The organism is Virgibacillus sp. 6R (assembly GCF_001895305.1).
Taxonomy (GTDB): domain Bacteria; phylum Bacillota; class Bacilli; order Bacillales; family Amphibacillaceae; genus Virgibacillus; species Virgibacillus pantothenticus.
This window is the reverse complement of sequence record NZ_CP017762.1, coordinates 57,672-980,417: the sequence shown is the minus strand read 5'-3', so window position 1 is coordinate 980,417 and position 922,746 is coordinate 57,672. Positions and strand designations below refer to the sequence as shown.

The 922,746-nt window shown below is 37.3% G+C and carries 818 protein-coding genes, 11 tRNA genes, 3 rRNA genes, 1 other RNA gene, 27 pseudogenes, 5 riboswitches and 8 other annotated features (1 of these 873 cut by a window edge); of the genes and pseudogenes, 618 read left to right on the top strand and 242 right to left on the bottom strand.

Annotated features, from left to right (window positions below; genetic code table 11):
• Window positions 1-17 precede the first annotated feature (17 nt).
• The gene (locus BKP57_RS04520) at window positions 18-914 is read left to right on the top strand and encodes an NAD(P)-dependent oxidoreductase (RefSeq protein ID WP_072741057.1); all 897 of its coding nucleotides are present in this window, start codon (window positions 18-20) and stop codon (window positions 912-914) included.
• Window positions 911-2,371: a CoA-acylating methylmalonate-semialdehyde dehydrogenase gene (locus BKP57_RS04515; protein WP_072741056.1), complete on the top strand. Its 1,461-nt coding sequence runs from the start codon at window positions 911-913 to the stop codon at window positions 2,369-2,371. Before BKP57_RS04520 ends, BKP57_RS04515 begins: the two co-directional genes overlap by 4 nt.
• 98 nt (window positions 2,372-2,469) lie before the next feature.
• On the opposite strand, the gene BKP57_RS04510 is transcribed toward BKP57_RS04515, so the two are convergent.
• The 4 genes from BKP57_RS04510 to BKP57_RS04495 all read right to left on the bottom strand — a co-directional run bounded on the left by BKP57_RS04510 (window position 2,470) and on the right by BKP57_RS04495 (window position 5,389).
• Window positions 2,470-3,522: an enoyl-CoA hydratase/isomerase family protein gene (locus BKP57_RS04510; RefSeq protein WP_072741055.1), complete on the bottom strand. Its 1,053-nt coding sequence runs from the start codon at window positions 3,520-3,522 to the stop codon at window positions 2,470-2,472.
• 21 nt (window positions 3,523-3,543) lie between these two features.
• Window positions 3,544-4,329 carry an enoyl-CoA hydratase-related protein gene (locus tag BKP57_RS04505; protein WP_072741054.1) on the bottom strand — a complete coding sequence of 262 codons (786 nt, stop codon included), beginning with the start codon at window positions 4,327-4,329 and terminating at the stop codon, window positions 3,544-3,546.
• 360 nt (window positions 4,330-4,689) lie between these two features.
• On the bottom strand, window positions 4,690-4,896 hold the full coding sequence (locus BKP57_RS04500; RefSeq protein ID WP_050350152.1) for a YkvS family protein: 207 nt from the start codon (window positions 4,894-4,896) through the stop codon (window positions 4,690-4,692).
• Between the two features lie 40 nt (window positions 4,897-4,936).
• Entirely contained in the window at window positions 4,937-5,389 is a 453-nt protein-coding gene (locus tag BKP57_RS04495; protein WP_050350153.1) for a MerR family transcriptional regulator, read from the bottom strand.
• A 1,067-nt stretch (window positions 5,390-6,456) separates the two neighbouring features.
• Here BKP57_RS04495 and BKP57_RS04490 point away from each other — a divergent pair.
• The 6 genes from BKP57_RS04490 to BKP57_RS04465 all read left to right on the top strand — a co-directional run bounded on the left by BKP57_RS04490 (window position 6,457) and on the right by BKP57_RS04465 (window position 14,076).
• Window positions 6,457-7,359 (top strand): hydroxymethylglutaryl-CoA lyase, encoded by a 903-nt coding sequence (locus tag BKP57_RS04490; RefSeq protein ID WP_050350154.1) that lies wholly within the window; start codon window positions 6,457-6,459, stop codon window positions 7,357-7,359.
• A gap of 667 nt (window positions 7,360-8,026) precedes the next feature.
• Complete coding sequence (locus tag BKP57_RS04485) at window positions 8,027-8,416, top strand: RidA family protein (RefSeq protein WP_072741053.1); 390 nt, start codon at window positions 8,027-8,029, stop codon at window positions 8,414-8,416.
• A gap of 374 nt (window positions 8,417-8,790) precedes the next feature.
• A complete protein-coding gene (locus BKP57_RS04480; RefSeq protein WP_050350156.1) occupies window positions 8,791-10,446 on the top strand; it encodes a PTS transporter subunit IIBC in 1,656 nt (551 codons plus the stop codon).
• Complete coding sequence (locus BKP57_RS04475; protein WP_050350157.1) at window positions 10,443-11,231, top strand: endonuclease/exonuclease/phosphatase family protein; 789 nt, start codon at window positions 10,443-10,445, stop codon at window positions 11,229-11,231. Before BKP57_RS04480 ends, BKP57_RS04475 begins: the two co-directional genes overlap by 4 nt.
• Before the next feature lie 308 nt (window positions 11,232-11,539).
• Window positions 11,540-13,207 (top strand): glycoside hydrolase family 13 protein, encoded by a 1,668-nt coding sequence (locus BKP57_RS04470; RefSeq protein WP_050350158.1) that lies wholly within the window; start codon window positions 11,540-11,542, stop codon window positions 13,205-13,207.
• Between the two features lie 272 nt (window positions 13,208-13,479).
• Window positions 13,480-14,076 carry a helix-turn-helix domain-containing protein gene (locus BKP57_RS04465; protein WP_050350441.1) on the top strand — a complete coding sequence of 199 codons (597 nt, stop codon included), beginning with the start codon at window positions 13,480-13,482 and terminating at the stop codon, window positions 14,074-14,076.
• A 156-nt stretch (window positions 14,077-14,232) separates the two neighbouring features.
• Here the strand turns inward: BKP57_RS04465 and BKP57_RS04460 are convergent, their stop codons facing one another.
• Window positions 14,233-14,781, bottom strand: a complete 549-nt coding sequence (locus BKP57_RS04460) for a helix-turn-helix domain-containing protein (RefSeq protein WP_050350159.1) — start codon at window positions 14,779-14,781, stop codon at window positions 14,233-14,235.
• Between the two features lie 634 nt (window positions 14,782-15,415).
• Between BKP57_RS04460 and pruA the strand changes: the two genes are divergently transcribed.
• From pruA to carB, 20 genes and pseudogenes are all read left to right on the top strand, one after another.
• Entirely contained in the window at window positions 15,416-16,963 is a 1,548-nt protein-coding gene (gene pruA / locus BKP57_RS04455; protein ID WP_050350160.1) for an L-glutamate gamma-semialdehyde dehydrogenase, read from the top strand.
• A gap of 762 nt (window positions 16,964-17,725) precedes the next feature.
• Complete coding sequence (locus BKP57_RS04450; RefSeq protein WP_050350161.1) at window positions 17,726-18,643, top strand: proline dehydrogenase family protein; 918 nt, start codon at window positions 17,726-17,728, stop codon at window positions 18,641-18,643.
• A gap of 578 nt (window positions 18,644-19,221) precedes the next feature.
• Window positions 19,222-20,202, top strand: coding sequence for an ornithine cyclodeaminase family protein (locus BKP57_RS04445; RefSeq protein ID WP_072741052.1), 981 nt, complete (start codon window positions 19,222-19,224; stop codon window positions 20,200-20,202).
• 196 nt (window positions 20,203-20,398) lie between these two features.
• Window positions 20,399-20,767, top strand: a complete 369-nt coding sequence (locus BKP57_RS04440; protein ID WP_072741051.1) for a VOC family protein — start codon at window positions 20,399-20,401, stop codon at window positions 20,765-20,767.
• A 247-nt stretch (window positions 20,768-21,014) separates the two neighbouring features.
• Window positions 21,015-21,116: riboswitch (purine riboswitch) on the top strand.
• 218 nt (window positions 21,117-21,334) lie between these two features.
• Window positions 21,335-21,916, top strand: a complete 582-nt coding sequence (locus BKP57_RS04435; protein WP_050350164.1) for a xanthine phosphoribosyltransferase — start codon at window positions 21,335-21,337, stop codon at window positions 21,914-21,916.
• Window position 21,917: 1 nt separating this feature from the next.
• Window positions 21,918-23,210, top strand: coding sequence for a nucleobase:cation symporter-2 family protein (locus BKP57_RS04430; protein ID WP_050350165.1), 1,293 nt, complete (start codon window positions 21,918-21,920; stop codon window positions 23,208-23,210).
• A 425-nt stretch (window positions 23,211-23,635) separates the two neighbouring features.
• Window positions 23,636-24,206 (top strand): annotated as a pseudogene (locus tag BKP57_RS21600) (MFS transporter); the annotation flags it as partial.
• A gap of 177 nt (window positions 24,207-24,383) precedes the next feature.
• Complete coding sequence (locus tag BKP57_RS04415) at window positions 24,384-24,983, top strand: MFS transporter (protein WP_083547186.1); 600 nt, start codon at window positions 24,384-24,386, stop codon at window positions 24,981-24,983.
• A gap of 147 nt (window positions 24,984-25,130) precedes the next feature.
• Entirely contained in the window at window positions 25,131-25,535 is a 405-nt protein-coding gene (locus BKP57_RS04410) for a hypothetical protein (RefSeq protein WP_050350166.1), read from the top strand.
• Between the two features lie 306 nt (window positions 25,536-25,841).
• Window positions 25,842-26,348 (top strand): DNA-deoxyinosine glycosylase, encoded by a 507-nt coding sequence (locus BKP57_RS04405; protein WP_050350167.1) that lies wholly within the window; start codon window positions 25,842-25,844, stop codon window positions 26,346-26,348.
• A 1,488-nt stretch (window positions 26,349-27,836) separates the two neighbouring features.
• Window positions 27,837-28,149 (top strand) — a binding site (T-box leader).
• A 132-nt stretch (window positions 28,150-28,281) separates the two neighbouring features.
• Complete coding sequence (locus tag BKP57_RS04400) at window positions 28,282-29,124, top strand: SAM hydrolase/SAM-dependent halogenase family protein (RefSeq protein WP_072741048.1); 843 nt, start codon at window positions 28,282-28,284, stop codon at window positions 29,122-29,124.
• A gap of 286 nt (window positions 29,125-29,410) precedes the next feature.
• Window positions 29,411-30,529, top strand: coding sequence for a sensor histidine kinase (locus BKP57_RS04395; protein WP_072741047.1), 1,119 nt, complete (start codon window positions 29,411-29,413; stop codon window positions 30,527-30,529).
• Entirely contained in the window at window positions 30,507-31,148 is a 642-nt protein-coding gene (locus tag BKP57_RS04390) for a response regulator transcription factor (RefSeq protein ID WP_050350171.1), read from the top strand. The genes BKP57_RS04395 and BKP57_RS04390 overlap by 23 nt, the downstream gene beginning before the upstream one ends.
• A gap of 206 nt (window positions 31,149-31,354) precedes the next feature.
• Complete coding sequence (locus BKP57_RS04385) at window positions 31,355-32,287, top strand: ABC transporter ATP-binding protein (RefSeq protein WP_050350172.1); 933 nt, start codon at window positions 31,355-31,357, stop codon at window positions 32,285-32,287.
• Between the two features lie 10 nt (window positions 32,288-32,297).
• Window positions 32,298-33,554, top strand: coding sequence for an ABC transporter permease (locus BKP57_RS04380; RefSeq protein ID WP_050350173.1), 1,257 nt, complete (start codon window positions 32,298-32,300; stop codon window positions 33,552-33,554).
• Window positions 33,551-34,663: an ABC transporter permease gene (locus tag BKP57_RS04375; RefSeq protein WP_072741046.1), complete on the top strand. Its 1,113-nt coding sequence runs from the start codon at window positions 33,551-33,553 to the stop codon at window positions 34,661-34,663. Before BKP57_RS04380 ends, BKP57_RS04375 begins: the two co-directional genes overlap by 4 nt.
• 462 nt (window positions 34,664-35,125) lie before the next feature.
• The gene (locus BKP57_RS04370) at window positions 35,126-37,324 is read left to right on the top strand and encodes a YhgE/Pip domain-containing protein (RefSeq protein ID WP_072741045.1); all 2,199 of its coding nucleotides are present in this window, start codon (window positions 35,126-35,128) and stop codon (window positions 37,322-37,324) included.
• A 169-nt stretch (window positions 37,325-37,493) separates the two neighbouring features.
• On the top strand, window positions 37,494-38,456 hold the full coding sequence (locus tag BKP57_RS04365) for an alpha/beta hydrolase (RefSeq protein ID WP_072741044.1): 963 nt from the start codon (window positions 37,494-37,496) through the stop codon (window positions 38,454-38,456).
• 447 nt (window positions 38,457-38,903) lie between these two features.
• The gene (locus tag BKP57_RS04360; protein ID WP_050350177.1) at window positions 38,904-39,995 is read left to right on the top strand and encodes a carbamoyl phosphate synthase small subunit; all 1,092 of its coding nucleotides are present in this window, start codon (window positions 38,904-38,906) and stop codon (window positions 39,993-39,995) included.
• Window positions 39,974-43,213, top strand: coding sequence for a carbamoyl-phosphate synthase (glutamine-hydrolyzing) large subunit (carB, locus tag BKP57_RS04355; RefSeq protein WP_050350178.1), 3,240 nt, complete (start codon window positions 39,974-39,976; stop codon window positions 43,211-43,213). The genes BKP57_RS04360 and carB overlap by 22 nt, the downstream gene beginning before the upstream one ends.
• A gap of 382 nt (window positions 43,214-43,595) precedes the next feature.
• Here carB and BKP57_RS04350 read toward each other — a convergent pair whose 3' ends face one another.
• The 11 genes from BKP57_RS04350 to dat all read right to left on the bottom strand — a co-directional run bounded on the left by BKP57_RS04350 (window position 43,596) and on the right by dat (window position 56,594).
• Window positions 43,596-45,596: a S9 family peptidase gene (locus BKP57_RS04350; RefSeq protein WP_072741043.1), complete on the bottom strand. Its 2,001-nt coding sequence runs from the start codon at window positions 45,594-45,596 to the stop codon at window positions 43,596-43,598.
• Window positions 45,597-45,725: 129 nt separating this feature from the next.
• The gene (locus BKP57_RS04345) at window positions 45,726-46,229 is read right to left on the bottom strand and encodes a DNA topology modulation protein (RefSeq protein ID WP_050350180.1); all 504 of its coding nucleotides are present in this window, start codon (window positions 46,227-46,229) and stop codon (window positions 45,726-45,728) included.
• A gap of 146 nt (window positions 46,230-46,375) precedes the next feature.
• Window positions 46,376-46,528 carry a hypothetical protein gene (locus tag BKP57_RS21895; RefSeq protein WP_156875271.1) on the bottom strand — a complete coding sequence of 51 codons (153 nt, stop codon included), beginning with the start codon at window positions 46,526-46,528 and terminating at the stop codon, window positions 46,376-46,378.
• Window positions 46,529-46,641: 113 nt separating this feature from the next.
• Window positions 46,642-48,327: an acetate--CoA ligase gene (gene acsA, locus BKP57_RS04340; RefSeq protein ID WP_373314158.1), complete on the bottom strand. Its 1,686-nt coding sequence runs from the start codon at window positions 48,325-48,327 to the stop codon at window positions 46,642-46,644.
• A 151-nt stretch (window positions 48,328-48,478) separates the two neighbouring features.
• Window positions 48,479-50,011: a solute symporter family protein gene (locus tag BKP57_RS04335; RefSeq protein ID WP_072742369.1), complete on the bottom strand. Its 1,533-nt coding sequence runs from the start codon at window positions 50,009-50,011 to the stop codon at window positions 48,479-48,481.
• 2 nt (window positions 50,012-50,013) lie between these two features.
• Entirely contained in the window at window positions 50,014-50,367 is a 354-nt protein-coding gene (locus BKP57_RS04330; RefSeq protein WP_050350182.1) for a DUF485 domain-containing protein, read from the bottom strand.
• A gap of 141 nt (window positions 50,368-50,508) precedes the next feature.
• The gene (locus tag BKP57_RS04325; protein ID WP_050350183.1) at window positions 50,509-51,282 is read right to left on the bottom strand and encodes a LytR/AlgR family response regulator transcription factor; all 774 of its coding nucleotides are present in this window, start codon (window positions 51,280-51,282) and stop codon (window positions 50,509-50,511) included.
• 263 nt (window positions 51,283-51,545) lie between these two features.
• Window positions 51,546-53,318 carry a LytS/YhcK type 5TM receptor domain-containing protein gene (locus tag BKP57_RS04320; protein ID WP_072741042.1) on the bottom strand — a complete coding sequence of 591 codons (1,773 nt, stop codon included), beginning with the start codon at window positions 53,316-53,318 and terminating at the stop codon, window positions 51,546-51,548.
• Window positions 53,315-54,859, bottom strand: a complete 1,545-nt coding sequence (locus BKP57_RS04315; RefSeq protein ID WP_072741041.1) for a solute symporter family protein — start codon at window positions 54,857-54,859, stop codon at window positions 53,315-53,317. Before BKP57_RS04315 ends, BKP57_RS04320 begins: the two co-directional genes overlap by 4 nt.
• Window positions 54,856-55,164: a DUF485 domain-containing protein gene (locus BKP57_RS04310; protein ID WP_050350186.1), complete on the bottom strand. Its 309-nt coding sequence runs from the start codon at window positions 55,162-55,164 to the stop codon at window positions 54,856-54,858. The genes BKP57_RS04315 and BKP57_RS04310 overlap by 4 nt, the downstream gene beginning before the upstream one ends.
• A 560-nt stretch (window positions 55,165-55,724) precedes the next feature.
• Window positions 55,725-56,594, bottom strand: a complete 870-nt coding sequence (gene dat / locus BKP57_RS04305) for a D-amino-acid transaminase (RefSeq protein WP_050350187.1) — start codon at window positions 56,592-56,594, stop codon at window positions 55,725-55,727.
• 546 nt (window positions 56,595-57,140) lie between these two features.
• On the opposite strand from dat, the gene BKP57_RS04300 reads away from it, so the two are divergent.
• The 8 genes from BKP57_RS04300 (at window position 57,141) to BKP57_RS04265 (ending at window position 69,525) form a co-directional block, all read left to right on the top strand.
• Window positions 57,141-57,214, top strand: a tRNA-Gly gene (locus BKP57_RS04300).
• 484 nt (window positions 57,215-57,698) lie between these two features.
• Window positions 57,699-59,402, top strand: coding sequence for an ABC-ATPase domain-containing protein (locus tag BKP57_RS04295; protein WP_072741040.1), 1,704 nt, complete (start codon window positions 57,699-57,701; stop codon window positions 59,400-59,402).
• Window positions 59,403-59,414: 12 nt separating this feature from the next.
• Complete coding sequence (queG, locus tag BKP57_RS04290; RefSeq protein ID WP_072741039.1) at window positions 59,415-60,569, top strand: tRNA epoxyqueuosine(34) reductase QueG; 1,155 nt, start codon at window positions 59,415-59,417, stop codon at window positions 60,567-60,569.
• A gap of 49 nt (window positions 60,570-60,618) precedes the next feature.
• The gene (locus BKP57_RS04285; RefSeq protein ID WP_050350190.1) at window positions 60,619-61,467 is read left to right on the top strand and encodes an amidase domain-containing protein; all 849 of its coding nucleotides are present in this window, start codon (window positions 60,619-60,621) and stop codon (window positions 61,465-61,467) included.
• A 329-nt stretch (window positions 61,468-61,796) separates the two neighbouring features.
• Complete coding sequence (gene trmL / locus BKP57_RS04280) at window positions 61,797-62,270, top strand: tRNA (uridine(34)/cytosine(34)/5-carboxymethylaminomethyluridine(34)-2'-O)-methyltransferase TrmL (RefSeq protein ID WP_072741038.1); 474 nt, start codon at window positions 61,797-61,799, stop codon at window positions 62,268-62,270.
• Window positions 62,271-63,529: 1,259 nt separating this feature from the next.
• Window positions 63,530-66,385 (top strand): 2-oxoglutarate dehydrogenase E1 component, encoded by a 2,856-nt coding sequence (locus BKP57_RS04275; protein ID WP_050350192.1) that lies wholly within the window; start codon window positions 63,530-63,532, stop codon window positions 66,383-66,385.
• Window positions 66,378-67,643: a 2-oxoglutarate dehydrogenase complex dihydrolipoyllysine-residue succinyltransferase gene (odhB, locus tag BKP57_RS04270; RefSeq protein ID WP_050350193.1), complete on the top strand. Its 1,266-nt coding sequence runs from the start codon at window positions 66,378-66,380 to the stop codon at window positions 67,641-67,643. Before BKP57_RS04275 ends, odhB begins: the two co-directional genes overlap by 8 nt.
• A gap of 694 nt (window positions 67,644-68,337) precedes the next feature.
• Entirely contained in the window at window positions 68,338-69,525 is a 1,188-nt protein-coding gene (locus BKP57_RS04265) for a NupC/NupG family nucleoside CNT transporter (protein ID WP_050350195.1), read from the top strand.
• Window positions 69,526-70,023: 498 nt separating this feature from the next.
• On the opposite strand, the gene BKP57_RS04260 is transcribed toward BKP57_RS04265, so the two are convergent.
• Window positions 70,024-71,391, bottom strand: a complete 1,368-nt coding sequence (locus tag BKP57_RS04260) for an MATE family efflux transporter (RefSeq protein ID WP_072741037.1) — start codon at window positions 71,389-71,391, stop codon at window positions 70,024-70,026.
• Between the two features lie 547 nt (window positions 71,392-71,938).
• On the opposite strand from BKP57_RS04260, the gene BKP57_RS04255 reads away from it, so the two are divergent.
• Window positions 71,939-73,009 (top strand): undecaprenyldiphospho-muramoylpentapeptide beta-N-acetylglucosaminyltransferase, encoded by a 1,071-nt coding sequence (locus BKP57_RS04255; RefSeq protein WP_072741036.1) that lies wholly within the window; start codon window positions 71,939-71,941, stop codon window positions 73,007-73,009.
• A gap of 67 nt (window positions 73,010-73,076) precedes the next feature.
• Here BKP57_RS04255 and BKP57_RS04250 read toward each other — a convergent pair whose 3' ends face one another.
• From BKP57_RS04250 to BKP57_RS04230, 5 genes are all read right to left on the bottom strand, one after another.
• On the bottom strand, window positions 73,077-76,241 hold the full coding sequence (locus tag BKP57_RS04250; protein WP_072741035.1) for an MMPL family transporter: 3,165 nt from the start codon (window positions 76,239-76,241) through the stop codon (window positions 73,077-73,079).
• A 179-nt stretch (window positions 76,242-76,420) separates the two neighbouring features.
• Window positions 76,421-76,852 (bottom strand): MarR family winged helix-turn-helix transcriptional regulator, encoded by a 432-nt coding sequence (locus tag BKP57_RS04245; protein ID WP_072741034.1) that lies wholly within the window; start codon window positions 76,850-76,852, stop codon window positions 76,421-76,423.
• Window positions 76,853-77,304: 452 nt separating this feature from the next.
• On the bottom strand, window positions 77,305-78,456 hold the full coding sequence (locus BKP57_RS04240; RefSeq protein ID WP_072741033.1) for a Ger(x)C family spore germination protein: 1,152 nt from the start codon (window positions 78,454-78,456) through the stop codon (window positions 77,305-77,307).
• A 6-nt stretch (window positions 78,457-78,462) separates the two neighbouring features.
• Window positions 78,463-79,569 (bottom strand): GerAB/ArcD/ProY family transporter, encoded by a 1,107-nt coding sequence (locus tag BKP57_RS04235; RefSeq protein ID WP_050350201.1) that lies wholly within the window; start codon window positions 79,567-79,569, stop codon window positions 78,463-78,465.
• Between the two features lie 8 nt (window positions 79,570-79,577).
• Window positions 79,578-81,110 carry a spore germination protein gene (locus BKP57_RS04230; protein ID WP_232231317.1) on the bottom strand — a complete coding sequence of 511 codons (1,533 nt, stop codon included), beginning with the start codon at window positions 81,108-81,110 and terminating at the stop codon, window positions 79,578-79,580.
• 1,267 nt (window positions 81,111-82,377) lie between these two features.
• Here BKP57_RS04230 and BKP57_RS04225 point away from each other — a divergent pair.
• From BKP57_RS04225 to BKP57_RS04205, 5 genes are all read left to right on the top strand, one after another.
• Window positions 82,378-84,126: an ABC transporter ATP-binding protein gene (locus BKP57_RS04225; protein ID WP_050350203.1), complete on the top strand. Its 1,749-nt coding sequence runs from the start codon at window positions 82,378-82,380 to the stop codon at window positions 84,124-84,126.
• On the top strand, window positions 84,126-86,147 hold the full coding sequence (locus BKP57_RS04220) for an ABC transporter ATP-binding protein (RefSeq protein ID WP_050350204.1): 2,022 nt from the start codon (window positions 84,126-84,128) through the stop codon (window positions 86,145-86,147). Before BKP57_RS04225 ends, BKP57_RS04220 begins: the two co-directional genes overlap by 1 nt.
• A gap of 40 nt (window positions 86,148-86,187) precedes the next feature.
• On the top strand, window positions 86,188-87,018 hold the full coding sequence (locus tag BKP57_RS04215) for a trypsin-like peptidase domain-containing protein (RefSeq protein WP_072741031.1): 831 nt from the start codon (window positions 86,188-86,190) through the stop codon (window positions 87,016-87,018).
• A 531-nt stretch (window positions 87,019-87,549) separates the two neighbouring features.
• Window positions 87,550-88,278: an RNA polymerase sigma-I factor gene (sigI, locus tag BKP57_RS04210; protein ID WP_050350206.1), complete on the top strand. Its 729-nt coding sequence runs from the start codon at window positions 87,550-87,552 to the stop codon at window positions 88,276-88,278.
• Window positions 88,275-89,087 carry an anti-sigma factor domain-containing protein gene (locus BKP57_RS04205; RefSeq protein ID WP_072741030.1) on the top strand — a complete coding sequence of 271 codons (813 nt, stop codon included), beginning with the start codon at window positions 88,275-88,277 and terminating at the stop codon, window positions 89,085-89,087. Before sigI ends, BKP57_RS04205 begins: the two co-directional genes overlap by 4 nt.
• Window positions 89,088-89,135: 48 nt before the next feature.
• Here the strand turns inward: BKP57_RS04205 and BKP57_RS04200 are convergent, their stop codons facing one another.
• Window positions 89,136-89,372: a YhdB family protein gene (locus tag BKP57_RS04200; protein ID WP_050350208.1), complete on the bottom strand. Its 237-nt coding sequence runs from the start codon at window positions 89,370-89,372 to the stop codon at window positions 89,136-89,138.
• 164 nt (window positions 89,373-89,536) lie between these two features.
• Between BKP57_RS04200 and BKP57_RS04195 the strand changes: the two genes are divergently transcribed.
• From BKP57_RS04195 to map, 5 genes are all read left to right on the top strand, one after another.
• Complete coding sequence (locus BKP57_RS04195) at window positions 89,537-90,151, top strand: YhcN/YlaJ family sporulation lipoprotein (protein ID WP_050350209.1); 615 nt, start codon at window positions 89,537-89,539, stop codon at window positions 90,149-90,151.
• A 392-nt stretch (window positions 90,152-90,543) separates the two neighbouring features.
• Window positions 90,544-91,917: a dipeptidase gene (locus BKP57_RS04190; protein WP_072741029.1), complete on the top strand. Its 1,374-nt coding sequence runs from the start codon at window positions 90,544-90,546 to the stop codon at window positions 91,915-91,917.
• Between the two features lie 330 nt (window positions 91,918-92,247).
• The gene (locus BKP57_RS04185; RefSeq protein WP_072741028.1) at window positions 92,248-92,997 is read left to right on the top strand and encodes an SDR family NAD(P)-dependent oxidoreductase; all 750 of its coding nucleotides are present in this window, start codon (window positions 92,248-92,250) and stop codon (window positions 92,995-92,997) included.
• Between the two features lie 193 nt (window positions 92,998-93,190).
• Window positions 93,191-93,295 (top strand): YjcZ family sporulation protein, encoded by a 105-nt coding sequence (locus tag BKP57_RS04180; RefSeq protein WP_072741027.1) that lies wholly within the window; start codon window positions 93,191-93,193, stop codon window positions 93,293-93,295.
• Window positions 93,296-93,944: 649 nt separating this feature from the next.
• A complete protein-coding gene (map, locus tag BKP57_RS04170; RefSeq protein WP_050350213.1) occupies window positions 93,945-94,706 on the top strand; it encodes a type I methionyl aminopeptidase in 762 nt (253 codons plus the stop codon).
• A gap of 235 nt (window positions 94,707-94,941) precedes the next feature.
• Here the strand turns inward: map and nhaC (BKP57_RS04165) are convergent, their stop codons facing one another.
• Window positions 94,942-96,327: a Na+/H+ antiporter NhaC gene (gene nhaC, locus BKP57_RS04165; RefSeq protein ID WP_050350214.1), complete on the bottom strand. Its 1,386-nt coding sequence runs from the start codon at window positions 96,325-96,327 to the stop codon at window positions 94,942-94,944.
• Window positions 96,328-97,003: 676 nt separating this feature from the next.
• Between nhaC (BKP57_RS04165) and BKP57_RS04160 the strand changes: the two genes are divergently transcribed.
• Both BKP57_RS04160 and BKP57_RS04155 read left to right on the top strand, forming a co-directional pair.
• The gene (locus tag BKP57_RS04160) at window positions 97,004-97,687 is read left to right on the top strand and encodes an AzlC family ABC transporter permease (RefSeq protein WP_050350443.1); all 684 of its coding nucleotides are present in this window, start codon (window positions 97,004-97,006) and stop codon (window positions 97,685-97,687) included.
• On the top strand, window positions 97,684-97,974 hold the full coding sequence (locus tag BKP57_RS04155) for an AzlD domain-containing protein (RefSeq protein ID WP_050350215.1): 291 nt from the start codon (window positions 97,684-97,686) through the stop codon (window positions 97,972-97,974). Before BKP57_RS04160 ends, BKP57_RS04155 begins: the two co-directional genes overlap by 4 nt.
• 361 nt (window positions 97,975-98,335) lie before the next feature.
• Here BKP57_RS04155 and BKP57_RS04150 read toward each other — a convergent pair whose 3' ends face one another.
• Window positions 98,336-99,214 carry a cation diffusion facilitator family transporter gene (locus tag BKP57_RS04150; protein WP_050350216.1) on the bottom strand — a complete coding sequence of 293 codons (879 nt, stop codon included), beginning with the start codon at window positions 99,212-99,214 and terminating at the stop codon, window positions 98,336-98,338.
• Window positions 99,215-99,573: 359 nt separating this feature from the next.
• On the opposite strand from BKP57_RS04150, the gene BKP57_RS04145 reads away from it, so the two are divergent.
• The gene (locus BKP57_RS04145; RefSeq protein WP_050350217.1) at window positions 99,574-99,807 is read left to right on the top strand and encodes an IDEAL domain-containing protein; all 234 of its coding nucleotides are present in this window, start codon (window positions 99,574-99,576) and stop codon (window positions 99,805-99,807) included.
• A 175-nt stretch (window positions 99,808-99,982) separates the two neighbouring features.
• A complete protein-coding gene (locus BKP57_RS04140) occupies window positions 99,983-101,281 on the top strand; it encodes an MFS transporter (RefSeq protein WP_072741024.1) in 1,299 nt (432 codons plus the stop codon).
• 30 nt (window positions 101,282-101,311) lie between these two features.
• On the opposite strand, the gene BKP57_RS04135 is transcribed toward BKP57_RS04140, so the two are convergent.
• Window positions 101,312-102,223 (bottom strand): zinc dependent phospholipase C family protein, encoded by a 912-nt coding sequence (locus BKP57_RS04135; RefSeq protein WP_072741023.1) that lies wholly within the window; start codon window positions 102,221-102,223, stop codon window positions 101,312-101,314.
• Window positions 102,224-103,043: 820 nt separating this feature from the next.
• On the opposite strand from BKP57_RS04135, the gene fumC reads away from it, so the two are divergent.
• Both fumC and BKP57_RS04125 read left to right on the top strand, forming a co-directional pair.
• Complete coding sequence (fumC, locus tag BKP57_RS04130; protein ID WP_072741022.1) at window positions 103,044-104,429, top strand: class II fumarate hydratase; 1,386 nt, start codon at window positions 103,044-103,046, stop codon at window positions 104,427-104,429.
• Window positions 104,430-104,858: 429 nt separating this feature from the next.
• Entirely contained in the window at window positions 104,859-105,056 is a 198-nt protein-coding gene (locus BKP57_RS04125) for an alpha/beta-type small acid-soluble spore protein (protein WP_050350220.1), read from the top strand.
• A 92-nt stretch (window positions 105,057-105,148) separates the two neighbouring features.
• On the opposite strand, the gene BKP57_RS04120 is transcribed toward BKP57_RS04125, so the two are convergent.
• Together BKP57_RS04120 and BKP57_RS04115 are read right to left on the bottom strand one after the other, a co-directional pair.
• On the bottom strand, window positions 105,149-106,246 hold the full coding sequence (locus BKP57_RS04120; RefSeq protein WP_050350221.1) for an ABC transporter ATP-binding protein: 1,098 nt from the start codon (window positions 106,244-106,246) through the stop codon (window positions 105,149-105,151).
• A gap of 95 nt (window positions 106,247-106,341) precedes the next feature.
• A complete protein-coding gene (locus BKP57_RS04115) occupies window positions 106,342-107,238 on the bottom strand; it encodes a PucR family transcriptional regulator (RefSeq protein ID WP_050350222.1) in 897 nt (298 codons plus the stop codon).
• Window positions 107,239-107,397: 159 nt separating this feature from the next.
• Between BKP57_RS04115 and BKP57_RS04110 the strand changes: the two genes are divergently transcribed.
• A complete protein-coding gene (locus BKP57_RS04110) occupies window positions 107,398-107,751 on the top strand; it encodes a YlbF/YmcA family competence regulator (RefSeq protein WP_050350223.1) in 354 nt (117 codons plus the stop codon).
• Window positions 107,752-107,888: 137 nt separating this feature from the next.
• Entirely contained in the window at window positions 107,889-108,662 is a 774-nt protein-coding gene (locus BKP57_RS04105) for an enoyl-CoA hydratase-related protein (protein ID WP_050350224.1), read from the top strand.
• A gap of 100 nt (window positions 108,663-108,762) precedes the next feature.
• On the opposite strand, the gene BKP57_RS04100 is transcribed toward BKP57_RS04105, so the two are convergent.
• Entirely contained in the window at window positions 108,763-108,948 is a 186-nt protein-coding gene (locus BKP57_RS04100; RefSeq protein ID WP_050350225.1) for a YhzD family protein, read from the bottom strand.
• Between the two features lie 224 nt (window positions 108,949-109,172).
• Here BKP57_RS04100 and BKP57_RS23380 point away from each other — a divergent pair.
• From BKP57_RS23380 to BKP57_RS04080, 3 genes and pseudogenes are all read left to right on the top strand, one after another.
• Window positions 109,173-109,497 (top strand): annotated as a pseudogene (locus BKP57_RS23380) (IS110 family transposase); the annotation flags it as partial.
• A 238-nt stretch (window positions 109,498-109,735) separates the two neighbouring features.
• The gene (locus BKP57_RS04085; protein ID WP_072741019.1) at window positions 109,736-109,981 is read left to right on the top strand and encodes a hypothetical protein; all 246 of its coding nucleotides are present in this window, start codon (window positions 109,736-109,738) and stop codon (window positions 109,979-109,981) included.
• Between the two features lie 405 nt (window positions 109,982-110,386).
• The gene (locus BKP57_RS04080; protein ID WP_050350228.1) at window positions 110,387-110,929 is read left to right on the top strand and encodes a winged helix-turn-helix domain-containing protein; all 543 of its coding nucleotides are present in this window, start codon (window positions 110,387-110,389) and stop codon (window positions 110,927-110,929) included.
• A gap of 45 nt (window positions 110,930-110,974) precedes the next feature.
• On the opposite strand, the gene BKP57_RS04075 is transcribed toward BKP57_RS04080, so the two are convergent.
• From BKP57_RS04075 to BKP57_RS23065, 5 genes and pseudogenes are all read right to left on the bottom strand, one after another.
• Window positions 110,975-112,225, bottom strand: a complete 1,251-nt coding sequence (locus BKP57_RS04075; protein WP_072741018.1) for an MFS transporter — start codon at window positions 112,223-112,225, stop codon at window positions 110,975-110,977.
• A gap of 435 nt (window positions 112,226-112,660) precedes the next feature.
• Window positions 112,661-112,978: a UPF0236 family transposase-like protein gene (locus tag BKP57_RS23080; protein ID WP_250637875.1), complete on the bottom strand. Its 318-nt coding sequence runs from the start codon at window positions 112,976-112,978 to the stop codon at window positions 112,661-112,663.
• A complete protein-coding gene (locus tag BKP57_RS23075) occupies window positions 112,954-113,130 on the bottom strand; it encodes a UPF0236 family transposase-like protein (protein ID WP_250637874.1) in 177 nt (58 codons plus the stop codon). The genes BKP57_RS23080 and BKP57_RS23075 overlap by 25 nt, the downstream gene beginning before the upstream one ends.
• A pseudogene (locus BKP57_RS23070) lies at window positions 113,127-113,695 on the bottom strand (UPF0236 family transposase-like protein). Before BKP57_RS23070 ends, BKP57_RS23075 begins: the two are co-directional and overlap by 4 nt.
• Window positions 113,676-113,879, bottom strand: a complete 204-nt coding sequence (locus BKP57_RS23065) for a UPF0236 family transposase-like protein (protein WP_250637880.1) — start codon at window positions 113,877-113,879, stop codon at window positions 113,676-113,678. The pseudogene BKP57_RS23070 and the gene BKP57_RS23065 overlap by 20 nt, the downstream one beginning before the upstream one ends.
• Before the next feature lie 313 nt (window positions 113,880-114,192).
• Between BKP57_RS23065 and BKP57_RS04065 the strand changes: the two are divergent.
• The 8 genes and pseudogenes from BKP57_RS04065 to BKP57_RS04025 form a co-directional block, all read left to right on the top strand.
• Window positions 114,193-114,399, top strand: a pseudogene (locus BKP57_RS04065) (IS5/IS1182 family transposase); the annotation flags it as partial.
• Between the two features lie 196 nt (window positions 114,400-114,595).
• On the top strand, window positions 114,596-115,492 hold the full coding sequence (locus BKP57_RS04060) for an ABC transporter ATP-binding protein (RefSeq protein WP_072741017.1): 897 nt from the start codon (window positions 114,596-114,598) through the stop codon (window positions 115,490-115,492).
• Complete coding sequence (locus tag BKP57_RS04055; RefSeq protein ID WP_072741016.1) at window positions 115,485-116,735, top strand: ABC transporter permease; 1,251 nt, start codon at window positions 115,485-115,487, stop codon at window positions 116,733-116,735. The genes BKP57_RS04060 and BKP57_RS04055 overlap by 8 nt, the downstream gene beginning before the upstream one ends.
• Before the next feature lie 544 nt (window positions 116,736-117,279).
• On the top strand, window positions 117,280-118,503 hold the full coding sequence (locus BKP57_RS04050; protein WP_072741015.1) for a metallophosphoesterase family protein: 1,224 nt from the start codon (window positions 117,280-117,282) through the stop codon (window positions 118,501-118,503).
• A 9-nt stretch (window positions 118,504-118,512) separates the two neighbouring features.
• Window positions 118,513-121,467, top strand: a complete 2,955-nt coding sequence (locus BKP57_RS04045) for an ATP-binding protein (protein ID WP_072741014.1) — start codon at window positions 118,513-118,515, stop codon at window positions 121,465-121,467.
• A 57-nt stretch (window positions 121,468-121,524) separates the two neighbouring features.
• Window positions 121,525-122,070, top strand: coding sequence for a GbsR/MarR family transcriptional regulator (locus BKP57_RS04040; RefSeq protein ID WP_082240857.1), 546 nt, complete (start codon window positions 121,525-121,527; stop codon window positions 122,068-122,070).
• Window positions 122,071-122,354: 284 nt separating this feature from the next.
• Complete coding sequence (yhaM, locus tag BKP57_RS04030; RefSeq protein WP_072742368.1) at window positions 122,355-123,299, top strand: 3'-5' exoribonuclease YhaM; 945 nt, start codon at window positions 122,355-122,357, stop codon at window positions 123,297-123,299.
• Between the two features lie 176 nt (window positions 123,300-123,475).
• The gene (locus BKP57_RS04025) at window positions 123,476-123,676 is read left to right on the top strand and encodes a sporulation YhaL family protein (protein WP_198035019.1); all 201 of its coding nucleotides are present in this window, start codon (window positions 123,476-123,478) and stop codon (window positions 123,674-123,676) included.
• A 48-nt stretch (window positions 123,677-123,724) separates the two neighbouring features.
• On the opposite strand, the gene BKP57_RS04020 is transcribed toward BKP57_RS04025, so the two are convergent.
• The 3 genes from BKP57_RS04020 to BKP57_RS04010 all read right to left on the bottom strand — a co-directional run bounded on the left by BKP57_RS04020 (window position 123,725) and on the right by BKP57_RS04010 (window position 125,713).
• Entirely contained in the window at window positions 123,725-124,621 is an 897-nt protein-coding gene (locus tag BKP57_RS04020) for a peptidylprolyl isomerase (RefSeq protein WP_050350239.1), read from the bottom strand.
• 135 nt (window positions 124,622-124,756) lie between these two features.
• A complete protein-coding gene (locus tag BKP57_RS04015) occupies window positions 124,757-124,942 on the bottom strand; it encodes a hypothetical protein (RefSeq protein WP_050350240.1) in 186 nt (61 codons plus the stop codon).
• 204 nt (window positions 124,943-125,146) lie between these two features.
• On the bottom strand, window positions 125,147-125,713 hold the full coding sequence (locus tag BKP57_RS04010) for a DUF3267 domain-containing protein (RefSeq protein WP_050350241.1): 567 nt from the start codon (window positions 125,711-125,713) through the stop codon (window positions 125,147-125,149).
• A 540-nt stretch (window positions 125,714-126,253) separates the two neighbouring features.
• Here BKP57_RS04010 and BKP57_RS04005 point away from each other — a divergent pair.
• On the top strand, window positions 126,254-126,589 hold the full coding sequence (locus BKP57_RS04005) for a DUF1878 family protein (RefSeq protein ID WP_050350242.1): 336 nt from the start codon (window positions 126,254-126,256) through the stop codon (window positions 126,587-126,589).
• Window positions 126,590-126,696: 107 nt separating this feature from the next.
• Here BKP57_RS04005 and BKP57_RS04000 read toward each other — a convergent pair whose 3' ends face one another.
• Window positions 126,697-127,188 (bottom strand): GbsR/MarR family transcriptional regulator, encoded by a 492-nt coding sequence (locus BKP57_RS04000; protein WP_050350243.1) that lies wholly within the window; start codon window positions 127,186-127,188, stop codon window positions 126,697-126,699.
• A gap of 356 nt (window positions 127,189-127,544) precedes the next feature.
• On the opposite strand from BKP57_RS04000, the gene BKP57_RS03995 reads away from it, so the two are divergent.
• The 4 genes from BKP57_RS03995 to BKP57_RS03980 all read left to right on the top strand — a co-directional run bounded on the left by BKP57_RS03995 (window position 127,545) and on the right by BKP57_RS03980 (window position 131,603).
• Entirely contained in the window at window positions 127,545-128,744 is a 1,200-nt protein-coding gene (locus BKP57_RS03995) for a quaternary amine ABC transporter ATP-binding protein (RefSeq protein ID WP_050350244.1), read from the top strand.
• Window positions 128,734-129,591, top strand: a complete 858-nt coding sequence (locus BKP57_RS03990; protein ID WP_050350245.1) for an ABC transporter permease — start codon at window positions 128,734-128,736, stop codon at window positions 129,589-129,591. The genes BKP57_RS03995 and BKP57_RS03990 overlap by 11 nt, the downstream gene beginning before the upstream one ends.
• 66 nt (window positions 129,592-129,657) lie before the next feature.
• Complete coding sequence (locus BKP57_RS03985; protein ID WP_072741012.1) at window positions 129,658-130,557, top strand: glycine betaine ABC transporter substrate-binding protein; 900 nt, start codon at window positions 129,658-129,660, stop codon at window positions 130,555-130,557.
• A gap of 170 nt (window positions 130,558-130,727) precedes the next feature.
• Window positions 130,728-131,603, top strand: a complete 876-nt coding sequence (locus BKP57_RS03980) for a glycine betaine ABC transporter substrate-binding protein (RefSeq protein ID WP_050350446.1) — start codon at window positions 130,728-130,730, stop codon at window positions 131,601-131,603.
• Between the two features lie 251 nt (window positions 131,604-131,854).
• Here BKP57_RS03980 and BKP57_RS03975 read toward each other — a convergent pair whose 3' ends face one another.
• From BKP57_RS03975 to rbsK, 7 genes are all read right to left on the bottom strand, one after another.
• The gene (locus BKP57_RS03975; RefSeq protein ID WP_050350247.1) at window positions 131,855-132,214 is read right to left on the bottom strand and encodes a YtxH domain-containing protein; all 360 of its coding nucleotides are present in this window, start codon (window positions 132,212-132,214) and stop codon (window positions 131,855-131,857) included.
• A gap of 217 nt (window positions 132,215-132,431) precedes the next feature.
• Complete coding sequence (locus BKP57_RS03970) at window positions 132,432-132,953, bottom strand: tryptophan transporter (RefSeq protein WP_050350248.1); 522 nt, start codon at window positions 132,951-132,953, stop codon at window positions 132,432-132,434.
• A gap of 397 nt (window positions 132,954-133,350) precedes the next feature.
• Complete coding sequence (locus BKP57_RS03965; RefSeq protein WP_050350249.1) at window positions 133,351-133,779, bottom strand: HIT family protein; 429 nt, start codon at window positions 133,777-133,779, stop codon at window positions 133,351-133,353.
• Window positions 133,780-134,663: 884 nt separating this feature from the next.
• Entirely contained in the window at window positions 134,664-135,677 is a 1,014-nt protein-coding gene (locus BKP57_RS03960) for a LacI family DNA-binding transcriptional regulator (protein WP_050350250.1), read from the bottom strand.
• Between the two features lie 144 nt (window positions 135,678-135,821).
• On the bottom strand, window positions 135,822-137,243 hold the full coding sequence (gene dcuC, locus BKP57_RS03955) for a C4-dicarboxylate transporter DcuC (protein ID WP_050350251.1): 1,422 nt from the start codon (window positions 137,241-137,243) through the stop codon (window positions 135,822-135,824).
• Window positions 137,244-137,266: 23 nt separating this feature from the next.
• Window positions 137,267-138,193 (bottom strand): ribonucleoside hydrolase RihC, encoded by a 927-nt coding sequence (gene rihC, locus BKP57_RS03950; protein ID WP_072741011.1) that lies wholly within the window; start codon window positions 138,191-138,193, stop codon window positions 137,267-137,269.
• A complete protein-coding gene (rbsK, locus tag BKP57_RS03945) occupies window positions 138,186-139,121 on the bottom strand; it encodes a ribokinase (RefSeq protein ID WP_050350253.1) in 936 nt (311 codons plus the stop codon). Before rbsK ends, rihC begins: the two co-directional genes overlap by 8 nt.
• A 1,060-nt stretch (window positions 139,122-140,181) precedes the next feature.
• Between rbsK and BKP57_RS03940 the strand changes: the two genes are divergently transcribed.
• Together BKP57_RS03940 and BKP57_RS03935 are read left to right on the top strand one after the other, a co-directional pair.
• Window positions 140,182-140,928 carry an ABC transporter ATP-binding protein gene (locus BKP57_RS03940; protein WP_072741010.1) on the top strand — a complete coding sequence of 249 codons (747 nt, stop codon included), beginning with the start codon at window positions 140,182-140,184 and terminating at the stop codon, window positions 140,926-140,928.
• Window positions 140,921-142,132, top strand: a complete 1,212-nt coding sequence (locus BKP57_RS03935) for an ABC transporter permease (protein WP_050350255.1) — start codon at window positions 140,921-140,923, stop codon at window positions 142,130-142,132. Before BKP57_RS03940 ends, BKP57_RS03935 begins: the two co-directional genes overlap by 8 nt.
• 66 nt (window positions 142,133-142,198) lie before the next feature.
• Here the strand turns inward: BKP57_RS03935 and BKP57_RS03930 are convergent, their stop codons facing one another.
• Together BKP57_RS03930 and BKP57_RS03925 are read right to left on the bottom strand one after the other, a co-directional pair.
• Complete coding sequence (locus tag BKP57_RS03930) at window positions 142,199-143,368, bottom strand: M20 metallopeptidase family protein (RefSeq protein ID WP_050350256.1); 1,170 nt, start codon at window positions 143,366-143,368, stop codon at window positions 142,199-142,201.
• Between the two features lie 210 nt (window positions 143,369-143,578).
• Complete coding sequence (locus BKP57_RS03925; protein WP_050350257.1) at window positions 143,579-144,013, bottom strand: ferritin-like domain-containing protein; 435 nt, start codon at window positions 144,011-144,013, stop codon at window positions 143,579-143,581.
• A gap of 125 nt (window positions 144,014-144,138) precedes the next feature.
• Here BKP57_RS03925 and BKP57_RS03920 point away from each other — a divergent pair, with 125 nt between their 5' ends.
• From BKP57_RS03920 to BKP57_RS03890, 7 genes are all read left to right on the top strand, one after another.
• Window positions 144,139-144,789 (top strand): phosphatase PAP2 family protein, encoded by a 651-nt coding sequence (locus tag BKP57_RS03920; RefSeq protein ID WP_050350258.1) that lies wholly within the window; start codon window positions 144,139-144,141, stop codon window positions 144,787-144,789.
• Between the two features lie 167 nt (window positions 144,790-144,956).
• On the top strand, window positions 144,957-146,186 hold the full coding sequence (locus tag BKP57_RS03915; RefSeq protein ID WP_050350259.1) for an MFS transporter: 1,230 nt from the start codon (window positions 144,957-144,959) through the stop codon (window positions 146,184-146,186).
• 11 nt (window positions 146,187-146,197) lie between these two features.
• The gene (gene liaF, locus BKP57_RS03910) at window positions 146,198-146,947 is read left to right on the top strand and encodes a cell wall-active antibiotics response protein LiaF (RefSeq protein WP_050350260.1); all 750 of its coding nucleotides are present in this window, start codon (window positions 146,198-146,200) and stop codon (window positions 146,945-146,947) included.
• 14 nt (window positions 146,948-146,961) lie between these two features.
• Window positions 146,962-147,993: a sensor histidine kinase gene (locus tag BKP57_RS03905; protein WP_050350261.1), complete on the top strand. Its 1,032-nt coding sequence runs from the start codon at window positions 146,962-146,964 to the stop codon at window positions 147,991-147,993.
• A 14-nt stretch (window positions 147,994-148,007) separates the two neighbouring features.
• Window positions 148,008-148,643, top strand: a complete 636-nt coding sequence (locus BKP57_RS03900) for a response regulator transcription factor (RefSeq protein WP_050350262.1) — start codon at window positions 148,008-148,010, stop codon at window positions 148,641-148,643.
• Between the two features lie 354 nt (window positions 148,644-148,997).
• Window positions 148,998-149,432 carry a disulfide oxidoreductase gene (locus BKP57_RS03895; RefSeq protein ID WP_050350263.1) on the top strand — a complete coding sequence of 145 codons (435 nt, stop codon included), beginning with the start codon at window positions 148,998-149,000 and terminating at the stop codon, window positions 149,430-149,432.
• Window positions 149,433-149,545: 113 nt separating this feature from the next.
• Window positions 149,546-150,025: a thioredoxin family protein gene (locus tag BKP57_RS03890; protein WP_050350264.1), complete on the top strand. Its 480-nt coding sequence runs from the start codon at window positions 149,546-149,548 to the stop codon at window positions 150,023-150,025.
• Between the two features lie 495 nt (window positions 150,026-150,520).
• Here the strand turns inward: BKP57_RS03890 and BKP57_RS03885 are convergent, their stop codons facing one another.
• Window positions 150,521-151,021 carry an antibiotic biosynthesis monooxygenase family protein gene (locus tag BKP57_RS03885; RefSeq protein WP_050350265.1) on the bottom strand — a complete coding sequence of 167 codons (501 nt, stop codon included), beginning with the start codon at window positions 151,019-151,021 and terminating at the stop codon, window positions 150,521-150,523.
• Window positions 151,022-151,511: 490 nt separating this feature from the next.
• Here BKP57_RS03885 and BKP57_RS03880 point away from each other — a divergent pair, with 490 nt between their 5' ends.
• From BKP57_RS03880 to hemY, 4 genes are all read left to right on the top strand, one after another.
• Entirely contained in the window at window positions 151,512-153,683 is a 2,172-nt protein-coding gene (locus BKP57_RS03880) for a transglycosylase domain-containing protein (RefSeq protein WP_072741009.1), read from the top strand.
• Between the two features lie 107 nt (window positions 153,684-153,790).
• On the top strand, window positions 153,791-154,831 hold the full coding sequence (gene hemE, locus BKP57_RS03875; protein WP_050350267.1) for a uroporphyrinogen decarboxylase: 1,041 nt from the start codon (window positions 153,791-153,793) through the stop codon (window positions 154,829-154,831).
• A gap of 37 nt (window positions 154,832-154,868) precedes the next feature.
• Complete coding sequence (gene hemH / locus BKP57_RS03870) at window positions 154,869-155,810, top strand: ferrochelatase (protein WP_050350268.1); 942 nt, start codon at window positions 154,869-154,871, stop codon at window positions 155,808-155,810.
• Window positions 155,803-157,212, top strand: coding sequence for a protoporphyrinogen oxidase (gene hemY / locus BKP57_RS03865; RefSeq protein WP_072741008.1), 1,410 nt, complete (start codon window positions 155,803-155,805; stop codon window positions 157,210-157,212). The genes hemH and hemY overlap by 8 nt, the downstream gene beginning before the upstream one ends.
• Before the next feature lie 573 nt (window positions 157,213-157,785).
• Here hemY and pepF (BKP57_RS03860) read toward each other — a convergent pair.
• Both pepF (BKP57_RS03860) and yhfH read right to left on the bottom strand, forming a co-directional pair.
• The gene (pepF, locus tag BKP57_RS03860) at window positions 157,786-159,606 is read right to left on the bottom strand and encodes an oligoendopeptidase F (protein ID WP_050350270.1); all 1,821 of its coding nucleotides are present in this window, start codon (window positions 159,604-159,606) and stop codon (window positions 157,786-157,788) included.
• A gap of 846 nt (window positions 159,607-160,452) precedes the next feature.
• On the bottom strand, window positions 160,453-160,581 hold the full coding sequence (yhfH, locus tag BKP57_RS03855) for a protein YhfH (protein ID WP_072741007.1): 129 nt from the start codon (window positions 160,579-160,581) through the stop codon (window positions 160,453-160,455).
• A gap of 768 nt (window positions 160,582-161,349) precedes the next feature.
• On the opposite strand from yhfH, the gene BKP57_RS03850 reads away from it, so the two are divergent.
• The 3 genes from BKP57_RS03850 (at window position 161,350) to BKP57_RS03840 (ending at window position 165,448) form a co-directional block, all read left to right on the top strand.
• Entirely contained in the window at window positions 161,350-162,345 is a 996-nt protein-coding gene (locus tag BKP57_RS03850) for a lipoate--protein ligase (RefSeq protein WP_050350271.1), read from the top strand.
• Window positions 162,346-162,634: 289 nt separating this feature from the next.
• The gene (locus tag BKP57_RS03845; protein ID WP_050350272.1) at window positions 162,635-164,170 is read left to right on the top strand and encodes a fatty acid--CoA ligase family protein; all 1,536 of its coding nucleotides are present in this window, start codon (window positions 162,635-162,637) and stop codon (window positions 164,168-164,170) included.
• Between the two features lie 747 nt (window positions 164,171-164,917).
• The gene (locus tag BKP57_RS03840; protein WP_050350273.1) at window positions 164,918-165,448 is read left to right on the top strand and encodes a competence protein ComK; all 531 of its coding nucleotides are present in this window, start codon (window positions 164,918-164,920) and stop codon (window positions 165,446-165,448) included.
• On the opposite strand, the gene BKP57_RS03835 is transcribed toward BKP57_RS03840, so the two are convergent.
• Complete coding sequence (locus tag BKP57_RS03835; RefSeq protein ID WP_050350274.1) at window positions 165,384-165,779, bottom strand: YhjD family protein; 396 nt, start codon at window positions 165,777-165,779, stop codon at window positions 165,384-165,386. The two genes, BKP57_RS03840 and BKP57_RS03835, sit on opposite strands and share 65 nt — an antisense overlap.
• Before the next feature lie 419 nt (window positions 165,780-166,198).
• Between BKP57_RS03835 and BKP57_RS03830 the strand changes: the two genes are divergently transcribed.
• The 4 genes from BKP57_RS03830 (at window position 166,199) to addA (ending at window position 174,945) form a co-directional block, all read left to right on the top strand.
• On the top strand, window positions 166,199-166,855 hold the full coding sequence (locus BKP57_RS03830; RefSeq protein ID WP_050350275.1) for a TVP38/TMEM64 family protein: 657 nt from the start codon (window positions 166,199-166,201) through the stop codon (window positions 166,853-166,855).
• A 55-nt stretch (window positions 166,856-166,910) separates the two neighbouring features.
• Window positions 166,911-167,462 (top strand): signal peptidase I, encoded by a 552-nt coding sequence (gene lepB / locus BKP57_RS03825; RefSeq protein ID WP_050350276.1) that lies wholly within the window; start codon window positions 166,911-166,913, stop codon window positions 167,460-167,462.
• 287 nt (window positions 167,463-167,749) lie between these two features.
• Entirely contained in the window at window positions 167,750-171,247 is a 3,498-nt protein-coding gene (gene addB / locus BKP57_RS03820; protein ID WP_072741006.1) for a helicase-exonuclease AddAB subunit AddB, read from the top strand.
• Complete coding sequence (gene addA / locus BKP57_RS03815) at window positions 171,241-174,945, top strand: helicase-exonuclease AddAB subunit AddA (RefSeq protein WP_072741005.1); 3,705 nt, start codon at window positions 171,241-171,243, stop codon at window positions 174,943-174,945. The genes addB and addA overlap by 7 nt, the downstream gene beginning before the upstream one ends.
• 620 nt (window positions 174,946-175,565) lie before the next feature.
• Here addA and BKP57_RS03810 read toward each other — a convergent pair.
• From BKP57_RS03810 to BKP57_RS03785, 6 genes are all read right to left on the bottom strand, one after another.
• On the bottom strand, window positions 175,566-175,784 hold the full coding sequence (locus tag BKP57_RS03810) for a spore germination protein (protein WP_050350279.1): 219 nt from the start codon (window positions 175,782-175,784) through the stop codon (window positions 175,566-175,568).
• Between the two features lie 92 nt (window positions 175,785-175,876).
• Complete coding sequence (locus BKP57_RS03805) at window positions 175,877-176,257, bottom strand: spore germination protein GerPE (protein WP_050350280.1); 381 nt, start codon at window positions 176,255-176,257, stop codon at window positions 175,877-175,879.
• 15 nt (window positions 176,258-176,272) lie between these two features.
• Window positions 176,273-176,443 carry a spore gernimation protein GerPD gene (locus BKP57_RS03800; RefSeq protein ID WP_309245767.1) on the bottom strand — a complete coding sequence of 57 codons (171 nt, stop codon included), beginning with the start codon at window positions 176,441-176,443 and terminating at the stop codon, window positions 176,273-176,275.
• A 20-nt stretch (window positions 176,444-176,463) separates the two neighbouring features.
• Entirely contained in the window at window positions 176,464-177,033 is a 570-nt protein-coding gene (gerPC, locus tag BKP57_RS03795; RefSeq protein ID WP_050350282.1) for a spore germination protein GerPC, read from the bottom strand.
• Between the two features lie 73 nt (window positions 177,034-177,106).
• Complete coding sequence (locus tag BKP57_RS03790) at window positions 177,107-177,307, bottom strand: spore germination protein GerPB (protein WP_050350283.1); 201 nt, start codon at window positions 177,305-177,307, stop codon at window positions 177,107-177,109.
• Window positions 177,308-177,329: 22 nt separating this feature from the next.
• Complete coding sequence (locus BKP57_RS03785; protein WP_050350284.1) at window positions 177,330-177,542, bottom strand: spore germination protein; 213 nt, start codon at window positions 177,540-177,542, stop codon at window positions 177,330-177,332.
• A 675-nt stretch (window positions 177,543-178,217) separates the two neighbouring features.
• On the opposite strand from BKP57_RS03785, the gene BKP57_RS03780 reads away from it, so the two are divergent.
• Window positions 178,218-179,402 (top strand): DUF418 domain-containing protein, encoded by a 1,185-nt coding sequence (locus BKP57_RS03780; protein ID WP_072741004.1) that lies wholly within the window; start codon window positions 178,218-178,220, stop codon window positions 179,400-179,402.
• Between the two features lie 35 nt (window positions 179,403-179,437).
• Here BKP57_RS03780 and BKP57_RS03775 read toward each other — a convergent pair whose 3' ends face one another.
• Entirely contained in the window at window positions 179,438-180,634 is a 1,197-nt protein-coding gene (locus tag BKP57_RS03775; protein ID WP_050350286.1) for an ornithine--oxo-acid transaminase, read from the bottom strand.
• 798 nt (window positions 180,635-181,432) lie between these two features.
• Between BKP57_RS03775 and BKP57_RS03770 the strand changes: the two genes are divergently transcribed.
• Both BKP57_RS03770 and BKP57_RS03765 read left to right on the top strand, forming a co-directional pair.
• Complete coding sequence (locus BKP57_RS03770; RefSeq protein WP_050350287.1) at window positions 181,433-181,795, top strand: YisL family protein; 363 nt, start codon at window positions 181,433-181,435, stop codon at window positions 181,793-181,795.
• A gap of 948 nt (window positions 181,796-182,743) precedes the next feature.
• Window positions 182,744-184,225, top strand: a complete 1,482-nt coding sequence (locus BKP57_RS03765; protein WP_050350288.1) for an alpha-amylase family glycosyl hydrolase — start codon at window positions 182,744-182,746, stop codon at window positions 184,223-184,225.
• Window positions 184,226-184,366: 141 nt separating this feature from the next.
• On the opposite strand, the gene BKP57_RS03760 is transcribed toward BKP57_RS03765, so the two are convergent.
• Complete coding sequence (locus BKP57_RS03760) at window positions 184,367-185,248, bottom strand: DegV family protein (protein ID WP_050350289.1); 882 nt, start codon at window positions 185,246-185,248, stop codon at window positions 184,367-184,369.
• 426 nt (window positions 185,249-185,674) lie between these two features.
• Between BKP57_RS03760 and BKP57_RS03755 the strand changes: the two genes are divergently transcribed.
• Window positions 185,675-186,517 carry a YitT family protein gene (locus BKP57_RS03755; RefSeq protein ID WP_050350290.1) on the top strand — a complete coding sequence of 281 codons (843 nt, stop codon included), beginning with the start codon at window positions 185,675-185,677 and terminating at the stop codon, window positions 186,515-186,517.
• Between the two features lie 21 nt (window positions 186,518-186,538).
• Window positions 186,539-186,967, top strand: a complete 429-nt coding sequence (locus tag BKP57_RS03750; protein WP_050350291.1) for a hypothetical protein — start codon at window positions 186,539-186,541, stop codon at window positions 186,965-186,967.
• A gap of 481 nt (window positions 186,968-187,448) precedes the next feature.
• On the opposite strand, the gene BKP57_RS03745 is transcribed toward BKP57_RS03750, so the two are convergent.
• Window positions 187,449-187,712, bottom strand: a complete 264-nt coding sequence (locus BKP57_RS03745) for a NifU N-terminal domain-containing protein (RefSeq protein WP_050350292.1) — start codon at window positions 187,710-187,712, stop codon at window positions 187,449-187,451.
• A gap of 89 nt (window positions 187,713-187,801) precedes the next feature.
• On the opposite strand from BKP57_RS03745, the gene BKP57_RS21890 reads away from it, so the two are divergent.
• Window positions 187,802-187,972 carry a hypothetical protein gene (locus tag BKP57_RS21890; protein ID WP_156875270.1) on the top strand — a complete coding sequence of 57 codons (171 nt, stop codon included), beginning with the start codon at window positions 187,802-187,804 and terminating at the stop codon, window positions 187,970-187,972.
• A 30-nt stretch (window positions 187,973-188,002) separates the two neighbouring features.
• Here the strand turns inward: BKP57_RS21890 and BKP57_RS03740 are convergent, their stop codons facing one another.
• The 3 genes from BKP57_RS03740 to BKP57_RS03735 form a co-directional block, all read right to left on the bottom strand.
• The gene (locus BKP57_RS03740) at window positions 188,003-188,215 is read right to left on the bottom strand and encodes a DUF3813 family protein (RefSeq protein WP_050350293.1); all 213 of its coding nucleotides are present in this window, start codon (window positions 188,213-188,215) and stop codon (window positions 188,003-188,005) included.
• Between the two features lies 1 nt (window position 188,216).
• The gene (locus tag BKP57_RS22425) at window positions 188,217-188,366 is read right to left on the bottom strand and encodes a hypothetical protein (protein WP_169770785.1); all 150 of its coding nucleotides are present in this window, start codon (window positions 188,364-188,366) and stop codon (window positions 188,217-188,219) included.
• Between the two features lie 199 nt (window positions 188,367-188,565).
• Window positions 188,566-189,399 (bottom strand): Cof-type HAD-IIB family hydrolase, encoded by an 834-nt coding sequence (locus tag BKP57_RS03735; RefSeq protein WP_050350294.1) that lies wholly within the window; start codon window positions 189,397-189,399, stop codon window positions 188,566-188,568.
• 305 nt (window positions 189,400-189,704) lie between these two features.
• Here BKP57_RS03735 and BKP57_RS03730 point away from each other — a divergent pair, with 305 nt between their 5' ends.
• Both BKP57_RS03730 and BKP57_RS03725 read left to right on the top strand, forming a co-directional pair.
• Window positions 189,705-190,466 (top strand): prolyl oligopeptidase family serine peptidase, encoded by a 762-nt coding sequence (locus tag BKP57_RS03730; protein WP_050350295.1) that lies wholly within the window; start codon window positions 189,705-189,707, stop codon window positions 190,464-190,466.
• 308 nt (window positions 190,467-190,774) lie between these two features.
• The gene (locus BKP57_RS03725) at window positions 190,775-191,086 is read left to right on the top strand and encodes a metal-sulfur cluster assembly factor (protein ID WP_050350296.1); all 312 of its coding nucleotides are present in this window, start codon (window positions 190,775-190,777) and stop codon (window positions 191,084-191,086) included.
• 344 nt (window positions 191,087-191,430) lie between these two features.
• On the opposite strand, the gene BKP57_RS03720 is transcribed toward BKP57_RS03725, so the two are convergent.
• On the bottom strand, window positions 191,431-192,258 hold the full coding sequence (locus BKP57_RS03720; protein WP_373314159.1) for an undecaprenyl-diphosphate phosphatase: 828 nt from the start codon (window positions 192,256-192,258) through the stop codon (window positions 191,431-191,433).
• A 276-nt stretch (window positions 192,259-192,534) separates the two neighbouring features.
• On the opposite strand from BKP57_RS03720, the gene BKP57_RS03715 reads away from it, so the two are divergent.
• Window positions 192,535-192,873 carry a hypothetical protein gene (locus BKP57_RS03715; protein WP_050350298.1) on the top strand — a complete coding sequence of 113 codons (339 nt, stop codon included), beginning with the start codon at window positions 192,535-192,537 and terminating at the stop codon, window positions 192,871-192,873.
• Window positions 192,874-193,278: 405 nt separating this feature from the next.
• Here BKP57_RS03715 and BKP57_RS03710 read toward each other — a convergent pair whose 3' ends face one another.
• The gene (locus tag BKP57_RS03710) at window positions 193,279-193,452 is read right to left on the bottom strand and encodes a YjzD family protein (RefSeq protein ID WP_072741003.1); all 174 of its coding nucleotides are present in this window, start codon (window positions 193,450-193,452) and stop codon (window positions 193,279-193,281) included.
• Window positions 193,453-193,817: 365 nt separating this feature from the next.
• Here BKP57_RS03710 and BKP57_RS03705 point away from each other — a divergent pair, with 365 nt between their 5' ends.
• The 6 genes from BKP57_RS03705 (at window position 193,818) to BKP57_RS03680 (ending at window position 199,429) form a co-directional block, all read left to right on the top strand.
• Window positions 193,818-194,462 carry a hypothetical protein gene (locus BKP57_RS03705; RefSeq protein ID WP_050350299.1) on the top strand — a complete coding sequence of 215 codons (645 nt, stop codon included), beginning with the start codon at window positions 193,818-193,820 and terminating at the stop codon, window positions 194,460-194,462.
• A 172-nt stretch (window positions 194,463-194,634) separates the two neighbouring features.
• Window positions 194,635-195,591: a BMP family ABC transporter substrate-binding protein gene (locus BKP57_RS03700; RefSeq protein ID WP_232231316.1), complete on the top strand. Its 957-nt coding sequence runs from the start codon at window positions 194,635-194,637 to the stop codon at window positions 195,589-195,591.
• Between the two features lie 104 nt (window positions 195,592-195,695).
• Window positions 195,696-196,637, top strand: coding sequence for a beta-ketoacyl-ACP synthase III (locus BKP57_RS03695; RefSeq protein WP_050350300.1), 942 nt, complete (start codon window positions 195,696-195,698; stop codon window positions 196,635-196,637).
• Between the two features lie 26 nt (window positions 196,638-196,663).
• On the top strand, window positions 196,664-197,905 hold the full coding sequence (gene fabF, locus BKP57_RS03690; protein WP_050350301.1) for a beta-ketoacyl-ACP synthase II: 1,242 nt from the start codon (window positions 196,664-196,666) through the stop codon (window positions 197,903-197,905).
• A 375-nt stretch (window positions 197,906-198,280) separates the two neighbouring features.
• Window positions 198,281-198,484 carry a YuzI family membrane protein gene (locus BKP57_RS03685; RefSeq protein WP_050350302.1) on the top strand — a complete coding sequence of 68 codons (204 nt, stop codon included), beginning with the start codon at window positions 198,281-198,283 and terminating at the stop codon, window positions 198,482-198,484.
• Between the two features lie 189 nt (window positions 198,485-198,673).
• Window positions 198,674-199,429, top strand: a complete 756-nt coding sequence (locus BKP57_RS03680) for a YjbA family protein (RefSeq protein ID WP_050350303.1) — start codon at window positions 198,674-198,676, stop codon at window positions 199,427-199,429.
• A gap of 511 nt (window positions 199,430-199,940) precedes the next feature.
• Here BKP57_RS03680 and trpS read toward each other — a convergent pair.
• The 3 genes from trpS to selD all read right to left on the bottom strand — a co-directional run bounded on the left by trpS (window position 199,941) and on the right by selD (window position 203,451).
• A complete protein-coding gene (gene trpS / locus BKP57_RS03675) occupies window positions 199,941-200,939 on the bottom strand; it encodes a tryptophan--tRNA ligase (RefSeq protein WP_050350304.1) in 999 nt (332 codons plus the stop codon).
• A gap of 55 nt (window positions 200,940-200,994) precedes the next feature.
• Window positions 200,995-201,172, bottom strand: a binding site (T-box leader).
• A 159-nt stretch (window positions 201,173-201,331) separates the two neighbouring features.
• Complete coding sequence (gene mnmH, locus BKP57_RS03670; protein ID WP_072742364.1) at window positions 201,332-202,381, bottom strand: tRNA 2-selenouridine(34) synthase MnmH; 1,050 nt, start codon at window positions 202,379-202,381, stop codon at window positions 201,332-201,334.
• Between the two features lie 20 nt (window positions 202,382-202,401).
• Complete coding sequence (gene selD / locus BKP57_RS03665) at window positions 202,402-203,451, bottom strand: selenide, water dikinase SelD (RefSeq protein WP_050350305.1); 1,050 nt, start codon at window positions 203,449-203,451, stop codon at window positions 202,402-202,404.
• A gap of 291 nt (window positions 203,452-203,742) precedes the next feature.
• Between selD and BKP57_RS03660 the strand changes: the two genes are divergently transcribed.
• Window positions 203,743-204,945 carry a putative glycoside hydrolase gene (locus tag BKP57_RS03660; protein WP_050350306.1) on the top strand — a complete coding sequence of 401 codons (1,203 nt, stop codon included), beginning with the start codon at window positions 203,743-203,745 and terminating at the stop codon, window positions 204,943-204,945.
• A 166-nt stretch (window positions 204,946-205,111) separates the two neighbouring features.
• Window positions 205,112-205,711 (top strand): annotated as a pseudogene (locus BKP57_RS03655) (GNAT family N-acetyltransferase); the annotation flags it as partial.
• A gap of 422 nt (window positions 205,712-206,133) precedes the next feature.
• Here the strand turns inward: BKP57_RS03655 and BKP57_RS03650 are convergent.
• Window positions 206,134-206,508, bottom strand: a complete 375-nt coding sequence (locus BKP57_RS03650; protein ID WP_082240858.1) for an ammonium transporter — start codon at window positions 206,506-206,508, stop codon at window positions 206,134-206,136.
• Between the two features lie 16 nt (window positions 206,509-206,524).
• A complete protein-coding gene (locus BKP57_RS03645) occupies window positions 206,525-206,857 on the bottom strand; it encodes a P-II family nitrogen regulator (RefSeq protein ID WP_050350309.1) in 333 nt (110 codons plus the stop codon).
• Window positions 206,858-207,245: 388 nt separating this feature from the next.
• Between BKP57_RS03645 and spxA the strand changes: the two genes are divergently transcribed.
• From spxA to pepF (BKP57_RS03625), 4 genes are all read left to right on the top strand, one after another.
• Window positions 207,246-207,641 carry a transcriptional regulator SpxA gene (gene spxA, locus BKP57_RS03640; RefSeq protein ID WP_050350310.1) on the top strand — a complete coding sequence of 132 codons (396 nt, stop codon included), beginning with the start codon at window positions 207,246-207,248 and terminating at the stop codon, window positions 207,639-207,641.
• A 530-nt stretch (window positions 207,642-208,171) separates the two neighbouring features.
• A complete protein-coding gene (gene mecA / locus BKP57_RS03635) occupies window positions 208,172-208,858 on the top strand; it encodes an adaptor protein MecA (RefSeq protein ID WP_050350311.1) in 687 nt (228 codons plus the stop codon).
• 522 nt (window positions 208,859-209,380) lie between these two features.
• The gene (locus tag BKP57_RS03630) at window positions 209,381-210,574 is read left to right on the top strand and encodes a competence protein CoiA (protein WP_050350312.1); all 1,194 of its coding nucleotides are present in this window, start codon (window positions 209,381-209,383) and stop codon (window positions 210,572-210,574) included.
• A 122-nt stretch (window positions 210,575-210,696) separates the two neighbouring features.
• Window positions 210,697-212,505: an oligoendopeptidase F gene (gene pepF / locus BKP57_RS03625; RefSeq protein ID WP_050350313.1), complete on the top strand. Its 1,809-nt coding sequence runs from the start codon at window positions 210,697-210,699 to the stop codon at window positions 212,503-212,505.
• A gap of 270 nt (window positions 212,506-212,775) precedes the next feature.
• Here the strand turns inward: pepF (BKP57_RS03625) and BKP57_RS03620 are convergent, their stop codons facing one another.
• The 4 genes from BKP57_RS03620 to BKP57_RS03605 form a co-directional block, all read right to left on the bottom strand.
• Window positions 212,776-212,955, bottom strand: coding sequence for a hypothetical protein (locus tag BKP57_RS03620; protein WP_050350314.1), 180 nt, complete (start codon window positions 212,953-212,955; stop codon window positions 212,776-212,778).
• Window positions 212,956-214,167: 1,212 nt separating this feature from the next.
• Window positions 214,168-215,058: a ClpXP adapter SpxH family protein gene (locus BKP57_RS03615; protein WP_050350315.1), complete on the bottom strand. Its 891-nt coding sequence runs from the start codon at window positions 215,056-215,058 to the stop codon at window positions 214,168-214,170.
• Between the two features lie 17 nt (window positions 215,059-215,075).
• Window positions 215,076-215,459, bottom strand: coding sequence for a globin domain-containing protein (locus BKP57_RS03610; RefSeq protein WP_050350316.1), 384 nt, complete (start codon window positions 215,457-215,459; stop codon window positions 215,076-215,078).
• Between the two features lie 120 nt (window positions 215,460-215,579).
• A complete protein-coding gene (locus tag BKP57_RS03605) occupies window positions 215,580-216,146 on the bottom strand; it encodes a CYTH domain-containing protein (RefSeq protein ID WP_050350317.1) in 567 nt (188 codons plus the stop codon).
• A 165-nt stretch (window positions 216,147-216,311) separates the two neighbouring features.
• Here BKP57_RS03605 and BKP57_RS03600 point away from each other — a divergent pair, with 165 nt between their 5' ends.
• The 3 genes from BKP57_RS03600 to BKP57_RS03590 all read left to right on the top strand — a co-directional run bounded on the left by BKP57_RS03600 (window position 216,312) and on the right by BKP57_RS03590 (window position 218,996).
• Window positions 216,312-216,920, top strand: coding sequence for a GTP diphosphokinase (locus tag BKP57_RS03600; protein WP_050350318.1), 609 nt, complete (start codon window positions 216,312-216,314; stop codon window positions 216,918-216,920).
• A 369-nt stretch (window positions 216,921-217,289) separates the two neighbouring features.
• The gene (locus tag BKP57_RS03595; protein ID WP_050350319.1) at window positions 217,290-218,093 is read left to right on the top strand and encodes an NAD kinase; all 804 of its coding nucleotides are present in this window, start codon (window positions 217,290-217,292) and stop codon (window positions 218,091-218,093) included.
• A 21-nt stretch (window positions 218,094-218,114) separates the two neighbouring features.
• Window positions 218,115-218,996 carry an RluA family pseudouridine synthase gene (locus BKP57_RS03590; RefSeq protein WP_050350320.1) on the top strand — a complete coding sequence of 294 codons (882 nt, stop codon included), beginning with the start codon at window positions 218,115-218,117 and terminating at the stop codon, window positions 218,994-218,996.
• On the opposite strand, the gene prpE is transcribed toward BKP57_RS03590, so the two are convergent.
• Complete coding sequence (prpE, locus tag BKP57_RS03585) at window positions 218,974-219,720, bottom strand: bis(5'-nucleosyl)-tetraphosphatase PrpE (RefSeq protein WP_050350321.1); 747 nt, start codon at window positions 219,718-219,720, stop codon at window positions 218,974-218,976. The two genes, BKP57_RS03590 and prpE, sit on opposite strands and share 23 nt — an antisense overlap.
• 174 nt (window positions 219,721-219,894) lie before the next feature.
• On the opposite strand from prpE, the gene mgtE reads away from it, so the two are divergent.
• Together mgtE and BKP57_RS03575 are read left to right on the top strand one after the other, a co-directional pair.
• Window positions 219,895-221,280: a magnesium transporter gene (mgtE, locus tag BKP57_RS03580; protein WP_050350322.1), complete on the top strand. Its 1,386-nt coding sequence runs from the start codon at window positions 219,895-219,897 to the stop codon at window positions 221,278-221,280.
• Window positions 221,281-222,348: 1,068 nt separating this feature from the next.
• The gene (locus tag BKP57_RS03575; protein WP_050350323.1) at window positions 222,349-222,810 is read left to right on the top strand and encodes a CotO family spore coat protein; all 462 of its coding nucleotides are present in this window, start codon (window positions 222,349-222,351) and stop codon (window positions 222,808-222,810) included.
• A 112-nt stretch (window positions 222,811-222,922) separates the two neighbouring features.
• On the opposite strand, the gene BKP57_RS03570 is transcribed toward BKP57_RS03575, so the two are convergent.
• Window positions 222,923-223,381, bottom strand: coding sequence for a CotY/CotZ family spore coat protein (locus BKP57_RS03570; protein ID WP_050350324.1), 459 nt, complete (start codon window positions 223,379-223,381; stop codon window positions 222,923-222,925).
• 227 nt (window positions 223,382-223,608) lie between these two features.
• Between BKP57_RS03570 and BKP57_RS03565 the strand changes: the two genes are divergently transcribed.
• The 3 genes from BKP57_RS03565 to BKP57_RS03555 all read left to right on the top strand — a co-directional run bounded on the left by BKP57_RS03565 (window position 223,609) and on the right by BKP57_RS03555 (window position 224,501).
• Window positions 223,609-223,857 carry a hypothetical protein gene (locus tag BKP57_RS03565; RefSeq protein ID WP_072741000.1) on the top strand — a complete coding sequence of 83 codons (249 nt, stop codon included), beginning with the start codon at window positions 223,609-223,611 and terminating at the stop codon, window positions 223,855-223,857.
• A gap of 104 nt (window positions 223,858-223,961) precedes the next feature.
• Window positions 223,962-224,165, top strand: a complete 204-nt coding sequence (locus BKP57_RS03560; protein WP_050350326.1) for a hypothetical protein — start codon at window positions 223,962-223,964, stop codon at window positions 224,163-224,165.
• Between the two features lie 75 nt (window positions 224,166-224,240).
• Window positions 224,241-224,501: a hypothetical protein gene (locus tag BKP57_RS03555; RefSeq protein ID WP_072740999.1), complete on the top strand. Its 261-nt coding sequence runs from the start codon at window positions 224,241-224,243 to the stop codon at window positions 224,499-224,501.
• Window positions 224,502-224,549: 48 nt separating this feature from the next.
• Here BKP57_RS03555 and BKP57_RS03550 read toward each other — a convergent pair whose 3' ends face one another.
• The 6 genes from BKP57_RS03550 to BKP57_RS03525 all read right to left on the bottom strand — a co-directional run bounded on the left by BKP57_RS03550 (window position 224,550) and on the right by BKP57_RS03525 (window position 231,143).
• Entirely contained in the window at window positions 224,550-225,260 is a 711-nt protein-coding gene (locus BKP57_RS03550) for a DUF421 domain-containing protein (RefSeq protein WP_072740998.1), read from the bottom strand.
• A 230-nt stretch (window positions 225,261-225,490) separates the two neighbouring features.
• A complete protein-coding gene (locus tag BKP57_RS03545) occupies window positions 225,491-225,925 on the bottom strand; it encodes a GNAT family N-acetyltransferase (RefSeq protein WP_050350328.1) in 435 nt (144 codons plus the stop codon).
• Window positions 225,925-226,443 (bottom strand): YjcG family protein, encoded by a 519-nt coding sequence (locus tag BKP57_RS03540; protein WP_050350329.1) that lies wholly within the window; start codon window positions 226,441-226,443, stop codon window positions 225,925-225,927. Before BKP57_RS03540 ends, BKP57_RS03545 begins: the two co-directional genes overlap by 1 nt.
• 131 nt (window positions 226,444-226,574) lie before the next feature.
• Entirely contained in the window at window positions 226,575-227,300 is a 726-nt protein-coding gene (locus BKP57_RS03535) for an alpha/beta hydrolase (protein ID WP_072742363.1), read from the bottom strand.
• A 311-nt stretch (window positions 227,301-227,611) separates the two neighbouring features.
• Window positions 227,612-229,423, bottom strand: coding sequence for an ABC transporter ATP-binding protein (locus BKP57_RS03530; protein WP_050350330.1), 1,812 nt, complete (start codon window positions 229,421-229,423; stop codon window positions 227,612-227,614).
• Window positions 229,413-231,143 carry an ABC transporter ATP-binding protein gene (locus BKP57_RS03525; RefSeq protein ID WP_072740997.1) on the bottom strand — a complete coding sequence of 577 codons (1,731 nt, stop codon included), beginning with the start codon at window positions 231,141-231,143 and terminating at the stop codon, window positions 229,413-229,415. The genes BKP57_RS03530 and BKP57_RS03525 overlap by 11 nt, the downstream gene beginning before the upstream one ends.
• A 585-nt stretch (window positions 231,144-231,728) precedes the next feature.
• Here BKP57_RS03525 and BKP57_RS03520 point away from each other — a divergent pair.
• The 4 genes from BKP57_RS03520 to BKP57_RS03505 all read left to right on the top strand — a co-directional run bounded on the left by BKP57_RS03520 (window position 231,729) and on the right by BKP57_RS03505 (window position 236,578).
• Window positions 231,729-232,787 (top strand): AEC family transporter, encoded by a 1,059-nt coding sequence (locus BKP57_RS03520; protein ID WP_072740996.1) that lies wholly within the window; start codon window positions 231,729-231,731, stop codon window positions 232,785-232,787.
• A gap of 24 nt (window positions 232,788-232,811) precedes the next feature.
• On the top strand, window positions 232,812-233,822 hold the full coding sequence (locus tag BKP57_RS03515; protein ID WP_050350334.1) for a 2-hydroxyacid dehydrogenase: 1,011 nt from the start codon (window positions 232,812-232,814) through the stop codon (window positions 233,820-233,822).
• A 579-nt stretch (window positions 233,823-234,401) separates the two neighbouring features.
• On the top strand, window positions 234,402-235,460 hold the full coding sequence (locus tag BKP57_RS03510) for an AEC family transporter (protein ID WP_050350335.1): 1,059 nt from the start codon (window positions 234,402-234,404) through the stop codon (window positions 235,458-235,460).
• 92 nt (window positions 235,461-235,552) lie between these two features.
• A complete protein-coding gene (locus BKP57_RS03505; RefSeq protein ID WP_050350336.1) occupies window positions 235,553-236,578 on the top strand; it encodes a 2-hydroxyacid dehydrogenase in 1,026 nt (341 codons plus the stop codon).
• Window positions 236,579-236,688: 110 nt separating this feature from the next.
• Here BKP57_RS03505 and BKP57_RS03500 read toward each other — a convergent pair whose 3' ends face one another.
• The gene (locus tag BKP57_RS03500) at window positions 236,689-237,411 is read right to left on the bottom strand and encodes a response regulator (protein WP_072740995.1); all 723 of its coding nucleotides are present in this window, start codon (window positions 237,409-237,411) and stop codon (window positions 236,689-236,691) included.
• Complete coding sequence (locus BKP57_RS03495; RefSeq protein ID WP_050350337.1) at window positions 237,404-238,987, bottom strand: ATP-binding protein; 1,584 nt, start codon at window positions 238,985-238,987, stop codon at window positions 237,404-237,406. Before BKP57_RS03495 ends, BKP57_RS03500 begins: the two co-directional genes overlap by 8 nt.
• A 507-nt stretch (window positions 238,988-239,494) precedes the next feature.
• On the opposite strand from BKP57_RS03495, the pseudogene BKP57_RS03490 reads away from it, so the two are divergent.
• The 5 genes and pseudogenes from BKP57_RS03490 to BKP57_RS03470 form a co-directional block, all read left to right on the top strand.
• Window positions 239,495-239,677 (top strand): annotated as a pseudogene (locus BKP57_RS03490) (response regulator); the annotation flags it as partial.
• A gap of 282 nt (window positions 239,678-239,959) precedes the next feature.
• Entirely contained in the window at window positions 239,960-240,520 is a 561-nt protein-coding gene (locus BKP57_RS03485; protein ID WP_306423698.1) for a nucleotidyltransferase domain-containing protein, read from the top strand.
• A gap of 167 nt (window positions 240,521-240,687) precedes the next feature.
• Entirely contained in the window at window positions 240,688-241,155 is a 468-nt protein-coding gene (locus BKP57_RS03480) for a GNAT family N-acetyltransferase (protein WP_072740992.1), read from the top strand.
• 355 nt (window positions 241,156-241,510) lie between these two features.
• Window positions 241,511-241,583: transfer RNA gene (locus tag BKP57_RS03475), tRNA-Val, on the top strand.
• 869 nt (window positions 241,584-242,452) lie between these two features.
• Window positions 242,453-242,722, top strand: coding sequence for a hypothetical protein (locus BKP57_RS03470; RefSeq protein ID WP_072740991.1), 270 nt, complete (start codon window positions 242,453-242,455; stop codon window positions 242,720-242,722).
• A gap of 737 nt (window positions 242,723-243,459) precedes the next feature.
• Here BKP57_RS03470 and BKP57_RS03465 read toward each other — a convergent pair.
• The gene (locus tag BKP57_RS03465; protein WP_050350341.1) at window positions 243,460-243,843 is read right to left on the bottom strand and encodes a YhjD family protein; all 384 of its coding nucleotides are present in this window, start codon (window positions 243,841-243,843) and stop codon (window positions 243,460-243,462) included.
• A gap of 622 nt (window positions 243,844-244,465) precedes the next feature.
• Between BKP57_RS03465 and BKP57_RS03460 the strand changes: the two genes are divergently transcribed.
• The gene (locus BKP57_RS03460; protein WP_050350342.1) at window positions 244,466-244,981 is read left to right on the top strand and encodes a DUF3231 family protein; all 516 of its coding nucleotides are present in this window, start codon (window positions 244,466-244,468) and stop codon (window positions 244,979-244,981) included.
• Between the two features lie 387 nt (window positions 244,982-245,368).
• On the opposite strand, the gene BKP57_RS03455 is transcribed toward BKP57_RS03460, so the two are convergent.
• Window positions 245,369-246,331 (bottom strand): L-lactate dehydrogenase, encoded by a 963-nt coding sequence (locus BKP57_RS03455; protein WP_050350343.1) that lies wholly within the window; start codon window positions 246,329-246,331, stop codon window positions 245,369-245,371.
• A gap of 281 nt (window positions 246,332-246,612) precedes the next feature.
• Between BKP57_RS03455 and BKP57_RS03450 the strand changes: the two genes are divergently transcribed.
• Window positions 246,613-247,224 carry a sterol desaturase family protein gene (locus BKP57_RS03450; RefSeq protein ID WP_072740990.1) on the top strand — a complete coding sequence of 204 codons (612 nt, stop codon included), beginning with the start codon at window positions 246,613-246,615 and terminating at the stop codon, window positions 247,222-247,224.
• 659 nt (window positions 247,225-247,883) lie between these two features.
• Here the strand turns inward: BKP57_RS03450 and BKP57_RS03445 are convergent.
• The gene (locus BKP57_RS03445) at window positions 247,884-250,934 is read right to left on the bottom strand and encodes a hybrid sensor histidine kinase/response regulator (protein ID WP_050350345.1); all 3,051 of its coding nucleotides are present in this window, start codon (window positions 250,932-250,934) and stop codon (window positions 247,884-247,886) included.
• 1,058 nt (window positions 250,935-251,992) lie between these two features.
• On the opposite strand from BKP57_RS03445, the gene BKP57_RS03440 reads away from it, so the two are divergent.
• The 4 genes from BKP57_RS03440 to BKP57_RS03425 all read left to right on the top strand — a co-directional run bounded on the left by BKP57_RS03440 (window position 251,993) and on the right by BKP57_RS03425 (window position 257,128).
• Window positions 251,993-253,123 carry a response regulator gene (locus BKP57_RS03440; protein WP_050350346.1) on the top strand — a complete coding sequence of 377 codons (1,131 nt, stop codon included), beginning with the start codon at window positions 251,993-251,995 and terminating at the stop codon, window positions 253,121-253,123.
• 844 nt (window positions 253,124-253,967) lie between these two features.
• Window positions 253,968-254,558, top strand: coding sequence for a class D sortase (locus BKP57_RS03435; RefSeq protein WP_232231395.1), 591 nt, complete (start codon window positions 253,968-253,970; stop codon window positions 254,556-254,558).
• A 73-nt stretch (window positions 254,559-254,631) separates the two neighbouring features.
• Window positions 254,632-255,306, top strand: coding sequence for a response regulator transcription factor (locus BKP57_RS03430; protein ID WP_050350347.1), 675 nt, complete (start codon window positions 254,632-254,634; stop codon window positions 255,304-255,306).
• 907 nt (window positions 255,307-256,213) lie between these two features.
• On the top strand, window positions 256,214-257,128 hold the full coding sequence (locus BKP57_RS03425; RefSeq protein WP_072740989.1) for a DUF2628 domain-containing protein: 915 nt from the start codon (window positions 256,214-256,216) through the stop codon (window positions 257,126-257,128).
• 51 nt (window positions 257,129-257,179) lie between these two features.
• Here BKP57_RS03425 and BKP57_RS03420 read toward each other — a convergent pair whose 3' ends face one another.
• The 6 genes from BKP57_RS03420 to BKP57_RS03395 all read right to left on the bottom strand — a co-directional run bounded on the left by BKP57_RS03420 (window position 257,180) and on the right by BKP57_RS03395 (window position 263,404).
• Window positions 257,180-258,067, bottom strand: a complete 888-nt coding sequence (locus tag BKP57_RS03420; protein WP_050350349.1) for a DMT family transporter — start codon at window positions 258,065-258,067, stop codon at window positions 257,180-257,182.
• A gap of 561 nt (window positions 258,068-258,628) precedes the next feature.
• Window positions 258,629-259,741, bottom strand: coding sequence for a M24 family metallopeptidase (locus BKP57_RS03415; protein ID WP_050350350.1), 1,113 nt, complete (start codon window positions 259,739-259,741; stop codon window positions 258,629-258,631).
• A gap of 59 nt (window positions 259,742-259,800) precedes the next feature.
• A complete protein-coding gene (locus tag BKP57_RS03410; RefSeq protein ID WP_072740988.1) occupies window positions 259,801-261,018 on the bottom strand; it encodes an NAD(P)/FAD-dependent oxidoreductase in 1,218 nt (405 codons plus the stop codon).
• Window positions 261,011-261,346 (bottom strand): (2Fe-2S)-binding protein, encoded by a 336-nt coding sequence (locus BKP57_RS03405; RefSeq protein ID WP_050350352.1) that lies wholly within the window; start codon window positions 261,344-261,346, stop codon window positions 261,011-261,013. The genes BKP57_RS03410 and BKP57_RS03405 overlap by 8 nt, the downstream gene beginning before the upstream one ends.
• Complete coding sequence (locus BKP57_RS03400; protein WP_072740987.1) at window positions 261,343-261,612, bottom strand: (2Fe-2S)-binding protein; 270 nt, start codon at window positions 261,610-261,612, stop codon at window positions 261,343-261,345. Before BKP57_RS03400 ends, BKP57_RS03405 begins: the two co-directional genes overlap by 4 nt.
• 67 nt (window positions 261,613-261,679) lie before the next feature.
• Window positions 261,680-263,404 (bottom strand): sigma-54 interaction domain-containing protein, encoded by a 1,725-nt coding sequence (locus tag BKP57_RS03395; protein ID WP_232231313.1) that lies wholly within the window; start codon window positions 263,402-263,404, stop codon window positions 261,680-261,682.
• Window positions 263,405-263,976: 572 nt separating this feature from the next.
• On the opposite strand from BKP57_RS03395, the gene BKP57_RS03390 reads away from it, so the two are divergent.
• From BKP57_RS03390 to BKP57_RS03365, 6 genes are all read left to right on the top strand, one after another.
• Window positions 263,977-265,176 carry an NAD(P)/FAD-dependent oxidoreductase gene (locus BKP57_RS03390; protein WP_072740986.1) on the top strand — a complete coding sequence of 400 codons (1,200 nt, stop codon included), beginning with the start codon at window positions 263,977-263,979 and terminating at the stop codon, window positions 265,174-265,176.
• Window positions 265,163-266,188 carry a proline racemase family protein gene (locus BKP57_RS03385; RefSeq protein WP_072740985.1) on the top strand — a complete coding sequence of 342 codons (1,026 nt, stop codon included), beginning with the start codon at window positions 265,163-265,165 and terminating at the stop codon, window positions 266,186-266,188. Before BKP57_RS03390 ends, BKP57_RS03385 begins: the two co-directional genes overlap by 14 nt.
• A gap of 12 nt (window positions 266,189-266,200) precedes the next feature.
• A complete protein-coding gene (locus BKP57_RS03380) occupies window positions 266,201-267,106 on the top strand; it encodes a proline racemase family protein (RefSeq protein WP_072740984.1) in 906 nt (301 codons plus the stop codon).
• 45 nt (window positions 267,107-267,151) lie between these two features.
• Window positions 267,152-268,585, top strand: coding sequence for a Na+/H+ antiporter NhaC (nhaC, locus tag BKP57_RS03375; protein ID WP_072740983.1), 1,434 nt, complete (start codon window positions 267,152-267,154; stop codon window positions 268,583-268,585).
• Between the two features lie 106 nt (window positions 268,586-268,691).
• A complete protein-coding gene (dapA, locus tag BKP57_RS03370) occupies window positions 268,692-269,588 on the top strand; it encodes a 4-hydroxy-tetrahydrodipicolinate synthase (RefSeq protein WP_050350358.1) in 897 nt (298 codons plus the stop codon).
• Between the two features lie 27 nt (window positions 269,589-269,615).
• Window positions 269,616-271,100, top strand: coding sequence for an aldehyde dehydrogenase family protein (locus tag BKP57_RS03365; RefSeq protein ID WP_072740982.1), 1,485 nt, complete (start codon window positions 269,616-269,618; stop codon window positions 271,098-271,100).
• Between the two features lie 180 nt (window positions 271,101-271,280).
• On the opposite strand, the gene BKP57_RS03360 is transcribed toward BKP57_RS03365, so the two are convergent.
• Window positions 271,281-272,492 carry an MFS transporter gene (locus tag BKP57_RS03360; protein WP_072740981.1) on the bottom strand — a complete coding sequence of 404 codons (1,212 nt, stop codon included), beginning with the start codon at window positions 272,490-272,492 and terminating at the stop codon, window positions 271,281-271,283.
• A gap of 161 nt (window positions 272,493-272,653) precedes the next feature.
• Window positions 272,654-273,138: pseudogene (locus BKP57_RS03355) on the bottom strand (DMT family transporter); the annotation flags it as partial.
• A gap of 157 nt (window positions 273,139-273,295) precedes the next feature.
• Here BKP57_RS03355 and BKP57_RS03350 point away from each other — a divergent pair.
• The 12 genes from BKP57_RS03350 to BKP57_RS21885 all read left to right on the top strand — a co-directional run bounded on the left by BKP57_RS03350 (window position 273,296) and on the right by BKP57_RS21885 (window position 288,258).
• A complete protein-coding gene (locus BKP57_RS03350) occupies window positions 273,296-273,649 on the top strand; it encodes a SpoIIAA family protein (RefSeq protein ID WP_072740980.1) in 354 nt (117 codons plus the stop codon).
• A 420-nt stretch (window positions 273,650-274,069) separates the two neighbouring features.
• The gene (locus BKP57_RS03345) at window positions 274,070-274,984 is read left to right on the top strand and encodes a peptidase U32 family protein (protein ID WP_050350361.1); all 915 of its coding nucleotides are present in this window, start codon (window positions 274,070-274,072) and stop codon (window positions 274,982-274,984) included.
• A 163-nt stretch (window positions 274,985-275,147) separates the two neighbouring features.
• On the top strand, window positions 275,148-276,380 hold the full coding sequence (locus tag BKP57_RS03340) for a peptidase U32 family protein (protein ID WP_050350362.1): 1,233 nt from the start codon (window positions 275,148-275,150) through the stop codon (window positions 276,378-276,380).
• A gap of 132 nt (window positions 276,381-276,512) precedes the next feature.
• Window positions 276,513-278,075 carry a BCCT family transporter gene (locus BKP57_RS03335; RefSeq protein WP_072740979.1) on the top strand — a complete coding sequence of 521 codons (1,563 nt, stop codon included), beginning with the start codon at window positions 276,513-276,515 and terminating at the stop codon, window positions 278,073-278,075.
• A 409-nt stretch (window positions 278,076-278,484) separates the two neighbouring features.
• Window positions 278,485-278,919 carry a universal stress protein gene (locus BKP57_RS03330; protein ID WP_050350364.1) on the top strand — a complete coding sequence of 145 codons (435 nt, stop codon included), beginning with the start codon at window positions 278,485-278,487 and terminating at the stop codon, window positions 278,917-278,919.
• A 417-nt stretch (window positions 278,920-279,336) separates the two neighbouring features.
• Complete coding sequence (locus tag BKP57_RS03325; protein ID WP_050350365.1) at window positions 279,337-280,155, top strand: sulfite exporter TauE/SafE family protein; 819 nt, start codon at window positions 279,337-279,339, stop codon at window positions 280,153-280,155.
• A 14-nt stretch (window positions 280,156-280,169) separates the two neighbouring features.
• Complete coding sequence (locus BKP57_RS03320; protein WP_050350366.1) at window positions 280,170-281,561, top strand: bifunctional metallophosphatase/5'-nucleotidase; 1,392 nt, start codon at window positions 280,170-280,172, stop codon at window positions 281,559-281,561.
• Between the two features lie 206 nt (window positions 281,562-281,767).
• Complete coding sequence (gene yunB, locus BKP57_RS03315; protein WP_050350367.1) at window positions 281,768-282,541, top strand: sporulation protein YunB; 774 nt, start codon at window positions 281,768-281,770, stop codon at window positions 282,539-282,541.
• A 47-nt stretch (window positions 282,542-282,588) separates the two neighbouring features.
• A riboswitch (Lysine riboswitch) is annotated at window positions 282,589-282,767 on the top strand.
• Window positions 282,768-282,922: 155 nt separating this feature from the next.
• The gene (locus BKP57_RS03310) at window positions 282,923-284,482 is read left to right on the top strand and encodes a Na+/H+ antiporter NhaC family protein (RefSeq protein WP_050350368.1); all 1,560 of its coding nucleotides are present in this window, start codon (window positions 282,923-282,925) and stop codon (window positions 284,480-284,482) included.
• A gap of 1,035 nt (window positions 284,483-285,517) precedes the next feature.
• Entirely contained in the window at window positions 285,518-285,985 is a 468-nt protein-coding gene (locus tag BKP57_RS03305) for a hypothetical protein (protein WP_050350369.1), read from the top strand.
• Window positions 285,986-286,619: 634 nt separating this feature from the next.
• The gene (locus BKP57_RS03300; RefSeq protein ID WP_072740978.1) at window positions 286,620-288,152 is read left to right on the top strand and encodes a sodium-dependent transporter; all 1,533 of its coding nucleotides are present in this window, start codon (window positions 286,620-286,622) and stop codon (window positions 288,150-288,152) included.
• A gap of 1 nt (window position 288,153) precedes the next feature.
• The gene (locus tag BKP57_RS21885) at window positions 288,154-288,258 is read left to right on the top strand and encodes a methionine/alanine import family NSS transporter small subunit (RefSeq protein ID WP_072740977.1); all 105 of its coding nucleotides are present in this window, start codon (window positions 288,154-288,156) and stop codon (window positions 288,256-288,258) included.
• Between the two features lie 56 nt (window positions 288,259-288,314).
• On the opposite strand, the gene BKP57_RS03290 is transcribed toward BKP57_RS21885, so the two are convergent.
• Window positions 288,315-289,274 (bottom strand): M23 family metallopeptidase, encoded by a 960-nt coding sequence (locus BKP57_RS03290; RefSeq protein ID WP_050350455.1) that lies wholly within the window; start codon window positions 289,272-289,274, stop codon window positions 288,315-288,317.
• A gap of 241 nt (window positions 289,275-289,515) precedes the next feature.
• Window positions 289,516-290,055: a YhcN/YlaJ family sporulation lipoprotein gene (locus tag BKP57_RS03285; protein ID WP_050350371.1), complete on the bottom strand. Its 540-nt coding sequence runs from the start codon at window positions 290,053-290,055 to the stop codon at window positions 289,516-289,518.
• A gap of 152 nt (window positions 290,056-290,207) precedes the next feature.
• On the opposite strand from BKP57_RS03285, the gene BKP57_RS03280 reads away from it, so the two are divergent.
• Window positions 290,208-290,492 (top strand): YutD family protein, encoded by a 285-nt coding sequence (locus tag BKP57_RS03280; protein ID WP_050350372.1) that lies wholly within the window; start codon window positions 290,208-290,210, stop codon window positions 290,490-290,492.
• Between the two features lie 12 nt (window positions 290,493-290,504).
• Here BKP57_RS03280 and BKP57_RS03275 read toward each other — a convergent pair whose 3' ends face one another.
• Together BKP57_RS03275 and BKP57_RS03270 are read right to left on the bottom strand one after the other, a co-directional pair.
• A complete protein-coding gene (locus BKP57_RS03275) occupies window positions 290,505-290,759 on the bottom strand; it encodes a hypothetical protein (RefSeq protein ID WP_050350373.1) in 255 nt (84 codons plus the stop codon).
• Window positions 290,760-290,864: 105 nt separating this feature from the next.
• Window positions 290,865-291,134 (bottom strand): SAV0927 family protein, encoded by a 270-nt coding sequence (locus tag BKP57_RS03270; RefSeq protein WP_050350374.1) that lies wholly within the window; start codon window positions 291,132-291,134, stop codon window positions 290,865-290,867.
• Window positions 291,135-291,243: 109 nt separating this feature from the next.
• On the opposite strand from BKP57_RS03270, the gene BKP57_RS03265 reads away from it, so the two are divergent.
• Window positions 291,244-291,690, top strand: coding sequence for a DUF86 domain-containing protein (locus tag BKP57_RS03265; protein ID WP_050350375.1), 447 nt, complete (start codon window positions 291,244-291,246; stop codon window positions 291,688-291,690).
• A gap of 347 nt (window positions 291,691-292,037) precedes the next feature.
• Window positions 292,038-292,814: a TIGR01457 family HAD-type hydrolase gene (locus BKP57_RS03260; RefSeq protein WP_050350376.1), complete on the top strand. Its 777-nt coding sequence runs from the start codon at window positions 292,038-292,040 to the stop codon at window positions 292,812-292,814.
• Window positions 292,815-292,869: 55 nt separating this feature from the next.
• On the opposite strand, the gene BKP57_RS03255 is transcribed toward BKP57_RS03260, so the two are convergent.
• Complete coding sequence (locus BKP57_RS03255) at window positions 292,870-293,382, bottom strand: phosphatidylglycerophosphatase A family protein (RefSeq protein ID WP_050350377.1); 513 nt, start codon at window positions 293,380-293,382, stop codon at window positions 292,870-292,872.
• A 123-nt stretch (window positions 293,383-293,505) separates the two neighbouring features.
• Between BKP57_RS03255 and BKP57_RS03250 the strand changes: the two genes are divergently transcribed.
• Together BKP57_RS03250 and BKP57_RS03245 are read left to right on the top strand one after the other, a co-directional pair.
• Window positions 293,506-294,480 (top strand): protein kinase family protein, encoded by a 975-nt coding sequence (locus BKP57_RS03250; RefSeq protein ID WP_050350378.1) that lies wholly within the window; start codon window positions 293,506-293,508, stop codon window positions 294,478-294,480.
• A 178-nt stretch (window positions 294,481-294,658) separates the two neighbouring features.
• On the top strand, window positions 294,659-295,621 hold the full coding sequence (locus tag BKP57_RS03245) for a 2-hydroxyacid dehydrogenase (RefSeq protein WP_050350379.1): 963 nt from the start codon (window positions 294,659-294,661) through the stop codon (window positions 295,619-295,621).
• 537 nt (window positions 295,622-296,158) lie between these two features.
• Here the strand turns inward: BKP57_RS03245 and BKP57_RS03240 are convergent.
• On the bottom strand, window positions 296,159-296,383 hold the full coding sequence (locus BKP57_RS03240) for a NifU family protein (protein ID WP_050350380.1): 225 nt from the start codon (window positions 296,381-296,383) through the stop codon (window positions 296,159-296,161).
• A 146-nt stretch (window positions 296,384-296,529) separates the two neighbouring features.
• Here BKP57_RS03240 and BKP57_RS03235 point away from each other — a divergent pair, with 146 nt between their 5' ends.
• The 3 genes from BKP57_RS03235 (at window position 296,530) to BKP57_RS03225 (ending at window position 298,354) form a co-directional block, all read left to right on the top strand.
• Complete coding sequence (locus BKP57_RS03235; RefSeq protein WP_050350381.1) at window positions 296,530-296,862, top strand: YuzD family protein; 333 nt, start codon at window positions 296,530-296,532, stop codon at window positions 296,860-296,862.
• 9 nt (window positions 296,863-296,871) lie between these two features.
• A complete protein-coding gene (gene dapF, locus BKP57_RS03230; protein ID WP_050350382.1) occupies window positions 296,872-297,738 on the top strand; it encodes a diaminopimelate epimerase in 867 nt (288 codons plus the stop codon).
• A gap of 259 nt (window positions 297,739-297,997) precedes the next feature.
• Complete coding sequence (locus tag BKP57_RS03225) at window positions 297,998-298,354, top strand: HesB/IscA family protein (protein WP_050350456.1); 357 nt, start codon at window positions 297,998-298,000, stop codon at window positions 298,352-298,354.
• 324 nt (window positions 298,355-298,678) lie between these two features.
• Here the strand turns inward: BKP57_RS03225 and BKP57_RS03220 are convergent, their stop codons facing one another.
• Complete coding sequence (locus BKP57_RS03220) at window positions 298,679-299,692, bottom strand: NAD(P)/FAD-dependent oxidoreductase (protein ID WP_210967621.1); 1,014 nt, start codon at window positions 299,690-299,692, stop codon at window positions 298,679-298,681.
• A gap of 462 nt (window positions 299,693-300,154) precedes the next feature.
• Here BKP57_RS03220 and BKP57_RS03215 point away from each other — a divergent pair, with 462 nt between their 5' ends.
• Window positions 300,155-301,384 carry an NAD(P)/FAD-dependent oxidoreductase gene (locus BKP57_RS03215; RefSeq protein ID WP_050350457.1) on the top strand — a complete coding sequence of 410 codons (1,230 nt, stop codon included), beginning with the start codon at window positions 300,155-300,157 and terminating at the stop codon, window positions 301,382-301,384.
• 318 nt (window positions 301,385-301,702) lie between these two features.
• Here the strand turns inward: BKP57_RS03215 and BKP57_RS21880 are convergent, their stop codons facing one another.
• Window positions 301,703-301,876 carry a DUF6366 family protein gene (locus tag BKP57_RS21880; protein WP_156875269.1) on the bottom strand — a complete coding sequence of 58 codons (174 nt, stop codon included), beginning with the start codon at window positions 301,874-301,876 and terminating at the stop codon, window positions 301,703-301,705.
• Window positions 301,877-302,211: 335 nt separating this feature from the next.
• Here BKP57_RS21880 and BKP57_RS03210 point away from each other — a divergent pair, with 335 nt between their 5' ends.
• Together BKP57_RS03210 and BKP57_RS23205 are read left to right on the top strand one after the other, a co-directional pair.
• Complete coding sequence (locus BKP57_RS03210; protein WP_050350384.1) at window positions 302,212-302,523, top strand: YuiB family protein; 312 nt, start codon at window positions 302,212-302,214, stop codon at window positions 302,521-302,523.
• Between the two features lie 178 nt (window positions 302,524-302,701).
• Window positions 302,702-303,436, top strand: a complete 735-nt coding sequence (locus tag BKP57_RS23205) for a 3D domain-containing protein (RefSeq protein WP_269466272.1) — start codon at window positions 302,702-302,704, stop codon at window positions 303,434-303,436.
• 526 nt (window positions 303,437-303,962) lie between these two features.
• Here BKP57_RS23205 and BKP57_RS03200 read toward each other — a convergent pair.
• The 3 genes from BKP57_RS03200 to deoD form a co-directional block, all read right to left on the bottom strand.
• A complete protein-coding gene (locus BKP57_RS03200) occupies window positions 303,963-304,439 on the bottom strand; it encodes a divergent PAP2 family protein (RefSeq protein WP_050350385.1) in 477 nt (158 codons plus the stop codon).
• Window positions 304,440-304,803: 364 nt separating this feature from the next.
• A complete protein-coding gene (locus BKP57_RS03195) occupies window positions 304,804-305,403 on the bottom strand; it encodes a biotin transporter BioY (protein ID WP_050350386.1) in 600 nt (199 codons plus the stop codon).
• Window positions 305,404-305,681: 278 nt separating this feature from the next.
• A complete protein-coding gene (gene deoD, locus BKP57_RS03190; protein WP_050350387.1) occupies window positions 305,682-306,389 on the bottom strand; it encodes a purine-nucleoside phosphorylase in 708 nt (235 codons plus the stop codon).
• Window positions 306,390-306,844: 455 nt separating this feature from the next.
• Between deoD and BKP57_RS03185 the strand changes: the two genes are divergently transcribed.
• A complete protein-coding gene (locus BKP57_RS03185) occupies window positions 306,845-307,108 on the top strand; it encodes a phosphocarrier protein HPr (RefSeq protein WP_050350388.1) in 264 nt (87 codons plus the stop codon).
• Between the two features lie 154 nt (window positions 307,109-307,262).
• On the opposite strand, the gene BKP57_RS03180 is transcribed toward BKP57_RS03185, so the two are convergent.
• Window positions 307,263-307,640, bottom strand: a complete 378-nt coding sequence (locus BKP57_RS03180; protein WP_050350389.1) for a kinase-associated lipoprotein KapB — start codon at window positions 307,638-307,640, stop codon at window positions 307,263-307,265.
• Window positions 307,641-307,954: 314 nt separating this feature from the next.
• Here BKP57_RS03180 and BKP57_RS03175 point away from each other — a divergent pair, with 314 nt between their 5' ends.
• Together BKP57_RS03175 and BKP57_RS03170 are read left to right on the top strand one after the other, a co-directional pair.
• Entirely contained in the window at window positions 307,955-308,137 is a 183-nt protein-coding gene (locus tag BKP57_RS03175) for a hypothetical protein (RefSeq protein WP_050350390.1), read from the top strand.
• A gap of 476 nt (window positions 308,138-308,613) precedes the next feature.
• Complete coding sequence (locus tag BKP57_RS03170; protein WP_050350391.1) at window positions 308,614-309,186, top strand: superoxide dismutase family protein; 573 nt, start codon at window positions 308,614-308,616, stop codon at window positions 309,184-309,186.
• Window positions 309,187-309,294: 108 nt separating this feature from the next.
• Here BKP57_RS03170 and BKP57_RS03165 read toward each other — a convergent pair whose 3' ends face one another.
• On the bottom strand, window positions 309,295-310,467 hold the full coding sequence (locus tag BKP57_RS03165; protein ID WP_050350392.1) for a MalY/PatB family protein: 1,173 nt from the start codon (window positions 310,465-310,467) through the stop codon (window positions 309,295-309,297).
• A gap of 1,067 nt (window positions 310,468-311,534) precedes the next feature.
• A complete protein-coding gene (locus BKP57_RS03155; protein WP_050350394.1) occupies window positions 311,535-312,881 on the bottom strand; it encodes a glucose-6-phosphate isomerase in 1,347 nt (448 codons plus the stop codon).
• 147 nt (window positions 312,882-313,028) lie between these two features.
• Between BKP57_RS03155 and BKP57_RS03150 the strand changes: the two genes are divergently transcribed.
• Window positions 313,029-313,268, top strand: a complete 240-nt coding sequence (locus BKP57_RS03150; RefSeq protein WP_050350395.1) for a DUF378 domain-containing protein — start codon at window positions 313,029-313,031, stop codon at window positions 313,266-313,268.
• Between the two features lie 40 nt (window positions 313,269-313,308).
• On the opposite strand, the gene yugI is transcribed toward BKP57_RS03150, so the two are convergent.
• Window positions 313,309-313,674 (bottom strand): S1 domain-containing post-transcriptional regulator GSP13, encoded by a 366-nt coding sequence (gene yugI / locus BKP57_RS03145; protein WP_050350396.1) that lies wholly within the window; start codon window positions 313,672-313,674, stop codon window positions 313,309-313,311.
• A gap of 186 nt (window positions 313,675-313,860) precedes the next feature.
• Between yugI and BKP57_RS03140 the strand changes: the two genes are divergently transcribed.
• A complete protein-coding gene (locus BKP57_RS03140) occupies window positions 313,861-314,283 on the top strand; it encodes a YugN-like family protein (RefSeq protein WP_050350397.1) in 423 nt (140 codons plus the stop codon).
• On the opposite strand, the gene BKP57_RS03135 is transcribed toward BKP57_RS03140, so the two are convergent.
• Together BKP57_RS03135 and BKP57_RS03130 are read right to left on the bottom strand one after the other, a co-directional pair.
• Entirely contained in the window at window positions 314,254-315,258 is a 1,005-nt protein-coding gene (locus tag BKP57_RS03135; protein ID WP_050350398.1) for a potassium channel family protein, read from the bottom strand. The genes BKP57_RS03140 and BKP57_RS03135 overlap by 30 nt on opposite strands.
• An 825-nt stretch (window positions 315,259-316,083) precedes the next feature.
• The gene (locus tag BKP57_RS03130; RefSeq protein WP_072740976.1) at window positions 316,084-316,641 is read right to left on the bottom strand and encodes a thioredoxin family protein; all 558 of its coding nucleotides are present in this window, start codon (window positions 316,639-316,641) and stop codon (window positions 316,084-316,086) included.
• 194 nt (window positions 316,642-316,835) lie between these two features.
• Here BKP57_RS03130 and BKP57_RS03125 point away from each other — a divergent pair, with 194 nt between their 5' ends.
• The 7 genes and pseudogenes from BKP57_RS03125 (at window position 316,836) to BKP57_RS03105 (ending at window position 327,293) form a co-directional block, all read left to right on the top strand.
• Window positions 316,836-317,894 carry a M20/M25/M40 family metallo-hydrolase gene (locus BKP57_RS03125; RefSeq protein WP_072740975.1) on the top strand — a complete coding sequence of 353 codons (1,059 nt, stop codon included), beginning with the start codon at window positions 316,836-316,838 and terminating at the stop codon, window positions 317,892-317,894.
• Window positions 317,895-318,461: 567 nt separating this feature from the next.
• Window positions 318,462-322,796, top strand: coding sequence for a S8 family peptidase (locus tag BKP57_RS03120; RefSeq protein WP_072740974.1), 4,335 nt, complete (start codon window positions 318,462-318,464; stop codon window positions 322,794-322,796).
• 988 nt (window positions 322,797-323,784) lie between these two features.
• Window positions 323,785-323,924, top strand: a riboswitch (FMN riboswitch).
• A complete protein-coding gene (locus BKP57_RS22420; RefSeq protein WP_198035018.1) occupies window positions 323,909-324,109 on the top strand; it encodes a hypothetical protein in 201 nt (66 codons plus the stop codon). Its footprint overlaps the riboswitch before it by 16 nt.
• On the top strand, window positions 324,093-324,689 hold the full coding sequence (locus BKP57_RS03115) for an ECF transporter S component (protein ID WP_236691361.1): 597 nt from the start codon (window positions 324,093-324,095) through the stop codon (window positions 324,687-324,689). The genes BKP57_RS22420 and BKP57_RS03115 overlap by 17 nt, the downstream gene beginning before the upstream one ends.
• 630 nt (window positions 324,690-325,319) lie before the next feature.
• Window positions 325,320-325,406 (top strand): annotated as a pseudogene (locus BKP57_RS23375) (transcriptional regulator); the annotation flags it as partial.
• An 18-nt stretch (window positions 325,407-325,424) separates the two neighbouring features.
• On the top strand, window positions 325,425-325,841 hold the full coding sequence (locus BKP57_RS03110) for a hypothetical protein (protein ID WP_050350402.1): 417 nt from the start codon (window positions 325,425-325,427) through the stop codon (window positions 325,839-325,841).
• A gap of 483 nt (window positions 325,842-326,324) precedes the next feature.
• Complete coding sequence (locus BKP57_RS03105; RefSeq protein WP_050350403.1) at window positions 326,325-327,293, top strand: P1 family peptidase; 969 nt, start codon at window positions 326,325-326,327, stop codon at window positions 327,291-327,293.
• Between the two features lie 324 nt (window positions 327,294-327,617).
• Here BKP57_RS03105 and BKP57_RS03100 read toward each other — a convergent pair whose 3' ends face one another.
• The 3 genes from BKP57_RS03100 to BKP57_RS03090 are packed head-to-tail and all read right to left on the bottom strand — an operon-like array spanning window position 327,618 to window position 329,337.
• Entirely contained in the window at window positions 327,618-327,971 is a 354-nt protein-coding gene (locus BKP57_RS03100; protein WP_050350404.1) for a TraR/DksA C4-type zinc finger protein, read from the bottom strand.
• A 29-nt stretch (window positions 327,972-328,000) separates the two neighbouring features.
• Window positions 328,001-328,387, bottom strand: coding sequence for a hotdog fold thioesterase (locus tag BKP57_RS03095; protein WP_050350405.1), 387 nt, complete (start codon window positions 328,385-328,387; stop codon window positions 328,001-328,003).
• Window positions 328,388-328,398: 11 nt separating this feature from the next.
• Window positions 328,399-329,337, bottom strand: coding sequence for a 1,4-dihydroxy-2-naphthoate polyprenyltransferase (locus BKP57_RS03090; RefSeq protein WP_050350406.1), 939 nt, complete (start codon window positions 329,335-329,337; stop codon window positions 328,399-328,401).
• Window positions 329,338-329,554: 217 nt separating this feature from the next.
• Between BKP57_RS03090 and BKP57_RS03085 the strand changes: the two genes are divergently transcribed.
• From BKP57_RS03085 to BKP57_RS03065, 5 genes are all read left to right on the top strand, one after another.
• Window positions 329,555-330,946: an isochorismate synthase gene (locus tag BKP57_RS03085; protein ID WP_050350407.1), complete on the top strand. Its 1,392-nt coding sequence runs from the start codon at window positions 329,555-329,557 to the stop codon at window positions 330,944-330,946.
• On the top strand, window positions 330,943-332,688 hold the full coding sequence (gene menD / locus BKP57_RS03080) for a 2-succinyl-5-enolpyruvyl-6-hydroxy-3-cyclohexene-1-carboxylic-acid synthase (protein ID WP_072740973.1): 1,746 nt from the start codon (window positions 330,943-330,945) through the stop codon (window positions 332,686-332,688). Before BKP57_RS03085 ends, menD begins: the two co-directional genes overlap by 4 nt.
• A gap of 2 nt (window positions 332,689-332,690) precedes the next feature.
• The gene (gene menH / locus BKP57_RS03075) at window positions 332,691-333,491 is read left to right on the top strand and encodes a 2-succinyl-6-hydroxy-2,4-cyclohexadiene-1-carboxylate synthase (protein ID WP_072740972.1); all 801 of its coding nucleotides are present in this window, start codon (window positions 332,691-332,693) and stop codon (window positions 333,489-333,491) included.
• Window positions 333,492-333,537: 46 nt separating this feature from the next.
• Window positions 333,538-334,356, top strand: a complete 819-nt coding sequence (menB, locus tag BKP57_RS03070; protein WP_050350410.1) for a 1,4-dihydroxy-2-naphthoyl-CoA synthase — start codon at window positions 333,538-333,540, stop codon at window positions 334,354-334,356.
• A 136-nt stretch (window positions 334,357-334,492) separates the two neighbouring features.
• Window positions 334,493-335,941: an o-succinylbenzoate--CoA ligase gene (locus BKP57_RS03065; RefSeq protein ID WP_050350411.1), complete on the top strand. Its 1,449-nt coding sequence runs from the start codon at window positions 334,493-334,495 to the stop codon at window positions 335,939-335,941.
• A gap of 618 nt (window positions 335,942-336,559) precedes the next feature.
• On the opposite strand, the gene BKP57_RS23060 is transcribed toward BKP57_RS03065, so the two are convergent.
• On the bottom strand, window positions 336,560-336,946 hold the full coding sequence (locus tag BKP57_RS23060; RefSeq protein WP_250637879.1) for a beta-propeller domain-containing protein: 387 nt from the start codon (window positions 336,944-336,946) through the stop codon (window positions 336,560-336,562).
• A 32-nt stretch (window positions 336,947-336,978) separates the two neighbouring features.
• Window positions 336,979-337,320, bottom strand: a complete 342-nt coding sequence (locus BKP57_RS23055; protein ID WP_050350413.1) for a hypothetical protein — start codon at window positions 337,318-337,320, stop codon at window positions 336,979-336,981.
• A gap of 226 nt (window positions 337,321-337,546) precedes the next feature.
• On the opposite strand from BKP57_RS23055, the gene BKP57_RS03050 reads away from it, so the two are divergent.
• The 7 genes from BKP57_RS03050 to ytkD all read left to right on the top strand — a co-directional run bounded on the left by BKP57_RS03050 (window position 337,547) and on the right by ytkD (window position 343,480).
• Window positions 337,547-337,987: an OsmC family protein gene (locus tag BKP57_RS03050; RefSeq protein WP_072740971.1), complete on the top strand. Its 441-nt coding sequence runs from the start codon at window positions 337,547-337,549 to the stop codon at window positions 337,985-337,987.
• A gap of 413 nt (window positions 337,988-338,400) precedes the next feature.
• Entirely contained in the window at window positions 338,401-338,595 is a 195-nt protein-coding gene (locus BKP57_RS03045; RefSeq protein ID WP_050350415.1) for a helix-turn-helix transcriptional regulator, read from the top strand.
• Window positions 338,596-339,063, top strand: a complete 468-nt coding sequence (locus BKP57_RS03040; RefSeq protein WP_050350416.1) for a hypothetical protein — start codon at window positions 338,596-338,598, stop codon at window positions 339,061-339,063.
• Between the two features lie 1,000 nt (window positions 339,064-340,063).
• Window positions 340,064-341,431 (top strand): MATE family efflux transporter, encoded by a 1,368-nt coding sequence (locus tag BKP57_RS03035; protein ID WP_128743287.1) that lies wholly within the window; start codon window positions 340,064-340,066, stop codon window positions 341,429-341,431.
• Between the two features lie 182 nt (window positions 341,432-341,613).
• Complete coding sequence (locus tag BKP57_RS03030) at window positions 341,614-341,931, top strand: hydrolase (protein WP_072740970.1); 318 nt, start codon at window positions 341,614-341,616, stop codon at window positions 341,929-341,931.
• Between the two features lie 517 nt (window positions 341,932-342,448).
• Complete coding sequence (locus BKP57_RS03020; protein ID WP_083547183.1) at window positions 342,449-342,982, top strand: hypothetical protein; 534 nt, start codon at window positions 342,449-342,451, stop codon at window positions 342,980-342,982.
• A 30-nt stretch (window positions 342,983-343,012) separates the two neighbouring features.
• The gene (gene ytkD, locus BKP57_RS03015; RefSeq protein WP_050350419.1) at window positions 343,013-343,480 is read left to right on the top strand and encodes an RNA deprotection pyrophosphohydrolase; all 468 of its coding nucleotides are present in this window, start codon (window positions 343,013-343,015) and stop codon (window positions 343,478-343,480) included.
• 187 nt (window positions 343,481-343,667) lie between these two features.
• Here the strand turns inward: ytkD and BKP57_RS03010 are convergent, their stop codons facing one another.
• From BKP57_RS03010 to pckA, 4 genes are all read right to left on the bottom strand, one after another.
• The gene (locus tag BKP57_RS03010; protein ID WP_050350420.1) at window positions 343,668-344,468 is read right to left on the bottom strand and encodes an ABC transporter permease; all 801 of its coding nucleotides are present in this window, start codon (window positions 344,466-344,468) and stop codon (window positions 343,668-343,670) included.
• Between the two features lie 5 nt (window positions 344,469-344,473).
• Window positions 344,474-345,265, bottom strand: coding sequence for an ABC transporter ATP-binding protein (locus BKP57_RS03005; protein WP_050350421.1), 792 nt, complete (start codon window positions 345,263-345,265; stop codon window positions 344,474-344,476).
• Between the two features lie 12 nt (window positions 345,266-345,277).
• Window positions 345,278-346,267: an ABC transporter substrate-binding protein gene (locus tag BKP57_RS03000; protein WP_050350422.1), complete on the bottom strand. Its 990-nt coding sequence runs from the start codon at window positions 346,265-346,267 to the stop codon at window positions 345,278-345,280.
• Between the two features lie 282 nt (window positions 346,268-346,549).
• Window positions 346,550-348,136 carry a phosphoenolpyruvate carboxykinase (ATP) gene (pckA, locus tag BKP57_RS02995; protein ID WP_050350423.1) on the bottom strand — a complete coding sequence of 529 codons (1,587 nt, stop codon included), beginning with the start codon at window positions 348,134-348,136 and terminating at the stop codon, window positions 346,550-346,552.
• A gap of 237 nt (window positions 348,137-348,373) precedes the next feature.
• Window positions 348,374-348,488: riboswitch (SAM riboswitch) on the top strand.
• Between the two features lie 263 nt (window positions 348,489-348,751).
• Here pckA and metK point away from each other — a divergent pair.
• Both metK and asnB read left to right on the top strand, forming a co-directional pair.
• Window positions 348,752-349,957 carry a methionine adenosyltransferase gene (gene metK, locus BKP57_RS02990; RefSeq protein WP_050350424.1) on the top strand — a complete coding sequence of 402 codons (1,206 nt, stop codon included), beginning with the start codon at window positions 348,752-348,754 and terminating at the stop codon, window positions 349,955-349,957.
• 454 nt (window positions 349,958-350,411) lie between these two features.
• Window positions 350,412-352,310 carry an asparagine synthase (glutamine-hydrolyzing) gene (asnB, locus tag BKP57_RS02985; RefSeq protein ID WP_072740968.1) on the top strand — a complete coding sequence of 633 codons (1,899 nt, stop codon included), beginning with the start codon at window positions 350,412-350,414 and terminating at the stop codon, window positions 352,308-352,310.
• Window positions 352,311-352,463: 153 nt separating this feature from the next.
• On the opposite strand, the gene BKP57_RS02980 is transcribed toward asnB, so the two are convergent.
• Window positions 352,464-353,318, bottom strand: coding sequence for a C39 family peptidase (locus BKP57_RS02980; RefSeq protein WP_050350426.1), 855 nt, complete (start codon window positions 353,316-353,318; stop codon window positions 352,464-352,466).
• Window positions 353,319-353,428: 110 nt separating this feature from the next.
• On the bottom strand, window positions 353,429-353,947 hold the full coding sequence (locus BKP57_RS02975; protein ID WP_050350427.1) for a gamma carbonic anhydrase: 519 nt from the start codon (window positions 353,945-353,947) through the stop codon (window positions 353,429-353,431).
• An 81-nt stretch (window positions 353,948-354,028) separates the two neighbouring features.
• Between BKP57_RS02975 and BKP57_RS02970 the strand changes: the two genes are divergently transcribed.
• On the top strand, window positions 354,029-355,099 hold the full coding sequence (locus BKP57_RS02970) for a tetraprenyl-beta-curcumene synthase family protein (RefSeq protein ID WP_072740967.1): 1,071 nt from the start codon (window positions 354,029-354,031) through the stop codon (window positions 355,097-355,099).
• A 141-nt stretch (window positions 355,100-355,240) separates the two neighbouring features.
• Here the strand turns inward: BKP57_RS02970 and adhE are convergent, their stop codons facing one another.
• Both adhE and BKP57_RS02960 read right to left on the bottom strand, forming a co-directional pair.
• A complete protein-coding gene (adhE, locus tag BKP57_RS02965; protein WP_050350429.1) occupies window positions 355,241-357,838 on the bottom strand; it encodes a bifunctional acetaldehyde-CoA/alcohol dehydrogenase in 2,598 nt (865 codons plus the stop codon).
• 1,133 nt (window positions 357,839-358,971) lie between these two features.
• Entirely contained in the window at window positions 358,972-359,547 is a 576-nt protein-coding gene (locus tag BKP57_RS02960) for a tRNA 5-(aminomethyl)-2-thiouridylate-methyltransferase MnmM (RefSeq protein WP_050350430.1), read from the bottom strand.
• Window positions 359,548-359,654: 107 nt separating this feature from the next.
• Window positions 359,655-359,872: a binding site (T-box leader), on the top strand.
• 199 nt (window positions 359,873-360,071) lie between these two features.
• On the opposite strand from BKP57_RS02960, the gene leuS reads away from it, so the two are divergent.
• Window positions 360,072-362,486 carry a leucine--tRNA ligase gene (leuS, locus tag BKP57_RS02955; protein ID WP_072740966.1) on the top strand — a complete coding sequence of 805 codons (2,415 nt, stop codon included), beginning with the start codon at window positions 360,072-360,074 and terminating at the stop codon, window positions 362,484-362,486.
• A 672-nt stretch (window positions 362,487-363,158) separates the two neighbouring features.
• Here the strand turns inward: leuS and BKP57_RS02950 are convergent.
• Window positions 363,159-363,911 carry a hypothetical protein gene (locus BKP57_RS02950; protein ID WP_232231311.1) on the bottom strand — a complete coding sequence of 251 codons (753 nt, stop codon included), beginning with the start codon at window positions 363,909-363,911 and terminating at the stop codon, window positions 363,159-363,161.
• Window positions 363,912-364,413: 502 nt separating this feature from the next.
• Between BKP57_RS02950 and BKP57_RS02945 the strand changes: the two genes are divergently transcribed.
• The 4 genes from BKP57_RS02945 to rrf all read left to right on the top strand — a co-directional run bounded on the left by BKP57_RS02945 (window position 364,414) and on the right by rrf (window position 370,353).
• Window positions 364,414-364,725 carry a rhodanese-like domain-containing protein gene (locus BKP57_RS02945; protein WP_050350433.1) on the top strand — a complete coding sequence of 104 codons (312 nt, stop codon included), beginning with the start codon at window positions 364,414-364,416 and terminating at the stop codon, window positions 364,723-364,725.
• A gap of 453 nt (window positions 364,726-365,178) precedes the next feature.
• A 16S ribosomal RNA gene (locus tag BKP57_RS02940) occupies window positions 365,179-366,743 on the top strand.
• A 417-nt stretch (window positions 366,744-367,160) separates the two neighbouring features.
• Window positions 367,161-370,078, top strand: a 23S ribosomal RNA gene (locus tag BKP57_RS02935).
• A 159-nt stretch (window positions 370,079-370,237) separates the two neighbouring features.
• Window positions 370,238-370,353 (top strand): 5S ribosomal RNA (gene rrf / locus BKP57_RS02930).
• The 16S, 23S and 5S rRNA genes sit together here, the layout of an rRNA operon.
• A 910-nt stretch (window positions 370,354-371,263) precedes the next feature.
• Here the strand turns inward: rrf and BKP57_RS02925 are convergent.
• From BKP57_RS02925 to BKP57_RS02915, 3 genes are all read right to left on the bottom strand, one after another.
• Window positions 371,264-372,457 carry a dicarboxylate/amino acid:cation symporter gene (locus BKP57_RS02925; RefSeq protein ID WP_050353421.1) on the bottom strand — a complete coding sequence of 398 codons (1,194 nt, stop codon included), beginning with the start codon at window positions 372,455-372,457 and terminating at the stop codon, window positions 371,264-371,266.
• Between the two features lie 232 nt (window positions 372,458-372,689).
• A complete protein-coding gene (locus tag BKP57_RS02920) occupies window positions 372,690-372,893 on the bottom strand; it encodes a hypothetical protein (RefSeq protein ID WP_077298987.1) in 204 nt (67 codons plus the stop codon).
• Between the two features lie 77 nt (window positions 372,894-372,970).
• Window positions 372,971-374,236: a BaiN/RdsA family NAD(P)/FAD-dependent oxidoreductase gene (locus tag BKP57_RS02915; RefSeq protein ID WP_072740964.1), complete on the bottom strand. Its 1,266-nt coding sequence runs from the start codon at window positions 374,234-374,236 to the stop codon at window positions 372,971-372,973.
• 228 nt (window positions 374,237-374,464) lie between these two features.
• Between BKP57_RS02915 and BKP57_RS02910 the strand changes: the two genes are divergently transcribed.
• The 5 genes from BKP57_RS02910 (at window position 374,465) to BKP57_RS02890 (ending at window position 379,347) form a co-directional block, all read left to right on the top strand.
• The gene (locus tag BKP57_RS02910) at window positions 374,465-376,078 is read left to right on the top strand and encodes a putative polysaccharide biosynthesis protein (protein ID WP_050353418.1); all 1,614 of its coding nucleotides are present in this window, start codon (window positions 374,465-374,467) and stop codon (window positions 376,076-376,078) included.
• 11 nt (window positions 376,079-376,089) lie between these two features.
• On the top strand, window positions 376,090-376,800 hold the full coding sequence (locus tag BKP57_RS02905; RefSeq protein WP_072740963.1) for a pseudouridine synthase: 711 nt from the start codon (window positions 376,090-376,092) through the stop codon (window positions 376,798-376,800).
• Window positions 376,801-376,846: 46 nt separating this feature from the next.
• Window positions 376,847-377,431 (top strand): RNA 2',3'-cyclic phosphodiesterase, encoded by a 585-nt coding sequence (gene thpR, locus BKP57_RS02900; RefSeq protein ID WP_072740962.1) that lies wholly within the window; start codon window positions 376,847-376,849, stop codon window positions 377,429-377,431.
• Window positions 377,406-378,341, top strand: coding sequence for an NERD domain-containing protein (locus tag BKP57_RS02895; RefSeq protein WP_156875267.1), 936 nt, complete (start codon window positions 377,406-377,408; stop codon window positions 378,339-378,341). The genes thpR and BKP57_RS02895 overlap by 26 nt, the downstream gene beginning before the upstream one ends.
• Window positions 378,342-378,516: 175 nt before the next feature.
• Complete coding sequence (locus tag BKP57_RS02890) at window positions 378,517-379,347, top strand: phosphotransferase family protein (protein ID WP_050353415.1); 831 nt, start codon at window positions 378,517-378,519, stop codon at window positions 379,345-379,347.
• Here the strand turns inward: BKP57_RS02890 and BKP57_RS02885 are convergent.
• Window positions 379,322-379,609, bottom strand: coding sequence for a YtzH-like family protein (locus tag BKP57_RS02885; protein WP_050353414.1), 288 nt, complete (start codon window positions 379,607-379,609; stop codon window positions 379,322-379,324). The two genes, BKP57_RS02890 and BKP57_RS02885, sit on opposite strands and share 26 nt — an antisense overlap.
• 77 nt (window positions 379,610-379,686) lie before the next feature.
• Between BKP57_RS02885 and trmB the strand changes: the two genes are divergently transcribed.
• Together trmB and BKP57_RS02875 are read left to right on the top strand one after the other, a co-directional pair.
• Window positions 379,687-380,340, top strand: coding sequence for a tRNA (guanosine(46)-N7)-methyltransferase TrmB (trmB, locus tag BKP57_RS02880; RefSeq protein WP_072740961.1), 654 nt, complete (start codon window positions 379,687-379,689; stop codon window positions 380,338-380,340).
• A 404-nt stretch (window positions 380,341-380,744) separates the two neighbouring features.
• Window positions 380,745-381,608, top strand: coding sequence for a YtnP family quorum-quenching lactonase (locus BKP57_RS02875; protein WP_050353412.1), 864 nt, complete (start codon window positions 380,745-380,747; stop codon window positions 381,606-381,608).
• A 193-nt stretch (window positions 381,609-381,801) separates the two neighbouring features.
• Here BKP57_RS02875 and BKP57_RS02870 read toward each other — a convergent pair whose 3' ends face one another.
• Window positions 381,802-382,116, bottom strand: coding sequence for a PepSY domain-containing protein (locus BKP57_RS02870; RefSeq protein WP_072740960.1), 315 nt, complete (start codon window positions 382,114-382,116; stop codon window positions 381,802-381,804).
• Between the two features lie 352 nt (window positions 382,117-382,468).
• On the opposite strand from BKP57_RS02870, the gene BKP57_RS02865 reads away from it, so the two are divergent.
• Together BKP57_RS02865 and BKP57_RS02860 are read left to right on the top strand one after the other, a co-directional pair.
• Window positions 382,469-383,536 (top strand): M42 family metallopeptidase, encoded by a 1,068-nt coding sequence (locus BKP57_RS02865; RefSeq protein WP_050353410.1) that lies wholly within the window; start codon window positions 382,469-382,471, stop codon window positions 383,534-383,536.
• A gap of 13 nt (window positions 383,537-383,549) precedes the next feature.
• The gene (locus BKP57_RS02860; RefSeq protein ID WP_050353409.1) at window positions 383,550-384,080 is read left to right on the top strand and encodes a DUF84 family protein; all 531 of its coding nucleotides are present in this window, start codon (window positions 383,550-383,552) and stop codon (window positions 384,078-384,080) included.
• A 268-nt stretch (window positions 384,081-384,348) separates the two neighbouring features.
• Here the strand turns inward: BKP57_RS02860 and BKP57_RS02855 are convergent, their stop codons facing one another.
• Window positions 384,349-384,789 carry a YtoQ family protein gene (locus BKP57_RS02855; protein WP_050353408.1) on the bottom strand — a complete coding sequence of 147 codons (441 nt, stop codon included), beginning with the start codon at window positions 384,787-384,789 and terminating at the stop codon, window positions 384,349-384,351.
• Between the two features lie 687 nt (window positions 384,790-385,476).
• On the opposite strand from BKP57_RS02855, the gene BKP57_RS02850 reads away from it, so the two are divergent.
• The 8 genes from BKP57_RS02850 to BKP57_RS02815 all read left to right on the top strand — a co-directional run bounded on the left by BKP57_RS02850 (window position 385,477) and on the right by BKP57_RS02815 (window position 395,236).
• The gene (locus BKP57_RS02850; protein WP_072740959.1) at window positions 385,477-385,794 is read left to right on the top strand and encodes a thioredoxin family protein; all 318 of its coding nucleotides are present in this window, start codon (window positions 385,477-385,479) and stop codon (window positions 385,792-385,794) included.
• Between the two features lie 30 nt (window positions 385,795-385,824).
• Window positions 385,825-386,634 carry a DUF1444 domain-containing protein gene (locus BKP57_RS02845; protein WP_072740958.1) on the top strand — a complete coding sequence of 270 codons (810 nt, stop codon included), beginning with the start codon at window positions 385,825-385,827 and terminating at the stop codon, window positions 386,632-386,634.
• 17 nt (window positions 386,635-386,651) lie between these two features.
• Window positions 386,652-387,254: a YtpR family tRNA-binding protein gene (gene ytpR / locus BKP57_RS02840; protein WP_050353405.1), complete on the top strand. Its 603-nt coding sequence runs from the start codon at window positions 386,652-386,654 to the stop codon at window positions 387,252-387,254.
• Window positions 387,255-388,345: 1,091 nt separating this feature from the next.
• Window positions 388,346-390,961 carry a DNA translocase FtsK gene (locus BKP57_RS02835; RefSeq protein WP_072740957.1) on the top strand — a complete coding sequence of 872 codons (2,616 nt, stop codon included), beginning with the start codon at window positions 388,346-388,348 and terminating at the stop codon, window positions 390,959-390,961.
• A 319-nt stretch (window positions 390,962-391,280) separates the two neighbouring features.
• Entirely contained in the window at window positions 391,281-392,393 is a 1,113-nt protein-coding gene (locus BKP57_RS02830; protein WP_050353403.1) for a nicotinate phosphoribosyltransferase, read from the top strand.
• Between the two features lie 207 nt (window positions 392,394-392,600).
• A complete protein-coding gene (gene murC / locus BKP57_RS02825; protein WP_050353402.1) occupies window positions 392,601-393,902 on the top strand; it encodes a UDP-N-acetylmuramate--L-alanine ligase in 1,302 nt (433 codons plus the stop codon).
• 481 nt (window positions 393,903-394,383) lie between these two features.
• On the top strand, window positions 394,384-394,785 hold the full coding sequence (locus BKP57_RS02820; RefSeq protein ID WP_072740956.1) for a DUF948 domain-containing protein: 402 nt from the start codon (window positions 394,384-394,386) through the stop codon (window positions 394,783-394,785).
• 28 nt (window positions 394,786-394,813) lie between these two features.
• Window positions 394,814-395,236: a YtxH domain-containing protein gene (locus BKP57_RS02815; RefSeq protein WP_072740955.1), complete on the top strand. Its 423-nt coding sequence runs from the start codon at window positions 394,814-394,816 to the stop codon at window positions 395,234-395,236.
• A 641-nt stretch (window positions 395,237-395,877) separates the two neighbouring features.
• Here BKP57_RS02815 and pilM read toward each other — a convergent pair.
• The gene (pilM, locus tag BKP57_RS02810; protein ID WP_072740954.1) at window positions 395,878-398,010 is read right to left on the bottom strand and encodes a pilus assembly protein PilM; all 2,133 of its coding nucleotides are present in this window, start codon (window positions 398,008-398,010) and stop codon (window positions 395,878-395,880) included.
• 206 nt (window positions 398,011-398,216) lie between these two features.
• Between pilM and BKP57_RS02805 the strand changes: the two genes are divergently transcribed.
• The 4 genes from BKP57_RS02805 (at window position 398,217) to motS (ending at window position 402,237) form a co-directional block, all read left to right on the top strand.
• Window positions 398,217-399,287, top strand: coding sequence for a bifunctional 3-deoxy-7-phosphoheptulonate synthase/chorismate mutase (locus BKP57_RS02805; protein WP_072740953.1), 1,071 nt, complete (start codon window positions 398,217-398,219; stop codon window positions 399,285-399,287).
• 319 nt (window positions 399,288-399,606) lie between these two features.
• Window positions 399,607-400,557 (top strand): catabolite control protein A, encoded by a 951-nt coding sequence (gene ccpA, locus BKP57_RS02800; RefSeq protein ID WP_232231392.1) that lies wholly within the window; start codon window positions 399,607-399,609, stop codon window positions 400,555-400,557.
• Window positions 400,558-400,616: 59 nt separating this feature from the next.
• The gene (gene motP, locus BKP57_RS02795) at window positions 400,617-401,444 is read left to right on the top strand and encodes a flagellar motor protein MotP (protein ID WP_050353397.1); all 828 of its coding nucleotides are present in this window, start codon (window positions 400,617-400,619) and stop codon (window positions 401,442-401,444) included.
• Entirely contained in the window at window positions 401,434-402,237 is an 804-nt protein-coding gene (gene motS, locus BKP57_RS02790; protein ID WP_050353396.1) for a flagellar motor protein MotS, read from the top strand. The genes motP and motS overlap by 11 nt, the downstream gene beginning before the upstream one ends.
• A 77-nt stretch (window positions 402,238-402,314) precedes the next feature.
• On the opposite strand, the gene BKP57_RS02785 is transcribed toward motS, so the two are convergent.
• From BKP57_RS02785 to BKP57_RS02770, 4 genes are all read right to left on the bottom strand, one after another.
• Entirely contained in the window at window positions 402,315-403,484 is a 1,170-nt protein-coding gene (locus BKP57_RS02785) for an acetoin utilization protein AcuC (RefSeq protein ID WP_050353395.1), read from the bottom strand.
• A complete protein-coding gene (locus tag BKP57_RS02780) occupies window positions 403,481-404,134 on the bottom strand; it encodes an acetoin utilization AcuB family protein (RefSeq protein ID WP_050353394.1) in 654 nt (217 codons plus the stop codon). Before BKP57_RS02780 ends, BKP57_RS02785 begins: the two co-directional genes overlap by 4 nt.
• Window positions 404,134-404,787, bottom strand: coding sequence for a GNAT family N-acetyltransferase (locus BKP57_RS02775; RefSeq protein WP_050353393.1), 654 nt, complete (start codon window positions 404,785-404,787; stop codon window positions 404,134-404,136). The genes BKP57_RS02780 and BKP57_RS02775 overlap by 1 nt, the downstream gene beginning before the upstream one ends.
• A gap of 321 nt (window positions 404,788-405,108) precedes the next feature.
• Window positions 405,109-408,180, bottom strand: coding sequence for a transglycosylase domain-containing protein (locus BKP57_RS02770; RefSeq protein WP_072740951.1), 3,072 nt, complete (start codon window positions 408,178-408,180; stop codon window positions 405,109-405,111).
• Window positions 408,181-408,298: 118 nt separating this feature from the next.
• Window positions 408,299-408,534, top strand: a binding site (T-box leader).
• A 453-nt stretch (window positions 408,535-408,987) separates the two neighbouring features.
• On the opposite strand from BKP57_RS02770, the gene ltrA (BKP57_RS02765) reads away from it, so the two are divergent.
• The 3 genes and pseudogenes from ltrA (BKP57_RS02765) to BKP57_RS23370 all read left to right on the top strand — a co-directional run.
• The gene (gene ltrA, locus BKP57_RS02765; protein WP_072740950.1) at window positions 408,988-410,376 is read left to right on the top strand and encodes a group II intron reverse transcriptase/maturase; all 1,389 of its coding nucleotides are present in this window, start codon (window positions 408,988-408,990) and stop codon (window positions 410,374-410,376) included.
• 328 nt (window positions 410,377-410,704) lie between these two features.
• Window positions 410,705-410,875, top strand: a pseudogene (locus BKP57_RS21595) (S4 domain-containing protein); the annotation flags it as partial.
• 261 nt (window positions 410,876-411,136) lie between these two features.
• Window positions 411,137-411,334: pseudogene (locus BKP57_RS23370) on the top strand (YxeA family protein); the annotation flags it as partial.
• Window positions 411,335-411,438: 104 nt separating this feature from the next.
• Here the strand turns inward: BKP57_RS23370 and BKP57_RS02750 are convergent.
• On the bottom strand, window positions 411,439-411,870 hold the full coding sequence (locus tag BKP57_RS02750; protein WP_050353391.1) for a DUF4064 domain-containing protein: 432 nt from the start codon (window positions 411,868-411,870) through the stop codon (window positions 411,439-411,441).
• 446 nt (window positions 411,871-412,316) lie between these two features.
• Here BKP57_RS02750 and BKP57_RS22670 point away from each other — a divergent pair, with 446 nt between their 5' ends.
• Window positions 412,317-412,508, top strand: a complete 192-nt coding sequence (locus BKP57_RS22670) for a DNA/RNA non-specific endonuclease (RefSeq protein ID WP_050353390.1) — start codon at window positions 412,317-412,319, stop codon at window positions 412,506-412,508.
• Window positions 412,509-412,899: 391 nt separating this feature from the next.
• Here the strand turns inward: BKP57_RS22670 and rpsD are convergent, their stop codons facing one another.
• Complete coding sequence (rpsD, locus tag BKP57_RS02740; RefSeq protein WP_050353389.1) at window positions 412,900-413,502, bottom strand: 30S ribosomal protein S4; 603 nt, start codon at window positions 413,500-413,502, stop codon at window positions 412,900-412,902.
• 623 nt (window positions 413,503-414,125) lie between these two features.
• Between rpsD and BKP57_RS02735 the strand changes: the two genes are divergently transcribed.
• Window positions 414,126-415,895: a sensor domain-containing diguanylate cyclase gene (locus BKP57_RS02735; RefSeq protein ID WP_050353388.1), complete on the top strand. Its 1,770-nt coding sequence runs from the start codon at window positions 414,126-414,128 to the stop codon at window positions 415,893-415,895.
• A gap of 661 nt (window positions 415,896-416,556) precedes the next feature.
• On the opposite strand, the gene BKP57_RS02730 is transcribed toward BKP57_RS02735, so the two are convergent.
• Entirely contained in the window at window positions 416,557-417,051 is a 495-nt protein-coding gene (locus BKP57_RS02730) for a GAF domain-containing protein (protein WP_050353387.1), read from the bottom strand.
• 113 nt (window positions 417,052-417,164) lie between these two features.
• Here BKP57_RS02730 and refZ point away from each other — a divergent pair, with 113 nt between their 5' ends.
• The 5 genes from refZ (at window position 417,165) to BKP57_RS02705 (ending at window position 422,882) form a co-directional block, all read left to right on the top strand.
• Window positions 417,165-417,785, top strand: coding sequence for a forespore capture DNA-binding protein RefZ (gene refZ, locus BKP57_RS02725; RefSeq protein ID WP_050353386.1), 621 nt, complete (start codon window positions 417,165-417,167; stop codon window positions 417,783-417,785).
• Window positions 417,786-418,328: 543 nt separating this feature from the next.
• Window positions 418,329-420,023 carry a septation ring formation regulator EzrA gene (gene ezrA / locus BKP57_RS02720; protein WP_050353385.1) on the top strand — a complete coding sequence of 565 codons (1,695 nt, stop codon included), beginning with the start codon at window positions 418,329-418,331 and terminating at the stop codon, window positions 420,021-420,023.
• A 156-nt stretch (window positions 420,024-420,179) separates the two neighbouring features.
• Window positions 420,180-421,319: a cysteine desulfurase family protein gene (locus BKP57_RS02715; RefSeq protein ID WP_050353384.1), complete on the top strand. Its 1,140-nt coding sequence runs from the start codon at window positions 420,180-420,182 to the stop codon at window positions 421,317-421,319.
• Window positions 421,320-421,324: 5 nt separating this feature from the next.
• The gene (thiI, locus tag BKP57_RS02710; protein WP_050353383.1) at window positions 421,325-422,521 is read left to right on the top strand and encodes a tRNA uracil 4-sulfurtransferase ThiI; all 1,197 of its coding nucleotides are present in this window, start codon (window positions 421,325-421,327) and stop codon (window positions 422,519-422,521) included.
• Between the two features lie 157 nt (window positions 422,522-422,678).
• The gene (locus BKP57_RS02705) at window positions 422,679-422,882 is read left to right on the top strand and encodes an alpha/beta-type small acid-soluble spore protein (RefSeq protein ID WP_050353382.1); all 204 of its coding nucleotides are present in this window, start codon (window positions 422,679-422,681) and stop codon (window positions 422,880-422,882) included.
• A 74-nt stretch (window positions 422,883-422,956) separates the two neighbouring features.
• Here the strand turns inward: BKP57_RS02705 and BKP57_RS02700 are convergent, their stop codons facing one another.
• A complete protein-coding gene (locus BKP57_RS02700; protein WP_050353381.1) occupies window positions 422,957-423,757 on the bottom strand; it encodes an NAD kinase in 801 nt (266 codons plus the stop codon).
• 285 nt (window positions 423,758-424,042) lie between these two features.
• On the opposite strand from BKP57_RS02700, the gene BKP57_RS02695 reads away from it, so the two are divergent.
• From BKP57_RS02695 to BKP57_RS02675, 5 genes are all read left to right on the top strand, one after another.
• Complete coding sequence (locus BKP57_RS02695; protein WP_216872404.1) at window positions 424,043-424,516, top strand: DUF2953 domain-containing protein; 474 nt, start codon at window positions 424,043-424,045, stop codon at window positions 424,514-424,516.
• Window positions 424,517-424,972: a GerW family sporulation protein gene (ytfJ, locus tag BKP57_RS02690; protein ID WP_050353379.1), complete on the top strand. Its 456-nt coding sequence runs from the start codon at window positions 424,517-424,519 to the stop codon at window positions 424,970-424,972.
• A 599-nt stretch (window positions 424,973-425,571) separates the two neighbouring features.
• Window positions 425,572-426,072 carry a thiol peroxidase gene (gene tpx / locus BKP57_RS02685; RefSeq protein ID WP_050353378.1) on the top strand — a complete coding sequence of 167 codons (501 nt, stop codon included), beginning with the start codon at window positions 425,572-425,574 and terminating at the stop codon, window positions 426,070-426,072.
• Window positions 426,073-426,196: 124 nt separating this feature from the next.
• A complete protein-coding gene (locus BKP57_RS02680) occupies window positions 426,197-427,186 on the top strand; it encodes a class I SAM-dependent methyltransferase (protein ID WP_050353377.1) in 990 nt (329 codons plus the stop codon).
• Window positions 427,187-427,192: 6 nt separating this feature from the next.
• Window positions 427,193-428,383, top strand: coding sequence for an acetate kinase (locus BKP57_RS02675; RefSeq protein WP_050353376.1), 1,191 nt, complete (start codon window positions 427,193-427,195; stop codon window positions 428,381-428,383).
• A 404-nt stretch (window positions 428,384-428,787) separates the two neighbouring features.
• On the opposite strand, the gene BKP57_RS02670 is transcribed toward BKP57_RS02675, so the two are convergent.
• Entirely contained in the window at window positions 428,788-429,222 is a 435-nt protein-coding gene (locus BKP57_RS02670; protein ID WP_050353375.1) for a universal stress protein, read from the bottom strand.
• 132 nt (window positions 429,223-429,354) lie between these two features.
• Here BKP57_RS02670 and BKP57_RS22415 point away from each other — a divergent pair, with 132 nt between their 5' ends.
• The gene (locus BKP57_RS22415; RefSeq protein WP_169770812.1) at window positions 429,355-429,519 is read left to right on the top strand and encodes a hypothetical protein; all 165 of its coding nucleotides are present in this window, start codon (window positions 429,355-429,357) and stop codon (window positions 429,517-429,519) included.
• A gap of 176 nt (window positions 429,520-429,695) precedes the next feature.
• Complete coding sequence (ald, locus tag BKP57_RS02665) at window positions 429,696-430,814, top strand: alanine dehydrogenase (RefSeq protein WP_050353374.1); 1,119 nt, start codon at window positions 429,696-429,698, stop codon at window positions 430,812-430,814.
• 89 nt (window positions 430,815-430,903) lie between these two features.
• Here the strand turns inward: ald and BKP57_RS02660 are convergent, their stop codons facing one another.
• Window positions 430,904-432,001, bottom strand: a complete 1,098-nt coding sequence (locus tag BKP57_RS02660; protein WP_072740947.1) for a M24 family metallopeptidase — start codon at window positions 431,999-432,001, stop codon at window positions 430,904-430,906.
• A gap of 181 nt (window positions 432,002-432,182) precedes the next feature.
• On the opposite strand from BKP57_RS02660, the gene BKP57_RS02655 reads away from it, so the two are divergent.
• The 4 genes from BKP57_RS02655 to BKP57_RS02640 all read left to right on the top strand — a co-directional run bounded on the left by BKP57_RS02655 (window position 432,183) and on the right by BKP57_RS02640 (window position 435,683).
• Complete coding sequence (locus BKP57_RS02655; RefSeq protein WP_050353372.1) at window positions 432,183-432,863, top strand: metal-dependent hydrolase; 681 nt, start codon at window positions 432,183-432,185, stop codon at window positions 432,861-432,863.
• A 239-nt stretch (window positions 432,864-433,102) separates the two neighbouring features.
• Complete coding sequence (locus BKP57_RS02650) at window positions 433,103-433,867, top strand: prepilin peptidase (RefSeq protein WP_050353371.1); 765 nt, start codon at window positions 433,103-433,105, stop codon at window positions 433,865-433,867.
• Window positions 433,868-434,072: 205 nt separating this feature from the next.
• Window positions 434,073-434,303, top strand: a complete 231-nt coding sequence (locus BKP57_RS02645; protein WP_050353370.1) for a hypothetical protein — start codon at window positions 434,073-434,075, stop codon at window positions 434,301-434,303.
• Between the two features lie 72 nt (window positions 434,304-434,375).
• Window positions 434,376-435,683, top strand: coding sequence for a DRTGG domain-containing protein (locus tag BKP57_RS02640; protein WP_050353369.1), 1,308 nt, complete (start codon window positions 434,376-434,378; stop codon window positions 435,681-435,683).
• A 329-nt stretch (window positions 435,684-436,012) separates the two neighbouring features.
• Here BKP57_RS02640 and BKP57_RS02635 read toward each other — a convergent pair whose 3' ends face one another.
• Window positions 436,013-436,306, bottom strand: coding sequence for a YtpI family protein (locus BKP57_RS02635; protein ID WP_050353368.1), 294 nt, complete (start codon window positions 436,304-436,306; stop codon window positions 436,013-436,015).
• A 157-nt stretch (window positions 436,307-436,463) separates the two neighbouring features.
• On the opposite strand from BKP57_RS02635, the gene BKP57_RS02630 reads away from it, so the two are divergent.
• Window positions 436,464-437,408, top strand: a complete 945-nt coding sequence (locus tag BKP57_RS02630; RefSeq protein ID WP_050353367.1) for a DHH family phosphoesterase — start codon at window positions 436,464-436,466, stop codon at window positions 437,406-437,408.
• Window positions 437,409-438,155: 747 nt separating this feature from the next.
• On the opposite strand, the gene BKP57_RS02625 is transcribed toward BKP57_RS02630, so the two are convergent.
• Window positions 438,156-438,356 carry a YtzJ family protein gene (locus tag BKP57_RS02625; protein WP_050353366.1) on the bottom strand — a complete coding sequence of 67 codons (201 nt, stop codon included), beginning with the start codon at window positions 438,354-438,356 and terminating at the stop codon, window positions 438,156-438,158.
• 663 nt (window positions 438,357-439,019) lie between these two features.
• On the opposite strand from BKP57_RS02625, the gene BKP57_RS02620 reads away from it, so the two are divergent.
• Window positions 439,020-439,208: a hypothetical protein gene (locus BKP57_RS02620; protein WP_050353365.1), complete on the top strand. Its 189-nt coding sequence runs from the start codon at window positions 439,020-439,022 to the stop codon at window positions 439,206-439,208.
• 428 nt (window positions 439,209-439,636) lie between these two features.
• On the opposite strand, the gene ytrI is transcribed toward BKP57_RS02620, so the two are convergent.
• Window positions 439,637-440,140 carry a sporulation membrane protein YtrI gene (gene ytrI / locus BKP57_RS02615; RefSeq protein ID WP_050353364.1) on the bottom strand — a complete coding sequence of 168 codons (504 nt, stop codon included), beginning with the start codon at window positions 440,138-440,140 and terminating at the stop codon, window positions 439,637-439,639.
• Window positions 440,140-440,472, bottom strand: coding sequence for a sporulation membrane protein YtrH (locus tag BKP57_RS02610; protein ID WP_050353363.1), 333 nt, complete (start codon window positions 440,470-440,472; stop codon window positions 440,140-440,142). The genes ytrI and BKP57_RS02610 overlap by 1 nt, the downstream gene beginning before the upstream one ends.
• 615 nt (window positions 440,473-441,087) lie before the next feature.
• Here BKP57_RS02610 and dnaE point away from each other — a divergent pair.
• From dnaE to BKP57_RS02570, 8 genes are all read left to right on the top strand, one after another.
• A complete protein-coding gene (dnaE, locus tag BKP57_RS02605; protein ID WP_072740946.1) occupies window positions 441,088-444,441 on the top strand; it encodes a DNA polymerase III subunit alpha in 3,354 nt (1,117 codons plus the stop codon).
• Between the two features lie 376 nt (window positions 444,442-444,817).
• Window positions 444,818-446,056, top strand: coding sequence for an NADP-dependent malic enzyme (locus BKP57_RS02600; RefSeq protein WP_050353570.1), 1,239 nt, complete (start codon window positions 444,818-444,820; stop codon window positions 446,054-446,056).
• A gap of 20 nt (window positions 446,057-446,076) precedes the next feature.
• Window positions 446,077-446,700, top strand: coding sequence for a FadR/GntR family transcriptional regulator (locus BKP57_RS02595; protein ID WP_232231310.1), 624 nt, complete (start codon window positions 446,077-446,079; stop codon window positions 446,698-446,700).
• Between the two features lie 224 nt (window positions 446,701-446,924).
• Complete coding sequence (accD, locus tag BKP57_RS02590) at window positions 446,925-447,785, top strand: acetyl-CoA carboxylase, carboxyltransferase subunit beta (RefSeq protein WP_050353360.1); 861 nt, start codon at window positions 446,925-446,927, stop codon at window positions 447,783-447,785.
• Complete coding sequence (accA, locus tag BKP57_RS02585) at window positions 447,782-448,738, top strand: acetyl-CoA carboxylase carboxyl transferase subunit alpha (protein WP_072740945.1); 957 nt, start codon at window positions 447,782-447,784, stop codon at window positions 448,736-448,738. The genes accD and accA overlap by 4 nt, the downstream gene beginning before the upstream one ends.
• A gap of 375 nt (window positions 448,739-449,113) precedes the next feature.
• Window positions 449,114-450,073: a 6-phosphofructokinase gene (gene pfkA / locus BKP57_RS02580; protein ID WP_050353358.1), complete on the top strand. Its 960-nt coding sequence runs from the start codon at window positions 449,114-449,116 to the stop codon at window positions 450,071-450,073.
• A gap of 40 nt (window positions 450,074-450,113) precedes the next feature.
• Window positions 450,114-451,874: a pyruvate kinase gene (pyk, locus tag BKP57_RS02575; protein ID WP_050353357.1), complete on the top strand. Its 1,761-nt coding sequence runs from the start codon at window positions 450,114-450,116 to the stop codon at window positions 451,872-451,874.
• 535 nt (window positions 451,875-452,409) lie between these two features.
• Window positions 452,410-452,799: an FxsA family protein gene (locus BKP57_RS02570; RefSeq protein WP_050353356.1), complete on the top strand. Its 390-nt coding sequence runs from the start codon at window positions 452,410-452,412 to the stop codon at window positions 452,797-452,799.
• Window positions 452,800-452,801: 2 nt separating this feature from the next.
• On the opposite strand, the gene ytvI is transcribed toward BKP57_RS02570, so the two are convergent.
• Together ytvI and BKP57_RS21865 are read right to left on the bottom strand one after the other, a co-directional pair.
• Entirely contained in the window at window positions 452,802-453,908 is a 1,107-nt protein-coding gene (gene ytvI, locus BKP57_RS02565; RefSeq protein WP_050353355.1) for a sporulation integral membrane protein YtvI, read from the bottom strand.
• 127 nt (window positions 453,909-454,035) lie between these two features.
• Complete coding sequence (locus BKP57_RS21865; protein ID WP_128743520.1) at window positions 454,036-454,392, bottom strand: hypothetical protein; 357 nt, start codon at window positions 454,390-454,392, stop codon at window positions 454,036-454,038.
• A 571-nt stretch (window positions 454,393-454,963) separates the two neighbouring features.
• On the opposite strand from BKP57_RS21865, the gene citZ reads away from it, so the two are divergent.
• From citZ to BKP57_RS02440, 26 genes are all read left to right on the top strand, one after another.
• Window positions 454,964-456,082, top strand: coding sequence for a citrate synthase (gene citZ / locus BKP57_RS02560; RefSeq protein WP_050353354.1), 1,119 nt, complete (start codon window positions 454,964-454,966; stop codon window positions 456,080-456,082).
• Window positions 456,083-456,230: 148 nt separating this feature from the next.
• Complete coding sequence (gene icd / locus BKP57_RS02555; RefSeq protein WP_050353353.1) at window positions 456,231-457,502, top strand: NADP-dependent isocitrate dehydrogenase; 1,272 nt, start codon at window positions 456,231-456,233, stop codon at window positions 457,500-457,502.
• Between the two features lie 141 nt (window positions 457,503-457,643).
• Window positions 457,644-458,582, top strand: coding sequence for a malate dehydrogenase (mdh, locus tag BKP57_RS02550; protein WP_050353352.1), 939 nt, complete (start codon window positions 457,644-457,646; stop codon window positions 458,580-458,582).
• Between the two features lie 199 nt (window positions 458,583-458,781).
• Window positions 458,782-459,258 carry a MaoC/PaaZ C-terminal domain-containing protein gene (locus BKP57_RS02545; protein WP_050353351.1) on the top strand — a complete coding sequence of 159 codons (477 nt, stop codon included), beginning with the start codon at window positions 458,782-458,784 and terminating at the stop codon, window positions 459,256-459,258.
• A 291-nt stretch (window positions 459,259-459,549) separates the two neighbouring features.
• Window positions 459,550-460,242, top strand: a complete 693-nt coding sequence (locus tag BKP57_RS02540) for a response regulator transcription factor (RefSeq protein ID WP_050353350.1) — start codon at window positions 459,550-459,552, stop codon at window positions 460,240-460,242.
• Window positions 460,242-461,624, top strand: a complete 1,383-nt coding sequence (gene pnpS / locus BKP57_RS02535) for a two-component system histidine kinase PnpS (RefSeq protein WP_050353349.1) — start codon at window positions 460,242-460,244, stop codon at window positions 461,622-461,624. The genes BKP57_RS02540 and pnpS overlap by 1 nt, the downstream gene beginning before the upstream one ends.
• 628 nt (window positions 461,625-462,252) lie before the next feature.
• The gene (gene polA, locus BKP57_RS02530; RefSeq protein ID WP_072740943.1) at window positions 462,253-464,892 is read left to right on the top strand and encodes a DNA polymerase I; all 2,640 of its coding nucleotides are present in this window, start codon (window positions 462,253-462,255) and stop codon (window positions 464,890-464,892) included.
• A gap of 12 nt (window positions 464,893-464,904) precedes the next feature.
• Entirely contained in the window at window positions 464,905-465,738 is an 834-nt protein-coding gene (mutM, locus tag BKP57_RS02525; RefSeq protein WP_050353347.1) for a DNA-formamidopyrimidine glycosylase, read from the top strand.
• A gap of 5 nt (window positions 465,739-465,743) precedes the next feature.
• Entirely contained in the window at window positions 465,744-466,349 is a 606-nt protein-coding gene (gene coaE / locus BKP57_RS02520) for a dephospho-CoA kinase (RefSeq protein ID WP_050353346.1), read from the top strand.
• Between the two features lie 589 nt (window positions 466,350-466,938).
• Window positions 466,939-467,211, top strand: a complete 273-nt coding sequence (locus BKP57_RS02515; protein ID WP_050353345.1) for a hypothetical protein — start codon at window positions 466,939-466,941, stop codon at window positions 467,209-467,211.
• Window positions 467,212-467,718: 507 nt separating this feature from the next.
• Window positions 467,719-468,750, top strand: coding sequence for a glyceraldehyde-3-phosphate dehydrogenase (locus tag BKP57_RS02510; protein WP_072740942.1), 1,032 nt, complete (start codon window positions 467,719-467,721; stop codon window positions 468,748-468,750).
• 647 nt (window positions 468,751-469,397) lie between these two features.
• Window positions 469,398-469,775: an adenosylmethionine decarboxylase gene (gene speD, locus BKP57_RS02505; protein WP_050353343.1), complete on the top strand. Its 378-nt coding sequence runs from the start codon at window positions 469,398-469,400 to the stop codon at window positions 469,773-469,775.
• Window positions 469,776-469,995: 220 nt separating this feature from the next.
• On the top strand, window positions 469,996-470,388 hold the full coding sequence (locus tag BKP57_RS02500; RefSeq protein WP_050353342.1) for a hypothetical protein: 393 nt from the start codon (window positions 469,996-469,998) through the stop codon (window positions 470,386-470,388).
• A 28-nt stretch (window positions 470,389-470,416) separates the two neighbouring features.
• Window positions 470,417-470,899, top strand: coding sequence for a transcriptional regulator NrdR (gene nrdR / locus BKP57_RS02495; protein ID WP_050353341.1), 483 nt, complete (start codon window positions 470,417-470,419; stop codon window positions 470,897-470,899).
• 7 nt (window positions 470,900-470,906) lie between these two features.
• On the top strand, window positions 470,907-472,247 hold the full coding sequence (locus BKP57_RS02490) for a replication initiation and membrane attachment family protein (protein WP_050353569.1): 1,341 nt from the start codon (window positions 470,907-470,909) through the stop codon (window positions 472,245-472,247).
• 22 nt (window positions 472,248-472,269) lie between these two features.
• Window positions 472,270-473,196 (top strand): primosomal protein DnaI, encoded by a 927-nt coding sequence (gene dnaI, locus BKP57_RS02485; protein ID WP_072740941.1) that lies wholly within the window; start codon window positions 472,270-472,272, stop codon window positions 473,194-473,196.
• Between the two features lie 624 nt (window positions 473,197-473,820).
• Window positions 473,821-474,678, top strand: coding sequence for a sporulation protein YtxC (gene ytxC, locus BKP57_RS02480; RefSeq protein WP_050353339.1), 858 nt, complete (start codon window positions 473,821-473,823; stop codon window positions 474,676-474,678).
• A gap of 14 nt (window positions 474,679-474,692) precedes the next feature.
• Window positions 474,693-474,869, top strand: coding sequence for a hypothetical protein (locus BKP57_RS21860; protein WP_156875265.1), 177 nt, complete (start codon window positions 474,693-474,695; stop codon window positions 474,867-474,869).
• Between the two features lie 133 nt (window positions 474,870-475,002).
• Window positions 475,003-476,952 (top strand): threonine--tRNA ligase, encoded by a 1,950-nt coding sequence (gene thrS, locus BKP57_RS02475; protein WP_072740940.1) that lies wholly within the window; start codon window positions 475,003-475,005, stop codon window positions 476,950-476,952.
• 409 nt (window positions 476,953-477,361) lie between these two features.
• Complete coding sequence (locus BKP57_RS23255) at window positions 477,362-477,523, top strand: hypothetical protein (protein ID WP_254217545.1); 162 nt, start codon at window positions 477,362-477,364, stop codon at window positions 477,521-477,523.
• A gap of 10 nt (window positions 477,524-477,533) precedes the next feature.
• The gene (locus BKP57_RS23250; RefSeq protein WP_249664958.1) at window positions 477,534-477,956 is read left to right on the top strand and encodes a phosphotransferase family protein; all 423 of its coding nucleotides are present in this window, start codon (window positions 477,534-477,536) and stop codon (window positions 477,954-477,956) included.
• Window positions 477,957-478,550: 594 nt separating this feature from the next.
• Window positions 478,551-478,675: a sequence feature (ribosomal protein L20 leader region), on the top strand.
• A gap of 159 nt (window positions 478,676-478,834) precedes the next feature.
• Window positions 478,835-479,338, top strand: coding sequence for a translation initiation factor IF-3 (infC, locus tag BKP57_RS02460; protein WP_050353568.1), 504 nt, complete (start codon window positions 478,835-478,837; stop codon window positions 479,336-479,338).
• A gap of 56 nt (window positions 479,339-479,394) precedes the next feature.
• Window positions 479,395-479,592 (top strand): 50S ribosomal protein L35, encoded by a 198-nt coding sequence (gene rpmI, locus BKP57_RS02455; protein WP_050353336.1) that lies wholly within the window; start codon window positions 479,395-479,397, stop codon window positions 479,590-479,592.
• A gap of 63 nt (window positions 479,593-479,655) precedes the next feature.
• On the top strand, window positions 479,656-480,012 hold the full coding sequence (gene rplT / locus BKP57_RS02450; protein WP_050353335.1) for a 50S ribosomal protein L20: 357 nt from the start codon (window positions 479,656-479,658) through the stop codon (window positions 480,010-480,012).
• 598 nt (window positions 480,013-480,610) lie between these two features.
• Window positions 480,611-480,892, top strand: a complete 282-nt coding sequence (locus BKP57_RS02445) for a DUF1294 domain-containing protein (protein ID WP_050353334.1) — start codon at window positions 480,611-480,613, stop codon at window positions 480,890-480,892.
• Between the two features lie 194 nt (window positions 480,893-481,086).
• Window positions 481,087-481,671 carry a TVP38/TMEM64 family protein gene (locus BKP57_RS02440; RefSeq protein WP_072740938.1) on the top strand — a complete coding sequence of 195 codons (585 nt, stop codon included), beginning with the start codon at window positions 481,087-481,089 and terminating at the stop codon, window positions 481,669-481,671.
• Between the two features lie 364 nt (window positions 481,672-482,035).
• Here BKP57_RS02440 and BKP57_RS02435 read toward each other — a convergent pair whose 3' ends face one another.
• A complete protein-coding gene (locus BKP57_RS02435) occupies window positions 482,036-482,428 on the bottom strand; it encodes a hypothetical protein (RefSeq protein WP_050353332.1) in 393 nt (130 codons plus the stop codon).
• A 356-nt stretch (window positions 482,429-482,784) separates the two neighbouring features.
• Here BKP57_RS02435 and dut point away from each other — a divergent pair, with 356 nt between their 5' ends.
• Window positions 482,785-483,219 carry a dUTP diphosphatase gene (dut, locus tag BKP57_RS02430; protein WP_072740937.1) on the top strand — a complete coding sequence of 145 codons (435 nt, stop codon included), beginning with the start codon at window positions 482,785-482,787 and terminating at the stop codon, window positions 483,217-483,219.
• A gap of 971 nt (window positions 483,220-484,190) precedes the next feature.
• Entirely contained in the window at window positions 484,191-485,276 is a 1,086-nt protein-coding gene (locus BKP57_RS02425) for a M42 family metallopeptidase (RefSeq protein WP_072740936.1), read from the top strand.
• 432 nt (window positions 485,277-485,708) lie between these two features.
• Here BKP57_RS02425 and BKP57_RS02420 read toward each other — a convergent pair whose 3' ends face one another.
• The 6 genes from BKP57_RS02420 to sspI all read right to left on the bottom strand — a co-directional run bounded on the left by BKP57_RS02420 (window position 485,709) and on the right by sspI (window position 491,767).
• Complete coding sequence (locus BKP57_RS02420) at window positions 485,709-486,323, bottom strand: lytic transglycosylase domain-containing protein (RefSeq protein ID WP_050353329.1); 615 nt, start codon at window positions 486,321-486,323, stop codon at window positions 485,709-485,711.
• Window positions 486,324-486,391: 68 nt separating this feature from the next.
• Window positions 486,392-487,063: an ABC transporter ATP-binding protein gene (locus BKP57_RS02415; protein WP_050353328.1), complete on the bottom strand. Its 672-nt coding sequence runs from the start codon at window positions 487,061-487,063 to the stop codon at window positions 486,392-486,394.
• Window positions 487,056-488,186, bottom strand: a complete 1,131-nt coding sequence (locus BKP57_RS02410) for an ABC transporter permease (protein WP_072740935.1) — start codon at window positions 488,184-488,186, stop codon at window positions 487,056-487,058. Before BKP57_RS02410 ends, BKP57_RS02415 begins: the two co-directional genes overlap by 8 nt.
• On the bottom strand, window positions 488,183-489,406 hold the full coding sequence (locus BKP57_RS02405; protein ID WP_072740934.1) for an ABC transporter permease: 1,224 nt from the start codon (window positions 489,404-489,406) through the stop codon (window positions 488,183-488,185). Before BKP57_RS02405 ends, BKP57_RS02410 begins: the two co-directional genes overlap by 4 nt.
• A 39-nt stretch (window positions 489,407-489,445) precedes the next feature.
• Window positions 489,446-491,023 carry a flagellar basal body-associated FliL family protein gene (locus BKP57_RS02400; RefSeq protein WP_083547181.1) on the bottom strand — a complete coding sequence of 526 codons (1,578 nt, stop codon included), beginning with the start codon at window positions 491,021-491,023 and terminating at the stop codon, window positions 489,446-489,448.
• 522 nt (window positions 491,024-491,545) lie between these two features.
• Window positions 491,546-491,767: a small acid-soluble spore protein SspI gene (sspI, locus tag BKP57_RS02395; protein ID WP_050353324.1), complete on the bottom strand. Its 222-nt coding sequence runs from the start codon at window positions 491,765-491,767 to the stop codon at window positions 491,546-491,548.
• 308 nt (window positions 491,768-492,075) lie between these two features.
• Between sspI and BKP57_RS02390 the strand changes: the two genes are divergently transcribed.
• The 3 genes from BKP57_RS02390 to pheT all read left to right on the top strand — a co-directional run bounded on the left by BKP57_RS02390 (window position 492,076) and on the right by pheT (window position 496,644).
• The gene (locus BKP57_RS02390) at window positions 492,076-492,822 is read left to right on the top strand and encodes a TrmH family RNA methyltransferase (protein ID WP_249664571.1); all 747 of its coding nucleotides are present in this window, start codon (window positions 492,076-492,078) and stop codon (window positions 492,820-492,822) included.
• Window positions 492,823-493,168: 346 nt separating this feature from the next.
• Window positions 493,169-494,203, top strand: coding sequence for a phenylalanine--tRNA ligase subunit alpha (pheS, locus tag BKP57_RS02385; RefSeq protein WP_050353323.1), 1,035 nt, complete (start codon window positions 493,169-493,171; stop codon window positions 494,201-494,203).
• Window positions 494,204-494,217: 14 nt separating this feature from the next.
• On the top strand, window positions 494,218-496,644 hold the full coding sequence (pheT, locus tag BKP57_RS02380) for a phenylalanine--tRNA ligase subunit beta (RefSeq protein ID WP_072740933.1): 2,427 nt from the start codon (window positions 494,218-494,220) through the stop codon (window positions 496,642-496,644).
• A 384-nt stretch (window positions 496,645-497,028) separates the two neighbouring features.
• Here the strand turns inward: pheT and rnhC are convergent, their stop codons facing one another.
• Window positions 497,029-497,967: a ribonuclease HIII gene (rnhC, locus tag BKP57_RS02375; protein WP_072740932.1), complete on the bottom strand. Its 939-nt coding sequence runs from the start codon at window positions 497,965-497,967 to the stop codon at window positions 497,029-497,031.
• 271 nt (window positions 497,968-498,238) lie between these two features.
• Here rnhC and zapA point away from each other — a divergent pair, with 271 nt between their 5' ends.
• From zapA to uvrC, 12 genes are all read left to right on the top strand, one after another.
• A complete protein-coding gene (gene zapA / locus BKP57_RS02370) occupies window positions 498,239-498,499 on the top strand; it encodes a cell division protein ZapA (protein WP_050353321.1) in 261 nt (86 codons plus the stop codon).
• 22 nt (window positions 498,500-498,521) lie between these two features.
• The gene (locus BKP57_RS02365) at window positions 498,522-499,067 is read left to right on the top strand and encodes a CvpA family protein (RefSeq protein WP_072740931.1); all 546 of its coding nucleotides are present in this window, start codon (window positions 498,522-498,524) and stop codon (window positions 499,065-499,067) included.
• Between the two features lie 222 nt (window positions 499,068-499,289).
• Window positions 499,290-501,008: a DNA polymerase/3'-5' exonuclease PolX gene (gene polX / locus BKP57_RS02360; RefSeq protein WP_050353319.1), complete on the top strand. Its 1,719-nt coding sequence runs from the start codon at window positions 499,290-499,292 to the stop codon at window positions 501,006-501,008.
• A gap of 265 nt (window positions 501,009-501,273) precedes the next feature.
• Window positions 501,274-503,616 (top strand): endonuclease MutS2, encoded by a 2,343-nt coding sequence (locus tag BKP57_RS02355; RefSeq protein WP_050353318.1) that lies wholly within the window; start codon window positions 501,274-501,276, stop codon window positions 503,614-503,616.
• A 22-nt stretch (window positions 503,617-503,638) separates the two neighbouring features.
• A complete protein-coding gene (locus tag BKP57_RS02350; RefSeq protein WP_050353317.1) occupies window positions 503,639-504,055 on the top strand; it encodes a DUF350 domain-containing protein in 417 nt (138 codons plus the stop codon).
• 276 nt (window positions 504,056-504,331) lie between these two features.
• On the top strand, window positions 504,332-506,017 hold the full coding sequence (locus BKP57_RS02345) for a long-chain-fatty-acid--CoA ligase (RefSeq protein ID WP_050353316.1): 1,686 nt from the start codon (window positions 504,332-504,334) through the stop codon (window positions 506,015-506,017).
• 117 nt (window positions 506,018-506,134) lie between these two features.
• Window positions 506,135-506,719 carry a fatty acid metabolism transcriptional regulator FadR gene (locus BKP57_RS02340; protein ID WP_050353315.1) on the top strand — a complete coding sequence of 195 codons (585 nt, stop codon included), beginning with the start codon at window positions 506,135-506,137 and terminating at the stop codon, window positions 506,717-506,719.
• A 28-nt stretch (window positions 506,720-506,747) separates the two neighbouring features.
• A complete protein-coding gene (locus BKP57_RS02335) occupies window positions 506,748-507,524 on the top strand; it encodes an enoyl-CoA hydratase (RefSeq protein ID WP_050353314.1) in 777 nt (258 codons plus the stop codon).
• A gap of 18 nt (window positions 507,525-507,542) precedes the next feature.
• A complete protein-coding gene (locus BKP57_RS02330; RefSeq protein ID WP_050353313.1) occupies window positions 507,543-508,316 on the top strand; it encodes an electron transfer flavoprotein subunit beta/FixA family protein in 774 nt (257 codons plus the stop codon).
• Between the two features lie 26 nt (window positions 508,317-508,342).
• Window positions 508,343-509,314, top strand: coding sequence for an electron transfer flavoprotein subunit alpha/FixB family protein (locus BKP57_RS02325; protein WP_072740930.1), 972 nt, complete (start codon window positions 508,343-508,345; stop codon window positions 509,312-509,314).
• A 445-nt stretch (window positions 509,315-509,759) separates the two neighbouring features.
• The gene (gene trxA, locus BKP57_RS02320; protein WP_050353311.1) at window positions 509,760-510,074 is read left to right on the top strand and encodes a thioredoxin; all 315 of its coding nucleotides are present in this window, start codon (window positions 509,760-509,762) and stop codon (window positions 510,072-510,074) included.
• Window positions 510,075-510,192: 118 nt separating this feature from the next.
• Window positions 510,193-511,983 (top strand): excinuclease ABC subunit UvrC, encoded by a 1,791-nt coding sequence (uvrC, locus tag BKP57_RS02315; RefSeq protein WP_050353310.1) that lies wholly within the window; start codon window positions 510,193-510,195, stop codon window positions 511,981-511,983.
• Between the two features lie 158 nt (window positions 511,984-512,141).
• Here uvrC and BKP57_RS02310 read toward each other — a convergent pair whose 3' ends face one another.
• Window positions 512,142-512,585: a YslB family protein gene (locus BKP57_RS02310; protein ID WP_232231305.1), complete on the bottom strand. Its 444-nt coding sequence runs from the start codon at window positions 512,583-512,585 to the stop codon at window positions 512,142-512,144.
• A gap of 919 nt (window positions 512,586-513,504) precedes the next feature.
• Between BKP57_RS02310 and BKP57_RS02305 the strand changes: the two genes are divergently transcribed.
• The 4 genes from BKP57_RS02305 (at window position 513,505) to BKP57_RS02290 (ending at window position 517,573) form a co-directional block, all read left to right on the top strand.
• Window positions 513,505-514,119 (top strand): succinate dehydrogenase cytochrome b558 subunit, encoded by a 615-nt coding sequence (locus tag BKP57_RS02305; RefSeq protein WP_232231304.1) that lies wholly within the window; start codon window positions 513,505-513,507, stop codon window positions 514,117-514,119.
• A gap of 30 nt (window positions 514,120-514,149) precedes the next feature.
• Window positions 514,150-515,913: a succinate dehydrogenase flavoprotein subunit gene (sdhA, locus tag BKP57_RS02300; protein WP_072740929.1), complete on the top strand. Its 1,764-nt coding sequence runs from the start codon at window positions 514,150-514,152 to the stop codon at window positions 515,911-515,913.
• A 2-nt stretch (window positions 515,914-515,915) separates the two neighbouring features.
• The gene (gene sdhB / locus BKP57_RS02295) at window positions 515,916-516,680 is read left to right on the top strand and encodes a succinate dehydrogenase iron-sulfur subunit (protein ID WP_050353308.1); all 765 of its coding nucleotides are present in this window, start codon (window positions 515,916-515,918) and stop codon (window positions 516,678-516,680) included.
• Window positions 516,681-517,132: 452 nt separating this feature from the next.
• Entirely contained in the window at window positions 517,133-517,573 is a 441-nt protein-coding gene (locus BKP57_RS02290) for an acyl-CoA thioesterase (RefSeq protein WP_072740928.1), read from the top strand.
• A 454-nt stretch (window positions 517,574-518,027) separates the two neighbouring features.
• On the opposite strand, the gene BKP57_RS02285 is transcribed toward BKP57_RS02290, so the two are convergent.
• Together BKP57_RS02285 and BKP57_RS02280 are read right to left on the bottom strand one after the other, a co-directional pair.
• Complete coding sequence (locus BKP57_RS02285) at window positions 518,028-518,252, bottom strand: helix-turn-helix domain-containing protein (RefSeq protein WP_010651078.1); 225 nt, start codon at window positions 518,250-518,252, stop codon at window positions 518,028-518,030.
• Window positions 518,253-518,430: 178 nt separating this feature from the next.
• A pseudogene (locus BKP57_RS02280) lies at window positions 518,431-518,784 on the bottom strand (IS5/IS1182 family transposase); the annotation flags it as partial.
• A gap of 274 nt (window positions 518,785-519,058) precedes the next feature.
• Between BKP57_RS02280 and BKP57_RS23365 the strand changes: the two are divergent.
• Both BKP57_RS23365 and tnpA (BKP57_RS23360) read left to right on the top strand, forming a co-directional pair.
• Window positions 519,059-519,181 carry a transposase gene (locus BKP57_RS23365; protein ID WP_373688312.1) on the top strand — a complete coding sequence of 41 codons (123 nt, stop codon included), beginning with the start codon at window positions 519,059-519,061 and terminating at the stop codon, window positions 519,179-519,181.
• A 19-nt stretch (window positions 519,182-519,200) separates the two neighbouring features.
• Window positions 519,201-519,437, top strand: a complete 237-nt coding sequence (gene tnpA / locus BKP57_RS23360) for an IS200/IS605 family transposase (RefSeq protein WP_373314183.1) — start codon at window positions 519,201-519,203, stop codon at window positions 519,435-519,437.
• A gap of 36 nt (window positions 519,438-519,473) precedes the next feature.
• On the opposite strand, the gene BKP57_RS02270 is transcribed toward tnpA (BKP57_RS23360), so the two are convergent.
• Complete coding sequence (locus BKP57_RS02270; RefSeq protein ID WP_050353305.1) at window positions 519,474-519,689, bottom strand: hypothetical protein; 216 nt, start codon at window positions 519,687-519,689, stop codon at window positions 519,474-519,476.
• A 110-nt stretch (window positions 519,690-519,799) separates the two neighbouring features.
• On the opposite strand from BKP57_RS02270, the pseudogene BKP57_RS21855 reads away from it, so the two are divergent.
• The 3 genes and pseudogenes from BKP57_RS21855 to BKP57_RS02255 all read left to right on the top strand — a co-directional run.
• A pseudogene (locus BKP57_RS21855) lies at window positions 519,800-520,000 on the top strand (UvrD-helicase domain-containing protein); the annotation flags it as partial.
• Window positions 520,001-520,361: 361 nt separating this feature from the next.
• A complete protein-coding gene (locus BKP57_RS02260) occupies window positions 520,362-520,541 on the top strand; it encodes a hypothetical protein (RefSeq protein WP_156875264.1) in 180 nt (59 codons plus the stop codon).
• A gap of 180 nt (window positions 520,542-520,721) precedes the next feature.
• Entirely contained in the window at window positions 520,722-520,919 is a 198-nt protein-coding gene (locus BKP57_RS02255; RefSeq protein WP_050353303.1) for a hypothetical protein, read from the top strand.
• 468 nt (window positions 520,920-521,387) lie between these two features.
• Here the strand turns inward: BKP57_RS02255 and BKP57_RS02250 are convergent.
• Window positions 521,388-521,931, bottom strand: a pseudogene (locus BKP57_RS02250) (transposase); the annotation flags it as partial.
• A gap of 209 nt (window positions 521,932-522,140) precedes the next feature.
• On the opposite strand from BKP57_RS02250, the gene BKP57_RS02245 reads away from it, so the two are divergent.
• Window positions 522,141-524,279, top strand: a complete 2,139-nt coding sequence (locus BKP57_RS02245; protein WP_072740927.1) for a type IA DNA topoisomerase — start codon at window positions 522,141-522,143, stop codon at window positions 524,277-524,279.
• A gap of 123 nt (window positions 524,280-524,402) precedes the next feature.
• Here BKP57_RS02245 and BKP57_RS02240 read toward each other — a convergent pair whose 3' ends face one another.
• Together BKP57_RS02240 and BKP57_RS02235 are read right to left on the bottom strand one after the other, a co-directional pair.
• On the bottom strand, window positions 524,403-524,717 hold the full coding sequence (locus BKP57_RS02240; protein ID WP_072740926.1) for a hypothetical protein: 315 nt from the start codon (window positions 524,715-524,717) through the stop codon (window positions 524,403-524,405).
• A 14-nt stretch (window positions 524,718-524,731) separates the two neighbouring features.
• Window positions 524,732-525,991 (bottom strand): Tle-like phospholipase domain-containing protein, encoded by a 1,260-nt coding sequence (locus tag BKP57_RS02235; protein WP_072740925.1) that lies wholly within the window; start codon window positions 525,989-525,991, stop codon window positions 524,732-524,734.
• 33 nt (window positions 525,992-526,024) lie between these two features.
• Between BKP57_RS02235 and BKP57_RS02230 the strand changes: the two genes are divergently transcribed.
• The 12 genes and pseudogenes from BKP57_RS02230 to BKP57_RS23350 form a co-directional block, all read left to right on the top strand.
• A complete protein-coding gene (locus BKP57_RS02230; RefSeq protein ID WP_083547179.1) occupies window positions 526,025-526,360 on the top strand; it encodes a DUF1433 domain-containing protein in 336 nt (111 codons plus the stop codon).
• A 297-nt stretch (window positions 526,361-526,657) separates the two neighbouring features.
• On the top strand, window positions 526,658-526,939 hold the full coding sequence (locus BKP57_RS02225; protein WP_050353298.1) for a DUF1433 domain-containing protein: 282 nt from the start codon (window positions 526,658-526,660) through the stop codon (window positions 526,937-526,939).
• A 231-nt stretch (window positions 526,940-527,170) separates the two neighbouring features.
• Window positions 527,171-527,704, top strand: a complete 534-nt coding sequence (locus tag BKP57_RS02220; RefSeq protein ID WP_072740923.1) for a hypothetical protein — start codon at window positions 527,171-527,173, stop codon at window positions 527,702-527,704.
• Window positions 527,705-528,125: 421 nt separating this feature from the next.
• Window positions 528,126-528,221 (top strand): annotated as a pseudogene (locus tag BKP57_RS23355) (hypothetical protein); the annotation flags it as partial.
• Window positions 528,222-528,255: 34 nt separating this feature from the next.
• On the top strand, window positions 528,256-528,990 hold the full coding sequence (locus BKP57_RS02210; protein ID WP_072740921.1) for an LXG domain-containing protein: 735 nt from the start codon (window positions 528,256-528,258) through the stop codon (window positions 528,988-528,990).
• Between the two features lie 50 nt (window positions 528,991-529,040).
• The gene (locus BKP57_RS02205; protein ID WP_050353294.1) at window positions 529,041-529,793 is read left to right on the top strand and encodes an HNH endonuclease; all 753 of its coding nucleotides are present in this window, start codon (window positions 529,041-529,043) and stop codon (window positions 529,791-529,793) included.
• Between the two features lie 31 nt (window positions 529,794-529,824).
• The gene (locus BKP57_RS02200) at window positions 529,825-530,355 is read left to right on the top strand and encodes an SMI1/KNR4 family protein (protein ID WP_072740920.1); all 531 of its coding nucleotides are present in this window, start codon (window positions 529,825-529,827) and stop codon (window positions 530,353-530,355) included.
• A 364-nt stretch (window positions 530,356-530,719) separates the two neighbouring features.
• On the top strand, window positions 530,720-530,974 hold the full coding sequence (locus BKP57_RS02195; protein ID WP_050353292.1) for a hypothetical protein: 255 nt from the start codon (window positions 530,720-530,722) through the stop codon (window positions 530,972-530,974).
• Window positions 530,946-531,719 (top strand): hypothetical protein, encoded by a 774-nt coding sequence (locus tag BKP57_RS22660; protein ID WP_232231299.1) that lies wholly within the window; start codon window positions 530,946-530,948, stop codon window positions 531,717-531,719. Before BKP57_RS02195 ends, BKP57_RS22660 begins: the two co-directional genes overlap by 29 nt.
• Before the next feature lie 212 nt (window positions 531,720-531,931).
• Window positions 531,932-532,390: a YrhA family protein gene (locus BKP57_RS02185; protein ID WP_050353291.1), complete on the top strand. Its 459-nt coding sequence runs from the start codon at window positions 531,932-531,934 to the stop codon at window positions 532,388-532,390.
• 101 nt (window positions 532,391-532,491) lie between these two features.
• Window positions 532,492-532,746 (top strand): hypothetical protein, encoded by a 255-nt coding sequence (locus tag BKP57_RS02180; RefSeq protein ID WP_082241016.1) that lies wholly within the window; start codon window positions 532,492-532,494, stop codon window positions 532,744-532,746.
• A gap of 187 nt (window positions 532,747-532,933) precedes the next feature.
• Window positions 532,934-533,437, top strand: a pseudogene (locus BKP57_RS23350) (recombinase family protein); the annotation flags it as partial.
• 436 nt (window positions 533,438-533,873) lie between these two features.
• Here the strand turns inward: BKP57_RS23350 and BKP57_RS02170 are convergent.
• Window positions 533,874-534,698 carry a DUF3427 domain-containing protein gene (locus BKP57_RS02170; protein ID WP_082240986.1) on the bottom strand — a complete coding sequence of 275 codons (825 nt, stop codon included), beginning with the start codon at window positions 534,696-534,698 and terminating at the stop codon, window positions 533,874-533,876.
• A gap of 129 nt (window positions 534,699-534,827) precedes the next feature.
• Window positions 534,828-536,099, bottom strand: coding sequence for a DNA cytosine methyltransferase (locus BKP57_RS02165; RefSeq protein ID WP_050353289.1), 1,272 nt, complete (start codon window positions 536,097-536,099; stop codon window positions 534,828-534,830).
• Between the two features lie 185 nt (window positions 536,100-536,284).
• Here BKP57_RS02165 and BKP57_RS02160 point away from each other — a divergent pair, with 185 nt between their 5' ends.
• The 3 genes and pseudogenes from BKP57_RS02160 (at window position 536,285) to BKP57_RS02150 (ending at window position 538,638) form a co-directional block, all read left to right on the top strand.
• Entirely contained in the window at window positions 536,285-537,163 is an 879-nt protein-coding gene (locus BKP57_RS02160) for an NgoPII family restriction endonuclease (protein WP_050353288.1), read from the top strand.
• A gap of 108 nt (window positions 537,164-537,271) precedes the next feature.
• Window positions 537,272-537,445, top strand: a complete 174-nt coding sequence (locus tag BKP57_RS22410; protein ID WP_169770811.1) for a hypothetical protein — start codon at window positions 537,272-537,274, stop codon at window positions 537,443-537,445.
• 174 nt (window positions 537,446-537,619) lie between these two features.
• Window positions 537,620-538,638, top strand: a pseudogene (locus tag BKP57_RS02150) (IS3 family transposase).
• A 635-nt stretch (window positions 538,639-539,273) separates the two neighbouring features.
• On the opposite strand, the gene BKP57_RS02145 reads toward BKP57_RS02150, so the two are convergent.
• Genes BKP57_RS02145 through BKP57_RS02135 form a run of 3 tightly spaced genes read right to left on the bottom strand, consistent with a single transcriptional unit; the run spans window position 539,274 to window position 541,553 of the window.
• Window positions 539,274-539,774 (bottom strand): DUF7878 domain-containing protein, encoded by a 501-nt coding sequence (locus BKP57_RS02145; RefSeq protein WP_050353286.1) that lies wholly within the window; start codon window positions 539,772-539,774, stop codon window positions 539,274-539,276.
• A complete protein-coding gene (locus BKP57_RS02140; RefSeq protein ID WP_050353285.1) occupies window positions 539,750-540,670 on the bottom strand; it encodes an SAR2788 family putative toxin in 921 nt (306 codons plus the stop codon). The genes BKP57_RS02145 and BKP57_RS02140 overlap by 25 nt, the downstream gene beginning before the upstream one ends.
• Window positions 540,651-541,553: a S8 family serine peptidase gene (locus BKP57_RS02135; RefSeq protein WP_050353284.1), complete on the bottom strand. Its 903-nt coding sequence runs from the start codon at window positions 541,551-541,553 to the stop codon at window positions 540,651-540,653. Before BKP57_RS02135 ends, BKP57_RS02140 begins: the two co-directional genes overlap by 20 nt.
• Window positions 541,554-542,502: 949 nt before the next feature.
• On the opposite strand from BKP57_RS02135, the gene BKP57_RS23245 reads away from it, so the two are divergent.
• The 13 genes and pseudogenes from BKP57_RS23245 to istA (BKP57_RS02080) form a co-directional block, all read left to right on the top strand.
• Window positions 542,503-542,880, top strand: a complete 378-nt coding sequence (locus tag BKP57_RS23245) for an MFS transporter (RefSeq protein ID WP_311997654.1) — start codon at window positions 542,503-542,505, stop codon at window positions 542,878-542,880.
• Entirely contained in the window at window positions 542,865-543,743 is an 879-nt protein-coding gene (locus BKP57_RS02130; RefSeq protein ID WP_311997656.1) for an MFS transporter, read from the top strand. Before BKP57_RS23245 ends, BKP57_RS02130 begins: the two co-directional genes overlap by 16 nt.
• 516 nt (window positions 543,744-544,259) lie before the next feature.
• Window positions 544,260-544,406, top strand: coding sequence for a hypothetical protein (locus BKP57_RS21850; protein ID WP_156875263.1), 147 nt, complete (start codon window positions 544,260-544,262; stop codon window positions 544,404-544,406).
• A 37-nt stretch (window positions 544,407-544,443) separates the two neighbouring features.
• A pseudogene (locus BKP57_RS21845) lies at window positions 544,444-544,710 on the top strand (CPCC family cysteine-rich protein).
• A gap of 110 nt (window positions 544,711-544,820) precedes the next feature.
• Complete coding sequence (locus BKP57_RS02115) at window positions 544,821-545,117, top strand: DNA topoisomerase (RefSeq protein WP_169770810.1); 297 nt, start codon at window positions 544,821-544,823, stop codon at window positions 545,115-545,117.
• A 401-nt stretch (window positions 545,118-545,518) separates the two neighbouring features.
• Entirely contained in the window at window positions 545,519-545,761 is a 243-nt protein-coding gene (locus BKP57_RS02110) for a hypothetical protein (RefSeq protein ID WP_050353281.1), read from the top strand.
• 37 nt (window positions 545,762-545,798) lie between these two features.
• Window positions 545,799-546,434 (top strand): annotated as a pseudogene (locus BKP57_RS02105) (IS30 family transposase); the annotation flags it as partial.
• A 508-nt stretch (window positions 546,435-546,942) separates the two neighbouring features.
• Window positions 546,943-547,137, top strand: a complete 195-nt coding sequence (locus tag BKP57_RS02100) for a plantaricin C family lantibiotic (protein WP_257786697.1) — start codon at window positions 546,943-546,945, stop codon at window positions 547,135-547,137.
• Between the two features lie 24 nt (window positions 547,138-547,161).
• Complete coding sequence (locus BKP57_RS21840; RefSeq protein WP_156875262.1) at window positions 547,162-547,338, top strand: class II lanthipeptide, LchA2/BrtA2 family; 177 nt, start codon at window positions 547,162-547,164, stop codon at window positions 547,336-547,338.
• Window positions 547,339-547,434: 96 nt separating this feature from the next.
• On the top strand, window positions 547,435-550,059 hold the full coding sequence (gene lanM, locus BKP57_RS02095) for a type 2 lanthipeptide synthetase LanM (RefSeq protein ID WP_050353279.1): 2,625 nt from the start codon (window positions 547,435-547,437) through the stop codon (window positions 550,057-550,059).
• A gap of 13 nt (window positions 550,060-550,072) precedes the next feature.
• Window positions 550,073-552,196, top strand: a complete 2,124-nt coding sequence (locus BKP57_RS02090) for a peptidase domain-containing ABC transporter (RefSeq protein ID WP_072740917.1) — start codon at window positions 550,073-550,075, stop codon at window positions 552,194-552,196.
• A gap of 8 nt (window positions 552,197-552,204) precedes the next feature.
• Window positions 552,205-554,802, top strand: coding sequence for a lanthionine synthetase LanC family protein (locus BKP57_RS02085; RefSeq protein ID WP_169770809.1), 2,598 nt, complete (start codon window positions 552,205-552,207; stop codon window positions 554,800-554,802).
• Between the two features lie 387 nt (window positions 554,803-555,189).
• Window positions 555,190-555,876, top strand: a pseudogene (istA, locus tag BKP57_RS02080) (IS21 family transposase); the annotation flags it as partial.
• Between the two features lie 970 nt (window positions 555,877-556,846).
• Here istA (BKP57_RS02080) and istB read toward each other — a convergent pair.
• The 9 genes and pseudogenes from istB to BKP57_RS02035 form a co-directional block, all read right to left on the bottom strand.
• A complete protein-coding gene (istB, locus tag BKP57_RS02070; protein WP_050353276.1) occupies window positions 556,847-557,602 on the bottom strand; it encodes an IS21-like element helper ATPase IstB in 756 nt (251 codons plus the stop codon).
• Window positions 557,599-559,146: an IS21 family transposase gene (gene istA / locus BKP57_RS02065; RefSeq protein ID WP_050353275.1), complete on the bottom strand. Its 1,548-nt coding sequence runs from the start codon at window positions 559,144-559,146 to the stop codon at window positions 557,599-557,601. The genes istB and istA (BKP57_RS02065) overlap by 4 nt, the downstream gene beginning before the upstream one ends.
• Window positions 559,147-559,405: 259 nt before the next feature.
• Window positions 559,406-560,377 carry an IS30 family transposase gene (locus tag BKP57_RS02060; RefSeq protein WP_050353274.1) on the bottom strand — a complete coding sequence of 324 codons (972 nt, stop codon included), beginning with the start codon at window positions 560,375-560,377 and terminating at the stop codon, window positions 559,406-559,408.
• An 87-nt stretch (window positions 560,378-560,464) separates the two neighbouring features.
• Window positions 560,465-560,662: a helix-turn-helix transcriptional regulator gene (locus BKP57_RS02055; RefSeq protein WP_050353273.1), complete on the bottom strand. Its 198-nt coding sequence runs from the start codon at window positions 560,660-560,662 to the stop codon at window positions 560,465-560,467.
• Between the two features lie 14 nt (window positions 560,663-560,676).
• Window positions 560,677-561,663 carry an ABC transporter permease gene (locus tag BKP57_RS02050; RefSeq protein ID WP_050353272.1) on the bottom strand — a complete coding sequence of 329 codons (987 nt, stop codon included), beginning with the start codon at window positions 561,661-561,663 and terminating at the stop codon, window positions 560,677-560,679.
• Between the two features lie 95 nt (window positions 561,664-561,758).
• Window positions 561,759-562,655, bottom strand: a complete 897-nt coding sequence (locus BKP57_RS02045) for an ABC transporter ATP-binding protein (protein ID WP_072740915.1) — start codon at window positions 562,653-562,655, stop codon at window positions 561,759-561,761.
• 10 nt (window positions 562,656-562,665) lie between these two features.
• Entirely contained in the window at window positions 562,666-562,929 is a 264-nt protein-coding gene (locus tag BKP57_RS02040) for a hypothetical protein (RefSeq protein ID WP_050353270.1), read from the bottom strand.
• 90 nt (window positions 562,930-563,019) lie between these two features.
• A complete protein-coding gene (locus BKP57_RS21835) occupies window positions 563,020-563,175 on the bottom strand; it encodes a VraH family protein (protein ID WP_139325398.1) in 156 nt (51 codons plus the stop codon).
• A 59-nt stretch (window positions 563,176-563,234) separates the two neighbouring features.
• Window positions 563,235-564,208 (bottom strand): annotated as a pseudogene (locus BKP57_RS02035) (IS30 family transposase).
• Between the two features lie 626 nt (window positions 564,209-564,834).
• Between BKP57_RS02035 and BKP57_RS23345 the strand changes: the two are divergent.
• From BKP57_RS23345 to BKP57_RS22640, 3 genes and pseudogenes are all read left to right on the top strand, one after another.
• Window positions 564,835-564,924: pseudogene (locus BKP57_RS23345) on the top strand (hypothetical protein); the annotation flags it as partial.
• Window positions 564,925-564,930: 6 nt separating this feature from the next.
• A complete protein-coding gene (locus BKP57_RS22645) occupies window positions 564,931-565,296 on the top strand; it encodes a hypothetical protein (RefSeq protein ID WP_232231450.1) in 366 nt (121 codons plus the stop codon).
• Window positions 565,297-565,558: 262 nt separating this feature from the next.
• The gene (locus BKP57_RS22640; RefSeq protein WP_232231298.1) at window positions 565,559-565,720 is read left to right on the top strand and encodes a DUF6262 family protein; all 162 of its coding nucleotides are present in this window, start codon (window positions 565,559-565,561) and stop codon (window positions 565,718-565,720) included.
• Window positions 565,721-565,981: 261 nt separating this feature from the next.
• Here BKP57_RS22640 and BKP57_RS02020 read toward each other — a convergent pair whose 3' ends face one another.
• Complete coding sequence (locus BKP57_RS02020; protein ID WP_050353268.1) at window positions 565,982-566,716, bottom strand: NADPH-dependent F420 reductase; 735 nt, start codon at window positions 566,714-566,716, stop codon at window positions 565,982-565,984.
• Window positions 566,717-567,100: 384 nt separating this feature from the next.
• Between BKP57_RS02020 and BKP57_RS02015 the strand changes: the two genes are divergently transcribed.
• Entirely contained in the window at window positions 567,101-568,330 is a 1,230-nt protein-coding gene (locus tag BKP57_RS02015) for an IS110 family RNA-guided transposase (RefSeq protein WP_072740914.1), read from the top strand.
• Between the two features lie 150 nt (window positions 568,331-568,480).
• Here the strand turns inward: BKP57_RS02015 and BKP57_RS02010 are convergent.
• Window positions 568,481-568,551: transfer RNA gene (locus BKP57_RS02010), tRNA-Gly, on the bottom strand.
• A 179-nt stretch (window positions 568,552-568,730) separates the two neighbouring features.
• On the opposite strand from BKP57_RS02010, the gene BKP57_RS02005 reads away from it, so the two are divergent.
• From BKP57_RS02005 to BKP57_RS01995, 3 genes and pseudogenes are all read left to right on the top strand, one after another.
• Complete coding sequence (locus tag BKP57_RS02005) at window positions 568,731-569,090, top strand: winged helix-turn-helix transcriptional regulator (RefSeq protein WP_050353266.1); 360 nt, start codon at window positions 568,731-568,733, stop codon at window positions 569,088-569,090.
• Window positions 569,091-569,375: 285 nt separating this feature from the next.
• Window positions 569,376-569,729 carry a hypothetical protein gene (locus BKP57_RS02000; RefSeq protein WP_050353265.1) on the top strand — a complete coding sequence of 118 codons (354 nt, stop codon included), beginning with the start codon at window positions 569,376-569,378 and terminating at the stop codon, window positions 569,727-569,729.
• 664 nt (window positions 569,730-570,393) lie between these two features.
• A pseudogene (locus BKP57_RS01995) lies at window positions 570,394-570,698 on the top strand (hypothetical protein).
• Between the two features lie 584 nt (window positions 570,699-571,282).
• Here BKP57_RS01995 and BKP57_RS01990 read toward each other — a convergent pair.
• On the bottom strand, window positions 571,283-571,831 hold the full coding sequence (locus tag BKP57_RS01990) for a ribonuclease FAU-1 family protein (protein ID WP_050353264.1): 549 nt from the start codon (window positions 571,829-571,831) through the stop codon (window positions 571,283-571,285).
• Window positions 571,832-572,164: 333 nt separating this feature from the next.
• Window positions 572,165-572,452 carry a hypothetical protein gene (locus BKP57_RS01985; protein ID WP_050353263.1) on the bottom strand — a complete coding sequence of 96 codons (288 nt, stop codon included), beginning with the start codon at window positions 572,450-572,452 and terminating at the stop codon, window positions 572,165-572,167.
• A gap of 400 nt (window positions 572,453-572,852) precedes the next feature.
• On the opposite strand from BKP57_RS01985, the gene BKP57_RS01980 reads away from it, so the two are divergent.
• From BKP57_RS01980 to BKP57_RS01970, 3 genes are read left to right on the top strand one after another with little or no spacing between them, the layout of a single operon-like run.
• Window positions 572,853-573,245, top strand: a complete 393-nt coding sequence (locus tag BKP57_RS01980) for a GntR family transcriptional regulator (protein ID WP_050353262.1) — start codon at window positions 572,853-572,855, stop codon at window positions 573,243-573,245.
• Window positions 573,232-574,077 (top strand): ABC transporter ATP-binding protein, encoded by an 846-nt coding sequence (locus BKP57_RS01975; RefSeq protein WP_050353261.1) that lies wholly within the window; start codon window positions 573,232-573,234, stop codon window positions 574,075-574,077. Before BKP57_RS01980 ends, BKP57_RS01975 begins: the two co-directional genes overlap by 14 nt.
• Window position 574,078: 1 nt before the next feature.
• Complete coding sequence (locus BKP57_RS01970) at window positions 574,079-574,726, top strand: ABC-2 transporter permease (protein ID WP_050353260.1); 648 nt, start codon at window positions 574,079-574,081, stop codon at window positions 574,724-574,726.
• Between the two features lie 641 nt (window positions 574,727-575,367).
• On the opposite strand, the gene BKP57_RS21830 is transcribed toward BKP57_RS01970, so the two are convergent.
• Window positions 575,368-575,724, bottom strand: a complete 357-nt coding sequence (locus BKP57_RS21830; protein WP_128743509.1) for a hypothetical protein — start codon at window positions 575,722-575,724, stop codon at window positions 575,368-575,370.
• Window positions 575,725-576,090: 366 nt separating this feature from the next.
• Window positions 576,091-577,365: an MDR family MFS transporter gene (locus BKP57_RS01955; RefSeq protein WP_128743507.1), complete on the bottom strand. Its 1,275-nt coding sequence runs from the start codon at window positions 577,363-577,365 to the stop codon at window positions 576,091-576,093.
• 158 nt (window positions 577,366-577,523) lie between these two features.
• Between BKP57_RS01955 and BKP57_RS01950 the strand changes: the two genes are divergently transcribed.
• From BKP57_RS01950 to BKP57_RS01915, 7 genes are all read left to right on the top strand, one after another.
• Complete coding sequence (locus tag BKP57_RS01950) at window positions 577,524-578,720, top strand: ATP-grasp domain-containing protein (RefSeq protein ID WP_050353256.1); 1,197 nt, start codon at window positions 577,524-577,526, stop codon at window positions 578,718-578,720.
• Window positions 578,721-578,723: 3 nt separating this feature from the next.
• Window positions 578,724-579,986: an ATP-grasp domain-containing protein gene (locus BKP57_RS01945; protein ID WP_050353255.1), complete on the top strand. Its 1,263-nt coding sequence runs from the start codon at window positions 578,724-578,726 to the stop codon at window positions 579,984-579,986.
• Window positions 579,987-579,990: 4 nt separating this feature from the next.
• Window positions 579,991-581,043, top strand: a complete 1,053-nt coding sequence (locus BKP57_RS01940) for an LLM class flavin-dependent oxidoreductase (protein WP_050353254.1) — start codon at window positions 579,991-579,993, stop codon at window positions 581,041-581,043.
• Window positions 581,044-581,061: 18 nt separating this feature from the next.
• Window positions 581,062-581,694 carry a class I SAM-dependent DNA methyltransferase gene (locus BKP57_RS01935; protein ID WP_050353253.1) on the top strand — a complete coding sequence of 211 codons (633 nt, stop codon included), beginning with the start codon at window positions 581,062-581,064 and terminating at the stop codon, window positions 581,692-581,694.
• Window positions 581,695-582,809: 1,115 nt separating this feature from the next.
• The gene (locus tag BKP57_RS23340) at window positions 582,810-583,109 is read left to right on the top strand and encodes an IS3 family transposase (RefSeq protein ID WP_072740913.1); all 300 of its coding nucleotides are present in this window, start codon (window positions 582,810-582,812) and stop codon (window positions 583,107-583,109) included.
• Window positions 583,103-583,579, top strand: a complete 477-nt coding sequence (locus BKP57_RS01920) for a thermonuclease family protein (protein WP_050353252.1) — start codon at window positions 583,103-583,105, stop codon at window positions 583,577-583,579. Before BKP57_RS23340 ends, BKP57_RS01920 begins: the two co-directional genes overlap by 7 nt.
• A 543-nt stretch (window positions 583,580-584,122) precedes the next feature.
• Window positions 584,123-584,950, top strand: coding sequence for a sugar phosphate isomerase/epimerase family protein (locus tag BKP57_RS01915; protein WP_050353251.1), 828 nt, complete (start codon window positions 584,123-584,125; stop codon window positions 584,948-584,950).
• A gap of 1,073 nt (window positions 584,951-586,023) precedes the next feature.
• Here BKP57_RS01915 and BKP57_RS01910 read toward each other — a convergent pair.
• Window positions 586,024-587,307, bottom strand: coding sequence for an L-lactate MFS transporter (locus tag BKP57_RS01910; RefSeq protein WP_072740912.1), 1,284 nt, complete (start codon window positions 587,305-587,307; stop codon window positions 586,024-586,026).
• A gap of 438 nt (window positions 587,308-587,745) precedes the next feature.
• Here BKP57_RS01910 and BKP57_RS01905 point away from each other — a divergent pair, with 438 nt between their 5' ends.
• The 19 genes from BKP57_RS01905 to BKP57_RS22405 all read left to right on the top strand — a co-directional run bounded on the left by BKP57_RS01905 (window position 587,746) and on the right by BKP57_RS22405 (window position 604,570).
• Window positions 587,746-588,129, top strand: a complete 384-nt coding sequence (locus BKP57_RS01905) for a MarR family transcriptional regulator (protein WP_232231296.1) — start codon at window positions 587,746-587,748, stop codon at window positions 588,127-588,129.
• Between the two features lie 286 nt (window positions 588,130-588,415).
• Entirely contained in the window at window positions 588,416-589,000 is a 585-nt protein-coding gene (locus BKP57_RS01900; RefSeq protein ID WP_050353248.1) for a hypothetical protein, read from the top strand.
• Window positions 588,997-589,272: a hypothetical protein gene (locus BKP57_RS01895; protein ID WP_050353247.1), complete on the top strand. Its 276-nt coding sequence runs from the start codon at window positions 588,997-588,999 to the stop codon at window positions 589,270-589,272. Before BKP57_RS01900 ends, BKP57_RS01895 begins: the two co-directional genes overlap by 4 nt.
• Window positions 589,273-590,246: 974 nt before the next feature.
• Entirely contained in the window at window positions 590,247-591,266 is a 1,020-nt protein-coding gene (locus BKP57_RS01890) for a ThiF family adenylyltransferase (protein ID WP_050353246.1), read from the top strand.
• Between the two features lie 30 nt (window positions 591,267-591,296).
• Entirely contained in the window at window positions 591,297-592,553 is a 1,257-nt protein-coding gene (locus tag BKP57_RS01885) for a molybdopterin molybdotransferase MoeA (protein WP_050353245.1), read from the top strand.
• The gene (mobB, locus tag BKP57_RS01880) at window positions 592,550-593,059 is read left to right on the top strand and encodes a molybdopterin-guanine dinucleotide biosynthesis protein B (protein WP_050353244.1); all 510 of its coding nucleotides are present in this window, start codon (window positions 592,550-592,552) and stop codon (window positions 593,057-593,059) included. The genes BKP57_RS01885 and mobB overlap by 4 nt, the downstream gene beginning before the upstream one ends.
• Window positions 593,059-593,496, top strand: coding sequence for a molybdenum cofactor biosynthesis protein MoaE (locus tag BKP57_RS01875; RefSeq protein ID WP_269466274.1), 438 nt, complete (start codon window positions 593,059-593,061; stop codon window positions 593,494-593,496). The genes mobB and BKP57_RS01875 overlap by 1 nt, the downstream gene beginning before the upstream one ends.
• Before the next feature lie 169 nt (window positions 593,497-593,665).
• The gene (locus tag BKP57_RS01870; protein WP_050353242.1) at window positions 593,666-594,109 is read left to right on the top strand and encodes a Dps family protein; all 444 of its coding nucleotides are present in this window, start codon (window positions 593,666-593,668) and stop codon (window positions 594,107-594,109) included.
• Window positions 594,110-594,523: 414 nt separating this feature from the next.
• A complete protein-coding gene (locus tag BKP57_RS01865) occupies window positions 594,524-594,841 on the top strand; it encodes a magnetosome magnetite crystal formation protein family (protein ID WP_050353241.1) in 318 nt (105 codons plus the stop codon).
• A gap of 644 nt (window positions 594,842-595,485) precedes the next feature.
• Window positions 595,486-595,722: a glutaredoxin family protein gene (locus tag BKP57_RS01860; protein WP_072740910.1), complete on the top strand. Its 237-nt coding sequence runs from the start codon at window positions 595,486-595,488 to the stop codon at window positions 595,720-595,722.
• Window positions 595,723-596,837: 1,115 nt separating this feature from the next.
• On the top strand, window positions 596,838-597,242 hold the full coding sequence (locus BKP57_RS01850; protein WP_175609436.1) for a MarR family winged helix-turn-helix transcriptional regulator: 405 nt from the start codon (window positions 596,838-596,840) through the stop codon (window positions 597,240-597,242).
• Window positions 597,243-597,263: 21 nt separating this feature from the next.
• Window positions 597,264-598,091, top strand: a complete 828-nt coding sequence (racE, locus tag BKP57_RS01845) for a glutamate racemase (protein ID WP_050353237.1) — start codon at window positions 597,264-597,266, stop codon at window positions 598,089-598,091.
• A gap of 88 nt (window positions 598,092-598,179) precedes the next feature.
• Window positions 598,180-599,241 (top strand): GerMN domain-containing protein, encoded by a 1,062-nt coding sequence (locus BKP57_RS01840; RefSeq protein WP_050353236.1) that lies wholly within the window; start codon window positions 598,180-598,182, stop codon window positions 599,239-599,241.
• 266 nt (window positions 599,242-599,507) lie between these two features.
• A complete protein-coding gene (gene rph, locus BKP57_RS01835) occupies window positions 599,508-600,275 on the top strand; it encodes a ribonuclease PH (RefSeq protein ID WP_050353235.1) in 768 nt (255 codons plus the stop codon).
• 1 nt (window position 600,276) lies between these two features.
• A complete protein-coding gene (locus BKP57_RS01830) occupies window positions 600,277-600,888 on the top strand; it encodes an XTP/dITP diphosphatase (protein WP_050353234.1) in 612 nt (203 codons plus the stop codon).
• Window positions 600,889-600,899: 11 nt separating this feature from the next.
• Window positions 600,900-601,412, top strand: a complete 513-nt coding sequence (locus BKP57_RS01825; RefSeq protein ID WP_050353233.1) for a metallophosphoesterase family protein — start codon at window positions 600,900-600,902, stop codon at window positions 601,410-601,412.
• Between the two features lie 1,088 nt (window positions 601,413-602,500).
• Window positions 602,501-604,045, top strand: a complete 1,545-nt coding sequence (locus tag BKP57_RS01820) for a DUF2334 domain-containing protein (RefSeq protein ID WP_169770808.1) — start codon at window positions 602,501-602,503, stop codon at window positions 604,043-604,045.
• 38 nt (window positions 604,046-604,083) lie between these two features.
• Window positions 604,084-604,392: an IS200/IS605 family transposase gene (tnpA, locus tag BKP57_RS01815; RefSeq protein ID WP_050353231.1), complete on the top strand. Its 309-nt coding sequence runs from the start codon at window positions 604,084-604,086 to the stop codon at window positions 604,390-604,392.
• A complete protein-coding gene (locus BKP57_RS22405) occupies window positions 604,355-604,570 on the top strand; it encodes a hypothetical protein (protein ID WP_198035063.1) in 216 nt (71 codons plus the stop codon). Before tnpA (BKP57_RS01815) ends, BKP57_RS22405 begins: the two co-directional genes overlap by 38 nt.
• Before the next feature lie 8 nt (window positions 604,571-604,578).
• Here BKP57_RS22405 and BKP57_RS01810 read toward each other — a convergent pair.
• Window positions 604,579-604,882 (bottom strand): annotated as a pseudogene (locus tag BKP57_RS01810) (AAA family ATPase); the annotation flags it as partial.
• Between the two features lie 526 nt (window positions 604,883-605,408).
• Here BKP57_RS01810 and BKP57_RS01805 point away from each other — a divergent pair.
• Both BKP57_RS01805 and BKP57_RS01800 read left to right on the top strand, forming a co-directional pair.
• A pseudogene (locus BKP57_RS01805) lies at window positions 605,409-605,602 on the top strand (DUF6366 family protein).
• Window positions 605,603-605,817: 215 nt separating this feature from the next.
• The gene (locus BKP57_RS01800) at window positions 605,818-606,126 is read left to right on the top strand and encodes a hypothetical protein (RefSeq protein ID WP_050353230.1); all 309 of its coding nucleotides are present in this window, start codon (window positions 605,818-605,820) and stop codon (window positions 606,124-606,126) included.
• Between the two features lie 268 nt (window positions 606,127-606,394).
• On the opposite strand, the gene BKP57_RS01795 is transcribed toward BKP57_RS01800, so the two are convergent.
• The 5 genes from BKP57_RS01795 to BKP57_RS23095 form a co-directional block, all read right to left on the bottom strand.
• Window positions 606,395-606,468 (bottom strand) — tRNA-Arg (locus BKP57_RS01795).
• A 10-nt stretch (window positions 606,469-606,478) separates the two neighbouring features.
• Window positions 606,479-606,552 (bottom strand) — tRNA-Gly (locus BKP57_RS01790).
• A 310-nt stretch (window positions 606,553-606,862) separates the two neighbouring features.
• Window positions 606,863-607,714 (bottom strand): methyl-accepting chemotaxis protein, encoded by an 852-nt coding sequence (locus BKP57_RS01785; RefSeq protein ID WP_050353229.1) that lies wholly within the window; start codon window positions 607,712-607,714, stop codon window positions 606,863-606,865.
• Between the two features lie 13 nt (window positions 607,715-607,727).
• Entirely contained in the window at window positions 607,728-609,107 is a 1,380-nt protein-coding gene (locus BKP57_RS01780) for an amidase (protein ID WP_072740909.1), read from the bottom strand.
• A complete protein-coding gene (locus tag BKP57_RS23095; RefSeq protein ID WP_257786696.1) occupies window positions 609,095-609,226 on the bottom strand; it encodes a hypothetical protein in 132 nt (43 codons plus the stop codon). The genes BKP57_RS01780 and BKP57_RS23095 overlap by 13 nt, the downstream gene beginning before the upstream one ends.
• A gap of 1,228 nt (window positions 609,227-610,454) precedes the next feature.
• Here BKP57_RS23095 and BKP57_RS01775 point away from each other — a divergent pair.
• From BKP57_RS01775 to BKP57_RS01760, 4 genes are all read left to right on the top strand, one after another.
• A complete protein-coding gene (locus tag BKP57_RS01775) occupies window positions 610,455-611,342 on the top strand; it encodes a helix-turn-helix domain-containing protein (protein WP_050353228.1) in 888 nt (295 codons plus the stop codon).
• 47 nt (window positions 611,343-611,389) lie between these two features.
• Window positions 611,390-612,328, top strand: a complete 939-nt coding sequence (locus BKP57_RS01770) for an FAD:protein FMN transferase (protein WP_050353227.1) — start codon at window positions 611,390-611,392, stop codon at window positions 612,326-612,328.
• Between the two features lie 66 nt (window positions 612,329-612,394).
• Window positions 612,395-613,003, top strand: coding sequence for an NADPH-dependent FMN reductase (locus tag BKP57_RS01765; protein ID WP_050353226.1), 609 nt, complete (start codon window positions 612,395-612,397; stop codon window positions 613,001-613,003).
• A 16-nt stretch (window positions 613,004-613,019) separates the two neighbouring features.
• Window positions 613,020-614,261 carry an NAD(P)H-dependent oxidoreductase gene (locus BKP57_RS01760; RefSeq protein WP_050353225.1) on the top strand — a complete coding sequence of 414 codons (1,242 nt, stop codon included), beginning with the start codon at window positions 613,020-613,022 and terminating at the stop codon, window positions 614,259-614,261.
• A gap of 520 nt (window positions 614,262-614,781) precedes the next feature.
• On the opposite strand, the gene BKP57_RS01755 is transcribed toward BKP57_RS01760, so the two are convergent.
• Window positions 614,782-615,399, bottom strand: a complete 618-nt coding sequence (locus tag BKP57_RS01755; protein WP_050353561.1) for an HD domain-containing protein — start codon at window positions 615,397-615,399, stop codon at window positions 614,782-614,784.
• A gap of 286 nt (window positions 615,400-615,685) precedes the next feature.
• Here BKP57_RS01755 and BKP57_RS01750 point away from each other — a divergent pair, with 286 nt between their 5' ends.
• From BKP57_RS01750 to yihA, 5 genes are all read left to right on the top strand, one after another.
• Window positions 615,686-616,663: a tetratricopeptide repeat protein gene (locus BKP57_RS01750; RefSeq protein ID WP_232231295.1), complete on the top strand. Its 978-nt coding sequence runs from the start codon at window positions 615,686-615,688 to the stop codon at window positions 616,661-616,663.
• Between the two features lie 126 nt (window positions 616,664-616,789).
• Window positions 616,790-618,076: a trigger factor gene (gene tig, locus BKP57_RS01745; protein WP_050353223.1), complete on the top strand. Its 1,287-nt coding sequence runs from the start codon at window positions 616,790-616,792 to the stop codon at window positions 618,074-618,076.
• Window positions 618,077-619,015: 939 nt separating this feature from the next.
• On the top strand, window positions 619,016-620,293 hold the full coding sequence (gene clpX / locus BKP57_RS01740) for an ATP-dependent protease ATP-binding subunit ClpX (protein WP_050353222.1): 1,278 nt from the start codon (window positions 619,016-619,018) through the stop codon (window positions 620,291-620,293).
• A 1,023-nt stretch (window positions 620,294-621,316) separates the two neighbouring features.
• Window positions 621,317-623,653 (top strand): endopeptidase La, encoded by a 2,337-nt coding sequence (gene lon / locus BKP57_RS01735; protein ID WP_050353221.1) that lies wholly within the window; start codon window positions 621,317-621,319, stop codon window positions 623,651-623,653.
• The gene (gene yihA, locus BKP57_RS01730; protein ID WP_050353220.1) at window positions 623,634-624,221 is read left to right on the top strand and encodes a ribosome biogenesis GTP-binding protein YihA/YsxC; all 588 of its coding nucleotides are present in this window, start codon (window positions 623,634-623,636) and stop codon (window positions 624,219-624,221) included. The genes lon and yihA overlap by 20 nt, the downstream gene beginning before the upstream one ends.
• 220 nt (window positions 624,222-624,441) lie before the next feature.
• Here the strand turns inward: yihA and BKP57_RS01725 are convergent, their stop codons facing one another.
• On the bottom strand, window positions 624,442-624,933 hold the full coding sequence (locus BKP57_RS01725; RefSeq protein WP_050353219.1) for a LiaI-LiaF-like domain-containing protein: 492 nt from the start codon (window positions 624,931-624,933) through the stop codon (window positions 624,442-624,444).
• 356 nt (window positions 624,934-625,289) lie between these two features.
• Here BKP57_RS01725 and hemA point away from each other — a divergent pair, with 356 nt between their 5' ends.
• The 9 genes from hemA (at window position 625,290) to BKP57_RS01680 (ending at window position 634,788) form a co-directional block, all read left to right on the top strand.
• The gene (gene hemA, locus BKP57_RS01720) at window positions 625,290-626,660 is read left to right on the top strand and encodes a glutamyl-tRNA reductase (RefSeq protein ID WP_050353218.1); all 1,371 of its coding nucleotides are present in this window, start codon (window positions 625,290-625,292) and stop codon (window positions 626,658-626,660) included.
• A gap of 16 nt (window positions 626,661-626,676) precedes the next feature.
• On the top strand, window positions 626,677-627,495 hold the full coding sequence (locus BKP57_RS01715; protein WP_050353217.1) for a cytochrome C assembly family protein: 819 nt from the start codon (window positions 626,677-626,679) through the stop codon (window positions 627,493-627,495).
• 18 nt (window positions 627,496-627,513) lie between these two features.
• Window positions 627,514-628,443, top strand: a complete 930-nt coding sequence (hemC, locus tag BKP57_RS01710; RefSeq protein ID WP_050353216.1) for a hydroxymethylbilane synthase — start codon at window positions 627,514-627,516, stop codon at window positions 628,441-628,443.
• The gene (locus tag BKP57_RS01705; RefSeq protein ID WP_050353215.1) at window positions 628,443-629,222 is read left to right on the top strand and encodes a uroporphyrinogen-III synthase; all 780 of its coding nucleotides are present in this window, start codon (window positions 628,443-628,445) and stop codon (window positions 629,220-629,222) included. The genes hemC and BKP57_RS01705 overlap by 1 nt, the downstream gene beginning before the upstream one ends.
• Complete coding sequence (gene hemB / locus BKP57_RS01700) at window positions 629,219-630,205, top strand: porphobilinogen synthase (protein ID WP_050353214.1); 987 nt, start codon at window positions 629,219-629,221, stop codon at window positions 630,203-630,205. Before BKP57_RS01705 ends, hemB begins: the two co-directional genes overlap by 4 nt.
• Window positions 630,206-630,220: 15 nt before the next feature.
• Window positions 630,221-631,507, top strand: coding sequence for a glutamate-1-semialdehyde 2,1-aminomutase (hemL, locus tag BKP57_RS01695; RefSeq protein WP_050353213.1), 1,287 nt, complete (start codon window positions 630,221-630,223; stop codon window positions 631,505-631,507).
• A gap of 90 nt (window positions 631,508-631,597) precedes the next feature.
• Window positions 631,598-631,780, top strand: a complete 183-nt coding sequence (locus tag BKP57_RS01690; protein WP_128743505.1) for a hypothetical protein — start codon at window positions 631,598-631,600, stop codon at window positions 631,778-631,780.
• A 464-nt stretch (window positions 631,781-632,244) separates the two neighbouring features.
• Window positions 632,245-633,501 carry a LysM peptidoglycan-binding domain-containing protein gene (locus BKP57_RS01685; RefSeq protein WP_050353211.1) on the top strand — a complete coding sequence of 419 codons (1,257 nt, stop codon included), beginning with the start codon at window positions 632,245-632,247 and terminating at the stop codon, window positions 633,499-633,501.
• A gap of 270 nt (window positions 633,502-633,771) precedes the next feature.
• Complete coding sequence (locus BKP57_RS01680) at window positions 633,772-634,788, top strand: protein kinase family protein (RefSeq protein ID WP_050353210.1); 1,017 nt, start codon at window positions 633,772-633,774, stop codon at window positions 634,786-634,788.
• Here the strand turns inward: BKP57_RS01680 and BKP57_RS01675 are convergent.
• Window positions 634,785-634,973, bottom strand: coding sequence for a hypothetical protein (locus BKP57_RS01675; protein ID WP_050353209.1), 189 nt, complete (start codon window positions 634,971-634,973; stop codon window positions 634,785-634,787). The two genes, BKP57_RS01680 and BKP57_RS01675, sit on opposite strands and share 4 nt — an antisense overlap.
• 219 nt (window positions 634,974-635,192) lie before the next feature.
• Window positions 635,193-635,499: a binding site (T-box leader), on the top strand.
• A 71-nt stretch (window positions 635,500-635,570) separates the two neighbouring features.
• On the opposite strand from BKP57_RS01675, the gene BKP57_RS01670 reads away from it, so the two are divergent.
• Entirely contained in the window at window positions 635,571-638,219 is a 2,649-nt protein-coding gene (locus BKP57_RS01670) for a valine--tRNA ligase (protein WP_050353208.1), read from the top strand.
• A 281-nt stretch (window positions 638,220-638,500) separates the two neighbouring features.
• Here BKP57_RS01670 and BKP57_RS01665 read toward each other — a convergent pair whose 3' ends face one another.
• Window positions 638,501-639,370 (bottom strand): ATP-grasp domain-containing protein, encoded by an 870-nt coding sequence (locus BKP57_RS01665; RefSeq protein WP_050353207.1) that lies wholly within the window; start codon window positions 639,368-639,370, stop codon window positions 638,501-638,503.
• Complete coding sequence (locus tag BKP57_RS01660) at window positions 639,363-640,271, bottom strand: ATP-grasp domain-containing protein (protein WP_050353206.1); 909 nt, start codon at window positions 640,269-640,271, stop codon at window positions 639,363-639,365. Before BKP57_RS01660 ends, BKP57_RS01665 begins: the two co-directional genes overlap by 8 nt.
• Before the next feature lie 219 nt (window positions 640,272-640,490).
• Between BKP57_RS01660 and BKP57_RS01655 the strand changes: the two genes are divergently transcribed.
• The 3 genes from BKP57_RS01655 (at window position 640,491) to radC (ending at window position 644,787) form a co-directional block, all read left to right on the top strand.
• Window positions 640,491-641,759, top strand: coding sequence for a bifunctional folylpolyglutamate synthase/dihydrofolate synthase (locus BKP57_RS01655; protein WP_072742350.1), 1,269 nt, complete (start codon window positions 640,491-640,493; stop codon window positions 641,757-641,759).
• 614 nt (window positions 641,760-642,373) lie between these two features.
• Window positions 642,374-643,261 carry an SPOR domain-containing protein gene (locus BKP57_RS01650; protein WP_050353204.1) on the top strand — a complete coding sequence of 296 codons (888 nt, stop codon included), beginning with the start codon at window positions 642,374-642,376 and terminating at the stop codon, window positions 643,259-643,261.
• 836 nt (window positions 643,262-644,097) lie between these two features.
• Entirely contained in the window at window positions 644,098-644,787 is a 690-nt protein-coding gene (gene radC, locus BKP57_RS01645) for a RadC family protein (RefSeq protein WP_050353203.1), read from the top strand.
• Window positions 644,788-645,066: 279 nt separating this feature from the next.
• Here radC and BKP57_RS01640 read toward each other — a convergent pair whose 3' ends face one another.
• The gene (locus BKP57_RS01640; protein ID WP_072740907.1) at window positions 645,067-645,282 is read right to left on the bottom strand and encodes a hypothetical protein; all 216 of its coding nucleotides are present in this window, start codon (window positions 645,280-645,282) and stop codon (window positions 645,067-645,069) included.
• 241 nt (window positions 645,283-645,523) lie between these two features.
• On the opposite strand from BKP57_RS01640, the gene BKP57_RS01635 reads away from it, so the two are divergent.
• From BKP57_RS01635 to yajC, 24 genes and pseudogenes are all read left to right on the top strand, one after another.
• The gene (locus BKP57_RS01635) at window positions 645,524-646,564 is read left to right on the top strand and encodes a rod shape-determining protein (protein WP_050353201.1); all 1,041 of its coding nucleotides are present in this window, start codon (window positions 645,524-645,526) and stop codon (window positions 646,562-646,564) included.
• A 12-nt stretch (window positions 646,565-646,576) separates the two neighbouring features.
• A complete protein-coding gene (gene mreC / locus BKP57_RS01630) occupies window positions 646,577-647,461 on the top strand; it encodes a rod shape-determining protein MreC (RefSeq protein WP_050353200.1) in 885 nt (294 codons plus the stop codon).
• Window positions 647,461-648,000 (top strand): rod shape-determining protein MreD, encoded by a 540-nt coding sequence (mreD, locus tag BKP57_RS01625; protein WP_050353199.1) that lies wholly within the window; start codon window positions 647,461-647,463, stop codon window positions 647,998-648,000. Before mreC ends, mreD begins: the two co-directional genes overlap by 1 nt.
• A 185-nt stretch (window positions 648,001-648,185) precedes the next feature.
• Complete coding sequence (gene minC / locus BKP57_RS01620; RefSeq protein ID WP_199689931.1) at window positions 648,186-648,875, top strand: septum site-determining protein MinC; 690 nt, start codon at window positions 648,186-648,188, stop codon at window positions 648,873-648,875.
• Window positions 648,868-649,668 (top strand): septum site-determining protein MinD, encoded by an 801-nt coding sequence (gene minD, locus BKP57_RS01615; RefSeq protein WP_050353198.1) that lies wholly within the window; start codon window positions 648,868-648,870, stop codon window positions 649,666-649,668. The genes minC and minD overlap by 8 nt, the downstream gene beginning before the upstream one ends.
• 548 nt (window positions 649,669-650,216) lie before the next feature.
• The gene (locus BKP57_RS01610; protein WP_050353197.1) at window positions 650,217-650,990 is read left to right on the top strand and encodes a M23 family metallopeptidase; all 774 of its coding nucleotides are present in this window, start codon (window positions 650,217-650,219) and stop codon (window positions 650,988-650,990) included.
• Window positions 650,980-651,837: a M50 family metallopeptidase gene (locus tag BKP57_RS01605; RefSeq protein WP_050353196.1), complete on the top strand. Its 858-nt coding sequence runs from the start codon at window positions 650,980-650,982 to the stop codon at window positions 651,835-651,837. Before BKP57_RS01610 ends, BKP57_RS01605 begins: the two co-directional genes overlap by 11 nt.
• A 285-nt stretch (window positions 651,838-652,122) precedes the next feature.
• Window positions 652,123-652,196: a sequence feature (ribosomal protein L21 leader region), on the top strand.
• A gap of 14 nt (window positions 652,197-652,210) precedes the next feature.
• On the top strand, window positions 652,211-652,519 hold the full coding sequence (gene rplU, locus BKP57_RS01600) for a 50S ribosomal protein L21 (protein WP_050353195.1): 309 nt from the start codon (window positions 652,211-652,213) through the stop codon (window positions 652,517-652,519).
• An 11-nt stretch (window positions 652,520-652,530) separates the two neighbouring features.
• Window positions 652,531-652,860 carry a ribosomal-processing cysteine protease Prp gene (locus BKP57_RS01595; protein ID WP_050353194.1) on the top strand — a complete coding sequence of 110 codons (330 nt, stop codon included), beginning with the start codon at window positions 652,531-652,533 and terminating at the stop codon, window positions 652,858-652,860.
• 13 nt (window positions 652,861-652,873) lie between these two features.
• Window positions 652,874-653,164 (top strand): 50S ribosomal protein L27, encoded by a 291-nt coding sequence (gene rpmA / locus BKP57_RS01590; RefSeq protein WP_050353193.1) that lies wholly within the window; start codon window positions 652,874-652,876, stop codon window positions 653,162-653,164.
• Between the two features lie 294 nt (window positions 653,165-653,458).
• Complete coding sequence (locus tag BKP57_RS01585; protein ID WP_050353192.1) at window positions 653,459-653,989, top strand: Spo0B domain-containing protein; 531 nt, start codon at window positions 653,459-653,461, stop codon at window positions 653,987-653,989.
• A gap of 14 nt (window positions 653,990-654,003) precedes the next feature.
• Window positions 654,004-655,293 (top strand): GTPase ObgE, encoded by a 1,290-nt coding sequence (obgE, locus tag BKP57_RS01580; RefSeq protein WP_050353191.1) that lies wholly within the window; start codon window positions 654,004-654,006, stop codon window positions 655,291-655,293.
• A gap of 772 nt (window positions 655,294-656,065) precedes the next feature.
• Window positions 656,066-656,923, top strand: coding sequence for a prephenate dehydratase (gene pheA, locus BKP57_RS01575; RefSeq protein ID WP_072740905.1), 858 nt, complete (start codon window positions 656,066-656,068; stop codon window positions 656,921-656,923).
• Between the two features lie 291 nt (window positions 656,924-657,214).
• Window positions 657,215-657,359: pseudogene (gene safA / locus BKP57_RS22630) on the top strand (SafA/ExsA family spore coat assembly protein); the annotation flags it as partial.
• A 1,290-nt stretch (window positions 657,360-658,649) separates the two neighbouring features.
• A complete protein-coding gene (gene ltrA / locus BKP57_RS01565) occupies window positions 658,650-660,038 on the top strand; it encodes a group II intron reverse transcriptase/maturase (protein WP_072740903.1) in 1,389 nt (462 codons plus the stop codon).
• Window positions 660,039-660,472: 434 nt separating this feature from the next.
• Window positions 660,473-661,216 carry an NAD(+) synthase gene (gene nadE, locus BKP57_RS01560; RefSeq protein WP_050353559.1) on the top strand — a complete coding sequence of 248 codons (744 nt, stop codon included), beginning with the start codon at window positions 660,473-660,475 and terminating at the stop codon, window positions 661,214-661,216.
• Between the two features lie 70 nt (window positions 661,217-661,286).
• Window positions 661,287-661,844 (top strand): YhcN/YlaJ family sporulation lipoprotein, encoded by a 558-nt coding sequence (locus BKP57_RS01555; protein WP_050353188.1) that lies wholly within the window; start codon window positions 661,287-661,289, stop codon window positions 661,842-661,844.
• A 535-nt stretch (window positions 661,845-662,379) separates the two neighbouring features.
• Complete coding sequence (locus BKP57_RS01550) at window positions 662,380-663,111, top strand: YebC/PmpR family DNA-binding transcriptional regulator (protein WP_050353187.1); 732 nt, start codon at window positions 662,380-662,382, stop codon at window positions 663,109-663,111.
• Window positions 663,112-663,214: 103 nt separating this feature from the next.
• Complete coding sequence (ruvA, locus tag BKP57_RS01545) at window positions 663,215-663,814, top strand: Holliday junction branch migration protein RuvA (protein ID WP_050353186.1); 600 nt, start codon at window positions 663,215-663,217, stop codon at window positions 663,812-663,814.
• Window positions 663,815-663,840: 26 nt separating this feature from the next.
• Complete coding sequence (gene ruvB, locus BKP57_RS01540) at window positions 663,841-664,854, top strand: Holliday junction branch migration DNA helicase RuvB (protein ID WP_050353185.1); 1,014 nt, start codon at window positions 663,841-663,843, stop codon at window positions 664,852-664,854.
• Complete coding sequence (locus BKP57_RS01535; protein WP_050353184.1) at window positions 664,838-665,038, top strand: DUF2905 domain-containing protein; 201 nt, start codon at window positions 664,838-664,840, stop codon at window positions 665,036-665,038. The genes ruvB and BKP57_RS01535 overlap by 17 nt, the downstream gene beginning before the upstream one ends.
• Window positions 665,039-665,056: 18 nt before the next feature.
• Window positions 665,057-666,088: a tRNA preQ1(34) S-adenosylmethionine ribosyltransferase-isomerase QueA gene (gene queA, locus BKP57_RS01530; protein WP_050353183.1), complete on the top strand. Its 1,032-nt coding sequence runs from the start codon at window positions 665,057-665,059 to the stop codon at window positions 666,086-666,088.
• A gap of 204 nt (window positions 666,089-666,292) precedes the next feature.
• On the top strand, window positions 666,293-667,432 hold the full coding sequence (tgt, locus tag BKP57_RS01525; protein WP_050353182.1) for a tRNA guanosine(34) transglycosylase Tgt: 1,140 nt from the start codon (window positions 666,293-666,295) through the stop codon (window positions 667,430-667,432).
• Between the two features lie 24 nt (window positions 667,433-667,456).
• Window positions 667,457-667,717: a preprotein translocase subunit YajC gene (gene yajC / locus BKP57_RS01520; RefSeq protein ID WP_050353181.1), complete on the top strand. Its 261-nt coding sequence runs from the start codon at window positions 667,457-667,459 to the stop codon at window positions 667,715-667,717.
• Between the two features lie 542 nt (window positions 667,718-668,259).
• On the opposite strand, the gene BKP57_RS01515 is transcribed toward yajC, so the two are convergent.
• A complete protein-coding gene (locus tag BKP57_RS01515; RefSeq protein ID WP_072740902.1) occupies window positions 668,260-668,646 on the bottom strand; it encodes a TIGR04086 family membrane protein in 387 nt (128 codons plus the stop codon).
• 143 nt (window positions 668,647-668,789) lie between these two features.
• Here BKP57_RS01515 and BKP57_RS01510 point away from each other — a divergent pair, with 143 nt between their 5' ends.
• Window positions 668,790-670,082, top strand: a complete 1,293-nt coding sequence (locus BKP57_RS01510; protein WP_072740901.1) for an ArsB/NhaD family transporter — start codon at window positions 668,790-668,792, stop codon at window positions 670,080-670,082.
• A 524-nt stretch (window positions 670,083-670,606) separates the two neighbouring features.
• Here BKP57_RS01510 and spoVB read toward each other — a convergent pair.
• Window positions 670,607-672,157, bottom strand: a complete 1,551-nt coding sequence (spoVB, locus tag BKP57_RS01505; RefSeq protein WP_050353178.1) for a stage V sporulation protein B — start codon at window positions 672,155-672,157, stop codon at window positions 670,607-670,609.
• Between the two features lie 118 nt (window positions 672,158-672,275).
• On the opposite strand from spoVB, the gene BKP57_RS01500 reads away from it, so the two are divergent.
• The 7 genes from BKP57_RS01500 (at window position 672,276) to dtd (ending at window position 681,844) form a co-directional block, all read left to right on the top strand.
• The gene (locus BKP57_RS01500; RefSeq protein ID WP_050353177.1) at window positions 672,276-672,566 is read left to right on the top strand and encodes a post-transcriptional regulator; all 291 of its coding nucleotides are present in this window, start codon (window positions 672,276-672,278) and stop codon (window positions 672,564-672,566) included.
• Between the two features lie 60 nt (window positions 672,567-672,626).
• Window positions 672,627-674,897 (top strand): protein translocase subunit SecDF, encoded by a 2,271-nt coding sequence (gene secDF / locus BKP57_RS01495; protein ID WP_072740900.1) that lies wholly within the window; start codon window positions 672,627-672,629, stop codon window positions 674,895-674,897.
• Between the two features lie 242 nt (window positions 674,898-675,139).
• Complete coding sequence (locus tag BKP57_RS01490; RefSeq protein ID WP_050353175.1) at window positions 675,140-675,466, top strand: LapA family protein; 327 nt, start codon at window positions 675,140-675,142, stop codon at window positions 675,464-675,466.
• A 115-nt stretch (window positions 675,467-675,581) separates the two neighbouring features.
• Complete coding sequence (gene recJ, locus BKP57_RS01485; RefSeq protein WP_072740899.1) at window positions 675,582-677,903, top strand: single-stranded-DNA-specific exonuclease RecJ; 2,322 nt, start codon at window positions 675,582-675,584, stop codon at window positions 677,901-677,903.
• Complete coding sequence (locus tag BKP57_RS01480; RefSeq protein ID WP_050353173.1) at window positions 677,893-678,405, top strand: adenine phosphoribosyltransferase; 513 nt, start codon at window positions 677,893-677,895, stop codon at window positions 678,403-678,405. Before recJ ends, BKP57_RS01480 begins: the two co-directional genes overlap by 11 nt.
• Before the next feature lie 739 nt (window positions 678,406-679,144).
• Entirely contained in the window at window positions 679,145-681,346 is a 2,202-nt protein-coding gene (locus tag BKP57_RS01475) for a RelA/SpoT family protein (RefSeq protein ID WP_050353172.1), read from the top strand.
• A gap of 51 nt (window positions 681,347-681,397) precedes the next feature.
• Entirely contained in the window at window positions 681,398-681,844 is a 447-nt protein-coding gene (dtd, locus tag BKP57_RS01470; RefSeq protein ID WP_050353171.1) for a D-aminoacyl-tRNA deacylase, read from the top strand.
• 30 nt (window positions 681,845-681,874) lie between these two features.
• On the opposite strand, the gene BKP57_RS01465 is transcribed toward dtd, so the two are convergent.
• Window positions 681,875-682,903: an N-acetylmuramoyl-L-alanine amidase family protein gene (locus BKP57_RS01465; RefSeq protein WP_198035016.1), complete on the bottom strand. Its 1,029-nt coding sequence runs from the start codon at window positions 682,901-682,903 to the stop codon at window positions 681,875-681,877.
• A gap of 177 nt (window positions 682,904-683,080) precedes the next feature.
• Here BKP57_RS01465 and BKP57_RS22400 point away from each other — a divergent pair, with 177 nt between their 5' ends.
• The 4 genes from BKP57_RS22400 to ssrS all read left to right on the top strand — a co-directional run bounded on the left by BKP57_RS22400 (window position 683,081) and on the right by ssrS (window position 688,333).
• Window positions 683,081-683,257, top strand: a complete 177-nt coding sequence (locus BKP57_RS22400; RefSeq protein WP_169770806.1) for a hypothetical protein — start codon at window positions 683,081-683,083, stop codon at window positions 683,255-683,257.
• Window positions 683,258-683,483: 226 nt separating this feature from the next.
• Window positions 683,484-683,703: a binding site (T-box leader), on the top strand.
• Window positions 683,704-684,259: 556 nt separating this feature from the next.
• A complete protein-coding gene (hisS, locus tag BKP57_RS01460; protein ID WP_072740898.1) occupies window positions 684,260-685,549 on the top strand; it encodes a histidine--tRNA ligase in 1,290 nt (429 codons plus the stop codon).
• Entirely contained in the window at window positions 685,542-687,335 is a 1,794-nt protein-coding gene (aspS, locus tag BKP57_RS01455; RefSeq protein ID WP_050353168.1) for an aspartate--tRNA ligase, read from the top strand. The genes hisS and aspS overlap by 8 nt, the downstream gene beginning before the upstream one ends.
• A gap of 813 nt (window positions 687,336-688,148) precedes the next feature.
• Window positions 688,149-688,333, top strand: a non-coding RNA gene (ssrS, locus tag BKP57_RS01450) — 6S RNA.
• Between the two features lie 71 nt (window positions 688,334-688,404).
• Here ssrS and BKP57_RS01445 read toward each other — a convergent pair.
• Complete coding sequence (locus tag BKP57_RS01445; RefSeq protein ID WP_050353167.1) at window positions 688,405-689,073, bottom strand: RsfA family transcriptional regulator; 669 nt, start codon at window positions 689,071-689,073, stop codon at window positions 688,405-688,407.
• A gap of 323 nt (window positions 689,074-689,396) precedes the next feature.
• Window positions 689,397-690,674, bottom strand: a complete 1,278-nt coding sequence (locus BKP57_RS01440) for a replication-associated recombination protein A (protein WP_050353166.1) — start codon at window positions 690,672-690,674, stop codon at window positions 689,397-689,399.
• Between the two features lie 155 nt (window positions 690,675-690,829).
• Between BKP57_RS01440 and cymR the strand changes: the two genes are divergently transcribed.
• From cymR to BKP57_RS01350, 18 genes are all read left to right on the top strand, one after another.
• Complete coding sequence (cymR, locus tag BKP57_RS01435) at window positions 690,830-691,249, top strand: cysteine metabolism transcriptional regulator CymR (protein ID WP_050353165.1); 420 nt, start codon at window positions 690,830-690,832, stop codon at window positions 691,247-691,249.
• 22 nt (window positions 691,250-691,271) lie between these two features.
• Window positions 691,272-692,417, top strand: coding sequence for a cysteine desulfurase family protein (locus BKP57_RS01430; RefSeq protein ID WP_050353164.1), 1,146 nt, complete (start codon window positions 691,272-691,274; stop codon window positions 692,415-692,417).
• Between the two features lie 342 nt (window positions 692,418-692,759).
• The gene (mnmA, locus tag BKP57_RS01425; protein WP_373314083.1) at window positions 692,760-693,866 is read left to right on the top strand and encodes a tRNA 2-thiouridine(34) synthase MnmA; all 1,107 of its coding nucleotides are present in this window, start codon (window positions 692,760-692,762) and stop codon (window positions 693,864-693,866) included.
• Window positions 693,867-693,880: 14 nt separating this feature from the next.
• Window positions 693,881-694,549: a tetratricopeptide repeat protein gene (locus BKP57_RS01420; RefSeq protein WP_072740897.1), complete on the top strand. Its 669-nt coding sequence runs from the start codon at window positions 693,881-693,883 to the stop codon at window positions 694,547-694,549.
• A 21-nt stretch (window positions 694,550-694,570) separates the two neighbouring features.
• Window positions 694,571-696,898, top strand: a complete 2,328-nt coding sequence (gene recD2 / locus BKP57_RS01415) for an SF1B family DNA helicase RecD2 (protein ID WP_072740896.1) — start codon at window positions 694,571-694,573, stop codon at window positions 696,896-696,898.
• Between the two features lie 79 nt (window positions 696,899-696,977).
• On the top strand, window positions 696,978-697,172 hold the full coding sequence (locus BKP57_RS01410; protein WP_170875266.1) for a hypothetical protein: 195 nt from the start codon (window positions 696,978-696,980) through the stop codon (window positions 697,170-697,172).
• 38 nt (window positions 697,173-697,210) lie between these two features.
• The gene (locus tag BKP57_RS01405) at window positions 697,211-698,317 is read left to right on the top strand and encodes an AI-2E family transporter (protein ID WP_050353160.1); all 1,107 of its coding nucleotides are present in this window, start codon (window positions 697,211-697,213) and stop codon (window positions 698,315-698,317) included.
• 433 nt (window positions 698,318-698,750) lie between these two features.
• Window positions 698,751-701,393 (top strand): alanine--tRNA ligase, encoded by a 2,643-nt coding sequence (gene alaS / locus BKP57_RS01400; RefSeq protein ID WP_050353159.1) that lies wholly within the window; start codon window positions 698,751-698,753, stop codon window positions 701,391-701,393.
• A 119-nt stretch (window positions 701,394-701,512) separates the two neighbouring features.
• Window positions 701,513-701,782, top strand: a complete 270-nt coding sequence (locus tag BKP57_RS01395; RefSeq protein ID WP_050353158.1) for an IreB family regulatory phosphoprotein — start codon at window positions 701,513-701,515, stop codon at window positions 701,780-701,782.
• Window positions 701,779-702,192, top strand: coding sequence for a Holliday junction resolvase RuvX (gene ruvX / locus BKP57_RS01390; protein WP_050353157.1), 414 nt, complete (start codon window positions 701,779-701,781; stop codon window positions 702,190-702,192). The genes BKP57_RS01395 and ruvX overlap by 4 nt, the downstream gene beginning before the upstream one ends.
• A gap of 12 nt (window positions 702,193-702,204) precedes the next feature.
• Window positions 702,205-702,486 carry a DUF1292 domain-containing protein gene (locus BKP57_RS01385; protein WP_050353156.1) on the top strand — a complete coding sequence of 94 codons (282 nt, stop codon included), beginning with the start codon at window positions 702,205-702,207 and terminating at the stop codon, window positions 702,484-702,486.
• Window positions 702,487-702,609: 123 nt separating this feature from the next.
• A complete protein-coding gene (gene mltG / locus BKP57_RS01380; protein ID WP_050353155.1) occupies window positions 702,610-703,728 on the top strand; it encodes an endolytic transglycosylase MltG in 1,119 nt (372 codons plus the stop codon).
• Window positions 703,729-703,817: 89 nt separating this feature from the next.
• Window positions 703,818-704,441, top strand: a complete 624-nt coding sequence (locus tag BKP57_RS01375) for an O-methyltransferase (RefSeq protein WP_232231292.1) — start codon at window positions 703,818-703,820, stop codon at window positions 704,439-704,441.
• Window positions 704,442-704,458: 17 nt separating this feature from the next.
• A complete protein-coding gene (gene udk, locus BKP57_RS01370; protein WP_050353154.1) occupies window positions 704,459-705,088 on the top strand; it encodes a uridine kinase in 630 nt (209 codons plus the stop codon).
• Between the two features lie 276 nt (window positions 705,089-705,364).
• Window positions 705,365-705,841, top strand: a complete 477-nt coding sequence (greA, locus tag BKP57_RS01365; protein WP_050353153.1) for a transcription elongation factor GreA — start codon at window positions 705,365-705,367, stop codon at window positions 705,839-705,841.
• A gap of 446 nt (window positions 705,842-706,287) precedes the next feature.
• The gene (locus BKP57_RS01360) at window positions 706,288-706,980 is read left to right on the top strand and encodes a YrrS family protein (RefSeq protein ID WP_050353152.1); all 693 of its coding nucleotides are present in this window, start codon (window positions 706,288-706,290) and stop codon (window positions 706,978-706,980) included.
• Between the two features lie 31 nt (window positions 706,981-707,011).
• The gene (gene mtnN, locus BKP57_RS01355; protein WP_050353151.1) at window positions 707,012-707,701 is read left to right on the top strand and encodes a 5'-methylthioadenosine/S-adenosylhomocysteine nucleosidase; all 690 of its coding nucleotides are present in this window, start codon (window positions 707,012-707,014) and stop codon (window positions 707,699-707,701) included.
• Between the two features lie 143 nt (window positions 707,702-707,844).
• Window positions 707,845-708,075 carry a YrhC family protein gene (locus BKP57_RS01350; RefSeq protein WP_050353150.1) on the top strand — a complete coding sequence of 77 codons (231 nt, stop codon included), beginning with the start codon at window positions 707,845-707,847 and terminating at the stop codon, window positions 708,073-708,075.
• A gap of 386 nt (window positions 708,076-708,461) precedes the next feature.
• Here BKP57_RS01350 and BKP57_RS01345 read toward each other — a convergent pair whose 3' ends face one another.
• Window positions 708,462-708,869, bottom strand: a complete 408-nt coding sequence (locus tag BKP57_RS01345; RefSeq protein WP_050353149.1) for a hypothetical protein — start codon at window positions 708,867-708,869, stop codon at window positions 708,462-708,464.
• A gap of 474 nt (window positions 708,870-709,343) precedes the next feature.
• On the opposite strand from BKP57_RS01345, the gene BKP57_RS01340 reads away from it, so the two are divergent.
• Both BKP57_RS01340 and BKP57_RS22625 read left to right on the top strand, forming a co-directional pair.
• Window positions 709,344-709,571, top strand: coding sequence for a phage holin (locus BKP57_RS01340; protein WP_050353148.1), 228 nt, complete (start codon window positions 709,344-709,346; stop codon window positions 709,569-709,571).
• 1 nt (window position 709,572) lies between these two features.
• A pseudogene (locus BKP57_RS22625) lies at window positions 709,573-710,103 on the top strand (peptidoglycan recognition protein family protein); the annotation flags it as partial.
• Window positions 710,104-711,092: 989 nt separating this feature from the next.
• Here BKP57_RS22625 and BKP57_RS01330 read toward each other — a convergent pair.
• Window positions 711,093-711,356: a hypothetical protein gene (locus BKP57_RS01330; protein ID WP_050353147.1), complete on the bottom strand. Its 264-nt coding sequence runs from the start codon at window positions 711,354-711,356 to the stop codon at window positions 711,093-711,095.
• A 171-nt stretch (window positions 711,357-711,527) separates the two neighbouring features.
• Here BKP57_RS01330 and BKP57_RS22395 point away from each other — a divergent pair, with 171 nt between their 5' ends.
• The 4 genes and pseudogenes from BKP57_RS22395 to BKP57_RS01310 all read left to right on the top strand — a co-directional run bounded on the left by BKP57_RS22395 (window position 711,528) and on the right by BKP57_RS01310 (window position 715,451).
• On the top strand, window positions 711,528-711,680 hold the full coding sequence (locus BKP57_RS22395) for a hypothetical protein (RefSeq protein WP_169770805.1): 153 nt from the start codon (window positions 711,528-711,530) through the stop codon (window positions 711,678-711,680).
• Window positions 711,681-711,995: 315 nt separating this feature from the next.
• Window positions 711,996-712,361: pseudogene (locus tag BKP57_RS01325) on the top strand (sigma-70 family RNA polymerase sigma factor); the annotation flags it as partial.
• 661 nt (window positions 712,362-713,022) lie between these two features.
• The gene (locus tag BKP57_RS21560) at window positions 713,023-715,095 is read left to right on the top strand and encodes a T7SS effector LXG polymorphic toxin (protein ID WP_050353146.1); all 2,073 of its coding nucleotides are present in this window, start codon (window positions 713,023-713,025) and stop codon (window positions 715,093-715,095) included.
• A gap of 20 nt (window positions 715,096-715,115) precedes the next feature.
• Window positions 715,116-715,451, top strand: coding sequence for a hypothetical protein (locus BKP57_RS01310; protein ID WP_050353145.1), 336 nt, complete (start codon window positions 715,116-715,118; stop codon window positions 715,449-715,451).
• An 829-nt stretch (window positions 715,452-716,280) separates the two neighbouring features.
• Here the strand turns inward: BKP57_RS01310 and sigK are convergent.
• A complete protein-coding gene (gene sigK, locus BKP57_RS01305; RefSeq protein WP_072740894.1) occupies window positions 716,281-716,985 on the bottom strand; it encodes an RNA polymerase sporulation sigma factor SigK in 705 nt (234 codons plus the stop codon).
• Window positions 716,986-717,685: 700 nt separating this feature from the next.
• Here sigK and murQ point away from each other — a divergent pair.
• The 3 genes from murQ (at window position 717,686) to BKP57_RS01290 (ending at window position 721,119) form a co-directional block, all read left to right on the top strand.
• Window positions 717,686-718,591: an N-acetylmuramic acid 6-phosphate etherase gene (murQ, locus tag BKP57_RS01300; RefSeq protein ID WP_050353144.1), complete on the top strand. Its 906-nt coding sequence runs from the start codon at window positions 717,686-717,688 to the stop codon at window positions 718,589-718,591.
• On the top strand, window positions 718,588-719,967 hold the full coding sequence (locus BKP57_RS01295) for a PTS transporter subunit EIIC (RefSeq protein ID WP_072740893.1): 1,380 nt from the start codon (window positions 718,588-718,590) through the stop codon (window positions 719,965-719,967). Before murQ ends, BKP57_RS01295 begins: the two co-directional genes overlap by 4 nt.
• Before the next feature lie 81 nt (window positions 719,968-720,048).
• The gene (locus BKP57_RS01290) at window positions 720,049-721,119 is read left to right on the top strand and encodes a DUF871 domain-containing protein (RefSeq protein ID WP_072740892.1); all 1,071 of its coding nucleotides are present in this window, start codon (window positions 720,049-720,051) and stop codon (window positions 721,117-721,119) included.
• A 115-nt stretch (window positions 721,120-721,234) separates the two neighbouring features.
• On the opposite strand, the gene mnhG is transcribed toward BKP57_RS01290, so the two are convergent.
• From mnhG to BKP57_RS01255, 7 genes are all read right to left on the bottom strand, one after another.
• The gene (gene mnhG, locus BKP57_RS01285) at window positions 721,235-721,612 is read right to left on the bottom strand and encodes a monovalent cation/H(+) antiporter subunit G (protein WP_050353141.1); all 378 of its coding nucleotides are present in this window, start codon (window positions 721,610-721,612) and stop codon (window positions 721,235-721,237) included.
• Complete coding sequence (locus BKP57_RS01280; RefSeq protein ID WP_050353140.1) at window positions 721,593-721,904, bottom strand: Na(+)/H(+) antiporter subunit F1; 312 nt, start codon at window positions 721,902-721,904, stop codon at window positions 721,593-721,595. The genes mnhG and BKP57_RS01280 overlap by 20 nt, the downstream gene beginning before the upstream one ends.
• Window positions 721,901-722,377 (bottom strand): Na+/H+ antiporter subunit E, encoded by a 477-nt coding sequence (locus tag BKP57_RS01275; RefSeq protein ID WP_050353139.1) that lies wholly within the window; start codon window positions 722,375-722,377, stop codon window positions 721,901-721,903. Before BKP57_RS01275 ends, BKP57_RS01280 begins: the two co-directional genes overlap by 4 nt.
• 6 nt (window positions 722,378-722,383) lie before the next feature.
• Window positions 722,384-723,865, bottom strand: coding sequence for a Na+/H+ antiporter subunit D (locus BKP57_RS01270; RefSeq protein WP_050353138.1), 1,482 nt, complete (start codon window positions 723,863-723,865; stop codon window positions 722,384-722,386).
• Window positions 723,858-724,196, bottom strand: a complete 339-nt coding sequence (locus BKP57_RS01265) for a Na(+)/H(+) antiporter subunit C (protein WP_050353137.1) — start codon at window positions 724,194-724,196, stop codon at window positions 723,858-723,860. Before BKP57_RS01265 ends, BKP57_RS01270 begins: the two co-directional genes overlap by 8 nt.
• A gap of 2 nt (window positions 724,197-724,198) precedes the next feature.
• Window positions 724,199-726,514 (bottom strand): Na+/H+ antiporter subunit A, encoded by a 2,316-nt coding sequence (locus BKP57_RS01260; RefSeq protein ID WP_050353136.1) that lies wholly within the window; start codon window positions 726,512-726,514, stop codon window positions 724,199-724,201.
• Window positions 726,515-726,939: 425 nt separating this feature from the next.
• Entirely contained in the window at window positions 726,940-727,086 is a 147-nt protein-coding gene (locus BKP57_RS01255; protein ID WP_050353135.1) for a sporulation histidine kinase inhibitor Sda, read from the bottom strand.
• A gap of 832 nt (window positions 727,087-727,918) precedes the next feature.
• Here BKP57_RS01255 and BKP57_RS01250 point away from each other — a divergent pair.
• The 11 genes from BKP57_RS01250 to BKP57_RS01200 all read left to right on the top strand — a co-directional run bounded on the left by BKP57_RS01250 (window position 727,919) and on the right by BKP57_RS01200 (window position 736,724).
• Entirely contained in the window at window positions 727,919-728,437 is a 519-nt protein-coding gene (locus BKP57_RS01250; RefSeq protein WP_050353134.1) for a YqeG family HAD IIIA-type phosphatase, read from the top strand.
• A gap of 3 nt (window positions 728,438-728,440) precedes the next feature.
• Complete coding sequence (gene yqeH, locus BKP57_RS01245; protein WP_050353133.1) at window positions 728,441-729,547, top strand: ribosome biogenesis GTPase YqeH; 1,107 nt, start codon at window positions 728,441-728,443, stop codon at window positions 729,545-729,547.
• A 12-nt stretch (window positions 729,548-729,559) separates the two neighbouring features.
• Window positions 729,560-730,399 carry a shikimate dehydrogenase gene (aroE, locus tag BKP57_RS01240; protein ID WP_050353132.1) on the top strand — a complete coding sequence of 280 codons (840 nt, stop codon included), beginning with the start codon at window positions 729,560-729,562 and terminating at the stop codon, window positions 730,397-730,399.
• A 1-nt stretch (window position 730,400) separates the two neighbouring features.
• Window positions 730,401-730,691, top strand: coding sequence for a ribosome assembly RNA-binding protein YhbY (gene yhbY, locus BKP57_RS01235; RefSeq protein WP_050353131.1), 291 nt, complete (start codon window positions 730,401-730,403; stop codon window positions 730,689-730,691).
• Between the two features lie 11 nt (window positions 730,692-730,702).
• The gene (locus BKP57_RS01230; protein ID WP_050353130.1) at window positions 730,703-731,269 is read left to right on the top strand and encodes a nicotinate-nucleotide adenylyltransferase; all 567 of its coding nucleotides are present in this window, start codon (window positions 730,703-730,705) and stop codon (window positions 731,267-731,269) included.
• Window positions 731,259-731,837, top strand: coding sequence for a bis(5'-nucleosyl)-tetraphosphatase (symmetrical) YqeK (yqeK, locus tag BKP57_RS01225; protein ID WP_050353129.1), 579 nt, complete (start codon window positions 731,259-731,261; stop codon window positions 731,835-731,837). The genes BKP57_RS01230 and yqeK overlap by 11 nt, the downstream gene beginning before the upstream one ends.
• On the top strand, window positions 731,837-732,193 hold the full coding sequence (gene rsfS / locus BKP57_RS01220) for a ribosome silencing factor (RefSeq protein ID WP_050353128.1): 357 nt from the start codon (window positions 731,837-731,839) through the stop codon (window positions 732,191-732,193). The genes yqeK and rsfS overlap by 1 nt, the downstream gene beginning before the upstream one ends.
• Before the next feature lie 2 nt (window positions 732,194-732,195).
• The gene (locus tag BKP57_RS01215) at window positions 732,196-732,945 is read left to right on the top strand and encodes a class I SAM-dependent DNA methyltransferase (RefSeq protein WP_050353127.1); all 750 of its coding nucleotides are present in this window, start codon (window positions 732,196-732,198) and stop codon (window positions 732,943-732,945) included.
• A gap of 133 nt (window positions 732,946-733,078) precedes the next feature.
• Entirely contained in the window at window positions 733,079-733,684 is a 606-nt protein-coding gene (locus BKP57_RS01210; protein WP_072740891.1) for a helix-hairpin-helix domain-containing protein, read from the top strand.
• Between the two features lie 191 nt (window positions 733,685-733,875).
• Complete coding sequence (locus tag BKP57_RS01205; protein ID WP_050353126.1) at window positions 733,876-734,448, top strand: ComE operon protein 2; 573 nt, start codon at window positions 733,876-733,878, stop codon at window positions 734,446-734,448.
• 5 nt (window positions 734,449-734,453) lie between these two features.
• Window positions 734,454-736,724, top strand: coding sequence for a DNA internalization-related competence protein ComEC/Rec2 (locus BKP57_RS01200; protein WP_050353125.1), 2,271 nt, complete (start codon window positions 734,454-734,456; stop codon window positions 736,722-736,724).
• 756 nt (window positions 736,725-737,480) lie between these two features.
• Here the strand turns inward: BKP57_RS01200 and BKP57_RS01195 are convergent.
• The gene (locus BKP57_RS01195) at window positions 737,481-737,615 is read right to left on the bottom strand and encodes a YqzM family protein (protein WP_072740890.1); all 135 of its coding nucleotides are present in this window, start codon (window positions 737,613-737,615) and stop codon (window positions 737,481-737,483) included.
• Window positions 737,616-737,963: 348 nt separating this feature from the next.
• Between BKP57_RS01195 and holA the strand changes: the two genes are divergently transcribed.
• A complete protein-coding gene (holA, locus tag BKP57_RS01190) occupies window positions 737,964-739,019 on the top strand; it encodes a DNA polymerase III subunit delta (protein ID WP_050353124.1) in 1,056 nt (351 codons plus the stop codon).
• A 139-nt stretch (window positions 739,020-739,158) separates the two neighbouring features.
• Here the strand turns inward: holA and rpsT are convergent, their stop codons facing one another.
• On the bottom strand, window positions 739,159-739,425 hold the full coding sequence (rpsT, locus tag BKP57_RS01185) for a 30S ribosomal protein S20 (protein ID WP_050353123.1): 267 nt from the start codon (window positions 739,423-739,425) through the stop codon (window positions 739,159-739,161).
• A 361-nt stretch (window positions 739,426-739,786) separates the two neighbouring features.
• Between rpsT and gpr the strand changes: the two genes are divergently transcribed.
• The 39 genes from gpr (at window position 739,787) to BKP57_RS00990 (ending at window position 784,694) form a co-directional block, all read left to right on the top strand.
• Complete coding sequence (gene gpr, locus BKP57_RS01180) at window positions 739,787-740,893, top strand: GPR endopeptidase (protein ID WP_050353122.1); 1,107 nt, start codon at window positions 739,787-739,789, stop codon at window positions 740,891-740,893.
• 742 nt (window positions 740,894-741,635) lie between these two features.
• The gene (spoIIP, locus tag BKP57_RS01175) at window positions 741,636-742,796 is read left to right on the top strand and encodes a stage II sporulation protein P (protein WP_050353121.1); all 1,161 of its coding nucleotides are present in this window, start codon (window positions 741,636-741,638) and stop codon (window positions 742,794-742,796) included.
• Between the two features lie 11 nt (window positions 742,797-742,807).
• Window positions 742,808-743,113 carry a hypothetical protein gene (locus BKP57_RS01170; protein ID WP_050353120.1) on the top strand — a complete coding sequence of 102 codons (306 nt, stop codon included), beginning with the start codon at window positions 742,808-742,810 and terminating at the stop codon, window positions 743,111-743,113.
• A gap of 396 nt (window positions 743,114-743,509) precedes the next feature.
• The gene (gene lepA / locus BKP57_RS01165) at window positions 743,510-745,318 is read left to right on the top strand and encodes a translation elongation factor 4 (RefSeq protein ID WP_050353119.1); all 1,809 of its coding nucleotides are present in this window, start codon (window positions 743,510-743,512) and stop codon (window positions 745,316-745,318) included.
• Window positions 745,319-745,812: 494 nt separating this feature from the next.
• Window positions 745,813-746,967, top strand: a complete 1,155-nt coding sequence (hemW, locus tag BKP57_RS01160) for a radical SAM family heme chaperone HemW (protein WP_050353118.1) — start codon at window positions 745,813-745,815, stop codon at window positions 746,965-746,967.
• A gap of 258 nt (window positions 746,968-747,225) precedes the next feature.
• A complete protein-coding gene (gene hrcA / locus BKP57_RS01155) occupies window positions 747,226-748,257 on the top strand; it encodes a heat-inducible transcriptional repressor HrcA (protein ID WP_050353117.1) in 1,032 nt (343 codons plus the stop codon).
• Window positions 748,258-748,369: 112 nt separating this feature from the next.
• Window positions 748,370-748,972, top strand: coding sequence for a nucleotide exchange factor GrpE (gene grpE, locus BKP57_RS01150; protein ID WP_050353116.1), 603 nt, complete (start codon window positions 748,370-748,372; stop codon window positions 748,970-748,972).
• A gap of 30 nt (window positions 748,973-749,002) precedes the next feature.
• Window positions 749,003-750,841: a molecular chaperone DnaK gene (gene dnaK / locus BKP57_RS01145; RefSeq protein WP_050353115.1), complete on the top strand. Its 1,839-nt coding sequence runs from the start codon at window positions 749,003-749,005 to the stop codon at window positions 750,839-750,841.
• Window positions 750,842-751,038: 197 nt separating this feature from the next.
• Entirely contained in the window at window positions 751,039-752,166 is a 1,128-nt protein-coding gene (dnaJ, locus tag BKP57_RS01140) for a molecular chaperone DnaJ (RefSeq protein ID WP_050353114.1), read from the top strand.
• A 639-nt stretch (window positions 752,167-752,805) separates the two neighbouring features.
• A complete protein-coding gene (gene prmA, locus BKP57_RS01135; protein ID WP_050353113.1) occupies window positions 752,806-753,750 on the top strand; it encodes a 50S ribosomal protein L11 methyltransferase in 945 nt (314 codons plus the stop codon).
• 19 nt (window positions 753,751-753,769) lie between these two features.
• Window positions 753,770-754,540: a 16S rRNA (uracil(1498)-N(3))-methyltransferase gene (locus tag BKP57_RS01130; RefSeq protein WP_050353112.1), complete on the top strand. Its 771-nt coding sequence runs from the start codon at window positions 753,770-753,772 to the stop codon at window positions 754,538-754,540.
• The gene (gene mtaB, locus BKP57_RS01125; protein ID WP_050353111.1) at window positions 754,528-755,880 is read left to right on the top strand and encodes a tRNA (N(6)-L-threonylcarbamoyladenosine(37)-C(2))-methylthiotransferase MtaB; all 1,353 of its coding nucleotides are present in this window, start codon (window positions 754,528-754,530) and stop codon (window positions 755,878-755,880) included. The genes BKP57_RS01130 and mtaB overlap by 13 nt, the downstream gene beginning before the upstream one ends.
• 199 nt (window positions 755,881-756,079) lie before the next feature.
• Window positions 756,080-756,751, top strand: coding sequence for a deoxyribose-phosphate aldolase (gene deoC, locus BKP57_RS01120; RefSeq protein WP_373314089.1), 672 nt, complete (start codon window positions 756,080-756,082; stop codon window positions 756,749-756,751).
• Between the two features lie 136 nt (window positions 756,752-756,887).
• A complete protein-coding gene (gene rpsU / locus BKP57_RS01115; protein WP_019377991.1) occupies window positions 756,888-757,064 on the top strand; it encodes a 30S ribosomal protein S21 in 177 nt (58 codons plus the stop codon).
• Between the two features lie 14 nt (window positions 757,065-757,078).
• Window positions 757,079-757,528 carry a GatB/YqeY domain-containing protein gene (locus tag BKP57_RS01110; protein ID WP_050353110.1) on the top strand — a complete coding sequence of 150 codons (450 nt, stop codon included), beginning with the start codon at window positions 757,079-757,081 and terminating at the stop codon, window positions 757,526-757,528.
• A 546-nt stretch (window positions 757,529-758,074) separates the two neighbouring features.
• On the top strand, window positions 758,075-759,388 hold the full coding sequence (locus BKP57_RS01105; protein ID WP_050353554.1) for an NfeD family protein: 1,314 nt from the start codon (window positions 758,075-758,077) through the stop codon (window positions 759,386-759,388).
• Window positions 759,389-759,462: 74 nt separating this feature from the next.
• Window positions 759,463-760,455: a flotillin-like protein FloA gene (gene floA / locus BKP57_RS01100; RefSeq protein ID WP_072740889.1), complete on the top strand. Its 993-nt coding sequence runs from the start codon at window positions 759,463-759,465 to the stop codon at window positions 760,453-760,455.
• 31 nt (window positions 760,456-760,486) lie between these two features.
• Window positions 760,487-761,008, top strand: coding sequence for a hypothetical protein (locus BKP57_RS01095; protein ID WP_050353108.1), 522 nt, complete (start codon window positions 760,487-760,489; stop codon window positions 761,006-761,008).
• Between the two features lie 724 nt (window positions 761,009-761,732).
• Window positions 761,733-762,041: a sporulation protein YqfC gene (gene yqfC, locus BKP57_RS01090; protein WP_050353107.1), complete on the top strand. Its 309-nt coding sequence runs from the start codon at window positions 761,733-761,735 to the stop codon at window positions 762,039-762,041.
• Window positions 762,025-763,233, top strand: coding sequence for a sporulation protein YqfD (gene yqfD, locus BKP57_RS01085; protein ID WP_050353106.1), 1,209 nt, complete (start codon window positions 762,025-762,027; stop codon window positions 763,231-763,233). The genes yqfC and yqfD overlap by 17 nt, the downstream gene beginning before the upstream one ends.
• Window positions 763,234-763,235: 2 nt before the next feature.
• Entirely contained in the window at window positions 763,236-764,210 is a 975-nt protein-coding gene (locus BKP57_RS01080) for a PhoH family protein (protein WP_050353105.1), read from the top strand.
• Between the two features lie 654 nt (window positions 764,211-764,864).
• Window positions 764,865-767,012 carry an HD family phosphohydrolase gene (locus tag BKP57_RS01075; RefSeq protein ID WP_072740888.1) on the top strand — a complete coding sequence of 716 codons (2,148 nt, stop codon included), beginning with the start codon at window positions 764,865-764,867 and terminating at the stop codon, window positions 767,010-767,012.
• The gene (gene ybeY / locus BKP57_RS01070; protein ID WP_050353103.1) at window positions 767,013-767,483 is read left to right on the top strand and encodes an rRNA maturation RNase YbeY; all 471 of its coding nucleotides are present in this window, start codon (window positions 767,013-767,015) and stop codon (window positions 767,481-767,483) included.
• Window positions 767,473-767,835, top strand: a complete 363-nt coding sequence (locus tag BKP57_RS01065) for a diacylglycerol kinase family protein (protein ID WP_232231287.1) — start codon at window positions 767,473-767,475, stop codon at window positions 767,833-767,835. Before ybeY ends, BKP57_RS01065 begins: the two co-directional genes overlap by 11 nt.
• Before the next feature lie 433 nt (window positions 767,836-768,268).
• A complete protein-coding gene (gene era, locus BKP57_RS01060) occupies window positions 768,269-769,171 on the top strand; it encodes a GTPase Era (protein ID WP_050353101.1) in 903 nt (300 codons plus the stop codon).
• Window positions 769,172-769,373: 202 nt separating this feature from the next.
• Window positions 769,374-769,520 (top strand): YqzL family protein, encoded by a 147-nt coding sequence (locus BKP57_RS01055; protein ID WP_072740886.1) that lies wholly within the window; start codon window positions 769,374-769,376, stop codon window positions 769,518-769,520.
• Window positions 769,521-769,560: 40 nt separating this feature from the next.
• Complete coding sequence (gene recO, locus BKP57_RS01050; protein WP_050353100.1) at window positions 769,561-770,304, top strand: DNA repair protein RecO; 744 nt, start codon at window positions 769,561-769,563, stop codon at window positions 770,302-770,304.
• 284 nt (window positions 770,305-770,588) lie between these two features.
• On the top strand, window positions 770,589-771,467 hold the full coding sequence (gene glyQ / locus BKP57_RS01045; protein ID WP_050353099.1) for a glycine--tRNA ligase subunit alpha: 879 nt from the start codon (window positions 770,589-770,591) through the stop codon (window positions 771,465-771,467).
• Window position 771,468: 1 nt separating this feature from the next.
• The gene (gene glyS / locus BKP57_RS01040) at window positions 771,469-773,550 is read left to right on the top strand and encodes a glycine--tRNA ligase subunit beta (RefSeq protein ID WP_050353098.1); all 2,082 of its coding nucleotides are present in this window, start codon (window positions 771,469-771,471) and stop codon (window positions 773,548-773,550) included.
• A 363-nt stretch (window positions 773,551-773,913) separates the two neighbouring features.
• Entirely contained in the window at window positions 773,914-774,543 is a 630-nt protein-coding gene (locus tag BKP57_RS01035) for a transcriptional regulator CcpN (protein ID WP_050353097.1), read from the top strand.
• A gap of 24 nt (window positions 774,544-774,567) precedes the next feature.
• Window positions 774,568-775,368: a pyruvate, water dikinase regulatory protein gene (locus BKP57_RS01030; RefSeq protein ID WP_050353096.1), complete on the top strand. Its 801-nt coding sequence runs from the start codon at window positions 774,568-774,570 to the stop codon at window positions 775,366-775,368.
• Window positions 775,369-776,028: 660 nt separating this feature from the next.
• The gene (dnaG, locus tag BKP57_RS01025) at window positions 776,029-777,846 is read left to right on the top strand and encodes a DNA primase (protein ID WP_050353095.1); all 1,818 of its coding nucleotides are present in this window, start codon (window positions 776,029-776,031) and stop codon (window positions 777,844-777,846) included.
• A 30-nt stretch (window positions 777,847-777,876) separates the two neighbouring features.
• A complete protein-coding gene (gene rpoD / locus BKP57_RS01020; RefSeq protein ID WP_050353094.1) occupies window positions 777,877-779,001 on the top strand; it encodes an RNA polymerase sigma factor RpoD in 1,125 nt (374 codons plus the stop codon).
• Window positions 779,002-779,251: 250 nt separating this feature from the next.
• Window positions 779,252-779,590: a hypothetical protein gene (locus tag BKP57_RS01015; RefSeq protein WP_128743503.1), complete on the top strand. Its 339-nt coding sequence runs from the start codon at window positions 779,252-779,254 to the stop codon at window positions 779,588-779,590.
• Between the two features lie 178 nt (window positions 779,591-779,768).
• A complete protein-coding gene (gene cccA, locus BKP57_RS01010) occupies window positions 779,769-780,146 on the top strand; it encodes a cytochrome c550 (protein WP_050353092.1) in 378 nt (125 codons plus the stop codon).
• Window positions 780,147-780,631: 485 nt separating this feature from the next.
• A complete protein-coding gene (locus tag BKP57_RS01005) occupies window positions 780,632-781,336 on the top strand; it encodes a tRNA (adenine(22)-N(1))-methyltransferase (protein WP_072740885.1) in 705 nt (234 codons plus the stop codon).
• Window positions 781,326-782,441 (top strand): Nif3-like dinuclear metal center hexameric protein, encoded by a 1,116-nt coding sequence (locus tag BKP57_RS01000; RefSeq protein ID WP_050353090.1) that lies wholly within the window; start codon window positions 781,326-781,328, stop codon window positions 782,439-782,441. The genes BKP57_RS01005 and BKP57_RS01000 overlap by 11 nt, the downstream gene beginning before the upstream one ends.
• A 23-nt stretch (window positions 782,442-782,464) precedes the next feature.
• Window positions 782,465-783,775, top strand: a complete 1,311-nt coding sequence (locus BKP57_RS00995; RefSeq protein WP_050353089.1) for a DEAD/DEAH box helicase — start codon at window positions 782,465-782,467, stop codon at window positions 783,773-783,775.
• Window positions 783,776-783,800: 25 nt separating this feature from the next.
• Complete coding sequence (locus tag BKP57_RS00990; protein ID WP_050353088.1) at window positions 783,801-784,694, top strand: deoxyribonuclease IV; 894 nt, start codon at window positions 783,801-783,803, stop codon at window positions 784,692-784,694.
• Window positions 784,695-785,043: 349 nt separating this feature from the next.
• Here the strand turns inward: BKP57_RS00990 and BKP57_RS00985 are convergent, their stop codons facing one another.
• Entirely contained in the window at window positions 785,044-785,328 is a 285-nt protein-coding gene (locus BKP57_RS00985) for a DUF2624 domain-containing protein (RefSeq protein ID WP_050353087.1), read from the bottom strand.
• Window positions 785,329-785,503: 175 nt separating this feature from the next.
• Here BKP57_RS00985 and BKP57_RS00980 point away from each other — a divergent pair, with 175 nt between their 5' ends.
• The gene (locus BKP57_RS00980; RefSeq protein ID WP_050353086.1) at window positions 785,504-785,875 is read left to right on the top strand and encodes a hypothetical protein; all 372 of its coding nucleotides are present in this window, start codon (window positions 785,504-785,506) and stop codon (window positions 785,873-785,875) included.
• Between the two features lie 146 nt (window positions 785,876-786,021).
• Here BKP57_RS00980 and BKP57_RS00975 read toward each other — a convergent pair whose 3' ends face one another.
• A complete protein-coding gene (locus tag BKP57_RS00975; protein ID WP_050353085.1) occupies window positions 786,022-786,351 on the bottom strand; it encodes a hypothetical protein in 330 nt (109 codons plus the stop codon).
• 80 nt (window positions 786,352-786,431) lie between these two features.
• Between BKP57_RS00975 and BKP57_RS00970 the strand changes: the two genes are divergently transcribed.
• The 8 genes from BKP57_RS00970 (at window position 786,432) to BKP57_RS00935 (ending at window position 790,730) form a co-directional block, all read left to right on the top strand.
• Window positions 786,432-787,061, top strand: coding sequence for an NfeD family protein (locus BKP57_RS00970; RefSeq protein WP_050353084.1), 630 nt, complete (start codon window positions 786,432-786,434; stop codon window positions 787,059-787,061).
• A gap of 1,220 nt (window positions 787,062-788,281) precedes the next feature.
• Entirely contained in the window at window positions 788,282-789,907 is a 1,626-nt protein-coding gene (locus BKP57_RS00965) for a Na/Pi cotransporter family protein (protein WP_050353083.1), read from the top strand.
• A 269-nt stretch (window positions 789,908-790,176) separates the two neighbouring features.
• Window positions 790,177-790,251, top strand: a tRNA-Asn gene (locus BKP57_RS00960).
• A 4-nt stretch (window positions 790,252-790,255) separates the two neighbouring features.
• A tRNA-Met gene (locus BKP57_RS00955) sits at window positions 790,256-790,329 on the top strand.
• Window positions 790,330-790,348: 19 nt separating this feature from the next.
• A tRNA-His gene (locus BKP57_RS00950) sits at window positions 790,349-790,424 on the top strand.
• A gap of 14 nt (window positions 790,425-790,438) precedes the next feature.
• Window positions 790,439-790,515, top strand: a tRNA-Ile gene (locus BKP57_RS00945).
• Window positions 790,516-790,525: 10 nt separating this feature from the next.
• Window positions 790,526-790,618, top strand: a tRNA-Ser gene (locus tag BKP57_RS00940).
• 36 nt (window positions 790,619-790,654) lie between these two features.
• Window positions 790,655-790,730: transfer RNA gene (locus BKP57_RS00935), tRNA-Phe, on the top strand.
• A gap of 264 nt (window positions 790,731-790,994) precedes the next feature.
• On the opposite strand, the gene BKP57_RS21825 is transcribed toward BKP57_RS00935, so the two are convergent.
• A complete protein-coding gene (locus tag BKP57_RS21825; RefSeq protein ID WP_128743501.1) occupies window positions 790,995-791,312 on the bottom strand; it encodes a hypothetical protein in 318 nt (105 codons plus the stop codon).
• A 56-nt stretch (window positions 791,313-791,368) separates the two neighbouring features.
• Here BKP57_RS21825 and BKP57_RS00930 point away from each other — a divergent pair, with 56 nt between their 5' ends.
• The 4 genes from BKP57_RS00930 (at window position 791,369) to phoU (ending at window position 797,035) form a co-directional block, all read left to right on the top strand.
• On the top strand, window positions 791,369-791,980 hold the full coding sequence (locus BKP57_RS00930) for a superoxide dismutase (protein ID WP_050353082.1): 612 nt from the start codon (window positions 791,369-791,371) through the stop codon (window positions 791,978-791,980).
• A gap of 261 nt (window positions 791,981-792,241) precedes the next feature.
• Entirely contained in the window at window positions 792,242-793,513 is a 1,272-nt protein-coding gene (locus tag BKP57_RS00925; protein WP_050353081.1) for an MFS transporter, read from the top strand.
• Between the two features lie 130 nt (window positions 793,514-793,643).
• Window positions 793,644-795,716, top strand: coding sequence for a peptidoglycan D,D-transpeptidase FtsI family protein (locus tag BKP57_RS00920; protein WP_050353080.1), 2,073 nt, complete (start codon window positions 793,644-793,646; stop codon window positions 795,714-795,716).
• Window positions 795,717-796,378: 662 nt separating this feature from the next.
• Window positions 796,379-797,035 (top strand): phosphate signaling complex protein PhoU, encoded by a 657-nt coding sequence (gene phoU / locus BKP57_RS00915; protein WP_050353079.1) that lies wholly within the window; start codon window positions 796,379-796,381, stop codon window positions 797,033-797,035.
• A 98-nt stretch (window positions 797,036-797,133) separates the two neighbouring features.
• Here phoU and BKP57_RS00910 read toward each other — a convergent pair whose 3' ends face one another.
• The gene (locus BKP57_RS00910; RefSeq protein ID WP_072740884.1) at window positions 797,134-797,739 is read right to left on the bottom strand and encodes an endolytic transglycosylase MltG; all 606 of its coding nucleotides are present in this window, start codon (window positions 797,737-797,739) and stop codon (window positions 797,134-797,136) included.
• Window positions 797,740-797,756: 17 nt separating this feature from the next.
• On the bottom strand, window positions 797,757-797,975 hold the full coding sequence (locus BKP57_RS00905; RefSeq protein ID WP_050353077.1) for a hypothetical protein: 219 nt from the start codon (window positions 797,973-797,975) through the stop codon (window positions 797,757-797,759).
• Between the two features lie 330 nt (window positions 797,976-798,305).
• Here BKP57_RS00905 and rpmG point away from each other — a divergent pair, with 330 nt between their 5' ends.
• The 4 genes from rpmG to BKP57_RS00885 all read left to right on the top strand — a co-directional run bounded on the left by rpmG (window position 798,306) and on the right by BKP57_RS00885 (window position 801,391).
• Window positions 798,306-798,455: a 50S ribosomal protein L33 gene (gene rpmG, locus BKP57_RS00900; protein WP_050353076.1), complete on the top strand. Its 150-nt coding sequence runs from the start codon at window positions 798,306-798,308 to the stop codon at window positions 798,453-798,455.
• A 150-nt stretch (window positions 798,456-798,605) separates the two neighbouring features.
• Window positions 798,606-799,172, top strand: a complete 567-nt coding sequence (locus tag BKP57_RS00895; RefSeq protein WP_050353075.1) for a 5-formyltetrahydrofolate cyclo-ligase — start codon at window positions 798,606-798,608, stop codon at window positions 799,170-799,172.
• A 79-nt stretch (window positions 799,173-799,251) separates the two neighbouring features.
• Window positions 799,252-799,440 carry a hypothetical protein gene (locus BKP57_RS00890; protein WP_050353074.1) on the top strand — a complete coding sequence of 63 codons (189 nt, stop codon included), beginning with the start codon at window positions 799,252-799,254 and terminating at the stop codon, window positions 799,438-799,440.
• A gap of 391 nt (window positions 799,441-799,831) precedes the next feature.
• Complete coding sequence (locus BKP57_RS00885) at window positions 799,832-801,391, top strand: rhomboid family intramembrane serine protease (protein ID WP_050353073.1); 1,560 nt, start codon at window positions 799,832-799,834, stop codon at window positions 801,389-801,391.
• A gap of 303 nt (window positions 801,392-801,694) precedes the next feature.
• On the opposite strand, the gene BKP57_RS00880 is transcribed toward BKP57_RS00885, so the two are convergent.
• Complete coding sequence (locus tag BKP57_RS00880) at window positions 801,695-802,555, bottom strand: hypothetical protein (protein WP_050353553.1); 861 nt, start codon at window positions 802,553-802,555, stop codon at window positions 801,695-801,697.
• 143 nt (window positions 802,556-802,698) lie between these two features.
• Here BKP57_RS00880 and BKP57_RS00875 point away from each other — a divergent pair, with 143 nt between their 5' ends.
• The 4 genes from BKP57_RS00875 to BKP57_RS00860 all read left to right on the top strand — a co-directional run bounded on the left by BKP57_RS00875 (window position 802,699) and on the right by BKP57_RS00860 (window position 808,497).
• Complete coding sequence (locus BKP57_RS00875) at window positions 802,699-804,156, top strand: spore germination protein (protein ID WP_050353072.1); 1,458 nt, start codon at window positions 802,699-802,701, stop codon at window positions 804,154-804,156.
• Between the two features lie 569 nt (window positions 804,157-804,725).
• Window positions 804,726-804,938 (top strand): YqgQ family protein, encoded by a 213-nt coding sequence (locus tag BKP57_RS00870; RefSeq protein WP_050353071.1) that lies wholly within the window; start codon window positions 804,726-804,728, stop codon window positions 804,936-804,938.
• 2 nt (window positions 804,939-804,940) lie between these two features.
• A complete protein-coding gene (locus BKP57_RS00865) occupies window positions 804,941-805,924 on the top strand; it encodes an ROK family glucokinase (protein ID WP_269466271.1) in 984 nt (327 codons plus the stop codon).
• Between the two features lie 668 nt (window positions 805,925-806,592).
• Window positions 806,593-808,497, top strand: coding sequence for an LTA synthase family protein (locus BKP57_RS00860; RefSeq protein WP_050353070.1), 1,905 nt, complete (start codon window positions 806,593-806,595; stop codon window positions 808,495-808,497).
• 42 nt (window positions 808,498-808,539) lie between these two features.
• Here the strand turns inward: BKP57_RS00860 and BKP57_RS00855 are convergent, their stop codons facing one another.
• Window positions 808,540-808,710, bottom strand: coding sequence for a DUF2759 family protein (locus BKP57_RS00855; protein ID WP_072740883.1), 171 nt, complete (start codon window positions 808,708-808,710; stop codon window positions 808,540-808,542).
• Between the two features lie 266 nt (window positions 808,711-808,976).
• On the opposite strand from BKP57_RS00855, the gene BKP57_RS00850 reads away from it, so the two are divergent.
• Window positions 808,977-809,600, top strand: a complete 624-nt coding sequence (locus BKP57_RS00850; protein WP_072740882.1) for an MBL fold metallo-hydrolase — start codon at window positions 808,977-808,979, stop codon at window positions 809,598-809,600.
• 120 nt (window positions 809,601-809,720) lie between these two features.
• On the opposite strand, the gene BKP57_RS00845 is transcribed toward BKP57_RS00850, so the two are convergent.
• The 8 genes from BKP57_RS00845 to comGA form a co-directional block, all read right to left on the bottom strand.
• On the bottom strand, window positions 809,721-809,963 hold the full coding sequence (locus tag BKP57_RS00845) for a DUF2626 domain-containing protein (RefSeq protein WP_050353068.1): 243 nt from the start codon (window positions 809,961-809,963) through the stop codon (window positions 809,721-809,723).
• Window positions 809,964-810,484: 521 nt separating this feature from the next.
• Window positions 810,485-810,874 carry a competence type IV pilus minor pilin ComGG gene (comGG, locus tag BKP57_RS00840; RefSeq protein ID WP_050353067.1) on the bottom strand — a complete coding sequence of 130 codons (390 nt, stop codon included), beginning with the start codon at window positions 810,872-810,874 and terminating at the stop codon, window positions 810,485-810,487.
• Window positions 810,846-811,295, bottom strand: coding sequence for a competence type IV pilus minor pilin ComGF (locus tag BKP57_RS00835; protein WP_050353066.1), 450 nt, complete (start codon window positions 811,293-811,295; stop codon window positions 810,846-810,848). The genes comGG and BKP57_RS00835 overlap by 29 nt, the downstream gene beginning before the upstream one ends.
• A complete protein-coding gene (locus BKP57_RS00830; protein ID WP_072740881.1) occupies window positions 811,246-811,581 on the bottom strand; it encodes a hypothetical protein in 336 nt (111 codons plus the stop codon). Before BKP57_RS00830 ends, BKP57_RS00835 begins: the two co-directional genes overlap by 50 nt.
• Window positions 811,568-812,026, bottom strand: a complete 459-nt coding sequence (gene comGD, locus BKP57_RS00825; RefSeq protein WP_050353064.1) for a competence type IV pilus minor pilin ComGD — start codon at window positions 812,024-812,026, stop codon at window positions 811,568-811,570. The genes BKP57_RS00830 and comGD overlap by 14 nt, the downstream gene beginning before the upstream one ends.
• The gene (gene comGC / locus BKP57_RS00820) at window positions 811,995-812,294 is read right to left on the bottom strand and encodes a competence type IV pilus major pilin ComGC (protein ID WP_072740880.1); all 300 of its coding nucleotides are present in this window, start codon (window positions 812,292-812,294) and stop codon (window positions 811,995-811,997) included. The genes comGD and comGC overlap by 32 nt, the downstream gene beginning before the upstream one ends.
• 59 nt (window positions 812,295-812,353) lie before the next feature.
• Entirely contained in the window at window positions 812,354-813,406 is a 1,053-nt protein-coding gene (gene comGB / locus BKP57_RS00815) for a competence type IV pilus assembly protein ComGB (protein WP_050353062.1), read from the bottom strand.
• Window positions 813,363-814,391 carry a competence type IV pilus ATPase ComGA gene (gene comGA, locus BKP57_RS00810; RefSeq protein WP_232231286.1) on the bottom strand — a complete coding sequence of 343 codons (1,029 nt, stop codon included), beginning with the start codon at window positions 814,389-814,391 and terminating at the stop codon, window positions 813,363-813,365. Before comGA ends, comGB begins: the two co-directional genes overlap by 44 nt.
• Window positions 814,392-814,651: 260 nt before the next feature.
• Between comGA and BKP57_RS00805 the strand changes: the two genes are divergently transcribed.
• Window positions 814,652-814,843 (top strand): YqzE family protein, encoded by a 192-nt coding sequence (locus BKP57_RS00805; protein WP_050353060.1) that lies wholly within the window; start codon window positions 814,652-814,654, stop codon window positions 814,841-814,843.
• Between the two features lie 56 nt (window positions 814,844-814,899).
• Here the strand turns inward: BKP57_RS00805 and BKP57_RS00800 are convergent, their stop codons facing one another.
• Together BKP57_RS00800 and BKP57_RS00795 are read right to left on the bottom strand one after the other, a co-directional pair.
• Complete coding sequence (locus BKP57_RS00800; protein ID WP_050353059.1) at window positions 814,900-815,679, bottom strand: YqhG family protein; 780 nt, start codon at window positions 815,677-815,679, stop codon at window positions 814,900-814,902.
• The gene (locus tag BKP57_RS00795; RefSeq protein ID WP_072740879.1) at window positions 815,666-817,327 is read right to left on the bottom strand and encodes a DEAD/DEAH box helicase; all 1,662 of its coding nucleotides are present in this window, start codon (window positions 817,325-817,327) and stop codon (window positions 815,666-815,668) included. Before BKP57_RS00795 ends, BKP57_RS00800 begins: the two co-directional genes overlap by 14 nt.
• Window positions 817,328-817,469: 142 nt before the next feature.
• A riboswitch (glycine riboswitch) is annotated at window positions 817,470-817,582 on the top strand.
• 284 nt (window positions 817,583-817,866) lie between these two features.
• Between BKP57_RS00795 and gcvT the strand changes: the two genes are divergently transcribed.
• The 3 genes from gcvT to gcvPB are packed head-to-tail and all read left to right on the top strand — an operon-like array spanning window position 817,867 to window position 821,794.
• Window positions 817,867-818,982 (top strand): glycine cleavage system aminomethyltransferase GcvT, encoded by a 1,116-nt coding sequence (gcvT, locus tag BKP57_RS00790; protein WP_050353057.1) that lies wholly within the window; start codon window positions 817,867-817,869, stop codon window positions 818,980-818,982.
• A gap of 12 nt (window positions 818,983-818,994) precedes the next feature.
• Complete coding sequence (gene gcvPA / locus BKP57_RS00785) at window positions 818,995-820,344, top strand: aminomethyl-transferring glycine dehydrogenase subunit GcvPA (RefSeq protein ID WP_050353056.1); 1,350 nt, start codon at window positions 818,995-818,997, stop codon at window positions 820,342-820,344.
• Entirely contained in the window at window positions 820,337-821,794 is a 1,458-nt protein-coding gene (gcvPB, locus tag BKP57_RS00780) for an aminomethyl-transferring glycine dehydrogenase subunit GcvPB (RefSeq protein WP_050353055.1), read from the top strand. The genes gcvPA and gcvPB overlap by 8 nt, the downstream gene beginning before the upstream one ends.
• Before the next feature lie 135 nt (window positions 821,795-821,929).
• Here gcvPB and BKP57_RS00775 read toward each other — a convergent pair whose 3' ends face one another.
• Window positions 821,930-822,301 carry a rhodanese-like domain-containing protein gene (locus BKP57_RS00775; protein WP_050353054.1) on the bottom strand — a complete coding sequence of 124 codons (372 nt, stop codon included), beginning with the start codon at window positions 822,299-822,301 and terminating at the stop codon, window positions 821,930-821,932.
• Window positions 822,302-822,962: 661 nt separating this feature from the next.
• On the opposite strand from BKP57_RS00775, the gene mntR reads away from it, so the two are divergent.
• Window positions 822,963-823,394 carry a transcriptional regulator MntR gene (gene mntR / locus BKP57_RS00770; RefSeq protein WP_050353053.1) on the top strand — a complete coding sequence of 144 codons (432 nt, stop codon included), beginning with the start codon at window positions 822,963-822,965 and terminating at the stop codon, window positions 823,392-823,394.
• A gap of 626 nt (window positions 823,395-824,020) precedes the next feature.
• On the top strand, window positions 824,021-824,914 hold the full coding sequence (locus BKP57_RS00765) for a patatin-like phospholipase family protein (RefSeq protein ID WP_050353052.1): 894 nt from the start codon (window positions 824,021-824,023) through the stop codon (window positions 824,912-824,914).
• 199 nt (window positions 824,915-825,113) lie between these two features.
• Here the strand turns inward: BKP57_RS00765 and BKP57_RS00760 are convergent, their stop codons facing one another.
• The gene (locus tag BKP57_RS00760) at window positions 825,114-825,491 is read right to left on the bottom strand and encodes an SA1362 family protein (RefSeq protein ID WP_050353051.1); all 378 of its coding nucleotides are present in this window, start codon (window positions 825,489-825,491) and stop codon (window positions 825,114-825,116) included.
• A gap of 428 nt (window positions 825,492-825,919) precedes the next feature.
• On the opposite strand from BKP57_RS00760, the gene BKP57_RS00755 reads away from it, so the two are divergent.
• From BKP57_RS00755 to spo0A, 25 genes are all read left to right on the top strand, one after another.
• A complete protein-coding gene (locus tag BKP57_RS00755; RefSeq protein WP_072740878.1) occupies window positions 825,920-826,447 on the top strand; it encodes a YqhR family membrane protein in 528 nt (175 codons plus the stop codon).
• 106 nt (window positions 826,448-826,553) lie between these two features.
• Window positions 826,554-827,615, top strand: a complete 1,062-nt coding sequence (locus BKP57_RS00750; protein WP_050353050.1) for a M24 family metallopeptidase — start codon at window positions 826,554-826,556, stop codon at window positions 827,613-827,615.
• Between the two features lie 12 nt (window positions 827,616-827,627).
• A complete protein-coding gene (gene efp / locus BKP57_RS00745) occupies window positions 827,628-828,185 on the top strand; it encodes an elongation factor P (protein WP_050353049.1) in 558 nt (185 codons plus the stop codon).
• A gap of 1,091 nt (window positions 828,186-829,276) precedes the next feature.
• Entirely contained in the window at window positions 829,277-830,203 is a 927-nt protein-coding gene (spoIIIAA, locus tag BKP57_RS00740) for a stage III sporulation protein AA (RefSeq protein ID WP_050353048.1), read from the top strand.
• Entirely contained in the window at window positions 830,200-830,712 is a 513-nt protein-coding gene (spoIIIAB, locus tag BKP57_RS00735; RefSeq protein WP_050353047.1) for a stage III sporulation protein SpoIIIAB, read from the top strand. The genes spoIIIAA and spoIIIAB overlap by 4 nt, the downstream gene beginning before the upstream one ends.
• Before the next feature lie 19 nt (window positions 830,713-830,731).
• Entirely contained in the window at window positions 830,732-830,938 is a 207-nt protein-coding gene (spoIIIAC, locus tag BKP57_RS00730) for a stage III sporulation protein AC (RefSeq protein WP_021291150.1), read from the top strand.
• 6 nt (window positions 830,939-830,944) lie between these two features.
• Window positions 830,945-831,337, top strand: a complete 393-nt coding sequence (spoIIIAD, locus tag BKP57_RS00725; RefSeq protein ID WP_050353046.1) for a stage III sporulation protein AD — start codon at window positions 830,945-830,947, stop codon at window positions 831,335-831,337.
• Between the two features lie 51 nt (window positions 831,338-831,388).
• Window positions 831,389-832,579: a stage III sporulation protein AE gene (gene spoIIIAE / locus BKP57_RS00720; RefSeq protein WP_050353045.1), complete on the top strand. Its 1,191-nt coding sequence runs from the start codon at window positions 831,389-831,391 to the stop codon at window positions 832,577-832,579.
• A 20-nt stretch (window positions 832,580-832,599) separates the two neighbouring features.
• Window positions 832,600-833,214 carry a stage III sporulation protein AF gene (gene spoIIIAF, locus BKP57_RS00715; protein WP_232231447.1) on the top strand — a complete coding sequence of 205 codons (615 nt, stop codon included), beginning with the start codon at window positions 832,600-832,602 and terminating at the stop codon, window positions 833,212-833,214.
• Window positions 833,211-833,840, top strand: coding sequence for a stage III sporulation protein AG (spoIIIAG, locus tag BKP57_RS00710; protein WP_050353043.1), 630 nt, complete (start codon window positions 833,211-833,213; stop codon window positions 833,838-833,840). Before spoIIIAF ends, spoIIIAG begins: the two co-directional genes overlap by 4 nt.
• A gap of 13 nt (window positions 833,841-833,853) precedes the next feature.
• Window positions 833,854-834,429, top strand: a complete 576-nt coding sequence (locus BKP57_RS00705) for a SpoIIIAH-like family protein (protein ID WP_050353042.1) — start codon at window positions 833,854-833,856, stop codon at window positions 834,427-834,429.
• A 350-nt stretch (window positions 834,430-834,779) separates the two neighbouring features.
• Window positions 834,780-835,259, top strand: a complete 480-nt coding sequence (accB, locus tag BKP57_RS00700; RefSeq protein WP_050353041.1) for an acetyl-CoA carboxylase biotin carboxyl carrier protein — start codon at window positions 834,780-834,782, stop codon at window positions 835,257-835,259.
• Between the two features lie 13 nt (window positions 835,260-835,272).
• Complete coding sequence (accC, locus tag BKP57_RS00695) at window positions 835,273-836,625, top strand: acetyl-CoA carboxylase biotin carboxylase subunit (protein WP_050353040.1); 1,353 nt, start codon at window positions 835,273-835,275, stop codon at window positions 836,623-836,625.
• A 30-nt stretch (window positions 836,626-836,655) separates the two neighbouring features.
• Window positions 836,656-837,048 (top strand): Asp23/Gls24 family envelope stress response protein, encoded by a 393-nt coding sequence (locus tag BKP57_RS00690; protein WP_050353039.1) that lies wholly within the window; start codon window positions 836,656-836,658, stop codon window positions 837,046-837,048.
• A 287-nt stretch (window positions 837,049-837,335) separates the two neighbouring features.
• The gene (gene nusB / locus BKP57_RS00685) at window positions 837,336-837,716 is read left to right on the top strand and encodes a transcription antitermination factor NusB (RefSeq protein ID WP_050353038.1); all 381 of its coding nucleotides are present in this window, start codon (window positions 837,336-837,338) and stop codon (window positions 837,714-837,716) included.
• A gap of 530 nt (window positions 837,717-838,246) precedes the next feature.
• Window positions 838,247-839,107, top strand: coding sequence for a bifunctional methylenetetrahydrofolate dehydrogenase/methenyltetrahydrofolate cyclohydrolase FolD (gene folD, locus BKP57_RS00680; RefSeq protein ID WP_050353037.1), 861 nt, complete (start codon window positions 838,247-838,249; stop codon window positions 839,105-839,107).
• Window positions 839,097-840,449 carry an exodeoxyribonuclease VII large subunit gene (gene xseA / locus BKP57_RS00675; RefSeq protein ID WP_050353036.1) on the top strand — a complete coding sequence of 451 codons (1,353 nt, stop codon included), beginning with the start codon at window positions 839,097-839,099 and terminating at the stop codon, window positions 840,447-840,449. The genes folD and xseA overlap by 11 nt, the downstream gene beginning before the upstream one ends.
• On the top strand, window positions 840,442-840,672 hold the full coding sequence (locus tag BKP57_RS00670; protein ID WP_050353035.1) for an exodeoxyribonuclease VII small subunit: 231 nt from the start codon (window positions 840,442-840,444) through the stop codon (window positions 840,670-840,672). Before xseA ends, BKP57_RS00670 begins: the two co-directional genes overlap by 8 nt.
• Before the next feature lie 2 nt (window positions 840,673-840,674).
• Complete coding sequence (locus BKP57_RS00665; protein WP_156875261.1) at window positions 840,675-841,559, top strand: polyprenyl synthetase family protein; 885 nt, start codon at window positions 840,675-840,677, stop codon at window positions 841,557-841,559.
• Between the two features lie 695 nt (window positions 841,560-842,254).
• Window positions 842,255-842,833, top strand: coding sequence for a hypothetical protein (locus BKP57_RS00660; protein WP_050353034.1), 579 nt, complete (start codon window positions 842,255-842,257; stop codon window positions 842,831-842,833).
• Between the two features lie 18 nt (window positions 842,834-842,851).
• Window positions 842,852-843,682 carry a TlyA family RNA methyltransferase gene (locus BKP57_RS00655; RefSeq protein WP_050353033.1) on the top strand — a complete coding sequence of 277 codons (831 nt, stop codon included), beginning with the start codon at window positions 842,852-842,854 and terminating at the stop codon, window positions 843,680-843,682.
• Between the two features lie 30 nt (window positions 843,683-843,712).
• Window positions 843,713-844,162: a transcriptional regulator AhrC/ArgR gene (ahrC, locus tag BKP57_RS00650; RefSeq protein WP_050353032.1), complete on the top strand. Its 450-nt coding sequence runs from the start codon at window positions 843,713-843,715 to the stop codon at window positions 844,160-844,162.
• Between the two features lie 24 nt (window positions 844,163-844,186).
• A complete protein-coding gene (gene recN / locus BKP57_RS00645; RefSeq protein ID WP_050353031.1) occupies window positions 844,187-845,911 on the top strand; it encodes a DNA repair protein RecN in 1,725 nt (574 codons plus the stop codon).
• A gap of 539 nt (window positions 845,912-846,450) precedes the next feature.
• A complete protein-coding gene (gene spoIVB / locus BKP57_RS00640) occupies window positions 846,451-847,665 on the top strand; it encodes a SpoIVB peptidase (RefSeq protein WP_050353030.1) in 1,215 nt (404 codons plus the stop codon).
• Between the two features lie 330 nt (window positions 847,666-847,995).
• On the top strand, window positions 847,996-848,772 hold the full coding sequence (spo0A, locus tag BKP57_RS00635; protein WP_050353029.1) for a sporulation transcription factor Spo0A: 777 nt from the start codon (window positions 847,996-847,998) through the stop codon (window positions 848,770-848,772).
• A 111-nt stretch (window positions 848,773-848,883) separates the two neighbouring features.
• On the opposite strand, the gene BKP57_RS00630 is transcribed toward spo0A, so the two are convergent.
• Window positions 848,884-850,233: an aspartate kinase gene (locus BKP57_RS00630; protein WP_072740876.1), complete on the bottom strand. Its 1,350-nt coding sequence runs from the start codon at window positions 850,231-850,233 to the stop codon at window positions 848,884-848,886.
• Between the two features lie 480 nt (window positions 850,234-850,713).
• Window positions 850,714-850,965 (bottom strand): DUF2627 domain-containing protein, encoded by a 252-nt coding sequence (locus tag BKP57_RS00625; RefSeq protein WP_050353027.1) that lies wholly within the window; start codon window positions 850,963-850,965, stop codon window positions 850,714-850,716.
• Window positions 850,966-851,564: 599 nt separating this feature from the next.
• Between BKP57_RS00625 and BKP57_RS00620 the strand changes: the two genes are divergently transcribed.
• The 10 genes from BKP57_RS00620 to BKP57_RS00575 all read left to right on the top strand — a co-directional run bounded on the left by BKP57_RS00620 (window position 851,565) and on the right by BKP57_RS00575 (window position 863,760).
• On the top strand, window positions 851,565-853,628 hold the full coding sequence (locus tag BKP57_RS00620; protein WP_050353026.1) for a sigma 54-interacting transcriptional regulator: 2,064 nt from the start codon (window positions 851,565-851,567) through the stop codon (window positions 853,626-853,628).
• 118 nt (window positions 853,629-853,746) lie between these two features.
• Window positions 853,747-854,661, top strand: a complete 915-nt coding sequence (gene yqiS / locus BKP57_RS00615) for a phosphate butyryltransferase (RefSeq protein ID WP_050353025.1) — start codon at window positions 853,747-853,749, stop codon at window positions 854,659-854,661.
• A gap of 12 nt (window positions 854,662-854,673) precedes the next feature.
• A complete protein-coding gene (locus BKP57_RS00610; RefSeq protein ID WP_050353024.1) occupies window positions 854,674-855,768 on the top strand; it encodes a Leu/Phe/Val dehydrogenase in 1,095 nt (364 codons plus the stop codon).
• Between the two features lie 70 nt (window positions 855,769-855,838).
• A complete protein-coding gene (gene buk / locus BKP57_RS00605) occupies window positions 855,839-856,945 on the top strand; it encodes a butyrate kinase (RefSeq protein ID WP_050353023.1) in 1,107 nt (368 codons plus the stop codon).
• Window positions 856,946-856,960: 15 nt separating this feature from the next.
• Window positions 856,961-858,382 carry a dihydrolipoyl dehydrogenase gene (lpdA, locus tag BKP57_RS00600; RefSeq protein WP_072740875.1) on the top strand — a complete coding sequence of 474 codons (1,422 nt, stop codon included), beginning with the start codon at window positions 856,961-856,963 and terminating at the stop codon, window positions 858,380-858,382.
• A 182-nt stretch (window positions 858,383-858,564) separates the two neighbouring features.
• Window positions 858,565-859,557 (top strand): thiamine pyrophosphate-dependent dehydrogenase E1 component subunit alpha, encoded by a 993-nt coding sequence (locus tag BKP57_RS00595; protein ID WP_050353021.1) that lies wholly within the window; start codon window positions 858,565-858,567, stop codon window positions 859,555-859,557.
• Between the two features lie 14 nt (window positions 859,558-859,571).
• A complete protein-coding gene (locus tag BKP57_RS00590; RefSeq protein ID WP_050353020.1) occupies window positions 859,572-860,555 on the top strand; it encodes an alpha-ketoacid dehydrogenase subunit beta in 984 nt (327 codons plus the stop codon).
• A gap of 22 nt (window positions 860,556-860,577) precedes the next feature.
• The gene (locus BKP57_RS00585; protein WP_050353019.1) at window positions 860,578-861,840 is read left to right on the top strand and encodes a dihydrolipoamide acetyltransferase family protein; all 1,263 of its coding nucleotides are present in this window, start codon (window positions 860,578-860,580) and stop codon (window positions 861,838-861,840) included.
• 328 nt (window positions 861,841-862,168) lie between these two features.
• On the top strand, window positions 862,169-862,600 hold the full coding sequence (locus BKP57_RS00580) for a BrxA/BrxB family bacilliredoxin (RefSeq protein ID WP_050353018.1): 432 nt from the start codon (window positions 862,169-862,171) through the stop codon (window positions 862,598-862,600).
• Between the two features lie 182 nt (window positions 862,601-862,782).
• Window positions 862,783-863,760, top strand: a complete 978-nt coding sequence (locus BKP57_RS00575; RefSeq protein ID WP_050353017.1) for an aromatic acid exporter family protein — start codon at window positions 862,783-862,785, stop codon at window positions 863,758-863,760.
• Between the two features lie 105 nt (window positions 863,761-863,865).
• Here BKP57_RS00575 and prli42 read toward each other — a convergent pair whose 3' ends face one another.
• Window positions 863,866-863,973 carry a stressosome-associated protein Prli42 gene (gene prli42, locus BKP57_RS21820; RefSeq protein WP_199690104.1) on the bottom strand — a complete coding sequence of 36 codons (108 nt, stop codon included), beginning with the start codon at window positions 863,971-863,973 and terminating at the stop codon, window positions 863,866-863,868.
• A gap of 364 nt (window positions 863,974-864,337) precedes the next feature.
• On the opposite strand from prli42, the gene mce reads away from it, so the two are divergent.
• The 5 genes from mce (at window position 864,338) to BKP57_RS00550 (ending at window position 869,357) form a co-directional block, all read left to right on the top strand.
• Window positions 864,338-864,781 carry a methylmalonyl-CoA epimerase gene (mce, locus tag BKP57_RS00570; protein WP_232231284.1) on the top strand — a complete coding sequence of 148 codons (444 nt, stop codon included), beginning with the start codon at window positions 864,338-864,340 and terminating at the stop codon, window positions 864,779-864,781.
• Window positions 864,768-866,315, top strand: coding sequence for an acyl-CoA carboxylase subunit beta (locus BKP57_RS00565; protein ID WP_050353015.1), 1,548 nt, complete (start codon window positions 864,768-864,770; stop codon window positions 866,313-866,315). Before mce ends, BKP57_RS00565 begins: the two co-directional genes overlap by 14 nt.
• A gap of 26 nt (window positions 866,316-866,341) precedes the next feature.
• Window positions 866,342-867,463 carry a tripeptidase T gene (locus BKP57_RS00560; protein WP_050353014.1) on the top strand — a complete coding sequence of 374 codons (1,122 nt, stop codon included), beginning with the start codon at window positions 866,342-866,344 and terminating at the stop codon, window positions 867,461-867,463.
• A 71-nt stretch (window positions 867,464-867,534) separates the two neighbouring features.
• Window positions 867,535-868,788 (top strand): DNA polymerase IV, encoded by a 1,254-nt coding sequence (locus BKP57_RS00555; RefSeq protein WP_050353013.1) that lies wholly within the window; start codon window positions 867,535-867,537, stop codon window positions 868,786-868,788.
• 263 nt (window positions 868,789-869,051) lie between these two features.
• The gene (locus tag BKP57_RS00550; RefSeq protein ID WP_050353012.1) at window positions 869,052-869,357 is read left to right on the top strand and encodes a hypothetical protein; all 306 of its coding nucleotides are present in this window, start codon (window positions 869,052-869,054) and stop codon (window positions 869,355-869,357) included.
• Window positions 869,358-870,054: 697 nt separating this feature from the next.
• On the opposite strand, the gene BKP57_RS00545 is transcribed toward BKP57_RS00550, so the two are convergent.
• The 3 genes from BKP57_RS00545 to BKP57_RS00535 all read right to left on the bottom strand — a co-directional run bounded on the left by BKP57_RS00545 (window position 870,055) and on the right by BKP57_RS00535 (window position 873,579).
• Complete coding sequence (locus BKP57_RS00545) at window positions 870,055-871,425, bottom strand: aldehyde dehydrogenase (protein WP_050353011.1); 1,371 nt, start codon at window positions 871,423-871,425, stop codon at window positions 870,055-870,057.
• 13 nt (window positions 871,426-871,438) lie between these two features.
• A complete protein-coding gene (gene rnz, locus BKP57_RS00540; RefSeq protein ID WP_050353010.1) occupies window positions 871,439-872,356 on the bottom strand; it encodes a ribonuclease Z in 918 nt (305 codons plus the stop codon).
• 485 nt (window positions 872,357-872,841) lie between these two features.
• Window positions 872,842-873,579 carry a glycerophosphodiester phosphodiesterase gene (locus BKP57_RS00535; protein ID WP_050353009.1) on the bottom strand — a complete coding sequence of 246 codons (738 nt, stop codon included), beginning with the start codon at window positions 873,577-873,579 and terminating at the stop codon, window positions 872,842-872,844.
• Between the two features lie 387 nt (window positions 873,580-873,966).
• Between BKP57_RS00535 and BKP57_RS00530 the strand changes: the two genes are divergently transcribed.
• Genes BKP57_RS00530 through BKP57_RS00520 form a run of 3 tightly spaced genes read left to right on the top strand, consistent with a single transcriptional unit; the run spans window position 873,967 to window position 876,116 of the window.
• Window positions 873,967-874,986, top strand: a complete 1,020-nt coding sequence (locus BKP57_RS00530) for an MBL fold metallo-hydrolase (RefSeq protein ID WP_232231283.1) — start codon at window positions 873,967-873,969, stop codon at window positions 874,984-874,986.
• Window positions 874,961-875,758 (top strand): SDR family NAD(P)-dependent oxidoreductase, encoded by a 798-nt coding sequence (locus tag BKP57_RS00525; RefSeq protein ID WP_072740874.1) that lies wholly within the window; start codon window positions 874,961-874,963, stop codon window positions 875,756-875,758. Before BKP57_RS00530 ends, BKP57_RS00525 begins: the two co-directional genes overlap by 26 nt.
• A 22-nt stretch (window positions 875,759-875,780) precedes the next feature.
• The gene (locus BKP57_RS00520) at window positions 875,781-876,116 is read left to right on the top strand and encodes an iron-sulfur cluster biosynthesis family protein (protein ID WP_050353006.1); all 336 of its coding nucleotides are present in this window, start codon (window positions 875,781-875,783) and stop codon (window positions 876,114-876,116) included.
• Between the two features lie 538 nt (window positions 876,117-876,654).
• On the opposite strand, the gene BKP57_RS00515 is transcribed toward BKP57_RS00520, so the two are convergent.
• On the bottom strand, window positions 876,655-877,572 hold the full coding sequence (locus BKP57_RS00515; protein WP_072740873.1) for an aldo/keto reductase: 918 nt from the start codon (window positions 877,570-877,572) through the stop codon (window positions 876,655-876,657).
• A 283-nt stretch (window positions 877,573-877,855) separates the two neighbouring features.
• Here BKP57_RS00515 and BKP57_RS00510 point away from each other — a divergent pair, with 283 nt between their 5' ends.
• The 20 genes from BKP57_RS00510 (at window position 877,856) to BKP57_RS00415 (ending at window position 896,225) form a co-directional block, all read left to right on the top strand.
• The gene (locus BKP57_RS00510; protein ID WP_050353004.1) at window positions 877,856-878,401 is read left to right on the top strand and encodes an NUDIX hydrolase; all 546 of its coding nucleotides are present in this window, start codon (window positions 877,856-877,858) and stop codon (window positions 878,399-878,401) included.
• 1 nt (window position 878,402) lies between these two features.
• Window positions 878,403-879,566, top strand: a complete 1,164-nt coding sequence (locus tag BKP57_RS00505) for an endonuclease Q family protein (RefSeq protein WP_072740872.1) — start codon at window positions 878,403-878,405, stop codon at window positions 879,564-879,566.
• Between the two features lie 408 nt (window positions 879,567-879,974).
• Window positions 879,975-880,610: a stage II sporulation protein M gene (spoIIM, locus tag BKP57_RS00500; protein ID WP_050353002.1), complete on the top strand. Its 636-nt coding sequence runs from the start codon at window positions 879,975-879,977 to the stop codon at window positions 880,608-880,610.
• Between the two features lie 112 nt (window positions 880,611-880,722).
• Window positions 880,723-881,181 (top strand): ferric iron uptake transcriptional regulator, encoded by a 459-nt coding sequence (fur, locus tag BKP57_RS00495; protein WP_050353001.1) that lies wholly within the window; start codon window positions 880,723-880,725, stop codon window positions 881,179-881,181.
• A 358-nt stretch (window positions 881,182-881,539) separates the two neighbouring features.
• Window positions 881,540-881,746 carry a DUF4227 family protein gene (locus BKP57_RS00490; RefSeq protein ID WP_050353000.1) on the top strand — a complete coding sequence of 69 codons (207 nt, stop codon included), beginning with the start codon at window positions 881,540-881,542 and terminating at the stop codon, window positions 881,744-881,746.
• A gap of 4 nt (window positions 881,747-881,750) precedes the next feature.
• Complete coding sequence (gene xerD / locus BKP57_RS00485) at window positions 881,751-882,644, top strand: site-specific tyrosine recombinase XerD (RefSeq protein WP_050352999.1); 894 nt, start codon at window positions 881,751-881,753, stop codon at window positions 882,642-882,644.
• Window positions 882,645-882,744: 100 nt separating this feature from the next.
• Window positions 882,745-883,920: a phosphopentomutase gene (deoB, locus tag BKP57_RS00480; protein WP_072740870.1), complete on the top strand. Its 1,176-nt coding sequence runs from the start codon at window positions 882,745-882,747 to the stop codon at window positions 883,918-883,920.
• Between the two features lie 19 nt (window positions 883,921-883,939).
• The gene (locus BKP57_RS00475; protein ID WP_072740869.1) at window positions 883,940-884,764 is read left to right on the top strand and encodes a purine-nucleoside phosphorylase; all 825 of its coding nucleotides are present in this window, start codon (window positions 883,940-883,942) and stop codon (window positions 884,762-884,764) included.
• Window positions 884,765-884,775: 11 nt separating this feature from the next.
• Complete coding sequence (locus BKP57_RS00470) at window positions 884,776-886,080, top strand: pyrimidine-nucleoside phosphorylase (protein ID WP_072740868.1); 1,305 nt, start codon at window positions 884,776-884,778, stop codon at window positions 886,078-886,080.
• Window positions 886,081-887,032: 952 nt separating this feature from the next.
• Complete coding sequence (locus BKP57_RS00465; RefSeq protein WP_050352996.1) at window positions 887,033-888,208, top strand: D-alanyl-D-alanine carboxypeptidase family protein; 1,176 nt, start codon at window positions 887,033-887,035, stop codon at window positions 888,206-888,208.
• A gap of 114 nt (window positions 888,209-888,322) precedes the next feature.
• On the top strand, window positions 888,323-888,676 hold the full coding sequence (spoIIAA, locus tag BKP57_RS00460) for an anti-sigma F factor antagonist (protein WP_050353548.1): 354 nt from the start codon (window positions 888,323-888,325) through the stop codon (window positions 888,674-888,676).
• The gene (gene spoIIAB / locus BKP57_RS00455; RefSeq protein WP_050352995.1) at window positions 888,673-889,116 is read left to right on the top strand and encodes an anti-sigma F factor; all 444 of its coding nucleotides are present in this window, start codon (window positions 888,673-888,675) and stop codon (window positions 889,114-889,116) included. Before spoIIAA ends, spoIIAB begins: the two co-directional genes overlap by 4 nt.
• A 12-nt stretch (window positions 889,117-889,128) precedes the next feature.
• Entirely contained in the window at window positions 889,129-889,884 is a 756-nt protein-coding gene (gene sigF, locus BKP57_RS00450; RefSeq protein WP_050352994.1) for an RNA polymerase sporulation sigma factor SigF, read from the top strand.
• 188 nt (window positions 889,885-890,072) lie between these two features.
• A complete protein-coding gene (locus BKP57_RS00445; RefSeq protein ID WP_050352993.1) occupies window positions 890,073-890,702 on the top strand; it encodes a stage V sporulation protein AA in 630 nt (209 codons plus the stop codon).
• Window positions 890,656-891,102 carry a stage V sporulation protein AB gene (locus BKP57_RS00440; protein ID WP_269466270.1) on the top strand — a complete coding sequence of 149 codons (447 nt, stop codon included), beginning with the start codon at window positions 890,656-890,658 and terminating at the stop codon, window positions 891,100-891,102. The genes BKP57_RS00445 and BKP57_RS00440 overlap by 47 nt, the downstream gene beginning before the upstream one ends.
• 82 nt (window positions 891,103-891,184) lie before the next feature.
• Entirely contained in the window at window positions 891,185-892,660 is a 1,476-nt protein-coding gene (locus tag BKP57_RS00435) for a spore germination protein (protein WP_050352991.1), read from the top strand.
• A 137-nt stretch (window positions 892,661-892,797) separates the two neighbouring features.
• Entirely contained in the window at window positions 892,798-894,105 is a 1,308-nt protein-coding gene (gene lysA, locus BKP57_RS00430) for a diaminopimelate decarboxylase (protein ID WP_072740867.1), read from the top strand.
• A gap of 388 nt (window positions 894,106-894,493) precedes the next feature.
• Window positions 894,494-894,931: a peptidylprolyl isomerase gene (locus BKP57_RS00425; protein WP_050352989.1), complete on the top strand. Its 438-nt coding sequence runs from the start codon at window positions 894,494-894,496 to the stop codon at window positions 894,929-894,931.
• A 125-nt stretch (window positions 894,932-895,056) separates the two neighbouring features.
• Window positions 895,057-895,644: a M50 family metallopeptidase gene (locus tag BKP57_RS00420; protein ID WP_139325355.1), complete on the top strand. Its 588-nt coding sequence runs from the start codon at window positions 895,057-895,059 to the stop codon at window positions 895,642-895,644.
• Between the two features lie 203 nt (window positions 895,645-895,847).
• Window positions 895,848-896,225, top strand: a complete 378-nt coding sequence (locus tag BKP57_RS00415; RefSeq protein WP_050352987.1) for a GNAT family N-acetyltransferase — start codon at window positions 895,848-895,850, stop codon at window positions 896,223-896,225.
• Between the two features lie 68 nt (window positions 896,226-896,293).
• Here BKP57_RS00415 and BKP57_RS00410 read toward each other — a convergent pair whose 3' ends face one another.
• Window positions 896,294-896,383, bottom strand: a complete 90-nt coding sequence (locus BKP57_RS00410; RefSeq protein WP_021291215.1) for a YjcZ family sporulation protein — start codon at window positions 896,381-896,383, stop codon at window positions 896,294-896,296.
• Between the two features lie 145 nt (window positions 896,384-896,528).
• Here BKP57_RS00410 and BKP57_RS00405 point away from each other — a divergent pair, with 145 nt between their 5' ends.
• From BKP57_RS00405 to BKP57_RS00340, 14 genes are all read left to right on the top strand, one after another.
• Entirely contained in the window at window positions 896,529-897,263 is a 735-nt protein-coding gene (locus BKP57_RS00405) for a segregation/condensation protein A (protein ID WP_050352986.1), read from the top strand.
• Between the two features lie 2 nt (window positions 897,264-897,265).
• A complete protein-coding gene (gene scpB, locus BKP57_RS00400; protein ID WP_050352985.1) occupies window positions 897,266-897,856 on the top strand; it encodes an SMC-Scp complex subunit ScpB in 591 nt (196 codons plus the stop codon).
• A gap of 391 nt (window positions 897,857-898,247) precedes the next feature.
• Window positions 898,248-899,114, top strand: a complete 867-nt coding sequence (locus tag BKP57_RS00395; protein WP_072740866.1) for a superoxide dismutase — start codon at window positions 898,248-898,250, stop codon at window positions 899,112-899,114.
• A 253-nt stretch (window positions 899,115-899,367) separates the two neighbouring features.
• The gene (locus BKP57_RS00390) at window positions 899,368-900,477 is read left to right on the top strand and encodes a D-alanyl-D-alanine carboxypeptidase family protein (protein ID WP_072740865.1); all 1,110 of its coding nucleotides are present in this window, start codon (window positions 899,368-899,370) and stop codon (window positions 900,475-900,477) included.
• A complete protein-coding gene (locus tag BKP57_RS00385) occupies window positions 900,471-901,058 on the top strand; it encodes a nucleoside recognition domain-containing protein (protein ID WP_050352982.1) in 588 nt (195 codons plus the stop codon). Before BKP57_RS00390 ends, BKP57_RS00385 begins: the two co-directional genes overlap by 7 nt.
• Before the next feature lie 15 nt (window positions 901,059-901,073).
• Entirely contained in the window at window positions 901,074-901,589 is a 516-nt protein-coding gene (locus BKP57_RS00380) for a spore maturation protein (RefSeq protein ID WP_373688057.1), read from the top strand.
• A gap of 547 nt (window positions 901,590-902,136) precedes the next feature.
• On the top strand, window positions 902,137-902,874 hold the full coding sequence (locus BKP57_RS00375; RefSeq protein WP_050353547.1) for a pseudouridine synthase: 738 nt from the start codon (window positions 902,137-902,139) through the stop codon (window positions 902,872-902,874).
• A 60-nt stretch (window positions 902,875-902,934) separates the two neighbouring features.
• Complete coding sequence (resA, locus tag BKP57_RS00370) at window positions 902,935-903,507, top strand: thiol-disulfide oxidoreductase ResA (protein ID WP_050353546.1); 573 nt, start codon at window positions 902,935-902,937, stop codon at window positions 903,505-903,507.
• A gap of 30 nt (window positions 903,508-903,537) precedes the next feature.
• Complete coding sequence (gene resB, locus BKP57_RS00365; RefSeq protein WP_072740864.1) at window positions 903,538-905,181, top strand: cytochrome c biogenesis protein ResB; 1,644 nt, start codon at window positions 903,538-903,540, stop codon at window positions 905,179-905,181.
• A gap of 231 nt (window positions 905,182-905,412) precedes the next feature.
• Window positions 905,413-906,603, top strand: coding sequence for a c-type cytochrome biogenesis protein CcsB (gene ccsB / locus BKP57_RS00360; RefSeq protein ID WP_050352979.1), 1,191 nt, complete (start codon window positions 905,413-905,415; stop codon window positions 906,601-906,603).
• Between the two features lie 391 nt (window positions 906,604-906,994).
• On the top strand, window positions 906,995-907,711 hold the full coding sequence (locus BKP57_RS00355; protein WP_050352978.1) for a response regulator transcription factor: 717 nt from the start codon (window positions 906,995-906,997) through the stop codon (window positions 907,709-907,711).
• Complete coding sequence (locus BKP57_RS00350) at window positions 907,711-909,492, top strand: ATP-binding protein (RefSeq protein ID WP_050352977.1); 1,782 nt, start codon at window positions 907,711-907,713, stop codon at window positions 909,490-909,492. Before BKP57_RS00355 ends, BKP57_RS00350 begins: the two co-directional genes overlap by 1 nt.
• A gap of 504 nt (window positions 909,493-909,996) precedes the next feature.
• Window positions 909,997-910,431, top strand: a complete 435-nt coding sequence (locus BKP57_RS00345; protein ID WP_050352976.1) for a DUF4430 domain-containing protein — start codon at window positions 909,997-909,999, stop codon at window positions 910,429-910,431.
• A gap of 8 nt (window positions 910,432-910,439) precedes the next feature.
• On the top strand, window positions 910,440-910,955 hold the full coding sequence (locus BKP57_RS00340) for an ECF transporter S component (RefSeq protein WP_050352975.1): 516 nt from the start codon (window positions 910,440-910,442) through the stop codon (window positions 910,953-910,955).
• 198 nt (window positions 910,956-911,153) lie between these two features.
• Here the strand turns inward: BKP57_RS00340 and BKP57_RS00335 are convergent, their stop codons facing one another.
• Window positions 911,154-911,399 (bottom strand): ferredoxin, encoded by a 246-nt coding sequence (locus BKP57_RS00335; protein WP_050352974.1) that lies wholly within the window; start codon window positions 911,397-911,399, stop codon window positions 911,154-911,156.
• 311 nt (window positions 911,400-911,710) lie between these two features.
• On the opposite strand from BKP57_RS00335, the gene BKP57_RS00330 reads away from it, so the two are divergent.
• The 10 genes from BKP57_RS00330 to sleB form a co-directional block, all read left to right on the top strand.
• Window positions 911,711-912,775, top strand: a complete 1,065-nt coding sequence (locus tag BKP57_RS00330; RefSeq protein ID WP_050352973.1) for a YpbB family protein — start codon at window positions 911,711-911,713, stop codon at window positions 912,773-912,775.
• Between the two features lies 1 nt (window position 912,776).
• A complete protein-coding gene (locus BKP57_RS00325; protein WP_050352972.1) occupies window positions 912,777-914,336 on the top strand; it encodes a RecQ family ATP-dependent DNA helicase in 1,560 nt (519 codons plus the stop codon).
• Entirely contained in the window at window positions 914,314-914,898 is a 585-nt protein-coding gene (locus BKP57_RS00320) for a CPBP family intramembrane glutamic endopeptidase (RefSeq protein ID WP_050352971.1), read from the top strand. The genes BKP57_RS00325 and BKP57_RS00320 overlap by 23 nt, the downstream gene beginning before the upstream one ends.
• A complete protein-coding gene (locus BKP57_RS00315) occupies window positions 914,895-915,197 on the top strand; it encodes a hypothetical protein (RefSeq protein WP_050352970.1) in 303 nt (100 codons plus the stop codon). The genes BKP57_RS00320 and BKP57_RS00315 overlap by 4 nt, the downstream gene beginning before the upstream one ends.
• Window positions 915,198-916,151: 954 nt before the next feature.
• Window positions 916,152-916,733 (top strand): genetic competence negative regulator, encoded by a 582-nt coding sequence (locus BKP57_RS00310; RefSeq protein ID WP_050352969.1) that lies wholly within the window; start codon window positions 916,152-916,154, stop codon window positions 916,731-916,733.
• Window positions 916,734-917,173: 440 nt separating this feature from the next.
• On the top strand, window positions 917,174-918,454 hold the full coding sequence (locus tag BKP57_RS00305) for a Glu/Leu/Phe/Val family dehydrogenase (protein ID WP_050352968.1): 1,281 nt from the start codon (window positions 917,174-917,176) through the stop codon (window positions 918,452-918,454).
• A gap of 312 nt (window positions 918,455-918,766) precedes the next feature.
• The gene (locus BKP57_RS00300) at window positions 918,767-919,732 is read left to right on the top strand and encodes a YpdA family putative bacillithiol disulfide reductase (RefSeq protein ID WP_050352967.1); all 966 of its coding nucleotides are present in this window, start codon (window positions 918,767-918,769) and stop codon (window positions 919,730-919,732) included.
• Window positions 919,733-919,879: 147 nt separating this feature from the next.
• A complete protein-coding gene (locus BKP57_RS00295; protein ID WP_050352966.1) occupies window positions 919,880-920,857 on the top strand; it encodes an asparaginase in 978 nt (325 codons plus the stop codon).
• A gap of 217 nt (window positions 920,858-921,074) precedes the next feature.
• Complete coding sequence (prsW, locus tag BKP57_RS00290; protein ID WP_050352965.1) at window positions 921,075-921,776, top strand: glutamic-type intramembrane protease PrsW; 702 nt, start codon at window positions 921,075-921,077, stop codon at window positions 921,774-921,776.
• A 767-nt stretch (window positions 921,777-922,543) separates the two neighbouring features.
• Window positions 922,544-922,746: the beginning of a spore cortex-lytic enzyme gene (sleB, locus tag BKP57_RS00285; RefSeq protein WP_050352964.1), read on the top strand. It continues 619 nt past the right edge of the window; only the first 203 of its 822 coding nucleotides appear in the window; it begins with the start codon at window positions 922,544-922,546; its stop codon lies off the right edge, out of view.

Sequence of the window (922,746 nt, the reverse complement as noted above, 5' to 3'; positions counted from 1 at the left end):
TAAAAAGGGGGAAGAGCATGGAGCGAATTGGTTTTATCGGTTTAGGAAAAATGGGCTTGCCAATGGCAACTGGATTAGTGAAAGAAGGTTATTCGGTTACTGGATATGATATTAATGAAAAGGCTACGCTTACGTTTAAGGAGCGAGGTGGAGGAATTGCAACGAGTATCCATCAAGTGCTGGCTGCATGTGATGTTATTTTGACGAGCCTCCCATCAGTGAAAGCGGCTGAAGAAGTATTTTTGGGTGAAAGGGGGTTAGTTGAGCAAGGTGACAGCAGTAAAATATTGGTTGACACAAGCACTGTTTCCCCTGAGCTAAATCAAATGCTTGATAAATCGTGCACAGAAAAAGGCATTCCTTTTCTCGCTGCACCAGTAAGTGGTGGTGTAATTGGCGCCGAACAGCAAACGTTGACCGTTATGGTCGGAGGAAAAAGAGCTGTATATGAGCGAGTCTTACCAATTTTTGAAGTAATCGGCGGGAATATTTTTCATGTGAATGAACAGATTGATAGTGGTACAACTGTGAAATTGATTAACAATTTGCTAATCGGGTTTTATACAGCGGGAGTAAGTGAAGCACTGCATATTGCCAATAAAAAAAATATTGATTTAAATGATTTGTATTCGATGCTCAGTGTTAGCTATGGGCAAAGCCGTATATACGAACGAAACTATCAAACGTTTATTGCTAACAATGACTATGAACCAGGATTTTCTTTGAAGTTATTGCGTAAAGATTTAGAGTTTGCCATGCAAGTTGCTGAAGAGAATCAACTCGACTTACCAATTAGCAAAACATTATTATCTTTGTATCAACAAGTGGAAAAAGAAGGCTATGGAGATCAGGATATGGCTGTTCTTTATCAACGGGTATTGGAACAGTCGAATAAAAGGGAGGCTGCGAAATGATTTCTCAAGAAGTAAAAGTAATGAAAAATTATATTGGCAATAAATGGGTTACATCAACTGGAACGGAAAGGCAAGATATTCCTAATCCAGCAACGGGAGAAATTATTGCTCAAGTTGTACTATCTACGGAAGAGGATGTAGATCAGGCAGTAGTGGCTGCCAAAGCAGCTTACGAAGAATGGGCTAATGTACCTGTTCCTAACCGTTCACGCTTATTATTTAATTATTTGCAACTGTTAAAAGAGCATAAAGAGGCATTAGCAAAAATAATTACGATGGAAAACGGAAAATCATTGCGAGACGCAAGGGGAGAAGTGCAACGGGGCATTGAGGTCGTAGAATTGGCAACTTCAACACCAAATTTAATGATGGGTGACGCGCTACCGCAGATTGCCAGTGGTATTGATGGATCTATTTGGCGTTATCCGCTAGGTGTAGTCGCAGGGATTACACCGTTCAACTTTCCAATGATGGTCCCTCTTTGGATGTATCCACTAGCCATTGCGTGTGGAAATACATTTGTGTTAAAAACGTCAGAAAGAACACCGGTGCTAGCAGAACAGTTAGTAGAGTTATTTTATGAAGCTGGCTTCCCTGATGGTGTTCTGAATCTGGTGCATGGTGGAAAAGAGGTCGTCAATCGTGTATTGGAACACCCGGATATTGAGGCTATTTCCTTTGTGGGTTCAGAACCAGTTGCAAAGCATGTGTATCAGACTGGTACTGCCCATGGAAAGCGCGTGCAAGCATTGGCAGGTGCGAAAAATCATGCCATTGTCATGCCGGATTGTAATTTGGAAAAGACAGTGCAGGGTGTTATTGGTGCAGCATTCGGAAGCAGTGGTGAGCGCTGCATGGCTTGTTCTGTCGTAGCGGTTGTAGATGAAATTGCCGACGATTTTTTGGAATTATTAATAGAAGAAACGAAGAAATTAAAGGCTGGTGACGGCTTAGATGAAACGACATTTGTCGGTCCATTAATTCGTCAGTCTCATAAAGATAAAGTGGTGCGTTATATTGAAAAAGGGGTAGAGGAAGGTGCTGCACTCTTAGTAGATGGAAGAATCATCAAGGAAGAGACACCAGGTGGCTACTACGTTGGTGCGACTATTTTTGATCATGTTACACCAGATATGACCATTTGGCAGGATGAAATTTTTGCCCCGGTATTAAGTGTTGTTCGAGTGAACGATTTACAAGAGGGCATTGAGCTTACAAATCAATCGAAATTTGCAAATGGAGCTGTGATTTATACAGCAAGCGGGAAGTCAGCACAAACATTTCGAGAGCAGATTGATGCTGGGATGGTTGGTGTAAATGTAAACGTACCTGCACCAATGGCTTTTTTTGCATTTGCTGGAAATAAAGCCTCATTTTATGGGGATTTAGGAACGAATGGAAAAGATGGTGTGCAATTTTATACGAGAAAGAAAGTGGTAACGGAGCGCTGGTTTTAACATGATCATGTAATTAAAATAAGCTTGCTTTTCGTGGGTGTTAGTCACGAAAAGCAGGCTTTAGCACTGTTTCTCTCTACGCCATTGCGCAACTTCTGTCATCCCTCTTCAACTTGAAAAAAAGATTCAACCAGGGAATGAGTTATATCGGATAACTGCTTATATTGATAAACAGGCTGCCTATCTTTATCGATAACGACAGATCTAACTCCTTCATAAAAGTCGTTTGTTTTTAAGAAGTTCTGGGCAATGATAAGGTCGGTTTCCAGACAAGCGGCGAGCGATTTGTTTTCTCCGCGTATGAGTTGTTCCAACGTAACTTTCAAGGAAATAGGCGATTTGGATAGTATCGTATCTTTTGTCTCGACAGCAAATGGGTCAGAATCCGAGTTAAGAGAATCAATGATTTCCTCGATGGTTTGAAATGCAAAATGCCGATCGATCTGTTCCTGATTGTTAGATAACAAGCTTTTGCCTTCTGGGGTGCTTTCAACATTCTGGATTAATTGGGTTAATTTTGACTCTACATCCGTTTCCTGTAACCAATTGATAGCATGGATTGCCTCTATCAAATGTTGTAATTGTGTTTCTGTTACATAGTAGTCACCAGCATTGGCGAATAATATGTCCTCAGCTGTTATGATATTGGATGTCAGAGCTAAATATCGTCCTGCGTAACCAGGAGCTTGATTAAGGAAATAAGCTGCACCAACATCTGGGAAGAAGCTAATGTTCATCTCAGGCATCGCCCATTTCGTTTTTTCTGTTATAATGCGGTGGCTTGCTCCATATGAAAGCCCGACACCTCCCCCCATTACAACGCCATCAAGTAACGCGATGATAGGCTTAGGAAAATTAGCTACAAGCTTATCCGTAGCATATTCAATTCGGAAAAATTCCATCGCTTTTTCAAAAGCTTCATGGTTTTCTTTTGCGTGATATAATGTTTTTATATCTCCACCTGCACAAAATCCTTTTTGACCTTCTCCCTTTAGGATGACAATACGCACATCAGGATCTTTTTCCCATGCTAATAATGCATCGTGAATTGGTAGAAGCATATCTATCGTTAAAGAATTAATCGCTTTTGGTCGATTTAATGTAATGGTTGCAATTCCTTGCTCTGGTTTGGAAAGTAAAACCTCGCTCATCGTTACGTTACCTCCTATGTATTATTGGTGGCGAAAATCAGGCTTACGTTTATCAACAAAAGCTTGAACCCCTTCTTTGGCGTCATCTGTTAAGAATAACTCCCCAAAGATTTCATTTTCTCTTTGTAAGCCATCTGCAAAAGATCTCCGTGCGCCTTGAACGACGCTTTCAACAGCTCTCGTAACACTTTGCATACTATTCCCCTCAACAAAGGAATGAGCAATTGTTTTGGCAGTAGTCATTAGTTCGTCCGCGGCAACCGTTACTTGAACAATGCCTAATTCCTGTGCCTGATGACTGTCAATATGTTTCCCGGTAAGGATTAATTCTAATGCCGTTGCTACGCCAGTAATACGTGAAAGTCGTTGTGTTCCGCCGAATGATGGGACAAGGCCGAGTTTTACTTCAGGCAAACCAACTGTTGCTTTATCAGAGGCAATTCGGTAGTGGCAGCCCATGGCTACTTCTAGCCCTCCGCCAAGTGCTGGTCCATTTATTGCTGCAATAACAGGTTTTTTCATAGCTTCTAACTCATTGCATAAGTCCTGCCCTGCCTTAGACATATCAATTCCTTTTTGATAGTCTCCCATGGCAGGTACAAATTCTTTAATATTCGCACCAGCTGCAAAAAATTTTCCAGCACCAGTTAAAATAATAGCATGTACATCGGATTGATTTTCAATTTGTTGGAGTGTTGCACGCATTTCCGTAATCATAGCTGAAGATAGCGCGTTTGCCGGCGGTGAATCTAATGTCAAAATAGCAATGTGTTCTTCATAGGTTACTGTTAGATGATTTAATTCCATATCAAGCTCCTCCTTATTCTAATGCAAAGATTGCTTTTGTATAAACAAAGCAAATCCTATGCCAAAGCTTACGTAGCGCATTAAGTTTGCATGCTAAAAAAATGGGAGAGGCGCTCAGAAGCTTTGAATTCGTTGATTTGTTTTTTTTCTCTTCACTTTACAATGAGAACCAAATTTAAAACTAGCATTCTAGTTCATAAAAAATCATGTATAACTGTCTATACAATTATACATGATATAAAAGTGATTCCACAAATTACTATTCATCTTTCATTTATTGATTGCATTGATATGTGTCCAAATGGGAAACAGTGCAATCATTTTCAGCAAATCAATGACCGACAGTTCAAATTAGGCGGCCTAGCCGATAACGCGGTAATTTTTATGAGCTACGACGGTCGTAGAAAAGCTGTGGTTTAATTGAGTTAAATTATGTGCTTCTGAAATATCAACAATAATACTTCGCTTACAACTTGAAGGCAGCACCTTTCCTTGTAATACAACGTCTTCCTTTTTAAATTCGATTATATCTCCTGGCTTGGCAGTTTTTGTATCGGGTTTAAACATAATATACCTCCTCTTTGTCAAAAAAACCTCTGCATGAAATTTAATGAATTTGCTTGCTATGAAGCAGCTCCAATTGTTTTTTTAATTTGTTTAATTCTCTTGTTTGTTCTCTATATTTGTGTTCCAATGCATGGAATGATTCAGATAATTGATTGATATTGGATACGGTTAAGCCGATTGTTTGCATCATACAACGAATTGTTTCTTTATCATCTACTTGATGAACTGCGGGGTCGGCCTTATTTTCAAGATTTTGTTTGTCTAAGACCGCGTATTCTGTTACTAATAAATTTTCAATCTCGGTACAACTATACCGTTCTTTTTTACATTGTTTAATGTATTTTAAAACATCAATTGCTTCAGGAAGATAAAAATTTCCTTCTTCCTCTTGAACTTTGGGTACATACATTGCAAACTGTTTTACCCATGTTGTCAGAATGGATGGTGGAACACCTACAATATGTGATAATCCTTGAAGGCTTAGTAATTCCACTAATGTCACCACTTTCTTAGGTAAGGTTATATGAAGTTGATCAAAAAGCACACTAAAAATACGTCCCGAATTTCTATGTTGACTTTGTTTCACCGCCTGTTTTGAAAAGAGAAGCGTCTTCTTTAGCGTATGAATGAGTTTCGAGGAAGCAATAGACTAACTGCCCCTATCATCTTTTGCTAACCCCCTAGGTTCTGGGAGGGCATAGCAATCAACGCACCCTATTCAAGCTCGTTACCCAAAAATTTTACCGCCCAGGACGTGTTCGTGTCAGCACCTGAACAGGACAGGGAAACTACGCATTACAAGTGGAAAAAGTGTTTTCTCTTTATTCAAGAACGCCTGAGACCTTAGCCTACCTCGGTCCTTTTTACTCGCTTTTTGACTACTTATTATAAGATATACTTTACCTGCAAAATAAATTACATAATATATGATATTGCATGGACATGGTAGCATTATGTAAAAATTGTGGAATAAATAAGTAATTTGTCTGAGATTAAATGAGGCAGATTGCATACAGTGGTGTAAAGAGTGGTGGCAGAAGCGTTTAAACAAAGATGTATATAGGAAAAAGTTAATAACTGGTTGACGATACCTGAATTTTTGTAATATACTTTATTCAACAATGTTGAATAAAAGGAAACCTAATCGAATATTTATATAATTAAACACAGCGCAGCTATGCAATTTATTAATCCGCTATGTAACTGGTAGGAAGCTCCACCCTTCCATGCTACAAGTTGAAAACCAAGGGTAAATCTAGAAATCAGTTGCTCGTCAATTGTCCGATCCTGTTCTGAGGTCGCTAGGTCGTATCTTTGTGATATGAACAAGTAACGAGGGGGTTTTCTTATATTTGGAGTAACAAATCGAGGTTAATATCCTGCTTTATATTGAAAACGCATTCTTTTAGAGGTGCCCTTCTTCGGTGGGATACGAGGTATAACCTGCTGTGAGCATATTCCGAACGCCATATAGAGGTTCAACTTTAAAGTGTCAGCTAGTTGTACGAAAAAAGCGTTGGCATAAGGAAGGTCATCTACTGTTAAGAGAGGGGGAGGAAAATGAATTATCCTGATTTTATTCATCTTAAGGAAGTAGGTCCAAGAGATGGTTTGCAAAATGAGAAGGTGTTTATTGACACAGAAGATAAAGTAAAATGGATTAATATGTTATCCGACTCAGGAATTGGAGAGATTGAATATTCTTCATTTGTACATCCGAAATGGATTCCTCAATTAAAAGATGCTCGAGAAGTAGGCAGAAAAATAAAGCGGAATAAGAACGTGTTTTATTCTGCACTTGTTCCAAATCTAAAGGGTTTAGAGCATGCTTTAGAAGCGGGAATTGATGGAGCATCTGTATTCATGTCTGTCAGTGAAACACATAACAAAAAAAATATTAATAAAACTGTTGCAGAAACGTATCCCGTATTACGCGAAGTGATCAGAGAAGCAAAGACGGCAGGTAAGAATGTGACTGGTTATGTGTCAACCGTTTTTGATTGTCCCTATGAAGGGAAGGTGGAGCCGGAGCAAGTACTTCGTGTATGTGATCAGCTGATTGCTGATGGAGTAGATGCAATTTCATTGGGAGATACGATTGGAACAGCAGTACCTTCACAGGTCGAAAGACTTTTGGAACGGATGCTGTCGCATTTTAATCCGGAACAATTAATTCTTCATTTCCATGATACGCGAGGAATGGCAATAGCAAATATTTTGACGTCCCTGCAGTATGGCATTACGCACTTTGATAGTTCAGTTGGCGGCTTGGGAGGTTGTCCATATGCAAAAGGAGCGGCAGGGAACGTAGCAACAAATGATGTCCTCTATCTGTTGCATGGTTTGGGAATTAAAACCGGTATTAAAGAAGAGAAAATGCAACAAGCTGCTTTATATATACAAGATAAACTTGGCAAACAGCTACCGAGTAAAACGGTAGCCTCTCAGGCAAGTAATTATTAGAAAGACTTTTGTTTTTTGCTTCTATAAAGCTCTCTTTGAAATAATATTTCAATATTACGTTTAAAAAGAAAAAGTGTTATGTCAAGTAGAAAATAAATTAAATATGAAGTTATCAAGGTACAACTTGTTTAAAAAAGGCATTAAGAAACTAGACCAGTAATTAAATGTAAAATATTGAAATTGATGAAAGGATATGAAAGCTATTTAAGCTTCAGTTATCTACGCTACTACCATCCAAGTTCGAATCATCAAGGTGCACAGCCTACGTGTATGAAGGTCGAAACGCACATTGGGAAACAGTCTTTATAATGTGGTCAAACCCACAAGGAGGAAAAAAATTGTCCTAAATGATCCTAAGACCATAATTTAGGAACATCTTAGAAGCGTCCAAGAAATGGACATATCCAGTAATAGCATGCGCAGGTAATAAGTAGCTTGGAACGCAAGGCGTCGACTCCTGTGGGAAAAGCATGAGCCCCCGGACCCCGCAACGAGCGCTTTTTGCGAGTGAGGAGGCTCAAGAAGACCTGAGGAAAGCGTCACTGTAGTGTAAAGGGACGAGTTCAACGCACGTATAAAATTCTCAAGCAGTAAAACAAATTAAAATGTAACAAACAATGGGCGAAATAATAACGTCTAAATATAATATACGAGGAAGGATAATAGTATGAAAACCGCTAGAAATCCAAAAAGTGTTCATTCTCCCGTGGCGCCTTATGTGCATCAAATCGAAGTTTCAAACCCGATGAGGTGGTTAACCATTTCTGGACAATTAGGTATGGATGTAGATGGAAATGTCCCGGAGAATCCTTTAGAACAATTGAAATTGACATTTCAAAATATAAAAAATAATTTATTGAAAGCTAATATGGAAATAAAAGATATTACGAAATTGGTATTTTACTTAGTCGGAGAAATAGATGCCACAGAACGAAAAAAAGTGATAAGTGATTTTTTAGAGGACCATCTGCCTTGCACTACGATGGTGTATGTAGTTGCTTTAGCAGCACCTCAATTTAAAGTTGAAATTGATGCCTGGGCATGTAAAGAAGCGTAAAATTTGCTAGTTTATAACTGGATGGCACGAATGAAAAATACATTTCCTTCGTTTCTTCGTTGTAGTTTTCATTACTACAATTTACGAAAACGGCGGATTTTTTATTCTCTCTCCAAGCAGTCTACTAATTTCTATTTAAAAATAATTAAATTAGGTATTGACCTAATTTATTTTCTCCTATATGATGGTACTGCGTCCGGTGCAATCGTTTGCGCAAATAATGCAGATAGTTTTATAAACAGTAAAGTTTGAGCTTATTATTAAGCTGTTTATTAAGAATTTACAAATAATTTAAGTGTATGTAAGTCAATGTGACTCTGGAAAACGATTGCACAAAATGGCTGTTTTTATTACCATGGAGAGGGGAAGGCAACATGGAGAAGATGTTCTCATTTGATTTCTGGCAGAAATTAGGAAAGGCGCTGCTCGTTGTAGTTGCAGTTATGCCAGCTGCTGGAATTATGATTTCACTAGGAAAAGTTCTTGCGATGACTGGAGATATTTCGTTTATTCTAACTGCTGGTAAAGTGATGGAAGACATAGGTTGGGCGATTATAAATAATTTACATATATTATTTGCAGTTGCTATTGGAGGAGCATGGGCGAAAGAAAAAGCAGGAGGGGCTTTTGCAGCATTACTCGCATTTATTTTAATGAACCGAATTACTGGTGTCGTTTTTGGTGTAACAAATGATATGTTTACGGAAACGGAAGCTACGGTCAAGTCTCTGTTTGGCAGTGAGCTCGTTGTAGATAATTACTTTACAACCATTCTAGGGGCTCCAGCGCTAAATATGGGAGTATTCATCGGGATTATTTCGGGATTTGTCGGGGCGATCATTTATAACAAATATTACAATTATAGTAAATTACCACAAGCTTTATCTTTTTTTAATGGCAAGCGATTTGTTCCTTTTGTAGTAATCCTGTGGTCTGTTATCATCGCTTTTGTTATGTCAATTGTTTGGCCATTTATCCAAGGATTAATTAATGATTTTGGGATTTGGCTTGCAAGCTCGAAAGATTCAGCGCCGTTCTTAGCGCCATTTACGATGGGGATGCTCGAACGTCTCTTACTACCATTCGGTTTACATCATATGTTAACTGTTCCAATCAATTATACCGAACTAGGTGGGACGTATACGGTTTTGACAGGGGCTACAGCAGGTGAGACCGTAGCTGGTCAAGATCCATTATGGTTAGCTTGGGTATCTGATTTGGTTAATTTAAAAGCTGCTGGAGATATGGAAGCATATAATAGTTTGTTACAAGACGTGACCCCAGCTAGATTTAAGATGGGGCAAATGATTTTATCGACAGCTGTGTTAATGGGTGCAGCATTAGCGATGTATCGTAATGTGGATAAAGACAAGCTTGCAAAATATAAATCCATGTTCTTTTCTGCGGGTATTGCTGTATTTATTACCGGTGTAACAGAACCGCTTGAATTTATGTTTATGTTTGCAGCTCCACTACTCTATTTTGTCTATGCTGTTGTAGCAGGATTAAGTTTTGCTGTTGCTGATCTGATCCATTTGCGTTTGCATTCTTTTGGTTTAGTCGAATTTTTTACACGGTTACCAATGGCTATAAATGCAGGACTTCTTGGGGATGTCATCAATTTTGTACTCACATGTCTTGTGTTTTTCGTATTTAGTTATTTCTTATTTTATTTTTTCATCAAGAAATTAAACTTATCGACGCCTGGACGAGCTGGAAATTATTCGGATGATGATACTGCAACAACGAGCGCAAATGGTAAAAAAGGAGCGGCTCAACAAGGGGATGAAGAAGTAATTACGATTGTTCATATGTTAGGTGGTAAAGAAAATATTGAAGAGGTAGATGCATGCATGACTCGCTTACGTGTGTCATTGAAAGATGTAAAACAAGTTGCTCCAGAAGCTGATTGGAAGAAAACAGGCGCACTGGGACTTGTCGTAAAAGGAACGGGCATTCAAGCTATATATGGACCTAAAGCGGATGTCTTGAAATCGAAAGTGCAGGATTATTTGGAGGATGAATCGTGAAGATATTAACGTTAAATTGCCATTCTTGGCAGGAAGAAGCGCAATTAGAAAAACTGGCTATTTTAGCACAAACGATTCATAAACAATTCTACGATGTAATTGCATTGCAGGAAGTAAGTCAGTCCATTGCAGCTAGGCGTATAAGCGGAGAGTTAAAAGAAGATAACTTTATTCTTTTGTTACAGCAGGAATTACAAGCGTTAGGATCCACTTATGAATTTGTCTGGGACTATGCACATATCGCCTATGACCAGTATGAAGAAGGAATTGCTTTATTAACGAAGCACAAGGTGATCAGCAAGCAGTCATTTTTTGTAAGCGAGAGTGAAGATCTGTCCTATTGGAAAACTCGGAAAGCAGTTGGCATGACCATTGATATAGACGGAAAAGTGCTTGATTTTTATTCCTGTCATATGGGGTGGTGGAATGATGAGTCCGAGCCTTTTCGGAGGCAAATGGATCAATTGGTACACTGTGTCTCTAATGGCCGCCCCCATTTCTTAGCTGGTGATTTTAATAATGAAGCTGCAGCAGAAAATGAAGGATATGACTATATTCAACAGCTAGGTTATTACGATACGTATCAATTGGCAAAAGAAAAGGATGCTGGTATCACTGTACAGGGGGATATTGCAGGCTGGACAAATAGCAATCCGGAAAAGCGCATTGATTATATTTTTTCTTCTGAGAAGGTAAACGTTATTCGTTCCCAAGTCGTTTTTAATGGATCAAATTTGCCAATTATTTCTGATCATTTTGGGATTGAGGCAACTATTGTGTTGTAAGGGAGGAAAGATAAACTGTAAAGTATTGAAGTGACAATAAACGGATCTAATTTATCCCGCATATAAGGTGCTATAAGACACCCACTTCAAGAGCTGAATAAACCTGTACTGCCACAAGTCTAAATGGAAAATAACAGCACCTAAATGCCCTATTTCGTAAGCGGCCTTTAGGTTTTATACCATTACGGTACTAGCAATCAGTGAGGGATGAGTGAAAACCTCCATTGGTTTAAGATTCAACTTTATAGATTTTTAATATTTTAATAACTAACAATATAAAAAGCAAATCGAAGAAGGAGTAGACAGCGATGAAAAAAATTTGGTGGAAAGAGGCAACCGCTTATCAAGTTTATCCACGTAGCTTTATGGATTCCAATGGCGATGGAATTGGCGATATTCAAGGTGTCATTAATAAGCTGGACTATATAAAGGATTTGGGCATTGATGTTATTTGGCTGAGCCCCGTTTACCAATCGCCAAATGATGATAATGGCTACGATATTAGTGATTATCAAGCAATAATGGCTGAATTTGGTACGATGGAAGACTTTGATCAATTATTGGCAGAAGTTCATCAACGTGGGATGAAGCTAATTATGGATTTGGTTATTAACCATACATCTGACGAACACCCTTGGTTTATTGAATCCAGATCATCAAGGGATAACCCATATCGGGATTATTATATTTGGCATAAAGGCAAAAATGGTCAGGAACCAAATAATTGGGCTTCTATATTTGGCGGGTCTGCATGGGAATATGACGCAAAAACAGAAGCCTATTATTTACATGTTTTCTCAAGAAAACAGCCTGATTTAAATTGGGAAAACCCAGAAGTACGCCAAAGCTTATATGATATGGTTAACTGGTGGCTCGATAAAGGAATTGATGGCTTCCGTGTTGATGCTATTTCTCATATTAAAAAGAAATCAGGTTTTCCGGATGTACCAAATCCAGAGAACAAAAAATATGCACCTTCATTCGCAGGTCACATGAACCAAGAAGGGATTCATACCTTTTTAGAAGAATTAAAACAAGAAACATTTGCGAACTATGATATTATGACTGTCGGCGAAGCAAATGGTGTTACAATCGAAGACGCGCATTTATGGGTTGGTGAAGAACAAGGGAAATTCAATATGGTGTTCCAATTTGAACATCTCGATCTTTGGGGCAAAAGCATTTCCGGTGGTTTAGACATTCACGCTTTGAAACAGATATTAACAAAATGGCAAAAAGGTTTAGAACAGAAGGGTTGGAATGCTTTATTCTTAGAAAACCATGACCAGCCTCGCTCTGTATCTACTTGGGGAGATGACAAAGCGTATTGGCAGGAATCTGCAAAATGTCTAGCTACACTTTACTTCTTGATGCAAGGGACACCATTTATTTACCAGGGTCAAGAAATCGGTATGACCAATGTGCAATTTGATTCTATTGAAGATTATAATGATGTTTCCATCAAAAATCTATACGCTGAAGAGCTGGAAAATGGCAAAAGTCACGAAGAGATTATGAAAATTATTTGGAAAAACGGTCGCGATAATTCAAGAACACCAATGCAGTGGAGTAACCATGAAAATGCTGGCTTTACTACAGGAACACCATGGCTTAAGGTGAATCCAAACTATAAGCAAATTAATGTCGAAGATCAACTAGCTGACCCAAATTCGATCTATCATTATTATCGTAAATTGGTTCAGTTAAGAAAGGAAAATGACATATTTGTTTATGGACGTTATGACCTTATTTTAGAAGACCACAATCAAATATATGCTTATACAAGAACGCAAGCTAATCAACAAGTATTAATCATTACAAATCTATTTGCTGAAGAAACGGAGTTTGTTTTACCTGAGACTGTTAAATCAAGAAATGGCAAACTGCTGCTTGGCAATTATGCTAGGGAAACAGCTGATTCAATCAATCATATTCAGTTAAAACCATATGAAGCTAGAGTGTATGAATTAGTATAATGTAGCAAACAAAGAGGTTAGGATGTCACAGAAACGGACAACCTAACTTCTTTGTTTATCTAGAACTTTTATCAGATAGGGCATGATAAAGCAGGCAAAAATTTAAAGTAAGATTTGACGTCCATTTTCTTCTATTCTATGATTAAATATATTTAAAAGTATAGCAAACGATAACGAAAACTTTCGATAACTGCTCTATTGAAAGCTTGCATCTGTACTAAAATTTAATAAATATAGCAATGATTGCTTTTGCAAACTCGTACAACCTCAAAATGATAGGGACTAAAAAGTGGAAGGAGAGAATTATCATAAATCTGAATAATATTGGTGCAAAAATAAAACAAATGCGTTTACGGGCAAAGAAAACACAGCAACAGGTTGCAGATGAATGTGGCATATCAAAAAGTTTGCTATCTAAAATAGAAAATGGGCAAACAGCATCAGCGATTGCTACATTATCTAAAATAAGTGAAGCATTAAAGGTTCCGTTATCGTGGCTACTAGATGATCACGAAGATCGTGATCTCGTACTACTTCCTCGCAACAAACGACAATTTAAGGTGGGAGACGATAACATGGGATATTCCTATGAATTGCTGGCTAATCGCTCCCAGTTTACAGGAGTTGAGCCGACCATTGTTCATGTTACACCAAGAGATATGAATGTGAGAGAAGAGTCTTATACCCATTCCCAAGATGAATTTATCTATGTTTTGGAAGGCGCTATCCATTTGCGTTATGAAGGTAAAAAACACTATATGGAACAAGGCGATAGTGCCTATTTTAAAGGGGATAAACCCCATTTGTTTATTCCAGTCAATAATGAGCCAGCACGAGTGCTGACCATTTTCATTGATAATAATCTGTAACAAATCAGTGAAGCAAAAGCTCAGCTGCATCATTTCTTACCCCGACGTTCTAGTGGGTAGCATTGTGGATTATTTTGGAGCCATGAAAAAGGGGAAGAAAATGCATGTAACGTTAGCTTTTGTAAGTATTCAAGCTTTTGTTTCACTGAAATATATTTAGTCGGTTGAAGATATACATAAAAATTTGATTGGCTTATCCGTTTTATTATACCAATAATGTGGTTTGGAAGAATCGAGAAATACGCAGTCATATGGTTGTAAAACATCTACGTAATCATCTACCTCAATCGTCAGGGTACCTTCTAATACGTACAAAAATTCCTGACCTTTATGTGAAAAATTATTTCCGCGATTTGCCCCTGGATCAAGAATAATTAAATTTGGAATAAACGCCGGATCTTTCATCCCACCAGATAAATCTTTATAAATAAAGCGATTCTCTGTTAAATTTGTCGTATCTACAATATTTCTAGTAATAGCAGAACGAGTTTTTTCGTTTGTTTCACTAAAAAAATAACTAGGATTTACTCCTAACGATTCGGAGATTTTTTTAAGTGACTCTAAAGTAGCAGATGTTTTTCCATGCTCTAATTGTGATAAAAAGCTAATCGATAATCCAGTTTGCTGAGAGATAATTTTTAACGTTATTTTTTTTCGTTTGCGTAGTTCATTTATTTTTTTTCCGATATGTGTGGTTTGTGTCATGGATTAGCCTCCTTTAATCTATTTAGATTTCTTTAGCACTGTGATTTTATAGACTTTGTAATAAAGTGAATCTACAATCAGTGGAGGTTTTCATTCATCCCCCACTGATTGTTAGTACCTTAATGGTATAAAACCTAAAGTCCGCTTACGAAATAGGGTATTTAGGTGTTGCTATTTCCCACTTAGACTTGTGGCAGTACAGGTTTATTCAACTCTTGAAGTGGGTGTCTTATAGCACCTTATATGCGGGATAAATAAAATTTCACTTTTGGCTAACGTTTTGAGTAGAAAACCGATCCTGATTATCATTCAGAATGAGTTGACGAAAAAGCTGAAACTATCATATAATTTAGTTAACCATAATTTAAGTAATACTTAAATAGTTTTAGGGTAAAATTTTTGAAAATTACTATCGTTTCCACTATATTGTACGGGAGAAAGTATCGAACTTTTGAACCTACCGTTCATCGAACATAGTGAATCATTTTGTCCAAAGGCGGATAAGAGGTGGAAGCGATCTTCATCGTTTTCAAATTTTAGTATCCAAGGTTATGGTTTTTAGCAGGAATTTTTTAAAATAATTGAAAACGCTTCCTGTGTTTAGGGAGAATGATTTTTGAGGAGGTTTTTTTGGATGGTAGTACCTTATAAGCATGAGCCGTTTACAGATTTTACAGTCGAAGAAAACAGACAGCAGATGCTAGCAGCCTTAGAAAAAGTAGAGAAAGACCTTGGCAAGGAGTACCCATTAATTATTGGTGGCGAACGCATTACGACAGAGGAAAAAATTATTTCTGTAAATCCTGCGAAAAAAGATGAAGTAGTTGGCTATGTTTCCAAAGCCAATCAAGAATTGGCTGAAAAAGCAATGCAAGTAGCAGATGAAACATTTACAACATGGCGTAAATCCGATCCGAAGTTCCGAGCTGATTTGCTATTTCGTGCAGCAGCTATTATTCGTCGCAGAAAACATGAATTTACTGCGCATTTAATAAAAGAAGGCGGTAAACCGTGGAAAGAAGCTGATGCAGATACTGCTGAAGCGATTGACTTTTTGGAATATTACGGCAGACAAATGCTTGAACTAAAAGATGGTGTAAAAGTCAATAGCCGTCCAATTGAACATAACCAATTTCATTATATACCATTAGGCGTAGGTGTTGTTATCTCACCGTGGAATTTCCTATTTGCTATCATGGCGGGAACTACTGTTGCTGCTATGGTTACTGGAAATACGGTATTATTAAAACCAGCTAGTGCGACACCAGTTATTGCATATAAATTTATGGAAGTATTAGAAGAAGCTGGTCTTCCAGCGGGTGTGATTAACTATATTCCCGGGTCTGGGAAAGAGGTCGGGGATTACTTAGTCGATCATCCCCGTACTCGTTTTGTAAGCTTTACAGGCTCACGTGAAGTAGGGACACGTATTTTTGAACGTGCAGCCGTTGTACACGAAGGGCAGAAGTGGCTAAAGCGAACGATTATCGAAATGGGTGGAAAAGATACCATTGTTGTGGACAGCGAGGCCGATTTAGAGCTAGCAGCTCAATCTATTGTTCAGTCTGCCTTTGGCTTCTCAGGTCAAAAATGTTCTGCTTGTTCTCGTGCTGTTATCCATGAGAATGTATATGACGAAGTGAAAGCACGTGTTGCAGAGTTAGCGGCGAAAACAACCGTAGGCGATCCGCATGATAATTCCTATTACATGGGACCAGTTATTGATCAAGCAGCATATGATAAGATAATGAGCTATATCGATATTGGCAAGCAAGAAGGAGAACTGCTAGCTGGCGGAGAAGGCGATGATAGCAAAGGCTGGTTCATCAAGCCAACCGTATTTGCAGATGTAGATCCAAAAGCTCGAATTATGCAGGAAGAAATATTCGGGCCAGTTGTTGGGCTAACAAAGGCGAAGAACTTTACAGAAGCGATAGAGATTGCGAATAATACCGAGTATGGATTGACAGGAGCGGTGATTACAAACAATCGCGCCCATTTAGAGCAGGCTAGAGAAGACTTCCATGTTGGAAACCTATACTTTAACCGTGGTTGTACGGCAGCGATTGTAGGCTATCAACCATTTGGCGGATTTAATATGTCTGGAACGGACTCAAAAGCAGGAGGACCAGATTACTTGATTCACCACATGCAAGGGAAAACAACTTCGGAAATGTTTTAAACTGGGTAAAGCAGCGGGGGGAAAGTAAATAAGGGACTTTCCAAAATAGAATAATAATATCTCCCTCTGATTGCACCAATAGTCGCAACCAGAGGGAGATAGCTTTTACCCCATTATATAACTGGAAGGAAGGCCTGGTCTTTCATTCTAGAGGGCGAGAGTTGATTATCCAAGTGCAAGTCAAATCCCATTTCTATGCAAAGGTCTTTAAGGTCACGCCTATTACAGTGTGAACAAACCGTGGAGTCTAAGTCCTTTAGATGGAAAATTTATTCTTATATTAAAAAGCTGGCACTATCCTGCTATAACGCTAAAATTTTATCTAAACGTATGAGTTCAAAAAGGCAAATAGGTCAGAGGTCTGTTAATGTCCTCAGATATCCTTTAAAAAGAGAAATAACTTTATCTGCGTGATCCGACGACTCCGAAGTTTCCCTGTCCTGTTTAGAAACCGAAACTAGAAACGTCCTGGCGCCCTAAGTTCAAGACGCAAAGTTTTTCAAGTAGCGCGCTTGTACAGGATATACTGACCTCTATGTTGCCTACAAGATGTGAAGGTTTTAGGAGAAGATCAGATATGTATGCAAATACATGGCTACAAGTATAAGCTTCTTCGAAAACCATTCTCACGTAGGAAAAGGGTGACCCTCTCTTTCCAGGAACGGAGAAGCAGGCTAACTGGCAACAGCGATGTGTCATTTTTAGCTTACTTTTTGAACAACCTCTATAAAAAGTTTGGGGATAGTTGGGAGGTAAGATTATATGGAGCAAATAATGCGGAATTTCTTTTTATTTCTATCAAATAATAAAACGCTTACAAAAGCGGCGAAAAAATACGGCTTTCGTTTTGGTGCTTCCCGGTTTGTAGCTGGTGTGGATATTCACGAAGCAGCGAATAAAATTAAAGCTTTAAATGATAAAGGGTTTGTTGTAACTGTTGATCACTTAGGCGAGTTTATTGATAGTGAATTTGAAGCGAAACAGTCTGCGGAAGAATGCATCACGGCTATCAAAGTAATTGCTAAAGAACAATTACAAGCGGAACTATCTTTAAAACTGACGTCACTTGGGCTAGATATATCGCATGAACTTGTCATGGAGAACATGCGCAAAATATTACAAGCAGGAAGAGAGCAAGGGGTTACAGTAACGATTGATATGGAAGACTATGCGCGGTTAGAGCAAACATTAAAGATTTTTACAACCTTAAAGCAGGAATTTGATAATCTAGGAACGGTATTGCAAGCTTACTTGTATCGTGTAGAAGAAGATTTACAAGCGTTAAACGAATATAATCCGTATTTACGGTTAGTGAAGGGTGCGTATAAAGAATCGGAAACCGTTGCTTTTCCAGACAAAGCCGATGTAGATCAAAACTATAAAAAAATAATTAAGCAAAATTTGTTAAATGGAAATTATACTGCAATAGCCACACATGATGATAATATTATTGCATACACGAAAGAACTCGAACAAACTTATGATATACCAAGTGAACAGTTTGAGTTTCAAATGCTGTATGGAATTCGTCTCGAGCTGCAGGAGCGATTGTTGCAGGAAGGCTATAAAGTTCGAATATATTTACCTTATGGAGATGACTGGTTTGGCTATAATATGCGTCGTTTAGCAGAACGCCCAGCTAATGTAGCATTTGTGTTGAAGGGGATCTTTAAAAAATAGCCCGGATAGGTTGAAAAGAGGTGCTCCAGAAGCTTGATAATAGCACAAAACACCGCTGCGATAAAAGTAAGAATGTTACAAAAAACAGCTTGTTCGCTTCCTTTTTTATGTGTATAGGAAACGATAAAATTAGGTGCTTGTGGATAAGGGAATAACTGAATAGCCACGTCCGGCTTCAGCGCCCAGCAACGATGCGACTTTAGAAATGCCCTACGATAAGTCCTCATCAGTTCGTCACTAAGAGGAAGGCCGACTAAAAACGGGCTTGCCGCTCAGGCGTCGGCATACCCCTGTTTTTAGTGGCATGATTCCTTTATCCCGTAAAAAGGCGTTGTAGACTCCCACTTCAAGAATGGAAGCGGTAAGCTAAACAAGTCGAAGTGGGAGGTAACAGCACCTAAATCCCCGATTCGTTCAAGGGCCTTTAGGTCATACCCTGGTGGTACTAACAATCAGCAGGGATGAAGAAAACCCCGCTGATTGAAGGTTCACTTTATTTTTCGGTGATTCGTTCCATTCGCTACGTTGCTAAACGGGCGCCCCGCGCTTTTGTTAATCGAGAATGAAAGGATTGTTTTATGTTAATTTTATCGGAAAAAGAAATTCAGACCCATTATTTTATGCAGGATGCTATTAGAGATTTAAAGCAGGGATTGCAAGCAAAAAATAATGGAATGATTGAGAATCCGTCTCGGATAGTTATTGAGATACCGAAATATAATGCTTCTGGCTTGTACATGCCGAGTGCGGATTTATCATTAGAGATTGCTTCTGTAAAAGTAGTAAGTATTTTTCCAGAGAATCCAAAACAGCAAAAACCGACTACACAAGGTGTATTACTGCTTACAGATGCTACAAACGGAGAACATATTTGTTTGATGACTGCGTCTTTCTTAACGAGGTTACGGACCGGAGCTTTAAGTGGAATTGCTACGGAAAAGATGGCGCGCCTTGATGCTAAAACTCTAGGGGTTATCGGTACTGGTTCCATGGCCTTTGAACAAGTATTAGGTGTGTTAGCTGTTCGAGATATAAAAGATATTATTTTATTTAATCGTACATTCGAAAGAGCAGTGTACTTTAAAGAAAAATTGCAAGCCTGGGGAGTAACGATCCCAATTCAGGTTGTGCAAGATGTTCAAGATGTCATGCAATCAGCTGATATTGTCGCCTGTAGTACAAGATCAAATACTCCTGTGTTTAATGGGAAGGACGTTCAGCCGGGCACACATATAAATGGGGTCGGGTCCTTTCTTCCTACGATGAGAGAGGTGGATGTAGAGACGATCACAAAAGCTGATCAAATCGTGGTGGATGACTTGGCGAGTGCGAAAGAAGAAGCGGGAGAATTAATCTATGCAGCGGAACAGAGTGATTGGAGCTTTTCAAATGTTGCTGCGCAATTAAATGAGTTGATCGAATACCCAAATTTGATTCGTCCGTCTGATGAGGCGATTACCTTTTTTAAGTCGGTCGGGACCGCCTATTTTGATTTAGCTGTAGCTAGAGGTATTTACGCAAAAGCTATCTCACTTGGCTTCGGCCAAAAGATGCATTGAGTTGCTTGTTAGCTGCTTGAATGATGGTCAAAAACCAGTTAAATGCCTACCATGAGTTTAGCAGATTTCTTTGGAGCGATTTTGAATGGCTACGATTTAAAAGGAAAAAGATAAGAATTCATAATAGGAATGGATAGTAAAAGATTATTAGAAAACGATGTCATTTTACCTTACACTAAAGGTAGGAGGGGATAAAATGGCATTTTATTATGAAAAACTGGACCATGTGCAGCTGGCTGCACCAAAAGATCAAGAACAAACGGCGAAAGATTTGTATGTTACCTTTTTAGGTTTTCAAGAAATCGCTAAACCCCAAGCTTTACAAAAAAATGGCGGTATATGGGTGCAATCGGGAGATGTTCATTTGCATATTGGGGTAGAAGAAGACTTTACACCTGCTAAAAAGGCTCATCCTGCTATTTACGTAAGGAATTTGGTCGAATTGAAAAAACATGTAAGAGATCACGGTGTTCCTATTGTGGAAGACGAACGATTGCCTGGTTTTCAACGTTTCTATATCTTTGATCCATTTGGGAACCGGTTAGAGTTTTTGGAGAAACGATAACCCATTTTTTCTCCCTGCTGGTTAGTTTATGAGCTGGATCAACCCCCATGTCGCCAAGTTTAAGCGCGTAGTCTAACTGCCCTCGAAAAAAGTTCTTTAGGAGATCTTACACCTTTGGACAAGTAACGATTATTAATGGGTGCATGAAAATCCCACTAAAAACGGTGTTTTTTATCAGAATAATAATAATGTTAGTTTAATTTGAGGGGGGGGTTGTTTCTTCATTGGTAAATGCTATACTAGTTACATTCCAATAAAATATGGTTTTCATATAATAGCAAGAATAGGGCTTGCGAGTTTCTACCGGTTTACCGTAAATAAACCGACTATGAAAATAACTGATCTGAATTGTATTTATTCCTAATACGGTTCTTTTGCCTTTTACTCGAAAATCAGTTTCCGTTCATAGTTTGGCTTGCGGAACAGGGGTTTTCGAGTTTTTTGTTGTACTTAAAAAGACGGTCTAAAGTTAGTGTGTGCAACGAAATAATTATTTTTCAGTAGCGTTGTCTTGTGAAACATGGAAACTGTTGTATCAATAATGACTCAGAAAGGAAGCATAACATCATGGAGCGTTTAAAACAGAAAATTTTAGCAGAAGGAAAGGTATTATCCGATTCGGTTTTGAAGGTAGATGCTTTTTTAAATCATCAAATTGATCCCGCATTAATGGCGGATATTGGTAAAGAATTTGCCGATCGGTTTGCTGATGTCGGAATAACGAAAATTTTGACCTTGGAATCTTCAGGAATCGCACCAGCAGTAATGGCAGGCTTAATACTAAAAACACCAGTTATATTTGCGAGAAAACGCAAATCATTAACGTTAACAGACCACCTTTATTCAGCAAAAGTCCATTCATTTACGAAACAAGAAACAAATGAAATTTCTATTTCGCAATCATTTATTCATCAAGACGATACGGTTTTAATTATTGACGACTTTTTAGCTAATGGACAAGCGGTATTCGGTTTAATTGATATCTTAAAGCAAGTTGGTGCAAATATTGCTGGAATTGGGATTGTTATTGAAAAAAGCTTCCAAGACGGAGGCAAAATGATTCGCAATGCTGGCTATCGTGTAGAGTCACTTGCAAGGATCGCGCATTTATCTGAGGGAAATGTCACCTTTATAGAGGAGGAAAACTAGCATGAAAAACGCGGCCTTAGGGTTACAACATCTTTTGGCGATGTATGCAGGAGCGATTTTGGTGCCGCTCATTGTCGGTGACGAACTTGGATTGACATCAGAACAGCTGACTTATCTCGTAGCTATTGATATTTTAATGTGTGGCGTAGCTACCATTTTACAAGTATTGCAGAACCGTTTTTTCGGAATTGGACTGCCAGTCGTTTTAGGCTGTACATTTACGGCAGTTGGTCCGATGATAGCAATTGGCAGTCGTTATGGTGTGACTGCTATTTATGGAGCCATTCTTGTATCGGGACTTTTTGTTATAGCTGTAAGTGGTATTTTTGGCAAATTGGTGAAGTTCTTTCCTCCTGTCGTTACAGGCTCGGTTGTAACGATTATCGGGATTACGCTTATTCCTGTAGCGATTAACAATATGGGAGGCGGTCAAGGAGCAAGTGATTTCGGTTCTTTAGCTAATATTAGTCTCTCATTTGGAACGTTATTATTTATTATTATTTTATATCGATTTGCAAAAGGGTTTATGAAATCTATTGCTATTTTAATAGGCTTAATCGTTGGAACAGCAGCTGCTGGGATGATAGGTTTGGTGGACTTCCAAGCCGTTCAAGAAGCCTCTTACTTACATTTACCGCAGCCATTTTATTTTGGAGCGCCAACATTTGAATGGTCTGCCATCCTAACCATGATTTTAGTGGCGATTGTATCATTGGTTGAATCAACAGGCGTATATTTTGCTTTAGGAGATATTACAGAACGAAACATAAAAAGCGACGATTTAGCAAATGGCTATCGAGCGGAAGGGTTAGCTATTTTATTAGGCGGTATTTTCAATGCATTTCCTTACACAGCTTTTTCACAAAATGTTGGCTTAATCCAAATGACCGGTGTTAAAAAGAAAAGCATTATTTTGATTACTGGGGGTATGCTTGTGACACTCGGCTTTATCCCTAAAATTGCTGCTTTAACTACGATTATTCCAACGCCTGTATTAGGTGGTGCGATGATTGCAATGTTTGGTATGGTTATCTCGCAAGGAATCAAGATGCTCGGCCCAGTGATTATGAAATCGTCTGAAAATGCCATGATTGTGGCATGCTCAGTAGGGATGGGCTTAGGTGTAACTGTGGTTCCTGAACTGTTTGCTAATTTTCCTGAAAGTATCCAAATTTTAACGAGTAACGGTATCGTAGCAGGAAGTGTAACCGCGATTGTTTTAAATATTTTATTTCATATGCTTCCATATCGAAAAGAAAATAAGCATATCGTTCTTCACGAACAAAAGGCATAAATCTAACGTATAATGCAAGGTTGTTAGAAGAGTTTGGCTAAACGGCTTGTCGTAAGCAATTGGTTATTAGAGTTTGCAAAAAAATGTAAATACTTCTTTAAGCAAGGGGATAAATGAAATGGTCTTATCCGCTTGCTTTTTAGCGTTTTGAAAATCAATAGCATTGATTAAGTATCCATTTCTTGGCTATCCTGATCTGTGCACACTCCTTATGGTTTAAGTTGTACAACATTTTCCTGTATCTGATCGCTTTCTTCTAGCCAACTTAGCGCTGTGCACTTATTTATATTCCAATTGACTTATGATAGAATAAAAGATACTTTTCTAGATGATTCGTATTCATTTGTTTTAGAAGTGAAAGGGGGAATAGAGTGGTACGTCAATCCGTAAATAATGTTGAAAATATAAATAAGCTACCAATTGTGATGGTGCTGATCACGGGTGCTTTTTTAGCCATATTAAATCAGACACTCCTTACAACTGCTATACCTCCTATTATGCAAGATTTGAATTTAACGGAGAGTACAGCACAATGGGTAACAACGATTTTTATGCTCGTAAATGGGATTATGATTCCCATTACTGCTTTTTTAATTGAGACATTCACGACGAGACAATTATTTATTACAGCAATGGGAACATTTTCAGTTGGGACATTGATTTGTGCCATATCGCCAAGCTTTTTTCTGCTAATGGCGGGAAGAGTCATTCAAGCTGCCGGCGCTGGAGTCATGATGCCGCTTATGATGACGATCCTTTTTGTTTATTTTTCCAATCGAAAAAAGAGGTACTGCTATGGGGATGGTTGGGCTCGTGATCGGATTTGCTCCAGCTTTAGGACCATCAATCTCGGGCTGGTTATTAGAGCACTTCGAGTGGAGGTCTATTTTTTATATCGTGCTACCATTAGCTATCATAAATGTCATTGTTGCTTATTTTGTTATGAAAAATATAACGAAACAAACCTATCCAAAAGTCGATAGCTTATCGATTTTATTTAAAGATAGGAAAGTATAAAATTTGTTGCTTTGGGATAAGGGAATAACTGAATAGCCACGTCCGGCTTCAGCGCCCAGCAACTAGGCGACTTTAGAAATGCGCCCTACGATAAGTCATCATCGGTTCGTTACCTCATCGTGATTCCTTTATCTCCGTCGATTCGTTCCATTCGCTATGTTGCTAAACGGGCGCCCTGCGCCTTTGTTCTCTACCCTTGGTTTTGGAGGGATTCTCTATGGATTTAGTAGTGCTGGAAATTTTGGATGGACTGATCGAAGGGTTCTCCTTTCATTAGTTGTCGGTGTTATTGCATTGACAATATTTATTACGCGACAGTTTACACTCAGACAACCTATTTTGGAATTTCGAGTGTTTAAGAATAAACTATTTACGATCACGATGGTTATTGGGATCATCGGTTTTATTGGCTTAATCTCTGCAGAAACGATTTTGCCCATTTACATGCAAAATATGGCAGGCTTCACTCCGCTTGAGTCAGGCTTGATGCTTTTACCAGGAGCTTTATTGATGGGTATCATGTCGCCGATTAACGGACGGATATTTGACAGGTTTGGAGCAAGGTACTTAGTGATTACAGGTTTGTTCTTATTAACTGTCACGTCATTGCTGTATACAAATTTATCTTCAGATACGTCGTTTATTTATTTAACTATCGTTTTTGCGATCCGAATGTTTGGTATTTCCATGGTTATGATGCCATCTACAACAGCAGGGTTGAATCAACTATCCTATCGTTTGATCCCTCTGCTCTAATCTACGTAATTTTCATATAATATTGTGTAGAGCTATGCTAGTGAAGCATATTAAATGATATTCGTGTATGATGTGAATAGAAGGTTAAAATAACAGTATTTAGGGAACTTGCTAAATATGAAACCTGTGTTAAAGAGGTGATGTACCATGAAGTTGCTTTCAGCCATGCCAGTCTTCATTTATTCTATCTTTATAGCTAGTACATTGTTGCTTTCGTTGATTCATAACTTTCGCGATCGGTGGATACCCTTTGTTTATATGTCGATTATCTTGACGATTGCCTCACCGCTTGCTGCTTTTCTTTTTATTATAAGAAAACCGAGTGATATGAATGGGCTCATGTATATTTTGACTCAATTGTGGGATGGGAATGTATTTGCTTTTATTATTGTAGTTATCCATCTGTATTTAATTTTTTCTTTAGGTTTATTTCTAAAAGATAGTTTAGGAGAAAGATTTACATCGTATGTTTATGTATTATCCGAGAAATTAAAGCTCATTATTGAAACCAAAAAAATATCCAATAAAGGTAAAAAAGAGAAACAAGAATGATACAAGCAAGATTAATGATGACAAAGTGAAGTTTAAATCCAATGGGAGCTGTGGAACACAATTATTAGAACTATTCTTAAAGATAATTTTATCCCGTATATAAGGCGCTGTAAGACTCCCACTTCCGTAGTTGGATAATCTGTACGCTACATGCAACAAGTCTAAGTAGGAGATAACAGCTCTTAAATGCCCTATTTCGTAAGTGGCCTTTAGGTCATACCATTACGGTGCTAACAAGCCGTGGGGGATGAATGAAAACACCCCACTGATGGAAGATTCACTTTCTAGTTAATGGGAGGTATTTAGATGGATAAGCTAACATCTTTTCAACCTGTATTACCAAAAACACCCCGAGTGCTTATCCTCGGTTCAATGCCCGGAAAGAAATCGCTGGAAAAACAAGAATACTACGGAAATCCCAGGAATCAGTTTTGGGATATTCTGTTTACCTTATTTCAAGAACCGGTGGTAACGAATTATATGCAAAAGCTTCATTTTTGTAAAAAACATGGCTTAGCACTTTGGGATACAGTGGGAAGCTGTTACCGGAAAGGAAGTTTAGATGCGAATATTAAAGATGAAATCCCTAATGATATCCCTGCACTAATCGAGGTGTATCCCTCGATTAAGCTAATAGCTTGTAACGGAGGGAAATCGTATCAACTGTTAAATAAATATTTTAGGTCTGAGCTTTTAGCGTCTGTAGATATTGTGAAGCTTCCTTCTACGAGCCCGATTCCAGGAAGGTACACGAAGACTTTTACAGAAAAAGTAGAGGAATGGAAAGTGATCTTGGACTATATCGACAAATAGTGTAGTTCGAATGGAGTAAAACTTCTATTAATGGGCGTTTTTTACCCTCTTACTATTGAAAAATAGAACAAAGGTTAAGTACCTAAGTTTTCTGGGAAAAGAAAAACGCTTTTGGCGTGCGATGCGTCGCTGACATAGCTTTTCTTGTCTGAACAAATGTGCAAGCGCCCGTTTAGCAACGTAGCGAATGGAACGAATCGACGGAGATAAAGGAATCATGCCACTAAAACAGGGGTATGCCGACGTCTGGGCGGCAAGCCCGTTTTTAGTCGGCCTTCCTCTTAGTGACGAGCCGTGGTGACTTATCGTGGGGCGCATTTCTAAAGTCGCATCGTTGCTGGGCTCATGCGCCGGACGTGGCTAGTCGGTTATTTCGTTATCCCCAAGCACTTCTTTTTATGTTTTCTTATCTTATTAAAAAGAAACTTTTTCTACGTGTCACGCCTCCGGAGAACGACATCATATAACTCAACGAACAGGAATTTAGGTGGCGTTGTGCCGCTTAGGCTTCCTTTTATCTAATTGTGGCGGTTTTATGTCACCTTAAATTCGAGGAAAAAACGTCGCTAATTTTGTCGATTATAAGAAGGAAAATAGGGTATACTATATGTAGTAGGTCTAACTAATTACTTTAAAAATGATACGAATAACTACAGCAAACCATTAATATGATAAGATTGGTTGTTTTCAGGCGCTAAAGTTCTTTTTCACACTATAGGAAAGTATAAGATTTTTTTGGTTTATAGTATAAGAAAAACAAAGGCTTCCGCCATAAGACTTGGCGACAAGCCAAGTTTTTCTAAAAAGAAAGAGGGGCGGGTAGCTGTTTCTCTTTATTTCAGAGGACGGGGGCGGCAAAGGAGTCGCAAGCGGCAACTTGCGACTCCGACGACGGTTATCCGCAAGGAGCGGCGACTTCGTTACAGGATATCATAACTATATAACATTGGCGCTATTCATCCTTTATGAACTCCATCGGCAGAGTGGCTTTACTTGCTTTCTCGGCTATTTACAATTAACAATACAAGCGTAGCGAACGAAAACATCAGTTCAAGCGTCTTGTCAATTGGTATCAATTTGTTTCAGCCCCTTTCTCTAAGGGATTACCAGTCGCCAAGCATGAAGAAGCAGTATTAGCTTCCTTAGCCCCTCTGCATAACCTGTCCTCTCCATTATACTATAATACGTACTATAATTGTGGAAATAATTAGGAAATGGTATAATATTCTCATTTTTCAATCAATTAAGCAATATTCCCTAGTCTTCGCTTGTTTTCTGTAGGCTATAAACCTGAGTTATATGCTTCTAAAGCAATGTTATTCATTTAACCTCAAATTAAGGTTGATTTTACTAGGAAAATAGGCTATAAATAGTAGTAATCATGTATTGTCAAACTAAATTTGAGCAGTGGATTTTTATATTCGTATAATCGACAGAATGAGGTGAATCGCACCTTGCTTTTGTCTGGAAGTTACATGTAAGATAAATAAAAAAGCGATGACAGAGGAAAAGTAAGATTTGTTTATTTTATCCAGAGAGCTTCGAATGCTGAGAAGAAGTTAAAAGACAAATCAGAACAATGGCCTCTATGAGCTTCGTGCTGAATGTATCCCTAATGATTAGTAGGCTTCGACGGGGTGGTGCCCGTTATCATAACCAAAGTATGAATTGTTCATTGCAAACGGTGATGTTACCACTTCTAAGTGGCTACCTTTGTAAATCAAGAGTACTTATAGAGGCTGTATATGTGAATATATAGTAAAATAAGGTGGTACCACGTAAATAAAACCACGTCCTTATCCATTTAAGATAGGGGCGTGGTTTTTGTGTAGATCACTTTAATATAGCTGTTAATCAAACATGAAAATGAAGGAATAGTACTATATAAATTTGCAAAGAAATACTACTATATCAAACTATTGGAGGAATGAAAATGTTAAAACATGTCGTATTGCAAACAGATTTTGGTTTAAGTGATGGTGCGGTTAGCGCCATGTATGGTGTTGCTAAATCAGTAGACCCATCTGTTCAAATTTTTGACTTAACACATGATATTTCTCCGTATAATATTTGGGAAGCTTCTTACCGTTTATACCAAACGATTTCGTATTGGCCGGAGGAAACAGTATTTGTATCTGTCGTCGATCCTGGTGTTGGAACAGAACGATTAAGCGTTGTTGTTAAGACGAATGCAAACCAATATATTGTGACACCAGATAATGGAACGCTTACGCACGTAAAAGCTCATATGGGCATAAAAGAAGCTCGTATCATCGATGAAAAAATAAATCGTCTGCCACGTTCTGGTGAGTCTCATACCTTTCACGGACGAGATGTGTATGCATATACAGCTGCAAGAATAGCTGCCAGGGTGATTCCCTATGAAGAAGTAGGTCCCCAACTGGAAGTTGCTCAGCTCGTTTGTTTAGCTAAGGAGCAGGCTAGCAATAATAATGGAAAAGTACGTGGATGTATCGATATATTAGATGTGCGGTTTGGTAATCTGTGGACAAATATAGACCGGAGCTTATTGATAGAGGCAGGATGTCAATATGGGGATGAGTTACATGTTAAGATTTCCCACCATGAGAAAGATGTGTACAAAAATAAGATGTTGTTCGCGCGATCATTTGCTGAAACTCATTTAGGAGAATCATTATTGTATGTTAATTCCTTAGATAAAGTAGCTGTTGCCCTAAATCAAGGTTCATTTGCCAAAGCCTACCATATAGGAACAGGAACAAGCTGGAAAATAACCATTCAGAAAGTGAAATGACCGAATTGCTATTCTCCAAAAGAGCATTATTTGCTAAGATAATAATAATGATCATAACATAGGGCGAATTGTTAAAAGGACTTCGTTTTTGTTTCAAATGCCGAGGGGGAAAAGCAGGGTTGTTGCCTTTCTAACGGTCGAAGAGTTACTGCTTTCATTAAACCTCATTGCTGTTAAAAACTGTAGATGATACAGGTGGATAATAAAGCAGAGGGGGGAATGCGAGCTGCTGTTAGCCCCCACTTTGCATTTGAAAACCGCATGATGAAGAAAGGTCGGGGAAGCAGTGGCATTATTTTTCGGAAGAATTAGCTTATTTAGTTGTCTATGGATCATTGTTATTTTATTTGACAGTAGCTTTATTCCATTTAGTATAAGTTTATTTGCAGTTTCTTTTGCTTTATTCTGTCTATTATCGCTTGAAAAGCATAGTATTTATATATATGTTGCGTTATCTCTTTTATCTGTAGTACACATAACCGCTGTCGGTACAGATGATTTTTTTATTCTGTTATATCTGTACTTTCTTATCGTTGATGCAGCTTTCAGGCTAAGTGAACGTCAGCTAAGTGGCTATCTGTGTTTTAATCTGATTATAACGGTATTTTACTCCGTTCTTGTCGGAAGCTATGTGATAGAAGTTATGATTTTAGACATTTTCTTTGTTATTCTTGTCCTATCGAGCAATCGCTTAACTGCAGAGCGAACAGAACTTCGGCATATGTATGAACAGCTTCTTGGCGAGTTCAGAAAAAATAAGCGAATGCATGCTTCGGCTGAGCGAGCGGCACGATTAGAAGAAAGAACTAAAATAGCTCGAGATATTCATGATTCTGTTGGTCATCGTTTGACAGCTCTAATGATGAAAATGGAGATACTATCTATTCAAAAAAAGGAACAGGATTATGAGGAATTAAAACCAATGGCAAAAGAGGCGTTAGAAGAGACAAGAGAAGCTGTGAGAGCATTACAGAATGAAGAAATAGAGGGAATAGCATCTGTCGTTCAGCTAATTCGAAGATTAGAAGCAGAAAGTCAATTAATGGTGCAATTTACCCTCAAACAAGGTGTACTATCGATTTCGCTCAAGAATAAGCAAAGTATTACTTTATACCGAGTTATACAGGAAGCTTTAACAAATGCCATGCGGCATTCGCCCTATCGAGAAGTTCAAGTAGTTTTGGGACAATCAGCAATTGGCGATGTTACCTTTGAGATAAGAAATCGAATTCATAAAGCACGGCATTTGCATGACGGTTTTGGTTTGACAAATATGAAGCAAAGAATGAAAGAAATAGACGGTAGTTTACATATATATCAAACGGAACAGGATTTTGTTGTTACAGGAGCAATTCCTTGTGGCGTAAAGGAGAAAGAATATCATGTGGCGGATACTAATCGTTGAGGATCAAGTCATAGTTCGACAAGGCTTAAAAATCATTTTGGAGCAAGACGAGCGAATTAATGTTCCACATGAAGCGGAAAATGGAAAAGAAGCAATTGAAATTCTTGAACAGCATCTTGTGGATTTAGTAATGATGGATGTACGGATGCCAATAATGAATGGAATTGAAGCAACTAGAATCATTAAACAGAAGTGGCCATCCGTTAAAATCTTAGTGCTAACAACATTTAATGATGATGAATATGCTTTATCTGCTTTAAAGGAAGGTGCAGATGGTTTTTTACTTAAAACTACAGAATCAAAGAAATTAATAGAAGCAGTCCACAGTTGTATGCGTGGTGGGATGACTATTCATGATGAAGTAGCTGCCAAAGTTATGCCGCGATTATTAAAGGGAATGGAACAAAAGAAAATTGATTTATCCATTTCTTTATCAGATCGAGAGTTATTAATTACGAGATTAGTAGGAGAAGGTAAAACAAACAAGGAAATTGCCCAAACTTTGCATTTATCAATTGGAACAGTTAAAAATCATTTAACGCAAATCTTACAAAAGACAAATTTACGAGATCGAACACAGCTTGCCATTTTCGCAGTAAAGCATGATTTAACATATTGAAGTCTTAGAAGATTAGCTGCAAAGCTGCAAGAGCATCCATAGGGTTTCTTTACATTGTATGCTTGGACTAAAAACAATTTTTATAAAAAATACCTACACCTCCCTTTAGAAAGTGACCTGCGTCACTTTATTTTTTTTGCTTTAATGACTGTAGGTACTGCAAAGTTTGAAAAATAATCGGTAAACTAAATACAGGAGGAGAGGCTATGCTTGAATTAGTAAACATTTCAAAAAGGTTTAAACAAAAATATGCTGTTAAGAGTATGAATATGTTAATTGAACGCGGCGAGATTGTTGGACTGCTTGGCCCAAATGGCGCCGGTAAGTCAACAGCCATTTCTATTATGTCATCATTAGTGGAACCAACAGAAGGGGAGGTTTATTTTAAAGGTCAGAGTATTTTGAAGAAACCAGAGCCCCTTCGAAAGATAGCTGGTATCGTCCCACAGGAAATAGCTCTATACACAGATTTAACGGCGGAAGAGAATTTGCAATTTTTTGGAAGAATTTATCAGTTGAAAGGAGCAAAATTAAAAGAGCGCATCGATGATGTATTGCAAACGATCGGTTTAACGGATAGAAGAAAAGAAGTCGTGAAGAAATTTTCCGGTGGAATGAAAAGACGCTTAAATATAGGTGTAGCTTTATTGCATGAGCCGGAGTTAATCGTAATGGATGAGCCGACTGTTGGGATTGATGCACAATCAAGGAATTATATTCTTGAAACAGTAAAGCGATTAAATGCAGAAAAGAACGTTACGATACTTTATACGAGTCATTACATGGAGGAAGTCGAGTTTTTATGTGATCGTATATATATTATGGATAAAGGAAACCTCATTGCTGCTGGGACGAAAGAAGAAATTAGCCGAATTTTATCTGGTGAAAAAACGATTGTCATTGAGGCTAACCGCCTAACTGACCAATTTATCCATGAACTTAAGGTACACCCACTGATAAATAGTATGAACGCAAGTGATAAGCAAATAACGATCATGGTAGCAAAAGAGGTTAATATGTTTACAGATTTAATTAAATTAGCTGAGGAATGCTCCTTAGAACTTTGCTCTGTTCATATAAAAACGCCAACACTGGAAGATGTATTTCTTCATCTTACTGGTAGAGCTTTGCGAGATTAGGGGGGGTTCCATGATTAGACAGATTATTAAAAAGCAATTCCTTGTGTTATGGAGAAATCCTGTACAACTGTTATTGCTTATTGCTTTACCTATCATCCTCATCTTCATTTTAGGATGTGCATTAAGCAGTTTCATGAATGGTGATACTCCTGAAATTCAAGCAAAAATCGCTATTATAGAGCACCGTTCTGAAACAGAGCAATTGGACCAATTCCTACTTGATATGAATGGTAGAACAGATTTTCATAAAGAAAATATGGTGAATATGGAGAAAGCATTACCCATACAGACACTGAAATCTATTTTTAATACGGAAGCATTGTCGGAGATGATGGAGGTTGAAGAGGTTTCTGTAAGTAAAAAAGAAGAAATCTTGAATGATAATTCGTATACTGCAGTAATTGAAGTACCTGAAGACTTTACGTACAAATATCTTTCGCATACGTTGTTAAATGGTGACGAAATGGCTGAATTGCTTGTAATGGGAAATGAACAGCAGCAAATTGGCGCAGGAGTTATTCATAGTATAATAGAGAATTTTCAGCAGCAGCTTACCCTAGGGACTTTTCTTGAGCAAAAAGGGTTAGATCAGCAGATAATGAGTTTATCAGATTCTTTGCTGAAAAGTAAGCGTACAAGCCTTCAGCAAAACAAAATTATTACTGCTAAAGATTATTATACCGTCGGGATGGCGGTTATGAATGCCCTATTTATTGCTTCCACCATTGGAACGATAGCTTTTAGAGAAAAGAAAATGTTCGTGTTTAATCGCATTATTTTAGCTAATATGTCAAAATGGGTGTATTTTAGCGGCATCTTATGTTCAGCAGTGATCTTTACCTTCTTCCAATCATGTATTATTTACGGATTTGCTTGGCTTATATTTGATGTAACTTGGGAGAATATGTTTGCTTTTCTTATCATAACAATCGCATTTTCAGTTGCTGTAGGAGGAATCGCTGTATTATTAACCGCAATTAGCTATCAAATGCACTCCGAAACGATTACCAATTTCTTCTCAGGAGCTATTGTTGCCCTTATGGCTTTAGTAGGCGGAAGTTTTTTTCCTATCGGAGACAGTTCTGAATTGATCCACGTGATTGGTAATTTCACTCCAAACGGTTCTGGAATGTCCGCATACTTATCAATACTAAGAGGAAACTCGGTGCAAGAAATAAGCTCTCATATATTATTTCTCTGTCTTTTTGGTGTCGCAATGATTATCATCGCCGCTTTAACATTTCCTAAAAAGGGGGAGATGGTATGATTGCTATTTTGATTGCAAAGGCGAAACATCTATTACGTAATCCTTGGACATTTCTCAGCTTTATTGGAATGTCGATTGGCTTTGCTTTCATTACGGGATCTGCTGGGCAAGAGAATATGATCCGTGTTCCTGTAGCAGTTATGGATGATGAAGTTAACCAATCTTCTATAAAGACAGCATTAGAACAAGAAGAAGCAATTCTGTTTAAGGAAATGGAAAAAAAGGATATGTTTCAATTAATTGAAGATGGAAAAGTAGAAGTTGGTGTTTTATTAAGGAAGGATTCTTACGAGTTAGTTGTAGGTGTAGAATCTACTACGGTTACGATGGTGGATAATGCTGTACACCAAGCATATATCCAGTATTTACAGCAAAAGAAAATAGTAGATCATGCAAGCGAGTCTCGGCAAGAGAAAGATGCATTTGTAAAGGAAATGAATCATGCTTTAGATGAACCAGTGTTTTCTATCCGTGTAAGTAATTTCACCAGCGATAAAGGATTCATCTATGATCCGAAGTATCAATTTTTGTTCGGTTTTAGTTTGTTCTTTGTTATTTATACGATCGGCTATAATGTACTACCTATTTTAATTGAAAAGCAGGATGGGATTTGGGATCGGCTTATTTTATCACCTGTAAAAAAATGGGATATGTATGCTGGTAATATGATTTATAGCTTTTTCGTTGGCTATTTACAGGTAGCAATTATTTTTTCGTTTTTCTATTTTATTATTGGGATTGATTTTAACGGCATGTTTATGGAGGCTTTATTGCTGTTAATTCCTTATGTTTTTACGATCGTTGCATTAGCTATTTTGTTAACCGCTGTGGTGAAAAATGCACAGCAATTTAATGCCGTCATCACGATTTTTGCAGTATGTATGGCGATGATTGGTGGGGCATATTGGCCAATTGAAATTGTGGAATCGAAAATTTTGATTGGCCTATCGAAAATAAATCCGTTAACCTATGGGATGGAAATATTACATGGAGCTGTGAATTATGGTTATTCATTTGAACAGCTTTTCTATCCGATTAGCATACTGTTATTAATGGGAGTTGTCATGATTAGTATCGGTATTCATTTAATGGAAAAACGGCATATTTGAGAAATTAAATATTTGAGTAACATATTCATGTCCCAATGTCCTCTTTGCAGAGTTAATATGTCCGCAAAGAGGACTTTTTATGTACGATGTGATTTCGTTATCAGTAAGGGAAAGAATGGTCCAATCTTTGATTTTTTGTAAGATAAGAAAATATCACTAGCGTTGCATTAAAAAATAAATGTAAAGTCAAGCAATACGATTTATTTATCTGGTATTGTTATTGGAAATTTCAGATAAATAACCTGTCTCATTTTAGAAAAAAAGACAATAGGCTTTAAGGGTAGCCCTTCATCCATTATCAGAATACTAGATGACGTATTAGTGAGACAATTCAAAATTGGATTACTTTTACTTATAGCTGGTATTGTTCGTTTAACGTTGTTATAATCATCCATTATACTAGATTTTTATCACTAAAAAATGAATGACCATTCATTTTAGGTTAGAAGGTTGCGTGAATTTATGAAAAACAGCTGGCGAATTTTTTTCACAGATATAAAAAAGGTAAGTAAGAACTGGGTAGCTGCCATCATCATTGGTGGTCTGATACTATTACCCTCTTTCTATGCTTGGTTTAACATTAAAGCTTCTTGGGATCCATATGGGCAAACCGACCAAATTCCTGTCGGCGTGGTAAATGAAGACCAGGGCGCAACAGTGAGAGGGCAGGATATTAACGTAGGAAAAGATCTTGTAAAAACGTTAAAAGAAAATAAGAAGATGGATTGGCGGTTCACTGATCGTAAAACAGCGATGGAAGAAGTAGAATACGGCAATTATTTTGCTGTGATTGTGATTCCGAAAAATTTTTCCAAGCGTCTCGGGACCGTCATTGAAGATAATCCGGAAAAAGCGAATGTAGAATATTATGTGAATGAAAAAATTAATGCAATTGCCCCGAAAATTACGGAAAAAGGTGCTTCAGTCATTGTGGAACAAATTAGCAGTCATTTTATTTCTACTGTTAATGGAGTAATCTTTGATATGTTTAATAACTTAGGGATTGAACTAGAAAAGGATCTCCCTGATATAAAACGATTTGAAAATTATGTGTTTGAGATGGAAGAAAAACTGCCAGAAATTAATGACCTGCTTAATCAATCATTATCAGATGCAAATCAGGCGCAAGACATCGTTAACAAGGCACAAAATTTAATACCTGATGCGAAAGAAGCGACCGATAATGGGTTAACTACGATTGATAATACGACAGCCTTGTTAAAGAAAGCGGAAGGTCGTTTAAACGAAATGGCGCCAAAAATAGAACAGGATTTACGGAAAGTGCAGGATATTGCGAATAAAGCAAACAACTTTATCCAAGATATTCAGCAAGTAGATATTGATTTTAGTGAAGGAAAAGAACTAGCTAATCAAATTAATCACCAGCTTGACGATGGAGCTAACAGAGTTGGATCTGTAATCGAATTGTTAGAGCAATTAAAGCAGCAAAACGAACAATCCGATAACAACCAAAATGAAGAGCAAGGCAATAACCCAAGTATTGATAATCAACAGCTCGATCAGGTGATTGAAAGATTAACTACGTTACAAGAAGGATTAACAAATGTTAAAGAGACAAACAAAGAAGTTATCCAGTTTATAGATACGAAACATGGAGACGTGGAGCAAACGATTGGTGAATTACAGCAATTAGCTGAAAATACATCAACGAATATTGATGCCTTTGTAAAAGAGTATAAAGAGTCGATTGAACCAACTGTTATGGCGGAAATTAGCCGAGCTAAAAACACACTTTCAAAGGCTCGAGGCATATTGGTAGATATTCAAGGGATGATTCCAGAGGTAGAGCGTATCCTGGGAAGTACAGAAAGTAACTTAGGTGAAGGTGAAGATATACTTAAACGTGCTCTGGGAGAATTTCCTTATGTGAATAGTAAAGTCAAGGAGCTTGCAGATCGAATTCGCAGTATCCAAGGAGAGACGGATATTAACGAGATCATTAAACTTCTACAAAATGATCCAGAAGCAGAGAAAGGTTTTTTTGCTGAGCCAGTACAGTTGAATCAGAATAAGCTATTTCCAATGGAGAATTATGGTACTGGAATGACCCCGTTCTATACAGTGTTAGCTATATGGGTTGGCGGATTGCTGCTCATTTCTTTATTAGCAACCGACGTGCATGAGCTAGTTAATTATACAGAAAGACAAATGTATTTCGGACGCTTATTTACGTTTATGGGAATTGGCTTTTTACAAACAATCATTGTAACGGCAGGAGATTTGCTCTTATTAGGTGTCGATGCTGCTGAGCCATATTGGTTTTTACTGTTTGGTATTTTTATCAGTATGATTTTTATGCTCATCATTTATACGGTTGTTTCTGTGTTTGGCGACGTGGGAAAAGCAATGGTGATTGTATTTCTTGTTTTGCAAATTGCTGGTTCAGGTGGAACGTATCCTGTTGTTCTATTGCCAGAGTTTTTCCAAGCGATTAATCCATTTCTTCCGTTTACGTATGCCATTGATCTGTTACGGGAAGCGATAGGAGGTATTGTTTGGCAACGTGCTAGTAAAGATATTTTTTATCTTTGTTCGTTCGGGGCTGCGGCCATCGTACTTGGGGCATTTTTAAAACCAGTTATTAACCGGCATACCAATAAACTAAAAGAAAAATCTAAAGAATCCGGGTTATTTCACTAATAATGATACCCAGAGGGCCCCATTTGAAGTAAGAAATATTTTAAATGGGGCTACATTTTATGCTTACATCTTGGTAGTAATGTCTTGTAAACATATACCAGCAACTTGTTAGTTTCATATAAGACTTTTTCCCTATATAATGGATAAATAGAATGAAAAGGCGGGAAAAATGTTGAAGAAAAAGATAATTTTACGTATAGGTACTGGTATTATTGTGCTACTTGTAATCATTGACATAATAGGAAGTTTTTATTTTTATCATTTAGCCATTTCCCGAAATGAGAAGGATTTTTTGCAAGAGAATGAGGATCTTGAAGTTTCTGCAGAGGCACTGAGTGAAATGCTAGATGGAAATTGGCGAGGTTGGGTTCGTAAACAGAATTTTGAAACCTGGAAAATGACTTCGTTTGACGATCTTAATTTACAAGGTTATTATCTACCAGCGAAACAAGAGACGAATAAAACAGTTATTTTTGCTCATGGCTATTTAGGCCGTGGCTTGGATATGGGGATGTTTGGCCAATATTATTATGAACAGTTAGGCTATAATATGTTTACGGCAGATTTAAGAGGCCATGGAGAAAGCGAAGGAGACTATATTGGATTTGGCTGGCATGATCGGATAGATTATGTCGATTGGATTAATCAAGTCATTGAAAAGCAAGGAAAGGATGCGGAAATTGTTTTACACGGTGTATCAATGGGAGCTGCAACTGTATTAATGGCTAGTGGTGAGAAGCTCCCTGATAATGTCAAAGCAATTGTAGCAGATAGTCCTTATACAAGTGTTTATGACATGTTCGATTATCAAATGGGGCGAATGTTCCATTTGCCTGCATTTCCACTTTTACCAAGCACAAGCCTCGTATCTAAAATGCGCGCTGGATATGGCTTGCGGGAAGCTTCTGCGGTGAAGCAAGTCAAAAAAGCAGAAGTACCCATTTTATATATTCATGGAAATGCCGATACATTTGTTCCAACTCGAATGAGCGAGGAATTATATGATCAGACAAATAGCCCTAAAGAGTTAATTACGTTTGATGGAGCGGGACATGGCGAGGCATTTGTGACCCATAAAGAAAACTATATAGAAAATTTAAATAGATTTTTAGAGACATATCTTCCGCAGTAGACCTCACTACAACTACTTATCCCCCAATTGCTCGGTATCATCTGCCCATTGGGGGTGTTGTTATTACGAAATCCTTTTGTCCCGTATATAAGGTGCTGTAAGACTCTCACTTCAAGGAGTTGGATAATAAATCTGTACAGTAACAAGTCTAAGTGGATGATAACAGCACCTATATGCCCTGTTTCGTAAGAGACCTTTAGGTCAAACCCTTGGGCTACTAACCAATCAGAGGGCGATGAAAGAACCCCCACTGATTGAAATTCACTTTATACATTTTGCATACATTTTTTCGTTCATTAAAACACGTGTACTAGTAGATTTTTTACTATTAATTGAATCATGAATGTATAAATATTAAATAAAATTTATAAATATACTTGAAACTAGGAAGAAGTATCTCTATAATATGGAATAATTAGAATTCCATCATAGAGGTGAATGAAGAAAATGACAAAGGGACAGCTCGTTTTAGAGACAGGGGAAATATTTACCGGAGATTGGATTGGGTATATGGAGGAAGGTGTTGGAGAGCTTGTTTTTAATACAAGTATGACTGGTTATCAAGAAATGCTAACTGACCCTTCGTACGCTGGGCAAATCGTGATCTTAACTTACCCTGTCGTTGGGAATTATGGAATGAATGTGAATGATTCCGAAAGTTACCGTTTACAAGTTGCTGGTGTTATTTTGAACGACGTCTGTGACGAACCGAGTCATTATCAATTGCAGTCTACTTTTACGGAAGCATTAAAAAAGCATGCTATTCCTGGCTTGAAAAATGTGGATACGAGGGCACTCGTTGCTTTGATCAGGAAATATGGAACGGTAAAAGGGAGATTGGTGTTAGAGAAAGCTTTTCCGGATTACAAATATGAATTTACGTTGCCAAGTGTAAAGGAGTTAGTTCAGGAAGTAGCAGTAAAGTCTCCAATCCAAATGGGCGAGGGGAATTGTCATATCGTCATTCTTGATTTTGGTTATAAAAAATCGATTGTAACAGCACTGCTTGAGCTAGGTTGTCGGGTAACGGTAGTTCCTTATCACTATACCGTAAAAGCAATCAAGGCGTTACAGCCAGATGGTATCATGATAAGTAATGGTCCGGGCAACCCTAGTGAGCTTCAGATCTATTTTCCGCATATAAAAGCAGTGACGGAAGCTTATCCAACATTAGGGATTTGCTTAGGACATCAGCTTGTTGCTTTGGCACACGGTGCAGAAACCGAAAAATTGCCGTTTGGACACCGAGGGTCAAACCATCCGGTAAAAGACTTGCAAACAGGTAAAATAAGCATAACTGCGCAAAACCATGGCTATGTGGTAAAAAAAGAAAGTCTAAGCAGTACCATTTTTCAGGTAATTTTTGAACATGTCCATGACCAATCTGTTGAAGGAATGAAGCACAAACACTTACCTATTACTACTGTTCAATTTCATCCAGAGGCTCATCCTGGACCAAGTGATACGGCATATATTTTAACCGATTTTGTACAGCAAGTCATACAGTTAAAGGAAGAATGGTTATGCGAAAAAGCTTAAATAAAGTACTGGTGATAGGTTCTGGGCCAATCGTCATTGGGCAAGCTGCTGAATTTGATTATGCAGGAACACAAGCATGTTTAGCGCTTAAGGAAGAGGGAATCGAAGTTATTTTAGTAAACAATAATCCAGCAACCATCATGACGGATAAAGCGATTGCTGATCGCGTTTATTTGGAAGCTATAACGGTAAATAATTTGGAAAAGATTATTGCTAAGGAAAGACCGGACGGGTTAATCGGTACACTTGGGGGACAGACCGGATTAAATATAACAATTGCACTACACGATAAAGGTATTCTTGCCCGGTATCACGTAAAAGTACTTGGAACGGAAGTAGAATCCATTCAAAAAGGAGAAAGCAGAGAAGCATTCCGACAGTTAATGCTCGATATGAATGAACCAGTTTCCCAATCAAAAGTAGTCGAAGATATTCAAACAGGGATTTCATTTGCAAAGGAAATAGGTTTTCCTGTTATTCTACGTCCGGCGTATACATTGGGGGGAGAAGGTGGAGGTTTTGCATACAATGAAACAGAACTTATAAAGCGATTAGAGAATGCTTTAAAGCTTAGTCCTATCCGCCAAGTACTTGTAGAAAAAAGTATCAAAGGTTGGAAGGAAATTGAATATGAAGTCATACGAGATGCAAACGATACATGCGTAATTGTTTGTAATATGGAGAATATGGATCCAGTGGGGGTACATACAGGCGATTCCATCGTAACAGCTCCTTCACAAACTTTAACAGATACACAGTATCAGATGTTACGCGTAGCTTCGTTAAAAGTTATTCGTGCATTGAAGGTAGTCGGAGGATGTAATATTCAGTTTGCTTTAGATCCAACATCAAATAACTATTGTATTATTGAGGTGAACCCAAGAGTAAGCAGATCCTCGGCACTCGCATCCAAAGCGACAGGTTATCCTATAGCACGTGTGGCAACGAAATGTGCCCTAGGCTATCGTTTGGATGAAATTGTAAATCCGATTACAGACACCACCTCGGTTGCGTTTGAACCTGCACTGGACTACGTTGTCGTAAAGCTGCCACGTTTTCCGTTTGATAAGTTTACTGAAGCTGATCGTACATTAGGGACGCAAATGAAAGCAACTGGGGAAGTGATGGCAATTGACCGCACATTTGAGGGCGCACTAAATAAAGCTGTCCGTTCATTAGAGATGAATGTAGATGGCTTACATTTACCTAAATTCACCAACATATCGGATGTAGCTTTACGTGAATGGATTGAAGAGCCTAATGATGTGCGGTTATTTGCACTTGCTGAAGCAATAAACCGTGACTGGTCTCTAGAAGAACTACATCTCATCACACAAATCGATCCTTGGTTTTTAGCTAAAATGGAGCGAATTTTAGCTTTAGAAAAACAATTGGCAGCCTATACCATCTCTAATATCCCGAAAACTTTATTACTACAAGCAAAACGGTTTAATCTGGGGGATAAGCAGATTGCTAGGATAATAGGTGCAAAGCCAAATGAATTAAGGGACAAATATAAACAGCTGCAAATAAAACCTGCATATAAATTAGTGGACACCTGCGCTGGAGAATTTGCTGCTGCAACCCCATATTATTATTCAACGTGGCATGGTCAAGACGAAGTGAGAGTAAATCAAGGAAAGCGAAAAGTATTAATTCTTGGCTCTGGACCGATACGGATTGGTCAAGGAGTCGAATTTGACTATTGCTCTGTACATGCTGCCTTAGCGGTGAAACAACTTGGATACGAAGCAATTGTCGTAAATAATAACCCAGAAACCGTTAGCACCGATTACTCTGTTGCTGATAAGTTATATTTTGAACCATTAGCGCTAGAAGATATTCTACAAATTATTGCGAAAGAAAAGGCAGCAGGAGTGCTTATTCAGTTTGGCGGCCAAACAGCAGTAAATCTGGTAACAGAACTCGAACAAGAGGGTATTCACGTTTATGGAACAACACCAAAACATATTGCTCAAATGGAGGAGCGGGAGCAGTTTTATCAGTTATTGGATGAAGGTTCCATTCCACATATGAAGGGATATATGGTTCAACATAGCGGGCAATTAGATGAAGCCTCGGAGCAACTTGGTTTTCCGGTGTTAATTCGACCTTCTTATGTGATCGGAGGACAGTCCATGTTTATTGCCTATGATCAGGAAGAGCTTGAAAATTACGTCATGCGTATTCAAGCGGATACGAATGACTATTGCTGGCCGTTGTTAATTGATTCATATCTTCCAGGTAAAGAATGTGAAGTCGATGTAATTAGTGACGGGGAAAGGGTCCTTATCCCAGGTATTTTGGAACATATTGAAAAGGCTGGTGTGCATTCAGGAGATAGCTTGGCGATCTTTCCACCTATAACGCTATCGGATACAGAAAAACAGCAGATCGTCTCGATTGCTACAAAAATTGCTCAATCTGTACCGATTGTCGGTGTGATGAATATTCAATTCATCTTATATCACGAAGAAGTGTATGTATTGGAAGTGAATCCGCGAGCTTCACGTACCGTTCCGATCATGAGTAAAATGACAGATCTACCTATGGTGAAGTGGGCTGTTCAAGTGCAGCTTGGATATGCTTTAGAGGAAATTACAACAGAAATGAATCTATGTCAAGAACCTCCATTTTTCACCGTAAAAGCGCCAGTTTTTTCTGCAGGAAAGTTAAAAGGCGTTGATCATGTATTGGGTCCAGAAATGAAGTCTACGGGAGAAGTCATTGCTATTTCTTATCAGCAGGAGGAAGTTTTAACTAAAATTGCTGCTTTCCTTTTTGACCAAACAAAGGCGTATAAAAATCTCACTATGCTCGTATCTATTGCCGATCGTATGAAGACAAGCAGTCTTAAAACGATTCAATCAGCCAGTGAAGCGGGTATTTCCTTACTGGCAACAAAAGGAACAGCTCGTTTTTTAAACGCAAACGGTATTTCCGTTAAGCATGTGATCCATAACCGAGATGAACTTACAGATACTTTGGAACCATATCCGCCTGACATGATTCTGAATTTGCCAGAACAAGGTAGAAACGTGAACAGTTTTGGCTTTCATCTTCGTGAGTGGGCGGTTCGTTATCAAGTTCCTTGCTTTACAAGCTTGGAGACTTTTGAAGCAATCGTGTTAAAAACAATATCGGCGTGTGACAGTTTGCCAATGCTGGCGCTACAAGACTATCATACAACTCTATTCAAGACAAACGTAACAAACTGATTATTTTTATCCCGTATAAAAGATGCTGTAAGACTCCCGCTTTTAGGAGTTGGATAATCTGTACTGCAACAAGTCTAAGTACGAGATAACAGCGCCTAAATGCCCTGTTTTTTAGGTCATACCCTTGGGCTACTAACAAGCCGTGGGGGATGAATGAAATCTCTTTGGCGATTGAAGATTCACTTTATTTAAACTAGTCGAGAGCTGGTGTTGCGATCAGCTCTCGATTTAGTTACGCATGTAACTAGCAGTATGATGTTTTCCTTCCATACTACGCGGTGAATCTAGGAAAATAGCTGGAAGTCCAACTGTAAAAGGGCATGAACCATAAGTGGAAGCGGGAAATAACTTCCACTGATAAGAGATGTGGACTGTATGCCTATTATAGATAAGTGTCAAACCATCTTATAATATGGTTTAAACGTTCGATTCGCATGTCAGGATTTCCGCTCCTGCTTAGTTCGTGGTTTGCGTGAGGGAAGCGCACGAATTCTACTTCCTTTTTCAAGTGTTTTAATGTAATAAACAACTGCTCGCCTTGCTCAATCGGACAACGATAGTCCAATTCACCATGTAAAATAAGCAATGGTGTTTCCACGTTTTTAGCATATTTTAATGGCGAGAACTCCCAAAGTTTTGCTGGATCATCTAATAGATTCACTCCATGCTCCCACTCGGTAAAGAAGAAGCCAATATCACTTACACCATAAAAGCTAAGCCAATTAGAGATAGAACGCTGTGTTACAGCGGCTTTAAATCGATTCGTATGACCAACAATCCAATTGGTCATAAACCCGCCATAGCTCCCACCTGTAACGCCTAGACGTTGTTCATCGATAAAGCTATACTGATGCATAGCATAGTCTACAGCTGCCATGATATCACGATAATCGCCACCACCATAATCACCTCTGCATGCATTGACAAATGCCTGCCCGTATCCGTGACTTCCCCGTGGGTTAGTATACAAAACGACATAACCTTTTGCTGCAAGGAGCTGCATTTCAAAGAAAAATGTCTGCCCATACATAGCATGAGGACCGCCATGAATTTCTAATATAGTTGGGTATTTTTTCCCTTCTGTAAAGCCATAAGGACGTAATAACCAACCTTGAACTTCCCAATTATCTTCAGTCTGGATAAGCAATTCTTCCGGTTCTTGAAGGTCTACATCCCTAAGAAATGTACGATTATTATCTGTCATTGGTTCTAGCGTGCCATCTTCCTGTAAGAGATAAAATTCACCTGGATTTGTCGGTCTGCTCATTCCCAGGATGAAGGAATTACTGTATTTGTCATAGGAAAATCCAAAAATATGATTGTTTTGTTTATAAATGACTTCGTTACCACCATCAATGGAAGCTGCGTGAAATTCTGTAGCCCCTTGATCTGTTGCAATAAAGAAAATCTTTGAACTATCTTCATTCCAAATTGGTCCTGATTCTGATTCGCCAAGCCGTGTATCACCGATCATGGCATCACCAAGCTCCACATCCCAGTCTTTGCTCAAGCAGGTTCGCTCTTTCGTTTTTATGTCAAATACGTAAAGTTCAGTAAGGGACGCACCTTTATAGGCAAACTCATGCCCAAAGCTAGCGATTTTACTGCCGTCTGGTGAAAAAACAGCTTTATCGTAAGTGCTTTTTCCATCTGTAAGCTTGCTCGTTGCTTTTGTCATTAAATGGAGACAATAGAGATCATTGGTTAATTCATAATCCGCATTATCGGTTAAATTAGCTGCGTATAGTAGCGTTGTACCATCAGGAGAAATATCCTGAAGGACATGGTCAGCATCTGCCTCTGTTAGTTGGTATAATGCTTCATCGTAGATTGTTAACATGATAATCTGGGCTCGTTTTTGATCATGAAAGCCTCTTGCATCAGATTTATATGTGATACGATTGACGATCAATGGTTGTTTTTGCTTCTGTTCTTTTTCTTTTTGCTCTTCCTCTTTGGTAGGCTCTTTTTGGTTATGTATATCATCGTCAGCTTCGAGGAAAGCAGTAAAGAATACATGTTTACCATCTTTAGACCAGATTGGATTTGTGGCTCCATGGCGAAACGTCGTCAATTGTTTTGCCTCACCGCCGTCTGTATGGATCAACCATAGTTGGGGACGTCCGCTTCTAGTAGATTGAAAGACAGCTCGCTTCCCATCAGGGGAAAATCGTAGATTGCTATTTTTAGATGCATGAAAGGTCCAAGGGGTAGCATGCTTATCTTTAAGTCTTTGGTACATTAGCTGTGATTCATACTCATTTTGATCATTAATGGTTGTCATTGTGTACGTAAAAGCCCGACCATCTGGTGTGAATTGTGGATCACTAACGACGTTAAGTTGCAACATATCATCTACTTGAAGTGCTCGTTTAAGACTCATAGGAAAACCCTCCTTGATAAATATGTAATCATAGTTTAAACTATTTCGACACGCGAATCAATTAGGAGGTGAGAGATAATTTAGATTTTTCAATCGCTTGCAATTGCAATGGTTCATGTATCACAAATATTAGCTAAGTTTTTGAAGAAATTTTTGTAACTGGGTTCTGTTTTTGAAAATAAGCTGTCGTTTGTCTGGGTAGTTCGCTAGGCGCTCGTAGATGTGTGGAGCTTTCCGTTTATTAAATTTGCGAACCCATTGAAAGAATTCCCGATCCAGTTTTTCCGGGCAGCCTTCAGTTAAGTCAGGACGTGTTCTGTTATGATATTGAATTCTCCGTTTGGTAATTCCATACAAGCAACGAATCGTGGAGAAATGTAAAAGGATGATAGTGTCAGCTTCTTTTAAACGTATATCCATCGTTGCGCCGTAATTGCCGTCAATAATCCAAGCGTCTTTTTCCATCAACTTTTTTGTTTCCTGAACAAGTTTTTCCCGTTTTATCGGAACCCAGCCAGGTTGCCAAAAAATGGTGTCCATATGATAAGCGGGTATACCTAAAAGGTCACTTAATTTTCTAGCTAATGTTGATTTTCCTGATCCGGGGTTGCCAATAATCATAATCTTTTTCACTATGCAGACCTCCTAGAGTTAAAGTGGGGGAGATGTTTTAAAAATAAACTATCGAAAGGCATAAAATTTTAGGGTTTATAATAGAAGAAAACTACAGCTATCGACAAAAAACTGGTTCTAACAAAAAAATGATGAAGGCAGACAACTTATGTAGGAGCACGAAGCGCTTCAAAAACAGCAGAAGACCAAGCAATACGTTGCAAGTAATCAGCTATTTGAATAACTAGTAAAAAGATTGCCATAAAGCTTGAGAAAATAAACGACAGTTCACATTGTTTCAAGTGAGCTGTCGTTTTCATTTTAAAAGATTTTAAGCAAGGAGAAGTGAGATAAAGTACAGTTACTAAGGTAGTAGCTATAACAAGCCTAAACTTATCCCATGTTCATGGTGTTTTTGAATAACTATCAATCATCATTTCTCCATTGTTGAGAGATCGCCTGCTGGCAAATTAAGCTCCCATGCTTTTAATACCCGACGCATAATCTTTCCACTTCTTGTTTTCGGTAAAAAGTCGCGAATCTCTATTTCTCTAGGAGCAGCATGAGCTGCAAGACCCTCTTTAACAAATTGGCGGAGTTCTTGTTCTAGATTTTCCGTTTTTTCAAAGCCATCTCGTAGTGCCACAAACGCTTTAACAATTTCTCCACGAACTGGATCTGGTTTACCAATCACAGCTGCTTCAGCTACCGCAGGATGTTCAATAAGCTTACTTTCTACCTCAAATGGCCCTACTCGTTCTCCTGACGTCATAATGACATCATCATCTCGTCCTTGGAACCAAATATAACCGTCTTCATCCATTGTAGCTAAATCTCCGGAAATATACCAGCCTTCTAGTGCAAAGTATTCTTTCCATTTTTCTTCGTTTTTCCAAATTCGTCGCATCATTGATGGCCAACCTGTTTTAATACATAAACGTCCCATTTGGCCTCTTGGAACCTCATTGCCATCCCCATCTAAAATAGCTGCTTCTATACCCGGAAATGGTTTTCCCATAGAACCAGGTTTTATGTTCATTGTCGGGTAGTTGGAAATCAAAATACCTCCTGTTTCTGTCATCCACCAATGATCATGAATATGGAGACCATAAACTTTTCTTCCCCAGTGAATCACTTCTGCATTAAGCGGTTCTCCAACACTTAAAATATGTCTCAATGAACTAAGGTCATATTTTTGAATGAGTTCATCGCCAACAGCCATCAGTCTACGAAAAGCTGTAGGAGCGCTATACCAAATGGTAACTCGGTATTTTTCAATAGTAGAATACCAGTCTTCAGGGGTAAATCTCCCACCACGGATAACACTGGATGCGCCATTAAGCCATGGTCCAAATATTCCATAAGATGTACCAGTTACCCACCCTGGATCAGCTGTACACCAATAAACATCATCCTCTTTTAAATCTAATACCCATTTGGCAGTTTGGTATTGTTGTATCATCGCGTTATGAACATGCAATACCCCTTTTGGTTTACCAGTGGATCCAGATGTATAATGAAGAATCATACCATCTTCACGATCCATCCATTCTATACCAAGTTTACGCGGTGATTTTTCCATTTCTGTTTCATAGTGGTAGAAGTTGGTATGCTCCGTATTCTCTGGAATATCGCCATCACCTATTAAGATGATATCTTTTAAATGCGGCAGTTTTTCATAAGGAACGCGTGATAATAGCTCCGATGTTGTTATTAATGTAGAAGCCTCACTATTCTCTAAACGATCGTGCACTGCTTGTTCCATGAATGCTTCAAACAAGGGCCCGGCAATTGCGCCAATCTTCAATATTCCAAATAAACTAATATAGGTTTCAGGCTGACGTGGTAAAAATAGAAACACGCGATCTCCTTTTTGAACACCTATTTTCTTTAGTACATTGCCAAACTTGTTTGATAAATATTTCAAATCCTGAAACGTATACTTTTCGTCGCGTGTCAAATCACTATAATATAAGGCAACTTTGTTTTTCCGCCATGATTCAGCGTGACGATCGATTGCCTCATATGCCATATTGACTTTTCCTGTTTGGTACCAAGAGAACGTTTTTTCTACTTCTTTCCAAGAAAAATTTGCACATGCTTCCTCATAGCTAGGCATGTTTGGTTTCTCATGTAAAGAAGCAACTGTTTTACTCATACGAATCCCTCCTATAAGATATCATTTGGTGAAATTATATCTTTATATAAAATGTATGCTGATAATAAAAAATATGACGCGTTGGCTAATAGAATAATATATTATTCTTCCATTAAGAATCTCTATATCCAGTATTTGCTTTCACTTTAACTTCAGCATATCGTGTAGCGTCATGTTCTTTTGATAATATCGTTCCAATATAACCTCCTAGAAAACCAAGTGGTACAGATATAAGCGCTGGATTATCCAGAGGGAAAAGAGGATTCCCCACAAATAACGCTTCCCCCTCATTTGGAGAAAATACACTTGGACTAATAGAAACAAGAATTAATGCAGAAGCTAACCCGCAGAGCATCGCTGTAATCGCACCTGTTGTATTAAACCTCTTCCAATATACGGTATATAAAATAACAGGCAGGTTAGCACTTGCGGCAATGCAAAAAGCAAGTGAAACAAGAAAAGCAACATTTAACGTTTGGGCAAACAGTGCTAATAGAATCGAGAAAACGGATACAGATAAGGCTGCATAACGAGCGGCGAGCATTTGCTGTTTATCGGTTGCCTCTCCTCTTTTTAAAATTTGACCGTATAAGTCATGAGCAAATGCGGATGCTCCTGAAAGAACAAGTCCAGCTACTACTGCGAGAATTGTTGCAAAAGCAACTGCAGAGATAAAGGCAAATAAAATGTCTCCACCGATTACTTCAGCTAATAATGGAGCTGCCATGTTGCCACCTGGATTTGCAGCCAATATGTTACGCTCGCCAACAAATGCTGCCGCACCAAAGCCTAAAAAGAGCGTTAATATATAAAAGACTCCAATTGTCCATGTTGCAGTAATGACTGAGCTCCTTGCTGTTTTGGCATCTTTTACGGTGAAAAAGCGCATCAAAATATGAGGCAGTCCAGAAGTTCCGAGAACAAGTGCAATCATTAAAGAAATAGTTCCCAGTGGATCGGTATACTTTAAGCCAGGCTTTAAGAAGTCTGCGCCATGACCTGTTGCGGATTTCACTTCTGTAAACATTGTGGAGATGTTAAAGTTGAATTTCAGTAGAACAAGAAATGAAATAATCACCATTCCAGCCATTAGTAGAACTGCTTTCGTAATTTGCACCCAGCTTGTTGCAATCATTCCACCAAATAACACATAAATGGTCATCATGACGCCTACAATTAACACAGCGATCCAATAATCGATTCCGAATAAAAGCTGGATGAGTGCTCCTGCGCCGACAAGCTGTGCAATCATGTAAAAAAGCACAATGGTAATAGTACTTAAAGCAGCGACACCACGAATTTTTTTTGCATCAAAGCGAGCATTAATCATATCTGCTAATGTATATTTTCCGAGATTACGTAGTGGTTCTGCAACAAGTAATAATACTACTAAATAGGCAATTAGAAACCCAATACTATAGAAAAAACCATCAAAACCATGTAACGCAATTGCCCCTGCAATCCCTAAAAAAGAAGCAGCCGATAAATAATCTCCAGCAATTGCTAATCCATTTTGCCAACCAGTTAAACCGCCCCCAGCAGTATAAAAGTCTCCTGTGGTTTGCGTTCGTTTAGCTGCGAAATAAGTAATCACTAGTGTTAATAATACAATGCTCAAAAATAAGATGACTACGGTGGCATCCATCTTCATATAGCATCTCTTCCTTTGTCGTCTATTTGTTCACGAATGATTTGCTCAGCTTGCTCATCAAATGAAGCAGCCTTTTTCACATAAATTGTAGATAGCACCCATGTCATAATGAACTGAGAAAAAGCAAAAATCCATACCCAGGAAATATCGCCAAACGCTGGAGTATTTAAGAAAGTTGTATAAGAGGTTAAGATTGGCAATATAAAGTAAAATACTAAAAAGAAAATCGTTAATGGCAAAATAAATTTTTTTCGTTCGTACATAAGTCTTTGAAATGAAGAACTGTTTTCTACCTTGACATAATCCACTCCCTGCCTAAACGTACGCTGCTTATCATAGTGACTCTCCAATGTTATCCTCCTCCTTTTTTTATGACTACTACAGTCACGCAAACTATGTAAGCGCTTAATAATAGTATAAAGGTGAGGCAACAAACAGATAATATTTTTGGTTCAACGGTAGAAATCAATGTGCGAATGGTTTTTATCGTTTCATGAATGGTTACTTGAAAAAATAGTAAGTAAAGCCTTTCTTGCAGACCTGCTTACAGGGATCATTGTTTGCTGTTTATTTTTGAGTGTTATATTACTTGTGCCATTAAACCATGGTGTAATCTCGTCAATATAGTTAAGATTAACTAAATAGCTACGGTGGGTACGGAAAAACGCAAATCCAGTCAGCATATCTTCTAGTTCTTGAAGTGTCATACGACAATGAATGGTTTTATCGGTCGTATGAATTTCCAGCATTCGTTTAAATGGCACGGCATAATAAATAGAATCAGGATCGACAACTACCATACGTTCTCCGTCATCAAGCAAAAGCTTTTGTGAAGAAGGGTTAGGCTGAACTTCCTTCGGCTTATCCCAGTCGACTTTTTGGTCTTCGATTTGAGCTAATCGTTTTCGTACACGTTTCATGGCTGTTTTAAACCGTTTCACATCATAAGGTTTTAATAAATAATCCACCGCTTCAATTTCAAATGCATCTAAAGCGTAATCATCATATGCTGTTGTGAAAACAATTAATGGTATATAGCCTTCCGACGCGTAAAAAATTTTCTTGGCAGCTTCCACTCCTGACAACCCCGGCATGTGGACATCAAGAAAAATAACATCTGGTTCATATGTAAAAAAATGTTCAACAAGTTGCTCCCCAGTTTCTGCTGCTGGGCAGATGTGTACATTTTCTTCATGTTTAAGAAGATAAAGTAACTCCTTCCGTGCCATATGTTCATCCTCGGCAATTAATATTTGAATACTCATTATATAACCACCCTGAATAATATTTTTTCGCTGCTTTATTTAGTTTGCTTTATTTAAAAGCTTAAAAGAATATGGTCGATTTTTAACTCTTGCAAATGATGTACACAAAGCAGCAAACTATTAACAATCTAGCTTGATGTGTCGAAGAGCTTCTAAAATTGAAATTAAAACTGCTGCTAAGCCGATTTTCAATCCGTTTTAAAAATTAGGAAAAATGATCGTTTTAAAATGATCCGGATTACCAACTAAGCATTTATTTGATTTTAAACTGTTGCATTGTTAATTAGCTCTCCTGTGGTTATTTTAGGAATTCGAAATAATACTTCACTTCCACCATTCGTTAAATTTCGAAAATGCAACTTTGCCGACTCTCCAAGCAAGTGGACAAGCCGCTGGTTTACATTACGCAATCCCGTTTTTTCATAAGTTTCGTTTTGTTTTGCTGACGTTTGATGTTGAATAGCTTTTAACATTTCCTCCGAAAAGCCCATACCATTATCTTGTACATAGATAAGGATTGTTGCACTTTCTACTTGAATGCAAACGTTGATTCTACCGTTGTGGGTCACATTTTTTAGTCCGTGTCGTACCGCATTTTCAACAAGTGGTTGAATGGTAGATGGTGGAATAAATACTTCAGGTAAAATGGTTGGTCGTAAAAAAACAATTTCCATTTGACATGCAAAACGGGCTTGCACAATATCGATATAGGCTTTTACATGTTCACATTCTTTTTCTAATTTAACTAACGATTTAGAAACAAGCCGCAAATTAAATCGCATATAGTTTGCCAGTTGGACCGTAATATATTTCGCTCTTTCAGGATCTTCTCGAATTAAAGAACTAATTAAGTGTAGTGTATTAAACAAAAAGTGCGGATTGATCTGGGCTTGTAAGTTTCGTAATTCTGCATCGCGTATATGTGATTTTAGCTTCTCAGCGGCAATGGTATCCATTTGCTTGGATATCAATTGTCCTAAGCCTTTCGCCAGCATGATTTCTACTGGACGAATATGCTGCGATTTACGGAAATAAAATTGGATTAACCATGTTGGTTCATCCGCAGCTACTATTGGAATAATAATAGCAGCCTCTAAAGGGCAGTCTTGTATTCTACATTGAATCTCGGAAGGAGTATAAGCAATTTTCATTTCTTTTGTTTCCATTGCTTCCCGAGAAATAGCAGTACTAATTTGATCTCCTGAACGATGGTGATCATCGGCGATACCTACATGAGCAAGCACTTCTGTTCCACTTGTAACTGAAACTGCAGCAAGCTTTAATCTCTCGTATAATAGCTGAGCGATGCCTATAGCCATTTGCTGTGGATAATCATTTCTTAAAAACGGGAGTGCCTCCTCTGCAATTGCAAGTGCTTGTTTAGCTGCAAGTGCTGCTTCATTTTCTTGCTCCCGAAGAACTATGCCAATCATTGCTGTGAAAACGGCGATAGCGATACTATTTGACAATACTAATGGAAGACCGATTCGATCAACAATGGTCACTGTTTCACCTAATTGTGAATGAATAATTAACAATAATTGCATATGCAATACAGGTGGGAAAACGCCAATAAACAAAGCCTTCATTGGAGAGATGACGCGTTCATTGGAAAAAAATTGCGCTGTTAATCCAGCTAATAGCCCAGTAAGTGGATTTACAATTCCATTGGCAAGCCAACCGATACCCCCTAATAGCATGACATGTGCTCCAGCAATGATGCCTGCTCCAAATCCAACCGAAGGACCTCCTAAAAGCCCAGCTATCACAATAGCGATTAGGCTCGAACTTACAATAAGCTGATCATCCTCTGCTTGCCAAACAAAGCTGCGAATAATCGTATCCCCATCAATGGTAATTCCTGTTATTGTACTGGCAATGCCAAACAGACCAAAAATAAAACTATGAACAATAGACATTCGTACACTATATTCCCGATAAAGCAATGTACGAAAACCAGGTGTACGAGTCATAACAAAAGCGATTACTAATAGTAAACCTTGTCGTTCAAATAAAATAATAGTCAATTCCTTCAAGATCTTTCTCTCCTTGTAGTAACACCTGTTTGCGCTCTTAGGAAAAATGCTTGCTTTTCCTTCGTCCACTTTTCTCTCCCACGTGTTACATAGCTACCGATAATCGCCCCTAAAAAACCAATAGGAATAACGATAATTCCAGGGTTATATAGCGTGAATATAGGCTTATATGGTATCCAACCTCCATCCGTATTCATAATATGTGGACCAAGAGCAACGAAGATTATAGATGCGGTGAGTCCACTTATCATGCCAATTAGAACTCCTGTTTTGTTGAAGCGCTTCCAATGAATTGTTAAAAGTAGTATAGGGAAGTTGCTGGAGGCAGCGACAATAAATGTTAAAGAGACTAAAAAAGTCACATTTATATTTTCAAGTTGTAATGCAAATAGTGTCGATATAAGACCAATTCCTAATGCAGTCCATCGTGCTGCTTGAAGTTGTTCTTTTTCAGTTGATTTTCCCTTTCTTATTAAATGATGGTACACGTCGTGAGAAAATGCAGAAGTTGCAGAAATGACCAGACCTGAAATAACTGCAACGATCGTTGTAAAAGCAATTGCAGAAATGAATGCTAATAGAAAGTCGCCGCCAACCGCTTGTGCCAAAAGAGGTGCCGCTAAATTACCGGTAGAATCTGTAGTAATTAATAGTTCGAAGCCTAAAATCGCGATGGTTCCAAGACCAAGGACGAGGGTCATGAAGTAAAATATACCAATTATCCAAGTAGCACTAGTAATGGAACGACGCACCTCAAGAATGTTTTTCACAGTGAAAAGGCGAATTAAAATATGTGGCAATCCAGCTGTACCTAGTATTAATGCCAACTGCATGGATAACATCTCCAATGGTTGTTGAAACAAATGTCCAGCCAAAAAAAATGCTTCTCCTAATGGCGTCCCTTTTTTTACAGCTACTAATAAATCTTCTATTTTCCAATTAAAATGAGAAAACACAATTAATGATAGTAGGAAGGTTCCGGACATTAATACGACTGTTTTTACGATTTGTACCCAGGAGGTTGCTAGCATTCCTCCAAAGACAACATATATTGTCATCAAACTACCAATCACAACTACGGAGATCGAATAATCGGTATTTAATAATAGACGAATGAGGAGACCTGACGCGACAAGTTGAGGAATCATGTATAGAATGGATATGATAAAAGCGCTGATTGCCATCATTAAGCGCATTTGTCTCCCAGGAAAACGAGCGCAAATTACATCTCCAAGTGAGTATTTTCCAAGATGGTGTACGGGCTCAGCAATTAAATAGAGTACAACAAGATAGGAAACGAGAAAGCCAATTGAATATAAAAAGCCGTCATATCCGTGTAAAGCAATTGCCCCTACAATTCCCAAAAAAGACGCTGCACTTATAAAATCTCCTGCAATTGCCATTCCGTTTTGCAATCCAGTTAAACTGCCAGCTGCTGTATAAAAGCGATTCGCTGTCTTACTTCGTTTTGCTGCCCAATAGGTAATAATTAACGTACATACAATAATACAGATAAAAAACAGGAAATAAGTTAAATTCACGATACTGCCTCTTGTTTTAGCTTGTTCTTATAACGGTCAAACTGCTTTGCTTTTCTACAATACAGCCACCCCAATACCCATGTCATGGGTATTTGTAAAAAGGCGTATAGCCATCCCCAGGTAAATTCGAATAAAATACTTGTGCTGTTCATGAAATCTGGAAATAATGCGAGTGATAAAGGGAGCATAAAATAAAATGCCAAAAGAAAAACTAGCATTTGTAGAAGAAATCGTTTCTTTCTTTTAATCAGTATCTCATATTGGGTATAAAGCAAAAGAACACCAACTTTCTCTCGATTTCCCATGATGATTTTATCAGTATTTTCTTTCTATTATGAATATAGTAACTGAGAGGGGAAATGTTGTAAAGTCTAAACATCCATGCTTTTCTTAACGAAAAAGAGTCTGGGGCATAAGCAAAGCAAATAGTATATAGCAAAAGCCGAACAATCAGTTAATAATTGTTCGGCTTGTTTATATTAAAAAAAATCCTATTATCGCTATGTCAAAATCCGTCGCTTTCCGTGAGGCACTGCCTCAGCTTCCTTGGAAAGCAAAAATCGCCTTCCTACGGGATTTTCAGCTCGCGCTGTTCCGCAGGAGGCTACATATTTTGGTTACGCTAAAAACGTGCGTATACACAAATGACGATTTATTGTTTGATTTTTAATCAGCTGTTACTAGTTATGGTCCGCCTCATTCATTATATATTCTAAGTCTTATTTTAAACTTTTTTATAAAAATTATTATTCCTTGAACTATTCCCATGCTTTTTTTTAAAGGTAAAATCCAAACAACCTAGAAATGGTGGATGATGCAAATCGCCCGCTTTGGAAGTATACTTTGCTTTATTATTCCCAAGGGATTATAAAGTAATTTTATTCTCTGTTATCAATGCGTCTTGTTCATAGGCTTCCTGTAGTTTCCGAGTAATTACTCCAGGTTTTCCATCATGTATTTGCTCGTTGTCTACTTGAATAACTGGCATGATTTCTGACGTGCTACTAGATAAGAATACTTCATCCGCTTGGAAGAGCTCCTCTTTATAAAAAGCCTGCTCATGAAATGGGATGGAAAGATCATTTGCAAATTTTTCTACACGTATACGCACACAGCCGTGCAAGATGCGATTGGTAGCAGGGTGCGTGTAAATTGCCCCGTCTTTAACGATGTAGATATTAGACGAGCTGCATTCGGTGACAAGTTCATCCCGATGCAAAATAGCTTCATAACAGTTTTGTTCCTTTGCCTCTTGTTTTGCCAACACGTTAGGAAGCAAATTTAAGCTTTTGATATAACAGTTTTCCCAACGGACATCCGGTCTCGTAATCGTACAGACACCATGTTTTAATTTTTCACTATGGCGAGGTAAATCTTGGACGTAAGCATACAAATTTGCTGGGGTATCGATTGGGAATACATGATCACGAGGTGCAGATCCTCTTGTCGCTTGTAAATATACTTTTCCGTCTGAGGTCATTTTATTTTTTTCTAACAACTTCAGTAATAGGCGAGTCAGTTCTTCTTTCGTTACATTTAAATCAATTTTAATGGCTTCTGCCGAACGAAATAAACGATCCATATGTTCTTTTAAAAGGTAGTAGTTACCTTTGTAAATTCGAATGACTTCATAAATACCATCACCAAATTGCAACCCCCGTTCTTCAAACGGATAATGTAAGCTATCTTGGTGGGTAAAATTTTGCTGTGCTAAAACAATTGGGTATACAGCCATACTTCCTCTCCTCCCTAAATCTTATGACTATTCTATAACTTCTTTAGTGGAATGTAAATATGTATTTGTCACGGAACTTACTTTTCTAAGGAGATTCGCCGAAGTTCATAGATAGGTTGCTCGAAGTTCACAACTTTTTCGCCGAAGTTCACAATTTAAGCTGGCATAAAACGATAAAATAGTATTAACTTGCAGGTTTTTGGTAATATGTAGCGAATTGCATGAAATATAATGAATAAATTTTATGTATCGTTCTAAACTCATGAAATTTTTCTTACTGACTACCTATAGGTGCAAGAGTTTCAACTATATGATGAAGAGAATATGGAGACACATAATAATGATAGCTTTAGATAAGGGGAATGTAGCTAAAAAGGGAGGCTATTCGAATACTAAACCATGATAACATCTATTTTTTTTGATGGATGAAAACGGCAATATTAATTTTTTGTAAACTTTTTGTCGAGAAATATTAAATTTCCTCTTGATTTGTTTTAAAGATATTGCTATAATAATTTCTGCAGTCAAAAAAATACATTTTTTGATGCGGGTGTAGTTTAATGGTAAAACCTCAGCCTTCCAAGCTGATGACGAGGGTTCGATTCCCTTCACCCGCTCCATACATATGTCTTAACGCAGTATTTCGTAATAGTAAAGGTACGAAGTATTGCGTTTTTTACATTATATAAAAAATGTAAAAAATAGGGGGTCTTCTATCGTCCTTATTATCACGTCTATAAGGTGCTGTAACAGAAGTGGGTAATCTGTACTGCAACACGTCTAAGTGGGAGAGACCAGCATCTCAATGCCCTATTTTGTAAGAGGCTTTTACCATCCCCTTGGGCTACTAATAATCCGTGGGGGATGAATGAAAACCCACTATTTGAGATCCCCTTTACCCCGCATGTAACTGGGCAGTAAGGTCTGTCCTTCCATCCTAGACTAACCTCCTCGAGGTCGTAAATGCCCAATTCTTCATCTAACCATGGAATTCAAGTTTAAACTTGGTGGACGTTTGTTTTACTTCGCTGGCGGGAACATGTAAAATCTGAATCAAAAAGAAAACAAAGTTATTTGTATAAACAAAGTAATTGAGGTGTATGTATGCATAACTTATTACAAATTTTAAAACAAATTAATGGAACGGGATATAAGGGATACAAGCGTATTCAAGGTCGTTACCAAGCAGATAATTATGATTTAGCAATTGATTACGTACAAGGAGATCCATTTGCGTCCCCTTCTAAAATACGTGTGATTATCCCTGTGAATAAACGAGCTATTCAACCAGCTTGGCTTGAAACCTATTCAAGGAAAATTGCTACTGAGGATGCATTTGCGCGTGTAATAGGGAAAGAAGTCGCTACACAACCTACGTTTATAAAAGGATCGGGTAAAAGTGGGTTAATTTTATTTGATCGTCCTGGGCAGGAAAAGCTAGAACGAACTGCTGTGCAGATCAGTTCTACATCAATCACGGTTTGTCTTTCGATTGGTTTACCTGCAAATGGAAGAAAAATTAATAGCAAAGAAGCGGAAAAACTATTTACTCAAGCACTTCCAGCCATTATCGATCAATCTGTATTCGCGATTACAGATGAAACAATTGAACAAGCAATAAAACTGGCCGATCAGCAAGATGCTATTCGGGAGACAATGAAGCAAGAGGGCTGGGTTGCGTTTTTAGCCAATGGATCTATCTTACCAAGGGAAAGCGGAATTAGTAACCGTCCATTAAAACAGGCAGTTCCTTTTCAAAGCCCTGCTGAAAATGAAGTTGCTATTGATATTCCGCATGCTGAAGAGCCGATCAAAGGGATGGCGATTAAACAAGGAATTACACTGATTGTAGGTGGTGGATATCACGGAAAAAGTACCTTGTTGCAAGCGGTTGAGCGTGGTGTTTACGCGCATGTACATGGGGATGGTAGAGAGTTTGTGTTAACAGATCCTGCTGCGGTGAAAATACGTGCAGAAGATGGTCGTAAAGTGACAGGCGTAGATATTTCTCCGTTTATTAATAATTTGCCGCATGGACAGGACATGACATTTTTCTCAACTGATAATGCCAGTGGCAGTACTTCCCAAGCCGCAAACGTAATTGAAGCGTTAGAAGCTGGAGCGTCTACGTTATTAATGGATGAGGACACAAGTGCAACTAACTTTATGATCCGAGACCATCGCATGCAACTACTTGTCCACCCCGACAAGGAACCGATCACACCATTTATTGATAAAATTAAACAATTACGAGATGAATTAACAGTATCGACGATTATTGTTATGGGTGGGTCTGGAGATTATTTTGCGCATGCAGATACAGTGATTCGTTTAGAAAATTATCTTCCTGATAATGCTACGAATGAAGCAAAAGCAATTATGAAAAAATACCCTCTAGAAAGAAAAGAAAAGGCGGAAGAGCCGTTTCATATAAACGATGCTCGTTATTTTCAACAACAGACGCTACAGACTAAAAAAGGAAACCGCTCAAAAGTTCAAGCAAAAGGGCTCTCTCATATTATAATGGGAAACACAGATATTGACTTTTCCGAAGTGGAACAGCTAGTTGATCCTTCACAAACACGTATGATTGCAGAAATTTTACAGCACTTAGATTATCAAAACAAAATGAATCAATTAGCGTTGCCAAAACTGCTTGACAAAGTAGAAGAGCAAATGAATAAGCGAGGCTTAGCTTCTTTTACTGCATATCCAGATCAACACCCAGGTGATTTAGCAAGACCGAGAAGGTTCGAGCTTGCAGCAGTGATTAACCGCATGCGAACTGCTGTTGTTAAACGGCGTTAGGGAGGGAACGATATGCATACAGATCCATTAAAGCAGGAAATTATCGCATATAGTAAACAAATTGGAATTGATAAAATTGGTTTCGCCTCTGCAGATGTATTTACTGAATTAAAAGAGCGGCTTCGCAGGCAACAAGAATTAGATTACCAATCGGGGTTTGAAAAAGGCTCTATTGAAGAAAGAACGGAACCTACCCGATTATTGCCCGAGGCGAAATCAATTATTTCTATTGCTTTAGCATACCCCACTCGAATGAAAGGTGCTCCAAGAAGTACGAAAGAAGAACGACGTGGCTTATTTGCCAGAGCTTCTTGGGGTGTGGACTATCATGTTGTCATGCGTGAAAGATTGGAGAAACTTGCTGCTTTTATTCAAGAAAGAGTGCCAGATGGTAAGAATAAGGTTATGGTTGATACAGGGGAATTATCAGATCGCGCAGTTGCAGAACGAGCAGGGATCGGTTTTAGTGGGAAGAATACCTCCATTATTACACCGGAGTTTGGTTCTTTCGTATATTTAGGTGAGCTAATTACGAATGTCCCCTTTACGCCGGATGAGCCTGTTGATGATAGCTGTGGGAGTTGTACGAAATGTATTGATGCTTGTCCTACAGGAGCGATTGTGCAAGGGGGGCAGCTTAATGCTAAGCGCTGTATCGCCTTTTTAACGCAAACAAAAGACTTTCTACCAGATGAATTTAGGTCGAAAATTGGTAATCGTGTATACGGCTGTGATACATGTCAGATGGTTTGTCCGAAAAATTTAAAAGTAGATTTTCATATTCATCCTGAATTTGAGCCAGAGCATGAGGTGGCTAAGCCAAAGTTAATTCCCATGTTAAAGCTATCAAATCGTGAATTTAAACAGACATTCGGCCATATCTCAGGATCATGGCGTGGAAAAAAGCCGATTCAACGGAATTCACTAATTGCTTTAGGACATTATAAAGATACAACTGCTGTAGCAGATATTATTGAAGTGATGAAAAGTGATCCTCGACCTGTTATTCGCGGAACCGCAGCTTGGTCATTAGGCAAAATCGGAACAAAAGAGGCCTTCCAAGCTATCAAGGAAGCGATGTTAGAAGAGGAAGATGAGCAGGTACTGGTTGAAATGGAAAAAGGACTTGCTTTTGAGCCGTTGAAAGACACCGATAAAAAAAGATGATGTTTGCCAAGCTTTCTCCCCATATACTTTCATATGGAGGGGATTTTTTATGGAACAATTAAAAGCGTATTGGCAAGATTTTTTTTCGTGGGATAGAAAAGGTGACGATTGGTGGACGAGAAAGCAAGCGTTATTTGCAAAGCGCGATGCCGAAATTGTCAAAATCAAAGGAAATGGGCATGTATACAGTACGATGCGGTATGATCAGCAGGAATACTATCAATACCACTTGCATGTACAGTTCTTAGTAAAACAAGAAGAGCAGTTATATTTGGAAGAGTCCGTGACACCTTATCTTTTTCGTCTGGACCATCTAGGCGAAATAAAAGATCATCAACACCAAGTCAAAAAGCAGGAAGCTGAAGGTGAAGAGCAGCTGTTCAATGAAAAAGACAAATTTGTAAATAAAAGAAGTCCATATGATCGGCAAGCTGCTGTGCAATATGCGGAACGTTGGTGGAATGATTATAATCCAGATTATCGCCGTTTCCCGGTAGATTGTACGAATTATGTTTCGCAATGTTTGTATGCAGGTGGGGCACCGATGTATGGAGCGCCTGTAAGAGATCGTGGTTGGTGGTATCAGGATAACAATTGGAGCTTTAGTTGGGCTGTTGCACACTCTTTGCGCTGGTATTTAGCGGGGTCTACAAAAGGTTTAAGAGGAGAGGAAAAGGAGACAGCAGAACAGCTCATCCCCGGAGATGTTATCTGTTATGATTTTTCCGGAGACGGCAGATGGGATCATAATACGATCGTCGTTGCTAAGGATGCCAATGGAATGCCACTCGTAAATGCACATACAGATAATAGTCGAAATCGTTACTGGTCTTACGAAGATTCCACAGCTTGGACACCAGACATTCAATATAAATTTTTCCGTATTTATACAGAGTAACGTTTGGAAGTATTGGAGAGTTTTTACTTCTCGCTCTGCATTTAAGGGGCAATATTCTCCTTAAAGAGATAAGCCTTTCACTTCGAATAGCTAACTTCACCTATGGAAAAAGTAGTGCTATACTAATACTATATAAAGTGTATCTTTCAGTAGGAGTTTTCTTCTGTTTCCTACCGAATGTCAGCACACCGTAGTATGACCAAAAGTTTCTCGGGTATTTGGGCGCTGTTATCTCTTATTTAGACCCTTTGGAACAACTTAGGCTTCCAAAAGGTGGGAGATTATGGCAACTTACGTGCGGGATAAAGAAGTAAGGAGATTAGAACACAGTGAGTTTACATGTCGTATTATATCAACCAGAAATACCAGCAAATACTGGAAATATTGCCAGAACATGTTTAGCAACCAATACCACACTTCATTTAATTCACCCGCTTGGGTTTTCAACAGAAGATAAAATGCTGCGCAGAGCAGGATTGGATTATTGGCATAATGTAGATATCCGCGAGTATCCATCCATTCAAGACTTGTATGAGACGTATCCAGAAGGAAGTTACTATTACATTGAAAATTTCGGAACGAAGCACTATACCGATTTTGATTTCAGTGATGTGAATGAGCCATTATTTTTTGTCTTCGGCAGGGAAACAAATGGGATACCGAAGCATTTATTAGCAGGGAAAGAAGACCGCTGTTTACGCATTCATATGGGCGAACAAGTAAGATCATTAAATTTATCCAATACAGCAGCTATTATTATTTATGAGGTGTTGAGGCAACAAGGCTTTCTAGGATTATCATGATTACTTAGAGATGACGAAAGAGATTGGAATATAAGCAAATATTATATAGCAAAAGCCGAACAATCCATTTATAATTGTTCGGCTTATTTGTATTATAGGAAAGCATTTACGTATATACATGTTTGAAGATAGACAAATGCCCTGCATTATTTACAAGAATCACATTGTCAGAAAAAGAACAATGTCTTATTAGTTTATCTCGAATATAAGGTGTTGTAAGACTCCAGCCTTAGGAGTTGGATATTTCTGTACTACAACAAGACTAAGTAGGAGATAACAGCACCTATTTCGTAAGCGGCCTTTAGGTCATACCCTTGGGCTACTAACAAGCAGTGGAGGATGAATACCCCCACTATTTGAAGATTCACTTTATAAGTTCATGAAAAGACGTTGTAACGGAATGTTACAACGCCTTTGTGTTAATCCTTTTAAAGCTAGTGGCAAAAAACCATTGACAAGAAGTTTCAAGTACTTTGCTGTTTTTTCGGCATACCTGGCTTTGATTCGTATCCCGAAGTGAAACAAGAAGTTATAAATACAATAGCTACCCCTAAGATTAATGCTAATTTCATCTCGTCCTCCTCCTTTAGTTACAGACCAATATACTTTCTAGCGACTCTATTATAACGAATGATAACTGAAAAAGAAACAGCATGTGTGGTAAATGAATCAATTCTCATCTTACTATAGTACATGTTAGAAGATTAAAGTTTCACCTATATGCTGCTGTCCATATACTATTCCTTCTGTTTAAGTGGTTTGTAAATCATATACATGCAGCAACAACTGGACAGAAATCATTACAAAAGATAACCAAATTATCCCGTATATAAGGTGCTGTATGTCTCCCACTTCAGGAGTTGGATAATCTGTACAAAACAAAATCTAAGTGGGGGATAACAGCACCTAACTCCCCGATTCGTTCACCTAACAATCAATGGGCGATGAATGAAAACCCCACTGATTGAAGATTCATTTTATCTTTAGTTGATTCGTTCCATTCGCTACGTTGCTAAACGGGCGCTTGCGCCTTTGTTCACTATGTAAAATAAAGAAAAATTACCATAGATTTGAAATCTGCCTTTGTTTGATGAATCATTTGAAAATTTAAATTATATACAAGGTTGGAACAGCCTGTTGTATCCACTAATAAAATAGGGTATATTAGTTGAAGTAATTGGTAGTCAGTTCTATAATGAACATTGAATAATGTATACCGTTTCATACGGATAACGTAACTTCTAATGGGGGTATAAAAGGTGGCACAAAATGAAGAATCCAATGAGCGATTCTGGTCAGAATTTCATGGTCCAAACATGGGGTATGTAGAAGAGCAATATGATTTATACAAAGCGGATCCAGAGGCAGTAGATCCATCCATTAAAAAGATGTTCGATGAGCATGGAGCCCCTCAATGGTTATCCCAAGCAAATGTTTCAGTTGGAGCAGAGGCTCAAGCAACATCTATAGATGATGTAAAAAAACTCACCTCAGCAATGAAACTTGTTGAGGCTATTCGACGTTTTGGACATTTGGAAGCTGATATATATCCAATCAGACGTAATGAACGAACGTCAAATTTAGTGCAAGCTGAAAGCTATGGACTGACAGAGGAAGACTTGGCAAGCATTCCGGCTTCTTGGTTATGGGATAAAGCTCCTAATCATGTAGAAAATGGATTAGATGTAGTGAAAGAGTTAAAAAAGTATTATTCTGGTACGATTACGTTTGAATTTGATCATCTGAACAATGAAGAAGAACGCAATTGGTTATTGGATTTAATTGAATCCGGTAAGGCAAGATTGAATCTTTCGAATGTCGAAAAAATGGAGTTGCTAGATCGTCTTGCTCAAGTAGAAGGTTTTGAAGGATTTTTACAAAAGACCTTCGTTGGTCAAAAACGATTTTCAATTGAAGGTTTAGAAGCAATGGTTCCAATGCTAGATCAAATTGTAAAAAATGCAAGCGCGGACAAAGTAGAAAATATTATGATGGGAATGGCTCATCGTGGACGGCTTGCTGTCTTAGCACATATTCTTGGAAAGCCATATGATAAGATATTCTCAGAATTTCACCATTCGCCAAATAAAGAATTGATTCCTTCTGAAGGATCAACAGGCATTAATTATGGCTGGACAGGTGATGTGAAATATCACTTCGGAGCAACGAAAGAGCCTGATGGAGAAGAGGGAACGACACGTATTCGTTTAGCTCACAACCCATCACATTTAGAATTTGTAAACCCGGTTGTAGAAGGATTTGCTCGTGCGGCGCAAGATTACCGTTACGAAAGAGGCTATCCAAAGCAGGATATGAATAAAGCTATTCCCGTTTTGATCCATGGGGATGCTGCATTTATTGGTGAAGGGGTAGTCGCAGAAACATTGAATCTAAGTGGTCTTCCAGGCTATACAACTGGTGGTTCTTTGCACATTATTGCAAATAATTTGCTAGGATACACGACAGAGCAAGAAGAGGGTCGTTCCACACGATACGCAAGTGATCTGGCTAAAGGTTTTGAAATTCCAATTATTCATGTGAATGCTGATGATCCTATTGCGTGTATTTCAGCAATTCAAATTGCATACGAGTATCGCCAGAAATTCCATAAAGATTTTCTGATTGATTTAGTTGGGTATCGCCGCTATGGTCATAACGAAATGGATGAACCACGTATGACCCAGCCTGGCCTATACAAATTAATTGACAATCACCCTTCTGTGTCTCAAGTATTTGCAAAAGACTTGGAGGAAAAAGGAATTATAAATGATGGTCAACTGAAAGAAATGAAGCAAAAAACAGAGTCCAAATTACGTGATATTTATAATAATATGAAAGAAAATGAAACCGGTGATTGTGAACCGAAACCAATGCCAAAGGCTCTGAAAAATGGGTTGGAGCAGTTCGAAACAGCAATAGACTTGGAAACTTTAAAATCATTAAATAAAGGTTTATTAAAACGCCCGGAAGGATTTAATAGTAATAGAAAGCTAGAACGTATTTTAAAGCGACGTGAAAATGCATTTCAAGATGGGGAAAAAGCGGATTGGGGAACTGGTGAGGCATTAGCGTATGCTTCGATTCTACGAGATGGCATTCCAATTCGATTAACGGGGCAAGATTCAGAAAGAGGAACGTTTGCTCATCGTCATCTCGTGTTACACGATGTAGAAACGGATGAAAAGTTTTGCCCCATGCATATTTTAGATGAGGCAAAAGCTTCTTTTGATATCCGAAACAGCCCGTTGTCTGAAGCAGGTGTGTTAGGCTATGAGTATGGGTATAGCGTAGAAGCCACGAATACACTTGTTATTTGGGAAGCGCAATTTGGTGATTTTGCTAACGCTGCTCAAGTCGTGTTTGACCAATTTATTTCTTCTTCTCGAGCTAAGTGGGGAGAAAAGTCCAATATGGTAATGTTACTTCCTCATGGTTATGAGGGGCAAGGTCCTGAGCATTCCAGTGCCCGCTTGGAACGTTTTTTACAAATGGCAGCAGAAAATAACTGGATTGTGGCATATGTTACTTCTTCTGCACAATTTTTCCATTTGCTACGTCGTCAGGCTGCACTTCGAAATCGCGAAGAGGCTAGACCATTAATCATTATGACTCCAAAAAGCAGTTTAATTCGTAATCAACGTATTGCATCACCTGCAGAAGAATTTACGACTGGTAAATTTCTTGCTTTACGAGATCAGCCAAATCTAAAAGTAAGCAAGAAAAACGCTAAACGCTTACTTATCGGTAGCGGTAAAATCATGGTAGATATTGAAGAAGAAATGGCACAATCGGGAGAAAAGTATGATTGGCTTCGTGCACTGAGATTAGAGCAAATTTATCCGTTTCCAAAAGAACAATTGGCTAAAGAAATAAAACAGCTGCCAAATTTGGAGGAAATTGTTTGGGTACAAGAAGAACCCAAAAATATGGGTTCATGGGATTTTGTTGACGATTATTTAAGAGATCTACTAAAGGAAGGACAAACCTTGCGTTATATTGGACGTCCAGATCGTTCGTCACCAGCAGTAGGTGAACCAAATGTGCATAAAACAGAGCAGAAGCAAATTATTCAGGAAGCAATAGCCCCATCACAAGGAGGAGATTCTAATGAATGAAATTAAAGTACCAGAACTAGCTGAATCTATTACTGAAGGAACCATTGCTGAATGGTTGGTTAAAAAAGGGGATAAGGTTGAAAAAGGCGATCCAATTGTTGAATTAGAAACAGATAAAGTGAATGTAGAAGTGAACTCAGAATATTCTGGTGTGATTACAGAAATTATTCAAGAGGAAGGCGATGACGTAGAAGTTGGCGATGTCATTGCAAAAATTGACGAAAACGCAGAAGCTGGAAGTGCTGATGCTGAATCAGCTCCAGCTGAGACAAAAGAAGAAAAGCAAGCAGAACAGCCGAAAGAGCCTTCTAAACAAGAGACTAAGGAAGAAACGAAAGAAGAGTCAGGTGAAGAGACAACAACAAGTGGTGACGTAATCGCCTCTCCAGCTGCCAGAAAGCGTGCTAGAGAGCTAAATATTGATTTACGTAAGGTAAGCCCACGTGATCCACTTGGCCGTATTCGCCCTGAGGATGTAGAAGCGGCTTCAAAAGATGCAGCGAAACCGACAAAACCAAAAGAGGAGAAGAAGCCTGCTGAAAAAACAGAATTTGATAAGCCGGTTGAACGGATTAAAATGTCTCGCCGTCGTCAAACGATTGCTAAGCGTCTAGTTGAAGTACAACAAGAAGCAGCAATGCTTACGACATTTAACGAAGTGGACTTAACAAATGTAATGAAGCTACGCAGCGAACGTAAAGAAAAATTCATTGAAAAACACGGTGTGAAGTTAGGCTTCATGTCCTTCTTTACAAAAGCAGTTGTTGGAGCATTAAAAGATTTTCCACTGCTTAATGCAGAAATCCAAGGCAATGAAATAGTAATGAAGAAATTCTATGACATTGGGATTGCAGTTTCTACAGAAGAAGGCTTAGTAGTACCTGTAGTGCGAGATGCAGATCGTCTTGATTTCGCTGGGGTGGAAAAAGAGATTGGTAATCTAAGTAAGAAAGCTCGAGACAAGAAACTTACAATGAGTGATTTACAAGGTGGCTCCTTTACAATTACGAACGGTGGAACATTTGGTTCCATGCTTTCCACTCCGATCTTAAATGCGCCTCAAGTTGGTATTTTAGGCATGCATAATATTCAAAAACGTGCCGTCGTAATGCCAGATGACAGCATTGAAGTACGCCCTATGATGTATTTGGCGTTATCTTATGACCATCGCATAGTAGATGGAAAGGAAGCAGTACAATTTCTTGTGCGTGTAAAACAATTACTGGAAGATCCTTACGACCTCCTTTTAGAAGGATAAAAAAATAAACGATTTACAACCCCCTGTTTTTTAGAAACAGGGGTTTTTTGGTTGTATAGGAACTGATATGGGTATTAAGTGGAAAGTCGCCGAAGTTCACAATTGCCAGCGCATTTAAAATGTATTTACTTTGAAGAGTTGTGAGTAATAAATTAAAATATACAGCTGCCGTTAAATAATTGATTAGTCAAAGAAAAATGAGGGAATCATATCTCCAAAGTGCTTATCAAAAATTTTCCTGACATTGAGGAGCCCTCCACTTTAAGCGTTGAAGACGATTCAAATAGGAAATAACGGCTAGCTAAATTCCTAATTTGCATGGGGAAGGCAGGATGGTAACCTGAGGAGACGTTACACGCAGAAAAAAGCGTTCTTCTTTTTTCAAGGTCAAGAAAAGCTACATCAGCAACGCGTAGCAACGGAAAAATGTTTTTTCAGTTTCAAGGGTGCTTGCAATTTAAGCCTTTAATCTTTTCAAGCAGGAAAACTCCTACAAAATGAAGTTCCATTTTAATGAGGTTAATATCCATTATATGTTTGTTAACTATGTAATTTATTTGCAGAATTTTTAGTTAAATCTATGAATATTTTGAATTTGACAGAAAAAACAATCACTTGCATGACGTCAGACATCTTGCTAAAATAAACGTAGAAGAAATTATGAAAACAGTTACAAAATAGGGAGGAAACCATCTTGGGTATACTGTTAGGTTTGGTTGCCATTGTCATTGTACTTGGACTAGCATTTTTAATGTCGAATGATAAGAAAAACATTAATTACAAAGCAATCGGCATTATGTTAGTTTTTCAGATTTTAATTACTTTGTTTATGTTTAAAACAGAGATAGGACAAGCAGTAATTAAAGGTATTTCAGCTGGTTTCAATAAATTAATCGAATTCGGTACGAAAGGGATTAATTTTGTTGTTGGTGGATTTGTGTTAGAAGATAGCGGAGTCTTTTTCTTTAACGTTCTATTATTAATTGTATTTTTTGCTACCCTACTTTCTGTTCTGACATATTTGAAAATTTTGCCACCTATTATTAAATATTTGGGCGCGTTAATTTCAAAAGTAACGGGTCTTCCCCGCGTGGAATCTTTTAACGCAGTAAACAGTATCTTTTTCGGTCAATCGGAAGCTTTGATTGCCATTCGCTCTCAGTTTCATCATTTGAACGCAAATCGGCTTTACATTGTAAGTGCTTCCGCAATGGGTTCTGTTTCTGCTTCTATTGTTGGTGCTTATTTGCAAATGCTTCCACCAGAATATGTACTTGTTGCACTTCCTTTAAATATGTTCAGTGCTTTAATGGTAGCGTCTGTGATTGCGCCTGTTAACGTACCGAAGGAAGAAGATATTGTCGATATTAAAGATGTAAGTAAAGATAAAAGTCTTTTTGAGGCAATGGGTAACGGTGCACTAGAAGGTGGTAAAATTGCACTTATTGTTGCTGCTATGCTGATTGCATTTATTGCTTCACTAGAGTTGGTTAATTGGTTGATTCAATTTGTTTTTGCAGGAATAACCTTACAAGATATATTAGGCTATGTTTTGGCCCCAATCGGTTTATTAATGGGAATTTCACCAGGCGAAGTTATCCAAGCTGGTTCTATCATGGGTACGAAAATTGTTACAAATGAATTTGTTGCAATGCTAGAATTCCAACAAATCATGGGCGGAATGTCTGAAAAAACAGTCGGTATTGTTACTGTATTCCTAACAAGCTTTGCTAACTTCTCTTCTATTGGTATTATTGCTGGTACTGTAAAGGGAATTGATGAGGAAAAAGCTGTCAGCGTATCTGGTTTTGGAATGAAACTTCTAATTGGAGCAACGTTAGCTTCTATCCTATCTGCTTCTGTAGTAGGAATGTTCCTATAATATGGGAAGTCGCCGAGGATCACAGTGAAACCGCCAGTTCACTCTTATTAATCTTGAAATAATAAAAAACTGTCCTAAGCTTAGTCATAGGACAGTTTTTTTATTGTATAGGAACCTATAAAATTAGGTGCTTGTAGTATAAAGAAATAACCAAATAGCCACGTCCGGCGCATGAGCCCAGCAACGATGCGACTTTAGAAATGCGCCCTACGATAAGGCCTCATCCGTTCGTCGCAAAGAGGAAGGCCGACTAAAAACGGGCTTGCCGCTCAGGCGTCGGCATACCCCTGTTTTTAGTGGCATGATTCCTAAAATCTTTAGTTGATTCGTTCCATTCGCTACGTTGCTAAACGGGCGCCCCGCGCCTTTGTTCATGCTCACATGATTTTTTACGGAGCTGGATGAAGTTCTCCAATAGAGGTGATAGATAGGATCTGCTTGTAAGGTTCGCTATGATTTCGCTGTGAATCTACTAAAAACAGTCTGGTATGATGGCAATTATCTAGTCTTGGTTAATTGTGAATGTTTATATTTACGTTGTAAGTAAAGCAGACGAGCTAATAATGCAATTGCACCGCAGGATAAACCGGTAATAATTCCGACCCAATATCCAAACGGCTCCAATGCGGTGAAATTAGCTAACAGCCAACCAACCGGCAGACCGATCACCCAATAAGAGATTAAGGCCATCATTAACGTAACATGTACATCTTTGTAACCTCGGAGAGCTCCTTGGATGGGTGCACCGAACGCATCAGCTAGCTGAAAGAAACAGGCGTAGATAAGAAACTGTTTCGTCAAATCAATTACTTTCGGATTGGAATTATAAAGCAACGCGACCCAATCTCTAGTAAAATAAATAACCAAACCCGCAAACAATGCAATAAAAATGCCTCCGCTAATTCCAATATATCCGTACGCACGCGCGTGATCATAGCGTTTTGCGCCAACTTCAAAGCCGATGGCGATCGTTAATGCCATACCGACGCTAAGCGGGATCATATATAAAAGAGAAGCAAAGTTCATTGCTGCTTGGTGTGCAGCAATCGTATACGTGCTATATACACTCATTAATAGTGTAACAGCGGAAAAAATACTCGTTTCAAAAAACATAGCTGCACCAATCGGAATGCCGATTTTCAATTGCTCCCACCATTCTTGAAAAGAAGGTCTGATCCAATAAGAAAGAACCGAGAAGTTCCGAAATGGGTGTAGTCGATAAATGACTATAAGAGCAATAAGGCACACGAGCCAGTAAGTTATCGAGGTCGCAATTCCTGCACCAATCCCACCATAAGCAGGCAAGCCAAATTTACCAAAAATAAACATATAGTTAAAAGTAACATTTAATGGTAAAGACAGCAAAATAATAAACATGGATATGCGTGTTTGACCAAGTGCATCGATGAAACTCCGTAATGTATTAAAAATAAATAACGGAACGATACCTGTACTAAGTCCTACTAAATAAAATTTTGCTGTATGCTCAACGTCACTTTCCAGATCCATCATATGCAAGACAGGGTTAAGAAGTAAGGCTCCAAACACAAAGACTAGAACGGCTAGTGCAATCGAAAGGTACAAAGCCTGTTTCACTTTTTTAGTAATTTGTTCTTCAGACTTTGCTCCCATTAATTGAGCGATAATCGGAGTAATAGCTAATAAAATGCCATTTATCCCTGTGAAAATAGGAACCCATAAGCTTGAGCCGATTGCCACTCCAGCTAGATCTGCAGCGCCGGCACGCCCCGACATCATCGTATCGAAAATATTCATTAAATACATACTCACTTGTGTAACTAGAATAGGAATTAAAATAACCGCAAATAGCTTTAATTTTTCGCTTAAACTTGTTGTCATATACATACGAATTCTCTTCCTTTTTCATGTAATTTTTATTAGGATAGAGGAGGGCGTTTAAAAAGTTTGCTGAAAATGACACATGGAAGGGTATGTTAGTTTTTATTTTTTTCACTAGTTGTCATTCTGCACTTTTATCCCTATATAAGGTGCTGTAAGACTTCCGCTTCAAGATTTGTAGTCGGTATAAAAAAAGCCTAAGCGGGAGAAAATGGCACCTCACTTCCCAATTCTCTCGGGAAGTTAAGATGTCGATAGAAAGTGTTTTTCTTTGTTCTAGAAAAAAACACTTCGGAAGCGATACCTCACATGCAGAAAAAATGCTTTCTTATTTAAACGACAAGGAAATCTACGTTAGCGATGCATCGCACGCAGAAAAAATGTTTTCTCTTTTTCCAGGGACATAAGTCTTTAGCCTTTGTTCTACTTTAATCAGTAGAAGATGGAGAAAACCCCTGCTGCAAGTAGTTTTCACTTTACTCTCTTTTTTGTGCACATATAAGAGTCATTATAACGCTTTATGAGACAGTTGGAAAGGAAGGACGTTAGCTTTATGACAGAAAAACGTATTTTATTTACAGGCGGTGGTACCGCTGGGCATGTGATTGTTAATTTAGCATTAATTCCATACTATCAGGAACAGGGTTGGGAAATCGATTATATCGGTTCGAAAACAGGAATCGAACGTAAACTGATTGAAAAATTGCAGGGTGTAACCTACTATCCCATTTCTACTGGGAAATTACGTCGCTATGCTTCTGTAGAAAATATAAAGGACCCTTTTAAAGTGTTAAAAGGCACACTGCAAGCAGTGAATATTATTAGAAAGCGCAAACCAAAGCTTATTTTTTCAAAAGGAGGCTTTGTGTCTGTACCTGTTCTGTTAGCATCGAAATTGACAGCTGTGCCCGCCGTGATTCACGAATCCGATTATACACCAGGTTTAGCCAATAAAATTGCGATGCCTTTTGCTAAAAAAGTGCTAGCAACTTTTCCGGAGACGATGAAATATCTTCCGAAAAAAAAATCCGAATATGTTGGCGCTGTGATTCGAGATGAGCTTTTTCAAGGGAATAAGGAGCGTGGTCTTGCCATATCCGGCTTAGATAAGCAAAAGCCTGTTCTGCTTATTATGGGAGGGAGTGGGGGATCACAAAAAATTAACGAAACAGTTCGCCAAAGTTTGCCAGAATTACTTTCTAACTTTCAAATCATTCATATTTGTGGAGAAGGGAAAGTAGATAGCACTGTGAATCAACAAGGATATGTCCAATTTGAATATGTCCATGATGAGTTGAAAGATATATTTGCTGCTAGTGACTTTATTCTCTCGCGGGCAGGGGCGAATGCAATATTTGAATTTTTGGCTTTACGAAAACCGATGTTACTTATCCCATTATCACGCCAAGCGAGTCGTGGTGATCAAATTGTTAATGCTAGATCTTTTGCCCAAAAGCGCTATGCTCGTGTGCTGGAGGAAGAAGCTTTAACAGTGAACACATTGGTACAAGAGCTTGAACAATTGCGAGAACAAGCTCCGATTATGGTCGATACGATGAGAGAATATCGTACGGAGGAAGCTCGAGAACGAGTTATAGCTATTTTGGAAGATGTTTCTAAATAAATGATTACATGAAGAAAGCGACTGCTATTAAATGTGAGGCAGTCGCTTTTTTCACGTAGATATACGATTATTTTTGTTGGTTCATGCGCTTTTTAAATGGCCACCAATTGTGCTTACCAAACAAACGGACCATGACTGGAATAAGCAGTGGAAGCACAATAAATGCATATAAGAATAAACCTGTTAAAACAACTGTAGCAACTTGTAATAATGAAAGGACACCAGAAGGAAGCATCGCTCCAAATGTTCCGCCAAGGATAATGGCTGCTGATATAACGACCGTCCCCATATTTTTCATCGAATGAATCAAAGCTTCTTTAATTTGGATTTCTTTATATTCATTAAAACGATCCATTAAGAAAATACTATAGTCAATTCCAAGAGCCATTAACATAACAAAGGAAAAGAAAGGAATTGCCCATGTTAAACCATCATACTCAAATATTTGAGTGAAAATGAGCTCTGCAAATCCCATAGAAGTAAAATAGGTTAGTATGAGTGAGCCGATTAAATAGATTGGCATAATGGCAGAGCGGAGTAAAAAGATCAGCATGATAAATAATCCACTTAACATAATGGCAACCGTACGGGAATAATCCTCATTGGAAACATTTTGCAAATCATTATTCAAACTACTAACTCCACCAATATGGGCCTGACTATCTGCAAAAATGGTATTATTGCTAGCCCGATCGGCAGCTTCTTTGATTTGATCTACCATATGAATGGCTTCTGTAGAATACGGATTTTGATCAATTAACACATCAAATTTAACAATCGATTTATCTTCGGAAAGATATAGCTCAGTTCCTTCCATAAAGTCCTCGTTGTCCAAAGCTTGCTCTGGAATAATAACGACTGGATTACTATCTTTTGTATTAATTTCACCTAAATAGCCTTTGACTTCTGTTAATCCATTATCGATTTCCTGTAAGCCATCAGAAGCATCGGTAAGACCACCGGTTAATTCGTCTAATTGTCCTTGCATATCATGAAAGGCAGTTTTTAATTCTTCCTGTCCGCCGTAAAGTTGAGATAATCCTTCTTGAAGTGATGGAATATTGTTATTCACCTGCGCTTGCCCGTCAGCAGCTTGATTCAATCCTGCTTGTAATTGCTCGATAGCCTTAATCAGCTCACCAATACAGCTGGCTAATTGCTCTTGACCAGAAATCGATTCCTGCAAGCCACTATTTAATTGATCTAACGGTGCAATTACTTGTTGTTCTAACTGTGTCTGTGCATCAGATAACTGACTCAGCTGCTTTTTCATTTCCTGAACGCCAGCAATAACACCGTTAATGCTTTGAATGGAACCTTCGTGAGCTTTGATGTAACGCTCATCCTTTTGTAACTGTGGGTTCGATTGAATCGCTAACTGATGCATTGTTGTTATAGCTTGCTTTGAACCCTCTAATGTCTCAACCATAGTATCCAACTGTGCAGCATCGATTTCTCCTGTACCAAACCCTTTTAACCCTTTGGCAATACCTTCGTAGCCTTCGAGTAATTGTTTATTGGCAGATACAGTTTGATCCAGATTATCTTTTATCGTTTGCAGGTTGCTTTTAATTTCTCCCGCACCCTTTGAACCAGACTCGATGCCCTGTTGAATTTCAGTTAATGCTGTACGAAGTCCGCCAACACCGCTTTTCGCCTCTTCTGTCCCTAGTAGCAATTGATCGACACCAGATTGCGCCTCGTCAAGTTGTGGCGTAGCATCTTTTAATTGGGAAGCGGCATCACGCAGCCCTTTTTCAATTTCTTCGATACCATCTGTGCTTTGACCAATGCCACTGGCTAGTTGATTTGTCTGTTCATCTACAAGGAAATCAGGAATGACATCACCAGCAGGTCTTGTAGCGCTTCGTACTTGATTCACCCCTCCTTGCTCAGCTAATTCTTTAGTGATTGTAGCGATGGCTTGAAAGTCTGCTACTGAATCAATTTTTTCATCTTCTAACTGATAAACCACCGTCATCGGCATCGTTTGACTAGGATTAAAGCTATCTGCAATCCAATTGAAACCAATTTTAGAACCGTAATCATCGCCGATCTCATCAAGCGAATCATAGGATTTATCGCCGTTATAGCTGATTAACAGAGGTACGGTTATGATGGCTACAATCAGCAAGGAAACAAATGGTCTTGACCAGGAAAACATTCCTGCAGTTTTCCACAATTTACTTTCTTTATGTTCCACATTTTTATCAAAAGGCCAAAATAACTTTTTCCCTAGAACAACTAAAAAGAACGGAACTAAAGTGGCCAAAGCTATCAAAACAACTGCAACGCCAATAGCTACTGCTACAGCAGATTGATAGAGTGAAAAGGTCGATAACCCAATTGTCGAAAATCCAATTAAGACAGCTAAACCAGCGAATAGAATTGTTTTTCCGCCAGACTTATATGTTTTTACAACTGCTTCTTTGATCGATTCATGATGTTGAATTTCTTCTTTGAATCTACTAATTAATAAAATACAATAATCGGTTCCGATACCGAACATAACTGCGACCATAAAAATTTGCGTGAATGTAGATATTGGAAAATCTAAACTATCCGCTAAGATGGCTACGATACCTTGTGCTGCTAGATAGCTAATTCCAATTGTTAATAATGGAATGAAAGGTGCGACTAATGATTTAAATACAATAAACAAGATAACTAAAATTAATCCAACGGTAATAATTTCCGTTTTCTTTAATCCCTCTTCGGAATTCGTAATAATATCTTGTTCAATATATTGCTCGCCTGTTAAATGATGATCAACTGGGACATCTTCGACAGCTTGTAAAATTTTCGTTCGGGAGTCTAAAATTTCTTGGTTTTCTAAGGAAACCTGAAAAGGTACAAGGATCGTCGTACCATCTTCTGAGACGGTTTGTTTTTCAATGGTTGGATCTTCTGTAAAATCAAGAATGTCAGATACTCCCAATTTATCCTGTTTGTTTTTTAAAGTAGTAATCCCATCTGCAATAATATCTCGATCTTCCTCTGTCAGTCCATCTTCTTCATGAAAAACAAGTACAGCGCTTGTCATATTCTCAGAGGATGGCGACATAGCGTCCAGCAATTCCTGCGCTTCTTGGGACGGTGACCCTTCAGGAACTGTTATTTGCCCTTTTTCCCGGACAAGGTCTTGTAAATTAGGTGCTAATAAGAAAAGTGCTGTCGCGGCAACAATCCATAATACGGCTATGCACCAACGAAAGCGAATAATCTGCCTCACATATACCACTCCTTTTGGGTAGATATTGATGCATTGTTAACGAACTAAACATGAAAAACATAAGTAAAATATGGTTCAGGATAACAAGTGTTCTATAAAAAGTTGAACTATCATTCTTGAATATTGCTGTATGGATGCATACTGGTAAAATAAATTGTAAGTCACTTAGGTTGTTTTTTTCATTTTGTTTCCATTAGTAAAGCCAGCTTCTCCAGTGATTGAATAAATGTCTCGATTTCTTCTAATTGGAAATGAGATAAGTAGTACTTAAGCTGCTTTTGTACTTCTGCCTCTGTATAGTCCACTAATTGTTTACCTTGTTCTGTTACATATAAATATACGATGCGGCGATCTTTCTCATCGCGAGATCTTGCTATAAGCTCTTTAGAATACAATCGCTGGATTTGAGCAGACACAGCACTTTTTCCAATCCCGAATGTTGCAGCTATTTCCGTACTTGTACATGGTTCATGCTGCAAGATAAAGTCTAGTGTTAAAAATTGGTCGCTCGTAATCTCGGAATGGATTCGTTCTTTCAAAAGGGAATTAAAGCTTCGATTAATGCTATTCGACGCATCTAGATACCGATCAATCATTAGTTTGAGATCCATGCTCCCACCTCGTGTATAAAATAGTTCGAATGATAAACTATTCATCAATCGAACTATTTTAGCATATCAGTTTCTAATATTAGCTTCAAAGAAAAATGTTTAGGAAGAAGTAATGCTTTTTAGCTTGCACTATAGGAAAATATAAGATTTTTTTGGTTTATAGTATAAGAAAAACAAAGGCTTCCGCCATAAGACTTGGCGACAAGCCAAGTTTTTCTAAAAGAATAAGAAAGTATAAACTTAGGTGCTTATGGATAATGAAATAACCGAATAGTCACGTCCAGCTCCATCGCCCAGCATCTAGGCGACTTTAGAAATGCGCCCTACGATAAGTCATCATCGGTTCGTCACCTCACCGTGATTCCTTTATCTTTAGTTGATTCGTTCCATTCGCTACGTTGCTAAACGGGCGCTTGCGCCTTTGTTCTGTGAAGATGAATTTCGGAATATACTTAACGGACTGCACCGTAATCAACGATATTAACATGAATGTTATAGTCAACTTCAATATCTGGATAAAGTTTATGCCATTCCCCTTTCTTTAATTTTCCATCTGGTGTGTGAATTCGATAGATCTGACCATAACCAAAAGGGTCTGCACCCATTTCCTGTGTTTTTTGAAGCAATCGTTCATACTCCTTTTTTATCTGGTTAGCAATTTCCTTTTCTAAAGCTTTAATCACATCATCATTTTCCAGCGCCAATTCATTGGACAATTCTAAAATATTCATTTGTATTTTAATATCGGTTTTAAATTTAAGCGTTTCTCGTCTAGTCAACCGGGTTTCAGATTTTCCCTTAATTATTTTTCCATTCACGTACAGATGATCTTTTTCATTTCCAGACAATTCTTCTTGCAAATAATCTTGTAAAGATTGCTCTATGGGAATGCCAATATTAAACGGAGTAGACTTAATATTTTTTAAAATAAGGTTAATATATAATGCTTCTTTCAATGATAATGTCCCTGTATAAATATCGTCTTGTAATAATGCGATTTTGCTCAGACTAGGAACGTCACCATCAGCCACACTTATCAATGGTAATACGGGATCTCTTCCAGATTCGAAATACGCATGTGTAAAATCATTAAACTCGACTTTAGGGATACTGTCATTTTCAACTTTTTGTTTAATAAGCCCATTTATAAATAAGCCCACATTAATGCTTGTTGCATTTTGTCCATTCGTCAGAACTTCTTTCGCAGTTTTGTCTGTAACGGCGAGCATAACACGATCAGAGGTTCTAGCATCGCGAGCTAAAGTGTTTAGATACTGCATCACTCCTGTTTTTGCGGTTTCTATTCCGTAAAGCTCTAGGCGAATTTGTCCAGAAGTTAAAGTGAAACTTGTTTTTTCGTTGGCATTTTGTCCAGCTTCTTTGATTGTCTTACCTGTACCGGAGGCAATTTTAGAAATATCTTTCGTTTGTGTATCAAATTGAAAGATGACAAGGGTCGTGTCAATCAATTGCTCGCCTTTTTGTTGTATGAGATCGACGCCTCTTGCATTAATAATCGCTAATTGTTCAATCGGTTTTGTTTCTACACAAGCAGCCAAAACCAGAGAAGACGATAAGAGTAAGAGAAGTACGCGTTTATACATGAGCATTCACCTCTTGTTCCTGTTTGAAAAACCTTTTTTAATAGCAATAATAAGTAATATCAGAAATGGATAAACGTATACAATCCAAAATCCATATTTAGCTATAAGGTTAATAATTGCTTGAATGATATAGTGCTCTTTCGTAAAGATACTGGCGATGATAACAACAATAGCTAGCGTATATAACGTTTTCTTTTGCGGAATATGATAAAGACGCTTTAATCCATAGGTGATTGCCCAGCTAAATAAAATCATATTTGGTAAGGAAACCATCATCCATTCCGCAATAACAATATAATCAAAGCGTTCAATGAATGAAAAGGATTGAATTTTATACAATCCTAATACCGACCATTCTCGGGCATCTATCCCTTCTGGAGTAAAATACCCCAAGACTACAACGGTAGCAATTAATACGGCCATAGAGGAGCAAAAGATGCCAAGATATAGTGGGAACGTTGCTTTTTGCTTGTTTTGTATGAAAGGGTAAAGTATAAATAACAGTTCTATACCAGAAAATGTATAAGACGTCTCTCTTGCCCCTTGAAGTAATTCCGTAATGGATGCTTGAAACATTGGTTGAAAGTGTATCCAATCTATCTCCAAAATTGGTTGAATTAACAGGAATATAAGCCAGTGGGACATAATGAAAAACAGAAAGCACACACCGATAACGACTCGGATACCTCCTAGTACACTATAGACCACGAGGCTAATTAATAGGGCAGCCATAATAACATTGTTTAAGTCTGGAAAAATAAAGATGGTTACAACTTCAATATAGGTAATTAAAATTGTAAACAAATTCAGTACAAAATAAGCAATATAGATGGTTCCTAGTAATTTGCCAATTATATTTCCAAATAAATCAACTTGAATACCAAAGATATCGGCATTTGGATATTGCCTTAAAATCAAAAGCATCACTAATAGAAGCAGACAAAGATAGACAAATGCTATAATTACAGAAATCCATGCATCTCTCTTTGCTGCTTCAAAAATAAGGCGTGGCACCCCCATAATTCCGACACCAATTTGAATGGTTACCACGAAAAAGAACAAATAAAAAGAACGTATTTGCAGATTTGCCTTTATTGGTACATTTACCTTCATACTTACCCCTACTCATCAATATCTTTTTTCTGCTTTGCTTTATTCTTATTAAAACGATATATATCCTTTAAACGGAAAGATGTAAATCGCTTGCTTTGCATATGGTAAGGAAGGCGGTATAAAGTTTTATTTAAATCTTCCCAATTAAACGGGTAAATGGGAGACAAATAGGGCCGCCCCAAAGAAGTTAGTTTCAATAGGTGAATAACTAAAAAGCAAGCACCAAACATAATCCCAATAATTCCTAATAATCCTGCTAAAAGGATCATAGGGAAACGAAGCACTCGTATCGTAGTGCCCATTAAATAGCTTGGAGCAGTAAAGGAGGCAAGAGCACTTAATGTAATGAAAATAATCAAAATGTTACTTGTTAATCCTGCTTGGACTGCTGCAGTACCAACCACAACACCTCCAACGATACCCATCGTTTGTCCCACTTTAGTTGGTAACCGGGCACCAGCCTCCCGTAAAAGTTCAATTAGTAATTCCAATAATATTGCTTCAAATATAGGTGGGAATGGGACGTTAGCTCTGGATTGCCCAAGTGATATAAGTAACGGAGTCGGAATTAACTCATAATGATAAGTGACGATAGCTACATAAAAAGGTGTTAATAAAACCGATATAATCATCGCTACAAAACGAAGAATCCGGAAGAAAGAGCCGATATTCCACCGCATATATAAATCTTCTGTCGATTCAAAAAAGCTAAATAAGCTAACCGGCGCGATAATACCAGTTGGACTATTATCGACTAGAACGCCTATTCTTCCCTTGGAGATAGAATAAGTAAAACGATCGGGAAGCTCTGTTTCATAAAACTGCGGGAAAATACTTGGCGAGTGATCTTCAATTAATTGTATTAACACAGAGCTATCTTCTATTTCATCCACATCTAATTCTTTTAAGCGTTGCCGCATTGTACGAATGTCATCCTGATTAGCGATAGTTTTTAAATAGGTTAACCGTACTTCTTTTGGCGCTCTTTTGCCGATAGTGATTTTTTCTAGGACAAGATCACTCGATAAAATACTATTTCTAATTAAATTCATATTCGTTGTGAGCGACTCCGTGAAAGCTATTTGTGGACCAAGCACGACAGATTCAGTCTCTGCTGTGGATAAATCTCTTTTCTCTTCCTTTAGCATGGGAAAAGCAATTGCTTCTGCGTTGTTCTCAATATAAATCACTACATTTCCTGTCAACATTCGCTTTAATATGTCATCTAAGCGGTTTTCTGCTTTGCCAGAACTTAAGGGAGTATGGTAAAGGAGAAAGTCAGACGTTAATATTTGTTTACTATCGAGAGCTGGCTTCAAAAGAGAGGCTTCCAGTTTATTGGTATCAATTAAATAAGGAATATAGAATACAGCAAACCGCTGATTTTGCTGATGATATATGGAATAACTAAAGTCTGTATCATTATGGATATGTTTCTTTAGGCGATCCTGTAACGTTTCAAGCTTTGCAGGGAAAATAGGAGCTTGTCGTTTTCTCTTATTCATTCTTCTCATAGCAACCTCCCGAAACACGATTGTCATTCATCATATAAAAACAAGCTAGCTTTTACTTCACAAGTTCATAAAAATAAGAAGGAATCTTGCTTTGTTTTAAGGTCCGCAGGATTCCTAGACGAAGAAATATAAGTGGGAGAGACCGACATTTAAGTGCCCGATCAAAGGCCTTTAGGTCATCCTAAAACCAGCGGGGGACGACAGAAAATCCACTGATTAAAGTTTCACTTTATAAGATAATAAAGTATAAAATGAGGTGCTTGTGGATAACGAAATAACCGAATAGCCACATCCGGCGCATGAGCCCAGCAACGATGCGACTTTAGAAATGCGCCCTACGATAAGGCCTCATCGGTTCGTCGCTAAGAGGAAGGCCGACTAAAAACGGGCTTGCCGCTCAGGCGTCGGCATACCCCTGTTTTAGTGGCATGATTCCTAAATCTTTAGTTGATTCGTTCCATTCGCTACGTTGCTAAACGGGCGCTTGCACCTTTATTCTTAATTAGTATCTGTAATCCATGCATTTTTTATCCATGCAAAAGAGGCATTCTTCCATCCGCGTGTAATTCAACAAAGCTGACTATTTAAAAAGGAGCAGTGACATAAGCTCTACTAAAAAACCGAATATCTTTTAGAAAAAAACAAATGTGAAAAAATATATTGACTTTAAATTTTTATCCATTTATAATTAGTTAAAACTGGAAGGGAGGTCACAATAATGCAAAAGCTATCAATCAAACAACAAAACAACATATTTATTTATTTGTGGCCTCAAGCGGAAGCTTTTTAAAATGAATTTGTAAATTTATTTATCATGAAAGGTCACGTATATCTGTGACCTTTTAATGTGTAAAAGTGTATTCGTATGCTTTTTGAAAAATGCGCATTCGTCAGAGATGAATGCGCATTTTTTGTGTGAAATGATATAAAGTGAATTTTCAATCAGTTTGGCTTTCATCGCCCACTGATTGTTAGAGGAACGGATCAAGCATTTAGGTGCTGTTATCTCCCGCTTAAACTATGTTGCAGTACAGATTATCCAACTCCTGAAGTGGGAATCTTACAGCTCCTTATATGTGGGATAAATTTCCGGCTCCAAGAAAAATTCACTTGTTCTAAATGGCAAATGAAGCTAGAAGGTCATCTAGTTGTTGCAACTGATAATTCCTATAGTGAAAAAAATTGGAATTATCCATTCATTTAAAAAGTTTATGGAAAAATTTCGTTTGAGGTAAGACAATGCTATAAAAAGCAGTGCCACGACAGCAATATTAAGAAGGAAAAGAGGTATTCTATGTTTCGAGTTTTTAATAAATTGAATTGGTTTTTTACGTATTATTGGAAACGCTATGTTTTAGCTATTGTATCGCTAATTGTCGCAAGCGCTATTGGGCTGATCCCACCTAAAATAGCAGGCTATACGATTGATCATATCCAATTCGAAACATTAACAGCGCAATTGTTGACTGCGATTATTGTTGGTTATGCGCTATTAATTATTATCCATTATTCGATTTCGTTTCTATGGGATTACACGTTGTTTAGTGGGGCCGTCATATTAGAAAAGTGGATGCGCAGTAAGCTGATGCAGCACTTTCTGGAGATGACCCCAACATTTTTTAGTAAATATCGCACGGGAGATTTGATGGCCCGCAGTACAAATGATTTAAAGGCAATTAGCTTAACAGCTGGCTTTGGTGTGCTAACGCTTGTAGATTCAAGTATTTTTATGTTGATGATTATTGCCATGATGGGTTTTACTATTAGCTGGCAATTAACATTCGCTGCACTTATTCCATTGCCGATAATGGCAATTGTTATGAATAAATATGGGGCAGCTATTCATGAGCGATTTTCAAAAGCACAAGCAGCATTTGGAGAGATGAATAATGAAGTGCTAGAGTCGATAAAAGGTGTTCGCGTTATTCGAGCATTTGTTCAAGAAAAGCAAGATGCAAAGCGATTTCTACAGCGAACAACAGATGTATATGATAAAAATATTGCTGTCGCAAAAATTGATGCATTATTTGAGCCAACGATGAAAATTTTAGTTGGATTATCCTATACGATTGGACTCGGATATGGTGCATTTCTCGTTTTTGAAAATGTCCTGACGCTAGGTGATTTAGTTACGTTTAATGTCTATTTAGGAATGCTGATCTGGCCTATGTTTGCAGTAGGAGAGTTAATTAATGTATTACAACGTGGAAATGCGTCGTTGGATCGTGTAAACCATATATTAAATTATGAAGCCGATGTAACAGATCGAAATGTCTCTGCACATGTGAAAGCGATAGAGTCTGTCACATTTAACAATGTATCATTCTCCTACCCAAACACAGATAAAAACCAATTACATCAGGTATCTTTTCAATTAAAACAGGGAGAAACGCTTGGAGTGGTAGGGAAAACAGGAGCAGGGAAAACCACATTATTTAAACTGCTGTTACGGCAATATCCTGGAGTCAAAGGAGAAATGAACATATCTGGAGTGAATATAAATAATCTTTCTTTAGACAGAATCCGTTCCTGGATTGGTTATGTTCCACAGGATCAAATGATGTTCTCCAAAACCATTCGAGAAAATATTCAGTTTGGCAAGGAGGATGCAACCGATGAAGAAATTTTTCGTGTTATGGAGCTAGCCCATTTCCTGGACGATATGAAACAACTCCCATATGGGTTAGATACACAAGTTGGAGAAAGCGGGGTTACTTTATCGGGCGGACAGAAACAAAGGGTTGCCTTAGCAAGAGCGTTTATTAAAAATCCAGAGCTTCTTATTTTAGATGATTCTTTATCAGCAGTAGACGGGAAAACGGAAGCGAAAATTCTAGAACATTTGCGTAAAGAGAGGCAAGCTAAAACGACCATTATTGCTGCCCATCGCTTATCTGCCGTAACACATGCAGATCATATTATTGTACTTTCCGATGGTGAAATTGCCGAACGAGGAACTCATGACCAATTAATGCAGCAACAAGGCTGGTATTACAACCAATATGTACAACAGCAACTTCAGGATATGGAGGTGACGCCATAATGTCTACAGAAAAACGACTGGTTGCATACGCCTTTCCATTTAAAAAGCAAATTTTGATTGGTTTATTATGCTTAATCATCGCCGTAGCACTTGAGCTTGCAGGTCCGCTTATTGCCAAAAAGGTGATTGATGAACATGTTTTAGGCATAGAGGGGACTTGGGATCATGTTACAGAACGGGATGACCGTTATACCGTGACGTATCAAAATAAATATTATAAGCGCTCTGATCGGATCGGGGGCAATGACGATGTTATCGGTGAAACAATCACGATTTTAGCAGTAGGTTCAAGCTATTATATGATAAATGACAAAGTACCACTTAAAGGGGAAAGAGAGATTCAAGACGGGTTGCTTACTGTAAAAACTGTTCAAGAACAATGGCAATTTACCGCTGATAAACTGTCAATATCAGAAATTTATCCGTTCTTTAAACCGGAGCAAATGCCTATTCTTTATTTGCTAGGGTTATATGTAGGATTACTAATTATTGCTGGTTTCTTTCAGTTTTATCAGACATTTTTGTTGCAAAAAGCGTCCAATCAAATTGTCAAAAAAATGCGTAATGATTTATTTGCTCATACACAGCGTATTCCGATTAATTATTTCGTAGATCAGCCTGCTGGTAAAATTGTTGCTAGAATTACCAATGATACAGAAGCAATTCGTGATTTATACGAACGAGTGCTATCCATTATTGTTACGAGTGTTATTTATATGGCTGGTATATTTATTGCCTTATTCATATTGGATGCACAGCTTGCATTATGGTGTTTGTTATTAATTCCGCTCATTTGGGGTTGGATGAAATTGTATAAGCACTTTGGTACAAAGTACAATCAAGTTATTCGCTCAACAATAAGTGAGATTAACGGTAATATTAACGAAGCAATACAAGGAATGCCTATTATCCAAGCATTTCAAAGAGAAAAAAAGACGAAACAAGACTTTGAAACGTTGAACCATCGCCATTTTATTTATCAACGAAAGCTAGTAAAATTAAGTGCTTTAACGTCTTATAACTTGGTAACTGTATTTCGAAATATCGCGTTTGTTGGCTTCATCTGGTATTTCGGTTCAGCCTCATTGGAACCGACAAGTGCTATATCGATTGGATTGCTATACGCATTTACCGACTATTTAACCCGGTTATTTGAACCTGTAACAGATATTGTTAACCAACTACCTTTAATTGAGCAAGCACGTGTGGCAGGAAGCCGTGTATTTACCTTATTGGACCACAAAGGGGAAGATGTAGTCGACGAAAAAATAGCACGTTATCGAGGACATATTCAATTTGATCGTGTATCGTTTGCTTATAATGAGGGAGATGATGTGCTGCGAAATTTATCCTTTGAAATAAAACCAGGAGAAACGGCGGCATTTGTAGGTCATACAGGTTCCGGAAAAAGTTCCATTATGAATGTGTTATTCCGTTTTTACGATCCGCAACAAGGAACAATAACAATTGATGGCTATTCCACCAGGGAGTGGTCTCGGCAGCAAACTCGGAGTCATATGGGGATTGTGCTACAAGATCCATTTTTATTTTCAGGAACCATTTTATCCAATGTAACGATGAACGATCCTAACATTTCTATTGACAAAGCAAAACAAGCGTTAAAAGCTGTCGGAGCTGATTCGTTCATTGAGAAATTACCAAATCAGTATAATGAAGAGGTTGGTGAAGGCGGAACAACTTTCTCTTTAGGCGAGCGTCAGTTGATTTCTTTTGCACGAGCGCTTGCTTTTGACCCAGCTATTCTGATTTTAGATGAAGCGACTGCAAATATTGACACAGAGACAGAAACGATTATTCAAAAAGCATTAGAGGTTCTAAAAATAGGTCGGACAACATTAGTTATTGCACACAGATTGTCAACAATTCAGCAAGCGGATACCATTTTTGTACTGGACCATGGTACGATAAAAGAGATGGGAAATCATAACACTCTCATGCAAGCAAAAGGAAGTTATTATCAAATGTATCAAATGCAACAAAGTAATAAGTCTGCTGTGTAGCATTCAATCATTCATTTATACGGGGTGGACGGGGTGGCTTATGGATAATGAAAAGCAACAAAAGCGGGACGTTATAGATGAAGATTTATACGAAGAAATAGACGAAGAAGAACTTTATGCACTCGTACAGGAGGAAAGGGAAAAAGCGCTGGCAAGGGCAAAGGAAGAGAAGGAGAATAAGCAGTCAAAACGTCCATTTCCTAAATGGATGTTTTGGCTGATTGCCTTTATTCTTTTATTCAATGTTGCTGCTCTTATTCCTCGAACGTTTTCTATTCCAGCCATTGATTTCTTATTTACGTCGGCTAAGTTATCGTTGCAGGATGATATACAAGCTTACAAACAAGCAGTGGTAACGATTGAAACAACGGACTCAAAAGGAACAGGTTTTTCCATTTCTTCCGATGGCGTGATTTTAACCAATCACCATGTTGTGGAAGGAGAAGAAAACGTTACTGTAGCTTTTTCAGACAATGGTTTATTTGAAGCGGAAGTGAAAGAAGTATATCCTTCCGTCGATTTAGCTGTTTTGCAAACAAATGCCAAAAATGTACCGTTTCTGGAATTAGCAGATGAGGCTGTTATTGAACGAGATCAACCGATTCGTTTTATTGGGAATCCATTAAATTTTAATGGCATTGCTAATGAAGGAACTATCATTGACTATACATTACTTACTTCTTGGGAGGAAGAAGTCGTCATGATAAAAGCTCCTGTATATCGAGGGAATAGCGGCAGCCCAGTATTGAATGAAGCCGGTAAAGTAATTGGGATTATTTTTGCAACTCTCGATCATAAAAAGCATGGGCGAGTAGGCTTATTTTATCCAATCGATTATTACTATAAGTATACAACAAGCAGTGGACGATGAAATAATTCTCGCCACTGCTTGTTGTTTCATTTGGCTGATTTTTTTATCGCATATAGGAGGTAAAATATAGACCGAACAGAAGAATAACCAAAAAAAGCAGTAAATATTAGAGTTAGTATTATAAAGGGTATTCTCAATATATTTTTCACAAATAGATAAGCTAATAGTCGTAGGTATATTTTACCCGAAGACATTACGTTGTTTTTATTACATAATAGAAATAAGGTAGTCATGTTTATTTAAACAAATTGTAACGATTTTGTGATAGCCAGTAGACAATCTATACGTTAATATATAGTGACTTGATTTTTAGTAAATTTTTGTGGAAACAGCAAAAATTGTCGTAAATTGTTTCCGCTTATTTGGATTGATGACAAGCGTTTGATAATTTATATATAAAGATGGTGAACACATCGTGAAAGTTATAAATGTTTTATATGATAATGAAGTACGAATAAATGAAGCTCATAATACACCCAAAAACAGATATCAAATAACGAAAATTATAATGACTAGGGGAGGTTCTTATTCATGTTAAGGCATTTGGAAAACGACCTGCCCCTTGAAGACTTGATTGCATTAGCTCAAGAAGGTGATCAATCAGTTCAGAATTATTTACTTAAAACATATCAGCCTTTTATTGCTAAGTGTGTGTCGGAAGTCTGTAAGCGATACATAGACACAACAAAAGACGATGAATTTAGCATTGGACTTTCGGCGTTTAATGAGGCCATTATTTCGTATAATCGAGAAAGGGGGAGTTCTTTTTTAGCTTTCGCTAAACTAGTTATCAAAAGAAAAGTGATTGATTATATTAGGTATACACAAAAAAGTCCTGCAGCAATATCATTGGATGAAACGTATGACATTGAATTGATGGAAAACCCAACAGAAATTATTGCTGCAAAGCAACAGTATCAGTTGGCGCAGGATTCATGGTACCGAAAGCAAGAGATTCTTGATTTTAAAGAGAAATTAAAAGAATATAAACTGAGTTTAGCTGAATTGACGGAAGTTGCGCCGAAACATCGAGATGCACGCGAAACAGCAATTCGCACGGCTATAACGTTGTATGAAGATGAGCAATTAAGGGGTTATGTTTTAGCTAAACGTAAGCTGCCAATTAAGCAACTTGTTAAAAAAGTGGAGATCAGTAAAAAGACGATAGAGAGAAACAGAAAATATATTTTAGCTATTTTTATTGTGCTTAAAGAGGATTATTTGTATCTAAAGGATTATTTAAAGGTGGTGAGGCAGTGAATAAAGGGATCATCATGGAACAGCGCCGCAAGTATATGGTTGTATTGACAAAAGACGGCGCTTTTTACAAGGCTATGCCAATAAAAGGCGTAGATATAGGCATGGAGGTTATTTTTGAACCGTTTTCAAAACGAAAAAAATCCATGTTACTACATCGAAAGAAGGATTACAGTAGTTTTTTAAGTTTTTTTGCTTTTATAAGTATGATTTTATTTTTTGTCCTTCCATTTTGCTTTATTACTGAGAATAATAAAGTCTATGCATATGTTGGCGTTCATTTGAACCCTAGTATTGAATTTGAATTGAACCAAGATTTAAATGTGCAATCTATCCGAACAACAACTCATGAAGCTGAACAGTTGACGAAACAATTGATGAATTATAAAGATCAACATTTGACAGATGTAATTCGACGAATTATGGAAAAAACAGAAGAAGCTGGATTTACAAATAAACAAAAACATATGATTGTTGGAATTAGCTCATTACAAGAGGAAGATGCAAATCTTATTGAGTCTATTAGGCAGGAGCTTTATCCTCAACCATCCGATTGGGAAATAACTACTGTTTATGTCCCAAATGAAATTAGAAATTTAGCAGAGGCACGAGAGATATCGATGGATGAGTTGATGGCAAAGACAATTATGGAAGAAGAGCCTGGGCTTTATAATTCCTCAAACATTGAAATGAACATGGATGACAAAGATAAGGCACTTATACAATCTTTTTATAATTCTGAAATCAATCATCCGTCAAGCGTTTCAGATGATAGAGGAAATAAGCAAAGTCATTCCACCTTTTTGGAATGAAAAAGTAGATCAACGAAAAAAGATGCTGTTTAAAAAACAGCATCTTTTTTATAGCTTCATGATGGTCGAAGGTTCGTACTTCATGGCATGATCTAAATAGTAAAGCAGATTATCATGCGATTCCATGATTTTTCGCTCATCTGGTGAATAATGAAAAGCATGCAAGAACAACTGTATTTTCTTGGATAGGATATCATCGTTTGTTCGAACCATGAGTACGAGCAAGTCATCCCAGCATCCCCAAAGCGTATAGTAAAGTGCTTTATCATAGTCAGGTATATCCATATTTCCCCTCCTTAAACATGTAAGGGTTACTTATAGCATTCCCGTATTATATATATATTGTCTGAAACAAAAATGGTGTATTTGCCATAAAAAGGTGCTATCGCTACGTATAATCCTATTTGTTTGCTTCATACTAAGGGCAAAACAAAGGAGGTATAACATACATGAAAATCAAATTATTTTCCTTCATTGCTGTTCTTGGGTTGGTATTAGCTGGATGCATGAATGCCGATGACAATAATAATGGAAATGAAAATGCTGACGATAATGTGGAACAAACGAGATATAATAATAACACTGGAGAAGGAATGACAGGCGACCGTGATTACGATATGACAAGACCTGCTGAACGGGACCAAGAAAATAACAATAATGCCAATCGTTATGAGGTTTCTAAAGAATCGGCCGAAAGAATTACGGAAGAAATTGACGAGATTGATACCGCATATGTATTAACAATGGATAACAATGCATATGTTGCTGCTGGATTAGATACGAATGATACCAATGTAGAAAACAAAAACACTGGAAACAATACAGCGAATAACACGAACAATGTTGATAAGGGAAATGAACTGACAGATGATGTGAAATCACGAGTAAAACAAATTGTACAATCTGTTGACGCAGATATTGACAACGTTTATGTCTCTACAAACCCTGACTTTCTAAACTTAACACAAAATTACGCAAATGATGTGGAAAATGGTGAACCTGTTGAAGGTTTTTTTGAACAGTTTGGAAATATGGTAGAACGAATTTTTCCACAAAATCGTTAATGTCAATACGAGTAAATCTCTGAAACATATACTGAGATTTACTCGTTTTTTAGTTAATCATTTTTTAGAAGTGAAGCTGTGACTTTATCCCGTATAAGGTGCTGTAAGACTCCCACTTCAGGAGTTGGATAATCTGTACTGCAACAAGTCTAAGTGGGAGATAACAGCACCTAAATACCCTGTTTCGTAAGAGGTCTTTAGTTCATCTAACAATCCGTGGATGATGAATGAAAACCTCCACTAATTGAAGATTCACTTTATCAGTAAGGAAAATTGCCCGGGAAATTTTTTAGACTAAATTCTGAGTTTACCGAATAGATATATTAGCTTTAGCAAAAGTAAAGACATATGCTAAAATATATACATACAAACATATCGTAGGAGGTTCCATTATGAGTGAACAAGTGTTGCGTTATTTACAAACAAATCGAGATAACTTACTTGAAAAGCTTGCTAACTTTTTGAAAATTCCGAGCGTAAGCACCGATAGTAATCATCAACAAGATATTGAAAAAGCAGCAAATTTTATTGTTACATATTTACATGAAATAGGCTTTGATTTAGCTGAGAAACAGCCAACGAATAATTATCCTCTTGTATATGCAGAATACAATGGTGCTGGTCCAGAAGCACCAACTGTTTTATTTTATGGTCATTATGATGTACAACCAGCAGACCCACTTGAACTTTGGAAAAGCGATCCATTTCAACCGGAAGTCAGAGATGGCAGATTGTATGCACGAGGTGCAAGTGATGATAAAGGCCAAGTATTTATGCATCTTGCCGTATTTGAAGCATTTTTAAAAACAGAAGGAAAATTGCCATTAAACGTGAAAGTGTGTATTGAAGGGGAAGAAGAGATTGGCAGTGAGAGTTTGTATGAAATATTGCATGCAAAAAAGGAACAATTCGCAGCAGATTTTGCTGTAATTTCTGATTCGGGGATGGTTGCTAAAAATCAGCCAACCATTTTGTATGGCTTAAAAGGCTTTACCGGTTTAGAAATAACAGTAACTGGTCCTGATCATGATTTACACTCTGGCATGTATGGCGGGGCAATTCGCAATCCAATTATGGCATTAAGCCATATTTTAGCTTCCATGAAGGATAAGGAAGAAGTCGTTACAGTAGAAGGGTTTTATGATGGTGTAGAACCTTTAACAGACGATGAACGAGCAATGATGGCTAATGCACCTAGTGAAGATTTTGCTAAAGCAGCTGGTGTAGATCAAACCGTTTCTGAGAAAGGCTATACTGCAGTTGAACATACGATGGGGCGGCCAACCTTTGAAGTAAATGGAATATTTGGTGGATACCAGGGAGAAGGTACAAAAACCATTATTCCTTCTACAGCTACGGCTAAGATTACTTGTCGGTTAGTGCCTGGACAAGATCCAGAAAACGTGCAGCAATTATTAGAGGATCACATCATGAAAACTGCACCAGCTGGTGTCAAGGTTCATGTAGAAAAAGAGAAATTAGCTGCTAAAGCATATAAAGTAGAGCCTGACCATCCATTAATAAAAAAGGCAGCAGAAGCTTATTCAAAAGCTTTCCAAGCCGAAACAGTATATGTACGGATGGGAGGATCTATCCCAGTAGTGGAATGGATTCAAGCGTTGTATGGTATGCCAATTGTCTTATTAGGCTTTGGAACCCCAGAGGATCGTTTGCATTCCCCTAATGAAAGCTTTCCATTAGACAGTTTCGATAAAGGTATGGAGACGATAGTCTATTATTGGCAAGCGGTTGGTAATCAGGAATAAAAATCTTCTACATTTTTTTGGCAAAATCAAAACAAAGTTAAAAAACCACTCGCAGTCTTGGATATTTAACAATGTGATCGATTATTTTTAGCTCACAGAAAATTAAAGCGCGCATTACTTACCACCGCACGTAACGGGTAGTAAAAGTCGATCCTATGAGGCTAAACGAAGAGGGTAAGCGGAGGCTAACTGCAAGTCGAATGCCCGGTTCTGTTTAGTGACCCTTTTAGGGGAAACCCTTGCGACACTAAACAATCAGTAGGGATGAAAGAGAATTCCTACTGATTGAAGTTTATTGAAGTTTCACTTTAAACATGGAGGGGAATAAATATGCGTTATGCAATTGTCACAGGTGCTTCAAAGGGGTTAGGAAAAGAAGTAGCTAAGCTGTTATTAAGCCATGGCATTCATGTGATCGGTATTTCAAGAAGTACTACACTTGATTTGAACGCAAATGCCGCTGCAAATGAAGTTACTTACCAAGGCATTGCTTATGATCTAGGAAACGTAGAGAAACTAGAGGAGCTCATGGAAACGATTGTTACGGATTTGATAAATGACGATGTAAGTGGACTCTATCTCGTAAATAATGCAGCAGTTATTGAACCAATTGACCAAGGAGTCAACATTTCCCCCGCTTCATTAGCTTACCATTTTCAAGTAAATGCAGTAGCACCGATGGCATTAACTAATTTATGCTTACAGTATGCCAATAAAAAAGGAATTCCTATGGTTGGTTTAACGGTTACATCTGGTGCCGCAGAAAAACCAATGTTTGGTTGGACAGCTTATTGCAGTTCAAAAGCAAGTATTAATATGTATATAAAAACGATTGCGAAAGAGCAAGACAGTGCAAATCATAAAATTATTGCCTTTAGTCCGGGCATTATGGATACCGAGATGCAAGAGAAAATCCGTTCAAGTGAAAAATCTGCGTTTCAGGCAGTGGATACGTTTAAAGCATATCAAGAGAATAACCAATTGCAACAAACGGAAGAAATTGCCCGCATTGCAGTGAGAATTATGCTGCAAGATGATGCAGAAAATGGAAAAATATATTATGCAAGAGATTATCTGTAAAAGAAATCATTGTTTGAAAAGTCACTGTAAGAAATATTTTCGAGTTTTAAAAATGACACCGGCTATAATAGCGAAGTGTATTTTTGAACAGGTTTTTCCATGCAGGAGAAATCGCCCATATCTTTTCGTTTCTCTCCCATTTTTGCTTCCTTCGCATATGATACATTAGTCAGCAAAAGAGGAGGGGAGCTGAATGAGTAAAGAAGGCTACAACTATGGTGGAGGTTTCGCCTTATTGGTTGTACTATTTATTTTATTGATTATTATTGGTACTGCTTATACAGGATATGGGTATTAGATAAAAATGCAGAGGCACTCTCTGCATTTTTTAATGTATTAGCTACGTCTATATGATTTCCACCAAAAAGAAACAAACCCTTCATGTTACTGGGATGAAAAGAATTATCCACAGAGATCATTGGAATATTCTAATATTTCGGGGAAATATGCTTGTAGTAGTTAGGGAGAATTAACGGATGCAATTGACATATAGGAAGAAAACACAAGGTGAGATTAGTTCCCATATACTTGATGGACTATATGTTTTTCTAATTCGTTTTAGAATTGCACTGTTTATGATAAACTTTTATATGGGTGAGAAACAAGGAACACAAGGAGTGGAGTATTTTCCACATATTTTTTCCCAACTTTTAATAACTAGTTAAAACATATAATTCTAAAGTACGATTTTATTCCGAATGTAAGGTACCGTAAGTTTCCATTTTAGGATTGTAGAAGATACAAAGATGTCTGAGAGGGGACAATTGCCCTAAATTCCTCAAAGGGGGTCTTTAGGTTCAACTCTTATGGTACTAATATTCGTTAGGGTAAGCAGGAACACTCTATGGAATGCAGTTCACTATATTGTTGTAATCGTACTTTCGATAGTTGTATTCATGCAAAATTGTTTTACTATCCAAAGACAGACAGGAAAGAGAGGCGTTTTTATGATAACCAGAAAAAGTAAACGGGAAATAGAAAAAATGCAGGCAGCTGCTGATGTTTTAGTAAAGTGTCACAAAGAAATTGCAAGAATGATTAAGCCTGGTATTACGACGATGGAGATCGATTCATTTACAGAAAAATTTTTAGAAAAGCACGGCGCAATCCCAGAGCAAAAAGGCTATAATGGCTATCCTTATGCAATTTGTGCTTCTATTAATGATGAAATCTGTCACGGATTTCCACGTCATGAAAAGCTAAAAGATGGTGATATTGTAACGATTGATATGGTCGTAAATTTAGATGGAGGGCTTGCAGACTCTGCGTGGACGTATGCAGTTGGGAATGTAGATGAAAAAGGGCTACGTTTAATGGAAGTAACAAAAACGTCCTTGTATAAAGGAATAGAGCAAGCACGTGCAGGAAATCGAATTGGTGATATTGGCCATGCCATTCAGCAATATGCTGAAGGAGAAGGGTTTTCAGTTGTGCGCGATTTTACTGGTCATGGTATCGGACCAACGCTTCATGAAGACCCGCACATCCCTCATTTTGGTTTGCCTAATAAAGGGTTGCGATTAAAAGAAGGCATGGTAATTACGATTGAACCAATGATTAATGAAGGTAGCTGGCATAGTCAAATGGACAGTAATAATTGGACTGCAAGAACCATTGATCAAGGGCGCTCCGCACAATATGAGCATACCATAGTAATCACAAAAGATAAGCCAATTATACTTACGGATCAAGATAAGGAAAAGGAATAGCAGATCTTTGTGAGCTTATTTTTTCCATAAAAAGGAGAGCTGGTCATGTAAATGAAGCCCTCCTTTTTATTCCGTATATAAGGAGCTGTAAGACTCATGGGAGATGACAGCACCTAAATGCCCTATTTCGTAAGCAATCTTGACGTCATACCATTATGATACTAAACAAGTCGTGGGGATGAATGAAAACCCCCACGGCTTGAAGATTCACTTTATCTATGCTTATTAGATCCTGTTAATTTGTCTTTTTACCTGCAGACTCATACGATTTTCCGCTGAAGATCATGGTAATAATTGGACTTAATAAGCAGAAAAAGGCGAATGGTAAGTAAGTAAGAACAGGAACACCAAGTACATCGGCAATGAATACTCCACAAACACTCCATGGCACCAGGGGATTAATAACCGTCCCGGCATCTTCTAATGTGCGCGATAACACTTTTTTCGGTAGTTTGGCTTTTGTATAGATGCTTTTAAATGTTTCTCCTGTTAACATGATCGAAAGATATTGTTCTCCAATTAAAATATTTACTCCAATCGCAGTTGCGGCTGTTGACACAACGATAGAACGAATTCGTGTTAATTTTTCCTGCAACGAAGAAAGCAATGCTGGAATAATCCCGGTTACAAACAGTAACCCACCAAAACCTAAAGCTAATATAACAAGGGAGATAGTAAATAACATGCTGTTAATTCCACCCTTTGTAAGCAGCTCGTTAACTGGTTCAAAATCTGTCGTAGCTGTATAACCGTTAAACCAAATGCTCCAAATGTCACCCCACGCAAGACCACTTGTAAAAGCGGCAAAACCTGTTGCCACAAGGCTGCTCAATGAAATGGAAATAAAAGCTGGAACCCGAAAATACGTACAAACAATTAATAACAGAAGCGGTACCCAAGAAGTCCAATGGATTAAATTGGTTGCGTCTAATGCCACTTGGTACGCTTTTCCGCTCCCAATTGCTGATGAAGAAGCTTCTGGTGATAGCCAGGCAAATAAAACAAATGAAATAAGAAACGCAGGGATGGTTGTTAAGCTTATATGTTTAATGTGATCAAACAGATCTACACCAACTACGGTAGAAGCAAGATTGGTTGTATCGGAAAGAGGCGACATTTTATCCCCAAAAAACGCTCCAGAAACGATTGCTCCTGCTGTAATCGCCATCGAGGCTTCAAGTGCATCCCCCATTCCAATAAAGGCAACACCAATTGTAGCTGTTGTTGTTAATGAACTTCCCATGGAAACACCAATTATTGCTGTAATAGAGAACACAACCGCATAAAACCAAGTAGTACCAATAAAAGAAAATCCAAGATCAATCAGTGCGGGGATGGTACCACTAATCATCCAACTGCTGATTAAAATTCCAATGAGAAAAAATAGAAATACGGCTCCCATACCTGTTCTAGCACCTTCAACTAATCCAGATTGTAAATCAGTAAAAGGAATCTTTTGAAACAGCCCATATGCCATTAATAGAAAAATAGCTAAAATAATGGGGATATGTGGGTTTGTTCCCAATTGTATGATAAAGTAGCTAATTAAACTGATAGTGATAATAAAAAAGGTAATTGCTCCTAGCAAAGTAGGTTGATGTTTCGGTTGGATTGGAAACATGTTCATCGTCCTTTCTGTCATTCGTTGAAGAGTTTTTTTCTGCTGAATGCAGGATAAGCTTATTCATAACCTGCTATTGATTAATTTAAATTCATAGTTGCTAAAAGCGTATAAACTTAGGAAGCACCACGGAGAACTTGGAGTTCCTTGCAACATAACCTCTTCCATACAAAAAAGCTTCATCCCTATGAAGGGACGAAGCTTTACTCCGCGTTACCACCCAACTTGCTGGCAAAACCAGCCGCTCATTCATTTCAACCTATTACAAGCGAATGTGTAATTCAATCATTTCTCTGCCAGAGTTTCCACTTACCACTCTGTCTCTTACGCTGCTTGAGAAAATGTCTACTATGCATTCAAGGTTGTTTTATAACGATATATTAGTCATACATGCTATGGTAATTTCTTGCCTCGGTCATTCTCGTGAAGGCTTATTGCTTGGCTTTTTAATGAAACGTGCACGTTTTCTTTTTTAAACCAGTTTTCAACAAGATGACTATTTTTAAAGATTATTATTGAATATAACTGTGAATGGCTATTTTGTCAATACAAAATGTACTGGGAATAAATCTTTTTTATTTTTAAAATATAAGGTATAATAACTAGAATTACCATTTGGGGAGGAAATGTATTGGAACCAAACAACGCGGATGTACAAGCAACTTCTCCAGTAGCTATGATGCAAAAAGGGTTTGCAAAAGGCTTCCCAATCATGGTCGGGTATATTCCGATAGCGATTACTTACGGTGTATTAGCGAAACAAGCAGGAATGTCGCTAACAGAATTAACGTTAATGAGTATGCTTGTATTTGCTGGGGCAAGCCAATTTATGGGAGCAAATATGATTGCTGTAGGCGCTGGTGCTATTGAAATTATCGTTGCTACTTTTGTACTTAATTTCCGACATTTTGTAATGAGCTTATCTTTTATGAATCGCTTACGAGGTTCAGCGTTAAAATGGAAACTACCGATGTCCATGGGACTAACGGATGAAACGTTCGCCGTGACTGCAATTCATCCGAAAGAAGCGAACATGAAGAATGGGATGTTTTTTTATGCTGGCATTATGGTAACTGCTTATTTTTCATGGGTAGCTGGCTCTTTTCTTGGAGGGGTAGTAGGAGAAATTATTCCAGAAAGATTAAGCCAAAGCATGGGAATCGCCCTCTATGCTATGTTTATTGGTCTTTTAGTTCCCTCTGTTAAGAAAAATAAAAAGATTGCTCTCATTGCTGTGTTAGCAATGCTCATTAATGCTTTATGTGTGCAGCTTGGAATGAGTACGGGGTGGGCAATTGTGTTAGGAACCATTATAGGCGGTTCGGCTGGAATATTTCTTCTGAAGGAGGAACAAGCATGATTTGGATCATTATTATTGGTATGGCGATAGTGACAATGATACCAAGAATAATACCTGCTTTTATAGTAGAGAAACTGCAGTTCCGTGATTGGGTCAATCGGTGGTTGAGTGCCATTCCATATGCTGCATTAGGGGCGCTGATTTTTCCGGGGATTATGTCCGTAAAAGCAGATCAACCGCATCTCGGCATGTTTGGTGGCATTGTTGCTATCGTGTTGGCATACTTGGGTGTTCATATTATTTTAGTCGTTATCGCAGCCATTGCAACAGTATATTTGCTGACGTAGTCAAAATCATGCTGGAAATAACTGATTGATTAACTTTAAAGACGAAAGATATATTCATTTAACTTCAAGAATATATGTATGAAGACACTGGTGAGACCTCACAAGTGCGTGAGGAGGTTCACCAGGCCGCAAGTGGAATTGAAGTATATTTAGCAAATTTAGCTATATGCACATCCGAAATTTTAGAGAGTTCGGATTTTAATTTGATAAAAAGGCTGTTATCTAGCCTCGCGTTGCTCTCATGAAAACAACAGTAAGGTCTGCCCGTCTATCGCTTTAAAAGTGATCCTGTTACATAGAATGCCTAAAGCCTCGCCTTCTTTGAATACTTATTTTTAGCTAGTGATGCGGATAAAGTCAGTTAATTATCTAAGGTTTGGTAAGGTTCAATATGGATTTGCGCATGTGTAATATGGTACTTCTTATATAGTTGTTTTTCAATTCTTTCTGTAATAGCATGGCTTTCTTCAACGTTAAGGCGAGGGTCAACCAAAATTGTAATGTCGATAAATGCCTGATTTCCGTGAACTCTACCCTTTATGTCATACAATTTTTTCACACCTGGAACCTTTTCTACACTGGATCGTATTTTCTCTATTTGTTTTTCATCAAAGCCATCTGTTAACGTATGTGTAGCATCTTTAAAAATCTCCCAGGCAGTTTTACAAATAATGAATCCGACGACTAATCCTGCAATTGGATCAAGCCAAAATAAGCCAAACTGAGCACCAACGATACCAATAAACGCTCCAATACTTACTAATGCGTCTGAACGGTTATCCTGAGCGGCCGCATGTAAAGCTGAACTGGCAACGGCTTTAGATAGACGTAAATTATAAACGTAGACGAGCAGCATAATGAAAGCAGCAGCTAGTGCTGTCCACGCTGTTAGCATATCTGGCTGGACAAAATTTTGATTCCACACGGATTTGAACGTATCAATAATTACTTGAATCCCGACTAGCATCATGATAAAAGCAGCGAATAAAGAAGCGATTGTTTCTGCTCGAAAGTGGCCATAGTGATGATCTTCATCTGGTGGTTTGCGCGATATTTTTAATCCAATTAAAACAGCAACTGAAGCTATAACATCCGTTGCATTGTTTAATCCGTCCGCACGTAAAGCGTCGGAATTTCCGATTGTCGCAACTATTATTTTACTGACGGCTAATATGATATATGCGAAGATGCTAATCCAGGCACCTTTCTCTCCTTTTTTTAAGTTATCCGAATGGTTCATATGTCGGACCTCCTGTTTAATCACTCAGCTGAGCAGCTTTATATGGGTTTTAGTTTCAGCATGAAGCATGCGATCGATACATACGTTAACAGAAATAAACGGCGACTATCCTTGAAATTCGCTGGCTCCCATACAATATACCACATATTATCAAGCTCTTAAGCTGTACCTTAAGATTCTACCAAAGTCATCTATGGTGGGTCTAGAGAAACATTGAGGGATGAAACTATATGTATTGAGTGAATAGAAGGAAGTTTCATAAGGGAAAAAGAGGAAATTTTAATTTTTCATCATTTACCTATTGAAATTTTTCTAAAAATTTAGGATAATAATGAAAAGGAACAAGGAGGAAGTGTTCCATGAAAAAGCAGAAGATTGTATTTCAATTTTATCGTTACAATGGAAAAAGGATAAAAGCGAAGCGGGAAATTACGTTTGAATTACGATTGTCTAGTCGTCTGCTTTTGGATGAAATATGCTTTAATTATAATAAAGCGCTTCTTGAGGAACAGATTAATCGTTCCATTGATGAAGGAAATAAGGATGATTTTTTAAAATGGAGCGAAGCGTATAAAACCTTCATTTGGGAATAGCGAGTCATTTATTGCTGCCTTGCCAGTTTGGTAGGGCGGCTTTTTTGGTCAGCAATCATGGTTCCGTTTACATATTATGCAAATTACTAAAAGTTATTTTTTGTTAAATTTTCGTAAAAAATATACGTTGTCTAAATTATTTTGTTATTCTAAATGAAAAGGAGGCTAAAACAAAATGAAGAAAAAAACCACGCTTAGCTGGGTGCTTTATGATTTTGGTAATTCTGCGTTTGCCACTACTGTTATGGCAGCGATTTTGCCTGTTTTTTATTATGATGTAGCCGCTGTCGGTGCAAACCAAGAGCTTGCAGCAAGTTTTTGGGGGTATTCACAATCCTTTGCGGTACTAATTGTTGCAATCCTTGCACCAATTTTAGGAGCGATCAGCGATTATTCAGCTGCTAAAAAGAAATTTTTGCGGTTTTTTGCTTACATGGGAATGATCGCTAGTATTTTACTTGCTTTCGTTGGAGAAGGGGATTACATATTTGCTTCTTTGCTATTAATCGTTGGGACGGTTGGATTTTCAGGTGGTAACGTATTCTATGATGCATTTTTACCAGAGATTGCAAAAGAAAAGGAAATAGATAAAGTCTCTGCTGCGGGATTTGCCTGGGGGTATATTGGCGGAGGGATATTATTAGCGATAAATATTTTAATGATTTTAAAGCATGATTGGTTTGGTATTCCTAACGCAACAGCAGCCAGTCAGATTGCTTTTGTAACCGTGGGCGTTTGGTGGTTTATCTTTTCACTTCCGCTTTTCCGTAATATTCAAGAAGAGAAAAAACATACAGAGAAACGAGATAGATCTTATGTCGCTATTGGTTTTTCCCGTGTTTCTTCTACATTTAAAGATTTAAAGCATTATAAGCAATTATTAATTTTTTTATTAGCTTTTTGGTTGTACAATGATGGTATTTCAACGATTATCAAAATGGCAACGATCTATGGTCGAGATATTGGTATTGATGGAAATAGCTTAATAATCGCCTTATTGATTACGCAGTTTGTTGGTATACCTTGTACTTTTTTCTTTGGTTGGCTAGCAAAGAAAATAACAGCCAAAAAAGCTTTAGTACTTTCTTTATATGTATATACTGGGATTGTTCTCCTCGGTTATTTCATGTCATCTGCCTTGCATTTTTATTTGTTAGCTATTTGTGTAGGGATAGTTCAAGGAGGAGCGCAGTCTTTGAGTCGCTCTATTTATGGACGAATGGTTCCAGAACATAAACACGCTGAATTTTTCGGGTTTTACGGCATCTCTTCTAAATTTGCCGCCATCTTCGGTCCATTTTTATTTGGATTAGTGGGGCAACTTACTGGTTCTAGTCGGAATGGAATCATTTCTTTATTAGTATTTTTTATCGGTGGTATTATTTTATTGAAATTTGTTAATGTTGAAAAAGGTATGGCAGATGCCAAAAAACAAACTCCTGCTTCCGTAGAAGTTGGAGTTACCTTAAAATAGCTATGGTCAGAGGAAAACCTCTGATCATGGCTATACAATTGGATCAGCATACTGATTACGTAAATTCAATGCAAGGCTTTTCCCGGTATCATAGGAAATATTACCAATTTGATCTGCTAACTTATGATATAATGCTTCATCTTGTTGCTTCCAATAGGCATTAACGGTGGACAAAATTTGGAATCCCTCTGTTTTTGCCTGTTGATAAAGTTCAAGAAAGCTATTGTTGCTTGGTTCTTTCGTAGCAGGATGATACCATGTGGTTTTTTGTTCGTTTAAATAATCTTTATTGTCTTGCACTGGTCGGTGAGAATAGGAGGAAATGAGTGAATGAAAAATGCGATTTTTCCAACCAATTGGATCTGACAATAACATTAAAGCTAATTTCATATCCCGGTAAGATTTTTGAATATGCGTTTGGGTTGCGTCTAGCTCTGGATAGTGTTTAACAATGGTTTGATAAAGCAATTGAACTATTTTTTTGTCCAGTTTTCTTCCAACATCTATTTCTTTATAAACAGGAGTTTTCCACGTTTTTAAGTTGTTAAATTTATGCAACATTAATGTATCGATGATAATCTCTAGTTTTTGATGCTTACTTCCTTCATAACCTGCCCGGAAATGAATATAAGGATGTGTGTTCCGATCCAAAATATGATGAGTAATGAAGCCAAATACATAAGCTTTTACTTGATTCTCCATCGTTTTAGCAGTACGAATTAAATCCAGTAAAAACGGACCACATTTTTGTTCATGTAATACAGTGCCAATTTCTTGCGCGTGCCCTTCCTTCATCCATGGCCAAAAACGGTGATAAAAGAATGGGTCTGGACCTTGGGCACCTAGCTTCATCATCGATTCATGACTTGAAAATTGGTGAGTTTGTGTTATAGCATCCGACATTTCTTCACAAAATATAATATGAGTCCATATATTAGGCATATTGAAATCCCCCCTTTTTTGTTCATTACTTTTAACTTACAATGCCTCGCTCTTATCCCCCATTATTTATCCCGCATATAAAGTGCCGTATGCCCTCCCGCAATCCATACTACAACAAGTCTAAGTGAGAGATAACAGCACCTAAATGTCCGATTCGTTCATCTAACAATCAGTGGGGATGAAAGAAAATCCCTACTAATTGAAGATTCACTTTATCCCACATGCAACAAGCAGTAAGCATTATAAATATAAGCCTTGCTTTCAATTTCTAACTATTTCAGTAGGAAACTTGATTGCATCTTTACATATTATAAAAGAATTTCTTACAAGAAGGGAATAAAAAACACGTACAATTTTGTGTCTATCCAGAACAAAAGCGAAAAGCATCCCGGTTAGTGTGCGTTAAATGCAACGATCTATAGTAAGAAGTCGAGACCACAGACAAGCGCTAGACGCCATAGCTAAATCTCATATAAAAATGGCATAACCAATATAAGCTCAAGAGACGGCAAACCATGTTTATTTTTTACAACTTATAGAAGTTTCTTTTTATCTCGTATATAAGGTGCTGTACGACTTCTACTTGAGGAGCTGGTTAATTTGTACTGCAACAAGTCTAAGCTGGAAATAACAGTACCTAAATGTCCTATCTCGTATAAGACCTTTAGGTCATCCCTTGGGCTACTAACAATCAATAGGGGATGAATGAAAACTCCCACTGATTGAAGATTCACTTTATGTGGATGAGCTTTCTGATTATTTTTGCTGTAATTTCTGATACAATAGATATCGAGTAATCGACATAGGGAGGATAAGTACAATGGATTATCGTGTAGAAAAAGATACGCTTGGGGAAATTCATGTACCAAAAGAGAAATATTGGGGAGCGCAAACACAAAGAAGTAAACAAAATTTTCCGATTGGTAAAGAGACAATGCCGTTAGAAATTATTAAAGCGTTTGCGATTTTGAAAAAAAGTGCTGCTCATGCTAATAAGGAACTAGGTTTAATGGAGGCGCAAAAAGCAGCAGCGATTGAGGTTGCAGCGAATCAAATTGTTAATGGTGAATTGACAGAACACTTTCCGTTAGTCGTTTGGCAGACAGGAAGTGGTACACAATCGAATATGAACGTAAATGAAGTTATTGCACATGTAGGAAATAAATGGTTAAAAGAACAGGGAAGTGATTTGACTTTACATCCGAATGATGATGTGAATAAGTCCCAGAGTTCGAACGATACGTATCCAACAGCGATGCATATTGCATTTGTTCTTAAGCTGGAGGATAAAGTATTACCAGCTTTACGTACATTAAAAGATACATTAAAGGTAAAAATGGACAAGTTCCAGGATATAGTAAAAATTGGTCGTACCCATTTACAAGATGCGACTCCACTCACTTTAGGGCAAGAAATTAGTGGCTGGCATCGCATGCTTGAAAAATCAGAAATGATGATTGAGCAAAGCACAGGCTATTTAAAAGAATTGGCAATTGGTGGAACTGCAGTAGGAACAGGGCTAAATGCCCATCCGGAATTCTCGGAACGTGTATGTAAAGAGATCAATCAAGCAACAGGTAAAAACTTTATCTCTGCACCAAATAAATTTCACGCTTTAACGAGTCATGATGAATCTGTTTATGCTCACGGTGCTTTGAAAGCGTTAGCTGGAGATTTAATGAAAATAGCAAATGATGTGCGCTGGCTTGCGAGTGGTCCAAGATGTGGTATCGGTGAAATAACGATACCAGCAAATGAGCCAGGAAGTTCTATTATGCCTGGAAAAGTAAATCCAACACAAAGTGAAGCAGTCACGATGGTTGCGACCCAAGTAATGGGAAATGATGCAGCTATTGGTTTTGCTGCAAGTCAGGGGAATTTTGAATTGAACGTATTCAAACCCGTAATCGCTTATAACTTCTTACAATCTTGTGAGCTCCTTGCTGACAGCATGCTATCTTTTGATGAGCGTTGCGCCCAAGGAATTGAACCAAATTTAGAAAATATTGACAAGAACCTAAAAGATTCTTTAATGCTTGTAACTGCATTAAATCCACATATCGGTTATGAGAATGCAGCTAAAATAGCTAAGACTGCTTTTGAAGATAATGCTACGTTGAAAGATACAGCAGTGAAATTAGGTTTGCTTACAGAAGAACAGTTTGATCAGTATGTTAACCCGAAAGAAATGACATATCCGAAATAAAGGAAATACAAATAAACAAGCCGCATTGCAGGAACAAAGTGCAATTGCGGTTTGTTTTTTTATCCTGTATATAAGTTGCTGTAAGACTCCTACTTCAGGAGTAGGATAATCTGTACTGCTCTAAGTGGGAGATGAATGAATACACCACTGATTGAATATCACTTTATCATGTGTTATGAGCGCAACTTTGTTATTTATCAACAACTGGAAGCAAGATCTGCTCTTCCATAATAAAAAGAGGACCATAGGAAAAAGTTCTGTTGAAGTGCCTTTAAGTCATCATTCTCTTGTATTTTTAGCGAACAGTCGTGGTGCAGAAAAATTCCTGATCAAACTTTTATTTTATAAAAAAACACTATTATTTACCACTTTAAACTGCTTATAAGTTTTGAAATTCTGCTTACACTATGGTTACAGGAGGTGATAAACATGGCTAGAAACAATTCAAATCAGCTAGTCGTTCCTGGCGTACAGCAAGCTCTTGATCAAATGAAATATGAAATTGCTCAAGAATTTGGTGTTAACTTAGGTCCAGAGACTACTTCTCGTGCAAATGGATCAGTTGGTGGAGAAATTACGAAGCGACTTGTACAAACAGCACAACAGCAATTAGGACCAAAAGCTTAATAATACTATGGTAAAAAGGGAAAAGCCTCTAGTAAGGAGCTTTTCCCTATTTTAAATAAAAGGCGTATTTTTTAAATCATAAAGCTACTTTATTAACGAATACGCAATTCTGTTTCTATATCAAAAAAGTGTGCTTTATTCATATCAAAAGCTAAATCAATCGTAGAGCCAATATGAATATCGGTTCGTGAGTCGATACGAGCAATGAAATCCTGCTCCCCTATTTTGGAATAAAGGAATGTTTCTGCTCCCATTAAATCAGCTACGTCTATCGTAGCGGTAATTTTTGTATTTGGAGAAGCTTCAATAAATACCGGTTCATCATGAATGTCTTCTGGGCGAATGCCTAACGTAACCTCTTTATTAATATAGCCTTGTTCACGCAGCGTTTTTAGTTTCCCTTCAGGTATCTCGATCTTTGCATCCCCAATTTGTAAATGAGTTTCTAATAATTTTCCTGTGAAAAAGTTCATAGAAGGTGAACCGATAAAGCCACCGACAAATACATTATCTGGGTTGTCATAGACTTCTTTTGGAGCACCGATTTGCTGAATAATTCCATCTTTCATAACAACAAGACGCGTTGCCATAGTCATTGCTTCTGTTTGGTCGTGTGTTACATAAATGGTTGTTGTTTGCAAACGACGATGCAATTTTTGAATTTCAGCACGCATTTGTACACGTAGTTTTGCATCAAGGTTAGACAAAGGCTCGTCCATTAAAAATACCTTCGCGTCTCGAACGATAGCTCTTCCTAACGCTACCCTCTGACGTTGTCCACCTGATAAGGCTTTAGGTTTACGATCTAAATAAGCTTCAAGTCCCAATATTTTGGCGGCGTTCTTCACACGTTTATCAATTTCATCTTTTTTAAATTTTCTTAGCTTTAGACCAAATGCCATATTGTCGTATACGTTCATATGGGGGTATAGTGCGTAATTTTGAAATACCATAGCAATATCACGGTCTTTGGGAGCTACATCATTCATTTTTTTATCATCAATATACAGTTCACCATTAGAGATTTCTTCTAATCCGGCGATCATACGAAGTGTCGTTGATTTACCACATCCAGATGGACCTACAAAGACGATGAATTCTTTATCTTTAATATGAAGATTAAAATCATCTACTGCAATATTTTTTTTATCATACGTTTTTTGAATATGTTCTAAGCGTAACTCAGCCATTTATTATTCCTCCAATTTGTAAGCGTTTGATTACTTAATTCAAGTATAATGAAAAGCGCCAAAATGGAAAATAGCAAACATGCACAAAGATGTGGTTAGTCTTTGTGCATGTTTGCCAGAAGTGCAAAGTAAACGGTAACTGCCTGGTGAAATTGACGAATATCAATCCCTGTATTTTCAATGAATTTATCTAAACGGTATTGCAAGCTATTTCGGTGCATATATAATTTTTTTGCTGTTACAGAAATATTTAAGTTACATTGTAGAAAAGTATGTATCGTTTGTAAAAACTCATTATCATTGGAAAATTCTTGTAACACTACTTGGGATAGGTGGTTTTGAAACGATTCATCCACTTGCTCCAACAAAATATAAGGTAAGGCTTCATAGTAGTTTAAAACGGCTTTATCGGAGTAGGTAAACGTTGTTTTGGCATATGTTAGGATACATTTATATTGATCACTAGCACATTGATAGCTGTTTAAATAAGGACCTACTAAAAAATGAATGTTAACAGACAAATCATTCATGATGACGTCAATAATTTGGTCATACGGAATACTCTCTTCCAGTATAGGTGGTTTTTCTTCAATAATAATCCCCTCATGCCTATTTTCCCATAGAATCGGGATCTGATAAGAAAATAACGCTTGAATCGATTCTTTAAATAATAAAGGATCAATTTGTTCCTTATTCATAGCAAAATAGACAAACCGGTATGGCGTTTGTGGTACAGCATGGATATTCTCAGTCGTTTGCTTCAGCAATTGTTGCCATCGTATTTCTTTTTCAGTTGGAATAGGAAAATCAGCTTGATACGGTGTGAGAAATGTTTCAAGCAGTTGCAAATCCTTATCCGTTAAATTTTGTAATGGTATCCCTATTTTTTCCCTGTTTTCTAATAAAAACCATTTATATTCCAATGAAGAAGGGGAGGAGTTCTCTGGTTCGATAATAAGTTCAGGAAAAATTTTTTTCAGTTGCTGGATCATGTTGAAAACCCCTTTTTATGAAGCAGTTTTCTTTATTATAGCAGGAAAAGCAAGTTTGAAAAATAGAATATCGTATCGTCTGTCTAATATAGAAACGGTATACATGATAGGTTTCGTTTGTTATAGTAAATGAGAAAGTGATTCGAAGGAGGAACGATTGTGCCGAATATTTATGATAGTGCGTATGATTTAGAAAAGGCAATTCGCGAAAGCGATGAATTTAAGAGTTTAAAACAAGTTTATGATGCGGTGATGAACGACCCATCTGCGAAACAGATGTTTGATAGCTTTCGAGAAACACAAATGACGTTACAAGAAAAGCAAATGCAAGGTCAGGAAATAACCGAAGAAGAAGTGGAAAAGGCGAGACAAGTCGTTGAGGTAGTTCAGCAGCATGAAGCAATTTCTAATTTAATGGAAGAAGAACAACGCCTTAACTTGGTGATTAATGATATCAGTCGAATTATTACGAAACCTTTAGAGGAACTTTATGGAACAGAAGGAAATGAATAGCATTGGATAAAAAAGCTGCGGTTAATTTCTGCAGCTTTTTTTCATCAAAGAAGGATTTTAACTGGAATGTGCCGAATAAAAGTATAGTAAAGAGCTACTTATGGATAACATAGGAGGAAAATAAAGGGGGAGAGGAAATGGGGTCACTGGTTATTAGTGAAAGCAAAGATGGAATTTCGTATATACATTTGAATCGTCCAGAACGCTACAATGCATTGAACTTGGAAATGCTGGAAGAATTAAATCGTACACTTGAAGAAGTAGAAAAGAATGAAGATAAGGTCGTCATTCTTTCAGGCGAAGGAAATGCATTCTGTTCCGGTGGGGATATTTCCATGATGGATCGACTAACAGTTTATGATGAATTTGCAGCAGTGATGGATACAATCGGAAAGATTACCTTAAAATTATATTTGATGCCCAAGATTGTTATTAGCGCTATTCAAGGATCAGCGGTAGGTCTTGGGTTAAGTTATGCGTTAACAGCTGATTTTGTTGTAGCACAGCAGGAAGCAAAGTTTGGTATGTTGTTTATTGGTATTGGCTTGGTACCGGATGGAGGCGGGCACTTTCTGATAAAAGAACGAATCGGCACCCAACAAGCGAAACAGTTTATTTGGAGTTTACAACAAATCGATGCTATCCGTGCTAAGAAAATGGGGCTAATTGATGAACTTACTTCAGACCGTGTCATCCCATATACGATTCAATTAGCCAATAAGCTAAACCAAGCACCAATCTTATCCATGTTGGAAACCAAAATGTTGTATCATACACGACAAAAAGAAAGTCTCATGGATTATTTGGAAGCGGAAAAAGAGGCACAATGGAAGTTACGAAATACGCTAGATCATAAAGAGGGAGTACATGCCTTTTTAGAAAAACGAAAGCCAGCATTTCAAGGGAAATAACGAAATAAAGAGCCGACTTTTCTAGATGAAAAGTCGGTTTTTAGCCTGTTAGAAGTATCATACTGATTTACCTTATGGAAAATGCAGGATAAATGGCCTCTTATCGATGGAACAGAATAAGTTTAGCATCGGGTGTTACACAGCGATGGGTGTAATCCAAATAGCCTGCTTGGTCTAATTTGGAAGTCCCCATTTCTTTTGCTTCGTCATCGTTTGCAGCCGTAAACGTTTCATCCAGCAATTTTTCTCCGGACGAATCAAATACCGTTAAAGTATAATCTCTCACTGAAATTCCTCCCTCTGTGGTTGGTTATGAAATATTGTGTGTTAAAAGAAGACCAACGTAGCTAAGTTCACAGGCACTCCCTAAGTTTGTATATCGAATATTTGGAACTGCCTCTTACTTATATGTTTATTCGACAAGCAACTACAAACTCCTTCTATTTGAGTATAAAACGTGGACAGCAATTATTGTTTCGCTTATTGGTTAATGGAAAAGCAACTCAAGTACTCGTAGTAAATCCAGCACATGTTAAAAAGTCAAAAGAGTTGGATGACAATTCCCCAACCAAAAATGATGTAAAAGATGCCAGAGTCATTTCACGCTTAATTCAAGACGGGCGCTATCTAAACCTCATCTACCAGATGGGGTCTATGCAGAGCTCCGCAAAAGCATGATATGTATGACCAATTAAGAAAAGACCTGCAGGCAGTACAAGGACGCGTCCATCAATGGATAGACAGGTGTTTTCCAGAATACATGACTGTTTTTGCGAACTGGGAAGGACAATCTTCTTTACAAGTTTTAAAAATGGGTTTATTTTCCGATGAAATCTGGAATGGCATAGCCATACAGATAAAGGGAGAAGCAGTTAATGAAAAAATTATATGTTACTAATCAGATGCCAAAGGGGGTTACTATTTTATTAGTAGATTTGGAAGAAAGCTATTTTAAAGAAGTAGAAGTGCAGGTAATTATTAAAAATTGATTTTCTACAAGACTAGATATGATGAAACAAACGCTCATTGAATTGAAGGAATACGGGCATAAGGTTATGACTGTAAAAACGTAAATGACATTTATGAAGGATTTGAAGATATTCCTGATGAATACTTACCTCAATGGGAGTCAGAAGGTAAATCTAAGTACAGATAACTACATTGGAGTTGCACACATGCTTAATCCAGTGATTACAAAACGGATAGAGAAAGAATCGATTGTGATAGTTTGTGGCCTCTGGAAAGAGCTTTGCGTGTATATTGTTGCGCGAAAGCTCCAAGAAAAATTTGATGGAAATGTTCTTTTATTTAAGGCTTAGATATTACATTGGAGAATTGAATGATGTGGCTTGATGACGACAACATCACTTTAGAAAGTATTTGTGTAAGAGAGGGTATAGAATTAGAAGTAATTGTGAAGTAAACCTCTTCTTATGGAAGAGTTTTTTTATTGGTCGAAGGATAAAATAAGTTTATAGTTATGTGTGATCACTAACGTAACAAATAGCGTGATTATGAAAAACCAAATTAATCAATTTTATTGGGAAATGTCAAACGTTGATATTTGAGTTATAATGGTACACAGAAAACATTAACTCTGATTGAATTTTCATTAATTTGTTGATAGTTTAGGGATACCCCTGAACCATTAAATAAAATTATGTCTAAAACAATAAAGGATTCTTTACCACATTTAATTAAAATATAGAAAGAGGGAATATTGGATGACTACTGATAAAGAAACGAAAATTGCAAAATCATTGTTCAATTATCAAAGAACTCGAATCTTACAAGTAATCAAAGATAAAGAGAAGACCGTAAAAGAAATAGCTACATTATTAAATGAAAAGCCTTCAAGACTTTATTATCATGTAAACCAGTTAGAAGAACTGGGGCTTATAAAAGTTGTCGATGAAAAGAAAGTGAATAATTTAACTCAAAAATATTATTTAGCTGAGGCGGCTGCAAGCATGTTAGGTGAGTATACCTTTTCACATGAAAACGCCAATCAAAACTCGGAATACATACTGTTTCAATTAAAAGCCTTTTCTGATGTGGCAATTTCTCGAATCGAATCTGATCTTTTAGATAAAACTGATGAAACAGTTTCTTCTGAAGCGAGCATAGTTAGTGTTCAATTAACGAGAGAGGAATGGAGCGAGGTAAATGAAAAAATTAGGGATATTGTATCAAGAAAGAAAAAACATTCTGAAAAAGATGAAATATACAATGTAAACTATATAATTATGAGTTATCTTGATCAGTAAAGTTACAACATCCCTCGTTCTATTCTAATGGCAGGACAAGTTACGTCAACTTTGCTTTGCCATTAGAGTGCCATCCTCTCCAAAGTCGGCGGGACTCGGTAAGTTTCTCAACTTTGGAATAATTATCCAGTATAGAGATACAAATAATATTCCTAAACTTCCAGACATAAACACAACAAAACTTCCTGTAAAAGTAGCAATAGAACCACCAATTAGTGAACCTAAAGGAGAAGCAATCATTGTTGCACCAGCAACGAAAGAAAAAACTCTTCCTAAAACCTCACTTGGTAAAATATTTTGCAACGAGGAGAGGAAAAGCACATTCGTCAAACCTATTGAAATGTAGCTTATTCCAAATAAAAGAATGGATAATATAGTTATATTTGTTACCCCGGAAAAAATCCAACTCAACCCTGAAATAAAAAATCCAATGATTGTTACTCTTCCTAATGGAATCTTATTAAAAACATTGGCTAAAAAGGAACCGGCTAAAAGACCACCCGACATAGCCCCTAAATACCAACCGTATATATGACTACCACCTCGATTTGCAGCATAATCAGGTAAAATTGCGGAGACCCCACCAATAACGAAATTCGCTATTATTGCTGCTAAAAGAAATTTTGGTATAAAAGATCTCCTTATGAACGAGTAGCCCTCTTTTAAATCTAATTTGTAGGAACTCCATTCTTCTTTCAAAGAAAATTTACTTTCGGCTTCCACATTAACATTTTTTGTTCCAGGGAATTTGAGATAGTAAAATAAAGTCATAGCTATAAGAAATGCTATAGTATCCAACATGTAAACAGCCACAGCACCCATTATTGCGATTATAACACCTGAAACTCCCATTAAAATTAAATCTAATAATTGATAGGTGGAGGTCATAAAGGAATTTGCCTTTGTTAAAGAGTCTTTATCAACAATCTTTGGTAAAATTGAAAAATGAGTAGGGTAAACAAATTGCTGTATTATAGATGCTAAAGGACAAATTGTTAATACAATCCACGCATATAGAACATCAAAATAATAAGCGAGTGGAATGACTGCTAATAAAACAGCCTGAAGCATTTGAGAATAAATTAAGATTGATCTGTGTTCTATTCGGTCAATTATAGGACCAATAAAAAATTGTAGGGCAATAGGTGCTGCAGTCAGAAATCCCGCCAAGCCCGTGAAAAAATTATTCTTTGTCAGTTCATAAACCAACCACATTGAGGCTACCGCATATAAACTATCCCCTATATTGGTGACAATCCTTCCCGATATCAATAAAATAAAATTTCGAGTTTTCATAACTTAGCACCAGCTCCATTTAAATATTTTTAACGTTAAAATTATTTAATAACAAATTGGAATTAAAGTCAATAAATGATTTTAAAAAATTATTTGCTAATTTGCTAATTATATTGGCATTTAATTTATTTTAATGTATAAATTATTTAAGTGGTAAAAAATTGTTAATGAATATGAGGTGAATAACGAATTGTTTACAGGTTCGGATACTTCCCTCCTCACGCGTTTTGCTGCACGTGGATCTTCAGTACTACCATCTGTTCCGCCACCCTGACACCTGCCAATACCTTTTCCTATTTACAGTTATAGGGATGGTTGTGTCAAGTACTTGTGGGAGATTTTTAAAGTCCCTTATTTTACATGGTTTTAGCTTCAAATTTTTGGCAGCGATTTCAGTTTTCCCTTTCTTCATCCTTTAAACCTTTTTTACTTTTTTTAAATTCCTCGCAACCCTTTTAAAGCAGCCGTAACTGGTTTTCCAAGAGCCCCTTTTAAATAATCCAAGTTGTTCCGGGTTGCTTCTGCAGCGCTATCCTTCAACTTCTCTACAAAGTGTTTAGGTGATTTCTCTTTCTTGCTTTTTTCTGTTATTTCCATTGTCTGTTTAAGCATACCCTGTAGTGTCTTAATCTCAAGATTATCTTTTAGGGCAACCATAATGTCGATAAATTTATCAAGTCCTTTTTCACACCAGCTGCGCCCATTTTTAAGGCGTCTGGCGAACACGCTCATCGTTCCTTCTGCACTTCCCATGGGGCGCGAAAGCCTGTGGTGTCTATACCTTTGTCTCTCAGCTTCTCACGGTAATCTCCAAGTGCTTCCGGATATTGAGAAAGCTGGGCTATTAACTCTTCCAACCGTTCTTCCCTCTTTTCATTTTCAAGCGTACCAACTGCACTATTCAACTCACCACCATAAAGCCTTCCCAGTCATAGTTTGCCAGTTTTTTTCGAATGGCTCGATACCTTGGATGTTTCCTAAATAACCGTTGTACATCACGGGCAACATGAAAGCGGTCAATGACAAAGGTGGCATTGCTTCGGAAATAGTCGCGGCAGGATGTGATCCATTTTGCCCCGTCCCCGTTAATAACGAGATGATGTTTGGTCGGATCATACTCGTATGTAGCCATTAAATATTGCTCAAACTCTTCCCAGAACGGCAGCTTTCCTTCATGAATAAAATGTCTTTTTTCTATCAGTTTTGCCCGCTTGCCATTCATCTCCCAGCCCTGATGTACACTGGCAATTTTAATTTCCCTGCCTTTTTTATTTTTCTCTTGACTTTTCGTATAAAGCCCGTCCACTTCCACGAACACGACATCCTGCTCAAGCGGGACACCGTATTCAACAACTGCTGGCGTATGCCTTCATGACTGATCACAGGGTAGCCTAAAAGCTTTTCCATTGCTCGACTGGCCTGACGGTAAGAAACACCTGTAACAGCCAATTCAATCGCCAAATCCTGCACCACCGGACTTCATCCCCTTGGTGCCGTCAAAAGCTAAATATTGATCCAATAAAAATACATAGTTTCCCGTTTCTCTATCTTGATAATAATTCCTTTTCAACTCGACCTGCCCGAAGACAGATTCAAATTTTAACGTTCTCTTATCCTTTAAATAAAACCTTTTCTTTTCCCTCGTTGTTGCAATGGTTTCATCTAATTCCTAAAGCGTTTGTGACATCACCTGGGAAAAACTTTCCTGTAATGCACGGTATGTAATTTGTTCTAACTCTTTCATTGTGATTGTAGATATGGTATCTTTCAATGGAGGACCTCTTTCTATAGTTGATGTTGTCGTAGACTTAACTATACAAAAGAAGGTCCTTTTTTTCATCTAAAACGACAGTAGAACTACCGCGCTTCGCTTGCTGGCCCCGTCATAGGTGTTGAAGTCGGAAGACTTCAACACCTATGACGGGGTGTATGTTCTCCCATAAACATTTTACTCTAACTTATACGATATGGAACCTACCCAAAAATATGAAGCAATTATTGCTGCCATAAATTTAGATAAAATTTACCATGCAGTAACTAAGAAGTCACGACTTGGCGCACCGGAAGAACTGAACTATGCAGCCATGATTATTTCCTTTGCGGTAAGATATGTGGAACGGATCCCGACAATAAAGGATCTTATTAAACGTCTCAATGAGGATATTGCCTTTAAATGGAGAAGTAGACAAATGTTTAAAACTCTTGCATTCCTCGTATATCTATGGTTGTAGCTCTATTGAAGCTTGCTTTTATGAAGCTAAAATGTTATCTCTTGTATAATTACAAACTTCTATTTGAGCACGAAGAAGAATAACCTGAAACTTTTGCCATTGTTTTTACGTATAGCTTATATCAAAGAGGGGGAAAAGTATGTTACAACTGACAGATGTTACGAAGCAATTTGGCGCACATAGTGCTGTCAAACAGCTATCTTTAGAAATCCCAGAAAAGGAAATGTTTGGTTTTCTGGGCGGGAATGGCGCTGGAAAGACGACGACGTTTCGGATGATTTTAGGATTATTAGATAAAACATCCGGTGATATTTCATGGCATGGTGAGCCGGTTAATTATGGAAAGAGTCACTTAATTGGTTATCTTCCTGAAGAAAGAGGGCTTTATCCGAAGTTAACAGTAAAGGATCAGCTTACCTATTTAGCAAGACTTAGAGGGATGGTAAAGAGTGAAGCTATCAGTGAGTTGAAAGCATGGCTTGATCGATTTCAAGTTCCGGAATATTTGAACAAGAAAGTAGAAGAATTATCCAAAGGCAATCAGCAAAAGATTCAATTTATTTCCGCGGTAATACATAAACCAAAACTATTAATCTTAGACGAACCATTTTCTGGGCTGGATCCTGTTAACGTGGAAATGTTGAAAGAAGCAGTCGTAGATTTAAAAGAAAAAGGAACATCGATCGTATTTTCTTCTCACCGAATGGAGCACGTCGAAGAGCTTTGTGAGCACTTATGCATATTACATAAAGGCAAGCAAGTTGTTCAAGGGTCTTTACGTGAGATAAAACGTTCATTCGGCAAGAAAAATTTAAGTGTTTATGCTGACTTTCCAGTTGATTTTCTTCGTGATTTTCCTGGTGTTACGAAATATAAAGCGGTGATGGAAGGCTGTCAGCTGCAAATTGAAAATGAGCTCGTTTCTCAGGAAATTTTTACAGCGCTGCAAGGAAAAGGCTTTGTACGGAAGTTTGACTTGGAAGAGCCGTCTCTTAATGATATTTTTATCGCGAAAGTAGGTGCTTCCTATGAATAAGTTTTGGATTATATTAGGTCATACGTACACGACAAGGATTAAATCAAAAACATTTATTATTACCACATTAATTACATTAATTCTGATATTTGCTTTAACCAATATTAAAACGATTATCGATGTTTTTTCTGATGGGGAAGCAGATCAAATTGCTGTTATTGACGAGACCAATGAATTATATAAACCTCTAACGGAAAACATGAAGCAAACAAGTGAAGAGATAGAGCTCACGCTTTATGACGGAACTGAAGAAGAAGCGAAACAAGCTGTAGAGGAAGAAGATTATACAGCACTTATTGTATTAACTATGAATGAAAATAAGCTGCCTCAAGCAACTTACTACGCCAATAGCATTTCTCAATCTAGTTTGCAAACGACATTGGAGCAACAGTTGCAACAATTAAAGGCCATGTACGCAACGGAGCAGGCAGGTGTTGATCCTGTTGCATTAGCGATGATTAATGAACCAGTGACGTTTGATACTGTCGCTTTGGATAAGTCAGCTAAAACCGAAGAAGAGCTCAACCAAGCTCGAGGAATTGTATATATCATGTTGTTTTTGTTATACATTACAGTCATTATGTATGGCAATATGATCGCCACAGATGTAGCGACGGAAAAATCATCGCGAGTGATGGAAATCCTTATTTCCAGTGCGCCGCCAGTGACGCATATGTTTGCTAAGATTTTCGGTGTAGCGCTAGTAGGATTAACGCAAATAGCACTGTTTTTAGGGTCTGGGTATGCCCTTATTTCTGCAAAGGATGAAGCAACACAAGAACTATTTGCTCAATTTGGGATTGGTTCTGCTTCCATGTCGATTTATATTTATGCCATTGTTTTCTTTATCTTAGGCTACCTGCTCTACGCAACCCTTGCAGCGATGTTAGGCTCATTGGTAAGTCGAATTGAAGATGCTCAGCAATTGACCATGCCGATGATATTTTTAATTATGATTGCATTTATTATTGCTATGAGTGGCCTTGCTACACCAGAGGCTGGATTTATTAAAGTAACGTCATTTATTCCATTCTTTACACCAATGATTATGTTCTTACGGGTTGGTATGCTGGATGTTCCTATTTGGGAGGTAGCATTATCCATCGGTCTGTTAATTGGTACTATCATTATTCTAGCTCTTCTTGGAGCAAAAGTGTATCGTGGCGGTGTCCTAATGTATGGACGTTCCAGCTCGCTAAAGGATTTCAAAAAAGCACTTGCGCTTTCGAAAAAGGAAAAATAAATAAATAGTAAAAGCTCTGTTTCTAGGCAGAGCTTTTTTCATTGTATAGGAAACTTGCTGGTGGATAACGAAATAACCGAATCGTCACGTCCGGCGCATGAGCCCAGCAACGATGCGACTTTAGAAATGCGCCCTACGATAAGTCATCATCGGTTCGTCGCTAAGGGGAAGGCCGACTAAAAACGGGCTTGCCGCTCAGGCGTGGCATACCCCTGTTTTTAGTGGCATGATTCCTAAATCTTTAGTTGATTCGTTCCATTCGCTACGTTGCTAAACGGGCGCCCCGCGCCTTTGTTCTTATCCCGCAGGTAAGTTGCTGCAAGATTCTACATAAAGAGTTGGGGATCATTTAAAATAGGGAGATCAAGTACCTAACTGTCCGATTCGTTTAACGAAACACTGATTAGGAACTGGGGGAAACTCCCTAATGAAAGATTTCACTTTAAAGTTAACATGTTTAATTAAGCTGTTTTGATAAAAGTAATGCGAACGTGCATTCTTAAAGTGAATTTGCTAAAATGAGAAGAGAATCGGAGGTGGGAATGTGACAAAGGAAATCACGTTTCTTCATGCTGCAGATCTGCATTTAGACAGTCCGTTTAAAGGATTAGCTTCTGCACCTGAGGATATATTTAAAGACATACGTAAGAGTACATTTACAGCTTTAGATAACTTAGTGAAGGCTGCGATTCAGCATCACGTAGATTTTGTCTTACTCGTAGGTGACCTGTTTGATAACGAACAGCAGAGCTTACAAGCGCAAATTCGTTTAAAGCGCGCTTTTGAAACGCTTCAGCAACATGGCATTACTGTGTTTTTATCTTATGGAAACCATGATCATTTAAATGGAAATGCACATTCTGTACCATATCCGGATAATGTTATTGAATTTAAAGAGGGAGCTGTCACTTCTTATACATATGTTAAACATGACGAACCGTTAGCTGTCATTTACGGTTTCAGTTATCAAGAACGAGCGGTGCAGAATAATAAAACGAGCGAGTACCAGATTACTGATTTGTCCGTCCCATTTCATATTGGGATGTTGCACGGAAGTGTACAAAGCAATACCGATCATGATACATATGCACCTTTTAAAATAAGCGATCTTACAGGCGTGGATATGGATTATTGGGCGCTTGGGCACATTCATCGGCAACAAGTGTTAAAACAAACGCCACCTATCATTTACCCAGGGAATACACAAGGACGCCATCGCAAGGAAACAGGAGAAAAAGGCTGTTATCATGTTCGCCTTACAAAGGAAAAGGCGGAACTAGAATTTTTCCCATTACATGCTATTCAAATCAGCCATTTTTCATTAGATCTTACTTCATGCCCATCCGTATTTGAAATGGAGAGGGAGATTTTAAACTCATTGGAACAGCATAAAGCTGCAACATCTCAATTAGTCGACTTAACTTTAGCAAGTAAGGGTGATCGTATCAAGGAATGGGATCGTTCCGGAGATGTAGAAGAAGTAATTGCACTAGTAAACGAAACACTCACGCAACCTAAAAACTGGGTGTACATCTTTCATCACCAGGTTCAAACCCAAATCGTAATCGACGAATCATTGTATCAAGGCCAGCATTTCATTGGAGAAATGCTTCGTGAAGCTGATAAGCTGACCGTTCAGCCGTTACTTACCGATCTCTATCAGCAAAAGCAAGCGCGAAAGTTTTTACAGCCGTTAACAATAGAGGAAGAGCACGAAATAACAGCAGCAGCTAAAGAGTTACTCGTTCACGAGCTGTTAAAGGAATGAGGGGAAAACGTGATTATTCAACGAGCCACCATTTTTGGTTTTGGGAAATGGGTGAATGAAACCTTTGATTTTTCCGAACAACAAGTAACTTATGTTTATGGGGAAAATGAATCAGGAAAATCCACGTTACACGCATTTCTCCTATTTATGTTATTTGGTTTTCCTCCTAAACAATGTGAGTTTTATCGTCCCAAGACAAGCGGGCAAATAGGAGGCAGATTGACCATTTCTCAAGGAGAAGAGACGTTCATGATTGAACGTTTGCACAACGTAAGAAATGGAGAAGCATTGATTTATACATCAGATGGGGAACAAAAAGGAGAAGCATGGCTTAAAGAACAATTAAAAGGAATGACATTAGCGACATATCAAGCGGTTTTCTCTTTTTCTGCCAAAGACCTGCTGAAAATTACAGAGATGCAAGCAGATGATTTAGGGGAGGTTATTCTTGGTGTTGGCTTAACAGGAGCGAAGAATCTCTATGCAGTAGAAAAACAATTGGAACAACAGCTCGGGGTGTTATTTAAACCATCTGGAAAAAAGCCGCTCATGAATCAACGGTTAACCAAGCTGCAAGATATCCAAGCTCAAGCAAATGATTGGAAACGCTTGGAAGCTACTTATCAAGAAAAGCAAGCGCAAGTCAAGGGGTTGGAGCAAGCAATAGAGCATCTTAAAAAGAACATTCAGGAACTACATGAACAACGGCTTTATGTAGATAAACAAAAACATGCTCTACCGATTATTCAAGCATACCATACAGTCGAAAAGCAGTTGGAGCAAATTCCTAAAGAGATTACCTTTCCAGAAGCAGGAGTCGAACGCTGGGAACGTCTCAAGGAAAAGCTGTTACCTTTAAAAAGTGAAATAGCAGTGTTACAAGCGAACCAAACCCGCTATCGAAGTGAAATCAAAGGATTAACGGAAGCATTATTACCCGTAGACCTTTACCATGAAGGAAAGCTCGTAATGGAGGAGAAGCCTCGATATGAACAACTCACAGAACAAGCAGAGGCTATCTCAAAATCGTTGCAAAAACAGGAGCAACAGTTTGTTCACAGCTGTAATGAATTACAACTACCAATAGACCGTAGCGAGATAGATCAATTGCAACTTTCCGTATTTACAGAAAAGAACTGGAAGAAAATAAAAGAGGATTTGGATCAATTAGATGTTAAACAATTGCAACTGCAACTGGATAAAAAGCAGCAAGCGAAGCAGCGAAGTAAATTAATGGAAGAGAAGCAGGCGATCCAAGAAAGAATAACTTCTGAGCAACAGTTGCACGATTGGAAACAACAGCTACAGCATTCGGCACAAATTTTTACCCCGTCATCCATTGAACAACAAAGTACCAACCAATCTAATTGGAAAAAGCAACAACAGCGGAAGCGAAAACAGACACGCTTGATTTTTTCAGTTCTGATAATAGCTGCTATGCTGTTGGCGGGTATTGGGATCGGGATGGACTATACAGCACTATTACTTTTAGCACCACTAGTGGCTATAGGTGCTGTATTTCAATGGAATTGGCAGGAGCAGTCGATAAAAGAAATGGACAGATTGTTTATGCAGCCAACGAATGGAAGCTATCTGTCGGACACAGAACGAAAGCGTGTGGAGCAGTTAGTGGAGCAGCAATTACAGTTGCGAACGCGGCTTGAAGCGATCGATGAACAATTAAAACGGATAGATGTTCAAGCGTTAAAATGGGAAGAACAACAGCTACAACTAACGGATCAAATGCGCCGCATGGATGAAAGAATACTTGCTGAGCAAGATGCCTATCCTTTTCTAACTCATCTTGCACCTACGTATTGGCCTGATGTATTCCATAGTTTGAAACAATTGCAATATATAAATGGGCGAATGAAGGAAGATGAGGAAACGTATGCAACATTGATGCAACAGCTAGCGATTATTCGTTCTAACATAAACACGTTTGCTCAACATGAAAAATGGGAATGGTCGGAACAGACAGTTCATTTACAGTTTAATTCCATTCAGAAGCTGTTGGAGAAACATGAAGCGGCCGCTAATCAATGTTCATACTATCAAACTCAATTAGCGGAGAGTGAGCTCGCCCTGCATCAAGTAAATCAACAAATGAAGCCTTTAACATTGGAAATGAATCAGTTACTTGAAACAGCTCATGTTGGAGACGAAGAAGCTTTTTACGAAAAAGAAAATCAAAAACAACTACAGCAATCATTATTAGAAAAGAAAGCAGCATTAGCTAGTCAGCTTGCTTCATTTTTTCCTAAATATATGTTGGATGCAATAATGGATAAAATTCCAAGATTACTAGACTTGGAACAGCAACAAGAAAAGATGAAGCAAACCACTACCCAGCTGGAAAAAGATTTGGAAAAGCATCAACAAATGTTAGCGACCGTCCATGCAGAAATAGTTGGAATGGAAAAAAGAGAAGATTACTCCACTTTAGTTCACCAAAAGGAAATGGAGCAGGAAGCGCTCCATCAACAGGCAAAACAATGGGCAACGCTTAAAACTGCAAAAGAGATGCTATTGCAGGCAAAGCGATCGTACCAGAACAAATATTTGCACAAGGTGATGGAACGAACAACATTATATTTTCGTGAATTAACAGCGGAAGCTTACCAATATGTTTACCCGCCAACTGCTGAGCAACCATTTACGGTAGAGACAAATGATGGTACACGATTTGATGTTAAAGAACTATCTCAAGGGACGATGGACCAATTGTACGTTGCTTTGCGTTTAGCGGTTAGTGTATGTATAAGTGAAGAACATGCCTTGCCATTTATGATGGATGATGCATTTGTTCATTTTGATTCCATTCGAACAAAACGCGTGACGTCATTGCTTGAAAGAATTGTGCAAAGGCAGCAAGTGATCGTATTCACTTGTAAACAAGATCTTGTTACATTGGCTGAAAAAAGAAGTTTTGTCCAAATGTTAAATTCTATTCGCATTCATTGACAATAAATGATAAACTATTTGCAGATTATGATTATAATGCATGTGGAGGGACATCCAGTGCCAGAGAAAAAAGAGTGTCAAGACTGGGAAAAATATGATGAAACAATTGAAAAATTTATTCAAGTCATTGCCAAAAATATGAACTTATATGGGCTAACATCTTCCGTTGGTAGGCTGTATGGTGTATTGTATTTTGCCGATAAACCAATGACTTTAGATGATATGCGTGATGCGCTTGAAATGAGTAAAACGAGTATGTCGACAGGTGTACGAACGCTGTCAGAAATGAAGATGGTTGAATCTACTTTTAAACGGGGCATTCGAAAAGATTTATATCGATCAGAGGAAGATTGGTATAAATCGTTCACCTCCCTCTTTGGCAATCGTTGGCGCCATCATACAGAAACCAATATTGAAGAAGCAGACGAAGCCATTGCTGAGCTCCAGAAACTACAGGAAGAAACAGATGATGAACAATTAAAAGCAAAGATTAACACAGATATTGAGCGGTTGGAGTATGCTAAAAATTACTACGAATGGTTGATGAAGTTTATTCAAGTGATTGAAAGTGGTAAGATTTTTGACTATATTCCAAAAAATTAACAACTACGAAGATGGACTGATGCTTTTTATAAGGGATCAGTCCCTTTTCGTTACGTTAAAGGAGACAAAAAAAAGCTTGGTCGAAATGGGAGATGTCGAAGTTATCCGTAGATTAGGCCTTAGTTTCAATGATAGGTTGACTACTGTTTTGAAATTAGGCTTTTCTATAATTTTGCGAGATATGAATGTACAGGCTACGAAGCTTTCTTCACTTCATTTTCCGAAGTGTTAGTAGGTGCATAGGCGCTGTTCAAGCGAAGGGAGATAGGAAGATGAAACAGGATATGAAAAAAGGGATTAGGCATGCTTCGATCGGGGAAGCTTATGAAGGCTTCTTATTAATACGTGAAGCAATCAAGGGTTTAACCAGTAATGGAAAACCATTTTTAACTTTAATGCTTCGCGATGCGACAGGAGAAATAGAGGCGAAGCTATGGGACGCCACTTCAGAGGATGAAACGCTCTTTGTGGCCGAACAAATTGTCCGCGTTGCTGGTGAAATCAATCAATTTCGCGGAAAGCCGCAGCTTAAAATTTTTTCGATTCGACCCTCACAACCAACAGATGATGTGAAAATAGATGATTTTGTGGAAAAAGCTCCTGTGAATAAAGAAAGCTTAATAGAAAAGTTGACAGAAGCTATTTTTGAAATGCAAAATCCAAACTTACAACGGATTGTACGTGCATTTATTAAAAAATATCAAGAGGAACTACTTTCCTATCCAGCTGCGACAAAGAATCACCATGAATATGCGTCAGGATTAGCACATCATATTGTAAGTATGCTAGCAATAGCCAAGGAAATTCACAAACTTTATCCGGAGATTAATAAAGATTTGTTGTATGCCGGGATTATTCTCCATGATATGGCTAAAATAAAAGAGTTATCCGGTGTTGTTTCTACTACCTACACGTTAAAAGGAAAACTGCTTGGACATATTCCTATGATGGTGGAGGAAATTGGAACAATGGCGAAAGAAATGAATATTGAAGGGGAAGAAATTACTGTACTGCAACATGTGGTGTTAAGCCATCATGGGAAAGCAGAATGGGGAAGCCCAAAGCCGCCGCTTGTTCGTGAAGCTGAAGTGTTACACTTAATCGACATGCTGGATGCTAAATTGAATATGCTAAATCGTTCGTTAGAAAAAGTAAAGCCTGGAGAGTTTACAGATAGACTATTTGCTATGGATAATCGTTCCTTCTACAAGCCATTATTTGAGGAATGATAGTAGAAGTTATACCATTTGTTCAATCGGTACGTACAGAATGTAAATGCTAGATTAAAGTACAACGTCAATCATTCCCTTCTCGTACGCAGTGGAAACTTCTTTTAAGTACGAAGGTTATTTTTCCCTCCTGTACGCATATACTTGTACAAGAGACAAATAAGGAGGCGAAAAAAATGATACTCGGTGTGCCTTGGTGGGTATTTGTCATGATTTTACTTATTTTTGTTAGTGGATATATGGCTTTTCGAGGAATGGTTGCTGAAAGGAAAATGGAACAGCATTTTATTGAGCAAGAAGGGGAAGTTTATATGGAACGGCTTAGAAAGGAAAGAGAATTGAAGGGAAGAGGCAATCATTCAAATGAAATAACGTAAAGAGGCTAGTGCCAATGGATGGCCTAGCCTCTGTTTTCATTGAGAGAATTATCCTTTTGCTTCTGTATCTTCAGCGTCCTTTTTCTCTTCATTTTGTTTAAACATATCTTTATACTTGTCGATCTTCACGTCAACATTTGCATCTTGGATCAGCTTATTGATTTTTTCTTGCATTTTAGCAGGATCCATTTTCTTTGTTAGTAGTTCACGACGTAAATCTTCTTTTACGTCTTCAAATTTTCCTAGTTTCTCTTCTTTCTCACGCTTATCATTTACTTTAATGATATGGAAACCATGTTGTGTTTTTACGGGATCGCTAATTTCATTTTTTTTCATACTGTAGGCAGCATCTTCAAACTCTGGAACCATTTGCCCAGCTGAGAAGTAACCGAGGTCGCCGCCTTTTTTAGCACTTCCGTCATCAGTAGAATATTCTTTTGCTAAGTCACTAAAGCCTTTGCCATCGTCCAACTTCTTCTTGACTTCCTTAGCTGTTTTTTCATCCTCCACTAAAATATGCTGTGCTTTTACTTCCGTATTTTTACGGTCGTACAATTGTTTAAGCTCTTCTTCTTTAATTTTTACATCTTCGGCAATAGCTTCTTCCTGCAATAAACTAATCTTTATGATGTTACGCAATTCATCTTCGCTTCCGAATTGCTGTTCAATAGCCATGTCATATTGGTCACCAAGCTGATCTTTCATCTTTTTAATTTCTTCATCAACCTGATCATCTGAAACATCGTACTTATCGCCTAGTACTTCCATGGTTACCAATTCTTGTAAAACTTTTTCGCCGTGGCGATCTTTTAGCGCTTCATAAAACTCTTCTTTCGTCACATTTCCTGCTTTAGTTTCAACGACAGCTTCGTCATCTCCTGAACTACATGCTCCCAGTGCAAGGACACTGACAGCTAATGTGACAGCAATTGCTGTTTTCTTCATACTTAAACACTCCTAATCTGCTTGTACAATAATTCTCCCCTAGCAATTAATATAACATAGAATGATGATAAAAATACAGTTCAATTGATAAATATCAGTAAAAAATTCTTTTACGAAAGTTGCATCGGGGAACTGTTACACCATTGTATTCATTACTCGTAGATAGGAGCTGACGAGAAGAATTGTAATCATTAAATTAATTACCCGAAACATTTTCCCTTGTTTAAGAGCTTCCATTTCCATTTTAATACAGAACTTATGCGTTAAAGAATTAAAAATAAGAAATATGATAAATCCATAGATTAGAAAAATGATATTCATCGTACCCCCCCTTTAATATTAAAAGAATACATCAATACGTATCTTTGAAAAGGAATGACGAAAGGTTCTTTCCATTTCCCTGCCATTTTAAAATATCATATTCTTTACTGTACCAAAAGTTTAATCATCTGAATAGGGGAGATTTGTTTTCCTCGTATGGAAAATCAATACCTGCACTAACCGCAAAAAAGGATCTGAATGGTCTCAGATCCTTGCTTGCTCATGACCTTGAATTAAAATATCTAGGCCATTACCGTCTTCACTACTTTCAATTACTGATTGTTTTGGCGCTTTCCATAAATAACTAATATACAGCAAGTCAATAAAAGCAATTCCAATATTTGCAGATGTAAGTAACAATATATAAACAGAATAATTGTTAAAGTAATAACTGGCAACAACTCCTGGAATGGTTAGTAAAATAGTTGGTGCCAGTGCAACAATGAAATAAGCTTTTTTGGTTAAGTGGTATTTCGTATAATAATAGAATACAGGGAAACATCCATTTTTTAATTTGAAAATGATTTTCATACGTCTATTCATTAAAATTAAAGGAAGTATATGCATAGACGAATGGATTGTTGGCAGCAATAGGAGTAAAAGTAGGAAAGGGATAATACCTGCTTCACTAACTTCTGCTGTTGATCCTTGGGCAATGGTTATCGAGACATATAATAAGATAAAGGAAAACAACGTAATCAAGCTTGACATAAGCAATAATCGATTACGACCAAAATCTTTTGCAAGGTTGATGGATTTCCAGCAATTCATTTGGATCCCCTCCAATTCCTGTTATAAGTTTATTTATCCTCCAAGAATCATAGTAAAAATAACTGGAAAAAGCAATAGGTTTCAAGTAGTTTTTTTACTTGTTAAAAAAAGTTTAAATTTTGTTTTTTGAAACACAGAAGGATGAGTGTAAGTGCCCATGTTTCTGTAAAATTATCATTTTTTAAAATTTAAATTTAAGAAGAAAATCTACATCAATAATAAATTTGTATATGAGGGTTCGCGATACCATGTGTTATCTCATCTGCTTATTGAGCTGTGAGTTTTTATCCTGTATAGAAGGTGAGGGCTCCTACTTGAGAAGTTGGATAATCTTTACTGCAACAAGTCTCAGTGAGAGATAACAGCGCCTAAATGCCTATTTCGTAAGCGGCGTTTAGGTCATACTTATTATGGTACTAACAAGCCGTGGGGGATGAATAAAAACCTCCACTGATTGAGGATTCACTTTATCATACGTAAGCCTACATACTTATGCTATAATGAAGTAATAAGCTGGAAAGGAGAGGCGAAGGAATACCTATGAAAAATGAGGCAGAAACAACTGCTTTTCACTTACATTTACTTTCCAAGATTATGAATATGGAAGCATATCCTTTCACAAAGTTAATAATAGAATGTGATATAACGGAACAAGAATATAATGAGTTGATTCGTTTGCTTGATTATCTGGATGAACAATTTAAAAGACAAACAGAGGAAGGGTTGTTAGATTTCTCTTCCTTATTAATTCATTTTGCCGGTATGCTTCATGAAAAATTAGAGCTTCATCAAACTATTTTTGCATTAAAAGAAGAAGGATATTATCCTTCTTTAATGAATGCTTTTTTAGCAATTATCGAACATATTAAGGATTAGCATATAAAAATAACCTGTTTTCAGATGGGTTTACATTCTTTTTAAGGGAATGAAATAAGTAAGCCCACTGCTCGTTTTATCACTATATTGTGATTTGTTTTCCTATGCTAATCCCTCTTCATGTCACGAAATAGGTCCTCCATTTTCTGATGGAATTCAATAATCTGCAGCAGTCGTTCTTCGGTTACTTGCATCCCCTGTATCCATACTGCTTTACTATCTTTCATTTCTTTTATTTGCTGTTCTATTTCTAAAAATGAGCTTTTTTGTTGGTGAGCAGCTTCGACCCATTTGTTCATATAAGACACCATAAACGCTTTGAATAACTGTGTATGCGCTTTATAAAGGCTTTTTCGCACCCCTTTCTTCCATACTCTTGTAACTAAGTTTTGATCTGCGAGTGTCCGTATACTCGTGCTCATCGCCGTTTTACTTTTTCCCAATGCCTCTGCCATATCATCTAACGTCATCGGTTTGTCAGCTAAATATAAATATGCAAACAGTCTTGATTCCAATGGTGTAAACCCAAACATTTCAATCGTCTTTGTAAATTCTACTAAAATTTTATTGGTTATATTCTCCGATTGAGGCTTATTCATAAAATCCTCCTAAAACCTTGATATATAAAGGTTACACTAAATCCCCATTTAATAAAACTTAGTCATTGAACAGTATTATGGAGGATATTGGAGCTATATAAAGAATAACGTACATATTTTTCATTCAGTTTTAACTGTACAAAAAATATGTACAAAACTAAAAGAATTTAAAGTTTGTGTTGTAAAAATAAAATCGTTATAGTTATAAAGTAAGTAAATGACATGTTCGGGGCTGACGAAAAACTATAAAACTTCCATTCTAGTTTTTCAAGGACTTCGTATGTGATAGCAATGATCATAAAGTAGTAGTTCGAATGCATGGTCATTGGCTCAAATTAAATAACGAGGTGAAAAGCGTGCCGGTAATAGAGGCGAAAAATGTATCCAAAATATTTGGAAAGAATCCGAAGCAAGCAATCAAGCTGTTGGATAAAGGGTTATCCAAGGAATCTATATTAAAGGAGACAGGTAATACAGTTGGTGTTAATCGAGTTTCTTTTGCGGTTGAGCAAGGAGAAGTGTTTGTGATTATGGGACTATCTGGAAGTGGTAAATCGACACTTGTTCGAATGCTGAATCGACTTATTGAACCAACAGAAGGTACGATTTTGATTGACGGTGAGGATTTAGTATCAATGGATAAACAAGCTCTGCGTAATGTGCGTAGACAAAAACTTAGTATGGTGTTTCAGAATTTTGGGTTATTTCCTCACCGAACCATTTTACAAAATGCGGAATATGGTTTGGAAATTCAAAAAGTAGATAAAGAGGAACGCCAAAAGAAGGCGAAAGAAGCACTGGAACTGGTTGGCTTAGGGGATTATTTGCATCAAAAACCGAACCAGTTATCAGGCGGTATGCAGCAACGTGTAGGGCTCGCTCGCGCATTAGCTAATGATCCCGAAGTATTGTTAATGGATGAAGCTTTCTCTGCGTTAGATCCGTTAATTCGTAAAGAGATGCAGGATGAATTGATGGATTTGCAAAATAAAATGCAAAAGACGATTATATTCATTACGCATGATTTAGACGAAGCGTTGCGAATTGGCGATCGAATTGCGCTCATGAAAGATGGATCGATTGTCCAAATTGGCACGCCAGAAGAAATTCTAGTAAATCCAGAAAATGATTACGTAGAGAAATTCGTTGAAGATGTTGATCGCTCGAAAGTGTTAACTGCGCAGCATATTATGAAACGACCAGAAACCGTTAATTTGGATCGTCATGGTCCGAGAGTTGCGCTGGAAAGAATGCGTGAAGAAGGATTGTCAAGCATCTTTGTCGTTGATAGCAAACGAAATCTCAAAGGTTATATAACAGCAGATATTGCATCAGATGCATTTAAGTCAGGAGTTACAGATTTAAAGGAAATATTGAAAAACGATATTCCAATTGTTGAAAAAGAAACGCCAATGCATGATATTTTTGATTTAATTTATAATTCACCTATTCCAGTTGCAGTAGTTGATAACGAAAAATTAGCAGGAGTAATTGTTAGAGGGGCAGTCATTGCCGCTTTATCCAGTGAGAATGAGGTGAATTTACATGTTGAATAAAGTATTGGATGTCGTACCTGATATACCATTAGCTGATTGGACTGATAGAGCTACTGATTGGATTACAGATACATTTTCCTTTCTATTTGACCCTGTGAAAGAGCAATTTGAGGAGTTTATGAATTTTACGTCTGAGACGTTAATGGTAATCCCTCCACTTATTATTATCCTCGCTGTAGCAATTATTGCGTTCTTTATCTCAGGAAAGAAATTTGCGCTGGCTGCATTTTCCATTGTTGGACTTTGGTTGATCTACAATCAAGGATTATGGGAGAAGCTAATGAATACATTTACGCTCGTATTGTTAGCTAGCATTTTGTCAGTCATTATCGGTGTTCCGATTGGAATTCTGATGTCAAAAAGTAAAATTGCAACAACCATTATTACACCAATTCTTGATTTTATGCAAACAATGCCTGCATTTGTCTACTTAATACCAGCAGTTGCATTCTTTGGTATTGGTATGGTACCTGGCGTGTTTGCGTCATTAATTTTTGCTACTCCGCCAACTGTAAGATTTACGAATTTAGGTATTCGTCAAGTATCTGCGGAGCTCGTAGAAGCATCAGAAGCATTTGGAAGTACAGGTGCTCAGAAGCTGTTTAAAGTAGAGCTTCCCATGGCAAAATCAACCATTATGGCAGGAATTAATCAAACAGTAATGCTCGCTTTATCTATGGTCGTTATTGCGTCGATGATCGGTGCTCCTGGACTGGGAAGAGATGTTCTTTCCGCGTTACAGCGTGCTGAAGCTGGAGCAGGATTTGTTGCTGGTATTGGTATTGTGATTTTAGCAATTATTATGGACCGTTTTACCCAAAGTATGAATAAACAAAAAGATATTTAACCTTATTGGTACCTTTTCTGAGGAAAAGTTTCCATATAATAATGAGTAAAAGGGGAGTTTTTTATTATGTTAAAGCGTAATTGGAAACGTCTTGGCTTAGTAGCTGGACTTTCATTAGCCTTATTTGCAGCGGGGTGTGGATCAGATGATAAAGCATCTGATTCTGGTGAAGGCTCTTCTGATGAAGGAGAAAGCAAAGAAATAGAACTAGTCTATGTAGAGTGGGATTCTGAAATAGCTTCTACACATGTAATTGGAAAGGTATTGGAAGACCAAGGCTTTGATGTTACGTTAACACCTTTGGATAATGCAGTTATGTGGGAAGCAGTAGCTAATGGAGAAGCGGATGGCATGGTAGCAGCATGGCTTCCAGGAACACACAAAAGCCAGTATGAACAATACGGAGATAAAGTAGTTGAATTAGGCGTAAATCTGGAAGGCGCAAAAATTGGCTTAGTTGTGCCAGAATATATGGACGTCGATAGTATTGAGGATCTAGATAAGCAAGCAGGTCAGAATATTACTGGTATTGAGCCAGGTGCAGGTGTCGTAGCTGCCTCAGAAAAAGCGGTTGAGGACTATGAAAACTTGAGTGATTGGACTGTACAGACCTCTTCAAGTGGTGCAATGGCAACTGAGTTAGGCTCTGCGATCGAAAATGAAGAGGAAATCGTAGTAACAGGATGGACTCCACATTGGAAATTTGCGAAATATGATTTGAAGTATTTAGAAGATCCAAAAGGCTCATATGGAGAGGCTGAAACCATTGAAACAATGGTACGTGAAGGATTAGAAGAAGATATGCCAAATGCATATAAGATTTTAGACCAGTTCAATTGGACAACAGAAGATATGGAAGCTGTTATGTTAGAAATTTCAGATGGAGCTGAGCCTACAGAGGCTGCTGCAAATTGGGTAAAAGAAAATCAGGATAAAGTTGAAGAATGGACGAAAGGCGTAGAGTAAAACTTTTCCATAGCTAGTTTTTGTCGTAGCGTAAAATTTATGTGTTTATAAAGCTGATACTCCTTTGTATCAGCTTTATATATAATCAAGAAAAAATATAGGGAGATGTTTTAGTGCATAAAACAAACTGGTGGAGCAGATTGTTGCTATTAAGTTTCATTATCGCCATCATGCTACTTGCAGCTTGTGGAACGAATGAAGCAAAAGAGGAAAGTAATACGGAAGGAAAATCAGATGAGACGAATTATGGGGAAGCAGTAGATTATACCATTACGGGGATTGAACCTGGTGCAGGAATTACAGTAACGACAGAAAAAGCAATTGAAGAGTATGATAACCTTTCAGGCTGGGAGCTGGAACAGTCTTCCACTGCTGCGATGGTAACGGAATTAGAAGAAGCTATTTCAAGTGAAAGTCCGATTGTAGTAACTGGTTGGAACCCGCATTGGATGTTCGCGAAATTTGCTAACCTGAAATATTTGGAAGATCCAAAAGGCATTTATGGAGATGTAGAAATTATTAAGTCATTGGCAAGAAAAGGACTGAAAGAAGATAAACCGAATGCTTACAAGCTCATTGATCAATTTGAATGGTCAGTGGAAGATATGGAAGGAATCATGTATGAAGCTTCTGAAAGTGGGAAAGAAGTTGCCGATGTAGCGAAACAGTGGGTGGAAGATAATCCAGATAAAACCAAACCATGGACGGAAGGCGTAGAGGATGTAGATGGTGTAGAAATTGAACTTGTGTCAACCCCTTGGGATTCAGAACGAGCTTCTGCCAATGTTGTCGCAGAAGTACTACGTCAAAAAGGCTTTCATGTGACTATTACCCCAGTAGATGTTGCGGTCATGTTTGAAGCAGTAGCCAATGGAGATGGTGATGCTACATTAGCTGCCTGGTTGCCGGCGACCCACAAAGACTTTTACGAAAAATTTAAGGATGACTTTGTCGATCTGGGAGCGAATTTAGAAGGCGCGAAGATTGGTTTAGTCGTACCAGATTATATGGATATTGATTCCATTGAAGACTTACCAGCAAAATAAAAACCTTAATATGTATGCGTTGAAGCTTGTAGAGAAACTTTCTAGGTTTTTTCTGCAAGCTTTTTTCCAGTGTACTCGCTGTAGCTATCGAACGGTAACACCATAATTTCCATAAGAATTTTTCATACCATTATAGTACGTTTATATGTAATAGAGTAATTTCTATATCCAATCAAAGAAGAAAATGATACAAAAAAAGCATATAAAAAGCTTTCCCTGTTGAGAAAGCTTCCCAGCAATGCACAGTTTAATTAATGTTTTTTTACTTTATCTTCAAGGTCTTTGAGACTGGATTCAATTTGCTCTAAATATTGATGAATATTTTCTTGATGTGGCTCCACAGTTGCCTTCCATTCGGTTACGGATTTCTTCATATCCTGCGTCAGTTCTTTCATTAGTGCTGCGCCTTCTTGGGACGTCTCTTTAATTTGATTTTTTAAACGTAAACCATCCTGCTTTAAATGTAACAGCATATCCTTCCATTCTAGACCTCTATCCTTCATCTGTTCGCGGAGGTTTCTTCCAGAAGATGGTGTGCTTAGTAAAGTGATGACTGCACTTACGGTACCTCCAATTGCAATTCCTAACCATAATGATTTTGTATTCGTCATCTATTTATCGCTCCTTTCCTTTTTACTGAGATGGTATTTACAGGTAATTTTATAGTTCATCTTAAGCTTATAGTGTTGCCAAGAAGCATCGTTCTTAAAGCCCTCTTGTAAAAAAATAGCCACTGTCTAATTAAATATTCCTCATTAGTAGCTGTAAGTAAACATATTTCGGTTTGAAAAACCCTCTGGACTATTTTGTATGCCAGAGGATTTTAATTTAGGTATTCATTAATTGCGGTGTTCTTTTTAAAATCCTTTGTACAACTGGATAAACAACAGCTATTATAATTGAATTTAATAACGCTGCTGGCAATACGGCTATGCTAAACATCGCTATAAATGAGCCGTCCATTATTCCGATTAAAAAGAGTGCAACGCTCAAAAATATAGCACCTGAAATCATAGTTCCGACTGCAGTTAATATAACTGCTTGGGTCAGAGGGCTTACCGCTTTAGAAATAACCAAAAATAAGCTTAGAAATATAATTGCAGTAATTGGTTTATCAATCAAATTGGCTATTTGCCCGCCTGGTGCTGTGGTTGTTAAAGCAGATATAGCTCCGGTAGCAATCGAAAGAATCATGACATATTTCAGTCTAGGAAATAGTAGAATTCCTAAAAACATCATAGAAAGCAACATGTCAGGCTTAACTCCAAAAATAACTGGTGGAACAACAGCGTGCAATACAGCGCCAATCCCTACTAGTAACGATAAGGTCACCAATACGCGAATATTCATTTGTAAACTCTCCTCTACTCAACTTTTCTCAGACTATTCATTCCTCAGCTGTACGCTAATTTGTCAGTTGCAGGAACTTATGTTCATTATAACAAATATTTAATAAAATAAAAAGCTATGGGTAGCACTTTACACTCGAATTTTAACGGTCCACTGAAAGAAGTCTCCCTCTTCACGTGTAAAGAGCGTAGCCCAAAGGTGAGGGGAATAAGTTGTGGGTAGTTTAATTAAAATTCTTTGCCTTTAAGTTTGGCGATAAGTGAAACTGCAGTAATCAGCGGAGGTCTTACAGCACCACTTATATTCAGAAAAATGTGGTATGTGTAAAAATATGGATTCGTTAAAAACCAGTGGGTAGTAACTCCACTGGTAAAAAATCAATCACTATTTATTTGTTTTAGTCTATATGTTTTGTTATTGTCCCAGCGATTTTTTGTAAATCATCAGTTGTATAATCATCTGCATGAACTTCCCAATTGGAGGAGAAGCCGTCGTTTTTTCCGTATCGTGGAAGAAGATGGATATGTAAGTGAAAAACGGATTGGTCCGCAGGCTTTTCATTGTTATTGAGTAAGTTCATTCCAATTGGCTGATAAGCTGCTTTAATTGCGTTGGCAATTTTCGGTACTCTGGCAAAAAGTGCAGCAGCGATGTCGGATGGGGTTTCATAAATGTTTTTTACATGTACTTTAGGGATGATTAACGTATGGCCTTTGGTAACTTGACTAATATCTAAAAAGGCGTATACATGCTCATCTTCATACACTTTGGCTGAAGGAATTTCCTGATTTACAATTTTACAAAAAATACAATCTTCATGACTCATTTTATCTCACCTTTCTTTTCCATATTATATCTATTGTATATAGGAAGCGATGAGGTTGTAAAGCAAACCTTCTAAGTAATTTTTTATTTCTCATGAACACAGTAAATGAGCATTTTAATAGGTAATGCTGTCCTTACATTGGTTGTAACTAATAGCATCTGAAAAAGCCAGCCCCGCTGAGGGACTGGCTCGTGTGAAGACGTAAAAGGAAACAGGCTTTGCTAAAGGATATTGTAAAGAGAATCAATGTCAGCAATTCTGCCTGATTGATGTTTGTTTACAATTTCCGTTTTAGTAACTGCTTCTAGAAGAAGCAAGCCTAATTAGTTAGTTGTGGCAGCTTTAATTGCCGTTTGCAAACACCTCATTTTTGTGTTCTTTTTGAAACACAGTTAAATATCGATCGCCAACACCTCATTTGTATGAAGGTTTTTTGTTCGAAACTTAGCTCATTTCAAGTTTGAAACACGAAAAAAATTTGTTTGCTTGATAACTTTTTTACTATCCTTTCGCCTTCATCCATTATTCTGTACAGTCAACAGAAAATTATTCACGAGAAACATTTATTTTGGGAGCTCTTCATATCTATGGTTAGCAACTAGATGTAACGATGATTTGTAGAGACCGCTACAGAATAACCTATGCTTTCCGTTGACCCCGAGCTCAGCCACCACGGAAGCAGTTTGCTTTTTTCCTACGAGGCGTGACCCCACTACACTTCTTTACAACAGGATAGGGGAGAGCGCGTCACAACATATCCTACGAAGAAAATGTGTGTTGTTCTTTTTCGAATCGCCGTGTTTTTCTTTCGCTAGTTAGCATCATTACCATATTTATTCACTTACCAACTATTTATTTTAGTGTTTGGTTTACATTTTTGATCTTCAAGCATGCATGTTTCTTACACTTTTTCTAATGATAAGCTCTGGTTGTAAGCAAATATCTTTTTGCACGTTAACTTTTTTTTGTGTTTTCTCATAGAGCTGTTTGAAGGCAGCTTCACTTAATTTTTTCACATCTTGTTTAATAGACGATAACTCAACTCCAAATAGGTAAGGGTAAATCGTATTATCATAACTGATTACCGAGTAATCGTTTGGTATTGTTTTGTTTTGTTCATAAATACTATGGATGAAACCAAGTGCCATCATATCATTTGTAATAAATACAGCTGTAATATCTTTTTTTAATAATTCTTTTCCAGCAACATAGCCACTTTCCTTTTTATAGTCGCCTGTTACAATATTATTTTGATTGATTGGAATGTTAAATTCTTTTAATGCACGTAAATATCCGTTCAAACGGAATTGACCATTAACGAAACTTGAACTAGCAATACAGCCAATTTTTCGATGTCCATTTTCCAATAAATGTTTTACAGCGATATAGGCACCGTATTCATTATCAAACCAAACTTTGTCACAAGAGAGTTCAGAAAACACACGGTCGAGCAAAATATATGGAACGGGGAGCAGCTGCAATTTTTTAATTAGCTCCGTCTTATTTTGCCATGATTCACTCCCAGGAATAAGAAAGATACCTTCTACAGAACGCGATAGCAATAAATCCAGTAATGCAATATCATTTTCAAATTGATCATTTGAATTAACAATGATTAATGTATAACCATGTGAGCGGCATTGCAATTCAATATGTTTTGCCAATGAAGAGAAAAAGATATTTTCAATGTCAGGTATGATTAAACCGAATGTTTTCGTTTGCTTTGTAACAAGACTTCTCGCTATTTGGTTTGCAGTGTAGTTAAGGTCCTTGGCAATTTGCTTAATTTCATCTCTTTTCTGTTGCGAAACACGGCATGGTCTATTGTTTAATACTAATGACACTGTGCTTGGAGAGACACCTGCTTTCTTGGCAATATCTTTAATGGTTACTTTCACTATTTACATCCCCTATAAATTAATCATTTATATTTCATTTTACTAAATAAAGTTGGGAATGTCTTATTATAGAAGTGAATCCAGATGTGCCACTTGCTTGTGTTTAGAGACAATATTCTTTTTATTGTATTTATTAACCCATTTTTATAAAAAGAGGATCATTGAAAGAACGAACATGAAAATGACACCAGAAATCATTGGTACAGAAGTGCGTTTTATAATATCTAATGGATCTACTTTTAACGTTCCCGCAATTATTAGTACAACAGCTGCTACAGGAGATACTGCTCGGAATAAATTACCTGCAAGTCCCATTGGGATGGAAATAGCTACTGGACTAATGCCAGCTGCTTCAGCTAATGGAACCATTAAAGGTATCATGGCAAAGAATAATGCGATACCGCTTCCACTTAGTAAGACAATTAGTGCAGTAAAAGCAACTAAAATTAGTGGTAAAACAAAATTAAAACCTTGTCCATGGAAGTTTTGCATGGCTGACTGTAATGCATCTATTAACCCGATGGATTTTAAGCCGGTAACAAATACAGAAGCAGCAACTATTAGTGCTACAATCGGAATTGCCTTTCCCATGCCATCAAAAAACTTCTCCGTATTTTTTAACACAGCTTTATTATCTTTTTGACGAATCAATTCACAAATAACTGCAAGAATTAATGAAAATAGAACGGCAATTTCCACACTAATAGAAACGGTTATATCCGTTGTCATATCTAAAACAAATGAAATAAGTAGGAGGACAATTGGGAAAATAGGTAACATAGCGTATACTGTTTTGAACAGTTTTCCTCCTGTTATTTCTTCTACGTTTTCTATTTCAATCGACTCCTGATTTCTAGCAGTTAAAGATTTTTTATCCATGCGTCTCTGCCAAAAATAATGGACCATTGCAATAAATATTAACGTTGGAATAGAAACAATGGCGTGATATTGAAAGACGTAATCTGTCACAGATAAATCGGTAAAAGCAGCATATTTTGCAAATTCTTCAGACACCGCTACGTTATCACTACCTAATGGGGTTGGGATAATTGTAGCTGATGTAGCAATTACTGCAGCAATACTTAATGGTGACATTCCAGCTCTTTTTAAAACTGGATATAAAGTAGCTAATAACAAAATGGCTAATGTAGAAGCGCTTGGAATAACAAGTGAAAGCAGATTTCCTAATAAAAATACAGTCGGCACTAGAAAATAGACAGATTTAATTTTTCCAATCGGTTTTGTCAAGACTTGTACAGTAACATCGTTGGCGCCGATGGAAGACATATATGCCGTGTATCCGCCAAGCATCAGGATAATGAGTCCTGCTTGAGTAAATGTCGCTTTGAACTGTTGAACAATAACTTGTAGCGGGTCAAGCAGTATAGAACCTGTTGGCTCAAAGTCAGTGAAAGCCACCTCATTACCCAAGCCAGCACTTATGAATATTAAAAGGATACCGATCGAAAATAACGCAACTTTAATATCCATTTTTTTTACTAACATATATACCACAATGATAACTGCCGCAATTGCCGAACTATACATGATTATATCGTGTGTCATCGTAATTTCTCCTGTCTATAAGTCTAGTTGCATTTTTGTAAACTTTCTAAAAACCAATGTTTGAATAATTTTTCGTCAATGTCCAGACATACGGTAACATTATTCGGTTTATTTAAATATCCTTTCAGATCGGTAACCGTACAACCTGCAGTTAAAGAACCAGTCAGTTCAATATCTACATAAGTTTCCTCTACCGTAAACATTTTAGGATTTAGCAAATAGGCAATGGCGCAACTGTCATACATTTTTAAGCCTTTTTTCATGCTACCACCACGATATTTTTGGAATAGGTGGTAAATCATATGACCGGTTTTATTCATCGTTTTTAATTTTTCACTGTCTTCTGGATAAACTAGCGCTTTCCATCCAACATCTAATCCAACCATGACGATAGGTATGCCGCTATGAAATACAATTTTTGCAGCTTCAGGATCAGCATGGATGTTGAATTCAGCCATCACTCCAGAATTTCCTCTTGTTGTAGATCCTCCCATTAGTACGATTTCTTTAATATTTACTTTTACTTCAGGATACAATCTTATAAGTAGAGCGATATTGGTTAATGGTCCGATTGGAACCAAAGTAATAGGCTCATTACTTTGAATGATAGTTTTATACATTGCATTAACTGCATGCTCTTCTAGTAAAAGATTTTCGTTTGGTTCCGGAAACGCGTACCCATCCATGCCTGTTTCTCCATGTACATTACTTGCATCAATGGGTTCTTTCATTAATGGTCGATCTGCACCGGCTGCAACAGGTACTTCTTTCTTGAAAAATTGTAATAGCCGTAGCGTATTATATGTTACTTTGTCAAGGCTTACATTACCTGCTACAGTGGTTATTAATTTGATATCCAACTCCTCACTATATAAGGCTGCTGCTAGAGCCACTGCATCATCAATACCTGGATCTGTATCAATAATAATAGGTCGTTTGTTATTATTCATCGTTTTTTTCCTCCTTAGTAAAGGTTAATTTTAATATTTGTTGTTTTGTAGGTATAGACTCCTGTGCCCCTCTTTTTGATACGGTTAAAGCTGCGGCTTTTGTTGCGTAATCCATACTTTCTTTCATTGACTTACCGTGAGATAGTGAGCAAGCGAGTGCACCAATATACGTATCTCCAGCAGCCGTTGTATCAACAGTTTTAATAGATAGCCCAGGTGTGAAATGGATGGTGGAGCCTTCGCCAACCACACTCCCTTTTGCTCCTAAAGTTATCAGCACTGTATGGGCGCCTTTTTGCTGAAAATATTCAATCGCTTTCTTGTATTCGCTTTCTTGAGACGGATAAATGCCGGATAAGAATTTACATTCCCACTGATTAATAATGAGTAAATCAATGTTTTGGTAGTCCGAATCAGGAATGTGCTTAGCTGGAGCTGGATTAATTATTGTAAAGAGGCCATTGTTTTTCGCAGCTCTTACTGAATATAATACAGTTTGATAATCGGTCTCAAATTGTGTTAAAAAAATATCCCCAGCATGTGCAAGCTGATGAAATACCTCGTCTATATCATCTGGTTTAATTAATTCATTGGCGCCTCCGTCGAAAATAATTCGATTATCGCCATTATTTCTGATGATCATAGCAACGCCGGTGGTTATATGAGGGATTTTTTTTACATATTCGCAATTTACGCCGTACTCTTTAAGCGTTTTTAATAGCTTTGTTCCATATAAATCGTCACCTACCCCTCCAACCATCCAAGTATTTGCACCACTTTTAGATGCCGCTACAGTCTGGTTTGCTCCTTTCCCACCAGGGGATAGAAAAAAGTTGCTTCCTTGTATAGTTTCACCATTATTCGGTATACGATCTGTTTGGATGGAAAGGTCCATATTCATACTGCCGAATGTAATTATTCTCTTCAACACATTACCTCCTGAAAAATTATAAAAAGGTTGATAAAACGTTTTATCAACTTAAATATACAACGCATACATAATTAACGTCAATACTTAATTCCAATATTTATTGATTTTTTTTTAAGATAAGAAACCACCATGGCTCGCCTAGAGCGCGAGCCACCATCTATCATGAAAAAATTTTTGCTTTATAATGTTTAGATTCTTAAAATACTGTCTAAAATAAATGAGTTAGATAAGTTTGTTTTTTTATACAAAAGTATAAAATGAGGTGTTTGGAGATAACGAAATAACCGAATAGTCACGTCCGGTCCATGAACCCAGCAACGATGCGACTTTAGAAAAGCGCCTACGATAAGGCATCATCGGTTCGTCACTAAGAGGAAGGCCGACTAAAAACGGGCTTGCCGCCCAGACGTCGGCATACCCCTGTTTTTAGTGGCATGATTCCTAAATCTTTAGTTGATTCGTTCTATTCACTACATTGCTAAACGGGCGCTTGCTCCTTTGTTCCAAAGAAGAAGCTGGCCCCTAAGGACCAGCTCTGTTAAAGGAGAGAGAGTTCATATCAGCAGCGTAAACAGTATGCCTCATACAGCGGGATTGCTTTATGAAGCTGTTTACCCCAATCGTTCGCTATTTCCATTTGGGAAGATGCGATTTAGATTGGATGACACACATCCAGAGAACAATTTTATTACAAATAAGGGACAGTTTCCAAACAAAAGTTGTCAGGAATAGTACCTAACTGATTGTAATTTTGTTTACTTGGACGAATAAAGAACTGCTATCTCCTTCAAGAGTTATTGTTACCAGCTTGGATAGAATTATACACGGAGATAAAAAATATCCATTCGCTGTTTAATTTACGATGAAAAGACAGCAGTTCTGTATCCGTTGGTTGTTAAGGTTAAACATGGGACTAAAAAAAGAATCCTTATAATATAGCAGGTGCAAGGTAACTAATGCATTATAGCTCCATTGTCGAAAAAAAGCGTACTGTTTGCTTTGTTTTTTACATTGGATAAATGCTAAAATAAAGACAATAGAAGAGGAGGAGCACGTTGTGGAACCATTACTGCATATTGAGAACCTTTATGGTGGATATACACATAAAAATGTGTTACAAGGAATATCTTTTACGGTTCATCCAGGTGAAATCGTCGGCTTAATCGGTCTAAATGGTGCTGGTAAGAGTACGACGATTAAGCATGTGATTGGTTTGATGCAACCTAAAAGAGGGGCTATCACTGTTAATGGCAAAACGTTTCAGGAAAATTCAGAGACGTACCGAAGTCAAATGGCATACATACCAGAGATGCCAATTTTATATGATGAATTGACGCTTTATGAACATCTTCATTTAACGGCTATGGCTTATGATATACCGCAAAATATTTTTGATAAAAGACTTGAGCCATTGTTAAATGAGTTTCGCATGGAAAAAAAGTTAAACTGGTTTCCGGTGCATTTTTCAAAAGGAATGCGCCAAAAAGTAATGATTATGTGTGCGTTCTTAATTGAACCGCCGCTATATATTGTGGACGAGCCTTTTGTCGGTTTGGATCCCCTCGGTATTCAATCATATTTGCAGCTGATGGACCAGATGAAGCAAAAAGGCTCTGGAGTGTTGATGTCCACCCATATTTTAGCAACAGCGGAGCGATATTGTGATCGGTTTGTTATTTTACATGATGGAACGATACGGGCAGATGGTAGCTTAGATCAATTGCGGGAAACCTTTGCAATGCCAGGCGCTACATTAGATGATTTATATGTACAATTAACAAAGGAAGAGAACCACCATGTTTAATGCCCATGTTTTTTTTAAGCAACGTTTTTCAGCGCATTTAAAAGAAACGGGTCGCTATTTACGCTATATTTTTAACGGACATATAGCTATTGCGATGTTGTTTTTTATTTCTGCCTTGGCGTTTTATTATCAAAAGTGGTTACAGGAAATTCCAAGTGATTTTCCTGCTGCTTGGATTATTGGTATTGTTTTTGGAGGCGTAGCGAGCTACAGCCCAGTTCGAACGTTATTAAAAGAGCCTGATCTTGTTTTTCTGATTCCGGCAGAGCATAAGATGAAAGCTTATTTTCGCAATGCGATTGTATATAGCTTTACGATTCAATTATATCTTGTATTACTAGCTGCTGCTGCATTTGGTCCGCTATATACAACTATTTTTGCAAATCGTGCTGGAAGTGTGTATTTATTAACCATCGCTTTATTACTCGTGTTTAAATTTGCCAATCTTATTGCTAATTGGTGGATGCTTCGAGTGAGGGAACGTGATTTAAGGCTTATCGATTTAGTAGTACGAACGGTATTAAATATCGCGGTATTCTATTTTTTTATTTCTGGAAACATGCTAATGGCTGGGATAGCAACTTTGCTATTTGGGGTTGTATTTTTATATGACTATCAAGTCTCCAGTAAACGTCCAGGGCTGTTATGGGATTTGTTGGTAGAAAAAGACCTAAGTCGTATGCAGGCATTTTATCGATTAGCAAATATGTTTGCAGATGTTCCGCATTTAAAAAGTAAAGTCAAGAAACGTCATTGGTTAGTACGTATCTTTAGCCGAGTCCCGTTTTCAAAAGCAAATACGTACGATTATTTAAACCGGATTACATTTATTCGCAGCGGTGACTATCTTGGCATGTATGTAAGATTAGTCATTATTGGTGGACTCATTATTTATGTCATTCCCCCCCTATGGCTGAAGATTATCTTTGCGTTACTGTTCCTATATTTAAGCAGTTTTCAAATGATGGCTTTGTATCAGCATCACCGTACTATTTTGTGGCTAGATCTGTACCCAGTAGCGCTTCAGGTTCGACAGCAATCGCTGTCAAAAATAGTATTGCAGCTAAGTGTATTGCAAGTAATTTTATTTACAGCTCTGTTTGTAGTAATGGGTATTTATTTAGGAGCGATAATTACGTTTTTAGGTGGTATTGGATTTGCTGTGTTGTTTGTCCATGGATATGTGAAACGGAAGCTTGCGTAAAAGCACATGAGGAGATGCATCCTTATGTGCTTTTACATGTAAGACTAAGGAAAAGTAAAAACATTATTACTTAGCTTGATAAGCAAAATAAGTCGTTATTAATGTTTTTGCAGCGATTGGCATGGCTTGTTCATGAAAATCAAATTTCGGATGGTGGTGTGGATATGGTTGTGCATCCTTTTGAGCGCCTGTAAAGAAGAATGCTCCCGGTTTTTTCAACAAATAGTATGCAAAATCTTCTCCAGCCATGGAAGGATTTACCTCTTCTGTCCTCGTAATTTCTTTCATATCTTCGGCAATTTGTAATAATAATTCCGTTTCCTCAGCATGATTAATTAAAGGCGGATACCCTTTGATATAATCAAACGAATAGGTGGCCTCGTTACTTATGCATACCCCTTTAATCACTGCTTCCATTTCAGCTATGATTTTATCCTGCAATAAAGGATTGACGTAGCGAACCGTTCCAACGAGTCTTGCTTTATCTGCAATCACATTAAATGCTTCCCCTGCTTCAAAAACACCTATTGTTACAACAGCTGTATCTAATGGGTCGATTCTTCGGCTGACGATTTGCTGCAACTGTGAAATAAGTTGCGAGCCGATCACGATTGCATCCTTTGTTTCATGCGGATACGCACCGTGACCGCCTTTTCCTTGAATTTCTATTTCGAAACGATCAGCGCCCGCCATAAAAGCACCTTTGGAAGTTTGTAATACTCCAAGTGGTGTTGTCGCCCATAAATGTGTGCCAAAGACGGCGTCGACATGGTCGATAGCACCTGAATCAACGATAGGTTTCGCTCCACCTGGTGCATATTCTTCTGCGTGTTGATGTAAAAAAACAACCGTTCCAGGAAAATCTTGCTCGTACGCTTTTAAAGCTTTCGCTAAAACTAGCAGGGTAGCTGTGTGTCCGTCGTGCCCGCATGCATGCATCACACCGTCTACCTTTGAACGGTAGGGGACGTCTTTTTCATCTTGTATTGGCAGAGCATCAAAATCAGCCCGCAAAGCAATCGTTTTTCCTGGTTTTGTGCCTTTTAATGTTGCAATGACGCCATTTCCTCCAACATTAGTTTCATACGGTAATCCTAGTTCTTCATAATAATTGGCAATATAAGCAGCCGTTTTTGTTTCCTGAAACGAGAGTTCAGGGTATTGATGAAGATGTCTGCGAATCTGTACCATTTCTTCATAAAGCTCATCGATGGATTGATGAATTTGCTCTAGCACAGCAAGAACCTCCTGATGTTTTAGTTGTTATTATAACATTAGCAGGTCATGAAAAGAATATATATTTTGAAATATAAGACAAAAAAATGCATGAAAAGTGTTCGCGATGAAGATAATCTTTAGGTGATGGCATGAAAAAAAGCTTGTAGAGAAAAATGGTCTCTACAAGCTAATCGTCTCAGTTAGTTAATAATGAGTAATTATTTCACTTTAAGCTAATCGGGGGTCAGCTAGAAGTCGTTCAATTTCTTCTTTATGATGGGTTTCATCAGCTATGAGGTCCTCCAGTTTCACTACAAGCTCGGTATAGCCTAAGTTTTCTGCCTGTTTTTTCCTTTCCTCATAGCGTTTGATTGTATCTGTTTCAGCTTGTAAGGTAGCTTGTAACAGATCCTTGACATCAGTAGGTTGCGGTACTTCAGCTGCTTTGGTTGTAGGTGTACCGCCTAATGAGCTGATTTTTTCCGATAAATATAAAGCATGTCCTAACTCATCATTTATTTCTGCTTCAAAAAAAGGCTTTAGTGCAGAACGGTATAATCCACTTACTACTGAGGCACTGTACGTATATTGAATAGCTGCGCCATATTCATGTGCTAAGTCTTCATTTAATCCGTCAATTAATGCTTGAAGTTCTTTGTCCATTTGTTATCCATCCTTTCGTAAACTCTTTTTGACTCCATTTATTTAATTCCCTGCTATGTTTTTTTAAAACCTAAATTCGGGTAAGATGAAAGAAAAAAGTTAAACTGATCGGAGGGGCTTACGCCATGAAAATTAGGACAAGTTATTTGTATGGACTCATCTTTATGGTGGGGATAGTTTTAACCTTACTTTGGATGTATAAATTAATGAATCAAACGGTTCCCTATGTCGATCAATGGACACGAGACTTAGTTAGCAGATTAGATAATACGGAAGTTTACACTATGTTTCGCTGGATAACAGAACTAGGATCATCCACATTTACGATCCCGTTTGTCATTGTGATGGCGATCGTTTTTTGGTGGTTGTACCGCAATATGTTACCTGCACTTATTTTTAGCCTAGGGACACTTTTTACGCACTATTTTAATGTGGCAATTAAACAGCTTGTAGAAAGGGAAAGACCTAGTATTTTAATTGCAGCAAACGCGGAAGGGCATAGCTTTCCTTCGGGTCATGCCATGATTTCAATGGTTTGTTACGGTTTAGTAGCATTTTTCCTTTCCAAGCGACTAAAAGGGGCGAAGAAGAAACAGCTTGTCCAAGTCTTTTTTGCGGGCTTGATTGTATTGATTGGCATGAGCCGTTACATCATCAATGTTCACTATTTAACTGACGTGCTGGCAGGGTTTTTTATTGGGTTCTTATGCTTGTTCGGCTTCATACGACTTTATCAGTGGTTAGCAGACAAGCAGGCTTCTCCGTCTAGGGGCTGAGAAAAAAGCAGTCCCTAGGTGGTTCTTCTCTTTTTCCAATACGGATAAGATTTATATATAGACGATGTTGATAATTTGATATTTAGCATGTGGTTTGTAGTATATGCTGAAAAATCAAATTAAACTGTTTAAACATGAGTATATATTTTGGAGAGGAGACATAGTAAATGGAAGCAATGTCAAAAACAAGGCAGGGGAACTCTATTTTGAAAAACAGGAACTTTTTGTTATTATTCATCGGTTCTGTTTTTTCTGCGCCAGGGTATTATATCTATTTAATCGCTGCGGAGTGGTTAATGTTAACATTAAGTGAAAATCGAGTTTATTTTGGAATGCTGTTTTTCGCAGCTTCTGTTCCAAGATTACTATTATTGGCGGTTGGTGGAGTTGTTGCTGACCGATTTAATAAACGGACCATTTTATTTCTATCCGATTTGTTGCGAGCTTTATTAATTGCTACGCTCTTATTATTTCTTTATTTAGATGTTGTAACTGCATGGCATTTAATAATATTGGCAACGTTGTTTGGAATTGCCGACGCATTTAGTTATCCGGTTACGAATTCGATGACACCGTTATTATTGAAAGAAGATCAGCTACAACGAGGAAATTCATTAATTCAAATGACAATGCAAATAAGCCCTATCTTAGGCCCTGCTTTAGGCGGAACATTAATAGCCGTATTAGGTTTTCAAGGCGTTTTTTCTGTAGCTTGTGTTATGCTATTGATAGGTTCTTTGACGGTGCTTTTTATTCAACTAAAGCAGGGGAACGAAGGAAAAAGAGATCATTCCCCGTGGACTGAGTTAAAGGAAGGCTTAGCGTATGTACGTCAAAGTGAATTTATCATGGCAATTATGTTTATTGCTTTTTTTATTAATTTTTTCTTCTCGGGTCCTTTTTCCATAGGGATGCCGATTATTGTAAAGGATGTTTTTGAGGGAAGTGCTATTAACTTGGCAACGATCCAAACAGCAATGGGGGTCGGTGCAATGGTTGGAGCCATTCTTTTAGCAGTGAAAAAAATAACGAACTACAAAAAGGTTATATTATTCAGTTTATTGGTGGTTGGCTGCCTCTACACGTTTACTGGAATATCATCGCATCTGTATATCAGTGCTATTTTAGTATTAATCATGGCTGCTTTATTGCAATTCGTTAACATTCCGATTTTTACTATTTTGCAAAAAACAGTCGATAAAAGCATGCTAGGGAGAATAATGGGGCTCTTAGTGACGGTATCTACAGGTTTAATTCCAGTTTCTTATGTTGTAACTTCTACGTTAATCGCGTTAGGTGTAGATATACGGTATATTATGATCGGAGGTGGAATTTTTATCGTTATTATAGCTATTATAAGTTTTAAATTTAAACGTCTTCGTACCCTTGGAATGTAGAGGTGATATATATGAAAGATTTAATTCGATTGTTTATCGCAGTTTCTATCATAGGAATTGGAGTTATACTTGTCCTATTTAATCTAGGAGTGATTGCTTTTGATGCATACGAGATATGGGTCTACCTATATCCTGTTTTCTTTGTGCTTGTTGGCGGGAAGTGGCTTATCCAATATATGCGTAAAAAGGGTGGAAGCTGGGTAGCAGGCTCGTTTCTCCTTTTGTTTGGCTTGCTGCTGTTGCTTGATAGATTTGAAGTATTGTCATTTGGCTTTTTTGACGTATGGAAGCTATGGCCGCTACTGATTATCTACATTGGCGTTCAATTTTTAAAACGAGATAATCGTTTTTCATATGTAAATTGGCAGAAAGAAGATCAAAAAGATACGGATCCTATTTTTTCTAAGTTTTCCATCGGGACTTATGAATATACGAGACCTAATTGGAGAGTGGAGCCGACGAAGCTAAGTTCGCTGTTTGGAGATTTCTATTTAGATCTCTCCAAAGCTTTTATTCCTGAACAGGAAATCCCATTTAGTATCCGCTCATTAGCAGGAGATGTGACCATCTTAATACCTGAGCATATCCCTTTTCGAATCCAAGCAATGGTACGAGCAGGAGAAATTGAGGTAGTAGGACAACGCGCAGAGGGGATCCATCGGGTGCTTTCGTATCAAAGTGAGGACTATGAATTTGCTGTGCGCAAAATTGATTTTACCGTTAAACTTGAAGCTGGATCGATTCGCATCGATCAAGTGTAGAGGAGGGAGCATGGATGAATCACCGTTTTGCTAGTATTCGCTATAGCTATATTCGCTCCCAATTATATGGGCTGTTTCTATCATTTATCGTGTTACTTGCAACGTTGTTAACAATATATGTTTTATTGGAACCGACCTGGTTAACCATTAAGGGAATTTTCTTATTTATGTTTCTTTATTTCTTAGTTGCACTTATCGTTTCTATTTATGCGGGTTTTAAATCTGGCGGTGATTTGAAATACCGGTTCGATTATTTATCTACACAGATTACTCAATTTGCAAATGGAAACTATCAATCACGGTTGCATTTTCAAGAAGGCGATGAGATTACGAGAGTAGCCAATGAGATGAATGCATTAGGAGAGGCGCTGCAAGATCAAGTAAAGTCCTTGCAGCGAATGGCTGATGAAAGAGCTGATATGGCCAAAAACTCTTATAAGACTGCCGTAATGGAAGAAAGACAGCGAATTGCAAGGGATTTACATGATGCTGTCAGTCAACAATTATTTGCACTTGCTATGTTTTCCGAAGCGGCAATCAAACAATTGGATGAAGCTCCCGAATTAGCAAAGAAACAAATGATGGAGGTAGCAAAAGCGGCATTACAATCGCAAACAGAAATGCGTGCGTTATTATTGCATTTACGCCCCGTCTATTTATCAGGTGAGCCATTAGATAAGGGAATTATTAAACTAGTAAATGAGTTACAACAAAAAAGCCACATCGATTTTCAATTATCACTACCTGATAACCTGAATATTACGGAGACAATTGAAGAACATGTATTTCGTATTGTGCAGGAGGCACTGGCAAATATTTTGCGTCATTCTAATGCGTCTAAAGTAGTCATCCAGATTTCTAATCGTTCGGATGAGCTATTGCTTCATATTAGCGATAATGGAAATGGTTTTAATGTGGACGAAGAAAGAAAAGCATCTTATGGATTAAAAACAATGAAGGAACGCAGTGAGGAATTAGGAGGGACATTTCGAATTCGTTCCAGTGAACGAGAGGGGACATATGTCGATATTCGTATACCTTGTTAGAGGAGAGGAAAAGTATGATTCGGGTAATCGTCGTTGATGATCATGAGATTGTAAGAAAAGGAATCGTCGCTTATTTGCACACAGATAAAGAAATTGAGGTAATCGGACAAGCGGCAAATGGGAAGGAAGGAGCTAGGATCAGTTTACAACATCGTCCAGATGTTGTTTTAATGGATTTAATTATGGAAGAGGGAAACGGAATAGAGGCAACAGCTCAAATTATGCAGCAGTATCCAGAGTGTAGAGTTATTATTTTAACGAGCTTTTATGATGACGAGCAAATATTCCCTGCACTAGAGGCCGGAGCATTTAGTTATTTATTAAAAACATCCTCAGCTACCGAAATTACCGAAGCAATTAAAAAAGCTTATCAGGGAGAAGCAGTGATTGAACCAAAAGTAGCTGGGAAATGGATGAGCAATTTTCGCACAGGCGAGAAAAAGCCACATGAATATTTAACTGACCGAGAATTTGAAGTTTTATTATGTATTGGAAATGGATTAACGAATCAGGAAATAAGTGAACGATTATATATTGGAATTAAAACAGTAAAAACTCATGTGAGTAATATATTGTCAAAGCTTGAAGTAAGTGATCGCACACAAGCAGCTGTTTATGTACATCGCAATCGGTTGTTTCATCTTAAATAAGTATAAATCATTATTTTTTGTATCGATTTATTTTCTGTTGAATGTAATTATATAGTAAGTAAAGGACATAAAATGGAATGTGAGAAAATTTCTTAACATTCCTTCTTTGCTATTCTTCGTCTCTATTTGTATAATACTATTGAAACAAAATATGGGAATCCCACTATAAGGTGCTGAAAGACTGCTGCTTCAAGAATTAGGAAAATCCATACTATACAAGCCTAATTGGGAGATAACAGCGCTATTTCCTTGTGGTGCCTAACAACACTAGTAGGTAATGAAGAACCCCCCTACTGGTGGAAGATTCACTTTATTGTCGCACAGAACGATCATTCTTGGAGAAAGGATATATCCATGGTGAAACTATCGAAAAAGGAAGAAAATCTACTGCTGCTTATTTGGGCACAAGCTTTTGTTGCTTTACTTGGAAGTTTATTTTTTTCTGAAATAATGGGGTATCCGCCCTGTGAGTTATGCTGGATACAACGAATATTGATGTATCCACTTGTCATCATTTATGGAGTAGCAGTGTTTAAAAGAGATGTATCTATGGCACTTCCAGGTTTAATTCTGAGTGGAATAGGAATGTTTGTGTCGACTTATCATTATCTTGTGCAAAAGCTTCCAGCGTTAAAGGAGGCGGGCCGGGCGTGCGGTGTCGTACCGTGCAATGTCGTCTATATTAATCTGTTAGACTTTATCACGATTCCCTTTTTAGCGGGAACAGCATTTATCATTATCTTTGTGTTGCATGTCAGCTTAATTCGTACATACAAAACAAGGAATTAAGTTAAATTTTTCTATTTTAGAGTGAAAACTAAATAAAATTGGCAGAATGATTTACTAGAGAAAATGAGTAATATATAATGTCGTAGAACCTCTTCTCAAAAGGAGCTGAAATCATGGGCAAAAAAATAACTATTTTTATAGGTGTCATTGTTATTTTATTTGCAGGCTTATATTTTGTTATCGATTATAAAAATAAGCAAGCAGTTGAAGATAATAACAATCCATATGGAGATAAAGAGTTGCACCAAGGTACGATTGACCAATTAGATGATCCAAACTATCAAAATCAAATTATGCCAGATGAGCTAAAAGAAAAAGTAGACAGTGGCGATCCGGTAACAGTTTATTTTTACGATCCATTATGTTCGCATTGTCAAGCAACCACTCCATATCTCGTTCCGTTAGCAGAAGATAATGAGATTGATATGAAAAAAATGAATTTACGAGAATTTAAAGACCAATGGGATGTCTATGCAATTGATTCTACACCGACTTTAGTCCACTTTGAAGATGGCAAAGAGGTATCTCGCATTGTCGGTGATCAGGGAGAGGAAAATTTTCAGACCTTTTTCGATCAATATGTAACCAAGTAAAATAGTGAAGAGCTTACTAGAAAACCAGCTTTATTTAGCTGGTTTTCTAGTAAGATAAGAAACGATAAAATGAGGTGCTTGTGGATAAAGAAATAACCGAATCGTCACGTCCGGCGCATGAGCCCAGCAACGAGGCGACTTTAGAAATGCGCCCTACGATAAGGCATCATCGGTTCGTCGCTAAGGGGAAGGCCGACTAAAAACGGGCTTGCCGCTCAGGCGTCGGCATACCCCTGTTTTTAGTGGCATGATTCCTTTATCCCGTAAAAAGGCGTTGTAGACTCCCACTTCAAGAATGGAAGATGTAGAGCTAAACAAGTCGAAGCGGGAGGTAACAGCACCTAAATCCCCGATTCGTTCAAGGGCCTTTAGGTCATACCCTGGTGGTACTAACAATCAGCGGGGATGAAGAAAACCCCGCTGATGGAAGGTTCACTTTATCTTTCGTTGATTCGTTCCATTCGCTACGTTGCTAAACGGGCGCCCCGCGGAGAATCAGTTGTCATCTTCAACAGTCATATGATAAGCGGTTAAAAATGGGCGGTCCGCATAGTAATCAGGTGGCTTAACAGACGTATTTTTATGTGCTTGTTTAAAATGATCCGACGTTTTCCAGTTTTCGAAATCCTGTACAGAGCGCCATTGTGTAAACACAACGTAGGTATTTCCTTTTTTCGGTTTTAACAGACGAAATGCTTGAAATCCTGGCATCTTTTCCATATCGTGCCTTCGGTTTTGAAACTGATGTTCAAAAACCGGTTGACCTTCCTCTGTTACAGGTATGTTATTCATAACGACATAACCTTCCGCTTGTATTTCTCCATTCTTGATTAAAATATCATAGTCTCTTCCAGATACAAAAATGCTTTTCGCTTGATCTTCATAATAAGCGAGTGAACTAGATTCAGCATGCATCAGCCAAATCCTTTTACCTGAATGTTTATCAATTAATTTTTGCAAAAAATCTGCGGTACCATTTGTCATGTGAGCAAGCATTGGATTGCCTCCTTTTCTATTTAAATAGTTTGGCGGGACGATAAGCCCAAAAATTGCGTATGCGGTTACATAGACTGTAGGAATGTCTGAACAATTTAGTGTGTTTTAATTCTGGATGCGGTTTCTGCTTTTTAAGTGTGAAAACGACTTTAGTGCTAAGATTTCTCGTGTTGCTTTACAGAGGAAGCAAGGGTGCTACTACTATACTAACTTAGTGAATGGGTTCCAAGTCAAATGATAGCTTCTTTATTTTATAAAGATATGTACATTTTCCATTAACTAATGTGATGAAGGTTACTTCTGATTTTGAGCTGTTCCCATCAAATTGACTCGTGTATTTTCCTTAAAGTTTTCAGTTATTTGCTTGTCCCAACACATATTATATAACAAGAAAAAATTGAAACAATTATTATTTAATATGAAATATAAATACTTTAAGATTGTAGCATTGTGTCGTATAATGTAGGAGTGATAGTGTAGAGGTGAACCAATGAGCAGAATAGAGAGAAGGAAGAAGAAGCGCTCACGCTTATTGAAAAAATGGAAAATTATTTTATATAGTAGTTTATTATTGATAGTATTAGGATTCGTCGGTTATGCTGCGATTATATTTGGTGGTCGACTGATTGTTGATGATGAGCAGTTCTTTTTGGATGCAACGACAACGATTGAAACGAAGGATGGTAAGGTAATTGGTAGACTGTATAATGAAAATCGGACGTTGACTACGTTAGATGAAATTCCTGAACATGTGCAAGATGCTTTTATTGCCATTGAAGACCGACGATTTTATGATCATGAAGGAGTCGACTTTCGCTCTGTTTTTCGTGCCGTCTACAAAGATATTTTGGCAATGCAGAAGGTGGAAGGCGCTAGCACCATTACGCAACAGCTCGTCAAAAATTTATTTTTGAACCATGAGAAAACATGGCTTCGTAAAACAAAAGAAGTTATGGCAGCAGTTTATCTAGAGCAGACGCTGTCTAAAGATCGTATTTTAGAACTGTATTTAAATGAAATTTATTTTGGTCATGGTGTTTATGGTATTGCTACAGCTGCTGATTATTACTTTTCTAAAGATGTGACGGAGCTATCTATCGAGGAAGGTGCGCTGTTAGCAGGTCTTGTTAAGGCACCGAATGGGTATTCACCGATAAACCATCCCGAAAAAGCGATAAACCGTCGGAACACGGTACTCTATGCGATGAATGATGTCGGTGCTATAAGCTCAAAACAGCGCAATAAAGCAGAAAAACAGGAGCTGGATATACAAGTAAATAAATGGAATCCTGAGCCATGGTGGTCCGATTATACTGATTTTGTCATGAAGGAAGCAGCCCAAGAGCACCATTTATCATTAGAGGAATTACAACAAGGTGGTTATCGTCTGGTTGTTAATGTGGATGCGGACGCTCAAAAAATCGCTCACGAGCAATTTCAAAATGATACGTATTTCCCTGGAAGTACAAAGGATGTGCAAGGTGCTTTCACGATGATGGATCATAAAACAGGAGAGATTGTGTCTGTCATTGGCGCGCGAGATTTTACGTTTGGCGAATTGAATCGGGCGACAATTTCCAGGCAACCAGGTTCAACCTTCAAACCACTAGCTGTTTACGGACCTGCGCTCATGATGAAAGAAAAATATCATCCTTACACATTAATACCTGATCAAAAACGAACCTACGATGGTTATACTGCTAAAAATTATGATGATCAATATGATGGTGTTGTTTCGATTTATGATGCGGTCATTTATTCCAAAAATGCGCCTGCTGTATGGCTGTTAAACGAAATTGGGATTGTAAACTCCAAGAAATATTTAAAAAAACTCCATCTCCCTATAAAAGATGAAGGATTAGCAATTGCTTTAGGTGGTTTATCTACAGGGGTAACGCCAGCCGCATTAATGGAAGGCTATACCAGTTTTGCACAGCAAGGGAATGTGGTAAAAGCTCATTCTATTCACCAGATTATGGACCAACAAGGACATAAATTGTTTCAAGCAAAATTAGAAACAGAAAAAGTATTCAGTCCTCAAGTAGCTTGGAATATGACAGAAATGCTACAACAGACCGTTAAGTCAGGAACAGCGACTGCAGGGAGCTTTGAAAAAGCATTAGCTGGGAAAACGGGTTCGACACAGCACCCGCAAGTGAAAGGAAAAGTGAAAGATGCTTGGTTTGCAGGGTATACACCAAAATATGCCTTGGCATTGTGGATGGGTTATGACCAAACAGATAAAAAACACTATTTATCAGGTGGAAGTGCGTACCCGACGAAACTGGCGAAGGCGATCTTAACTAAACTTGATCAACAAGAGCCGTTGGCGGATTCATTTGTTAAACCAGAGGAAGTGGCTGCTTTACCTAAACCGATTGTACTTCCAGAGATTAAACATGTACGAGCTAACTACGCTTTTGGAAGTCTGGCATTATTTCGAGGGAAAATAACATGGCAAGGGTCAGACGATGAGCGAGTCATATATCGAATTTACAGGGAAGAAGAAGGAATTGATAAACGGATTGGCGAGGTCGAAGGAAAAACGGAATTTACTGTGGAAGATGCATTGCTAAACGCAAAAGAGTACTATGTTGTTCCGTATGATCCGTTAACGAAAACAGAAGGTGCTCCGTCTGAAACGGTAACCCTTAGTTGGTAATCATAATTTAGACAAAATAATGACAATTTCCAGGCAATACTATACACATTTCTAAGTAATGGTTATAGTTAGATTGGAAATGAAGAACGTGAAAAAGGATGGATGGCATGTCAAACATATTTAATGATACAATTATTCGAGCTTATAAAGGGGAGGCTACGAATTATACACCTGCTTGGTTTATGCGCCAGGCTGGAAGATCGCAACCTGAGTACCGGGAGTTAAAGAAAAAATATTCGTTATTTGAAATTACCCATCAGCCGGAATTATGTGCGTATGTAACAAGACTACCAGTTGAAAATTATCATGTTGATGCAGCAATTTTGTACAAAGATATTATGTCTCCACTGCCTGCAATAGGAATTGATGTGGAAATCAAGTCAGGTATCGGGCCAGTGATTCATAATCCGATTAATTCCATTCATGATGTAGAAAAACTTGGTACCATTAATCCGCAAGCAGATGTGCCTTATGTACTCGATACTATTCGCTTGTTAACAGAAGAGCAGTTACAAGTACCTTTGATCGGTTTTAGTGGAGCCCCCTTTACGTTAGCAAGCTATATGATTGAAGGAGGCCCATCAAAAAATTACAGTAAAACGAAATCGTTTATGTATCAGCATCGAGACGCGTGGTTTTTATTAATGGATAAGTTAGCCGATATGACGATTACGTATGTTGATGCACAAATAGAAGCTGGTGCCCAAGCAATCCAGATTTTTGATTCCTGGGTTGGCAGCTTAAATGCTGCTGACTATCGTATTTTTATTAAACCCGTGATGACAAGAATATTCTCTGAACTTCAAAGGCATGGGGTTCCATTAATTATCTTCGGTGTGGGGGCTCGTCATCTATTAATGGAATTTAATGATTTACCAGTGGATGTTGTCGGGCTTGATTGGCGCACATCGATACAAGAAGCAAGAAAAATGGGTGTAACAAAGGTACTGCAAGGGAATTTGGACCCAGCCATTTTGTTAACAGAATGGGAAACGATAGAGAGACGAACGCAAGCAATCCTGGATGAAGGCTTAGCGGATGGGAACCATGTATTTAATTTAGGACATGGTGTAACGCCAGATATTCAGCCGGCTACGTTAAAACAGCTAACTGCTTTTATTCATGAATATACCAATCGAGAGATGTAAATAAAACGGAAACTTTTTATTTGAGAGGTGTGGAATCATGCAAAGAAAGAGAATGGGATTATTAGTTATGGCTTATGGAACGCCATATAAAGAAGAGGATATTGAGCGTTATTATACACATATTCGCCATGGTAGAAAGCCTGAGGAAGAGGCACTACAAGATTTAAAAGACCGTTATAAAGCAATTGGCGGTATTTCCCCACTAGCAAAAATTACGAATCAGCAAGTGGAAAAGCTGGAAGCGACCTTAAATGCCGTCCAGAATGAGTATGAATTTAAAGCATATACTGGGTTAAAACATATTGAACCATTTATTGAGGATGCAGTTCAGCAAATGGCGGAAGATGGCATGGAAGAAGCAGTATCGATTGTTTTGGCGCCACACTACTCTACATTTAGTGTACAATCCTATAATAAACGAGCTAATGAGGAAGCTAAAAAACACGGCATCATGATTACTTCTGTAGAAAGTTGGTACGATGAGCCTGGCTTTATTAAATATTGGGCTGATCAAATTGCTGATGTCTATAGAAAGATGACAGAAGAAGAACGAGAAAAAGCTGTACTTATTGTTTCCGCACATAGCTTGCCTGAAAAAATCTTGCAGAACGGTGATCCATATCCGCAGCAATTAGAAGAAACAGCAAAATTGATTTCAGAGGCAACTGGGATTACGAATTATGAAATAGGGTGGCAAAGTGAAGGAAATACACCTGATCCTTGGTTAGGACCAGATGTACAAGATCTCACGAGAGACCTTTATGAGCAAAAGGGGTACCAAGCGTTTGTTTATGCTCCAGTAGGATTTATTGCGGATCATTTAGAAGTATTGTATGACAATGATTATGAATGTAAAGTGGTTTGTGATGAAATAGGTGTTGCTTATTATCGTCCGGCAATGCCAAATACACATCCGCAATTTATTAACACATTAAGCGATGTCGTATTAAAACAAGTAAAGCGTGAAGCAAATGAATAATCCGAAGCAATTTGTCGTTATAGGTGGCGGAATAACCGGCTTATCTGCCACTTACTATTTACAAAAAGAGATCGCTGAAAAGCAGCTTCCTTACAAGGTAAAGCTTGTCGAGGCAAGCAGTCGATTAGGAGGCAAAATAAGGACATTGCAACGGGATGGCTTTACTATCGAACAAGGTGCTGACTCGATGTTAATTCGAAAAAACCCTGCTATGAAATTAGTAAACGAGTTAGGACTTGAGGATCAAATCGTTCGTAATGCTACAGGTAAATCCTATATTTTAAAAGGTAATAAATTCCATCGTATGCCACAGGACACATTTATGGGCATTCCAAAGAGCGCTCGTTCAGTGTTGTCTTCCACATTAATCTCTCCAAAAGGAAAAATGAGGGCGTTAGCAGATTTGTGGAAAGGAAAAAGAAAAGATGAGACGGACGAATCGTTAGCAGCTTTTTTTAGACGGCGCTTTGGTAATGAATTGCTTCATAATCAGATTGAAACGCTATTATCTGGAATTCATTCGGGAAACATTGAGGAAATGAGTTTAAAAGCATCCTATCCACAATTTCTCCAATTGGAAAAAGAGTATGGTAGTTTAATCAAAGGATTAAAGCAAACCATTCCTCAAGCGAAGCAGGAAACGACGAAGGAGCCTGCACCAGGTGCGTTCTTTTCATTTCAAAACGGATTAGGTACAATAGTTGATCGGTTAAGGGAAACGATTGGCGAAGAAAACATTACTTTAGAAACAGCAGTGGACCATATTGAGAAAAAAGAACATGGCTACCATTTATTGCTAAGTGATGGGGGCGTATACAGAGCAGACGCTGTGATTATGGCTACACCGCATTTCACAGTGCCAAAAATGTTCAGTCAATATGATATCTTAAAACCATTTTTAGATGTTCCTGCCACGTCTACAGCGAATATAGTGTTGGCATTTGATAAGGTGAAAATAAAGAAGGATATAGATGGAACAGGTTTTCTTGTCGGTAAAAACAGTAATTATCACATTACTGCTTGTACGTGGACGCATAAAAAATGGCCATTAACGACGCCGGATGGAAAAGTTTTGTTGCGTTGTTATGTTGGTAGACCTGGCGAAGAAGCAATTGTGGAAGAGTCAGATGATGCTTTGACAAACCTTGTATTAAAAGATTTACACAAAGCAATGAAATTAAAGGGAAATCCTATGTTTAGTGTTGTTACGCGTTGGCGAAATGGCAGACCACAGTATACAGTTGGGCATTTAGAAAGACTTGCTGAAATAAGAAAACAAGCTGCTACGCAAATTCCAGGTGTCTTTTTAACAGGTTGTTCCTACGATGGGCAAGGTATTCCCGACTGTATCGAACAAGGAGAAAGAACGGCTCAGGAAGCATTGCATTTTGTTTTACGTTAACAAAGTTAATTCTTACTTAATAGTTTGCCGATAGACGTAGTTTTTCTTAAAGAATAAGAAAGTATAAACTTAGGTGCTTATGGATAATGAAATAACCGAATAGTCACGTCCACACATGATCCCAGCAACGATACGAATTTAGAAATGCGCCCTACGATAAGGCCTCATCGGTTCGCGGCAAAGAGGAAGGCCGACTAAAACCGGGCTTGCCGCTCAGGCGTCGGCATACCCCTGTTTTTAGTGGCATGATTCCTTTATCTTTAGTTGATTCGTTCCATTCGCTACGTTGCTAAACGGGCGCCCTGCGCCTTTGTTCAACTATAAAACCCTAATAAAATTTTATACATTCCTATAGTGCAAAAAATGAAGAACCCTAAAGCTAGCTTTAGGGTTCTTCTCTCATCAAGGAAAGCTATACAAGTTCACTTTATCCCGTATATAAAGTGCTTGTAAGACTCTCACTTCAGGAGTTGGATAACCTGTAGAGCAACAAGTCTAAGTGGGAGATTAACAGCACCTAAATACCCCGATTCGTTCCTCTAACAATCAGTGGGGGATGAGTGAAGATTCACTTTATCGCTCCTGCTTCTCTTCTCGATAGCTTGTTTCCAACTGATCAACAAGTGAACCTACGAAGGCAACAGCTTGCTTAATCGCATCTGGTGTGGACATATCTACACCAGCTTTTTGGATCAAGTCGAGTGGTTTAAGCGTTCCTCCTGACTCTAACACTTCTATCCATCGTTTGGCTGCGGGAGCGCCTTCTTTTTGAATCGTCTGTGCTACAGCGGTTGAAACTGTTAACCCTGCGGAGTACGTATAAGGATAGAGACCCATGTAGTAATGCGGCTGGCGCATCCAAGTGAGCCCTGCTCCTTCATCAATCGTAACGGTATCTCCCCAGAAATTTGCTAAAGCTTCTATCTTTTGCTCGGAGAGAACTTTTGCAGTTAAAGGCGTTCCACTTTCTGCTAAAGTATAAACTCTTCGTTGAAATTCAGCTTCAAGTAAATGCGTAACAAAATTATGATAATACGTTCCTAATAATTGGGTGATAATCCAGCGTTTCATTCGCTCATCATCTGTCTTAGCTAATAGATGATGAGCAAGCAGAAGCTCATTTAATGTAGAAGGTGCTTCAATAAAGTATGTCGAAGGACGCGTATTAAATAAAGTCTGTGCTTTTCCCGCAAAGTAAAAATGCCCTGCATGGCCTAATTCATGTGCTAATACAAATGCTCCGCGCATCGTGTCTGTCCAAGTAATCAGAATATACGGGTGTACTCCATAAGGGCTCGAACAGAAAGCGCCTGTTGCTTTTCCGACATTATCAGCCAAGTCGATCCAACGATTTTCGATAGCTTGTTTCATCACTTGTTGATAGTCTTCACCCATTACACCAAGAGCTTCAATAATAGTAGCTGTTGCTTCTTCGTATGTTGTTACCGGATTAAAGCTTGGGTCAAGCGGCGCTTTTAGGTCACACATATATAGTTCATCCAGACCTAGCTGCTCTTGTTTTAAGCGCGCAAATCGTTGCATATGAGGTGCGAGTTCTGTTTGAATAACATCAAGCTGATTATGGTACATATCTGTTGTAACTTGCTGCGGATGTAATAGCATATCGGTTACATTGTCATAATGACGTTGCTGCGCCATGACGACTTGCTTGGTAACCTCTGTTGCATAAATAGCAGCGTATGTATGCTGATATTGCTGAAGAGTTTGTACAAAAGAGTGATATGCGTTTCTACGAGCAGTGTTGTCTGCTGTTAGCTCATAACGATCTTCATATAATGCAGCAGACATAGGAAGTTCATTGCCTTGTTCATCAGAAATTGACGCAAATACCATATCCGATGATTTGCTTCGCTGATAGATCATATATGGAGCGTTATGCACTTCTGAAAGAGCAGCGAGCAGTTCTTCTATTTGCGGAGATAAAGTATAAGGCTTCTTTTCTATCAAGTCGGCAAGCATTTTGCGGTAAGTTGCTAATGCAGGGTGTTGTTTGACAAATTCACCAATTGTTTCGGTAGGTATTTCAAGAATTTCCGATTGAATAAAAGAAAGCTGTGCCTGGATTTTTGCTAATGCTTGAGCAACTTTTGCACTGTCTTGCTGACGAGTTGGATCTGTTCCATCGGTACTGTTTCGTAAATTAGCATAAGTTGCTACACGGATAACCCTTTTTTGAAAAGTCTCGTATGCTTCCATGCATTGATGCAGTGTGGAAGCCTCTTTTCCTAATTCTCCTTTATAAGAACTGAATTGTTCCACATCTTGCTGAATCGCTTGTAATTCATTCTCCCAATCCGTATGTGTAGAAAATAAATCCGTAAGATCCCATATGAGTTTTTCCGGTACTTCAGAACGTTTTTGTCGTTTAACCATTCACGCTTCCCCTTTCTTAAATAAAAAGTAACTATTACCTAGACATAAAAATTACGTGTTACGAAATATTGTTTTTATATCATTATATTATAATGGCAGGAATAATGATAGATGTTTTAAGAAAATTTAGTAATCGCCAACCAGATGGTATTGAATTTTCTAATTTGTAACGATATTAGAAAGGATTTTACCCAGAACAAAGGCGCGGGGCGCCCGTTTAGCAACGTAGCGAATGGAACGAATCAACTAAAGATAAAGGAATCATGCCACTAAAAACAGGGGTATGCCGACGTCTGGGCGGCAAGCCCGTTTTTAGTCGGCCTTCCTCTTAGCGACGAACCGATGGGGCCTTATCGTAGGGCGCATTTCTAAAGTCGCATCGTTGCTGGGCGCTGAAGCCGGACGTGGCTATTCAGTTATTCCCTTATCCCAAAGCAACAAATTTTATACTTTGTATGAAAAAGAACTCTATTTAGCACTCTCTAACTCATATATTTTAGACAGTATTTTAAGAATCTAAACATTATAAAGCAAAAGTTTTTCATGATAGATGGTGGCTCGCGCTTTAGGCGAGCCATGGTGGTTTCTTATCTTATTAGAAAAACTTGGCTTGTCGCCAAGTCTTATGGTGGAAGCCTATGTTTTTCTCATACTATAAACCAAAAAAATCTTATACTTTCCTATAGTGTAAAAAAGGATTCACTGCATATTTGATTGGTAGTACCGCGATGGTATGAACGAAAGATCTCTGAGCTGAGCCAGACATTACTGTAGTTGGATCTTCCATCCACTCTCTTAAGCTTTAACTTGCAGGATGGAAGGGATGGTCTTACAGGATAAATTCTTCTATCTGGCTGGATGGTCGCAATCATCACATAAATTTCCATAGCAATCTGCTTTTTCAATCATATCATGACCACATTTACTACATTTTTTCTTAGGTAGGTTTCTGAAAAACTCAAGAACGTTCATCATTAGGAATTCCTCCTCTTAAGTAATTATGATTCATTGTAATATAACAGTATGTAAAAAGTCAATACTGTGTTACAACAAAAATGTTTATTTTTTATAATTACTGATAATCTGTGGTATGGATACCATCAAATAAAGCCTATAGTATAGGGGAAATGAGATGAGCGTTTAACTAATTGTGGCTGTATTATAACAATTTCTGTTTAAAACGTATGTCTGATGTTTTTGTGAAGATAATGTTCGTAAAGTTTATTAAAATGATGAATTCTATTATTTTGTAGCCTTTATCCATGTATACAGTTTGTTACTAAAAATATTCTATACGAGACTAAACGTGTTTAAATTTTTAGTATATTTTCGTTTTAAGAAACCTAGAGGGAATTCTTTTGCTTCCTTATGCGTTTTTTATTAAACTATAAGTGGATATACAAAAAAGTTGTTAAATGGATTTCAGCAATAGCGGCGTCTGTTTGGATCTGCGATATAAAGTGAATCTTTCATCCCCACGGCTTGTTAGTATCGTAATGGTATGACCTAAAGCCCTCTTACGAAATAGGGCGTTTAGGTGCTGTTATCTCCCACTTCGATTTGTTGCAGCATGTATTCTTCAATTCTTGTAGTGGGAGTCTTACAGCACCTTATATGCGAGATACATGTATTTCTATCTATCACCATCGAAATGACGTACGCGAATTTGTGCACTTTTGTCGGATTTCTGGATCAGAACTAGAAAAATTTTATTTTCCAAACGTTGGAAGGAGCATACTAGGTATGAAATTTATAGATAATAAAGGTATTTTAGATCCGTCTATGAACTTAGCGTTAGAACAATATATTGTAGAAAACTTTGGTGAAACAGACACATTTTTGCTGTTTTATGTGAACCAACCTTCCATTATCATTGGGCGAAATCAAAATACCATTGAAGAAATAAATACACAATATGTCAACGAGCATGATATTAAAGTGGTGCGTCGTTTATCTGGCGGTGGCGCTGTTTACCATGATGAAGGAAATTTAAACTTCAGCTTTATTACCAAAGATGATGGAAACAGCTTTCAAAATTTTGCTAAATTCACACAGCCGGTAGTAGAAGCTTTAAATAAATTGGGCGTACCAGCAGAATTGAAAGGGCGTAATGATTTAGTTGTAGAAGGTCGTAAAATTTCGGGGAATGCTATGTACGCAACCAAAGGAAAGATGTTCAGTCACGGAACGCTTATGCTTGATTCAGAAATTGAAAATGTTGTATCAGCTCTTAAAGTCAATAAGGAAAAAATAGCGTCAAAAGGAATTAAGTCTATTCGAAGCCGTGTAGCAAATATATCCGAATTTCTGGAACAAAAAATTTCTATGGATGAATTTAAACAAGTCATTTTACGTCATGTGTTTGATGTAGAGGATATCTCCGAAGTTCCTCGTTATGAATTAACAGAAGAAGATTGGGAAAATGTGAAGCAAATTTCTCGTGAACGCTATAATAACTGGGAATGGAATTATGGAAAGTCACCTTCGTTTAATATTCAAGCCTCCCATAAATTTGATGCAGGTCTTGTTGATGTCCGTTTGGATGTGAAAAAAGGAATGATTGAAAACTGTAAAATTTACGGTGATTTTTTTGGAGTCGGAGAAATTAGTGTCTTGGAAAATAAATTAATTGGTGTTCGTCATCAACAAGAAGCGATAGAAGAAGCATTAGCAGATGTTGATGTCCCTCGTTATTTAGGAAAGATAACCAAGGAAGACTTTATACATTTAATTTATTAATGTGAAAAAAACGGTAACTAAGTGAATACTTTTATATAATGAAATTTATTATCTAAACGTGGGTATGAGCTCCAAAACTATATTGGACTCATGCCCTTTCATTTTTCTACGGGCTGATAATGCATCTCTTTTTGACAGCGTTTCCGCTTGATTTGAAAACGCACCTCGTATATAATTGAATTGTTTAACGATTCGTATAGTTTTGACGGGGATATGTGAAAGAGAAAATTTCAAGCTCCGCTAAAATGAATGATTATTCATTCATTTTTAGTGAGTAAGGGGGAATAATATGAATATCAGCGAGCAATTGTCCATAACGGCACAGGAATATGCGGAAAAGCCAGCCTACATTTTTGAGCATAACATGACAAGTTATCAAGAACTTAATCAAGTGGTGACATTATTTGCCTCTGGTTTGGCGTCGCTCGGCTATAAAAAAGGTGACCATATTGCTTTGGTGGTTGGGAATAGTCCGTATTATATTATTGGTCTATATGGTGCTTTACGCCTAGGCTTAGTAGTTATCCCAATCAATCCATTATATACACCAACTGAAATGAACTATATATTACATAATGGCGATGTACAAGCTGTCATAACGTTAGACAGATTGTTAGAAAAATTTCAGGCTATGGATCGTGAGTTAGATATTTCGCATTATATTGTTTGTGATTCCGGGGCAGAGGAACAGACAGTATCGATTTCGCAGCAAAAAATGCACGCTTTTTCAGAAGTTCTTCAGTTGGGGAAGCCTCATTTTTTCGGTCCAGAATTACATAAACATGATCCGGCTATTGTTTTGTACACATCAGGTACAACAGGTGCACCAAAGGGAGCGGTGCTTTCCCACCATAATCTATATTCCAACGCAAAGGATGTAGCTGATTATCTAAGTATAAATGATGGGGATAAAGTAATTGCGGCTTTACCTATGTTTCATGTGTTTTGCTTAACAGTGTCGGTTAATGCACCATTAATGAATGGAGGAACCATTCTTATTCTACCGAAATTCTCACCATCTGCTGTATTTGCATTAAGTAAAACATATCAAGCAACCATTTTTGCTGGTGTACCAACCATGTATAATTATTTATTACAAGCAAAAAGCAGTGATCAAGAAAATCCATTTTTAACTATTCGCTTCTGTATTTCTGGAGGTGCTTCTATGCCTGTAGCTTTATTAAAAGGATTTGAGCAAGCCTTTGATGTGAAGATTTCTGAAGGGTATGGGTTATCCGAGGCTTCTCCAGTCACTTGCTTCAATCCATTAGACCGTCCACGTAAACCTGGATCTATTGGTCGTAGTATCCAAGGAGTTGAAAATAAGGTGGTGGATGAGTGGGGGGAAGAAGTGGCTACTGGTGAAGTAGGCGAATTAATTGTCCGCGGACCAAATGTCATGCTAGGTTACTACAAACTTCCAGAGGAAACAAAAGCAGTTTTAAAAGATGGTTGGTTATATACAGGGGATATGGCGCGCATGGATGAAGAAGGGTACTTTTATATTGTGGACCGCAAAAAAGATATGATACTAGTAGGGGGCTATAATGTTTACCCTCGTGAAGTGGAAGAAGTTCTTTATCGTCATCCTAATGTGGTAGAAGTAGCTGTGTTAGGTTCTCCTGATCCAGAAACTGGTGAGGCAGTACAATGTTTTGTCGTGACAGATAGTCCTAATTTAACGAAAGAGGACTTAACAGCATTTTGTCAAACCTATTTAGCTAAATATAAAGTTCCCGCAAATATAATATTTTTGGATGAATTACCAAAGAATACAACAGGGAAAATTTTAAGGAAAAATCTACGTGAACAAGTGCTTCAATAAAAAGAAGAGATTTGGTGTTTGCCGCAGACATCGAAGCTTTTATCCCGTGTATAAGGTGCTGTAAGACTCCCACTTCCGTATTTTGGATGATTTGTATTGCAACAAGTCTAAGCGGGGGCTAACAGCACCATAATGCCCTGTTTCGTAAGAGGTCTTTAGGTCATACCATTACGGTACTAACAAGCCGTGGGGAGAATGAAAACTCCCACTGGTGGAAGATTCACTTTATAGAGTGTAGAAGGGAGAGATTTATTATATGCTGCCTTCCCTTTTGGAGCTTAATCGATTAGCAAACTTGGTTTTTCCTTCTATGGTGAGCCTAGCTTTGTTTGATAACTTTTAAAATATAATTTTTGTTCGTTTTGAATAACGAATACATAAACGAAATAGAAAATTCGCTTTATTGTTGTATAGGAATCTATAAAATGAGGTGCTTGTGGATAGCGAAATAACCGACTAGTCACGTCCGGCGCATGAGCCCAGCAACTAGGCGACTTTAGAAATGCGCCCTACGATAAGGTCTCATCGTTTCGTCGCTAAGAGGAAGGCCGACTAAAAACGGGCTTGCCCCCCCCCAGACGTCGGCATACCCCTGTTTTAGTGGCATGAGTCCTTTATTTTTAGTTGATTCGTTCATTCGCTACGTTGCTAAACGGGCGACCCGCGCCTTTGTCCTTTCTTTTTCCACAGAAGTTTGGTAATTTAATATATAAGCCACTTTCTTTTCTACTAGGAAAGGATGAAAATATGTTTAACTTTTATACAGAACCCCCAGAAATCACCCCCTTTACTGCTGCATTGGTTGCCCAACGTGATTCTAATAATAAACCAATGACGATGGTGCTTGAAGAACAGGGAGAATATGCAGTTGGCTGTACACCAAGTAAGATGATTGACCATGCATGTAAATATTTTGGAAGTAGTCTTAAAGGAAGGCAAGATGGAACACGTGATATTTGTGGAATCACGCATAAAGCACCGATTACCGTCGATCCGCTGAGCGGTATGTATTTTTTCCCTACCATTTCTCCATCTAGTTCGCAGTGTACGTGGATTGCTCATTCCCATATTGACCAAGTTCAAAAAAAGGACGAATATGATACTGAAATTATCTTTCATAATGGAAAAAGCATTGTGTTAGAAATTTCATACGGATCCATGTTAAATCAAATTCAGCGAACAGCTCAATTCCGTTATTTATTAAATAACCGCCTCAAGTTTTTAAAGAAGCATATCGATCAACCAGAATTGATTTTTCCATCAACTCCTCAAAAATAAGTTTTACCTTCTTTCGGATGGCTGGATTAAAATAACTTCGTTTCTCCTCACGACCTTGACACAGAAACAAATAAGATGAAAATGAGTCGTTCTTATCAAGCTTCACAACCTGTATCTGTTTTTGTTGCATGGTTTTTCGCAAGCTTTTTCGTTCCTGAAGTGCGAGATGTTCCATTTTTTTTAAGACTTCTAAGTATGCCTCTTTTATTTTAAATGCTTTAAATCCCCCTGCTTGTAGAAAGTAAATATCTTGTTGGATGACAACAATAGTCATGGAAAGAAACAGAAAACGTGATGCTAACGCCAATTCATCTTCATTTAAGTAGCGCAAAAAGGCCCCTCCTTTTACGAGAACGTTTGTTCCTATAACGATAGTATATGCGATAGTCATAAAAAAATTCAATTCATAATGATTTAAAAAGAAAAGAAAGTGGCAATATGAATGATAGGACTATGCATATTTGTTCTTTTCCATTAAAATAGAAATAGTTTACATGTAATAGAGAAAGTTTAACTCACTGACAAAAGGGCAAATATATCGAAAAAGTGAACCAAAATTTCTGCTTGTTTGATCTCGCACTTCGTGGGGCGCAAAGCTTTATAACATCTAACTATTTACTATAGGGAAGAATGGCGATGAAAAGGTTTGGAAAGATTCACTTTGCTGGTAACTTCTATACGCTTTCCTTAAATGTGTTAAAACTTTATATTAAGGAAAAATGACATTCATATATCGAGGAGATTTACTACATGTTTTTATTAGACATCCAACTATCCGATTGGGAAATGATTTTTGATAGTGAAAACTTTGATGAGTACATAATGGAACTGTTGCAAAACTATGAGAGCTTAGGACCGCTTCCAGGTATTTTATTACCGTTTATTGAAGCATTTTTACCGTTTCTGCCTTTAGTTGTGTTTGTATTTGCTAATGCAGCTGCTTATGGGCTGCTGGAAGGGTTTATTTTATCTTGGGCAGGATCCGCACTTGGGGCGATACTCGTTTTTTTAATTATTCGCAAACTGGGTGATCGGAAGATTTTTATAGTGATCCGTAAAAATAAACAGGTGAGGAAAGTAACCGCGTGGCTGGAAAGGCATGGATTTGGGCCATTATTTTTATTAATGTGTTTTCCGTTTTCTCCATCATCTGTTATTAACGTCGTTTCTGGGTTGTCTAAAATCAGTACGCAACAATTCATATTAGCCGTGATCATGGGGAAATCCGTCATGATTTTCTCTATTGCCTATGTAGGTTCGAGCATTATGGAATTTGCAAAAAATCCAGTAAAAACCATTGTCATTGGTGGATGTATCGTCCTATTTTGGATGGTAGGAAAGTATATTGAAAAACGATTGCAGAAAAAAGCGCAGTTGCGTGAAGAATCAGACTCTCAGCAAGATTAAAATATCGCTTTCTAGGGTAAGCTATTAGTAGAAATTACTCTGGAGGAAGATAAGAATGAAAAATAAATATCGGAAAGTGGTCGCAGTTTTCTTGCTTGGGGCCATGATTATATTTGTCAGTCGATCGGCTTTGTTTGCTAGTTACGTCGTAGAAGGTGAATCCATGGAGCCCACTTTGGATGATGGTAATTTGCTGATGGTAAACAAATTTGTGTATGATTTAACCGAAGTCGATCGATTTGATGTTATCGTTTTTCGAGCCAATGAAAAAGAGGATTACGTAAAAAGGGTTATTGGGATCCCAGGAGATACCATTCAATATCAAAATGATAAATTATATATAAATGGGGACTATGTGGAAGAAGGTTTTTTGCAAGATTATGCTCAAGCTACGTTAAGTAACAAGCCGCAAACAGAAGACTTTACACTTAAAGAGATAACTGGCGAGGCTAAGGTTCCGGACGGAAAGCTATTTGTTATGGGAGATAATCGTGGCGAGAGTTTAGACAGCCGTTCATTTGGTTTTATTTCCCAAACGCAATTAGTAGGTAAAGTAGATGTAAAATATTGGCCTCTTTCACAGGCTAGTCTAAGTCTTGGCGGCTAAATCTTCGAAAACAAACTACACGTTTTTTTCAAAGATACATGATATACTAGTGCTATAAGAACAACGATTATATATTAGTACGGGCGGATGATTCCCAGTCTTAAAGAAAAAGAAAGGGTCCTCTGTCCGTTTTCTGTTTTACTATGTTTTAAGCAAGTTTGCCACATGGTTTGGAGCGGAAAATATTGGAATATAAAGTTCTATTGCGTCCACATAATCAGAGGGCATAGTAGCGGATATTTTCATTACACGCTCAGTGGATATATTTACGAAAGGGGAAGTGAGTAATGGGGCTTCGCTTTATAACAGGTCGTGCTGGTACAGGGAAAAGCGGCCGAATATTTGATGAAATAAAGGAGAAATTATTAAATCGCCCACAAGGTTCAGCCATTTTTTGTATCGTTCCAGATCAAATGACGTTTCAGCAGGAGTATAAGCTGTTTAAGGATCAAGCAATCCGCGGAAGTATACGTGCACAGGTGGTTAGCTTTTCTCGCTTGGCTTGGCGAGTCTTACAAGCAACAGGTGGTGGGAATAAGCAATTTATTAGTACTGTAGGGATGCAAATGATGCTGCGGAAGATCATGGAAGAAAAGCAAGGAGAGTGGCATGTTTTTCAACACGCTATGGAAAAACATGGATTTATTGACCAGCTGGAAACGATGATTACTGAATTTAAACGCTATGCAATTACGCCTGAATTATTGCATGCCAAAATAGAGCATATGAACAGCTACGTACATAAAGAGGCCGGGGAAGAGGGTCTGATTCATAAATTGGAAGACTTGCTGTATATTTATGAAAAGTTACTATTTTCATTGCAAGGAAAATATATGGACGGTGAAGATCAATTACAGTTGCTTGCAGAAAAGATCGCTCATTCTTCGTTACTTGAAGAAGCAGAAATCTATGTGGACGGTTTTTATCGTTTTACACCTACCGAATTAATGGTAGTAGAAGCGTTGATAAAAAAGTGTAAGCAAGTAACGATCGCGTTAACTGTGGATAAGCCAGAAGAAGAACCAGCATCAGAAGTGGATTTGTTTTACCAAACAAAGGAAACATACCATCTATTGAAGCAAATGGCTGCTTCGGTAGATGTAGCAATAGAAGAGACCATTGAACTAGATCCGAAATATGGACGCTTTCGGGAGCGTGCCTATTTTGCGCATTTGGAAAAATACTTTGATGAACGCCCGGCACCAGCTTACCATGGGCAAGTGCCTTTGCAAATTGCTGAGGCAGTCCATCCGCGGGCAGAGGTGGAGGGAGCAGCACAGCAAATTATTCATTTAGTAAGAGACAAAGGCTATCGTTATCAAGATATCGCCTTATTCATAAGGCAGCCAGACATGTATCATGATTTGATCGCAACGATTTTTCACGATTATGATATACCTGTATTTATTGACGAAAAACGGACGATGTTAAATCATCCTTTAATGGAATTTATCCGCTCTAGTTTGGATGTTGTGGAAGGCAATTGGCGTTATGACGCTGTTTTTCGGTTGTTAAAAACAGGCTTTATACCTAGTAGGGATAAGCAATATCCTTTAACTGCAGACGCCATAGATGAATTGGAAAATTATGTTTTGGAGTACGGTGTTCGTTCACGGACGAGTTGGTTTTCTGAAAAAGAGTGGGTTTTTCAGCGTTTCCGTGGGTTTGATCAAACGGCACAAACAGATATAGAGCGGGAAATGCAAATACGAATTAATCGTTATCGGGACCAAGTAACAGAAGCTTTCGAGTGGTTTGATAAAGAAATGAGAGAAGCTCAAACGGTAACAGATCGATGTACCTGCTTGTATCAGCTATTGGAAGAGCTGCAGGTCCCTGCAAGATTGGAGCAAATGCGAGCAGAATATGATGAGCAATTTGAGATTGAAAAGGGACGAGAACAGGAACAAGTGTGGGACGCGGTCATTCAATTATTGGATGAGATAGTGGAAATAGCAGGAGAAGAAGCCATGTCATTGACCGTATTTCGTAAAACACTGGAAGCAGGTCTAAACACATTGAAGTTTGCCCATGTTCCACCAAGTATAGATCATGTTATCGTAGGTTCCATTGACCGTTCAAGAATAAGCGATATTCGATGTGCTTTCTTACTAGGTGTAAATGAAGGCATGTGGCCAATGAAACCGCCAGCGGACGGATTGATAAATGAACAGGAACGGGATTTACTAGCTGGTCATGGTGTGCAGCTTGCCGAGACAAGTAAACGCCAGTTATTAGATGACTGGTTTTATATGTATGTGTCTTTTACAGTAGCAAGCGACCAGCTATGGATCAGCTATCCGTTAAGTGATGAGGAAGGAAACACGAAAATGCCGTCCCAGCTTATCAAACGGATGGAAAGTTTGTTTCCAAACTGTTGTGAACATTTATTGCTGCAAGAGCCAGATGAATTGCTAGAAGCGGACCGTTTTGTGACTACACCTAACAAAACAAGAGCTGCCTTAACAGCGCAGCTATCAAGGTATCGCAAGGGCTATCCGATAAAGCCAATCTGGTGGCATGTACTTAATTGGTATATCAAACATGAAGAAAAGTACGCTACGACATATCGTATTTTGCAAAGCTTATATTATCAAAATAAACCTAGTAACCTATCAAAAGAGACCGTAGAGCAGCTTTATCCAAAGCAAATAAAAGCAAGTGTTTCCAGATTAGAGACTTATTATCGCTGTTCCTATCAGCATTTTGCCAAGTACAGTCTAGGTTTGGAAGAAAGGCGCACATACAAACTGGATGCACCTGATATTGGTCAGTTGTTTCACGAAGCACTAAAAACTATTACGGAATGGGTTCAAAAAGGGGAAAAAGATTTTTCTCAACTGACGCAAGCGGATGCAAATTCGTATGCACATCAGGCAGTAACGAAGCTGTCTCCTATATTACAGCATCAAATCTTGCATAGTTCGAATCGGTATCAGTATATTCAACAGAAGTTAGAAGAAGTGATTGCAAGAGCGACTTATGTGCTAAGTGAACAAGCGAGAAAAAGTCACTTTTCTCCAGTAGGTCTAGAATTGGGATTTGGAAACAACCAAGATTTACCGCCATTAACCATTCCGTTAAGAAATGGCTTTGAATTAATGCTTCGCGGCCGGATCGACCGTGTTGATAAAGCAGTAAAAGATGATGATTTATTTTTACGAATTATTGATTATAAATCGAGTGCCAAAGAATTAAATCTGCTTGAAGTATACTATGGATTGGCTTTGCAAATGTTAGCTTATCTGGATGTAGTCATTACTTATTCGGAACAATGGCTAGGAGTGAAAGCAACACCAGCGGGAGTGCTGTACTTCCATGTACACAATCCGATGATAGCGGAAAAGGACAAGCTCGATGATGCGACGATTGAAAAAGAATTATTTAAAAAGTACAAGATGCAAGGTCTTTTGTTAGCAGATGAAGATATAGCTAAGCTAATGGATATAGCATTAGAATCTGGTACGAGCCAAATCATTCCAGCTGCCATCAAGAAAAATGGCGGATTTTACAGTTATTCGAGAATAGCAGATGAGCAGACGTTTAAGAGCTTGCAGCAGCATGTTCATCACTTGATGGTACAAGCAGGAATGGATATGACACATGGAGGAATACATTTAAATCCGTATTATTATAAACAGCAAGTTGCTTGTACGCATTGTCCATTTCAGTCGGTATGTCAATTTGATCCGACGATACCAACTAATAACTATCGAAAACTAACAGATATGAAACAGGATGAGATACTGAAACAGATTCGGCAGAAGGAGGAACCTACATGGTGAGCTGGACAAAAGAACAAGAAGAAGCAATTTATACAAAAGGATCTGATATTCTTGTCGCAGCTGCAGCGGGTTCAGGTAAAACAGCGGTTTTAGTAGAGCGGATTATTCAAAAACTATTAGACAAAGAGAATCCTGTAGATATTGATTCTTTACTTGTAGTGACTTTTACAAATGCAGCCGCACAGGAAATGCGTAATCGAGTTGGTGCAGCTTTAGAAAAAGCATTGGAGGAAAATCCTGCTTCGTTACATTTAAAAAAGCAGTTATCGTTATTACAACGGGCATCCATCTCGACACTACACGCATTTTGTTTAGATGTCGTCAAACAGTATGCTTATTTACTGGACGTGGATCCAGCATTTCGAATTGCTAATGATATAGAAGCAGAATTGATTAAACAAGAAGTTTTAGATGACTTATTTGAAGGATGGTATGGTGCAACGGGGACAGAACAGGAAGAATTTTTCCAAGTTGTTGATCGGTTTTCAAATGATCGAAGTGATGCTGACGTCGAGACGTTAATTTTACAATTATATGATTTTGCAGTGAAAAATCCATGGCCAGATCAGTGGCTGGATGGCTTAGCAGAAGCATATGATATACCGGAAAATATGGAAGAATCGGAATTAAGCTGGTTATCTATTTTAAAGCGTGAAGTAAGGGAACAATTACGTGCAATGGAGCAGGAAATACAGCAAGCTATGGACATAACGAGAGAAAGTGATGGTCCATATCATTATGCGGAAACCATTGAGCAGGATCTCACTCTCGTTCAAGAAGCAAGACGGTATCTTAATGACTGGCAGCAATTACACGCTTGGATGGAAGCAAGTACGTTTGCAAAACTATCTGGTAAAAAAGCAGAAGTCAATGAAGAAAAGAAAAAACAAGTAAAAAAATTACGAGATAACTATAAAAAGCGTTGGACAAATATGAAGCAGGGTTGGTTTACTAGGAACTTAGCCAGTCATTTAGACGATATGCGTGAGATGGCTCCTGTTATGAAGCAATTAGCTTTACTTGTAAAAGCATTTAAGTCTAAATTTCAGGAAGAGAAAAAAGAACGTGCCCTTGTTGACTTTTCAGATTTAGAGCATCTTTGCCTACAAGTGTTGATGGAAGACGGAACGTTCCATGCACCAATACCATCAAAAGTAGCAACGAACTTCCAACGTCAATTTACCGAAATATTGATTGATGAGTACCAAGATACAAACCTTGTCCAAGAAACTATACTATCATTAATTAGTGATCAAATCGGTGCAGGAAATAGGTTTATGGTGGGAGATGTAAAGCAAAGTATTTATCGTTTTCGACATGCAGAGCCTTCCTTGTTTATTAAAAAGTACAATCGCTTCGCACAGTCTGAACATCTTGCTAAGCGAATAGATTTGTCACGTAATTTTAGAAGTAGATCGCAGGTTTTAACGGGAACCAATTATCTGTTTAGACAAATCATTGATGAGTCACTTGGAGAAATAAACTATGATGAAAATGCAGAGCTTATATATGGAAATAAAATATATGATGCGTTTCCACTTGCAGATCCGAACCCAGAATTAATCATCATTGACCGAGAAACGGATGAAAAAACAGAAACAGCGCATGAGCGTTTCGTTGATTTAGAAAAAGCTGAACTAGAAGCGCGTATTTATGCTAGAAAAATAAAACAATGGATCGGTCAAGAAGATGGGAAACCACAAGTAGTAGATAAAAAAACACAACAACAACGCGATGTGCAATATCGCGATATTGTCATACTGTTGCGTTCGATGACCGATGCACCTGTGATTACGGATGAACTTAAAAAACAAGGAATTCCCGTATATGCAGAACTGTCAGCTGGTTATTTTGCAGCTATAGAAGTTAAAGTGATGATTAGCTTTTTGAAGGTAGTGGACAATCCAAGACAGGATATCCCCCTAGCAGCTGTTTTACGATCACCGATTGTCGGTTTAAGTGAAGAAGAATTGACAACCATTCGCCTAGCAAGGAAAAAACAAGTTTATTATGATGCATTAACTACTTATGCAAAAGAGAATACCGGTCCGTTATCCGATAAAATTGCCCTATTTTTAAACCAACTGCGACGCTATCGATCGGCTTCCAGACAAGGTGCTCTTTCCGAATTAATTTGGAAAATATATCGGGAAACGGCTTATTACGATTACGTTGGTGGTATGCCAGGAGGAAGACAGCGGCAAGCTAATCTTCGTGCGCTATATGATCGTGCCCGAACATATGAAATGACTTCATTTCGTGGCTTATTTCGCTTTCTTCGTTTTATTGAACGGATGGAAGAGCGAGGGGACGATTTAGGAGCCGCAAGAGCATTGAGTGAACAGGAAGATGTTGTCAGAATCATGACGATTCATAAAAGTAAGGGCTTGGAATTTCCTATCGTTCTGCTTGGTGGATTGGATAAGCAATTTAATTTAAGCGATTTAAACAAAAAATATTTATTGCATAAAGATTATGGTTTTGCCAGTAAGTATATTGACCCAGTTAAACGAATTTCCTACCCTACACTTTATTATCATGCATTAAAACAGGAAATGTTGCGAGATCAACTAGCGGAAGAAATGCGCGTATTATATGTCGCTTTAACACGAGCTAAGGAAAAGCTCGTCATGGTTGGAAACGTGGCATCTTTTGAAAAGAAACAAGAAAAATGGGAATCCATTCAAAACCATCCTGACTGGGTGTTGCCAACTTATAGTCGAATAGAAGCCAAGACATATCTAGACTGGGTAGCTCCTGCTTTGCTTCGTCACCATGCAAATGACGTGCTACGATTAGGAGAGATTGGTGAGCAAGTGGACCAAGAGATTCAACAGGATCCTTCGGGCTGGGATATACACATACTTCACGCTAGCGAGCTAGTTGAACAGGATGATCTGGAAGACCAAAAAGATGACCAGCTCTATCAGCATATTTCTGACTGGAGACCATTTACGCTCGCCAACGAACAGTTAGGAGAAGCGGTGCAACAACGATTGAATTATACCTATCCTTATATAGAAGCAGCTAAATCAAGAGCGAAACAAACGGTAACGGAATTAAAGCGACAGCAGGAGTTAAAAGATGAATATAGCAGTGACCAGCTGATCACTCCTTTTCAAAGACCGATTGTGAGACGCCCTGCTTTTATGCAAAAGGAAAAAAAGCTATCGGCTGCTGAAAAAGGTACAATCGTGCATAAGGCGATGCAGCATTTACCTTTAGACCGTATTTTAACCGCTGCGGAAATTGAGGAAGAACTGGAAAAAATGGTGGAGAAAGAAATTATCGGTAGAGAGGCAGTAGAGCAAATGGATCTTTCGGCGATCGAGCATTTCTATCAAACTCCGATTGCTCAAGCTATGATAATGGCACCGTATGTGCAGCGAGAAGTTCCATTTAGTTTAACGCTCCCAGCACCAGAAGTTTATCCTAACTGGCAAGATGACGAAGAACAAGTATTAATTCAAGGGGTAATTGATGCCATTTTCCCAAAAGAGGATGGATGGATTATCCTTGATTATAAAACGGATATGATACATGGAGAGTGGACAAAGGCGCAGGAGAAAAAGATGCTACAAAGATATCAAACACAAATGAAACTTTATCGGCACGCTGTGCAAACCATTTGGAAACAACCAGTATTAGAAACTTATCTGTATTTCTTTACGATACAGGAGCTTGTTCGGGTTCCATAGGTGCTCGCGCCTTGTATGTCTCAAGAATTGCATACCGTGTGCATATCATACTAAACAATTGTTGCTTGCGATATATGCATGAAATGTATAATAGATGACTCATTGTATGTCAACCGATGTTTGCCTCACTAAAAAATGAATGCGTGATTTCGGTATCGGTTTCCTATCAGTTGTGAATCAGTCTATACGTGCTGTAATCTCTTTGCTATCTATTTCTTCCTATTCGGTAATGGCTTTGCTTAGCAAATAATTGGTCACATCGACAAAGAGGGGGGAGCGGTTTATACGTAGATAATTTTCATAGCGATAAGGGATGAAACGCTGACACCGTTTGACTATAGCACGATAGGTGAAATGCCCTTCTATTTGATGGACGTAAAGGCGGAGTTTCGCTGCTTGCAGGAAGAGGGTAGCTCTATACAGTGATAACTTATCGTATACTTCTCAGTTGGTTGGTGCGATTCGAGAAATGATAATATGGCAAGGCATATATTCTTAGTTGTGCTGTTATGCCAAACAATTTTATTAAAAGATCCAACTTTGATAGGGATGGAATTTAAAATACGCTGATGTTTTACAAAAACGATAGGCCGTGGTATTACTTGTACACGGCCTTACTTTTAAGCATTTGCAGTTAAATTTTGATCGTTTATATCAGGATCAAATGGATTTGTTGAACTAACACCGTTATTGGTGCAGATGAAATCTCCTGTGTTCAATGAACCAGAACCAGCATTTGTTTTTGTAGACTCTTTTGGAGCTATATAAAAGGAATCCCCAAAATTTACGACTCCACCACCAACACTAACAATTTTAATTGGACCAACAATTGAGGGCATAGGAAACCACCTTTTACTAAGTTTCTGTTTCTATAGCGTATGAATTTTTGGGATATTAGTGCGCAACCATGCTGATAATCCATATTGTCCATTCACGAAGTGTCATTTGTTTCTTTCAATTTACGGAAATGCTTCACACGAGCTTCTGCATAGCCTCTAGTTAAGCTACCGATTTGTAATAATGACGAACTGCTAACACCGATTGTTGCGATGTTTGCTACACATATGTTTTGGTTATGATGCATCGTTGTTTTTCGGACCCCGATATTAGGGGTTGGCCAATTGGTATCACGCTGGAACAGTGGATAATCGAACGATTCTTCATCTTCTTGGGAAAAAGTAGGAACTTGTTTTTGGACAGCAAGCCCCTTAAATTTTAATGCAGCATGATTCGTATCTCCGATAGATAGAACACTACTATTTGAAACAGAGTTCGTAAACAGATTGTCGACGACAGCGGTTCGTTTATCCATAATTTCATCCCCTTTTTAAGTAAGTGCTAATGGAACAATATTTCCTATCGTAAATGCTTCAGGCGGTGTATCAAAAAAGGACGAAAGGAGAAATTCTTCATTATCCCCGATGAGAAGCACAGATGAAGAGGAGATGTTATCAACTTGGACGTTACCAATATTTAGTCCCCAATTATGAACTTCCATATACATATTTACTATCCTTTCTATCGTTGTGTATCCATATACTTTCGTAAAGACTGATCAATTTCATTTTTTATTTTATCTGCTATATATGCATGGAGCTCTTCCTTTGTTCGTAGGTTTTTTTGGTTATGGGCTTCTTTTTCATAAAAGGCAATTCGTCCTGGGAGTTGCTTGATCATATCTTGAATTAGAATGGAAGGGTATCCGTCATCTACACCTACGTTATATTCTGATGCTAATTGGCGGATCATGGCAGGCCCATTTTGGTGCAAATAATCGTTTAATTCTGCTTGAATGGTTTGTTTTAAAGGTGGTTGATAGTTAGGAGGCTTAACTTGCCCAATAGAGCAGTCTTCTTCTAAGTTAGCGAGATCCTGTGGAGACAATCCGATATGAAGTGTACCGTCTAATTGTTCAATTTTTAGTTGGTCAAAATGATATTCCACCTTTTCAATTCGATTTGACTTTGTGTTTTGCAGTTTTTCCTCCAGTTCATTCACCCGTGATAGTAACTGCTGGATTAATGCTTGCTGCTGTCTCATATATTCATGAATATCGTACATATATGCGGACCAATTTGAATGGTTCATCGAAATCCTCCTTTGCCATATATAGACGAATGCCTATGTTTACTATATGCAGGAAGGAAAAAAATGTGCTTTTTTAAGGAGCTAAAGGGACAAGAGGAACAGCTTCACCTGTCAACTCAGCTGTTTGTACAGGCTCTGTGTATCCACCAGTGTTATAAATATCAGACTGAGATTGTACGCTTCCTGTAGTGCCAATTTGTAAAACCGATGAATTTGTAATCGCCCCAACTTTAATCATATAAATACTTATGGTCTGATGAACCGTTATAGGCATCTTAACCCCTCCCGTACACTATTTAGTTATTTGACATATCCACCTGATCCGAATCGTTTATATAAGTTTTAGCATTACCCAAATTTACACGAATCCCGTCTCCGGTATTAAATGATCCCCCACCAGCGTATGTTTTAGCAGTACTGTTTGGAGACATAGAATACACATCGCCAATATTAAAAATACTGGAAGATGAAATATTAACGACTTTGACTGCCCCCACTTTTGCTGGCATTTTAATACCCCCTTTAATTAGCAACCTATGATACTGTGGATTCTTATATATGATACTAAGGTGCAAAATGGACAAAAACAGCATCTTGTGTCTAACTGTTTAATTGACAGGATGTTTGAATACAAAGGTATTGTCATATGAGGCTGGAAAAATTTTTTATCCCGTATATAAAGTGCTGTAAGCCTCCCGCTTTAAGAGTTGGATATCTGTATTGCAACGAATCTAAGTGGGAGATAACAGCGCACCTAAATACCCAATTTTGTAAGTGGCCTTTAGGTCAACCCTTGGGCTACTAACAAGCCGTGGGGAATGAATGAAACCCCCAACCGATTGAAGATACTTTATTCTACGTATTTTTTCAAAGCTCCCTCATCCGTCTTTAAAGTTAATCGATATGTGCTTCTCCTAATATGATGTGGTGATTTCGCTTTTTTTCATTTTCGAGTAGAAAACAATCCTTGTTTGCAGTTTCCTTTATATTATGTTTATGTGAAAGAAGGATTTTGTTGAAGGATTGAACAGGAAGGATTATTTTTTGGCGGATCAGTTGGTAATATATGCATAAAAAGCTTGTGAAAGGCTGTTGCTTCACTTATATTTAATACATAAGCAATATTGACATGGCTTTTACCTCTGTTCAATTATGCTAGTTTCTCTAAGGAAAGGAATGTGTTTATGAGTCAACAAGCTTCACCAGTGCAAGAAAAAGATAGGCTTCATTGGATAGATGCGGCAAGGGGATTTGCCATTTTTGGCATACTAATTGTTAATATACTTTCATTCAGTTCTCCGCACTTTCACTATGGTGGGGAGAACACAGTTTGGAATACAGCCGTTGATGAAACAACACTCGCTGTCATTGATATCGTTTTCCAAGCCAGTTTTTATAGTTTATTTTCCTTTTTATTCGGGTTTGGCTTACAATTAATGAATGATCGCCTGCAGTTGAGAAATATTGAGGTTGTTCCACTTCTTACTCGTAGATTGCTGTTTTTATTATTATTTGGTGTCATTCATGCATTTGGAATATGGTATGGAGATATTTTAATCACCTATGCATTAGTTGGTTTGCTTGCATTGTTGTACTTAAAAGTGAAAGATCGTACATTAATTTATTGGGCCATCGGCTTGTTAGGTGGGTTCGTAGGATTTTTCACATTTATATCGTATCTGTTAAGTGGGGTAACGGATATGCATGAACAGGAGCCATTAGTGCCTGTGCAGTCAATCATTGCAAACTATCAAAGTAAATCTCTCCTTGCTATTTGGTCACAAAATGCGCAAGATTGGATGTTCGGAAATGGCTTGGGCCTCTTTATCCTCCCGTTTATGCTATTACCGTTATTTTTAATTGGTATGTATGTTGGAAGGAAGCGTTGGCTTCATAAACCAGCAGAACATCAGCCGGTTTTAAAACAATTATGGTGGGTTTCACTTATTTTGTTTCTTTTATTTAAATTAGGTCCATATGGATTTGGAAATCCATTATGGTTTGAGCTTGCACAGGACGGCATTGGCGGATTGTTTTCAGCACTATTTTATATTTGTTCGATTACACTACTAGCGCAAACAGAAACAGGCGCAAAAATGATACGTCCATTTATCTTTGTAGGAAGAATGGCATTTACGAACTATATTATGCAGTCCATTATATGTGTTTTCTTGTTTTACGGCATCGGACTCGGTTGGTATGGGCATATTACTCCATTACAAGGAGTAGGAATAGCAATTATTATTTATGGTTTACAAATGGTGTATAGTAGCTGGTGGCTGCGAAAATTCCGCTATGGACCGTTAGAGTGGTTATGGAGAAGCCTTACTTATAAACAAAAGCAACGTATGCGGAAAGAGACCGCATAAAAAAAGCAGCTTGGCATGTATCCAAGCTGCTTTTTTTATGGCGTTAAAACTTCTTTAATATGTGAAATTGCCCAAGCTAGATCTTCTTTTTCAATAATTAATGGAGGAGCAAAACGAATGACGTTTTCGTGCGTCTCTTTACATAGGAGGCCTTTTTCCTTTAAAGCTTCACAATACGGACGAGCTGGTTCGGTAAGCTCAACACCGATAAACAATCCTTTCCCCCGTACTTCTTTAATCTTTGGATTCATAATTGTCTTTAACTCATTCATCATATACGTCCCTAATTCCAATGACCGTTCTGTTAAATTTTCCTCTTCTAGCACTTCTAATGCAGCGATGGACACAGCACATGCTAACGGATTGCCTCCAAAGGTGGAGCCATGGGAGCCGGGATTAAAAACACCAAGAATATCTTTGTTGGCTACTACACATGAGATCGGAAATACTCCACCACCTAGAGCTTTTCCGAGAATTTGCATGTCAGGTGTTACATTTTCCCAATTACAAGCAAACATCTTTCCTGTACGGGCAAGACCAGACTGGATTTCATCAGCAATATAAAGCACATTGTTTTCCTTGCAAATCTGATAAGCTTCTTGTAAAAAGCCATCCGGTGGAATCACAATACCTGCTTCTCCTTGAATTGGTTCAAATAGAAATCCAGCAGTATTTTCATTAATCGCAGCTTTTAGTGCATCGGTATCTCCGTAAGGGATAATTTTGATACCAGGCAACATTGGACCGAAGCCACGCTTATATTCGGCTTCCGAGGATAACGAGACAGCGGTCATTGTTCGACCATGAAAATTACCTTCACAAGCGATAATTTCCGCTTTATTTTCGGCTACTCCTTTGACATCATAAGCCCAGCGTCTCGCAGCTTTAATAGCTGTTTCCACCGCTTCTGCACCCGTATTCATCGGGAGAACCATTTCTTTATTGGTTAGCTTGCAAATTTTTTCAAACCAAGGACCAAGCTGATCATTATGAAAAGCTCTGGATGTTAATGTTAAACGGTCAGCCTGCTCTTTAAGCGCATTAATTATTTTGGGGTGGCGATGTCCCTGGTTTACTGCTGAGTATGCACTTAGCATGTCCATATAGCGGTTTCCTTCAGGATCTTCTACCCAAACCCCTTCCGCTTTTGAAATAACGACAGGGAGTGGATGATAATTTTTCGCACCGTATTCCTGTGTTTGGTCAATAATTTGTTGACTTGTTAGTCCCATACGATCCCTCCGAATTTTAAAAATAGTCTACAAACATAGTATACCAGTTTTTATAGCCACTGCCAGCTAGAAAAACGGTTTTGTTCTGATAAATGTGAAAACTAATGCAAGAAAGTTTGCTATGAAGAAAAGTTATATAGTATTTGATGGAGAACAGCCGAAGTTCAGAACCAATTCGCCGAAGTTTACAACGAGGTTGCTCGAAGTTTACAATTCATTCGCCGAAGTTCACAATTTTGTATTGTATTACCAATCGTCTTTCACGGAGGGGTATCAAACAAGCCTTTTATCGGGTTTTTAAAAAAATGACAACTTCGATAGTAAAAGATAGGCCAGGTATGCCAGTATCTTTATCTCCGAAAACGCTTTACCCCGTATGTAACTAAAAAGTATATAAAAAATCAAATAAAAGCAGCTATGATAGCAGATAAACTTAATAATTAGAATCAACATAAGCTTGCGAAACTACGCATTTAAGGCGTTAATAGTAACATGTACTTATAAGGATGAGCCAAGCGACCGTTAAACGGGTGGTTATAACTGTCTGCTTTTTTCATGTTACGAGACAAAAATAAGAGGAAAATGTAGGATCTATCCCGCAAGCTTGTTCATCTGATCAACGATGAGGAGAAGGAAAACCGCATTGATAAAGGACTTGACTTATACATTTTTAAACTACCAAATAGATGTAAACGAAGGTATATCTAATAAGAATAGTTAAAGTGTTAAAAATGAAATATTACTAGGATCATGATATGATAGCAATAGTTGAATTGGAAATAGGAGGTAGATTGTTTCATGAATACACATTTGCATATAACTGCATGGGCGTTAGGCTTTATTTTGTTTGCGATCGCTTATGTTATGTACAAGAAAGGAAATACGAAAGCAGGTAAAATCATACATATGATTTTGCGCTTGGATTATTTGCTTATCTTATATTCTGGTGGCGAATTAATTACTCCTTATTTTAATGGAGGGGATTTATTGCCAGAGGCAATTGTTAAAGGGGTTGCTGGTATTTGGATGATTGTAATTATGGAAATGCTACTTGTTCGTTTACCAAAACAGAAGCCATTAAAAGCATTATGGATTCAATTTATTATTGCTGTCATCCTCCTTCTCGTATTAGGATTTGTACGCTTACCTATGGGTGTCTAGCTGATTTATACATGTTTTAAAAGCGTTTAAAATTGCTAGAAAGGTTGTCCTTATAAAAGGGGGGACAACCTTTTTTGTTCTTGTATAGGAAACTATAAAATTAGGTGCTTATGGATAATGAAATAACCGAATAGTCACGTCCAGCGCATGAGCCCAGCAACGATGCGACTTTAGAAATGCGCCCTACGATAAGGCCTCATCGGTTCGTCGCAAAGAGGAAGGCCGACTAAAAACGGGCTTGCCGCTCAGGCGTCGGCATACCCCTGTTTTTAGTGGCATGATTCCTTTATCTTTATTTGATTCGTTCCATTCGCTACGATTGCTAAACGGGCGCCCCGCGCCTTTGTTCGTTTCATTTGATGAAAATTTGGGCTAGCAACCCATTATTCCATGTCTAAAAAAATGTAGTATCATGCAGTAATAATTTCGATGTGATAAGGTTATTGCAATGCTCTTTTAAGTCTATTTAACCCGCGTGTAACTGGCAGTGAGACCATTGTCTTTCCATCCTACGAGGTGAACCCGAGTAAGGATAAGTGGAGAGTCCAAATGCAGAGTCAAATATTCGATGCAAATCATATTTGGGATCAAGCCCCCAATACTTGACATTCCACTTTATTCCGTATATAAGATGCTGTAAGACTCCCGCTTCAGGAGTTAAATAATCTGTACTGCAACAAGCATAAGTGGGAGATAGCAGCACCTAAATATCCTATTTCGTAAGAGGCCTTTAGGTCATACCATTATGGTATTAACAATCCGTTGGGAATGAATGAAAACCCCCACTGATTGAAGATTTACTTTATTTTCTTTTTGAGCAGCAGGTAGACATTACAATGCATCCAGCAAGTGAAGGTTTTTTAACAATCTGTTTTTAAGGCTTGACTATTGATGAAAACACTTAATAATAGGACAAGAGGAAATATAGATGGATGGGGGAATGAACGCATGAAAAACATAATCGCACTAATGCTAGTTAGTTTTGGATTATTTGCTTGTGTACCAACATTTGCACAAGCGGAAGACAAAGGAATTCAAGAAGAAGTTTTTTACCGTATCCTTGTAGATCGCTATAGTAATGCAAATGCTCAGATCGATAAACAAATCGATTTGGATAATCCAATGACTTACCATGGTGGTGATTTGGAAGGGATTACAGAAAGGTTAGATACGTTTGAAGAAGTTGGGTATACTGCGATCGTACTCTCCCCAATTATGGAAAATGCACCAGATGGTTATCATGGTTATTGGATAGAAGATTTTTACAACGTGGAAGAGCAATATGGAGATATGGAAAGCTTGAAAAAACTTATTGATGAAGCCCATCAAAGAGATATAAAGGTAGTATTAGAGCTTGTTACAAACTATGTTGCCAAGAGCCATCCAATTGTTAAGGACAAATCAAAGCAATCTTGGATTGAAGCAAATGATGTAGACACAGCTTGGGGGAAAAATGTCATTAAGCTGAACCAAGAGAATGAAGAGGTACAGGATTACTTAGTCGATGTAGCAATGTATTGGATGGATGAAACCAATATTGATGGTTTTCAATTACATGCAGCAGACCAATCATCGCAAACATTTTTAAATCTCCTTACAAGTAAGATAAAAGAAAAGGATGAAAATTTTTATTTGCTAGCAGACGTATTAGACACAAATTCCGATGTAACGTCATTACAGGAGAATGATCATATCGATGCAGTTGATAATCATCAAGCACAACAAGCTATGAGTAGCGTTTTTTCTAAACCAGGAGTTTCACCGGAAAAAATTTATGAAGAAACAATGGATGTTAATGCATTAAGCATGTTATTTATGGATGATGAATCGGTGGAACGATTTACCCAAACCTTAGCGGAGAATGGCAGAAATCCACTGACAGCATGGTCGTTAGCTTTAACATATTTGTATTCTATGCCAGACGTTCCGGTTGTATATCAAGGTACGGAACTTCCCATGTATGGTAAAACGTTAGAAGAAGTACAGCGGATGGTAGAATTTAACAGTGGCGGAAAAGAAATAAAGGAATTCTTTAACCGGATATCTTCTTTACGCAATCAGTTTCCTGCTTTGCGTCGAGGAAGCTATGAATTAGTTGGTACGGATGGAGCAATGATCTTGTTTAAACGAACTTACAACGAGGAAACGATGTATATTGCCATTAATAATGATGTAAAAACACGCTCTGTTACGATTACAGACTTGGAAAAAGGGAAAGAACTGCGAGGGTATTTAGGTGACCATACGTTTCGAGCAAATGATAAAGGAGAATATCGAATTGGATTAGATCGTGAGACCGCTGAAGTATTTTCTGTAAAAGAAGATACAGGCTTTAACTGGTGGTTTATTGGTTTTATCGTTGGTGTATTTCTATTATTTATTATCGCAGTAGTGGTATTATCGAGAAAGCAAAAGGCAAATAATAGATAATAATATCATTTTCAATCTGCTAAAATGAGGGGCATAAACAAATAAGCTATAGCCAACATATGGGCTATAGCTTCATAAAATATAAAAATAAATAATTCGTAATACATTATGAAATATATGTTATAACTAATGAAAAAGTGCTTATTCTTCTTGAACAGGCTGTTGGAAATTAGTATTATTTAAAAAGAAAAGTGCAATAGTTCCTGGTCCTGAATGGGAGCCAATAGCCGATCCAACCATATCGATAATAACTTCTTTAACATGAAATTTTTCCTTAATCATCGAAGCAAGTTGTTCAGCTCTTTCAGCATCATCCCCGTGAGAGATCGCAATGGTTTGATTGGATAAGTCGTCTCCACGTTCTTCCATAATTTCCAACATGCGATGGAACAGTTTTTTTGAACCGCGGATTTTTTCCAATGGGATCAACTTCCCATCTTCTACATGAAGAATGGGCTTGATTTTAAGAAGGGAACCAACAAATGCTGCTGTCCTACTTACACGTCCGCCTCGATAAAGATATTCTAGATCATCTACGGTAAAAATATGCTCCATATTTAATGCACAAGCGCGACTAGAGTTAATAATTGTTTCTAAGTCTGCTCCTTGTTTTGCAAGTTTAGCTGCGTGGAGAACTACAAGTCCGCAACCTAAAGAAGCACATTTCGTATCGATTACATGAATAGGTGCTTCGGGATAAATTTCCTTCACTTCTTGCTCGATCATTTTTGCTGTTTGATATGTACCTGATAATTGTGAAGAAAAAGCAAGATAAACTAAAGGTTGATTAGCCTCAGCATAGGAAGTAAATATAGCTTTAAAGTGTCGAGGCGAAGCTTGCGACGTTTTTGGGGTTTTCCCATTCCGCATAGCGTGATAAACTGTTTTAGGATCAATTGACTTTCCGTCTTCATAATCTTTATCATCAAGATGGACGGTTAATGGTGCCATTTCTATATCAAATTCGTTATAATAGTCCATTGATAAATCACAAGCGGAATCTGCAAGTATTTTTATATTCATTGTTTCACCTACATTTCATTAAGTAATCTTTCTTTTAGTTTATAATTGTTCACGTAGATAGTCAAAAAAAAGGAATGTTTAATTTTGATAATATTCTTGCAAGTGTGATAAAAGTGGTATGCAGAATGCTTTTATAAGCTGATACTCAAAATAACTAATTGATAGAAATAAGCTTAAGAATTGAGATAAATGATTGGAGAGAAAATTATTGGCAAATATTTGATGTTTTGAACAAATGCAAATATAGTATTTATCTGGAGTGTAAGATAAACTGTTCATCTTATTAGAGAGAACGAACTTAAAAATTTGCTACTTGGTTACGTATAGGTTTTTGGTTTAGAAGTTGATATTCACAAGCGAGCTTCTGTTCTCACTACAATTTTTCTGCTAACCAAACTTAATCTATGACCAGAGAAGGAGGCAGTTATGTTCATATTTGAAGCAAAACGTATTGCAGTAGTTATCTTTGGGGCATTGCTGAATGCGATATCTTTAAACTTTTTCTTAATTGGAGCAAATGTCTATGCGAGTGGTTTTACAGGTGCTGCCCAATTAGTATCCAGTGTCTTTAATGATTTTATTGGCATAGGGGTTAGTACAGGCATCTTATTAGCTTTATTTAATATCCCTGTTGCTATATTAGGCTGGTTTAAGGTCGGAAAAGGGTTTACAGTGTATAGTGTTATTTCTGTATTATGCACAACGCTTTTTTTAGAATTTATTCCTATGATTGAAATATCGGAAGACATTATTTTAAATGCTGTTTTTGGTGGGGTTATCGGCGGAACTGGGATTGGTATCACCCTTAAGGTCGGTGCATCTACTGGTGGAATGGACATTGTTGCTATGGTCCTTTCAAGAATGAAGGACAAGCCAATAGGTACGTACTTTTTAATGTTAAACGCTGTTATTATAGCATTTGCTGGGATACTTTATGAACCAGAAAATGCATTATATACATTGCTAACATTATATGTAACTACACGTGTTATCGATGCTATTCATACACGTCATGAGAAGGTTACAGCTATGATTATTACCCGAAAAGCAGATGAGCTTCAAGCTGCTATCCACAAAAAAATGGTACGTGGAATTACAATTCTGCCTGCCAAAGGGGCTTATACGAAAACAGATAAGGACATGCTGTATTTAGTTATCACACGTTATGAATTATTTGATTTAGAACGGATTATTAACGAGGTAGACCCTCATGCATTTACAAATATTGTCCAAACGACAGGTATTTTTGGATTTTTCCGCAGAGATTAAAGAAAAGAAGGGGAAGGGACCATGTGGAAGAAAAGTTTTATTTTCATACTTACAGCAGGGCTATTAATTGGCTGTAGTGGGGAGGAAGCTAAGGAGGCTTCGACACGAGAAGAGGATTCATCAGTAAGAGAACAACAGACGAGTGCCGTTAGCTTTCGCAATGTAGATATGGAAGTAATAGATGGAATTGTGATTTTACAAGGAGAAGCAATGGCAACAGATACAAATGTTTATTATAGGCTGGATCATGGAGGAGAACCGCTAAATAAAGAGGCAAAATTATCTCTCAAGGAAAATGCAAGCAGGTGGAAGGCGTTCACTTTAGAAGTTGCTTTGCCAAAGCAAACACTGACTGCGGAGGAACCTCCTGTTCTCGCTCTATATGGAAAGACTGATAAAGATGAACCAATTAATACGAATTACTTTCCGGTGGATGTTGAGAACAAATAATCAATGTGCGGGTTTATTTTTGATCTGCTATAGGACATTTACTGGATAAAGGTGAAACTTTAACAGTCGGGCTTTTCTTTTTTGATTGTTAGTACCTAGGGATATAACCTAAGAGTGTCTAACAGTATTTGAATTGCAGTTGAAATGTTTAATCTCCTTCACATTCTACTGGGTATCTCCTTACAAGATTGAAGGGCAAGTTTTATTGCCAGTTGCACGCAAGAGATAAAATATTTTTATCCCCTATATAAGTTGCTGTAAGACTCAGGAGTTAGATGATTTGTACTGCAACAAGTCTAAGTGGGAGATAACAGCACCTAAATGCACGGTTTCGTTCAGAGGCTTTAGTCATCCCATTACGGTACTAACAATCAGTAGGGGATGAATGAAAACCCCACTGTTTGAGAATTCACTTTATATTATGGGAAAAGGCCAGCTATAATGATTTGCTGGCCTGCTTTTATACTCTGTGGATTAGTGCTTAAAACCCATGTTTTTCAATAACTTCTGTAACCCTTGGAATTAGATGATCCCACTCGGTATCAAATTGCTTGTTCACGGTAATAAAGTTTTGATAGCCGAAAACATTGTCTACACCTTCTACTTTCATCAGATCATTTAAAATTGCGTATTCGCTCGTATCACCAGGCATTACGGATATACTGTTCGTACCTTCGAAAATTATTTTATCCGTTGTAAATTTCATAGCATTCGGATTTGGGGTGGCTTCAGCTCGAATTCCCATACGTCATCCCTCCTACATCATCATACTTAATTTCAATATTAGCAGATATAAGTAGGATTAAAAAGTATTTTGTCGTTTCGTATACTTAATTGAAAAAAGATAAAATAGGTTATGGTGCTCTTTGTGAAGATAACGAAGCAATAGAGATAAAGGTTTCATCTTGTCAGGGCGGGGCAGAAGGGGTAATTTTCTTAAAAAGTAATTGGTTTAAATTTACAGAAAGCCCCTATCAACGGATAGGGGCTTTCTATTGTCTTTAAAAACCAGATACAGCATGATGGATGCAGAGGTTACTGTATTTGATTTTGTTGCCTTAATTGATTCTCCAATTGCTGTAATTGCTGCTTTTCTTCAGGAGTCGCGTCCTGATAAGCAGCTTGGATCGCATTTTGTGCTGCCTGCTTGTCTTGGGCATTAGAAGCACTATTTTGCTGATTCATAAAATTCATTACAGCGTTTCTTGCTTGTTGAAACAAATTGTTATTGTTATTATTGTTTTCCAACCTAGAACCCTCCTACTGTATGGTTAGCGGCATCTTCTTGCTTTCTTTGTGCCTCAGAGAATCTGCTTCGGTATGGGAAGCGTTCATCATGCTTTTTTACAGCATCTACACTTTGTTGGGTAAAACGCTTTGATTTGCTTGCTTTACTCACGATGTTTCCTCCTTCGTGCATAGGGATATGCACATTATCTCGAAAAATCATGATCCAAGACATAGCTTTGTCTAGCGTTCATAGATGGCCATCAAAAGGGTACAGCTACACTCGGGAAGTAAAAAGGTGAGCACATTCATTGCGCTCACCATTAGTATGGTCTTATTCGAAGTATGTTATAGATGGGAATAACTGGATATTAATGCGCGATTTCATCAAGCTTTAAATAGGTTTGAAGGAAATTCGCAATCCCATCTGCTTCATTGGAATCTGTAACATATTTACTCACTGCCTTTAGTTCATCAATAGCATTGTCCATCGCAACACCAACTCCAGCATAGTCGATCATCTCAAGATCATTGTCTTCATCTCCAAAAGCAATGATTCGCTCTTGTGGAATGTGAAAATAATGGGCAATTTTCTGTAAACCTACTGCTTTATTCATTCCCTTTCGGACAATTTCAATGATATTCCAAGGAGCACCCCATTTTCGGTGTTCAATGAGATCAGCATGGAAATCATCGAGATGTTGTCGTAAAGTAGAAATATGTTCATCATCTGGGTGGATCAGAATGGAAGTAGGGTCTTCCGTTAATTTATTTCTAAGGCTCCCTATTGTGAAAGGAGGGTCATTTGCCGTCATATGAAATATATCGATAATCGCTTGGTCATATTGATCTAAATACACTTCATCCATAACCTCAGCTAATATATTGCGAACATTAAGGTCATAACAGGCTCCAATAATTTTATGAGCTGTTCGGATCGGCATCGGGCTATGTAATGCGTCCCATTTTTTATCTCTTGGGTGGTGAATTAAAGCACCATTAAAGTTGACCATTGGAGTAGTCAAACCTAAATTTTCATAATATCCAATACTGGCGCGATGTGGTCTCCCAGTAGCAATTACAACAATATGTCCTTCTGCCATTGCTTTTAAAACAACTTGTTTCGTTTTGGGGCTGATTTCTTTTTTATCCGTTAACAGTGTCCCATCAAGATCTAAAGCTATTAAATGTCTGTTTGTTTGCATATTTTCAATCACCTCATCTGTTCATAGTTTATAGTTGATACGTCTGGATGTAAAGCAAAACTTGTTCTAACATCTTAATGGGTAATAACAAGCTTGGTTATAGGAATGGATTTTGTTATGTATTTTAGATGGGAAATTGCTTATCAAGCTGATTTATGAGCGTAGAAGTTTTACCAACGTAGGACATTTAAACCTTAAAATAAAAAATCGCTAGATGTAACTGCAGCATAGCTTAAAAAGTTGATAGCTATTCTATTGGATAGTAGAATGAAAAGCATACAATACGTACATAAGGGGACTGTAGCATGATAGGAGTTTATGAAGCAGAAATCAAGACCATTCCAAGCTTAATCGTAGTTGATACAAAAAAAGAAGGAATTGCTTTACCCGTAATTACCTATTTTCACGGTTTTACAAGTGCAAAGGAGCATAATTTACCGTTAGCCTACTTGCTTGCACAACAAGGGTATCGCGTTATTTTGCCCGATAGTAAATATCATGGTGCCAGAGAAAATGGGATTTCGGTTAATAAAAGGCAGTTGTCCTTTTGGGATATTGTAATGCAAAATGTTATTGAATTGCAATATGTAAAAGATTATGTGGATGAATCTGGGTTATTATTAGATGATCGTTTTGGTGTAGCTGGGACGAGTATGGGTGGAATAACTACCTCTGCTGCAATGACACAATATGACTGGATTAAAGCAGCAGCGATATTAATGGGTACACCTAAAATTACAACATTTGCTAAAGCTATTTTGGACGAATTTAAAAAAATTGGCGATCTCCCTCTCAAGCAAGAAGTAATATCAGATTTATTGGACCAACTAACTAACTATGATTTGTCAAAGCAACCAGAAAAACTAAACCAGCGTCCATTGCTTTTTTGGCATGGAGAAGAGGATGAAATTGTACCATTCCATCATGCTTATTCTTTTTATGAGCAAGTCGCTCCAAGCTATTCCAACCCAGATGATATTGTTTTTATAAGAGAAGCTAATCGCGGACATAAAGTAGGAAGGTATGCTACATTGGAGACAGTGAAGTGGTTTGCAAGTCATTTATAACGGATGGTAATCAATGTAGAGGAGATTTTTGTCCCAGCTACGTGTTAATAGAGAAACTAAAAATGTATTCATCACTGATTGCTTTTACTAGTCTGTTTGCCGCTAGCCAAACTTTTTGGCGTATATGCTGAATATAACATTTTAGCTAAAGAAGAGAGGAACTCGACGTAATAAAAATGTGAAGCGACAAGTAAAGTACAGCTAAGCAAACGCTGTAAGCATGTTTACTTGTAACAAGCCAAATTCTCTTTAATTCTAATCAAAAATATGTTTAAATAGTAGTAACTAAGTTGGAGGAGGAAAAGTGTATGGATGAAGCTCTAAAAGAAAACCTATGGGGCGCATTAGAGAATGTTATTGACCCTGAATTAGGCATTGATATCGTCAATTTAGGTTTAATATATGATGTAGAATTAGATGAAGAAGGTCTATGCAAAGTTACCATGACACTTACTGCTATGGGCTGTCCACTTGCTGGACATATCGAGCAGGATGTTAAGCATGTATTGTCAGATATTCCAGAGGTTAAAGAGACAGAAGTTAACATTGTTTGGAATCCCCCGTGGGGAAAGGAAAGAATGTCACGTTACGCAAAAATTGCGTTAGGCATTCCAGATTAAGTATACCGAAAAGATTACTGCTCGTTTCAATGAATAACCTTTTTTAGCTTTTGGCATAACGCAATCAGTAAACGTAAATGAAAAAGCAGCTGTCCTAACTAGACGGCTGCTTTTTCATTGTCTATGAAATAATACAACTGTGGATAACTTTTTAAAAAGTAGCTTGCACATCCACTATAGGCACTCAAGTTGTAGCAAACTTCGAGCTTTTTCCCTCCGATAAGTGACCACGGCTCTATTACCGATATTTTTCAACTCGTTAGAAGCTGACCAGTTTGCGCGTCACAAACCGATAAGTTTTCGCATTTTTTTGCTGTTTTTTATTTATCTGTTTTAAACATGCACTATAAAAAATAGATGATCGCCAGTATTCCGACTATAAAACAATAAAAACTAAAATACTTCAAATTTCCTTTCGCCATAATATTGGCAAACCATTTAAGTGCGAAGTAAGAAGCAATGATGGATGCTAAAAACGCAATGGCATAAGGAATTAATAGTGCGCTAAATTTATCATCATTTACGATATCACTAACTCCTAAAATAGTAACTCCAAGGCTAACTGGAATATAAAGTAAAAATGAAAAACGGAACGCTGTTTCTCGCTTCATACCGACAAGCATTGCAGCAACAATGGTTGCACCAGAACGGCTAATACCAGGAATTAAAGAAACAGCCTGGGCTGCACCGACAATAAGGGCATCTTTAATCGTTAAGTCACCATCGTTTTTCTTCCCGTGAAGATTACGAATCACCCATAGAGCTGCCCCAGTAATCAGCAGTGTATAACCAACGATGATAGGTTTACTTAGTTGTTCACTAATATAATCCTCTAATAAAAAACCTAAGACCCCAGTAGGGATTGTCGCTATAATCAAGAATAAAATAAACTGGAAGTCAGCTGTTGCTTCAGAGTCTCTATCTCTTTGGAAAATATAGCGTAGCCCATTTCTTGTCAGACGAATTAAATCTTTACGAAAAATGACTAAAACTGCAATTAGTGAGCCGAAATTTACTAGAATTTCAAATGACAATCCAGCCAATTCGACTTGAAGATTCAGTATATCTCGAAGCATAACTAAATGGCCACTTGATGAGATAGGAATTGGTTCCGTGAACCCTTGAAATAAACCAAGTAGTAAATATTTTAAAATGATGCTCAGATCAGCTATTGCATCCATGAAAAAATCCTCTCCCTACGTTTGTTCTATTGTCAGTTTAATGTCGAATGGAAAATACAGGTATTGAATTTCCTTTCAGTAAGCTTACAGTTTTGTAAGCATTGATTCATTACATTCCTAGTTGGATCTAGATTGGTATTTATTGAAACATTCGATATGTTTGCATAATGTTATTATTTATTAGCATTTGCAAGCAAAGATTCATCATGATACAAGTCACCAACCCATGGGCAAATGAATAGGCTGAGTGGTGAGGAGGCAGATAATATGAATCACAGTCATCAACATATATACGACGTTTGTAAAGATCATATGCATGCGTATGTGCTTATTGAGTTAGTAGATGGATCAAGTATTGACGGTATTATAACTGGTCTGGATCATGAATCAGTATACTTGGCAGTACCCTTAGAAGCACATGAACAACATCATTCGTATATGCAGCAAGGGGAAAATCCCCACCACAGACAATTCGGTTATGGATATCCAGGTTATGGCGGTCCTGGTTACGGCTATGGAGGATATGGATTTCCTCCGTACCGATTTAGACGGTTAATCTTACCACTTACAGCTTTAGCTGCACTAAGTATTTTACCATGGTATTGAATCGACCTCGCCAAAACGAAACCCTTGCCTAAAATCTTAAAAGGAGGCAAGGGCTTTACTTACATTGGTACATCATAAGTTGCCAAAAGCTATATGTAAGCTTTATTTCTATATAGCATTATGAACAGCTAAACAAATAGTTTATGTATGAAAAGTATGAATGCCATATGGAAAGCAAACAAAGTAAGGGTGTGGTAACTCAGCCACACCGATTGTAGATCCCTTATAAAAAATGGTTCGTTTATTTTCAAGCAAAAGGAAAGCTACGCCAGCGATACCACACGCGGAGAAAAAGTATTTTTCTTTTTCAAGAACGCCAGTTTTAAGCCTTTGGTCTTCTTCAATCAGTGGGAGATAAGAAAACCCCCATTGATTGAAGGTTCACTTTATGGAACTTTCGTCACTTTAGTTATCTTCTTTCAAAATACCGTCGCCTAATACAGAGATCGTAATAAAAAAGACGACCGCTAAACCTATCGTTGCTGTTAAATTGAAAGGTTCACTTCCCATACTTGACAGGACATAGGATACAGCAGCCCCTATTAAACATGCCCAGATAAGTGTAACAATGTATCGCATGATAACACCTCATTTTTTTACAATAACTTTGATTACAAGTATTCTTCTTCTAGTTTACCAAAACATGCATGAAAAAAAAAGCATAACTTGCATTTATCCCGTATATAAGGTGCTGGAAGACTCCCACTTCAAGAGTTGAATAATCTGTACTGCAACAAGTCTAAGTAGGAGATAACATACCTAAATGCCTATTCGTAAGAGGCCTTTAGGTCATACCCTCGCGGTACTAACAATCAGTGGGCGATAAATGAAAACCCCCACTGATTGAAAATTCAATTTATCGAAATGCGCTATCATAATTGTTAAAAATAGAGCCATGGAGTATATTGGTTAATTTACTGTTAATATAGGACGGCGGTTAGTTCTTGAAATTTTTTAATAAAGATTTAGTTTTAATAAACAAGGGAGTGATGGGTTTGGTTACTTTAGTTGCTAATTGTAATCATTGGATTGGCTTTCATATTGTTAATGGGTTACTGGAACAAGGGTTGGAAGTAGAAGGTTTGGTAAACGATAAGAAAGATGATGGATTAACTCTTTTTTTTGGTAGAAACAGCAATTTCTCTTTTTTTATAGATAAAAAAAATAATCCGTATGATCAAATTATTCGGGTGGGAACAATGAACATAAATGCTAACCTTTCATCAGGGCTTTTTATGACTCTCGCACATCCAAGCACGGTAAATCACCTTACAAGTTCAAATGAATTATATATTGAATTACCGCTTTTATTTGGTGAATGGATGCCAATGACAGAAAGCGGTATGTATTTTCAAGGAGAATTTATTTCCTTTTCATCCGATAATTTTAATCAACATGCAACTTATATTCAGGATTTTGTCGCACGTTTTATTAACTGGTTAAGTACAACGGATTTACATCATATCAACCGCACTGTAAAAAAAATAAACCTTGATAAATTGGTGGGAATTCAGGACAATAGACCTAAAGAAGATAAAGTGAAACAGGTCATTCAGCACTATCAAAATTATCGGTTACGTAATGATTAAAGTTACTATACACTGAAACCATAAAGCGCCTAAGCGATTGTTCTTATTTTGCTATTGCTTATTGGACGCGCTATGCACATTTTAACTAACCCGAAAAAATGGCTTTGATTTGCCGCATATGCTGAATCAATTACTTCGTTTATACAACGTTAATAGACAGGAGTGCTCCAAATTGCGAATTTTTCTTGCAGTTGTCAGCGTGTTGATGATGCTAAGTATATTAAGTAGTTGCAGTTCTTCCCCAGCTCAAAAACAATTACAGAATGTAGGCATGCTTTTAAGTGAAAACATCTCTGATCAAGTATGGAATGAAAAAGGTTACCAAGGTCTTGTTTCATTAGGAGAAAAGTTTGGTATTGATGTGTTCTATAAAGAAAAAATTGTAACGGAAAAAGAGATTATCGAAGCAGTAGAGGAATTTTCAAATAAAGGAGTAAACCTTATTTTTGGGCACAATTCGCATTATGGAAAATACTTTGCAGATATTGCTGAAAATTATACGCATATTCACTTTGTTTATTTTAATGGATCTTATGCAGCAGAAAATGTAACCAGTTTTACATTCGATACGCATGCGGCGGGTTATTTTGCAGGTATGTTATCTGGAAAAATGACTGCTACAAATAAAGTAGGGATTGTTGCGGCTTATGAATGGCAACCAGAAATTGAGGGCTTCTTTGAAGGGGTTAAAAACGCAAATCCAGAAGTAGAAGTGGAATTGGCTTTTTTAAATGATTGGAATGATACACAAACAGCAAACGACGTCTATCAGCAAATGAAACTTGGTGGTGCTGATGTTTTTTACCCGATAGGTGATGCCTTCAGTAAAGAAATAATTAAACAAGCAGAAAAAGATGATGTTTACGCAATTGGATATATGACAGACCAATCTGAATTAGCAGAGGATGTTGTTCTAACTTCGACTGTTCAACATGTAGACGAGCTTTACCATTATGTGGCTGAACAAATGAATGAAGGCAATTTAACTGGAGAATTGAAAACAGTCGATTTTCAGGATGGGGTTGTTTCTCTAGCGCCTTTCAATGATGAAGTACCTGTCTCTTATCAATATGAAATGAATCAGGCAATTGAACACTATACAGAGACTGGCTTATTCCCTCAATTGTAGTCTAACTGCAAAGCTTCAGCTTGCAAAAAATAAAGTGATACATTAAAATTAGTACCAAGTAATAATAATAGATAATAACTCATGAATGTTAAGGAGATGGAAAAATGGATGTTGGTGTTTTGGGTTTAGGACATTACGTGCCTGAAAAAGTCGTTACAAATCATGACTTAGAAAAGATCGTTGATACAAATGATGAATGGATTCGTACGAGAACAGGTATAGAAGAACGAAGAATAGCAGGAGAAGATATGGATACCTCAGATATGGCGTATTTAGCAGCAGAAAAAGCCATGAAAAATGCGAATCTGGCCCCTGAAAATATAGATCTTATTTTAGTCGCAACAGTAACCCCTGATACACCGTTTCCTTCTGTTGCCTGTATCATTCAGGACCGTTTAGGTGCGAAAAAAGCAGCAGCTATGGATATAAGCGCTGCATGTTCCGGATTTATGTATGGAATGGTAACGGCAAAGCAATTTATTGAAACAAACACATATAAACATGTCTTAGTCGTCGGGGTAGAAAAATTGTCAAAAATCACCGATTGGTCTGATCGCAGTACATGTGTGTTATTTGGTGATGGTGCGGGTGCTGCCGTCATAGGGCAGGTATCTGCTGGGAAAGGGATTCTTGCGTTTGAATTAGGAGCTAACGGAGCAGGGGGAAAAGAGTTAAGGCAAGAGAAAGATACTGGCTATTTATATATGAATGGACGTGAAGTGTTTAAATTTGCTGTTAGACAAATGCCAGAATCGTCTGTAAATGTTATTAAAGCTGCGGGATATGATGAAGATGATGTCGATTACTTAGTTCCACATCAAGCAAATATTCGTATTATGGAAGCTGCTCGTCAGCGTTTAGGAATTTCCGAAGAGAAGATGGCTAAAACCATTAAAAAGTATGGAAATAACTCTGCAGCCTCGATCCCAATAGCTTTGTCGGAATCTGTCTTAGATGGTAAAATAAAAGACGGTGACTTGATCGTTTTAGTTGGCTTTGGCGGGGGTTTAACGTGGGGAGCCTTGGCAATACGATGGGGAAGATAACTGTATGGAACTAGGAGGAAAACCATATGAAGCAAAGAAGAGTAGTAATTACAGGACTTGGTGCAGTTACACCAGTTGGAAATAACGTTAACGACATGTGGGAAAGTTTGATTTTTGGGAAATCAGGGATTGATTTTGTGACGAAAGTGGATAAAGAACAATTTCCTGCTAAAGTAGCTGCAGAAGTGAAAGATTTTGACCCAAGCCCATATATTGATAAAAAAGATGTTCGTAAAATGGATTTATTTACACAATATGCTGTTGTAGCATCGAAAATGGCGGTTGAAGATGCAGCACTACCTATTGATGATAGCAATCGAAATCGAGTGGGGGTTTGGATTGGTTGTGGTATCGGCGGAATGCAAACATGGGAAGATCAACATCGAAAGCTATTGGAAAAAGGTCCTAAACGGGTCAGCCCATTCTTTGTTCCAATGATGATTCCGGACATGGCTGCAGGTCAAGTATCTATTCAATTGGGAGCAAAAGGAATAAATTCTTGTACCGTGACTGCTTGCGCTTCTGGAGCAAGCTCTATTGGGGATGCATTTAAAGCTGTTCAACGTGGCGATGCCGATGCGATTATTACTGGCGGAACCGAAGCGCCTATATCGAACATGGCATTTGCCGGATTCTCCTCTGCCAGAGCACTTTCCGTAAATGAAAACCCTAAAAAAGCAAGCCGCCCATTTGACAAAAATCGCGATGGATTTGTGATGGGGGAAGGCTGTGGTATCTTAGTGCTGGAGGATTTAGAAACAGCATTGGCTCGCGGAGCTCATATTTATGCTGAAATTGTCGGTTACGGGGCTACCGGTGATGCTTATCACATTACTGCACCAGCTGAAAACGGGGAGGGTGCAGCACGTGCAATGGAAATGGCTTTAAATGATGCAGCCGTTGAGTCAACTGAAGTGGATTATATTAATGCACATGGAACTAGCACGGAGCTTAATGATAAATTTGAAACAGCCGCTATTAAGGCAGTGTTAGGTGACCACGCAAATGATGTTGCTATTTCTTCAACAAAATCAATGACAGGTCACTTATTGGGTGCTGCTGGAGGCGTAGAGTCTGTGATTTCTATAAAAGCGATTGTAGAAGATACAATTCCGCCAACTATTAATTATGAAGTTCCCGATCCTGACTGTGATTTAGATTATGTCCCAAATAAGGCAAGAAAGCAGAATGTAAATGTTGTACTAACTAATTCTCTTGGATTTGGTGGGCATAATGTTGCATTAGTTTTTAAAAAATATCAAGCTTAATAAAAAATGAAACTTCAATCACTGAGGGTCTTCTTTGGAATACTAAATTAAAGGCTAGATTGCAGAGGTGTTTATCCATACACTTTTTCTGCGCACAATAGGTCGCTACTGTTGGCTTCCTTGTCATTGAAAGAGAAGAATGCTTTTTTCGCGAGCCATGTTTTCTGTGGCACATCCTATTAAACCGAACGAATCGGGAATTTATATGCTGTTTTTTCTCGCTTAACCTTATTTTATGGCGCCCAACGCTTGAAGTAAGAGTCTACTTTATTTTTACATTTTTAAAAAAGTCGATCTATTTTGATCGGCTTTTTTTCATGTATGGAATAGGACAAGCATAGTCTATTAAAAAGGGACAAGGCAGGAGAGAAGAAAATGGGGTATGTGTTCTTATTTTTAATTGGCTTTGGCTTTTCTATTATGGGCGGAGTAACCATCATTGCATATATGAATTTCCTTCCAGCGGGTTTATCTTGGGGAGAATATATAAGCTTTATTACAAGCAGAGTGGAATGTTATTTTTTACCAATAGGGCTGTTGTTCATGCATATTGCTTTGAAACGTTATCCGAATCATTAATAGTAAATACAAACGTAATAGAATCCTTATTTCTGAAGTTCCTTATGTTATGATCCTTCAAATAAACTAGCCCTTTAACCTGTATGTTTAATCATAAAATCATAAATTAACATGTTACATATAGAATATTTTGTTCAATTGATGGTCATAATGTATGTTAAGTTCAGATTGAAAAGTGAGGGTTGTTTTATGCTATACATGCATGATGTTTGGGTAAATTGGTTTGAGGGAGAAGAAAATGGCTATAACGTCTGTTATTTTCACGAATGGCGTAAAGAGGATGGTATTGAACTACTAGATCAGGTACCGTTGTTATACATAACAGAGGAATTGTTTTTTTATATTGAAAATGATATGCAAGAGCTCCCAAAACCATTATTAGACGCGATTTATAAACGTGCTTATATGCGGAAAGGGCAGGAAAGAACTGTTCTCGAATATGCTAGTGTTATAACAGATGGGAATAATACCCTTGTATTTGATACGATTGGATATCGAATTCCGGTGCGGAAAAGTAGACTAATTCCTAGACAGGAACAACTTGTCTATGACATGATTAAAAACGCAAAAGTGCAGTCGTACAAATATGTCGCTAAAAATTATAAGAAAGAATATCACATGCTATCTATGCCACCGGAACTTATTTTCGGGTTAACTAGAAGAGAACGTCAGTTGAAACAATTACTTATGATAGGGTTAGATCAGTTGCGAACAACGAATCATTTAGAAGAATTACGTTATTGGTTAACTGAATGGGACCCGAAGCGTTACCCGTATATTCGGTTTATGGATGAAGATGCAGTTTGGACTGCATTATATGAAGGTGTAAAAGAAGGATGGAGTTATAGACATGAGGATTTATGCCGCAAGCTCATTAAAGGACAACCTTTCTTGGAGAAGATGTGGGAAATAGAAAATGGACAAGAACAAAATGCCTCACAGTAATGGGGTACACGAAAAAGCGGGTGAACTGTTTATATAGCTTCGCCCGCTTTTTTAATTACTACTCCGTGTAATGGCGCACTAAGAGGACCTTCCACTCTTACATGGTAAAACCCGACTGATAAGCAAGGGACCACCACAAGTCAAGTGTCCGATTCTGTTCAAAGACCTTTAGTTTGGGGTACTAACCATCAGTGAATATTTTTATCGCGTATTTAAAGTGCTGTAAGACTCCCACTTCAGGCAGTTGGGTAAATAGTATAACAACAAGTCTAAGGGGGAGATAACAGCACTTAAATGCCCTGTTTCGTATTGAGGCCTTTAGGTCATTTCCTTGGGCTTCTAACAAGCCGTGGGGGATGAGTGAAAACCCCGCTGATTGAAGAATCCCTTTATCTATCACACTGATTTAAAGTTCTTACTTTATGCCAATTACGAAGTCTATCGTGTACTTTTCGAAACGAATAAGTTCATACGCTTAAAAATAGCTGGATTGTTTAGCTACCGGAACTAGCTATTTTTTCTTTTTTACTCTTCCTAAGCCCATCGCTTTTTTTGCTTTCACAACAGTACGATTAGCAATGATGGAAGCTTTTTCGGCTCCTGCATCTAAAATGGTGTCCAATTGGTCAGATTCCAATAAGGAATAATATTTGTCTTGGATTGGTTTTAACACATCGATTATTGCATTAGCTGTCCCTTGTTTAAATTCGCCATAACCTTTTCCTGCATATTTTTCTTCCAGTGCTTCGATTGTTTCGCCGGAGCAAATGGAATGGATAGACAACAGATTAGATACCCCTGGCTTGTTTTCTTTATCGTATTTCACTATTCCTTCTGAATCAGTTACTGCACTCTTTATTTTCTTTTCAATCCGTTTCGGTTCATCGAGCATAGATATAAATCCTTTTTCATTTTCGTCCGATTTACTCATTTTCTTTATCGGATTTTGCAAGGACATAATTCGAGCGCCAACCTTTGGAATACTCACTTCAGGCACAGTAAAGATATCATTATATTTATTGTTGAATCGTTGTGCCAAATTTCTCGTTAATTCTAAATGTTGCTTTTGATCTTCTCCAACAGGAACAATATCTGCTTGATATAATAAAATATCAGCTGCCATCAGGACAGGATAGGTCAATAAGTTTGCAGGAATGGCAGTTTCTCTATCCGCAGACTTATCTTTAAATTGCGTCATTCGCTCTAATTCCCCCATATAGCTAATCGATTGCAACATCCATCCAAGTTGCGTATGGGCAGGTACTTCTGATTGAATAAATAAGATTGATTTTTTTGGATCAATCCCAGCTGCTAAATATAAGGCTGCAAGCGATCGAATGTTATTTCGAAGTTTTAATCGATCTTGCGGAACGGTAATAGCATGTTCGTCAACAATGCAAAAATAACATGTGTTGTCATCTTGAAGCTCCGTAAAGTGTTTTAGTGCCCCAAGGTAATTTCCCAATGTTAATGTACCACTAGGTTGAATTCCTGAAAAAATCGTTGCCATCTTGTTCACTCCTATGTTAGTTTTTTCCATACAAAAAAGTTCAATCATTCCCTATAATAGGGACGATTGAACCGCGGTGCCACCCTTAATTATTCTACATTTTATGTAGAATCACTTGAAAGTTCATTAGCTCGAAAGCCCAATTCCAATTTACCTTGATGCTTATTTCCACCAACCATAAGCTCTCTAAAAATCAGCGGGCAATTGTACTTTATCTTTGTCATCGCTAGTAATATTGAGTTTTTATTATTATATAAATCTTAGTTGGAAATTGCAAGTAGCACGGATTATATCTTGATCGTGCTTCGACATGTCGTTTAACTATATATATGGAATGAAGACATTGTCTCCTGTAAACTGGAAATAGCTTTCGTGAAAGTCAAAGCTAGATGTTATGCGATGCGATAACTTCTGTCGATCTGTTCTTTTAGTAAACGATAGGCCCTCGCCTCGGTAATATCCTTTGCTTTAATTATAATTTTTTTCTCATTTGGAATTTGTTTCGTTGTATAGTCGTATAAAGGGTCATAATAATATTCTAGCAATAGCCTAACAGCAATATCGTAACGTCCTAACTTTAAATCCTCTTCAATGGTTTTAGCGATCGGTGTGTGGATCCGCTTCTTTATACGTCTAAAAGCCTCAAGACATGCTTTTTCGTGCTTCCAAGGCTGGTATTCATTTATAATTTCCTTCGTTCGTTGTTCAATAGGAACTTCAATAATAAATTGCATGCCTTGTGCTTTCTTTGCTAATAGAAAGTCAGGTAACAGTACGCGTCCAATTCGTTTACTTTCACCTTCAACGAGTATAACAGGTGATTGCTTGAACAATTCAATTTGTTCTATAAGCAGTGCATCAAATGTTTTTTGGTTATGTGGTTGTAAGCCAATTTGACCAAATATGGAACCACGGTGGTTAGCCATTCCTTCCAGATCAATGACGGGGTAATTTTCCTGTGCTAACTTTTTAAGCATTTTTGTTTTCCCTGAGCCTGTATGGCCATTTAGCACCAATGCCTTGGCATTCCACTCTAGGTTTTCCATCGTTTGCACAACCCAATTCCGATAGCAGCGGTAGCCGCCTTTCAAGCGATGAACATGAATCCCCATTAAATCTAAAACAGTAGCCGATGTTTTACTGCGCATACCGCCACGCCAACAAAACACCACCTTTTTACCTTCTATCTTAGAAAAACGCTTTACAAAATCGGGGAGCTTGGCAGAAATAATTTGTAATCCTCGTTCCTTAGCAGTTTCCGGGCTCACTTGCTTATATAATGTACCAATCTCTGCTCTTTCTACATCGTTAAAAAATGGAATATTAATACTACCGGGAATAGTGGCGTTGTTATACTCGGAAGGAGATCGTACGTCAATAAGCGCTAGTTTCTCTGTTCGCATGATTGACCGTAATTCTTCGATAGTCATATCTTGAAACAATGTTTTGCCACCTCTTTCCATTACTCCTGTACGTAAATATGCGCCTTCGTATCTTCTGTAGCCTCGCCAATAATTGCAGCGGGTATACCAGCTGTTTGTAAATTAGCAAGCAACTGATCTGCCTCGTCGTCTCCTACAGCCATTAGCAGACCGCCAGAGGTAACAGCATCACATAAAATCCATTGATCTATTTGGTCCATGCTATTTGGAAAAGTCACCTTTCCTTGCACATGTTGAAAATTGTTCTTTGTTCCCCCAGGGACCGCGCCTAATGCTGCGAGCTCTTTAACTCTAGGCAATTTAGGAACTAGATGGTCATAAATATTTAGGCTGATCTCACTAGCAACTGCCATTTCGGTAGCATGTCCCAACAATCCAAAGCCAGTGACGTCTGTACATGCATGAACATGATAATGCTGCATGATATCAGCGGCTGTTTTATTTAAAGTAGCCATTACTTCAGTGACATGCTTGGTTTCGGCATCTGTAAGTAAATTTCGCTTAATCGATGTCGTTAAGACACCTACACCAATTGGTTTTGTCAGGATTAGTTTATCATTTGGCTGTACCTCGCTGTTTGTTCGTACTTTGTCAGGATGTACGATCCCGGTTACGGCGAGACCGAATTTGGGTTCCTTGTCATCAATGGAATGTCCGCCTACTAACGCAACACCTGCTTCTGCCAATTTATCACCAGCGCCACGTAGTATATCAGTTAAAATTTGCTTATCTAAGGTGGAGACTGGGAAAGCAACGATATTCAATGCCGTTATTGGTGTACCGCCCATAGCGTAAATATCACTAATGGCGTTAGCTGCGGCAATTTGTCCAAATGAATATGGATCATCTACGATGGGTGTGAAGAAATCTACTGTTTGCACGATGGCCGTATCTTCATTAATTTGATATACTCCTGCATCATCACTCGTATCTAAACCGACAAGGACGTTTCGGTTTGGAGTGGGCGAAGGGAGCTGTTTTATTATGTCTGCTAAATCAGCAGGGCCGATTTTACAGCCACAACCTCCTTTGGTAGTAAGTGTGGTAAGCTTCACATTATTCTTCGTCATAAAGAAGACTTCCTTTCTTAATATATCTATTCCATATTATAGAACAAACTTTTTAATTTTGCATATAGGGGGCGGTTATGTATATGAATACGCGACAAAATACTCATGTTTCAAACTGTAATTAGTTAGCGTTTAATAAAGAGGAAGCTTCCTTCTACCGTTCCCTATTTCTAATTAATCAGTAATATAGGAAATGGTAATCATTTTCAACATAAAATGATATTTTTCATTCAAAATTGACATACTTTCCTTTATACTAGAATCATATTATTAAAATGGAGATTGATATGTATGAAAAAAACTCGGAATCTACTAATCTCAGCGATTAGCATTGCATTACTAAGTGTTCCTGTAATTGTACATGGAGAAGAAACTACAACTGCTAGTTTACATCAAGAGCGTGAATTTAGTCTTAAGCCGTTAGACGATAAAATGAAACGGTTTGTACATAAGTCAGATTATCAGTTTGAATATCCAGATGCAGTACGTGGTATATATGTTACTGGAAATTCTGCAGGAGGAAGTAAATTCAACTCCCTTGTTGATCTTATTGAGAAAACCGAATTAAACACGATGGTTATTGATGTGAAAGAAGATAATGGCCATTTAACCTTTACACCTGAGGAAGGATCTCCATATGAAGATATGGCACAAGATTATATTAAGGAACCAGAGAAAATGATGGAGGTGCTTGAAGAAAAAGGGATCTACCCGATTGCTAGGATCGTTGTCTTTAAAGATTCTGTTCTTGCAAAGAAACGTCCTGAACTTTCATTCAAGAAAAACGGGCAAGTGTGGGTTAATGGTAAAGGTGAAGCGTTTGTTAATCCTTTCCAAAAAGAAGTGTGGGAATATAACATAGAAGTAGCCAAAATGGCGGCAAAAATGGGCTTTCAAGAAATACAATTCGACTATGTTCGTTTTCCAGAAGGTTTTGAAACAAGAGATAAGGAATTGGATTATAGCTTAGGAGATTATAAGGACAGTGATTTAGATGATGTTCAAAAACGCGTCCAAGCAGTCACTGATTTTGTGAAATACGCTCGAGAAGAATTATCCAATTATGATGTGGATGTCTCTGTAGACATTTTTGGCTACGCGGCTACAATTGAAGAGGCACCAGGAATTGGGCAAAATTTCTCCAAAATATCTGAGAACGTAGATATTATTTCATCGATGATTTATCCGAGTCATTGGACTTCCTATTTTGGTATTGAAAATCCAGACGCAGAGCCATACAAATTAGTGAAAGAATATGCGAAAGTAGAAAATAAAGTATTGGGAGCATTAGAAGAACCTCCATTATCAAGACCTTGGCTACAGGACTTTGAAGCACCATGGTTATATTCAGGTGCAACGAAACAATACGGAAAAGCTGAAGTAGAAGCACAAATTAAGGCATTGTATGAGAATGGAATAAACGAATTCCTGCTTTGGAATGCTGGTAATACGTATACAGAAAATGTTGATTATACAATTGGATTAAAAGAGTAATAAAGATGATGGAAAAGCTTGCTTTTTTCTTGAAAAAGTAAAGCTTTTCCATTTTCTATTTCTTTTTGCATGAAACCCCATCCATATGTGAAATCTAAAATAAGTGTAGTGGCAATTTAACAAATATTCTTTTTTTCGTTATACTTATAAGGACTACGAAAAACAAGGGAGTAGATCAATGAATTGGTACGTGAAGTTAAATAAGTATTTTCCAGTAGAAGAGATGAAGTCAAAGGAACATATGGAGAGACTATTGGAAGAAAAAGCTGACGTCTACTATAAGGATGAAAGTGATTTGCATGTATTGATGTATGCGGAATTTGATACGTTCATTTTTATTGATTATTTATGGGTGTCAGCTAAAGCAAGAGGGAAAGGAATTGGGCATTCTTTAATTAAGAAATTAAAAGAAAAAAGTAAACCGATTATCTTAGAGGTAGAGCCAGTGGATTATGAAGATACGGATACAGCAAAACGTTTGCATTTTTATAGGAGAGAAGGTTTTACACACGCACAATCCATTGGATACAGCAGACGTTCACTTGCTACCGATAAAGATACACAAATGGAAATACTATATTGGTCGCCAAATAATGAATCAGAGGATTTTATATATGAACAGATAAAGCAAATGTATGAGGATATCCATACGTATAAGGATAAAGAAGTTTATGGTCAGTCTTACCAGCATGTAGATGAAGTTTTAGCATATGATGAGAATCGAGAAATGAATAATATTTTTGATGATTTGCAAGTTGATAAGTAAATAGAATAGAAAATAGGCTGGAACAAAACTAAAACAGCTGATTAAAAAATGAACAATAAATCAGTCCTTGTGTAAACACAAGTTTTTAGCGTAGTCAAAATATGCGGGAATAGCTCGAGCTGAAGATCTCGCAGGAAATGTCCTTTGCTTTCCGAGGAAGCTGAGGAGACCTGCGGAAAGCGAAGTATTTTGACATAGCGGTGATAGAAATTTTTTTTAATGCAAATAAGCCGAACAATTATAAATGGATTGTTCGGTTTTTGCTATTTAGTATTTGCTTATGTCCCAGTCTCTTTTCTACAATTTACAAGCATTTGGTGGACGCATGGAACATTGGCGGGATGCGTGCAATGTAAATCTTCTATGAAAAATATTTAAGAGAAGGGAACCTTAGCCAACTTCTTCTGTTTTAGACAAATGATTCAGTTTAGCAGCCAGCCCGAGTTCAGAGCTATAGATGCCTCGTCACTGGAAACAAAAACCTCTTTAAGTGCATAAGCATTTGAACCGTGTTCGATAAAATCCAGCCTGGCTATTTCTTCTTCTTTTGAAACCCGCAATGAAGTTACTTGCTTGATGACCCATAGAAGAGTGCCTAAACAAGCCGTAGTCCAAAAGACAACTGCCATAACACCAACACTTTGAATGCCAAGTTGTATTAAACCATTTCCATTGAATAAACCGGAAGAAGTTGAAAAAAGACCGACTGCCAATGTCCCCCAAATACCGCATAGTCTGTGAACTGCAATTGCTCCAACCGGATCATCAATTCTTAGTTTTGCATCTAATAAATGGATTCCTTCAACTAGTTAATTATTGCACAAATTCTTTTCCTTTTTTCCCAGTTCGAATTCGAATTGCTTCTTCCACCTGGGATACAGATATTTTTCCGTCCCCAACGTTACCTGTATGATAATGGGTGAGAATGACTTCAATAATGTCATCGACTTGTTGTTCTGTTACTACTGTTTCAACTTTAATTTTAGGTAAAAGCTCCATGTGGAAATAATTTCCACGGAACGATCCTTCCTGCCCTTTTTGCTTTCCGGTCCCTGCAGCTTCGGTAATGGTCAAGCCACCAACTCCTGCCTGAGAAAGTGCTTTGCGTAAAAGCTGAAATTTTTCTGGTCGAATAATGGCTTTAATTTTTTCAAATCCAACTCTCCTCTCGCGTTAGGAAACCTAACATATAAATTTATTTAAAATATCATAATGGGTAATAAAATAAAATCAAGGATATTTTTTAAATTTATCCAAAAATTTAGCGCCAAATCTTCAATAAAATAGAGAAAATGTGTAATTTTTTCATATAGCAGGTTTAAATAAAAATAATTATGGGTAATTTACAAGTAATTGATAAAAAATAATTTCATGAATAAGTGCAAAACCTAAATTTTTCTCAAATATCCTCTACCTTTCGCTTGACATTTGTAGTATAATCTACATATAAGGTAATTTAAACTTATTTTAATTTGATAAAACATTCAAAGTTTATAAAGGAATAAACTATTTAGAATGAGGAGTGAAGTTTTTGATGGTTACACTTTATACCTCACCAAGTTGTACATCGTGTAGAAAAGCTAAAGCATGGTTGGAAGAACATAATATACCGTTTACGGAACGTAATATATTTTCCGAACCGTTAACATTGGATGAAATAAAGGAAATTTTGCGTATGACTGAAAATGGTACGGATGAAATTATTTCAACTCGGTCAAAAGTTTTTCAAAAATTAGATGTAAATATTGATCAATTACCGATGAAAGACCTCTTTAATTTAATTCAGCAAAACCCAGGCCTCTTGAGAAGACCAATTATTTTAGATGAAAAGCGTCTCCAAGTAGGTTATAACGAAGACGAAATCCGTCGTTTCCTTCCAAGAACAGTACGTACATTTCAATTACGTGAAGCGCAGAGAATGGTTAACTAACCTTGTGCATGAAAGGGTAGGTTTATTTAGGGAAAATGACTGTGGTAGCATATTAAAGCAAGTATAAGTGGACGGCAACTTTGAGGGATTAGTAAAAAACACAGACCTTACGTTTGGTTCTGTGTTTTTTTACATGGAAACATATATACTCATTTGCCTAAATGTGAATTATAAGCCTAATAGTAAGGAGGCGAACGTATTAAAATACCACAAGCAGGTAAAAAAAGTAGGCTATTTCTTATTGCCAAATTCGTAACAAAAAGAACGTGACAAATCTTTAAATATAGGTTAAAATATGATACTAATTAAATAGGCATATATGTTTCCAAATCGTCTCTTCTTATCATACAATATGATTAAGTGTATAGTTTTCTTTTTTAAAGGTTTCCTTGGTTGAAAAGAGGAGAGAATGTGAAACTTTTATGCTGAATACAATAAGGTTAAGAATAAACAAATAAGGGTATTGTGCTATAAGTTGTATGTGGTAAGACGTACCTTCCACCTACCTAAAAAAGAAGGGGGAGAAAAAAATGGAAATTGAAAGAATAAATGAAAATACAGTTAAGTTTTACATTTCATATATGGATATTGAAGATCGCGGTTTTGAGCGTGAAGAAATTTGGTACAATCGAGAACGAAGTGAACAGTTATTCTGGCAAATGATGGATGAAGTGAATTATAAAGAGGATTTCAATGTCGATGGACCTTTATGGATTCAAGTTCAAGCTCTAGAGAAGGGTCTGGAAATAATTGTAACAAAGGCACAAATTTCTAAAAATGGTGACAGTATCGAATTACAAACAGATGATGGAAATACGGTAGATTTTCCTGTGGACAAGAAAATTGAAAATATGTTGGAAGACAGGTTTGGCAAAGAAGATGATGAAGAAGTTAGTGAGCCAGATAGTGACGAAAATCTTTGGATTATTGTTAGCTTCAAAGACTTTGAAGATGTTATACAGTTAAGCCACTACTTTACTAATGACGATGTTGGAACAATAGAAACATTGTACCATTACAACGATATCTATTATTTATATATGGAATTCTCAGAAGAGGATTTAGAAGAAGAAGAACAAGAGAATATGATTAGCAAAGTTTTTGAGTTTGGTAACGATACAGATATTACCATTCATGTATTATCCGAATATGGAAAAATAATCTTTGATCGTAACACGTTTTCAGAAGTTAGATCACATTTCCCAGCAAATATATAGGCACTCAGGATGGGTGCCTATATATTTAATTCCTCCATATCCCTAGGGTACATTTAATATATTCCAATTCCTTTCAGTTTTGACTTCTCTCATATTTCAATGCTTTTCTATTTAGGATTTTCAACTTTTGTATACCTCAATAAATTATCTCTATTTGTCTTTTCATCAATATGATTTCGCTTTCAAACAGTAGAATAAGATAAGCTACCTTAGCACAGCGTCTACATGAGCTGAAAACTATAAAATACGGATTGTTCAGTTTGCTAGGATAAAGAAATGCGCTGTTGTGATCTAGCATGGTTTCTAACTCATATTTGCAATTTTAGACTTATCCTAGTTCAAAGTGAACCGTATACCTTGATGAAATGTCCGCTACATACAAACTATTGCTTCGATTGAGAAAAGAAAATATGAAGCTTATACTAAGTTTATCATTGCGTAAATATCGTATGGACGAGATTTAACCAACAGGAGGATCATGTTTTCAGCCTAATAAAATTGTCGGTATAAGGGAGGGTTTTCATGCTGCAAGCTATAGATCGGTATGGGAACAAAGTAACTTTGTTTACGAAATCATTTCAAGAAATAGTAGACATTAAGAAAAGCGAGCAAGATTTTCTTTGTCCTGTTTGTAAAGGGGCCGTATATATACGTGCTGGTAAAAAGGTCATTCCTCATTTTGCCCATCGTTCAATAAAAGAATGTCGCTCTTTTGAAGGGGGGGAAGGCGTATATCATGAACAAGGAAAGATGTTGCTTTTTAAGTGGCTGAGGGAACAGAATTTAGCGGTTCAATTAGAACCGTATGTAAAAGAAATTAAGCAACGACCAGATCTTCTTCTTAACATTGGAAAAAAGCGAATAGCTATCGAATATCAATGTGCAACTATTTCTCCAGAAGTTTTAAAAGCCCGAACAGAAGGATACCGTTCCATCGGTATTACACCGCTTTGGGTTTTGGGAGCAAAGCATTTGCAACGAAGCAGTACGAATAAACTGCGGGTAAATACATTTATTCAATTTTTTATTCATCAATTTTCCTTAGATATATCTCCTCGCATTTTCTTCCTTTGCCCATCCACAAAACAAATCATTATTGTTCAAGATTTATATATGGTAACGAAACAATCGGCACTCGGAATCCTAACAGCTCACACTCTCCCTCAAGTCTCGTTTTTAGAATTGTTTCAGGATACACTATTTACTAGAGAAAAATTATATACATTATGGGATAAAGAAAAGTTAGTCTTCCGAACAAAGCCACGAAATAGACTTTCCAATCAGGAGCTTCGATGGCATAGGTGGCTTTATAGTAAAAATTTATATCTCCATACACTTCCTTCAATCATTTATTTGCCGCTTCGATCGCAAATTATCATGCAAAGCCCACTTTGGAAATGGCAAAGTCGATGGGTGATTGAACAATTAGTATGGTGTAAAATTGGAGGAGCTATCAATATCGAATCACAGGCGCCAATCATACATCAAAATAGCAGATCAAATGAAGACTTTCCTTTAATTTCCGATACGTACAACCCATTACAAGAATATATGTCAATTCTTCACCAGCTTTGTATATTTAGGCAACAATCCATAACAACGTTTGTAAAACAATCGGCAATCTATTTTCCGACAACAATCGATGAGGCCGTTGCTGCAGATAAACGACTTCTCCGTAAATTGAAAAAGCAAAATAAAGGCATGTTTCGTAGATAATAAGCTATACTAAATAACAAATGATTTTAAAAATGAACAGGAAAAAGTAATAGGAAAGCGAATTTCTTTATAGAGGGTGCTGAAAGAGGTATCCTAGTAAAGAACAATAAGGAGGTATTTAAGTGGCAAAAGCAAGTAAAGAGTTACCTAAAAGAGAGGAAATCCCAGTTGAATTAACATGGAGATTAGAGGATATTTTTGAAACAGATGAAGCATGGGAAAAAGAATTGGCAGATTTGCAAAAAGCTATCCCTGAAATTGAGACTTTTCAAGGCAAACTAGGTGCTTCTGCGAAAAACTTATATGATGTGTTAAAGCTTCAGGATCAATTATCAGAGCGGTTGGGCAAGCTGTTTACATATTCGCATATGCGCTATGATCAGGATACAGCAAACTCTTTTTATCAGCGGCTAAATGCACAAGCTGAAAACGTACTTACAGTTGCGTCCAGTAAAATGAGTTATATCGTTCCAGAGATTTTGGAGATTGACGAATCAACATTAAAACAGTTTTTACAAGAAGAAAAAGGGTTGCAAAATTATAAAAAGACATTGGATGAAATTACCCGCCAAAGACCACATATTTTAAATAAGCGGGAAGAAGCGATCCTGGCGGAAGCTTCAGAGCCTTTAGGAGCTACCTCACAGACATTCGGTATGTTGAATAATGCCGATCTAACTTTTCCGTCCATTAAAGATGAAAATGGAGAAGAAGTGGATGTTACACATGGTAGATATATCCGATTTATGGAATCACAAGATCGTTCAGTACGTAAGGCAGCTTTTCAAGCGATGTATGAAACTTACGGTAAGTTTAAAAACACCTTTGCGTCTACATTAAGTGGAAATATTAAAAAGGACAATTTCATTGCCAAAGTCCGAAATTATGATTCTGCTAGACAAGCTGCTCTTGATGATAATAATATTCCGGAAAAAGTTTACGACAATTTAGTTGAAGCTGTCAATGAGCGCTTACCTTTGCTTCATCGATATATTAAATTGCGTAAAAAGGTATTAGGGTTAGATGAATTGCATATGTACGATATTTACACTCCACTTGTTCAAGATGCTAATATGCAGATAACCTATGAAAAAGCACAACAGTATGTACTAGAAGGACTTGCGCCTTTAGGTGAGGACTATTTGGAGATCGTGAAACAAGCATATGACAATCGGTGGATTGATGTGGAAGAAAACAGAGGCAAGCGCAGTGGGGCATATTCCTCTGGAGCATATGGAACTAATCCGTATATCCTGTTAAATTGGCAGGACAATGTAAATGATATGTTTACATTAGCACACGAATTAGGGCACTCTGTACACAGTTACTATACGAGAAATAACCAACCGTATCGCTATGGAAACTATTCCATATTTGTTGCTGAAGTTGCTTCTACATGTAATGAAGCATTGTTAAATGACTATTTATTGAATAATCTCAATGACGAAAAGCAAAAGCTATATTTGTTAAACCATTTTCTAGAAGGATTTAGAGGTACAGTATTCCGCCAAACTATGTTTGCTGAGTTTGAACATTTGATCCATGTAAAGCAGCAGCAAGGAGAAGCTTTGACTGCGGAAAAACTTACAGAAATTTATTATGACTTAAATAAAAAATACTACGGTGATGACGTCGTGTCTGATGAAGAAATTGGCCTCGAGTGGGCACGAATTCCTCACTTCTATTACAATTATTATGTGTATCAGTATGCAACTGGCTATTCGGCTGCAACTGCTTTAGCACAGCAAATTTTAACAGAAAATGAAGGTGCAGTTGAGCGCTACATTGATTTTCTAAAAGCTGGCAGCAGTGATTATCCAATTGAAGTATTGAAAAAAGCAGGCGTTGATATGAATAGCAAGCAAACCGTTTTAGATGCATTAGATGTGTTTGCTGAAAAGTTAGAGCAACTGGAAGAACTGCTTAACTAAATGGAAAGCAAGGTGCAATTTGGCGCCTTGCTTTTGTTCATGGAAGAGTAGGCAATGTAGAACAATGATCTGTGCTATTTTTTACAAACCGTTTTAGTATTTGATGTGCTGCAAAATGGGGGGAGGACAAAAATAAGAATATACAAAATCCTGAGTGCTTAACTGATCTCGGGATTTTAATTTTTGTTTTAATTGGATAATAATGGATAATTGCCGAAGTTCATAGTGAATTCGCCGGAGTTCACAATTACGACTGCAAGCTTAATATTTTTAACGCATACCTCGATATGTACGTCTATGAACAAAGGAATAGATAGTTAAATAGATAGCAATAAATAATAGGGGCAATGTAATATAAAGCGGAATAACTTGCATCAGACCTAAAATGTTTAAAATAAAAGCAACTCCAGTTAAAATTAAAAAAAGAATCGGTTGTATGAACTGTTTCATTTGATCACCTCCATATATAAATTATTAACAATCTGCTTTCAATATTCGTCTACGCTTAAGAAATTTACTTATAATATGATTTTTACTAGCGTATGTTAAGGGATGGAAATTTATCCCACACGTAACTGATAGTAAAACCTGTTATTTCATCCTAGGAGATAGTAGAGGATCTAACGGGAAAGTCAAACGTCCTATTCTGTTCAAAGTCTCTAGATCATACTCTTATGGTATTACCAACAATGGAGTATAGACACTGATGGTTCACTTTATCCCGAATATAAGCTGTCGTTAGCCCCACTGATAAAAGTTTTACTTTATTTGTGGTCTTTTTTAGTTCTAAAATGCCTGTTTTAGCTATCCAAAATAGTAAATTTGACAAGTAAGCGTTTTATTCGTGACATTTTTGTGAAACGATGCACAAAAAGCTTGCGTCTAATAAAATTACTTGGTATATTAAGAATGTAAGTTAGATACAAACAAAACCCCTTTGTTTGATCATGAAACTTTCTCCCATCCCCCTTTGTTATTACAAAGAGAAAAGAAGGATATGCGCTGCCCCGCATATCCTTCTTTCTTTGTGTTGTATAGGAACCTATAAAATGAGGTGCTTGTGGATAACGAAATAACCGACTAGTCACGTCCGGCTCCATCGCCCAACTAGGCGACTTTAGAAATGCGCCCTACGATAAGGCCTCATCGGTTCGTCGCTAAGGGGAAGGCCGACTAAAAACGGGCTTGCCGCTCAGGCGTCGGCATACCCCTGTTTTTAGTGATATGATTCCTTTATCTTTAGTTGATTCGTTCCATTCGCTACGTTGCTAAACGGGCGACCCGCGCCTTTGTTCTGTAAAAAAATAAAAAAAGCCCTAAAAAAAGGCTTTTGGATGATATGGATTTACAGAAAGTGAGTAAGCTAGCCGTATAAAATCATATTTCCATGAATCATTATTGCAAAATCTACATATTATTTTGGATGATTTCAAGTTTGTTTGTTTTTACCTCGATGTAACTGGCAGTAAGACTTGCCCTTCTATCATGGGAGAGAGGGAACGATCCAACTGCAAGTTAAATGCTCAATTCTGTTCAGAGACCACTAGTTCATACTCTAACAGTACTAATAATCACTAGTGGGTATGGAAGAAAACCCATGGATGAAAGAAAGATTTACCTTATTCACTCACTGTTATACGTATTGAGAATAGGGATTGTTCGTTATGATTGATACACCCAGAAGCTGCCATGTTTGATAGGGATACGTTTTACCTTTTGCTTTAATTGCAGTTTTTTCAATTCCCGCTCAGCTTTCGTTGATGTCCAGTCATAAACAACTGCTATTTCTTTGGTGCTTACGGTTTTGTGGTAAGAAAGAAAATCTTCCAACATTGGTTTCTCCGAAGGAATGGGCTGCTTTTTCAATATTTCTCTTAGTACGCGCACGTAAATATCATATGGATAAAGGCCTGAAATTTTAATTCCTTGCTCTTCTGTTAGTTGGTTAAAAAAAACAATCGTTGGAATGTAATCAACTTCCATTTCATTCGTGAGTTTAACATCAGATTGAAATGCTTTTTTTGCTGATGTGGAATATAGATCAGACGCGAATTCGTTAACGTCTAAATGAGCTTCTTCAGCACAAGCTAAAAGTGTGGCTTCTTTAGAAATATTTTGTTTATATAAGAACGCACTTTCACGGATTTTACGAAGAAACATCTTTCCTGCTTTTTTCCCTTGTAGTTCAGCTGCTTTGATGGCTAAAGAAGCAATCCATGGGCTGGTTACAGGGTTTTCCACCCACAAATCCCCATCACAACACATTCCTGTTCGTTTTGCTGTTTTTTCCCAAAAATCTCTAATGTTTCTGGGACGATCGAAATTATCTTGATTTAACGTGATTAAATGACCGCTTATGATCGGACGAATCGTAAAGAAACGACCATATTCTGTAGAAAGTTTCTTTAAAAACGGCTCAAGTGCCCAGCACTCCGGACAGAGTGGGTCAATAAAAACATAAATTTCAATGGGCTTCTGAACAAAATCAAAAAAGCTATATTTTTCCGATGTGTTTTGATACAAGGGATCTACTCCGGAATATTCCCAACTCACACCGATTCTCCTTTCTCCTATTCTGGCGTGTTCATCATGTGGTTTGCAGTTAAGGTTAGTTTTTCAAATATAGCTGAACGATAAGGTTCTTCGATTTCTGCTTCGATGAGTGCATGTGCCATACAATTAAGCCAAGCATCTTTATGTGCTGGAGTAATTTTAAAAGGTAAATGCCTCCTGCGCAACATTGGATGCCCTCGTTCTTCTGCATATAAGGGCGGTCCACCAAAAAATTGAGTGAGGAACAATTTTTGTTTATGGATTGTTTCTGTTAAATCTTCTGGAAATATAGGAATTAAATCAGGATGTTTGCCAACTCTTACATAGAACGCTTCAACCAGTCGCTCAACGGCAGGTATCCCACCAATTGCTTCAAAAATAGAGTTTGTTTGGTTCTTCATGTGCAGTCCCCTTACCAGTTTCTATATATTGTAGCAACGGAAGGCTTGCTGGGCAAATAATCTGATTATCCAAGCTCTAAATAAAGAGAGGTATTTGAGAACCTCTATTTTTAAAAAAGGCTACAAACTGGTAAAGAACCGTTCAATTTTATTAGGTGTGTTGCGTATAGGAATTCCAAACTTGTGTAGTAATTTATGGAAATAATCAATGCCCGATTCTTGTGATGTAGCCTCTAGTTCGAGCTCATAGTCTGCTTTTCCATTATACATACTATAATCTAAAACGAGAAGAATATCTTCTATCTGCAATTCCCTGCGTTCGGTAGTTAGACTGCCAAGGCATTGTAAAGAATGGATATCTATACCTAGCTGTTTTAGCTGTTTAGCAGTTGCTTTCTTTTCAACCATTTCCCCATGGATACAAGCTTCTGCCTCTGTTTCTGTTAACATATCATGTGTCTCAAGCAGACCATGCTTATGCGGCTGTTTTAAAGTTAGTTGATAACGTCCATTTTTTTGCCTAATTCGTAATGCGCTCCCTAAATCTTGCAAAGTGCGCTCCTTTGTTTCAAAATAATAATTGGTTTGAGTTATCGCTTCGATTGGAAATGGGATATCAGTTAATAATTTATTGTACTCACTGGGAGTTAATAAATTTTTAAATTCAATTTCTATTTCTTGGGTCATACTCGACCTCCTCTAGGATTTACTACAGTTGTGCTATCATTGATTATCGCTAATCTGTTGTAAATTTGCAAAGATTAGTTATCGCTACAATTTATGGTACAATAATAGGGGCTTATAACTATTTTTTTGCTTATAATTTGATTCAACCTATAGGCGGTGTTTAATGTGAACTGGCAGTCCATACTAGCGCCATATGCGCAAGTTGTTGAAGAATTAAAAATCAAATTAAAAGGAATTCGTAAACAGTTCGAATACGAATCTGAACATTCACCGATAGAATTTATAACTGGTCGTGTAAAACCAGTACCTAGTATTATCGAAAAAGCTGAGAATCGGAAAATCTTATTGGAAGATATAGAAACTGAAATCCAAGATATTGCAGGTGTAAGAGTTATGTGTCAATTTGTAGATGACATTTATACCGTTGTAGAAATGATTCGCGCTAGAAATGATTTAACTATTATTGAAGAAAAAGATTATGTGTCTGAGAAAAAAGAAAGTGGTTATCGATCCTACCATCTCATTATTGAGTATCCGGTAGAGACAATAACGGGCATGAAAAAATTGTTAGCAGAAATTCAAATTCGAACACTGGCCATGAATTTTTGGGCGACCAATGAGCATTCGTTAAATTATAAGTATAGGGGTAGTATACCAGCTAATATTAAAGTGCGGTTGCAAAATGCAGCAGAAGCTGCTTTTCAATTGGATGAAGAAATGTCAAAGATTAAACATGAAGTTCAAGAAGCTCAAAAAATGTTTCATCGAAAGTAGAGACCTCCCTAAGCTTTATAACAAAGGAATGACTTTTTTATTCATGAGTGGGCATTCGAATCTTGTTTCATGTTTCAATACGAATGCGTTATGTTACTTTGATCATTTATAAGATAGGAATGCTTGTCCTTACTGAACAAGCGTGCAATATATCCCATATATAAGGTGCTGTAAGATTCCCACTTGAGGAGTTGGATCATATCTGTACTGCAACAAGTCTAAGTGGGAGATAAACAGCACCTAAATGCCCTGTTTCGTAAGAGGCCTTTAGGTCATCCCTTGGGCTACTAACAATCAGTGGGGGGAATGAAAAGCCCCACTGATGGAAGGTTCACTTTATTACTTAAAAAATGAGAGGAGGAGGCAATGATGAAGTTCGCTATTGTATCAAAAGGAGACGAGCGCTCCGAACAAATAAAAGCGACAATAAAGCAGTATTTAACAGATTTTCAATTGGAGTATGATCAAAATGAGCCTGACTTAGTCATATCTGTTGGTGGAGATGGAACTTTTTTAGAAGCTTTTCATACCTATGTACAGCGTTTAAAGGAAACAGCATTTATCGGCATACATACTGGACACCTCGGTTTTTATGCTGACTGGGTTCCAGATGAAGTAGAGAAATTAATTATTGAAATTGCCAAAACCCCATTTCAAATTGTTGAATATCCGTTACTAGAAGTAATCATTCGGGGAAAATCAGGTGGTATAGAGGACCGCTTTTTAGCTTTAAACGAGGCTACAATAAAGACGTCCGATGGCTCTGTCGTTTTTGATGTTGAAATTAAAGGAGAGCATTTTGAAACATTTCGTGGTGATGGGTTATGTATTTCTACACCTTCAGGTAGTACCGCATATAATAAAGCATTAGGTGGAGGAATCATTCACCCTTCTATTGACGCCATTCAATTGACAGAAATGGCATCCATCAATAATCGGGTGTTTCGAACAATAGGCTCACCGCTCATTTTACCAAAGCATCATACATGCTTATTGAAGCCTGTAGTAGATCGTAGCTTTTTAATTGCAATTGATCATTTTACAACGAACTATGCAAATGTGAAATCGATCCAATGTCGTGTAGCTGAAGAGCGTATACGATTTGCTCGTTTTCGTCAATTTCCGTTTTGGAAACGTGTGCGTGAATCGTTTGTGGCAGATGACAATAACTAATGGCGGGAAAGTGACGAAAATATGGAATGGAAAATTGAACAACAGCACGAAGGAATGCTGCTTCGCGATTACCTCCGTCAGGTTCAAGGATTTTCAAGGAGGATTTTAAAAACGATTAAATTTGATGGCGGATTGATTTTAGTGAATGGTATAGAACAATCTGTTCGTTATGCTTTAGCAACAGGAGATAAAGTGAAAATTGAATTGCCGATAGAAAAGCGGGGCAACCTGATGGTTCCAGAGAATATCCCCCTATCCATTGTTTATGAGGATAACGACATTATTGTGATTGATAAACCTCCAGGAATAGCTGTTATTCCATCTTATCACTATCCAGAAGGTACCATAGCCAATGGATTACTAGCGCATTATGAGAAACATCATAGTACCTATACGGTTCATATCGTTACAAGGCTGGACAAAGATACTTCTGGATTGATGCTAGTTGCCAAGCACAGGTACAGTCATTCTATTTTATCCGCTTTACAACAGGCTGGTGAGGTAAATCGAAAATATCAGGCTATCGTTGAAGGTTCGTTGAGTAAGCCATCAGGAACCATTGATGCGCCAATTGGGAGAAAAGCTGATTCCATCATAGAGCGAGAAATTCGGTCTGATGGGAAACGAGCAATTACACATTATCATGTGGAACGAGATTTGGAATTATATTCCTTCATTAATGTTCAGTTAGAGACAGGTAGAACACATCAAATTCGCGTTCATTTTTCTGGAATTGGACATCCTCTGTGTGGGGACACATTATACGGAGGCTCCCTCAACATTATTCAACGTCAAGCATTACACTGTTATTCCTTGTCATTACCACATCCAATGACAAAACAGATATTGCATTTTTCGGCAAAGTTACCAATGGATATGGTTACGGCACTTCAAAAGTTGTAAATTTCTCTTGAACGAATGGCTGTTTAGAAGGGACAGCCACTATTTTTTCTTCAGGCAGACAAAATGCCGTTAATTGATTCCCAAAGACACAGCCAGTATCAATATTCACTGTTTTGTTTAAAAAGCGCGGCTCTAAAACAGGTGTATGTCCATAAATAATCCAATTATCTCCCTTATAAAACTTTGCCCAATCACGGCGGACCGGTCGACCATCAGCATGGAATTCACCAGTTATATCTCCATATAACACAAAAGTTTTTACGCGCTTATCATTTCTTCCAATGTAGCTTTCTTTTATGCCGGCGTGGGCAATGATTGCGTTTATGTTTGGTAGATGTAAGTACAGGGGAGCTTGTTCATATAATGTGATAAATTGGTGACGTATGGTAGATTGCATTTCTGCTGAGCAGTTATTATATTCAGCGACAGTCGTTTCCAAGCCGTGACGTAATTGCACCTTATTTCCTAAAAAATACCGATATAATTTATTACAGTGATTTCCAGGAACATAACGTGCTCTTTTATGGATAACAACCATATGATATACGAGCGATATCACCTTTAACGAATGTGGCCCTCTATCGGTGATATCGCCCACAAACACTGGTATACGTTGGTTTGGGTGAATAAAAATCCCCTGTTCTTTTTTGTACCCTAGTTTGTAGAATAATTGTTCTAATTCCTCTAAACATCCGTGAACATCGCCAATTACATCTATTTTCATCAAAACACTCCTTGATTTGTTGTCTGTTTTTGGATATGATATGTCCGTGATAAACATTCTATAAACGGCATAAGTTGTTCTATATTATAAACAAACCCCTGTTATTCATCCAAGTAAAAGGGTTTATTCGATTCCAAAACAGGTAATGAGAATAGGGTAGAAGGAAGTGATCGTATGGAAACCAATCATCGTTATGATAAAGATTATGAAGAGCAGTATGAGCAGCATTGGGAGAAACTACAGCAAACTTTGGAACTGGACAATATAGAAGGGTTTCGCAACGAATTCCTTGATATGCATCCTTATGATCAAGCCATGTTTTTCATCGAACAGGAAAAATCTGTCCGTTTGCAAATCTATACCTACTTATCTCCAGAAGAGGTTGCCGATATTATGGAGAGTATGGATGAAGAGGAACAGGTTCGTGATTTAATTAGCGAAATGGATCCACGATTTGCTTCCATGGTTTTGGCAGAGATGTCGGCGGATAATGCGGTTGATATACTGAATGAGATGGATAAAGACCATATTGCCAGCTTTTTGACCATTATGGATCCATCTGCAGCAGATGAAATAAAGCAATTATTGCATTATGAAGAAAAAACTGCTGGTAGTATTATGACCACCGAATATATTGCGACTTATAAAACGAACACAGCAAAGCAAACGATGCAACAATTAAAGGAACAAGCTCCTGATGCAGAAACGATTTATTATTTGTATGTGTTAGATGAAGATAAACGCTTAGTCGGTGTGCTATCGTTAAGAGATTTAATTGTAGCCCAAGAAGATACACGAATAGAAGCTATCATGATGGAGAAAGTAGTTGCTGTATCTGTAGGAAAAGACCAGGAAGAAATCGCGCAAATGATGCGAGACTATGATTTCTTGGCGTTACCAGTTGTGGATTTTCAAGATCATTTATTAGGAATTATCACTGTAGACGATATTATGGATGTTATGGAAGAAGAAGCAAGCGATGACTATTCCAAGCTTGCTGGGGTAACTGATGTAGAAAGGCCTAACGATAGTGCGTTAATTTCCGTGAAAAAACGTTTACCGTGGTTAGTCATTTTGTTATTTCTAGGTATGTTTACTGCCAGTTTAATTGGTCGGTTTGAAGAAACGTTAAATCAAGTAGCTGTGTTAGCTATTTTTATACCTCTAATCGCTGGAATGGCAGGGAACTCAGGCACCCAAGCATTAGCAGTTGCAGTTCGTGGCTTAGCAAGCGGCGATTATGGTAAGCAAGGGAAGATGAAGCTCGTATTACGGGAAGCGAGCACAGGGTTAATAAACGGTATTATTTGCGGTATTGTTATTATGCTCGTCATTTATGTTTGGAAGCATGATTTTTATTTAGGATTGCTAGTCGGGATTTCCATTGCTGCAACTTTATTTGTAGCTACACTTGCCGGTGCATTGGTTCCTATTTTTATGGATCGTATTAAAATTGACCCTGCGGTAGCATCAGGTCCTTTTATAACGACAATTAATGATATAATTTCTATTCTAATTTATTTTAGTTTGGCAACTTTTTTCATGAGGTTTTTAACCTAGAGAAAGAGGCTGGGACATAAGCAAATACTATATAGCAAAAGCCGAACAATCCATTTATAATTGTTCGGCTTATTTGCTCTATAGAAAAGTATAAGATTTTTTTGGTTTATAGTTAAGAAAAACAAAGGCTTCCGCCATAAGACTTGGCGACAAGCCAAGTTTTTCTAAAGAGATAAGAAAGTATAAATTTAGGCGCTTGGAGATAACGAAATAACCGCAGCCACGTCCGGCTCCATTGCCCAGCAACGATGCGACTTTAGAAATGAGCCCTACGATAAGGCCTCATCTGTTCGTCGCTAGGGGAAGGCCGACTAAAAACGGGCTTGCCGCTCAGGCGCCGGCATACCCCTGTTTTTAGTGGCATGATTCCTTTATCTTTAGTTGATTCGTTCCATTCGCTACGTTGCTAAACGGGCGCTTGCGCCTTTGTGCCAGAATAAGAAAGTATAAAATTAGGTGCTTGGAGATAACGAAATAACTGAATAGCCACGTCCGGCTCCATCGCCCAGCAACTAGGCGACTTCACGAAATCGCCCTACGATAAGTCATCATCGGTTCGTCGCTAAGGGGAAGGCCGACTAAAAACGGGCTTGCCGCCCGACGTCGTCATACCCCTGGTTGCAGGGGCATGATTCCTTTATCTCAGTTGATTCGTTCCATTCGCTACGTTACTAAACGGGCGCTTGCGCCTTTGTGCTAAGCATGGCGACTATCTAGGAGGAGAAAGTCCATTGTGGGGGATTTGTCTTGCTATTATTTCAAAAGAATGTCGGCATAAAAGGAGGCGGGATCTTGTACGCTTATGCAAACGCCAATCTCGTCCAAAGTCTAATATAAAGGCTCTATAACATTTGTTGGGATAAAGAAATTAATGCATCCAATTTCAACATTGGTTTTTAAGGGCAATTCTCCTTTTTGGTGATTCAAAGTTCAAATTGTGCCTCTATGGGAACGGCTAGAGTGGATTTATACTATTTGTTGTACTTTTAAATTTGTTGCATATATTGAGAACAACACATTTCCATGGGTAGTTTCATATAATGAAGTTAAGGAAAGGGGGAAGAAGGAATGGGGAAGAAGTATGCCAAAAAACCATTACTTTTCATCCATCAACCAAATGAAAGGGACCTGTATGCTCCTATGCAGCATATGTATGTGACGCCAAAGAAAGAACAACGTGTAAAATCAACTACTGACGGGGGGAAGAAGAAAGCGATGCGGCATCCATCGTTTAACAAAAATTTTACGAACCAAGAAGAGGACGTGGAGGAAGAAACAAAAGAAAGTGAGCAAGCTGGAGAAAAGCCAAAATTTAAAGACTTGTCCATTGAAGAAAAAGTGGATTATTTTATTAAATCTCCCAGCTATGCCCCAAAATTAAAGTGTGAAATTAAAACAGAGCAACGGACATATCGTGGTGTCATCACCGGAGCTGAAGGAAACGATGTATTTATTCGCGTAGGTAATCGTTCATCCAGTACAAAAGTAAGTTTAGATGATATTAAGCATATTAAGCTCCTGGGTTTTTAAATTGGATGTAGTGGGACTGGTTTAGTCCCACTTTTGCATGTGCTTTATTTTTTAAAGTTCATATTGTGTTGATGAACACCGAGACAATATTATCTCAGTGTTCATCTTGAAATTAGTTCAATGCATTAATTGCTGGTAGACAGGTTACATGGCAGAAGCAGTTTAAGTCTACTGTTATACAAATTCCTGTAGCGCGTAATGGTTTGGTATCTTGCTCTACTGGATCATCAGGGTTCGCTTTATCATCGCGAGGGTCTCTTAATAGTTCAAGAACCGCGCAACAATCATCTTTTACCTTTTTCACTCTAAAGAAGAAGCTTGCAACGATATCACCGATATCATTTGGATGAGCCCCGAAACCTTTAAATGGCTTACAATTTCCTTTACAGTACAAAATTACAGGAACGGTATCAAGTCCATTTCCTTGATCTCTTTCTCCTAGAAGATCATTAATTGATTGTTCACAGCTGGAGTCGCAGCAATTTTCAATGACATCATTTTGTGCATCAGCTATCTCCTTTAAAATATCACATACGCAATTTCCTGTATCAAATTCTTTTCCACAACCCATGAATTATTTCTCCTTTCAACTTGTAATTGACTCATTTGTCTTTACTAGAATATGTATGAATACAAGGATTGTGTGGGCACTACCATTAATTCTAAGAAGAGAATCAAGATGAATGAAGTGGATTTCTTTGCCTATCGTTTTCTAATAAATTACGGGCGAATGACTATACTGATTTCAAAATGGAACATAGACTAATAACGACCATAATAAGGAGGAGTGACATACAAATGTCAGAAAGAAAAAAGCAGGTTATTCATGTGAAGGATCTTGTTATTAAAGCAGATAATGTCTTTATTGAACCACAGCGAGCCCCACGTCCACCGCATAGGAGAGACCCATTCTTTTCAAGCCGTCCTATAGATAAGGATGAAAACGAAGAATATGAGCAAGATGAATCCTTTGAGAATGAAGATCTTAAAGAAGATGATGACGAACATAGAGAAGATGAGCGCAGATCGCCATTTTCCTGGTTTTAAATGAAGCTAGTGCTAGTGCTTCAAGAGCACTTGCTAAGTAATAGATACTCTTTGAACATTTCACCAAATATGCTAAAAGGGTATTTAACATTGGGGGAGAAAATATGAGTACATCTGAACCCAAATGGTTACAAAACATGGACATTATTGATAAGCACCTTCAGAAAAATGAAAAGTGGCTGCAATATCCAGATAAGAAAGCAGAACAGTGGGAAATGGAAATAGATGCCTGGAATGACGCTTTTTTAAAACAAATCGTCCAAATCGAAAACGTCCTGAAAAAAATCGGAAGCAAATTAGAAGAGTAAAAAAGAATAGACTTTTCTAAAAAAGGGTATATACTAATAGAAAGGCAGATTACAGTAAATAAAGGAGTGGTGGTAATGGGATATATATTGCCAATAAAGCAATACCAATATCAGCAATATCACCAAAGAATGAATACAAAGCAACAGGATACGATACCAGTTCATCGTCCATTTAAAAGCGTACTTGATAAACGCCATCAGCAATTATCAAAACAATATGAACGTTTCCATACAGCAGGATATGATCGGTACGTGTTAAGCCAACAGGACGTACTGGACGCGTCTAAGTTTTATGGCATGTACAGGAAAGGAGAACGATTTAGCAAAGAAATATGAGGAAGCGTTTTTTGTATCTCCAGTGAATACGGTGGAAAGTAATGCTGATTACTTCCCATCGTATTTGTAATGATTTCTATTTACAAAAGGGAGAATAAATAAATCTTCTCCTTTTTTATATTCTGCGTAAAAAACGTCAGTTACGCTTTTATATTGCTGCGATTCTAATTGCTCCATTAACCACTCTTCGGTTAAATTTTTTTCTTTTAAATTATCATAAATAATTTCACCATCATTAATTAGCGTGGTGGCTAAATTTACTTTCTCGGTAGAAACTTGAAGCTCTTGTTTGTTTGGTGTTTGGTATGGAGGTTTCCGAATAACAGAGACGGTTCCATTTGTTTCCATGAACGCAAATTCTACCTCTTTTAAAGAAAATATATCTTTTGCCCGCAATAAACTATGCAATTGGTTAATATCAAGATTATTCTTTTTCATCACATCTCTAATTAGTTTTCCGCGATAAATGACAAAATCAGGTCCACCCTCCAATATGCTACGTGTACGTTTGAATTTTTGAGTAATAATTTCTGTTAAATAAATCAGTCCTCCCCAAAGTACGATCACAAAGCCAATCTCTACAACACTCGCTTCTTTGTCAAATAACGCATTTCCAACTAATTCTCCAAGGATTAATGCAGATATGAAATCAAATGGAGTTAATTGGGTGATTTGCGTTTTCCCTAATACTTTTGTAAGTAAAAACAAAGCTGCAAATCCAAATATGGTATCAATAAGCATTTGCAAATAATAATTCAAATGAATGACCTCCCTGGAGCACGATCAGTTTTAGGTTTACCAGATAGCAGAAAATCATTCATAAAAACAGGAGCTGGTATAATTTCACCAACTCCTGTTGTATATCGAATCTAAGATGCTGCAAATACTGCATGAAAGAAATGGATCTCAAAAATATCACTCCATTAATCGGTCTTTTATTCAAAGAAAATCATAGTATGAAGTTTCAATGTAAAGCTTAAGTAGACTGATTATTTGGACGGGACAGTTAACAGTTTTATCATCGTAACATGCGGTATTCCTGCATCTAGAAACTCATCGGAAACCGTTTCATAGCCTAAATGATGGTAAAAACTTTCTGCATGCGTTTGCCCATTTAACTTAGACTTGTGATATCCATGCTCAAGCACAGCTTGTTCCATCGCCTGAATCAATTGTTTACCAATCGATTGACCACGGTATTCATTTAGTACACAAATTCTTTCTAGCTTGCCATAGTTATCTACAAAGCGCAGACGACTAGCTCCAATGGGAGTTTTACCATCGTAAGCAATAAAGTGGATCGCTTCATCATCATATTCATCCATTTCTTCCTCAGGAGAAACATTTTGTTCCTGAATAAAGACTATAGTACGGACATGATAGGCGTGTTCCAGTTCTTCCTTTGTAGTTACTCGTGTTATCATTATAGGTACTCTTTCCCGAATACAAAAGTTTCATAAACCGTCCAAGAACCATTTTCTAATTGATACATTAATTGGAAGCGGTCGATCGTGTCTTCAAAACGAATTTTTTTCATACTTAAGCTACTGTACACATCGGAGTATTCATCGTGTGGTAGCTTTTGAGCAATGGTAATATGTGGAACAAACGCATATTCCTGATTGTCAGGAAATTTACCAGTATGCATCTTTTCATATAAGTCAATAAGCTCTTGTCTTGGCTCTACTTTTAAATAAACGGTATTGGTAACCGGAGCAAATGTACTTACCTTGTTGATATTAATCGTAAACGGTTTTGTTTCATTGGCAATCCGCTTTAATTCTATAATTAAACTTTCAATAAGCTGATCGTCTGCTTCAAAAGCTCCTTTCAATGTAATATGCGGAGGAATTAAAGCATAGTGTGGATCGTACCTTTTTCGATAAGAGTTTGCTTCATCTTGGATTTCTTTCGTTGGAAAAATAACAATGCCGTATTTCATTTCATAAAACCTCCTCGTTAGAATCAATGATTATGCAATGTTCGAGACCCCAAAAAGCTAGTTAAACTTAACCTTTATTATAACAAAAATAACAATAAAATAAGAGAGTATTTTGCACTATCTGAAAAATATTACAGAAACATGGAAGTTAAGGCACGTTTCAAATCTTTTTGCCAGTATTTCCAAGTATGTTCGCCATTTTCTAATTCATAATAATCGTAGCTAGTGGCAGTATTTTTTAATAATTGGTGGAGTTTGCGATTTGGTGTAAGGAAATCCATCCTTTCACCATTTGTCATTTTTACATTTGTCTCTTCTATCCCGATTGTATGGTATATGGCGATTCGATCCATATCTCTAGCTGACTTTATCACTTCTAAAACAGTATTGTCCACATAAGGAGATTGCATAATAACTTTTCCAAATGTGTTTGGATACCGAATTGCTGTCAAAAGAGCAAGGGTTCCAGCTAAGGAGTCTCCCAATAAAGTTCTCGATTGTCCCATATAATACGTTGGAAATAATTCTTCTAGGAGTGGGACGATTTCATGGCATAAAAATTTCATATACGCTTCGTTTTGTATGCCGCTTGGATGATATTTGTCACGGCGATCAAACTTATCTTTATAGTGAATACCAACAAAGATGGTATTAGAAATTTCCTGACTATCATGGAGTCTGTCGCTTAAAGTAGCTATTCTGCCAAGCTGATAATAATCATTGCCATCTTGCATAATGCATAGATTATATTTATACAGTGGAGAAAAACCTTCTGGCTGATAAATCATTAAAGTCATATTTTCTTGTAAATACGTACTATTAATTTGTTTTTCAATCATGGAACCTTTTCTTCCCACAGGCTTTTGCACTCCTTTATTCATTTGCTGTGTTTTTCCCCCGTATATAAGGGTTCCCACTTCAGGAGTTGGATAATCTGTACTGCAACACAAGTCTAAGTGAGAGATAACTGCATCTAAATGTCCTATTTCGTAAGCGGTCTTTAGGTCATACCATTATGGTACTAACAATCCGTAGGGGATAAATGAAAACCCCCACTGATGGAAGATTCACTTGATAACATTATCAAGATGGAAAAAAATCCTATTGTCATTTCCTAAATCTTATTAGGGTTTAGGCTATTTTTCATGTCTAGTTACTATGAATGGAATTAATCTACCTTTTGCCCTTTATTTAACTGGTAATACTGTCCTTTTAAAGCGATCAATTGTTCATGACTGCCCTGTTCTATTATTTCCCCATGTTGTAGCATGATAATCCTATCCGCTTCTTGAATGGTATTGAGACGATGGGCAATAACAAAGCTTGTTCTTCCCCTCATCAGACGCTTTAAAGCATCCTGAATTTTTAACTCCGTTATGGTATCAATATTACTGGTCGCTTCATCTAGAATCAAGATTTTCGGTTTAGCTAATAAAGCGCGCGCGATGGTAAGCAATTGCCTTTGTCCCTGACTAATTCCGCTGCCATCTTGATCTAACATGGTGTCATACCCATTTGGAAGCTGATGTATAAATTCATGGGCGTTTGCATCCTTAGCTGCTTGGATAACTTCTTTATCAGTCGCTTCTAGACGACCGTACCTAATATTTTCACGAATCGTTGCTCGAAATAAAAAGGCGTCCTGTAAAACAAAGGCCATATGTTTCCTTAGACTCGACCGTTGAATTGATTTTAGTGGTATACCATCTAGATAAATTTCGCCTTTATCATAATTATAAAATCTGGAGATTAAGTTAATGATTGTTGTTTTTCCTGCACCAGTATGACCAACAAAAGCAATGGTTTCTCCTGGTTTTGCTTCAAAGCTTATATCATGTAGAATATTACTATCCTCATAGCCGAAAGAAATTTGGTCGAAAACTATGTGTCCGTTTGTATCATGGAGCTTTTGCGCAGTTTTCTCATCTGTTTCTTCCTGTTCCTCATCCATTACGCGAAATACGCGCTCTGCACCAGCAACTGCTGATAATAGAATATTAAACTGATTGGATAGTTCGTTTAAGGGACGTGTAAATTGCCTCGCATATTCCGTAAAAATAACTATAATCCCAACGGTTACTATATCGTAAATGGCTAGAATACCGCCTGCTAGTGCAATTAGACCGAAACTAAGGAAATTGAGCATATTCATCACTTTAGGGATAAATCCAGAAATGGTTAATGCCCAAAATCCTGCATGATTCAATTGTTGATTACGTGTTTCAAATTCATTCATGACACGCTTCTCTTGGGAAAAAGCTTTTACGATATGCTGTCCAGATACAATCTCTTCAACATACCCATTCACTTCCCCTAGATTCTTTTGTTGCAGCTTATATAATGGTCCTGTTCGTCTTGTTATCCAGCGAATGGCAAAAAACATAATTGGCACGATAACCATCGTTATAGCTGTAAGTATTGGACTTAGGTAAAGCATGACACCAATCGTACCGGTTAACGTAAGGACGCTGGAAAATATTTGGATTACTGATTGGTTTAGCGTGTTATTTACGTTATCAATATCGTTTGTAATTCTACTCATTAATTCCCCATGTTGCCGTTTATCAAAATAAGCAATTGGCAAGCGGTGAAATTGATGAAATAAATCTTCTCTTAAAGCATAAACCGTATTTTGTGCAATGCTAATCATCCAGTAGTTTTGCAGGAAAATGGATAAGGAGTGTAACAGATAAATGATTGCGAGCCAGATTAATAATGTGACTAGTCCTGTAGTTTGCTTAGCGACAATAAAATCATCCACCGCCATGCCAATCATAAACGGACCCACAAGACCTAAGGCAGAGCTAGCAATCACCATTAATATAACAAGCGTTAATTTTCCTTTTTCTTTTGCTAAGTAAGACCAAATGCGTTGAATTGTCCCCACTGTATCTTGCGCACGCTTTTTCTTGTGAGCCGCTACCGATGAAACGGGAATTTTTTCGTATTGAAAAGGCTGTTTTAATTGTTTACTTAGCATAAGAAACCTCCTTACCAAACTGGGATGCCACAATCCGCTGATAGAGCTTGGATGATTCAAGCAATGATTGGTGTGTTCCCAGTGCTAAAATTTTTCCATTATCCAATAGGAGAATTCGGTCAGCACGCATAGCCGTACTTACCTTCTGTGTAATGATTAATGTCGTACAATGATATGTGTCAATAGCCTCTAGTAAATGCGCTTCTGTCGTTAAATCCAGTGCACTAGTACTATCATCCAGCATAAGGATTTTCGGCTTTCGAATCAGGGCTCTGGCGATAGAAATCCGCTGTTTTTGGCCTCCGGAAAGATTAACCCCTTTTTGACCGACTTTCGTTTCATACTGCTGTTCTAATTGTAAGATCGTTTCATGGATTTGTGCATCCTTTGCGGCTTGGATCATTTCTTCGGAAGTAGCTGAAGGTTTCCCCCAGGTGATATTCTCTTTAATAGTACCTGTAAAAAGCAAGGGAGACTGAGGCACGTAGCCAATGCTATTTCGGAGCTGATCTAAAGGATATGTTGTAATATCTTTGTTATCAATCGTAATGGTGCCACTGCTTGCATCATATAAACGAGGGATTAATTGAAACAAAGATGTTTTCCCCGCACCAGTTGCTCCCATTACAGCGAGTTTTTCTCCGCTCTTTATGTTAAAACTAACACCATGTAACACAGATTTATCATGCTCTGGATACGTAAAATGAATTTGCTGGAAAGAAATTGCACCTTGATTAATGACTACAGAAGTGTCAGCTGTCTTTGTGCTTTGTAAATCTGTCTCTATCCGAAGAATGTCACTTACTCGCTTTGTTGAGGCCCGCATTCTTGAAAAAGCCATTATAATGAATGTGAACATCGAAATGGACATGGATACTCTGAGCGCATAATTGATGATGGCAACGACATCTCCTACGTTCGTAGAGCCGGCTGTAACTTGTGAATTACCAAACCAAATAATAAACAGTAGGCTAATATTCATCACAAAAAGTAAAACAGGCATGGAAGCTTCAACAAATCGAAATGTGGATTTCGTTTTATCTGCTAACGACTGGTTTGCTTCTTTAAATCGTTCTTGTTCGTAATTTCTACGTGAGAATGCTTTGATTAACCGCATGCCGCTTAGGTTTTCCTGCATCACTTGGTTTAATTTATCCACGCTTTTTTGCACCTGATGAAATAATTTACTGGCAACCTTTAATACCCAGAGAACAAAAACGACCAATAAGGGAACGGAAATAAGAAAGATAAGTGCCAATTTAGCGTTTACAACAAACGCCATTGTCACGCCGCCAATAACAATTAGCGGTGCTTTAGACATAATTCGCAGCATCATATAGATGGTGTTCTGCATTTGCCGTATGTCATTAGTAAATCGAGTCATTAAAGCCGAAGTAGGGTACTGATTCAAATGAGCAAATGAGAATGCCTGTATTTTCGCAAATAGCTTTTCACGAAGATCATAAGCAAATCTCCAGCTCACATGAGAAGCATAAAACGAGTTAACAATTCCAGCTATGAAAGCAATGAGAGCAAGTCCAATCATAATACTACCCCACACTAAGATTGTCGATAAATCTTGATTCACCACACCCTCATTAATCATTTTTCCAAGCAGAAATGGAAGCAAAAGTTCAACTGCGAGCTCAACTAGCATGAGCATAAAGGCTAAACTTGCAGGCAGCTTATAAGGTTTTAAAAATGCTAAAACGGTCTTCATGGTGACCTCCTCCCATGATGCTACACAATTTCTACCTATTATAAATGGATTTGATGTATTTATCCAATATCCTATTTGGTGAATGAATGGTTGTTTAATGTAAAAAAAATATCATCAATTATAGATGTAGTCCACTACTTTCATATCATCAAACACTTTGTCCTACATATAAGGTGCCGTAAGATTGCCATTTCAACAGTTAAGAGGAGTACTAAGAAGTATAAGTGCAAGTTAGCGGGTAGCATCTAAATGCTCGATTCGTTTCGGGTAGGTAGCTGCTGTTTTTAAGCGGTTTGCACGTTTGCACGTAGAAAAAGTATTCTTCTTTTTCAAGGTCAAGAAAAACTTTGGAAGCGGACATCGCACGGAGAAAAGCTTATCGTCTTTTTTCAAGAGCGCTTGAGATTTCTAGCTTTTAAACCTCTCGTTTCATGGAGAAAGACTTCTCCTGAATAAATTCACTCTTTATTTGTATAATATTTTGCTGTGAGGGAAAAATTTTTCTAAAGATATTGGAACTATGACAATTCCTTTAGCTTATGTAGCCATTAAAAATTAAATAAATAAAGAATTTGGAGAGAAAATATGACTATACTTCAAGAGATACAACAAACGTTTACAGATATGAACATCGTTAGTGCAATTTCTTCCACATTGTTCATCATTTTATTAGGTTTTTTCTGTCGCAAAAGAAATATATTTAATGATCAAGTTGGAAAAATGTTATCTAGAGTAGTTCTTACAGTTGCTTTACCTGCGCTAGCATTCAATGCATTTATGAAAGACATTGATGCAGAATCGCTAGCAGAAGGAATAGAGGTCCTAATATGGGGCGTAGCTATTTACATTATTTTAATTATTGTATCTAAGCCGATGTATTTAAAGTATAAAGAAGATCGGCAAGATACGTTACGTGTGCTAACGATATTTGGATCCACTACGTTTTTTGGAATTCCAATTGTCGGTGCTATTTATGGAGCAGAAGGTATATTGTATGCTTCTATTTTTAATATCGGATACCGTATATTCCTATACTCGTATGGATATATCAAAATGAGTGGGCTTAAAATGGAAGCTGGAAATTTGAAGGAAATGTTTTTAAACCCAATTGTAATTGCTACGTTTTTAGGGTTATTTATTTGGGCTTTTCAAGGCTATTTACCACAGGTTAGTGTGGTAGCAGAAGATGGAACGACGTCAGAGGTTGCGTTTTTACGGATTGATCAAACGGCACCATGGTTATTCCAGCCAATGACTTATTTAGCGCAACTTGCTTCCCCGCTAGCTTGGCTTGCCATAGGCGCAACTTTAGGCTCCGTTAAGCTTAAAACGGCGATAACAGATCGCACATCCTTATTTTACAGTTTTAATAAAGTTGTTATTGTTCCTATATTGAATATCGTTATTCTCGCTATATTGGCATTAACAAATATTTTAGTTATCGGTGATGTTTCCTTAGGAACGATTGTAATTATGATGGCTACACCAACAGCGACAGTAGCAGCGGCTTATGCAATCAGCTTCGATAGAGATGCTTTATTAGCTTCTAATGCATCCTTACTTTCAACTATAGCAGCAGTCATTTTCATTCCTATATGGATCGTTGTCATCAATTTAATAGCTGCTACAGCAATATTCGGATGAACAGACAGAAAGGAGAGATAAAAAGTGACTTTAAAAATAGCGTGCTACGGTGTTCGAGAAAATGAAATTCCATTTTTTCATAAGCTTAATATATATAACTTTCAACTACATTTACTAAAGCCGTTGCTGTCTCATGAAAATATAGAAACCGCTGACGGAGTGGATGCGATTTTATTAAGAGCCAATTGTGTTGCTGATAGGCAGAATATGAGTAAATTGTCTGAATATGGAGTTAAATACGTATTTACTCGTACAGTTGGCTACAATCATATTGACTTACAAGCGGCAAAAGATTACAACATGTACGTAGCAAGGGTTCCATCTTACTCGCCGAATGCTATCGCGGAATTAGCGTTAACTTTAGCTATGTCTTTATTACGACATACAGCCTATACAACATCGAAAACGGCGCAAAAGGATTTTACAGTCGATCCAGTAATGTTCAGTAAAGAAATAAGAAACTGTAAGGTAGGGATTATTGGTACAGGGAAAATCGGGCTAACGGAAGCAAAATTGTTCAAAGGCTTGGGTGCAACGGTGCTTGGATATGATATATATCAAAGTGAAGAGGCAAAACAAGTCGTTACCTTTAAGGAATTAGACGATTTGTTAAGCGAGAGTGATGTTGTCAGCTTGCATGTTCCTTATTTTCCAGGAGAAAATGAAAAAATGGTAAACGAATCATTTATCTCTAAGATGAAGGATGGATCTATACTGATTAATACTGCTAGGGGAGAACTGCAAGACAATGAAGCAATTTTGAAAGCATTGCAAACGAATAAATTAGCGGGATTTGCAACGGATGTTTTTGCAAATGAAAAAGAGATATTTTTCCAAAAGTTTTCTAACGATGAAAAGCTTGATCCAATTGTAAAGGCGTTAATTGAATTATATCCAAGAGTGCTTATTACGCCTCACATAGGATCCAATACCGATGAGGCATTAAAAAATATGCTTGAGACCAGCTTTAAAAATTTTTACGATACATTAACAAAAGGAAGTACACCAAATGCTGTATCATTACCAAACAAATAATATATAGAAAACGGGATGAACGGAACGACTGTATTCATCTCGTTATTTTACCTTTGCTTTAACCACTTCTTAAATCATGTTAATTTTCTCCCGTATATAAGTTGCTGTAAGACTCCCACTACAGGAGTTGGATAATCTGTCCAGCAACAAGACTAAGTAGGGGATAACAGCACCTAAATGCCCGATTTCGTAAGAGACCTTTAGGTCATACCATTACGGTACTAACAATCAGTGGGAGACGAATGAAAACCTTCACTTTATCGTCCTAGTTGATATAATGCTAAACAGAGGATTTTACTAGTTTAGTTCTTTTGCACAGACCTTATTGCATATACTTTTGAACCGCTTATAGGACGATTTATAGTTGATTTACCACGAAAAGTTTATGCATGGGAAGTTTCACTAATATGAAAGTTTGCTCAGTATTTCACTTACTTAAATTACATAAGTTAGTTTAGTTAGATTATATTCTTAAATTTACAGAATTGGACTATTATAAACGTGTAAGAAATAGCCGGCTTAATTTTCTGTAACACAACATGTGAAAAAATTCACAAAAGGAACTTGGAGGAAAAGAAAATGAAAATTCTAGAAGTCATGCAAACGACGTTTACTGATATGAATATTATTAGTGCTATTACATCAACGATGTTCATTATTTTATTAGGCTATTATTGCCGGAAAAAAGGTATCTTCAGCGACCAAGTAGGAAAAATGCTATCAAGAGTGGTTTTATCTGTAGCGTTACCGGCTCTTGCGTTAAAAGCTTTTATGAATGATATTGACCAAGAATCACTAGCAGAAGGAATGGGCATTTTAATTTGGGGAATTGCAATTTATATTATTTTAATTATTGTAACGAAGCCAATGTATGCCAAGTTTAAAGGAGATAAAGAAGATACATTACGTGTTCTAACTATTTTTGGTTCCACAACGTTCTTTGGTATTCCAATTGTTGGTGCTATATATGGGGCTGAAGGTGTACTATATGCTTCTATCTTTAATATTGGCTATCGCATTTTTCTTTACTCTTATGGTTATATCAAAATGAGTGGATTAAAAATGGAAGCTAAGAATCTGAAAGAAATGTTTTTAAATCCGATTGTTATTGCTACTTTTGTAGGTTTGTTTATCTGGGTATTCCAAGATTCGTTACCACAAATGACTGTTGTAGCAGCAGATGGAACGACTTCATCAGTAGCATTTTTAAGAATTGATCAAACTGCACCTTGGTTATTCAACCCAATGACATATTTAGCCGGCTTAGCATCGCCTTTAGCATGGTTAGCAATCGGATCTACTTTAGGATCGATTGATTTTAAAACAGCTATTACCGATCGTACATCTATCGTGTATAGTGCAAACAAGGTTATCTTAGTTCCCATTCTTAACATTGTCGTTTTAGCTATTCTTTCGCTTACTGGAATTTTAACTATGAGTGCGGTGTCTGTAGGAACGATAGTCATTATGATGGCTGCGCCGACTGCAACAGTAGCAGCTGCATATGCAATTAGCTTTGATAAAGACGCATTGCTTGCTTCTAATGCATCTTTATTGTCAACGATCAGCGCCGTGGTAATGATCCCAATATGGATTATTGTGATCAATATGATTACATCAACAAATCTTTTTGGTTAAGGAAATAAAAATAAAATAAAACTTAAAAAACAAGTTAAATATGATAATTGATGTCTGATGATTATTAATATTCAATAAAGGAGAGGGCAATAATGACAATTAAAGTTGCTTGTTATGGAGTAAGAGAAAATGAAGTGCCATTTTTTAACAAGTTAAATAAATACGATTTTGAATTAACATTGATTGAAGAATTATTAACACATGATAATATTGACACTGCCAAAGGAATGGATGCTGTCTTATTACGTGGGAATTGTGTGGCGGATCGAAAGAATATTCAAGAAATGCATAAATACGGCGTCAAATATTTATTTACGAGAACGGTTGGCTATAATCATATCGATTTACAAGCAGCAGCTGATTTTGATATGTATGTAGCACGTGTACCTTCTTACTCACCAAATGCTATTGCTGAGTTAGCATTAACGCTTGCCATGTCTTTACTACGGCACACTGCCTATACGACCGCTAAAACAGCGAACAAAGACTTTACAGTGGATGGGATGATGTTTAGCAAAGAAATCCGAAATTGTAAGGTGGGAATTATCGGTACAGGTAAAATCGGCTTAACGGAAGCAAAGCTTTTTAAAGGTCTTGGTGCAGAAGTACTTGGTTATGATGTGTATCAAAGCGAAGAAGCAAAACAAACCGTTACCTTTATGGAACTGGACGATCTATTAAGAGAAAGTGATATTGTGAGCTTGCATGTTCCTTATTTTCCAGGTAAAAATGATAAAATGGTTAACGAAGAATTCATTGCAAAAATGAAAGATGGAGCTATTTTCATTAATACAGCTAGAGGAGAGCTCCAAGATAATGAGGCAATACTTAAGGCGCTTCGCACGCGTAAATTAGAAGGTTTCGGGACGGATGTATTTGCTAATGAAAAAGACATCTTTTTCCAACAATTTAATGATGGGAAAAAACTGGATCCTACCGTACAAGCTTTAGTGGATTTATACCCGCGTGTGCTTATAACACCACATATTGGCTCAAATACAGATGAGGCTCTAACGAATATGATTGAGACAAGCTTTGAAAATCTATACGATACTATTACCAAAGGCATTACGTCAAATGTTGTAGAATTGCCTGATAAAAGCCAAGCTGTTTCGTAAATGATCCACAAAAATAAATTTAGCACCTTCCAAGGTATTTTCGGAAGGTGCTTGCTTTTTGTTCAATGTTATAACGGTATTAAGGGGTTTGTATGTTGTTAAGAAAGGGATTATTTATAATCCGTAACGAGATGCTCCTTGTCAGGCACTACATGATAAATCATTATCGGACGCCCGACAGTTAAATATTTTAGCTCTGAGGCCAAATAGCCAATCTCATCTAAATATTGCAAGTACTTCCTTGTTGAAATACGCGATAAATGAATACTTGTAGCAATATCCTCCGTAGAAAACGGATCAGTTTGGTTTTCCACAGCTTGTAACACTTTTTTTAAGGTCAATTTGGATAACCCTTTAGGGAGTGGGGTCAGAATTTCATTACTACTTGAAGATATAGGATTTCTTTCCTTGATTAGTAATTGGTCTAACGTTTCCTGGTCGGTTTTCTCCACACTTGTTGTTAATCTATGGTATTGCAAAAAGTTTTCGATTGCGACCTTAAATCGCTCATACGTAAAAGGTTTGATAAGAAAGTCAATGACCCCAGATTCCAACGCCTTTTTAATCGTTGCTATGTCATCTGCAGCTGTAATCATTATGACAGGAATAGAAAACTGCTTTTGTCGTAATTCTTGCAGAAAATCAATCCCTGTTTGCCCAGGTAAATAAACATCCAGCAAGATTAGATCAGGCGTTTCTTTCTCAAGCACCTCCCATAGTTCATTAATATTGCTGACAGTGGTAAGTGTATGGAAGCCTTCTGATCGCTCAATGTATTGTTGGTTAATCGTTGCCACCATTGGGTCGTCCTCAACAATTATTACTTTAATCATCTTCGTTCCTCCATTTGAAAGGGACTTCTATGCGGAAAGAGCTTCCTTTTCCAAGTTTCGATTGGACATCTATAAGCCCATCATAGTGTGTTACAATGGATTGAATGGCGTCCAATCCATAGCCTCTATTTTCCCCTTTGGTTGAATAACCACGTTCGAATATTTTTGGCAAAACATGCTCTTCAATGCCTGAGCCTGTATCTTGCACTTCAATCATAATGACTCCTTCATCCGCATCGTATTTGAGGAAGAGGGTAACGTGCTTTTTAGAGCTATTCTGCACAGCTTCTTTGGCGTTGTCGATGAGAATTCCCATGGAGAGCAATAAGTCATGTAGCATCTCACCTATTTTTATAGCTGGAAAATGAGAATCCTCATCAATGGTCAAGGTAACACCTTGTTCCTCCAGTTCACTTGTTTTTCCAAGTAAAAAACCTGCTATCGCTGAACTTTTAATTTTATCTGTAACAAAACCGATTTCTCGGTGGTAATTATGGTTGAGTACACGGACAAAGTGATGCACATCCGCATACTTTTCCAGTTCAATTAAGCCTAAAATGGTGTGGAGCTGATTCATAAATTTATGATTCTGTGCACGTAAGGAATCAATGTACTGCTCCGTCCCGCTAAGCTCACGGATAAGATGCTGTAGTTCGGATTGATCATATAATGTTGCTACTGCGCCATAGATATTTTTATCGATATAGACAAGTTGTACATTGACAATAAATTCGAAATGATTAATGACCATAACTCGATTAGCAATGGGTTTTTCGGTTTCGAATACGTTGTCAAAAATTAAAGAAAATATTTTTTCACTCAGATAGCCATCATGGATGGCATGGGAGGCGGCTTCCGTTTTATTCAATAAATTGTTGAAATTGACATTTTCTAATAGTACCTTTCGTTCAGGAGAAACGGCAATGATCGCTTCATTTACTGAATCGATTATAATTTCCTTTTCTTTCATATGGGCAACAATTTGTTTCGGTTCAAGACCTAGCAACACTTTTTTTAAATAACGGGCTAAATATAATGCACCGATGATTCCTACTAAAAGCCCGCACCCTAATCCAATATATAAATTTTTACGAGCATTCCATAACTCATCATTGATTGTTTGCTGCACATAACCTACACAAACAATCCCGATTTGCTCACCTTCTTCATTCCAAATTGGTGTAAAAAAGCGAGTGCCTTCTCCAAGAATGCCGATATGCCTGGAGTAATGTTCACTGCCGTTCAGTGATTTACTGGCATCTTTAACATTTGAAAAGGTCCCGCCAATAACACTCTCATCTGGATGTGATTTACGAATGAGGTTATTATCTAAAACGACGACAAAGCTGACACCAGTTGCATCCATTACTTCATTGGCATAGTCTTGAATGGTCGGGTCAGCTGGTGAGTCTTCTACTTTGTTAATCACACGGATATCTTTAGCAACCATTCTAGCCACATTTGCTATTTTATTTTTAACCGCTCGATGCTCCCGCTCTAATACATAGTTATCTAAAAGAATCGCTGAAGCAATTAAAGAAGCAAGCACAGATAATAAGACGAGTAAGGTTGTCATTTTCTTCAATGAAAGTCGAGACAGCCAGTTATCTTTAATGTCGTTCAGATCCCTTCTGTTTTTTCTGCTTTTCACCTCGAATATCAGGTGCCGAAAAATTCCCGTTTCACAGAGCGGGAGGGTGCTACCAAAGTGGAGACTGACACCTGAATTCCTGACGTATTTAGGAGCATTTAGGTATGTGCTAACCATCAGGATGAAAGACGCCCTCACTGATGGAAGGCTCACTTTATTGTAGCAGGATTCAATCTTTACTTCCACTGTAAGTGGTAGATGGGATACGGTAAGACACGGTATGCTTATCATATGGTACTTTTTATTTTGAAAACGAGTATTATAATGGGCGTGTAAAAAAATGGAAATCAAGCTACTAGGTATGACCTATTGCCGTATTACTAGAAAATAATATGATTTTGCCATTCGAGGGTGAAGACTCGATTTAAAATGGATGTAGGAGTTGTAAAACCAAACAAGGAAGCAGCATATTAAAGATTTGGAGGAAACGAAATGGTTCATGTGTTGTATATAGAAGATGAAAGGGAGATAGGTAGTTGGGTGAAAAAAGATTTAACGAGAAGGGGATACGACATAACATGGCTGAAATCTGCTGAAGAAGCTGATAGATACATTTCGCATGTAGATATTGTTATTTTAGATATAATGTTACCTGGTTTAGACGGGTTTTACATTTCACTATCATCCTTTGAAAAATCGATTACGCAATCATGGTTCAGTAGTAATAAAGGTGAACGTTGATGAGAAAGAAAAAGTTATTGGAAGCACAGCGATTGGACAATCTGTCGCTAAAATTATTAACGTTATTTCTTTAGGAATGAGATACAACGCAACTGAAGTGAGTTGGCAAACTTTTATAGCGCTCATCCCTCATATAATGAATTAGTTTTTGAGATTTTTCAAGAGATGGAATCAAATGAGAGCCAAATAATTGACAATGATGGAGGGGGGAAGCCTTTGAAACCATGTATGGAAATTTATCAATTAATGAAAGGCTTTAGTGAGAAATGGTTTATCGCTGGTGGATGGGCTATTGATTTGCATATTGGCAATGAAACAAGATTACATAGCGATATTGAAATAGCCATTTTCCGTAAAGATCAGTTAACATTAAAAACATACTTGCAAGGTTGGGCGTTTAAAAAGGTTGTCCATGGTGAGTTTCAAACATGGGAAAATGAATATTTGAAGCTGCCAATTCATGAGATTCATGTTCAATTGAATAACTGGGAATTGGAAGTTCTTCTTAATGAGATGTGTTGGGGTAAATGGTTATTCAGAAGGGATAGCCGGATTTTCCTACCAATAAATGAAGTTTACAATTATAGCAAAACAGGAATTCCCTATTTAAATCCATTTGTTGTATTGTTATTTAAACTAAAAAACACAAGACAAAAGGACCACCAAGATTTCATAAATGTAAAACCATTTCTCGCTTATGAAGAGAAGAAATGGTTAAAAGAAGCTATATTAGTTCATGCACCAACTCATCAGTGGTTAGGTTATTTAGATAATTGACAGAAGGAAGTATCATACATTTTGTTTTTTAATCTTCCAGTTTGGATTTGTAGCATTTTATAAAGATAATATTCCTGCAAGAAGTAATGTGAGCTAAGTCTTAGAAAGTATGTACTACTATGTGAAGGGGAACTATAAATGAACCATAAAGCATATTTTCTTACAGAGTGAAGACAATCACTAAGCAAGCTGCCAAAAAAATTGTGAAATGGAAATATGAACCGCCATACTCCATGTATAATATGACGAATGACCTTGAAAATATACAAGAATTAACCGATGGATCATACTTTGCAGTTTATCACAATTATGAATTAGTTGGCTATTTTTGTTATGGAGCAAATGCGCAAGTTCCTAGTGGAATGCATAAGGGATTATATTTAAACCAAAATTTACTTGATATTGGGCTTGGGTTAAGACCAGATCTAACTGGGAAAAGGAAAGGGTACCATTTTCTAAATACTGGTTTAACCTTTGGGGAATTAAACTATGGGTTATCTTCTTTTAGGTTAAGTGTCGCCACATTTAACCAAAGAGCAATAAACCTCTATAAAAAAGCTGGATTTAGCGATGTAGCAACATTTATGAATAAGAACGGTGATAAAGAAGTTGAGTTTATTGTAATGGTGAAATAAAAGATTCTCTGTCAGGTGACGGAGAAAATCAACAAACTGTATCCTAGTCACCCGTTTGTTAACATAGTAAGCTATAAGTATTGTGATTATTCAATGAGATTATAGGTTAATTATCATGAGAGGTAGTGTTCACAACTAGTAATTTGCATCATTCATTAAAGAAGGTCTTATAGACGAACTGTGATGTTATTTAAAATTTAAAATATGATTTAAATGGTGAAGCTATTTTAACATTTTGTTTGTGGAATAAATCGATTGTTTTTTACAAACAGAAAGAATAAAAGACTTGCAATAATACGAGTCCTTATGTATAATAATTAATGTCGCTCGCAGTAGTATTCTACTTTTATAATACGATTCCGTAGCTCAGCTGGGAGAGCGCCACCTTGACAGGGTGGAGGTCGTTGGTTCGAGCCCAATCGGAATCATACCTCAGAACGCTTGATACATAAGGTATCAGGCGTTCTTTAGTTTGCGTATATTTTGTTTCAATTATGTTGCGGTGACCAAATAGTGACCAATTACATAAATTTATCAAAGACACCACTAGCTTTCTTATCATCTTTTTTCTGTTACACATGAGAGTATAAATTCAAAGTTATTTGTATATGTTTATGACCTTAACCGTTTTTGAGTAACTTATCTCTTTACTTCTTCCACTCGCTTCTACTGTTTTTGTTCTCCTTCCATTCTTAACAACCGTAAAAGTTTGGCATCATAGCACCATATTAAGAGTTATTGAGGTACGACTTTACAAAATAGACAGCTACTATATAAATGGAGGTAATACTAAAAAGCCTACTCTTAGTTTGAGAGGGTGAAAAAAGAAGGAACTGATAAATGATAAAAGCTAGTTCACTATTTACATACAAATTTAGTCTTTACTGTTATTATCAAAATAACCTAATAATTTGCTCTTGGCCGCCAGAATCAGAGTAATAGTTGCTATATGTTTATCATGTTGCATAATCATGAATTTATGTAAGTCTACGTTGCAAGACACAAGTATACATTATTAAACCGCTCTTTCACTACTTGATGGTATGTGCGTAAATCATACGTGTACTATATTAGAAAGCCCCATCCTTAGCTGAATGGGGCTACGGAAGGGAATCTACAGTCGTTGTAGCTTCCCTAATAGTATGCCTGGAATAATTAAAAATATGTGCCGCAGAAAAAAATTGCTATCAAATACAAAGATTATCATATATTTTTTTTTACTATGAATCCTGTCCAATCATCTTTGTTCCCTAATCATACTATGAAGTAAGAGAAAGGAGGATTGCTATGTGTTATAATGCTTCAAATAAGAAGAAACGCTATTGTGATTGTTTTGATAGGTGTAAAAAGAAATGCCATTGTGATTGTTGCCATTGTAAAAAGAAAGATTGCTATGACTATAAAAAGAAAGATTGTTATGACTATAAAAAGAAAGATTGTTATGACTATAAAAAGAAAGATTGTTATGACTATGACAGTCACGATTGTTTTGAACCTTGTAAAAAGATGCCTGAAAAGAAATATTGTTGTTACTGTTGCTGTTGGCATTATTAAATTAGACTTATAAAAATGGGCAGCCCTCGTGTTAGTGGGGGCTTTTTATAAGTAACTTATATTGTAGTGTATGCTTTTACTAAGAGAATTGTGCTGAAAATCTTATCCTTAAAAGGGCGCATGGCTTTTTCTTTTTCCACAATAAAACCACCTCCAGTAACTATAACCGAAACGAGCTACGGGCAGGTGGATTTTGTGGTAAACAAAAAATGCAAGAGTATCATTAGATGAAAAAGGAGTTTGTTAACATGGAGTGCAAATTCTAAACGAGGAGTTTAGGAGTAGGTACTTTTGTTATAGCTGTGTTTCTAATTTTTTCATTTAATAGTGATCTCAACTTAACCGAAAGCGTTATAAGAACTCTAATAGCTGGTGCGTCTTTTTTAAAAGATAAGAAAGCATAAAATGAGGTGCTTCGAGGATAACGAAATAACCGAAGCCACGTCCGGCTCCATTGCCCAGCAACGATGCGACTTTAGAAATGCGCCCTCCGATAAGGCCTCATCGGTTCGTCTCTAAGAGGAAGGCCGCCTAAAAACACGGGCTTGCCGCCCGGACGTCGGCATACCCCTGTTTTAGTGGCATGACTCCTTTATCTTTAGTGGATTTGTTCCATTCGCTTTCGTTGCTAAACGGGCGCCCCGTACCTCTGTTCTAATTCTGCCAAAAAAAGTAAAAATGCATTTATATAATTTAACTTAAACGTTATTATTTAACATACATACTGAGGGTCAATAATAATATCTCATGCTAAACATCAGGTGGCACAAACTTCATATAACTCGCTCTCTTTTGCTCAAATCCAACAGCCTTAAACAAATATCTTTTACATACTCTTACGGTCATATCTTTTAATTGTTCTGGCGTGTAACTCCATACACCAGATTTGTTTTTGTGCTTCCACTTATATGTAGTTTTGCCGATCCGTTTAATATCCAAATGATACTTGGTGTATAGCTGTTCCTTAGTGGCAGATAGATCCATTTGAATAAGTCTGATAGCTTCGTCAGTAAAATCCAGATAAAAATCAGGGTCGTGCAGACCATCAAAATATTGCTGATCATGTCTAAACGCAGCTTTAGCGAGAGGCATGGCTATAAAGTCTGCAGCGAGTTGTTTAAGTGCTTGGTCCATCTCTTATCACCTTTTAAGAATGTTTGTTCTTATTATATGCGGACGAATTACGTTTTAACAACAGTCAATTTTTACCAAAAGAAAAAATTTTCCGTAAATAAAAAATATAAGTCAAATAAAATGATAAGATGCAAATCTTTTGACAATAAGGATTTAAATAGTGTTTATAATGCTACGAGTAGATTAAAGAAGTCAGTAACTCTTTTAAAGAAAATTATGCTATCCTCATGAAATTATCAAAATCGTAAGTAGCAGCTAGAGGAAACGAAACAGAGGAAATGCTATTCAGAATTATCCAATCAATTTCCGCGAAGTAGACGATCATTTAAACCAGATGAGGCGAACAGGGACAAAAAAATAACTCTAAGTCTGTTAATGGCGGTTAACAATGTTCTAACTGTTGAATTAAAGTATCTTTTTAATCACGAATTTTATTAAGTAAAAGGCAAAATAGACTGTATTCATAAACAGCATAAATACATAAGTATAGCTTAGACAACACCTTCCTTTTTAAATTCATAGTTGATATTTGAATAGAATAACAAAAACATTCTCAAACCTTGAATAGTTTTGCTAAACATATGCACACTAAGACTGATTAAACTATCTAAGGAGTGAAGTTATGGGAATTTTAAGTGGTAACCCTACAGAAGAACCGATGCATTATGGAGAAGTCTATTTAACATGGTCGCATCTTTTAGCAAATAACGGGATGATTGACCTTTATCAAGGCTTCTACAATCATGCGGGTGATGAAGATTTAAAGAAACTTATTAAAGAGGGAATCCAAGGTATTAAAAATGAAAATCAAGAAATTGAAAATTTATTAAAAGCAAACGGAATAGCTCTTCCTCCTACACCACCAGAACGACCAGAAGCTAATCTAGAAGAAATCCCAGTGGGTGCACGTTTTAATGATGTAGAAATTGCAGCTATTTTATCAACAGACGTAAGCAAAGGGCTTGTCATCTGCAGTACCATTATCGGACAATCCATTCGTGAAGATATAGGTATGATGTATGGGCAATTTCACATGAAAAAGGCCCAATTTGGAGTGAAAGTACTACATCTAAACAAGGAGAAAGGTTGGTTATTACCTCCTCCACTACATCTAAAGGCGCAAAACAAACATGAATAGGCCGGGTTTGAACACCCGGTTTTTTCTATAGAATAAGAAAGTATAAAATGAGGTGCTTGGAGATAACGAAATAAACGAATAGCCACGTCCGGCGCATGAGCCCAGCAACTAGGCGACTTTAGAAATGCGCCCTACGATAAGGCCTCATCGGTTCGTCGCTAAGGGGAAGGCCGACTAAAAACGGGCTTGCCGCTCAGGCGTCGGCATACCCCTGTTTTTAGTGGCATGATTCCTAAATCTTTAGTTGATTCGTTCCATTCACTATGTTGCTAAACGGGCGCCCCGCCCCTTTGTTCCACTATAGTAAAGTATAAGATTTTTTGGTTTATAGTATTGCTTTTTCTATAATAGGCGAGAGCGACCTTATTGTTGAGAAGTGGTGGACCATTAAGTAATGGCGGAATAACCTATTCGACGCATGTAATCCCGAAGAACATTGTTGGAATGGTCAAACATTTGTTGTTCTTTATCTGTGAGTCGTAGTTCCACAATCTGTTGAATGCCATTTCGACCAATTACTGCAGGTACACCCGTAGCAATATTTGCTTCTTTGTATTCACCGTCTAATATACAGGAAGTGGCAATAATACGCTGACTGTCGTTAAATATCTGGGCTGCAAAGAATGCTAATGCATTACCTATTCCATAGTATGTCGTTCCTTTTCGTTTCAGTATTTCAAAACCTACCCGTTTTACTTTTTCTACCAATTGGTCTAAATCAAGGCTGGCATACTTGTCCGGACTTTCATTTATGATTTGTATTAGTGGTTTACCTCCAACCGTACAATGCGACCATGCAGCAAATTGGGAATCGCCATGTTCCCCCATCGTATAAGCTTGAATACTTCTGACATCCACTTCCAATAACTGGGCTAAATATGTTTTTAAACGGGAAGAGTCAATCGATGTCCCTGTGCCAATGACTTGGTGACGGGGCAATCCCGATAATTTCCAGATATGATACGTAATGATATCGACTGGATTTGTAGCAATTAAAAAAACACCATTAAACCCAGCAGCCATTATTTTAGGGATCGTATCGTTCATAATTTTAACTCCTGTTTCTAGTGTATCCAGTCGTGTTTGGTTTTCCTTCGGTGGTGGTCCTGCACTAACGATGATAATATCCATATCCGTCGTATCTTGGACTGTACCAGAATATACATTTGTTCTAGATGGAAGAAAATCCATACAATGAATAAGATCAAGGGATTCTCCAAGCGCTTTTTCTTGTTTAATATCAATCAGCATTAGTTCATCACAAATTCCCTGATTGATAAGGGAATATGCCGTACTTGAACCGACAAAACCTGTTCCTAAAATAGCAACTTTACGCAATAATTTTTGCATCAGACCATCTCCTGCAAATATAGTTTGTTAGATTTTTTACTAAAAAAGCCTTTTCTAATTGCAAACGTTGACTTAGCCAATAAATGGAAATAATTATGATTGATTATATAGCTAATCTGTTTTTATCGCAAGCTCTTCATTTAGATTGAAGTTGTATTTTTTTCTAAAACTGATATCGACACGCTATATATAACATGTTAAAATATAAGAAAAATTTGAAAACTAACGCTAGAGGCAAAATAATTATTTTTTGATCCGAATCTAAAAAATGGGGGATGAGTATGAAGAAATATGGGAAGGAGTTTATCACGTTCCCGGATGTGATGGTAATGCTCATTATTTTCGCTGCGATGTTAGCTCTTACAGTACCAAACCTTTCTGATTGGAAAGTCTGGATTGCGATAGGCATCGGAATGATAATGTATGCAATTAGCGAATATATGATTCATCGTTTCTTATTTCATATTAAAAAACCAAATAATCCATTCTTACTCAAATTAATTAAGCGGTTACATTACGATCACCATGTGGATCCTGATAATGTAAAGTTGCTTTTCTTACCGCTATGGTTTAGTTTGCCAAATTTTATGATTTTAGCAGTTGTATGCTATGCCATTACCAGAAATTTGGAGCTGACTATTGCTTTTGTAACAGGAGTGATAGGGTATTTTCTGTATTATGAATGGAAGCATTTTGTTGCTCATAAACCAATCCAGCCAGCAACTAAATTGGGAAAACAAATAAAAAAATCGCATCTTTGGCATCATTACAAAAATGAAAATTATTGGTTTGGTGTGACGCATCGGGCAGTTGATAAAACTATGGGAACGTATCGCGACCATAAGGAAGTGGAAAAAAGTGATACAGCCAGAGACTTGGAAAAACGGGCGTAAACTACTACCTATGATTTAGCACATGCATCGGAGTTATCCGATCCCTGCTATCTATACTTAGTTGTGTATTGCGTTTTTAGACTAGTAAAGGGGCTAGGGCATAACTAAATGGTTACCTTAAAGGCGAATGACGCGCTAAAATAACTTTGAAAATATAAGTAGTCAAAAGCGGGGGACAACATTGCTAGGCTCCACAGTGCTTTAGTACGAGGAAGCAGCATCTCACGGAAAGTAAGTATATTACTAGAGCGGTTATTTGCACCATCCATCATTTCTAAAGTTCGGATTTTACTTTGATAAAGTGAAGCCTCAATCAGTGGAGGATGTCTTCCTCCAACTGATTGAAGCAGAACAAAGGCTAGAACCTTAGGCGCCCTTGAAAAAAGTAGCTTATTATAATGAGAGCATAGAAGTTACCGCTCCCTAAGTGGCTCGGATAGTCTCCGAGGTTGCTCACACCCATCGCCAAAACGCTCGGATAGCCATTGCGTGGAGGTTGCTCATATCCGTCGCAAGCCATTCTCACATACTACGCTGACGCTATAAAAAATAAAACATATCAAATAATAATAACGTCTTAAAGGGAGGCAATAGTTACACTTCGGTTGTTTAAACGTTTGGAGTCCTAATACTTTTAAACTGTAATTGTTTTAAATAGTTTAAGAACGTGGAATTGCCATAATAACGGTTGTTCCTTCATTTGGCTCGCTAATAATCATTAAACCTTTACCGAAGAGTTGTTTGAAGCGGCGATTCGTATTAGCTAAGCCAATTCCTTTACTTTTATTGGTTGATCCATCTAGTATCTCATGAATCTTGTTTTCCTTCATTCCGACACCGTTGTCGATAATGGATACTTCGAAATGTGTGTCGAGTTTTGTAATTCGAACCATGATTGCACCGCCAGTAATTCGCTTTAAAACACCATGCTTCACTGCATTTTCCACAATCGGTTGAATGGACAATGGGGGGATTTGAAAGTCAATATTTTCATCAAGCTCCCATTGAATCTGTAATCTGTCTCCAAATCGCTCTTGTTCAATAAATAGGTAAGCATGGGTTAATTCTAGTTCATCTTCAACGGGAATAAGCGTTTGAGTGTTATGAATGCCAAAACTTAAACGCAAATATTTGCCAAATTCATTAAGTAAAGTAACCATTCTAGATGTATCCATTGCACCTAATGATGCAATCGTGTTTAATGTGTTAAACAAAAAGTGCGGCTGAATCTGAGCCTGGAGCCATGCTGCTTCCGTTTTTAACTGTTCATTAATTGATTTTTTTAAATCGGTTAAAGCCCGAACCCTAGCTCGTAACTCTAGAGTGTGTGCAGGCTTTGCAACATAATCGTTTGCTCCTGCTAAAAATCCGGCGTAGATATCTTCAAATTGCTGCCGTGCTGTTAATAATAAAATAGGTAATTCTGATAAACTGTATTGCTGTCTAACTGTTTGGGTAAGTTCATAGCCAGACATATTTGGCATCATCACATCACAAATAACCAAGTCGCATTTGCCAGTTTGAATACACTGCAATGCTTGCTCTCCACTGAAGGCTGTTGCTACTTCGTAATCGGCAGATAGCACATTGTATAATACTTTAAGATTAACAGGGTCATCGTCAACGATAAGTATTTTTTGTCGGTGATGGTTAGTATGGCTGTCCGCAGCTAATGTACAATCATTATGGATGGTTGTTTCATCAGGGATAAAGGTTCTTACCTCTGTGTAAGTGTTCTTTTTAATAGCAGACTTATCAGCAAATGGAATCGTGAAAAAGAAAGTAGAACCTTTATTAATTTCAGAATGTACTCCAATGGTTCCGCCGTGCAATTCAATCAGTTTTTTACATATGCTTAACCCGATTCCAATCCCACCATTTGCTGATTTGAGTCGATTTTCTTGAACGTATGGCTGGAAAATTTTTTTAGTTGTTTCCTCACTCATGCCAATACCAGTATCTATTACTTGAATATATGCCATTTTCCCTTTTGGTTCAGCCTTAACGATAACTTCTCCTTCACTGGTAAACTTCACAGCGTTGTGAAGGATGTTAAATAAAATTTGCATTAATCGATTTTCATCAGCATAAATATTAGGAAAGGAAGGAGAGATGCGAACCTTCACCTGTATTTTTTTACCATCCATTAAAAAGGAGATCATGTCAATTAAGCCAGATACAACTGCATGCAAATTTATTTCTTTTTGATGTAGCTTGATACGCTCTTCTTTCAGTCTTGTTAAATCAATAAGATCGTTGAGCATAAACGACATTTGTTGTCCAACCCGTACAAGGAGGTTTAAATGGTATTTATTATTTGCGGATAACTTTTCCCCTTCATTATCGAGGATGGATTGGCCTATATTAATAATTCCATGCAATGGATTGCGTAATTCATGTGATGTATTCATTAAGAATACGTCTTTTTGCTTATTTGCCTGTTGTAATATTGCGGTTTGTTGTTTATTTAATTCCAACAAACGAATATATCTTTGCAATAAAACCAAGGCAATTAAAATCGTCATGGCTATGAAATCAAATGGATAATAAGGCATAGCAATAATTTTTTCATTTATTAACATCCCAGCCAGTATATTAATTGCATAACTGACAATAAACAGAAGGATAATAATGGAACCATATTCTTTTCTTTGCGTAAGCGGGATAATACTTTTAAACATAAGAATAACTGCTATGATTACGAATGCATTTGCAAAGCCTGATAAAACATAATAGTAAGAAAAGGGCGTGGTTATAATAGCAATACAAAATAGACCGTAAATAAAGACTAAATAAGAAAATATACGACTTCGAAGCACGAACAGAGATTTGACAAAGAATAGCATACAAATCAGAGTAGTTAGGAATAACAGGTATAAGATACGATAATACCATTCGATTTGAATTGGCAATTGTACAATAACATTATCGTCGATGAGATTTGCAAACCCTGCCGAAGCAACCATAATTCCAAAGTAGAGAAGTGTTTTTTTGTGTTGCCCTTTACCAAAGAAAATTAAACTAAATGCATAAAACATATGTAAAAAATATATAACACTTACAATAACTTGCAAGGTTGCAAAGAAAGATGCTTTTTGATGAATGGCAGCGGATGATCCAAACCAAATCGAATTGGTAATTCCACCGTTAAAAGGTAGTTCGTTATTCGATACATGGATCATTAATTCTGCTTCATCTTTAATCGGAGTAAATGAAACAGATAAGGCTCCGTACTTTTCTGTATTCTTGTTATTCTGTTCAGCCGACGGATTTACTTGAGAAATAAGCTTCCCGTCTACATAAATGGCAGCCGATGAAGCAATTTTTGATAAATGCAAAGAAAGCAGTTCTGGACGATTTTTAGGTAACCGGATTTTTAAACGATAGGTACCATAACCAGAAGCAGTTTCTTTTCGGTTATCATCTAACTCGTTTTTCCAATTTTGCGGTATACGGACTGTTTTGGAGTTTTGCTTGCTTTTAGTCATGGTAGATGGTTCTATAAACTTATATGGATCAAAGTGCCATTCTCCATCCAACTTGTAAATTTCGTTTTTTGACATGTTAAGACTACGAAAATCAATCACTCCTGCTTCCGCTGTCGGTTTTTCTGGAGGTTGATGATAGTTCATCCAGCCAATACGAAATAAAATTAACAGCAATGAAAATAAACTAATGAGCAAAAATATTTTGGTTTTTGTTATTGGCATCGAAATTATTCATTCCTTTATGGTGTAAATATAGCAATTATTGAGTTTGTTACCTCTATGAATATATTATTAAAGTATGTAGATTGCAAGATTGACTGTTAAAGAAATAGTAAAAAAGTCTATGACCATTGTCTTATTAAATTGTTCTATTCCCTTAAATAATTCTATAATGGCGGTTACAGTTCATATTGCTTTTAATCTGATCTCCCGCTTCATCGAGTTACTAATATTTAGGAGAGAGATGGCACGCAATTATCACATTTGTTTAGGCTATAGGATGTCAATCAAAATGGACGTAATAGATAATCGACCAAGGAATTCCTAGAATAGCCGGCATCGGTACTACTCATAATAAGTTTATGTATACGAGTTGCTAGGCTATTTTATTTTTTATCAAAGTAGAAGCAAGAGAAGTTCCATGGAATGGAGTTTCATTGGATACGTTAAATTTAAAAAATACGTGTTTAAGATAATGTGAATTTTCTCGTTCCTATGCTATGCTAAAAGTATAGGAAAAATATACTAGATCATAGACTTAAAACTAGGTTGTATATAGTCTATTTGTATAGATGTAATTTATCCCGGTTGTAAGGTTCCAAACATACCGACTTCAAGAGAAGTGCCCAATATAAGGTCTAGGTGTAAGAAGATAATGGCACCTAAATTTCTCATCCGCTTTTACCTACCATTCAGTAAGGATGAAGTTTCACTATATATTTAGATCTTTTTGAAATCGTCTAGTAACGTTTATGAGGTATGGAATAATCAAGCAGCAGTTGTATTACTAATTGCATTTGAAAGCTAACGAAAGCGAAATAATATTGGATTACAGCGGGGCTCTTGGGAAATATAAGCCTTCATTAGATCAAGTAGGTAAATGTACTTTGTTGTCACCTAACATGTTATTCATTATAAGACATCTTAACCTGTACTCAAGAAAAAGCTTCTCCAACATAATAAATTAATTGGTTAACAACGAGACAGGAAAAGTTACTGTATGCACTACTGGGTTATCAAGCTGTTATTTACGTATATTAGTTAGCGGGGAGGTCATTGAGTTGAAAGCGATTCTTGTAGATGATGAACAAATGGCATTAGATTTTTTAGAACACTTATTAAGGGAACATAATGATATAGAAATTGTTGATAAACTCACCAATCCTTTATCCGTAAAAGAAAACGTAAAGCAAACGAATCCAGATGTTGTGTTTTTAGATATTAATATGCCGCAAGTTAACGGACTGGAACTGGCAGAGCAGATCTTGGAAATGAATCCGAACATCCAGATTGTGTTTGTAACAGCATATGATGATTATGCATTAAGTGCATTTGAGATTAATGCTTTAGATTATTTATTAAAACCAATCCAGAAAGAACGTTTAAAGAAAACAATGAAACGCTTGGCACAAAACAGTTCACCTGTTACAGAGCATAGTTCCAGGAAGCAAGACCGGTTGTTACTAAGTGTTTGTGGCAGCTTTTCCATAAAAAAGGAAAATGGAGAAACGGAGCTAGTTTCTTGGCGGACTTCAAAAGTAAGGGAATTATTTCATTATTTACTCCATAATAAAGAGAGGCTTGTTAGGAAGTCGTTGCTAATTGAATTAATATGGTCAGGGCTAGATCCTGAAAAAGCGTATGCGCAACTATATACGGCTATTTATCATGTTCGGAAAGCATTAAAGCATTATCCAGATTACTTTAAATTAGAAAATATGACAGAGGGATACATTCTCTCTACTCAAAATGTTGACATTGATATGGAACTTTGGCAACAGAAATTGGAAGAAGCTCCTCCTATTACTCAACAAACAATAAAGCAATATTTAGAAGCGATGGAATATTATACAGCTCCCTATTTTGATGATTATGATTACTGGTGGGCAGAAAATGATAAGATAAGATTGGAAAGACTGTGGTATCGAACTGCGATGCAAATAGCCAAAGTATATTATTCTGTTTCCTCGTATGATAAAGCTAAAGAATGGTATAAACGAATTAACGAACGATACCCAGAGCAGGAAGAAGTTCACTTTTCATTAATGAAACTCTACTCTTTTATAAATGAAACAGAGAAAGTGGATGAACAATATTTATCTTTAAAAAACATACTACAGACGGAGTTAGCAACGACTCCTAACCCAGAAATAACAAGTTGGTATAAACAATGGAAAAAATATCATATGTAAAATAAGCCATGTAGCATTTTGTTACATGGCTTAGGGTTGTTCTTTTATTTCTGACAGTAAGCTGCAGTAAGACACCCACTTCGAAAATCCCGGATAGCTACTCTAAGTGGCGGACGTGGTACCTAATTTCCCAATTCGTTTAAGGGTCTTTAGGACAATGCTCCTTCTGTACTAACAATCAGCCGCAGATAGAAAACACCTTTTGGCGGAAGATACATTTTATAAGGAGTCCAGTTTAAGTTTGCTTTAAACTGTAAAGAATTTGTAAAGGAAAAAAAGGTATAATATATGATATATATGAAAAGGTACTATAGACATTTGCGTGCCCGTATAAGGATATCCAATATTACAAAGCCTTTATCCCGTATATAAGGTGCTGTAAGACTCCCGCTTGAGGAGTTGTATAAAACTGTACGGCAACAAGTCTAAGAGGGAGATAACAGTTTCTAATTGCCCTATTTCCTAAGAGGACTTTAGGTCATACCATTACGGTACTAACAAGCCGTGGGAGGTGCATTTCCCCGCTAATGGAAGTTTCACTTTATTATGTAGAAGCGTAGAAGTAAAATGAGCTTGCCGTCTGTGGTGAAGCTTATTTTTAAACGACGAAACATATTTGATTTTTTCCTAGAGAGGGAGACAATGATGGTTTCCTTAAACGTTAATATGCCTTACTAATAAGAAGCATGTAAAAGCTTGTGGATAATAACTCTAGAATGAAAGATCCTTCTCTAATCATTCATCTTGTGTGTTAAACCTGCAGAGGTGAGCGGTGGGAATGTGTTAGTACGTAGGCAAAAAAGGAGAAAAAATAGATATTACTGCTTGGAGGAAAAAGGTGACCATGATAATTACAAAACGGAAAATTGGGCTTGGATTGATGTTTATAGGGGTTATACTAGTATCCATCCCATTTTATTATGAATGGAAACAAGCCAAGCAAGTTGCAGCATTAGAAGAAGCGTTAGCGATGGTTGCAGAATCAGATGAAAATGCCGTCGATTTAGCAACAATAAAAGACTTACCTTTTTCTGAAGAAGAGTTAAAGGGGGTACTCGAATTGGAGATTCCATCTATTGACCTAAAGCAAAAAATTTTAACTAAAACAACAGAGGAAAATTTGAGTATCGCTTTAACGCAAATAAAAACGAATCAAACTCCAGGAGAAGGAAATTTTACGATTGCTGGACATAGAGGTTATCGTGGAGATCGTCATTTTCGGCAACTGCCTAATGTAGAAGTGGGAGATAAAGCGTACTTGCATACAGCCAAGCAAACCTTTATTTACAAAATCACAACTTCTGAAGTAATCGAGCCAACAACAGTTGAAGTTTTAGAAGATCGTGCAGGTAAAAATGAGCTTACTCTCATTACATGTACCCTCGATGGTAAAGATCGGATTGCACTAAAAGGAACGTTAGTAGGAAAAAAATAATTAGTAAAATCCTGTAGAGGGTCTATTTCTACGGGATTTTACCATGGAAAGTTCTCTAATGAGGGTGGAAAAAATGATAAAAGTGCTTATGATGAATACAAGTGAAATATTTACACAAGGGTTAAGGATCATATTAGAAGATGAAAGCGATTTGGAAGTTTTAGAAATAGATAATCACGAAGCTAATATTTTAGAGCAAATAAGTGATTTTGATCCGGGTATTTTGTTAGTTCACTTAATTAATGGGACCAATGATATATTAAAACGAAACATACACGAAATAAGGAGAAAGTATGAAAATATAAAAATTATCTATATATTTGCTTCGATTGATAAAAATATGATTAAAGAAGCATTGAGTCAAGGCGTCAAAGGCTTTTTATTAAGCCATAGCAGTGGTAAGGCACTTGTTCATTCGATTAGAAATGTGTGGCATCATCAATATGTTTTTGCTGATGAAATCGTTGTGGAAATGATCGATTTTCTAGGAGCAGAATGTATGAATAAAAAAGACAGACTGAAACATTATTTAACTTCACAGGGCTTGGATTTAAATGGAAGAGATATTGATATTCTATTTTTTATCTACAAAGGATACAGAAATATAGAAATAGCAAGCGAATTAAATTTGTCAGAAAAAACAGTGCGGGACTATGTAAGTAAAGTATATAAAAAGCTGCAAATCAATAATAGAAATAAAGTAAGGACATACTTGACTTCAATCATACATCAGAAAGAGGTAGAATAAAATACCTGCTTATTGTTCATGTGTGATTGGCTTGTAGAATTAGATCTTTTTTCTGCAAGCTTTTTTAGTTAGCATAAGAAAGCATAAATGATGTGCTTGGAGATAACGAAATAACCGAATAGCCACGTCCGTCTCCATCGCCCTAAGATAAGTCATCAACGGTTCGCAAAGAGGAGGGCCGACTAAAAACGGGCTTGCCGCTCAGGCGTAGCATACCCCTGTTTTTAGTGGCATGATTCCTTTATCTTTAGTTGATTCGTTCCATTCGCTACGTTGCTAAACGGGCTTTGTTCTTAGCATAAGAAAGCGCTTGGATTTCATTTAAAAATACATTTGGTATTATCGCTTTACCTGTTTTAAGTAATCTTGTTCTGTAGTCTTAGATGTACGTTATACTAAATATATCATTTTTACTATCTGGAAGAGATTGAAAAGCATGTGGAATAATTATGAACCGGATAAGCATTATCATATAGGTTATTACGAAAATAGCTAGGAGTTACAAACGTATAATTAAACCAATTTGGGATGTGATTATCGATGAAATAGAGGTAGACGAAATATATCATTTGTAAAAATACAAAAGCTAGGAACGAGTATACCAGGAGTTGAAATTATTATTTACTCTATTGATGGTGCTGATTTAGAGTCGAGAGGGTTTGAGAAAATTGCAGAATGGGTACGATGGCACCGATTTGTATAGTGGAGGAAAATAACTGATCGAGAAATTCACCGTCGAAAACTGCTGCTGTTAAAGTGTTTCAAACAAGAAGTGAATACATTTTACTTATGGTACTAATGTTGTATGATAAATATTCAAAAAAATCAATAATTTGTTATAACAGGAAAAAAGTCTCTTTCATAATTTCAGGAGCATAGTATACTCTCATGAAAGGGAGGGGGATTTATGAAATGTCTATATTGTGGGGCGAACAATGATGAACATGGTTCCTATTGTAAGCATTGTGGCAATGAGCAAGCCGCTACAGTAGTGGAAAGTGAAGAAAGATTTGCAGATGATGATAGTGATCTTTTACGATTTGTCGGTAAGCGCAAGAATTATTACGCAAGAAAATGGAGAAAAATGGAAAGTGCAAATGGTGTTTCCTTTAATGTCTGTAGTTTTTTGTTCGGTTTTTTGTGGCTAGGTTACCGAAAAATGTATAAAATGATTTTGTTGTTAGCGGTCGTTTTTTTGGTTATTGACCTCATTCTGTTTCTAATTGGATATGAGTATACGTTTAGTAATAATGCCACCTATATAGATACTGGAATAATGTTTGCCGTGATTATTTTGTATGGTTTTTATGGGAACAAATTTTATAAAAATTTCGTTGAAAAGCAAGTAGATAAAATTAAGCAGACCAATGGAGACACAGAAAAAATAAACGAGGAAATAGAAAGGAAGGGAGGCGTCCATTGGTTCGGACCTATTATCGGTTTACTTATTTTGCTTGGAGTGTATACAGTTCCATCCATGTTTATTCCTGTTCATGTCAATGACGTCGATCAGGTAAAATTAAGTACATTTACTGAATTTCCAGATGTCCTTATCGGTGATTTATTTGATGAGGTCTTCCAAAATGGAGAATGGAAAGAGGTAGATGAAGCAAGTATTTCAGAACATAGCATGGTAGATTTTGTTGCAACCTATAATGAAGGTGGGCAAAGACACGATGTTACAATCCGCTTTGGTGTTCATGAGGAGGAAGAAGAAGAACTAGGCGTCTTTATGATAACCATAAATGGAGAAGAATTAAACGATTTAGAAACTGTTGAATACTTGCAATTCATTTTTCGAAACTATAATCAGAGAGAATGAAATATTTACATAGGTTATTCCTGGGACAAATACAAAAACAAACACCAGCTGTCATGTAGACAAGTGCTGGTGTTTGTTTTTTTCTAGACGACTTAGCTGATTGTTTTTCAAAAACATATAAAGCGAGGCACCGAAGATGGTGAGATAGCCAATGATGCTTAATATATCTGGTATTTGTTCAAAGAGAACAATACTAATTAATGCGGAATATACAACGGTCGAGTAGAAAAAGATAGAAATTTCTTTAGCTGGTGCGTACTTATATGCAATGGTTATTCCAAATTGTCCAACTGTGGCAAAAATCCCTGCACCTAAAAGATAAGCCCATTGGTGCCATGTCATAGGTTCATAAAACGCAATCACAAATGGTAATAGAATCATCGTTGTGAAAAATGAAAAATAAAAGACAACAGTATAGAATTGTTCTTTTCTTCCTAAGACACGCAAAACTGTATAGGCGCCTGCTGCAAAGACAGCAGAGCAGAAACCGGCGATATAAGGAATAGTATCTGAGGAAAATGCAGGCTTTATAATGAATAATGTTCCTAAAAAGGCAATAATTATCGATACCACTTGGAACAAGCGCGTTTTTTCTTTTAAAAAGATGGCTGCAAAAATAATAGTAAGAAATGGACTCATTTTATTAAGCATGTCTGCATCTGACAGAACTAAATGATCAATCGCATAAAAGTTTAATAAAATCCCTACAGCTCCCAAGCTGGAACGAAGCAGTAAATATTTTTGATTTTCTTTTTTACCGAACAGGCTTGCTCCGTAATATTTCACAAAACCGAATGCAATGATCATGGAAATGGCGTTTCGAAATAGTGTTTTTTGTACAGTTGGAACATCACCAGATAGCTTGACAAAAGCAGCCATCATCGAAAATCCAAATGCGGATAGAAGTAATAGAATAATTCCTTTATTACGGTTGCTCACGGTTGTCATCTCCAAAATATATGATCTGTTTATTTTTGTGGTCTTCTATTTTATCATTCCAATTTAAATAACTCCAACAAAGACATATTCTTTCATAAACGTAACAGAATGTCTACTAAAACATACTACATGCTTTTAAGTTACAAAAAATTTTTCCATAAATGGGAGAAAATTATGCAAGTTTATTACCATCTAAAGTTGCATGCCCCTAATGATACCATTTTATAGGATGTCATTATACAATTGGCAGTTATATATTTAAAGCAACATAAAATTAGATGTAAACAACCATCCTTTGAAAAATGACTGGGGACGGTTTCTTTCAAAGGAAAGGTACATGGGAGCTAAAGTAGATACAAAAAAGCCGAAGTAGGTGATAACAGCGTCTAAATTCCCGCTTCAATTGGCATGTAAGATGCCAATCTCAGAAGGCTTGACACGGAGAAAAAGCGTTCTTTCTTTTTCAAGACGCCTAAGACTTTTGTTCTTCTTCCATCCGCGGGGGCGAAAGAAACACCTTTTGGATGGAAGTTTCCCTTTATCGTGTTTCTTACCTATATGTTATGGCGTTATGATATGCAACTCTTTGGGAAAAGAAGTTAACACTTCAGCTACCCCAGCTTCATTAATGTATACTTCATCTTCAATTCGAACTCCGCCATAGCCGGGAATGTAAATGCCCGGTTCAATAGTAAAAAAGAAGCCTGCTTCAGCCAGCTGCTCATTGTTTTTATGAATAGAAGGTTCTTCATGGACTTCGATGCCAAGTCCGTGCCCGACTCGGTTATTGAAATAATGACCATACCCATTCTCATGAATGACATTTCTTGCTGCAATATCAAATGTTTTTAAAGGAACGTTTTCCTTTATGGATTCGATGCCAGCGATATTGGCATTTAGCACGGTTTTATAGATCGCTTTTTGTTTTTCAGTCGCCTCACTGATAACAAAAGTTCGTGTAATATCTGAACAGTAACCGTGTTTCGTTACTACGCCAAAATCAATGAGTAGGAAATCGCCATTTTGTAATGTTCGATCTCCAGGCACACCATGCGGTAAGGCTGCTTTTTCTCCTGCAAGGACAATGGTAGAGAAGGAAGGTCCTACTGCACCAAATTGTTTCATCAAGTATTCCAATTCTGCGGCTAGCTCTATTTCTGTCATGCCGATTTTCACTCTTTTTATTCCTTCTGTTAGAACATTCTCAATAATTGTTACGGCTTCTCTTAAATACGTTATTTCTTCCCTTGATTTACGAGTCCTTTGTTGATTCATTGCGGGTTGAATATCTTTGTAATGAGCATTTGGAAATTTGGATTGCAACTGCCTATGTTGAAACATGCTAACTGCTTTCATTTCCAAACCAAACCAATGAACCTCATGATTTAATGCCTGCTTTAAAATCTCATACGGATTTTCTTCATCACTAATGGATACGATGTTAGAAATAGCTGCTTCACTCGCTGCTATATCCTTATCTAGAGCTGGTACAAATAGAGCGGTTGTATCGTTTAAATTATTTATTAGAAGTGCCATAAAACGTTCATGTGGATCTGAAAGAAAACCAGTATAATAAAACACATTGGCAGGTGAAGTTATCATAATTACGTCTAAATTCATTGCAGCTAAAGTTTGTTTTAGTGTAGATAACCGTGCTTCGTAATCGATCGTCATCGTTATTCCTCCATTTTTAAAACTCTCTGTTCAAACACGTCAAGCTCAAAACTCTTATATTATAGTTGCACCATTTGTGCTTGGTGAGTCTCCCATTGTTTGTGAATGATGTTCCTTCCTATATCGACTTTAGGATGAAACCGAATGGCAGCTTGCTTTCTTGTTTCATGCACCTTTTTTATAGAATCCTGTAGCTTTTCGACTAAGCCTTGTTTTCTAGAGGCGATTGCCATGGAATATCCTGCGACAACTCCTTGTGAAATCGCTATTTTTGCGCCTTCAATCCCTGTAATATTTCCGGCAACATATAGACCTTCAATGGGGGTTTCCATTTTCTCATTATGTATGGGGACATAGCCGCCAAGTTCATCCACATAATAGAAAGGGCAATTGGCAACACCAGCCAGTTCCGCTAGCGGGTACAGCCCCCCAGCGATACAAACAAAATCACAGGCTATTCTTTCTTCGCTTCCCAAAACCGGGTTACCGTTTGTATCAATGGTATTAATGATAACACCTTCTACTTGGTTTGTGCCATAGATCTCTGTCACCGCTTTTCGTAACTGAATCGGGATGCCCCACAGGCTTACGCCACTTTTGGGGTAAAACCGAATGCTAAGTTGCCTCATGAAATGATTGGTCATGAACTTACTGCCGATTCTTAAGAGCTTGGAAGGAGCTAGGTGGGATACATGTAATAAAGCCTCCATTACTTCTTTAGGACGGGAATGCTGGTGTGTTAATTGATTTAATGGAGGAAGTGCCATGGCAACGACATCGATTCCAGCTAACTGCAATTCCATTGCAATGGCAGCAGACAGCACATTCACTCCGATGACCATTCCTTTATCACCTGGTTTTACTCGATGTACATTCGTCATCACTTGTGCTGCACCTACAGACATAACCCCCGGTAATGTCCATCCGGGAAGAGGTACAGGTGATTCTGCTGCTCCCGTAGCAAGTAACAATTGTTTGCTTGTATAGACTATATTTTCGGTATAAATAGTCCATGATGAGTCTTGACGTTCAATGTCATAGACAACTGTTTGTAAAATAATTTTTACACCTGCATTCTCAGCTTGCTCATTTAGTTTGGCGGATTCTTCAAGCCCATTCCACCAGTTGCCATTAGGCTCTTGATATAACTGCCCCAATAGCCTTCCACCCGGCTTCATATATTCATCTATTACTAATACATGTAAACCTTCTTGCGCAGCTGTACTCGCTGCAGCTAATCCAGCTGGTCCGGCGCCAATCACAATAATATCATACATGGTTTGCACTCCAATCTCTAACAGGAGAGGCTAACTGCTTACCGCTTTGTACAACCATACCTTCTTTTATTGGTGTTAGACAGGCCCGCTTCCCCTGAATTCCATTAACGGTGACTCTGCATTCAAAGCAATGTCCGATATTACAATAAATACCACGTGGTTTCGCGGTTTCCTCATGGTTTCTAAGCGTACGAATACCGTTTGCTAATAAAGCAGCAGCAATGGGTTCGTTTTCGAATCCTCGGATTGCTTGATTATCAAATGTAAAGGTTACGGCTTTCTTACTACCTAATTTTCCGAGAATAGGATGGTTTTCTATTCGAGTCATGGTGTTTCGCCTCCTAATTTACCGAATGGAACCGGACGGACAGGAGCTTGATATTTTAATGTTATTTGGTGTTGATTTTTTTCTCGCTTATCTATTCCGAATGCTTCTATCATTGTACGGCAGGTTCTCCCACCACAAAAACCCATACCAGCTCGAGTGCGCAATTTCAATTCCCGAGCAGAGCAGTTGTACGTTGCTGCCGTTTGCTCTAATTCTGAAAGAGTAACTTCTTCGCATCTACATACAATTATTTCTTTTTCATCCATATTACTCAACACCCCTAGAATCTTTTTTTGTATAACTTATTAGCAAAAACTATGCCAAACTACAGGTTTATCCTTGAATCCCTAATTTCTTGAGGCGGTTATACAAAGTAGCTCTCGTGATGTGTAAGTTTTTGGCGCAAAGCAGTTTGTTTCCACCCGCTTTTTTTAGTTCTTGCAAAATAATCTTTCTTTCTACTTCTTCCAATCGAGTACTAAGCGCAAGATTATCATTTGCTGCAGATTCTGGTGGGAAATTGGACGGTGTATGACTTTGGTCGACGTCAAATGACAATTCTTCTAGATGAATCTCCCCATCTTCTGCAAACACGACCAATCGTTCAATTACATTTTGCAATTCGCGAATATTTCCTGGCCAGCTATGTTGTAGCAGTGCTTGCATCACTTCTTGAGAGATTCCGTGAATCGGCTGTTGGTACTTAATTGATATTTCATGAAGAAAATAATGGGTTAATTCAATAATATCTTCTGGTCGTTGTCTTAATGGAGGGATTTCGATACTAATAATATTTAATCGATAATAGAGATCCTCTCTAAATTTGCCTTCGGTTACTAACGCTTTTAGATCCTTGTTCGTTGCAGCGATAACGCGAAAATCAACATGTATTTCCTTTGTTCCTCCTACACGATAAAAGGCTTTTTCTTGTAAAAGTCGTAATGTTTTAACCTGCATTTCCAGTGGCATTTCGCCAACTTCATCTAAAAATAACGTGCCCCCCTGAGCTAACTCAGCTTTTCCTTTCTTTCCTTTTAAATCAGCTCCTGAAAACGCTCCTTTTTCATAACCGAAAATTTCACTTTCAAACAGTGAAGACGGAATTGCACCGCAATTAATAGCTACAAATGGTGCCTCCTCAGCTTCGCGTATATGGTGTACTGCTTTTGCAAATAATTCTTTTCCTACACCACTTTCCCCGTAAATAAGAATGCCTGTGTCCGTAGCAGCTGCTTTTTTTATTTTATGAATGGTACGATTTAAAACTGGACTGTTGCCGCGTATAGCTTGGAATGGATCTTCCTTGGCTGTTAATTTCGTTACTTCTTTTTCTAAATGGAAGAGTCTTTCTCTTGCTTGGTATAATTCTTTATTTAAGCGAATTTGACTTGTGATATCGGTTTCAGACACAACAGCGCCAATGATGGTATCGTTTAAACGAACTGGGTTAGAATTAATTAATACAACCTGATTTTCTCTTGCTTGATGTTGGTGGTGGTAGACAGATGTCCCTTTTTCTAACGTATTTAAGATTTCTAACCTTTCTCGACTAAAAAAATCAGTGATCGATTGCCCGATGATCTTCTCTTTATTAACGGAAAATAATTGCTCAGCACCCTTTGTCCAAGCAATGACCCGCTTGGATTGATTGATGACGGTGCATGATTCATCCACTGTGTCCAGAATGGTAGATATGTATGCTTGTAATTCGCGGAAGTTAGTTAATAATTGGGGAATAAATGCAGTTACGTGGATATACCCGATCATTTCATTGCTATTTCCTTTTAGCACAACCAAGCAAGAATATTCTTGTAGGTATTGTACAATGCTCTCCACTGTACTACCATTTTTTATCACTTTGCATGGAAGAAGATCGAAGTTCGTTTGATGCTTGGAAAATACTAGTTGATAATATGACATACCTTTGCGATAAAAAATCTTTTCATTTTGTTTCGATAAAGCATGTAGTGGAAGTTTCTTTTCCTCCACAATGAGATTATCGACAAGCATAAAATTGGTAGAAACAAATGTTTCCGTAGTCGGAAGTTTTGTAAGCACTATCAATTCCCCTCCAATGTGTTAAAAAATATTTACACTTCTAAATTATTTTTACATAATTATGCGAAATTTTCAATCTCTTTTGCTACTAATTTGTATTTGAAAATTTTATCCCGTATATAAGGTGCTATAAGACTGCCGCTTCAGGAGTTGGATAATCTGTACTGCAACAAAGTATAAGTGGGAGATAACAGCATCTAAATGCCTATTTCGTAAGCGGCCTTTAGGTCATACCATTACGGTACGAACAAGCCGGGGAGATGAAGGGAAACTTCCACTGATGGAAGCTTCCCTTTATTTACTAACTTCCCAAGATAGAAGAGTTCAAGTATGTGAAGGTCTCCCTTTTTGTGCGGGATAGCGAATTATTTTATTTATGCTGAATGAAAAGGCTTCGCAATGCTCTCGTGTCAATGGCGAGGTGATATAAGAAGCTGAAGTAAAATAACGACATCTAAGTGCCCAATTCGTTCAAGTAAACAATCACTACGCGCAACAGGACCTCTTCTGAGGGAGGTTTCAATTTTTGGCATGAATTTTGCTTTAATTTGTGGGAAGGAGGTGGGAGTGGAATGGAACGTACAACGCATTGTGATGTCATCGTTATTGGCGGGGGAATTATTGGTGCTGCAATCGCTTATTATAGTGCGAAGGCTGGGCTAGATATTACGGTGTTAGAAAAAGATGAATTAGCCAGTGGGACTTCTTCCAGATGTGACGGAAATATTTTAGCAATTGATAAAGATCCAGGTTTTGATAGTCAAATGTCGTTAAAAAGTCAGCAGTTAGTACATGAGCTAGCTCAGGAGTTAGAGGTTCCATTCGAATATCGTAATCCAGGAAGTATTCTCGTTTGTGAAAATGAGCAAGAGCTGGAAGCCGCCCAGCAGTGGGTGAATCAACAACGGAAAGCTGGGCTTGATTTTCATATGCTTGATCGAAATGATCTAAAGAATGAATCAGCTTACTTTGCTGATGATTTATCTGGTGGATTAGAGTGTAAAACAGATTCTACCGTGAATCCATATATGCTCACCTATTCTTTGTTCTATAGTGCAAAACAGCTTGGAGCAAAAGTCCACACGCATACGGAAGTAGTACAAATAATTCAAGATGAGAAAAGGCAATTTATTATTCAAACAACAGTGGGAAAATATACGGCGAATAAAGTGGTAAATGCTTGTGGTGTGTGGGCGCCAATTATTGGAGACATGCTGGGAGTAAACATTCCGATTCATCCTAAGAAGGGTCAATTAATCGTGGCTTCCAGGCAACAGCCTGTCGGTCTGCGAAAAGTAATGGAATTTGGTTATTTGATATCCAAGTTTGGCGGAAAGAGGCAAGTCGATAACTTAACGGAAAGATATGGAATAGCATTGGTATTTGAACCGACCGAAAGCCAAAATTTTTTGATTGGTAGCAGTCGCCAATTTGCTGGTTTTAATCACAAAGTGAATCATGAAATTAGCCAACATATAGCCAAGCGAGCGATTCGCTTTTATCCGAAAATGGCGGATATGTTGGTTGTTCGGACATATGCAGGGCTGCGACCGTGGACAGAAGACCACCTTCCTATTGTATCGTCTGTTGAAGAGGTTCCTGGTTTTTATATCGCTGCGGGTCATGAAGGTGACGGGATTAGCTTAGCAGCTATTACTGGAAAGGTAATGGCGGAGATGCTAGCGGGTGAGGAAACATCGATTCCGATGAAGGCATTAAGATATGAGCGCTTTAAGGAAAGAAAGGGTCGTGAATTAAGTGAAATACAATAAGCTATTTACAACCATTGATACCCATACTGGTGGGAACCCGACTAGAACCGTTTTAACGGGTTTGCCTAACTTAAATGGGAATACGATGTCTGAAAAAATGCTGGATATGAAAGAAAATCATGATTGGATTAGAAAATTTCTCATGAATGAGCCACGGGGTCATGACGTCATGTCAGGGGCGTTGATGGTAACTCCTTGTCATCCAGATGCTGATGTGGGAGTAATATTTATGGAAACAGGTGGATATTTACCAATGTGTGGACACGATACAATTGGTTTTTGTACCGCTTTAATTGAAGCTGGAATGGTAGAGGTATTGGAACCTTATACCTGTATTCATTTGGATACTCCTGCTGGGTTAGTGAAAACGAAGGTGAAAGTAACAGATGGTAAAGCGATAGAGGTCACCTTTACAAATGTGCCTTCCTTTTTATTCACAACCATTGAAATAGATGTAGAAGGAATTGGAAAAGTGCATTGTGATATCGCGTATGGTGGCAATTTTTATGGCATTATTGATGCGCGACAACTCGATATCAGTTTAACAACAGACAATGCCTCACAAATTATTGAGCATGCGATCACCATACGTAACAAGATAAATGCAAATGTACAAGTAGTGCATCCGCTTTATCCTTTTATTAAAGGATTAACACATATTGAATTTTTTACAGCTCCAGTAAACCCAAAAGCAGATTTAAAAAACACCGTAATTGTTCCGCCTGGTGGCATTGATCGCTCGCCATGTGGGACGGGGACTTCTGCGAAATTAGCTACCATGTTTCGGCAACAAGAAATTGGTGTGAAAGAACCCTTTACATATGAAAGTATTGTCGGTACCCTATTTCAAGCAAGGATACTAGAGGAAACGAAAGTAGATGAATATATAGCGGTGATCCCAGAAGTAACCGGTTCAGCGTGGGTAATGGGCATACACCGATTTTTTTACAAGGAACACGATCCATTGAACGAAGGTTTTTTGCTTATTCCGCCAATGGAAGCACATGACTGAGGGGGGAAGCGGTTGGATATAAATAAAATAATGAACACATATGATGTCCATGTAGCGGGTGAAGCATTTCGAATCATCATCCATTCCCCGTTCCATTTACACATGACAGACTGTATTTCTTTAGAAGCAATTTTAAAACGCTATTTTTTAACAGAGATAAGAATGTTATTGAATGAACCGAGAGGGCATCGGGGGATAACTGGATGTGTGATTACACCATCTCAACAAGCCGATTTTGGTATCGTGTTTTTACATCATTATTATGAAACATATTTTAGTTATAGTGGGTTATTCGCTGCATTAACAACACTTATAGAAACGGGCACATTGACAATATCTAAAAGTGGAAAATATGCCATTGAAACCACGCATGGCATCTACCATTTATACGTAAATAGGAAGGGAAATGAGATTGTAAGCATGCAAATGAATCTTCAAATGGGTGAAGTGGTAGAAAATACGGACGAATGGGAACTGGTACAGGTGGATCGATTAAGGAACTATTATATTTTTAAATTACCTTCGTCCATTCCAGCTATTTCATTGCAACATCTAGCTGCAATAACAAGCTGGGCAAAACCAGTACTACGTGACCTTAATGAAAGGAGGAGAGATATTGCTGGCATCATGCTAACAGAAGCGTTAGGGGAAGGAAGATTTTGCTCTGTTACATTTGAGGGGGATGGATTTATCTTACGTTCACCGGGCGTAGATAGCACCATTGCTTTACTGACATTAGCATGGGCAAAAGGAAAAAAAACATTGCAACTTATTCATGAGAATCTTGTTGGTAGCAGTTTGACTGCAACAATAACGGATGGGCTGTGTACTGTTCCATTGCGACCGGTTTTAACTGGTGAACATCAGTTTGTCTTGCAAGCAGGAGATCCATTAGAGGAAGGTTTTTTACTAAAGTAAATACAAGGATTTCTGAAACCGCTTCACAAAAAGGGGATGTGAAGGATGGAAATGAATAGACGTTTGCCTACATTGGCAGAAGTTTTGTTTGTACTTATTTCGTTTGTTTTCATTATGTTTTTATTTGTCGTACAGTTTTCGATTCCAATCCAGCTAGGGTTGTTAACAACGTGGTTTGTCATCATGCTTGTAGGTTGGAAAATTGGTTATTCGTATAAAGAGATGCAAGATGGTTTACTTAAAGGGGTGTATGACGGTTCTGAAGCAGTGCTTATTCTTATTTCAGTTGGTGCACTTATTGGAACGTGGATTGCAGGAGGAATTGTTCCGAGTATCATTTACTATGGCCTTACCATTATCCAGCCAAGTATTTTTTTAGTCGCAGCGTTCATCATTTGTGCGATCACATCGATTGCGACTGGTACTTCGTTTGGTTCAGCAGGTACAGCAGGGATTGCGATGATGGGCATTGGTACTAGTTTTGACTTACCTGTAGCATTAGTGGCAGGGGCGGTTATTTCAGGATGCTATGTAGGGGATAAAATTTCACCTTTATCCGATACGACTGTCATGTCAGCTTCTCTGTCGAAGGTGAATCTTGTTGAGCATATTAAATCCATGCTTACTGTAAGCGGTCCAGCATTTTTACTTACAGGCGCTCTATTTTTACTTACTGGTTACTTTTTTCTCGATAGTTCTGGGGATTTATCACAAGCGAATGCTACGATGACAGCACTAAATGAGCACTTTACCATTAGCTGGTATATGTTAATCCCGGCGATCCTTGTTATTGGATTACTGGCGATGAAAATGCCATCTATTCCAGTTATATTATTTGGTGCTTTACTTGGAACAATATGGGCTTATTTGTTTCAGAATATCGCTTTGTTAGAAGCCTTCAAGATTCTATACCAAGGTAGTGAAATCACTTCTGGTGTAGAATTTATCGATAATTTGTTAAATCGTGGTGGTATTGTATTTATGCTGGATGTCATCGTCTTGATCATCTTTGCACTTGGTGTTGGGGGCTTAATGGAAAAGGTTGGAATCTTGCAAGCGATTTGCTTAACGATGTTACGTTGGGCTAATAGTGCTGGAAAAACGACCATAACAACTTTACTAGCTGGATTTTTTGGGAACTTCTTCGGTGGTGCTGCGTATGTTTCGATCATTACTGCAAGTAAAATTACCGAAGAGAATTATGACCGTTTAAATATTGATCGTCGTGTGCTATCCAGGAATACAGAAGCAGGGGGCACGATGACGACACCAATGGTTCCGTGGTCAGATGGTGGAGTATTTATGGCAACAACACTTGGAGTGACAACGCTGGCTTATTTACCATTTCTATGGTTTAACTTTTTAGTCATCTTGATTACGATCATTTATGGATTTACCAATACATTTATTTGGTATACCAAAGCGCATGGGGAACCAAAAGCAAATCAGTTGGATCCAGAACAAGCTGGAAACTTATAATGCAAGTTAAAAAAAGGACTGAGAAAACAATGGTCTCAGAATGATTACCTACGTTCTTATGAAAGCGAACAAATAATGATAACAAAAAAATAGGGGAGGAAGGAACATGAAACAACTGGAAGGGGCATTTCCTGTTCTCGTGACACCAATGTTTGAAAATGAGGAGGTGAATGTTGATGGCTTAAGATCCAATATTGAACATTTTATTAACCAGGATGTAGCAGGATTAGTTGTCAATGGAAGTACGGGAGAATTTGTTAGCTTGGAGAAGCAGGAAAAATTGCAATTGATGGAAGCAGCAGTTGAGCAGGTAGGTGGAAGAGTGCCTTTAATTGTTGGAACAGCTGCAGAAACAACAAAAGATGCGATTATGTATACACAATATGCTGAAAAGATAGGAGCAGATGCGGCGTTACTAATTAATTCGTATTATGCCCATCCAAAAGATGCGGAAATTTATGAGCATTTTAAGGCAGTGGCGAATTCTGTGACCTTACCAATCATGATTTATAATAATCCGTTTACATCAGGTGTTGATATTGGAACAGAAACCATCTTACAGGTGGCCCGGGATGTCGAAAATATTACCCACATTAAAGAATCAAGCGGGGATATTCGAAAAGTACGCGATATTACAAGACAGGGTAAAGACGATATTCAAACGTTCTGCGGAGCCGATGATCTGGTGTTAGAGTCTCTATTAGTTGGAGCCACAGGGTGGATTTCTGTTGCGGGTAATATTGTTCCAAAATTAGCTACCAATTTATTTCATAGCGTCCAGCAAGGGGACTTGGATAAGGCATGGAATTATTATGATCAAATCCTTCCGTTATGTAATTTTTTGGAAGGTTCAGGGAAATATGTACAGATTGTCAAACGGACGATGGATTTGCAAGGGCTTGCGGGAGGACCATCAAGAAAACCAAGGTTACCGTTAAATCAGCAAGAAGAAGCGACATTAAAAGCGATTTTACTGCAGCTTGAGCAGTATGTAACAATATAAAAAACACAAAGGGAGGAGAATTATAGTATGGTTACATCGCAAATGGATTTAAAACCGAATGTAAAAGCTTTTTTGGAGCAAGCGGTTGGATTATATATTAATGGAGAATATCTACCTGCTAAAAGTGGGAGAACATTCCCAGTATATAACCCTGCTACGGAAGAAGTTTTAGTAGAAGTTAGTGAAGCTCAAGAAGAGGATATTGATCTAGCTGTGCACGCAGCGAGAAAGGCATTTGACGATGGAGAGTGGTCACAATTATCAGCTGCAGAGCGTTCGCATTTGATTTATAAATTCGCTGATTTACTGGAAGCACATAAAGAAGAATTAGCACAATTGGAAACACTTGATAACGGGAAGCCTTACCAGATTGCGCTAGAGGATGACATTGCTGGTACTGTAGAACATTTTCGTTATTACGCTGGGTGGGCGACGAAAGTATTAGGGCAGACAGTTCCCATTTCTCCGGATTATTTAAATTACACTGTCCATGAACCTGTTGGTGTGGTTGGGCAAATTATTCCTTGGAATTTCCCACTATCGATGGCTTCATGGAAACTTGGAGCGGCTTTGGCAACTGGATGTACCACTGTGTTGAAACCTGCAGAACAGACGCCGCTTTCTATACTGTATGCTGCTCAATTATTAGAGGAAGCTGGTTTTCCAAAGGGCGTTGTTAATATTGTTCCTGGGTACGGTGAAATTGCGGGTGAGGCAATTGTAACGCATTCTGGGATAGATAAGTTAGCTTTCACAGGGTCTACGGGTGTTGGAAAATCCATTATGCGTAAGGCGGCAGAACACGTTAGAGATTTGACACTGGAATTAGGTGGGAAATCACCAAATTTAATTTTAGCAGATGCAAATATTGAAAAAGCAATAGAAGGTGCGTTTGAAGGAATTATGTACAATCACGGACAAAATTGCAGTGCTACATCTCGTGTCTATGTACATCGCAAGCATTACAATCATGTTGTTGAAGCGTTAGTCGAGCGTGCAAACGCAACAAAACTCGGTAACGGAATGGAAGCTAATACGGATATGGGGCCACTTGTTTCAAAAGAACAATTTGAGCGTGTGCTTCATTATATTGAAATTGGCAAAAAAGAAGGAGCTAAATTAGTAGCTGGTGGTGAAAGCGCTGGGGATAAGGGATATTTTGTTAAGCCGACCGTATTTGCAGACGTAGAAGATGATATGCGGATCGCAAGAGAAGAGATATTCGGACCGGTTGTTGCTGTCTTTCCATTTGATACGACAGAGGAAGCAATTAGAAGAGCGAATGATAGTGATTATGGATTAGCTGCTGCGGTATGGACCGAAAATATCCGAACGGGGCACCAAGTAGCCAGAAGATTAAAAGCAGGAACGGTTTGGATTAATGATTGTAATCAGGAAAACCCAGCAGCGGCATTTGGCGGATATAAACAGTCAGGCATCGGCAGAGAGATGGGGAATTATGCATTAGACAATTATACTGAGGTCAAAAGTGTTTGGGTGAATTTACAATAATTGAGAAGCGGATAAACTTTATATTTAAGTTACGAAAACGATTGATGATTCATGCACCACACATTTTAATGCTGCAAACATGTGTGGTGTATTAGTCTAACCAATTTTTTTATACTTGAATCCTGCCATTCATTATTGGAGTAGGACATAGCAAATTTAAATTTGGATAGCTTTTCCTTTTTAGATATCGTTTTCTTGGTAATAGGATTTTTTATCTTGCTTCAACACTGCAATGGAATAAATAAAAGATGAAAATAACATGATCATAGCGAGAGTAGCAATCGTAAGTCGTAGTGAAATTATATCTGCTGTAACGCCAATTATTAAAATGAACAATACTTGGTTAGCACTTTGGATTAATTGGTAAATACTCGTTACTCTTCCCATGACTTCAACAGGGATATTATTTTGATAGAAAGTCATTATTCCTGCATTTAAGAATACCATAAAGAATCCTAAGATGATAAAACCAACCACCATGGATGCAAAGGACCAGGAGAATGCATAAATGACATAACCGACAGTCATCATAATCAGACCAAACACAATCATATATCTTAATGAGATTTTGTTTGCAAAGATTGATAATAAAATCGCACCAGCAACTGAACCAATTCCAGTTATACTAATTAACATACTGTATTCAAATTCAGAAAGGCCTATTACTTGCTGGGTAAAAACTACTTCTTGAGTATCCATGGCAAAGGTGAAAAGCATGATCATAATAAAACCAAGATAAATAAAGGATACATATTTATTGTTTGCTATAAATTTCTGAACGACAGTAAAGTCTTGGATAACTTGAGATATGGTCAATGCTGGGATCGCATCTTTATTAATGTTCTCTTTTTCTGGCAAAACGAATAGTAAAGACACTGCGATTAAGAAAAATACCGCGTTGATCCATAATGTTATCTCAACAGAAGTTAATAAAATAAGTGATCCTCCGATAGCTGGACCAATAATAAATGCACCAGAGCTTGCAAATGAGCGAAAAGAGTTGAACCGTTTTCTTTTTTCTTTCGGAACAAGGATAGTAACATAAGTCGTTGATGATGGATGAAAAAAAGCATTTGCAATACTTAGAACAACGAGAATAGCGTAAATTACAATCATGTTTGGTGCCAATGGGATAAAGCAGATAAACACAGCGCGAATGATGTAAGTTACGATCATCACTTTCCTCTTGCTCCGATAATCAATGAAGCTTCCTGTCCAAAACTTCGTAATTATATTTACTAATGGCGCAATAATCCAAAGTCCTGCAACAGCTGCTGCAGAGCCTGTCAACTGATATACAATAATATTAATGGCAACTAAGTAAATGAAATCCCCGATGCTTGAAATGCCAATGGAGAACAATAATAATATCGGATTTTTCCAACTATTCATTTTGTATTCACCCTAATTTTTAAAGTTTGAATGAAGCTTGCTTCGATAAATAAATAACAGGCTTATGTAAAAGAGAGCATTCTTTTATCTTGGTAAAGCACTTCGTTGTTTTTTTACGTCACTCGGTTTTTAGTTTGTTTGATCCCTATAAAGTGCTTGTAAGCAGGGACAGGTACAGAAAGCTCGGACAAGCTACCATTTATAAGCAAGAAAAAACAACCTATTAAAGCAAGGGCGACAGTGAGGATATCTTGCTTCGTTAGGGCGGTTTGTTTTCTAATCAGGAGGTAGATAATAATCATAACTGGTGCCAAATACTGCAGTAGTGTTGCCACAGCTGCACTTCCGTAATGAATGGAGGCCATATATGTATACTGGATAGCTAACATTCCGAATAAGGCAAAGATAAGTAAAGAAATGGCGACTTGTTTATTTTTCCATACCGATATTATTTGTGTTCGATCTTTTAAAAAAATTGTATGGTTAACAGAAGCATGCCTGCTAGTAGTTAACGTGTGGTTACAAGCCAATTGACTTCTAGCTCGTAATGTTGAAATAAGTATTGTGAAATGGTTCCACCGATACCCCAACATGTTGCGCCAATAATAACTAAAAATAATCCAGTAATCCTGCTTGAATTTTGCATGGTGATGATCCACCCTTGTTATTGTTTCCAATCTATTATAATCGGGTTTGTATCAAAACACTAGATGATAAGAAAAATCTATGTAAGGAAAAGAAGTTTGAAACAGAATGCTCCTGGGAAAAAACAAATAAATCGTAGTAAAAGGAGCTGAGAAAACATGATTAAAATAACCCCAGTACCATTTGACAATGCTCTTGAAATTGAAATACAAGGTAAAGTAGAAAAGGAGGATTTGCATCATTTCGAGGAATTCTTCATGATGAAAAGACAGGAGCATAGTAAAGTAAATATTCTTTTATCCATTGAAAATATGGAAGGAGTGACTTTAAAAGGCGCCCTAGAAGATTTAAAAATGACACAGCATTTAAAGGATATCCATAAAATGGCTGTTGTTAGTGACAAGAAATGGGTTGAAATGGGAGTGAAACTAGAAGGAATACTACCTGAAACGGAGCTCAAGCATTTTGCCCCTAAAGATAAATCTCAAGCACAACGCTGGTTAGGAACATGATCTTTATAGTAAGAACCAAAACAATTATTAAGATCCTATTTTGCCTAAGGCAGGATAGGACCTTTTCATATTTTAGTTGCAGTAGCTAAGGTGTCTATTGCTTGAGTAATTGACGGATTTTTTACATGTTTATGGATGAGCTCTTCCTGTTGTTTTTTTATGGTATGATATCAAATGGAAGATAGACACAAACAAATATAACTATCCCACATCTATGGATGTTACCGATCATTGCGATTGTTTCCTTGTCTTTATCAATGATTTGGGGTGAGCATAAACTCCTTTGTATTGAGACTAATGCAATTAGGCTAGGCTTGTAAGTACAAGATTGTGCGGATGTTAGCTGTTATCTCAAGGAGAAAACTCTCTCTTCTTGTACAAGTGTCGCTTTATATAAATATAAATTGAGGATGATTGTGAATGGTTGAACTTATAGCTACAGCAGAATCAATAAACCAAGCAAAATTACTGATAGATGCAGATGTTGATACACTTTATATTGGAGAAGCTACTTTTGGTCTTCGTTTACCTGCAAATTTCTCCCCGGAAGAAATAAAAGAAATATGTCACATCGCACATGCAAAACATAAAAAAGTCTGTGTCGCTATGAACGCCATTATTCATAATGACAGGGTAAAATTAATACCTGGATATTTCGATTTCTTGCAAGAAGCGGGAGCTGATTACGTTACCATTGGTGACCCTGGTATTATACATTTGTTAAACAAGCATGAAGTTTCAATACCATATGTATATGATCCACACACGATGGTTACAAGTGCAAAGCAGGTTAATTTTTGGGCGAAGCGAGGAGCTAAAGGAGCGGTATTAGCAAGGGAATTAACCTATGAAGAATTAATCTCTATTTCTGAGCATGCGGATGTACCTGTGGAAGTACTCGTGTACGGAGCAACTTGTATTCACCATTCAAAGCGCCCACTAGTAACCAATTATTTCAGCTATACAAATGAGAAAAGCAAAAATCAAGAGCATTTATTTATATCCGAACCGAAAAAGCCAGAAACACATTATTCGATTTATGAAGATATGAATGGGACGCATATTTTTGATACAAATGATATTAATTTATTACCGCATTTGAAAAAGTTAGTGGATGCAGGTATTTCAAAATGGAAATTAGATGGGATCTATACACAAGGACGAGCATTTGTAGAGGTTGCAAAGCAATTTGTTCAAGCGAAACAGGCACTTTTGGATAAAGGCTGGTCCGATGAGTTAAAAGAAAAATTAAATTTAAAAGTAAAAGAGCATCACCCTAGCGAACGAACTTTAGGTGAAGGATTCTTTTTGAAAAATCCTAATGATGTTCAATGACATGGGGATCAAAATGTCTAGTGAAATGGCGCATGGAATGAGTCGTTAATTTGTAAACGTAGAGAAAAGGCAACCTCATCGCTTTTTGGAACGGAACTTTACAGCATAATGGAATAAATATAAAACGTGATAGAAATGAAATGTAAAGAAAGGTTTGTGAGTCATGGGAAAATGGAAGAAGAAACCAGAAGTTTTAGCACCCGCTGGTACATTAGAAAAACTGAAAACAGCGATTCATTACGGTGCAGATGCTGTTTATATAGGAGGGAATGCATACGGATTACGAAGTCGAGCTGGCAATTTTACGTATGAGGAAATGCAAGAAGGTGTGACGTTTGCAAAAGAGCATGGAGCTCATGTTTACGTAGCTGCAAATATGGTTGCCCATGAAGGAGATTTGCAAGGTGCGGGCGATTTCTTTCGGACGATAAGAGATATTGGGGTGCGTGCAGTTATCGTCTCTGATCCTGCGTTAATTGAAATTTGCCTGATGGAAGCTCCAGGTCTTCCTATTCATTTGTCAACACAGTCCTCTGCTACGAATTACGAAACCTTAAACTTTTGGAAAGAAGAAGGACTGGAACGTGTTGTGTTGGCGAGAGAAGTAAGTATGGATGAAATTAAAGAAATAAGAAATCATACAGATGTAGAAATTGAGGCATTTATTCATGGTGCAATGTGTATCTCTTATTCTGGTCGTTGTACATTATCAAATCATATGTCGGCTCGAGATGCAAATCGCGGAGGTTGTTCGCAATCTTGCCGGTGGAAGTACGATTTGTTTGAAATGGGTCATAATGGCATGCGTCAGTCCTTTGCTGTCGATGAAACAGATGAACCTTTTTCGATGAGTGCTGTAGACATGTCCATGATCCATCATATTCCTGATTTTATAGAAAACGGTGTAGATAGTCTGAAAATAGAGGGTCGGATGAAGTCGATTCATTATGTTTCCACTGTGGCTAATGTTTACCGCGAAGCAGTTGATGCTTATTGTAAAGATCCTGCCAATTTTACGTTCCAACAGAGTTGGGAAGATGAATTGTGGAAAGTGGCGCAACGTGAACTGTCGACCGGTTTTTATTACGGAACTCCGAATGAACAACAGCAATTATTTGGAAAACGGAGGAAGATCCCGGTGTATAAATTTATCGGTCAAGTATTAGATTACAACGATGCTTCCCAAATAGCTACGATACAACAGCGTAACAGTTTTGCCATAGGGGATGAAGTAGAGTTTTACGGTCCTGGCTTTACACATGTGTATCAAAAAATTACGCAGATGTGGAACGAAGATGGCCAGCCTATTGAACGAGCAGCTCATCCGATGATGAAAGTACGCATACAAATGGATGCACCTGTAAAGCCATTTGATATGATGCGAAAGGCAAAATAGCCCTATTTATTGTATAGGGTACTATAAAATGAGGTGCTTGTGGATAACGAAATTACCCAGCTGACGTTTATAAACATCTTCCAAGTGGTATTACACAAAAGTGAATTTTAAAAATGCTTGGAGGTTGTTTATGTGGGTACAAAGAGAAAAGGTGGGCAACAGAAAAGGTTAATTGATTATCCGATTTTTGTACCATCCCTTTTAATTATCGTTGCCATTAGCATCCCTTTATCCATGTATGAAAATGAATCACTAGAAATACTGAATGCCATTTTTAATAAATTAATCGATGTGTTCAGCTGGGGATATCTTTGGTATGCAATTATATTAGTAGGAGCGGCAATTTACCTATCTTTTTCAAAGTACGGTAAAGTTGTTTTAGGTAACCCTGCTGAAAAGCCGCGATTCACATTATTTGAATATGCTTCCATCTTAATTGCCATGGGCTTGGGGTCAACGATTATGCGTACTGGAATGACCGAGTGGGCGAACGTAGCTGTGAATCCTCCATTTGGTGTGGATCCTCAATCTACAGAGGCCATTCTATGGGGGAATTCTTATAGCATGTTTTTGTGGAGCTTTCAAACATTTGCGATTTTTGTAATGGCCGCTCCAGCGATGGGATATATCCTGCACGTCCGTAGAAGTCCCGTGATGCGAATATCTGAGGCATGCCGTGTCATTTTTGGAGATCGGTTTACGGATGGATTTGGCGGAAAAATGTTGGATGTTATTTTTCTTATTAGTATTTTAGCAGGAGCTGCTGTGACTCTTGGGTTGGGTGCACCAATTGTTACTTATAATTTAGCAGAACTGTTAAACATAGAGATCAATTTCACCTTAACATTAATCGTTACGATTGTATGGGTAGCTTTATTTTCCATTAGCGCCTATTTAGGGATTGAAAGAGGGATCAAACGATTAAGCACATTAAATATGTACCTTGCAGGTGCATTTGCATTAATCATTATGCTAATAGGGCCAGGGGTTTTTATCCTCAATTACTTCACGGATAGTATGGGCTTTTTAATATCCAATTATGTAGATATGTCGTTTCATACAAATGCTTTAAGTATCGATGGTTCCTCTCATATGGAGAGACAGACGATATTTTGGTTTGCTTATAATGCAACATGGGCTATGCTGCACAGTGTTTTTGCAGCAAAAATATCTTACGGTCGCACAATAAAGGAAATGATATTAACGTATTTAATGGCACCAACCTTTATCTCCTGGGTTGCAACTGGTGTGCTTGGAGGATTAGGCGTGAACAGTTATCTGTCTGGAGATGTACCGGTATTGGATACAGTAGCGAATAACGATGCCATGCAAGCTATTCCAGATATATTATCTTCACTGCCATTTTCAACCGTCGTGATCATTCTGTTTATTGTGATCGCGATGATTTTTCTAACTACTACGCTTGATTCTACTACTTATACGATTGCTTCTTATACGAGTACGGAAAATATGAGCAAAGTAGAGCCGTCTAAATATTTACGGATTATTGTTGCTGCTGTTATTACTGTGCTCGCTTTAATTTTAATGCGAATAGGCGGTTTGCCACCTCTTGAGGTTGTATCCGGGATGATGGGTATACCGATTATTATCATCCAATTTTTTACGATATACGCTGTAATAAAGATGATCGATGAAGATAAAGCCTGGAAGACAAATGTTCGTGAAAAAAAATAAACATTCTCATATTTCTTCTAAGTCAAGCCCCTTTAGCAACGGCGCTAGAGGTGCTTGATTTGCTATCTTTATCATGCTGTAAGACCTTCCACTTGAGAAGTTGGATAAACCTGTACTGCAATAAGTCAAGCGAGGATACCACACCTAAATCCCTATTTCGGAAGAGGTCTTGGTCCGTACTATTACGGTACGAACATCAGTAGGGGATGAATGAAAAATACTACTGATTGAAGATTCACTTTATAGAACTTATGAGAGGTAAACAGGTTTAAGTATGAAATTACGCATTAGACATAAAAAGACTTAATAGCTTATCTATTGTATCCGCTTTATGGGCTTGTTAAAGTTATCCAGTAAATATGTTATGATAAACATGGGAACAAAATGCTCATGAGGGGGAGAAGTTATAATGGCTGAAAATATTCTAGTAGCTTATGATGGATCGGAATTAAGCAGAAAAGCAGTTGAAGAAGCGAAAAAGCAGGCTAAACTTGTAGAGGATGCTGTGGTACATGCTGTGACTGTTATTACACATGCTGGACCAACTGCCAATGCTGCACTTGCACGCAGTTTTATGGGGGATATGGCAGAGGAAATACGTCCATCGATGGAACGTATTCGTGAAGAATTTGAAGCAGAAGGAATTAACTGCAAGGCAGAGGTGCTGTTGGATTATTCTTTTCGTAATCCAAGTTCTCAGATTGTAGAGTATGTCAAGGAAAATCAAATTGACCTTATTATTCTTGGTAGTCGCGGCCTTGGTGGAGTAGGAAGACTTCTGTTAGGAAGTGTTAGCAGCCAAATTGTTCAACGTGCCGAATGTAAAGTGTTAGTAGTAAAATAAGACGAGGAAGAAATACAAGGAGAGCCCCCTGGTTTTTTTCACGAAATAAATAACTTCTCAATATGCTGAAGTCAAGCAATCCGCTGATGAACAATATAATGCTAGAACTTCAGACATTATTAACAAATACGTAAAGAATAAATTCGTGCACGGACAATTTGCTTAGACGGAGATTGGCAACGTTATACCTGCTGAATAAAGCTTTTTTGCGCTGTATGTAAGCTAGTAAATAGTTTAATTTAACATACAGCTCTTTTATTGTTCAAAAACAATTGCTTCAATCGATTTACAAGTAAAGCTGGAATCTGTAAACAAATCATTTATTACAGTATCATGTAAGGGTAGAGGAAAGTTCCTATTTCTAAAAATCAGTGCTAGGATAGAAAAAGAGGATAGCTTTCTGAGGAAGGGATAAAGATGGTATTTGTCATTTGTATCGTTATAGGGATAATAACTGCACTGGTAGGAGCTTTAATGGGGCTTGGGGGAGGAATTGTACTTATTCCCAGTTTGTTAGGTTTACATCAGTTTTCAGAGGCATTTGCATGGGCAACGCCACAGGCGGTTGTTGGTATTTCCCTTGTTGCGATGGTGTTCACAGCTTTATCATCATCTATTGCTTATGTGAAAACGAAACGGATTGATTATAAAGTAGGTTTATGGCTTATATCAGGTAGCATTCCTGGTAGTATTCTTGGGTCATGGCTCAACCAGTTTATGGATACAGAACCGTTTTTACTTTATTTTGGTCTGGTAATGATTGGTGTATCTGGGTTGTTTTTTGTAAAACGAAAAGTAACAGCAACTCGAGTTAAACCACAAAATAATCGCGTTCGTACCTTTGATATCGATGGAACAACATATCATTACCAATTTTCTCTCTGGATTGCAATCCTGCTATCTTTATCTGTAGGGGTGTTATCAGGTTTATTTGGTATTGGTGGTGGATCGATTATGGTTCCAGCTATGATTCTTATATTTGGTATACCCGCACATGTGGCAACAGCGACATCCATGTTTATGATTTTATTTATAAGTCTAATTGGAGCGGGGACACATATTGTATTGGGACATCTAGAGTGGATGTATGCGTTATTCTTTATCCCGGGAGCCTGGATCGGTGGAAAATTAGGTGCTATGATCAATCAACGTTTATCTGGAAAAGCACTTGAATGGATTTTAAGAATCGTATTAATTATAATTGGTATTCGAATGATTTTTCAAGGGCTAGCATAAGGAGTATTTTTTAAATGGAAGAACAAATCTATTTTTATTATACGAATGATTTACATAGTAATTTCGATAACTGGTCTCAAGTTTCTTACTTTTTAAAGCAGGCAAAACATCGCTGTCAAGCTGCAGGTGACTCTTGCTGGACAGTAGATATTGGCGATCATATGGATAGAGTACATCCAATAGCAGAGGCTTTTAAGGGGAAAGCAAATGTTGCTTTACTGAATGAAGCTGGTTACGATATAGCTACCATTGGTAACAACGAAGGCATTACTATTTCCCATGATGAACTTGTTGCATTATATGAGGAGGCAAGATTTACAATAGTTTGCGCTAATTTGCATTCAAAGGAAGGCGAAGCCCCCGATTGGTTACAGTCCTATACGTTAGTTACTTCTGAACACGGAGTTAAAATTGCCGTAGTTGGTCTTACGGCACCGTTTAATGCGTATTATGAGCTGCTTGGCTGGTATGCTTCTCCTCCTTATGAGCAGTTGGAGAAAATATTAGGTACTATCAAACGCCAAGCAGATGTAATTATATTACTGTCTCACTTAGGATATAGTGAAGATTGTGAAATAGCCCGTCGCTTTCCTGGTATTGATGTAATTATCGGTGGACATACCCATCATTTGTTACGAAATGGTGAGCTTGTGAACCATACACTTTTGTCCGCTGCTGGAAAACATTGTCATTATATCGGAGAAGTAATCTTAACATGGGATCATAACCAAGGCAGATTAAAACAAAAGCAAGCATATGCCACTAATATTACGCATCTGCCAAAGGATTTGGATACAGAGAAATTGCTTACAGCTTATCAAGAACGTGCTGAACGCATATTGGCTAAGCCGGTTGCACAATTATCCTCTCCTTTAGAAGTTAATTGGCGTAAAGTGACTCCTATTTTACAAGCTTTAACAGATGCACTCAAGCGACAAACAAATGCGGACTGTGCGATGTTAAATGCGGGGGTGTTGTTGGAAAGCTTGCCTGAAGGAACAGTTACGTACGGTGATATTCATCGTATTTGTCCACATCCAATTAATACTTGTGTCGTGGAATTAACAGGTAGTGAGTTGTTAGAAGCTATTCGTTCTTCGTTGACAGAGGAATTTATCGAATTTGAGTTAAAAGGCTTTGGATTTCGTGGGAAAATGATTGGTAGAATGGCTTTTTCCGGGTTAACACTGCAAATGGAGGAATTAAAAGACAGAGCTCTATTTGTGAAACAAGCATTTCAAAATGATGGAATTCCTTTACAACCAGATCGTATTTATACGTTAGCTACTGCTGATACATTTACCTTTGGCAGATTAATCCCTGAAATTGCTCGCTCTGAGGTTAAAAACTATTATTTACCGGAATTTCTACGAGACATATTGGCACAAACATTACAAAGCATGTAATGGCGATGAATGTAAATCCATTCATGATAAAGGATTATTAGCAATTGTAAATCCATGGAGAGAAATGGAATCACTATTTTATTTCGTAGCTTACGACGTAATGAAGCTCACAAAGAAAGTGAATATGTTGGTAGGATTAGTTAGGAGAGAATTTTTATTCTAATCCTCCCAGAGCAATCATAGACTTGCTTTGAGGGGGCTTTTTTATGAGAAAACGACCAGGACGTAGAATACGAACAGATTCTCCGATGAAAATAATCTTACTGATGACCTCAGTTGCTTTTGTCATTTTGACCTCCCTTAGTATTTTAATTGTTGACAAAGGAATCACCCCTCCTTTAATGGATATAGCCAATCAAAAAACGAGAGAGTTTGCGACACGTACCATTAATGAAGCAGTGAAGTCAACAGAAAATATTAGCTTTGACGACTTAATGGAAGTAAGCTCAGAAAACAATGTATCTATTGTGGGTTGGAAATCAGCAGCAGTGAATCGGGCGCTTCGTGCGGCTACAAAACGAGCCGAATATTTTCTATATGGAATGAATAAAGGTGAGACATTAGATACAGATGACCCGGAAATGCCACCACAGGATTATGGGGATACGGCGGATGAATTGGCAGACAAGGATCCTACTGTAGTTGAAATTCCCATTGGTCAGGCTACAGGAAGTACCATTTTAGCAAATCTTGGCCCAAAAATACCAGTCCATTTTGAAATTGTTGGCAGCATTCAATCAGATGTGGAATATATTATGAAAGATTTTGGAATCAATGCCGCACTGATTGAAATATATATACCGGTCACTGTAAATGCGCAAATCGTTGTCCCTTTTAGTACTGAATCTGCTGAAATTAGTACGAAAGTCTATGTAGATTCTCGCGTTATTATGGGAGATGTACCACAATTCTATGGAGGCGATGGTGAAAGCGCGCCAAATATTTCGATTCCCAAGGATGACTTGAATCAGAACAATTAATTTGCTATAATGATTTTTATAAATAGAATATTTCAACCTTATCAGATCGGTGAGGTAGAGGTGCAGTATATAAGAGTAGTCTGTTGGAGGATGACAACAATGAAAGCAGATGAAAGGATGTATTGCCGAAGCATAATAAGTGTCAAGCTTATTATCGCTGGTATGCTTTTGAATAGGAGGTATACTGTCATGCAGCAAGCAACATGCATGGAGAACTACTGATCGAAATGGAGGATAACGTATATTGCAAAGACAATGGTAGGTTATTTTCTATCGTTGTCTTTTTCTATGTGAACGGACGATACTTCCGTTCACTTATCCTATTTTCCATCAACAGTATGTTTCCTTGCTCGATTGCAATTTAAAGTGGAGGTAAACGGAATGGAAGGAACAATTTTTTCACTTATTCCAGCTGTTTTAATGCTGGTGCTCGTCCTCTTAACGAGAAATGTCTTACTATCTTTAGGAACAGGAATTATAGTGGGAGCTCTGCTCATCCACGATTTCTCAATTTTAGATTCGCTTAAAGAAATCTGGATGCAGTTTTATACCCTTTTCGTATCATCTGATGGCGCAATAAATACAGGGAATGTTCTATTGCTGACGTTTTTACTGTTATTAGGAGTAATGACTGCTTTTCTACAGGCTTCTGGAGGGAGTCAAGCATTTGGCGAGTGGATGATTAAAAAAGTAAAAACGCGCTCAGGTGCACAAGCAATGAGTGCAGTGTTAGGATTAATTATTTTTATTGATGATTATTTTAATAGCTTAGCTGTTGGCCAAATTGCTCGTCCATTAACAGACCGCCATAAAATTTCCCGAGCTAAACTGGCTTATATTATTGATTCAACGTCTGCTCCAGTAACGGTAATTTCACCTATTTCCAGCTGGGGAGCTTATATTATCGGCATTATGGGCGGGTTGTTTGCTGCAAATGGAATTACAACATTGGAGCCATTAGAAGCTTTCATCAAAATGATCCCCTACAATTTATATGCCATCGCAGCGGTCATATCTGTTTTTTTAGTTGCTTATTTAAAAGCAGATATTGGTCCAATGCGAAAGCATGAAATACGAGCCATGCAGACTGGGGAGCTAATTGATCCAAAACAGGATAAAGTACCTGGGGATTTAAGCGATACATTCACACCACATCAGGGAGGTAAGATATACCATTTACTGGTGCCAATTGGAGTCCTTATTGTTGCTACAGTATCTTCTATGGTGATTACAGGAGCGATGGCGACAGAAGAAAATGTTAATATACTTACCATTTTTGCGAATACAAATGTAAACTTATCCTTATTTGCCGGTGGGATTATAGCGGTATTAACCTCATACTTGTTTCACATGGGTCAACGAAAGCCGAGAAACTCCAGTTTGAAAATTGTTTTTGAAGGTGCAAAGACGATGATGCCAGCCATTTACATTTTGTTGTTAGCTTGGATGATTGGTTCTATTATTGGAGTATTGGAAACAGGAGAATATTTAGCAGGTATTGTAAGTGATTTGTCGCTAAATCCTGCTTTTCTGCCATTTTTGTTCTTTATTATTGCTGGTTTTATGGCGCTTGCAACGGGAACATCATGGGGAACGTTTGGAATTATGTTACCAATTGCAGCAGAAGTATCAACGATTACGGATATGGAAATGTTGATTCCGTCTATGGCAGCGGTATTAGCTGGATCTGTTTTCGGCGATCATTGTACCCCGATATCCGATACAACCATTTTATCAGCTACCGGAGCAGGAGCAAATCATATTGATCACGTCATGACTCAGCTTCCATACGCATTTATTTCTGCATTTGCTGCTTCCATTGGATACATTCTAGTTGGTTTTACAAATCAAGTGATTCTACCATTGGCTGTATCTCTGTCCATCATTATCGCATTTACTACCATTATTCATTTTATGAAAAACACAAGGACAGAAGAATAAGTAAGAAGTACCCAAAGGGACTGGGACATAAGCAAATGCTATATAGCAAAAGCCGAACAATCCATTTATAATTGTTCGGCTTATTTGCATTAAAAAATTTTTATCACCGTTATGTCAAAATACTTCGCTTTCGTCAGCTTCCTCGGAAAGCAAAAACCGCTTTCCTGTGGGATTTTCAGCTCGCGCTGTTCCCGCAGGAGTCTACATATTTTGACTACGCTAAAACTTGCGTATACACAATTGGCGATTTATTGTTCGTTTTTTTAATCAGATAAGAAACGATAAAATTAGATGCTTGGGGATAACGAAATCACCGAATCGCTACGTCCGGCGCATGAGCCCAGCAACGATGCGACTTTAGAAATGCGCCCTACGACAAGTCCTCATCGGTTCGTCGCTAAGAGGAAAGCCGACTAAAAACGGGTTTGCCGCCCAGACGTCGGCATACCCCTGTTTTAGTGGCATGATTCCTAAATCTTTAGTTGATTCGTTCCATTCGCTACGTTGCTAAACGGGCGCCCCGCGCCTTTGTTCCACTATAGGAACACGTATTACTCCGTTCAATCTTACTCCTTCGTTTATTTATTTTTAATTATATAAAATTTTACCCTTCATATATTTATTGTATCACAATAATTATCCTACTCAAAAATAACAATGTCACGAAAACATCCATAATTTTCAAAGCTAGTCACCGCAAATAAATAATGTCATTCCAATCAAATACTTTATCTGTAATTCCTAACTATTGGGCAGGAGTTAGTTTTTTTCTATCACCCATAGTTATCGGCAAACAGAAATAATCGTAGGTTCGTAAAATAGTGAAAGCATGTGGAGCATATTTCGGACTAAAGTCCGCGGTTACCATCATTTCTGGATGATACGATAAGTCTTTCGAGAATAGAACTTATAAAATTCACTTGACATTTCTCTGTTCTGTGTGGAATACTTTTCCTGTAAAGGATATATTATCCTAATAAAGAAAGCGGATTAAACAATTAATTCTAATTATTAAAAATATAGAGGATGGTTAACATGTTTACTAAAACCGAAAATTTTATTGGTATGACTGTTGCTATTATAATGTCCCTTGTGATAGTTACTTTTATTGCCTCTGTTTTTATTTTCATTACATATGGAGTTGTGTATTTATTATCATATTTACCTTTTGTTGATTTTCATTACTATTCTAGCTTCTGGTTAAATGTATGGTATTTCTTCGGCTTTTTAATCTTAAATATTTTTATGCTTTTTTTAAGTGAAATGGTAACTTTTATAGATAGGAAAGATAAAAAAATAAGGTCATTAGATGATTTAGGACCATCTAACTTGATTGAATGGATTAAATTTCTCATTGTTTTTGTTATTTACATGAATGTTTTTAGTCTTATATCTGAAAGGCTTGAAGCTACTATAATTGGATCAACATTAATCGCTGTTTTTACAGTTTTAATTTTTTGGTTCATAGGTAAAGCTATAGATAACTTCGTTGATAAAAAATGAATTTAACACACTAGTATGCTCCCTTTAAAGTAGCCAGGTTTAAAAATAAAACTTGCTACTTCGAAGGGAGTTAATTTTATGTCCAAAAAAGGTCATACTAGTGAATTTACACAAATGGTATTAGATGGATATGAAAATAAAGGATATAGCTTTAGATGTATTTATAAACGTATGCGTACATCACACGACTCTTATGAATTAGAAGGAAATCGTAAACAAATATGAAGGGAAGGTTTCATAAGAACCTCTTCTAATAAAGCCTATTCAAAGGAAATAAAGGCTGTAGATAGCATATGTGCTTATTATATCAGACTTTTCTTATATGCGTGTAAACAAATTTAAAAGTTTTGGCTAAAAATAATGAAAATAAAAGCACCGCTTTTGGTAAGCTCTATTCGATTATCATTATTCTCTACTTTGATTTTGACAGAGTGAAATGGTTAGAAAACGAGAATGCGGTTGTTTAGAAGGGATATATGACACGAAGTTACGCCATAGATAATGCAATGAAAATATTTTTTGACATATGCATCAAGTACCGTTATAATACAAACATAAATATCTGAAAAAACTAAACTTTTGGAACATTCCTCATTCCCGACTGATAGGATGAGGAAGAAAGGAGGAGGAAAATATGGCATTACGTTCTCAATGGGGAACAAGAGCAGGTTTTATTATGGCTGCGATTGGTTCAGCTGTTGGATTAGGCAATATTTGGCGTTTTCCAGCTGTAGCATATGAAAATGGTGGCGGAGCGTTCTTTATTCCTTATCTGTTTGCATTGCTAACAGCAGGTATTCCCATCCTGATTATGGAATTTACTATGGGGCATAAATACCGGGGGTCCGCGCCTCTAACGTATCGAAAAATGAACAAAAAAACTGAATTCATTGGCTGGTGGGCTGTTCTTGTAGCATTTGTTATTTCTACCTATTATTCTGTCATTATTGCCTGGGCAATAGCTTATGCATATTTTTCCATTGACTTGGCCTGGGGGGCTAATACGGAAACATTTTTGTTTAACGATTATTTAAAAATGGTTGATCCTGGTCAGGTGGGCAACTTGGTTCCTGGAGTTCTCATACCACTGATTTTAGTCTGGTTTGTCGTCTTATTTATTTTATTCCGAGGTGTGAGGAAGGGAATTGAAATTGCTAATCGCATTTTTATTCCAGCATTAGCTATTATATTTCTAATTATTGTTATTCGTGCTGTAACATTAGATGGAGCTATCCAAGGGTTACAAGCCTTTTTTGAGCCGGATTTTAGCAGTATCTTTTCTGGCGAAGTATGGGTGGCTGCCTACGGGCAAATATTTTTTAGTTTATCCATTGCATTTGGGATTATGATTACGTATTCTAGTTATTTATCAGAAAAATCAGATATCACAAACAACGCCTTTATTACTGGATTTGGGAATTCAAGTTTTGAATTACTTGCTGGTATAGGAGTCTTCTCTGTGCTTGGTTTTATGGCTACGCAATCAGGCGTAGCAGTAGATGAAGTTGTTTCTGATGGCGTAGGTTTGGCTTTTGTTGTATTTCCTGCGATTATTAATGAATTTCCAGGCTTAAATGGTCTATTTGGTTTCTTGTTCTTTGCATCCTTAGTTTTAGCAGGTTTAACCTCATTAATGTCGCTTACGGAAACGTATGTTGCGGGAATTTCCGATAAATTTAATATTTCTCGTAGGAAAGCGGTTATGTTTGGTGGAGGCTTAGCTGCAGTTATTTCGCTTATTTACGCAACGCAAGGTGGCTTATCTTTTCTGGATACAGTTGATTATTTTATTAACCAGTTTGGAGTTGCATTACTAGGTTTAGTCGAAGTTGCCTTGATTACTTGGGTGCTTCGTCAAGTTAAAAATTTAAAAAATCATGCAGATGAAATATCCGATATTAAGCTTGGCTGGTGGTTCCCAGTAAGCTTAAATGTGATTACACCACTAGTGTTAGGGTATATGATGTTTGATTTATTACGTTTGAATTTATTGAAATTATTTGACACACCGACTGGAAATTATGCTGGCTATTCAGACACGTTTATTTTATTTGCCGGCTGGTCAGTTGCTGGTGTAGCACTTATAGTAGGTATCGTTATGGCTGCTACAAAGTGGCGCTCTAAAGAGGCAGATAGCGGTTATTCCGATCAAAAGGAGGCTAAATAACATGACTGCAAGTGCTATTTTTGTAATGATTTTAGGCATGGTGATTATTTGGGGTGGACTCACAGCAAGTATTACTTATGCTGTGAGAAAGTCACGACAAAAATAAATTTTGCAACAGCACAAAGCCAGTTTGCTTTGTGCTGTTGCAATTTTAATTCACCACTAATCTTTTTGCTTGGCCATTCGTTCCCATTTTTTTAAATAAGGATATGGATCAAAAGACCATTCGCTATATCCATTATCTTTATACATTCCATAGTGGAGATGTGGGGGGAATTTTCCTGATGTGCCAGGGGGACCATAACCAGTCGAGCCCACTCCGCCGAGTACATCTCCTGGCTTCACTACTTTTCCTACTTCGATATCATCCTCGTATCCACTCATATGCCCATAATAATGATAAATATTGTATATATCTCGAATTCCGATTCGCCAGCCACCGTATAAATTCCACCCCATCATTTCAACAACCCCATAGGTTGTCGACTTAACAGGAGTGCCATAATCGGCAAAAATATCGGTCCCTTCATGAATTCGTAATCCACCAAAGCCTCTGCGATCTCCCCAAGTGCTTCGGTAGCTATAGTTATAGGAAGTAGATACAGGAAAATCTCGATCCACTAATTGAATGCCTTGGAATTTTTTGAAAACCTTAGCTGTATTCATGATCGTTTGAACCGTTAAATCCCGATTGTAATAATTCCATAATGCGATTTTAATATCATCCTTTGTTTGTCCATACGTAAGGATATAGTTTCCCATCGTATATAGGATATCTTCAGCATTACTTGGATCTGCTTTTTGATCCCCGTTGCCATCTTTTCCATAGCCATTAAAGAAATCAATTAACCGCTCATCCGTAATCATGGCTGCATTTCCAAGTCCAAACCAAGCTTCAGTAGGTATTTCAATGGAAATAACTTGCTCATCATTCGTATTCTGTTTCGCATTTCGTTCATAATTGTCGATGGCAGCATAGTAGTACCAAGGTATTTGCGTGATTGCTTCTGTTTTTTTAAACAAGGCCATTCTTTTTTCATATATAGAATCGTCACTAGCTTTTACAACTGTAGGAGCAATCACAAGAAAAAGTGTACATATAAAAACTGTTATTGTAATCATACGTTTGACATGCAATTTGTTTCACCCTTTATTTTCCATTTCTATACATTAACTTATTATTTGTTGTGTTTAACTTTTCCATATGTGCTTTTTAATATGCAAGGTAATGGATAAGTTCAAGCAATTATTTAGTGTATATAAGTTTTAAAGGAATGGAAAACAGATGGGGAAAGCGAATTCAAAATAATAATCTGTTAAAAACAAGGACAAACGAAAAATTACGCTTGTCCTTCCATACGAGTTATTTTGATTCTTCCATTTGTTGAATGATTTTTTCAATTGTATTATCGTAGTCGCCCTCTGTAGTCGTCGAATTATGCAAGCTTTGGATATCATCAATAAGGTTCGTGTTATCGGTGGCATAGATATCAAAATAGCTAGGCATAATGGATGCGGCAGTCTTTTCTGCTATTTGGGTTGCTTTTTCTTTATCGGTATCGTTTGATTTCTCATAAGCAATCAGCACTTCTTCATCCGTAACCAATGTAGCCACTTCTTCGAAAGCGTCTGCTCTTAACATCGTTCGCGTAATCATATCTGCCATTCTTGTACGATCCATTCGCATAGAGCGTTGATCTTCGGTGTCATTATTAATTTGTTCTTTTGAATAACGAACATAGCCTAGTCTGTTATCCAATTCCTCATCAGCGGGAGCTTGTAATTCGTTATTTGGATCAAGTTGATTTTGAATACGGTCTCTTTCATTTGTAGCGGTGTCATTATCCATGCAACCGGTAGCTAAAAAGATTGCAGCAAAACCAATTGGAACTATCTTCTTCATTGGAATAATTTCCCTCCATTCTATAACCGATTTCCTCATTCAAGGATCATCATTAGTTTGTTTACTCCATTAGAAAACATACTGTATTTTTCTGGAGCCTTTTGAGAAAAGGTGTTAAACTGAGAAGATAAAGTATCGTGGGGGGAACACGTATGATTGAACTTTTTGGAAAAATGTATGAACTGGTTGAAGATCATAAAGGTGGATTTCAGGAAAGTGTTGTAAAGGAAAGATATTCCGACATTCTAGCTAAGTATGATTATATTGTTGGTGATTGGGGATATGATCAATTACGGTTAAAGGGTTTTTATGATAATAAGCATGTGAAAGTTCCAGTCGATGCGAAAATTAATGCTCTAGAGGATTATTTATATGAATACTGTAATTTTGGTTGTGCTTATTTCGTATTAAGAAAATTGACTGCAAAAGAGCAGTAGCCAAGGTGCATTCTACTGCTCTTTTTCGTCATGGATAATATGAGAACCCTGTATCCTTCTAGGAACATCTTGATGTTGTTCACGGTCTGGATAAACAAAGGCGCTATCTCGGTGCTGCCCTTTTTCCCAAGGAGTGGATTTACCTTCAACTGGTTTAGCCTCATTCACAGGCGACCCAAAAGCTCCCTCCGGAAATTCTTCAGGTATTAATCGATCATGCGAATGCTTTACATTTGAAAAATCACTATAGTCTTTCTTCTTCTTCATGCTTCCTTTCACCTTCCTTATTGTAAAACAAGCGATACATTATTAATGTATCCCATATTTAAAGCTTTACGTTTAACAATTAAAGGGAAAAGCATGCTAAAAGGATTAAAGATTATTCTGTAGGAAGTGGCGAATTTCGTCAGCTTCCATATTCGCTTCCTTGAAAGTGTGTTCAATAACACCTTTATCCTGCAAATCTTCTTTTCCAATGGATAAGCAACGGTTTTTGCGTAGGTTTATAATCAGCTTTTTATTTGCATCCTCATGATCATCTAAAATGGCTAAATCATATCGTTGTAACTGCCCCATAAAACTGACATAACGTACGTCTTTTCTTACTGTTTCATCATTAATCACATCATATTTTTTGCCCATTATATCCCCCATTTTGAAAAGTGTTATTTTCCCAACTATATCATGTTTTGCTTCATAATCCTACAGAATATGATATGATAATGGTAATTCCTTGTTGGAGGGGTGACCGATGTATTTTGTTGATCGAAAAAAGCTAGAGGCGACATTGCATTATATGGATAAATTAATTCATATATTGGAATTGGACCGTCCTAACTCAATAAAAGAAAAACTATGTTTGGAACGAGCTGTACACGTATTCATCGAATCTACACTTGATGTTGGCAATATGATGATTGATGGATTTATTATGCGCGATCCAGGAAGCTATCATGATATCATTGACATTTTACTGGATGAAAAAGTACTCCCGCCTGAAAAGGAGAATGCGTATAAAGAACTGATCACATTGAGGCGAATGTTGATTTCAGATTATGCAAATGTGGATCATGATAAGATAATGCAAACCATACAAACATATCTCGATGATTATAAACAGTTTTCAACCTATATACGCAATTATCTCACTGAGGAACATCAGCAAGTTACACATGCGTTTACTAACGGCTCACAATAAAGCAAGTATTCAATCAGTAGGATTTTTCGTTGAGCCTCCTGAAATAGTAGATCAAAGGGTAAGAGCGCAGCATAACGTCCTTTTAAAACACTTTTTCTGCGTGTGAGGTGTCACTTTCCAAGTTTTTCTGCCTTTGAAAAAGAGGAAACATTTTTTCTCCGTGTCACAACTTGGTAAACGACAGCTTATAAGCCCAACGAATTGGGAATTTGAGTGCCGTCATCTCCTGTCTAAATTTTGGAAGCGGATAGTGTGGCACCTTACATTTGGAATAAACATAACTATACCGTGTAAACAGCTGATAGCAGCTGTTTATTTGGTGTTTAAAATAGGAGAGTGGAACAACGATGACAAAAGCATATCAAGGTTATTTAATCGATTTAGATGGGACGATGTATCAAGGGAATGAACCTATTCCTTATGCTTCTGATTTTATACAGACATTGCATCATAAACAAATTCCCTACGTATTTGTAACGAACAATTCTTCTAAAACACAGGAAGATGTGGCTGCTAAATTAAGGAAGCTAGACATACCAGCAGAACCTAGTCAAATCGTCACGACAAGTCTAGCTACGGCTTCTTATATTAAAGCAAATCACGGGCTTTCTCGTTGCTACGTTATTGGGGAGGAAGGCTTACATAAAGCCTTGCGGGAAGAAGGGCATACCATTACGGAAACAGAAGACTGCGATGTGGTTGTTATCGGAATTGACCGAAATATTACGTATGAAAAGCTGGCAAAAGCGAGCATTGCAGTTCGCAATGGAGCAACGTTCATTTCAACCAATGGAGATAAATCTATACCAAATGAACGTGGGCTATTGCCAGGCAACGGCTCCCTTACCGCTGTCATTTCGATATGCACCGGTGTTGATCCTGTTTTTATTGGAAAACCTGAAGCAGTTATCATGGAAGAAGCGCTTGAAGTATTGGGGTTAAGTAAGGAGAAGGCATTAATGGTCGGTGATAATTACGCAACCGACATCCAAGCTGGGATACAAGCGGGGATAGATACGTTAATGGTATTTACGGGTGTTACTCCATTTTCGGATTATAAGCAACTAGCCGTTGCGCCTACGCATTATGTGCACAACCTTAAAGAATGGATGGAGAAGCTATAGTACGTCGTAAAGACAGTAGAACAGGAAGAAAGTTTATTTTCTTCCTGTTTGCTATTTAGTCATCTAATAAAACATCCTCACCAGTTCCATGCGCCAAACGGCTGGAAGCTGCTGCTGCAATTGCTCCTACGATATCATCTAAAAAAGTATGACATTCACCTGTAGATTTATCATTTAACCTCTTTAATATACCGGGCTTTTGTTTATCAATGTACCCATAATTGGTGAATCCAATCGAGCCGTAAACATTAACAATAGATAAAGCAATCACCTCATCAACCCCGTATAAGCTTTCGTCTGTATCTATCGTTTTTTGTAAGGGCTGTTGCAATTGCTTATTCTCAGCAAGGACATCTAATTGAATTCCAGTTAAAATAGCATTTTGAACCTCACGTTTTTTAAGGACACGGTCCACGTTATGCCTACACACGTCAAGAGTTAAATTTTCATGGTATTTGGATTGTAAGTAGTATACAAGCTCTGCAATATCATCTAATGTCACGCCTCGCTCTGTTAACCATTGTCTAGCCTTAACTTCTAATTCACTTCGACTCGTATTTTCGTCCATTCTTCATCATCCTTTCATTTTTCTGTGAAAATTCCTTGCACTCGTATCATAAACTGTTATAAAAGCATATGACGTTCTTAAATAACGTATTGTTTTAAAGAATCCATATAAGGAGGTATACACTTGCACATTAGTGATTGGCTTTACGAACATTATAAGATTCATCCAGAAACAAAACGGTGGGTTGCGGGCAAGGAATGTTATCAGGCTGGCCAATATGTTTATTTTATCACTTCTATTGAAAACAATGAAATTATACATATGGAGCAAGCAGTAGTTGCCTACTATATAGCAGAAAATTCTTATAATCATATGGCGATTCCGATTCCAAATCATCAAGGGGAGTGGCTTACTCCTTATCAAGATAAGCATTGCATTGTCGTGCAAGGGACCGATGTTGGTCCTTCTCATCAAGCTACAAGTGGTTCTATGTTAGCACAGTTTCATCAAATGGGGAGTCAGTATAGCTATGAACCGAAAGCTATTTCCAGCTATGGTCAATGGAAGCAGCTTTGGATTGACAAAGTAAGCTGGATGGAACAAACCTTGGAAAAAGCAGCTCAAGAAAAAGCAACTCCTTATTATCGATTGGCCATGGATGTGTTACCTTATATTATCGGTCTTAGTGAAAATGCCATTCAGTATATTGGGGAGAGTGATCAGGAATTACGCTTTCAAGAATCGGATCAAGGTACCATCGCTTTTCGTAGATATATGGACCAATTGCAGCAGCCTGTTATGTGGCCAATGGAATTAGTATATGATCATCCGGCTAGAGATATTGCAGAATTTTTGCGACAAGCATTTCTTCAACAAAATCCACAAGCAGCAGTTACTCATTTCTTGCGGGAATATCAAACCATACGACCGGTCTCGGTTTTTTTCTGGCGTTTAGTGTATGCCAGATTATTGTTTCCTATTCATTTATATGACTGTTTAGAACGAAATCTATTAGCAGAGCAAAAGGGTGACGGGGTTGAGCAATTGGAGGAATTATTGCGGCTTCAAGCCAGGTATGAAGCTAATCTCAGTCGTTTTTTTGAATGGGCGGAACTGGACTGTGACCTTTTACAGATTCCTGTGTTACACTGGCTGTAGTAGATCATTTAGGCGCTGTAAAAAAACGTTCGTACCTTGAGGCACATCTTTTTTGCTTGGAAATTTTCAGATGAAAAAACATTGTTCATAGCTGAAGTTGTATGCAGAAATTTTTAACTTACTTAAGCTCGTTTTCTTTTGAATTCTCATGCATACTATCGCTAGAGGAGGAGTGGAAATGAAAAAACCTTTGGTATACGTGACAAGAAACATACCAACAGAATTATCGAAAGCCTATGAAGAAAAATTTACATTTTTCTGTTGGGAGGAAGAAGAAACTCCAGTTCCCAGAGAAGAATTACGTAAACATTTGCAAATAGCAGATGCATTGATTTGTATGGTGAGTGATTCCATTGATAAATTACTTATAAAAGATGCCGACCATTTAAAAATAATCGCTAATTTAGCTGTTGGGTACGATAACATCTGTATAGAAGCGGCAAAATCAAGAGGTATCATTGTAACGAATACACCTGATGTGTTAACAGAAACGACTGCTGATTTAGGGTTTGCTTTGCTATTGGCAACTGCGAGACGTCTCATAGAGGCTAATAATTTTATTAGACAGGGAGAATGGAAAGAGTGGTCTCCTTATTTGCTAGCAGGTGCTGATGTTCATCATAAAACCATTGGTATTGTAGGAATGGGGAGAATTGGCAAAGCGATGGCTAGACGTGCACAAGGCTTTGGAATGAATATCGTATACCATAATCGTTCGAGGGATGAAGCAGCAGAAAAAGAACTAGGAGTAACTTATGTAAGTTTTCATGATTTATTAAACCAAGCAGATTTTGTAGTTTCCGTCGTACCATTTACCCATGAAACGAAAGACATGTTTAATTCTCATGCATTTCAAATGATGAAAGAAACAGCTGTGTTTATCAATATTTCCCGAGGTGGGGTAGTAAATGAAGCGGATTTAATTCATGCGTTACAAAGCGGAGTTATTCAAGCAGCTGGGTTGGATGTGTTTAAAGAGGAACCGATACAGAAGAATCATCCACTACTACAGCTACCAAATGTTGTTGCTTTGCCGCATATTGGATCAGCAAGTGTGGAAACGAGAACGAATATGTGGAAATTATGTCTAGATAATGTTGCTGCTGTGCTTAACGGGGAATCTCCAAAAACACCCGTCTAATGGAAATCTAGGGAAACGAATGGTGAGCACTATTTGTTTAAAAAACAGAAAATGAAGTAATAACCAAGCATAAAAAAGAAGGCATTCCTTGAATTAACGCCTTCTTTATATCTTGTATAGTAAGGTGCCGTAAGACCCACATGGTCGCTAAGGGGAAGATAACGGCACCTAAATTCCCAATTCGCTCAGAGAGACAAGACGTCGATCTCTAGAGGCGTGACACGCAGAAAAAGCGTTTTTCTTTTTCAAGGACGTTTCGGTTTTAGTCTTTGTTCTAGAATAAGAAAGTATAAAATTAGGGGCTTGAATAGCCACGTCCGGCGCATGAGCCCAGCAACTAGGCGACTTTAGAAATGCGCCCTACGATAAGTCATCATCGGTTCGTTACCTCACCGTGATTCCTTTATCTTTAGTTGATTCGTTCCATTCGCTACGTTGCTAAACGGGCGCTTGCGCCTTTGTTCTAGAATAACCAGTGGTGACGAAAGCCCCCGACTGCTTGAAAATTTTCTTTATAATTGCTCTATCCGGAGATTTTTAAAATACTTGTTCGATCTCAGTTACACCTGGGACTTCAGCCATAAGTGCACGTTCAATTCCTGCTTTTAATGTAATGGTTGAGCTAGGGCAATTCCCGCAAGCACCCATGAGACGAAGAAGCACAATGCCATTTTCATCAACATCAATTAGTTCCACATCGCCACCATCACGCAGCAAGAATGGACGTAATTTATTTAACACTTCCTGTACTTGTTCACGCATTATCCATCTTCTCCTTTCTTCTTATCTATTATAAAACGAATACATTGAAAAATCTATTTAACGAAGCAGATAATCAATTTTATTTTAACTTTGATTCGACTTTTTGTAAAATAAAAGATATCAATGGATGGAATGGAGGGAAAAGCATGAGTGAGATTGTGATTACGGTTTACGGAGCAGAGCAGATATGTGCTAGTTGTGTTGGTGCTCCTGGCTCAAAAGACACGTTTGAGTGGTTACAAGCGGCTTTAGGACGTAAATATAATACAGAGTCGATAACGTATGAGTATATTGATATAGAACAGCCTCCATCAATGGAAAAACATCAAAACTTTGCCAAACGTATTATGGATGAAGATTTATTTTATCCGATCGTGTTTGTTAATGATGAGATGGTAGCTGAAGGGATTCCGCGGTTGAAAGACATTTACCAAGCATTGGACCAATATGATTTACCATTACAATCATCGCAGAAATGAGGACAGTTTATGCAAATACCTTTTATCAAAATGCACGGGTTAGGAAATAATTATATTTATCTAGATTTTTTCCAATATACAGTAGAAGAAGAAAAATTATCAGAATTGGCGAAAAGTGTTTCCAATGTCCATACAGGAATTGGCTCAGATGGACTGATTATCATACATCCGAGTGAAACCGCTGATGTTGGGATGCGAATCTTTAATAAGGATGGTTCAGAAGGACAAAGCTGTGGGAATGGATTACGTTGTACTGCGAAGTATGCATTTGAACAAGGAATAGTAGCTGAAAAGCGATTTCGAATTGAAACGAAAGCCAATATAGTTGAAGCAGAAGTACAAGTGACAAATGAAAAAGTAGACCAAGTTACCATTAATATGGGGAAACCGCATTTGGAGCGCGAACTTATTCCGATGCAAGGCAATCCGAAACAGCATGTTATTGGTGAACCATTTGAAATTCAAGGACAAACGTTGGAGTTAACAGCATTATCAATGGGGAATCCGCACGCAGTATTTTTAGTGGATCAGATAAATGGGGAGCAGGTGTCTCAACTAGGTCCACTGGTTGAAAAAGATGAACGCTTCCCGCAAGGAGCCAATGTAGAGTTTATTGAGATTGTTTCCCCAGTAGAAATCAATTTCAGTGTCTGGGAACGAGGCTCTGGAATAACACAAGCATGTGGTACTGGAGCATGTGCTGCGGTGGTTGCAGGGGTGTTAAACGGTCAGTTAAAACGTAATGAATCCGTTACCGTGCATTTGCCTGGAGGAGACTTGGATATTACATGGGACGCAGATGGAAATGTTTGGATGACTGGCGGAGCAGAGACCGTTGCTACAGGGGTTTTTTATTCCCCATGTAAGGTTCTGTAAGGCTTCTATTTCAAGAAGGTAAAAACAAATAAGTCTAAGTGGAGATAATAACACCTAGATGCCCAATTATTCAACCAATTCAGCAGGAGGTGAGGGAAACTCCTGCTGAATGAAGTTTCACTTGATGCACTTCAGCTATAGCATTATGATGACAAATAGCATATGTATACCAAAGAAAACGAAAGAACGGTAAAGTTGATCGGCTATGAATAGAGATGTATACTTAAAATAAGCACTTTGGAAAGGAGAGATTTGTGTGATGACGATTACGATTACAGACAATGCCAAACTGCAAATTGTTGAGATGATGAAAGAAGAATCAGACGGTGTTCATTTGCGTTTTGGAGTACAAGGTGGCGGATGTAGTGGGCTATCCTATGCATTAGGGTTTGAATACGACATTAATGAAGAATTAGATACAGTGCAAGAAATAAATGGCATCCCTGTAGTACTAAATAATCAAGATATTCCAATTATAGAAGGCACAACGATAGATTTTAAACAAAATATGATGGGTGGCGGTTTTAGTATTGATAATCCAAATGCCATCATATCTTGTGGTTGTGGATCTTCGTTTAGAACTAAAGATAAAGTCGGCACGCCTGGCGATTGTTAATACGAATAGTTGAAATCTGGTAGTTTCAGCTTTTTGTTTAGTAGGGAACGTTGTTTTACAGTAATAATTTTATCCCGTATATAAGGTGCTGTAAGACCTTCCACTTCAGGAGTTAGATAATCTGTACTGCAACAAGTCCAAGTAGGATAACAGCACTTAAATGCCCTATTTCGTAAGAGGCCTTTAGGTCATACCATTACTGCACGACAATCAGTGGGGATGGATGAAAACCCCCACTGATTGAAGATTCACTTTATTTCAGCTTCTTCAATAAAACAGCCAAGCTTACAAAGCTTGGCTGTAGCTGTAACTTGAAGGATTGTTTTAAAACATGCTCGTTGAATGTTTTGGTTGTATTCTAGCTTTCGGATCGATGTAATGTTTCGCATTATTAACAGCAGTCGGTCCTTCTCCAAATCCTGTAGCGATTAAATTAATTTTCCCATCATACGTGCAAATGTCTCCGGCTGCATAAATACCTGGTATGTTTGTTTCCATTTTAGAATTAACGACAATACTATTTCGCTCAATCTCAAGTCCCCAGTTTTTAATTGGTCCTAGTGAAGAAACAAAGCCATAATTACATAAAACTGCATCTACATCCAACTCTACCTTACGTTCGCCTTTTACTTCGTCTAAAATGACTTGTTCAATTCGATCCTTTGCAACAATACTGCTCGGGACAAACGGGGTAAGTATGTCAACATTAGAAGCATATAGCTTGTCAACACTGTGTTCATGAGCCCGAAACGTATCGCGTCTATGGGCTAGGGTTACTTTCTTAGCAATCGGCTCCAGCATTAGTGCCCAATCGACAGCAGAATCGCCACCGCCTAATAACAGTACATGCTGATCTTTGTACCGATTCATATCTTTGACATGATAATGCAAGTTAATATCTTCAAATTGCTCGCAATTGTCTACATTTAGTTTACGAGGTTGAAATGCACCATTGCCGGCAGTTATAATCATTGTTTTTGTATAATGAATATCATTTTTATCAGAAGTTAATTTTAATGTCCCATCCTCAAGTCTTTCAACTTGCTCAATTGCTTGCTCTAACACAATTTTAGGTTGAAACATATTAGCTTGTTCTTCCAAGTTGTCTATTAATTCTTGAGCTCTTATTTTTGGAAAACCAGCAATATCATATATATATTTTTCTGGATAAAGAGCAGTTAACTGCCCCCCAGTATGTGGTAAGCTTTCAATGATCTTTACACTTGCCTGACGCATTCCACCGTAAAAAGCGGTGAATAAGCCGACAGGGCCTGCACCAATAATGGTGACATCATATATATCATTTGTCACTATAATCCCTCCATTCAAAATAATCATGACGACATATTTTATACTATCATATCTTAAATAAAATAGAATATAAATGTACTCATGAGTCAGAGATCTGGTTATATTTATTTATTTATTGTGAAAAATCATATAATTAGGTATATTTAGGATGGGCTTGAAAAGCAAATCTAAACAGGCTACTATAACTAAGGAACTATTTTACGATTATGTGACAATGAAATGAATTTTTGGTTACACAATAACGTAGCAATTCATCTGCTGCAATAAGATATATGATAGACTATAGAAGTAGAAAAATTATCTGCAATTATAAGTTAACTAACATATTTATGTGTGAGAATAACATGAAATATATAATTATAATGAATTTTTTTGAAATGATCATCTTACCATAATTAACTATGAGCTATAGTGATGGTTTTTATAAGCATACTCAAGTGAAATGTGTCACAAATTTTTCTGAAAAGGGAATAAATGGAAGTGATGGATATGGAGAAAAAAAATATAGTTGTTTTAGGCGCTGGTTACGGTGGTATGATGACTGTAACAAAATTGCAACGATCTTTACGCACGGATGAAGCTAAGATAACCTTAGTAAATATCAATGAATATCATTACCAAACCACTTGGTTGCATCAAAATGCCGCAGGGACTATTCGTGATGAGCGGACAAAAATACGTATTAAAGACATTATTCATCCGCAAAAAGTTGATTTTATTCAAGATAAAGTACTGTCTATTCAACCAAAAGAGAAAAAAGTAATGTTGGAAAATACAGTGCTGGATTATGATGTGCTTGTTATTGGGTTAGGCTTTGAAGTAGCTACCTTTGATATCCCTGGTTTAGAAGAACATGCATTTACAATAAATAATATAAAGAATGCTCGTCAGCTTCGTGAACATATTGAACATAATTTTGCCGTGTTTCATAAGGAAGAAGAAAAAAATCCAGCTCGACTAACCTTTGTTATTGGAGGTGGCGGGTTTACAGGCATAGAATTTTTGGGCGAACTTGCAAATCGTGTTCCAGAGCTTTGTGAAAAATACAATGTGGATAAACAAAACGTGCGGATTATTAACATTGAAGGGTCTTCGACAATTTTACCTGGATTTGATGAGCAACTCGTAGAATACGCAATGAATTCTTTAGAAGCTCGTGGTGTAGAATTTATTACTGGTGCTATTTTAAAAGAGTGTACACCAACAAGTGTATTATTTGAAAAACATGGTATGCAAACGAAAATACCTACCTATACCACAGTGTGGGCGGCTGGAGTAAAAGCTAATTCGATTATAAAGGAATCAGGTTTTACTACCAATCAAGGTAAAATTGAAGTAAATAATGATATGCGTTCACCTGAATACGACAATGTATTTGTCATTGGGGATTGCGCTTTAATTATGGATTTTGAAAAGGGTAAGCCATATCCACCAACGGCACAAATTGCTATCCAAGAATCAGAAGCAGTGGCTTATAATATAAAAGCTTATATACGCAACCAGGAGATGGAAGGCTTCAAACCAAATATTCTTGGAACAGTCGCTTCATTGGGAGAACAAGATGCTATTGGAGTCATCTTTAAAAGTAAAAAGATTTTAGGATGGAAAGCTACAGTCATGAAAAAAATAATTGATAATCGTTACCTTCTTAAGCTTGGTGGTTTTCGATTATTGTTAAAAAAAGGGAAGTTTAATATTTTTCCACGTGTAAATCAGTAATCATAAATGTTTATTAACGGATATCGACTTATATAACAAACTGCAGCCATTATATTATTTAAAAAATTCCCTTATCTAGTTCTGGTCAATTGTAAGAATAATTCTTTATCGGCAACCAAAAATATGGAAAATGTAACCAGTAAAAGGTACCTGAGATCTTAGGAGACTCAGGTTTTTGTTATTTATAGGAACCTATAAAATGAGGTGCTTGGGGATAACGAAATAACCGAATAGTCCTTCATCGCCCAGCAACGATGCGACTTTAGAAATACGCCCTACGATAAGGCCTCATCGGTTCGTCGCTAAGAGGAAGGCCGACTAAAAACGGATTTGCCGTCTAGACGTCGGCCCAATCCCTTCAACTAAATCAATCATACTTCCGTTACTATCTCTATTAATTGTATCTTTCAAATTACCACCTGGGTTGCTTTTTCCTTCTTCTTGTCTTAATCTTTTCCTTTTTCTTTCGGGAGTTTCTTTATTTTCATTCATGCTCTCACCTCCATTTTAGCTATTATATGATTTTACGTTTTTATCCCGTATATTAAGGTGCTGTAAAACTCCGACTTCAGGAGTTAAATAATCTGTACTCACAACAAGTCTAAGTGGGAGATAACAGCATCTAAATCCCGATTCGTTAGTCTAAAAATCAGTGGGGATGAATGGAAACCCGCACTGACTAAAGATTCACTTTATTGGCTAAAAAATTATTAGTAAACTAAGCTCAAGGAAGTTAGCTTTGCTTTTTTAATAATTTCCTTTAAAATGATGGAGAAAGAGATGATATAAAAGATAACAAAGGGTTGATTGGAAGGGAGAAACAAGGCTTGATTCAATTAGTAGTATCTATCTTATTATATTTCGTTATTTTTTTTGGAATCGCGTTTATTTTGAATATGCTTCTACGCACGACTTGGTTGATGGCGTTTATCTATCCATTAGTAGTTATTATCATTGTCGATAATACATCAACATGGAATTATTTTACCAAAACGAGTGAAACGTTTTCTAAGTTAATGACGCGTTTGACAGAACTTACTGCTGTAGATATTTCTATCTTAGCTGCTGGGTTTGCGGGTACGATTGTATCAGGTATTGTCATTCGTTTATTAAGGAAGAGCGGATATCAAATGTTTTAAACAGTTGTTTCAAAAGAATAAACAACTTCAAACCTGTTACTTTATGGATAATAAGAATGCCTGTTAAACGTAATGAACAGTTCGAAAAAGCGAGTATAATGAATATCATAACCCTTTTATACTCTTTTTTTGCATAAGCAATTTAATAGAATGGTGTATAATTTTTGGGGGATTGGACATGATGACATCCAAAGAGGTGTTTTTCATGAAAACCAAAAATCTTATGCAAAAAATGTTTATGAGTTTATTATTTGTGGCTGCATGCAGCTTTGTTATTATGGCATTAAACGGTGTGTCTGAAGCTTCCGCTAAGCTTTGGCCGTATGCTTCTTATGGTGTACAAAAACTAAGCGAACAAGAGGATATGATAAAAGGAAAGCATGTTTCTACTAGACAAACAAATTTGGAAGAAAAAGGTTTCCATCAGGCAAAAGAGGAAAAGCGTCAGATATCCAGCAATCAAATTGACCATGTAAAAACGTTAGAAGAAGCGGTTAATTATGAACAATATCCAAGTGAAAAAGTTGTTGCAACGGGTTATACAGCTGGTATAGAGTCTACAGGGAAAAATCGCGATCATCCAGAATATGGAATCACTTATTCGGGTGTTCAAGTAAAGCGAGACTTGTATTCTACTATAGCTGCAGATTTATCTGTTTATCCAATAGGAACGATTCTATTTATTCCCGACTATGGTTTTGGAGTAGTGGCTGATAAAGGCAGTGCTATAACAGGTAATAAAATTGATTTATATTATGAGACAGTTGAAGATGTCTATAATCAATGGGGAAAAAAACGAGTGGATGTATACATGATCGAAAAAGGCAATGGAAAATTAACCGAAAAACAACTGCAACAGTTAAATGAGAATAAAGCATTACAAGTGTTTAGACAGAATATAACGGGTGACTAAACTAACCTGTAATGATGAAAAAGGTATCGCGATTAGCGATACCTTTTCCTTGTATAGGAACCTATAAAATGAGGTGCTTGGGGATAACGAAATAACCGACTAGTCACGTCCGGCTCCATCACCCAGCAACGATTCGACTTTAGAAATGCGCCCTACGATAAGTCCTCATCGGTTCGTCACAAAGAGGAAGGCCGACTCAAAACGGGCTTGCCGCTCAGGCGTCGGCATACCCCTGTTTTTAGTGGCATGATTCCTTTATCCCGTAAAAAGGCGTTGTAGACTCCCACTAGAAGATGCAAGCTGAACAAGTCTAAGTGGGAGGTAACAGCACCTAAATCCCCGATTCGTTCAAGGGCCTTTAGGTCATACCCTGGTGGTACTAACAATCAGCGGGGATGAAGAAAACCCCGCTGATTGGGTTCACTTTATCTTTAGTTGATTCGTTCCATTCCGCTACCTTGCTAAACGGGCGCTTGCGCCTTTGTTCTATGATAACTTTGCTTGGTGTGCTAAAATAATGGTCCTTTTAATAAAGAAAAACATAAAGCATAAACGCTACGAACACTCCTGTAAGACCTCCAACCAATACCTCAATGGGTTGGTGTCCCAGCAGTTCCTTAAGTTCCTGTCTTTTCTCATATTCTTCTTTATTTGGCCAATCTTTTGCTCCGCCTATAAACAGTTGGAAATCACGGATAAGTTGATTCAAAACGATTGCCTGTTCGCCTGCCTGCCTTCTTACACCAGTAGCGTCAAACATTATAATGACACTGAAAACACAAGAAATGGCGAACATGGTAGAGGATACACCTTGTACAATACCTACACCCGTAGTTAATGCTGCAACTGCTGCTGAATGACTACTAGGCATGCCACCAGTACTAAAAGCTAAGTCGGGTTTAAATTCTTTGGTAACAATAAGTGCAATAGGTATTTTAATTACCTGAGCCAAAAAAATTGCTGTTAATGCTGCCCATAATGGATAATTCAAAAATAGTTCCATGCTGCCAAACACCCTCTCTTCAAAAAAGTGTATCCCTTGTTGCTGGAAGATATGCACCTTATCTTACATAATGTTATCTTACCATAAGGGAGAATGACACGCATGAAATTTTTGCCTGTAAACTTTGATGGTGAAGTGTTTGTCTCGAAAATAGTAATGCTGATGAATTAGCCTGTGTTCATTAAGCATGAAAATCTTTAAAGTGCTTTGAATGCTAATTTAGGTACCCTAATAAAATGGATATACGTAATTTTTTTAGGTATACATGTAAGGCTCTCTCGTGCTTTTACCCATTTAGAGGGCACTTTCCCGTTTTGCTTAAGTCTCTGTGCAGGTAGCAAAATAATTTGAGGGAAGCCTATTGTTATCCACTTAATCTAGCACGACTTAAAATAGGAATTCTTTTTGCAACACGCTCCATAAATAATGCAGCTAAAACAGCGAAAGCAATATCTTTAATTAAAAATGGGATCATACCGCTCCAAGCCAAGGCATAACTAAGTGGCACGTCCAACCACATATTGGAAGCTGCATACATGTATGTTACCCCGATAAAATAATTGATAAATGTACCAATAAAGGCTGCTACACAATAGCGAATTAAAGAATAGTCTTTGCTACGATTATTTACTATCCAACCGACAAAGAAAGCAACAAAAATAAATGATATCACAAATCCGCCAGTCGGGCTGATAAATATCCGAGGTCCAGCTGATAGTCCAGCAAATACAGGGACACCAGCTACACCTATGAGCATATATGCCAACATTGAAAAACTGCCTAGTTTCCTTCCGAGCATTAACCCTGCAAGAATAGCAAAAAATGTTTGGAAGGATAATGGTACGTCAGCTCCACCAATTGGTATGGTTAACATCGGAAACCAAACGGTAATATTTGCTCCAATTGCCATTAATACAACAAAAACAGCTCCATATGTAAGATCCATTGTTTTGAGTTGTTTCATAAAGTTTCCCCCTTTTGTCTATAGAAATATATAATTAATAGTGCATGATAGAAATAATATTATCGGTTTCTGATTTATTTGTCAACCTGTTTCGTATTAAGTTAACAATCGAGAGGATAGAACTTTAAGGAGTGATGAATTGAAAAATAGGGTATTAAAAAGGATAAAAAAGAAAGAAATATCGCGTATCTCTATTAGGATACGCGATGGTAGGAAATATGATCGAAACATGTTTGTTGTCTAATAGATGTTTATGAAGACCTTTTAATTAGCGGGTGTTATTTAATAGCCGCTTCTAAAGCTACCTCCATCATTTCATGGAACGTTGTTTGTCTTTCTTGGGCTGTAGTTTCTTCCCCTGTTAAAATATGGTCGGAGACAGTTAATACTGATAACGCTTGACGATCAAATTTTGCAGCTAATGTGTAAAGGGCTGTTGTCTCCATTTCTACAGCTAGCACTTTATAAGCTGCTAATTTTTCGTTAACTTCTTTTGCGTTATCACGGTAGAAGGTATCACTTGTAAATACATTGCCCACTTTTAAGTTCAATCCTTTAGCAATACCTGCATCATAGGCGTTCTTTAGAAGCTCAAAATCGGCCAACGGTGCGTAGTCAATCCCTCCAAAAACCATTCGATTCATTTGCGAATCAGTTGTGGAACCTTGAGCAAGTATAACGTCTCTCACTTTTACATCCTTTTGAATTGCACCACAAGTACCCACACGAATTAATTTTTTCACGTCATAGCTTTGAATTAACTCATTCACATATATGGATATAGAGGGTATCCCCATGCCTGTTCCCTGGACAGAGATTTTTTCACCTTTATATGTCCCTGTATACCCTAACATGCCTCTTACTTCATTATACTGTTTTGGATTTTCCAGGAAAGTTTCAGCGATAAATTTTGCTCGAAGTGGATCTCCTGGCAATAAAATTTTATCAGCGATCTCTCCTTGTTTTGCACCAATATGTACACTCATAATGATTGCCTCCTTATAATATTGAATAGCCTTCAAGATAACGGTATCATAGGCGTTCGCTAAAAACAACTGCCAAGAAATAAGGAGTGTTGAATAATTTATTGTTGGAAAACGTATGTTAATGAAGAAGCAAATAATGTTCCTCGCTGTTTAAACAAAAAATACAACATTTTATTAAAAAAAACACTTTTTTGTTTCAAAAAATCATTTTTTTGTATATAATAGGTTTAGCTCAGTTTTTCACTTGGATGAAGTGTATACCTTATACTTATAAAGCTTGTTCCAGTAGGAGAAAACAAGGTTAAGGAAGCAGGGGGTATCATCTTTAATTACGTTGGGAAAAGTAAGCGGATTAAAGTTGGTATAAAAGATAGATAAATCCTATGCTTGCTGAGCCATTTTAATAATTTTTAACATTACATTACAAGATAATTTCTTTGGAAGGATGAAGGAAAATGACAGAAAAAACTTTTACAATTACCGCAGATACTGGAGTACACGCACGTCCAGCTACACTTTTGGTTAACAAAGCAGGACAGTTTGAGTCTGAAGTAGAAATTAGTTACAATGATAAAACGGTAAATTTAAAGTCCATCATGGGTGTTATGTCACTTGGTATCCCTAAAGGAGCAAAAATTAAAATTTCTGCTAATGGATCAGATGAAAATGAAGCACTTAAAGGTATCGAAGAGGTTATTAAAGAGCATCTTGGTGAATAATAGAAAAACTGTCAGCATAAAAGCTGACAGTTTTTTACTTTGAGATAGATGATGCAAAATCAAACTTTGATTCTATAGTAACGCAGTGTATACCTGTACCTGGTAAAAAGACATGAAGAATGGCATGCGTTTTACAGGTGTTTCTGATCACGCGTTAATAGTATGCTTTTTCCAGTCTGTTTAAACATGTAAGTGCAGCTTGATTATAAGCGGAATCCTCCTGCGATAGCTTTTGCTTATATTCTTCTACGGCTTGTTTTAATGAATCTGCATAATCAGGTACAGTCTCAGTGAAGCGATGCACTGCCGCTTTTTTTACGTTGGTTTTTTCGCCAAATGCTAGTGCCTTCCGTTCATGAAAGAAAACGCCTTCTGTCTGATGGGGGTTATGTAAGTCTCCTTGCATCGGATGTTTTTTTACAGCTAGCACTTCTACTACATAACGGTCTCCTTTATCTGCAATCACTTTTCCGATATAGGTGCCTGATCGATAATGTGCTTTTACCATTTCCCCGATATCTACGTCTGCCATTCTAACCAGCCTCCTTCTGTAATAAAAAAATATGCTCTTTTTCTCTATTTTGCCAAAAATAAAGTATAACTTCAATTCGTAGGTCTTCCTCTTTCTATTACTGGATATTACCATCAATCAATGTCTAAAGGACTCTGAATAGAATCGGTCATATACGGGCAGATTGATTGCAGCTTACTTTATTGAGTTTTGACTTCATAGGATGGAAAGCGAGATGGTTTTTCCAGTACGGAAGATTTGACGAACAATTTGCTTTATATCTTTAGGTAATGATGATAAGTTTGATATAATGATGTGGGAGGATGTGAGGGGAAATGATGCCTTTTCTTTATTTTCCAGAGGATAAATCGGAATATATCCCTGCCATTATTACATTAGTCGTGTTTTTTATAGCTGCAGGGATCACTATGTACATTATTTATAAAAAGTCAAAAAAAGACGAAAAAAAATTCAAGCAAGAATATCATCACGAACTAAATGAATCACGTGATAAATGAGCCCTCTTATAAAAAAAAGAGGGTTTTTTATATAGGAACCTATAAAATGAGGTACTTGTGGATAACGAAATAACCGAATAGCCACGTCCGGCGCATGAGACCAGCAACGATGCGACTTTACGAAATGCGCCCTACGATAAGGCCTCATCGATTCATCGCTAGAGGAAGGCCGACTAAAAACGGGCTTACCGCCCAGACGTCGGTATACCCCTGTTTTAGTGGCATGATTCCTTTATTCCGGTTGATCCGTTCCATTCGCTATGTCGCTAAACGGGTGCCCCGCGCCTTTGTCACGTTAAAGCAAAAGCATATGGAATGAGGTTGAAGGATGATTTGTTATTCGTATCTAAACTAGAAAAAAAGAAAATGACTTCCGACATACCATTTGAACATTAAATTAAAACAATTTTATAACATATGAGTAGCTCTTTAATCAACGGGAAAGCTAAGTAAAAAGAAAGGGTGGAATCGAAATCATGCGACTATTTCTATTCGTTCTACTTATCCTGTTGATGGTAGCTTGCCAACCGGAAGACGAAAAAACAAGAGAGGCGGAAATGTACAATTCATCCGGTGACATGGTTGGAACAGCAACCTTTAGTGAACAAGCCGATGGAGTGAAGGTAAAAGTAGAACTGGAAGGGCTGGAACCTGGGTTTCATGGCATCCATGTCCATGAGTACGCTAAATGCGAAGGACCAGACTTTACATCTGCTGGGAATCATTTTAATCCTACAGGCGCAGAACATGGCCTGATGCACCCTGAAGGTCCCCACTTAGGGGACTTGCCAAATATAGAAGCCGATGCGAGTGGAGTAGTTAATGCTGATCTAATGTTGCCACAAGTTACTTTATTGGATGGAAAGAATTCATTAACTTCTGGAGAAGGTACATCCATTATTGTTACGAAAAACGAAGATGACGGAATGAGTCAACCAGGAGGCGATTCTGGAGAAAGAATTATTTGTGGAACATTGACAAAAGAAAAAAGTAAAGGTGAAAAATCACCAACAGATCCAACGCAAAATAATGACGAATCAGAAAAGTAAGTTCAATGAAATTTTGCTCATGCAAAAAAGCAGGCTTGGCTAAAGTGGTTAAGCACGTTGCCTGCTTTTTCTCTGCTATATCTAGAACAAGGTGGGTGAAAAGCTGCTTCACCTTATGTTTTGTATAGCTTGAATGATCCTGTTAACTCCTTCTTCCAAGGTTACTCTCGGACAAGCGATATTCATTCGCATAAAACTCGAACCTTCTTCTCCATAATCTTTTCCAGTATTTAAACCCACCTTGGCTTCTTGGATCATAAATTTTCGAAGTGCATCAGGCTCCATTTTTAACGTGCTACAATCAATCCAAAGCAGATACGTTCCTTCTGAGTTTGTAACAGTAATATAAGGAACCTGTGTTTGAAACATTTTCTGGACATATTCTTTATGACTTTTTAGTACTTCACGGAGTTCATCAAGCCATTGGTCTCCATGTATATATGCAGCTTCTAAGGCAGTGTTTCCCATGGTGTTAAGTTCATGCACACCTTGTTTTGACAATTGATTATTTATTTTTTCCCTTAGCTCTTTATTGGCAGTAACAATATAAGAAGCTTGTAAGCCCGCTAAATTAAAGGTTTTTGATGGTGACATGCACGTTATCGCTTGATTGTTAATTTCTTCTGAAAGGGACGCGATTGGAATATGAATTTCACCAGGGAAAGTTAAATCACAATGTATTTCATCTGAAATGATAAGCACGTTATATGCTAAGCATAATCTGGCTAATTGTTCCAGTTCTTCTCTTTTCCATACGCGACCAACTGGATTATGTGGCGAACAAAGAATAAACGCCTTTACGCCTTGCTTTAACTTTTCTTCAAAATCGTTAAAATCAATCTGATAGTAGTTGTCTTCATAGCGCAAGGGATTTTTAACGATTTGCCTGCCGTGACTTTTAATTACATTATAAAAAGGTGTGTAGACAGGTGTTTGAATCAAGATTTTGTCATCAGGTTCTGTGAATGCTTGCACTGCCATATGTAAGCTCGTTACAACACCTGGGCTAAACGATAACCAGTTAGGGTTAATTTCCCATTGGTGTCTGCGGTTAATCCAGTTTACAATCGATGCTTTGACGGCATCGTCCACCATCGTATAGCCATAAATGCCGTGTTTAGCACGCTCAATGAGTGCTTCGTTTACTTTATCTGGAGCTTTAAAATCCATATCTGCTACCCACATCGGTAATACATCGTCCGTCTGAAACACGGGTTCTAACATATCCCATTTTACCGATCGGGTATTTTTTCTATCATGTTGTACTTCAAATATATTCATTTCCCAGCCTCCTTTTTGTTTTTCAGCTTTATTAGAATATTAATTTTGTTGGAGACATAGTTCGCAATCCGGTTTTTTGTTATGAACGGATCACCTACGTACCATCTGCTCGCACACATATCTATAGTATAACATGTTCATCAAATCCTGAAAGAGCAGAGTAATGAATATTTGAATTTATTTACCCCGTATATAAGATGCTGCAAGGGGTTGGATGATCTGTACTGCAACCATTCTAAGTGGGAGATAACAGCACCTAAATGCCCTATTTCGTAAGCGGTCTTTAGGTCATCCCATTTACAGTACTAACAATCAGTGGGGGATGAATGAAAACCTTCACTGAGATTTACTTCTATCCTGTATTTGGAAATATAGAGGGTTTGCAATAGTTTCAGCAATTTGACAAAGCAACCGATGGTGGGAACATAAACTTTATTTACCCCGTATGTGAGATCCGTCAGACTCCAGCTTTAAGATTTGGAGGCGATCCAAAGTAGAAGATAACGGAACCTAAAATCTGGTTTCATTTTTAGCAACAGTTAGAATGTTGGAGGCTAACACGTAGAAAAAGTACTTCTCTTGTTCATGTTCACATCCCAAATGTACGAAACAGATTATATGAAAAAGAAGCGTCGTGCTTATAACAAAAGAAAAAAGCAAAGCGATGTTAGCGCTTTGCCTACAGGGGGAATACGAGAAAGTCTTACATTCCTTAGTTTACCCAATAAAAAATATTTTAAACATAATACATACATTTTTATCATTTTTACGCTGGATGGCTAAGCTTTTCGGTGCTTCTTTAATAGGTGCTTTTCTCTTAAAGAATGTAGCACCCATAAGTTAATTGATTTGTAAAACAAATTCAATATGGAAAAAAGAAAAAGTGGGGATTGAAAACCCCCACTATGCCTGTCCATGTAAGTTGCTGTAACCCCCGCTTGAAGGAGTCCAAGTAGACAAAGAAAGTATGAGGGAGAACAGCCCCCAAATCCACGCTTCGTTCAAGCTAGTCAAGTCATACTCTTGCGGTAGAGATGAACGAACAACCCCCTGATTGAAGTTTCATTTTATAATCTGTTTTCCAGGTTTTTTCTTTCTTCTTCAAATCCAGGTTTACCTAAAAGAGCAAACATGTTCTTTTTATATGCTTCTACACCTGGTTGGTCAAACGGATTAACACCTAATAGATAGCCGCTGACCGCACAAGCCTTTTCAAAAAAGTAGACAAGATAGCCAAAAGTGTAAGCATCCAGCCTAGGGACTTCTACGACAAGATTCGGTACTCCGCCATCCGTGTGGGCAAGAAGCGTCCCTTGGAAAGCTTTGTCATTAATTTCATGAATCGTCTTTCCAGCTAAATAATTTAATCCATCGGCATTAACAGGATCACTTTCTACCGTTAATTGATGCTTAGGCTCTTGTACACGAAGCACGGTTTCGAAAATATTACGGCGCCCTTCTTGAATATACTGTCCTAATGAATGTAAATCAGTTGAAAAGTTAGCAGAAGATGGATAAAGACCTTTGTGATCTTTACCTTCACTTTCCCCAAACAACTGTTTCCACCATTCTGCGAAATACTGTAGGCTTGGCTCATAATTAATAAGTAACTCCGTAGTTTTTCCTTTATTGTAAAGAATGTTACGAACAGCAGCATACTGATAGCTAGCATTATTTTTTAAATTTGGATCGTTAAAATCGTTCATCGCATCACGAGCACCATGCATCATATCATCAATGGAAGCGCCACTTACAGCAATTGGAAGGAGCCCTACAGCTGTTAAAACAGAATAACGTCCACCGACACCATCAGGAATAACAAATGTTTCATATCCTGCTTGATCTGCAGATGCTTTTAAAGCGCCTTTTTCTTTATCCGTTGTAGCGAAGATGCGTTCTTTTGCAGCTTCGGTGCCATATTTTTCTTCTAATAGTTGCTTGAAAATACGGAAGGCAATTGCTGGCTCTGTTGTTGTACCACTTTTAGATATAACGTTAATGGAAAAATCTTTATCCTTTAAAACGTCCATTAAATCTTGCATGTAGGTGGAACTCATATGGTGTCCAACAAATATGATATGTGGTGCCTGACGCTCCTCTTTAGCTAAATAATGTACAAAAGAGTGGTTAAGCATTTCTAGTGCAGCCCTTGCTCCTAAATAAGATCCACCAATACCGATTACTAACAGCACGTCCGAATGGTTGCGAATTTTTTCTGCAGCTTCTTTTATTCGTTTGAATTCTTCTTTATCGTATGTTTCAGGTAAGTCAATCCAATCAAGAAAGTCGCTTCCAGCCCCAGTTCGATTATGTAGCGCATGATGAGCTGCTTCTACTGCATTCTCTAAATGATCTAGTTCCTGCTCATTCATAAATGGAAGAGCTTTTTTATACGTAAATGTTACGTGAGTCATTTGTAATCCTCCTTCGAAGAGATAAAATAAAGTTTGTTACAATATTCACTTTACCCAAGAGGCGGTGGGAAATCAAGAAAGAAACTGTATAATCTCCGTTCATTTTACAAAAACTATTCTAGATACTAAAGGAAGGAGGTTGTAAACATGAATGGTATACAACGTACAGCTTTAGCGATTACAATTATTGGTGCAGTGAATTGGGGCTTAATTGGTTTATTTCAGTTTGACTTAGTGGCTGCGATATTTGGTGGTGAACAAAGTGCAGCATTTGCCCGCGTTATCTATACATTAGTTGGGCTTAGTGGGCTTGTATTGATACCACTGTTATTTAAAACCGATGAAGCTTTTGCAGATCAGCGAGAACCAGAAAGAGCAAAACGATAAATAAATAAGGCAAACTCATGTAAGGGAGTTTGCCTTATAGTTATTTTCTATTGTAGCTGGATTGTTTCATCCACTCTTCTAATTTATCTTTCAGTGTATTAAATCCAGCTGGTTCTGTTTCTTCTTGCTTTTGCTTAACTTGCTTTGGTTTTGCCTTTGGGGCTTCTTGGGTGGCACGAATTGATAAAGAAACTTTATTTTTTTCTTCATCTACTTGTAAAACTTTTACTTTGACTTCGTCACCAACAGTTAAATGATCATGAATATCTTTAACATATCCATGGGTTACTTCAGAAATATGAACAAGACCTTGTGTTTCTTCATTTAGAGCTACAAAAGCACCATATGGTTGAATTCCAGTAACCTTTCCATCCAAAATTTGTCCAATCTCAAAATTGCTTGTCATGCTGAACAACTCCTATTTCTATTCGTTTCTTTTTACACAATAAAATATTTTAGCATAATAATGGGTATGTAGCAAAACATAAGAGTAGCACCCCGTTAATATTAGATCATCAAAGCATGAACGAATATGTCTTTAAGCAGATTTTTTAACATGCTCTATTATTTTAGGATGGAAGGAGAAAAGCAAATGGTACCTTTACAATCAAATTTAGAAAATAAAACCTATAACTTATATAAAATGGAGGAAGTGCTAAAGCCCATTGGTTTCGTGATAGGATCGAATTGGGAATATGATCATGGGTATTTTGATATTAAGCTGGATGATCGAAGTACGTATTTCTTTTTGCGAATTCCGTTTGAAGCCATTGCGGGGTCTTTAGACTCACCAGGTGTTACAGTCCGTATTCAGCAGCCGTTCTTACTGGGGCATCAATATGAGGAAGGAAATGATCAAGATAGCAGGAATGGGGCTATACAGGGGCTGGTTAATCAATTCCAAACCCCAACGGACCCAGATACGGAGATTCCTAAAACATATATAGACATAGGAAAAGAATGTATTAAGGAAGTGGAAGCAGCATTACTTACCCCACGGAATGAGTCCAATTAACTGATCCCCTTTTTTTAAGCGGAATGTAGGCGAAGGATTTATATGGTAGCGGTCAGCACGGATAACTCCTAACAGAATTTGTTGTTTATTCCGTAATCGAGCAACTGTATCTTGAAAGGATACACCCTCCAGATCTTTTTGTACTTCTTCGTGGTAAAATTGTTGGGTACCTAACAGATGAAAAACATCTTCAAATGGTTTGGACCTTGCTTGCCGAAATAGCTCTTGATAAAACAGCACACTGGTAAAATCATTGGAGCGAATAATCGTCGTAGCTCCAGCGCGATGTGCATTTTCAATTTGCGTAGACGTAACAATTTCTGCAATAATCGGAATGGTTGGGTGATTTCCACGAATAGCAACAGCCGTCAAAATAGTAATGTTGTCAGCGTCACGTTCATTTTTGGCAGTGTCTGTTGTTATTAATACGCGCTCTGCTAATTTAATATTTGCTTTTTTTAAAACGGCATCCTCTGTCGGATCACCTTGTATAAAGTGAACGGGATAATCAGAAAATGATACATGCCCTAGTGTCGTATCGATAAGTACCATTTGAATGTGTGAATTGGACTGAGCAATGGATTCAATTAATCGCCTGCTCCTTTCATTCCAACCAATGAGTACAAGGTGATGACTTCCTTTAAACGCTACTTTTCCTTCTTCGATGGCCTGTTCCTGACGAAAAGTGGAAGCTGCCAAAGAAGTAATGTAAAAAGCAATTAAACTGCAACCTGTTAAAATTAACAGTATAGTCACTAATTTCCCAATAGGGGTTAACGGCACGAAGTCTCCGTAACCAACTGTTGCCCCAGTGATGAAGGCCCACCATATACCGTCAAAAATGGAGGGGAATTGATCTGGTTCCGCAATATGAATAAGATATCCGAAAATGAACATAAATAAAAAAATGCTAATTAGCAGTTTGATTAATAAAGGAAGCTTAAAATAGATTTGTTTAATAAGACGAATGCTCACATTACTCACCTGACTCTACATGCTTTCTCGAAGGAAACCGTAAATGTCTTTCTTCATAATCATCACATCATAATGGAATAGCCTGCTATTATTTATCTCGTATATAGGTGTTGTAAGACTCCAACTTCAGTATTTGGATAATCTGTACTACAGCAACTCAAAGTGGGCGATAATAACACCCAAATGCCCTATTGCGTAAGACGACTTTACGTTACGTTCCTTGTGGTACTAAAATCAGTGGGAGTAAATAAAAACCCCTACTGATTAAAGATTTATTTCCATTTCGTGTTTGAATAACGAAAAAAGTTTATTCGCCATACGAGACATTACTTGTAATGAAAAATATGATTTCCTTATGATACATGGTATAGTATTCAAGATAGTAAACGAAATGCAGAAGAGGAACTGTGGAAAATGCAATTCGTTCTGGCAGTAAATACAGTCCCTCTGAAAAAACTTTTCGTTTCCATATAAGTAACAGTACGCAACAACTTTAGCGGATAATCTTTCTAAAACAGTATTGACAGGTTCCATCCTTTATAACCGTATAGGGATGGTATTTTGGGATAACAAATTTGGATAGGTGGCTTAATTTAAAGTAACTTATTAATTTTAATGTCTCCGCCTACAGTAGAAAACGATGTTTAACTTGCTCATAAACGAGTTTGGTTAAATTCAATTTTAATTTGAAGTAAACAGATATTCAATAAGTGTAGGTTTTCTTTTATCCTCCAATTATTCTATTGGGCTTTTACCTTCTAGGATTGGAGAACAGGTCTTCCAACCATTTTTATCCGGGCTATGAGTAGATCTTTTAATATACCTTTAAAGTGCTTTCTGCAATGCGTTTTTTAAGCTACTATAAACATCTTGCCAAAAATGGGTGTTATCACGAAAGGTTTTGTTCATAAATAGAATCATTTCCTTAAACTTTTCCTGATAATCGCTTGACTCTTTATTTGGCAGCGTGCCTTGCGCTTCATTTACAAACGCTTGAATGCTTTCTGCACGAGGCCCCCATTTGGTCCTTTCGTTTCCATGCTGGTCGATAAAAATAAGAATCGGTATTGATCGCGATTTTCCATTAGTTAAATATTGGTCCATCAGTGCTAAATTCTGATCACGATATAACATTCGAACGTTCATATCGGTTACTTCTGCCAATTTAAGTAAAATGGGGATATTAAGCATGGCATCACCACACCAGTCTTCTGTAAGTACGATGACCTGCAATTGCCTTTCTTTAACTTGCTCCCAAAAATGATGGTCATCTGGTAAATCGAAGTGATCATAAATGGTGAGCAAATTTTTCTTATGCTTTGTCATTTCCTCGATATAGGTATCTGGTTCTATGCCTTTTTCAAACCATTGTAGAAGATTCACTGCATATCGCTCCCTTTCAATATTTTTTAGTATAACTCCATGAATTTTGTATGGAGATATCTGCTAGCTTTTATTCCCATTAAGTGCTTTATTAAGTCTACCGATCCATGTATGAATCGTAAACAAAAGTGCTTATGGAATGATTTTTTGCTATGATAACAATAGAACCTTTTGGATGATTAGGAGGAATTTAGATGCAATTAGCAAATCAGGAATTTTTATTAGAGTTACTAAATACACCATCCCCATCTAGTTGTGAAATGGAAATACAAAAGAAGTGGATGAAGTATGTTAAAAAATTTGCGGATGAAATAAGAACCGATCACGCTGGCAATGTAATTGGCATTTTAAATCCGGAGGCACCATTTAAAGTGCTTTTAGCTGGACACTGTGATGAAATTGCACTTGTTATTAACCGCATTGATGAACATGGTTTTCTACATTTTGATAAAATGGGAGGCATTAATCCAAAAGCAGCTGTTGGAATGATGGTGACTGTATTAGGAGAAAGTACAAGAGTTACAGGTGTTATCGGCGTGAATGCCCAGCATCATGGCGGATTAAAAAATGATTTTGGCTTGGAAGATTTGTTTATCGATTGCGGTTTTCGAACGAGGGAAGAAGCCGAGAAACAAATACATATTGGAGATTTAGCAGTGTATAAAACAGAGCCAGAAATATTGTTAGATCGTTATATTGCTGGGCGCGGACTGGATAACCGGACAGGAGCGTTTATTGTAGCAGAGGTGTTAAGAAAATTAACAGAAACGAACTGTCAAGTAGGTGTTTATGCTGCTAGCACTGTAAATGAAGAAACAAATATGGGAGGAGCTTATTTTGCAGCTGCAGGTGTAGAGCCTGATATGGCAATTGCTTGTGATGTTACATTTGCAACGGACTATCCCGGCGTTAATACGAACAAGTATGGTGATGTTCGTCTAGAGAAAGGACCGGTATTAGCAAAAGGTGCACCAATCAATCGAAATATGAATCAACTATTAGAAAAAACAGCTAAATCATTAGCAATGGACATTCAATATGAGCTTACACCGCGTATGACTGGAACAGATGCTGATAAAATGCGTCTAACCGGAAAAGGAGTCCCTATATCACTTGTGTCACTGCCACTACGTTATATGCATTCTCCTGTAGAAACAGTAAGCATTAAAGATATAGCGGAGGAAATTGAACTATTGGTGACTATGATATCTTCCTTAACTGGAGAAGAAAGTTTAAGTCCACTTGAACTATAAACGGATTTTAATATGCATGATATGATACAACTTTCTGAATGAGAAAATAATTTATTGAAAGATAACACGACTTATAGGTATATGGAAGGTGATTTGGTAAAGATATAGGCTTATGATCTATTTCTGGAATGTGAAACCCAAGTATAAAGTCTCGTTTTTTCCTATCACAAGCAAAAAAATGCAATCTATATTTTTGATAAATAGGTCAATTTTATCGTTTTTTACAGATATTCCCCTTTTTATAGAACAACGATTAACAAGTAAAAGCTGTTTTTTCTTATTTTTTATAGGGAAGAACAGCGTTTTTATTTGCAAAAAAATATTAGATCAGCAATAAGCTACATGAATATATAAAAGAAAAAATGAGACTATTTTATCAATTTAGAATATTGCCATATAATTCGACTTGTATCGACACAATCTCCCTTTAATTCTCTACTATACTTAGTCTAACAACATAGACTGACAAGCTAGCTACAAATGCATAGAACCAAAAAAGGAAGGAGGGCGCGATAAGCTAGAGTTCTTTCATTGTAGCTTTGGTAAAAAAAGTGGGGAGGAATAGTTTTGAAAAGAAAAAGAAGGCGACAATCCAAACTGTTTAGCATTGCCGCAACATTCTTTATTGCATTTTCTTTACTAACACCCGGAATGGCAAATGCGCAAGGTTCACAGAAATTGCACGAGTCAGTAGGCGATTCCAGTAAAGTGATGGAAAATAAGCTGAGCAGCAAATTAACGAAGCTATTTAAAGATAGTGATCAAGTGACTTTCCTTGTGAAATTTGCTGACAAAGCAGATGTGAAAGAGGCCGCGAAACAAGCAAAGAAAAAGGCGAAAAAAGCTAGCTTAACTGCGCAAAAAGTAGAGCATGCACAACGCTCCGCAGTTATCTCGGAATTGAAGGCTACTGCTTTGGAGTCACAAGCGAATGTGAAAGATTATATACAAAAGCAAAAAGAAAAAGGGGAAGTAGAAACATTCCAAGCCTACCATATTGTGAATGGAATGTCGGTAACTGCTACCAAGAAGATAGCTGAAAAAATTGCCACTTACCCTGAAGTAGAGAAAATTTTGCCGAATGAAGAACGAAAGCTGTTTGAAGTAAAAGTTGATAAAAAGGCAAAAGAAATAAAAGCTGAAAATGCGGATGTAGAATGGAATGTCGAACGAGTCGGAGCGCCACCTGTTTGGGATATGGGCTTTGACGGATCAGGTATTGTTGTCGGGAGTATCGATAGTGGTGTTGAGTGGGATCATCCAGCTCTACAGGAAAAGTATCGTGGATATAATTCAGAAACTGGTCAAATAGATCATGCTGCTAGTTTCTTCGATGCCACAGCTGGAGAAGAAGAAGCCTATGATGATCACGGACATGGTACCCATGTTACAGGCACGATGGTCGGAGCTGAGCCAGATGGTTCCAATCAAGTAGGCGTAGCTCCTGGTGCAAAATGGATTGCTGCAAAAGGTTTAAATGCAGCAGGTAATGGATATGACAATTGGTTATTAGCTGCAGCTGAGTGGATGTTAGCACCAAATGGAGACGCTTCCATGGCTCCGGACATTGTAAATAACTCGTGGGGTGGAGGCTCTGGTCTGGATGAATGGTATCGGGATGTAGTTACTGCTTGGAGAGAAGCAGGAATTTTCCCAGCGTTCGCTGCAGGAAATACGACCTTATTTAATCCTGGTGGACCTGGTTCGGTAGCTGTACCAGCAAATTATCCTGAATCATTTGCTATTGGTGCTACAGACGTTAATGATGTGCTAGGAAGCTTCTCTTTACTTGGACCTTCACCTTATGACGAAATAAAACCAGAAGTAACAGCACCTGGTGTTAATATACGTTCAAGTGTACCAGGCGGAGGCTATGAAGGCGGTTGGAATGGCACTTCAATGGCAAGTCCAGCGCTTTCGGGTGTTTTAGCATTAATGAAACAAGCGGATTCCAGCTTAACGGTTGATGAAATGGAAGAGATCGCGATGTCAACCGCAAATCCATTAACGGATAGTGAATTCCCTAAATCCCCAAATAATGGGTATGGACATGGTTTAGTTAATGCCTATGACGCTGTTTCCTCATTAGCTTCTGGTTTAGGAACCATTCAAGGACAAGTAACGAAAGCTGGAGAAGATACGGAAGCACCAGTTTTTGAACATGAAGCGTTAACGGAAGCGTATATGGGGATGGATTTGAATTTAACGATTCAAGTGACAGATAATATTAGTGTAAATTCTGTAAATCTACAATATACGAATGCGGGTGGGGAAGAAAAAACAATTGAAGCAGAGCAGATTTCAGGAGACTATAAAAAGGGAACGTATCAAGCAACGATTCCTGGTGAACAACTTACTGGCGAAACACTGTCGTATACGTGGCATATGAATGATTTTGGGAATAATGAAGTGAGTAGTGAGACGTACGAGGTTGCTCTACTCCCGGGAATTACGGTTGGGTATGAAGAAGATTTTGAAGCAGTTTCTGCGGGCTGGACTGTATTTGGTGAGAACAACAGTTGGGAGCGTGGTATGCCAACTTCTGGTCCAGAAAGTGCAGCTTCCGGAGAAAATGTATATGCAACCAATTTAGCAGGTGAATATGAGAGTAATTCGAATACCACGCTTGTGATGCCGCCGATTGATCTTCCTGAAGAAGGGGGAGCCTATTTACAATTCAATCAATGGCATAATTTAGAAAAAAATTATGACTATGGTCACGTATTTATTTCTACAGATCAGGAGGAGTGGACACAGCTTAAAGAAATCTCGGATGTATCCGATGGTTGGGAGAATGCGGAGATCGATTTGTCTGATTACCTTGGTCAACGAGTTTATATTGGTTTTAACTTAGATACGGACGGTAGCGTAACACGAGAGGGCTGGTATATCGATGACGTAGCCTTAACCGATACACCTAATACAGATAGCGTGTCATTGAAAAAAGCGCAGCTTAACCCTAGTTTGTTAGGATTTAGTGGTTTGCAAAGGGTTGCTGCTAAGGATAAACAGGATAAAAAGTCAGCAAAGAAGGAAAAAGTAGACCCTGCAAAAATCAAGCCCGAAATGCCAAAGAAGAAACCAAAAGCCGAACAAAATCCTATCAATCCAACGTTATTGCCAATGCAAGCACAAGTAAGTGTATTAGAAAGTGGACGTACAGTAACTACAGATCCAGCTACAGGGAATTATTCTCTGTTGCATGGTGCTGGTGATTTCACTGTAAAAGCAGAAGCTTATGGATTTGAGTCTCAGGAGCAGTCTGTAACCATTGAAGCAGATGGGACAGCGGAAGCGGATTTTACGTTAGAAGAAATGGATCAATATACTGTAAGTGGCACGGTTAAGGATGAACAAACAGGCGAGCCTGTTTCAAATGCTACCATTCTAGTAGTAGAGGATGCAAATATTGATCCAGTAACAACGGATGAAGCTGGTAATTATTCACTAACGGCTTATCGTGGTACGTATACGCTAAAAGTGCTTGCTACTGGTTACCATGGTACCGAGAAAGAAATCGTTTTAAAGGATGGCGATATTACTGAAAACATTGAACTAGAACCATTTTACACCTTACCAGGTGGTGAAATCGCGTATGATGATGGAACTGCAGAAAATGCTCGAGCTTTCTATGATGCTGGAAATGGCTGGGGCGTAAAGATGGCATTACCAGAAGGAGAAGAGAATGGTATTGTAGATGCAGCAGTCTTTAAATTTTGGAACGATGAATTTCCAGTTCCAGGCGGTACCGCGTTCCAAGTAGAGGTTTGGGATGCAACTGGACCTGATGGCACACCGGGTAAGAAGTTAGCTGGTCCTGTCGACGCAGAAGCCGTTCGCGATGAAAATGATTGGACGGTTGTTGACTTAAAAGAGCATGGCATAGTTGTAGAAGAAGAATTCTACGTCGTCTATGTACAAACAGCACCAAATACAGGAGCACCTGGACTTGCTACGGATGAGAGCAGTCCAAATGCGGATAGGAGCTATCAATTAGTCGGTGGTGCATGGTCAAAATCACCAGCAGATGAAGGAAACTATATGATCCGGGCTCGTGTTAATTACGAAGTGGAGCAACCTGTTATTACCTCCCCAAAGGATGGAACGATTACAAATGAACAAGAGGTTACTGTTGAAGGAACTGCTTCACCAACGACGACCATTCAATTGATGAATAATGGTGAAGAACTGGACTCAGTTGAGATAGGCGATGATGGTTCGTTTGCCATCCCTGCAGCTTTAGCAGAAGGGGAAAATGAATTAACGGCTGTATCGTTGCTTGATGGAACACCGACAGGAGAGTCGGAGCCGGTAAATATTACACTGGATACGAAAAAGCCTGAGTTAACGATCGATTCACCAAAAAATAAGGACAAATTAAATCGAGAAACTGTAACTGTGGAAGGTACTGTTTCTGATGAGCATCTGGATGTCGTTAAAGTGAACGGGAAGAAAGCAAAAGTGGAGGATGGTAAGTATTCTAAGCGCATTTTACTAGACAATGGAGAGAATAAAATTAAGGTCGTAGCGCAAGATGAAGCAGGCAATAAAGCAAAAGAACAAATTACCTTGGATGTTGATTTCACTGCTCCAAAAATTGAGAATTTAACGCCGACAGAAGATGTTAATCTTAAAGCTGGAGAATCGGTGAAATTCGAATTTGACAGTGAACCAGGTTTAAAAGCAACCTATGTCATCCATATGCCACTAACAAATACTGTAACGAACGCTAAGGAGCTGCCAATGATGGAAACATCAGAAGGTCATTATGTCGGCTATTGGACAGCAACGAGCAGTGTGGTTGCAGAAGGTGCAGTTATCGAAGTGAAGGTAGAAGATAATTACGGCAATGAACAACGCAAACAGGCAGAAGGTAAATTGTGGATTAACGCAGAAAAGTAGTTGCTATTGCAAAACCTCGCATTCCAAATGGGATGCGAGGTTTGTTTTGACGGAGAGAAAAAAGATTTCTAATTCAATACTCTGGGAGCTAGGGATGATTGTAAAAATATACCTAAGCAGGAAACATAGAGCTTCCAGGCACGTTATAGTTTCTCTTAAAGAATAAGAAAGTATAAACTTAGGTGCTTATGGATAATGAAATAACCGAATAGTCACGTCCAGCGCATGAGCCCAGCAACTAGGCGACTTCACGAATCGCCCTACGATAAGGCATCATCGGTTCATCGCAAAGAGGAAGGCCGACTAAAAACGGGCTTGCCGCTCAGGCGTCGGCATACCCCTGTTTTTAGTGGCATGATTCCTTTATCCCGTAAAAAGGCGTTGTAGACTCCCACTTCAAGAATGGAAGATGTGAACTAAACAAGTCGAAGCGGGAGGTAACAGCACCTAAACCCCCGATTCGTTCAAGGGCCTTTAGGTCATACCCTGGTGGTACTAACAATCAGCGGAGATGAAGAAAACCCCGCTGATGGAAGGTTCACTTTATCTCAGTTGATTCGTTCCATTCGCTACGTTGCTAAACGGGCGCCCCGCGCCTTTGTTCCACTATAGGAAAGTATAAGATTTTTTTGGTTTATAGTATAAGAAAAACAAAGGCTTCCGCCATAAGACTTGGCGACAAGCCAAGTTTTTCTAATATAATCGTTTTAATTCACGTGAAACCATCGAGGTGTATATCTGAAGAGCCATCTCCGTAACTAACGATACATTGCAAACTCCATTACCGCCGCTATGGCTATAGTTCTTCAATTGAACGTTGCAGAGGAACCAGTCCGTGTTTGATTTTTAGGCAAAATACTTACATAGTGTTAAAAGAGTATGGGAAATTATCGTTCTTTGTTTCTCACTAGTAAATATACTATATAGTTTTATTTTCTTGCAAAATCAATAATTGTCATGTAAAATAACCGTAACAATAAAATATCGATTCCATCTTCGGGGCAGGGTGAAATTCCCGACCGACGGTAAAAAGCGTATGCTTTAAGTCCGTGACCCACAATAATTATTGTGGTTGATCTGGTGCAAGTCCAGAACCGACAGTTACAGTCTGGATGGGAGAAGATGTCGAGCCGAATCATAGGTACGCAGATGTGCCTTGCTTTTTCCTATGCTTGTTTACGTTTACCCTAAAGCCCCGATTAGTTGCTTTAGGGTTTTTTACTGTGAGGAAAGGAACAGGCTTTGATCCTTCATCACGAGATTGGAATCGATACATGATGAAGGGAGAAATAGAATATGCAACCAATGAATAAACAATCATCGAAACTGATGAAAGTCATTGTATTAGCTTTATTAGGAACGATCTCATTATTGTTGTTTTTCTTGAACTTTCCACTGCCGTTATTACCAGCTTTCTTGAAAATTGATTTCAGCGATGTTCCGGCTTTAATGGCTTCCTTAATCTTTTCACCGTTTGCTGGCGTACTTGTAGTGGCTATTAAAAACCTTTTGTATTTAGCCGTCTCTGGAGCATCTGATCCAATTGGCGTACTTGCTAACTTAATAGCTGGCATATTGTTTGTCGTACCAGTTTCCATGCTGTATCACAAATTTAAAGGTGTGAAAAGTATTGTTTCTGGCTTAGTTACTGGGACTATCATTATGGCAGTTGGAATGAGTGTATTAAATTATTTCGTTTTCTTACCGGCATATGCATGGTTCATGGGCTGGGAGGACATGTCCAGTACAGCGATTAAATGGGGAGTTGTATATGGTGGGATCTTACCATTTAATATCATAAAAGGAATTATTGTTGGTTTATTATTTGTTCCATTATTTTTAAAGCTACGTACATGGCTTGAAGAAAAGCAAACAAAATTTGCTTCGTCGTAATATATTTTTATAAATGAATAAATAGAGCAGTGCAGTCCATCATTTCTAATGGATCGCACTGCTTTTTCACGTTCTTTTGATGCGAAATGCCGCAAAACTCGTTTTAGTTAAGGTTGGGTTTTTGTAGAGGTATATGTTTTGTGTGCAAAGTATAAGTAATAAATCTACCCCAATATTTTGGACACAAAAAAGGTAAGTTTTTAGTAGTTCTTTGAATTAATTTTGCAAAATAACATGTCTTCAAGAAGATATCACTTCAATAACAATAACCTTATAAAAGTTTATCCCATATATAAGATGCTTTAAGACTTCCGCTTCAGGAGTTGGATAATTTGTACTACAACAAGTCTAACTGGGAGATGACAGCACCTAATCCTCTATTTCGTAAGAGGCCTTAGATTATACCATTACGGTACTAACAATCCGTGGGGCAGGAATGATTACCCCCACTGATTGAAGATTCATTTTATATAATAGCATTGCACAATGATTTTGTCATAAAATTCCTGCTTTCATCTAAAATTCATAATAGTTTTGGTAGTTCTAATACAGATGTTTTGCTAGTCTAGATACAGGAGGTAGCTAAATGAAAATAAGTAAACAAACCCAATATTAGAGAAAGCGTGATGGATTATCTCAAGAAGAATTAGCACAAAAAAAATTTATGTAAGCCGTAACTCTGTTTCTAACTGGAAAAGGGGGAAGAGTTATCCGGATATTGAAGTTTTATTGCGTATGAGTATACTCTTTGATGTTACTATTGATCATTTAGTGAAAGGAGATTTAAAAGAAATGAAACAAGAGATTAATTTAATACGTTTTAATCAATGGGTTATCGTTATGATTATTTCTTTCACCATATTAGCATTACTAATCATACCAAGCTTTCATTATTTCGGCATTTATGGATGGATCATTTTGATTCCTATTGGATTGATTAGTCTTTATGCTGGTTACAGGAGTGAAAGCCATAAAAAGCAAATAATGCAAACCAACAATTTAAAAACTTTCGAGGAAATACTTAATTATGTCGAAGGTAAAGAACAAGGACAGCATACTGATCGTGTTCCGGATAAATCAAAAATCGTTACATCTATATATGGAATAGTTTTCTTTTCATTCATTATAGTATCTGTTATTGTCTTTTTATAAATTGATAACTGTAATTAAGAGTTATTATTTGTGGAGTTGAACGAAGTAATTTTTAAAGTTTCTAGTATGTTTATTTTATATAGTAAAGGCTATATTCGCTTAAGAACATAAAGAGAGTAATTGCCTAAAAAATATAAAATTGTTGAGGTGAGACATAGAGACTCTGCGAGCACTATTTCTCAGCCATCATTCAGCTTTTTTAATACGTTTGTCGGTTTGCAAAAAAAGCTATCCATCCTTGGTTCTCATGTAAACTCGTGCAGTGACTTCTTTATGGATCATAACACAGCGCAAGTGATGAATGTACTCAGCTTTCTTGTATCGAAATATTACTAATTTTGCAGATTTAAAGTCCAAGTATTGTACATTTACTTCGTGAAAGGGTGCTATACAAGCATTACTATAAGGACTACCCTAATCATAAATGTGTTATAGTAGCAACAACTTTTATTTTGTAAAAATAATAGAAAATGAGGTGTTTTCATGACTTATGGCAATATAACGGATGTACCTGGGATTAAGGTGGGGAATGTTGAGGATACAGAAGCGATGACAGGCTGTTCAGTGATTGTCTCAGAAGATGGAGCTGTTTGTGGTGTTGATATACGGGGAGCTGCTCCGGGAACTCGTGAGACAGCCTTGTTAAATCCAGTGAATGCAGTAGAACAAGTTCATGCAATTACGCTTTCTGGAGGGAGTGCCTTTGGGTTAGCAGCTGCTGATGGAGTCATGCACTATTTAGAAGAACAGGGAATTGGTTTAGATGTTGGTGTTACCAAAGTACCAATTGTTCCAGCTGCGATATTATTTGATTTAGCTGTTGGAGATGGAAATGTCCGTCCCGATAAAAAAATGGGTTACCAAGCAGCCAAACAGGCTAAAAAGGGAGCTTTTACGTTTGGAAATGTTGGTGCTGGATGTGGTGCAACGGTTGGTAAATTAACAGGTATGGAACAGTGTATGAAAGGAGGCCTTGGCAGTGCTTCCGTTGAACTAGAGAATGGTGTAATCATTGGTGCATTAGTAGCTGTAAATGCAGTTGGGGATATCAGGCACCCTGAGAGTGGAGAAATACTTGCAGGTCCGATTGACCCGAATACGCAACAAATAGTAGACAGTATTACATACATGCAAAAGAATCAAAGTCAAATATCGCTTGGTATGAATACGACGCTTGGCGTTGTGGCAGCTAATGTTTCTCTTACTAAAGCAGAGGCGACAAAAATCTCACAAGTAGCGCATAACGCGCTGGCTAAGACAATCTATCCTGCGCATACCATGTTGGACGGGGATACGATTTTCACATTAGCGACAGGGAACAAACGCGCTTCCGTTGATCTTATCGGTGCCATGGCAGTGAAAGTAGTCGAAGAAGCAATTGTTCAAGCGGTTATTACAGCTAACTCGGTTGGAAATATACCTTCCTATAAAACGTTTAAGTCAAAAAAGTAATTGGTTTAGTTAATCATAAACTGAAAATGACTGAGGCCGGACAAAACTAAAACAGTTGATTAAAAAACGAACAATAAATAAGTCCTTGTGTAAACACAAGTTTTTAGCGAGTCAAAATATGTGGACCCCTCTAGGGAATAGCTCGAGCTGAAGATCCAGCAGGAAAGCGTTCTTTGCTTTCCGGGGAAGCTGAGGAGACCTACGGAAAGCGAAATATGTTGACGTAGCGATGATAGGAATTTTTTTATACAAACAAACCGAACAATTCATTTATAATTGTTCGGTTTGCTATTTAGTATTTGCTTATGTCCCAGTCCCTTCTCTCTATTCTTCCCCCACCAAGCAACGAGCTGTAGGTTGGGCTTCTAGTCGTTCAATCGGAATTGGCTTTTCAGATTTTTCACTTAATCCAAACGTCCCCAGTTCAATTTTCTGTAACGCATCATCAATTGCTTGTAATTGTTCTTCTAACATTTGCTTCATCCCAGCTTGTTTTTGTTGCTCAAACTGTTCTGTTCCCATGTCTGCAGGGTGGTTATCATAATCGGCTAATTCTTCTAAAGCCTCATTGGGAGCTACCGTATTATTTGCTTCAATAGCTTCTTCTGTTTCTTTTTTCATTTTCAATAGTTTTTCTTGAAACTCAAATAATTTATCTTGGCTAAGATATGTTTTCATTAGTGAATCCCTTTCCGAAGGTCCGAGGATTATTTTTTCTTGGTAATTATACCAATGGTGCATCGGGAAACACATAGGAGCTGACCTTGTTCATCGGTAATCTTTATTTCCCAAACCATCGTTGATTTGCCGATGTGTAAAGGAATTGCTGTTGCTGTTACAAGCCCGCTTTTAGCACTGCGGATATGATTGGCGTTAATTTCTATTCCAAAAACTGCTTCTGATTGGAGATCAACATGTAGACTGGCACCAATACTGGCTGCTGATTCAGCAAGCGCAACAGAGGCGCCGCCATGTAGATATCCGAATGGCTGGCGGGTTCGGTGATCGATCGGCATCGTAAGCTGGACTTTTTCTTTCGTCATCGTCAACGTCTCCATGCCAAGAGTTTCCATTAACGTGTTCGGATAGGCCATGAAGCTTCCCCCTAATTTATAAACGTACTGATAAATAATGAGATACCTAACAGAATCCCATAAATAGAATTGGTTTTACCGGTGGCTGCCATAGCAGGCATCATTTCAAGCGGTTGTGTTTTCCCTTTAAACTTTTGGATCACATCAACAGCTTTAATTGCACCGATAAAGGTTATGAATGACCACAATGGAAAAATACCTTTAATAATAAGCCATGCAGTGACGAAAAAGGCTGTTAAAAACATCAGCGCTAGAAAGCCAATAGCCCTCTTTCGACCTAATAAAATTGCAAGTGTTTTTCGACCATTTTCCTTATCATTGTCTAGGTCACGAATGTTGTTGGAAAGCAAGATGGCTCCGATAAATATCGCGATTGGAATGGAAGCGAGTATTACTTCCAACGTGATGGTTTTAGCTTGAATGAAATAACTGATTCCGATAATGACAGTCCCCATTAAGAATCCCGAGAACAATTCGCCTAATGGAGTATAAGCTATTGGGTAAGGACCTCCAGTATATAAATATCCGAAAAGCATACAGATTAAACCAATAGCCGCAATCCACCAACTTGATGTTGCACTAATAAAAGCACCGAGTAACATGGCAATTCCGAAAAAGCTTAGCGCTAGATGTAAGACTGTTTTTGGTTTAATTCCATCGCGGACGATTGTACCACCGATACCGACAGATTCTTCATTATCGAGTCCTTTGACAAAATCATAATACTCATTAAACATATTTGTGGCGGCTTGAATAAGCATTGAAGCAATAAGCATGGCCATGAAAAGGAATATATTCATATGGCCTTCATGAAATGCGAGCATGGAGCCGACAAATACTGGTACAAATGAAGCGGTTAAAGTATGAGGTCGTAGCAGTCGCCACCAAATTTGAAAACCATCTCTTTCGTTAAGTGCGTCTTTGATGGTAACTTTATTGGATGAATGCATCTATTCTCCCCTCCCTTTGTTTGTTACTATACATAGATCGTATAAGATATAGCTGCTGTTGCTATTTAATAAAACATGAGAACGATAATCATATTAATTCTATGGAATTTATGATAGAGTGTCAACGCTTGCGATTGATTTCCTTGAGAATAAGCGGAAAAGAGAATAAAATAAAGAAGAAAGTTTGTCATTGTTAGTTTAACGGAGGTTAATTGAAATGATAGGAGTACAGGATCAGCAAGTTGAAGAACTCTTGCGCGATGCCATTCATCAGATGCCATTAACGAAAGAGGCTCAACTTGTTAGTATTACGAAACAGGTAGAACCAAAAGATCCAGTTCTTTTCTTTGCAGCAGCTGCAAGATTAAATAAAGAGCGATGTTTTTGGACGAGCACAAAGGATTCTTTTTCCATCGTTGGTGTTGGGAATATATTTGAAATAAGTGCTAACCAAGACCGTTTTCAATATACAGAAACTACTTGGAAGAAACTACTAGGTGATGTACGGATCTATAACCCTTTTCAAGCACCTGGAACGGGATTAGTAAGTCTAGGTGGATTAGATTTTGACCCACAAAAGCCAAGAACAGAGCTGTGGGCTGATTTCCCTAGAGTTAAATTTACTGTACCAGAATATATGCTGACAAAGAATATGGATGATGTCTATTTTACGATTAACTTGAAGATACGTAGAGACGATCATCCTATTCAGTTAATGAAAGCAATAGAGGCTGCTGAAAGAATATTGTTTCAAGCTTCTAAAGAGCAACATGGTACACCGCGTTTAGTAAACTCCAAGGTTATTGCTCCAGAGCAATGGAAGCAAACTGTACAAAAAGCGAAGCAAGAGATTCAACAGAAGCAAATGGATAAAATCGTGCTTGCTAGAGAGTTGCGTCTTCAGTTTAATAAGCAAGTAAATATCAGTCATATTTTAGGTGATTTAATTAAAAAACAGTCGAACAGTTATGTTTTTGCCTTTGAGCAAAATAATAGTTGCTTTGTAGGCGCTACCCCGGAACGACTTGTAAAGGTAGATAAACAAGAACTGCTATCAACTTGCCTAGCAGGAACCGCACCACGAGGTAAAACAGAAGTAGAAGATCAACAAATTGCAGACAACCTATTACATGACCAGAAAAATAGGGAAGAGCATGATTTTGTCGTGCAAATGATTAAACAAGGATTAAACAAATATTGCACGGATGTGCACATACCGGATACACCAGTTGTATATCCATTGAAAAATCTGCAACATTTATATACGCCTGTTACAGGAAGACTAAAAGATGGCTATACGATTTTCAATGTTGTCAAAGAATTGCATCCTACTCCAGCTCTTGGTGGAGTACCGCGAGATTTGTCTATGACATTTATTCGGGATTATGAACGGTTAGACCGAGGGTGGTATGGTGCTCCCGTTGGTTGGCTAGATAGTAACGACCATGGGGAATTTGCAGTAGCCATTCGTTCGGCATTAATTCAAGAAGATGAAGCGTCTTTGTTTGCAGGCTGTGGAATTGTAAAAGATTCAAATCCAGAGGAAGAATTTGAAGAGACACGCATTAAATTCTCTCCAATGCTAACTGTTTTAGGGGGACAAGCATGAATCATACAGAAGTTTTGACGCGCTATGTGACGAATTTTGTCGATGAATTAGTTGCTAACGGATTAACGGATGCTGTTATTTCTCCTGGTTCCAGATCCACACCGCTAGCGCTAACGTTGGCTGAGCATAAAAAGATGAAGGAATGGGTTATTATTGATGAACGGTCAGCTGCTTTTTTTGCACTTGGACTGGCGAAGAAAACAAAGCGCCCCGTTGTTCTTGTTTGTACATCTGGAACAGCGACAGCAAATTACTTTCCAGCTATTGTCGAGGCTTATTATAGCAGGGTTCCGTTAATTGTGTTAACTGCTGACCGCCCACATGAATTACGCGACGTTGGTGCACCTCAAGCTATTGACCAAATAAAAATGTACGGAGATTATGTAAAGTGGTTCCATGAAATGGCACTTCCGGAAGCTGATCTGCACATGCTTCAATATGTACGAAATAAAGCTGCAAGTGCATGTTATATTGCTCGGGAAGGGAACCCTGGTGTGGTTCACTTGAACTTTCCTTTTCGTGAGCCATTAATGGTAGATTTTCAGTATGAAAACGTGTGGGGGATTCATGACCGTTCTCATCCGACTTCAACCTTACCTGCTTATGAAGGGAAGAAACATTTATCCGAACAGCAGGTGGAGGATGTATTGCTTAAATTAACGAATAAAGAAAAAGGTGTTATTGTTTGCGGACCACAAACTGACCCTGAATTACCAGAGGCAATTACGAAGTTAGCTGAAAAATGGCAAATTCCTATTTTGGCTGACCCATTATCACAGGTTCGAGCTGGAAGCCATGTTTCAGATGTAATTATCGAGGGGTATGACGCTTTATTGCGCAATCAAGCTATTCGTGAAAGGTTGAAGCCGGAATTCATTATTCGATTTGGCGCAATGCCAGTTTCCAAAGCATATTCATTTTATGTAAAACAGCATCAGCATGCACTGCAAATAGTTGTTGAAGACCATGAAGGATTTCGTGAACCGATGAGTAATCCAACAGCGTTTATCTTTGCTGATGCAGTTGCTTGCTGCGAAGTGTTGACTGCATCAGCAACTCCAAAGAGTTCAAAAACATGGTTGCAAATCTGGAAGCAGTATAATGAGATTGCGAAAAAGCACCTAAACTGTAAGCCAGATCAGGAGCTTAAAGAGGGTGAAGCAGTACGTACTTTACTCAAGACAACCCCGGAAAAGAGCTGTATTTTTGTTGGCAACAGTATGGCTGTACGTGATTTAGATTCGTTCTTTTGGACCACAAAAAAGCAAATCGAAGTATTTGCTAATCGTGGGGCGAACGGAATTGACGGTGTCGTATCAAGTGGTTTAGGGGCATGTGCAGCTGGAAATAGAGTAACACTTGTATTAGGAGACTTATCATTTTTCCATGATATGAATGGGTTACATGCTGCTATGCATTATCAATTACCACTTACTATTTTATTAATTAATAATAACGGTGGGGGCATTTTTTCCTTTTTATCACAGGCAAATGACAAACAGCATTTTGAAGCATTGTTTGGTACACCTCTAAATATTGATTTTAAACATGCGGTTCATATGTACGGTGGTCAGTATGTGCTTGCGAGAACGGAACTAGAGGTAAGGGAAGCACTTTTAGAAAGCTATCAACAAGCTGGGCTGGTAGTTGTTGAAGTAAAAACAAACCGGGAGACGAATGCTCTTTGGCATCGTGAAAAATGGCAGGCAATTGAGCAGGAAATAGTAGGAGAGAGGAATTAATCGTGTTTTTTTCGATTGGAGATGCTACGTACTGGTATGAAGTGCATGGCGAAGGAAAACCACTTGTTTTACTCCATGGATTTACGGGTAGTAGTGAAACGTGGCAGTCTTTTGTAAGCATATGGAAGCAGCATTGGCAAGTCATTACCGTGGATCTTCCTGGTCACGGAAAAACAACAGCAAACCATAAATCAATGGAAGCGTGCTGTAGCGATCTTGTTTCGTTATTAAAATATTTAAATCTGGAACCTGTTCATCTGCTAGGTTATTCCATGGGTGGTAGAACAGCGATTGCTTTTGCAATGAATTATCCAGAAGCGGTGAAGAGCCTGATATTAGAAAGTACTTCTCCAGGTCTTGAAGATCCGATAGAGCGCAAACAACGAAAACAAGCGGACAATAAGTTAGCAACAAACCTGGAACAAAGGGGAATGGACTGGTTTGTTCCTTATTGGGAAAACATTCCCCTATTTATAACGCAACAACAGTTACCAGTTTCTGTTCAAGATAGGATCCGTAAAGAACGTATGAGCCATTCCGCTTCAGGCTTAGCCGATTCTCTTCGTTTTATGGGGACAGGCGTGCAGGCGTCTTACTGGGACAAACTAACTCAGTTTGATAAACCGGTTTTCCTACTAACGGGGGGGTTAGATCAAAAGTACTGCGAAATCATGGGGAAAATGGAACGAATATTGCCGCATGCGCAACAAACGATCGTTTCTGAAGCAGGACATGCAATTCACGTGGAGAAACCGAATATTTTTGGTAAAATAGTAACTGGATGTTTAAAGGGGTTATTCTAAATGAAGTACCTTTTTACTTTACATAGACTTTAAAGGAGGAAGAAACATGGCAGTACAATGGGAAAAAGTAAGAGATTACGAAGAGATTTATTATGAAAAATATAATGGCATTGCCAAAGTGACCATCAATCGCCCTGAGAAGCGAAATGCATTTACACCATTAACGGTAAATGAAATGATTGATGCATTTGCAGACGCTAGAGACGATTCAGACATTGGTGTCATTATTTTAGCTGGCGAAGGAGACAAGGCGTTTTGTTCCGGTGGCGATCAATCTGTTCGTGGACATGGCGGTTATGTAGGCAGTGACCAAATCCCAAGGTTGAATGTATTGGACTTACAACGCTTAATTCGCACCATTCCTAAGCCTGTTGTTGCAATGGTATCTGGCTATGCTATCGGAGGCGGTCATGTACTTCATGTCGTATGTGACTTAACAATTGCAGCAGATAATGCTATCTTTGGTCAAACGGGTCCGAAAGTTGGTAGTTTTGATGCTGGCTATGGCGCTGGTTTACTTGCAAGAATGGTCGGTCATAAACGTGCACGAGAAATTTGGTACTTATGCCGTCAATACAATGCAGAAGAAGCTTATGAAATGGGATTGGTAAATACCGTTGTTCCGTTGGAGAAACTAGAAGAAGAAACGATTCAATGGTGTGAGGAAATGTTATCTAAATCTCCAACTGCATTGCGTTTCTTAAAAGCTTCCTTTAATGCAGATACAGACGGTTTAGCTGGTTTGCAGCAAATGGGTGGAGATGCAACATTACTTTACTACACGACAGACGAGGCAAAAGAAGGAAGAGATGCGTTTAAAGAAAAAAGAAAACCCGACTTTAAAAAGTTTCCTCGTTTCCCTTAAACAAAATAGTTCAAAAGGAAAGTTAAAATAGATGAACATGGAAGTTAAATCTTGATTTTAAACGATTCTAACAAGACGGTATCTTACTGTAAAAAACCTTTGCTTAAAGTCGGAGCATTGAAAAGAGGTGTTCAACATGCAAATGGTTATCCCGCATTGGTTAACGAAACAAGCGGACATATCTCCTGACCAAATAGCACTTCAGCTTTCAGATGGGAGCACACTTACATTCCAACAGTTAAAGGAACGAAGTCAGGACTATGCAAAAAAATTAGCTGGCTGGGGAGTAGCAAAGGGGACACATGTTGCGGTGCTCTCTTCAAACCAGCCAACGATGGTGATTGCTATTCATGCGCTAAGCTATTTGCAAGCAGTGGTTGTTTTGTTAAACAGCAGATTGACGGGGGATGAGCTGACATATCAATTGAAAGATGCAGAAGTGTCATTTTTAATCTATACAGAAACATTAGCTGAACTAGCTGGGAAGTTGCCCGTTTCTAAAGCATTGTCCTTAACAGCAGTTGAGTGCCTTCAGCCGCAAGCCATAGATATCGCTACAGAAATTAATTTAGATAAGCCGTTTACTATGATGTATACATCAGGAACAACAGGTTTTCCTAAAGGAGTTGTCCATACATATGGAAATCATTGGTGGAGTGCGATAGGAAGTGCGCTGAATTTAGGCCTTCAGAGCGAAGATAAATGGCTGGCAGCATTGCCATTATTCCACGTTAGCGGTTTATCGATTCTAATTCGCAGCGTCATTTATGGTATGCCTGTATACTTACTAGAGAAATTTGATAAAAAACGGGTACATCAAGCGATTATGACAAAAGGGATAACGATGGTGTCTGTTGTAACCTTGATGCTACAGCAGCTATTGGGTGAGTTGGGGGAAAAGACGTACCCCGCTTCACTAAGATGTATGTTGTTAGGCGGAGGACCTGCACCAAAGCCATTACTAGAACAGGCGAAGGAAAAGGGCGTCCCAGTTTTCCAGTCTTTTGGAATGACAGAAACCGCTTCGCAAATCGTGACATTAAATGCAAACGATGCACTAAAAAAAATTGGCTCTGCCGGAAAAGCTTTATTTCCAGCCCAAGTGAAAATTAATGCACCTGATGAGGATGGTGTAGGAGAAATCTATGTGAAAGGACCGATGGTTACAAGTGGGTACTATAGGAATCAAGCTGCAACAGAAAAGGCGCTAATTGCAGGCTGGTTAGCTACAGGTGATTTAGGCTATTTGGATAAGGAAGGGTATTTATATGTTATCGACAGGCGAAGCGATTTAATCATTTCAGGTGGTGAAAATGTATACCCTTCAGAAATAGAAAGCACGCTATTACGTTTTCCGGGAATTAAAGAGGCAGGCGTAACTGGAGTGGAAGATACGAAATGGGGCGAGGTTCCGATTGCATTTATTGTGACGGATGATGGAACCTATAATCAAGCAGAGCTTCAAGCTTTTTTAAAGCGGCATTTAGCTGCTTATAAATGTCCAAAGCAAATTTATGAAGTGGCTCGTTTGCCCCGGAACGCATCCAATAAACTCGTACGTAGAGAATTAAAGAAATTATTGTAAAGAAAGGCATTTTAGCTTGTAGAGGTACCTTCATGTATCCTACAAGCTTTTTTGTCGGATAGGTATCAGGCAGGCGAGTTCCATAGGGCTTTTCAAATCGTACATACCGTGGAAATAAAAAAAGCGGACCTATAAAACGAGTATAGTATTCCGCTTATAAGAGAAGCGCTTTTTCATCCATGCATGACCCTGCTTTAGCAATTAGCTGCTCACTAACCCTAAATTATTTATCATTTAACATCGATTTGCTTGCTTAGAAAGCAAAAATCTTTTCCTGCAAGATCGTCAGCTCGCGCTGTTCCCTTTGAAGTCTACATATTTTGACTACGCTAAAACTCGTGTATACGCAGTGGTCGATTTATTTCGAATATTAGCTGTTTGAAGACTGTTCCTTTAAAATTTGATGTGCAAGAAAAAAGTGGTGAGAGATAACAGCACCTAAATTTACCGATTCGTTTAGTGGCCTTTAGGTAACACCTTTGTAGTACTAACATTCAGTGGGGGTGAAAGAAATCCCCGCTAATGGCAGATCCACTTTATTGTTCGTTTTTTAAATTAACTGTTTTAGTTATGCCCAGCCTATTCCATTATTTTGAGACCGCTCCATGGTGGTATGTGTCAAAATTTATCTAAAGCCCGATAGTAGAGTTTACTTTTTGGTTCGGTCCCATTATAAACTTTTAAAATTAAATATTTATTATCGTCTGAGACTTCGGGAAGAAAAGATAGTTCTTTTTCGGTTTTGTCTTCGTAAATAAGGATATCCTCTTCTTGATTTGTTCCAATGTTGTGCCAATAAACGGCGTTATAATAGCCTTTTTTATTGGAGTGAACCGATCTTTGATCAGGATACCGGTTGTAAAAAAAGCCGTTCATATCTTTTCTCCAGGCAATATTGCTAAATTTGCACCATTTTAACCGTTCTGGATACTCTTCCATAGATATTAAATCTATTATTCTGAACTCCTGCCAGTCACTACCGTTAAAGGATAGAGTGTAGGCCAGTAGGGTTCCATCGTAATTAAAGGTTATATTTGTTATCGCTGTCGTTCCGTCCTTATCGATTGATTCAGATCAATAACTGTTTCCAGGTTTGTACGTTCGTGTATATCCATCGTTCGGTATAGAATAGGTTGATTTTGTAAACCATCATTGTTAAAAAAATAATAATAATCGCCTTTCCTTTGCGGGGGAGAATATTTTGGATAGTTCATAAGCTGTGTTAACTTCTTTTTTATCTCATTTCTTCTAGTCCCGTTGTTTTGGTAAGCAGTCCATTCCTTGGTTTCGTTTAAATTTTCATCTTCGAGCCAACGGTAAGGATCTGGAACGGAAACACCGTGATAGATTTCTTCCGTGTTACCTTTTCTGATGATCAATTAAAATTCCTCCTTTTCATATTTGAAATTTAGAAGCAACTTTTATGCCAATTTAAACGTTCCATATAGAGCGCTATACATACTTGTCAAACTTTAAGCTCACAAAAGGAGGGATTTCGATTTGTTTATGTTCACCATTTCACAAATTATCTATGGTAAATGTTAGCATACTATTATATAATTAAATTATCCTAGTAAAATATGATTAGAAAAGGGGCTTGCTAATATGGCTAAATCTATTTTTAAAGCCACTGCTCACCTGCAAGATGGCGTTCAAGTTAAAGTAAAATCGAGAAATTTTGAGATCACTGTAGATGAGCCTAAAAACTTAGGAGGTACAGATACGGGAATGAATCCTGTTGAATTAGTACTTGGTGCTCTTGGTGCGTGCCAGGCAATAGTCGCACGCGTATTTGCTAAGAAGTTTCAAATTAAATTCAGCGACTTCTGGGTTGAACTAGAAGGGGATTTAGATCCAGATGGTTTTATGCACAAAGCCGATGTACGAAAAGGCTATTCGGAAATCCGTTACAATATTCATATTAAAACGGATGCCCCACAAGAGAAAGTAGAAGAATTCGTTGCTTTTATTGAAGATACATGCCCAGTTGGCGATACGCTGGCAAACCCAGTCAATATAAAGTTAAATAATATCATCGTTGAATAATGAAGTTTTGTTAAAAACAAGGGCAGGAAGTTTATACTGTCTTTGTTTTTTTTGCACTATAGGAAAGTATAAAATTTCTATGGTTTATAGTATAAGAAAAACTACAGCTTCCGCCATAAAGATTTGGCGGTAAGCCAAGTTCTTCTAATACTAAAGATGATAAAATTATACGCTAGCTACTACATGCTGCATGTCTTAAAACCTCTAAAGATAAACGTACGTAATATCTTCACTTTATCCGCTAAATTTAACCTACATTCGCATATCTAACAAACAGCGGGCTTTAAAAGAAAAGCTTCATAATGTCTCTCTTTATTATTTTTCTGTTATTTCGTAAACAGTTGACTTATTTATATTTGATGTAATATATTTTTAACATAATGTTAGATATATTTTTCTTTTGGTGGTGTGACATGGCTAATAAAATAAAGCTAGCTCGAGTTGAAAAAGGATTAACACAAGCTCAACTTGCCAAAAGAGTCAATGCGACTCGACAAACGATTGGACTTATTGAAAAAGGGGAGTATAACCCAAGCTTAAATCTCTGTATTGCAATAGCAAAGGAACTAGAAAAGACGTTAGATGATCTATTTTGGGAGGAATCGTAAATGAAACACTCATTTCTACATGTTTTTTTACCAAAAGATGAATATAAGCGTATGAGGGTTGTTAGATTTTTAGCTGAAGCAGCAGTAATTTTGGCTATTATGCTAATTTTAACTGTATTAATAAGTAGCTGGTTTGCTTGGAGCTTAGATGGCATGCTTTTAGCATTTGCAGCTTTTTGTTTTATCTTAATATACACCTATTTACGTTATATTTTGTCGGGTATTGAATTTACAGACGTAATTAATAAAGAAAACTATTCTAAAACAAAAAGAAATTTACGAAAGAGAGCAATTAGATTCGGAGCGATTTTTTTTATTGTATTACTTTTGATCAGAGGTATTCCGAATAGTTGGATAGATTTTCTGGATATATTAGGTCCCTCTGTTCTTGCTTCTATATTTATGCTTATTTTTGACCGACTTTCATTAAAAAAATCATATGAGAAAAATAAAGAGTTACTAGAATAAATATGGTTGAAGGACATAACTAAATATTAACCCTAAAGGCAAATGAAGCACTAATTTAGCATTGGGAATATACGTAGACTCTGCTCAGGAGTAAAGGCACCAGTGAGCCCGGCAGTGTTTAACATGATTAGGATCGCCAGCCGTCTGCGAAAAGCGAAGTATATTTCCGAAGTGGTTATTTGCACCATCCATAATTTCTAGACAGTTCGGATTTTACTTTTTAAAAAAATACTTCTGTTTCCACCTCTTATATTGAAGTATAAAGTATTTTTTAATTGTATAGGAAACTATAAAATGAGGTACTTGTGGATGACGAAATAACCGAATAGCCACGTCCGGCGCATGAGCCCAGCAACTAGGCGACTTTAGAAATGCGCCCTACGATAAGTCATCATCGGTTCGTCACTAAGGGGAAGGCCGACTAAAAACGGGCTTGCCGCTCAGACGTCGGCATACCCCTGTTTTAGTGGCGATTCCTAAATCTTTAGTTGATTCCGTTCCATTCACTACGTTGCTAAACGGGCGACCCGCGCCTTTGTTCATCTATATGTAACTGGCAGTTAGACCTTCGCTTCAACCTTAGGGTGAACTTAAGTAGGAAAAGTGAGAAATGCAAGTCAAGTATTTCGTTCTGTTCAACCTATGTCCAGCTGAGGCTGAAGATTTCCCCTCTGGTTACAAATGTCCCTTTATCCCGTGTGAAAGTTGCTTAAGAAGGTGTTGGATAAATCTGTACTGCAACAAAGTCTAAGTGGGAGAAAACAGCACCTAAATGCCCGATTTCGTAAGCAGCCTTTCAGTCATACCATTACGGTACGCACAATCAGTGGAGGATGAATGAAAACCCCTATTGATTGAAAATTCACTTTGAAGAAGTGTTGATTAAAAAAGGATAGTATCCCTTTTTACCTATCCGCTTTATTTTCAAGTAAGTATATTTTGAGGCAATCTCTTAAAATGGACTTTTCAGGGAGACGAAATTAGAATAAAAGTATCTGTAATGAATTGGGGTGATGTTTTGAGCATCGTAGGAGAAAAATTAGGGACACAGTCCGTTAAAAAAAGCTTTTTTCAATATTTTCTTCCGACTATTTTAGGAATGATGCTTATGTCGGTGAATATCGTTATCGACGGTATCTTTGTTGGAAATGGCGTAGGCTCTCTTGCTTTAGCAAGTGTAAATATAGCTGTTCCTGTATTCTCGATTATTATTTCCATTTCCTTGTTAATCGGCGTTGGAGGAGGAACCTTATATTCCATTGCCATTGGAGCAGGGGATAAGGAGAAGGCAAAGAGGTTATACACGATCTCTTTTGTACTACTAACCGTAATAACCATCTTTATTGGAATTATTGGTCTTGTGTTTATCGAACCATTAGCCAAACTTTTTGGAGCAAATGCTGAAACATTACCATACGCTATAGACTATATGCGTGTCATGTTTATGTTTTCTTTAGTTCTGGCGTGGGAGGTATGTTTGAGTATTTTTGTACGTAATGACGGGGACCCACAATTAGCGATGGTTGGTTTAATTGTTTCTGCGATTGTTAATATTGTCCTTAATTATCTTATGATTTTTATTCTAGAATGGGAAGTTACTGGTGCCGCTATTGCTACCTCATTGGCTACATTGATTGGATTGCTTATCTATACGCTTCATTTTTTAAAAAAGGGATCTGGTTTAAAATTCACAAAAATAATTTGGAAAAAGGATGACTTGAAACAAATCAGTGCTATTGGACTCCCTAGCTTTTTATCAGAAGCAGGTATTGGTATATTTGTAATGGGATATAACATTGCTATTGCACATTATGCCGGAACAAATGGGTTAGCTGCATTTTCGGTTATTAATTATTTGCATACATTTATGTTACTCGCTTTTATTGGCATTGGCTCGTCGATTCAACCGATGATTAGTTATTATTACGGGGCAAAAAAATTCACCTCGATTAAAGAAACAGTGAAAATTGCTGAAATAACTGGATTTCTGCTTGGCGGTTTCTTTTTAGTGATTGGTTATTTAGGTGCTGAGTTACTCGTTTCGATTTTTGGGGTGGCTACAAGCGAGATTAAAGACCTTGCTGTAAGAGGAATAAAGCTATTTTTCCTAGGGTATTTATTTATGGGAGTCAATTTTATTTATATGACCTATTATCAGTCTATTGGTTACGTCCGTCCATCTGTTGGTATTACCGTATTTAGGGGCTTCATTTTATTGATTGCGATGCTGTTTATTTTGCCCCTATTTTTAGGAACTACTGGCGTTTGGCTTGCACTTCCGGTATCAGAAACGATTGTAGCACTCGTACTTTTAGTTATAGCTCGAAAAGGAGTTATGCGTAATCAATACGACGCTAGAGGCTTTTAGTATTTTAAAAATTAAGCATGTATTTTCTTGAATATGACGCACACTCGCTCTTAGTAGCGAGTTTTTTTAATGCTTTTTCTCAAATGTAAGCTGCCTTAAATTAACTACTGAATGAAGTTTCACTTTATCATACATGGTTTTCGTTAATAAAAGAAATACTAAATGATTAGGAGGTGTTTCTAATGGAAAAACAAAAATATTATGTCCAAATGGGATCTGGAGAAATATCTCGTGTAAAGTATCATAATAATGATGAATTTGTTATTTATGCTACCGAAGAGGATATCGTCCAATTACGGGAAGCCTTTGATGAGGCTAATGCTTCTGGTATACGTACTTTCTTTAGGGCGCATATCCCGATAGTTCCATACCATAACGATTCGTCGAATGATGAATACGATAGTAATATGGCTAAAGCCTATAAGCTTGTACATGATCTAGGAAATGAACAAACCAAAGCACATATAGCAGACATGGGGATTTTAGAAAATGATACTTGATGATGATAGGTTTTAAAGCTATACAACAGGAGAAGTTTTTTAGGAAAAATGCGCTTGCGCCTTTGTTCTAGACCTTTCTATAGGATTAAAATTTATTCTGAGGGGTTTTATTTTAGCCCCTGTAAATAAAGTGGATAACAAAACAAGCAAATCGTGAACAGGTAAAAAATGGAGCTGAATTTAAATTTGCAGCTTTCTATATTTTTTTACAATATATTTATCCCACATATAAGGAAGCTGTAAGACTCCTACTTCAGGAGTTAGATAAATCTGTACTATAAACAAGTTTAAGAAGGTAACAGCACCTAACTGCCATCTTTCGTAAGAAGCCTTTAGGTCTACGGTACTTACAAGCAGTAGGGGATGAATGAAACCCCCCACTGCTTGAAGATTCACTTTATATTCCGTTATCTCTGAATCAAAATTCTTTTATGTGAGGTAGGTTTATCTTTTGCCAGGAACAGGAATAGACTAATAAGGAAAAAGAGAGCATGTTCACATAAAAGGAGGCCTTCATGTGTTGAATAAACGATTCATATTGTATAGCTCTATCGTTCTTATATTTGTTATCATGATGTTATCCCCTGTTGCGTTTCAAATACAAACCCCGGCTGCGGCAGAAGAGGAACCTGTTGACTCTGCAAATGCTGTAGCGGATTCAGAAATTAAACCATTAACCCACAAAAATGTGGTCAGCTTATCAAAACAATTTATGGATACATTGGTGCAGCCCATTTATTCGAACTACCGAGTGAAGGCATTAGATTCCAAACAAGAATTATATGAAGCTTTTAGTTCTATTACGACACGTTCGGTTGCGAAACCTTATGTAGAGTATTATTATAAGGAAAAGAGTGATGGCTTGTTCCTTCGACCGACAAGTAAACCGGCATGGTTTATAAAAGATGAGCCATATGAGATGATAGAGCAGGGCGATAATCAAGTAAAGGTTACCCAAACAAATCAAACCGATTTTTATGGTACTTATACCATTGAGCTAGAGTTTACTTTTGAAAATCAGTGGAAAATAACGAATATTGATTATCGTTAATGAAGTATTGGAAAAGGCGTTGAAGACAAGATGTATACATTTAAAGATTATTACAAGAATGAAGTGAAATTATCCTTTGAAGATCAACCCTTTTCAGAGCATCCGTTGCATGTCTGGGTCATATGCGTTTATGAAGATAAATGGTTGTTGACCGAACATAAGGAACGGGGAATAGAGTTTCCTGGTGGAAAAGTGGAAAAAGGGGAAAGTGCAAAAGAAGCTGCTATTAGGGAAGTAAAAGAAGAGACTGGTGGAATCGTTGAGCAAATAAACTATATTGGTCAGTATTTCGTCTCTGGGAAATCAGAAAATGTAATTAAAAACGTTTATTTTGCAACCGTCTCCTCACTAGAACAACAAGCAACATATTATGAAACAAACGGTCCTGTTTTATTAGAGGTTCTCCCTACTGATGTAAAGCACCGAGAAGAGTTTAGTTTTATGATGAAAGATGGAGTACTGAAATATTGTTTATCACATGTAAAACGATTAAGATGAACGTCACTAGAGAATAGGTGCGAACAATAATTAAGTTATTTCTGTACACTTATGGAATACTTAAATTGTGCCGAAGCTAAGGATAAATGTGCAGGATTCAGGCTTAACGACTTTCATAAATTTGAACCTATGTCGTAGTGGAAATTCTGTCTATGACATAGGTTCTTTTAGAATATATTATAATCCGCTATTTAATTAACCAGCTCTCTATTTGTTCTACAAGCTTATACATAACAGCTGCAAAAACAGCTATTAGCACTAGGCTCATCATGACAAGAGAAAAGTCAAATACTTGAAAACCGTAAATAATTAAATAGCCTAATCCTTGTTTAGAAACGAGGAATTCTCCAACAATAACGCCAACCCATGACAGTCCAACATTTACCTTCAAAGTAGAAATCATTGTGGGCAGCGTTGCAGGGAAAACAGCGTGCTGAAACACTTGGCGTTTATTGGCACCGAAACTTTTCAATACTTTAGCATAATTGGGGTCAACTTCATTAAACGCTGCATACACGACCAATGTAGTGATGATGACAGAGATAATCGCTCCCATTGCGATAATGGACACGTAGCCAGGACCAAGTGCAACAATAATAATTGGGCCCAAGGCTACTTTAGGCATGGCATTTAAAATAACAAGATAAGGATCTAATATATTGGATAAACGTTTGGAAAACCACAATGAAACAGCAAGAAGTATACCTGCAATGGTTCCAATTAAAAACCCAGCTACCGTTTCTAATAAAGTGATTCGCATATGCGTGAGTAATGATCCATCTTGAAGTTTTTCAGCAATAACCTGATATATCGTTGTCGGGGAGCTAAATAACAATGGGTCAATCCAATATAGGCGACTTGCCACTTCCCAAATCAGGATAAAACTGATTAGGATTAAAACCTGCCAAATAATCACTCGTTTTTTCTCTTTTCGGACAGAGGTTAAATAGTGTTGGAATAATTGATCTTCGGCTTTCGTTTGTTTCATCTGGATTATATACCTCCTCCTAATGATGAGACTGTTTCCTTCGTGTCCAATTCTTCCCAAACTTTATCAAATAATAGCTGATATTTGGGGTGTCTTCTTGCTAAAAGTGGCTGCTCATTACGTAATTCGATAGGAACTTCAAATACTTTGGATATTGTGCCCGGATTACTATCCATCACAAAGATGCGATCACTCATTGCGATTGCTTCTCCAATATCATGGGTAACGAGTACCGTTGTTTTATGATACGTTTTTAGTAAGCCGGAAACCAATTCTTCTAGTTTTAATTTCGTTTGGTAATCTAAAGCCGAAAAAGGTTCATCAAACAATAATATTTTCGGATCGTTAATCAAAGTTCGAACCAGTGCAGCTCGTTGCCGCATACCACCTGATAAAGCATCTGGGTAAGCTGAAGCTACATGTTCTAGCCCCACCTCTTGCAGTAGGGTCAAACCTTTCTCTTTCATTTCTTTGGAATGCGTTTGGTTAATTTTTGGTCCTAAAAGGATGTTTTCTAAAATGCTTTTCCAAGGAAATAAATAGTCTTGCTGTAACATATAACCGATTTCCGAGGAAGGAGCATGGATTGCTTTTTGCTGTAATTTGACTTTCCCTTCTGTAGGAGGAATGATTCCTGCCATGATGGATAGAATTGTTGACTTTCCACAACCACTTGGTCCTAACAAAGCGATAAACTCCCCCTCGTGAATGGAAACTGAAATATCCTTTAACGCTTTTGTAACACGTTGCTTAGAAAAGTAGTAATGGGTAACTTTTTCTAACGTTAAAAATGACATCACGCACTCTCCTTAGTCCTGTAATACATCCTTTGCAAACGTTGGATTTACTAAGTCCTCGTATGCTACATCTTCCGGCAATTCTCCAGCTGCTTCCATAATGTTTTTCAAATTGTTCCACGCATCTTCTTTTAACACCGGGTCGGTTGCGAATGATCCTTGATTTTTATAGCGTTCAATGGAGGAAGTGAGCATAGCTACATCCGTATCTTCAAAATAAGGTTGAATGGTTTTAGCAATTTCCTCAGCAGAATGTTCTGAAACCCATTGTTGGGCCCGGTAAACTGCTTTTGTGAATTTTTCCAATTCTGCTTTGTGTTCATCCATATATGTTTGCTTTGCCATATAAACGGTATATGGAACAGTTCCAGATTCTTCTCCAAACGAAGCTACAATATGCCCTTTTCCTTCTTTTTCAAACATACTGGCAGTTGGTTCAAATAATTGGACGTATTCTGCATCGCTAGACACAAATGCACTAGGAATGTTAGCAAACTCAATATTTTGCTGTAAATCTAAATCTTCATGCGGATCAATTTCGTTTTGTTTAAGTACATATTCGCCAACCATTTGTGGCATGCCACCTTTACGTTGTCCTAAAAAGGTTGTACCTTTTAAATCATTCCAATCAAAATCAGGCTTTTCTTCTTTTGCAACTAAGAAGGTACCATCTGTTTGTGTGAGCTGAGCGAAGTTAATAGCAATATCTTTCGAGTCCTGAGCGTAAACATAAATGGATGTTTCCGCACCAACTAACGCGATATCGGCTCCATCTGATAAAAGCGAAGTCATTGTTTTATCTCCACCCCATGTAGTTTGCAATTCGACGTCTAATCCTTCATCTTCAAAAAAACCTTTTTCCAAAGCCACGTATTGCGGAGCATAAAAAATGGAGCGGGTCACTTCAGCTAATTGAATGGTTTTTTTTGAATTCGTATTATTACAACTTGTTAAAATCAATAGTATGCTACTGAAGAATAGGAAAAATAGAATTTTCTTCATCCTATTTGCCCCTTTCATTGATGATTTAGTTTGTCAAAACAGTTTATGATTGCATTTAAAAATGTGTGAATGCCTATATAATGGATGTTTTATAAAAATGAAAAACTAGGGGGTAGAGTAGGTGAGTGTTAAGAATGATTTTAGTAAGAGCTTGAGGGACGCTCTTGGGCATCTCTGTAAGCCCAAGCAAAAAAAATCGACCTCGCAATAATGAGGTCGACATGCAGCAGTAACTGCAAATTAATTTTATATAAAATTCCTTTTGGGATGAGGAAACAATGATTAACCCTTATAAATAGGGCCAGCATTAGCGATATCTTCACGAGCTTCTGTGAATTGCTTAAAATTCTCATGGAATTTCACCGCAAGCTGTTTTGCTGTTTGTTCATAAGCGGCCTTATCGAGCCACGTGTTTTCCGGAATTAATACTTCATCCGGCACTCCAGGTACATGCATCGGAATTTCTAATCCGAATATTTTATCCTTTGTTGTCTCTACGCCATGTAATTCGCCCTCTAATGCAGCATGAATCATAGCGCGAGTATACGAAAGCTTCATGCGCTTCCCAGTACCATAGGCTCCTCCCGTCCAACCGGTGTTTACAAGAAACACATTTGATTGATAAGCGTCAATCTTTTCCCCAAGCATGGCAGCGTATTTGGACGGTGCCAATGGAAGGAATGGAGAACCGAAACAAGCTGAGAATGTTGCTTGTGGTTCGGTTACACCTCGTTCTGTTCCTGCTAGCTTACTTGTATATCCGCTTAGAAAATGATACATGGCCTGTTCTTTCGTCAATTTACTGATAGGAGGCAATGTTCCTGAAGCATCAGCGGTTAGAAAAATAATGGTGCTTGGATGCCCAGCGATACTTGGTACGGCAATGTTATCTATGTTTTCTAACGGATATGCTGCGCGAGTGTTTTCTGTTAAAATAGTGTCATTATAGTCAGGAATTCTTGTTTGGTTATCTAACACGACATTTTCCAATACTGCACCAAATCTAATGGCATCGTAAATTTGCGGTTCTTTTTCTTGCGATAAGTTAATGCATTTAGCATAACAACCACCTTCAATATTAAACACGCCATTAGGTCCCCAGCCATGCTCGTCATCGCCAATTAAACGGCGGTACGGATCAGCTGATAATGTTGTTTTACCTGTTCCTGACAAGCCAAAGAACAAAGCAACATCGCCTTCTTTACCAACATTAGCGGAACAATGCATAGATAATACATTGCGTTGAGGGAGCAAATAATTCATCACGGAAAAAATAGATTTTTTAATTTCGCCGGCATACTCTGTTCCACCTATTAATACGATACGTTGTTTAAACGATACAAGAATAAATGCTTCTGAGTTTGTACCGTCTACTTTAGGATTGGCTTTGAATGTTGGTGCAGACAAAACGGTAAACTCTGGCTGATGCTCTTTTAACTCTTTTTCTTTAGGTGTGATAAACAACTGTCTGGCAAATAGATTATGCCACGCATATTCATTGATCACTTGAAGCGGAAGACGGTAATCATGATCTGCTCCAGCATATCCTCTAAATTGAAAGATCTCGGATTTGTTTTTTAAATATTGAACGACTTTTTGGTAAAGTTTATTGAAAGTCGCTTCATCAATGGAACGGTTCACTGTTCCCCAGTCAACATAGTTTTCGCTGATTTCGTCTTTTACAATAAACTTATCTTTTGGTGAGCGGCCTGTGTAAGCCCCTGTTTCAGCTTGAACTGCACCTGTAGCTGATAACTTACCTTCTTTTCTAGCCAAGATTTTTTCAACAAGCTGCGGTACCGATAAATTCGATAATAAATAAGGGTGAGAATATAATTCGGTTACATAAGACTTTTCTACCGTTTTCATTTTAAAAATACCTGCCTTTTAATTCAAATTTATTCACGTTCAACGATTAAGAACGATTGTGATATACTCAATATGTTTATTAGTATAACACATTCACCTAAATAGTCCATACTAAATATCGATGAAATTAAAAAAATATTTATCTTTTCATTATAGTGTGTGAAAAAAACATATAGAAATACGGGGAAATTAGTTGACATAAAGGGGTTCTTTCGGTAAGCTGAAATTCGAACGGTTCTCTTATTCAGAGTCGGTGGAGGGACAGACCCGAGGAAGCCCAGCAACCATCACATTTCATGTGAAAAGGTGCTAACCTGATGCAAGGTAAGTAGGTCACCTTGAACAATAAGAGCGAAAGGTCCGCTATTCCCTTTCCTCCATGATAAGCAGGAAGGGATTTTTTTGTGTTAAAATGGATAGAATGCTAGCGGTTGAGATGTTTTGAAATGGAATAAATACTGCTGTTCATAACCATAAATCCTATTTACATTCATAGGAGTGGTTGTTGTCGTTTTGGACAAGTAAAGTATGGACTTCATAACATTCCCTAAAATGAAAGGTGCATCTTGTTTATATAGAGTTCCGTAACCGACTTTAAAAGGAGGAAGTAGCAATATGGCTACGAATCGACGTTTATTTACTTCTGAAAGTGTAACAGAAGGTCATCCTGATAAAATATCGGACCAAATTTCCGATGCTATCCTTGATGAAATATTACAATCTGATCCCTATGCTCGAGTTGCCTGTGAGACAACTGTTACAACAGGACTAGTATTGGTAGCAGGGGAAATATCGACCACTACATATGTAGATATTCCTGCAATCGTTCGAAAAACCATTGAGGATATTGGTTATACACGAGCAAAGTTTGGATTCGACGCCAAAACCTGTGCGGTACTAACAGCGATTGACGAGCAGTCTCCGGATATAGCAGGGGGGGTAGATACTGCTTGGGAGGCAAGACAGGGGCAAATGAGCGAGGAAGAAATTGATGCTATTGGTGCTGGTGACCAAGGACTAATGTTTGGGTTTGCCTGTGACGAAACAGAAGAATTAATGCCATTGCCAATTTCTCTAGCGCACAAATTAGCCAAGCGTTTGGCAGATGTCCGTAAAGACCATACATTGGATTACTTAAGACCGGACGGAAAGACACAAGTAACTGTAGAATATGGAGAAGATGACCAGCCTATTCGAATTGATACAATCGTCATTTCGACACAACATCATCAAGATATAACGGTAGAACAAATTGAAAAAGATTTAATGGAGCATGTTATTATTCCTGTTGTTCCAGCACATTTATTAGATGAAGCAACGAAATATTTTATCAACCCAACTGGACGATTTGTGATTGGGGGTCCACAAGGCGATGCAGGCTTAACCGGAAGAAAAATTATTGTTGACACTTATGGTGGTTATGCACGTCATGGTGGTGGTGCATTTAGTGGTAAGGATGCGACGAAAGTGGATCGTTCTGCTGCTTATGCTGCTAGATATGTAGCAAAAAATATTGTTGCCGCCCAATTAGCAAAAACATGTGAAGTTCAACTTGCGTATGCGATTGGTGTAGCAGAACCAGTTTCGATTGCTATCGATACATTTGGAACCGGGGTTGTAAGCGAGGATGAATTGGTCCAAGCTGTACGAAAACTATTCGACCTTCGCCCGGCTGGCATTATTCGTATGCTTGATTTACAAAAGCCTATTTTTAGAAATACAGCTGCATATGGACATTTTGGTCGTACGGACGTTTTATTCCCATGGGAAAAGACAGATAAAGTGGAAGAATTGGTAGCACTAGTAAAAGAGCAGCAATAATGATGAGAGCGAGAGCATGATTTTTCTTTTGATGGAGATAGAGAAATCATGCTTTTTTTTCGGTGCCAAGATAGGGGGCTAATTTGGTTAAATGGGGGAAGTTTACATATAATAGGAATAATGTTGTTTACATAAGAATTTGGGAGTAACTAAATGATCGAAAAAAACAAAAGGCATCATTGAATTTTTTACCGTTTTTGATGAGAACAATTGAATATATGGTACGGTTATGGTATCTTTACTCACATCTGATGCAATATAGGTCTCCGCAAAAAATGGTGATCACAGACGGTCATATGTACATCAACAGACAAGAATTATATAATGTAGAACTTATTACCCTATAAAACACGCTTTATTTGGAAGTTTTTTACTAGCGAATAATGTGGTATGATAATATTGAAAAATAATCTTACGCCACGTTACTATTATTAATGAGAGAAGGTAGACAGCAATGTGTGGTTTTATCGGAATGATATTTGATAATCCAGTCGAACGAACAGAACAAGAAATTGAATTGTTTAAAAAGCAAAATAATTTGATCACTCATCGGGGGCCAGATGATGAGGGCTATTATTTTGATTCCTATATTTCATTCGGATTTCGCCGATTAAGTATTATTGATATTGAAAGTGGTTCACAGCCATTAAGCTATAACAATGAACAAATCTGGCTCGTTTTTAATGGAGAGATTTATAATTATATCGAATTACGTGAAAAACTGCTTGAAGAAGGCTACGAATTCCAGACAGACTCAGATACAGAGGTTATAGCTGCACTTTTTTCCAAACATAAGGAGAATGCCTTTCAATATTTAAGAGGTATGTTCTCGATTCTTATTTGGGATAAAGAGACAGAGCAATTATACGGTGCGCGCGATCCTTTTGGTATTAAGCCACTTTTTTATCATGAAAATTCCTTTGGGACGTCATTTGCATCAGAGAAAAAAAGTATTACCTTAATGATGGAACAAGAAGAAGTAGATCAAGCTGCTCTGCAGCATTATTTGAGTTTTCAATACGTGCCGGAACCAATGACAATGACTGCCGGCATTAAAAAAGTAGAGCCAGGCCATTATTTCATTAAGAAACCTGGACAACCTATTCAATTTACACGTTATTGGCATGCTACATTTCATCCTGTGCTTCGAGAAAAGCAAGATTGGATTCAAAAAATTCAAGATGTCATGTATGATTCTGTTAACGTGCATATGCGTAGTGACGTTCCAGTTGGGTCATTCCTATCTGGGGGTATCGATTCAACGTTAATCGTATCCATAGCTAAAGAATTTAATCCAGATATTAAGACATTTTCAGTTGGCTTTGAACGCGATGGTTATTCAGAAGTCGATGTAGCTAAGGAAACAGCAGATAAACTGAATGTGGAAAACATTTCCTACATGATTTCACCGGAAGAATATGTAGACAACTTACCAAAAATCATGTGGCATATGGATGATCCATTAGCTGATCCATCCTGCGTACCATTGTATTTTGTTTCCAGAGAAGCGAGAAAGCATGTAACAGTTGTGCTGTCTGGAGAAGGGTCTGATGAATTGTTTGGGGGCTACAATATTTATCGGGAGCCTGGCTCATTGAAAATATTCGATAAGCTTCCGTTACCTGTGAAGGAATTGCTGAAACGCGTTTCCGCTATATTACCTGAAGGAGTGAAAGGAAAAAGCTTCCTAGATCGTGGAACAACGCCGTTGCGTGAACGGTATATTGGAAATGCAAAAATGTTTGAAGAAAACGAAAAAAGAAAGCTATTAAAAACGTATAATGATCATTTATCTTACCAGCAAATAACAGGCAAATTATTTGACCAGGTAAAAGACTATCCGTACGTGAACCAAATGCAATATGTAGACATTCATACTTGGATGCGTGGAGATATTTTATTAAAAGCAGACCGTGTTACGATGGCTCATTCTCTTGAGTTACGAGTGCCGTTCTTGGATAAGGAAGTATTTCGTGTCGCAAATGAAATTCCAGTTGATTTGAAAATAGCTAACGGTAGTACGAAGAGTCTGTTGCGTGAGGCTTCACGTGGAATCATTCCAGATCATGTGCTAGACCGAAAAAAATTAGGTTTCCCAGTACCTATTCGTCATTGGCTTAAGAATGAGTTAAATGGCTGGGCAAAACAACTGATTCATGAAAGTGAGACAGACCATTTATTACACAAGAACTATATACTTGAACTGCTAGAAGCTCACTGCCAAGGAAAAGGGGACTATAGCAGAAAAATATGGACGGTGCTTATGTTCATGCTATGGCACCAAAACTTTGTTGAAAAAAAGTTTACTGCTGCTAACCTAAATGAAAACGAAGCGGAATTAATCCATTCTTAATATTAGGATAGGAAGCTGACAAGTTAAACTGCATGTTTGCTTTACCTTTCCAACTAATCTAAATAGGATAGTGAAGTAGTTCATTGTCTACGCCATGGAATAAGTTACGATTTCAAAGTCATTATGACTTTGTTAAAAACAGGCGATCACCTCTTAATCAATGGTGATCGCCTGTTTTCCCATTTGTTCCCAAGCAGCTTGAAACTCATCGATAGGTGCTTTCTCTGCAAAGTTTAATGGATCATTAAAATAAATGTAGTTTTCATCATAACCTGTAATCAATACGGAGTGTTGCTTCATCGTAATATCGATTTTTCCGTCCTTTGTATTCCAAGTGGTAAATTGACTTTCTGGAAGTTTATCGTAAGTTGTATTTATAATTACCCATACAGGTCGCTTATGATTTAATTCTGTAATGATTGTTTTAAAGTCATTTCCGGTTAAATCTTTTACACGATCACCTGCATAACGTTTAGCTAATGCAGCAATTGGCTTATGATAAACGCCCATACCCGGTGTGTCAAATGAATACATATCACCTACAAACCCACGATACGGATTACCGAAAAATATTTCACCGTCTTTTTTCGTATAAGGCGTAGGATCTTTTTTTACTTGCTGCGCTAGTTCTATTTTATCGATACGGATATCATTATGCCTTAAGAGCATTGATAAGCTAGTTACTTCACAGCCTCTCGGTAATTCTGGAAGCTGCTCTATCTTAGGAACATCCATTTTAACTTTTTTTTGAATGGTGTGTTTCGATAGTTTTCTCTCTTCTGGTGATAACTGATTGTCTTCGTGAACCGGGATTGTATATTGGATCAACTGTTTGAAAGCCGCTTTATGTTCCATAACAAAAAGAGTTAACACAGAAATAGCAGTGATAGAAAAAATAAAACCGTATATGATAAAGGATTTTTTTACCCAAGCTATTTTTTGCTTGGAACTAATATAGAATAATACAGTAGCCAGCATACAACAAACACTAAATAAAATAATGTTCATCTTTTCAATCTCCCTGTGAGTTAAAGTGAATCTTCAACAGTGCTATTTAATAAGGCTCCTTTATTTATATATCGGCTTTGTTTGTCAAAAGTTCAATTTTTTTGCCACTATTACTTATCCAGTTGTTGTTGTTTGTAGATAGTTCCTTTTTCAACATATGATTGACAAATGCGCTGCATTTCCACGAAGTCGTCCTCTGTCAGCTCTCTGACAACTTTTGCTGGACTGCCTAGCGCTAATGTATATGGAGGGATCTTTTTTCCAGGTGGTACAAGACTTCCAGCGCCGATAAAGGCATACTCGCCAATTTCAGAACCATCTAGCAAAATAGAACCCATCCCAATTAAGGCATGTTTACGTATATATGTAGAATGTAATGTTGCCTGATGTCCGACTGTGACATCGTTTTCGATAACTAACGGGATGCCAGGGCTTTGGTGCAGGACAGATAAGTCTTGGATACTAATCCGCTCTCCAATAATTACTGGGGCGACATCTCCACGAATGACTGTCTTAAACCATATGCTAGATTGTTTACCAATGGTAACATCACCGATAATGCTTGCGTCATCTGCGATAAATGCAGAATCATGAATCGTTGGATATATTCCTTTATAAGACTGTATCATTTGAATCCTCCTAAAAAATATGATGATAATAGTAATGGAAACAAACATTATAAGAATGCTTGAAAATGGAACGGAGGCAGCATGTTGAGTAATCTAGTACCAAGCACACCTATCCCTTTAATGATAACAGTTTATCGAAAGATCTTTCCAGCAGTAAGCAAGGAGCTTGCTGTTTGGAAACAGCGAGCCGATGAAATACCTGATGAAGAATTGCGCTTTCAGGCGCTTGCAAGCATGTCTGAAAAACGATTTCATTGTCAAGGCGGAGCAGTGTATGCTTTGTTATCAGGGGCTAGGTGGAGAGAGTGTATACGTTTTATTGTTGCTTATCAAACGATTAGCGATTATTTAGACAATTTATGTGATCGAAGTACAACCTTGGACCCGTCATCTTTTTCATTGTTGCATACATCTATGATAGATGCCCATTGTCCAAGGTCAGAGCCGAAAGATTATTATGCATTTTTTCACCACAAACAAGATAATGGCTACTTGCAACAACTTGTACAAACGTGTAACGATGTCGTTGCTAAATTAGATGATATTCCGACATATCAAGAGCAGGCTTTACAATTGACAAGATTGTATAGTGATTTACAAGTGCATAAACATGTTAAACAAGAAGAAAGGGTTCCGCGTTTAACAAATTGGTCAAAAGAGAAAAATTGCCATCCATTAGCGTGGTATGAATTCTCAGCTGCAACTGGATCAACTTTAGGGATTTTTTGTTTAATGGCGTACAGTTTGGCTGGGAGATTGCATCGAAAATTAGCAAATAAAATTGTGACAGCTTATTTTCCTTATATACAAGGGTTGCATATTCTACTGGATTATTATATAGATCAACAGGAGGATAAAGAGGAGGGCGACTTAAATTTCTGTTCGTACTATGAAAGTCAAACGGTCATGCATGAACGCTTCCAATATTTTTGTGAGCAGGCAAAGGTATATGCAGGTACCATACCTAATCCAAGCTTCCATAAGATGGTTGTTCAAGGGTTGGTTGGATTATATTTAGGGGATGGGAAAGTAAATCACATAAATGATTCAACGCCCTTCAAACAGCTGCTGTTTCAAACTGCTGGAAAGCCTGCTATGTTTTTTTATCGTAATACAAGAATATATTATTTTTTTAAACAGTTTATACATTAAAGAACCGCTGTTACAAATAAGTAACAACGGTTCAGTACAGTTTACTGTTCTTGGGTAGGGTAGAAACTGTAAATATGTGAATTATAAAGCGTTGGTTTTACAAGTTCAGGAAGAAAACTATCTTCAACTTTATCTTGGATGTTATATTCCTTTGTATGCGTCACGATAGATAGTGGCTAATTCGGTAATTAAAGGTAGCTTCGGATTGGCTGTAGTACATTGATCTTCAAATGCTAGTTCAGCAAGGGTATCAACTTTTGCTTCAAATTCCTGTTTATTTACGCCTGTATCCTTAATGCTCATTGGGATATTCAGTTCTTTAGCAAGCTTAATGATTGCTTGAACTAAGCTTTCTACTCCTTCTTCAACCGTTCTTGCTGGAAGTCCTAGAGCTTTTGCTATTTCTGCATAACGTTCATCAGCAACAAAATAAGCGTATTTAGGGAATGTAGCAAATTTTTCTGGTTTTTTCGCATTGTAACGAATGACATGTGGCAGTAAAATTGTATTTGCTCTACCGTGCGCAATACCAAATGCAGCCCCTAGTTTATGTGCTAATGAGTGATTAATTCCTAAGAACGCATTGGAGAATGCCATTCCCGCTATCGTTGATGCATTATGCATTTTTTCTCTAGCTAACTCATCATTTCCGTTGTGATATGCTTTCGGCAAATATTGAAACACTAATTGGATGGCCTTGATGGCAAGTGCATCTGTATAATCATTCGCCAAGTTGGATACATAAGCTTCAATGGCATGTGTTAATACGTCCATACCAGTATCAGCTGTTACTTGCTTTGGAACAGACATAACGAATTGCGGATCAACGATTGCAACATTTGGTGTCATTTCATAGTCAGCTAATGGATATTTAGTATTTGATTCTTTATCGGTAACAACTGTAAAAGATGTAACTTCTGAGCCCGTTCCTGACGTAGTCGGCACACATACTAATTGAGCAAGTCGTCCTAACTTCGGATATTTTACGATACGTTTTCGAATGTCCATGAATTTTTGTTTTAGGGCATTAAAATCTGCATCTGGATACTCATAGAATAACCACATTGCTTTAGCGGCGTCCATTGGTGATCCACCACCGATAGCGATAATAACGTCTGGCTTAAATTGTTGCATTAACGCCGTACCCTTACGGATAGTATCAATTGATGGGTCAGCTTCGACATCTGAAAATATTTCACAATGAACATAATCAGGACGTTTCCGCAAATAGTAAAGTGCTTTATCGACGTAACCAAGCTCAACCATCATAGGATCTGTGACAATAAATGCTTTTGATATGTCCGGCATTTTTTCTAAATATTGAATTGCATTTTTTTCGAAATAAATTTTAGGAGGTAGTTTAAACCATTGCATATTATTTCTCCTCCGCGCCATTTTTTTGATGTTCATTAAATTAATCGTTCCGACGTTTGTTGATACCGAGTTTCCTCCATACGTTCCACAGCCTAAAGTAAGAGAAGGCATATGATTATTGTAAATATCGCCGATAGCTCCTTGAGAAGAAGGGGAATTTACGATAAGTCTTCCTGCTTTCATGCGGAGCGAGAACGTTTCGATAACCTGTTGATCAGTGGAATGAATAACAGCTGAATGCCCAAGTCCGCCGAAGTGAAGCATTTCATCAGCACGCTTTAAACCTTCTTCTGTACTATTTACTTTGTAGCAAGCTAGTACAGGACTTAATTTTTCTCTGGATAATGGAAATTCTGGTCCAACCCCTTCAATTTCTGCTAGTAATATTTTTGTGTTTTTAGCTACATTTACTCCAGCCATTTTAGCAATTTCATATGCAGGTTTACCGACAATATCAGGGTTGACTGCACAGGTAGTTGGATTGATAACGAGTTTCTCTACTTTCTTTCTTTCTTCTTCTGTTAGGAAATGACAATTATTGGCAACTAGCTCGTGTTTCACCGTATCATAAATCTCTTGGTCAATGATAACCGCTTGTTCAGAAGCACAGATCATTCCATTATCAAATGTTTTGGATAAAATCAAATCATTAACAGCTCGTTTTATTTGCGCTGTTTTTTCGATATAACAAGGCACGTTTCCTGGACCGACTCCAAGAGCTGGTTTTCCAGAACTATAAGCAGATTTAACCATACCAGATCCACCAGTAGCTAAGATAAGCGATACACCGGAATGATTCATTAATCCCTTCGTAGCCTCTACAGAAGGAGATTCAATCCACTGTATACAATTTTTAGGTGCCCCTGCTTTGATTGCTGCATCCAATAATACTTTTGCTGCTTGACTGCTACATTTTTGAGCAGAAGGATGGAAAGCAAAAATAATCGGGTTTCTTGTTTTAATCGAAATGAGTGATTTAAACATCGTAGTAGATGTTGGGTTTGTAACTGGTGTTATTCCACAGATTATTCCAGCAGGTTCAGCAATTTCTACGATTCCTTCTTGTTCATCCTCATGAATTACACCAACAGTTTTATCATATTTAATATTGTGGTAAATATATTCCGTTGCAAAAATATTTTTGATTGCTTTATCTTCAAAGACCCCTCGTCCGGTTTCTTCAATTGCTAGTTTTGCTAGTGGCATATGTTGGTCGAGTCCAGCTAAGGCCATTTCTTTGACAATTGTATCAATCGTTTCCTGATCTAACTGTTTTAAACCTTCTAAAGCCTCTTCAGCTTGAGAAACTAACTGATCAATTCTGGTAGCAACTTGCTCTTCTTTTCCTCTTGTTTTATCAGTCATAATAGGACTCCTCCTTAGTTTGTGAAATACTGAGCAATCTTTTTACACCTTCATTATATAACGTGTTTTTATAAATTTCCACACCTTTTGTGAAATACTGAGCATACTTTTTAGTTTGTAATCGCTGTACTATAACAAGCAAACGTTTCCATTATTGGTTTAATAGGATTATGTATTTTTTGTGAACAGACGATGCTTTTACCTTACTTCTATGATTTAATAAGACTTTCGTGGATAGAATTATCGAGAATTGCTCAAGTCCTAAGTGATTACGAAACATACCTAAGAACTTCACTTTGGGGAGTTATGGGGGTTAGCAGCATAATAAATTCCCAATTCGTTTAAGGTCATCCATTTGGTCATAGACAATCTAGCGGGGATGAAAGAAAAGCCACACTGATTGGTGTTCATTTACAGTGTATACAATAATGCTGTTTGGAGTGCTATATGCTAAAAGATTTGAAAAAGACTATAACTTTGTTAGGTGAAATGCGCCCTTGCTCAATGATGGATGCTGCTTGAAGAAAACAAAGTAATTATGCAGCTAATATATAGGAAGAAAATAGTTAAGTCAGTATATTTTTTTATAAATGGAGCAGGAAATTTATCCCGCATATAAGCTGTTGTAAGACTCTTACTTAACAGGAGTTGAATAATCTGTACTGTAACAAGTCTAAGTGGGAGGTAACAAGTACCTATGCTCTATTTCTTAAACGCCTTTAAGTCATTCCATTATGGTGCTAACAATCCGTGGAGGAGGAATGAAAACCCTCACTAATTGAAGATTTACTTTATTGTTTTGAATGTTTACATACGCCCCCCCGTTTCACAAGCAGAGGCAGAGAACTTTTTAGAGTAGTGTGTAAAAAAATATGGGATGCTTGGAGTCGTGCTTAGTAGAAGTTGTTGTAACTGGCAATAAGATCTCCTCCACTTCCATGCTAAGAAGTGAAACCTAGGGAGGTAAGTGGAGGATCCAACTGCAGGTTAAATGAACGTTTCTGTTTATAGACCTTTAGGTTAGATAACCTTGTGGTACTAACTAATCTTTAAAGAAGGATAAAAGAAAACCCTGATTGTAGATACGCTTTATGTACTGCTTGTTTTGTTTTAATGATGTAGCAGCTATAAACTTAATATCTTCGTTTTCTTTTTTCAATTGCAATAATGAAGGGCGGATTATTTTTTTGATTAATAAATCGATATTGTAATACATGATAGGAACGTTGGCTTAACTGCATTACATGTTTTAATACAGCTTCCTTTTCTTCTTGTCCTCCTTGATGACCATAATAGACAACGATAACAATTAGGCCGTTTGTTTTTAAATAATGTAAAATCGTGTTGATGGCGGAAATGGTTGAAGCAGCGTTTGTTATGATGGATTTGTCGCTTTTAGGTAAATAGCCAAGATTAAATACAGCTCCACCAATTAACATTTCTTTCGTAGGTAAGTATTTTTCTAAGTTTTCATGGCTATCATGAATGACAGATACATTCGTTTTTTGATGATCTTCTATTAGCTGTTTGGTTGTTTGGATTGCTTGTGCTTGAATATCAAATGCCAGGACATGACCGTTTGCGCCAACAACGTTGCTTAAAAACAATGTGTCCTTTCCATTTCCGCAGGTAGCATCAATAACCGTTTCATCCTTTTCGATCGTTGATTCTAGTAAATAATGGGCATAGTGTAAAATTCCGTGCAACATGATTATCTCCTTTTATTGACTTATTCATTGTTATTTTATCAGATTGAGTCATACGTTGTCTTGACAAAGCGATACGAATTCATTACAATTCGATATAATAGGATAGGATAATGACAATGCCGAGGAATAGTAATAAATCCCTTCAGGTATAGAGAGGCAGTGATTGGTGGAAACTGTCCCTGAATATTTATGAACTCGCCTTGAGCCGTTGCAGAAGCGAATTTTTATGTAGTTTCTGACGTATGTCCACGTTACGGATTTTAAGCGAATGCAGATCATGCATTAAATTGGGTGGTACCGCGGGAAATAGCATCTCGTCCCTTCTATAACTAAGGAGGGATAGAGATGCTTTTTTTGATGACGTAATGATTTTGAGTTCTGTGCAGAATATAGCGGATAAATTTGAATGACAGGCACGAAGCCTTACTACGTCCCAAACATATTTCTGCTTGAATAATAATACTTGGCAATCGCTTGAACTAATGTCTGAATTGCCTAAGTTGAAGATAAAGGGAGGAAAATACATGAGTTTCCATCATCAGCAAATAGAAAAGAAATGGCAAACGTATTGGCTGAAGAATAAAACATTTAAAACGGATACGTTTTCCGAAAAAGAAAAAATATATGCACTAGATATGTTCCCGTATCCATCGGGATCAGGTTTGCATGTAGGTCATCCAGAAGGGTATACAGCTACTGATATTATTTCCAGAATGAAACGAATGCAAGGCTATGAAGTATTGCACCCAATGGGGTGGGATGCATTTGGTCTTCCAGCTGAACAGTATGCCATTGATACAGGCAATAGTCCAGCGGAATTTACGAAGAAGAATATAGCTGTTTTTAAGCGTCAAATCCAAGCACTAGGGTTTTCTTACGACTGGGACCGTGAAATCAACACAACAGATCCTGACTATTATAAGTGGACACAGTGGATTTTTATAAAATTGTATGAACGTGGTCTAGCATACATGGATGAAGTTCCAGTTAATTGGTGCCCTGCTTTAGGAACGGTATTAGCAAATGAAGAGGTTATCGATGGAAAAAGCGAACGAGGAGGCCATCCCGTGATCCGCAAGCCGATGAAGCAATGGATGTTGCGAATAACTGCATATGCGGATCGACTGTTAGAGGATTTGGAAGAATTGGATTGGCCTGAGAGCTTAAAAGATATGCAACGTAATTGGATTGGCAGATCTGAAGGTGCTGAGGTTCGGTTTGAAATTGCTTCCTTTAATGAGGAATTTACAGTGTTTACAACTAGACCCGATACATTGTTTGGAGCCACATACGCCGTTTTCGCTCCAGAACACCCTTTAGTGAAGAAAATTGTAACAGAGGAACAAAGAGAAGCTGTCGATAATTACATCCATGCAATTGAAACGAAGTCTGATTTAGAACGCACAGAATTATCAAAGGAAAAAACAGGCGTATTCACAGGTGCATATGCGATTAATCCTGTAAATGGTAACAAGATGCCAATCTGGATTGCTGATTATGTGTTAATGAGTTACGGTTCAGGAGCAATTATGGCGGTTCCGGCACATGATGAAAGGGACTATGAATTTGCTACAAAGTTTGAACTTCCGATTGTTGAAGTAGTTGCAGGCGGAGATATTTCAAAAGAAGCTTATACTGGTGATGGTGAACATATTAATTCTGAATTTTTGAATGGTCTAGGTAAAGATGCAGCCATTTCTAAAATAATTGACTGGTTGGAGGAGCATGAAAAAGGTACAAAAAAAATAACGTACCGCCTTCGTGACTGGTTGTTCGCTAGACAGCGCTATTGGGGAGAACCAATTCCGGTTATCCACTGGGAAGATGGTTCGATGACAACTGTGCCTGAAGAAGAATTGCCATTAGAATTACCAAAAATGGATAACATTAAGCCTTCGGGTACTGGAGAATCACCTTTAGCTAATTGTACAGAGTGGGTAAATGTCGTAGACCCTAAAACTGGTATGAAAGGAAGAAGAGAAACAAATACAATGCCACAATGGGCAGGAAGTTGCTGGTATTTCTTGCGCTATATTGATCCGAAAAATGGTGACCAGTTGGCTGATCCGGATGCTCTAAAGCGATGGTTACCAGTTGATTTATATATTGGCGGGGCTGAGCATGCTGTTCTTCATCTACTATATGCACGCTTCTGGCATAAGTTTTTATATGATATAGGTGCCGTACCAACCAAAGAACCGTTCATGAAGTTATTTAACCAAGGAATGATTCTTGGAGAAGGCAATGAAAAAATGAGTAAGTCAAAAGGGAATGTTGTAAATCCCGACGATGTACTAGAGTCTCATGGTGCAGATACATTGCGGCTTTATGAAATGTTTATGGGGCCTTTAGACGCCTCTGTTGCCTGGTCGGAAAATGGACTTGATGGCTCACGTCGTTTCCTTGATCGTGTGTGGCGACTTATTGTTGATGAAAATGGTCAACTTTCTCATAAAATTGTGGAAGAAAATGACGGTAGGCTAGAAAAAACGTATCATGAAACGGTGAAAAAAGTGACCGAGGATTTTGATAATCTACATTTTAATACAGCTATTTCACAAATGATGGTATTTGTTAATGAATGTTATAAAGCAGAGAATCTCTATAAAGAATATATTGTAGGGTTTATAAAGATGCTCTCACCAATTGCTCCTCATATTACTGAAGAAATATGGCAAATACTAGGTCATTCTAACACGATTGCTTATGAACCATGGCCAACTTATGATGAAAATAAATTGGTCGAAGATGAAGTGGAGATTGTTTTGCAGGTAATGGGGAAAGTTCGCGCGAAAATCCTTGTCTCGAAGGATACTTCAAAGGAAGAATTGGAAAAAGTGGCTTTGGAAAATGAAAAAGTAAAAGAGTTGATTGCTGGTAAAACGGTTCGTAAAGTTATTGTTGTACCAGAAAAACTAGTTAATATCGTTGCAAATTAAGCAGGATAACATTTTTTATTAACAAAGGCGCGGGGCGCCCGTTTAGCAACGTAGCGATTGGAACGAATCAACTAAAGATTTAGGAATCATGCCACTAAAACAGGGGTATGCCGACGTCTGGGCGGCAAGCCCGTTTTTAGTCGGCCTTCCCCTTAGTGACAAACCGATGATGCCTTATCGTAGGGCGCATTTCTAAAGTCACCTAGTTGCTGGGCTCATGCGCCGGACGTGGCTATTCGGTTCGTTATCCCCAAGTACCTCATTTTATACTTTTGTATGAAAAAAAGCTATTTACCATTATATAAGTTATTTATTTTAGGTAGTATTTCAAGAATCTAAACATTATAAAGCAAAATTTTTCATAATAGATGGTGGCTCGCGCTCTAGGCGAGCCATGGTGGTTTCTTATCTCATAAAAAAGAGTTTCTTGCAAAACTTTTTAAAATGAATAAACCGCATGAAGTTAGATTGCCAACTCTGATTTCATGCGGTTTTATTGTTTCTCGTATATAAGTTGCTGTAAGACTCCCACTTCAGGAGTTGGATAATCTGTACTGCGGCAAGTCTAAGTGGAAGATAACAGCACCAATGCCCGATTCATTTATCTAACAATCTGTGGCGGAGGAATGCCCCCCATTGATGGAAGATTCAACACTTTATTAAGTGCGTTTTTTAAATAGATGGAACCCAGTCTGTTTTTATAATAATCCAATTATCATTTTCAAAATACCATATTGTTTCAACTGTGCCAAGCTGGTCGGCATGGTAAGCACCGCTAATTTGTTGATAGCTTTTTAACCCATACCCTTTACTTGCGCTAATTTTAATTGGTTCAAAGAAAGCGATCGGATCAATCATAACGGATTTATTTTCAGAAATTAAATTCCCTTCCTTATTATAAATTCCAAGTCGAATATAATCTTCTGCCCGAGGTTGTACATCTACTTTAATCGGTTTACTTGTAGCGGTTAATTGTATGTTAACCTTAAAGTTTGGTTGAAAACTCCCGCTTAAATAAGTCTGTTCAGGCAATGGTATTCTTTGTAGAACGGTGTGAAGGATTGTGTTTAATTGGTAACTATAAAGTCCACCACTTCCACCGGTAGCGCTTTGGTAAAAAATATCCTTTATTCCATCGTGATTCAAATCTATAAATTGTAAACTCGGATCATAGCCGCCAGGGTATATTATTTGCCATTGATTTTGCTCGTTAGAAATTTCCGCCCATATTTCTCGATAATAAGTTGATCCAGAAGAAAACAGTGTTCCCAACAATTTGATTGTTTCTAGTTTGTTATCTCCAGTAACATCCGCATGATATGTTTGAATTAAAGTTGGTTTTGTCTCTTCAGCATATGTATTTGGCAAAGGAAAAACAAATAACAATATACTGAATAGAAAAAACGTATATATATACTTCATCATTCACTCTCCATTTTTATTTTGTTAACTTTAGAATGTGTTACAGGGTTGAAAGTTATCCGTTGAAAATTTATTATGTAAGTACGTGTTATAGAGTTGGATTACGAGTCCTATAAGTGTTTCTATTTATACTGTAGATAAGTTACTGTAAGTAGACTCCTACTTCTGAAGTTGGATATCTGTACTGCAACAAGTCTAAGCAGGAGATAACAGCACCTAAATGACCGTATTTCGTAAGAGGCCTTTAGGTCAACCATTATCGTACTAACAATCAGTAGGGGAAGGAATAAAAACCCCGCCGATTGAAGATTCACTTATATGAAAAATCAAACGTAGATATGATACCAGTTGTTTAATGCTGTAGCTTCTATTGCACACTGTAATTATGAGGTAATACGGAACAGTCAACAATGAGGTCCATCATTATAATACAAACGACTTTGCAAATAGAGTGTACACGCAACACAGTACTTTGTACTAAAAATGAAAAGCTAGAGGTGAGAAAATGGTTAGAGTAAAAGAATTGACACCAGAAGAAGTAGAGAAAAAATTAGCAAAAAATGATGGCATAATAGAGCTTATCGATGTACGTGAAGACGATGAAGTGGCACAAGGCAAGATTCCAGAGATAACACATATTCCTTTACAGCAAATCCCTGAGAAAACTGAGCAATTAGATAAAACTAAACAATATATTATGGTATGTCGGTCTGGAAGGAGAAGTGAAAAAGCTGCTGCTTATTTACAAGAACAAGGCTTCAATGTAACCAATATGGTTGGTGGGATGCTGGAATGGAAGGGAGAAGTAATCAGTTAAGAAAAATGCGGGGAAAGGGTTGACTTTTTTCCTGCATACCTTTAATATAGTTTTTGCTGTCGCAAGCAGGAAAGCACTGTTAGCTGTTTATAATTACATGTTTGACATCTAGTCCTACACATGTTATAATTAAAATCCTCATTAAGGATAGTAACACAAGCATATAGCCTAATGAGGGAGCTAACTCGGTTATTAGTTTAAATAGTTTTATAATTATCGAGTTGACTATTTAAGGATGCTTTATTTGCTCTTTGAAAACTGAACAAAACAACCAGTATGTCAAGAAAAGCAATCTCTGTTTTTCTTTTAAAAAATCGACCGAGAGCAATCTCGGAAGAAGCTAAGAATGATGAAGAACGGTGTTCATCATCACAAACTTTTATGGCAAATGAGTAACACGTTACTTATTTGCACAAGTGCAACTTCACTTTTGCAAACACCAAAAGTGAGTTTTCTATGGAGAGTTTGATCTTGGCTCAGGACGAACGCTGGCGGCGTGCCTAATACATGCAAGTCGAGCGCGGGAAGCAAGCAGATCTCCTTCGGGAGTGACGCTTGTGGAACGAGCGGCGGACGGGTGAGTAACACGTGGGCAACCTACCTGTAAGACTGGGATAACTCCGGGAAACCGGGGCTAATACCGGATGATACATATCGTCGCATGACGAGATGTTGAAAGGCGGCATATGCTGTCACTTACAGATGGGCCCGCGGCGCATTAGCTAGTTGGTGAGATAAAAGCTCACCAAGGCGACGATGCGTAGCCGACCTGAGAGGGTGATCGGCCACACTGGGACTGAGACACGGCCCAGACTCCTACGGGAGGCAGCAGTAGGGAATCTTCCGCAATGGACGAAAGTCTGACGGAGCAACGCCGCGTGAGTGATGAAGGTTTTCGGATCGTAAAACTCTGTTGTTAGGGAAGAACAAGTGCCATTCGAATAGGTTGGCACCTTGACGGTACCTAACCAGAAAGCCCCGGCTAACTACGTGCCAGCAGCCGCGGTAATACGTAGGGGGCAAGCGTTGTCCGGAATTATTGGGCGTAAAGCGCGCGCAGGCGGTCCTTTAAGTCTGATGTGAAAGCCCACGGCTTAACCGTGGAGGGCCATTGGAAACTGGGGGACTTGAGTACAGAAGAGGAGAGTGGAATTCCACGTGTAGCGGTGAAATGCGTAGAGATGTGGAGGAACACCAGTGGCGAAGGCGACTCTCTGGTCTGTAACTGACGCTGAGGTGCGAAAGCGTGGGTAGCGAACAGGATTAGATACCCTGGTAGTCCACGCCGTAAACGATGAGTGCTAGGTGTTAGGGGGTTTCCGCCCCTTAGTGCTGAAGTTAACGCATTAAGCACTCCGCCTGGGGAGTACGGCCGCAAGGCTGAAACTCAAAAGAATTGACGGGGACCCGCACAAGCGGTGGAGCATGTGGTTTAATTCGAAGCAACGCGAAGAACCTTACCAGGTCTTGACATCCTCTGACGCCCCTAGAGATAGGGAGTTCCCTTCGGGGACAGAGTGACAGGTGGTGCATGGTTGTCGTCAGCTCGTGTCGTGAGATGTTGGGTTAAGTCCCGCAACGAGCGCAACCCTTGATCTTAGTTGCCAGCATTTAGTTGGGCACTCTAAGGTGACTGCCGGTGACAAACCGGAGGAAGGTGGGGATGACGTCAAATCATCATGCCCCTTATGACCTGGGCTACACACGTGCTACAATGGATGGAACAAAGGGCAGCGAAGCCGCGAGGCCAAGCAAATCCCATAAAACCATTCTCAGTTCGGATTGCAGGCTGCAACTCGCCTGCATGAAGCCGGAATCGCTAGTAATCGCGGATCAGCATGCCGCGGTGAATACGTTCCCGGGTCTTGTACACACCGCCCGTCACACCACGAGAGTTGGTAACACCCGAAGTCGGTGAGGTAACCTTTTGGAGCCAGCCGCCGAAGGTGGGACCAATGATTGGGGTGAAGTCGTAACAAGGTAGCCGTATCGGAAGGTGCGGCTGGATCACCTCCTTTCTAAGGAATAGATAGGAAGCTTTGGCGTTGTTTGAACGTTGAAGCTAGACTATGCGGAAGACATACTTGGTTGTTTGGTTCAGTTTTGAGAGAGTAAATTATACCTCTCAAGGATAAAAGGATTTTCTGTTAAAATCCGTCACGTCCTGTGACGAACACAGAAGTCACGACATCCTGTAGAAACTTTGTACCTTGAAAACTAAATAAGAGTAACAACGACATCAAACTAAAAGCGGAAGCGAATGTGTAGCGATGTACAGACTGGACTGACTCGAAGGAGATAAAGGAACACGGTGAACGCAAGTGAATCGATGTTGACTTATCGTATGGAGAGGAAGGAAGTCATGCTATTGCTATGAGCTGAAGCTAGAAAACCAAAAGCTGAAAAGTAATATGCTTATTCATAAATAGAAAGTTAGTTAAGTGAATAAGGGCGCACGGTGGATGCCTTGGCACTAGGAGCCGAAGAAGGACGGGACTAACACCGATATGTCCCGGGGAGTCGTAAGTAGACGTCGATCCGGGAATTTCCGAATGGGGGAACCCACTGCTCGTAATGGAGTAGTACTTTTATCTGAATTCATAGGATAGAAGAGGCATACCCGGGGAACTGAAACATCTCAGTACCCGGAGGAAGAGAAAGCAAATGCGATTTCCCAAGTAGCGGCGAGCGAAACGGAAACAGCCCAAACCAGAAGGCTTGCCTTCTGGGGTTGTAGGACACTCCATAGGAGTTATCAAGAGATTCTTTAGATGAAGCGATCTGGAAAGATCCGCCAAAGAAGGTAACAGCCCTGTAATCGAAAAGGAATCTCCTCCGGAGTGTATCCTGAGTACGGCGGAACACGAGGAATTCCGTCGGAATCCGGGAGGACCATCTCCCAAGGCTAAATACTCCCTAGTGACCGATAGTGAACCAGTACCGTGAGGGAAAGGTGAAAAGCACCCCGGGAGGGGAGTGAAAGAGAACCTGAAACCGTGTGCCTACAAGTAGTCGAAGCCCGTTAATGGGTGACGGCGTACCTTTTGTAGAATGGACCGGCGAGTTACGATCGTATGCAAGGTTAAGTGGAAGACACGGAGCCGCAGCGAAAGCGAGTCTGAATAGGGCGATATAGTATGCGGTCGTAGACCCGAAACCGTGTGATCTACCCATGTCCAGGGTGAAGGTCAGGTAACACTGACTGGAGGCCCGAACCCACGTATGTTGAAAAATGCGGGGATGAGGTGTGGGTAGGGGTGAAATGCCAATCGAACACGGAGATAGCTGGTTCTCTCCGAAATAGCTTTAGGGCTAGCCTCAAGGAAAGAGTACTGGAGGTAGAGCACTGATTGAACTAGGGGCCCTCATCGGGTTACCGAATTCAGTCAAACTCCGAATGCCAGCTACTTATCCTTGGGAGTCAGACTATGGGTGATAAGGTTCATAGTCGAAAGGGAAACAGCCCAGACCGCCAGCTAAGGTCCCAAAGTATACGTTAAGTGGAAAAGGATGTGGAGTTGCCCAGACAACCAGGATGTTGGCTTAGAAGCAGCCACCATTTAAAGAGTGCGTAATAGCTCACTGGTCGAGTGACTCTGCGCCGAAAATGTACCGGGGCTAAACGTATCACCGAAGCTGCGGATTGTTCTACGAACAATGGTAGGAGAGCGTTCAAAGTGCAGTGAAGTCAGATCGTGAGGACTGGTGGAGCGCTTTGAAGTGAGAATGCCGGTATGAGTAGCGAAAAAAGAGTGAGAATCTCTTTCACCGAATGCCTAAGGTTTCCTGAGGAAGGCTCGTCCTCTCAGGGTTAGTCGGGACCTAAGCCGAGGCCGAAAGGCGTAGGCGATGGACAACAGGTAGATATTCCTGTACCACCTCATGAACGTTTGAACGATGGGGGGACGCAGTAGGATAAGGAATGCGCACGGATGGATGTGTGCGCCCAAGCAGTGAGAAAGTCGGATAGGCAAATCCGTCCGATAATTTCAAGCTGTGACGGGGAGGGAAATAGAGTACCGAAGTTCCGGATTTCACACTGCCAAGAAAAGCCTCTAGTAAGTTCATAGGTGCCCGTACCGCAAACCGACACAGGTAGGCGAGGAGAGAATCCTAAGGTGAGCGGGAGAACTCTCGTTAAGGAACTCGGCAAAATGACCCCGTAACTTCGGGAGAAGGGGTGCTCCTTTAAGGAGGAGCCGCAGTGAATAGGCCCAAGCGACTGTTTAGCAAAAACACAGGTCTCTGCGAAGCCGAAAGGCGAAGTATAGGGGCTGACACCTGCCCGGTGCTGGAAGGTTAAGGGGAAACGTTAGTGCTTCGGCACGAAGCGTAGAACCGAAGCCCCAGTAAACGGCGGCCGTAACTATAACGGTCCTAAGGTAGCGAAATTCCTTGTCGGGTAAGTTCCGACCCGCACGAAAGGTGCAACGACTTGGGCACTGTCTCAACGAGAGACCCGGTGAAATTATACTATGCGTGAAGATGCGCATTACCCGCGACAGGACGGAAAGACCCCGTGGAGCTTTACTGTAGCCTGATATTGAATGTTGGTACAGCTTGTACAGGATAGGTGGGAGCCATCGAAGCGTGAGCGCTAGCTTACGTGGAGGCAACCGTGGGATACCACCCTGGCTGTACGAACCTTCTAACCCAGGGCCGTGATCCGGTCCGGAGACAGTGTCAGGCGGGCAGTTTGACTGGGGCGGTCGCCTCCCAAAAGGTAACGGAGGCGCCCAAAGGTTCCCTCAGAATGGTTGGAAATCATTCGCAGAGTGTAAAGGCAGAAGGGAGCTTGACTGCGAGACCTACAAGTCGAGCAGGGACGAAAGTCGGGCTTAGTGATCCGGTGGTTCCGCATGGAAGGGCCATCGCTCAACGGATAAAAGCTACCCCGGGGATAACAGGCTTATCTCCCCCAAGAGTTCACATCGACGGGGAGGTTTGGCACCTCGATGTCGGCTCATCGCATCCTGGGGCTGTAGTCGGTCCCAAGGGTTGGGCTGTTCGCCCATTAAAGCGGTACGCGAGCTGGGTTCAGAACGTCGTGAGACAGTTCGGTCCCTATCCGTCGTGGGCGCAGGAGGTTTGAGAGGAGCTGTCCTTAGTACGAGAGGACCGGGATGGACACACCGCTGGTGTACCAGTTGTTCCGCCAGGAGCATAGCTGGGTAGCTACGTGTGGCAGGGATAAGTGCTGAAAGCATCTAAGCATGAAGCCCCCCTCAAGATGAGACTTCCCATCACTAAAAGTGAGTAAGATCCCTCAGAGATGATGAGGTTGATAGGTCCGAGGTGGAAGCGTGGTGACACGTGTAGCTGACGGATACTAATCGATCGAGGACTTAACTAACCATTTTGGAAGATGAATCGTTGGATGATCTCTTATTTAGTTTTCGAGGTATAAATCAGGAATCGATTTTTTTTAACAAAAATCTTGATTTTTTCTCAAAAACGCTTATAATAAGATTTGTGCCTATTTTTTAGCACAACATAACAAATAGCAACTTTGCCTGGTAGTAATGGCGGAGAGGTCACACCTGTTCCCATGCCGAACACAGAAGTTAAGCTCTCCAGCGCCGATGGTAGTTGGGGCTTTGCCCCTGCAAGAGTAGGACGCCGCCAGGCAATAAGGTAAAAACTGATACATCAAATAAGATGGTCAGTTTTTTTGTTTGTCCAGGAAATTATAAAATTCGGGCCTTAATATGGTGGTGTTCCTGATTAGAAAAAGGGTTCAGGACAATGATGCATCGAGCTTCATACGAAAGTAAAAGACAGAATATGCATATTGTAAAAAGCCAACCAAATGAATGTATAGCATTTAGGGTCTACTTTACATCTGATATCTTGTAACATGAAGATTAAAGAAAAGATGCATTGTCGTCATATCTTTTATGAACGATTAAAAATGGTAGACCACTACCAAAAATGTACGAATTTCGTAAAGACATCATCTTTAAGTTATATGCTGTCGGGTTCGTTTTAATTTTGTGACTTAAAAAGACAAATGGTTTGTCCAAAAAATGGTAATAGCAGGTTTGAAACCTGTATGGAAGCTATGAAAACTCGAATTTAGAAGCATTTCAGCGTGTGAAGGGACATTCCGGCGGTTGGAAAAGAACCTTTACATTCGTTTATGTAACCATTCAGCAATGGCTATATTGTGGGAGTAAATAACACTGTAAAAGTGTTAAAACGTAATTCATTTGGAACCTGAGTGAATGAAGAAGAAAATATTATGGTAACAGGAGGTTAAAAAAATCATCTAAGGTTAAAAAAGATGGCGGAGAGTTTCCACTATCACATACATATTTATTGTCTTAATTTGTTACTTATACCTATACCCGCCATATTAAAGTATAGCAATTTTGACGTTTAAGCAGAGAATGTAAGGCACTGGAAAATTCGCTCAACTCTAAATGGAGATAACAAGCAATTTAAAAAACTCTCACTAAAATTAAGACTCCTCCAACAAGTTGAAAACGTGTGTGGAGGAGTACTTGGATAAGTATAACTTTGTTAAAAATACCATTTATTAAGACTGAGCTACTTCAGCATCGCCGTTGAAAGATTTTCCCTTTCTGCTTAAGCTGTCAGTAATAGCTGTAATTGCTCCGTCACCAGTAACGTTACAAGCAGTTCCAAGGCTGTCTTGGGCTAAGTATAAGGCGATCATCAGTGATACCATGGTTGAGTCGAAGCCTAGCATACTCTCCAAAAGTCCAATTGCTGCCATGACTGCACCACCTGGAACTCCTGGTGCAGCAATCATTGTAACACCTAACATTAAAATAAATGGAAAGATAGTTCCAAGCGTAGCTGCATCGCCTTGTAAAAACAATACAGCTAATGCACAACTTACTAACGTGATGGTACTGCCTGATAAATGAATATTTGCCAGTAAAGGTACAGTGAAATCTGCAATATTTTCTCGAACCTTTAATCGTTTAGCGTGCTCTAAAGTAACAGGGATGGTAGCTGCTGAAGATTGCGTTCCTAAAGCAGTAAAATAGGCGGGTGCCATTGTTTTAAGCATAGATAATGGGTTTTGCTTGCTTAAACCTCCTGCAACTGTATATTGTACGAATAAGTAAAGTAAATGTAAGATGATTATCATAACAAATACTTTAGCAAAAACAGCTAAAATAGTACTTACTTGACCTGCAGAAGTCATATTGGCAAAGATACCAAAAATATGAAACGGAAGTAACGGAATAATTACCTTTTCAATTACTAAATGGATAATATCCCTAAAATCAAGGGATAGTTTGTAAAGTGAATCTCCCTTAATTGCTGCAATTCCTAATCCAAGTACAAAAGCAAGTAATAATGCGGTCATCACGCCCATAGGTGGGGGCATTTCAATTTGGATAAATCCGCTGCTCAATGATTTTGTTGGATCGGAAAAAGACTGAAGTGATTGCTGATTTAATAAGTTAGGATAAATCATTTTAGCAGATAAAAAGGCAATGATTCCAGCAATAATTGTCGAAGAATATGCGATGATTGCTGTCAGTCCTAATAGTTTTCCTGCTCCTTTTCCCATTGAACCGATACCAGGAATAATAAATCCGAGAATAATTAACGGTATTATAAATCCTAAAAAGTTACCAAACAGATCATTAAATGTTGCAAATAAACGTATAAACCAGTCATTTACAAATGAACCGAACGCAATACCTAGTCCTATAGCGATGATAATGCGTAGTAGTAATCCAAAACCTTTCAAATGTATCGTCCTCCTTTCATTATAATATTATCTATTGTACACAATATGTATAAATTCGTCTAACATGCAAATTCAGAAAAAAGTACAATTATATGAATTCCTTGTTATTGGATAATTATTTATTCACATGTTGGTCATTTGAACCAGTATTTACTCCTGCTTAAACAATTAGCGCCTTCGCTCCATACAAAATGATAATAAAAGCGCACCTTATAAGGTGCGCTTTGCCCATTTAACTCATCCCATAAGGGCCTAATTGTTGGGAACCGCCGCTATTTGAAGCGTTAGAGTTTGACATTTGCGATACAAAAGGAATCATTTTTTGCATGGTTTGACCAAAATTTTGATTGTTTTTCGTCATCGTATAAAATGTAGCAGCACCTACGCCTACAGAAGCAATAATTGGTATCCACATTCCACTTTTTTGCACCATCATCGATCCTTTCTTTGCCCTTAGAGTGATAAAAACAGACATTATTAGGTTAAGCAAAAGCATAAAAACGATACAAGGTATCAACTTCCAACCTCTGCTTCAATAGCAGCATTTAAACCAGCGATTCTGCCTGTAACAAGTGCAGATGTTATATTATAACCGCCTGTATAGCCATGTATATCCAATATTTCTCCACAAAAATATAAACGCTCCATTACCTTTGAACGCATAGTATTTGGAACAATTTCTTTAATAGAAACTCCACCACCAGTAACAAACGCTTTTTCCAATGGGAGGGAGTCATGAACATAAAATGTAAATTGTTTGCAATCGTGTATGAATTCCAATACCCATTGCTTGGAAAGATTTCCTACTTTTTTATCTTCATGTACACCATGTCGTTCCAGTAAAAATCCAATAAACCTTTCTGGAGCCCATCCTTTTAACAAGTTTTTAATCGATTTTTTAGGTGTTGTTTGAATCTGTTCAAAGAGTTGCTGAGCTAGGTCTTGTTCAGTGGCATTAGGAAATAGATCAAGCTCCATTGGAACAGCAGTTTGTCCTTTTTTTATTTCTTTAACAACAAATTGGGAGCAACGCAATACTGCTGGACCAGAAATGCCGAAATGCGTAAAAATCATATCCATTTGATGGGAAATAATGGTTTTCCCTTTTTGATTAAGCACAGATAAACAAACGTTACGTAACGAAATACCTTGTAGTAATTTATTTTGGATAAAAGGTTCCTTAGAAACTAAAGCAACTTCTGTAGGATATAGGTCGGTAACTGTATGTCCGGCTTTTTTTGCCCATGCATACCCATCTCCAGTAGAACCTGTTTGCGGTACCGCTTTACCTCCAACAGCAATGATAATGGTTTTAGATTGGATTTTATCTCCATTATAGAGGATAATAGTATGGTGTTTCTTGTCGTAGTGGACTGCTTTTACAGGCATCTCTAGCTTTACTGTGACATTTAGCTCTTCCATGCGCTTCAGTAACGCATTAACTACCGTTTTAGACTGATTAGTAACTGGAAACATTCTGCCATGATCTTCTTCTTTTAACGGGACATTTAAATGCGTGAAAAAATCAATAATGTCGTAATTGTTAAATATAGAAAAAGCACTGTATAAAAATTTTCCGTTTCCAGGAATATGCTTAATGACTTCTTCCTGAGGCAGACGGTTCGTTACATTACATCGGCCTCCACCTGAGATAGCCAGTTTTTTTCCTAGTTTCTTTCCTTTTTCCAGCAATAATGTGTTGGCACCCGACTCAGCTGCGGCAATAGCAGCCATTAATCCAGAAGGTCCTCCGCCAACAATGGTTACGTCATAGGACATTTTCTTCATTCCTTTCCGTAGTATCGTACCATGAACAAAGGAAAGAGACAATTTTATCTTGGTAAATGGTAATGTATGAAGAAGAAGAAACATTTTGTAAAACAATGTTGTCATTTAAGGAGAGGAAACAAAGAAAAATGTGATAAAATAGATCATATGCTAATTTTGAAAAACGAATTACATAATATAGTAGCTTTTTATTAAATGTTGATAAATGCAGGTGAAAAAATGTCGAATATAGTACGTGGAACGATATTGTTAACAGGAGCAACTTTTCTGTCTAAATTATTAGGAATGGTTTATGTCATTCCCTTTAATTCATTAGTTGGTGCAACTGGTGGGACGCTTTTTTCCTTAGCGTACACACCTTACAATATATTTATTAGTATCTCTACTGTTGGAGTGCCATTAGCTGTATCCAAGTTTGTTTCCAAATATAATGCTGTTGGGGATTATGAAACAGGAATGCGCATGTTCCGTACTGGAATGAGATTGATGGTTACAACCGGGATATTAGCTTTTTTTGTACTGTTTTTTAGCGCCGATTTGTTGGCGGCTGGAATGATTACGAGCGAAAATGCTGAAGCAATATCAAGAACAGATGTAGCTTTTGTTATTAAGATGGTAAGCTTTGCATTGATTTTAATTCCCGCTATGAGTATTGTTAGAGGCTTTTTTCAAGGATATCATTCGATGGGGCCTACAGCTTTATCACAAGTGATGGAACAAATTGTACGTATCTTTTTTATCTTAGCAGGATCATTTGTTATTGTTAATGTTTTAGGTGGGTCCATTATTGCCGCTGTTGGATTTTCGACTTTTGCAGCTTTCCTTGGAGCAGTCGCTTCCTGTGTTGTATTATGGGTTTATTGGCAAAAACGAAAACCGTATATGGACAGACAACGGAAGCAGCAAATATATATGTATGATATTCGCACACGTGATATGTTAAAAGAATTATTTCGCTATGCGGGACCGTTTGTTTTGGTCGGCTTAGCAACTCCTTTGTACCAATTGATTGATCAATTTACTTTTGAAAGGGCAATGGTAGCTAGTGGCAGGGAAGATTTATGGTCTTTTACATATTCGGTTGTGAATTTCTACGGTCATAAACTGGTTATTATACCTGTCACAATTGCAACGGGCTTATCTTTAGCCATATTGCCAGAAATGACAAAAGCATTTACGCAAAAAAATAATCAGCTGTTAAAGAAGCAAATTAATCAGGCACTGCAAATTGTAATGTTTCTAATTCTTCCTGCTGTTGCTGGACTTTCTCTGTTATCTACAGAAGCGTATGGCGCATTATTTGGTTTGGAGCAAATTAAAATTTCAGGTGAACTGCTTGCCTGGTATGCTCCTGTCGGTTTGTTCTTTGGGCTTTTTACAGTTACCTCATCTATTTTACAGGGCGTTAACCAACAACGGTTTGCGGTTATTAGTTTATCGGCAGGTGTGCTCGCAAAACTATTGTTAAACATACAGCTTATTTATATGTTCGGTGCAAAGGGTGCTATTTTAGGAACAGCATTAGCTGCAGGTATTGCTACTGTACTTAATTTATGGTGTATCCGGTCAGCAACCCACTTTTCCTATAAACCATTAGCTAAGCGAACGATATTAATATTGATTTTCATAGCAATAATGAGCGGAGCGATCGTTTTAGGTAAATATTTGCTAGGTATAGCAGTACCAGAAACGCGTTTGGGGATGATGCTCACATTAATTGTATGTGTCTGTTTAGGTGGATTTGTTTACTTATGGTTGGCTTATGCTTCAACATTGTTAGAAAGAGTGCTTGGAAATCGAATTCGGTTTTTAGATAAAATTTTCCGGCGATAGGAGAGTAAAAAATGCGGCTTGATAAATTTTTAGCCAATGCTGGAATTGGAAGTAGAAAAGAAGTAAAAGCATTGCTTAAAAAACGACATGTTACGGTGAACAATAAGGTAATAAAAGATAGCTCTGCTCACGTTGATCCCGATAACGATACGATAAAAGTAAACGAGGAGCTTGTTCAATATCAAAAATATATCTATATCATGTTACATAAACCACCTGGTGTAATTTCAGCAACCGAGGATAAAAAAGAAAAAACAGTCATTGATTTGTTGCCGGCGGAGTTACAAAATTTTCGTCCATTTCCTGTCGGGCGGCTTGATAAGGATACGGAAGGATTGCTGATATTAACAAATGATGGACAACTAGCGCATGAATTATTATCTCCGAAAAAACATGTGCCCAAAACATATTTTGCAAAGATTAAAGGTGAGGTAACAGAAGAAGATTGTAAAGTTTTCGCTAATGGAGTTACGCTGGATGATGGTTATATAACTAAGCCTGCAACATTAAGCATTTTGCAACAGGGAGAAACGTCAGCGGTAGAGATTACTATAACGGAAGGTAAATTTCATCAAGTTAAACGAATGTTTCGCGCCGTCGATAAACAAGTACTATATTTAAAACGAACTAGGATGGGGAAACTACTACTTGACGAGGCGCTTAAAATGAGTCAATACCGAGAATTAAACACAGAAGAATTAAAATTACTGTATGAAACTTAAAGCGAAACAGCCTTGAACGAATATAGGCTTTTACAGGAGGCTAACGATGTCACAACAGCCACATTATTTTATTGCTATTCCATTATCTAAAGAAGTGCAAGCTGCTTGCCGTGAGGAGCAAGCAGTTTTAAGGTCTAAGTTTCCTTACAAGCAGTGGGTACATGAGCTGGATTTTCATATTACTTTAAAGTTTTTAGGACCGGTGTCCGATAGTAAAGTATGGGAATTGGTGAAGAAGTTGCAGACAATTTCTTTCTCTCCCTTTTATGTACAAGTAGGCGGTATCGGTACTTTTGGCTCTACTGATAAACCTCGCGTTATCTATTCTGCTGTACAATCTACCGAGGCTTTAACAGATTTAGCGAATCAAGTGCAGTTTGTAGCGGTACAAACGGGGTTCTCATCGGAAGAACGGCCATACATTCCTCACATCACATTGGCAAAGAAATGGGCCGGCACTGGAAGCATGGAAAAAGAAATAGCCCAGACGAAATATATGAACCATTCAATCATCCGGTTATATGTTGATCGCTTTGTACTATATCAAATTTTTCCAAAGCAACAACCAAAATACAAAGTAAAAGCTTGTTTTAAAGCGTTGGGAGGTGAAAACACTGGCGCAACTGATTAAATTACAAGATTATATTTCCCGGTATGAGTGGAGCCCCTATCGATATCCCAGTCAATTTATTCGCTTGAAAAATGAAAACTGGCACCAGTTAAAAGATATGTGGGAAAAAGCAGCTAATAGCTCTGTGGATCATACTGAAATGATGCAAGAAGCAAAGGAACATCCGCGCTGGAAGTTGTGGAAACGCAAAACAAAAGCAGTTGATGTAGACCACGAAGAATATACTGCTGATCTTGATCTTCCTGAAACAGAGCAAGGGCTAAAGCAATATTACTTAGACAAATTATTACACTTACAAATGAAATGGGCTACTTCAACGGTAACCGATATTTCCTTTGTTGATAAGAAATGGACAGAAGATAATGAGATTAAATATTTTTTACAACGGTTTCCAGACACGTATTTATTTTTGTATTACCCTATTTTCACAATTAAAAAAGCTCCAGTAGAGTGCGAAATTATTTTGATCTCTCCAATAGGCATTGAAATCATCTGCCAATTAAGGGAGACTACTGGGGCAACGATAATAGCACAAGATGCACGGACGTGGATCGTTGAAAAGGAAAATAGCAGGGGGAAATTGTTAAATCCACACATTGCTTTAAAACGAACGGAGAACATTATAAAAGGAATACTTTCTCATTATCATTTAAATTTCCCAATTACGAAAACCATTCTAGCTAAATCCAATCCAGTTCAATTTTTAGCTGAGCCGTATCAGACGAAAATTATTGGGAAACAGCAATACGACAGCTGGTTCTCGCAAAAGCGAAATATGACTTCTCCATTAAAAAACCAGCAGTTAAAAGTAGCGGAAGCATTATTAAAACATGTACAAACAACTTCGGTAAAACGCCCGGAATGGGAAGAAGAACGAAACCCATTTGAATTTGTTGAAGAAGAATCTTAACGCTGGTCCGTTTCCTGATTAGTAACTTAACAACTAACAGAAAAAACGGATTTTCTTCAAAATTTTTCCTGAAATGTTAATTGAACAAATCACTAGCTATTCAGATTTGTATTTTTGGATAGATATAGATAAAATATATTATTGAACGCTAAAATTTGAAAGATGTGAGGAATTTATGGTGAACTGGCTGAAGCGAGTTCTAGGTAGTGAGTGGGAAGTAGCTCCAGCAGGTGGGCTTACGGGAGACGCTTACCTGGCAACGAAGGATAACCAGCGATTATTTTTAAAACGTAACTCATCCCCGTTTTTAGCTGTTTTATCGGCAGAAGGGGTTGTACCGAAGCTAATTTGGACGAAAAGAATGGAAAATGGTGACGTCATTACAGCCCAAGAATGGCTGGAGGGAAGAGAATTAAAACCAGTAGAAATGCAACATTTACGAGTTGCAGACTTATTACGAAAAATCCACCAGTCCTCTGAATTGTTGTACATGCTTATGCGCTTAGGAAAAAAACCCATTACTTCAGATGAAAGTTTCGATACAATCAAAAAACGTTTATTACAAATTGATTTAAATCATACACATGAGCAGATCAATCTCGCATTAACCAACTTAGAAAAATTGCTTCCTATTACGAGGAAGCAAAAATTAGTCGTGTGCCATGGTGATTTAAATCATAATAATTTACTATTAACCGAAGAAGGGAATTTATATCTTATCGATTGGGATAATGCGTTAATTGCTGATCCAGTTATCGATTATGGAATGATTTTAAATTCGTATATACCACAAGAAAATTGGCACGAGTGGTTAAGTCAGTACGGTATTGCAACAGACAGTCACCTGCTAGGTCGGATGCATTGGTATTTATTACTTGATTCCCTTCATTATTTATGTTGGCATAAAGAACGTGATGAAGGTGTTAAATTTGTAGATCGTTTGCACGAGCTGCAAGTATTAAATAATCAAATAGGGAATTTTAATTTAGATTTGTTTGATGAATAGCATCAATCCATGCCGCTAACTGCTTATTATTCGCCGTGATGTGTGCTTCTATATCTCGTGAAGATTCCCCGTTTTTTCCGTAGTGGTATATTTCAGGTAGTAATGTATGCAGTTGTTGATCAGTAATCGAGCTGTTTTGCATGAGTGACTTCACTAGCCTAGTAATTTGTTGATATTCAGAAACGCTTCCACAACAGTCGCTGTGATGCTCATCTAATAAATCCATAAGCAAGGTTAGTTGGTTATTTGTGTTTAGTTCCATCTTCAAATCACCTCTAATCATAGTATTGTTCATTTATTCATTTCTATACTCGTATACAGAAAGTGAGGCTTACATATATGCGTCAACGTCATAAGCCGTGGGCAGATGATTTTTTACAGGAACATCCGGACACGGTTATTTCCAATCCGGTCAGTTATCGTGGCAGATGGAAGGATGTGTTTGCAAATGATGCACCCATCCATCTTGAAATTGGAACAGGAAAAGGACAATTTATCGTCGAAATGGCGAAACAATACCCGAATATTAATTTTATTGGCATAGAGGTGGCGAAAAGTATTATCGTTACTGCTGCCCAAAAGGTACTAGTTTCGGAGCAGCTAAATATTCGTTTGTTGCATGTCGACGCTGAACGTTTAACTGAACTGTTTGCAAAAGATGAATTAACCAAAATTTATTTAAATTTTTCTGATCCTTGGCCAAAAAACCGACATGAGAAAAGGAGATTGACATACTATACTTTTTTAGATAAGTATAAAGAAGTTTTGCGTCCGAATGGCGAAATTATTTTAAAGACCGATAATATGGGGCTATTTGAATATTCATTAGCAAGTTTTTCGCAAAATGGAATGAGAATTGAAGAAGTGAATCTTGATCTGCATGAAGCTGATGACTCCACAAATCGTATGACAGAGTATGAAGAGAAGTTTACAGCAAAAGGTCAGCCGATCTATCGTTGCCGTATCACATGTAATCACAAAGGAAACAGTTAACAGCTTGGCGAGTTCGTTAAATGCTCGCTAAGCTATTTTTATGCAAGAATAAGAAAGTATAAACTTAGGTGCTTATGGATAACGAAATAACCGACTAGCCACGTCCGGCTCCATCGCCCAGCAACTAGGCGACTTCACGAAATCGCCCTACGATAAGTCATCATCGGTTCGTCGCCTCACCGTGATTCCTTTATCTCAGTTGATTCGTTCCATTCGCTACGTTGCTAAACGGGCGCTTGCGCCTTTGTTCATATGTTTTTTAATAAAAGTAATTCGTTGTCATGTCATCGCTTTAAACGAATAATAAAGCAGAATTTACGAAAGGTATGTCGTCCTGTTAGAATAGATAAAAGATGTTTATTTTGAAAGCGATTGCTTGATTGGTGATTTAGGGAGGGGACTGTATGGAGAAATTAAAGGTAGGGAGAGCAACTTTAACATGGCTGAAGGGAGGTGTAACGAATCTGGATGGAGGTGCGATGTTCGGAGTCGTGCCTAAAGTACTGTGGCAGCCAAAATACCCAACGAATGAATTAAATCAGATTACATTGAGGACAGATCCAATCTTATTGCAGCTAGATGGAAAAAATTATTTGATTGATAGCGGGATTGGTCAAAATAAGCTATCTGAAAAGCAATTACGTAATTTTGGTGTTTCGGAACAGTCACAAGTCATGAAAGACCTAGCAACGCTTGGGTTATCACCAAATAACATTGATGGTATGTTAATGACACATATGCATTTTGATCATGCATCCGGCTTAACCAATTTGGTTGGCGATATGTATGAATCTGTATTTAAACAAGCCGTTATTTATACATCTGAAAAGGAATGGGAGGAAATGAGGCAGCCTAACATTCGATCAAAAAATACTTATTGGAGGAGAAACTGGGAAGCGATTACGGAACAAGTTCAGACATTTACGAATGAAATCATGATCACAGATGGATTGAAAATGGTACATACTGGTGGTCATAGCAATGGGCACAGCATCATTGTTTTCGAACAAGATGATACATGCTGGATTCATATGGCGGATATTATGCCAACTTATGCACACCAAAATAAATTATGGGTATTAGCGTATGATGATTATCCGGTGACATCTGTTCATCAAAAAGAAAAATGGATGGATTATGGATATCGAAAACAGGCGTGGTACACATTTTATCATGATGCGTATTATCGGGCGATTAAGTTTGATGAATCAGGTGAGCGGGTTGACCAACTGGAAAGAAAACAGTCTCCAAATGAAGTTCATCGGTGATCGTTATCGAGACAGCCAATTGCCTATAACTCGATGGCTATCTTGATTTAAGGGGCAGATCTTGCATTAGTGTGGGATCTGAAACATCAAGTTGTTTGCTTGAAGCTAATAATAAACCAAATAAGCGAACAATAGCATTTGTAGGCTAGCTTTCGCTTATTTGGTAAAGATATCAAGAAAATGTTAAAATGGTCTATGTTGTTTGCACAGCATCAATAACAGCACCAGTTTCCACATCTACATAAAATTCATACTGCTTGTTCTCTCCGTCGAGATTACGGGTAACTCCACCACGGTAAGCGTCATACAAAAGGCCGTTTTTTTCCACTTCCTGAGGTTGCATGTAAATCCAAGAACCACTGATTGGGCCTTGTTTCTTAAACGTTTCTTTTGCTTGTTTTAACGCTTTTTCAGGTGTAACCTTTTGCATTTGGTCTATTTGCTGCTTTGCAAAATAGCCAACAGCAACTCCAAGTCCAGCTGCAATAATTGCTTTTTTTCCACTCATGAACTACTCACCTCTTGCTCTCAAATTAAATTCTTCGTTTTTTTCTTATATGCTAGTATATCGTATTTGGAATGAAATAGAAAATAAAAAACAGGATGGCTTTAAGAAAATAGAGTGGGTAAAAATAGAATGCCTGCATATAGCCTGCATATATGCCATTGTAAAATTCACCCTGAGATTTTTATTTTTCCCTTTGTACATCATTACTAAACAAGGGCTTTCGTTTTTGTTTGTAAATGCTCTTACTGTCATACCTTTGATCTATTTCATGTTGAAAGGAGGAATACTGGAAATCTATTCGCGGCTTCAAGTATACTAATTAATATACATATAATTGAAGGTGGGATACGGCATGAATGAAGAGACGAAGTCATTGTTTAAACAATTGACAGAGCTTCAAGGGGCACCAGGGAATGAACATTTGGTGCGTAGGTTTATGAAGCAAGAATTGTCCAAGTATGCAGATGAAACGATTCAAGATAATTTAGGCGGAATTTTTGGCGTGAAAAAAGGTTCCGGGCCGAAAGTTATGGTGGCGGGTCATATGGATGAAGTAGGATTTATGGTGACACAAATCACAGATAATGGCATGCTACGCTTCCAGCCTTTAGGCGGTTGGTGGAATCAAGTACTACTCGCCCAGCGGGTTCAGATCATGACAGACAATGGGCCAATTATTGGTGTAATTGGATCTATTCCACCTCATAATTTAACCGTTGAGCAACAAAAGAAACCAATGGAAATAAAACATATGCTTATCGATATCGGTGCGGATGATAAAGCAGATGCAGAGAAAATTGGCATTAAACCAGGACAGTCGATTGTTCCTTTAACCCCGTTTACTCCTATGGCAAATGATAAGAAAATTTTGGCAAAAGCCTGGGATAACCGCTATGGGTGTGGTTTAGCGATTGAGTTATTGAAAGAAGTACAACATGATACCTTGCCGAACGAGTTATATGCTGGGGCAACGGTGCAAGAAGAAGTTGGCTTGCGTGGTGCACAAGTGGCTGCGCATAAGATCCAACCAGACATATTTTTTGCTTTAGATGCTTCCCCTGCTAATGATATGTCAGGAAAAAGGGAAGAATTTGGTCAGTTAGGTAAGGGCGCGTTATTACGGATTTTTGACCGAACAATGATTACCCATCAAGGAATGAAAAACTTTGTTTTGGATACTGCCGAAAGCAATCATATTCCGTATCAGTATTTTATTTCTCAAGGCGGAACTGATGCAGGAAGAGTACATGTAGCTAATAATGGTATCCCTTCAGCAGTAATAGGCATATGCTCACGCTATATTCATACATCTTCGTCTATCATACATGTGGATGATTATGCTGCTGCTAAGGAATTACTCATTAAGCTTGTGAAAACAACGGATCATACAACATTGGATAATATCCACCGTTCTGTATAAGGGAAGAGTGTATATGAAAATCGTAATTGGCTCCATGAACAAAGCAAAAATTCAAGCTGTTAAAGAAGTTTTTCCAGAAGCAGTTATTGTAACAGAAGATGCCGATTCTGGTGTATCAGCACAACCTTTTTCCGATGAAGAGACGAGACAAGGAGCTATTAACCGTGCTCTTTCCTGTCTAGACACTCAAGATGCTACATTTGGAATCGGTCTTGAAGGCGGTGTTATGTTTATAGGTAACCAATTGTACCTTTGTAATTGGGGAGCATTAGCATTCTCTGACCAGCTGTATACTGCTAGCGGAGCCCGAATTGCGTTGCCACATGAAATAACAGAACAGCTTATTCAGGGTAGAGAGCTCGGAGATGTAATGGATGAATTTGCAAAACGGAAGCAAGTTCGACAGCAAGAGGGAGCTGTTGGCATATTTACATCGGAACGGATTTCCAGACGAAGCATGTTTCGTCATGTAATGGAATTATTACGCGGCCAATGGGAATTCACTAAGGAAAAAAAGGAATCTAAGTATCGAACAAGGCGTTAGCTTTGTAAAATGTATATGGAGAGTGCCAAATATTATTTTTAGGTGGAGTATGTACCTTGTGAAAAGCCTGTAGATTGTCTATACTACAGGCTTAAAGCTTTTTTTCATGTAATTAGCAGTAAACTTTTCCCTTACATCCTATGAGGTGAATCCAATGAGCATAAGTGTGAGCTCTAACTGCAAGTCAAATGTTCGTTTCTGTTTTAGAGGCTTAAGGTTCATAGCTATGATGCACTACAACCCCGAGTACCCACGGATTGAGCTTCTCTTATTCGAAAATGTAGTGGATGACATCTAACGCTTGTTCTACGGTTTCAACGGTTACATTGGCCTTCTCTGACAATTCTTTCAAAGGATGTATAAGAGACTTGGGGCGAATGATAATGGTTGGTTTATTTAACGTAATCGCCTGACTGGCATCCATTGCTGTATTCCATTGTTTATAGCTTTCACCAAAGAGGGCAATAACAATATCTGATTTTTTCATCAACACTTCTGTACGAAAATTATTAATGCGCGAAGCGGCCTCGTCTTTGTATATAGGCTCAGGCTGTTTACCTAAAATGGCTTCACCGATATTATCAGATCGTTCATGATTGGTTTGTGGAGCAACAAAGTGCAAAGGTAATTTTTTAGCTTCTGCTAAGCGTTTTACCTCTTCGCGCCAATCGTCGTGAATTTGACCAGCTAAATAGACAGTAAGTTCCATATTATCTCCTCCTTGCATGATTACATCTATCGTAAACGAAAACGACATGTTTGAGAAGTATTCCGCTACTGTTTTATAGTTAGTGGGAAGTTAACAAGTTAAATCGTTTCAATTTGTCTCCATTCATAGTAAGATAGGTGATGAAAAATAGCTGCCACTTGGGAAGGAAATTGTATAAAGCTATTAGTAAAACTGGCCTTAAACATTAGTATACCAGCACTAATTAGCACTGCCAGCAGCACAAAAATTTGAAGAAGAGGCGCTTACTGAAGCGCAACAAGAAGTGCCTTCAACAGTAATGATAGTCTACAGGAAAATCATTCGTTTGGAAACACACCATCACATATGGAAATCACACAAAAGGAAACCAATAATCTGGTTTTAGATAATAATGATTAGACTCTCTTGGGGTATATAATTCTAAATGAGGCAGCGGAAAAGTCAGTTAAATTATGGAACGGCAAAGCGGGATGATAGCTTGTTGCTAGAGTCCTTTTCTACAGATTATCATTTTGATTATTTACGAAAATTGAAAAGAGTGCAAATGAAGTTTAAGTTGGTTTCGTCGGAGCGAAAGTAACTCTTTGCTAACAAAAAAGATTTTGCAGGAAATGCGAAGAAATGATGAAGATAGCTAAATCAATCGCTTTTAATGAATTGAGAACAGTACTAAAGGAGTGGATAATAATGGAAGCATTAACGAAACAAGATTCATTTACAGACGTGATTAACAAGGAACGGGTCGTTCTTTACTTTACAGCAGGGTGGTGCCCAGATTGTACGGTAATTGAGCCTGTACTACCAGAAATTGAAGCAGCCTATCCAGCATATTCGTTTATTAAAGTAGACCGAGATCAATTCATTGATGTTTGTCAGGAATATGAAATATTTGGAATTCCTAGCTTTATTGCGTTTCAAAATGGGAAAGAGGTTGGACGATTTGTTAGTAAAAACCGTAAAACGAAGGAAGAGATCATGAATTTTATGAACCATCTTCCAAGCTAAAGGATCCTGCATAAGTAAGGAGAGAGCAGTATGCAAATGACAAGCTTAAAATTAAAAAAAATATTGGACGAGCGTTTCCAAAATCCGGACTGGTATACCATGTATAATCGGGATAAGGACACTTTTCGAATTGAGTGGAGATCGTCTAAGCAAGGGATCACCATTACTTTACCAAATGTCGTTGCTAAGTATAATCAAAAGGGAGAAGCGGTTATTGATGAGTTAGAGGAGCACGTAAAAGAAGCGTTGCGAATTATGAATGAAGACCAGCAATTGGAAGGAATGGAAAAACAAATTTTTCCTGTCATTCGTTCCACATCTTTTCCCACAAAAACAAATGCGAATAACCAGCTTATCTACAAAGAGCATACAGCAGAAACGCGCATTTTCTACGCCATTGACTTAGGAAAGTCATACCGTTTAATTGATCAGCCACTGATTGAAAAAGAAGGTTGGTCAGAAACGCGGATTGACGAAATTGCGTCTTTTAATTTGCGCTCACTGCCAGTGGATTATAAACATGACCGAGTAGCAGATAATGATTTTTATTTTCTAGCTTCCCAAGATGGGTACGATGCAAGTAGAATTTTAAATGAAGCATTCTTGGAAGAAATGAAGGCGAACAGTAAAGGGGAAATGGCAGTTGCTGTCCCACATCAAGATGTATTGATTGTAGCTGATGTCCAAAATAAAACGGGTTATGACATTTTAGCTCAAATGACGATGAAATTTTTTGCGGAAGGGAGAATTCCAATTACTTCCTTGCCAATGATTTACGAAGAGAAGCAGTTAGAACCAATATTTATTCTTGCTAAAAATAGACCCGAAACTGACAACTAAAGAAAAGGATGAGATAAATGGACGTGTTTTACAATGCTGATGGTATCGGAGATGTACTGATTATACCGCTGCAAGAAGGTGACCGCTACCAAATTCAGCACCAACAAATAGGTGATATTGTTCGAATTACAGATAATCAGAATAAAGTGATAGGATACAATATTTTTCAAGCTTCTACTCATTTTTCTTTTTTACAAACAGGAAAAATAACCTTAACAGAAGAAATGTTAGCTGAAATAAAGCAACTATTTGAAGCAAATCGAATAGACGATGAGCTAAATTTTGATTTAAGTCCTAAATTTGTGATTGGCTATGTTAAAGAAAAACGACAACATGAAAACGCAGATAAATTGAGTGTTTGTCAAGTAGATGTAGGTGATAAAGTATTACAAATCGTTTGTGGAGCCCCTAATGTAGCTACTGGCCAACATGTTGTTGTGGCAAAAGCTGGTGCAACAATGCCAAGTGGTTTAAAAATAAAACCAACTGAGCTAAGAGGGGTACCTTCTAACGGTATGATTTGTTCACAAAAGGAATTAGGTTTGCCAAATGCGCTAAAAGAAAAAGGAATATATGTTCTTGATGATTCCTATGAAATTGGATCAGCTTTTAACATATAGAATATAAGCAAAAAAACTAATTGTTGATAGTAAAGAAAACAGGTGATCTATTCTGATCGCCTGTTCTAAAATGGACGTCATTAAGCTTGTACAAAATAAATAGATTTAATTTTTATGATAGTACAAAAGACTTGCAAACGAATTAGCATAGCTTTTAAATTTGTATTCTTCAGTTAGATTTGCTTGGTCATATTTCCAGTTGCGACTTCTGATTCTCCACCTGCCCACTTTTTGATATTCGAAAATCAATGGAGAAGTTATAAATGCTTGCTTTAGAATTTGTTTTTACATTATCCATTTTTTAAAGAAAGTATAAAATTTGTTGCTTTGGGATAAGGGAATAACTGAATAGCCACGTCCGGCTTCAGCGCCCAGCAACTAGGCGACTTTAGAAATGCGCCCTACGATAAGGCATCATCGGTTCGCGGCAAAGAGGAAGGCCGACTAAAACCGGGCTTGCCGCTCAGGCGTCGGCATACCCCTGTTTTTAGTGGCATGATTCCTAAATCTTTAGTTGATTCGTTCCATTCGCTACGTTGCTAAACGGGCGCCCTGCGCCTTTGTTCTCTCGTATATAAGGTGCTGCAATACTTTCGCTTCAAGAGTTGGATAAATCTTGTACTGCCACAAGGCTAAGTGGGAGATAACTCACCTAAATGCCCTATTTCGTAAGAGGTCTTTGGTCATGCCATTACGTACTAACAATCAGTGGGGGATGAATGAAACCACACACTGATTGAAAATTACTTTATAAAGCGTAATCGTTGCGCAAAGGGTCTATCTTTAATATGGTTCCAGACTATTCACAAAATTCATTTATGCTGAACCTTAAAACGCTCCTTATCATGTTGGAGTAGTTTAGATTTTCAATTTCTTCCTCAACATTAAATCATTTCTTCAACTTCTCATTTGAAGCGTAGTTCGTTATACAGCTTCAATTGTTTCGATGTTTTTTTGACGCTAAGTTTGAGCAATAATAAGTGATGACGATGCTATATTATGGCTCCAAATTAGAAATGATTTTCAAAAATGATTTAAAAACTGCTACAATGAAGAAGAACAGTTTTAATACAAAGAAAGAGTGAGTAAATATGTGGGATAATTGGAAGAAAAAAATCAAGCGTCTTTTTACAAATGATGATGAAGACCACTACGATGAACATATACATATGCAGCAGCCAGAAAACCATCATCCTGAGGCTAAAATGATGTATCAATATCCTGCAAAAAAATCGTTTCGTTTTCCTGTTATTCCCGACTTGGGAGAGGAGACGGAACAGCGCAATAGGAATAATCTATTAAAAGACCATGAATTTGAAAATTCGAGCAAGCAAAGCCTGCAAAAAGTAGGGAAATGGGAGGAAAATTACACAAAACGAATGGATGATGATACATCTACATACGAAGTGCCTGCATTTAAGCGAAGAGGTGTTAAAACTTCTGAATATCGACGCCGGGATAACTCGGATGTATATAAGCATGAACAATCAGGAGCAAAAGTATACAAAAAAAGTCCTAAAAAACCATTTCAACCGACAGAAGTACCTTCGCCCATTTATGGATTTCATCCACGGAATGAAAATAAAAATAAATTTATTGAAGAAACTCCAGCAAATCAACGGAAGCGGCAAACTGAATTTGTAGGAGAAGCGAAAGAAAAAATAGAACTTCCCCAATCAAAACCAGAAAGCCATGCTAAAGAGATAGATGAAACTCCGGCTTATCAACGTAAACAAGATGCTGAAGTAGTAAGAAGTACAGAGGAATGGGGAGAAGTTCAATCACAAGAAGAAAGTTGCGTTAGAGAGAGCGAGGATACTCCTACGTACCAACGAAAGCAACATACAAAAACGGCAATAGGTATGATAGAAGAGATAAAACCTTATACAACACCTGAAAAGAGGGAAAACGATACTAATTCGGATGCAATCAATAAAGATGCTGTTCCGCCCCAATCTATATCTGTTCAAGAACAACAAAAGCAGCAGGAACAAGAAAAACAACTAGAAGAAGCAAAGCAACAAGCTGCGACAACTTTATCAAATGTGGAACAAATAGCCGAAGAACAAACGAATTCAACGAATGTAGAACCCAAACGTGAAAATCGTTTATCACATCGTCGACGACAGCAGCAAGCGGGTAAAACTACTGTTCCATTTAACGTAATGATGACGCCTAGAGATAAGAAGAACTTATGGGATCGAACAAACCAAAACCGCGCTCAAGAAGGCAAGGATAAGCAAAAGCATGTTCAAACGGTTGATGCAATAGAAAAAAAAGAATCAGAGCAAGAGCCTAAAAAGCCAATGCCGCTTCACTTATTAAATGACGTGGATAACGATGCCTCTAAAGATAAGGCATGGATGGATGAACAGCAGCAATTACTTGAGCAAACCTTAAAGTATTTTAATGTACAGGCAAAAGTAGTAAACGTTACTCAAGGTCCTGCTGTTACAAGATTTGAAGTGCAACCACAGCTTGGAGTTAAGGTGAGTAAGGTAAAAAATTTAAGTGATGATTTGAAACTAAATATGGCTGCAAGAGATATCCGGATTGAAGCCCCAATTCCTGGTAAGAATACAATTGGAATTGAAATACCGAATCCAAAGCCCCAAATGGTTGGCTTGCAAGGCGTTTTTGAAACAGAAGCATTCCAGAAAAGTGACTCGCCGTTAACAATTGCTTTAGGATTGAGTATAGAAGGAGATCCTCTAATCACGAATATACAGAAAATGCCGCATGGTTTAATTGCTGGCGCTACTGGATCAGGAAAGAGTGTGTGTATCAATACCATTTTAATCAGCCTACTATATAAAGCCCACCATGAAGAGGTGAAATTTTTACTTATCGATCCTAAAATGGTAGAACTAGCTCCATATAATGGTATTCCTCATCTTGTTTCTCCAGTTATTACCGATGTGAAGGCTGCTACTGCTGCATTAAAATGGGCTGTTGCTGAAATGGAGGAGCGTTATGAAAAATTCGTTCATGAAGGAGTTCGTGATGTAGAGCGATATAATGAAAAAATGACCAAACAGCAGCAACCTGATAACAAGCTGCCTTTTATTGTCATTGTTATTGATGAGCTAGCGGATTTAATGATGGTTTCTCCACAGGATGTAGAAGATGCAATTAGCAGAATTGCGCAAAAGGCTAGAGCTTGTGGCATACATCTTTTGTTAGCAACACAGCGTCCTTCTGTAGACGTTATTACTGGTTTAATTAAAGCTAATATACCTACACGGATTGCTTTTAGCGTGTCTTCCCAAGTCGACTCGCGAACAATTCTTGATACGAGTGGTGCAGAGAAGCTTTTAGGAAAAGGAGATATGCTATTCATTGAGAATGGCTCAGGAAAAAGCGTTCGTTTACAAGGTCCGTTTGTATCCGATGAAGAAATTGATCGTGTAGCAAGCTATGTAAGAGGAATTGCACCACCTAATTATTTGTTTGAACAAGAGCAGTTGCTGGAACAAATTCATACAGAAGAGGAAGAAGATGAACTACTACAAGATGCTATTTTATTCGTGCTCGAGCAGAATGGAGCAAGCACGTCTTTGTTGCAACGCCATTTTAAAATAGGGTACAATCGAGCTGCTAGATTAATTGATACACTGGAACAACGAGGAATTATCTCGGGACAAAACGGCAGTAAGCCAAGGGAAGTTTTAGTTACGTTAGCTCAAGTGGAGGATATGTTACTGTAATATAATGTAAAGAGTGCACTCCTCCCTCCTAGTTTGTAAATTTTTACAAGCAGGCATTCCTCCATAGGTTTTACCGAATAGAAGCAATGGTTTGTTTGTCCTTATGTTTACTATTGTAGACTATATTTTAAGCCGATAATAACTTATATATAATAGCGGTGCTGTCTGAAACTAGTAACTTAGTGAACATGATGATCTTTGAAAAATGATAGCTTTTAGGGAACGACTTGCTCCTGTACCGAATAGTAATTCTTGTTTCCAACACGATTTTTTTATATGATATGTTTAATGATCACATATAAGGGAGAAAACAAACACTATGAAGGAAATTGAACAAAAGCTGAATGGGAAAATTGAACGTTTAACAAATAAAACGTTCAAATTTGATGACCGGATTAAGGATGGCTGGTTTTCGGCGGTGTATTTTTTAAAAACAAAGGAGATAGCAGCAAAAAAATTGCCCAACAATCAAGTGACAATGCAGTTCTTTCAAAAGAATGATGCTGTCTTATGTGGGACAGATGAAGCGATTGCTTTATTACATAAATTTGCAGATAATCCAGAGACACTTGAAATCTATTCTTTGAAGGATGGAGATAAAGTCAGACCATACGAATCTGTCTTAACCGTATCAGGCGGTTATCATCAGTTTGGTTATTTAGAGGGGATTATTGATGGGATCTTATCTAGAAGAACATCTGTCGCAACGAATGTATATAATGTGGTAAAAGCGGCACGAACTTCAGGAAAACAAAAACCGGTCATTTTTATGGGAGATCGGGATGATCATTATACGCAGCAAGCCGGGGATGGATATGCGGCATTTATTGGCGGATCTACTGCTCAAGCCACACACGCGATGAATGAATGGTGGGGAAAAGAAGGAATGGGAACGATGCCTCATGCATTGATTCAAATGTTTCGTGGTGATATTGTTGCAGCTTGTAAAGCATATCATGAGCTATTTCCCGAGGACGATTTAGCTGCTCTAGTTGACTATAATAACGATGTGATTACGGATTCCCTTAAAGTTGCCCACGCTTTTGGAAGTGAATTAAAATCCGTTCGTTTAGATACATCACGTACATTAGTTGATAAATATTTTTTGCGTAACCATCATTTAATGGGGACGTTTGACCCAAGGGGAGTAAATCCAGAACTTATCTTTGCTTTAAGAAATGCGCTTGACGAAGAAGGGTTTTCTCACGTGAAAATCATGGTTAGTGGCGGTTTTACAGAAAAACGGATTGTAGAATTTGAAAAGCTTGGTGTACCAGTAGATATGTACGGTGTCGGCAGAAGTTTGCTTAAGCTAAATATTGGCTTTACAGGAGACAATGTTCTCTTAAATGGAACGCCAGAAGCAAAAGAAGGCAGGCGGTACCGACCAAATCCCCGATTAGAAAAAGTGCCGTACATCAAACAAAATTAAAAACATTTTTTACCAGAAAAATACGGTCGAAAAATCTCTGTAGCAAGAGTTATAGGAGAGATAAATCATACTCGATGAGAACTAACGGACTTTTTTAAAGAGCATGTTTTTATTTTCATCTAGAAATGGATTTGCTATAATAAAAAAAGCTGTGCAAAATAGATAAAAGATGATTGAATCCTTTTACAACAATTTGGAGGTTCATTTATGACAACTTACCATTTTATTGGTATAAAGGGAACAGGGATGAGTGCTCTCGCTCAGATCTTGCATGATTCAGGAGAAAATGTGCAAGGATCTGATGTAGAGAAAAGCTTTTTTACACAAGAAGCTTTAGAAGAAAAGAATATTCCGATTTACCCTTTTTCAGAAAGTAACATCAAAGAAAATCACACGGTTATCGCAGGAAACGCATTTTCTGATGACCATCTAGAAATAAAAGAAGCGAAGAGACTTGGAGTAACGTTCTATCGTTATCATGAATTCCTCGGGGAATGGTTAAAGCAATATACCAGCATTGCTGTAACCGGGGCGCATGGTAAAACATCGACGACTGGTCTATTAAGTCATGTATTGAGCAGTTCTTTTCCCATTTCCTATTTAATTGGTGATGGTACTGGTAAAGGACATGTAGATAGTAAATATTTTGTTTTTGAAGCTTGTGAGTATCGCCGCCATTTTTTACAATATGAACCCGATTATGCGATTATGACGAATATTGATTTTGACCACCCAGACTATTTTACAAGTATTGATGATGTATTCAACGCATTTCAGTCTATGGTGGAGCGGGTGAAAAAAGGAATTATAGCTTGTGGTGATGATGAACAATTGCAACGAATACAAGCAAAAGTTCCTGTTGTTTATTATGGATTTGCAGCCACTAATGATTTTCAAGCACAGAATATAACGGAAACGGATAACGGCACAACATTCGATGTTTTTGTCCGTAATACGTATTACGAATCTTTCTCTATACCAATGTATGGGAACCATAATGTATTAAATGCATTAGCAGTCATTGCTATTTGCCATTATGAAGGTATAAGTGCAGAATGTATGAAGCATCTTGCAAGTTTTGGCGGTGTTAAACGAAGATTTACAGAAAAACAAATGGAAAGTCAAATACTTATTGATGATTATGCACATCATCCAAAAGAAATAAATGCTACGATTGAGTCTGCTCGGAAGAAATATCCAAACAAATCCATTGTAGCCATTTTTCAACCACATACATTTACAAGAACCAAAACGTTTTTACAAGAGTTTGCTGATAGTTTATCGCAAGCAGATCATGTTTTCTTATGCGATATTTTTGGCTCAGCTAGGGAAGAAAGTGGTCAACTGACCATTCATGATTTACAAAAATTAATTGAGAATAGCTCCATATTGGAATTATCTCATACAGAAGCATTAAAAGAATTTCAAGATAGTGTGCTTATTTTTATGGGAGCTGGTGACATTCAGAAATTTCAGCAGGCGTATGAAAAAGTAGTAACAATGTCATAAACAAAAAGAAGAGTCTGAACCTAAACACAGGCTCTTTCATTTTATGGTTGACAGCTCAAATAGCTAATGATGCAAAGCCATCAATTATTTATTTCTTCGTCTAAGAGTAAGGTCATGTAGTGCATCGTTACACTTCGTTATTTTTCAGCATGAACAGAGAATAAATGGAATTGGAATTGGACAAGCTGATGAAAAACATAGTAAAAATAAAGGGATTTGGCTTTTGTTGTCGAATTACTTAAGTAAAGGCTTAATAGTATATATGTTTTATTTATAACATAGATGGGTAAGTTAACTTATATAAACAAGCAAGTAACCTGAAGGTCTATTGATTTCGATTTATCCTAAGTTGATTTATTCGTAAGAAGTGAGCTAAATACAATGCTTTGATCTATTTGGTAAAGACGTTTCTTTAACTTAATCTATTTATAGCTTTTGTTACAGCATGGTAAAGAAGTGAATAAAGGAGTGATGAATTAATATGGAAATTTTAGCATATATTGCTGCTGCTATTGCAGCCGTAGCGTTTGTTGTTTTAGTGGTATATCTGGTGATTACGCTAAAGGCTGCCAGGGAGACGTTACATAATGTAGCAGAAACGCTAACTAGCCTTGAACAGCAAATGCAAGGGGTCACAAGTGAGACAACACAGTTACTAGCGAAAACAAATAAGCTAGCAGATGATATGAATCAGAAGTCAAGTAAATTAAATAGTTTATTTAATGGATTTAAAGGTGTTGGAGATACCGTCACGGAATTTAATCAATCTTTAAGAGATTTAACGAACAGTGTAGCGAAAGCAGCGAATAAGGATCCTGAAAAAACAACGCAGGCGATTAAGTGGGGAACAACTTTGATGGAATTATGGAAGAAAAAAAAATAAATAATCACAGTAATAGGGAGGAACGAAAATGTCAGATAACCAATTCAGCAGTAAAGATTTTATTTTAGGGACATTTATAGGAGCAACCGTTGGTGCATTGACAGCACTTTTACTTGCGCCAAAAACAGGCAAAGAGCTTCGTGGAGATATTAATACAGGTGCTAATCAAGTTAAAAAGAAAGCATATGACTGGAAAGAAGTTGCACAGGAAAAAGGTGCCGACTGGAAGGATAAAGCATACACAACTGGTTCTGACTTGAAGAAAAAAGCGATGGATTCAACTTCTCTGATGACAAAGACAGCTGCGGAAAAAACAAAGGATTTAACGCAAAGTGTACAATCAAAACTTCAAGAGAAACGCAAAAAAGAAGACGAAGCATTAGAAGCAGCAGAGGAAGTTGCTGAAGCGATGGAAGATGTAGCTGAAGAATTGGATAACAATAATCAATAATGATATGATGGACAAAAAACCAGCACCTGTTTATTGCAGGTGCTGGTTTTTTGTCGTTGTATAGGATACTATAAAATGATGTGCTTGTAGATACCCAAATAACCGACTAGCCACGTCTGGCTGGCTGCATCACCCAGCAACGATGCGACTTTAGAAATGCGCCCTACGATAAGGCCTCATCGGTTCGCGGCAAAGAGGAGGGCCGACTAAAAACGGGCTTGCCGCTCAGGCGTCGGCATACCCCTGTTTTTAGTGGCATGATTCCTTTATCTTTAGTTGATTCGTTCCATTCGCTACGTTGCTAAACGGGCGCCCTGCGCCTTTGTTCTTTCGGGAATGATGGGACTACTATGTTTATCCCGCATTCTCCCGCATATAAGGTGCTGTAAGGCTTCTACTTCAGGAGTAGGATAATCTGTGTACTGCAACAAAGTCTAAGTGGAAGATAACAGCACCGAAATGCCCTATTTCGTAAGCGGCCTTTAGGTCATACTGTTACGGTACTAACAAGCCGTGAGGGATGAATGAAAACCCCCACTGGTGGAAGATTCACTTTATCGAAATATGGCCGCAAGCCTCTTCATAGGATTAGTATATTCCCACTAGTGCTGTGAGAATAGCCTTTCTAACTATATGCGTTGCTATTCCTGCCAAACAATCTCTAGTTCATCACCAGCTTGAATGGACTCGTGAAACTGGGCAGGTTGCTTATTTTTATATACATAAAATTTTCCACTTGCCGTGGATAGTTCTAAATCAACGTATTGAAATACATCTTGAAAAATAAAGGTGCTATTTTGGTTTGCTTCTATTTGCAGTTGATCTTCCAGATATAATAAACTCGTTTCCTCTAATAATTCTTGATTACGTTTCACCTTATATTTTGGCTGCTTTAATTCTATCGCTTTCCCGTTAAAAAACACCGTCATTGTCAGCCAAAAGTCCATTCCTTCTTGAAAGAATAAATCGTTTACGTTCGGCTGTTTTGCTTGCTTTATTTGTATATGATCCCCATGGTGAAGCACCTGCTTTGGTTCAGCCCTTTTTTGGTTCACATAAAATTGTGTTTCTCCCATGTTTAGTTGAATTTGTTTTCCATTAACAAATACAAGGAATGGCTCGGGTTTATCATATTTGGTACTGGAAATATGTTTCATTATATCTTCTAAATGCTTTGGTTGATGCCATTCAATCACATCTTTATCTTTTACGAGATAATTTTTATCTGCTGGCTGTTGATTGACGAAAAAAGCTGGATAAATGATATGACGTTGGTTCTCAAACCAAATGGTCATTGGAGTTATTTCACCAAATAGCTCATTAATCGTAATTGCTGCAGCCTCTCCATTTTTGCCCTTCTTAATTTGCAAATGGTCGCCATTTTTTATGCGTGCTTTTACAGAAGTTGGTTCCCCATTGAGCATGATTTGAGGCGGCTCTCCAAATTCTCCTGGCAATGTTACTTCTTTGCCATTTACAGTAATAATAGAAGCAGCTCCAGGCTTGCCATACCATTTTGAAATATCTATACCGGTTTGAATAAGGCAATCTCCAACTATCAATGTACGCATTTCAAATAATCTTAAAGTGTGTTCATTAATAGAGACGCTAATATAATGAACAGGATTACGCTTTGCAGCAATGGCAATTCCAATCGGTGTAACGAAGTCAGGACGTACCGGCAGCTTCTCCCTAAAAGAAAGCTGTTTAATGGCACTGACATCTCGTACAGCTACTCTATTTTCAGGAAGCTGTAGTTTATTAGCAATCGCTGTTGTTATCATTGGTGTTAAGCTTCCGCCTCCCACTAGCATCACAGCTCTTGGCGGTTTTGTATTTAATTTTAAAATTTCCTCAGCTACTTGGGAGGCTAGCAGATCAATAGCCGGGGCTATGTCTTTTGTTAACTGCTCATAAGCTATCGTGGTTTCAAAGCCAAGAATGTCTTCCAGCTTTACTTCTCCTTGTTCCACAATGGCTCTTTTAGCTTCTTCGGCATTTGGAAAGTCTAATAAGTATGTATCACTAATTGCTTCCGTAATTTCATCCCCAGCAATAGGAACCATTCCATATGCTACCACTGTTCCTTGATTAGTAATCGCGATATCACTTGTTCCTGCGCCTATATCCACTAAAGCAACATTGAGTCTCCGCATCGATTCTGGAATAAGTACCTCAATTGCTGCGATTGGCTCCAAAGTCAATGCTTCCATTTCAAGCCCAGCTCTGGATAATGCTGCTAATAACGATTCAATAACAACTTTAGGTAAAAATGTAGCAATAATTCGAGCGCTCACATCTTCCCCTTGCTGGTCAATCAGTGAGCCAATCTCCTGCTGATCGACATAATAATGGAGGACAGAATAACCAACACAGTAATAAGGTGTTACATTTTCCTCTCCCTCTTGTTGACTTACTTTTTCTAAAGCATTTTGCACCGCACTTAGCTCTAAATGTTGAACCATTTCAGGATTAGTAATGGATTTGTTTTGTAAGTGTAAAGAAGCAGATCCCTCCATTGTAATTAATGCTCGTCCAGCAGCGGCGACACAGACGCTTTTTAACGGACCATGTGATTGTTCGATTGTTGCTTTAACTTGTTTAATCGTCTCAGAAACGGCGATTACATCATGAATTTGACCATCACGCATGGAACGGTCTTGATGCTCCAGCATACAGTAGTCTACTACTTCAAATCCTTCCTGCTGTTGGTTTAAAATGATACCTGTAACAGAGCGCGTACCGATATCTAAAGCAAATACTCGTTCTTTCATAAAACATAATCCTTTCATATTAATAATAGGCAAATTTATATATTTGAGTAAGAATGCAAACGTATATGTTTTGCGCGACTAAATAGGATTAGCGTAATGAATACGGTTAATTATACATGAATTTAAAAAATTTATCGACAAAGGGTATATAATTAGCTATAATATTCACTAATTATTAAAAAACCTGAGCATAGGGGGAGTAGAAGATGAATGAATTAGACCAAGTTAGAGATAGGTTAGACAAAGTAAACCTAGAGATATTGGAATTAATTAATGAACGAGCTAAATTAGTTCAGCAAATTGGGGACATCAAAGCAAAGCAAAGTATGAAGCGATTTGACCCTGTGCGAGAAAGAGATATGTTAGATAAAATCACTTCCAGTAACGATGGTCCATTCGAAAATGCAACCATTGAGCATATTTTTAAGGAAATTTTTAAAGCTAGCTTAGAATTGCAGGAAGATGACCACCGTAAAGCATTGCTCGTGTCACGAAAGAAGAAACCTGAAAATACCGTTATTCATATTAATGGTGCAAGTATTGGGGATGGGAACGTTCATTTTGTTATGGGGCCTTGTGCTGTCGAAGGATATGAGCAGGTAGCAACAGTTGCCAAAGCGATTAAACAACACGGAGTGAAGCTATTGCGTGGGGGTGCATTCAAACCAAGAACTTCGCCTTACGATTTCCAAGGGTTAGGAGTTGAAGGGTTAGAAATTCTAAAAAAGGCTGCTGTAGAGCATGATTTAGCAGTGGTAAGCGAGATAGTAAACCCGGCACATATCGAAGAGGCGCTCGATTATCTGGATGTAATTCAAATTGGAGCTAGAAATATGCAAAACTTCGAATTGCTTAAGGCTGCTGGTGATGTGAATAAACCTGTTCTTTTAAAGCGTGGTTTATCCGCAACTATTTCTGAATTCATTAATGCTGCTGAGTATATTATGTCGCGTGGCAACGCTAATATCATTTTATGCGAACGGGGAATTCGAACATACGAAAAAGCAACCAGAAATACCCTTGATATTTCAGCTGTTCCTATCTTAAAACAAGAGACGCACTTACCTGTAATGGTTGATGTCACTCACTCCACAGGACGAAGAGATTTATTGCTGCCAACTGCAAAAGCAGCTATTGCCATTGGAGCAGACGGTGTGATGGCAGAAGTACATCCAGATCCTGCTGTTGCATTGTCAGATTCTGCACAGCAAATGGATATTCCTACGTTCCATCATTTCATGGAAGAAATGGAGGATATGGCAGAACGGATGAAATAAAAACGATAAAAGTTGAAACAAAAGTTGGTAAATATGAAAAGATTGTGTATAATAATAAGAGTATCAAGTTTACTCAAACAAAATGCAACTAGATAACTACAATCTTAGAGGCTTGACACTTGCCTTTCTTCTTAATAACCGATATTATAGGGTGAATAAAAGCGGTTGAAGGATAATTAGGAGCCTTCAACCTTTTTTGCTTTGAAAAATTTTTCATAGTAGAGTATGATAAAGAAAAAAGAGAACGATATTGTATAGGAGGAAAATAACATTGAGTAATATAACCATATATGATGTGGCAAGAGAAGCAAATGTTTCAATGGCTACGGTTTCTCGTGTCGTAAACGGAAACCCAAATGTGAAGCCAACAACAAGGAAGAAGGTACTGGCTACAATTGAGCGCTTAGGTTACCGTCCAAATGCTGTTGCAAGAGGTTTGGCAAGTAAGAAAACAACGACTGTCGGAGCGATTATTCCAGATATATCAAGCATTTTCTTTGCAGAACTTGCAAGAGGTATTGAAGATATCGCTACAATGTATAAGTATAATATGATTTTAAGTAACTCTGATCAAAATGAAGACAAAGAAGTTCAATTAATTAATACGATGTTGGAAAAGCAAGTAGATGGAATCATTTTTATGGGGGGAAATATTTCAGAGCAGCATGTACAGCAATTCAAGAGCTCTTCCGTGCCTGTGGTGCTAGCAGCAACATATGATGAAAACAATGAAATCCCTTCTGTGAACATTGATTATGAACAAGCAGCCTTTGAAGCTACTCAGTTTCTAATTGAACAAACTAAAGCAGTTCCTGCATTAGTTTCTGGGTTAGAAGAAACGCATATCAACCAGCTGAAATATAAAGGCTATGCCAGAGCTTTAAATGAGGCAGGACTTTCTGTAGATGAATCACTAATAGTAAAAGGAGATTACTCCTATAGTTCAGGAATTGAAGCTGTAAATCAATTATTAGAAGAAAATAAAAAACCAGAAGCTATTTTTGTCGCCTCAGATGAAATGGCCCTTGGTGTTATTCATGGAATTCAGGACAAAGGTTATCGTGTTCCAGACGATATAGAAGTGTTTGGATTTGATAATACACGATTAGCTACAATGGTTCGCCCAACTTTATCTACCATTGTGCAACCAATGTATGATATTGGTGCTGTCTCAATGCGCTTATTAACAAAGTACATGAACAAAGAAGAAGTTCAAGATCAAAAAGTCGTACTTCCTCATCGAATTGAAAAAAGAAACTCAACAAAGTAAGATGGGGTGCCGATATAGTGGATAGAGAGATTCAACTTCTATTCTGAGGAGAGAGAACGATGAGAAAACGAGATATATTAACTCCGTTCGGCATCACCATGGGTTTTATAATGATTATGTTGGCGATAGTTTCCAAAAATGGTACTTCTGAAGGGGCAGGTTTGTTTCTGGACATTTCCTCCATCTTTATTGTAATCGGAGGACTAATTGCTTCGATGTTGATAACGTTTAAGTTTGAACAGATCAAACTGACAAGAAAAGTATTGAGTGAAGCTTTTCATAAAAATGACCAACAGCTGCCGCAACTGATTGCATTATTTGTTCATTTATCTGAAAGAGCTAGGCGAGAGGGGCTTCTAGCTTTAGAAAATGAACTAGAGGAAGTAGAAGATCCATTTATAAAAAAAGGCATTTTGCTTGCAGTAGATGGAATTGAGCCTGAGGTTATCAAGGATATTCTAGAGGCTGAAATTATTGCTGTAGAGGATCGGCATTATCAGGGAAGGGCATTACTTGAAAAGGCAGGAGAGTATGCCCCTTCTTGGGGAATGATTGGTACACTTGTTGGTCTTGTGCTTATGCTCAATAGTCTTCAAGACCCAGCTGGACTTGGACCAAGTATGGCTGTAGCTTTACTAACAACACTATATGGAACAGTGCTTGCTAATTTAGTCTTTATTCCAATGGCTAGTAAATTAGAAAGTAAGACGGAAGAAGAAGTGTTTATGAAGCAAATCATTATCGAAGGTGTTATTGGTGTTCAATCTGGCCAGAATCCGAGAATATTGGAAGAGAAATTAAGTGCTTTCTTATCTAATGAAGAAAGAGCAAAACAACTTGAAGAGCAACCTGCAGATTTCATGGAGGAGAGCGTTCATGAAGCGTAGGCAAATCAGAAGGTCAAGTAATAAAGGAGCCCCGAAATGGATGGTTACCTATTCGGATATGGTCACGCTTATTTTAGTGTTTTTTGTACTGCTTTTTTCCATGTCGCAGATTGATTTGGTTAAGTTTGAAGCCATTTCAGAATCATTTCGTAATCGGATGATTTTTGATTTTTATCCTTCTGCTATTCCAATGGATAACCCGACAGAACAATCCAGTCATAAAGAAAATGCGGAGCAATCCAATGAATTTGATTCTCCAACACAGCTTCCTGATACGACAGATAAAGATGTACAAGGAGATGGTGATGCTTCATCTTTAGATCAACTGTTGCAGGAAGTGGAAACATACTTGGATGAGAATGATTTAAATAATGTAATAACTGCTACAAGGACAGATCAAGGTGTGGAACTTGTCTTACAAGATAGTATTTTATTTCCCACAGGTGAAGCAGTTATTTTGGAATCTGGAAAACCATTTTTAAATAAGGTCAGTTCGTTATTACATAATATTCCCAACCCGGTGCATGTAGAAGGTCATACAGATAGCAGGCCGATATCTAATTATAGATATCCCTCTAACTGGGAATTGTCAGGTGCAAGAGCTGGTAGTGTTATTCGTTATTTATTGAATGAAAATCACTTTGATAAATCTCGTTTTTCTTCAGTTGGTTATGCGGATACACAACCAATTGCGCCAAATACGTCACCTGCTAACTGGAGTAAAAATCGACGCGTAGAAATTGTGATTTTGGAAAATAAGTCAGCAAATAACCAAGCAGGAGAGGCTAAATAATAGTCTCTCTTGCTTGGTTATTTTTTCATTAGTGCAATTTACCTTTCATTTAAGTAGTTTCCCATATAGACGCCTTTTTAAGTCTGATTAGATGGTGTGACTGTATATTTTAATAGTTGCTGTAATGCAAGACTGTTTTTTTCAGATATTTCTTCTCTCCTAGGAATTACAGGCACAATCGAAGGATCATCTTCCCAATGAGTGGGAAGGCGAACAGGACTTTCCTTTTGGTACTTATCCAACCAAGCTGCTGGCAATTCTCCACTTAGTGGCTGTCCTTGATACATGACATTCCAAATTTGCGCCCAGGCTCGAGGAACAACTCGCCACATATCATAGCCACCTCCACCAAGTGCAACCCATTTACCATTGCAATATTCATGTGCCAATTTATGCGCCAATAAGGGAATCTGCTCGTAAATCTTCATAGTACTGCATAAATGTGTTAACGGATCATAGCAATGCGCATCGGCTCCGTTTTGAGTAACAATGATATCTGGTTTAAAAAACGCTGCAATTTTTGTTAGCGCAGTTGTATATGCATCCAAAAATGAGTCATCTTCTGTGAATGCGTCGATAGGAAGATTAAAGGTATACCCATGTCCTTCCTTAATGCCACGTTCATTGACGTTACCTGTACCAGGAAATAAATACCTGCCTGTTTCATGAATAGAAAATGTACACACATTTGGGTCGTCATAGAAAGCCCACTGTACGCCATCCCCATGATGCGCGTCTGTATCTACATAGAGAACTCGTAAGTTATACGCTTCTCTTATATAACGAATAGCAATGGCTCCATCATTGTATATACAGAAACCAGAAGCCTTCCGTTTAAAGCCATGATGCAGTCCTCCGCCAAGATTTAGTGCATGGGTAGCTCGCCCTGATAACACTTCATCGACAGCTGCTAAGGACCCGCCTACGAGGTACGATGAGGCCTCATGCATACCTGAGAATATTGGTGTATCTTCTGTGCCAAGTCCATATTCAACAGCAGTTTGTTCTGGTAACATATATTTACTTGCTTGCTTAACAGCTTCTACATATGCATGATCATGAAATAATTTAATTTCTGTTTCGGTAGCTTTTCTTGGAGGAATAATATTATTTTCGATGAGCGTGCCTGCTTGCTTCAGTAATTCAGTTGCCAATAGTACTCGTTTTTGGTTAAAAGGATGATCTTCATGAAAATGGTAATGCAACAAGTCTGTAGAAAACACATATTTAGCATTACATGGGCTCATTTTAGTGGCCCCGCTGTGTGATTAGGTGCAAGCAATTCGTAACCGGCTTCACGAAGATCTTCGATGACGGGGAGTGGGTTCATAGTTTGTATTCGAAAGACCAAAATTTTATATTCTGGATCATCTTTAGATGGATATACGAGTACGGAGACAATATTCGTTTTACGTTTGCCAAAGATAGCAGTTACTTCAGGTAAAATTCCAGGCCGGTGGGGTACTTTTATCTCAATATGAGACCCTTGCACATGTGTGCCCGTTAACTGAATCATGGTGTAAAGCATATCTTTTTCAGTTACAATTCCAACAAGACGATTTCCTTCCCTAACTACTGGTAAACAAGCAATTTCTTTATCATAAAAAATTTTTGCTATTTCTTCCACAAAATCTAATGGGTGAATGGTTATAACTGGATGGCTCATAATAGATTGAATTTCATGCTGTAAATTGTTTGAGCCCTCATCCGATTCAAAAATCGAAGGGCTTGCATCACGAACATCCCGATCTGATACGATGCCAATAACGTGATTTTCCTTATCAATAATTGGAATGTGGCGTATTTTATGTTGGTTTAATAAATCCAGCGCCTGCTGAATCGTTGCCGTCGGAGGTAATGTAATTACCTCCGTTTTCATAATTTCTTCGACAAGCATTATAATCCCTCCCGCATAGTTCGATATTTATGCCGTTGCAGAAAGCGCAACGCATCAAAACGTTTGATCGATTCTTCAGATACGTTTTTACCAATTCGTACCATCAGACAATTAGCCGGATGGGAGATGATTTCCGGATCATCTGTTGGGGCTGGGAGTAATCCGCCAGCAGCCATCATTTTTTCCATTACTTTTCGGTAATCCCAAATACTTAATTTTGTTCCATGTAAATCCCAATGCCAATAATATTCTGTAGAAATAATAATATAGTTTTCCATAAATTCATCCATCATGGATACTTCGAGTAGCCCTGAAGCAATCCGTTCACCACGAAAGGCGGGAATGACTTCAATCGCACCAAGTTCAATTAACTCTTCCATTTCAAATTCAGACCAACGCTCTAAAGGGTCTGGATGCAGATAAGTTACATATCCAATGATGGTATCACTCGTTCTTGCTACTATAATCCGTCCTTCAGGAAAAGTAGAAATATTCAAAATCGCTTCAAATTGTTTTGGTGCAGGTCGAAATGCAATTAAATCCTTATGGAACTTGTATTGCTGTAATTCTTCTGCTTCTAATGGTCCCTCAATGGTGATTGTTTCTGTGGATGTCTCTCTTGTTAGTGCATAGTGCTTTTTTTCATGTTTCATTGGCCCACCACCTAATTAAATAATACGCTTACATAGTATTATACAACATTACGATCTGAATTTTTAGTAAGATTCATGAACGATTTCTAAACATTACTTGGAGAATGATATTAAATTAACGTATTTCTATAAAATTACAATGGAGTTTGCAAGGAGGTAATATCGTCGGACCAGCTTTTAACCTAAACTATTCGTACAGCGTTCATAAAAAGGTGGAGGTTAGGTAAAAAAGATCCCGTACCTTGAGAAAGGGTACAGGATCTTTGATGTTTCGTTATTCCATCAGGATAAATGTAGATGTTACAAACGTTGCAGGAAAGCTTATTCTGCTTCCTCATCCTCATTTTTAGCATCAGTTTCAGTTTCAGGAGTTTCAGGAGTTTCAGGAGTTTCTGTTTCTTTGCCGCCTTCATCCTCTTTTTCTTTTACTTTATCTTTATCCTCTTTTTTATCTGCTCTTTCATCTTGCTGTTCTTGCTCCTTGTTTGAAGGTTCATTAGACGGCTGCTCTACTTTCCTAGCTTTATCCTTCATCGGTGTTTCAGGCTCTTTTTTTGGAGTACCACCAACGATTAATTGTGTTGAAGCTGCTGACTCCTCTCCGAAATAGTCAACTGCTTTCACATAATAACGGGCATTCCCACCGCTAATACCGAATGAAGTAGATGTTGTATGACCGATCTGAGTAAAACTATTGCCAGGTCCAGTAGCACGATAAATGCGATAGCCAACAACATCCTTACTAGAAGATCTACTCCACGTTAAATTCCCGCCGCTTTTTGCTAATGATCCAGGAGCATTTGGGGCTTTACCGTCATTTTCAACAGCACTACCGGAACTGCTTGCAACACCACTAATTCGCTCCCATTTTTCACGATCGGTCCGTGGGAATAAGATGCTTAGATCACTTAATTTATCGTATCCTTTTCGTCTTAAAAATTCAGCGTTAAATGCTAAGCCGTTTCCAGTAGTAAATTCGCTTGGCGTCTTTGGTCCAGCGGGAACAGTTCTTCCGTTTACCACTACCATGCTACCGCCAGAGACAAGACTGTCATCCACTTTTGAAGGAACATATTTACTATTATATAAGTCGCTTCTGACCAGACCAGCTTTTTGACAAAGTTCTGATGGCAGTAAGCCTGATATAGCGCAATAGCTTCGTGATACAATCCCTTTTGGTCGCTTGAAGTTCTTAGATGGAGCGAGTAATTCTGGATTAACATCTGTTGCACTGTTTATTAATTCAGCCCATAATTTAATATTACGCTGTCCATAGCTTAACCCCATTCCTGCATTATTTAAAGGATATGGAGTTTTATATCCTATCCATGTGCCAAAGGTTACATTCGGATTAGTAGCAACGAACCAAGAATCCTTATAGTCTTGAGAAGTACCGGTTTTACCAGCCCAATCGACACCACGATATTTTAATTGTGAATTGGCATAAACTCCAGTTCCATTTCTAAGAACATCACGCATCATATCAACCATTAAATAAGTAGTTTGTGGAGAAAAGACATCGACAGCCTTTGATTTATGTTCGTAGATAACTTCTCCATCTTTGGTAGTTATTTTTTCAATCATATAGGCATCCGTAAATTTTCCGTTATTACCAAACGTCGCAAAGGCGTTCACATTTTCTTCTACCGAAACACCTTTATCCATGGATCCAATCGATAGGGAAGGGTGCGCATGGTCTCCTTCTGTTAATGACGTAAAGCCCATTTTTTCCAGATACTTCGAAGCGGGGTCTTTGTTCAGTATTTTTGAATATATTTCAGCTACAGGCAAGTTATATGACTTTGCCAAAGCCTCTCGGACAGAAACAAGTCCGTAATGTCCTCCGCCGTAATTCCCTGGTTTTCCAAATGCCCAACCGGGTACCTTTTTAGGGTAGTCGGCAATTACGCTTCCTGGTTGAATAACTCCTTCTTGCATGGCAGGCGCGTATACGAGTAATGGCTTCATCGTACTACCATTGGAGCGTTTTGCTTTAAATGCGTGATTTACATTATTGTCTTCATATCCACGTCCACCAACAAAACTTAGAATTTTTCCGGAGCTATTTTCAATTAAAATACTGCCTGTTTGCACTTTTTCTGTTGTTTCTTTCATTTCTCCGGTATCCGGATCTTTTATGGTGAACGTACGATCTGGGCCATAGTAAGCAAACGCTTTGGTGGCTTTTTGCATCGCATCATACATTTTTTTATCAATAGTTGTATGGATTTCATATCCATTGTTCCGCAGATTACGTTTGGCGAGTTCCGCATACTCTGCTTGTAAATCAGCGTCGTTTTCTAAATCTTTTTCACTATACCCATCTTTTTTAGCCAACTGTTTCATTAAAATATTCTTTGCCCGATCTTCAATTTCAAAAGTTAAATATGGATATTTATCAATTGACGATGGGGAACCCTTCGTAAAGTCTTTCGTAATATCGTATGCTAACGCCTGTTTATATTCTTTTTCTGAAATATAGTTAGATTCGTACATACGCTTCAGAACAGATTTCATACGGTCGACCCCGTATTGCAGCAAGTCTTTATCTTTTAAAGTGCCGTCATTTTGAAAAGGTGTGTAAGCAGAAGGACTCTGTGGCAACCCAGCTAAGTATGCCGCTTGAGGAAGGTTTATTTCTTTTGCAGAAACACCAAATATGCCCTGTGCAGCAGTTTCTATCCCAGCAATATTATCCCCTGATGCATTTCTTCCATAAGGGACGACATTGAGATAAGCTTCTAAAATTTCATCCTTCTCAAAAAAGCGCTCTAGACGTAAAGCAAGTAATATTTCCTTAGCTTTTCGTTCAAAGGAAACTTCATCTGTTAAAATTTGGTTTTTAATAAGCTGTTGCGTTAGCGTACTCCCACCTGTTTTTGTATCTGTGTTTAATGCTTCTTGTAAAATAGCCCGAACAATAGCCTTCGGGACAATCCCTTTATGCTCTTGAAAATACTCATCTTCCGTTGCGATAACCGCATCAATTAACGTCGGTGAAATATTCTTTAACGTAGTTTCTTCTCGATATAAATCCGATTGCAATTCTCCCAAGTATATGTCATTAGCAAAATATAATTTCGATGTTTCTTCGTAATTATAGATATCCTGCTTCATCACTTCGTAAGAACGCACTGGCTCATCCTTGACAAGTGAAGCGAAATAGCCCGCACCTACACCGCCAACAAAAAAGATACCTACTAAACCAACAATAAGAAAAAATAGAATAATATTCCAAATTACATTGTAGGATATGCGTGAGGTACGCTGAATTTTTCCTGCCTTCCATAGTTCTTTCCATTTTTCAAGGAACGGTTGAGAAGATGTACCCTTGTCATTCAAAGATGATTTCCATTTATTTATTAAAGCTCGAAGTTTTTGTTTCAAGTCCATGGTCTACCCTCCTAAATCCTTTCTTATTATAGCATATTCCTAGAGAAGGAAATAACAAAATTTTTCCTGCTATTGCTTTTTAAATTCATATATGATATAGATATATACCAATACATAGCATATTGCAAAGAAGGAACGGAGTAGTTTTACAAATCCCTGTTAATAGAGAGCTGACGGTTAGTAAAAGTCAGTTATATTTGTAAAATGAATTACATTCTGGCGCAATTTCTTTATCGGATGATGAGTGATTGTCTTACTTTTGGTAAAGAAATGGTAACATTATCGTTAACAATACCGAGTTCAGCTTTAGCTGCAACAAGGGTGGTACCGCGTGTAAACTAACTCGTCCCTTTTTGTAGGGAGGAGTTTTTTGCGTGCGCCCTGCATGGGCGAAAACTTGGTGGTGAAAGTCCACTACAGGCTTGGCAGTAGGAACTGTTAGCGGAAGGCAAGGTGGCTATCGTGAGGTAGTGGCTGAAGGAAGCTGGACGCAAACTCCTGAACTGACGAACAGAAATTAGATAGAAGGCTGAATTAGGTCGGATAAATCTGCGCAACAAGATAAAGTCCAATACTGCCCGAAACCTATACAGTAAATCTAACAGTTACATGGGAGGAAAGTTTTCGCTCTTACCGGGGGAGGTCTTGTGAGGGTGCAGTGGGAGTTGAATGATAACGAATCAGCACAACCAAAGCGGGGACGTTTTGGTGAATCACAAGAAGTCAGCAGAGGTCATAGTAATGTTAACTGACGAAACATGAAGGACCGAACAATAGAAATTTTGAAAGCTCTAGGAGGTGTGGAAGGTGCGACAACTGCAGAAAACAGGAGAATCTGGCTATCGGCAGAGAGATAGTGTGGAACATGAAGGGTATGTCGAAGCGCATAGTACTTTTCATGGTGAACAGAACAATCAAAATGGTGTATCCAATCTGTTTGAAAGAATCCTATCAAGGAACAACTTAAATCAAGCTTACCTTCAAGTAGTCAGAAATAAGGGAGCAGCAGGGATCGACGGTATGACGTACGACCAGCTACTTCCATACTTGAAGGAACACAAGGAGGAACTATTAACCCAGTTACGTCAAGGAAAGTATAAACCGCAACCCGTTCTGCGGGTTGAAATTCCGAAACCAGATGGTGGAAAGAGGAAACTGGGGATTCCCACAGTCATCGATCGAATGCTTCAACAAGCTATCAACCAAGTGTTACAACCGATATTTGAACCAACGTTCTCCGATAATAGTTTTGGGTTTCGTCCACAACGTAGTGCGCATCATGCCATCATACGGGCGAAATCGTACTACGAACAAGGGTACAAATATGTAGTGGACTTGGATATGAAATCCTACTTCGATACGGTAAATCATGACAAACTCATGTACTTCGTGGAAAAACAGATATCTGATAAGCGAGTGCTTCACTTGATAAGACGATACTTATTAAGTGGAATTATGATTAACGGTATCTTCGAAAAATCAGAACAAGGAACGCCGCAAGGCGGAAACCTATCTCCGTTACTCAGTAATATCTATTTAAATGAACTAGACCAACTATTGGAAAAGCGTGGTCATCGATTCGTTCGTTACGCAGATGATTGTAATATCTATGTGAAAAGTAGAAGAGCAGGATATCGAGTAATGGATAACATTACTACCTTTCTTGAGAGAGATTTGAGTCTAACCGTTAACCGAGAAAAGAGTGCAGTTGGAAGCCCTTTGAAACGGAAGTTTCTTGGCTTCTGTCTATTAGCCACGAAGAATGGGGTTAAAATTCGTCCTCATAACAAAGCGAAAGTGACCGTTCAAGAGAAACTCAAGCGAATCACCAAACGCAATCGTGGGCGGAATCTTGAAGTGATTCTAAAAGAAATCCAGCAACTTATGACAGGGTGGATAAATTACTATGGCATAGGGGAAATGAAAGGATTCATGAAGAATCTAAATGGATGGTTGAAGCGACGAATTAGACAATATATTTGGAAACAGTGGAAAAATCCACGTACGAAAAGAAAGAATCTAATTCATTTAGGCATCGATAAACGTAAAGCTTATGAATGGTCGAATACAAGAAAAGGTTACTGGACTATATCAAGTAGCTATGTACTCCATCGTTCATTGACAGATAAAGAACTGGCGTCGAGAGGATATAAAGATATCGCTCTTCAATACCAGTTCGTACACTCAAACTATTGAACCGCCGTATACGGAACCGTACGTACGGTGGTGTGAGAGGGGCGAAAAGTTATTTAGCTTTTCCCTCTACTCGATTGTCTACGAACTGGAGTTCAGTTAAAGCTTACCGAATCTTTATCCCACTTTTGTTTGTTGAGAAAAAGGGGAAGGCGGTAATATTTTTCTGGGCTTCCACGTTGATTCACTTTGCAATTGTTTGTCAACGAATGGAAGTATCCATTTAATTGCTGGCATGACTGCATTAGGGAAGCCCTTTTCTGATTAAAAAGGAATAGATCAATTAGTCGAAAGCTAATGAAGCGGAGACAAAAGATAACGGCTTAGTTATTTATTAGTGCAAGCCAAAATCTCACCTTCAAAAAGACAAGCACGAGAAGATATTGCCAATGGAGCAATTTATATTAATGGAGAATGTTAACAGGGATACGTAATATAGACTGAGGAAACTTTTACAGTAATCTGTAGAGGGAAGAAAAAGTTCTTTTTAATCTCGTTTTAAAGGCTTATGAAAGTGCAGGTAGCTTCATGCTTCCTGTGCTTTTTATATTCTGCAACTAACTGATAATAAGCCTCCAACACAAGATGCAAGTAAGGAACATATGCGGAGAATCCCTTTGGTTCAGTAGCGAAGATAAAAACTTCCCTATGTGAAGTTTCATTTTATTGTAAAGGAACCTATAAAATGATGTGCTTGTGGAAAACGAAATAACCGACTAGTCATGTCCGGCGCACGCGCCCAGCAACTAAATTAGGTAAGGAGCTTGATACAGGAGATTATGAATATAGCTTAAATGGCTATGATAAATCTGGAGAAAAACATGAAGTAACTTTTACGGCTAGCAAGCAACTGAGGGAAACGGCTTATTTGAAAATTTTAACAAAGCGAATCTATGTTGACTCTTGGGAAGAAGTGCAGTTTGAGGAACTGCCAAGTAAGGTGCGAGAGAAATTTAAATAAGTTTATATGAAAAAATAGCGAGCGGTAACCATTCAATTGGTGTACCGCCCGTATTCTTGTTAAACCTAATGTGGTTTTTTAAGAATGATTAAGCTAATTATAAGTTATTCAATCATTTTTTTCGGTCTACGAACTAAAGCGACAATACCTGCAATTAAGTATGCGGCTCCACCGATAATTCCAAAGAAAAGACTGGCAATTGTACCAACGATGGCGGTAACAATTAATAGTATTCCTGCAGCTTTTGGTTTTTTGTCCCCTTTTAAGAAAAATAAGGCAAGAACACCTAACACTAGATTAATTAGAAATACAAAAAACAGGTAGTTTGTTCCTGTTTCAATTACAGTTTCAAACTCTTGTTCACTAAACTCTTCCACTCCAGGTTGCGAAGTCTGTTCCTGAAGCTGCACAAATTTTTTTGCCATCGTTTCTATCTTTGCATTATCAGTAAATGCAACTACCCCAACACTAATCGACATGAGTAAGAAAACAAGTAATCCAATTACAGTAAAAATCATTTCAACCGTACGTTTCACCTTCATACCTCCAAGAAAAAAAGTTTATGTTCAGCTATCCAAGAAAAAGCACAAGTAATTCGTTTTACAAAAATGTTTTTATCGTGAGTTTATGTATATGGATAGACGAATCATGTTAATAAAATATCATATTCTACCATGTAACGCCATTAAAATTGCGTTAATTTGTTGTTAATGTGTCTTTTTTTCAAAGCGGAGAGGGGAAATATAAATACGCCCTCTATTTTTTATAATTTGATTTGTCTCTTTTTGTTTGAAATAAAGTATTATTTTAAGCTAGGATAGCTCTTGTCTGCTTTAAATAAACTTCACTAATACTAGCGGTCGAAATCCGAAAAGTAATGCAATATCATGTATTTCATTATACGTTCATTTATAAAGAAAAAGCCTTGAAATGTTGATATATCAACATTTTTAAGGAATTGAATTAATTCCAAAACAAAAAAGTGATAAAGGTAAATTGTTGGTTAGCGGTCGATATAGATGATTATTTACCTGATGATGAAGGCGGTCATTTAATTGCGAGAATCTTCAAAGGTTCTGGAGATCTTGATAACCTTGTTCCGATGAATGGAAATTTAATTGGAAAAAGCTTGAGAATACGTGGGGGGTATGCCCTTAACTTGGTGATGAAGTAAAGGTGAAGATAACACCAAACTATAAAGATAATTCACAACGTCCAGCATTATGCCTAAAAGTAATTCTGGAAAAAATATTTAGAGGAATATCTCTCCAAACACTAGGTTTTTTTCACTCTAACACTTGGATATAAATGCTAATTTAAGTATGTACAAAAATGCTCGTTTAACCGTGATAAAAAAGAGAAGGCATAAAGACCTTCTCTTTTTCAATCATTTAATATAGAATAAACGCCTGTCCGTGCTTGCTTAAAATCCTCCCCCAAAACCTCCCCCAGATGAATGGGGGAGTATACATTATTTTACGAAGCATAAAAACAGAAAACCCCAGAACGCTTGATATGGCAAGCTTTCTAGGGTTTTTAAAACTGTTAAAAAATATACTCTAAAGTTAACGTGAGTAGAACTCAACGATTAACGATTCGTTAATTTCTGCAGGTAATTCTTCACGTTCTGCATAACGTGTAAAAGTACCTTCTAATTTTTCTTCGTCTAGAGATAAATAATCAGGAACGAAGTTGTTTACTTCAATAGCCTCTTTTACGATATCTAGATTTTTAGATTTTTCACGTAAACCGATAACTTGACCAGGTTTAACCATGTAAGATGGAATATCTACACGAGAACCATCAACTGTAATGTGACCATGGTTAACAAGCTGGCGAGCTTGTCTGCGAGTGCGGGCAAAACCTAAGCGGTAAACAAGATTATCAAGGCGAGAATCAAGCAATAGCATGAAGTTTTCACCGTGAACACCTTTCATTTTACCTGCTTTGTTAAACAATGTGCGGAATTGACGTTCATTTAAACCATACATGAAACGTAGTTTTTGCTTTTCTTGTTGTTGTAAACCATATTCAGACATTTTCTTACGTTGATTCGGTCCATGTTGACCTGGTGCGTAAGGGCGTTTATCTAATTCCTTACCTGTTCCTGTTAATGAAATGCCAAGACGACGTGATTTTTTCCATACTGGTCCAGTATAGCGAGCCATAAGACATTTCCTCCTTTTTCTTTTATTTGTATAAAATAAAAGAGCGTGTTCTATCCTCTTGCTCATGATGTTTTCATGTACCATCGCTCCAGCAGCTAAGAGTTACGCGATACACCTCCTTGTACGGAGGAACAACATGGTTACAAGCGCCAGATCACTAAGGCTACTTTATTATTTTACACAACGAACAGTATATAATTTTTCTGTTCATAAGTCAACCATTTATGAAAAAACAATTTTTAAAATCATAAGATAGGAAAAAAGTCCTATTTCGTTTATAATAGATGTATTAGACTAGTTAGTTTGATTAGCGTTTATTTCAGATGAAAGATATCATAAAAACTCTATTCAAGTCGAAGCGGCATAAAAAAGTTCGGGCAAGTCTAAATACCTGATTCGTTCGACTTATAAGATGTTAATCTTAGAGAGCTTGACACACAGAAAAATCTTTCAGCAAAAAAGCTTCGGTAGTGGTATACGCGCCATAAAAATGTTTTTTCTTTTTCAATAGAGCTTAAGATTTTAGCTTTTGTTCCCAGTTACTTAGAGGGGATAAAAGAAACCCGACATTCATTAAAAGTTAACTTTATGTTAATAAACAATTTTAAAAAGCTGGTGAAAAAATGAATTTACAATATGTAAGAGATCACCTACAACAAGCATACGATGAGCTACTTCGCAATATTTTAAAGCGAAATGCCTTGGACAACCTATCATTTATTGTAAAGCAAATTTATACATTAAATGATGTTTCAGCTGTTTGTCTCTATCGATGGGAAGGAGACTTTTACGAACGTTTTATTCTATATACTAATACAAATGCAACCAAACTTATTCCAGATAAGATAATCATAGAAGAGCTTGAAAATAAACAGCAGTACAATGAACAATGTACGAATAGGTATTGGATAACATTAAATACGGATTACCTGCTATTGCTAACAACAACTGAACCTGTTGGAGAAGCTAGTCTTTTTTTCATTCGTTCTGAGATTTTAAACATGTTAGATGTTGTGCATGGAAAACTGGATGAAAAAACACAGTATCCATTCTTATATTATTTAACAATGACACTGTTTACAAAGAAACGAAAAGCAGCTATTGTAAAAACAGTAATAAACACATTTATGCACTTTTATCCCAAGTGTAAAATTCAACTATTGCTGTCTCAAGATACAAATATAGATATTGATTTCCCAGTGGAGTCAATCGCTTACAACGATAATCAGTCAATGAATTCCAGTACCAAAGCATTTATATCAGGTGAAGTACAAATTGAGAAACAATCAGATGTTATTGCAAATCTTTTTGTACCATTAACAGGGAATCAAGGGGTTTATGGGGTGGTTCAATTATTGGGAGATAAAGATTGCACTTTGACAGAACGAGAAATTCCATTTGTTACGAATGTAGCTCAAACTGCGGGGAAGGCCATTGAAAATGCGAGTCTTATGGAACATAGTAAACACCATATTTCAGAATTAAAATTAATTAATGACGTTACCCATCATTTAAACTCTAATTTAGACCTCAAAGAAATTACCGAATATATAAGAGATAAAATTAAGGAGTTATGTCAAGCACAAGAAATTGGCTTTATTTTCAAAAATGGAGGCGAAGATGTTACAGTTTTACAAGCAAGTACTGATTATTTTCACCAACCAGATAGTTTGCAATTTGCAACGTTTTTATTAGAGCAGGAGAAGCATGCAACATTTCATGGGAATTACCATGCCTATACTGGATTACCTTACCGTTCTCTATTGGTCATACCTATGGAGCAAGGACTAGATGTTTACGGTGTAGTAGTTATTATGCATCCATCTACTTATTTCTTTTCCTTTGAGATGTTTAAATTTATGCAGTCTCTCATTCAGCATTGTTCGTTAGCATTCTTTAACGCCATTTTAAAAGAGGAATTACAAAAGGCAGTTATTACAGATGATTTAACCAGACTGTATTCAAGGAAGTATTTAGAGGAAAAAATTATTCAACAAAGAGAAATTACCGCTGAAGGCTCATTAATTCTATTTGATATTGATGATTTTAAAAAAGTAAATGATACGTATGGGCATCATGTAGGTGATGATGTGTTAAAGCAAGTGGCAGAAGTGATTCATCAATTTTCTGACCATAGCGCAATCCCTGCCAGATGGGGAGGGGAGGAATTAGCCATTTATACACCAAATAAGCAAATTGCTGAGGCGGTAGCATTGGCAGGTGAAGTTTGCAACAATGTGGAAAAGATGACAAATCCGACAGTGACCCTTTCATGTGGTGTATCTACTTGGCAAAATGACCTTAATGACTCCGTTAGTGAGTTGTTTATTCGAGCTGATCGAGCACTTTATAAAGCGAAGCAAATGGGAAAGAACAGTGTCGTACAAGGGTAGGAAGCATATGATAGAAGTGTTAATTATCCCCAATGTAAGGTGCTGTAAGACCCTTCGCAGGTTCCGAGTAGGTTCAAGGAGGCTAATTGGGGATAACGACACCTAAATTCCCAATAAGTCACCAAAATCTTGGGCGTGTCACGCAGAAAAAGTCCTCTCTTTTCAAGGACAAAGGACAAGAAACGCTACATAAGTGACGCTTCGCACGCATACGCAGAAGAAGTGTTTTCTTTTTTCAGGAACGTTGCGATCTTAGCTTTTTCTCTACTTTTCAATCAGTGGGTGGTGAAATAATTCACTTTATTAGTTACCAATGGATAAGTAAGCTCCCTATGTGGTAACGCGTGTCCACATAGGAGCTTCTTCATTGTATAGGAAACTATAAAATGAGGTGCTTGAGGATAACGAAATAACCAAATAGTCACGTCCGGTTCCACCGTCCAGCAACGATGCGACTTTAGAAATGCGCCCTACGATAAGGCCTCAGCGGTTCGTCGCTAAGAGGAAGGTCGACTAAAATGGGCTTGCCGCCGAGACGTCGGCATACCCCTGTTTTAGTGGCATGATTCCTAAATCTTTAGTTGATTCGTTCCATTCACTATGTTGCTAAACGGGCGCTTGCACCTTTGTTTTTTAATAGCTCAGTTAAACGGGTTAATCTTTAGGCATTAGTCAAATAGCGTTGTAACGTTTCGACAAATTGTTCCAAGTAGATTTGATCCGTTTCATCAAATCGATTGGTTAAAGGACTGTCGATATCAAGTACTCCAAATATTTTATTGCCTTTTTTAATTGGAACAACAATCTCGGAATTAGTGGCTCCGTCACATGCAATATGACCGGGGAATTGATGGACGTCTGCGACCCGCTGTGTAGCGTTTTCCTCTATCGCTTTCCCACACACACCTTTTCCATAACCAATACGAATACAAGCAGGTAGTCCTTGAAAAGGTCCAAGCACTAATTCATTCTCTTCTTCTTTCCAAATGTAAAACCCTACCCAATTTGTATTTTCTAGAAATTGATTTAATAGTGCAGAAGCATTGGATAAGATGGCGATTTCATCGTGTTCATCTTCACTTAAGGCTTGGAGCTGACGAATTAATAAATCATAGTCTTTTTGTTTATTTCCGGAATAGTGAACAGTTTGAAACATAAAACATTCCCCTTTTTACAGTTATTTTCGACAGATGTGTTATTTTTGTCGAGCGAAAAATGCAGGATAAATAATTGCTTTTGTCGTAAAGGTGATATAAGGAGTTGAATAAGATGAAAATTAATCCCTCAAAACAAAAGGTCATCGAGGCTGCTTCTGAACTCTTTTTTCAAAAAGGATTTCATGGTACATCGGTTCGTGATATTGCAGACAAAGCACAAGTCAATGTTTCCTTAATTAGCTATTATTTCAAAGGAAAACAAGGTTTGCTAGAATTTGCTGTCACAGACTACTATGAAAAGTATCTAGAAACAGTAGAAGCAATCATCGAACAGAACCAAGATTTACACATGTTGGATCAACTAAAGGAATTAATTTTCCTCATTATACAGTATAAACAAAACAAGCATCAATTCTCCTGTTTCATCCATAGAGAGTTATCATTAGATTCGGTGTTTGTTAGAGAAATCACTGTTACATATTTAGCGAAGGAAAATTATCTTTTAAGTAAAGCCTTTTATGCTGTATTAGATGAGCAACGATCATCGATTAATGACCGAACCTATTTATTTATGCAATTAAAAGGTATGCTTGTTACACCGTATATGATGCCAAATGAATGGAAAAATCAAATTATCGGCGAATATTCCCATCAAAGGTTCGTCCGCAACTATGTGAAAACGATTCATGATTGGCTGGATTGCTTAGTTGCAAAGCAAAAAGATCATGCCTAGTTTTAAAACAGTATTTTATTGATTGCTGTAATAAAGAGCAACTTCAAGAAGCTAGTTCAAAAAAGGTGCTACAAAGAGAAAAAAATGACTAAACGAAACAAATTTTATCATTTTTCATCTAATCGCCAATTTATTTGTATTTTTTTAGCAAAAGAAGCGTCGAACATGGTATTATAATATGTAGATTTATTATGATTCGAGTTTTAATTCATTAGCAAATGATATTCTCTTAAAGTGAAGTTCAAAAAGGAAAAATAAAAAGGACCAAGGTCGGTTAGATCGAGGGTTCTTGAAAAATGAGTTGTATCATTGTCTGGTTGTCCTTATCCTAGAATTTGCTTATGATGGACTGCTTCGGATTTTTCTTAATGAGTTACAGTATTGATGCTAGCAACTCTTATACGAATAAGTTCAAGAACTGCGAATGCGAGTATAGGTGATTTCAATACATAAGAGGTAAAGGAATAAACCATCGGTGAAATTAGATGTGCTTTATAGGACTTTTTGAACAAGTTTTTAGGAGATTTAGTTGGGAGGCATTTTATGGCATACATCATTGGCAGTATACTTATAGTCATTGCACTTATTATTACAGGACTTATTTTACGTAAAAGGGTATATGATGTAGTCGATCGCTATGAAGCTTGGAAAATGGATATTATGGATCGAAACATCAATGCTGAGCTCTCCCGTATAAAAATTCTTAACTTGTCTGGAGAAACGCAAGATAAGTTCGAGGCTTGGAAAGAGCGTTGGGAACATATTGTTACAAAGGAATTAACAGATATTGAGGAGCTTCTATTTGATGCAGAGGCGGCTGCAGATCGTTATCGTTTTTCAAGAGCTAAAAAGACATTAGCTGAAGTGGAAAAAATCCTGCAGACAGTGGAAGTGGAAATCGAACAAATTATTAAAGAAGTGGATGAACTGCTCCATTCTGAAGAGGAAAGTCGTAAGGAAATAGAACATGTCGAGCCGACTTTGAAAGACTTACGCAAAAAACTATCGCAAAACCGTTATCAATATGGGAAAGCCGAGAGTTATTTTGAGGCAAGGTTAGATGAGCTGTTTAATGAGCTTGCCTCTTACTATCAATTAGTAGAAGGTGGAAATTACCTAGAGGCAAAAGAGCTCGTAGATAAGCTCAAACTTTCGCTTGATAATTTGGAAAAACAGTTTGATGAATTCCCTCAGTTGTATCGGATGTGTAAGCAGGAGCTCCCTTCGCAATTAGATGACCTTCTTTCTGGAATAAAGGAAATGAAAAGTGAAGGATACAGAGTAGAGCATCTTGCGTTCGAAAAAGAAATTCGCAACTATCAGCAAAAGCTTTTACATATGGTGGACAAACTTGATAATGGCGATATGGCTAACGCAGAAATATTAATTGAGGAAATCGAAGTACGTTCGAAAGAGATGTACCAACTGTTAGAAAAAGAAGCGATTGCTAAAAATTATGTAGAAACAAAGATGCCAACGTATCAACATGTTATGGAAGAAGTTACAGCAACTTTTCATCACACGAAACAAGAAGTAGATCAGCTACAAAAGGCTTATTATTTTGAAGATAGCGATATGGAAAAATATTTATCGCTGGAGAAATCCATAGCGAAATTAAATTCCCAAATGGAAGCAGTTGTCTCGGAGATGGAAGAGGAGAAATCACCGCATACAAAGCTTCGTAATGAAATAGAAGCAGCCCTTAAAGAAATTGAAACATTAAAAGAAAGTCATGAAGCATTTAAAAAACGGATTCAAAATCTCCGCAAAGACGAGTTAGAAGCAAAAGAAAAGTTGACAGAAATGCGAAATCAGTTATATTCTATACAACGAAAGCTTAAGAAGAGCAACGTTCCTGGAGTCCCTACTTTTATTTGGAACCTTATAGAAACAGCTAATGACAAAAATGCACGTGTTGTAAAGGCGTTGGAAAATCAACCTTTGGAAATGGCTGAAGTACAACAGGCCTTAAATGATGCAAAGAATGCTGTTTCCCACTGTATGGAGCAAACGAATCTGATGTTAGAACAAGCTTATTTAACGGAGCAGGTTATCCAATATGCGAATCGATATCGTAGTCAATACCCATTACTAGCTGAGAAACTTTCCGAGTCTGAGCGGTTGTTTAGGAAGTACGAATATGAATTAGCACTTGAAAATGCAGCAAAAGCGGTGGAAGAGGTAGAACCAGGAGCATTAAAGCGAATTGAGGTACACCAATCTGAAGTGGAAGAATAATTTAAATAGATGTCGTTTGGAAAAAGGATATTCATTCGATGGTATCCTTTTTTGCACGTTTTAATAGCAGTTGATTTTATAAGCCGCTCTGCTGTGCTTTTTATAAGGCGTCAGATCATAGTGCATCATTCGTAAGAAAGGTATGGCGAATAAATAATGATTTACTTAGATAATAGTGCAACCACAAAACCTGAAGCGTCTGTCTTAAAGAGCTTCGAAAAAGTCTCGACGGATTTTTTTGCAAATCCGTCTTCTATACATCCTTTAGGGGGGGAATCTGAAAAGCTCCTTCATCAGGCAAAGGACCAGGCGGCAAAGTTGTTGGAAGTTGCTCGCTCGGAAATCGTTTTTACTTCTGGAGGAACAGAAGGAAATAATTTGGCGATTAAAGGAATTGCCCTCGAACATCAGCACAGAGGTAAGCATATTATTACAACGGCTGTGGAGCATGCGTCTGTATATGAAGCGTGTAAAAGCCTTGAGAAATTGGGCTTTAACATCACATATTTGCCTGTCAATCAGGATGGTATTATTAACGTAAACGATTTACAGGCTGCTATTCAAGACGATACGATTTTAATTAGCATAATGCATGTAAACAGCGAGCTTGGTTCGATACAACCAATAAAGGAAGTCGGGGCAATTACTAAAAAATATCCGAAATTATTTTTTCATGTAGATCATGTACAAGGGTTAGGAAAGGTTCCTTTGTCATTGAAAGATAGTGGAATAGATCTTTGTACGATGTCTGGGCATAAAATTCATGGCTTAAAGGGAACTGGTTTATTATATATAAGAAATCGGACGACATTATTTCCGCTTTTTCACGGGGGAGCGCAAGAGCAAGCAAAGCGTTCTGGTACTGAAAACTTGGCAGGTGCGGTTTCGTTTGTACGAGCATTACGTTTAATTTTGGAAAGGGAAAGAACGCATAAACATGAATTATTACAAATGCAGCAATATATTCGTAAAGAGTTAGAGAAACTTCCGGATGTTTTTGTAAATACCCCTTTACATGCAGCTCCACATATCATTAATTTTTCTGTTCCAGGTGTGAAGCCAGAGGTACTAATTCATTTGCTGGCAGAGAATGATATTTATATATCAACGAAATCGGCTTGTTCTTCCAAACAAACCGATGAGAGTAAGATTTTAGCAGCTTGTGGTCTTCCAAAAAAGAGAACGACTTCTGCGCTACGAGTAAGTCTTACTTATACAAATACAATGGAAGAATTGCAGCAGTTTATGGGTATATTAAGGAGAAACATACAACAATTAAAAAAAGTAATGGAGTAGAGGCTATGCAATACGATTATATATTAATACGTTACGGGGAGATGGCTTTAAAAGGTAAAAACATAAAAGCATTTATCCTTCGTTTACAGGAAAATATTCAAAACAAGTTACAAGATTATAAAAACGTGAAGGTGAAACGGACGCAAGGAAGAATGTTCATTCTATTAAATGGGCATGACCCAGAACCAATCATCGATAAATGTAAGCATATTTTTGGAATACAAAGTTTAAGCTTGGCGATTAAGGAAGAAAATGACCCTGACAAAGTGAAAGAGGCTGCATTATATGCGCTTAAGAAAAATGATGCTGCAAGTACATTTAAAGTTACAGTAAAACGTATTAACAAAGATTTCCCGATTCGTTCACAGGAATTTAATCATGTTGTAGGCAAGCATTTGCTAACGAATACAAATGGTATAACCGTTGATGTTCATCAGCCAGATGTAGAGATTAAGATCGAGATTCGTAACGAGGCAACGTATATAACTTCTAGTGTCGTTCAAGGAGCTGGAGGCTTGCCAGTTGGTACATCTGGTAAATCGTTATTGTTATTGTCTGGTGGTATTGATAGTCCTGTAGCTGGCTATCTGGCGATGAAGCGAGGCGTTCAATTGGAAGCTATTCACTTCCATTCTCCGCCATTTACGAGTGAACGAGCGAAACAAAAAGTGCTTGATTTAGCTAAACAATTGACACAATATGGGAAGTCTATTCAAGTTCATCTTGTTCCGTTTACGAAATTACAACAGGAAATTTTCCGCCAAATTCCAGATGGTTATGCGATGACAATTATGCGTCGGATAATGATGCGCATAAGTGAAAAAGTGTGTCAGGAACAAGGGATTTTATCTATAACTACGGGAGAAAATTTAGGACAAGTTGCTAGCCAAACAATGGAAAGCATGAACGTCATTAATGAAGTGACTAACTATCCCATTTTGCGGCCACTTGTTGCAATGGATAAGACCGAAATCATTGATATAGCAAAGAAAATTGGCACATATGAGACATCCATTCTCCCATATGAAGACTGCTGTACGGTTTTTGTACCAAAGTCACCGAAAACAAAACCGAAAAGGGAGAAAGCAAACCATTTTGAAGCAAAAGCAGATTTATCGGAATGGGTGGAAGAGGCATTGCAAAACATAGAGACAATTAAGATTACATCTCGGCAAGAAAATACGTACGAAAATTTGTTTTAGAAACGAAGATGTTAACAGATTGGTTTAAATAAAACGCTGTATGGAGCTTCTCTGTTAAAGCCAAACCTAAAAGTACTTTACAGTAACTACCAATTGAAAATATGAATGGATTCTCTCCTCGGTACACATTCTATAAGTACCAAGGAGGTGATTTATTATGGCAAATAACAATTCAAATCAGTTAGTAGTCCCTGGTGTTCAACAAGCTCTAGATCAAATGAAATACGAAATCGCTCAAGAATTTGGTGTTCAATTAGGACCAGATTCAACTTCTCGCTCTAACGGATCTGTTGGTGGAGAAATTACAAAACGTCTAGTACAAATGGCTGAGCAACAATTTGGTGGTCAACAAACTTTCTAAAAAAATATAGAAATGGTAAAGAAGGACTATCCCTTTTGTGGATAGTCCTTTCGTTTACTTGTTTAAACATACACTTATAGAAATGTTCGTTTTACTCGATCCCAAAATGAATTATTTTTCAGTTTCACTGTTTTTACTACTTTATCACTTAAAGTAACGGTAATATCATGTATGTTGCGAATGGAATAAGCTTCATTATCCAGACCGATAATTGGATAATCATTTCCATCTTGTCTTACGGATAAACGTAATTTTCTATCTTGGTTCAGAATAAAAGAAGAACCAAGTGTACGATAACGATTATTGTTAATAGACGCCAGTTCAGTTACTTGAAAACAAGGGATACGTGGATCGATGACAGCACCATTTGTAGATTTATTATAGCCCGTACTTCCGGTAGGTGTGGCCACAATTAAGCCATCCCCACGAAACGTCTCAAAATGTTGATCATCGATATATACATCGATCACAATCGATTTAATGATCGTTGATCGAACGCTGATCTCATTAAGACAATAAAAACTTGTTTCCCCATTTACATTCGCATGAATAATAGGAAAACGTCGCACTTCAAGTTCCTCATGCTGCATTGTGTCGAGCATTTCATCGAAGTTGTCCATATTAAAGTCGCAATATAAACTCGATTCTCCAGATCGATTTATTCCAATGTAAAGACAATCTTGGCGGTAGCCTGTTTTTCTGGCTGCTTGTAAAAAAGCACCGTCACCACCAATACTAACGATAATATTTGCATTTTTTGCATGCTCTACAATTTCGAAACCGTTCTCAATAGCTACATTACTTAGTGTCGATAATTTTTCTTCAATACCTTTGCTAGTTACATAATAAAAGAAGATGTTATTTCGTTCTGTCATGCTATCATCCCTCCCAAGATGTTTATCTCATCTCATTTTGTTACCACTAGAAATGCAACATAGTTTCATCTTATTCTACCATGTTTCGTTATAATGTTAAAAAAATTACTTGAAATACAACTAGGTTTTTGGATAAAAATAGTAACTTGCGGAAAAATAAGCAACGGGGTGGTAAACATGCCGGTCATTTTTATGATCTTATGTTTTATCTTGATACTGATCGTAGTTATTTTTATAAGTAAGTGGAAAATCAACATACAAATCGTATATCGCCCTTCCTATTTGATGTTAACCATACAAGTAAATTGGTTGTTTATTCGGATGGTTAACAAATCTATTCGGCTTGATCATATGCAAGAGGACGGTCAAAAGGACACTTTCCATACTTTTTTCAGCCAATTACAAGAACTATACAAAATGCTCCCAAGGATAAATGCTCTTGTTACGACTGCATTACAGCATATAGTTATTCGAAATTGGAAATGGTACACAGAAGGAGGCATAGGAGATGCGGCTCTTACTGGAATGACGGCTGGGGGGGTATGGGGGATAAAAGGAGTCATTACTAGTTGGATTATGAGAAAAAGCAAGGAAGATTGTCGGCCCGACTTACAAGTGAAACCTTTATTTCAACAAAGTCATTTTGAAATGTTTTTTTCTTGTATGGTTTCAACACGAATCACACAAGCTATACATACCGTTGTACAGCTATTGCGAATATTAGGTAGTGAAAAGAGAAAAGAGAAGGAGTGTAAATAAATGGACGATCATCCTATACAAGGTCTAATGACGACAGCAATGGAAAATTTAAAGGATATGGTAGAAGCAAATACGATAATTGGAAATCCTGTTCAAGCTCCAGAAGGAAGTATCATCATTCCTGTGTCAAAAGTTGGATTTGGTTTTGCTGCAGGTGGTAGTGAATTTCAATCAACAAGTAATGCTTCAACGGATAGTGAAGCGACACTCCCTTTTGGGGGTGGAAGTGGGGGAGGAGTATCCATTACACCGGTTGCTTTCTTAATTGTAAGTGAGCAAGGAATCAAGATGGTACATTTGGACCAACAAACACATATTTACGAAAAAATGCTTGATTTTGCGCCGCAAGTTGTAGATAAAGTCCAAGAGATTATCAAATCAGCTGATAAAAAGCAATCACCAAAGAAGGAAACAGAAAGAAAAGAAAAACAGGCTCCAACGCAATATGATGTATAAAAAGTAAAGGAGAAGACTGCGTGGGATGTATGCGCCCAAGCAGTGAGGAAGTCGGATAGGCAAATCCGTCCGACAAATTCAAGCTGTGACGGGTAGGAAAATAGAGTACCGAAGTTTCCGGATTTCACACTGCCAAGAAAAGCTTCTAGTAAGTTCATAGGTGTCCGTACCGTAAACTGACACAGCATATAAGGTGCTGTAAGACTCCCACTTCAGGAGTTGGATAATCTGTAACTGTAACAAGTCTAAGTGGGGGATACCAGCACTACCTAAATGCAATGCCCTATTTCGTAAGAGGCCTTTAGGTCATACCATTATGGTACTAACAATCCGTAGGGGATGAATGAAAAACCCCAATGACGAAAATTCATTTTATCGCTTTGTCTTAAAACTATTTCTACTGGTTTGTGGGAAATAAACCGACTTATTGCTGTACGCTTTTTATTCCTTTTACAGGAAACTTAGTTGAATGATATGAAACAAGAATGAAAGCGGTTGTTATTTTGTTCACAAATTATTCCCTGTAAATTAGTGGACATGAGCTTATAATCACTTCATAATGGTAGGGGAATACAATTATTTAGGAAGGAATGATTCTTATGGCAAACGTAACATTCCAACATGAACCAGTCACACTATTAGGTAATGAAGTAAAGGTCGGTGATCAAGCACCGGACTTTAACGTACTGACGAATGATTTGAAAGAAGTAACGTTGGACGATTACAAGGGAAAGGTTAAGCTAATTAGTGTTGTTCCTTCAATTGATACTGGGGTATGTGCTGACCAAACAAAACGTTTTAATGAAGAAGCTGCTGCAATAGGGAATGTTCAAGTATTAACCGTGAGTATGGATTTACCTTTTGCACAGAAGCGTTGGGTAACCCAACATAATATTGATCAACTTGATATATTATCTGACCACCGTGATGCGAGTTTTGGTCATCAATATGGTGTTCTTATAAAGGAATTACGCTTACTGGCGCGCGCTATATTCGTTGTTGATAGTAACGACAAAGTCAACTATGTAGAATATGTAAGTGAAGTAAGCAACCATCCAGATTATGATGCTGCTCTGGAAGCTGCTAAGAAGACAAATTAACGTCTCTCTCCACTGTGAGGGGGATTTTTACTGTCCAATCGGATGAAAGCAATTCATTGTATTCAGCTAACGCTTTTGATACAATAGATGGCGCTTTATAGCAACCGAATGGAGGGTGCGATTGATGAAAAAGTCAAACGTAGAAACGTTGTATGAATGGATGGATGAACTTACTGGAACGATTCAAGAACATATGAATGAAACTTATTTGGACAGCTTGATATATGCGATGGAGATCATGTTCCACCGTGAAGTTACCATAGAGTTTGAAGAGCAGTTATCTTCCAAGTTGGAAAAGTTGCTACAAACAACATCAATCGATGCATTTACAATTGAAGAGATAAGAAAGGCCAATCAGCTGGCAATATTAAAAGGAATGAAAGGCTCGACGCAACCACAGCATATGATGACTCCTGAGACAGTTGCTTTAATTATTGCTTATCTTAGCGGTAAGCTGATGGAAGATCAAAAAGAAATTCGTATATTTGATCCAGCAAGTGGTACCGGAAACTTACTTACAACGGTATATAGCCAACTATCTCAAGTTAAACAGGCATATGCAAGTGAAATTGACCCAACTTTAATTCAGCTAGCTGCTTGGAATGCGAATATGCAGAAGCAACAGATAGAATTTTTCCATCAAGATAGTTTGCAGCCTTTCTTACTAGATCCTGTTGATTTAATTGTCGCAGATTTACCAGTGGGATATTATCCCGATGATATCCGCTCTGGTAATTTTGAATTGAAAGCGAAGGAAGGTCATTCCTACGCGCATCATTTATTTATCGAGCAAAGTCTTAATTATACGATAGCAGGAGGGTACCTTCTATTTGTCATCCCAGCATTTTTATTTGAAAGCGATCAGGCAGAGCAATTAAAGCAATTTCTTCATAAACATGCACATATTGTAGGTATATTAAGCTTGCCTGATACAGCTTTTCAATCAGACAAGCATAGAAAGAGTATTTTTATACTACAAAAAAAAGGTCACCATACTACCACTCCTAAGCAACCATTATTGGTGAAAATGCCTTCATTTTCAAATACCAATGCAATGGGAGATATATTAGGTCAAATAAATAATTGGTTCCAGACGTACAAAAAGAGGAGTTGAACAGCAATGAGTAATGTATTGGCCATTAATGCCGGTAGTTCATCTTTGAAATTCCAACTAATACGAATGCCAGAAGAAGAAGTTCTTGCGAAAGGACTTGTAGAACGAATCGGACTTCATGAAGCTATTTTTGAAATGAAAGCTAATGGGGAACAAGAAAAGTTTGTTGGGGACATCCCTAATCACGAAGAAGCTGTAAAAAAATTGTTAGACGGTTTAAAAAAATCGGGTGTCATTCAGTCATTCGATGAAATTAATGCAGTTGGACACCGAGTTGTACATGGAGGAGAAAAATTTAGCGATTCTGTGTTAATTACTGAACAGGTAATTGAAGGGATTGAAGAGATTTCTGAATTAGCACCGTTACACAATCCAGCGCATTTAACTGGAATTCATGCATTTCGCCGTATTCTTCCAAATGTGCCTATGGTTGCTGTTTTTGATACAGCATTTCACCAAACAATGCCACCTTCATCCTATTTATATAGTTTACCTTATAACTATTATGAAGATTATGGTATTCGTAAATACGGTTTCCATGGAACCTCACATAAATATGTATCACAACGTGCAGCGGAACTGTTAGGTGTACCGCTTGAAAACCTACGATTGATTTCTTGCCACTTAGGAAATGGATCTAGTATAGCTGCCATTCAAGGTGGAAAATCCATTGATACATCAATGGGCTTTACGCCGCTTGCAGGTTTGACGATGGGAACTCGTTCCGGAGATATTGATCCAGCACTTATTCCGTATATCATGGAGAAAACCGGAAAATCAGCTTCCGAAGTCGTTCATGTGTTAAATAAAGAAAGTGGAATGTTAGCTTTATCTGGTTTTTCTAGTGATTTGAGAGATATTGAGCAAAAAGCGGATGAAGACCCACGTGCCAAGCTTGCATTAGATGTATTTGCAGAGCGCATCCACAAATATTTAGGCTCTTATGCAGCAAAAATGAGTGGAGTCGATGCAATTATCTTTACTGCTGGTGTCGGAGAAAATAGTGTATTAATTCGTGAAAAAGTATTGCGTGGCTTAGAGTTTATGGGTGTGTACTGGGATCCTGCTTTAAATGATACGCGAGGAAAAGAACAATTCGTAAATTATCCTCATTCACCGGTAAAAGTAATCATTATTCCAACAAACGAAGAAGTAATGATTGCAAGAGATACCGTGCGTTTAACGGAATCAAATTGAGATAAAAGGTTTTGCGTGGTTTAACCATGACAAAACCTTTTTGCTATATAGGAACCTATAAAATGATGTGCTTGTGGATAACGAAATAACCGACTAGTTACGTCCAGCGCATGAGCCCAGCAACTATGCGACTTTAGAAATGCGCCCTACGATAAGGCCTCATCGGTTCGTCGCTAAGAGGAAGGCCGACTAAAAACAGGCTTGCCGCCCAGACGTCGGCATAACCTCCAGTTATAGTGGCATGATTCCTTTAATCTCCGTTGATTCGTTCCATTCGCTACGTTGCTAAACGGGCGCTTGCGCCTTTGTCCTGTTAGGAGAAATGCTCCGAAAAAACTGAGACAAATAACCGATTCACAAGCACGAGCAGCGCTTCAACAGGTAGAAACGCTGCAATTTTGTATTTATCGTACAACAAGGACGTCACATTTAGCGTAGCGCGTAATATTTTCGGATACGCTACCAATTAAAAATCTTTCTACCGCATTCATACCAGTTGCTCCACAAATAATCAGATCTGCTTCAAATTGTTTGGCAATATCCTTTGCAATTTTTACTTTCGGAGAACCATATTCTACACATCGAACTAAATCTTCTAGACCAGCTGCTTTCGCGTTATCGACATAGCTGTCCAATAATTCTTTGGCATACTCATCCGCTCTTTCTGCTAAAGTGCGGTCGTATGCTTCTGCAGTAGCAAACGTGCGTGAATCAACAACATGCGCAAGAATAAGTCTTGCATCGTTTCGTTTAGCAATGTCAAGTGATTTTTTAAATGCTTTTTCCGATGCTTCTGATCCATCTACAGCGACAACAATATTTTTATATTTCATTTTCATCTCCCCTTCCTAATTCCACTATATACCCATTTTGCCGTAACAACAATCAAAATATGGTGTTTTTACTAAATTTATTTGCGTAATAGCACCATAAATAATGGCTACACTATAAGAGAGAGAGGTGAGATGAAATTGACTAAAAAGCAAAAGCGGAATCAGCGTTCAGAAGAATTGTTCATAGATGAAAAAGGAATAGCTACAGTAAAAAATCAGCTAAATGAAAGCTATCAAAGTGGGGTTATTGAACAATTGCATAATAACAAGGGGATCTATACGTTTAATAATCGAAAAAATTAATCCGCACTCGGTTATTCAAAACGTGAAGAATGCCTGTAATCATAGGCAAACTCGGATTTTTTTGAACAAATATCATTGGGGACTCCTACCTTGTGGGTCCCTTTCTGCTTCCTATTTTTTTCAATATTTGATACTGTTAGATTATAGATAAAAATGAACTAGGAGGTAATGGGAATATGAATATTGGAGTGCCAAAGGAAATAAAAAACAATGAGAATAGAGTAGCAATGGCTCCATCTGGTGTGCTTTCGTTAACAAAATCGGGACACCAAATATTTATTGAAACAAACGCAGGATTAGGATCAGGGTTTACCGATGAACAATATGAAGATGCTGGTGCTACGATTGTTTCAAGTGCCAAAGAAGCTTGGGGCCAAGATATGGTAATGAAAGTAAAAGAGCCTTTGCCAGAAGAATACGATTATTTTCATGAAGGGCAGATATTGTTTACATACTTGCATTTAGCTGCAGAGCCAGAATTGACAAAAGAACTTGTCGATAAACAAGTAACTGCTATAGCATATGAAACAGTGCAATTGGCAAATAATACATTGCCGCTTTTAACACCTATGAGTGAAGTAGCTGGGAAAATGGCCTCGCAAATCGGTGCGCAGTTTTTGGAGAAAACAAAAGGTGGAAAGGGTATTCTTTTAAGTGGGATCCCAGGCGTAAGGCGTTCTAAAATAACGATTATTGGTGGGGGAGTTGTAGGAACAAACGCAGCCAAAATTGCAGTTGGTTTGGGTGCGGATGTAACCCTTATTGATTTAAACCCTGAGCGCCTCCGACAGCTGGATGATATATTCGGATTTTCCATTAATACAATGATGTCAAATCCAATGAACATTAGTGTAGCATTAGCTGAGTCAGATCTTGTCATAGGTGCAGTGCTCATTCCTGGAGCTAAAGCGCCAAAATTAGTAACGGAAGAAATGGTGAAAAACATGTCTGATGGATCGGTTATCGTAGATGTAGCGATTGACCAAGGCGGGATTTTTGAAACGAGTGATCATGTAACGACACATGATAATCCAACGTATACGAAGCACGGGGTCTTACATTACTCGGTAGCTAATATGCCTGGTGCTGTTCCTAGAACGTCTACAATCGGATTAACTAATGTTACTGTGCCATACGCATTGCAATTAGCGAACCAAGGTGTTGTGGCAGCATGTCAAAATAACGAGCCGTTATTAAAAGGAGTAAATACTTGGAAAGGCTTTGTAACCCATAGTGCGGTTGCTGCCGCTCATGGCTTGGAATACGTAGATCCGCATACATTACTTGAAGCATAACTTTTTCTGGATGTCCAATACGGCGGGGTTGTCGCCCGCCGCTTTTTAAAAAAACGAGTTAAGATTACCTGAACAATAAAAGTTTATCCTTAATCTACAATTATTAACTCTTTTGAAAAATGTGTTAAAGTTTCTGCGCCGTTATCAGTCATGTAAATCATGTCTTCGATTCTAACACCACCTATATTGGGCACATAGACTCCTGGCTCGATAGTGAAACACATATTTGGCTGTAAAGGTAACGTGTTTTCACTGTGCATAGATGGATATTCATGCGTTTCTATTCCTAATCCATGGCCAATTCGATGGGTGAAATAGGCACCATATCCACTTGCGGTAATATAGTCACGCGCTGCTTGGTCTAATTTACCTACCGCTACCCCAACTTGTGCTGCTTCAATGGCCTTCTGTTCAGCAGCCAAAACTGTGTTATAAATGCGTTCTTGTTCTTCTGTTATAGATTTAAAAGCAACAGTTCTTGTTATATCTGAGCAATATCCTTCATAAACACCACCTAAGTCAAACAGTACCATATCCCCTTGAGCAACTTTCTTCATAGAAGGATTACCGTGTGGAGAGGCAGTTTTTGTTCCAGATAAAGCCATAGTAGCAAAGGACATTGCTTGAACACCTTGTTTTTTTAGTTCATATTCAATTTTAGCAACGATTTCTAATTCAGTTACCCCATCTTTTAGCGCTTCGACTCCCGTTTTTATACCAAAATCTGCAAGCTCTGCTGCTGTTTTAAGCCGTCTATATTCCTGCTCGTTTTTAATTACTCTTAAATTAGCCAATAATTCTTCTGCATGCATCATTTCTGTACGTGGTAAAAGCTGTTGCAGCATAACGTGGCGATCTAATGTTAAATGATTAAATTCTACTCCAATGGTAGTTGGAGAAGTTTCCTTCTCGGTTATTGATTTAGCTAACATTTTCCAAGGGTTTTCATGATCTAGGTATGCAATGATAGAATAATCCCAACCAGCGTTTTTAGCATCTTCTTGTTCCATTGCTGGAAGAACAAGAACAGGTTCTGAGTGCTTACTTAAAAATACTGCCACAAGACGTTCATGAGGGTCCGTATAGTAGTTGGTTATGTAATATACGTTTGCTGGTGAAGTGATAAAAATGCTATCCATGTTACTCTGTTCCATTTTATTTAAAAGCGTTTCTATTCTTTGATCCATGCTTTGACACTCCTTTAACTTTATATGTACTATTATAGCAAATATCAATCTTGCAATTAAAAGCAAAGGCATTGATTTTAGTGATTCCTCAGCAGATGTGTAAAAAATAAAGCAATCGGGTACAAACGTTATATATATGTTTGGTATAATGAATCAAAACCATTGAAAGGAGAAGGTTATCGTGAAAGTATCTTATCATGGACATTCTGTTGTACAAGTTCAAACTGATTCCCATCTAATTTTAATTGACCCGTTCATTTCAGGCAATGAAGCATGTGATTTAGATGCAGAAACAGTTACTCCAGATTTTATTTTATTAACACATGGTCATAATGACCACGTAGGAGATACGATTACCATTGCTAAGCGAACGAATGCAATGATCATTGCTCCTAATGAATTGGCTGAATTTCTGAGGACCAAAGGTTTAAACGTACATCCAATGCATATCGGTGGTAAGCAAACATTTGAGTTTGGAACGGTAAAGTTTACGCAAGCATTTCACGGTTCTGCATACACAGAAGATGATGGATCTGTTGTTTATACAGGTATGCCTGCAGGTATTTTATTAACGGTAGAAGGAAAAACCATTTACCATGCGGGCGATACAGGTCTGTTCTCTGATTTAAAATTAATAGGGGAAATGAATGACATTGAACTTGCATTTATACCTATTGGCGATAATTTTACAATGGGACCAGAAGATGCGTTAATCGCTGCAAAGTGGGTAAATGCTAAGAAGGTTGTACCGATCCACTACAATACATTTCCGGTGATTGAACAGGACGCTGAAGCATTTGCTAGTCAGGTAGAGCCAGGCAAAGGACTGGCTATGGCTATTGGAGAATCAGTAAGTCTTTAATTTTTTCATGTAATTCACAACCGTGGGTCATATCGATTGGCTCACGGTACTTGCATTAAATTCTTCGTAAATAAAAACCACTTTTTCCATCAAGTAAGAAAAAAAGAACAAGGAATTTTATAGTCGACATATTAGAAACAGCGAATTGACTTGAATTGCTACGGTTCTTTTGCACACTACCTCATTTATGGTATTCCTCAAACCAACCATAATATCAAAAAAAATAAGGAGACGGTATAGTGGAAATAGTTGCATTTTTATTTGTTGCTTTATGCGGTTTCGTGTTTGGTTCCTTCTTTGTTGTAGTAGGGATACGTTTACCGAAGCGGGAGTCATTTGTTACAGAACGATCTCGTTGTCCAAAATGTTGTAAACGATTAAACTGGTTTGAACTTATCCCGGTCTTATCTTTTTTATGTTTGAAGCGTAAATGCGGGCAATGCAACCACAAAATTTCTTCGATTTACCCTCTAATGGAACTACTAACTGCTATATTATTTGCAATGAGTTACCTCATCTTCGGTTGGAAACTAGAATTAATGGTAGCCTTATTATTTAGCTCTTTGCTTATCATTTGCTTGGTGACAGACCTCTTTTACATGATGATCCCCAATCGATTACTGTTATTTTTTCTCCCTTTATTTATAATACTTCGAACCGTAGAGCCACTTGAACCTTGGTGGGATCCATTCCAAGGAGCCTTAGTAGGTTTACTACTTCCATTATTAGTGATTATTTTGAGCCGAGGTGGAATGGGGATGGGCGATATGAAATTATTTGGGTTACTTGGCTTGGTGTTAGGAACAACAAAGCTACTGCTATGTTTTGTACTAGCATGTATCATTGGCGCGGTCATTGGAGTTTTATTGATAGCGTATCAGCGTGTAAGTCTTGGTAAGCCTATACCTTTTGCTCCATATATTGTAATAGGCGCTTGGATTGCCTATTTCAATGGCGATAATCTGATTGACTTGTATATAACACGCTTCATCACCTTTTATTAAAGCAGTTATGACCATTCAATATTTCCTTTCCAAAGGCAACCAAAGCGTTAATAGTAATCGTAATGCAGGCATTTGCATAATGAAAGTAGTCTATCAGTGTTTTCATCAGGTCGATCATTTCGATAGGATTAGTTCTAAGATGGTCCTAGCAGGTTCTTGATTACCTGTTTGTCTCATAAATTAATAGGGGAAGGAGGGAAATGATATGCGAGGGCAATATGCATTGCTTCGACTTTTACTAGCCGGTTTTATGTTATATGTAGCGTGGCCATTTATACCACAGGGTACTACCTTTTTAGCACAATTATTTTGGGGAGGTTGGCTAATCTTTTTTCTGCTTGTAATCGGTGCTAATAGCGCTTCGTTATTACAAATGATTCAGCTTCCAATTATGGAACAGAAAAAAGAAAGGCAACGAAAAACCTATAATCATTGAGTTTCTGCCATTTCAACTGTATAATAAGTGATAAATAATTTATTAGTACAGTTGAAAGATGGTGTGCGAGCCATGAAAAGTAAGCATGAACAAATTATCGAACATATTCATTCATTGGAAATCGGCCATAAAATTTCCGTTAGACAAATTGCTAAAGAATTGCATGTCAGTGACGGGACAGCTTATCGTGCGATTAAAGATGCAGAAAATAAAGGACTCGTCAGCACTATAGAACGTGTAGGTACGATTCGAATTGAACAAAAGAAAAAAGATAATTTTGAACGATTGACTTTTGCAGAATTAATCAATATTGTAGAAGGTCATGTGCTTGGTGGACGAGAAGGGCTGCATAAGACGTTAAATAAATTTGTTATTGGAGCAATGCAGCTAGAGGACATGATGCGTTATACAGAGGCTGATTCCTTATTAATTGTAGGCAATCGGACGAAAGCACATGAACTGGCTATTAAAGAAGGTGCTGCAGTCTTGATTACCGGAGGCTTTGATACAGAAGAGGACATAAAAAGGCTTGCAGACGAAAGGAAACTACCTATCATCTCTACTAGCTATGACACGTTTACAGTGGCAGCTATGATTAACAGGGCGATCTACGATCAGCTGATAAAAAAGGAAATTGTTTTGGTTGAAGATATTTATACGCCTTATGAAAAGTCCTATTATTTAAAAGATAGGGACAAGGTTGCTGATTGGTATGCATTAAATAAACAATCAAGACACACCAGGTTTCCAGTGGTTGATGATAGAAGGCGTGTTTTGGGAATGGCGACGTCAAAGGATGTAGTGGGGAAATCAGATGATACGATGATTACTAAGGTAATGAGCAAACAACCTAAAACGGTTCAAACGAATGTTTCTTTAGCTTCAGTCGCCCACTTAATGGTATGGGAAGGTATTGAAGTGATCCCTGTAGCTGATGAGCAAAATCAATTGCAAGGCATTATATCAAGACAGGATGTTTTAAAAGCTCTGCAACAAAATCAACGGCAGCCGCAAGTTGGCGAGACCATTGATGATATTGTATCACGAAATATATTAGAATCAGAACGGGAACAAGGGGTTTTTGAAACCAAAGTTGCCCCGCAAATGACGAATCAATTAGGGACATTATCCAGTGGTGTTTGTACTGCTTTGATGACAGAGGCAAGCAGAAGATTACTAATGCAATATAAAAAAGGTGACTTAGTAGCAGAAAATTTAACGGTTTATTTTATTAAGCCTGTGCAAATCGATAGTACACTACGTATTCAACCAAAGCTTTTGGAAATTGGCAGAGTATATGCCAAAATTGATATTGAGGTATATGAGGAGCATAAGCTTGCTAGCAAAGGCTTATTAATGGCTCAATTGATGAATCGCTAGAAAAAAGAATGCGGAACATAAAGAAGACGTACAATTTCAAAAGATGAACAACCGCTTGCTAAAGCCTCGGAAGTTTACACAGACTTAGGAATCGGTGAGACCTCGTACCATGTAGTTCAAGAGCACGAGAGTCTCGCCAACCGCCCGCAGAAAGCGGAGTATGAGTATATTTCCGGTGTGAGTTAGTTGCACCAACCATCATATATTAGTTGATTGGCGTTTATTCACTTATCTGCCAACCGCACATATTACATCTGTAGTAAACGCAAATCAGCCTTAGTTTTTAATACATCAATCAACTATCTACTACAGCTAAAGAGGACCGGCTGTTACGATATGTTTAATCGCTTCCATTCGTTTTTGTAGTGCTTTACTTCTTTTATTCCGCGATTAAGAAGTGGAATAGCAAAAACAAGAAATACAATTCCAACAAACAATGAAATACGAGTTTGGTAAAAAATGTATTGATTAATAGTGAATGCTACGAGGAAGCTACCTAAGCAAATTCGTGATTTAGCATGAAAATAAGCTTGTTTTAATCCATCATTCGTGTTTAGAATGGCTACTTTGTAATAGATCCAAAGTACGAATGACAGTACGGTAATGATTGCAAAAATAAGCATATGATCTCTCCCTAGTTAAATTCTGTTCAACAAGTCTTGTTACGACTTGGAATTTCATTCTTTTATCATCTCAATCAGTAGATTCTTTGTCCATTTTACCTTTTTTCTATTGATTTTGCTACAGATAGACAATAATAATTCTCGAGTAGGTGATCGTTTGGAGCACATATTAGAAGCAATTAAACAATATTCCACAGTGATTGTGCATCGACATGTACGTCCTGATCCTGACGCAATTGGTTCCCAAGTAGGGTTAAAAGAATTGATTAAACACTCTTTTCCTGATAAAGAAGTCTATGCTGTTGGGGAAGAAGAACCTTCTTTATCTTTTCTAGCAAAAATGGATATAATTTCAGATGAGCAGTATGAAGGAGCACTTGTTATTGTTTGTGATACTGCGAACACGAGCCGAATTTCCGACCAGCGCTTCGCTTTAGGAGACAAATTAATTAAGATTGATCACCATCCTAACGTAGACGAATATGGAGATATTCAATGGGTTAATACAGAAGCCAGTTCTACAAGTGAGATGATTTATGACCTCTATGCGGCTGCTGAAAACATGGGTTTTAGGCTTACAGATGAGGTTGCCCGTTTACTATACGCTGGTATTGTAGGTGATACAGGAAGGTTTTTATATCCAAGCACTACGGAAAAAACGTTTAAAATCGCTGCACAACTGATTAAGTATCATTTTGACCGTTCTGCTATTTATGACAATATGTACAGCATAAAGAGTAATTTAGCAAAGCTAAAAGGATATATTTATCAGAACTTCCAGAATGAAGCGGAGGGCATGGCCTATGTAAAATTGACAAAAGAACTTCTGCAGCAATTTGGCGTTCAACCTAATGATACAGGACAGCTTGTTAGTGTCTTGGGTGATGTGGAAGGAATTATCGCTTGGGTCATATTTATTGAAGAAGAGGAAAATATTCGTGTTCGTTTAAGATCAAAAGGACCAATCATTAATCAATTAGCAGCTAAATATAATGGTGGAGGGCATCCAATGGCTTCTGGAGCAACTGTAACAACATGGGAAGAAGCTGATCAAGTCATTGCTGATTTACAAACGGTATGTAAAGCTTACCGGAATAGCTGATGAAGTTTGCTAGCGAGGTTCAATCGACAAGGAACGAAAGAGTGAGTGTTGTAAATTGAACAAAGGCGCGGGGCGCCCGTTTAGCAACGTAGCGAATGGAACGAATCAACTAAAGATAAAGTGAACCTTCCATCAGCGGGTTTTCTTCATCCCCGCTGATTGTTAGTACCACCAGGGTATGACCTAAAGGCCCTTGAACGAATCGGGGATTTAGGTGCTGTTACCTCCCGCTTCGACTTGTTCAGCTCATATCTTACATTCTTGAAGTGGGAGTCTACAACGCCTTTTTACGGGATAAAGGAATCATGCCACTAAAAACAGGGGTATGCCGACGCCTGAGCGGCAAGCCCGTTTTTAGTCGGCCTTCCTCTTTGCGACGAACCGATGAGACCTTATCGTAGGGCGCATTTCTAAAGTCGCCTCGTTGCTGGGCTCATGCGCTGGACGTGGCTAGTCGGTTATTTCGTTATCTATAAGCACCTCATTTTATACTTTTGTATGAAAAAACAACTCTATTTAACTTATCTAACTCATTTATTTTAGACAGTATTTTAAGAATCTAAACATTATAAAGCAAAAGTTTTTTCATGATAGATGGTAGCTCGCGCTCAAGGCGAGCCATGGTGGTTTCTTATCTTACAAAGAAAGAGCCTTTAGCGTATAAAGTGAACATCACTTGACAAGCTAAAAGCCCCTTCTAGGATTGGAATTAATTGACTAGTAGATTATTTAGGAGAGGATGCTGGATTATGAGGTTCTCTTATTATTGTCCACCGGAATAAACCAGCAACCAGAAGTGGTCTCTTCATAAATGACTTGTAAATGCTCTTTTTCAATATCGCGCTTCATTAACCGGATTAATTCTTGAGATTCTGCATATGCGGAGTCTCCTTGTTTTAAGCGTGCAATTTTCTCATCTTTTTGCTTTCTGCGGCTGATTACCCACATGATTTATCCACTCCTTTCGGTAGGATTTAAATTAGCTAAATTTGTATAAGGTGCAATATACTCATACATCATACTGAAATAGTAACCATTCTTGCTATACGTTAATAGCAAGAATATTGAAATGCGTTGAAGTGAGCATTCTTTGTTATTTTTAGTATAAACGATATTCATGCTAATCATGAATAATTTTCGGATATTTCATAAAACGTTCATAAAATAAATTTCAATGGAAATCAAGAGAAATTTATTTCCATATAAGGTGCTGTAAGACTCCCGCTTCACAGGCGTGGCATAATCTGTACTGCAACAAGTCTAAGCGGGAGATAACAGCATCTAAATGCCCTATTTCGTAAGAGGTCTTTAGGTCTTCCCCCTGGGCTGCGAACAATCCGTGGGGATGGATGAAAACCCCACGGATTGAAGATACACTTTATTATCATTTATATTGGAAGCAGCTCATAATCACTTTATTCAAAAAGTAGATTTCTTGGCAATCTGAATGTCTATATCTACATGGCGCTTTACAAGGTGGAGTGGATATTGTGGTTCAAGTATACAACCTCTTGTAAGGACGTCTTACCTTATACAGGCAAAACATGATGAAATTCATTATCAAGCGGTTATTTCTATAAAGCCTATTTGAAGATTTGAAAGGAGAAGCTTATGAATCGAAATGTGTACTTAGCTGGAATTGTTTTTGCTATTGCGATGATGGTTATTTTCAGTTCTTCTTCAGTTTTGTTTTTTGATAAGGTGAATTGGATACTAGTCATTTTATTTGGAGCTGCTGCTTATGTAATATTCACAGTAAGTATTATCATTGTACTAAAGTTAAAGGGCAATAAAAGTTAGATCCAGTTGGTCGAAAGATACAATACATGGACGAAGAAAAGGTGGATTTTTAACAGGATAGACGTCCTGAATGTAATATGCCATCATATTCTTACTTCAAGAGCCCCCAAGGATGCAGAAGCCTAGGTGGGAGATAACGGCAACAGCCTCGCCCTTTGTTGGATTTGTAGGATGTTGGTCGCAAAAGACTTAACACGTAGAAAAAGTGTTTTTCTTTTTCAAGGACGATGCCTAAGGTTTTATCCCGCATCTAAGGTGCAGTAAGTCCCCCACTTCAGGAGTTGGATAATATGTACACAACAAGTCTAAGTGGGAGGTAACGGCATCTATATAGAGGCCTTTAGGCATACTATTACGATACTAACAATCAGTGGGGGGAGAAAGAAAACCCCACTGATTGGAGTTTCATTTTTGTATTGGATGGCAGGTTAGGTGGATCGTTTTGCTTCGGCTGTTATTTTTATATGGTTGGAGATAATGAGTTTTGTAATCGAAAAGGAGTAATCAAATTCCTCTACAGTGAAAGCTTTATTTTCCAGTGCAGCTGCGATTAAGCTATCACTTTCAGCAATGATGGCCAAGTCTTTGCCGATGATATGCTTTAATTCTTCTTGGACAAGCTCCTCTAATTTACCAGCTATTAATCGATCCATTCGCAATTCATCCTTGTTTTCTACTGTAAACGAAATAGATTCAACACTCACTTGTTTCGCTGATTTTTCATTTAGTTCGTCGTTATCCTCCAGAAGTGACTCATTTTGAGTTCGCAGTTGACTAATTTCATTTTGCATTTCGTGATTTCGGATGATTAGATCTTCATACATTTTGCCGTACATATAAAGTAAAGAACAATATGCCAGTATACCACCAACCATTACCCCAACGAAAAAACGTTGCCATGTCGCTTTTTTATGATATGGTGGAATATGCATTAGGCGATATCCTCCTGTGTTAGCCAGTTAAGCAGTAAGATAGCCGTTTTTACTCCACCCATTGCGGATAGGATGAATAGTGCTTGTTTAAATAAATCCATCGTAGAGCCATCATAGATACCTCTTTCGAAATTGGCAATCGCATCGAATGTCCCCCCGATAGCGGCTACGATCGCCCATATTCGCAATTGAACTGCAATTCGTCCAATTTCTGTTAAAGGTGCGTTTCCTGTAACAAAGGCGCCAATACTTCCGATAATTGATCCGCCAATAACTACCCCAAAAGCTATAAAATAACAATGGATAAATGTTTCGAAAAAACGTTCTTCCATATTAAATAATCTCCTTCCCTCTAACCCTCGGCAAGATGAATTCTCAGTTCGTGAACGCAGCAGTTGCTTCCAATAGATTCATCTGAAATAATCATATGTAATCCCTTTTTATACTCAGGAATAAATAGAGCCTAAATAAAGACCTTAAAATATGCTAAGGATGACGAAAATTATGTTTTCAATGTTTATTCCGTATATAAGGTGCAGTAAGTCTCCCACTTCAGGAGTCGGATAGTCTGTACTGTAACAAGTCTAAGCGGGAAATAATAGCACCTAAATGCCCTATTTCGTAAGAGGCGTTTAGATCTTACCACTTGGGCTACTGACAAGCCGTGGGAAATGATTGATAACCCCACTGGGCAGATTCACTTTATCCCTCAAAATTATATGTGGAACTGCATAGCGAATGCTTGTACTTTTTTCATCTGTGTTTCTAAGGGCAGACCTAAAAACAAACTAGGTCTAAAACTTAAATTAAACGTCACATGGCATTTTGAATCAACTAGTATATATTTATGAAACAGCAGAATAAGTTATGCTAACGACTGCATTTCCGTATGCACGTTCTACATAGATTGGTATAATATTGGATAGAGCATGTAAAGGCGGGATACAATGGCTTATACACACTTACAAATAAGGAGCAGCTATAGCCTGTTAAAGAGCACAATAACGATTGAAAAGTTAGTGAAGCGAGCAGCAGAACTAGAGTATTCTGCTTTAGCTCTAACAGATGAACAAGTATTGCATGGTGCAATATCATTTTATAAAGCATGTCAACAACATGGAATAAAACCAATTATTGGTATGACTGTTTTGGTTGGAGATAGTCAAACAGAAGCTTATGAAATAATTGTTTTGGCCAAATCAAATCAGGGGTTTCATGATCTTGTTAAACTAAGTACATGGATTCAGACGCAGGACCAGTCTTTTGTACCACTGGAACATTTCATGCCATTCACAGCAAATTGTATTGGTATACTTTCTTTACAGCATGGCGTTATACAAGAACAACTGCGGGCGAAATCATTTGCTGATGCAAATCAGCATGTATCAACGTATCGAGCTTGTTTTGGGGAAAATGATTTTTATTTAGGGGTAGAGTCGTATGGAAATGGTGGAGACGAACGAACTTTTTTTGCAGAGGTAAAACAATTTCAGAAAATGTATCATGACCCGGTAGTTGCTATTCATGATGTTCGTTACCTTAATAAAAAGGACGTGATTGCATATGACTGTTTACAAGCAATGAAACAACAACAGCTTTGGGATGGCAATCATATAGATGTAAAGTGGCGTAATCATCATTTATGTACGGAAGCGGAAATGAGGCAATTTTTCTCTGACTGGTCGGAGACAATCGATGAAACCACCAGAATTGCTGAGAAATGTAATCTCAGCTTCGATTTTGAAAAGCGGCACCTCCCTTCCTTTCCTTTGCCAGAACAGGAAGAGGCACATCCATATTTAACCGCAAAATGCATTAAACTTTTGCCGCAAAAATATACAGAAGTAACTGCTGAGATTCACCAGCGTTTAATGTATGAGCTTTCCATAATTGAGCAAATGAAATTTAGTGATTACTTTTTAATTGTTGCGGATTTTGTGGACTTTGCCAAGACAAACAATATTGTTGTTGGACCGGGAAGAGGATCGGCAGCAGGATCTTTAGTAGCTTATGTATTAGGAATTACAGACGTTGATCCAACTAAGTACGATTTATTATTTGAGCGATTCCTTAATCCGAACAGAAAGACAATGCCTGATATTGATATTGATTTCTCAGATGTTCGCCGAGATGAAGTGATGGAGTATGTGCAAAAAAAATACGGAGCAGACCACGTAGCACAAATTATTACGTTTGGAACATTTGCTGCCCGTTCTTTAATGAGAGAGCTTATCAAAACGATGGATATTAACAAACAAGATGCGTCATTTGTGTTACGCCATATTCCGGTACAATCAAAAAGAAATCTTGCGCAGATTGTTCATGAGTCTGAAGAGTTAAGAAATTATATTAAACGTTCAGTCTCTTTACGGCAGTTATTTGCGGTAGCTGCTGTATTGGAAGGGATTCCTAGACATATTTCGACACATGCGGCTGGTATTGTTATTTCAGAAGCTCCGTTAAAGGAGTATGCGCCGTTAACTTCCGGAACCGGAACAATGTATTTAACGCAATATACAATGAATGATGTAGAAGCGATAGGGCTATTAAAGATTGATTTGTTAGGCTTAAGGAACTTAACACTTTTGGAAAAGGTACTACAAAAAATTCGTTTTCAAACTGGACAACACATTTCTTTAAAGGATATTCCTCAACAAGATGCGTTAACCTTTTCATTATTACAGCAGGCTAGAACAAATGGTGTGTTTCAATTGGAGTCTCAAGGGATGAAGCAAGTGTTGCAAGAATTGAAGCCAAATGAATTTGAGGATATCGTTGCAGTTAATGCATTATATCGTCCAGGCCCGATGGATTTTATTCCTACTTATATTAGGAGAAAACATGGGCTAGAAAAAGTTACTTACCTGCATCCAGATCTTGCGCCTATTTTACAGAAAACGTACGGTGTGTTAATTTATCAAGAACAAATTATGCAAATCGCTCATCGAATTGCTGGTTTTTCGCTCGGAAAAGCAGATATTCTTCGAAGGGCTGTTAGTAAAAAGCAAGAAAGTAAAATCGAAGAGCAAAAGTCTGCTTTTCTAAAAGGTTGTATCCAGCAAGGATATAGTTCATCAATGGCTAATGAATTGTTTGCATGGATCGTTCGTTTTTCCAATTATGGCTTTAACCGAAGTCATGCTGTGGCGTACAGCATTATCTCTTATCAACTTGCCTATTTGAAAGCTCATTACCCACAAGCATTTTTTGCGGAGTTACTCAGTGCTTCTATGCAACAGCATCAAAAGCTGGCATTGTATTGGAAAGAAATGAAGGAACTGGACTTAACTTTACTGGGACCTTCTATCAATGCCAGCTTTGGAAAGTACGCAGTGGAAGGAAAGCATATCCGGATGGGCTTGCTGCAAATTAAAGGGATAGGAAATCAGGCTGTTACTGAAATTGTTCGCGCGCGTAAAGACCGCCCCTTTCGAAATTTGTTCGATTTTTGCTTGCGTGTATCGCTTAAAGTAATTAACCGTCCCATTATCGAATTACTAATTATGGCTGGGGCGTTTGATGATCTATATAATAATCGTGCTAGTTTATTAGCTTCCATTGACCAAGCAATGGAACAAGGTGAATTATTCGGTGAGTTTCAAGAACAGGGAAGCTTCTTTGCCAATGATCTTAAGTTGGAAGGGAAATATGCTAATATAGAGGATTTTCCGCAAATCAAGAAGCTTTCTCATGAAAAAGAATTACTCGGTATATATATATCGAGCCACCCTGTTACTGCTTACCGTAAATTATTACAGCGCGCAGGGTATATATCATTACAAAGAGCAAGAAAAGCGGGGAATGGCTATAAGCATCAAAGTGGCTGTGTCATTCAATTCATTAGAACTATTCGTACTAAGCGTGGTGATCCCATGGCTTTTATTACCATTAGCGATGAAACGGATGAGATGGAAGCAGTCGTCTTTCCAGAATTATATCGGCAAGTACATCGCTGGTGGAAAGAAGGGATGCTCGTATTAGTACAAGGGAAGCTAGAAAACAGAAATAATAGGCTACAAACATTATTGTCATCTGTAGAAATTTTAAATGAAACGAAACTAGGTGATACCTGCCCTGGTCGTTTATTTATTAAATTATCAAGTGAAGATATAGAAGCTGATTTAGCCAAGTTAAAGGAAATAGCTTTTCATTTCCCGGGGAATACCCCTGTCATTGTTTTTCAAGAAAGGTTACAACAAACATATCAATTAGCCAATGATTATGACCTTCATCCAAGTTCACGATGTTTACAACGTCTACGCGCCTATTTTGGGGCGGAGCAAGTTGTCTTGGATAAGTAAACGTCCCGTATATAAGGTGCTGTAAGACTCCCACTTCAGGAGTTAGATAACCATCTGTACTACAATAAGTCTAAGTGGGAGATAACAGCATCTAATACCTTATTCGTAAAGCCTTCAGGTCATACTATTACTATCAGTGGGAATGAATAAAACCCCCCACAGATTGAAGATTCACTTTATGGAGCACGAAGTAATGATGGGCGCTTGTTTCTGTTTTTCTTATAAGAATAAGAAATTATAAAAATAGGTTTAAACGGGAGAATAGCATCACTTTACAGAAAACATGCATCTGTTATAATAAAATAGTTACTGGTGGTCTGACCACTGTTGGATGGAAGAAAATTATTTTTTCTACGAAAGGGAGCGAATATTAAAAATGGCAAGCTTACGAGATAAAGCGCTACATGTTCATAAAGTAAATAAAGGAAAACTAACCACGCATTCCAAAATACCTGTAACCAACGCTGAAGAATTAAGTTTAGCATACTCTCCGGGCGTTGCAGAGCCATGTAAAGAAATTCACGATCGTGTAGAGACGGTTTACGATTATACCATGAAGGGAAATATGGTTGCGGTTGTCAGTGATGGTTCAGCAGTATTAGGTCTTGGTAATATCGGGGCAGAGGCTGCGCTTCCAGTAATGGAAGGAAAGTCTGTTTTATTTAAAAGCTTTGCCGGAGTAGACTCGTTCCCTATTTGTTTAGGCACCCAAGAAGTAGAAGAAATTGTACAAACTGTTAAATTAATGGAACCTACATTTGGTGGAGTGAATTTAGAGGATATTGCAGCACCGAAGTGTTTTATCATTGAAGAACGGTTAAAAAAAGAAACTAATATCCCCATTTTTCATGATGATCAACACGGGACAGCTATTGTTACTGTGGCTGGATTGATTAACGCGTTAAAATTAGTTGGAAAATCATTTTCGGATATTAAAGTAGTTGCTAATGGAGCTGGAGCAGCTGGAATAGCAATTATTAAACTGCTCTATTTCTTCGGCGTTCGTGACATGATTATGTGTGACTCACGAGGAGCTATTTATGAAGGTCGTCCGGCAGGAATGAATGAAGTAAAGGAACGTGTGGCGACGTTTACGAATCAAGCTAAAAAATCAGGCAGTCTCGAAGAAATGCTTGAGGGTGCAGATGTCTTTATTGGGGTATCTGTTGGAGGAGCATTAACGAAGGAAATGGTTGAAAAAATGAATGATGATCCAATTATTTTTGCGATGGCTAATCCGGAACCGGAAATTATGCCTGAAGTTGCAAAAGCAGCTGGTGCGAAAGTAATAGGAACTGGAAGGTCAGATTTTCCAAACCAAGTGAACAATGTTCTTGCTTTCCCAGGGATCTTTCGTGGTGCACTGGATGTTCGAGCTACACGAATTAATGAAAAAATGAAAGTCGCAGCTGCAAATGCAATTGCCTCTCTTATTTCGGAAAGCGAATTACATGAAGATTATGTCATTCCTGCTCCATTTGATCCGAGAGTAGCACCAATTGTAGCAAAAAGTGTGGCTACAGCTGCAATGGAATCCGGAGTAGCGAGAATAGAAGTGGATCCAGAAGAAATCGCTGAAAAGACAAGAAAACTCACTCAAATTGATGATAATTAATCTGTTAAAAGGAGTGTATCATGGCAGTGTCCATGTCACATAAACAGAAAGTGTATCAAGGGATTTTACAAAAGATTCGTCACTATATGGATACGCAACACTTGCAGCCAGGCGATAAGCTCCCGTCAGAAAGGGAGCTTGCGCATACGCTTGGAGCTGGGCGATCTTCTATCCGAGAGGCATTACGTGCTATGGAGTTTTTAGGATTAATTGAAACGAGACGCGGCGAAGGGACGTTTTTAAGTACATATCAATCGTTCCAAACGGTCGAGCTACTTGCTTCCTTCATCTTGCAAGAGAGTAAAACAAGGATAGATTTAGCAGAAACCATAAGGATATTAGAAAAAGAAGCTACAAAATTAGTTTTTTCTAAGTTTACGGAACAAGATATAAATTACTTGCAAGCAATACTGCGTAAACAAGATCAAACATTAGAGGAAACGCATGCTGTTTTTTTTCGGTATATCTTTGAGAAGTCTAACAACCGGTTATTAGCAAAAGTGTGGCGCTTAATGTATGAATTTTTGGCGACTGCTGAAGGAATTAGCTATCAGAGAAATTTTTATGAAGAGCTAATCCAGCTATACGCAACAAAACATTATGATGGAATTGAACTGTTGTTTGTAGAATTAGCAAAGAAGTGACTTATAGTATTGACGTTTTTTGACAGTATTTTTTCTTTGATTTATGTATAATGGCTAAAAGAACTTTTTATTTTGTTGCACAGACAATAGACGACTTGCGCATATACGTAGGAAATGATTTGACGTTCCTTTCAATACCTTTTTAATTGGGAACGTATTTCATTTCTGACCCGTATAAAAGCTGATACGTATTTGGGGTTGTTTTGAAAAAAGGAGGAATTGTCTTGCTTAAAGATCTTTTTGGCAAGCGAAAGAGGTATGCATCCATCCCGAGTGAACAAGCAAAAGCGGATGTACCAGAAGGTTTGATGCAAAAGTGTAGCGGATGTCATAAAATTTATTATCGTAAAGAAATGAATAAAAACTTACAAGTTTGTCCAAATTGTGATTACCATCATCCATTACAGGCTTGGCATCGCATTGATACATTATTTGATGAGGCAAGTTTTCAAGAATGGGACGAGCAGTTAACGACTGGCAACCCTCTGAATTTTCCGGGGTATGAGGAAAAGCTTAAGAAAGATCAAGCCAAAACAGGGCTTCGTGAAGCTGTAGTTACTGGAAAAGGTACAATAGAAGGGAAGGAAACAGCTTTTGCTGTTATGGATTCTACATTTCGCATGGGAAGCATGGGGTCTGTAATCGGTGAAAAAATAGCTCGTGCCATTGAGCGAGCAAAAGAAGAAGGGATCCCATTTATTATTTTTACTGCTTCGGGTGGAGCAAGAATGCAAGAGGGATTACTTAGTTTAATGCAAATGGCAAAAACGTCAATAGCTGTGAAACGTTTTAGTGATGCGGGCGGATTAATGATATCTGTAATGACACACCCAACTACAGGTGGAGTTTCTGCAAGCTTTGCTTCTATTGGAGATTATAACCTCGCAGAACCTGGTGCTCTGATTGGGTTTGCCGGAAGACGAATAGTGGAACAAACCATCAGGGAAAAATTACCAGATGATTTCCAGACAGCTGAATTTCAACTAAAGCATGGTCAATTGGATAAAGTGGTGCATCGTTCTGACATGAAAAATACGTTAGCGCTATTGTTGTCGTTTCATCAAAAAGGTGGGAAAGAATCATGAAGCAAGTATTGGATTTTGAAAAGCCTATTGTGGACTTAAAAGATAAAATTGCAGAATTAAAACGCTTTACAGCCGATAGCGATATCAATTTAACTGAAGAAATTACGACATTGGAAAAACGCCTTGCTGTGCTGGAAGATGATATTTATAGTAATTTGCGACCATGGGATCGAGTCCAATTAGCAAGACATCCTGAACGACCAACAACTTTAGATTATATTGAGCAATTATTTACGGATTTTATCGAATTTCACGGAGACCGTTCATTTGGGGATGATGCTGCTATTGTTACAGGTATCGCTTTTTATAAAGGAAAGCCAGTAACTATAATTGGGCACCAGCGTGGAAAGGATACGAAAGAAAACATTCGACGTAATTTTGGAATGCCACACCCGGAAGGCTATCGAAAAGCATTGCGCCATATGAAACAAGCAGAAAAATTTTCTCGACCAATTATTTGCTTCATTGATACAAAAGGAGCTTATCCAGGAAAAGCCGCAGAAGAAAGAGGGCAAAGTGAAGCTATTGCGAGGAATTTGATGGAAATGGCTAGATTGACTGTCCCAATTATCTGCATTGTCATTGGGGAAGGTGGCAGCGGTGGCGCATTAGCATTGGGAGTTGGCGATGAAATCCATATGTTAGAAAATAGTACGTACTCGGTTATTTCTCCGGAAGGGGCAGCTTCAATATTGTGGAAAGATGCAAGCTATGCGCAACGCGCTGCAGAGTCGATGAAAATAACTGCTTACGACTTGAAGAAACTTGGGTTGATTGATCAAATAGTTCCTGAGCCAAAAGGTGGGGCGCATCGTGACTTACATCAGCAAGCAAGTTACTTGGATCAAGTGATAGACAATTCTTTACGGTTATTAGAGCCATATTCTGTTGAGGAATTACTTGAAAAAAGATGGGAAAAATATAAGCAAATGGGTTCCTATCAATCCTCCTAAAGATGTATAAGACAGCTAATACAAAGTTCGGTTTATTCCGTGTCATATAGCTGTTTAAAAATATGTTTCAAAAAAGTAATAGAGCTTGGGAGAAGTGCTATCTATATCATCACAGTGCTATGGAGTAAATCTTTTTATAGGGAGAAATGATTATCATGAATAAGGGGGGGCTGGCAAAAGTATGTCACCCTCTATTCTTATTGGTAAAATGTGTAACGTGAGTCGATTTTGTTAAAAATTCTTCATATAAAGGGTTTACATTTTAAAATGTGCATTATTTTACATGCTTTCGATTGCTATTTTGATCATTTCCCATTATCTTTTAAGAGAGGACCTTTTTTAATTAAACTGTAAGACCAGAGGTGGAATGTAACAATGAAAAAAATAGGTGTATTAACAAGTGGTGGCGACGCACCAGGAATGAATGCTGCTATCCGAGCGGTAGTAAGAAAAGCCATTTACCATAACGTTGAAGTATATGGAATCAAATACGGCTACCAAGGTTTAATGGAAGGTAATATTGAACGAATGGAAATAGGCTCTGTCGGTGATATCATTCATCGTGGCGGTACAATTCTTTACTCTGCTAGAAGTGAAGAATTTAAAACGGATGCCGGTCAGGAAAAAGCAATTGAACAGCTGAATAAATTTGGCATTGAAGGTTTGATTGTGATCGGCGGAGATGGTAGCTTCCGCGGCGCACAAAAGCTAACGGAAAAAGGCTATCCTTGTATCGGTGTACCAGGAACGATTGATAATGATATTGCGGGAACAGATTTTACAATTGGATTTGATACGGCTTTAAATACAGTAATTGAAGCGATCGATAAAGTTCGTGATACAGCAACTTCTCATGAAAGAACGTATATTATTGAAGTTATGGGGAGAAATGCAGGCGATTTAGCATTGTGGGCTGGTCTAGCTGATGGTGCTGAAAGTATTCTTATTCCTGAGAAGAAAGAAGACTTTTCAACGGTTGTCAATAAACTAAAACGAGGTCGTAAGCGCGGCAAAAAGCATAGTATCATTGTTTTAGCTGAAGGGGTCGGCAGCGGGTTCGATTATGGAAAGCGCATTGAAGAATCCACTGATTTAGAAACACGGGTCACTGTTTTAGGACATATTCAAAGAGGTGGCTCACCAAGTGCTGCTGACCGAGTTCTTGCGAGCAGACTTGGCGCACAGGCTGTTGATTTGTTATTAGAAGGTAAAGCAGGTAGAATGGTTGGAATTGAAAAGAATGTGTTAGTTGATCATGATATAGCTAAAGTGCTTCATGAAAAGCATACGATCAATGATGATATGTATAAGCTTTCACAAGAATTATCCATTTAATAAAATGCAGCTGTTGCGGAATACCTAAGGAGGAAATAAAATGAGAAATACCAAAATCGTATGTACCATTGGCCCTGCTTCAGAGTCAATTGAAAAATTGGAGAAATTAATCGAGAGCGGCATGAACGTTGCTCGCCTTAATTTTTCACACGGAAATTATGAAGAGCATGCACAACGTATTCAAAACATCCGTTCTGCAGCAGAGAAAACAGGTAAAACGGTAGCCATTCTTTTAGATACAAAAGGCCCTGAAATTAGAACGCATGATTTTGTGGATGGACAAGCTGAGCTCGTTCAAGGTGAGGTTGTCTACGTATCTATGAAGGAAGTAGAGGGTACGTCTGAACGATTTTCTGTGACCTATTCCGGTCTAATCGACGATGTTCACGAAGGCTCTAAAATTTTGTTAGATGATGGTTTAATCGAATTGGAAGTTGTAGAAGTAAACAAAGCGAATCAAGAATTAAAGACGGTTGCCCTTAATAGCGGACTGATCAAAAATAAAAAAGGTGTTAACGTACCTAATGTATCAGTTAACTTACCAGGAATTACGGAAAAAGATGCCAATGATATTATCTTCGGGATCGAACATGATATTGATTTTATTGCTGCTTCATTTGTTAGACGTGCATCAGATGTACTAGAAATCAAAGAGCTGCTTGAACAGCATAATGCGACACATATTCAAATTATCCCTAAAATTGAAAACCAAGAAGGTGTCGATAATATCGACAGTATATTAGAAGTAAGTGATGGTCTTATGGTTGCACGTGGTGATCTTGGAGTCGAGATCCCTGCTGAGGATGTACCATTAGTACAGAAAAAAATGATTAAGCAATGTAATACCGTAGGAAAACCGGTTATTACAGCTACACAAATGTTAGATTCGATGCAGCGTAATCCACGCCCAACAAGAGCGGAAGCGTCAGACGTTGCAAATGCCATCTTTGATGGTACGGATGCAATCATGTTGTCAGGAGAAACAGCTGCTGGAAATTATCCAGTGGAAGCTGTGCAAACGATGAGCAATATCGCACTTAAAGCAGAGACTGCACTTGATCATCAGTCTATTTTAAAAGACCGTTCAAGAAATGTCGATATGACGATAACAGATGCAATCAGTCAATCTGTTACACACACAGCTATGAATTTATCCGTTAGTGCCATCATTACACCGACAGAAAGCGGACATACGGCTCGGATGATTTCCAAATATCGTCCACATTCTCCAATTCTTGCGGTTACATTTTCTGAAAGAGTTAACAGACGACTTTCTTTAGTATGGGGCGTTCACGCTGTCATGTGTAAACGAGCTAATTCAACGGATGAAATGTTAGATATAGCAGTCGAACGCGGCTTACGCTCAGGTATGGTGGAGCATGGAAATCGCGTAATCATTACAGCTGGTGTACCAGTTGGTCAAAGTGGTACAACGAACCTGTTAAAAGTTCATGTGATTGGAAATGTTATTGCTAAAGGTCAAGGCATTGGTAGAAAAAGTGCCTTTGGTAAAGCAGTTGTTGTTAAATCAGCTGAAGAAGCAGTCAACAGAGTTAACGAAGGTGATATTGTAGTAACGTACGGCTCTGATCGGGAAATGATGCCAGCAATTGAAAAAGCGGCTGGTATTGTTACGGAAGAAGGCGGATTAACTTCTCATGCTGCGGTGGTAGGACTTAGCCTAGGGATACCTGTTATTGTAGGTGTCAAAGATGTGTTTGATGCTGTAACAGATGGGGAAGTAATTACAATTGATGGTGCAAATGGTGACATTTATCAAGGACATACAAGAGTGCTTTAATAATGAACAAAGGTTGCGGGGCGCCCGTTTAGCAACGTAGCGAATGGAATGAATCAACTAAAGATAAAGGAATCATGCCACTAAAAACAGGGGTATGCCGACGCTTGAGCGGCAAGCCCGTTCTTAGTCGGCCTTCCTCTTTGCGACGAACCGATGAGGACTTATCGTAGGGCGCATTTCTGAAGTCGCATCGTTGCTGGGCTCATGCGCCGGACGTTGCTATTCGGTTATTTCGTTATCCCCAAGCACCTCATTTTATACTTTTGTATGAAAAAACAACTCTATTTAACTTATCTAACTCATTTATTTTAGACAGTATTTTAAGAATCTAAACATTATAAAGCAAAAGTTTTTTCATGATAGATGGTGGCACGCGCTCTAGGCAAGCCATGCTGGTTTCTTATCTTATAAAAAAGGGGGGGAGTGATCCCTCCTTTCTTCTTTTCGCTTTTTTAAGTATCTTTGGTCCGATTACTGTGCCATAAGAGATCGGTATGCACAACGTATGTTATAGTAGTCGAAAGGGGTGAATAGAATGAAATGGTTTTTACTCATTGCGTTTGTTTTATCAGCGTTAGAAATAGGTGTTTTTGTTTGGGTAGGCGGCTGGATTGGCCCATGGTGGGTTGTAGGCCTTGTCCTCCTTACTGGAGCAGTTGGTTTTTATTTAGCAAAGCAACAAGGCATTGAAACTTGGAACCGAGCGCAGCTTTCGATGCAGCGTGGCGAAGTTCCAACAAGTTATATTATTGATGGAATTTGTATTTTAATTGGTGCTGTTTTATTAGTGACTCCAGGCTTTATTTCTGATGCAGTTGGCTTTTTATTAGTCATTCCGACAACAAGAATATTGTTCAAACAAAGAATAGAAAGCTTGATCAAACATCTAATAAAAAAACGAACCATTATTTATCGAAGGTGGTAGAATTAGCCTTTAATAAATTTCCATATATCGTGAAACGTACCTGCTTGATAAAAAGCGTTAATTGAAATAAGTATAACAGGTGCAATGATGAATCCAATAATTCCCCAAAGCTGTAAGCCAATAAATAGTGTGATAAGTGCTATAAGTGGATGAATTCCCATGCTAGAAGACAATATTTTAGGCTCGATCAGTTGTCTGATGATGATAATGAGACCATATAGGATCGCTAATTGAATCGTTAAAGAATAATCACCTACAATAAATAAATAGATCATCCATGGGAAAAAGATAACACCTGACCCAATATATGGGATCAAATCAATAAGTGCAACGTATAGCGAGATGGTAAACGCATGATTAATTTGCAAGATTTTCAATCCAATATAGACTAAAAAAGCAGAAATAAGTACTAAAATAAACTGTGCCTTTATATAAGCAGCGATGGTTTTTTTAAACTGTTTCTGTATATTTTTTATTTTCGTTTGAAAAGACTGCGGAATCAATTCTTTTCCAAAAGCAGTAAGCTTTTTATAATCGATGGCTATTAAAAAAGTTGCCAATAGAATAAAAATCATGACTGTAAATGAGTTTGGTAGCGTTGTAAACACAGCAGGTATCCTTAATAAAAAGGTTTGCAATGATTCTGAAAGAGTAGTGCTAATTTTGAGTGTAAATTGTTGGATAGACTTACTTACGGCTTCTTGTTGGGAGGGGTTCAACGCTTGTAAGTAAGAAGTTATTTTCTCATACATTGGAATGATTTTCTGTTCCATGATATTTGTTACATAGTGGCTAAACGTTTGAATATAGTCTGGTAATTGTGCAGCCAAAAATAAGGTTCCTTGCATAAATTCAGAAAAGAGAATAAACAATATACTACTGATTGTTGCAAATAGAAATAGCATCGTGCCAATTACCGCCATCATCCTTGGGAATTTTAATTTTTCTTCCATAAAGCTGGCTATCGGATGGATCCCTGCTGCTAAGATACTAGCGATAACTAATGGATATAAATAAGCAAAGCTTGCTGTCAACAAAACATAACTTAAAATTATACATGCTACTATACTTGCAAAACGAAGAACTATAGATAAAATAGGCTTGTACATCTTTTAAAACCCCATTTTCATTTTCCTAATTACTTTATAAATATCCGTCCAGTTGTAAAGAAGACTTACAACCAACTTTTTCAATTGAACTATCAAACCATTTTACATAACATTTGCTTTCTAATTTTTAATTATCTGTAATTCTTGCTTCTTGTTTATCCCATATATAAGGTGCTGCTTCAGGAGTTGGAGAATCATGCTGCAATAAGTCTAAGTGGGAGATAACAGCACTAAATGCCCTGTTTCGTAAGAGGCCTTTAGACCATACCCTTGGGCTGCTAACAATCAGTGGGGGAATGAGAACCCCAGATGATTGAAAATTGGTTTTATTTAGTCTGTAAGGTGTTGTAAAACTACGAATTAAAGAGTCATCGCCAATACAGCCGAAATGAGAGACAACGGTTCCTGCCTTTCCGATTTCGTTGAGCCTGTTGGATGTTAATCGTTGGAGGTGTGATACGTAAAAAGCGTGTTCTTTTTTCAAAGCTGTGGAAATAGCGCCTTATATGCAAAAATATAAATCTCTCCTTTTTCAGCAGAACTTAAGATTCTATCAGTAGAGAATAGAAAAAATCCTATGGAAGAATAGCTTAAAATAGGAGTTTTACTTTAACCAAAAAGGTTAGCCAAAAATGCGCTCAAGTTTGCAGCTCCTCTATAAAATGATGATGACCTGTTTACGTGCCTCATATATTCCTATATTTATGCAAGTTACCAAAAAAATAGTATTAATTTAACATCAGTATGAAATTGACTCATAAATGATTTTTTGATAAAGGAAGTCCTTACGCAGTTTACAGCCTTATTTTAATAGGTAAATAATCCCGAGCTTGGATGTATAATGAAGCTGCTTTCTTCACCAAAGTTGAAGCAAAAGAAACTCTTTTTTGCAAAAACGCAGGTCTTCTAGTAAAATTTAATAGTAAAGTGAATCGGTTTCAATTCACTTTAGATTCATAATACTTTATAATTATCATTGGGGGATATTATTTAGTTGTTTGGGGTGTTGTCGAAAGATAGTATACTAAATAATTTAACAAAGGAGAGGGTTTGTTATGACAGCAACAACGAAAGGGCTTGAAGGAGTTGTAGCAACTCAATCGTCAATTAGCTCGATAATAGATGACCAGCTTACGTATGTAGGTTACAAGATTGATGATTTGGCTAGATATTCCAGTTTTGAAGAAGTGATTTTTTTACTATGGAACCAACGTCTTCCAAAGCAAGAGGAACTAGATACGCTTAAAGCAAAGCTTGCTACGAATATGGAAGTTCCTGAAGCAATTATTGAACATTTACGCTCTTATGATCTATCAACCGTCCATCCAATGGCAGCGCTACGCACAGCTATTTCTTTGTTAGGATTATATGATGAAGAAGCTGAAGTTATGGATGCAGAAGCAAACAAACGGAAAGCAATTCGTATACAGGCAAAAATAGCTTCTGTTGTAACGGCTTTCGCGAGAATTAGGAAAGGAAAAGACCCCATTCAGCCGAAGTCTAATTACAATTACGCTGAAAATTTGTTATTTATGCTTAATGGTAAAGAACCGAAAGACATTGAAGTTGAGGCTATGAATAAAGCACTTGTGCTTCATGCTGATCATGAGCTAAACGCGTCTACATTTACAGCCAGAGTTTGCGTAGCGACGTTATCGGATGTGTATTCCGGCATTACAGCTGCAATCGGAGCTTTAAAGGGTCCACTTCATGGTGGAGCGAACGAGGGCGTTATGAAAATGCTCACTGAAATTGGTGAAGAAGAAAATGCGATCCCTTACATTCAAGAAAAGTTAGATAATAAGGAAAAAATTATGGGAATGGGTCACCGTGTTTATCGAAACGGAGATCCGCGAGCGAAATTTTTAAAAGATATGTCGAAGCAATTAACAGAATTAATTGGCGAACCAAAATGGTATCAAATGTCAGTAAAAATTGAAGATTACATTAAAAAGCATAAGGGTCTACCAGCAAATGTTGATTTTTATTCTGCATCTGTCTATCATAGTCTTGGTATTGATCATGATTTGTTTACGCCAATTTTTGCAGTTAGCAGAACATCCGGATGGCTTGCTCATATTTTGGAACAATATGCGAATAATCGTTTAATCCGTCCACGTGCTGAATACAATGGACCTACATCACCTGAATATATTACGATTGATAAACGATAGATTTGTAAATGGCAACCATACACGATTATTATCCGTATTATCATCAAGAAGGAATATTTCCTGTGAAATGTCTGTATGCAAAAGATGTTCACAGGGACTTATTTTTGCTAAACTATATACAGAATGAATTTAGGAGGTAATCATTGTTATGACAAAGGGAGAAAAAATTGTTGTAGAAAATGGAAAAATGGATGTGCCAAATCGCCCAATTATACCGTTCATTGAAGGCGATGGAACAGGACCGGATATTTGGGCTGCTGCTCGAGAAGTAATCGAAGCTGCTGTAGAAAAAGCATACAATGGGGAGAAAGCAATTGATTGGCTAGAAGTATATGCTGGTCAAAAAGCTTACGACAAAACAGGAGAATGGCTGCCTCAAGATACATTAGATAAGATTAATGAATATAAAATTGCTATTAAAGGACCTTTAACGACGCCAATTGGCGGTGGTATTCGCTCATTAAACGTAGCTCTCCGCCAAGAATTGGATTTATTCACATGCTTGCGCCCAGTTCGCTATTTTGACGGTGTACCATCACCGGTTAAACGTCCTGAAGATGTTGATATGGTCATTTTCCGTGAAAATACAGAAGATATATATGCTGGAATTGAGTGGCAAAAGGGCTCTGACGAAGTGAAGAAAGTAATTAATTTCTTAAAAGAAGAGATGAATGTAACGAATATTCGTTTTCCAGAGACTTCTGGAATCGGTGTAAAGCCAGTTTCTGAAGAAGGTACCAAGCGCTTAGTGCGCGCAAGTATTCAATACGCGCTTAATGAAGGACGTAAAAGTGTTACTTTAGTACATAAAGGTAACATCATGAAATTTACAGAAGGTGCATTTAAAAATTGGGGTTACGAATTAGCAGAGCAGGAATTTGCAGATCAAGTATTTACTTGGGCAGAATACGACCGTATTGTTGAAAAAGAAGGTAAAGATGCTGCGAATAAAGCACAAGATAAAGCAGTTGCAGCTGGGAAAATTATTATTAAAGATGCCATTGCTGATATTTTCTTGCAGCAAATATTAACCCGACCAAATGAATTTGATGTGGTAGCAACGATGAACCTGAATGGAGACTATATTTCTGATGCTCTTGCTGCTCAAGTAGGCGGTATTGGAATAGCTCCTGGTGCAAACATTAACTATGATACGGGGCATGCTATTTTTGAAGCTACACATGGGACAGCACCTAAGTATGCAGGGATGGATAAAGTGAACCCTTCATCTGTTATTTTATCTGCTGTCTTAATGCTTGAGCACTTAGAGTGGAGAGAGGCTGCTGATTTAATTACCAAGGCAATGGATAAAACAATTGCTTCAAAAGTAGTAACTTACGACTTCGCTCGCTTAATGGATGGCGCTTCGGAAGTGAAATGTTCAGAGTTCGGAAAAGAATTAATTAAAAATATGGGCTAATTTTTTTGAACTAGTAGGTGCGGTTACCCCCGTACCTATTGCGTGAAATTTTCACAACATAGACATTGTTACAATCATTGAGGCTTTTTATTAAACTACTCGATTAACTTTATACCAATTAGAACAAAGGGGTTTTTTATAATGGCAATAAAGAGAAATAAAATATCTGTAATTGGTTCCGGTTTCACTGGTGCAACAACTGCGTTAATGCTTGCACAAAAAGAACTTGGCGACGTTGTGCTTGTTGACATTCCGAATATGGAGGACCCAACCAAAGGAAAAGCTTTAGATATGCTGGAAGCTAGCCCTGTCCAAGGTTTTGATGCTTCGATTATTGGAACATCTAATTACGAGGAGACAAAAGACTCTGACTTAGTTATTATTACTGCGGGAATTGCTCGTAAGCCAGGTATGAGCCGTGATGACTTAGTGAATACAAATGCTAAGATTATGAAGTCTGTAACACAAGAAATCATGAAATATTCTCCTGAGACGTATATTGTTGTATTAACAAATCCGGTTGATGCCATGACATATACTGTTTTTAAAGAATCTGGATTGCCAAAAGAACGAGTAATCGGACAGTCAGGTGTATTAGATACTGCACGCTTTTGTACATTTGTAGCTCAGGAATTAAATGTTTCGGTGAAGGATGTCTCCGGCTTCGTATTAGGGGGGCATGGTGATGATATGGTTCCTTTAATTCGTTACTCTTATGCTGGAGGTATCCCACTTGAAACATTAATATCAAAAGAGCGTTTAGACGCAATTGTGGAGCGTACAAGAAAAGGCGGAGGAGAGATTGTCGGATTACTAGGCAATGGAAGTGCTTATTATGCACCTGCAGCCTCACTAACTGTAATGGCAGAAGCGATATTAAAGGATCAACGACGAATCCTACCTGCGATTGCTTACCTAGAGGGGGAATATGGGTATTCTAATATTTATCTTGGAGTACCAACTGTATTAGGAGCTAATGGTATCGAAAAAGTAATTGAATTAGATCTAACCGAGGATGAAAAGGTGGCGCTTAACAAGTCTGCAGATTCTGTTAAAAAAGTCTTGGATGTTCTAGAATAATCCGATTTGCAAAAGCTTTTATTTACATTCATTATTGTAAATAAAAGCTTTTTCTTGTTTGTTGTACATGCTATAACATCAAGAACTATAGTTGACGATATTTCGTATGTCCTTCCTACATTCAATATTATTTGAATTGGCAAACAACTGAATGTTTGTTATAATAGAAAGCGCTTACATTGATGAGAGGGTGAAGGGATTGATTGGGAAAAGACAACCATTAGGCAGATCCTTAAAGGATATTCAAATAGGGGATACGTGTAATCGAAAGGCCAAAATGAATGATCGTGATTTATTACTATATTTAGGATTAACCAATGATGCGAACCCGTTGTATCTTCAACATGACTATGCTTCATTAACGCCTTATAAACGACCAATTGTACCATCTGTAATGCTATACGGCATGGTTTCTTCTTTAGTATCCATGGAACTTCCAGGACCAGGGAGTCATATTGTTCACCACGAAATGATATTCCCTAGGGCAGTATATCATAATACGGAAGTCGATATGATGCTAGAGGTTATTGCCATCGATGAAAGCAGTCAACGCCTTGCTATGAATGTAACCGCTAAGGATGAGGAAGGTGAAATTGTGTTGCATGGGAAGTTGTACGTAACACCAGCTCATAAACCAAACACATTAACAGCGCAATCGCTAGAAAACTTTTTTTAATGTAGTACGTTCATAGCGAGCTCAGAACGGAGACACGATATGAGCTTGTTTATTCTTAGTATCAAATTTTTGTTCTGCCTTCATCAAACAGCGTTGACTATTATATAAATAACAAGGCATGTTTCCCCCTTTTTCGCATAGAATAGGATATCCGTTCATTTACAGGCGCCTTGTAAAAACATTGATACTGTGTAAAAATAAATTTACAAATTCTTATCGTATTCACATTCTTAAGGTTTCAGTGTAAGATGGATGTGGAACCTATTAATGTATTAGAAACGGGGACTGGATATGAACGAGAAAATTTTAATTGTCGATGATGAAAAGTCAATTGTTACGTTATTAAACTTCAATATTGAAAAGGCAGGCTTTGTGACTGATGTTGCTTATGACGGTTATGAGGCAGTGCAAAAAGCACAGAGCAACAGTTATGATTTGATTGTTTTAGATCTGATGCTCCCTGAAATGGATGGCATGGATGTTTGTAGATATTTAAGAAATAACCAAATAAATACGCCAATTCTTATGTTAACTGCTAAAGACGAGGAATTCGATAAAGTACTTGGACTGGAATTAGGTGCAGACGATTATTTAACCAAACCATTTAGCCCAAAGGAAGTGGTAGCTAGAATTAAAGCCATTTTGCGAAGGGCAAAAAGAGTAGAAAAATCCAATTTTTCATATATTCAAGTTGGAGATTTAACCGTCTTCCCTGAAAGATACGAAGCAGAGATGGCAGGGAAAGTCATCACCTTTACAAGAAAAGAATTTGAGCTGCTATATTATTTAGCGAAAAATAAGGGAAAGGTTATTTCCCGAGATCAGCTGCTTAGTGGAGTTTGGGATTATGATTTTGTTGGTGATACACGTATCGTAGATGTCCATATATCTCATTTGCGTGATAAAATAGAACCAGATTCTAAAAAACCTGTTTATATTAAAACAGTGCGAGGTCTTGGTTACAAATTGGAGGACCCTAGTTAATGCGATTTTTGTTTGAAAAACCAATATTCGGTTACACAATAGGTATTTTCCTAGTTGTTTCAGTAACCGGTATTTTGTTAAGTGTTTTAATTGGAGATTATCTAGTAATAGCTTCTGTACTAGTTATTCAATTTATTATTTTATTCCTATTTTTGTTACATCTATATGAATCGGTCATTAAACCGGTTAAAAAAGCGACGAAGACAGTTGATGAGATTGTAAAGGGAAATTACCGAGCTAGATTTCATCATCCAAGTACAGACAGTATCGGCCAGCTAAGTACTAAAATAAATGCTCTAGCCCGTAATTTAAATGAATTAACAATTCAAGAGCAAATGCAAGCGGAACAATTATCAACGATTATTGAAAATACGCAGAGCGGACTTGTCTTAATCGATGCAAAAGGCTATATTCATTTCGTCAACCGTAAGTTCCTAACTATGTTTGGTCAAACGACCCAAGATTTCCAAGGTTATCTTTATTATGATGTTCTTCATAATGAAACTATTCACGAAACGGTACAGAAAACCTTTTTGTATGAACGAAATATTAAAGAAGAATTTACCCACTATAAAGGTCTGGATAAATACTATATTGAAATTGTTGGGGCTCCTATTTTTGATGACCGTAACTTATTAAAGGGAGCAGTTCTTGTCCTTTATGATATTACCGAGCTTAAAAAGCTGGAATTAATGCGGAAAGACTTTGTTGCTAATGTATCACATGAGCTGAAAACACCGATTACGTCGATTAAAGGATTTGCGGAAACATTGTTGGATAACCCAATGAAAGACTTGGATAAGAGCAAAGAGTTTTTAGAAATTATTTATAAAGAGAGTCACCGATTGCAATTATTAATCCAAGATTTATTAATTCTTTCGCGATTGGAAAAAGAAAACTTCCAACTCGTCCTTTCTACATTTTCCGTTAATGATGTTGTCAATGAAGTGTTGCCGATTATTGAGCAGAGGTTTGAAGATAAGCATTTGACATTCGATAAAGCTGTAGATGATCATATACAATTAACCGCTGATAAAGAAAAGGTAAAGCAAATTATCATCAACCTTGTCGATAACGCTGTAAATTACACACCTGAGAAAGGGAACATCTATTTGCGGATAACAGAGTGTAATGATTCTGTTTGTATCGAAGTGGAAGACACAGGAATTGGTATTGAAAAGGAAGCTCTCCCAAGAATATTTGAACGATTTTACAGAGTGGATAAAGCCAGAAGCAGGAATACCGGAGGAACAGGGCTTGGGTTAGCAATTGTAAAACATATTGTCGAAGTACATGATGGTACTATTGAAATTGAAAGTGAAGTAAATAAAGGTACGAAAATAACGGTAAGTTTACCGATCAATAATGATATGCAAAAATAAAGCGAAATATGAACGAAGCGAAGCAATAGGGATTGCCTTGCCCTTATAGCCCTCTCTAATAAGAAAGACATAAAAAAAAGTAACTAAGAGAGCAACTGAAAGCAGTGGATACAGATGCTGCTTTCAAAAGTTATAAGGTTGATCTTCCCATTTCTTATTTTCAGCAACTAACTGATCTGTTAGAACAATAATGGAGCCGGACGTGGCTATTCGGTTATTTCGTTATCCCCAAGCACCTCATTTTATACTTTCTTATCTTTTAAAAAAAGGCAACTTGATAAATGAACTGCCCCCCTGTCAAGTAGACAGTCGAAATAATAAAAATGATTGAAGCGGCTTTAGTTCTATATTCTATAGAGCTGAGGCCGTTTTTAATCTGTCTACCTGGGGGGAAGCATATCATTTACAGATTAATATTATGCCTTTTCATTTGGCTGTTTCCAAGGTTGGTTTCATTGATTGATGGGAGCAGCTTTTTTAGCATGTATTTTGTTGAACCGTGAAGCTTTACGTGAAAACCATTAGTACATTCTTCATTGAAGGAATCCACTATAAGAAGCAGGTGTTTCACTTTATAGTGATGGAATGATAAAATATGCTTAATGATGAATTTATCGGAGGCGAAACTATGAGCAATAAATTGGTTTTAATTGACGGGAACAGTATTATTTACCGCGCATTCTTCGCGTTACCGCTTTTAAATAATGATAAAGGTGTATACACAAATGCTGTGTACGGTTTTACGACTATGTTGTTAAGAATGATAGAGGAAGAAAAGCCTACGCACATGTTGGTTGCGTTTGATGCAGGAAAGACCACCTTCCGACATGAGACATATAAAGAGTATAAAGGTGGAAGGCAAAAAACCCCACCTGAGCTATCAGAGCAGTTCCCGCTACTCAAAGAAGTACTGGACGCATTTTCCATAACGCATTACGAATTAGATAATTATGAAGCAGATGATATTATTGGGACATTATCGAAGAAAGTAGAAAAAGATGACTGGGAAGTAACTATTATTTCTGGTGATAAAGACTTGCTTCAGTTAGTATCAGATCGTGTTACCGTGAATTTAACCAAAAAAGGGATTAGCGAAGTGGAAAAGTATACCCCCGATTTTGTTCTTGAAAAAATGGAGATTACTCAAGAGCAAATCATTGACCTAAAAGCGTTGATGGGTGATAACTCAGATAATATTCCTGGTGTACCAGGAGTTGGTGAAAAAACAGCAGTTAAATTATTAAAGCAATTTGATACATTGGAAAATGTGTATGAACATTTGGATGAGGTTAGCGGGAAAAAACTTAAGGAAAAGTTAGCAAACCATAAAGAGGAAGCGTTTATGAGTAAGAAACTTGTAACGATTAATCGCTCTTCACCTATTACGATTGAGCCAGACGATGTCAAATATAATGGATATGCTCACGATAAAGTGAGAGCCGTTTTTACAGAACTGGGGTTTCAGTCTTTATTAACTCGCATTCAAGGTACAAAAGAAAATAATACCGAATCAGGCTATCAACAAGCTCCTATTGATTTTTCAGTAATGGATGAGGTTAACGAAGAAATGTTTACAGGAGAAGAAGCATTGATCGTTGAACTGTTAGAGGAGAACTACCATCAAGCAGCCATTCAAGGATTTTCCATCGTTAATAACAAAGCTGCCTTCTTTTTACCTACTGACGTAGCATTACAATCAGATCTGTTTAAGGCATGGTTGGAGGATTCAAGCAAAAAGAAATATGTGTTTGATGCAAAGAAAACGTTAGTTTCCTTATTGCGAGCTGGAGTGCATATTAAAGGTATTGCGTTTGATATGCTATTGGCTTCCTATTTAATCAATCCATCGGAAAATAATCATGATATTCCTGCGATTAGCCATCGGTTTGGCAGAACAGATGTTTACATGGATGAAGAAGTATATGGCAAAGGAGCGAAGCTGAAGCTTCCTGAACAGTCTGTTTTTGCAGAGCATATAGTTAGAAAAGCTACCATGCTTTACGAACTGAGACCGCAAATGGAAAAGCAGCTTAAAGAAAATGAACAGTACGAATTATTCAAGGAATTAGAGATGCCATTAGCCCTTATTCTTGGAGAGATGGAGCATACAGGGGTGCTTGTGGATACAAAGCGTTTAGAGGAAATGCGGATAGATTTAAAAAATCGTTTAGCTGAACTAGAGGAAGAGGTACATGCGTTAGCTGGCGAACCGTTTAATTTAAATTCCCCAAAGCAATTAGGTCCGATTTTATTTGAAAAGCTAGGTCTGCCAGTTATTAAGAAAACGAAAACGGGATATTCTACTGCAGCGGATGTATTAGAGCAACTTCAGGATGAACATGAAATCATTCCAAAGCTCTTATTGTATCGCCAATTAGGTAAATTACAGTCCACTTATATTGAAGGCTTATTAAAAGTAGTCGATGAAAAAACAAATAAAATTCACACTCGTTTTAATCAAGCTTTAACGCAAACAGGTCGTTTAAGCTCCATTGAGCCAAATTTACAAAATATCCCTATTCGACTAGAAGAAGGAAGGAAGATTCGGCAAGCTTTTATCCCGGCGGAAGAAGGCTGGGTTATGTTTGCAGCCGATTATTCACAAATTGAGTTAAGGGTATTAGCACATATTGCGGGTGACGAAAAATTAATGGCTGCATTTAAACAGCAAGCAGATATTCATACCCAAACAGCGATGGATGTTTTCCATGTAGATAAAGGTGAGGTGACAGCAAATATGCGAAGACAAGCAAAAGCTGTTAACTTCGGTATTGTATATGGAATTAGTGATTATGGATTATCACAAAACTTAGGTATTACGCGAAAAGGAGCCAAGCAGTTTATTGATCGTTATTTCGAAAGCTATACAGGTGTAAAGACGTATATGGAAGAAATCGTTCAAGAAGCAAAGCATCAAGGCTATGTGAGTACTATAATGAATCGGAGAAGGTATTTGCCTGATATTACTAGTAGAAACTTTAATCAAAGAAGTTTTGCCGAACGAACTGCTATGAATACACCAATTCAGGGAAGCGCTGCGGATATTATTAAAAAAGCGATGATTGATCTACATGAGAAGCTAAAGAAAGAGCAACTTCAAGCAAGAATTTTATTACAAGTTCATGACGAATTAATTTTAGAAGCACCACAGTCAGAAATAGAAACATTAAAAGAGATAGTACCAGCTATTATGGAAAATACAGTAGAGTTGAATGTACCTTTAAAGGTTGATTATGCTTATGGAGATAGTTGGTTTGATGCTAAGTAAGGAGCTAAGGAGATGCCAGAGTTACCAGAAGTAGAAACAATTCGAAATACGTTAAAACGATTTGTAATCAATAAAACCATAGCACAAGTTGATGTTCAATGGCCGAGAATAGTGAAACAGCCAGATGACATCCAGCAATTTCAAACAGAAATTATAGGACAAACTATTTTAGATATTCATCGAAAAGGAAAATTCTTGCTATTTCAATTAAATGATTATGTCCTCGTTTCCCATCTTCGTATGGAAGGGAAGTACAGTGTCCATCGAAATGATGAACCAGTTAAAAAACATACACATATTACTTTTCAATTCACCAATGGAGAAGAATTGCGCTATAATGATGTGCGGAAATTTGGTACGATGCATTTGTTCCATAAGGGAGAAGAAATGAAGCAAAAACCGTTATGTTTATTAGGTCCTGATCCGTTTGATGCTGCTTTTACCTCTGATTATTTTATTGAAAAGCTGAAAAAAACAAAGCGCGTGATAAAATCAGCTTTATTAGACCAAACGATTGTCGCTGGTTTAGGGAATATTTATGTAGATGAAACACTTTATAAAGCAGGAATACATCCATTACGGCCTGCAAATAAATTAACCCAAAAAGAAATCAAAGAAATTCGTAAACAGGCGATTGCTACATTGGGAGAAGCAGTATCACAAGGTGGTACGACCATTCGTTCTTATGTGAACAGTCAAGGTGACATGGGGATGTTTCAGCAGAAATTATATGTATATGGTCAGGAGAATAAAGCTTGTAAAACATGTGGTAGTACGATTGCTAAATTAAAAGTTGGCGGGCGTGGTACACATATTTGTACCAGCTGTCAGCCATTAAAGAGGTGAAGAAGATGTGTAAAGTTTTAGGCTTAACTGGGAGTATTGCGACGGGGAAAAGTACCGTTTCTCTCATGTTTGATGACTTTCGTATTCCTGTGATTGATGCAGATAAAATTGCTAGGGAAGTAGTACATCCGGGGGAAAAGGCCTATGAAGAGATTATTCATCATTTTGGAGTACACATACTACGTGAAGATAAAACAATAAACCGAAAATTGCTTGGGGAAATTATTTTTGCTGATAACCAAAAGCGAGAGCGATTGAACCATATTGTTCATCCCGCCGTAAGACAGAAAATGGTTGAGCGAAGAGACACTTATTTACAAGCGGATGCCCAATGTGTGGTGCTTGATATTCCGCTTTTGTTTGAAAATAATTTAACCGAACTCGTTGATAAAACCATCGTTGTTTACGTAGATGAAAATACGCAATTACAACGTTTAATGAATCGAGATGGCTACTCGGAAGCAGAAGCAAAGCAACGGATTGCTGCACAAATGCCAATTACTGATAAAGTAAAAAGAGCAGATGGAGTCATTGATAATACTGGCTCCAAATTTCACACCTTCCAGCAATTAGAAGAATTGCTACAGTTATGGAATATACTTCCACGTTAAATTTAGTTTAAACATTCGCATCAATTATTGGTGCGAATGTTTTTTATAATGGTTTTGTAATGACAGGGACATAAAGTATATAGCAAAAGCTGAACAATCCATTTATCCCGCATTTAAGTTGCCATAGGACTCTCCCTTCAAAATATGATGTGCAAGAAAAAGGGAAGTGAGAGATAACGGTATTAAATTCCCGATTCGTTAAAGACCTTTAGATCATACCCTTGTGGTAGTAATAATTTAGGGCTATATGAAAGATCATCCACTAATTGAAGATTCGCTTTATTGTCTCATCAGCTATTTAGCTATGCCCTAGCCGCTCCGTAAAGCTTTCAACGTGGATCAAATAAAAATGCCTCCCTTCATGGTAAGATAAGGTTGGTTTCCCGACACCAAATTTCACCGTAGAAGGAGGCATGTCCCATGAAGAACAAGAATAGTTTAGCACATACAACATGGAATTGTAAGTATCAAATCGTTATTCATATAATATTAATAATTTCTATATTTTTACTATTCTTTTTTCGGAATTGATTTCAGGTAACATCAAACTATATAATGAAAGAAATAAGTTTAGTAAGGAGGGGTTTTAGTGAATGGTTTAGAAGTTTTCTTTATTGCGGGTATATTAACCATTGGTGCTTTTTATTTTATTTCTCGGACTTTACTAAACAAAAAATATAAAAAGATCACTTACTTAACCCCAGCAATAGCTGTATCTGTTGCATCTGCTATTTTCATGGTTTTATCTTTTATTTTAATTAAAGATGGTTGGGTGATCATGGGAAACTCTTTCTTTGTTATCGCTATTGTATCAGGTGCTTTTATAGGAACATTCCTTCCATCCATTCAAAATACAGATTAACGTAATATTAGGTAAGCAACTTCATTCACTTAGTTTGCTTTTCTTTTTTTAAAGAATAAGAAAGTATAAACTTAGGTGCTTATGGATAATGAAATAACCGAATAGTCACGTCCAGCGCATGAGCCCAGCAACTAGGCGACTTTAGAAATGCGCCCTACGATAAGGCCTCATCGGTTCGTCACAAAGAGGAAGGCCAACTAAAAACGGGCTTGCCGCCCGACGATGGTTGTTCTTATAACCAAAAGCATTTATCTAAAATGACAGACAGTAAGACTGTCATTTCCATGTTACTGGAAAGGGAGGTGGTTTAGTAGAGGCTCCAATCTTAAGTCAAATATCCAATTCTGTTTGCAATTATGAAAAGATTATTCCTCATCCCTGTTCATAATTATGCGAAAACTGAAACATAAATGGAAATAGCAATTAAGGATCACATATTTCATTAAATGTGTTATACTATTTAATAAATAAGCTAAATAAGTATAACTCATAGTGGGAGGAAGTCGTATGAGAAAAACAAGACTTGCAATTAATGGATTTGGGCGAATTGGGCGAATGGTTTTTCGACAAGCGATAAAGGGTGACAACTTAGATGTAGTGGCGATCAACGCCAGTTATCCGGCTGAAACGTTGGCACATCTAATTAAATATGATAGCGTACACGGGATTTTGAACGAAGAAGTGAAACCGCTTCATAATGGAATTGTGGTAGGAGAAAAGCATGTAAAGCTGGTAAATTCTCGTGTGCCTGAGCAATTACCATGGAGCGAATTAAAGATTGATGTTGTTATTGAAGCTACTGGAAAGTTTAAAACAAAAGATAGTGCTGGGGGGCATCTTCGGGCAGGTGCTAAAAAAGTTGTTATTACAGCTCCGGGTAAAGAAGTTGACCAAACAATAGTAATGGGAGTTAATGAAAGTGATTATGATCCTAACATACATGATGTTATATCAAACGCTTCGTGTACAACGAACTGCCTTGCACCTGTTGTGAAGATTATTGATGATCATTTTGGAATTGAAAATGGATTAATGACAACCGTACATGCATTTACGAATGATCAGAAAAACATTGATAATCCGCATAAAGATTTAAGACGAGCAAGAGGCTGTACTCAATCCATTATACCAACTTCTACAGGGGCGGCTAAAGCTCTAGGGGAAGTGCTTCCACACTTAAATGGAAAGCTACATGGTATGGCATTGCGTGTTCCAACACCTAACGTGTCCTTAGTTGACCTTGTGGTGGATGTGAAAAAAGCAGTTACGGCTGAACAAGTTAACGAAGTATTTAAGCAAGCTGCTAAAACTGATTATAGTGGCATTATTCAATATAGTGATGAGCCGCTTGTGTCCATCGACTATACTACCACGGATTATTCTGCAATTATTGATGGACTATCAACCATTGTTATCGAAGATCATAAATTGAAAGTGTTGGCATGGTATGATAATGAATGGGGTTACTCGAAGCGTGTGCTTGATTTAACGAATCATGTAGGGTATTACCTTGCTCAAGAACATATGCAAATGAGCTAATCCAAGGAATAAGGGGAAACCAATACCTACAGAGTTACCCCCTCTTTACGGAATAATATGTGTAAATATTTCTCGAGGGTAATTTTAACCAAAAATAGAAGGTACTCTATTATAAAATGTATGCTTACCCGGCAAATACATTTTGAAAGAGGCCTTCTTATGGAATTAATTATAATAAGATTATATGAATGAATAAAGGAATCAAGTGCTTTATCGATTTCCAAAAACGTAGCGTTTTCCACAACGGTCACTATAGGGCTCATTACAATTAGTTTATCCCGTATATAAGGTGCTGTAAGCCTCCCATTTCAGGAGTTGATAATCTTTTCTGCAACAAATCTAAGTGGGAGATAACAACACCTAAATATTTCGTAAGAGGCTTTAGATCATACATACCATTCCGGTACTAACAAGCCGTGGGGGATAAATGAAAACCCCCATACATAAATAGAGTGCTGGAAATATTGATATGCAACGATGTCGAGAAAAACTTGACACATACTACGAAATAAAAATGATTGCAAATGAAGGGCAAAACGTTTATACTTTTCGTTGTATCCGAATAAATGCCTATGATAGAAGGATATATAGGCTTTTCGGTTAAATGGAGAAATAGTAAATGGAGCACCATAAGGGTGAAGTTATTCATGGATACAATGGGAAGACATATAATTGTTGAACTTTGGAAGTGTCATAGAGATATATTAAATAGTATAAAGGATATGGAACATATTTTTGTAGAAGCTGCTTTGAAAGCAGGTGCAGAAGTTAGAGAAGTTACTTTTCATAAGTTTGCACCTATTGGAATAAGTGGTGTGATTATTATTTCAGAGTCACATCTTACCGTTCATAGTTTCCCAGAACATGGCTATGCAAGTGTAGATGTGTATACGTGTGGTCAGAGTGTAGACCCTCATATAGCTGTACGTTTTATTGAACGTGGTTTAAAAGCTATGCAAGTGGAGAAATTGGAAATCACAAGAGGAACTGGAGCATTATGCCTTGGGCCGCTGGAAAGTATATAAAATGAATGGGTTGATAGACAACAATTGCGTCTGTCAACCCATTGCTGTCTATTATAATAGAAGAAACAAGATGAAAAACCGTGTATCAGTATTGCTAGTGGATGCTTTTGGTTTATTATCTACTATTTACTGTTGCATGATATAGAGGTTTTCCAAAAAACATGTTAAAATGAAACTACTATACAATAGAATATATTTTGTACTGAGGGTGGCATTTGACATGGCTTTTCGGAACACTATTTCTAAATATTTTAGTAATCATGCTGAAACACATGATAATCATTGGGATACTAGTTTACAAACGCATTACTATAAAACAACGAAAGAAAAAGCAATGCAGGTCCTTGAAAATATGTTTGAACAATCTTCAAAATATGAAGTTCATTCCATTTCTAAAGAACATGGAGAGATAAGCGTTCAAATCAAAAAAGGAAAAAAAGCTTTTATTATTGTAACAGTTATTATGGTGCGGCCTTATCAAACAGCTGTAGACTTTTCTGTTACAACAGAATCCGCCCTGCCAATGGATTTTGGTTATAGTACTAAAGTAATTCAACAATTATATGGCGAAATAAATAAAGCTTTACCTTTCATCACAAAACAAGACAGGTAACGGTTGAAATGAGGAGTGGGGCAGAACGATGAGATGTTCAAATTGCCATAACAAAAGCACGAAGGTACTTGATTCGAGACCAATAGAAGAAGGGCAAGCGATTCGCAGAAGAAGAGAATGTGAGCGTTGCGGCTTTCGGTTTACAACATTTGAACGGATTGAAGATGTCCCTTTGATTGTTGTTAAAAAAGACGGTGCCAGGCAGGAATTTAGTCGGGACAAGCTAGTTCGAGGACTCATCAAAGCTTGTGAGAAACGGCCTGTACCGCTGGAGACGATCGAAGAAATTGCTTTAAATGTAGAAAAAGAAATAAGAAACGATGGTATTTCAGAAGTTCATAGTAAAGATGTAGGAGAACGGATCATGGATCGACTTTCTGAAATCGATGAAGTAGCGTATGTACGTTTCGCATCTGTCTATCGACAGTTTAAAGATATTAATGTTTTTTTGGATGAGTTAAAAGACATCATGAATAATAATAAGGATCAGGGCACGAATGGAAAGGGTTAGATGGAACATGAACAGGATAGGCAAGATTTTACCCATTGAGGGATACTGGGTAGAACTTCAAGGTACGTTGCCGATGGATTATGCGAAATCGTTAACTCATTTATATCAACCGTTAATAGGAATGGCTGCTATTATCCTTTATCAAACATTACTTCATGAACAAGAAATACAAGCTGAAAAACAAATTCCTCAAACACATCATACATTAATGAATTACTTAAATCTTCCTTTAGATGAAATCTATGCAGCCAGACTCAGATTAGAAGGCATTGGTCTGCTTAAAACGTACGAAATAAATTCGCAGGAAAATCGAGTGTATACGTATGTTTTGATGCCTGTTTTTTCTCCTGCTCAATTTTTTAAAGACCCTATGCTTTCCCAGCTTCTCTATCATCATATTGGTATAGAGAAGTACGACGTTTTAGAAAAACATTACTCGTCAAACAGTAGCGATACATACGGTAAGAATATAACCGCTTCTTTTCAAGACGTCTTTCAAACGGTTACGCCTGATTCCTTGCCGAAGATGAACCAAGAACAACCAAAGCAAGGTGTAAACATGGAGAGTGTGGATTTTACGCCAATTGAGCAAAGCTTAAAGCAACGGATGATTCCTGTAAAGAAGGTACTTACTACTTACAATTGTAAAATGATAACACAAATGATGTTTCTATATGAGTTGGAGACATATGAGATAGAAAAGGCAATATTATGGGCATTAACGGAGGAAAACAGACTGCATGTGGACGAATTTAAAGCAGCCTGCTATGATTTATTTCAATCAAAATATAAAGAAAATCACATACGTCTAGTAGAAAAGGCAACGACGACAGAGCCGCAGAAAAAAAATCAGCTAACCGCAAATACAAAAGAGGAGCAGCTGATTAATCATCTGGAAACTATCTCGCCTAAACAGCTGTTAGAAGATTTATCAAGTGGTCACCATGCCTCAGAGCAGGATTTGCGATTAGTAGGAGATATAATGACATCACAAGGGTTGCCAGCACCGGTGATGAATGTTTTAATACATTACGTGTTATTACAGACGAATATGAAATTGTCCAAAAATTATTTAGCGAAAATTGCCAGTCATTGGTCCAGGGCGAACTTGAAAACGGCGAAAGAAGCAATGGCATTTGCTAAAAAAGAAGTAACCAGCTATAAAACTGCGAAGAAACCAGTAGCTAGGAATAGACAGACGAAAGAGGTTGTGCCAGAATGGTTTAAACAGCAAAAGAAACAACAGAAACAGGAAGTTGCGGCGACGCAGGAAGACAAGGAAGACGAGTTGCAAGAGCAGAAGGAGATTGAAATGCTGCTAAAGCAATACTCTAACCATAACAAATAAAGCAATATCAAGGATGATGGATATGAAACCAGTACAATCGACGTTGCAAAAATGGATGAGAGAAAATGAAAACTTTCAGGAGCACTATGCAAAAATTCGCCGGGAAGTATTAAATGATTCTGAAATTAAAGCTTTTCTCGCCAAGCACCCAGCGTTAACCAAAAAAGAAATTGATAAAAACTTAATCAAATTGTATGAGTATATGACGCAGTCTAAGCAGTGTGCTAAGTGCACAAGTTTTGAAACTTGCCCGAATATGCTTCCAGGATATTCACCTGTTTTGCACGTCGAAGGAGGAGAAATCCATTTATCCTATGAAAAATGCTATCAGCGAATAAATTATGAAAAACAGCGAGAACAACAGAAGTTAGTTCAAAGCTTGTATATGCCTAAACAAATCCTAGAAGCAAAGATTGATTATATTGATTCCGATCCGAAACGCAGTCAGGCTGTCCGTGAAATTTTGAAATTCGTTGGGGATTGTGAACAGGAAATTCCCACTAAAGGATTGTATTTGTATGGACCATTTGGTGTAGGGAAAACTTATTTTTTAGGTGCACTTGCTAACAAGTTAAAAGAAATGTATATTTCTTCCGCTTTAATTTACATGCCTGAATTTGTGAGAGAAATGAAGGCATCGATGAAGGACGATTCGCTAAATAAAAAACTGGATTATTTTAAAAAGACCGATGTGTTGATGCTTGATGATATCGGAGCAGAAATGCTGTCTCCTTGGTTTCGAGATGAAATTTTAGGGTCTTTATTACAATATCGCATGATGGAAGGGTTGCCTGTGTTTTTTACGTCCAATTATAGTTTGCAAGAACTGGAAACCCATTTGGCTTCAACAAGAAATGGTGTTGAGGAAGTAAAAGCGGGACGGATTATTGAACGGATGAAACAGGTAAGCCAACCAGTTGCTATTTTTGCGGAGAACCGCCGGACGTAACTTTAGATTAAGTTCCACGCTATGTGGGAGAAAAAGCCACTCCGCTAAATGACTTCAGATTATGTGGCGCATTGCATTTAGTAATGGACGCTAATCCATTTTTAAGAAAACCTCTTATAGGGGATTCCTCTGCTGCACGACCTAGGCATGGATTCTGCTTAAAGCCAATGATCTCGACGAGCAATTTGTGATCATTGGCATTTTACTGTATATTGATCATTTTTATCCCGCCTTTAACCGGCAGTAAGCCCACTTCTATCCTCTACAAGGTAAAACCAAAGGATAACAGATAACAATAACTCCACGGATTAAAGAAAGATGTATTTTTCTTGTACTATAGGAAAGTCTACAGTTTTAAGGGTTTATAGTATAAGCAAAACTATGGCTATCCGCCATAAGAATTGGCGATAAGCCAAGTTTTTCTATAAAATAACTTGTCTGCTTTACTTTATATTAGAAGATATATAACAGCGCTAATTTTTTGTGAAACGCTTCTATTATGATGATAAGCTCTGATAAGGTGTATCTACTTTTACTGACCTTTACTAGTTTTAATGGTTTACTCATTATTTTCATTCTTTGTCCATATAATGTAACAGTTTGGTTGGATGAGGGTGATATGTATTGGTTGAATTATTTATCGAGTCAGACAAAGAGGTTATTCGTTTCTGTGAAAAGATGCGCCAGCATAATAAACAGATTAATCTGTATTGGAAAACACATAAGGATTGGGGGAATCATTTACAATTTGATGCACATATTCCTAATCAAGTACTTATTCCTGCCATTGCAAAATCTTTAACTAATGTATTTATTACACATCGATTAGGAAAATGGATTACTTCAGTAATGGAGGATTTTTACTTTTATACAGATATAGACGAAAAGGAAAAAATTATGGAATTAACAAATTGGGTCATGACTGGGAAAGATAAAGATAGTTTATTTGTAAGAAAAAATGAAGACCCACAACAGATTCTCGAATCACTCTTCATTGCTAATATAAAAGATACACCGACCATTCACTATGATTCATTAGTAAAATTTCGGTTGAAAGTGTTTCATGATTATGTCGTTCATTATGTCGGTCTTGCAATTGATGAGTATAAAAGAGAAGAAGAACACCAGGAATTTATTAATATGCTTAGAGGATACGTTTTGAATCGCAAATCTTCTGTATCTAATATTTATATTATACAAGGAGATACGTTTTCATTTTTTAATCAAAACGGTAAAGCTCTTTCGCATCTGGAATTACGTATGCTGATGCAAAAAGAACCCCTATATTTGGTTGGGTTAGATGAAAATGAATTTAATTTAGCTCCACTTATAGCGATGACTCCAGAACATATTTATATTTACGGGGACGATCCGTCTGAACCAAAAACGTTAACGGTTATTAATGTATTTCAGGAAAAAGTAACTTTTGAACCACTTCGTCAATTTCCATTTTCTCACTATATGCAGAAAGAACAGCATTAGGACTTGCTTTTTCAATGATCAAGCGCTATAATACGAATTATATTATTATTTTATTTGCGAACGGCATAGAAAAGGATATGAATCATTTGCGATGTATGCTAGAGAAGGGAATCATAGGCTGGAAGTTCCCGCTTACTAGTAATGATTTACCACCTTGGAGCCCTGCTGTGAAGAAGCAAGCAGTAGCGTAGATCTGCGTTAAAGATGTATGAAGCCGTATTGAATTACGGGAATTAGGGTGGAACCACGACGTGACCAACGCTCGTCCCTTTGCATGTATGCAGAGGGGCGGGCGTTTTTTAATTTGAACAAGGAGTGAATGCAATGGCTGAAGAACTAACGTTTATTTTTCCGGATGGAGCAGAAAAAAACTTCCCAGAAGGAACAAATGGAGAGGATATCGCGGCATCGATTTCGTCTGGCTTAAAAAAGCAGGCATTAGCCATTAAATTAGATGGAGTTCCGTATGATTTAAGACGTCCATTAGTTCATGGCGGTTCAATCGAGATTATTACGAGCAAAGACGACGAAGGTATTGACATTATGCGTCATTCTACAGCGCATTTAATGGCACAGGCGATTAGACGACTCTACAAGGATGTAAACTTTGGTGTAGGTCCAGTCATCGAAGAAGGTTTTTATTATGATATGGATATGGAGCATTCGATAACACCTGAAGACCTTCCGAAGATTGAAAAAGAAATGAAGCGAATTATTGATGAGGCTTTGGAAATTGAACGTATGGAAGTGTCTCGTGACGAGGCAAAACAAATGTTTAAAAGTGATCCTTTAAAGCTTGAACTTATCGATGCTATCCCTGAGAACGAGCAAGTAACGATTTATAAGCAAGGTGAATTTTTTGATTTGTGTCGCGGTGTTCATGTGCCTTCCACGAACAAAATTAAAGCCTTTAAGTTATTAAGTATTTCCGGTGCGTATTGGCGAGGTGATAGCAATAACAAACAATTGCAGCGCATTTATGGAACTGCTTTTCCAAAACAAAGCCAAGTCGACGATTATTTAAAATTATTGGAAGAACGTAAAGAACGAGATCATCGAAAACTAGGTAAGGAATTGGATATTTTTACCGTTTCCCAAAAGGTCGGACAAGGTTTACCATTATGGTTACCAAAAGGTGCTACGATCCGCAGAATCATTGAACGATATATTGTGGATTTAGAAGAGCGTCTTGGCTATGACCATGTCTATACGCCAGTATTGGGTAGTGTAGATTTATATAAAACGAGCGGTCATTGGGATCACTATCAAGAAGATATGTTTCCGGCGATGACCATGGATAATGAGGAGCTTGTATTGCGGCCAATGAATTGTCCACACCATATGATGGTATATAAAAACCAATTATACAGCTACCGGAATCTTCCAGTACGTATTGCTGAGCTTGGCACCATGCACCGTTATGAGATGTCTGGTGCATTAGCAGGGTTACAGCGTGTAAGAGCGATGACATTAAATGATGCGCATATCTTCGCCCGTCCGGATCAATTAAAAGATGAATTTATTCGTGTAGTTGAGCTAGTGCAAAAAGTATATGAAGATTTTGGTATCAACGATTATTACTTCCGACTTTCGTATCGTGACCCAGAAGATAAAGAAAAGTACGTGGATAATGATGCAATGTGGGAAAAAGCGCAAGCGATGTTAAAGGAAACAATGGAAGACATGCAAGTGGATTATGTAGAAGCAGAAGGGGAAGCAGCGTTTTATGGTCCGAAGCTAGATGTACAAGTGAAAACTGCTTTAGGAAAAGATGAAACATTATCAACGGTACAACTTGACTTTCACCTTCCAGAGCGCTTTGATTTAACGTATATTGGTGAAGATGGACAACATCATCGTCCGGTTGTTATTCACCGTGGAGTTGTTTCCACCATGGAACGCTTTGTTGCCTTTTTAATTGAAGAATATAAAGGGGCATTTCCTACTTGGCTTGCTCCTGTTCAAGTTAAAGTCATTCCAGTTTCTCCTAAGGCACATTTGGATTATGCAAAGCAGGTTGCTGACAAATTGAGACTAGACGGAGTACGGGTTGCGGTTGATGAACGGGATGAAAAGATTGGTTATAAAATCCGTGAGGCGCAAACGCAAAAAGTCCCATTTGCTCTCGTCCTTGGTGATCATGAAGTGAACGATCACGCAGTGAACATTCGTCGTTATGGAGAAAAAGAAACAGAAACAGTTTCTCTGGAGACATTTATTGCTATGATTAAACAAGAAATAGACAATAAAGTGTTGCATAAGACTTCGAAATAAAACGGACAATTGAAAAAAGAATAAAACAAATAAAACAAATAAAACAGCTTTGTTCATTAACAAGAAGCTGTTTTATTTTTATCCCGAATGTAAGGTGGCATAAGACCTCTACTTCAAGATTTGTGGATAAATGTAAAAAGTTTCAGTGGGAGATAACGGCATCTAAAACCCCCAAATCTGTTGGCGAGTAAAATGTCAAACGTAGAATTTCTCTTTTTCAAGGTGCCTGCGATTTGAGTCTTTATTTTACTTTTTAATTGTAGGAGATGGAAGAAAAAAATCCTAGAATGATTGAAGTTCTACGTGAATAGAAAACGATAGAATGTTTTGCAATAAACAATATTCCCCCAAAATAGCGAAATAGAAAAGAGGGGGTCGGTATGCGTGGATTTAGGAAAACCGATAGCAAGTGGAAATACAGCAGAAATATCTTGTGGACAATATGGTTGTAAAGCTATTTCGTGAAAACGTTCTTCCTAATGAAGCTGTCCATGAGGCAAGTAAGCAGACTTTTGTCTATTCAAGCGGTCTTCCTGTTCCAAAAGTATTTGATGTAACTAAAAGGCAGTAGGCAAGCAATTATGATGGAATATATAAAAGGGAAAACGTTAGGAGAAAGATTAATAGCAAAAGAACTTCCTTTAGATGAGGTTATTTCCTTAACTGTAGAGGAGCAACAGCGCTTGCATAATGTTACTATCCATTCAAGTGATTTGGAACAGATGAAGGAAAAACTTAAACAGCAAATTAATGCGGCTGATCAGTTGGAACAGTTGAAAAAAACAAAACTCCTTCAGTTGCTAGAGGAAATTGCTGATGGAGATAAACTATGCCATGGTGATTTTCATTTGTTTAATCTAATTGCAGCAAATAACCGAATGACTATTATTGATTGGGTGGATGCTACTGTCGGAGATATTCATGCTGATGTGAATCGTTCGTATTTGTTGTATTCTCAGTATTCGCAGGAAATAGTGGAAAAATATCCTTTTTTATTACTGTAAGGCAAGTGGCTTGTCACGCCGAGACATTTTTTAAATGGGCTCCAATTATTGTAGCAGCAAGATTGTCCGAAAATGTAGCTTCAGAAGATGAAGAAAGACTTTTGAATATTATATATGAAAATGAGAGGTGAATGGAAAAGCCTCGCCAAAGAATGGGTAGTTATCCTTGGGAAAGAAGCTTTCTAGCGCGAGTGCTGTGTAAAATCTTAGTAGAGTTTTTGGTAGTGTTAAAATCGCCAACAAGCAATGGATATAACACGAAGTCTCCTGGAGCAACCGGGCACATGTATATAATGGGTGGGATTCCCGCCAAGAAAGATCTACTCATTCACGATTAGTGAGTCTTGGAGGACAGCTGAAAATTACGCAGAAAGCCGCTTTTTTCCGAGGAAGTTGGCCCGCCGCGGAAAACGGTATGAGTATCCACTGTAAGTAAAAGCGACTATTCTTAAGCTTTTTTACTGAGGAGCTATATAAAAGAAAATTAAAAGTGAGAGTAGCTTTCATAAAGACGCGACAGACTGTTTATTCATTCTTTTTTTGACATTATCCGATATATATGCTATTCTTATGTAGTTGATAATTAAATGATCTAAAGACAAGTAGAAGCACCCGCTTCTCACCTGTTCGACGCCATCAGGCAGTTGGCTGGTTTTAACCGATTCATATAGACGATTGGAGAAGTGTGGGTGCTGTATTGCCCACGCTTTTTTTAGACGTGGGAAAGGAAGCAATTTGCTTCTCTTGAAGAAAATACTTTTCAAGCTTCTGCGTCTAAAGACTTAAGCTTAGCTTAAGTACCTCATTGTGATGAAATGTAGCTTGTCAAAAAAGATCACAGCGAAAATATTTGGAGGTGGATGATAATTAGCAAGGAAATGAATGTTAATGAGAAGATTCGTGCTCGAGAAGTACGTCTAATTGATGCCAATGGGGATCAGTTGGGAGTGAAATCACGTCAGGAAGCTCTAGAAATTGCCCAAAAGCGTAACCTTGATTTAGTGCTTGTTGCTCCAAATGCTAAACCGCCTGTATGTCGGATTATGGATTACGGAAAGTACCGGTTTGAGCAGCAGAAAAAAGAGAAAGAAGCACGAAAAAAACAAAAAGTCATTAACGTAAAAGAGGTTCGTTTTACCCCGGGAATTGGCGATCATGACTTTGAAACGAAGCTGAAAAATGCTCGTAAATTCTTAGAAAAAGGCGATAAAGTAAAAGCGGCCGTTCGTTTCCGCGGACGCGCTATTACGCATAAAGAATTAGGACGAGAAGTGCTTGATCGATTTGCTGAGGAAGTAAAAGACATTGCGACTGTAGAGACAAAGCCGAAAATGGAAGGTCGTAATATGTTTATGATGCTTGCTCCAGTAAATGAAAAATAAATTGCAGTTGTTGAGTGTAAGAGACTGTTAGATATGTTACAAGGAGGAAAAACACTATGCCAAAAATGAAAACCCATAAAGGTTCTCAGAAACGCTTTCAGAAAACAGGTACTGGAAAATTAAAACGTGGGCATGCCTATACAAGCCACATGTTTGCGAATAAATCTCAAAAACAAAAACGTAAACTTCGTAAAACAACTACAGTATCAGCTGGAGATTTTAGAAGAATTAAAACGATGCTTCCTTATAAATAAGCGAGCATTGGAATAATTAGAACGGTAAAATTTATTTTTGATTTGTATTAGGAGGGAATTATTATGCCACGTGTTAAAGGTGGAACAGTAACGCGTAAACGTCGTAAACGCGTCCTTAAATTAGCTAAAGGTTATTATGGTTCGAAGAGAACGTTATTTAAAACAGCAAAACAACAAGTAATGAAATCAGGTCAGTACGCTTATCGTGACCGTAAACAGAAAAAGCGTGATTTCCGTAAACTTTGGATTTCCCGTATTAATGCAGCTGCTCGCTTAAACGATATGTCTTACAACAAGCTAATGCACGGTTTGAAAGTTGCTGGCATTGATATTAATCGTAAAATGCTGTCTGATTTAGCAATTAATGATGAAAAAGCTTTTTCTCAATTAGTAACAAAAGCAAAAGAAGCATTGAAATAAAGTGAAATTTCAATCTGACGGGGTTTTCTTTCCATCTGATTGAAATAGAAGGGACCAAATATTTTGCCACTGCAAAGTAATTTGGTCCTTTTTTTACACTATAGGAAAGTATAAGATTTTTTTGGTTTATAGTATAAGAAAAACAAAGGCTTCCGCCATAAGACTTGGCGACAAGCCAAGTTTTTCTAAAAAGATAAGAAAATATAAAATTTGTTGCTTTGGGATGAGGGAATAACTGAATAGCCACGTCCGGCTTCAGCGCCCAGCAACGATGCGACTTAGAAATGCGCCCTACAATATGGCCTCATCGGTTCGTCGCTAAGAGGAAGGCCGACTAAAAACGGGCTTGCCGCTCAGGCGTCGGCATACCCCTGTTTTTAGTGGCATGATTCCTAAATCTTTAGTTGATTCGTTCCATTCGCTACGTTGCTAAACGGGCACTTACGCCTTTGTTCCCTTTTATGGAAGTCAATGTTTTGAAAGCATAAAGGATTAGACTTTATATTAGAGATATTTGGAGCTTTCATGAAATAGAATACATACACGAAAGGCAGTTTGGGTAGCAACCAAGTTAAAGCTTAGAGAGGAAAAAGGTAGGATGGATAATTGGAATGCAATTTTTTTATATTTGCTTGGCGTTAATAGCATTGCTTTTTTGTTCATGGGAGTCGATAAGCAAAAAGCAAAGCAGCAACACTATCGAATTCCAGAACGGACGTTATGGATGTTGGCAATTTTAGGTGGAGCGCTGGGAATCTGGTTCGGAATGAAAGTTTTCCGCCATAAAACCAAGCATAAGCGTTTCGTCATCGGGGTACCGATGTTATTTATTAGTCACTGTGTATTGATCGTGTATTTAATATGGGCATTAAGGGTTTGATTTTTATACAGAAACACAGTTGGTTTAGTGTATGAAAGTGTATTGTGTTTGTTCAACGAAATGATATATATTAGAAGTTTAATATAGTGGACGTATCCCGTTTTCTTGTCATAAAGGCTCGTCTCCTGTCATATACATGTACTAATGTACAGTACTTTTATATCTGTAATAGTTCAACAAGGAGGAGGCAGAGCATGGAATTTTTGGGGAATTATCTATTGGCTTTCATTGAAAAAGGAGGCTTATTCGCCCCAATATTATTTATCAGTTTTCATTTACTACGACCGCTGTTTTTCTTACCGGTAATTTTTATTTGTATGTCAGGTGGGATACTATTTGGGGCTATTGCAGGAACGCTATATTCGCTTATAGGCATCACGTTATCCAGCGTTATATTTTATTTTTTTGTATATAGAATGCCAAAGTCCATGCAACGTTTTCAAAAAATAAAGGAGAAAGTGATAGGTAAACAAACAGCTTTAACGACATCACAAATAGCACTGCTTCGTCTTATTCCGTTTATTCATTTTCACTTGCTGTCTTTATGTTTACTGGAAATATCGTCAAGCTGGAAAGATTATACGAAATCATCTCTTTTATCTAATATTCCTCTAGCATTTATTTATACTTTCATTGGCCAGTGGATTTCTAACTTAACGCCGTTATATGTTGGTCTATGCTTACTAATTCTGTTGCCGTGCATCTATATGCTACGCAGAAAAGAAATTTATATCAAATGGCAAGAATTTTTCCATATTCAAACAAGAGAGAGCACTTAACGCAATAAAGCACTAGATCTATGCGCTGGTTTGTGGTAGCACATATAGCCGAACTGAAAAAATTTGTACTTACGAATTATGGGTCGTATGCCCAATCTGCATGTATCCCCCATAAAAAGTGCCATAAAGCTCCCACTTCAGGATTTGTAGACGCGAAGAAGTCTAAGTGGGAGATAGCGCACATGAAATCCCGACCGGCATAGGTAAGATGCCACCAAAATGCGTGGCATGCAAAAAGTGTGCTTCTTTTTCAAGGACAAGAAAAACTTCACATTCGATGCCCCCACGTCGAAAAAGTACCTTTTTAAAGATTTTATTAGTAGGAATGGAAGGAAAATTATACCGAATGGCGTTTTCATTTTATTTATTCCATGGGACTTATCAGCAATTGATTAATCGGGTGTTTCCATTCAATTTTAGCGTGGGGATAACGAATTAATATTTCCTCTTCAAGGAAATATAAGTCGTCCCTTCGCAAACCGCTAAGCTCAAGAGGGTCCTTTGCTGTTACATGTATATTAACAACTTCAAAAGAATCCTCTGTTGTTCCCACATATTTTTCACCTTCAAACAAACATCCTTTATACACAAATTGGAGATTTTTTTTACTGTTGCTAGGTTCGTCTAAAAAATAATAAATTCCCTCTGCTTTAGCAATTTGCAATTTTCGTTGGGGATTACGATAATATTGAATCCAAGTATATATAAGCAATGCCAAAGCAAGCACAATCAGTATGCGAAATAAAATGACTATCATACTATCGTCTCCCTGATTATTATTCCATGATTCCCTTCTTATACGAAACGATATATCTAAAGGTTTCACTATTTTTTATTTTTCATGTTACAATCGTTGAAAGATGTGACGAGGAAGATTTATTATGGGTTGGAAGGCAGTAAAATCAATTAGATACGTATATGGAAACAAATAAAGGAGTAGATAGGCAAGATGTAGTCGTGGATAATATTTCGCTTTAGTTGTAGATTTAGGAAAGCTAGGGGGGCAATTTTTGCTATGTATGTAAAACTATTAATTCTTATTTAATCAGTATTTTTTTCAACCGAAATAAAAAGATTAATGCTATATAAATTTATTAAAAATGGGTGATATGAATGGAGTATAATTTAAAAATTAAGTTAATACATGAAGAAGCAAAATTACCATTTCGTGCAAATGATGGGGACGCTGGTCTGGATTTATTTTCTATCGAGGAGAAAATAATCAAGTCTGGAGAAGCTGAATTAGTTCGAACTGGAATACAGATTGAATTACCTAAAGGGACAGAGGCACAAGTTAGACCTAGAAGTGGTTTAGCTTTAAAACATTCGGTTACAGTTTTAAATAGCCCTGGAACTATTGATGAAGGATATAGAGGTGAAATAAAGGTAATTTTAATTAACCATGGGAAAGAGGATGTTACAATAGAAAAACATATGAGAATTGCTCAGATGATTATTGCTCCAGTATTACAAGTTAAACTCGAACAAACAGACAATTTGTCTAACACAGCTAGAGATAAAAATGGGTTTGGTTCATCTGGCAAATAAATAAAGACAGTCCATACATATTTGTTGAAAGTGACATAAGCATCAAAAAAACTGTTGTTATCTCAACTTTCGCAGATAATAAATACACGTAGCCCCATTAGGTAACTGGATATGTTAATTGGCAAAAAGCTTCATATAGGATAAGCACCCCGACATTTGAAAGAGTATAATTGTCTAAAATAAACTACCAAGCAGAAGAGTTGTTTCTTATTGTGATGGCAATAATGTTCTTAAGCGACTACCAGATAGAATAAAAAGTACGTACAAGGGGCTAAAGGTACTGAAACATCTTCCAATTGCGGGTATCACAAAGAAATTCCGATTTTCATGTGCTTTTATTTTTCAATTGGTATTTGAATGGATTTTTGAAAACAGGTAAACAATAATTATGATTTACATTTATACCGTATATAAGGTGCTGTAAGACTTCCGCTTTAGGAGTTGGATAATCTGTACCGCGACAAGTCTAGGTGGGAAATAACAGCACCTAAATACCCCTAGCCTTTAGCTCCATACCATTACGGTACATACAATCAGTAGGGGATGAATGAAAACCTCCACTGATGGAAGGTTCCCTTTTTAGCGATGAGAAATATCATAATATCCTGATACACAATAGACGTTATTTCGCGGCTTACAGGAAGAACGGCTGGTTTTCCAGATGGATTTATCTGGGGAAGAGGGTTCTTTTTTCTTCAAAATGTGGCAAATTGCAATTAACAACATCCGTATTAGGGGAAACATATGACAAGCATTAGGTGTTTCTGAAAGCAGATATCCAGCAAGCTTATTTGGAGAAGCTTCCAGTAAAATAATGTTCAGTTCGCTAAAATAAAAGAGATTAGGTGGTTGAATCAAATCAAAAGATTTGTTCTCTTCGTCAGGAGATAGACCAGGTATGTATTAACGATTTTGAAACTTCGCTAATAAGAGGTATAATAGAAATTAGTTTAATGAAGAGGTGACTACATATGGTAAAGTTGGACGAAACGTTAACGATGTTTAAGGACTTAACAGATGCAAAAGGTATACCAGGCAATGAAAAAGAAGCTCGTGATGTAATGAATAAGTATATTTCTCCGTATGCGGATGAAGTAATTTACGATAACCTAGGGAGCTTAATTGCCAAAAAAACAGGTGATGAAAATGGTCCGAAAATCATGGTTGCGGGTCATCTAGATGAAATTGGCTTCATGGTTACAAGAATTGACGACAAAGGGTTTGTTTATTTTCAAACAACAGGTGGGTGGTGGAGCCAGGTAATGCTCGCCCAACGTGTAACGATTATGGGGAGTAATGGAGATGTGACCGGTGTTATTGGATCAAAGCCGCCACATATCCTTTCGGCAGAAGCGCGGAAAAAGCCAGTTGAAATTAAAGATATGTTTATTGATATCGGTGCTTCTAGCAAAGATGAAGCTGAGTCATTCGGTGTGAAACCAGGAGATTCAGTAGTACCTTATTTTGAGTTTACACCGTTAAAAAATGAAAAACTATTATTAGCAAAAGCTTGGGACAATCGTATCGGTTGTGCGATCGCTATTGAAGTACTAAAGCAGCTAAAAGATGAGAATCATCCTAACATTGTTTACGGGGTAGGAACTGTTCAAGAAGAGGTCGGACTTCGTGGAGCTAAAACAGCTGCTAATACGATAAAACCTGATATTGGTTTTGGCGTTGATGTAGGGATAGCTGGTGACACTCCAGGAGTTTCGGATCATGAAGCAGATAGCAAGATAGGGAAAGGACCACAAATCGTGTTATATGATGCTTCTATGGTAGCACATAAAGGCGTTCGCGACCTTGTTGTAAAAACTGCAGAAGAAAACAATATTCCGTATCAATATACATCTATGGCGGGTGGCGGAACAGATTCTGGTTCAATCCATCTAACAGCAAACGGTGTACCATCTTTATCGATTACGATTGCGACACGATATATTCATACACATGCTGGTATTTTGCATCGTGATGATTTTGATCATGCAGTAAAATTAATCGTGGAAACAATTAAGAAGCTGGATCGTAATACAGTTAATGAATTAATTCTGGCTTAAAAGAACAAAGGCGCGGGGCGCCCGTTTAGCAACGTAGTGAATGGAACGAATCAACTAAAGATAAAGGAATCATGCCACTAAAAACAGGGGTATGCCGACGTCAGGCGGCAAGCCCGTTTTTAGTCGGCCTTCCTCTTTGCGACGAACCGATGAGGCCTTATCGGAGGGCGCATTTCTAAAGTCGCATCGTTGCTGAGCTCATGCGCTGGACGTGGCTATTCGGTTATTTCGTTATCCACAAGCACCTCATTTTATAGTTACCTATACAATGAAAAAGAAATGAAGACTTGTTATATATGTCTCCATTTCTTTTTTAATTATATTTGATTGCATTTCGCTTCATAATTAACGAAAAGGAAAAGAAGTGAATCTTTAATGAGTGGGGTTTGCTGTTCCGCACTATTTTCTGATGAACGAATATTATTTACTACATTAGGCTAAATAACCATTCATTACTTTTTGAACATAGTTTTGCGTTTCTTTAAAAGGTGGAATTCCCTGATATTTATCTACATTTCCTGGTCCAGCATTATAGGCAGCCAATGCCAATTCGGTATTTCCGTTATACCGTTGCATCATCTGCTTTAAATATTTGACACCACCCTGAATATTTTGCCAAGCGTCAAAAGGATTTGCCACACCTAAGCCTCTTGCAGTAGCTGGCATTAATTGCATTAAACCTTGCGCTCCAGCGCTGCTTTTCGCATGTGGGTTAAAATTGGATTCTGCCTGGATAACAGACCGAATGAGGCGCTCATCTATTTGATACTGGCTTGCTGCATCTCGAATAAGTGCATCAATATCTCCTGTGTTGCGTGGAGGAACTTTCGAATCATTAGTTACCGAACCGTTAAAGGGATATGTATTGTTTTTGTGCTGTAATGCTTTCGAAGCTTGCATCACGTTCACTTTGTTTAACTGCTCTTGTAACAATTGTTTAAAAGCGAGATCAATCATCGGAGAGTGACTAGAAAATCCACTTGAATTAGACGTAAGGATAGACATTGCCTCATATTGCATCATTTTTTGCAACTCTCTAATCTCCATATTGCGTTCTCCTTCCTACTTATCTCCTACTATTTTACTACATCCTTGTATTTTAGCCAATCAAGTTTTTAAAAACTTATAATCTTTTTGCCAGCATGCTGCAATAGATTTTTATAAAATGGGTCTTTACCAATACAAATAACACGTGTGCACAACTCGTTAATTTCATCCATATCGTGAGAAGTGTAGAGGATCATTTTTTCTTTTTCCTGTGCTAATTTTTTCAAGTAAGCTGCAATTTCTTTTTTGGATTTTAAATCAATCCCTACCGTTGGCTCATCTAACAGGATAAGGTCTGGATCGTGTATGAGGCTGATGGCTAAATTTAATTTTCGCTTCATCCCGCCTGACAATGTGTGCACTTTTTCATCCCACCGGTCTAAATTCATATCTAGACACAATTGTTTTAACTCTTTTTCAGACTTCTTTTTCCAAGCTAACTTTTCAAAGAAGATCATATTTTCTCGTACCGTAAAGTTGTCCCAAATCGCAATCTCCTGTGGTACAAACCCGATATGGCGCCGTACAAGCTTGCGATGCTGTTTATAGTACCAGTCATATAATTGAATGCCTCCTGTAGTCGGTGACTGTAAGGTAGCCAGCAATTGAAGCAAAGTAGATTTTCCTGCACCATTTTCTCCTACTAAGCCAATGATTTCTCCAGGGTGAACGGAAAAGGATAGGTTGCTGAAAATAGCTTGTTTATTGTACGTTTTGGAAATGCAATCCACGTTAAGCATAAGTTTCGTCCTTTCTAACATACCATATGAAAATAAATACCCCAACCATATAAAACCAAAAATTATGAAATGTACCATTAAGAAACGGGATAATCGGATGCACGTCATTTAAAAGTGGAAGTCTATTTGTAAGACCATCAATAGGAATAATTGCTCCACTTGTTAAAGCAAGCATTAATGTAAATATTAGCGATAAGCCATAGTATGTAACAATCTGTTTCATTTTTAAAGCAAATAAAAAAGCTAACCCATTGATCACGAATCGAAAAGAGATGATTGCTGCAATTCGTGAAGCATCGATTGTCGTTGCAAGGAAATGGTTGAAGATAACTAGCGTAACAGCGTCCATTAGCAATAAAATCAATGTATATAACGTGAGATTTAGTAAAGCGTAAGTTTTAAAGGGAAATCGAATAAAGGCAAAACGAGCTCGGACGGAAGAATGGTTTTCTTTTACAAGCCAGCCAAACAGAAAAAAGGTTGCTAAACATGAAAATAAGACCCATAATCCCCATGGGTTCCATAATTGTGATTGACTTTTAGCCCCATCCGCTTGCCCCTGATATTGAAAGTGAGCGGATAATAAGTCCTGCTCTGTTTCTATTTCTTTACTCGTAGTTATAATTTCCTTTGTCGTCCAATTTTGGTTGTTAGTTAGTTGCTCTTCCATTTGCAATATAGTGTAGGCTGTTTTTATCCGTCCTGTATCCTGTTGAACCATTGAGGCTACCATTTCTGAAACAGAGGTATACGCAAACGATAAATCGGACTGGTAGCTAGTGATCAGCCGATTCCGGCTTCCTCTATTAATTTGTTCCTCATATCCTTTTTTAATGACGAATACACTATCTAACTTATGCTTTTCCAACTGATTAAGAGCTTGTTCTTCATCTAATTGGTAAACTCGAATAAAAGGAGTCTCTTCTATTTTTTCTACCAGTTCAAAAGCGGTGTTGGTCTGATCTGCTACAACAATCCCCACAGGAACCTTGGTATCTGCCTGAAAATTTACAAGCAAATACTGAAGGAAAACTACAACGATGATGGGAAAGAGCAACCAAAAAATAAAGTGAAACGGCGCTTGTTTCCAATGTAAGAAGCGTGTATGAATAATAGCTTTCATCGGTGAATGCGCTCCTTTCCAATTGTAATGCCTAATAGGATAAAGCTGCCAGAGCCTGTCATCAATAATAAAGGCAGATAGTCAACATATAAACGTTCATTTAGCAATACTTCTTGTAGCCAGTACAATGCTTCTGATGAAAAGGCAAAGGGCAATATTTGTTGTAGCGATAAAGGAAGATAGATGGTTGGAATAATAGCACCACTTAATAAAAGAATGAGTAATGTAAAGCCGATTTGTATGATTAATCGTAATCGATGTGAAGCAATTATAGCTTCTACAATCGAGACACTCAGTAAAAAGCAAGTACTATACAAAACGGTAACAATTAGTATCCGCAATGTATCAATTAGCTGCACATCCCATTGCAGTAATTGAATAAGCGCAAACAATAATCCCAAGCCAATGATCGTAACTAGACTTAATGTTACAATTAGTTTCGCAAGTATTAACTGAATCACTTTAACCTCATAGAGAGCCATCCTTTGGTGCATACGTCGGCTCACATCTTGATATAAGAAATTGTATATCAGGAGCAGCCAGATCGTAAAAATGATAAACCAACCAGCCAGACTATAATACTTGATGGGGTTGGCAGTGGCTTGGTTGACGATTTGTTCCTCTTGCATCAGTTGCTTTCTTCCTAGTGTATAAAAGACAAATTCTTTGAACTGCTCAAATACAAGATCATTACGCGTCTCATTATCTAACGGGAGCTGTTTCGCATATTGATTTATGGTGAGTACATTTGCTTGTGAAGCTCTTATATGTCTCGTAACACTTTCAATTAATGTTTTCACCATTTGGCTTTGAATCGGTTGATTTGGATTTCCAATGATTGGTAAGGTAACAGGAATTCCTTGATACAGATTTGCTGTAAAGTTCTCTGGAAATACAATGTATGAACTTAGCTCATTACTACTAATTTTTTGTTTTGCCGCTGTTTCTTTCATATTATGTATGTGAATGTAACTACCCAGCTGGGACGCTTCATCCAACATGTCAACCAGCAATTTGGTTTCCTTTGATTCGTCCAAGTCTACTAGTCCGACTTGGATAGGACTCTGATCCTCTGGTATAACGAATGTGATGATCATAACCGCAAGTAAACCGACCATGATAACGGGAAATAGTAAAACAAGAGGAAGTGTCAACCACTTCCTCTTAAGCTGTAATAAATCATATTTTAAAAACAAAAACGTTGTTCTTATGAAATGCATGATGGGCACTTCCATTTCATCCAAGTATTTATCGCTAGATTAAAATTCCATGTTTCCAGTGGCTGATAGCATCTCTACCATCCAGCCTTGGAATTTAGGAGTTACTTCAGTTTCAAAGTATTCCATGAGTTCTTGCTCATTCATTGTTCCGATATTTTTTGTCTTATCATCATTTGGAATTTTTACCTTGTCAATCGTTTTTCCATCAACAGCAACGTTAAGTGAAAATAGATTTTGAGTTTCGTTTGGAGCCGTAAAAGCAAAGCTATGTTCTCCGCTCATTTGATCTTCTTTATAAGCAGACGTACCGCTCCATACAACTTGCATACTATCAGTATATGGATCTTGGAAACTGATCGTACGTTCAAAATCACGCTTGCCATCTTTTAATGTTTCGGTGCCATCATAGGTAAGCGCAAGATCGTCCATAGTGAGTTTAATAGAATCATCTGCTTTCTGATCCTTCCATGATAAATCTCCTGCTAGGTTCATTTTACCTTCACTAACAGAGTCTACAACGCCTAAGTCAAGGTTAAATTGTTGCTTCTCTTCTGTGAGCAGTTGTGTACCTTTAATTTTAATCGTCGCAAGCTGTTCTTTGTCTGGACCAAGCTTGACGCTAAAATCGCGCTGAGCAATTAAATCATCATGTACCCAAATCGTTGATGTTAAACCATCTGGAACTTGTAATTTATCTACATCCGTTTTTGTTTTCGCTAAAGATTCATCTAAGTCTTCCATTACTTGGTCAATTTCATTTTTTACTTCAGGTAGAGCCGATGTTCCCATTGATTGATCCTCGATATATTTGCGAAAAAGCTCTTTCATTTTATCATCTTTTTGTAATTTTTCGATGACCTTCTTTAAAATGTCTTTTACCTTTTCTTCGCTTAATTGCATGGTTATTTTTTCTGTTTTTAAAGACTCGTCATGGACTTTAATGCTTTCATTTTCTGTTTTAAACGCATCGTCAGGTAATTGTTCATAGATGAATTTACCATACTGTTCTTGGATATATTCGATATCCTCTTCGGAAAATGCACCTTCAAAGAAGGCACCAAAGTCAATTTTTTCTTCTCCAGTGAAAGTCATTGGATCTATTTGCTTCATCAAGTTACCGACATTCTCTCCTTTTATAGAGAGCAATTCATCAAGGAATGGCAAGCCAAGCATAAACTGTTCGGAAGTTAAGTGAAATGAAACGTTATCAACTTGAATTCCACCAATATCTGCTTTAAGCTCTCCAGACATTTTTTTATTTTTCATATCAGCAGCGTGTGTGATGGAAATAGTGGAATTATTAATCAGCTGTACTGGGTCCATTTCCCCCATACCCATATCACTACTAGGTAGATTGGATTCTGCTGACAAATCATATTTCGTTTCTGTCGGTTCTTCTTTTGATGTTTCGAACCAATCTAATTCCGCTTCATATCTTTTTTCAATTTGATCATTCATAAATTCCATCGTTTCTTTTTCTGCTAAAAAATATTTTTCCTTATCTGATAAATTTGCAAAAATAAATGCAGCAACACTTCCACCGATCAGCAATACTGCCCCAATAATAATGCCGACCAGCATTTTGGGTGACAATTTCCGTTTCTTTGTTTCTTCCATTATTTCTTTCCCCTCTCTATAAATAACTTCATTTTTGATTGTATTAGTGAATCATTAAAAGGATTACAATGAAGTTTCTGTTATGTTTATATCACTTCGTAAAAATATAGTCAAATTGTGCCAAATCTTGTCCAAACAAGATAAGCTGAAAAATGAAATCATTGGTTTGAATTTAAGATAAAAAAAGGGAACTAATACCTATTTAATTAACGATGGGTGTTATGAATTCGTTCTCGTTTTTGCGACTTTGGTCTCTTGTGTTTTTGAAAATAGGCAGTTAATACTATTTTTTGATAGCCGAGGGTTGTGAAAATCAATATATATCATGTTAAAAATTTCACAATAAGAATGGTATATTTGGATAGCGAAAAATCCGTAGCTTGAGCTCGAATTCTAATACGAACAGATATAGTGATGTATCGAAACAAAGCCAGAAAAATCGCGCATCAAAGGCGTAAGCCGTACACCGTTTGGAGACGCGATGATAGGGCATAATAAACCGCCGTTTAAACGGCGGAATGGTTATCGTGCTGTCGCTTGCTTTACACCTTGCTCTAGCGCTTCCAACATATGGTGCTTATCTTGTTCATCTGCATGTTCCCAGATTAATTCGAATAGCACTCCTAGACCAGGTAGCATTTTCTCTTCGCCACTTTGCACTGCATCTACAATAGTTGCTTCTAATTGGTCTTGGTTGTTGGAAGCAATATTGCTAAGTATTGCCTCACGTAAATTTAGATCCAAATCGTTTCCTCCTTTACAAGGTTTTTTACTTTTAACTCAGAGCTTCAAAAAGTTTACTAATCGGCAGCGTGCAACATGAATGAATCGGTTCAAAAACCTCCAGAAAAGACAGTTTACATTTCTAAGGCGAATACGAAATTATTAAATTTATAGGTCATACTAACATACTGCAGTCTTTCTCCTCGTAAAAAAGTGCTGCTACCGAAATCTTTTTGCTGCCCTCTCTTATTTACCTTGTGCTTACAAGTAGTTTGACCTGAAGAGGTGAAAATATGTATACTATGTAAGATGAATGAGGGTGATAAGCAATGACACATATAATTACTTCTATAAAAAACGAAAAAGTAAAGCACTGGAAAAAATTACATAAACGAAAAGAGAGAGTAAAGACACAAACATTTCTCATTGAAGGTTTTCATCTAGTGGAAGCGGCTTTTAAGAGTAATTGGACAATTAAGGAATTGATTATTCAAGAAGGTGTATCTTTACCTGAATGGGCTCGAGATATACCAACAGTTGTGGTGAAAAACAGTGTGTTTGCTGTAGTATCACAGACGGATACTCCCCAAGGAATTGCCGCTATTGTTACCATGAAGCAGCTAAATAGCTCAAGGCAAAGACCTGTATTATTAATTGACGCTATTCAGGATCCGGGGAATCTAGGCACGATTATTCGTACCGCAGATGCTGCAGGTTTTTCTGAAGTAATATTAGGAGAAGGAACGGTAGATGTATTTAATGATAAAGTCGTTCGTGCAACACAGGGGTCCTTGTTTCATATCCCTGTTCGTCATGCTGATTTGTTAGCTGAAATACCATTGTTAAAAGAAGCGGGCTTTGGAATCTGGGTAACTGCTTTAACAGATGCAGATAACTATACAGAAGTTAAACCCGTCACAAAAACAGCACTAATTGTTGGTAATGAAGGGAACGGAGTACGGTCAGACATTATGGATATAGCGGATAAACGGGTTACGATACCTATATACGGACAAGCTGAATCACTAAACGTAAGTGTGGCTGCTGGAATTTTAATGTACTATTTACGCTCATAATGTTGCAAACAATGACGTAATTCTCTATAATATATATAACTTTATAGCAAAAGCGTTGAAAGAGCGGATAACCTGCCTACCCATACGTTTACAGGGAGAAGTGCCAGAGACTGAAAGCATTTCATCGTAGCAGTGTTCATCCTTTCACTCTGGAGCAGATACTTGGACCTCACGAACGGTGAGTAAAGGTATTCCGGGATATTCCGTTATCAGAATGAAGTGGATACATTGAAGACAATGTATGAACTAGGGTGGTACCGCGACATATGCCTCGTCCCTTGCTGGGAGGAGGCTTTTTGTTATGCTTTCATGCTATAGAAAGAGCGAATGAAGGAGGAAATGGAAAATGAAAGAGCAGTTGCAATCAATAGAACAAGAAGCTTTAGAAAAGATTTCTCAAGCAACAGATACCAATGAACTGCAGGAGATCAAAGTGGCTTATCTAGGAAAAAAAGGTTCATTGACAAGTGTGCTACGAGGAATGGGAAAGCTATCTAAAGAGGAACGACCAATTATTGGTGAACTTGCTAATAAAGTGCGTGAGCAAATAACCAAGAGCTTAGAACAGCAGATGGAAAAACTAGAGGAAATAGCATTAGAGCAGCAATTAGAACAAGAAACGATTGATGTCACTCTTCCTGGTAGACCAGTAAGGCTTGGAGGGCCACATTTATTGACAAAGGTGATTGAAGAAATTGAAGATTTGTTCATTGGTATGGGATTTGAAGTACGGGAAGGACCAGAGGTTGAAACCGACTATTTCAATTTTGAAGCATTAAATCTGCCAAAAAATCATCCAGCGCGAGAGATGCAGGATACATTTTTCATTACAAAAGAGTTATTAATGCGTACACAAACATCTCCAGTGCAAGCAAGAACAATGCTCGAATACGGTGGTAACAAGCCAGTAAAGATGATTTCTCCTGGTAAAGTTTACCGTCGTGATACAGATGATGCCACGCATTCACATCAGTTTACGCAAATTGAAGGATTATATGTAGATAAAGATGTGAAAATGAGTGATTTGAAAGGCGTACTAGATGTTTTTACAAAGAAAATGTACGGAAGTGATCGAGAAATTCGTTTTCGTCCGAGTTTTTTCCCGTTCACAGAGCCATCTGTAGAAATCGATATTTCCTGTAAAGCGTGTGCAGGTAAAGGCTGTTCGATTTGTAAAAGGTCAGGCTGGATTGAAATATTAGGTGCTGGTATGGTACATCCAAATGTACTTTCAATGGCTGGGTACGATCCAGAAGTGTACAGTGGGTTTGCTTTCGGTATGGGACCAGAACGGATCGCTATGCTGAAATATGGAATTAAAGATATTCGCCAATTTTACACGAACGACATTCGTTTTTTAACGCAATATCATAACGCTTAGGGAGGAAGGTTTGCATGTTAGTATCATTAAATTGGTTAAAGAATTATGTAGATATAACAGATGTAAGTCCAGAAGAATTAGCAAATAAAATTACAAAATCAGGGATTGAAGTCGATGGCATTGAATATGTAGCCGAAAAAAGTGAAAATGTCGTTATTGGCTATGTTGTATCTTGTGAAAAGCATCCGAATGCTGACAAACTTCATTTATGCCAAGTAGATGTTGGAGATGAGACGTTACAAATTATATGTGGAGCTCCGAATGTCGCCCAAGGTCAAAAAGTAGCAGTTGCGAAGCCAGGCGCTGTTCTTCCTGGGAACTTCAAAATTAAACGGGTTAAATTACGCGGTGTCGAATCTAATGGTATGATCTGCTCCCTGCAAGAGCTAGGCATTGAAGAAAAATATGTACCAAAAGATGTAGCTGACGGTATCTATGTATTTCCAACTGATGTGACCGTTGGAGAGTCAGTAGAGCCTTTACTAAACTTGAATGATGCGGTTCTGGAATTTGACCTAACCCCAAATCGTGCGGATTGCTTGTCGATGTTAGGAGTAGCCTATGAAGTGGGAGCTATTTTAAATAGAGAGGTACGCTTGCCAAATCCAGAGCCAACGATGGCAACAGGTGCTGCCAATGACTATATCGCTGTTCAAGTAGAGGCACCTAATGCAAACCCGTATTATGGCGCTTTTGTTATACGGAACGTAACTATACAGCCATCTCCTTTATGGATGCGAAATTATTTAATAGCAGCTGGCATTCGCCCGATTAATAATGTTGTTGATATAACGAACTATGTGTTGCTGGAATATGGGCAGCCACTGCATGCTTTTGATTACGATAAATTACAATCGGATAAAATCGTTGTTCGTCATGCGAAAGAGAAAGAAACCATTATTACATTAGATGAGCAGGAACGAGTTTTATCTAAAGACCATTTAGTTATTACCAATGGAAAGGAACCAATTGCTTTAGCAGGTGTAATGGGTGGTCTATCTACGGAAGTAACGGATACGACGAAGAATATTTTGCTGGAAGCAGCTTATTTTGATCCAGCTATAGTCATGAATGCCGTAAAGGCGACGGGTCTTCGAAGCGAGTCCAGTACACGGTTTACAAAAGGGGTCGATCCAAACCGGGTAAAAGAAGCGGGGCTTCGTGCATGCGAATTACTGGAAAAATACGCAAATGCAACGGTTGCAAAAGGGGTTGTTGCGTTTGATGAACTAAATCGTGGGCAAAAACAAGTAGAAATAAATATAGATGAAATCAACAAACGACTTGGTACATCATTAGTGACCTCAGATGTAGAAGATGCTTTAAAGCGCCTGCAGTTTGAATTTGAACCAAAGGGCAATGAATATCTTGTTCACATTCCGACACGTAGAGGCGATATTACTATTTTTGAAGATATGTTAGAAGAAGTGGCACGTATCTACGGTTATGATAAACTGCCGTATACATTGCCAGTAGGAGCAGGGCAGGCAGGTGGGCTCACAGAAAGGCAGCTATTACTTCGCAAAATAAAGCACCTCATGGAAGCTTCCGGATTATTAGAAAGTCGCACCTATACGTTAATCAGTGAAGCAGCGGCTAATACTTTAATTAGCCCTGAGTTAGCGGAAGCAAACTATGTACCGATTGAATTAGCTTTACCAATGAGCGCAGATCATAAATTTTTGCGAATAAGCCTTTTACCAGAAATCCTTCGTGTGTTAGCTCATAATAGAGCTCGTAATCAATTTGATTTAGGTTATTATGAAATTGGGAAAACATTTTTAACTACCGAAAAAACGTTAACGAAGCAACCGGAAGAGCGACTCCGTTTGGCGGGAGCTATAACCGGAAATTGGATTCACCATCCGTGGCAGCAAGAAAGTAAACAAGTAGATTTCTATGTTGTCAAAGGCATATTAGAGAAATTATTTACTTTTCTTGGTTGTTCCGTAGCTTTCCAGCCATTAAAACATCAGGATATGCATCCAGGAAGAACGGCTTCACTTCAGTTAGAAGGAAGAACAATTGGATTTGTTGGCCAGTTGCATCCACATTTGCAAAACCAATTAGATTTAAAAGAGACGTATGTATTTGATGTAAATATGGAAGAATTATTGAGCGCGTACAATGAAGAACCTTCTTATCAAGAGATTCCTAAGTATCCTTCCATTGATCGAGATATTGCTTTTGTACTTGATAGCAGCGTGCTTGCAGCTGAAGTAAAGCAAGTAATTATGGATGTTGGTGCTCCGTTAGTTAAACATGTATCTGTCTTTGATGTTTATGAAGGAGAACATTTAAAAGCTGGGAAGAAGTCAGTAGCCTTTCATTTAGTTTATCAGCACCCTGAAAAAACATTGACCGATGACGAGGTCCAAGCTTCTTATGAACAAATTATTACTGCAGTGAAAGATAAATTTGCTGCCTATATTCGCTCTTAATTCCTTTCTTGGATGTGTTATTTCATCTAAACAATAGGGCATCCATCTGTCCCATTCTCTTGGATAAGGTGGGTGCCCTTTTAGATACAGAAGCTAAGGAAGAGCCAATGGATTAATCTTAGATGTAAGTTGGCTTCTTTCAAGCTACTAGGGGAAACCTAGTAGGAAATCGAATTTCAAGTCCCATGCCTAATTCTTTCGGGGCGGCAAGATGCCAATTGCAGGAGCCGTAATACGAAAAAAAGGGTTCTTCTTTTTCAAATCCGCGGAAATATTACAGCGCCTCGTACGCAGAAAAAAATTCTCTTTCTATTTCGAAGACGCCTACGATCTTAGCCTTTGATCTACCATTTCATAGCAGACCCTACTGAATGAAGGTTTACTTTATTTTAAATAAACTTGCGCTTTTGTTGTATTGGCAAAATGAATTTTAGCAATTTTTGACAAAACGTCTGTTCCGTATTTTTTCATAATTGTGGCAGCAGTTTGATCTACCTTTTGAGAGGCACCTTTGGGTAATATTATCCCTGTTTGTTCTGATAATTGATCCATCTGTTTTAGAAAACTAGTACGTGCAAGGATGGAGGCTGCAGCAACTGAAGTCGAGTAGCTTTCTGCTTTTGTAATAAAAAACGTGGAGGACGTCAGCGTCTGTTTTTCCGATGCCAGATGCTTTTTGTAAACAGAAGGCTCACAAAATTGGTCAATGATAATCCCGTCCATAAACCTTTGGTCCACTTTTTTCAGGAGCCTTTGGATGGCATGATGGTGAAGCATTGTCTTCATCTTTCCCTGTGTCCAGCCCTGACTTTGCAATTTATTATATTTTTCATTCCGTAGAACAATAAGTGAATAAGGAATATTTAAGTTGGTTATTTCTTGGGCCAATTGGCGAATTTTCGTATCGGTCAAAGCTTTGGAGTCAGTTACTCCATGACTTTTAAGCAGGTCAATTTGTGTTTTCGTCAGATAGACAGCAGCAACTGTAATCGGGCCAAAATAGTCACCTGTTCCTGCTTCATCTGTGCCGGCGTGATTACTTGAAAAAAGTTTCGGATCAGGAGCATAGGCGTGTGATTTATGTTTTCTTGACTTTGCAGCATTTGCGGGAATCGTGCTTGCATCCTGCTGCCAAATGCTTGCGGCTTTTTCCGGGGAAGACCCTTGAAATAAAACTTTCCCTGATTTATACGCTGTAATAACTGCTTCACTTGTTTTTGCGCGAAAAATTGCTCCCGGTGGAGGAGTTACAGAAGAATTTGCATAATAATCTTTCATTTGCGCAATGGTTTTACTGGGAAATTGATATACATATTGCGGCAATCGTATTCTCTCCAATCATTCTCTATTTTGTATTAAATTAAGAACATATGTAAACAGTTGATACTTTTTGTAGGCTTGCATTTTATTTCGTGCAGCTAATAAGTCCAAAAAAGTCCCCTAGAAATTGAAGTCTTATTTTATACTAAAGCAAAATTTATATTTCAGCAAACCACTGACAAAATCGCATTCTAAAGAAGTGGATAGTTTCCTAAATGGCTCACTTCATGTTAAGATAAGGTGAACAATTTTCTTAATCAGGGAGGATTTACACGTGGCCAAAGATGAAAAAACACGAACAACTGTAGAAATACATAATCGTACCTATACCATTATAGGAACAGAGCCACAAAATCATATTAAATTAGTCGCCAGTTTAGTGGATCAGAAAATGAATGAAATCCAAGAAGCGAACAGACAACTTGACACGACAAGATTAGCTGTACTAACTGCTGTAAATACAATGAATGATTATTTGAAATTAAAAGAAGAATACGCTTCTTTATTAGGTGCTATGAAAAAAAAGGATAACTAACTAGAAAGAGGAACATTCACATATGGTTGATATTTTATTACTGTTGTTATTAATGGTAGGTTTTTTAATTGGATTAAAACGAGGATTCATTTTGCAGCTATTCCATCTCATCGGTTTCATTGCAGCATTTATTGTTGCTGCTTTGTATTATGATGACTTAGGCCTTAAACTACCCTTATGGATTCCTTATCCTGATTTAAATGAAGATGGAAAATGGGCGGCATTTTTACAAGATTTGCCTCTTGAATCGGGATTTTATAATGCAATTGCGTTTTTGCTTATATTTATAGCTGTGAAAATTGTGTTGCAAATTATAGCGTCGATGCTTGATTTTGTAGCTTCTTTACCTATTTTAAAGTCTGTGAATAAATTATTGGGAGCTATTCTTGGCTTTGTGGAAATATACTTATTACTCTTTATCCTTCTATATATTGTAGCTTTAATCCCGGTTGCTCAAATACAAACATGGATAAATGATTCAGCAGTAGCGTTGTTTATCATTGAGCATACGCCTTATTTTTCAGGGGAAATTAAAGAGCTTTGGTTTACACATGTGGCAGATAGATGATGCACATCATACATCAATAGCGAATGGAACTATGTAGCGGAAATAAGAGATGGTGTGGGTAGGTGTTTTACTTCAAATTTACATCTAGATTAGCTCGACAAACTTATAGATGCAGGCACCAGGCATGAATAATGGTTGAGAAAAAAACACTCATCTGTAAATACACATTATCATTTTATCGTCGTTTTGTTAATTATAGGGGAGTAGGACTGGTGAAGATGTATGAAGATAAATAAAAAAGATGTTATTAAGTTGATGGAAACAATAGCGACGTATCTCGAATTACAAGGAGAAAATCCATTTAAAATCAATGCCTATCGTAAAGCTGCTCAGGCACTGGAAAGAGACGATCGTTCACTTGAGGAAATCGATGACTTTGCAAAAATAAAGGGCATTGGCAAGGGAACAAGCGCCGTTATTCAGGAGTATATTCAAACAGGACAATCAAAGACATTGCAAGACCAAGAACAGCAAGTCCCAAAAAGCTTGCTTTCCTTATTGCAACTACCTGGTCTTGGTGGTAAGAAGATTGCTAAGCTTTATCAAGAGCTTGGCATTACAGATGCTAAGGGATTAAAGGAAGCATGTGAGTCCGGGCAGGTTGAACAATTAGCAGGTTTTGGTAAAAAAACAGCCGAGAAACTCATAGCAGCACTTGAAGAAGCGGGAAAACGTCCGGAACGTCTCCCGATTGCTATTATGTTGCCATTAGCCGAAAAAATCGAAAACTACTTAGGTCAAATCGATGAAGTGGATCGTTTTTCGAGAGCGGGCAGCTTACGTCGTATGAGAGAGACAGTCAAAGATATCGATTTTATCATTGCAACAGAGCAGCCAACTGCGGTACGGAACGCTTTATTAAAGATAGATGGCATAAAGAATATCGTTGCTAAAGGAGAAACCAAAGTATCCATTGTAATCGAAGATGTATACGATGTGAATGTTGATTTTCGCATGGTGAAAAAAGAAGAATTTGCTTCTACCCTGCACCATTTTACTGGCTCAAAGGAGCATAATGTATCCATGCGTCAGCTAGCAAAAGCACGTGGTGAAAAAATAAATGAATACGGTGTCGAAAACGAAGAAACTGGAGAAATTCTTACATTCGATACAGAAGAAGCTTTTTTTAATCATTTTGGGTTGCATTATATTCCTCCTGAATTAAGGGAAAATACAGGAGAGACGGAAGTATTTCAATCCCCCTATCCGCTTGTGGAGCTTTCTGATATAAAAGGCGATTTGCATATGCACACAACCTGGAGCGATGGTGCACAATCGTTAGAAGAAATGGTCACACAAGCAATGAAAAAATCATACCAATATATCGCTATTACTGACCACTCCAAGTTTTTAAAGGTTGCTAACGGATTAAGTGAAACAAGGTTACGTAAACAGCAAGAAGAAATAGCCCGTTTAAACGAAAAATATTCAGATATTCATATTTTTTCAGGTGTTGAAATGGATATTCTACCTGATGGAAGTCTTGATTTCTCGGATGCATTTTTACGGGAGATGGATTTTGTTATTGCTTCCATACATTCCAGTTTTAATCAAACTGAAGAGCAAATCATGTACCGGTTAGAAACAGCATTGGAGAACCCTTACGTATCAATAATTGCTCATCCTACAGGGAGATTAATTGGCAGGAGACCTGGTTATCAAGTCGATATGCATAAACTAATCGAAAAAGCAAAAGAAACAAATACAGCATTAGAGATTAATGCAAACCCAAATCGACTTGATTTATCTCATCAATGGGCTCGTAAGGCACAAGAAATAGGGGTTCCTTTAGCGATAAATACAGATGCTCATAATTATCAAATGCTTGAGCATATGGTATATGGTGTGTCCATAGCCCGAAAAGGATGGATAAAACAAACGACTGTGATGAATACTTGGTCTACACAAGAATTAATTGCTTACTTTCAGAGGAATAAGTAAACCCTGCTTTTTTATAAGGAGAGAAAGAAACAAAAACAAGTATCAAGAAATGTCCCAATATAACAAGTAGATTTTCCGGACGATAGCCGGAACTTCATTCGAGTAATAAAAATGAAAATAGAAGCAGGATGTAGGAAACATTAATTTTACGCTCCCGCCAGCTAAATGACCTCAATGCTGTAAGATGTTTGAAAATGTTCATGGGTGACAAACTGCCTTGGGCTGTCAGTTAGCTGATTTGTTTTTCGGGAAAGGAGTTATTGACATGAACGAGCGCATGATTCGCGTACTCGAGTTTGATAAAATTATTGAACAATTAATCAACTATGCAGAAACATCGATTGGAAAACAGCAGATGAAACAAATTCGTCCTGCCACTGATATGGAAACAGTGGTTCGATTGCAAGATGAGACGGATGAAGCAACCCATGTAGAGCGCTTAAATAAAACCTTACCACTTGGTGGAGTTTTTGATATTCGTCCAAGCTTAAAACGTGTTTCTATTGGTGGAGTGTTAACCGCAGGAGAATGTATTGAAGTATCGAGTACCATTTATGGTGGAAGAACTGCGAAGGATTTTATGGAAGAACTGGAAGAAGATCTTCCTATTCTACATGCTATGGTTGAAGAAATTACGCCATTACGGCATCTGGAACAAGCGATAAATCGTTGTGTGGATGATCATGGGCATGTACTGGATAGTGCATCGGAAAAATTACGAGGAATTCGCTCTTCCATTCGAACATTGGAAAGCAGAGTGAGAGAAAAGCTGGACAGCTTTACAAGAACCCATAGTAATAAACTGTCGGACGCGATTATAACAATACGAAATGATCGCTATGTTCTTCCAGTAAAACAAGAATATCGTGCATCTATCGGAGGCATTGTTCACGATCAATCTGCCTCGGGACAGACGTTATTTATGGAACCGAAGGCAGTAGTAGATATAAACAATCAATTGCAAGAAGCGATCGTTAACGAAAAAAGAGAAATAGAACGAATTTTAATGGAGCTTAGTTCGCTAATTGCTGAGGAAGCAATTCCATTAGAGCATAACGTTCATATACTTGGAAAAATGGATGTCATTTTTGCTAGAGCTAAATATGGTCAGTCGATTAAAGGCTCTAAGCCAATGATGAATGACCGTGGAATTATTAAAATGAAGCAAGCACGACACCCATTAATCGACCCCCGTGAAGTAGTGGCTAATGATATCGAGCTAGGCGAGAGATTTACAGCAATTGTGATTACAGGTCCAAATACAGGTGGAAAAACGGTAACCTTAAAAATGGTCGGTCTTTGTTCGATGATGGCTCAATCTGGATTACAAGTACCGGCATTAGATGGTTGTAAATTTGGAGTGTTTTCCCATATATTCGCTGATATCGGTGATGAGCAATCCATTGAACAAAATTTAAGTACATTTTCCTCTCACATGACTACCATTGTAGAAATTTTAAAGCAGGTGGATGAACAAACTCTTGTGCTGTTTGACGAGCTAGGGGCTGGTACTGATCCTCAAGAAGGAGCAGCTTTAGCAATGGCCATTCTGGATGAAGTCATTGACAGACAAGCGCGAGTAATCGCGACGACGCATTATCCAGAATTGAAGGCATACGGTTATAATCGAAAGCAAGTTGTAAATGCTTCGGTTGAGTTTGATGTTGAAACGTTGCGTCCAACCTACCGTTTGTTGTTAGGAATTCCCGGTAGAAGTAATGCTTTTGATATTTCTAGACGTTTAGGTCTTTCCAGTAAGCTAATAGAACATGCAAAGTCATATATAGGAATCGATTCTAAAAACGTAGAGAATATGATTGCTTCCTTAGAACAGTCTCAAAATAGGGCAGAAAAGGATTATGAACAGGCACATGAACTGCTGATGCAAGCTGAATCATTGTATCAGGATCTGATGAATGCTTGGAACGAGTGGCAAGATAAACGGGAAAAGCTGTACCAAAAAGCAGAGGAAAAAGCCGATAAAGCTATTCAAAGAGCGCGTGAAGAAGCTGAAATAATCGTTCAAGAAATTCGTAACATGCATCGTGAAGCGGAATGGAAGGAGCATGAGTGGATCGAGGCTAAGAAGCTGCTTGACTCCGCTAAACCTGAGCTATCTACGAAAAAAGACGTAACCCCATCCTCAGCTAATAAAGAAGTAAAGGAATTAAAGCCAGGTGATGATATTAAACTGCTAACCATTAATCAAAAGGGAACCGTACTAGAAAAAATCAATGACCATGAATACTTGGTCCAAGTTGGAATTATGAAAGTAAAAGTAGATCGGAAAGATTTACAATATATGGGTAAATCAAAACAGAAATATGAACAACCAATTACAACAATAAAGGGTAGTAACTACCATGTGAAGACAGAGCTGGATTTACGTGGGGAACGGTTAGAAGATGCATTATTAAAGCTGGAGAAGTATATGGATGATGCGCTACTAGCAGGTTATCCGAGGGTTTCTATTATTCATGGTAAAGGTACAGGAGCACTTCGTAAAGGGGTACAGGAATTCGTCAAGCAGCATCCAAGAATTTCTGATTCTAGACCTGGATCATCTGGAGAAGGCGGCAGTGGGGTAACTGTCATTCGTTTAAAATAGGGTAAAACGAGAGGTGATTGTGATGGAGATTGGAGCAGCCTTTTGGGAAAATATTGTTGTACAGACTGCCGCTAGGTACAGTGTGGTTATTCTATGTACCCTTGTGTTTTTAGCTATATTAGAAATCGTCACATCGTATAAAAATTGGGAAGAGATTAAAAAAGGAAATTTTGCAGTAGCGATGGCAACTGGTGGGAAAATATTCGGGATTGCGATTATTTTCCGCTATTCCATCGAACATAATGACACCTTAGTTCAAAGTATAGGTTGGGGTGTATTCGGATTTATTTTGCTATTACTTGGTTATTTTGTATTTGAATTTTTAACTCCCGTACTTAAAGTGGACGAGGAAATTGGGAATGGAAACAAAGCAGTGGGATTTATTTCAATGATCATTTCTGTAGGATTAGCATTTGTTATTGGTGCAAGCATAGGGTGAGGGGGAAAAACAATGGTATTGGATCGTTTAGCAAAGATTTTAATCGTAGTAGCTGCGATTTTTATTATTGTTGGGATTATATGGTTGATGACATAATGAACCTTAACAGTAGGTGTGTGTGATAGTCGTTAAAATAGTTGCATCAAAAAAACGGAACTTATCATTTGAAACTTGGCAGTCATGCCAAGTTTTTTCATAAAAAATTAAATAATATTTCAAAAAATAGCGATTAATCGGTATAATATAATTAAATATAAAGGAAAGGGAGGAAAAAGCATGGGAGGAACTAGAAGCTGGCATCAGCACTACCCACCTGAAATAAAGACATCCATTCAATATGATGAAAAGCCACTTCATGCATTTTTACTGGAGAGTGCTGAAACATTTCCGAAAAAGAAAGCGCTTCATTTTATGGGGAAGGATATGACGTATGAAGAACTTTATTTGCAAGCAACTAAAATGGCGAACTATCTACAGCGGCTAGGTATGGAGAAGGGGGACCGAATTGCTATAATGCTACCAAATTGTCCACAATCTGTAATCGCTTATTATGGAGCCTTAATGGCTGGTGGCATCGTCGTGCAGACGAATCCACTTTATAAGGAACGAGAGTTAGAATATCAGTTGAAGGACTCTGGTGCTACTATTATCGTATGTTTGGATATTTTATTACCCCGTGTTATGAACGTCAAAAATAATACGGATGTAAAGCATACTATTGTTGCAAGTATCAAAGATTATCTGCCATTTCCTAAAAATCTTATCTATCCTTATATCCAAAAGAAACAGTACAATATGGTTGTAAAGGTAGAACAATCAGAAGATGTGCATGTATGGGATTATATGATGGATATCGCTCAGCCTGCATATGAGAAGGTTACCGTTGATGCTAAAGAAGACTTGGCCTTATTGCAGTATACAGGAGGTACAACAGGCAATCCAAAAGGAGTTATGCTTACGCATTATAATTTGGTTTCCAATGTACAAATGTGCCAAGCGTGGATTTATAACATAATACCTGGTGAAGAGATTGTTTTAGGAGTACTGCCCTTCTTTCACGTATACGGAATGACAGCAGTAATGAATAATGCGATTATGATTGGTGCAAAAATGATCTTGCTACCTAAATTTGATGCTACGGAAGTCTTGAAAACAATTGATAAATATAAGCCGACGCTATTCCCTGGAGCGCCCACAATTTATGTAGCTTTGTTAAATCACCCTAAATTAGAACAGTATGATTTATCATCTATTGAAGCTTGTATTAGTGGTTCTGCTCCGTTACCAATGGAAATACAGGAACAGTTTGAGAAGGTGACAGGAGGAAAACTTGTAGAAGGGTATGGTCTAACGGAAACGTCCCCTGTTACACATGCTAATTTTGTTTGGCATGAACGAAGGAGCGGAAGTATTGGAGTACCTTGGCCGGATACAGATGCCAAAATTATAGATGCTGAAACCATGGAAGAAGCTCCTATTGGAGAGGTTGGTGAAATTGCTGTAAAGGGACCGCAAATTATGAAGGGGTATTGGAATAATCCAGAGGAAACAGCCCAAGTATTAAAAGATGGCTGGTTACTTACTGGTGATCTTGGTTACCAAACAGAGGATGGCTATTTTTATGTTGTGGATCGTAAAAAGGATATGATTATTGCTGGGGGTTACAATATATATCCTCGTGAAGTAGAGGAAGTATTATATGAACATGAGGCTATTCAAGAAGTAGTTGTTGCAGGTGTTCCCGATCCGTATCGGGGGGAAACTGTTAAAGCCTATATTGTTTTAAAACCAGGTTACTCAATAACTGAGACCGATTTAAATACGTATTGCAGGCAACATTTAGCAGCATTTAAAGTACCCCGCATTTACGAATTTCGGCAAGAGCTTCCCAAAACAGCAGTTGGTAAAATTCTTAGAAGACAACTTGTTGATGAAGAGAAAGAAAAGCTTCAAGTTAAATGAGCTTAGGCTCTTTTTTCGCTATAGTTATACAAGCTTAGCAATTGACAGTTTTCTTAAAAGGAGATACAATAATGAATGAACAGTCATTCATTATTGTGTCAAGTTTAGGAGAGAACAATGAAAAAAAATAAACCGAAATACAATCAAATTATTGAAGCGGCAGTAGAAGTTATCGCGGAGAATGGCTACCACGCCTCTCAAGTATCAAAAATAGCGAAAAAAGCTGGAGTAGCAGACGGAACTATTTATCTGTATTTTAAGAACAAAGAAGATATATTAATTTCAGTCTTTGAGGAAAAGATGGGACAATTTATTGCACATATTACAGAAGCTATCGAGAATAAAAACAATGCGGACGAAAAGCTGTTTGAGCTGATTAAGCTTCATTTTCGCCAACTTAGTGAAGATCACCATTTAGCAATTGTGACACAGCTTGAATTGAGGCAATCCAATCCTTCTTTGCGATTACAAATTAACAATGTGTTAAAACCGTACTTAAATGTGATTGACTCGATTATTAAAGAAGGGATGCAAGAGGAAATATTTCGCAACAGTTTGAATGTAAGACTTGTCCGACAAATGATTTTTGGTACACTAGATGAAACGGTTACAAATTGGGTGATGAAAGACAGAAAATATAATCTTGTTGAACAAGCAACAGAAGTTCACACCCTATTAACCGAGGGACTTCATTCGAAATAATCCCATACATGCAAAAGGAGGCTAACAATTGACGAAGACACTAGATTTTGAAACAAATAACTCAGTCGCTTACGTAACCATTAAAAGCCCGCCGGCAAACGCTTTATCTAGTAGTCTATTACAGGACTTGGCTGAGCAGCTGGACGAGGTAGAGGCTAATACGAGTATCAAAGCAGTAGTATTAAAAGGAGAAGGGAGATTTTTTTCAGCAGGAGCTGATATAAAAGAATTTACTGCATTGCAGAAAGCATCTGATTATGAATCGATGGCCAAACGAGGGCAAGATTTATTTGACCGTATGGAACAATTCCATATTCCAATTATTGCAGCTATCCATGGTGCAGCCTTAGGAGGTGGCTTGGAGCTTGCTATGGCTTGTCATATGCGAATTGTAACAAAATCTGCCAAACTAGGATTGCCGGAAATAACGTTAGGAATTATTCCTGGTTTTGCTGGAACGCAGCGCTTGCCACACTATGTCGGCTCAGCAAAAGCATATGAAATGATATTAACGGGAGAACCTATTAGCGGGGAAGAGGCATATTCCTATGGTCTAGCAAATAAAGTAGTTACAGAGGAAGTTTTAGAAGAAGAAGCGAAGCAGTTAGCTGAGAAAATTGCTGCGAAAAGTAAATTGACGATCCAGCAAATTATGCAACTGATTCCTTATGCAAAGACTGGGTTGTTTGCTGAAGGCGTATCGCAAGAAGCAAAAGCCTTTGGGCAAATTTTTGGGTCCGATGACGCAAAAGAAGGCGTGCAAGCGTTTATTGACAAGCGTAAACCAAACTTCCAGGATAAGTAAACAAAAGGAGGAGCAATAATGGATATATATGTACTACTAAAGAAAACCTTTGATACGGAAGAGAAAATCAATATATCAAATGGGCAAATTGAAGATGATGGCGCTGAATTTATTATTAACCCATACGACGAGTATGCTGTGGAGGAAGCTATTAATCAGCGTGATGAGCACGGAGGAGAAGTTACTGTTGTTACTATTGGAGATGAGGATTCTGAAAAACAATTACGTACTGCTTTAGCAATGGGGGCAGATAAAGCAGTGTTAATAAATACCGAAGATGATTTGGAAGACGGGGATCAATTTACAACAGCAAAGATTTTGGAAGCGTTTTTTGCAGATAAAGAAGCAGATTTAATTCTTGCTGGAAATGTGGCAATTGATGAAGCAAGCGGCCAAGTTGGTCCAAGGTTAGCAGAGGCTTTAGATATGGCGTATGTGACAACGATTACAGATTTAAAAATTAATGGCGAAACAGTCACGATGGAAAAAGATGTAGAAGGAGACGTTGAAATAGTAGAGACAGCTCTTCCAGTATTGGTAACATGTCAGCAAGGGCTAAACGAACCGCGTTATCCTTCGCTTCCTGGCATTATGAAAGCGAAAAAGAAACCGTTAGAAGAATTAGAAATAGATGATCTGGATTTAGATGAAGATGATGTAGCAGCAAAAACGAAGACAGTAGACATTTTTTTACCGCCTGAAAAAGAAGCAGGTAAAATGCTTGAAGGGGATCCACAGCAACAAGTGCAAGAACTTGTTTCTTTATTAAAGACGGAAGCAAAGGTACTGTAATTTTAAGACAGAGAGGAGTAATTGACTTGAGCGGAAAAATATTAGTAATTGGGGAAGTAAAGGACGGAGCATTACGTAATGTTTCTTTTGAAGCGATTGCAGCAGCAAAAAAGATTAATCCTGACGGTGAAATAGTTGGACTTATATGCGGAAATGGTGAACTTACTCCTTTAGGAGAAGAAATGGTCCAATATGGTGCAGATCGTGTGGTTACAGTAGCTCATGAAAATTTACAAAACTACACGTCTGAAGGATATGGGCAAGCGGTTATGGCAGTAATTGCTGAACAAGCTCCCGACGCAATAGTGATGGGGCATACGGCAATAGGCAAAGATCTTACGCCAAAGTTAGCAAGCAAATTGAATACAGGCTTGATTTCAGATGCGGTGGATATTGAGGTGGATGGCGATCAAGTCCAATTTGTCCGTCCAATTTATTCAGGAAAAGCATTTGAAAAGAAAATCATCACAGATGGATTAACGTTTTTCACTATTCGCCCAAATAATATCGCATCACTAGAAAAAGACACATCGAGGACGGGAGATGTTGGTGAGAAAACAGTGGACGTAGCGGATATCCGCACGATTATTAAAGATGTGGTACGAAAGGCTTCAGAAGGTGTAGATCTTTCCGAAGCAAACGTAATTGTAGCAGGTGGTCGCGGTGTAAAGAGTGCAGAAGGCTTCAAACCTTTATATGAACTAGCGGAAGTATTAGGTGGGGCAGTAGGCGCTTCACGAGGTGCTTGTGATGCTGAATACTGTGATTACTCCTTGCAAATCGGTCAAACAGGAAAGGTGGTTACACCTGATTTATACATTGCCGTAGGTATTTCTGGAGCAATTCAGCATCTAGCAGGAATGTCGAATTCCAAAGTGATTGTTGCAATTAATAAAGACCCCGAAGCAACTATCTTTCATGTAGCCGATTACGGGATTGTTGGAGATTTATTTAAAATTGTTCCATTGTTAATTGAAGAGATTAAGAAATTAAAGTAATATCCCATTAACTCTAAGAGTGAATGATGCGGTCATTTAGCTTCGGAAAGAAAGGTGACTTTGCTCAGGAGGAAAGGCATCGGTGAGACCCCGCAGTTCGTTAGCGCGGGGAGGCTCACCAGCCACCCTAAGGTGCGGAAAGTATATTTCCAGAGTGGATTATTTGTGCCATTTACCCTTTCTCAATAGTTTGGATTTTTGATGAAAATCCTATGTCCCAACCTTTTCATTTGATTATGGTTTGCATCTAGACAGGTGCCTATATTGGATGTTAGCTCATCAAAAAGGGATAGACTTTCTGTGTACATAACGAAGTGAGCGTATGAATTGATTTTAATGTTCAAGAAATGATATAACCGAGGCATAAGCAAAATATTAGGAAGCTTATAGAAACGGTGATATACTCAACGTAATCATGAAAGGTTTTAAAAGGAGGAATGAAATAATGGCAATTATCAATGCTACTGACCAGACATTTGCTAAAGAAACGGCAGAAGGTCTAGTACTTGCAGATTTTTGGGCGCCATGGTGTGGTCCATGTAAAATGATTGCACCAGTACTAGAAGAAGTTGATAGCGAAATGTCTGATAAAGTTCAAATTGTAAAATTAGATGTAGATGAAAACCAAGAAACAGCGGGCAAATTTGGTGTGATGAGTATTCCAACACTGTTGTTGTTTAAAGATGGTCAAGTTGTAGACCAAGTAATCGGTTTTCAACCCAAAGAGGCATTAGTTGATTTAATTAACAAACATGCTTAAAAAATGATATACTATTCAATAGAATAGAAAATAAGAAAATCCCTTGTTACTCATAGTGACAAGGGATTTTCTAGAGTCATACAGCACAGAACATGTCTGTTAAGGGAATGAGTGTTAGATGAACCAGAATATAAAAGATAAATTAGCGGTTTTACCTGCTAAACCAGGCTGCTATTTAATGAAAGATAAATACGAAACGGTCATTTATATTGGAAAATCCAAAGTATTAAAGAATCGGGTTCGTTCTTACTTTACAGGAGCTCATGATCGAAAAACGCAGCGATTAGTTCAGGAAATTGAAAGCTTCGAGTACATCGTAACGTCCTCAGAAATAGAAGCACTTATTTTAGAAATGAATTTAATTAAAAAATACGATCCTAAATACAATGTTATGCTGAAGGATGATAAATCGTATCCATATTTAAAGATTACTGCAGAGCGTCACCCAAGGTTACTAATTACGAGGAAGATAAAAAAAGATCGAGGAAAATACTTTGGACCATATCCAAATGTAATTGCAGCTAGAGAAACTAAAAAATTATTAGATCGATTATATCCTCTACGAAAATGTAATAACCCTCCTGGACGTCCTTGCCTGTACTATCATATGAATCAATGCTTTGCCTGCAGTGACAAACCACCGACGAAAGAAGAATACGCAACTATCGTGCAAAGTGTTTCATCCTTCTTACAAGGTGGGTTTAAAACAATAAAAAAAGATTTAACGGAGAAAATGTATCAAGCGAGTGAACAATTAAATTTTGAAAGAGCTAAAGAATTAAGAGATCAAATCCACCATATTGAATCTGTCATGGAGCAACAGAAGATGACCTTGAATGACCAGACGGATCGAGATATTTTTGCCTACAGTTATGATAAAGGGTGGATGTGTATTCAAGTGTTTTTTATTCGGCAAGGGAAGTTGATTGAACGTGATATTGCTGTTTTTCCGTTTTTCGATGAGGCAGAGGAGACGTTCATCAGTTACGTTGGACGCTTTTATCTTCATCAAAATCATCCAAAGCCGAAACAAATTCTTGTCCCGCTTGGTACTAATGTAGAGCTGTTAAAGGATTTATTGAAAGTGGATGTGCATACGCCGTTTCGCGGTAGAAAAAAAGAGTTGGTTAAACTCGCTGAGGAAAATGCACGAATCTCATTGCGTGAAAAGTTTTCTATAATTGAACGTGATGAAGAAAGAACGATTGTAGCTGTAGAGCATCTAGGGGAACAGTTAAATATCGAGACGCCACATCGTATTGAGGCGTTTGATAACTCCAATATTCAAGGGACAGATCCTGTTTCGGCAATGGTCGTTTTTATAGATGGGAAACCAGCGAAGAACGAATATCGCAAGTATAAAATTCGTGATGTAGATGGACCTGATGATTATGAAACGATGAGAGAGGTTATCCGGAGGAGATATACGAGAGTACTCAAAGATAAATTGCCACTACCTGATTTAATTATTGTAGATGGTGGAAAAGGGCAAATGAGTGCCGCACTGGATGTGTTAGAAAACGAGTTGGGGCTTGATATTCCTCTATGTGGTTTGGCAAAGGATGATCGCCATAAAACAAGTGAGCTATTATACGGTTTTCCACCTCATGTTATTGATTTGGATCGCAAATCGAATGAGTTTTATCTTGTGCAACGAGTACAGGAGGAAGTGCACCGTTTCGCCATTACGTTTCATCGTCAGCTACGTGGGAAAAATGTGGTGCAATCAGAGTTGGATAATATCCCAGGTGTTGGTCAAAAACGGAGGAGATTGTTGTTAACGCATTTTAAAACGATAACCGAAATAAAACAAGCTAGTATCGATGAATTCACGAAATTAGGAATACCACGTGATACAGCGGAAAATATTATCAATCATTTTCAAACCGCCAAAACAGAAAAGCAGTAGCACCATTCGTTCGGGTTCTACTGCTTTTTTGGTGCTGGTGATTTTTTAGTTATGTTTCGTATTCAGCTTATTGATATCACTTCAATCTGGTAGCTCCTTGTCGGAGTAAGAGTGCTTATGTTCTGACCAAGCTCGTTAAGCTAATACATTACTCCATGTTAATCCGTTGAAAACATCGCCTTAAATTCAACTTGATGAATCCTTTTGTTAATTGATTCTATACATTCACAATCTCTATTTTCAATTTGCAAAAGAGCTTCTGCCAAGAACCCAGCTTCCAATCTGAAATCAGTCGGGAAAGGGGCTTGCAAGCGAAGCGCAACCGCGTCAGCCATCAATTGAAAAGTGATAGATTTGCGCTTATCTTTAACCATTTCTAATTGCCCCCAGCCTAAAAGGGCGAATAAACGGATAATATCTTCCATCGTCTGTATATCAAACTTCCGTGCTAGTTTTCTACCCATGAAATATAACAATGTATGGGATTCTTTTCCTAATAATTCTGGTAAGCTAATATATCTTAAAATATCATATCCTGCACCTTCTGTATGTAATGTTTCTAATTCACTAACGGATATTACCGTTTCCTGTTGATTTATCAATTGTGTCATCCTCTCTACTAATAATCACAAGCAAGAAAGATATAAAAAGCGCTTCAAGTCAAAACAATACAGCTTATTAACGTATTAACATAGTCGATGTGCGTAAAAATAATCTACCCAATAACCATCATAAAAGGTATGTATGAAAGTCGATATGTACATCAAAATCTAATATATTTGTGATTGTTTAGTCCTTTGTGTCCCTTTAAATAAGGGGTTAAAAGTCCGTATCTATTTTATGTACTTACATTAGTAACTGAAGACAAAAGCACATAGAGCTATTTTTTCTGTATTCAATACCTATATTATCTATAAAACTAGGGATGCCCGCAAGTAGGGTACCACATTTTATCGGACTTCTTATAGTTTATCATAATTAGGTCAACTACTAAATGATGTAATTTATTTTATTTCGCATGTAGCTGACAGTAAGTTCCGCACTACCATCCTTAGAATATGTGGGCGGGGGGCAACTGTCAAAAAATGCTCGATTAAGACAAGTGCCGTGTTATAGAGAAATGCTTCTAGTAAATATGGTATGTGTGGTTTGGAAGCATGTATAACTAACACTCAGAAAGAGAAGATCCTTGGTTGGAATTCCATTTTATCAGACTTTATTTAGTCTGCAACAGGAACCCAAGCGATTCTTCTATTTCTTATCCTGAGATGATTGTTTTGTAGTTAGTAGTTTAATATAAAGAAGAGTTCCTTTAATGTGAATATTTTTAACGCATGCAAAAATAGAAATAAAGGTACCGTTTTCTTGACGCTTGAAACAGTTAGAAGTACAATAAACATGTCACAATTGTACAATGTCAACTCGTCGTACTTTCCTTTTTTGAGAAATGTAAGAGTTGAACTTTTAAATATGTACAACATTATGAAACTAACTACTGATCAAATTAAGGGGGGGAACACATTGACAGAGCATCGTGAGTTTCTAACAAGAAGATTGCACTCGTTATTAGGTGTAATTCCAATCGGTATTTTTTTGATTCAGCATTTAGTGGTGAATCATTTCGCTGTTTATGGGGAAGAAAATTTTAATAAAGCAGCGGAGTTCATGCACAGTCTTCCATTTAGACTAGTATTGGAGTTTGGAGTTATTTTCATCCCAATTTTGTTTCATGCGATTTTAGGGGTATATATTGTTTTTGTAGCACGAAACAACATGAGAAATTATAGCTTTTTCCGTAATTGGATGTTCTACTTACAGCGAATAACGGGAATCATTACATTTGTCTTTGTTGTATGGCATGTGTGGGAGACTAGAATTCAATTAGGATCAGAAGGAGCAGACTACAGTCTCATGGAAGGAATTCTTTCCAATCCATTTATGTTCTGGTTCTATATGATTGGTGTTCTATCTACTATTTTTCACTTTGCTAATGGTCTATGGAGCTTCTGTGTGACATGGGGGATTACACAAACACCTAAGTCACAGAAAATTGTTACATATGCAACGGTGATTGTCTTCTTGGCGTTGAGTTATGTTGGGGTAAGAACAATCATCACGTTTGCGTACGGTGTCTAATTTAAAGGAACAGGGAGTGGGTGACAAGTTATGAATAAACGAAAAATTGCCGTAGTTGGCGGAGGTTTGGCTGGCTTAATGGCAACAATAAAAGCAGCAGAAGCAGGAGTAAGTGTTGATTTATTTTCAATTGTTCCTGTAAAGCGCTCTCACTCTGTATGTGCTCAAGGTGGAATAAATGGTGCAGTCAATACGAAAGGGGAAGGAGACTCTCCTTGGCTTCACTTTGATGATACAGTGTATGGTGGAGATTTCTTGGCAAATCAGCCGCAAGTAAAAGCGATGTGTGACGCAGCACCTGGAATTATACACATGTTTGATCGTATGGGTGTTATGTTTAACCGTACACCGGAAGGATTGCTGGACTTTCGCCGATTTGGTGGAACACAAATGCACAGAACAGCATATGCAGGGGCAACCACAGGGCAACAATTGCTTTATGCGGTAGATGAACAAGTACGTCGCTATGAAGTAGAGGGCCTTGTTACAAAATATGAAAACTGGGAATTTGTTCGGGCGGTAATTGATGAAGAAGGCGTTGGTAGAGGAATCGTAGCTCAAAATGTGAAAACACACGAGATCAAAGCATTCCCGTCTGACGCAACTATTTTTGCCACTGGTGGACCTGGAATTATCTTCGGTAAATCTACCAATTCAATGATTAATACAGGATCTGCTGCCAGCAAATTGTATCAGCAAGGGGCAAAATATGCGAATGGCGAATTTATTCAAATTCATCCAACTGCCATCCCAGGTGATGATAAATTACGATTAATGAGTGAATCTGCTCGTGGTGAAGGTGGCAGAATTTGGACATATAAAGATGGAGAGCCATGGTATTTCTTAGAAGAGAAATATCCAGCTTATGGAAACCTTGTACCAAGAGATATCGCAACACGTGAAATATTTGATGTATGTGTTAATCAAAAGCTTGGTATTAACGGTGAAAACATGGTGTATTTGGATCTATCTCATAAAGATCCGAAAGAGTTAGATATAAAGCTAGGCGGAATTATTGAGATTTATGAGAAATTTGTTGGCGAAGATCCTCGAAAAGTGCCGATGAAAATCTTCCCTGCTGTCCATTATTCTATGGGTGGACTGTGGGTTGATATTAATCAAATGACTAATATTCCTGGGATTTTTGCTGCGGGAGAATGTGATTATTCGCAGCATGGTGCTAATCGACTTGGTGCTAACTCACTATTGTCGGCCATTTATGGTGGGGCTGTTGCTGGTCCAAAAGCAATGGAGTATATTGAAGGTTTAGATAAACATGTGGATGATTTGTCAGCTAACTTATTTGAAGAAAATGTAAAAGTTGAACAAGATAACTTTGATAAGTTAATGAGCATGGATGGCGAAGAAAATGCCTATCAACTTCATAAAGAGCTTGGTCAGTGGATGACCGACAATGTTACCGTAGTGCGTGAGAATAAGAAATTACTAGAAACAGATGAAAAGATTCAAGAGCTACTACAGCGTTTTGAAAACATTAATATTAATGATACATCTCGTTGGAGCAACCAAGGTGTCATGTTTACACGTCAACTGGAAAACATGCTTCATCTAGCTCGTGTCATTACACAAGGCGCTTATAATCGAAATGAGAGTCGCGGTGCGCATTATAAGCCAGAATTTCCGGACAGAAATGATGAAGACTGGTTAAAAACCACTATTGCAGAGTTTGATATGGAAGAAAAGGCACCAAAGTTTTCTTATGAGGATGTCGATATTTCATTAATTAAGCCTCGTAAGCGCGACTACACGAAAAAAAGCGAAGGGAGTAAGTAAGAATGGCTGATAATAAAACAATTACGTTTATTATAACTCGACAAGACAGCCCTGATTCTAACTCCTATAAAGAAACGTTTAAAGTACCATATAAGCCAAATATGAACGTTATTTCTGCATTGATGGAAATTAGACAAAATCCGGTTAATGCAAATGGGGAGAAAACGACACCAGTACAATGGGATATGAACTGTCTCGAAGAAGTATGTGGTGCATGTTCCATGGTGATCAATGGGGTTGCAAGACAATCTTGTGCAGCACTCGTGGATCAGCTTGACCATCCGATCCGCTTAGAGCCAATGTCAACATTTCCAGTTGTTCGTGATTTAATCGTTGACCGCGAACGCATGTTTGATGCGTTAAAACAAGTGAAAGCGTGGATACCAATCGATGGTACACATGATTTAGGTCCTGGTCCACGTATGCCCGAAAAGAAACGCCAATGGGCTTACGAATTATCTAAATGTATGACATGTGGCGTCTGTTTGGAGGCTTGTCCAAATGTGAATGACAAATCCAATTTCATTGGACCTGCTGCCATATCACAAGCTCGTTTGTTTAACGCACATCCAACCGGAGCGATGAATGCAAGTGAACGGTTAAATGGATTGATGGAAGACGGGGGTATTGATGGTTGCGGAAACTCGCAAAATTGTGTGCAAGTATGCCCTAAAGGTATTCCATTAACAACCTCTATTGCTGCAATGAACCGAGCTACAAACATTCAAGCGTTTAAAAACTTCTTTGGAAGTGACAACGCACATTAACATCTAGTTTTGACAAACGGCCCTCTGCCTCTAACCAGGCTCTGGGCTGTTTTTCCACTTGAAAAAGTGAGAAATTTTCGAATAGCGGTTGTTTTGGCGATTTTGTTTATTTATCCACGTGCACATTCAGGCAATATTATTGCTCCACATTATTTGACGTCGGGAAATATTTTTCATATGCAGCCTGGGGAAGTCATAATGTAAATTCCAGCATACTAGTAAAAGGGGTATTAACATTAACTCGTGTATAAGTTAACATGTTGACTAGGAAATCTATAATGTCTCTTTGCTTTTGGCATAGGACAAGTAGGTAGTTAGGTGGAAAAAGGTAGCTAAAATAGTATGTTTTTTTGATAACGAATTACATAACTGTGCAAGTATGAAAGCTCAATAGCCGTGAGAGCATTCTAAGCCAAAGCATTATATATCTAATTGATGAGGTGAGTGAAAGCATGAGAATTTCTTATATAGAAGATTTAAATCAGTGGCGATCGTCATTTTCATTTTCCATCCCGGTTACAGTTCGTTTTTCTGAAACAGATTTATTCGGACACATGAACAATACAGCAGCGTTTATTTATTTTGAACAGGCTAGAATCGAATTTTTAAAAGCAGTTGGCATCTTTGACGGCAATTTGAATACCGATGGCATCCCCGTAGTATCTGATCTGCAATGTGATTTTTTAAAACAATTGTACTTTGATCAAACCGTTGATGTGTATGTAAAAGCGCACCATGTCGGCAGATCATCTGTTGATATTCATTATATGGTACTAGACGACAAACAAGAAATAGCCTTAACAGGACGAGGAAGGCTTGTCTATATTCATGCAAAAACAGGCAAGCCGGTATCATTGGAAGCATCGATGAGAGCTGCATTGTTAGAAAAGTAAAACCTATAAATTGGATCGTTTCGTGTATGTCTTTAGTAATAGTTCATACAGATTCCTGTGTTAAGTGTGGGCTTAATGAGTGAAGTGGTGTGGTTGCTTCATTTCCACAGAGGAAATAAGCCCTTCCAGGAATACCAGTTGAGATTGTGAGGCTTAGGGTTTGGGTTTGCGAAATATGTCGAAATCCTCCATCAAGATTTTTGGCGTTTAAAGGAGTTTATGCTAAAGATAAAACAAATAATAAATAGGAAGATAAAAACGTATTCAAAAAAACCTATTTTGTTCTGTTTATATAACACATGCAAACGGTCTTCCATTAAAGTTGCTCTTCGTCCGTAAAATGATCCTTATAATTGACAAAGCTCATCCTTTGATTTCCATACATTTTCCTCCGTCTATATTGAAAGTCTCTAATTACGCAAACTCGGCTTCCCATTACGGAAAGCCGAGTTGATTAGAGCTTTAATTCCCCCATACGAAGGAGCTCTACAACAGCCTGTGAACGCCCCTTGACACCTAGCTTTTGCATAGCATTTGAAATATGGTTTCGGACTGTTTTTTCTGATATGAATAATTCCTGGGCAATTTCTTTTGTGGTTTTATCCTGTACTAATAGTTCGAATACTTCTTTTTCCCGTTTGGTTAATAATTGCTTCGGTTTATACTCGTTGTCCTTCAAATGGTAACCCCTCCTTGCTGTCAATAGAGCTGCAAAATGAAGGGAAATTATTTAGTCAATAATAGCTTATGTGAAAGCAATTAAACGGTGCGTACATTTATAAGGGTTAACTAAAATCTTCTTAGCAGTGAGATTAATCAACAAATTCAAGCCAGATGGGCCCCTACATGAGATGAGTACTCTTGCTTTTAGCTCCAGGTTTGTAACAGCCTTCTCTTAGCGGACAAACTTTCCATTTTTCCACGTCAAAATAATAGGTATCTGTTTGGTTCTTAGCGACCCCTTTCTTTCCTTGGCGTGCTTTCCGAATCGCCAAATGTCCAGCTTTACAGACATACATTCCTGCATCTTTATTAAATTCAAACTCATCTTCTTTTTTACCTTGTGTAATGGCTGGGTTTAATTTCGCTACTAAATCTATGTCATTTTTATGGGTGTATTCTATATTACCCTTCTCTGTATAAGCTGTATCTCCAATAATTGTTTCTACTTTTATACCGGCTTTCATACTTCTTTCAATTAGTGTTTCTAGTTGATGACATGGTAACATAATGAATCATTCTATTTCATCTCATGTTACCAAATCAAAGAGGCACCATAAAGAAAAAACTCTTCTAAAAATGGACAGAGACACGCGGTAAGAGCCATGACGAGGAGGATAGTGAAAATGATGACTGCTTTTTTAATTTCTAAGTTACATGGTCTAACTCCACCGTCTTTAGACGGTATCCGCTTTTAGCCTTATCTTTAGCTGTCCATACTAAGATATGAGGTGAAAAGTATGGACGGATATAAAAAGAATAGCCATGCAGTATATGATATATATAATATTAAAATATCACGTTATTTGGGTAACCAAGTATCGATATAAAGTATTACGTGGAGAAATAGCCGTAAGAACAAGGGAACTAATAAGACAGGGGGTGTGAAGCAAGAGGATTAACCATCTTGCAAGAAAGTGTTGGAAAAGAGCATATTCATTTACTACTAACATGTCCACCAAGTCTTGCGCCAAGTAAAATCATGCAATACTTAAAAGGAAGGTCCTCTCAATTACTTCAAGATCCATTTCCAGAGTTGAAAAAGAGATACTGGGGACAGCATTTGTGGACAAGAGGATATTTCTGCGCAACAGTAGGCAAAGTGGATGAAGAAACGAACGATATATTCCAAATAGAAGATTGAGTTCAGTCAACGTTTAACGTGCTTTAGCATGGGATTTCAGATGACTTGAGTCTTTACCATCGTCTTTAGCGAAGAGCCACATTTTTTTGCTGTTCTCTTATACTTCTTTTTCTTCTTCAAATCTTCTTTAATCCACTTATCTACTATCTGCTTAACTGAATCCATCACCCGTGCTTTTCGTTTTTGCTTTCTCTTTCTTCTGAACTCTTCCTGATTTGCATACTTACTAACTGTACGTGGGTCAACTTCCATTTTTCTTGCCACATCTGCATAGGTTTCACCTTTTTGACTTACCTCATGTCTGATATAATTAAATGCCAGTCCCTACATTATTAGTTTGCCATAAATAATCAAAAGGTGATGAATTTCAAAATGTTTTACTAATATCTAACACATTTGATTTTTTGACTCCTCCTAAATTAGATGAAAACGAAGAACATCGTATTCAGTATGTAGGTATTAATAGAGCCATGGATAGACTATTTATAGTAACACCTAAACTATTAGAAAAGGATAAAAAAATAATTAAAGAAAATTTTGACATCCAAATAATATATTTGTGAAAATGTATTCAAAAGTATTTTTTATTCAACAAACGGGCCAGATTGTTGAAGATCAAAGATATAAAATGATCAAATTTTTTTATAAAAGTTCAACCAAAATGGGCTGGAAAAATTAACAAAGTATAACCAAATATGCAAGTGATTACTATTAAAATAATTCCCAACTTGCCAAAAAAACAATTAAAGTTATTGATGTTTTTAAGGGAACTGTGTCGTTTTATGACGATTTAAAACCTAACTCCAGCTCCAACTCCAACGTTACTGCGCAAACTGATAATACTCAAAGTATTGTTGTAGTTACAGGTGATGAAGCGTAACGGTATTCTTCGATGAGGATAAGACTGCATTGCAGACAAATAAAATGTTAGTGACCAAGAATGGGGTAGGAAATTTCCGAGTTGAGACGTATTTGGACGGAACGCTTGTTAATTCTGAGGATACTGGGATTTCTTATATCACAGATGAAGAAATACTTGCAGAAGAGCCGGTTGACTCTGGAATTCAACCGATGGGTGTAGGCGCAGTGCATCTTGTCTTGTAGCAGTGCTTGGCGTTGGTGGTACGACGGCTTATATTATTGCGGTTGCGTGTGGTGGTTCGTGTGCAGCACCGACACCAGTGACTGACCCGTATGTGCTACATGTATTGGTGCATATGCAGTGCTTGTGCTGGTGGTATCGCTAGAGTGGTAGCTTGTTTCAAGTATTTGTGAGGTGATTTGATGAACAAGGTTTTGGCGACTTCGATTTTAGGAATGGGTTTAACTGGTGCCGTTTTAATCATCTCGATCGCACTGTTATTTAAATCTCCAATAGGAAATGTGTTGAAGGTGGTTACCGCTGCTTCAGTAGTAGCTTTTGTTATATTCGCTGTTTCAGCTTTAGTATTTCGTCGGCGGTTAGATGAAAAAAGAGAGTAATATATTTATTAAATTAATAAAGTCGGTATTAAGGAGTAGACAAATTTGTCTACTCTTTTGTTGTTTGTTCTATGTGTGGTTGGTGCGGATACCCCCGAGTTTGGATAATAAATACTCTTAAACTGTGTGAGATACATATCAAATATCGTGCTCCGTGCGTGCGATGTGGATTACGTCATAATGTTACATAATATGTTTACGATTGTATACACAGTGTAAGCCGGAAAGGGCAGCGCTTGATTTAACAGAAGCGGTTACAGGTTACAAGATCATTAGGATTGGATTATTAAAGGCAAGAAAATTGGCACATGGAATTTAACGATTAAGGCGTTTTCCATTATACCAGCTAATAATTGCCAATACTAATGGATGAAAGTAACTTAATATTCATGTTATACTAAAAAACAGGCAAACTGAATAGCCTTTTATTTAAAAGGCAAAAAATTAATAACTAGAGTCTAATGCGCCTTAATTTTGATCTACGAAGACTTCTTGGTGTTTTAATATCGCATAAATCCAATGAGCAAGCTTATTTTCACAAGCGATTATAGCGACTTTATGTGGTTTTCCTTCATCGCGTTTACGCTGATAAAAAGCAGTAAGTTTCTTGTTTCGATTTCTTGCTAAACCGCATTGTACAGCCATGTATAGAGATTGTCGCAATCGTGATGAGCCTCTCTTTGTAATGCGATTAATTGAAGCTTTGTACTTACCTGATTCAAAGACAGATGGATCCAATCCGGCATAAGGAACTAGCTTTTTAGGTTTTTCAAACAGTGCTACATCTCCGATTTCGGATAAGATTGTTGCCAATATCTTATCACCGATTCTCGGAACGGATTGGATAATCTATAGTCTTCAAAAGACTGTGCTAACACATTTATCTCTTTCTGTAATTCCGATAAATGTTCTTTATACAAAAGAAGTTGAATATACATACACAAACTTACAAGTTGTCCATGGCTATTTGAGATTGAAAAGGATTACGCTCTGTTGCTTCTTTCAGTTGCGCTGACCTAGAAAAAAATAGAAAAGTACAAGGGCTACACAACTTAGATTCATTGAAAACCTCATTTTCTCAAATAAATATATTACAAGATACTAAGCATTTTTCACATTTTTATAGCGTGAAACTATTTAAGACCTACTTGTTTGACCTAATAAAAGGTCAAACAAGGCTTATACCATTCAAAATATAACTTAAAGGAAGTTGATCCATAAATGGGACTTGTAGTAATCTTAGCTGAAAAACCAAGCCAAGGAAAAGCCTATGGCGATGTGTTTCAAAACGTCAACAAACAAGACGGGTATCTAGAAGTACAAGATAGTCGTTTTTTTCATGGAGAAAAAGCATATATTACTTGGGGATTTGGTCATTTAGTAGAACTTGTGCCTCCCGAAACGTATAACCAGACATGGAAGAAATGGGATTTGAATAAGTTGCCCATCATGCCTGATGCGTTTCAGTTTCAAGTAGCCAAAGATAAACGAAAGCAATTTCAGGTGGTAAAACGTTTATGCGACCAAGCGAAAGGTATAATTATCGCCACAGATAGTGACAGGGAAGGGGAAAATATTGCGAGAAGTATTCTTCAACAAGCTGGTGCAAGCTATAAACCGATAAAACGATTGTGGATTAATTCTTTGGAAGTGGAAGAGATTGAAAAAGGGTTGCAGCATTTACAAGATGGGAATAACTATATTCCTTTATATAAAGAAGCACAAACAAGACAATATAGTGATTGGATAGTCGGCATTAATGCTTCTCGTTTATACACGCTACTTTTACAAAAGCAAGGGTTACAAGGGGTATTTAGTGTCGGACGCGTACAAACGCCAACGCTCTATTTGATTTATAAACGTCAAGAAGAAATTGCAAACTTTACGTCCCAGCCATTTTTTGAGCTGGCAGGAAATGTGACGATACATGAACAAAGCTTTGAGGCTAAGCATAATCAGCGCTATGATACGAAACAAAAAGCGATGGCTGTTTTACAGTCGTATGGGATTCAAGAAGGCGAGCAAGCTGGGAGGGTAAAAGAACTAGACAAGGCACAAAAGAAAACGAGGGCCCCGAAGCTGCATTCTTTATCTACTTTACAAACAAAGATGAATAAACAACGGAAGTATAGTCCATCTATGGTGCTAGAGATTGTTCAAGGGTTGTATGAAAAGAAATTGGTCACCTATCCTCGAACGGACTGTCACTATATTACGGAAAATGAATTTGCTTATGTGAAGCAAAACTTGACTGCGTATCAAAATTGTTTAGGCGTTTCTTTTTCTGTGAAGTATCCCGAAGCAAGAAAATCCTACGTAGACAACTCGAAGGTGCAAGAGCACTACGCCATTATTCCAACTAAACAAGTTCCACAGCTGGATCGTTTGGCGGAAAAAGAAAGGCATGTGTATCGAGAAATTTTAGCGACAACCTTGGCCATGTTTGCACCCGATTATGAATATGAAGAAACAAAAGTAACCATTGATGTACGTGGGTTAAGCTTTTATAAAACAGGAAAAGTAGAAAAGAATCGAGGATGGAAGGTTTTATTTCAACAGGAAAAGCAACAGCAAAAGGAACAACATACGCAGCTTCCTACCATGAAACAGGGCGATGCTTGTATGCTAGACGTATTCATTAAAGAAGGAAAAACGCAACCTCCGAAGCCGTATACGGAGGGGAATTTAATTCAAGTGATGAAACATGCAGGGAAGGAAGTTGAGGATGAAGAGGCAAAGCATATTCTCAAGCAAAAGGAAGGCATTGGAACAGAGGCTACTAGGGCAAGCATTATTGAAACGTTAAAACACCAACAGTATATTGAAATAAAGAAAAATGTCGTGTACGTAACATCAAAAGGGAAAATGCTTTGCCAAGCAGTAGATGGGACATTGCTAGCCAGTCCAGAAATGACCGCAAAGTGGGAAACCTACCTAGCTAAAATAGGGAGAAAGGAAGGCTCTCAAGATAAATTTGTAGCTAATATAAAGAAATTTGTTGCTTATTTATTGGAACAAGCACCTAACCAAGTGGCAACGCTAAAAGGTGAAATCAACCAGGTAACAGAGAATTCCTATGTTAGCGATTGTCCGATGTGTCAAACAGGTAAACTGCAAGATAAGGGGAAATTTTACGGATGCAGTGGCTATCAAAAGGGATGTACATTTAGCCTTCCCAAAACAATGTTAACGAAAAAGTTGCCACAAACAGCTGTTCAATCTCTTTTAAAAGGAAAGCGAACGAATTTGATCAAGGGATTTAAAAGTAAGAAAGGGAAAAAGTTCGATGCGTATCTAACGTTGGACTTAGAAGGGAAAATAACCTTTGAATTTCCGAAGAGGAACAAGGGGAAATCGTAGTTTTCTATTTTGGGTGAGGTTAGAGCTGTGCCTTAAGCTAACACAGCTCTAACTTTCTTACCTACACGCAAGATATGCCTCCAGTTATCTCACAAACTGTATAAATTTTAACTAAACAACCTTTCACCAAAACCCCTGTTTCAGTTTAACATGTTCATAGTTCGCCTTGTAAACACGATCCATTTCTTGAAGCTGAATGATGTTCTCTATAAAGCGGTTCATCAATGCATGACTTGCTTTTCCATCAAAATGTTGATTGACTTTGGTTAAAATATTCTGATGTTTTTGGGAAAGTGACCCAACTGCGTAACTATGTTCGAAGTGCAATTTTGTAATATCTACATTCTCTTCTAAATCCAGTTTGATTTTTTTCTTTAACGCTTCTTTTTGCGCATTGGTTTCCAAATAATCTTTCCACCAATCACTCATACTACTCATTACCACACCACCCCTTATTGACGTATTTGGAGCCATTGGGCAAGTATTTGATCCATTTGTTTAAAATCTTTACTCATTTTTTCCATGTTATAAGCTATTTCCCCCGTATCATGTTGGCTTTTTCGCAGTTTTTCCAGAAGATGTTCAAATTCATTTATATCAATTAATAATGGTGTACCATCACTCTCAACATCCACTAGTTCACGAAAAATTTCATCGACATGAGCAGTGTTTAATTTATCGTATTTTCCTGAACCGACCCTATTTCTGTATGTATTTCTTAACTCTTTCATTGTAGCTAGATGGTCGTCAAGCAATCTGGTTAGTGCAATTTTAGTGGATGTGATTAATTCCTCACTCTCTTCCATCTCCATGGCCAATTGATGCATAAGCTCTGTTTGAATACGGATATGAAAGTCATGAACGCCACTATTTTTCAATTCCAGTGGAGAGGATAGCAATTGCCCCCAGATATTTTCACCGTATAATAAGTGGGGGAGGAAATACCCTTCTTTATTATACATATCCTCGCTTACGTAGTTCTTGATACGATGTGTCTTAAGGGTTTTTCCTTTGTTCTCTGCTGGATCACCGACATAATATACAGAACCAACAGAGTGCTCATAAAACGTCCCCACGAAGTCGTCGGGGTACGTGTAAGAAATAATATTATCTTTAAATTCCCCATTTAAAGCCCGTTTTTGATCTTCTTTGGATAACAGATCAAACACGTCAGCTGAAGCAAACGTAACGGCGTTTGAGTCATGTTTGACAGCGAAATACTGCGCAAGTCCTCCACCTAGAGAGTGTCCTGTAAAAACGATGTTGTTCGCTCCATGTTTTTTTACATATTTTTCAACAATGGGCGCAGCTTCTGTAAATTGATTTTTATTCGTATACGTGAGGGTTTTATCTTTGGAGTTGAGCTTTGCCCTTCCTGTTGTTAAAGCAGCGTCTTGAGATGGAGTTGCTAGATAAGGTGTTTTTCCGTATTCTTTTTTGGTATAATCGGAATCACCAAGAATAATTCCATGGAGATCTTCTTCATAATCTTTAAGAGAATCTGGTTCTGTTCCTCTGAAACTGATAACGATTTCATTTGTAGCGGGGTTTTGGAGTACGTAACCGTCTAATCCAGTATCAGGGTTTTTAATGGTTTCGGAAATTTCCCACTTTATTTCTTGTTTTTTAATATTTACAAGAATATAGTTAGAATGATCCTTATAATTTTGTCTGGAAATCTCCGCAAATTCGTAATCGCTTATCTTTGGCATAGGAAAACTCCTTTAAAAATATGAGGTGACTTTATGAGAAAATTAATTTTTATAATTATAATAATTATACTATTAGGAGGTTGTAATGTGAACTCGTCCAGCAATAATTACGATGAAAAGATTATTACAAAAGCAAAAAACACTGTGGAAAGCTATTTGGTAAACAATTACCAAAATATAAACGAAATCGAGTTCAGTGACGACACAAATGATCCAATGGGTGGCTTAATGATTAGTGGAACTATAAATAATGAAGTAGGTTTTTCTGCTAGTGTTGACCCTGAAAAATTTGTGGTTAAAAGCTTAGGAACAGATGAAGGTTTCCCTCCTAAAAAAGAAGAGTGTGAAGGTAAGGTCTGCGACTATTAAATGAAAATATTATAAATATAAAATAAAACTCCTAGTATATTATTAATATAAGGTCATCTGTTCTATCTCTCAAAAGCTTTGAACAATGTATTTTTTTTGTTCTAAGCTTTTTTTATTTGTCGAAATAAAGTTGTATAGTTGGAGTTACCAAGAAGTAACTCTGGCTTTTACTGTGGAATTTACCATTTTTTATCCTCCATCTTTTGATATTAGTTCAGTTAGGATGTGATACGAATGAAGAAACTTTTCATTCCAACAATATTTACTGTCACAATTATACTATTAGGGGGTTGTAATGTGAAATCAAACAATGAAACTTATGATCAGGCAACGAAAGAAAGGGCTCAAGAAGCTGTTGTGCAATATATTAAGAATAATTATGAGGGGATAAAGTCTGTCGAGATTGTTGACATCTATCAAAGTCCGATGGGGGGCTTGACCGTTGATGGAATCATTAATGAAGGGGAAGCTGATTTTTCAGCTGGTGTAGAAAGTAATTATAAAGTGGGCAGCGTAGGGTTGAGTGAAGGGTTTCCAGAAAGGAAAGAAGAATGTAAAGAAAAAGAATGCGACTATTAGAAAATTATAAACAGTAAACCAGATATACTTTTTGCATACGAATTCTATACGAAAATCAATGATTTACATGATACATTAATAACATAGGTCATCCCCCTAAAAAGCTGTGAGCAAGGTACTTCTTGTTCACAGCTTTTTCTTTTTATCTAATTACAGAATGTAGGAGGTGCAATTTTAAGGCCAACTGTATTTTTAAAAACAACAATTAACAATTGGAAGGAGAATAAGAAAATGAACACAGAAAAAGATCTAAGAAGAAAGTATAGTGATCTTCTATTTGCCAAACAAAATGAACAGAGGTATCCAGATCAAAAAGGCTATGTAAAAAAGCGTGAGAAGATAGAAAGACAATATTGGGATGCCGTACTTAAATCGAAGTTACCAAAAGAGCAGTTAGAAACCATGGAAAAACAGGTGATCAATGAGCTTGAAGAATTTGCTGAATTGTACAAGCAAAATGTGGAGAATGATTTAGACAGTGATAAAGAGAGACAAACTTTTAGAGAGCTGTTTAAACATAAAGTTCTGGAAGATATAAGTGAGCATGAGCCAAAACAGCAAAAAGAAGAGTCTCCATTTAATAAGCAGCAATATGAAGCCAAAGCGAAGGAATTTGAACAAAGATATGGTTATGACGTTGTTTATGCGCTTAAGAGAGAGGTATTAGATGAAATCAAAGAAATGGATTTAACGCCAGCTCAACGGGAAAAACTTCAGCAGATAGAAACGGAATTAGAAAAAGAGAAAAAATGCACCAAGAATTAGCCGACACGCAAAAAAAAACAGAAAACAAGAAGCAAATATCCAAAGAACAGGAAATAGAACGATAGAAGCTCCCTTTAAGCAGAGGGAGTTTTTTAATGGAGTTGAAGGTGAGTATACGCGTAATAATAAAATAGACAAAAAACAACAAGTTGAACAATTGACGAATGAAATGGATCAGGCTATTGAGGATTATTTTGCAACTCCTGAACAGCTCAAAGAATATTTAAGTTAAGTGTAATATATCTCAGTATATAGTATAAGTGATAAAGAATCGTTAATTCTATTACAGTATATAAATTAGTATAACTTATTCACTGCCTATAAATTCATTTCAGAATAAACATTCCATATATTTTTTACTTTTAGTATAATGCAACTAAAGGGGTTACATTGAAATGATTACCAATGGGGATAGGAGGGGATGTTCATTAAGGCGCTTTATGTAAGCGACCTTCATAGCTATATTGACAAAACCATATCACAGCTAGAACAAATACATACACAAGTAAAAAACATCCAGAAGAGCATAGAGGGCATTATAGCTTTGGAGGATGCATTTAAAGGGAAAACGGCTAAATTCTATTCGAACCTTCTATCAAGAGGTACACATGCCATTTCTGTTGTTCCTAGAAGGTTTTATTGCGAATTACTCCGATACTTTACAGGAAATGAAAAAGTCGGTTCGGGACATGGAACCAAACAAAGATGGGGTTATTCGTGAGGATTTTCTTTCTCAAGATGTGCAACGAAGTTTTGAACGAATGGAACAGATTACCATGGCGTTAACGGATGAGGCAAATGCTGTTCTTCAGTCTGTAAGGGATATCGTTGACATTCCCAATACAAACGATGGGGAATTCCTAGATAAAGTACAGCATGCGAAAAAGCTGAACCGTCAGACGATAGAGAAGCTCCACGCTTTTGATCGCCATAATACAGCTAAGCTAGAACCCGTAGAACAAGATATACGAACGATGAAGAATTATATTAGTCAAATCCGTGAGCTAGGAAACAATGGGAAGTTACGTATTGATAGGTATCAAGCAAGGCAACTAGCTGATCAAAAGTTTCATCAAGAACTTATGGATGGGCTAATGAGAAATAGTACAAAAAATGCCCTACATTCGGAAGTGATACTGAGTGAACTGTTAAAATTTGCTTCTTCCAGATTTATTCCATTTGCAACTACAGTGATTAACTATTTGCAAAGATACTTTCGGTTTAAGACAATGATTATAGTTACAAGTCGTTACAAGCGGTTATTGCAGCAAGTGGAGATCAACTAACTACAAATGAATTCGCAACACTGGAAAAACAAATTGTATCTAAATTAAAGGTGTCTGATTACAAAAGAGAATGGAATGGCGTTTATTATACCTTGGCTGATGGCAGAAAAATTAGAGAGTATAAGTCAAAAACAGGTGATGTCCAGTATGAAATAACTGACACTATCCCTGGAAACCGATGGAAGCCAAGAGAACCTGACAAAGGGTGGCTGGATAGAAAAGTAGAAGACATAGGAGATACGGGAGGAAAAATAGTAAAGGGGACAATTGATTTTCTGTTTTGGGATGATGTGAAAATGGTTATGGACGGTGACACCACTAAAGGTGAAAAAGTAATAGCTGGAGCTTCTCTGGTACCAATAGGGAAAATAGCAGGAAAAGCTTGGAAACTGATTAAGGGAGAAGGTAAGTTAAAGCTTGGTAATGAAAATACTGGTAAGATAGTTACAAGTACCAAAGGTAATAGTGTTAGAATTATAAACAAGAAATATGCTGGAAAAACATACAATCTATCTGGTGATTTGGCTAAAAAATATCCGAATGGTGTTAAATTTACAAAAGAAGGATTCCCGGATTTTAGTCCTTATTCAAAAGTGAGTATAAAAATAGATGGTTTAAAAGGAAATACCTCTAGTGACTTTACAGCAGCTAATAAATCTATTGGTTTAAAGGCTACCCCTAAAGGTTACACTTGGCACCATGTAGAAGATGGAAGGACTTTAATGTTAGTGCCAACTGATTTACATCAATCTGTGAGACATACTGGTGGGGTTGCATTAATTAGAAAAGGATTGGCTCCCTAATTTATAATAATTTGATAAAGAGGTGTAGGTTATGATTGAAATTGAAGCAAGTAATGTCAAGTTTGATAAAGCAGAATTCAGTGATTTTGAAAACAAATTAGGCACTAATTTACCAGTAGATTATGTTTCTTTTTTAAAAGAAAAGAATGGTGGAACTCCCGAGCCAAACATTTTAGAATTATCTACTGGAGAAATAAATTCAATATCAATAACAGATTTTTTTGGCGTTAAATTAGAGGAAATCAATGATCTAAATTCACAATATAATATATATAAGGGGCGAATACCAAGAAATAATATACCGATTTGCAGAGTTGAGGGAGGCAATATAGTTTGTCTGAATGTTGAGGACAAAACTATTAGTTTTTGGGATCATGATATAGAGCTTATAAAGGAAGAATTAAAACCAAGAAATCCATTAATATATATTGCCGAAAGTTTCAATGATTTTCTAGAAAGTATAAAGCCCTATAACATTGAAGATGAAATGGACGATTACAAAGTTAAAAATGTTTGGATTGACCCTGAGTTTTTAAAGGAAATAAAAAGTGATTCTAATTGACTTAATATTTATCGGGTTTTTCTTATAGTCAAGACTAACAGTTATATTTTGCATAACCCTTGATAGAGTGAGCTTATCAAGGGTACATTTTGTGATTTTCCTATTTATGCCTTCAGAATCATTGAAAAAGGAGAAGATGAATGTATATGGGATATGATCCGGGTGTGTCAATAATTTTGATTTGAATAAATAAAAACTGATAATTATACGGATGTATGTAACCGTAAAAATATTTTACGATTACTTATATAAATATAAAGTCATCTATTTTATCACTCATAAGCTTTGAGCAATGTATTTTTTGTTCTAAGCAGCACCAGGTGACCGTTTAACTACAGGAGAATTTTCTACCATTGAGCACCAAGTGGTTTCTAAAGTAAAGATCTCGGACTATAAGAAAGAATGGCATGGTGTATACTATACGCTAATTGACGGTAGAAAAGTCCGTGAGTTTAAAGAATCTGATGGTTCCGTGACGTACGAATTGGTATCATCAATTCCAGATGATCGGAGGCAAAATGCATGTCAAAAGTCTGCTCAAGCGTTTCAAGAGATAGGTTCGGATGTATTAAAAGCAGCAGAGGATAGAAATGAAGCTAAATTCGACTCTTTTTTATGATTTCGGAAATTATATTACTTTTGGTGCATTGAATACGGGACAGGACTTTTCAAAAGGTCTTCAGGTCCAGGCAGAAAATATGTTGAATACACCAAAAGACTTTGTTAACTGGTTTACTGTTGGTGGAGTAGACATGATGCATGGGACAATAAGTCCTGAAGAAACGTATTCCAAAGAACATTGGTTATCTAGTTTTGGTTTGTTTTCAACGGTTTTTGGTACAAAGTCGTTCCTTTCTAAGCCAAAATCTGGTAGTAAGTTTGCGGACCAAAACGACGTTGGAGAAGTAATTTCTAAAAATAATACGTATACAAGGTCCTCTCTAAAAATTCCTACGATGTTGAATGTAAAGGAATGGATGAGAACACAAATACCTAAAGTCAATGTAGTTAATGATACAACAGGGAGATATCACTTTGTTTTAGACAGAGAGAACGGTGCAGGAAGTAGTCATACTCAAAAGAAGGACTTATCAAATGAAGAAGGTAAAAAAGATAATTTTATAGGTTCTCTAAAAGGCGAGAAAATCCACTTAAAGGATGTAACAGTGAAAGAAATTGTATATACTAAGAGGTCGTCAGAAGAAACTGCTAATCTTAGAAAGAAATTTAATAGCTCTGTACGGAAGAATTTTCTTAAAGAATTTGCTAATGATCCTATAAGAATGGAGCGTCTAAAAAAAGCGGGTTTAGACGAAAATGATATTGCCAGAATGAGAGATGGGCGTAATCCAAAAGGCTGGTAAGTTCATCATAACTTACCTTTAGACGATGGTGGGACGAATGATTTTTCTAATCTAGTTCTAATTAGAAATGACCCCTATCATAAAGCAATTACCAACAAACAAAATCTCTTAACAAGAGGTTTGGCCGCTAGAGAAAGTAGGGTAATAAATTGGCCAATGTTTGACAGTGATATCTATCCATTGAAGCCTGTAGAAAGGAAGGAGTATTAGATATGCCTGGTTGGAAAGACTTATTAATAGAGATAGAAAAAATTGAAAAAGAGTATGGAAGTTCACTTAGAAACCCAGTATCGAATACAGAGATTATTAGATTGAAGCAGTGTATTCAGCAAAGGTTAGGAAATATTACACTGCCAGTATCTTATATTGAATTTTTAAAGACAGTAAACGGACTAGACTTTGATGGTTTGGTGATTTATGGTGTTGATAAATTTTTATTAGATAGAGAAATAGATGAGGAAATTGATGGGATAATTGAGACAAACGAAATTTGGTATGAAAATGACTGGCAAAAACAGTATTTATTTTTTGGAGATTCTGATATAGCTTGGTATTGCTATGATCTTGATCAAAACGTATTTTTAGAGCTTGATAAACCATCTGGTAATCTAATTCAGTCATTTGCAAGTTTTGAGTCTATGTTGGAAGAAGCTCTTCAAACAGTTCTATAAATGTGGGGGGAAGATATCAGAAACGAAATTGCTGTTTTGTTAATTAATTGATTCAATTGGAAGTGATGGTTATGAAGTATCTTTCAACCCGAAAGTATTTGATGCAACAAATTAAATTAGTGTTAACCAAATTGAATAATGATGATGCAGCAGAAATAAACACTAGAATTCTCCACCTGATATATACAAGGTATGAACATGCATTAAGAGCACTTGAAAACAATGAAGATATTAAAAATATAAATATTATCGGTGGGGTAAGAGCATACTTAGATAGTTACAGTGATTATCAAAACCCTTTACTAGAAGAAATGCACAAGGTTGAGAATATGAACAAGGAATTATTATCAAAGTAACCTGAATGACTAATATTAAAACCTTGAGTAAGAGAATATCTTTTGAATAAACCTTGATGGGTTAAGAAGCCCATCAAGGTTTAATGCATATTGTAATGCAGAATCCTAATCCTGCAACGGTAATCATTGCTCTTTCCGTAATGTTATAATGGAGTTACACATACTTTGGTATTGGGGAGGGGCAAACATGTTTAAACAGTCGGATGTAGAGGCAACTAAATATAATGACTATAAATACTTGATATACACTCGTGTTTCCAGTGATAAGGATAGCCAAAAAGAATCTGTTCCCAACCAAATTGATATATGTCGATATTGGCTGGAACAGAACAATTATGAGTTTAATGAGAAATCTGTATTAATTGATGAAGATAAATCAGGGACATTATTCCTAGAAAGAACGGCGATGCAATTAATTCTCCAAAAAGCCCGAAATCGGGAAATAAAAATGGTTCTTTTTAAATCCATACATAGATTAGCTCGTGATTTAAAAGATGCTTTGGAAATTAAAGAAGTGTTACTCGGACATGGTGTAAGAGTGGTAACCATTGAAGAAGGCTATGATAGCTATGTAGAAGGAAAAAATGACATGAAATTTGAAATGTTTTCAATGTTTGCTGCGCAATATCCAAAGTCTTTATCTGTTTCCATTAGCTCTGCTCTTGCAGCTAAAGTGCGGAGAGGGGAGCATATGCAGCAAGTGAAACAATTGGAGAATAGTATCGCAAAATATCAAGAGAAAAGCGAAGGTCTTGTTGATCTTTGTCTTGATAAATTGATCGATAAAGTAGAATTTCAAGTTAGGAGAAAAGAATTTGAACAGCAGATAAAAGAAGCCCAGGATAAACTGTTCTTATATAAAAATGAAGAAGTACAGGAAGTATCTGTGAAAAACATCCAACAAGCTTTTAAAACAATTGAAAAAAAGGATCAGGACTTATACCATGTTTTAAAGGTAATCATTGAGTATATAACAGTAAATATAGATGGCAGTGTGGATATCAAATATAATTTTGATTTGAATAAATAGAAACTTAGAAGAGTGCCTTAGAATTCCTAAAACCTTGATGAACTCTAAGGCATTTAAGATTAGTTGAAAACAAAACAATAATATTGAACTTTCATTATTACGGAGTTCTATTTAATAGATGTTTTAGGAATTCTATAGAGTGAGCAGGCTTTGTTTTATGTAACATAGCATGGCAATTCGGGCATACAGGTCTTAAATCAGTAATAGGATCAACTTCATATTCTCTATCAATTGTATGTAGTTCTCTAATGTGGTGAACATGTATGAAATCTTTGCCAAGCTCACCATATTTATTTTCAAAGTTAAAACCACAAACTAAACAACTACATCCATAGTATTCTATACATTTTCTTCTTGCTATTGGATTACGTTCATAGATGTTAACATAAATTTGTTTAGTAGATCCTTCTTTATATTTGCCTGGATTATCTATTTCTTCAGTAATTTTATTTAGGTGAACTTCATTTTTATCATTAAATTGCCATATAATTTTTACTGGTGTAGTATTATCGTAAGTCTTTACTCTAGCGTTTCCTTGATAAATAAAGTCAGTGTTTTCACTGTTCTCACGTGTGAAAATATATACGTTACCCTTAGGATCAAGCATGCTTTGAATAGATTTTGATTGTAATGAATGAGTTTTTTTACCGAACCACTGTAGTTCATCACCAATGAATTTGTTATCGTATATATGACCAGTACGTCCAACAGAGTTAATATTTGCAAATATAAAGATGTCATTATTAAAAGTTGTGTATCCAGTATTCCAGTTTCCTTTCTGTTGATTTTTTGGAACGTTAAAAATTCTATAAACATCTTTTCTGGAATATTTATTTCCGATTTTAAGAAGTAAATTTTTTGAGCTTTTATGACTTTCTCGAAGGTTAGTATTTTTGTTTGAGTTTTGAGAGTTAAATATCATTATTGTCTCTTCCTATGAATTAGTTTGGTATTGGTATTATATGGTTTGTATGTAAAAGGATATAGAATTGAATAATATATTAGTACTATATCCTTTTTAAGTTTAAGTCTGCAAATTAGTTCAAGTTCACTATAAATGTAATTTCATTTGATATGATGTTTCCTTTTCTTCTATATATCTCACAGCCCAGTCTGCAATGGGCTTAGCAATAGCTCTAGCTAGCAATACTGGAACTGCATTTCCAATTTGCTTATAAACTTTATCTAGCCTTCCATTTTTACTCATCTTCAAATTCTTTCCTTGGCTAAATTCAAACCAATCTGGAAATGTTTGAATTCTTGCTATCTCTTTAATTGATAGACGCCGATTGTGTTCTTCTCCATCTGAAAATATCCATTTGTCTTTACCTGTTTTTATCATAGGAGATCCTCCAGGATGGATTGGTGCTTGTCTGCCTGAAGCTTGGATGGTAAAGCTTTGCTCATCCCACCTCTTTTTACGGTTTCTTGACATAAAAATAGTTGAGTAGGAACCTGTGAAATAAGGACCTGGATCTTGCTCTAGGTCGCCAATAGCATCTTTTAGAGTTGTATATGGGATTAACCCCTCACCTTCGCCATGTGTAGGGTCTGGAAATGTATATTTAAAATCTAAATCATTTCTAACACCGACTAAAATTACACGCTCCCTATTCTGAGGAACGCCGTAGTCTCTTGCATTAACTAGTTGAGCCTCAACTTTATAACCAGCTGCTTCAAAGTCTTGTCGGATTTGTCTAAAAACCTCTCCTTTTCCTAACGTAAGCATACCTTTAACATTTTCACCAATAAATATTTCAGGTTGGGTTTGAATGAGGCAACGAATAAAATGTAAATATAAAAAGTTTCTCTCATCATCAACTAATCTAGGACCAGCTTCACTAAATCCAGGGCATGGAAACCCCCCTATAACTATGTTACCAATTGGGAATTCATGAATCTTTCTAATATCTTTTTTATGCTTGTATACTTGAGAGGGGAAGTTTAAACTATAGGTCTGTAAGGCTTCATCAAAAATATCATTAGCATATACAGTATGAAAAATACTTTGGTTTCTTTTTTTATTAAAGTTATCTTTATTGGTTAATATAGCTTCTGTATTATCCTTACCAATAATTGCATCTAAACCAGCTAATTCAAACCCTAAATCAAGCCCTCCGCAACCAGAAAATAGCGAAACAACATTCATTTTATTGTTTTTGTGTTTAATTTCATCATTAGAAAAGTCGTTAGTTGACTCTATAACTGTTTCCCTTTCATTTCTTATTTTCTCCATTAATATTTGTTTTACTTCTTCCTTATTGAGTTCAGGGGCTGGTTTAAACTTACCTCTACCTCTTTCGTCTATTTTAATTTGAACCATTCTTTATCTCCTCACAACGCATTATATAAAAATCTTACAAGTTATCTTAACATATAGCAACAAATCAATTTTGGAATTCAATACCAACAAACAAATAAAGAAGTTAATTCTATTATATACTGTATAGACAATATTTTAAGTCAAATGTACAATTAGGTATATAACTATAATAGGGAGATTTTAACATGTATTACACACCTACTACTAATGTATTAATAGCACTGCGCAATATCTTAGAACGAAACAGTAATAAGATGCCTAAGGTTTTGAATCATAAAAATAGCAATAGGATAAACAGTGCTGGAGATTTACTAGAATATTTCGTAAAAGATGCTTTCTGTAGCTATAGTTTTAATTATGAAATGGCGGGTGATAAATTAAAAGAATATCAAAAGGTATTTAGTTATCTTGGCAATTCAAACAATCCACCTGATTTTGTGATAAAACATGGTGCTGCTGTTGAAGTGAAAAAAATAGAAGGGACAAATCCTAATGGCATTGCTTTAAATAGTTCATTCCCGAAAGATTATTTGCACTCAAATGATTTACGTATAAAAAAAGAGTGTAGAGAGTGTGAAAATGAATATGGCGGATGGGCTAAAAAAGATATGATCTATGCTGTAGGGAATGTAAAAAATAAAAAATTATCTAGCCTTTGGTTAATTTATGGAGATTGCTTTTGTGCAGATAAAGAAACATATGAAAAAATTTCCAATGCAATTAAGGATGGGGTTTCTTCTATACCTGAAGTTGAGTTTGGAGAAACAAAAGAGTTAGGAAGGGTCAATAGAGTTGATCCACTCGGTATTACATATTTGAGAATTAGAGGGATGTGGGGAATTGAACACCCTTCATCCATATTCCGTTCATTAATAAATTTAGATAAGGTTAAAACTCATGTTTATGTACTAATGAGAAAAGAGACTTTCGATTCCATTGAAGATAAACCTAATCTGAATAAATATGTTGAAAATAATAATCTTCAGATGAAAAATGTAACGATACCTAATCCAAATAATCCTGCAAAGAATATGGAAGCTATTTTGTACACTGCAACCATATGAATTACACTTTCCTTGGTATGTTATAAAAACTAGTGCATAACGTTAAAATACTATCGGTATATTATTGCTAACTTGCTAATAAATTTTTAAATCTACAAGAGGGACCTTATGAATAAAATTTTATATTTCATTGTTTTAGTTATAGTTGCAGGTTCATTTATTATAAATATTTTCGTAGACAATGAGTTTATTTCAACAATAATAAACATTATTGCATTAATTGTACTTGTTGCTGTGGCTATTTATTTATGGTTTACGCTTGGTCGAAAATCAAAGAAATAATTTAATGAAGATAAGGACGAAATATTTAGAATAGAAGAATGAGTTTAGTCTTACTTTGAGGATGCTTCAGCCCAAGGTCTATAATGGACCCATAAATCTAGACACGAGATAAGGAGATGTTAAAGTAGATTTAAGGGTAAAAGAAAAAGTTATACATCACAATTCAAATCCAAGATCGTGCTAGAAATACTTAAAGAAGAAAGAAGTCTTGCTGAGATTTCCTCAGAACATGGCATACATGTAAATCAGTTACGTCAATGGCGTAAAGCTGCACTTGATCACATGCCACAACTATTTGAAAGAGAGAATAAGAAAGTCGACCACATGAAGGAGGAATACGAAGATCAAATAGAAAATCTCTACGCAGAAATAGGGCGACTTACCACGCAATTGTCGAGGCTTAAAAAATCTGGAATCAAAGACTAGAACAGAGCGTTTAGACATGCTGGATTGGGATGGTTCAGAGCTTTCCATAAAGACCCAAGCAGAGCTGTTGAATCTTAATCGCTCAAGCCTATATTATAGGCCTGTAGAGCCCCTTCCTCAGAGGAACTCCTTATCAAAAATCGAATCGATGAGATATACACAGAACGCCCTTTTTATGGATCAAGACGCATCTCAGAAGCCCTTAAACAAGAAGGACTCATTGTTAAACAGGAAAGCTGTACAATGGGAATTGCGGGGATATCACCCGGTCCAAATCCTTAGTAAACAGAAACAGCAGCACAGAATTTATCCTTATCTATTAAGAGGATTAACCATCCAACATCCCAATCACGTATGGGGAATAGATATTACCTACGTGCGTCTTAAACGGAGCTGGCTTTATTTGGTTGCCCTTATTGATTGGTATTCTCGCTATGTGATCAGTTGGGAGCTGGATCAGAAAATGGACTTCGTTATAACGTGCGCTTTCTCAAGGGAAACCAGTCATTTTACTAGCCCTAAATATATTAATCTATTAAAACAGAATGAAGTCCACATTAGTATGGACGGCAAAGGACGTGCACTAGACAACACCATTACGGAACGACTTTGGTGCACTATCAAATACGAAGAAATTTATCTCAAAGAATACCACAACCCCAGAGAGGCTAGACAAGAAATTCGAAACTATTTTTGCATTCTATAACCAAAAGCGACTACATCAATCGCTAAAATACCAGACACCTGAGTTTGTCTATTATTCATAAAAGAATGCCCCCTCTCATCCATAGGAACTTTGTCGTGAAGCCCCTCCTTACAACCAAGTTTCTATGAAAGAGAATGGTAATGAAAAAAATGTTAATTCCCCTTAAAGGAGCTCCACAGCTCCCCCACCTAAAATATTTAAAATTTTTGTCTTGACAATGGGTCACTAGTTCATCGTGCTTTCGCGACCGTGAGTTACAATCCAACTCTCTCTTTAAGTTATTTTATACAGATAGAGGAAATAAGTTTAAAAATAATCCTATTTATGAAGCATTAGTTATGTTTGAAATTGAGAGATCAATAATGCGCGCAATAACTTTCAATAGTAAACATACCTTTTGAAAAGAATTAACGTTTAAATCATTTAAAACAGAGTTTGTGAATGGGTATGATAAGTATAGCTATCGGACTTCAACTTCTTTTGCAGCCTTATCTTCATACGTTGCCTCTTATATGATTTCTGTTCGTCAGACCAGAGGTTTGCCTCGAGCTTCCTTCAGATTCCATGTCGCCATGGACACCCTTATTTTTGGCTATGTATATACTGCTACTTGGTCGCACTAGGGACTTGCACCCGTTAGAATTCTCCCATGCTAGGCCAAAAAAGAGTGGCTACTAAAAGGTAGCCACTCATACTCTACATGTCTTCTGTATTAATTTCTTTGTACATAGGAATATGTTTCAAAAACTTTTTTAAATCAATATTAAAATATTCTTCAATATCTTTTTTTAATGAAGATTCCAGAGACATGAATTCATCCTTTATATATGAAGCATCAAATACATTGTAAAGGTATTCTTGTGCCCAAATAGATTTCAATCTTGCCTTATCCCCTCCAAAAGGGATTAGAGATAAAATTGCTCCATCATCATACTCGTCATATTCAAGAGAATAATAATGAAACTCTTGTATTCTATTTAGATTGTTTGTTTTTTCTTTCCATTCGTAAAGGTATTTATAGAATTCTAAAATAGGGAATTCCTCTTCGTCAAAATAACAGTCGTCATTTATAAAAATACTAAATCTGGCAGTGATATCTAAAATCAAGGAAACATCTTTTCTTTGTTTATTTGAGATATCACTCGGGTCACGTGTGAAGCTGTAGTCAAACTTTACTTTACTGGATATGCTGTCCATATTTTACCTGTATGATCAAAGACGACTTTTATTTTAGTTTCCCCTTTAGTTCCTACCTTTTTACCAATGTTAGAAGTTATGGTAAATGATAATTTTTTATAATTATTATTGAATTTAATTGATGGATTGTTTCGAAGAGCCTCTTTTACCCATTTGCGAACTGTACTCTGACTAGTTGTATTGAATTTTGCATATCTGCCTCCAGCATTTCTAAAATGCTTCTTAGATACAGAAAATTTAGCTACCTTTTTTATAGCGTTACTTAATGCATATTTACCGAAAGCACTTACTAATGCTCTCTTTCCAAACTTCTTTACAGCCCATCTCACACCATTTGCAATTATAAGACCTATCACAGGAATAGCCGAGGCTTTAGCATCAATTGTATTAACTTCATGTAAATCCCCTGTATTTCGGTTAACAAGTTGTGCTTTAAATTCTTCACCTTCTATTTCAGTTAAGAACACGTCATAAGTTGTAACAATCTTTTCTCCATTATCTTTTATTTCCACTTCAGTTACATAAAATTCGCCAGCATCTAAATTTACATATAAATTTGATTCGTAAAGTAAATCTTGCATTTGTAGATTAGAATTAACAAGTATTTCGGAATCTGAAAATTCATCTACATGCATTTCAAATGAATCATTCTTGATTCCAAATTCTTCTTCAACATCAACTTGATAAGAAATGGTATCATCATCTGACTCTATCTCAATAAGTTCATGATCAATATTTCCATCAATATATTTTGTATTAGCAAACTCTTGCGAAATTTTGTTACTAATCTCTAAATCTTCTTTGTTATAATTATCTGCAAAAGCTAGGCTTGTGTTAGAAAAAACAGTAGTAAAAATTAAAACTGGTAATATTAATTTAATTGTAAACTTTTTCATAGGTTTCCTCCAAGTATTCTCTTTTAAAAGTTAATATACCTTCACCATAAACTGATTTTTCATTTAACTTTAAAGTGTGCTTATTTAATAACTGTTTGATATTAGCTGTGTTATATTTATTCGAAACGATAGATGCAATTACTCCAGTCGCATATGCTGTCGCAAAAGAAGTTCCGGAAAACTCAGACATCCCACCCTGGTTATCAGTTGAAATAACTTTAACACCGGGAGCTGAATAGTCTACCTTCCCGTACCCTGATCGAGGATCGATATTAAAGTCTTTATCTATAGAAGCAATAGATAAAACTTCTTCATATTTAGCAGGGTAGTCTACGCTCAGCCCCATTGTATTTCCAGCTGCCGCTGTTACAACTATACCTTTTTTTGTAGCTGCCCTTATTGCATCGTGAAGACCTTTTTTGTCATCAAAAAAACCAAAGCTTATATTTATTACATCTACTTCTTGCTCTACGCACCACATAATACCATTAATAATGTCTTCAATTGTTCCTTCGCCTTTGTCGTTAAGGACTTTTACGTCGTATAAGATCAAATTTTCCTCTGAGCTAATGATCCCTACTTTCTCACCAGCTATAATACCTGCTATAGCTGTTCCATGACCAAATTTGTCTGTTATCGGCTTATTGGGTTCTATCACGTTGACCTCTTCGAAATTTACATTTTTTAAATCGCCATGTGTCTTGTTTATACCACTATCCAAGATAGCTATTTTAATCTGGCTAGAGGATTGTTTCCGTGCTTCACCGATATAGTCAAGAGCCCAGCTCTCATATTCCTCTTCTTTCTCGAAAACTTGTAGATAATAAATAAATAATGATAAAAATAAAATTAGTGAAAAACCAACATAAACTTTCTTTTTCATAGTGCTAATTCCGCAAACCTCCACCCTCCTATAGCTATTTATAAATTATATAATCCGATTATTACATAATAATACAAAATTTCCAATGTTTTTTTTATAAAAATTTTTAGTTGCTTTTTACTTGTATCTTTTGTCACTAGCAGTGCATTAATTAATTGGGTTATTAAAAATATTGAATCATTTTTTCCTTGCACTCATTGTTGGGTGCCAGGCATGTGCGTATTCTCTAGGGTTAACACGAACCACAAAGGCAGTAGTAGTGGTTAGCTTAAGACAATGGTGTCTGGGGGGACCCAGAATCTGAAGGAAGTCGGCGGCAGTGGAGCTATGTCAATATCTCGAACAACAAAAAATTTAAGTCCGTTTAAGGACGGCATCCATTCACGGAGGATCCTGTATCCGGCAAAAGCAGTCAAGCGATAGACCGCACTTAACAGCTTTTGCCGGATACAGTAAACACTGCCCATAGATGCCGTCCAGTGAGCTTTACCTCACATTCTGGGATAGAATTGGGAACAGAATATAGTGTGGAACCATGCTGATGGCATGCTTCCACTACCACTCCCGATAATTTAGATATTTTTTGAACAAAAAAACGTTCTTCGTTAATTTACGAAAACAAGACTATAGAAATCATCCAACCACCTTTTTCTCCAACATTTCCATCGAAAAATTTGGAAAAGGTTGATCCTCATCAAGTAGTGTTTTTTGTAAGGTTTTCTTTCGGTGTGTTTAAAAATCACCCCAATCTTCAACGCAAAAGTACTATTATAACGAATTATTTCACTAGTTGAGCGCTTTTTTGGCTTTTTGGATGAAAGCCAATACATAGCCGATAATTTTTAAAAATAATTTGAAATAAAAGGAGGATTTTAAACATTTTTGAATAATTTATATTATATACTTATTAAATCAGACAAAGCAGATATTTTAAAAAAAGGAGGTATATATGAAGATAAGGCAGTGGAATAGGAGTTTAAAAATAAGATTAGCAGGTGAAGGTATTTTCAATCTTTTCTATTGGATGTATTTTCCGTTTATGGCAATTTACTTTAGTGATGTATTAGGAAACGCTGTTACCGGGGCTTTAATGAGTATCCCACCTTTAGTATCTATTATAGGTAATATAATTGGAGGTAATATATCTGATTATATTGGGCGACGAATTATTATGATAATAGGATCATCTATACAAACTTTAATGTTTGCTTTGTTTGCGCTATCTGTAATATATAATAATCACTGGCTAAGTTATGGTTGCTTTTTAGGAATCAGTCTAGGTGGGGCTATTTATAGCCAGCAAGCAGTGCTATGGTTGCTGACTTAGCAGAAAAATCGGATAGAAGGGAAATATTTGCTACCTTTATCACAGCAAATAATGTAGGTGCAGTTTTAGGTCCGGTTATAGGATCATTCTTCTTTTTTAACTACTTAAGTGGGTTATTATGGGTTTGTACTTTCATAATGGTTATATACACTACGTTAATTCTTCTTTATATAAAAGAATCCGTTCCAACCCTAAAAAGAGAAGAAATAGGTATAAAAACAATACCAAAGTTAATCAGTAATCAACTCTATGATTACTGGTTTGTCCTTAAAGATAAAATATTTTTTCAATACATAATTGGAGGAGTTCTAGCAGTAATTGCTATTATGCAATTAGATTTATATTTTGCGTATTATATAACCTCCTATGTACCTGCTCAAGATCTATTTAATTTTAATAATTGGAGATTAAGTTTAAATGGTAAAGAGATATTAGGGTTAATATTAGGCATTAATGGTCTCCTATTTGTATTTTTTGTATTGCCTGTAACAAAGTGGCTAAAAGGCTGGACAGATCGCAACGTTTTTATATTATCTGCTATATTAGCAGGGGGCGGCATGTTTTTAGTTGGTTTTACAACTAATATATGGATTTTGTTATTGTTAACAATCATTTTTACTTTTGGGGAGATTGTTCGTGCTCCTGTTATAAAAAATTTTATTGCAGATTACGCACCAGATAATTCAAGAGGAACATATATGGGTGCAGCAGATTTACAATTTACTATCGGTAGATTTTTAGCACCACTTACTTTATTTTTATCTGAGTGGATGAACCCATTAAGCATATTTAGTATTATTCTTTTGGCTGCTTTTTTTAGTGGTTTTATGTATATAAGGCTTTATAAGCATTACACACCTTGAATACAGAATAGTTATATAATATAAGTTGAAGGAAGTAAATAAGTTTATGACAATAAAAAGAAAACCTTATTATAACCCTTTAAATCCAATTAATATAGAGAACCCATATCAATTTAAGGGAAAATCATCCTATCTTTTATCATGAAGGGATGGGATCCTGGGTCCTAACTCGATACGATGATTGTAAATATGTTCTACGTAACCCAAAGCTCTTTGCTCTCGATAAAAGAAGGGTAGAAGACCAATCTGATACTATGAGCAGATTACAGTCTGATGTTCAAAAAAACCTCCAATCGTTAGACCCCCCCCCCGAGAATCGGCCAATTAGAAGCTTAATGATGAAAGCATTTAATTCACAAGACATAGCAAACATTAGGCAAGAAGTTAGAGAACATATTAAAGAGATATTCGATAAATTAACTCCTAATACAGAATTTGATTTTATGAAAGAGGTTTCGGCTCCATTATCCTTAAGACACACTATTAGGAGTTCCTAAACCTAACTTAGAAGAATATATGGAAATATCAGAAGGTATTGCACATCAAATGGATTCTGGTTTGTTACCCGAAAACTATGAACCAGGCGAAGAATCTCCGAAAGCTATAACAGTAAATATAGATGGCAGTGTGGGTATCAAATATAATTTTCATTTGAATAAATAGATTAGTGGAACATAATAGAAAACAAAGGAGCAACCATATGAAATATACTTGTCCTTGTTGTGGCTACAAAACACTAAACGAAGAACCACCGGGCACTTTCGAGATATGTGAAATATGCTTTTGGGAAGATGATTATACTCAATTTGCTGACCCTGATTATGAAGGAGGCGCTAATGCCCCTTCATTATAGCAGGCGCAAAAGAATTTTATTTTAGTGGGAGCTTGTGAAGAAGAGTTTGTTGAGCACGTGCGGAAACCTAATGAAAAAGACCTCAAAGATACTCGATGGAAACATATTTTATAAGAGAAAAATTCACCTAATGTTAACTTATAGCCTAAACAATGGTAGGCATATACCTCTATTTGCAATTGGTACACATAGCAAAAGCTTTGAAGTTAAAGATAATCAGCGCTATGATACCAAACAAAAACGATGGATGTTTTACAGTCTTATGGTGTTCAAGAAGGCGACAGGATGGGAAAGTAACAGAACTAGACAAGACACAAAAGAAAACGAGGGCTCCGAAGCTGCATTTTTTATCTACTTTACAAACAAAAATGAATAAACAACGGAAGTATAGTCCATCTATGGTGCTAGAGATTGTGCAAGGGTTGTATGAAAAGAAATTGGTTACCTATCCTAGAACGGACTGTCACTTGATTGTGGAGAATAAATTTGCTTATGTGAAGCAGAACTTGACTTCCTATTAAGATTGTTTAGGTATTTTTTCTCTGTGAAGTATCGAGAAACAAGAAAAACGTACGTGGACAGCTCGAAGGTACAAGAGCAATACGCCATCATTCTTCAGAACGGGTTGTCTGTGATTTTTGAATTCCCGAAGAGGACAGCGAACGGTAGTTATTCCTTTTTGGGATAGGATTTTGGTTTTATAAGAACGTGTTCCACAGTTTGTTGTTAAAGTGATACTAAACTTTCAAAATTATTATTGTTAGAAAAATTCATAACTATCAAAATTTAGTTTTATTCAAAATAAACATTGTATTAATTTTTTGAATATGCTATTATTTCCATATGTTAGTAAATATTTACTATTTTAGGGATGAATTCAGGCGCTTTGATTTAAAAAATCAGTTATATAGGAGTTGTAATAGTGACTGCATCCAATAAACTTAGTAGAGAACCATATTCTTTGGTTATTACCTCAGATCCTCAATATCCTTGGACACCTGAGATGGATATTGGAAATTTAAAACAAAGTAAAAGTGAGAAAAAAAGAAAGTCTGAAGAATTAATAAGAAGCCAATTCCAAAGTATTAATTCTTATACTGACTCTATACCTAACTCATCTGTGATTATAAACGGAGATATGACCGCATTTGGACATTCTTGGTAGTGGAGCGAAATCAGTAAACTGCTGAAAGGCGTGGCATGAAGCTATTTATCGTGTTATTAGACAACTGAGAGAAGGACTTACTGCGATAGACGTTTATCTAAAATATCAAGCGAATAAAGCCAAATGTGACCGTAAAAAGATTCAATTAGCATCTGTAGAAAAGGACTACATTCATGAAAAAGTCCGTATAGAAGGAGATACCATTGTGGGACGTTATCACAAGAGCGCTGTCATCACGCTTGTTGAGCGTTTAACAAAATGCATCATCGCAATTAAACCAGCTGATAGACAGGCAACCAATATTGAAACATCGCTCCATCAATGGTTTGATCGATTACCAAAACACTTATTTTAGTCCATTATCTTTGACTGTGGGAAAGAGTTTTCCAATTGGAAATCCATCAGTAATGAGCAAGATGTCGATATTTATTTTGCAGATCCTGGAACGCCATCTCAAAGGGGTCTAAATGAGCATTCCAACGGTCTTCTAAGAAAGAATGGGCTGCCAAAAGAAATGGACTTTAATCCTGTGTCACAAGAGTATATTTCTGAGGTTGCACTCCGACGGAATAACATACCAAGGAAATTATTGAAATACAAAACACCGATTGAGTGTTTCATAGATTATGTAGGTCAGGATTTTGAAAAAAGCATATTGTCTCGCTTAATTTGACAAATCAAAAATTAAAGAAAATGAAAATAATGTATTATTATGAATTTTTCTGGTACTCAAAAATTTGATTTTATGGTATACTTTGTTTAATATTCATTTAAAGTTAAAATTTTGAAAATTATTTTATTTTTTAATATCCTGACACTTAATTTATATAGGAGAAAAAATTTATATCTATATAAGTGATTAAATTAAATCTAGCTATAATACTAAAACATTTTATTTATTAACGTCGTGGTGCTTCATTTATGTAGATATAAAATTTTTTTAAGAGGTAAAAGGTATGTTAGATGAGTTTCATTGTTATAAATGATGAAATTCTCTACATAATCTGATTGAACTACCTTCCCTATGTGTCCTTTTATACTTCCAGGAGAAATCATAAAAAATAATTTAATTGTTTGGAAGGTTTTTAATCAAAGTTATCGGAGATTCACTTCCTTCTGATAAACAAACCTTTAAAAAAATTTTATAATCTTGGACACAAAAAAACAGGTGGAAAAAGGAGGTGGAAGAAATGTCAAAGTCTCAATTATTAAAAGTAGCACAACAAGATTACTTAGAGAAAGTAGATTTTCAGAATGAAAAGCTACAAGAAGTACAAGGAGGGAAATGCCCTTGGTATAACTTGTCATGTCATTTAGGTAATGATGGAAAAATTTGTACATTCTCGCATGAATGTACTGGTGGTTGTAATGCTTAAAAAATTATTTAAGGAGAGATGAAAATGAGTTTATTTAGAAAAAACTTTGAGCCTAACAAGAATGCTGAAAATTCCTTGAAAAAGGTAAGTAATGTAGATGATAAACAAGGTGGAACTACAACTGTACCTTGTGCTGTAGCAGCAAGTATAGCACTTTGCCCGACACTAGCTTGTAGCAGCAAATGTGGAGAACGCGGTTAATATTTGGAGGAGCTATAAAATGCTCCTCCTTTAATTAATACTGATTCAATATATACTCAAGTTTTATATTGAAAAATATGATAGGAGAAAGGATAAATGACAAATATCGTAGAAAATAATTTAAAGAAAATTACAAAAGGAATTTTATCTAAAGAATCTTTAAATGAATTAAACCCAAATAAAATTGTTAGTGATTCTGTCATTTCTTCTTTAAATAACCAGATAATAAACCAATTGAGTGAAGATGTATATTACATCTATACTTATATATATAATAATCACTCAATTGATTTTGATATTGAAGATTTCGAAATGTATATCAATGATGATTTAATAAATGAAGTAAGAAGTACATTTAACTACCTTCCTACTTATTTAACAAACAAGCATAATCTTCTAATAGAGTATTTGAATGAAGTCTTTTTAAACTTAGATGAAATAGCAGAAGACTTAGATTTGGATAACATAACTCATATTAAAATGGGAGAAGGAGATAGCCATAATGGCGGAAAAACAACTTTGAAAATTAAATGTACATCAAAAGTTTTTTTTTACAAACCTAGAAATAGTGACGTTGAATACAATTTAAATAATTTCATCAATAATATATTAAATGATTATGGGTATGAGATAAATAATTATGAAACTTTTTCTCTTTGTGAAGATGTTAAATATATTTCCCCCACTCAAGAAAAAGATATAAAAACGTTTTTCATAAACAAAGGCATACTCTCAGCCGTCTTATACTTTTTACATAGTACAGATAACCATTATGAAAATGTAATACTACAAAATACTAACCCTTATTTTATTGATTTAGAATGTTTTTACGCACCAATAAATAAGAAAAATCAATTATATCTTGTGTCAGACTTCATAAGCAACTTAGATTCTTCAATATTCAGGACAGGAATTTTTCCAGTAGCCATATCTAATTCTTATATGAATATATCCTCCTTAACTGGGAGAAAGGAAAAAGTAATCAATCCTTTTTATGACTACAATTCTTATGAGGTGAAAAACAATAAGCTTGTCTCAAAGAAGCTGAATGTCTACACTTCTGATCAGGAAAATTTAATAAAAGTAGATGGTAAAATAATCGAACCCCAATATTACATAAAAGAATTAATTCACGGTTTTGAGTATATGACTCGAAAGATTCTGAACTCCAAAGAAAAATATATCCAATTAATTCAGGGAGTTATAGGTAATGCTGATGCAAAATTAAGATATGTATATAGACCAACTCATGTCTATGAAAGGGTATTAAAGTTATTAAAAGAACCTTTTTATATGCTGAAAAAAGATAATGCGGAAGAAGCAATAAATAACATAAAAAAAGATAACGAACCCGAACTTATTTTTGCTTATGAAAAAGAAGCACTTTTACAAGGAGATATCCCTATATTTTATATCAGAGATAGAAATTTAGTGTTAGGTAATGGAAAAGTAATTTATAATTATTTTGAAGGTAATCTGCATAATCAAATAGAAAAGAAAATCAAGAATTTCAAGGAATCCGATTTGAAATTGGAGGTGGATAATATTAAAAAGAGCTTAATGTTATCCGACTTCAATTCAGAAAGAAAAACAAATCATAAACCGCATGAAACTATGCTAAACTCTCCTTTAGTAAAAATGAAGAAAATAGAAGAAAAAATCAGGGATAGAAAGCACTTACATGTTAGTTTTAGAGAGGAACTGGCATATTTATCTTATGTGAACGGCTACTTGTATGAAACTGGTGGAGCTATATTAGCATCTGCATACTGCAATAAAAAGATCACTGACATTGATAGTTCCTTTTACGATCTTATTATTAAAATAAAAGATAATAAATTATTGCATAGTGAAGATATTAATATTACAGATGGACTCTCTTCTTATTTGTTTATAATTTTTTCTTTATATAAATTGAATAATGAACCTGAATATATTGAGGAAATAAAAAGGACAATTAACCGTATTAAAGAAATGGATTTTAAACTGCTTAATATTGACTATTTTGGTGGATTGGCAGGAGCTTTAGTTGTTGTTAATAAAATATATGACTTTATTAAAACTAAACACACAGAAATCATCTTTTTAAAAGACGATGTTTTTTCAATTATAGATAGAATAAAAGATGAAATATTGGAAAGAGATTTTAAAATACTAGGCGCTGGATTGGCTCATGGATTATCGGGAATAATTTTCGCCCTTAATGAAACACAAAATAATTTTCCATATATGAATTTGTCTTCAACTATTAAAATGTTAATTACCAAAGAAGACGAGCAATTTAGGGAGAATGACAATAATTATATTGATCCCAGAACAGGTGATCTAGCAGGTTATTATTTATGTTATGGTCTCCCTGGTATTTTACAAAGTAGAATGCGGCTTTCGAAAGAATTTAAAGATGATCAAATGATCAAATCTTCAATTAATAGATTGGTTAACAATTTGATGTCAAAAGAGAATAATTATATAGAAAATATAACATTATGCCATGGACTAGCAAGTGTTATGGATTTATTTATAGATGCTTATAATTTGAATTATATAGACCAGCCTACATTGTCTAAATTATCAGCAGTACTTAAAAAGCAGTTTTTGAAAGTAGGAATGACTTATTATGATAACAATATAAACTACGGATTAGGTTTATCAGGTTTTTTCTACACTCTAATTAGATTAGAGAATCCTGAGTTACCATCTATTCTTTTATTAGATTGTTAGGGAGTGTTAGGTAATGGGGAAATTAAAATATATTCCTCAGTCCCAGGAGTCGGAGTGTGGATTATGTTGTGCTTCTATGATTCTTAATTCTTTTGGTTGTAAAGTGCTACCAAAAGATATAAAAGAATACGAAGATATTGGAAGGGATGGTCTATCTTTACAAAAGGTAGGAGATATTTTATCCTCTTACAATTTAAACGTTGATTTTTATGAGGTAGGAATAAATAGACTTGACGAGATTTTAAAAAATCCAATCATCTTATATTGGAACAATAACCATTTTGTTGTTTTGTCTAAAATAAAGAACAATAATTATTATATAATTGACCCGGCACTAGGGAAGGTAAAACTTACAAAATATGAGTTTTCAGAAAAATATTCCAACTTTGCTTTGACAAGTACTCCTAATGAGAACTTTAGTAAAGTTAAACCGAAGGAGAAACACAATAATTGGAAGTTATATATTGATTATTTTCTAGAGAATAAAAAAAGATTTATACTGTTATTCTCAATATCATTAATTTTTTCATTATCAGTATTATTGATACCTTCTTTTATAGGATCATTCACTAATTATTATGAAAAAAATCAAACAATTAGTAATGAATATATTCTCTCATTACTCTTAATAGTGCCTTTACTTCTAGCTCTTTACTATTCTAGAGTATCATTCATGTTACAAACTGTTAAGATAATGGATTTAAATCATTATCATAAAATTGTAAAAAAATTGTTTTCAGTTCCATTTCAATTTTTCTTAACTCGGAGTTCTAGTCTAATTTTATTTAGATTAGGTCTATTAAGATCTAATAGGGAATTAATATTTGATACTATTTTTAAGGGAATATTAGATAGCATAGTAACCATTGTTTTATTAATAGCAGTATTAATAAATGACTTTATTTCATTTGTTTTTTTAGCAACTATTTCTTTGATTTTTGGATTGGTGTTGGCAGTATTGCGAAAAGATATAGTGTTGAAAAATAAATTAGAATTAAATGAATACACCAGGTTACAAGCTCTTGAATACGAAACCTTCTCTTCTATATTTTCCATAAAAGCCAATTCACAAGAAGAATATATGGGCGATTTACTTATGGATACAAATAAAGAAGCTTTAGTTGCCTATGTTAACAGAAGTAAAGTTAATAATGTTTATTCGACTATTATATATTTTTTAAACACTTTTGGACCTATGGTTTTATTAGTTATGACAGTCTTATTTTCTAAAAATGAAAATATAAATATTGGTCTCTTAATATTTATATTTTCATTGTCTGGGGTGTATTTCCAAAACTTTTCCAGTCTTTTCAATACATTTAACACTTTAGGGACTTTAAAAAACAATTTATTAAGAATCAATGATATTTTAGATCAGAAAGATGAAGATGAATATGTGGGACAAAAAGAGATTCAACTAATTGAAACAATAGAGTTTGAAAATGTATATTTCTCTTTCCCTGGACAAAAAAATTATGTATTAGAAGACATATCTTTTAAAATATACGGGGGGGAAAAGACTGGATTTGCAGGCGCTACTGGATCAGGAAAATCAACTATATTGGGATTGGTGCTTGGCATGTACAAACCTACGAAAGGAAAAATTTATATAAACAATCAAGATATTCATGAAGTTGATATTAATGAATATAAGAAGAAAATTGGTTTTGTACCTCAAGAACCATTTGTTTACAACAAGTCTATAAAAGATAACATTCTAATGAATAGAGAAATAAATGATAAACAACTTATAGAGGCACTCAAAGTCGCAAATTTAATCGAGGATATTTCTAGAATGCCATTAGGCATCGAAACAGTCATATCGGAAAGTGGTACAAATATTTCTGGAGGACAAAAGCAAAGAATAATAATAGCAAGGGCTATTGTAGATAATCCGGACTTATTAATTCTAGATGAAGCAACAAGTTCGTTAGATAATCAAACTGAGTTAAGTATAAATAAAGAGCTCCAAAATCTCACACAAACTCAGATAATAGTTGCACATCGACTTTCCAGTATTAAAAAATGTGACAAAATAATATTCCTTGACAGTGGGATAATTAATGACATAGGAAGTTATGATTATTTAAAACAAAGCAATCCTAAATTCGCAGAATTTAGCTCTCAGGAAGGATGAAGATACAAATGACCTTAGAACAGATAATTGAAAATGCTTATAAAAACTATACTTTCTCTTCCGATGAATATCTACTTCATTTTTTCTATAAACCTATTCATGAATATATAGCTATTAATAAAATAACTAATGATGATTTAAAGAATCTATATTTTAAAAATATAGATTCTTTAAACGCCCATCTAAATACATTAGTTTCAGATTCAGCAATCTTTTTTTTAAATAACTTCTATAAAAATGTCGATTCAACAGATATCTATCAAATGCTTCATAAAATCGATTTGAAAGATTTTATTAGAGATTTTTATGAAATGTTCGAAGATCTTTGGACATTAATTATAAAATATATAACTAATTCTATAGCTCAATATAGAAACATTTATACTTTATTATTGAGTAATAAAAAAGACATTGAATATGTATTTGGTGTCACTTTAAATAAAATTGATAATATAGGAATAGGGAAAGGTGATCGACATTTCAACCTAATTCCTACCACTGAAATAAGCTTTCAAGATAAAAGTATTTACTTCAAGAACAGAGTCGAAAACCATGAGCATAAACTACTATATTTCTATAATTTATTTAATGATAAAGAATTGCATATAAAAACATTGAATATTAAAGAAGGATATTTCCAAGAAAAAGTAATTCAAAATGATTCAGATTCTATTGATAATACTTATTATAAAGCAGGGCAAATGCTTTTCGCTTCTTATTTATTGGGTTTGAGTGATTTGCACGAAGAAAATATTGTATTTGACGGTGAAAATTACATACCTATTGATTGTGAAACTATTTTTCATATTGATGAATACATTGAATCCAATCAAAAGGGCGTTCCATACAATTTACAGAATTCTGTCCTTGCTACCGGACTGCTTCCTTTTACATCTATAAAAGGCGCTGTGATAACAGGATTTAATTCTTTTGAAAATCAAACTATATCTATGCCTAACTATCAAATTGAAAATAATAATAATCATTTCGAAAAGGTTTTTAATGAAAAAGAAGTATTAATGTCTAAAAAAAATATTCCTTTGAATCAAAATAAGATGGATTTCTATAAAAATAAAAATCCTTTTATTAAAGGATTTAAGAATTCTTACACTTATTTTTTAAAAAATAAAGAAGTAATAGTTAGGAAAATAAAAGAGTTATTTCAAAATAAGACAAGCAGAGTACTTCATAAAAACACAGCATTTTATTATGAATTATTACAGAGTAGTTACCATCCCTACTTGTTCCTTTCAAATACCAGAGAAAGTTTCATTGAATCTAAAGACGAGTTATCAGATGTAGAAAAAAAACACATCTTACAAGATTGTATCCCTATAGACTATAAAAAGATAGATATTAAAGATTCTTTTTTCGATAAATTCTCGATAAATGATTTAGATTTACAAATAGCTATTATTAATCAATCATTTATTTCAGAAAAAGGTTTTTATTATAAAAAATATATAGGTGTTAACAACAATACATTAAGTGTAGATGAAATGATACGTGAATTTCTTAATGTTTTAGATGCTACTTCTTTTGTTTATAAAGGAGAGGTTTTAGTATTCGATCATATATACACTGGAGATAACGAAAATAATTTTAACTTTGAATTAATAATACTCCCCAAAGAGATGTACTTAGGAGTTAGTGGATTAGCATTATTTTTAAGAAAAACGTTAGCAAAATATGATGATTTACAATTAATTAAAAAATATCGTCTGATGTTTTTTAATTTAATTGACTATATAAAAGATGAATTAAAAAATAATGACGTAAAACTTGGCTTTTACGATGGAATTTCTGGGGTATTATACAGTGCTTTCCTAATAAACAAAGAATTGAATTATGTACCAGAAAAACAATTTATTGAATGGTCGAAGGATTTGTTACCATATCTTCCATCTCAGAAAGACAAAGATTATGATATTATAAATGGTATCATTGGTTACTTACACTACTTAATCAAAATATATAATAATGTCTCTGAAAATTCCCGAAGCGATATATATCAAATTATAAATAAGACTTTAGATTTTCTTATAGAAAACCATTTTCCGAAAACACTAAAAGAAACATACATTGGATTTGCACATGGGGTTGCTGGAGAACTGTTCGTTATTCAAGAAGCAAATAAGATATGTCAGCGAGAAGACGTGACAATACAAATAAATAAACTATATACGACACTAAACTCTTATTTTAATAAATCGACTTTAAGTTGGCCTATAAGTAATATAGATGACTCTACTCCAAACAATTGGTGTCATGGTGCTCCAGGGGTGTCACTCACTTATTTATCACTCGAGAATAAGGTTCCTCGAAATGATGCTATGAAATTGATAAAAAGTATAATTGACAGCACAAATGAAAATATTTGCTTATGCCATGGTATCGTTGGTAATCAATGGATAATTCAATATATAAATAAAAACTATATGAATAACAGTATACCTGACTCTTACTTAAGTTACCTTAAGGAAAAGAATAAAAAACTAATATTGAAAGAATCCAACCTGTTCGAGTATTCCAAAAGTTACATGGTAGGATTGACAGGTGTCTTTGACTATTGTATTTCAAAAAAGAATTCTAACGAAATATTTTAACGTACTTCGAAGGAAGTCTCCATCTTGTAGCGTGTGAAGGGCTTAGCCCAACGGTAAGGGGGAGATGAATTTCGGTTGGGCGATAGCCTAAAGGTTCTTTCTTTTTTAATTGTAAGCGTAAAACAGCCCCACACCTATTACGTAGATGTGGGGCTATGTTATGATTTATTTAGATTTCGTAGGAACGCGACACTCTTGAGGCAGCGTGGTGTGACTGCTAAACTAGAGTAGACAGTTATTGTTTATGGCAAACTAAAATGTAGGTTATGGCACTCCTTTTATGCATGCCCAATTAGGGCATTACATAGAAAAAGCCACTTGCTAACAACTCAATAATTAACTACACTTCCTGTTGGACCCAATATTCTGGCAGGAGGTAGATTAGGAGTGTTAGAAGTGACTGAAATCAATTATATCAGACAACAAGTGAACGGAAAAGGGCATACATATGCAGAGGTTGCGAGAAGAACAAATAGAGATCCAAGAACGGTACAGAAATATGCAGACCTAAATGAATTCCAACCTGAATTGCAAGGCAAGAAACACCAACCCTCTCCCGTAATGGATCCGGTGAAGGAGATTGTCGACCAGTGGCTGAAAGAAGATTTAAAGAAGAAAAAGAAATATCGAAGAACCGCCAAGCGTATTTGGGAGTTATTGAAAGAAGAATATGATTTTAGGGGTTCTGATCGAACAGTAAGAGCTTACGTCTCTAAACGGAAAAAAGAATTAATTGAGGAAATGGAAGCAACCGATGAAGCAGCTCTTCCGTTAGAATCAAGTCCTGGGGATGCCCAGGTGGACTTTGGAGAGGCACCATTTAAGGTGGAGGGAGAAATTGTAGAACTTCCGTATTTGGTTATGTCTTTTCCGTACAGTAATGCATTTCTGGTCCAAGTATTTGAATCCCAGAATCAAGATTGTTTTTTAGAAGGGTTGAAACGATTCTTTCATTACATTGAGGGCGTGCCTAGAAGGATTCGCTTTGATAACTTATCACCTGCGGTGAAGAAGATTCTGCCACATGGTAAACGTGAATTAACAGAAGGATTTGAAAGATTTGTTTTACACTATGTTTGGGCGTTTAATGACTGGTTGAGACGGCAAGGTACGGCATACGAAGATGTAATTGATGACAAGACGAAAATAGAAAGGTCAATAAAGGAAGTTCAAAGACTAGAAAAAGAAAATGACAAATTACGAGAAATTACTCCTTGAACATGAACTGGGAATTAGTCCACTTGATTGATTTACTAAGCGCCCCTGTGGAGTAAATTAGTGGGACATTAAAAAACAAAAATGTACATTTTATCATTGACATTTATAATCGAGGGATAATACTTAGACATTAAATAAACGAAAGACATGGGCCGAAAAAAATCGAGTTCATGTCTTTTAACCTACTGGTAAGAACGTCCGCAACTCCTGGTAAATTCCCTCGCAAAGTGTGGTAAAAATAACCGCAAGCCTGGTAAAAATCGTCCGCAATACTCAGTACGCACGACAAATAACATAGATTTTTCAACTCCCTTATAACGGTTTCGATAATGTGCTCATTTACGCCGTTAAAGAAGGAAATTTCTACATTACCCGATTTGATCGAGCAAGTTGGATTTGAAGAGGGTACTGCTAGATTTGATGCAGTAGTATTTTTGTTCTTGCGATGTAGCGTAACGGGGACAATAGTAAGTTTTTGTTCAGGCATATGAAAAGCACCTCCTTTAATGGATACGTACATCTTACCAAGAGGTGCTGTTCATTAATATGCGTTTTTAGAATGGGGGCTTACCAAACTCGGCTTCCCATTACGGAAAGCCGAGTTGATTAGAGCTTTAATTCCCCCCATACGAAGGAGCTCTACGACAGCTGAGTATTGCGGAGGGATTGAGCCAGCTGTGCGGTCTTTTGAGCCACCATTTGCGGATGATTGAGCCAGTAAATGCGGAGGCAAGAGCCAGTGAAGTATAAACAGCTATTGGGAACGTCTAATTCTCCAATAGCTGCTATTTAAGTCAATAAAAACATATTTCTACTTCTTAAAAACTCACCGAGATAATGCCAATCCGTGACGCTCTCTCATTGAAACTTCCTCATCAACTAGTATATTGTAAGAGTCGTGCACAATGCGGTCTAAAATCGCATCGGCTATCTGTGCTTGTCCTAACTTAGAATGCCATCCTTCAGGTGAAAATTGAGAACAGAATATCGTGGAGGTTCGCTTTAGTCTTGCTTCAATAATTTCAAATACATGAAGCACATTCTCTTCTGATAGTTCGGTTAATAACCATTCATCAAGAATTAATAAGTCGATCTTCTTATATTTTTGGATCAGCTTCCGGAAGCTTCCATCGGCTTCATATTTCGCAACAACTAATTCGTCAAGTAACTCTGGAAGTCTAATATACTTAACTTTATAAAACTGCCGACACGCTTGAATCCCAAAGGCATTTGATATCCATGTTTTCCCGTTCCCTGAAGCTCCCATTAAAATGATATTATGGTGATTCTGAATGTAATTTCCCGTTGCTAATTCTAAGATTAATTTTTTATCTAACCTACGATCAGGATGATATTCTATATCCTCAATTGCTGCAGTCGGATCGTTGAATGTAGCCTGTTTTATTAAACGCTCTAGTTTATTCGTTTTGCGGCGGTCATACTCATAATCTACCAATAGATTAAAACGCTCATCGAAATCCATATTATTATATTCTCTATTTTGACTTTGCTGTTGATATAGCTCTGCCATTGCTCCCATTCTCATTTCAGTTAATTTACGTAACGTTTCTTCGTTCATCATTTACTATCCCTCCCAAAGTATTTAGCTCCACGTACAAACCCATAATCCTCTTTATGAGTTTGAAGATTATCTCTATCTTTCTTTTTATTATTCTGTTGATGCTTTTTACGCTCGAGTATGCTTTTTAACACAGAAACCGTTGGATTCGTTGATATATCGAGTAAAGTTTGTGTTGCTTGTTCTAAATCATCCTTCGCATGTTTGGTTGACAAATTCCTTAATGTACTCAAGATATTTAGTGCTTTCTTTTCTATGTTATTTCTTAAGATATAAGAAACAAATCGAGTCATAGAAGGGCCTACCGACTCTGCCCACTTTTTATTGTTTTCCGGATTATGTTCTAAATATAATCGATGATTATCAGGCATATGATCAGTGTTCGTAGAATACTGACCGATTTCTCCCTTCAATCTTTTATGGGATGCAATTCTTGTTTCTTTGAAGTACACTTCAATTAGATCCGTAGTCAGTCGGACATCGACAGATTCACGGACATAGTCATATGGAACGGAATAATACATTCGTTCAACTTGGATGTGGTAGTTCAGTTGAACTTTTGCTATTTTCCATTCTGTAAGCTTGTATCTTGTTTGGGGAAGAGCTTGAAGATAGGATTTTTCTTCTTCCTCAAACACCTTTTTTCTTGATCCCGGACGCTTTTGGAAATCGAGCGTATTAAGATTCTCTAATTTTCTAAAAATCTGTTGATTTAATTCCTCAAGATGAAAACACTGATAGTCTCTTAGAGAGGCAATAATCTGTCTTGAGACATGCCCAACCGAACCCTCGACACTTGGTTTATCCTTTGGTTTACGAACACGACTAGGGACGACAACGGTACGATAGTAATCAGCCAGTTCACGATAGGCTTCATTTAAAATAGATTCACTTCTAAGAGCTTTTACCACCCCGGTCTTTAGATTATCTGGAACTAAGGCTTCAGGAATACCCCCAAAATATTCAAATGCATGAATATGAGCAGTTAGCCAGTTTGCGGACTTCATATCTAAGAATGCCTCGACATAACTCAATTGGCTGTAAGGCAAGGTTGCTACAAATACATAGGCAGGTAAAACCTCCCCAGTAGAACGATCTTTGATTTCCAGAGTGGAACCAGCCCAATCCACTTCCATAATTTCACCTGGTTTTCTCCGAATAGGCATCGTAAGCTTATACTTTTTGGCATACTTTCCGTAGTTCTCGGTAAACGTACGATAGGCATAAGGTATCTTGCCGCCTTCACGAGCCTCATCTGCATATTCTTTATGCAATAAAGCTAAAGTGATATTCTTTTTCTGAAGTTCCTTATGAACTTTCTCCCAATCAACGGGATAGTATCCTTTCTCGATCGCTTGTTTCTCTGGGAAGAGAAACGATTCCAGCCACGGATTAGTCATGGTGCCGTCCAAACCTTCTAAGCCAAGTTTCTTGGCTTTTCGAACGACGTTGGAGACTGTATTTCTTGAATGTCCAGTACTTGAACTGATTGTTCTCTGACTGACATCCTCAAAATACAGTTCCAGAATCTTACGATAATTAATCACACAAAAACCTCCTGTATAATAGAGTCATGCTCGTTGGCATGCAGTCTCAATTATACAGGAGGTTTTTCCATTGCTATAACTGGCTCTCTAGTCCGCTTCAAGTGGCTCTTTCTTCCGCAATCACTGGCTCAAAACTCCGCACTCGTGGCTCAATTCATCTGCAATAATCAACAGCCTGTGAACGCCCCTTGACACCTAGCTTTTGCATAGCATTTGCCATGCGGACCATTTGCAAGTAGAAATAAATACCTTAGATTTGTCAAATTAAGCGAGACAACATGCTTTTATCAAAATCCTGACCTACATAATCTATGAAACACTCAATCGGTGTTTTGTATTTCAATGATTTCCTTGGTATGTTATTCCGTCGGAGTGCAACCTCAGAAATATACTCTTGTGACACAGGATTAAAGTCCATTTCTTTTGGCAGCCCATTCTTTCTTAGAAGACCGTTGGAATGCTCATTTAGACCCCTTTGGGGTGGCGTTCCAGGATCTGCAAAATAAATATCGACATCTTGCTCATTACTGATGGATTTCCAATTGGAAAACTCTTTCCCACAGTCAAAGATAATGGACTTAAATAAGTGTTTTGGTAATCGATCAAACCATTGATGGAGCGATGTTTCAATATTGGTTGCCTGTCTATCAGCTGGTTTAATTGCGATGATGCATTTTGTTAAACGCTCAACAAGCGTGATGACAGCGTTCTTGTGATAACGTCCCACAATGGTATCTCCTTCTAGATGACCAAATTCTTTCTTGTAATTTGGGTGATCGTGATCACGATCAAGGATGGTACGGCGAAATTTTTGTTTACCTCTTCTTTCCTGGTGACCATTTGGTTTGCGTTTGCCTTGCATAGGTAAATCATTTTGGTTAAATTCGCCTGATGCAAACTTTCGATAAAGCGTGCGCATGCTGCAAGAGATAGACTTTTCGTTTCGTCCGATTATTACATCAGGCGTCCATCCATCACGGACTTTTTCATGAATGTAGTCCTTTTCTACAGTTGCTAATTGAATCTTTTTACGGCCACATTTGGCTTTATTCGCTTGATATTTTAGATAAACGTCTATCGCAATAAGTCCTTCTTTCAGTTGTCTAATAACACGATAAACAGCTTCATGGCCACGCCTTAATTTATTGGCAATTTTTCGACCAGAAAGGCCGAATTCATGATATTCCTCTATGAATACCAGTTCTGTTTTGGGAAGAGGGGTGTAGGACATGTCAGATACACTCTCCTTAACTTTGGTCGGTTATTGATTGAGTATATCATGACATGTCTTTTTTAGTGTCTCGCTTAATTTTACAATCTAGGATTCTAAAAAAAATAGTTCTTCAACTGGTTGCTCTAATACTTTTGCTAACTTTAAAACTAGAGATATAGAAGGAGAATAATGTTCATTTTCTATACTATTGATTGTTTGCCTTGATACTCCTATATTGTCACCTAATTCTTTTTGAGTTAATTTTTTCTTTTTTCTATAATGTTTAACATTATTCTTTAACATTTGCCCCACTCTTGTCAGTTTATTTTTGTATGTTTAAACAAATTAATGATAATGAAAATCAAAACGAATATTGTGATTAAGCTAATAAAAAGTGATGTTAAATAAGAAGAATTACTTAAGTTTACAGGTTCTAACAACCCAAAATGTTTATTTAAATCCCAATGATTTGGAATCAGATAATCTAAAGGAATATGTCCTCCTAAAAATCCTGATATACTAGACCAAGTAAATAGGAATACCATAGGAATACCGATGGACAAAGAATTCCCTTTAAATAATAAGACAACTGATATGCTAAGCAACGAAAATATAAGAGCATATAAAAAGTCTCCTATTATAAATTTAAATAATAAACTATAAAAATTTACTATTTGATAACCCTCTTTATTATAATCAAAATAAACTATATTGGAAACAAAGTTATTATTAGCAATCAGTGAAGAGAGTATGGCAGTTAAAAAATACAATACCACTACATAAAAGAATACAGTAAAAGTGACTGTGATTATTTTAGAAAAAATAACTTTGGATTTCTTTATAGGTTGAAGAAAGATTGTTTTTATAGTGAAGTCTGAAAATTCTTTACTAATAATTAATCCAGAAAAAACTATAACTGATATCGTAATAAGGTTGTTTAATCCAGTAGCAGTAAGTATATTATCAAATGTATTGTTCTTCGCTGGTGGAATAATGTTTCTTTCTTTGTATGACTCTAAACGTTTAATTTCAAATTCATTCATAGATATGTCAGCGCTATCTCTTGGTGTAATATCGCTTCCCTTTTTTATTTCTTGATTCTTTTTAATTAATGAATCTTGTTTTTTTTCTACTTGCTGTTTCCAATCTTTCCCGTGATATGTTTGTTGATCATTGTCGTATTTAAAAATAAAAGGGAAAATTAAAAACAGTGTTATTAAAATTATTGTAACAAAAAGTAATATGACCATGTTATATCTTGAAAAAACAAATTTAGTTAATTCATTTCGAATTAAATCAAGCATATCTCTACCTCCTTAAAAACGCCTTTTGATAATGTTTATCAAAACCGAATCATTTAATAATTCTTCTCATTTGAGACAATTGCTTAATTAATTAATCATTCATATTGATTGATTTTTAAATAAAGGGCTTCAAGATCATTCCCCATAAACATTAAATTTGAATTTTCTTCGTTGATTTGGCTTAAAATGTTTTTAATTTTTTTTTCTGTGGCATTTAATACAAACACAGTGCTTTTAACTTTGGGATTATAAATATAATCTATATCTGCTTCAACAAGTATTTCTAGAAAGGTGTTTATATTTTCAAGTTCTATCATAGTTATAGTATCTGATTTTTTAATTTTCCTCGTTGTGATATTTTCTCCTTCACTTAAAAAGATATAACTATCACATATCTTTTCAATCTCACTTAAATCATGTGATGCAATTATTATAGATTTCCTTTTTTCTGTAGCAAGATGATTTAAATATATTCTGAATTCCACCACTCCTTTTGGGTCTAATCCATTAGTGGGTTCATCTAATATTAATATTTGGGGATCATTTAACATAATTTCAACAAGGGCTAATCTTTGCTTCATTCCTAAAGAGTATTTTGAAAACTTTCTCTTTTTATATTTATTTAACTTGAAGTGAAGTAGAAGTTTATTGATAAGTTCTTCAGAAGCTTTTTCCTTTTTCATTCGCGAAAAAACAAGTAGATTTTTTTGTGCAGTTAAATGATTATAGAAGCAAGGATTTTCAATTATAACTCCTAATTTATTTAAAATTTCCTCCCTATCATTCTTGAAGTTTAATCCGTTAAAATCGATAGTTCCTTCGTCGATTTTATGAAGGCCAGAAATCGACTTAAGCAAAGTAGTTTTTCCAGCGCCATTTGGGCCGATAACAGCCAGTATTTCCCCTTGACTTACTTCTAAGTTTATATTTTTTATTATTGGTTTTTTTTGTGTAGCGTATTTCCATAAATTATCTATTTTTAGAACTGTCATAAAGCACCTCTTATTTGATTATTTTAAACCCATATAGAGTAGCTGATACAACAAATATTGTAACGGTTAATAATATATTATTAATTCCTAGAATTTTATCAATATTAAAAAACATATTGACAACAACAATATAAAAAAGTGTTGTCAATGCTGCTACTCTTTGCATTTCCCTAGTCAAATATTTAGTTCTTTCATCTTCCTTTCCCATTTTTTTGTGTAAATATAATTGACATATTAAGCCTAAAGCTATAAGCGAAAAACAGATTATCATCATTTATCCATCTCCATTTATAATTGAATAACAAAAACAGAATTACACTTTACTTCTACTATGTTCCATGAAACATCTTCATTTGTCATTATTTTATTGTTTCTTTCTATCTTCGTTATAGCCCACGGCAAAACCAATTGCTGCACCTAAAAGAATACCGATAAACGGAGTAAATAGAACGGAAAGTAAAAATCCAAAAATCACTGTGTAACCTAACTTGTTTGAATGTTTTTTTAAAAAAGTACTCATATAACTCTCTCCCTTTAATTTCATTTCTATAAATTAGTAATGTTTTATTATTTGATTTGTCAAATTAAGCGAGACAACATGCTTTTATCAAAATCCTGACCTACATAATCTATGAAACACTCAATCGGTGTTTTGTATTTCAATGATTTCCTTGGTATGTTATTCCGTCGGAGTGCAACCTCAGAAATATACTCTTGTGACACAGGATTAAAGTCCATTTCTTTTGGCAGCCCATTCTTTCTTAGAAGACCGTTGGAATGCTCATTTAGACCCCTTTGGGGTGGCGTTCCAGGATCTGCAAAATAAATATCGACATCTTGCTCATTACTGATGGATTTCCAATTGGAAAACTCTTTCCCACAGTCAAAGATAATGGACTTAAATAAGTGTTTTGGTAATCGATCAAACCATTGATGGAGCGATGTTTCAATATTGGTTGCCTGTCTACCAGCTGGTTTAATTGCGATGATGCATTTTGTTAAACGCTCAACAAGAGTGATGACAGCGTTCTTGTGATAACGTCCCACAATGGTATCTCCTTCTAGATGACCAAATTCTTTCTTGTAATTTGGGTGATCGTGATCACGATCAAGGATGGTACGGCGAAATTTTTGTTTACCTCTTCTTTCCTGGTGACCATTTGGTTTGCGTTTGCCTTGCATAGGTAAATCATTTTGGTTAAATTCGCCTGATGCAAACTTTCGATAAAGCGTGCGCATGCTGCAAGAGATAGACTTTTCGTTTCGTCCGATTATTACATCAGGCGTCCATCCATCACGGACTTTTTCATGAATGTAGTCCTTTTCTACAGTTGCTAATTGAATCTTTTTACGGCCACATTTGGCTTTATTCGCTTGATATTTTAGATAAACGTCTATCGCAATATAAGTCCTTCTTTCAGTTGTCTAATAACACGATAAACAGCTTCATGGCCACGCCTTAATTTATTGGCAATTTTTCGACCAGAAAGGCCGAATTCATGATATTCCTCTATGAATACCAGTTCTGTTTTGGGAAGAGGGGTGTAGGACATGTCAGATACACTCTCCTTAACTTTGGTCGGTTATTGATTGAGTATATCATGACATGTCTTTTTTAGTGTCTCGCTTAATTTTACAATTTAGGTTAATTAAAATGTTAAAACATCCCAGATTAAATGTCAAGAAAACTTGTCAATTCCTTTATAATGGACCCAATTCCAATAAGCAAATTGGTGTTTAGTGAGGACATGCCTAATATAACCCTGAATAGAAGGAATTCAAATGGTATTAAGTATATTCCAGATGAGGTATGGGAACAAGTTGTAAGTAATATGGATCAATTACCTTCTAAATATATACCCATTTTTTAATTATTCTTGAAGCTTCTGGTTTTCAAATATCTTGATGTTGTTTCATTAAAATTAGACTGCTTTTACAAAAAGATGTTGGTTTTAAACTAAGGTTAAGTACAAATCTCGCAAGGTACCTATTTCTGAGGAAGTGGCAAAAACAATCAAAGCACAGCAAGAGCTTGTTTTAAAAGAATCAACAATTAAGACAAATCCTAATAACTATCTATTCCAACATTAAGTGGACTGAGAGTTGGAAAACCAATTGCACCGTTATCTCTATCAAGAAATCTAAATGCTTTTGCAGCAAAACACGATTACTGACAAAAGTGGAAATATGTTTTACTTTAATAAATGCCTTTAGGCATAGGTATGGAGTAAACCTTATTAACAATGGTATTAAACTTCTACATGTTCAAAAGTTAATGGCTCATGCAAGTCCAGAAATGACACTTGTATATGCACAAATTCATGATAATACCCTTAGGAAAGAGTGGGGAAAATCCAGAGAAGCTGGCGCAATCAGGCTTGGTGTTCAGGGTGATGTGGTCATGGCTGATTTAAAACAACAAGCTGAAGAAAATGGACTTGAACTTGAATGGGTCCGACATAACATGGATTCTATACGATTAGATCATGGTTTTTGTGTTAAAAGTCCAAAGTTAAATTATGAATTTTTAAATCAAACTATTGAACCACCTTGTATCAAGAATAATTGTCGAAACTTTCATGTTGACAAACATTCCTCCCTTATTACGAAGATCAGATTGCAAAGATTGAATCAGATATAAAGATTTATAAGAAAGCTGGAAGAACACGCTCGATTGAAATCATTCAACCCAAGCTAAAAAGATATCAAGAAATCGTTGATGGACTAAAACAAGGTGATAGCATATTTGGTTTAGATAAAGGAAGACGGGAATATGTAGGAAAAGAACGTGGGGAGATAAATTCAAATGGCCAATAAAGATCCTAACATACAAGGTATTTTAAACCACTCCAAAATAAAAACAGAACCATCGATCCAAAAAGTAGATTGAAGCATTAAAGTATATGATAAAAAAACAATTATATATTAACTTTAATTCGGTTGCTGAACAGGCGAAAGTATCTAAAGGCTTTTTATATAAGAATCACAGACTGCATTCAAGAATAGAGACATTACGAAAACAACAAGAAGGATTATCATCTGGCAACAAGTTAAACGAAGCATAAGTGACGCATCGAAGGATGTTATCATTGCTTCCCTACGATTAAAGAGAAAATAAAGATTCAATTTGGAAAAATATATGATGAAATATAGATTGACGTTATTTTCTCATTGGAGAGCATCAGAAAAATGCGGATATACAACATTAAAGATGTTCTGCAATCGGGCCAGATTGTTTAGTAACGCATAGTAAGATGAAGAAATGTTCTAAAAATAAGTTTGGGACAAACAAAAAGGTGCACTCTAACTGAGTGCACCTTTTTGTTTTATGAATTATATATATCTCTGTTCATATTCACAATGTCTTTATTTGAAAGGGGGTTAAGGTTAGGATTTGAAAGCATTTCTATTACCTTATCTCGTAGGAAAGGGGCTTTTTCTTTATTTGCCTTTTTCAATGCTTTTGTTAGTTCTTCTTTTGTTAGCTCTGTGCAGAATGCAGGAGTTCCCGGCTGTTGTCTCCACGAATCACTTAAAGAACCACCATCTACTGTGTCAAAGCCTAGCTGGTTTACTACATCCATGATTATTTGTTTTTGTGATACGTCATTACCAGCAATCGCTATAGCAATGCGTCCAATAGTACCTTCTGGGGTTCCTTCATTTTCTAAAGTATAGGCTAGTAAGTTATTGAAAGCTTTGATGGTAGGTCTACCTAATTGATTTGAGACCCAAACACTTTCAACCATCCCGTTCTCAATTTCTTCATTTTTATCGTCTCTAAAAGGATAATAATTAGAAGTATCTACAATGATTACTTCTTCTCCAACTTGATCGATAATGTTCCTAATGCTTGGCAGTGCTTTTGAAGGGAGAGATATGATAAGAATTTCAATATTTGTAATTACATCCTCTACAGGCACAGGGGTTCCAGCAAACTCTTTTCTTTCTAAATGTTCAATTCCTCGTGCATCTGCAATTTTGACATCATGTCCAGTATTAACTAATTTTTTAGAAAGAATTGAGCCGATTGTTCCTGCACCTATAATTCCAAATTTCATTATTGTTCCTCCTCGTATACTATGTTTAGACTTAATTCTTTCGCCTATTATTTCCTTACTAATTTGCCTGACGATATGTCAAATGTCTTGGACGTTCCGTGATGTTCCTAGATAATGGTCTTAGGATCATTTGGGATAATTCTTTTTCCTCCTGCGGGCATAACCGCATTACTAAGACTGTTTCCCAGTATGCGTTTCGACCTTCATACACGCAGGCTGTACACCTTGATATTCGAACCTAGATGTTAGTAGCTCTAGGGCGGGCTTTCGACACAAGGATAGTACTCATACACGAGGCTGCTGATCGGCGTTCACACTAGGGATATCTCAGAGCGTCCAAGATTTTAGTTCCAATGATTCTAAATCGAAAGGAGTGTTAACACCATGAAATTATTTGTTGGCTTAGATGTTAGTTCTTTTGATATCAAGGTTTGTTTTTTAAATGGTGAAGGAGATAAATTGAATGCCTTCACGGTTTCTAATGATTTACCTGGTGCGAAACAGTTAAGAGACGAGATTTTGAATTCGACTCAAAATCAATCTGTAAGTGAGTTGCGTATCGGACTTGAATCTACAAGTGTTTATAGCTTTCATCAATCCATGTTTTTACACAATGACGAATCCATTCGTGCACTTGATGGACAAGTGCTAGTCATGAATCCAAAACAGATAGCCAATTTCAAGAAAAGTTATAGCGATATGGATAAAACAGATGAAATTGATGCATTCGTCATTGCCGATTATTTACGTTTTGGGTGTTTGCCTATGTCTGTTGTCAAAGAGGAACAGTATGTTGCCCTGCAACAATTGACACGTGCACGCTACAGTATTGTTCGTCAAATTACGCAAGAAAAACAGCGTTTCCTTCAGTATTTAAGTTATAAGTGTAATACGTTCACAGAAGAAGTTGAGTCTTCTGTATTTGGTAAAGCGATGATGGATCTTTTCCTTGAAAACTATAGCTTAGAAGAACTGTCACGAATGCCATTAGAAGATTTGGTTGACTACTTGCGATTGAAAGGAAAAAACAGATTTCCTGATCCAAAGCATGTCGCTAAATCTATTCAAAAAGCAGTGCGTTCTTCTTATCGTTTAGATAAAGTCGTAGAAGATTCAATCGATACAATACTCGGCACTTCCATCACGTTGATTCGCACATTCGAAAAGCAGAAACAGGAAATTGATAAATCAATTAAGCGAATCATGAAAGGAATACCGCAAACACTTCAAACCGTACCTGGCATTGGTCCAGTATTTACTCCCGGAATTATCGCTGAAATCGGGCAAATTGAACAATTCGATGATGAAACTAAAATCGCCAAGTACGCAGGTCTTTATTGGCGAAAGCACCAGTCTGGTCGTTTTACGGCAGATGAAACTTCTTTAACACGTAATGGGAATCAGTATCTCCGTTATTACCTAGTTGAAGCCGCCAACTCAGTGAAAAAGGAGATTCCTGAATATGGTGAGTATTACGCAAAAAAGTTCAAAGAAGTACTAAAGCATCAACATAAAAGAGCCCTCGTCTTAACTGCAAGAAAATTTGTGCGTTTGGTGGATGCGCTACTACGCAAAAACCAAATTTACACGCCAAAAAGGAGCGTAAATATATGAAGCATAAATGGCTTCTGAATCCTTTAATTATTTTCCAGTAAATTACATATAATTACTGGGGTCAGTTTTGTATTGCCTTTTTTAAACAAATTGTACCTTGATAACTAAATAATTATTTATTTTTCACTTGACATATTACCGCAGGTCTTTAGAAGGTGAAGGGAATCAAACCCTCGTCATCAGCTTGGAAGGCTGAGGTTTTACCATTAAACTACACCCACAAATTTTGTATATTAAAATATTCTGCTTAAAAATAAAGTTTTTTATCAGATTTGAAAAACGTATTGTGTATCTTTGTTACATATACTAGAATATAATCATTTCTCGTTTTTTTTAAGTAGGCAATAAAAAATGACATAGTACATTTTTTTGTACTTAACAGTAGAAAGCAGGTGAAAAGGTGTCTAGAATATGTAAGGATGGATTTGACGAAAAGTGTATAAAGGAACAAAGAGAAGTATATGGTATTGCTTATACGCAAAACCTCCTCTCTGGACGTTGGAAATATCTTATTCTTTGGTTTTTAAAATCCGAAAAGCGTCGTTATAGTGAAATCAAAGCTTTTTTATGGAATATTTCTCAAGGTTCTCTTACAAAGCAACTTCGAGAACTAGAAACAGATGGCTTAATTAATCGCAAAGTCTATCCAGAGGTTCCTCCTCGTGTAGAGTATTCATTAACCTCAAAAGGGAATGAATTCATTCCTATAATTGATTTGATGGAAGAGTTCGGGAAGAAGTTTGGGGAGCAAGTAGACTAACCAGGTGTCATTTTTGACTTACTAGTATTCCGCATCGGGCGCTATTGTGGCATAACGAAGCCACAATAGTCCTTTAATAATTAGGGAAAAACGGGAGGGAGTGAATTTATTCTTTGAATACATGGCTACAATGAAAGAACATTGTTTAATTCATACTTTTTATAAAAAAGGTATTGATAAGATGTTTTCCGTCGCTTTTTCTTCGCTTATTGTGACGGTGCTGTCGTTTCACAACTAAATTAGTTCCCTTGGAAAAATCTATAAAGATATCAAGGAGATGGAAAAATGAATGAAAAGCAACTTTGCCCGGTGTGTGGCAATGATGGGTTAGAAGAAGAAGCATTTGATGAAAATGGTGTAGGCTCATATGATTCTTGTGATTGCTGTGGGTTTGAATATGGTTACAGTGAAAGTCATGAAGTTGGCCTAGGATTTATTGTAACACCTAAAGAGATGTTAGATGCTGCTTTTCAATTATATCGAAAAAAATGGATTGAAAATGGAGCAATCGTTGCTCATCCGGAATATTACTCAAAAAATTTTCAAGAAAACGGTAAGGTAAAAAAAGACATTTTATTAGAACAATTACAACGTCTAAATTTAGATTTAGATAATTTAGAATTTCTTATGGGTGAATAAGAGATATATACTTTTTCCATACAATATACGAACCAAAAACCACCAACGAGATGGCGAAGTAGTAACAGAAGGTTCTTTATATTTTATCCCACTAAAATGCTTTGATGAATGTAATGAAGATACCAAAAATATAAATATTATCGGTGGAGTAAGAGCATATTTAGCTAGTAACAGTATTATCTGAACCCTTTACTAGAAAAAATGCACAAGACTGAGAAAATGAATTGCGAATTGTTGTCAAAGTAATTTTTCTTGGATAAAGAATATAGTTAGATGACTAATATAAAATCCTTGTTTGTAGAGGAAAAATACTTGTTAGAATATCAATCTAGATCGGCTATGGCTTTTGAAGTTTTATATATATTGCGTTAAGCTGAGTTGGAGAAATTGCGGACTTACTCGCCTCGGATAACAGAAGGGAGCCATTATTTAAAAAAATGTAATCTGGAGAAATACAACTCCTTGTTAAAGCGGAGAATCAATTTGCACTAAAGCTTTACAAAAACTCTTTGCTTAAATGCAGAAAGAAGAGAGGAGATATTGGTTGGAGTTTTAAAAATATATGTATGAATGTTAAGCTTTAGGAGGACTTCGATATGAGAGAGTCTTATTAAGGATTTTAAAAAAGAAGTAATGAAAGGGGGATATATTTATGGGGTTAGTTATGGAAATTGTACGTATTTTACTTCCTATTGCAATAGCGGGAGGGGGTGTAATATCTGTAATTAAAAGGCTAGAATATCAACATAAGCAAGGTACTCTTGGTAAGAAAAAAACAAAGAACGCCCAAAATTTATTAGATAGTCTAATACCAATGAGAATGCTTTTTGGTGGTTTTATAGGTGTGTTTTTGGGCATGTTTTCATCAATCTCACTATTAACTCAGTTAGTTTAGGAATTGGGTTAGGCTATTTAAGTGGGTATTTTGCTTATGAAGTTTATACTAAGAATGGAGAGAGTTCTCCATAAATAGCTATCTTGGAGATAAGGGTGCGTCTGTTGAAGAGTGACGTAGAAAACAATCCAACTTAATAGAATTGTGTAATGATTCTCAAACAGTGCCTCCATTTTGAACAGACTTTTTTCAAAATGGAATTTTAAATGTTCTTGAAACCGACTGAGACGTAAGCAATCTTTGTGACTACATCCGAGTTGCGGGGTATGTGGATCGTTTAGACAAAATGGTATCTGAGCCACACAAGGATTTACGAACATATCTGTCAATTTAAGATCTGATTCTCACCATCGCATGAGGTCCAGTAGGAAGTATTGAAGCATGAGAAAATCATCGCGTCTGATTGCGATAATAAAAATGTAGTATCTGTTAGACGAAGTGAAAAATTACAGTATGATGTTTAACGTCAAGTCTAAGTTCTATTTGATGATTTTGAGATGTTACAATGTCTCCGTCAGGTAATGCTTATTAATACCCTTCATTGCTTTTTTTCACTTATACCAAATTGGAGATTCATACTGGTAATTCAGATGGTTTTCTTCGGACACCTTTCAAAGGTTAAGTGGTAATTTTTACAAAATTTAAAAATTACATTTAATTAACTGTTCAATAAAGGAAGTATTTTCTTATGTGGAAAGGTCATATTAGCGTTCGAAATAGTTTGTCCAAGAAAAGAATCAATATTACCAATTAATGAGTTTAATGATTGGAGGGCAAAACCATGCTCAAACTGAGCTAATGGTTTAGGCAACTCATCTTCATCTAATATAAAGCAGTCTCCATTAGGAAAAACGAGAACATCAATTATTAGATCCTCAAAGGAGAGCAAATTATCAACTAAACATGTATTTTTAACGATATTAAAATAAGAGCCTAAATAATTACCATTTTCATTTCTCCAAATGTATAAATTAAACGGTCGATACTTCCAGTAGTAGGCTAATGTATAACTACCTTTAGGAATAGTTAGTTTATCTTGGTCTGTTACCATCGTGAATAAAGTAGCTATTTTATGAAAAAGGACGATACTTGAATTTTTTGCTTCTAACAGCGTACAGGTGTGTTCCACTATTGTTTTATCATACCGTATTTTTCTTTCTATTACTTTATCGAAAAGTTGAATGTTTGTGTTGTTCCAATTATCCATAGCTATTTATTTCCCTCTTTTATCCAATAATCCTCAACCAAAAATTATCCTTATATTCATTCTAACATGTGTAATACTACCATAAGTAATAATTCGTAATGGGGTTTAGTTGAATTAACTTAACTATTTATAAGTAAAAGAGTTTGATATAGCCATTCTTTCGGTTATATGTGCCTCTACATTTCTAGCAGCGGCGTTTAACTAAATTCATTACAATGGAATACTGCTTTCGTGATAAGGAAAAAGAATAACTTTAATAACAATTATTTTGCGCGTGAAAAAAATTGTAGCTGTTTGAAGCTACAGAAAAGGTTATTACCATAACAATTTCTATTATTTCCAGCCACGATAATTATCGTATTTCTCTCCGGGCTTTAAAAAGTGGAAACCTTTAATACGTACAAAAATAAAGTGTACGAGTAAACCTAACAATGGTAATCCGATAATCCAAGCCCAAGTCCAAAAGTTCCCAAGGTAATAATGAGACAATACTGTAATTCCAATAAAACCTCCATATCGAAGAATGAATACATATAAAGGATCTTTTCTCACAAATGAAAAGAAAAAGAATCTACCTAATAGCAAAATGCTCAGTGCCGCTAAAATTTGGAGAATAAGCATTTTATCACCCCTTTTTGCGTTAATGAAAAAATATTTCCTTTGGTAAATCATTATAGCGTTAATATAGATAATAAACAACACTTTTATCATATTTTTACCAAAAAGGGGAGTGGAAAAGAAAATCTATGGCATGGTCAAATATTAAAAGATTGTATGGTTTAGTTATAAATGACGGTGAATGATGGCAGATATATTTTGATAATCAAAGATCACTATTCCAGCTACTGAACTTCACTTTATAAAAAATCCAGCAGTAGGCAGTATGTTATGCATTGCTACCTTTTCATCATCCGGGAAGTACATCCTATTCATTGTAATATTTTATTCTTGATTAATATATAAATTGCGTTTATACTGTACTTATCAGATAAGTACAGTTGATACACTTGGTGGTGAAAACATGGATATCTTTATTAAGAAAAACAGTCAATTGCCAATTTATGAACAAATTGTTGAACAGGTTAAATATCAAATTTCGGAGGGGATATTAGAGCCAGGAAGTTCAGTACCATCCATACGTGCTTTGGCAAAAACATTACGTATTAGTGTAATTACTGTACAGCGTGCTTATGATGAACTTGTCAAAGAAGGGTTTATAGAAACCATACCTGGCAAGGGCTCGTTTATCTCTGAGAATTGTTTGGTGTTTTTTGAAGAAGAAATGACTAAAAAGTTGGAATATCACCTGCAATCAGTCATCAAAATAGCAAGACGATTAGATATTTCAATTCATCATGTACATGATTTATTAGACTATTTTAATCAAGGGGAAGATATTGATGAAGGCGATTGAAATAAAAAAGCTAAGCAAAAAATTAGATACATTTCACATAGATAGGATAAATTTCACTGTTCCTAAAGGGAACATTGTAGGTTTGATTGGTGAAAACGGTGCTGGTAAAACAACTACGATCAAACTAATGATGGACGTGATTGAGAGAGATAGTGGGGAAGTCCTTTTCTTCGGAAAACGGCTAAATAAGGACTTAAAAGAAGAAATTAGTGTCGTTTATGATGAAATTAATTTTTATGAAAAGGTCGATGTCGTTAAAATAAATACGATTTTAAAGCATATTTTTAAAGCTTGGGATTCCACAAAATATTTTGACCTAATCGACCGCTTTAAGTTACCAAAAAATAAAACGATAGGTAATTTTTCTAAAGGAATGAAGATGAAATTAAACATTATTATTGGATTAGCTCATTCGCCAAAACTGTTAATTTTAGATGAACCAACAAGTGGTTTAGACCCATCAGCTCGCATGGAAATGTTAGACTTGTTTTTAGAATTCATTCAAAATGAAGAGCATTCCATATTACTTTCTTCCCATATTACAAATGATCTTGAACGAATTGCGGATTATATTGTCATGATGCACAATGGAAGAATTATTTTACAATTAAATAAAGATGAATTGTTATATCGTTATGGTATTATACGTTGTTCGGAAAAACAGTTTCAACATATTCCAAAGCACGTCATTTTCGCTTATCAAATTTCCAATTCAATTTATGAAGTTGTGATCAATAATGCTCCTGAAATGAAAGAAGCCTATCCTGAGTTAACGATAGATAGAATTACTATTGATGATATGATGTCGATTTATATAAGGGGAGAGAAATAGCATGAAGGGCTTGGTTATCAAAGATTTTTATAACGTCGTAAATAATGGTTGGGGATTATTCATAATGATGTTAATTCTGGCGGTTGCTATTGTACCAACTCAAGGTTTTCTTGGTTATCTGGTTGCTGGTACAGTTGTGTGCAGTATGATGAGTACCACTTCGTTTGCCATTGACAATAATAGTAAATGGGAGCAATTCGCTATCACCTTTCCAATTGATCGTAAAGATATTGTAAAAGGAAAGTTTATTACGTTGTTTTTGTTTACAATGATTGGAATTCTGCTTTCGATTATCCTAGGAAGTTTAGCTGCAGTGATATTTCAATCAGATATACTGCAAACAATCGATGTAAAAGAGATTGGCCAAATGATCATCGTTGGTATATCCGTAGCTTTAATATTTGGTACAAATTCCATTGCATTGTTATTAAAGTTTGGAGCAGAAAAGGCACGAATGTTTTTAATTCTAGGCTATGTTATTCCTGGAGCAATCCTTATTTATGTTGTAGATAAACTGCAAGAATTAGGTGTCATATTTACAGGGGAAAAACTAAATCAATTCATTTACTTACTTCCTATATTAGTTATTATCTGGCTCAGTATTGGCTATACTTTGGCCGTAGCAATAATGAAGAAAAAACAATATTAAATAAAATCAAGCGGGTTTGTTTAAATGTAACGTAGCAAAAGTTAATTAATTTCTTTACGTATCAGCTTTATAAGGTCTGAATCCGGTATTGACTGGTTTTTGGCCTTTTTAGTTTTGGCTTGGTTTGTTTGTGATGCTCATCCCAATTTAGGAGTTTGATTCGAAATTTGTTGAAGAAAACTGCTACACCGGAAAATATAGTATATGGATATGTATTTTTTGAAACTTAATAAGCTTTTAATTCGTATAGATATAAACTTAGGGTTCATATCTATTGAAGGAAGCTGCTACATATTAATTTTATTTTTTCCACAAAAAGGGATAAATCTGTTTTTTCTTTTGCGATAGGAGTTAAAGTACTTCATTACTTTTAATAATTGCAGAGCATATATTTGTTCTATTTATCCCGCATAAAAGGTGCTGGAGAGGCTCCTACTTGAGGAGTTGGATAATCTCTACTGCAACAAGTCTAAGTGGGATATAATGCCCTATTTAGTAAGAGGCTTTCAGGGCATACCATCACGGTACTAACAATCAGTGGAGGGTAATTGAAGATTCGCTTTATTACACATTTACAGTCTAATTAGAATCTGTTAGCAAATCTAGATAGGATGATAGTGTCCGATAAAACTAAATCTACATTAGAATGAAGTAGCAAAAGGATTAGAAGGCGGTATATAGCAAAAAACACGCTTTTGTCTTTTTGGAATGGACATAAGAGCTAAAGCAAATACCTTGGATTGTGCATCTAAGGGATGCGTACTGCTCGATTTATCGAGACAAAGAATTATTTGGCCTTTCCCTAAAGCCTCTTTTGCTTTTTTTGTATCATTATACATCATGGTTTGACCTTCTGTATAACGTCTTAGAAAATCCAGCTGTGTATTTATATAATTGTATAATGCAAGCTCTAAAGGCAATAATTTTTCTATTTCTCTTCCCAGGATTACACCACTTCTTTCAAACTGCCCTGATGGACAAGTTTTTATTATTCTCAAAAAAGCTAGAGGTTCAACAGTATTTAAAAGGGAAAATCGAAAATAAGGTTATGATAAAGCTAAGTGAAAATTTCTTAGGTGGTGGTACGGATTTTATGCTTCCATTTAAAAAGTCTTTAGAAGTTATTAATGAAAGTCGTTTTAAAATGCTGATATTGTATTTGTGACAGATGGTCAGCCTCATTTTCCCAATTCACACTCACAACGCACGGCTTTAATTGGAGAGGCGGGCATGACTTCTAGGCAAGAACTCATACCCGCAGAGGGTAAATGTCAAGCTTATAATTAGTAAGCAATTTTAACTTAACTATTTGTGTTCGAATTATTGGTGTAAATCCATACTACAATTCCCAAATATAATTGATTTTATAAATTACTCAATTCATATTTTGATTTATGATACTTGTACAATCTCATAGATTTTTTGAAGAGAAGAATTGTGGCGATACCCAAGACTATGTATAAAGCCGACATACCCCAGGAACCTATTATTGCCCCAAGAATTATTCCTAGAGATCCACTTATTCTTCCAATTTGTATGGAGAGGCTATTCATGGCCATATACGAACTTCTTGCTTGTTCATGTACTATATCAGCTAATAGTGCTTGCCTCGTTGGAACGTATAGCAATTCTCCTATAGAAAAGATTAAAGCTGCAACTAAAATCACCCAGAAAGATTTACTGATGGTGACGATTGAAATTCCTCCCACAAATAATATTATCCCTAAATAAAATATAGAATCAGCATTATATTTTTTTAGAAGTTTTATAGACATAATAGAGAAAACTAATACAACAATTGTGTTCTCAACATTAATGATTGACACCATTCTTAGACCATCTATATAGATATCGTTCAATTTCCATAAGTTGATTTGCATTTTTGGAAATTCTTGATCTAATCTTACTGCGATATAGTTAGTAATTTGATTCATAATAGAATACAACAAAATACTTGCATAAGTGAAGAACATAAAAACTCTGTCGTTAATAATCTTTTTATAACTAATGTATAAGTTGGTTAGCACTGATTTTTCTTTTAAAGTTTCGACATTCGGTTTAAATGATTCAGAGATAAAGAAAGTAACTATGACAAAAGGAATTAAAGAAATAAACGTAATCGCTAGAAACATTTCGAACAAATGTGTTTTGAAGAATAACCCGCCGATTATTGATCCAATCATAACGGATAAGTTGGTAATCCAATAGCTTACACTATACATTAATTTTCTGTTTTCGGGTGTACTAACATCAATTAACATTGCATCTGAAGCAGGACGGATCAAACCATTACCGAAGCTGTTTAACAGCATCATAATAAAAGTTAGCCATACAGATGATAGTATAGGGGAATTTGCCAAAGCCATAAAAGCAAAACTAATTGCAATTAATGCCTCACCAAACACTAAAATCCTTTTTCTTCCAATCCGATCAGATAGATATCCACCGTATAAAGTCGTAATAATTGATATGATAGTATTTATCAGAAGTAATATTCCAGCTAATACTCCCCCAACATAATTTGAAAAATAGATAGCCATAAATGGGAAAATCATACTGCCTACAGAAATGGCTAAAAAAGAAGATGCTAATCTTAATTGAATACTTTTATGTAGTTGGAAAAAAACAATAAACCTCACCTCTCTAAAAAGAGTATACACTCATCCGAAAATTTACACAATGATATATTATCGCTTTATTACAATAATATTCAAAAAATGTTGTTTAATTGTGATTTTGTGTGATTTGCAGTAAAATCAAAAATATTAGATGATTCATTTAATAGGAGGGGGTACAATTGAAAATACAACAAGATGCAGTTTTATTAATAAATAGGTTTCCTTATTGGGTCTACAACGATTCTGGTTATCCATTTGAGAACGTAGAGAAGTTATGTATTTTACAGTCCCATGAAACTAAATTTGATTTTCCTGTTGATAAGTATTGTGCTGTTGTAATTTGTGATTTAAATAATAAGGATGCAGTAGATGATGCAATTGAATTTTTTTATAAGAATTACAAGTTTTCCAAAATTATAAATGTAACTGAAAGATATATGGAATTAGCAGCAACCAAAAGAGTTCAGTACGGTTTGCCTGGAATGGACATAGAAATGGCTAAGAATTTTAGAGATAAAATCAGTATGAAAAACAAAGTTAAAGAAAATAGTATACCAGTGCCTTATGTTGAAAAAATATCAAATCAAAAAGACGCAGAAAATTTTGTAATGAAATACGGTAAATCTGTTATAAAACCCATAGACGGCATGGGAACCAAAGATACATTTATAGTGAACAGTGCTTCCGATATACCAGAACTTGATCTTAGTAATCAGTATGAAATCGAGAAGTTCATTAAAGGAGATATGTATCACTGTGATTCAGTTGTCCTTAATGGTGAAGTAAAGGTGTGTTCGGTTAGTCGTTACTTGAATTCAACTTTAAATTATTCCGTGGATGGATATTTAGCATCTATTATGATAGATGATTCTGATCTAATCGAAAAAATGAGACAGTTTAATCAAGAAGTAATCTCTGCCCTTAATTTTAAAAATGGAGTCACACATTTAGAAGTGTTTTATGATAGCGAAGAAGATTCTATCGTATTTTGTGAAATAGGTGCTCGATCCGGCGGCGCAGGCGTTATACCTTCTGTAAAGTACGTTTATGGAGTCGATCTTACCGAAACGTATGTAAGACTTCAATTAGAGGAAGAAATAACAATCCCTAAAGCCAAAGACACATATGCAGGATGGGTAGTTATACACAAAAAAGAAGGTATTATAACTGAAATCAGTAATGAAGATGAGTTCAACTTTGACTGGGTACTTTTTAAGAGCATAAATGGAAAGCCTGGTGATGTGATAAAAAGAGCAGATAATTCGGTAGCTTCGATAGCAGATTTCACTATTATAGGTAACTCAGAAAAAGATTTGAAAAATAAAGTGAATATGTTAAGAAACTCTTTCAAACTTAACGCAATAAAGGGGGAGTAATTGATGAAAAAAGAAAACGTTTTAATTCTAGGAGATTTAAACAGCGTTATAGATTTTCTAGACCTAGAGCATAACAGTTATTTCTTGATTACAGATTTAGAAGCATCTGCTATCCCGAAGGAAATGCAGAAGAACATAGAATCATTTTACATTGATACACCTGATAATTTTGATGTCTCCTGTTTTGAGAATAATATTGATGTGATTTATGACGTTGTATCAAGCTTAATAGAAAAACACGGTCAATTTAGTAGTATAGTTACCACTTACGAACACACGGTACTGAGTGCAGCCATGATTAGAACCAGATTTAACATACCTGGGATAAAAGAATCAGAAGCAATCTTTTTACGCAATAAATATAAAATGAAAGAAAAAATATTTGACTCTGGTATACTTACTCCAAATTTTACTTTAGTAGATGTTGATACATATCATGAAGAAATAACTCAGTTCTTAAGAGAATATGGAAAGATAGTGATAAAACCGATTAATCAAGCAGCTAGTTATGGTGTTCTAATTACTCAAGAAATAGTTGAAGCCACTAACCATATTGAAATGTTGATACAAAACAATTCAGAAGTATTAATAGAGGAATATTTAGAACATCCAATTATGCATTTTGATGGAGTCATTCAGGAAAATGAAATGAAGTTTTTCTCAGTATCCAAAAAAATCGGTAATTGCTATGACTATGTTTCAAACAATGGAGATTTATGTACCATTATCCAAAGCGATTCGGAATTGGTGAGGAAGGCTCAATACTTCACAAAGAGAGTATTAGAGGTATTTAAGATAGACTCGTTGGTATTTCACCTCGAAGTTTTCGTAGATAATGAGGAATTCCATTTCCTTGAAATTGCCGGTAGATATCCCGGTGGGGGCATTAGTAAGTTAATTAAAAGAGCTTATGATTTTGATTTGGTAAAAGCAAGTTATTTATTTGATACCCAAAAGGAAATTATAAGGGTGCATAAAAATGATTTGGTAAATGATTTAATTGCAATGATTATAATCCCCTTTCCAGCTAAAGAGGATATTATTATAAGAGGTATTTCGGGTCTAGATCAGCTTCCTGATAACATTATTGGTTCTATTTTTACTGGGCCAGGAGAAATTGTAACATATAATCCCTTCGATACTTTTAAAAAGTTAGCCGAAATTTATATTAGAGATACTTCCAATGAGAACATTGAAAACACAGTTGATTACATTAATAATAATGTGAATTTTTCATATGTACTCGCGAGTATGGAAAGGAGCTAAAAATTTGAACAATATTGAATTTAGCTGGTTTGCACCTACATCTGGTGACTATGAATACGTGAACTCCCCAGAACCTATGGTTCCGCCCAGCATTGACTACATAGTAAAGATAGCAAAAAAGGCAGAATCAGCAGGTTTTAATGATATATTAATTCCTATTGATCCTAGATGTATGGATCCTATTGTTACAGCGTCCTATATCCTTCAAGAAACAAATAAATTAAATACACTTATAGCTTATAGACCGGGTATAACTTCGCCTCAAACACTAGCAACAATGTTAAGCACTTTAGACAATAATAAAAATAGAGTAAAGTTGAATGTTGTACAAGGGACTCCTAAAGATGCACTTATGCAAGGTTATCGGTTTCCAGAGCCAGAGAAAAAGGCTATGCATTTACAAAGTTTCTCCAGAGCTTTAAAAAAACTGTTGAGTTCAGAAGGTAAGCATGCACATAGAGATGATTTTTTTGAGTATGAGAAAGCTACCGTTAATCCCAGCTTCTCTCGCCCTCCTAAAATGTTTATAGGGGGCGGATTGCCAGCCATGAAAATCGCAAGCGAACTATATGACTATTATTTAACGTTTGGAGATACAGTTGAAAAAATTAGCGAATACGTTATTGCTGCAAAAAAGTATTCCGAAGATAATTTTAACAGAAAAATTAAGTTTGGAATGGGAATTAATATAGTGGCAAGGGAAAGTAAGGAGGAAGCTTATAATGACTGTCTAAAGTTATTACACGGTGTAACTGATGAACAATTAAAAGAAATGGAAAAATTATACAAAAAACGTAAAGCGCTTGGCAATAGAGATTACATGGATCTTGTTAAGAAAGATTTCATCCTAGAGGAAAACCTATGGTTAGGATTAGCACAAGTAAGGTTTGGACCGGTTGCAACAATTTATGGTTCTTACGAAGAAGTTGCAAACAAAATAATGGATTATCACAGTGTAGAGATAGATTACTTTAGTTTAACTGGCTACCCGTATATGGAAGAGGTTGAAAATGTTGGTAAGGTAATTGAATTAATAAAAGTATCAGTGACATCATAATGCTGGAGAGTGATTTATATGGGAAAGGAATTTTTATCTGTATTTGATGAATGGTCAACATCATATGATGAAACAGTTCATTGTGAAAAAAATGAATATAGCCAATATTTTTATAAGTATGATGAAATACTAAATCTTGTTGCCGATAAAGCATTTGGAAATGTATTAGAATTCGGAGTTGGTACAGGTAATCTAACATTGAAGCTCATTGATAGAAAATTGCAAGTGATTGGTGTTGATCCATCTAGAGCGATGAGGGAGATAGCGAAAGAAAAAATTCCTGACATTCAAGTTTTTGATGGTGACTTTGATTCTTACCCTGATTTAAAAGACATTGATTGTATAGTAAGCAGTTTTGCATTTCATCACCTAAACAATAAAGATAAGAGTATTTCCGCTTCGAAATTTTTAACCACTCTGAATACAAAAGGGAAAATATTATTTGCTGATGTTGTATTTGAAAATGTAGAGTCATATGAACTAGCAGTTGAAGAGGCAAAGGGAAAAGGTCACAATAATGTATATAGAGATTTGACTCAGGAGTATTACTGTACAATTCCTGAATTGGAAGAGATTTTTGCTAGTAATGGATTTAAAGTGGAATTCACAAAGTGCAATAGTTATGTTTGGATAATGGAAGCTCAGAAATGACTTAATCCAACGTTAAAATGCTCAGGAAAACTTCAAACAGATAAGATTTTTACAATATTTCAAGGTTCAAATCAATATGGTTTGAACCTTTTCCATTTTCGTTAGATATTACTAGAGGTAATGCAGACGTCATATGATATATTCCTTTCCAGTATGGTAAGAGTAATATAGTGACGGGTAAAAAGAATTGCTTATGTTTAATATTACTAACCCATTATTTTAGAATTGCTAGAGTAGATTCAGTTACTTAATTTGTCCTATCGTTTATTAGAAGGAACCTGTTTATGGAAAACTAATAATGTAGTTATTGGCATTTAATTTATGTATGGCCTTACGAGCCCATACATAAATTAAATGAGCCACTCGCCAACTCCTCCAAATAACTTTAAACTCCTCGTTGAACCAACAACGTTCGATAGGAGTATATTAGGAGATGTTAGCAGTGTCTCAAATAGATGAGGTAAATCAAAAAGGTGAAACTTTTGCCAGCATAGGCAGGAGAATGGGGGGACCCTTATACTGTAAAGAAATATACCAATCAAGATGAGTTTAAAAAAAGAGAAACAAAAGCGAAAGTCCCCTGTGATGGATCCTTAAGCCTATTCTGGATTAGTGGATGAAAGAGTACAAGTTATTCTAAAGAATTTAAATACAAGTAATAAAAGAAGCGATGGAGACAGGGAAAACATCTGTTGTTGCACGTCGATATGAACTCAATCCCAACATGATGACAAGATGGGTTCAAGAGTACAAAGGCGCCAAATATGGAGATATTGATGTAATCACTGTTCCAGACCTCGATTCCAAGCATCTTTCGAATGAAAATGATCACTAAAAAAATATGAGGCGAAAAAGATCTTGAAATAGCCATTTTACGAGATCTTATAAAAAACCAAAAACCTCACTTACTGAAAAAATGGAAGTAGCCGATATATGGATTCAAAAAGGATATGTCATCACATTGGTATTAATAATATTGAAAATTCCTCGTTCCACCTACTATTACCGAAAGAATTATCGTGTGGACGAGTAGCAAGTGAGTGAGGGTCATCCTGCACCAGCTTCTCCATCAACGAGGACGGACAGAAAATAGCTGATGAACAAATAAAGAATTTTTGTTAGAGATTATTTCTGGAGAGTGTAACGGGTATGGCTACCGCAAATTAATTGTAATCCTTCGCCGTCAGTATGAACTAAAAATCAATAAAAAGAAGGTGTATCGTCTCTGTAAAGAACTAGATATCTTGCGCCCTCAAAGAAGGAAAAGAGTTTCACATCCTAGAAAACTGGCTCGAAATCACACGATTACTGAATCCAATCAACTTTGGGAGGCGGATATTAAATACGGTATATTCATGGTGAAGATCGATTCCTATTTGTTTTTTCCATTATTGATATTTGTGATGTTTTGTTAGGGTTATTTATTTTCACTGATGCAGAAGAATTACTTAAAGAAATAACGGATTCCTTGTTTGCACAAAAATTACAGGCAAATGAGGTGATAGTCGAGCGAGTAGTTGATGGCGACACGCTCGTTATAAAAGAAAGCGTCCATCCGAACAAGCCTGTACAGCTATTTGCAAAGGAAGCAAGTAGCTTTGCAAAAGAAAAGTTAGAAGGGGAAAAAGTGAAATTAGAGTTAGGCAATCCTGAAACCGATAAGTATGATCGATTGCTTGGTTATGTTTGGATAGATGATGTTAACTTTAACCAGCTACTCATTGAAGAAGGATATGCTCGAGTCGCTTATATCTATGAACCAAATACGAAATACTTAGATGAATTTCAAGATGCGCAAGTAGAGGCAAAAGAGGATAAAGTAAAGATATGGAGCATCAACTGCTACGTGACAGAAAATGGATTCGATATGTCGGTTGCTGAATAATAGGCAGCGGTTTTTTATCCCGTATATAAGGTGCAATAAGACTCCCACTTCAGGAGTTGGATAATCTGTACAGCAACAAGTCTAAAATGGGAGATAACAGCACCTAAATACTCGATTTCGTAAAAGGACGGGGAATACCGCGATTACATAATTAACAAACAGTGGGGGATGAATGAAAACACCCACTGATGGAAGATTCACTTTATTGACCAAGTTTTATGTACAACGTTCCAACCCACCAATCCAATAAACCTTTATCATTATTTTTAACTAACCAATGGATAGCTTCTTCAATATCTTTTGAAGCTTTTATATCTGTCTATCCTTTATTAATATTTTTACATTACGTTTGTCTGACTTTTGATTGTAAGCTATTTTTAGAGAGATAAGGAATTCTTGCTTCACTTAAGGCAAGTACGATACTATGGAATCAAGTAAAGTTTTGTTCATAATTGCCTAAATTATTCGTTGTCATGTTCAAATAATTTTTTGCTTAACTAAAAGTTTTTCACATTTACGAATACCAATCTAAAGGGTGGTTTTATGGCCTATAAATGTGGTGTTTCAGGCAGTACCATATTAACAGACCCATCTAAGCTTGAAGAATTGTTTTGTTATGATTTTGTTGATCATATAGAAATTGGAGAATTTCCTAATCAAGTTGCCTTTGAAGAATTTATTACGATAAAGAATAAACACGGTTTAAGTTTTGGATTGCATTCTCCTTTATACCGTAAAGGAAGTAAATATGATCTTTTACAGCATGTTCATATGGAACCGGAAGCTGCTTGGATACAGTTTGACAAGGAACTGAAAAAGATGTCGGAGTTAGGTGCAGAATATGTATTAGTGCATTTTCCTTATTTTAAAGCAGAGAATAAAGAAAACACTTTTGCGAAAATAGAAAGCGGCTTGGCTCGGTTACATGCACTTCAAGGGAAGTATAATATTTCGATTGTTTGTGAGCCAAAGCTTGGCTTGAATCGCTCGGCTGTAAATATTGAATTATTACACCGATTCCCAGTTGAAAGATGGGCAAAATACAATGTGAAGCTATGCATAGATATTGGAGATTATTTACTAGGTACAAAAGAAAAAACATTATCCTATATTTCCAAATGGAAGGATCATATAAAAGTAGTACATCTGCATAATGTTGAATGTAAGGATGGGAACTATTATTGGATACCCATTCACCCTACATATGAGAAAGATGGGGAATATTATAAAGTTAAGAAAATTATAGAAGAGCTTGCTCGTATAGAGGATATTATTTTCGTTTTGGAGCATACGCCTCATTCCAATCCCTCCAGAAAATTTGTACAAGAAGGGATTAACTGGCTGCATCATTTAGTGAAGGAAAAACAATGATAACATGCTTGATGCTTCGTTTGTTACGTTAGTCATTTGCAACACCTGTATGGTTGGATGATTGATACAAAGAGAGTATAAATTAGTTTATTTCCCTACATGTAAACACAATGAGTTTTATATCATATTGACAATGCCTCACTTGGACACGAGGGGTGCTTGGCTGTAGCAATTTGCGTGATTTCCTTTTTAAGGTAAATTTTTTCATGTTTCCAACTAAGTCTACTGATTGTAGGCTTAGTTGGAAATATAAATGGATATCTTTTTGGAAATGAATTTTATCAGTGCTTCATACAAGCAACTTATCAATTAACCCTTCCCCCGTTTTCACTTTAAAATAAAGATGATAATCTCCCTTTTCTGTCTTTGAATGGAGTTCATCGGATTGAAAATTTTCTTCAATCACTTTATTACCGTAATAAGGTGCTGTAAGACTCCGACTTTACGAGTTGGATAATCTGTAGATCAACAAGTTTAAGTGGGAGATAACAGCATCTAAATACCCGATTCGTTCCTCTAACAATCAGTGGGAGATGAGTGAAAACTCCTTTTATCCAAATATCTACCATGCTCTTTATTCGACGATGCGACAGAAGTTTTGGGTTCGAAAGTAAGTCGAGACGAAACAGGTGAGTATTTTTCAAAAGATAAGAAAGAATAAAATGAGGTGCTAGTGGATAACGAAATAACCGCATAGCCACGCTCGGCGCATGAGCTCAGCAACGATGCGACTTTAGAAATGCGCCCTACGATAAGGCCTCATCGGTTCGTCTCTAAGAGGAAGGCCGACTAAAAACGGGTTTGCCGCTCAGGCGTCGGCATACCCCTGTTTTTAGTGGCATGATTCCTAAATCTTTAGTTGATTCGTTCCCTTCGCTACGTTGCTAAACGGGCGCCCCGCGCCTTTGTTCCACTATAGGAAAGGATAAGATTTTTTTGGTTTATAGTATAAGAAAAACAAAAGGCTTTCGCCATAAGACTTGGCGACAAGCCAAGTTTTTCTAATTAACGGATTTTCTAAACTATTCATTTTACATAATCAAGGCAACTACTATTTTTTTATTTATTGGCTCTTATTGCATATCACTAACTAAAGAAGTATGCCGACTTTTTTCGTACTGTAGTTGCCGTTTAAGTTTACGGATATCTGCCCTAATCCAAATAGAAATAAAGAGTGCAAACATAAATAACCCGCCAAAAATGATCATCGTTAAATTGTAGCTTTTTGTTGTATCATAAATAAGGGAGAGCAAGAGAGGACCTGCTATGCCAGCCATCGCCCAAGCAGTTAATATATAGCCGTGAATAGCACCAAGTTGTTTCGTTCCAAACATATCACCGATGTAGGCAGGGATGGATGCAAATCCGCCTCCATAACAAGTTAAAATCGCAAAGATGAGCACCTGAAATAAAATTGCATTGTCGGCAAATGGCAACATGAAAAATGCAATCACTTGAATGATGAAAAAGACAGTATACACATTTGGACGACCAATATAATCAGATAGCGATGCCCACCCGAGTCTTCCTCCACCATTAAAAAGACCCATAATACCGACCATGGCAGCAGCAGCTAGTGCAGACATTTTGGCAATTTCCTGTGCCATTGGTGAAGCGACAGAAATAATCGCAATTCCACAAGTTACATTAATAAATAACATGAACCATAACATCCAGAAGCGACGGGTCTTAATTGCTTCATTTGCAGTGAGCTCTGATAAATCTTGTTTTATTTGTTTTTTACCATGTTGTTGGTTGTTGACAAAGCCTTTTGGTGCCCAACCTTCAGGAGGGGGAGCGAGATACTGGGCGGATAGGGTCATAACGATAAAGTAAATGGCGCCAAGCAGGTAAAACGTATTTGAAATTCCAATTGAATGAATGAAAGCAGCAGCTGCAGGTCCACTAAGTAAAGCTGCAAACCCAAAACCCATAATTGCAAGTCCTGTTGCTAATCCGCGGCGATCAGGAAACCATTTAACGAGCGTAGATACAGGAGCAATATAGCCGATTCCTAAGCCAATTCCACCGATAATTCCATAAAAAAGATAAAGCATATACAATGATTCATAAGTCGTTGCGAGACCTGAACCAGCTACACCGATACCAAAAAAAAGTGCTGCGAGCATCCCGGATTTACGAGGTCCTTGTTTTTCTACAAAACGTCCCATAAATGCAGCTGAAAACCCTAGGCAGAAAATAGCGATACTAAAAGCGAGGGAAATTTCTGTCGTTTCCCATCCATATTGAGCTACCATCGGTTTCGTAAATACACTCCACGCATAAGCGGAACCGATGGAAATATGTATACCAACAGCTGCAGTTGCAATAAGCCATCGGTTTTTGACCTTGTTCATAAAAGTCCTCCTTTATTTTAGAATTTTTAGACAAAATCATTTAGAACGATACTACCACGAAAACGCATACATTTCAATTTCTTTTGATAGCTAAAATATGGAACAGAAAAAAATAGTGAAAAACAATTTCTTACCCCAAAATGTAATTTCGATAAACGCTTTTTTCGTTCAGGAGGTGTATTAGAGTGGCTTATCCAAAAAACACCTTCTGATAAGGTGATTGTTTTGTACTGCAACTAGTCTTGAAATTGAGGAGATAATCTTTACATCACACTTAAATTGCTTATTATGTCTAAATGGAGTGGGCAAGCCAAAGTATATCGTTTTTATACAGTTAATGTATTGTGTTGCTATTGGCATTTCAATTTTACTTATTATATAATTTAGATATTAAAATACTTTATAGGCAGTGATCGAATGACCCATGTTGAATCAATAATGAAAGAGATTGCAGAAATTCAATATAAATCAAAGCAGTTTATGGATATGATAACAGTTGATGAAGATTTACCAGCCAACCAACTGGTTTTGCTAGTGAAATTAAAAATTAGTGGAGGAATGAAAGCGGCAGAAATTGCCTCGTTTGCAGGCGTAACGCCTGGAGCAGTGACAGCAATGTGCGATAAGTTGAAAAAGGCGGGACTTATTACACGCTTGCGTGACAAAGAAGATCGTCGCGTTGTTACTATACAATTAACAACAGAAGGGGAGAAATATGTACAAAAAGTCTTTGCCAAGTTTGGATCAAGCCAACTTAGGGAAATGACAACGATTTTACACGAAGTGAATCAATTGATGAGTAAAATTTTATCCCGCATATAAGATGCTGTAATAAGACTCCCGCTTGAACGGTGGAGAGTGTGTACTGAACATAAGTGGGAGATAACAGCACCTAATGCCCGATTCGTTTAGAGGCCTTTAGGTCATACCCTTATGGTACTAACAACCAATGGGAGACGAAAGAAAAACCCACCGTTGAAGATATTGGATCCTCTTTATTCTAGAGCTTTATATCGAAGCTCTTTTTTTATTGACGGATTTAGTTTAATTGGTATATAGTTTAATTAATATATAGTTTAATAATTAAAATATAAAGGGGTTGAATCATTTGGTGGATTATAAGCTACGTTTAATTGGCCAAAGCAGACAGTGTGAACCAATTCAAACAGATATGATTATTGCTCAAGGGCACCATCATTTTGATGCATCAATTGAAGCTCGAGAGGTAAATACCACAGGCAGCTGTATTATGAATGAAATGGCTCAAATTAAGAAACTAAAGAGCGGTGGACATTTACAAATGAACCAGGCAAGGCTTGAACATTTTCATGCGAGAGGATCTATAAAGGCAAGGTGTATAGAAGCGAAAAATATGAAAGTTCTTGGCATTATCCGAGTAAAAAATTTAGAAGTGGAGTATGGAGAGATAACTATGAAAGGTGTTTGTCGGATTAATTTTATCAATGCTGTAGAGCTTCAAGTAAGAACAGGGTTTTCTTTAAGTAAACGCCTTATAGGTGAAAAAATTACTGGGAAAAGCATACAATTGACGAATACAGAGGCTAACATTGTGCGTGGCGAACATGTAGTTTTAGGTGAAAACTGTAAGATTAACACGTTGTATTATAAAAAACAATATACAATTGCAAATAGCGCAAACGTAAAAAGAATAGTGAAGGAAAATCTATTATGATCTGGCTTTACCGTTTTCTCGCTACACTTGGCTTACTTATATTTAGCGTGTTATACGTGGGGTTAATCGTAAGTGCGGTTATCGGGTTAGGTGCCAGTATTCTACGTACTATTGGTATAACTCAGATTGAAATGACATTGACACCTAATATCCCAGTTCCTAGATATTTAAGTATACCCGTTATGTGTGTCTTTGTAGCTGTTTTACTGATTACTGCTAAATATGTAAAACGAATCATAAATTTTCTGTTCATACCATTTCAGCCGTCTTAAGTAAAAAAGATGCTGATACCATGTAGTTTTAAAATGGAAATACCATATTTAATTTTAATGGGGAAGACATGTGCCGTTATTACTTGCAGGATGGGCGTTGCAATTTGTTCTTACTAATCGCACATGTTTCTCTCAAAATCGAGATCGCTTATAGTACTCATAGTAATGCGCATATGTCTCTTGCTACCTCAAGCAAGCCTCTCCAATCGAGCATGTCTCACCCAAATTCGCACATACTATTCTTTCTTTCCTTTAGAAAATGAAAGCCCTTTAATAATTTTGACTGTTTTATTACAATTATAAGATGTGTGACAAATGTTACACCCCTTTGCTTTAATATTCTTTTACAATCAAGGAAAGAAGAGTAAAAGAGGTGGGGGTAATGTTATTAAAACAGTTACTGGAAAAGGGTTTCGTTTTTTGTAAGATCTTTTTTAGCATTGGCATACTTTTGTAACATGGAGAGGTTCTCTTTCAATGATGATAAATAATGATTGAATATACTCATAATATACCTCATAGTGTATAAAAATGAAATACCTTGCTAATTATTTTGTCTTTCACGTAGAATAAAAGTTAAGTTCGGTATTTAATCAACAATGAAAACATTCCCGAAGATTAGTTAGTATGTTAGACAAAAAATAATTGTCCCATGTTATGTCAAAATACCTTATGGGTATGAAGCAATTTAATGGAGGTATCGTAAAATTCCTACTTTGAAAAATGGCAGGCGATAAGAGTGTATCACCTGAAGATAATAGTACTAAATTTCAAATTCGCTCACGATTAACAGCCAGAAGGGGATAAAGGAAAAACTGTCTCTACTGAATGAAGTTTTCCTACTAGTATTATGCCAATTTGTTTATTGTTTGAATGTGTATTGTAGAAAAAAGAGATCCCTTCTAATTAAAATTTCTATGAAGCAAAATGAAATGATTGGTCTTGTTAGCTAATCACTATAAGGAGGGGATATAATGGAAGAAAGATATTCTCGACAAATGCTATTTCAACCAATCGGAGAAAAAGGTCAAGCAAAATTAGCCGCTTCTCATGTTGTTATGATTGGTTGCGGAGCACTAGGAACAAACATAGCAGAAACGTTAATCCGTGCTGGAGTTGGGAAGCTGACGATTGCAGATCGTGATTACGTGGAAATGTCCAATTTACAGCGCCAGCAAATGTTCACGGAACAAGACGCTCGGGAAGGAACACCGAAAGTAATAGCTGCCAAGCGAGTGTTACAGGAAGTTCGAGAAGATGCTAATATTCAAATTGTTCTCGATCATGTTGACGGTCCTTTGCTTGAGCAGCTTGTCTCAGATGCCGATTTAATCATGGATGCGACGGATAATTTTGAAACCCGGCTATTAATCAATGATGTCGCTTGGAAGCGTGGATTGCCGTGGATATACGGTGCGTGTGTGGGGAGTACAGGAGTAGTGTTTCCGTTTGTGCCACAACAGACAGCTTGCTTTCGTTGTTTGTTACCAGCTCTTCCGGCCGTCACACAAACGTGTGATACGGCTGGAATTATCGCTCCTGCTGCTAGTATGGTAGCAGCTAACCAAAGTACAGAAGCTTTGAAATGGTTGACTGGAAATAGCAAGAAATTGCGGTCGAAATTGTTTCACTTTGATATTTGGAATAACTCATTTATGGAAGTGGGAATTTCCCGTATGAAAAAGGAAGCTTGTCCGACGTGTTCGCATCAAGCCACCTATCCTGCGCTTGAGAAGCAAGAAGAAACAAACTTTGCTGTATTATGTGGACGAGATACGGTCCAAGTCATTCCTATTGCGAAACGACAGCTCGCTATCTCTGATGGCGAACAAGTAGTAAAAAGACTAGGTGTCAAGCATCGGATTACAGACTTTTTTATAGAATTTTACATTCAATCGTATCGTTGTATCTTATTTCAAAACGGCAGAATGTTTATTCATGGATTAAAAGATATATCCCAAGGAAGGAAACTGTATCATCAGTTATTTGGGTGAAATGTGGTAAAGAAAGACAGGGGGAGACCAATGATAGAAAAAAGAAATCCAATACCTGTGTCAGATGCAATCCAACGTGTAATAAATCATGTTCAGCCATTACCAATCAAGAAAATAGAACTTGAAAAAGCAAGTGGGTGTATATTGAGAGAGCCCATTATTGCAACTCACGCTGTGCCACCGTTTAACCGTTCCGCGTACGATGGATATGCGATTCGGGCAGAAGATTCCACTGGAGCGTCACCGCATCATCCAATTGCCTTTCATGTTGTTGGAGAAATCGGTGCTGGACAAGTGCCAGAAGTTCCAATTGGCAAAAATGAAGCCTATCGAATTATGACTGGTGCTATTTTACCAGAACAGGCAGATGCAATTGTGATGCTCGAGAAGACGACAAAGACAAACGATGGCTTCACGGTGCTAGAGTCACTTCAGCCTGGTGATCATGTCTCTTTTAAGGGAGAAGATGCTAAAAAAGGTGAGGTGCTTATAGAGCCAGGTACGAAAATTCATCCAGGAACAATCGCTTTATTAGCAACATTTGGATATGCTAATGTAAATGTTTCTGAAAAACCGATTGCAGGGGTGCTTGCTACTGGAACGGAGTTGCTGGATGTAACCGAATCATTACAACCAGGAAAGATCCGTAATTCCAATGGTCCGATGATTCAAGCGCAATTAGATAGATTAGGTATTTCATGTCGTTCTTATGGTATGTTACCAGATGATTTAGATGCATGTATGGAAGTAATGGAACAGGCATTGCAGGAAACAGATGTGGTTATTACGACTGGTGGGGTTTCGGTTGGTGATTATGATTATTTACCCGCTCTTTATAAACGGCTAGGGGCTAAGGTGCTATTTGATAAAGTGATGATGCGGCCTGGAAGTGTAACGACAGTAGCTGCCTTAGGTGATAAACTTCTATTCGGTTTATCTGGAAACCCTTCTGCTTGTTTTACTGGATTTGAATTATTTGCTCGCCCAGCGATAATGACCATGATGGGAAGTAAGGAGCCATACTTAGCCCATATCCATGCAACGTTAGGTGAAGATTTTACTAAAAATAATCCGTTCACTCGGTTCATACGTGGCATTTGGAAAATGACGAAACAGGGTGTGATAGCAATTCCTGCTGGCTTTAATAAATCCAATGCGGTCTCTTCTATCGCTCGAGGAAACTGTCTCATTGTTTTGCCTAGCGGTTCTAGCGGATATCGAAAGGGCATGCAAGTTGATATTTTGCTTTTAGGTGTGGACCAAGGGGAGGAAAAGTGGCGACTATGAAGACGTTGCATGTAGTAGGATTTAAAAATAGTGGCAAGACCACCTTAGTATCGCGCTGGATAAGTTTTTTGAAGGAAAGAGGATTTTCTGTTTCGGCGATCAAACAGCACGGTCATCACGGGAAACATGGAAGTTTAAAAATGCCAGATGAAAATACGGATTCGATGCGATTTTTCCAAAGTGGTGCTGATATGTCGATTGTTTCTGGTGGCGGTGCTGTACAAATGATGTTAAATGATACCCCTGATTTTGAGCGCTTGAAAAAGCTTGCCACGATCGACCAGCCAGACATATTATTGATCGAAGGATTTAAAGAAGAAAGCGGTCCAAAAGTTGTCTTAGTGAAAAATGAAGCGGACTGGGATTCATTGAAACAATTACAGGATATTGAATTAGTAGTCGGTTTAAAAAATAAACCTATTTCCTTTCCACAGATCGGTTCTCGTGAGGAAGAGCAAGCTTTAAATAACTGGTTATGGAATTGGCTAGGAGGAGATTTATCGTGATAAAACCGTTTGCTATTGTAACAGAACCGATTGAAGTACAAGCCTATATGGATTATGTACTTCACCCTGCCGCTGGAGCGGTTACTGTATTTACTGGAAATGTTAGGGAATGGACACATGGTATCCGTACGCTTTACTTATCGTATCAAGCTTATATTCCAATGGCTGAGAAAAAATTAGCGGAAATAGGATCAGAAATGGAAGCAAATTGGCCTGGAATTAAGGTTGCAATTGTTCATCGAATCGGAGAATTACATATTTCAGACATTGCCGTTTTAATTGCTGTTTCTTCACCACATCGAAAAGCAGCTTATGAAGCGAATGAATATGCTATTAATCGAATCAAACAAATAGTCCCGATTTGGAAAAAAGAAATATGGGAAAACGGGGAACAGTGGATAGGCGTTCAGAAAAAATATCCTGTAAATGAACAATAAATAATGCTGATTAAATACTTTTGTGATACGAACAATCAGTGAGGGATAAAAGAAAACCCCTGCTAATATAAGTTCTAATTTATAACTATTATTAAGTGATAATATTATTTGATAAAAATAATGAAAAAGTGTATAATAAATGTGACGAAGACATAAGGAGAGATATTAGATGAACCAACAATTAGTAGATGCATTAAACAAACAATTAGCCAACTGGAATATCCTTTATACGAAGCTTCATCACTATCATTGGTATGTAGATGGGGCACATTTTTTCACATTACACGAAAAATTTGAAGAATACTATGATGAAGCTGCAGGTTATATTGATGAAATTGCGGAACGGGTGTTAACCATTAAAGGGAAACCACTTTCTTCATTAAAAGCTTATCTTGAAGTAGCTACAATTAATGAAGCAGAAGGTAAAGAATCGGATCATGAAATGGTTACTCAGCTAGCAAAAGATTTTCAACAAATCGTAAATGAATCCAATGAAATCATTGAAGCTGCTGAAGAAGCACAAGACCAACCAACGAGCGACTTATTTATTGGTATTAAAGCTTCTTTGGAAAAACACATCTGGATGTTAGATGCTTTTAATGCAAAGCAATAATATAGAGGCATCACAACAATAATACTTATGGAAATAGAACTAACTCTGTGTATATGGAGATAGTTCTATTTTTAATATCTCTTTAGCTTGTTTAGGATTTTAAAACGAGTGAACTCAAAATCATTTTCTATTTTAATAAAGTTCATTTTCAAATGGTGGGGGGTTCCTTTTTCCTCCGCTAGTTGTTAGTACCGTAATGATATGACCTAAGGACCTCTGAGCGAAACGGGTATTTAGGTGTTAATTCCCATTTAGACTCTTTATATCGTTGTAACTCTTGAAGTGGAATCGTTATGACATCATACATTCGAGATATTAACCATTTTAGGTTTAAAAGCTCTCGATAATGTAAGATTATTTCAATAGCTTACGTGGTACAATAAATACATCAAATAAATGCATAGGTGATAAACAATGAAACCTAATAATATTTTATCCTCTCTTTGTTATTTTAGTGTATTTTTTGCTCCGTTTCTTTTTCCTATTATTGTCTATTTCTTAGCTGATACAAACGTTAAGCAACATGCGAAAAGAGCTTTAGGAATGCATCTTGTTCCGTTTATAACTATTGTGGGATTAATTATTGCTTTTGTAACGGCAGGTGTTAGTAACATGAATGAAACCATAAGTGGTGGTTTGATGCTTATAACCGGTATACTAGCCGTTATTATAAACATATATTATTTTATTCTTAATTTGATTAGCGGTGTTAAAGTATTAAATGAAAATTGATTCTAAATTACACTAATCAGTTGCTTCTACGAAGTTAGGAATTCGATGTGAAGAATTAAAAAACCTTGTTTGGTGTATAAAAAAGACGTAGCAAGGTTTTTAACATGCTGAATCCATTCCTATTATTTGTACAGGTTCATCCTACTGTTTGTGATGGTTACAATGACAGTTTACTGATTAATGAGATTCAAGAATTAATTGGTCTCTGCAATACTTGGCTTGAAAACAAAAACTAATTAGGATACGAAGGACCCACTCCTTAGTCAAATATAAACTACTAACCGACAAATACATTTGCTAATTTTTTCATTATTTGAAGAAATAGCAAGTGTATTTTATGTAGCGAAAAAGGTTATAATCTGTTAAAAAGCATATAACCCATATCCGCAATTTCCGTCCAATCACTTCTATAACTTCATGAACTACAATAAAGGATAAGAGTCTAGACATTGCACTTCCTTATTTAGTTAATCTTTATAACTATTCGAGTTAGGGATCTGATACTTAAAATACTTACCTATGGTTTGTTTAACTAAATTAGATCAAATGAAGAGAAAGCTAAGAAGAGCACCTTTATTGACAGTATACCTATAGGGGTATAAAATGAAATTAAATCAATACTATAGATAAAGGAGAATTTTAACATGAAAGCTACAGCAGAAGTATATGTTACGTCAACTTGTCCATTTTGTACGATGATGACAAATTATTTAAAGGAAAATAACATTCCATATAAGACGATAAACGTGCAAGCAGATCGAGAGGCTGGACAAAAATTAGTAGAAACAACTGGACAAATGGGAGTACCCCAAACAAAAATTAACGGAAAATGGATTATTGGCTTTGATCCTGACAAAGTTCAAGAAGCACTGAAGAGCTAATTATGTATAAAAAGCCATTTAAAAAGAAATGGATATGCAATAGTTGCTCGGTTTCAGATTCAGATGAGTATAAAAAATCAATTTTTTCGATTTGCCCAGGAAATCTGGGATTATTAATCACAGCAATTGCAATTTTAATCATGCAATTAATGCAGTGAAATGTCTTAAATGGATCTGCCATATGCTTTACATATGGCAGATCCATTTTTTAATCGTTCTATCGTATAGAAATTAAAGATGGTTATTATTCCTTGCTTGCCAATTAGTCGCATTTTTATATTAAATAAGGAGCTACAGATATGTTAGAAGGAACATCTTCTACAACCAACGAAAGTTATCCATTTGTTTGATCTTCAGTACAAAAAATAGAAAACAAAAAAATATATATCTTTAAAAAAGCGGAATAAATTTTTTCACCGGACTACATCTAATTTTTAAAATGGAGAAATCACTTGATGCAAGGTTACTGTTTTCATTGTATAATGAAAAACATATTAGAAAGGTGAATTGTGGTTGATAAAAAAATGTCTGAAATGTGAGGGATTACCTTTAAAAATTCATATAAAAAAGTCTAAGGTTGGAATAACAGCATTTAAATTGCAGATGCTTTCAATTCTTTACGAATCGACCTCCGTAAACGTGAAATTAGAAGAAATTGATTATTCTTTTAAAAGACAAGAAAAAAGCTGTGCCATACTTCGCGCGCAATAAGCAGATAAATTTGGTGCTTCAGTGATTTAAGATTTTTAGCAGCTTTTTTTACTTCTATCAGATGAAATTAAATTCTGTGATAGAAATTTTGCTGTATTTGCCACAAAACTTGAACTGAAGTAGAAATGTGAAATACCTAACAGTAAATGTATAAGCTATGACGTCTTGTTACAGCAGAGGGAGCACATAATTCGGGAATTAAAATCTTTATTTCCAAACATAATCAGAGTCAAAAAACCATTTTTGCACATATTATAAAAGTGAAAAAATTTTCTTATCAAAGATGTTTGCTTTACGGAGGACTGTTTCGTTATGTAAAATAGATATGATACATAGGGGAGTAGGAGGTCACTTTTTTGAAATCGCATGAAACTAAACAAACCATCAATCGAATTGAAAAGCGGATGCGTTATATTTCCGGTATTATTAAGCAGAACGGACGTAAAATTCTCCATAATTATCCGATAACCTCTCCGCAGTTTATTGCATTGCAATGGCTCTTGGAAGAAGGAGATTTAACGATTGGAGAGCTATCTAATCGTATAAGCTTAGCTTTTAGCACGACTACTGATTTGGTTGATCGGATGGAAAAAAATGAACTTGTTGAACGAGTGCGCGATTCTAAAGACCGCCGAGTGGTGCGAATTCATGTTCTTGAAAAGGGGAAAACCATTATCCATGAGGTTATTGAAAAGCGACAGCATTATTTAGGAGAGGTTTTAGAAAACTTTTCGGATGACCAAATTGATCAATTGCATAAATTGCTTGCATATCTACATGAGCAAATGAAGGAAAAAGAAAAGAAATAAACTTCAAGATGAGGCGATATAGTGAAACGAGCGATAGGAGTCATCGACTCGGGAGTTGGCGGATTAACAGTAGTATCCGAATTAATGCGACAGCTTCCTAAGGAAAAATTAATTTATGTTGGAGATACAGCACGCTGTCCTTATGGCCCAAGGTCAAAAGAAGAAGTACAGCAGTTTACTTGGGAAATGGTTGATTTTTTATTGGAAAAAGATATTAAAATGTTAGTTGTAGCGTGTAATACTGCTACTGCGTTTACATTGGATTCTTTAAAAAAGCATTTATCCATTCCGGTTATTGGCGTTATTCAGCCTGGTGCTAGAGCGGCGATTAAATTTACAAAAAACAATTGTATTGGGATTATTGGAACAGAAGGGACGATCAGAAGCCATGCCTATACAGATGCGTTAAAAAATATTAAAGCAGAGTTGGACATATATGCAAAAGCTTGTCCGATGTTTGTCCCAATGGTAGAACAAGGTATTATGGAGGGACCAAAAGCAATTCAAGTAGTGAAAGAAGCATTACTACCTATGATGAAACAAAAACAGATGGATACACTTATTTTAGGCTGCACCCATTACCCATTACTAAAATCCACAATCCAGTCAGTTGTAGGAACAAATGTCACACTTATTTCTTCCAGCGAAGAAACAGCTAGGGAAACAAGCACCATATTAGAAATGCAACATTTATTAAATCATACAGAAGTGTTTCCAATTCATCAGTTTTATACAACTGGAGATTTGGAAATGTTTATGCAAATCTCTGAACGAATTTTTAAAGAGCGAAATTTACAAATGATAACGATCAAAAAAGCTGTTTTACATCAAATGCAAGATTCTAAATAAGAATCTTGCTTTTTTTCATGTTGCTTGGTCTATTTCACCTCCTAGGCTCGTATATATCATAGTACAAACTATCGTAGGAGGGGAAAAAATGCAAAAGCGCGGCATGCTTATAGTGGGAGCGGTGAGCCTTGTAATCCTTTTAAGTGGATGCTTTCAAGGGGAGCAGTCATTAAATGAGGAAATGGATCCGCCACAAAATGCAGAACCCGTTGATAAAAAGGGTGAAACGAAAGATGGAAAGCAAGCGGAGGGAGAAGCTGAGGAGCAAACGGATACGGTTGCTCGTGAATTATATTTATTAGATGCGAATGGAATGGTTGCTTCACAAACGTTAGAATTGCCTACAACGGACTCGCACACTGTAGCTCAACAGGTTGTGGAGTATTTAGTACAGGATGGTCCTGTGTCTCAAATGTTACCAAATGGCTTTCAAGCTGTATTACCAGCTGGAACAGAAGTATTAGGAGTAAATTTACAAGAAGATGGCACAATTGTCGTTGATTTATCGAAAGAATTTTCGAATTATGAAGCCGAAAATGAACGGAAAATATTAGAAGCAGTAACGTATTCATTAACGCAATTTGAGAATGTGGATCAAGTGCAATTGCAAATAGAAGGGAAAGCACTACAAGAAATGCCTGTGGATGGTACACCGATAGGAAAAGGGTTTTCGCGAGCAAATGGCATTAATATTAGTGATACAGGCGCAAATGATTTAGTGGATAGTAAAACAGTAACCATGTTTTACCCAGCTGAACATAATGATAACACTTATTATGTTCCTGTTACACAATATGTAGAACAAGAAGAAGACGAATTAATGGCAATTGTGAATGCTTTAATCGACGGCCCGGGAGTGGAACAAAATGTGATGCAAGTATTTAATCCAAAAGCCACTTTAACAAGCGAACCTTCAGTAAAGGGCAGTGTGCTGCACTTGCAATTTAATGAGGAAATTTTAAAAGATGCAGATAAAGCCGTGATATCTGATCATGTGATGGAAAGTCTAGTGCGGACAATGACAGGAATAAAAGGTATTGAGTCCGTTCAAGTTGGTATAGACAATGTAGAACAGGTAGTGAATGAAGAAGGGGAGGCATATACAGAACCTGTTACCATACAGCAGTTTACGCAAACAGAGGAACTTTAACCAAAGAGAGGAGGCTTATTGTTTAGCCTCTTTTTGTGTTTATTAGGTATATAAATAGTATGGAGGCGGGAATAAATATGCTCTTTATATAAGAAGGTAATTCGAAAGTAGATACTAAAATGGTGCAGCTACTTCCAATCATATTGGAAGGGTAAAATATGTTAGGATAATTTTCAAGGCATAACTTCAATTAGATAGCCATGTATTTAAATAGTGCTTTTGATGAAAAATATGTTAAGCTAGTGTTGGAATAAGGAGGAGTTAGAATGAGAAATGACCAACGTAATGTCAATAGTTTACGACCTATCACGATTGTAACTGATTTTCTTCAGCATCCAGAAGGCTCTGTGCTGATTCAGATAGGAAATACAAAAGTAATCTGTAATGCAAGTATTGAAGATAGAGTTCCTCCGTTTATGCGCGGACAAGGGAAGGGGTGGATTACGGCCGAATATGCTATGCTTCCTCGTGCAACTGAACAAAGAAACATTCGTGAATCATCCAAAGGAAAAGTAAGCGGTAGAACAATGGAAATTCAACGCTTAATTGGACGCGCACTTCGATCTGTCGTTGATTTAGATAATATAGGTGAACGGACAGTTTGGGTAGATTGCGATGTGATACAAGCTGATGGAGGCACAAGGACAGCTTCCATAACAGGTGCCTTTGTTGCGGTTGCATTAGCGTTTAATAAGTTAGTGGAAAATAAAGTCATTTCCAAAATGCCAGTGACGGATCTTCTGGCAGCAACTTCAGTTGGCGTACTGCCTGATGGAAGTGAAATTCTAGACTTGAATTATCTAGAAGATTCCAGTGCTCATGTTGATATGAACATTGTAATGACAGGCTCAGGTGAGTTTGTCGAAATTCAAGGTACAGGGGAGGAAGCAACTTTTACAAGCAAACAGCTGCAAACCATGCTTCAACTTGCCGAAGAAGGCTTATTGACACTGTTTGAAAAGCAGAAAGAAGCATTAGGCTCCATAACTGAACAGATTGATAAACACGCCAGTACGCAAGGGGAAGAAAAATAAAATGAAAAAAATCATTATTGCAACAAAAAATAAAGGGAAAGCGAAGGAGTTTAAAGAATTATTTGCTGCTTATGAACTTGAAGCAATATCCTTAAATGAATTAGACAACATACCAGATATTGAGGAAACAGGGACAACCTTTAAGGAAAACGCAGCATTAAAAGCAGAACAAATTGCTTCGCTATTATCGCTACCTGTAATCGCTGATGACTCTGGTTTAATGATTGATGCGTTGGATGGAAGACCTGGAGTGTACTCAGCACGATATGCTGGGGAGGATAAAAGTGATGAGGCAAACATAAATAAAGTATTGGCAGAATTACAATCTGTACCAGAAGAAGAAAGAACAGCGCGGTTTATTTGTGTACTTGCCGTTACCATCCCTGATTCAGTTACTACATATTATACAGGATATTGTCATGGCAAAATTGCGAAAGCAGCAGTTGGGGATTACGGCTTTGGTTATGACCCAATCTTTATCCCAGACGGCTATGAACAAACAATGGCACAGTTAACAGCAGAAGAAAAAAATGCCATTAGTCACCGTCGGAACGCTATCAAACAATTAGAAACAAACTTAAAAAAACAGGACTTATTTTTAGACAACAGATAGGATGGTTCTCTATGACAAAAGTACTGATCGTAAGTGACAGTCATGGTTTAACAACAGAACTGGAAATGATTAAACAGCGCCATTATGTAGATGCTATGATTCATTGTGGGGATTCGGAATTAGGAATGGATGATAAGGAAATGGCTGGTTTTTATACTGTAATGGGTAATTGTGATGTGGATAACCGCTATCCTGAAGAACAAACTCTAACCGTTAATGACTTGAAATTTCTTATTGTGCATGGACATCTCCACCAAGTAAAGCGTAATTTATTACATGTGGCTTATCGCGCTGAGGAACTGGGAGCACAAATCATTTGCTTTGGTCATACGCATATTGCAGGTGCAGAACAGCAAGGAAATCAATTATTGATCAATCCTGGCAGTATCCGCCTGCCTCGTGGACGAAAGGAAAAAACGTATGCGATAATGGAATGGGATGTAAAAGAAGAGATTAGGGTTCAATTCTATACGGTGGATGGAGAGCAATTAAAAGACTCCAGTTATACAGCAAGCTTATCCTAAATGTAATATGCTGTAAAACTCCCGCTTTAGGGAGTCCAAGTAGATGCAAAGAAGTCTAAGTGAGGAAAACAGCATGTAAATTCCCGATTGGTCCAAGTTCCTATAGACATATGCTTGCGATAAAAGATTTTGTAAGGAAGGGGAAACTTCTGCAGGAAATTTTAGCTTATAAAATGAATTTTTATCCTGTATATAAGAGGTGCCGTAAGACTCCCGCTTCAGGAGTTGGATAATCTGTACTGCAACAAGTCTAAGTGGGAGATGACAGACCTAAATGCCTTATTTCGTAAGCGGTCTTTAGGTCATACCATTACAGTACCAACAAGCCGTAGAGGATGAATGAAACCCCCTCACTAATGGAAGATTCAATTTATAGAGGGGCAGACTCATCACGCCATGTGATGAGTTTTTATTGTTAGATAAGAAAGCATAAAATGATGTGCTTAGGGTTAGGGATAACGAAATAACCGAATAGTTACGTCCGGCGCATGAGCCCAGCAGATGCGACTTCAGAAATGCGCTTTCCGATAAGGCATCATTGGTTCGTCCCTAAGAGGAAGGCCGACTAAAAACGGGCTTGCCGCTCAGGCGCCGGCATACCCCTGTTTTTAGTGGCATGCATGATTCTTTTATCCCGTAAAAAGGCGTTGTAGACTCCCACTTCAAGAATGGAAGATGTGAGCTAAACAAGCCGAAGCGGGAGGTAACAGCACCTAAATCCCGATTCGTTCAACTAACAATCAGCGGGGATGAAGAAAACATTGAAGGTTCACTTTATCTTTCGTTGATTCGTTCCATTCACTACTTGCTAAACAGGCCTCCCCCGCCTTTGTTCTTAGAGCGATTATAGAAGGTTTTTACGGCAGGAAGTATAGGATACAACTCATAAGTATTATATGGTACAGTACAGAATAGAGTTTTTTTGTCTAGATCAAATTAAAAGGAAGAAGTTGGCTTTGGTGCGTAGATTAATATTATTCGTAAGTTTTTTAGTTATCATTTTTGTAAGCACCCCTAATCTAATATACGCTAAAAACATGGAACAGCCGAACGTTTTAATTTTATATAGTATAAATGACGAGGCGCAAATGAAAGAAATACGAATATTGGATTCCCTAGTCGGACAATTCACTGACCAAATCACATTGGTAGAAGATAAAGTTTTTAAAAACGGTCAATTAAATATGTTTACCCATGTTATTTATTTTGGAGGAGTGGAAAAAAATTTACCTGATACCGTCGTTAACGCTATAATAGATTATACCGGGAATTTTTATTCAATTGGCCATAATGCGGCACGATTTGGCGATAAACTCCCTTTACAAAAAGTAAATGGAGAAGTGTTAATTAATCAAATTGAATTTATTCATCACGCTTTTAAACAAAAATTACCGGATGAACGAATTGTTTATTCAGTAGAAATTGATGAGCCTGCTTCTGTGTTGGCAAACGGGTATGACCATACCAATGAAAAAACCCCATTCATTATTACAGACAACGGCAATTATTATTTTGCTGGAGAAACGTTATATAGTCCTTTTGCTGAGGTAATAACAGAATCTTTTAACGGATTTTTTCAACAACTAGATAAGCAAATCGTGAAATATTTAAGGTTGGAAGATGTGCATCCCAAAGCAAATGTAAAACAATTAAGAGAGCAAGCAGATTTTTTGAAAGGAAAAAATATTCCCTATATGATTGCTGTTATCCCAGTTTATTATAGTGAAACAGAAACCGTTCATCTTTCGGACTCTCCTGAATTGGTGAAAACATTACAATATATGCAGAAAAACGGTGCAAGCATCGTAATGCATGGATATAAACACCAATATAGAAAAACAGAAACTGGGGAAGGATTTGAATTTTGGGATGTGGATAACGATAGGCCCATTTATCAGTCTCGTCATAGCGCTGTTAAGTTAAAACAGGATTTCGACTCAACAGAAGAATATGAAGCTTATTTACATGAAGCGAGGGAATATGAAAGGGCATATATAGAAGATGCGATTATGAATGGTGTGCAAGAATTGGTAGCACATAAGCTTTATCCTCTTGCGTTCGAAGCTCCGCATTATACGATGTCACAGCAAGGTTATGAAGTTTTATCGAAGTATTTTAGTGCTTATGTTGGGCAAGTGCAATTAACCGACCTTACCTGGAAAGGATCTTTTTCTCCACCGTACAAAACCCGTCCGAATTTTTTACACGGAATGACTTTATATCCTGAAACATTAGGGTACATAGAACGAGGGAATGAGGAATCCTTACAGCAAATGGTAGATAAGATTGATTCGTATTCAATGTCGACAAAGACTTATTTTTCCGCATTCTATCACCCTTTTTTAGGTATCGAAGGATTGAAAGAAATCGTGGAAAGCCTTGAAAAAGTGGCTAATGCTTCATGGCTCGATTTAAAGGAAGAAAATAATGTTGTCCAAATGAATGACATTCACATTGAGTCTGGCAACGGTCATATTAAAGTCGATAAGCCTTTTATAGCTAGTGACTATGAACGGAACTTAATAGTAAAAGAAGTTGGAATTTGGGCAATTCCCGTCACGCTTTGTGTCATGATATTGGTGACCATCTTTATTGTGAAACGAAGGAACAGTAAAAAGCAAGGTTCTTTCTAGAAATCTAGGCGGGCGGATGCCAGTATAGATATAAGGTATTGCCAGGACATATAGCAGTAAGAGCAAGAGAATTGATTAGGCAAGGTTGTGAAGCGAGAGGGATAATCATCCTACAAGGTAGTGTTGGCAAAGCCCCAAGTAAAATTATGCAATATCTAAAAGGAAGGTCATCAAGATTATTACAGGATGAATTTCCAGAACTAAAGAAAAGATATTGGGGACGGCATTTGTGGGCAAGAGGGTACTTTTGCGCCACAGTTGGAACAGTAACGGAAGAGACAATAAGAAATTATATAGCCAATCAATTAAATGAAAACAAAGATGAAATATTCAAAATTGAAGAGTGAGTTCAGTCCTATTTTGGATATGCTTCAGCTTAAGGTCTTTGAGCAGGACTTCAGCCTGAAAAGCGACTTTAGTCGCCGACATTTATGTCCAAATCCTCCTGCTTTAGCTGGTGGTCGTTTAAGTGTTATTTTGCAGTATAAATTATCATTAAAAGCTATCTCTTTATTAGTAAGATAGCTTTTATTGATTCCGATTACCAAACTGTCTCGTGCAGCCCCAACAAACCTCTGTTGTTATGGTTTCAAGATTATTAATTTCAAGTATTTTTTCGATCTGGGTAAAGAGCCTTTGTATTAGTCTAAAGTTCCCTCCAGTTATCTTAATAATACTGGTTATTGCTTCGTGAAAAACCCTCGAGTTTTATAGATAGTCCTAACTCTTCCCATTTATACTCTAGAATATGGTGGGTTCATCTTTACTCAGTTTATCAAACACATGAGCAAATCCAATTCTAGAGTAGAGTTGAGGATATCGAACCAATCGTTTCTCATTAACAGAATATAGAATATCGGATGTTTTACATAAAAGTGCTAGTATTAACAAAATCGTTATTTTGTTAAAATGTGTTTTAAATGGAGAAACAGACCTTCAGGTTGGATAAAAAGGAGCCATTATTGCGATGAAAGAGAAGAAACGAAATAAACCTACGGAATTATGAAACAACATTTCAAGTTAGGATTAGGAAAAAATTCTAGATATATTTACGATAAAAGCAAAAAATTAAGAATTTTAATCGTTCGTCGCTAATGAGGAGGTATATGATTAGGTAAAAAAAGCAAATAGCTATAATAAAATTGATAATATAGGAAACACCACACCAACTGTTATAAATTTTACGTTATATAAACCTTGAACTTAAATTTTATTTACGCCCTGTAATTTCATTTAAAGTATGATATAATTTGGAAAATTAATTAAAATAGAACTTTTCTTTTCGGTAAATAGACAAAATGGCCAAGCTCTTATAACTTTCTTGCCAACTATAGAAATGAATAAAATAAAATGAGGTGTGATAATGAGTAATGATAAACAAACACCAGAGGAAAGAAGAGAGAGATTAAGACAAGAAGAATTAAAGAATCCTTCTAGTAGTATTCATGGTGAAGGCCTCGCTGACTCTTAGTTGGCGGTTTAGGTTGGAAAGGTACTGGAATACTCATTTTTGTTATTTTAATAGGTATTATAGTCGCATTACTCTTCTTTAAATGAGAAAGTTAAGCATAACACTCTTTTCTAAATCCGAACTATAATTCAAATTCTAACTTTGAATTATAGTTCGGACTTTTCTTTTTAAGCATTTATAGGATGTCCTCTTTCTGTATATTCTGTTCAAATATAGTTAATTGTGAAAATATTAAATAAACCTTTACTTAATATTTCAGTTAAGTTACTATTGTCCTAAATAATAGAAAGATGGTTAAATTATGTGTTTTCAGAAATTTCCCACATCCCTTTTCACTCTTTTTCTTTTTGGATTACTAGTATCGACTACGGTTCATGCAAGTGGGAAAGCATCAGATTTAAATTTACTAGAAAAACAACCAGTTAAAATTACAGTTACGAATAATGAAACTGGAGAAAACTCTGTTATTGATCCAGCAGAAGCACAAGAAAACAACATTAGAATTAATTCGCTTAATACTATTGGAGATTCAACAGTTGTTGGATATGATGTTTTTGTACCAATTGAATCCCCTAACGGTATTATTACTCCTTTTACTAACTCTAGTTAATGCTTGTTCAATCGTTAGACTGTCCTTGCGAGGCTGCGGCATACTCGTCTAATTTCCCGGTAGTTGCTCGCTTTCTAGTTCCAATAAATTTACGATTCACTCCGTAAATTCCTCCTTTTTAGTTAGTCCAGGAGGTTCGACGATCTCTTGCCTGTACGTCCCACGGTTTCCGCTCAACATACAGAAACCCCGTCATTCAATCGGATGTGTTTCGGATGATTGTCCGAAGCCTTAACCGTTGATATGACGGGGTTTATAGTGTTAAGTACGTCCCAGGCAGGATTCGAACCTGCGACCCACAGCTTAGAAGGCTGTTGCTCTATCCAGCTGAGCTACTGGGACAAGACATATATGGAGCGGGTGAAGGGAATCGAACCCTCGTCATCAGCTTGGAAGGCTGAGGTTTTACCATTAAACTACACCCGCAAATTATGTAAGCTATATTTAAAAGATATTTTTTTAACGACAAGATTCATTATATAAATTAATAACCAAAAAGTCAATGCTTATTTTGCTATTTGTATGATTTTGTTATTTTGATAAAAGTGAAAAATTAATTGGTGTTCTTTATCGATTATCCTTATATTCAGAAATAGGTAAGCTCACCTTGACTGTTATAGTCTTCTATCCAATTTAAAAGGGAGGTACGGCATCTATTTTTCTTAAGTGTATGTTGATCTGGTAATGTGAAGAAAGAGAAGTGTGTTCTCTTTCTTCACTGTTCTAAATTTAAAGCTTAGTTCAGTTCATTTGTTAAAATTTCAACACGGCTTTTTAATTTATTCGTCATTTCATTTAATTCTTCGGTCATCTGCGAAAATGCTTCTGCTTCACTCCCCTGGCTTTGAACTGCTTGAGCAATATCCGTTAATTGTTCTGTTGTTTGTTCTATGTTTTGCATAATATCGTCTAATACAGAGCTTATCTTTTCTGTTGCACTGGAAGAATCAGTAGCCATTTTACGAATTTCTTTCGCTACAACAGAAAAAGTCCGTCCATGTTCACCGGCTCTTGCTGCTTCGATTGCCGCATTCAAGCCGAGCAAGTTAGATTGCTCCGAAACTTTATTGATAAACACTGTTACTTCGTTTATTTCTCCTGAACTTTGTTCGACATTTTCTGCCTGAGCAGCTAATTCTTGAACGGTTGCTGATAACTCCTCTGTTTGGGATAACATAGTATGCGCTTTTCCTTGTACATGATCAGCAAGCTCTTCTAATGAATGGACAATATCAAGAAATTCATACTCTTGATCTAAGCTAATACCAATTCCTACACAGCCAACCATATCACCGTGATCAAATATAGGGACGCCAACTCCTTTAAATGGTTCGCCGTATTCTGGAGGGGTTTTAATAATTGTTCGCTTGCGATTATTAATCACTTGGCCAAATAAGTCATGGTCATAAAAGGGGTCCCCAATGTTTATTTGTGCATCAAGTGTTTTTCCGGGAGCGTAATATAAATACTTTTCTAAATCAACTACACCGATGAGGATATTTTCATTTTGCAAAAGTTCTTTCATTATTGGCATAATATCGACTAATTTACGTAAAACGTCTGAATTAATTTCTACTTGCGTTTCCATTTTTTCACTCCAGTTATAGATTTTGGGAAATTCGTTGTCGTTGCTCATAAAAGTCAGTTAAATAGCTTTGTTCAAAAGCGTAACCAGATCGGATTAAAAGTGGTTCATAGTAATATTTACTGGCAAGTTGAAGACCCATTGGCATTCCTTGTGTATCTAATCCCATTGGTATAGATAATGCTGGATGTCCAGTTAAGCTAAATAAACGCGTATACCTCGTCATTGAAGTAAAGATGTCTTCTTGTAAATCATCTATTTCAACATGCTCCACTCCAATCTGTTTAGGGCTAACAGGTAAAGTTGGCGTTGCAATAATGTCAACCTCCGTTAGGGCTTGATCAACTTCGGAAATAGCTTTCTTACGCCAGTTTAGTGCTTTAATATAATCCATTGCAGTAATCGATTTTCCAGCCTCTAAATGAGCTCTTACATCTTCACCAAAATCATTTAGTTTAAAACGAAGGTGATTTTCATGTATCGATGCCCCCTCTGCTAGCGCAATAGGGAATACTTGTTCACTCGCTGTTTGAACAGACGAGATGTCTATTTCCATGAGTATGGCACCGAGGCTTTCTAACTGCCGAAGTGCGTTTTGATAGGCAAGCAGAATATCCGGTTCTATATGATAAGTAAAATAATGACGAGGCACGCCTATTCGCATGCCTGAAATTTGTGTATGGCAATGTTCTTGGTATAATCTGTCTGTCAAACCATTCATTATAATTGCGAGGTCACCTATATTTTGAGTGATCGGTCCCACATGATCTAAAGTCCAAGAAATTCCTTGCACTCCTGTAGTATCTACCATGCCTTTAGTAGGTTTTAATCCAATAACACCACAGGCAGAAGCTGGTATGCGAATAGATCCTCCTGTATCTGTTCCGATCGAAGCAAGTCCTAGGTTTGCACATACTGCAGCTCCTGATCCACCACTTGATCCCCCCGGGATATTGTCTGGATTCCAAGGGTTTTTAACTGCACCATAAAAAGGATTTGTCGACGTAATACCAAAAGCGAATTCGTGTAAATTGGTTTTACCGAGATTGATTGCCCCTGCCTGCGTTAGTTTTTGAACAACATATGCATCTGAATTCGGTATATAGCTGTGCTTTATTTTAGAGCCACTTGTTGTACGAACTCCATTCGTGTTAATTAAATCTTTATATGATAAAGGGACCCCTTGAATTGCGCTTAATTGTTTTCCCTTTAAATAGTTATCTTCTGCGTTTTTGGCTTGTGCCAATGCAGTTTCATAAGTAATTGTAATAAAAGCGTGAAGTTTATGATCTATATCATCCATTCTTTTAAGATACTGTTTGGTAATTTCTACAGGTGAAAATTCTTTTTTCTTATAACCATCTATAAGTTTGGTGATGGACATTACTTTTTCCATTGTTGAGCCTCCTTTGGTGTTGACAGGAAATTATTTTGTAACATAATTCTCCCTTCTTTGGTATATAAAATTGTAATAAAATGAACGGCGTTGCTGATAAAAATTATTTTTCGTTTCACAAGTAGAAGGGTTATTTATTTAAGTTTTTCTTATCAGCACGCAAGTTAAATGATTCCTCCCATTTTAGAATTATGTGCAGCAGGAATGGAAAATAGCGACCTTTAATTATGCATAGCTTGTAGAAATCTTCCACTATGAAGTTTCGCTTTCTTCCAAATGTACAATGTCATAAGACTTTTATTTCAAAAGTAGTAGGTGATACAAAGAAACCTAGGCGGGAGATAGCAACACCTAAATTTTTCGATTCGCTCAGGCGAACAAGCAGTAGAAAGTGGTGGAAAACTCTTACTGAATGAAGTTTCACTTTATTAGTATCGGTATTTGGTTGGCATTTTTTTAATTGTATAGGAAACAATAAAATGATGTGCTTGAGGATAACGATATAACCGACTAGTCACGTCCGGCGCATGAGCCCAGCAACGATGCGACTTTAGAAATGCGCCCTACGATAAGAGCCCTCATTGGTTCGTCCCTAAGAGGAAGGCCGACTAAAAACGGGCTTGCCGCTCAGGCGTCGGCATACCCCTGTTTTTAGTGGCATGCATGATTCCTTTATCCCGTAAAAAGGCGTTGTAGGCTCCCACTTCAAGAATGGAAGATGTGAGCTGAAGCGGGAGGTAACAGCCCCTAAATCCCCGATTCGTTCCACTAACCATCAGCGGGGATGAAGAAAACCCCGCTGATGGAAGGTTCACTTTATCTTTCGTTGATTTGTTCCATTCACTACGTTGCTAAACGGGCTTCCCGCGCCTTTGTTCTTTAATTTGTTAGTGCATTAAAGGAAGTCTTAACTATTACAAGAAGAGAAACCTAAGTGGTTTAAATATGGTACTAAAATGGAAAAACTCAAAAAAACGTTATTGCAGAGTGATTACCATGCGTTAATCACAAAAACATTTGGACAGCTATCTATTATATATAAAATATATATATTTTTATATATTTAAATTGACATATTTTAATAATTGCGGTATTATTTAATTGTGAAATGTTGAGCAAATTGTTCGACAATATAAAAGAAATTAGTAACTTAAATGGCGGATTTTAATTTCAAAACGGAATAAATATGTAATTGACAAGAATGGCTGTTACTATTCAAAACTAGGTAGATTTGGTTGTATGAAAGCGAACTAGGATTGATTTCAGAATTAGTTATAGTTAGTGTTGTTTTTCAGTAATTATCGCTGGATAGCATAAAGGGGATTTCAGCTTGCTGGAGGGATAGCAATGAATATCGAAAGATTTATTGAAGCACGCAAAGAAAAAGGGTTATCTCAAATAGAATTAGCTGATGGGATATGCACTCAAGCCACTTTGAGTCGTTTTGAAAATAATGGTCACGTACCTAATTTAAAGATTCTCATCAAATTATGTAATCGTTTAGGTTTACCAATGGGGGAACTCTTTCCAAAAGTTGGAGTGAAATATACGGAAATCATTGAAAAAATGAATAAGGCGGAATTTTTTCTCATCACTAGTGAATATGGGCAGTCTCAAGCGTTGCTAGAAACTATATCTGTTTGTAAGATAGAGGAACCTCTTTTAGCTTTGCGTTACTACTATCTAAAAGGCTTTGTGATGATTTTTCAAGATGCTGAGATAACGGATATTTTGTTTAATTTTGATCAGATTTTACTCGAAGAAGAAGTAAAAGATTCTGAAATTTTTCGTCTGTTAGCATATACCGGAATCGGCATGGTATTTTCACGGGAAAAAGATCAGGAAAAGGCAGAGTTTTATTTTAATAAGGTTCTCGAAAGAATTTATACTTATCCTACTAAAGAGATAGAAGATACTTGGCGGGTATTAAATATCGTTTTTCAATGTGGTGTGTTTTATGCCGAAATGGATGAATTTGATGCTAGTAATGCCTTGTTAGAGTACGCTGTTTCAATTTGCTCAGATAATCACGTGACTTATTACTTAGCGCGGGCAGCCATTCAATTAGCTAAAAATGCTATTACTCAAAATAAGCCTCAGCACGTTATATTAGAACTCATCTATGACGCTCGAGCTTATGCCAAGATTAATAAAAACCATGTAGGGCTTAAACTTTTATCCGATATGGAAAAAGAAGTCTTAAATCAGGGAAGAGTAAGCAGCTTTTATATTTAGTGTAATAGCTAATATGAAGAAGAGTGTTAGAAAAGAGGTGACTGAGATTGGAGCTAAAAAGAAGAGTTGTGCACTTAATGGGGACAGTGATTGATTTATCTGTTCAGCATGAACTTGCTGAAGCAATTTTAGATAAAGTAATAGCACGTTTAAAAGAATATGAGCATCGATTTAGTGCTAACGATCCTAGTTCTGAGTTGATGCAGGTTAATAAAAATGCTGGTATTCAACCAGTGACTGTACACCCAGAACTGTACGAGCTTATTAAGATAGGAAAAGAACACAGTTGTGCTGAAGGAAGCCATTTAAACATTGCTATCGGTCCGTTAGTACAAACTTGGCGTATTGGTTTTTCAAATGCTAGAGTGCCATACAATAATGAAATTACTGAGTTGCTAGAGCGGACAAACCCTAAAAAAATCGTACTCCATGACAAGGAGTGTTCTGTTTTTCTAACTGAACCAGGGATGTTAATCGATTTAGGCGCATTAGCCAAAGGATATATTGCAGATTTAATCATTGATTTTTTAAAAAAAGCTCAGGTAACTTCTGCGTTAATTAACTTAGGTGGAAACTTGGTGGTCTTGGGCCCCTCTCTTAAGCCAGATGGTAATTGGCATATTGGTATTCAAGATCCCTTACAATCTCGCGACGATTATTTAGCTGTTTTAAAAATTTTCAATCAATCAGTTGTTACTTCAGGAGTATATGAAAGAAGCTTGACTCAAGATGGGCAAACTTATCATCATATTATTGATCCTCAAACGGGTTATCCTATGACAACAGACGTGGTTAGTTTAACTATTATTTCTGATCAATCTGTTGATGGAGAAATTTGGACTACGCGTTTATTCGGAAAAACTGCTGATGAAATTATCAAGATTGTAAATGATCTTCAAGGAATGGAATGTATGGTTGTGACCAATAAAGAAGAAATATTTTGTTCAGCAGCTTTGGAAGCCAAAATAGTTAAACAAGCAATCTGAGTTATTAACCGGGGTTAACTGACTCCAGATAAATATATAATATTTAGAGGAAAGGAAGAAACCAATATGAATAAATTTATTGGATTAGTGGGGACAAACTCAGACCATTCTACTAATCGTAAGTTACTGCAATTTATGAAAAAACATTTTTCGGATAAAGCACAGATTGAATTGGTAGAAATTAGAGATGTGCCAATGTTCAACAAGCCTGAGAATAAGAAATTACCCGCTTCAGCTCAAGAAATAGCAGACAAAATTAGTGAGGCAGATGGTGTAATTATTAGTACACCGGAGTATGACCACGCTGTACCAGCATCATTAATGAACGTCTTAAACTGGTTGTCGTACGGGGTCTTCCCATTTGTAGATAAGCCAGTAATGATCACAGGAGCTTCATACGGAACACTAGGTTCTTCAAGAGCTCAAGCTCACTTACGACAAATTTTGGATGCGCCAGAACTAAAAGCACGTATCATGCCTAGCTCAGAATTCTTGTTAAATCATTCTCTGCAAGCTTTTGATGAAGCGGGAAACTTAGTAGATGAGCAACAAGTGGAGACACTTGAAGGATTATTCGATGATTTCTTAACTTTTGTTTCTATTACTAATCAATTGAACCATGCGCATTCAATTAATCGAGAAATAGCAGAAAATTTCTCATGGGAATCTATCTAAAAGGGGAGTGTCATATATGAAATTAGTCGGTATTGTAGGATCTAACGCAGAACTATCATATAACCGAATCTTATTAAAATATATCGCAAAACAATTTAATCATTTATTTGAAATGGAAGTCATTGAAATTAAAGATTTGCCACTATTCAATCAAAGTGATGATCAAACGAATAGTCCAGCTATACAGCGCATTAATAATAAAATTATGCACGCAGATGGTGTGATTATTGCCACTCCTGAGCATAACCATACCATTCCAGCTGGCTTGAAAAGTTTAATTGAGTGGTTATCATTTAAAATTCATCCACTTGAAAACAAACCAGTAATGATTGTAGGAGCTTCATATTACGCTCAAGGCTCTTCACGTGCGCAATTACACTTACGACAAATCTTGGATGCGCCAGGAGTTAATGCGATTGTTATGCCCGGAAATGAATTTTTACTAGGAAAAGTAAAAGAAGCCTTTGATGAACAAGGTAACTTGAAAGATCAAGGAACTCAAAAATTCTTAGAAAGCACGTTGCAAAAATTTGTCCGCTTCGTTAATGTCGTAGCAGTCTTAGAAGGTCCTAAGAAGCCAGCTGATCCAGAAGATTTACACGCTACAGGTAAAATTGACACTACAATCGATGGTGTTGATATGGCGGCAGAAGACTGGGTAGAAAAAGCTGCTGAAATAGTAGGCGCTGTTGAAGGTAAAACGTATGTGAAATTAGATCGCGGTATCTTAACGGTAGATCAATTGAATTATTTCCTAGCCTCTATGCCAATGGAATTAACTTATGCAGACAGCAATAACCAATTCTTGTACTATAACCATACATTGCCTGCTGAAGAAATGTTGGCTTCACGTACACCAGGTCAAGTAGGGAATCCATTAGCTAATTGCCACCCACCAAAATCCCTTAAAAACGTAGAATGGGTGATTCAACAATTACGTTCTGGTGCCACAGATGCCGTTCGTGTTCACGTACCAACTCACGGACCTGATAAATATGTGGTTCATAATTATCAAGCGATGCATGATGAAGCGGGAAACTATGTTGGAATTAATGAGTATATATTAGATTTTAAACCAATTATCGACTGGTATTTAAAACAAACTGGTCAAAAATTAGTTGGCGATGTAGATGCTGTTTCTGGTGCTTCTGCTAATGATAATCACGACGTAGATGGTGTATCAGGCGCCACAGCAAATGATGGTGGTTATAAAAATGTAGATACTGTTTCTAGCACCTCTGTTAATCACCAAAAATGAACTAGTCAAGAAACTTAATGGAGGCTAATCTGTGTAAGTCAAGGTCAATTAAATCATAAGAAAAATGACTGATTCCTCAATAATTCATTCATTTATTTTTGAATCTTATAGAGAAAAGCCTCTCAAAAAAATAAAATGTACCCTATAGAGTAGACACTTTAAAAAAGCCTACCAATAGGGTACGTTTATGTGTAATAGCGAAAAGACACCCTCTGAAGTTGGTCTCTAGTGAAGTGAAGGCAAGGAGGATAAGTGAGGTGCTAACTGTAAGTAAAATGCTCACTTCTGCTATCAAACCATCAGTAAAGAATGAAAGAATCCCTCCCTAATTGGAGATTTAGTTTATAACGTAAGTACGTTCTAGTTATAAAATGCAAAAATAATAAATTTAATTTAAAATTGGAAAAAAGACGTTCTACCGTGATAAAAAAAATAAAAGATGCAAGCCATTCCATATAACTTTTTACAAATGGAACGGCTGGCTATATAGCTGTTATGTAAACAATTATCATAGTGAATTCTATTTTTTATTCTGTAAACTAATTGTTTGCTTCTGGGATTGCTGTATTTTTTCTTTTGCTTCTAGTTCTATAATGGCTTTTAATTCGGTTAAAACAGAGCTAAAATCTGTATGCTCTCCAAGTAGCAAACACAACTCGTATTCAATTGGCTTCCATGTACTAATATCCGCTTCATTGTGTTGTATTTGGACTTCTAGTTTATCCAATGCATTCGCAACTTTTGCCTCGTATGTTTCTTTTGCCTCAAATTCAATCCAAATTCGATACAAATCTTCCCCTAGTTCTTCAGGTAAGATGTTTTTGATGTTGCTCATTGCTCGCAATTCATTAGCTTGTTTCTGCTTCATGGCTGCTACATCATTCATAATTTCAAAGACAGGAATATCTCGTGCTTCTGCTTCTACCAGATCATGAATAATGACCATTTTTAATAATTTGTCCATGTCCAGATTTGTTTTTAAATATGGTTGCAGTAAAACAGCCATTAACGTCATGCGCCATGTGTGTTCTGCAACGCTTTCCCTTCTACCGTTGGATAACCAGCTGTGTCGTAGCTCCGTTTTAAGATTTTCTCCCAGTCTAATAATTTGGTAAATACGTTTTAATTTATCCTGCATGATTTTCACCTCTATGTATATAGTAATAAATAAAATATCTTCTATCGTTGCAATAATAAAAATAGAAGAACCTTTTAAGGAAAAGGTTTCAAAATTCATTGCTCCGGGAAAGAATGTTTAGTATGTTATAGTTAAAGTAGTTGTTCAAAAAGTTGGTTAAAAGTGCTTCTTACAACTCTAGCATCACATGTAATGCATTTTTATTTTTAAGGCCTCTCGAATTATCGATCTGTCGCTGCCTCCTTTTTGAACACCGATCTAAATGAACATGGAAAGGAGGGAAATGATGAAGCAACGCGAAAACGTTATTTTGTTTCCAAAGTGGAGAACTGCACTGGAAGAAGAAAGTTTAATGGCCTTAAAAGAAAAAAGGTTTGCTGAAGCATTGGATAAGTTGGATGAATTATTAAGTTATCAAATCAACAGCTATGAAATTGTAAGTGGGAAGTTAATTTGTTTAATTGAGTTAGGCCGACATCAGGAAGCTCAGGAAATATGCGAGGATGTGCTTCAACATCAAGGTAATCACTATTATCACTATTTACATATTTATTTAACCATTTTATTTCAAACAAATCAATACGATACATTAATGCAACAGGTGGAAGAAGAGTTTAAAGAACATGAAGTACCGGAAGTTTTAAAAGGGCAATTTCAACAACTATATGAAATGAGCAATAAATTAAAAGCAGATATGGTGATTGAACATAGTACGGCATATGTGGAAGAATTGAATAACGCCATTGCTGCTGGAGACTATCAAAAACAGTGGCAGATGATTGAAAAATTACGCCGCATGAAAAGTGAACCTAGTCGTAATATGGTTCATCTATTAGTAAAGGAAGAGATCCATCCAGTTGTAAAAACAGCTATTTTAATTTGGTTACAGGAGATAAACTATAATAACTCGATAGAGGTTAGCAAGTGGGGAAGAAATATAGAAATAAACCCAAACGATATGGAAGACTTCCGGGATCATACGTTAGTGAAACAAATTTTTCTCATCATTAACGAAATGGAACAGAAAAACCCAACGTTATATGGATTGCTGGAGAAACTCTTATATCATTATATGTATGTTAGGTATCCGATACTTCCGTTAAAAGATGAAGCTGAAAACATCGCCTTAGCACTGAAAGCAATTGGTGCAAATTATTTAAATATACAACTGGATGTGGATAGAAACTTAATGAATGTGGATCATTACATAGAAGACATTGAACGGTGTGAAGCCTTGTATTCTAGTATCATTGAGGAAAACTAGAAATATGACGAAATGCTTGAAAGGAGAAGCAATTATGTTATAATGAAATGGTTGTAAATCTCGCTCTTTTAATAATAAGTGAATGTTTGAAAAATGAAGGACACAATAGATTTTGGAGGGAAATATATGTCAGTAAAGTGGGAAAAACAAGAAGGAAATGAAGGTGTACTTACATTTGAAGTAAGTGCAGAGGAATTTGATAAAGCGTTAGACCAGGCATTTAAGAAAGTCGCAAAAGATGTACAAATTCCAGGCTTTCGTAAAGGGAAAATACCCCGCGGATTGTTCGAAAAGCGTTTTGGTGTAGAAGCACTTTATCAGGATGCTGTTGACATTGTGTTGCCGACTGCATATATGCAAGCTGTCGATGAAGCTGAAATTGAGCCAGTTGATCAACCGGATATTGATATTGAATCGATTGGCAAAGGTGAGCCTTTAGTGTTTACCGCTAAAGTAACGGTAAAGCCAGAGGTTAAACTCGGTGAATATAAAGGCTTGGAAGTAGAAGAGGAAACAGTAGAGGTCACAGATGAGGACGTAATGCATGACTTAGAGCATCAACGTGAACATCACGCTGAATTGGTTGTTAAAGAAGATGGTGAAATTGAAGAAGGCGATACTGCTGTTATTGATTTTGAAGGATTTGTAGATGGAGAAGCATTTGAAGGTGGAAAAGCTGAAAATCATTCTTTAGAAATCGGCTCTGGACAATTTATTCCAGGATTTGAAGAGCAGCTTATCGGCAAAAAGCCTGGGGAAGAAGTAGAAGTAAACGTAACTTTCCCCGAGGATTATCACGCAGAGGACCTTGCAGGGAAAGAAGCAACCTTTAAAGTGACTATTCATGAAGTGAAGTTTAAAGAACTCCCTGAGCTTGATGACGAGTTTGCTAAAGATTTAGACGATGAAGTAGAAACGCTTGAAGAATTAAAAGCAAAGAAAAAAGAGCAGCTCTTAGAGCAAAAGAAACAAGATGCAGATAATAAGAAACGTGAAACATTAATTGAAAAAGCAAGTGAGAACACGGAAATCGATATTCCTGATGCAATGGTAGAAACAGAGCTTGACCAAATGGTTCAAGAATTTGAACAACGTCTACAAATGCAAGGAATGACATTAGAAATGTACACTCAATTCTCTGGGCAAGATAAAGATGGCTTAAAAGAGCAAATGCGCGAAGATGCTGAAAAGCGTGTAAAAACAAACCTTACACTAGATGCAATTGCTGAAACAGAGGAATTGGAAGCATCTGATGAAGATGTAGAAGCAGAGCTTGATAAGATGGCAGAAATGTATGGTGCTGAAAAAGAACAAATCAGACAAATGCTTGGTGGTAATGCTGAGGCATTAAAAAACGATTTGAAAAAGCGTAAAGCTATTGATTTCCTTGTTGAACAAAGTAAAGCCGTTTAATTCATTTTAAAAACGTATAAACAGATGTGGAACAGGAAAAGATGCAAACAAGGTGTGATGTTTTCACACCTTGTTTTTCCATATAATTACCTATCGTTCGCTTTCAAAAAGAGGATAAAAAGGATTGGGCAAAATGGATGTCCTGCTTTAAATATCGATGCGATTTAACAGATGCTTTTGTATTTGTACCATGTTTTTTAGTGTTGGTTTGCCTGCATAGCTATCGTTACTTTTGATATACGGAGGGGCTTTGGAATAAAGGATTCCTGCAAAATCATCATCCAATCGATATATCCTTTTTATTCGACTTTTTGGTAATTCTCTTATAAAGTAATACACAGAGTCCATCATAATATACTTAAATATAGGTTCTAACTTATTGTATATGAATAAGGCAGGGACATAACTGAACTATTTACTCTAAAGGTGATTGATGCACTCATGGCTTCGGAAATAAATGTAGATCAAAGCAGTAGAAGGGTATGTTTGGACCTACAATTGCGTTAGCACAAAGAGGTTCAACAGCCAGTATATTTCCAGAGTGGGTTATATATAGCGTCCACCGTGTCTCGGTAGTTCGGATTTTAATTTGATAAAAATGCTTACGCCCTAGCCTCGTTTATACTTCTAACAGTTAGCGCTTATTGTAGTACTGTATGCAAACATGGCAAGTAAAGTATAAATTGTTGGCTGCTAAGTGCCCTGTTTTTAACTTGTAATCGGAGAATTTTGTACATTTGACATGAATCGGACGAACAATGGGTATGCTAGTGTGTATGATCGAAAATATGTCGACTTGGGCAATTATGGATGAATAAGGCACAAAGAAAGGTGTATCGTTTTGTGTTTTAATTTTGATCTGATATGATGACTATAAGTTGAAACCTAAATGAGCAAGTGTAAAGGAAAGAGATTTAACTTTTAGGGGTGAAAATAAAGATGTTTAAATTCAATGAGGAAAAAGGACAATTAAAATGTTCGTTCTGTGGTAAAGGCCAAGATCAAGTTCGGAAGTTAGTCGCCGGACCTGGCGTTTATATATGTGATGAATGTATAGAATTATGTACGGAAATTGTTGAGGAAGAGCTTGGAACAGAAGAGGAAACGGAACTGAAAGAAATTCCGAAGCCACGTGAAATATGTGATATATTAGATGATTATGTGATTGGGCAAGAAAAGGCAAAGAAGAACTTGTCTGTGGCTGTATATAATCATTATAAACGAATTAATACCACAAAAACTTCTTCTGACGACGTAGAATTATCAAAAAGTAATATCGCGATGATTGGTCCGACTGGAAGTGGAAAAACATTATTAGCACAAACTTTGGCACGGATTATTAATGTACCATTTGCGATGGCTGATGCAACTTCCCTTACAGAAGCCGGCTATGTTGGAGAAGATGTAGAAAACATTTTGCTGAAGTTGATTCAAGCAGCAGATTATGATGTGGAAAAAGCAGAAAAAGGTATCATTTACATTGATGAAATAGATAAAGTGGCACGTAAATCGGAAAACCCGTCCATTACGAGAGATGTCTCGGGCGAAGGTGTGCAACAAGCTTTGCTTAAAATTTTGGAAGGTACCGTAGCAAGTGTTCCGCCTCAAGGTGGAAGAAAGCATCCGCATCAAGAATTTATTCAAATCGATACAACCAATATCCTGTTTATCGTCGGTGGTGCATTTGATGGAATTGATCAGGTTATCAAACGTCGTCTCGGTAAAAAAGTAATTGGATTTGGTGCTAATGAAAAACAACAGGACATGGAAATGGGTGAACTGTTAGCAAAAGTATTACCAGAAGACCTGTTGCGCTATGGGCTTATTCCGGAATTTATCGGCAGAATTCCAGTTATTGGAAGTTTAACTCCATTGGATGAAGAAGCGCTAATCGAAATTTTGACGAAGCCGAAAAACGCTCTTGTGAAGCAGTATCAAAAGTTATTCGAGTTAGACAACATAGAATTGGAATTTGAAGAGGCAGCCTTAAAAGAAATTGCTGCCAAAGCAATAGAACGTAAAACAGGAGCAAGGGGTCTACGTTCTATTATTGAAGGTATAACGCTTGATGTCATGTTTGAACTTCCGTCCAGAGATGATATTGAAAAGTGTATTATTACCAAAAAAACAGTGGTAGAAGAAGGCGTTCCTAAGCTAGTGTATCGGGATGGAACGGTAACGGAAGGTGCCAAAAAACACCCGAAAGAAAGTGCTTAAAATAGCTGTTCGAATTGTCCTTCAACAATAAAATATCAAATTTGATTGCTGGACAGTATTGAATTATTCGTACGAGAAGGTTTAGATGGTTGAAAAATCTACGAACAAAACATAATCGTATCGATATTTGCTCTACCAATTAAAACCTGAATAGGTAAAAGAGACTGACTTAATTACACTATGTAACAGGTCAGTCTCTTTTTATCCCGAATGGAAAGTGCTGTGAACCCTTCACTTCGCGCGGATCACGAACTAGATGAAATGAAACGACTAACTAGGGTGATAACAGCACTTAAATTCCTAATTCCTCAAGGGCCATGCGTATTTTAAAAGATAAGAAACCAGCATGGCTCGCCAAGAGCGCAAGCCACCATCTATGATGAAAAATTTTGCTTTATAATGTTTAGATTCTTGAAATACTACCTAAAATAAATAAGTTATATAATGGTAAATAGCGTTTTTTTCATACAAAGTATAAAATGAGGTGCTTGGGGATACCAAAATAACCGAATAGCCACGTCCGGCTCCATCGCCCAGCAACTAGGCGACTTCACGAAATCGCCCTACGATAAGTCATCATCGGTTCGTTACCTCACCGTGATTTCTTTATCTCAGTTGATTCGTTCCATTCGCTATGTTGCTAAACGGGCGCTTGCGCCTTTGGTTCGCAGTACTGACAAAATCAGTGGAGGATGAAAAAACCCCCACTGATTGAAGATTCACTTGATAAGAATAGCTTTTTGTTGCATATGTTTCTTCAACTACTGCAATACTAATGGATATGTATAAAGTTTATAAGCGTATGTTTTAAAAATGGGAATAAAGCTCAGCGATCAGTTTAAGGTAATATACTTAAATAACTAACTGTTGAAAAAGTAGTAAACAAGCTAACTAAGATTATCCTTAAACCATTTTAGCTCACTTTTTGAGCAGCCTGGATAAATTCATTTACAAACTGCATGCTTTTATATAGAATTTAAGAATGTATACATACACCACTACCTATATATGGAGGTACATATGATGACTAATGATAAAATACAACTCCCCCTCCTGCCGTTACGTGGATTACTTGTGTTTCCTTCTATGGTTTTACATCTAGATGTAGGAAGAGAAAAATCCATTTCCGCTATAGAGAAAGCAATGATGGAAAATCAATACATATTTTTAGCGGCACAAAAAAGAACGCGTTTAAAAGAACCGGAGCCAAAGGATATTTATTCTATTGGAACCGTTTCGGTGGTTAAGCAAATGATAAAACTTCCAAATGGCACCATGCGCGTACTGGTTGAAGGATTATATCGAGCTGAAATTTTACGATATGTAGAGCAAGAGCAAGATTTTATAGTGGAAGTGAACAAACTACCTGATATCGAATCAGATCTATATGAGCAAGAAGCACTTATGCGTTCATTATTAACGCAGTTCGAAAAATATACGAGTCTTTCTCAAAAAATTACACATGAGACGTTTGCGACTGTGGCTGATATCGATGAACCTGGTAGATTGGCTGATATCATTACTTCCCATTTATCTTTAAAAATAAAAGAAAAGCAAGCATTATTGGAAACACAGGCGATTAAGGATCGGTTACAACTTTTGATTCAATACATATCAAACGAACAAAAAGTGCTTGATTTAGAAAAAAAGATTGGTCAACGTGTAAAAACTTCGATGGAAAAGACGCAAAAAGAGTATTATCTACGTGAGCAATTAAAGGCAATTCAAAAAGAGCTAGGAGAAAAAGATGGTAAAATGGGAGAGGTGGATGATTTAAGGGAACAGATAAATGATTCTACCATGCCTGGACGTATTCAAACAGTGGCACTTAAAGAATTAGACCGCTATGAAAAAGTACCGCAAAGCTCTGCAGAAAGCTCTGTGATTCGGAATTATATAGAATGGCTGTTAGCGTTACCTTGGGAAGAGAAAACAGCAGATCGGATAGACATCAACCAAGCGGAGAAAATATTGAACAGGGAGCATTATGGATTGGAAAAAGTGAAGGAGCGTATTTTAGAGTACTTAGCAGTACAAAAGCTCACTTCTTCCATTAAAGGACCAATACTCTGTTTAGCAGGTCCGCCTGGAGTTGGCAAAACATCATTAGCGAAATCCATTGCCCATGCGGTTAACCGGAATTTTATCCGAATTTCCTTAGGTGGCATTCGTGATGAAGCTGAAATTCGAGGGCATAGACGAACCTATATTGGTGCAATGCCAGGCCGAATTATTCAAGGAATGAAAAAAGCGAAGACGATCAATCCGGTGTTTTTGCTAGATGAAATTGATAAGATGGCTCATGATTTTCGCGGTGATCCATCCTCTGCTTTACTGGAAGTACTTGACCCGGAGCAGAATCGGCAATTTAGTGATCATTTTATTGAAGAAACGTATGATCTTTCCAATGTTTTGTTTATTGCTACTGCGAACTACATCAATAATATTCCTGCTCCTTTACTTGATCGGATGGAAGTTATTTCAATTGCTGGTTACACGGAAATTGAAAAACAACATATTGCCAAGCGTCATTTATTGCCTAAGCAGTTAAAAGAGAATGGATTAACAAAAGGTCAATTACAAATGCGTGATAACGCGCTGCAAAAGCTGATTCGGTTGTACACAAGAGAAGCAGGGGTTCGTAATTTGGAAAGGCAATTAGCTGCTTTATGCCGAAAAGCTGCCAAGCTCGTTGTGTCTGGAAAGAAAAAACGTATAGTTATCACAGAAAACATTCTAGAGGAGTTGCTCGGGAAACCATTATACCGATATGGCTTGGTGGAAAAGGAACATCAAGTAGGTACAGCCACTGGGCTTGCTTATACAGCTGTAGGAGGCGATACGCTTGCTATTGAAGTTTCCCATTACCCTGGAAAGGGAAAATTAACGCTCACAGGAAAACTAGGTGACGTCATGCAGGAATCTGCCCAAGCTGCTTTTAGTTATATTCGTTCCCGTGCTACCGAATTGAATATCGATCCATCATTTTATGAAAATTGTGATATTCATATTCACGTACCTGAAGGAGCAACACCAAAGGATGGCCCATCTGCCGGTATAACGATGGCTACAGCCTTGGTTTCTTCTTTAACGGGACGAGCCGTAAGAAAAGAAGTAGCAATGACAGGAGAAATAACATTGCGAGGACGTGTTCTTCCGATTGGAGGGCTTAAAGAAAAAACATTAAGTGCTCACCGTGCTGGCATTTCCACTGTCATCATTCCGGAAGATAATAAAAAAGATATTGAATCGATTCCAGAAAGCGTTCGGAAGGATTTAACATTTATAACCGTTCGCCATTTAGACCAAGTATTACAACATGCGTTAGTGGGGGAGCAAGATGAAAGTAACAAAAGCTGAAATAGTTATAAGTGCGGTTAGTGAAAAACAATACCCAAATGATCGATTACCCGAAATAGCCTTAGCGGGCCGATCGAATGTCGGAAAATCTTCCTTTATTAATACGCTAATTAACCGAAAAAATTTAGCACGAACTTCTTCAAAACCAGGAAAAACACAAACGCTAAATTTTTATCGTATGAATGATGCGTTTTATTTTGTCGATGTCCCAGGCTATGGTTATGCAAAAGTGTCTAAGAAGGAAAGGCAAAAGTGGGGAAGAATGATGGAGGAGTACTTTGGAAAACGCAGTTCTCTCCAAGCTGTTCTTTTAATTACAGACATTCGTCACGAGCCTACAAGCGATGATTTGCAAATGTATGATTTTTTAAAGTATTATGAGCTACCGGTTATAATTGTGGCTACTAAATTGGATAAAATATCTAAAAATAAACGATCCCATCATGTAAAACGAACAGGGGATGCTTTCCAATTAGAAGCAGGAGACTATTTATTACCCTTTTCTGCGGAAACAGGTGAAGGTAAAGAAGAAGCTTGGGCTATTCTCCGACAGTTTATGGCTCTATAATGAAAAGGAAAAAGCCACATGCGGTTGGTTAGCAGTATATACTGAACCGAACTGGAGGAGAGAAAACGGTGAGCTAGAAGCGGAAGTTAAAAACTTAACTTAAGAAAATGGTACTAATCCTGGCTCGGAAAAGAATAGAGCCAGGATTAGTATACTTTCTTACCTTTTAACCAAGGCGCTCTCTTCGGAGGAGCGCTTTAACTTTGTTAGCTTATTTAACTTATTTATGTGATTTACGCCCTTTTAACAAATAGAATCCAATAATAATCAATAGAACGGGCCAGAAACGTTCCATCAAATCGACAATGGAATAAATCCAGTTAAACCAGGTTGGGAGTTGAACAGAGAAAATCATAATTAAAGAAAAAGCAATTAGCAATAATCCAGGTATAACCCCTTCTTTCGTTTGAAAAAATCGAACGATAAATGCAATACCTACAATTAATACATACATGGCCCAATGATCAATCCAGAAAGAATAATAGGCAAGCCCGTAAAAATGAATGCCGAGTCCGAGTAAAATCGTACCACTAAATAAATTCTGATAATTTTTTGTAATATAGCTATGAATTAAAAGGACAAGTCCAATTACAATAATTATCGTTTGCCACGAATAAAAGTTATTAAAAATGGGGATATTTAACTGTTGAAGTAAAAAAAACAGACCAATACCAATAAGTAAATAGGCTGTGAGAGTATTTTGTTTTTTCAAGTGATCACCTCATGACGTTGTAGTTCGAATTCTTGCTTCTTTACTGCTGTTATGATAAAGTACAGACGTATTGCGTACAACGTCTTATACGTTATATGCTAGCACAATGTTTCAGATTATGTTCACATTTTGCTAAATTGTAACGAAATATACATGTTATAATAGAAATTAGCAATAATATTATTTTATATTCATTATTAAATGATAGTTTTTGTTTTTAAGGTTATTAGAGCCTACTGTCGTAGATGATGTGCAATGAGAGTAAGAGTCTTTTCACTGATTAATAACTAGCTCAAGTGCATTGTTTTCAAAAGTATTCATGATTGAAGTTTCACTTTATTTGGGGGTAGATGGTTGTGCATATTTTAAAGGTTGGTTTTAATTATAAAACAACCCCTGTAGAAATTAGGGAAAAGCTTGCCTTTTCAGAGCATAATGTTCATGAAGCCATGGCGACTTTGAACGGACAAAAAAGTGTTTTAGAAAATGTGATTGTTTCAACTTGTAATCGTACCGAAATTTATGCGGTGGTAGATCAGTTACACACGGGACGATACTATATTAAACAATTTCTTGCTGACTGGTTTCAGGAGGAAAAAACCACCTTTTCTTCTTTTTTGCAAATTACGGAAAATGATGGGGCAATGGAGCATTTATTTCGTGTTGTGACAGGGCTAGATTCGATGGTATTAGGGGAAACGCAAATTTTAGGACAAGTAAAGCAGGCATTTTTAACTGCACAAAAAACGGGGACGACAGGAACCGTCTTTAATGAGTTGTTTAAACAAGCTATTACTTTTGGTAAGCGTGTACAGAAAGATACAGCTATAGGTAAACAAGCTGTTTCGGTTAGCTATGCTGCTGTAGAATTAGCAAGAAAAATCTTTGGTGACTTAAAGCAAAAACACGTTGTTATATTAGGTGCGGGAAAAATGGGTGAACTCGCTGTCAAGAATTTGCAAGGATCTGGCGCTACTGAAATTACGGTTGTGAACCGTACCATGGAAAATGCGGAGGCATTGGCTGCGAAATTTGCTGCACGAGCAGAGACAATGGATCGGTTATCAACTGTGTTGCAAAATGCGGATATTTTACTTACTTCGACAGGGTCTTCATCCGTTGTTCTGACTAAACAATTGATGGAGAAGGTGCAAAAAGGGCGGAAGGGAAATCCTTTGTTCTTAGTAGATATTGCGGTTCCACGAGACATTGATCCGACTGTAAGTGAATTAGATAATATCTTCTTGTATGATATTGATGATCTACAGCATATCGTTGATGAGAATTTAGAAGCGAGAAAAGAAGCAGCGGGACAAATTGAACTGATGTTTGAAGCAGAAATGGTTGCATTTAAAGAATGGTTGAAAACATTAGGTGTCGTGCCTGTTATTTCAGCTTTACGACAAAAAGCACTTTCTATTCAAGCTGAAACGGTGAAAAGTATTCAAAGAAAAATGCCTGACCTGACAGAAAGAGAAAAAAAGGTCATTAATAAACATACAAAAAGCATTATCAACCAATTATTAAAAGAGCCAATTACACAAGCTAAAGAAATGGCGGTAGGGGATCGTTCGAGTGAATCACTTCAGTTGTTTATAGACATTTTCGGTATCCATGAAGAAGTCCAGGAAGAACTAGATAAACAAGCAAAAAAAAATGATACAAATAAGGTCATGAAAAATAAGCAAGTATCCTTTCCGCTTTTAAATAAGATGCCGACCATATAATGAGAGGATTTCACATATGGTAGAATTGAAATGGCTTTATGAATTCATATTAATGATTTATGGGTTAAGCTTGATGGGATACTTTATTGATTTTGTTCAAGACAACCGGAGGGTAAATCGCATCGCCTTCTGGTTGCTTAGTTTGGTTTGGATCATTCAAACCGTTTTTTTATTCTATGAAGTATTTTTTGTAAAGAGTTTTCCAGTTGTAAGTTTAAATGATAGTCTGTTTTTCTATTCGTGGGTTTTAGTATCGATTTCATTGCTTGCGAACAAGCTATTTCCAGTTAACTTTATAGTGTTTTTTACGAACGTCTTTAGTTTTTTCATTTTATTATTGTATTTGCTATCTGATGCGAAAAGGAATTGGCAAGCACATGCGGTACAATTTGTTCACGAAATCGTAATCGCTCATGTTACTATCGCACTTATATCTTATGGTTTTTTTACGCTCTCATTTTTATTATCCGTCATGTATTTAATTCAATATCAATTAATAAAACGAAAAAAAGGCTTAAAATGGATGTGGCGATTTGCGGATTTAAATCAACTAGACAACTATGCTTTTAAAACAGTAACCATAGGTGTTCCGTTATTGTTAATCGCGATTATTCTAGGAATTGTTTGGGCCTATGTATCTGGTGCTCTGTTTTACTGGGTGGACTTAAAAACGATTGGTTCTTTCTTTGTATTGGCTGTTTATATCATTTATTTAGTAATCCGATTATTAAAACGATATAGGGGCAGGGCCATTGCTATGTATAATACAGTCGCGTTTTTATTGTTACTCATTAATTTCTTTTTATTTAGTACGTTATCGAAATTTCATTTTTAACTGTAGGGGGGAATTAATTTGCGTACATTAGTTGTAGGTTCTCGTAAAAGCAATCTTGCAGTAACGCAAACGAATTGGGTCATTGATCAATTGAAGAAAGCAGGAGTAAAAAATGACTTCAAAGTCAAGAAAATTGTTACAAAAGGCGACCGGATTTTGGATGTTACTTTATCCAAGGTAGGCGGAAAAGGTCTGTTTATTAAAGAAATTGAACAGGCTATGTATGATAAGGAAATTGATTTAGCAGTACATAGTATGAAGGATATGCCGTCTGCAATGCCAGAAGGACTTATCATTACAACGATTCCTAAACGTGAAGATCATCGTGATGCGTTTCTGTCTAAGGGAAATGTGCGTTTTAAAGATTTGCCGAACGGTGCAATTGTTGGTACGAGCAGTTTACGCAGAGCTGCCCAAATACAAGCGATAAGACCAGATGTTACAATAAAATGGATACGTGGAAACATAGAAACACGGATAAGGAAATTGCAGGAAGAAGATTATGATGCCATTATATTGGCAGTATCTGGATTAAAACGTGTCGGCTTAAGTGAAGCGTTAATTACCGAGTATTTAGAGCCAGAAGTTTGTGTTCCTGCAGTTGGACAGGGAGCTTTAGCGATAGAATGTCGTGAAGATGACCACGAATTGAAAGAACTATTAACAGCTATTCATGACGAAGATACTGCTCGAACGGTGACCGCAGAACGAACATTTCTTCATTTGCTTGAGGGAGGATGTCAAGTGCCGATTGGCGGTTATGCATATTTAGAGGGAGAAACAATTGTATTAACAGCCTTTGTAGGTACTCCAGATGGAAAAACAGTGTTAAAAGAAATAGTTCGCGGGGAGGAGCCAGAAGCGGTTGGAAAAAAAGCAGCTCAATTATTGCTGGATCGTGGTGCAAAGGAAATTATTGAAAAGGTAAAAGAGGAGCTTAATGAGTAATGTGCTTACCACTGCTTGGAAAACGAATTTTAATCACTCGTGAACAAAGAAAAGCAGCTAAGTTTGCACAAAAAATAAAAGGTTTAGGGGGCGAACCTGTAGAAATCCCCCTTATTTATATTACTTGTATACGCCCTCCAAATCATGATGTTATCCAACAATTAATGAAGTATCAATGGATTTTTTTTACGAGTGGAAATGGAGTAGCCTGCTTTTTTCAGCTATTAAAGCATGAATGCATTCCTCTAGAGCATCTAGCAAAACTTAACATTGCAGTAGTAGGGCGCAAAACAGAAACTAAACTCATCGAGCTAACAGGTCGTTCGGCTGATTTTATACCAAGCTCTTTTGATGCAGATACGATGGCCGATGAATTTTTAACTCAATATCCTGATGCCAATGAATTCCTGCTCGTTCGTGGGAATCTTTCTCGCGATGTTCTACCAGAGCGGTTCGAGAAGAGAAAGAAAACATATACAAACCTTGAAGTCTATGAAACGCATAAAAATGAACAAATGCAATTACTTTTACAAACCACCTTAGCAAAAACGGTCATCGATTATATTACGTTCACAAGTCCTTCTACGGTGGAAGCATTTGCTCATATGACTACTGCTAGAAAGGTAGCGCCATGCATTTGTATTGGTACAACGACCGAGCAGCGAGCCAAAGAATTAGGATTTAGCCCTATTTTAACAGCCAAAGAATTTACAGTAGATGGTATGATTGAATGTATAAAGCAAGATGTTACGAATCAAAGAAAGGAAGAGACAGAATGACAAACTTACCGACTTTTGACCGACACCGTAGATTAAGACACACATCAGCGATCAGGGATTTAGTAAGAGAAACCCACTTGCATATAGCTGATTTAGTGTATCCAATGTTTGTAGTGGAAGGAGAAAAGATCAAACAGGAAGTTCCTTCTATGCCTGGTGTATACCAGCTATCCATTGATTTACTAACTGAAGAGATAGATGAGCTTGACCAGCTTGGCATTCAGGCAGTTATTTTGTTTGGTGTGCCAAACGAAAAGGATGCAGAAGGCACTGGGGCGTTTAGTGATAATGGAATCGTACAACAGGCAACGAGGGTAATTAAAGCACAGAAACCATCGATGCTTGTGATCGCAGATACTTGTTTATGCGAGTATACGTCACATGGACATTGCGGTGTTATACATGAACATGATGTAGACAACGATGCATCATTGGAATTACTTGCTAAAACTGCTGTTTCACAAGTAAAAGCGGGTGCAGATATTATTGCTCCTTCTAACATGATGGACGGGTTCGTGACAGCTATTCGCTCTGCCTTGGACGTAGCGGGTTTTACGCAAATTCCAATTATGTCGTATGCGGTTAAATACGCCTCCTCATTTTATGGCCCATTTCGAGACGCGGCGGATAGCACACCACAATTTGGAGACCGAAAAACATATCAAATGGACCCTGCTAATCGATTAGAAGCACTTCGAGAAGCAAAATCAGATGTTGCCGAGGGTGCAGACTTTTTAATTGTTAAGCCCGCCCTTAGCTATTTAGATATTGTACGTGACGTAAGAAATAACTTTGATCTACCTATTGTCGCTTATAATGTAAGTGGAGAGTATGCTATGGTAAAAGCAGCAGCACAAAATGGCTGGATTGATGAGAAGGCACTAGTGATGGAAAAGCTGCTTTCCATGAAACGTGCTGGAGCTGATTTGATTATAACCTATTTTGCAAAAGATGCCGCAAAATGGTTAGCTACTACAAAGTAGATAGGAGGATGCTTGATGGAGAATTTTATGAAATCCAAAGATGCTTACAAAGAAGCAGTTGACTTGATGCCGGGTGGTGTTAATTCCCCAGTACGTGCATTTAAATCTGTTGGGATGTCGCCAATATTTATGGAATTTGGCAAGGGGTCTAAGATTACGGATGTGGATGGCAATGAATATATCGATTATGTTTTAAGCTGGGGTCCATTGATCTTGGGGCATGCAGATGAACGTGTTGTAACAAAGTTAAAGGAAGTAACGGAAAAAGGGACAAGCTTCGGTGCACCAACATTATTGGAAAATGAACTTGCACAACTCGTTATTGATCGTGTTCCATCGATTGAAATGGTTCGAATGGTAAATTCAGGTACCGAAGCTACGATGAGTGCATTACGGATAGCTAGAGGGTACACGGGAAGAGATAAAATAGTAAAGTTTGAAGGGAATTACCATGGTCATGGTGACTCGTTGTTAATTAAGGCGGGCTCTGGTGTTGCTACGCTCGGACTCCCAGACAGCCCAGGTGTCCCTAAAACGATTGCTCAAAACACGATAACTGTTCCATATAATGATTTAGAAAGTGTTCGTTATGCGTTTGAGACGTATGGAGATGACATTGCTGCTGTTATTGTAGAACCGGTTAGCGGTAACATGGGAGTTGTGCCACCAAAAGCAGGCTTCCTGCAAGGCTTAAGGGAAATTACGGAGCAAAACGGAACGGTACTTATTTTTGATGAAGTAATGACAGGTTTTCGTGTAGGTTATCACTGTGCGCAAGGTCACTTTGGAGTAACGCCGGATATGACATGTCTAGGAAAAGTAATTGGTGGAGGATTACCGGTTGGAGCTTATGGTGGAAAACGAGAAATTATGGAGAAAGTTGCTCCAACTGGATCCATCTATCAAGCAGGAACACTATCTGGAAATCCATTAGCAATGACGGCAGGGCTAGAGACGTTAAAAGCACTAAATGAATCGTCTTATGAAGCCATTAATAAGCAAGTAGATCGATTAGTGGAAGGATTTACCGAAGCTGCAAGCAAATATAATATACCGTTACAAATTAATCGGGCTGGTTCAATGGTAGGTGTATTCTTTACAAATGAAGAAGTGGTGAATTTTAAGACGGCGCAATCTGCAAATCTTGATTATTTTGCCCAATACTACCGAGCAATGATCGAACAAGGAGTATTTCTTCCACCTTCTCAATTTGAAGGTCTATTTCTATCCACTGCTCATACAGATAAAGATATTGAGCACACCATTAAAGCCATTCATACTGCTTTTGCGTCAATCAAGTAAAGCTTTATTCAGTGGGGCTTCCCCTTATAATTAGCGGCTCAAAGGTTAAGACCTCAGACAAAAGGGAAAAACTATTTTTATGTGCAATTGATGGCTAACGTAGCTTTCTTTGATCTTGAAAAAGAAGGATTCTTTTCTGTGGTTACACCTACTGGGATCAACGTATTACCTGCCCGAGCGATCGGGAATTTAGGTGGCGCATCCTCCCAAATAGACTTTTCTGTACCGTCTTTAATTTTTGAAGTGATTTGGTTTTCGGCACCTCAAAACTAGATAAAATAAGAAACAAGACCTCTGCTAGCTTAAATATTTTTGTTTTGGAGAGATTAACCTGGATCAAATCTTTCGAAACATCAATGTTTAGCCAGGGGTTTTTGTTGTATAGGAAACTATAAAATGAGGTGCTTGGGGATAACGAAATAACCGACTAGTTACGTCCGGCGCATGAGCCCAGCAACGATGCGACTTTAGAAATGCGCCCTACAGATAAGTTATCATCGGTTCGTCGCCTCACCGTGATTCCTTTATCTTTAGTTGATTCGTTCCATTCGCTACGTTGCTAAACGGGCGCCCCGCGCCTTTGTTCTTGTGTTAAAAGGTTTGTAAAATCACATAGCATTTCTTCAACCTTCGTGGAACTCAAGTCTCTCCGATTGTAATATCTGAAAGGAGTCGTTCATATAGTTGAATAAGGCATATCATCATATATGAACTATATGATGGAGAGGAGGAGAACCATGACAAATAAGGAGTCCGTATTTCAGTTTGAACTGAATGAAACGCTCTACTTTGAAAAAGGACAGGAAGTGAATGAAATGAGAGGGGTTTCTTTGGAACCAGATATCTCTATTCATTCATTTCACGATTATATTTCGATTCGAGGAGTTATTGAGTTAAAAGGAGAGTATGAAAAGAGCAGTCACAACGATTTTTACAGTGATTTAGAATTAAATGAGATGGCTTCAAAACGATATGTTGAAGTAGTTGAAGAAGAAAACGAAGATGGCTTATGTATATTCTCCCACCGCTTTCCAGTAGAAATCTCTGTACCTGCAAACCGTATAGCAGATTTAAACGATATAAGCGTTTATATTCAAACCTTTGATTATGAAATCCCCGACCCAACATTATTCCGCTTATATTCTACAATAGAAATCCATGGTATCCAACAGGAAGAGCGTATGGTTCCAACTGAGCAACAGGAAGTGGATGAGGAACAATCGGAGGACGAATTCGATGTTGCAACAGCAGAAGCGGACAGTGATTTCCGTGAAGAAAACGTGGATCATTTTCAGTTTGAACTTCAACAGTCGGAGTTAGATCATAAAAGTGAAGAGATAGAAGATAATCAGTCATTGCCATTTCTCGATGATCCGAATCAGGAAGTACTGGATGAGGAGCGATTGGAAGTAAGCGAGGAAACAGAAAAAGTACTGGATGAGGAACAATTGGAAGTAAGCAAAGAAACAGAAAAAACACTAAGAGTAGAAGAAATAAATAAGGCGGAAGATCAGGAGGAGTTGGCAGAGGGACCTGCATCCACAGAGGATACCAATGAGGAAATAGATGAAACTGGAAGATGGAAGTATAAAGAAACAAAAACATTAAAGGAATTTTTTGGCACAGAGGCTAAGGAAAACGATGATTTGGATGAAGAAGAAATGGAAGAGGATGAAGATTATGAATGGACAGAGGAGGAATATGAGCAGGAGGACGCTGAGACTTCCCCTGAAGTAAATCAAAATAGTGATGATCGGCGTAATCATGAAGGTGTTAAGGATGTTAGCTATTTAGCTGATATGTTTAGTGGTAAAGAAGAAAATAGCTATACAAGTATGCGCTTATGTATCGTACAGGAACAGGATACGATTGACTCGATTGCGGAAAGGTATCAAGTTTCAGCATTACAATTAATTAAACAGAATCGTTTAGATGACGATTATGATGTTACAGAAGGACAATTACTATACATTCCGCAAAAGAAGAAACAATGACTTTAAAGATAATGAAGTATTCCTACAGGGTGCCTTTCAACCTCGAAAAAAATCGGTTGTGGCCCCTAATTGCTTCCTTTAGCAATGAACATGAGGATGATCGTTCAAAAAAACTAGTAATTATATAACGTATGTTCGCCTTAGTGGCAAGCTTGTTTAGCCCTAAATACGGAATGATGATGATTATTGAAACGATAAATTATTAATTACTAGGACACGGAAAAGTTTTTTTAAACTATTTGTTTGTTTTTAAGCTAGGTGGTGAGGGAAATGGATACCTTAAAAGCAGTATTGCAGGCTTATTCTATTCAGCCGTTTTACATAGAAAAACAGACGGAGCATCTTTATAAGGTGCAAGACCACTACCAACAATATGCACTAAAACAAAGCAGGTTAACGCAAGAAACAGTCGGGATGTGGGAACAGGTCTATAACATAGCTTATACTGATTTTCTTTCTTTGGTTCTACCAGTTTATTTAACCAAACAGGGAAAACTGTATGAAGTACAAGGGGATTCCATTTATTATGTGACACCATGGAAAGGAAATTCGCTAACCGAGTTAGACCAGCCAACGATAGAAAAGTTATTTCAAAGTATTGGGAGGATGCACGCAAAAACAAAACAGCAGCAAATGGTGGAAAGTGCCCAATTAAAACGTACTTTTCAGCATTATAAACAGCATTGCAAGCAATTGCAACAGGAATTGTTGGCTGCGGTTGAGCAGTATGAAAAAAATCGCTTTATGTCTCCATTTGAATTACTTGTTTGTACGCAGTTTAAAGAATTGGATTATAGTTTAAAAGAAACTGAACGAAGAATTGAACAGTTACTGTATGAGCAAGAAGAAAACAGTACTTGGTATTATAGCCTTTGCCACAAAAATATAACTACATCCCATACGTTAACTCATCAAGCACAGCTCTATTTGATTAACTGGGAAAAGGCAAGTTTTGACTATTCTATTTTTGATTTGGTAACTTTTTTTCAACAAGAAACAAGTGAATATGATGCTCCAATTGATTTGTTCATGCACGGATTCGATAAATATATGGATGAGAACGAACTGACCAAGAAAGAATTGTATTTGCTCGTCATTCAATTATTGGATCCTCAAGCCTATCTAGCTTGTGTTACAGCACATAAGGAGACAAAAGCAACAATGATCGAGCAAATTATTCATCTACAGCATATATTTCGGCGTATATTATTTGGACTGCATTTTTCTGCCTATGTGGATCAAACTTATGATACGATTGATTTGGAGGATCTGGATGATACGGACTAAATCCATTCCAAATAAAACGCGATAAAAACGCCAACAAGAATTCCAAGAAGAAAAACATCAAAGGTGGTTGGGAAAAACAAGGTGCGAATTAATTGAAAAATCAATACTGGTAATGTGCATCTTTCAATTACGATAATACAATTTCTTGCCCATGGCGGCAGCCGATAGCGGTAATATCTTGCCACTTACAACCTCTCCCTTTCACAAGAATGTTCGTTTTTACTATACTATATGTATAAATGGATGCTTTTGGTGCAAACCTTATGTTATAAAGTCCAGATGAGCGATAAATATAGCATGGCTTGCTAATCATTGAATTTTGCACATAATAAAAGGAAAAAGTTGACGGGACCACGGATTATATATAAAATAAAGCTATTCCAATTGATATTCAATCCAATATAAAAAATGTAAAGAGTGGGAAGAGTACAGGGTAATTGTTATGCAGAGATGGAAATCATTGGCTGAAAGTTTCCTTGATGGATTATGCTGGAAGGTCGCCCATGAACAGCTCCTTTGAACCAAAAGCAGTAAGAAGATTGCTTTTAGTAGAGGGAAGCCGGTCGATGTACCGTTATCAGACTAAATGAAGTGTGTATACTTATTTGCTTCTAGAAGCATGTCCTTTTGAAGATGGATTTTATAGTATTGTCAAATAACGTATACAAATAAAGGTGGTACCACGGAAAGCATACCCTTTTCGTCCTTTTTTAGGGCGGAGAGGGTTTTTAATTTGTTAAAAGGAAAATGCTTGAACGAATGAGAATAAGGAGGAATATGTGATGCATGAACAAGAATCGAAGCCTTCGCTTTCTGCTAAGTATAATCCACAGGAAGTAGAAAAGGGCCGCTATCAATTTTGGTTGGAAGGGGATTATTTTAAAGCTCAGAATGACCCGGAAAAGGAACCCTATTCCATTGTAATTCCACCCCCAAATGTAACGGGTCGTTTACATTTAGGTCATGCTTGGGATACGACAATGCAGGATACGATCTCGAGAATGAAACGCATGCAGGGATATGATGTGTTATGGCTTCCTGGTATGGATCATGCCGGTATTGCTACGCAAGCAAAAGTCGAAGCAAAATTGAAAGAGCAGGGTACTAACCGTTATGAGCTAGGAAGAGAAAGGTTTCTTGAAAAAGCATGGGAATGGAAAGAAGAGTACGCAAGCTTTATTCGTTCCCAGTGGGAAAAATTGGGGCTTAGCTTAGATTATTCACGGGAACGATTCACTCTTGATGAAGGGCTATCTGACGCGGTAAAAGAAGTATTTGTTAAATTATATGAACAAGGTTTAATTTATCGTGGGGAATATATTATCAATTGGGACCCAGAAACAAAAACAGCTCTATCAGATATAGAAGTAATTTATGAGGAAGTGCAAGGGAAATTTTACCACATGCGCTATCCGCTTAAAGATAGTGACGAGACAATTGAAATTGCGACAACTCGTCCAGAGACGATGTTAGGAGATACGGCAATTGCTGTTCATCCAGATGATGAACGATATGCGCATTTAATAGGAAAAAAAGCAATTCTGCCAATCATCGGTCGTGAACTACCAATCGTTGCGGATGAATATGTAGATATGGAGTTTGGTTCCGGGGCTGTAAAGATTACCCCTGCGCATGACCCGAACGATTTTGAAGTTGGTAATAGACACAGCTTAGAACGGGTTTTGGTTATGCATGAGGACGGAACAATGAACGAAAACGCAGGGGTTTATGAAGGTCTAGATCGGTTTGCGTGCCGAAAACAAATTGTTGATGATTTAAAAGCGCAAGGTGTACTCTTTAAGATAGAAGATCATGTTCATCAAGTTGGCCACTCGGAAAGAAGCGGCGCTGTAGTTGAGCCATATCTATCTACCCAATGGTTTGTGAAAATGAAGCCACTTGCAGACGCTGCGATTGATTTGCAAGCATCTGAAGACAAGGTAAACTTTGTTCCTCAACGTTTTGAAAGAACGTATTTAAATTGGATGGAAAATATTCGTGATTGGTGTATTTCTCGTCAGTTATGGTGGGGGCACCGAATTCCGGCTTGGTATCATAAGCAAACGAATGAAATTTATGTTGGCAAAGAAGCGCCAGAGGACATCGAAAATTGGGAGCAAGATGAAGATGTGTTAGATACGTGGTTCTCGTCAGCTTTATGGCCATTTTCAACGATGGGATGGCCAGATCCGGAGGCGGAAGATTATCAGCGTTATTTTCCAACTGGAGTGCTCGTAACGGGTTATGATATCATTTTCTTCTGGGTTTCACGAATGATTTTCCAATCCAAACATTTTACCAATCAAAAACCATTTGACGATGTATTAATACATGGATTGATTCGTGATGCCGAAGGAAGGAAAATGAGCAAATCGTTAGGAAATGGCGTTGACCCAATGGATGTGATTGATAAATATGGTGCGGATTCGTTACGCTATTTTCTACTCACCGGTTCAACCCCAGGGCAAGATTTACGCTTTTATTGGGAAAAGGTGGAAGCGACTTGGAATTTTGCCAATAAAGTGTGGAATGCATCTCGCTTCTCGTTAATGAACTTAGAAGGCTTTTCCTATGAAGATATCGACTTGACAGGAAAGAAGTCACTTGCCGACAAATGGATCTTAACTCGCTTAAATGAGACGATTGAGCATGTAACAAGAAATAATGATAAATATGAATTTGGCGAAGCAGGGCGTCATTTGTATAACTTTATTTGGGATGAACTATGCGACTGGTATATTGAAATGGCTAAGCTACCGTTATATGGAGACGATGAGGCGGAAAAACAAACCACTCGTTCTGTGCTCGTTTATGTCCTAGATCAAACAATGCGTATGCTTCATCCATTTATGCCGTTCATTACTGAAGAAATATGGCAGCAGTTACCGCATCAAGGAGAGTCCATTACGGTGGCAAAATGGCCGGAACAAAGACCTGAATTTCATGATGAACAGGCAGCAAGTGAAATGAAACGACTTGTAGCAATTATCAAAGCTGTCCGCAATATCCGTGCAGAAGTAGATACGCCGATGTCCAAGCAAGTGAAACTATTGATTCAAGCAGAGAATGAAGCAATTGTTAAAGAATTAGAGGAAGAGCGTCATTATCTGGAACGTTTTTGTAATACGAGTGAATTAATCATCGCTCGGCAAATTAAAGCCCCTGAAAAAGCGATGTCTGCAGTGGTGACGGGAGTAGAACTATTTTTGCCATTGGAAGGATTAATTGATTTTGACAAGGAAATTGCCCGTTTGGAAAAAGAATTAACCAAATGGACAAAAGAAGTAGAACGTGTTCAGAAGAAGCTTGCAAATCAAGGGTTTATCAATAAAGCCCCACAGGCTGTGGTTGATGAAGAAAAACAAAAGGAAAAAGATTATTTGGATAAACAAGCTAAAGTTCAAGCGAGACTGAATGAATTAAACCAGTAAAATAATGAAAGAGGATGAGATATAACTAAAGCAGCTGATTAAAAAATGAACAATAAAGTGAATTTTTCATTAGTAGGGGGTTTTTCATCCCCTACTCCTTTTTTAGTATTGTAATGGTATGACCTAAAGTCCGCTTACGAAATAGGGCATTTAAGTATCTCTGTAGTATGATTTCTCCAACTCTTGAAGCGGGAGCCTTACAGTACTTATATGCCGGATCAATGGATTGTCCGCCTTTTGCAATATAGTATTTGCTTATGTTCCAGTCACTTTGTCTGCGTTTATCGATGCGGTTTAAGTTGTATTTGTTTGTTTATATGCTCCACGTATAAACGAAGGATATTTTCATTGCTAACAGCACTTAGTGTGCGAGACCCGACGACATCTTCAATTTCATTAAATAATAATTCTCCTTGCTCACTAATAAGAAAATCAATACCAACCATACCGAAATCGAAAGCGTTAACGATGGTTTGGATGCTATTTTTTTCTTGCTCGTTTAACCTGTATAAACGCGCGTTTCCACCGAGCTTATAGTTCGCTCGGAAATCAGTATCGCTTTCTCTAAGTACTGAAGCGACGATCTTTTTTCCAACAACAAAGACACGCAAGTCTTTTCCTGGCTTTACAGGGCATGTTTGGATAATAACTTCTTGTCTTTGTAGTTTTTGTATACATGTTTTATATTCCTTTTCGCTAGTTATGAGGTAAACTTGTTTGCCCCCTCTTCCTGCGACGTCCTTTATGACAAAAGGAAAGGGTAGAGGAGGTGTTGTTCCCAAAATAGAAGCTTTACTATAGTACGTATCAACCATTGGTATTTGCAGTTGATGTACAGCATGGTGTGTCAACGCTTTGTTATTACAAATAGTTGCGATACGGGAATTGTTGAAAACGAGAATTTTGCAGCTTTCTAAATGAAGGCTAAGCATAGGGTCTATTGTGCGAACAACTGCAAAATCGGGCATAGCTTGCGCTTTTCCATTTCTCAATACAGCTTGTTGTTTATCGTGAATACCGATCATTAAATCCTCTCGACGTACAAGCTCTAATTGGATAGACTGCAGTGCTGCTTCTTCGATAAACCAATCAATATAAGCTTTGTTTGCTTGTATATCTTCATTACTATAAATAAGCCAGCCATTATACATTTGCTACCCCTTCAGTCTCTCTTAAAATATAGTCTATGATAAAATCAGCAACATTAATTCCAGTAGCATCATACATGTTGTGAATATGGGCGTTGGAATTAATTTCACATACAATGGGCGACTGGTCAGCACCTATTAACAGGTCAACACCAGCAAAGTCAGCACCAATGGACCTAGTTGCAGCAATAGCCAGGTTCCGTTCGGCTTCTGATGGTTGATATGCTTCCATGGTACCTCCAGCGGTAATATTTGCTCTAAAATCATTCGCTGATTGCCTTTTCATCGCTGCAACGACCTGATTTCCAACCACATGCAGGCGTAAATCTACGCCGTAGCTGGAAGCGATAAATGCTTGCAAAACAAAAGCCTTCGTTCCTAGGTTATTGATGTTCTCGATTAAGTCATGCTCATTGCGGACAAGGTATACTTGTTCCCCAAAAGAGCCAAATGCTTCTTTTACGATCATCGGAAAACCTAATTTGCCGATTGCTTCGTTTAATATCCGATGTTTCACCGGTTGAGGGGCGAAGGTTTTAGGGTAAATAATGGTGTCTGGGATAGGAAGTTTCGCCATTGCTAATTGCTGATACGTTGCTATTTTGTCGTCACTAATACGGATTGCTTCCGAAGAGTTAAACACCCTAACTCCGAGTAATTCTAGCTGTCTCGCTAAATAAATATCCTTATCTGTAAATACAACATAGTTTGGCAAAGAAAGTGGTCGCTCTTTAGTGAAAAGGGTTAGTTCTTCGTGCGACAAAAATGATAAAAGATCGCTGTTTGATATGATTTTCACTTGATTTCCTTTGCGAATAGCAGCATTTGCCAACCATTGTGCAAAATCAATAAATTTATTACCTGGTAAACTATCATTATAAATAATCCAGCCGTTTGCGTGCATCGTTTCTTTCCTTTCTGCTATACTAATAATCGTTCATGCAGTTATTAAAAATAGCTCCGTGTCCAAAAATAGTAAAGCAACTTAATATGTGAGGAATATCTACTCCATTTTTACGAAATAATTTTTCAATACGTTACTCAACTAGTTGCGTTTTTTGAACGAGGACTTGATGTGAAAATAAAAAACTATTCATGAAAGGATTGTACATAATTGCAAACAATGAAGCAAATAGAAGCTTTTTTCATGCATCGAAGTCAGCTTGGAATCAGACCAGGATTAGAGCGAATGAAGCAGCTACTCGCGTTACTTGGTCATCCTGAAAGCCGGCTATCAGCGATCCATGTTGCAGGCACCAATGGGAAGGGTTCTACTTCTGCATTTTTGAAACAAGGGTTGCAAGCGAGCGGTTATCGAGTAGGCGCGTTCACTTCGCCAAGCTTATACGGAATACGTGGGTATATTTATGTGGATGATGAACCAATTTCCGAGCAAGAGTTTGTGAAAGTGTGGGAAGCTGTCTATCCTGCTGTACAGACGTTAGATCAACAGCAGCAACATCCAACGGAGTTCGAAATTCTGACTGCCATTGCCTTTTTCTATTTTGCCAGTCATGTTGACATTGCGGTTGTAGAAGCTGGCATGGGTGGAAGAGAAGATACAACAAACTGTATGAATCCGATAATATCTATTATTACAACTGTTGCTAAAGATCATACAGCGTTTCTTGGACAGACTATATCTGAGATCGCCTCACATAAAGCTGGTATTATTAAACATGGGACTCCTGTAGTTATTGGGGATTTACAGCAAGCAGCGAAAACAGTCGTGCTTCAAGAAGCAAACAAGCAACGAGCTCCTATCTATCAACTAGGAGTTGATTTTTGGTATCGTCGTATCACATCGGCTAATTTACGGAATCATATGGTATGGAACGCACGGAATACAAATCCGATTTCATTCGAGCTTTCCATGTATGGCGAACATCAATTAGCAAATGCTTCTTTGGCATTGACGGCCTTACAAATATTAAAACAACAAGGATTTTCTATCCAATCCGATAAGTTGCAAGATGCTTTTTTTAGTGTTCAGTTAGAAGGGAGATTTGAGGTAGTGTCACAACAGCCCTTCATTATCGTTGATGGCGCCCATAACCCAGCGGGGATACATGCATTTATGGAAACATTGGAAAATAATTTTCCACATCAAGAGCGACAGCTGTTATTTGCGGCTTTTAAAGATAAAGCAATAGATGATATGCTGGCTGAATTAAAGAGCGGGTTTCAAAAAATACAGTTAACAACTTTTGACCATCCTAGGGCAGCAGGTATATCTGATTTGAAACAGCACCAAAACACTTCGATTGAATTCGTTAATTCCTGGGAACAAGCAATATGTGAGATGGACAACCCGGAAATAATTTATTATGTTACAGGTTCACTTTATTTTATTTCCATCGTCCGATCTTACATGCTGAAAAAGAAGCGTTAAGGGCATTGTTATAAAACAACAATTGCTTTCTAATTCCGCCATGCTTTTATAAAAGGACACTGCACTTCTCGTTTTACCTCATATATAAGGTGCTGTAAGACTCCCACTTCAGGAGTTAGATAACCTGTACTGCGACAAGTCTAAGTGGAAATAACAGCACCTAAATGCCTTATTTCGAAGCCTTTAGGTCATACTATTACGGCACTAACAAACCGTGGGGGATAACGAAATAACCGAATAGCCAGGTCCGGCGCATGACCCCAGCAACGATGTGACTTCCCGAAATTGCTCTACGATAAGGGCTCATCGGTTCGTTGCTAAGAGGAAGGCCGACTAAAAACGGGCTTGCCACCCGACGTCGGCATACCCCTGTTTTTAGTGGCATGATTCCTTTATCTTTAGTTGATTCGTTCCATTCGCTTTCGTTGCTAAACGGGCGCCCCGTGCCTTTGTTCAGTTCCGTTACGGACTCTAAGTACCATCAAGATTTTGTTAATACGAAAAATATAAGAGATTATGTTGAACAATTTCTTACAAAGCTGACACGCTTCGTCTTACTTTTTACATGTCTTTTGCTAGAGTAAAATAGTACTCTTTAACAGGGAGGCTAGACTGTGAAAAAGGACAAGCGTAAAATTACAGTTTGGAAAAACGGTCAGCAAGTAAAACTGTCCTTGCACCAATCATTGAGTAAAGAAAAAGCGGCTGCGGAGAAAGAAAAAGCTGCAACGCTCATGGACATGGAAGAGGATAAGGTTCCACCGTATAAGAGATTCACCAAATCAGAAACTTCATTACTTCATGTTTTTACCAAGAAAATAACGCGCATTAAACCACTAATTATTGCAATTGCTTCAGCTTTCATCATAGGTTCACTACTAGGAATTACACTGCTAAAGATGTTTGTCACCATTGATGAAGATCGTCAAGCGAATGGAGATGCTAACAATACATCTATTGCTAATGTAAGTGATGAGGACAAAGGTGCTGTGGAGGATGGTGAAGCAAGTTCAGAGATGCTTCATGCTTTTGTGTTACAAGGAGGCGTATTTTCTGAAAAAGGAAATGCTCAAACATGGCAGACAAAATTTAAAGACGCAGGTCTGCCTTCGTTGCTTTGGAAAAAAGATAACCAATATTTTTTGTTAATTTCTGCTGCGGCTTCTGAAAATGATGCAAAACAATTAAAAGCAGAGGCTGCTGCTTCAGGGTTAGAGATTTATGTGAAAGAATGGAAGGTAAACCTAGATAAGGATGCGTTATCGAAAAATGAAGCAGCGTGGCTTCAGAAATTTGTCGATACATGGCAGAAAGCGATGGAGCGTAGAGAAGTAGCAGAGCAACAATGGAAATCTATCATAAAATCTGCTCCGGATCGGTTTAAAGAATTAACGAAGCCTATAAACAAACTTATGATCGAAGCTGAAAATGAAAACACTCTAGCTGTAGGTTCGAATTTACTATCTTTATGGCAAGAGTTAACTGTTGCATTGGCAGAATGATGAATAAAGCAGCAGGTAACGCTATAGAAGTTTGGTTTCCTTTTTCTGCATTCACACCGAATGTGAGGTGCCGTAAAAACTCCCGCTTCAAGAGTTGCAATCGATACAAAAAAGTCGAAATGGAAGATAACGGCACCAAAATCCCCCATTTCTCAAGCAGGTAGCTATTGATCGTAGCAGGTCTAACACGCAGAAAGGAGCGTTTTTCTTTTTTAGGAATTAGGAAAGCTGTGTCAGCGACACCTGGTAAGCAAAAAAGTGTTTCTCTTTTTACCCCGAATGTAAGGTGCTGTAAGACTCCTACTTCAGGAGTTGGATAATCTGTACTGCAACAAGTCTAAGCGGGAGATAACAGCAACTAAATACCCTATTTTTAAGGGGTCTTTAGGTCATACCATTACGGTACTAATTAATCAGTAAGGGATGAATGAGAACCCCCACTGATTGAAGATTCACTATAGGGGAAGTTGAAATTTTAACCTTTGTTCCACTATAGGAAAGTATAAGATTTCTTGTTTATAGTATAAGAAGAACAAAGGCTTCCGCCATAAGACATGGCGACAAGCCAAGTTTTTCTAATATTTCTATTAATGAAGGTTGATTTTAATACTATTATGTTTGTAAAACATTGATCTTTCAAGTTACAAAATTTTTAACATCCTCTAGTGAACGATAAAAGCATTATTAATCAACAATACTGCCATATATCACTATTTTTCTATAGTGAAAAACAAGTTTTGTTGGGCTATATTAGGGTGTTTTCTCACAATTAACGATTTGTATCAAAATAGGTTCCTATGTAAGATGATTGTATCTTACAAAAAAGGGGGATCTGTATGACTACTCCACCAATTATGATAAAAGATGTACCAAAAGATGATCGACCCAGAGAAAGGTTGCTAAAGAATGGTCCTGCACATGTGTCGAACGCAGAATTGTTAGCAATCATTCTTGGCAGTGGCACAAGAGAGGAATCGGTTATTTCTCTAGCCAACCGATTATTAATGCATTTTGAGGGTTTAAAACTTCTAAATGATGCGACAATTGAAGAATTAACAGCTATCAAAGGGATTGGTACGGCAAAAGGTGTATTAATATTGGCTGCAATGGAACTGGGAAAGCGAATGAATGGTTTTCAACCTGAAGAACGTTATGTCATTCGCTCTCCTGAAGATGGCGCAGACTATGTAATGGAAGAGCTGCGGTCATTAAACCAAGAACATTTTGTGGCTTTGTTTTTAAATACGAAAAATCAGATTATTCATCGGCAAACCATTTTTATAGGTAGTTTGAATGCTTCTATTGTTCACCCTCGGGAAGTATATCGTGAAGCCGTTAAACGCTCTGCCGCCTCCGTTATTGTCGCTCATAATCATCCTTCTGGCGATCCTACACCTTCTCAAGAAGATATTTATGTAACAAGAAGATTAGTGGAATCAGGCAAAATGATTGGCATTGAGTTGATCGATCATTTAATCATCGGTAACCGAAACTATGTATCTTTAAAAGAAAAAGGCTATTTGTAAAAAAGATTCTATGTATTAAATGGTAGAAGGAAGCTCTGTTCCATAAAAAAATCAACATGGATAGTTACTGCAAGAAGGGGGATGACCTAAATGCCCTGAACGAATCGGGATTTAGCTCCCGTTTCCCCGTTTGAATTTATTGGAAACTATTCTGTCTCACCGAAGTACGGGGCTTACGGGACTTTTCAACCAGGATGAAAGTACTTTTGTTGCGGACTCAATACTTTAGGTTAGCTCATTGTAAAGCAACGAAGAAACAAACTAAAGCAACAGCTACCATTAAGTACCCATACCTTTTCTTCCTTCTTTACATTCGTCGGCTCCTGTCACTAATATAAAGACACTTAATAAAAGTGTATAGTAAGAGATAAACTCAAAGTTATCAGTACGTAACATATAAATTGCATCGGTCATAATAATGATGGCTAGGCTAGTTTTTAATACTTTTAATAAATTCAATCTCCCTTCTTTCCTTTTATCATACAAAAAACTCATATAAACACTATCTATTTTCCATTTTTTTTCGTATAATTATATAGACGAGAAATTAAGGTAGCGCCATTTTTCAGTAAAGCTGAGGAAAGTGGCGCTTGTTACGCTTATATTTGTATGCATGAAGCGCATGCTATAAAAGACAATTATTTTACTTTTTGACAGGAAAAAGAGATAATTAAAAATATCATAAGAAATAGCTACATAACATTGATATGTATGCAAACCGGAAAGGGAGATTTTTTTGGGATTGTTTAATTTTTCTCAGGATTTAGGTATAGATTTAGGTACAGCAAACACACTTGTATTTGTAAAAGGTAAAGGTGTCGTTGTGAGTGAACCTACTGTAGTAGCTACAAACACAAGGACAGGGGATATTGAAGCAGTCGGAAGTTCAGCGCGTAATATGATTGGACGAACTCCAGGAAATATTACCGTTATTCGTCCAATGAAAGATGGGGTCATCGCTGATTATGATACAACAGCTGCAATGATGAAATACTATATTAATAAAGCGATGAAAAATCGTTCTTATTTTGCGAAGAAACCGAGTGTAATGGTATGTGTACCTTCTGGAATTACGATGGTTGAGGAGAGAGCTGTCATCGATGCTACGAAGCAGGCAGGGGCGAAAGAGGCTTTTCCAATTTCTGAACCATTCGCAGCTGCTATCGGAGCAGGACTGCCGGTTTGGGAACCGACTGGAAGCATGATCGTAGATATTGGTGGCGGTACAACAGAAGTTGCAGTCATTTCTCTAGGTGGTGTAGTAACCAGCCGTTCTGTTCGAACGGCTGGCGATAATATGGATGAAGCGATTGCTCAATATATTCGTAAACATTACAGTTTAATGATCGGTGAACGAACGGCAGAATCCATTAAATTGGAAGTTGGAACGGCTGGCAAAGTGGATGTAAATGAGGAAATTGATATACGAGGAAGAGATCTCCTAACGGGGCTGCCAAAAACGATTACCATTACTGCAGAAGAAATTGCTAATTCGTTAAAGGATACCGTAGATTCCATTATTGAAGCAGTAAAAAACACTTTAGAGAAAACACCACCAGAACTTGCCGCAGATATTATGGATCGTGGTATTGTTTTATCTGGTGGAGGAGCTTTATTAAAAAATATTGATCAGGTAATTAGTGATGAAACGAAGATGCCTGTTTTCATTACGGAAAATCCATTGGAAAGTGTAGCCATTGGCACTGGTAAATCGCTGGAATACATGCAGCATTTCCGATCCCATCCGTATGTGTCATCACGTCCTACAGTAGAATAAGCGGGTGTTAATATGTCTTTTTTACGTAAAAAGCGATTGTTCATACTGTTAATTGGCTTTATCTTACTGGTAGCTTTAATTGGTTTTTCTTTAAGGGATCGGGAAGAACTAACAATTGTAGAAGAAATAGTCGATGATACGGTCGGTTTGGCACAAAGTATCATTCATGCTCCGGTAAATTTAGTGACAGATATTACTGGAAACATTGGAGATTTTAAAGATACGTACAAGGAAAATAGGTTATTAAAAGAGAAACTTGCCGAATATAAAGGTCTGATTTATGAAGTTCAAGAATTAAAAGAAGAGAATGAAGAATTGAGAAATAATCTTGAACTTACAGAGTCAGATTCAATGCGTAACTATAAGTCGATTCAAGCAACGGTGATTTCAAGGTCGCCAGAACGATGGTTGGAACAAATTACAATAAATAAAGGGAAAAATGATGGAATTAAAAAGAATATGGCAGTCATTACAGCTGAAGGAATGGTGGGGAAAGTGATGACCCCATCGAAGAATTCTGCTACTGTTCAGCTGCTTACTGGCTTTGATCAATTCAATCGAATCTCCGGAAAAATCAATCGAAAAGGCGATAATATTGTCGGTATGATTGAAGGATATGATAAAGAGAGTAAACATCTTATATTTCGTATAATTGAAGAATCTAAAAAAGATATAAAGAAAGATGAACTGATCGTTTCCTCTGGGATGGGAGGCGTATTCCCAGCAGAACTTCCTATTGGAAAAGTACAAGAAGTAGTTCCAGATAAGTATGGTTTAACAAAAACGGCTTTGGTAAAGCCATCTGCTGACATGTACGAAATTAACCAAGTAATTGTGGTTGATCGTGCTGTGCAGACAGATGCAAATCAAGAAAGTGAAGAAGAGGAGGGCGAGTAATGAAACGCTTTTACTTGCCTCTTATCCTTCTACTTATCTTGGTTTTGGAAGGTGTTGCACTGGAACTACTTCCTGTAAGCTTATTAAAAACAGATTTGTTAATTGTTTCGCATTGGGTGTTCGTGTTTCTTATTTTTATAGCAGTATTCTATGACAATGACAGGACGCATTTCTCTGTGTTGTATGCATTGATATTTGGTTTACTGATAGATATGGTTTATACGAATTTACTAGGTGTTTATATGTTTTCGTATGCATGTACGATTTATCTGATCTATGGATTAAAAAAGTTACTGCATGGAAATATTTTAGTAGTGGCTTTATTAGGTGTTGTTGGGTTGGTAGTTAGTGATATGCTGATTTATCTCATTTACACGGTAGTTGGTATAACCGATACCGCTTGGAGTGATTACTTCACCAGCCGTTTATTGCCAACAGTAGGGTCAAATTTGGTATTCTTGCTCCTTTTATACCCATTTTTTGCTAAAAAACTGACAGACTGGGGAAAAGATCAAATAACTAAAGGAAATACATTTTAAGATGTGATTCGAAAAGTGGAGGAAGTGGATAGATTGTGTTTTATAGTCGTATGCAATGACATTATTTAGAAATTCATTCTATTCCTCTCCCTTTTTGAAGAACAACTTCATAAGCGTAAAGTTGTTTGTTACATTTTATTGAAGGAATCTTCCAAGCTTTCGAATGTATAGAATGAGGTGGACGTGTGACACAAGATAAAAAGCAATTAATCACAATGAAAGGTACAAAAGATGGGCTCACGTTATTTATTGACGATACATGTTCGTTTGATAAGGCTATACAGGAACTGGAATACAAAATGAATGAAAGCAGGCCTGCAAATACGGAGCCAGTTGTAGCTGTAAGAGTAAAATTAGGCTATCGATTTTTAAAAGATGACCAAATGAGCCTATTAAAAAAAATAATTACCGCTGAAAATCGCTTCACCATTCAAACGATTGAATCTGATGTCGTTCCTCGGGAAGAAGTCCGCAAGTGGCAGGAAAATAGTGAGATTAAAGCAATGAATCGAATTGTGCGTTCTGGACAAGTTCTACATATAACAGGTGATTTATTACTGATTGGTGATGTAAATCCTGGGGGAAAGGTAACTGCGACAGGCAATATTTTTATCATGGGAAATCTACGAGGTATTGCTCATGCAGGAATTGATGGAGACAAACAAGCATTTATAGTTGCATCTTATATGAACCCGATGCAATTAAGAATTGCACATTATATAAGTCGTGCTCCAGATTATGAATCTGATGGTGTGTACATGGAATGTGGATTAGTCGATGAAGAGAAGGATAAGATAATTATTGATCGGCTCCAGGTTCTTTCACAGAGACGAAGAGAGATAAACAGGTTCGAAAGGAGAATGCTAAATGGGTGAAGCGATCGTTATTACATCTGGAAAAGGTGGGGTTGGTAAAACAACGACTACTGCCAATATTGGTACTGCGTTGGCGTTAATGGATAAAAAAGTTTGTTTAATAGATACAGATATTGGATTAAGGAACCTTGATGTAGTCATGGGACTGGAAAACCGGATTATCTATGATATTGTTGATGTTATTGAAGAAAGATGTAAGCTGAAACAAGCACTAATAAAAGACAAACGTTTTGATTACTTATCCTTATTACCAGCAGCACAAACGAGTGATAAAACGTCAGTAACATCTGATGGAATGCAACGGATTATTGCTGAACTTAAACAGGAATACGATTATATTATTATCGATTGTCCAGCCGGTATTGAACAAGGATTTCAAAATGCGATTGCAGGCGCTGATAAGGCAATTGTTGTTACTACACCGGAAAAGTCAAGTGTAAGAGATGCTGATCGTATAATTGGGTTACTGGAAAAAGAAGAGATGGAAGAGCCTCCTCGCCTAGTTATTAATCGGATTCGCAACCATATGATGAAAAATGGGGATATGCTGGATATCGATGAAGTATTGCAAATTTTATCTGTTGATCTAATTGGTATTGTGATTGATGATGATGAAGTTATTAAAGCTTCCAATAAAGGAGAACCAGTGGCATATAAACCAAGTTCCAAAGCTTCGATAGCTTATCGCAATATTGCAAGAAGAATTCTCGGTGAAACGGTTCCTTTACAATCGTTAGATACAGAAAAAGGAATGATGCATAAGATTAAGCAATTTTTTGGGATGCGCTCTTAGATGGATTGCATTATTACATTATACTACCACGTAGTAAAAGCAGGGGATTCCTGCTTTTTTTATGTATAGGAAACGATAAAATTAGGTGCTTGGGGATAACGAAATAACCGAGTAGCCACGTCCGGATCCATCACCCAGCAACGATGCGACTTTAGAAATGCGCCCTACGATAAGTCATCATCGGTTCGTCGCCTCACCGTGATTACCTTTATCTCAGTTGATTCGTTCCATTCGCTACGTTGCTAAACGGGCGCCCCGCGCCTTTGTTCTGTGGATCAAATCAATAACCTTCATTATTGCCTCGATTTAATATCAAATTCGATGGTCAAAAGTTATCGATTCAAACATAGATAGATGTAACGAGCATATCAAATATTTCTGTAATTCAGTGACTAGTCATTTGGACAGAAATTTTGCTTTTACATCAAATAGAACCACTTACCTTTTCTACATTTACACAGTTGTACTACTTGTCTTTTGTTTCTAACATATAATTGCAATATTCCTCATATACTTGTACAAACCAGACCAGAAGGAATGTGAGGTATATGAGTAAAGGTGTAAAGAAGGTTCGTCAATCCATTGAACAAAGGAAAAAATCACGTCATTTTGCATCACGGACAAATATATCAAAGCAAATTGCCGATCCGTTTGTTCAAGAAGAAGAAAAGCATGGGTTTGAACCCCTCTATACTGCTACAGGAACAAGCAATAGCCAACATGGAAGAATAGTTAGTGGACTTATATGGAAAGGAATTCTTTCCGTGATCTTATTCCTGAGTGTTGCGATTATTTGGCAAACCGATTCATCCCGATTACAGTCAGCTAAATCCATCCTAAGTACTGCTTTAGTGGAGGAATTTCCATTTGCTAAGGTAAATCTTTGGTATCAAGATACGTTTGGCAGTCCTCTTGCTTTAATACCTGACAGTCAATCAAATCATCAGGAAATGAGCGATAATACGCAGGCAATGCCCGTTAATGGCAGTGTTTCCGAATCCTTTCAAACGAATGGCACAGGGATAAAAATCTCTACTGATGGGAAGTCCGACGTAACAGCATTAGGACAAGGTATTGTTATATTTGCAGGGAATGACCGCCGAACAAATAAAACCATTGTTATTCAACATCCAGATGATAGTTTAACAACATACGGGGAATTAAGTAATATAGATGTTCATTTATATGAGCATGTGGCAGCAAATCAGGCAATCGGTCAGTTTGTCCCAACGGAAAAAAACCAAGCTGTTTATTTTTCCATTGAAAAGGATAATCAATATATTGATCCGGTACAGGTGATAAAAGTTGACGATGTGGAATAATCTATTTCCCAAAGTGCATGTGCATCCTATTTTATTGCTTTTTCTTATTATTTCTTTTTTTACAGGTACGTTCGTGCAATTGATCATTTTATTGTTTATCGTGTTTTTTCATGAATTAGGTCATTATACCATGGCACTAAAATTCAAGTGGCAAATAAAGAGAATCATGCTCTGGGTTTTTGGCGGGGTCATGGATACAGAAGAACATGGAACTAGACCTGTAAAGGAAGAAGTTCTAGTCATTTGCGCTGGTCCCTTTCAGCATATTGTTTTATATGGTGTTATGCTTGTGGTTGCCGATACTGGCTTGTTATCGTCATCTATTATCGATACATTCATGTACTATAATACGGCCATATTTTTATTTAATTTACTACCGATCTTACCCTTAGACGGGGGGAAATTACTTCAACTAATTTTATCAACAAAATGGCCATATAAGCTGGCGTATTATCGTACTATTTATTTTTCACTCATTACTTGTGTACTTCTTCTGTTTGCACAATTGATCATTATACCTTTTACATTAAGCACCTTTTTTTTGTTCCTCTTTTTATTGTTTGAAAATAAAAATGAATGGCATAAACGGTATTATGCGTTTATGAGATTTCTACTTAAACGATATGAGAAGAGAAATAAGCCGAATAAGCGGAGGAGTTCTATTAAGGTGAAATCCGAAACCGCGCTTCTAGACGTATTTTCACGATTTTATCGAGGGCGGGATCACGATATTCATATTTTATATCCGAATAATACAGTGAAGATTATCGATGAATCAGTTTGTTTACATTGTTATTTTAATGAAAAACAATATAAAGCCACCATTGGTGGAGTAGGAAAAAGGTAACTTTAATGTAACAATATTTTCTAGTCCTGATGATTTAAGATCAAACCATGTTAAAATGAATGACGCATATAAACTTCATAATAGTTTTTAAAAATCCTAGAGGGGATTTTCTGAATTCAGTGGCGTGATACAATTCGTATTCGAATCACCTCGCTTTACGTTTATCAAGAGATACAAAACGGTAAAGAGTAGTAGCAGTTGTTGTTTATTTGACTTTAGTTTTGATAAACATATTGACAAGGTACATACTGTAATGGTAACATTAATACGTTATTCATCGTAGCACCAGTGCTACAACCGCGCAGAACAGGTTTTAAAACTCGTTATAGAGTACCTGTATGGCGAGTCTTAGTTTATGGGAGGTGCAAAAAGCATGTACGCTATTATTGAAACTGGTGGTAAGCAAATCAAAGTAGAAGAAGGCCAAGAAGTCTTTGTTGAAAAAGTTGCTGCTGACCAAGATGAAACGGTTACTTTTGATAAAGTTCTTTTCGTTGGTGGAGATGATGTGAAAGTTGGTGCTCCTTATGTTGAAGGTGCATCTGTAACTGCAAAAGTTGCTAAACACGGTCGTCAAAAGAAAATTACTGTTTTCAAATATAAACCAAAAAAGAATTATCATCGTAAGCAAGGTCATCGTCAACCTTATACTAAATTAGTGATTGATAAAATCAATGCTTAAAAGGTAAACGTATGATTAAAGTAACTGTATTTCGTGAAAATGATCGAATTAAAGCATTTGAGCTTTCGGGACATGCTGAAAGTGGTCCATATGGTTATGATTTAGTATGCGCAGGTGTATCTGCGGTATCCATTGGATCTATAAATGCAGTTCTCACTTTATGTGAAGTGGACCTTGATATTGAGCAGGGCGGTGCTGGCGGTTACCTTTATGTAGCGATTCCAGGCTCTATTGCTAGTAAAAAGATGGAGCGGGTGCAGTTATTATTTGAAGGGATGCTAATATCGCTTTCTTCCATAGAACAGGAGTATCAACAATTTATTACTATCCAAGATAAGTAAGGAGGTGTATCTTATGCTACGTCTAGATTTACAGTTTTTCGCACAGAAAAAAGGTGCTGGTAGTACAAAAAACGGTCGTGACTCTGAAGCTAAACGACTTGGATCCAAACGTGCTGACGGCCAATTTGTAACAGGTGGATCTATTCTTTATCGTCAACGTGGAACAAAGGTTTATCCTGGTGAAAATGTTGGTCGCGGTGGAGATGATACACTTTTTTCTAAAATTGACGGTGTTGTGAAATTTGAACGCTATGGCCGCAATCGTAAAAAAGTAAGTGTATATCCTGTTGCTAAAGAAGCATAATACGAAACTCCAGCCAAATGTTTGGTTGGAGTTTTTTTAATGCCAGAGCTTATATAGATCTATGCATCCATTATTCATTTTTTTGGAGTAAGTAAGCAAAAGTTAAACCGCAAACCTGTATTGTCTAGAGCTACGTTGTGCTTTTGCTCTGCTTTTTGTGCCTCTGTTCACATCAACTGTTTAGATTATCTTCTCACAAAAGATTTTGTCTGTCCGTTGAAAATCTTGTCAATAAGAAATAATGATCTTTTACTCATTTTCTGCTATACTGTTGGACATGTGGGAGGATATTATATGAGAGCTAAAGATGTGGTTCGTTTAATGCAGTACTACCGGCATGATTTAATGAATCATTTACAAATTATTTACGGTTATGCTTCTATGGGCAACGTAAAAAAAGTAGAAGAAAAAACAGCTGATGTGATTCAGAATTATCACCTAGAACGAAAATTAATGCAATTACAAGCGACGGAATTCTGTTTATGGGTGATGGAGAATGCATATATGTATGTGGATATAAAATTAGATTATGATATACATACAGAAGGAAAGCAGATAGAAAGTATAGATCAGGAGTTAACCAAACAATGCAAGCAGATAGTTACATTTGTAAGGGAAATCAAAAAAACAGACGAATTCATAACGATTAATTTAGAAATAAAGCAAGAAGAGCTTCATTCGATGGAAATCCTGTTTACAGTAAATGGATTAAACAATCAGCAACAGTTGCAACGGATGCTGCATACAATGGAAGCTCATTTTCCTTTGACTGTAAGTGGAGAAAGCGACGCTGTCGTATGCTCCTTTTTTGTACCATGTAATTGAAAAGAGGTGAGGATATGTTTGTAGATCAAGTAAGTGTCTATGTGAAAGCTGGAGATGGAGGAAATGGTCTTGTCGCATATCGTCGGGAAAAGTATGTCCCTAAAGGAGGCCCAGCTGGAGGCGATGGTGGAAATGGAGCGGATGTTATTTTTAAAGTTGATGAAGGACTTAACACATTAATGGATTTTCGCTATAATCGCCATTTTAAAGGAAAACGCGGCGAAAACGGAATGAGTAAAAATCAACATGGAAAAAACGCAACACCATTAGTTGTTCCCGTCCCACCAGGAACAACCGTCACTGATGAAAACACTGGAGAATTAATTGCAGATTTGACTACTCATAATCAAGAAGCCGTCATAGCAAAAGGTGGACGAGGCGGCAGAGGGAACACTCGCTTTGCAACGCCTAGAAACCCTGCACCAGATATAGCCGAGAATGGAGAACCTGGACAGGAACGACAAATTAAGGTAGAGCTGAAATTAATTGCCGATGTTGGCTTAATCGGGTTTCCAAGTGTGGGGAAATCTACCTTTTTATCCGTTGTCAGTGCGGCAAGACCCAAAATTGCTGATTACCATTTTACAACACTGGCTCCAAATTTAGGTGTAGTAGATACAAATGATCAAAGAAGCTTTGTTATGGCTGACCTTCCAGGTTTAATTGAAGGTGCACATGAAGGGGTTGGCTTAGGATACCAATTCTTACGTCATGTAGAAAGAACGAGAGTGCTTGTTCATGTCATTGACATGGCTGCAACAGAAGGTCGAGATCCTTATGAAGACTTCGTTAAAATCAACCAAGAATTAGTACAGTATGATCCTAAGTTAAAAAAACGCCCGCAGTTAATTGCAGCTAACAAAATGGATATGCCAGGTTCTGAGGAAAATCTTGAGCGATTTAAGCAAAAGATGGAAAATAAATTCCCTGTTTATAGAATATCGGCGCTTACAAAAGAAGGTGTGCGAGATATTTTATTTGCAATTGCTGATAAATTAGAGGAGATTCCTAAAGAGACTATGGACGAAGATGGGGTTGCTCCTAAAGAAGAAAAGGTCATATACCGTTATCATAAAGAAGAAGATCCATTTGTGATTACAAGAGATGATGATGGAGCCTATGTTTTATCAGGTCAAAAAATAGAGAAATTATTTAAAATGACTGATTTTAATCATGATCAAGCAGTACAGCGATTTGCTAGACAGCTCAGAAAAATGGGCGTAGATGATGCATTAAGAAAACGTGGCGCGGAGGATGGAGATACCGTTCGCTTATTGGAATTTGAGTTTGAATTTATGGACTAACTGCTTATGAATGGACAGGTTGCTTTTAATTCCGAATGTAAGGTGCTGTAAACTCCCACTTCAAGAGTCGTAGGCGATACAAAGAAGTGGGAGATAGGGGGTCCTCTATTCTCGCTACGATCGAGTCGCCAAGATGTGGATACGGGAGGCGACTTGCTAATTTTCAAGGACAAGAATAACTTAGTCAGGGACTTATCGTATGTAGGTTTTTTCTTTTTTATTGTATAGGAAACTTAAAAATGAGGTGCTTATGGGTAACGAAATAACCGAATAGCCACGTCCGGCGCAAGCGCCCAGCAGATTCGACTTTATAAATACGCCCTCCGATAAGGCCTCATCAGTTCGTCGCAAAGAGGAAGGCCGACTAAAAATGGGCTTTTCGCCTAGACGTCGGCATACCTCTGTTTTAGTGGCATGATTCCTTTATCCCGGATATAAGGTGCTGTAACTCCCACTTCAAGAATGGAAGCGGTAAGTTAAATAAGTCGAAGTGGGAGGTAACAGCACCTAAATCCCCGATTCATTCAACTAACAATCAGCGGGGATGGAAGAACCCCTCCCCCCGCTGATTGAAGGTTCACTTTATCTTTAGTTGGTTCGTTCCATTCGCTACGTTGCTAAACGGGCGTCCCGCGACTTTGTCAAGGTATTTAAGGTTTTAGTTGTTGTTTTAGAATGGAGGATTAACTCCTTTTAAGTGGTGTTAACCTAAGCTTTATAGCAAACTTTGATAGTAGCAATTTAGGCAAAAGAAAATAAGGGGGATATAGTAGTGACAGCGACAATTGGCTATTTAGGGCCAAAAGGAACTTTTACAAAATTAGCAGTAGACAAGACGTTTAACGGTGAAGCAAAACATAGTTTTTCAACCATACCAGCATGTATTGATGCAGTGAACAAAGATGAAATTGATATCGGTGTCGTTCCTTTGGAAAATGCCATTGAAGGAACAGTTCAATTGACAGTTGATTATTTAGTACATCAAGTACGCCTTCCAATTGTGGCAGAAATTGTTGTGCCTATACAACAACATTTGTTAGTACATCCTAACTTCAAGGGAGAATTATCCGACATCAAGGAAATTCATTCTCATAGTCATGCCATTGCGCAATGTCATCAATATATTCATCAGTACTTACCGAATGCAACCATTCACTTCACGTCCTCCACTGGTAAAGCTGCGGAACTGATCAGTAAACGGGATGAACCAGTGGCGGCGATCGGCAATCAATTAGCAGCTAACATCTATCATTTGAATACATTGCAGAATAACATTCATGATTTTCCGAATAATCACACGAGGTTCATTGTGCTAAGTAAGCAAAAAGAAATGGTCAAGATTAAACATCCTATTCAATCGGAAAAAACAACGCTATTAATTACGCTTCCGAGTGATTTTGCTGGCGCTTTACATCAAGTATTATCTGCTTTTGCCTGGAGAAAAATGAATTTATCTAAAATTGAATCACGCCCGATGAAAACGGGATTAGGGAATTATTTCTTTATCATTGATGTCAATCAACCTTATGATGATGTGCTTTTTCCAGGTGTGAAAGGAGAATTAGAAGCTTTAGGTTGTCAAGTTACAGTTTTAGGGACGTATCCAGTGTATCAATTAGATAAACTGTGAGCTGCAAAATTCGTTCTGTAATATCAGCCTGTAACGGAAGACCTATCCTTCTATCTTAGGAAGGAACCGGAAGAGGAGCTTGAAGCAATCAACTTCAAGCAACTGTGTACAATCAGTGCGGAATAAAGTAAGCTCCACTGATTAAAACTTTCCATTATGAAGCTTCAAAATTGTCTATGCCATTCTTTAGTTGCTTTTTCCGTTCTTAAAATTAATCAACATTTAAACTTTCCTTGCATATGTTGATATAGAGTATTAGCCCAGATATGACAAGAGAGGAGTTTGATGAATTTGAAGATACACATTGTACAAAAAGGCGATACGATGTGGGAAATAGCGCAGCAGTATGGCGTAGATTTTGAAGAATTAAAGCAACTTAATAATCAAATTTCAAGTCCAGATATGATTATGCCTGGGATGAAAATAAAAATCCCGGGTAATTCTAAATCTGTAAAGCAGCAAGCGCATAAGAAAGAAACGCAGAAACCAAAAGAACAGCCGTATAAGGACATGACGACAAAACCAATGCCAGCTATCAAGGAAGATGATAAAGAAAAGCCTAAAATGGTGAAACCAGAAATGCCGCCTATGCCATCTATGCCATCTATGCCACCAATGCCTGCTCAACCAATGATGCAAATGCCGATTATGGAACAGGAATTTCAAAATTATACAACCATCAACTTTCCACAAATGCCGGCACAGCCAAAAGAGGAACCAAAACCTGTAAAAAAAGAAAAGCCAAAAGAGGAGCCGAAGCAAGTTAAACCTAAAAAGCAGCCCATGCCTCAGCCAATGCCCATGCCTCAGCCACAAGTACCTATGGTGCCGCTATGTTGTTACGTGATGGATCCATGCTACCCGCAAATTCCATTTCAAACGATGGGGCCGAATCCTTGGGCTTGTCATGGTATGGCAATGCAGCCCATGCCATACCATCATGGACATTATGCCAATATGATGGGGAATGATGGTACGATGCCATATATGGGATACGAAAACATGCCACAAATGCAAGGAAACATGATGAATGATCCGAATAATGCTGCTTGGAATGGACAGATGCCACCATGGAGCATGCAAGGCATGAATCGTGACGAGGAGGCAGAAGAAAGAACGGAACAGCATACATCAGCTGCCCCATTGTACCCGCCATTTCAGCATAAAGTGAACCAAATGCCATTTCCGATGCCACCTGGCTATTCAACAGCTCCTAGGATGCAGCAAGAAAATAATGATGAGCAAGGTGAATAATTGTTAAAAGGGACGAAATTTCCATCGTCTCTTTTTTGTGTGCGCCCTGCATGGGCGAAAACTTGGTGGTGAAAGTCCACTACAGGCTTGGCAGTAGGAACTGTTAGCGGAAGGCAAGGTGGCTATCGTGAGGTAGTGGCTGAAGGAAGCTGGACGCAAACTCCTGAACTGACGAACAGAAATTAGATAGAAGGCTGAATTAGGTCGGATAAATCTGCGCAACAAGATAAAGTCCAATACTGCCCGAAACCTATACAGTAAATCTAACAGTTACATGGGAGGAAAGTTTTCGCTCTTACCGGGGGAGGTCTTGTGAGGGTGCAGTGGGAGTTGAATGATAACGAATCAGCACAACCAAAGCGGGGACGTTTTGGTGAATCACAAGAAGTCAGCAGAGGTCATAGTAATGTTAACTGACGAAACATGAAGGACCGAACAATAGAAATTTTGAAAGCTCTAGGAGGTGTGGAAGGTGCGACAACTGCAGAAAACAGGAGAATCTGGCTATCGGCAGAGAGATAGTGTGGAACATGAAGGGTATGTCGAAGCGCATAGTACTTTTCATGGTGAACAGAACAATCAAAATGGTGTATCCAATCTGTTTGAAAGAATCCTATCAAGGAACAACTTAAATCAAGCTTACCTTCAAGTAGTCAGAAATAAGGGAGCAGCAGGGATCGACGGTATGACGTACGACCAGCTACTTCCATACTTGAAGGAACACAAGGAGGAACTATTAACCCAGTTACGTCAAGGAAAGTATAAACCGCAACCCGTTCTGCGGGTTGAAATTCCGAAACCAGATGGTGGAAAGAGGAAACTGGGGATTCCTACAGTCATCGATCGAATGCTTCAACAAGCTATCAACCAAGTGTTACAACCGATATTTGAACCAACGTTCTCCGATAATAGTTTTGGGTTTCGTCCAAAACGTAGTGCGCATCATGCCATCATACGGGCGAAATCGTACTACGAACAAGGGTACAAATATGTAGTGGACTTGGATATGAAATCCTACTTCGATACGGTAAATCATGACAAACTCATGTACTTCGTGGAAAAACAGATATCTGATAAGCGAGTGCTTCACTTGATAAGACGATACTTATTAAGTGGAATTATGATTAACGGTATCTTCGAAAAATCAGAACAAGGAACGCCGCAAGGCGGAAACCTATCTCCGTTACTCAGTAATATCTATTTAAATGAACTAGACCAACTATTGGAAAAGCGTGGTCATCGATTCGTTCGTTACGCAGATGATTGTAATATCTATGTGAAAAGTAGAAGAGCAGGATATCGAGTAATGGATAACATTACTACCTTTCTTGAGAGAGATTTGAGTCTAACCGTTAACCGAGAAAAGAGTGCGGTTGGAAGCCCTTTGAAACGGAAGTTTCTTGGCTTCTGTCTATTAGCCACGAAGAATGGGGTTAAAATTCGTCCTCATAACAAAGCGAAAGTGACCGTTCAAGAGAAACTCAAGCGAATCACCAAACGCAATCGTGGGCGGAATCTTGAAGTGATTCTAAAAGAAATCCAGCAACTTATGACAGGGTGGATAAATTACTATGGCATAGGGGAAATGAAAGGATTCATGAAGAATCTAAATGGATGGTTGAAGCGACGAATTAGACAATATATTTGGAAACAGTGGAAAAATCCACGTACGAAAAGAAAGAATCTAATTCATTTAGGCATCGATAAACGTAAAGCTTATGAATGGTCGAATACAAGAAAAGGTTACTGGACTATATCAAGTAGCTATGTACTCCATCGTTCATTGACAGATAAAGAACTGGCGTCGAGAGGATATAAAGATATCGCTCTTCAATACCAGTTCGTACACTCAAACTATTGAACCGCCGTATACGGAACCGTACGTACGGTGGTGTGAGAGGGGCGAAAAGTTATTTAGCTTTTCCCTCTACTCGATTCGTAAAAAACTGGCGGTTAGATAAAGGTACTTTTATGCTAATATTGCCACTGATACTTCCTGTGGAGTAAAAGCATTTTCCAAATTTGTTACATTTTTTGGGGTTTTTTGAAAACATTCATAAGAGCCAAACCGATTCCATTCAACAAGCTTCTTCAATAATAATTTTTGTTCGGCAAGGGTAAGGATAATTTTCAAACAGGTGATATTAATGGTATGATAATTAACAAAGTAAGTATGTATGTGAAAAACAGAACGTGCTTATAACCATCCGAAATGCTGTTTTAACAAATTTAAAAAAGGAAACAGATTAGCAGAGACCCAATAGCTACCAAGGAATAAAAGGAGTGATCAGTTTGTTGCAAAAAGAAGTAGAGAGCATTGTCAGTTGGTTACAAATGCAAGTCGAGAAAACAGGGGTTGAAGGATTAGTAGTAGGTATAAGTGGAGGCATTGATTCAGCCGTTGTAGCTGCATTAATCAAAAAAGCCTGTCCAGAAAATTCTTTAGGGGTAATCATGCCTATTCATACAAGTGAAGGTTCCTTGAAGGATGCAGAAGCAGTTGTTCAAGCCTGTGGCATTGATCATATAACGATTGACCTGACTGAGACGAGAGATAATATGTATAACGTGATTCAATCCAAATTAGAAACAAATCATATGTATCAAGAGAAGAATGAGCAAATGGCCAAAGCTAATTTAAGTGCAAGACTACGAATGAGTACCTTATACACGATTGCTACAAATCATAATTACCTCGTTGTTGGTACAGATAATGCTGCGGAGTGGTATACAGGATATTTCACTAAGTATGGAGATGGCGGTGTAGATATTCTTCCTATTGTTGAATTTACAAAAGGAGAAGTGAAGGAATTAGCCGCTTATTTAAACATTCCTTCTTCTGTTTTAAATAAGCAGCCTAGTGCAGATCTGTGGGAAGGACAAAGTGACGAGAAGGAAATGGGTATTCGTTATGCAACGATAGATGCTTATCTTAAGGGAGAGGACGTTCCGAAAGCTGAGCGTGAGAAAATTGAAATGATGCATCGACGCACAGCACACAAACGCGAAACTTTGCCTTCCTTCTCGCGGAAAAAATAGTGGCTTCCCTTATATTAACTGTGTAAAAACACCTCCATGATCCAAACTAATGGTAAGGAGGTGTTTTTTTATGCGAGTATGGTTAGGGATGATGTTAATGGCACTAATTAGTTTGATTGGGTGTGCAGATGGGCAGCAAGGAGAAAATAATGCTAATCCAAATACAGATAATCAAACGCAACCTATTCATTATGAGACAGAAAAAGAGAAAAACGAACGTTTAAATATTCGTGAACAATCGATTGGTGAAAAAGGTGGTTATCCTCAAAGTAAACAAGAAAATATCAATGAATCGAATTTTAACAGTGGATATTCTGATCCATTTACCAATGAAGAAGCAATAATGATAACAGAGGCATTACAAAAAAAGAGACAAATTGTGCAGGCTCAGGTTGCATCAACAAATGATCGCATCTTGATAGGAGTTATATTGAGTACGCATGTTAGCGGAGATATTGGTAACGAAATTAAAAAGGAAGTAAAAAAGCTTCTACCTGACTCAAATAAAGAAATTATTATTTACACAGACGACACGCATTGGGAAAAGATGCGAAATTTGGATGCCAGACTAGAAGCAAAGGATAACGGAGAAAACATGGAAGAATTGATAAACCGATTCCTAAAATAAAATGAACGCTTGAAAGTGGAGGGTTTATCCTGCACGTAACTGGCAGTAGGGTCCTCTCCCATCCTTAGAGTCGGATTCAACAGTAAGTCAATTTCCAATTTCGTTGGGATACTCTGTTACTAACAGTCAATGGGTTAGAAAAATCCTCTGGCTGAAGTTTCACTTCCGCTTTATCCTTAGTGAAATGTTGCGTAGTGCATGAAGTAAAATATTTAAAGAAACAATGGAATGACTTACTTTCTATAACAGTGAATTTTCGATCAGCGGGGTTTTCATTCATCCCCCACGGCTTGTTAGTACCGTAATGGTATTAAACTAAAGAAGGGCATTTAGGTGCTGTTATCTCCCAGTTGCAGTAGAGATTATCCAACTCCTAAAAGTGGGAGTCTTACAGCACCTTATATACGGGATCAAATATGTACATAATTGTGACCGTATATGGAGACAAGTTTGTGCTATCATTACGCTATCTCTTTAAGAATTGACTTATATTTGGTATAGTAATAAAGGAAATTTCTAGAGAGGAGAATGTCCTATGGCTGGTCATTCTAAATGGAAAAATATTCAAAGAAGAAAAAATGCTCAAGATGCAAAAAAAGGTAAAATCTTTATGCGTCATGCAAAAGATATTTATACTGCTGCTAAGCAGGGAGGCGGTGATATAACAACAAATCCAAGTCTTCGCTTAGCGGTTGACAAAGCAAAAGCAGACAACATGCCAAATGATAATATAGATCGTGCCATTAAAAAGGCCACTGGAACATTAGACGGTGCAAGTTTTGAAGAACTAACATATGAAGGATATGGACCTGGTGGCGTAGCAGTAATTGTTCATGTGTTAACAGATAATAAAAATAGAACCGCTGCAGACATACGACATGCTTTTAAAAAAAATAATGGAAATTTAGGTGAGAACGGCAGTGTGTCATTTATGTTTGATCGGAAAGGGTACATTGTTATTACGAACGAGCAAGGAGAAATAGATGAAGATGAATTGACTTTAGAAGCATTGGAAGCTGGAGCAGAGGATATAGAAGTAGACGATGGCATGTTTGAAATATTTACCGCTCCAGAGGACTTACAAGCCGTTGTAGATCAATTAAATAAAGCAGGGTACTCCATTGCGGATTCAGAAGTAACACTAATTCCACAGACGACTACTTCTTTATCGGAAGAAGATGTCTCCCATATGATGAATTTAATTGAAACATTAGAAGAAAATGAAGATGTGCAAGATATTCATCATAATCTTGAAGTAACGGAATAATCGTTTAAACTCCAAACTTCTATTTCTTCTCTAGAAATAGAAGTTTATTCATTTACTTCGATTTATGATAGAATGAATGGATAAGGTAAAAGGAGCAGAGAAAATGATTGCTTATGTACGAGGAAAGCTTACATATATTCAAGATGATGCTATTATTGTGGATGTACAGGGCATTGGTTATGAAATTATTTGTGCTAATCCATATGCGTTTCAATCGTTAGAAAAAAAGGACGTTAAGATATATACATATCAACATGTTCGTGAAGATGCACAGCTGCTATATGGATTTAAAAATCAAGAGGAGAAATATTTATTTACCAAGCTTATTTCTGTATCTGGAATAGGTCCAAAAGGAGCCATTGCCATTATGGCTTCTGTTCATGTTGGAGAGTTTGTTGCAGCTATTGAACGAGAAGATGAAAGATTTTTAACAAGTTTCCCAGGTGTTGGAAAGAAGACAGCAAGGCAAATCATCCTTGATTTGAAAGGGAAACTGGCAATTACAACAGCTGTAAATGAAGAACAGACAATAACAGATCCTCGCCTTGATGATGCTGTTGTACAAGACGCAAAAGAAGCTTTAAAAGCTTTAGGGTATTCGGAAAAAGAAATAAAAGCTACTTTACCTAAAATACAACAGCTTGAGACAGAAACGACAGATGCATTAGTACGTAAAGCGCTAGCGTTACTAATGAAAAACTAGGTGTGAATAAAGAAAGGAGGAGGCAAATGGAAGATCGTATGGTCACAGGCGAATTGCAGGAAGAAGACATTTCCGTGGAATTAAGTTTACGACCGACTACCTTGGCGCAATATATTGGTCAGCATAAGGTGAAAGAAAATCTAAGTATTTTTATCCAAGCAGCCAAAATGCGTGAGGAGCCTTTAGACCATGTACTTTTATACGGACCACCAGGGCTGGGGAAAACGACCTTAGCAGCCATTATCGCCAACGAAATGGGTGTCCAATTCCGTTCTACTTCGGGTCCGGCAATTGAACGAGCAGGAGATTTAGCAGCAATTCTTTCATCTTTAGAGCCTGGTGATGTGTTATTTATTGATGAAATTCACCGCCTTCCAAGAACAGTAGAAGAAGTACTCTATCCAGCCATGGAAGATTTTTTCCTTGATATTGTGATTGGCTCAGGGCCAAGTGCCAGATCTGTCCGAATAGATTTACCTCCGTTTACATTAGTTGGAGCAACAACGAGAGCAGGTTTATTATCAGCTCCTTTGCGTGATCGATTTGGTGTATTAAGTAGGCTTGATTTTTATGATGCTAAAGATTTATGTATGATTATTGAGCGTACTGCCGATATTTTTAATACAGCAATTACAAAAGAAGCTGCGTTGGAAATTGCTGAGCGATCTAGAGGAACACCGAGAATTGCTAACCGTTTATTAAAACGGATTCGTGATATTTCGCAAGTAAAAGGAGAAGAAAAAATCAGTTTGTCTACTACAGGTGAAGCCTTAGAAATGCTGCAAGTGGACAAACAAGGCTTAGATCATATCGATCATAAATTGTTAAAAGGAATTATGAACCATTTTCAAGGTGGACCTGTTGGTTTAGATACGATTGCTGCGACAATTGGAGAAGAGCCACAAACGATTGAAGATGTGTACGAACCATTTTTATTACAAATCGGGTTTATTCAACGAACACCAAGGGGAAGAGTTGTAACGCCAGAGGCTTACCAACATTTCGGATGGAAGGACAGAGTGAATGATGAACCTAGGTAAACTTTTTATTTTACTAGGGATTATCTTTCTGGTTATCGGTGTTATATGGAGTTATATTGGCAAGTTACCAGGAGATATTACGTGGAAAAAAGGGAATGTTGTTTTCCATTTTCCAATTGTCACTTCTATTGTTGTTAGTTTGATTTTAACCTTGTTATTTTATATTTTTGGTAAGTTTAGATAACACGTAAGGAGTTTCATCATGAATATTGAAGAATTCGATTTTGATTTACCAGAAGAATTAATCGCCCAGACCCCGTTAAAAGAACGAACGGCTTCCAGACTTCTTGTTCTAAATAAACAAACGAAAGAGATTGCCCATCGCCATTTCCCTGATATAAAGGAATATTTACAGCCTGGAGATTGTCTGGTGTTAAATAATACGCGTGTATTGCCGGCAAGGCTCCATGGTGTGAAAGAAGGAACAGGTGCAAGTATTGAGGTATTGCTGTTACATCAGGTGGAAGGAGATTCGTGGGAAATACTTGCCAAGCCTGCTAAGAAAGTGAAGCTTGGAAGTGTTATTCGTTTTGGAGATGGTCTCTTAACTGCAACCTGCACACAGATCAAAGAGCATGGTGGGCGAGTCGTACAATTTGCATATGAAGGTATTTTCTATGAAGTACTTGATCAATTAGGGGAAATGCCATTACCACCGTATATAAAGGAACAGCTTTCAGAAAAGGAACGGTACCAAACGGTATATGCAAAAGAAGAAGGGTCAGCAGCGGCACCAACAGCTGGGCTTCATTTCACAACGGAATTATTAAATGAATTACAGCAAATGGGTGTATGCATTGCATTTATTACCTTACACGTTGGGCTCGGTACATTTCGTCCTGTAAGTGCAGAAACAGTGGAAAACCATAAGATGCATGCAGAATTTTATCATATGGATCAGCATACAGCAGATATGCTTAATCAAGTAAAGCAATCAGCTGGGCGAATTATTTCAGTAGGCACCACTTCCACCCGTACTTTAGAAACGATTGCCAGGGATAATAATGGGGAATTTAGAGAAGCTAGCGGTTGGACGGATATATTTATTTATCCGCCTTATCAATTCCAAGCTATTGACGGCTTGATCACCAATTTCCACTTACCTAAGTCAACATTAATTATGTTAATTAGCGCATTTGCTGGAAAAGATATAGTAATGGAGGCATATCGTGAAGCAGTGCAAGAACGATACCGATTTTTTAGTTTTGGAGATGCAATGTTTATATATGCTTAAAATGAAGGCGATTCATGTAACGCTAACAACTTGGTAGTTTATTTTTTCAGAATGACAAGCATAGTCTAAAATTAGAGATGCCAAGGCATTTTACTATTTATATGAAACACATATATTAGTAGTGCTATCTCTTACAAAAGTACATGAGCTTTGCCTAATTTTGATAAAAGTATTTTAGTTTAATCGATAAAGGAAGAGTAGCTGATGACACCAATCACTTATGAATTAAAGAAAACATGTAAACAAACAGGTGCTAGATTAGGGCGTGTCCATACGCCACATGGATCGTTTGACACACCTGCATTTATGCCGGTAGGTACACTGGCTACTGTTAAAACAATGAGTCCAGAAGAACTAACAGAGATGAATGCTAATATCATCTTATCTAATACGTACCATCTTTGGTTAAGACCGGGTCAGGATATCATTAAAGAAGCGGGTGGGCTTCACCAGTTTATGAATTGGGATGGTGCTATTTTAACGGATTCTGGAGGCTTTCAAGTATTCAGCTTGAGTGAAATGCGAAATATTACTGAAGAAGGGGTACATTTTCGCAGTCATTTAAACGGGGAAAAATTATTTTTATCTCCTGAGAAAGCTATAAATATCCAAAACGACTTAGGATCAGATATTATGATGGCATTGGATGAATGTCCACCGTATCCTGCAGATCATGCTTATATGAAAAGCTCTGTAGAGCGAACATCTCGTTGGGCAGAAAGATGCTTACATGCACACCAACGCAAAGATGAGCAAGGTTTATTCGGTATTATCCAAGGTGGGGAATATGAAGACTTGCGAAAGCAAAGTGCCAACGATTTAATCTCCTTAGATTTTCCTGGTTATGCTATTGGCGGATTGTCTGTTGGTGAACCAAAAGACGTTATGAATCGTGTGCTTGAATTTACTACCCCTTTAATGCCGGACGATAAGCCTAGATACCTAATGGGTGTTGGTTCGCCTGATTCTTTAATTGACGGTGCTGTTCGAGGAGTGGATATGTTTGATTGTGTCCTTCCTACTAGAATAGCAAGAAATGGTACATGTATGACTTCAAACGGTCGTTTAGTAGTCAGAAATGCGAAATATGCACGTGATTTTTCACCAATTGATGAAAACTGTGATTGCCATGTTTGCAAAAATTATACGCGTGCCTATATTCGTCACCTCATTAAATGTAATGAAACTTTTGGTTTTAGGCTTACTACTTATCATAACTTATATTTTCTGTTAAAATTAATGGAGCAAGTACGAAAAGCTATTAGCGAAGATCGTCTTGGCTCATTTAGAGAAGAATTCTTTGAGCAATACGGTTTTAATAAACCGAATGCTAGGAATTTCTAACGTATAGAAGGGAGGAATGGAACAATGGAAATGTTAGCATCTTTATTACCAATTATCTTGATGTTTGTGCTTCTGTATTTTATACTTATTCGCCCACAGCAAAAGCGACAAAAGCAAGTCAGAGAAATGCAAGCAGAATTGAAAAAAGGTGACTCCGTAGTTACGATCGGTGGTTTTCATGGGGAAATCCATGCGATGGATGAAGATACTATAGTTATTCAAGCTGGAGATGGATCTAAGCTGACGTATGACCGCTCAGCAATCCGTGAAGTAAAGCAGCAGTAATTACCATGTTCACGCGAGGGAGGTAGGCAATGGACAAGCGTCTGTTGCTTATACCAGCGGATGTGATTTGATACATAGGTAGTAAGTGCGAAAGGAACACAAAAGCGATCTTCTTTTGTGTTCCTTTTAAATTTGCCAAGAAAGAGCTATTGCAATGTATCCATGTCTAATATTTGCGGATTTTTCCTCCCGTATATAAGGTACTGTAAGACTCCCGCTTTTAGGAGTAGGTTAATCTGTACTGCAACAAATCTAAGTGGTAGATAACAGCACCTAAATGCCCTATTTCGTAAAAGGCCTAGGTCAGACCATTATGGTACTAACAAGCCGTGGGGGATGAATGAAAACCCCCACTGGTACTTTATCCATAGATGATCGTTTACTATCTCTTTTTTACTTAAGCACAAACCTCTAAACTCAAAGTGTTGCTGCTATATTTCCCCCAAATAACCTGTCATCTTTTTCATTTTTTTCTCTAAGGTACCGTAATTATCATACTCTATGGAAGTAAGATGAAAGGAAGTGTTCCACAAATTAACGCTCTATTTATCGCTTGCTTCTTCGCCTGCGATGTTAACACCTACTGCACCGCCAAATAATGCAGCTGCCATGTATCCAGCGTGATGAAGAGATTGTTCCAGCGAAAATCCTTGTTGGTAGCCCAAATATTGTACGGATAAAACAAATAGCGTAAATCCTGCACCTGTAAATATCCCGATCATCCAGCCTTTTGCTTTGCCCTTTATTCCTGCTGCGAGCCCTCCCAGAAATAAACTGATGAGACCGATGACAAAAGTGACCCATGACAGAGCAGGTTCGTTAAATGTAGTAAATCGAAGTAATAATGCTAATACAAAGCTAGCGACCATCATTAAGCCCAATACAATGATCCATCCATATAATAATGCAACCCATTGCTTACTGCACATGATCATTCCCTCCTTTCCAGATTGTCCACCTATTTTCATCCTATTCACCTTGAAAAAATAATAGACGAAAAATATTTTCTTTTTTTGTTACATATAGTTGGAGTAAAGAATGATATAGGCAAGAAAAGAAAGTGGGGGTTTGGTTGGAAATTATTATAGCCTCATTCATTTTTATTTGTTGTTATGTATTTATTATGACAGAGCAAATTAATCGTGCACTGGTTACTTTAACTGGTGGCGTATTGCTCTTATTGACTGGAATCTATTCTGCCGAGCGTATGTTAACAGAATATATTGATTGGAATACAATCGCGCTCTTATTTTCCATGATGGTATTAATTGCCATCACAGAAAAAACAGGTTTGTTTGCTTATATGGCGATTCGTTTTGCACAAAAAGTGAGAGGTGCACCAATCCCTCTTTTGATTGGCGCGGGGGTATTAACAGGAATTGGCTCAGCATTGCTGGATAATGTAACAACGGTATTAATTTTTGTTCCAATAATGCTCAAAATTACGAAACTGTTAAAGTTGCCCGCGTTTCCGTATTTACTCATAATTATTTTCAGTTCCAATATTGGCGGTGCGGCAACATTGATTGGGGACCCGCCTAATATTATGATCGGACAAGCGGTAGAGCATTTAACCTTTTCGTCATTTTTGATCCATATGGCTCCCATCGCCGTTATCCTATTCGGGATCATGCTTGTCTTTGTTTGGGTATTGTTTCGAAAGTCCTTACGACGGACGAGCTTGGATGTCAAAGAGTTGCTAGCAATGGACGCGCAAGCTTATTTGCATCGAACACCAATGTTGTATCAATCAATCACGGTTCTCTTATTAACAATAATCGGTTTTTTACTACATGCATTTTTGTATGTTGAATTGACTACTGTAGCGTTATCTGGCGCTATATTACTACTTCTATTGACGGAAAAAGAAGTGGCAGCAGAGCAAATATTTGCAAAAATAGAGTGGGTTACATTGTTCTTTTTTATTGGGTTATTTACTCTAGTAGGTGGTTTAGAAGAAGTAGGCGTCATTGATGAAATCGCGAGGGCAATCGTAGTAATTACCAATGGAGACTATGTACAAACAGCATTGTTGATTTTATGGGTCTCCGGTTTGTTTTCTGGTATTGTGGATAATATCCCTTTTGTCGCTGCGATGATTCCAGTTGTTCAAGAATTTGAAAGCTATGGAATGATGTATTTAGATCCAATTTGGTGGGCATTGGCTTTAGGTGCATGTTTAGGGGGAAACGCAACGTTGATCGGAGCTTCTGCTAATGTAGTGGTGGCAGGTTTAGCTGAAGGAGCGAAGGAAAGTATATCGTTTATTCGCTTTTTACTATACGGATTTCCACTCGTAATTATATCATTGATTGTTGCTACCATTTATCTCTATATTCGCTATTTACTACCATATATCGGATAAAAGCAAAAAAAGGGGGCACACTAAAAAAACAGCTGATTAGAAAAATGAACCATAAATCGTCCATGTATATGTAAGATTTTAGCGTATGTAGAATCCTGCGGGAACAGCCTCTGGAAAGCGAAGTATATTGACGTAGCGATGATAGGAATTTTTTAATACAAACAAGCCGAACAATTATAAAGTGTTCGGCTTTTGCTATATAGTTATTTTCTTATGCCCCGGTCTGATTATTTTTTATGGGTATTTATCTCGAATGTAAGTTCGCCATTGATTGAAGAAGCTTTTATCCCGCATATAAGGTGCTGTAAGACCCCCACTTCAGGATTTTGGATAATCTGTACTGTAAAAGTCTAAGTAGGAGATAACAGCACCTAAATGCCCGATTCGTTCATCTAACAATCAGTGGGTGGATGAATGAACCACCCTCTGGTTGAAGATTCATTTTATTGGCTATAGGCTATTTGGTTGAATTAATAAATGTCAAACCCTTTGTTTGAAAATAACGATAAATATCTATAATCAATTTAAAACCATTTTTGTAAGAAAGGAATCTGTTTTAGCTCTTCTTTCGTAATAAAACGGAGCAAAAAGAGAAATAGTACATAAATGCAACAGAATACACCTAATATACCAATTAATAACAAAAGCCCGCCATGCATATTATCATATATATTTTTTAGAAGTTCACCTACTCCCCATGTCATTAGTAAAAGTGAAATCATTTTTAAAATATCTAAAACCGGGATACTAAATTTAATGGCTTTATATAAGGCACCTAAATGTAAAAGTGTAATTAATACAACACTTAAGGAAATAGCTAAGGCGACTCCCATAATTCCAAAACTCGGATTGGAAGCGAGTAAAAATAGGACAGTGAGTTTGCAGAATGCTCCAATCAGGCTGTTCCACATGGCAGCTTTAGCAAGGTCAAGAGCTTGTAATGCTGCTTGTAATGGAGCTTGGATATAAAGTAAAATAAAAAATGGAGCCATTAAAATAATAAATTTACTTGCATTAGCGGATCCATACATATATGTTAAAATAGGTATGGAAAATAAGGTTAGTACAATCGTGGCTATTGCACCAGATGCAAACGAAATGCGGATCGCTTGATGGATTCGATAGTGAATCAAATTTATACTTTTCGTTGCTTCTGCTTCCGAAATAGAAGGGACTAGAGCAACGGACAGGGATTGGGTAATAAATGTCGGTAAAAATAGTAAAGGGAGTACATAGCCTGTTAACTCTCCATATTGTTTCGTTGCCAAAGTACTGGAAACACCGGCAATTGCGAGACTTTGCGCAACTAAAATCGGCTCTAGAAAATGCGAAATAGAAGCAATGAAGCGACTGCCTGTACTAGGTAAAGCAATAGAGAACAGCTCTTTTAATGTCGTTCTACTTGTTGATAAATAGGAGAAAAAGTTTTTTCTTACTTTCATGTGCTTTTTTCGATTGAATTGGCGCATCATATAGATAAGTGAGACAAGTTCCCCTAAAATAATACTAAACATTGCTCCTGCTGCAGCATATTCAAGCCCAAAAGGCAATAGTAATTTCACAAATAATGCTACACAACTAATACGTACTACTTGTTCCAGTACTTGTGCATAGCTTTGTGGTTTCATATTTTGTTTGCCTTGAAAGTAGCCCCGCAAGACGGATGAAATAGCGATAATGGGGATAATTGGGCTGATTGCCAGTAATGGATACAATGTTCTTTGATCTGTAAGTAGGTGAGTTGCGACAAAAGGAGTCGCTAGTATCATTAAAGTGGAAAAAATGATACTGGAAATACCAGTAATCACTAATGATACAATGACGATTTGTTTGGTTTTCGCTTTATCACCGCGAGCTTCTGCTTCAGCAATTCGTTTCGAGATAGCTACAGGTAAGCCAAGTTGAGTTAGCGTAATAACGAGGAAAAATGTTGGTAAAGCCATCATGTATAGACCGACGCCTTCTTCCCCAATTAATCGTGCAACAACAATCCGATTAATAAATCCAAGAAATCGAGTGATCATACCTGCTAGAATAAGAATAAGTGTACCTTGTAAAAATGTTTGTTTCGTCATCTAGACGACCTGCCTTCTCAAATAATGGAATATCATATACAATGATATATATGCGAAAGGATAGGCCAAGCATGACAAGAATAGAAATTTTCATACTCCATAAAAGGAGGGAGTTTTGTTGGAAATTGTACAAACAGTATCTGAATGGAAAGAGATGGTTACTCCAGCTTTACAAAGTAAGGCGGAGGAATTTCATTTAATGGGATATGCAGAAGCAACAGCAGAAGATGTTTGGAAATGCCTAATGCAAAAAGTATGGAAAGGTGATCCTGAAAAACGAATCTATGAAGTGGTACAGGATATTTTCCAATTAACAACCGTGACTTATATTAGTTACTTAACCGTAAATGCGTATCAAAATGATGATTTGTTTGCATCAATTGCGGCTGTAACAAATGCAGAGCAATAGTGAAAAATAAAGTACTTACATATCGATTTACCCTAACGATAAAAGGGAGGCCATTTTGGAATGAAAAATAGAGGCAGAATTGTTGCCTTTTTTCTAATCGTACTCGTCTTTGCTGGTACAATTGGAACGACGGTTACAGGAATTACGAAAGATATTAATTTAGGATTGGATTTACAAGGTGGATTTGAAGTTTTATATGAAGTGGAACCTGTTGATGAAGCTCAAGAAGTAGACCGAACAACATTGGAATCGACGGTTGAGACATTGAATGATCGCGTTAACCGTCTTGGAATTAGTGAAGCAAGTATTGATATTGAAGGGGAAGACAGAATTAGAGTGCAGCTTGCCGGAGTGGAAAACCAGTCCGAAGCAAGAGAATTACTTTCAACGACGGCACAGCTTTCCTTTCGAGATGTCAATGATAATGAGCTTTTAAGTGGTAATGACGTAAAAGAAAATAGTGCAAAACAAGATTTTGATCCGAACAGTAATCAACCAATTGTTACATTAGAGTTAAAAGATGCTGAAAAGTTTGGTGACGTAACAAGCAAAATTAAGGATATGAATAATCCAGATACACCTTATCCGGATAATCTGCTAGTTATTTGGATGGATTATAAAAAAGGAGATTCTTATGCAGAAGAATATCAAAAGGATGAGCCTAAGTTTGTCTCAGCTCCTAGTGTTAACCAAACGTTAAACACGAGCCAAGTGATGATTAGTGGAAATTTCACCGTGGAATCCGCAAAACAGTTAGCTAATGTCATTAATTCTGGTTCTTTACCAGTACATATGGAAGAAAAGTATTCCACGTCGGTAGGTGCGCAGTTTGGGGAACAAGCGTTAAATAAAACCGTTTTTGCAGGTTTCATCGGTGTGGGGCTAATTTTTCTCTTTATGATAGCTGTCTATCGTTTTCCAGGATTAATTGCGGCTATCAATTTAACGATTTATATTTATCTTATTCTGTTTGTATTTGAATTGATGAACGGCGTACTAACATTACCAGGTATTGCGGCGCTTATCCTAGGAGTTGGGATGGCCGTAGATGCTAATGTCATCACTTTTGAACGTATTAAAGAAGAATTACGTAGCGGAAAATCAATCATATCGTCATTTAAAGCTGGGACGAAAAACTCACTGTCGACCATATTAGATGCGAATATTACGACGTTAATAGCAGCGTCTGTTTTATTTATTTTTGGTACAAGTTCCGTTAAAGGTTTTGCAACGATGCTAATCGTCAGTATCCTAGTAAGCTTTATAACTGCGGTCTTTGGTACGCGACTGTTGTTAAGTTTATGGATTAAGAGTCCATTTTTAAAACGTCGCCCTAGCTGGTTTGCAGTGAAGAAAGCAGACATTAAAGATATTAAAGATAAGCAAGAAGACGAACCGAAACTGTTTAATCGGGAGATCAATGTCGTCAATCACCGGAAAAAGTTTTTTTGGATATCGACCATTATGGTTGTGTTAGGTATCGTATCACTTGCCCTATTTAGATTAAACCCAGGTATTGATTTTACCAGTGGTTCTAGAATTGAGATTTTAGCAGATACAAGCGTTACGACAGCGGAAATAGAGAATGAGTTTAATGATCTTGGACTAGAAGTCAAGTCCATTGTATCGTCAGGGGAAAACGGGGAAATGGCGATTGCTCGTTTTGACAAGGTATTAGAAAAAGACACGATTGCAGAGGTGAAAGCACACTTTAATGATGCATATGGCCATGAACCAAACGTAAGTGTCGTTTCACCGATTGTTGGTGAGGAACTTGTGAAAAATGCGGCTTATGCAGTTGCCATCGCTTCTGTTTTTATGATTATTTATGTCACCATTCGCTTTGAATTCTTTTTCGCTATAACTGCGATTATTGCTTTATTACATGATGCATTCTTTATGATTGCTATTTTTAGTGTGACACAAATTGAATTTGATATAACGATTATAGCGGCTATCCTAACGATTGTCGGATATTCTATAAACGATACAATTGTTACCTTTGACCGTATAAGAGAGAACTTGAGGAAAAAGAAAAAAGTCAAATCGTTCAAAGAGCTTGCGATTATTGTTAACCGCAGTTTGGTACAAACGTTTATACGTAGTATAAATACATCCATTACAACATTAATCGCCGTACTAGCATTTCTGTTTTTAGGCGCTGAATCCATTGGTGGATTTGCGATTGCTCTAACGTTTGGTCTAGTAGCTGGTACGTATTCGTCGCTTTTCATAGCCTCACAGCTTTGGCTCGTATGGCGAGGTAAAATGATTAAGAAAAAACCAGTTGATTTTACAAAGAAAAAACGTGTAGAAGGTCCACAAGTATAATATAATAACGAGGCTGTTCTAAAGCTGACTGCTTTTGAATTAGCCTCTTTTCTTTTAAGCAAAAAAGGAATGAAGTGAGATACGTTTTGCGTAGAATTTAGCATGTGTTATACATCTCTGATAGTAATGTGAAAGTTTTCCAACTGTTAATAACTATGATATGGGTTTAAAAACCGAAATGTTTATAAATGAGTAGATTTGGGAAAATATTAGCGCGTGCATCATACAGAGGAGGTCGAAAGATGAAGGGTCAAACCTATGTTATTTTTGCTATTATTTTTGTTATTATTGTAGCTGTATTTGCTGTTACAAACGTGGAGACGGTTGAAGTAAACTATCTTTTCTGGTCTGCAGAATCGCCATTAATTCTTGTGATTTTATTTTCTGTTCTCATGGGCGGTTTAATTACTGCAACAGTTGGATTAATAAAAATGTATCGCATGCAAAGAGAGATGAAACGCCTGGAAGCAGAAAATTTCAATTTGATGAACAAATTAGAAGAAGAAGATATTCCATATCACCAAGTAGAAAATGAAACTGTTTCAATGATAGAGGAGGAAAAGCAGTAGCTATATTTTAAAGCATAAGCTAGTTATCAAATGATAAAAAATAGTCCAATAAAGGAAATCTAGTTGCCCCCCTTGTATTTGATTATGTATAATGAATTGGTCAGGGGGGCAAATTATGTTGTTAAGTAAGGCTAATTGGAAGTTTATAGGTAAAGAAAAAGTGAACTTTAAATGGGACGATTCCTCGCAAGTTTCCCCTATTATAGAAGAGTTATTATTACAAAGAGGGATAACGACCAAACAAGCTGTATCCAAATTTCTAAAACCCGATTTGAATGATTTACACAGTCCAGATAATCTTCTTTCGATAGATAAAGCGGTAAAGCGAGTACAGAAAGCGATTCAACAAGGCGAAAAAGTACTTGTCTTTGGCGATTATGATGCGGATGGAGTTACTGCTACAACAGTGATGATAAAGGCATTACAAGAGCTTGGTGCTCAATGTGATTATTATATTCCAAATCGATTCACTGAAGGTTATGGACCGAATGAAGCTGCTTTTCGTCAAGCACATCGAGAAGGATATGCGTTAATTATTACTGTAGATACAGGTATCGCTGCAGTTGAAGAAGCGAAAGTAGCAAAAGAATTGGACATTGATTTAATAATCACAGACCATCATGAAGTCCAGAAAGAATTGCCTGATTGTTATGCGATTATTCATCCAAAATGCTCGCCAGATTATTTATTTCAAGAATTAGCCGGCGTAGGAGTGGCATTTAAATTTGCACAAGCTTTACTTGGGTATGTTCCAAAACATCTATTAAGCTTTGTTGCGATAGGGACGGTGGCAGATCTTGTACCTTTATTGGACGAGAATCGGATTTTGGTTTACTACGGCTTAAAGGAGTTAGCAAATACAACCCATCATGGATTGAAAGCGCTGAAACAGACTGCCAATATAGATGGAATTGTGACCGAAGAAGATATAGGTTTTGTTATCGGTCCTAGATTAAATGCTGTGGGCAGATTGCAGTCAGCAGACATGGCGGTGGAATTAATGCTGACTGAAGATCCAGAAGAGGCAAAAACCATTGCAGAAGAAATGGAAGTGCTAAATCGTGAACGCCAACAATTGGTTCAGCAGATTGTCGAAGAAGCAGAACGGATGTTGGCAAACGAAGCAGAACAAGGGGTTATTGTGGTTGCAAAAGAAGGCTGGAATGAGGGCGTATTAGGGATTGTTGCATCAAAACTAGTTCGCAAGTGGGACAAACCGGCTATCGTACTTTCCATAAAAGCTGATCAAGGGATTGCTAAAGGATCCGCAAGAAGCATCCCAGCTTTTGATTTGTTCCAAAATTGCATGAAAGTAAGTCATTTGTTTCAGCAATTCGGAGGGCATTCACAAGCTGCAGGAATGACATTGGAGATAGCGCAAGTTAAGCCATTGTATCAAGCTTTAAACGAACAAATTATGCAGCAATTATCAGAAGAAGATTATAAGCAAGAACTTAGCGTTAACTCAACTTTACCTGTTTCGCAAGTAACGTTATCGTTAATTGAAGCTATTCAACAATTAGCTCCATTTGGAATGCATAATCCAAAACCATTATTTCATATCAAAGCGGTTCCTGAGCAACCGCGGCAAATCGGCAGTATGAAAAACCATCTTAAGCTACAATTTAAAGCAGACGATAAGCAGCTTGATGCGATCGGTTTTGGAATAGGTGAACTATACCATTATTTAACTCCGCGCACTCCCATTAACATAGTAGGGGAACTTACTATTAATGAATGGAACGGCAATCGAAAGCCGCAATTGATGATTCAAGATATGTCAATTGATGAGTGGCAATTGTTTGATCATCGTGGAAAGCGTCAAACGAATTTAGAATTATTCGTTCATGCTAGTCCATTGATTTACAGTGTCGGAGATGAGCAGCGAGCACAGTCGTTAGGGGTTCCCCATCAGACATACGAAGATGACTGGTCTTCCATTGGAGAGCTGGATACATTATTTATATTTACGATGCCTTCATGTTTAAATGACTTAGAAGAAGTACTGAAGCAAACGAAACCAAAAAATATTCATGTATGTTATTATGTAGAAGATAGCACTTATTTACGCGCTTTTCCTACCAGAGACGACTTTAAATGGATGTATGGTTTTTTACAACAGCAAAAAGTAGTCTCTCTTGATAAAGAGCTGCCTGCATTTTCGCACACAAAAGGGTGGAGTAAAGAAAAATTATTGTTTATTATCCATGTATTTTATGAGCTTCGTTTTATACACATAGAAGGTAGAAAGATCCAACTAGTGAATAACCCATTAAAAAGGGATTTACAGGATTCGAAGACATATCAAAAACGTATGCAACAAGCTGAGATTGAAAGGAAGCTGTATTACTCTAATTATGAACAATTAAAGAACTACTTTACAAACTGTATGGAACATTTGGGAAGACCCAAGGAGGAACTTAGTTATGGACTTTAAAAAGCACATTAAAATTGTTGAAAATTGGCCAAAAGAAGGAGTTAAATTTAAAGATATTACACCGTTAATGGCTAATGGAGAGGCCTTTCACTCAGCTGTAGATGAAATTGTAGCTTATGCGAAAGAAAAGCAAATTGACGTTGTTGTAGGCCCGGAAGCAAGGGGGTTTATCATTGGATGCCCTGTTTCTTATTCACTTGGTGTAGGTTTTGCTCCGGTAAGAAAGGAAGGGAAACTTCCTCGTGAAGTAATTAAAGTAGATTATGGTTTGGAATATGGAAAAAATGTTTTAACTATTCATAAGGATGCGATTAAGCCGGGACAACGCGTGTTAATCACCGATGATTTACTGGCAACAGGGGGAACGATTCAAGCAACAATTCAATTGGTTGAAGAACTTGGAGGAATTGTTGTTGGCTGTGCATTTTTTATTGAGTTAAGCTACCTTAATGGAATGGAAAAACTAAAAGGCTATGATGTATTAACCTTGATGCGGTATTAAACGGCTAACAGGGGGTCTGACGATCAGTAATCGTTAGGCCTATTGTTATAAGTTAAAAGCCGCCTACAGCGTACAAAGAAGTTTACAAGCAATCATTACTAGATACATTTAAAAAACGGAACACAAAAGTAAATACCGGTTTACTAATTCACAATTACAAAGCTATTTTTAAGGATGCAATTTACTATAGCATCCAACAGAATAAAGACATCCTTCGTACATACATTACACCTAGCCAAGCTTTTCTCTTATGTTAATGTTGCCCGAGTGATCCTATGTTCTACTTCTGTGAATAACGCTCTCCCCAATAAAGTGAATCTTCAATCAGTGGGGGCATTCATCCTCCACTGTTTGTTAGTGCCGTCGTAATTGTATGACCTAAAGGCCGCTTACGAAATAGGGCATTTAGGTGCTGTTATCTCCCACTTAGACTTGTTGCAGTACAAGATTATCCAACTCCTGAAGTTGGAGTCTTACAGCACCTTATATACGGGGGGAATTTGAATGGAGCCCGGTTGTCATTGCTAAACGTGTGCTTACGCTCTTCGTACTTCTTAATCATAAAAAATGTATTAATTCTATGGAGTGATTAGACTTATAAGTTTGTTCAAACTTGAATTTTCTCTAAGTTATCCTAATTTGGCTGATTCTAACAATGGACACATGCAGGTTAAAAGCATATAATGTAACTATTTAAAGTAATAATTAGACTCGATATAGCGAATAAAGGTGATTTTTAATGGCAAAAACCGATATTATGACAATAGATGATATTTTAAATAAGGCAGGTCAGTATCTGTCGGAAGAGGATACTGCTTTTATTCGCCAAGCATACGAATTTGCCGAAGAGGCTCATGCCGAACAGTTTAGAAAATCTGGCGAGCCGTATATTATTCATCCTGTACAGGTGGCTGGAATACTAACAGAACTAGGGATGGATGCTGAAACGATTGCAGGAGGATTTCTACATGATGTGGTTGAAGATACGAATGTGTCTGTAGAAGATGTTGAGGAAGCGTTTAATCATGAAGTTGCTATGCTAGTTGATGGGGTTACTAAATTAGGGAAGATAAAGTATAAATCGAAAGAGGCGCAGCAAGCAGAAAATCATCGAAAAATGTTTGTTGCAATGGCAAAGGATATTCGTGTGATTTTAATTAAATTAGCTGATCGCTTGCATAATATGCGTACGTTGAAGCATTTACCTCCGGAAAAACAGCGGCGAATAGCAAATGAAACGTTAGAAATCTTTTCCCCGCTTGCTCATCGATTAGGGATTTCGACAATTAAATGGGAATTAGAGGATACGGCATTGCGCTATTTAAACCCACAGCAATATTATCGAATCGTTCAATTGATGAAGCAAAAAAGAGAGCAGCGCGAATCATATATTAGGGAAGTAATGGAACAAGTTTCCAAACAATTAAGAGAAATGAATATTGAAGCAGAATTATCTGGTAGACCAAAGCATTTATACAGCATTTATCGTAAAATGGTCAAACAAAATAAGCAATTTAATGAAATCTATGATTTACTTGCTGTCCGGATTTTGGTCAATAGTATTAAGGATTGCTATGCTGTTCTGGGTATTATTCATACATGTTGGAAACCAATGCCTGGAAGGTTTAAAGATTATATTGCGATGCCAAAGCCAAACCTTTATCAATCTTTGCACACGACAGTGATTGGTCCCAAAGGGGATCCTTTAGAAGTGCAAATTCGTACAAGAGAAATGCATGAAATCGCTGAATATGGAATTGCTGCTCATTGGGCTTACAAAGAAGGTAAGCAAGTAAATATGGATAAGCAATCCTTTGAAGAAAAATTGACATGGTTTCGGGAGATTTTGGAGTGGCAAAACGATACACATGATGCAGAAGAATTTATGGAATCCTTAAAGGTTGATTTATTCTCTGACATGGTATATGTATTTACTCCAAAAGGAGATGTCATTGAACTTCCTGCTGGTTCTGTGCCGTTAGATTTTGCTTATAAGATTCATACGGAAATCGGGAATAAAACGATTGGAGCTAAAGTGAACGGTAAGATGGAACCACTTGATTATAAGTTGAAAAACGGCGATATCGTTGAAGTAATGACGTCAAAACATTCTTATGGACCTTCGCAAGATTGGCTTAAAATAACCCAGACTTCACAGGCGAAAAGTAAAATAAAGCAATTTTTCAAAAAACAACGTCGTGAAGAAAATGTATTAAAGGGGAAAGAAGCAGTTGATCGTGAAATTCGGAGCCTTAATATAGAGCCAAAAGATGTCTTAACACAAGAAGATTTGCAGCGTGTGTACGAGAAGTATAATTTTTCTAGCGCAGATGATATGTATGCAGCTGTTGGTTATCAAGGAATTACGGCTGCTGCCATTGCCACAAAATTAACAGAAAAATTAAGACAATCTCGCGAAAAACAACAAGCTCTTGAACAAACTATTGAAGAAGTAAAAACAGATGTAAAGCAAAAGAAAGTTAATAAACGTGATTCGGGTGTGAAAGTAGAGGGGATCGATAATCTGCTGGTTCGATTGTCGAAATGCTGTAACCCGGTACCTGGTGATCAAATTGTTGGCTATATTACAAAAGGCAGAGGTGTGTCTGTTCATCGATCTGACTGTCCCAATGTACAGACGGAGGAAGCGAAACAACGCTTTTTGCATGTTGAGTGGGAAAATAATCGTACTGAACAGAAACAATACCATGTTGATTTAGAAATTTCTGGTTTTGATCGCAGAGGACTAGTGAACGAAGTACTACAGGCAGTAAATGAAACAAAGACGAATATCACGTACGTTAATGGACGGTCGGATCGAAATAAAATGGCAATTATTCAAATTACGATCCTAATCCATAATACAGGACATCTTCGTAAAATTGTCGAACGAATAAAGCAAATCCCGGATGTTTATGCAGTAAAACGTACGTTGCAGTAATGATGGTCATGCCTCGAAAAGGCAAGCGAAATTATAGAAAAGGGGAGTATCATGAGAGCAGTCGTTCAACGCGCAAATGCAGCAAGTGTTTCCGTTCATGATTCGATAATTGGGCAGATTGAACATGGCTTCGTTGTTCTATTAGGAGTGACTCATGAAGATACGTGGGAAGACGCCGCCTATTTAGCGAAAAAAATCGTACATTTACGTGTTTTTGAAGATGAACAACAAAAGCTGAATTTGTCGTTAAAAGATGTGAACGGAAGTATTCTATCCATTTCTCAATTCACGCTGTATGGTGATACGAAAAAAGGGCGCAGACCGAATTTTATGAAGGCAGCAAAACCTGAACAAGCAAATGAATTGTATCTTCAGTTTAATCGTTTCATTGCTCAAGAAGGTGTCCATATAGAAACAGGAGCATTTGGTGCGATGATGGATGTGCAATTAACGAATTCCGGTCCTGTGACGTTGGTCATGGATAGTAAAGAGGGGTGACAGGAACAAACCTCAAATGGTTGTTCCTGTTTATTTATAATTCGCAAAATAAGCCCCTAATCCTTGTATAATTCCAGATACGAGCTGTTTTTGATACATCGTCGTTTGAAGACGTGATTCTTCAGCTTGATTTGAAATAAACCCTAATTCTATTAAAATCGCTGATTTCATATTTTGCCGAAGAACTAAATAATCACCAAATGATGTCCCACGGTCGTCCGATTGCGTTGCATTAATTAATCCCTTTTGAATCAAGGAGGCTAAATCTTGGTTGTTATCTTGAAAGTAATAAGACTCAATTCCTGTAACATTTGGTAAGCCCGGTACGCTGTTATAGTGTAAACTAATAAATACGTCTGTCTTGAAATTGTTACTATAACTAATCCTGCTATTTAGAGGTATGAAATCATCTCTTGGTCTTGTTAATCGGACATCTGCACCAAGCATGGTCAGTTCTTTTTTTAATTCTTGAGCGGTTAAAAAGGTCACGTCTTTTTCCAAAGTTTCAGTTGCGCCTATCGCTCCAACATCCCTTCCACCATGTCCAGCGTCGATAACAATCGATTTGTTGGTAAAGTTACTTTTACTTGAATTAGGAATGGCTTTAGTAAGTGACTTGTAAATATATCCATGGATTGCTTCATTTTTAATTTCATACCAATCCCCACCTGAAGAAATAACGTTAAATGTACTTCCCTTATCAGCAAAATGAGAAATAGGGTCATCCGTAGAAGGTCCACTGCGAATTTGGGTGTTTGGATTTGGAATAGTGATCTTTGTTGGCGTAATCGCTACCTCATCTATATTTATATAGTTGGTGTGAATCCATCCTGCACCGTTATCTAATTGGATTTCCACCCATTCCGATTGCTGTTGGGTCACGGTATATGTATCTCCTTCGTTGGTTTGAGCAATCTTCTGAAAATCCGTTCCCGGTCCGCGGCGTACCGTTACGTTATTTTCAGTTACGGTTCCTTGCTGTTCAGCAGCGACAGGCATGTCCCAGTGCAAGCTAATGATCATTAATGAGATGAAAGCGGATGCTATTCGTTTATTCAAAAAGATACCTCCAAATGTGATAACGTTACCATTTTTTTGTGCTAAACAATTGTTCTGGTAAGAATTCGAGTGCAAAAATAAACTGTGATTTCTGTATGATTGTTCAACCTTACTTTTAAGTATAATAAAAATTAACTGGGTTGGCAAAGCTAATCGAAAGAGGAGGTTATACTTCATATGCGTACATCTGAAAAGCAATGGAATGCTCATCAATATAAAGAAGTGTTTGGAGTGAATCTACATCAATTCTTAGAATTAGTAGAAGCGGAAGCAAATCATATGGAAATGGCAGAGCAGCTAGGACTATCGCTAAGAGAAGTAAATATATTAAAGAAGAAGATAAATCGCGCTTGACAGAATAACTAGGAACGATTAATATAATATACATTCATAAGTATTGCTAATATCGAATTTATCCGCATATAAGGCGCTGTAAGACTCCCACTTCAAGATTGGCGAAATCCATATTACAAAAAGTCAAAGTGGGAAATGACATACCAAAACGCCCTATTTCGTAAGCTGTCTTTATTTTTGAATCTAGGGAAGAAAACCCTCTTCCTTATTGTAATTGTATATAATCGAGAGACCTATGAAGGAAAAAGTAATTGGCAACCGAACTGTCCAGAGAAAAAATGCCGTTGGCTGGAAGCATTTTGCATGGTCGGCCCAATGAAAGACGTTCCAGAGGTTTTATATCGAATTTCTAGTAGGTATAAACGTATCGCAGGCGTTAACTGCATGAAGCGGATGTACATAACATCAACTAGGGTGGCAACGCGGGTAAAACTCTCGTCCCTTATTTATTGAAAAATAATAGGGGGACGAGGGTTTTTTATTTATTAAGTTAAGAAACCAGCATGGCTCGCCTAGAGCGCGAGCCACCATCTATCATGAAAAACTTTTGCTTTATAATGTTTAGATTCTTAAAATACTGTCTAAAATATATGAGTTAGAGAGTGCTAAATAGAGTTCTTTTTCATACAAAAGTATAAAATGAGGTGTTCGGGGATAACGAAATAACCGACTAGGTACGTCTGGCTCCATCCCCCAGCAACGATGCGCCTTTAGAAATGCGCCCTACGATAAGGCATCATCGGTTCGTCGCTAAGAGGAATGCCGACTAAAAACGGGCTTGCCGCCTGGTTCTGCTTTTATTTAGCAGTAGATGGGAGAAACTTCCGATTGGATGAAGATTCGCTTTAAAATATCGGTTTTTCGTTCAAGTAACACTAGATGCCAAATGAGTTTCGCAGCTTAAATAAAATGTATACTTGTAAAAGACAATATGAAAACAATTCCAAGTAATCAAGTGAATTTTGCAAAACAATGAATTTTTACCATTAGGAGGTTATTAAGATGAGTTATAAAGCGCCACGAGGGACAGCAGACGTATTACCTGGGGATTCCAGGAAGTGGCAGTGGGTAGAGGAAACAATTAAGCAGGTATGCCGCAGATTTCATTATGAAGAAATACGGACGCCTTTATTTGAACATACAGAAGTATTTCAACGAGGAGTAGGAGATACGACAGATATTGTTCAAAAAGAAATGTACACGTTTGAGGATCGTGGGGGAAGAAGTATTACGTTGCGTCCTGAGGGAACAGCTCCAGTAGTTCGAGCCTATGTAGAACATAAAATGTACGGGCAAGCGAACCAGCCTACGAAACTGTATTACTTTGCCGAAATGTTTCGATATGAACGTCCACAAAAAGGAAGAATGCGACAGTTGAACCAATTTGGAGTTGAAGTGCTAGGCAGTGCTGATCCAGCTGTCGATGCCGAAGTAATTGATTTAGCAATGAGCTGTTACCGGGAAATGGGCTTAACATCGTTAAAATTAGTTATTAACTCACTTGGAGACAAGGAAAGCAGAGAAAATCACAGGCAAGCACTTATTGCACATTTTTCTCCACATAAGCACGAACTCTGCTCCGATTGTCAAATGCGTTTAGAAAACAACCCGTTACGCGTTCTTGATTGTAAGCAGGATCGGGAACATCCAGCAATGCGAACAGCTCCATCTATTCTGGATTATTTAAATGATTCCTCCAGAGATTATTTTGAACAAGTAAAAGAATATTTAGATGTGATGGGCATTGCATATGAAGTAGATAAAAATTTAGTCCGTGGTCTCGATTATTATAATCATACTGCGTTTGAAATTATGAGTGAAGCAGATGGTTTTGGTGCAATTACTACTTTAGCTGGAGGCGGCAGGTACAATGGCCTTGCCGAACAATTAGGCGGACCAAGCACACCAGGCATCGGCTTTGGGATGGGGCTTGAAAGGCTACTGATGGCGTTAGATGCGGAGAATCAAGTGATTCCTGTGGATCGTTCTCTTGAGGCTTATGTAGTAGCAGTTGATAACCAAGCGCAAAAAGAGGCAGTACAGCTCGTTTCCATTCTGCGCAAATATGGTGTACAGGCAGATAAGGATTATTTAGGTAAAAAAATGAAAGGGCAATTGAAAGCAGCCGACCGTTATCTGGCGAAATATGTATTAATTATCGGCGAGAATGAGCTCAAAGATCAAACCGTTACAGTAAAAGAAATGAGCACTGGAAACCAAGAAACGATAGCTAAAGATAAATTGATTGGCTTTATGAAGGAAAAGTGTTTAGGAGGAAAGGGACATGAGTAAGCATCAACGCATCATGGCAGGCACATTAAGCGAAACGAATGTAAACGAGTCTGTACTTTTGAAAGGTTGGGTACAAAAGCGACGCGATTTAGGAGGATTAATATTTATCGATTTACGTGATGCATCTGGTACGGTTCAAATCGTTTTTAACCCGGATCATTCGCAGACAGCGTTAGAAATAGCAGAAACGGTTCGTAGTGAGTATGTGGTTGAAGTAGAAGGAACCGTTGTAAAACGTGATGCATCTACGATTAACCCTAATATGAAAACAGGTGAAATTGAAGTAATTGTTTCAGCAATTACCGTTTTAAATAAAGCAAAAACACCGCCGTTTGCTATTCAAGATAAAGCAGAAACTTCCGAAGATTTACGATTAACGTATCGTTATCTTGATTTGCGACGTCAGCCATTACAGGATACGTTTAAGTTACGTCATCAAATCACACAGGCGGTTCGGCACTTTTTAAATGAGCAGCATTTTTTAGAGATGGAAACCCCTATATTAACGAAAAGTACCCCGGAAGGAGCAAGGGACTATCTGGTTCCAAGCCGTGTTCATAAGGGTGAGTTTTATGCTTTGCCACAGTCTCCTCAACTATTCAAACAGCTGATTATGATGGGGGGATTCGAAAAGTATTATCAGATTGCCCGTTGTTTTCGTGATGAAGATTTACGAGCGGATCGCCAGCCTGAATTTACACAAATTGATATTGAGACATCGTTCTTAACAAGCGATGAAATTATGCAATTAACGGAACAAATGATGCAGTATGTCATGAAAGAAGTGAAAGGGATTGACATCTCACTGCCGCTAAAGAGAATGCCTTATGAAGAAGCAATGGCACGTTATGGTTCTGATAAACCTGATACTCGTTTTGGTATGGAACTTATTCATGTAGCTGATATCGTGAAAAATTCCAATTTTAAAGTGTTTCAAAGCACTATTGAGTCTGGAGGATTAGTGGCATTACTAAATGTGAAGCAACAGGCAACGGCGTTTTCTCGGAAAGATATTGACAAGCTAACAGAATTTGTAAAAGTATATGGAGCCAAAGGTCTAGCATGGTTCAAAGTAGAAGGTGCTGAATTAAAAGGACCAATTGCCAAATTTATTTCCGAAGAAGAAAAAACAGCATTATTGGAAGCAGCACAAGCTGAAGATGGAGACTTGTTATTATTCGTAGCTGACAAAACGAATATTGTTTATGATAGTTTAGGTGCGTTACGCTTAAAACTTGGGAAAGAATTAGGTTTAATTGACCAATCTGCATTTCATTTTCTCTGGGTGACAGACTGGCCATTACTGGAATATGACGAGGAGCAAGGCAGGTACTTTGCAGCACACCACCCATTTACTTCGCCTGTAGCAGCGGATAGAGAAAAGCTTGATACAGAGCCGGAAAATGTCAAAGCAAATGCATATGATTTAGTATTAAATGGATATGAATTAGGTGGAGGGTCTATTCGTATTCATCAAACGGAGCTACAACAGGAAATGTTTAAGGTGTTAGGATTTTCTGAAACTGACGCAAGAGAACAATTTGGTTTCTTGTTAGAAGCTTTAGAATATGGGGCACCGCCACATGGAGGTGTAGCCTTAGGATTGGATCGAATCGTTATGCTTTTAGCCGGAAGAACGAATCTAAGAGATACGATTTTATTCCCGAAAACAGCTTCTGCTTCTGATCTATTAACGAATGCACCAAGTGAAGTAGACAAGACACAATTAGATGAATTATCCATCCAACTAATTTCTCATAAGGAAGACAAAGCTGCAGATAAATAGATTTTCGAAACTCGTTAGCGCATGGCAAAGTAAGATAAAGGATGCAGATGCTTCTTGATGTAATGGGCCTACATGTTCATAAACAGAATGATATAAAGTGTGTATGAAGTTAAGGCTGGTATGTTTCATGAAAAATGAGAAAAGTAGTATCCGGATAGTAAACAATACGATAAGTCCTAACAGCTTTATAAACGATACTATAGTCAAAAACCAAAAGAGTAACCATTTTTTCATAAGATAAGAAACCACCATCTATTAGAAAAATTTTGCTTTATAATGTTTAGATCCTTGAAATACTACCTAAAATAAATAACTTATATAATGGTAAATAGCTTTTTTTCATACAAAAGTATAAAGTTAGGTGCTTGGAGATAACGAAATAACCGACTAGCCACGTCCCGCGCATGAGCCCAGCAACGATGCGACTTTAGAAATGCGCCCTACGATAAGGCCTCATCGGTTCGTCGCAAAGAGGAAGGCCGACTAAGAACGGGCTTGCCGCCCAGACGTCGGCATACCCCTGTTTTTAGTGGCATGATTTCTTTATCTTTAGTTGATTCGTTCCATTCACTACGTTGCTAAACGGCGCCCCGCGCCTTTGTTCCACTATAGGAGAGTATAAGATTTTTTTGGTTTATAGTATAAGAAAAACAAAGGCTTCCGCCAGAAGACTTGGCGACAAGCCAAGTTTTTCTAATCGAATCGGCATTAAAACAAGAAAATCACAAGGTGAAAGTAGCTTCCGTAAATTTAGGGAAAGGTTAAGGATTGATTTTTTTAGAAATGACATGTTAAAATAAATTTACAAACAGTAGAATCCTGATGTGTTCGTCCGTACCAAAGTGTTTTGACCGAACACCTTTATAATTGGGAGCTCGTTTGTTTCTATGTTGCGTGCGGGCCTTAACCATGAGGAAGCACAATAAATATAGAACAGAGCACCCACCTGCCATGAGCGGGATCAAAGCTTTATACTGGACGGCACGATCGGGACTGCTAAAAAAACCTACATTGCTTAAAAGGACGATTCCTTTAGCAATGTAGGTTTTTTAAGTTCTATAAGAATATCTTAGTTTGATCCTTGCGCCAACTGCTGCAAATTACCGTTTTTGTCCATTCGGAAGGCTGGGGCAGTCAACGTGCCTTGATCTTCTAGTACAGTCATTTTTCTGGCTCTATCCATAATTTGGATAAAAGCTTGATAATCTTCCTGCATGGTTGTTAACTGAGTTTTTGTTTGCTGTAACTCTCGGTTCAATGTATCTACTTGTTTTTGTAATGCTTCTTTTTCTTTTTGTACCTGTTCAAGAGAGGCTTTTGATTGATTTGAATCCAATGACTTTTTTTCTAACCCTCTTAAAAATTGAATTACCTTATCCATTGTTAAATCAGATGCGGAATTCATTGGAATGTCAGTAAACGTTTGATTGTGCTCTGGTTCTTGCTTTTGTCTCGTAGAAGCTACAATGGTTGGCTTATGCTCAACCTTTCCTGCTTTTGCCATAGCTCGTTTCTTTTCTTTTCGTTGACGTTTTGCAAGATCAATAGCATTCACGTACTTATTACGTATTTCTGCATTCCATCGAAAGCCACAAGCGGCAGAAGTGCGATTTAATTTATCTCCAACCTCTTCGAAAGCATTTAATTGTGTACTTCCTTCTCTTATGTGGCGTAATACGGTTTCTGCCAATAATAAATCATCTTCATGCGACCATGCATCTTGTCTAACCTTTGCCATTTTTGTTCCACTCCTTTTTACGTAACAACTTATTGTTCAAGATAGGTAGTGTAAAAGACATGTTTGCTTCAAAGTGAAGCTGTACATTTTCCTACTTTTGAACAACATTAATAGATTTAATTTATCTGGCATTAAGGTGCTTATAAGCCCCCCGTTTCATTAATTCAATGAAGGATACAAAGAAGTCTAAGAGGGAGATAACCGCACCTAAATACCTGATTCGTTCAACTAACATTCAGTATAAGCTGAAAAATTCCTACTGAAAGAAGTATCACGTTATCTCGTTAAATCTTATTGTTACCAAAGAAGTTGCAACTTATACGTTAATTCTGTTTATCTTTCCTGATTTTCTCATAAACTTGTTTCATAGCTTGTTCAAATTTTCCAGTAGCCTTAGGTTCATAGTATTGTTTATGTTTAATTGCATCCGGCAAATATTGCTGCTTTACCCAGCCGTGATCGTAATCATGTGGATATTGATACTGAGTGCCTCTGCCTAATAATTTTGCACCAGCATAATGCGCGTCTTTAATATGGGCTGGAACTTCTCCGCCTTTTCCACTTCTCACATCGTGTAAAGCTTTGTCTAACGCTTTATAGGCAGTATTCGATTTAGGAGATAGGCACAACTCTATAATCGCAACAGCCAACGGGATTCTTGCTTCAGGAAAGCCTAGACGCTCTGCAGCCTGTACTGCTGCTAATGCTCGGGGGCCGGCTTGAGGGTTGGCTAGACCAATATCCTCATAAGCAGTTACAATCATTCTCCGGGCAATACTGTCGAGATCTCCAGCTTCCACTAATCTGGCTAAATAGTGAAGCGAAGCATCAACATCACTGCCGCGAATAGATTTTTGAAATGCAGAAAGCACATCATAATGTGCGTCACCATTTTTATCATGGGAAAAGCTCTTTTTTTGCATACATTCTTCTGCTATAGTCAAAGTGATAGAAATATGGTTTTCCTCATTTTCAGGTGTGGATGAAACAGCTAATTCAAAGCCATTTAATGCAGCTCGCAGATCTCCATTAGCGCTTATTGCAAAATGGTCCAATGCTTCATCAGAAAGTTGAATGGATTTCTTACCATATCCTTTTGCTTCATCTGTCATCGCCCGTTTAATGGCTTCCTTAACATGGTCACTTGTTAGTTTATGCAATTCAAATAAATGACATCTACTGCGAATTGCTGGGTTAATGGAATGATAAGGGTTACTAGTTGTACAGCCGATCAAGATAATTAGATTATTTTCCAAATGTGGAAGTAAAAAGTCTTGCTTCGCTTTATCCAAACGATGTACCTCATCCAAAATAAGAACTATTTGCCCTGTCATTTTGGCCTCTTCTACAACAATCTCCATATCTTTTTTCTTATCGGTGACTGCATTTAATGTTTTTACTTGCTTGCCTAAACTTTTGGCTAAGGCCAAAGCCATAGATGTTTTACCAGTTCCTGGAGGTCCGAATAATATCATGGATGCAAGCCTTTCAGCAGCTACCATGCGACGAATGATCTTTCCTTCGCCAACTAAATGTTCTTGTCCAATAATATCGTCAATATGCTCTGGTCTCATTTGAAACGCAAGTGGTTTTTGTTTCATTTATACCGTCCTTTATATTATAATGATGCTTATTTAGCGTTACATGTTGATCGACATGCATTATAGAAGTGAATCGTATGCAAGTCATTTGTGTTCCATGCTATAATATCATGTATGAGTATGTATGGAACGTTAATTAAATTGAGGTGTTTGATATGAAAATTTCAACGAAAGGAAGATATGGTCTTACTCTTATGATACATCTAGCGAAATGTCATGGCAAAGGACCAACTTCCCTTAAACAAATTGCCAAAGAAAATCAATTATCGGAGCATTATTTAGAGCAGTTAGCTTCCCCTTTGAGAAATGCGGGCTTAATTCGGAGTATTCGCGGTGCATATGGTGGCTATGTATTGGCAAAGGAGCCAATGGATATAAAAGCAGGTGATATTATTCGTGTATTGGAAGGTCCGATTACACCTGTAGAAGGAATAGAAGATGAAGAACCGGCTAAGCAAGCTTTATGGCTAAGAATTCGTGATGCTGTAAAAGACGTGTTGGATACAACTACGTTAAAAGATTTAGCTGAGCATAATGACGATGAACCACAGGATGCTTATATGTTTTATATTTAAAAGGTAGGAAGGAAAGATATTTGTGGAACATATCTATTTAGATCATGCAGCAACTACTCCTGTTCATCCGGAGGTATTAAAGCACATGTGTGAAATAGAAGGCGAAGTGTTTGGTAATCCATCCAGCGTACATGCCTTTGGTAGAAAAGCGAGAAAGTTGGTGGACACTGCCAGGTTAAATATTGCCAAAAGTATTGGTGCAGGGGAAAAGGAAATGATCTTTACAAGTGGCGGGACAGAAGCGGATAATTTAGCTTTGATTGGGGTAGCAAGAGCCAATCAGGATAAAGGAAAGCATATTATTGTGTCTTCCCAAGAGCATCATGCGGTATTACACACAGCTGAACAATTGGAAAAAGAAGGCTTTCATGTGACATACCTGCAAGTAAAAGAAGATGGAAAAATAGCTGTCGAGGACGTAAGCAATGCGCTAACCAATGAAACAATTTTAGTTTCTGTTATGTATGTAAATAATGAAACTGGAGTGGTACAACCGATTAAAGAGATTGCTGCAGAACTAGAGAATCATCAAGCTTATTTCCATACTGATGCCGTTCAGGCTTTTGGTTTAATAGATATCGATGTTCGTGAATTAGGCGTGGATATGTTGACTGTATCTGCGCATAAAATTAACGGACCAAAGGGTATTGGCTTTCTTTATGCTAATGAAAATGTGAAGCTTCAATCGTTGCAATATGGTGGAGAACAAGAAAGAAAACGCCGCGCAGGGACAGAAGATGTAGCACGGATTGCAGGATTTGAAAAGGCAGTAACATTAGCGATAGATGAAAGAGAGCAACGGATCAAGACATACGAAGGTTTCAAGCAACAATTTATTGCCCGTTTGCGTGAGCAAGAAATTGATTTTCAAATCAATGGAGACCAACAGTCTACGATTGCTTCCATCGTGAATATTAGTTTTCCTAAAACAAATGTGGAGGCATTATTAACGAATTTAGATTTGGATGGAATCGCAGCTTCTAGTGGGAGTGCCTGTACTGCAGGATCTGTAGAACCTTCTCATGTACTTACTGCTATGTTTGGAAAAGGACATGAATGTACGACAAACTCAATCCGGTTTAGCTTTGGACTGGCTAATACTGCCGAAAATATAAACACTGCTGCTCAACGTGTAGCTAAAAGCGTGAAGCGTTTGTCTCGCCTGTAAACTGCCGTAGTCTTTTAAGGAATGCGCCGAAACTAAAAAGAAGAACGGCAACTAAATGCCCATTGGTTCGACTACCAGTCATCCGAAAAAGAAGACACCTGTTGACTGAGAGGTTTCACCTTTATCCCACCTGTAAGTTGCTGTCATTTTCCAATTTAGAATAAAGGAATGCAGGACATGATGTTTGGTATAAAGGTGTTGCAATAGGGAAAAGGTTATGCTAGTGAAAAGCTTTAAGTATCCCTACTCCTAAGATGTTAGCCTTTGTTCTCTTTCTTCGTAGGGTCAATAAAGGCTTCCATACAAAAAACGCCACTTTATAAAAATTAAAGGATGATTAATATGAATCAAGATACAAGAGTAGTTATTGGTATGAGTGGAGGTGTAGATTCTTCTGTAGCCGCTCTGCTTTTAAAACAGCAAGGTTATGATGTTGTTGGTATTTTTATGAAAAATTGGGATGATACAGATGAATTTGGTGTTTGTACAGCAACAGAGGATTTTGAAGATGTAGTAAGAGTTTGTAACCAACTGGATATCCCATATTATGCAGTTAATTTTGAAAAACAATATTGGGACAAAGTATTTACGTATTTTTTAGATGAATATAAAGCTGGAAGAACCCCTAATCCAGACGTCATGTGTAATAAAGAAATAAAATTCAAAGCATTTTTAGAACATGCATTGTCATTGGGTGCTGATTATGTTGCGACAGGTCATTATGCACGGGTACGTGAAAAGGATGGCCGTTATGAAATGTTACGAGGTGTCGATAATAATAAGGACCAAACGTATTTTCTGAATCAATTAACGGAAGATGTTTTGGCAAAAGTGATGTTTCCACTTGGCCATTTACCAAAATCAGAAGTAAGAAAAATAGCCAAAGAACATGATCTTGCAACAGCGACCAAAAAAGACAGTACAGGTATATGCTTTATTGGAGAACGGAACTTTAAAGCATTTTTAAGTGAATATATTCCTGCACAACCAGGAGAAATGCAAACGTTGGATGGTGTGGTGAAAGGACGACACGATGGGTTGATGTATTATACGATTGGTCAACGACAAGGGCTCGGTATTGGCGGAGCAGGAGACCCGTGGTTTGTGGTCGGCAAAAATATCCCGAAAAATATTTTGTACGTGGAACAAGGATATAGCAATGAAAAACTATACTCCGACGCACTTACAGCAACAGATGTTAATTGGATCCATCCCGATAAAATAAATAAAAGCTTCACATGTACAGCAAAATTTCGCTATCGTCAAGAAGATAGTCCTGTAACGGTGACGGTAATGGACGATAATCAGGTCCATGTTGAATTTAAAGAAAGCCAGCGGGCAATCACTCCGGGGCAAGCAGTTGTTTTTTATAACGGAGAAGTATGTCTTGGCGGTGGGACGATTGACCAAATTTTTAAAAGTGAACATCGACTTGATTATGTAGGATAACGAGGAGTTTTACAATGAAGGACAAGCTACAACAAGCTATAGCACTAATGCAAAATAGTAAGCTGGACAAAGCTGCTGCATTATTTGCGGAAATTATTGAAGAGCATCCCAATGATCCAGTGGGGTATACAAATTTTGGTAACCTCCTGTTGCATATGCAAGATGCAGAACGAGCACAACGCTTTTTTGAAAAGGCAATTGAATTGGATCCGTATGCAGCAACTGCTCATTATGGTTTGGGTAATCTCTATTATGAGCAGTCGCTGTATGCTAAAGCTCAGAAACATTTACAAACAGCGATAGAATACGGATTAATGGAAGCAGATACCTATTATCTACTAGGGATGACTCTACAACATCAGGAGTATCATAAATTGGCTTTACCTTATTTATTGCGAGCAGTGGAACTCAATCCGGATGATGAAGAATTCCTCTTTCAATACGGATTGAGCCTAGCACAATGTGAGCACTTAAAAGAGGCGGAAGAAATTTTTTACAAAGTCCTTCAGAAGAATGATAATCATAGTGATGCGTACTATAACTTAGGCGTTATAGCGCTATATGATGAGCAACCTGAGAAGGCGTTAGAGCATTTTGAGGAAGCATTACGTATTCAGCCAGACCATGTTTTGGCAGCCAACGGTCGAAAAAGAGTAACTGCTTACCTCCATGAAAGACAGTAGTAAGAAGATGGAGTGTTTTGGATGGAACAAATAAAACAAATGGCTGAGCATGAAAGCTATATTCGAGGCGAACTCCTTCATTTGATTTTTCAAAATGAGGCGGAGCATTTTTCGATTGCCAAAATTAAAGTGTTGGATACAAACGAAGCCTTTGAGGATAAAACGATTGTAATTAAGGGTTATTTTTTTAATCTGCAGCCGGAAACAAGCTATTATTTCTATGGCATATTTGACAAGCATCCACGATTTGGCACTCAATATAAAGTGACTTCTTACAAAACATTTATTCCTGATACGAAAGAAGGATTAATTGCTTATTTATCCAGTGATCTATTTTATGGTATTGGCAAAAAAACAGCTACCAAAATTGTTCAGCAACTAGGTGAAAATGCAATTTCAAAAATTATTGATGATCCAGAAGCTTTATATACTGTTCCAGGGATAAAAGAGAAAGCGGCGGATCAATTACGCGCTACTATACAAGAAAATCAAGGGTTTGAACATGTTGCTGTTTATTTAGCTCAATATAATATTGGTTTAAAAATGGCTCAAAAGATCTATCAACATTATAAAGATGAAGCTATTCAGTTATTAGAAGCAGATCCGTACCAATTTGTGTTTGATATTGAAGGGTTTGGTTTTCGGACTGCTGATGAAATTGCTAGACAAATGGGTTTGCCGGCTACACATCCTACTCGAGTGGGAGCAGGTTGTATCTATGTACTGCAAAGTTCTGTTCAAGATGGTCATGTTTATTTACCTATGGATTTTTGTATTACATCTATTTGTGCGCTTTTAAATACAGAAGAATTAACAGAGTCAATGATTATTGATAAATTAAAAGCTTTAAATAAAGATAAAAAAGTAATTGTCCAAGATGGAAATGTTTATTTACCATCGCTTTACTATGCTGAGGATGGGTTTAGTTCGCAGTTAAAGCGGATTTTACAAAAGCCGATCGAGCACCAAACTCCCATGGCTGAACTTATGAAGATTATAGGTGATATTGAAGAGGAAGAAATATTATCCTATGGTAAAGAGCAATTCACTGCAATTAACCAAGCCATCCATGCAAAAGTCATGATTCTTACAGGTGGACCAGGAACAGGAAAAACAACGGTTATTAAAGGCATTCTAAAGGCATACGCCACAATCCATGAATTAGCGCTTCGTCCAGAGGATTACAATCATAAAGATGACTTTCCATTTATTCTAACTGCACCAACTGGTAGAGCTGCGAAGCGATTAAATGAATCGACAGGGCTTCCCGCAATGACGGTCCACCGATTATTGGGATGGGATGGAAATCAAAGCTTTGAAAAGAATGAACATGAGCCACTTAGTGGGAAGTTTATTATTATTGATGAATTTTCAATGGTAGATATTTGGTTAGCTAACCACCTGTTTAAAGCTATTCCTGATGACATGCAAGTGCTGATTGTTGGCGATGAGGATCAATTGCCGTCTGTCGGTCCTGGTCAGGTCTTATCTGATTTATTAAGTACTGATCGGATTCCTTACGTTCGGCTGACAGAAGTATATCGGCAAAAAGAAGGCTCGAAAATTATTCAACTTGCACATGAAATAAAAAAGGATGAACCAGTGAATTTACAAAAGGATCATGATTTTAATTTCATTCATTGTAACGAGATACAAATGGTTGATGTGATTACTAAAATATTTAAAAAAGCAGTGGAGAAGGGGATTGAGCCAAAGGATATTCAAGTTCTTGCACCAATGTATCGTTCGGAAGCGGGGATTACAAAACTCAATCAAGAGCTCCAAAAAGTAATTAATCCAAAAACAGAACAAAAAAGAGAAGTTAGGACTGCTGAAGCTATCTTTCGAACCGGTGACAAGGTAATTCAGCTTGTCAATCAGCCTGAAGATGGCGTTTATAATGGAGATATTGGAGAAGTTGTAGCTATTTTTCGTGAGGAAGAGAATATCGAACAAGAAGAACAACTTGTCATTGCTTTCGAAGACCGTGAAGTAGTTTATGAACGGAAAGATTATCGTAATATTATGCTTGCATATTGTATTTCCATTCATAAATCGCAAGGAAGCGAATTTCCGATTGTCATTATGCCAGTTGTTCGAGCATATCAACGAATGCTAAGGAAAAACTTATTATATACAGCTATAACTAGAAGTAAGCAATCGTTGATTATCTGCGGTGATCAAGAATCATTTTTGTACGGTGTTGCTACAAAGCATAAAAATCAGCGGTATACAACATTGACGCAGCACTTAGTTGAAAAGCTGGGTGAAGAACAGGACCAGGACGGACAAAATTCAACCGTTCTTGAAATCGAGGACGCTAATCTTTCGCCGTATGATTTTATGTAAGAACGTATATTTTTAGTGAAAATGGGTTAGCATGATGATAACTAAAACTCAAGTGAAAAAAAGAAGGAGTATTGACATCATGCGATGCCCGAATTGTCAGGGGAAAGATATTGGTAAAATTGGTAGCCGGCAATATTATTGCTGGACATGTTTTGTGGAAATGACGTTAGATAATAATACATTACTTTTACATCAAGTGGAAGCAGATGGGTCATTAAGCTCACTCAATGATCTATTCAATGAGGAAGAAAGAAGCTTGTATGGAAATGGATAACATAGTGTTTGCAGCTTCTCTTTGGAGGGTGGTAAGCTATGTTTAAAAATGGACAAAGCTTAAACTTCCTCTATTTCCTATTAATTGGCATACTACTATTCCTGTTTTTCTATTTAATGGTTAAACTATTTCCGGTTTATAAAGCGGTATTTTCCTTATTATGGCATGTATCTGCGCCCTTTCTTATCTCCTGTTTAATTGCCTATTTACTATACCCCATTGTACAGATGATTCATCAATATCGTATCCCTAAAGGGGTAGCAATTTTAATCATTTATCTGCTCTTTTTTGGTTTAACTGCATATTTTATTTATCGTATATACCCAATGGTCGTCGTTCAGGTGAGAGATTTAAATGAACAGTTTCCGCAATTGATGAATATGTATGAAAAAACAATTTATCAGATGTATGAATATACATCCTTTTTACCAGAAAATGTACATGATAAGTTTGATCAATTGCTGATGCGAATCGAAAATGCATTAGATCGATTATTAGAACGATTGATGAATGGATTTACCAAAGTGTTTGATTTCATCATACTCTTAACTGTTATTCCTGTACTCGTTTTTTACTTTTTGAAAGACTATGACAAAATAAAAGCAGTTGGTAAACGTTTGATTCCAGTAAAGTATCGAACAACCGCCAGTCAAATTTGGCATGCAATTGATGAGAATTTAGGGAATTATATACGCGGTCAATTTATCGTTTGTGCGTTTGTAGGTCTTACTTCATTTATCGTTTTTAAATTCTTATTGCAACTTGAGTTTGCATTAATATTAGCAATTCTAATGGCAATCACAAACCTAATCCCTTATTTCGGACCGATTATTGGAGCGGTACCAGCAGTGGCAATTGGTTTTACTGTCTCCGGTAAACTCGTCATTTTTGTCATTCTGTCTGTATTTGCGATTCAATTGGTCGAAAGTAATCTCCTGTCCCCTTATATTGTGGGTAAAAGCATAAATATCCACCCGGCAGCGATTATTTTTGCATTACTGTTAGGCGGGCAATTATTTGGAGTTATTGGGATGGTTATTGCGGTTCCGTTAATGACCATTCTAAAAGTTATCGTGAAACATCTGCTAATATGGAAGGAATATTATTCTAAATCCAAACAGCCAAAAGATTCTGCTCCATCTTAATTGACATTAATATACGCATTATTCTATAATAGCGCATAACAAGGTTATAATTTAAAAGCGTTGAAGGTTCTGAGTACATGATACGTGCTTTTGTAGAGAAGGGATTCCTTAGGCTGTAAGAAACCCTAAAGTTCACATCATGGAAAGCTGTTCTGGAGTGCGGTTCATTCCCGCCGGTTTGTATACCGTTATCAACTACAAGTGATGAATACAACTGTATTCATAATAAGGGTGGTACCGCGATCAATCTCGTCCCTGCAATTGCAGAGAGGGGATTTTTTTATTCTATTAACAATCGAATTTTAAAAGCGCAACAGAATGGAGTCATTCTGGCAACCTTCTTTAAACGATTCACTGTTGTGTCTACATAGTACTGTTTTCCAGAACTGAACTTATAAACCGAATTTTTTCATAAATATAGGAGGAAAAGCAAATGAAGCAACTGACGTCAGCAGAAGTAAGGCAAATGTTTCTAGATTTTTTTAAGGAAAAGGGCCATCGAGTCGAGCCGAGCGCATCACTTGTACCAAAAGATGATCCGACACTATTATGGATTAATAGCGGTGTCGCTACATTAAAAAAATATTTTGATGGAAGGGTCATTCCAGAAAATCCAAGAATTGTAAATGCTCAAAAATCAATCCGAACAAACGATATTGAGAATGTAGGTTTTACAGCACGTCATCATACGTTCTTTGAAATGCTTGGAAATTTTTCCATCGGCGATTATTTTAAGCAAGAAGCAATCGAGTGGGCATGGGAATTTCTAACGAGCGAGCATTGGATTGGATTTGAAGCAGACCGTTTATCGGTTACTGTGCATCCTGAAGACGATGAAGCTTATGATATTTGGCTGCATACTATTGGCTTGCCAAAAGAGCGGATTATCCGTTTAGAAGAAAACTTTTGGGATATCGGAGAAGGACCAAGTGGACCAAACACAGAAATATTTTACGATCGTGGCGAAAAATATGGCAATAATCCAAACGATCCAGAGCTTTATCCTGGAGGAGAAAATGACCGGTACCTAGAAATATGGAACCTTGTATTCTCGCAATTTAACCATAATCCCGATGATACGTATACACCTCTACCTAAAAAAAATATTGATACTGGTTTAGGTCTTGAAAGAATGGTATCTGTCATTCAAGATGTTCCAACCAACTTTGAAACGGATCTATTTATGCCGATTATAAAGAAGACGGAAACGTTAGCTTCTGTTAAGTATGGGGACAGTTCATCAACGGATACTGCGTTTAAAGTAATTGCAGATCATATTCGTACCGTTAGCTTTGCCATTGGTGATGGTGCGGTTCCGTCTAATGAGGGGAGGGGCTATGTTCTCCGTCGTTTAATTCGTAGAGCGGTTCGCTTTGCTAAAGAGATTGGCATTGAAAAGCCATTTATGTATGAACTTGTGGATGTAGTAGCTGACATTATGCAGGATTTTTATGTTCAAGTGGTGGAAAAGAAAGATTTTATTAGAAATATGGTTAAGGCAGAGGAGGAAAAATTTCATGAAACATTGCATGATGGATTGGATATTTTAACAACTATCATGAGCCGTGAAAAACAACGGGGAAGCTCGATTTTTCCTGGTTATGAAGTGTTTCGCTTATATGATACGTATGGATTTCCTAAGGAGCTAACCGAAGAATACGTCCAAGCACAAGGATTTTCTATTGATGAAGCTGGTTTTCAAGCAGAAATGGATAAGCAACGAGAACGAGCACGAAAAGCGCGACAAAAAGTAGATTCCATGCAGGTACAAGGAGGTGCGATAGCAGAAATTGATGTAGCAAGTGAATTTGTGGGTTATACAAATACGGAGCAAGATACGACTGTTGCAGCAATCATAAAAGATGAGCAGCAAGTGAAACAAGCAAACGCAGGAGAAGAAGTGTATCTGTTTCTACATCAAACCCCGTTCTATGCAGAAAGTGGTGGACAAATTGCCGACCAAGGAACCATCCATACGGAGTATGCGGTTGGACAAGTAAAAGATGTACAAAAATCACCGAAAGGGCAGCATGTGCACCGTGTTCGAATTGAAAAGGGCAGTATTTCAGTAGGAGAAATGGTTACGGCAACAGTTGATGTAGCCAAAAGATCGTTTGTTGTCAAGAATCATACGGCGACACATTTATTACATCAAGCATTAAAGGATGTCATTGGAGAGCATGTTAATCAGGCTGGTTCGTTAGTAGCTCCAGAACGGTTACGCTTTGATTTTTCCCATTATCAAGCTGTATCCAAACAAGAATTAGCGCAAATCGAACGACAGGTAAATGAAAAAATATGGCAAGCTATTCCATTACAGATTAAAACCGAAAAATTGGAAGAAGCGAAAAAAATGGGAGCAACTGCCCTTTTTGGTGAAAAATATGGCGATATCGTTCGTGTTGTGCAAATTGGCGATTATAGTATTGAATTATGTGGCGGTTGCCATGTTGTAAACACATCTGAAATCGGCTTGTTTAAAATTGTTACAGAGAGCGGAATAGGGGCTGGCACAAGAAGAATTGAAGCTGTGACGAGTAAACAGGCATATGAATTTATAACAGGCAAATTAGGGTTACTACAACAAGCATCACAATTAGTCAAAGCAAAAGACGAGGCTGTGCCCGAAAAAATTGAGGCACTGTATCATGAGATAAAACAACTACAAAAAGAAACGGAATCCTTGCAAGCAAAATTAGCAAACAAGGAAACAGCTACTATGCTTGAAGAAGTTAAAACGATAGACGGAGTTCAAGTTTTAGCTAAAAAAGTAGAAGTGCAAGATATGAATCAATTACGGAATATGGTAGATGAATTAAAGCAGAAACTTGATTCAGGTATGATTCTATTAGCGATGGAAAATAATAATAAAGTGCAATTAGCAGCAGGTGTTTCCAAGGACTTAATTGAGCAAGGTTACCACGCTGGACATCTGATTAAGAAAGCAGCACAGGCTTGTGGCGGAGGTGGCGGAGGTCGACCTGACATGGCACAAGCTGGCGGAAAAGACCCATCTAAAATAGCGGAAGCATTACATGTAGCAAAGCTTTACATCGAAGAGAAACGAAACCATTAAATTGTGGTTACAGATATAAAAAAGATATAATTCATCGTTTAAACATGTTACTATAATACAAGAAGCATATCGGATAATTTCGTATTCCTAGATAATGATTCCAAAATCGAGGTGTCATAATGAGTTCAATTGACAAAACTATGAAATTTAATTTTTCGGAAGAACCTTTTGATGAGGATATTAAAGAAATACTTTTTAAAGTGCATGGAGCTCTACAAGAAAAGGGATATAATCCAATAAACCAAATTGTTGGTTATTTGCTATCCGGAGACCCTGCCTATATCCCAAGATATAACGATGCGCGCAATTTAATTCGAAAAATTGAGCGTGATGAGGTTATTGAAGAGCTGGTTAAATTTTATTTAGAGCAGCAGCAGGCGGACAAATGAAAATAATGGGATTGGATGTAGGGTCCAAAACAATTGGTGTTGCTGTTAGTGATGCTTTAGGTTGGACCGCGCAGGGTATTACTACTATTAAGTGGAATGAAAATGATTTAACTTCTGCTGATAAAGCTTTAATAAAAATCATAACCGAGCATGAAGTGGGGAAAGCTATTGTCGGGTTACCGAAAAATATGAATGGAACGATTGGTGAGCGTGGTGAAGCGTCGATCACTTTTGCAAAACATATTGAAAGAAAGTTTAACATCCCCACAGAGCTTTGGGATGAGCGTTTAACAACGATGGCTGCTGAAAGGGTATTGTTAGAAGCAGATGTCAGCAGAAAAAAGCGCAAGCAAGTCGTTGATAAAATGGCTGCTGTCATGATTTTACAAGGTTATCTTGACCAAAAATAAAGGAGTGGAACAATGGCACTAGAAGAAAAAGAACGGATTATTATTCCTGATGAGAACGGGGAAGAGCATCTTTTTGAGGTTTTGTTTACATTTGATGTGGATGAAATGAACCAATCGTATATTGCTGTAACCCCTGTTGAACAGTCTGAGGAAGAAGAAGTGGAAGTATACGCATTTCGATATGAGGAAAAGGATGAGGACGATTTATCTCTGTTCCCAATTGAATCAGATGAAGAATGGGAAATCGTTGAAGAAATGTTAAACACCTTAGCAGAACAGGAAAATGAAGCGTAATAAGAAAGTAAAAATTTACAAGCTAATGTCATATTTAGACGTTAGCTTTTTTCTTTTTTTATAAAAATAATGGCATCCATTAGCAAGTTTTAGTATAATATAGCGGATGAGGAGGGAAGATAGATGTCCAAGCAGAAAAATAGTAGCAAATTTAGGGACAACCTCATGGCCCGCAGTGAAGAAGCCAAAACTGTTCGCAAAATTGTAGCGATCATTGTTATTACGCTACTGATTATATTAGTAATTGGAGTTATTTCAGGTTACTTATATGTTAAATCTGCTTTAGAGCCAGTTAATCCCGATAGTAATGAAGAAATTAAAGTAACGATACCAATCGGTTCCTCATCTTCTAATATTGCAAATATATTGGAAGAGAATGGTGTGATTAAGAATGCTCTTGTATTTCGCTTTTACATTAAATTTAACAATGATTCGAATTTCCAGGCCGGAGACTATACATTTAGCCCTTCGATGGAATTAAGTGAGGTTGTCGATTCATTAAAAAGTGGTAAGTTAATGGCAGAGCCTGTACATACCGTTACCATACCTGAAGGAAAAACAATCGATGAATTAGCAGAAATATATGCAAAGCAATTGCCTTTTACAAAAGAAGAGTTTCTTAAAAAAGTAAACGATCCGGACTATATTCATACATTGATGGAGCGTTATCCTTCCATATTGTCAGAGGATATATTAAATCCAGAGATACGCACACCACTAGAAGGTTATCTGTTTGCTGCTACGTATGAATTTTTTGAAGAAAAACCGAGTGTTGAGACAGTTGTCGATGAAATGATGAAAAAGACCGAAAGCGTACTATCCAAATATTTGGATGAAATCAAACAAAAAGATTATACTGTCCATGAAGCTGTAACATTTGCTTCTGTTATTGAAAAAGAATCTGGTGCAAAAGATCAACGCAAGAAAATTGCCGGGGTATTTGCCAATCGTCTTGAAGAGGGGATGAAGCTCCAAACTGATCCTACTGTATTATATGCACAAGGAAAGCATAAAAAACGTGTCATTTATGAAGATTTAGAAATTGAATCTCCTTACAATACGTATTATGTAGAAGGGCTCCCTGTCGGTCCAATTGGGAATTTCTCAGAGAACTCCCTAGTAGCTGCGCTTGAACCTGAAGAGTCAGACTATCTATATTTCTTGCACGATAAAAATGGGAACATATATTATGCAGAAACATTGGAACAGCATAATAAGAATAAGCAAAAACATATCAATTAAATCCAACCTTTTTTATCCCCCGATCTATTTGAGAGGGGGATTACTCCAGTTTACAGAATATGAAGGGGATCATGATGAAAGACAATAGTATGGATTACTTAGTAAATATGATACCAAAACGAACTTCTTCTATAGACCTAATTGAGCAGGGGGCGAAAAAAGACCGCGTGCCCATTATGGAGCCAGTGAGCATGCACTTTGTCCAACAGATAATTCGATTAAAACAACCTAAACGGATATTAGAGATTGGTACAGCTATCGGATACTCCGCTCTAAGAATGCTTGAAGCTGCACCTGATGCAGAGATTGTTACCATGGAAAGAGACGTGCAAAGATATCAAGAAGCAATTCAGAATATACGTACTCATGGTGCTGAAAAACAGATAAAAATCCTATTGGGAGATGCTTTGGAAATGCTAAAAAACTTGCAAAACGAAGCATTATTTGATGTAATATTCATCGACGCTGCCAAAAGCCAGTATCGTCGTTTTTTCGAACTTGTTACCCCTTTATTAGCAAATGAAGGCATCATCATTACAGATAATGTTTTATTTCGTGGATATGTCGAAAAGCCACATATAGCTCCATCCAGATATAAGAAAATGGTGGAAAAGATAAATGATTATAATCATTGGCTCATGCAACATCCATTATTTACAACGTCTATAGTGCCTATAGGGGACGGAATAGCGATTAGCATGAAACATAGTTAGAAGGGAGTAACCAATCGATGCATAACCAACCAGTAGTGATTGGCGTAGCAGGAGGAAGTGGAAGTGGAAAAACCTCTGTGACACGATCTATTTGCCAGCGCTTTTCAGACCAAACCATTTTAGTTATTGAACAAGATTATTATTATAAAGATCAAAGTCATCTCCCTTTTGAAGAACGTCTAAATACGAATTATGATCATCCCTTAGCTTTTGACAATGAATTGCTTGTTAAGCATTTAAATGATTTATTAGAAGGTCAGCAAATAAACAAACCTGTTTATGATTATAAGCTTCACACACGCTCACAAGAGGTGATCCATGTAGAGCCTAAAGATGTGATCATTCTTGAAGGGATATTAATTCTTGAAGATCCGCGGCTGCGTAATTTAATGGATATTAAAGTTTTTGTGGATACAGATGCTGATTTACGGATTATCCGTAGACTGATGAGAGATATTAAAGAACGCGGAAGAACACTGGATTCTGTTATTGAACAATATGTTCATAAAGTAAGACCATCCCATTTGCAATTTATCGAGCCGAGTAAGCGGTATGCTGATATTATTATCCCTGAAGGTGGTCAAAACCATGTTGCTATTGACATCATGGCAACAAAAATCGAAAATATACTTCTTAAACATAAATAATAAATTTCAATAAAAGTATTGAAAAATCATTTGAATTCTGCCATAGTAATGTTTAGTATATTTTAAGAAAATGGAGCGCTTACATTCGAGCCCCTGTTAGTATGTGTTCAAAAATAAAAGGTTAATGAAAATAAATAATAATCTATCATGTAGCGAATGTTTCGCAGTGAGGTACAAAAGCAGAACCATGAATTTGAACATATTCTAAAGATGATACATGCCAAGTAAAATTGGTATGGCAGTGATATATTGAAGTAAGAAGAAGGAGTGTTTAAAATGGCTGTAGAAAAAAGTTATTATATGACACAAGAGGGGAAAGAAAAATTAGAACAAGAATTGCATTATTTAAAAACAGAACGACGTCAAGAAGTTGTTGAACGAATAAAAGTAGCTCGAGACTTCGGGGATCTTTCCGAAAACTCTGAGTATGATGCTGCCAAAGACGAGCAGGCTTTTGTTGAGTCTCGCATTGCGCAAGTGGAAAAAATGATTCGTAATGCAGTAATTATAGAAAATGATGACCAAAACCCAAATATGGTTTCTTTGGGTAAATCTGTAACTTTTCAGGAGCTTCCTGATGGGGATAAAGAAACATACACAATTGTTGGAAGTGCAGAAGCAGATCCATTTGAAGGTAAAATATCTAATGATTCACCAATGGCACAAAGCTTAATCGGTCAAGAAGTCGGCTCAGAAGTGTCTGTAACGACACCTGGTGGCGAAATTTATGTTAAAATAATCGACGTGAAATAAGATGGTTAAAAAGATAGTGAGCTCATGTTCACTATCTTTTTTTTGCGAATGAAAAGCCTTGTTGTACCAGTAATGGTTAAAAGCATGTAAAAATACTCCGTGCAGCTGAAGAAGATTTTACAAGAGGTATTGATATAACCTAAGATAATATCTATGTGGTCAGGATCGTTCTTTAAGTTACAGAATGAAGTCTTTTAATGGGGACCAAGGAAAACTACTTACCAAAATTTTTGCTTTGATAGGTCTAAGGAGGTTAAATGAGGGCAATTACGTGGAAAAGCTATATGGATCGGGTTTTCATTTTTACAGAGAGGTTTTTCTAAACAACAAGATACTTTCATTACATGGATAGTTGTATTTTGCAAAATAATTGTTATACACTTAGCATATAAATTTTTATAGTAAATATGATATGATAGTAGGGTAATTATAGGAGGGCAGAAGTAATGAGTGATTTTGATAGAGTTTCCCGAGTAGATAAATTTGAAAAACGAAGAAAAAATACAAAATCTATATCAATTTTACTTGTTGTAGGTGCAGTTTTACTTATTATCCTGCTAGGGTTTTGGTTGTTTGGGGACGATGAGGATGCAGCAAAAGATGACAGCCAGGAACCTAATGCACAAACGGAAGCAGATGAAAAAGTATCAGATGCTGAAGATGGAGAAAATGAGGATCAGTTTACCAGAATCGAAGAAAATGATGACAAAGACAAATCATCGGAAAAAGAATTAGAAACAGATGAAAAACACTCTTCAGATAAAGAGCAATCAGGCTCTGAAGGAAATGCTGCGGTTGAAACTGAACAAGTAGAGCCTTCGAATGATAATGTCTTAAAAGCTTATACGGCCGATTGGAAGCCAATTGGAACAGAACAAGAAGGTCCGCATACCACAAATTATGATGAAGGTTCACAAGATAGAAAAGAAATAGCAACAGCGGCTGCGGAGGTTACCGGTTTGGATGAGAGCAGCATGGTTACACATTGGGTAGGAAACGGCGGAGACCAGCAAAGAGTAGAAGCGACTATTTCTAATAAAGATAATTCACAAATTTATCGTGTTTATTTAACGTGGGTAGATGAGCAAGGATGGAAGCCAACAAAAGTAGAGCAACTAAAGCAAGTAATTATTAACTAACTGGATAAATATGGAGGCAGGAGGCATCTGTATGACAATAGGAATAATTGGAGCAATGGATGAAGAAGTTGCTCTATTAAAGGATTCAATGCATGAAAAAAAAGAGCTAGAAGTAGCCAATTGTTTATTTGTACAAGGAGTGCTGGGTGATAAGGAAGTTGTCTTACTGAAATCAGGCATTGGGAAAGTGAATGCTGCCATGGCAACTACCATTCTACATGAACGTTTTGCTCCGGAATACATTATTAATACTGGCTCTGCTGGAGGATTTGCCAAGGATTTAGAAGTGGGTGATGTTGTTATTTCTACGCAAGTTGTTCATCATGATGTAGATGCAACTGCGTTTGACTATGCTTATGGCCAAGTACCTCAAATGCCTGCGATGTATGATGCTGATGTGAATTTGGTTGCAAAAGTAGCAAGTGTTATGAACGAACTTGGTATACAATATAAAAAGGGGATTATTGCGACAGGCGATTCATTTATGGCTGACCCTGAACGTGTGCAATTTGTTCGTAACAAATTTCCAACGATGATTGCTGCAGAAATGGAAGCAGCAGCGATTGCGCAAGTATGTTATCAATATGGTACCCCTTTTGTTATCATCCGAGCGCTATCGGATATTGCGGGGAAAGAGGCTTCCGTTTCATTCGACTCATTTTTAAAAACCGCTGCAACGAACGCTGCAACTATGATTATGAAGTTTATCCAAGTAAATTAAAAGGTCTAATGTAATAGAAGATTTTCTATTACGTTAGCTATAGTTAGCACATATTATGTATTTATATATCCATGAATTACCTACTTATGAACCTAGTAATTTATGTTAGGATAGGGATAGGAAAATAGGAGGTAATACGAATCATGGATGATAAACAAAAAGAATTACAATATAAATATACAGATTACCAGCGTTTTATCGGTGTACTGCTTATTTTGTCCATGTATTTATTTCTGGGTGCCATCATTAATACGTACTTACGTCCATCAGAAGATGGAGTGGCTCTAATCGGTTTAACACTCGTTGCTTTAAGCGTTGGTTTTTGGCTTCATTATCAACAACGTAGGATAAAAAAACTTTTAGATAAACGCTAATGCAGATTCGCTTAGCGTTTTTAATTGTTTTCATAGAAATAAGGAAATGGTATTTGATATGCAAAGTGGTGTAAGACGCTCCCGCAAAAGCCTGAGTTAATACAAACTGATAAGTGGGGGAAAACGGCACGTAATTGCCTATTCGTTGGGTTGCACAACATGTCGAAACAGTAACCGTACACATAGGAAATTTTTTTCGTTTTCAATGGAATTGGATGTTTTATCCTTTTAGGTGGGAGATGGTAGAAAAAACCTATTGATTAAAAGTTCACTTGTTTTATGAATGAAAAAAGCCGTTTCTCTTAAAAATGGAGAAACGGCTTAACTACACCTGTGAAAAAAGTTGCAATTTGTACCTTAACCGCTATAAATATTTTTTATTAATGCTATTGCTGTTCAAATAGACGCAATAGAATCAGATTAAATAGATAACAGCATATTCCGTTAATCATTGATACGCAAATTATACTTATCGTCCAAAATGAAATATTTAAAAGTCCCACATCCAAATAACTTGGTTTCAATAGAATTGTAACCAGACTTAGCACAATACCACCGACAAAAAAGTAAACCATATGAATGAAAAATATCCCTTTTTTTCGCAACTTTAATCGAGGCAGAAAGGATTTTAAATAAAAGAATAGTACGATGTCTAAAGCAATAAGCAGACCAACCAACCACAAAAACCCAATTGGTGGCGGTTTATCAGCACCTGCAAGAAAAATTAATAGCCATATAAAGAAAAAGCTTATTAAATTAATGGCAATTATCTTCTTTTTAATTAGGTCATTCATAAAAAGTCACCTATATTCAGTGTTTATAACGAAAGCTAATTTAAATGAGGAAATAAAATAAATGGAAAAGATAGTATATCGGCTACCCTTTTCATTGCAATTCACAAGGACGAAGTGTGGTAATATCGAACTACAAAATCTCCTATTGCTTTTTCTTATAACCATATAATGCCGTGCATTGAAAGCTATACCTGTATTCTACCAAATAAACGAAAAAGTTGATATAAAACAAAAACCACTATACGCATGTTTATTTTATACCTTATTTAGTTATACCAGCAACTAGTAATCATACTAGGTTAATTTGATGTTAATTGTTGTTTACAAGTGTGTTGTTATAAAGCGTTGAGTCTTCCTATATTCTCTTTTTTTAGATGTTTTTCATGAAGCAGTTCTTTCTAGTAAAACTTAGTTAAACGACTAGTCCAAACGGGCAAGTCGTTTTTTTAATATCTTTTATTAAGGAGGGATTATATGAAGCAAGCTATTGTAAGGTTAGTAGTATTGGCAATATTACTTGTAAACCAAGCATTGATAACAATGGGGTGGAACCCAATACCGTTTTCGGAAGAAGAAATTTATCAAGGTGTGTCGGCGATAGTAACTGTAGTTATAGCTGTATGGGCTTGGTGGAAAGACAATCCTGTTACTAAAAAAGCCCAGCAAAATGAACAATTTTTGAAAGATAAAGGAATGAAATAATATGTTTAAAATAAAAGCTCAATATTCAATTGAACGCCGGTATATTACTAATAAAAATGCAAGACCTAGACTGAAAAATCTAGGTGTGCAGTTTCTAGTTGCACACGAAACAGCTAACAATAATGCAAATGCTGATGCGCACTATAATTATTTTCAAAGCGTAACATCTGAAGCATCTGCTCATACGTTTATTGATGATACAAAGATTTTAGAAATCATTCCACTCCATGAAAAGGCATGGCACGTTCAATATAGAACGCCAAAAGATAATCAGTTGTATGGTGACGACGCAAATGATATTGCAATTGGGATAGAGCTTTGTCGTACTGGAGATTTTAACAAAGCTTATGATCGTTATGTTTGGTACCATGCTTATTTATGTAAAAAGTTTGGACTGAATCCTAAAAAAGATATTGTGGCCCATAAAACGTTAGATCCTAGTCGTAGAACTGATCCACAAAGTTGGTTAGAGCCTAACGGCGTTTCATGGGCTGAATTTATTGCAGACGTTTATGAATACTACCTGAAATGGAGCGCTGACAGCGGACAAGCACCTAGACCCTCTAAGCCTTCTAAACCACAAGGCGTAAGAGTTGTAGGCACTGATCTAAAAGGAAAGCGTGTGGAAAACACTTATCATACTGATGTAAACTATTATGATAGCCCAAGGTGGGACAATCCAAGTGGTACTTTTAAACCTGGCCATGGTTGGGCTATAGATAATAAGCTTTTGGTAAACGGGTCGCCAATGTACCGAGTGAAAAACAGCAAAGGTGATATATATTATATTACTGCCCATCCTAGGTTTGTTAGCGTTGAAAATGATAGCACAGCTGCTAAACCATCCGACAATAGATCTTTTAGTGTTGGCGAGAAAGTGTATTTGAGTAAGTCGGCTGACCGTTATGTGACTGGAGAAAAAATACCTCAAAGAAAAAAAGGGAAAACTTACACGGTGCAACAGGTAGAGTCTAGTAAAGTACTGCTTAAAGAGATATACTCATGGGTACACAAATCGGATGTAGCTGTTAAGTCCAGTAGTTCCAGTATGACAAAATTATTTAATATCGGACAGCGTGTCAAACTAAAATCATCCGCAACTAATTACGTAACTGGTGAGCGCATACCGTCGAGATATAAAAATAAGCCATACACTATTCAACAGGTAGATGACGATCGTGTGTTGCTTAAACAACTTTATTCATGGGTGTATAAGGATGATGTAAAATAAATAAAAAGTATTGAACAAACAACTCAAACCAAAAAGAAGTAATCTGTAAATTGTAAGATGTCGGAACACTCCTGTTTTAAATGTTTAATGTAGTACAAAAAAGCCTAATAGGAGATAACCATATCGTTTGTTTCTGCAGGATGTTAATGTGAACACAGTAGGCTTTGCAGCTTGACCAGGACAAGAATAACTACAATCGACAAATCACGTACCCAGAAAAGTGTTTTTCTTTTTCGAGGTTAATCTGAGACAAAGGATGGTTAAAAAATATTATCCATCCTTTACTCTAACTAAAGTGCGTAATTATTTGATTGCTGTCCGCTGTTTGTTTGGCTTTGTGAGTTAGACGTTAATGGTTGCGTACCCTGGTTATTTGTGAGGTTATTTAAAGGCTGCATTAATTGTTGGACCTGTGAATTATTCATTGCATTAGAAATATTTTGTTGCCACTGTTGAAATGTTCCATTTCGTATTCCTCTTGTAACGCCATAAATAACCGCTCCAGCTGCGCCTATTGTCAATAATGAAGTCATCATATTTCTATTGTTGTTCATTAGAATCACCATCCTTTTTATTTTGCATTATTTTTTTAGTAAGTTAAACAGTATTAGGATTGTTTATTTCGATAATTTTATGCTGAAACAATTTTCCATTTTGCTACTTTGTATTAGTATAAATTAAAAAATTGGTAATGCTAATTGTAAAATATAGAAAGGAGAATGAAGATGAAATCAAAAAGATATCATTTAGGGCTTCTGGCTGCTGTTTTATCTTTTGGATTCTTATTTGGATGTAATGGTGTTGATGGAGATGAACCAGACCCAACAGAAGAACCATCAGAACAACAACAAGAGAACAATAATGAAGATAATCAATAGAGCACAAGTGAACTGTAGTGTACCTATATAGTAGTCAATTTTTAGAGGACGCACAGTCTTTCATGTTACTGTTAGTAATTAGACTAATGAATTGTCTAAGTAGGTTGTGGAATTAACAGAGGTTTCCTGTGCTGGTTATTATAAGTGGTTGAAGCACAAAGGGACGAATGAACAAAACAGAAGGGTGTTGTTTTAAAGCAGAGTGTTTAATAATAAAATCTAATTTATAAATTGAGCGCGCTTAAGTCTTCCAAACAATAAATCATGTCCCTACAACAAATCCACTTTCGCTCTGTCTTCTTGTTATAGAGAATGATATTAATGCATTTACGTGCATGAAAGAAAGTTAAAAAGGATGTTTCGCTTCACGATCCAATTGGTCAAGATAAAGAAGGAAATGAGATTAGACTGATTGATATTTTAGAAGCAGAAAACCAGAATATAATTGAATTTATTCAGTTAAATATGGAGATCGAAAAGATGGAAGATTACTTTGCAATTTTAGATAAGAGTGAGCGTGAAGTAATTGTTTATCGGTATGGTTTAAACGATGAAAAAGAATTAACGCAACGAGAAATTGCCAAAAAATTAAACATATCAAGAAGTTACGTTTCCCGAATTGAAAAACGAGCTTTAATGAAAGTATTTCATGAATATTACAGAAAAGAACATAGAAGGTAAAAAGAAAAAGGAGCTTAGGTTGCTGTTTAGCTCCTTTTTTCATTTGGAATAAAAATAATGGCTCTATCCTAAATGTTGGGGTTCCACACAATTTGACATAGATCCAAAATAATAAATACTAATAAATTAAGTTACCACACGGGTCAGATTTTCCATATGGTTGATTATCACCACCAATTACTTTTTCGTATGGCTGTCATTTCTCGTGATTGTTTTGGCGTGTAACTCCATACGTAGGTTTATTTTTATGCTGCAACTCTATTCCATTTTGCCGATCCGTTTAATATCCAAATTTACATTATAGCTTATTTCGTTTTTTTACGATGTAAACGAATTAAGGGATTTTTGGTATATTATTACTATGTTACTAAAGCTAAAATCACAGCTTTGTCAAAAAATTAAACTTATCCACTGTCTACTTCAAACGTAGACGTGATCAATTGGTTTAAACTTTAATCCGCAAATTCCGCATTGCATATAAAATCACACTCTTTAATATTCATTCGTCATATAATGCAAAACCCTTACCCAATAATCGAAATGAGTTTTGGAAAGTCGGTATTTCATTATTTTTCCACAAGCAATTCCATATATTCCGTAATTTTAGTATAATGCACTAAAGGGGTTACATTGAAATGATTACCAATGGGGATGGGAGGAGATGTTCATTAAGGCGCTTTATGTAAGCGACCTTCATAGCTATATTGACAAAACCATATCGCAGCTGGAACAAGTACATACACAAGTAAATAACATCCAGAAAAGCATAGAGGGCATTATAGCTTTGGAGGATGCGTTTAAAGGGAAAACGGCTCATTCTATTCGAACCTTCTATCAAGAGGTGCACATGCCGTTTCTGTTGTTCCTAGAAGGTTTTATTACGAATTACTCCAATACTTTACAGGAAATGAAAAAGTCGGTTCAAGACATGGAACCAAACAAAGATGGGGTTATTCGTGAGGATTTTCTTTCTCAAGATGTGCAACGAAGTTTTGAGCGAATGGAACAGATTACCATGGCGTTAACGGATGAGGCAAATGCCGTTCTTCACTCGGTTAAAGATATTGTTAACATTTGCGATATAGACGATGGGGAATTCCTAGATAAAGTACAGCATGCGAAAAAGATGAACCGTCAGACGATAGAGAAGCTCCACGCTTTTGACCTCCACAATACAGCTAAGCTAGAACCCATTCACCAAGATATTCGCATGATGAAGAATTATATTAGTCAAATCCGTGAGTTAGGAAACAATGGGAAGATACGTATTGGTAGTTACCAAGCCAGACAGCTAGACGATCAAAAGTTCCATAAAGCACTTATACGCGGTATTAAGACAAAAGCTGCGAGAAACGCTCTTGAATTAGAGGTTATACTTGGTGAGGCTGGCAAGTTTCTATTATCCCAGCACTTACCAGCAGCAAAAATGTTAATCAGCTATTTACAGAAACGCTTTGACTCGAAAACGATGGATTATAGCTACCGAGCTATACATGCAGCTACGGCAGCATCAGGTGACCGTTTAACTACAGGAGAATTTTCTACCATTGAGCACCAAGTGGTTTCTAAAGTAAAGATCTCGGATTATAAGAAAGAATGGCATGGTGTATACTATACGCTAATTGACGGCAGAAAAGTCCGTGAGTTTAAAGAATCTGATGGTTCCGTGACGTACGAATTGGTATCATCAATTCCAGATGATCGGAGGCAAAATGCATTTCAAAAGTCTGCTCAAGCGTTTCAAGAGATAGGTTCGGATGTATTAAAAGCAGCAGAGGATAGAAATGAAGCTAAATTCGACTCTTTTTATGATTTCGGAAATTATATTACTTTTGGTGCATTGAATACGGGACAGGACTTTTCAAAAGGTCTTCAGGTCCGGGCAGAAAATATGTTGAATACACCAAAAGACTTTGTTAACTGGCTTACTGTTGGTGGAGTAGACATGATGCATGGGACAATAAGTCCTGAAGAAACGTATTCCAAAGAACATTGGTTATCTAGTTTTGGTTTGTTTTCAACGGTTGTTGGTACAAAGTCGTTCCTTTCTAAGCCAAAATCTGGTAGTAAGTTTGCGGACCAAAACGACGTTGGAGAAGTAATTTCTAAAAATAATACGTATACAAGGTCCTCTCTAAAAATTCCTACGATGTTGAATATAAAGGAATGGATGAGAACTAAAATACCTAAAGTCAATGTAGTTAGTGATACGACAGGCAGCTATCACTATACAGTGAGTAAGGGAAGTAGTGATTTAAAAAAGAATAACAACAATCTTAAAATCGAAAAAGGCATCTATAAGGCTAACCCTAATGATAATGGGTATCAACAGCATACAGTTGAGAGGGTTAAGGGTACGGGTAAATATAATACGGGAACGATAAAACACATTTATCATGGTGAAATTAATAGACGCGGGAAAGCGGTTGGATATCATCATGAAAGTATGATGGGTGGAAAGATTATTCCTGGAACCGAGAAAGCACCTGATAAAAATGGGGTTTATGAAGCCAAAGTTGAAATTGATGGAAAGAGAAAAGTAGCCAAATCTAGTTTCTTTCCGAGGGAATGGAATCGTGTAGATGTGTTAAAAGCTATTGATGAAGCCTATCAAAATAAAAAACAGATAGGTTCTAATAAGTATATAGGTGACACTTCATCAGGAATTAAAATAGAAATGTTCTTGAATAAGGACGGTTCAATAGCTACAGCCTATCCTTTATATCGTAAATAGCATAGAAGGTGATAAATAATATGAGATATTCATATGAATTTAAAAAAGATCCATTTGGTATCACAAGAATAATACTACCGGAAAAAATAAGTGTTTTCTCGGATGTTTTGGAGGATATTTCAACAAAAGAAGAAGTGGATGAGTATATTGGATACGTTAAGAAGGTTTTAGAAGGAGAATATGAAGACTTTGAAATCATGTTGAACGCTACAAGTGTAAATATAAAGAAAAATGTAACAATAGCTGAGCACCATTATCGGATTGATGAACCCTTTGAGAGTACAATAGAAACTGAGGAATTTTTAGATTTGATGTTAATATGGAAAGAGAGAATAGCAGAGATACTCGAAGATTGATAATATTATAAGATTTAGTAACCTAAGCACTTGATTGCATATTAGGCGACAAGTGCTTTGTTGCATGTAATATGATTTGTTTGACGAAAAAGATAACTCATGATGGCTGTGCCATAATGGAGTACCTTGTTGTAATCGTAGGTTATCACGATCAGTGATTAGAGGAAGTAGTGATTTAAAAAAGAAAAACAAAAAAAAGATATTTATAAGGTTAAGCAAAATGATAGTGAAAGTGCACTTAAAGATTATCAACAGAACAGATTGAATGTATTTTGAATCAGTGATATGTATGATAATCTGGCTGGTTTTTATAGATACAATGGAGAGAAGGTTACCGGTAGGTTTTATTCCAATTGGAGGACCCAGCAGGCAATGCTATATGCTTAGGAACTATGGAACCATTGTTTGAAGTAGGTAGTGGATAAGTTTAAGTTTTTGACAGAGCTGTGATTTTAGCTTTAGTAACATAGTAATAATATACCAAAAATCCCCTTAATTCGTTTACATCGTAAAAAAACGAAATAAGCTATAATATAAATTTGGATATTAAACGGATCGGCAAAATGGAATAGAGTTGTAGCATAAAAATAAACCTACGTCTGGAGTTACACGCCAAAACAATCACGAGAAATGACAGCATTACGAAAAAGTAATTGGTGGTGATAATCAACCATCTGGAAAATCTGACCCGTGTGGTAACTTAATTTATTAGTATTTATTATTTTGGATCTATGTCAAATTGTGTGGAACCCCAACATTTAGGATAGAGCCATTATTTTTATTCCAAATGAAAAAGGAGCTAAACAGCAACCTAAGCTCCTTTTTCTTTTTACTTTCTATGTTCTTTTCTGTAATATTCATGAAATACTTTCATTAAAGCTCGTTTTTCAATTCGGGAAACGTAACTTCTTGATATGTTTAATTTTTTGGCAATTTCTCGTTGTGTTAATTCTTTTTCATCGTTTAAGCCATACCGATAAACAATTACTTCACGCTCGCGCTTATCTAAAATCGCAAAGTAATCTTCCATCTTTTCGATCTCCATATTTAACTGAATAAATTCAATTATATTTTGGTTTTCTGCTTCTAAAATATCAATCAGGCTAATCTCATTTCCTTCTTTATCTTGACCAATTGGATCGTGAAGCGAAACATCCTTTTTAACTTTCTTTAATGCACGTAAATGCATTAATATTTCATTCTCTATACATCGAGCTGCATAAGTAGCAAGTTTTGTTCCTTTTCCAGAGGAATAGCTTTCAACGCCTTTAATTAAGCCGATGGTTCCAATGGAAATAAGGTCTTCGGCATCTTCACCAGTATTTTCAAATTTCTTAACAATATGTGCCACGAGCCGGAGATTATGTTCAATTAATTTATTGCGTGCTGTCTCGCTTCCGTCCTGCATTTGTTGGATATATTTTTTTTCTTCATCGGGTGGTAAAGGCTGGGGAAAAGCGTGATTTTTTACATAAGATACAAAGAACATCGCTTCTTTAATAAGTAAAGCGAGTGCACTTAAAATGCCGGACAAATTTATCTCCTCCTTGATGTACACAATGGTTAATAGCCCATACGTTAATTCTATGTGTATCAAAGGAATAAAGTGTCTGTCCGACGTTAATTCTGTTAAATTCATATGATTGCTTTTAGATAAACTCGCCTTAATTAACATTGTTATTGCTAATGACAGTTAAATAATGCAAGAACTATTTCAAAAATCTAATCCTATATATTTATCATCTTATGAGTTTGAAAAACCAATTCATTTCCTTAGTAAGATGATGATAAAACAGGAGTATATTGCATAAAATAAGAAGAGTGTTGCTATGGCAGAAGAGCTGCTTAGAAGGATACAACAAGGAAATGTTCATTTCCATTAATAGAGAAAAGTTACTCCATATATGGAGCTACCTTGAAATTATTCTAATATAACCACCAAAGAGTTAGTAAAACGCAGAAGAGGTTGAGGCAATAGACAAACTCTCGACATCGTCTTGTAATATCGATTTGGGAAAAGGGATGCATGTTAGTAGTATTACAACATCTCGGATAGTTTAGTTAATTATTGTAGACAGCCTGTAGAGTTTATACCGTAGTTAATAAGCAAGCAATTAGTAATAAAATTATGAAATAATTCCAGAATTCGAAATTTGATTTCATATTATTATGTTTTTTATTGTCATTATATTTCATTAAGTGATACAATAAGAACAGAAGGAAGGGACAAATATATGTTGGAAAAACTAACTACTGAATCCAGAAATGAAAACACTTACAATATCGATGCAATGTCCATTAAGGATGTTGTAACAATCATGAATCAAGAAGATAAGAAAATTGCTAACGTCATAGAAACGCAACTTTCAGTAATAGAAAAAACGATTTATCTCGTTATTGATTCTTTTCAAAAAGGTGGAAGATTAGTATATATTGGTGCTGGTACTAGCGGGAGACTAGGTGTCCTAGATGCTGTAGAGTGTGTGCCCACTTTTGGTGTGTCACCAGAAATGGTTCAAGGAATTATTGCGGGTGGTGATAAAGCCTTTTTACAAGCAGTTGAAGGAGTAGAAGATGATGCTCTGCAAGGTGAAAAAGATTTACAGAAGATGGACATCACAGAAGCGGATACGGTGATTGGAATTGCGGCTAGTGGGAGAACGCCTTATGTTATAGGGGCTTTAAAATATGCAAATAAAATAAAAGCACATACGGTTAGTATTGCTTGTAACAAGGGGGCGATCATGAACAAATATGCAAATGTTGCAATTGAATTGGAAACAGGTCCAGAGGTGCTTACCGGTTCCACAAGGTTAAAAGCTGGATCTGCACAAAAGATGGTATTAAATATGATTTCTACAGCTGCAATGATTGGAATCGGGAAAGTCTACCAAAACCTAATGGTCGATTTAAAAGCAACGAATAAAAAATTGGTAGACAGATCAAATCGCATTATTATGGATGCGACAGGGGTTAGTACAGATATAGCAGAAGATTATTTACAGCGCTCAAATAATAATGTAAAAATTGCAATTGTAATGATTTTATTACAATGCTCCTATGACGAAGCACATAAAAGGATTCTCCAGGCGGATGGTTTTGTTAGAAAAGCGCTAAATAAAGAGGAGGATGCGGAATGAAAAAGGAAGCGAAAATGGCGCAGGATATTTTTAGCTTCATAGGCGGAGCAGAGAATATTCAACAAATAAGTCACTGTATGACTCGATTGAGACTTAAGCTCAAAGACGATAGTAAAGCAGATTTGGATGCTCTAAAAAATGTAAGCGGTGTCATGGGGGTCGTCGTTGATGAAACTCTACAAGTTGTGATTGGACCGGGAACAGTTAATCGTGTTGCTGAGCAATTAAGTCAAATAACAGGATTAGGAATCGGAGAAGAACAGGGACCGGATAAAGATCATTTAACGTTTGAAGAAAGAGCAGCGCTTGAAAAACAACAAATAAAGCAAAAAAATAAAACGCCGTTCAAAAATTTTCTACGTCGCTTAGGAAACATCTTTATACCATTAATCCCTGGCTTGGTTGCCTCAGGGATTATCAATGGAGGAGCCAACTTCGCCAAAAACGCAGGTGCTGATCCTGAAACAACCTTAATGCAAATTTTACTTCTCTTCGGAGGCGCTATCTTTACCTATTTAGCAGTGCTTGTTGGTTGGAATACGGCAAAGGAATTTGGTGGCACACCTGTATTAGGTGCGATCGCCGGAATGTTTTTGTTTAATCCGTTGCTTGAGAATATTACGATTTATGGTGAGGCGTTAGTTTCAGGTCGTGGAGGGTTATTTGGAGTAATTTTTGCAGCCTGGTTAATGAGCTTTTTAGAAAAACGAGTTCGAAAAATAATCCCAGCAGCAGTGGATATCATTTTTACTCCATTGATTACCGTTTTAATTGTAGGTTTCGCTTCTTTATATGCAATCATGCCAGTAGCTGGTGTCATATCTGATGGTATAACAGAAGGGTTAACCACACTAATTGACATGGGTGGATTTATTGCTGGGGCAGTTTTAGCTGGCTTCTTCCTTCCATTAGTTATGGTTGGATTGCACCATGGATTAACTCCTATTCATTTAGAACTCATAAATACTTTTGACAATACAGCTCTACTTACCATACTAGCTATGGCTGGAGCTGGGCAAGTTGGAGCTGCAATTGCCATTTATGTAAAAACAAAAAATAAACGCTTACAAAATATTATTAAAGGTGGTTTACCAGTAGGGTTTTTAGGCATTGGCGAACCGCTGCTTTATGGAGTGACTTTACCTTTAGGACGACCATTTATTACAGCCTGTCTAGGGGCAGCAATGGGAGGTGGTTTTCAAGCAATAATGCAAACAGCGGCTAAAGGTATCGGTGTCTCCGGTTTATCACTAATTCCACTTATTGATGATGGAAAATATATAATGTACTTTTTAGGTTTGGTTATATCTTATGCTGGTGGATTTATCTTGACGTATCTGTTTGGTTTTAATGAAAGTATGGCTAAAGATATATAAATAGTCTACAGGTCTTTTACCAAGGGAAATGGTGCTACCAATTTCCCTTGGTGAGCAGCAAAACGAAAAAGGGTGGTATTCATGCTAGGTATCTCCGTATACATTGGAATGCAAAATTTAGAAGAACAAGTAGCTTATTTAAAGAAAATGAAAGCAAACGGTTTTCATTCTATTTTTACATCCCTACATATCCCCGAAGATGATCCGACTAAATATAAAAATCAACTGCAAGCATTAGCGAAGCTGGCAAGAGAATTGAACATGGAGCTTGTGGCCGATATCTCTCCAACTTCTCTATCTGCTTTGGGATTTGATTGGGAAACAGCTTCCGAGTTATTAAATTGGGGGTTAACGGGCTTACGTGTAGACTACGGTATTGATGAAGATATCATTGTACGTTTATCGAAACAAATGAAAATTGCATTAAATGCTAGTACACTAACTCCTGCTTTTTTAGATAATTTAATATTAAAAGGATTGGACATTTCTTCGGTTGAAGCGTGGCATAATTATTACCCACGTCCAGAAACTGGTTTAGGATGGGGAGATTTTATCAATCAAAATAAGTGGTTAAAAGAAGCTGGGTTGTCCATCATGGCGTTTATTCCTGGCGATGATGAATTAAGAGGGCCACTTTACGAAACACTTCCGACATTAGAAGCACACCGATCCGTTTCCCCCTTTGTCGCATATTTGGATCTTGTCAACAAAGGTATGGTGGATAAAATTCTAATAGGGGATAGCGGGGTTAGTTCGAAGGTATTAGAGCAGTTTTCTGCTTATCAAAGAAATGAAATTCTTCTCCATGCTGTACCGGGTACAGAAGTATCGCAAACAGAGTTAAACCTAGTTAAGGGGACTCATACTAATCGGGTTGATCGTGCACGTGATTGTATCCGTTCGGTTGAATCCAGACATTACGCTTCCGTGGGAGCATTACAAATCCCCGCTGCAAACTGTAGAGAACGACCAGCAGGCTCGATTACGATTGATAATCAGCGCTATAAGCGATATCAAGGAGAAATACAAATAACAACTAGAGATTTACCGAAAGATAAGCGTGTAAATGTGATTGGAAGAGTAGTTCCTGAGGAGTTAATGTTATTAAGGTGGATAGTGGGTGGGCAAAAGTTTACAATTCAATGGGTTTAGTGTTGTAATAGATTAAAACTCTTTTTCCAACGCCAACATATTTATACAAGAAAAAAGCAATGTTGTCCTTTTAAAGGTAGCATTGCTTTTTTCTAAACTTTAAATCAATGTTACATTATTGATTTTTTTTCTTATATACTTTTACAGCATGTTCATATTCATCATTACGGTTTTTTAAATACGGTTTTACCCCAGATGTATGTGCAGCTCTACCCATCATGTGAGCACCGACTGGAGCAGTTAACATGATAAATACAATTGCTAATAGTAACTTCCCACTAACAATAGAATGCTCTAAGTACAAATACGTAAAAGCTCCAATAAGGATAAAAGCAATCCCTAACGTAGAAGCTTTTGTCGCAGCATGTAATTTTGTATATACATCTGGAAAACGAACAACGCCAATAGACGCAGACAGTATAAAGAATGTACCTGCTAAAACAAATAACGCAACTAAAAGATTTAAAACAATGTTAATCCACGTCTCTATCAATGATAACACCCTTTTCTAGGTATTTTGCAATTGCAAGCGTTGAGAGAAATGCAAGAATTCCAATGAGCAAAATGACGTCATTTAGTTTTGTAGTTACCAAATAGATAGACATAAGACCTGCAAGCCCCATTAAATTAATGCCAATTGCATCAAGTGCAACAGCTCGTTCAGGTTGCGTAGGACCTGTAATGACTCGGTATAGCAAGAGAGCTAGTGATAGTGCTATGCCAATAAATGAGATCATGAGAGTTATCTGTAATATATTGTCAGTTGCTGTTAATATATTCGTCATCTTGTCACCTCCATGATCGCTTTTTCAAACGTATTTTTAATAGACTGAATGGACTCATCGCTATCATTAATATCCATTGCATGAATGAACAATTTTGTATTATCACGAGAGACAGCAACGGATAATGTTCCTGGAGTCAAGGTAATTAAATTTGCAAGCAACGTAATTTCCCAGTTACTCTTAAGTTCAGTTGGTAACGTAAATATACCTGGTTCAAAATCGGGTTTTGGTGTGTAAACGAGCTTGACAATTTCAATATTAGAAGAAATCAGCTCTTTAATAAATAGTAAAATTAAACTTATAATTTTTATAACCCGTCGTAAATAAAACGTGTCAGGTATAAACCGGCGTAATAGAAATAAAAGCAGTATACCCAATATATATCCAGCAATGAAGCTTGAAACAGAATAGGACTCTCCTAAGAACATCCACATAAAGGCGATAATTAAGTTAATTACGATCTGAAAAGCCATTATTCATTACTCCTTTAGCACAGAATCGATATAGATTTCCGGATCAAGTAAATAAGCTGCTATAGACTCGATACTCGGATAAAATAATTCTGCTCCTACTCCTAGCAAAACAGCTAGAGCTAATAGGGCCGCAACTGGTGTCAACAAGCCTTTGATCGGCTTCTTTTCTATGTTCCCCATTGTTTCTTTATCGCCCCAGAAGCCGTTTATAAATATTTTAACAATAGAATAAAGGATGAGCAGACTGGTTAATAAGCCAATAATAACGATGGCTATTTCCCCTTGCTCAAAAGCTCCCTTAAGCAATAACAACTTGCCTATAAATCCACTGAAGGGAGGGAGTCCAGCTAAAACTGCAGCTGATAAAAACAACAGCCACCCTAATGATGGGTAGTAATGAATAAGCCCGCCCATTTTGCGTAAATCAGAGGTTCCGGCCACATAAGAGATAATTCCGACTAATAAAAACAGCGCTGTTTTAATAATCATATCGTTAACAAGATAATAAATAGAACCACTAATTCCAGATTCATTCAAAACACCAATTCCTAATAGTATAAATCCAATGGCTGGAATGATGTTATAAGCGATGATCAGTTTAATATTTGACGTAGACAATGCCCCAATTACTCCGAATATCATCGATAAGCCTGCTATCCAGATAAACATTTCATGGGTTAAATCTGTTCGGTGGACAAATATGAGTGAAAATACTCGTAAAATAGAGTAAATCCCTACTTTAGTCAATAGAGCACCGAACAAAGCAGAAATAACAGGGTTAGGGACGATATATGACTTCGGTAACCAGTAGTAGAGCGGAAATAATGCTGCCTTTGTCGCAAAAACAAAGAACAGTAAAATCCCAATCGTTGTAATAATACCCTGCTGTTCCACTTCTTGAACCCGCTCAGCAATTTGCGCCATATTGACGGTACCAACAACTGCATATAAAAAGGCAACGGTCGTAACAAACAGCATGGATGAAAATAGATTAATTAACAAGTATTTAAGTGATTCTCTTAACTGAACCTTTCCGCCTCCTAATACAATTAGCCCATAGGAAGCCATTAGTAGTACCTCAAAGAATACAAACAGGTTAAACAAATCACCTGTTATAAATGCACCGGAAACGCCCGTGATAAGGAAAAAGAAAAATGGATAGAAGTAAAAACGTTCCCTTTTTTCTAAACCAGCGTGTGGTGCATAAAAGGCACATGCAGTTGTAATAACATTTGTTGTTAACACTAATATTGCAGCTAAGCCATCCATGACTAAAACGATCCCGTAAGGAGCAATCCAGTCTCCTGTTTCCAAGATAACGGAACCATGTTCAAGTACATACCAGGTGATGTATCCCGCTGTTCCCAAGCTAATAATGGAAAACAGCTTCGCCAACGCTCTGGAGATGTGAACACTCTTATTGAAAAAAATAAGAACGATAGCTGCTATTAATGGGATGATGATTGGCAGTATTGCTAAATTACTCATTTTCGTTACCCCTCAATTGTTCCATATTGTCCGTTCCATTTTCTTGTGTGGATCTGTAAGCTAATACTAAGAGTAAACTGGTTACACCAAAACTAATCACAATAGACGTCAGAATTAAAGCCTGAGGCAATGGATCAGTATAGCTTTCGATTCCGTCAATCAAGATAGGTGGCTGACCAGTTTTTAATCTTCCCATTGTAAAAATGAGAATGTGAGCACCATGTGAAAGTAATGCAGTACCTATAACAATTCGTAGCAATTGTTTTTGCAGCATATTGTAAATTGCAGTAGCAAACAATATACCTGCTAATATAGACGTTATTATTTCCATGTTTACTCTGCCTCCTTATTCTTTCTGTATTTAATGAGGCCAACAATGGCTAAAGCTGCAATACCTAAAACAGAGATTTCGAACAATGTATCTAAGCCACGGAAATCAACTAAAATAACGTTAACGATATTGTCTCCGCCACCCAGTTTTTTTGAATTTTCTACAAAATAATCCGCTATCGATTCAAACCACCTACTACTATGTGCCGAGATTGCTACCAAAGTAACTAAAGCACCGAATCCAATAGAGATGGTAGCGTTCATGATTTTGGTTTTAGCTGAATCCGTCGATTTACGCAATTTGGGTAAATGGTAAAAACAGAGTAAGAAAAGTGCGACAGTGATTGTTTCAATAACCAATTGAGTTAAAGCAATGTCTGGAGCACGGTAGATAACGAATAGAATAGCTACTCCGAAACCAACAACCCCAACTACTAAAATGGCTGCCACATTATGGTTCATGTAAATAGTAGCAATTGCTGCAACAATCATAATGAGAACCACTGCAACTTCTATAAATGAAACCTCAGCAAGTTGGTCTGTATTAAATGCAAATCCGTTTGTTAGGTACATAAATAGCAATGAAACAATAAGCGTTGTTCCAAGAATTAAAGACATATATGTTTTTAACGAACCAGTCATGTAGTAGTTTGTAATTCGATTTGCGACATTGCCAATTTTATTTACGATCGCATCGTAAACATGATTAAAGCTTACCTTACCAGGCAAGACTTGATAAACTGGCTGCCATTTTTTTCGCGTTAAAAACAATACTGTTCCAAATCCAACGACCGCTAAAGACATTTTGAATGGTGTAATAAACCCATGCCAGAAAGTAATTTCTTTATACACTACAGTACTGTTAATCGCAGTAGCTGCATGTTGTAAAAAGGAGGCGTTGACGATATTTGGGAACAGCCCAAAAATAACGACTCCAACCACTAAAATCATTGGAGATATGAGCATTCCAATCGGGGCTTCATGTGGTTTTTTCGGCAGTTGATCGAACTGTTTCTTGCCAGTAAAAGTACCGAAAAATAGGTACATGGAATAAACAAATGTAAAAATACTTCCGAGTACAGCTAAATATGGGATTGCTTGACTCCAAAAGTCAGAGCCTAACCCTAGTGTTGAACCGAAAAACAGTTCTTTACTGTAGTAGCCATTAAGAAATGGAAATGGAACTCCAGCCATGGAAAAGGTTCCGAAAATGGCCAATGTAGCAGTAATTGGCATTAATGTAGCTAGTCCACCAAGCTTACGAATGTCTCGTGTACCTGTCTCGTGATCGACGATACCAGCTACCATGAACAAGCTACCCTTGAAAGTAGCATGGTTTAAAATGTGAAAGACAGCTGCAAAGACAGCGGCTTTTGTGCCGAAGCCTAGCATTGCCATAATCATCCCAAGCTGACTAATGGTAGAAAAAGCTAAAATAGCCTTTAAGTCTGTTTGTCTTACTGACATATAAGCTCCCCAACATAATGTTACAATACCAAACACGCTTACGACGATAAAGAAACCTTCATATCCTGAAAAAATTGGCGAAAAGCGTGCTACAAGGAAGAGTCCAGCCTTTACCATCGTAGCAGAATGCAGGTAGGCACTGACAGGTGTTGGAGCTTCCATTGCGTCCGGTAACCAAATATGAAATGGAAATTGAGCAGATTTTGTAAACGCACCTAGTAAAATAAAGCCTAATATGAGAGGTAAATAAGTGCTGTTTAAGATAAGATCTACTTGACCAATCATTTGTTGTATGCTCGTTGTACCTGTGACTACATATAATAAGATAAAGCCACCTAACATGCTAAGTCCGCCAAATACAGTAATGAGCATTGATTTTAAAGCGCCATAGCGTGAGCGCTCTTTAAAATGCCAATAACCTATTAATAAGAATGAAGATATGGATGTTAATTCCCAAAAAGTATATAGTACAAAAATATTATCCGATAGCACCACACCAAGCATCGCGCTCATAAACATGAGCAAATAAACATAAAAATGTCCAAGACGCTCCGATTTGCTAAGATAATAGATGGAGTAGAGTACTACCAATGAACCAATTCCGCTAATTAACAACACAAATAACAAACTTAAACCATCCAAGTACAAGTCAAAGTTAATTCCTAAGGATGGGATCCAACTATATTGTTCCCTAATTGGCGTAAAATCGTTACCAATAAAAGAAACGAAGTATAGAAAAATCAAAAAAGGTATAAAAAAAACAAAGATCCCTGTATGTAGTTTTTCTTTCAATTTACTTAATGCAGGAATAAAACATGCAATAAGCAGTGGAATGAGTACTGCGAATATCATTTGATTGGAATTCCTCCTTCACCAACTGAAACGGTTTACTATTATAATGTTTTTTATTACGTGAATCTAGACAGGATTTAAAGCACCTACGACTGTTGATGTAGATGTCCCGTCCATGGTAGGATAAATAATCATTTGTTGTTATTTTTATGCGTGATTTATTATTTCATAGCAATGAATTAAGAGAACGGTTCATTGTGGTACAATATCCTTCGGGGAAAACAACTTCTTCTTAGGGTCAACAAATGGTATTAGCCAAAAAGAAAATTTATATCTGCAACCAGCTTTCACACAAAAGTATGTGAAGCTTTATCCAAGAAATATTTTAACACAATACATGGCCAATAAAAATAAAAAACCCTTAAATATCATAAATTCGTAAAGGGTTTTTGAGTTTCTTCATATTTAATATAATGGGTGATTCATCAACCTGATTTTGTATCTTTTATTTTATGTGACAATTGTCTTCTATGAATTTCTTCTTCAATTAAGGAGAGAAAATCAGGGCTTAAATTTAATTCATTTGCTGTAATGTATGATTCGAGTAATAATTCGTCGGACAAATGTTCCATAAATACAGCCCCCCTAAAAGTGGAAATCTTCTGTAATAAAGTTACTAATAATTTACCATGAACCTAGGAGTAGGACAAGGCGCAAGTTATCTACAGTGCACTGTAGATAACTTGTGTACAAGTGAAATAAAAGTGCTATAAACTCGGTTAAATCAACTCGAAAAATGTTAATAAAGTTATCCACAACGCAAAAAATGAAACTATTTGTCGAACGATTTATGTAATAATACTAGGTAAATCTACATAGTTCTCCTAGACTAAAATCATTGATGCAGAAAATTGCTGATAGGTGACTTAAAATGTGTCGAATCAGCATAGTAACTTATTGCTCGCTTTGAACTAATAGACTTATTCGTAAAGGAACAAAAAGTGGATGAATATGACAAATTTAAACGAGTTAACCAAATTGCTTTCCTTATTTCGTGGATTCGTAGGGATGAATAAAATTTTCTTTATTAATATAGAAAGTTGGTATAGGATTAGGTTATAATTGTATTCTTGTATTGACAGGTTAAAAGGAGAATCATGCAAAAGAGGCGTTTTCCCATACTGTGTAAGCGGAAAAGGTTATGTAGGAGTATAAAGCAACTTATTGTGAGATGTGGTACGATTTACGCTTTTAGGTATCTTTTTATCCCGTATATAAGCTCCCCTTTGGATATTTTTACAGTAACAAGTCTAAGTGGGAGATAACAGCACCTAAATGCCCTACTTCATAAAGAGGCCTTTAGGTCATACCATTACGGTACTAACAAGCTGTGGGGATGAATGAATCCCCGCTGATGGAAGATTCACTTTATACTATTGAACAAAAGAATAATGAGGTGGAAGTGTGTTAAAGAGATTTTTGCCAAACGAGCACGTAAAAAGTATATTTGAAATACATCCTGAGGCATTGAGGGAAAAAGGCATAAAAGGTATTATTACCGATTTGGATAATACATTGGTTGCCTGGGATGTAAAGGAAGCTACTTCGGAAGTAGTGCAATGGTTCAAATCAATGAAGGAGCATGGCATCAAAGTAACCATAATATCAAACAATAATAGAGAGCGAGTAAGTGTGTTTTCAGAACCATTAGATACACCGTTTGTATTCAGTGCACGTAAACCGCTGAGCAAAGCATTTAAAACAACTGCAAAAAAAATGAATTTAAAAAAAGAAGAAATTGTTGTGATTGGTGACCAAATTTTAACCGATGTGCTTGGTGGTAATACGGCAGGATTTTATACTATTTTGGTCGTGCCAATCGTAGAGACGGATGAAAAGATAACCAAGATCAACCGTAAAATTGAACGGCGCATACTTGCTTATATGCGAAAAAAAGGAAAAATAAACTGGGAGGAAAAATAAACGATGGAAACGGAAACTATAGATTGTCAGGGCTGTGGAGTACGTATTCAAACAACAGCCAAAGATCAGCCAGGGTACACACCTGTTTCTTCTCTGCAAAAGGAAGTTGTTCTATGTCAAAGATGCTTTCGTTTAAAGCATTATAACGAAATTCAAGATGTATCAATAACGGACGACGACTTCTTGAAGATGGTAAGTTCCATTAGAGACACGTCCGGCTTGGTTGTCCATATCGTGGATATTTTTGATGTAGATGGCAGTTTAATCCATGGGTTGCCACGATTAGTTGGAGAAAAATCTATTTTATTAGTTGGAAATAAAATGGACTTGCTTCCTAAGTCTGTTAATACAAGGAAGTTATTGCAATGGTTACGGTCGCAAGCAAAACAAGCGGGAATAAAAGTAACAGATGCTTGCTTGATCTCTTCAGCAAAAGGACATGGCATTGCTGAGCTTTCGGAGAAAATAGAACAATATAGACAAGGAGATAATGTCTATATTGTAGGAACAACCAATGTCGGAAAGTCAACGTTTATCAATCGATTAATTAAACAATCTACCGGATTTAGTGAAGTAATTACAACTTCTTACTTTCCTGGTACGACACTTGGTTTTATCGAGATCCCCCTAGATGATAGATCAGCTCTAATTGATACACCTGGAATTGTTAATAAACAGCAGATGGCACACTATATTAGTGGTGAAGATTTGAAGCTCATCACACCAAATAAAGAGATAAAGCCAAGGATTTATCAGCTGAATGATGGACAAACCCTGTTTTTTGGTGGGTTAGCGCGGCTGGATTTTATAAAGGGTGATAAGCAGTCGTTTGTTTGCTATTTTTCCAATCAATTACCGATACATCGTACAAAGCTGGAAAAAGCGGACGATTTATTTGCAAATCACTGCGGAGAATTATTAACACCACCGACTGAAGCGTCCATAGATCAAATACCGCCTATGATCTCAGATACATTTCGCATCAAAGAAGGTAAGTATGACATCGTTTTTCCAGGTTTAGGATGGGTTAGTATTTTAGGTGAAGGGGCTACAGTAGCTGCAAATCGTCCAAAAGGTGTTGCTGTTTCTATTCGTCAATCATTCAATTAGGAGGAATATTTAGTGCTATTTCGTCTTGGTTTAATCGGATATCCTATTGCTCACTCCCTATCGCCATGGATCCATGAAAGATTTATGGAAACGACGGGTATGGATGGGAGTTATCGCATTTATGAAATGAATCCGGAACGTTCTTTTGATACAATTATGGAACAACTCCAATCGCTTGAGTTGCATGGTTTTAATGTAACGGTTCCTTATAAAGAGAAAATTATCCCTTATTTGGATGAAGTTGATGCGGGTGCTGCTAAGATTGGAGCTGTTAATACAGTTGTAAATAAAAATAATAAATGGATAGGATACAATACAGATGGCATTGGCTATGTTCGTGCATTACAGTCGAAGTTTCCTGCATTATTTCATGAAGCGGGTTGTAGCGCACTAATCCTTGGTGCAGGTGGAGCAGCCAGAGGAATCTTTACAGCCCTTGAAGAGGCTGGATTTAAGCGAATTGATTTAGCTAATCGTACGAAAGAGCATGCCATGGCGATTTGTCAGCATCGTGAACATGATTCACAAGTGCTTTCTTTTGCGACAGCTGAGAATTGCTTGGGTGATTATGATATTGTCATCCAGACAACTTCTGTCGGAATGAAACCAAATGTAAACCGATCTATTTTTACAAAGGCTGATTTTTCACCTATCCCTATTTATAGTGATATCATTTATCAGCCCATTAAGACAAAATTTTTACAGCTAGCAGAACAAAGTGGTGCGCAAGTTCATTATGGGCATACGATGTTACTTTACCAAGCCCAATACGCTTTTGAGATATGGACAGGGCATAAACCCGATATTGGCCAAATGGTTGAAGAATTAGAACAGATGTTGAAAGGAAGATAACATGTTAACAGGAAAACAAAAACGATTTTTACGAGCAAAGGCAAACCAATTGAAGCCTATTTTTCAAGTAGGGAAAATAGGTGTTAACGAAAATATGAACGAACAAATCGCAGATGCTCTAGAAAAGCGAGAACTATTGAAGGTGAGCATTTTACAAAATTGTTTAGAGGATAAAACAGTAGTTGCGGAGCAATTAGCAGAAGGAACAGGTGCGGAAGTTGTCCAAATAATAGGGAATAATATTGTCCTTTATAAGGAATCCAAAGATAATAAGCACATCGTTCTACCATAAAGGATGAGTTTATGAAACGAATAGGAATATTAGGTGGTACATTTGACCCGCCTCATATTGGTCATTTAATTATTGCTGAAGAAGTACGCCTTGCTTTAGATTTAGCTGAAGTTTGGTTTATCCCTTCTTATACCCCACCTCATAAGGATAACGCAAAGACGGGTCCAGAACAGCGGTTAAAGATGGTTCGTCTAGCAACGAAAAGTAATCCTTATTTTAAAGTTGATACGATTGAGATAGAACGAAGCGGGAAGTCTTATACGATTGATACCATCGAGGAGCTTAAGAGACGCCATCCTGATAATGAATTTTATTTTATAATTGGTGCAGATATGGTGGAATACTTACCGCGTTGGTATCGGATTGAGGAACTGACAGAACTTGTGACATTCGTTGGCGTCAAACGTTCTAATTATCAATTGGAAAGTCGATATTCGATTTTAATCGTTGACATTCCTTTGATTGAAGTTTCGTCAACATTGTTACGAGAACGGTGTATGAACGGTGTTTCTGTCCATTATTGGTTACCCGCTCCTGTTTATCAATATATGAAGGAGCATCGGTTATATGAACATTGAATTTGCTATGGAAAAAGTAAAACCACAACTGACAAAAGAACGTTATGCTCACTCCATACGAGTTGCTGAAACGGCAAAAAAGTTAGCTCATCGGTTTGGAGAAGATGTTTCTAGGGCTGAGTTAGCAGGTGTATTGCATGATTATGCTAAATATCGTTCTAAAGAAGAGCTGGCACGTTGGATTAAAACCTCATCCGTATTACCGAAAGATCTGCTCCATTACCATCATGAGCTTTGGCATGGTCCGGTAGGTGCACTCCTAATCGAAAGCGAACTAGGACTTAAGGATAAAGAAATTCATGGGGCAATTCGCTACCACACTACCGGAAAGGCAAACATGAGCAAGTTAGAGATGATTATCTTCTTAGCAGATTACATTGAACCTGGGAGGAAATTCCCCGGAGTGGATGAAGTAAGAAAAATAGCAGAGAATGATTTGCATAAAGCTTGTTGGATGGCTTTGGCGAACACGATTCGTTTTTTAATTGGTAAACAAGCAACTGTCTATCCAGATACACTTTATGCGTATAATGATTTAACGAGATTGGGTTATGGAGGTAGTGTGTAATGAAAAATGAACAAATAGTACAATTAGCAGCAGATGCATGTGACGATAAACGTGCAGAAAATATTATTGCCCTAGAAATGAATGGAGTTTCTTTAGTTGCAGATTATTTTTTAATTTGTCATGGCAGTAATGAGCGACAAGTGCAAGCGATTGCTAGAGGCATTAAGGATAAAATGGAAGAACACGATATTCCTGTCCATCGATTAGAAGGATTTGAACAAGCAAGATGGATTCTTGTGGATGTTGGTGATGTAGTTTGTCATGTTTTTCACAAAGAGGAAAGAAGCTACTACAATTTAGAACGCCTTTGGGGAGATGCTGCAACTTATCCGATTGAAATAGGACAGGATCAGTAAATATGGCCTATGAACGATTGGCGGATATTTATGACCGCCTAATGAGAAACGCACCATATGATAAGTGGTTGCACTATACAGAACAAATTTTGCAAACAAGAAATATTCAATATATTGCAGACTTAGGTTGTGGAACAGGTGAGATTACATTACGTTTGGCTCAATTATATCCCCATGTAATTGGCGTTGATTATGCCACGGATATGTTAGCTAACGCCGAACACAAAAGTAGAGCTACAAGTGGATCTATTCAGTGGATTTGTCAAGACTTAAGAGCGTTAAAAGGTATTACGGGTCTTGACGCAGCTGTTAGTTTTTGTGATGTAATCAATTATATAACCACAGAGGAGGAGTTGCTTCGTACATTTCAGAACATTTATGACGCACTTAACTCGAAAGGCGTTTTTTTATTTGATGTGCATGCATTGCCGTTTGTAACGGATCATTATGTACACGAAACCTTTGCTGATGTTACAGAAGATGCGAGTTACATATGGTTTTGTCTGCCTGGTGATCATACAGGTGAAATGTTCCATGAGCTTACATTTTTTTCAAAAAATGATGTGGGCGATTACGTTCGATTTGACGAAGTTCATCATCAACGCACTTTTTCTGTTGATTTTTATAAAAAATTATTACTGCAAGCAGGCTTTCAAAATATAAATATGTACGGGGATTTTTCGATAAAAGTCAATAGTGTAACTAAAAACACAGCCAGGATTTTCTTTTCTGCTGAAAAAGGCGATAGATAATGCTTTTTTTAATCGAAAAGGAGTTTTCACACTTCTTGTGGAAGTAACCATATAGGGAGCAGTTAATCGACTCTAAGCTAAGAACTGCTCCGGTTATAAGAAAATATGGGTTCGGAAAAAGGAGTTGAATCCCTTGTACACAAGTAAAATTAAACGTATATTGTTCATCATTGCGATCCCTATCGCTATTCTTGTGGTTTTATTATTGACAAGTGAGAAGGATGATCACGGAACAAATGCTAAAGTGGTTGTAAAAGATGAGCCGCTAGATCCTACTGATCCCACATCTGATCAGGAAGAAGAAACTTCTGCAACTCAATCAATATATGTTGATATTAAGGGAGAAGTGAAACGTCCTGGGGTGTATGAGATGGAATCAGAAGCACGTGTCGTTGATGCTATTGAAATAGCAGGCGGGTTCACGACTAATGCGGATCAATCTCAGGTGAATTTGGCGCAAAAAGTTCAGGATGAGATGGTTATTGAAGTAATAGCAGCTGGAGAGAATGGACCATCGATTGTTAATGAACAAAGTGGTGGAATGGTAAAAGTCAAAATCAATCAAGCTACTGCGGAAGAGATTGAGGCTTTAAACGGTATTGGTCCTGCAAAAGCAGAAGCAATCGTTCAATATCGAGAAGAACATGGTCTATTCCAACAACTGGAAGATTTGTTGAATGTTTCTGGTATTGGCGAAAAAACATTGGAAGCGCTAGAGGATGACATTCAAGTACCTTGAGTGACTCTGGATACGGCTGGTTATGTTCTAATAGGGATGTTTTCATCGTTTAGCTTTTTCGATATGGTTGAGTCTAATTTGACTATTAGTGTAAATAGCGATGCTCCAGAGAATAGTTTTTTATTCTTAATGCATACTCCATCTAAAAGTAGCAAGAAACTTAGATAAATGAGTTTGAAAGGGGAGTACGAATGGAACGTATTTCATGGGATCAATATTTTATGGCGCAAAGTCATTTGTTAGCTTTACGTAGTACATGTACTAGATTAATGGTCGGTGCTACGATTGTACGAGATAAACGTATTATTGCCGGTGGATATAATGGAAGTGTTTCTGGAAGTGTGCATTGTATCGATGATGGTTGTTATGTAATTGATGGTCACTGTGTTCGTACGATTCACGCTGAAGCAAATGCACTATTACAGTGTGCTAAATTCGGTGTCCCTACAGAAGGGGCAGATATTTATGTGACTCATTTTCCTTGCTTGCAATGCTGTAAGCAATTAATTCAAGCAGGTATTCGAACCGTCTATTATGCTGAGGATTATCATAATCATCCGTACGCGATTTCTTTATTTGCTGAAGTTGGCGTAGAAACTAAGAAGGTCGAACTTGATTATGTTATGGTTGATACCAACTATGCTGAGAAACATCGATTTATGAAAGAGCTTGTTCAAAGAATGGATCAAAAACCTCTCGATCCTGATGAATTAATAAATTTAAAAGAAGAAGCGGTACGTTTATTTCAATTAGATGAAAGGTGAATAGTGTGAATGGTAATTGGCATTTTGTCGCATGTGCTGCTTTTACAAGTATGCTGGCAATATTAACCTCATTCAGCACATTGCTTTTTGGAGTGTTTCTTATATGGATTAGTTATTTATTTTACATCAAGCGGATAGCTACCCTTCCATTGGTGCTATCCTTTTTATTCCTTCTCTTTTTCTACTTTTATCTCCCACATCTTTCTAGCAACAACCAGCTGGATCCGCTTAAGCATCCAATAACTGTTTCAGGACCCATTGTCAGTCCAGTTGAAAAAACTACTTCTCGGCTTTCTTTTGTTATCCAAGACGAACAGATAAATGAAAAAATTGCAGTTGCGTATTTTCCGGATCAGGAAGGCAAATACGATGAGTCTATACGCTATGGTTCTACTTGTTCATTCACGACAGAAATTAGCGCCCCTGACACTGCAACGAACCCCGGGCAATTTGATTATCGCAGATATCTTTTAACGAAAGAAATCAAGTATGAAGCTGTTTTATCCGATTTGCAATTATTGAAATGTGTAAAGAATCGAGGAATATTGCAAAGCCTCGATCAAATTAGACATTCTGTTTTGGACTATACGGATAAACGGTTAAGTAAAGAAACCTCTTCATGGGTGCGCGCGCTGGTTTTCGGAGATGATTCATCCGTAAACAAAGAAACAGTCGAATTGTTTCAACGGTGGGGAATGAGTCATTTACTCGCTATCTCAGGTTTGCATGTCGGTATTATTACAGGTTTATTATACTTTGTACTTATTAAGTTAAATTTACTCACCAAGGAATGGACCGAATGGGCAATTCTTATCTTTCTCCCTATATATGCTGTTTTAGCTGGCGGAGAACCTTCTGTGTGGCGAGCTAGCTTAATGGCATGTATCTTGATCATTCTTCATAAAACAGGCTGGAAATGGAATGTCACAGATGTTTTAAGTCTCGTATTTTTATTCTTGCTCGCTACTGATAAATTTATCATGTATCAAGTTGGTTTTCAGCTTTCGTTTGCAGTAACGTTTGCGTTACTTTTATCCAAAAGAATCCTTTTTCAGACGAAAAATCGCTTGTTTCAAGTGTTATACATTAGTTTTATTGCACAAATAGCGATTTTGCCAATCCAATTTTATTACTTTTCGTTATTTCAACCAGCATCCATTGTAGTTAATTTAATAATGGTGCCTTATTATTCCGCTTTTTTTATTCCAGCCATGTTTTTATTACTTCTCTTTACCCCTCTGCCATGGGTTTCTCTACTGGATAATTGGTTTATGAATATTCATCATGTAGCAATGCAAGTTGTTCATTGGTTTGATGAACATATGCATTTTCCATTAGTTAGCGGCCCGTTACCTTGGTTTGTTGTCCTATTGTATTACGTCCTGTTTATCCTTTTTATGCAATGGTGGGAAAAAGAAAAGCTGCGACATGCTTTTTATTGTGGATGTCTCATTGTACTCCTGCTAATTGGTAATGGCTTACGTCCGTATTTTTCTCCAGTTGGTACTGTTACCATGTTAGATATTGGGCAAGGTGACGCTTTTGTAATTGAATTACCTTATCGTAAAGGAGTTATCCTTATCGACGCTGGAGCAACATTTTCATTTACAGATTATGCTCCATCAAGGCGTATGTATGAGCAAGTTATAAAGCCGTATTTATTTTCGCGCGGAATCCAGCAATTAGATGCGGTCATTTTAACACATGAAGATATGGATCATATTGGAAGTGTTCCGTATTTACTTCAAGAGTTTGCAGTAAATACTATTATTGTTAGTCCGTTTTTTGATACCGCAAAGCTTGAATTTAACCGTGTTCCGGAGGATGTTAACTTGATCACAGCAAAGGGGAATTCAGAAATGAACGTTGGTGGTCATTTGTTTCAAATTCTTGCTCCGATACAAGATAACCACGACTCCAATCAAAACTCCATGGTGCTGTATACAAATTTAGGAGGAAAAAATTGGCTGTTTACAGGCGACATAACGAAAGAGGAAGAAAAAGATGTGATTAGAAAGTATCCAAACTTGAGCATAGACGTGTTGAAAGTGGCTCACCATGGAAGTGATACGTCAACGGATGAAGCTCTCCTGCAAGAGCTTTCACCTAAAATCGCATTAATACCTGTGGGGAGAGATAATCGGTACGGGCATCCTGCTGATGATGTGGTACAAAGACTAGAAGACAAAGAGATGACTATCTTACGAACGGATCAACATGGAGCTGTTCAATATCATTTTCAAGACAAGGCAGGGATATTTACAATTATAAAATGATAAAGACATATTCAAATTATGTAATATATGTGCTATGGGAGTTTCTACTAAAAGCCCCGTGTAACATTTCAGCTGATGTCTTAATGCTTGAAGCAGTGTGTTGTTCGGATTGGAAATCCATAACTATCCAAACAATATAGTAAAACTGCCGTGAACGAAACAGCGTTTAAAAACATATACTTTATTAGATGTGTAAAACTGTACCATTTTTGGTTTTGGATGGTTGCAAAAGGTAAAAATATCTCTGGTGAAAATAACATTTACATGATGAGCAATGATACGCCAAGAACAAAGGCGCGGGGTGCCCGTTTAGCAACGTAGTGAATGGAACGAATCAACTAAAGATAAAGTGAACCTTCCATCAGCAGGGTTTTCTTCATCTCCGCTGATGGTTAGTTGAACGAATCGGGGATTTAGGTGCTGTTACCTCCCGCTTCGACTTGTTTAGCTTACATCTTCCATTCTTGAAGTGGGAGTCTACAACGCCTTTTTACGGGATAAAGGAATCATGCCACTAAAACAGGGGTATGCCGGCAAGCCCGTTTTTAGTCGGCCTTCCTCTTAGTGACGAACCGATGATGACTTATCGTAGGGCGCATTTCTATAGGCGGAATCGTTGCTGGGCTCATGAGCCAGACGTGACTAGTCGGTTATTTCGTTAACCACAAGCACATCATTTTATCGTTTCCTATACAATAAAAAAAGAGACTGAAAACAGTCTCTCTTTATGTACGCTACTTATTCATGCCTGTTTTATTAAGATCCCAGCACACTAATGGTTACCCCAATTGCAAAAATTAGCAAAAAGAAAACAAACGAAAATGTAAAGCCTTTAATGTTATCGACGACGTCATTTGTTTTTGATTGAATATCCTTTTCAAATTCGTTCATGTTAACCCCTCCCATATCACCAATAGTATAAGCGAACTTATTAAAAAAATCCAGTGTGCCTTTATTGTAACATATAAACGTTTTCATACCAAAACTAGAAAGACTTAACATCGATAATTTCGAACAGAAAGGAAATGATAGAAATAAAACAAATATCGTTTAGTGCATGGTTCCTAGGGCCTTTCACTAAGCGTTTATATAGATTAGAGAGGGATTGTTCTTTTCTTACCCAGATTTTCCCTCTCTCTGATTTTTTATTTTGCGGTCGAAGCTCATATTTTTTTACCTTGCCATTCTCTTCAATACACTTTACCATAAATAAGACAGGCTTAAATATGGAGTGATATGATGGATTATATAGAGGTAGTCAAACAGCTAAATAAAAAGCAAGTAGCACCTATATATTTAGTTTATGGAAATGAATCCTTTTTTATACAACAGCTAAAGAATAAAATAGAGCAAGTAACTATTGATGGCAACAAAGATAACTTGAATGTATACGATTTAGAGGAAACACCTATTGAAGATGTGATTGCAGATGTTGAAACATTTCCTTTTTTTGGAGATCGCAAATTAATCATTGCTAATAATGCTTCATTTCTAAAAGCAAAACCGGAAAAAAATGCTGTTGACCATCAGTTAGAAGTATTGGAAAATTATCTAACTAATCCGGTAGATTATTCCATTTTATTAGTGGTTGCCCCTTATGAAAAATTAGATGAGCGGAAGAAAATAACGAAACAATTAAAAAAACATGCAATTGTAGCAGATTGCAGGGAAGTTAAAGAATATGAACTAAGGAAATGGATGGAGCAACTCACTGAGCAATTGAAAATTCACGTAACGGATGAAGTTTACGATATGCTTGAATCTGAAATTTCGACGAATCTTCACCTTTTAGAAAGTGAATTACATAAATTTTCCTTATACGTTGGTGAAAATGGACAGGTGACAAAAGAAATTGCAGACAACTTAATGTCCCGTACTGCCACAAGCTCTTCCCTTCGATTAGCAGATGCTGTTATGAATCGCAATTTGCATCAAGCAATCGAAATCTTTAGGGATTTAGAAAAGCAGAAAGAAGAACCGATCGCTTTAGTTGGTCTACTTGCGTTTCAATTTCGTACGTTGTTAAGAGTGAAGCTATTGAAACAAAAAGGCTATACGCAGGGGCAAATGGTAAAACAACTTGGTGCCCACCCATATGTTATTAAATTAGCTTTAAAACGAGAAGGGCAATTTTCAGTAGAGACCTTGCAATATTTCATGAATCAGCTTACCGAAGCAGATAGTGTGATGAAGCAGGGAGGCATGGAAAAGGATTTGGCTTTTGAAATGCTGTTGTATCAATTAGTGCAAGGAAACAATGCTGTACGCCCCATAAAGGAACAGAAGTATATTTAAAATGGTTTTAATAAACGCTCGAGGGGTTTACTTTAAATAAACAAAGAAGTGTAGGCGCTGCTTGAGAGTAGTATTCTAATAACATAAATATCATGTTAATTTATGGAAGTAAAAAAACGATCCTTAATGGATCGTTTTTTTATGCGCCAAGCTGGTTGATTTTGTTAGCTAGACGGGATTTTTGGCGATTTCCAAAATTCTGATGGACCACGCCTTTTTGAACAGCTTTATCAATTGCTTTTTTAGCAACATTATAAGCGATGCTCGCATTTTCTTTGTCCTTTGCTTCAATTAGCTTTTCAACATGTTTGATTTGTGAACGCATGGTTGATTTTTGTGTAATATTATTAGAACGTTTCTTTCTATTTGTATCAACACGTTTAATTGCAGATTTAATATTTGCCATTGACTTCACCTCCTAAAACTAACACCATCATCGATTGTATCTCGGTTTATGATCCAAAACAAATCGTTATGAGACCCCAATTTTTTTGTCTATCGACAAAGGTCATTTTACCAAAGGAAGCATGTGTTTTCAAGTAGCTGCAACATACTTAAGTGAACTTTTATTTTTTAATAGAGTGAAAGGGATAATTTAGACACTAATCTATACCTTATTTTTTAAGGGCTGGAAGGAAGACAGCCTACACAAAAAATATACAAAATTGCTTATTATCGATTGCTTTACCTAAATGATGATTTACTCCATGTATGAGTTAAGTTACATTGTTCAAACTAAAAATAAAATGGATAAAGGGTGATAACCAATGGAGCAACAAAATGACCAATTCGTTCCTTACCAGGTGAGGACAGATCTTGCGGTTGAAGCTAAAGATATGTATGTAGAGAAGCAAGATCAATCGGAACAATCAATAAAAGGTGTGACTATTAAAGAAAAAGAGAAGGATGGCATTAAAATTTCCTACGTAGATATCGATCAAACAGGTGCTAAGCTACTACAAAAAAAAGCGGGAACATATATTACGATTTATGCAGATGGCGTAAAACGCCAAGATACAGATAGACAGTATTTGGCAGCCCAAGTATTAGCAAAAGAGTTAGAGGAATTATTAGCTGCTAATCAAATCCCTAAGGATGCAAAAGGATTAATTGTTGGTCTTGGTAACTGGAATGTAACCCCTGATGCGCTCGGACCAATGACGGTAGAGAAGGTGTTAGTAACAAGCCATCTATTTCGATTAGAGCATGAAACAGTTGCAAATGGATATCGCTCAACAGCAGCAGTAACGCCAGGCGTTATGGGGGTAACGGGAATTGAAACAAGTAATATTATTTTTGGGATTGTAGAGAAGTTCGAGCCTGATTTTGTTATTTGTATTGATGCACTTGCTTCACGCTCCATTGAAAGAGTGAACGAAACGATTCAATTGTCTGATACAGGTATACACCCTGGATCTGGAGTTGGGAATAAGCGTAAAGAAATTAGCCAAGAAACATTAGGAATACCAGTTATTGCAATCGGTGTTCCTACCGTTGTTGACGCTGTAACGATTGCCAGCGATACAATCGATTTTATCTTAAAACATTTTGGCAGGGAGTGGCGGGAAAAAGATGCGCCATCAAAAGCTTTAACTCCCGCTGGTCTTTCATTTGGTGATCGAAGTTTAAGTGAAGAAGATATGCCAGATAAGGAAAAACGTGAAACTTTTCTTGGAATCGTAGGCGGGTTGGAGGATGAAGAAAAAAGGAAGCTAATTACAGAAGTGCTAACACCTCTTGGACATAATTTAATGGTAACACCAAAAGAAGTGGATGCATTTATGAAGGATATGGCTACGGTTCTAGCTAACGGAGTAAATGCAGCACTTCATGAAAAGGTCGACGTGGATAACTTTAGCGCTTATAGCAGATAAGCGGCGAATAATGTGGAAAAGAGGCTGGACATAACTAAAACAGCTGATTAAAAAACGAACAATAAATCGCCAATTGTGTATACGCAAATTTTAGCGTAGTCAAAATATGTAGACTCCTGCGGGAACAGAGCGAGCTGAAGATCCCCGCAGGAAAGTGGTTTTTTCTTTCCGCGGAAGCTGAGGAGACCTGCGGAAAGCGAAGTATTTTGACATAGTGGTGATAGAAATATTTTAATGCAAATAAGCCGAACAATTATAAAAAGATTGTTCGGCTTTAGCTATATAGTATTTGCTTTTGTCCCAGCCTCTTTTCTTATAGGGTTTCACCATTGCAGCTTGCACTCTATCATTTCAGGGATAAAAATTCTAACATATAACATTATTGGTTCTAGCTTTTGAATCTAAAACATAGAGTAAACTAGAAGCGTTAATAGTTTACAGAGGATACTTAAAAAGCCTAGTAAAAATCGTAGTACCTTAAACGGAGTATAAAGGTCTACGTTTCATTATGGCATACCTTAAATTAATGAAAGCCTAGCTTAGTTTCATAGGCATACTATCGTGGGCATTCTGCCAAAAGAAAGTGCATAGGCGTAGCAATTGGACACAGTTACGCTTTAGTTAGTAGCCTTTTGTAAAACAGCTTATCACATGAATAAAAAATTATACAACAGGATGCTTCATTCCATGCTTTTATAGTATAAGTTCGAACGATAGTTGTGATTTTAGAAGGGGTGAAAGAATGAAAACAAAAACGCTATGGTTTCTCTTGCCAAGAAGCAGTGTGTATATTATTGGCTTTATATTACTTTTTTTGTTCATAGCAACTATGACAGCTATAAAACCAGCATACCGACTGTCATCAGAGATGATTAGTGAATGGACAAGCGACATAGATAGTTCCTTCTTTTACTATCTACTTCGTTTAGAAAATCGTGCGTTTCATGAAGGATTTCCAGCCGATAAGGCAAAGCCTGACGTAACGAACACTTTATTTCAAATAGCAACTAATTTAAAGCCAAATGATCCGCGTAGCTTGTTAAGAAATGAAATACCTGGATTTTCTAATTTCGATAATCAAATGATTGTAGCAGGACAAGGTACTGATTTTACGAATTTTCCGGTAGAGTCATCCCCTCCATTGGAAGACGTTTTAAAAGAAAGACAGGCTGTTCTAGAAGAAAGTGAAGAACAAACAGAAAAAGACAAAAAAGATCAAGAACAGCAACAAGCTACCCCGACAACTGGTGATAAACAAGTCGTTTATATATACAATTCCCATAATCGGGAATCTTTTCTACCTCATTTACCAGAGGTAACAGATCCTAATCAGGCACATCATAAAGAAGTGAATATAACAAAGGTAAGTGACCGTTTAGCAAAATCACTGCAAGATAACGGTATTGGAACGGTAGTAGAAGATACGGATATCATGAATGAATTGAATAAAAAGGGTTGGGACTATGGCAAGTCATATCAAGCCTCTAGACAGGTTGTAGAAGATGCGTTTGCAGCTAACAAACATATGCGATATGCGTTTGATTTACACCGTGATTCCATTAGTAGAGATAAGACGACCACAAAAATTAATGGTAAATCGTATGCCAGGCTTATGATTGTTGTTGGTGCAGAACATGCGGATTATGAAGAAAACCAAAAGCTGGCAACAAACTTACATTATTTACTAGAAGAAAAATATCCAGGCTTGAGTAGAGGAGTATATACCAAAAAAGGCGCAGGTACGAATGGTATTTTCAATCAGGATTTATCCGAAAATGCACTGTTATTTGAATTTGGTGGAGTTGAAAATCATTTAGACGAACTATATCGTTCTGCTGATGCACTTGCGGATGTATTTAGCGAAATGTATTGGGACGCAGAGAAAGTAGATGCGTCATCTTAGGAGGTGTAAAAATGACTCGTGCTGTTATTGTATTACTATTATTAGCGGTTTGTTTTTTAGCTGGGGTTGTTTACGGTAATAATGGTGGAGAGGAGGACAATCCTATTGTCCCGACAAATGTAACGGAATCAGATGAGCGTGCTATTGAAAAAGAAGTACAATCGGCTCCCGATAGTCAGCATGAGGTATTGACCACGCAACCTGAGATGCCTGCACCGGCAACTGAAAAAACGGCCTCAGTATTAGAAGCTGGTATTACTAGTTTTTTTGAAGCTGTAGTGACGATCTTACATCAAATCGCTGAGCTGTTTTTTTAGCAAGCATGGTAAAAAAACAAATTTGTTTTCAATACAGGATTTTTAGAACGCCCTTCGTCTAACGTGTACTTAGCTAAGTATATGTTAAAAAATTGCCATGAAAGTGATAAATAAAATATCGCTGTTGTCTTACTTCGAGTCTAATGAAGTTTATGATGTTTTACGAACCTTTTATCTGACAACAGGCCGCCTAAACGATAGGCAACTTTCACGGAACTAACTTTTTCTTGACCTTCGTGACAATAAAGATGTATATGGTACCACGATGGATTAACTGTATCATTGTTCTTGAATATCATTGATTCTATTGCTATAATCTAACCTAGTCATTGTCGTCGAGAATTTAGGTTTTCTACTGAAAGATACTGGTAGAAAAAGTAGGAGTGAACATCATTAATGGCAGAAATTCAAAGAAATGTGCGTAATTTTTCGATTATCGCTCACATTGATCACGGGAAGTCTACATTGGCTGACCGTATTTTAGAGCGTACGAAAGCCATTACGGAAAGAGAAAGGAAAGATCAGCTGCTTGATGCAATGGATTTGGAAAGAGAACGTGGTATAACCATCAAATTAAATGCAGTGCAGCTAAATTACCGAAGTAATGCTGGCGAAGACTATCTATTTCATTTAATCGACACACCTGGACATGTTGATTTTACATATGAAGTATCAAGGAGTCTTGCCGCCTGTGAAGGCGCCATTTTAGTAGTGGATGCAGCACAGGGGATTGAAGCACAAACGCTAGCCAATGTTTATTTGGCATTAGATAATGACCTGGAAATTATACCGGTTATAAATAAAATTGATTTACCAAGCGCAGATCCAGAACGCGTGAAGCAGGAGCTTGAAGATGTTATTGGTATTGATAAAGATGATGTTATTTTAGCTTCTGCGAAGGCGAATATAGGGATTGATGAAATTTTGGAGCGAGTCATTGAAGCGATACCTGCTCCTGCTGGAGACCCTGAAGAACCATTAAAAGCTTTAATATTTGATTCTATGTACGATCCGTATCGTGGTGTTGTAGCCTATGTTTGTATTAAAGAAGGTTCTTTAAAGGTTGGCGATAAAATAAAGATGATGGCTACTGGTAAAGAATTCGAAGTAAATGAATTAGGAGTGTTTCGACCAAAGCCAGTAACTAAGGATGAATTGATTGTTGGGGATGTTGGTTATTTAACAGCCTCGATTAAAAATGTAGGTGATTCCCGAGTGGGGGATACGATTACATTAGTCGAACGTCCAGCCTCAGAGCCATTACCCGGGTATAAGCGCTTAAATCCAATGGTCTTTTGTGGGTTGTATCCGGTCGATTCAAAAAACTATAATGATTTACGCGAAGCATTAGAGCGTTTAGAGTTAAACGATTCCTCTTTACAATATGAGGCTGAAACATCGCAAGCTTTAGGCTTTGGCTTCCGTTGCGGATTTTTAGGCTTATTGCATATGGAAATCATTCAAGAGCGAATTGAAAGAGAGTTTAATATCAACCTAATCACAACAGCCCCAAGTGTTATTTATGAAGTAGAGCAAACAGATGGAACAACGATAACAATTGATAATCCATCGTTCATGCCTGATCCACAGCAGATTAAAGAAGTGAGAGAACCATACGTGAAAGCTACCATTATGGTTCCGAATGAATATGTTGGTGCAGTGATGGAAATTGCCCAGAAGAAGCGTGGTCAGTTTATAGACATGGAATATTTAGACGATATTCGTGTTAATGTGATTTACCATATTCCGTTGTCAGAGATTGTGTATGATTTCTTTGATCAGTTAAAATCACAAACAAAGGGATATGCTTCGTTTGACTATGATTTAATTGGCTACAGAGCTTCTAAGTTAGTGAAAATGGATATTTTGTTAAATGGTGACACGATTGATGCATTATCGTTTATTGTTCACCGAGATTTTGCTTATGAACGTGGTAAGCATATTGTTGATAAATTAAAAGAGCTTATTCCGAGACAGCAATTTGAAGTTCCAGTACAAGCGGCAATAGGCAACAAAATTATTGCTAGATCCACCATTAAAGCGATGCGAAAAAATGTTCTGTCCAAATGCTATGGTGGCGACATTTCCAGAAAAAGAAAACTATTAGAGAAACAAAAAGAAGGAAAAAAACGGATGAAGATGGTTGGTTCCGTTGAGGTTCCTCAGGAAGCGTTTATGGCTGTTTTGGAAATGGATGATGACTAAACTAATCGGTTAAAACTATATATAGCGTTCTGCTGCCGTAATGCCGTCATAAGCGGCTTTGGCGGTAGAACGTTTTTAAAATTATTATTTCTCGAATATAGGTAACCCCAGAACTAAGAGTTGTAGCGATATGAAGAAGTCTAAGCGGGAAATAACCACAGCTAAAGTTCCGATTCGCTCGATTCGATAAAATGTCGATCAAACAAGGCGGGACACACCGAAAAGGTATAATACTTTTTCCAGTGAACGAAAGAGGTTAGTCGTTGTACTATTTTGTCAGTATGGGGGGAGGAAAACTCCTACTCCATGAAGTTTACATTTTATATGTATTTGGATCGCATCGGTATTGGTGGCTAGTACTTGTATTTGAGGTATTAAAGCCATTACAATAAACGATAAATAAAAATGATGACTTTACTAGTCGGATTGACTTAACTTATTCGAAGTACATGTCATCTCTGAAATAAAGTTTGTTTTCCATGAAGGAGTATTTTATGACATCTATTCAATCTGTCTATATCCACATCCCGTTTTGTCAGCAAATTTGTCATTACTGTGACTTTACGAAATTCTTTTATAATGAACAGCTAGCAAACGATTATATTGAAGCGTTAAAACAAGAAATATCTACTTATGTACAGGAAGAACAAATGAACGTGAGGACGATATTTATTGGAGGAGGAACACCCACTGCTTTAACCGTTCAGCAATTGGAAACCGTGCTAAGTCACATCGCACAGAAATTTAATCTTGACGCATGTGAAGAGTTTACGATTGAGGCAAACCCTGGTGACTTTAGTAAAGAGAAGGTTGAGCTATTACGAGCTTATGGGGTTAATCGAGTATCCTTAGGTGTACAAGTGTTTGATAATGAGATGCTAAAAACGCTAGGTAGGATCCATACCGTTAAGGATGTGTACAATACCGTTTCATTATTGCAAAATTACGGCATTCGTAATATTAGTACGGATTTAATCTATGCTCTCCCCAACCAAACCGTTGCGCACTTTCAAGATTCATTAGCTAAGGCAATGGATTTAAATCTGCCACACCTTTCAACATATGCGTTACAAATTGAACCGAAGACTGTCTTTTATCAGCGTTATAAAAAAGGACAACTACCTCGGCCTCCGCAAGAGGATGAAGTAAAAATGTATGACATTTTAAAAGCAACGGCAGAAGAAAATGGGTTACACCAATACGAAATTAGTAATTTTGCTAAACGAGGTTTTGAAAGTAAACATAATTTAACCTATTGGAATAATGATTTCTATTACGGGTTTGGAGCCGGTGCTTATGGATACTTGCCTGGGAAGCGCTATGGCAATATCCGACCATTACCTGCATATATTAAACAAGCAAAAAAGAACGGCAAGCCTGTTTTACATGTAGATGTCATCGGCAAAAAAGAACAAATCGAAGAAGAGATGTTTCTTGGTTTACGCAGAATGGCGGGGGTGAGCAAACACCAATTTGCAGATAAATTTGGTCTCTCCATGGATCAGCTATATCGCTCCTCGATAAAGGAACTGATGGATCGCGGCTGGTTGATGGAAGAAGAAGATAAAGTCGCATTAACAGAAGAAGGAAAAATATTAGCTAATGAAGTATTTGAAAGGTTTTTACTCGAAGATACGGTAATTCACTAGGGAATAACCAAATAGTCTGTGTGGTCTTATACATACAGGCTATTTTATTATGACTAATATTTGCAGTTAGTGATGGAGCATTTGTATAGCCCCTTGTGTTGTAAACGGCATCATAAACCATTCCACACTGGATTGGTTTTATCTCCATAAAAAGATTGTATTCACGCATGCCATTTTATTGACAAAAAAAAGTGGATTTGATAATTTAATATTAGCATTAGCACTCGAAAGGAATGAGTGCTAACAGAGGTGATCATCATGTTAACAGAAAGGCAGTTATTAATTTTACAAGTCATAATTGATGATTTCATCGAGTCGGCACATCCAGTTGGCTCACGTGCTATTGCAAAGAAGGAAGTGATTCCATATAGTGCTGCAACCATCCGTAATGAAATGGCAGACTTAGAAGATATGGGGTTTCTTGAGAAAACTCATTCATCGTCTGGTCGTATTCCTTCTGAAAAGGGGTACCGCTATTATGTGGACCATCTTATTTCGCCAAGTATTTTACAACAAGAAGGCAATGTGATAAAGCACATGATTCAAGATGGTTTTTTTGAGTTTGAGCAAATTGTACAAATGTCTGCAGAGGTATTATCAGAGTTGACCAATTATACATCGATTATATTGGGGCCTGAAATCTTTGAGACAAAATTAAAGCAAATTCAAATCATACCATTATCAGCCAGTACTGCTGTTGCTATACTTGTTACAAATACGGGACATGTCGAGCATCGTTCATTTTCAATTCCTGAGGAAATAAATAGCTCTGACTTGGAGAAAATGGTCAATATTTTAAATGATCAGCTACATGGTGTTCCGATTTTGCAGCTGGCTGAAAAATTTAATGCAGAAATTGATGCGATGATGCAGAAGTATGTTTCTGATTTAGATAAGTCATATCAACACTTAAAAGGTGCATTTCTGCAAGATCACCCAGTCAAATTATATATCGGCGGAAAGTCTAACATGCTTATGCAACCTGAATTCAATGATGTTAATAAGATTCGAGCTTTTTACACGATGATTGAAAATGAAGATGAAATAGTGAATTTATTAAAGCAATCCAATGATGGCATTAAAGTTTCAATTGGTAGGGAAAATGACGTTGACGCCATTAAGGATTTAAGCTTAATTACTGCTGCTTACCATTTAGGTGAGGGGCAAATGGGAACGATCGCGTTGCTTGGTCCAACAAGAATGGAATATCGTAAAGTGATTTCATTATTAAATATCCTTTCTCATGAAATGACAGACGTATTGTATATGAGGTACAAAGATGAAAATTAATTGATAAAGCTGAACGCGTCTAGGATGAGCAGCTCATAAAACCCCACTGTTTCGTTCTGAGGCTCAACGTGTTATAGTGTATGATGGTTAGTTTAAATTGGAGGTGTCAGGCGTGGAGGAACAGGAAAAACAAACAAACACGACTACTGAAGAAGAGAACAATGTTAACGAAGAGGTAGTGGAGGATGAAACAGCTGAATCTGTAGAAGTTTTAGATAAAGAAGAAACAGAAGAAGCGAATGACAGTGAAGAGGATACTTCACAATTACAATCAAAATTGAATGCATTACAAGCAGAAAAAGATGAACTGTATCAACAATTACTTCGAGTTCAAGCTGAGTATGACAATTTTAAAAAGCGTACGATTAAAGAGCGCGAAGCAGCTCGTAAATATCAATCACAGGATTTAATTCAAGAATTGTTACCTGCTTTAGATAACTTTGAGCGTGCTTTGCAAGTCGAAAAAACAGAAGCCACTGCGAGTATTATTGATGGTATCTCTATGGTTTATAACCAATTAAAAGAGGCGCTAGCTTCACAAGGTGCAGAAGAGATCCCAGCGGTTGGGGAAGAATTTGACCCAAACATACATCATGCTGTTATGCAAGTAGAAGATGATGATCAGCCATCGAACACCGTTGTAGAAGAGTTGCAGAAAGGCTATAAATTAAAAGATCGTGTAATTCGTCCAGCAATGGTAAAAGTAACTAAATAATCGTTTTTGCTAGTTAAGGAGGAAATAACTATGAGTAAAATAATCGGTATTGACTTAGGTACAACAAACTCTTGTGTCGCAGTAATGGAAGGTGGCGAATCTGTCGTAATCCCAAACCCTGAAGGTAACCGTACAACTCCTTCTGTTGTAGCGTTTAAGAATGGAGAAAGACAAGTGGGTGAAGTTGCAAAGCGCCAAGCAATTACAAACCCTAACACGATCCAATCTATTAAGCGTCATATGGGAACAGATTATAAAGTGAAAATTGAAGATAAAGAATATACACCACAAGAGGTTTCAGCTATTGTACTTCAACATCTTAAGTCTTATGCTGAAGACTATATTGGGGAGAAAGTTGAAAAAGCTGTTATTACAGTCCCTGCTTACTTTAATGACGCTGAGCGTCAAGCAACGAAAGATGCTGGTAAGATTGCTGGTTTGGAAGTAGAGCGTATTATTAACGAACCAACAGCGGCTGCATTGGCTTACGGAATCGATAAAGAAGATGAAGATCAAACGATTTTAGTATATGACTTAGGCGGAGGAACATTTGATGTTTCTATCCTAGACATTGGTGACGGTACATTTGAAGTCGTTTCTACAGCTGGAGATAATCGTCTAGGTGGCGACGATTTCGACCAAGTTATTATAGACTATATGGTACAAGAATTTAAGAAAGAAAATGGTATTGATTTATCTAAGGACAAAATGGCTACGCAACGTTTGAAAGACGCAGCGGAAAAAGCGAAAAAAGAACTGTCCGGAGTATCGCAAACACAAATTTCCTTACCATTTATTACAGCAGGTGAGGCTGGTCCATTACACTTAGAAATGACATTAACAAGAGCGAAATTTGAAGAACTCTCCTCTGATCTTGTTGAGCGTACGATGATACCTACACGTAAAGCTTTATCTGATGCTGATTATTCAGCAAATGATATTGATAAAGTTATTTTAGTCGGTGGTTCAACAAGAATTCCTGCTGTTCAAGAAGCAATTAAACGTGTTATTGGTAAAGAACCATCAAAAGGTGTAAACCCGGATGAAGTTGTTGCACTTGGTGCGGCTATTCAAGGTGGTGTCCTTCAAGGTGACGTGAAAGATGTTGTATTATTAGACGTTACTCCACTTTCTTTAGGTATTGAAACAATGGGGGGCGTAACAACTAAATTAATCGAACGTAATACTACAATCCCAACTAGTCATTCGCAAATTTTCTCAACAGCTGCTGATAATCAAACAGCCGTTGATATTCATGTCTTACAAGGTGAACGCGAAATGGCGGCAGATAATAAGACATTAGGTCGTTTCCAATTAACGGATATTCCACCAGCACCACGTGGTGTTCCACAAATTGAAGTTACGTTTGATATTGATGCTAACGGAATTGTTAATGTTCGCGCTAAAGATCTGGGAACAAATAAAGAGCAATCGATTACGATTAAATCTTCTTCTGGTCTTTCTGATGAAGAAGTAGAACGTATGGTTAAAGAAGCCGAAGAAAATGCGGAGGCAGATAAAAAACGTCGTGAAGAGATTGAATTACGCAATGAAGCGGATCAGTTAATCTTTACAACGGATAAAACAATTAAAGATCTTGGCGACAAAGTTTCTGACGATGAGAAACAAAAAGCAGAAGCAGCAAAAGATGAATTGAAATCTGCACTAGAAGCGGACGATATTGAAAAAATTAAAGAAAAGAAAGAAGCGTTACAGGAGCAAGTACAACAGCTTTCGGTTAAATTGTATGAGCAAATGGCGCAACAGCAACAAGCTCAACAAAGTGAACAAGGTTCAAATAGTGACGATGATGTCGTTGACGCGGAATATCAAGAAGTAGACGATGAAGAAGATAAGGATAAAAAGTAAACATTGGAACAGGAAAATGAAGGATAGTGGCGGTGCCACCTTTCTTCGATTATCAGCCTGTTAATTGTAAAGTCAAAGTCAGGTTCCTCTTGGCTTTGACTTTTTACACGTTTATCGTTTGCGCATATTTGCCACATGCATATATATGGTGGTAAGATAAGAGCTATGCAAAAGTGTGTATCGGGGAGAGTGATCAAGTGAGTAAACGAGACTACTATGAAATCCTTGGAGTCGAAAAAGGCGCTTCCAAAGATGAAATAAAAAAGGCATATCGTAAATTAGCCAGAAAATACCATCCAGATGTGAATAAAGAAGCGGGTGCTGCAGATAAATTTAAAGAAGCCAAGGAAGCCTATGAAGTGTTAAGTGATGAACAAAAACGGGCGCAGTATGATCAATTTGGACATGCTGGACCTCAAAGTCAAGGGTTCGGTGGCTTTGGCGGGGCTCAAGACTTCGGCGGTGGCTTTGGCGATATATTTGATATGTTTTTTGGTGGGGGCGGGCGCAGAAGAGATCCAAATGCCCCACAGCAAGGAGCAGATTTACAATATACGATGGAGTTGGAATTTGAAGAGGCTATTTTTGGTAAAGAAGCCGAGATTACGATTCCTAAAGAAGAGACATGCGATACTTGCTCAGGTTCTGGGGCAAAACCCGGAACGAAAACGAAAACCTGCTCTCATTGTAACGGTTCAGGTCAATTAAATATGGAGCAAAACACACCATTTGGTAAGGTTGTTAACCGCAGAGTATGTCATTATTGTAATGGCTCAGGTAAAATCATCCCAGAAAAATGTACGACATGTGGCGGTACTGGCAGAGTGAAAAAACGCCGCAAAATTCATATTTCCATACCAGCTGGAATTGATGAAGGTCAACAAATTCGAGTGTCAGGTAAAGGAGAAGCTGGTATTAACGGGGGCCCTCCAGGAGACTTATTTGTCGTAGTGCATATTAAACCACATGAATTCTTCCAGCGAGAAGGGGATCATATTTTCTGTGAACTGCCGTTAACTTTCGCGCAGGCAGCGCTTGGAGATGAAGTGGAAGTGCCGACAGTTCATGGGAAAGTAAAACTAAAAATACCAGCTGGAACTCAATCTGGCAAAGTCTTTCGCATGAAAGGTAAAGGTGCACCAAATGTGAGAGGATATGGTCATGGTGATCAGCATATTAAAGTGAAGGTAATAACACCTACAAAGCTTACCGATCGCCAGAAGGAATTGTTACGAGAATTTAATGATATCAGTGGCAATGAGGCAACAGATGAACAAGAGGGTTCCTTATTTGAACGATTTAAGAAGGCATTCAAAAGTGAATAACGGTGTGTTTTTCACACCGTATACATAATGGGTTTGTGTAAATGCAATTCACCCAACAAATTTTTATGTAAGAATAGTTTTAAGTACAAGCTTCATCTATAATGGTAGAGTAATTAGTTGTTTTAAATAGTTTACGCTGTTGAAAAGCTTTCCACAGGGTTGATTCATACGCTACTACTTGAAAGGTGAAGACATTTATACATGTTAGCAAGCAACCATTGATAGGTGAAAAATACTCTATACCATTTTACTAAAAGCTAAACACGGGCGATTACATGGAAGACTTGGCACCAGCCAAGTTTTCTTTACACTATAGGAAAGTATAAACTTAGGTGCATATGGATAATGAAATAACCGAATAGTCACGTCCAGCGCATGAGCCCGGCAACGATGCGACTTTAGAAATGCGCCCTACGATAAGTCATCATCGGTTCGTTACAAAGAGGAAGGCCGGCTAAAAACTAAAAACGGGCTTGCCGCTCAGGCGTCGGCATACCCCTGTTGTAGGGGCATGATTCCTTTATCTTTAGTTGATTCGTTCCATTCGCTACGTTGCTAAACGGGCACTTGCGCCTTTGTTCCACTATAGGAAAGTATAAGATTTTTTTGGTTTATAGTATAAGAAAAGGGTGATTGAAGATGAAATGGTCTGAACTTTGTATCCATACGACGAATGAAGCTATAGAACCGATATCGAATATTTTACATGAAAATGGAGCAAGTGGTCTTGTGATTGAAGATGCTTTAGATTTAGAGAGGGAACATACTTCTATTTATGGGGAAATATATGAATTAAACCCTGAAGAATACCCAGAGGAAGGGGTTTATATTAAGGCTTATCTTCCTATCAACAGTTTTTTAGGTGAAACGGTGGAAGAAATAAAACAAGCAATTAACAACTTAATGTTATATGATATCGATTTAGGCAGAAATCAGATCACCTTAAGTGAAGTCCATGAAGAGGAATGGGCCACTGCTTGGAAAAAGTATTACAAACCTGTGAAAATATCGAAACGGATTACGATTACACCGACATGGGAAGATTATCAACCTGTAGATACAGATGAAATCATTATTGAACTTGATCCAGGTATGGCCTTTGGTACCGGTACACATCCAACAACTGTATTAAGTATTCAGGCATTAGAGCAATTTCTTCATAAAAATGATACAGTAATTGATGTAGGTTCGGGGTCTGGTGTGTTAAGTATTGCAGCAGCGTTATTAGGAGCTACGCGTGTTTATGCGTATGATTTGGATGATGTAGCTGTAAAGAGTACGGTATTAAACGCAAAATTAAACCAATTAGAGGAAAAGATAATTGCAAAGCAAAATAATTTATTGGACCATGTAAAGGTGGAAGCAGATCTTATTGTTTCTAATATTTTAGCTGAAGTGATTGTGCGGTTCATTGAAGAAGCTTGGGAGCGATTGAAATTTGGTGGTTATTTTATTACATCTGGAATTACACAGAGTAAAAAGCAATTAGTAAAAGAACATTTGGAACAACAAGGTTTTGAGATCATTCAAGTCAACGAATTAGAAGATTGGGTTTCAATTGTTGCATTAAAACCGAATCAATAGTGGAAGAAGGTGTTAACTATTGCAACGTTATTTTGTACCTGCACATACGTGGTCTGATAAAACGATCAAGATTACCGGAGATGATGTGCATCATATAAAGCGTGTAATGCGATTTCAGGCAGGGGATGAGATTATTTGTAATCATCCAGATGGACAAGCCGCTATTTGTCAGATCACATTTTTAGACAATCAGGTTGTCTATGCCGATATTGTGGACTGGTTAACGCATCATGCAGAATTACCTGTAGATATTGCTATTGCACAGGCATTACCAAAAGGTGACAAGCTGGAATGGATTTTACAAAAAGGGACAGAGCTCGGCGCTCATCGATTTTTGCCTTTTCAAGCAGCTCGATCCGTTGTAAAATGGGAAGAAAGACGAAAAGAAAAGAAAGTAAAACGGTGGCATAAAATTGTTAAAGAGGCTAGTGAGCAAAGCCACCGCAATAAAATTCCAGCAGTAGATCCTTGTAAGGGGCTTTCTGAAATCATAGAAGCTTCCAAAGACTATGACTTCGCTTTGTTCGCTTACGAAGAAGAAGCTAAATCAGAACAACATCAGTCATTGGGTTCGGCATTAGCAAAACTTGAAAAAAAACAAAGTCTGCTTGTATGCATTGGTCCTGAAGGCGGGTTTTCAGATGAAGAAGTGAAATTTTTAAAAGAAAATGAATTTCAAGCAATACGGCTTGGACCAAGGATTTTACGGACAGAAACTGCTGCACTATATACGTTAGCAAGTATATCGTATCACTTTGAAGAAATGAGGTGTTCATCATGCCAACAGTAGCTTTTCATACATTAGGTTGCAAAGTAAACCATTATGAAACAGAAGGTATATGGAACATGTTTAAGGAACATGGTTATGAAAGAGTCGATTTTGATCGTAATTCTGATGTTTACGTGATTAATACGTGTACGGTGACAAACACAGGTGATAAAAAAAGCAGGCAAGTTATTCGGCGAGCAATCCGCAAAAATCCGGAAGCTGTTGTCTGTGTTACTGGTTGCTATGCTCAAACTTCTCCAGGAGAAATCATGGAAATACCAGGGGTAGACGTGGTTGTAGGCACACAAGATCGAAAGCATATGATCAGCTATATTGAACAGCATAAAAAATCGAAAGAACCAGTAAATGGTGTTTCTAATATTATGAAAAATCGAGTCTTTGAGGAAATGGATGTCCCTGAGTTTTCTGATCGTACTCGTGCATCTTTGAAAATTCAGGAAGGCTGTAACAACTTCTGTACCTTTTGTATTATTCCTTGGTCACGTGGGCTATTACGTTCAAGGGACCCACAAAATGTAATTGAACAAGCACAAAAGCTTGTAGATGCAGGGTATAAAGAAATTGTATTAACAGGTATTCACACAGCAGGCTATGGTGAAGATATAAAAGATTATAATTTTGCCATGCTTTTGCACGATTTAGAGTCCAAAGTCAATGGATTAAAGCGAATCCGTATTTCTTCTATCGAAGCTAGTCAAATTACTGATGAAGTCGTGGAAGTATTAGATCAGTCCGAAAAGGTTGTCAGGCATTTGCATATTCCATTACAATCGGGATCTGATTCGGTATTAGCGAGAATGCGCCGGAAATATGCAAGTTCTTATTATAAGGAAAAAGTGATGAAATTGAAAAAAGCACTGCCAGGGCTAGCAATAACTTCTGATGTTATTGTTGGCTTTCCAGGGGAAACGGACGAAGAATTTCAAGAAACATATGATTTTATTAAGGAAATTGGTTTTTCTGAACTCCATGTATTCCCTTATTCTCGCAGAACAGGCACACCAGCTGCTCGGATGGAGGGGCAAGTTGATGATGAGGTGAAAAATAACCGTGTCCATCAACTAATTGAATTATCAGAGCGGTTAGCTAAGGAATATGCTTCGAACTACGAAAATGAAGTACTTGAAGTAATACCTGAAGAACATTCCCAGGACGAACAACATCCAAATCAATTGATTGGATATACAGATAATTATTTAAAAGTAGCTTTTTCTGGTACGCCAGATATGATTGGCAAGCTCGTGCGTGTAAAAATAACGAAAGCAGATTACCCGCTTAATCAAGCGACATTTGTAAGAGTGCTAGATGAAACAGCATATGGTAAAGTGAGTGCCAACTAATTTACCCGGCAATACGTGAACAAATACTTTCTAAAAAAGGATGTTCACTTTTGCCGGCTTTCTTATGGAATAATCTCATAATCCATTTTTCTCTACATTATTGGAACAAACTCTTTTTTTCGTCAATATTAGATTTCTTTTGCAATAAATGCTATGATATTCAAAGAGGTACGTACAACTATGTTAGGAAGGAATGAATTTGATGGATAATTTAGCAAAATATATTGATCATACGCAATTAAAGCCAGATACAACAAAAGAAAAAATTGCCCAAATTGTGGAGGAAGCTAAAGAGCATGACTTTGCATCTGTGTGTGTTAATCCATATTGGGTCCCTTACTGTTTCGAACAATTAAAAGCAACATCAGTTAAGGTTTGTACAGTCATTGGTTTTCCATTAGGAGCTACTTCTACTTTTGCAAAGGTGGAAGAAACTAAGCAAGCAATTAAGGATGGTGCGACAGAAGTAGATATGGTTATTAACATCGGCGCATTGAAATCCGGAGATAAACAAACGGTTCTCGCGGACATAGAAGCAGTAGTGAAAGCGGCAGAAGGTCAAGCACTTACAAAGGTAATTATTGAAACTTCTTTATTAACAGAAGAAGAAAAGGTACAAGCATGCCAATTAGCGAAGCAAGCAGGTGCTGACTTTGTAAAAACATCAACAGGATTTTCTGGTGGTGGTGCAACCGTTGAAGATATTCGTTTAATGCGTAAAACGGTAGGGCCGGATATGGGAGTAAAAGCTTCTGGAGGTATTCGTGATTTAGCAACGACAAAAGCGATGATAGAAGCTGGTGCAACAAGGATTGGCGCAAGCGCAGGTGTGTCTATTCTAAAAGGTGAGCAGGGCAACAGTGGATATTAATATGTATAAATTATTGTTTGTTTGGAAACAATCAGTTGACCAAAATAAAGGATTATATTATACTTTAAAAAGCATGTGAATTGAAAGTCATATGCTAGTACAATCTGTTTTGTGCTTCGGAGGGAGGGAAATTAGCATGTCAAATACAACTCGCGTTCGTAAAAACGAGTCTCTTGAAGATGCTCTTCGTCGCTTTAAGCGTAGTGTATCCAAAAGTGGTACATTGCAGGAATATCGTAAGCGTGAACACTACGAAAAACCAAGTGTGCGTCGCAAAAAGAAATCTGAAGCTGCTAGAAAGCGTAAATTCTAAAGAGGGTGTAATCAGTGACATTACTCGAAACATTAAACCAAGATATGAAGCAGGCGATGAAAAACAAAGATAAAATTACCCTTAGTGTAATTCGCATGGTAAAAGCTTCTATACAAAATGAAACCATTAAGCTTGGAAAAGACTCATTATCTGAAGACGAAGAAATGACAATCTTGTCGAGAGAAGTTAAACAAAGAAAAGATTCCCTCCAAGAATTCAAATCAGCTGGACGCGATGATCTTGTTCAACAACTTGAAACAGAATTGGATATTCTGCAAACATATATGCCAAAACAGCTTACGAATGAAGAGCTAGAGGCAATAGTTCAGTTAACGATTGAAGAAGTGAATGCAACTTCCAAAAAAGATATGGGAAAAGTTATGAGTGCGATTATGCCTAAAGTAAAAGGTAAAGCAGATGGTTCACAAATTAACAAACTTGTACAAAAACAGTTAAGTAACTAAAAAAAGAGACCCTAGTCAATCGATTGATTAGGGTCTCTTCTTATAAGAAGAAGTTTATAAATACTACGGGGCTACTCATGGTAGGAGAACGACGTTATATATTTCCACGTGTGCATTCAAGTCTCGTAGTTATTTTAGCTTCTCTTAGCAATGTCCCATTGCATAACGTTCTTCTGCTCACTTTAGATAAATAATATGAAATCAAACAATATCTCCATACTAACTATCATCAAGAATAGGACTATACAACATACACGTGAATAAACAGCAATAAAATTGCAAATACTTTCAAAAAGTGCTTCTCAAAAGGCTTGATAGGTGAAGAATAATGAAGTAAACTAGTTTGTTAATTGCTTTTTAGATGTTGATAATGCCTTGCAATCCTAAGAAGATGAAAGGTTCTAAAGAGATAGTGTCATTGGATTATTTATGGTATATTTTAATAAGTTTACTTTAAATTGAAACCTTTATTGAGAAATATGCGTATAGCATAGTACATCATGAAGGAGGTGAAGGCAATTGTCAGTTAAACGACTGTTTACATATATGATTTTTTTAAGTGCGATTTTAATTACTGTATTCTATGTTGAATTTGGTGTATCCGCAAATGATGCGAATCATAAAACCGTTCATATCATCCCAATAGAAAAAGAAGTTGAAAGAGGCTTGCAAGCATTTCTCGATAGAGCAACGAAGGAAGCAATAGAAGAAGGCACAGATCATATTATTTTTGAAATTAACACGCCAGGGGGCAGGGTCGATTCAGCTGGAGAGATTGCAACTATTTTGCAGGATCTAGATGTTCCAACGACTTCATTTATTGTGAATCGAGCATTATCAGCAGGTTCTTATATTGCTTTAAATACAGATACAATTTATATGCGCCCGCAAGCTACTATGGGAGCGAGTGGTGTGATAACATCTGACGGAAATGCAGCAGATGAAAAAGCTCAATCTGCTTGGATAGCTGCGATGAAAAGCGCTGCAGAATCAAAAGGAAGGGACCCGAAATACGCGATGGCTATGGCCGATGAGTCTATGGATCTGCCAGAATTAGATGCCGGTGAAGGCAAGTTTTTAACTTTAGGACCATCTGAAGCATTAGAAGTCGGGTATTCTGAAGGAACCGTTGATAATAGGAAAGACCTTCTGCAGCGATTAGGTTTAGAAAACGCAACGGTTATGGAAAAGGAACCGACTTTGGCCGAAGAAGTAGCCAGGTTTTTAACCAATCCTGTTGTCATCCCAATTTTATTATCGATTGCAAGTCTTGGGCTGGTTGTAGAATTATATTCACCTGGATTTGGTGTTGCGGGAATCATGGGGCTCATTTCGCTTGTGCTATTTTTTTACGGACATATCGTAGCTGGTTTAGCCGGTATGGAAGCTGTTGTCTTACTTATATTAGGGATAGGCCTCATTATTGCTGAATTCTTTGTGCCTGGTGGTATATTAGGCTTGCTTGGAGCAGGGGCGATTATTGGCTCGTTGTTTATGTCAGGATATGATATTGGTCATATGTCCATGAGTATCGGAATTGCATTTTTGCTATCATTCATTGTTTCCATTATACTTTTCCGCAGAATGGGAATGGATAAAGGTATTTTTCGCCATATTATACTTAAAGACCAAACGACAACAGAATTGGGGTATGTATCTTCGGTAAATCGCTTAGAACTAATAGGTTTGGAAGGAATTACTGTTACACCGTTACGTCCTGCTGGTACAGCTGTTTTTGATCAAGAACGTTTGGACGTTATTTCAGAGGGACGGTTTATCGATGAAAATGAGAAAGTTAAAATTGTAAAAGTAGAAGGCGTACGTATTGTTGTACGACAAATACCTTCAGAGGACGTTTAACTTCTGTTCGTATCGGATTTCCGACGAATAATAAGTTTTACAATATATCTAAAATAAATAAAGGAGGAAACTAGATGGACTTACAAAGTATAATGCCGTTAATTATTATCGCGGTTATTTTAATTGCTGTAGCTATCTTATTTACTTTTATTCCAGTAATGCTTTGGATTAGCGCTTTAGCAGCAGGTGTGAAAGTAGGTATTTTTCAATTAGTTGGGATGAGACTTCGTCGAGTTGTTCCCAATCGGGTTATTAATCCGCTGATCAAAGCGCATAAGGCTGGACTAAATGTAAAAACTAATCAGCTTGAGAGCCATTATTTAGCAGGTGGTAATGTAGACAGGGTTGTAAATGCTCTGATTGCAGCTCACCGTGCAAATATTGAATTACCTTTTGAACGAGGAGCAGCGATTGATTTGGCTGGTCGTGATGTACTAGAAGCCGTTCAAATGAGTGTTAATCCTAAAGTAATTGAGACTCCGTTTATTGCGGGTATTGCAATGGATGGAATTGAAGTAAAGGCTAAAGCTCGCATTACTGTTCGCGCTAATATTGATCGCCTTGTGGGTGGTGCAGGTGAGGAGACAGTAATTGCTCGTGTAGGAGAAGGTGTTGTAAGTACAATTGGTAGTTCGCATACACATGCAGAAGTGCTAGAAAATCCAGATTCGATTTCTCACAATGTTTTAAACCGTGGCTTAGATGCAGGTACAGCCTTCGAGATACTGTCGATTGACATTGCGGATGTAGACATTGGTAAAAACATTGGTGCAATCCTGCAAACTGATCAAGCTGAGGCGGATAAAAACATCGCGCAAGCGAAAGCAGAAGAGCGTCGTGCAATGGCTGTAGCGCAAGAACAAGAAATGCTTGCTAAAGTACAAGAAATGCGTGCTAAGGTGGTGGAGGCAGAAGCTGATGTACCATTGGCTTTAGCAGAGGCGCTACGCTCTGGCAACCTTGGTGTTATGGATTATATGAATTATAAAAATATCGATGCAGATACAGATATGCGAGATTCTATTGGCAAACTTTCCGGGAACGGTAATGATGACCACGAACAATAGTGAAAATTGCGACAAATAAAGGAGGAGTTATATGGAAGAACTCTTCGAAGCTATTTTTGGCAATGCTTTTATCATTTTTGCAGTAATTGCGGGAATTATTGGTTTCTTTAAAGATTCTTTTAGCAGTGACAAAGAAGAGAAAAGCAAACACTCTAAGCCTACGAATAGGCCAGTTCAGCCTTTTGGGGGAGAAACTGTCAAGAAACCAAGCAACCCTATGAAACGTCAAGAACGCGCAAGAGACTCTTTTTCAACAGCGTCAGCTTCTGAACAAAAACAACAGCAAATGGAGCAGTTAGCAGAGCAAATAGGAACAAATTTGCAAGCACCGTTGAAGGAATTTCAACAGCAAGCTAAGTCCATTCAAAACAAGCGGGATGACGAAACAAAGCACCTACACAAGCAAAAGCTAAAACGTCAGGTTGCTAATAATTTAACGCAAGAAGGGTTAGTTAATGGGATTATCATGGCTGAAGTATTAGGTAAACCAAGAGCTAAGAACCCTTATCGCAGTATCCTTTCTAACCAAATGAAAAGGAAGCAAATTTATTAATTATTATGGAAGCCAATTGTACAGCAAACATGTACAGTTGGCTTTTTTTAAAGAATAAGAAAGTATAGACTTAGGTGCTTATGGATAATGAAATAACCGAATAGTCACGTCCAGCGCATGAGCCCAGCAACTAGGCGACTTCACGAATCACCCTACGATAAGTCATCATCGGTTCGTCGCTAAGGGGAAGGCCGACTAAAAACGGGCTTGCCGCTCAGGCGTGGGCATACCCCTGTTTTTAGTGGCATGATTCCTAAATCTTTAGTTGATTCGTTCCATTCGCTACGTTGCTAAACGGGCGCCCTGCGCCTTTGTTCTCCCGCATATAAGGTGCTGTAAAACTCCCGCTTCAGGAGTTGGATAATCTGTACTGTAAACAAACCTAAGTGTAGATAACAGCACCTTTAAATGTCTTATTTCGTAAGCTGCTTTTAGGCCGTACCATTACGGTACTAGCAAGCTGTGAGGATGAATGATAACCCCTTATGTTTGAAGATTTGTTTTATTTTGTTAATTTCAATGGTTTTTGTAAGCAATACATACGTTTTGCTATATGGACTTTAAAAAATATAGCTTTCAAGGAAATTCCCCAACAAATCCATACTTCTATAAAATACATGACGTGTTTACATTTTCTCTTCTGTCTTTCTCCAAGAGCTTTCCTTTCATTGTTCTTAATTGTATGGATGAATCATAAATATATAGGTGAGAGGGGGCTGCATTTGTGAAAAAATGGCATCAACAAATTCGACCATGGTTAACGAAGTCTTTTGCACTTCCTTCAGATGTATTACTTGAGCTGCCAAGAATTACGGTGATTGGTCAATTGCATGTTTATATTGAAAATCATAAAGGCTTGGCAAGCTATTCAGATACAGAATTAAAGCTTAAGGCGAACAAAGGATATATTCGAATTACAGGGTCAGCCTTTGTTTTAAAGCTCATGTTACCTGAAGAGATCTTGTTAGAAGGAACGATTAGAGATATAACCTTTATTCCAGATGGAGGAGAAGGATATGAAACAAAAAAATAAACCAAATGCAGCTGGAGCTGTTACTATAGTTGTAACTGGCGATCGACCGGAATTGTTTTTTCAACACTGTACGAGTCATGGAATACGGATATGGGATGTAATGAAGACAAGTAATCAAGCATGTCAAGGAACGATAAGCCTAAAGGACGCAAAATATATAAAAGTGCTACGAAGAGGTATGCATTATAAAATTAAATTCATTGATAAAAAAGGATTTCCGTTTATCATTCGTCGTTACTTAAGAAAAAAAGAGCTGCTGATTGCATTTATCTTAAGTTGTTTATTTCTGTTTATTTTGTCTAATATCGTATGGGATGTCAAAATAACCGGTGTGCCTAAAGACATTGAGGAAAAAATAGGTAAACAATTGGAGGAATACGGTATCCAGCCAGGTTCATGGATTTTCTCACTTGACTCTCCAAAGCAAATTCAACAGCAATTGTTAAGCGATGTTCCTGAATTGCTTTGGGTTGGCATTGATCAAAAAGGGACAACCTTTCATTTGGAAGGTGTAGAAAAGATCGTCGTTAAAGAAGAAGCAAAACCAAAACCTCGAAACTTAATTGCTGCTAAAAAAGGAATTATCAAGAAAATGTATGTTTCCCAGGGTGTTCCCAAAGTAGATGTGCATGATTATGTGGAAAAAGGTGATTTGCTAGTTTCTGGAAAAATGACAGATGAAGAAGAATCAGAAGAAGATGAAAAAAAGAAAATCAAATATGTAGCGGCTGACGGAGATATAACAGCGTTAACCTGGTATGAAGTGAAAGTAAGTGTGCCATTAAAGACAAGTTCTGAACAATTAACCGGAAACCAAGAGAAAAAATATCATCTTGGTTTTGGTAACTTTAAAATGCCCGTATGGGGTTTTGGCTCACCTGATTTTAAGAACATACAACAAGAAAAAGAAGAAACTAAGCTTCGATTTTTAAAATGGGACTTGCCTGTAAAAATAATTGAAACCAAACTCCATGAAAAAACGTATAAATCAGTGAAACGGACAAAACAAGAAGCAATAGAGGCGGGAATTACACAAGCGAAAGAACAATTAAAATTAGAATTAGGTGAAGCAAGCATACTTTCAGAAAAAGTTTTGCATGAAACTATAGAGAATGGTAAAGTTAAATTAAACTTATATATGAGTGTAGAAGAAAATATTATTGCAACACAACCTTTACGTCAAGGAGATTGAATATGCCAGAAAATCTAACAGCAGTTGATTTACAATTAACAAGTCCAAATGAAGCGTTAGCGCTGTTTGGCAATAACGATAAACACCTGCATCAATTAGAGGAAATGCTTCAGGTTTCAATTGTAACGAGAGGAGAGCAAGTACACGTTTCTGGGAATCCAGATACGATTGACCTCGTTCAAGATGTCTTACAAGCACTGCTCTCCGTAATTCGTAAAGGATTAACCATAACGGAAAGAGATGTCGTTTATGCAGTTGAATTAGGGAAAAAAGGAAAAATAAATCAATTTGAAACCTTATTTGAAGATGAAATTACAAAAAATGTAAAAGGAAAACCTATTCGTGTTAAAACGCTGGGGCAAAAAAAATATATTTCTGCGATTAAAGCCAATGATCTCGTATTTGGAATTGGTCCCGCAGGTACGGGAAAAACATACTTGGCTGTTGTAATGGCTGTTCACGCGCTTAAAAATGGGTATGTAAAACGGATTATTTTAACAAGACCTGCAGTAGAAGCAGGAGAGAGCCTAGGTTTTCTGCCGGGCGATTTAAAAGAGAAGGTCGATCCTTATTTAAGACCACTTTACGATGCTTTACATGATGTTTTAGGAACAGAACATACCATGCGTTTGATTGAAAGGGAGACCATCGAAATCGCTCCATTAGCTTATATGCGTGGAAGAACACTAGATGATGCGTTTGTAATTTTAGACGAAGCACAAAATACAACGCCGGAGCAAATGAAAATGTTTTTAACGAGATTAGGTTTTGGCTCCAAAATGGTAATTACCGGTGATATAACGCAAATTGATTTACCAAAAGGTATGCAATCAGGTCTGCGAGTAGCCAGTCATCTATTAAATGGGATAAAAGGTATGGCATTCGTTTATCTAGAGCAGACCGATGTAGTGCGGCATCCACTTGTCCAGCGAATTATTGATGCCTATGATAAAAACCGCAATAACAGTATAAGTTAAGCCTCTTATACAGGGCTCATTTTACATGAAGATCAATATAATTAATGCTGTTATCACCGCACTAATTTTGAAAAAAATAGCATTTGCTTTGGAGTTTGATTGATTTGTAAGAGGATATTTAGAAATAGAAAAAAATGAAGGTAGTGGGCTTATTTATTGTTGTCTCCCGAATGTAAGGTTTCTTCAGTCTAATGCTTCTTGGGCTAAGGGCGATGAAAAAAAGTCTAAGTAGGAGATAAGGACACGTAATTGCCGGATTCGTTCACATCACGATGTTGAACTAAGAATAAGTAATTTTACTTTTTTAACCATAAGGAAAACATTGGAAGCGATAAATCGCACGCAGAAAAAAAGCGTTTTACTTTTTCAAAGACTTCCTAAGTACCTTGCCTTTGAATTATTATACCAATTAGGCGAAAGCACCCCTCGTTGACTAAAACATTATTTATCCCGCATATAAGATGCTGTAAGGCTCCTACTCAGGAGTAGGATAAACAAGGTTAAGTGGGAGATAACAGCATCTAAAGAGGCCTTTGGCTCATACCATTACGGTACTAACAAGCCGTGGGGGATGAATGAAAACCCCTACAGATTAAAGATTCACTTTACGATTCATTCGTAGTTAAATTTTTGCCTTTAGAAAGGAAGAGAGCAGTGGATAAGAAAAAGTTTCATCCGCGTACTTGGTTTTCATCTACAAAGCGTTTTAATAAATGGGGCATGATTACAACTGCTACTCTTATATTAGGTTTGTTTTTCTTTTTAATCATGATGGATAATGTACAGACTGAGACGTATGAAATAGAAAGATTTAGCAGAGCAAAAGAAACCATTCGTTCTCCAGTAACCATTGAAAACAAGCAAGAAACGGAACGAAAAACAAGAGAAACGGTTCAAGCTGTAGAAGATAGATATAATATTGATCAAGAAATCACAGATGAACAAATCGCTTATATTACAGAGATTTTTGATGCAATAACTAAACTGGAAGAAGAGTTAAAAACATCTGAACAAAATAAGGGGGATAAAGAGACAGCCCCTATTTCCGAACAGGAGAAGGTCCAGCAATTAAAGCAAATTCTATCTGCTGACATACAAAAGGGAGTTAGCGATGATCTTTTGTCACAGCTCATCCAAGTGCCCAAAGAAGAACGAGATGAAGGAAAAGCATTTTTTTTAGATGTCGTGTCAGACACCTTAAATAATGGCGTGCGCACGGAAAACACCCAAAGTGCTATTTCCAATGTACAACAAGAAATTAAATATTCCGATTTAGATGCTGATATGAAAGAAGTGTTGACACGTTTAAGTGAATTTGCAGTAGTTGAAAATTCGTTTTTTGATGTGGATAAGACCTCGACCGCTAGAAAGGAAGCCGCTAGTAATGTGGAACCAGTTGTGATAAGAGCTGGCGAGATTATCGTTCGTGAAGGGCAAGTGATTACTAACGAAGTATACGAAAAATTAGATCTAGTTGGAGTACTTGATAAGGAACGAAATTTTGTTCCTGGAATAGGCTTGGCTTTGCTTGTTTTGTTGATTGCAAGTGCGATAGCTCATGAAATGAACTGGCTCTCAAAAAAAGATCGTCTGGATATGGCAAAAACTATTGCTATTGTTGTTATTAGTATGATGACTATTGCCTTAATGAAAATCGTGAGTATCTATACGACACAAGTTAATCAGTTGTTCTATATAATGCCAATCGCTACAGGTGCTTTATTGATGAAACAGTTGATTCATGAACGTTCAGCGGTCATTTTCAGCACGTTGTTCGCTATTTTAGGAAGTGTTATTTTTAACCATCAAATTCCTGGCTCTTTAAATGTGGAAGTAGGTATTTATTTTATGCTTTCTCAATTGGCAGCGATTTTCTTTTTACGAAATGTGAAAGATCGACTTGCGTTAATGAAGGCTGGAGTAGGAATTGCAATGGTCAATATAATGACTGTACTATTATTTATATTTCTTTCTTTTGAGAAATATGCACTAGGAGATATGTGGATTCCATTATCTTTTGCAGCTGCTTCCGCTTTTCTGTCAGCTGTATTAACAATTGGTCTATTACCGTATTTTGAGGCTGCTCTAGGAATATTGTCAGATATAAAGTTATTGCAATTATCGAGTCCAAATCATCCGTTATTAAAGAAATTGCTGACGGAGGCTCCTGGAACTTATCACCACTCGGTAATGGTGGCCAATTTAAGTGAAGCAGCTTGTGAATCAGTTGGTGCAAATGGTTTACTAGCAAGAGTTGGTGCTTATTACCATGATTTAGGGAAAACGGTTCGACCTCATTATTTCATTGAAAATCAATTAGCAATTCGTAACCCGCATGATTTTATTGAGCCAAAAGAAAGTGCTAAAATTATTATTAGTCACCCTTATGATGGGGCAGAAATGTTAAAAAAACATCGACTACCTAAAGAAATAATTGATATAGCTAAACAGCATCACGGTACTTCTTTGCTGAAATATTTTTATTTCAAGGATAAGGAACAAAATGATGATGTAGAAGAAGCAATCTATCGTTATCCTGGACCAAAACCACAAACGAAGGAAGCGGCGATTATTAGTATATGTGATTCGGTAGAGGCTGCAGTACGTTCTCTGCAAGAACCAACAGAACAGAAAATAGAAGAAATAGTTGCATCGATTATTGAAGATAAGTTAATAGATGGTCAGTTTAATGAATGCCCCATCACTTTACAAGAGTTAAATAAGATTCAACAAACAACATGCAGTACAGTGAAAGGGATATTTCATTCGCGTATTCAATATCCCATGAAGGAGGCAAAATAAGTGTATATTGATTTTCACGACGTAACCAACTCAGTGGAAAGTGATTATATTGATGTGATTCAACGATTAATCACATTTGCTGCCAGTAAAGAAGGCGTTACTCAACAAGCTGAAGTTTCCATTAATTTTGTTAATAATAAAGAAATTCAAGAATTAAATCGTAACTATCGTCAAAAAAACACGCCTACAGATGTTCTGTCCTTTCCTATGCAAGAGCTTGGGGAAGGGGAAGAAGAGGTAAATATACTGGATGAGGATCTGCCTATTCTTCTTGGCGATATTGTAATATCCGTTGATAAAGCAAAAGAGCAAGCAGAGGCATATCATCATTCACTTGAAAGAGAATTAACATTTTTAGCGTTGCACGGCTTCCTTCATTTACTAGGATACGATCATCTATCTGAAGAGGATGAAAAACGGATGTTTTCAAGACAAGACGAAATTCTAGGTGCGTTTGGAATTGAAAGATAAAAAACCAGTTATTGGATTCTCTTATGCATGGCAAGGTATTCGCTTTGTTATAAAAAGTGAGCGTAATTTTCGAATTCATTTAGTTGCTGCAATTCTAGTCTTCATTGCAGGATGGATCTTACAGATAAGTCTCATGGAATGGATCATTATTGTAATTTTGATTGGAATGGTACTTATAACGGAAATGCTCAATACTGTTGTGGAACAGATGATAGACTATATAAAACCGGAACTGCACCCTGCAGCTAAACAAATTAAAGACATTGCTGCAGGAGCTGTCCTTATAGCTGCCATGGTAGCTGCGATTATTGGTTGTCTTGTTTTTATTCCCAAAATTGTTCCACTTATGTAACGTTGCTTTGCTAAACTTACAAGAGTAAGTAATGGATAATCATAGATGTGGTTATGTTTAGTCATAGTAGCCTCGCATATTTGATACAAAGCATGAAGAAGGTGTATGCTTCATTTTTACTAACTTTTTCAGCGACAAATTCAGGAAGTAATGTTTAAATATATTAAAAAAATATTGTCTGCCGCAGCTTTTGCTGTGGCTTTTTAGTATTTGGCGAATGCTGATAAAATTTGCTTCCCGTTATTTAGTGATTATAAATGGTGGAAAAAGTATTTCTTCCTAAGTCTTTACATAAAGTAACAGGAAGTGAGAAAATTGTCAAAAAAGAAATATAGGAATAAAAAATATTAAAGCTTTTGTCGATTACATGAAACGAGTGCTTTTTTATAGTATGATATGAATAAAACATTTATGACGTTTCGGAGGCAACCAGATGGAAAAACAATTTAAATCAGGTTTTATAGCAATTATTGGTAGACCAAATGTTGGAAAGTCTACTTTTATGAATCGAGTGATAGGGCAAAAAATAGCAATTATGAGTGATAAACCTCAGACAACGAGAAATAAAATACAAGGCGTATTGACCCTGCCGGATGCCCAGATGGTGTTTATTGATACACCTGGTATTCATAAACCCAAACATCAGCTTGGTGACTTTATGGTGAAAACAGCTATAAATACATTGAATGAAGTAGATGCAATTCTATTTATGATTAATGCGGATGAAGGATACGGAAAAGGGGATCAATTTATTTTAGATCGACTGCAAAAGGTGAATAAGCCTGTCTATTTAATAGTTAATAAAATTGATCTTGTCCACCCAGATGAACTCCTACCGCTGATTGACCAATATAAGGATAAGCATAACTTTAAAGAAATTATTCCAATTTCAGCTCTGCAGGGTAATAACGTAAACCATTTGTTAGATGTTTTAAAGGAGCAATTAGCAGAAGGACCGCAATATTATCCGGAGGACCAAATAACGGATCATCCCGAGCGCTTTATCATTAGTGAATTAATTCGTGAAAAAGTGTTACAATTTACCAAAGAAGAAGTACCACACTCTATAGCGGTAGTTATTGAGAATATGGTACATCGTGATAATGGTAAATTACTCATTCAAGCAACCATCGTCACGGAAAGAAAGACACAAAAAGGGATTCTAATTGGTAAGCAAGGAACAATGCTTAAAAATATTGGCAAAGCTGCACGGAAAGATATCGAAAAATTACTTGGTACAAACGTGTTTTTAGAACTTTGGGTAAAAGTTAAGAAAGATTGGAGAAACAAGCAAAGCCAACTTCAAGAGTTTGGCTTTCGCAGTGATGAGTATTAAATAACCATATGAACAAGCTGTTTTTACCAAATGCGAACTGCTTTTACGTTAGAACCAAAGTGTAATTATATATAGAGAGTTCTATTTGCTACTATGGTTCAATAATACATGGTAAATTTTAATACTCATTTGTTTTGTGCTTGTGGTCATTCTAAGTAATAAGTTACATTTTCAAACATTTTAAAGAAAGGTGGGGTTTCTTGTGATCGATTTAACCTGGAAGTTATTTAGTCAAACGGGAAACATTGAAACCTATTTAATCATGAAAGAGTTAGAAAATGAACAAAACCCTTATGAATCGCAACAGCAAGATGAGAAAAATGAAACTCCTATAGATACAAGACTATAACGTATATTTTGAAGTTCGCTTAGAGAAAGGTGACGCTTAATTGTTAGAAAAAATACAGGGTGTTGTATTAAAAACGCGTGATTATGGGGAAACACATAAAATTGTAACGATTTTTAGTAAAAAGTTAGGTAAGCTCTCTGCTATTGCAAAAGGTGCTAAAAAACCAAAAAGTAGAATGGCTGCTGTGACGCAGCCATTCATCTATGCGGAATTTCTAATGTACGTTAATAAAGGGCTCAGTACGATACAACAAGCGGAGATCATCGATTCTTTTCGTTCCATACGTGAAGATATTGTTAAAACAGCTTATGCAGCATATCTTGTAGAATTAACCGATAAATTAATGGATGATAAAAAGCCAGATATATTTATTTTTGAACAGTTTTTCCAAACGATGCAATGGATTGATAAAGAAGAAGACGCTCAAATCCCGCTGATGATGTTTGAATTGAAGCTATATCAAAAAGGCGGCTTCGCACCAACAGTAGCATGTTGTAGTCATTGTAAAACGACAACGCCTCCGTTTGCGTTTTCTATTCAGGAAGCAGGTTTGTTATGTTCATCGTGCAGAAGTATGGATCCACAAGCTGTTGAGTTACCAAAAGGGGTTGCAAAATTATTATCGATCTTTGCTACCGTTGAATTACAACAAGTGACAAGTATCTCCGTAAAAGAATCAAATAAGCGATTATTGCGGGAGTTATTGGATCATTATTATGATTATTACGGTGGATATTATCTAAAATCAAGAAAGTTTTTGCAACAATTGGATCTGTTGAAATAAGTTGACAGTCATTACTGTTTCGCTTATTATTCATACATAGAGGATTATATATCGAATATTTGCTGAGATGAAGAACAGTACTTTTGCCCCCTATCGATAGCGAGCTCAGGATAGTGTAAGCTGAGTGTTAGGTCAAAAGGAAAGGCGCTTCGGAGCATGGTTAGTAAAAGTGGCTTTATAAAGAAGCAAATAGGGTGGAACCGCGGCTTAACCCCCGTCCCTATGTCGAATAAGACATAGAGACGGGGGTTTTGTATTGTATTACTGTAATGGAGGAAAAAATGATGAATATTCAAGAGATGATCTTAACTTTACAAAAATATTGGTCAGAGCAAAATTGTATTCTCATGCAGGCGTATGACGTTGAAAAGGGAGCGGGAACTATGTCACCAATGACACTGTTACGCAGCCTTGGACCCGAGCCATGGAATGTTGCTTATGTGGAGCCTTCAAGGCGACCTGCAGATGGAAGATATGGAGAAAATCCAAACAGGCTTTATCAGCATCACCAATTTCAAGTTATTATGAAGCCTTCTCCGGACAATATTCAAGAGCTGTATTTAGGATCGTTGGAAAAATTAGGCATTGACCCGCTTATCCATGATATTCGGTTTGTTGAAGATAATTGGGAAAATCCGACTTTAGGTGCAGCAGGGCTTGGATGGGAAGTGTGGCTAGATGGTATGGAAATTACGCAATTTACGTATTTTCAGCAAATCGGCGGATTAGAGGCAAATCCAGTTGCTGTGGAATTGACCTATGGGATTGAACGACTAGCCTCCTATATCCAAGATCGAGAGAATGTATTTGATTTAGAATGGACAAATGGGGTAACAGTAAAAGACATTTTTTTCCAACCAGAATATGAACATTCGACGTATACATTTGAAACATCCAATACGGAAATGTTATTTGATTTGTTTACAAAATATGAGCAAGAAGCGAAAGATACGATGGAGAAGGGTCTAGTGTTCCCTGCTTATGACTATGTGCTTAAATGCTCCCATACATTTAATTTACTAGATGCAAAAGGTGTTATCTCCGTAACAGAACGAACAGGGTATATTACAAGAATTCGCAATTTAGCAAGAGGTATCGCTAAAGCGTATGTAGCTGAAAGAGAACGACTAGGATTTCCAATGTTGAAAAAGGAGGAGCAATGACATGGCAACAGATGCTTTATTTGAAATCGGACTGGAAGAGTTACCAGCTCGGTTTATTGATGATGCAGAGAAGCAATTACATGATAAAACAGCAGCTTGGCTTGAAACCTTGCGTATTTCATTTACGAATTTAACAACGTATTCTACACCACGTCGTTTAGCTGTACTTATTGAAGGACTTGCTGAGCAACAAATGTCCATGGAAGAAGAAGTGAAGGGACCAGCAGAGAAGATTGCAAAAGATGAGACCGGTAATTGGACAAAAGCGGCCGTTGGTTTTACGAAGGGACAAGGAAAAACAACGGATGATATTTATACAAAACCGTTTAACGGAACAACCTATATTTTTGTCAAAAAACATATTGAAGGAAAGAATACGATTGATCTCCTACCTGGATTTAAAGATATTATTACATCGATTAACTTTGGTAAAAATATGCGCTGGGGTACACAAACAATGCGGTATGCCAGACCAATTCGCTGGTTAGTTGGCTTATTTGGGTCAGCCGTTGTTCCTTTTGAAATCGCAAATGTAGCTAGTAGTAATACTACTTTTGGTCATCGGTTTTTAGGAACGCAAATAACCATTAATGAGCCGAAAAACTATGAAGAACAATTACATCAACAGTTTGTTATCGTAGATGCAAAAAAACGTGAAGCAGCAATTTTACAAGGGATACGTGAATTAGAGCAAGAACAATCGGTTCACATTCCGATTGATAAAGAATTATTGAATGAAGTAAGGAATTTGGTAGAATTTCCACAAGCATTTCTAGGCTCGTACAAACGCGAGTTTTTATCCATTCCTGAAGAAGTATTAATTATCTCAATGAAGGAACATCAACGTTATTTTCCTGTTCGAGCGCAAGCTGGAGGAGAGCTATTACCATATTTTGTCGGGATTCGTAATGGTGACGATACGTCATTGGATACGGTAATTAAAGGAAATGAGAAGGTGTTACATGCACGGTTATCTGATGCAGCGTTTTTCTATGATGAAGATCGAAAGCGTTCCATGAAAGAATTTTTAACGAAACTAAAGCGAGTTGTGTTTCAAGAAGATCTAGGAACCATTCATGAAAAGGTAGAACGCGTCATCATACTAACTCGACTCATCAGCCAGCATATTGAATTACCGACTGCAGATACTAATCGTGCTGTCCGCGCTGCAGAAATAAGTAAATTTGATTTAACTACTAGTATGGTAAATGAGTTTACCGAGCTACAAGGGGTTATGGGTGAAAAGTACGCTGCTTTTTATGGAGAAGATGCGATCGTCGCTCAAGCAATTCGCGAACACTATTTACCAAAATCTGCAAATGGTGCTTTGCCTGAAACAGCGGTAGGTACGGTTGTTAGTATCGCTGATAAATTAGATACCATCATAGGCTGTATCTCTGTTGGGCTAGTACCAACAGGATCTCATGACCCGTATGGATTGCGGCGCCAAGCAATTGGAATTTTAAGGATGGTCCATGCGAATAAATGGGATATATCTGTCGAAAAGCTTATCGAACTAGCTTTACAAGTATATGCTACTTCAAAAGTACAGCTTGAAAATCAGGATCAAGCAGCTACTATCATTGAAGATTTCTTTTTGCATCGTGCGGCTTATATTTTAAAAGAAACGGGAATTGAACAGGACATTATTCATGCCGTATTACATCAGGCGATTGGTAATTTTACGTATAGTTTAGCAAAAGCAGAAATATTATCGTCAAAACGGAATGATGAAACTTTCAAATTATCACAGGAAGCTTTTGTCCGCGTATTAAATTTAGCCCAAAAAGCAGATTCCACCGTTATTGATCCGGCATTATTAAAAACCGTTTCTGAAAAAGCGTTATATGAAAAATATTATTCCGTTAATCAAGCATATCACCAGTCAAGTCGGGATGCTAAAGAGGATTTACAACTCTTAGAACAATTAACAGAGCCGATTCACCAATTTTTCGATCAAAATATGGTGATGGTAGACGAAGATAATATTCGTAAAAATCGATTGGCATTGTTGCATCAAATTGGTCAATTAATCTATAGCTATGCAGATGTAACGAAAATCGAGTGGAAGCAAAGTTTTTGATTGAAGTAGCAAAAACTTAGGCGACCTTGAAAAAGACAAAACAATTTTTCTACGTGTCACACCTCCTGAGATCGGCAGTGTACAGGTTGAACGAATCGGGGATTTAGGTGCCGTCCCACCCAGACTCTTTGAGTCTACTCGGGATCTAGTAGGAGGGGGTTGAGGGATCTTCCATTCGGGATAAACATGGTACAGGAAATTTCTTTATTCGTTCGTTTTCTAGTGCAATCTGCATTATTTTGAAATTCTCATTCCTTTTATCTGCTAATCGAGGGTAGATTTAAAAGTATAGAATGATTTCTCATTCTGTCTCGGTTCGTCTATAATAGGTATATGGTTAGATCGTCTTGAGGTGGTGAAGGCATGGAATTATCAAATAGACAAGAAGAAATAATTGAAATTGTAAAGGAAAATGGTCCAATCACTGGGGAGAATATTGCTGAGCGTCTTCGTTTGACAAGAGCAACATTACGTCCAGATTTGGCTATTTTAACCATGGCGGGTTTTTTAGATGCCCGCCCTCGAGTTGGCTATTTTTACACAGGAAAAACGGGCAATGAATTGTTAACGGAACAGGTAAGAAAATTAAAAGTACATGAGTATCAACATATTCCGATTGTTGTGAAGGAAAGTGTTTCTGTATATGATGCAATCTCAACGATGTTTTTAGAAGATGTGGGTACACTTTTTGTAGTTGATGAGCAGTCTTGCCTTTCAGGAGTATTATCACGAAAGGATTTATTACGTGCAAGTATTGGGAAGCAAGATTTAAATGCCATTCCGGTGCATATCATCATGACAAGAATGCCTAATATAACAGTTTGCCGTAAAGATGATTTGTTAGTAGATGTAGCTCAAAAGCTAATGAACAAACAAATTGATGGCATCCCAGTCGTTAAAGATTCAAAGTCTGGCTTGGAAGTTGTCGGCAGAATAACAAAGACGACAATTACGAAAGCATTTGTTGAATTGATTACGGATGATCATATTTAACAAAAGAGAGAGGAGTATATTGTGATGTATACGCAACCTGTATATGTATTATCTGATTCAGTGGGAGAGACTGCGGAACTAGTTATTAAGGCTGGTTTAAGTCAATTTAATCATGGAACATATAAAATTCAACGTATTCCGTACGTAGAGGATAAACAAACCATTGATGAAGCTTTACAGCTTGCTGTAGAGAGTAAGGGACTTATCGGTTTTACGCTTGTTGATCCGATTTTGAGAAACTATGTAAACGAACGGGCAAAGCAAATGAATCTTGAGGCCATTGACATTATGGGACCCGTACTCAAATCCATGGAACGTGTATTTGAGCATGCCCCACGCATGGAAGCGGGCTTGGTTCATAAGCTGGATGAAGATTATTTTAAACGGATTGAGGCGATTGAATTTGCAGTGAAATATGATGATGGACGGGATTCCAGGGGAATCGCAAGAGCAGATATTGTCCTAATCGGTGTATCCAGAACCTCCAAAACTCCTCTTTCGCAATATTTGGCACATAAACGTCTGAAAGTTGCTAACGTGCCAATCGTTCCTGAGGTCGATCCTCCCGAGGAATTGTTTGAAGTGGATGCAGCAAAATGTATAGGGCTCCGTATTAATGCTGAAAAGTTGTATGAAATTCGTAAAGAAAGATTACGGGCTTTAGGTCTTGGAGATCAGGCAACTTACGCGAACATGGAGCGTATTCATAAAGAATTGGAGTATTTTGATAAAATTGTTAATAAAATTGGCTGTGAAGTCATTGATGTATCTAATAAAGCTGTTGAGGAGACAGCCAATAGTATTAGACAGATCGTTAAAAAGTGAGGGAGAGAGAATTTGATCTTTCTCCTGAATACTTTTTCCTTGCAAAAAGGAAGAAACCGAATAGTATATGATTAAGAAGTAATTGGGATGGAGATAATAAAAATTTAGGAACGTTTTATTAGCTTTTTTTTTTGGATTATATTATAATAACATTTTGTACTGAACAAATATAGACATGATTTGTTTAAATAGTATGATTTGTTAAAAAAGCAAGTTTTGATTTAATTACGTAAACAGAATAGAATGAGATTTTTTATGTTAATTCGTTTAACACGATAAATAAAAGCCACAGTTACGAATTGCAGATTCGCTAATATATAGATGACAGTTGTTTTAACGGTACGATTTGAGTATTTCGTATGACGTTCATGTCGTTTTTTGATGCAAACGTACTAAAATATCTTATTTCAAGCAGGAATTTATAACATGGATATAGAATACTGTTAATAAAGAACAATAATTCTATTTGTTCTACGTATGATAAAAGGGTGTTTTACCTTAAGAAAGTTTAAAATAATAATTTTATGTCAAACCTTATCCTTCAACTTTGTTTCCACATGTTATTTAGAAGGAATTTTTTTCGGGATTAAAAAAAATATTGTCGAAATTTAAAGGATTTTCATTATGGAAGGCGAATAATTAATAGCATGGTGATGTTTTATGGCTAATCAAATTCCCGAAGCAATTATAGAAGAAATTCGTAAGGCAAATGATATTGTTGATATTATAGGGGACTATATCCAGCTAAAAAAACAGGGGAAAAATTATTTTGGATTATGTCCTTTTCATGGAGAAAAGACGCCATCCTTCTCTGTAACTCAAGACAAACAAATTTTTCATTGTTTTGGCTGTGGGAAAGGTGGTAATGTTGTCACCTTTTTAATGGAAATGGAACATTTTTCATTTTACGAAGCTATCCAATTTTTAGCTGAACGAAGTGGAATTTCATTGCCGCAAAATGTACAAAGGCAAAAAGAAACTTCTTTGTCTCAGGAAAGTCAAGATATGTTATCCGCACATGAATGGTTGACGAAACTTTACCATCATTTATTGCGCTTTACGAAAGAAGGAAAGGAAGGTTATGCGTATTTAAAAGAAAGAGGGATAGATGAAGAAGCCGCAGATGCTTTTCAACTGGGCTTCAGTCCGAATGCAGATCAGTTTACAGCGGAATTTCTCAAAAAAAAGGGATATCACGAACAATTGCTTGTCAAGGCTGGTCTACTTCAGATAAATGAATCTGGGCAAACTTCTGATCGTTTTCGTGGGAGAATTATTTTTCCGATTCGTAATCATTTAGGAAAAACAGTTGCCTTTGGAGGGCGAGCAGTTGGTGATTATAAGCCGAAGTATATTAATAGCCCGGAAAGTGAATTGTTCCACAAAGGAAAATTACTTTATAATTTTGATCTGGCTAAAAGATATATTCGTAAAGAAAACGAGGCAGTTTTATTAGAAGGGCAAATGGATGTCATTGCAGCGTATCAAGCAGGAGTTCGAAATGCAGTCGCTACTCTTGGTACAGCTTTAACAGAATTTCAAGCGAAATTATTAAAACGCTATGTAAATACCGTAATTATTTGCTATGATGGGGATCGCGCCGGGTTAGATGCTGCTTACAAAGCTGCAGTCTTATTACAGCAATGCGGATGCGAAGTGAGAGTTGCATATCTGGAACCAGATATGGATCCAGACAGCTTTATTCGTACGCATGGAGGACAAGCTTTTAAAGATGAGGTAATTAAAGCAAGTGATACTTTTATGACTTTCTATATGCGATTTTTGAAGAAAGATTATCAATTAAATCTGGAAGCTGATCGCATAGAATATGTTGAAGCAGTATTAAAGCGGCTGGCTATGGTTGATAGCCCTATTGAACGGGAATATTATCTGAAAGAGCTAAGCAATGAATTTGAGATTTCCATGGATGCTTTACAAGACGAAATTTCAGGATATCGTGAAAAGATTGGAATAAATAAGGATAATCAACCAAAGAACAGATATACTAGTAGTACAGTGTGGAATACGGTAAAATCGAAATTATTACCCGCATTCCATAATGCAGAACGGCAGTTAATTGCGTATATGCTACAAGACGAAAGTATAGCGGAAAAGGTTCAAGAAAAAATTGGAGCAAGTTTTCATATAGATGCACATAAGATTATTGCTACTCATTTATATGCTTTTTACGAAGAAGGAAACGAGCCAGATGTTAGTTTGTTTTTGGAAAAAATCAAAGAAACAAACCTGCAGCGGGAAGTAACAGAAATTGCCATGTTACCGTTACAGGAAAATATAAGTGATAAGGAATTAAATGATTATATTCAAAAGATTGTAGCTAACCAGACAGAAAAGGTGACAATACAATCATTAAAAGAACAGCAAAAAGCTGCAGAAAAACAAAATGATCCTATAAAAGCAGCGCAAATTGCTAAGCAGATTATTGAAATAAATCAGCAATTGAAGAATACAAATTGATTTTATTGTACTCTGGAAGGAGGGGGACTCATGGCCGAAAATAAGCCTTCACAAACGAAAGAAAATGAGCATGAACTCACATTAGAACAAGCAAAGGATCAGTTAGTGGAAATTGGAAAAAAACGTGGTGTTCTGGCGTATGAAGAAATAGCCGATCGGTTATCTAATTTTGCTATTGAGCCTGATCATATGGATGAATTTTATGAGTACCTTGGAGAACAGGGGGTTGAAATAATCGGTGAATCTGAAGAAGACCCTACGATGCAGCAAATAGCAAAAGAAGAAGAATTTAATTTAAATGATCTCAGTGTACCCCTAGGTATTAAAATAAATGATCCTGTTCGCATGTATTTGAAGGAAATTGGGCGTGTTGACTTATTGTCAGCAGCGGAAGAGATTGATTTGGCGACAAGAATCGAACAAGGCGATGAAGAGGCAAAAAAACGTCTTGCCGAAGCGAATCTGCGTCTAGTTGTCAGCATTGCAAAGCGCTATGTTGGGCGAGGCATGCTGTTCTTAGACTTAATTCAAGAAGGGAATATGGGTCTTATTAAAGCTGTGGAAAAATTTGATTACCGTAAAGGCTTTAAATTTAGTACCTATGCCACGTGGTGGATTAGGCAAGCCATTACTAGAGCAATAGCCGATCAAGCTAGAACGATTCGCATCCCTGTACACATGGTTGAAACCATTAACAAATTAATTCGCGTGCAGAGACAATTATTACAGGATTTAGGCAGAGAGCCAACGCCCGAAGAAATTGGTGAAGAAATGGAGCTTTCCCCAGAGAAAGTACGAGATATTTTAAAAATTGCGCAAGAGCCTGTCTCTCTTGAAACACCAATAGGTGAAGAAGATGACTCTCATTTAGGTGATTTTATTGAAGATCAAGAAGCAGTCTCTCCTTCTGATCACGCAGCTTATGAATTGCTTAAAGAACAATTGGAAGATGTATTAGATACACTTACAGATCGTGAAGAAAATGTACTTCGATTACGCTTTGGTTTAGATGATGGTCGCACTAGAACATTAGAAGAAGTAGGAAAAGTATTTGGTGTAACCCGTGAAAGAATTCGTCAAATTGAAGCAAAGGCATTACGTAAACTAAGACACCCTAGCAGAAGCAAACGATTAAAAGATTTTTTGGATCAATAAAGTAATTGTCATTAGGCAATGGTCGCCATTGCCTGGTGACTTTTCTATGTCAGAAGCTGAAACGGGGTGAGTACAAATAGAAGAGCGAAAACAAATTATAATCAGTGAAATAGAATTTTGGAAAAAACATAAATTATTACCCACTGAATATTGTGACTTTTTGTTAACGTTGTATACGAAGGGAAACTACGCCCCATCAAACCGTAAAGACAAGCTAATTTTTGCAGCGCAAGTTACGTTTTTGTTGCTTATGATACCGTTTTCAGTTCTTATTGTCTATTTTACGCAATTTCAGATATTTTTGCAACTAGCACTTTTATTTCTTTTTTTAGGTTATTCCTTATGGGTTTATTGGTCAGCGAAAAAAAAGCAAGCAAATTTTCTTTTTCCTTTAGCCATTGCGTTACTGGTCGCGTTATTATTTACTGTGCATATAACGACGTACTTCTTTAATGGAGTTATCGTATTTTGGCTAATTGGAGGGCATTTTTTATTTTGGATATTATATGGATGGTTTAATAAAATCTATTTTTTAATGATTATTGGTTTTACTTCTGCTCTGTTTTTGCTTGTTTATACAATTTTATAGAATTTCATAGCGAAACACTTTAAAGAATTGTATTTTTCAAGTAAAATGAATATAGTCTTTTGTGTTACCAGTGCTTTTTCAAAAAAGGAAGGCGTAAATATATACAATCTAGCGGCTCGCGCCTTTTTTGAACAGCAAGAACTAATAACAAATGGGGATTACATAAGGAGGAAACGGAATGAAGAGGAACCCTGTTATCCCTTATGCATTAATTGCACTTTTAGGGATACTTGCAGTAATTGTAATTTCAGTTGTAGGGATAGGTCAACGTGATGACATCCAACAAGCAGCAGAAGGCGGCGGGGAAAAGGCTGAAGAAAGTCAAGAAGGGGAAACGACAGATGACCCTGAAGCAGTTTACGAAACAAATTGCTCAAGTTGTCATGGTGGTGACTTATCTGGGGGAATGGGGCCAGACTTAACCCAGGTAGGTAGCAAATTATCGAAAGATGAAATCCAAAATATAATTATTAATGGACAAGGTCAAATGCCTGCTGGAATGGCTAGCGAAGCAGAAGCACAAGTGTTAGCAGAATGGTTAGCAGAAAAGCAGTAGGCGTTTGCGAAAGAATGATACAAAGGAAAAGCTTTCTGCTGTGTAACAGAAAGCTTTTCTTTATCTTTTTGTTTAAGCGAAGAAGGTTTTGTGAATAGATAAATGTTGAAGCGCTAAGCGATCTTCCTTATTAAAGGCTTACTAAGCAAGGGGCGTCCAACAACAAAAATGTGCATGACGCATCTTAATTCCGAATGTAAGGTGCCGTAAGACCCACTTCAGAATCACAAGTAAAATAAATAGAAGTTAAGTAGGGGACCGATGGCATCTAAATTTCCGATTTGTGTTCTAGGGCTTTTAAATCCTCACCTGTGGTACTAATCACCAGTGGGGGATGAAAGAACGCCATTGATGGAAGTTTTCTTTATTAATGTCATGCTTTTAATAGTACTGTGCTTGGATGCTAGCCCTCACTAAAATGTCCTTGAATCTTTTACTAATTCATACCTTTTTATGCGTAATAATTCGTTATTGGAGGATAGAACGTGAACGTTAAGATTTCGAAACGACTGGAGCAAGTAGCTTCATTTCTACCTAAAGGAGCAATATTTGCAGATATTGGCTCAGACCATGCATATTTACCATGCTATGTATGTCAAAAAGATCCTACGGCAGTTGCTATTGCTGGAGAAGTAAATAAAGGTCCATATCAAAGAGCAGTGGAGACAGTTCAGGCATATAGTCTTCAAGGGCAGGTTGAAGTTCGCCATGGCAATGGACTGGAAATAATACAAGCGAATGAGGTGCAGCAAGTGGTCATTGCTGGCATGGGTGGTACATTAATTCGAGATATTCTTGATAGAGGAAAAGACAAGCTACCAACCACTGACCAAATTATTGCGCAACCGAATGTAGATGCAAGAGCGGTTCGGAAATGGTTAGGTAATCATGGATTTACCATTACCGATGAAGATATAATAGAAGAGAATGGACACTGCTATGAAATAATCAACGCAAAGCGCTTAAGGATATCTGAAAAACAAAATATGGATGAGAAAGCCTTATTATTTGGTCCTTTATTATTGCGAAAAAAGCCATCAGCGTTCTACAAAAAGTGGGAACAGGAGGCAAATAAGCTGGAGCGTGTGTTAGAACAAATAAACCAAGCTACCAAAGTGGATCAAAAGAAACAGGAACAATTTATGCAAGAATGGAGATGGATGAAGGAGGTAATCCAAGATGAAAAGTGAATGCATTACTGGTGATGTCTTTCAGTTTATGGAACAACTAGCGCCGAGACAATTGGCTTATGACTGGGATCCAGTCGGCTTGCAAGTTGGGAGTCATAACAAGCCCGTAAAAAAAGTAATGGTTACTCTAGATGTACTGGAAGCTGTTGTAGATGAAGCAATAGCTGAAAATGTGGATGTTATTATCGCCCATCATCCATTATTATTTAAACCCGTTCAGCAAATTAATACAACTACACCTACTGGACGTATTATACAAAAACTGTTAACGAATGATATTACGGTATATGCTGCACATACTAATTTAGATATAACGAAAAATGGAGTAAACGATGCATTATGTGATGCTATAGGTATAACCAATACTCGTGTTCTCGTTGAAAAGGAAAGTGAACAGTTGATTAAGCTGGCTGTTTATGTTCCAAAAACACATGTTGAAGAAGTAAGAAATGCGATTAGTGAAGCGGGTGCTGGCCATATCGGAAATTACAGCCATTGTACATTTCAAACAACTGGACTAGGAACTTTTAAGCCGCTAAAAGGAACAAACCCCTTCATTGGATCTGTAGATCAGCTTGAACGAGTAGAAGAAGTAAAGCTAGAGTCTATTATTGAGCAAAGCAAATTACCTTCTGCATTAAATGCAATCCGACAATCGCACCCGTATGAAGAGCCAGCGTATGATTTGTTTCCGCTAAAAAATGAAGGAAACGTATATGGTCTTGGAAGAATAGGCGAATTAACAAAAACGGTCGATTTAAAGACGTTTTGTAACCACGTTAAAGCTTCTTTAAAGCTCGATTATTTACGTGTTATCGGAAGGTTGGACAAGCAGGTTAAAACGGTTGCGGTACTTGGAGGGAGCGGGGAAAAGTTTATTCATCAAGCTAAGAGACAAGGAGCCGATGTGTTTATAACAGGGGACATGACGTTTCATCTTGCTCAAGACGCGCAAGAAATGGGCTTGGCAGTGATAGATGCTGGACACTACGCTGAAAAAGTGATGAAAACTTCAGTGCAGGAATATTTAATATCTTGCTTTAGCGATACAAATGTAGAAGTAATTGTGTCAACAACGAATACAAATCCATTTCAATATGTGTAAATGAAATGGGAAGGAGTACATGCATGAATAATACATTTCAAGAATTTCCTTTTGTTCCTGTTATGGAACAAGTAATTAAACAGTTAGAATTTCAAGAACCTACACCAATCCAACAGCAAGTTATTCCAGCTGTTTTAGATGGAAAGAGCGTAATTGGACAATCGAAAACAGGCTCAGGGAAAAGTCATGCTTTTTTATTGCCATTGCTTAATGGGATTGATGAGGATAAAAATCAAGTCCAAGCCGTTATAACAGCACCAACGAGGGAACTAGCTACACAGTTATATGATGAAGTTAAAAAGATCGTTCGCTATGCTGATAAAGAAGGAAAGTGGACTGCAAAGCTGTTGGTTGGTGGTACCGATAAACAAAAAATGGTGGAAAAGCTGAAGCAGCCTCCTAAAATTATTGTCGGAACTCCAGGCAGAATTTTGGCTATGGTGAAGGAAAATGCCATATCTATTTATTCAGCCAATAGCTTCGTCATAGATGAAGCGGATTTAATGCTTGACTTAGGATTTATCCAAGAAGTGGATCAACTATTAGTTCGGTGTCATCCTGATGTACAGATATTAGTTTTTTCAGCTACCATCCCGCAAGCTTTACAGCACTTTTTTAAAAAATATTTGCAACATCCGGTACACATTAAAATTGCTGATGAAATTTCTCCCGAAACGATGGAGCACCGTCTTATTTACTTGAAGCATAGAGAAGAAGCAACGATCATCGCTGAGATTTCGAAGGTGATCCAGCCTTATTTGGCTATCATCTTTACAAATGGAAAAGAGAAAGCAAATGAATTAGCAGCTTCTCTTCAGGGGAAGGGAATAGAGGCGGGTCTGATTCATGGCGGGTTATCTCCTCGAGAGCGAAAGCGTGTATTGAAAGAGATTCAAAATTTGCGCTATCAATATATAGTTGCAACTGATCTGGCAGCGCGTGGTATTGATATTAAAGGCGTTAGCCACGTGATTAATGCGCAGTTCCCTAAAGAAGAAGACTTTTATATTCACCGTGTTGGCAGAACAGCACGAGCAGGTATGGAAGGTACAGCGATTAGCATTTATCAATCGGAGGACTTACCACTCATTAAAAAGTTGGAAGAAAAGGGTTTAGTTTTTACGTATGTGGATGTTCGTGATGGAGAATGGCATGCAGCAAAGCCTTGGAACCAACGTTCGCTCCGCTCAAAACAGGGGACGGATATCGATAAGGAAGCATGGAAACGAGTAAAAAAAGCCAAAAAAGTAAAACCGGGATATAAGAAAAAATTGCAACAGGAAAAAGAAGCGATTAAAAAGCGATTATCCAAAAGCAAATATAAAAAGAGGTAGTACGTATTTAGGAGAGGTGAACGTAATGTTGAAAATCGGGTCACATGTATCGATGAGCGGTAAAAAAATGTTACAAGGTTCCTCGGAAGAAGCGGTATCTTACGGTGCGAATACGTTTATGATTTATACAGGCGCACCGCAAAATACGCGCCGGAAGCCCATTGAGGAATTGAATCTTGAAGCAGGTAAAGCGCATATGAAAGAGCATGGTATTGAGGAAATTATTGTCCATGCCCCGTATATTATTAACATTGGGAATTCTACGAAACCACAAACATTTCAATTAGGAGTCGATTTTTTAAGAAGTGAAATCGAGCGAACTGACGCCATTGGAGCAAGGCAAATTGTTCTTCATCCAGGTGCTCATGTTGGTGCAGGAGCTGATACAGGGATCAAACAAATTGTTACAGGGTTAAATGAAGTTTTAGAAAAGGATAAAGATGTTCAAATTGCTCTAGAAACGATGGCTGGAAAGGGTTCTGAAATAGGTAGAAGTTTTGACGAATTAGCTAAAATCATAGATGGGGTAACCCATAATGAAAAACTATCTGTTTGCTTTGATACATGTCATGTCCATGACGCGGGGTACGATATTGTGAATGATTTTGATGGTGTCCTAAATGAATTTGACAAAATTATTGGCGTAGACCGAATAAAAGTAGTCCATGTCAACGATAGTAAAAATGAGATAGGAGCACATAAGGACCGACATGAGAATATCGGCTTTGGTCATATCGGTTTCGATGCTTTATTATATGTCATTAACCATCCGCAATTAACGGAGTTACCGAAAATTTTAGAGACACCTTATGTAGGAGAAGACAAGAAAAATAAAAAGCCTCCATATCGACATGAAATCGAAATGATCAAAACTGGGAAATTCGATAACAAATTAAAAGAAAAAATTATGGCGCAATAAAAGTTGTAAGCGAAAACCCCTTTATTCACGAAAAGTTATGAGATAAAGGGGTTTTCATGGAGATTAGTCACCTAAATGCGTATTTCACAAGAGGTCTTTAGGACATACTATTACGGTACTACCAATCAGTGGGTGATGAATGAAAACGCCTACTGATGGAAGATTGACCTTATCCTGCATGAAACAGGTCTTATTTGGATGTAATTCCTAAGTGTAAGTAGTGGATTAACTGTAAGATAAATGTCAGATCCCCTTCCAAGGGTTCTTTGGGTAATATGCCTGTAGTGTATTTACTATTCGTGAAGAAATAAATAAAACCACTGATTGAATTTCCGTTATGCGTGCATCGTTAACGAAATAAATGACCCAGTCCATAAGAATGAATAAGTTCATTAAATAATTTTTGTGCCTTTTTTGCTGTTGCTGGATCTGTGATGTGCGCTAGTTCTTGCAGCATTTTTTTCCTTCCTTCTGCATGAAATGGATCTACGTTATGCTGTTTTAAGTAAGTGGTTATCTGTTCGGCCTCTTGAGTCGTTAAAGAAAACCCATATTGTTTTCCATAGTAAATTATTTCCTGAACAGACAGTTGTTTTAACTTCTTTTGAATGATATCTTTAATGAAATTTGCCATCCCTTTAACTCCCTTTAAAACGTTCTACATTACTATATGTTTTACGGGGTGTAAACTCAACTTGTCCTTATTAATTTTCACTATATACAAGCCTTTCCAATTAATAACACCTGTAAAATTGATAAAAAAACATAAGCTAAGTGTGTACCTCAAATGAAAAAGGAGGTCTCATACGATGGATCAATATCCGAATAGAGGAATGAAGGATGTTGAAGAACCACCGAATTATGGTGAAGAAAGAAAAAACCAAGATTTCGTTGGTGTTGAACCAGACAGCTCAAGGGATGAAGAATTTGCTACTGAAATAACTGCAGATGATGTAGGCTCAGAAGTAAATGAAGATATCGATGGAAATACAACCTTTGGATGGGTTGGTATTGCGTTATCCATTATTTCGTTTTTTATCTGGCCAATCATTTTTGGTACTGCAGGTATTGTTCTTGGATTTATGTCCAGGAGCAGAGGTGCAGATGCATTAGGGAACATTGCGATAGCAGCAGGAGCAGTCTCCATTCTTATCACTTTGTTTATTTTACCATTTGTTTAAAGGAAGGGCGCTTGCTCCTTCCTGTTTTTTTGTCAACCATGAGAACGTTGTAAAATATCCTCCTAAAGAATATTAAAAAGGCAGCGTGTAGAATTCTGACACGTGGGGAATGAAAGGTATAAATGGACTTGCGTACATTTGTTTGTCTAATAATATTTAGGAAAATAGTATATTTCACCCGGCGATAGGGAAAAGGGGTCTGAGTTAGGGTTACTTAATTGGAAATCACTTAAAATCCGATTTACATCTAAATCTTGATGTAATTGAGGGTTTATCCGCTCCACAATAGAAAGAACGGTATCATCTGGCTGTACTTTAATAGGGATAACATGATAAATAGTAGAAGAGGAGGAGGCATCACGAACAACCTCATCTTCTTTTTGGGAATGGATATTTTCTTGCGTGATATCCTGATAAATAATATAAACAGCCATAAGACCTACGATTAAGGAAAACATTTTTTTGATAAAATCCATAGAATTAACTCCTTGTCATGAAACCATTCGTTACCCAAAAACGTATAAAATATAAGTAGTATGGAGAGGGGGTCACGATTTTGACTGTTTTCGAGATGGAATGGATCGGGATATTAATTACTGGATTCGCTACTTTATTCCTCATCGGTGAAATTTTAGTTAATATGCGGGGTCTTTTTGGATTATTAGGAATCGGGTTTATTACTGTATATTTTGGTGCATATGTTGAAGCAAGCTCGATTATTATTATGCTTATTATTTATTTTGTTGGATTATTACTTATTATCATTGATGGAAAATTAATAAATGACGGAACGCTGGCGACGATCGGTTTAGCAAGTATGCTAACTGCTGTTGCACTTCCTGCACCAAGCTTAACATCTGGATTATATGCTGTGTTAGGGGTTCTCTTAGGCGGTGGAGCTTCACTATTATTTTTAAAGGTATTTAAGCGCAGAGAAATGTGGAATAAAATTACACTAAAAGATCAGCTAACGAAGGAGGCTGGTTATAATTCCATGAATGAAACCTATGAGAAGCTAGTTGGTGAAGAAGGGATTACATTAACGGATCTGAGACCAGTTGGTACCATTCGGATTCATCGAAAAGATTATAGCGCCATATCAAACGGGCAATGGATTGAAAAAGGCACAAAGATTAGAGTTGTTCAAGTAGATGGAACTCGAATCTTAGTAGAAAAAATGGAGTAACACGAACAAAGGCGCGGGGCGCCCGTTTACCAACGTAGTGAATGGAACGAATCAACTAAAGATTTAGGAATCATGCCACTAAAACAGGGGGATGCCGACGTCTGGGCGGCAAGCCCGTTTTTAGTCGGCCTTCCTCTTAGTGACGAGCCGATGAGGCCTTATCGTAGGCTCATTTCTAAAGTCGCATCGTTGCTGGGCGCTTGCGCCGGACGTGACTAGTCGGTTATTTCGTTATCCCAAGCACCTAATTTTATGCTTTCTTATTTTGTAAAAAAGAACACCAGTGGGTGCTCTTTTTTTGCGTTTAAAATCCTTTTGCTTTAAAACGATAATAGTTGTCTTTTAAATAGAGGTTATGTTTTGTCGCAATGGAAAACAGGAGGTATAGCAGCTTGCTTAATAACGCAAAATATTATAATGGCACCAATGACAGCCCTCCTTTTTGTATTTAAAATCAGACTTCATGTTAAAGTGAAACGCTCATCAGTCAAGTATATTGGAATTTATAACTAGGTAGACCGGGAAAATGGATGGTGTTTTAAATAAGACACCTGATTCTTTATCCCGTATATAAGGTGCTGTAAGATTCCCACTTCATGGAGTTGGATAATATCTGTATATAAATGCTAATTTAAGTACGTACAAAAATGCTCGTTTAACCGTGTAGATTTTTGATCCCCAGTGTATATTATAACTTTACTTGGATGGGCGAGCATGATAGCCTTGTTCGGTCAGCCAGCCCTTGTAATAGCTGGCTTTTGGCTGCCGAATCATGCGAGTAGAGGTCTCCATGTCAAGTGGTAATTATTCATGCACATGTATAGGGAAGCACACTTTAAGCAAAAGTGTACATGCTTAGACAAGCAAAAATGTACATTTTGAAATGGACATTGATAATCTGTACTGCAACAAGTCTAAGTGGGAGATAACAGTACCTAAATACCCTATTTCGTAAAAAGCCTTTAGGTCATACCATTACGGTATTTAACAATCAATGGGGGTGAATGAAAACCCCCACTGATTGAAGATTCACTTTACATCGTTTTTCATAAGCGAAATTTTTTTGTGTACGGTTATATTCTAAGTACGTAAAAAGAATAAAAACCCCAATTGTAAATTTAGTGTTAAAAATATTTATAACTACTTTACAAAAAGTTTATATATACTTAATATTGGTATGGTGCGACAAGATTCAACATGATGAAGGGTAGGTATGAATTTTGGAAATTGATATTCAGAAACTGATTTTTGAATTCATCGGTGGGCTAGGTATTTTCCTTCTTGGTATTAAATATATGGGAGAAGGCCTTCAAAAGTCAGCCGGCGATCGATTACGAGATATTTTGGATAGATTTACAAGCAATCCGTTTATGGGTGTGCTCGCTGGAGTCATTGTTACCATTTTAATTCAAAGTAGTTCGGGTACAACGGTTTTAACTGTAGGACTTGTCAATGCTGGCTTTATGACATTAAGACAGGCAATTGGTGTAATTATGGGAGCGAATATAGGTACAACTATTACAGCTTTTATTATTGGAATTGATATTGGAGCATATGCATTACCAATTATCGCAGTCGGTTGTTTTCTGTTGTTTTTCTTTAAAAATAAAAAAGCAAATGCGATTGGACAAGCTGTATTTGGATTTGGTGCATTATTCTTTGGTTTAGAGCTAATGAGTAACGGAATGAAACCATTACGAAGTTTGGAAGCATTCCAAGAATTAACGGTTAGCATGAGTGATACTCCGATTCTTGGGGTTGTTATCGGTACGGTTTTTACATTAATTGTGCAAAGTTCTAGTGCAACGATTGGTATTTTACAAGGGCTATTTGCTGAAGGCGCAATGGAATTAAAAGCAGCTATTCCTGTTCTGTTTGGTGATAACCTTGGTACAACCATTACAGCAGTATTAGCTTCTCTTGGGGCTACTGTAGCGGCAAAACGCGCTGCATTTACACATGTTATTTTTAACCTTGTAGGAGCTACCGTTTTTATCATTATTCTTGATTTATTTACAATATTTGTCGCTTTCCTACAGGACCAATTTTCGCTTAGCCCGGAAATGACGTTAGCATTTGCGCATGGAAGCTTTAATATTACCAATACAATTATCCAATTTCCATTTATTGGGGGATTGGCCTGGTTGGTAACAAAAATGATCCCCGGCGAAGATTCGATTATAGAATACAAGCCCAAACATTTGGATCCTATCTTTATACAGCAATCTCCGACATTGGCGTTAGACCAAGCGAAATCGGAACTTGTTCGCATGGGAGAGTATGCATATAAAGGTTTAGAAGAAACAAATAAGTATTTAAATACACATTTAATGAAGCATTCTGAAATGGCGATGCAAATTGAAGGAGCTTTAAATAATTTAGATCGGAAAATTACGAATTATTTAATAAGTTTGTCAACGGAATCACTTTCTGAATTAGAAAGTGCAAAGCATTCTACATTATTGGATTCTGTTCGTGATATTGAACGTATAGGGGATCATTTTGAGAATATTGTTGAGCTCATCGACTATAAAATTTCCAATAAAGTACATTTAACAGATAAGGCAAAAGAAGACTTAAATGAAATGTTTGAATTAACAATTTCTACTGTCCAGCAAGCAGTAGAAGCTCTAGAAGATATGAATCGAGAGGAAGCACTTGCTGTTATTCAAAAAGAAGACCAAATCGATAAGATGGAGCGGAACTTCCGTAAACGACATATTATCCGTATGAATGAAGGAGTTTGCAGTGGTTCCGGGGGGATTGTGTTTGTTGATATTATTAGTAATTTAGAACGGATTGGGGATCATGCTGTGAATATTGCTGAGGATGTATTAGGAGATTAACCTTTACTTTTTCTGCCTCGTCTCTAATTGGGATGAGGCAGAGGAGCTTTGGTTACTTAATAAAAAATAGAAAATTTTAATTTTGTCTTTTTGTATTGCATTCCCAATCAAATGATGCTATAGTTAATATTGTCGTTTTTAAGAGATGGCGACATATGATATACATAATCGAACAAAATTAAATTTTTCTTTATTAAACGATTGACAGAAGTTGTCGAACGTGGTAAATTATATCTTGTCGCTATAATATAAGGTGACATTAAAACTGTTCCACAGTAGCTCAGTGGTAGAGCAATCGGCTGTTAACCGATCGGTCGTAGGTTCGAATCCTACCTGTGGAGCCAAATTGGCGGTGTAGCTCAGCTGGCGAGAGCGTACGGTTCATACCCGTGAGGTCGTGGGTTCGATCCCCTCCACCGCCATTATTATTTAATTCGTACGGCGGTCGTGGCGAAGTGGTTAACGCACCGGATTGTGGCTCCGGCACACGTGGGTTCGATCCCCACCGGTCGCCCCATTAATAAACGAATTGGACCCTTAGCTCAGTTGGTTAGAGCTATCGGCTCATAACCGATCGGTCGCAGGTTCGAGTCCTGCAGGGTCCACCATTATTTACTTGGAGGTATACCCAAGTCTGGTTGAAGGGATCGGTCTTGAAAACCGACAGGGGTGTAATAGCCCGCGGGGGTTCGAATCCCTCTACCTCCTCCATACATAAGATTTTTTCGAAATACAACTTTACATATAGGCTCGGTAGCTCAGTCGGTAGAGCAAGGGACTGAAAATCCCTGTGTCGGCGGTTCGATTCCGTCCCGAGCCACCATTTTTGTAACAAGCATTTGCTTGTTTTTTTGTTGTATAGGAAACGATAAAATGAGGTGCTTGTGGATAATGAAATAATCGAATAGTCACGTCCGGCGCATGAGCCCGGCAACGATGCGACTTTAGAAATGCACCCTACGATAAGGCCTCATCGGTTCATCGTAAAGAGGAAGGCCGACTAAAAACGGGCTTGCCGCTCAGGCGTCGGCATGTTCCTGTTTTTAGTGGTATGATTCCTAAATCTTTAGTTGATTCGTTCCATTCGCTACGTTGCTAAACGGGCGCCCCGCGCCTTTGTTCCACTATAGGAAAGTATAAGATTTCTTTGTTTATAGTATAAGAAAAACAAAAGGCTTTCGCCATAAGACTTGGCGACAAGCCAAGTTTTTCTAATATTGGCTAAAAATGAATTACTGTATACGATCCTGCAATCATTGCCTTCCTCTAGCAAACGGGTTTTCACCCTTTCAAGAAATTTAAGCTCACTCCTTTTTTTAAGGGTTGTGAGATAAGTTGCTTCGTTTAACTTGGTAAATAAATGCATATGATTTGCAACATCTAATAAGCTTTGATACCCTTTCAATAAAAGGGTGAATATTCGATCCTTTTTTACAAAATGGATATGAGGAGGAAGGAATAATGGCTAAATTTGAATTACCTGAACTACCATATGCTTATGATGCATTAGAGCCTACGATTGACAAGGAGACAATGAACATTCACCATACGAAGCACCATAATACGTATGTCACTAAATTAAACGGTGCTTTAGAAGGACATGCAGAGCTGCAAAATAAATCTTTAAAAGATTTAATGAGCAATTTAGATGCTGTGCCAGAAAATATCCGTACTGCAGTAAGAAACAATGGTGGTGGACATGCTAACCACAGTCTTTTCTGGAAAGTTCTTTCCCCAAATGGTGGTGGAGAACCTACAGGAGAACTCGCTACTAAAATGAAGGATGCTTTTGGAAGCTTTGATAAGTTCAAAGAACAATTCGAAAGTGCTGCAGCTGGACGCTTTGGTTCAGGATGGGCTTGGTTAGTTGTTAATAACGGAAATCTAGAGATTATGAGCACGCCAAACCAAGATTCTCCATTAATGGAAGGTAAAACGCCTATTTTTGGGGTAGATGTTTGGGAACACGCATATTATCTAAAATATCAAAACAGACGTCCAGAATATCTTTCAGCGATCTGGAATGTTGTTAACTGGGACGAAGTAGCTAAAAACTATAATGAAGCAAAATAATATAGATACAACAGTAAAAAGCATGTGATAAGTCACATGCTTTTTATTTGGTTACATAAATATGAACAGTTTTGAGGGTTTCAGCTTGATTCTCCATATGTACAGTACTTCAGGTTTAATAAACTGAAAGGCGTTGATTGGGTAAAAATTATCCAGCAATTATAGTTAACCATTTCTCTTCATGTTTTCGATATGCGGTTGTTTGTATATCTGTTTCTCAATTGCTCAAACTAGTAGTGACATAAAAAAGGGGAATCAGATATGCAGAAAAGCCACTTCTTTCATTTTGACAACAATAATATTAATAAGGACTTCATCTTTTTACTTATAATCGGCGGTTTGTATTCATTAGGTCTGTTTCTATCCAATACATTTGTAAATATTTATCTGTGGAAACAGTCAGGGGACTATATAACGATTGCTGTCTACAATCTAGCTATTTACATTTTTCAGCCGATCACTTTTATTATCGCTGGTAAATTAGCTAAGAAGGTAGACCGTGTCATTGTATTGAGGCTAGGAGTAATTTTCCTCTCACTCTTTTTTTTAAATGTTCTTTTAATAGGCGAAAAGGCGGCCTACTTTAATTTCATGTTAGGGGGGCTATTAGGCATCGGTTATGGTTTTTACTGGCTAGCTTTTAACGTATTAACTTTTGAAATAACCGAACCAGATACACGGGATTTTTTTAATGGATTTTTAGGTGTGCTGCAATCATTCAGTGGAATGATTGGACCGTTATTAGCAGGCATCATCATTGCAAAAATGGAAGCAAATATTGGCTACACCGTTATATTTTCCGTTTCTTTTCTTATGTTTATTTGCGCTGTGGTGATTAGTTTTTTTCTAAAACAAAGAAAAGCTGAAGGGAATTTCTATTTTCGCAGGGTACTAACAGAACGTTACCATAATAAAAATTGGAAAAGAATTCAAAATGCTCATATTTTCCAAGGGCTGCGCGAGGGTATATTTGCATTTATCATTGCAATTTGGGTGTTTTTAATTACCCAGAGTGAGTTTTCTTTAGGGATGTTTAATTTAGTATTTTCAGGATTCTCGCTGGTGTTTTATTTTATAGGGACCAAAATAATCAAACCTTCTATGCGAAAAAAATCAATATTATTTGGCAGTCTAATATTATATTTTTCCATAGCGCTAATTATTTTTGATATTAGCTATGTACAGTTGTTAATTTACGCTGTCTTTATCGGAAGTGCTTATCCAATCATAATGATCCCATACGTTTCTTTAACCTATGATGTCATAGGAAAAGCTTGGAAAGCAAAGGAATATCGCGTGGAATATATTGTCGTGCGTGAGTTATTTGTAAATATAGGAAGAGTCATTTCCATTTCTGTTTTTCTACTTTCCGTTTCCCTTATGGATGCTGAGTTAATCATCCCGTATTTATTAGCTGTGTTTGGCACAGGGCATATCTTTATTTATTTGTTTGTAAAACATATATACTTGGAAAGTAAGATGGAAAACCAAGTGTTGCTTAAAGAACAGCTAACAGACGAAAAAAATCGGTAGGATCGCGTTTAATAAACAGCTGTAATTGAACTAACTGCTTAAGAATTTAAAAATAGATGAAATACATGACATAAAAATGATATAATATAAATTGCTTGATAGAAGAGAGACATCATATGGGGGAGAAACAATGAAGAAAAAGAAGAAAAAGGCGCAGCTTCCCTTTCGGATAAACCTATTGTTTTTTATTGTTTTTTTAATGTTTGCGGGACTCATATTACAACTGGGTGTTGTGCAAATTTTAAATGGCGAAGAATTTCAGAAAGAAATTGACCGGACTGTAAAAGATACAACAAAAGTTCCCGTACCTAGAGGGAAAATGTATGATAGTAGTCATCAAGTCATTGTCGATAATAAACCGCTCTATTCTATTACCTACACCCCGCCAAAGGGAACGCAAGCAGAAGATCGCTTGGAGCTAGCAGAAAAATTGGCAAAGTATATCTCTATGGAAAGCGATAAGGTAACGGAGCGAAACAAGAAAGAATATTGGTACTTAAAAAACAAAAAAAAGGCAGATAAGCGTTTAAAAAAGAAAGAAGCTGCAAAGTTAGACAATGCAGAGCAATACAATACCATTTTAGATAGAATCTCGGAAGACGAAATATCGGGGTTCTCCGAACAGGAGCTCGAAGTTATTGCGATTAAAGCAGAATTAGACAAAGCATATTCATTAACACCGCAAATTATTAAAAACGAAGATGTAACAGCGGAAGAATATGCTACGGTTTCTGAACATCTAGCTGAACTTCCAGGCATCAATGCAACGACAGACTGGAACAGAGAGTATCCTTATGATGATACAATGAGAAGCTTACTTGGATCGATAACATCGCAAGAGCAAGGTATATTAGCTGATAAGGAGCAATACTATTTAACTAGAGGCTACAGTCGAAATGACCGTGTTGGTAAAAGCGGCTTAGAGGAATATTATGAGGATGTACTCCGCGGACGAAAAGAACAAATTCAGTATACGACGACAAAATCAGGAGATGTAGTGGACAGCAAAACAGTCGTAGAAGGGCAGCGCGGAAAAGATTTAGTGTTAACGATGGATATGGACTTTCAGGAAAAAGTGGACAAAATTGTGCGAGATGAGTTAAAGACAGCCGTTCAGAAGTATCCTTATGATAATCGATACTTAAAAGATGCTTTGGCAGTAGTAATAAATCCTAAAACAGGCGAAATTCTCGCTGTCAGCGGACAAACGAGAGATGGTAATCAATATAAAGATGCTACGATAAAAACACTTTATGATGCACATCGTCCTGGATCTGTTGTTAAAGGTGCGACGGTATTAGCTGGGCTGGATTCAGGTGTCATCTCACCTGGTCAGACGTTTGTTGATCGACCGATAAAAATCAAAGGAACGCCACAAAAAGGCTCTTATCAATCTTTAGGAGCTGTAAATGACATTACAGCGTTGAAACTATCATCCAACGTGTATATGTTTTATATTGCTCTTAAAATGGGCGGGGAGAATCGCTATCCGTTTCCACAAAATGGAAAGGCGGCGTTTGATCCTGCGGCATGGCAGGAAATGAGAAATTATTTTCAGCAGTTTGGGTTAGGAGTGGGAACGGGAATCGATTTCCCATTTGAAAGTGTTGGTTATGAAGGACCAACTAAATCTGCAGCTGGACTATTAATGGACCAGGCGATTGGACAGTACGATACGTATACGACCATGCAGCTAGCGCAATATGTTTCAACGATTGCTAATGATGGTTATCGTGTGCGCCCGCATTTTTTAAAGGAAATACGTGAACCAAGCAGATCCGACAAGCAGTTAGGAAGCGTGTATCGGAGTGAGAAGACAAAAGTATTAAATCAGATTCAAATGGATCAAGCATATATTGATCGAGTGCAAGAGGGGTTCCGACAAGCTTTTCAAGAGCGGAATGGAACCGTATTTAGTTATGGAAGTTCAAGGGATTATAAACCTGCTGGAAAATCAGGAACAGCGCAAAATGCGATCTATAAAGATGGGAAGCAAATTGCGGAAACAGAAAACCTTTCATTAGTAGGCTATGCCCCTTATGACGACCCTGAAATCGCTTTTGCCGTAATGGTTCCGAATGTAGGGCTTGGCAATGGTTATAGGGTTAACTATGAAATTGGTTTTAAAATAATGGATGCTTATTTTGAGGCGAAAAAAGATAGTGATAAAGACGATACAGATACAGCATCGGAAGACGGATAGAAAAAGAAACGTACAGAGCCACGTCTGTACGTTTCTTTTTTTTCCCCCGAATGAAAGGGACTGCTATTTCAAGATTAAAGGGTAAATAAAAAGGCTTTGTGTAAGATAATGACAGCTAAACTCCCAAATTAATGAACTTGTAAGATGTAGAATTCAAAAGGTGGGACACGTATAAAAAAAGTATATTCTCTTTTTAAGGAGAACAAAAATTTTACCCTTTGTTCGATTTTCAAGCGCTTGTTCACTTTATATACGGCATATAAGGTGCTGTAAGACTCCCACTTCAGGAGTTGGATAAATTGTACAGCAACAAGTCTAAGCGGGAGATAACAGCACCTAAATGTCCTATTTCGTAAGAAGCCTTTAGGTCATACCATTACGGTACTAACAAGCCGTGAGGGATGAATAAAACTCCCTACTGGTGGAAGATTCACTTTATAGTAGCCTTTGTTTAGAAGATGTAAAAGAACAAAATTTGTTTTCAGTCTTGTAAATAATTTCTATATTTTACTAAATGCATAAAAAATTATTTATTAATCATTAACTCAAATAAACAGAAATACGTGTTAACGTAAAATTTACAAAAAATTAATGTTTACTCCATAATAGGTACATAGTGTTTTGCTATGATAGTATCACGTTGATAAATAGGAGGTAATGATATGCAGACGAGGGGGCAGTTTGACCAAGAGCTGAAAGAAATAGATCAGGAAATTGTAGAATTGGCTAATTTAACAGAAAAAGCTTTGGCAAACGCTGTTCGAGCGTTATTTAATCAGGATATTGACCTAGCTGAGCAAGTAATCGAGGCTGACAAAGTAATTGATAAGAAAGACTTAGAAATAAATGATAAAGTCGTGCTTTTAATTGCAAAACAAAACCCAGTCGCAACGGATTTACGCCGTCTAATAACGGCTATTAAGATTGTTGCCGACTTAGAACGGATGGCTGATAATGCTAGAAATATTGCACGATCTACCATTCGGTTGGGAGAAAATAAAGAAGTGCTCATCCCGAATCGGTTAAACACTATGCAAGAAACATTGGTAAATATGCTTCACACAGCTATCACAGCTTTCACGGAAGAAGACGACAAGCTGGCAGCTCAATTATCCGAAATGGACGATGCTGTGGATAGGGAAAATAAACTCATTCTAAGTGAATTATTAGGAGAAACAGCAACGAATCCAGATAAGATTCAATATATTATGCAAATCTCTCTATGCTCAAGGTATCTAGAGCGCTTTGGGGACCATATTACTAATATCGGAGAGAGTATTTTATACTTGATTAAAGGTGAAAATTATAATTTAAATTAACTCTATTAAATTAGCAAATTCGTTTCAGTTGCCGCTGTTGCATTAAGTATTTTATGAAAATAAAAAAGCTGAGAAGCAGTTAGTTCTGCTTCTTAGCTTTATTTTGTAATTGCTTCAGCAATTTCTTTTAAACTCATGTCACTGGACACTTTAAATTTACCCAGCTGTACTTTTTGACTATAATCATTGTCTTCTAAATACGCATTAAATTTTGCAGCGTCATCAATGATATCATTTGCTTCGAGCTGGTCACTAATTTCTGAAGAAGGCATTCCTTCTTTAATATTTACTGTAAATGTCTTCTTTTCATCTTCTTTATTTTTTTCTTTGTCCGCTGCTTGCTTTTTATCATCATTTTGTTTAGCTTTGTTTTTATCTTCTTTATCGGCATTCTGGTTTTCTTGCTTGTCTTCGTTGTTATCGGACTTATCTTCTGCAGATTTAGCTTTTGTATCTGGCTGTTGCTCGTTCTTCGCAGCGGTTGCTTCATCTTCATCTTCATCTTCAACTTCATCTACAGATACCGCAATATACTCAGAATTTGTCAGTACATGGTAACCTTTATCCTCCACCAATGTAACCAACTCTTCATCAGAGAGGTTGTCAGCGGTTTGAATGTTTCCATTCGTGAAAAAATAAACCCCTAACATGATTATACCAGCTGTTAAGAGGCCGATACCAAATAGGCGTATAGGCTGTTTCATCTTGTCCTCCTCCCTTGTTACGATTTGTTTTCTATACGATTGTCTGTGAAGTTCTCAGTTAATAGTTCTTCTTCCAGAATCTTAATTTTCTTTTTCATTTGATATGTATCTTGCATCGTTGTAATGGAAAATTGTTCTAATTGACTTTCAACCTGCTCGATTCGATCATTCATGAAAAAGGATATAGCAAGTAAAACGATTCCGACTGCAATAATGGAAATAATTGCATATATCATCTGCTTCCCTCCTTCTACTCAATACTAGTTATAACATAAAATGATGTCGAAATGCCATTACAAATTTATTATTTTTTGTAGAAAGAAGCATAAATATGCTTCTTAACAATAAAAAACATGTATAGCACTTATCGTTTGGATGGAAGTAGCCATCATGTATGCCCATTGGGGCTTCTCACTTTAAACAGGTCCCCTTTTGACATGTCTCACGATAAAGTTTATCTCGTTTAAATTCTTGCTTGTTTGGCTAACATTTGGTATTATAAATAAGTCTGAAATGAAATTATCGCTAATGAAGCAACAATTTGGTAAAGTTTGGAGGGAAAAATGATGCGCGTTAACATTACTTTAGCTTGTACAGAAACGGGAGATCGTAATTATATTACAACTAAAAATAAACGTACTAATCCTGAGCGTCTTGAGCTTATGAAATACAGTCCACGTCTTAAAAAACATACTTTACATCGTGAAACAAAATAACGATTATAATAGAACCTTTATCTTTGAGATAAGGGTTTTATTATTATTTTCAATACATAAATACAAAAACGGAAATTCAATCACATACTAAATATCCTATCTAAAGTTCCGCACAAACCTTTTCAATTTTAAAAAGGGAGGAGATCTCTTGTGACAAAAGAACAACTTCGAAAGTCCACCATAACTATCTTAAATCAAATGGATGCGGCGCAAAGAAAAAAAGTTGAACAGCAGTTACATCATCAATTGGTTACTTCATCAATTTGGAAGAACGCAGATACTATTGGGATTACGATCTCGAAAGGTTTTGAATGGGATACAAATAAACTAATTAAACAAGCTTGGGAACAAGGTAAAACCGTTTGCGCACCTAAATGTGTGCCTGCAACAAAAACAATGGATTTTTACGCATTTCATACATATGACCAATTAGAAGTTGTTTATTATCGTCTGTTAGAGCCAGACCCAAGTAAAACCGTATATATACCTCCTGCTAACATTGATTTGTTAGTGGTACCAGGTATTGTATTTGATCAGAAAGGCTACCGCATTGGTTTCGGGGGCGGGTATTATGATCGGTTTTTAGTAGGGTTTCCGAATTTTACTGTATCCATTTTGCATAGCAGTCAACTAATTGAATCTATACCAAAGAACGTATTTGATATACCCGTACAGCATTTAATTACAGAAGCAGGTTTGTTGCTGAAAAAAAAGTAGATGGTGGATCGGTTTTTTCTGCATAAAATATATCAGCTGTGATCATAACTAAGAACATCAATGATAAAGAGGTGTTCCTATGCGTATGATCGTATTATTTGCTGGTACTATGGCTGCAGTTGCTTTAGTATTTAAATGGCGTTATCGGATATTAAATACACTATTGGCAATTGGCTTTTTAAGAAAATTTGCTGTACAGTTATCTATGAGTTCTCCTTCCATCCGTCGTATTTTTATACCATGGATGTTTCAAGGCAAATCCAATTGATAATATTTGGATTAGGCTTTTTTATTTCGAATAATATATAGTGCCGTAAAACTCTCACTTTACCAATTGCATGGATACTAAAAAGGCTAGGTGGGAGATAAGGCTCCTAAATTCCCGATTCGTTTAAGATCCTTTTGGACCCTTGCGATACCAACAATTAGTGGGGGAAGAAGCCCCCCTAATTGGAGATTAACTTTGTGAAAACGAATACTATTAGCGGGGCTGAATGATTTGGATACAGAAGAAGTATTAGTCCCGTAAACGTTATCTTACATAAATAATACATATAGGTTGTGAATTCATCTTTGCTATCCATACATGGTAAAATAGCTTGTATAAAAAGAAATAGGGAAGAATAATAGAAACAGAGAACGTTAGGGGAGATGTGATAATGTATTTAGATGAACAGTATGCGATGTATAGAATGGCTTATCAATTTGTTTCCCGCGATGAATATGATGTTCTTTATGTAAATGAACAAGGAAATGAAATTTGGTTAGAAAAAAATGCTGGGAAGAACTCGAAAGTCTTACGATTGATCAATCAGGGATTTGATTGGAAGAACCATTTAAAAAAAGACATCGCAGTCGTTTTTCAAAAAGTAAAAGCAATGAAGAAGTTTTTAAGAGCAAAACATATTCAAATACATAATATTTATATATCAGAGTACGCTCCTGTTGATTCTTGGGAGTTCTTAAAGCAACCGATGAAGTTAAATGAAAAACAACCAATCACGATGAAATTATATTATTTGTCTAATTCTCATTATGAGGAAGAAAAGCAAAGATTGGAAAAAGAAATTGGAATTTCGTCTCTGGATGTTGATTTCTCAAATGAAGAAACAGTGAAGGAAGAACGAGTAGCCTCTTATAAACAATTTTTAAGACAGCGGGTTTTGGATGACAAGAAACATACAGAAGGGATGTTTTCTTTTGGAAAGCCTAGACTTACATATATCATATTACTTTTATGTGTGAGTTTATTTCTCATGTTGGAAACAAATGGTGGGAGTGAAAACATACAAACACTGATACAATTTGGTGCGAAATTTAACCCTGCCATCATGGAAGATGGAGAATGGTGGCGAATCGTCAGCTCCATGTTTTTACATATTGGTTGGTTACACTTAGTAATGAATATGATTGCTGTCTACTACTTGGGCACATTAGTCGAGCGGATTTACGGTTCCCTTCGATTTTTAATAATTTATTTTCTTGCCGGAATTGGTGGCGGAATAGCAAGCTTTGCCTTCTCGGCAAATATTGCTGCAGGTGCGTCAGGGGCTTTATTTGGTTTATTCGGAGCCTTACTGTTTTTCGGTCTTCACCATCGCCGGATTTTTTTCCAAACGATAGGAACCAACGTGATTATGTTAATTGGTATCAACATTGTGTTTGGCTTTTCAATTCCTGCAATTGACAATGGCGCCCATCTTGGTGGGTTAGTTGCCGGTTTTATTGCTTCTGGCATTGTCCATTTACCTAAACAGAAAGAATGGGGCAAGCAAATCGGTGCAGTTCTCGTCTATTTAGCACTTGCTTTTGGAATCATACAATATGGCGTAGCCAATAACATGAGTTCACCAATGTATTATATTATGCAGATCGATGAATTAGTAAAAGAAGAAAATTATGAACAAGTTATCACGGAAGCAAACGATGCCTTACGTAATAGTGAAGGTGATGAAAAATGGAGAGCGGCTATATTATTTAACCGTGCCTATGCATATATAAAATTAAATCAACAGGATTTAGCCATTAAAGATTTAAAACAAAGTATACAATTGGATCGAAATTTTCCGGAAGCACATTATAACCTTGCTTTAATTTACTATCAGCAAGGAAATATGGAGGAAGCGGAAGAATTAATCGAAAAAGCTTATCAATTAGATCCTAATAATGATGATTTTATCAATATGTATGAGCAGATCACAGGTGAAAAAGTTAAATAACAGCTTGCTTCTTATTATCTATGAACAAACAGGAAAGTGGTCATTGTTTACACAAAGCAACTTATATCTGCTCGAATAAAGAATTTTCCATCAGTAGGGAGTTTCATTCATCCCACACAGCTTGTTAGTACCGTAATGGTATGACCTATTCCGAAATAGGACATTTAGGTGCTGTTATCTCCAACTTAAACTTGTTGCAGTACAGATTACCCAAATCCTGAAGTGGGAGTCTTACAGCACTTTACATACGGGATAAACTTTTTTTGTTTGTCTTTTTAATCATTATACTTATCGAATAATGACCTATTGGGAAAAGGAATAGTTTTGAATCAGCTTTTCCTTTTTCCCATTCACTTCATAAAGCACAAGCAAATGCTTGTTTTGTTTATCAAATAGAATGATTGGAATATAGCTGTCAACCACTTTTTCGGCGTTTACGATGGGTAAAAGATAATTTTTGTATAATCCTTCCCAAAGTTGTCCAATAACCTTATCAGTTTGCGCTTGTGTTAAACCGGACAGAGCTTGATTCTTAAATTTATCCAAATCCGTTAATGGCACATGATAATACGCTTTTTCATCAATACTGAAATAATCAAATAAAGTGTTCCAATAGTATGTAAGTTGTTGCATAGATGCACGGTCGAGTAAGGCTTTCCACTCTTTTTCGTAACGTGTAGAAGGAGTTTTGAATGAATCTAATGCTGCAGCAGGTGAGTCAATAACGTAAAGATGATCACTTGACATTTGCTGGATACTATTGATTTGGTTACCTTGTTTATGAATTTCACCATGATGGAATGAAATAGCCTCATATAAACTACTATCTTCTAAAGTAAGCATTTTTTTTAAATGAATCGCATCCGTATCCTGTATCCACTTAGACACCGCTCCTCTGAGCCTCCCATTATCAAATAATAAGGAAACGTCCTGCCTTAAATATACAGGGATTTCCGTTGTAGAAGATGCTTTCCACATGATTTCATAGTCATCTTTCCCTTTTTCAGTAAGAAGTTGTAAATCTGTTTCAGCAGCCGTAAAAGAGAGCTCTTCATCGATTGGAAAATAAGTAATCGCAGGTTTAGACTGTAAACCAATTATATAGACAAAGGTAAAAAAACTAGTTAATGCAACAATCACAATTATGATCGACCATTTTTTCATCAAACCACGTCCTTTTAACATGCTTGTCTCATACATTCTATGTTGCATTCATGAGAGGTATGCTGATTTAATGCAGGAAATGTATAGAACGTCGCTTGTTGTTGAACACTATCCATAGTAATTTAAATGGAACAGGTGAGCATATGCAAAAGGAAGGACAATCACTATTTTCATCGTTTGAAAAAAATCGCGACTATATCCATGAGCGATTGGCGGTCGATCAAAGCTTTGATATTATTCAACGTGACTTGGAGTATGCAGGTATTAAAATGGCTTTGTTTGTCATTGATGGTTTTGGTAAGGATGATATTTTACTTTATATCATGCAGCTATTTGCGGAACTGGATACGGAAGACTTACAGCCAAATGCATTAAAAAAACTATTGGAAAGATATATTCCTTATATAGAAGTGGATGAAGCGGATGATTTAAACGAGGTAAGTGACCTTATTCTTGGTGGACCTGCTGCCTTAGTTGTAGAAGGGGCAGACAAAATCATCATTATTGATGCCAGAACTTATCCTGCTCGTACTCCACAGGAACCAGATTTAGAGAGAGTTGTCCGCGGTTCTCGGGACGGATACGTGGAAACGATTATTTTTAATACAGCATTGACGAGGAGAAGAGTTCGAGATCGTTCCTTGCGCATGGAATATATGCAAATTGGTAGAAGGTCGAAAACGGATATTTGTATTTGCTATTTAGCAGACATAGCTGATGAACACAGAGTGGATAGTTTAAAGAAAAAGCTCGAAGCGATTGATACAGATGGACTTCCCATGGCAGAAAAGACGATTGAAGAATATATTAGTGGAAGGCACTGGAACCCTTATCCAACAGTCAGATATACAGAACGTCCTGATACAGCTGCAACGCATCTTTATGAAGGACACGTCATTATTATTATTGATGGTTCACCAAGTGTAACGATAACTCCTGCTACATATGCACATCACCTGCAGCATGCGGAGGAATATAGACAAAAACCTTTAGTCGGAGCTTATTTGCGGTTTGTACGTTTTTTTGCAGTTTTAGCTTCCATTTTTATTCTTCCGTTATATTATTTATTTACAAAGCACCCTGAGTATTTGCCAACTAATCTGCAGTATATTGGACCTGATGAAGCGGGTGTCGTTCCGCTGCTTGTCCAATTTTTACTGGCAGAAGTGGGGATAGATGTTTTACGTATGGCAGCTATTCATACTCCTTCTTCACTAGCGACTGCTCTTGGTTTAGTGGCAGCTATTATGATTGGTGAAGTTTCGGTTCAGGTAGGCTGGTTTTCGCATGAGGTTGTGTTATATTTAGCGGTAGCTGCTATTGGTACGTATGCGACGCCCAGTTATGAGTTAAGCTTAGCAAATCGTTTAGCACGGATTTTCTTGCTTTTAACTGTAGCTTTATTTGGAGGAGTTGGCTATATCGCAGGGATAACGATTTGGATACTATATTTGGTCAGAATGGAATCTTTTCACGTAGCCTACTTTTGGCCATTTATACCATTTTCGTATCGTCCTTTTCGAGATGTGTTTCTACGCTCACCAATTCCGCTGAAAAATCGCAGACCCGCTTTTTTACATCCAAAAGATCCAGATCGGTAGTCATATGTAGATTTGCCATCTTGAAGGCAAACGTATTTACAAAAGAATTGGTAAAAACTCGGCGCTTGGAGTCGAGTTTTTTTATAAGATAAAAAGTATAAAATGAGGTGCTTGTGGATAACGAAATAACCGAATAGCCACGTCCGGCTCATGAGCCCAGCAACTAGGCGACTTTAGAATGTGCCCTACGATAAGGCCTCATCGGTTCGTCGCTAAGGGGAAGGCCGACTAAAAACGGGCTTGCCGCTCAGGCGTCGGCATACTCCTGTTTTTAGTGGCATGATTCCTAAATCTTTAGTTGATTCGTTCCATTCGCTACGTTGCTAAACGGGCGCCCCGCGCCTTTGTTCCACTATAGGAAAGTATAAGATTTTTTTGGTTTATAGTATAAGAAAAACAAAGGCTTCCGCCATAAGACTTGGCGACAAGCCAAGTTTTTCTAATATAATTGAAATATATTAATATAAATGCAATACTTGAGATAAGAGCAATTTTGGTCAAAAAATTTCATTTTTCTCATAGTAATTTTCTTTCGTTCATGAATTTAGTATAATAAATTTGGTGATTTTATGAAATCGATTTATGAAATACAGCAATTTTTAAGGAAATATGGTACATTTATTTATACTGGGAGTCGATTAGGAGACTTGCAGATGATGGAGTTAGAAATAAATGAATTATATCAGCTTGGCTTTATAGAAAACAAACTATTCATGGAAGCAAAATTATTACTAAAAAAAGAGATGACATCAGTGCAAAAGCAGAAAAAGGGGAGTCTATAGCTGTGGAACAAATTATTATTGGTATGGATATTGGTGGAACAACTGCAAAATTGGGACTAATTAGTGACATAGGTGATATTATCTACAAATGGGAAGTCCCAACAAATACCGATGGTGGCGGTCAACATATAGTCGATGATATTTGGAATTCGGTTAGTCAAAAGCTGCAAGAATTACAATATAAACAAGACCAAGTACTTGGAATAGGGGTTGGTGCTCCTGGATTTATAGAAGATAAGACAGGGTTTGTATATGAAGCGGTAAATATCGGATGGAAAAACTATCCTTTAGGTGAATTCCTCACTGAAAGATCCAAGCTTCCAGTATTTGTTGAGAATGATGCAAATGTAGCTGCTTTAGGAGAAAACTGGCGTGGAGCAGGCAATCAAGTAGCTAATTTAATAGCGATTACACTTGGTACTGGTGTAGGCGGCGGTATTATTGCAAACGGTAGAGTTGTTAGTGGAGAAGCAGGTATTGGAGGGGAGATCGGTCACGTAATTGTCGATCTAAATGGCTCTAATTGTAATTGTGGTAGGAAAGGATGCTTAGAAACCATAGCTTCTGCTACTGGTATTGCACGACAGGCGATAGAAAAAGCACAGTCTTCACCTGAAAGTGGATTAGCAAAAATCTTAGCTGCAAATGGGTCGTTGACTTCTAAAGATGTTTTTCAACTAGCGGAAGAAGATGACTCAGAGGCAAAGGAAATTGTTGCATATACAATGGACGTTTTAGGCATGGCAATTGCAAATATGTGTGTGACACTTAGTCCAGCAAAAGTATTAATTGGTGGAGGGGTTTCAAAAGCTGGACAACCTTTACTGACGGCTATAGAAAAAGCGTTTGTTCGCTATGCACTCCCTAAGATAAGTGAGAATTGTGAGTTGAAATTTGCTCAGTTGGGAAATGATGCAGGGATTATTGGAGCAGCCTTTCTAGTAAAGCAGAAGCTAGAGAAAAAAATATTTGGTGAAGAAATTTAGTAATCTATGAAACTTTTTTAATAACTAAAACGTCTAATTAATATGTATGTTTTATAGAGATTTAAAGAAGTAATTGAAATTCATCGTTAGAAGCAGTAGAATTTGTCCCGCATATAAGGTGCTGTAAGATTCCTACTTCAAGTATTGAAGGATTCATACTACAACAGGTCTAAGTGGGAGATAACAGCACCTAAATGTCCTATATCGTAAGAGGTCTTTAGGTCATACCATTATGGTACTAACAATCAGTGGGGATGAAAGAAACCCCATGCGGATGGAAGATTCACTTTATGCGATCACTTGCGTCTGGTTTTGTGAGTCGCTATTTTCCTGTCTTTATCAAGAGTGTTCTAAATGTTTTGAATGATATTGCATTTGTGACAAGCAGGTATTTATAGGTATGTAAGCCTTAAAAAAAGTTTAATTCGTAAACAGAAAGGGTATAGAAACTTATCCAGAACTGTAACCTTCATGTTGTAAGATGCATATATCATGCAATATGTTTCTGTTCTACTAATTTTGCTAAGGAACTTTAAGCTGTTCACATCATGTCAGACTATTTCAGCCATGAGAGTAACTGGCTTGAATTAGCAAAACAACGACGTAAATAAAAAAACTTTTACTTGTTAAACCAAGAAGAGAGGGGAAAAGAACTAGGAGGAAGTTGTATGAAGTTACAATTTAACAAATTACCTTTATTTATTTTAGCGACGTTTTTGTTTGGAGTAAAAACGTATCTTGTATACCGTTTTATGTTCTCCATTGATTTAGAGAATATGATGCAAGAGATTATTTTATTTATTAATCCGTTCGTATCTGCATTTTTAGTCTTTGCTATGAGCGTATGGTTTAAAAAACAGCAAAGACAAATGAAGTTTTTGCGATATACGGTTTTAATTGGTTCATTCATTATTTATGCGAATCTCGTATTCTATCGTTCCTTTACCGATTTTATAACCATTCCACAGCTTTTTCAGGCAAGTAATGCTGCCGATTTAGGATCAAGTATTTTAACACTAATCAAGCCGTATGATATTTTATTGTTCGCAGATGTGATTATTATTTGGCTTATCAGCAAGCGACGTCCTGAACAAATGACTGCACGCTATCCAAAAAGCGGGAAAGTTTTTGCGTTAGCGATGTCACTTGTATTAGTAGCCGGAAATTTCTTTTTAGCGGAAATGGAACGTCCGCAATTGTTTACTCGTGCGTTTGATCGTGAGTATTTAGTAAAGAATATTGGTTTGTTTAATTACCATATTTATGATATTGCGACACAAGCAAAAGCGAAAACCCAACGCGTATTTGCAGATGGTACTGAATTACCGGAAATTCAAGCTTATATGGATGAGAATTTGAAAAGAAGTGAAGCGTCTGAATTGTTTGGTGTAGCAAAGAATAAAAATGTGATTTTTATTAATGCGGAGTCCATTCAAAGCTTTGTGATTAATAATAAAGTAAACGGAGCACCAATTACACCATTTTTAAATTCCTTAACGAAGGATGAAGATACGTTTTACTTTGAAAATTTCTATCATCAAACAGAACAAGGCAAGACGTCTGATTCAGAGTTTCTCGTGGAGAACTCGTTATATCCGCTTTCCCGAGGTGCTGTTTTCTTTACCCATGGACAGAATGAATATCATGCGATGCCGGAAATTTTAGGTGAAAATGGGTATTATACTAGCGTATTACATGCTAACAATAAAAGCTTTTGGAATCGAGATCAGATGTATCAAAGTTTAGGATTTGACCACTATTATGGCGAAGAGTCTTATGAAATTACGGAAGCGAATTCGATTGGCTGGGGATTGAAAGATAAGCCTTTCTTTGAACAATCAACCGATATTTTGCAGGAGATGGAACAACCGTTTTATTCTAAATTAATTACCTTAACCAATCATTTTCCGTTTGATCTAGAAGAAGAGGATCGTTCAATTGAACCATATGATTCCAATTCTAATACGTTAAATAACTACTTTCCAACAGTAAGATATATGGACGAGTCGATTGAATTGTTTTTTGAAGAGCTAAAGCAAGCTGGACTTTATGAAGATTCCATAATCGTTATTATGGGTGATCATAATGGGATTAGTGCAAACCATAATCGCGCAATGAGTCAATATTTAGGAAAAGATGAAATCACGCCATATGATTATGTCCAATTACAACGTGTCCCATTATTTATTCATATACCTGGTTATGGAAACGGCGAGGTAAAATCCGAGGTAGCTGGTCAAATCGATATGAAACCGACACTGCTAAACTTGTTAGGCATTAAGAATAAGCAAGATATTCAATTCGGGAATGATTTATTCAGCGATCAGCGTAAAGATTTTATCGCTTTACGTAATGGAAGCTTTATAAGCAATGAATATATATATACGAGTGATACATGCTACAATCGAGAGACAGGAGAACCGATAATAGAAGAAACGGATGAGCAATCTGAAAATAACCAGCCTCCTAATGCTTGTGATTCCATACGCGAGCAAGTAGAAAAAGAACTAGGATATTCTGATGATTTGATTTACGGTGATTTGTTCCGTTTTATCAACTTTGATAAAAAATAAGCCAATAGAAAAAGCTGACCATTGCGGTCAGCTTTTTACTGTTTATCCTTTTAACTCGGTAATAATGGTGGCAATAGCAAAGAAGCCAAATGCTAATGCTGTTACTGCAGAAAATCCAATGGCAAGAATATTTTTGTATTTCATTTGACGGATGATAGATACAACTGCAAGTATAGCTACTAATAAAAACAAAACCCCTAATACGATATGCATGAATCTTCTTCCTCCTTATAGCTTCTCATTTCCTATTGTTGGTATAGAAAATGTATTTGTATTATTATGTAACTAGTGCGGTTATATTCCTTATTCTATAGCATTATATGTTGTTTGTCGAGACTTAGCATTGATAATTTCTGTTAGCTTCCAATTAACGTGAAAATGACATCTTAGAGCACATAATTATTACATGAGGCGGTTATTTCAAGCGCCATCTTTTAGAAGCATGATGTTTTCTGCAAATAATGAGAGGAGATGGAACAATGAACTTACATACCATGCCCTTGGGGCCTTTGGGAACCAATTGTTATATTGTCTACGGAACAGAGGAAGCATTGATTGTTGATCCCGGCGGTGATGCGGAGAAAGTAACACAATTTTTGACTCGTCACCATTTAACACCAATAGCTATTTTATTAACACATGCCCATTTTGATCATATTGGCGCAGTGGATGAACTAAGAAAGAAGTATGACATCGATGTTTTTCTTCATGAGTTAGAAGCAAGCTGGTTAGAAGATCCAAGTAAAAATGGTTCCCTTTTATTTACACAACAAAAAGTGCAAACAGAAAAGCCGGACCAATTCCTATATCCGAAGAAAATGCAACTTGGAGAATTTTCTTTCAATGTATTACATACACCAGGCCATTCTCCTGGTAGTGTCAGTTTTGTGTTTACAAAAGAGCAATTCGTAATAAGTGGTGATGTATTATTTCAGCAAGGTATTGGACGTACGGATTTACCAGGGGGAGATTATCAGCAATTAGAAATGTCTATAAAGGAAATATTATATACATTGGACGGATCATTTACGGTTTATCCAGGTCATGGACCTGAAACAAATATTGAGTTTGAAAATAAACACAATCCTTTTTTCACTGCATAAGCTAACGCAGACTGTTAGCATCATAATGAAAAAGGTTATGAACGTTACTTGCAAGGACAAGGTTGAAGAACAACAAAAAAGCCCTGCATAATAGTATGTAGCAGGGCTTTTTGTTGCCTCTTAATGTCCGAATCCAGGTATAAGTATAAATTCTGAATACCATGTAAAACCAATAAAGAATATGGTACAGTACGCTCCGAATAAATACATATACATGCGTTCAGATAATTTCAAATAACTTAATGTTAGGAAAAAGGCCGTTTGAACGAGGAAAAGTAATGCTGTTTTTTGCATATCTCCCACGAAAAACATTACGGTGAAAATTCCTGTCCAAAAGGCTAACACACGAAACATTCGATCCATGTCCATCCCCCTCCTTTTGGTAACCTTATCATAGTTATTATAAACGACCCGTATGGACTTGTAAATGAAAGTAATATTTATCCCGTATATAAGGTGCTGCAAGACTCCCACTTCAGGAGTTGAAAATTGTAGTGCAACAAGTCTAAGTGGGAGATAACAGCATCTAAATGCTCGATTGGTTTAGAGGCTTTTAGGTCATACTAACAATCAGTGGAGGATGAAGGAAAACCCACATTGATTGAAGATTCGCTTTATTGTAACCTTTTGATTTTTACGTTAGAAAAATGAGTACTCCATTTTCGAGGAGTTTACGTGTATATTCTCTGTTTTTTTAGACCTCTATTTTTAACCTATTTTCGATTTTTTTACAGCACTTAAGGGAAGAGACCTTCGTATATAGTTTACTCCTATTTTCTCATCTACCGTAAAATCTATTTTTATTGAACGGGATAAAGATCAGAAATGCTACCAACATAGAATGCAATGATGGTTTTTGTATATTTTAGCTAGCTAGAAGGTCACTAGAAGGATGAAGGGGCATTGGAAGGACTTTTTAAGAAACCAGTAAGTTGCAGCTTGGATTGGTTATTCGTAGTAATAGTAAAAAACAGGCGGTATTTTTCGGGGGTTAAAGATGTTATTCGCACAGAAACTTCGCCGTAAGGAAATGAGATATCCATTTGGTTTTCTATCTCGCCGTTTTGGATTAATTCTTGCTTTATTTTTTCTCGCGACATTTGTACTAACGTTTCTATTTTTAGTTGCTCGATTTGGTTTTTGGTCATGATCACATTGTTTTGATAACGATGAACGGTCGTTGAAATGATCAGGAAAACGAGAGCTGTAACGAATAAGACAAGAGGCAGCATAAACCCAGATTCTTTATGGGTAAAAGATAATTTCTTTATCATGTTGTTCCCCCTCTATAGTAGTAACAGTCACTTGTAATCCATAAGGCAGTGGGGAAAAAGAAATATTTTTTACGTCTCGTAAATAAATTTCATGACCGGTATTATCGACTTGTCTTCGTACCAAGCTTCCGTACATTACAAACGTAGCTTCATCTCCATTCTGCATTATTAGTTTTAATTGGTCCGGATATATTTTTAGCTCTTGTGCTTGCATCACTTCATTACGCATAAATATAAAAAACTGTCCCACTGATAAATGCGTATTCGAATTTACTGTTGTGGAAGCGTCGCGGAGAACATAACTGACAAATGGAATACTAAATACCAAAATTCCAATTGTAATTAATGTTGTAACAAGTGTAAAACCTGATTCATGATGATATGGCGTAAAAGCATAATTCTTCGTTCGTTTGTTTAGCATTATTCCAGTATGCACACCCTTTCACGTATTCTTTTTCCTCGAGGATTTCAATGGTTACTGTACGTTTATTTACTTCTAAGTCGTATAATTTTATGGGGCTTTTCTTTTCCCAAATAGAAGGCTGCAGCTGGTCGTGAAGTTCATAGGCAATTTCAAGACGGTCACTTAATATTTTTTGTTCCACATGAAGAATTGAAATAGCTGGTGCGAGAACAATAATGAAAGTAAACAAAATACTAGAAGCAATAATTACTTCAACAAGTGTAAAATCATTATCCTTTTTCAACACGAAACCTACCTTTACCAAAGGGAAATATTATTTTATATCGTGTAGTGGGGGAATAGAGATAAAATGTTCGAGGTCGTTTAATATTTCCGTTCTTATTAAATTCAATAAAATGGTTGGCATTTTGATTAAACCAAAATCCTTCTGGCAAATGAACTTGCTGTATAATTCGCGTCGAATTTAATACCACATATTTGTCATGATAAAGTTGAATTTTTACTGCTCCGTATGTTGTAGCATGCATATGTTGTATTTTCATGACGTCAGATGCTAATTTATCGATCACATGATTGCTGTTAATTTTATTTACATGTGAAGAAAGTGGAGGTAACACCAATCCTAACATGATTAGCATAATGCTAAGCACAATTAACATTTCAATTAAGGTGAAACCGTTTGTTTGTTTCAACCGTTTAACCCCGTACTTTCCCTGTTTTACTGTCATACCCTAGTTCCTTATCATTACATGTTTTCTGTTCTTCATTAAGGTATTCTGGAACTAAAGCGTTCAAGCTAGTCGGAAATCGGTTATGTTCGGCATAGTAAGCATCAACTTGTGCTTGAACAACTGCTACCAATGCCTCACATCCCTTACTATTTACTTCTTGACTTCGTTTTCCTAAATTAGGAACAATAAGAATAATTAATACCGCAATAATCATTAAAACGATAGGCATTTCAATTAATGTAAAGGCTTCATTTTTCTTCCACATGGAAAGATCCCCCTTCGTAGCATTTTTTTAACACACAATTTTGGGTTATGCTTTAGTAATTAAATTGTTTTTATAAGCTGAAACATTGGCCACATTAATGTCATATAAATGAATAAAACAAAGCAGCCGATCATAATAAAGAAAACTGGCTGAATATAAGTGAGCATCTTAAGAATTCTGCGTTCGGTTTCCTCCATTAAGCTTTCAGCGTATACATTCAAATCCTTTTCCAATGTTGCTGTATTACTGTCCTTTTGAAAAATATTAGCAAGTGGTTTATCCAAAAATCGAAGTTGAGAGAGAAGTGCTGGAAGTTGCCGCCCTTCCGTTAATTGTGCTGTCATAAGCTTGGCATAGTAAGAAATAAGTGGCTGTTTCTTTTGATACATCATTTGCTGAAGAATTGCTTTAAATGGTAGACCAGTCTGAATTAACGTACTAAATTGAGTGGCAAATAAAAAAGAGGTTTGTACGGTTAAAAAATTCCTATATATCGGAAGGCGAGCGTAGAATGTAACTTGTCTATCTATAGGAATGTTACGTTTGAAATAATTCCAGCCTATTGCGAAGATACAAAGTGCGGCGGTTGTAAATATAAGTAGTAAAAGTAGCCAGTCTATAAGTGTCATTGCTATAACGAGAATTGCCGAAGAACCAGGGGTTCCTCGATATAAATCGATAAAGGAAGGCAGTACAACTTGTTTTAACATAAACAGGATGGGAAGGAAAATAAACAGTAAAAGGATGGGGTAGCGGATAGCCTGTCTAAATTTACTTTTATAGATAAGCCTCTGCTCAAACATCTGAAAGCTTCTCTTTATATTCTCCTGTAAATTTTGATTAGACATTGCAAAGGCAAGATAACTCGTAATAGATGGATGGAAAGAGGCTTTTTGTAGGGCTTGATCAAAGGTTGTGCCAGTTGTCAATTCATTCATGATTTGTTTGGCAAAGTCACTAAAACGCTTATCCCAAGCAATACTATCTAAAGCCTCAATAAGAGGATAACCATTAGTTAAAAGGTGGTGCAGACGTTTTAAAAAGCGTAATTGATCATGATGAGACAATTCATTCTTTTGTCTCGTTATATGTTTTTTCAGAAATGTATCCATAAGCATATGCCTTCTTTCGTAAGTGAGTAAATGAATGATATTGATCGGCGGACCAAATTATATCATTCTGAAAGTACTGGGTGAGTAAAGATTGATCAAGTAATTCAAGAATAGCGGCTCTTCGTTTACCATGCTTTTTGGTTTCAAATGACAGTAGTTGAATAGATGCAATGGCAATTAAAGACTGTTTTACATCCCCCATTGTTAAACCGAGACTTTTTAAACGATACAACGTTCCTAAACCATTGGCAGCATGTATCGTACTTAAAACGAGATGACCGGATAGGGACGCTTCTAAGGCAAATGCAGCCGTGGCAGCATCTCTAATTTCTCCCACCATGATAATGTCTGGATCATGTCGTAGTGCAGCTTTAAAGCCTGCTTGATACGTAATTCCCGCCTTTTCATTTATTTGCACCTGCAATATTTGCTCTAAGTCTTTTTCAATGGGATCTTCTAACGTAATTGCTTGTAGTGAATGTTGTTTGCGGATTGCTTCAAGAATGGCGTATAAGGTAGTTGTCTTGCCACTTCCTGTTGGTCCATTAATAAGAATAAGACCAGAGCGATTTTTCATCCATGCTAATAAAAGATGTAACTGATTCGGAAACAGAAATAATTGGTGGAGCGGAAGGGATGCTTGTTGGGGTAGAATTCGTATGGCCAAGCTCTCATTATGCTTTACGGGTAAAGCGGATAGACGCAGATCGTAGACTTGCCCAACTATCTGTAAGGTGATCGTCCCATTTTGCGGCTTTCTGGTCTCTCCAATATCCATGGCGGAAGTAAATTTAAAGTACGTAAGTAATAATTGGTAGGATGAATTAGAAATCGTTTTGTGAAAAATGCGATTACCTTGAATGCGATGATAGATATCGGTTTGAGCAGACAAAGGGGAGAAGTGGATGTCTGAAGCACCTTGCTCGATTGCATACAGTAATAATTTGGTAGCTTTTGCTTCTGCTGGATTCAAAAATTGATTCACCTCCTTATACCACCATATTTCGACAAAAGAAACAAAACTCCTTCTTTTTAAAAAAGATTTTTATTATGCTTATGTATAAAGGAATAAAAGACTACCTTAGACTGAAGGGAAAAGGCTTACAAAATAAATTTACTGAATAAAAGAAGTGATTTTTTCCAATATTCCATTGGTGAGGTTGATTATAAACGAACCAGGTTTGGAAATGCTATTTATATAGGTCGTAAAAAAATCGTAATAAGGATAGCGTGGGAGGGAACAATTTGTCTACAAGAGATTATTTACAATTTATCACCGAGCAGTTCGTCACTTATTTGAATATGCCTGCAGATGAAAAAAGACGGCGAAAAGAAGCTAAAAAAAGATCGAAATGGTCGTCCACAAACAAGTGGTTTGGTACACTTCCACTAGCCTTGAGGATAATGCGTCAACAATCGAATAAGCAGGCGAAATAAACGCCTGCTTCAGGTCATATGCTTATGCTTTAATGATATCGTATGTCACAATAGGATTAAGCTGTGTCGGATGCTAAGTAAAATAATCCACCATTCACGACATGGTAAGTAATTTTTGGTTGAAATCGTTCTTGTATTTCCTTGAGTTCTCGTTCCATCGTCTCATCTTCCCTATCTTCGGTGTAAAAATGATGTAATAGCTTGGTTTCTTCTTCTAATGCCTGTAAAGCTTCTACTGCCCATGAATGCTCTTGACTTTCTACATACTGATCGAGTACCGACTCAATACGTTTATAACCGCTATGAAGCTTAATCATTGGCGAAAGTGTATAGCAATAGTCGGAAATAGTCGTTTCAAGCGAAATAGCTTTTAGCAGATCCATCATATCCGATTTCAAAACGCCATTGATTAAATTGAGACCAATAGAAAACAGTTCATCTCGCTTATGTTTTCCTTGATAGCTAATTTTAATATTCGTCACTAGCCAAGGGAAGAGCGGGGTATTCACATTTGGATTGAGTTGCTGAAATAGCTTGGTGTACTTTTCTGCTTGTTGTAAATAACGTATAATCTGTTGTAAGCGTGGACTACCAAAATGGATCCATTCCCCCTTTTCCTGCCGCTTATCAGGGTTTGTTATTAGTGTAAGTTGCATGGGATCTCCTGGATAGCCCATTTTTTTTATATAATGCCAATAAAACGGTCTGTTCATAAGCACCTTGTCCATCTCCTCTGTGAGTTGAATGGTCAATACCCCGTCATGATTAGTTAAAATTGGACAGCGATGTGCTTTGAAAAAATCATACAGAAATGCATTTAAATCATGTATCTCCATATTGCTTTTCCTCCTGTATATCAGATCTTTGCGCTGACTCAATTACAGCCGAGAGATTTTGCAGTTTGATTTTAGCTTCACCAACAGTTGCTGATTCTGCATAAATTTGTTCAATTTCCTTTTCCATATTATCAATGGATAACTCACTTAAAATAGCATCTAAATCACCAATGACATGCTCAAATAGATGAATCTTCTCGTACAACAGCTTCATAATATGTTCTTCCACCGTATCTCTAATTGCAAAATTATAGACAAACACATCTTTCTCTTGACCATAGCGATGAATACGTCCAATTCTCTGTTCTAAACGCATCGGGTTCCATGGTAAGTCATAGTTAATCATATAATTACAAAATTGCAGATTTATCCCTTCGCCTCCAGCTTCTGTTGCAATTAATACTTGGGCATGATCTTTAAATAGTTGGCGCATCCAGTCTTTTTTCCCACGTTTAAATCCTCCACGGAAAGGAACGGAACTGATGCCATTTTGTTGTAAATAATATTGCAAGTAAAATTGCGTGGCACGATATTCTGTGAAGATAATGACTTTCTCATTGCCGATTTTATTAATAAGTTCCACCACTTTTGCTGCTTTTTGATGGTGAGGTAATTGTTCAATTTTTTGTACCACATCTTGAATGGATTCTAATTGTGGATTTTCAGCAAGTATTTTTTTTAAGGATAAATAGCACGCTTCCCTCGATGAACAAAATTCACGTAGATAGGTAATTTTAGAAAATGCAGGAAACAGTGCTGTACTTGCTTCTAACGTTTGATAAACTTCTGCTTCTTCACTTGTGAATTCTGTCCAAATCGTTTCAATGTGTCGCTTAATTTGATTTAGACCTGTTTCTTTTCTCGTGTTTCTTACCATTACTTTTTGGATTAATTGTTTTAAAAATAAATCTTGTTTCATATTTTTCCGGTCGTTTCCGTAGCTTGCTTTAAAAGAATCATAGTTACCTAAATGTCCTGGTTTTAGGATGGACACGAGATTAAAAATCTCCAGCAATTCATTTTGAACGGGAGTAGCGGTTAATAATAGGCAGTACTTCTTTTTTAACGACCGTACAAATTGGTAATTTTTTGTTTTATGGTTTTTTAACTTATGTGCTTCGTCCACAAGGACTAAATCATAATCTAAGCTAAGAATGGTTTCCTGGTGCTGTACCCTTTTAGCAGTATCTAAAGAAGAAATAATAATATTGCCTTGCTCCCAGCTCATGTTTTTACGATAAGCTACTGCCGGAATATAAAACTTTTCGTTTAGTTCTCTTTCCCATTGGTTTACTAAAGAAGCAGGCACTAAAATGAGTGCTTTTTTCACTAACCCACGGATCATATATTCTTTTAATACCAGTCCAGCTTCAATAGTCTTTCCCAACCCAACTTCATCGGCTAAAATGGCTCTGCCATGCATTTGTTCCATAACTTGTTCTGCAGTCCGAATCTGATGATCTAAAAAAGAAATGTGAGGCAAAAATTCTAACGCTTGTAATCCTGTAAAGTTAGGCACCATGGTTGTTTGTTCAGCGGCATAGGCCATGGAGAACAACTCCCAAGAAGAAAGAGGGGTATTTTTTTCAAGTTTATCTTCAAGTTCCTTGATGAAGCTATCATCTTTTTCTACATAGATCGATTTCATGGTAACCTTCCTTTTTTGTTGAATATATCGTTTCTCTATTTTATCTTGCTAAATATGTGATATAATAATACACAATAAAATAGATGTTTCATTGATGGATTAGTACATAGTATAACCAAAACTACATTTTTCATAAAAGCGAATGAATACAAGGGGAGAGCTTACATAGATTCCATATAGTAATGAGTCAAACTATGTAACGCCGAAGGAGCAAGCGAAAGCGAATCTCTCAGGCAAACAGACTCTTGTAGGACGCAACTCTGGAGAGTGTCTACAGCAGCGGTTAGCTGTGGACCACCCACGAAGCAAATACCAATCCTTGTATTGGTATGCAACTTTCTGGTAGCAGGACAGAGATTTCATGAAAAAACGATGAAATCTCTGTTTTTATTGCGCGTAAAAAACTAAATATTTGCAAGAGTGGATTCTAGATTGAACCGTTTTTGAAGTATTGGAGTTAAGCGTGCAATCTGACAAATCAATGTTGAAAAAGATTTGTCACCAATTGAGTTTCTAACAATGATAAGGGAGTGATTGGGATGAGTGAGTTAAAAAAAACGCCTCTATATCCTATTTACGAAGTGTATGGGGCAAAATCTATTGATTTTGGCGGTTGGAACTTACCTGTTCAGTTTAAAGGAATTAAGCATGAGCACGAGGTAACGAGGACAAAAGCTGGGTTATTTGATGTATCACATATGGGTGAAATCGCAGTTAAAGGGTCGAAAAGTTTAGAATTTTTGCAAAAAGTTGTCACGAATGACGTAGCGAAGCTTACTCCTAAACGAGCACAGTATACGTTTATGTGTTATGAAGACGGTGGTACCGTCGATGACTTTCTAATCTACATGCTGGCAGAAAATGACTACTTGCTGGTTGTAAACGCGGCAAATACGGAAAAAGACTATCAATGGCTGTTAGATCATAATAACTACAGTAATGCAGAAGTGAAAATTGAAAATGTATCAGAAGATTACGCGCAACTCGCTTTACAAGGTCCTCTCGCAGAAGAAATATTGCAATCGTTAACAACGACAGATTTATCAGCGATTCGCTTTTTTAGATTTGAGGTGGATGTTGCCTTTACTGGAATAGAGGGAAGAGCAATTGTGTCGCGTACGGGGTATACAGGTGAAGATGGATTTGAAATTTATGTCCCTGCAGCTAGTGGAATTCCACTTTGGAAAGCGATTTTAGAAGCTGGTAAAGAAAAAGGAGCAGAACCGATCGGTTTAGGAGCCAGAGATACATTGCGGTTTGAAGCGGCTTTACCTTTGTACGGTCAAGAATTATCACCAACGATTACTCCAGTGGAAGCTGGTTTAACATTTGCCGTAAAGGTGAATAAAGCAGTCGACTTCATTGGTAAGCAAGTTCTGAAAAAACAAATGGAACAAGGTGCTGACAGACAGCTTGTAGGCTTGGAAATGATCGATAAAGGTATTCCTCGAACTGGATATGAAATTTATGATGGCCCGTCAAAGGTCGGTGTAATTACTTCAGGCACCCAGTCGCCAACGCTTGAAAAAAATCTAGGACTTGCTTTAGTAAATAGTGCTTATGCAAAAGAGGGAACAGAATTCCTCGTGCAGGTTCGGAAGCGGCAGTTACAAGCGAAAGTGGTAAGTACGCCTTTTTATAAACGAGAAAAATAGGGGGAGAAATCAATGGAATTTCGTTATTTACCTATGACTGAAGATGACAAACAAGCAATGTTAGCTAGTATCGGTATCAAAGATACAGAAGAGCTTTTTGCTGATATTCCAAGCAATGTACGTTTGCAGCGTTCAATGGAGTTAAAAAAGCCTGCCAGTGAAGCAGATTTAAAAAAAGAATTGGCACAATTAGCTGCAAAAAATGCGAATCTGAAGCAATATATAAGCTTTTTAGGTGCAGGTGTATATGATCATTTTATTCCATCTGTTGTCGATCATGTTATTTCCAGGTCAGAATTTTATACAGCATACACGCCGTATCAGCCGGAAATATCACAAGGTGAGCTGCAAGCGATTTTTGAATTTCAAACAATGATTTGTGAATTAACAGGAATGGATGTTGCAAATTCGTCGATGTATGATGGTGGAACAGCTTTGGCTGAAGCAGTGAATTTAAGTGCAGCACAAACAAAGCGAAAAAAAGTTTTAGTGTCTAATGCTGTCCATCCACAATACCGAGCTGTTATTGAGACCTATGCGAAAGGTCCTAATTTGGAAATCATTTATATTGATACGAAGAATGGAAAAACGGATGTAGCGAAACTTAAAGCTGCTTTGGATGAAGAAACGGCAAGTGTTGTTATACAGTATCCAAACTTTTTTGGGCAATTAGAACCGATGGAAGAGGTACAGCAACTGCTTGAAAATCAAAAGAAAACAATGTTTATCACATCAAGTAACCCATTAGCTTTGGGATATTTGACACCGCCTGCAGCATTTGGTGCGGATATTGTTGTTGGTGATACACAAGTATTTGGTATCCCATCCCAATTCGGCGGACCCCATTGCGGTTATTTTGCAACAACAAGGAAGCTTATGCGTAAGGTGCCGGGAAGATTAGTAGGTCAAACGACAGATGAAGATGGTGTTAGAGGATTTGTTCTTACATTACAGGCGAGAGAACAACATATTCGTAGAGATAAGGCTACTTCCAATATTTGTTCAAACCAAGCGTTAAATGCTCTTGCGAGTGCAGTAGCGATGAGCTCAATCGGAAAGCATGGACTGAAGAAAATGGCAGCTATGAATATGAAAAAAGCACGTTATGCGATGAAAAAGCTGCAAGAAGCAGGATTTACCATTGCTTGTAAAGGTGTGTTTTTCAATGAGTTTATTATTCAATTGGATAAGCCTGTCGCAGAAGTCAATGAGCGATTGCTTGAAAAAGGGATCATTGGAGGATATGATCTAGCAAGAGATTATCCTGACATGAACGGACATATGCTTATAGCTGTTACGGAAAACAGAAAGATGGAAGAAATAAATCAATTTGTTAAAGAATTGAGGGATATTCATGGCTAATCAAGACTTTCCATTAATTTTTGAACGTAGTAAAGCTGGAAGAACAGGGTATAGTTTGCCAGAATTAGAGGTTCCTGATATCGATTTAGAGGAAGAACTGGAAGAAGCTTATATTCGAAAAGAAGCACCAGATCTCCCTGAGATTAGCGAACTAGATTTAATGCGCCATTATACGGCTCTATCGAACAGAAATTATGGTGTGGATTCTGGTTTTTATCCATTAGGCTCATGTACCATGAAATATAATCCGAAAATTAACGAAGATGTTGCACGTATGGATGGTTTTAGTCATATTCATCCGGATCAGCCTGAAAGCAGTGTGCAAGGGGCAATGGAAATGATGCATGATCTACAAACTGCATTGTGCGAGATAACGGGAATGGATGAAGTCTCATTGCAATCTGCTGCAGGTGCGCAAGGTGAATGGACTGCTTTAATGATGATTCGTGCTTTTCATGAGGCAAATGAAGACTTCCACCGTACGAAAGTGATCGTTCCGGATTCAGCACATGGTACGAATCCTGCTTCTGCGACGGTTGCCGGTTTTGAGTCTGTAACAGTACAATCTAACGAAAAAGGGCTTGTTGATTTAGAGGATTTGAAACGAGTAGTTGGTCCTGATACAGCAGCATTAATGTTAACGAACCCGAATACGTTAGGCTTATTTGAAACAGAAATTGAAGAAATGGCAAAAATCGTGCATGACGCAGGTGGAAAACTTTACTATGACGGAGCTAATTTAAACGCAATTATGGGTTATGCACGCCCTGGAGATATGGGGTTTGATGCTGTTCATTTAAATTTGCACAAAACATTTACGGGTCCTCATGGAGGCGGAGGTCCTGGCTCTGGACCGGTTGGTGTGACCGAAGAATTAAAACCATTCTTACCGAAGCCATTATTAGAAAAGCAAGGAGAAGCATACCGTTTTAACTATAATCTTCCTAACTCAATTGGTAGGGTGAAACCATATTACGGTAACTTTGGAATTTATTTACGTGCTTATACGTATATTCGTACAATGGGTGCAGAAGGGTTAAAGAAAGCGAGTGAGTATGCTGTATTAAATGCAAACTACTTGATGAGACAATTAGAGGAAGAATATGATCTTCCTTTTGATCAACATTGCAAGCATGAATTTGTGCTCTCTGGCAGACGTCAGAAAAAGCTCGGTGTACGCACATTAGATATTGCTAAACGTTTGTTGGATTATGGGTATCATCCACCAACGATTTATTTCCCGTTAAATGTAGAAGAGGCACTAATGGTAGAGCCGACAGAAACGGAAGCAAAAGAAACACTAGATGGATTTATCGAGGTAATGAAAAAGATTGCTGCTGAAGCAAGAGACGAACCAGAACTAGTACAAGAAGCTCCACATGATACGATCGTTAAGCGAATGGATGAAACAACGGCTGCTAGAAAGCCGATTTTGCGGTATGAAAAATAATAGCATAGCAGGTAGTTTTCTGTTTCGCACGCTGTCGTGAGCTCAACGAACTAAAGTCATAACCAAAACCCAAAGGCAGTATAGCTGGTGACCTTTGGGTTTATTTGCGTTGATAAACTTATCGAAACTAGAAGTTTAAGATTGTTTAATCTTACCAGTCCACTTCTTAAAGCCGCCTTTTAAAACACTAATATCTTTGTATCCTTTTTTATGCAAAAGTTGTGCGGCTCTTGCAGCTCTTGAACCACCTTGACAATAAAGGTATACTGGTTTGTCTTTACGCATTTCCACCAAGCGTTGTTTCATTTGCGTTACTGGTATATTTCTGGCGCCAAGAATATGACCGCGTTTGAATTCTTGCGGTTCCCGTACATCGATTAATTGAGCTTTACGATAACCTTCACGAAATTGGTCTTCCGTTAATGTTTTTAAATACATGCGTTGTCTAAAAAAACGAAATATAAGGAAGGCTGCAAGAACTACGATGAGTATTACTAAAAATTCCATTATTTTTCCCCCGTCTTTCACATTTGTACAATCTCTATTATAGGTGGTAAAACGGGATTTTTCAAAAATTATATCAAAGCTTTTTATTTGCAGCAAGGTATGATTCATATGATACAGAGGTTATTATAATATTGAATAATCTCGAAAGATAATTAGGGGATAGAGGAATTCAAGCGCAAATGCCAGCATCAGCAAGCGGTGAGCAAAGAAAACTATATGTGAGGCTTTACTTTACGAGGATGGGGATGCAGTTTTGATTCTATATGTTGCATCTGTTGGATACGTATTCTTATAAAGTTCAACTTTTTTAGAGATCATGGGTCAATGAGATCTCCAAGTTGTTAGTAAGCTGCCTACGGAAAGCAAAGTATATTTTTGGCGGGTTATACCATCCATTATTTCTAGATAGTTCAGAGTTTACTTTGAAAAAAATACTTTAGTCCTTTACGATTATTCAATAAGTATTATTAAATTGCCATGATAGTAAGTAGAGTGGCTCCAGCAAATAAGTGGCAGATTCTTACTTAAAACGGGGGATGAAAACAATAGCGATATGTGGTACGATGTTTTAGCTTGTTTCCTATTCGTATTTCATGTATTCTTAATACAGAAACAATTTTGCCTTAGATAAAAAATTATTCTTGAAATGGAGGATATATAAATGCCTACACCAAGCATGGAAGATTATATAGAACAAATTTATAATTTAATGGAGTCGAAAGGGTATGCACGTGTTTCAGATATTGCTGAAGCATTAGAAGTACATCCTTCTTCAGTAACAAAAATGGTGCAAAAATTAGATCGAGATGATTACTTAAATTATGAAAAATACCGGGGATTTATACTAACACCTAAAGGAAAAAAAGTTGGTGAACGGTTAGTATTCCGACATGACTTGCTAGAAGAATTTTTACAAATCATCGGGGTAGAGCATGAAAATATTTATAATGATGTAGAAGGTATTGAACACCATTTGAGCTGGAATTCCATTGATCGGATTGGCGATGTTGTCAATTATTTTAAGCAAGATGAAGCAAGAGTTGAAGCGTTGAAACGTACACATCAAGAAGCAGAGTTAGAAAGTAACTCATAAAATTATTTACAGGTTAATCCATCCATAATGAATGCGTAGCTTTTAATTTATCTTGGCTTATTAGCGAGATACCGCTACCAAAAATCGTAATACTCACTCAGTATCCTACTAGATCGGCCTTTGTGTCGAAGTTTCAGCAGTTGCTTTTACATGATTTATGGGTTTCTACTTGTTCACAGGATGAGTGTGGCTTTTGGGGAAGTATGTTATGTATAGAATAGAGAAAGCTTACTTTGATTTTCCTCTACAAAAGGTTCTAATTTGCTACCCTTCTGCTTACTTATAAAACTAATAGGAGCGTGTTCATACAGAAGGTAAAAATACGTACTGGTAGCTAAAAGCTGATGAATTTATTGTCAATGTTATGTAAAGCTGCTTCCTGCCCTAAAGAAAGTAAATGACTTTCCTGTGCGCGATGTATTTACTGCCTGAAGCCGTAAGCCTTTCTTATCAGATGCAATGCATGACTAGCGAATTCTCTGAGTCAAAATTGGAGGCAGGCTTAGATAAATAATATATATACGAAGGCGCTAGGAACATGAAGCTGCACAGAACGTGTTATTTTGCCGGATATTTGAATACCCCTTAAAAAAAAGAAGCCTATAAGCGATGAGGGGAGAATGCTTATGCGGATTGATGGTGTTTTTTCGGGTGGCGGCGTGAAAGCTTTTGCGTTTATTGGTGCAATGAAGCGGATAGAAGAAAAAGGGTTTACATGGGAGCGAGTCGCAGGTACTTCAGCTGGCGCAATTATAGCTTGTTTACTAGCGGCTAAATATACGTATCAAGAAATACAAGCATTTATGGAACATTTGGATTTAAAGGATTTCTTAGACCCTCCAGCATTAGCAAAGTGGATACCTGTAACAAAGTGGTTGTTTTTATATTATCAATTAGGAATATACAAAGGGAATAAATTAGAAAAGTGGATTGCTGCAAAATTGGCGGCGAAGAACATTTACACGTTCAAAGATATTCAACCAGGGTATTTAAAAGTCGTTGTTAGTGATATATCTTTAGGTAAACTTGTTGTTATTCCTGATGATTTGGAAAGAATTTACGGCATCTCCCCAGAAAACTTTTCTGTAGCTAAAGCAATTCGCATGAGTGCAGGTTTTCCGTATTTTTTCATGCCCAACAAAATAACAGCAAGTAACCAAGGGAAAAGTTTGATTATTGATGGTGGTCTATTAAGTAATTTTCCACTATGGGTGTTTGAAAAAAAACCTCATAAAAGAACTCGTCCAATCATAGGTGTGAAATTAACTACTACCCCAATCCAAGAATTAAAACCCCGAAAAATTAAAACAGCACTCCATATGTTTCATGCTTTATTTCTTACTATGAAAGAAGCACATGATGCCCGATATATTTCCACAACAGATGCAAAAAACATCGTTTTTATTCCTGTGCGAAATATTGAAAGTACTGATTTTTATATCGATCAAACTACAAAAGAAACGCTTATTCAAGCAGGATATGAATATACAGATACATTTCTCGATCGATGGCCCAAGTAGTTTTCCTGGTTTTCTTTTAGAATAAGCAGACAAAACATAAGTACTTATCATCCGCGCGATATTTTCTGAAAATTGAAGTGAAGGCGTAAGTAGTAGACTAACGTGAGTATAAAAGGATAAGGGAAAAAAGCAGGTTATCACAACTAATCTAAGATGAACAAAATGGATAGCTTCCTAGTGAAAAAGAAAGGATCGTGCGTTAAAAAGAGGCACGATCCTTTCTTTTATGTTTATTACCATCAATTACTCGTAAATGAGCTGCACGCTTGTTTCTTTTCTTTCGAAGTGCGTTAGATGGTTGTTCTTTTGCAGCGGTTGCTTTATGAACAGGTTTTTGATGATGGTATTTCGCTTTTGATTGCTTTACCGCTTGCTTATATTTCTTCATTTCATTAGAAGAATTCTTTTTTCGAATAAACAAAAAATAGATAATCGTAAATAGAACGACTCCGACTCCGATAGAAATTAACATACTGTTGATAAAACTGACGGTGTTTGTAAACAGCTGTGTCGTTAGTCCAATCACAGCTAAACCAATAATCATATACACCGGAATAGAAATAGATTTTCGCTTCATGACGTGTCCTCCTATCTATATTTATAATTTAAATCTCATGAACTACTCCGAGCAATCATTGCTTCTGTTTGACTCTTTGGAATGAAACGAGCCAAGAGGGGAAATCGGTTTTTCATGATTTATTGTTCCGAGAAGTATACTCGAGTATACTTCCTGCTTGCTTCCTCTTTTTCTAGTGAGAGTATGGACGATATCTTTAGAACGATATATGTTTATGAACATCATTTATAGCATTACCTGTTTGATGATAAAATATTCCACTTTTATTTTTTGCAAGGGATAGATTGCATAATTTTCATATGTCTTTGCTTTTATTTTACTTCATTACTAGGGAAATAACTAGAAAAAACAGGATATAGTGAATGAATATATATTATTGGGATTGGTACATCCCAAATAGGTCATACTACATATTGGAGGTGTTCAGATTGAAAGAACAAAAGAAACAGTTAGAACAAAACAAACATGAAACGCCAATGACTATCTTGTCAAGATCACTGTTGACAGGATTTATCGGGGGAGTAATTTGGAGCGCTTTCGGCACAGTTTTGTACTTTTTTAATTTTTCTCAAGTAGCTCCAAAATCGTTTGTACTCAGTTCATGGTTTCATGCAGATTGGATCGATACTTGGCTTGGGAATATTATTGCCATTCTAGTTATTGGAATCATTTCGATTGCAGTTGCGTTAGCTTACTTCTTGTTATTTAAAAAAGTAAATTCTGTTTGGATGGGAGTTGCTTTTGGGATTATATTATGGGGGGCTATTTTTTATGTGTTGAATCCCATTTTTACAACGGTCCCATCTGTTCAAAAATTGGATATCGATACTATTGTATCGAGCCTATGCGCCTACATTCTTTATGGTACATTTATCGGGTATTCTATATCGTATGATTATCATGATTTACAGGGTGCTAATAATAACGCAAATCAAACCGAGGCAAAGCAGTCATAAGCTTTGAAACGACAACTTATATTATTCAAATAGCTATCTTTATGATAAACTGGATACAGTCGATTTTCCTGTACAAAAATGAACGAATAGGGAAGGGATGAGAAGGATGAGCAAACTCACCAAATTAAGACAGTTGCTTCAAGCAAAAGAATTAGATGGCATTTTAATCTCCAGTTCCATCAACCGTCGCTATATAACTGGTTTTACCGGTACAGCAGGTGTTGCATTAGTAAGCCAAACAGATGCTCGTTTTGTTACTGACTTTCGTTATACGAAGCAAGCGAATGATCAGATCGCTGATTTTACAGTAGTGGAGCATCAAAATGGATTGAACGAAGAAATAAAAAGCCAACTAAAGGAAATGGACATTCAAAAATTAGGATTTGAGCAAGACCATGTTACATATAGTCAGTATACAACGTTTAAGGACACATTCGAAGCGGAATTGATTCCTGTGGATAATATGGTGGAAGCGTTACGGATTATTAAAACGAGCGATGAGCTGGACATTATGAAAAAAGCTGCAAAAATAGCAGATGATGCGTTTGAACATATTCAAGCGTATATTAAGCCTGGCGTAAGAGAGATAGATATTTCTAATGAATTGGAGTTTTTTATGCGTAAGCAAGGTGCAACCTCTTCCAGTTTTGATATTATAGTAGCTTCTGGAAAACGTTCAGCTTTACCTCATGGCGTTGCCTCGGATAAAAAAATCCAAGCTGGTGAACTTGTAACGATGGATTATGGCGCATTATATCAAGGCTACTGTTCTGATATTACCCGTACCGTAGCAGTAGGGGAAATCAGTGAGCAATTACATTCTATATATCATGTTGTTTTAGAAGCGCAATTACGCGGTGTAACTGCAATTAAATCTGGCATTACTGGAAAAGATGCAGATGCTGCTACAAGGGATTATATTAAAGAGAAAGGCTATGGAGACTATTTTGGTCACTCCACAGGTCATGGGCTAGGTCTTGAAGTTCATGAGGCTCCTTCGTTATCTTTTCGGTCAGAAAAACCATTAGAAACAGGTATGGTCGTTACCGTAGAGCCTGGTATATACATTCCTGAAGTTGGCGGTTGTAGAATTGAAGATGATGTTGTCGTAACAGAAACAGGAAATGAACGACTAACTTTAGCACCGAAAGAATTAATTCAGCTATAATGGAGGCATAATATGATTTCAGTGAACGATTTTAAAACAGGATTAACGATAGAAGTAGATAATGATATTTGGCAAGTAATGGAATTCCAACATGTAAAGCCTGGGAAAGGAGCTGCATTTGTACGTTCTAAACTTCGGAATTTACGAAATGGTAATATTCAAGAAAGAACATTTCGTGCTGGAGAAAAGGTAGGGAAGGCACATATTGAAACAAAGAAAATGCAGTACTTATATGCATCTGGTGATATGCATGCGTTTATGGATACCAATACGTACGAACAAATAGAGCTCTCCAGCAGTCAAATTGACCATGAGTTAAAGTTTATGAAAGAAAATATGGAAGTCTCCATTGTGACTTATGAAGGGGAAGTGCTAGGAGTGCAACTGCCAAATAACGTCGAGTTAGAAGTAGTCGAAACAGAGCCAGGTATTAAAGGTGATACAGCAAGTGGCGGCTCAAAACCAGCTACGTTAGAGACGGGTCATACGGTGCAAGTACCTTTCTTTATTAATAAAGGAGACGTGTTGGTCATTAATACATCAGACGGAAAGTACGTATCAAGAGCATAAGTTGAAAAAACAGTCCATTAGAGGCTGTTTTTTTTATTGTATAGCGTACAATGTCAAGTACTTTTTTCAAGTTTTTGAGTAATTCTAACACACCTACTGTAATTATCATTTTTACAAGTAGCATTTAACCAAGTTTTTTATGAAAAAGGCTCTATTTTCTTGATTCAAAAATGGGTTTTCACTCGATTCTTTATCTGCATTGATGCAATCTGGCATTGAGTACAAAATAGTAATAACGTACTAATTCTCATTTACAGGTTGAGTGGGATAAGGCTAAACATCAAGGTCAAATCTGCCTCAGGAAATTAGATCCGATCTTCAGCAACGATGCGACTTCACGAAATCTCCCTACGATAAGGCCTCATCGGTTCGTCGCAAAGAGGAAGGCCGACTAAAAACGGGCTTGCCGCTTAGGCGTCGGCATACCCCTGTTTTTAGTGGCATGATTCCTAAATCTTTAGTTGATTCATTCCATTCGCTACGTTGCTAAACGGGCGCCCCGCGCCTTTGTTCAAAGATTACAAAGTATATAATTTGACCCACAGGTTTGTAACACTAGATGTGCCGAATCTTCGGGATACATAGAGTGACCAATGGAGTTTACTGGAAAATCGCCGAAGTTCACAGAGGAATCGCCAGGGTTCACCTTTTATCCAATAACTTCAAGCAAGAACTTCCTTTTTTATATGGGAAATACGTTGCAAGTAACGTTTTACTTATTACAGATAATAAACGCCTTTAGAAAAATATCTATTATACTAATATATCATTTGTAAAATCTTGTCATAGAACAAAAATTATTCTTTCAATAGCTATTCAATTATCTCCCACATGTAACCGGCTGCTTTCATTCCGCGAAGAATCCCAATAGGATGAGCATAAAATCTAAATGCAAGTCAAATGTTCAACTCCTTACTAAGACTTTAGTTTGTATCGTTGCGAAACAAACAATCAATGGGAAAAAGAAAACCTCCGTTCCATAAATTTTCACTAATTTATTACTACTCGTTTACTATCAAGTCATATTTCGTCTGTTGATGCATACATTTACTAATAAATGAAATTGCAAAAAAAGCGAGGGTTAGAAGCTAATGGATGAAATAAGCAGACTTTTTCCTGAACGATTGCAAAAGGAGTTAAATCGTACACTTGCGCATAGATGGGATACTCTACAAGAAATTCGTTTAAGGCTTCAACAACCTGTCGAACTTATCTTTAACCAAACCTATGAACAGCTTGCTCACTTTGTTCCGGACAAGCATGATTTCACTCATATCATCCAGCAATTAAGTGACTATTCCTTATATCGAATGGAAGAAGAGTTAAGGGAAGGATATATGACCATTGAAGGGGGACATCGCGTAGGGTTAGCAGGAAAGGTTAATACGTTACACGGGTCTGTAAAAGCTATTCAGTATATTACGTTTTTAAATATTCGGATTGCCAAGCAAAAAGTTGGCACAGCTAATAAGGTGATCTCACATTTATATCAACAGGGTTATGTTAATACGTTAATTATTGGGGCACCACAAACAGGTAAAACAACTCTTGTTCGTGATATAGCAAGGATGATCTCTACTGGGTGGGAGCATGTTCCACCAAATAAAGTCGGTATCATTGATGAACGCTCTGAAATAGCTGCTTCCATTAAAGGGATACCTCAACATGATGTAGGCGCAAGGACAGACGTGATGGATGCTTGTCCTAAAGCAGAAGGAATGATGATGATGATTCGCTCGATGTCGCCTGAAGTATTGATTGTTGATGAGATTGGCAATCAGAAAGATGTAAATGCCTTAATGGAAGCTCTCCATGCAGGTGTTGCCGTGGTATGTACTGTGCATGGCTATTCCCTAGAAGAATTAAAGCGTCGTCCTGGTGTACAAGTATTGCTTGAGGGAAGGATTTTTGAGCGTTTTGTTCTTCTTAACCGTACAGTAGCATCTGGGCATACGTACACTATTTATGATGCAAACCAAAGAAATTTGCTAACGACAAAAATGGGGGGGTATTCATGATATGGATTGGAGCCATTCTTTTTATTGCCACAACAACCTGGATTGGATTTGAATGGAGCAATCGGCTAGCTAATCGCCCCAAGCATATAAGACAAGTGAAGAATGCATTGCAAATATTAGAAGCAGAAATGATGTATAGTCACTTACCATTACAAGAGGCTTTTTATACGATTCAAAAGCAGACTCCTTTTCCCATTCATGCGTTCTTCGATCGATTGTATAAAAACATGAATTATGAGAGTAAAGATTTTCAAGTTGTTTGGGAAAATAGCTTAGATGCGTTTATGGATATATCTTGTTTAGGAAAGAACGAGCAAGAAATTTTGCGGCAATTTGGACAAACACTGGGAAAACATGATTTTCTGCAACAGCAAAAACATATCCAATTGGCTGCCAGTCATTTAGAACGGGAGTTGGAAGCTGCTAATGAACAGTATCAGAGATATGGGAAAATGACCAAAAGTTTAGGCATATTATGTGGTGTATTTGTCGTATTGTTGCTTTTATAGGTGAAAGGAGTTTATCCCAATGTTTACTGACGCGACGATTTTATTTCAGATTGCAGGAATAGGAATTATTGTTGCTTTAATCCACACCATATTAAAACAAATGGGAAAGGAAGAAATAGCCCAATTTGCTACGTTAATTGGCTTTATTATCGTCCTTGTACTCGTTATTGATGGTCTATCAGATCTATTTCAGCAGATCAAATCCGTATTTCTTTATCAAGGGTAATGTACGATGGATATTTTACAAATTGTGACGTTAGGTCTTGTAGCTAGCTTGCTTTATATTATTTTAAAAAATGTGAATCAAACATTTGCATTTTTTGTGATTTTAATAACTGGCATTGTAATTTTTTTGTCTATCATCCAGCAAATCAATCATATATTTCAGTTGATTCAATCATTAGGAGCTAAGGCGCAAGTAGATGGGATGTATTTGGAAACCATTTTGAAGATTATTGGCATTGCTTATATTGCTGAATTGGGAGCAAGCATAACTAAGGATGCTGGATTAACTTCGGTAGCAAATAAAATAGAGCTTGCAGGGAAATTATTTATCTTATTATTGGCTATTCCGATCATAACTGCAGTAATTGAAGCTATTTTACAATTTATCCCTTCAGCATAATGGATGTTGCATTGCTGGCAAATAAATCCCGGAAAGGAGTTTTTATCGTGGATGAATTATAAACGCATACCTATGATTCTCTTATGTGCTTTTGGCTTTTTCTTTCTGGGATATGACAGAACAGCAGCGGACACTTCTGAAGGAACAGACGATGTAGTTGATGTGCAGGAAAGCATGCTAGAAGAAATATCTTTGGATGGTGTACAAGCGTATTGGAGTAAGCTAGTGAATGAATATGGTGGGTATTTACCGGAGCTTGAAAAAGCAAGCGTGTATGAATTGATAAAAAATCAAAATTCCTTGTCGCCAAAAGCCATTATTATCGGCTTTATGGAATTTTTATTTCATGAACTCATTTTAAACGGTAAGCTATTGGGACTGCTTTTAATGTTAACCTTATTTTCAGCGATGCTGCAGACGATGCATAATGCTTTTGAGGCGAGTACTGTTAGTAAAATAGCCTACTTTGTTGTGTACATTGTGCTTATCTTTTTGGCATTAAACAGCTTCTATTCAGCAGTGACGTATACCAAAGAAGCAATTGACGGTATGAGCAGTTTTATGATTGCGCTCCTACCTTTAGTTTTAGGATTAATGGCATCCTTTGGAAATCTTGTTGCTGTTTCATTTTTTCATCCGATTATCATCTTTCTTATTCATGCAGGTGGACTGATTGTTGCTAATTTTGTTTTGCCGTTATTGTTTTTATCTGCGCTATTAGTGATTGTTAGCAGTTTAACGGAACATTATAAAGTAACGCATTTGGCCAATTTATTTAAATCCATAGCAATCGGTACGCTTGGTGTTTTCTTTACCATTTTTCTTAGCATTATGTCTGTACAGGGAGTAGCAAGTGCCATTCAAGATGGAGTAGCGATGAAAACAGCGAAATTTATAACGGGGAATTTTATTCCGGTTGTTGGTCGAACAATGACAGATGCGGCAGATACGATATTAAGTGCTTCGTTATTGTTAAAAAATGCAGTAGGAATCGTTGGGTTAATCGTTATTTTATTTATCGCTTTATTCCCAGCTTTAAAGATTTTTGCTATTGCATTGATTTACAAACTAGCTGCAGCCATTTTGCAACCAATTGGAGACGGACCAGTAATTACTACATTGAATACGATCAGTAAGTACATTGTGTTTATCCTTGCATGTTTACTAGCAGTATCGTTTATGTTTTTCTTAGCGATTGTCATTATTGTCGTAGCAAGTAATATAACATTACTTTTACGATAGGGGGCGAGCTTAAAGTGGGAATGGTCATAGATTGGGTTACACAAATAATTTTATTTATTTTACTAGCTACGATTATCGATTTAGTTATTCCAGCTACTTCCATGAAGAAATATATTAAGCTCGTCGTTGGATTTATACTTATTTTAATTTTATTAAAACCACTATTTTTTATTTTTCAAATCGATGTTCAACGTGCATTAGAAACCTCTCTATCAGGGGTTTTGCAAGAAATTAACCAGAATGATGCATTAGATAAATCCATTGAAACGCAAAAAAATGAAATAGAAGACACACAAGATGCATATATTTTAGAACAAATGGCTGTCCAACTAAAAGAAATAGCAAAAGAACCGCTTCAGGATAAATTCCAGGCAGAGATCACAGATATTCAATTTCGATTTGCAGATGAACGAGAAAAGACGTATGAAAATTTGGATGAAGTCATTGTGTATGTAAATGAATCAAAAGATGGGGAGGGAGCAGTGCGAATCGTAGATGATGTAGTAATTGATTTAGACAGCCCGGAACAATCAAGAGAAGATAACAAGCTTCAGGACATAGAAGCGATGCTTAATGATCTATGGGAGATAGAACAAAAGAAACTTTTATTGCAGTGGGAGGGAGGGAGATCTTGATAGAAAAATTAAAGAAACTATTTCAAAAGGATGGGAAAAAACCACCTAAAAAAATTAGTTATATGATTATTTTAGCTTTAGTCAGTGTAATGTTGATCATCATAGGAAATATCTTTTCTTCCTCATCTGAAACGGACCTGGAAGAGCCAATACAACAGCCGATAGAACAGAATAGTGAACCAGATGTAAAGGAAACAGCATCTTCAAAGGAAACAACAACGTCAAATATGGAAGAACTGGAATCTATTTATACGAAGGACTTACAGTCATTATTAAATAAAATACAGGGCGTTTCCGAAGCTGAGGTGATGGTGAACCTGGAATCTACAAGTATCAAGGTATATGAGAAAAACTTAATCAAAGGGCAACAGACAACGGAAGAAACTGATACAAATGGTGGGACTAGAGAAACAGAAGACGGTACAGAAGAAACGCAGACAGTGTTGGTGAGACAAGGTGAAAGGGAAGTCCCCTTGCTCATTCAAACGAAAAAGCCGGAAGTCAGAGGTGTATTTGTTGTAGCTAAGGGGGCGGATCATGCAACGGTTAAAAAATGGATTATTGAAGCTGTTTCCCGTGTGTTAGACGTTCCTACACACCGGGTGTCCGTAATGCCAAAGAATTAAGGGAGGAATGAAAATGTTGAAAAAACAAACTGTTTGGCTATTAACGATGTTAAGTTTAATGATTGTATTAAGTGTTTATTATATGACCTCACCTGATAGTGAAGATTTAGCTTATATAAACGATGGACAAGACAATACGAATGAGAAAGCGGTCCCTACTGACTCAGAAGCAAACGATGATGCAGAAGTAGAGGAAATATCAAATGTAGGACAAGATGAGCTTTTTACGACCATTCGTATGGAATTACAAGATAAGCGCAATATGGAAAAAGAGAGATTGACAGACGTTGTAGCTTCTAGCTCTGCCAGCGCCGCAGAAAAAGATGAAGCATTACAAGAAATCGATGCAATTGAAGATTTGGCATCCAAAGAAAAGATTTTAGAAGAGACAATTGTTGCTTCCGCTAATTATGAAGACGTACTTGTACGTTCCGATGATGAAAGTGTAACTGTTCAAGTGAAAGTTGAAGAAAATTTACCGAAATCTGAAGCAGTTTCGATTATCCAAATGGTAAAAGATGAATTAGGGGATAAAAAAGTCAATGTATCCTATCTACCATCTGAAGCGCCAACCAAAAAAGATAAGTAAGGCTATGGAAATCCGGGGCAACTCGGATTTTTTTACACTATAGGAAAGTATAAGAAAAACAAAAGGCTTTCGCCATTAGACTTGGCGACAAGCCAAGTTTTTCTAATATGTAAAATACAACGATTTGTTTATCATTGGTTGAGCACCTCATCCTTTACATATAAGCTGATCGAAGCTTTACTTTATCCTCGCTTTCCATTTATAGTTTGTTATAATTATATCGTAGGCAACTCTTCGTCAAGGATCTCTCATAATATACCTTGAAGTTTGTTCACCATTTATCGTAAAATATTAACAGGAGTTATTAGTACCTAATAATAAGTTAAAAAATGAAGGGGTGCCCTGAATATATGCTAAATGTACAAGAAATACAGGAAATAATAAAGTTAATTGATCAAACATCCATTGAAGAATTCAAATATGAAACAAGCGGAGCGTCTATTTCGATAAAGAAAGCTTCCGCAAATGACCAAGTACAAACGAAAAACATTCCCGTGCAAACTGTATCTGGAACAGAGCAACTGGAAACAGAAAAAACGAGTGAAGACCATATACAAGATTCTGTTCAAGAGGAGCGTACGGTTGCTTTTGACCATGAAATTGTTTCACCAATGGTAGGAACGTTTTATGCAGCTCCATCCCCAGAAAAGGAAAACTTTGTGTCGGTAGGTAGTAAAGTTGATAAATCAACGATAGTTTGTATCGTTGAGGCAATGAAATTGTTTAATGAGATTGAAGCTGAAGTTGACGGAGAAATCGTAGAAATATTAGTAGAAAATGGTGAGCTAGTTGAGTATGGACAGCCACTATTTCGAGTTAGTACAAAGTAAGGGGATGTAAAGTGTGATAAAAAAACTGTTGATCGCAAACAGAGGGGAGATCGCTGTTCGAATTATTCGTGCTTGTAAAGAAATGAATATTGAAACAGTAGCTGTATACTCCCAGGCTGATAGTGAGGCTCTACATGTTCAAATGGCTGATGAAGCCTATTGTATTGGACCAACTCAGAGCAAGGATAGCTATTTAAACTTTACCAATATCATGAGTGTAGCGACGATGACTGGAGTAGACGCTATTCATCCAGGATATGGGTTTTTAGCAGAAAATGCTGATTTTGCAGAGATATGCCGTGCTTGTAAGATAACTTTTGTTGGTCCTACTCCAGAGGCTATTCAAAAAATGGGAATTAAAGACGTTGCTCGGCAAACGATGAAAGCTGCCAATGTTCCCATTGTTCCAGGATCTGATGGGGTTATTAAAGATGAAGAAGAAGCAAAAGTAATTGCTGATCAAATAGGTTATCCAGTGATCATTAAAGCTACTGCAGGTGGCGGCGGGAAAGGAATTCGAGTAGCCCGGACAGAGGAAGAATTAAAAAAAGGGATAGAAGTAACCCAAAAAGAAGCAGAAACCTCTTTTGGTAACGCAGGTGTTTATTTGGAAAAGTATATTGAAGATTTCCGCCATGTGGAGATTCAAGTTCTAGCTGATAAACATGGCAATGTCATCCATCTTGGGGAACGTGATTGCTCGATACAGCGTCGGCTACAAAAACTTGTAGAAGAAGCGCCGTCTCCGGCAATAACGCCAGATATTCGTAAGAAAATGGGGGAGGCCTCTGTAAAAGCAGCTAAGGCAGTTAACTATGAAGGGGCTGGCACCATTGAATATATATTTGATCGGAAAACACATCAATTTTATTTTATGGAAATGAATACACGTATTCAGGTAGAGCATCCAGTTACGGAATTAATTACTGGTATTGATCTGATTAAAGAACAGATTAAAATTGCTGACAACGAAGCATTAGCGTATACACAGGCTGATATTACCCTAGAAGGATGGGCGATTGAGTGTCGAATTAATGCGGAAAATCCGTTTAAGAATTTTATGCCGTCACCTGGAACCATCTCTATGTACTTGCCGCCTGGAGGACTTGGGGTCCGCGTAGACGCTGCGGTTTATCCTGATTACCGCATACCTCCCTATTACGATTCAATGATTGCCAAATTGATTGCGTATGGTAACACTAGGGAAGAAGCAATTCATCGTATGAAACGAGCATTGGATGAATTTATTGTTGAAGGTGTTCATACAACGATTCCATTTCATCAACAGATAATGGAACATCCAGTATTTATAAATGGCGACTTTAATACAAAATTTCTTGAAGAAAATCCGATAGTTCAAGATTAGGCTGAATAAAATGAATAAAGGAGTGAGCATATGAGTGAACAACCATTACTAAATGTAAGTGATGACAATTTAGGTAAAGTTGAAATTGCCCCGGAAGTCATTGAAGTCATTGCAGGTCTAGCGGCTTCTGAAGTGGATGGTCTTTATGCAATGCGAGGGAATTTTGCTTCTGGTGTAGTTGAACGATTTGGAAAAAAGTCTCATAGTAAAGGGGTAAAGGTGGAGTTAACCGATAATGGAATTGTGATTGATTTATACGTAATTCTACAATTTGGGGTTTCGATCCCAAACGTCGCCCAAATGATTCAGTCCAATATTAGGCAAACGTTAAAAAATATGACCGCTTTAGAAATTGATGAGATTAATGTTCACGTTGTGGGAATTCAAATGGATGCTACAGAAGAAGGACCAGAAAATAATTAGTCAGGTAGCTTCGAATTAAAGCGTAGACGTTATCACAACTTTAAGGAAAAAAGCCTTTCATGTGAATAATACCTATTCTCATGAAAGGCATTTTCTTTTTCGTTCTTAAAGAAGTGAGCAAAGATAAAAGTTCGCGGCATATGGGTATGCTAGAACATAATTCTATGATAAGAGGATGGCTGTTACGATAAGCTATTTAGTGCAACATAAAAAATGGTTGATTGTAGCGTTGCTGTTGGAATCGTGTTATGATTTTGGAAGAGATGAACTAAAGGAGTTAGTAAGGAATGAATAGACATGAAGCAAGAAAAAAGGCATTGCAAATTTTATTTTCTCTTGACATTAATGATATGCAACCCATCCATGAAATGGAGCATTTAGATGAGCACGTAAAGAAGGATGCCTTTTTAAATATGCTTGTTAATGGTGTAGTGCATTATAAAGCGGAAATTGATGCAATGATCAGTGCAAAACTAAAGAATTGGAGCTTGGATCGAATTGCTTCTGTAGAAAAAGCAATTCTTCGTATTGCAGTATATGAAATGCAGTATGTAGACGATATTCCTATAAGTGTTTCTATCAACGAAGCAATTGAATTAGCCAATACGTTTGGAGATGAACAATCCGGGAAATTTATTAATGGTGTTTTATCACGGATAAATGAATAGTGTCAAGTCCTAAAGCCAGCTATACAGCATAAACGAAACAATCATACATGATGAGAGTAAATACGTGCCTGTTTAAGCAGGAAAACGTATTGCTGATCAATCTTTCCATGGATGGGCAAAGGTTAGCAGAATGGATCAGCTGTATTTGTTCGCTTCCTTCTTGACAAACCGTGCTGAGATAAGTCTTTTTCAAAATCATAGCACAACACAATTTACTTCACTGAGGTATTAATTTTTATCCCGCATATAAGGTGCTGTAAGGCTTTCTCTTCAGGAGTTGGATATCTTTACTGATACAACTCTAAGTGGGAGATAACACACCAAAATGCCCGATTTCGTAAGCGGCCTTTACGGTACTAACAATCAGTGGGGTGATGAATGAAAACTGCTCTTGATTAAAGATACACTTTATGAAGAGTTTGTCAAGGTAACCAAAAGAACGCTAAAGTCCAATCACGGTGTCCATATATTACTGGATTGGAAAATGACTGGAGCTTTAATGTGAGTTAAATCCGAAGGGGGTACTTAAATTGACAGCAGAAATCATTGATGGAAAAGCATTGTCTTTCGAGTTAAAGGAGAAAATGAAGCAGGAAGTAGCTGATTTAAAAACAGTTGGTATCCATCCCCAACTTACTGTAGTACTTGTCGGAGACCACCCTGCTTCTAGATCCTATGTGAATGGGAAGAAAAAAGCTTGCGATGAAACAGGAATAGGTTCCCGAATTATCGAATTACCGAAAACGGTTAGCGAATCGGAACTTCTTGCCCATATACATACACTAAATAACGATCCTCAAGTACATGGAATATTAGTCCAATTGCCACTTCCTGACCATATAAGTGAGCAAATGGTGATTGAAACTATATCCCCTGAAAAAGATGTAGATGGATTTCATCCAGTGAGTATTGGGAGAATGATGACGGGAATGGATACATTTTTATCTTGTACGCCATACGGCATCATAACCATGCTACGTTCAAAAAATATCCCGATTGAAGGAAAGCATGCTGTTGTGATTGGCAGAAGTAATATTGTAGGTAAACCAGTAGCGCAATTGCTCATCAATGAAGATGCTACTGTAACGACCTGCCATTCTAAAACCAAACATCTCCATCAGTACACTCAAACAGCTGATATTCTTGTGGTGGCTGTAGGAAAAGCCCATGCCATTGATGCTAGCTATATTAAAGAAGGGGCAACAGTGATTGATGTGGGAATTAACCGTCTAGAAGATGGATCATTAACAGGAGATGTGGATTTCCAATCGGTAAAGGAGAAAGCAGCATATCTTACTCCGGTTCCTCGGGGGGTAGGGCCAATGACCATAACCATGCTATTAAAAAACACGATAAAAGCTGCAAAAGGGCTTGAGAACCGTGAAGGATAATTATTTAACTGTTACAGCATTAACGAGGTACATTAAACGAAAAATGGATACAGACCCACATTTACGCCAAGTATGGCTACGTGGTGAAATATCGAACTTCAAACACCATTCCAGAGGGCATATGTACTTAACCATTAAAGATGATCACTCACGGATTCAGGCGGTTATGTTTGCAGGAAATAATCGAATGTTAAAGTTTATTCCAGAAAACGGTATGAATGTGTTGATAAAAGGGGAAATTAGCGTCTTTGAAGCTTATGGACAATATCAGCTTTACATTCAGCATATGGAACCGGATGGGATTGGCGCATTGTATGTAGCTTACGAGCAGTTGAAAGAAAAGCTACAACAGCAAGGATACTTTGACGAGAAATATAAACAAGAGATCCCTCATTTACCTAATAAAATTGGCATTATCACTTCACCAACAGGAGCGGCTGTAAAAGATATTATTACAACAATTAAACGTCGCTATCCCATCGTTGATTTGACGATTTTACCAGTATTAGTACAGGGAGAAGCAGCTGCCAGATCAATTAAACAGGCGATTGAAACAGCGAATGAAATCGGTGATTTTGATTTGCTGATTGTTGGCAGAGGTGGAGGTTCCATTGAAGAACTGTGGAGCTTTAACGAAGAAATAGTAGCAAAGGCTATTTTCGAGTCAACAATCCCAATTATTTCTGCAGTAGGACACGAAACGGATACAACTATCAGTGATTATGTCGCAGATTTACGCGCCCCCACACCTACTGGGGCTGCTGAATTGGCTGTTCCATCGAGGCAAGAGTTAATTGAGAAAATAGAAACGCTAAAACGGATAGCGATGAAAGATATGCAAGAGAAGCTTAAGCAGCAACAACAGCATTTGGCTAGACTAAAACAGGCGTACGCTTTTCGTTATCCATATCAATTGCTAAAACAAAAAGAGCAAGAACTGGATGCCAACATGGAGCAACTGAAAAAGGGTATCACAGCAAAATTGGCAGAGAGCCAACAGCGTTATCAGTATTTACGGGCTCGTTTTACCGTCCAGCAGCCAGGAAAGCAAATAGAAAGAGCGAAACAGCAGCTTCAACAGTTCATAAAGCAACAGCATGTATTGATGAAACAATTACATACAGAAAAGGCTCGATCGCTTTATAATGAAATGAATAAATTAAGTTTGCTTAACCCATTAGAAATCATGAAAAGAGGTTTTTCCATTCCTTATACAAATTCGGGGCAGATTATAAAATCTGTACATGCTGTTGAACGAGGGGATAGAATTTCATTACGCGTTGCAGATGGACAGCTGAGATGTCAGATTACAGAAGTAGAGGAGGAGAAGCGAAATGGCTGAGAAGGAATTAACTTTTGAAGAAGCAATGCAGCAACTGGAGCAAGTTGTAGAAAAATTAGAAACAGGGGATGTCCCTTTAGAAAAAGCAATTACCTATTATCAAGATGGAATGAAGTTATCTAAGCTATGTACGGAAAAATTAAATCAAGTGGAAGAAAAAATGACAAAAATTATGAATGAGCAGGGAGATTTGGAACCATTCCCGATGCAGGAGGAAGAATAATCGTGGAGCTGACAATGAAGCAGTATTTAGAAGAAAAGAAACAATTAATGGACCGTACGTTACAAGATTATATTCAAAGCTTACAAATTCCTCTTGCGCTGAAGGAGTCCATGCTTTATTCATTGGAAGCTGGCGGGAAACGATTACGTCCAATATTATTGATGGCAAGCTATGAAGCATTTAATTCGGACGTAGCAGTTACTTTAAGCTCAGCTGCTGCACTGGAAATGATTCATACGTATTCTTTAATCCATGATGATTTACCAGCAATGGATGATGACGATTATCGCCGAGGTAAACTTACGAATCATAAAGCTTTTAATGAGGCGACAGCGATATTGGCTGGAGATGCTTTATTGACGTACAGCTTTGAATTAATCAGTAAAGATGAAAAACTGACCGCAGTACAAAAAGCAGATTTAATTGCATTATTAGCTGAGGCGTGTGGTCCGAAGGGAATGGTAGCAGGGCAAATCTTAGATATGGCTGCAGAAGACAAGACGATTTCCTTAAAAGAGCTGGAGCAAGTGCATGCATTAAAAACAGGTGAATTACTTCGATACGCCGTGTATGCAGGTGCATATCTTGGAGGAGCAACAAAGGAACAATTAAACGCATTGGAAACATTTGCTTTTTATTTAGGACTCATTTTTCAAGTGCAGGATGATATACTAGATGTAACCGGCGATCAAGCAAAACTTGGAAAACCTGTAGGCAGTGATGTGCTAAATTTAAAAAGCACGTATCCAAAACTGCTTGGTTTAGATGGAGCGATGGAACAGAAAGAGTGGTATGTATCTAAGGCGAAAGAAGCGCTTGAAAAGGCTGATGTCGCAAACTCCAAATTGATGGATTTAACCGTTTATTTTAGTCAACGAGATCATTAATTCCGTAGTTTTTTTCTAAAAAATATGTTATAATTCAATTAGAATAGGAATGGTGCAGTATTCTAGTCAGTTCTCCGTACCTGAAGGCGGGCCTAAAAATTCGCCAAAGGGCACATCGATGAAGTTCCTTGTGCAGGCTTGAGGCGCCCAGCCTTGGGTCTGTGCTGGGAGTTAAGGTTATCGGGCGATCCACAAAGGCATGTGGGCGTTGACCCGATTTCCGCGGAGGCCCATCTCTGTAGTAACAACTAAGCCTAGTTGTCATTATGGAATGGGGTATGAACCTGCAGTATACGGTAAGGGACACCTAATATGCAGCGTAGCCTGCCTTGAGTGGTGACTGAGGGGATTAGAGTTATCGATAATAAATTAGATGGCCACTAATTTGTTATTGCCTTCTCTATGAAATCAGCACTGCAAAAGAGGCTAGGGGACGGTTAAGAACTGTTGAGGAAATCTCCTAGACTGTTCATTCGACGTTTAAAAGGGATTATAGTGTGGACTAAGTGGTAATCCAGTCTAGCTCTTGGCGACAAAGCTAAGATGGTTTTAAAGGGGAACCGCCCATGTGGCAACACGGGGTAGCCATCTGGGAAAACCTACTGGACCTAAGCCGCAGTTTTTACCTTTTAAATGACCATTCCTTTGTACATAATAAGTCACGTATAACACGTTCTTAAATAATGGGGTATGAAATGAAATCACATGTAAAACGATCGATTAAATTTAGTTTAACTATTGCCGTTATCACTTTTGTGTTAGCGGCTATTTTTTCAGTTATATCTTCTTCTATTTTAGGTGGCGTTGCATGGTTTATCGGCTTATTCATTGTGCTTGTCATCGTTTTGGTTGGAGTTGTTTTTGATATGTTAGGAATTGCTTCTACAGCAGCACAAGAAGCACCCTTTCATGCGATGGCTGCGGAGAAAGTGACCGGAGCAAAAGAGGCGGTTATTATTATTCGAAATGCCGATCGATTTGCCAGCTTTTGTAACGATGTAATTGGGGATATATCTGGAATTGTAAGTGGTACAGCTTCAGCTATAGTAGTACTTCAAATCGCAAATTTGTTAGGTTATGGAGAAGGATCATCCGTGCAAATTTTTATTTCGGTGGTATTGACAAGCGTTGTCGCTGCACTTACAGTCGGTGGAAAAGCACTAGGTAAATATTTTGCCATTAATGCTTCCACAAAAATTATTTTTTTTGCAGGAAAAATTATCTCCATTATGGAAAATAGATTAAAAATAAAAGTATTACCTAAAAATTATTAATAAAAAGGACTTACCCGAATGAGTAAAAAAAGACTAGATGTATTGCTAGTGGAAAAATCACTTGCACCGACAAGAGAAAAGGCGAAGCGATTAATTATGGCTGGACAAGTCTTTGCTGAACAAGAGAGATTGGATAAACCAGGTATGCAAATTGATGAATCCACCCATTTAACGGTTAAAGGCAAGCTGTTTCCTTATGTTGGACGTGGAGGATTGAAGCTTGAAAAAGCATTAAGAGAGTTTTCAATAATGGTAAAAGATAAAATTGTCATGGATATTGGTTCATCTACTGGTGGTTTTACAGATTGTGCTTTGCAAAATGGCGCTGCATTATGTTATGCGATTGATGTCGGCTATAATCAGCTTGATTGGAAGTTGAGAAACGATAATCGGGTTATTGTGATGGAACGAACGAATTTTCGTTATGTTACGCTAGATATGCTCGAGCATGGAAAACCAAACTTTGCTTCTATCGATGTTTCTTTTATTTCTTTGCGGTTACTTTTGCCTGTATTAAAGATGCTAATGAAAGACAATAGTGATATAGTGGCACTTGTTAAACCGCAATTTGAAGCAGGAAAAGAGCAAGTTGGCAAGAAGGGTATTGTTCGTGATCGTCACGTTCATCAATCTGTTATCAGACAAATGATTGATTTTGCAGAACGGGAAGAGTATCAAGTGTTAGGCTTAACTTTTTCCCCAATAACTGGTGGAGATGGCAATATTGAATTTTTGCTACACTTAGGCTGGAAAAAACATGAAACATCACAACAATTTTCGGATCAAGACATAGAAAACTTAGTCTCAAAAGCACATGAAGAATTGATACGAAAAACGAATAAAAATTAATCATGCAAGTTTAAGAAATGGGGGCACCCGATGAGCAAAATACAACGTCATATAAAAATTCGAGAATTAATAACAAATAATGAAATTGAAACACAGGATGAGCTTGTAGATCGATTGAAAAATCTAGGATATAACGTGACGCAAGCAACTGTTTCTAGAGACATCAAAGAGCTACATTTAGTAAAGGTAGCAACAACAAATGGGACATATAAATACAGCTTGCCTGCAGACCAACGCTTTAATCCGTTAGATAAATTAAAGCGTTTAGTCATGGACGCATTTGTGAAAATTGATTATGCAAGCCATTTTATCATATTAAAAACATTGCCTGGTAATGCTCATGCTGTCGGTGCTTTAATCGATCAGTTAGATTGGGAAGAAATCATGGGGACCATTTGTGGAGATGATACCTGCTTAATTATATGCAGAACAGAAGCAGATGCAATAGCGATAAAAGAGCGTTTTATAGAGATGCTGTAATTCAGAAGGTGGGGGAATAATGTCGTGCTTACGGAATTATCAATTCAGGATTTTGCGATTATAAACAAGCTTTCCATCACTTTTCACGAAGGTTTAACGGTATTGACAGGTGAAACTGGTGCAGGGAAATCGATTATTATCGATGCGGTTCAATTGCTCGCAGGAGGAAGAGGCTCCGTTGAATTTGTTCGGCACGGTGCCAAGAAAGCAGATATTGAAGGGTTGTTTATTATCGAGGATGAGTCGCATCCAGTTTATAACGTTTGCCAACAGTACGGTATCGAATGTCAAGATCATCAGCTTGTGCTAAGACGAACAATGACTGCAAATGGGAAAAGTATTTGCCGTGTGAATAGCAAATTAGTGACGTTAGCCATTCTCCGTGAATTTGGAAAAACATTAATTGACATCCATAGCCAGCACGAGACACAATCACTAATGGATCCAGAGCAGCATATTGAGTTGTTAGATTTATATCAGCCCGAATTAATGAACAAGGCTAAAGACGAATACTTTAAACTATACGATCAGTTATCCAATTTGAAAAATCGTTATCGGAAATTAAGTGAAAACGAGCAAGAGACAGCGCAACGATTAGACCTGCTACAATTTCAATTACGAGAACTGGAACAAGCTCAACTGCAACCAAATGAGGACGAACAGCTGGAAGAAGAAAGGAATACCTTGGCAAATTATGAACGAATTTATTCAGCCTTGCAACTAGCCTATAATTCCCTTTATGGGGAACAAAAAGGTCTTGATTGGGTTAACCAAGCTCAAATTGCCTTGCAGGATAACAGTAAGTTCGATTCCTCGATTGCAGAAAAAGCCGAAGAGATAGCCAATTATTATTTCGGTTTAGAGGAGCTTACTTATGATTTGGGAAATCTAATTGAATCGTTACAATATAACCCCGAGCGTTTAAATGAGATTGAAGCTCGCCTAAGCGAAATCAATCGACTAAAGAAAAAGTATGGTCCTTCGGTGTCTGAAATGCTGACATATATGGCAAAAATTGAAGAAGAAATCGAGCAAATTAACAATAAAGATTCTCACTTATCGAAGCTAGAAGAACAAATCAAAGAAAAAGCGAAAGATGCTTTTTTGGAAGCTCAGGAGTTGCATGACATACGTCAAGCAGCTGCAAAGGCTTTAACGAAAGAAATTCATGAGGAGTTAAAGGATCTTTATTTAGATAAGGCTCAATTTAAAGTTGATTTTGCGAAAAATAAGCTGGATCAACGAGAAGAATTGGATAAGCACTTGCATAAAAATGGATTGGATCATGTAACCTTTTTGATCTCTACAAATCCAGGCGAGCCTCTAAAGCCATTAAATAAAGTTGCTTCTGGAGGAGAACTGTCACGGATTATGTTGAGCTTAAAAAAAATATTTGCCAAACATCAAGGAGTCACAAGTGTAATTTTTGATGAAGTTGATACTGGTGTTAGTGGACGTGTAGCACAAGCAATTGCGGAGAAAATATATCACATTTCTCAGGAGTCACAGGTTTTATGTATTACTCATCTTCCACAAGTAGCTGCAATGGCTGATACCCATAAACTAATTGAAAAAGAAGTGACGGATCATCGAACATCTACCAGTGTTCATGAATTAACTCCGGAACTGCAGATAAATGAACTAGCTCGTATGATTACGGGAACGAAGCTTACGGAAACAGCAGTGGATCATGGTCGGGAAATGTTAGAAATGGCAATCCAATTTAAATCAAAAGAGCATAATTTATAGCAAAAAGCCAGAAAATATATTATCTGGCTTTTTATTTTGTCCAAAAAATTTCGAAACATAAAAAGCGCATGAAATAATAGCTCTTTTTGTAAACGTTTTATTATCCCACATATAAGGTGCTGTAAGACTCCATTATCTTACTGCAATAAGTCTAAACGAGAGATAACAACACACTAAATGCCCTATTTTCGTAAGAGTCCTTTAGGTCATACCATTATGGTACTAACAATCAGAGGGGATGAAAGAAACACCCACTGATTGAAGATTTACTTAATAATGGAAGCTTTTGACATGTTGGAAAAAATGACGCTTTACATATAGGTTTCCTAAAATAGGAAAGATTTCAGCAGCAAATGATAATCAGAGGAAGAATAGTTACTAACGAAGTTTTAAACCTCTGTTATACATATCGAGCTAAAAGCTTGTGCAGGTAATGTTAGGCAAGCTTGCTTATGTTTCACCAGTTTAAAACAACATGAAAAAGCTTAAATTAAAGGTACAGATATAAAGGTGGTTTGGGTATGGATAGAGGAGAGTGAATGAATTTGGAAAGAAAGCACAACAAAATACGCATTGGCATAGGCTTAATCACAATGATCGCCCTGCTTGCATTTCCTTTTTTTACGCAACAAATAATTCCATTTAAAAGTCAGCCTTCACAGGCAGCATCTACTTCAACAACTGATACCGGTGCTGAAAATACTGCAAAAGATCTATCACTTGCTGAGCTGACCGGTTTATCTTTCCACCAAGCAAAAGCAGAAGCGCGTGATGATATAAGGATAATTCCTGGTGGTCAATCCATCGGTGTTCAACTACAAACAAAAGGTGTTTTAGTTGTAGGACATCATGTAGTAAAAGGAAAATCAGGCGGTATCTCTCCAGGAGAAAAAGCTGATATTCAGGTGGGAGATGTTATTTTAGAAATTGATGGAAAAGAAATTAAAACAATGAATGATGTTAAACCATTTGTAAAACAAGCAGGGGAGTCGAACCATCCATTGGATATAAAATTAAAACGTGGAGAAAAAACGATCTCCACAGAATTAAAACCTGCATTAGATAAACAAGGGAAAAATTTCCAAATTGGATTGTATATTCGTGATTCAGCAGCTGGAATTGGAACGATGACTTTTTATGATCCAAACTCGAAAAAATATGGTGCGCTAGGTCATGTAATTTCGGATATGGATACGAAAAAGCCGATAGAAATTAACAATGGCGCTATTGTTCGCTCTTCTGTAACGTCGATTGAAAAGGGAAATAATGGAATTCCTGGAGAAAAACAAGCAACATTTTCACCGACAGAAAATAAAATTGGCTCTATTACAAAAAATAGCCCATTTGGCATATTTGGAGAGCTAAATCAAAATTTGGAGGATGCTCGTAAACCAATGCCTATCGCTCAGCCTCATGAAGTGCAAGAAGGTCCTGCAAAAATTTTAACGGTACTTGAGGGAGAAAAGGTTGAAGCATACGATGTAGAAATCGTCAGTAGCGTGCCGCAGACAAATGCAGCAACTAAAGGGATGGTTATTCAAATCAAAGATAAGGAGTTACTGAATAAAACGGGTGGAATTGTACAAGGAATGAGCGGGAGTCCCATTATCCAAAATGGAAAAATTATTGGCGCAGTAACGCATGTGTTCGTTAATGATCCAACGTCTGGCTATGGTGTACACATTGAGTTTATGTTACAAGAAGCTGGTATTAATGTGCATAAAAATGGAGCATCATTAAAAAAGGTAAGCTAAAGTAAGGACTTGTTTTGGGAACTTCTCCAATTCAAGTCTTTTTCCTTTTTAACCACTTAGTTTTGCAAAGGAATGCATAATTTTGTGTTAAGAACTTATATTTTTAGCAGTAGTGAAGAATAGATATGTTATAATTATGAAATAATAAATATTTTTCGACAAGCAGTGTCTATATTTATCGAATATAATCGTATTTTTGAGTAAAACAGAGAAAAACAAAGCAAATTTCAAAAAAACCAAAGTTTTTTAATTAAAAGAAGGATATTTGTGATTTGTGTAGAATATGTAAAATAGTGAGAAGTTATGTACTACATAAAAGGAGGAGCTTTTGTGGAAAAGATTGAAATTTGTTTAGTGGATGATAATCGTGAATTGATCAAACTAATGGAAGACTATTTTGAAGAGCAGGCGGATATTGAAGTAATTGGGACAGCTTTTAACGGAAGAGACTGTTTAACGATGCTTGAAGACATGGAGCCGGATGTGTTGGTGTTGGATATTATTATGCCTCATGTGGATGGACTTGCTGTGTTAAATACATTGCGTTCTTCAGGAGGAAAAACACCGCATGTCATTATGTTAACAGCTTTTGGTCAGGAAGAAGTAATGAAAAAAGCAGTGGATCTTGGAGCAGCCTATTTTATTTTGAAACCTTTTGACTTAGATAACTTAGCTGAACAAATTAGACAAGTTCAGGGAACTGCAGTTTATTCAACAGGTGTTTCCAAAGTCCAGCGAAAAGAGAAGAAAAAACAGGATTTAGAAGCAAGTATTACTAATATTATTCATGAAATTGGCGTTCCAGCTCATATTAAAGGGTATATGTATTTACGAGAAGCGATTACCATGGTATTTAATGATATTGAGCTCCTTGGTTCGATTACGAAGGTTTTATATCCGGATATAGCTAAGAAATATAACACAACAGCTTCTCGTGTAGAACGGGCAATTCGACATGCTATTGAAGTAGCATGGAGCAGGGGTAACATTGATTCCATATCTGCCTTGTTTGGATATACGATCAGTATTTCCAAAGCAAAACCAACAAATTCAGAGTTTATTGCGATGGTGGCTGACCATCTACGTTTGGAGCATAAAGCAAGCTAGTGTTGCTCTAAAAGCTAAAAAACATATCCTCCATTAAAGGCGGATATGTTTTTTAGAATAGAGAAAATTTGACTACAAAATTTTCCTGTTTACGTAACATACAAAGCTATCTTACTTTACAAAAAAAGCAGCGTATAATGATTGCACGGCTTTCTCCAGGTCTTCTGCTTTAATGCCAAACATCATGGAAACTTCTGAGGATCCTTGGTTAATCATTTCAATATTCACATTTGCATTGGAAATGGCAGAAGTGGCTTTTTGAGCAACGCCAATTGTACGTACAAGTCCTTCGCCAACAATCATGATCATAGCCAAATTGCGATGAATTGAAATTAGGTCCGGTCGTAGTTCTTTTTGAATGCGTTTCAATACTTGCTTCTCTTTTTCAAGAGGTAAATGCTTTTCACGAATAATGATCGACAAATCATCTATACCTGATGGTGCATGCTCAAAAGAAATACCTTCATCTTCTAAGATAGAAAATACTTTTCGACCAAAACCAATTTCCCGATTCATTAAATACTTACTAATGTATATACTGCAAAATCCTGTGTCACTAGCAATCCCGACAACACACTTCTCGCTTGGCTTTTTCTCAGAAACAATTAATGTTCCAGGAGCTTGAGGATTGTTCGTATTTTTAATACATACAGGTATTTCCTCGCGATAAGCTGGGATGAGCGCTTCATCATGAAACACTGAAAATCCCGCGTAAGATAATTCGCGCATTTCTTTATAAGTGAGCGTAGTAATTTTCTTAGGGTTGTTTACAATGGACGGATTAACTGCATAAACGGAGTCTACATCAGTATAATTTTCATATACATCTGCTTTAATACCTGCAGCAATAATGGAACCAGTAATATCAGAACCTCCACGCGAGAAAGTAATTAATTTACCTTCTTTTGTATAGCCAAAAAATCCAGGAATAACTAAAATTTCTTTTGTTGATCGTAAGCTATAAATTTTTTTAAAGCTTGCTGGCAAGATCTTTGCATTTCCCGGATCATCGCTTACCGTCACACCAGCATCGTGCGGATTCAAATAGCGAGCATTTAAGCCACAAGAAGCAAGGTATGCGCTCAGAATTTTAGCTGAACTATCTTCGCCAACAGCTTTTAATGCATCCAGCCTTTCTGTAGGATTAGCATCATTATGTAACTGATTTTCAATGGTTTGTTTAATCTCATCTAAAATAGAAGCAGATAACTCTAGCTGTTCGATAATTTCAGCAAATCTTCGCATAATAGGATCTATATATTGGTATACAGAAGTGCCTTGTTCGTGGGCATCCCATAGTTCAATTAACATATCCGTTATTTTTTGATCCGTTTTGTATCGTTTTCCAGGTGCGGAAACGACAATAAATTTCTTTTGGAGGTCCATCTTGATAATATCGGCTACCTTTTTTATCTGTTTTGCACTAGCGACAGAGCTTCCTCCAAATTTTGCTACTTTCACGCCAAATTCCTCCCGCTGTTTTTTTATTTTTCATCATATCATAAATTCAGTTTATTTGGCACATTATAAATAAATAAAAAAGCAATTGTAAACTGGATATTTTAAAAAATGGTTCCATATGTGGAAAATAATTTAGTCTAAAAGCGATAACATAAAATTTTATCAACGGGTGAATTAAGGTTATATATCGCATGAAAGGAACAAAGTCGCAAGTGCCCGTTTAGCAACGTAGCGAATGAAACGAAACAACGGAGATAAAGGAATCATGCCACTAAAACAGGGGTATGCCGACGTCTGGGCGGCAGGCCCGTTTTTAGTCGGCCTTCCTCTTAGAGATGAACCGATGAGGCCTTATCGTAGAGTGTTTTCATGAAGTCGCATCGTTGCTGGGCTCATGAGCCGGACGCGGCTATTCGGTTATTTTATCCCCAAGCACATCATTTTATAGTTTCCAATACATACAATAAAAAAGATGGGTGTTTAATCCCCATCTGCATAACATTTTTTTTTCAGTTGCTGATTTCTTTGGCGTTTTCGATCGCGGTGGATAATAAATCCACCGATAAAGGTTAGTCCAGCTAAAAATAAAATAAGCCCAACGATAAATTGGATACTGCTATGAAAAAATATTGGATAAAAAGAAGCAAACAATGTGTCTCTCATCAATTTTATTCCAATTGCTGCAACCACGCCAGGAATAAATAACAGAACTATAGCTATGATTCGAACCATCCCATATTCTCCTTCATTAATGTCACGTACAGTATAGCAAAATAATATATAAAAAGAAATAAAGCGAAACTCCTATCCTCATGCCCTTTTTAATCTCTGTGATTGTTAGTAGTGTAAATGACTAGACTTAAACCGAACGGACATGGACTCATAGTTCCTCTTAGTACTATTCAAGCCATATGTCAGCATGTTTTAGAATGAATCAATACAGATAGCCCTCGGGGAACTACCACGCGATACATAAAGACTTGGCATTTGCAAAAAAAGCAGAAAATATACGCGGAGGCACATTAAAATGAAGTACTCCTCTCTTCTTTGTCTTGACCTGTAGCAAATTTGACGGCTAAAAATCTTAAAGAAGTCTTTCTTTGTTTCCGAGCAGTTGAGAGGGCCGCCGTGGAAAGCGAAGTGTAGATCCAATGTGGGTTATTGAAGCGATGATACTAAAAAACCTTTTTATAGAACTAGAGATCAAATAAAATCCATGCCGAGAAAAAATCGCATAAATACGTGACAAATTTGAGGGAAAATCACAATTTGCATTACTTTGCAGACTGACGTAAGATAGAAATATGCAAAATAGTGCAAGGTGGGATGAAATGAAGCGCGTTCTTATTGTTGGTGCTGGTAAAGGTGGGAGTGTGTTATTAAATATTTTAAATGCTACGCAAACGATGAATGTGGTTGCTGTAATTGATACTAATCTATCTGCTCCAGGTCTCGAGATGGCGAAAAAATGGGACATCCCTGTGAGTCAATCGTGGAAAGGATGGGTTGACAAAGATATTGACATCATCATTGAAGCAACTGGTAATGAACATGTGCTGGAAGAGTTATTAGAGCGACGGGAACGAAAAACAGTCGTTATTCCTGGAACAGTTGCTTATATTATTTCTGAACTGTTTGATGAAAAACAGGAGCTTTTAGAAAAAATAGAACTGCAAATGCAAAATCAAAATTTAATTTTAAACAATATACGTGACGGTATGATTGTCGTGAACTACCATGGGATCATTACTTTTGTCAATAAAAGCGCGGAAACGATTATTGACCTAGCTAAAAGTGACTTAGAAGGGGAACGAATTGAAAACATCATTTTAAACACTCGACTGCCTGAGGTGTTAAAAAGCCGAAGACGAGAAATTAATCAGAAATTAACATTGGAAAATGGTAAGCAAATTATTGCAACACGAATTCCTATTATTTGTGCGGATAACCGTCTTTTAGGCGCTTTTGCTGTTTTTAAAGATATTACAGAAGTCGTCCATTTAGCAGAGGAAAATACAGACTTAAAAGAAATTAAAACGATGCTAGAGGCTATTATTCATTCGTCTGATGAGGCTATAAGTGTTGTAGATGAACAGGGGCTAGGTTTAATGATTAACCCTGCCTATACTAAAATAACTGGCTTAGCTGAAACGGATGTGATTGGCAAGCCAGCAACTACTGATATTTCTGAAGGTGAAAGTGTACATATGCGCGTTTTACAAACGAGAAGAGCTGTTAGGGGAGTATTGATGAAGGTCGGTCCGAATAAAAAGGAAGTCTATGTCAATGTGGCTCCGGTTATTGTAGACGGAAAACTGAAAGGTAGTGTTGGTGTACTGCATGATATTTCAGAAGTGCAATCATTAACGAATGAATTAAAACGCGCACGCCAAATCATTCGTAATTTAGAAGCCAAATATACATTTGCCGATATTATTGGTACTTCGCCGGAAATGAAAATTGCCTTAGAACAAGCGAAAGTAGGGGCAAGAACACCTGCTACTGTTTTGCTTCGAGGTGCTTCTGGAACAGGGAAAGAGTTGTTTGCTCATGCGATCCACAATGAAAGCGACCGTAAACATTATAAATTTATTCGTGTAAACTGTGCAGCTATCGCAGAATCAATTTTAGAAAGTGAACTATTTGGTTACGAAGAAGGAGCCTTTACCGGTGCAAAACGGGGAGGAAAGAAAGGTCTGTTTGAAGAAGCAGATAATGGCAGCATTTTTTTAGATGAAATTGGTGAGCTATCTTTGCATATGCAAGCCAAATTACTACGCGTGCTGCAAGAAAATGAAATTGTTCGCGTTGGAGGAACAACACCAATTACAATAAACGTGCGAGTAATTACAGCTACCCATGTAAACTTAGAAAAAGCGATCATGGCCAAAACATTTCGGGAAGATCTTTACTATCGGTTAAATCGCTTGCCTATATTTATTCCGCCTTTAAGAGACAGGCTCTCTGATCTTCCACTACTGGCTAAGCATATTATTACAAAGATTAATCAAGATTATGGTAGAGACGTGCAACATATATCCGAAGAGGCTTTAGCAATTTTAAAAAATTATCATTGGTCAGGCAATATCCGTGAACTGGAGAATGTAATTGGTCGAGCCATGATTTATATGGGAATACATGAAAAGGTGATTCAGCAATCGCATTTGCCAAATTTAACTAGTGCGGTTCCAGATCATACTTTTTCGTTCCCTGCTAAAGCAAATCACCAATCTTTACAACACGTTATAGAACAATATGAAAAAAATTATATTCAACAGGTTTATGAACGCAATGACTATAATAAAACGAAAACAGCTAAGGAATTGCAAATCTCGATTCGAAATCTTTATTATAAGATGGAAAAATACCAGCTTGCAAAACCTGACCTGCAATAGATTGCAGGTTTGTGCAATTTATTGCAGACTGAACTCTGGTGGATAAAGCGCTTTCAATCCATGGGTTTTGGCACATAACTTGCTATATAACTGTGGAGGGAATGGTTAGGAGGATCATATGGACAGTTTGACAGAATTAAAATTTGCCGCTAAAAAGGAACATAAAAAAGTCGTCTCTGTAGCAAATGCCGAAGACGAGAATATTTTGCAGGTTGTAAAAATTGCCTTGGAAGAAGATTTATGTCAGTTTTTGTTAGTCGGCGATGAATTGAAAATTATGAAGTTAGCGAAACAAATTGGGCTTAATTTGTATAATTGGCGAGAAAAAGTAACCATTAAACATGAAACTGATATAACAAACATAGCGCAATCAGCCATTCGCGCTGTAAAGCAAGAGCAAGCAGATATTGTTATGAAAGGGAAAATACCGACTAAAAAGGTCTTGAAAGCAGTGCTACACAAAGAAAAGGGCTTGCGAACGGGGAAGGTTTTATCTCACGTGGCAGTATTTGAAGTGCCAAGTCAAGAAAAGTTAGTACTATTAACAGATGCAGCTATGAATATTGCTCCAGATATTCAACAAAAGGCAATCATTGTTGAAAACGCAGTGAAAGTAGCACAAAATATTGGTATCAGCCTACCTAAAGTAGCTGCTTTAGCACCAGTAGAAGTAATTAATCCTGCAATGCAATCCACAATTGATGCAGCAGCATTAACACAAATGCAACGCAGAGGACAAATCGAAAACTGTCTTATTGATGGTCCGCTCGCTTTTGACAATGCTGTTTCTAAAGATGCTGCAGTTCAAAAAGGGATTTCATCTGACGTTGCTGGAGATGCAGATATACTCCTTGTCCCTTCCATTGAGGTGGGTAACGCCTTGTACAAATCGTTTGTATATTATGCACAAGCGAAAGTAGCGGCAATTATTAGTGGAGCTAAAGCACCACTTGTATTAACGTCACGAGCTGATCCAATCGAAAGTAAATTACATTCGCTGTCCCTTGCAATTATGACAGCTACAACCAAATAGGAGGGAACTTTAATGGAACTATTTCGTTATATGGAACAAGATGATTATGAACAGGTCGTATTTTGTCAGGATAAGAACTCTGGTTTAAAAGCAATCATTGTCATTCATGATACAACTTTAGGTCCTGCTTTAGGTGGAACAAGAATGTGGACATATGAAACAGAAGAAGCAGCTCTTGAAGATGCGCTTCGGCTAGCTAAAGGAATGACGTATAAAAATGCTGCTGCCGGCTTAAATTTAGGCGGTGGAAAAACAGTTATTATTGGAGATCCGAAAACAGATAAGAATCCAGAAATGTTTCGTGCGTTTGGGCGTTACATTCAAGGACTAAACGGGCGCTATATCACAGCTGAGGATGTTGGAACAACAGTACATGATATGGATCTCATTCATATGGAGACAGATTTTGTAACTGGTATTTCCCCTGAATCAGGCTCTTCTGGAAATCCTTCTCCAGTAACCGGATACGGGGTTTATAAGGGGATGAAGGCAGCTGCTAAGGAAGCATTTGGCGATGATTCATTAACTGGGAAGACGATCGCTGTACAAGGTGTAGGTAACGTCGCATATGCCCTTTGTGAACATCTACATAAAGAAGGAGCACGCTTGGTCGTTACGGACATTAATCAGGCAGCAATACAGCGAGCGGTGGATGATTTCGGTGCCGAATCAGTTGAACCAGATGCGATTTATGATGTAAATTGCGATATTTATGCGCCATGTGCGTTAGGTGCAACGATTAATGACGAGACCATTCCAATAATAAAAGCAAAAGTTATAGCTGGTTCTGCTAACAATCAATTGAAAGAGTCTCGACATGGTGATATGATTCACAAGCGGGGGATTATTTATGCTCCTGATTATGTCATTAATTCTGGTGGGGTGATTAATGTTGCCGATGAACTACAAGGATATAATTATGACCGAGCAATGAAAAAGGTAGAAACCATTTATGACAGCTTACAAAAAGTGTTTGCCATTGCTAAACGTGATCATATTCCTACTTATTTAGCTGCTGATCGGATGGCAGAAGAGAGAATTAAGTCTGAATATCGTTCCAGGAGCCAATTTTTATTAAATAGTCACCATATTTTAAGCAGAAGATAAGCTAACTTCACTATCCGTGGCTTACTTCCCTCACGGATGGTTTCATTATCAAAATGCTTAGTGAAAATACATGGAGGGGCGATGTGTATTGCAGGCTATCTTTAGGACCCTTGTTATCAACCCTGGTTCAACATCGACCAAGATTGGCGTGTTCGATAATGAAGGATGTATATTCGAAAAAACAATTCGACATGCTGTGGAGGAGATACAAGGTTTTCAGTCTATCAGCGAACAGAAAGCTTTTCGAAAAGATGTTATATTGGAGCAACTTGATTATGAAGGAATTAACATTTCCAAGCTGGATGCTGTTTGTGCTCGAGGCGGTTTAATTCGACCTATAGCAGGTGGAACATACGAAGTAAATGAAGCGATGTTAGCTGATTTGGAAATGGGCTATAACGGGCATCATGCTTCAAATTTGGGCGGTATTATTGCAAATGAAATTGCTTCTGCACTCCATATTTCAGCATATATTGTAGACCCGGTCGTAGTGGATGAGCTTGCTGATATAGCACGCTATTCCGGTATACCCGAAATACCTAGAAAAAGTATTTTTCATGCACTTAATCAGAAGGCAGTTGCTCGCCGAGTTGCCAAGCAGTTAGATGGAACGTACGAAGAAATGAACTTCATTGTGACACATATGGGTGGCGGGATAACCATCGGTGCTCATCATCGAGGCAGAGTGATTGATGTGAACAATGGGTTGCATGGAGAAGGACCTTTTTCCCCTGAGAGAGCAGGTACGGTGCCGGTTGGAGATTTAGTTTCAATGTGCTTTTCAGGGCAATATTACTTAGAAGAAGTCATGCGTAAAATTGTCGGTAATGGCGGATTAATGGGCTATTTACAAACGAGTGATGCTACAGAAGTTGAAAAACGAATTGCTTGTGGGGATACATATGCCAAGCAAATTTATGAAGCAATGGCTTATCAAGTCGCTAAAGAAATTGCTGCGATGAGTTCTGTATTACATGGCAATGTGGATGCTATCGTGTTGACGGGCGGCCTAGCATATGGCAAATCTTTTACCGATATGATTATAGATCGAGTGGATTGGATAGCTGATACCGTTGTTTATCCAGGCGAGGATGAGTTGCAAGCTTTAAATGAAGGTGTACTGCGAGTATTACGTGGAGAAGAGCAGCCGAAGGTCTATCCAGGCAAGGCAGGATAAAAAGGAGTGAATAAATTGGCAACAGAATATGATTTAGTCGTACTTGGAGGTGGAACGGGTGGTTACGTAGCTGCAATCCGTGCCTCGCAGCTTGGAATGAAAGTAGCTGTTGTAGAGAAAAGGCAGCTAGGGGGTACATGCTTACATCGAGGTTGTATTCCTTCAAAAGCATTGTTGCGCAGTGCTGAGGTATACAGGCAGACGAAAGAGGCAGCTTTGTTCGGAGTGGAAACTGAATCAACAACGCTAAAATTCCCACTCGTACAAGCGAGAAAGCAGAAAATAGTCGACCAATTGCACCAAGGCGTTAAAGGATTAATGAAAAAAGGAAAAATTGATACGTACTATGGCCATGGTCGTATTTTAGGACCAAGTATATTTTCTCCAATGGCTGGAACCATTTCTATTGAACATGGTAACGATCAAGAGAACACGATGCTTATTCCCAAACATGTATTAATTGCCACTGGATCAGAACCAAAAATATTGCCGGGTTTGGAAGTGGATCATTCCTTTGTGATGACATCAGATGATGCATTGCAATTAACGGAGTTACCAGATTCGATCCTTATTGTCGGTGGGGGCGTCATAGGAATTGAATGGGCATCAATGCTAGCTGATTTTGATGTCGAAGTGACGGTCATCGAATATGCGGAGCACATCTTACCTACCGAAGATGAAGCAGTTTCGAACGAGGTGCAAAAATTGCTGAAGAAAAAAGGAGTTTCGTTCGTAACGAGAGCAAAAGTATTGGCAGATACTATCCAAAAAGACAGTCAGATTACCTTGGAGGCAGAAATAAATGGTAAAAAGCAATCATTTCAAGCAGATAAAATGCTTGTATCTGTAGGGCGAAAGGCGAATATAAGTAATATAGGTCTGGAGAATACGGATATTGTTGTTGACCACGACGTGATTCAAACCAATGCATTTTATCAAACAAAAGAAACACATATCTATGCTATTGGTGATGTTATCGGGGGTATGCAACTTGCCCATGTTGCCTCAAATGAAGGTATAGTTGCTGTAGAACATATGGCAGATCAAGCCCCATTGCCTATTGACTATTTGCAAGTACCTTCCTGCATCTACTCGAACCCCGAAGTAGCAAGTGTCGGTTTAACGGAAAAACAAGCGAAAGAACGAGGTTATGACGTAAAAGTAGGAAAATTTCCTTTTCAGGCAATTGGAAAAGCACTTGTTTACGGAGAAACAGATGGTTTTGTGAAAATCGTTGCTGATAAACAAAATGATGATCTGTTAGGTGTTCATATGGTTGGACCTCATGTAACCGATATGATCTCTGAAGCAGGTTTAGCAAAAGTGCTTGATGCTACTCCATGGGAGATTGCGCACTCCATTCATCCACACCCAACCTTAGCCGAGGTGTTTGGTGAAGCAGCACTTGCTGTCGATGGAAATCAAATACATGGATAAAGTGAATCTTCAATCAGTGGGGGTTTTCATTCATCCCCAACTGATTGTTAGATGAACGAATCGGGCATTTAGGTGCTGTTATCTCCCACGTAGACTTGTTGCAGTACAGATTATCCACTCCTGAAGCGGGAGTCTTACAGCACATTATATGCTGGATAAATAATTGAAGGAGGGAACTTTTCATGTCAGAAAAAGACTATCAAGCTTTAGGACTTACAGATGAGCAGGTTTTGGATATTTACCGGACGATGTTGCTTGCCCGAAAAATTGATGAACGAATGTGGTTGCTTAACCGTGCTGGGAAAATTCCATTTGTTATATCCTGTCAAGGACAGGAGGCTGCGCAAGTCGGAGCAGCGTTTGCGCTAAATCGAGAAAAGGATTATGTTGCTCCTTATTATCGTGACATGGGCGTCGTGCTTGCGTTTGGTATGACGACTACAGATTTAATGCTATCTGGCTTTGCTAAAGCGGAGGATCCAAATTCTGGTGGAAGACAAATGCCTGGTCACTTCGGGCAAAAGAAAAATCGGATACTGACAGGCTCTTCGCCAGTAACGACACAGCTTCCACATGCAGTCGGCGTCGCATTAGCTGCCAAAATGAAGCAAGATCCTATTGTTTCGTTTGTAACATTAGGCGAAGGATCATCTAACCAAGGTGATTTTCATGAAGGATTGAATTTTGCAGGAGTACATAAGCTTCCTGTTATTACAATGGTAGAAAACAATCAGTATGCCATTTCTGTCCCTATCGAAAAGCAAATTGCTAGCAAAACGGTTGCTGAGCGAGCACAATCGTATGGAATGCCAGGAGTTACGGTAGATGGAAATGACCCGTTAGCAGTTTATGATGCCGTGAAACAAGCACGTGAACGAGCAATGAACGGAGAAGGTCCGACATTAATAGAAGCTGTTTCCTATCGTCTAACTGCTCATTCCAGCGATGATGATGATCGGTTGTATCGAAATAGTGAAGAAGTAGATGAAGCAAAGAAAAAAGACTCCATCATCACGTTTGCAAAGTATTTAAAGGATGCAGGTGTCTTAACGGATGAATTAGAAAAAGAAATGAATGAAACGATTCAAAAAGAAGTAAATGAAGCAACTGACTATGCTGAAAATGCCCCATATGCTGAACCAGAAGATGCGTTAAAATTTGTTTATGAAAAGTAAGGAGGGGAAATACAATGCCAGTGATGTCTTATATTCAAGCAGTAACTACTGCTTTACGGGAAGAGATGCAACGAGATGAAAATGTGTTTGTTTTAGGAGAAGATGTTGGTAAAAAAGGTGGGGTTTTTCGCGCTACCGATGGTCTATATGAAGAATTTGGCGAAGCAAGAGTGCTGGATACGCCACTTGCAGAATCAGCTATTGCAGGAGTTGGTATAGGTGCGGCAATGTATGGTATGCGTCCTGTTGCGGAAATGCAATTTGCAGACTTTATTATGCCGGCAGTTAATCAGATCATTTCCGAAGCAGCCAAAATTCGCTATCGTTCTAATAATGATTGGCATGTACCGATGACCATTCGTGCTCCTTATGGCGGAGGTGTTCATGGGGCACTTTATCACTCCCAATCGGTGGAGGCAGTATTTGCTAATCAACCAGGATTAAAAATAGTCATGCCTTCTACTCCGTACGATGTGAAGGGCTTATTAAAAGCAGCTATTCGTGACAATGACCCAGTACTCTTTTTTGAACATAAACGAGCATACAGGTTATTGAAGGGGGAAGTACCAGCAGAGGATTATGTTCTACCAATTGGCAAAGCTGATATAAAGCGAGAAGGTTCCGACATCACCGTCATTACATACGGTCTTTGCGTCCACTTTGCTCTACAGGCAGCAGAAAAGCTAGCTGAAGAAGGAATTAGTGCTCACATTTTAGACCTGCGAACAGTGTATCCTTTAGATCAAGAAGCAATTATTGAAGCGGCGAAAAAAACTGGAAAAGTACTTTTAATTACAGAAGATAACAAAGAAGGAAGTATTATTGGCGAAGTAGCGGCAATCATTGCTGAGCATTGTTTATTTGATTTGGACGCACCTGTACAACGGCTGGCAGGTCCAGACGTTCCTTCTATGCCATATGCACCAACAATGGAGAAGTTCTTTATGATGAATCCGGATAAAGTAGAAAAAGCAATGCGTGAATTAGCGGAATTTTAATTTGCTGTTAGGAGGTCAAACAATGGCGATAGAAAAAATCAAGATGCCACAGCTTGGTGAAAGTGTTACGGAAGGCACCGTGAGTTCTTGGCTCGTTCAGGTTGGAGATGAAGTGAATAAGTATGATCCGATTGCGGAAGTTCTTACAGATAAAGTCAATGCAGAAGTCCCGTCCTCTTATAGTGGAACAATAAAAGAATTAGTTGCTAAAGAAGGGGACACCATTGAAGTAGGCGAATTAATGTGTTATATCGATACAGGTGGTGAGGCTGAAGCAGTAGAAGAAGAAAGACAGCTTGTATCAGAAAAAACAGAACAGGAGGAAGCAAAACCTGCTACCGATCAGTCGATGAAAAAGCGTTACTCTCCTGCAGTATTACGTCTTGCTCAAGAACATGATATTAATCTAGAACAGGTAACAGGTACCGGTAAATCGGGAAGAATTACTAGAAAAGATGTGGAAAAAATCATTGCTTCTGGGAAAATTCCTGCACCAAGTAAAGAGCAGCCCGATTCTAAAGCGGAAGAACAAGTATCTCAACAGCCTGCAAAACCTTCTGCTGCACCAAAACCAGATACGTATCCTGGCGATGTCGAAATTCCTGTCACCGGAGTACGAAAAGCCATTGCGCAAAATATGGTACGCTCCACACAAGAAATACCGCATGCTTGGATGACAGTGGAAGTAGATGTAACGGATCTGGTAACGTATCGAAATGCGATAAAAGATGACTTTAAAGCAAAAGAAGGCTACGGGTTGACCTTTTTCGCCTTTTTTGTGAAAGCTGTAGCACAAGCGTTAAAAGAATTTCCGCAACTTAACAGTACATGGGCAGAGGACAAAATTATCCAACGTAAAGAAGTGAATATATCTATAGCGGTAGCAAAAGAGCAAGAGCTGTTTGTACCTGTTATCCATCATGCTGACGATAAAAGCATTAAAGGGATAGCAAAGCAAATTCATGAATTAGCTGTCAAAGCGCGAACAGGTAAACTAACGGCGGATGATATGAAAGGCGGCACATTTACGGTTAATAATACTGGGTCATTTGGCTCCATTCATTCTATGGGAGTTATCAATTACCCACAAGCGGCTATTTTACAAGTGGAGTCGATTGTCAAACGTCCAATGATTGTCAATAATATGTTCGCTGCAAGAGATATGGTTAATTTATCATTATCTTTAGATCATCGAATTTTAGATGGATTAATTTGCGGTCAATTTTTAGCTCGTGTGAAAGCTATTTTAGAACAAATGAACGCACAAACGGTCAATGTTTATTAAAAAGGTTTTGTAAACAGGCGTATAACCCTGTTGTTTCTAGAGGTAAATACATCGGAAACAGTAATGTAATTGACATTGTTAGTAGATAAATCGATAGATGGCTGTCGTCTTACGATTACAGCTGAATGATCAACAAGCAATGCATTTCATTCTAGGCTTAAAAGAAAGCCTATTTAGAAGATAGTTACGACAGGAGCGTCATATAACGCATGTCATCATAAGAAAGATACTTTAACTAGCAAATGTATTTAATTGAAATATTGCTTTGATACTGGTATTCTAACAACAAGGTTATAAAGTATCATTATAATAAGGGGTTTGATTTTTCATGGATTTTAACATATTTATGAATGATGTGGTCAATGCTGCAAGAGAAGATATAAGAGAAGCAGGTTATGAAGAACTTACCACTCCAGAAGCTGTTGATGAAGCTTTGTCTCGCAAAGGAACAACTCTAGTTATGATTAATTCGGTTTGTGGGTGTGCTGGTGGTATTGCTAGACCTGCTGCTGCTAATGCAGTTCATTATGATAAACGTCCAGATCATTTAGTTACAGTGTTTGCTGGTCAAGATAAGGAAGCTACAGAAAGAGCAAGAACGTACTTTGAAGGATACCCACCATCCTCACCTTCCTTTGCTTTTCTGAAAGACGGAAAAATCGTCACGATGTTGGAGCGTCATGATATTGAAGGTCATAATGCGATTGATGTGATTGGGAACTTGCAACAAATTTTTGAAGAACATTGTGAAGAAGTTTAAGGTTAATGATAAAGTAAGAAAGGGCTGGCTGTCACTATATATAGGTCAGCCTATTTTTACGTTACGAAAGACCGAACATCTCAAAAAAAACGGCTAGAAGTTGATCAACTAGCAACCAAATGAATGAACTTCCAACCATGAGGGAAAGACAGTTATGAATTATTTTTAAAGGAGAATGACACTTGAAGATTGGGTATCGAACGATAAAAACAGCTATCGGAACACCAATCGCTATTTGGATTGCACAATTGTTAGGAGTTACCAATTTCGTTTCTGCAGGTATTTTAACGATTTTATGCATTCAACCATCAAGAAAGCAATCTTTTTTAAGCGCTTGGAACAGGTTTTTAGCCTGTATCATTGCATCTGTTTTTTCCATTGCTTTCTTCTATTTTATTGGTTATCATCCAATCGTGGTTGGTTTGTTATTAATGGTTTTTATTCCGGTAACTGTACTTCTTAAAATTACGCAAGGTATTGCTACTAGCACTGTGATTATTTTAAATTTATATGGAGCGCACTATTTAGATTTCGATTTTTTAGTGGACCAATTCTTATTAATTGTTGTCGGAATTGGAACAGGACTTGTCATGAATTTATATATGCCAAGTTTAGATCGCAAATTAAAGGAAAAACAACAAGAATTGGAGAAAAATTTTCAATTTGTTTTGTATGAAATTGCGCTTTATGTCCGAAATAAAAATATTGATTGGGATGGCAAAGAAATAACGAGAATTGGAGAGATCTTAGAAGAGGCAAATGATTTAGTAGAGCGGGATAAGGAAAATCACCTATTACGAAGCAAGCATATCTATCGTGACTATTTCAAAATGCGTACTCGGCAGTTTGAATTGTTGCAACGGATGTTGCCTTTAGTTACAAGACTGCCTAAAAAAGATACTATTTCAGAAAAAATCGCCAACTTTTTTGAATCTCTATCGGAGGCTGTGCATCCAGGAAATACAGCTATCATCTATCTAGAAAAATTAGAAAACCTACGTAAGGAGTTTGATGAGGAAGATCTCCCTTGCTCCAAAGAGGAATTCGAGACAAGAGCTAATTTGTTTCGGCTGCTGCATGACATTGAAGATTATTTAATTGTAAAATTGAAATATAAAGAAAGCGATATTGTAAGAAAAAAGAAGGAGATGGAGAGTTAATACAATATTAAACAGACAGTAAACAACAAGCACCCGCTTAGAAATAGAAATCATTTTTTCTGTTTCTAAGTGGGTGCTTTGGTTTTCTTTTAGATTTAAAAAGAACTAAATAAACAACGCCAGTCCTGCCGTCAAAGTAGAAAGAAGCATTGCAATAATCATAATATATACAACAATTTTAGTTCTGCGTTGGCGCTTTGATTGTCGAGACATATAGATCCCCCTTACATTCATTCAATTTATCATAAAGATGGTTTACTCAGGCTCATTAATATGAAATATAACATGGATTAAAAAAAGTGTAATATAACACGCAAGCTTCGTTTAGTTTGAAAATGGAGCAAACATTGCTAAACACTTTTTTACAAAAACACATGTAAAAAACATCATGTTCCAGTGCTATTCTTAAATCGAACAACTATAGCATGTTATGGAATTATATATGTTCTGGTAATAGCTTTATTTTACCTTGAAACCAGCAATTGGACAAGAGTTAGAAGTGTTATTTTTATAAAACGAGGTCTGTTTAAAGGAATTGACAAATATGCATGATATATAAGCTAGTTGGAGGGGGAAGATGATGAACGAACGTTTATCGATATCCAAAAAAATTGCGCATATTGGCATTGCTGTCCGTTCTATTCAAGAGGTCTTGCCTTTTTACACAGAAGTTCTTGGGTTACAGGTTGTAAGACAGGAAACAATGGAAAAAGAGGGCGTATTGGTTGCTTTTTTACCAATTGGTGAATGTTTTCTGGAATTAATGGAACCATTGGATAAGCATTCTCCTGTTTTTAACTATATTGAGAAACATGGAGAAGGTCTCCATCATGTAGCATTAGAAGTAGAGCAGTTGCATCAGCAAATCAAAATATGGGAACGAAGCAACGTTCCATTACTAAATAAATATCCAAGAAAAGGAGCATGGGGAAAGCACGTTGCTTTCATCCATCCAGTTGCAGCGCATGGCGTTCTGTTTGAATTTTGCGAGAGGCAGGCAAATAGAGATGGACATGTATGATAAGTTAAACGAGTTATACGAAAAACGACGCAGGTCAAAGCTCGGTGGGGGAGAGCAGCGAATCGTTCAACAGCATACAAAAGGAAAATTGACTGCCCGTGAACGTATTTCCTATTTGTTGGATGCAGAAACATTTGTTGAACTATATCCGTTTATAACACAACGTCCTATTAAAAATGGAGAATTAATAGTAAACCATGCATATGGTGACGGAGTTGTTACAGGTTATGGTAAAATAGATGGAGAGCCCGTTTATATTTATGCTCAAGATTTTACTGTTATGGGTGGGACGCTTGGCGAAATGCATGGCAAAAAAATTGCTGCAGTGTTAGATTTAGCTGCCCAAAATAACAGCCCGTTTCTTGGATTGATTGATTCAGGCGGAGCCCGCATTCAGGAAGGTGTAGCAGCCTTAGATGGCTATGGGCAAATTTTTCGCCGTAATGTTCGCTATTCAGGCGTTATACCGCAAATTTCTGTCATCTTAGGACCAAGTGCAGGTGGAGCTGTATATTCGCCAGCGATTACAGATTTTGTGATTATGGTTCAAGATACATCACAAATGTTCATTACTGGTCCGAAAATTATTGAACAGGTTACAGGAGAAAAAATCACTGCGGAACGACTCGGCGGGGCTTTCATTCACAATACCAAAAGCGGTAATGCGCATTTCATTGCCAAAACGGAAAAAGAAGCACTGGATATAGTTCGCCGCTTAATTCCCTATATGCCGTCAGCACAAGGGCGTTCCTCTGTCTTACCGTTTCATTATGATTCTGCTAAAGAAAATGATTTAATGAAAATTGTACCTGTTGAAAGTAAAACTTCTTACGATGTCAAGCAAGTCATTCAATCCATCGTAGATCAATCTAGTTTTCTTGAAGTGCATGCCCAGTTTGCCAAGAATATTGTCGTTGGGTTCGTACGTATTGGGGGGAAAAAGGTTGGGATTGTTGCAAATCAGCCGAGATATTTAGCAGGTAGTTTGGATTTAGATGCAAGTGATAAAGCTGCTCGGTTTATTCGTTTTTGCGATGCATTCCAAATCCCGGTCGTAACATTGGTTGACGTAACTGGGTTCTTTCCTGGAGTAAACCAAGAACATCAAGGTATTATTAGACATGGAGCCAAATTACTTTACGCTTACGCAGAAGCTACCGTAGCTAAAATAACCATCATTTTGCGTAAAGCCTATGGGGGAGCATATGTTGCGTTAAGCAGCAAGTCCATTGGTGCTGATATTGTTTTTGCATGGCCAAACGCAGAAATTGCTGTGATGGGCGCAGAAGGTGCAGTGTCCATATTGTATACCAAGGAACTAACAGAAAGTAAAGATCCAATTTCACTGATGAAGGAAAAAATTTCTACATATAAGAAACGCTTTGCTACACCTTATGAAGCTGCAGAATTAGGTTTAGTCGATGATGTGATTGATCCAAGAGAAACGAGAGGAAAAATAATCGCGGCATTGGAGATGCTAAAGTATAAGCATGTGGTGTCTCCCGTAAAAAAACATGGGAATATCCCATTGTGATAAAGAAATGAAAGAGGATGATTTACGTGGTTAATGAACAACGTTTGGTAGATGAATTTTTAGAACTCGTACAAATCGATTCGGAAACAGGGAATGAAGAACAAATAGCGTCAGTATTAAAGAACAAATTTGAAGCGTTGGGCCTTGAAGTAATTGAAGATAATAGTAAACCAACTACAGGTCACGGTGCAGGAAACTTAATTTGTAACTGGAAAGGGGATCTTTCGAGCGCTGAAACCATTTACTTCACCTCACATATGGATACGGTCGTACCAGGAAAAAACATCAAACCGATCATTAAAGATGGATGGATTACCTCAGACGGCTCAACCATTCTAGGTGCTGATGATAAGGCTGGTTTAGCGGCTATTCTGGAAACAATTCGCGTCATCAACGAACAAAATATCAGTCATGGAGATATCCAATTTATTATAACTGTTGGAGAAGAGTCTGGACTAGTAGGCGCAAAAGCTCTAGATACTTCTTTACTTCATGCTAGCTATGGCTATGCACTAGACAGTAATGGAGATGTTGGGGACATCATTGTTGCAGCACCCACACAAGCAAAGCTTTATGCGATTATTAAAGGAAAAACCGCTCATGCTGGTGTCGCACCAGAAAAAGGAATTTCGGCAATTACATTAGCTGCAAAAGCGATTGCTAAGATGCCATTAGGCAGAATTGACGAGGAAACAACTGCTAATATTGGCCGCTTTGAAGGTGGAAAACAAACGAATATTGTAGCTGACCATGTGGAAATACTTGCAGAGGCAAGATCGCTTGTTCCAGAAAAAATGGAAGCACAAGTTGCAAAAATGAAGCAAGCATTTGAGAGCACTGCTAAAGAATTTGGTGGTGCTGCGGAAGTTACAGTTAAAGTGATGTATCCTGGGTTTAAGCAGCAAGCAGGAGATAAAGTAGTAGAAGTTGCTAAAAAGGCAGCTCAAGTAATCGGTAAAAAAAGTCAATTACTGCAAAGCGGTGGAGGCAGTGATGCTAATGTACTCTCCGGACACGGTATACCTACAGTAAATTTAGCTGTCGGCTATGAAGAAATTCATACAACAAATGAACGAATAAAAGTGGAGGACTTAGTGAAGGTTACGGAACTTGTTACAGCTATTATTCAAGAGGCAGCTAAAAACTAATGGTCAGCCTCTCTAAGTACGATTTGCTTAGAGGGGCTTATTTTAAATTACTTCATAAAGGAGTAATCTAGATGAATGAAGCAGTGCATAAACAAAGAAGAATTATTTTTCATGTAGATATGAATAGCTTTTATGCTTCTGTTGAAATGGCTTATAATCCAAATCTTAAAGGTAAGCCTCTAGCCATTGCCGGTAATCCAGAAGAAAGGAAAGGGATCGTTGTAACGAGCAGTTATGAAGCTCGTGCCAAAGGAGTTAAAACAACGATGAATGTGTGGCAAGCCAAAAAATTATGCCCAGAGTTAATGGTCATGCGCCCTAATTTTCCCCGTTATCGCGCAGCATCGAAAGCAGTGTTTAAAATATTTTCTGAGTATACCCCCCTTGTTCAGCCTGTATCTATCGATGAAGGGTATATGGATGTTACGGAAATGGCAAAGGAAGTACATGCAGTTGATTTGGCAAGAGAATTGCAGCAGCGAGTATTAACAGAACTCGATTTGCCGTGCAGTATCGGCATTGCTCCAAATAAATTTCTTGCTAAAATGGCTTCAGATATGAAAAAGCCATTTGGACTTACTATACTAAGGAAGCGAGAATTACCGACTAAATTATGGCCACTTCCGATTGGCGATATGTATGGTGTTGGTGAAAAAACAGCAGCAAAGCTAAATGCAACAGGCATTTATACGATTGGTGATTTGGCAAAAAAAGATGTATACCACTTAAAACAACTTCTTGGTATTAATGGAGAACGTTTACATAATAGGGCAAACGGCATTGACAATCGACCGGTCGATCCCGATGCCATTTATGATTTCAAAAGCATTGGTAATTCGAAAACATTGCCTCACGATACGACCGATGATAAGGAAATATATACATTGTTACAAGAGCTAGCAAGTAAAGTAGAGCAACGAATGAAACGAAAACGAACTGTTGGCAGAAGTGTGCAGCTAATGATTCGATACCACGATCGTCGTACGATTACGAGAAGCAAAAAGCTTCGTTATTATTTGCATGATAAAAAAGATATTCTGTTAGAAGCTAATGATCTACTGCAAAAACATTGGAATTTGGAGCCAATTCGCTTATTAGGAATTACGGTAGGGGATTTAGAAGAGCAGCAACTGCTTGCCAAACAGCTTGACTTATTCACATATGAAAATGAAGCAGAGAAAGAGAAGTTATACGAAGCAATTGAGCACTTATCCAGTAAATACGGAAAAAATCCATTTATTCGATTAGAAGATGACGTTTCTGAAGGAGCACAACAACCGACGACAAGCTTCCAAAAGGATTTTCTAGATGATTTTAAAAGCTAAAGGCAAGACAATTATCCTTAATCAGGTACTGCAAGACTTATCCCTCTTTTAGGGTTGGATAATCTATACCGTAAACAAAGTCTACGTTGGACATAATAGTCAACCTAATGCCAGATTCGTTCCTCTAACAATCAGTGGGGATAATGAACGACTCCCTCATTGATTGAAGCTTCATTTTATTTTTATAAATCGCTGTTTTTTTACAATAAAGAGAAATATACTATTAAAATTTAAGCATTACAATACGCAAAGGGGGAGGGCAAGTGAACAAAATATGGAAAGTTATAACTTGTTTTTCACTTTCTATTATAGGGATGATGATTATCTATTATAGCGGAACATATTTCTTAATACACACAAACGAAATTTCATCTGTAGAAATAGTAGACAAATACTCCGAAGAGAATGAATTTTACGTTTCAGTGAAGACAGAAGAGAATAAAATCGTTGATATTCGAGTAGAAAATAGAACAACATGGGATTTAATTGAATTAAAAGAAACTTATCAAATGACATATTCTTGGCACGGTAATCAAAAGCCAAAACTAGATAAAATTACGAAGAATTAGATCAAATTCAAGTCAAAATATACGCAACGGTTTTTGACTATTTTTTCATTTTTTGTACGCTATGGTAAATTGGATACTCCGTCCCACGATGGACAGAAACTGATAAACAGCTTTCATAGGGAAGATATAGATGGAAGTAGTACGGTTTAATTCAAGGGAATTAATATTGGGAGGATGAAAATAAAAAATATTTTTCTAAAATTAGTAGCGGATTTTGTTTATAGGTTACTATATTATTATTATGTAAACTTGAAGTGAATTTAAAATTGGATAATATTCACTTTGGAAAATGCATGGAAGATTATAATTGCGAAAGCTTATCTATACTATAATTAATAAACAAAGGCGCGGGGCGCCCAGCAACTATGCGACTTTAGAAATGCGCCCTACGATAAGTCATCATCGGTTCGTCGCTAAGAGGAAGGCCGACTAAAAACAGACTTGCCGCTCAGGCGCCGGCATACCCCTGTTTTTAGTGGCATGATTCCTAAATCTTTAGTTGATTTGTTCCATTCGCTACGTTGCTAAACGGGCGCCCCCACAGGTTTGTAACACTAGATGTGCCGAATCTTCGGGAGGATACATAGAGTGACCAATGGAATTTACCGGAAAGTCGCGGAGTTTACAGGAAAGTCGCTAGAGTTCACAATTTATCCAATAACTTCAAGCAAGAACTTCCTTTGTTCCTTCATGCCTATTACTTCATAATTTTTTTCAAAATGGTCTCCGATAATTTACTACCTGGATAACGAAATGGGACATCAAATTTAGTTGATTGTTTCATGATACTTTTTTTGTGAGAAAATGTATTAAAGCTGTATTTACCATGATAAGCTCCCATTCCACTTTCACCGACACCCCCAAAAGGAAGATGCGGATTGGCTAAATGAAAAACAGTATCGTTAATACTGCCGCCACCAAAGGAGAGATATTGCATAACCTGTTGTTGTGTGTTCCCGTTTTCACCGAAGTAGTATAAAGCTAACGGTTTTTCTTGTTTCCGAATCACACTAACAGCCTCTTCGATTTCATCAAAAGTTAAAACAGGCAGGATAGGTCCGAAGATTTCCTCCTGCATAACAGGATCTTCCCATGTGATTTTATCAAGAATAGTCGGCTCTATTTTTAATGTTAGCGGATCTGTTAAGCCGCCATGTACAATCGACCCATTTACCAGATAGTTTGATAAGCGATTAAAATGTTTTTCGTTAATAATTCGAATATAATCCTTATTGGATAGAGGATTACGACCATAAAAGCTGCGAATGTATTTTTTCATAGCTTTGAGTAATTTAAATTTTACTTTTTCGTGTACATATAAATAATCTGGTGCTACACAAGTTTGTCCGGCGTTCGTAAATTTTCCCCATACAATTCTTTTTGCAGCAAGATTAATATTAGCATCTTTATCTACAATAACAGGGCTTTTCCCACCGAGTTCTAAAGTAACTGGTGTAAGATGCTTACTAGCTTCTCTCATAATTATCCTTCCAACTGCTGTGCTTCCAGTAAAAAAGATATAATCAAACCGTTGCTGTAATAATTCCTGTGCGGTTTCCTTTTCCCCTTCGACAACGGTTAAATAAGACGGGTCAAAATAAGTTTCAGTAAGCTTTTTTAATAAGGCTGAAGTTGCTTTAGCTTCTTCTGACGGTTTAATGACGACACAATTACCAGCTGCCAGTGCACCGATTGCTGGTGCAAGTGCTAGCTGTAATGGATAGTTCCAAGGTGAAATGACCAAACAAACTCCGAGAGGTTCTTTGATTATATAATTTTTCGTACCTTTATGGGTAATCGGTGCGGATACTTTAATCGGCTCCATCCAATTTTGCAATTGTTTTAGCGTATGGTCGATTTCCATGAATAAAAAGCCTAATTCAGTCGTTAGTGTTTCGTGTTTTGATTTATTTAAATCAGTCTTTAATGCTTGATAGATGCTTGCTTCATTTTCCTTTAACATTGATTTTAATTTTTGTAGCTGTTGCTTACGAACTGTATAATCCATCGTATTTCCATTAAGAAAAAACGTTCGCTGGTTAGCAACAAGTTGTGCTATGTTCGTCAATGAAAGCCCTCCTCTACGTAATGGTAAATCTGGAAAAATCGTTGGCTAATTCTGTATTCGGAAATATTTCTCGGGCTTCCTGTAACAGCTGTTCATTTGCTTCTTGCTGGTAACGGGAAGAAATATGCGTCAAAATGAGATGTTTACAATTACTTTCACTCGCTAATTGTGCTGCTTCTAACGTAGTAGAATGGAAGTAACGGTGTGCAAGATTTTGTTTATCTTTTCCAAAGGTCGCTTCATGAATAAGTATATCGGCATTTTGAGCCAAGCGTATGTGGTCTTTAGAAAATCGAGTATCACCAATCAGAGAAATAATTTTTCCTCTGTTTGGCTCCCCCAACACATCTTTTCGGTAGATAGTCCCTATGTGAGGTATGGTGACATGGTCGTTTTCTTTAATTTCCTGATAGATGGGGCCTGGTTCAATTCCTCTATCCTTTAGTTTATTAACGAGTAATTCTCCTGGCTTATCTTTTTCAACGACGCGATAGCCAAAGCACGGAATTCCGTGTTCTAATAATTGAACAAAAACTTGAAACTGCCCTGCCTCAATGACCATTTGATCGGTTACTTCCACGAAAGATATGGCATAAGCTAAATGTGTTTCGCTCAAAGCCAAGCTCGTTTCGACATATTGTTTTAATCCCTTTGGACCATAGATGGTTAACGGCGTGTCTCCTCCTTGAAAAGAGCGACTACTTAGAAAACCAGGTAAGCCATAGATATGATCGCCATGCATATGTGTAATAAATATTTTATTTATCTTACGTGGCTTCAGGCTTGTATGCAAAATTTGATGCTGTGTTGCTTCCCCACAATCAAACAACCAAATACTATTCTGTTCTTGTAATAACGATAACGCTATAGCTGAAACGTTTCTTTCTTTGGAGGGAACTCCAGCTCCAGTACCAAGAAAAATCAATTCCATCGTTATCCCTCCATTCCATGTACAAATAACTAATTAGCTATTATGTTTATTATACTTCATTCGTGATAGCTTTTGTTTAGAACAGTATCCTTCTCAATATAAATTTAGGTAATGACTATTAAAAGCATACCCAAAAAGAAAATAACAAGGACTAAGGTCTTAAGTTCCCTTGAAAAAGAAAAACACTTTTGCTGCGTGTGCCGTAACATCGTGGTGCCTAAGTTCGAGGCGTTGAAGTTTGGAGTAATGTGCCTATACAGCATGTACTGAATTCTAGCCCCCTCCACAGGACGAGGATGGTTTTAGTAGGACGGCGTATGTATTTAGATACATGAGCACTACTAGTAACGCTTCCTCGAAACCTATTCTCTCGCAGGGAAACTCGCAAGAAAGGGGGCACTTTTTTCGAAGGGAGAAATAAGCCAACTAGAAACGTCGATGTGTCACTGTAGTGTGCTGTTTGAACATTCTCTATAATATACGCCTTACCGATTGTACAAAAGGTTTCTATAATACAACGCCTGATCAGGCACATCCGTAAATATCCCATCCACACCGTATTGAATAGAACGGATAAGGTGTGCCGGTCGGTTGATAGTATATAGTCTTAGTTTCATTTTGTGTTTGTTAGCAGCGGCGACTATTTTTGGTGTTACTCGTTTATATTTCAAATGCAGAGCATTTGCGCCTAATTCTTTTGCAACATGTACAGGATGCCGATATCTTCGTGAAGTTAAGAATGCTATTTCTGCAGTTTCTTTATATGCAGCCAATCTTACAACACTATTTGCATTAAATGTAGAAATGGTAGTTCGGTTCATCAGTTGATGAGTTGAGAGATATTCATAAACGATTGCCTCCATATGATTATATTCCACTTTATTATTTTTTAGTTCAATATTTAAATATAGTGGTTTCGGTTTAATCCAAGTCAGAAATTCTTCTAACGTTGGAATTGGTGTCCCGGTAAATTTTGGCGAAAACCAGTTTCCCGCATCAAGTTGACATAGTTCACGATATGTGAAATCCTTAATATATCCAATGCTATTGGTTGTTCGTTTTACATGCTCATCATGAATAAGAACTGGTATCTGATCTTTCGTTAGTTGGACATCTGTTTCAATTCCTTCTGCTTGCATCTGATCCGCTAATTGAAATGCAGCCATAGTATTTTCCGGAGCATAGCTGCTTGCTCCACGGTGAGCGTATATAGTTGGTTTCACTCTTTATTTCACCTCTTATAATATAGAACATGCTTGATAATTATTTACCCTTATACAGAGGTTGCTTAAACGGTTGTATTTTTTCTTTTACTTGTTTTGCCGGTTATATATTTAGGCTATTCAACCTAGCTCTTTGAAGTTCCTGCTCTTCTTATTCTTGCTTTTCACATGCTCTTCATGGATGTATTATTAGCATAATGGTTCTCCTTAAAAATGGTCAAATATTAGTTCATTTGATCATCTTTACATAAACAGAGTCATGCTTAATTGGGATGGAAATAGTTAAGCCTCATTTTAGCAGTAAAGATGAGGGGTATCAATCCGTGGTTAGATAGAACCAGTTAAAACAATCGACAATATGTTGTAAAGAGAGTACAATATATAAAAATGAATGATGATTCAGTTGGAGGAATCAAACGAATGAAAGTAATTGAACAGACCATTAGTCAAATAACCTTGCCAACTCCCTTTGCAGTAGGAGATGTGCATGTATATATGTTAGCAGGAGACACATTATCAATCGTGGATGCGGGAGTGAAAACAAAGGAAGCATGGGAAGCGTTAACGACTCAATTAAAGGAACTCGGGTATCGCCCAAATGATATTGAACAAATTTTTATAACACATCATCATCCCGATCATATTGGTTTAACAGAGCAATTTCCTAAAGCAAAGCACATTGCTGCTCACCCGAATGTCGACCGTTGGCTCACAAGGGATCAGCAGTATTTGGCTCATTATATGCATTTCTTTGAACAATACTTTATTGAAAGCGGTATTCCTAAAGTCTTCTATCATGCTTTAGATCAGCTAGAAGCTACGATGGATTTTGCAGGGAAAGGAGAAGTGACTATTCCTCTTGTTGAAGGTGATACGTTGCCTGGACATCCAGATTGGAAAGTGGTTGAAACAAAAGGGCATGCACAAAGTCACCTATCGTTTTTGCGTGTTCATGATCATCTTCTAATTGGCGGAGATCATATATTGCAACATATTTCTTCCAACCCGATCATGGAACCGCCGGAAATAGGAAAAACGATAGAGTATCGACCGCAGCCTATGTTACAATACCGGAAGAATCTGCAAAAATGTATTGATATAGGTGTCAAGAAGGTGTTACCTGGTCACGGTGAAATTGTTGAGCATCCACAACATTTAATCTTCTCACGTTTAGCGAAGCAGGAGGAACGGGCAGATTATGTTTATGATATTCTACAGCAGAGCAGATGTGCGTTAACGCCATATGAAATATGTACCAAACTTTTTCCGAAGCAGTTTAAAAAACAAATTGACCTAACCATGTCGGAAACGATTGGGCAATTAGATTATTTGGAATCCTTAGAACGGGTTAGAAAAAGAAAAGAGGACGGAAAAATAGTATATGAAGCAAGCATCATTGATAAATAAAAAAATAATCATTACTGGGGCATCGAGTGGTATTGGCGAAAAATTAGCATGGCACATCGCAAGGAATGGGGGAGTTCCCATTTTATTAGCTCGTTCACAAGATAAATTACAGCAATTGAGTGATTGTATATATCAATCTTTTCATGTACAAAGTCCGATTTATTCCATCGATTTACGAGACAAAAAGGCGATAAGTGGAGTTATTAGTGAGATTACTATAAAGCATGACCCCATCCATGGTCTCATTAACAATGCAGGAATGGGGATTTTTTCGGAAGTGAAAGATATAAGAGAAGATGAAGTGAATGCTATGTTTCAATTAAATGTAACAGCTTTAATCTTTATAACAAAGCAATTACTGCCTTATTTTCAACAACAGCCTGTAGCGCATATTATCAATATTGCATCACAGGCGGGTAAAGTAGCTACACCAAAAGCGGCGATTTATGCAGCGACAAAACATGCGGTACTTGGGTTTTCAAATGGGTTACGTCTTGAGTTGGCTGCAAGTAATATTTATGTAACAGCTGTAAACTTAGGACCAGTGAAAACAAATTTTTTCCTTACTGCTGACCCGTCTGGTAATTATGAGAAAAATGTGGCACGGTACATATTAGATCCAGACAAGGTAGCCAAAAAAATCGTTCGCTATTTATTTGCTCCCAAAAGAGAAATAAATTTGCCATTTTGGATGGATATTGGCAGCCGAATCTATCAGATGTTTCCAACAGTTACTGAAAAACTATTACGAAAGCAGTTTACACGAAAATAATCGTGAACAAAGGGGATTAATAATGGAACTATTGATAACGGACAAAGCTTGGGAGGAGTTGCAAACTATACAGTCGCAAACGTCTTTGTATTTATTATTATGGTACGATACAGAAGGTTGCGGTTGTGGAGTGAACGGTATGGCAACAATTCGCTTTGTGAAACAACGGCAACCAAGTTATAAGCGCGTGTTTAACCCAAGGATACTAACATTTATAGAAGAACAACAAGAAATATTTTTTTCTGAAAAACTAACACTTGATTATGAGCAAGGGTTATTTCGTTTGAAAAGCCATGAGGGTATTTTGAATCCTTTTATTTCTAAACAGCAATTGACTCGTGGAATAACAAACGTATGAGCTCTTTTTTAAAGAAGTCAATGTAGATGAAAGACTGGAACAAAAAATTTTATCCCGAATGTAAAGTGCCATAAAGCCCCCACTTCGGGGAACCTTAGTAGATATATAAAATTCAAAGTGGGGGTGACGGAACCTGCATTCTCCATTCGTTGGACCTGATAAAATGGCCATCTCTGGAGGCGCAGAAAAAGTGTTTTCTCTTTTTTAAGGATGATTTACTTCGTTTAGTCGGAAAAGAAAGCCCTCACAGATTGCAGTTTCATTTTATTAAAGTAGACTATCTAGAATAATGGATGGGTATATAAGCCGCTCCAGAAATATACTTCTCTTTCCGTAGGCAGTGGTGAGCCTTCTCTTGCTCTTGCACTGTAGGTTCTCAATCGCCCGCTTTAGTATATATACATTTCCGAAGCTACATGATTACATCAATTATCTTCAGAGTTATATTCGTTTAGTCGTGTCGACCTCCATTTGTAGCTAGAATATTGCTATTTTCTTATTTCCAATTAGTTCAACAGGCGTTTAAAAGAACTTTTCGTTAACGATGTGCTTCGTACGTAAGCGCTTTGGTTAATGTTTTTAATTGCTGATACAACTGATCAGATAGTGGGATGGTGACGTTATTTGTGATCGATTCTTTCAGCTGATTTACAGAACTTGCACCGAACACTGCACTAGCTACAGCTGGATGTTGTAAGACATATAGTAATGCAAGCTCATTCAGCTTTATTGGTTCGGCAAGCGAAGTGAGCTTGCCGTATAGTTGGTGGAGTTCTTCATATGAATATCCAAGGAACCCATCTTTTGCTTTTTTGTTTATCTGATTATTTCCGTTGTTACTCAAAATACCTTTTGCTAAAGGGCCTCTTGCTAAAACGCTGATCTGATTTTCATGTAACAAATCAAGCATTTCCTCTTCAGGTCGACGGTCCAATAAACTATACTGCATCATAACACCGTCGATAGAGGATTTTTTCACATACTCGCGGATAACATTTGGTCGAATGGATGATAGGCCATAAGCACGAATGAGTCCTTCTTGCTTTAGTTCCTCAAAAGCTTCGATGGTTTCTTCAATTGGATCTTCAATGGTACCTCCATGCAACATATAAAAGTCAATGTAATCTGTCTGTAGACGCTGCAAGCTTTCCTTAACCCCATTTTGAATATGTTTTTTGGATGGATCCCAGAACCAGGTCTTTTTTGATTTATCAAAGTGATTGCCTACTTTGGTAGTTAAAATGACTCGTTCTCGCTTTTGCTTCAATGCTTCCCCAATAATTCTTTCATTTTCTCCAAAATCATATAAATCAGCTGTATCTAAATGGTTAATCCCATTGTCTAGAGCGTGGTCAATGATATATTTTGCTGTTTGTACATCTGTTCCTAGCGACATGCAACCTAAAGTCAATTCAGATAAATAAATCGATGATTTGCCAAGCTGGTTTATTTTCATTGTTTTTCTCCTTTCAAGCTTTTAATGGTCTCTCTCTGGTTCAAAAACCAATAAAGAGGGAATGGTAGACTATAGCAGTAAGTCGTTTCTGCTAGACTTCTAAGAATCAAATCAAGTAAGGTTTCTAGTGGCTAACAAGATAAGTTACTAAAATTACAAGTAAACGGTAAAATTTACTGACTAATAATTCCATTTTATCGACTTACAACGTTGAAAACAATCCATACCACGTATAATTTATGATAAAATAAGAAAGAAGCGAATCAAGACAAGGGTGATAGATATGAAAAAATTTGAAGAAAAGACAATACGTTCTAAGCAAATATATAAAGGGCATGTGGTACATTTACAAGTCGACGATGTCAGTTTGCCGAATGGTAAGGAAGCGAAAAGAGAGATTATTAAGCATCCTGGGGCAGTAGCTGTTATTCCAATAACGAAAGAAAATAAAATTGTGTTGGTTGAACAATATCGCAAACCATTAGAAAAGTCTATTTTAGAAATCCCTGCCGGCAAGCTTGAGCCTGGTGAAGAACCTGAAACGACAGCTATCCGTGAATTAGAAGAAGAGACAGGGTATACAACGGATGAATTGTCATTTGTAACTTCTTTTTATTCGTCCCCAGGCTTTGCAGATGAATTAATGCACATATACATTACCAATCAGCTGCAACCATTGGAAGAAAAAGTAGCTGGTGATGAGGATGAGTTTATTGAAATTGTTGAGTTAACATTAGAAGAAGCAAAACAATATGTAGAGAAAGAACGTATTCATGATGCAAAAACCAACTATGCCATCCTTTACTTGCACGCGTTAGGGTTGAGTTAAGATGTTATCTGTGTATACTGCTGACTTACATATACATATTGGTCGCGATATGTATCATAAGCCAGTTAAGATTACTGCTTCTAACAACTTAACATTACCAGCTATTTTAAAAGAAGCAAGTAGAAATAAAGGGATTGATATGATTGGTATTGTTGATTGCCAAGCTCCTGCAGTGTTGCAGGAGCTAAAACAGCTGATTTATCAAGGGATTGCTACTGAATTAGAGGAAGGCGGTGTTCGATTCGAGTCGGTAACACTTCTGTTAGGTTCAGAAATTGAAGTGTATGATGAACGCTGTCAAGGACCAGTTCATGTCCTTTGTTATTTTCCTGGTATCCATGAAATGGAGTTGTTTTCTGATTGGCTAAGTAAACGAATGAAGAATATTTCGTTAAGCTCGCAACGCTTTTATGGTACTGCAATCGAGTTGCAACGGAAGGTAAAGGAACTGCAAGGGGTGTTTATTCCTGCTCATATATTTACACCATTTAAAAGCTTGTACGGAAAAGGCGTTTTACAGTCATTAACAGAGATATTATCTCCAGATCTTATCGATGGGGTGGAACTGGGACTAAGTTCTGATACGTACATGGCTGATCAGATAAAGGAATTACATGGCTTTACGTATCTCACCAATTCTGACGCACATTCATTAAGAAAAATTGCCCGTGAATATCAGCATTTGCAAATGAAACATCCGTCCTTTAAGGAATTTCAATACGTATTAAATAACAAAAACGGAAGACATGTCAAAGAAAACTATGGGATGAACCCGAAACTAGGGAAATACTATAGAACCGTATGCAGCCAATGCTTATCTCAGTTAAAGAGGGATGACTCTATTTGTCCTAACTGTCATTCGAGAAAATACGTCAAAGGAGTGGCAGACCGAATAGCAGCATTAAAAGATACAGATAAAGGTAATGTTGCTCGGCCTGGCTATACGTATCAAGTGCCGTTAGAATACTTGCCTGGTTTAGGGAAGAAAACATATGAGAAGCTTTTAAAGGAGTTTGGCACAGAGATGTACATTATTCATCAAGCCTCCTATGAGGAACTTGCTAATGTAGTTCAAAATTCAATAGCTCAATCGATCATTGATATGCGACATGGTAAATTACATGTTCATGAAGGTGGAGGGGGAAAATACGGTTCCATCAAATAGAGATGCTAGAAACGAAAATGGTTTATCCCGTATATAAGGTGCTGTAAGACTCCCACTTCAGGAATTGGATAATCTGTTCTGTAATAAGTCTAAGTGGGAGATAACAGCACCTAAATGACCTATTTCGTAATAAGCCTTTAGATCATACCATTATGGTACTAGTACTAACAATCGTTGGGGGATGAATGAACCGCTGCCTCGCTGATGGAAGATTCACTTTATTGCAGATGTTTACAAATAAGAAAAGTTCCTGCCTTTTCAATCAAGTATATGGATCCTGCTAAAGTTTCGCTGACACAAACCTCTCATTTATGGACATAATTAATAGAAAGCTCATAGAAAATTGGTATTTTTGCTTGGTTACCTTCATAGTTTTTATTATAGCAGTTTATTGAATGGAGGATTCCAATGCATAAAAATAAAACGCTTCTCATCAACCATGTCAAAGAGCACGCCACCATATATTTGTTTATGGTTATTCTATTTTTAACAGGTATTATATTTGGTGCAATCCTCGTTAACAGTATGAATTTCGTACAAAAACAAGATTTGTTCTTTTATTTGGAACGCTTTTTTAAGCAGGTAACGGATAATGAACAAGCAGCATATATAGAAATTTTTAAAAATAGCTTTTTCTACCATATAAAGTATTTGTTGCTTTTATTCGTGCTAGGATTATCCGTCATTGGCTTGCCATTAGTGTGGATTCTCATCTTTCTTAAAGGTTTGGTAGTAGGGTTCTCTGTAGGATTTATGGTTAATCAGCTTGGCATGAACGGGCTTTTACTGGCAAGTTTATCAATTGCACCGCAAAATTTTCTCATTATACCCGTATATATAATAGCGGGGAGTTTGGCAATGATTTTTTCCTTAACATTGTTGAGCAAATTATTTAGCAATAGAATTGCACAGCCAGTATTCCAACCATTTGGGAGATATGTGCTACTATTTTCTTTGCTAATACTTTTTGCTAGTATAGCTGCCTTATTAGAGACGTTTGTTTCGAATGAGGCGATGCAGTGGATGGTTCGTTCATTTTACTAATAACGAGTATTATATTATAATTATTTTAAATATAAACTAATAGTATTTTGCTTTGACACAATTTTCATCCAAGCATATAATAAAGATGGGATATGAGGGAGGTAATCGCCCAATGGAACATCGAATCGATCGGATAAAAAAACAGCTCCACGCCCAAAGTTACAAGCTAACACCACAGCGCGAGGCGACTGTCCGAGTTTTACTGGAAAGAGAAGAAGACCATTTAAGTGCTGAAGATGTTTATCTACTTGTGAAAGAAATAGCACCGGAAATCGGTTTGGCAACTGTATATCGTACATTGGAATTATTATCGGAATTAAAAATTGTTGATAAAATAAATTTTGGTGATGGTGTTTCTCGTTACGACCTGCGAAAAGAAGGTGCCAAGCACTCGCATCATCATCTCGTTTGCTCTGAATGTGGCTCCGTAGAAGAAATAGAGGAAGATCTGCTTGAAGAGGTTGAAAAAATCGTCCAAAATGAATGGGGATTTCAGGTAAAGGATCATCGACTTACGTTTCACGGAGTTTGTAAACAGTGCCAGACGATAACAGTAAGTGCTTCTAGTTGAGTTTACAGACTATACTAGGAGCACGTATTTATAGCATTGTTACTTAGAAAAAGACAGAGTAAGAACGTGAGAATACATATGATGAAGCTACTCCGGTAACTGGATTCCATGTTTCTATTTTCCTACTGCTTAAAGTTATCAGCCAACCAACTTTTGTGACTACTACTTAAGCACTTTCAAAAACAAATGCTAATGAATTTATTTATATAATGGAAAATCATTTACAAATGAACATAAAAGCGGTAAATTAAAGATAAGATCCTTTGTTAGAAATGCTTTTTTCTTATGTTTTCTATGTATATTACGCCTCTATTTTTGCATATCTTTTATAAAGATATTTTTTAGAGGAGTAATGGATATGAAAATGATGCTTTTGGACATGTTAAAAGTATTTTGTCTCTTTATTGCGTTCACTTTATTATTTTATTACGGTTTACGCGTCATGCATGCGGAATACGAACATTATCATCGTTATGACCCTCCAGAAGGGCCAGCGGTGAAAGTGTTTACGGAAGAGCATAGTTTTTTCGAGCGTATTCATTTATTTTTCCGTTTAGGGGAGTAGAAAGATGTTACATGATAGTGCGGAAGATTTTTTCCATTATTTGCGAATTGAGCGCGGGCTAGCAGAAAATACGCTGGCTTCCTATCAAAGAGATATCGCAAACTATATGCAATATTTAAAAACTAATGTGCAAAAAAACAACTGGGAAGAAGTTACACGAGCAGATATGACGGGATTTTTATACAGTTTAAAGGACAATCATAAATCATCAGCGACAATTGCTCGGCATATTTCTTCGATTCGAGCATTTCATCAGTTTTTAATTCGCGAGCAACTAGTAACGCATGATGCAAGTTTGCATATTGAAACACCAAAAAAGGAGCGTAAATTACCAGATGTTTTATCCATCAAAGAAATGGATGCGCTTTTAAACATCCAAGGTACAAGCCCTTTACAGTTACGCAATAAAGCGATGTTCGAACTTCTTTATGCAACAGGTTTACGGGTTTCCGAAATGATTACATTGAAAACCTCGGATTTGCACCTGACGATGGGATTTATTCAATGTGTCGGCAAAGGATCTAAGGAACGGATTGTTCCAGTTGGGAATACAGCTATCCGCGCAATTGAAACATATTTACAACAAGGGAGAGAAAAGTTAATAAAGCGTCACCCAGAAACTGCTACCTTGTTTGTTAATCAACACGGAAAACCATTGTCACGCCAAGGATTTTGGAAAATTCTAAAGAAAAGGGCTTTGGAAGCTGGAATAACAAAAGCAATTACTCCTCATACGTTACGTCACTCTTTTGCTACACATTTATTAGAAAATGGAGCTGATTTGCGCCTTGTTCAAGAAATGCTTGGGCATGTAGATATTTCAACAACACAAATTTATACACATGTAACAAAATCTAGGCTAAAGGATGTTTATACAAGTTACCATCCAAGAGCATAATTTTTTTATGATAGTTGTCTGACATCCTACCACTGGATGATAATGTAGACATAGTTCCGATTATTTTCGGGAACATAATAACTATAAGGAGGGAACAACATTGAAAAAATTCAAACGTATTTTTCTAGTTGTGATGGACTCTGTAGGTATTGGAGAAGCACCAGACGCAGATAAATTTAATGATCAGGGTGCGGATACACTTGGGCATATTGCTGCTCATCGGAAAGGTCTTCACATGCCAAACATGGCAAGTTTAGGGTTAAGTAATATCCGAGAAATTCAAGGAATTGAGAAAGCGGCTTCACCTAAAGCCCATTATACAAAAATGAAAGAAGCTTCCAATGGAAAAGATACGATGACAGGTCATTGGGAAATCATGGGGCTGCATATTGAGCAACCGTTTCGCACATTTCCAGAGGGCTTTCCGGATGAACTGATCCAAGAGTTGGAGAAACAGACCGGTCGTAAAGTAATTGGTAATAAACCGGCATCTGGGACGAAAATTATTGAGGAGCTCGGTGAAGAGCATATGGAAACAGGAGCTTTAATCGTCTACACTTCTGCCGATTCAGTCTTGCAAATCGCTGCACATGAAGAAATTATTCCCATTGACGAACAATATCGTATTTGTGAGATAGCTCGTAAACTAACATTAGATGAAAAATATATGGTTGGTCGTGTAATTGCGCGTCCATTCATTGGAAAACCAGGCGCATTTGAACGAACTGCTAATCGACATGACTATGCATTAAAACCGTTTGGAAAAACGGTCATGAACGAATTACAGGAAAACAATTATGATGTCATTGCATTAGGGAAAATATGTGACATTTACGATGGTGAAGGAGTTACAAAAGCCATCCGTACAAAAGATAACGATGATGGAATGACAAAATTAGTAGAATCCATGAAGGAAGATTTTACTGGAATTAGCTTTTTAAATTTAGTTGATTTTGATGCGAAGTATGGACATCGTCGCGATCCGGATGGTTATGCTGAAGCTTTGGAAGCTTATGATGCTCGTCTTCCAGAAGTATTAGAGAAATTACAGCATGATGATCTGTTAATCATCACTGCCGATCATGGAAATGACCCAACTCATCACGGTACAGATCATACGAGAGAATATGTTCCATTACTTGTTTATCATAACGGTATACAAGAAGGAAAGGAATTACCAATTCGTGAAACGTTTGCTGATATTGGTGCGACCATTGCAGATAATTTCCAAGTTAAACTACCACAGCATGGCACAAGCTTTTTAAATACAATTTAAACGGTGAGGGGGAATAGAAATGAATCAAGAAGCGATGCAACAAGCAAGTACATTTTTACAAACAAAATTAACACATAAGCCTAAAATTGGATTAATACTTGGGTCTGGTCTAGGTGTCTTAGCGGAAGAAATAGGAGATGCAGTAACAATCCCATATCAGGAGATACCAGATTTTCCAGAATCAACAGTTTCTGGTCATAAAGGACAATTAGTTTCAGGACTGCTAAAAGGCAAACCAGTGATTGCAATGCAAGGACGCTTTCACTACTACGAAGGATATTCAATGCAACAAGTTACTTTCCCGATTCGTGTTTTTAAGGAACTTGGAATTGAAACCTTACTAGTCACGAATGCCGCTGGAGGAATTAACGAGCAGTTTCAACCTGGTAATCTGATGTTAATTACAGATCATATCAACAATATGGGCGTAAATCCGTTAATCGGCAGAAACGATGACTGTTTAGGAGTGAGATTTCCTGACATGTCTGAAGTGTATAGTAAGAGACTGATTGCCCATGCGGAATCTTGTGCTCAAGAGATTGGTCTGTCGATACAAAAAGGGGTATATGTTGGTAATACTGGTCCATCTTATGAGACACCTGCTGAAGTTCGCATGCTTCGAACGTTAGGAGGAGATGCGGTAGGAATGTCAACGGTCCCTGAAGTTATTGTAGCAGCTCATGCAGGTATGGAAGTACTAGGTATCTCTTGTATATCAAATATGGCTGCTGGAATTCTCGATCAGCCATTAACGCATGATGAAGTAATTGAAACAACTGAACAAGTGAAAGCATCTTTTCTGCAATTCGTCAAGAAAGTTATCCAAACTATTCCTGAAAGGTAAGGGTGATAAACATGCGTATGTATGACATTATTGAGAAGAAACGAGATAACCAAGCACTCACAAAAGAGGAAATTCAATTTTTTATTCAAGGCTATACAAATGGGGAAATTCCTGATTATCAAGTTAGCGCACTATTAATGGCGATTTATTTTCAGGATATGAATGATCAGGAACGAGCAGAGTTGACTCAGGCAATGGTAGAATCAGGCGATCAGATTGATTTATCAGCGATTGATGGAATAAAAGTAGATAAGCATTCCACTGGTGGAGTTGGGGATACAACAACCTTAATTCTTGCACCGTTAGTCGCTTCTGTAGGTGTGCCTGTAGCAAAAATGAGTGGTAGAGGCTTAGGTCATACAGGTGGTACCATTGATAAACTGGAATCTGTACCAGGCTTTCATGTGGAAATATCAAATGATGAATTTATTGAATTAGTAAACAAAAATAAAGTAGCGGTAGTTGGTCAATCAGGAAACCTTACTCCAGCAGATAAGAAAATCTATGGTTTAAGAGATGTAACAGCAACCGTTAACTCCATTCCTTTAATCGCTAGTTCTATTATGAGTAAAAAAATTGCCTCAGGCGCTGATGCTATTGTGCTCGATGTAAAGACAGGCGCTGGTGCATTTATGAAAGATTTGGACGATGCAAAGGAACTCGCTACTGCTATGGTCACCATTGGAAACAAAGTAGGCAGAAATACGATGGCGGTTATTTCAGATATGAGTCAGCCACTAGGTAATGCAATTGGAAATGCATTAGAAGTAAAAGAAGCAATTGAAACATTGCAAGGGAATGGTCCTGAAGATCTAACGGAGCTTTGTTTGACATTAGGAAGTCAAATGGTTGTGTTGGCAAAGCAGGCCACAACAATTAAAGAAGCTCGAGCAAAATTAGAGGAAAATCTCCATAATGGTAAGGCATTACAGCAGTTTAAAATTTTCCTAAACTCACAAGGTGGCGATGCCTCTGTTGTCGATCAACCAGAATCTCTCCCACAAGCAACATATCAAATCGAGTTGCCAGCTAAATCTTCTGGAAAAGTCGCCGAAATCATAGCTGATGACATTGGAACAGCAGCAATGATGCTAGGTGCTGGAAGAGCAACAAAGGATGCAGTCATTGACTTAGCCGTTGGTATTGTTCTGCATAAGAAGATTGGGGACGAAGTAAAAGAAGGAGAATCCTTACTTACGATTCACACAAATTCAGAAGACGTTGACGAAGTGAAAGACAAGCTTTATCGTAGTATTTCAATTTCAGCAGGTGAAATAGAAGCTCCAACATTAATTCATGGTATGGTAACAGAATAATAAAATAATTAAAGACCCTTGACAACTGTGAATTGTACCCTATAGGTAGGCTTTTTTAGAGCGTCTACCCTATAGGGTACATTTTACGCAGTGAAGGGTCTTTTTTTACGAAGTAGGACAGGTACACCTTTATATATTTGTATCGAACAGGATGGCTTTTTTTATACAAAGCATTCTATATTCCGTTTGCGGCTATTTTTTCAAGTGACCAAAATAAGTTTTTTTAGTATCTAATTTATGCAACAGGATACTTTTATACAGTGAAACTTCATTTAGTATAACCTTGTTTATGTCCTCTACTAATAAAATATAAAGTTCCTCTTTCCGAAAAAAATAACACTATTTCTGTGTGTAATACGTCGCTAACGTAGTTTTCCTTGTTGTATAGGAACCTATAAATTGATGTGCTTGGGGATAACGAAATAACCGACTAGTCACATCCGGCGCATGAGCTAAGCAACTATGCGACTTTAGAAATGCGCCCTACGAAAAAAGTCATCATCGGTTTGTCGCTAAGGGGAAGGCCGACTAAAAACGGGCTTGCCGCCCACGTCGGCATACCCCAGTTTTAGTGGCGTGATTCCTAAATCTTTAGTTGATTCCGTTCCATTCGCTACGTTGCTAAACGGGCGCCCCGAGCCTTTGTTCACCATTTAAAAAAGAAGAATTTTTACTTGGTGTCGCACCTTCTGCAATCGACAGTTTACAGGCAAGAATAAGAATTTAGCTGCCGTAATCTCCCAAGTTTCTTTGTTTCACTTTCATTTCTTGAAGTGGAGTTGTGCCGAACCTTACATTCACGATAAATGAATTATAAGATTGGTATAAAAAATGAAAAAATTGGCGAACCTATATGTATGTCGTCTGAAATAAAACTAGGAGTATGTTTTTACTTTTAAAACATCCAAAGCAGTATTTGAACAAGCTACATAGAAATATTGGAGGGAAAAGAATGAAAAAGGCTCTATGGATCATTAGCATCGTATGTATAATAACTATGAATACAATGACTTTTGCAAGTGCAGAAGAAAAGAAAAGTACGAAAGATCAAAATCTAGCGAACGATGCAAAATCGGCTCTTTTGATGGAGCGTGACACGGGAAAAGTACTATTTAATAAAAATGAACATGAAAAACTATCACCAGCAAGCATGACAAAAATTATGACTTTGTTATTAATCATGGAAGCTTTGGATGAAGGGAAGTTAAAACTGGATGAAAAAGTGAGAGTTAGTGAACATGCGGCTTCCATGGGCGGATCACAAATCTTCTTGGAAGCAGGAGAAGAAATGACTGTGGATGATCTATTAAAAGGAATTGCAATCGCTTCGGGAAATGATGCAAGTGTTGCTTTGGCAGAACGCGTAGCCGGAAGCGAAGGGGCTTTTGTACAAAAAATGAACGAGAAAGTAAAAGAATTACAACTAAAGAATACCAAATTTCAAAATGTAACAGGACTTCCTGCTGATGATCATTACAGCACAGCTTATGATATGGCTGTGATGTCAAAAGAGTTATTGAAGTACGAGGATATTACCAGCTATACCTCCATTTATGAGGATTATTTACGCAAAGGACAAGAGAATGAATTTTGGCTCGTTAATACAAATCGATTAGTTAAATTTTATTCTGGCGTTGATGGTCTTAAAACAGGTTACACAAGTGATGCAAAATACTGTTTAACCGCAACTGCGGAAAAAGAAGATATGCGTGTTATTGCAGTAGTAATGGGTTCTAGCTCTTCTAAAGAAAGAAATGAACAAGTTTCCCAAATGCTTGACTATGCCTTCAATCATTTTCAGACGAAAAAGTTATTTGACAAAGGGGATAAAATCACGGAGTTAAAACTAACTAAGGCTGAAAATAAACAAACAGATGTAGTAGCTTCAGAATCGATCAGCACATTATTTAAGCGAGGAGACTCGATGGAAAATGTAACGACAGAGATTGCCATGAAAGAAGATATGCAGCTTCCCGTGCAAAAAGGGGAGACCGTAGGGGAGCTAATTGTAAAGGATGGGGAAAATATACTATCCAGAAGTGATCTGACCGTTAAAGAATCGATTGATAATGCTTCGTATGGTACGCTTTGGAAGCGAACATGGCAAAAATTGGCGAAAAATGATTAATTAGTTCTTTTTTAGGGGAACTACTTCTTCTTTTGTCAACTAGCAGGATTTATAGTCTAGATGCTCGAATTAATAAAAGTATCGGCAGTTAAGAAATAAGGAGGAGAAATGGCAATGGGACTTCATTCAACATTTGCTGTAAAGGAGAATGTATTAGTCGTCCGGCTTGCCGGAGAATTAGATCATCACGAAGCAGAACAACTGCGTATGGAATGGAAAAAAGTGATGTATGAACATGATGTCAAACATGTTGTATTAAATCTGGAAGCCATGGATTTTATGGATAGTTCTGGTCTCGGAGTTGTACTAGGGAGGTATAAAGAAGTATTGCAGTTAGGTGGGGAGATGGTAGTTTGCTCCATATCTCCACCTATCAGACGGTTATTTGAAATGTCAGGGTTATTTAAGATTGTTCGCTTAGAGGAGAATGAACAATTTGCTTTAGAAACATTGGGGGTGGCATCGTGAAAAATGAAATGACAGTTACCTTTTCAAGTGTTAGTGAAAATGAATCTTTTGCCAGAGTAACAGTAGCTGCTTTTGTAAGTAAGCTAGATCCGACAATGGATGAGCTTACAGAAATCAAAACAGTCGTATCAGAAGCCGTAACCAACTGTATTATTCATGCTTATAATAATGAACCGTATCATGAAGTAACGATAACTTGTGCAATAATGGATGGAGAGGTTGAATTAACCATTAAAGATAACGGCACGGGGATCGAGGATATTGATGAAGCCCGGCAACCGTTATATACTTCCAAACCTGAGTTAGAAAGGTCTGGCATGGGATTTACAATCATCGAAAATTTTATGGACACGGTGGAGGTTATATCTAACCCTGGTCAGGGAACGACTGTACACATGACGAAACAATTGACAAACGCGAAAACGGTGTGCTCATCGTGAAGGGTTTTGCCGATGAAGGTTAATGTGCAAGGGGATAATAGAAGCGAAGCGCTAACAGATGAAGAAGTAAAGACACTAATAGAAAAAAGTCAACATGGTGATAAAGCAGCAAGAGATATGTTAGTGGAAAAAAATATGCGCCTCGTTTGGTCTGTTGTACAGCGATTTATTAATAGAGGATATGACCCTGATGATTTGTTCCAAATTGGAAGTATAGGCCTCATTAAGTCCATTGATAAATTTGATCTATCTTATGATGTGCGTTTTTCTACCTATGCTGTTCCGATGATTATTGGTGAAATCCAACGCTTTATTCGGGATGATGGGACTGTGAAGGTAAGTCGATCACTGAAAGAAACAGGTAATCGTATTCGAAAGAAAAAAGATGAATTAACAAAGAAATTCGGTAGATCACCAACAGTAAATGAAATATCAGAAGCATTGGACATTTCACCAGAGGAAGTTGTTCATGCTCAAGAAGCAAGTAAATCTCCTCAGTCGATTCATGAAACCGTATTTGAGAATGATGGTGACCCAATTACGTTATTAGATCAAATATCGGACGAAGACTCAAAATGGTTTGAACGAATCACTTTACAAGAAGCAATTCGTGGTCTCAGTGAAAGAGAAAGGCTAATTGTTTACTTGCGCTACTACAAAGACCAAACGCAATCCGAAGTAGCAAAACGTCTTGGTATTTCGCAAGTTCAAGTCTCTCGATTGGAGAAAAAAATTCTGGAAGAAATGAAGCTTTATATTGATGCCTAGATTTCTTTGTTCGAACTGAAACTGGCTGTTACAAGATCCCGTTTACCCAATGAGGTATACGGGATTATTTTTGTGATAATCGGTATAGTTCTTTGCTAATCCAACCTCTACATAAATAAACCGTGTAAATTTCACTGTTTTAGTAAATACTAAATGATACAAGTTCACTAGCAGTTGGAGGGAGAAGGATGCCGAACCATCAGGTTTATTTGCGTATGAAAAAAAATATGGAACTAACTAGGTATCAAGTATTACGGCTAAAGGATATTGCTGTTATTTCTACAAATGATGCAAAAAAAAGTCAGCTTGAAGATATACCAATATACCGTTTAGGTAAGAAAGATAAAAACATTGTCGTGATCGACAGCTTTTTAGTTATTGACTACTTGAATCGTGATTTTCCAGATTTAGAATTCCAATTAGTTGGTCCGAATCAAACGATTGTTCGGATCCAGAAGCAACGAAAATCTCCTTCTGTTTTCATTGCTTTAGGAGTTTGGGTGTTAATCTTTGTCGGAACAGCTATGACGATTATGAACTTTCATTATGATGTAAGTATGCAGGAAGTGCATCAAAAAATTCATTATTTGTTGACAGGAGAACAGGAGGAATACCCTTTATGGCTGCAAATTCCGTATTCTTTTGGTTTAGGGATAGGTATGTTGCTTTTTTTTAATCACTGGTTTAATAAACGCTTTAACGAAGAACCGAGTCCTTTAGAAGTAGAGATCTACAATTATCAGCAAGATTTGGATAACTACGTCATTCATTATGAAAATGCATGCAACGATGTCGATCCTCCTCATACACCTTCTTGAAGCTTTAATTGGATTTAGTGCAGGACTTGCTGTTGGGGCTGGTTATGTAGCGTTTATTACTATTTTAGGAATCGTACCTCGGCTAATTCAATTAAGTAAAACGGAAATGTTCTTACCTATTTACACAGCGTGCATCCTTTTAGGTAGTTTGTTTGGAACCTATTTATCATTTACTTCGATTACGTGGGGGAATTCTTTCATTGTTATAGCTGTATGGGGATTACTCCAAGGGGTTTTTAACGGGATGCTGGCAGCTGCATTAGCAGAGGTGTTAAATGTATTTCCGATATTATACAAACGGATAGGAATTGAAAAATATCTACTCTGGCTGCTAATGGCGATTGTGTTTGGTAAAATAGCTGGTTCTTTATTTCAGTGGTTATATTTTGTAAAGCAATAAGCAAAAAAGCCTACGATAACCAACAAAAACTACTTTTAGGCTTAAATTTTATTTTTACGTAAAATATAAAGGGGGCATACATATGACACAACATGATCAAAAGATCCCTGTGAATCCCAAGTTAAAACATACAGAAAACTATATGAAAACCAGATTGGGAATAGGTGTGTCCTTTGACTTAGGATTTCGCAAGCTTGTATTATTAAAGCGTGATATTCACATTTATTATGTGACTGGGTTATGTGATTCAATTGTTATTCAAGATTTATTGAAAGAACTTGTAAATTTGAATGATCATGAATCAAATGGTAGAAAACTTCCAGAAATCGTTGAAAACCGTCTCATTCATCAACAAGTTGAACAAGTTAAAACAATGGATGAAGCTATAGATCAAATGTTATCCGGGTTAATCGTTCTTTTTATAGATGGAGAACGATTTGCTTTTGTGATAGATGTACGAAATTATCCCGGAAGAACGCCCGAAGAACCAGATATTGAACGAGTAGTCCGCGGTTCTAGAGATGGCTATACGGAAAATATTATTGAAAATACAGCATTAACTAGAAGAAGAATTCGAGACCCGAGATTACGCAATGAAATGCTAAAAGTAGGGGAACGATCAAAAACAGATGTTTGTCTAAGTTATATTGATGATGTCGCTGATGAAGGACTTATTCAATTGATTAAAGACCGGATTCAAGCAATTGAAGTAGATGGTATTTCGATGGCAGATAAAACGATTGATGAATTTATTATTAATCGAAAGTGGGACCCATATCCACTTGTACGTTATACGGAACGACCAGATGTTGCTGCAAACCATTTATTAGAAGGGCATGTTTTAATTATAGTCGATACATCTCCGAGTGTGATTATTTTACCAACTACGTTTTTTCACCATTTACAGCATGCAGAAGAATATCGCCAAACACCTGCAATTGGGACATTTATTCGTTGGATTCGTATAATGGCAGTTTTTGCTTCCATGTATTTACTGCCATTATGGCTATTATTTGTGATGGAGCCAGATTTATTGCCAAAACAACTTGCCTTTATTGGTCCAAATGAAGAAGGGAATATTTCTATTCCGATTCAAATAATTATGGGGGTTATTGGTATTGAGTTCCTTCGTATGGCTGCTATTCATACGCCAACCCCTTTGTCAACGGCAATGGGGTTGATTGCCGCTGTTTTAATCGGTCAAATTGCCATTGATGTTGGAATGTTTAGTCCTGAAGTTATATTGTACGTATCTGTCAGCGCGATTGGGGGTTATGTAACGCCGAGTTATGAATTGAGCGTGTCCAATAAAATAGTCAATATTATATTTGTGATAATTACCGGTTTATTTGGTTTAATTGGTTTTGTTAGTATGTTCTTAGTCCATATCCTGTTCCTAATTCATCTTAAATCTCTAAGAACACCTTATTTATGGCCATTTATTCCATTTAATCCCCGTGCAATGCTGCATACGCTTGTTCGAATTCCTGTTCCATATACGAACAGTAGACCAAGCATTGTTCATCCAAAAAATAATTATCGTCAGCCTGAAAAATAATTTTTGTGCAAATATCCACACCAATATTTTGCTAAGAGGTCGACTTTTTTCACAAGTCTCTTTTCTTTTATACATTGGTGTGGTAAAGTTTTTAATTATAACTTGCGTTGAAGGGATTACGGAGGTCGTTGAAAGCTATGATAATTGATAACCATCCATTTACTGTAAATGAACAAGGTCATTTAGAAATAGGCGGTTTAGACAGTGTTACGCTTGCGAAAAAATATGGTACTCCTTTGTATGTTTATGATGTCCAAATGATTCGCGACAATTGTCGGGCGTTTGTAAACACATTTCAAAATATGGGCGTAACTGCAAAAGTTGCGTATGCAAGTAAAGCTTTTTCATCCATCGCCATGGTTCAAGTTATAAAACAAGAGGGCATGTATTTGGATGTTGTGTCTGAAGGAGAGTTATATACAGCTTTACATGCTGGATACCCAACTGAAAAGATACATTTTCATGGGAATAATAAAAGCATTGCTGAACTAAGGATGGCGATAGAACATAATATTGGGTGTATTGTGGTAGATAATTTTCAAGAAATTGAACATATTCGCAGCTTATTGAAAACGTATGATAAACAGATGGATGTTTTAATGCGCGTTACACCAGGGATTGAATCAAAAACACACCACTATATTATGACTGGGAATGAAGATTCCAAGTTCGGATTCAACTTACAAAACGGACAAGCAGAAACCGCGTTTTTACAAATGCATAATGATCCATATATTCGCTTTCAGGGCCTTCATTGCCATATCGGCTCGCAAATTTTTGAAACAGATCGTTTTATACTCGCTACAAGTGTTTTGTTTCAGGAATTACGTACATGGAAGGAGAGGCATGGTTATACACCGAATGTGTTAAATTTAGGTGGAGGTTATGGAATTCGCTACACGAAAGATGACGCGCCTATTTCCTATGCCCCATTTGTAGAAGAGTTAGTTAACGAGGTACAAAAGCAAGTAGAAGCATTAGCTATTCCAATGCCGGAAATCTGGTTAGAACCAGGAAGAGCAATCGCTGGTAATGCTGGAATTACTTTGTATACAGTAGGTGCAATGAAAGAAATTCCAGGAATCCGTAATTATGTAGCGGTTGATGGAGGTATGACAGATAATTTACGTCCAGCACTGTATCAGGCAAAGTATGAAGCTGTGCTCGCTAATAAGGCAGCTGCACCAACAGAAACAAACGTATCGATTGCCGGTAAATGTTGTGAATCAGGCGACATGCTTATTTGGGATCTTCCATTACCACATGTTTCGCAGAATGATATTTTAGCTGTTTTTTCAACGGGCGCGTATGGATATTCGATGGCGAATCATTACAATCGTTTTGCCAAGCCAGCAGTTGTGTTTGTAGAAAATGGCGAAGATAAGCTTGTCGTCCAGCGAGAAACCTATCAAGATATCATCCGTCACGATTTAAGTTATGAATAGTTCCTTGGGAATGAGTAAACTGCTTGCGAGAAGATAGACAGCAAATTCACAATTTTAAGTGATTAAGAAGAAGGCTCTCATCTTTGAAAGGAATAAGTTAGGGGCTAGCGGATACCTAACAATAGCCGGGGGGATGAAAGGCCTCCTTCACTTCTGATTAAAGTGCGCGAAGTATATGTCGGTGGTTGTATGTATCCATCCGTAATCTTTTTTATAGACGGGTTTAATAAAAAATTCTTTTGTCCATACCGCTAAAAGCAAGCAAAGCACAAAATCGAGAGTAGTTTTCTTAAATACCTGACAGACTCAACACATGGTAATTACTTTGCACGCTTAGCATTAAATGATAAAATGGACCTTAGTCCAGTTAGCAAAGGAGATTTATAGAATGGCAAAAAAAGGATATATTCTAATGGAAAACGATAATAGAATTGAATTTGATTTATATGAGGATGCTGCTCCAAACACGGTTGCAAATTTTGAAAAGCTAGCTAATGAAGGCTTTTATAATGGGTTAACTTTTCACCGCGTCATCCCGGGATTTGTCAGTCAGGGGGGCTGTCCAGTTGGTAACGGAACAGGATCAGCAGGATATACGATTAAATGTGAAACAGAAGGAAATCCGCATAAACATCAAGAAGGTTCCTTGTCTATGGCTCATGCTGGAAAAGATACAGGAAGTTGCCAATTTTTCATTGTACATGAACCACAACCTCATTTAAATGGTGTTCATACCGTATTTGGTCAAGTAACTACGGGAATGGAGTTTGCAACGTCGATGAAAAATGGAGACGTCATGAAGGAAGTCAAGGTTTATACTGCCTAACTATGTATTCTAATGTAAGGTTTTTGCTTTAAGAGTTTTATGGGTGGTACAATATTTCAAGCGGAAGGTAACGGCGCCTGCATTCCCGATTCGTTCGGGTCGACAAGAAGTCGATCGCAGAGTGCTTGTCACGCAGAAAACGAATGTTTACTTTTTCAAGGAAGCCTGCGGTTATAGTCTTTTTTCTACTTCAAACCGCAGGGGATGGCCCCCAACTGAATGAAGCTTTACTTTATGCTGAGGTGGAAATGATGCATGCTTTTCTGCTGTTTTACCTCATAGTTTTTGTCGCTCCGATAAGTATATTATGCCATGAATTTGGGCATGCTGTAGCTGCATGGTTTTTTCGAGCAGAAAAGGTCTATATATCTATTGGCGCAGGGACTGTGAAAAAAATAATAAACGTGGGTAGATTTCACTTTACCATTGCCCCCTTATTTTTTGCAGGAGGTATGGCTACTAGTGTTCGTCAACCTGACTATACCAGACGGGAAAAGCTTCTTATAACTGCTGCTGGACCTTTGTTCAGTAGTCTAATAGCTATTATGTTTTGGGGAATTAGTCAGATTGCCTCTTCCTTTTTCATTCACCTGTTTATGTGGTTCAATCTTTGGATTGCGGTCGTTAATTTGATTCCTTTTCAGTGGAATGAAAAACAGACAGATGGACGAATCATTTTACAACTTCTGCTAAATAGCAACATTAAAAAATGAGTGATTTTGCTTGGTTTTGATAAAGTTTGTATAAGATCCATCTCGACTACATATTTGACAAAACAAAGGAAACATGCAAATATAATTATGAGCTTGCATTGTTGAATCTTATTTCATATACAGTTATCATGTTGTCCGCTTAAAACCAATAGCTTGTTTGTCTAAAGTATGTCGATAAGCTATTTTGTTAATGAGGGGTATTTATGTTAATTCGCTTTAAGAAAAATTTAGAAAAAATAGCCATGGGTTTGCTTTCTTTTATGCCTGAAGAAAAGGATGTTAAAAAATTACAGCAAACGATTAAAGAATATGAAACCAATTCTGATTGGCATTTGTATTTATGGAAGGAAGAAGATGATGTTCTAGGGGCGATTGGGATCCGGATTGAAAATGAAACTGATGCTATTATTCAGCATGTGTCCGTAAATCCATCACATCGTAATTTAGGCATCGGAAGGAAGATGGTTAGTGAAATCGATAAGCTTTATCGAAATAACTATTCTGTCTCTACGACGAAAGAAATTCAGGAGTTTTATCAAAAGTGTGATGAATCAACTGAATCCGAAAGCGACGATGAATAAAAAGCCAGCCTGGAGAGGCCGGCTTTTATTTTCGTGTGCTGCTTAACCATGTAAGAAGCTTCTTTATTTTAGAGCCATGCAGCACCAACAATAATCAATAGAATGAATAATACAACGATTAACGCGAATCCACCACCGTAACCATATCCACCACTCATAATGATATACCTCCTTTTTCTTCTTAGCCTAAATGTTGTTGAGTTATTTAACATTTATCTTACAGTACTAACGTATGTTAGAAGTTAAAATCGTGTATAGGCGTTTGTAATTAATACGATAAAATTGAGGAAAGGAGGAAATAAATTGCAAGCTTATCAGGTGAAGTTGGACGCCTTTGAAGGCCCGCTTGATTTATTACTCCATTTAATTAATCAATATGAAATTGATATTTACGATATACCGGTAGCGCAAATTACGGAGCAGTATATGCATTACATTCACACAATGAAACGGCTAGAGTTGAATATCGCTAGTGAATACTTAGTTATGGCAGCTACCTTAGTAGAAATAAAAAGTCAAATGCTGTTACCAAAACCTGAATTAAATGAAGAAACAGAGGAATATATAGAGGATCCTCGAGAAGATCTCATGCAACGCTTAATTGAGTATCGAAAATACAAAGAAGCCGCTATGCAATTAAAGTTGATAGAAAAAGAAGCAAATCAAATTTATACAAGAGAACCCGTGTCATTTGATGAAAGTATTACTCCACCCCCACAGGTGCTGCAAGGAGAGACATCTATTTATGACATGTTAGCAGCATTACGTAAAATGTTTGAACGTAAGAAATGGGATGCACCTTTAGAAACAAAAATTGAAAGGTCTGAAATCCCGATTGAACAAAGGATGGATGAAGTACTGCAGAAGGTAAAATTAGCTAAAGAAGGAATTTTGTTTGATCACTTATTTGCAGTGCCGTCACGCTCACATATCGTAGTAACATTTATCGCATTATTAGAGTTAATGAAAAAAAATCAAGTTTATTGTAAACAAGAAAAACAATTAACAGAATTATACGTGTTTAGCATGGGGGAATAAAGGTGGAAATAAATAAATTAAAAGCAATTGTGGAAGGTCTGCTATTTGCCTCTGGCAATGAAGGGATAACAGTGAAACAATTATCGGATGTTTTGGAAGTGACAGAAGCAACCGTGGAACTTGTCTTGGATGAACTGAAGCAGGAATATGAAAATACAGACCGGGGTATTCGAATCATGCAGGCACACGAAGTATTTCATTTGACTACTAGACCAGAGCATAGTTCATATTACAAAAAATTATTGGAAACGCCTCAGGCAACGAGAATGTCTCAGGCAGCGTTAGAGACACTTGCTATTATCGCTTATAACCAACCGATTACACGTACAGAAATTGAAGAAATTCGCGGGGTGAAAAGCGACCGTCCTGTACAAACACTTTTATCTCGACTTCTGATTGAAGAGGTAGGGAGGAAAGATACTGTTGGAAAACCGATTCTTTTTGCTACATCAAAAGAGTTTTTAACTTATTTTGGCTTAACATCTTTGGATGACTTACCTCCTTTACCAGATACAAATGATGAGGAATTGGAATCTGAAGCAGATTTATTTTTTGAACGCTTTAACGAGCAGTTAAGTGAAGACCCTTTATAAACGAGTTGGCTGTAAAATAGCCAGCTTTTTTAATTTATAGGAAACGATAAAATTAGGTGCTTGTGGATAACGAAATAACCGAATCGTCACGTTCGGCGCATGAGCCCAGCAACTATACGACTTTAGAAATGCGCCCTACGATAAGGCCTCATCGGTGCGTCGCTAAGAGGAAGACCGACGTCGCATACCCCTGTTTTGAGGCATGATTCCTTTATTTCACCTTATTTCCGTTGATTCATTCCATTCGCTACGATGCTAAACGGGCGCCCCGCACCATTGTTCATTGTCTTCAAATTCCTGGAATAAAGTGCAGCCAAATAATTAGCGCAGTAAATTTATCTCTACAATCACATACTGGGTACCTGGGCATATGCTACAAAGAGGTGATAACATGAGACATTTTGAAAACGGATATGTCCAACAATTAATTCACTGGGGAGATGAGGTTAGAAATAAACTGGTGGAAGAGAGAGGGATAAACCAAGAACAGGTAATCGAGCAGTTGGAAAATTGGCAGCATAGGTTGAGAAATATACTTCATTCTAATCAACCCATTGCATATGAGCAGCTAATGGAACTACGAAATGAAGGCGAACAGTTCTTGGATGAATGGAGTCAAAATCGTAGCTCAAAGCAACCGATTGCTTACGGTAAGCGAAAGCTACCGCCTTTACCTTATGCGTATAATGCTTTAGAGCCTTATATAAGTGAAGAAATTATGCGTTTACATCATAACAAGCACCATCAATCATACGTAGATGGGTTAAACAAAGCTGAGAAAGCATTATACGGCAAGAATACAGATGATAAATATTTAAAGTATTGGTTGCGTGAACAAGCTTTTCATGGATCGGGCCATCAGTTACACACTATTTTTTGGTTTAATATGACCCCACGTTCAAGTAAACAGCCTCACGGAGAATTACGAACTAAAATGGAGCATGACTTTGGATCGTGGCAACGCTTTAAGACATTATTTACCAATACCGCTAATTCAGTTGAAGGGGATGGTTGGGCTGTTCTCTATTGGAATCCAAGAAGCGGTATGTTGGGAGTTCAGTCTTTTGAAAAACACCAGCTATTTCAAATAGCAGATATCATCCCATTACTTGTCCTGGACGTGTGGGAGCATGCTTATTATTTGCAGTATAAAACAGATAAAAAAGCCTATATCGATAATTGGTGGAATGTGGTTAATTGGCAAGATGTTAATGATCGCTACAAGCGTGCATCTCAGCTGCGATGGGACGGATATTAACAAACATGAAAATAGAAGAATTCCTCTTGGCAAGGACAGGAGCAACCATTCTGTCCTATTTTCCTGCGCCTTTCTAAATTGAAATTAGATGGAGAAATAAACGAAAAACGTGAACCAACTTCGTTTTACGATAGGCACATAGGTAGAGCTATTAGTCATGAGCGTTCGTGTTTTGTCTGCAAATTGTTTTTAGCATAACTTTATAGGACATGCATAGATTGTAAAGAGACCACGATTGGGAGGAACCAGGGTTATGCGATCTGTATTAGTTGCCATTTTTACAACAATCCTGTTGATGATTTTTTTTCCGATTAAAGGACAAGCCACTCCTCAAGTATCTGCTAATAATGCAGTTCTGATGGAACAAACAACAGGACGTGTGCTATTTGAAAAGCAGGCTTATTCGAAAGCTAACATTGCCAGTATTACTAAAATAATGACTGCTATTATTGCGATTGAATCCGGTAAAATGGCGGAAAAAGCAAAAGCGAGTCGCAAAGCAATCTATACAGAGGGATCATCCATTTATTTAGAGGAAGGGGAGGAAATGAAGGTAGAAGACCTTGTATATGGATTAATGTTGCGGTCAGGAAATGATGCAGCTGTAGCAATAAGTGAACATGTGGGAGGAAGTGAAGCAGGCTTTGTTTACTTGATGAATGAAAAAGCAAGGTGGCTCGGAATGAACGATACGCACTTTGCTAATCCACACGGACTTGATGAAGCAGGTCATTATTCAACCGCATATGACATGGCTGTCCTCATGCGTTACGCCATGGATAATCCTACTTTTCGAGAAATAACTGGTGCTACATCTTATTTAGCAGAGAATCGTACATATTCATGGCAAAATAAAAACAAGCTGTTAACTAAATATTATAACCATTGTACTGGAGGAAAGACGGGCTACACTAAAAAAACAGGGAGAACGTTAGTCTCCACAGCTGCAAAAGATAATCTGGAATTAATCGCGGTTACGTTAGATGCTCCTGATGATTGGCGAGATCATATTGCCATGTTTGAATGGGGTTTTGAGCAGTATGAATTAGAAACATTGACGAAGCAAAAAACCATTTCTTATCGTCTAGATGAAAGTAATGAAGTGTATTCAGGATACTTAGAGAAAGAGGTGAAATATCCTTTAAGCCAACAGGAAAAGGATGATGTATCCAGTCAATTATTGATTAAAAAAGATTCTACCAAAGAGAAAAGGATTGGAAAAAATGTATTTTATTTAAATGGGAAACCAATTGCGGAAACAAATGTATTAAAAGAACAAATAAAGTCGGATGATAATACACCTTTCATGGAGAAAGTTTATCAATTATTTCAGCATATTTCCGGAGTTGATGTTTTATGGTAAATATCATTTGGGTATCTATGGCAGCAATTGGTATCATTTATGCAATGCTCAATGGAACAATGGATCAGGTTAATGAAGCTATTTTCTCCAGTGCAAGTGAAGCAGTTACTTTGTCGATTGGATTGATTAGTGTGCTCGTATTTTGGCTGGGCATTATGAAAGTCGCTGAAAAAGCAGGTATTCTAGCTGTTTTAGCAAAACTGTTTCGTCCACTTATTATAAAGCTGTTTCCGGAAATTCCCAAAGATCATCCAGCTATTGGGTATATTCTTTCTAATGTAACGGCAAACATATTTGGTTTGGGAAACGCAGCAACTCCAATGGGCATTAAGGCAATGGAGCAGATGAAACAGTTGAGTGGCAGTGAAACAGCGTCCAGGTCGATGATCACGTTTTTAGCTTTAAATACCTCAAGCTTAACGATTATTCCAACGACAGTAATCGCCATCCGTATGCAATATCAATCCGCATCACCTACTGAAATCGTTGGTGCAACCATACTGGCGACGCTTATATCAACAATTAGCGCAATTATTATTGATCGGATTTTTTATCATAGAAGTAAATGGGGGGCGTCATAAATGGAACTGGTAACCATGATTAGTGCTTGGCTGGTTCCTTGTTTTATTTTAATTGTTTTAGTCACGGCAACGATAAAAAAAGTCCCAGCATATGAGGTATTTGTGGAAGGAGGTAAGGAGGGAGTAAAAATGGCCTTTTCTTTGCTTCCTTTTTTAGTCGGCATGATTGTAGCAATTACGATATTACGCAGTTCTGGAGCGTTAGAGGCCTTTACTGATTTATTAGGTCCTATTTTGACAACGATTGGAGTTCCGCCTGATATTATCCCGCTTGCTTTAGTAAGACCAATATCCGGTACAGCTGCATTGGGAATGACAACGGAGTTAATCCATACATATGGACCGGATTCCTTCATCGGAAGGCTTGCGTCTGTCATGCAAGGTAGTACTGACACTACGCTCTATATTTTAACGATATATTTTGGAGCTATTGGAATTAAGAAAATGCGATATGCACTAAAAGTTGGCTTGTTGGCAGATCTAATGGGGATTATTGCTTCGATTGTAATTGTTTCGCTTTTATTTGGATAACCCTTTGACTTTATGAGAGTGCGAAAGTAGTTCCCTTTAAAAAGTCCTACGAAATGTAGGGCATTTTTTATTGTATGCGTTCTATTCGCTACGTTGCTAAACGGGCTCCCCGAGCCTTTGTTCCTTATAAACCTCTCTGACTGAACTTACCTGTCTAACGAATCGGGCATTGAAATTCCATTTTCCCCCATATGGAATTTTAGTATCGCCCTTCATTCTTGAGGTGGGTTTTTAACGGTACTTTTCATGCGGGATAAATGATAACGAATTTGGGTAATTGATAGTTATCTGTGACAGTACTAGTTGTTCAACATGTTTATACTTGATAAGATGGGTAGGTGATCGTTGACTAAAAAGGGGAAAATCAAGCATGCGTATACAGAATAAATGCGTAAGATTTGTTATCTATGTCATTTATCCGTATAGTATAATTGATATTCCAATGCAAAACAACAAAGCAAAGTGGCGGTTACATTCATTGTTTTCTGGCTACCGCTTAGGATAGAAGCTTTACGATATTTTGAACTATAAAGGTAATGGTGATAAAATGACAAACACGCATGAGAGACTACAAAAAGTAATTGCCCAAAGTGGCGTGACATCAAGGAGAAAAGCAGAGCAACTCATTTTAGATGGAAAAGTGAAAGTAAACCATAAGGTTGTTACAACCCTAGGGACCAAAGTCAAACCTGATGATACCATTGAAGTAGACGGTGTCCCGTTGGAAAAAGAAGCACCAGTTTATTATTTGTTGTACAAGCCACGTGGCGTTATTACTAGCTTAAAAGATGATAAAGGAAGAAAAGTAATTACCGATCTGCTTGGCGAAGTAGAAGAACGTGTCTTCCCAGTTGGAAGATTGGACTATGATACATCAGGTATACTCGTTATAACCAATGACGGAGAATTTGCTAATTTACTTATGCACCCACGTTACCAGGTAGATAAAGAGTATGTTGCTAAAATAAAAGGAATTCCGGAAAAAGCAGAGTTAGCACAACTTCGTAAAGGGGTTCGTTCAGAACAGGATATTTTAAAAGCAGTCCATTATCGCATCCTAGAAACGGATAAAAAGAAGAATCATACTATTTTGCAATTAACTTTAAGAGAAGGAAAGAACAGGCATGTACGTCGAATGATGGAGGCCCTTGGCTACCCGGTTTTGAAATTAAAACGTGAGAAATACGGCTTACTGACATTAGATGGTTTAAGACCGGGAGAATACCGCCCATTAACTCCAAAGGAAGTAAAACAAATGCGACAATTAGCAGAGCGAAATTGTTGAATAATAGTCAAAATTTCCATTCTTCCAAAATGATATAATGGCTCTGGGAGTTGATTCATGATGAGTTTAGAAGAAATGAAAAGGAAAAAAAAGAATAAAAAACGAAATCGCTTTATATTTCGGTCATTGATTTTACTTGTATTGGTTGGGGCAGTTGTATTTGCAGTCGTACAAAACCTACAGGATGATAAGATTATCTATGATGTTGGAGACGATGCTCCTGATTTTCAACTGGAGCAAATTAATAAATACAATGATCGGGAAACGGTTCGTTTAAGTGATCTAGAAGGAAAAGGGGTAATGCTTAACTTCTGGGGAACTTGGTGCAAACCATGTGAAGAAGAGATGCCTTATATGCAAAAATTGTATCCTAAATATAAAGAAAAAGGGGTAGAAATTGTTGCTGTTAGTCTAGACTCTACAGAACTAGTTGTAGACCGTTTCATTGATAAGTATGACTTGACTTTCCCGATCCCTCATGATAGAGATAGTCAAGTTAGAGATTTGTATAAAGTTGGCCCTATTCCAAGTACAGTATTTATCGATCCGCAAGGTAAAATTGTGGAGGTAGTAAATGGAGCATTAAGCTTAGAACGATTAGATGGTTATCTGCAAAAGATATCACCACAGTAAATGTCTTTTTGTAATGGGAAGGGGTATGAAATGAAGAAAATTAAATGTGAATGCGGCCATGTGAACCCAGAAGGTACCGTACTTTGTGAATCGTGTGGGAAACCAATTGAAGAAAACCAGCATATTGATGGGAATGATAAGAAGAAGCTTTTAAATATGCGGTATGACGGTACTGCTCGGCGCTCGCAAACGTATAATAAGTCGATTGTCGATAAGATTTGGAGCTTTTTCTCCTCTGTTAAAGTAGGGGTTTGGCTCATCGTCATTGCTCTTATTGCTTCTGCTATTGGATCAATCTTCCCGCAGGAACAATACATACCAGCAGATGCAGTTTCCAGAGATCCAGCTATTTTTTACGAAGAGCGTTACGGAATTTTGGGACAAATATTCTATCAATTAGGTTTTCATAACTTATACAGTTCTTGGTGGTATATGATTTTAATTGCTTTAATTGGTATATCACTAGTAATTTGCAGTCTAGATCGCTTCGTTCCCTTATTTCGCGCGTTACGCAAGCAAAAAGCAAAACGACATGCAACCTTTTTGCAAAGGCAAAGATTGTTTAGTAAAACAGAGCATGTTAGTGACGAAGATATGGAAACTGTAAAACAAAGATTAAAGAAGCAAAGATATAATATAACCGAAGAAGATGGGCATATCCTTGCTGAAAAGGGCAGATTTTCAAGGTGGGGGCCATATGTCAATCATATTGGATTAATTATTATTTTGCTTGCCGCCCTTTTAAGACAAACCTCTGTTTTTTACATGGAGGAGTACGTCTGGATACGTGAAGGAGAGAAGCAAGTTCTCCCTGGAACGAATCAGCAGTATTACATTGAGAATAAAGATTTTATTTTAGAAAATTATGATCCTGAAGATGAAAAATTTAAAGATGCCTTAGCGAAGGAAGGGGTACCAGTAGCTAGCAATTATCAAACAAATGCTGTTATTTATAAAGCAATGGAACCTGAAGTGACTGGTGCCGAACCTGAGTTGAAAAAGATAGAGGAAGGGAGTATTCGGTTAAACGAACCAATTAAATTTGACAATTATGTAGTTTATCAGCGAGGTTATCAGCAAAATGAATTTTCCAGTATGTCATTTAAAATTCATGAAACCGATGATGCCGATGAACAATCACTGGGGGAATTTACAATTGATTTTACTTCACCTAAGTCCGAATATGAGTTAGAAAGTGGATTTAAAGTAGAAATTAATAACTATTATCCTGATTATTACTTGGATGATAAGGGGGAACCAGCTTCAGAGACGGATTATCCAAGAAATCCAGCGTTTGTGATGATGGTTTACCCACCTGATGGAAGTGAACCAGAAATTAGCTTTTTAGGGATTGGCAAGAATATCGACGCGACTGGCGAAAACGATTATAAAGTAGGTATTACAAACTTTGAGATGCGTGATGTTAGTGGATTAAGTGTGCGTCGGGATTATTCACTGCCATACTTTATTGTCGGCGCTATCATCTTTATGATTGGTGTTATTCAGGGGATGTACTGGCACCATCGCAGAATCTGGATCCGCCCTCAAGACGGTGGGATTTTGTTAGCTGCCCATACGAATAAAAACTGGCATGGTGTTAAACGTGATATTGAAAAAATGATTGACGGGACAAATATTCAGATGGTAACGGATCAGCAAGAATTGGATAAATAGATAGTTGTGGCATATCCGCATGTAAGGGACAGTAGAGAGACTCCTATTTGAGGGAGCCTGAAGTAGAACAAAGAGGGCGAAGTAGGAAAGAACGGCATGCAGATGCCCGTTTTGGCGTGTATGTTGTAGGTCGTAGGAGGCGCGATAACGTGACGTCTGCGATTTTGGCTCAATCAGTGGGGGAGAAAGAACTCCCACTGATTGAAGTTTCAGTTCATTAGGAGGGGTTTCATGAATAACTTAATCGAATTAAGTAGTACGCTTTTATATACTGCATTTTTACTTTACTTAGTTGCAACTTTATTTTTTTCGTTTACAATTGGAAGTAAGAGAAAGTCTGATGGGAAAGCTGCTAAAATAGGAATTACGTTAACCATCATCGGTTTTATCACCCAATTAGGGTATTTTATTACCAGGTGGATGGGAAGTGGGCATGCTCCTGTCAGTAATTTGTTTGAATATATGACTTTCTTTGGAATGGCAACGGTACTAGGATTTATTATCTTGTATTTTATTTATAAAGTGACCATATTAGGTCTTTTTGCATTACCAGTTGCCTTAATTATTATTGCGTATGCCAGCATGTTTCCAACGGAAGTAGCTCCTTTAGTTCCATCACTGCAAAGTCACTGGTTATACATTCATGTTACTACCGTATCTTTATCGCAAGGAATTTTAACCATTAGCTTTGTGGCAGGATTAATTTATTTAATTCGCCAAATTGACCAAACAAAAACGACCAAACGGACTACTTGGCTGGAGATTACATTGTATTCATTAATTCTCTTTGTCGGATTTATTCTAGCAACAACGCTATTTAATGTCATGAATTATCAAGCCGTGTTTGAGTATCCTAATAATGCCAGAGAAGGAATAGTAGAAACGGAATATCACATGCCGCCAATTGCTGCGCCAACGGACGGAACGTTATTAACGGAAGATGTAATGCAACCATGGTTTGAAATACCTGAATGGATGCATGGTGCAGATGCAGGACGAAAATTTAATACATTACTATGGTCGATCATTTTTGGAACAGGTCTTTACCTCCTATTAAGACTTGTATTTCGAAAAAGACTTGGTGCTACGATTCAGCCATTGCTTCAGAAAACAAGACCAGATTTGTTGGATGAAATTACATATCGCTCTGTAGCGATCGGTTTTCCTTTATTTACGTTAGGTGGTCTTATTTTTGCCTCTATTTGGGCAGAAGAAGCTTGGGGAAGATTTTGGGGCTGGGACCCGAAAGAAGTATGGGCTTTGATTACATGGTTTTTCTATGCAGCCTTCTTACATTTACGCCTTTCGAGAGGGTGGCACGGAGAAAAATCTGCCTGGCTTGCTGCTATAGGTTTTGCGATAATCATGTTTAATTTAATTGTTGTAAACCTTGTATTGGCAGGTTTACACTCATATGCTTAGTCTTTGAAAATCGCAAGGCATCATTATAGTTTATAGTGGTGTCTTTTCTTTTATCCTGTATATAACGTGCTGTAAGACCCCCGCTTCAGGAGTTAAATATCCGTACAGCAGCAAGTCTAAGGGGGAGATAACAGCACCTAAATGCCTTATTTCGTATGAGAGGCCTTTAGGTCATGCCATTACGGTACTAACAAGCTGGGGAAGAAGAATGAAAATCCCACTGATGGAAGATTCACTTTATGCGGGAAAAGGTTTTTTAATGGAGTAGTGACATCTATGCTAGACAAATTGTAAATGGTCTATCCTTTCAATATCTAAGTTTTCTTTATACATTTTATAAAACTTAGTTTATACTCTTAATAGGCAGGTTAGGTTACAAGGGGGAACGAATATGGATAAAGAGTCAAAAGTATTAGTGGTGGACGATGAAGAAAGAATTCGCAGACTAATACGTATGTATATGGAACGAGATGGTTTTCTCGTTGAAGAAGCTGAAAATGGAAGAGAAGCATTAACACTTGCCTTGGAAAATCACTACGATGTGATTCTACTGGACATCATGATGCCGGAGATGGATGGTGTGGAGGTTTGCCAAGAACTGCGAAAAGAAAAAGATACGCCGGTTATTATGCTAACAGCAAAAGGCGAAGAAGCTAACCGTGTACAAGGCTTTGAAATCGGAGCCGATGATTATATTGTGAAGCCTTTTAGTCCTCGAGAGGTCGTTTTGCGTGTAAAGGCTTTACTTCGTCGCGTATCCAGTGCTACATTTCAGGAAACGGATACGACAGCGAAAAATGTGTTGGTTTTTCCTCACTTAACCATTGATCATGACGCACATCGTGTAACTGCTGATGGGGAAGAAGTGAGCTTAACACCAAAGGAATATGAGTTATTATGCTTTTTAGCTAAATCTCCGGATAAAGTATTTAATCGTGAGCATTTATTAAAAGAAGTATGGCAATACGAATTTTTTGGAGATTTACGGACAGTTGACACCCATGTTAAAAGACTTCGTGAAAAATTGAACCAAGTATCTCAGGAAGCAGCAAAAATGATTGTGACGGTATGGGGTGTTGGTTATAAGTTTGAGGTGGATGAAGACTGATGTTTTGGCGAAGTGTAGTTGGTAAACTAGCAATAACCATTCTATTGCTAGTTTCTTTCGTGTTATTTATTTTAACTATTTTGCTTTTACAGTTTTTTGAAGATTTCCATATTCAGGAAGCGGAGCAGGATATGTTACAAACTGCTGAAAAAGTATCGATGCTCGTTAATACACATGCTGATGCACATGACGAAAAAAAACTAATTGAAGAAACAACCGAGAGCGTAAAAGACCCAGCTAGTCGAGTAGCGATTGTTTCTGGCAATGGGGACTTATGGGTTTCTGACAGTGAAGATGAGCAATTATCCAAGTTGAAAATAGATTGGTTGGAGCAAGAGGGGCTTTCATCTGTGCTCACCAATAATGTTCAAGTTCAAAAACAAATGAGGTTACCAGGCAGCGAACGAGAAGCGATGATTGTTGGAGTGCCAATGAAGCACCAAGATGGAGCTATTTATGTCTATCAATCATTAAATGTTATTGACAAAACGAAAGCAGAAACAACTAAAATTATTTTTCTCGCAGCTGGAATTGCGATTGTGTTAACAACTATTTTTGCATTTTTCTTGTCCACGAGGATTACCTCTCCACTTATTAAAATGAGAGAGGCTGCTTTCGATTTGGCCAGAGGGGAATTTAACACAAAAGTTCCTATTTTGACGCATGATGAAATAGGAGAGTTAGCGCTAGCCTTTAATCGTATGGGAAGACAGTTAAAGTTCCATTTAAATGCACTAAGACAAGAAAAGGAACAGCTATCCAGTATTGTCAGTTCTATGGCTGATGGGGTTATTACATTAAACCGTTCAGGTGATATGATTGTAACGAATGCTCCAGCAGATCGCTTTATTGAAGATTGGTATTATGAAAATAATCTCCCTTATCGTGCAGATGAAAGACAATTGCCATCTGAATTAAAAACAATTTTACAAGAAGTCATCGATGGGGAAACAGAAGCCATGCACGAACTTAGTTTACAAGGAAGAAATTGGGTTATGGTTATGACTCCATTATACGATCAATCCTATGTTCGCGGTGCTGTAGCTGTAATAAGAGATATGACAGAAGAAAGACGAATGGACAAGTTACGGGAAGATTTTATTGCCAATGTATCTCATGAGTTGCGTACTCCAATTTCCATGCTTCAAGGCTATAGTGAAGCAATTGTCGATGATATTGCAGAATCAAAAGCAGAAAAAAATGAATTAGCACAAATCATTCATGAAGAATCACTGCGAATGGGTCGATTAGTTAATGAACTATTGGACTTAGCACGGATGGAAGCTGGTCATATTCATTTGCGTAGAGAAGAAGTCAAGGTTGGACCTTATGTCGAAAGAATTCACAAGAAATTTCAAGGGCTTGCCAACGATAATAATATCTCGTTACATCTAGATAAAACCATTTTAGAACCTACTGCAACATTCGATCCAGACCGCATAGAGCAAGTCTTTACGAATCTGATCGATAATGCAATCCGACACACGAGTAAGGATGGTTATGTAAATATTAAAGTAACGAATGATAACGAAGCATTTTATGTGGAAATTCAAGATAGCGGAAGTGGTATTCCGGAAGAAGATCTGCCATTTGTATTTGAGCGTTTTTATAAAGCTGATAAATCAAGAACGAGAGATAAGCAGAAAAAAGGGACTGGTTTAGGGTTGGCCATCGCCAAGAATATTATTGATGCGCACCAAGGGACGATCAATGTCAATAGTAAGCTCAACCAGGGGACAGCATTTAATTTTCGCATACCGAAACAATGGGAAGAAAAGTAGGCTGCAATTGTAATTTAAACAATAGTTTATCCTATTTAAGGACAGTAGTGTTTGCTTTCCAAGACAGAGGCATGGGAGGATAACGAAATTTCTCTTTAAAAGTGCTTCCATGTTATCCCGCATATAAGGCGTTGTAAGACTCCGACTTCCGGAGTAGGATAATCTGTACTGCAACAAGTCTAAGTGGGAGATAACAGCACCTAAATGCCCTATTCGTAATCGATCTTTAGGTTATACCATTACGGTACTAATAATGAGTGGGGAATGAATGAAAACCACTTACTTATTGAAAATTTACTTTATGATATGATAAAGTAAAATTGCTTGAGTAGGAGTTTTCTTTTATCTCCTGCTACAGAAGTAGAATAACTTAGATCGCAGGCATCATGTTGCAACGCCTCCTATAATCGACATATACTTAGATTTTGTTTTAAGCATTTAAAGTATTATAGCATATTACAAGAGATAAAAACGTAATAAATGAAATCAGAAAGGATGTATAATATGAAACAATGGTTATTTCGCTTCGGGGCATTTTTCATCGCCATTGCGCTCTTAGCAGGATGCGGAACCGATGAAGCTGGCAATACGGATACAAAAAACAATCAACCTTCTGAAAATCAAGAAGCACAAGAAGAACAAGCCGATGAAACGGTATTGATCACAATATCGAAGGACGATGGAGCCGAATATTTACATGAAAAGGAAATCCCGATTGAAGAAGGCGCTATTTTAATGGAGGTAATGGAAGAAAATTTTTACATTGAAACAGAACAAAACGGAGAATTTATTACTTCTATTGAACGCTTGTCTGCAAAGGATGGAGAGAAAAAAGGCTGGATTTATACGGTGAATGGCGAGATGCCAAATGTTGGCGCTGCTGAATATAAATTAAAGCCGGGTGACAAAGTAGTTTTTGATTTCCAGGCTTGGGAATGACCTTGTGAATGAATACGTATAAACTGACTCTAATTGCGATACTAGCTGCACTTGCCGTTATAGGAAGATATTGGTTTGCATTTCTTCCTAATGTGCAGCCAGTTACAGCAATCATCATTATTGCTGGTGTGATATTAGGACCAGTTAGTGCATTATTATTAACGGTAATTGTTGTTCTTGTTTCCAATATGCTACTTGGAATGGGGATTTGGACGATATGGCAGATGATTTCATGGGGAATGATTGGAGCCATCAGTGGTTGGATTGGGAAAATATTTCCACGTACTCCATTTCTGTTTTTGGTTATATTTTCTATTTTTACGGGTTATTTTTATGGGTTTATCATTTCATTAACGACTTACCAAATAACCGGTTCATTTTGGCCTTATTACATAAGCGGTTTACCATTTGATACGAATCATGCGATCGGTAATGCCGTGTTTATGCTTATGTTTTACCCGCTAATTACATACTTAATAAAGAAATATGCTTCGTACCGTTTTCCTATTAATAATAACGACTGATACGTTTACAGCTTGCAAAGAGTCCCAGCGATTTTTGCAAGCTTTTTTGTTAGATACAGTTCGGTTAAGGGCGTTCAGTAAGGAATAAGCTGCATAGAAACGAGCAACATTTTAAAGTAAAACTAACCAATTAACTAATTAGCTTGCTTGCATCTATGTAAAAGCTCAGAAGATTTTTACAATCATGTTCCATTGACTTTATTTAACATTCTCTGACTGATGAAACGGTTGTTTGGAAATTTGGACAGAACCGGTTGGACATTCTTCATAAGCAGCTAGCATTGCATCGACGGATGTATCCTTAATTGGTGTAATGCCTTGATTATGATCTTTAACAAAAAAAGCAATACATTCATCGTCATAATCATATAGGTCTGGGGCTGCTATACCACAAGCTCCACAAGCAATACATGTTTCTCTATCAATTTTTGTATAATAACACATTTACAGAACTCCTTTGTAGTATGTGGCTGTAGTTTCTTCAAGCAATGCGCAAATATCAGTCGATTTAGTAACGTATATTACTGACAGTTGTACATCTTTTAGTTTATACTTGAGAAAATAAAAATTCAATGCTGTAATAGTTGGTAAATGCTATAATATAGTAAACTTTATTTTATAGAAGTTTTTGGCCTGCCTGTTAGAAGCAATATTTCCTGAGAGACTTCGTATATGCTATGAACCGCGAGTAATACGCTTTGATCATCTTTAATTAGGCAGGCAGTATGATTTGCAATGAATGGGGATGAGATGGAGTGATTTTAGAAGGAGTTATCTTAAGCTGTATACATGGGTTACAAGGTGAAAGATCGATTTCAGCAACCTATCATGTTATATCAGGTAGGAAATCGATTCAAACGGTACAGGATATCCATATGTATGACTTAAAACAATTTTATTCTATTTACCCCAAGCTTTCAAAATCTTATTTTCATAAAGTAAGTAATGCCTTAAAAAAAGACCAACTGATTCAAGCAGCAAATTCTAATGAAGAATCTTACCTGATAACACCTGATGGCATGAAGTGGTTAGACGATTACAAGACAGAATTTCCTCTTTCCTATTTCTTTGGTTTACAATATGGGTATAGCAGTATTGTGTTTTGGGAGCGATTAAAATTGCTTATTCAAACAGTTACAAATGTACATATGAATCAATTCCAATTCATTCCTGTAGTTGAAAATCAAGCAATCGAAAAATGGGTAAAGAAAGCTTACCAGCGAATAAAAATGGATACCTCAGCCTTTTTAATTCAATTACATACTGAATTACAACGATTATTACAAACGTTTCCTGCTCTAATGGCAGAAATTTTTGTCGATCGCCTAACAAGCTATGATAATTATGGGAAGAGTATCCATCAGCTGGCAAATAGTTATTTTCTTACAATGATTGATGTTGAGCTAACGATAACCGCTTGCTTGCACCGCATGATCGATATCATAAATCAAAATAAGCATGCCTATCCGGTTTTAAATGGAATAATACCAGAAGCCGAAACCCCTCATGTGACTGCATCTGCATTAACAACATACCATCTGTTGCGTGACGGTCTTACTGTGGAAGCAATTGCTGATTATAGAAAGTTAAGAATGAATACAATTTACGATCATTTGGTTGAAATTGCATTATATGATTCACAGTTTCCAATTGATGCTTATGTGCCCCGGTCGGATCAAAAGATCATTATCCGTGCTTTTAACGAAGTGAACACATATAAGCTCAAGCTAATAAAAGAAAAAGTACCAGAGCATATTTCCTATTTTCACATTCGCCTAGTTTTAACGATGTTAACAAATACGCAGAAAGTAGGCGGTTAATATGCAGCACCATGTTGACTATTTAAAACAGAAATTAACTGATTACTTTGGTTATGATTCTTTTCGTCAAGGACAACTAGAAATCATTGATGATATTTTAACAGGGGAAAATGTCTTAGGTGTATTGCCAACTGGATCTGGAAAGTCTGTGTGCTATCAATTACCAGCAATGTTACTAGATGGAATAACCATTGTTGTATCACCGCTTATTTCCTTAATGATGGATCAAGTGAAGCAATTAAAAGCAAAGCGTTGGAAGCGAGTAACAGCAATTAACAGTTTTATGGATCGAAAAGAACGGGAACAGGTGCTGCAATCGTTACATACATATCAATTAATATATGTTTCTCCTGAATTGCTGCAACAGGAAATGTTTCAAAGTAGGCTGAAAACACTACATGTACGCTTATTTGTTATTGATGAAGCGCACTGTATTTCTCAATGGGGTCATGAATTCAGACCTGACTATATGCGTCTAAAGCAAATTATTGCGCATTGTAATTATCCGCCAATATTAGCTCTTAGTGCCACGGCGACCCCTAAAGTACAAACGGATATTATTGATTCATTAGGAGGATTACCGTTTACGAAACATATTTATCCAATTGATCGGACAAATATTGCGTTTTGTATTCAAAAAGTAGAAGTAGAACAAGAAAAAGTAATCATTTTAACGGAGATTTTACAAACATACCGTGTTCCATCATTAATTTATTTTTCCAGTCGCCAAAAGGCGGAGGAAGTTGCTGTAACTTTAGCTGGTAAACTGAATCGGCGGATTGCAGTGTATCATGGAGGCATGGAGCAGCATGATCGCATTTCCATTCAGCAGCAATTTATGAGCGATCAAATCGATGTTGTTTGTTGTACAAGTGCTTTCGGTATGGGAATCAACAAACCAGATATTCGATTAATTATTCATTATCATTTAACCACGCAGATGGAAAGTTATATTCAGGAAGTTGGCAGAGCGGGGAGGGATGGAGCAGCAAGCGTCAGTCTTTTACTATACTGTAATAAAGATATACAGTTGCCAAAGTTTATAATCAGTCGTGAACTTCCAGAAAAACATGAACTGGTTACGATATTCCAGCAGCTGAAGTTATGGTATGATCAAGAGAAACGTTTGCCTTTACAGGAAGAGGAAATGACCCAGCAGTTAAACATTTCTGAGATCCAATGGCGCTTTATCCGGTATCATTTTGAAAAGCATGGTATCATCAAGCAAAATCAGATTTATTATCATTCTGAGACTTGGAAAAAAGTGTATCAGCAGATTGATTCCTATATTGTAGAAAGAAACAAAATAAAACAGACTAAATTGACTCATGTGCTAAACTGGGTCCATCAAACAGATTGTTTAAGGAAACATTTATATAAAGAGTTTCAGCTTTCGTATCATCCTGCCACATTTCAATGCTGCAGTAACTGTGGATTTTCATGGGAAAACTGGAATCCACCACAAAAGCAAGCGCCAGATAGTATGAACTATTCTTGGCAGGAAAAGCTAAAACAGAAATTACTTATTGGAGCTATTTATGAAACAGAGCGATTATATTAAAAGAATGGATATTCAAGAATTACGGAAGCAAATGTTTATTTCTCAGTTTTTTCTCATGGTTCTGAGCTTTGTTGGAAGTTTCTTGTTGTTTGATTCCTTTCTTGAGCAGTGGCAGCAATTGTTTCATTGGAATTCCAAGGACATCATTTTTTATGGGATATTGCCAGGGTTTATTATTGTTTCTATTGATTTGCTTCTAACCTATACCTTACCAGCTAAATATTATGACGATGATGGAATAAATGAAAAGTTGTTTGCAAACCAGCCCATTTGGTTTATCATTTCCATTTCATTTTTAGTTGCTGTAACGGAGGAAATGTTGTTTCGGGGTGTGATTCAATCTACTTACGGATATTGGGTGGCGAGTATACTATTTGCACTTATTCACTTTCGCTACTTAAAAAAGCCGGTATTACTTGTTTCCATATTGTTGGTTAGTTTTTACTTAGGTTACCTTTTTCATATAACCAATAATTTAGCGGTAACTATTACTGCGCATTTTATCGTCGATGTTTTATTAGGTTTTTTCATCCGCTTTAAAAGAGAGGTGTGGGTACGATGAGTAAGGATAATCAGTTAAACGATCAAGCAACACAATTGCGACAAATGGTACAGGAAGTAAGTGAAACTGAAAACAGTGCCGATGAACAAGAACGTGACGATAAAGATTTAGAGATGGATACGGATATTTTAAATTTACCACCAAGAAAAGAAGTTCATCGTCACAAGAAGCAATCAACTCGATTAAAAATAGGACATCCTTTACAGAGATTACTGTTTATCATACTCCTTCTCGTGCTAATCATCGCTGGAGCTTATTTTTTCATTGGCGAGGAGTTGCTATCAGGCACCTCATTTTAGTTTTATCTATACAGAAAATGTTCTGTTAATTATCCGTGAAAAAAGCTGGAATTTTAATCATAAAATTGAAACTTCAGCGGGATCTGTCTAGCAGTGCTAAAATAGAGGTGAATTTGCAGATCACCGATAAACCGCTAGGGCGGAGTAATCCTTTTCTTTGAAAAAGCTAGGTTGGTTTTGAGTTTGTATGGACTCCTCAATTTGCCTACTTAACTGCTGAAAACGAATAATAGTTACATCCTTGCTGAAGCTGCAAGCCTTATTTAAGTAGGAAATTTAGGCGCTTTAGATGCGGGTAAATGTAGATGAAACATGTTCAACAATAACTTCTACAGCATATAGTATAAAAAGAGTATTAAAAAAAGCTTGTAGATAAAGTTTTAGTTTCTGCTTATCCGAATGCAAGGCGCCGTAAAACTCCCCACTCCAAGAATCAAGGGTGCTAGTAAAAGCCTAAGTGGGAGATGCGGTCTAAATTCCCGATTTTTTCAGGGACCTTTAGGTCATACCCTTGAAGAATAAGAAAGTATAAACTTAGGTGCTTATGGATAATGAAATAACCGAATAGTCACGTCCAGCGCATGAGCCCAGCAACGATGCGACTTTAGAAATGCGCCCTACGATAAGTCATCATCGGTTCGTCGCTAAGGGGAAGGCCGACTAAAAACGGGCTTGCCGCTCAGGCGTCGGCATACCCCTGTTTTTAGTGGCATGATTCCTAAATCTTTAGTTGATTCGTTCCATTCGCTACGTTGCTAAACGGGCGCCCCGAGCCTTTGTTCTACTATAGGAAAGTATAAAATTTTTTTGGTTTATAGTATAAGAAAAACAAAGGCTTCCGCCATAAGACTTGGCGACAAGCTAAGTTTTTCTAATGATACTATCAATCATTGAGGGATGAAAAACGCCACTGATTGAAGAGTCACTTTATGCATGTTAAAGGAGGTTACAGTAATGCGAATTGAAAGAGTGTCTAACGACCAGTTTACGATTTTTTTGACATTTGATGACTTAATTGAGCGAGGTTTTACAAAGGACGATTTATGGTATGATGGGTCAGGTGTCCGAAAACTATTTAGTGATATGATGTATGAAGCTAGTTCGGAATTGGGCTTTGAGCTGGAAGGGGCACTGCTTGTACAAGTTCATTTAATGCAAGCCCAAGGAATGCATATTATTGTAACACAGAAGTATGAAGATGTAGATTTTGACGATGATTTTGTTGAAATGAAGGTCACACTGGACGAAAATAAAAAGTTGCTATTTTCTTTTTATGATTTTGAAGCTATTATTGGTGTGACTCCGTATTTAGATTCCATGAATATTACGGGTGGGAAAATATACTATATGGATCCTTATTATTATATGTTATTAAGTGATACGGAGTTGAATGGTGCCAATCGGGAGGATGTTATCGCAGTTTTGTCTGAGTATGCTAACCCGAGCATTGTTACTACTTACCGTTTACAAGAGTATGGAAAGTTGCTTTTCTCTTCGGAGGCAGTAAAACAAATTCAAGCGTTATTTCACAACTAGTGTTCGAAAAAAGATACAGTTTCATCTTTCTTAATCGCGGCATACTTAAACAAGTGCAAAATTTTATGACTTAAAGAGCATATTGACTAGCACCATATAGCATAAAATGTTACGATAACTATTGGAACAAATCGCTGTTTTCAGACAAATGCTTCTACGTTTTCAATCATTATTATTCCAAAAGTAGAAAATACGAGTAATTTTATTGCATATTTACAGTGAAAGTGTATACTAATGTCTGAGTACAGCTATTAGTGTATGTTCAATAAAGTGGAAAAAGAACCGAATACCTATATGGTAAGGGTTATGATAAAAATGCAGATGGATATAGAAAAGACGTTTCAAATCGGTCGTTTCTAAAAATGTGCCATCGCCTTTTTCCTAAGCTTTGAACATCCTCTGTCCATAAATTATTTATAGATATTCTAGGAGGTAAATTCATGGTAGCCGATAACGCAGCAGATTCTACCAAAGAAGTAAATGAAAAAATGGATGTATTAAGTTCAACACGAGCTGTTGTAAAAACTGCATTGGAGAAACTGGGTTACCCTGATGAAGTCTTTGAACTATTTAAAGATCCAGTTCGAATGATGACAGTTCGTATTCCAGTTCGGATGGACGACGGTTCCATTAAAGTATTTACTGGATATCGTGCCCAGCATAATGATGCAGTTGGACCAACCAAAGGTGGCGTAAGATTTCATCCAGATGTGACTGAAAAAGAAGTGAAAGCATTATCTATCTGGATGAGCTTGAAAGCAGGCATTGTTAATCTGCCATATGGCGGCGGAAAAGGTGGTATTGTGTGTGATCCTCGTGAAATGTCGTTCCGTGAGCTAGAAGGGCTTAGTAGAGGATATGTACGAGCGATCAGCCAAATTGTCGGGCCGACAAAAGACATACCAGCACCAGATGTGTTTACAAATTCGCAAATTATGGCTTGGATGATGGACGAATATAGCCGTATTGATGAATTTAATAGTCCTGGCTTCATCACTGGAAAACCAATTGTACTTGGTGGATCACATGGAAGGGAATCTGCAACTGCGAAAGGTGTCACAATTTGTATTAATGAGGCTGCGAAAAAGAGAGGTCTTGATGTAAAAGGAGCAAGAGTAATCGTCCAAGGGTTTGGGAATGCCGGAAGCTTCCTGTCTAAATTTTTGTACGATGCAGGTGCTAAAGTAGTAGGGATATCGGATGCTTACGGTGCGCTTTACGATTCAGATGGACTAGATATTGATTATTTATTAGATCGTAGGGACAGCTTTGGAACCGTAACCAAACTGTTCAACAACACAATAACAAACCAAGAGTTATTGGAAATGGATTGTGATATTCTCGTACCAGCAGCTGTTGAAAATCAAATTACTGAAGAGAATGCTCATAATATTAAAGCAAGCATTGTAGTTGAAGCTGCGAACGGGCCAACAACGATGGAAGGAACAAAAATTTTAACCGAACGCGGCATCCTATTAGTACCAGATGTATTAGCTTCTGCCGGAGGCGTTACTGTATCCTATTTTGAATGGGTACAAAATAATCAAGGCTATTATTGGTCGGAAGAAGAAATAGATGAAAAGCTGCATGAAACAATGATTAAAGCCTTTAACTCGATTTATAATACAGCAGAAACAAGACGTGTTGATATGCGTTTGGCTGCTTATATGATCGGTGTTCGCAAAATGGCTGAAGCTTCCAGATTCCGCGGCTGGGTTTAAAGAGAGATTATAAGCGTGACAAATGACGAAAAAACTCTTATCTTGTATAGTTAGATAAGAGTTTTTTCTCTATACGTGTGTGGAAAAAGACGTTGGCGATCAAAAAATATATCCGCCATCAAAGTGGGAGGAGTGCTTCAAAAATAAGTAACCATCCTTACTTGTTTCAAATCCACAAATGAAACAAGAGAAGAATACATACGCATGGGTTAGCCATTTATAAGCTGAAGATGCATTCGCTTTGTCCTAAATCGTTTATGAACAGGAGACAAAGGATCAAGAACTTTTGAAAGAGAAAGAAGGGTAATATGTATGCAACAAGAAAAAGTAATTGTCGTTGGTGGAGGACCTTGTGGAATGTCTGCTGCTATCGAATTGCAAAATGTAGGGATACAACCGTTAATTATTGAAAAAGGGAATATCGTAGATGCGATTTATCATTATCCAACCCACCAAACTTTTTTTAGCTCCAGTGATAAGTTAGAAATTGGAGATGTCGCATTTATTACAGAACAACATAAACCAGTACGCAACCAGGCGCTTTCCTATTATCGTGCCGTGGCTGAACGTAAGCAATTGAGAATTCGTACATTTGAACAAGTGATAAAGGTAGAACAAATGGGTGATGAATTTCGCGTCATTACGACAAAACAAGAATACGTTGCACAACAAGTCGTAATAGCTACAGGATATTATGGTCAACCAAATATGATGGATATACCTGGAGAAGAGCTGGAGAAAGTATCGCATTACTTTAAGGAAGGTCATCCATATTTTCGTAAAGATGTCGCAGTTATTGGCGGGAAAAATTCAGCTGTGGATGCAGCAATGGAACTACACAAAGCTGGTGCTAACGTTACGGTGCTTTACCGAGGTAGTAAGTATTCTGAAAGTATTAAGCCATGGATATTACCAGAATTTGATTCACTTGTACGAAAAGAAAAAGTTAAGATGATCTTTCATGCTGAGGTTTGTGAAATTACAAATGAGGCATTAATTTATAAAATTGGTCAAAAAAAATACACGCTACCAAATGACTACGTATTTGCAATGACGGGTTATCATCCTGATTTTTCATTGTTAACATCTATTGGGGTAAAAGTGAATCAAGCAACAGGGGAACCTAATTACGATGAAACAACGTATGAAACGAATATAGCTGGTGTATATATAGCTGGAGTTGTTGCAGCTGGTTTTAATAATAATAAAATTTTTATCGAAAATGGTCGATTTCATGGTGAAGCCATTGCCCGTTCTATTGCAGCAAAAATAAACTAGCATTTGGAAAAACGAAGCTTTAGCAATCCATTGCCACGCAAAAAATAATGAGGTGTTTTCTTGTAAGTAACATCTTTAAAATGATACTATTAGACTATTAATTGAGGTTAAAAACAGCAAAAATACAAAGATTGTAGGTGGTGCCTTATGAAGAATGAAAAAGTGGTCTTAATTGCTACTGGTGGCACAATCGCAAGTAAAAAAAAGGCAGATACAGGACTATTGGAATCCGGTGTCATTTCTGGGGAGGAAATTGTAAATTATTGTGATATTCCTGCACATATTGACGTGCAGGTTGAATCCATGCTCCAAAAAGCCAGCATGCATCTTACGTTTGATGATTTATTAGCGTTGAAAGAGCGAATCGATGCGTACTTAATGGATGACCAAGTTTCTGGAGTTGTCGTTACCCAAGGCACTGACACGTTAGAAGAATCCTCTTATTTTATGAATCTTATTACCAGTCACGAAAAACCAATTGTATTTACTGGCTCACAACGTTCACCTGGTGAAGTTGGGACAGATGCTTTTATTAACATTAAGCATGCGGTTTTAGCTGCATGCTGTAAAGATTTATACCATGTTGGAGTTGTAGTAGTCTTCAATGAACGAATATTCCATTCACGTTATGTAAAAAAAGAGCATGCTTCCAATGTGCAAGGATTTAATTCGTTCGGTTTCGGTTATTTAGGAATTATTGATAATGAAGCTGTGCATATATTTCAAAAACCACTGGAAAATGAATATTATGAATTAACCGCACCATTACCTGAGGTCGATATCATCAAATGTTATATGAATGCAGACGATAAATATATAAGAGCGGCAAGGGAAGCAAATGTGGACGGCATTATTTTAGAAGGTGTTGGCAGAGGTCAGGTCACGCCAGGAATGATGTCTGAAATTAGACGCTGCGTTGAATCTGGGATTACCGTCGTTATTACAACATCTGCAGTTGAAGGTGAAGTGTACACAACATATGATTATAAGGGAAGTACTTTTGATTTAAAACAGGCTGGCGTCATTTTAGGCAGAGATTACGACAGTAAAAAGGCACGTATGAAATTAATCGTTGGTTTAGCGAGCGAACACAAAGATATAGCCGCATTGTTTAATCCAAACTAGGCAAATGTCCATCCAACTTTAGATTTTTCAGATGACAAACATGAAATTCATACCTCGCCATTTTATTTAGCAATAGGGAATTATAAGGCATTGAATTTGTAGGTTGAGTTTCCATTCGTCCTTTTAGCTATTATTTTGCCAGTTCAAGAGATATTATCATCCATTTAAACTGTTTATTTGACTTGCAACGTTTCGTCTTGGGAAAGGATAGGGAGCTATGTTTTCTATATTATCAGCTGGTGTTGCGCCAGCTTTAGCATTAATGTCATTCTTTTATCTAAAAGATCGTTTTACTGAACCATTAACCTTAATTGCTCGCAACTTTATTTTAGGAATGTTATTAGTTTTCCCTATCATGTTTATTCAGTATGTTTTTCAAGCTGAAAGTATTGTTAACAGTCCTGTGATGGAATCATTTTTGCTTGTAGGTTTATTGGAAGAATTTTTTAAATGGTTTATTTTTATGTACGCTATTTATCACCATTCTGAATTTGATGCACATTACGATGGAATTGTATATGCAGTCGCTATTAGTCTTGGCTTTGCCACATTGGAAAATATTTTATATTTATTTACTAACGGAATCAACTATGCTTTTATACGTGCATTCTTTCCAGTATCTTCACATGCTTTATTTGGAGTCATAATGGGCTATTATTTTGGGAAGGCAAAAATCTTTTCTGCTCATAAACGGCGAAACATCTTCTTTGCTTTCTTAATCCCATATTTATTACACGGGACGTATCATTATATTCTAACCGTTGTTTCCAGTAATTGGATCATTGCTTTAGTACCATTTATGATTGGTTTATGGCTCGTCGCACTGCATAGGATGAAGGTAGCTAATATGACACATTCATCCTTGCAAAACGTAAATGAAAATAAGCAAGAAACTCAAGCAATCAAGCGTCTACCGTAACCACTTATCCAAAAACATTTCAAAAAAATATATTTGCTATTAAATATTAATTTAACCATGAAGAGACTGGGACATAAGCAATTACTATATAGCAAAAGCCGAACAATCCATTTATCGTTGTTCGGCTTATTTGCATTAAAAAATTTCTATCACCGCTATGTCAAAATACTTCGCTTTCCGCAGGTCTCCTCAGCTTCCTCGGAAAGCAAAAACCGCTTTCCTGCGGGATCAGCTCGCGCTGTCCCCAGGAGTCTACATATTTTGACTACGCTAAAACTTGCGTATACACAATTGCGATTTTTTGTTCGTTTTTTTAATCAGCTGTTTTAGTTATGTCCCAGCCTCTTTTACGGTTTAAAACTTCCTCCATCATAATATATCAAAACGAATGCTCTCTCTTACTCTGCATGTTTAAAGATGTTCGCTTTTTAAATCTACCGCTAAATAGACCAATTCTTTATCCTGCATATAAGGTGCTGTAAGACTCCCGCTTCCAGGAGTTGGATAATCTTGTTTGCAACAAGTCTAAGCGGGAAATAACTTAAATACCCTATTTCGTAAGTGGCCTTTAAAAGGCCATACCATTACGGGACTAACAATTAGCGGGGGATGAATGAAACTCTACTGATTGAAGATTCACTTTATCAGCTTGTAAGTATACTGACTACATAATTTCTATTCACTTTTCAATAAAGTAGCACATGAATAAAAATAACTTTATAACGAAAACTAACTTAACAAAACCTTGAATAGCAGGAGGAAGTTGTATGACGAATAAAAAACTACCGATTACATTGTACCTCATAAGTTTTTTATTTCTCGGAATGTACTTTATGCAACCAGAAAAAACATCACATGCATTTAGCTCACAAGTGATTCAACATGGTGCGGTTGGTGACGATGTTATAGAATTACAAGCAAGATTACAATATTTGGGTTTCTATAATGGGAAAATAGACGGTGTATTTGG

What these genes read in the sequence shown, in the direction of transcription:
- BKP57_RS04520 (WP_072741057.1), top strand. Translation starts at nt 18, where the DNA reads ATGGAGCGAATTGGTTTTATCGGTTTAGGAAAAATGGGCTTGCCAATG.
- BKP57_RS04515 (WP_072741056.1), top strand. Translation starts at nt 911, where the DNA reads ATGATTTCTCAAGAAGTAAAAGTAATGAAAAATTATATTGGCAATAAA.
- BKP57_RS04510 (WP_072741055.1), bottom strand. Translation starts at nt 3,522, where the DNA reads ATGAGCGAGGTTTTACTTTCCAAACCAGAGCAAGGAATTGCAACCATT.
- BKP57_RS04505 (WP_072741054.1), bottom strand. Translation starts at nt 4,329, where the DNA reads ATGGAATTAAATCATCTAACAGTAACCTATGAAGAACACATTGCTATT.
- BKP57_RS04500 (WP_050350152.1), bottom strand. Translation starts at nt 4,896, where the DNA reads ATGTTTAAACCCGATACAAAAACTGCCAAGCCAGGAGATATAATCGAA.
- BKP57_RS04490 (WP_050350154.1), top strand. Translation starts at nt 6,457, where the DNA reads ATGAATTATCCTGATTTTATTCATCTTAAGGAAGTAGGTCCAAGAGAT.
- BKP57_RS04485 (WP_072741053.1), top strand. Translation starts at nt 8,027, where the DNA reads ATGAAAACCGCTAGAAATCCAAAAAGTGTTCATTCTCCCGTGGCGCCT.
- BKP57_RS04480 (WP_050350156.1), top strand. Translation starts at nt 8,791, where the DNA reads ATGGAGAAGATGTTCTCATTTGATTTCTGGCAGAAATTAGGAAAGGCG.
- BKP57_RS04470 (WP_050350158.1), top strand. Translation starts at nt 11,540, where the DNA reads ATGAAAAAAATTTGGTGGAAAGAGGCAACCGCTTATCAAGTTTATCCA.
- BKP57_RS04465 (WP_050350441.1), top strand. Translation starts at nt 13,480, where the DNA reads ATGATAGGGACTAAAAAGTGGAAGGAGAGAATTATCATAAATCTGAAT.
- BKP57_RS04460 (WP_050350159.1), bottom strand. Translation starts at nt 14,781, where the DNA reads ATGACACAAACCACACATATCGGAAAAAAAATAAATGAACTACGCAAA.
- pruA (WP_050350160.1), top strand. Translation starts at nt 15,416, where the DNA reads ATGGTAGTACCTTATAAGCATGAGCCGTTTACAGATTTTACAGTCGAA.
- BKP57_RS04450 (WP_050350161.1), top strand. Translation starts at nt 17,726, where the DNA reads ATGGAGCAAATAATGCGGAATTTCTTTTTATTTCTATCAAATAATAAA.
- BKP57_RS04445 (WP_072741052.1), top strand. Translation starts at nt 19,222, where the DNA reads ATGTTAATTTTATCGGAAAAAGAAATTCAGACCCATTATTTTATGCAG.
- BKP57_RS04440 (WP_072741051.1), top strand. Translation starts at nt 20,399, where the DNA reads ATGGCATTTTATTATGAAAAACTGGACCATGTGCAGCTGGCTGCACCA.
- BKP57_RS04435 (WP_050350164.1), top strand. Translation starts at nt 21,335, where the DNA reads ATGGAGCGTTTAAAACAGAAAATTTTAGCAGAAGGAAAGGTATTATCC.
- BKP57_RS04430 (WP_050350165.1), top strand. Translation starts at nt 21,918, where the DNA reads ATGAAAAACGCGGCCTTAGGGTTACAACATCTTTTGGCGATGTATGCA.
- BKP57_RS04415 (WP_083547186.1), top strand. Translation starts at nt 24,384, where the DNA reads ATGTTGCTAAACGGGCGCCCTGCGCCTTTGTTCTCTACCCTTGGTTTT.
- BKP57_RS04410 (WP_050350166.1), top strand. Translation starts at nt 25,131, where the DNA reads ATGAAGTTGCTTTCAGCCATGCCAGTCTTCATTTATTCTATCTTTATA.
- BKP57_RS04405 (WP_050350167.1), top strand. Translation starts at nt 25,842, where the DNA reads ATGGATAAGCTAACATCTTTTCAACCTGTATTACCAAAAACACCCCGA.
- BKP57_RS04400 (WP_072741048.1), top strand. Translation starts at nt 28,282, where the DNA reads ATGTTAAAACATGTCGTATTGCAAACAGATTTTGGTTTAAGTGATGGT.
- BKP57_RS04390 (WP_050350171.1), top strand. Translation starts at nt 30,507, where the DNA reads ATGTGGCGGATACTAATCGTTGAGGATCAAGTCATAGTTCGACAAGGC.
- BKP57_RS04385 (WP_050350172.1), top strand. Translation starts at nt 31,355, where the DNA reads ATGCTTGAATTAGTAAACATTTCAAAAAGGTTTAAACAAAAATATGCT.
- BKP57_RS04380 (WP_050350173.1), top strand. Translation starts at nt 32,298, where the DNA reads ATGATTAGACAGATTATTAAAAAGCAATTCCTTGTGTTATGGAGAAAT.
- BKP57_RS04375 (WP_072741046.1), top strand. Translation starts at nt 33,551, where the DNA reads ATGATTGCTATTTTGATTGCAAAGGCGAAACATCTATTACGTAATCCT.
- BKP57_RS04370 (WP_072741045.1), top strand. Translation starts at nt 35,126, where the DNA reads ATGAAAAACAGCTGGCGAATTTTTTTCACAGATATAAAAAAGGTAAGT.
- BKP57_RS04365 (WP_072741044.1), top strand. Translation starts at nt 37,494, where the DNA reads ATGTTGAAGAAAAAGATAATTTTACGTATAGGTACTGGTATTATTGTG.
- BKP57_RS04360 (WP_050350177.1), top strand. Translation starts at nt 38,904, where the DNA reads ATGACAAAGGGACAGCTCGTTTTAGAGACAGGGGAAATATTTACCGGA.
- carB (WP_050350178.1), top strand. Translation starts at nt 39,974, where the DNA reads ATGGTTATGCGAAAAAGCTTAAATAAAGTACTGGTGATAGGTTCTGGG.
- BKP57_RS04350 (WP_072741043.1), bottom strand. Translation starts at nt 45,596, where the DNA reads ATGAGTCTTAAACGAGCACTTCAAGTAGATGATATGTTGCAACTTAAC.
- BKP57_RS21895 (WP_156875271.1), bottom strand. Translation starts at nt 46,528, where the DNA reads ATGAAAACGACAGCTCACTTGAAACAATGTGAACTGTCGTTTATTTTC.
- acsA (WP_373314158.1), bottom strand. Translation starts at nt 48,327, where the DNA reads ATGCCTAGCTATGAGGAAGCATGTGCAAATTTTTCTTGGAAAGAAGTA.
- BKP57_RS04335 (WP_072742369.1), bottom strand. Translation starts at nt 50,011, where the DNA reads ATGGATGCCACCGTAGTCATCTTATTTTTGAGCATTGTATTATTAACA.
- BKP57_RS04325 (WP_050350183.1), bottom strand. Translation starts at nt 51,282, where the DNA reads ATGAGTATTCAAATATTAATTGCCGAGGATGAACATATGGCACGGAAG.
- BKP57_RS04310 (WP_050350186.1), bottom strand. Translation starts at nt 55,164, where the DNA reads ATGGGAAATCGAGAGAAAGTTGGTGTTCTTTTGCTTTATACCCAATAT.
- dat (WP_050350187.1), bottom strand. Translation starts at nt 56,594, where the DNA reads ATGGCTGTATACCCAATTGTTTTAGCACAGCAAAATTTTACCCACCAA.
- BKP57_RS04295 (WP_072741040.1), top strand. Translation starts at nt 57,699, where the DNA reads ATGCATAACTTATTACAAATTTTAAAACAAATTAATGGAACGGGATAT.
- queG (WP_072741039.1), top strand. Translation starts at nt 59,415, where the DNA reads ATGCATACAGATCCATTAAAGCAGGAAATTATCGCATATAGTAAACAA.
- BKP57_RS04285 (WP_050350190.1), top strand. Translation starts at nt 60,619, where the DNA reads ATGGAACAATTAAAAGCGTATTGGCAAGATTTTTTTTCGTGGGATAGA.
- odhB (WP_050350193.1), top strand. Translation starts at nt 66,378, where the DNA reads ATGAATGAAATTAAAGTACCAGAACTAGCTGAATCTATTACTGAAGGA.
- BKP57_RS04260 (WP_072741037.1), bottom strand. Translation starts at nt 71,391, where the DNA reads ATGTATATGACAACAAGTTTAAGCGAAAAATTAAAGCTATTTGCGGTT.
- BKP57_RS04255 (WP_072741036.1), top strand. Translation starts at nt 71,939, where the DNA reads ATGACAGAAAAACGTATTTTATTTACAGGCGGTGGTACCGCTGGGCAT.
- BKP57_RS04245 (WP_072741034.1), bottom strand. Translation starts at nt 76,852, where the DNA reads ATGGATCTCAAACTAATGATTGATCGGTATCTAGATGCGTCGAATAGC.
- BKP57_RS04240 (WP_072741033.1), bottom strand. Translation starts at nt 78,456, where the DNA reads ATGTATAAACGCGTACTTCTCTTACTCTTATCGTCTTCTCTGGTTTTG.
- BKP57_RS04235 (WP_050350201.1), bottom strand. Translation starts at nt 79,569, where the DNA reads ATGAAGGTAAATGTACCAATAAAGGCAAATCTGCAAATACGTTCTTTT.
- BKP57_RS04230 (WP_232231317.1), bottom strand. Translation starts at nt 81,110, where the DNA reads ATGACAATCGTGTTTCGGGAGGTTGCTATGAGAAGAATGAATAAGAGA.
- BKP57_RS04225 (WP_050350203.1), top strand. Translation starts at nt 82,378, where the DNA reads ATGTTTCGAGTTTTTAATAAATTGAATTGGTTTTTTACGTATTATTGG.
- BKP57_RS04220 (WP_050350204.1), top strand. Translation starts at nt 84,126, where the DNA reads ATGTCTACAGAAAAACGACTGGTTGCATACGCCTTTCCATTTAAAAAG.
- BKP57_RS04215 (WP_072741031.1), top strand. Translation starts at nt 86,188, where the DNA reads ATGGATAATGAAAAGCAACAAAAGCGGGACGTTATAGATGAAGATTTA.
- sigI (WP_050350206.1), top strand. Translation starts at nt 87,550, where the DNA reads ATGTTAAGGCATTTGGAAAACGACCTGCCCCTTGAAGACTTGATTGCA.
- BKP57_RS04200 (WP_050350208.1), bottom strand. Translation starts at nt 89,372, where the DNA reads ATGGATATACCTGACTATGATAAAGCACTTTACTATACGCTTTGGGGA.
- BKP57_RS04195 (WP_050350209.1), top strand. Translation starts at nt 89,537, where the DNA reads ATGAAAATCAAATTATTTTCCTTCATTGCTGTTCTTGGGTTGGTATTA.
- BKP57_RS04190 (WP_072741029.1), top strand. Translation starts at nt 90,544, where the DNA reads ATGAGTGAACAAGTGTTGCGTTATTTACAAACAAATCGAGATAACTTA.
- BKP57_RS04185 (WP_072741028.1), top strand. Translation starts at nt 92,248, where the DNA reads ATGCGTTATGCAATTGTCACAGGTGCTTCAAAGGGGTTAGGAAAAGAA.
- BKP57_RS04180 (WP_072741027.1), top strand. Translation starts at nt 93,191, where the DNA reads ATGAGTAAAGAAGGCTACAACTATGGTGGAGGTTTCGCCTTATTGGTT.
- map (WP_050350213.1), top strand. Translation starts at nt 93,945, where the DNA reads ATGATAACCAGAAAAAGTAAACGGGAAATAGAAAAAATGCAGGCAGCT.
- nhaC (WP_050350214.1), bottom strand. Translation starts at nt 96,327, where the DNA reads ATGTTTCCAATCCAACCGAAACATCAACCTACTTTGCTAGGAGCAATT.
- BKP57_RS04160 (WP_050350443.1), top strand. Translation starts at nt 97,004, where the DNA reads ATGATGCAAAAAGGGTTTGCAAAAGGCTTCCCAATCATGGTCGGGTAT.
- BKP57_RS04155 (WP_050350215.1), top strand. Translation starts at nt 97,684, where the DNA reads ATGATTTGGATCATTATTATTGGTATGGCGATAGTGACAATGATACCA.
- BKP57_RS04150 (WP_050350216.1), bottom strand. Translation starts at nt 99,214, where the DNA reads ATGAACCATTCGGATAACTTAAAAAAAGGAGAGAAAGGTGCCTGGATT.
- BKP57_RS04145 (WP_050350217.1), top strand. Translation starts at nt 99,574, where the DNA reads ATGAAAAAGCAGAAGATTGTATTTCAATTTTATCGTTACAATGGAAAA.
- BKP57_RS04140 (WP_072741024.1), top strand. Translation starts at nt 99,983, where the DNA reads ATGAAGAAAAAAACCACGCTTAGCTGGGTGCTTTATGATTTTGGTAAT.
- BKP57_RS04135 (WP_072741023.1), bottom strand. Translation starts at nt 102,223, where the DNA reads ATGCCTAATATATGGACTCATATTATATTTTGTGAAGAAATGTCGGAT.
- fumC (WP_072741022.1), top strand. Translation starts at nt 103,044, where the DNA reads ATGGATTATCGTGTAGAAAAAGATACGCTTGGGGAAATTCATGTACCA.
- BKP57_RS04125 (WP_050350220.1), top strand. Translation starts at nt 104,859, where the DNA reads ATGGCTAGAAACAATTCAAATCAGCTAGTCGTTCCTGGCGTACAGCAA.
- BKP57_RS04120 (WP_050350221.1), bottom strand. Translation starts at nt 106,246, where the DNA reads ATGGCTGAGTTACGCTTAGAACATATTCAAAAAACGTATGATAAAAAA.
- BKP57_RS04115 (WP_050350222.1), bottom strand. Translation starts at nt 107,238, where the DNA reads ATGATCCAGCAACTGAAAAAAATTTTTCCTGAACTTATTATCGAACCA.
- BKP57_RS04105 (WP_050350224.1), top strand. Translation starts at nt 107,889, where the DNA reads ATGGGGTCACTGGTTATTAGTGAAAGCAAAGATGGAATTTCGTATATA.
- BKP57_RS04085 (WP_072741019.1), top strand. Translation starts at nt 109,736, where the DNA reads ATGACATTTATGAAGGATTTGAAGATATTCCTGATGAATACTTACCTC.
- BKP57_RS04080 (WP_050350228.1), top strand. Translation starts at nt 110,387, where the DNA reads ATGACTACTGATAAAGAAACGAAAATTGCAAAATCATTGTTCAATTAT.
- BKP57_RS04075 (WP_072741018.1), bottom strand. Translation starts at nt 112,225, where the DNA reads ATGAAAACTCGAAATTTTATTTTATTGATATCGGGAAGGATTGTCACC.
- BKP57_RS23080 (WP_250637875.1), bottom strand. Translation starts at nt 112,978, where the DNA reads ATGGGAAGTGCAGAAGGAACGATGAGCGTGTTCGCCAGACGCCTTAAA.
- BKP57_RS04060 (WP_072741017.1), top strand. Translation starts at nt 114,596, where the DNA reads ATGTTACAACTGACAGATGTTACGAAGCAATTTGGCGCACATAGTGCT.
- BKP57_RS04055 (WP_072741016.1), top strand. Translation starts at nt 115,485, where the DNA reads ATGAATAAGTTTTGGATTATATTAGGTCATACGTACACGACAAGGATT.
- yhaM (WP_072742368.1), top strand. Translation starts at nt 122,355, where the DNA reads ATGAAAAAAGGGATTAGGCATGCTTCGATCGGGGAAGCTTATGAAGGC.
- BKP57_RS04025 (WP_198035019.1), top strand. Translation starts at nt 123,476, where the DNA reads ATGATACTCGGTGTGCCTTGGTGGGTATTTGTCATGATTTTACTTATT.
- BKP57_RS04020 (WP_050350239.1), bottom strand. Translation starts at nt 124,621, where the DNA reads ATGAAGAAAACAGCAATTGCTGTCACATTAGCTGTCAGTGTCCTTGCA.
- BKP57_RS04015 (WP_050350240.1), bottom strand. Translation starts at nt 124,942, where the DNA reads ATGAATATCATTTTTCTAATCTATGGATTTATCATATTTCTTATTTTT.
- BKP57_RS04010 (WP_050350241.1), bottom strand. Translation starts at nt 125,713, where the DNA reads ATGAATTGCTGGAAATCCATCAACCTTGCAAAAGATTTTGGTCGTAAT.
- BKP57_RS04005 (WP_050350242.1), top strand. Translation starts at nt 126,254, where the DNA reads ATGAAAAATGAGGCAGAAACAACTGCTTTTCACTTACATTTACTTTCC.
- BKP57_RS04000 (WP_050350243.1), bottom strand. Translation starts at nt 127,188, where the DNA reads ATGAATAAGCCTCAATCGGAGAATATAACCAATAAAATTTTAGTAGAA.
- BKP57_RS03990 (WP_050350245.1), top strand. Translation starts at nt 128,734, where the DNA reads ATGTTGAATAAAGTATTGGATGTCGTACCTGATATACCATTAGCTGAT.
- BKP57_RS03985 (WP_072741012.1), top strand. Translation starts at nt 129,658, where the DNA reads ATGTTAAAGCGTAATTGGAAACGTCTTGGCTTAGTAGCTGGACTTTCA.
- BKP57_RS03980 (WP_050350446.1), top strand. Translation starts at nt 130,728, where the DNA reads ATGCTACTTGCAGCTTGTGGAACGAATGAAGCAAAAGAGGAAAGTAAT.
- BKP57_RS03975 (WP_050350247.1), bottom strand. Translation starts at nt 132,214, where the DNA reads ATGACGAATACAAAATCATTATGGTTAGGAATTGCAATTGGAGGTACC.
- BKP57_RS03970 (WP_050350248.1), bottom strand. Translation starts at nt 132,953, where the DNA reads ATGAATATTCGCGTATTGGTGACCTTATCGTTACTAGTAGGGATTGGC.
- BKP57_RS03965 (WP_050350249.1), bottom strand. Translation starts at nt 133,779, where the DNA reads ATGAGTCATGAAGATTGTATTTTTTGTAAAATTGTAAATCAGGAAATT.
- dcuC (WP_050350251.1), bottom strand. Translation starts at nt 137,243, where the DNA reads ATGACACACGATATAATCATGTATAGTTCGGCAATTGCGGCAGTTATC.
- rihC (WP_072741011.1), bottom strand. Translation starts at nt 138,193, where the DNA reads ATGAATAATAACAAACGACCTATTATTATTGATACAGATCCAGGTATT.
- BKP57_RS03935 (WP_050350255.1), top strand. Translation starts at nt 140,921, where the DNA reads ATGTTTAATGCCCATGTTTTTTTTAAGCAACGTTTTTCAGCGCATTTA.
- BKP57_RS03925 (WP_050350257.1), bottom strand. Translation starts at nt 144,013, where the DNA reads ATGGACAAAGAACTTCAAGCATTAATTGACGGATTAAATGAAGACTTA.
- BKP57_RS03920 (WP_050350258.1), top strand. Translation starts at nt 144,139, where the DNA reads ATGAAAATTAGGACAAGTTATTTGTATGGACTCATCTTTATGGTGGGG.
- BKP57_RS03915 (WP_050350259.1), top strand. Translation starts at nt 144,957, where the DNA reads ATGGAAGCAATGTCAAAAACAAGGCAGGGGAACTCTATTTTGAAAAAC.
- liaF (WP_050350260.1), top strand. Translation starts at nt 146,198, where the DNA reads ATGAAAGATTTAATTCGATTGTTTATCGCAGTTTCTATCATAGGAATT.
- BKP57_RS03905 (WP_050350261.1), top strand. Translation starts at nt 146,962, where the DNA reads ATGAATCACCGTTTTGCTAGTATTCGCTATAGCTATATTCGCTCCCAA.
- BKP57_RS03900 (WP_050350262.1), top strand. Translation starts at nt 148,008, where the DNA reads ATGATTCGGGTAATCGTCGTTGATGATCATGAGATTGTAAGAAAAGGA.
- BKP57_RS03895 (WP_050350263.1), top strand. Translation starts at nt 148,998, where the DNA reads ATGGTGAAACTATCGAAAAAGGAAGAAAATCTACTGCTGCTTATTTGG.
- BKP57_RS03890 (WP_050350264.1), top strand. Translation starts at nt 149,546, where the DNA reads ATGGGCAAAAAAATAACTATTTTTATAGGTGTCATTGTTATTTTATTT.
- BKP57_RS03885 (WP_050350265.1), bottom strand. Translation starts at nt 151,021, where the DNA reads ATGCTTGCTCACATGACAAATGGTACCGCAGATTTTTTGCAAAAATTA.
- BKP57_RS03880 (WP_072741009.1), top strand. Translation starts at nt 151,512, where the DNA reads ATGAGCAGAATAGAGAGAAGGAAGAAGAAGCGCTCACGCTTATTGAAA.
- hemE (WP_050350267.1), top strand. Translation starts at nt 153,791, where the DNA reads ATGTCAAACATATTTAATGATACAATTATTCGAGCTTATAAAGGGGAG.
- hemH (WP_050350268.1), top strand. Translation starts at nt 154,869, where the DNA reads ATGCAAAGAAAGAGAATGGGATTATTAGTTATGGCTTATGGAACGCCA.
- hemY (WP_072741008.1), top strand. Translation starts at nt 155,803, where the DNA reads ATGAATAATCCGAAGCAATTTGTCGTTATAGGTGGCGGAATAACCGGC.
- pepF (WP_050350270.1), bottom strand. Translation starts at nt 159,606, where the DNA reads ATGGTTAAACGACAAAAACGTTCTGAAGTACCGGAAAAACTCATATGG.
- yhfH (WP_072741007.1), bottom strand. Translation starts at nt 160,581, where the DNA reads ATGATGAACGTTCTTGAGTTTTTCAGAAACCTACCTAAGAAAAAATGT.
- BKP57_RS03850 (WP_050350271.1), top strand. Translation starts at nt 161,350, where the DNA reads ATGAAATTTATAGATAATAAAGGTATTTTAGATCCGTCTATGAACTTA.
- BKP57_RS03845 (WP_050350272.1), top strand. Translation starts at nt 162,635, where the DNA reads ATGAATATCAGCGAGCAATTGTCCATAACGGCACAGGAATATGCGGAA.
- BKP57_RS03840 (WP_050350273.1), top strand. Translation starts at nt 164,918, where the DNA reads ATGTTTAACTTTTATACAGAACCCCCAGAAATCACCCCCTTTACTGCT.
- BKP57_RS03830 (WP_050350275.1), top strand. Translation starts at nt 166,199, where the DNA reads ATGTTTTTATTAGACATCCAACTATCCGATTGGGAAATGATTTTTGAT.
- lepB (WP_050350276.1), top strand. Translation starts at nt 166,911, where the DNA reads ATGAAAAATAAATATCGGAAAGTGGTCGCAGTTTTCTTGCTTGGGGCC.
- addB (WP_072741006.1), top strand. Translation starts at nt 167,750, where the DNA reads ATGGGGCTTCGCTTTATAACAGGTCGTGCTGGTACAGGGAAAAGCGGC.
- addA (WP_072741005.1), top strand. Translation starts at nt 171,241, where the DNA reads ATGGTGAGCTGGACAAAAGAACAAGAAGAAGCAATTTATACAAAAGGA.
- BKP57_RS03810 (WP_050350279.1), bottom strand. Translation starts at nt 175,784, where the DNA reads ATGCCCTCAATTGTTGGTCCAATTAAAATTGTTAGTGTTGGTGGTGGA.
- BKP57_RS03805 (WP_050350280.1), bottom strand. Translation starts at nt 176,257, where the DNA reads ATGGATAAACGAACCGCTGTCGTCGACAATCTGTTTACGAACTCTGTT.
- BKP57_RS03800 (WP_309245767.1), bottom strand. Translation starts at nt 176,443, where the DNA reads ATGGAAGTTCATAATTGGGGACTAAATATTGGTAACGTCCAAGTTGAT.
- gerPC (WP_050350282.1), bottom strand. Translation starts at nt 177,033, where the DNA reads ATGAACCATTCAAATTGGTCCGCATATATGTACGATATTCATGAATAT.
- BKP57_RS03790 (WP_050350283.1), bottom strand. Translation starts at nt 177,307, where the DNA reads ATGCCTATAACGGTTCATCAGACCATAAGTATTTATATGATTAAAGTT.
- BKP57_RS03785 (WP_050350284.1), bottom strand. Translation starts at nt 177,542, where the DNA reads ATGCCAGCAAAAGTGGGGGCAGTCAAAGTCGTTAATATTTCATCTTCC.
- BKP57_RS03780 (WP_072741004.1), top strand. Translation starts at nt 178,218, where the DNA reads ATGAGTCAACAAGCTTCACCAGTGCAAGAAAAAGATAGGCTTCATTGG.
- BKP57_RS03775 (WP_050350286.1), bottom strand. Translation starts at nt 180,634, where the DNA reads ATGGGACTAACAAGTCAACAAATTATTGACCAAACACAGGAATACGGT.
- BKP57_RS03770 (WP_050350287.1), top strand. Translation starts at nt 181,433, where the DNA reads ATGAATACACATTTGCATATAACTGCATGGGCGTTAGGCTTTATTTTG.
- BKP57_RS03765 (WP_050350288.1), top strand. Translation starts at nt 182,744, where the DNA reads ATGAAAAACATAATCGCACTAATGCTAGTTAGTTTTGGATTATTTGCT.
- BKP57_RS03760 (WP_050350289.1), bottom strand. Translation starts at nt 185,248, where the DNA reads ATGAATATAAAAATACTTGCAGATTCCGCTTGTGATTTATCAATGGAC.
- BKP57_RS03755 (WP_050350290.1), top strand. Translation starts at nt 185,675, where the DNA reads ATGTTCATATTTGAAGCAAAACGTATTGCAGTAGTTATCTTTGGGGCA.
- BKP57_RS03750 (WP_050350291.1), top strand. Translation starts at nt 186,539, where the DNA reads ATGTGGAAGAAAAGTTTTATTTTCATACTTACAGCAGGGCTATTAATT.
- BKP57_RS03745 (WP_050350292.1), bottom strand. Translation starts at nt 187,712, where the DNA reads ATGGGAATTCGAGCTGAAGCCACCCCAAATCCGAATGCTATGAAATTT.
- BKP57_RS03735 (WP_050350294.1), bottom strand. Translation starts at nt 189,399, where the DNA reads ATGCAAACAAACAGACATTTAATAGCTTTAGATCTTGATGGGACACTG.
- BKP57_RS03730 (WP_050350295.1), top strand. Translation starts at nt 189,705, where the DNA reads ATGATAGGAGTTTATGAAGCAGAAATCAAGACCATTCCAAGCTTAATC.
- BKP57_RS03725 (WP_050350296.1), top strand. Translation starts at nt 190,775, where the DNA reads ATGGATGAAGCTCTAAAAGAAAACCTATGGGGCGCATTAGAGAATGTT.
- BKP57_RS03715 (WP_050350298.1), top strand. Translation starts at nt 192,535, where the DNA reads ATGAATCACAGTCATCAACATATATACGACGTTTGTAAAGATCATATG.
- BKP57_RS03710 (WP_072741003.1), bottom strand. Translation starts at nt 193,452, where the DNA reads ATGCGATACATTGTTACACTTATCTGGGCATGTTTAATAGGGGCTGCT.
- BKP57_RS03695 (WP_050350300.1), top strand. Translation starts at nt 195,696, where the DNA reads ATGGATGTTGGTGTTTTGGGTTTAGGACATTACGTGCCTGAAAAAGTC.
- fabF (WP_050350301.1), top strand. Translation starts at nt 196,664, where the DNA reads ATGAAGCAAAGAAGAGTAGTAATTACAGGACTTGGTGCAGTTACACCA.
- BKP57_RS03685 (WP_050350302.1), top strand. Translation starts at nt 198,281, where the DNA reads ATGGGGTATGTGTTCTTATTTTTAATTGGCTTTGGCTTTTCTATTATG.
- BKP57_RS03680 (WP_050350303.1), top strand. Translation starts at nt 198,674, where the DNA reads ATGCTATACATGCATGATGTTTGGGTAAATTGGTTTGAGGGAGAAGAA.
- trpS (WP_050350304.1), bottom strand. Translation starts at nt 200,939, where the DNA reads ATGGCAACGATTTTTTCAGGAATTCAACCTAGTGGTACATTAACATTG.
- selD (WP_050350305.1), bottom strand. Translation starts at nt 203,451, where the DNA reads ATGACGAAGAATAATGTGAAGCTTACCACACTTACTACCAAAGGAGGT.
- BKP57_RS03660 (WP_050350306.1), top strand. Translation starts at nt 203,743, where the DNA reads ATGAAAAAAACTCGGAATCTACTAATCTCAGCGATTAGCATTGCATTA.
- spxA (WP_050350310.1), top strand. Translation starts at nt 207,246, where the DNA reads ATGGTTACACTTTATACCTCACCAAGTTGTACATCGTGTAGAAAAGCT.
- mecA (WP_050350311.1), top strand. Translation starts at nt 208,172, where the DNA reads ATGGAAATTGAAAGAATAAATGAAAATACAGTTAAGTTTTACATTTCA.
- BKP57_RS03630 (WP_050350312.1), top strand. Translation starts at nt 209,381, where the DNA reads ATGCTGCAAGCTATAGATCGGTATGGGAACAAAGTAACTTTGTTTACG.
- BKP57_RS03620 (WP_050350314.1), bottom strand. Translation starts at nt 212,955, where the DNA reads ATGAAACAGTTCATACAACCGATTCTTTTTTTAATTTTAACTGGAGTT.
- BKP57_RS03610 (WP_050350316.1), bottom strand. Translation starts at nt 215,459, where the DNA reads ATGAAGAACCAAACAAACTCTATTTTTGAAGCAATTGGTGGGATACCT.
- BKP57_RS03605 (WP_050350317.1), bottom strand. Translation starts at nt 216,146, where the DNA reads ATGACCCAAGAAATAGAAATTGAATTTAAAAATTTATTAACTCCCAGT.
- BKP57_RS03595 (WP_050350319.1), top strand. Translation starts at nt 217,290, where the DNA reads ATGAAGTTCGCTATTGTATCAAAAGGAGACGAGCGCTCCGAACAAATA.
- BKP57_RS03590 (WP_050350320.1), top strand. Translation starts at nt 218,115, where the DNA reads ATGGAATGGAAAATTGAACAACAGCACGAAGGAATGCTGCTTCGCGAT.
- prpE (WP_050350321.1), bottom strand. Translation starts at nt 219,720, where the DNA reads ATGAAAATAGATGTAATTGGCGATGTTCACGGATGTTTAGAGGAATTA.
- mgtE (WP_050350322.1), top strand. Translation starts at nt 219,895, where the DNA reads ATGGAAACCAATCATCGTTATGATAAAGATTATGAAGAGCAGTATGAG.
- BKP57_RS03575 (WP_050350323.1), top strand. Translation starts at nt 222,349, where the DNA reads ATGGGGAAGAAGTATGCCAAAAAACCATTACTTTTCATCCATCAACCA.
- BKP57_RS03570 (WP_050350324.1), bottom strand. Translation starts at nt 223,381, where the DNA reads ATGGGTTGTGGAAAAGAATTTGATACAGGAAATTGCGTATGTGATATT.
- BKP57_RS03565 (WP_072741000.1), top strand. Translation starts at nt 223,609, where the DNA reads ATGTCAGAAAGAAAAAAGCAGGTTATTCATGTGAAGGATCTTGTTATT.
- BKP57_RS03560 (WP_050350326.1), top strand. Translation starts at nt 223,962, where the DNA reads ATGAGTACATCTGAACCCAAATGGTTACAAAACATGGACATTATTGAT.
- BKP57_RS03555 (WP_072740999.1), top strand. Translation starts at nt 224,241, where the DNA reads ATGGGATATATATTGCCAATAAAGCAATACCAATATCAGCAATATCAC.
- BKP57_RS03545 (WP_050350328.1), bottom strand. Translation starts at nt 225,925, where the DNA reads ATGATAACACGAGTAACTACAAAGGAAGAACTGGAACACGCCTATCAT.
- BKP57_RS03540 (WP_050350329.1), bottom strand. Translation starts at nt 226,443, where the DNA reads ATGAAATACGGCATTGTTATTTTTCCAACGAAAGAAATCCAAGATGAA.
- BKP57_RS03530 (WP_050350330.1), bottom strand. Translation starts at nt 229,423, where the DNA reads ATGCTAAGTAAACAATTAAAACAGCCTTTTCAATACGAAAAAATTCCC.
- BKP57_RS03525 (WP_072740997.1), bottom strand. Translation starts at nt 231,143, where the DNA reads ATGAAGACCGTTTTAGCATTTTTAAAACCTTATAAGCTGCCTGCAAGT.
- BKP57_RS03520 (WP_072740996.1), top strand. Translation starts at nt 231,729, where the DNA reads ATGACTATACTTCAAGAGATACAACAAACGTTTACAGATATGAACATC.
- BKP57_RS03510 (WP_050350335.1), top strand. Translation starts at nt 234,402, where the DNA reads ATGAAAATTCTAGAAGTCATGCAAACGACGTTTACTGATATGAATATT.
- BKP57_RS03505 (WP_050350336.1), top strand. Translation starts at nt 235,553, where the DNA reads ATGACAATTAAAGTTGCTTGTTATGGAGTAAGAGAAAATGAAGTGCCA.
- BKP57_RS03500 (WP_072740995.1), bottom strand. Translation starts at nt 237,411, where the DNA reads ATGATTAAAGTAATAATTGTTGAGGACGACCCAATGGTGGCAACGATT.
- BKP57_RS03495 (WP_050350337.1), bottom strand. Translation starts at nt 238,987, where the DNA reads ATGACAACCTTACTCGTCTTATTATCTGTGCTTGCTTCTTTAATTGCT.
- BKP57_RS03470 (WP_072740991.1), top strand. Translation starts at nt 242,453, where the DNA reads ATGCTTCAAATAAGAAGAAACGCTATTGTGATTGTTTTGATAGGTGTA.
- BKP57_RS03465 (WP_050350341.1), bottom strand. Translation starts at nt 243,843, where the DNA reads ATGGACCAAGCACTTAAACAACTCGCTGCAGACTTTATAGCCATGCCT.
- BKP57_RS03460 (WP_050350342.1), top strand. Translation starts at nt 244,466, where the DNA reads ATGGGAATTTTAAGTGGTAACCCTACAGAAGAACCGATGCATTATGGA.
- BKP57_RS03455 (WP_050350343.1), bottom strand. Translation starts at nt 246,331, where the DNA reads ATGCAAAAATTATTGCGTAAAGTTGCTATTTTAGGAACAGGTTTTGTC.
- BKP57_RS03450 (WP_072740990.1), top strand. Translation starts at nt 246,613, where the DNA reads ATGAAGAAATATGGGAAGGAGTTTATCACGTTCCCGGATGTGATGGTA.
- BKP57_RS03445 (WP_050350345.1), bottom strand. Translation starts at nt 250,934, where the DNA reads ATGCCAATAACAAAAACCAAAATATTTTTGCTCATTAGTTTATTTTCA.
- BKP57_RS03435 (WP_232231395.1), top strand. Translation starts at nt 253,968, where the DNA reads ATGATAATTACAAAACGGAAAATTGGGCTTGGATTGATGTTTATAGGG.
- BKP57_RS03430 (WP_050350347.1), top strand. Translation starts at nt 254,632, where the DNA reads ATGATAAAAGTGCTTATGATGAATACAAGTGAAATATTTACACAAGGG.
- BKP57_RS03425 (WP_072740989.1), top strand. Translation starts at nt 256,214, where the DNA reads ATGAAATGTCTATATTGTGGGGCGAACAATGATGAACATGGTTCCTAT.
- BKP57_RS03415 (WP_050350350.1), bottom strand. Translation starts at nt 259,741, where the DNA reads ATGACGATCGATTACGAAGCACGGTTATCTACACTAAAACAAACTTTA.
- BKP57_RS03410 (WP_072740988.1), bottom strand. Translation starts at nt 261,018, where the DNA reads ATGTATGATATTATTGTGATTGGCGCCGGACCAGCTGGATTAGCTGCA.
- BKP57_RS03405 (WP_050350352.1), bottom strand. Translation starts at nt 261,346, where the DNA reads ATGACTCGAATAGAAAACCATCCTATTCTCGGAAAATTAGGTAGTAAG.
- BKP57_RS03400 (WP_072740987.1), bottom strand. Translation starts at nt 261,612, where the DNA reads ATGGATGAAAAAGAAATAATTGTATGTAGATGCGAAGAAGTTACTCTT.
- BKP57_RS03390 (WP_072740986.1), top strand. Translation starts at nt 263,977, where the DNA reads ATGGAACGTACAACGCATTGTGATGTCATCGTTATTGGCGGGGGAATT.
- nhaC (WP_072740983.1), top strand. Translation starts at nt 267,152, where the DNA reads ATGGAAATGAATAGACGTTTGCCTACATTGGCAGAAGTTTTGTTTGTA.
- dapA (WP_050350358.1), top strand. Translation starts at nt 268,692, where the DNA reads ATGAAACAACTGGAAGGGGCATTTCCTGTTCTCGTGACACCAATGTTT.
- BKP57_RS03365 (WP_072740982.1), top strand. Translation starts at nt 269,616, where the DNA reads ATGGTTACATCGCAAATGGATTTAAAACCGAATGTAAAAGCTTTTTTG.
- BKP57_RS03360 (WP_072740981.1), bottom strand. Translation starts at nt 272,492, where the DNA reads ATGAATAGTTGGAAAAATCCGATATTATTATTGTTCTCCATTGGCATT.
- BKP57_RS03350 (WP_072740980.1), top strand. Translation starts at nt 273,296, where the DNA reads ATGATTAAAATAACCCCAGTACCATTTGACAATGCTCTTGAAATTGAA.
- BKP57_RS03345 (WP_050350361.1), top strand. Translation starts at nt 274,070, where the DNA reads ATGGTTGAACTTATAGCTACAGCAGAATCAATAAACCAAGCAAAATTA.
- BKP57_RS03340 (WP_050350362.1), top strand. Translation starts at nt 275,148, where the DNA reads ATGGGAAAATGGAAGAAGAAACCAGAAGTTTTAGCACCCGCTGGTACA.
- BKP57_RS03330 (WP_050350364.1), top strand. Translation starts at nt 278,485, where the DNA reads ATGGCTGAAAATATTCTAGTAGCTTATGATGGATCGGAATTAAGCAGA.
- BKP57_RS03325 (WP_050350365.1), top strand. Translation starts at nt 279,337, where the DNA reads ATGGTATTTGTCATTTGTATCGTTATAGGGATAATAACTGCACTGGTA.
- BKP57_RS03320 (WP_050350366.1), top strand. Translation starts at nt 280,170, where the DNA reads ATGGAAGAACAAATCTATTTTTATTATACGAATGATTTACATAGTAAT.
- yunB (WP_050350367.1), top strand. Translation starts at nt 281,768, where the DNA reads ATGAGAAAACGACCAGGACGTAGAATACGAACAGATTCTCCGATGAAA.
- BKP57_RS03310 (WP_050350368.1), top strand. Translation starts at nt 282,923, where the DNA reads ATGGAAGGAACAATTTTTTCACTTATTCCAGCTGTTTTAATGCTGGTG.
- BKP57_RS03305 (WP_050350369.1), top strand. Translation starts at nt 285,518, where the DNA reads ATGTTTACTAAAACCGAAAATTTTATTGGTATGACTGTTGCTATTATA.
- BKP57_RS03300 (WP_072740978.1), top strand. Translation starts at nt 286,620, where the DNA reads ATGGCATTACGTTCTCAATGGGGAACAAGAGCAGGTTTTATTATGGCT.
- BKP57_RS21885 (WP_072740977.1), top strand. Translation starts at nt 288,154, where the DNA reads ATGACTGCAAGTGCTATTTTTGTAATGATTTTAGGCATGGTGATTATT.
- BKP57_RS03290 (WP_050350455.1), bottom strand. Translation starts at nt 289,274, where the DNA reads ATGATTACAATAACAGTTTTTATATGTACACTTTTTCTTGTGATTGCT.
- BKP57_RS03285 (WP_050350371.1), bottom strand. Translation starts at nt 290,055, where the DNA reads ATGAAGAAGATAGTTCCAATTGGTTTTGCTGCAATCTTTTTAGCTACC.
- BKP57_RS03280 (WP_050350372.1), top strand. Translation starts at nt 290,208, where the DNA reads ATGATTGAACTTTTTGGAAAAATGTATGAACTGGTTGAAGATCATAAA.
- BKP57_RS03275 (WP_050350373.1), bottom strand. Translation starts at nt 290,759, where the DNA reads ATGAAGAAGAAGAAAGACTATAGTGATTTTTCAAATGTAAAGCATTCG.
- BKP57_RS03270 (WP_050350374.1), bottom strand. Translation starts at nt 291,134, where the DNA reads ATGGGCAAAAAATATGATGTGATTAATGATGAAACAGTAAGAAAAGAC.
- BKP57_RS03265 (WP_050350375.1), top strand. Translation starts at nt 291,244, where the DNA reads ATGTATTTTGTTGATCGAAAAAAGCTAGAGGCGACATTGCATTATATG.
- BKP57_RS03260 (WP_050350376.1), top strand. Translation starts at nt 292,038, where the DNA reads ATGACAAAAGCATATCAAGGTTATTTAATCGATTTAGATGGGACGATG.
- BKP57_RS03255 (WP_050350377.1), bottom strand. Translation starts at nt 293,382, where the DNA reads ATGGACGAAAATACGAGTCGAAGTGAATTAGAAGTTAAGGCTAGACAA.
- BKP57_RS03245 (WP_050350379.1), top strand. Translation starts at nt 294,659, where the DNA reads ATGAAAAAACCTTTGGTATACGTGACAAGAAACATACCAACAGAATTA.
- BKP57_RS03240 (WP_050350380.1), bottom strand. Translation starts at nt 296,383, where the DNA reads ATGCGTGAACAAGTACAGGAAGTGTTAAATAAATTACGTCCATTCTTG.
- BKP57_RS03235 (WP_050350381.1), top strand. Translation starts at nt 296,530, where the DNA reads ATGAGTGAGATTGTGATTACGGTTTACGGAGCAGAGCAGATATGTGCT.
- dapF (WP_050350382.1), top strand. Translation starts at nt 296,872, where the DNA reads ATGCAAATACCTTTTATCAAAATGCACGGGTTAGGAAATAATTATATT.
- BKP57_RS03225 (WP_050350456.1), top strand. Translation starts at nt 297,998, where the DNA reads ATGACGATTACGATTACAGACAATGCCAAACTGCAAATTGTTGAGATG.
- BKP57_RS03220 (WP_210967621.1), bottom strand. Translation starts at nt 299,692, where the DNA reads ATGATTATTTTGAATGGAGGGATTATAGTGACAAATGATATATATGAT.
- BKP57_RS03215 (WP_050350457.1), top strand. Translation starts at nt 300,155, where the DNA reads ATGGAGAAAAAAAATATAGTTGTTTTAGGCGCTGGTTACGGTGGTATG.
- BKP57_RS21880 (WP_156875269.1), bottom strand. Translation starts at nt 301,876, where the DNA reads ATGAATGAAAATAAAGAAACTCCCGAAAGAAAAAGGAAAAGATTAAGA.
- BKP57_RS23205 (WP_269466272.1), top strand. Translation starts at nt 302,702, where the DNA reads ATGATGACATCCAAAGAGGTGTTTTTCATGAAAACCAAAAATCTTATG.
- BKP57_RS03200 (WP_050350385.1), bottom strand. Translation starts at nt 304,439, where the DNA reads ATGGAACTATTTTTGAATTATCCATTATGGGCAGCATTAACAGCAATT.
- BKP57_RS03195 (WP_050350386.1), bottom strand. Translation starts at nt 305,403, where the DNA reads ATGAAACAACTCAAAACAATGGATCTTACATATGGAGCTGTTTTTGTT.
- deoD (WP_050350387.1), bottom strand. Translation starts at nt 306,389, where the DNA reads ATGAGTGTACATATTGGTGCAAAACAAGGAGAGATCGCTGATAAAATT.
- BKP57_RS03185 (WP_050350388.1), top strand. Translation starts at nt 306,845, where the DNA reads ATGACAGAAAAAACTTTTACAATTACCGCAGATACTGGAGTACACGCA.
- BKP57_RS03180 (WP_050350389.1), bottom strand. Translation starts at nt 307,640, where the DNA reads ATGGCAGACGTAGATATCGGGGAAATGGTAAAAGCACATTATCGATCA.
- BKP57_RS03175 (WP_050350390.1), top strand. Translation starts at nt 307,955, where the DNA reads ATGATGCCTTTTCTTTATTTTCCAGAGGATAAATCGGAATATATCCCT.
- BKP57_RS03170 (WP_050350391.1), top strand. Translation starts at nt 308,614, where the DNA reads ATGCGACTATTTCTATTCGTTCTACTTATCCTGTTGATGGTAGCTTGC.
- BKP57_RS03165 (WP_050350392.1), bottom strand. Translation starts at nt 310,467, where the DNA reads ATGAATATATTTGAAGTACAACATGATAGAAAAAATACCCGATCGGTA.
- BKP57_RS03155 (WP_050350394.1), bottom strand. Translation starts at nt 312,881, where the DNA reads ATGACTCACGTAACATTTACGTATAAAAAAGCTCTTCCATTTATGAAT.
- BKP57_RS03150 (WP_050350395.1), top strand. Translation starts at nt 313,029, where the DNA reads ATGAATGGTATACAACGTACAGCTTTAGCGATTACAATTATTGGTGCA.
- yugI (WP_050350396.1), bottom strand. Translation starts at nt 313,674, where the DNA reads ATGACAAGCAATTTTGAGATTGGACAAATTTTGGATGGAAAGGTTACT.
- BKP57_RS03140 (WP_050350397.1), top strand. Translation starts at nt 313,861, where the DNA reads ATGGTACCTTTACAATCAAATTTAGAAAATAAAACCTATAACTTATAT.
- BKP57_RS03125 (WP_072740975.1), top strand. Translation starts at nt 316,836, where the DNA reads ATGCAATTAGCAAATCAGGAATTTTTATTAGAGTTACTAAATACACCA.
- BKP57_RS22420 (WP_198035018.1), top strand. Translation starts at nt 323,909, where the DNA reads ATGGGAGAAGATGTCGAGCCGAATCATAGGTACGCAGATGTGCCTTGC.
- BKP57_RS03115 (WP_236691361.1), top strand. Translation starts at nt 324,093, where the DNA reads ATGCAACCAATGAATAAACAATCATCGAAACTGATGAAAGTCATTGTA.
- BKP57_RS03110 (WP_050350402.1), top strand. Translation starts at nt 325,425, where the DNA reads ATGAGTATACTCTTTGATGTTACTATTGATCATTTAGTGAAAGGAGAT.
- BKP57_RS03105 (WP_050350403.1), top strand. Translation starts at nt 326,325, where the DNA reads ATGACTTATGGCAATATAACGGATGTACCTGGGATTAAGGTGGGGAAT.
- BKP57_RS03100 (WP_050350404.1), bottom strand. Translation starts at nt 327,971, where the DNA reads ATGAAAACATATCTTAGCCAAGATAAATTATTTGAGTTTCAAGAAAAA.
- BKP57_RS03095 (WP_050350405.1), bottom strand. Translation starts at nt 328,387, where the DNA reads ATGGCCTATCCGAACACGTTAATGGAAACTCTTGGCATGGAGACGTTG.
- BKP57_RS03090 (WP_050350406.1), bottom strand. Translation starts at nt 329,337, where the DNA reads ATGCATTCATCCAATAAAGTTACCATCAAAGACGCACTTAACGAAAGA.
- BKP57_RS03085 (WP_050350407.1), top strand. Translation starts at nt 329,555, where the DNA reads ATGATAGGAGTACAGGATCAGCAAGTTGAAGAACTCTTGCGCGATGCC.
- menD (WP_072740973.1), top strand. Translation starts at nt 330,943, where the DNA reads ATGAATCATACAGAAGTTTTGACGCGCTATGTGACGAATTTTGTCGAT.
- menB (WP_050350410.1), top strand. Translation starts at nt 333,538, where the DNA reads ATGGCAGTACAATGGGAAAAAGTAAGAGATTACGAAGAGATTTATTAT.
- BKP57_RS03065 (WP_050350411.1), top strand. Translation starts at nt 334,493, where the DNA reads ATGCAAATGGTTATCCCGCATTGGTTAACGAAACAAGCGGACATATCT.
- BKP57_RS03050 (WP_072740971.1), top strand. Translation starts at nt 337,547, where the DNA reads ATGGCTAAATCTATTTTTAAAGCCACTGCTCACCTGCAAGATGGCGTT.
- BKP57_RS03045 (WP_050350415.1), top strand. Translation starts at nt 338,401, where the DNA reads ATGGCTAATAAAATAAAGCTAGCTCGAGTTGAAAAAGGATTAACACAA.
- BKP57_RS03040 (WP_050350416.1), top strand. Translation starts at nt 338,596, where the DNA reads ATGAAACACTCATTTCTACATGTTTTTTTACCAAAAGATGAATATAAG.
- BKP57_RS03035 (WP_128743287.1), top strand. Translation starts at nt 340,064, where the DNA reads ATGAATTGGGGTGATGTTTTGAGCATCGTAGGAGAAAAATTAGGGACA.
- BKP57_RS03030 (WP_072740970.1), top strand. Translation starts at nt 341,614, where the DNA reads ATGGAAAAACAAAAATATTATGTCCAAATGGGATCTGGAGAAATATCT.
- ytkD (WP_050350419.1), top strand. Translation starts at nt 343,013, where the DNA reads ATGTATACATTTAAAGATTATTACAAGAATGAAGTGAAATTATCCTTT.
- BKP57_RS03010 (WP_050350420.1), bottom strand. Translation starts at nt 344,468, where the DNA reads ATGAAACAAACGAAAGCCGAAGATCAATTATTCCAACACTATTTAACC.
- BKP57_RS03005 (WP_050350421.1), bottom strand. Translation starts at nt 345,265, where the DNA reads ATGTCATTTTTAACGTTAGAAAAAGTTACCCATTACTACTTTTCTAAG.
- BKP57_RS03000 (WP_050350422.1), bottom strand. Translation starts at nt 346,267, where the DNA reads ATGAAGAAAATTCTATTTTTCCTATTCTTCAGTAGCATACTATTGATT.
- pckA (WP_050350423.1), bottom strand. Translation starts at nt 348,136, where the DNA reads ATGAAAACGGTAGAAAAGTCTTATGTAACCGAATTATATTCTCACCCT.
- metK (WP_050350424.1), top strand. Translation starts at nt 348,752, where the DNA reads ATGGCTACGAATCGACGTTTATTTACTTCTGAAAGTGTAACAGAAGGT.
- asnB (WP_072740968.1), top strand. Translation starts at nt 350,412, where the DNA reads ATGTGTGGTTTTATCGGAATGATATTTGATAATCCAGTCGAACGAACA.
- BKP57_RS02980 (WP_050350426.1), bottom strand. Translation starts at nt 353,318, where the DNA reads ATGAACATTATTTTATTTAGTGTTTGTTGTATGCTGGCTACTGTATTA.
- BKP57_RS02975 (WP_050350427.1), bottom strand. Translation starts at nt 353,947, where the DNA reads ATGATACAGTCTTATAAAGGAATATATCCAACGATTCATGATTCTGCA.
- BKP57_RS02970 (WP_072740967.1), top strand. Translation starts at nt 354,029, where the DNA reads ATGTTGAGTAATCTAGTACCAAGCACACCTATCCCTTTAATGATAACA.
- adhE (WP_050350429.1), bottom strand. Translation starts at nt 357,838, where the DNA reads ATGACTGATAAAACAAGAGGAAAAGAAGAGCAAGTTGCTACCAGAATT.
- BKP57_RS02960 (WP_050350430.1), bottom strand. Translation starts at nt 359,547, where the DNA reads ATGTTGCACGGAATTTTACACTATGCCCATTATTTACTAGAATCAACG.
- leuS (WP_072740966.1), top strand. Translation starts at nt 360,072, where the DNA reads ATGAGTTTCCATCATCAGCAAATAGAAAAGAAATGGCAAACGTATTGG.
- BKP57_RS02950 (WP_232231311.1), bottom strand. Translation starts at nt 363,911, where the DNA reads ATGATGAAGTATATATATACGTTTTTTCTATTCAGTATATTGTTATTT.
- BKP57_RS02945 (WP_050350433.1), top strand. Translation starts at nt 364,414, where the DNA reads ATGGTTAGAGTAAAAGAATTGACACCAGAAGAAGTAGAGAAAAAATTA.
- BKP57_RS02920 (WP_077298987.1), bottom strand. Translation starts at nt 372,893, where the DNA reads ATGATGGTGCAAAAAAGTGGAATGTGGATACCAATTATTGCTTCTGTA.
- BKP57_RS02915 (WP_072740964.1), bottom strand. Translation starts at nt 374,236, where the DNA reads ATGTCCTATGACGTAACCATTGTTGGCGGAGGACCTTCTGGATTAATG.
- BKP57_RS02910 (WP_050353418.1), top strand. Translation starts at nt 374,465, where the DNA reads ATGTCGAATATAGTACGTGGAACGATATTGTTAACAGGAGCAACTTTT.
- BKP57_RS02905 (WP_072740963.1), top strand. Translation starts at nt 376,090, where the DNA reads ATGCGGCTTGATAAATTTTTAGCCAATGCTGGAATTGGAAGTAGAAAA.
- thpR (WP_072740962.1), top strand. Translation starts at nt 376,847, where the DNA reads ATGTCACAACAGCCACATTATTTTATTGCTATTCCATTATCTAAAGAA.
- BKP57_RS02890 (WP_050353415.1), top strand. Translation starts at nt 378,517, where the DNA reads ATGGTGAACTGGCTGAAGCGAGTTCTAGGTAGTGAGTGGGAAGTAGCT.
- BKP57_RS02885 (WP_050353414.1), bottom strand. Translation starts at nt 379,609, where the DNA reads ATGGAACTAAACACAAATAACCAACTAACCTTGCTTATGGATTTATTA.
- trmB (WP_072740961.1), top strand. Translation starts at nt 379,687, where the DNA reads ATGCGTCAACGTCATAAGCCGTGGGCAGATGATTTTTTACAGGAACAT.
- BKP57_RS02875 (WP_050353412.1), top strand. Translation starts at nt 380,745, where the DNA reads ATGGAGAAATTAAAGGTAGGGAGAGCAACTTTAACATGGCTGAAGGGA.
- BKP57_RS02870 (WP_072740960.1), bottom strand. Translation starts at nt 382,116, where the DNA reads ATGAGTGGAAAAAAAGCAATTATTGCAGCTGGACTTGGAGTTGCTGTT.
- BKP57_RS02865 (WP_050353410.1), top strand. Translation starts at nt 382,469, where the DNA reads ATGAATGAAGAGACGAAGTCATTGTTTAAACAATTGACAGAGCTTCAA.
- BKP57_RS02860 (WP_050353409.1), top strand. Translation starts at nt 383,550, where the DNA reads ATGAAAATCGTAATTGGCTCCATGAACAAAGCAAAAATTCAAGCTGTT.
- BKP57_RS02855 (WP_050353408.1), bottom strand. Translation starts at nt 384,789, where the DNA reads ATGGAACTTACTGTCTATTTAGCTGGTCAAATTCACGACGATTGGCGC.
- BKP57_RS02850 (WP_072740959.1), top strand. Translation starts at nt 385,477, where the DNA reads ATGGAAGCATTAACGAAACAAGATTCATTTACAGACGTGATTAACAAG.
- BKP57_RS02845 (WP_072740958.1), top strand. Translation starts at nt 385,825, where the DNA reads ATGCAAATGACAAGCTTAAAATTAAAAAAAATATTGGACGAGCGTTTC.
- ytpR (WP_050353405.1), top strand. Translation starts at nt 386,652, where the DNA reads ATGGACGTGTTTTACAATGCTGATGGTATCGGAGATGTACTGATTATA.
- BKP57_RS02835 (WP_072740957.1), top strand. Translation starts at nt 388,346, where the DNA reads ATGTGGGATAATTGGAAGAAAAAAATCAAGCGTCTTTTTACAAATGAT.
- BKP57_RS02830 (WP_050353403.1), top strand. Translation starts at nt 391,281, where the DNA reads ATGAAGGAAATTGAACAAAAGCTGAATGGGAAAATTGAACGTTTAACA.
- murC (WP_050353402.1), top strand. Translation starts at nt 392,601, where the DNA reads ATGACAACTTACCATTTTATTGGTATAAAGGGAACAGGGATGAGTGCT.
- BKP57_RS02820 (WP_072740956.1), top strand. Translation starts at nt 394,384, where the DNA reads ATGGAAATTTTAGCATATATTGCTGCTGCTATTGCAGCCGTAGCGTTT.
- BKP57_RS02815 (WP_072740955.1), top strand. Translation starts at nt 394,814, where the DNA reads ATGTCAGATAACCAATTCAGCAGTAAAGATTTTATTTTAGGGACATTT.
- pilM (WP_072740954.1), bottom strand. Translation starts at nt 398,010, where the DNA reads ATGAAAGAACGAGTATTTGCTTTAGATATCGGTACGCGCTCTGTTACA.
- BKP57_RS02805 (WP_072740953.1), top strand. Translation starts at nt 398,217, where the DNA reads ATGAATGAATTAGACCAAGTTAGAGATAGGTTAGACAAAGTAAACCTA.
- ccpA (WP_232231392.1), top strand. Translation starts at nt 399,607, where the DNA reads ATGGCTACGGTTTCTCGTGTCGTAAACGGAAACCCAAATGTGAAGCCA.
- motP (WP_050353397.1), top strand. Translation starts at nt 400,617, where the DNA reads ATGAGAAAACGAGATATATTAACTCCGTTCGGCATCACCATGGGTTTT.
- motS (WP_050353396.1), top strand. Translation starts at nt 401,434, where the DNA reads ATGAAGCGTAGGCAAATCAGAAGGTCAAGTAATAAAGGAGCCCCGAAA.
- BKP57_RS02785 (WP_050353395.1), bottom strand. Translation starts at nt 403,484, where the DNA reads ATGAGCCCATGTAATGCTAAATATGTGTTTTCTACAGACTTGTTGCAT.
- BKP57_RS02780 (WP_050353394.1), bottom strand. Translation starts at nt 404,134, where the DNA reads ATGCTTGTCGAAGAAATTATGAAAACGGAGGTAATTACATTACCTCCG.
- BKP57_RS02775 (WP_050353393.1), bottom strand. Translation starts at nt 404,787, where the DNA reads ATGAAACATGAAAAAAAGCACTATGCACTAACAAGAGAGACATCCACA.
- BKP57_RS02770 (WP_072740951.1), bottom strand. Translation starts at nt 408,180, where the DNA reads ATGGACTTGAAACAAAAACTTCGAGCTTTAATAAATAAATGGAAATCA.
- rpsD (WP_050353389.1), bottom strand. Translation starts at nt 413,502, where the DNA reads ATGGCTCGCTATACTGGACCAGTATGGAAAAAATCACGTCGTCTTGGC.
- BKP57_RS02735 (WP_050353388.1), top strand. Translation starts at nt 414,126, where the DNA reads ATGAATTTACAATATGTAAGAGATCACCTACAACAAGCATACGATGAG.
- BKP57_RS02730 (WP_050353387.1), bottom strand. Translation starts at nt 417,051, where the DNA reads ATGTTTCAAACTGTTCACTATTCCGGAAATAAACAAAAAGACTATGAT.
- refZ (WP_050353386.1), top strand. Translation starts at nt 417,165, where the DNA reads ATGAAAATTAATCCCTCAAAACAAAAGGTCATCGAGGCTGCTTCTGAA.
- ezrA (WP_050353385.1), top strand. Translation starts at nt 418,329, where the DNA reads ATGGCATACATCATTGGCAGTATACTTATAGTCATTGCACTTATTATT.
- BKP57_RS02715 (WP_050353384.1), top strand. Translation starts at nt 420,180, where the DNA reads ATGATTTACTTAGATAATAGTGCAACCACAAAACCTGAAGCGTCTGTC.
- thiI (WP_050353383.1), top strand. Translation starts at nt 421,325, where the DNA reads ATGCAATACGATTATATATTAATACGTTACGGGGAGATGGCTTTAAAA.
- BKP57_RS02705 (WP_050353382.1), top strand. Translation starts at nt 422,679, where the DNA reads ATGGCAAATAACAATTCAAATCAGTTAGTAGTCCCTGGTGTTCAACAA.
- BKP57_RS02700 (WP_050353381.1), bottom strand. Translation starts at nt 423,757, where the DNA reads ATGACAGAACGAAATAACATCTTCTTTTATTATGTAACTAGCAAAGGT.
- BKP57_RS02695 (WP_216872404.1), top strand. Translation starts at nt 424,043, where the DNA reads ATGTTAACCATACAAGTAAATTGGTTGTTTATTCGGATGGTTAACAAA.
- ytfJ (WP_050353379.1), top strand. Translation starts at nt 424,517, where the DNA reads ATGGACGATCATCCTATACAAGGTCTAATGACGACAGCAATGGAAAAT.
- tpx (WP_050353378.1), top strand. Translation starts at nt 425,572, where the DNA reads ATGGCAAACGTAACATTCCAACATGAACCAGTCACACTATTAGGTAAT.
- BKP57_RS02680 (WP_050353377.1), top strand. Translation starts at nt 426,197, where the DNA reads ATGAAAAAGTCAAACGTAGAAACGTTGTATGAATGGATGGATGAACTT.
- BKP57_RS02675 (WP_050353376.1), top strand. Translation starts at nt 427,193, where the DNA reads ATGAGTAATGTATTGGCCATTAATGCCGGTAGTTCATCTTTGAAATTC.
- BKP57_RS02670 (WP_050353375.1), bottom strand. Translation starts at nt 429,222, where the DNA reads ATGAAAATGAAATATAAAAATATTGTTGTCGCTGTAGATGGATCAGAA.
- ald (WP_050353374.1), top strand. Translation starts at nt 429,696, where the DNA reads ATGAATATTGGAGTGCCAAAGGAAATAAAAAACAATGAGAATAGAGTA.
- BKP57_RS02660 (WP_072740947.1), bottom strand. Translation starts at nt 432,001, where the DNA reads ATGGATCAAAGAATAGAAACGCTTTTAAATAAAATGGAACAGAGTAAC.
- BKP57_RS02645 (WP_050353370.1), top strand. Translation starts at nt 434,073, where the DNA reads ATGCGAGGGCAATATGCATTGCTTCGACTTTTACTAGCCGGTTTTATG.
- BKP57_RS02640 (WP_050353369.1), top strand. Translation starts at nt 434,376, where the DNA reads ATGAAAAGTAAGCATGAACAAATTATCGAACATATTCATTCATTGGAA.
- BKP57_RS02635 (WP_050353368.1), bottom strand. Translation starts at nt 436,306, where the DNA reads ATGCTTATTTTTGCAATCATTACCGTACTGTCATTCGTACTTTGGATC.
- BKP57_RS02625 (WP_050353366.1), bottom strand. Translation starts at nt 438,356, where the DNA reads ATGTGGGTAATCAGCCGCAGAAAGCAAAAAGATGAGAAAATTGCACGC.
- BKP57_RS02620 (WP_050353365.1), top strand. Translation starts at nt 439,020, where the DNA reads ATGAATCGAAATGTGTACTTAGCTGGAATTGTTTTTGCTATTGCGATG.
- ytrI (WP_050353364.1), bottom strand. Translation starts at nt 440,140, where the DNA reads ATGCATATTCCACCATATCATAAAAAAGCGACATGGCAACGTTTTTTC.
- BKP57_RS02610 (WP_050353363.1), bottom strand. Translation starts at nt 440,472, where the DNA reads ATGGAAGAACGTTTTTTCGAAACATTTATCCATTGTTATTTTATAGCT.
- dnaE (WP_072740946.1), top strand. Translation starts at nt 441,088, where the DNA reads ATGGCTTATACACACTTACAAATAAGGAGCAGCTATAGCCTGTTAAAG.
- BKP57_RS02600 (WP_050353570.1), top strand. Translation starts at nt 444,818, where the DNA reads ATGGCAAGCTTACGAGATAAAGCGCTACATGTTCATAAAGTAAATAAA.
- BKP57_RS02595 (WP_232231310.1), top strand. Translation starts at nt 446,077, where the DNA reads ATGGCAGTGTCCATGTCACATAAACAGAAAGTGTATCAAGGGATTTTA.
- accA (WP_072740945.1), top strand. Translation starts at nt 447,782, where the DNA reads ATGAAGCAAGTATTGGATTTTGAAAAGCCTATTGTGGACTTAAAAGAT.
- pfkA (WP_050353358.1), top strand. Translation starts at nt 449,114, where the DNA reads ATGAAAAAAATAGGTGTATTAACAAGTGGTGGCGACGCACCAGGAATG.
- pyk (WP_050353357.1), top strand. Translation starts at nt 450,114, where the DNA reads ATGAGAAATACCAAAATCGTATGTACCATTGGCCCTGCTTCAGAGTCA.
- BKP57_RS02570 (WP_050353356.1), top strand. Translation starts at nt 452,410, where the DNA reads ATGAAATGGTTTTTACTCATTGCGTTTGTTTTATCAGCGTTAGAAATA.
- ytvI (WP_050353355.1), bottom strand. Translation starts at nt 453,908, where the DNA reads ATGTACAAGCCTATTTTATCTATAGTTCTTCGTTTTGCAAGTATAGTA.
- citZ (WP_050353354.1), top strand. Translation starts at nt 454,964, where the DNA reads ATGACAGCAACAACGAAAGGGCTTGAAGGAGTTGTAGCAACTCAATCG.
- icd (WP_050353353.1), top strand. Translation starts at nt 456,231, where the DNA reads ATGACAAAGGGAGAAAAAATTGTTGTAGAAAATGGAAAAATGGATGTG.
- mdh (WP_050353352.1), top strand. Translation starts at nt 457,644, where the DNA reads ATGGCAATAAAGAGAAATAAAATATCTGTAATTGGTTCCGGTTTCACT.
- BKP57_RS02540 (WP_050353350.1), top strand. Translation starts at nt 459,550, where the DNA reads ATGAACGAGAAAATTTTAATTGTCGATGATGAAAAGTCAATTGTTACG.
- pnpS (WP_050353349.1), top strand. Translation starts at nt 460,242, where the DNA reads ATGCGATTTTTGTTTGAAAAACCAATATTCGGTTACACAATAGGTATT.
- polA (WP_072740943.1), top strand. Translation starts at nt 462,253, where the DNA reads ATGAGCAATAAATTGGTTTTAATTGACGGGAACAGTATTATTTACCGC.
- mutM (WP_050353347.1), top strand. Translation starts at nt 464,905, where the DNA reads ATGCCAGAGTTACCAGAAGTAGAAACAATTCGAAATACGTTAAAACGA.
- coaE (WP_050353346.1), top strand. Translation starts at nt 465,744, where the DNA reads ATGTGTAAAGTTTTAGGCTTAACTGGGAGTATTGCGACGGGGAAAAGT.
- BKP57_RS02510 (WP_072740942.1), top strand. Translation starts at nt 467,719, where the DNA reads ATGAGAAAAACAAGACTTGCAATTAATGGATTTGGGCGAATTGGGCGA.
- speD (WP_050353343.1), top strand. Translation starts at nt 469,398, where the DNA reads ATGGATACAATGGGAAGACATATAATTGTTGAACTTTGGAAGTGTCAT.
- BKP57_RS02500 (WP_050353342.1), top strand. Translation starts at nt 469,996, where the DNA reads ATGGCTTTTCGGAACACTATTTCTAAATATTTTAGTAATCATGCTGAA.
- nrdR (WP_050353341.1), top strand. Translation starts at nt 470,417, where the DNA reads ATGAGATGTTCAAATTGCCATAACAAAAGCACGAAGGTACTTGATTCG.
- BKP57_RS02490 (WP_050353569.1), top strand. Translation starts at nt 470,907, where the DNA reads ATGAACAGGATAGGCAAGATTTTACCCATTGAGGGATACTGGGTAGAA.
- dnaI (WP_072740941.1), top strand. Translation starts at nt 472,270, where the DNA reads ATGAAACCAGTACAATCGACGTTGCAAAAATGGATGAGAGAAAATGAA.
- BKP57_RS21860 (WP_156875265.1), top strand. Translation starts at nt 474,693, where the DNA reads ATGATCAAGCGCTATAATACGAATTATATTATTATTTTATTTGCGAAC.
- thrS (WP_072740940.1), top strand. Translation starts at nt 475,003, where the DNA reads ATGGCTGAAGAACTAACGTTTATTTTTCCGGATGGAGCAGAAAAAAAC.
- BKP57_RS23250 (WP_249664958.1), top strand. Translation starts at nt 477,534, where the DNA reads ATGATGGAATATATAAAAGGGAAAACGTTAGGAGAAAGATTAATAGCA.
- infC (WP_050353568.1), top strand. Translation starts at nt 478,835, where the DNA reads ATGAATGTTAATGAGAAGATTCGTGCTCGAGAAGTACGTCTAATTGAT.
- rpmI (WP_050353336.1), top strand. Translation starts at nt 479,395, where the DNA reads ATGCCAAAAATGAAAACCCATAAAGGTTCTCAGAAACGCTTTCAGAAA.
- rplT (WP_050353335.1), top strand. Translation starts at nt 479,656, where the DNA reads ATGCCACGTGTTAAAGGTGGAACAGTAACGCGTAAACGTCGTAAACGC.
- BKP57_RS02445 (WP_050353334.1), top strand. Translation starts at nt 480,611, where the DNA reads ATGGATAATTGGAATGCAATTTTTTTATATTTGCTTGGCGTTAATAGC.
- BKP57_RS02440 (WP_072740938.1), top strand. Translation starts at nt 481,087, where the DNA reads ATGGAATTTTTGGGGAATTATCTATTGGCTTTCATTGAAAAAGGAGGC.
- BKP57_RS02435 (WP_050353332.1), bottom strand. Translation starts at nt 482,428, where the DNA reads ATGATAGTCATTTTATTTCGCATACTGATTGTGCTTGCTTTGGCATTG.
- dut (WP_072740937.1), top strand. Translation starts at nt 482,785, where the DNA reads ATGGAGTATAATTTAAAAATTAAGTTAATACATGAAGAAGCAAAATTA.
- BKP57_RS02425 (WP_072740936.1), top strand. Translation starts at nt 484,191, where the DNA reads ATGGTAAAGTTGGACGAAACGTTAACGATGTTTAAGGACTTAACAGAT.
- BKP57_RS02420 (WP_050353329.1), bottom strand. Translation starts at nt 486,323, where the DNA reads ATGGAGATTAGAGAGTTGCAAAAAATGATGCAATATGAGGCAATGTCT.
- BKP57_RS02415 (WP_050353328.1), bottom strand. Translation starts at nt 487,063, where the DNA reads ATGCTTAACGTGGATTGCATTTCCAAAACGTACAATAAACAAGCTATT.
- BKP57_RS02410 (WP_072740935.1), bottom strand. Translation starts at nt 488,186, where the DNA reads ATGAAAGCTATTATTCATACACGCTTCTTACATTGGAAACAAGCGCCG.
- BKP57_RS02405 (WP_072740934.1), bottom strand. Translation starts at nt 489,406, where the DNA reads ATGCATTTCATAAGAACAACGTTTTTGTTTTTAAAATATGATTTATTA.
- BKP57_RS02400 (WP_083547181.1), bottom strand. Translation starts at nt 491,023, where the DNA reads ATGGAAGAAACAAAGAAACGGAAATTGTCACCCAAAATGCTGGTCGGC.
- BKP57_RS02390 (WP_249664571.1), top strand. Translation starts at nt 492,076, where the DNA reads ATGACACATATAATTACTTCTATAAAAAACGAAAAAGTAAAGCACTGG.
- pheS (WP_050353323.1), top strand. Translation starts at nt 493,169, where the DNA reads ATGAAAGAGCAGTTGCAATCAATAGAACAAGAAGCTTTAGAAAAGATT.
- pheT (WP_072740933.1), top strand. Translation starts at nt 494,218, where the DNA reads ATGTTAGTATCATTAAATTGGTTAAAGAATTATGTAGATATAACAGAT.
- BKP57_RS02365 (WP_072740931.1), top strand. Translation starts at nt 498,522, where the DNA reads ATGGTTGATATTTTATTACTGTTGTTATTAATGGTAGGTTTTTTAATT.
- polX (WP_050353319.1), top strand. Translation starts at nt 499,290, where the DNA reads ATGAAGATAAATAAAAAAGATGTTATTAAGTTGATGGAAACAATAGCG.
- BKP57_RS02355 (WP_050353318.1), top strand. Translation starts at nt 501,274, where the DNA reads ATGAACGAGCGCATGATTCGCGTACTCGAGTTTGATAAAATTATTGAA.
- BKP57_RS02350 (WP_050353317.1), top strand. Translation starts at nt 503,639, where the DNA reads ATGGAGATTGGAGCAGCCTTTTGGGAAAATATTGTTGTACAGACTGCC.
- BKP57_RS02345 (WP_050353316.1), top strand. Translation starts at nt 504,332, where the DNA reads ATGGGAGGAACTAGAAGCTGGCATCAGCACTACCCACCTGAAATAAAG.
- BKP57_RS02340 (WP_050353315.1), top strand. Translation starts at nt 506,135, where the DNA reads ATGAAAAAAAATAAACCGAAATACAATCAAATTATTGAAGCGGCAGTA.
- BKP57_RS02330 (WP_050353313.1), top strand. Translation starts at nt 507,543, where the DNA reads ATGGATATATATGTACTACTAAAGAAAACCTTTGATACGGAAGAGAAA.
- trxA (WP_050353311.1), top strand. Translation starts at nt 509,760, where the DNA reads ATGGCAATTATCAATGCTACTGACCAGACATTTGCTAAAGAAACGGCA.
- uvrC (WP_050353310.1), top strand. Translation starts at nt 510,193, where the DNA reads ATGAACCAGAATATAAAAGATAAATTAGCGGTTTTACCTGCTAAACCA.
- sdhA (WP_072740929.1), top strand. Translation starts at nt 514,150, where the DNA reads ATGAATAAACGAAAAATTGCCGTAGTTGGCGGAGGTTTGGCTGGCTTA.
- sdhB (WP_050353308.1), top strand. Translation starts at nt 515,916, where the DNA reads ATGGCTGATAATAAAACAATTACGTTTATTATAACTCGACAAGACAGC.
- BKP57_RS02290 (WP_072740928.1), top strand. Translation starts at nt 517,133, where the DNA reads ATGAGAATTTCTTATATAGAAGATTTAAATCAGTGGCGATCGTCATTT.
- BKP57_RS23365 (WP_373688312.1), top strand. Translation starts at nt 519,059, where the DNA reads ATGCAGTATATGATATATATAATATTAAAATATCACGTTATTTGGGTA.
- BKP57_RS02270 (WP_050353305.1), bottom strand. Translation starts at nt 519,689, where the DNA reads ATGGAAGTTGACCCACGTACAGTTAGTAAGTATGCAAATCAGGAAGAG.
- BKP57_RS02260 (WP_156875264.1), top strand. Translation starts at nt 520,362, where the DNA reads ATGTTAGTGACCAAGAATGGGGTAGGAAATTTCCGAGTTGAGACGTAT.
- BKP57_RS02255 (WP_050353303.1), top strand. Translation starts at nt 520,722, where the DNA reads ATGAACAAGGTTTTGGCGACTTCGATTTTAGGAATGGGTTTAACTGGT.
- BKP57_RS02245 (WP_072740927.1), top strand. Translation starts at nt 522,141, where the DNA reads ATGGGACTTGTAGTAATCTTAGCTGAAAAACCAAGCCAAGGAAAAGCC.
- BKP57_RS02240 (WP_072740926.1), bottom strand. Translation starts at nt 524,717, where the DNA reads ATGAGTAGTATGAGTGATTGGTGGAAAGATTATTTGGAAACCAATGCG.
- BKP57_RS02235 (WP_072740925.1), bottom strand. Translation starts at nt 525,991, where the DNA reads ATGCCAAAGATAAGCGATTACGAATTTGCGGAGATTTCCAGACAAAAT.
- BKP57_RS02230 (WP_083547179.1), top strand. Translation starts at nt 526,025, where the DNA reads ATGAGAAAATTAATTTTTATAATTATAATAATTATACTATTAGGAGGT.
- BKP57_RS02220 (WP_072740923.1), top strand. Translation starts at nt 527,171, where the DNA reads ATGAACACAGAAAAAGATCTAAGAAGAAAGTATAGTGATCTTCTATTT.
- BKP57_RS02210 (WP_072740921.1), top strand. Translation starts at nt 528,256, where the DNA reads ATGCATTTAAAGGGAAAACGGCTAAATTCTATTCGAACCTTCTATCAA.
- BKP57_RS02200 (WP_072740920.1), top strand. Translation starts at nt 529,825, where the DNA reads ATGATTGAAATTGAAGCAAGTAATGTCAAGTTTGATAAAGCAGAATTC.
- BKP57_RS22660 (WP_232231299.1), top strand. Translation starts at nt 530,946, where the DNA reads ATGAAGCTAAATTCGACTCTTTTTTATGATTTCGGAAATTATATTACT.
- BKP57_RS02185 (WP_050353291.1), top strand. Translation starts at nt 531,932, where the DNA reads ATGCCTGGTTGGAAAGACTTATTAATAGAGATAGAAAAAATTGAAAAA.
- BKP57_RS02180 (WP_082241016.1), top strand. Translation starts at nt 532,492, where the DNA reads ATGCAACAAATTAAATTAGTGTTAACCAAATTGAATAATGATGATGCA.
- BKP57_RS02170 (WP_082240986.1), bottom strand. Translation starts at nt 534,698, where the DNA reads ATGATATTTAACTCTCAAAACTCAAACAAAAATACTAACCTTCGAGAA.
- BKP57_RS02165 (WP_050353289.1), bottom strand. Translation starts at nt 536,099, where the DNA reads ATGGTTCAAATTAAAATAGACGAAAGAGGTAGAGGTAAGTTTAAACCA.
- BKP57_RS02160 (WP_050353288.1), top strand. Translation starts at nt 536,285, where the DNA reads ATGTATTACACACCTACTACTAATGTATTAATAGCACTGCGCAATATC.
- BKP57_RS22410 (WP_169770811.1), top strand. Translation starts at nt 537,272, where the DNA reads ATGAATAAAATTTTATATTTCATTGTTTTAGTTATAGTTGCAGGTTCA.
- BKP57_RS02145 (WP_050353286.1), bottom strand. Translation starts at nt 539,774, where the DNA reads ATGGACAGCATATCCAGTAAAGTAAAGTTTGACTACAGCTTCACACGT.
- BKP57_RS02140 (WP_050353285.1), bottom strand. Translation starts at nt 540,670, where the DNA reads ATGAAAAAGTTTACAATTAAATTAATATTACCAGTTTTAATTTTTACT.
- BKP57_RS02135 (WP_050353284.1), bottom strand. Translation starts at nt 541,553, where the DNA reads ATGAAAAAGAAAGTTTATGTTGGTTTTTCACTAATTTTATTTTTATCA.
- BKP57_RS23245 (WP_311997654.1), top strand. Translation starts at nt 542,503, where the DNA reads ATGAAGATAAGGCAGTGGAATAGGAGTTTAAAAATAAGATTAGCAGGT.
- BKP57_RS02130 (WP_311997656.1), top strand. Translation starts at nt 542,865, where the DNA reads ATGGTTGCTGACTTAGCAGAAAAATCGGATAGAAGGGAAATATTTGCT.
- BKP57_RS21850 (WP_156875263.1), top strand. Translation starts at nt 544,260, where the DNA reads ATGGAAATATCAGAAGGTATTGCACATCAAATGGATTCTGGTTTGTTA.
- BKP57_RS02115 (WP_169770810.1), top strand. Translation starts at nt 544,821, where the DNA reads ATGATACCAAACAAAAACGATGGATGTTTTACAGTCTTATGGTGTTCA.
- BKP57_RS21840 (WP_156875262.1), top strand. Translation starts at nt 547,162, where the DNA reads ATGAGTTTATTTAGAAAAAACTTTGAGCCTAACAAGAATGCTGAAAAT.
- lanM (WP_050353279.1), top strand. Translation starts at nt 547,435, where the DNA reads ATGACAAATATCGTAGAAAATAATTTAAAGAAAATTACAAAAGGAATT.
- BKP57_RS02090 (WP_072740917.1), top strand. Translation starts at nt 550,073, where the DNA reads ATGGGGAAATTAAAATATATTCCTCAGTCCCAGGAGTCGGAGTGTGGA.
- BKP57_RS02085 (WP_169770809.1), top strand. Translation starts at nt 552,205, where the DNA reads ATGACCTTAGAACAGATAATTGAAAATGCTTATAAAAACTATACTTTC.
- istB (WP_050353276.1), bottom strand. Translation starts at nt 557,602, where the DNA reads ATGATGAACGAAGAAACGTTACGTAAATTAACTGAAATGAGAATGGGA.
- BKP57_RS02060 (WP_050353274.1), bottom strand. Translation starts at nt 560,377, where the DNA reads ATGTCCTACACCCCTCTTCCCAAAACAGAACTGGTATTCATAGAGGAA.
- BKP57_RS02055 (WP_050353273.1), bottom strand. Translation starts at nt 560,662, where the DNA reads ATGTTAAAGAATAATGTTAAACATTATAGAAAAAAGAAAAAATTAACT.
- BKP57_RS02050 (WP_050353272.1), bottom strand. Translation starts at nt 561,663, where the DNA reads ATGCTTGATTTAATTCGAAATGAATTAACTAAATTTGTTTTTTCAAGA.
- BKP57_RS02045 (WP_072740915.1), bottom strand. Translation starts at nt 562,655, where the DNA reads ATGACAGTTCTAAAAATAGATAATTTATGGAAATACGCTACACAAAAA.
- BKP57_RS02040 (WP_050353270.1), bottom strand. Translation starts at nt 562,929, where the DNA reads ATGATGATAATCTGTTTTTCGCTTATAGCTTTAGGCTTAATATGTCAA.
- BKP57_RS21835 (WP_139325398.1), bottom strand. Translation starts at nt 563,175, where the DNA reads ATGAGTACTTTTTTAAAAAAACATTCAAACAAGTTAGGTTACACAGTG.
- BKP57_RS22645 (WP_232231450.1), top strand. Translation starts at nt 564,931, where the DNA reads ATGGCTCATGCAAGTCCAGAAATGACACTTGTATATGCACAAATTCAT.
- BKP57_RS22640 (WP_232231298.1), top strand. Translation starts at nt 565,559, where the DNA reads ATGATAAAAAAACAATTATATATTAACTTTAATTCGGTTGCTGAACAG.
- BKP57_RS02020 (WP_050353268.1), bottom strand. Translation starts at nt 566,716, where the DNA reads ATGAAATTTGGAATTATAGGTGCAGGAACAATCGGCTCAATTCTTTCT.
- BKP57_RS02015 (WP_072740914.1), top strand. Translation starts at nt 567,101, where the DNA reads ATGAAATTATTTGTTGGCTTAGATGTTAGTTCTTTTGATATCAAGGTT.
- BKP57_RS02000 (WP_050353265.1), top strand. Translation starts at nt 569,376, where the DNA reads ATGAATGAAAAGCAACTTTGCCCGGTGTGTGGCAATGATGGGTTAGAA.
- BKP57_RS01990 (WP_050353264.1), bottom strand. Translation starts at nt 571,831, where the DNA reads ATGGATAATTGGAACAACACAAACATTCAACTTTTCGATAAAGTAATA.
- BKP57_RS01985 (WP_050353263.1), bottom strand. Translation starts at nt 572,452, where the DNA reads ATGCTTATTCTCCAAATTTTAGCGGCACTGAGCATTTTGCTATTAGGT.
- BKP57_RS01980 (WP_050353262.1), top strand. Translation starts at nt 572,853, where the DNA reads ATGGATATCTTTATTAAGAAAAACAGTCAATTGCCAATTTATGAACAA.
- BKP57_RS01975 (WP_050353261.1), top strand. Translation starts at nt 573,232, where the DNA reads ATGAAGGCGATTGAAATAAAAAAGCTAAGCAAAAAATTAGATACATTT.
- BKP57_RS01970 (WP_050353260.1), top strand. Translation starts at nt 574,079, where the DNA reads ATGAAGGGCTTGGTTATCAAAGATTTTTATAACGTCGTAAATAATGGT.
- BKP57_RS01945 (WP_050353255.1), top strand. Translation starts at nt 578,724, where the DNA reads ATGAAAAAAGAAAACGTTTTAATTCTAGGAGATTTAAACAGCGTTATA.
- BKP57_RS01935 (WP_050353253.1), top strand. Translation starts at nt 581,062, where the DNA reads ATGGGAAAGGAATTTTTATCTGTATTTGATGAATGGTCAACATCATAT.
- BKP57_RS01915 (WP_050353251.1), top strand. Translation starts at nt 584,123, where the DNA reads ATGGCCTATAAATGTGGTGTTTCAGGCAGTACCATATTAACAGACCCA.
- BKP57_RS01910 (WP_072740912.1), bottom strand. Translation starts at nt 587,307, where the DNA reads ATGAACAAGGTCAAAAACCGATGGCTTATTGCAACTGCAGCTGTTGGT.
- BKP57_RS01905 (WP_232231296.1), top strand. Translation starts at nt 587,746, where the DNA reads ATGAAAGAGATTGCAGAAATTCAATATAAATCAAAGCAGTTTATGGAT.
- BKP57_RS01895 (WP_050353247.1), top strand. Translation starts at nt 588,997, where the DNA reads ATGATCTGGCTTTACCGTTTTCTCGCTACACTTGGCTTACTTATATTT.
- BKP57_RS01890 (WP_050353246.1), top strand. Translation starts at nt 590,247, where the DNA reads ATGGAAGAAAGATATTCTCGACAAATGCTATTTCAACCAATCGGAGAA.
- BKP57_RS01885 (WP_050353245.1), top strand. Translation starts at nt 591,297, where the DNA reads ATGATAGAAAAAAGAAATCCAATACCTGTGTCAGATGCAATCCAACGT.
- mobB (WP_050353244.1), top strand. Translation starts at nt 592,550, where the DNA reads ATGAAGACGTTGCATGTAGTAGGATTTAAAAATAGTGGCAAGACCACC.
- BKP57_RS01870 (WP_050353242.1), top strand. Translation starts at nt 593,666, where the DNA reads ATGAACCAACAATTAGTAGATGCATTAAACAAACAATTAGCCAACTGG.
- BKP57_RS01865 (WP_050353241.1), top strand. Translation starts at nt 594,524, where the DNA reads ATGAAACCTAATAATATTTTATCCTCTCTTTGTTATTTTAGTGTATTT.
- BKP57_RS01860 (WP_072740910.1), top strand. Translation starts at nt 595,486, where the DNA reads ATGAAAGCTACAGCAGAAGTATATGTTACGTCAACTTGTCCATTTTGT.
- BKP57_RS01850 (WP_175609436.1), top strand. Translation starts at nt 596,838, where the DNA reads ATGCGTTATATTTCCGGTATTATTAAGCAGAACGGACGTAAAATTCTC.
- BKP57_RS01840 (WP_050353236.1), top strand. Translation starts at nt 598,180, where the DNA reads ATGCAAAAGCGCGGCATGCTTATAGTGGGAGCGGTGAGCCTTGTAATC.
- rph (WP_050353235.1), top strand. Translation starts at nt 599,508, where the DNA reads ATGAGAAATGACCAACGTAATGTCAATAGTTTACGACCTATCACGATT.
- BKP57_RS01830 (WP_050353234.1), top strand. Translation starts at nt 600,277, where the DNA reads ATGAAAAAAATCATTATTGCAACAAAAAATAAAGGGAAAGCGAAGGAG.
- BKP57_RS01825 (WP_050353233.1), top strand. Translation starts at nt 600,900, where the DNA reads ATGACAAAAGTACTGATCGTAAGTGACAGTCATGGTTTAACAACAGAA.
- BKP57_RS01820 (WP_169770808.1), top strand. Translation starts at nt 602,501, where the DNA reads ATGAAAGAAATACGAATATTGGATTCCCTAGTCGGACAATTCACTGAC.
- BKP57_RS22405 (WP_198035063.1), top strand. Translation starts at nt 604,355, where the DNA reads ATGAAAACAAAGATGAAATATTCAAAATTGAAGAGTGAGTTCAGTCCT.
- BKP57_RS01800 (WP_050353230.1), top strand. Translation starts at nt 605,818, where the DNA reads ATGTGTTTTCAGAAATTTCCCACATCCCTTTTCACTCTTTTTCTTTTT.
- BKP57_RS01785 (WP_050353229.1), bottom strand. Translation starts at nt 607,714, where the DNA reads ATGGAAACGCAAGTAGAAATTAATTCAGACGTTTTACGTAAATTAGTC.
- BKP57_RS01780 (WP_072740909.1), bottom strand. Translation starts at nt 609,107, where the DNA reads ATGGAAAAAGTAATGTCCATCACCAAACTTATAGATGGTTATAAGAAA.
- BKP57_RS01775 (WP_050353228.1), top strand. Translation starts at nt 610,455, where the DNA reads ATGAATATCGAAAGATTTATTGAAGCACGCAAAGAAAAAGGGTTATCT.
- BKP57_RS01765 (WP_050353226.1), top strand. Translation starts at nt 612,395, where the DNA reads ATGAATAAATTTATTGGATTAGTGGGGACAAACTCAGACCATTCTACT.
- BKP57_RS01760 (WP_050353225.1), top strand. Translation starts at nt 613,020, where the DNA reads ATGAAATTAGTCGGTATTGTAGGATCTAACGCAGAACTATCATATAAC.
- BKP57_RS01755 (WP_050353561.1), bottom strand. Translation starts at nt 615,399, where the DNA reads ATGCAGGATAAATTAAAACGTATTTACCAAATTATTAGACTGGGAGAA.
- BKP57_RS01750 (WP_232231295.1), top strand. Translation starts at nt 615,686, where the DNA reads ATGAAGCAACGCGAAAACGTTATTTTGTTTCCAAAGTGGAGAACTGCA.
- tig (WP_050353223.1), top strand. Translation starts at nt 616,790, where the DNA reads ATGTCAGTAAAGTGGGAAAAACAAGAAGGAAATGAAGGTGTACTTACA.
- clpX (WP_050353222.1), top strand. Translation starts at nt 619,016, where the DNA reads ATGTTTAAATTCAATGAGGAAAAAGGACAATTAAAATGTTCGTTCTGT.
- lon (WP_050353221.1), top strand. Translation starts at nt 621,317, where the DNA reads ATGACTAATGATAAAATACAACTCCCCCTCCTGCCGTTACGTGGATTA.
- yihA (WP_050353220.1), top strand. Translation starts at nt 623,634, where the DNA reads ATGAAAGTAACAAAAGCTGAAATAGTTATAAGTGCGGTTAGTGAAAAA.
- BKP57_RS01715 (WP_050353217.1), top strand. Translation starts at nt 626,677, where the DNA reads ATGGTAGAATTGAAATGGCTTTATGAATTCATATTAATGATTTATGGG.
- BKP57_RS01705 (WP_050353215.1), top strand. Translation starts at nt 628,443, where the DNA reads ATGTGCTTACCACTGCTTGGAAAACGAATTTTAATCACTCGTGAACAA.
- hemB (WP_050353214.1), top strand. Translation starts at nt 629,219, where the DNA reads ATGACAAACTTACCGACTTTTGACCGACACCGTAGATTAAGACACACA.
- hemL (WP_050353213.1), top strand. Translation starts at nt 630,221, where the DNA reads ATGGAGAATTTTATGAAATCCAAAGATGCTTACAAAGAAGCAGTTGAC.
- BKP57_RS01690 (WP_128743505.1), top strand. Translation starts at nt 631,598, where the DNA reads ATGGCTAACGTAGCTTTCTTTGATCTTGAAAAAGAAGGATTCTTTTCT.
- BKP57_RS01685 (WP_050353211.1), top strand. Translation starts at nt 632,245, where the DNA reads ATGACAAATAAGGAGTCCGTATTTCAGTTTGAACTGAATGAAACGCTC.
- BKP57_RS01680 (WP_050353210.1), top strand. Translation starts at nt 633,772, where the DNA reads ATGGATACCTTAAAAGCAGTATTGCAGGCTTATTCTATTCAGCCGTTT.
- BKP57_RS01670 (WP_050353208.1), top strand. Translation starts at nt 635,571, where the DNA reads ATGCATGAACAAGAATCGAAGCCTTCGCTTTCTGCTAAGTATAATCCA.
- BKP57_RS01665 (WP_050353207.1), bottom strand. Translation starts at nt 639,370, where the DNA reads ATGTATAATGGCTGGCTTATTTATAGTAATGAAGATATACAAGCAAAC.
- BKP57_RS01660 (WP_050353206.1), bottom strand. Translation starts at nt 640,271, where the DNA reads ATGCACGCAAACGGCTGGATTATTTATAATGATAGTTTACCAGGTAAT.
- BKP57_RS01655 (WP_072742350.1), top strand. Translation starts at nt 640,491, where the DNA reads ATGAAGCAAATAGAAGCTTTTTTCATGCATCGAAGTCAGCTTGGAATC.
- radC (WP_050353203.1), top strand. Translation starts at nt 644,098, where the DNA reads ATGACTACTCCACCAATTATGATAAAAGATGTACCAAAAGATGATCGA.
- BKP57_RS01640 (WP_072740907.1), bottom strand. Translation starts at nt 645,282, where the DNA reads ATGAGTTTTTTGTATGATAAAAGGAAAGAAGGGAGATTGAATTTATTA.
- mreC (WP_050353200.1), top strand. Translation starts at nt 646,577, where the DNA reads ATGTCTTTTTTACGTAAAAAGCGATTGTTCATACTGTTAATTGGCTTT.
- mreD (WP_050353199.1), top strand. Translation starts at nt 647,461, where the DNA reads ATGAAACGCTTTTACTTGCCTCTTATCCTTCTACTTATCTTGGTTTTG.
- minD (WP_050353198.1), top strand. Translation starts at nt 648,868, where the DNA reads ATGGGTGAAGCGATCGTTATTACATCTGGAAAAGGTGGGGTTGGTAAA.
- BKP57_RS01610 (WP_050353197.1), top strand. Translation starts at nt 650,217, where the DNA reads ATGAGTAAAGGTGTAAAGAAGGTTCGTCAATCCATTGAACAAAGGAAA.
- BKP57_RS01605 (WP_050353196.1), top strand. Translation starts at nt 650,980, where the DNA reads ATGTGGAATAATCTATTTCCCAAAGTGCATGTGCATCCTATTTTATTG.
- rplU (WP_050353195.1), top strand. Translation starts at nt 652,211, where the DNA reads ATGTACGCTATTATTGAAACTGGTGGTAAGCAAATCAAAGTAGAAGAA.
- BKP57_RS01595 (WP_050353194.1), top strand. Translation starts at nt 652,531, where the DNA reads ATGATTAAAGTAACTGTATTTCGTGAAAATGATCGAATTAAAGCATTT.
- rpmA (WP_050353193.1), top strand. Translation starts at nt 652,874, where the DNA reads ATGCTACGTCTAGATTTACAGTTTTTCGCACAGAAAAAAGGTGCTGGT.
- BKP57_RS01585 (WP_050353192.1), top strand. Translation starts at nt 653,459, where the DNA reads ATGAGAGCTAAAGATGTGGTTCGTTTAATGCAGTACTACCGGCATGAT.
- obgE (WP_050353191.1), top strand. Translation starts at nt 654,004, where the DNA reads ATGTTTGTAGATCAAGTAAGTGTCTATGTGAAAGCTGGAGATGGAGGA.
- BKP57_RS01555 (WP_050353188.1), top strand. Translation starts at nt 661,287, where the DNA reads ATGCGAGTATGGTTAGGGATGATGTTAATGGCACTAATTAGTTTGATT.
- BKP57_RS01550 (WP_050353187.1), top strand. Translation starts at nt 662,380, where the DNA reads ATGGCTGGTCATTCTAAATGGAAAAATATTCAAAGAAGAAAAAATGCT.
- ruvA (WP_050353186.1), top strand. Translation starts at nt 663,215, where the DNA reads ATGATTGCTTATGTACGAGGAAAGCTTACATATATTCAAGATGATGCT.
- ruvB (WP_050353185.1), top strand. Translation starts at nt 663,841, where the DNA reads ATGGAAGATCGTATGGTCACAGGCGAATTGCAGGAAGAAGACATTTCC.
- BKP57_RS01535 (WP_050353184.1), top strand. Translation starts at nt 664,838, where the DNA reads ATGATGAACCTAGGTAAACTTTTTATTTTACTAGGGATTATCTTTCTG.
- queA (WP_050353183.1), top strand. Translation starts at nt 665,057, where the DNA reads ATGAATATTGAAGAATTCGATTTTGATTTACCAGAAGAATTAATCGCC.
- tgt (WP_050353182.1), top strand. Translation starts at nt 666,293, where the DNA reads ATGACACCAATCACTTATGAATTAAAGAAAACATGTAAACAAACAGGT.
- yajC (WP_050353181.1), top strand. Translation starts at nt 667,457, where the DNA reads ATGGAAATGTTAGCATCTTTATTACCAATTATCTTGATGTTTGTGCTT.
- BKP57_RS01515 (WP_072740902.1), bottom strand. Translation starts at nt 668,646, where the DNA reads ATGTGCAGTAAGCAATGGGTTGCATTATTATATGGATGGATCATTGTA.
- spoVB (WP_050353178.1), bottom strand. Translation starts at nt 672,157, where the DNA reads ATGACGAAACAAACATTTTTACAAGGTACACTTATTCTTATTCTAGCA.
- secDF (WP_072740900.1), top strand. Translation starts at nt 672,627, where the DNA reads ATGAAAAATAGAGGCAGAATTGTTGCCTTTTTTCTAATCGTACTCGTC.
- BKP57_RS01490 (WP_050353175.1), top strand. Translation starts at nt 675,140, where the DNA reads ATGAAGGGTCAAACCTATGTTATTTTTGCTATTATTTTTGTTATTATT.
- recJ (WP_072740899.1), top strand. Translation starts at nt 675,582, where the DNA reads ATGTTGTTAAGTAAGGCTAATTGGAAGTTTATAGGTAAAGAAAAAGTG.
- BKP57_RS01480 (WP_050353173.1), top strand. Translation starts at nt 677,893, where the DNA reads ATGGACTTTAAAAAGCACATTAAAATTGTTGAAAATTGGCCAAAAGAA.
- BKP57_RS01475 (WP_050353172.1), top strand. Translation starts at nt 679,145, where the DNA reads ATGGCAAAAACCGATATTATGACAATAGATGATATTTTAAATAAGGCA.
- dtd (WP_050353171.1), top strand. Translation starts at nt 681,398, where the DNA reads ATGAGAGCAGTCGTTCAACGCGCAAATGCAGCAAGTGTTTCCGTTCAT.
- BKP57_RS22400 (WP_169770806.1), top strand. Translation starts at nt 683,081, where the DNA reads ATGCGTACATCTGAAAAGCAATGGAATGCTCATCAATATAAAGAAGTG.
- hisS (WP_072740898.1), top strand. Translation starts at nt 684,260, where the DNA reads ATGAGTTATAAAGCGCCACGAGGGACAGCAGACGTATTACCTGGGGAT.
- aspS (WP_050353168.1), top strand. Translation starts at nt 685,542, where the DNA reads ATGAGTAAGCATCAACGCATCATGGCAGGCACATTAAGCGAAACGAAT.
- BKP57_RS01445 (WP_050353167.1), bottom strand. Translation starts at nt 689,073, where the DNA reads ATGGCAAAGGTTAGACAAGATGCATGGTCGCATGAAGATGATTTATTA.
- BKP57_RS01440 (WP_050353166.1), bottom strand. Translation starts at nt 690,674, where the DNA reads ATGAAACAAAAACCACTTGCGTTTCAAATGAGACCAGAGCATATTGAC.
- cymR (WP_050353165.1), top strand. Translation starts at nt 690,830, where the DNA reads ATGAAAATTTCAACGAAAGGAAGATATGGTCTTACTCTTATGATACAT.
- mnmA (WP_373314083.1), top strand. Translation starts at nt 692,760, where the DNA reads ATGAATCAAGATACAAGAGTAGTTATTGGTATGAGTGGAGGTGTAGAT.
- BKP57_RS01420 (WP_072740897.1), top strand. Translation starts at nt 693,881, where the DNA reads ATGAAGGACAAGCTACAACAAGCTATAGCACTAATGCAAAATAGTAAG.
- recD2 (WP_072740896.1), top strand. Translation starts at nt 694,571, where the DNA reads ATGGAACAAATAAAACAAATGGCTGAGCATGAAAGCTATATTCGAGGC.
- BKP57_RS01410 (WP_170875266.1), top strand. Translation starts at nt 696,978, where the DNA reads ATGCGATGCCCGAATTGTCAGGGGAAAGATATTGGTAAAATTGGTAGC.
- BKP57_RS01405 (WP_050353160.1), top strand. Translation starts at nt 697,211, where the DNA reads ATGTTTAAAAATGGACAAAGCTTAAACTTCCTCTATTTCCTATTAATT.
- alaS (WP_050353159.1), top strand. Translation starts at nt 698,751, where the DNA reads ATGAAGCAACTGACGTCAGCAGAAGTAAGGCAAATGTTTCTAGATTTT.
- BKP57_RS01395 (WP_050353158.1), top strand. Translation starts at nt 701,513, where the DNA reads ATGAGTTCAATTGACAAAACTATGAAATTTAATTTTTCGGAAGAACCT.
- ruvX (WP_050353157.1), top strand. Translation starts at nt 701,779, where the DNA reads ATGAAAATAATGGGATTGGATGTAGGGTCCAAAACAATTGGTGTTGCT.
- BKP57_RS01385 (WP_050353156.1), top strand. Translation starts at nt 702,205, where the DNA reads ATGGCACTAGAAGAAAAAGAACGGATTATTATTCCTGATGAGAACGGG.
- mltG (WP_050353155.1), top strand. Translation starts at nt 702,610, where the DNA reads ATGTCCAAGCAGAAAAATAGTAGCAAATTTAGGGACAACCTCATGGCC.
- BKP57_RS01375 (WP_232231292.1), top strand. Translation starts at nt 703,818, where the DNA reads ATGGATTACTTAGTAAATATGATACCAAAACGAACTTCTTCTATAGAC.
- udk (WP_050353154.1), top strand. Translation starts at nt 704,459, where the DNA reads ATGCATAACCAACCAGTAGTGATTGGCGTAGCAGGAGGAAGTGGAAGT.
- greA (WP_050353153.1), top strand. Translation starts at nt 705,365, where the DNA reads ATGGCTGTAGAAAAAAGTTATTATATGACACAAGAGGGGAAAGAAAAA.
- BKP57_RS01360 (WP_050353152.1), top strand. Translation starts at nt 706,288, where the DNA reads ATGAGTGATTTTGATAGAGTTTCCCGAGTAGATAAATTTGAAAAACGA.
- mtnN (WP_050353151.1), top strand. Translation starts at nt 707,012, where the DNA reads ATGACAATAGGAATAATTGGAGCAATGGATGAAGAAGTTGCTCTATTA.
- BKP57_RS01350 (WP_050353150.1), top strand. Translation starts at nt 707,845, where the DNA reads ATGGATGATAAACAAAAAGAATTACAATATAAATATACAGATTACCAG.
- BKP57_RS01345 (WP_050353149.1), bottom strand. Translation starts at nt 708,869, where the DNA reads ATGAATGACCTAATTAAAAAGAAGATAATTGCCATTAATTTAATAAGC.
- BKP57_RS01340 (WP_050353148.1), top strand. Translation starts at nt 709,344, where the DNA reads ATGAAGCAAGCTATTGTAAGGTTAGTAGTATTGGCAATATTACTTGTA.
- BKP57_RS01330 (WP_050353147.1), bottom strand. Translation starts at nt 711,356, where the DNA reads ATGAACAACAATAGAAATATGATGACTTCATTATTGACAATAGGCGCA.
- BKP57_RS22395 (WP_169770805.1), top strand. Translation starts at nt 711,528, where the DNA reads ATGAAATCAAAAAGATATCATTTAGGGCTTCTGGCTGCTGTTTTATCT.
- BKP57_RS21560 (WP_050353146.1), top strand. Translation starts at nt 713,023, where the DNA reads ATGTTCATTAAGGCGCTTTATGTAAGCGACCTTCATAGCTATATTGAC.
- BKP57_RS01310 (WP_050353145.1), top strand. Translation starts at nt 715,116, where the DNA reads ATGAGATATTCATATGAATTTAAAAAAGATCCATTTGGTATCACAAGA.
- murQ (WP_050353144.1), top strand. Translation starts at nt 717,686, where the DNA reads ATGTTGGAAAAACTAACTACTGAATCCAGAAATGAAAACACTTACAAT.
- BKP57_RS01295 (WP_072740893.1), top strand. Translation starts at nt 718,588, where the DNA reads ATGAAAAAGGAAGCGAAAATGGCGCAGGATATTTTTAGCTTCATAGGC.
- BKP57_RS01290 (WP_072740892.1), top strand. Translation starts at nt 720,049, where the DNA reads ATGCTAGGTATCTCCGTATACATTGGAATGCAAAATTTAGAAGAACAA.
- BKP57_RS01280 (WP_050353140.1), bottom strand. Translation starts at nt 721,904, where the DNA reads ATGACGAATATATTAACAGCAACTGACAATATATTACAGATAACTCTC.
- BKP57_RS01275 (WP_050353139.1), bottom strand. Translation starts at nt 722,377, where the DNA reads ATGGCTTTTCAGATCGTAATTAACTTAATTATCGCCTTTATGTGGATG.
- BKP57_RS01270 (WP_050353138.1), bottom strand. Translation starts at nt 723,865, where the DNA reads ATGAGTAATTTAGCAATACTGCCAATCATCATCCCATTAATAGCAGCT.
- BKP57_RS01265 (WP_050353137.1), bottom strand. Translation starts at nt 724,196, where the DNA reads ATGGAAATAATAACGTCTATATTAGCAGGTATATTGTTTGCTACTGCA.
- BKP57_RS01260 (WP_050353136.1), bottom strand. Translation starts at nt 726,514, where the DNA reads ATGATATTCGCAGTACTCATTCCACTGCTTATTGCATGTTTTATTCCT.
- BKP57_RS01255 (WP_050353135.1), bottom strand. Translation starts at nt 727,086, where the DNA reads ATGGAACATTTGTCCGACGAATTATTACTCGAATCATACATTACAGCA.
- yqeH (WP_050353133.1), top strand. Translation starts at nt 728,441, where the DNA reads ATGGAAACGGAAACTATAGATTGTCAGGGCTGTGGAGTACGTATTCAA.
- yhbY (WP_050353131.1), top strand. Translation starts at nt 730,401, where the DNA reads ATGTTAACAGGAAAACAAAAACGATTTTTACGAGCAAAGGCAAACCAA.
- BKP57_RS01230 (WP_050353130.1), top strand. Translation starts at nt 730,703, where the DNA reads ATGAAACGAATAGGAATATTAGGTGGTACATTTGACCCGCCTCATATT.
- yqeK (WP_050353129.1), top strand. Translation starts at nt 731,259, where the DNA reads ATGAACATTGAATTTGCTATGGAAAAAGTAAAACCACAACTGACAAAA.
- rsfS (WP_050353128.1), top strand. Translation starts at nt 731,837, where the DNA reads ATGAAAAATGAACAAATAGTACAATTAGCAGCAGATGCATGTGACGAT.
- BKP57_RS01215 (WP_050353127.1), top strand. Translation starts at nt 732,196, where the DNA reads ATGGCCTATGAACGATTGGCGGATATTTATGACCGCCTAATGAGAAAC.
- BKP57_RS01205 (WP_050353126.1), top strand. Translation starts at nt 733,876, where the DNA reads ATGGAACGTATTTCATGGGATCAATATTTTATGGCGCAAAGTCATTTG.
- BKP57_RS01195 (WP_072740890.1), bottom strand. Translation starts at nt 737,615, where the DNA reads ATGAACGAATTTGAAAAGGATATTCAATCAAAAACAAATGACGTCGTC.
- holA (WP_050353124.1), top strand. Translation starts at nt 737,964, where the DNA reads ATGGATTATATAGAGGTAGTCAAACAGCTAAATAAAAAGCAAGTAGCA.
- rpsT (WP_050353123.1), bottom strand. Translation starts at nt 739,425, where the DNA reads ATGGCAAATATTAAATCTGCAATTAAACGTGTTGATACAAATAGAAAG.
- gpr (WP_050353122.1), top strand. Translation starts at nt 739,787, where the DNA reads ATGGAGCAACAAAATGACCAATTCGTTCCTTACCAGGTGAGGACAGAT.
- spoIIP (WP_050353121.1), top strand. Translation starts at nt 741,636, where the DNA reads ATGAAAACAAAAACGCTATGGTTTCTCTTGCCAAGAAGCAGTGTGTAT.
- BKP57_RS01170 (WP_050353120.1), top strand. Translation starts at nt 742,808, where the DNA reads ATGACTCGTGCTGTTATTGTATTACTATTATTAGCGGTTTGTTTTTTA.
- lepA (WP_050353119.1), top strand. Translation starts at nt 743,510, where the DNA reads ATGGCAGAAATTCAAAGAAATGTGCGTAATTTTTCGATTATCGCTCAC.
- hemW (WP_050353118.1), top strand. Translation starts at nt 745,813, where the DNA reads ATGACATCTATTCAATCTGTCTATATCCACATCCCGTTTTGTCAGCAA.
- hrcA (WP_050353117.1), top strand. Translation starts at nt 747,226, where the DNA reads ATGTTAACAGAAAGGCAGTTATTAATTTTACAAGTCATAATTGATGAT.
- dnaK (WP_050353115.1), top strand. Translation starts at nt 749,003, where the DNA reads ATGAGTAAAATAATCGGTATTGACTTAGGTACAACAAACTCTTGTGTC.
- prmA (WP_050353113.1), top strand. Translation starts at nt 752,806, where the DNA reads ATGAAATGGTCTGAACTTTGTATCCATACGACGAATGAAGCTATAGAA.
- mtaB (WP_050353111.1), top strand. Translation starts at nt 754,528, where the DNA reads ATGCCAACAGTAGCTTTTCATACATTAGGTTGCAAAGTAAACCATTAT.
- rpsU (WP_019377991.1), top strand. Translation starts at nt 756,888, where the DNA reads ATGTCAAATACAACTCGCGTTCGTAAAAACGAGTCTCTTGAAGATGCT.
- BKP57_RS01105 (WP_050353554.1), top strand. Translation starts at nt 758,075, where the DNA reads ATGATTTTTTTAAGTGCGATTTTAATTACTGTATTCTATGTTGAATTT.
- floA (WP_072740889.1), top strand. Translation starts at nt 759,463, where the DNA reads ATGGACTTACAAAGTATAATGCCGTTAATTATTATCGCGGTTATTTTA.
- BKP57_RS01095 (WP_050353108.1), top strand. Translation starts at nt 760,487, where the DNA reads ATGGAAGAACTCTTCGAAGCTATTTTTGGCAATGCTTTTATCATTTTT.
- yqfD (WP_050353106.1), top strand. Translation starts at nt 762,025, where the DNA reads ATGAAACAAAAAAATAAACCAAATGCAGCTGGAGCTGTTACTATAGTT.
- BKP57_RS01080 (WP_050353105.1), top strand. Translation starts at nt 763,236, where the DNA reads ATGCCAGAAAATCTAACAGCAGTTGATTTACAATTAACAAGTCCAAAT.
- era (WP_050353101.1), top strand. Translation starts at nt 768,269, where the DNA reads ATGGAAAAACAATTTAAATCAGGTTTTATAGCAATTATTGGTAGACCA.
- glyQ (WP_050353099.1), top strand. Translation starts at nt 770,589, where the DNA reads ATGAATATTCAAGAGATGATCTTAACTTTACAAAAATATTGGTCAGAG.
- glyS (WP_050353098.1), top strand. Translation starts at nt 771,469, where the DNA reads ATGGCAACAGATGCTTTATTTGAAATCGGACTGGAAGAGTTACCAGCT.
- BKP57_RS01035 (WP_050353097.1), top strand. Translation starts at nt 773,914, where the DNA reads ATGGAATTATCAAATAGACAAGAAGAAATAATTGAAATTGTAAAGGAA.
- BKP57_RS01030 (WP_050353096.1), top strand. Translation starts at nt 774,568, where the DNA reads ATGTATACGCAACCTGTATATGTATTATCTGATTCAGTGGGAGAGACT.
- dnaG (WP_050353095.1), top strand. Translation starts at nt 776,029, where the DNA reads ATGGCTAATCAAATTCCCGAAGCAATTATAGAAGAAATTCGTAAGGCA.
- rpoD (WP_050353094.1), top strand. Translation starts at nt 777,877, where the DNA reads ATGGCCGAAAATAAGCCTTCACAAACGAAAGAAAATGAGCATGAACTC.
- BKP57_RS01015 (WP_128743503.1), top strand. Translation starts at nt 779,252, where the DNA reads ATGATACCGTTTTCAGTTCTTATTGTCTATTTTACGCAATTTCAGATA.
- cccA (WP_050353092.1), top strand. Translation starts at nt 779,769, where the DNA reads ATGAAGAGGAACCCTGTTATCCCTTATGCATTAATTGCACTTTTAGGG.
- BKP57_RS01000 (WP_050353090.1), top strand. Translation starts at nt 781,326, where the DNA reads ATGAAAAGTGAATGCATTACTGGTGATGTCTTTCAGTTTATGGAACAA.
- BKP57_RS00995 (WP_050353089.1), top strand. Translation starts at nt 782,465, where the DNA reads ATGAATAATACATTTCAAGAATTTCCTTTTGTTCCTGTTATGGAACAA.
- BKP57_RS00990 (WP_050353088.1), top strand. Translation starts at nt 783,801, where the DNA reads ATGTTGAAAATCGGGTCACATGTATCGATGAGCGGTAAAAAAATGTTA.
- BKP57_RS00985 (WP_050353087.1), bottom strand. Translation starts at nt 785,328, where the DNA reads ATGGCAAATTTCATTAAAGATATCATTCAAAAGAAGTTAAAACAACTG.
- BKP57_RS00980 (WP_050353086.1), top strand. Translation starts at nt 785,504, where the DNA reads ATGGATCAATATCCGAATAGAGGAATGAAGGATGTTGAAGAACCACCG.
- BKP57_RS00975 (WP_050353085.1), bottom strand. Translation starts at nt 786,351, where the DNA reads ATGGATTTTATCAAAAAAATGTTTTCCTTAATCGTAGGTCTTATGGCT.
- BKP57_RS00930 (WP_050353082.1), top strand. Translation starts at nt 791,369, where the DNA reads ATGGCTAAATTTGAATTACCTGAACTACCATATGCTTATGATGCATTA.
- BKP57_RS00925 (WP_050353081.1), top strand. Translation starts at nt 792,242, where the DNA reads ATGCAGAAAAGCCACTTCTTTCATTTTGACAACAATAATATTAATAAG.
- BKP57_RS00920 (WP_050353080.1), top strand. Translation starts at nt 793,644, where the DNA reads ATGAAGAAAAAGAAGAAAAAGGCGCAGCTTCCCTTTCGGATAAACCTA.
- phoU (WP_050353079.1), top strand. Translation starts at nt 796,379, where the DNA reads ATGCAGACGAGGGGGCAGTTTGACCAAGAGCTGAAAGAAATAGATCAG.
- BKP57_RS00910 (WP_072740884.1), bottom strand. Translation starts at nt 797,739, where the DNA reads ATGAAACAGCCTATACGCCTATTTGGTATCGGCCTCTTAACAGCTGGT.
- BKP57_RS00905 (WP_050353077.1), bottom strand. Translation starts at nt 797,975, where the DNA reads ATGATATATGCAATTATTTCCATTATTGCAGTCGGAATCGTTTTACTT.
- rpmG (WP_050353076.1), top strand. Translation starts at nt 798,306, where the DNA reads ATGCGCGTTAACATTACTTTAGCTTGTACAGAAACGGGAGATCGTAAT.
- BKP57_RS00890 (WP_050353074.1), top strand. Translation starts at nt 799,252, where the DNA reads ATGCGTATGATCGTATTATTTGCTGGTACTATGGCTGCAGTTGCTTTA.
- BKP57_RS00885 (WP_050353073.1), top strand. Translation starts at nt 799,832, where the DNA reads ATGTATTTAGATGAACAGTATGCGATGTATAGAATGGCTTATCAATTT.
- BKP57_RS00880 (WP_050353553.1), bottom strand. Translation starts at nt 802,555, where the DNA reads ATGAAAAAATGGTCGATCATAATTGTGATTGTTGCATTAACTAGTTTT.
- BKP57_RS00875 (WP_050353072.1), top strand. Translation starts at nt 802,699, where the DNA reads ATGCAAAAGGAAGGACAATCACTATTTTCATCGTTTGAAAAAAATCGC.
- BKP57_RS00870 (WP_050353071.1), top strand. Translation starts at nt 804,726, where the DNA reads ATGAAATCGATTTATGAAATACAGCAATTTTTAAGGAAATATGGTACA.
- BKP57_RS00860 (WP_050353070.1), top strand. Translation starts at nt 806,593, where the DNA reads ATGAAGTTACAATTTAACAAATTACCTTTATTTATTTTAGCGACGTTT.
- BKP57_RS00855 (WP_072740883.1), bottom strand. Translation starts at nt 808,710, where the DNA reads ATGCATATCGTATTAGGGGTTTTGTTTTTATTAGTAGCTATACTTGCA.
- BKP57_RS00850 (WP_072740882.1), top strand. Translation starts at nt 808,977, where the DNA reads ATGAACTTACATACCATGCCCTTGGGGCCTTTGGGAACCAATTGTTAT.
- BKP57_RS00845 (WP_050353068.1), bottom strand. Translation starts at nt 809,963, where the DNA reads ATGGATCGAATGTTTCGTGTGTTAGCCTTTTGGACAGGAATTTTCACC.
- comGG (WP_050353067.1), bottom strand. Translation starts at nt 810,874, where the DNA reads ATGATAAAGAAATTATCTTTTACCCATAAAGAATCTGGGTTTATGCTG.
- BKP57_RS00835 (WP_050353066.1), bottom strand. Translation starts at nt 811,295, where the DNA reads ATGCTAAACAAACGAACGAAGAATTATGCTTTTACGCCATATCATCAT.
- comGD (WP_050353064.1), bottom strand. Translation starts at nt 812,026, where the DNA reads ATGACAGTAAAACAGGGAAAGTACGGGGTTAAACGGTTGAAACAAACA.
- comGC (WP_072740880.1), bottom strand. Translation starts at nt 812,294, where the DNA reads ATGTGGAAGAAAAATGAAGCCTTTACATTAATTGAAATGCCTATCGTT.
- comGB (WP_050353062.1), bottom strand. Translation starts at nt 813,406, where the DNA reads ATGGATACATTTCTGAAAAAACATATAACGAGACAAAAGAATGAATTG.
- BKP57_RS00800 (WP_050353059.1), bottom strand. Translation starts at nt 815,679, where the DNA reads ATGGAGATACATGATTTAAATGCATTTCTGTATGATTTTTTCAAAGCA.
- BKP57_RS00795 (WP_072740879.1), bottom strand. Translation starts at nt 817,327, where the DNA reads ATGAAATCGATCTATGTAGAAAAAGATGATAGCTTCATCAAGGAACTT.
- gcvT (WP_050353057.1), top strand. Translation starts at nt 817,867, where the DNA reads ATGAGTGAGTTAAAAAAAACGCCTCTATATCCTATTTACGAAGTGTAT.
- gcvPA (WP_050353056.1), top strand. Translation starts at nt 818,995, where the DNA reads ATGGAATTTCGTTATTTACCTATGACTGAAGATGACAAACAAGCAATG.
- gcvPB (WP_050353055.1), top strand. Translation starts at nt 820,337, where the DNA reads ATGGCTAATCAAGACTTTCCATTAATTTTTGAACGTAGTAAAGCTGGA.
- BKP57_RS00775 (WP_050353054.1), bottom strand. Translation starts at nt 822,301, where the DNA reads ATGGAATTTTTAGTAATACTCATCGTAGTTCTTGCAGCCTTCCTTATA.
- mntR (WP_050353053.1), top strand. Translation starts at nt 822,963, where the DNA reads ATGCCTACACCAAGCATGGAAGATTATATAGAACAAATTTATAATTTA.
- BKP57_RS00765 (WP_050353052.1), top strand. Translation starts at nt 824,021, where the DNA reads ATGCGGATTGATGGTGTTTTTTCGGGTGGCGGCGTGAAAGCTTTTGCG.
- BKP57_RS00760 (WP_050353051.1), bottom strand. Translation starts at nt 825,491, where the DNA reads ATGAAGCGAAAATCTATTTCTATTCCGGTGTATATGATTATTGGTTTA.
- BKP57_RS00750 (WP_050353050.1), top strand. Translation starts at nt 826,554, where the DNA reads ATGAGCAAACTCACCAAATTAAGACAGTTGCTTCAAGCAAAAGAATTA.
- efp (WP_050353049.1), top strand. Translation starts at nt 827,628, where the DNA reads ATGATTTCAGTGAACGATTTTAAAACAGGATTAACGATAGAAGTAGAT.
- spoIIIAA (WP_050353048.1), top strand. Translation starts at nt 829,277, where the DNA reads ATGGATGAAATAAGCAGACTTTTTCCTGAACGATTGCAAAAGGAGTTA.
- spoIIIAB (WP_050353047.1), top strand. Translation starts at nt 830,200, where the DNA reads ATGATATGGATTGGAGCCATTCTTTTTATTGCCACAACAACCTGGATT.
- spoIIIAC (WP_021291150.1), top strand. Translation starts at nt 830,732, where the DNA reads ATGTTTACTGACGCGACGATTTTATTTCAGATTGCAGGAATAGGAATT.
- spoIIIAD (WP_050353046.1), top strand. Translation starts at nt 830,945, where the DNA reads ATGGATATTTTACAAATTGTGACGTTAGGTCTTGTAGCTAGCTTGCTT.
- spoIIIAE (WP_050353045.1), top strand. Translation starts at nt 831,389, where the DNA reads ATGAATTATAAACGCATACCTATGATTCTCTTATGTGCTTTTGGCTTT.
- spoIIIAF (WP_232231447.1), top strand. Translation starts at nt 832,600, where the DNA reads ATGGTCATAGATTGGGTTACACAAATAATTTTATTTATTTTACTAGCT.
- BKP57_RS00705 (WP_050353042.1), top strand. Translation starts at nt 833,854, where the DNA reads ATGTTGAAAAAACAAACTGTTTGGCTATTAACGATGTTAAGTTTAATG.
- accB (WP_050353041.1), top strand. Translation starts at nt 834,780, where the DNA reads ATGCTAAATGTACAAGAAATACAGGAAATAATAAAGTTAATTGATCAA.
- BKP57_RS00690 (WP_050353039.1), top strand. Translation starts at nt 836,656, where the DNA reads ATGAGTGAACAACCATTACTAAATGTAAGTGATGACAATTTAGGTAAA.
- nusB (WP_050353038.1), top strand. Translation starts at nt 837,336, where the DNA reads ATGAATAGACATGAAGCAAGAAAAAAGGCATTGCAAATTTTATTTTCT.
- BKP57_RS00670 (WP_050353035.1), top strand. Translation starts at nt 840,442, where the DNA reads ATGGCTGAGAAGGAATTAACTTTTGAAGAAGCAATGCAGCAACTGGAG.
- BKP57_RS00660 (WP_050353034.1), top strand. Translation starts at nt 842,255, where the DNA reads ATGAAATCACATGTAAAACGATCGATTAAATTTAGTTTAACTATTGCC.
- BKP57_RS00655 (WP_050353033.1), top strand. Translation starts at nt 842,852, where the DNA reads ATGAGTAAAAAAAGACTAGATGTATTGCTAGTGGAAAAATCACTTGCA.
- ahrC (WP_050353032.1), top strand. Translation starts at nt 843,713, where the DNA reads ATGAGCAAAATACAACGTCATATAAAAATTCGAGAATTAATAACAAAT.
- spoIVB (WP_050353030.1), top strand. Translation starts at nt 846,451, where the DNA reads ATGAATTTGGAAAGAAAGCACAACAAAATACGCATTGGCATAGGCTTA.
- BKP57_RS00625 (WP_050353027.1), bottom strand. Translation starts at nt 850,965, where the DNA reads ATGGTTCGAATCATAGCTATAGTTCTGTTATTTATTCCTGGCGTGGTT.
- BKP57_RS00620 (WP_050353026.1), top strand. Translation starts at nt 851,565, where the DNA reads ATGAAGCGCGTTCTTATTGTTGGTGCTGGTAAAGGTGGGAGTGTGTTA.
- yqiS (WP_050353025.1), top strand. Translation starts at nt 853,747, where the DNA reads ATGGACAGTTTGACAGAATTAAAATTTGCCGCTAAAAAGGAACATAAA.
- BKP57_RS00610 (WP_050353024.1), top strand. Translation starts at nt 854,674, where the DNA reads ATGGAACTATTTCGTTATATGGAACAAGATGATTATGAACAGGTCGTA.
- buk (WP_050353023.1), top strand. Translation starts at nt 855,839, where the DNA reads ATGGAGGGGCGATGTGTATTGCAGGCTATCTTTAGGACCCTTGTTATC.
- BKP57_RS00595 (WP_050353021.1), top strand. Translation starts at nt 858,565, where the DNA reads ATGTCAGAAAAAGACTATCAAGCTTTAGGACTTACAGATGAGCAGGTT.
- BKP57_RS00590 (WP_050353020.1), top strand. Translation starts at nt 859,572, where the DNA reads ATGCCAGTGATGTCTTATATTCAAGCAGTAACTACTGCTTTACGGGAA.
- BKP57_RS00585 (WP_050353019.1), top strand. Translation starts at nt 860,578, where the DNA reads ATGGCGATAGAAAAAATCAAGATGCCACAGCTTGGTGAAAGTGTTACG.
- BKP57_RS00580 (WP_050353018.1), top strand. Translation starts at nt 862,169, where the DNA reads ATGGATTTTAACATATTTATGAATGATGTGGTCAATGCTGCAAGAGAA.
- prli42 (WP_199690104.1), bottom strand. Translation starts at nt 863,973, where the DNA reads ATGTCTCGACAATCAAAGCGCCAACGCAGAACTAAAATTGTTGTATAT.
- mce (WP_232231284.1), top strand. Translation starts at nt 864,338, where the DNA reads ATGATGAACGAACGTTTATCGATATCCAAAAAAATTGCGCATATTGGC.
- BKP57_RS00565 (WP_050353015.1), top strand. Translation starts at nt 864,768, where the DNA reads ATGGACATGTATGATAAGTTAAACGAGTTATACGAAAAACGACGCAGG.
- BKP57_RS00555 (WP_050353013.1), top strand. Translation starts at nt 867,535, where the DNA reads ATGAATGAAGCAGTGCATAAACAAAGAAGAATTATTTTTCATGTAGAT.
- rnz (WP_050353010.1), bottom strand. Translation starts at nt 872,356, where the DNA reads ATGGAATTGATTTTTCTTGGTACTGGAGCTGGAGTTCCCTCCAAAGAA.
- BKP57_RS00530 (WP_232231283.1), top strand. Translation starts at nt 873,967, where the DNA reads ATGAATGATGATTCAGTTGGAGGAATCAAACGAATGAAAGTAATTGAA.
- BKP57_RS00525 (WP_072740874.1), top strand. Translation starts at nt 874,961, where the DNA reads ATGAAGCAAGCATCATTGATAAATAAAAAAATAATCATTACTGGGGCA.
- BKP57_RS00520 (WP_050353006.1), top strand. Translation starts at nt 875,781, where the DNA reads ATGGAACTATTGATAACGGACAAAGCTTGGGAGGAGTTGCAAACTATA.
- BKP57_RS00515 (WP_072740873.1), bottom strand. Translation starts at nt 877,572, where the DNA reads ATGAAAATAAACCAGCTTGGCAAATCATCGATTTATTTATCTGAATTG.
- BKP57_RS00510 (WP_050353004.1), top strand. Translation starts at nt 877,856, where the DNA reads ATGAAAAAATTTGAAGAAAAGACAATACGTTCTAAGCAAATATATAAA.
- BKP57_RS00505 (WP_072740872.1), top strand. Translation starts at nt 878,403, where the DNA reads ATGTTATCTGTGTATACTGCTGACTTACATATACATATTGGTCGCGAT.
- spoIIM (WP_050353002.1), top strand. Translation starts at nt 879,975, where the DNA reads ATGCATAAAAATAAAACGCTTCTCATCAACCATGTCAAAGAGCACGCC.
- fur (WP_050353001.1), top strand. Translation starts at nt 880,723, where the DNA reads ATGGAACATCGAATCGATCGGATAAAAAAACAGCTCCACGCCCAAAGT.
- BKP57_RS00490 (WP_050353000.1), top strand. Translation starts at nt 881,540, where the DNA reads ATGAAAATGATGCTTTTGGACATGTTAAAAGTATTTTGTCTCTTTATT.
- xerD (WP_050352999.1), top strand. Translation starts at nt 881,751, where the DNA reads ATGTTACATGATAGTGCGGAAGATTTTTTCCATTATTTGCGAATTGAG.
- BKP57_RS00475 (WP_072740869.1), top strand. Translation starts at nt 883,940, where the DNA reads ATGAATCAAGAAGCGATGCAACAAGCAAGTACATTTTTACAAACAAAA.
- BKP57_RS00470 (WP_072740868.1), top strand. Translation starts at nt 884,776, where the DNA reads ATGCGTATGTATGACATTATTGAGAAGAAACGAGATAACCAAGCACTC.
- BKP57_RS00465 (WP_050352996.1), top strand. Translation starts at nt 887,033, where the DNA reads ATGAAAAAGGCTCTATGGATCATTAGCATCGTATGTATAATAACTATG.
- spoIIAA (WP_050353548.1), top strand. Translation starts at nt 888,323, where the DNA reads ATGGGACTTCATTCAACATTTGCTGTAAAGGAGAATGTATTAGTCGTC.
- sigF (WP_050352994.1), top strand. Translation starts at nt 889,129, where the DNA reads ATGAAGGTTAATGTGCAAGGGGATAATAGAAGCGAAGCGCTAACAGAT.
- BKP57_RS00445 (WP_050352993.1), top strand. Translation starts at nt 890,073, where the DNA reads ATGCCGAACCATCAGGTTTATTTGCGTATGAAAAAAAATATGGAACTA.
- BKP57_RS00440 (WP_269466270.1), top strand. Translation starts at nt 890,656, where the DNA reads ATGAAAATGCATGCAACGATGTCGATCCTCCTCATACACCTTCTTGAA.
- BKP57_RS00435 (WP_050352991.1), top strand. Translation starts at nt 891,185, where the DNA reads ATGACACAACATGATCAAAAGATCCCTGTGAATCCCAAGTTAAAACAT.
- lysA (WP_072740867.1), top strand. Translation starts at nt 892,798, where the DNA reads ATGATAATTGATAACCATCCATTTACTGTAAATGAACAAGGTCATTTA.
- BKP57_RS00425 (WP_050352989.1), top strand. Translation starts at nt 894,494, where the DNA reads ATGGCAAAAAAAGGATATATTCTAATGGAAAACGATAATAGAATTGAA.
- BKP57_RS00415 (WP_050352987.1), top strand. Translation starts at nt 895,848, where the DNA reads ATGTTAATTCGCTTTAAGAAAAATTTAGAAAAAATAGCCATGGGTTTG.
- BKP57_RS00410 (WP_021291215.1), bottom strand. Translation starts at nt 896,383, where the DNA reads ATGAGTGGTGGATATGGTTACGGTGGTGGATTCGCGTTAATCGTTGTA.
- BKP57_RS00395 (WP_072740866.1), top strand. Translation starts at nt 898,248, where the DNA reads ATGAGACATTTTGAAAACGGATATGTCCAACAATTAATTCACTGGGGA.
- BKP57_RS00390 (WP_072740865.1), top strand. Translation starts at nt 899,368, where the DNA reads ATGCGATCTGTATTAGTTGCCATTTTTACAACAATCCTGTTGATGATT.
- BKP57_RS00385 (WP_050352982.1), top strand. Translation starts at nt 900,471, where the DNA reads ATGGTAAATATCATTTGGGTATCTATGGCAGCAATTGGTATCATTTAT.
- BKP57_RS00380 (WP_373688057.1), top strand. Translation starts at nt 901,074, where the DNA reads ATGATTAGTGCTTGGCTGGTTCCTTGTTTTATTTTAATTGTTTTAGTC.
- BKP57_RS00375 (WP_050353547.1), top strand. Translation starts at nt 902,137, where the DNA reads ATGACAAACACGCATGAGAGACTACAAAAAGTAATTGCCCAAAGTGGC.
- resA (WP_050353546.1), top strand. Translation starts at nt 902,935, where the DNA reads ATGAGTTTAGAAGAAATGAAAAGGAAAAAAAAGAATAAAAAACGAAAT.
- resB (WP_072740864.1), top strand. Translation starts at nt 903,538, where the DNA reads ATGAAGAAAATTAAATGTGAATGCGGCCATGTGAACCCAGAAGGTACC.
- ccsB (WP_050352979.1), top strand. Translation starts at nt 905,413, where the DNA reads ATGAATAACTTAATCGAATTAAGTAGTACGCTTTTATATACTGCATTT.
- BKP57_RS00355 (WP_050352978.1), top strand. Translation starts at nt 906,995, where the DNA reads ATGGATAAAGAGTCAAAAGTATTAGTGGTGGACGATGAAGAAAGAATT.
- BKP57_RS00350 (WP_050352977.1), top strand. Translation starts at nt 907,711, where the DNA reads ATGTTTTGGCGAAGTGTAGTTGGTAAACTAGCAATAACCATTCTATTG.
- BKP57_RS00345 (WP_050352976.1), top strand. Translation starts at nt 909,997, where the DNA reads ATGAAACAATGGTTATTTCGCTTCGGGGCATTTTTCATCGCCATTGCG.
- BKP57_RS00340 (WP_050352975.1), top strand. Translation starts at nt 910,440, where the DNA reads ATGAATACGTATAAACTGACTCTAATTGCGATACTAGCTGCACTTGCC.
- BKP57_RS00335 (WP_050352974.1), bottom strand. Translation starts at nt 911,399, where the DNA reads ATGTGTTATTATACAAAAATTGATAGAGAAACATGTATTGCTTGTGGA.
- BKP57_RS00325 (WP_050352972.1), top strand. Translation starts at nt 912,777, where the DNA reads ATGCAGCACCATGTTGACTATTTAAAACAGAAATTAACTGATTACTTT.
- BKP57_RS00320 (WP_050352971.1), top strand. Translation starts at nt 914,314, where the DNA reads ATGAAACAGAGCGATTATATTAAAAGAATGGATATTCAAGAATTACGG.
- BKP57_RS00315 (WP_050352970.1), top strand. Translation starts at nt 914,895, where the DNA reads ATGAGTAAGGATAATCAGTTAAACGATCAAGCAACACAATTGCGACAA.
- BKP57_RS00310 (WP_050352969.1), top strand. Translation starts at nt 916,152, where the DNA reads ATGCGAATTGAAAGAGTGTCTAACGACCAGTTTACGATTTTTTTGACA.
- BKP57_RS00305 (WP_050352968.1), top strand. Translation starts at nt 917,174, where the DNA reads ATGGTAGCCGATAACGCAGCAGATTCTACCAAAGAAGTAAATGAAAAA.
- BKP57_RS00300 (WP_050352967.1), top strand. Translation starts at nt 918,767, where the DNA reads ATGCAACAAGAAAAAGTAATTGTCGTTGGTGGAGGACCTTGTGGAATG.
- BKP57_RS00295 (WP_050352966.1), top strand. Translation starts at nt 919,880, where the DNA reads ATGAAGAATGAAAAAGTGGTCTTAATTGCTACTGGTGGCACAATCGCA.
- prsW (WP_050352965.1), top strand. Translation starts at nt 921,075, where the DNA reads ATGTTTTCTATATTATCAGCTGGTGTTGCGCCAGCTTTAGCATTAATG.